Source organism: Xanthomonas sp. BRIP62411 (assembly GCF_003993525.1).
GTDB classification, from domain to species: Bacteria; Pseudomonadota; Gammaproteobacteria; order Xanthomonadales; family Xanthomonadaceae; genus Xanthomonas; species Xanthomonas euroxanthea.
In genome coordinates, this window is the sequence record NZ_QEZI01000008.1 from 115,343 (window position 1) to 768,558 (window position 653,216).

General features: G+C 66.4%; 509 protein-coding genes, 2 tRNA genes, 6 other RNA genes, 8 pseudogenes and 4 riboswitches (1 of these 529 cut by a window edge). Of the genes and pseudogenes, 269 read left to right on the forward strand and 256 right to left on the reverse strand.

Annotated features, from left to right (window positions below):
- Positions 1-30 carry the beginning of a YqgE/AlgH family protein gene (locus tag EO139_RS04800; RefSeq protein WP_119127835.1) on the reverse strand. 537 nt of this gene lie to the left of the window's left edge, so only the first 30 of its 567 coding nucleotides appear in the window; its start codon is at positions 28-30; the stop codon falls past the left edge of the window.
- A 360-nt stretch (positions 31-390) separates the two neighbouring features.
- On the opposite strand from EO139_RS04800, the gene EO139_RS04805 reads away from it, so the two are divergent.
- The 4 genes from EO139_RS04805 to EO139_RS04815 all read left to right on the forward strand — a co-directional run bounded on the left by EO139_RS04805 (position 391) and on the right by EO139_RS04815 (position 2,998).
- On the forward strand, positions 391-930 hold the full coding sequence (locus EO139_RS04805; protein WP_126969548.1) for a DNA-3-methyladenine glycosylase I: 540 nt from the start codon (positions 391-393) through the stop codon (positions 928-930).
- Entirely contained in the window at positions 927-1,520 is a 594-nt protein-coding gene (locus EO139_RS21635; RefSeq protein ID WP_241235912.1) for a hypothetical protein, read from the forward strand. Before EO139_RS04805 ends, EO139_RS21635 begins: the two co-directional genes overlap by 4 nt.
- Before the next feature lie 235 nt (positions 1,521-1,755).
- Positions 1,756-2,037 (forward strand): hypothetical protein, encoded by a 282-nt coding sequence (locus tag EO139_RS21640; RefSeq protein ID WP_241235913.1) that lies wholly within the window; start codon positions 1,756-1,758, stop codon positions 2,035-2,037.
- Positions 2,038-2,098: 61 nt separating this feature from the next.
- Positions 2,099-2,998: a DUF72 domain-containing protein gene (locus EO139_RS04815; protein ID WP_119131210.1), complete on the forward strand. Its 900-nt coding sequence runs from the start codon at positions 2,099-2,101 to the stop codon at positions 2,996-2,998.
- 13 nt (positions 2,999-3,011) lie between these two features.
- On the opposite strand, the gene EO139_RS04820 is transcribed toward EO139_RS04815, so the two are convergent.
- The 3 genes from EO139_RS04820 to EO139_RS04830 all read right to left on the reverse strand — a co-directional run bounded on the left by EO139_RS04820 (position 3,012) and on the right by EO139_RS04830 (position 6,239).
- Positions 3,012-3,686 carry a YitT family protein gene (locus EO139_RS04820; protein WP_164739766.1) on the reverse strand — a complete coding sequence of 225 codons (675 nt, stop codon included), beginning with the start codon at positions 3,684-3,686 and terminating at the stop codon, positions 3,012-3,014.
- Positions 3,687-3,958: 272 nt separating this feature from the next.
- The gene (locus EO139_RS04825; RefSeq protein WP_016902355.1) at positions 3,959-5,089 is read right to left on the reverse strand and encodes a PilT/PilU family type 4a pilus ATPase; all 1,131 of its coding nucleotides are present in this window, start codon (positions 5,087-5,089) and stop codon (positions 3,959-3,961) included.
- A gap of 112 nt (positions 5,090-5,201) precedes the next feature.
- Positions 5,202-6,239 carry a type IV pilus twitching motility protein PilT gene (locus tag EO139_RS04830; RefSeq protein WP_104583089.1) on the reverse strand — a complete coding sequence of 346 codons (1,038 nt, stop codon included), beginning with the start codon at positions 6,237-6,239 and terminating at the stop codon, positions 5,202-5,204.
- A 324-nt stretch (positions 6,240-6,563) separates the two neighbouring features.
- On the opposite strand from EO139_RS04830, the gene EO139_RS04835 reads away from it, so the two are divergent.
- The 7 genes from EO139_RS04835 (at position 6,564) to EO139_RS04865 (ending at position 11,608) form a co-directional block, all read left to right on the forward strand.
- Positions 6,564-7,256: a YggS family pyridoxal phosphate-dependent enzyme gene (locus tag EO139_RS04835; protein WP_126969550.1), complete on the forward strand. Its 693-nt coding sequence runs from the start codon at positions 6,564-6,566 to the stop codon at positions 7,254-7,256.
- Positions 7,257-7,328: 72 nt separating this feature from the next.
- Positions 7,329-8,183, forward strand: coding sequence for a pyrroline-5-carboxylate reductase (proC, locus tag EO139_RS04840; protein WP_126969552.1), 855 nt, complete (start codon positions 7,329-7,331; stop codon positions 8,181-8,183).
- 594 nt (positions 8,184-8,777) lie between these two features.
- Entirely contained in the window at positions 8,778-9,203 is a 426-nt protein-coding gene (locus EO139_RS04845; protein WP_104583086.1) for an HU family DNA-binding protein, read from the forward strand.
- A 175-nt stretch (positions 9,204-9,378) separates the two neighbouring features.
- Positions 9,379-9,957: a M23 family metallopeptidase gene (locus tag EO139_RS04850; protein ID WP_126969554.1), complete on the forward strand. Its 579-nt coding sequence runs from the start codon at positions 9,379-9,381 to the stop codon at positions 9,955-9,957.
- A 92-nt stretch (positions 9,958-10,049) separates the two neighbouring features.
- Positions 10,050-10,358 (forward strand): DUF3861 family protein, encoded by a 309-nt coding sequence (locus EO139_RS04855; protein ID WP_104583084.1) that lies wholly within the window; start codon positions 10,050-10,052, stop codon positions 10,356-10,358.
- A 54-nt stretch (positions 10,359-10,412) separates the two neighbouring features.
- A complete protein-coding gene (locus EO139_RS21540; RefSeq protein ID WP_164739733.1) occupies positions 10,413-10,955 on the forward strand; it encodes a hypothetical protein in 543 nt (180 codons plus the stop codon).
- A gap of 56 nt (positions 10,956-11,011) precedes the next feature.
- Positions 11,012-11,608 (forward strand): DUF1439 domain-containing protein, encoded by a 597-nt coding sequence (locus EO139_RS04865; RefSeq protein WP_126969556.1) that lies wholly within the window; start codon positions 11,012-11,014, stop codon positions 11,606-11,608.
- 146 nt (positions 11,609-11,754) lie between these two features.
- Here EO139_RS04865 and EO139_RS04870 read toward each other — a convergent pair whose 3' ends face one another.
- Complete coding sequence (locus tag EO139_RS04870; RefSeq protein ID WP_104583082.1) at positions 11,755-12,297, reverse strand: type 1 glutamine amidotransferase domain-containing protein; 543 nt, start codon at positions 12,295-12,297, stop codon at positions 11,755-11,757.
- 105 nt (positions 12,298-12,402) lie between these two features.
- Positions 12,403-12,870, reverse strand: a complete 468-nt coding sequence (locus EO139_RS04875) for an SET domain-containing protein-lysine N-methyltransferase (protein ID WP_126969558.1) — start codon at positions 12,868-12,870, stop codon at positions 12,403-12,405.
- Positions 12,871-13,042: 172 nt separating this feature from the next.
- Between EO139_RS04875 and EO139_RS04880 the strand changes: the two genes are divergently transcribed.
- The 15 genes from EO139_RS04880 (at position 13,043) to EO139_RS04950 (ending at position 28,719) form a co-directional block, all read left to right on the forward strand.
- Entirely contained in the window at positions 13,043-13,501 is a 459-nt protein-coding gene (locus tag EO139_RS04880) for an SUF system Fe-S cluster assembly regulator (RefSeq protein ID WP_115677640.1), read from the forward strand.
- Positions 13,502-13,517: 16 nt separating this feature from the next.
- The gene (gene sufB / locus EO139_RS04885; protein WP_115047562.1) at positions 13,518-14,975 is read left to right on the forward strand and encodes a Fe-S cluster assembly protein SufB; all 1,458 of its coding nucleotides are present in this window, start codon (positions 13,518-13,520) and stop codon (positions 14,973-14,975) included.
- 112 nt (positions 14,976-15,087) lie between these two features.
- Positions 15,088-15,852, forward strand: a complete 765-nt coding sequence (gene sufC, locus EO139_RS04890) for a Fe-S cluster assembly ATPase SufC (protein ID WP_054591439.1) — start codon at positions 15,088-15,090, stop codon at positions 15,850-15,852.
- Positions 15,852-17,114: a Fe-S cluster assembly protein SufD gene (sufD, locus tag EO139_RS04895; RefSeq protein WP_126969560.1), complete on the forward strand. Its 1,263-nt coding sequence runs from the start codon at positions 15,852-15,854 to the stop codon at positions 17,112-17,114. The genes sufC and sufD overlap by 1 nt, the downstream gene beginning before the upstream one ends.
- A complete protein-coding gene (locus EO139_RS04900) occupies positions 17,111-18,355 on the forward strand; it encodes a cysteine desulfurase (protein ID WP_126969562.1) in 1,245 nt (414 codons plus the stop codon). The genes sufD and EO139_RS04900 overlap by 4 nt, the downstream gene beginning before the upstream one ends.
- Before the next feature lie 195 nt (positions 18,356-18,550).
- Complete coding sequence (locus tag EO139_RS04905; RefSeq protein WP_115677642.1) at positions 18,551-19,090, forward strand: GNAT family N-acetyltransferase; 540 nt, start codon at positions 18,551-18,553, stop codon at positions 19,088-19,090.
- On the forward strand, positions 19,087-19,416 hold the full coding sequence (locus EO139_RS04910; protein WP_126969564.1) for a non-heme iron oxygenase ferredoxin subunit: 330 nt from the start codon (positions 19,087-19,089) through the stop codon (positions 19,414-19,416). Before EO139_RS04905 ends, EO139_RS04910 begins: the two co-directional genes overlap by 4 nt.
- Positions 19,417-19,982: 566 nt before the next feature.
- Positions 19,983-22,301 (forward strand): TonB-dependent siderophore receptor, encoded by a 2,319-nt coding sequence (locus EO139_RS04915; RefSeq protein ID WP_126969566.1) that lies wholly within the window; start codon positions 19,983-19,985, stop codon positions 22,299-22,301.
- A gap of 48 nt (positions 22,302-22,349) precedes the next feature.
- Complete coding sequence (locus EO139_RS04920; protein WP_104583074.1) at positions 22,350-23,036, forward strand: Fe2+-dependent dioxygenase; 687 nt, start codon at positions 22,350-22,352, stop codon at positions 23,034-23,036.
- Positions 23,029-23,787, forward strand: a complete 759-nt coding sequence (locus tag EO139_RS04925; RefSeq protein WP_126969568.1) for a tetratricopeptide repeat protein — start codon at positions 23,029-23,031, stop codon at positions 23,785-23,787. The genes EO139_RS04920 and EO139_RS04925 overlap by 8 nt, the downstream gene beginning before the upstream one ends.
- 5 nt (positions 23,788-23,792) lie before the next feature.
- Positions 23,793-24,431: a PepSY-associated TM helix domain-containing protein gene (locus tag EO139_RS04930; RefSeq protein WP_119127815.1), complete on the forward strand. Its 639-nt coding sequence runs from the start codon at positions 23,793-23,795 to the stop codon at positions 24,429-24,431.
- Positions 24,432-24,451: 20 nt separating this feature from the next.
- Complete coding sequence (locus EO139_RS04935) at positions 24,452-24,967, forward strand: DUF2271 domain-containing protein (protein ID WP_104583071.1); 516 nt, start codon at positions 24,452-24,454, stop codon at positions 24,965-24,967.
- Between the two features lie 173 nt (positions 24,968-25,140).
- Entirely contained in the window at positions 25,141-25,944 is an 804-nt protein-coding gene (locus EO139_RS04940) for a DUF4198 domain-containing protein (RefSeq protein ID WP_104583070.1), read from the forward strand.
- Between the two features lie 67 nt (positions 25,945-26,011).
- Positions 26,012-26,986 (forward strand): FAD:protein FMN transferase, encoded by a 975-nt coding sequence (locus tag EO139_RS04945; protein WP_164739734.1) that lies wholly within the window; start codon positions 26,012-26,014, stop codon positions 26,984-26,986.
- Complete coding sequence (locus EO139_RS04950; protein WP_119127813.1) at positions 26,983-28,719, forward strand: sulfite reductase flavoprotein subunit alpha; 1,737 nt, start codon at positions 26,983-26,985, stop codon at positions 28,717-28,719. Before EO139_RS04945 ends, EO139_RS04950 begins: the two co-directional genes overlap by 4 nt.
- 132 nt (positions 28,720-28,851) lie before the next feature.
- Here EO139_RS04950 and EO139_RS04955 read toward each other — a convergent pair whose 3' ends face one another.
- Positions 28,852-29,667 (reverse strand): HutD family protein, encoded by an 816-nt coding sequence (locus tag EO139_RS04955; protein ID WP_126969991.1) that lies wholly within the window; start codon positions 29,665-29,667, stop codon positions 28,852-28,854.
- A 476-nt stretch (positions 29,668-30,143) separates the two neighbouring features.
- The gene (locus EO139_RS04960) at positions 30,144-30,518 is read right to left on the reverse strand and encodes a helix-hairpin-helix domain-containing protein (protein ID WP_321186573.1); all 375 of its coding nucleotides are present in this window, start codon (positions 30,516-30,518) and stop codon (positions 30,144-30,146) included.
- A 157-nt stretch (positions 30,519-30,675) separates the two neighbouring features.
- Here EO139_RS04960 and EO139_RS04965 point away from each other — a divergent pair, with 157 nt between their 5' ends.
- The 4 genes from EO139_RS04965 (at position 30,676) to murU (ending at position 34,397) form a co-directional block, all read left to right on the forward strand.
- Positions 30,676-32,169: a M20 family metallopeptidase gene (locus tag EO139_RS04965; RefSeq protein ID WP_119131196.1), complete on the forward strand. Its 1,494-nt coding sequence runs from the start codon at positions 30,676-30,678 to the stop codon at positions 32,167-32,169.
- A gap of 167 nt (positions 32,170-32,336) precedes the next feature.
- Positions 32,337-32,609, forward strand: coding sequence for a GlsB/YeaQ/YmgE family stress response membrane protein (locus EO139_RS04970; protein ID WP_104583065.1), 273 nt, complete (start codon positions 32,337-32,339; stop codon positions 32,607-32,609).
- Positions 32,610-32,667: 58 nt separating this feature from the next.
- Positions 32,668-33,690, forward strand: a complete 1,023-nt coding sequence (locus EO139_RS04975; protein ID WP_126969570.1) for a phosphotransferase — start codon at positions 32,668-32,670, stop codon at positions 33,688-33,690.
- On the forward strand, positions 33,687-34,397 hold the full coding sequence (gene murU / locus EO139_RS04980) for an N-acetylmuramate alpha-1-phosphate uridylyltransferase MurU (protein WP_126969572.1): 711 nt from the start codon (positions 33,687-33,689) through the stop codon (positions 34,395-34,397). Before EO139_RS04975 ends, murU begins: the two co-directional genes overlap by 4 nt.
- Before the next feature lie 891 nt (positions 34,398-35,288).
- On the opposite strand, the gene hda is transcribed toward murU, so the two are convergent.
- From hda to EO139_RS05005, 3 genes are read right to left on the reverse strand one after another with little or no spacing between them, the layout of a single operon-like run.
- Entirely contained in the window at positions 35,289-35,990 is a 702-nt protein-coding gene (gene hda / locus EO139_RS04995) for a DnaA regulatory inactivator Hda (RefSeq protein WP_104648150.1), read from the reverse strand.
- Complete coding sequence (locus EO139_RS05000; protein WP_104583061.1) at positions 35,987-37,153, reverse strand: AI-2E family transporter; 1,167 nt, start codon at positions 37,151-37,153, stop codon at positions 35,987-35,989. The genes hda and EO139_RS05000 overlap by 4 nt, the downstream gene beginning before the upstream one ends.
- Positions 37,150-38,262, reverse strand: a complete 1,113-nt coding sequence (locus EO139_RS05005) for a DUF2066 domain-containing protein (RefSeq protein ID WP_164739151.1) — start codon at positions 38,260-38,262, stop codon at positions 37,150-37,152. Before EO139_RS05005 ends, EO139_RS05000 begins: the two co-directional genes overlap by 4 nt.
- Before the next feature lie 22 nt (positions 38,263-38,284).
- Between EO139_RS05005 and purM the strand changes: the two genes are divergently transcribed.
- From purM to EO139_RS05030, 5 genes are all read left to right on the forward strand, one after another.
- Positions 38,285-39,418, forward strand: coding sequence for a phosphoribosylformylglycinamidine cyclo-ligase (gene purM / locus EO139_RS05010; protein ID WP_206515071.1), 1,134 nt, complete (start codon positions 38,285-38,287; stop codon positions 39,416-39,418).
- A gap of 14 nt (positions 39,419-39,432) precedes the next feature.
- Positions 39,433-39,891 (forward strand): hypothetical protein, encoded by a 459-nt coding sequence (locus tag EO139_RS05015; protein ID WP_126969574.1) that lies wholly within the window; start codon positions 39,433-39,435, stop codon positions 39,889-39,891.
- Between the two features lie 36 nt (positions 39,892-39,927).
- Entirely contained in the window at positions 39,928-40,581 is a 654-nt protein-coding gene (gene purN, locus EO139_RS05020) for a phosphoribosylglycinamide formyltransferase (RefSeq protein WP_126969576.1), read from the forward strand.
- A 65-nt stretch (positions 40,582-40,646) separates the two neighbouring features.
- Positions 40,647-41,474, forward strand: coding sequence for a DUF3108 domain-containing protein (locus EO139_RS05025; RefSeq protein ID WP_119131190.1), 828 nt, complete (start codon positions 40,647-40,649; stop codon positions 41,472-41,474).
- 3 nt (positions 41,475-41,477) lie between these two features.
- A complete protein-coding gene (locus tag EO139_RS05030; protein WP_115677656.1) occupies positions 41,478-42,161 on the forward strand; it encodes a DUF3108 domain-containing protein in 684 nt (227 codons plus the stop codon).
- Positions 42,162-42,371: 210 nt separating this feature from the next.
- Here EO139_RS05030 and EO139_RS05035 read toward each other — a convergent pair whose 3' ends face one another.
- From EO139_RS05035 to EO139_RS05045, 3 genes are all read right to left on the reverse strand, one after another.
- Positions 42,372-42,695, reverse strand: a complete 324-nt coding sequence (locus tag EO139_RS05035) for a hypothetical protein (protein WP_104583055.1) — start codon at positions 42,693-42,695, stop codon at positions 42,372-42,374.
- Positions 42,692-43,966, reverse strand: coding sequence for a UDP-N-acetylglucosamine 1-carboxyvinyltransferase (gene murA / locus EO139_RS05040; RefSeq protein ID WP_104583054.1), 1,275 nt, complete (start codon positions 43,964-43,966; stop codon positions 42,692-42,694). The genes EO139_RS05035 and murA overlap by 4 nt, the downstream gene beginning before the upstream one ends.
- A 117-nt stretch (positions 43,967-44,083) precedes the next feature.
- Positions 44,084-44,311 carry a BolA family protein gene (locus EO139_RS05045; RefSeq protein WP_104543115.1) on the reverse strand — a complete coding sequence of 76 codons (228 nt, stop codon included), beginning with the start codon at positions 44,309-44,311 and terminating at the stop codon, positions 44,084-44,086.
- A gap of 53 nt (positions 44,312-44,364) precedes the next feature.
- Between EO139_RS05045 and EO139_RS05050 the strand changes: the two genes are divergently transcribed.
- The 15 genes from EO139_RS05050 (at position 44,365) to EO139_RS05125 (ending at position 57,210) form a co-directional block, all read left to right on the forward strand.
- A complete protein-coding gene (locus tag EO139_RS05050) occupies positions 44,365-45,366 on the forward strand; it encodes a KpsF/GutQ family sugar-phosphate isomerase (protein ID WP_104583053.1) in 1,002 nt (333 codons plus the stop codon).
- A gap of 49 nt (positions 45,367-45,415) precedes the next feature.
- Positions 45,416-45,964 carry an HAD hydrolase family protein gene (locus tag EO139_RS05055; protein ID WP_104583052.1) on the forward strand — a complete coding sequence of 183 codons (549 nt, stop codon included), beginning with the start codon at positions 45,416-45,418 and terminating at the stop codon, positions 45,962-45,964.
- The gene (gene lptC / locus EO139_RS05060) at positions 45,961-46,536 is read left to right on the forward strand and encodes an LPS export ABC transporter periplasmic protein LptC (protein ID WP_104583051.1); all 576 of its coding nucleotides are present in this window, start codon (positions 45,961-45,963) and stop codon (positions 46,534-46,536) included. Before EO139_RS05055 ends, lptC begins: the two co-directional genes overlap by 4 nt.
- On the forward strand, positions 46,514-47,062 hold the full coding sequence (lptA, locus tag EO139_RS05065) for a lipopolysaccharide transport periplasmic protein LptA (protein ID WP_104583050.1): 549 nt from the start codon (positions 46,514-46,516) through the stop codon (positions 47,060-47,062). The genes lptC and lptA overlap by 23 nt, the downstream gene beginning before the upstream one ends.
- Positions 47,062-47,781, forward strand: coding sequence for an LPS export ABC transporter ATP-binding protein (lptB, locus tag EO139_RS05070; RefSeq protein ID WP_016904606.1), 720 nt, complete (start codon positions 47,062-47,064; stop codon positions 47,779-47,781). Before lptA ends, lptB begins: the two co-directional genes overlap by 1 nt.
- A 40-nt stretch (positions 47,782-47,821) precedes the next feature.
- Positions 47,822-49,261 (forward strand): RNA polymerase factor sigma-54, encoded by a 1,440-nt coding sequence (locus EO139_RS05075; RefSeq protein ID WP_104583049.1) that lies wholly within the window; start codon positions 47,822-47,824, stop codon positions 49,259-49,261.
- 88 nt (positions 49,262-49,349) lie between these two features.
- The gene (gene raiA / locus EO139_RS05080) at positions 49,350-49,667 is read left to right on the forward strand and encodes a ribosome-associated translation inhibitor RaiA (RefSeq protein ID WP_005913379.1); all 318 of its coding nucleotides are present in this window, start codon (positions 49,350-49,352) and stop codon (positions 49,665-49,667) included.
- Between the two features lie 21 nt (positions 49,668-49,688).
- A complete protein-coding gene (locus EO139_RS05085; protein ID WP_104648158.1) occupies positions 49,689-50,147 on the forward strand; it encodes a PTS sugar transporter subunit IIA in 459 nt (152 codons plus the stop codon).
- On the forward strand, positions 50,144-51,094 hold the full coding sequence (gene hprK / locus EO139_RS05090; protein WP_016904610.1) for an HPr(Ser) kinase/phosphatase: 951 nt from the start codon (positions 50,144-50,146) through the stop codon (positions 51,092-51,094). The genes EO139_RS05085 and hprK overlap by 4 nt, the downstream gene beginning before the upstream one ends.
- On the forward strand, positions 51,091-51,963 hold the full coding sequence (rapZ, locus tag EO139_RS05095) for an RNase adapter RapZ (RefSeq protein ID WP_164739736.1): 873 nt from the start codon (positions 51,091-51,093) through the stop codon (positions 51,961-51,963). Before hprK ends, rapZ begins: the two co-directional genes overlap by 4 nt.
- A 352-nt stretch (positions 51,964-52,315) precedes the next feature.
- Positions 52,316-52,708, forward strand: a complete 393-nt coding sequence (locus tag EO139_RS05105; protein ID WP_016904612.1) for a PTS sugar transporter subunit IIA — start codon at positions 52,316-52,318, stop codon at positions 52,706-52,708.
- A complete protein-coding gene (locus tag EO139_RS05110) occupies positions 52,701-52,970 on the forward strand; it encodes an HPr family phosphocarrier protein (RefSeq protein WP_016904613.1) in 270 nt (89 codons plus the stop codon). The genes EO139_RS05105 and EO139_RS05110 overlap by 8 nt, the downstream gene beginning before the upstream one ends.
- 58 nt (positions 52,971-53,028) lie before the next feature.
- Positions 53,029-54,759, forward strand: a complete 1,731-nt coding sequence (gene ptsP, locus EO139_RS05115; protein ID WP_104583047.1) for a phosphoenolpyruvate--protein phosphotransferase — start codon at positions 53,029-53,031, stop codon at positions 54,757-54,759.
- Positions 54,760-54,901: 142 nt separating this feature from the next.
- Complete coding sequence (gene mgtE, locus EO139_RS05120) at positions 54,902-56,263, forward strand: magnesium transporter (protein WP_104583046.1); 1,362 nt, start codon at positions 54,902-54,904, stop codon at positions 56,261-56,263.
- 107 nt (positions 56,264-56,370) lie between these two features.
- Positions 56,371-57,210, forward strand: a complete 840-nt coding sequence (locus EO139_RS05125) for a prolyl oligopeptidase family serine peptidase (protein ID WP_164739737.1) — start codon at positions 56,371-56,373, stop codon at positions 57,208-57,210.
- Positions 57,211-57,246: 36 nt separating this feature from the next.
- Here the strand turns inward: EO139_RS05125 and cydB are convergent, their stop codons facing one another.
- From cydB to EO139_RS05155, 6 genes are all read right to left on the reverse strand, one after another.
- Positions 57,247-58,263 carry a cytochrome d ubiquinol oxidase subunit II gene (gene cydB, locus EO139_RS05130; RefSeq protein ID WP_126969581.1) on the reverse strand — a complete coding sequence of 339 codons (1,017 nt, stop codon included), beginning with the start codon at positions 58,261-58,263 and terminating at the stop codon, positions 57,247-57,249.
- Positions 58,263-59,660: a cytochrome ubiquinol oxidase subunit I gene (locus EO139_RS05135; RefSeq protein ID WP_115049343.1), complete on the reverse strand. Its 1,398-nt coding sequence runs from the start codon at positions 59,658-59,660 to the stop codon at positions 58,263-58,265. Before EO139_RS05135 ends, cydB begins: the two co-directional genes overlap by 1 nt.
- Before the next feature lie 213 nt (positions 59,661-59,873).
- Entirely contained in the window at positions 59,874-61,262 is a 1,389-nt protein-coding gene (locus tag EO139_RS05140) for an amino acid permease (RefSeq protein WP_115677660.1), read from the reverse strand.
- Between the two features lie 262 nt (positions 61,263-61,524).
- Positions 61,525-62,586, reverse strand: a complete 1,062-nt coding sequence (locus tag EO139_RS05145; protein ID WP_104648161.1) for a polysaccharide lyase family 1 protein — start codon at positions 62,584-62,586, stop codon at positions 61,525-61,527.
- A gap of 809 nt (positions 62,587-63,395) precedes the next feature.
- A complete protein-coding gene (locus tag EO139_RS05150; protein ID WP_126969583.1) occupies positions 63,396-64,337 on the reverse strand; it encodes a proline iminopeptidase-family hydrolase in 942 nt (313 codons plus the stop codon).
- A 271-nt stretch (positions 64,338-64,608) separates the two neighbouring features.
- On the reverse strand, positions 64,609-65,373 hold the full coding sequence (locus EO139_RS05155) for a LuxR family transcriptional regulator (RefSeq protein ID WP_104583040.1): 765 nt from the start codon (positions 65,371-65,373) through the stop codon (positions 64,609-64,611).
- Between the two features lie 192 nt (positions 65,374-65,565).
- On the opposite strand from EO139_RS05155, the gene EO139_RS05160 reads away from it, so the two are divergent.
- The 4 genes from EO139_RS05160 (at position 65,566) to EO139_RS05175 (ending at position 70,685) form a co-directional block, all read left to right on the forward strand.
- On the forward strand, positions 65,566-66,951 hold the full coding sequence (locus tag EO139_RS05160; RefSeq protein WP_126969585.1) for an APC family permease: 1,386 nt from the start codon (positions 65,566-65,568) through the stop codon (positions 66,949-66,951).
- Between the two features lie 437 nt (positions 66,952-67,388).
- Positions 67,389-68,786: a trypsin-like peptidase domain-containing protein gene (locus tag EO139_RS05165; RefSeq protein ID WP_126969587.1), complete on the forward strand. Its 1,398-nt coding sequence runs from the start codon at positions 67,389-67,391 to the stop codon at positions 68,784-68,786.
- Between the two features lie 244 nt (positions 68,787-69,030).
- Positions 69,031-69,435: a hypothetical protein gene (locus EO139_RS05170; RefSeq protein ID WP_126969589.1), complete on the forward strand. Its 405-nt coding sequence runs from the start codon at positions 69,031-69,033 to the stop codon at positions 69,433-69,435.
- A gap of 242 nt (positions 69,436-69,677) precedes the next feature.
- Positions 69,678-70,685: an MBL fold metallo-hydrolase gene (locus EO139_RS05175; RefSeq protein WP_126969591.1), complete on the forward strand. Its 1,008-nt coding sequence runs from the start codon at positions 69,678-69,680 to the stop codon at positions 70,683-70,685.
- A 169-nt stretch (positions 70,686-70,854) separates the two neighbouring features.
- Here EO139_RS05175 and EO139_RS05180 read toward each other — a convergent pair whose 3' ends face one another.
- The 6 genes from EO139_RS05180 to soxR all read right to left on the reverse strand — a co-directional run bounded on the left by EO139_RS05180 (position 70,855) and on the right by soxR (position 81,146).
- The gene (locus EO139_RS05180; RefSeq protein ID WP_126969593.1) at positions 70,855-72,372 is read right to left on the reverse strand and encodes a tryptophan halogenase family protein; all 1,518 of its coding nucleotides are present in this window, start codon (positions 72,370-72,372) and stop codon (positions 70,855-70,857) included.
- A gap of 184 nt (positions 72,373-72,556) precedes the next feature.
- Positions 72,557-73,594, reverse strand: coding sequence for a cupin-like domain-containing protein (locus EO139_RS05185; RefSeq protein WP_126969595.1), 1,038 nt, complete (start codon positions 73,592-73,594; stop codon positions 72,557-72,559).
- A 4-nt stretch (positions 73,595-73,598) separates the two neighbouring features.
- The gene (locus EO139_RS05190; protein WP_126969597.1) at positions 73,599-74,360 is read right to left on the reverse strand and encodes a SapC family protein; all 762 of its coding nucleotides are present in this window, start codon (positions 74,358-74,360) and stop codon (positions 73,599-73,601) included.
- 199 nt (positions 74,361-74,559) lie between these two features.
- The gene (locus EO139_RS05195) at positions 74,560-77,718 is read right to left on the reverse strand and encodes a TonB-dependent receptor (RefSeq protein WP_164739738.1); all 3,159 of its coding nucleotides are present in this window, start codon (positions 77,716-77,718) and stop codon (positions 74,560-74,562) included.
- Positions 77,719-78,508: 790 nt separating this feature from the next.
- A complete protein-coding gene (locus tag EO139_RS05200; RefSeq protein ID WP_164739739.1) occupies positions 78,509-80,500 on the reverse strand; it encodes a M1 family metallopeptidase in 1,992 nt (663 codons plus the stop codon).
- Between the two features lie 199 nt (positions 80,501-80,699).
- Positions 80,700-81,146, reverse strand: a complete 447-nt coding sequence (soxR, locus tag EO139_RS05210) for a redox-sensitive transcriptional activator SoxR (protein ID WP_104583137.1) — start codon at positions 81,144-81,146, stop codon at positions 80,700-80,702.
- A 99-nt stretch (positions 81,147-81,245) separates the two neighbouring features.
- On the opposite strand from soxR, the gene EO139_RS05215 reads away from it, so the two are divergent.
- Positions 81,246-82,616 carry an MFS transporter gene (locus EO139_RS05215; protein WP_126945044.1) on the forward strand — a complete coding sequence of 457 codons (1,371 nt, stop codon included), beginning with the start codon at positions 81,246-81,248 and terminating at the stop codon, positions 82,614-82,616.
- 562 nt (positions 82,617-83,178) lie between these two features.
- On the opposite strand, the gene EO139_RS05225 is transcribed toward EO139_RS05215, so the two are convergent.
- The 9 genes and pseudogenes from EO139_RS05225 to pdxH all read right to left on the reverse strand — a co-directional run bounded on the left by EO139_RS05225 (position 83,179) and on the right by pdxH (position 89,564).
- Complete coding sequence (locus EO139_RS05225; protein WP_126969598.1) at positions 83,179-84,345, reverse strand: glutathionylspermidine synthase family protein; 1,167 nt, start codon at positions 84,343-84,345, stop codon at positions 83,179-83,181.
- A 1-nt stretch (position 84,346) separates the two neighbouring features.
- Complete coding sequence (locus EO139_RS05230) at positions 84,347-84,922, reverse strand: DUF1190 domain-containing protein (RefSeq protein ID WP_104583026.1); 576 nt, start codon at positions 84,920-84,922, stop codon at positions 84,347-84,349.
- Between the two features lie 12 nt (positions 84,923-84,934).
- Positions 84,935-85,339 (reverse strand): DUF350 domain-containing protein, encoded by a 405-nt coding sequence (locus tag EO139_RS05235; RefSeq protein ID WP_047126964.1) that lies wholly within the window; start codon positions 85,337-85,339, stop codon positions 84,935-84,937.
- 37 nt (positions 85,340-85,376) lie between these two features.
- Positions 85,377-86,054 carry a YjfK family protein gene (locus EO139_RS05240; protein ID WP_164739157.1) on the reverse strand — a complete coding sequence of 226 codons (678 nt, stop codon included), beginning with the start codon at positions 86,052-86,054 and terminating at the stop codon, positions 85,377-85,379.
- A complete protein-coding gene (locus EO139_RS05245) occupies positions 86,051-87,133 on the reverse strand; it encodes an ion channel (protein ID WP_126969600.1) in 1,083 nt (360 codons plus the stop codon). Before EO139_RS05245 ends, EO139_RS05240 begins: the two co-directional genes overlap by 4 nt.
- A 25-nt stretch (positions 87,134-87,158) precedes the next feature.
- Positions 87,159-87,929 carry a PspA/IM30 family protein gene (locus EO139_RS05250; protein ID WP_104583023.1) on the reverse strand — a complete coding sequence of 257 codons (771 nt, stop codon included), beginning with the start codon at positions 87,927-87,929 and terminating at the stop codon, positions 87,159-87,161.
- Between the two features lie 12 nt (positions 87,930-87,941).
- Complete coding sequence (locus EO139_RS05255; protein WP_005995044.1) at positions 87,942-88,358, reverse strand: YjfI family protein; 417 nt, start codon at positions 88,356-88,358, stop codon at positions 87,942-87,944.
- Positions 88,359-88,498: 140 nt separating this feature from the next.
- A pseudogene (aac(6'), locus tag EO139_RS05260) lies at positions 88,499-88,968 on the reverse strand (aminoglycoside 6'-N-acetyltransferase).
- Positions 88,965-89,564, reverse strand: coding sequence for a pyridoxamine 5'-phosphate oxidase (gene pdxH, locus EO139_RS05265; RefSeq protein ID WP_104583021.1), 600 nt, complete (start codon positions 89,562-89,564; stop codon positions 88,965-88,967). Before pdxH ends, aac(6') begins: the two are co-directional and overlap by 4 nt.
- Before the next feature lie 342 nt (positions 89,565-89,906).
- Here pdxH and EO139_RS05270 point away from each other — a divergent pair, with 342 nt between their 5' ends.
- From EO139_RS05270 to EO139_RS05350, 17 genes are all read left to right on the forward strand, one after another.
- Positions 89,907-90,449 carry a shikimate kinase gene (locus EO139_RS05270; protein ID WP_047129095.1) on the forward strand — a complete coding sequence of 181 codons (543 nt, stop codon included), beginning with the start codon at positions 89,907-89,909 and terminating at the stop codon, positions 90,447-90,449.
- On the forward strand, positions 90,446-91,558 hold the full coding sequence (gene aroB / locus EO139_RS05275; protein ID WP_104583136.1) for a 3-dehydroquinate synthase: 1,113 nt from the start codon (positions 90,446-90,448) through the stop codon (positions 91,556-91,558). Before EO139_RS05270 ends, aroB begins: the two co-directional genes overlap by 4 nt.
- Before the next feature lie 599 nt (positions 91,559-92,157).
- Entirely contained in the window at positions 92,158-92,409 is a 252-nt protein-coding gene (locus tag EO139_RS05280; protein WP_104533988.1) for a WGR domain-containing protein, read from the forward strand.
- A gap of 14 nt (positions 92,410-92,423) precedes the next feature.
- Positions 92,424-93,488, forward strand: a complete 1,065-nt coding sequence (gene hemE, locus EO139_RS05285) for a uroporphyrinogen decarboxylase (RefSeq protein ID WP_104569691.1) — start codon at positions 92,424-92,426, stop codon at positions 93,486-93,488.
- 795 nt (positions 93,489-94,283) lie between these two features.
- Positions 94,284-94,577, forward strand: a complete 294-nt coding sequence (locus tag EO139_RS05290; RefSeq protein WP_011051975.1) for a RebB family R body protein — start codon at positions 94,284-94,286, stop codon at positions 94,575-94,577.
- 22 nt (positions 94,578-94,599) lie between these two features.
- Entirely contained in the window at positions 94,600-94,869 is a 270-nt protein-coding gene (locus EO139_RS05295) for a RebB family R body protein (RefSeq protein ID WP_011051976.1), read from the forward strand.
- 30 nt (positions 94,870-94,899) lie between these two features.
- Positions 94,900-95,166: a RebB family R body protein gene (locus tag EO139_RS05300; protein WP_011051977.1), complete on the forward strand. Its 267-nt coding sequence runs from the start codon at positions 94,900-94,902 to the stop codon at positions 95,164-95,166.
- A 52-nt stretch (positions 95,167-95,218) separates the two neighbouring features.
- Positions 95,219-95,497, forward strand: a complete 279-nt coding sequence (locus EO139_RS05305) for a RebB family R body protein (RefSeq protein WP_011051978.1) — start codon at positions 95,219-95,221, stop codon at positions 95,495-95,497.
- Positions 95,498-95,603: 106 nt separating this feature from the next.
- Entirely contained in the window at positions 95,604-95,939 is a 336-nt protein-coding gene (locus EO139_RS05310; RefSeq protein WP_011051979.1) for a hypothetical protein, read from the forward strand.
- 23 nt (positions 95,940-95,962) lie between these two features.
- Positions 95,963-96,208: a RebB family R body protein gene (locus EO139_RS05315; RefSeq protein WP_126969602.1), complete on the forward strand. Its 246-nt coding sequence runs from the start codon at positions 95,963-95,965 to the stop codon at positions 96,206-96,208.
- Entirely contained in the window at positions 96,205-96,867 is a 663-nt protein-coding gene (locus EO139_RS05320) for a RebB family R body protein (RefSeq protein ID WP_115677673.1), read from the forward strand. The genes EO139_RS05315 and EO139_RS05320 overlap by 4 nt, the downstream gene beginning before the upstream one ends.
- 79 nt (positions 96,868-96,946) lie before the next feature.
- On the forward strand, positions 96,947-97,294 hold the full coding sequence (locus EO139_RS05325) for a hypothetical protein (RefSeq protein WP_104583135.1): 348 nt from the start codon (positions 96,947-96,949) through the stop codon (positions 97,292-97,294).
- Positions 97,295-97,311: 17 nt separating this feature from the next.
- Positions 97,312-98,382: a hypothetical protein gene (locus EO139_RS05330; protein WP_126969604.1), complete on the forward strand. Its 1,071-nt coding sequence runs from the start codon at positions 97,312-97,314 to the stop codon at positions 98,380-98,382.
- A complete protein-coding gene (locus tag EO139_RS05335; RefSeq protein ID WP_126969606.1) occupies positions 98,379-98,987 on the forward strand; it encodes a hypothetical protein in 609 nt (202 codons plus the stop codon). Before EO139_RS05330 ends, EO139_RS05335 begins: the two co-directional genes overlap by 4 nt.
- 4 nt (positions 98,988-98,991) lie before the next feature.
- Positions 98,992-100,038: an NUDIX hydrolase gene (locus EO139_RS05340; protein ID WP_241235914.1), complete on the forward strand. Its 1,047-nt coding sequence runs from the start codon at positions 98,992-98,994 to the stop codon at positions 100,036-100,038.
- A gap of 41 nt (positions 100,039-100,079) precedes the next feature.
- Positions 100,080-100,766, forward strand: coding sequence for a glycoside hydrolase domain-containing protein (locus EO139_RS05345; protein ID WP_126969608.1), 687 nt, complete (start codon positions 100,080-100,082; stop codon positions 100,764-100,766).
- A gap of 39 nt (positions 100,767-100,805) precedes the next feature.
- Positions 100,806-102,590, forward strand: coding sequence for a hypothetical protein (locus tag EO139_RS05350; RefSeq protein WP_126969610.1), 1,785 nt, complete (start codon positions 100,806-100,808; stop codon positions 102,588-102,590).
- On the opposite strand, the gene EO139_RS05355 is transcribed toward EO139_RS05350, so the two are convergent.
- Positions 102,587-104,125 carry an AraC family transcriptional regulator gene (locus EO139_RS05355; protein WP_119127762.1) on the reverse strand — a complete coding sequence of 513 codons (1,539 nt, stop codon included), beginning with the start codon at positions 104,123-104,125 and terminating at the stop codon, positions 102,587-102,589. The two genes, EO139_RS05350 and EO139_RS05355, sit on opposite strands and share 4 nt — an antisense overlap.
- 445 nt (positions 104,126-104,570) lie before the next feature.
- On the opposite strand from EO139_RS05355, the gene mdtD reads away from it, so the two are divergent.
- Positions 104,571-105,992, forward strand: coding sequence for a multidrug transporter subunit MdtD (gene mdtD / locus EO139_RS05360; RefSeq protein ID WP_119128011.1), 1,422 nt, complete (start codon positions 104,571-104,573; stop codon positions 105,990-105,992).
- A 72-nt stretch (positions 105,993-106,064) separates the two neighbouring features.
- Here mdtD and EO139_RS05365 read toward each other — a convergent pair whose 3' ends face one another.
- A complete protein-coding gene (locus EO139_RS05365; protein ID WP_104648185.1) occupies positions 106,065-109,649 on the reverse strand; it encodes an ATP-binding protein in 3,585 nt (1,194 codons plus the stop codon).
- A gap of 359 nt (positions 109,650-110,008) precedes the next feature.
- On the opposite strand from EO139_RS05365, the gene EO139_RS05370 reads away from it, so the two are divergent.
- Positions 110,009-110,085: non-coding RNA, sX9 sRNA (locus EO139_RS05370), on the forward strand.
- On the opposite strand, the gene EO139_RS05375 is transcribed toward EO139_RS05370, so the two are convergent.
- Positions 110,080-113,655: a hybrid sensor histidine kinase/response regulator gene (locus tag EO139_RS05375; protein WP_126969612.1), complete on the reverse strand. Its 3,576-nt coding sequence runs from the start codon at positions 113,653-113,655 to the stop codon at positions 110,080-110,082. The genes EO139_RS05370 and EO139_RS05375 overlap by 6 nt on opposite strands.
- Before the next feature lie 96 nt (positions 113,656-113,751).
- Between EO139_RS05375 and EO139_RS05380 the strand changes: the two genes are divergently transcribed.
- Genes EO139_RS05380 through EO139_RS05390 form a run of 3 tightly spaced genes read left to right on the forward strand, consistent with a single transcriptional unit; the run spans position 113,752 to position 115,564 of the window.
- On the forward strand, positions 113,752-114,417 hold the full coding sequence (locus EO139_RS05380) for a YceI family protein (RefSeq protein WP_119131161.1): 666 nt from the start codon (positions 113,752-113,754) through the stop codon (positions 114,415-114,417).
- Positions 114,418-114,419: 2 nt separating this feature from the next.
- Positions 114,420-114,983 carry a cytochrome b gene (locus tag EO139_RS05385; protein WP_126945008.1) on the forward strand — a complete coding sequence of 188 codons (564 nt, stop codon included), beginning with the start codon at positions 114,420-114,422 and terminating at the stop codon, positions 114,981-114,983.
- 11 nt (positions 114,984-114,994) lie between these two features.
- A complete protein-coding gene (locus EO139_RS05390; RefSeq protein WP_126945005.1) occupies positions 114,995-115,564 on the forward strand; it encodes a YceI family protein in 570 nt (189 codons plus the stop codon).
- A 674-nt stretch (positions 115,565-116,238) separates the two neighbouring features.
- Here the strand turns inward: EO139_RS05390 and EO139_RS05395 are convergent.
- Positions 116,239-116,472: a glutaredoxin family protein gene (locus EO139_RS05395; protein WP_126945002.1), complete on the reverse strand. Its 234-nt coding sequence runs from the start codon at positions 116,470-116,472 to the stop codon at positions 116,239-116,241.
- 85 nt (positions 116,473-116,557) lie between these two features.
- Between EO139_RS05395 and EO139_RS05400 the strand changes: the two genes are divergently transcribed.
- Both EO139_RS05400 and EO139_RS05405 read left to right on the forward strand, forming a co-directional pair.
- Positions 116,558-117,940, forward strand: coding sequence for an L-serine ammonia-lyase (locus EO139_RS05400; protein WP_119127750.1), 1,383 nt, complete (start codon positions 116,558-116,560; stop codon positions 117,938-117,940).
- A 113-nt stretch (positions 117,941-118,053) separates the two neighbouring features.
- Complete coding sequence (locus EO139_RS05405) at positions 118,054-119,049, forward strand: alpha/beta hydrolase (protein ID WP_126969614.1); 996 nt, start codon at positions 118,054-118,056, stop codon at positions 119,047-119,049.
- A gap of 202 nt (positions 119,050-119,251) precedes the next feature.
- Here EO139_RS05405 and EO139_RS05410 read toward each other — a convergent pair whose 3' ends face one another.
- The 3 genes from EO139_RS05410 to EO139_RS05420 are packed head-to-tail and all read right to left on the reverse strand — an operon-like array spanning position 119,252 to position 122,582.
- Complete coding sequence (locus EO139_RS05410; RefSeq protein WP_164739158.1) at positions 119,252-120,340, reverse strand: homoserine dehydrogenase; 1,089 nt, start codon at positions 120,338-120,340, stop codon at positions 119,252-119,254.
- Positions 120,337-121,554 (reverse strand): O-succinylhomoserine (thiol)-lyase, encoded by a 1,218-nt coding sequence (locus tag EO139_RS05415; RefSeq protein ID WP_104583004.1) that lies wholly within the window; start codon positions 121,552-121,554, stop codon positions 120,337-120,339. The genes EO139_RS05410 and EO139_RS05415 overlap by 4 nt, the downstream gene beginning before the upstream one ends.
- A complete protein-coding gene (locus tag EO139_RS05420) occupies positions 121,551-122,582 on the reverse strand; it encodes a homoserine O-succinyltransferase (RefSeq protein WP_126969616.1) in 1,032 nt (343 codons plus the stop codon). The genes EO139_RS05415 and EO139_RS05420 overlap by 4 nt, the downstream gene beginning before the upstream one ends.
- Before the next feature lie 71 nt (positions 122,583-122,653).
- Positions 122,654-122,774: riboswitch (SAM riboswitch) on the reverse strand.
- 128 nt (positions 122,775-122,902) lie between these two features.
- On the opposite strand from EO139_RS05420, the gene EO139_RS05425 reads away from it, so the two are divergent.
- From EO139_RS05425 to EO139_RS05440, 4 genes are all read left to right on the forward strand, one after another.
- On the forward strand, positions 122,903-123,823 hold the full coding sequence (locus EO139_RS05425; protein WP_119127744.1) for a M23 family metallopeptidase: 921 nt from the start codon (positions 122,903-122,905) through the stop codon (positions 123,821-123,823).
- A gap of 137 nt (positions 123,824-123,960) precedes the next feature.
- Complete coding sequence (locus EO139_RS05430) at positions 123,961-125,565, forward strand: peptide chain release factor 3 (protein ID WP_126969618.1); 1,605 nt, start codon at positions 123,961-123,963, stop codon at positions 125,563-125,565.
- 75 nt (positions 125,566-125,640) lie between these two features.
- Positions 125,641-126,285 (forward strand): hemolysin III family protein, encoded by a 645-nt coding sequence (locus tag EO139_RS05435; protein WP_126969620.1) that lies wholly within the window; start codon positions 125,641-125,643, stop codon positions 126,283-126,285.
- Between the two features lie 58 nt (positions 126,286-126,343).
- A complete protein-coding gene (locus EO139_RS05440) occupies positions 126,344-128,299 on the forward strand; it encodes an AsmA family protein (protein WP_126969622.1) in 1,956 nt (651 codons plus the stop codon).
- A 642-nt stretch (positions 128,300-128,941) separates the two neighbouring features.
- On the opposite strand, the gene EO139_RS05445 is transcribed toward EO139_RS05440, so the two are convergent.
- From EO139_RS05445 to mtgA, 3 genes are read right to left on the reverse strand one after another with little or no spacing between them, the layout of a single operon-like run.
- Positions 128,942-129,370, reverse strand: a complete 429-nt coding sequence (locus EO139_RS05445; protein ID WP_104648196.1) for a CBS domain-containing protein — start codon at positions 129,368-129,370, stop codon at positions 128,942-128,944.
- Complete coding sequence (locus tag EO139_RS05450) at positions 129,330-130,376, reverse strand: glycosyltransferase family 2 protein (protein ID WP_104582998.1); 1,047 nt, start codon at positions 130,374-130,376, stop codon at positions 129,330-129,332. Before EO139_RS05450 ends, EO139_RS05445 begins: the two co-directional genes overlap by 41 nt.
- 2 nt (positions 130,377-130,378) lie before the next feature.
- Positions 130,379-131,119 (reverse strand): monofunctional biosynthetic peptidoglycan transglycosylase, encoded by a 741-nt coding sequence (gene mtgA, locus EO139_RS05455; protein WP_104582997.1) that lies wholly within the window; start codon positions 131,117-131,119, stop codon positions 130,379-130,381.
- 74 nt (positions 131,120-131,193) lie between these two features.
- Here mtgA and EO139_RS05460 point away from each other — a divergent pair, with 74 nt between their 5' ends.
- The 3 genes from EO139_RS05460 (at position 131,194) to EO139_RS05470 (ending at position 136,087) form a co-directional block, all read left to right on the forward strand.
- Complete coding sequence (locus EO139_RS05460; RefSeq protein ID WP_126969624.1) at positions 131,194-132,084, forward strand: Hsp33 family molecular chaperone HslO; 891 nt, start codon at positions 131,194-131,196, stop codon at positions 132,082-132,084.
- A gap of 152 nt (positions 132,085-132,236) precedes the next feature.
- Positions 132,237-133,073 (forward strand): hypothetical protein, encoded by an 837-nt coding sequence (locus EO139_RS05465; protein WP_180497030.1) that lies wholly within the window; start codon positions 132,237-132,239, stop codon positions 133,071-133,073.
- Between the two features lie 239 nt (positions 133,074-133,312).
- The gene (locus EO139_RS05470) at positions 133,313-136,087 is read left to right on the forward strand and encodes a TonB-dependent receptor (RefSeq protein ID WP_164739740.1); all 2,775 of its coding nucleotides are present in this window, start codon (positions 133,313-133,315) and stop codon (positions 136,085-136,087) included.
- Positions 136,088-136,188: 101 nt separating this feature from the next.
- Here the strand turns inward: EO139_RS05470 and EO139_RS05475 are convergent, their stop codons facing one another.
- On the reverse strand, positions 136,189-136,797 hold the full coding sequence (locus tag EO139_RS05475; protein WP_104582993.1) for a TetR/AcrR family transcriptional regulator: 609 nt from the start codon (positions 136,795-136,797) through the stop codon (positions 136,189-136,191).
- 137 nt (positions 136,798-136,934) lie between these two features.
- Here EO139_RS05475 and EO139_RS05480 point away from each other — a divergent pair, with 137 nt between their 5' ends.
- Together EO139_RS05480 and EO139_RS05485 are read left to right on the forward strand one after the other, a co-directional pair.
- Positions 136,935-137,858, forward strand: coding sequence for an alpha/beta hydrolase (locus EO139_RS05480; RefSeq protein WP_164739741.1), 924 nt, complete (start codon positions 136,935-136,937; stop codon positions 137,856-137,858).
- Positions 137,855-140,329 (forward strand): acyl-CoA dehydrogenase, encoded by a 2,475-nt coding sequence (locus EO139_RS05485; RefSeq protein ID WP_126969628.1) that lies wholly within the window; start codon positions 137,855-137,857, stop codon positions 140,327-140,329. Before EO139_RS05480 ends, EO139_RS05485 begins: the two co-directional genes overlap by 4 nt.
- 247 nt (positions 140,330-140,576) lie before the next feature.
- Here the strand turns inward: EO139_RS05485 and EO139_RS05490 are convergent, their stop codons facing one another.
- Positions 140,577-140,930: a DUF1304 domain-containing protein gene (locus EO139_RS05490; RefSeq protein WP_119131152.1), complete on the reverse strand. Its 354-nt coding sequence runs from the start codon at positions 140,928-140,930 to the stop codon at positions 140,577-140,579.
- 541 nt (positions 140,931-141,471) lie between these two features.
- Entirely contained in the window at positions 141,472-142,833 is a 1,362-nt protein-coding gene (locus tag EO139_RS05495) for an MFS transporter (protein WP_126944987.1), read from the reverse strand.
- Between the two features lie 370 nt (positions 142,834-143,203).
- Between EO139_RS05495 and EO139_RS05500 the strand changes: the two genes are divergently transcribed.
- On the forward strand, positions 143,204-144,547 hold the full coding sequence (locus tag EO139_RS05500) for a serine hydrolase domain-containing protein (protein ID WP_180496716.1): 1,344 nt from the start codon (positions 143,204-143,206) through the stop codon (positions 144,545-144,547).
- Between the two features lie 484 nt (positions 144,548-145,031).
- Positions 145,032-145,127 (forward strand): annotated as a pseudogene (locus EO139_RS05505) (pyridoxine 5'-phosphate synthase); the annotation flags it as partial.
- Between the two features lie 131 nt (positions 145,128-145,258).
- On the opposite strand, the gene EO139_RS05510 reads toward EO139_RS05505, so the two are convergent.
- The 7 genes from EO139_RS05510 to nudE all read right to left on the reverse strand — a co-directional run bounded on the left by EO139_RS05510 (position 145,259) and on the right by nudE (position 151,541).
- Positions 145,259-145,738, reverse strand: coding sequence for a hypothetical protein (locus tag EO139_RS05510; RefSeq protein WP_039519650.1), 480 nt, complete (start codon positions 145,736-145,738; stop codon positions 145,259-145,261).
- Positions 145,739-146,758: 1,020 nt separating this feature from the next.
- Entirely contained in the window at positions 146,759-147,154 is a 396-nt protein-coding gene (gene gcvH, locus EO139_RS05515; RefSeq protein ID WP_104533961.1) for a glycine cleavage system protein GcvH, read from the reverse strand.
- A gap of 144 nt (positions 147,155-147,298) precedes the next feature.
- Positions 147,299-148,408, reverse strand: a complete 1,110-nt coding sequence (gene gcvT / locus EO139_RS05520) for a glycine cleavage system aminomethyltransferase GcvT (protein WP_126969630.1) — start codon at positions 148,406-148,408, stop codon at positions 147,299-147,301.
- Between the two features lie 321 nt (positions 148,409-148,729).
- Entirely contained in the window at positions 148,730-149,065 is a 336-nt protein-coding gene (locus EO139_RS05525; RefSeq protein ID WP_104648201.1) for a YnfA family protein, read from the reverse strand.
- Positions 149,062-150,021: a nucleoside triphosphate pyrophosphohydrolase gene (gene mazG / locus EO139_RS05530; protein ID WP_343132547.1), complete on the reverse strand. Its 960-nt coding sequence runs from the start codon at positions 150,019-150,021 to the stop codon at positions 149,062-149,064. The genes EO139_RS05525 and mazG overlap by 4 nt, the downstream gene beginning before the upstream one ends.
- 174 nt (positions 150,022-150,195) lie before the next feature.
- On the reverse strand, positions 150,196-150,996 hold the full coding sequence (cysQ, locus tag EO139_RS05535; protein WP_104582985.1) for a 3'(2'),5'-bisphosphate nucleotidase CysQ: 801 nt from the start codon (positions 150,994-150,996) through the stop codon (positions 150,196-150,198).
- Complete coding sequence (gene nudE / locus EO139_RS05540) at positions 150,993-151,541, reverse strand: ADP compounds hydrolase NudE (RefSeq protein ID WP_164739160.1); 549 nt, start codon at positions 151,539-151,541, stop codon at positions 150,993-150,995. The genes cysQ and nudE overlap by 4 nt, the downstream gene beginning before the upstream one ends.
- Positions 151,542-151,582: 41 nt before the next feature.
- On the opposite strand from nudE, the gene bioA reads away from it, so the two are divergent.
- Both bioA and EO139_RS05550 read left to right on the forward strand, forming a co-directional pair.
- The gene (bioA, locus tag EO139_RS05545; RefSeq protein WP_126969632.1) at positions 151,583-153,001 is read left to right on the forward strand and encodes an adenosylmethionine--8-amino-7-oxononanoate transaminase; all 1,419 of its coding nucleotides are present in this window, start codon (positions 151,583-151,585) and stop codon (positions 152,999-153,001) included.
- Positions 152,992-153,726: a 16S rRNA (uracil(1498)-N(3))-methyltransferase gene (locus EO139_RS05550; protein WP_126969634.1), complete on the forward strand. Its 735-nt coding sequence runs from the start codon at positions 152,992-152,994 to the stop codon at positions 153,724-153,726. Before bioA ends, EO139_RS05550 begins: the two co-directional genes overlap by 10 nt.
- A 624-nt stretch (positions 153,727-154,350) precedes the next feature.
- Here EO139_RS05550 and EO139_RS05555 read toward each other — a convergent pair.
- The gene (locus EO139_RS05555; RefSeq protein WP_181116100.1) at positions 154,351-155,349 is read right to left on the reverse strand and encodes a glucokinase family protein; all 999 of its coding nucleotides are present in this window, start codon (positions 155,347-155,349) and stop codon (positions 154,351-154,353) included.
- A gap of 716 nt (positions 155,350-156,065) precedes the next feature.
- Here EO139_RS05555 and EO139_RS05560 point away from each other — a divergent pair.
- From EO139_RS05560 to EO139_RS05605, 10 genes are all read left to right on the forward strand, one after another.
- Complete coding sequence (locus tag EO139_RS05560) at positions 156,066-158,744, forward strand: TonB-dependent receptor (protein ID WP_115677701.1); 2,679 nt, start codon at positions 156,066-156,068, stop codon at positions 158,742-158,744.
- A gap of 209 nt (positions 158,745-158,953) precedes the next feature.
- Complete coding sequence (locus tag EO139_RS05565) at positions 158,954-160,639, forward strand: alpha-L-fucosidase (protein ID WP_126969636.1); 1,686 nt, start codon at positions 158,954-158,956, stop codon at positions 160,637-160,639.
- A 14-nt stretch (positions 160,640-160,653) separates the two neighbouring features.
- Entirely contained in the window at positions 160,654-161,709 is a 1,056-nt protein-coding gene (locus tag EO139_RS05570; protein WP_115677703.1) for a glycosyl hydrolase family 18 protein, read from the forward strand.
- Between the two features lie 243 nt (positions 161,710-161,952).
- Positions 161,953-164,442: a family 20 glycosylhydrolase gene (locus EO139_RS05575; RefSeq protein WP_241235915.1), complete on the forward strand. Its 2,490-nt coding sequence runs from the start codon at positions 161,953-161,955 to the stop codon at positions 164,440-164,442.
- 21 nt (positions 164,443-164,463) lie between these two features.
- On the forward strand, positions 164,464-167,154 hold the full coding sequence (locus EO139_RS05580; protein ID WP_164739742.1) for a glycoside hydrolase family 2 protein: 2,691 nt from the start codon (positions 164,464-164,466) through the stop codon (positions 167,152-167,154).
- Positions 167,155-167,838: 684 nt separating this feature from the next.
- The gene (locus tag EO139_RS05585) at positions 167,839-170,499 is read left to right on the forward strand and encodes a glycoside hydrolase family 3 C-terminal domain-containing protein (RefSeq protein WP_126969638.1); all 2,661 of its coding nucleotides are present in this window, start codon (positions 167,839-167,841) and stop codon (positions 170,497-170,499) included.
- Positions 170,500-170,938: 439 nt separating this feature from the next.
- A complete protein-coding gene (locus EO139_RS05590; RefSeq protein WP_126969640.1) occupies positions 170,939-172,390 on the forward strand; it encodes a glycoside hydrolase family 125 protein in 1,452 nt (483 codons plus the stop codon).
- A 136-nt stretch (positions 172,391-172,526) separates the two neighbouring features.
- Positions 172,527-174,869, forward strand: a complete 2,343-nt coding sequence (locus EO139_RS05595; RefSeq protein ID WP_126969642.1) for a GH92 family glycosyl hydrolase — start codon at positions 172,527-172,529, stop codon at positions 174,867-174,869.
- Between the two features lie 290 nt (positions 174,870-175,159).
- Positions 175,160-177,007 carry a beta-galactosidase family protein gene (locus tag EO139_RS05600; protein ID WP_126969644.1) on the forward strand — a complete coding sequence of 616 codons (1,848 nt, stop codon included), beginning with the start codon at positions 175,160-175,162 and terminating at the stop codon, positions 177,005-177,007.
- 318 nt (positions 177,008-177,325) lie between these two features.
- The gene (locus EO139_RS05605; RefSeq protein ID WP_104648211.1) at positions 177,326-177,541 is read left to right on the forward strand and encodes a hypothetical protein; all 216 of its coding nucleotides are present in this window, start codon (positions 177,326-177,328) and stop codon (positions 177,539-177,541) included.
- Between the two features lie 304 nt (positions 177,542-177,845).
- Here EO139_RS05605 and EO139_RS05610 read toward each other — a convergent pair whose 3' ends face one another.
- Complete coding sequence (locus tag EO139_RS05610) at positions 177,846-179,225, reverse strand: alpha-L-fucosidase (protein WP_126969646.1); 1,380 nt, start codon at positions 179,223-179,225, stop codon at positions 177,846-177,848.
- A 111-nt stretch (positions 179,226-179,336) separates the two neighbouring features.
- Here EO139_RS05610 and EO139_RS05615 point away from each other — a divergent pair, with 111 nt between their 5' ends.
- Positions 179,337-180,449, forward strand: coding sequence for a sialidase family protein (locus EO139_RS05615; protein WP_126969648.1), 1,113 nt, complete (start codon positions 179,337-179,339; stop codon positions 180,447-180,449).
- Between the two features lie 893 nt (positions 180,450-181,342).
- On the opposite strand, the gene EO139_RS05630 is transcribed toward EO139_RS05615, so the two are convergent.
- The 10 genes from EO139_RS05630 to pilG form a co-directional block, all read right to left on the reverse strand.
- Positions 181,343-182,074: a copper homeostasis protein CutC gene (locus EO139_RS05630; protein ID WP_126969650.1), complete on the reverse strand. Its 732-nt coding sequence runs from the start codon at positions 182,072-182,074 to the stop codon at positions 181,343-181,345.
- Positions 182,071-183,135 carry a N(4)-(beta-N-acetylglucosaminyl)-L-asparaginase gene (locus EO139_RS05635; RefSeq protein WP_126944948.1) on the reverse strand — a complete coding sequence of 355 codons (1,065 nt, stop codon included), beginning with the start codon at positions 183,133-183,135 and terminating at the stop codon, positions 182,071-182,073. Before EO139_RS05635 ends, EO139_RS05630 begins: the two co-directional genes overlap by 4 nt.
- A 196-nt stretch (positions 183,136-183,331) precedes the next feature.
- The gene (locus EO139_RS05645) at positions 183,332-183,859 is read right to left on the reverse strand and encodes a GNAT family N-acetyltransferase (RefSeq protein ID WP_126970007.1); all 528 of its coding nucleotides are present in this window, start codon (positions 183,857-183,859) and stop codon (positions 183,332-183,334) included.
- A gap of 282 nt (positions 183,860-184,141) precedes the next feature.
- Complete coding sequence (locus EO139_RS05650) at positions 184,142-184,618, reverse strand: chemotaxis protein CheW (RefSeq protein WP_119127710.1); 477 nt, start codon at positions 184,616-184,618, stop codon at positions 184,142-184,144.
- Positions 184,619-184,653: 35 nt separating this feature from the next.
- Positions 184,654-185,841 carry a chemotaxis protein CheB gene (locus EO139_RS05655; protein WP_126970009.1) on the reverse strand — a complete coding sequence of 396 codons (1,188 nt, stop codon included), beginning with the start codon at positions 185,839-185,841 and terminating at the stop codon, positions 184,654-184,656.
- A gap of 7 nt (positions 185,842-185,848) precedes the next feature.
- A complete protein-coding gene (locus tag EO139_RS05660) occupies positions 185,849-193,171 on the reverse strand; it encodes an Hpt domain-containing protein (RefSeq protein WP_126969652.1) in 7,323 nt (2,440 codons plus the stop codon).
- Between the two features lie 113 nt (positions 193,172-193,284).
- Positions 193,285-195,321, reverse strand: a complete 2,037-nt coding sequence (locus EO139_RS05665) for a methyl-accepting chemotaxis protein (RefSeq protein ID WP_104584630.1) — start codon at positions 195,319-195,321, stop codon at positions 193,285-193,287.
- A 39-nt stretch (positions 195,322-195,360) separates the two neighbouring features.
- On the reverse strand, positions 195,361-195,891 hold the full coding sequence (locus EO139_RS05670; RefSeq protein WP_014508568.1) for a chemotaxis protein CheW: 531 nt from the start codon (positions 195,889-195,891) through the stop codon (positions 195,361-195,363).
- Positions 195,891-196,253: a response regulator gene (locus tag EO139_RS05675; protein ID WP_024940328.1), complete on the reverse strand. Its 363-nt coding sequence runs from the start codon at positions 196,251-196,253 to the stop codon at positions 195,891-195,893. The genes EO139_RS05670 and EO139_RS05675 overlap by 1 nt, the downstream gene beginning before the upstream one ends.
- Positions 196,254-196,270: 17 nt before the next feature.
- On the reverse strand, positions 196,271-196,672 hold the full coding sequence (gene pilG, locus EO139_RS05680; protein WP_104562659.1) for a twitching motility response regulator PilG: 402 nt from the start codon (positions 196,670-196,672) through the stop codon (positions 196,271-196,273).
- A 239-nt stretch (positions 196,673-196,911) separates the two neighbouring features.
- Here pilG and gshB point away from each other — a divergent pair, with 239 nt between their 5' ends.
- Positions 196,912-197,862 (forward strand): glutathione synthase, encoded by a 951-nt coding sequence (gshB, locus tag EO139_RS05685; protein ID WP_104584632.1) that lies wholly within the window; start codon positions 196,912-196,914, stop codon positions 197,860-197,862.
- Positions 197,859-198,734 carry an energy transducer TonB gene (locus EO139_RS05690; RefSeq protein ID WP_126969654.1) on the forward strand — a complete coding sequence of 292 codons (876 nt, stop codon included), beginning with the start codon at positions 197,859-197,861 and terminating at the stop codon, positions 198,732-198,734. The genes gshB and EO139_RS05690 overlap by 4 nt, the downstream gene beginning before the upstream one ends.
- Positions 198,735-198,817: 83 nt before the next feature.
- On the opposite strand, the gene EO139_RS05695 is transcribed toward EO139_RS05690, so the two are convergent.
- The 5 genes from EO139_RS05695 to mrcB form a co-directional block, all read right to left on the reverse strand.
- Complete coding sequence (locus tag EO139_RS05695; RefSeq protein WP_126969656.1) at positions 198,818-199,732, reverse strand: ADP-ribosylglycohydrolase family protein; 915 nt, start codon at positions 199,730-199,732, stop codon at positions 198,818-198,820.
- Positions 199,729-200,448, reverse strand: a complete 720-nt coding sequence (tsaB, locus tag EO139_RS05700) for a tRNA (adenosine(37)-N6)-threonylcarbamoyltransferase complex dimerization subunit type 1 TsaB (RefSeq protein ID WP_126969658.1) — start codon at positions 200,446-200,448, stop codon at positions 199,729-199,731. Before tsaB ends, EO139_RS05695 begins: the two co-directional genes overlap by 4 nt.
- Before the next feature lie 28 nt (positions 200,449-200,476).
- Complete coding sequence (locus EO139_RS05705) at positions 200,477-202,483, reverse strand: ATP-dependent DNA helicase (RefSeq protein ID WP_126969660.1); 2,007 nt, start codon at positions 202,481-202,483, stop codon at positions 200,477-200,479.
- A 245-nt stretch (positions 202,484-202,728) separates the two neighbouring features.
- A complete protein-coding gene (locus EO139_RS05710) occupies positions 202,729-203,253 on the reverse strand; it encodes a hypothetical protein (RefSeq protein WP_104584642.1) in 525 nt (174 codons plus the stop codon).
- Positions 203,254-203,267: 14 nt separating this feature from the next.
- Positions 203,268-205,712, reverse strand: a complete 2,445-nt coding sequence (gene mrcB / locus EO139_RS05715; RefSeq protein WP_126969662.1) for a penicillin-binding protein 1B — start codon at positions 205,710-205,712, stop codon at positions 203,268-203,270.
- A 241-nt stretch (positions 205,713-205,953) separates the two neighbouring features.
- On the opposite strand from mrcB, the gene EO139_RS05720 reads away from it, so the two are divergent.
- Positions 205,954-208,056: a glycosyltransferase gene (locus EO139_RS05720; RefSeq protein ID WP_164739744.1), complete on the forward strand. Its 2,103-nt coding sequence runs from the start codon at positions 205,954-205,956 to the stop codon at positions 208,054-208,056.
- Between the two features lie 60 nt (positions 208,057-208,116).
- Here the strand turns inward: EO139_RS05720 and EO139_RS21400 are convergent, their stop codons facing one another.
- Both EO139_RS21400 and EO139_RS05735 read right to left on the reverse strand, forming a co-directional pair.
- Complete coding sequence (locus tag EO139_RS21400; RefSeq protein ID WP_164739173.1) at positions 208,117-209,631, reverse strand: hypothetical protein; 1,515 nt, start codon at positions 209,629-209,631, stop codon at positions 208,117-208,119.
- 185 nt (positions 209,632-209,816) lie between these two features.
- Entirely contained in the window at positions 209,817-212,000 is a 2,184-nt protein-coding gene (locus tag EO139_RS05735) for a bifunctional (p)ppGpp synthetase/guanosine-3',5'-bis(diphosphate) 3'-pyrophosphohydrolase (protein WP_164739768.1), read from the reverse strand.
- On the opposite strand from EO139_RS05735, the gene EO139_RS05740 reads away from it, so the two are divergent.
- The 11 genes from EO139_RS05740 (at position 211,944) to EO139_RS05785 (ending at position 221,953) form a co-directional block, all read left to right on the forward strand.
- Positions 211,944-212,321, forward strand: coding sequence for a hypothetical protein (locus EO139_RS05740; protein ID WP_126969667.1), 378 nt, complete (start codon positions 211,944-211,946; stop codon positions 212,319-212,321). The genes EO139_RS05735 and EO139_RS05740 overlap by 57 nt on opposite strands.
- Positions 212,290-212,370, forward strand: a complete 81-nt coding sequence (gene pqqA / locus EO139_RS05745; protein WP_002812057.1) for a pyrroloquinoline quinone precursor peptide PqqA — start codon at positions 212,290-212,292, stop codon at positions 212,368-212,370. Before EO139_RS05740 ends, pqqA begins: the two co-directional genes overlap by 32 nt.
- Before the next feature lie 66 nt (positions 212,371-212,436).
- Positions 212,437-213,336 (forward strand): pyrroloquinoline quinone biosynthesis protein PqqB, encoded by a 900-nt coding sequence (gene pqqB / locus EO139_RS05750; protein ID WP_104584653.1) that lies wholly within the window; start codon positions 212,437-212,439, stop codon positions 213,334-213,336.
- Positions 213,333-214,085 (forward strand): pyrroloquinoline-quinone synthase PqqC, encoded by a 753-nt coding sequence (gene pqqC / locus EO139_RS05755; protein ID WP_126969669.1) that lies wholly within the window; start codon positions 213,333-213,335, stop codon positions 214,083-214,085. The genes pqqB and pqqC overlap by 4 nt, the downstream gene beginning before the upstream one ends.
- Entirely contained in the window at positions 214,082-214,360 is a 279-nt protein-coding gene (pqqD, locus tag EO139_RS21645; protein WP_115677205.1) for a pyrroloquinoline quinone biosynthesis peptide chaperone PqqD, read from the forward strand. The genes pqqC and pqqD overlap by 4 nt, the downstream gene beginning before the upstream one ends.
- Complete coding sequence (gene pqqE / locus EO139_RS05760) at positions 214,357-215,460, forward strand: pyrroloquinoline quinone biosynthesis protein PqqE (protein WP_184650167.1); 1,104 nt, start codon at positions 214,357-214,359, stop codon at positions 215,458-215,460. Before pqqD ends, pqqE begins: the two co-directional genes overlap by 4 nt.
- A gap of 164 nt (positions 215,461-215,624) precedes the next feature.
- The gene (locus tag EO139_RS05765) at positions 215,625-216,137 is read left to right on the forward strand and encodes a hypothetical protein (protein ID WP_104584661.1); all 513 of its coding nucleotides are present in this window, start codon (positions 215,625-215,627) and stop codon (positions 216,135-216,137) included.
- A 64-nt stretch (positions 216,138-216,201) separates the two neighbouring features.
- On the forward strand, positions 216,202-217,719 hold the full coding sequence (locus EO139_RS05770) for a PhoPQ-activated protein PqaA family protein (protein ID WP_126969673.1): 1,518 nt from the start codon (positions 216,202-216,204) through the stop codon (positions 217,717-217,719).
- Between the two features lie 321 nt (positions 217,720-218,040).
- Positions 218,041-219,075: a glucokinase family protein gene (locus tag EO139_RS05775; protein ID WP_126969675.1), complete on the forward strand. Its 1,035-nt coding sequence runs from the start codon at positions 218,041-218,043 to the stop codon at positions 219,073-219,075.
- A 102-nt stretch (positions 219,076-219,177) separates the two neighbouring features.
- Positions 219,178-221,814: a TonB-dependent receptor gene (locus EO139_RS05780; RefSeq protein WP_126969677.1), complete on the forward strand. Its 2,637-nt coding sequence runs from the start codon at positions 219,178-219,180 to the stop codon at positions 221,812-221,814.
- A gap of 62 nt (positions 221,815-221,876) precedes the next feature.
- A non-coding RNA gene (locus EO139_RS05785) (sX9 sRNA) lies at positions 221,877-221,953 on the forward strand.
- 75 nt (positions 221,954-222,028) lie between these two features.
- Here EO139_RS05785 and hrpA read toward each other — a convergent pair.
- A complete protein-coding gene (gene hrpA, locus EO139_RS05790; protein WP_126969679.1) occupies positions 222,029-226,150 on the reverse strand; it encodes an ATP-dependent RNA helicase HrpA in 4,122 nt (1,373 codons plus the stop codon).
- A gap of 90 nt (positions 226,151-226,240) precedes the next feature.
- Here hrpA and EO139_RS05795 point away from each other — a divergent pair, with 90 nt between their 5' ends.
- From EO139_RS05795 to EO139_RS05815, 5 genes are all read left to right on the forward strand, one after another.
- Positions 226,241-226,798, forward strand: coding sequence for a Dps family protein (locus tag EO139_RS05795; RefSeq protein ID WP_102580821.1), 558 nt, complete (start codon positions 226,241-226,243; stop codon positions 226,796-226,798).
- Positions 226,799-227,040: 242 nt separating this feature from the next.
- On the forward strand, positions 227,041-228,837 hold the full coding sequence (recQ, locus tag EO139_RS05800) for a DNA helicase RecQ (RefSeq protein WP_024939934.1): 1,797 nt from the start codon (positions 227,041-227,043) through the stop codon (positions 228,835-228,837).
- A gap of 138 nt (positions 228,838-228,975) precedes the next feature.
- A complete protein-coding gene (locus EO139_RS05805) occupies positions 228,976-229,458 on the forward strand; it encodes a hypothetical protein (protein ID WP_119131124.1) in 483 nt (160 codons plus the stop codon).
- Positions 229,459-229,536: 78 nt separating this feature from the next.
- The gene (locus tag EO139_RS05810; RefSeq protein WP_104584674.1) at positions 229,537-229,941 is read left to right on the forward strand and encodes a response regulator; all 405 of its coding nucleotides are present in this window, start codon (positions 229,537-229,539) and stop codon (positions 229,939-229,941) included.
- 62 nt (positions 229,942-230,003) lie between these two features.
- Positions 230,004-230,858, forward strand: a complete 855-nt coding sequence (locus tag EO139_RS05815) for a hypothetical protein (protein WP_241235916.1) — start codon at positions 230,004-230,006, stop codon at positions 230,856-230,858.
- Positions 230,859-231,993: 1,135 nt separating this feature from the next.
- On the opposite strand, the gene EO139_RS05825 is transcribed toward EO139_RS05815, so the two are convergent.
- The gene (locus EO139_RS05825; RefSeq protein ID WP_126969681.1) at positions 231,994-232,704 is read right to left on the reverse strand and encodes an rRNA pseudouridine synthase; all 711 of its coding nucleotides are present in this window, start codon (positions 232,702-232,704) and stop codon (positions 231,994-231,996) included.
- 117 nt (positions 232,705-232,821) lie between these two features.
- On the opposite strand from EO139_RS05825, the gene EO139_RS05830 reads away from it, so the two are divergent.
- Entirely contained in the window at positions 232,822-233,028 is a 207-nt protein-coding gene (locus tag EO139_RS05830; RefSeq protein ID WP_104584680.1) for a hypothetical protein, read from the forward strand.
- A 500-nt stretch (positions 233,029-233,528) separates the two neighbouring features.
- A complete protein-coding gene (locus EO139_RS05835; RefSeq protein ID WP_126969683.1) occupies positions 233,529-235,688 on the forward strand; it encodes a methyl-accepting chemotaxis protein in 2,160 nt (719 codons plus the stop codon).
- 83 nt (positions 235,689-235,771) lie between these two features.
- Here EO139_RS05835 and EO139_RS05840 read toward each other — a convergent pair whose 3' ends face one another.
- Positions 235,772-236,197, reverse strand: a complete 426-nt coding sequence (locus tag EO139_RS05840) for a GNAT family N-acetyltransferase (protein ID WP_126969685.1) — start codon at positions 236,195-236,197, stop codon at positions 235,772-235,774.
- A gap of 26 nt (positions 236,198-236,223) precedes the next feature.
- A complete protein-coding gene (locus EO139_RS05845) occupies positions 236,224-236,847 on the reverse strand; it encodes a LysE/ArgO family amino acid transporter (protein WP_126970015.1) in 624 nt (207 codons plus the stop codon).
- 103 nt (positions 236,848-236,950) lie between these two features.
- On the opposite strand from EO139_RS05845, the gene EO139_RS05850 reads away from it, so the two are divergent.
- From EO139_RS05850 to EO139_RS05860, 3 genes are all read left to right on the forward strand, one after another.
- Positions 236,951-237,844: a LysR family transcriptional regulator ArgP gene (locus tag EO139_RS05850; RefSeq protein WP_126969687.1), complete on the forward strand. Its 894-nt coding sequence runs from the start codon at positions 236,951-236,953 to the stop codon at positions 237,842-237,844.
- Between the two features lie 233 nt (positions 237,845-238,077).
- Positions 238,078-238,752, forward strand: coding sequence for a 7-cyano-7-deazaguanine synthase QueC (gene queC / locus EO139_RS05855; protein ID WP_016904340.1), 675 nt, complete (start codon positions 238,078-238,080; stop codon positions 238,750-238,752).
- A gap of 47 nt (positions 238,753-238,799) precedes the next feature.
- Positions 238,800-238,875: transfer RNA gene (locus EO139_RS05860), tRNA-Lys, on the forward strand.
- Between the two features lie 228 nt (positions 238,876-239,103).
- Here the strand turns inward: EO139_RS05860 and EO139_RS05865 are convergent.
- Positions 239,104-239,427: a hypothetical protein gene (locus tag EO139_RS05865; RefSeq protein ID WP_164739745.1), complete on the reverse strand. Its 324-nt coding sequence runs from the start codon at positions 239,425-239,427 to the stop codon at positions 239,104-239,106.
- The gene (locus EO139_RS05870; RefSeq protein WP_126969689.1) at positions 239,424-239,645 is read right to left on the reverse strand and encodes a hypothetical protein; all 222 of its coding nucleotides are present in this window, start codon (positions 239,643-239,645) and stop codon (positions 239,424-239,426) included. Before EO139_RS05870 ends, EO139_RS05865 begins: the two co-directional genes overlap by 4 nt.
- A 526-nt stretch (positions 239,646-240,171) precedes the next feature.
- Here EO139_RS05870 and EO139_RS05875 point away from each other — a divergent pair.
- Positions 240,172-241,038: an aldo/keto reductase family oxidoreductase gene (locus EO139_RS05875; protein WP_104584692.1), complete on the forward strand. Its 867-nt coding sequence runs from the start codon at positions 240,172-240,174 to the stop codon at positions 241,036-241,038.
- A 205-nt stretch (positions 241,039-241,243) separates the two neighbouring features.
- On the opposite strand, the gene queE is transcribed toward EO139_RS05875, so the two are convergent.
- From queE to aspS, 16 genes are all read right to left on the reverse strand, one after another.
- A complete protein-coding gene (gene queE, locus EO139_RS05880) occupies positions 241,244-241,927 on the reverse strand; it encodes a 7-carboxy-7-deazaguanine synthase QueE (RefSeq protein ID WP_126969691.1) in 684 nt (227 codons plus the stop codon).
- A gap of 44 nt (positions 241,928-241,971) precedes the next feature.
- Positions 241,972-242,790 carry a tol-pal system protein YbgF gene (gene ybgF, locus EO139_RS05885; RefSeq protein WP_126969693.1) on the reverse strand — a complete coding sequence of 273 codons (819 nt, stop codon included), beginning with the start codon at positions 242,788-242,790 and terminating at the stop codon, positions 241,972-241,974.
- A 6-nt stretch (positions 242,791-242,796) separates the two neighbouring features.
- Entirely contained in the window at positions 242,797-243,315 is a 519-nt protein-coding gene (gene pal, locus EO139_RS05890; RefSeq protein ID WP_016904129.1) for a peptidoglycan-associated lipoprotein Pal, read from the reverse strand.
- Between the two features lie 57 nt (positions 243,316-243,372).
- On the reverse strand, positions 243,373-244,692 hold the full coding sequence (tolB, locus tag EO139_RS05895; RefSeq protein WP_104584698.1) for a Tol-Pal system beta propeller repeat protein TolB: 1,320 nt from the start codon (positions 244,690-244,692) through the stop codon (positions 243,373-243,375).
- 263 nt (positions 244,693-244,955) lie between these two features.
- The gene (gene tolA / locus EO139_RS05900) at positions 244,956-245,996 is read right to left on the reverse strand and encodes a cell envelope integrity protein TolA (RefSeq protein ID WP_104584700.1); all 1,041 of its coding nucleotides are present in this window, start codon (positions 245,994-245,996) and stop codon (positions 244,956-244,958) included.
- On the reverse strand, positions 245,986-246,435 hold the full coding sequence (gene tolR, locus EO139_RS05905) for a protein TolR (protein WP_016904126.1): 450 nt from the start codon (positions 246,433-246,435) through the stop codon (positions 245,986-245,988). Before tolR ends, tolA begins: the two co-directional genes overlap by 11 nt.
- Before the next feature lie 235 nt (positions 246,436-246,670).
- Positions 246,671-247,450: a protein TolQ gene (gene tolQ / locus EO139_RS05910; RefSeq protein ID WP_016904125.1), complete on the reverse strand. Its 780-nt coding sequence runs from the start codon at positions 247,448-247,450 to the stop codon at positions 246,671-246,673.
- An 11-nt stretch (positions 247,451-247,461) separates the two neighbouring features.
- Entirely contained in the window at positions 247,462-247,920 is a 459-nt protein-coding gene (ybgC, locus tag EO139_RS05915) for a tol-pal system-associated acyl-CoA thioesterase (protein WP_104584702.1), read from the reverse strand.
- Between the two features lie 52 nt (positions 247,921-247,972).
- Positions 247,973-249,007 (reverse strand): Holliday junction branch migration DNA helicase RuvB, encoded by a 1,035-nt coding sequence (ruvB, locus tag EO139_RS05920; RefSeq protein WP_119131117.1) that lies wholly within the window; start codon positions 249,005-249,007, stop codon positions 247,973-247,975.
- A 178-nt stretch (positions 249,008-249,185) separates the two neighbouring features.
- The gene (locus EO139_RS05925) at positions 249,186-251,093 is read right to left on the reverse strand and encodes a potassium transporter Kup (protein ID WP_126969695.1); all 1,908 of its coding nucleotides are present in this window, start codon (positions 251,091-251,093) and stop codon (positions 249,186-249,188) included.
- Positions 251,094-251,145: 52 nt separating this feature from the next.
- Positions 251,146-251,730: a Holliday junction branch migration protein RuvA gene (ruvA, locus tag EO139_RS05930; protein WP_023904818.1), complete on the reverse strand. Its 585-nt coding sequence runs from the start codon at positions 251,728-251,730 to the stop codon at positions 251,146-251,148.
- A gap of 118 nt (positions 251,731-251,848) precedes the next feature.
- A complete protein-coding gene (ruvC, locus tag EO139_RS05935) occupies positions 251,849-252,373 on the reverse strand; it encodes a crossover junction endodeoxyribonuclease RuvC (protein WP_126969697.1) in 525 nt (174 codons plus the stop codon).
- Positions 252,374-252,503: 130 nt separating this feature from the next.
- Positions 252,504-253,232, reverse strand: coding sequence for a YebC/PmpR family DNA-binding transcriptional regulator (locus tag EO139_RS05940; protein ID WP_104584708.1), 729 nt, complete (start codon positions 253,230-253,232; stop codon positions 252,504-252,506).
- A gap of 75 nt (positions 253,233-253,307) precedes the next feature.
- Complete coding sequence (locus tag EO139_RS05945; protein WP_180496727.1) at positions 253,308-253,946, reverse strand: alpha/beta hydrolase; 639 nt, start codon at positions 253,944-253,946, stop codon at positions 253,308-253,310.
- An 11-nt stretch (positions 253,947-253,957) separates the two neighbouring features.
- A complete protein-coding gene (locus tag EO139_RS05950; protein WP_104584710.1) occupies positions 253,958-254,485 on the reverse strand; it encodes an N-acetyltransferase in 528 nt (175 codons plus the stop codon).
- 341 nt (positions 254,486-254,826) lie between these two features.
- Complete coding sequence (aspS, locus tag EO139_RS05960; RefSeq protein ID WP_126969701.1) at positions 254,827-256,593, reverse strand: aspartate--tRNA ligase; 1,767 nt, start codon at positions 256,591-256,593, stop codon at positions 254,827-254,829.
- 156 nt (positions 256,594-256,749) lie between these two features.
- Between aspS and EO139_RS05965 the strand changes: the two genes are divergently transcribed.
- Positions 256,750-257,520, forward strand: coding sequence for a DUF3011 domain-containing protein (locus EO139_RS05965; RefSeq protein WP_126969703.1), 771 nt, complete (start codon positions 256,750-256,752; stop codon positions 257,518-257,520).
- 104 nt (positions 257,521-257,624) lie between these two features.
- Here the strand turns inward: EO139_RS05965 and EO139_RS05970 are convergent, their stop codons facing one another.
- Positions 257,625-257,918: a zinc ribbon domain-containing protein gene (locus tag EO139_RS05970; RefSeq protein WP_104583599.1), complete on the reverse strand. Its 294-nt coding sequence runs from the start codon at positions 257,916-257,918 to the stop codon at positions 257,625-257,627.
- Between the two features lie 445 nt (positions 257,919-258,363).
- Here EO139_RS05970 and EO139_RS05975 point away from each other — a divergent pair, with 445 nt between their 5' ends.
- The 3 genes from EO139_RS05975 (at position 258,364) to EO139_RS05990 (ending at position 265,287) form a co-directional block, all read left to right on the forward strand.
- Positions 258,364-259,608: an MFS transporter gene (locus EO139_RS05975; RefSeq protein WP_104649771.1), complete on the forward strand. Its 1,245-nt coding sequence runs from the start codon at positions 258,364-258,366 to the stop codon at positions 259,606-259,608.
- Positions 259,609-260,498: 890 nt separating this feature from the next.
- Positions 260,499-262,910 (forward strand): TonB-dependent receptor, encoded by a 2,412-nt coding sequence (locus tag EO139_RS05985; protein ID WP_126969707.1) that lies wholly within the window; start codon positions 260,499-260,501, stop codon positions 262,908-262,910.
- Between the two features lie 226 nt (positions 262,911-263,136).
- Positions 263,137-265,287 carry a phospholipase C, phosphocholine-specific gene (locus tag EO139_RS05990; RefSeq protein WP_126969709.1) on the forward strand — a complete coding sequence of 717 codons (2,151 nt, stop codon included), beginning with the start codon at positions 263,137-263,139 and terminating at the stop codon, positions 265,285-265,287.
- Positions 265,288-265,293: 6 nt separating this feature from the next.
- On the opposite strand, the gene bla is transcribed toward EO139_RS05990, so the two are convergent.
- Positions 265,294-266,244, reverse strand: coding sequence for a class A beta-lactamase (bla, locus tag EO139_RS05995; RefSeq protein ID WP_126969711.1), 951 nt, complete (start codon positions 266,242-266,244; stop codon positions 265,294-265,296).
- Between the two features lie 100 nt (positions 266,245-266,344).
- On the opposite strand from bla, the gene ampR reads away from it, so the two are divergent.
- Positions 266,345-267,217, forward strand: coding sequence for a LysR family transcriptional regulator AmpR (gene ampR / locus EO139_RS06000; RefSeq protein ID WP_126969713.1), 873 nt, complete (start codon positions 266,345-266,347; stop codon positions 267,215-267,217).
- Between the two features lie 312 nt (positions 267,218-267,529).
- On the opposite strand, the gene EO139_RS06005 is transcribed toward ampR, so the two are convergent.
- The gene (locus tag EO139_RS06005) at positions 267,530-269,446 is read right to left on the reverse strand and encodes an ABC-F family ATP-binding cassette domain-containing protein (RefSeq protein WP_126969715.1); all 1,917 of its coding nucleotides are present in this window, start codon (positions 269,444-269,446) and stop codon (positions 267,530-267,532) included.
- A 176-nt stretch (positions 269,447-269,622) separates the two neighbouring features.
- Between EO139_RS06005 and EO139_RS06010 the strand changes: the two genes are divergently transcribed.
- From EO139_RS06010 to EO139_RS06025, 4 genes are all read left to right on the forward strand, one after another.
- Positions 269,623-272,007: a TonB-dependent receptor gene (locus tag EO139_RS06010; RefSeq protein ID WP_126969717.1), complete on the forward strand. Its 2,385-nt coding sequence runs from the start codon at positions 269,623-269,625 to the stop codon at positions 272,005-272,007.
- Positions 272,008-272,239: 232 nt separating this feature from the next.
- Entirely contained in the window at positions 272,240-272,665 is a 426-nt protein-coding gene (locus EO139_RS06015) for a VOC family protein (protein WP_164739746.1), read from the forward strand.
- Positions 272,666-272,939: 274 nt separating this feature from the next.
- Positions 272,940-275,327, forward strand: a complete 2,388-nt coding sequence (locus tag EO139_RS06020) for a TonB-dependent receptor (RefSeq protein ID WP_126969719.1) — start codon at positions 272,940-272,942, stop codon at positions 275,325-275,327.
- Between the two features lie 313 nt (positions 275,328-275,640).
- Positions 275,641-278,040, forward strand: coding sequence for a TonB-dependent receptor (locus tag EO139_RS06025; RefSeq protein WP_115677229.1), 2,400 nt, complete (start codon positions 275,641-275,643; stop codon positions 278,038-278,040).
- Between the two features lie 261 nt (positions 278,041-278,301).
- Here EO139_RS06025 and EO139_RS06030 read toward each other — a convergent pair whose 3' ends face one another.
- Complete coding sequence (locus tag EO139_RS06030) at positions 278,302-279,495, reverse strand: cytochrome P450 (protein WP_126969721.1); 1,194 nt, start codon at positions 279,493-279,495, stop codon at positions 278,302-278,304.
- A gap of 447 nt (positions 279,496-279,942) precedes the next feature.
- On the opposite strand from EO139_RS06030, the gene ybaL reads away from it, so the two are divergent.
- From ybaL to EO139_RS06075, 8 genes are all read left to right on the forward strand, one after another.
- Complete coding sequence (gene ybaL, locus EO139_RS06040) at positions 279,943-281,640, forward strand: YbaL family putative K(+) efflux transporter (protein WP_104650239.1); 1,698 nt, start codon at positions 279,943-279,945, stop codon at positions 281,638-281,640.
- 215 nt (positions 281,641-281,855) lie between these two features.
- Positions 281,856-282,617, forward strand: a complete 762-nt coding sequence (locus EO139_RS06045) for an aldolase/citrate lyase family protein (protein WP_126969723.1) — start codon at positions 281,856-281,858, stop codon at positions 282,615-282,617.
- Positions 282,618-284,750, forward strand: a complete 2,133-nt coding sequence (locus tag EO139_RS06050) for a TonB-dependent siderophore receptor (protein WP_115677233.1) — start codon at positions 282,618-282,620, stop codon at positions 284,748-284,750.
- A 233-nt stretch (positions 284,751-284,983) separates the two neighbouring features.
- A complete protein-coding gene (locus tag EO139_RS06055; RefSeq protein ID WP_126941869.1) occupies positions 284,984-286,210 on the forward strand; it encodes a siderophore biosynthesis protein PvsA in 1,227 nt (408 codons plus the stop codon).
- Positions 286,207-288,009, forward strand: a complete 1,803-nt coding sequence (locus tag EO139_RS06060; RefSeq protein WP_126969725.1) for an IucA/IucC family protein — start codon at positions 286,207-286,209, stop codon at positions 288,007-288,009. Before EO139_RS06055 ends, EO139_RS06060 begins: the two co-directional genes overlap by 4 nt.
- A complete protein-coding gene (locus EO139_RS06065) occupies positions 288,006-289,211 on the forward strand; it encodes an MFS transporter (protein WP_126969727.1) in 1,206 nt (401 codons plus the stop codon). Before EO139_RS06060 ends, EO139_RS06065 begins: the two co-directional genes overlap by 4 nt.
- Positions 289,189-290,958, forward strand: a complete 1,770-nt coding sequence (locus EO139_RS06070; RefSeq protein ID WP_126969729.1) for an IucA/IucC family protein — start codon at positions 289,189-289,191, stop codon at positions 290,956-290,958. The genes EO139_RS06065 and EO139_RS06070 overlap by 23 nt, the downstream gene beginning before the upstream one ends.
- Entirely contained in the window at positions 290,955-292,244 is a 1,290-nt protein-coding gene (locus EO139_RS06075) for a type III PLP-dependent enzyme (RefSeq protein WP_126969731.1), read from the forward strand. Before EO139_RS06070 ends, EO139_RS06075 begins: the two co-directional genes overlap by 4 nt.
- Here EO139_RS06075 and EO139_RS06080 read toward each other — a convergent pair.
- From EO139_RS06080 to EO139_RS06145, 13 genes and pseudogenes are all read right to left on the reverse strand, one after another.
- A complete protein-coding gene (locus tag EO139_RS06080; RefSeq protein ID WP_241235917.1) occupies positions 292,148-293,059 on the reverse strand; it encodes a GyrI-like domain-containing protein in 912 nt (303 codons plus the stop codon). The genes EO139_RS06075 and EO139_RS06080 overlap by 97 nt on opposite strands.
- 231 nt (positions 293,060-293,290) lie before the next feature.
- A pseudogene (locus EO139_RS06085) lies at positions 293,291-293,579 on the reverse strand (histidine phosphatase family protein); the annotation flags it as partial.
- An 8-nt stretch (positions 293,580-293,587) separates the two neighbouring features.
- On the reverse strand, positions 293,588-294,634 hold the full coding sequence (gene cobT, locus EO139_RS06090; protein ID WP_104650231.1) for a nicotinate-nucleotide--dimethylbenzimidazole phosphoribosyltransferase: 1,047 nt from the start codon (positions 294,632-294,634) through the stop codon (positions 293,588-293,590).
- Positions 294,631-294,842, reverse strand: a pseudogene (locus EO139_RS06095) (bifunctional adenosylcobinamide kinase/adenosylcobinamide-phosphate guanylyltransferase); the annotation flags it as partial. The gene cobT and the pseudogene EO139_RS06095, both read right to left, overlap by 4 nt.
- A 97-nt stretch (positions 294,843-294,939) precedes the next feature.
- Positions 294,940-296,817: a TonB-dependent vitamin B12 receptor gene (gene btuB, locus EO139_RS06100; protein WP_126969733.1), complete on the reverse strand. Its 1,878-nt coding sequence runs from the start codon at positions 296,815-296,817 to the stop codon at positions 294,940-294,942.
- A gap of 113 nt (positions 296,818-296,930) precedes the next feature.
- A riboswitch (cobalamin riboswitch) is annotated at positions 296,931-297,154 on the reverse strand.
- Positions 297,155-297,713: 559 nt separating this feature from the next.
- Complete coding sequence (locus EO139_RS06110) at positions 297,714-299,000, reverse strand: aminotransferase class I/II-fold pyridoxal phosphate-dependent enzyme (RefSeq protein ID WP_126969735.1); 1,287 nt, start codon at positions 298,998-299,000, stop codon at positions 297,714-297,716.
- A gap of 209 nt (positions 299,001-299,209) precedes the next feature.
- On the reverse strand, positions 299,210-301,795 hold the full coding sequence (clpB, locus tag EO139_RS06115) for an ATP-dependent chaperone ClpB (protein ID WP_126969737.1): 2,586 nt from the start codon (positions 301,793-301,795) through the stop codon (positions 299,210-299,212).
- Between the two features lie 193 nt (positions 301,796-301,988).
- Positions 301,989-302,807, reverse strand: coding sequence for an ATP-binding cassette domain-containing protein (locus EO139_RS06120; protein WP_126969739.1), 819 nt, complete (start codon positions 302,805-302,807; stop codon positions 301,989-301,991).
- Positions 302,804-303,598, reverse strand: a complete 795-nt coding sequence (gene ssuC / locus EO139_RS06125) for an aliphatic sulfonate ABC transporter permease SsuC (RefSeq protein WP_126969741.1) — start codon at positions 303,596-303,598, stop codon at positions 302,804-302,806. The genes EO139_RS06120 and ssuC overlap by 4 nt, the downstream gene beginning before the upstream one ends.
- Positions 303,599-303,706: 108 nt before the next feature.
- Complete coding sequence (locus tag EO139_RS06130; RefSeq protein ID WP_126969743.1) at positions 303,707-304,690, reverse strand: aliphatic sulfonate ABC transporter substrate-binding protein; 984 nt, start codon at positions 304,688-304,690, stop codon at positions 303,707-303,709.
- 11 nt (positions 304,691-304,701) lie between these two features.
- Positions 304,702-305,742, reverse strand: coding sequence for an L-glyceraldehyde 3-phosphate reductase (mgrA, locus tag EO139_RS06135; protein ID WP_126969745.1), 1,041 nt, complete (start codon positions 305,740-305,742; stop codon positions 304,702-304,704).
- 16 nt (positions 305,743-305,758) lie between these two features.
- Positions 305,759-307,087: an LLM class flavin-dependent oxidoreductase gene (locus EO139_RS06140; RefSeq protein WP_104583628.1), complete on the reverse strand. Its 1,329-nt coding sequence runs from the start codon at positions 307,085-307,087 to the stop codon at positions 305,759-305,761.
- A gap of 64 nt (positions 307,088-307,151) precedes the next feature.
- Positions 307,152-309,407 (reverse strand): TonB-dependent receptor, encoded by a 2,256-nt coding sequence (locus EO139_RS06145; protein WP_241235918.1) that lies wholly within the window; start codon positions 309,405-309,407, stop codon positions 307,152-307,154.
- A 268-nt stretch (positions 309,408-309,675) separates the two neighbouring features.
- Between EO139_RS06145 and EO139_RS06150 the strand changes: the two genes are divergently transcribed.
- Both EO139_RS06150 and EO139_RS06155 read left to right on the forward strand, forming a co-directional pair.
- Complete coding sequence (locus tag EO139_RS06150; protein WP_126969747.1) at positions 309,676-309,984, forward strand: GIY-YIG nuclease family protein; 309 nt, start codon at positions 309,676-309,678, stop codon at positions 309,982-309,984.
- Between the two features lie 45 nt (positions 309,985-310,029).
- A complete protein-coding gene (locus tag EO139_RS06155; RefSeq protein WP_126946740.1) occupies positions 310,030-310,737 on the forward strand; it encodes a glutathione S-transferase in 708 nt (235 codons plus the stop codon).
- A 130-nt stretch (positions 310,738-310,867) separates the two neighbouring features.
- On the opposite strand, the gene EO139_RS06160 is transcribed toward EO139_RS06155, so the two are convergent.
- The 5 genes from EO139_RS06160 to EO139_RS06190 form a co-directional block, all read right to left on the reverse strand.
- A complete protein-coding gene (locus EO139_RS06160; RefSeq protein WP_126969749.1) occupies positions 310,868-311,683 on the reverse strand; it encodes a DUF3014 domain-containing protein in 816 nt (271 codons plus the stop codon).
- A gap of 1,197 nt (positions 311,684-312,880) precedes the next feature.
- Complete coding sequence (locus tag EO139_RS06175) at positions 312,881-314,047, reverse strand: lysozyme inhibitor LprI family protein (protein ID WP_126970023.1); 1,167 nt, start codon at positions 314,045-314,047, stop codon at positions 312,881-312,883.
- Positions 314,047-315,648, reverse strand: coding sequence for a hypothetical protein (locus EO139_RS06180; protein WP_126969751.1), 1,602 nt, complete (start codon positions 315,646-315,648; stop codon positions 314,047-314,049). The genes EO139_RS06175 and EO139_RS06180 overlap by 1 nt, the downstream gene beginning before the upstream one ends.
- Before the next feature lie 137 nt (positions 315,649-315,785).
- The gene (locus EO139_RS06185; RefSeq protein ID WP_241235919.1) at positions 315,786-316,658 is read right to left on the reverse strand and encodes a hypothetical protein; all 873 of its coding nucleotides are present in this window, start codon (positions 316,656-316,658) and stop codon (positions 315,786-315,788) included.
- Positions 316,659-316,817: 159 nt separating this feature from the next.
- Complete coding sequence (locus EO139_RS06190) at positions 316,818-317,291, reverse strand: DUF3574 domain-containing protein (RefSeq protein ID WP_119131083.1); 474 nt, start codon at positions 317,289-317,291, stop codon at positions 316,818-316,820.
- Between the two features lie 227 nt (positions 317,292-317,518).
- On the opposite strand from EO139_RS06190, the gene EO139_RS06195 reads away from it, so the two are divergent.
- From EO139_RS06195 to EO139_RS06225, 6 genes are all read left to right on the forward strand, one after another.
- A complete protein-coding gene (locus EO139_RS06195) occupies positions 317,519-319,954 on the forward strand; it encodes a TonB-dependent receptor (protein ID WP_126969755.1) in 2,436 nt (811 codons plus the stop codon).
- 128 nt (positions 319,955-320,082) lie between these two features.
- Positions 320,083-320,841, forward strand: a complete 759-nt coding sequence (gene otsB / locus EO139_RS06200) for a trehalose-phosphatase (RefSeq protein WP_126969757.1) — start codon at positions 320,083-320,085, stop codon at positions 320,839-320,841.
- Positions 320,842-320,887: 46 nt separating this feature from the next.
- The gene (locus EO139_RS06205) at positions 320,888-322,666 is read left to right on the forward strand and encodes a glycoside hydrolase family 15 protein (protein WP_104650214.1); all 1,779 of its coding nucleotides are present in this window, start codon (positions 320,888-320,890) and stop codon (positions 322,664-322,666) included.
- Positions 322,663-324,030 carry an alpha,alpha-trehalose-phosphate synthase (UDP-forming) gene (gene otsA, locus EO139_RS06210; RefSeq protein WP_104583636.1) on the forward strand — a complete coding sequence of 456 codons (1,368 nt, stop codon included), beginning with the start codon at positions 322,663-322,665 and terminating at the stop codon, positions 324,028-324,030. Before EO139_RS06205 ends, otsA begins: the two co-directional genes overlap by 4 nt.
- A 615-nt stretch (positions 324,031-324,645) precedes the next feature.
- A complete protein-coding gene (locus EO139_RS06215) occupies positions 324,646-327,084 on the forward strand; it encodes a glucose/quinate/shikimate family membrane-bound PQQ-dependent dehydrogenase (RefSeq protein ID WP_180708160.1) in 2,439 nt (812 codons plus the stop codon).
- A 713-nt stretch (positions 327,085-327,797) separates the two neighbouring features.
- On the forward strand, positions 327,798-329,666 hold the full coding sequence (locus EO139_RS06225; RefSeq protein WP_126969761.1) for a methyl-accepting chemotaxis protein: 1,869 nt from the start codon (positions 327,798-327,800) through the stop codon (positions 329,664-329,666).
- 327 nt (positions 329,667-329,993) lie between these two features.
- On the opposite strand, the gene pgeF is transcribed toward EO139_RS06225, so the two are convergent.
- Together pgeF and rluD are read right to left on the reverse strand one after the other, a co-directional pair.
- A complete protein-coding gene (gene pgeF / locus EO139_RS06235) occupies positions 329,994-330,809 on the reverse strand; it encodes a peptidoglycan editing factor PgeF (protein ID WP_126970025.1) in 816 nt (271 codons plus the stop codon).
- Between the two features lies 1 nt (position 330,810).
- Positions 330,811-331,806 (reverse strand): 23S rRNA pseudouridine(1911/1915/1917) synthase RluD, encoded by a 996-nt coding sequence (gene rluD / locus EO139_RS06240; RefSeq protein WP_104583640.1) that lies wholly within the window; start codon positions 331,804-331,806, stop codon positions 330,811-330,813.
- Positions 331,807-331,926: 120 nt separating this feature from the next.
- On the opposite strand from rluD, the gene EO139_RS06245 reads away from it, so the two are divergent.
- Positions 331,927-332,808 (forward strand): outer membrane protein assembly factor BamD, encoded by an 882-nt coding sequence (locus tag EO139_RS06245; protein WP_104583641.1) that lies wholly within the window; start codon positions 331,927-331,929, stop codon positions 332,806-332,808.
- A gap of 337 nt (positions 332,809-333,145) precedes the next feature.
- Complete coding sequence (locus EO139_RS06250) at positions 333,146-334,132, forward strand: hypothetical protein (protein WP_126969763.1); 987 nt, start codon at positions 333,146-333,148, stop codon at positions 334,130-334,132.
- Positions 334,133-334,141: 9 nt separating this feature from the next.
- Here EO139_RS06250 and EO139_RS06255 read toward each other — a convergent pair whose 3' ends face one another.
- The 4 genes and pseudogenes from EO139_RS06255 to sucC all read right to left on the reverse strand — a co-directional run bounded on the left by EO139_RS06255 (position 334,142) and on the right by sucC (position 338,767).
- Positions 334,142-335,782: an NAD+ synthase gene (locus EO139_RS06255; RefSeq protein WP_206515124.1), complete on the reverse strand. Its 1,641-nt coding sequence runs from the start codon at positions 335,780-335,782 to the stop codon at positions 334,142-334,144.
- Between the two features lie 33 nt (positions 335,783-335,815).
- Positions 335,816-336,175, reverse strand: a pseudogene (locus EO139_RS21545) (DUF559 domain-containing protein); the annotation flags it as partial.
- A gap of 522 nt (positions 336,176-336,697) precedes the next feature.
- Positions 336,698-337,573 carry a succinate--CoA ligase subunit alpha gene (gene sucD / locus EO139_RS06265; RefSeq protein WP_047124757.1) on the reverse strand — a complete coding sequence of 292 codons (876 nt, stop codon included), beginning with the start codon at positions 337,571-337,573 and terminating at the stop codon, positions 336,698-336,700.
- Positions 337,574-337,597: 24 nt separating this feature from the next.
- Positions 337,598-338,767 carry an ADP-forming succinate--CoA ligase subunit beta gene (sucC, locus tag EO139_RS06270; protein ID WP_016901264.1) on the reverse strand — a complete coding sequence of 390 codons (1,170 nt, stop codon included), beginning with the start codon at positions 338,765-338,767 and terminating at the stop codon, positions 337,598-337,600.
- 231 nt (positions 338,768-338,998) lie between these two features.
- Between sucC and EO139_RS06275 the strand changes: the two genes are divergently transcribed.
- Together EO139_RS06275 and EO139_RS06280 are read left to right on the forward strand one after the other, a co-directional pair.
- A complete protein-coding gene (locus EO139_RS06275) occupies positions 338,999-340,612 on the forward strand; it encodes a HAMP domain-containing sensor histidine kinase (protein WP_104544483.1) in 1,614 nt (537 codons plus the stop codon).
- A 192-nt stretch (positions 340,613-340,804) separates the two neighbouring features.
- Positions 340,805-342,199, forward strand: coding sequence for a sigma-54 dependent transcriptional regulator (locus tag EO139_RS06280; RefSeq protein ID WP_164739749.1), 1,395 nt, complete (start codon positions 340,805-340,807; stop codon positions 342,197-342,199).
- 297 nt (positions 342,200-342,496) lie between these two features.
- On the opposite strand, the gene pilB is transcribed toward EO139_RS06280, so the two are convergent.
- Together pilB and EO139_RS06290 are read right to left on the reverse strand one after the other, a co-directional pair.
- Entirely contained in the window at positions 342,497-344,233 is a 1,737-nt protein-coding gene (gene pilB / locus EO139_RS06285) for a type IV-A pilus assembly ATPase PilB (protein WP_126969771.1), read from the reverse strand.
- A 137-nt stretch (positions 344,234-344,370) separates the two neighbouring features.
- Positions 344,371-344,802, reverse strand: a complete 432-nt coding sequence (locus EO139_RS06290; RefSeq protein ID WP_043922199.1) for a pilin — start codon at positions 344,800-344,802, stop codon at positions 344,371-344,373.
- A gap of 348 nt (positions 344,803-345,150) precedes the next feature.
- Between EO139_RS06290 and EO139_RS06295 the strand changes: the two genes are divergently transcribed.
- The 4 genes from EO139_RS06295 (at position 345,151) to EO139_RS06315 (ending at position 348,834) form a co-directional block, all read left to right on the forward strand.
- On the forward strand, positions 345,151-346,407 hold the full coding sequence (locus EO139_RS06295) for a type II secretion system F family protein (RefSeq protein WP_126969773.1): 1,257 nt from the start codon (positions 345,151-345,153) through the stop codon (positions 346,405-346,407).
- 6 nt (positions 346,408-346,413) lie between these two features.
- Entirely contained in the window at positions 346,414-347,277 is an 864-nt protein-coding gene (locus EO139_RS06300; protein WP_126969775.1) for an A24 family peptidase, read from the forward strand.
- A gap of 13 nt (positions 347,278-347,290) precedes the next feature.
- Positions 347,291-347,914, forward strand: coding sequence for a dephospho-CoA kinase (gene coaE / locus EO139_RS06305; RefSeq protein ID WP_126969777.1), 624 nt, complete (start codon positions 347,291-347,293; stop codon positions 347,912-347,914).
- A 524-nt stretch (positions 347,915-348,438) separates the two neighbouring features.
- Positions 348,439-348,834, forward strand: a complete 396-nt coding sequence (locus tag EO139_RS06315; RefSeq protein WP_126969779.1) for a SymE family type I addiction module toxin — start codon at positions 348,439-348,441, stop codon at positions 348,832-348,834.
- A 103-nt stretch (positions 348,835-348,937) separates the two neighbouring features.
- Here the strand turns inward: EO139_RS06315 and EO139_RS06320 are convergent, their stop codons facing one another.
- From EO139_RS06320 to rimK, 4 genes are all read right to left on the reverse strand, one after another.
- Positions 348,938-350,272 (reverse strand): HAMP domain-containing sensor histidine kinase, encoded by a 1,335-nt coding sequence (locus EO139_RS06320; protein ID WP_164739182.1) that lies wholly within the window; start codon positions 350,270-350,272, stop codon positions 348,938-348,940.
- The gene (locus EO139_RS06325; RefSeq protein ID WP_006448355.1) at positions 350,265-350,942 is read right to left on the reverse strand and encodes a response regulator transcription factor; all 678 of its coding nucleotides are present in this window, start codon (positions 350,940-350,942) and stop codon (positions 350,265-350,267) included. Before EO139_RS06325 ends, EO139_RS06320 begins: the two co-directional genes overlap by 8 nt.
- Positions 350,943-351,032: 90 nt before the next feature.
- Positions 351,033-351,410, reverse strand: coding sequence for a hypothetical protein (locus EO139_RS06330; protein ID WP_241235920.1), 378 nt, complete (start codon positions 351,408-351,410; stop codon positions 351,033-351,035).
- Between the two features lie 226 nt (positions 351,411-351,636).
- On the reverse strand, positions 351,637-352,542 hold the full coding sequence (gene rimK, locus EO139_RS06335) for a 30S ribosomal protein S6--L-glutamate ligase (protein ID WP_166763129.1): 906 nt from the start codon (positions 352,540-352,542) through the stop codon (positions 351,637-351,639).
- 487 nt (positions 352,543-353,029) lie between these two features.
- Between rimK and glgX the strand changes: the two genes are divergently transcribed.
- Positions 353,030-355,162, forward strand: a complete 2,133-nt coding sequence (gene glgX, locus EO139_RS06340) for a glycogen debranching protein GlgX (protein WP_119127578.1) — start codon at positions 353,030-353,032, stop codon at positions 355,160-355,162.
- A 459-nt stretch (positions 355,163-355,621) separates the two neighbouring features.
- Here the strand turns inward: glgX and EO139_RS06345 are convergent, their stop codons facing one another.
- Positions 355,622-356,014 carry an H-NS family nucleoid-associated regulatory protein gene (locus EO139_RS06345; protein ID WP_104583655.1) on the reverse strand — a complete coding sequence of 131 codons (393 nt, stop codon included), beginning with the start codon at positions 356,012-356,014 and terminating at the stop codon, positions 355,622-355,624.
- Positions 356,015-356,102: 88 nt separating this feature from the next.
- Entirely contained in the window at positions 356,103-356,498 is a 396-nt protein-coding gene (locus EO139_RS06350) for a hypothetical protein (RefSeq protein ID WP_115677268.1), read from the reverse strand.
- Positions 356,499-356,839: 341 nt separating this feature from the next.
- On the opposite strand from EO139_RS06350, the gene EO139_RS06355 reads away from it, so the two are divergent.
- Positions 356,840-359,107 carry a methyl-accepting chemotaxis protein gene (locus EO139_RS06355; RefSeq protein WP_126969781.1) on the forward strand — a complete coding sequence of 756 codons (2,268 nt, stop codon included), beginning with the start codon at positions 356,840-356,842 and terminating at the stop codon, positions 359,105-359,107.
- Between the two features lie 775 nt (positions 359,108-359,882).
- Here the strand turns inward: EO139_RS06355 and EO139_RS06365 are convergent.
- Positions 359,883-361,670: a YbhB/YbcL family Raf kinase inhibitor-like protein gene (locus EO139_RS06365; protein WP_126969783.1), complete on the reverse strand. Its 1,788-nt coding sequence runs from the start codon at positions 361,668-361,670 to the stop codon at positions 359,883-359,885.
- Between the two features lie 890 nt (positions 361,671-362,560).
- Positions 362,561-362,988 (reverse strand): annotated as a pseudogene (locus EO139_RS06375) (zinc-dependent alcohol dehydrogenase); the annotation flags it as partial.
- A gap of 274 nt (positions 362,989-363,262) precedes the next feature.
- Here EO139_RS06375 and EO139_RS21405 point away from each other — a divergent pair.
- The 4 genes from EO139_RS21405 (at position 363,263) to EO139_RS21775 (ending at position 365,538) form a co-directional block, all read left to right on the forward strand.
- Entirely contained in the window at positions 363,263-363,436 is a 174-nt protein-coding gene (locus tag EO139_RS21405; protein WP_164739750.1) for a hypothetical protein, read from the forward strand.
- Entirely contained in the window at positions 363,423-363,965 is a 543-nt protein-coding gene (gene atpC / locus EO139_RS06380; RefSeq protein ID WP_241235921.1) for an ATP synthase F1 subunit epsilon, read from the forward strand. Before EO139_RS21405 ends, atpC begins: the two co-directional genes overlap by 14 nt.
- A 68-nt stretch (positions 363,966-364,033) precedes the next feature.
- Positions 364,034-364,783, forward strand: a complete 750-nt coding sequence (locus EO139_RS21770; protein WP_206515119.1) for an SLC13 family permease — start codon at positions 364,034-364,036, stop codon at positions 364,781-364,783.
- A complete protein-coding gene (locus EO139_RS21775) occupies positions 364,756-365,538 on the forward strand; it encodes an anion permease (RefSeq protein WP_206515120.1) in 783 nt (260 codons plus the stop codon). The genes EO139_RS21770 and EO139_RS21775 overlap by 28 nt, the downstream gene beginning before the upstream one ends.
- Positions 365,539-365,873: 335 nt before the next feature.
- Here the strand turns inward: EO139_RS21775 and EO139_RS06390 are convergent.
- Both EO139_RS06390 and EO139_RS06395 read right to left on the reverse strand, forming a co-directional pair.
- Positions 365,874-365,947: transfer RNA gene (locus EO139_RS06390), tRNA-Gly, on the reverse strand.
- Positions 365,948-366,068: 121 nt separating this feature from the next.
- Positions 366,069-367,853, reverse strand: a complete 1,785-nt coding sequence (locus EO139_RS06395) for an autotransporter domain-containing protein (protein ID WP_104583663.1) — start codon at positions 367,851-367,853, stop codon at positions 366,069-366,071.
- A gap of 190 nt (positions 367,854-368,043) precedes the next feature.
- Between EO139_RS06395 and thiS the strand changes: the two genes are divergently transcribed.
- The 4 genes from thiS (at position 368,044) to EO139_RS06415 (ending at position 371,975) form a co-directional block, all read left to right on the forward strand.
- On the forward strand, positions 368,044-368,244 hold the full coding sequence (thiS, locus tag EO139_RS06400; RefSeq protein WP_104583664.1) for a sulfur carrier protein ThiS: 201 nt from the start codon (positions 368,044-368,046) through the stop codon (positions 368,242-368,244).
- Positions 368,245-368,293: 49 nt separating this feature from the next.
- Positions 368,294-369,088, forward strand: coding sequence for a thiazole synthase (locus EO139_RS06405; protein WP_016903327.1), 795 nt, complete (start codon positions 368,294-368,296; stop codon positions 369,086-369,088).
- A gap of 172 nt (positions 369,089-369,260) precedes the next feature.
- On the forward strand, positions 369,261-370,046 hold the full coding sequence (gene trmB / locus EO139_RS06410; protein ID WP_104583665.1) for a tRNA (guanosine(46)-N7)-methyltransferase TrmB: 786 nt from the start codon (positions 369,261-369,263) through the stop codon (positions 370,044-370,046).
- A gap of 66 nt (positions 370,047-370,112) precedes the next feature.
- A complete protein-coding gene (locus EO139_RS06415) occupies positions 370,113-371,975 on the forward strand; it encodes an SLC13 family permease (RefSeq protein WP_104583666.1) in 1,863 nt (620 codons plus the stop codon).
- A gap of 239 nt (positions 371,976-372,214) precedes the next feature.
- Here the strand turns inward: EO139_RS06415 and EO139_RS06420 are convergent, their stop codons facing one another.
- Positions 372,215-372,556: a Rieske (2Fe-2S) protein gene (locus EO139_RS06420; RefSeq protein WP_126969787.1), complete on the reverse strand. Its 342-nt coding sequence runs from the start codon at positions 372,554-372,556 to the stop codon at positions 372,215-372,217.
- 250 nt (positions 372,557-372,806) lie between these two features.
- On the opposite strand from EO139_RS06420, the gene EO139_RS06425 reads away from it, so the two are divergent.
- The 5 genes from EO139_RS06425 to EO139_RS06445 all read left to right on the forward strand — a co-directional run bounded on the left by EO139_RS06425 (position 372,807) and on the right by EO139_RS06445 (position 377,273).
- Positions 372,807-373,082, forward strand: a complete 276-nt coding sequence (locus tag EO139_RS06425; protein WP_104583668.1) for a hypothetical protein — start codon at positions 372,807-372,809, stop codon at positions 373,080-373,082.
- Positions 373,083-373,301: 219 nt separating this feature from the next.
- A complete protein-coding gene (locus EO139_RS06430) occupies positions 373,302-374,015 on the forward strand; it encodes a fumarylacetoacetate hydrolase family protein (protein ID WP_126969789.1) in 714 nt (237 codons plus the stop codon).
- 60 nt (positions 374,016-374,075) lie between these two features.
- Positions 374,076-374,507, forward strand: coding sequence for a large-conductance mechanosensitive channel protein MscL (mscL, locus tag EO139_RS06435; RefSeq protein WP_024940317.1), 432 nt, complete (start codon positions 374,076-374,078; stop codon positions 374,505-374,507).
- Between the two features lie 110 nt (positions 374,508-374,617).
- A complete protein-coding gene (locus tag EO139_RS06440) occupies positions 374,618-376,036 on the forward strand; it encodes a M20/M25/M40 family metallo-hydrolase (protein ID WP_115677277.1) in 1,419 nt (472 codons plus the stop codon).
- Between the two features lie 184 nt (positions 376,037-376,220).
- Entirely contained in the window at positions 376,221-377,273 is a 1,053-nt protein-coding gene (locus EO139_RS06445) for a LacI family DNA-binding transcriptional regulator (RefSeq protein WP_126969791.1), read from the forward strand.
- A 235-nt stretch (positions 377,274-377,508) separates the two neighbouring features.
- Here the strand turns inward: EO139_RS06445 and EO139_RS06450 are convergent, their stop codons facing one another.
- Entirely contained in the window at positions 377,509-380,445 is a 2,937-nt protein-coding gene (locus tag EO139_RS06450; protein WP_119127561.1) for a TonB-dependent receptor, read from the reverse strand.
- A gap of 139 nt (positions 380,446-380,584) precedes the next feature.
- Positions 380,585-384,055, reverse strand: a complete 3,471-nt coding sequence (locus tag EO139_RS06455; RefSeq protein ID WP_126969793.1) for a LamG-like jellyroll fold domain-containing protein — start codon at positions 384,053-384,055, stop codon at positions 380,585-380,587.
- 219 nt (positions 384,056-384,274) lie between these two features.
- Here EO139_RS06455 and EO139_RS06460 point away from each other — a divergent pair, with 219 nt between their 5' ends.
- Entirely contained in the window at positions 384,275-386,239 is a 1,965-nt protein-coding gene (locus EO139_RS06460; protein ID WP_126969795.1) for a glycoside hydrolase family 97 protein, read from the forward strand.
- Between the two features lie 313 nt (positions 386,240-386,552).
- On the opposite strand, the gene EO139_RS06470 is transcribed toward EO139_RS06460, so the two are convergent.
- The 9 genes from EO139_RS06470 to cysD all read right to left on the reverse strand — a co-directional run bounded on the left by EO139_RS06470 (position 386,553) and on the right by cysD (position 400,092).
- Positions 386,553-388,067, reverse strand: a complete 1,515-nt coding sequence (locus EO139_RS06470) for a carboxylesterase family protein (protein ID WP_164739751.1) — start codon at positions 388,065-388,067, stop codon at positions 386,553-386,555.
- Complete coding sequence (locus tag EO139_RS06475; protein ID WP_104648901.1) at positions 388,064-388,975, reverse strand: TrmH family RNA methyltransferase; 912 nt, start codon at positions 388,973-388,975, stop codon at positions 388,064-388,066. The genes EO139_RS06470 and EO139_RS06475 overlap by 4 nt, the downstream gene beginning before the upstream one ends.
- Before the next feature lie 322 nt (positions 388,976-389,297).
- Positions 389,298-389,840 carry a GNAT family N-acetyltransferase gene (locus EO139_RS06480; protein ID WP_126969797.1) on the reverse strand — a complete coding sequence of 181 codons (543 nt, stop codon included), beginning with the start codon at positions 389,838-389,840 and terminating at the stop codon, positions 389,298-389,300.
- 17 nt (positions 389,841-389,857) lie between these two features.
- Positions 389,858-389,934: non-coding RNA, sX9 sRNA (locus EO139_RS06485), on the reverse strand.
- Positions 389,935-390,051: 117 nt separating this feature from the next.
- Positions 390,052-392,727, reverse strand: a complete 2,676-nt coding sequence (locus EO139_RS06490) for a M1 family metallopeptidase (RefSeq protein WP_126969799.1) — start codon at positions 392,725-392,727, stop codon at positions 390,052-390,054.
- A gap of 153 nt (positions 392,728-392,880) precedes the next feature.
- Positions 392,881-396,006, reverse strand: a complete 3,126-nt coding sequence (locus EO139_RS06495) for an efflux RND transporter permease subunit (RefSeq protein WP_119131056.1) — start codon at positions 396,004-396,006, stop codon at positions 392,881-392,883.
- Positions 396,003-397,088 (reverse strand): efflux RND transporter periplasmic adaptor subunit, encoded by a 1,086-nt coding sequence (locus tag EO139_RS06500; RefSeq protein WP_126969801.1) that lies wholly within the window; start codon positions 397,086-397,088, stop codon positions 396,003-396,005. The genes EO139_RS06495 and EO139_RS06500 overlap by 4 nt, the downstream gene beginning before the upstream one ends.
- 119 nt (positions 397,089-397,207) lie before the next feature.
- A complete protein-coding gene (cysN, locus tag EO139_RS06505) occupies positions 397,208-399,184 on the reverse strand; it encodes a sulfate adenylyltransferase subunit CysN (protein WP_126969803.1) in 1,977 nt (658 codons plus the stop codon).
- Positions 399,184-400,092, reverse strand: a complete 909-nt coding sequence (gene cysD, locus EO139_RS06510) for a sulfate adenylyltransferase subunit CysD (protein WP_104583683.1) — start codon at positions 400,090-400,092, stop codon at positions 399,184-399,186. Before cysD ends, cysN begins: the two co-directional genes overlap by 1 nt.
- Before the next feature lie 180 nt (positions 400,093-400,272).
- On the opposite strand from cysD, the gene EO139_RS06515 reads away from it, so the two are divergent.
- From EO139_RS06515 to EO139_RS06525, 3 genes are all read left to right on the forward strand, one after another.
- Positions 400,273-402,120 (forward strand): assimilatory sulfite reductase (NADPH) flavoprotein subunit, encoded by a 1,848-nt coding sequence (locus EO139_RS06515; RefSeq protein WP_126969805.1) that lies wholly within the window; start codon positions 400,273-400,275, stop codon positions 402,118-402,120.
- Between the two features lie 108 nt (positions 402,121-402,228).
- Complete coding sequence (cysI, locus tag EO139_RS06520; protein WP_126969807.1) at positions 402,229-403,935, forward strand: assimilatory sulfite reductase (NADPH) hemoprotein subunit; 1,707 nt, start codon at positions 402,229-402,231, stop codon at positions 403,933-403,935.
- Positions 403,932-404,657: a phosphoadenylyl-sulfate reductase gene (locus EO139_RS06525; protein WP_104583686.1), complete on the forward strand. Its 726-nt coding sequence runs from the start codon at positions 403,932-403,934 to the stop codon at positions 404,655-404,657. The genes cysI and EO139_RS06525 overlap by 4 nt, the downstream gene beginning before the upstream one ends.
- Before the next feature lie 129 nt (positions 404,658-404,786).
- Here EO139_RS06525 and EO139_RS06530 read toward each other — a convergent pair whose 3' ends face one another.
- The 3 genes from EO139_RS06530 to EO139_RS06540 form a co-directional block, all read right to left on the reverse strand.
- Positions 404,787-406,325 carry a PepSY domain-containing protein gene (locus EO139_RS06530; RefSeq protein ID WP_126969809.1) on the reverse strand — a complete coding sequence of 513 codons (1,539 nt, stop codon included), beginning with the start codon at positions 406,323-406,325 and terminating at the stop codon, positions 404,787-404,789.
- Positions 406,325-408,328 carry a TonB-dependent receptor gene (locus EO139_RS06535; RefSeq protein WP_164739770.1) on the reverse strand — a complete coding sequence of 668 codons (2,004 nt, stop codon included), beginning with the start codon at positions 408,326-408,328 and terminating at the stop codon, positions 406,325-406,327. Before EO139_RS06535 ends, EO139_RS06530 begins: the two co-directional genes overlap by 1 nt.
- Before the next feature lie 195 nt (positions 408,329-408,523).
- Entirely contained in the window at positions 408,524-408,958 is a 435-nt protein-coding gene (locus EO139_RS06540) for a DUF2946 family protein (RefSeq protein ID WP_126969813.1), read from the reverse strand.
- A 284-nt stretch (positions 408,959-409,242) separates the two neighbouring features.
- Between EO139_RS06540 and EO139_RS06545 the strand changes: the two genes are divergently transcribed.
- On the forward strand, positions 409,243-410,439 hold the full coding sequence (locus EO139_RS06545) for a GAF domain-containing sensor histidine kinase (protein WP_104583689.1): 1,197 nt from the start codon (positions 409,243-409,245) through the stop codon (positions 410,437-410,439).
- A 545-nt stretch (positions 410,440-410,984) separates the two neighbouring features.
- Here EO139_RS06545 and EO139_RS06550 read toward each other — a convergent pair.
- Both EO139_RS06550 and EO139_RS06555 read right to left on the reverse strand, forming a co-directional pair.
- Positions 410,985-411,266: a hypothetical protein gene (locus tag EO139_RS06550; protein WP_104648890.1), complete on the reverse strand. Its 282-nt coding sequence runs from the start codon at positions 411,264-411,266 to the stop codon at positions 410,985-410,987.
- Between the two features lie 787 nt (positions 411,267-412,053).
- On the reverse strand, positions 412,054-413,037 hold the full coding sequence (locus EO139_RS06555; RefSeq protein ID WP_126969815.1) for a LysR family transcriptional regulator: 984 nt from the start codon (positions 413,035-413,037) through the stop codon (positions 412,054-412,056).
- A gap of 163 nt (positions 413,038-413,200) precedes the next feature.
- On the opposite strand from EO139_RS06555, the gene cobA reads away from it, so the two are divergent.
- The 3 genes from cobA (at position 413,201) to EO139_RS06570 (ending at position 416,305) form a co-directional block, all read left to right on the forward strand.
- Entirely contained in the window at positions 413,201-414,406 is a 1,206-nt protein-coding gene (cobA, locus tag EO139_RS06560) for a uroporphyrinogen-III C-methyltransferase (RefSeq protein WP_126969817.1), read from the forward strand.
- 16 nt (positions 414,407-414,422) lie between these two features.
- Positions 414,423-415,382, forward strand: coding sequence for a cysteine synthase A (gene cysK / locus EO139_RS06565; protein WP_126947582.1), 960 nt, complete (start codon positions 414,423-414,425; stop codon positions 415,380-415,382).
- Positions 415,383-415,765: 383 nt separating this feature from the next.
- Positions 415,766-416,305, forward strand: coding sequence for an O-acetyl-ADP-ribose deacetylase (locus EO139_RS06570; protein WP_024938170.1), 540 nt, complete (start codon positions 415,766-415,768; stop codon positions 416,303-416,305).
- A 163-nt stretch (positions 416,306-416,468) separates the two neighbouring features.
- On the opposite strand, the gene EO139_RS06575 is transcribed toward EO139_RS06570, so the two are convergent.
- The 7 genes from EO139_RS06575 to gap all read right to left on the reverse strand — a co-directional run bounded on the left by EO139_RS06575 (position 416,469) and on the right by gap (position 427,092).
- On the reverse strand, positions 416,469-417,473 hold the full coding sequence (locus tag EO139_RS06575; RefSeq protein WP_104583694.1) for a class I fructose-bisphosphate aldolase: 1,005 nt from the start codon (positions 417,471-417,473) through the stop codon (positions 416,469-416,471).
- A gap of 295 nt (positions 417,474-417,768) precedes the next feature.
- Positions 417,769-419,235: a pyruvate kinase gene (gene pyk / locus EO139_RS06585; protein WP_104583696.1), complete on the reverse strand. Its 1,467-nt coding sequence runs from the start codon at positions 419,233-419,235 to the stop codon at positions 417,769-417,771.
- A gap of 338 nt (positions 419,236-419,573) precedes the next feature.
- Positions 419,574-420,227: an HAD family hydrolase gene (locus EO139_RS06590; protein WP_126969819.1), complete on the reverse strand. Its 654-nt coding sequence runs from the start codon at positions 420,225-420,227 to the stop codon at positions 419,574-419,576.
- Entirely contained in the window at positions 420,224-421,399 is a 1,176-nt protein-coding gene (locus EO139_RS06595) for a phosphoglycerate kinase (RefSeq protein ID WP_104583698.1), read from the reverse strand. The genes EO139_RS06590 and EO139_RS06595 overlap by 4 nt, the downstream gene beginning before the upstream one ends.
- A gap of 322 nt (positions 421,400-421,721) precedes the next feature.
- On the reverse strand, positions 421,722-423,074 hold the full coding sequence (locus EO139_RS06600) for a DUF3999 domain-containing protein (protein ID WP_126969821.1): 1,353 nt from the start codon (positions 423,072-423,074) through the stop codon (positions 421,722-421,724).
- Complete coding sequence (locus tag EO139_RS06605) at positions 423,071-425,845, reverse strand: DUF2339 domain-containing protein (protein ID WP_126969823.1); 2,775 nt, start codon at positions 425,843-425,845, stop codon at positions 423,071-423,073. Before EO139_RS06605 ends, EO139_RS06600 begins: the two co-directional genes overlap by 4 nt.
- A gap of 245 nt (positions 425,846-426,090) precedes the next feature.
- A complete protein-coding gene (gap, locus tag EO139_RS06610) occupies positions 426,091-427,092 on the reverse strand; it encodes a type I glyceraldehyde-3-phosphate dehydrogenase (RefSeq protein ID WP_104648883.1) in 1,002 nt (333 codons plus the stop codon).
- A gap of 475 nt (positions 427,093-427,567) precedes the next feature.
- Here gap and EO139_RS06615 point away from each other — a divergent pair, with 475 nt between their 5' ends.
- From EO139_RS06615 to EO139_RS06655, 9 genes are all read left to right on the forward strand, one after another.
- Positions 427,568-428,080 carry an SgcJ/EcaC family oxidoreductase gene (locus EO139_RS06615; protein ID WP_115677302.1) on the forward strand — a complete coding sequence of 171 codons (513 nt, stop codon included), beginning with the start codon at positions 427,568-427,570 and terminating at the stop codon, positions 428,078-428,080.
- A 287-nt stretch (positions 428,081-428,367) separates the two neighbouring features.
- Positions 428,368-428,991, forward strand: coding sequence for an OmpW family outer membrane protein (locus tag EO139_RS06620; protein WP_119127524.1), 624 nt, complete (start codon positions 428,368-428,370; stop codon positions 428,989-428,991).
- Between the two features lie 119 nt (positions 428,992-429,110).
- Entirely contained in the window at positions 429,111-429,725 is a 615-nt protein-coding gene (locus EO139_RS06625; protein WP_126944315.1) for an OmpW family outer membrane protein, read from the forward strand.
- On the forward strand, positions 429,697-430,629 hold the full coding sequence (locus tag EO139_RS06630) for a S1/P1 nuclease (protein WP_241235922.1): 933 nt from the start codon (positions 429,697-429,699) through the stop codon (positions 430,627-430,629). Before EO139_RS06625 ends, EO139_RS06630 begins: the two co-directional genes overlap by 29 nt.
- Positions 430,630-430,642: 13 nt before the next feature.
- Positions 430,643-431,467: an MBL fold metallo-hydrolase gene (locus tag EO139_RS06635; RefSeq protein WP_126969827.1), complete on the forward strand. Its 825-nt coding sequence runs from the start codon at positions 430,643-430,645 to the stop codon at positions 431,465-431,467.
- Between the two features lie 76 nt (positions 431,468-431,543).
- Positions 431,544-432,320 (forward strand): molybdate ABC transporter substrate-binding protein, encoded by a 777-nt coding sequence (gene modA / locus EO139_RS06640; protein ID WP_104584843.1) that lies wholly within the window; start codon positions 431,544-431,546, stop codon positions 432,318-432,320.
- Positions 432,321-432,335: 15 nt separating this feature from the next.
- The gene (gene modB, locus EO139_RS06645; protein WP_172454204.1) at positions 432,336-433,022 is read left to right on the forward strand and encodes a molybdate ABC transporter permease subunit; all 687 of its coding nucleotides are present in this window, start codon (positions 432,336-432,338) and stop codon (positions 433,020-433,022) included.
- Positions 433,022-433,636 (forward strand): molybdenum ABC transporter ATP-binding protein, encoded by a 615-nt coding sequence (gene modC, locus EO139_RS06650; protein ID WP_115677306.1) that lies wholly within the window; start codon positions 433,022-433,024, stop codon positions 433,634-433,636. The genes modB and modC overlap by 1 nt, the downstream gene beginning before the upstream one ends.
- A 46-nt stretch (positions 433,637-433,682) precedes the next feature.
- A complete protein-coding gene (locus tag EO139_RS06655) occupies positions 433,683-434,240 on the forward strand; it encodes a flavin reductase family protein (RefSeq protein WP_119131037.1) in 558 nt (185 codons plus the stop codon).
- Between the two features lie 18 nt (positions 434,241-434,258).
- Here the strand turns inward: EO139_RS06655 and EO139_RS06660 are convergent, their stop codons facing one another.
- From EO139_RS06660 to EO139_RS06670, 3 genes are read right to left on the reverse strand one after another with little or no spacing between them, the layout of a single operon-like run.
- Complete coding sequence (locus EO139_RS06660; protein ID WP_126970027.1) at positions 434,259-434,843, reverse strand: hypothetical protein; 585 nt, start codon at positions 434,841-434,843, stop codon at positions 434,259-434,261.
- On the reverse strand, positions 434,843-436,147 hold the full coding sequence (locus EO139_RS06665) for a TonB family protein (protein WP_126969829.1): 1,305 nt from the start codon (positions 436,145-436,147) through the stop codon (positions 434,843-434,845). Before EO139_RS06665 ends, EO139_RS06660 begins: the two co-directional genes overlap by 1 nt.
- A complete protein-coding gene (locus tag EO139_RS06670) occupies positions 436,137-436,505 on the reverse strand; it encodes a BlaI/MecI/CopY family transcriptional regulator (protein WP_126947566.1) in 369 nt (122 codons plus the stop codon). Before EO139_RS06670 ends, EO139_RS06665 begins: the two co-directional genes overlap by 11 nt.
- Positions 436,506-436,655: 150 nt before the next feature.
- Here EO139_RS06670 and EO139_RS06675 point away from each other — a divergent pair, with 150 nt between their 5' ends.
- From EO139_RS06675 to EO139_RS06695, 5 genes are all read left to right on the forward strand, one after another.
- Positions 436,656-438,614 carry an acetyl-CoA hydrolase/transferase C-terminal domain-containing protein gene (locus tag EO139_RS06675; protein ID WP_164739752.1) on the forward strand — a complete coding sequence of 653 codons (1,959 nt, stop codon included), beginning with the start codon at positions 436,656-436,658 and terminating at the stop codon, positions 438,612-438,614.
- A 131-nt stretch (positions 438,615-438,745) separates the two neighbouring features.
- On the forward strand, positions 438,746-439,921 hold the full coding sequence (locus EO139_RS06680) for a phosphatidylinositol-specific phospholipase C1-like protein (protein ID WP_126969831.1): 1,176 nt from the start codon (positions 438,746-438,748) through the stop codon (positions 439,919-439,921).
- A 136-nt stretch (positions 439,922-440,057) separates the two neighbouring features.
- A complete protein-coding gene (locus EO139_RS06685; RefSeq protein WP_126969833.1) occupies positions 440,058-442,772 on the forward strand; it encodes a TonB-dependent receptor in 2,715 nt (904 codons plus the stop codon).
- A 367-nt stretch (positions 442,773-443,139) separates the two neighbouring features.
- A complete protein-coding gene (locus EO139_RS06690) occupies positions 443,140-444,063 on the forward strand; it encodes a L,D-transpeptidase (RefSeq protein WP_206515125.1) in 924 nt (307 codons plus the stop codon).
- Between the two features lie 2 nt (positions 444,064-444,065).
- On the forward strand, positions 444,066-444,794 hold the full coding sequence (locus EO139_RS06695) for a M23 family metallopeptidase (RefSeq protein ID WP_126969837.1): 729 nt from the start codon (positions 444,066-444,068) through the stop codon (positions 444,792-444,794).
- A 55-nt stretch (positions 444,795-444,849) separates the two neighbouring features.
- Here EO139_RS06695 and EO139_RS06700 read toward each other — a convergent pair whose 3' ends face one another.
- Positions 444,850-445,611 carry an SDR family oxidoreductase gene (locus tag EO139_RS06700; protein WP_104584809.1) on the reverse strand — a complete coding sequence of 254 codons (762 nt, stop codon included), beginning with the start codon at positions 445,609-445,611 and terminating at the stop codon, positions 444,850-444,852.
- A 98-nt stretch (positions 445,612-445,709) separates the two neighbouring features.
- On the opposite strand from EO139_RS06700, the gene EO139_RS06705 reads away from it, so the two are divergent.
- Complete coding sequence (locus EO139_RS06705) at positions 445,710-446,687, forward strand: LysR family transcriptional regulator (protein WP_164739753.1); 978 nt, start codon at positions 445,710-445,712, stop codon at positions 446,685-446,687.
- Here the strand turns inward: EO139_RS06705 and EO139_RS21410 are convergent.
- From EO139_RS21410 to EO139_RS06780, 15 genes are all read right to left on the reverse strand, one after another.
- On the reverse strand, positions 446,684-446,827 hold the full coding sequence (locus EO139_RS21410) for a hypothetical protein (protein WP_164739754.1): 144 nt from the start codon (positions 446,825-446,827) through the stop codon (positions 446,684-446,686). The genes EO139_RS06705 and EO139_RS21410 overlap by 4 nt on opposite strands.
- Before the next feature lie 142 nt (positions 446,828-446,969).
- Positions 446,970-449,162 (reverse strand): ferric-rhodotorulic acid/ferric-coprogen receptor FhuE, encoded by a 2,193-nt coding sequence (gene fhuE / locus EO139_RS06710; RefSeq protein WP_126969840.1) that lies wholly within the window; start codon positions 449,160-449,162, stop codon positions 446,970-446,972.
- A gap of 525 nt (positions 449,163-449,687) precedes the next feature.
- Positions 449,688-451,688: a transketolase gene (gene tkt, locus EO139_RS06715; protein WP_126969842.1), complete on the reverse strand. Its 2,001-nt coding sequence runs from the start codon at positions 451,686-451,688 to the stop codon at positions 449,688-449,690.
- 223 nt (positions 451,689-451,911) lie between these two features.
- Complete coding sequence (locus EO139_RS06720) at positions 451,912-453,192, reverse strand: dicarboxylate/amino acid:cation symporter (RefSeq protein WP_181142079.1); 1,281 nt, start codon at positions 453,190-453,192, stop codon at positions 451,912-451,914.
- 1,001 nt (positions 453,193-454,193) lie between these two features.
- The gene (locus tag EO139_RS06730; protein WP_126969844.1) at positions 454,194-455,927 is read right to left on the reverse strand and encodes a BatD family protein; all 1,734 of its coding nucleotides are present in this window, start codon (positions 455,925-455,927) and stop codon (positions 454,194-454,196) included.
- A complete protein-coding gene (locus tag EO139_RS06735; RefSeq protein WP_164739755.1) occupies positions 455,924-457,777 on the reverse strand; it encodes a tetratricopeptide repeat protein in 1,854 nt (617 codons plus the stop codon). The genes EO139_RS06730 and EO139_RS06735 overlap by 4 nt, the downstream gene beginning before the upstream one ends.
- A complete protein-coding gene (locus EO139_RS06740; protein ID WP_126969848.1) occupies positions 457,774-458,781 on the reverse strand; it encodes a VWA domain-containing protein in 1,008 nt (335 codons plus the stop codon). Before EO139_RS06740 ends, EO139_RS06735 begins: the two co-directional genes overlap by 4 nt.
- Positions 458,778-459,239, reverse strand: coding sequence for a DUF4381 domain-containing protein (locus EO139_RS06745; protein ID WP_104584789.1), 462 nt, complete (start codon positions 459,237-459,239; stop codon positions 458,778-458,780). Before EO139_RS06745 ends, EO139_RS06740 begins: the two co-directional genes overlap by 4 nt.
- A 2-nt stretch (positions 459,240-459,241) precedes the next feature.
- Complete coding sequence (locus EO139_RS06750) at positions 459,242-460,204, reverse strand: DUF58 domain-containing protein (protein WP_164739756.1); 963 nt, start codon at positions 460,202-460,204, stop codon at positions 459,242-459,244.
- 22 nt (positions 460,205-460,226) lie between these two features.
- On the reverse strand, positions 460,227-461,246 hold the full coding sequence (locus EO139_RS06755) for a MoxR family ATPase (RefSeq protein ID WP_104584784.1): 1,020 nt from the start codon (positions 461,244-461,246) through the stop codon (positions 460,227-460,229).
- Between the two features lie 237 nt (positions 461,247-461,483).
- Positions 461,484-463,430, reverse strand: coding sequence for a type IV pilus secretin PilQ family protein (locus EO139_RS06760; RefSeq protein ID WP_104584781.1), 1,947 nt, complete (start codon positions 463,428-463,430; stop codon positions 461,484-461,486).
- A gap of 19 nt (positions 463,431-463,449) precedes the next feature.
- The gene (locus tag EO139_RS06765) at positions 463,450-463,983 is read right to left on the reverse strand and encodes a pilus assembly protein PilP (RefSeq protein WP_104584778.1); all 534 of its coding nucleotides are present in this window, start codon (positions 463,981-463,983) and stop codon (positions 463,450-463,452) included.
- Positions 463,980-464,645 (reverse strand): type 4a pilus biogenesis protein PilO, encoded by a 666-nt coding sequence (locus EO139_RS06770; protein ID WP_104584775.1) that lies wholly within the window; start codon positions 464,643-464,645, stop codon positions 463,980-463,982. Before EO139_RS06770 ends, EO139_RS06765 begins: the two co-directional genes overlap by 4 nt.
- Positions 464,642-465,421: a PilN domain-containing protein gene (locus EO139_RS06775; RefSeq protein WP_126969852.1), complete on the reverse strand. Its 780-nt coding sequence runs from the start codon at positions 465,419-465,421 to the stop codon at positions 464,642-464,644. The genes EO139_RS06770 and EO139_RS06775 overlap by 4 nt, the downstream gene beginning before the upstream one ends.
- Complete coding sequence (locus EO139_RS06780; RefSeq protein ID WP_104584767.1) at positions 465,421-466,479, reverse strand: pilus assembly protein PilM; 1,059 nt, start codon at positions 466,477-466,479, stop codon at positions 465,421-465,423. Before EO139_RS06780 ends, EO139_RS06775 begins: the two co-directional genes overlap by 1 nt.
- 215 nt (positions 466,480-466,694) lie before the next feature.
- Here EO139_RS06780 and EO139_RS06785 point away from each other — a divergent pair, with 215 nt between their 5' ends.
- Positions 466,695-469,112, forward strand: coding sequence for a penicillin-binding protein 1A (locus EO139_RS06785; protein WP_126969854.1), 2,418 nt, complete (start codon positions 466,695-466,697; stop codon positions 469,110-469,112).
- Positions 469,113-469,354: 242 nt separating this feature from the next.
- Complete coding sequence (locus EO139_RS06790; protein WP_126969856.1) at positions 469,355-470,005, forward strand: hypothetical protein; 651 nt, start codon at positions 469,355-469,357, stop codon at positions 470,003-470,005.
- 102 nt (positions 470,006-470,107) lie between these two features.
- Here the strand turns inward: EO139_RS06790 and EO139_RS06795 are convergent, their stop codons facing one another.
- The 11 genes from EO139_RS06795 to kdgD all read right to left on the reverse strand — a co-directional run bounded on the left by EO139_RS06795 (position 470,108) and on the right by kdgD (position 484,143).
- The gene (locus EO139_RS06795) at positions 470,108-471,397 is read right to left on the reverse strand and encodes a citrate synthase (protein ID WP_039409911.1); all 1,290 of its coding nucleotides are present in this window, start codon (positions 471,395-471,397) and stop codon (positions 470,108-470,110) included.
- Between the two features lie 230 nt (positions 471,398-471,627).
- Entirely contained in the window at positions 471,628-471,870 is a 243-nt protein-coding gene (locus EO139_RS06800) for a type B 50S ribosomal protein L31 (protein ID WP_024938126.1), read from the reverse strand.
- Between the two features lie 71 nt (positions 471,871-471,941).
- A complete protein-coding gene (locus EO139_RS06805) occupies positions 471,942-472,880 on the reverse strand; it encodes a nucleoside hydrolase (protein WP_126969858.1) in 939 nt (312 codons plus the stop codon).
- 138 nt (positions 472,881-473,018) lie between these two features.
- Positions 473,019-475,163: an ATP-dependent DNA helicase RecG gene (recG, locus tag EO139_RS06810; protein WP_126969860.1), complete on the reverse strand. Its 2,145-nt coding sequence runs from the start codon at positions 475,161-475,163 to the stop codon at positions 473,019-473,021.
- A gap of 29 nt (positions 475,164-475,192) precedes the next feature.
- Entirely contained in the window at positions 475,193-475,573 is a 381-nt protein-coding gene (locus EO139_RS06815; protein WP_042597620.1) for a RidA family protein, read from the reverse strand.
- Positions 475,574-475,832: 259 nt separating this feature from the next.
- Entirely contained in the window at positions 475,833-477,374 is a 1,542-nt protein-coding gene (gene garD, locus EO139_RS06820) for a galactarate dehydratase (protein WP_126969862.1), read from the reverse strand.
- A gap of 38 nt (positions 477,375-477,412) precedes the next feature.
- A complete protein-coding gene (locus EO139_RS06825; protein WP_126969864.1) occupies positions 477,413-478,684 on the reverse strand; it encodes an OprD family porin in 1,272 nt (423 codons plus the stop codon).
- Positions 478,685-478,760: 76 nt separating this feature from the next.
- Positions 478,761-480,116 carry a glucarate dehydratase gene (gene gudD / locus EO139_RS06830; RefSeq protein ID WP_126969866.1) on the reverse strand — a complete coding sequence of 452 codons (1,356 nt, stop codon included), beginning with the start codon at positions 480,114-480,116 and terminating at the stop codon, positions 478,761-478,763.
- Positions 480,117-480,135: 19 nt separating this feature from the next.
- Positions 480,136-481,530 carry an MFS transporter gene (locus tag EO139_RS06835; RefSeq protein ID WP_343136462.1) on the reverse strand — a complete coding sequence of 465 codons (1,395 nt, stop codon included), beginning with the start codon at positions 481,528-481,530 and terminating at the stop codon, positions 480,136-480,138.
- Positions 481,531-481,645: 115 nt separating this feature from the next.
- Complete coding sequence (locus tag EO139_RS06840) at positions 481,646-483,226, reverse strand: aldehyde dehydrogenase (NADP(+)) (protein WP_126969870.1); 1,581 nt, start codon at positions 483,224-483,226, stop codon at positions 481,646-481,648.
- Positions 483,226-484,143, reverse strand: coding sequence for a 5-dehydro-4-deoxyglucarate dehydratase (gene kdgD, locus EO139_RS06845; protein ID WP_115677330.1), 918 nt, complete (start codon positions 484,141-484,143; stop codon positions 483,226-483,228). The genes EO139_RS06840 and kdgD overlap by 1 nt, the downstream gene beginning before the upstream one ends.
- Positions 484,144-484,441: 298 nt before the next feature.
- On the opposite strand from kdgD, the gene EO139_RS06850 reads away from it, so the two are divergent.
- Positions 484,442-485,311, forward strand: coding sequence for a LysR family transcriptional regulator (locus EO139_RS06850; RefSeq protein ID WP_115677331.1), 870 nt, complete (start codon positions 484,442-484,444; stop codon positions 485,309-485,311).
- 418 nt (positions 485,312-485,729) lie between these two features.
- Here the strand turns inward: EO139_RS06850 and EO139_RS06855 are convergent, their stop codons facing one another.
- From EO139_RS06855 to EO139_RS06870, 4 genes are all read right to left on the reverse strand, one after another.
- Positions 485,730-487,901, reverse strand: coding sequence for a bifunctional (p)ppGpp synthetase/guanosine-3',5'-bis(diphosphate) 3'-pyrophosphohydrolase (locus EO139_RS06855; RefSeq protein WP_104584756.1), 2,172 nt, complete (start codon positions 487,899-487,901; stop codon positions 485,730-485,732).
- 127 nt (positions 487,902-488,028) lie between these two features.
- On the reverse strand, positions 488,029-488,328 hold the full coding sequence (rpoZ, locus tag EO139_RS06860) for a DNA-directed RNA polymerase subunit omega (RefSeq protein WP_002812428.1): 300 nt from the start codon (positions 488,326-488,328) through the stop codon (positions 488,029-488,031).
- A 127-nt stretch (positions 488,329-488,455) separates the two neighbouring features.
- Entirely contained in the window at positions 488,456-489,067 is a 612-nt protein-coding gene (gene gmk / locus EO139_RS06865; protein ID WP_104584754.1) for a guanylate kinase, read from the reverse strand.
- Positions 489,068-489,179: 112 nt separating this feature from the next.
- Positions 489,180-490,040 carry a YicC/YloC family endoribonuclease gene (locus EO139_RS06870; RefSeq protein WP_024938120.1) on the reverse strand — a complete coding sequence of 287 codons (861 nt, stop codon included), beginning with the start codon at positions 490,038-490,040 and terminating at the stop codon, positions 489,180-489,182.
- A 109-nt stretch (positions 490,041-490,149) separates the two neighbouring features.
- On the opposite strand from EO139_RS06870, the gene rph reads away from it, so the two are divergent.
- The 8 genes from rph (at position 490,150) to EO139_RS06910 (ending at position 497,850) form a co-directional block, all read left to right on the forward strand.
- Positions 490,150-490,875 carry a ribonuclease PH gene (gene rph / locus EO139_RS06875; RefSeq protein WP_126944398.1) on the forward strand — a complete coding sequence of 242 codons (726 nt, stop codon included), beginning with the start codon at positions 490,150-490,152 and terminating at the stop codon, positions 490,873-490,875.
- Positions 490,872-491,264, forward strand: coding sequence for a VOC family protein (locus EO139_RS06880; RefSeq protein WP_126944401.1), 393 nt, complete (start codon positions 490,872-490,874; stop codon positions 491,262-491,264). Before rph ends, EO139_RS06880 begins: the two co-directional genes overlap by 4 nt.
- On the forward strand, positions 491,261-491,860 hold the full coding sequence (gene rdgB / locus EO139_RS06885) for an RdgB/HAM1 family non-canonical purine NTP pyrophosphatase (RefSeq protein WP_164739757.1): 600 nt from the start codon (positions 491,261-491,263) through the stop codon (positions 491,858-491,860). The genes EO139_RS06880 and rdgB overlap by 4 nt, the downstream gene beginning before the upstream one ends.
- A 16-nt stretch (positions 491,861-491,876) precedes the next feature.
- The gene (gene hemW / locus EO139_RS06890) at positions 491,877-493,034 is read left to right on the forward strand and encodes a radical SAM family heme chaperone HemW (RefSeq protein WP_119127477.1); all 1,158 of its coding nucleotides are present in this window, start codon (positions 491,877-491,879) and stop codon (positions 493,032-493,034) included.
- A gap of 221 nt (positions 493,035-493,255) precedes the next feature.
- Positions 493,256-495,688, forward strand: a complete 2,433-nt coding sequence (locus tag EO139_RS06895; RefSeq protein WP_126969872.1) for a DUF1631 domain-containing protein — start codon at positions 493,256-493,258, stop codon at positions 495,686-495,688.
- Positions 495,685-496,032 carry a PilZ domain-containing protein gene (locus EO139_RS06900; RefSeq protein WP_104584744.1) on the forward strand — a complete coding sequence of 116 codons (348 nt, stop codon included), beginning with the start codon at positions 495,685-495,687 and terminating at the stop codon, positions 496,030-496,032. Before EO139_RS06895 ends, EO139_RS06900 begins: the two co-directional genes overlap by 4 nt.
- 65 nt (positions 496,033-496,097) lie before the next feature.
- Entirely contained in the window at positions 496,098-497,423 is a 1,326-nt protein-coding gene (pepQ, locus tag EO139_RS06905) for a Xaa-Pro dipeptidase (RefSeq protein WP_126969874.1), read from the forward strand.
- A 28-nt stretch (positions 497,424-497,451) separates the two neighbouring features.
- Positions 497,452-497,850, forward strand: coding sequence for an XVIPCD domain-containing protein (locus EO139_RS06910; protein WP_126969876.1), 399 nt, complete (start codon positions 497,452-497,454; stop codon positions 497,848-497,850).
- Positions 497,851-498,006: 156 nt separating this feature from the next.
- Here the strand turns inward: EO139_RS06910 and EO139_RS06915 are convergent, their stop codons facing one another.
- Together EO139_RS06915 and EO139_RS06920 are read right to left on the reverse strand one after the other, a co-directional pair.
- Positions 498,007-499,377: an aminopeptidase P N-terminal domain-containing protein gene (locus EO139_RS06915; RefSeq protein WP_126969878.1), complete on the reverse strand. Its 1,371-nt coding sequence runs from the start codon at positions 499,375-499,377 to the stop codon at positions 498,007-498,009.
- A 13-nt stretch (positions 499,378-499,390) separates the two neighbouring features.
- On the reverse strand, positions 499,391-499,933 hold the full coding sequence (locus EO139_RS06920) for a YecA family protein (RefSeq protein ID WP_024938111.1): 543 nt from the start codon (positions 499,931-499,933) through the stop codon (positions 499,391-499,393).
- 237 nt (positions 499,934-500,170) lie between these two features.
- On the opposite strand from EO139_RS06920, the gene EO139_RS06925 reads away from it, so the two are divergent.
- The 8 genes from EO139_RS06925 (at position 500,171) to EO139_RS06960 (ending at position 504,576) form a co-directional block, all read left to right on the forward strand.
- Positions 500,171-500,392 (forward strand): TIGR02449 family protein, encoded by a 222-nt coding sequence (locus tag EO139_RS06925; RefSeq protein WP_126970033.1) that lies wholly within the window; start codon positions 500,171-500,173, stop codon positions 500,390-500,392.
- The gene (locus EO139_RS06930; protein ID WP_104584736.1) at positions 500,389-500,688 is read left to right on the forward strand and encodes a cell division protein ZapA; all 300 of its coding nucleotides are present in this window, start codon (positions 500,389-500,391) and stop codon (positions 500,686-500,688) included. Before EO139_RS06925 ends, EO139_RS06930 begins: the two co-directional genes overlap by 4 nt.
- A gap of 96 nt (positions 500,689-500,784) precedes the next feature.
- A non-coding RNA gene (gene ssrS / locus EO139_RS06935) (6S RNA) lies at positions 500,785-500,969 on the forward strand.
- A gap of 270 nt (positions 500,970-501,239) precedes the next feature.
- A complete protein-coding gene (locus EO139_RS06940; RefSeq protein WP_126969880.1) occupies positions 501,240-501,830 on the forward strand; it encodes a 5-formyltetrahydrofolate cyclo-ligase in 591 nt (196 codons plus the stop codon).
- Positions 501,827-502,297 carry an EVE domain-containing protein gene (locus EO139_RS06945; RefSeq protein WP_164739261.1) on the forward strand — a complete coding sequence of 157 codons (471 nt, stop codon included), beginning with the start codon at positions 501,827-501,829 and terminating at the stop codon, positions 502,295-502,297. The genes EO139_RS06940 and EO139_RS06945 overlap by 4 nt, the downstream gene beginning before the upstream one ends.
- Before the next feature lie 96 nt (positions 502,298-502,393).
- The gene (gene rpiA, locus EO139_RS06950; RefSeq protein ID WP_126969882.1) at positions 502,394-503,041 is read left to right on the forward strand and encodes a ribose-5-phosphate isomerase RpiA; all 648 of its coding nucleotides are present in this window, start codon (positions 502,394-502,396) and stop codon (positions 503,039-503,041) included.
- Between the two features lie 163 nt (positions 503,042-503,204).
- A complete protein-coding gene (locus EO139_RS06955; protein WP_026064588.1) occupies positions 503,205-503,654 on the forward strand; it encodes a DUF192 domain-containing protein in 450 nt (149 codons plus the stop codon).
- Positions 503,655-503,694: 40 nt separating this feature from the next.
- Positions 503,695-504,576, forward strand: a complete 882-nt coding sequence (locus tag EO139_RS06960; RefSeq protein WP_104584728.1) for a SirB1 family protein — start codon at positions 503,695-503,697, stop codon at positions 504,574-504,576.
- A gap of 98 nt (positions 504,577-504,674) precedes the next feature.
- Here EO139_RS06960 and EO139_RS06965 read toward each other — a convergent pair whose 3' ends face one another.
- Positions 504,675-504,914 carry a rubredoxin gene (locus EO139_RS06965; protein WP_047124717.1) on the reverse strand — a complete coding sequence of 80 codons (240 nt, stop codon included), beginning with the start codon at positions 504,912-504,914 and terminating at the stop codon, positions 504,675-504,677.
- A gap of 23 nt (positions 504,915-504,937) precedes the next feature.
- Between EO139_RS06965 and thiE the strand changes: the two genes are divergently transcribed.
- Entirely contained in the window at positions 504,938-505,561 is a 624-nt protein-coding gene (thiE, locus tag EO139_RS06970; RefSeq protein ID WP_016903553.1) for a thiamine phosphate synthase, read from the forward strand.
- A gap of 1,060 nt (positions 505,562-506,621) precedes the next feature.
- On the opposite strand, the gene EO139_RS21415 is transcribed toward thiE, so the two are convergent.
- On the reverse strand, positions 506,622-509,798 hold the full coding sequence (locus EO139_RS21415) for a TonB-dependent receptor plug domain-containing protein (RefSeq protein ID WP_164739758.1): 3,177 nt from the start codon (positions 509,796-509,798) through the stop codon (positions 506,622-506,624).
- 307 nt (positions 509,799-510,105) lie between these two features.
- Here EO139_RS21415 and hemL point away from each other — a divergent pair, with 307 nt between their 5' ends.
- Together hemL and EO139_RS07005 are read left to right on the forward strand one after the other, a co-directional pair.
- The gene (hemL, locus tag EO139_RS07000; RefSeq protein WP_104584063.1) at positions 510,106-511,395 is read left to right on the forward strand and encodes a glutamate-1-semialdehyde 2,1-aminomutase; all 1,290 of its coding nucleotides are present in this window, start codon (positions 510,106-510,108) and stop codon (positions 511,393-511,395) included.
- A 487-nt stretch (positions 511,396-511,882) separates the two neighbouring features.
- Positions 511,883-514,651, forward strand: coding sequence for a LuxR C-terminal-related transcriptional regulator (locus EO139_RS07005; RefSeq protein ID WP_126944425.1), 2,769 nt, complete (start codon positions 511,883-511,885; stop codon positions 514,649-514,651).
- A gap of 319 nt (positions 514,652-514,970) precedes the next feature.
- On the opposite strand, the gene azu is transcribed toward EO139_RS07005, so the two are convergent.
- The 6 genes from azu to EO139_RS07035 all read right to left on the reverse strand — a co-directional run bounded on the left by azu (position 514,971) and on the right by EO139_RS07035 (position 521,680).
- Positions 514,971-515,420: an azurin gene (azu, locus tag EO139_RS07010; protein ID WP_126969886.1), complete on the reverse strand. Its 450-nt coding sequence runs from the start codon at positions 515,418-515,420 to the stop codon at positions 514,971-514,973.
- A 91-nt stretch (positions 515,421-515,511) separates the two neighbouring features.
- The gene (locus EO139_RS07015) at positions 515,512-516,714 is read right to left on the reverse strand and encodes a pyridoxal phosphate-dependent aminotransferase (protein WP_126969888.1); all 1,203 of its coding nucleotides are present in this window, start codon (positions 516,712-516,714) and stop codon (positions 515,512-515,514) included.
- Between the two features lie 30 nt (positions 516,715-516,744).
- Entirely contained in the window at positions 516,745-517,248 is a 504-nt protein-coding gene (locus tag EO139_RS07020; protein ID WP_119127456.1) for a RidA family protein, read from the reverse strand.
- Positions 517,249-517,280: 32 nt separating this feature from the next.
- Positions 517,281-517,706 (reverse strand): cytochrome c, encoded by a 426-nt coding sequence (locus tag EO139_RS07025; RefSeq protein ID WP_104584058.1) that lies wholly within the window; start codon positions 517,704-517,706, stop codon positions 517,281-517,283.
- Positions 517,703-519,310 (reverse strand): flavin monoamine oxidase family protein, encoded by a 1,608-nt coding sequence (locus tag EO139_RS07030; RefSeq protein WP_164739759.1) that lies wholly within the window; start codon positions 519,308-519,310, stop codon positions 517,703-517,705. The genes EO139_RS07025 and EO139_RS07030 overlap by 4 nt, the downstream gene beginning before the upstream one ends.
- Before the next feature lie 87 nt (positions 519,311-519,397).
- Entirely contained in the window at positions 519,398-521,680 is a 2,283-nt protein-coding gene (locus EO139_RS07035; RefSeq protein ID WP_181116275.1) for a TonB-dependent receptor, read from the reverse strand.
- Positions 521,681-521,976: 296 nt separating this feature from the next.
- Here EO139_RS07035 and EO139_RS07040 point away from each other — a divergent pair, with 296 nt between their 5' ends.
- Complete coding sequence (locus tag EO139_RS07040) at positions 521,977-522,594, forward strand: HAD-IA family hydrolase (protein WP_126969890.1); 618 nt, start codon at positions 521,977-521,979, stop codon at positions 522,592-522,594.
- Positions 522,595-523,074: 480 nt separating this feature from the next.
- Here the strand turns inward: EO139_RS07040 and EO139_RS07045 are convergent, their stop codons facing one another.
- Positions 523,075-524,301 (reverse strand): acetylornithine transaminase, encoded by a 1,227-nt coding sequence (locus EO139_RS07045; RefSeq protein ID WP_126969892.1) that lies wholly within the window; start codon positions 524,299-524,301, stop codon positions 523,075-523,077.
- A 72-nt stretch (positions 524,302-524,373) separates the two neighbouring features.
- On the opposite strand from EO139_RS07045, the gene EO139_RS07050 reads away from it, so the two are divergent.
- Positions 524,374-525,246 carry an ion transporter gene (locus tag EO139_RS07050; RefSeq protein WP_104584053.1) on the forward strand — a complete coding sequence of 291 codons (873 nt, stop codon included), beginning with the start codon at positions 524,374-524,376 and terminating at the stop codon, positions 525,244-525,246.
- Positions 525,247-525,836: 590 nt separating this feature from the next.
- On the opposite strand, the gene EO139_RS07060 is transcribed toward EO139_RS07050, so the two are convergent.
- The 4 genes from EO139_RS07060 to EO139_RS07075 form a co-directional block, all read right to left on the reverse strand.
- The gene (locus EO139_RS07060) at positions 525,837-526,778 is read right to left on the reverse strand and encodes a YiiG family protein (protein WP_241235923.1); all 942 of its coding nucleotides are present in this window, start codon (positions 526,776-526,778) and stop codon (positions 525,837-525,839) included.
- A 109-nt stretch (positions 526,779-526,887) separates the two neighbouring features.
- Positions 526,888-527,877: a YiiG family protein gene (locus EO139_RS07065; protein WP_126969898.1), complete on the reverse strand. Its 990-nt coding sequence runs from the start codon at positions 527,875-527,877 to the stop codon at positions 526,888-526,890.
- 217 nt (positions 527,878-528,094) lie between these two features.
- Positions 528,095-528,910 carry an NAD(P)-dependent oxidoreductase gene (locus EO139_RS07070; protein WP_126969900.1) on the reverse strand — a complete coding sequence of 272 codons (816 nt, stop codon included), beginning with the start codon at positions 528,908-528,910 and terminating at the stop codon, positions 528,095-528,097.
- 128 nt (positions 528,911-529,038) lie between these two features.
- Positions 529,039-529,698, reverse strand: a complete 660-nt coding sequence (locus tag EO139_RS07075; protein ID WP_126969902.1) for a serine/threonine-protein kinase — start codon at positions 529,696-529,698, stop codon at positions 529,039-529,041.
- Between the two features lie 143 nt (positions 529,699-529,841).
- Between EO139_RS07075 and EO139_RS07080 the strand changes: the two genes are divergently transcribed.
- Positions 529,842-531,929: a bifunctional DedA family/phosphatase PAP2 family protein gene (locus tag EO139_RS07080; RefSeq protein ID WP_126969904.1), complete on the forward strand. Its 2,088-nt coding sequence runs from the start codon at positions 529,842-529,844 to the stop codon at positions 531,927-531,929.
- A gap of 238 nt (positions 531,930-532,167) precedes the next feature.
- On the opposite strand, the gene EO139_RS07085 is transcribed toward EO139_RS07080, so the two are convergent.
- The 4 genes from EO139_RS07085 to EO139_RS07100 all read right to left on the reverse strand — a co-directional run bounded on the left by EO139_RS07085 (position 532,168) and on the right by EO139_RS07100 (position 536,072).
- A complete protein-coding gene (locus tag EO139_RS07085; RefSeq protein ID WP_126969906.1) occupies positions 532,168-533,052 on the reverse strand; it encodes a bestrophin family ion channel in 885 nt (294 codons plus the stop codon).
- Between the two features lie 144 nt (positions 533,053-533,196).
- Positions 533,197-533,793, reverse strand: coding sequence for an LON peptidase substrate-binding domain-containing protein (locus tag EO139_RS07090; RefSeq protein WP_104584045.1), 597 nt, complete (start codon positions 533,791-533,793; stop codon positions 533,197-533,199).
- Positions 533,790-535,160 carry a UDP-N-acetylmuramate:L-alanyl-gamma-D-glutamyl-meso-diaminopimelate ligase gene (gene mpl, locus EO139_RS07095; RefSeq protein ID WP_206515121.1) on the reverse strand — a complete coding sequence of 457 codons (1,371 nt, stop codon included), beginning with the start codon at positions 535,158-535,160 and terminating at the stop codon, positions 533,790-533,792. The genes EO139_RS07090 and mpl overlap by 4 nt, the downstream gene beginning before the upstream one ends.
- Before the next feature lie 348 nt (positions 535,161-535,508).
- Positions 535,509-536,072, reverse strand: coding sequence for an adenylate kinase (locus EO139_RS07100; protein WP_104648828.1), 564 nt, complete (start codon positions 536,070-536,072; stop codon positions 535,509-535,511).
- A 157-nt stretch (positions 536,073-536,229) separates the two neighbouring features.
- Between EO139_RS07100 and EO139_RS07105 the strand changes: the two are divergent.
- From EO139_RS07105 to EO139_RS07115, 3 genes and pseudogenes are all read left to right on the forward strand, one after another.
- Positions 536,230-537,468 (forward strand): annotated as a pseudogene (locus EO139_RS07105) (6-phosphofructokinase); the annotation flags it as partial.
- A gap of 122 nt (positions 537,469-537,590) precedes the next feature.
- Positions 537,591-538,208, forward strand: coding sequence for a carboxypeptidase-like regulatory domain-containing protein (locus tag EO139_RS07110; RefSeq protein WP_126969910.1), 618 nt, complete (start codon positions 537,591-537,593; stop codon positions 538,206-538,208).
- A gap of 74 nt (positions 538,209-538,282) precedes the next feature.
- Entirely contained in the window at positions 538,283-538,870 is a 588-nt protein-coding gene (locus EO139_RS07115; protein ID WP_126969912.1) for a hypothetical protein, read from the forward strand.
- Positions 538,871-538,961: 91 nt separating this feature from the next.
- Here EO139_RS07115 and EO139_RS07120 read toward each other — a convergent pair whose 3' ends face one another.
- Complete coding sequence (locus EO139_RS07120) at positions 538,962-539,483, reverse strand: hypothetical protein (RefSeq protein WP_104584042.1); 522 nt, start codon at positions 539,481-539,483, stop codon at positions 538,962-538,964.
- 248 nt (positions 539,484-539,731) lie between these two features.
- Between EO139_RS07120 and EO139_RS07125 the strand changes: the two genes are divergently transcribed.
- A complete protein-coding gene (locus EO139_RS07125) occupies positions 539,732-541,759 on the forward strand; it encodes a sodium-translocating pyrophosphatase (RefSeq protein ID WP_104584041.1) in 2,028 nt (675 codons plus the stop codon).
- Between the two features lie 125 nt (positions 541,760-541,884).
- Here EO139_RS07125 and EO139_RS07130 read toward each other — a convergent pair whose 3' ends face one another.
- On the reverse strand, positions 541,885-542,373 hold the full coding sequence (locus EO139_RS07130) for a hypothetical protein (RefSeq protein ID WP_104584040.1): 489 nt from the start codon (positions 542,371-542,373) through the stop codon (positions 541,885-541,887).
- 198 nt (positions 542,374-542,571) lie between these two features.
- On the opposite strand from EO139_RS07130, the gene ppa reads away from it, so the two are divergent.
- From ppa to EO139_RS07145, 3 genes are all read left to right on the forward strand, one after another.
- On the forward strand, positions 542,572-543,108 hold the full coding sequence (gene ppa, locus EO139_RS07135; protein WP_002804918.1) for an inorganic diphosphatase: 537 nt from the start codon (positions 542,572-542,574) through the stop codon (positions 543,106-543,108).
- A gap of 113 nt (positions 543,109-543,221) precedes the next feature.
- Positions 543,222-544,370 carry an HDOD domain-containing protein gene (locus tag EO139_RS07140; RefSeq protein ID WP_164739760.1) on the forward strand — a complete coding sequence of 383 codons (1,149 nt, stop codon included), beginning with the start codon at positions 543,222-543,224 and terminating at the stop codon, positions 544,368-544,370.
- Between the two features lie 331 nt (positions 544,371-544,701).
- On the forward strand, positions 544,702-544,989 hold the full coding sequence (locus tag EO139_RS07145) for a TrbC/VirB2 family protein (protein ID WP_126969914.1): 288 nt from the start codon (positions 544,702-544,704) through the stop codon (positions 544,987-544,989).
- Between the two features lie 184 nt (positions 544,990-545,173).
- Here the strand turns inward: EO139_RS07145 and EO139_RS07150 are convergent, their stop codons facing one another.
- The 4 genes from EO139_RS07150 to thiC form a co-directional block, all read right to left on the reverse strand.
- The gene (locus tag EO139_RS07150) at positions 545,174-548,017 is read right to left on the reverse strand and encodes a TonB-dependent receptor (RefSeq protein WP_104584038.1); all 2,844 of its coding nucleotides are present in this window, start codon (positions 548,015-548,017) and stop codon (positions 545,174-545,176) included.
- Positions 548,018-548,065: 48 nt separating this feature from the next.
- The gene (locus EO139_RS07155) at positions 548,066-548,959 is read right to left on the reverse strand and encodes a helix-turn-helix domain-containing protein (RefSeq protein ID WP_104584037.1); all 894 of its coding nucleotides are present in this window, start codon (positions 548,957-548,959) and stop codon (positions 548,066-548,068) included.
- A gap of 110 nt (positions 548,960-549,069) precedes the next feature.
- Complete coding sequence (locus tag EO139_RS07160) at positions 549,070-551,403, reverse strand: winged helix-turn-helix domain-containing protein (protein WP_104584036.1); 2,334 nt, start codon at positions 551,401-551,403, stop codon at positions 549,070-549,072.
- 423 nt (positions 551,404-551,826) lie between these two features.
- Positions 551,827-553,704 (reverse strand): phosphomethylpyrimidine synthase ThiC, encoded by a 1,878-nt coding sequence (gene thiC, locus EO139_RS07165; protein ID WP_126969916.1) that lies wholly within the window; start codon positions 553,702-553,704, stop codon positions 551,827-551,829.
- 115 nt (positions 553,705-553,819) lie between these two features.
- A riboswitch (TPP riboswitch) is annotated at positions 553,820-553,917 on the reverse strand.
- Between the two features lie 676 nt (positions 553,918-554,593).
- Here thiC and EO139_RS07170 point away from each other — a divergent pair.
- Positions 554,594-556,534, forward strand: coding sequence for a prolyl oligopeptidase family serine peptidase (locus EO139_RS07170; protein WP_241235926.1), 1,941 nt, complete (start codon positions 554,594-554,596; stop codon positions 556,532-556,534).
- A 9-nt stretch (positions 556,535-556,543) separates the two neighbouring features.
- Here the strand turns inward: EO139_RS07170 and EO139_RS07175 are convergent, their stop codons facing one another.
- Both EO139_RS07175 and ggt read right to left on the reverse strand, forming a co-directional pair.
- Positions 556,544-558,382, reverse strand: coding sequence for a methyl-accepting chemotaxis protein (locus EO139_RS07175; RefSeq protein WP_164739761.1), 1,839 nt, complete (start codon positions 558,380-558,382; stop codon positions 556,544-556,546).
- Positions 558,383-558,462: 80 nt separating this feature from the next.
- Positions 558,463-560,172, reverse strand: a complete 1,710-nt coding sequence (gene ggt, locus EO139_RS07180; RefSeq protein ID WP_104584033.1) for a gamma-glutamyltransferase — start codon at positions 560,170-560,172, stop codon at positions 558,463-558,465.
- A 644-nt stretch (positions 560,173-560,816) separates the two neighbouring features.
- Between ggt and ilvC the strand changes: the two genes are divergently transcribed.
- The 5 genes from ilvC (at position 560,817) to EO139_RS07205 (ending at position 566,576) form a co-directional block, all read left to right on the forward strand.
- A complete protein-coding gene (gene ilvC / locus EO139_RS07185; RefSeq protein WP_024940100.1) occupies positions 560,817-561,818 on the forward strand; it encodes a ketol-acid reductoisomerase in 1,002 nt (333 codons plus the stop codon).
- 42 nt (positions 561,819-561,860) lie between these two features.
- Positions 561,861-563,582 carry an acetolactate synthase 2 catalytic subunit gene (gene ilvG, locus EO139_RS07190; RefSeq protein ID WP_104584031.1) on the forward strand — a complete coding sequence of 574 codons (1,722 nt, stop codon included), beginning with the start codon at positions 561,861-561,863 and terminating at the stop codon, positions 563,580-563,582.
- The gene (locus tag EO139_RS07195; protein ID WP_104584030.1) at positions 563,566-563,823 is read left to right on the forward strand and encodes an ACT domain-containing protein; all 258 of its coding nucleotides are present in this window, start codon (positions 563,566-563,568) and stop codon (positions 563,821-563,823) included. The genes ilvG and EO139_RS07195 overlap by 17 nt, the downstream gene beginning before the upstream one ends.
- 75 nt (positions 563,824-563,898) lie before the next feature.
- Positions 563,899-565,017 carry a threonine dehydratase gene (locus EO139_RS07200; protein ID WP_104584029.1) on the forward strand — a complete coding sequence of 373 codons (1,119 nt, stop codon included), beginning with the start codon at positions 563,899-563,901 and terminating at the stop codon, positions 565,015-565,017.
- Complete coding sequence (locus EO139_RS07205; protein ID WP_104584028.1) at positions 565,014-566,576, forward strand: 2-isopropylmalate synthase; 1,563 nt, start codon at positions 565,014-565,016, stop codon at positions 566,574-566,576. The genes EO139_RS07200 and EO139_RS07205 overlap by 4 nt, the downstream gene beginning before the upstream one ends.
- A gap of 1,098 nt (positions 566,577-567,674) precedes the next feature.
- Here EO139_RS07205 and leuB read toward each other — a convergent pair.
- From leuB to leuC, 3 genes are all read right to left on the reverse strand, one after another.
- Positions 567,675-568,748 carry a 3-isopropylmalate dehydrogenase gene (leuB, locus tag EO139_RS07215; RefSeq protein WP_126969920.1) on the reverse strand — a complete coding sequence of 358 codons (1,074 nt, stop codon included), beginning with the start codon at positions 568,746-568,748 and terminating at the stop codon, positions 567,675-567,677.
- A 75-nt stretch (positions 568,749-568,823) separates the two neighbouring features.
- On the reverse strand, positions 568,824-569,471 hold the full coding sequence (gene leuD / locus EO139_RS07220) for a 3-isopropylmalate dehydratase small subunit (RefSeq protein ID WP_104584025.1): 648 nt from the start codon (positions 569,469-569,471) through the stop codon (positions 568,824-568,826).
- A gap of 71 nt (positions 569,472-569,542) precedes the next feature.
- Positions 569,543-570,982, reverse strand: coding sequence for a 3-isopropylmalate dehydratase large subunit (gene leuC, locus EO139_RS07225; RefSeq protein WP_104584024.1), 1,440 nt, complete (start codon positions 570,980-570,982; stop codon positions 569,543-569,545).
- A 120-nt stretch (positions 570,983-571,102) separates the two neighbouring features.
- Between leuC and EO139_RS07230 the strand changes: the two genes are divergently transcribed.
- Positions 571,103-571,987 (forward strand): LysR family transcriptional regulator, encoded by an 885-nt coding sequence (locus EO139_RS07230; protein WP_104584023.1) that lies wholly within the window; start codon positions 571,103-571,105, stop codon positions 571,985-571,987.
- 36 nt (positions 571,988-572,023) lie between these two features.
- On the opposite strand, the gene EO139_RS07235 is transcribed toward EO139_RS07230, so the two are convergent.
- A complete protein-coding gene (locus EO139_RS07235; RefSeq protein ID WP_164739762.1) occupies positions 572,024-575,035 on the reverse strand; it encodes a ligand-binding sensor domain-containing diguanylate cyclase in 3,012 nt (1,003 codons plus the stop codon).
- A 266-nt stretch (positions 575,036-575,301) separates the two neighbouring features.
- On the opposite strand from EO139_RS07235, the gene EO139_RS07240 reads away from it, so the two are divergent.
- The 4 genes from EO139_RS07240 to EO139_RS07255 all read left to right on the forward strand — a co-directional run bounded on the left by EO139_RS07240 (position 575,302) and on the right by EO139_RS07255 (position 578,976).
- Positions 575,302-575,955, forward strand: coding sequence for a TetR/AcrR family transcriptional regulator (locus EO139_RS07240; protein ID WP_104584022.1), 654 nt, complete (start codon positions 575,302-575,304; stop codon positions 575,953-575,955).
- Positions 575,956-576,083: 128 nt separating this feature from the next.
- Positions 576,084-576,740 (forward strand): protein-L-isoaspartate O-methyltransferase, encoded by a 657-nt coding sequence (locus EO139_RS07245; protein WP_104648815.1) that lies wholly within the window; start codon positions 576,084-576,086, stop codon positions 576,738-576,740.
- A 20-nt stretch (positions 576,741-576,760) separates the two neighbouring features.
- Positions 576,761-578,155: a TolC family outer membrane protein gene (locus EO139_RS07250; protein ID WP_119127388.1), complete on the forward strand. Its 1,395-nt coding sequence runs from the start codon at positions 576,761-576,763 to the stop codon at positions 578,153-578,155.
- A gap of 449 nt (positions 578,156-578,604) precedes the next feature.
- Positions 578,605-578,976 (forward strand): hypothetical protein, encoded by a 372-nt coding sequence (locus EO139_RS07255; protein WP_126969924.1) that lies wholly within the window; start codon positions 578,605-578,607, stop codon positions 578,974-578,976.
- Between the two features lie 829 nt (positions 578,977-579,805).
- Here the strand turns inward: EO139_RS07255 and waaA are convergent.
- Positions 579,806-581,122, reverse strand: coding sequence for a lipid IV(A) 3-deoxy-D-manno-octulosonic acid transferase (gene waaA / locus EO139_RS07260; protein WP_126969926.1), 1,317 nt, complete (start codon positions 581,120-581,122; stop codon positions 579,806-579,808).
- Between the two features lie 76 nt (positions 581,123-581,198).
- Here waaA and EO139_RS07265 point away from each other — a divergent pair, with 76 nt between their 5' ends.
- A complete protein-coding gene (locus EO139_RS07265; protein WP_104584018.1) occupies positions 581,199-582,119 on the forward strand; it encodes an LpxL/LpxP family Kdo(2)-lipid IV(A) lauroyl/palmitoleoyl acyltransferase in 921 nt (306 codons plus the stop codon).
- A gap of 54 nt (positions 582,120-582,173) precedes the next feature.
- Here the strand turns inward: EO139_RS07265 and EO139_RS07270 are convergent, their stop codons facing one another.
- Genes EO139_RS07270 through EO139_RS07280 form a run of 3 tightly spaced genes read right to left on the reverse strand, consistent with a single transcriptional unit; the run spans position 582,174 to position 584,809 of the window.
- The gene (locus EO139_RS07270) at positions 582,174-583,508 is read right to left on the reverse strand and encodes an O-antigen ligase (RefSeq protein WP_104648811.1); all 1,335 of its coding nucleotides are present in this window, start codon (positions 583,506-583,508) and stop codon (positions 582,174-582,176) included.
- The gene (locus tag EO139_RS07275) at positions 583,489-584,601 is read right to left on the reverse strand and encodes a glycosyltransferase (RefSeq protein WP_126969928.1); all 1,113 of its coding nucleotides are present in this window, start codon (positions 584,599-584,601) and stop codon (positions 583,489-583,491) included. The genes EO139_RS07270 and EO139_RS07275 overlap by 20 nt, the downstream gene beginning before the upstream one ends.
- Before the next feature lie 10 nt (positions 584,602-584,611).
- Positions 584,612-584,809: a zinc-finger domain-containing protein gene (locus EO139_RS07280; protein ID WP_006451050.1), complete on the reverse strand. Its 198-nt coding sequence runs from the start codon at positions 584,807-584,809 to the stop codon at positions 584,612-584,614.
- 315 nt (positions 584,810-585,124) lie between these two features.
- On the opposite strand from EO139_RS07280, the gene EO139_RS07285 reads away from it, so the two are divergent.
- A complete protein-coding gene (locus EO139_RS07285; RefSeq protein WP_126969930.1) occupies positions 585,125-588,487 on the forward strand; it encodes a GH92 family glycosyl hydrolase in 3,363 nt (1,120 codons plus the stop codon).
- A 323-nt stretch (positions 588,488-588,810) separates the two neighbouring features.
- On the opposite strand, the gene EO139_RS07295 is transcribed toward EO139_RS07285, so the two are convergent.
- Both EO139_RS07295 and EO139_RS07300 read right to left on the reverse strand, forming a co-directional pair.
- Entirely contained in the window at positions 588,811-591,120 is a 2,310-nt protein-coding gene (locus tag EO139_RS07295) for an NADP-dependent malic enzyme (protein ID WP_126969934.1), read from the reverse strand.
- 198 nt (positions 591,121-591,318) lie between these two features.
- Positions 591,319-592,665 (reverse strand): dicarboxylate/amino acid:cation symporter, encoded by a 1,347-nt coding sequence (locus EO139_RS07300; protein WP_104584014.1) that lies wholly within the window; start codon positions 592,663-592,665, stop codon positions 591,319-591,321.
- A gap of 286 nt (positions 592,666-592,951) precedes the next feature.
- Here EO139_RS07300 and EO139_RS07305 point away from each other — a divergent pair, with 286 nt between their 5' ends.
- From EO139_RS07305 to EO139_RS07325, 5 genes are all read left to right on the forward strand, one after another.
- Complete coding sequence (locus tag EO139_RS07305; RefSeq protein WP_104648808.1) at positions 592,952-594,124, forward strand: porin; 1,173 nt, start codon at positions 592,952-592,954, stop codon at positions 594,122-594,124.
- A 217-nt stretch (positions 594,125-594,341) separates the two neighbouring features.
- A complete protein-coding gene (locus tag EO139_RS07310) occupies positions 594,342-596,987 on the forward strand; it encodes a PAS-domain containing protein (protein WP_126970039.1) in 2,646 nt (881 codons plus the stop codon).
- A 366-nt stretch (positions 596,988-597,353) separates the two neighbouring features.
- Positions 597,354-598,130, forward strand: coding sequence for a DUF1460 domain-containing protein (locus tag EO139_RS07315; RefSeq protein WP_241235927.1), 777 nt, complete (start codon positions 597,354-597,356; stop codon positions 598,128-598,130).
- 351 nt (positions 598,131-598,481) lie between these two features.
- Positions 598,482-600,602, forward strand: coding sequence for a TonB-dependent receptor (locus tag EO139_RS07320; RefSeq protein ID WP_241235924.1), 2,121 nt, complete (start codon positions 598,482-598,484; stop codon positions 600,600-600,602).
- 901 nt (positions 600,603-601,503) lie between these two features.
- Complete coding sequence (locus EO139_RS07325) at positions 601,504-602,574, forward strand: aldo/keto reductase (protein WP_126969938.1); 1,071 nt, start codon at positions 601,504-601,506, stop codon at positions 602,572-602,574.
- Between the two features lie 108 nt (positions 602,575-602,682).
- On the opposite strand, the gene EO139_RS07330 is transcribed toward EO139_RS07325, so the two are convergent.
- The 4 genes from EO139_RS07330 to EO139_RS07345 form a co-directional block, all read right to left on the reverse strand.
- A complete protein-coding gene (locus EO139_RS07330; protein WP_024938967.1) occupies positions 602,683-603,321 on the reverse strand; it encodes a response regulator transcription factor in 639 nt (212 codons plus the stop codon).
- A 181-nt stretch (positions 603,322-603,502) separates the two neighbouring features.
- Positions 603,503-604,564, reverse strand: a complete 1,062-nt coding sequence (locus EO139_RS07335; RefSeq protein ID WP_126969940.1) for an ABC transporter substrate-binding protein — start codon at positions 604,562-604,564, stop codon at positions 603,503-603,505.
- Entirely contained in the window at positions 604,564-605,949 is a 1,386-nt protein-coding gene (locus tag EO139_RS07340; protein ID WP_119130970.1) for a sensor histidine kinase, read from the reverse strand. Before EO139_RS07340 ends, EO139_RS07335 begins: the two co-directional genes overlap by 1 nt.
- On the reverse strand, positions 605,942-606,643 hold the full coding sequence (locus EO139_RS07345) for a response regulator (RefSeq protein WP_104584007.1): 702 nt from the start codon (positions 606,641-606,643) through the stop codon (positions 605,942-605,944). Before EO139_RS07345 ends, EO139_RS07340 begins: the two co-directional genes overlap by 8 nt.
- Positions 606,644-606,884: 241 nt before the next feature.
- On the opposite strand from EO139_RS07345, the gene EO139_RS07350 reads away from it, so the two are divergent.
- From EO139_RS07350 to EO139_RS07365, 4 genes are all read left to right on the forward strand, one after another.
- Positions 606,885-608,078 carry an OprO/OprP family phosphate-selective porin gene (locus tag EO139_RS07350; protein ID WP_104584006.1) on the forward strand — a complete coding sequence of 398 codons (1,194 nt, stop codon included), beginning with the start codon at positions 606,885-606,887 and terminating at the stop codon, positions 608,076-608,078.
- A gap of 238 nt (positions 608,079-608,316) precedes the next feature.
- Complete coding sequence (locus EO139_RS07355; RefSeq protein ID WP_104584005.1) at positions 608,317-609,645, forward strand: CitMHS family transporter; 1,329 nt, start codon at positions 608,317-608,319, stop codon at positions 609,643-609,645.
- 169 nt (positions 609,646-609,814) lie between these two features.
- Positions 609,815-610,555 carry an acetoacetyl-CoA reductase gene (gene phbB, locus EO139_RS07360; RefSeq protein WP_016904744.1) on the forward strand — a complete coding sequence of 247 codons (741 nt, stop codon included), beginning with the start codon at positions 609,815-609,817 and terminating at the stop codon, positions 610,553-610,555.
- 366 nt (positions 610,556-610,921) lie between these two features.
- Entirely contained in the window at positions 610,922-611,953 is a 1,032-nt protein-coding gene (locus tag EO139_RS07365) for a LacI family DNA-binding transcriptional regulator (protein WP_104584004.1), read from the forward strand.
- A gap of 137 nt (positions 611,954-612,090) precedes the next feature.
- On the opposite strand, the gene EO139_RS07370 is transcribed toward EO139_RS07365, so the two are convergent.
- The gene (locus EO139_RS07370) at positions 612,091-613,410 is read right to left on the reverse strand and encodes an MFS transporter (protein ID WP_126969942.1); all 1,320 of its coding nucleotides are present in this window, start codon (positions 613,408-613,410) and stop codon (positions 612,091-612,093) included.
- A 267-nt stretch (positions 613,411-613,677) separates the two neighbouring features.
- Here EO139_RS07370 and EO139_RS07375 point away from each other — a divergent pair, with 267 nt between their 5' ends.
- The 3 genes from EO139_RS07375 (at position 613,678) to EO139_RS07390 (ending at position 618,470) form a co-directional block, all read left to right on the forward strand.
- A complete protein-coding gene (locus EO139_RS07375) occupies positions 613,678-616,134 on the forward strand; it encodes a TonB-dependent receptor (RefSeq protein WP_164739763.1) in 2,457 nt (818 codons plus the stop codon).
- A gap of 34 nt (positions 616,135-616,168) precedes the next feature.
- Positions 616,169-618,088 carry an alpha-amylase family protein gene (locus EO139_RS07380; protein ID WP_126969946.1) on the forward strand — a complete coding sequence of 640 codons (1,920 nt, stop codon included), beginning with the start codon at positions 616,169-616,171 and terminating at the stop codon, positions 618,086-618,088.
- 306 nt (positions 618,089-618,394) lie between these two features.
- Positions 618,395-618,470, forward strand: a non-coding RNA gene (locus EO139_RS07390) — sX9 sRNA.
- 68 nt (positions 618,471-618,538) lie between these two features.
- Here EO139_RS07390 and EO139_RS07395 read toward each other — a convergent pair.
- From EO139_RS07395 to rsgA, 3 genes are all read right to left on the reverse strand, one after another.
- Positions 618,539-619,219 (reverse strand): type 1 glutamine amidotransferase domain-containing protein, encoded by a 681-nt coding sequence (locus EO139_RS07395; protein ID WP_126970043.1) that lies wholly within the window; start codon positions 619,217-619,219, stop codon positions 618,539-618,541.
- Between the two features lie 239 nt (positions 619,220-619,458).
- A complete protein-coding gene (locus EO139_RS07400; RefSeq protein WP_126969950.1) occupies positions 619,459-620,721 on the reverse strand; it encodes a flavohemoglobin expression-modulating QEGLA motif protein in 1,263 nt (420 codons plus the stop codon).
- Between the two features lie 2 nt (positions 620,722-620,723).
- Positions 620,724-621,815, reverse strand: a complete 1,092-nt coding sequence (gene rsgA, locus EO139_RS07405; RefSeq protein WP_126969952.1) for a ribosome small subunit-dependent GTPase A — start codon at positions 621,813-621,815, stop codon at positions 620,724-620,726.
- A 152-nt stretch (positions 621,816-621,967) separates the two neighbouring features.
- On the opposite strand from rsgA, the gene EO139_RS07410 reads away from it, so the two are divergent.
- Genes EO139_RS07410 through EO139_RS07420 form a run of 3 tightly spaced genes read left to right on the forward strand, consistent with a single transcriptional unit; the run spans position 621,968 to position 624,591 of the window.
- The gene (locus EO139_RS07410; RefSeq protein WP_126969954.1) at positions 621,968-623,239 is read left to right on the forward strand and encodes a pyridoxal phosphate-dependent aminotransferase; all 1,272 of its coding nucleotides are present in this window, start codon (positions 621,968-621,970) and stop codon (positions 623,237-623,239) included.
- A complete protein-coding gene (locus EO139_RS07415) occupies positions 623,239-623,862 on the forward strand; it encodes an SGNH/GDSL hydrolase family protein (RefSeq protein WP_126969957.1) in 624 nt (207 codons plus the stop codon). The genes EO139_RS07410 and EO139_RS07415 overlap by 1 nt, the downstream gene beginning before the upstream one ends.
- Before the next feature lie 57 nt (positions 623,863-623,919).
- Positions 623,920-624,591 carry a methyltransferase gene (locus tag EO139_RS07420; RefSeq protein WP_126969959.1) on the forward strand — a complete coding sequence of 224 codons (672 nt, stop codon included), beginning with the start codon at positions 623,920-623,922 and terminating at the stop codon, positions 624,589-624,591.
- A 34-nt stretch (positions 624,592-624,625) separates the two neighbouring features.
- Here EO139_RS07420 and EO139_RS07425 read toward each other — a convergent pair.
- From EO139_RS07425 to EO139_RS07435, 3 genes are all read right to left on the reverse strand, one after another.
- Positions 624,626-624,701, reverse strand: a non-coding RNA gene (locus EO139_RS07425) — sX9 sRNA.
- 486 nt (positions 624,702-625,187) lie between these two features.
- Complete coding sequence (locus EO139_RS07430; RefSeq protein WP_126969961.1) at positions 625,188-627,377, reverse strand: TonB-dependent siderophore receptor; 2,190 nt, start codon at positions 627,375-627,377, stop codon at positions 625,188-625,190.
- Between the two features lie 287 nt (positions 627,378-627,664).
- Entirely contained in the window at positions 627,665-628,456 is a 792-nt protein-coding gene (locus tag EO139_RS07435; protein ID WP_206515122.1) for a polysaccharide deacetylase family protein, read from the reverse strand.
- Positions 628,457-628,501: 45 nt separating this feature from the next.
- Between EO139_RS07435 and grxD the strand changes: the two genes are divergently transcribed.
- Positions 628,502-629,428: a Grx4 family monothiol glutaredoxin gene (grxD, locus tag EO139_RS07440; protein WP_115677945.1), complete on the forward strand. Its 927-nt coding sequence runs from the start codon at positions 628,502-628,504 to the stop codon at positions 629,426-629,428.
- A gap of 219 nt (positions 629,429-629,647) precedes the next feature.
- On the forward strand, positions 629,648-630,517 hold the full coding sequence (locus EO139_RS07445; protein ID WP_126969965.1) for a hypothetical protein: 870 nt from the start codon (positions 629,648-629,650) through the stop codon (positions 630,515-630,517).
- 294 nt (positions 630,518-630,811) lie between these two features.
- Here EO139_RS07445 and EO139_RS07450 read toward each other — a convergent pair whose 3' ends face one another.
- A complete protein-coding gene (locus EO139_RS07450; RefSeq protein WP_104583989.1) occupies positions 630,812-631,372 on the reverse strand; it encodes a DUF924 family protein in 561 nt (186 codons plus the stop codon).
- A gap of 140 nt (positions 631,373-631,512) precedes the next feature.
- On the opposite strand from EO139_RS07450, the gene EO139_RS07455 reads away from it, so the two are divergent.
- The 5 genes from EO139_RS07455 to EO139_RS07475 all read left to right on the forward strand — a co-directional run bounded on the left by EO139_RS07455 (position 631,513) and on the right by EO139_RS07475 (position 635,472).
- A complete protein-coding gene (locus EO139_RS07455; protein WP_104648788.1) occupies positions 631,513-632,913 on the forward strand; it encodes an amidohydrolase in 1,401 nt (466 codons plus the stop codon).
- Positions 632,910-634,190 (forward strand): amidohydrolase family protein, encoded by a 1,281-nt coding sequence (locus EO139_RS07460; protein WP_104648787.1) that lies wholly within the window; start codon positions 632,910-632,912, stop codon positions 634,188-634,190. The genes EO139_RS07455 and EO139_RS07460 overlap by 4 nt, the downstream gene beginning before the upstream one ends.
- Before the next feature lie 140 nt (positions 634,191-634,330).
- Entirely contained in the window at positions 634,331-634,588 is a 258-nt protein-coding gene (locus EO139_RS07465; protein ID WP_126969967.1) for a hypothetical protein, read from the forward strand.
- The gene (locus EO139_RS07470; RefSeq protein ID WP_126945815.1) at positions 634,585-635,001 is read left to right on the forward strand and encodes a DUF2809 domain-containing protein; all 417 of its coding nucleotides are present in this window, start codon (positions 634,585-634,587) and stop codon (positions 634,999-635,001) included. Before EO139_RS07465 ends, EO139_RS07470 begins: the two co-directional genes overlap by 4 nt.
- A 144-nt stretch (positions 635,002-635,145) precedes the next feature.
- Positions 635,146-635,472 carry a hypothetical protein gene (locus tag EO139_RS07475; protein ID WP_206515127.1) on the forward strand — a complete coding sequence of 109 codons (327 nt, stop codon included), beginning with the start codon at positions 635,146-635,148 and terminating at the stop codon, positions 635,470-635,472.
- 519 nt (positions 635,473-635,991) lie between these two features.
- Here the strand turns inward: EO139_RS07475 and EO139_RS07480 are convergent.
- Complete coding sequence (locus EO139_RS07480; protein WP_126969971.1) at positions 635,992-636,807, reverse strand: cellulase; 816 nt, start codon at positions 636,805-636,807, stop codon at positions 635,992-635,994.
- A gap of 469 nt (positions 636,808-637,276) precedes the next feature.
- Between EO139_RS07480 and EO139_RS07485 the strand changes: the two genes are divergently transcribed.
- Positions 637,277-638,221 carry a DegV family protein gene (locus EO139_RS07485; RefSeq protein ID WP_126969973.1) on the forward strand — a complete coding sequence of 315 codons (945 nt, stop codon included), beginning with the start codon at positions 637,277-637,279 and terminating at the stop codon, positions 638,219-638,221.
- A gap of 1,080 nt (positions 638,222-639,301) precedes the next feature.
- Here the strand turns inward: EO139_RS07485 and EO139_RS07495 are convergent.
- The 6 genes from EO139_RS07495 to EO139_RS07525 all read right to left on the reverse strand — a co-directional run bounded on the left by EO139_RS07495 (position 639,302) and on the right by EO139_RS07525 (position 645,231).
- The gene (locus EO139_RS07495) at positions 639,302-640,882 is read right to left on the reverse strand and encodes a CocE/NonD family hydrolase (protein ID WP_126969975.1); all 1,581 of its coding nucleotides are present in this window, start codon (positions 640,880-640,882) and stop codon (positions 639,302-639,304) included.
- A 320-nt stretch (positions 640,883-641,202) separates the two neighbouring features.
- A complete protein-coding gene (thiL, locus tag EO139_RS07505; protein WP_126969977.1) occupies positions 641,203-642,177 on the reverse strand; it encodes a thiamine-phosphate kinase in 975 nt (324 codons plus the stop codon).
- Positions 642,178-642,287: 110 nt separating this feature from the next.
- Entirely contained in the window at positions 642,288-642,776 is a 489-nt protein-coding gene (gene nusB, locus EO139_RS07510; protein WP_104649432.1) for a transcription antitermination factor NusB, read from the reverse strand.
- A complete protein-coding gene (ribH, locus tag EO139_RS07515; RefSeq protein WP_039423375.1) occupies positions 642,773-643,237 on the reverse strand; it encodes a 6,7-dimethyl-8-ribityllumazine synthase in 465 nt (154 codons plus the stop codon). Before ribH ends, nusB begins: the two co-directional genes overlap by 4 nt.
- A gap of 255 nt (positions 643,238-643,492) precedes the next feature.
- Positions 643,493-644,632: a 3,4-dihydroxy-2-butanone-4-phosphate synthase gene (ribB, locus tag EO139_RS07520; RefSeq protein WP_104585536.1), complete on the reverse strand. Its 1,140-nt coding sequence runs from the start codon at positions 644,630-644,632 to the stop codon at positions 643,493-643,495.
- Positions 644,629-645,231 carry a riboflavin synthase gene (locus tag EO139_RS07525; RefSeq protein WP_104585583.1) on the reverse strand — a complete coding sequence of 201 codons (603 nt, stop codon included), beginning with the start codon at positions 645,229-645,231 and terminating at the stop codon, positions 644,629-644,631. The genes ribB and EO139_RS07525 overlap by 4 nt, the downstream gene beginning before the upstream one ends.
- 162 nt (positions 645,232-645,393) lie before the next feature.
- Positions 645,394-645,570, reverse strand: a riboswitch (FMN riboswitch).
- Between the two features lie 218 nt (positions 645,571-645,788).
- Here EO139_RS07525 and EO139_RS07530 point away from each other — a divergent pair.
- Positions 645,789-646,412: a hypothetical protein gene (locus EO139_RS07530; protein WP_104649430.1), complete on the forward strand. Its 624-nt coding sequence runs from the start codon at positions 645,789-645,791 to the stop codon at positions 646,410-646,412.
- Positions 646,413-646,507: 95 nt separating this feature from the next.
- Here EO139_RS07530 and ribD read toward each other — a convergent pair whose 3' ends face one another.
- The 5 genes from ribD to EO139_RS07555 all read right to left on the reverse strand — a co-directional run bounded on the left by ribD (position 646,508) and on the right by EO139_RS07555 (position 650,678).
- On the reverse strand, positions 646,508-647,602 hold the full coding sequence (ribD, locus tag EO139_RS07535) for a bifunctional diaminohydroxyphosphoribosylaminopyrimidine deaminase/5-amino-6-(5-phosphoribosylamino)uracil reductase RibD (RefSeq protein ID WP_126969979.1): 1,095 nt from the start codon (positions 647,600-647,602) through the stop codon (positions 646,508-646,510).
- Positions 647,593-648,078 carry a GNAT family N-acetyltransferase gene (locus EO139_RS07540; RefSeq protein ID WP_164739764.1) on the reverse strand — a complete coding sequence of 162 codons (486 nt, stop codon included), beginning with the start codon at positions 648,076-648,078 and terminating at the stop codon, positions 647,593-647,595. The genes ribD and EO139_RS07540 overlap by 10 nt, the downstream gene beginning before the upstream one ends.
- Positions 648,075-648,599 carry a transcriptional regulator NrdR gene (gene nrdR / locus EO139_RS07545; protein WP_006453216.1) on the reverse strand — a complete coding sequence of 175 codons (525 nt, stop codon included), beginning with the start codon at positions 648,597-648,599 and terminating at the stop codon, positions 648,075-648,077. The genes EO139_RS07540 and nrdR overlap by 4 nt, the downstream gene beginning before the upstream one ends.
- 101 nt (positions 648,600-648,700) lie before the next feature.
- Positions 648,701-649,954, reverse strand: a complete 1,254-nt coding sequence (gene glyA, locus EO139_RS07550; RefSeq protein WP_104649428.1) for a serine hydroxymethyltransferase — start codon at positions 649,952-649,954, stop codon at positions 648,701-648,703.
- 199 nt (positions 649,955-650,153) lie between these two features.
- Positions 650,154-650,678, reverse strand: coding sequence for an RcnB family protein (locus tag EO139_RS07555; RefSeq protein WP_104585544.1), 525 nt, complete (start codon positions 650,676-650,678; stop codon positions 650,154-650,156).
- A 226-nt stretch (positions 650,679-650,904) separates the two neighbouring features.
- Here EO139_RS07555 and ettA point away from each other — a divergent pair, with 226 nt between their 5' ends.
- Positions 650,905-652,566: an energy-dependent translational throttle protein EttA gene (gene ettA / locus EO139_RS07560; RefSeq protein WP_016904669.1), complete on the forward strand. Its 1,662-nt coding sequence runs from the start codon at positions 650,905-650,907 to the stop codon at positions 652,564-652,566.
- A 53-nt stretch (positions 652,567-652,619) separates the two neighbouring features.
- Here ettA and def read toward each other — a convergent pair.
- Positions 652,620-653,135, reverse strand: a pseudogene (gene def / locus EO139_RS07565) (peptide deformylase).
- Positions 653,136-653,216: the final 81 nt, after the last annotated feature.

Below are 653,216 nucleotides of genomic sequence, written 5' to 3' on the forward strand. Positions count from 1 at the left end.
GTTGGCCAGAGGCGTGGGCAAAACGGACATGGCCGCATTCTAGCCGTTCGCTTCGCCGCGCGCAGAGCCGCTGCCATACTTGCTGCACGCGGACGTCATTGGACTGCCGATGCGACCGATGGACTTGGACCTTGCAGACGCCACAGATGGTCCGGCAGGCAAGACCGGCCCATTCAGATTGCTGGCGGCTGCGCAGCGGCCCTACAGGCTGTGCCTTACCGCGATCGATCTGCTCCGGTACGGCAGTCGATCTATCCACCCACGCGTCGCTGTTCGGTCGCTGTGGCCGTGCATCGGATTCCCGGCCATAGCGCCGGCCCTTGGTCCACTCACAGCCGGTCCACTCACAGCCGGTCCACCTACAACCGGTCCATCAACAACAGGCATCTCATGAGCGGTTATTGCAGCATCGCCCCAGGCCATCCGGTCCACGGCCATTACCACGATCACGAGTACGGCTTTCCGCAACGCGAGGAGTCCGAGCTGTTCGAGCGCCTGGTGCTGGAGATCAATCAGGCCGGGCTGAGCTGGGAAACCATCCTGCGCAAGCGCGGCAACTTCCAGCGCGCCTACGGCGGCTTCGACGTGGACACGGTGGCGGCCTATGGCGAGAGCGACATCGCACGGCTGCTCGGCGATGCCGGCATCATCCGCAACCGCTTGAAGGTGCTGGCGGCCATCCACAACGCGCAGGTCATCCAGCAGCTGCGCGCCACGCACGGCAGCTTCGCGCAATGGCTGGACGCGCAGCACCCGCTCGACAAAGCCGCCTGGGTCAAGCTGTTCAAGAAGACCTTCCGCTTCACCGGCGGCGAGATCACTGGCGAATTCCAGATGAGCCTGGGCTACCTGCCCGGCGCGCACCATCCCGAGTGCCCGGTATTTGCGGACATTCAGGCACTGTCGCCGCCCTGGATGCGCAGCGCGTGATCAACACCCTGCGTGCCGCGTGCGAGGCGCCAGCACTTCGTGCCGCGGCCACACCGCATCACACCTCTCGCCTGCGCTGCTCGCTGAGCATTGGCGGGTTGCTGATTGCCTTCGCCGCGGCAGTGCCGCAGGCAGACGCGCACAAGGTGCCTGGGCTTTCGCTGACGCAGGTGCTGGACCAGTTGCGCCGTGACATTGCCGCCGTGCCGGCCAGCGACCCCACGCCCATCGACACCGTGATGAAACGCTACGCCGCTACCAGCGGGCAAAGCTTCGACATTGCGAGCCCGGATCCGGCGGAAGACCCATCCGAGGCGGTGCCACCCACGCAGCCGGCCGGCGTCACCGATGCCGAGTGGCACGCGCTGCAAGCCTACCGCACGCGCACCACCAGCGAAGCAGACGATCTCTCCGAGAACCGCAGCCACCACTACACCCTGATCGACCTGGACGAGGACGGCCAACGCGATCTGCTGGATGACGCCTATGTGGGCGGCACCGGTCTATTTACCCAAATCACAGTGCTGCGGGTCATAACGATGGCTTCCGCGCAGCCGCCCCCACGCCCACAGGGACACCAGCGGATATAGGAGCGGACGCTGGATTCAGCATCAGCGGCCGCGGTGGCGACCAAGCGCTGTACTGGCTACGCATCGATGGACGCAGCTATGCGGCCTACCGCGACGGCGATTATTTCTAGGACACGTTGGCCCTGTCGCGCCCGTTGTCGCCGCTGCCCGCCGAGCGCCACCCAACCCAGGTACTGCAGATCCGCTACCCTACCAGCACACGCTGGCGGCGCCGCGCAAGGCTGCTGCCGAGCGCTTGCCCGAGGAACGCCAAGCGGACGACTGGCTGGCGCAACACCCGGCGATGCGTGCCGCGGTAGACACCCAGTTGCAGCACCTGCGCCTGGATGCGCAAGGCCGGCAACGCTCGCCTGATCCAGATGCACGCTGCCCGACGCCCGCCGAGAGCAGCGACCCCGAGCTGCAGGCGCAATGGCCATGGCATGACGCCGGGCATTACACGTTCGACTTTGTCGCCGATCTTGGCGTGCGCCACGGCAGCGACTGCTACGGCGCCAGCGTGGTGGCGGCGCACTAGATGACGCGGCCTTGCCGCAGCATCCACGATCACTGCACACCCGTCGCGGCATGGTCGGCACATGAGCATCCGCATCGGCATTTCAGGCTGGCGTTATGCACGCTGGCGCGGCACGTTCTACCCGACTGGCCTGGCCCAGCGGCGCGAGTTGGCCTACGCCGGGCGCTGTTTTCCCAGCGTGGAAATCAATGGCTCGTTCTATTCGCTGCAGCGGCCGGAGAGCTACCAGAGCTGGCATGACGAGACGCCGGACGACTTCGTCTTCGCGGTCAAAGGACCGCGGTTTGTCACGCATATGAAGCGGCTGCGCGATTGCGAACAGGCGCTGGCCAACTTCTTTGCATCCGGCGTACTGCGGCTGGGGCCAAAGCTAGGGCCGATCCTGTGGCAATTGCCGCCAAGCCTGCGCTTTGACGCAGCGGTGCTGGATGCATTTCTCTCCAACCTGCCGCACGACACGGAGGCGGCACTCACCCTGGCGCGCAAACGCGACACCACCTTGATGCATGGGCGCACGGCCTTGAGCGTCGATCGCAAGCGCCCGCTACGGCATGCGCTGGAAATGCGCCATTCCAGCTTCTGCGACCCGTCCTGCATGAAGCTGCTGCGCAAGCACAAGGTGGGCGTGGTGGTGGCCGACACTGCAGGCAAGTTTCCGTACCTGGAGGATGTCACTGCCGACTTTGTCTACCTGCGGCTGCATGGCGACGCGCAGCTGTATGCCAGCGGCTACAGCGACCACGCTCTGGACCGCTGGGGCGAGCGGATCGCGGCCTGGGCCGCAGGCGGTGAGCCCTCCGATGCGCAGCGTGTCGGGCCGCGTGCCAGCAAGCGCGCGCGGCGCGACGTGTACTGCTATTTCGACAACGACATGAAGGTGCACGCACCGTTCGATGCGCGCGGCCTGATGCAACGACTGGACCTGCCCACAGACTGCCCGGCGCGCGAGGAGGTCGTGTAATTCCGCTGCGCGCTCACACGCCCATGTAGCGGTGCGGCCGGTGGTTGAACATCAGCACCAGGCTCAGCATCAGCGCGCCAATGGCCGAATACAGTACCTTGTCCGGCGTCAGCACGAAGAACGCGACTAGCATGAGTATCGCATCGAAACTCATCTGCACCTTGCCCGCACTCCAGCCGCGCTCGCGCTGCAGGTACACCGCCAGGATGCCGATGCCGCCCAGGCTGCCGCGATGGCGGATGAAGAACAGGATGCCCAGGCCCGCCAGCGCGCCGCCGACGATCGCCGAAAACAGCGTGCTGATGTGGGCGTAATCGGCCCAGCGCGGCAGCAGGTCGGTGAGCGCACCGCAGGCGCCGACCGCGGCAAAGGTCTTCAAGGTGAATTCCCAGCCCATGCGGCGCACGCTCAGCCAATAGAACGGCAGGTTGACCAGCACGAACACCAGGCCGAAATTCCAGTGCAGCGCGTAATGCAGCAGGAACGCCACGCCGGCCATGCCGCCGATCATCAGCCCGCCCTTGGCGAAGATCGCCAGGCCCAGCGAGGCCACCAGTGTGGCCAGCACCATGCCCTGCACGTCCTCGGCCACCGAGTGGTGAAATGCGTGGTCGTCGGCGGCGGTGCCGGCCGAATCCGGTGGCGGCGTCAACGGACCGGACGTCATCACTGTGCCGTCGTCGGGCAACGGCTCTTGCTCCGGACGGAGATCGGAATCGGGAAGGCTCACGGGCTGGGCACTGCGGTGGGGTGCGGATATTAGACACTATCGGCGCACCTGGTTACATCTGAAACATCACACCGTCCGCGCCGTCCGCTGCGCCCGTGTCGCTGCGGCGCCATCCGCCGCTGGCATCGCGCACCGGACAGCTGCAGTCAGCAACACGCCGCGCCCGGCGCAGGCCATCCTGCTTCCGCACATGCCCCGGCCATCGGCCACGGCAGCACGCCTGCAATCGCTCAACGAACCTCGGCGATCTCCACGCCATCCAGGCCCTGGGCCAGGGTCTTGGCGTCGCCGCCCTGCGAGAGCTTGATGCGCAGGCGCACCTCGTTCTGCGAGTCGGCGTAGCGCAGCGCGTCTTCGTAGCTGATTTCGCCGGCCTGGTACAGCTCGAACAGGCTCTGATCGAAGGTGCGCATGCCCAGGTTGGTGGACTCCTTCATGATCTCCTTGAGCTTGTGGATCTCGCCGTCGCGGATGTAGTCCTGCACCAGCGGCGTGCCCAGCATGATCTCCATCGCCACACGCCGGCCGCGACCATCCGGGGTCGGAATCAGCTGCTGCGCGACCACGCCCTTGAGATTGAGCGACAGATCCATCAGCAGCTGGTTGCGCCGGTCTTCCGGGAAGAAGTTGATGATGCGGTCCATCGCCTGGTTGGCGTTGTTGGCGTGCAGGGTGCACAGCACCAGGTGGCCGGTTTCGGCAAAGGCCACGGCGTGATCCATGCCCTCGCGGGTGCGCACCTCGCCGATCATGATCACGTCCGGCGCCTGGCGCAGGGTGTTTTTCAGCGCGTTCTCCCAGCTGTCGGTATCGATGCCGACTTCGCGCTGGGTGATGATGCAGCCCTCGTGCTTGTGCACGAATTCGATCGGGTCTTCGATGGTGATGATGTGCCCGGTGGAATTCTGGTTGCGGTAACCGATCATCGCCGCCAGCGAGGTCGACTTGCCGGTACCGGTGGCGCCGACGAAGATGATGATCCCACGCTTGGTCATCGCCAGCGTCTTGATCACCGGCGGCAGGCTCAACTCCTCCACCGTGGGAATGCGCGTTTCGATCCGGCGCAGCACCATGCCGACCTGGTTGCGCTGGTAGAAGCAGCTCACGCGAAAGCGCCCGACCCCGGACACGCCGATGGCGAAATTGCACTCGTGGGTCTTTTCGAATTCTTCGCGCTGCGACGGCGTCATCACGTTCAGCACCAGGTCGCGACTCTGTTGCGCGGTCAGCGGCGTCTGGGTGATCGGACTGATCTTGCCGTGCACCTTGATCGCCGGCGGCATCCCCGAGGTGATGAACAGATCCGACGCCTTCTGGTGCGCCATCAGCTTGAGGAAGGAGGTGAAGTCGATGGTGCTCATGGCGTGCTCCTCGGGAGCAGGGAGTCGGGAGTGGAGATTCGGGATTCGCAAGAGCGGGGTCCGGTCCGGGAGCCGCCGTTGCGAATCCCCAATCCCGAATCCCGAATCCCGGCTACTCGAATATCCGCTTGTCCTTGGCGTATTCGCGTGCCTGGTTGCGCGTGATCAGGCTGCGCTTGACCAGGTCCTGCAGATGCTGGTCCAGCGTCTGCATGCCGTATTGCTGGCCGGTCTGGATCGAGGAATACATCTGCGCCACCTTGTCCTCGCGGATCAGGTTACGGATGGCCGGGGTGCCGACCATGATTTCCCAGGCGGCGGTGCGCCCGCCGCCCACTTTCTTGAGCAACGCCTGCGAAATCACCGCACGCAGCGATTCGGACAGCATCGAGCGCACCATCGGCTTTTCGCCGGCCGGGAACACGTCGATGATGCGGTCGATGGTCTTGGCCGCCGAGCTGGTGTGCAGGGTGCCGAACACCAGGTGGCCGGTTTCGGCGGCGGTCAACGCCAGGCGGATGGTTTCCAGGTCGCGCAATTCGCCGACCAGGATGATGTCCGGGTCTTCGCGCAGCGCCGAGCGCAGCGCCTCGTTGAAGCCGTGCGTGTCGCGGTGCACTTCGCGCTGGTTGATCAGGCACTTCTGCGAGGTATGCACGAATTCGATCGGATCCTCGACGGTGAGGATGTGGCCGTATTCGTTCTTGTTGATGTAGTCGATCATGCCGGCGAGCGTGGTCGACTTGCCCGAACCGGTCGGGCCGGTGACCAGGATCAGGCCCTGCGGCTGGTCGATCAGCTGGCGGAAGATCGGCGGGCAGCCCAGGTCCTCCAGCGTCAGCACTTCGGACGGAATGGTACGGAACACCGCACCGGCGCCGCGGTTCTGGTTGAAGGCATTGACGCGGAAGCGCGCCAGCGACGTGATCTCGAACGAGAAGTCGACCTCAAGGAATTCCTCGTAATCGCGACGCTGCTTGTCCGACATGATGTCGTAGACCAGCGCATGTACCTGCTTGTGGTCCAGGGCCGGAATATTGATGCGACGGACATCGCCATCGACACGGATCATCGGCGGCAAGCCAGCCGACAGATGCAGGTCCGATGCCTTGTTCTTGACAGAAAACGCCAATAGTTCAGCGATATCCATGCGCTGCTTTTCCCCTAGGCTGCGATTGGAAGTTACTCCCCAAGCGGCAGTATAGCGTTCTGGCTGCCGGCGGGAAGCGGCGCGCGGCCGGTTCAGGCCGGCACCATCGGGCGGGCCTGAAGGCGTTGGTTTGGGGCTACGGTGCGGGCACGCTCCTTGCCTGGTCCGGCTCGGGCATCGACCGCCGGCTCGCCACGCCTGCGGCCGGTCCCGGCACCGCCGCGCGCCAGTGCAGCGTCCTTGGCCGGCCCGATTCGGCAACCCGGCTGGAAGGACGCTCCCGGGGGCGGCACTATAGCGTTCCTTTCCCGCCTGGATTGCCACGTGCCGGCTTCGTCGCTGCAGCAGATTCTCGATGCCATCCACGCCGCCGCGGCTCGGCACGCGCGCGCCGATGTGCGCCTGCTGGCAGTGTCCAAGACCCGGCCGGCGGATGCGGTTGCCGCGCTGGCGGCGCAGGGCCAGCGCGCATTCGGCGAAAACTACGTGCAGGAAGCGCAAACCAAGATTGCCCGGCTGCAGGCGCTGGGCCTGGAGTGGCACCTGATCGGCCACCTGCAATCCAACAAGGCCGAACTGGCCAGCCAGTGGTTCGACTGGGTGCAGACCGTGGACCGCGCCAAGCTGATCGCGCCGCTGGCCAGGCACCGCCCGGCCGATCGCGCCCCATTGAATGTGCTGATCCAGATCAATATCGACGACGAGGACAGCAAGCACGGCTGCGCGCCGGAGGCCGTCGACGGCCTGGCCGCAGCCATCGCGCTGCAACCGCAGCTGCAATTGCGCGGCCTGATGGCGATCCCCGCGCCGTTTCCCGAGCAGGCGCGCCGCATGGCGGCGTTTACCCGCATGCAGAACCTGTTCGAAGACCTCAAGCGCCGGTATCCGCAGGTGGATACCTTGTCGATGGGCATGAGCTCGGACTTTGCCGAAGCGATCGCAGCTGGCGCAACCATGGTGCGGGTGGGAACTGCCTTGTTCGGCGAACGCGCGGCATCGGCTACCGCAGCGTCCTGAGCATGCTTTCCGGTCAGCCGCGCAGCGTCGCTGCGCCCTCGTATCCTGCTCCCTCTTATTTAAGGTGTCGCAATGACTCTGCCCTCCGCCCCCGCGCCCTCGCCTGCTGCCGCTGCGCTCACCGCGTTCGTCGGTGGCGGCAACATGGCGCGCAGCCTGATTGCCGGGCTGATCCGGCAAGGCGTCCCCGCTGCCAGCATCCGCGTCGCCGAGCCGGTGGCCGAACTGCGCGATGCGCTGGCGCGCGATTTCGGCGTGCATGCCGTGGAGCAGGCACGCAGCGCGGTGGAGGGCGCAGCCGTCTGGGTGCTGGCGGTCAAGCCGCAGGTGCTGCCGGCGGTATGCGCGCAGCTGGCCGATCTTGCGCAGGCGCAACAGCCGTTGCTGCTGTCCATCGCCGCCGGCATCACCGCGCCGCAGCTGGAGCGCTGGTCCGGCGGCAACCTTGCGGTGGTGCGCGCGATGCCCAATACGCCCGCGCTGCTCGGTGCCGGCGTCACCGGGCTGTATGCCAATTCCCGCGTGTCCGACGGGCAACGCGCGCAGGCAACCAGCTTGCTGGAGAGCGCCGGTGTCACCGTCTGGATCGACGACGAAGCGCAGATGGACGCGGTGACCGCGGTCTCCGGCAGCGGTCCGGCCTATGTGTTCCTGCTGGCCGAAGCGATGGAAGCGGCCGCGCGTGCGCAAGGCCTGCCAGCCGAGACCGCACGCACACTGGTGCTGCAGACCCTGCTCGGTGCCTCGCGCATGCTGACCGAATCGGGCGAAGCACCGGAGCTGCTCCGCCGCCGGGTGACCTCGCCCAACGGCACCACGCAGGCGGCAATCGAGACATTTCAGGCCGGCCAGTTCGAAGCGCTCACCGCCCAGGCGATTGCCGCAGCGACCGAACGCGGCCGCAGCTTGTCGGCGGCCAATGATTGATCGGTCCGTGACCGGACATCATCGGAACCAGGATTTTCTGCAGCGGCCGGTCCATGCGCAGGAGTGCTGCGACGAGCGCGCGGCGCAGCCGTCACGCCATACCGCTCACCGGTGCCGGTCAGGTGCACGAAACCCTGGCGCATGCGGCCGGCGCACACGCCAGATGCGACGCGGACGCAGCGGAGCGACGGATCAAACACGCCTTGGGAACGCGCACCAGTGGCTGGCGACGTCGAACGCCTCCGGCAGAGTGCAGCCATGCAGCAACGCTGATCGCGGCAGCGAACGCCACCGCCGGCAGCACACCGTGAGCAACGCTCGGCACCGAGCGCGCTGCAAAAAAGCACACATGCCTTCGCGCAAACGACCTGCTGCTGTGCGTCAGACACCGCATCGCCATGCGCATTGCAGCCGCTTCGACAGCGCTTTGGCGGGGGTTTTCTGCCAGCGGTGAACGAATCCCCGTCAAAAGACGCTTTTTTTCGGTTGTTTCATCGTTTGCCTATTGGCGGCGCGCAGCAGTTGCCCTACATTTCGCGTTGCCGACCGGGTCGGCAGACCCAACACCACCAACGATCACGGAACACATAACTCATGGCAAAAACCGCCGCTAAGAAGGCTGCCCCCAAGAAGGCAGTGAAAAAGGTCGCCGCGACCAAGACCGCAAAGCCGGCCAAGGCCGCTGCTGCCAAGTCCGCTGCGCCGAAGCCGATCAAGGAAGCGCTGAGCAAGACCGGCCTGGTCGCGCACATTGCCGAATCCACCCAGCTGGCTCCGAAGGACGTTCGCGCCGTTCTGGCGTCGCTGGAAACGGCCGCCCATTCGTCGCTGAACAAGAAGGGCGCCGGCTCGTTCACCCTGCCGGGCATGCTGAAGCTGACCAGCGTCCACGTGCCGGCCAAGCCGAAGCGCAAGGGCATCAACCCGTTCACCAAGGAAGAGCAGACCTTTGCAGCGAAGCCGGCCAGCTTCAAGGTCAAGGCGCGCCTGTTGAAGAAGTTGAAGGACGCCGCGCTCTAATCGAGCATGCCTCCGGTGCCACGAAGGCGGCCTGCGGGCCGTCTTTTTTTTGCGCACGTGACCGCCCGCCTCACTACCCACATGCCGCTCATCGGCACTTGCCTACCCTGCACGCTGATTCGCAACGCAGCAGGTGCATGTGACCGATCCATCGTCTCCCCGCCCATCCACACCGATGCCATCGGCAGCCCGCAGCCCTGCACGTCGCCTGCGCCGCCTGCTGGTGTCGATTGCACTGCTGTGCGTCCTGGGTGTGGCGGCGCGCTGGGCATGGCAATTGCCGATTGCCGAACAACTGCGCACCAGCTGGGAGCTGTCGCGCATGCCGCCACCGGCGCAGTTATCGGTACCGCTCGAAGGGGTGCAGGCGCGCCGCATCGCCGATACCTTCAGCGCACCGCGCGGTCGCGACCGACGCCATGCCGGCGTGGATATCTTCGCGCCGCGAGGCACGCCGGTGCTGTCCGCGACGCGCGGGGTGGTCAGTGCCATCCGCGATCAAGGCCTGGGCGGCAAACAGGTCTGGGTGCTCGGGCCGGCGATGGAACGCCATTACTATGCGCACCTGGACGATTGGGCCGCCGGCCTGGCCGTTGGCGATGTCGTCGAGCCCGGCACACGGCTCGGCATGGTCGGCACCACCGGCAACGCGCGCGGCACGCCGCCGCATCTGCACTATGGTGTCTATGGGCGCAACGGTGCGTACGATCCGCTGCCGCTGCTGCGCAAACCCGTGCCACAGCCGGCACAGTGAGCATGCTGGAACACTGCGTCATGGCCCGCGCTATCGAGGCCGTTGCTGGCTGCGCCTATGGTGGAGTCAGCCCAAGGAACGACGCCCTTTCCATGTCCCGAAAACGCTATCGCATTACGGTCACGCCCATCGAGAGCGATGGCCGCCCCTGCAGCGATCGCTGCACCATCGAATTCGAACAGCGCTCACGTGCGGACTGGATGCGGCTGCTCGAGGAACTGCATCTGCGACGCGATCTGAGCAGCGACGAATGCGCCGCACTGACCGTCGGTTCGCAGCTGCTGGAAGACCTGGCCGCCCGCCCGCGCGCGCAGCCAAGCGATGCGCTGGAGGCCTTGCGGCCAAAACTGCAGTTGCTGCTGGAGCGCCTGCAGCGCGTGCAGCCGGCTCCCGGCAGCTGAGACCGACGCCGCGGTGATCGCTACACTGCGCGCATCGGGGACGGGAGATGCGCCATGCGTGGGTTGGGGATCGTCATGTTTGCAGTGGCCATCGCCGGTTGCAGTTGTCATCGCAGCGCTGACGAAGAAACCGCCGCGGCAGCGTCCTCGCAAGTCATGGCGGCAACCAAGACGCCAGGGGGCGCCACCGAGGGCGATGCGCCCGCACGACCCGCAACCGATGCCAGCCTTGACGATGCCGCCGCGCGCGCCAACGTCGCCAAAGCAAGCGCAACCGTGCAGCGGTATCTGGGCGCCTTGCCCGGCGCGGCGCGCGGCGATGCCGATGCACTGTGGAGCGGTGGTCGCCCTGCGCCGGTACCGGACGATGCGGCGCTGCGCAGCATTACCAACATCCAGTCGATGCGCATCGACAACGACCCGCCCATCGCACTGGACCACGCGGAGCCCCCGCGCATGATCGAAGTGCCGGTGCGACTGATCGTGCGCACCGACACCGGCACCCAACGCCTGGTTGGCGCCTACCGGCTGCAGCCGCGCAGCGGCAGCGACGACTGGGAGATCTATTCGGCCACCCTGCACCCGGTATTGCGCTAACCCACGGTTCACCGGCACCGACTAAGGTGATCTTCACCTGTTGCCGGAGTCACCCGATGAAACTGCGTTCGCTTGCCGGATCCCTGCTTGCCCTGGCTCTGGCGCTACCGACGACCGGCGCGTGGGCGACGCCGCAGATCCAGGGGCACCAGATCAGCGTGCAGGGCAGCGACCTGCAGCAGTTCCTGGGTGGCCGCTTCCCGCAGACGCATGATGCGCTGGGCGGCCTGGTCGAGATGACGGTCAGCAATCCGGCGCTGTCGCTGCCGCCGGGCGACCGGCTCAAGATGGCATTCGATCTGGCGCTGGCCACCCCCGGCGGCGCGCCCGCACCGGTCGGCAATGTGACCTTGACCAGCGCACTGCGCTACGACACCGCCAAGCAGGGCCTTTACCTGGATCAGCCCACCATCGATGACTTCCGCCCGGCCAACGCCGGCGCAAGACTCGACCAAAGCACCCGCCAGCTGCTCAATGCCTGGCTGGCTGATTACGCGCGCAAGGAGCCGATCTATCGCATCGACCCGGCCATCGCGGCGGTGATGGGCAATGTGCAGGTGGAGTCGGTCGGCATCCAGAACGGCCGCGTCGCGGTCAATTTCAACCAGAACATCGAGCAACTGGTGCCGGCAGCCGCACTGTCCGGGAAATAGGCCCTCGCACCGGTCGCGACGCAGCATGGACGTACGCCGTCATGCCGTTGCGCCAACTCACGCGAACCATGATTGGATCAACACAAAGGCCCGGCGCCATCACGCCGGGCCTTTGCTTTCATGCCGTCACCATTGCAACGATGCGATCAGGCCACCAGGGCCTTGGCCACTGCGGCGGTGAAGGCCGGGATATCGTCTGGCTTGCGGCTGGTGATCAGCGCCCCGTCGACAACGACCTCTGCATCCTGCCAGCGTGCGCCGGCATTGCGCAGGTCGGTCTTGACCGACGACCACGAGGTGACGTCGCGATCGCGCACCAGATCGCTTTCCACCAGCAGCCACGGGCCGTGGCAGATCGCGGCAACCGGCTTGTCCGCGCTGGCAAAGGCCTGGATGAATGCGATCGCCTTGGCGTCGCCGCGCAAGGTGTCGGGGTTGAGCACACCGCCCGGCAGCACCAGCGCATCGTAGGTGTCGACCTTGGCCTGGTCCAGCCGCTGGTCCACCGGCACCGAATCGCCCCAGTCGGTCTTGTCCCAGGCGCGAATCTGCGCGGCGTCGCCGGGCGCGATCACATCGACCTTGGCGCCCCAGGATTCCAGCAGGCGCTTGGGCTCAGTCAGTTCGGACTGTTCGAAGCCGTCGGTGGCGAGCACGGCGATGGTCTTGCCGGAGAGCGAATAAGACATGGGGACTCCTTGCTGAAAAGAAGCCCGCACGCTAGTCGTGCAGCTGTTGCACGTGAGTGAACCGATGTGTGCGCCGCGTCAGTGCGGGCAGCCGCACGCGAATGCTCAGCGCTTGGGCTGCAGCATGGTGCCGGTGCAGTTCTTGGACCCGCAGCGGCATGCCCAGATCTTCTTCAGACGCGGCGTATGCCGCTCGGCCAGCGTGATGCCGTAATTGTAGGTAAGCTCTTCGCCGGCCTTGATCGCGCGTTTGGCCTCGATGAAGATCTTGTTCTTGCTACGGTCGTCGCCTTCGGCCTCTTCGATCACCGCTTCGCAATTGGGATTGCAGCTGTGGTTGATCCAGCGCGCGACATTGCCCTCGTAGTTGGCATCCAGCACGTAGTCGTCGCTGAGCGTGAACAGGAAGGTATGCCCGCTTTCGACATCGCCGGTGTCATCGGCATCCACTTCCGCGTGCGTGCGCAAACGCCCCTTGTACTGGATGATGCGCTCGCCCTTGCGGAGCGCGGCGAGGGCGAACATGCCATTGCCGTGGATACGTGACTTGCGGGCGGCAACTTTGCGCGACATGAAGGGGTCCAGTGATGGGGCCGCTCATTGTGACTGCAGTGCGACGATGCGCCAAGCACAAGCGCACCATCGCTCGCAACGGCGCACGCTTGCCGGCGGCTGAACCGGGCGGTTGGCCCTGCCCGGCCGGAAAGAGTACAATTTCGGTCCGCTTTAAGGTTATCGCCTTCTCATGTTGCGCGTCACCAAACTCACCGATTACGCCACCGTCGTGTTGACCGTCCTGGCAGCGCGCTGCGGGCAGGTACTCAGCGCCAGCGAACTGGCCGAGCAGGCCGGCCTGGAACCGCCGACCGTGAGCAAGATCCTCAAGCCGCTGTCGCAAGCGGGCCTGGTCGAAGGGCTGCGCGGCGTGCATGGCGGCTACCGGCTAGCGCGCGCGGCCAGCGAGATCACGCTGGTGGAGATCGTCGAGGCGATGGAAGGCCCGCTGGCGATCACCGAATGCAGCCAGGACCACAGCCAGTGCGGCATCGCGCAGACATGCGGGGTGCGCTCCAACTGGCGCCTGATCAACGACGTGGTCGGCGATGCATTGCGTCGCGTCACGCTCGCCCAGATGTTGCAGCCCCTCTCTCTCCCTGGCGACGGCCGTCGGCGTTCCATCGCCGCACGCGTCGCGACCACCTGACCCTGTAGGCAGCCCGATGGCCACCGAACTTGCACCCCCGCAGAATGCCGAAATCATCGAACGGTTGGGCCGACGCTATGACGCCGGCTTCATCACCGACATCGAATCGGACTCGCTCCCGCCCGGCCTGGACGAGGACGTCATCCGTGCGTTGTCGGCCAAGAAAGACGAGCCGCAATGGATGACCGACTGGCGTCTCGAGGCGTATCGGCACTGGCTGAAGATGCCGATGCCGGAATGGGCGAAATTGAAGGTTTCGCCGATCGATTTCCAGGCATTGAGCTATTACTCCGCGCCCAAGGGCCCGAAGTACGCCTCGCTGGACGACGTCCCCAAGGAGCTGCTCGACACCTACGACAAGCTCGGCGTGCCGTTGCACGAGCGCGCCCGGCTGGCCGGCGTGGCGGTGGATGCGGTGTTCGACTCGGTCTCGGTCGGCACCACCTTCCGCAAGGAGCTGGCCGAAAAGGGCGTGATCTTCTGCTCGATGTCCGAGGCCATCAAGGAACACCCGGAGATCGTCAAGCAGTATCTGGGCAGCGTGGTGCCGGTCGGCGACAACTATTTCGCCGCGCTCAACTCGGCGGTGTTCTCCGATGGCAGCTTCGTGTTCATCCCGAAGGGCGTGCGTTGCCCGATGGAACTGAGCACCTATTTCCGCATCAACGCCGGCCACACCGGGCAGTTCGAACGCACCTTGATCGTGTGCGAGGACAAGGCCTATGTGTCGTATCTGGAAGGCTGCACCGCGCCGATGCGCGATGAGAACCAGTTGCACGCGGCGGTGGTAGAGCTGGTGACGCTGGAAGATGCCGAAATCAAGTATTCGACCGTGCAGAACTGGTATCCGGGCGACGAGGAAGGCCGTGGCGGCATCTACAACTTCGTCACCAAGCGTGCCGAGTGCCGCGGCGCGCGCAGCAAGGTCACCTGGACCCAGGTCGAAACCGGTTCGGCGATCACCTGGAAGTATCCCTCCTGCGTGCTGCTCGGCGACGATTCGGTCGGCGAGTTCCATTCGGTGGCGCTGACCCATCACCGCCAGCAGGCCGATACCGGCACCAAGATGATCCACATCGGCAAGCGCACCAAGAGCAAGATCGTCAGCAAGGGCATCAGCGCCGGGCGCGGGCAGAACACCTATCGCGGCCTGGTCAAGGTGGACCGCAATGCCGATGGCGCGCGCAACTACACCCAGTGCGATTCGTTGTTGATCGGCAAGCAGTGCGGCGCGCATACCTTCCCCTACATCGAGGTGAAGAACCCCGGCGCCACCGTCGAGCACGAGGCCACCACCTCCAAGATCAGCGACGACCAGCTGTTCTATTGCCGTGCGCGCGGCATCAGCCAGGAAGACGCGGTGTCGCTGATCGTCGACGGCTTCTGCAAGCAGGTGTTCCGCGAGCTGCCGATGGAGTTCGCGGTGGAAGCCAAGAAGCTGCTGGAAGTCTCGCTGGAAGGCAGCGTCGGCTGACGCCGACGGAATCGGGAGTGGGGAATGGAGAATCGGTATCGGTTCTCTTTCCTGCTCCTTGCCGCGCCAACGTCTCGCATTACCCATTCCCTATTCTCGATTCCCTATTCCCATGCTTACGATCAACAACCTCCACGCCAGCATCGCCGGCAAAGACATCCTCAAGGGCCTGTCGCTGGACATCCAGCCGGGCCAGGTGCACGCCATCATGGGGCCCAACGGCGCCGGCAAGTCCACGCTGGGCAATGTGCTGGCCGGGCGCGACGGCTATGAGGTCAGCGCCGGCAGCGTGCAGTTCGAAGGCAAGGACCTGCTCGAGCTGCCGCCGGAAGAACGCGCGGCGGCCGGTCTGTTCCTGGCCTTCCAGTACCCGGTGGAAATCCCCGGCGTCAACAACACCTACTTCCTGCGCGCGGCACTCAATGCACAGCGCAAGGCGCGTGGCGAGGACGAGCTGGACTCGATGCAGTTCCTCAAGCTGGTGCGGCAGAAACTGGCCGTGCTGCATCTGAAGGACGAGCTGCTGCACCGTGGTGTCAACGAAGGGTTCTCCGGTGGCGAGAAGAAGCGCAACGAGATCTTCCAGCTGGCCGTGCTCGAACCCAAGCTCGCCATCCTGGACGAGACCGATTCGGGCCTGGACATCGACGCGCTCAAGAGCGTGGCCGACGGCGTCAACGCGCTGCGCTCGCCGGAGCGTTCGTTCCTGGTGATCACCCACTATCAGCGCCTGCTCGACTACATCACCCCGGACGTGGTGCATGTCCTGGCCGAAGGCCGCATCGTGCAGAGCGGCGGCCCGGAACTGGCGCTGGAGCTTGAAAAGCACGGCTACCACTTCCTCAAGGACCGCGTGGTGCCCGAGGCGGCTGCCTGATGAGCGCCCTGCTGGAATCCCTCGCCCGTGGCTTCTGCGGTAACGATGCGCGCCGGGTCGAACTCGATGCCGCGCTGCAGACCGGCCTGCCCGGCCCGCGCGCCGAAGCCTGGAAATACACCTCGCTGCGGCAGCTGGAGCGGCGCAGCTTCCAGCCCGCGCCGCTGGTGCCGACGTTGATCGACGCCGCGTTGCTGGACGAGATCCCGTCGCCGCGGCTGGTGTTCGTCAACGGCCGCCCGTCCGACGCACTGAGCGACCTGTCGACACTGCCGGACGGCGTACAGCTGGACACCTTGTCCGCGTCACTGGCCGCAGGCGACGACGCGCAGCAGTTGCTTGGCCGCCGTTTCGAAGGACGCGACGAAATCTTCGCGCGCCTCAATGCCGCGCTTGCCGACGAAGGCGTGCTGGTGCGCGTGCAGGACGGCGCGCAGATCGAGGCGCCGCTGCACCTGGTCTTCATCGGCGTGGCCGGCGAGCATGACCTGTCCTGGCATCACCGTCACCTGATCGAACTGCGCGCCGGCGCGGCGCTGAACGTGGTCGAGCATCACCTGCATGTCGGCGATGCCGCGCATCTGCACAACAGCCTGATGCATGTCCATCTGGCCCAGGATGCGGTGCTGTCGCATGCGCGCGTGCAGGCCGACAGTGCGCACGCAACGTCGCTGCTGCGCACTGACGCGGTGCTGGCGCGCAATGCGCGCTACCAGCGCGTGGACCTGGAACTGGGTGCCAACCTGTCGCGCCACGAGCTCAACGTGCGCCTGGAAGGCAATAACGCCCAGCTCACCGCCAATGGCGTGCTGCTCGGCAACGGCCGCCGCCATGTCGATACACGCCTGGGTATCGCGCACATCGCCCGCGACACCAGCTGCGAGCTGGTCTGGCGCGGCGTGGGCGCCGATCGCAGCCGGGTGGTCTTCCACGGCGGCATCAGCATCCGTCCCGGCGCCGACGGCACCGACGCGCGGCTGTCGAACAAGAACCTGCTGCTGTCGGCCAATGCCGAGATCGATACCCAGCCGGTGCTGGTGATCGATGCCGAGGAAGTGCAGGCCGCGCATGGCGCCACCGTCGGCCAGCTCGACGACAATGCCCTGTTCTATCTGCGCTCGCGCGGCCTGCCGCAGGCCGAGGCGCAGCGCTTGCTGAGCGCCGCGTTCTGCCACGAGCCGCTGCGCATGCTGCCCAGCGCGCTGGGCGCGGTGCTGGCGCTGCAGCTGGATCGCGCACTGACCTCGGCAGGCGTGGCATGAACGCGCCCGCCACCACACACCTCGCCGCGCCGGACTGGGAGCGCGTGCGCTCGGATTTCCCGTTGCTGATGCGGCAGGTGCATGGCAAGCCGCTGATCTATTTCGACAACGCCAACACCGGGCAGAAGCCGCTGCAGGTCATCGCCGCGACCGACGAGTTCTACCGTCGCCAGAACGCCAACGTGAGCCGCGCAGTGCATGCGCTGGGCACCGAGGCCACCGATGCCTTCGAAGGCGCGCGCAGCAAGCTGGCACGCTTTCTCAACGTACGCGCCGACGAACTGGTGCTGTGCAGCGGCACGACCTTTGCGATCAATCTGGTCGCTTATTCCTGGGCACTGCCGCGCCTGGGCGCCGGCGATGTGATCCTGATCTCGCGCATGGAGCACCACGCCAACATCGTGCCGTGGCAGCTGGTGGCGCAACGCACCGGCGCCACCATTCGCGTGGCCGAGATCACCCCGGAGGGTGCGCTGGATCTGGATGCCTTGCGCAAGGCGATGACGCCGCAGGTCAAGCTGCTGGCGATCACGCATGTGTCCAATGTGCTGGGCACGGTCAATCCGGTGCGCGAAATCTGCCGCGAGGCGCGCAAGCGCGGCATCGTCACCGTGGTGGATGGCTCGCAGGCGGCGCCGCATCGGCGTATCGACGTGGCCGGCATCGGCTGCGATTTCTACGCCATCACCGGCCACAAGATGTGCGGGCCCACCGGCACCGGCGCACTGTGGGCGCGTCGCGAACACCTGCAGGCGATGCCGCCGTTCCTGGGCGGCGGCGAGATGATCAAGGAAGTGAGTTTCGAGGGCACGGTGTTCAACGAGGCCCCGCACAAGTTCGAAGCCGGCACGCCCAACATCGCCGGATTCATCGGCCTGGGCTCCGCGGTCGATTACCTGGAGTCGGTCGGCCTGGCGCATGTGGAAGCGCGCGAGACCGAGCTGCTGGCGCACTTCACCGAGGAGCTGCAGCGCATCGACGGCCTGCGCATCTTCGGCACCACGCCGGACAAGGCCGCGGTGGTGTCGTTCCTGATCGAAGGAGCGCATGCCCACGACTTGGCCACCCTGCTCGACCTGGAAGGCGTCGCGGTGCGCTCGGGCCAGCACTGCGCGCACCCGCTGCTGCAGTACTACGGCGTCGCCGCCACCTGCCGTGCCTCGCTGGCGTTCTACAACACGCATGACGAAATCGAGCGCTTCGTCGCTGCGCTGGCGAAGGTGCGTCGCCTGCTGGGTTGATTGGAATCGGGAATCGGGAATCGGGAATGGAGAATCGACAATGCGGCTCTCCCGCAGACTGATGCGATTCGACACGTGGATAGCTCATCGAGCGGCGCAACGCTTTTCCCGATTCCCGATTCCCGATTCCCGATTCCCGATTCCCGATTCCCGATTCCCGATTCCCGATTCCCGATTCCCGATTAAACTGCTCCCATGCAGACCACTACCTTCCGTACCGCCACCGTCGACGATATCGACGCCCTCGTGTCACTGGTGACCTCGGCCTATCGCGGGGATGTCAGCCGGGTGGGCTGGACCACCGAGGCCGACTTTCTCGACGGCGCGCGGATCGATCCTGCAGTCCTGCGCGAGGACCTGCTGCGCGATCGCAGCCTGGTGCTGCTGGTCGAACAGGACAGGCGCCTGCTGGCCTGTGCGCATATCGCAGACGACCAGGGTGCCGGCTACTTCGGCATGTTTGCGGTCGACCCCGCGCTGCAGGGCAGCGGGCTGGGCAAGACGCTGCTGGCCGAGGCCGAGCGTATCGCCCACAGCGAGTGGCAGCTGCCGGTAATGCGCATGACGGTGATCGACATTCGCGCCGAGCTGATCGCGTTCTATGAGCGACGCGGCTACCGCCGCACCGGCATCACCAAACCGTTCCCGTATGGCGACGCGCGTTTCGGCGTGCCGCTGCGCCAGGACCTGCGCTTCGAGGTGCTGGAAAAACCGCTCGGCGGCGCAGCGCTGTGAGCGACACCTGGACCTTTGTCTGCGCCAGCGAAGCGCTGCTGCCCGGCGAGCTGCAGACCGTCTGGGACGAGTTAACCGATGCCCCGATCGTGATCTTCAACCTCGACGGCGAGCTGTATGCGCTGGAAGACCGCTGCAGCCATGAAGACTATGAATTGTCGCCGGGCACGTTCGACCCCGTAGAAGGCAGCATCGAGTGCCTGCTGCACAGCGCCCGCTTCGACATCCGCGACGGCCGCCCGCTGTGCGCACCGGCTTACACTGCGGTGCCCAAGTTCCCGGTCAAGCGCGAACACGGCGGCATCTGGACCCGCGACGACCGCTGACAACGGCCGCATCCGCGCGCGCGATACGGCAGCCGTAAGTGGAGGCCACGCACGGCGCTGATCTGCAGTGGGTCGCTGTCCTGCATGCGCACCCGGAGTCCGCGGCTCCGCGCCCTGCATGGGAACACCCCCCTGCCATGTCTGCGAGCACGGCCGGCTGGAGCGCGGCTGTTGGGCCGGCGAGCAAGCGCAGATACGCGCATCTCCCACGCATCTCTGCCTTGGGACTGCAGCTGCCTGATGCCTCAGGCGGTGCGGTTGCCCCTTCGCCTGGCAGGCACCAAGAAAGATTGCAAAGAAGAATGATTTGCATTTAAGATCTCAGCCCTTCAGGCCTTCTTAACAACTGGCCTGCCCTGCGATCCCATGCGCCCAGCCCTGCTCGACACGTTTTTCCTGACCTTGCCCCGCATGCGCCTGGCTGCGCAGCGCTTGCGTGTGTCCGGACACTGGTCGGGCCGACTGGCCGCCTCGGGCTAGCGGGCCCGCTCCCGATCCGCCTTCCCATCCCGCATCCGCCGAGCCATCGCCAGGCCGGAGCCTCGCTTTCCTCTTCGAGACGCCTCATGACTCCCAGGATTTCCCCGCTCACCTCGGCCGTGCTGCTGACGCTGTCCGCTCCTGCCTTCGCCCAGCCCGGCGATGCGCCGGCGCCTCCGGGCGCGGTCGATCTGGACGCCATCCGGGTGCAGCAGGAACGTGCGCAAAAGCCGTCCTCGCCCAAGTACACCGAGGTGCTGCGCGACACGCCACAGACGATCACCGTGGTCACCAAGCAGACCATGGACCAGCAGAACCTGCTGTCGCTGCGCGACGTGCTGAGCACCCTGCCCGGCATCACCTTCGGCGCGGGCGAAGGCGGCGGCGGCTATGGCGACAGCATCAACCTGCGCGGCTTCACCGCCAGCAGCGACATCACCACCGATGGCGTGCGCGACAGCGCGCAGTACAGCCGCAGCGACACCTTCAACCTGGAAGCGGTGGAGCTGATCAACGGCGCCAACTCGGCCATGTCCGGCGCCGGTTCGGTCGGTGGCAACATCAATCTGGTGACCAAGACCGCCGGCCAGGGCGACTTCACCAACGTCGTTGTCGGAGGCGGCAGCGACCGCTATGGCCGGCTGACCGCCGACAGCAATTACGATTTCGACAACGGCACCGCCGTGCGCCTGAACGCGATGGGCCACACCCAGGACGTGCCGGGGCGCGATGAGGAATTCCGGCATCGCTGGGGCTTTGCGCCGTCGGTGGCCTTCGGCCTGGGCTCGGATACCCGCTTCACCCTGAGCTACCTGCACCAGCACGACAACAACCTGCCGCAGTACGGCGTGCCGTTCGCGCTCAGCCCGTTCAACGACGGTCCGCTGCCGGGCGTGGACCCGGAAACCTTCTTCGGCTACCGCAACACCTCGCGTCAGGACATCGACGTGGACATGCTGACCGGCGTGCTGGAAATGGACTTCGACGACACCGTCAAGCTGCGCAGCCTGGCGCGCGTGCAGCGGGTCGACCAGACCACCAACGCCACCGCGCTGCAGGGCACCTGGTGCCTGCCCGACGGCACCGATCCGTACACCGGCCGCGCCTGCGCCGGCCAGCCGGCGGCCAGCTGGAATCCGAACAGCGGCCCGCGCGGCCTGGTACGCGAGACGGAGAACTTCATCGCGCACAGCCAGACCGACCTGACCGCCACCTTGCACACCGGCGCCATCGAGCACCGCGTAGTCGCTGGCGTGGCCTTCAGCAAGGAAGACTTCGAACTCGATAGCGGCACCACCTTCCGCAATGCCGACGGCTCCACCACCGGCATCACCTATCCGCTGCAGTCCTTCGACAATCCCTACAACGTCTGGACCGGCCCGCAGAACTATTTCCGCACCGGGCGCAGCAAGGGCAGCCTGACCAACCAGGCGGTGTACCTGTTCGATACCTTGCAGTTCAACGAGCAATGGATGCTCAACCTGGGCGGCCGCTACGAGCACAACGAAGGCGACAGCACCACCTATACCGTCAACGCTGCCGGCAACGTCACCGGTGTGAGCCCGGGCTTCCCGGCCGGCAGCGAAGAGGACCTGTTCTCGTATCGCGCCGGCCTGGTCTTCAAGCCGGCCGAGAACGCCAGCCTGTACCTGTCCTACGCCAACAGCAAGACGCCGTCCAAGGCCTCGGTCAACGGCTCGTGCACGCCGATCGCCACTGCCACCGCCGGCGCCAATTGCAATGTCGAGCCGGAGACGGCGGTCAACATCGAACTGGGCGGCAAGTGGGACGTGCTGGACCAGCGCCTGGCACTGACTGCCGCGCTGTTCCGCAATGAGCGCGAAAACTACAAGGTCAACAGCGGCGACCCGCTGATTCCCGAGCAGGTGCTGGACGGCAAGGCGCGCGTGGACGGCGTCGCGCTTGGCGCCGCCGGTTACCTGACCGAGCGCTGGTCGATCTTCGCCAACTACACCTTCCTGGACAGCGAAGTGCTGCAGAGCGTGTCCAACCGCACCGAGAGCCTCACCGGCGACCCGGTGGCCGGACGCGAGCTGGTGCAGACTCCGCGCAATGCCGGCAACATCTGGACCACCTACACGCTCAACCAGTGGACCTTCGGCTACGGCGTCACCTACCAGGGCGGTTTCTATCCGAATAATTCCTCGGCGGCCGCCTACATCAAGACCGATGATTACTGGGTGCACCGCGCGATGGTCGGCCTGCGCGTCAACGACTGGCTCAGCCTGCAGTTGAACGTCAACAACCTGTTCGACGAGGAGTACTACACCAGCGTGCGCAACAACCTCACCGTCAACGCCGCAGGGACTGTCACGGCGGGCAATGGCTGGGCAATTCCTGGCGAAGGCCGCTCGGCGGTGTTGAGCGCCACGTTTAGTTTCTAAGCCTCCGGCACGCCGCCCGCACGGTGCGGGCGGCGTGGAGATCTGCCCATGTTGCTGCCCATTCCCGATGTCCTCACCCCCGCACAACTCGGCGAGTTGCGGGCACGGCTGGACGCAGCCGACTGGGCGGACGGCCGCATCACTGCCGGCCATCAGTCCGCGCAGGCCAAGGACAACGCGCAGTTGCCCGAAGACAGCGCCATTGCACGCGAGGCCGGCGCACTGGTGCTCGAGGCGCTCGCGCGCAACAGCACGTTCTTTTCGGCGGTGTTGCCGCGGCGCATCTATCCGCCGCTGTTCAACCGCTACAGCGGCGGGCAGTCGTTCGGGTATCACGTCGACAACGCGATCCGTTACGACCGCAGTCGCGGCGGCGCAGATCCCATCCGCACCGACGTCTCCGCCACCTTGTTTCTCAGCGACCCGGACAGCTACGACGGCGGCGAGCTGGTGATCGAAGACACCTACGGCACGCAGTCGGTGAAGCTGCCGGCCGGGCACCTGGTGATCTATCCCGGCACCAGCCTGCATCGGGTGATGCCGGTGACCCGCGGCGCCCGCGTGGCGTGTTTCTTCTGGACGCAAAGCATGTTGCGCGACGATGCGCAGCGGCGCCTGCTGTTCGAACTGGATGTGTCCATCCGGCGGCTGACCCAGGACACCCCTGGCCATCCCTCGCTGATCCAGCTCACCGGCGTGTATCACAACCTGTTGCGGCAATGGGCCGATGTCTGAGCCCGCACTGGACCCCACGCAGCTGATCGACCTGCTGCGCACCCACCCCGATCGCGCGATCGCATGGCTGCGCAAGGCCGCCGAGCGCCAGGATCTGGCGGCGCAACTGCTGCTCGCGCAGCTCTACGCCGAGGGCCGCGGCATCCCCGCCGATCCGGCCATGGCCATGCTGTGGTACGAGGTGGCTGCCAATGCCGGGCATGCGGAAGCGATGAACCAGTTGGGGCGTTGCCATGAACTGGGCTTCGGCACCGCGTGCAACGAGGTGCTGGCGGCGCTGTGGTATCGCCGCGCCGCCGAGCATGGCCTGGATTGGGGCATGTACAACCTTGCGCATCTGTACGGCTCCGGGCGTGGCGTGCCACAGGACCACGCCCAGGCGCTGGCGCTGTACCGCACGGCCGCCGAACGCGGGCACGCCAAGTCGATGAACTTTGTGGCGCGCTATCTCGACCAGGGCCTGGCCTGCACCGCGGATCCGATCGCTGCGCGCCACTGGTATCGCCGCTCTGCGGAAGCAGGCGATTTTCGCGGCCAGGCCAGTTACGCCACCTTGCTCGCGGATGCCGGCGACCTCGATCAGGCCGAGCGCTGGATGCGCCGTGCGATCGCCGGCGGGCATGCCGGCTTCCTGCAACAGCTCACGCCGTTGCTGGCGGGTGCAACGCACCCACGTCTGCGCGCGTTGCTGAGCGAAGTGACCGCGCGGCAATCGCAGTTGCAGCCGTCGCCGGCAGCGGACGTGGCCTGAGCGGCATGGCCACTTCCAATGACACCCTGGCCAGCACGCAGCAACGCCGCGGCTTCTGGCTGCGCATGCTGCATCAATGGCACTGGATCAGTTCGGCGCTGTGCCTGATCGGCATGCTGCTGTTCACCATCACCGGGCTGACCTTGAATCACGCCGCGCGCATCGAAGCCAGCCCCTCGACCGAACACCGCACGCTCACGCTGCCGCCGGCACTGCTCAAGTCCCTGGGCACCCGCGAAGATGGCGACGCCCCGCTGCCGCCACGCGTGGCGCACTGGCTGGGGCGCGAGCTGGAGATCAGCATCGGCACGCGCAACGGCGAATGGTCGGCCGACGAGGTGTACCTGGCGCTGCCGCGCCCCGGCGGCGATGCGTGGCTGAGCCTGGATCGCAACACCGGCGCGATCGAATACGAGCGTACCGGGCGCGGCGCCATCGCCTATCTCAACGACCTGCACAAGGGCCGTAACGCAGGGCCGGCCTGGGGCTGGTTCATCGACGTGTTCGCCATCGCCTGCATGGTGTTCTGCATCACCGGGCTGTTCCTGCTGCATCTGCATGCGCGCCAGCGCCGCATGACCTGGCCGCTGGTCGGCCTGGGCCTGCTGGTTCCGTTGCTGCTCGCCCTGCTGTTGATCCACTGACCTTTCTACCGGAGACGATCATGCGCGCCACCCTGACCATTGCCCTGAGCGGCCTGCTCGCCATGCCGGCATACGCGGCCACGCTCGACATCAACGTCGAGATCCCCAAGCTCAACGTCGCCGAGTACCACCGCCCGTATGTGGCGATCTGGCTGGAAGGCGCGGACCAGAAGGTCGCCGCCAACCTGGCGGTCTGGTATCAATCCAAGGACACCGCCGAAGGCCACGGCACCAAGTGGCTGCCGGACCTGCGCCAGTGGTGGCGCAAGAGCGGGCGCACCCTGGAGGTGCCGGTCGACGGCGTCACCGGCCCCACCCGCCCGGCCGGCGCGCATGCGCTGTCGTTCTCCGACACCAAGGGCACGTTGAAGTCGCTGCCGGCCGGCCAGTACACGCTGGTGGTGGAAGCCGCGCGCGAGGTCGGCGGCCGCGAGCTGGTCAAGGTGCCTTTCAGCTGGCCGGCAAAGGCGCCGCAGAGCGCCAAGGCCAGCGGCAGCAGCGAACTGGGCGCCGTCAGCCTGGTCGCCAAACCGTGACACCTGGCGTCGGCCGGTGGCGCGGGCCGCTTGCGTCCCTGCCCCGCTGGCGCCCGCTGCAGCCGCTTCAGCAGATCGTCTCCCGCTTTTTTGTCCCACGCATCCAGCCAGCGCAGCGACGCGCGCTGATCAGACACGTGCCCACCGCCCTTATCGTCCTTCAAGGAGTTGTCATGCAACGTTCGCTCGTCCTGGTCGCCCTGCTCGCCGCACTGCCGGTCAGCGCACTCGCCCACAAGGCCTGGTTGCTGCCGTCGCAGACCGTCATCGCCGGTGAGGCCCCATGGATCACCGTGGATGCGGCGGTCTCCAACGACCTGTTCTACTTCAACCACGTGCCGCTGCGCCTGGACAAGCTGAGCATCACCGCACCCGATGGCAGCGCGCTCACGCCGGAAAATCCGGCCACCGGCAAGTACCGCAGCGTGTTCGACCTGCAGCTCACCCAACCCGGCACCTACAAGCTGAGCATCGTCAACGCCGGCCTGTTCGCCAGCTGGAAGGAAGACGGCAAGCCCAAGCGCTGGCGCGGCGACGAAGCCCGCTTCGCCACCGAGGTGCCGAAGAACGCGCAGGACCTGCAGGTCTCGCAGTCCTTCAATCGCGTGGAAACCTTCGTCACCCGCGGCGCGCCGACCACCACCGTGTTCAAGCCCAGCGGCAAGGGCATCGAGCTGGTGCCGGTGACCCATCCCAACGATCTGGTCGCCGGCGAGGCGGCGCAGTTCACGCTGCAACTGGACGGCAAGCCGGCGGCCGGGCTGGAGATCGAGATCGTGCGCGGCGGTACCCGCTATCGCGATGCGCAGAACGAGATCAAGCTCACCACCGATGCCAAGGGCGGCTTCAGCGTGACCTGGCCGGAGGCCGGTATGTACTGGCTGGAAACCACCACCGAAGACAAGAAAACCTCCCTCCCGCAGGCCAAGCAGCGCCGCCTGGGCTATGTCGCCACGCTGGAAGTGCTGCCGCAGTAATCTGCCGGCACGCGGCAGGAGCGCGCACAGCGTGCATCCTGCCGCCCCATCTTCATACGATCCGTCCATGCCCGTACCGTCTTCCTCCGACCACGCCATTGCCACGCTCGGCGGCCGCAGCATGGGCACCACCTGGAGCGTGAAGCTGGTGGCGCCGCGCGGACGCGATCTGCACCCCTTGCATGCGAGCATCCAGGCCGCACTGGACCGCGTGGTTGCGCAGATGAGCACCTGGGAAGCCGATTCGGATATCAGCCGTTACAACCGCGCACCGCCAGGCAGCTGGCACCGCCTGCCCGACGAATTCCACGCGGTGCTGAGCGCCGCACTCGAGATTGCACAGGCCAGCGATAGCGCCTTCGATCCCACCGTCGGCCCGATGGTCGAGCTATGGGGTTTCGGCGCTGCCGGCGGGCGTCAGCGGGTGCCGACAGCGGAGGCGATCGCATTGGCCAGCCTGCGCTGCGGCTGGCAGCGCCTGCAGCTGGATGGCAGGCGCGTGCTGCAGCCGGGCGCAGCGGCACTGGATCTGTCCGGCATCGCCAAAGGGTTTGGTGTGGACTACGTGCATCGCGCCTTGCTGCAGTCGGGGATCGACAGTGCCTTGATCGAGGTCGGCGGCGAATTGTTCGGCTACGGGCGCAAGCCCGATGGCAGCGTATGGCGCGTGCTGGTCGAATCGGCCCCCGACGAAGATGCCGGCACCGCGCTGCCGGCACGCGTGCTGGCACTGGAGGGGCTGGCAGTGGCCACCTCCGGCGATCGCTGGCACCGCTTCGATGCCGATGGCACGCGCTATACACATACCTTCGACCCACGCAGCGGCACGCCCGTTCCGCATGCCCCCGCGGCGGTCACCGTACTGGCTCCCGATGCGATGCAGGCCGATGCCTGGGCCACCGCGATGACCGTGCTCGGCGTCGCTGTCGGTCTTGCCCATGCACGCAAGGCGGACCTGGCCGTGCGATTTCTGGTGCGCAAGGACGGCATTCTGCTCGAATCCATGAGCCCGGCGTTCGAACGCCACCTGTCCGCGTCATGAGCAGCGCCACCTCACGCGTGTGGCTGGGCAATGGGCTGGTTCTGCTGGCGCTTGCCGGCGTCGTCGGCTGGCTGGGCGGCTTGCATGACGGCACATGGTGGAGTGCACCCACGCCGCAGCGCTGGCAACTGGCGGCTCTCGGCCTGGCGCTGTATCTGGGCCTGTGCACGGCCGTGCTGCTGCGTGCGCGCACGCGTGTTGGCGCACAACGCGCAGACGCCAGCGGTGTGTTGATCGTCTGGGCAAGCCAGACCGGATTCGCGCGCGAACTGGCGCAACGCAGCGTTGCCGCGCTGCGATCGGCAGGCGTCGGCGCGCATGCGCTGCCGATCGAGGCCGTCGATCGCGATCAAATCGCACGCGTGCCGCGGCTGTTGTGCATCGTCAGCACCACCGGCGAAGGCGATGCACCCGACCACGCGCAGTCGGCCGAGCGCAGTTGGCTTGCCGACGACGCGCAGGATCTGACTGCCGTGCAGTACGCGGTCCTGGCCCTGGGCGACCGTGGTTATGCGCACTTCTGCGCGTTCGGCCGGCGCCTCGACGATCGCCTGCAGGCGCGCGGCGCCACGCGCCTGTTCGAGCGCATCGAGGTCGATAACGCCGACCCGAACGCACTGCAGCACTGGCAACGCCGTCTGGCGGAACTGGCGCCCGCCCTCGCGACGCAATCGGACTGGAGCCTGCCGACCTACACCGCCTGGCAGCTATGCCAGCGCATCCACGTCAATCCCGGCAGCGCGGGCGCACCGATTTACCGGCTGCGCCTGGTGCCATGCGATGGCGCGTTGCCGCACTGGAGCGCAGGCGACATCGCGGAGATTGCACCGCGTAACACACCGGACGCGGTGGAGTCCTGGCTGCAGCGCAACCAACGCGATGGCGCGCAGCATATCGACGGCCGCCCCCTGCGCGACTGGCTCGGCGGCGCGCAACTTCCCGTCGATGCCGATGCCGCTCTCGGTATCGATGTGGGTGCCGGTGCCAGTCCCGATGCAGAAGCAGAAGCCGGAGGCGAAAGTGGCCCAGGTGTGGGTACGAATACAGAGGCGGCTGCAGGCATAGCTACAAGGACAGGCCTGAGCTCAGCAATGGACGCAGAAGCAATGGTGCGCCGCCTGGCCGCCCTGCCCCATCGCGACTACTCGCTTGCCTCCATTCCCGAGGAAGGCCATGCCGAACTGCTGGTGCGCGAGCACCGGCACGCCGACGGCAGCCTGGGCCTGGGTAGCGGGTGGCTCTGCGTCCATGCACCGATCGGCGCAGCCATCGCGCTGCGCCTGCGCAGCAACCCCGGCTTCCACCCGCCCGCACCCGAGCAGCCGATGCTGCTGATCGGCAACGGCACCGGCATCGCCGGTCTGCGCGCGCATCTGCGTGCACGCATCGCGACCGGCGCACGTCGTAACTGGCTGCTGTTCGGCGAACGCAATGCCGCGCACGACGCGCTGTACGCCGACGAGCTGCAGCAGTGGCAGCAGGATGGCTGGATCGAACGCCTGGAACTTGTCTACTCGCGCGATCGGCAACAGCCACCGCATTATGTCCAACACGCACTGGCCGCAGCCGCCGACCGCTTGCGTCATTGGATTGATCAAGGCGCCTGCATCTACGTTTGCGGCAGCCTGCGCGGCATGGCACCGGAGCTTGACCGGACCCTGGATGCCATTCTCGGTGCCGAGGTCAGACAGGAACTGCTACGCAACGGCCGCTATCGCCGCGACGTGTATTGAACCCTCGGGTGTAGCGCTGCCAACAGCGATCAACGCAGCGACGACCTGGCAGCCAGGCCAGCGCGCCCGTTGCTGCAATCCGCATCATCGATGCCTGCGGTGGCTGTGCGCTCACCGCATAAGTGAAACGCCCTAGACCGGACTCACCCGGATCGCCAGCAACTCGCCGCCACCATCGAGCACATAGCGGGTGCGCGTGGAGGCACTCAGCCATGCGGTATCGCCGGCAGCCAACGGTGGCAAGCCGCTGTCGCGTCCAAAGCTGGCCTGGCCTGCGAGCAGATGAATCGCCCAGGCGCTGCCCGGATCGGCGAAAAACAGCATGGTGCCGACCACCGGCCGATGCAGCAGTTGGGTCTGCAGCAGATCGCGCCGCCACATCAGATTGAAATCCTGGGTCGGCCCGTCGAGCAGCGTCGCATGTACCCTTTCTTCGCCTGCGAATCTGACGCGCTGGTACGGCGGCAGCAATGTCCAGCTGCGATGATTGCCGCCAGCAGCACCGATGCCACCATCGCCTCCAGCATCATGGCCGCCACGCCCAGCGCCACCGCCCTCATTGTCGCTGCCGCTATCGTTTTTGCCGCCAGTGTCGCCGCCAGTCGCAATAGGAGTAGCAGTAGCAGTAGGAGTAGGAGTACCAATGCCTGCACCTGCACCTGCACCTGCACCTGCACCTACACTTCCACCTGCACTTCTGTCGCAGCCAGCATCACCAAACTGCAGCCGCATGCCATTGCCATGCAACAGCACCAGCTCGCGATCGATGCCTGGGAATGCGGAAAACACCGCATCCTGTTCGATCTCGGCGATCGACAAGCGTAGCGCCCACGCGTCGGCATCGCCGAGGCACAGGATCTCGCGCGTCCAGCCCAATTGATTGCGCCACCGCTCGCGGCGGTAGTCAGTGGCCGGAATCACCCGGCTGCTCAGGTCTGTGGGCTGCATCGGTGCATTGTGCCTGAAGCGCTGCGGTGGTCCGTCTTCCCCCGGCTCAGCGCGCCAGCGTATCGACCGGGCCCCACGACAGATGCGGGCAATACCATCAGCCAATAATGCTGGGCACGTGCTGGCAACCAGCAATCACCTGCGAGATGCCGCTGAGCAGACAGAGGCCTGCAGTTGAAACGTATGCCATAGGCTGACGGTTGACCAGCGGAGTGAGCCTACCGCCAGGAGCAGAGCGCTACGAGTGGCCCACTGCATCACTCATTTCCGCCGCACCACCGGCGTCCCCGGAATGGCCACGCGCACCAGCCCATCCGCGCCGAGTCCCCACAACGAAAAACGCCCGGCTGCACATCCAAGTGCAACACCGGGCGATTCCACGTCCTTGTCGGCTTCCAGCCATCCCCCGGACATCCTGTCCAGTTAGGTTGCGGCCACGCATCCTCGCGTCGAACCGTATCTCGGATCCTTTCCCCTTAACGCCGTCCCACCGGTTTCACCGCCGCCCCCTTGGCAGCCTTCTTGGCGGGAGCCATCGTGGCTCCTACTTCGATCAGGTCGCGATTCCGTTCGACCGTCTTGAGTCCGATGCCCTTGACCAGTGCCAGTTCCTCGGCACTTTTGAAGGGACCGTTTGCCTGACGGTGCTCGACGATTGCCTCGGCTTTTGATCGCCCGACATTCGTCAGCACCTTGTCCAATTCCTCAGCAGACGCGGTGTTGATATCGACCTTGTCGAGTGCATACGCATTCGAGGACAACAGCAACGCCAGTAGCAGGGACTTCAGGACTACGGTAAATGACCTCATTGCAACGCTCCTTGTGGCTTGGGTGATGGTCCTAGCCAGCATTCCTGCCGGCGGGGCCAGTGTCCCGCGCCACATGCAGCAATCCTATCGCCAACGAACTTTTCACACAGCCGGTGAACTGCGCGCCGGCTTGTAGGGAAATACCTACCCCCAGGCACGGGCGTAGAATGTGCCGTTACGCCACGTATTCGGAGCCTCCATGGACAGCGCCAAGATCGACCAATTCATCAGCGACACCTGGGACCGCGAGATCGTCCCGCAATTGGTCGATTACATCCGCATTCCCAATAAATCGCCGATGTTCGACGCCGACTGGGTCGCGCACGGCTACATGGAGCAGGCCGTCACCCTGATGGAAACCTGGGCGCGCGCGCAGGCGATCGAGGGCATGCAGGTCGAGGTGGTGCGCCTGGAAGGCCGCACGCCGTTGATCTTCATCGAGATTCCGGCCACCGGCACCGAATCCGGCGACGACACCGTGCTGCTGTACGGCCACCTGGACAAGCAGCCGGAAATGACCGGCTGGGATGCCGACCTCGGTCCGTGGGAGCCGGTGCTGCGCGACGACAAGCTGTACGGGCGCGGCGGCGCCGACGATGGCTATGCAATTTTCGGTTCGCTGGCGGCGGTGCTGGCGCTGCGTACCCAGGGCCTGCCGCATGCGCGCTGCGTGGTGCTGATCGAAGCCTGCGAGGAATCCGGCAGCTACGACCTGCCGGCCTATGTCGATCATCTGGCCGCACGCATCGGCAAGCCGTCGCTGGTGGTGTGCCTGGATTCGGGCTGCGGCAACTATGAGCAACTGTGGTGCACCACCTCGCTGCGCGGGCTGACCGGCGGCAACCTGAGCGTGAAGGTACTGGAGGAAGGCGTGCATTCGGGCGATGCCTCCGGCGTGGTGCCGTCCAGCTTCCGCCTGCTGCGCCAGTTGCTGTCGCGGATCGAGGACGAAGCCAGCGGCCGCATCCTGCTGGACGGACTGCACGTGGACGTGCCGGCCGAACGGCTGGCGCAGGCCAAGGCCGCGGCGGCGACGCTGGATACCGCCATCTTCGACAAGTTCCCGATGGTCGAGGGCCTGGTGCCGATGCATGACGACCTCACCGAGCTGGTGTTGAACCGCACCTGGCGCCCGGCGCTGTCGATCACCGGTGTGGACGGCATGCCGCCGCTGGCGTCGGCCGGCAACGTGCTGCGTCCGCAGACCGCAGTGAAGCTGTCGCTGCGGCTGCCGCCGACCGCCGACGGCAAGGCCTGCGGCGAACTGCTCAAGGAAGCGCTGCTGCGCGATCCGCCCAATGGCGCCCAGGTAACGCTGGAGCTGGAAAAGGCCTCGTCCGGCTGGAATGCGCCGGCGATGGCGCCGTGGCTGGAAAAGGCCATCGACGACGCCAGCCTGGCATTCTTCGACAAGCCGGCGATGTACATGGGCGAAGGCGGCTCGATCCCGTTCATGGGCATGCTGGGCGAGAAGTTCCCCGGCGCGCAGTTCATGATCACCGGCGTGCTCGGCCCGCATTCCAATGCGCATGGGCCGAACGAGTTCCTGCACATCCCGATGGGCAAGCGGGTGACGGCCTGCGTGTCCAAGGTGATTGCCGAGCATCACGCCGCCTGCCTGCGCGGCGAGACCAGCGGCTCGCCGGTGGCGGCCGACAGCGGCACCCGTCATGGCGGGCATGGCTGCTGCTGATTGATGCCTGGGCCGCCCCGCGCATGTCGGGCGGCCCAGCGCCTCGCCATGCGCTGCGGCGCACGCATGGATGCAGCCCCAACGCCATGGCGACAGCCAGCGCGGCACACGTGGTCGCGGCGGCGGCGAATGCTAGTCTGCCGATCCCCCTCCCCTCAGTGCCTGCGATGAACACTCTCTTCGGTAGCGACAGCTGGCTTTACATCATTCTGGTCGGCTTCGTGGTCGGGCTGCTGGCCCGTTTCATCACCCCTGGCACGCAGCGCCTGGGCTGCCTGCTGACCATCGTGCTGGGCATCGCCGGTGCACTGGTCGCCAGCTGGTTCGGCCGCTACATGGGCTGGTACCACGCCGGCGAACCGGCCGGTTTCCTCGGTGCGTTGCTGGGTGCGATCGCAATCCTGGCACTGCTGCGGCTGTTCAGCGGTAGCAAGCGTTGATCGAACCTGCGTCGTTTTCGACCAGGCTGCGCCTCACTTCACGACACAGCATTCACCCATGACGTCATCGTTGACTCCAGATACCGCGCGCGCTGCGCTCCGCCTGCAATGGGCGCAGCATGCGTTGAACGCCCCTGAGGTCACGCTGCAACGTGCCTCGGTCGATGCGGGATTCCGCAGCTACTGGCGTACCCAGGGACGCGGCGTGGACCACATCCTGATGGATGCGCCACCTGCACTGGAAAATGTGGCGCCCTGGTTGCGCATGCACGCCCTGCTCGGCCAGCACGGCGTGCGGGTGCCGCAGGTGCTTGCACAGGATCTTGAAACCGGCTTCCTGCTGCTGGAAGACCTGGGCGTGCCGACCCTGGCGCAGGTACTGACCGACGCCAATGCCGACGCGTTGCTGGATGCTGCGATCACTCAGTTATTGCTGCTGCAGCGCATTCCGCCACCTGCCGACAGCGGCGAGTTCGGCGAGGCGCTGCTGCAACGCGATGCCGGCCTGTTCGAAGAATGGTTCCTCGGCCGCCACCTCGGCTTGCAGCTGGACTGCGGCCAGGCCGAGCAACTGCAGTTGGTGCAGCGCCGTTTGATGGACAACGCACTGGCGCAGCCGCGCGTGTTCACCCATCGCGATTTCATGCCGCGCAATCTGATGCCGGTCGGCGACGGGCCGGCGGTGCTGGATTTCCAGGATTGCGTGATCGGCCCGATCGCCTACGACCCGATCAGCCTGTTCAAGGACACCTCGGTGAGCTGGCCGCTGGCGCGCGTGGATGGCTGGCTGGAGCGCTACCACGCACGTGCGGCAGCGGCGGGGCTGCCGGTGCCGCCGCTGGCGCAATTCCTGCGCGATGCGGACTGGATGGGCGTGCAGCGGCACCTGAAGAATCTCGGCATCTTCTCGCGCCTGAGCCATCGCGACGGCAAGCATTGGTATCTGGATAACGTGCCGCGTTTCATCGCCTATCTGGACGAGGTGTTGCCGCGTCATCCCGACCTTGCGCCGCTGGTCGGCCTGCTGGAAAAGCTGGTCAAACCTGCCCTGGCGGCACGCTCCGCACAGGCCGGCGCATGAAGGCGCTGATCTTTGCGGCCGGGTTTGGCGAGCGCATGCGTCCATTGACCGAGCGCACGCCCAAGCCGCTGCTGTCGGTCGGCGGCACACCGCTGATCGTCTGGCATCTGCGCAAGCTGGCCGCACTGGGCGTGGACGAGGTGGTGATCAATACCTCGTGGCTGGCCGACCAATTTCCGCAGGTACTGGGCGATGGCAGCGCGTTCGGGCTGCGGCTGACGTATTCCTTCGAGGGCGCCACCCCGCTGGAAACCGGCGGCGGAATGCTGCATGCATTGCCGTTGCTGGGCGATGCGCCGTTCCTGCTGGTCAACGGCGATATCTGGACCGATTTCGATTTCGCGCGGCTGTCGGCCGCGCCGGCGGGCCTGGCGCAGCTGGTGCTGGTCGACCGCCCCACCTATGCAGCGCGCGCAGACTTTGCGTTGGATGCCGATGGCAAGGTGCGCGCGGACCTGCCGGCGACGCTCACCTATTCCGGCATCGGCATGTATCGACCCGCACTGCTGCGCGACTGGCCATCGGTCATCGGCCAGCTGCCGGAGCCCAGCGGCGCGTCACCACGGTTTGCGCTGGCGCCAATCCTGCGCGCGCAGATGGCGGCAGGGCTGATCGATGGCATCCACCATGCCGGACGCTGGACCGATGTCGGCACGCCGCAGCGATTGGCAGAGCTGGATGCCCAATTGCTGCGCGACGGCGGCTGAACGCAACCAAGCGCTGCAACCGGCCAGCCGCGCATCGTGCGTTGCTTGCGCCACGCACACCGACCATCTCGATGGTCCTTGCATCCAACCCGATGCGCGCCGCTCCTGCTGTTATCCATGCGCACCAACCCTCTCGACGGGTCCTTGCCCGCCACCGTCGCGGGACCCTGAGCGGCATGGATGCCGCGCCGGAGCCTACATGGACGTACTTGCGGCGTGTCCCGCGATGGTGGGCGGACAAGGACCGCGCAGCAAACTCGCAGCGCCGAGGGCGCGGCGCCCCCACCGCACCAGACAGTGCGCTGATTGTTTACTGGAAGCCCTGCACATCGCCCCTCTCGACGGGTCCTTGTCCGCCCACCGTCGCGGGACCCTGAGCGGCATGGATGCCGCGCCGGAGCCTACATGGACGTACCTGCGGCGTGTCCTGCGACGGTGGGCGGGCAAGGGCCCTGCAGCAAACTCACCGCATCGAGGGCGCGGCGCCCTTACTGCTTGCGGGACACGCCGTGAACCCATTCCTGGGGACCGTGTGGCGGCATCCATGCCGCTACACGGTCCCGCAACCGGCGAGGACACCGCACTAGACAGGTTGCTGGTTGCCGCGAGAAGAGCCCTGCGCACCAACCAACGTGACTGGTCCTTGCCCGCTCACCCTCGCGGGACCCTGAGCGGCATGGATGCCGCGCCGGAGCCTACACGGACGTACTTGCGGCGTGTCCTGCGATGGTGGGCGGGCACGGGCCCTGCAGCAAAGCTACAGACCATCCGCTCTGCAAACTCTGGGCCTCGTGCTTCAAGTGCCTGGACACTGCGGATGGATGTGCTGATGGGAAGCGCAAAGCAGCCTCCACCTGCCAAGCAATGAGCAGAGTAATTCTATCGGCCGCTCTAAGAGCCCCGATCCTCAAGCACCCGCCGCAGGAACGGCACGGTGATGCGGCGCTTGGCAGCCAGCGATTCGCGATCCAGCCGGTCCAGCAATGCCACCAGCCCGGCCAGTTCGCGTTCGCTATGGGTCAACAGCCAATCGATTGCTGCCTCGTCCAGCGCCAGCCCGCGCCGTTGCGCACGATCGCGTAATACGGCCGCGCGCCCGGCATCGTCGAGCACCGGCAGGCTGATGCGGATGCACTGCGACAGCCGCGAGCGCAGGTCCGGCAACACCAAGGCCAGGCCATCGGGCATCTGCCGCGCGGTGTACAGCAAGGTGGTGCCGGCAGCGCGCGCGCGGTTGTGGAAATCGAACAGCGCCACTTCGTCGTCGCGCTGCCCGGCGATGCTTTCCACACCATCCAGTGCGACCAGGCTGCGTCCTTCCAGCGCCTCGAGCGCATCGCGCAACCGGCCAGTGGCCGCGTGCAGGGGCAGGTACGCCGGGGCACGCCCGGCCTGTTCGGCGGCCGCGCACAACGACAACGCCAGATGCGTCTTGCCGGTGCCAGCGGGGCCGGACAGATACAGCCAGTCGCTCACCTGCCCGGCCGCCAATGCCTGCAGCTGCGACAGCAGGCCATCAGGCGCGGCGATGTAACTATCGAATCGCTGATCGGGCGGCGCGCGCAACGCCAGTGGCAACTGCGGAACACTCACGAGCGATCCGTGTCCTTGCTTGGGTCGATGATCACGCTGCGCTCGGGCGTGGACTGCAGCACGATGCCGGCGCGCTCGCCCGCATACAGATCGCTGCGCGTGTATTGCTCATGCGCATAGCGCAGCAGCACATTGGCCACCGCCGCCACCGGCAGTGCCAGCAGCATGCCGAGAAAGCCGAACAACTGGCCGCCCGCCATCACCGCAAAGATCACCGCGACCGGATGCAGGCCGATCTTGTCGCCGACGATGCGCGGCGTCAGCACATAGCTTTCCAGCAACTGGCCGACGGTGAACACCACGCCGACGCCGATCAGCAACTTCAGGTCGAAGCCCTGCGCCTGCACCACGGCCGCCAGCAGGGCGAGCACGATGCCGGTGGTGGCGCCCAGATACGGAATGAAGCTGATGAAGCCGGCGATGATGCCGATCAACAGGCCAAGATTGAGCCCGATGATGGACAGACCGGCGGCGTAGATCGCCCCCAGCGCCAGCATCACCAGGAACTGGCCGCGGATGAAGCCGCCCAGCACGTCATTGGATTCCAGTGCGAGCCGGCTCACGGTACCGATGTAGGCACGTGGAATGACCGCAGCCACCCGCTCGACCAGGCGATCCCAGTCGCGCAGGAAGTAGAACGCCAGAATCGGCAGCAACGCCAGGTTGATCACCCAGGTCACCATCGCAAAGCCGGAACGCTGCACGTAGCCGAAGAAGGTCTTGGCGGCGCCGCCGGCCTGTTCCCAGTGGCTGCGGATCCAGTCGATCAGGCGCTCCGGGTCCAGCCAGCCCATCAGTTCCACGCCGGTCTTGGCTTCCAGCCACGGAATGGCGGTGCTGATCGCCCAGGTCCGCATCTGCGGCAGCGCGTCGATCAGGGTCATGATCTGGCGCTCGATCATCGGCACCAGAATCATCAGCGCCAGCACGAACAGCAGCAGGGCCAGCACGAACACCAGCACCACCGCGATGTTGCGCGAGCGGCCGGCGCGTTCGATGCGATCCACCAGCGGATCGCCCAGCCAGGCCAGCAGCAACGCCAGCACGAACGGCGTCAGGATCGGCGACAGCAGCGAGACCACCCACAACACGCCGACAGTCACCGCCACCCATTTCAGGCGACGCAGAAACAGGGCGATTTCGGCTTCGGGAGTCAAGGTCATTTCAGGCGGTACTCGGCGTGCTCGTTTTCGAGAATGATCGGGCCCTCGGTCGGCACCGACACGGGTACCAACGGGCTGTTGTCGCCGAGCATACGGTTGAGGCCGGAAATGCCCGTGAGCAATTCCAGATCCACTTCCATGCGGTCGCCGTTGGCGCTGACCGGGCGGATGCTGCGCACCACCGACACGCCCTGCAGCGCGGCGGAGACGCGCAGATAGTCGTCGGCGCTGCCGATCCCGGTGATCACCGCGCGGTAGACGCCGGGCACACCTGAATCCACGCGCTTGGCGTAGCGCTTGACCAGGGCATCGGCCGCGCCATCGGCACCGGCGGCCATCGCGCGACGCGCATCGCCGTCGCTGCTGGTCCAGCTGGACAGCACGTTGCCGTTGTCGACGAAGACCCAGTCGGCGGTCCAGCCGGCGTCATTGCGGTAGAGCTTGCCGATCAACTGCATCGGCGGGCTGTACTTGGCCGATGCGCGCGCCACCGCCGCGGTGTCCTTGCGCCAGATCGCGCCGGCCAGCACCTGCTCGGCGGCCGCACCGCCGGGCAGGCCGAGCCGGTAGCCGCGCTCGATCGCCCGGTCCAGCACGCTGCGCGCGGCATTGGCCTGCGCCACGCCGACCAGGCGCGGGCCGCTGCCGTCGTCGATGGCCAGCCACAGCACCGGCTTGGGCCGCGGTAGCGGCCACACCGGCAGCCCCAGTGCGGCGATCAGGCCATCCACGTCGGACTGCCGGAAGCGCGCCACCAGCACGGTGCGGAAGGTCGGCGCCCCGGTGCGCGAGGTGCCCTGGTCCTGACGGTAATCGTAGTTTTCGACATAGCCCGGCGCGCCGCGCAGTGCCTGCGAGACGCCTGGGCGGCTCATCACCCCGCGGTCGCCGGAGACCTTGCCCAGCACCGCACCGAGCGCGCGCGCCAGCGCGCCGGGGCGATCGGACTCGCTCTGGCTGTTGACCGGCACTTCGGCCTCATAGGCGCTTTGCGCCTTGGCGACGTCGCCTTCGGTGCGTAGATCGGCCTGGGCAAAGGCTGGCGCGAGGGGCATGGCGACCACGAGGGCGAGAAAGAAAGCGAGACTGCGGCGCATCGACGGTTCCATGACGTAAGCGTATCCGGGTGAATTGTTGCCCGAATGGGACGCCAGCGCCAACGTGGCTGCTAAAATCGCCGCCTTTACAGCCGAGCCCTCCCCGCCCGTGACCAGCCCAACGCCTTCCAATCCCTCGCCCATGACCTACCGTGAGGCAGGTGTCGACATCGACGCCGGCAATGCGTTGGTCGAACGCATCAAGCCGCTGGTCAAGCGCAGCTTCCGGCCGGAGGTGATGGGTGGCCTGGGCGGGTTTGGCGCCTTGTTCGACCTGTCCGGCAAGTACCGGGAGCCGGTGCTGGTGTCCGGCACCGATGGCGTCGGCACCAAGCTCAAGCTGGCCCAGCAGCTGGGCCGGCACGACACCATCGGCATCGACCTGGTCGGCATGTGCGTCAACGACGTGCTGGTGCAGGGCGCCGAGCCGTTGTTCTTCCTGGATTATTTCGCCACCGGCAAGCTGGACGTGGAGACCGCCGCGGCCGTGGTCGGCGGCATCGCGCGCGGCTGCGAGCTGTCCGGCTGCGCCCTGATCGGCGGCGAAACCGCCGAGATGCCCGACATGTATCCGCCGGGCGAGTACGACCTGGCCGGCTTCACCGTCGGGGCGGTGGAAAAATCGCAGCTGCTGGACGGCGCGCAGGTGCGCGCCGGCGACGTGCTGATCGGCATCGCCTCGTCCGGCCCGCATTCCAATGGCTACTCGCTGATCCGCAGGATCTACGAGCGTGCCGGCGCCCCGGCCGAGCTGGTGCTGGACGACGGCGTCAAGCTGATCGACGCGCTGATGGCGCCGACCGCGCTGTACGTCAAGCCGATCCTGGCGCTGCTCAAGTCGCATGGCGACAGCATCCACGCCATGGCCCACATCACCGGCGGCGGGCTGACCGAAAACATCATCCGGGTGATCCCCGACGGCCTGGGCCTGGACATCGACGCCACCGCCTGGACGCTGCCGCCGGTGTTCGCCTGGCTGCAGCGCGAAGGCGCGGTGGCCGATGCGGAAATGTGGCGCACCTTCAACTGCGGCATCGGCTTCGTGCTGGTCGCCGCACCCGAACAGGCCGTCGCGCTGGAACAGGCACTGGAGGCGCAGTCGCTGGCGCACTGGCGCATCGGCCAGGTGGTGCCGGCGCAGGGCGATGAGCGCGTGCGGATCGGTTGACCGAGGAGACCTGCATGGACGCTGCCCCACACGCACTGCCGGCACAGGCCAGCGCTGACGATCTCCAGCACCTGAAACTGCTGTCGATCTTTCACTATGTGCTGGCCGCCATCACCGCCCTGTTTTCGCTCTTCCCGTTGATCCACCTGTTCATGGGCATTGCGATCGTCACCGGGCACCTGCCCATGACACAGACCAGCACGGATGCACCACCGATGGATCCGCGATTGTTCGGCTGGTTCTTCGTGGTGTTCGCAGGTGTGTTCATTGTCTGCGGCCTGACGCTGGCAGCGTTCATGGCCTACGCCGGCCGCTGCATTGCCCAGCGCAGACGGCACCTGCTGTGCCTGATCGTGGCCGGCATTTCCTGCTCCTTCATGCCGTTCGGCACCGTCGTCGGCGTGTTTACGCTGGTGGTGCTGCTGCGCCCCCAGGTCAAGGCCTTGTTCGCTCCCACCGCCACTGCAGCGTGACGCGCACTGCCCCATGACATCAGCGAATCCCACCGCATGAGCCTGCGCCTGGCCGTGCTGGCCTCCGGCCGCGGCAGCAACCTGCAGGCCATCCTCGATGCCATCGCCAGCGGCAGGCTGCCGGCCGAGGTCGTGGGCGTGTTTTCCGATCGCCCACAGGCGCCGGCCCTGCACAAGGTCGATGAGGCACTGCGCTGGAGCGCCAGCCCGCGCGACTTCGCCGACCGTGCCGCCTTCGACGCCGCGCTGGGCGATGCGATCGCCGCCGCGCGGCCGGACTGGGTGATCTGCGCCGGCTACATGCGCATCCTCGGCGAGCCGCTGGTGCGTCGCTTTGCCGGGCGCATGCTCAATATCCACCCCTCGCTGCTGCCCAAGTACCGCGGCCTGCACACCCACGCCCGCGCACTGGAAGCCGGCGACGCCGAACATGGCGCCAGCGTGCATCTGGTGGTGCCGGAACTGGATGCCGGCACGGTGATCGCGCAGGCGCGCGTACCGGTACTGCCCGACGACAGCGCCGAGCAGCTGGCCGCGCGCGTGCTGGCGCGCGAACACCCGCTGCTGCTGGCCACCCTGGACCTGCTTGCCAGCGGGCGCGTGGACGTACATGGCGATGGCGTCCACATCGACGGTCAGTGCCTGTTTACGCCATTGCGACTAGAGTCCGCTGACACCGCACTCGCCTGAATGCGGATACGCCCTCCTCATCCTGTCTCGGACATCCTGGCGGCCCCGTGCCTCGCTCTCAGCGCATGAAACCCCTCCCGATCGCCACCGCGCTGTTGACCGCAGTCCTGCTTGTTCCGGCCGGTGCCGGCCGTGCGCAACAGGCCGCTGCAGTGCCTGCGCCAGCTGCCGCCGCTCCGGTCGCGGCGCCGCCGACGGCGCCTGCATCTGCAGCCGCCCTGCCTGCCAGCAGCTGGACGCCGCCGCCACTGCAGCCCTTCGTGGCCACGTACCAGGCGTTCTACCGCGGCAAGGAAGCCGGCGATGCCACCATGCAGGTCAGCAACGGCGAAGGCAGCCAGTGGCGCATCGACATGTCGGTACGCGGCCGCAAGGGCTTTGCCAGCATTCTCGGTCTGAACCTGGAACAGAGCACGGTGTTCCGCGTCGATGGTGGCACCTATGTGCCATTGAGCCAGAGCACCGTGCGCAAGGCGATGTTCTTCGGCAAGAAGGTCACCGGCGTCTACAACTGGCAGACCGCCAGCGCCCAGTGGGACGGCGATCTGAAGAAGGAGCGCCAGCAGCCGATTCCGCTGCAGCGCGGCGACCAGAGCGCGCTGTCGCTGAACCTGTCGCTGATGCGCGACGCGCAACCCGGACGCAGCCTGAGCTATCGCTACGTGGATGTCGGCCGGGTGCGCAAATACGACTACAAGGTCGCCGATGCCACCGAGGTGGTGCAGGTCGGCGACCTGAGCTACGACGCGTTGCGCGTGTACCGCGTCAACAGCGGCGACAACGAAACCATCCTCTGGATCGCCAACGGGGTTCCCACGCCGGTGCGCATCCTGCAACGTGACAAAGGTGAGGATCAGGTCGATCTACGCCTGGTCGAATATCAAGGAGCCTGACCCATGCACACCGTTTCCCGCACCTGTTCGCTGATCGCCGCTGCCGCACTGGCCGTAGCCAGCCTGCCCGCGTTCGCCATGCAGCCGTTCCAGGCCGATTATTCGGCCAACTACATGGGCATGCAGGCCAACGGCACCATGACCCTGGCCGCCGCCGGCGCCAACCAGTGGCGCTACACGCTCACCATCCAGAACCAGCTGGCCAACCTGACCCAGAGCACGGTGTTCGAAGAGAGCAACGGCCAGCTGCGCCCGGTCAGCAGCAACGACACCTCGTCGATGATGGTCAAGCGCCGCAACGTCACGGCCAACTACGACTGGAAGACCAGCCAGGCCACCTGGGGTGGCGACATCAAGCCGGACCGCCGGGGCCCGGTGAAGTTGCAGCCCGGCGACATGGATGCCCTGCTGATCAACCTGGCGATCACCCGCGACCTGGCCGCCGGCAAGCCGCTGAACTACCGCATGGTCGACGAAGGCCGCATCAAGCCGATGAGCTACAAGGTGGTCGGCAAGGAAACCATCACCGTCAACGGCAAGCAGGAACAGGCGACCAAGGTGTCGCGCGTGGACGGCGACAAGGAATTGATTGCCTGGGTAGTCAAGGACCTGCCGGTGCCGGCGCGCCTGCTGCAGAAGGAAAAGGGCCAGGACGCGCTGGACCTGACCATCAAGGCGTTGCGCTGAGCGCCCGGCGCGCGTCGTAGGAGCGTGCCCGCGCGCGACGGGGCGTTATCGGTCATGCGCCGTCGCGCGCAGGCACGCTCCTACCAGGTCGTGGGAGCTGCTCGGCAGCCGCCCTCCGACTGCAATAAAAAGCCCGGCTGAAAGCCGGGCTCTTCATTTCGATCAGGCGCGGTGCGGAATCTCCGCAGCAGGCAGAGACACGTTCACCCCTCAGGGCTTTGCCGCGGCCTTGTCGTCGCCGGTGCTGAACACCGTGCGGCAGTCCACGCGAATCTGCTGGTCATTCTTGCGCCAGTAGAACAGGTCGCAATGGCGCTTGCCTTCGACGGTCTTCTTCACCGCCACCGCATAGAACGACTGCGCGATCTCGTCGCGGCTGGCAGTGCCGTCGTTGTTCCAGTCCATGTCCTTGAACTCGACACCCTGGGTGATCGCCATGCCGACCGACCAGGCGTAGGCCAGCCACGCCAGGATCAGCACGATCACGCCGAGCAGGATCTTGCGCCGGGTGGTGAACCGCCCGCGCAGGATCATGCGCTGCGCCGGATGGTCGCGCCCAGCGCCCCCAGCTTCTCCTCGATGTTTTCGTAGCCACGGTCCAGGTGGTAGATGCGGTCGATGCTGGTGTCGCCGTCGGCCACCAGGCCGGCCAGGATCAACGACGCCGAGGCGCGCAGGTCGGTCGCCATCACCGGCGCGCCGCTGAGACGCTCGGCGCCGCGCACGATCGCGGTGTGGCCTTCGACCTGGATGTCCGCGCCCAGGCGCAGCAGCTCGTTGACGTGCATGAAGCGGTTTTCGAAGATGGTTTCGTTGATCACGCCCACGCCATCGGCCACGCAGTTGAGCGCCATGAACTGCGCCTGCATGTCGGTGGGAAACGCCGGATACGGCGCGGTGGTCAGGTTGACCGCGCGCGGGCGCTTGCCATGCATGTCCAGCGTGATGCTGTCGGCGGTGGTGGTGATGGTCGCGCCGGCTTCGGTGAGCTTGTCCAGCACCGCGTCCAGGGTGTCCGGACGGGCGCGGCGCACGGTGACGCTGCCGCCGGTCATCGCCGCGGCGACCAGGAAGGTGCCGGTCTCGATACGATCCGGCAGCACCGCATGGTGCCCGCCGCCCAGGCGCTCGACGCCCTGCACCACGATGCGCGGCGTGCCGGCGCCCTCGATCTGCGCACCGAGCGCGATCAGGCAGTCGGCCAGGTCGGTGACTTCCGGCTCCATCGCCGCGTTTTCCAGCACGGTGGTGCCGTCGGCCAGCACGGCCGCCATCAGCACGTTCTCGGTGCCGGTGACGCTGACCATGTCGAACACGTAGCGGCCACCCTTCAGGCGCCCATTGCTGGTGGCCTTGATGTAGCCGTTTTCCACGCTGATCTCCGCACCCAGCGCCTGCAGGCCCTTGATGTGCTGGTCGACCGGGCGTGAGCCGATCGCGCAGCCGCCGGGCAGCGACACTTCGGCGGTGCCGTAGCGCGCCAGCAGCGGACCCAGCACCAGGATCGAGGCGCGCATGGTCTTGACCAGCTCGTAGGGCGCGACCTGGTGGGTGACCGAGCGCGGGTCGACCAGGATCGAGCGCCCCTTGGCCAGCGTGCCTTCGTCGATGGTCACCTCGGCGCCCAGCTCGCTGAGCAGCTTCACCGTGGTGATCACGTCGTGCAGGTGCGGCACGTTGCTGATCTCCACCGGCGCATCGGCCAGCAGGGTCGCGCACAGGATCGGCAGCACCGCGTTCTTGGCGCCGGAAATATTGACTTCACCATGCAGCGCTTGGCCGCCGGTCACTACGATTTTTGCCATGGGAGCTTGGGGAATCCGAAAAGGGACGTCGGGGAAATGTAAGGGGTCGCCAGGAGTCGGCCGGCACTTGGCAGTCGGGGCGGGGGCGCAGCCCGATCGGCCAGGATCGACTGACGCTCAGCCTTCGTCGGGGGTCAGCGTCTTGAGCTGCAGCGCGTGGATCGCCCCACCCATCAGCTCGCCCAGGGTCGCGTAGACCATGCGATGGCGCGCCAACGGCGCCTTGCCGGCGAATGCGGGGCTGATCACGGTCGCCTCGAAGTGCACGCCGTCGTCGCCGTGCACCTCGACGCGGGCTTCGGGCAAGCCGGATTCGATGAGTTTACGGATGGTTTCGGCGTCCACAGGGCGTTTCCTCATAAAATGAGCGCACATTCTACTCTTCACCCGAGTCCCGCATGGCCGTCTCGCACCTGCCCTCCGCCACCGTCAGCGATGCCAGCCTGGTCGCCAGCGGCCAGCGCGTGCTGGAGATCGAGCGCGAGGCGCTGGCCGGCGTGGGCGCGCGGATCGGCAGCGACTTCGCCGCGGCCTGCCGGCTGATACTGGCCTCGCGCGGGCGCGTGGTGGCCACCGGCATGGGCAAGTCCGGGCATATCGCGCGCAAGATCGCTGCCACCCTGGCCTCCACCGGCACGCCGGCGTTCTTTGTCCATCCGGGCGAGGCCGGGCACGGCGACCTGGGCATGATCACCGAGGCCGACGTCGTGCTGGCGCTGTCCTATTCGGGTGAATCGGACGAGGTGCGCATGCTGTTGCCGGTGCTCAAGCGCCAGGGCAACCCGATCATTGCCATGACCGGGCGCCCGAGCTCGTCGCTGGCCCAGGCCGCCGACGTGCACCTGGATGTGAGCGTGTCCGCCGAAGCCTGCCCGCTGCATCTGGCGCCCACCTCCAGCACCACCGCCTCGCTGGCGATGGGTGACGCGCTGGCGGTGGCGCTGCTGGACGCGCGCGGCTTCACCGCCGACGACTTCGCGCGCTCGCATCCGGCCGGCAGCCTGGGCCGGCGCCTGCTGCTGCACATCACCGACGTGATGCACGCCGGTGATGACCTGCCGCGCGTGCGCGAGGACGCCAGCCTGAGCGAGGCGTTGATGGAAATGAGCCGCAAGCGCCTGGGCATGACCGCGGTGGTCGATGGCCAGGACCGCCTGATCGGCCTGTTCACCGACGGCGACCTGCGCCGCGCGCTGGACAGCGACATCGACGTGCGCAGCGCCGGCATTGCGCAGGTGATGACGCGCAATCCCCGCACCATCGGCGCCGACCAGCTGGCCGCCGAAGCCGCGCGGCTGATGGAGGATTACAAGATCAACGGCTTGATCGTGGTCGATGCGCAGCAGCGCGCGGTCGGCGCATTGAACATTCACGACCTGTTGCGCGCCAAAGTGGTTTAACAGGTTCAGTTTTCTACCGTTGGAACCCCGTTCTCACCGATCCGTGCCGATGCCCTATTCCCCTCTGCAGCACCTGCCAGCCGACATCACCGACCGCGCCGCGCGTATCCGCCTGGCCTGTTTCGACGTCGACGGCACCCTGACCGATGGCCGCCTGTACTACGACCATGCCGGCAACGAGAGCAAGTCCTTCAATGTGCTCGACGGCCAGGGGCTCAAGCAGCTCGACCATGCCGGCATCCATGTCGCGCTGATCACTGCGCGCGCCAGCCTGTCGGCGGAAAAGCGCGGCCAGGATCTGGGCCTGCACGTGCAGATCGGGGTCAAGAACAAGCGCCTGGCCGTGCTGGCCTTGTGCCAGGAGCACGGCCTGTCGCTGGACCAGGTGCTGTTCATGGGCGACGACCTGCCCGACCTGCCGGCCCTGCTGGCGGTCGGCCTGCCGGTCGCACCCGCCAACGCGCACCCGTGGATCGCTGAGCGCGTGCAGTGGCATACCCGGGCACGTGGCGGCGAAGGTGCCGCGCGCGAGGTCTGCGACGTCGTGCTGGCCGCGCAAGGCCAGATCGAGGGCATCATCGAAAGGTTTTCCGCATGAGCTGGAACTGGCGCACCACCCTGGGCGTGGTGTTGTTGGCCGCTGCGGTGGTCTCCGGCTGGTCGGCCTGGCAGCAGCGCGCGCGCCCGGTTGCGGCGGCGGTGGACGATTCGCGCGCCGATTACGTGCTGCGCGATTTCGAACTGATTGCGCTGGACAAGGAAACCGGCAAGGAATCGATGACGCTGCGCGCGCCGGAGATGCATCGCAACCGCGCCGATCGCACCTCCGAGGTCACCACCCCGGTGTTCCTGTTGCCCGACAACACCAATCAACCGTGGACGCTGCGCTCCAAGACCGGCTGGATCAGCCCCAAGGGCGACGAGTTGCGCCTGCGCGGCGATGTCGAGGGCGACAGCCCCACCGGCGGCGCGACCCCGCCGACCACGTTCCGTACCCAGAGCCTGGACGTGTTCCCGCAGCAGAATCTCGCCAAGACCGCTGCCCCGGTGAGCATGAGCCGGCCGGGTATCATGCAGAGCGGGGTCGGCTTCGAGGCCGATCTCAAATCACGCCAGTACAAGCTCCTTTCCCAGGTCAAGACCCGTTATGAACCGAATGCTGCCCGCTAAGCTGGCGTTTGCCGCGCTGCTGCTGCCTGCCCTTGCGATGGCCAAGACCAGCGACCGCAATCAGCCGATGGCGATCGACTCCAATGCCAACGACTGCAACATGCTCGACGACAGCGGCAAGTGCCGCTTCAGCGGCAATGTGGTGATCACCCAGGGCACGCTGGAAATCCACGCCGACACCGCCGACATCTTCCAGAAGAATGGTCAGACCGACCGCGTCGTGCTGACCGGCAAGCAGGCCACGCTGAAGCAGCAGATGGACGACGGCGCGATGATGAACGGCCAGGCCGACAACATCGAGTACCAGGTTGCCAACGAAGTCATCGTGCTGACCGGCAACTACAAGGTCGACTCGCCCAAGGGCACCAACGCCGGCCAGCGCATGGTCTACAACACCAAGACCGGCAACATGCAGAGCGGCGGCGACGGCAGCCGCGTGCGCACCATCATCCAGCCGAAGACCGCGGCGCCGGCGGCCGCAACGCCGGCCGCCAAGCCCGCGGCCAAGCCGCAGGGGAAGAAGTAATGCTGGTCGCCACCGGTCTGCGCAAGAAGTACAAGCAGCGCGAAGTGGTCAAGGAATTCGGCCTCACGCTCGAGGCCGGCGAAGTGGTCGGCCTGCTCGGCCCCAACGGCGCCGGCAAGACCACCTGCTTCTACATGATCGTGGGCCTGGTCGAGGCCGATGCCGGACGGATCGAGCTGGACGGCCGCGACCTCACCGCCGAGCCGATGTACGCCCGCGCCAAGCTTGGCGTCGGCTATCTGCCGCAGGAGCCCTCGATCTTCCGCAAGCTCACCGTGGCCGACAACATCCGCCTGGTGCTGGAGCTGCGCGAAGAGCTGGATGGCGCCGGCCGCGAGAAGGAACTGGTCTCGCTGCTGGAAGAACTGCAGATCACCCACGTGGCCGACCAGCTGGGTGCCAGCCTGTCCGGCGGCGAGCGGCGGCGGTGCGAGATCGCGCGCGCGCTGGCGGCCAAGCCGCGCATGATGCTGCTCGACGAACCCTTCGCCGGCGTCGATCCGATTTCGGTCGGCGAGATCCAGCGCATCATCATCCACCTCAAGGAACGCGGCATCGGCGTGCTGATCACCGATCACAACGTGCGCGAAACCTTGGGAATCTGCGATCGCGCGTATATTCTCGCCGAGGGGGGCGTACTGGCGCAGGGGGCACCAGATGCGCTGCTAGCCAATCCCGACGTCCGTCGCGTGTATCTGGGGGAAACTTTCCGCCTTTGAGCGCGTCGCCGCGCCATCGATTTTCCCAGTCAGTGCCCGCATGAAAGCCCGGCTCCAGACATCGCTAGGACAGCAGTTGGTCATGACGCCGCAGTTGCGTCAGGCGATCAAGCTATTGCAGATGTCCACCACCGAGCTGGAACTGGAAATCGCCGAAGCGGTGGAGACCAATCCGCTGCTGGAATGGGCCGACGAAGCCGCGCATGCGGCCAACGCGCTTCCGGTGGAAGCATCGTCGGCCGCCTCCACCGACGACACCCCGCGCGAAGAACCGACGCCGGCCGAGCGCGACGACGACTGGTCGCAGGACGAGCTGCAGTGGACAGGTTCGGGCAGCGGCGGCAGCTTCGACGATGACGAGTCCGGCGATGCCGCCGAGCGCGTGGCAGAAGCTGAAACGCTGGCCGACCATCTGCTGTGGCAGCTGCACCTGTCGCCGCTGTCGCCGCGCGACCGCCAGATCGGCGCGATGCTGATCGATGCGCTGGACGAAGACGGCTACCTGCGCGAACCGCTGTCAGCCATCCTGGAAACGCTGGCGCTGGGCGCGGCAGTGGACGAGGCCGACGTGCTCACCGTGCTGCACCAGATCCAGCGCTTCGACCCGGTCGGCGTGGGTGCGCGCACCCTGGGCGAATGCCTGGCACTGCAACTGGCCGTGCTCGACCCGGCCACCCCGGGGCGCGAACTGGCGCTGCAGATCGTCGCCGGCCCGCTGGAGCGCCTGCCGCGCAGCGGCGTGGCCGGCCTGGCGCACGAACTCAAGCGCTCCACCGCCGATGTCGATCAGGCGGTCCAGTTGGTGCGCTCGCTGGACCCGCGCCCGGGCAAGCAGATCGGCGACCTGTCGCAGGACACCTATGTGGTGCCGGACTGCGTGATCTGGCGCCAGCGTGGCGTGTGGCGGGCCTCGCTGGCCGGTCGCGCCCAGCCCAAGGTCACCATCCACCGCGGCTATGAGAACCTGATCCGCAGCTGCGGCGAATCCGACGCCGGCTATCTGCGCGGCCAGCTGCAGGAGGCGCGCTGGCTGCTCAAGAGCCTGGAAGCGCGCGGCGAGACCCTGCTGCGGGTGGTGCGCTGCCTGCTGCAGCACCAGGCCGGGTTCCTGGAATTCGGCGCGCAGGCCTTGCGCCCGTTGACCCTGCGCGAGATCGCCGGCGAGCTCGGCCTGCACGAATCCACCATTTCCCGCGCGATCGCCCGCAAGTACGTGCGCACCCCGCGCGGGACCATCGCGCTGCGCTCGTTCTTCGCCTCCGGCATCGACACCGACAGCGGCGGCGAGGCCTCCAGCACCGCCATCCAGGCCATGATCCGGCGCCTGATCGAGGCGGAAAACCCGCGCAAGCCGCTGTCGGACGCCAAGTTGGCCGACCTGCTGAAAACCTCCGGCGTACCAGTGGCGCGGCGCACCGTTGCGAAGTATCGTGAGGCCATGAACATTTCCGCCTCCCACGAACGCGTCCGTATCGCCTGACGTTGCACCCACCGCAACGCCGGCCTGCGCCGGGTTCGTCGGATCACCGGAACGGTTCATTGGCCCACCCGACCAATGGAGGTATCCGATGCGTATCGAGACGTATGGCCACCAGCTTGAAGTGACCCCCGCGCTGCGGGAGTACGTGGCAAGCAAGCTGCAGCGACTGCAGCGCCATTTCGACCAGCACTGTGAAGTCCGGACCCAGCTGGCCGTTCGCAAGCCAGACCATCACGTGGTCGCCACCGTCAACCTTCCCGGTCGTACCCTGCACGCCGATGCCAGCGGCTCCACCATGTACGCGGCCATCGACCTGCTGGTCGACAAGCTCGACCGCCTGGTGCTCAAGCACAAGGAAAAGAAATGTAACCACCATGCCCGCGAGGTGCGCGACAATCCCGCATGACGCTTCCCGCTTGATGCCCTCATGCCTTTAACCGATCTGATGGCGGCCGTGCGCACCGTGGTGTCGCCGGCCGCCGATCGCGACACCGTCCTGCATACCGCCGCCGACCTGCTGTCCTGCCGTCAGGCCGGCGCCGACGAGCTCTACGCCAACCTGTGCGAGCGCGAGGCCCTGGGCAGCACCGCCATCGGCCACGGCATCGCCATCCCGCATGGGCGCTGCCCCAATCTCACCGAGCCACGGGGCGCACTGCTGCGGCTGGATACGCCGGTGGCCTTTGGTAGCGATGAGCCGGTGGACCTGATCTTCGCGATGGCGGTGCCTGCGCACTACACCCACCAGCACCTGATGCTGCTGTCGGAGCTGGCCGAACGGTTTTCCGATGCGGAGTTTCGTCAGCAGCTACGCGCCGCCCCCAACGCCGACGCCTTGATGGCGCTGCTCACCGACGCACCGCCACCACAGGCCAGCGCCGCATGAATACCAGCATCACCGCACGCGAACTGTTCGACCAGCAGCGCGACAAGCTGGCGCTGCGCTGGGTCGCCGGCCAGAAGGGCGAGCACCGCGAGATCGAGGCCGGCAGCAACAATGCGCGCCGCCCGTCGCTGGCCGGCTACCTCAACGTGATCTATCCCAACAAGGTGCAGATCCTGGGTACCGAAGAGCTGGCCTGGCTGGATTCGCTGGATGCGCGCCAGCGCTGGGAGACCATCGAGAAGATCATCCAGGTGCAGCCGCTGGCGCTGGCGATCAGCAAGAACCAGTCCTGCCCGGAAGACCTGCGCGCGGCCGCCGACGAATCCAACACGCCGCTGTGGATCTCGCCCAAGCGCGGCCACGAACTGCTCAATCACCTCTCCTACCACCTGGCGCGCACGCTGGCGCCGCGGGTCACGCTGCACGGCGTGTTCATGGAGATCTATTCGATCGGCGTGCTGATCACCGGCGAGGCCGGCTCGGGCAAGAGCGAGCTGGCGCTGGAACTGCTCAGCCGCGGTCACCGCCTGGTGGCCGACGACGCACCGGAGTTCACCCAGATCGCGCCCGACGTGCTCGACGGCACCTGCCCGGAACTGCTGCAGGACCTGCTGGAAGTGCGCGGCCTGGGCGTGTTGAACGTGCGCGACATGTTCGGCGACACCGCGGTGAAGAAGAACAAGTACCTGCGCCTGATCGTGCACCTGACCCGCCCGATGACCGAGCCCACCCCGTCCGGCTACGAACGCCTGACCGGCGATTCCGGCAGCCGGCACGTGCTGGACCTGGACGTGCCGCTGATCACCCTGCCGGTGATGCCCGGCCGCAACCTGGCGGTGCTGACCGAGGCGGCCACGCGGCTGCATATCCTGCGCACCAAGGGCATCGACCCGGCGGCGATGTTCATCGCCCGCCACAGCAACCTGCTGGAGCGACGCACGCCATGAGTACCGCGCCCTCCACGTTGATGATCGTGAGCGGGCTGTCCGGCTCGGGCAAATCGGTCGCGTTGAAGACCTTCGAGGACCTGGACTACTACTGCTCGGACAATCTGCCGGTCGAACTGCTGCCGGACTTCGTCAAGAGCCGCCTGCGTGGCAACCCGCTCGGCGACCAGCGCCTGGCGGTGGGCATCGATGTGCGCAGCCGCAGCGACCTGACCCAGCTGGCGCAATGGCGCCAGGCCGCGCAGGAATACGGCATCGAGGCACGGCTGCTGTTTTTCGAGGCCAGCGACGAGGCGCTGATCAAGCGCTACGCCGATACCCGCCGCCGCCATCCGCTCAGCCATCTCGGCCTGGCCTTGCCGGAAGCGATCACCCGCGAGCGGCAGCTGACCGAACCGCTGCGCGCGCAGGCCGATGCCATCATCGACACCAGCGCGCTCAACGTGCACCAGCTGCGTCGCCGGGTGGTCACCGAGTTTGCGCTCGGCACCAGCGACCGGCTGTCGCTGCTGTTCGAATCGTTCGCCTACAAGCGTGGCGTGCCGGCCGAGGCCGACTTCGTGTTCGATGCGCGCGTCTTGCCCAACCCGCATTGGGACCCGGAGCTGCGCCCGCTGACCGGCCGCGATGCCGGCGTGCGCGACTATCTGGACAAGGAACCGGACGTGGTGCGCTACAGCGCGCAGATCGTGGACCTGCTCGATACCTGGCTGCCACGGCTGCGCAACGACACCCGCAGCTACGTCACCATCGCCTTCGGCTGCACCGGCGGCAAGCATCGCTCGGTGTATATGGCCGAGCGCATGGCACGGCATGCGCGCGAGCAGGGCTGGCCGGAAGTGGCGACGTTTCATCGCGAGCAGGATTGAAGGGTCGGGATTCGGGATTCGGGATTCGGGATTCGGGATTCGGGATTCGGGAATCGGGAATCGTCAGAGCGGTGTCATGCAGTCTGCAAGAACGCGTGTCATCGGTGCATTTCATCAGCGCGTTTTGATCACGCGTTGCCTTCCCTGCCTACTGACTGCAGCGCTCGCTTGTGATGCGGGACGCATCGGGAGACTGGCGACGTCACGGATCATTGCCGTGCCGGCGGCAACGCATGTGTTGCAGGCATCGTGCGCGTCACGGTGCGGCGGTCCTAAACGGCTATTCATTTCGCAACACATCGGTGCCGGCAGACGCTATCGCGCGGTCATGCCGACCTGTTAACGTTTCGGCATGGCCTGTGGCATTCTCCTCATTACTCATCCCGGCATCGGCGCGGCGTTGTTGAACGTGGCGACGGGGCTGTTGCGGCAGTTGCCGCTGAAGACCGAAGCGTTCGACGTGCCGCTCGATGCAGACCTGGACGCCTTGCTGCCCCAGGCCTCGTCGGCGATGCGACGGGTCGACAGCGGCGATGGCGTGCTGGTCATGACCGACCTGTACGGCGCCAGCCCCAGCAATCTCGCCAGCCGGTTGGCAAAGCTCGGCACGCCGGTTCGCCGGGTGTCCGCGCTCAGCCTGCCGATGCTGCTGCGGGTGATGAACTACCCCGAACAAGGATTGCAGGAGCTGCCCGCCACCGCGGCGGCAGGCACCCGCAACGGAGCGATCATCGACGATGCTTGAACGCGAACTCATAGTTTCCAACCGACTCGGACTGCATGCGCGGGCAACCGCCAAGCTGGTGCAGACGCTGTCGTCCTACCGCAGCAACGCCACGCTGGCGGCCAAGGGCCGCGAGGTGAACGCCAAGAGCATCATGGGCGTGATGCTGCTGGCCGCAGGCCAAGGCACCAGCGTGGTGGTGCGGCTGGATGGCGAAGACGAAGCGCAGGCCCTGCAGGCGCTGGTGGACCTGTTCGAGCGTCGTTTCGACGAGGACAGCTGAGCATGCGCGGGGTCGGTGCGGGGCTGACCGACAGGGCGCGGCCGCGCCAGGGGCGCACATGAGCCTGCGTCTGCGTGGACACGCCGCCTCGCGCGGCAACGCACTCGGACGCGCGCGCGTGCGCCAGAGCCACACGCTGGAAGTGGCCGAACAACGCGTGCCCGCCAGCCAGGTGGAAACGCAGCTGCAGCGCCTGCATCTGGCGATCGAGGCGGCACGCACCGAGATGCAGCAGCTGCGCGACCGCCTGCATGGCGCGCTTGCGCGCGAGGTCGGCGAATTCCTCGAACTGCATGCGCTGCTGCTCGACGACCCGGAGCTGCTGCAGGGCCTGGACGAGTTGATCCGCACCCACCGCTACAGCGCCGACTACGCCTTGCGCGTGCAGCGCGACCGGCTGGCAGCGGTGTTCGACGGCATGGAGGACGCCTACCTCAAGAGCCGCATGGACGACCTGGATCACGTCATCGGCCGCATCCATGCGTTCCTGCACAAGCGCGCGCCCGACCTCAAGGGCGTGGCCGGTGAGATCCTGGTCTGCGACAACGTCGCACCCTCGGAGCTGGCGCAGTTGCAGGCGCAAGGGGTGGTCGGCATCGTCACCACCGCCGGCAGCGCGTTGTCGCATAGCGCGATCCTGGCGCGCAGCCTGCACTTGCCGCTGGTGGTGGGGGTAAGCGATGCGGTGCAGCGGATCGACGATGGCGATGTATTGATCGTCGATGCCGGTTCCGGCCAGGTGATCGTCGATCCCAAACCCGAGCACCTGCGCGACTACCGCGAGCGCCTGCGCGCGCTGGCCAAGGAACAGCGCGAACTGGGCCGGCTGCGCTCCAAGCCCACGCGCACGCGCGACAACGTCGATATCACGCTGCTGGCCAATGCCGAATCGCTGGAGGACGTGGCGAAGGCGCACGCACTCGGCGCCAGTGGCCTTGGCCTGTATCGCACCGAATTCCTGTTCCTGCAGCGCAACGAGCTGCCGGACGAAGAGGAACAGTTCCACACCTACCGCGACACCGTGCTGGGCATGAGCGGGCGACCGGTCACCATCCGCACCCTGGACCTGGGCGCCGACAAGGCCGACCGCACCGGCCTGACCTTGAGCGACGAAGACAACCCGGCGCTGGGTCTGCGCGGGGTGCGGTTGTCGCTGGCCCGGCCTGCGGTGGCGCAGGCGCAGTTGCGCGCGATCCTGCGCGCCTCCGGCTACGGGCCGGTGCGCATCCTGGTGCCGATGGTCAGCGGCCGCGAGGAAGTCCAGCTGCTCCGCCGGCAGATCAAGAAGCTGGCCGCGCAATTGCGCGAGCAAGGCCACGAGATCGCCGAGCACATTCCGCTCGGCGCAATGATCGAAGTGCCGGCTGCGGCGCTGGCGCTGGACTGCTTTATCGACGATATCGATTTCCTGTCGATCGGCACCAACGATCTGGTGCAGTACCTGCTGGCGGTGGACCGCAACAACGAGGCATTGGGCGAGTTGTACTCGCCGCTGCATCCGGCGGTGCTGCGCCTGATCGCGCAGGTGATCGCCACCGGGCGCGCGTTCGGCAAGCCGGTGGCGGTGTGCGGCGAGATCGCCGGCGACCCGCGCTTCGTCCCGATGTTGCTGGCCCTGGGGCTCACCGAGTTCAGCCTGCATCCGGCCACGCTGCTGGAGGTACGCCGTGCGGTGCGCGACATCCACCTGGGCGAGTTGCGCGTGCATGGCGAAAAACTGCTGCGCGCGCGCGACCGCAAGGGGATCGAAAAGTGGCTGGCCAACGTCGCGCAGGGCCTGATGCGCTGAGCGATTGCGTCATCGCGCAGGGGATGTTCCTGCGTGTTGCCTCGGCACTGTATGTTTCGTCACCATGCGCAAGCGATAATGCCGTGCTGACTCAGCACCGCGTCTTCCATCGGGACGTGTCCATTCTTGCAGGGAGCCGCGCATGGCCGAAGCCGTCCGCCACGACAAGACCGCGCGACAGCTGCGATTGCTGTCCGATGCGCTGGATAGCGGACGCCTGGGCCCGGTACGCCGGCTGGTCAATACACTGGCGCCGGCGGAGATCGGCAACCTGCTGGAGTCGCTGCCGCCCGGCAAGCGCGAAGTGGTGTGGGGCCTGGTCGACCCGGAAGACGACGGCGAAGTGCTGCTGCATGTCGGCGATGAAGTGCGCGAAAGCCTGCTGGCCGACATGGACACCGACGAGATCGTCGCCGCGGTCGAAGACCTCGACATCGACGATCTGGCCAACCTGGTCGAAGACCTGCCCGACACCGTCATCGACGAAGTGCTCAAGTCGATGGACCGCGAGAACCGCGAGCGGCTCGAGCAGGTGCTGTCGTATCCGGAGGACACCGCCGGCCGCCTGATGAATCCGGACGTGGTGACGGTGCGCGCCGACGTCAATGTCGATGTGGTGCTGCGCTATCTGCGCTTGCGCGGCGAGCTGCCCGACCACACCGATCACCTGTACGTGGTGAGCCGACGCCATCAGTATCTGGGCCGGGTGTCGCTGGCCGCGCTGGTCACGCACGAGGACAGCACGCCGGTCAATCGCCTGATCGACGACGAACAACCGGCGATCGACGTGGGCGATGGCTCCGACGAGGTCGCACGGCGCTTCTCCGACCATGACTGGATCTCCGCGCCGGTGGTGGACGACAACAACATCCTGCTCGGCCGCATCACCATCGACGACGTGGTCGACATCATCCGCGAACAGGCCGAACACCAGGCCATGAGCGCGGCCGGCCTGGACGAGGACGAGGACATGTTCAGCCCGGCGCGGCGCGCATTCCGGCGCCGCCTGATCTGGCTGGGCATCAACCTGTGCACGGCGTTCCTGGCCTCCAGCGTCGTCAGCGAATTCGAAGGCACCATCGCCAAACTGGTGGCCCTGGCGGCGCTGATGCCGATCGTTGCCGGCATGGGCGGCAATGCCGGCACCCAGGTGCTGGCCCTGATGGTCCGCGGCCTGGCGCTGGGCCAGATCGGCTCCTCCAACGTGATGACCTTGCTGAAGAAGGAACTCACCGTCGCGCTGATCAACGGCATGGTGCTGGGGATCGGGCTGGGGCTGATCGTGCTGGCGTGGTTCCGCCAGCCGATGCTGTCGCTGGTGATCGGCACCGCGCTGACCTTGAACATGCTCACCGCCGCCTTCGGCGGGGTGCTGGTGCCGGTGACGCTGAAGCGGCTGGGCTTCGACCCGGCATTGGCCGGTGGCGTGATCCTGACCACGCTGACCGACGTGATGGGCTTCCTGAGCTTCCTCGGCCTGGCGACGCTGATCCTGCTGCCGTAGTCGCCGTGTCGGGCCATGGCGATCAACGTTGCGCCGAGCACACCGCGACGACAATCAGATGAATATTCGACAGAAATCGCCGCAATGCGACATGCCAGCACAGCTGCATGCGGCGATACTGCGGGTCTGTCATCGGTCAGGGGGTGTGCGTGATCCGTCGTTGTCTTGTTCTTGCGATTCTTGCGCTGCTGCTGGCCGGCTGTTCCAGCATGGCTGAGCGCCACCACGACGGGCGCCGCGGCCATTTCGTCACCCGCACGCTGCAGCTGGAAGGACGGCTCTACCGCTATCAGGTATTCGTGCCGACCTCCAAGGCGCCGCAACCGCGCCCCATCGTGCTGTTCCTGCATGGCTCGGGCGAACGCGGCGACAACGGGCGCGATCAGGCCGAAGTGGGCGTCGGCCCCTACCTGAGCGAACACACCGCCGAGTTCCCGGCGCTGGTAGTGCTGCCGCAGGTGCCCGACGACGAGGAGTGGCTGGGCATCAATGCACGCATGGCGATCGCCGCATTGGATGCGGCCAGTGCCGAATTCGATGCCGACCCGCAGCGCACCTATCTCACCGGCATCTCGATGGGCGGCTATGGCGCCTGGGAAATCGGCCTGATGCAACCGCAGCGCTTTGCCGCGATCGTGCCGATCTGCGGCGCGCTCAAGGCGCCGCGCGACGAGCGTCGCACGCTGTACGTCAGCCTGGTGGCCAAGGAGGCCGACCCGTACACCGCTGCGGTCACCCAGCTCAGGCACGTGCCGATCTGGATGTTCCATGGCGCCAAGGACGACTCGGTGCCACCGCATGACGACCGTGCGCTGTACCGCGCCGCCAAGGGCATCGGCGCCAACGTGCGCTACAGCGAATATCCGGACGGCAACCACAATGCCTGGGACGCGACCTACGCGGACCCGGCGATGTGGGAATGGATGTTCAGGCAGCGCCTGCGCTGAGCGGGCGGCTCGCCGCGCGCATGCGTCTCCGCTCGATCAATGGTGGTACCCGGTATCGGCGGTGATCTTGCCGCGGAACACGCGGTACGACCACACCGTATACCCCAGGATCAGCGGCAGCAGCACCACCAGGCCGATCAACGCGAACAACTGCGAAGACGGCGGCGCGGCGGCCTGCCAGATCGTGTAGACCGGCGGCACCAGATACGGCCACATGCCCAGCACCAGGCCGAGAAAGCCGAGCACGAACAGGCCCATCGCCAACAGGAACGGCGGCATGTCCGGCCGCCCCGCGTCGGTGGAACGCCAGAGCGCGAACCCCACCAGGGCGACCAGCACCGGCACCGGCATCAGCCACAGGTAATGCGCATCGCTGAACCAGCGGTCCATCACATGCGACTGCAGCGATGGCAGCCACGCGCTGACCAGACCGATGAAGATCAACACGCTGATCGTCAATGGCCGGCTCAGCTGGCGCGCGAGCTGTTGCACGTGGCCTTCGGTCTTGAGGATCAGCCAGGTGCTGCCGAGCAGGGCGTAGCCGAACACCAGTGCGGCGCCGGTCAGCATCGCGAAGGGACTGAACCAGCCCCAGATGCCGCTGACATAGCGGTCGTTTTCGATCGGCAGGCCCTGCACCAGCGCGCCCAGGATCACGCCCTGCGCAAATGTCGCCAGGATCGAGCCGGCAGCGAAGGCATTGCTCCACAGCCGCCGCGAGCGATGCGCCTTGAAGCGGAACTCGAACGCCACGCCGCGGAACACCAGCGCCATCACCATCAGCAACACCGGCAGATACAGCGCCGACAGGATCACCGCATACGCCTTGGGAAACGCTGCCAGCAGCCCTGCCCCGCCCAGCACCAGCCAGGTCTCGTTGCCGTCCCAGATCGGAGCGGCGGTGTTCATCATCAGGTCCAGCTGCGCCTCGTCCTTGCGGAACGGCGCCAGGATGCCGATGCCGAGCACGAAGCCATCCAGCACCACGTACATCAGCACCCCGAAGCCGATCACCGCAAACCACGCCACCGGCAATACGCTGCTCATGTCCATCATGCGGCTCCGTCGATCGGTTCATCGGCCGCCGACAGCGGCCGTGCCGGCGTGTGCTCGCCGTGGTCCAGCTGCGGCGCGTCATGCGGGGTCGGCCCGATCTTGCCGATCTTGACCAGGTACCAGATGCCCCAGCCGAACACGAAGGCATAGCCGAGCACGTACACCGCCAGCGAGATCGCGGTCATCAACGTCGACTGCGGGCCCACCGCATCGGCAGTGCGCAACAGCCCGTACACCACATACGGCTGCCGTCCCATCTCGGTGACGAACCAGCCCGAGACCAGCGCGATGAAGCCACTCGGCAGCATCCAGCGCCAGGCCGCCAGCAGCCAGCGCCACTGCAATAACTTGCCGCGCCACCAGGCGAACGCCGAGACCCAGGCCACCAGCAGCATCAACGAGCCCAGCCCGACCATGATGCGGAAGGCGAAGAACACCGGCATCACCGGCGGGCGATCGGCGGCCGGCACCGAGGTCAACGGCTTGATGCTGCCTTCCAGACTGTGGGTCAGGATCAGGCTGCCCAGGCGCGGGATCGCCACCTCGTAATCGTTGCGCTCGGCCTGCGCGTTGGGCAAGGCGAACAGCACCAGCGGGAAGCCCTTGTCCTGGCCCTCGTCATGCCAGTGCGCTTCCATCGCCGCGATCTTCATCGGCTGGTGCTTGAGCGTGTTCAGGCCATGCATGTCGCCGACGAAGATCTGCAGCGGCACGGTGATCGCCGCGAAGGCCACCGCCAGCTTGAGCATGCGCAGCCCCGCCTCGCGGTGCACGCCGCGATGCAGATACCACGCCCCGACCGCGCCGACCACGAAGCAGGTGGTGATGAACGAGCCCAGCGCCATGTGCGCAAGCCGGTACGGGAACGAGGGGTTGAAGATGATCTTCAGCCACGCCACCGGATGCACGATGCCGTCGACCACCTCATAGCCGGCCGGGGTCTGCAGCCAGCTGTTGGACGACAGGATCCAGAACGTGGAAAACAGCGTGCCCAGCGCCACCATGCAGGTCGCCAGGAAATGCAGGCGCTCGGAGATGCGCCCCCAGCCGAACATCATCACGCCCAGGAAACTGGCCTCGAGGAAGAACGCGGTCAGTACTTCGTAGCTCAGCAACGGGCCGATCACGCTGCCGGCGATCCGGCTCAGCTCCGGCCAGTTGGCACCGAACTGGAAGGCCATCACGATGCCGCTGACCACGCCCATGCCGAAGGACACGGCAAAGATCTTCTGCCAGAAGAAATACAGCTCGCGCCACACCGGCAGCCGGGTGCGCAGCCAGCGCCATTCGAGAAATGCCAGCAGGCTGGACAGCCCGATGGTGAATGCGGGAAACAGCACGTGGAATGCGATGACGAATCCGAACTGGATCCGCGATAACAGCAAGGCATCCATGGAGAGTCCTCCAGGAAAATGGGGAAACCGCAGCGCACCGGGTGCAGATCGATCGCCGAGACTCGCTGCGGTGGCCGATCGCGACCTCCTGCGCTACCGCATCATGATAGGGACGCTCGAGCGGGTTCCCGATGCGACACGGGGTCGCATCTGCGTCAAACCGTCGCGCCTGTCCTGCTGCCAGATGGTACGCGTTCAAGGCGCTGCGGCATGCTAGGCGGCGCCGCGCGTCCGCCGGGCAAGCTCGCTGACCACGGCGATGAAGACAGTCAGACCGACCATCGACAGGAACTGCGCGCGGGTGTCCACCGACGACGCCAGCAGCACGAAGATCACCGCCAGGATCGCCAGGGCCAGCAGGGTCAGAAACGGGTAACCCCGCATGCGGAACGGCAATACGACGCCGGCGCGGTCGGCGCGTGCGCGCAGGATCAGCTGCGACAGCAGCGAGATCGTCCACACCAGCAGGCAGGTGGCACCGACGATGTTGAGCAGCATCGGCAACACCTTGTTGGGGTACAGCAGTTCCAGCGCGGCGGCGGCAAACCCGAACAGCACGCTGGCGATCACCGCCACCAGCGGCACCTGCTCGCCGCTGGTCCTGCCAAGCACCCGCGGCGCTTCGCCGCGCTGCGCCAGCGAGAAGATCATCCGCGAGGCGCCATACAGGTTGGCGTTGAGCGCCGACAGCAAGGCCACCACGGCGACCAGGGTGATGGCGGTGGCCGCGCCGGGAATGCGCGCCACCTCCAGCACCGCAGCGAACGGCGAGCTGAGCGCTGCGCTGGTCCACGGCACCACCGCCACGATCACGCTGATCGAGCCGATGTAGAACACCAGGATGCGCCAGGCCACGGTGCGAATCGTGCGTGCCAGGCTACGGCCCGGGTCGGCGGTTTCCGCAGCGGCCACCGCCACGATTTCGGTGCCGCCGAAGGCGAACACCACCACCAGCAACGCCGAGCCGATGCCGGCCAATCCCTTCGGCGCGAACCCGCCGTTCTGGGTGAAGTTGGACAGCCCCGGCGACACCACGCCGGGCAACCAGCCGGCCAGCAGGGCCACGCCGATCAGCAGGAACACCACGATCGCCACGACCTTGAGGATGGCGAACCAGAATTCGAACTCGCCGAAATTGCGCACGCCCAGCAGGTTGATCGCGGTGAAGGTGGCCATGAACACCACTGCCAGCAACGGCACCGACAACGCCGGCCAGACCGAGGCGAGCAGGCCGGCCGCACCGACCGCTTCGGCGGCGATCACCACCACGATCTGCAGCCACCACAACCAGCCCACTGTCGCACCGGCGGTCGGGCCCATCGCATCGGCTGCGTACACCGAGAATGCCCCGCTGGCCGGCTTGGAGGCCGCCATTTCGCCCAGCGCGTTCATCACGATGATCACCAGCGCTCCGGCGATCAGATAGGACACCAGCACTGCCGGCCCCGCCGCATGGATCCCCACGCCCGAGCCCAGAAACAGCCCGGCGCCGATCGCCGTGCCCAGGCCCATCATCATCAACTGCCGCGGTTTCAGCGCATGGCGCAACGCGGGCGTGGCGGACGGAGCGTGCTCAGCAACGGGATCGGTCGGAAGCGGCATGGACGGGCTTGGATGGATGGGATCGCGACACGATACCGCGTCGCGGCGCCTGCCGCGCCTCTTGACGCCGGCCCGGGAGCGGGAGTCGATCAGCCCGGAAGCGCTCTTGCCCGCATCCACCGCACGGGGACCACGGCCTCCCGGTGCGCTACCACCAGTGACGGCCGTGGCTGGCCGCAACCGGCGATGCGCGAACCTGCTGCCTCGCACCGACAAAAATCCCCGGACATGCCGGGGATCGATGCGCGCAGGCCGTTGCCGCTTACTCGGCCAGGTTGGTGCCCGCACCGGCGGTGGCGATCACCTTGGCCTTGACCTGTGCGGCCGGGGTGATGCTGTAGGTGTAGCCCAGCGGTTCGGGGAACACCTTGGTGGTGATCCAGTTGGTGGCGTTGGCGTAAGGCTTGCTGCCGTCCGGGGTGCTCCAGGTGATGCCGCTGCCGACGTAGTTGTTGATCAGGTCCCAGTAGCCGATCTCGCTGCTGTCGCGCGAGGTCACCGGGTTCTTGATGTTCTCGAAGTAGTTGGACTCGATCTTGGCCACCCCGCCCATGCGCACGTTGATGCCCGAGGTGGTGACGTTGTTGAAGTAGTTGTTGTAGATGTGGCTCAGCCCGCGACGTTGCAGCGGCACGCGCGATTCGACGTTCTCGAAGCGGTTGTGGTGATAGGTGGTGCGTGCGGCCGAGTTCTTGGTGTCGCTGTCGCTGTATCCGTTGAGCGCGACCTTTTGATAGTTGTAGACGTGGTTGTAGGACACGGTGACGTGATGGGTACCCTTCTTCATGTCGATGCCGCCGTCGAAAGACGCATCGCCGGCACCCGAGCACTTGGTCAACGAGGCGAACACGGTGTTGTGGTCCACCCAGATATTGGACGGCGAGCCGCTGGAATTGCCTTCCAGTGAAATCGAGTCGGCATCCTCGCCGCCCTGCAGCAGGCCGATGGTCATGTTCTGGATGATGACGTTGCTGGAATTGCCCACCACCCATAGCCCGAAGTTGGCCGACGAGCCGTTGGCACCCTTGACGGTGATGTTGCTCTTGTTCTTGATCTGCACCGTCTTGGCCGGCAACTTCCACTGGGCGCAGACGTCCTTGATGGTGCTGAAGTCGAACTTGCCGGTGTAGTTGAGCACCAACCCGCCGCTGCCGGAGTAACTGTCGATGGCCGCCTGCATCGCCTCGAAGGTGGCCACGTTGACCGGTGTCTTGTTGCCGCCGCCAGTGGTGGCGGCACCGTACCCGACCGGGCCGGCAATGGCGCCCGCAGCGCAAGCGGACAGTGCAAGCGCCAGTGCGCCATGGAATGTCTTGATCATCATGCAGCCTCTCCCAAAGAAGTGGAAAAGCGATGCGTGCTGCCTGCGCCGTAGCGACGACAACAGCAAAGCGGTGCGTGGGGGCCGCATTCTTCGCGCGATTTAAAACATAAAACAATTATCCATCACTGAAACTTTGACGCACCACGGTGTTCTTCTGGCAGGACATGCAAAAGAGACAGCGGAAGACACCCGGGACAGGACAGCGCTGTGTCGTGCGCGCTGTTTTTTTATGTAGGCAGATGTGTTTTCCATGCATGCAAACGCAGACTGATGCCGGTTTGCTCACGCGCGCTTTCGACCGCAGTTGCTGGTGGCAAATGCGCTCTCCAAGAATCCACATGCATTTACCGGACGCGACGCGGTGGTAGCTGCACACGACCGCGTGTTGTGAGTCGTCAGAGGTAGTGGTGCGTAGCAGCAGTGCCATCGCACCGGCGCGCGGTTTGCGCGGCATTACATGCGCTGTGCTGAAGACGAGGCGTGATTGCGCTTTGGATCACTCGCGACAGTGGGCGAGCGCTGGCGCCATGACAAGTCTATCGGCAAGGTCAGGCCACTTCAGCGCGACCACGTGGTGCCTGAGGGAATGTCCGACCGCAGCGTGGTGACCAGCAGTGGATGCGTGGAGGTAGCGACACGCCGTTGCGGCGCATCTGCGTGTCCCAAGACGGCGACTCTTAAAACGTTGCCACACCGACGCTTGCGATGCGCAGGCCGCAGCGCAGGCTGCATCGAGACGCACCGCAGCAGCGCCCGGCAGGCCGGGCACGCTCGGGATCGCGTGGACTCACGCGCCCCGCCCCACCGGCTCACACCGCGCGGCTGGCCAGCGTGGACGCATGCGCCAGCTCCGCACCGGGCCACGGCGTGTGGTCGTCGAGGAAGTTGCCGACCAGGCGCATGCACGCCGGGCGCTCTTCCACATGCGGCATATGGCTGGAATTGGCGAACACATGCCACCGCGCGTCCGGGATCAGACGCGCGTACGGCTCCACCGTTTCCGGCGTGGCTTCATCGTACTTGCCCGACAGCACCAGCGTGGGCACGCTGATGCGATGCAGGCGCTCGATGATGCTCCAGTTGCGCAGGCTGCCGACCACGTGGAATTCGGTCGGACCATTCATGGCGTGGTACACGGTCGGGTCGGCATCGATGGCGGCGAAGGTGCGCGCCACGTCGGCAGGCCACGGCAGCAAGCGGCAGACGTGCTGGGCGTAGAACACCTGACTTGCAGCGCGATAGGCCGGGGCGTCCAGGGTGCCGGCCGCTTCGTGCGCATCCAGCACCGCCTGGATGTCCTCGGGCAGGCGCGCGCGCAGCCGTAGCGCGGCAGCGCGCCACAGTCCCATCGACGCCGGCGAGTTGGCAATCACCAACGCACGCAGGCAGGCCGGCCGGCGCACCGCATGCTCGGCGGCCAGCATCCCGCCCCAGGACTGCCCCAGCAACGCGTACTGCGACAGCCCCAACTGCGTGATCAGGGCCTGCAACTCGTCCAGAAACAGCCCCACCGTCCAGAAGCCGGGGTCGGCATCGGGCAGATGGGTGGACTTGCCGTTGCCGAGCTGGTCGTAATGGATCACCGCGCGGCCGTTGGCGGCCAGGTCCTTGAAGCTGTCCACGTAGTCATGGGTGCAGCCGGGGCCGCCGTGCAGCACGATCAGCGGGCAGGCGTCGCTGCGCAGGTCGCCGGTGATGCGGTACCAGGTGCGGTACCCATGGAATTGGACGTAACCCTCGGTGGACTGCATGACCTACGCCTGCTGACGGCAAGAATGAGCGCCGAGCCTAGCGGGCGCACCGCCGCGCGTTAACTGGCAAAACTCCCAGGTTCGCGCTGCTTTCGGGGACAGACGCCCGACCAAGGCGATGCGATCCAGCTGCGCATGCCGTTGGTGGCCCGGATGGCCATCGACCAGCACCGCGATGGCACGCGCCACTCGCAGGTCTTGGCCAGGGCGAACTCGCTATCGTCTGTCGCCTATCGCTGAGGCGTCGGCGCAGCCGCCGAACCAGACGCGCCTACGGCTCCAGCAACCGGTAATGCATGCCACGCACCACGGCCTCGACGCGATTGCGCGCACCCAGCTTGCGTGCTGCCGAGTTCAGATGCAGGTTCACCGTGGCGGTGGAACGGTTAAGCGCAGCGGCGATGCTCTTGGCTGTCAGCCCCCTGGCCGAGTATTGCAGGCATTCGCGCTCGCGGCGGGTCAATGCAATGTGGTGGCAGCGGCGTTCCTGCGGATCGAGCAACTCCTGCGCACGTGCCTGAAAGGCATGCGCCAGCAGCAGGAAGGGCGACAGCTGCGCTTCGGCCAGCCGTGGCGCCTCGGCCGCGACGGCGTCCACCGCGGCACTGAATGTCGCAAACGCGCCTCCAGGCAGATGCAGCGGCACGGTGACACCGGTTCCCATGCCGCTATCGCAGAGATAGCGCGTGACCTGCCGATGCTGGCTGCCGACGTATTCCACGCCCTCCATGTCGCCATCGTTGCGATAGGACCACACGAATGGCGTGGTACGCCGCGTCGCACGCTGCTGAACCGGGTCATGTTGGTAATACCCGTGCTCGCACCAGACGTGCTGCATATCGCCCGGCGCGTTGCGCTGCATGAAGACCGACGGCGTGATCAAGGCACCTTCCAGACTCAGCGGGACCGGTGCGTAGTCGTAGACCAACGACTGGAAGCCCAGTCCGCAGACATCGGCGAACACCCGATCCAGGCAGGCATTGAGCGTGTGCAGCGCCTGCAGGTCGCGGCCCAGGCTGGCCAGAGTGTCGAACATGGTGGGTCCTTCGGTGTCGACGTATGCCGCTGGAGTGCATCCAGCATGGAAAACCTAGCATTTTTACCAATGGATGGGCTTGGCGGCCACATTATGGTCACAATGCCAGGCCGGCAGTTGCACTGCAGCATCGGCGTTCAGACGCTCTACCGCGTCTGTCGCGACCCGGCACTCCTTTCAGCGGACACCTGCATGACCGACACACCCCGCCGCGACGACGCGGCTGCGCTGGAACGCTTTGGCTACACCCAGGAACTCAAGCGGCAGCTCACGCTCAAGGACCTGCTGATCTACGGTCTGGTGTCCATGGTACCGACCGCGCCGTTTTCCATTTTCGGCGGCGTGTTCGACATCAGCGCCGGGATGGTGCCGCTGACCTACCTGGTCGGCTTCGTGGCGATGCTGTTCACCGCATTGAGCTACCAGCAGATGTCGCAGGCGTTTCCGGTGGCCGGCTCGGTGTATGCATATGTGGGCCGCGGCTTGAACAGCGGCGTGGGGTTTCTGGCCGGTTGGGCGATCCTGCTGGATTATCTGCTGGTGCCCACGCTGCTCTACGTGGTCGGCGCCAATGCCATGCACAACGTGCTGCCGGCGGTGCCGCAGCCGGCGTGGATCGCCTTCTTCGTGGTGCTCAACACGCTGGTCAACCTGCGCGGCATCGAAACCACCGCGCGTGCCAATCGCTTCTTCCTCTACGCGCAGCTGGTGGTGCTGGCGGTGTTCGTGGTGCTGGCCAGCCTGGCGATCCAGCATGGCGTCAATGGTGCGCACTGGAACCTGCGCCCCTTCTACAACCCGCAGGCCTTTTCGCCGCAGCTGATCTTCAGCGCCTTGTCGGTGGCGGTGGTGTCGTTCCTGGGCTTCGATGCGATCTCCACGCTGTCGGAAGAGGCCCGTGGCGGCAACCGCGTGGTCGGCCGGGCAACCCTGCTGGCGCTGTTGCTGGTGGCCGGCCTGTTCGTGCTGCAGACCTGGCTGGCCGCGCTGCTGCAACCCACCCTGCAACGCTATCCCAGCGCGCAGGCCTCCAACGATGCCTTCTTCGAGATCGGGCGCCTGATCGCCGGGCCGTGGTTGCAGGTCGTCATTGCGCTCACGGTGGCGATCAGTGCGGCGATCGCCAATTCACTGGTGGCGCAGGCCGCCACCTCGCGGCTGCTGTTCGCCATGGCACGCGACCGCCAGCTGCCCGCCTTCCTGCGCTACATCCATCCACGCACCGGCGTACCGCAGCGCGCCATCCTGCTGGTGGCAGGCTTGAGCATGGTGCTGGGCGAAGTCTTCGTCGGACAGATCGCGCTGCTGTCCTCGCTGTGCAACGTCGGCGCACTGACCGCCTTCATCCTGTTGCACGTGGCGGTGCTGTGGCATTTTCGCGGACGGGGCCGCAACCTGCTGTTGCATGTTGCGACGCCGTTGATCGGCATCCTCATCCTGGCCTACGTGCTGATCAATGCCGACCGGCATGCGCAACTTGGCGGTACCGCCTGGATGGTGACCGGCCTTGCGGTCCTGGCGTTTTTGAAGGCCAGCGGCCGCTCGACCGACTTCCGCGCCAGCGACGCGCTGGAATAACCTGCAGCGCCTTCGCCTACAGGCACTACCCGTGCCGACATCCGGGTAGCGCACGCCACCTTCAGGCCTGCGCCGAGAGGGCCGCAAGCCTTTCCACATGCGGCCTGCCTGTATCGCCTGACGGCTCGATCCAGGCGCCGCTGCAGATGCAGTGCACGATCGCGTTGCTGCCTGTATGGCGGTGTACGTGGTGCAAACGATTAAGGCGCGCTTGCGCTGCAGCGCCTCGCGCGTGTGCAAGGCAAGATGGCTGCGCGTGCACGCGTGGAGCTGCGCGCAGAACGCGATTATCTTTTTGTGGACTGCCAATCTCTGAACGAGATTTTCAGCACATATTCAGCTTTAAACATTCGCTAGTCTCGTTCGGCGCCAACGATGGCGCCCGCAGGACGTGGCCCCCGCCGCAGCCTGCCGTTCCCTGACGAGAAGGACTACCCATGAATCGCAAGAATGCGTTGTACCTGGCGCTGTTTTCCGCCGTTTCCGGCTCCGCACTGGCAGCGCCGCCGACCGAAATGGACGCAGCGCCGGTGAGCACCGCGCCGCAAGCGGCCAAACTCGGTGCGGCGACATTGCAGTCGGCAAGTCTGCGTGGCGGCATCCTGCCCACGCGTGTGGTGCAACTCACTGCGCCCACCAGCACCGAGATCAGTCGCGTGCGTGAGCGCCGCATCGCACAGGTCAAACATGGGCAGCCCTTGCAGATCGGTTTCTCGCGCACGGTCGCCAAGCCCTTGGTCAACCTGGCCACGCTTGACTGGCAGATGGCCAAGGATGGCTCGCGCGTGGCGACCCTGAAGGTCGGCTCCGCGCAGGCGGCCTCGCTGCGTGCGTCGCTGATCCTGCGTGGCGCCGGCGCCACCCCGGGTGATCCGTCCAAGGTGACGCTGCGCTTTGCCGGCGACGACGGCCGGGTGTTCGAACAATCCGGTGCCAGCTTCGCCGCCGGCGGCGATGCGATCGGCTGGTCGCCCACCGTCAGCGGCGAGAACCTGCTGGTGGAACTGTCGCTGCCGGCCGGCCAGTATCCGGAGAACTTCAGCCTGAGCATCCCGCAGCTGTCGCATCTGGACATCAGCCCCACCGCCAGCCCACGCGACATGATGACCATTGCCATCGGCGAGAGCGATTCCTGCCAGAACGATGTCGTCTGCCGCGCCAATCCCACCGCCGGTTTCACCAATGCCGCAAAGGCGGTGGCGCGCATGGTGTTCACCACCAGCCAGGGCTCGTTCCTGTGCACCGGCACGCTGCTCAACAACACCAACTCGCCCAAGCGCAACCTGTTCTGGACCGCGGCACATTGCATCAGCACGCAGACCGTCGCCAACACACTGCAGACGTACTGGTTCTACGATGCGGCCAGCTGCAACGGCAACACCGCCAGCGCACAGGCCACCACCTTGACCGGCGGTGCGTTCCTGCGCCACGCCAACACCACGCGTGACACCGCATTGCTGGAACTGAAGACCGCACCGCCAAGCGGCGCGTTCTACGCGGCATGGAACAGCGCGGCGATCGGCGCAACCGGCACGGCGATCGTCGGCATCCACCACCCCTCCGGCGACGTCAAGAAGTATTCGCTGGGCACCGTCAATGGATTGAGCACCAGCATCGACGGCAAGAGCCCGCTGTATCGGGTGGTGTGGAACGATGGCGTCACCGAGGGCGGCTCGTCCGGCTCGGGCCTGTTCACCGTCGCCAGCGGTGGCGCGTACCAGCTGCGCGGCGGCCTGTACGGCGGCTACTCGTACTGCACCGCGCAGACCGATCCGGATTACTACTCGCGCTTCTCGGACGTGTATTCCAGCATTTCCACCTACTTCGGCCAGTAAGCGGGTGATGCACGTGGCAGGCGGTGCCTCGCCTGCCACGTGCGACGACGCCTGGCCTGCGCCGAATGCGGTCGATTGTTTGGCCTGCCTGCTGGATCGATCCGGTTGCCCCGTTCTGTGTGCTTCGATGGTGCTGCGTCGCCCTGGGAACATTATCGAACACGCGCGTCGAGCCGCCTGCAGCACTTCATCTGCAGCGTGCGGATGATGCAGACTTGGCAGATCCTCCTTCACCTGGATCGGCATGCCCGTTCAACACACTCCTCACCTCGTTGCCGCAGCTGCACTGCTGGCCTTGTCGCTACAGGTCACCGCCAGCGCAGCCGGCGCGCCAGCCAATCGCGACGACGTCAAGGCATACGCGCTTCAGCTGTGCCTGGACAACAACTACGAACGCAGCGGCAAGTACACTTCCGACCAGCTACGCGACCGCTCGTATCTGCTGACGACCTATGCGCTCGACAATGCCAAGGTCGGCGCCACAGAGCGGCTGCATCGCTTCGTGGCCGAGCAGACGGCGGACTTCCATCGCGCCGAGGTGCCGATGAAGGACGAAGCGCGCCGCGGGCCGTTCAACAGGATCTTTGCGCAATGCATGGCGTTCTATCGTTCGCCCGCGTTGAACGAGTTCATCGCGCACAAGCTCTGACGGCCATTGCGGCAAGCTCACCGTTCGAGCGCGGCGGATGGATCGGCACGACCGATCCAGCGCAGCTCCCCCGCCCGCAGCGTACGCCGCGGCTGCCGCGCTCCGGTCTCCGGTCTCCGGGCGCGCAGACATCCGTGCCGGGATTTGCGTGACGCAGTCGCAGGCCCGGCCACCTCGCGATCGTCTGACGCAGCGCCGCGCGCAGCCTGGCACATCCTCCCCATGCTTCGACAGGAGCCGTCATGTCCGCATCTTCTCCACGCACTTCCCGCCGCCAGCTGCTGCGCTTCGCGCTGGCCGCGGGCACGCTGGGCGTGGCGAGCCCGCTGGGTGCCGCACTCCGGCGCGAGCCGAAGGACGCCATTGCGGCAGCGGACCCGGCATCGCCAGTGCCCTTCCCGGCCAACGGCAGCGTGCTGGTCCTGCTCGGCACCAAGGGCGGCCCCACGCCCTCACCGCTGCGCGCCGCAGCCGCCAATGCGCTGGTCATCGACGGGCAGCCCTATCTGATCGACTGCGGCAACGGCGTTGCACAGCAGCTGGCCAGGGCCGGCATCCGCTTGCCCGCGCTGCGCGACATCTTTCTCACCCACCACCACTCCGACCACAACGCCGACCTGCTCAACGTGGTGTGGCTGGCATGGGCGAGCGGGCTGCAGACGCCGGTGCGGTTGTATGGGCCGCCCGGCATCGCCAGCATGGTGGATGCGTTTGTCGACATGAATGCCATCGACATCGATGCGCGCATCCGCGAAGAAGGCCGCCCGCCGTTCAGGCAGCTGATTCAGGTGCACGAGTTCGACCAGCCCGGCATGGTGCTGCAGAACGACCAGGTCACCGTCACCGCCACGCTGGTGGATCACTACACCCTCAAGCCCGCATTCGCCTACCGCTTCGCCACGCGCGAGCGCACGGTGGTGTTCTCCGGCGATACGCGCTACCTGCCCGCACTGGCCGACTTCGCGAAGGAGACCGACATCCTGGTGCATGAGGTGATGTACCTGCCCGCACTGGAAAGGATGCTCAAGACCAACGACAACGCGCCGACCTTGCTCGACCATCTGCTCAAGAGCCACTCCACCAGCGAGGACGTCGGCAGGATCGCAGCGGCAGCCAATGCGAAGATGCTCGTGCTCAATCACTTCGTGCCCGGCGGCGACCCGACGATCACCGATGCCATGTGGAGCGCGGGCGCGCGCAAGCACTACGCCGGGCCGATTGTGGTCGGCAGGGATCTGATGCGGTTGTAGGCGAGCAGCTGGGCACCGTGGTGATGGACTGGCCGCGCGCTGTTGCCAGCGTGGCCCACCTGCTGCTGACAGCGCTATCTCGCAGCGCGATCAACGATGCGAGATCGAAAACGTCGTGCGGGCAGCATATCAACCACCACGCGGCACTGCATCGCGGTTGGTCGCCTGCCTACGCCACGACCGGGCTGCGCAAGCCCCACACGCGTTCCCCGGCCTTGCAATACGCCTCGATGAATGCCTGCTGCGGGGGCATCCGGTCCACCGCGTGCCGGATCGGCTGGGCAATGCCGTCGAGTAGGCGACGCAGATCGTGATCGGACATCGCGCGCGCCAGCGGGTGATGCTGCGCGGGCACGATGCCCTGCCCCATCAAGACGTGGGTCCAGGAATCCACGCGGAACAGTTCATCGGCCGCTTGCCAGGCATGTGCGCGCTCGCGCCAGGCGCGCAGGCGCAACGCGAGCGATGCGGGCAGCTCCATCGCGCGGCACTGGCGCCACAGCGGCTCGTCGCGCTGGGTGGCGTGGTAGTGCAGGATGATGAAGTCGCGCACGTGCTCCATCTCGGCGCGGCTGATGTCGTTGAACAGCTCCACCTGCGAGGGCGCGATGCCGTCTGCCGGGAACAGGGTGATCAGCCGCACCACCGCGGCAATGGTGAGATGGATGCTGGTGGATTCCAGCGGTTCGATGAAGCCGCTGGCCAGGCCCAGCGACACCACGTTCCGGTTCCAGGCCTTGCGCCGGCGTCCGGTGCGGAACGGCACCAGCCACGGATCCTTCAGCGCAGGCGCGGCCACATCGCGCAGCAGCCTGGCATGCGCTTCGTCGTCGGACAGGTGCTTGCTGGAAAACACCAGGCCGTTTCCCACCCGATGCTGCAATGGAATCTGCCAACGCCATCCGGCCTCGTGCGCGATGGCGCGGGTGTACGGCACCGGCGGGCCGAGCGCCTGGGTCTGCACCGCCACGGCGCGATCGCAGGGCAACCAATGGCTCCAGTCTTCGTAACCGGTGTGCAGCGCCTGTTCGATCAGCAGGCCGCGAAAGCCGCTGCAATCGATGAACAGGTCGCCCTCGAGCACCTGCCCGTCTTCCAGCACCAGGCTGGCGACATCGCCACTGTCCGGTTGCAGCGTCACCTGCTGGATCCTGCCCTCGATGCGCCTGACACCGCAGGCCTCGCTGCGCGTGCGCAGGAACCTGGCATACAGCGCGGCATCCAGGTGATAGGCGTAATTGACCGCGGGCTCGCGCAGCAGTGCGAACCGGTCCACGCGCGATGCCACGGTTTCCAGGCAGTAATCGCCAAAGCTGCCCGGCATGCCGCGGCGCTGGCTTTCCAGCCATAGGTGATGGAAGGCGCACACCAGCGTGCTCTGCCCGGTGATGCCGAACGGATGGATGTAGCGCTCGCCCTGGCGGCGCCAATGCTCGAAGGAGATCGACAGCTTGAAGGTGCCGGCCACCGCGCGCAGGAATTCCTGCTCGTCGATCTGCAGGAAGCGATGGAAGCTGCGGATCGGCGGCACCGTGGATTCGCCCACGCCCACGGTGCCGATCTGCTCGGACTCGACCAGGGTGATCTCCAGCAGGTCGCGGAACTGATGCGACAGCGCGCAGGCGGCGATCCAGCCGGCGGTGCCGCCACCGGCAATGACGACCTTGCGAATCGGGGCCTGGCTCACTGCGCGCTCCTGTGGGGTGGATGTCGGTTGGCCGGCACAGCATCGTGCTCGAACGTGTGGGTGACGCAGAAGCCACGCAGTGACCGATCGCCTGGGTGGCCCATGCGGATGCCGCACACCGGTTGCGCCGGACGGCGCAGCTGCGCAGTGGCCCGACCAGTCGCCTGGACGCCGATCGCGCACATCAGCGGTTGAGCCTGCCGATCAACATCGCACGCAGCTGTCGCGCGAGGGTGGGATCGATCGGGCCCAACGCATGCCGCGCCTGCTCGGGCAGGTGCTCGCCCGCGCGCTCGGCCGGCCCGAACACGTAGTAGTCGAACAGGGCGCGCCATGCCGCTTTTTCCGCTGCCGGGCGGTCGCGGATGGACCACAGCGCGTGATACAGCGCCGGCATCGGCGCCGGCAGGTGCGCAGGCACGCTGTTCCACCAGTAGTTGACCAGCACGTTGAATGGCTGCAGCGAGTGCACGTGATGCCACCACATGCCGGGAATGAACAGGGCATCGCCCGGCTCCAGCACGGCGGTGCGTGCCTGCGCCAGCGCCTGGGCGAAGCGTGGATACCGCAGCAGATCCGGGTTGGCGAAATCCACCATGCTGACGACCTGCCCGCCCGGCGTGGGATCCAGCGGGCCGGGATACAGGTTGGCCACCTGCGCGGGCGGAAACAGCGTGAAGCGACGTTGCCCCACCGCGCAGCACGCCAGGTTGTTGGGGACATCGTAATGGCAGGAGGCGATGACGCGATTGCCGATCCAGATGCTCGGCTGCACCGCGATGCCGCTGGCGGCCACATCCAGATCATTGCCCGCGCGCAAGCCTGGCAGGTTGTCGTCGATCGGCAACGACGCCAGGTAGTAGGTGGGCGGCTGCGGGTCATCGCGATGCGTGACGATCGCCTCCAGCAAGCTGCTCAGGCTGCCGCGCTGCACATCGAAATTCAGCGCGCTGCAATCGTCGCTGTAGAACGGGCGGCTGGCGATCTCCGGGCCGCCATGGGAATACTGCAAGGCGCGCCCGCCATCGTGCGCGCGCAGCAGCGCCATCGCCTCGTCGGCGCTGCGCAGCCCGGCCTGCACCAGCGACCAATGGCGTGCGATGCCACGCAGCACCACCGGCTCGGCCGCCTCGCACAGCGCAGCAAGCGGCAGCGCGCCGGGATGGCAATCGCGGCGCTCGGCGATGGGCGCGATGGAGGAAATGGCTGCGCCGGTCGTCATGCGCTCAGGCGAATGCGGCGGTCGCAGATGCAGCGTGCACCTGCTGCAGGCGGCGCTGTTTTTCGGCCATCAGCCGGCGCACGTTGTGCAGCGAGGCCAGCATCAGGAACGCAGCTTCCAGATGGCCGGCCCGGTGCAATTGCTGCAGCGACGACGCATCGAGTGCAGCAAGCCGCTCGCGGTCGATGACGAACAGGCCTTCCAGCGTGGTGGCGTGGGTGGCATCCAGCGTGACATCCAGCTGCACCGGCTGGATCAGCCCCAAGGTGTCGAAGGCGGCCGCCATCGCCTTGCCGGCATCCACACCGTCGCGGATGCCGCGCAGCACATCGATGACATGCTCCAGATACGGGCTGTGGCCACCCTGCGGCAGAAACACCGCCTCGCCTTCATGGCGGCTGACGCGTGGATGCTCCAGATCGACGTGGATCACCGGCGCCTGTGCCAACACGCCATCGACGCGCTGCTCCTGGAAGCCGATCAAAAATGGCCCCTTGGCCACGATGCCCGGCAGATAGCTCGCTGCCCAGCGCCCCTCCTGCAGGAACAGGTTCTCGTCCTGCGCAAAGCCCAGCAGCGCGACCGACTGGTAGCCGCCGGCGGCAGCATCCTTGCGAAAGAACAACGGGTACTCGCGCTGCAGCTCGGCGTACTCGGTGACAAAGGCCGGCACCATGCCGAGCGCGTCGCCGAACTCGGCACCAAAGCGCAGGATGACGCGCAGATCGTGATGCGCCACGTTGTTGAGCACTGCGTACCGCGTCATCTGAAACTCCCACGGTGCTCCGCGATGGAGCACCGCATTACGAGGAATGCGTCGATCGCGCCGCCCGGTGCCGCGCCTGCCGTGGCGAGCATTGCCAAAAAGCGACAGGCCGGCAAGCGGCACAGCAGCATGGGAGCCAGCCCTGCCGCAAGCCGCGTCGCTGCGCCCACTGGGAGGGGAGCTGAGCGCCGCCGGCCTGTCAGAACGCGTAACGCACACCCAGCGTGTAGCGCGGCTGCTGGTCGATCAGGCGGATGATCTGCTTGTCCGAGCGCCCATGCCAACGCACGTCTTCGCCGGTCAGGTTGATCGCCTCAAAGCCCACGGAAAGCTGCTTGCTGAAGCTGTAGCTGACGCTGAGATCCCACTGCTGGTAGGCCTCGACGTAGTACGGATTGCGGTTGGCATTGTCCTGGTTGGCGGCGATCAGGTATTCGTCGCGCCAGTTCCAGGCCAGACGCGCGCTCCAGCCGTATTTTTCGTACATCAGCATCACATTGGCGGTGTCGCTCAGGCCGAGCAGCGCGAACTGGTCGCGATCGATCACGGTATTGTCGAAGCCCACATCGCCTTCGACGATGGTGTAGTTGGCATAGATGCCGAAGCCGGTGGTGTCGAAGAAGTACTGCCCGCCCAGTTCCCAGCCGTGGATATTGGCCTTGTTCTGGTTGACCGGGCGCGACACATCGAACTGATACAACGGGTCGGAGGCATTGCCGACGATGTCGTAGGCGTTCTCCAGTGCCAGGCTCTGCGCGGAGCTGCCGTTGTAGGCGGCCAGCCCGCCGGTGGCTGCGGCATTGCGCAGCAAGGCCATCGCCGCAAACAGCGAGGTGTCGTTGGCCGAGCACGCGGCGGCGACGTCGTTGCCCGACGCCCCCACTTGCGCTGCGCAGGCCCCGCTCTGCAGGAACGCCAGCGCGGACTGTGCATCCGGGCCGGAGGTGGGATCGCTCAGCCCGTACAGGGATTCGCGCGAGACCGTATTGCCGATGAAGTTGCTGACGCGCTTGTTCCAGAACGTGGCCGACACGTAGCTGGCATCGGCGAAGTACCACTCCAGCGCCAGGTCGAGGTTGTCCGATTCCAGCGGATCCAGCTGCGGATTCTGCGCGCTGCCGCCGGCCCGGTTGGAGGGATTGATCAGGATCGAGCCATTGGGCGTATTCGGGGTCGGGCCGGCGATCAGGTTGTTGTAGGGCGCCCGTGCGATGGTCTGGCCGAACGAGGCGCGCCCCTTCAGCTGATCGGAGATGTCGATGCTGAAGTCCAGATTGGGCAGGATGTAGTTGTAACTGGTCTTTTCGCTGAAGGGCTGCTGCTCGGTGGAACGCAACAGCTGGAAGTCGTTGTTGGCCTGCCACAGCAACGCCGTGGGCGTGGCCACCTGCGAGGTGGATTCCACATCGGTACGCTCGTAGCGCAGGCCCAGCCGGGTATTGGTGGTCATGCCGGAGATGTCGCCCTTCAGTTCCAGCTGCACGTAGGCGGCGCGGGTCTTCTCTTCCACCTGGTTATCGGCGCTGTACTGCGGGTTGTAGCGGGTCGTGGCGCCGTACTGGCTGCCACCCCACAGCGCCAGCTGATCGGCATCGCCGCGCCATGCATTGGGCGCGGCACCGTTGGCGTTGAAGTCCTTGAACATGCCGGTGATGCTCACCGGCCGCAGCAGTGCCTGCATGCCGGGCTCGTCGCCGGCGTTGGCCACGCCCCAATCGCCCAGCGTGGAGTTGGTGTCGCTGGTGAGCCGGTTCATGGTGGTATTGGCGGTACTCACGCCGAACTGGAAGCGCCCGTCCTCGAAGTCGAAGGTGCCGTCCATGCGGCCTTCCTTGATCTCGGTGACCTGCGATTGATAGAAGATGCGCAGGACCTGCGAGCCGAGCTCGGCGGGGGTGAAGTCCGGGTTGAGCACGCCGTTGGTGCCGGCCAGGGAATCGGCCGCGGTGGGATACCAGGTGCGCGCGCCGATCGGCAGCCCGCCATTGAAGCGCAGCTCCTGCCCCCACTGGCCGCCGCAGGACGGGCCGTTGCTGCAGTTGTTGGTGCCGGCGAAACTGAAATACGTGGCGCTGCCGCCGGTGACCGGGTCGTTGGGCAGGCTCTTGGTCTTGGAGTTGTGCGCATCGAAGGACAGCTGGAAGCGGTCGTTCACCTGCCAATCGGCATTGAAGCCGAGCGAGCCGAGCGTGTACTTCTGCTCGTTGCGCTGCTGCTCCATGCCGAAGTCCTTGGCACCGTTGGGCACATCGCGCAGGTACACCGGCGTGGCCACCGCCTGGCCGGTGTCGAAGGTCAGATCGGTGAAGCTGTTGGCGCGCTGCAGCCAGATGCCCTGCTCGCCGCGTTCTTCGCGGATCTCGTTGGACGAATAGGTGTAGTCCAGGGTCAGGGTCAGGCTGTCGCTGGGCGCGAACTGCATCACCGCCTGGCCGTTGGTGCGCTCGCGCTGGAAGTCGGCGAAGGCATAGCGCAGGTCGTTGGGCATGCCGTACAACTGGCCGATCGCCGGGGCGTTGGTCACCACCGCATCCGGACGCAAGGCCGGATCGGTGCCGGTCCAGCGCTGGATGTTCCAGGTGTTTTCGGTGGCCTGCACCGAGCCGCCGTGGCGCTTCTGATAGCTGCCGCTCAAGCCGATACCGAAGGTCTTGTCGGGATTGGTGTAGCTGAAGATGCCGGAGACTTCGGGGGTGAGCGAATCGCCGAACGGCTGTGAACGATCCGACACCATCTTGGCGCCGGCATTGGCCACCACGCCGGAATGGTTGAACGGCTTGTCGGTCTGGATGTTGATGGTGGCGCCGATCCCCCCGCTGGGTGCGGTGGCGCGGCTGGTCTTGTAGACCTCGATCCCGGTGATGGCCTCGGAGGCGAGCTGGGCGAAATTGAACGCACGCGTGCCCACATCCACGCCCCCGATCGGGGTCTGGCCAGGCGCGCCGAATGCATCGGCGCCGGGAATCAGGCGGCCGTTGAGGGTGACCGTATTGAACTGCGGGCCAAAGCCGCGTGCGGTGACCTGCGCGCCTTCGCCGTCGCGGCGCTCGATCGAGATGCCGGTGATGCGTTGCAGCGACTCGGCCAGATTGGTGTCGGGAAATTTGCCGATGTCTTCGGCGCTGATCGCATCCACCACGCCGGCAGCGTCGCGCTTGATGCCCATCGACTGGTCCAGGCTGCTGCGGATGCCGGTCACGTTGACCGCATCCAGGGTGGTGGCGGTTTGTGCGCTGGACTGCGGCGGCGACACCTGCTGCGCAGGAGCCTCCTGCGCGAAGGCCGGATTGATCACCAGGATGCCACCGACAAAGGTGAACATGGCCTTCGACTTCACATTGCTCAACGTACGACGCATCGATCTATCCTCGGGTCTGGTCCAACACCCACGGCCGTGGTCGCGGAATGCGACGCGGCGCTTGCCTGGCCACGCACCTTGGACGGCACACGACCTGTCTGCATGCAGCACTTCATCCGACCCGCCGCCTCGAACGCCGGCAGATCCCCCTTGATGCCAGCCGTGCGTGTGCCACGTTCCTGACGAACGCGGCCTGCGCCTCAAGCTGTACAGCACCTGCGACTGCCTTCCCAATCGGAACGCCTGCGCCCCGCGTGCCATCGAGCGCCCCTGCACGCAACCCCGTGCCAGCACGCGATGCAGGACTGATAGCGCTAACACGCGGCGCAGCCTAGTCACGCGTGCCGGGGCTTGTCACCGTGCGTTGCAGCAAACACACAAGGCCACACGCAGGCACGAAACACCGCGCGCGCTTGAGTCCGCAGCCCGGATGCAGACGCAGCGTGGCTGTAAGCGTTACCAGCGGGCGACCGAAAAAATTGCGCCGCAATGGCGTTGCCGCATCTCATTGCCGCGCAGCGCGGACACGGCATGGAACCGTTGCGCAAAGCGTCGCGGTGATCGCAACGCGGCAGCCTTCAGTGCCGATGCGCTCGGCGACGCGTGCACCTGGCAGCTGGCGCCGACGCGCATGCATTGCGGCGCGTCTGCGCATGACGTCGGGCCGCACGCCGCCACGAAAAACGGCGCAATCGCTGCAATCGATTGCGCCGTTGGTGGCGGTGAGACGGTGTGCCGCAAGCCTGCAACAGATGCGCCATTGCAGCGCCGATGCATGCATCGGCAGCCGCTAGCCGATCGTGTTTACCTGGTTGTCGCCACGCTGGGCATCGGGCAATACATGGTCCGGATCCAGCGTCACATGCAGCACTTTCTGCGTGGTCGGCAGCGTCAGCTTGGGCGCGGTGGTCTGCAGCCAGGTTTCCACCGGCACGCGGCGGTCCAGATGGCTGCCGTCGGCCAGATCCACCCGCACGGTCACCGGCATCACCAGCTTCTGGCTGCTGCGCAGCGTGAGTTGCAGGCCCTTGGCAGGATCGTGATCGATGTAATGGGCCTCGCTGATGCCCATATCCAGCTGCCAGTTGTTGAGATACCAACCGCGCCACCACCAGGCCAGATTTTCGCCACTCTCGCTTTCCATCAGCCGGAAGAAATCCGATGGCGTGGGGTGCTTGTAGGCCCAGGTTGCGATGTATTTGCGAAATGCCGGATCGAAGCGTTCCGGCCCGAGGATCTGCTCGCGCAACAGCACCAGCCCCAATGCGCCCTTGAAATAGGTCAGTGGATGGCGGTAGGTCTCGCTGGTGGAATCGGCATTGTCCATCAACGTCGGCGCGCGGGTATCGGCCAGCAACGGCAGGATTTCATCGACCGGGCTGCCGCCCTTGGGCGCATATTCCGAGTCGCGCTTGGGTGCGTACTCGCCCTTGTTGAAGGCATCGGACGCATAGACATCGATGAAGGTATTGAAGCCTTCGTCCATGAATGCATGCCGGCGCTCATTGGAGCCGACGATCATCGGGAACCAGGTGTGGCCGATCTCGTGCGCGGTGATCCAGAACAGCTCCTTGCCGCCATCTTCGAAACCGTCGAAGACGATGCCGGGATACTCCATGCCCGCGCCGTAGCCGCCCAGGTTGATCGCAGCCGGCCACGGATACGGGTACCACTGCGAGAAATGTTCGATCGCCCCTTTGACGTATTCGGTGGAGCGGTTCCACTTGTCCGCGCCCACGCCTTCCAGCGGGTACACCGACATCGCCAGCGACTGCTTGCCGCCCGGCAACTTGATGCGTGCGGCATCCCATACAAACGCAGGCGAGGCGGCAAACGCCACATCGCGGGTGTTGTCCATATGGAAGCGCCAGGTGCGCGTGCTGCTCCCCGCTGGCCTGGCAGCGCGCGCGCCCACTTCCTCGGGCGTGCGGATCAGCACCGTGCGATCGCTGCCACGCGCCTGTTGCAGGCGTTGTTGTTCGGTGCGGCTGAGCACCTCGGCCGGATTGGTCAGTGCGCCGGAGCCGGCCACCAGGAAGCCCTCCGGCACGGTCACCGCATAGTCGAAGTCGCCGTACTCCAGATAGAACTCCGAGCCCAGGTACGGCTGCGTGTCCCAGCCGCGCAGATCGTCGTACACGGCCATGCGCGGATACCACTGCGCAATCTCGTAGATCTCGCCCTGCTTGCTGGCACTGACGGCGGTACGCCCGCCCCAGGTGCCCGGGATCGTGTAGCGGTAGCGGATATGCACGGTCAGCGCCTTGCCCTGCCCCGCCAACGGCTGCGGCAGGTCCACCCGCATGCGGGTGTCGTCGACGACGAAGTGCGCAGGCTGGCGACGCCCGCCGTCGTCGATCTCGACACTGGCGATCTGCATGCCGTCGGTGAACTGGGTCCGGCGCGACGGCCGGCTGGCGGCAGCACGCGCATCGGCGCGGTAGATGTTCTGGTCCAGCTGCAGCCACAGCACGTCCAGCGTGTCCGGGCTGCGGTTGGTGTAGTGGATCGCCGCCTCGCCCGTGAGCGTGTGCGTTGCCGGGTCGATGCTGGCGTCGAGGCTGTAGTCGGCGCGGTTTTGCCAGAACAACGGCCCGGGCACGCCGCTGCCGCTGCGGTAGGCGTTGGGTGCGTCGGGCAGTTGCAGCGGTGCGAACAGGGTCAGCGGATCGAACGCGCTCGCCGGCGCGGTGGCGTTGGTTGCAGGCGCGGCCTGCGCGTTGGCGGTGATGCACGCCAGCGACAGCGCAACGGCGAGCGATCGGCGCAAGGTGGGGAACATGCGTAAGGTCCTGCGGCGGAGGGAACCCCCATCCTACGGTCGCCTTCGCCCCTCACGGCACTGCCATTGGTCCCGGTTGCGGCTGTGAACCCGGGACGGCGACAGGCGCGCCCGGGGCATGCAAGCGGCGCAGCAGCTGCGGCCCGCGCACGGCCTGCAGATACCGATCACGCCCGCGGCGCAGCCCGCGCACGCCATCTCAGTCGGCAGCAAGCCGCGATAATCGCAAGGCACCATCCCCACCTTCGGCCAGCGTGTCGCCGGGATTGCTCAACCGGCAGCGGCGCAGCGACAGACAGCCGCAGCCGATGCAGTCGGTGAGCTGGTCGCGCAAGGCCTGCAGCTCGGCGATACGCGCATCCAGCTGCCCACGCCAACGCGCCGACATGCGTGCCCATTCCGCACGGGTGGGCGTGCGCTGGTCCGGCAGCACCGAGAACGCGTCCAGCACCTGCTGCAACGGCACGCCGAGCCGTTGCGCGACGCGGATCACGGCGATGCGTCGCAGCACATCGCGCGCATAGCGGCGCTGGTTTCCTGCCGTGCGCAGGCTTTGGATCAGGCCTTTGCGCTCGTAAAAATGCAATGCCGACACCGCCACGCCACTACGCCTGGCCACCTCACCCACCGACAACTCACGCTGCATTGCCTTGACCTCAACCTTGGTTGAGGCAGGATGCTGCGCGGCCACGAGCGGTGCAAGCACCGTGCTCATGGTTCTACACACTGCCGTCCTGGATGTTTGATGACTACCGATACCGCCCTATCCGCCGCCTCGCCTGGCGACACCCGCCCCACCTCCATCCTGGCCGCTCCGTATCGCGCGGCGACGCTGGGCATGGTGGCGCTGGTGTCGCTCAACGCCTTCGAATCGCTGGCGGTGGCCGCCGCCATGCCCACCGTTGCGCGCGCATTGAACGGCTTGCCACTGTACGCGCTGGCATTTGGCGGCACCTTGGCGACCAGTGTGGTCGGCATGACGGCTGCCGGGCGCTGGAGCGACCGTCGCGGCCCGGGTGGCGCGCTGGCTTACGGCCTGCTGTGTTTTGTGATCGGCCTGCTGGTGGCGGGGCTGGCACCGAGCATGCCCGTGCTGATTGCCGGGCGCCTGCTGCAGGGCCTGGGCGCCGGCGCGTATTCGGTGGCGCTGTACGTGATCGTCGGGCGCCTGTATCCGGACGCCTTGCGGCCGCGCGTGTTCTCCGCGTTTTCGGCCGGCTGGGTGGTGCCCTCGTTGATCGGGCCGGGCATCAGCGGGTTGATCGTGCAGCACGTGGGCTGGCGCTGGGTGTTCCTGTCGGTGCCGCTGCTGGCGATCCCGGCCGGGTTGATGCTGTGGCCGGCGATCCGCGGGCGCAGCTGGTCTAGCGACACCACCGGCGCATCGCATTCTGAGTTGCGCTGGGCGATCGGTGCGGCCCTGGGTGTGCTCGGCGTGTATCTGGGCGGGCAGCTGCACGGCCCGGTCGCGTTGCTGGCGATGCTGCCGGCACTGCTGCTCAGCGTGTGCTGCGCCTGGCGGCTGTTGCCGACCGGCACGCTGCGGCTTGCGCGTGGCCTGCCCAGCGTGATCGCGCTGCGCGGTATCGCAGCGGCGGCCTTCTTCGGGTTCGAGGCGTTCCTGCCGTTGCTGCTGTCGCGCGAACGTGGCCTGTCGCCGCTGCTGGCCGGCGTGGCGCTGAGCGTCGGTGCGCTGGGCTGGTTCAGTGGCTCCTGGTACCAGGGCCATAGCCGCGCTGGCTGGTCGCGCCCACGCCTGCTCAAGACCGGTGCGTGCTTCATGTCGCTGGGCATCGTGATCAGCGCAGGTGCGGTGTGGCCGGTCATCCCGGTGCCGGTGGCGATTGCCGGCTGGGCGCTGACCGGCCTGGGCATGGGCCTGCTGTATCCGAGCCTGTCGGTGTTGACGTTGTCGCTGTCGCCGCCGGCGCAGCAAGGCGCCAACAGTTCGGCGCTGCAGTTGAGCGAGGCGATCGCGGTGGCCGGCATGCTGGCGCTGGCCGGCGCGCTGTTTGCCGCGCTGCTGGCCTCCGCAACCTCGGCCGCGTACCTGAGCGTGTTCGCCCTGGCGTGGCTGCTCGCCGTGGCGGGCTTTTTCGTGGCGCGGCGGGTGTGATGGCTGCGCGGTGTGCGCAAGCTGTCGCCGCAGGCGAGCACTGGTCGCAAGCGCAGGCGCATCGCGGTCGGTCGCCGCGTATCGCGCGCCTTGCCTGCACCGCACGTGCGCCCTACACGATTCGCATGCTCAGCACCGCGCGTTGGCAGGGCGCACTGCAGGCCAGCGCATCGCAGCGATCGGGGCGCACGCGACTTTGCCGATCCTGCCGGGATCGCTGCGATAGCGAGGGAACCACCTCGCCCACGAACGACTGGTCATTTTTTCGCCACCCATCTTGACAGCATTGCAGGCCGGGGCCTGCGCCCACTTGTCCACAGCCTTGTGCAACTTCCATCCACAGGGGGTGTGGAAAACCTGCGCTGCCCGGCAGGCCGCGCGGGGCTTGCGTGCTATCGCGGTGTGTGTCAGGCGGTGCGAAGCGGCAGTTGCGCCGTGCAGCGCGACACGGGGCTTCCGACACAGCTATCCCCCGAGACGAACCCTACTCATCACCGGAGGCAAGGCGATCGCGCCACACGGCACCGCCACCTCGCAGTGGCGACGCACACCCTTTGCTGCGTCAGTCCACGATCACGTGCGGTACGAAGCGCGAGGTGTCGCGGGTGATCGGGCCATCGTCGTCGCGCATGCCCAGCCCGGCAGGACGATCGGCCACCATCCAGCTGCCGACCAGGGCGTGCCGGCCATCGAATACCGGCAACGGATGGTGCGCCTGCAGGATCGCCGGCCCGTCCACATACGGGCCATCGGTCTGCGCAGCGTCGCCCTGTGCGCTGACCAGGGAAATATTGGCACCCTCGCGCGACAGCAGCGGCTTGCGTACCCAGCCTGCCGTCGGCGCTTCGCCGGTTTGCGCAAAGCGCGCCGGCAGCAGATTGGGATGGCCCTGATGCCGCTCCCACAACAGCGGCAGGATGCCCTTGTTGCTCAGCACCGATTTCCATGCCGGCTCGATCAGGCGCACACGGTTGGCAATCAATGCCGGCCCGAAGCGTTCTTCCATCATGAATTCCAGCGGGTAGAGCTTGAACAGCGTGTGGATCACCCGGTCCTGCTCATCGGTGAACCAGCCATCGGCGCTCAGGCCGATGTCCTCGATGGCCACTTCCTCGGTGCTGATGCCCACCTGATGCGCGCAGTCGCGCAGGTAGCGCACCGTGGCGCGGTCTTCCAGCGAATCGCGCACCGCTGAAAAATGCATCTGCGCGCCAAGCGCGCCATCGGCCGCCAACGCGCCCAGGGTTTCGCACAGCAGATCCTGGATCAGGTTGTACTGATCGGTGCCCTTGGGCAACGCACCGGCGGCAATCTGCTGTTCCAGCCACAGCCACTGGAAATACGCCGATTCGTACAGCGAGGTCGGCGTGTCGTAATTAAGCTCGTACAACTTGGCCGGGCCGTTGCCGGCATAGGCCAGGTCCATGCGGCCGTACAGATGCGGGTCGCGGTCCTTCCACGAGGTGGCGACCCAGTCCCAGTAGAACGGCGGAATCGCCAGCTGTGTCATCAGCTGTTCCGAGCCCACCACCTCGTCCACCAACTGCATCGCCATGTCGTGCAGTTCCTGCGTGGGCGCTTCGATGTCGTCCTCGATCTGCTGCAGCGTAAACGCGTAGTACGCGCTTTCGTCCCAGTACCGCTCGCCGTCGATGGTGTGGAAGTGGAAACCGAGCGATTCGGCCTGTTCGCGCCAGTCCGGGCGCTCGGCGATTGCGATCCGTTGCATGTCAGCCGCCGTACCCGGAGCTGCGCCCGCCGCTGCCGAACGAACTGCGCGCGGCCGCACTGGAGCCGAAACCCGAGCGCGACACGGTGATCGCCCGCGACGGCATGTCGATGGCGCCGCTGCGCCCGCGCACGGTGCCGACGCGGTTGCTGGCCAGATCGCCATTGGGCTTGTAGTACCCGCCGCTGCGGTAATCGCGGTACAGCGGCATCGCGCCGCCATAGCGGTAACCGCCACCACCGGTCATGTTGCCCAACGCGTAACCCAGCAGGAACCCGCCCATCGGCGGGATCCAGCTCTGCTGGCCCTGCGCCGTCTGCACCGCGGTGCAACTGCCGAACTGCTCGTCGCACTCGTAGCGCGTACTGAAGCGCGGCGCGGCCTGCTGATGCTTGGCCACCGCCTCGTCATAGGCCTTGAGGCATTGCTGGATGTCGGTCTGTTCCTGCTTGATCTGGTAGCAGTCGGAGGCCGACTGCAGTACCACCCCGGTCTCCGGTTCGGAACCGCAGCCGGTGACGAGGGCGGCCGGCAATGCGGCCATCAGGGTGAGCTTGAGGTTGCGTGATCGCTTCATGCCTGCGCTCCGTTACGGCGTGATCGCCGCGGCATTGATCAGCCCGACCGCGATCGACACGCCGGCCGAGAAGATGCCGGCGGCGGTGACGTTGTCGGTGATCTGCCGCGAGATGCGCCCGGCCACCAGGTTGGCCAGCAGGTACGCCACGATCTGGATGCCGCAGGCGACCGCGCCCCAGATCAGCGCATCGACCAGGCTCACCGAATGGGTGATGGCCGAATGCAGCGGCAATGCCACACCGATCAGGTTGCCGGCCAGGGCGGTGGCCGCCGCCACGTTGCCCTGCCGCAGCAGGGTGAAGTCCTTGTGCGGGGTGACCAGGGTCACCAGCACCACCGCCACGATCAACACGCCCAGGCCGGTGCCGAAGTAGGAAAGAAACGCGAGAAAACTCTGCAGGTTGATCGGGTTCATGACAGGACCAGGGTAAGTGGAGGACGAGCGCGCACGCTCAGGTGATATCCAGATCGGCAACGGTGACATCGATGCCGACCGCATAGGTGACGCAGAATTCATTGGGGCCGGAATCCTCGCCGGTGACCAGCAGGAATTCCTCACGCTGCAGCTCCGGCACATCGCGGCTGTAGAGCATGGCGTAATGGGTCAGATCGCCATCGCGGCGCGGCGGCTGATAGCGGTACAGCACTTCGTCATAGGCAATCGGCGGAATCCGCGCAGCATCGTCGGTGGACTGCGTGGCGCGTTGCCAGCGCTTGCCGGCGTAGTCGATCTGCGCCGCACCCAGATGCGGATGCTGCATCACGAACTCCTGAAACGCCTGCTTGCTGGGCGGATTGACCGTCTCGCAATACACGAAGGCCTTCATCGCCTCCAGATCGCCGCCCACGGTGGTGACCTGCAGGAACGCGTCATCGTCCAGGTAGAACCGATGCAGGGAATAGCCATCGCCCAGATTGACGTGGCCGTAGCACGGAATGCCTTGATGCCCGCCCGGCAACTCGGCGGTCATGGCCTCCGGTGCCATGCGGTACAACGTGGTATCGATCTCCAGCTGCCCACCCACGCGCAAGCCCAGCGGCAGCGCGTGACCGATGGCGCCGGTGCCGGAGCTGGGCAACGGCGGCGGTTGTGGTTGACCGAACAACTTGCTGAAAAAACTCATCGTCATGCACCTTGTGGCGATGGGGAACGGGACACGGCCGCGGTGCGCAGGGCCTGCCATGCGATGGCAGACACGGGCACGCGCTGCTCGGCCAGGTAATACAGCATGGCACCGGCCGGCACGGCGGTGTGTGCTGGCGGGTTCAAGCGCAGCGCGCCATCGGGCGCGCGCAGGCCCAGCAGCAGGGCGCCACGCTGGCTGAAATCGGCGGCCAGCACGCGGTACTCCAGCGGATCGACATCCGCAGGAATCGCCAGGCCGAACTGGGTCGGACCATCGTCCACCGACAGCAGCTCGGCGGTGATCGCCGCGCTGCCCGGGTCCTGCGCAGCGCGCGCCAGGATCTCGGCAGTCATCGGCCGTGTGCATTCGATCGCCGGATAGTGGCAACCGACCAGCCGCGCCGCGCTGGCCGAAGCGAAGTGCGCCACGATGTGCGCACGCGGCGCATGCGCCATCAGCGCGAACACCGCCGCCAGGGTCTGGTCGTCCGAGGGCGGGTTGACGATCACCCGCGCCGCACCCGCGATGCCCGCACGCAGGTAGACCTCGGTGTGCGTGTACGACTCGGCGGCGATGAAGCGCATGTGGTCGGGCATCGGGTTCTCGGCCACGCCCTCAGCGATCAGTACCACGCCTTCGTCGTCGGTGGCGGTGTCGGACAGCAGCAGCTCCAGCAAGCGCGTGGACGCGGCGCCCTGCCAGCCGATCAGGATGGTGTGCCCGCGCAGATCGGCGTAAGCCATCTTGCCCATGTGGTGGCGCCTCCAGAAGGTGATGAGCACGCCGCTGGTCTTGGCCAGCACCGTGGCAAACAGTGCCACTGCGCCCGGCATCACCACGAATGCGGCGATGTAGCGCCCGGCCACCGAGCCCGGCGACAGGTCGCCATAGCCGATGGTGGTGGCCGTGGTCATGTAGTAATACGGGAACGCGTCCAGGCCGACGAGCGTGTGCTCGCCGGCCAGCAGCAGCAATACCCAGCTCAGCCCCATGTGCGCCAGCAATGCCAGCGCCACCATGCCCCAGCTGACGCGGCGCACGTGGCGCCGCACCACCCGCAACAGCTTTCCGACGATGATCATGGCGCGTCCTGTGCCGTGCGGCCGGTCAGCTGTCGCTGCGCGGAACCTGCTGCACGTCGCGCACCTGGCCGATCAGCGGCGCGCTGCCGCCGGCGCTGTCGTGGCCGAGCTGGGCCGGCTTCTTGAAACGTGCCAGCACCGCGGCGGCGTTGGATTCGCCCTCCATCAGGCCGGCCGCGGCGAGGCGCCGGTTCAGATCGCCATCGCCGCTGGATGCCTCCAGCTCTTCGGCCGATTCGATGCGTGCGGAGGTTTCGGCCTGACGCGCCTTGATCCGCTCCAGCGATTCCAGTGCCGAGCCCATCTTGCTGCTGGCGCCGGAATGGCGCGCGGCAATCGCCGCCTGCGCCTTCTGCACTGCGTCGGTGGCCTTGACCGTGTCGATCTGCTGGCGCATGCCGCGCAGCTGGTTTTCGGTCTTCTGAATGGTGGCCTTGAGCGTCACCACCGACTGGTCCAGCGATGTCTTGGAGGCCTTGTCGCCGGCATCCTCGCTTTCCAGCGCGGCCAGTTTGGTCGCCACATCGTGGGCCAGCGACTCGTCGCCCTTGGCCAGCGCACCTTCGATATAGCGCGTGTATTCGGCCATCTTGCCGGCGCGCGCGTCGATCTTCTGCTGGGCGAGCTTGCTCTGCGCCATCAGCTTGGTCAGCTCTTCGCGCGAACGCGTGAGCTGGGCGCCGGCATCGCGCATTTCCTGGTCCAGGATGCGCAGGGCGTTGGCGTCGACCGCCTTCTGGCCGGTTTCGTGTGCAGTGCCACGCAGCAGCGTGATCAGCTTTGAAAAGATACTCATGACAACACGCCTTTAGGAAAAGAACGGCTTGAGAGATTCGGCGGCATCCAGCGTATTGGCCGCCAGGGTCTGGATTTCCTCGTCGATCTGGTCCAGCGTGGACGACGCCGACAGTTCGCCGAAGACCACGTAGCTATCCTTGCCGTCGACCTGCACCAGGCCCAGGTTGGACAAGGGATTGAGCGGGTTGAGCCGCAGGCAGGCGTCGTTGAACGCCGCGCGGTCGCTGACCTGGTCGGCGTTGGCCAGCAATGTGGAAACGAACACCTGCGAGCCGGAGGCGGCGACCTGGATCTGCATGTCGCCATGGTCGGCCAGGGTGAGGTTGATGGCCGGTTCCAGCCCATCGATCAGCTCGACCTCGATCGGCTGGTCGCGGTAGCGCTCGGCCAGCAGGCCGTGCAATTCGACAGTGGTGTACTGCGTCATACGATGTCCTGTCCTTTGGTCATGCGGCGGTGGTGAAGCAACTGCGGTGATGCCGCTGCGGTGATGCAGCAACATGCGTGCAATGGGCGGACATACTACAGACTGTCCGCGACCGGCAGAAAGGGCCGGAAGTCAGCCGGTCAGGCCAGCTGCAGGCGGTAGTAGACCACCCGTTCAGTTGGCTCGAAGCCGCACGCCGCATGCGCCGCCTGGGCGCCGCCGTCGTCCAGCTGCGCATCGGAGGCCAGCTCCGTGCAACCCGATCCCGCGTCCACGCGACCGCCGCCGCCACCAGCGCGCGACCGAGCCCGCGACCGCGCCAGGCCGGACTCACATACCAGCCTTCCAGAAAACCCACCGGCGTGCTTTCGGTGCCATTGACGTAGTCGTGGCGCACCGACACCTCGGCAAACCCCAGCGCCGCATCCGCCTCGTCCACCACCAGCAGATGGCTGGCGTCTGCACGCGCCAGCGCGGCCTGCAGTTCGGCGACGCCATCGTCGGCAACGCTGTCATCGGCATCGGGCCACAAGGCCAGGCGCAGGGCCAGCAAGGCCTGCGCATCGGCACCGACCGCTGCGCGCACCCGCCACCCGGCCGGCGTGCTCACGGATACAGCATCCGCTTGCTCCAATGGCTGGCCGCATCGGCCTCGTACCGCCAGCGCTCATGCAGGCGGAACCTGGCGCCGTACCAGAACTCGAACGCCTGCGGCACCACCCGGAACCCGCCCCAGCCATCCGGGCGCGGCACCTCGCGGCCTTCGAAGGTGGCTTCCACCTTGGCGATGGCCGCGTCGAACTCCTCGCGCGAGCCCAGCGTCTGCGACTGCAGCGAGGCCCAGGCACCGATCTGGCTCATGCGCGGGCGCGAGGCGAAGTAGGCATCGGCCTCCTCTGCACCGACCAGCTGCACGCCGCCTTCGATGCGCACCTGGATGCCGGCCTCGCGCAAGCTGCGCCACAGGAACAGCAGCGCGGCCTGCGGATGGGTCTGCAGGTCGCGGCCCTTGGCGCTGTCCAGATGGGTGTAGAACACGAACCCGCGCGCATCGAAGGCCTTGAGCAACACGGTGCGTGCGCTCGGCCGGCCGTCGACGCTGGCGGTGGCCACGGTCATTGCGCTGGCTTCGAGCTCGGCGCCGGCGTGCGCCTCGGCGTACAGCGCGGTAAAGGTGGCAAGGGCTTCTGCATACAGATCGGTCATGACGGTGCAAGGGCAGCAAGATTGGCGCCTATTGTGGGCGCATCGCGCCTGCTTCGCCTATGCGCGGCAGCCGACAGCGGCTTGCCAGCCGCCAGGGCTGCGGCCGACCCCGGCAAGGCACGTCGGGCGCGTGTTTCCCGGCGTCTTCGCACCACAGACGCCTGCCGCCAGGCGCTCGCCACGCGGTGCGCGCCGCCGATCCATCGCCAGCCATGGCTGCGGTTGATCTCCACCCATCGGGGTGTCGAAGCTGCGGCGCGCAGCCGACGCTCGCCCGCGGAAATGGTTTCAGTCCATGCCGACCGGACCGATGCACGGGCCTGAATGCTACGATCCCTGCGCATGAACCCCGCTCCCAATCTCGTGATGGTCGGCCCGATGGGCGCCGGAAAAAGCTGCATCGGCCGCCGCCTGGCCGAGCGCTTCGGGCTGGAGTTCGTCGATGTGGATCAGGCCATCGTCGAGCAGGTCGGCAGCAGCATCCCGGCCATTTTCGAACAGCACGGCGAAGCGCGATTCCGGCAGCACGAGGTCCAGACCCTGCAGACGCTGCTGGAGCAGGACAACAAGCTCATTTCCACCGGCGGTGGCGCGGTACTGGACCCGCTCAACCGCCAGCGCATCCGCGCGCGTGGGTTCGTGGTGTACCTGCACGTCAGCGTGCCGGCACAGCTCACCCGGCTGGCACGCGACCGCAACCGGCCGCTGTTGCAACGCGCCGACCGCGAGCAGGTGCTGCACGCGATGGCCGCGCAGCGCACCCCGCTGTACCAGGAGGTCGCCGACCTCAGCCTGGAAACCGATCACTTCTCCCCCGCCGAGGCCACCGCGCAGCTGGTGCTGCGCCTGGCCGCGCAATGGCGCATGTCGAGTACCCCCGCATGACACTCCCCCGTTCTTCGCGCAGCGTCGATGTCGACGGCGCGCAGCCGTACACCATCACCATCGCGCCCGGCCTGCTGGCCGACGGCGCACGCCTGGCCAGCCATGTGCGCGGCCGCCACGTGCTGCTGCTCAGCGACTCGCAGGTGGCCCCGCATTACGCCGCCGGGGTGCGCAAGGCCCTGTTGCAGGCGCGCCCGGACCTGCAGCTGGGCGAGCTGGTGATCGCCGCCGGCGAAGCCTCCAAGACACTGGACAATTTCGGTGCCGCGATTGCGGCGTTGGCCGAACTGGGCGCCACCCGCGACGCCTGCGTGTTCGCGCTCGGCGGCGGCGTGGTCGGCGACCTGGCCGGGTTCGCGGCGGCCTGCTGGATGCGTGGGGTGGACTGCGTGCAACTGCCCACCAGCCTGCTGGCAATGGTGGATTCCTCGGTCGGCGGCAAGACCGCGGTGGACATCCCGCAGGGCAAGAACCTGGTCGGCGCGTTCCATCCGCCGCGCGCGGTGATCGCCGATACCGACACCTTGCACACCCTGCCCGCGCGCGAGCTGCGCGCCGGGCTGGCCGAGGTGATCAAGTACGGCGCCATCCGCGACCCGCTGTTCTTCCAGTGGCTGCATGCCGAACGCCGGGCGTTGCTGGAGGGCGATGCCGACGCCCTCGCACAGGCGATCGCACGCAGTTGCGAGCACAAGGCCGACATCGTGGCGCGCGATCCGCTGGAAAAGGGCGAGCGTGCGCTGCTCAACCTGGGCCACACCTTCGGCCATGCGATCGAGACCGAACAAGGTTACGGCGCGCCCGGCAACGACAACCTCAACCATGGCGAAGCGGTCGCGGTGGGCATGGTGCTGGCCGCGCGGCTGTCGGCTGCGCTGGGCATGAGCGATGCACAGGACACCGAGGCGCTGCGCGCCCTGCTGCGCGACTTCGACCTGCCCACCGACATTCCGGCCGGCCTGTCGCCACAGGCCCTGCTGGGGCGCATGCGGCTGGACAAGAAGAACATCGCCGGCCGCCTGCGGCTGGTGTTATGGCGCGGCATCGGCAAGGCCGAGGTGGTGCCCGACGTCGACGAGGCGGCAGTGCTGGAGATCCTGGCGGGCTGAGGCCGGCCGGACACGCACGGAACGCTGGATGGCCGCGCCCCGCTGCCGTCGACCGCCCGACCCTCAGCTCTTCGTAGGAGCGCCCCCGGGCGCGATGGGGCCTTCCCGATAAATCCCCATCGCGCCCAGGTGCGCTCCTACGCAGTGCCTGCCTGCCGATCGCCTGCGCAGATGAGGCGGAACGTCGCCCACGCAGGAGCCTGGTGGCACGCGCGGCCCTTGCCGGCGGGTGAGGCCGGCCGGCCAGACACGGAATGCTGGACAGCCGCACCAAGCTGCCGTCGGTCGCACGACCTTACGCTCTTCGTAGGAGCGCCCCCGGGCGCGACAGGGCCTTCCCGATAAATCCCCATCGCGCCCAGGTGCGCTCCTACGCAGTGCCTGCCTGCCGATCGCCTGCACGGACCAAGCGGAGCGCCCATCCGCCACCGCGCCGCCCGCCTTTCACCAGCGCGGCGGAGAGCCGCCACTCGACGCGCCGGCCGGCGGACATCCACCGCACCGATTGCCACCGCTGCCCACTGGACCTTCGCACCTGGAGCAACCCGGCGCGTCCACTGCCTCCCAGCCTTCAGCACCGCCCGGCTACAATCGGCGCCATGCGCATCCACTTGCAACACGATCCTGGCGGCAACGCGCCGCTTCGCTACGTCCAGCTGACCCTGCAACCGGATCTGTTCGGCGGCTGGGAGCTGCTGCGCGAGAGCGGCGAGATCGGTGGACGCTCGCAGTTGCGACGCGACCAATACCTGCTGCAGGACGAAGCGGACCGGGCCTTCGACAAGGCGCGCGACACCCACCTCAAACGCGGCTTCCAACTCATCACCGGCGGCGCCGACGCGCCGCTTTGAGGACATCTTTCCCCATGCTCAAGAACGATCGCCTGCTGCGCGCCCTCAACCGCCAGCCCGTGGACCGCACCCCCGTTTGGTTGATGCGCCAGGCCGGCCGCTACCTGCCGGAATACCGCGCCACCCGCGCGCGCGCCGGCAGTTTCCTGGGCATGGCCAAGAACCCCGAGATCGCCTGCGAAGTGACGCTGCAACCGCTGCAACGCTTCCCGCTGGACGCGGCGATCCTGTTCTCCGACATCCTGACCATTCCCGATGCGATGGGCCTGGAGCTGTACTTCGTCGAAGGCGAAGGCCCCAAGTTCCGCCACCCGGTGCGCGATGCGGCCGCGATCCATCGGCTGGGCGTACCGGACATGGAAACCGAGCTGCGTTACGTGATGGATGCGGTGCGCCTGATCCGCCGTGAGCTCGATGGCGCGGTGCCGCTGATCGGCTTCTCCGGCAGCCCGTGGACGCTGGCCTGCTACATGATCGAAGGCGGCGGCAGCAAGGAATACGCGCGCATCAAGGCCATGGCCTTCAATGCGCCGGAGGTGCTGCATCACCTGCTTGGCACCGTCACCGATGCGGTGATCGCCTACCTGTCGGCGCAACGCGCGGCCGGCGCGCAGGCACTGCAGGTATTCGACACCTGGGGCGGCGTGCTGTCGCCGGCGATGTACCGCGAGTTTTCGCTGCCCTACCTCACCCGCATCGCGCGCGAGCTGGAACGCGGCGACGGTGCCGAGCGCACCCCGCTGGTGTTGTTCGGCAAGGGCAACGGTGCCTACGTCAGCGAGCTGGCGGCCAGCGGCGCCGAAGCGGTAGGCGTGGACTGGACCATCGCGCTGGCCGACGCCGCCCAGCGCGCCGGCGGCCGCGTCGCGCTGCAGGGCAACCTGGACCCGGCCACCCTGTACGGCTCGCCCGAGGCGATCCGCGCCGAAGTCGGCAAGACCCTGGACAGCTACGCCCAGGGCAACGGCGGCTCGCGCGAAGGTCATGTCTTCAACCTCGGCCACGGCATGTCGCCCGACATGAATCCCGAACATGTGGGCGTGCTGGTGGACGCGGTGCAGACGCTGAGCAAGCGGTAATCCAAGGCACGGGTCGACAGCGCACCGGTGTGCTGTCGACCGCCGCTCAGCGCACGCACCCGAGCAGCGCGCGCTGAGCGTGATGACGGGCGGTAGCTGCATCGGCAATAGATGGACAGCACCGCCGGTACTGATCTGATGTCACAGGCCGCCCCAAGCATGCGGCACGGTGACGAAGGCAGTCTTCAGCGATAGCAAGGCCAGCCTCCATGCCGTCACCCGCATCAAGCCTGCATCCACTCCAAACACGGCCCTCCCGCCTCGTTCCGTTGAACGTGATCTCGCCACTCCACTGATGTGCGGCAGTGAGCGCCCTGCCGACGTCACTGCGACGTGATGCGCGCCGAGTTCAACCGCAACGCGGTCAATCATCGATGCGCGTGGGCTCCGGTTTCGCAAGGCACCGACAGCGTACCGGCTGGCCATTAACTAGCCGCAGAGAATCGCCAAGCGGACGCGAGCTTTGCTGCCTTTGCGTCAAGAGCAGCCTGTGCTCGCCTGTTCTGCATGGTCCTTCTGTAACTGCCTTTGCGATTCACCACGACATTCCCCGCACGCCGTTCCAAAACGCGTCTTTACATCGCATACCGCTCTAAAGCGGATCGGGTTTCACGTCGATAAGCCCGGCATTGCCGTCGTTTAAACCAATTTTCCCGGACCAAGGAGATTTACTGTTTCTCCACGGTGATGCGGTGCCACTGCAACACATCTCCGGACAGGCAGGCCGCCTGCCGAACCTCGACATCGTCACATTCGTTCAAGCGCTCCACTCATTCGAGAAACAGGGAGAAAAGCATGGCATTTCCAACCGCCGTCAACGACCAGATCACCGACTCCGTCACCCAAGCCAACACCAAGGTACTGGGCGACGCCCCGGCCATCGCCATGGGCAATCTGTACCAGGCCACCGCGCAGGCGCTGGCCAATGCCGCCCACAACGCGACCAACGCACAGCAGCAGAGCTACGTCACCGCACAGTCGGCCACCACCATGGGCGTGGCCACGCTCTACTCCATCGACACCGCCACCACCGGCGTAGCCACCAAGCAGATTCTAAGCACCGGCGTGCCCGGACTCGTGTCGCGCTAACTCACATCTTTAGGAGAAGAAAATGGCATTTCCGACCGCCGTCAATAACCAGATCACCGATTCCGTTACCCAGGTCAATACCAAGGTGCTGGGCGACGCTCCCGCCATCGCCATGGGCAACCTGTATCAGGCCACCGCGCAGGCGCTGGCCAATGCCGCCCACAACGCGACCAACGCGCAGCAGCAGAGCTACGTCACTGCGCAATCGGCCACCACCATGGGCGTGGCCACCCTGTACTCGATCGACACCGCCAGTACCGGCGTGGTCACCAAGCAGATCCTGGGCGTCTGACGGCCCGGCTAACGCCAAGGACATTCGCCAATGGCATTTCCCACCGCCGTCAACGACCAGATCACCGACTCGGTCACCCAGGCCAACCTGCAGGTACTGGGAAGCTCCCCTGCCGCAGCCATGGGCAATCTGTACCAGGCCACCGCGCAGGCGCTGGCGAACGCGGCACACAACGCAACACTCGCGCAACAACAGATGTATGTCACCGCACAGGCAGCAACCACCATGGGCGTTTCGCTGCTGTATTCGCTCGATACCGGCGCCACGGGTGCCGCCACCAAGAAGATGTTCGGCTAACCGCTAACGCCGCAGCGTCTTCGTTCTTTTCCTACCTCAAGGAGCTATCACCATGGCCTTTCCGACCGCCGTCAACAGCCAGATCACCGATTCCGTTTCCCAGGTCAACACCAAGGTCCTCGGCGATGCGCCGGCGATTGCAATGGGCAACCTGTTCGTTGCCACCAGCCAGGCGCTGTCCAACGCCGCCCACAACGCCACCAACAACCAGCAGCAGTCCTACGTGACGATGCAGGCGTCGACAACCCAGGGCGTGTCCACGCTGTATTCGATCGATACCGCGTCCGATGGTGTCGCCACCCGGGAAATCCTCAGCGCCGGGTTGACTTAATCGGCCACCAGGCGTCGCTGCTGCCGCACGAGCGGCGCCTGGTTCGATACGCGAAGCCTTTGCAACCACCACGCAGTTCGCTGGCCGAATCGAGAAAGGACGCCTCATGCTGCAACTACGTCATATCCCTACGTCCAACACCCTGGATGTCGTCGTCAGACTGATCCGGGGCCGCACCATCGTGGCGACATTCGCGCCGCATCAAAAGGCAGTGATCAACGTCGAGTTCGACGGCATCCTGCCTGTGATTCCCGGAGCGCAGCCGTTGGTCTATCGCCAGAAGCTGGGCAACATGATCGACGTGCCGCAGGGCAATTTTGCATTCCTGGAACGCGTGCCCGATGGCGTGGCCTTGCAGTACGCGTGCAGACACGAACCACAGAACACCGTGCTGTTCTCCGCGTCGGCTGGCGTTGAACAGCGCAGGCCGTCGTTGGCCTAGGACACTGATGCCAGTGCCCCGTCATGGAGCCGAGCACGCAGGCCGCAAGCGTCGCCAGCCTGATCGGTACCGCCGCTACAGGTGCAGCGATGGCGATCGGCCAGGCGCCGGCCTTCGCGATGGGGGCGACCTATCTGGCGCTGTCGGATTCCATCGCGCTCGCAATGGAAAACGCGGTCGCCAACCAGCAGCGCGGACAGGTGCTCGCCGATGCAGCTCTCACTCAAATCCTTGCCTTAATCATCCAGAAGGGAGCGACTTCGTCATGATCGACGACAGTAGCGTGAACAGCCAGATCGTCGATGCGGTGAGCAGCATCGTGACGCTGACCACCGGTCAGGCACCGGCACAGGCGCTCGGCATGCTCGATGCCGTGATGCTGGAGACGCTGGGCATGGCAATGCACAACGCCGTCAATCGGCAGCAAGGCGCCGGCATGATCAATGCAGCAGCGATCACCGCCGCCTGCGCCAAGATGATCTCGGCACCGTTCCCGGTTCCGCCGCCACCACCGCCTGCACCACCCGGACCACCACCGACGGTCGCGCCATTGCCAGGTCCTCCCCCCGTACCGCCCCCGCCTGCAGCGCTCATCGCCGCCGCCGCGGCCGAAGCCAAGGTGGCCGTCGACGTGCTGAAGACGCAAGCACAAGGCGCCTCGGCAGATGCCGCGACCGCAACCGCCGACCTCATGGAAGTGCATGCGCTGAGCGTCCCGCCGCCCCTGCCCGCCACTCCCCCCGCTTCCGGTGCCGGCCTCGATCATGCTGCCACTTCTGATGCTCCTGCTGCTGCAGCCGCAACTTCACCCGCAGCTGCAGCTACAGGCACACCCCCTGTCGCTGCTGCATCTGCACCTGCTGCTCCTGTTGCACCTGCATCTGCATCTAGCTCTGCACCTGCACCTGCGCCGCCTGCTCAGTCATAGGCCGTCCGCAGAGATGAGGTCAGCTCCCCCTACCACCAGGCCTCATTGAAAGGCGGCCGATCATTCCATGGGAACCAAGATGGAACCGACAAAGGTCAATGCGCAGGTCATCGATGTCATCAACCAGGTGCAACTGGCGACCATGAGCCCGCAGGTCGTGCTGACCAGCGGAGCCGGCAAAGCCTATCAATCGGTGGCGCAGTCCACCGCCATTGCGGTGCAGGACGCCACCGACGCGCTACGCAATGTCTCCACGATCGCCACCACCGCCGTCGGCGTGGCGATGGCGCAGTACCTGGCCACCGGCGACGCGAAGTACGTCACCGCACTCACCCAGGCGCAGGCACTGATGCAGGGCGCCACCGACGACTTCGCCAGGATCGGTTCGGCGGCCGGCCTGGTGCTGAAAAATTTTCCCGCCGGTTGAATCCAAGGAGTCACGCAATGTCCGTTTCGATCGCAGGCCGCCTCATCTCGATGCCGACGATGCTCTCGACGCTGGGCAGGCAGTGCCTGGCCTTCATCGATGGAGGCACCCAGTGGCTGGCATGGGCGATCCAGTCGCCCGGTGTGCGCTACGATTTTCCCGACGAGAGCAGCTTGCTCGACGAAGTGCAGCAAGGCCTGCATGGCTCGCGCCTGGCCTTGTTGCCGCAGCTGGAGCTGAGGGTCAGCCCGGTCAAGCTGATGACCTTGAGTCCGACCGACCTGGGCACGCTGGCGCAGGCCGAAGCCGGAGACACTGGCTCGGTGGTCAAGGCGCAGCTGCAGCGGATCTTCCGCGACAACGCCCTGTACACCGCAAGCGACCTGGCCGCAGGCCGCAGCCTGCTGACACAGCTGAAGATCGATGGCGCCGGCGTGTTCCAGTCGCTGGACATGGAAGAAAGCCTGGCACTCCGCCAGCTGGCCGCCGACGCGCCGCCGGACAACGTGACGCCGGCACTGCAGCAGGAAGCGGCGGCATTCGCCATCGAGCAGGCGCGCACGCCGCTGGAATTCTGCGACTACTACCGCTTCTACTTGGCCTGCACCGCCACCATCGCCGCTGAGGACGAACGTGCGCATGCGGCGGCCTCGGCACTGCAGACGCTGTTGCCACAGCTGTTCACCACCCTGGATTGCCCGCAGGTCCAGGGACTGCCCTCGCCCAACGAGGTCGAACGCAGCGTTGCCGAATGGCTGGCACGCGGTCGCCAGATCGGCTTCGCGCGGCTATCGCTGGCGGCCCAGCAGATCGTCCAGCACACCCGCTACCGAGGCGACGGCGGCGACCAGGCGGCCAGCGATGCGATCCGCCTCTATTTGCAGTCTGCGCAGGCATTTCTGGCGGCCAACCGGCCCAGCCGTGGCGTGCTGGGCCAGGATGGCAGCAGCTGCGTGTTCTCCATGCACAACGACGCCCTGGCTGCACTGCTGCAGGTCAACGGCGGCATCATCTCGCTCCGCGACTTCGGTGCCGCACCTGCATCATCCACCACCTCGCAAGACACGGATGCGGAGGCCACGCAGTGAGCGCACCGCCCCCGCCTGCGACCAGCGCCGCCGACGCGGCGCGCGAAGCGGTGCATGCAGGTCGCGCCGCTGCCCTGGCAGCCGCACGCCAGGGCATGGCGCAGGCCGAAAACGCACTGGGCGAGAGGCTGCGCGCGCTTGCAGCGCAGCGTCCAACCGAAACCGCACCACTCGCCGCGCCGATGCGGCCATCGCGTGCCGATGCCGTCACCCCGCTCCATTCCGCGTCCACTTCAGGAGATACCAGCATGTCCGACGATACCCAGCCCACGCCCCCGAACCAGACACCAGCCTCCACTGCGCAATCGTCAGGATCCTCGCAGATCGAAGCGGCGCTGAAAGCGGCGCAAGCCCAGATCGATCAGGCGATGGCGGCCAGCAATATGGCAGTGCAGGCGGCGATGCAGGCCGCAACCGCGGCGACTGCCGCAGCTGGCAATGACCAGGCGATCGATAGCGCAAACCAGGCACTGCAGCAGGCCGAACAGGCCGCCGCTGCGGCGGTGGCCGCCGCGCAGCAGCAGACCGAGCAGGCAATGAGCGCCGGCATACCCGACTCGCCGCCGCCGGAAGGATCGCCCCCATCGACGCCGGACCGGAGCTGATGGCATGCCACAGGTCTATGCGGCGGTGTCGGATGGGGGCGGCAATTATCTGATTGCACGCAAACGCCTACTCAATCAGTGGTGGGCGGAATACGCGGCGCCGGTACTGGCGATGGAAGCGCTTGCGCTGGTATGTCAGATCAATGCGGATCCAGCGCAGGATTGGAACACTGCCCGGGTTCGGCTAGGTAACGCATACCAGGCGGCAAACGGGGTCTTGTGCGACGGGATACCCGTCTTTCCCGACGCAGCAAGCGCACTCGATCGTGCAAGAAACGCATGCATCGCCACTCCCGACGGGAAAGTGATCGCCAACAACGCGCTGTTCGCAGTCCAGAATCTCATCGATGTGACGATTGCACGCCGCCCGGCCATTCCGTTTTCTCCGTGCATCAAGGCCGATACCGCCACGCTCGCATCCAGCATCGCCGCTGCCGGCGGCAATCCCCTGCAATGGAACACCCCGCGCGCGCAGGCCGAGGCGATCGCGGCCGCGCTCGATGACTGGGCAGCCGCCCAACCACCAGGCATCGTCAATCAGGCAGGCCAATGGGCATTACCCGGTGGCGGCATCCACGACGGCGAATCTCCCGAGACTGCGGCGCGGCGCGAGTTTGCCGAGGAGACCGGTTTTTCGCTCGACAACTCGAGTGACTTCCCGAGCGATCCGCCCGTGCAACTGACCGACCCGAAACGCGAATCGTTCTGGCTGGCGTGTTTCTCGACCAGGCTTTCTCTGGATGACATTGCGACATCCATCAATCGGGCCACTGTTCCGCGCGCAAGCGGCAATCGACCGACCAGCAGCGCAGTCTGCGATTGGGAAATCGAAGGCGTGCAACGCGTCGAGAAATCGCAACTGCGCGCCTATCTGGGTACCTACCAAGTCCTGTCGCGGGCCGCTGTAAGCAACGCGGCTTACGCCCAGGCACGCATTGACCATCCGGGTTCGCCCACCCCAACCAGTTATGACAGAAGGTGGCAGACAAGCAGACGCCATGCCATCGATTGGTACGCGCTGATCGCCATACATCTGCAAGTCACTGTTTGATTACCCGTTCCACCAGCCCTCGCCACACGCGGAGCTTCACCATGACCTTCCACATCGGCTTTGACACCGACCGCTTTCCGGGACTGCCCGCGCTCGCCTGGTTGAAGACACAGACCGGGCTGGCCTGGTGCGGCTATTACCTGGCGCCTGCGCCCAGCCATGCGGATACCGGATGGATGGGATGGCGACCGACGTTGGTCGCCAATGGCTGGGGGCTTGCGCCGATCTATCTTGGCCAACAGAGCGCCGGTCCGGGCTCGCATACCGTGACCGCAGACCAGGGCAGCGTAGACGGCGCAAACGCGGCTTTCCTGGCCGATCAAGAGGGCTTTCCCGTTGGTGCGACGGTCTATCTTGACTGGGAAGACGGCGGGAAACCCAGTGACGCTGGAGTCGCCTACATCCGCGCCTGGATCGCGGCACTGGTCGCTGCCGGCTATGCACCGGGCCTATATTGCTCGCACGCACTGGCCGCCAGGCTGGTTGCCGCACTCGCGCCGGGGCCGACGCTGCAGGTCTGGGCCTGCCGCGTCGCCAACGCCAATACCCACACCTACGCCGGCGACATCCAGACGGTGACCGCATCCGATCCGGCCGGCTGCGCTTATGCGCATGCCGCGCTCTGGCAGTGCGAACAGAACGCGGTGCTGTCGCTGCCGGGAACGCCCTGCGATGGTCTGCAGATCGACCTCACTTACTCCGACGCCGCAGATCCAAGCGCTCCCTGAGCAAACGCCCCCTTCCCCTTTGCGAGCCGAGACCACGCCATGAAGGAATCTCCCGAACAAGAACAACTGCGCCGTGCGATCAGCGGCGAGTTGACCAAACGGATCAACGACGCGGCGCGCTATCCCAACGTGCGCTCTGCGGTGATCCAGGTATTGGGCACCATCCAGGATCGTATCGCGGGTCTATGCATCGCGGTGCGCGAGCGATTCATGTTGCGCGACGACCAGCCGCTGGCACGCTTCTACATCAAGGGCGGCAATGCATTCACAGCATGCATGGACCTATTGCAAGGGCAGGACCAGCACCTGTTCGATTCGGGAAGCTCGGATTGGGACACGCAGGTCGCGATCGACCCCTGGCTTCCCACATCCGTGCAGGATGCGCTGCATGCGGAAATTGAGGACATCGTCGTCGATGAGATGAAGAAGGCCGGCGTCCTCATCGCCTTCGAGCTCAGTCTGCTGACGGCCCCCGAATCTCCGCTGTCGGAGCAGCTTTACCCCATTCCACGTGCGCAATGGGGTCCGAACACAGTCGACGTGAGGTGTCTGGTCACCTGTGACGCGCCGCAGACATTACGCCGGGTCTTCGAGCGTGACCGCACCGGCCTGTCCGCCTATACCGGTGTGGAGATCGCCAAGATCGGGGAGCGCGATACCCCATCCCCGCCAGGCATCGTGCTGAACGACGGGATCAAGCCATTCGTGCTCTATCGCCTGGGTTACACCTGGCACGCCAACCTCATGGAAACCTATGTCGACCGGATTGTCACGGAACCGGCAAGTCCACGCGGCATACTGATGGAATTGATCGACGTGAGCCTTCCGCGCCGCGACACGATCGAAGCGATCACGATCTGGTCGGAGATGGAAAACGGACACCTGACCATTGCAACTGCTGGTGGCACGCAGGAGCGTTGGCAATTGCCGTTACCGGACCTGGATTATCATCTGCGCGAGAATCTGCTGATGTTGTGCGAGATCGCAAGCGACCCGCTCGCACTGGGCGCGCATAAGGAAGCCAAGCGACGCGAACGCGTGGCCGCAATCCACGCCTGGTACGCGTCCAGAGCGCAGCTGCAGCATTTTCAAGACGTCCTCGATGTAATGGCGGGCAGACACGTCGGGCAAGCTGGCGACGACGCCACCGCGCTGGTGAACGCGTTAATGGCATCAGTACGTGCGCGCACGTTGGGAGCCGCACCGGACTACGTCAACGGGCAACCGACCGATACAACGCGCACGCGCATCCTTGCCGCACGCTACGGCACCGGCACCCTGCTCACGCTGATGTCGGCGTCCTTCACCTCGCCGGTCGTGCTTTCGGCAGCTTTCAGCGATGATCTGCGGTTGATGAGCATCCTCGGCCAGAGCCCTTATCTGGCGATCGACCGACTGCGTTTTTCCGGCGTGGACATGGCGGCGGTGGCACGGGTGACCCACAAACAGCTACGTGGGCTGGACATTGCCGCATTCGAGCAAGCAGTCGGACGCTGGCTCGGCGAGAATGTCCAGGTCCTGGCCCAACCCCACAACACGCCACGGGTGGGAGGTCTTAGCTACGAGTGCACGCTGGTGGTGTTCGTCAAAAACAAGAAACCGCCGTTCGCAAAAACGGTTGTCGCGTTTCTGACTCTCACGACGGCTACTGCCGCGCAGGCACCCTTCCATTCCAGCCCGTCCGATCAGGGCAATGCATATGCGGCGCTGCTGGACATCGACGGTCAGCGCAAGGCGGCTGCTGCGCTGATCGGAGAGTTCGTGCTGCGTGATCTGCTGTCCAAGCAGCACGAAACCATCAAGACACTGCTACCTAACGCCTAGACCGGTGACGCACCGACTTGGGCACCGGCGTTACGGAACACACGCGGGCTCACCCCAACCAGCCGTCGGAAGCTCTTTTCGAAATGGCTCAGGTCGCCGAAACCGACCTTCAGCGCCACTTCGGTGATGCGCAGCCTGCGCTGCTGATGCAAAAGCTCCTTGGCCTTTTCGATCCGTAGCTGCTGCAGCATCGGTTTGAACGGGGTGCCGAGTTCGTCGCGGAACAGAAAGCCCAGATGCGACTGGCTGACATGCGCCTGCCGGGCCAGATCGCCCAGGGTCAGCGGCTCGGCATAGTGCTCACCCAGATGCACCAGGGCGCGCCGCAGCGCGTCGTGCAGGCTGGCAAGACGCTGGCCGGGGCGATGCGGAAGGCCGGCGATCCAGTCGACCGGCGTTTCCGGCTGCGTAGGCTCAGCCGGAAGATCGGCCGGTTGCGACATCGTCGCGCATGCATCGTGCTGCGCTCCCTGCACCCGGCCTTCCAACAGACGCGGTGCGTGGCGCTGGATGTCGGCGCTGCCGATCGGCCTGCAGGCGGTCATGACCGCCAGGCGCAGCACCACCCGCTCCAGCTCCTGGAGGTTTTCCGGCCAGGGGTAGTAAATCAGGGCGTCCATCAGCACTTCGGTGACCACCTGGCCGTGATCCAGGCCATGCCGATCCAGCACGTGCTCGACGTGAAAGCCGATATCTGTCCGTCGCTTGCGCAACGGGGTAAGTTCGATCGACAGGACATCCAGTTGCGACAGCAGCGCCCGCGAGAAGCGTCCGGCACGTACGCGGCGCGACAGATCAGCGGTCGTGGAGGCGACCACGCGTGGCGAGTCCTCGCCGTCCACGGCGGACCATGGCCCGCCGAGGCCACAAAGCTGCCCGGCCAACTGGCGCTGTAGCGCGTCGTCGAGCTCGTCCACGCCCTGCAGGAACAGCGTTCCTGCCATTGCGCGCTCGAACCATGCTGCCGGTGCGTCGCCGGGAGCGGCGCAGTCGATCGCAACGAACGGCCCCTCCCGCCAGGGTGCAGCTGCATGCAGCAAAACGGCCACCTTTTCCTTCTCGGTTCCGAACTCGCCGCGCACGATGACCGGCAAGCGACTGTATGCGGCGTGCTCGACAAATTCGTCGATCGTCAAGACCTCTTCGCTCACGCCCACGATCGACAGGGCGCGACCAAACCGGTCTTGCGCGAACGCCCGCGCGGCATCGCGCTTGATCAGGTACGCACAATACTTTGCGATCTGCTGGCACAGCGTCATCGCCTCCGGGGTCATTCGTTCTTGAGCCGGCGTGACATTCAGTGTGCCGAGCACTTGCCGGCCGTGCTGGACGGGAAAACACTGCGTGGGCGGGGGCTGGGTTTCTGCCAGAACCGGACCCGGTGGACCGTGATGCTCCACCGCGACAAACTTACATACCGCGCCGTTCGTGATCGCGCCCTGCGACAGTTGTGCAGCGATCTTTCCCAACATTTTTTCCAAGGGATCGCCTGGGAAATAGGCGCGCTGCACTACATCAAAGACTTGCTTTTCCATGGATGCTTTCGACCTGATCTACTGGCGCGCTCGGAAGGCGGCCAGACCCAAGTCGCGCCATCCCTGACCAGACCGTCGGCAAAGCTCCAAGCGTGCATTCCGCTTTTTCTACGAACGCTCCCCTCGCCCGCCCTCGGTCGATCCACCCTGATGTGAGACAACGCTCGCTTGCGGTGACTGGACGGTGGCAGGCGCAAAACGATTCGCCAGCAAAACAACCGCTTGGTGCAAGCCAGATCTGGCATTAGCACGCCGCCACAGCCCGTTCCCGACGATTCGTAGCATCGGGCTTGTCCGCAATTGGATTGGGTGCGGCGCGTCTCACTCGTTGCCTCTGCGGCGATGCGACGCTGCGACGGGCTCAAGCAATGGCGTCGTCTATAGTGTTGCGACGTTCTGCACGCGCGCGCAGGGATAATGCGCTGTCTTCCCGATGGCGATGCTCATGTCCCAGCCCGTGCCCACCTTGCGCGCCTACGACACCATCAAGCCGCTGCTGTGGCTGGTGTCGCTGGCGATCTTCATGCAGATGCTGGATGCGACCATCGTCAATACGGCGTTGCCGTCGATGGCGCGCAGCCTGCACGAAAGCCCGCTGCAAATGCAGTCGGTGGTCTTCAGCTATGCGTTGGCGGTGGCGATGTTCATCCCCGCCTCGGGCTGGATTGCCGACCGCTTCGGCACGCGGCGCACCTTCCTGGCGGCGATCATCGTGTTTACGCTGGGCTCGCTGCTGTGCGCGGCCGCGCAACAGCTGCCGCAACTGGTGGCCGCGCGCGTGGTGCAGGGCATCGGTGGGGCGATGCTGCTGCCGGTGGGCCGGCTGGCAGTGCTCAAGACCGTGGCGCGCGCCGACTTCCTGCGCGCAATGAGCTTCATCGCGATCCCGGCGCTGATCGGACCGCTGATCGGCCCCACCTTGGGTGGCTACCTGGTCGAAGTCGCCTCCTGGCATTGGGTGTTCCTGATCAACCTGCCGATTGGCGTGATCGGTTTCGTCGCCGCGCTGAAGATCATGCCCGACCACTACGGCGATGCGCGCCAGCGCTTTGATCTGATCGGCTATCTGATGCTGGCGTTCGGCATGGTGGCACTGTCGTTGGCGTTGGACGGCATCTCCGAACTCGGCCTGCGCCACGCCTTCGTCATGCTGCTGGCAATCGGCGGGCTTGCTGCGCTGGCCGGTTACTGGCTGCATGCGGCCAGTACGCCGGCGGCATTGTTTCCGCTGGCCTTGTTCAAGGTGGCCAGCTATCGCATCGGCATCCTGGGCAACCTGTTCGCGCGGGTGGGCAGTGGCTCGATGCCGTTCCTGATTCCGCTGCTGCTGCAGGTCGGCCTGGGCATGAGCCCGATGAATGCCGGGCTGATGATGGTGCCGGTGGCGCTGGCCGGCATGGCTGCCAAGCGGGCCGCCGTGAAGCTGGTCGGCCGCTTCGGCTACCGCCGCGTGTTGATGCTCAATACCGTGCTGGTGGGCCTGGCGATGGCCAGTTTCGCCTTGGTCGATGTCGGCCAGCCGCTATGGCTGCGGCTGCTGCAGCTGGCCTGCTTTGGCGCGGTGAACTCGCTGCAGTTCACCGTCATGAATACCGTCACCCTGCGCGACCTGGATCGCGAGCAGGCCAGCCCCGGCAACAGCTTGTTGTCGATGGTGATGATGCTGGCCACCGGTTTCGGCGCGGCGGCAGCGGGCAGTCTGCTGGCCGCCTTCAACACGCATCTGGGCGACAGCCACGGCGCCACGGCGGCGCTGCATGCGACCTTTCTGTGCGTCGGTGGCATCACCTTGTCCTCGACGCTGATCTTCTGGCAACTGGCCGAGACGCGGCCGCATCCCAGGCAGGTGGAGGAAGTTGCCGAATAGCGATGGCTGGGCGACATCGCCTAGCGCGGCGCGGGTCAATGGCGTGTGCGATCCCGGCCGCGGTACATGGCGCTATATCTGATCACGCGGGCGTTCGCGCTGCAGCGCCTCGGCGATGGTGTCGGCCAGCATGTCGCCGGTCAGCGGCTTGCGCAGGAAACTGTCGAAGCCGGCGTCCTGCGCGGTGGGCTCGGCCTCTTCGTCCGAGCGTGCGGTCACCGCAATCAACGGCATGTCGTAACCGAACACGCGCAGCTGCCGCGCCAGCGCAAAGCCGTCCAGCCCGGGAAGATCCAGGTCCAGCAAGGCCAGGTCGAAGGGGTTGTCGGCCGCTTCGGTCAGCGCGGCCAGCCCGTGCGGTGCATGCACCACCGAGTGCCCCTGCGAACGCAGCAGGCCGACGATGACCTCGGCGATGGTGGGGTCGTCTTCGACCAGCAGAATGCGCTGCGGGGCGACCGCGCCTCCGGTGCGTGCCACCTCGCCGCCAAGCGTGGCGTTGGAAGCGACCCAGCGCAGCGGCAGATCGACCACGAAGCGCGTGCCGGCGCCCAACCGGCTGATCACCTCGATATGCCCGCCCATCGCCATCGCCAGTTCCTGGCAGATGGCCAGGCCCAGACCGCTGCCGCCGTAGCGCGAGGTGGTCTTGGCGCCGTCGCCTTGTTCGAAGCGCTGGAACAGGCGTGCTTTCTGATCGGCGTTGATGCCCGGCCCGGTATCGGCCACCTCGAAACGCAGCCCCTGGTACGACCCCAGCGTGGTCAGCTTGAGCCCCACCACCCCGCGCTCGGTGAACTTGATCGCATTGCTGAGCAGGTTGAGCAGGATCTGGCGGATGCGGGTGACATCGCCGCTGGCGGTGATGTCGCCAAGCAGCCCCACTTCCAGGCTGAAACGCAGGCCGCGTTCCTGCGCCAGCGGTGCCATCAAGCCCTCCACCTCGGCCACCAGCTGGCGTACCGAGAAGGGCTCCAGGTCCAGTTCCAGGCGCCCGGATTCGATCCGCGCCAGGTCCAGCGCATCGTTGACCAGGCGCAGCAGATGCGCGCCGGCGCGGCGGATCGATTCGGTATAGCTGCGCTGCTTGTTGTCCAGCGAGGTCTTGAGCAACAGCTCGCTCATGCCCAGCACACCGGTCATCGGCGTACGCACCTCATGGCCGAGCGTGGCCAGGAAACGCGTCTTGGCCAACGACGCCTGCTCGGCCAGTTCCTGCTTGTGCACCGCCAGTTGCCAGGCATTCAAGCGCCGCAGGCGGCGGCGATACAACAGCACCGCCGCGGCAACGATGCACAGGGCGAGCACGCCCAGCAGGACCAGCCCCCACGGCGCCAGCCACCACGGCGGCAATACCTGGAAGCGCAGCGTCTGGCTGGCCGACCAGATTCCATCGGCGGTGCGGCCCTGCACTTCCAGCGTGTAATGCCCTGCGGGCAGTCGCGAAAACAGCCGTTCGCCACTGGGGCCGACATCGATCCAGTCCGGGTCGTAGCCACTCAGCCGGAAGCGGTAACTGTTGGACTCCGAATCGGCCAGACTGAGCAGGCGCGCGACGATGTGCAGGTCGCGATCGTCGTCCTGCATCGTCAGCGGCTCTTGCCCGGTGATATCCAGGCCACGCTCCCCGCGCCGCAAGCCCACGCGTTCGATGATCAACGGCGGCCGGCGTGTGCTGGGGCGCATCGTGGCCGGATCGAACACCACGACACCGTCGGGCGATGCAGCCACGACCCGCCCGCTGCCGGCCTGCACCAGGGTGTTGATCTGCAGCTGCTGGTTGGGGAGCCCGTCGTGCACCCCATACACACGCACCAGTCGGCTGCCGGGATCGATCCGGATCAGGCCGCGCTGGCTGGACACCCAGGCCACGCCCCTGGCGTCGACCACCAGGCCATTGGGCGCCACCATCGGAAACTCCTGCTCTTTTCCGACCGTATCCAGGTGCTTGAGCCGCTTTCCGTCCCACAGATAGCGCCGGATCTCGCCAGCCAAGCCGGTCCAGACCACGCCGCCCTCTCCAAGCCGGAACAGGTACGTCGGCAGGGACGGCGTGCCGTCGACGGGGACGAAGCGGTCGGCAGCGGGGTCCCAGCGCCGTAGACCGGCGTTATTGCTCAGCCATATCTGACCATCGGGGCCAAGCCGTATGTCCAGGATGGTCAATGGCTCCAGTCCATGGCTGCCATGGACGATGGTCCGCAGCAGTTGCCCCTCCTGGTTGCGGATCTGCAGGCCGTATTCCAGCACCGTCACCCACAGCCGGCCCTGCGCGTCCTCCGCCATCCAGCCCGGTCGGTCCGCAGCACCGTCGGGATCGGGCTCGACATCCTCACGCAACTGCCAGCGTCTGGCCTGCCGGGTCTGCGGGTCATAGCGAATCAATGTTCCTTCGACAGCGATCCAGACCAAGCCGCGCCGGCTTTCGAGCATGGAGTCGGGCGGACGGGCGTCGATGTTGGCCAGGTGGGTCTGCAGTTGGCCGGTCACCGTATCGAGATATTCCAGCACGTGCCGTGAGCCGGCCAGCCAGACGCCGCCCGCAGCCGACGGCGCCGTCGCCAGCACGGACGGGTTGGTCAGCGACTGTGGATCGCCGCCGTGGGAGGCCACGACCGCAAAAGTGTCCCAATGCGGCGGCAGGTGCCACAGGCCGCCTTCGAGCGCTGCAAACCACAGCCCGCCCTCCCGATCCTCGTAGGCCGCAATCCAGTTCCGCCGGACCAGGCCATGCGCCGACAGGCTGTAGACCGGCACGCTGCTGATGTCGGTTCCTGCAGTAGACAGGCCCAGGCCGCCGTCGGTGTCCAGCCAATAGCGCCCGTTGCGATCATGCAGCAGCACACCCATGACCCGCCGCTTGCTCACCGCCTTCTGCCACGGCTGGGGCCGCGCCTGGCCATTGGCGTCCACACCAAACGCATCGCCGACGACATCCGATACCCACAAGGTGCCGCCGTTGCGTTCCATGTACAGCCGATTGACCGCCTGCGTGGTTCCAGGCAGCGGCACCCGCTGGAAGTGCGTGCCGTCCCAGCGAGCCAGCCCGCCATGGGTGCCGATCCACAAGGTTCCGTCAGGCGCGACCGCGAACCCGATCACGCTGTCGGACGGCAGGCTGGTCGGGTCGCCGGGCACGTTGGAAAATCGCTGCATGCTGCCGTCGGGACGCCGCCGATACAGCCCATGGGCAGCGGTGCCAAGCCAGACATCGCCGTTTGGCGTGTGGGCCAGCGCCCACACCGTGATCTCGCGCAGCTCCGGAAACTGCGGGCTCTCCAAGCGCCTGAACGCACGTGTCTTGGGCTCAAGAAAACCGGCACCGCCGTTCTCGAAACCCATCCACACCCGATTGTCGCGATCGACGCAGATGGTCCAGATCGCGTTGCTGGTCAGCCCTTCTTCCATCCGCCAGATGCGGTAGTTGCGCCCATCGAATCTGGCCAATCCGTCATCGCTGGCGATCCAGAGATAGCCCTGCTGGTCTTCGGCAAGCTCGCTGACGGTGTCCGAGGGCAGCCCGTCGGCAACCGTGATCTGGCTGGGGACCGGCGTCAGCAGCGCGCGCGAGCTCGCCCATGCAGGCTGCAGCGTGGCGCACAGACACAGCGACGCTGCCGCGATCAACCAATAGGAAAAACACAAAAAAAGGCGCACTGGACAGGTTTCACGACAAGTCGCCGCATAGTGCGGGCCACGCGCGGTGCGAGCAAGCCCGAGCGAGCTTGCCACGCCGCGCATCCGTTTTCACCCCGAGGCCGAACCGGCACCTGCACGGGGTCGATCTGGTTTACCGCTGCTGCATGCGCGCCAAGCAGCAACGGTGCGACGGGGCAAGCGACGAGAGCAGCACGTCCTCCATGCTCGGCCCTCCCCATCGCCGCCTGCGCGGCCGCGCGGACTCCCTGACGGGACCGCACCGTTCCGGCTCCACGGCAGGTGGCTTCGGAATGACCTCGGAGCGGCCGACGAAAGCGCTGCGCCGCCAGGCGGCCGCGGCAGTGCTCGGAACCCGCGTGTGCCACCTGTACGCTCCGGCGCTGGGCGCGCCGGCCGCATCCAGCTGCCGCGCGCTTGCCACGTTTCGTTAGCCGCCGTGAGTCGCCAGCCGGGCGGCGTGCGCATCGGCGGCATCTGCCAGCACACCCGCCAGTGCCTGTGCCAGCAACTCACCGGTGACCGGCTTGCGCAGGAAGCCATTGCAGCCGGCAGCCATCGCCTGCGGCTCTGCGTCGGCATCGGCGCGTGCGGTGACCGCGACGATCGGAAAGCGCACGCCGCGCGCGCGCAACTGCGTCACCAGTGCCGCACCGTCGATGCCTGGCAGGTCCAGGTCGCACAGGCCCGCGTCGAAGCTGCGCGTACTCAGCTCGGCCAAGGCCGCCAGACCATGCAGGACATGGGTGACCTGGTGGCCACGGGTCTGCAGCAGGCCAACGATCACCTGCGCCACGGTCGGGTCGTCTTCGATCAGCAGCAACTGCAATGGCGCCTGGGCCTGCGGCGAGGTTGCGCGGGCAGACGCAGGCACCGCGGGCAGCGCACTCACCCAGCGCAGCGGCAGCTCGACCACAAAGCACGCGCCTTGCCCCAGTTCACTGCTGACCGTCACCGCACCGCCCATCGCCGCCGCCAGTTCGCGGCAGATCGCCAGGCCCAGGCCGCTGCCGCCATGCCGGGCAAGCGTCACTGCGCCTTCGGCCTGCTCGAAGCGCTGGAACAGGCGCCCGCGCTGTTCTGCGCTCATGCCCGGGCCGGTATCGCACACCTCGATCCGGATGCCTCGCCCGGGGCGTTGCGGCGCCACCGCCACACGCAGGCTGACGCTGCCACGCTCGGTGAACTTGACCGCATTGAACAACAGGTTGAGCAGGATCTGCTGCACCCGGCTGGCATCGCCGTGCAATGCCGGCGGCAACGCGTCATCCAGCTCGCACGCAAAGGCCAACTGCTTCTGCTCGGCGCTCGGGCGCACCAGCTCGGCCACCTGCCTGATCAGCTGGCGCAGGTCGAAGTCGCGATAATCCAGCGGCAGCTTGCCGGCTTCGATCCGCGCCAGATCCAGCGCATCGTTGACCAGCCGCAGCAGATGCTTGCCTGCCGACTGGATCGCGCTGGCATAGCCCTGCTGACGTCCGTCCAATGGCGTCTGCAGCAGCAACTCGCTCATGCCCAGCACACCGGTCATCGGCGTGCGCACCTCATGCCCGAGGGTCGCCAGAAAGCGCGTCTTGGCCAACGAGGCCTGTTCGGCCAGCTCGCGTTTGTGCTGGGCCAGCTGCCATTGCGCGCGCATGCGCACACGGCGGCGATAGGCAGCCGCAAGCAATGCGCCCAGCAGCAGCACGAGCAGGAAAATGAGCGCGATGCCTGCGTCACTGCGCCACCATGGTGGATTGACCGAGAACCGCAGAGAGCGCATCTGTGAGCGATTGCCCAGCGGGTCCACCCCCTGCAGCGTGAGCTCGTAGTTACCGGCAGGCAAGCTGGCGAATTCTCGGATTCCCGCGTTGCCCGAGGTCTGCCATTCGGTGTCGAAGCCTTTCAAGAAACTGCGGTAACGATTGGACAACGGGTCGCTGTACGACAGCAGACGGCTGACGATCTGCAACTGCCGATCTCCAGGTCCCAGCTGAAACGGGCGATCCATTGGCAACGCGATGCGAGCACCGTTGCGTAGCACGCTGACATGTTCCAGCTGCAGTGCCGGAACAAACGGTGCGATATCGGGCATTGCGGTATCCAGCAGCACGGTAGAGCCATCGCTGGTCGCGCCGATCAGGGTATCGCCCGCCATCAGCAGACAATGCTGAATGAACTCCTGGCTGGTCAATCCATCGCGTGTCCCGATGTTGCGTAGGCGTGTCGGCGTCACCGAAGGGTCGATGCGCCATAGCCCGCGCAAGCTGGAAATCCAGACCCTGCCACGCGGGTCGATCCGCATTGCGGACGCGTCGAACCCGGTCAGGCCGTCGGCCTGGCCCACCTGAAGCACGCGCACCCAACGTGTTGCGGTTTTCTTCCATTGTTCTGCACCGACGGCCCGATACACCCACACCATCTCCGGCGATTGGCTGGCAAACGCCTGGATCTGTGTCCCTTCCAGCCCTGCAACCGGCACGAACTGGTGTGACGCCTCGTCCCAGGCAAACATGCCGCCTTCGCCTGCAACCCAGACACGTCCGTCCGGGCCTTGCTCCAGCTGCTGTACGGCGATATCGCGCAAGCCGTGCAAGTCCTGCTGCGTGATGCGCTGCAAGACACGCCCGCTACGCAAATCACGCTGCTGCAGCATGTCGATGAAGGCCATCCACACCGTATCGCCATCCTCGATGATCCAGTCAGGCGCCGATAGCGCCGACGCCGGTTCAGGGCCATCGGACGGCCAGTGGATGAATTCACCGGTACGCAGGTCCATGCGGGAAAGGCCAAAGCTCAGATTGCCCAGCCAGACACGTTGCAGGCGATCCTCCAGCGCCGACACCAACTCCATGTCCTTGAGTTGCGACGACTGCAAGCCTGTCTGAAACGTGTCGCCAGTGCTTGGATCGACGCGCAACAAGCGACCTTCCGCATCGACCTGCCACAAGCCACCAGAACGTGTGGCCGGGGCCAGGTTGCAATAGATGGCATCACCCGTCGGCACCGCCGGTTTGAGCACGGCTGTGCGCTTCCAGTCTGCCGGCAAATACCCAAGGCCGGTGCCATGCATCGGAACCCATAGCCCGCCATCAGCGGCTCCAAGCAGGCCAATGACATTACGGCGTGACAATGCCCCCTCTCCGCTGAAGGCAGGGACCGGTGGACGCTCGCCGCGGGTCCGCCACAGACCGCGTCCACTTCCCAACCAGAATTCGCCGTCCGGGGCAGCCACTGCACCCCAGAACTCGTTGCCGGTGCCGAACATCGTCCCCCAGGGCAGCGGCGGCCATTGATCGTCCGGGCCCATGACGTGCAACCCCGACTCGCTCCCCAGCCACAGACGGTCCCCCGCCCATTGCAGACCGAAGATGGCAGACTGACGGTTCGGTTCGTCCGGGACATAGACGCGGTGCAGACGTTTTCCGTCGTAGTACGCCAGGCCACTGCTCGTCCCGATCCACAGCCGCTGCCGGTTGTCCGCCGCAAGATTCATGACCATGGCCTGGTCAAGGTCGCCATCGACCGCACCCAGATCCACCGACGACATCGCCCCAGAGGTATCGATGCGAATCAGTGCGCCGGTCGTGGTTCCGGCCCAGATATCGCCGTCGAACGCGGTGATGCTGTAGATCTCGCCGTCCTTCATCAACGGATAGTCGACCGTGCGGTAGTGCCGGAAATGGCCTCGCCCGGCATCCATGACGCTCAGCGTCTTGCCGCAGCCGATCCATATCCTGTCAAGCGCGTCGATGTGCAGCGCCTGGATCGCGTTGCAGGGCAACGATGCCGGGTCGGAAGGATCATGTCGCCAGGTCCTGAATCCTGCGCCGTCGTACCGCACCAGACCATCCAGGGTGCCAAGCCATAGATAACCGGCGCGATCCTGGTGGATCGCAACCACCATGGTCGATGGGAGTCCGTCGCTGGGACCCACGATCCGGAAACGCGGAATCTCCGGAATCTTCGCCACACAGGGCATTGCGCCCAGCAGCAAGACCAGCAAAACAACAAGCGCACGCATGTGGGCATCCTTTCCACGTCCAGCCCGCATGCTCGCAACGGATCGTTGCGAGCGCAAGCCAAGCGCGCTGCAGCGGGATATGTCTAGAATCCGCCCATGACAACCCTCGCCCGCCTGTTGCTGCTTCCCGCCCTGGCCGTGACCAGCCTTGCCGCAACCGCCGCGCCGGTGCGTTACGCGCTGGATCCGGTGCACACGCGGGTGCTGTTCGCGGTCGAACACGCCGGCTTTTCCAAGGCACTGGGCACCGTTTCCGGAAGCAGCGGCACGCTGGTGTTCGACCCGGACGACTGGGCTGCGGCGCGCCTGGACGTCACCGTGCCCCTGCACCGCGCCGACCTGGGCGATGCCAAGTGGAACGAGGCCACGCTGGCCCGCAACCTACTCGACGCCGAGCGGTTTCCCGACGCGCATTTCGTCTCCACGCAGGTGGAAGCCAGCGGGCAGAACCACGCCAGGGTCACCGGCAATCTGACCCTGCACGGGGTCACCCGCCCGGTCACCCTGGATGTCACCCTCAATGCGCTCAAGCGCCATCCGCTGCCGCCGTTCCGGCGCACCGCCGGGTTCTCGGCCACGGCCACGCTGAGCCGTGCGGAGTTCGGCATCGACGCGTGGAAATCGATGATCGGCGATACAGTGGAACTGCGCATCGAAGCCGAAGCCGTGCGCGAAGGCCGCGCCGACGACGACGCGCCGCAACCGCAGCCACAGCCACAAAACGCACCCGCCGCCGACACTGCCACCAGCCCGGAATCCTGAGCATGACCCTGAAGAACGTCGAACGTTGGGGCGGTGTCAGCCAGACCCTGCACTGGCTGATCGCACTGCTGATCCTGGTGCTGGGCATCGTCGGCCTGACCATGGGCGAATTGCCCAAGACGCCGAAATACTTCTGGGTCTACACCGCGCACAAATCGGTGGGCCTGACCGTGCTGGCACTGGTGGTCGTCCGGCTGGGCTGGCGCCTCTATGCGGGCGCGCCGCCGCCGGTGGCCGGCACCCCGCGCTGGCAGGAACGCATCGCCGGGCTGACCCACTGGCTGCTGTACGCGATGATCTTCGCAATGCCGCTGTCGGGCTGGTTGTACGACTCCACCAGCGGCCTGCGCCCGTTCCGCTGGTTTGGCCTGTTTGCCGTCCCCAAGCTCAGCCCGCCGGACGAACAATTGCGCGCGATTGCGCACTTCATCCACGAATGGGGCTTCTGGTTGCTGATTGCCGTGGTGCTGGCGCATGCCGGCGCCGCGCTCTACCACCACCTGTTCCAGCGTGACGCCACCCTGGTGCGGATGCTGCCGCGCGGTTGGCTCTCTTCCAAACCTTAAAGGATTCCCCAATGTCGTCCAAGTTGTTCGCCTCTCCCCTACTGGTCGCCGCCTCCCTGGTGGCCACGTTCGCCGCCGCCCCGGTCCTCGCTGCCGACTACGTGCAGGCGCCCGGCTCGTCGCTGGTGTTCGCCAGCAAGTACGACGGCGAAGTCTTCACCGGCAAGTTCCCCGGTTTCGACACCACGCTGCATTTCGACCCGGCCAACCTGGCCGGCGCCAAGCTCGATGTGCGCATCCCGCTGGCCAGCGCCGTCAGCGGCAACAACGACCGTGATTCGACCCTGCAGGGCCCGGATTTCTTCAACGTCGCCAAGTTCGCCACCGCACGCTACCGCGCCGACAAGTTCCGCGCACTCGGCGGCAACCAGTACGCTGCCGACGGCACCCTGGAGCTGCGCGGCGTCAGCAAGCCGGTCACGCTGACCTTCACCTGGACCCCGGGCGCGCAGCCGGTGCTGGCCGGCAAGGCGACGGTCAAGCGCCTGGACTTCGGCGTGGGCGGCGGCGACTGGGCCGATACCAAGACCATCCCTAACGAAACCGCGATCAGCACCAAGGTCGTGTTCAAGGCGAAGTAACGCCATCGGCCGCAACCGGACGCGGCCATTGAACGGCGGACTACCTCGTCGGGTCCGCCGTTTTTTTATGCCTGGGAACAGGATGACACCGCGCGACAGCTAGGCATCCACCCCGGGTACGGCTGAACGGGCTGCCGACAAAATGAGTTTGTTGGCCCCATCTTGTTGGGTGCAGTCAAAAGCCAAGGTCAAACGCTGAAGCCGGCCAGTTCAGCCGCGGCCGCCTGGTCGCGGAACAGCATCGACAGCTCGAAGTTCAGGCGAAATCGGTCGATGGCGCGGCGCCCTCACCGCTCGCGGGACACGCCGTGAACCCGTCCCTGGGCTCGGTGGCGGCATCCGTGCCGCCACACGGTCCCGCAACCGGCGAAGACACCGCACCAGAACTTTGCCGATTGCTCTGTTGAAAACCATACACACCGACCAGCTCGACTGGCCCTTGTCCGCCCGCCGTCGCGGGCTCTTACGCGGCATGGATGCCGCGTAAGAGCCTACATGGACGTCCTTGCGGCGTGTCCCGCGATGGTGGGCGGGCAAGGGTCCGGCAGCCAAGCAGCAGATCGGACGCCTTGCAGCGAAGGCCCAGATCATCCGCTCCGCACCAGACCGGCGCGACGTCGTTTTCAGCCGCTCAGAATCCACATCTGGCGCGTGCCGAGTGCGCGCAAGCCGCATCATCGCGTGCCGGCATCCAACCACTCGCGCAACCGCCGGCTGTCGAACGGCCAGTCCAGCTCGCGCCCATCCGCATCGCACAGCACCGGCACACGCTCCCCATAAGCGGCCTCAAGCGCCGCATCGCCGTCGATGAAGACGCTGCTGAACTCGCCAGCGCGTGCCTGCGCCAGCACTTCCACGGCCTGGTCGCACAGGTGGCAGTCGTCGCGCTGGTAAAGGATCAAGGCCATCGGGAGGTCTCATGCTGCGCTGCAGCCGTGCCGCAATCGCCGACCGACTAGAATAGCCGCCTTTACGCTCACCTCTCCGGCAAGCATGGCTGTCAGCACGTTCGACCTGTTCAAGATCGGCATCGGTCCGAGTTCCTCCCACACCGTGGGGCCGATGCGCGCGGCCGAGCGCTTCGTGCATCGCTGGCTGCTCGACGCCGGCCGCCTGCCCGATGTGGTGCGCATCCGCGCCGAAGTCTTCGGCTCGCTGGCCTTGACCGGCCGCGGCCATGGCACCGACAAGGCCGTGCTGCTTGGCCTGGAGGGCCACCGCCCCAACCTGATCGATCCGGACATCATCCCCGCAACGCTGGAGCGCATCCGCGCCAGCAAGCGCATCAGCCTGATGGGCCAGCACGCCATCGCCTTCGACGAAAAGCGCGACCTGCCGATGAACAAGCGGCAGAAGCTGCCGTACCACACCAACGGCATGCGCTTCACCGCCTACGACGCCGATGAGGCGGTGATCGCCACGCGCGATTACTACTCGGTCGGTGGCGGTTTTGTGGTCAACCAGGACGATGCCGCCGACGACCGCATCGTGGCCGACGAAACGCCGTTGCCCTACCCCTTCCTCAGTGGCGACGAACTGCTCGCGCAATGCGCGCGCAGTGGCCTGAGCATCGCCGCGCTGATGTTCGAAAACGAAAAGAGCTGGCGCAGCGAGGACGAGATTCGCGCCGGCCTGCGCGAGCTGTGGGCGGCAATGCAGTCCTGCGTGGAGCGCGGCATCCGCCAGGAAGGCACACTGCCCGGCGGCCTGAACGTCTCGCGGCGCGCGCCGGCCTTGTATCGCGAGCTCTCCTCCAAACCGGAAGCGGCGATGCGCGATCCGCTGACCACGCTGGACTGGGTCAACCTGTACGCCCTGGCCGTCAACGAAGAAAACGCGGCTGGTGGCCGTGTGGTCACCGCGCCCACCAACGGCGCGGCCGGCATCATACCGGCGGTGCTGCATTACTTCGACCGTTTCTGCCCCGGCGCGTCCGAGCAGCGCATCTTCGACTTCCTGCTCACCGCTGCGGCCATCGGCATTCTCTACAAGGAGAACGCCTCCATTTCCGGCGCCGAGGTCGGCTGCCAGGGCGAAGTGGGCGTGGCCTGCTCGATGGCGGCCGGTGGCCTTGTCGCCGCGCTGGGCGGTAATCCCGGGCAGATCGAGAATGCCGCGGAGATTGGCATGGAACACAACCTGGGCCTGACCTGCGACCCGATCGGCGGCCTGGTGCAGATCCCGTGCATCGAACGCAACGCGATGGGCGCGGTCAAGGCGATCAACGCCAGCCGCATGGCCATGCGCGGCGACGGCAAGCACAAGGTGTCGCTGGACAAGGTCATCAAGACCATGCGCGACACCGGCCGCGACATGCAGGACAAGTACAAGGAAACCAGCCGCGGCGGGCTGGCGGTGAACGTCATCGAATGCTGAGCCGGGCGCGGCCCTGGGCCGCGCCATGCCTGTCCACCCGGCGCAGCGACGCTGTACGTCCCCACGACATTTCCCCGTGTACCGTCTGACGCTGGATTCCGACGGAGATCGCGATGCGACAGCTTGCCTGCACTCTCGCCCTTGCCCTTGCCTGCGGCCCCCTGATGGCGCAGGAAACCCGCTATGGCCCACGCCTGGAGGGCTTCGACTACCCCTACCCGGTCAAGACCTTCGCGTTCACCTCGCAACAGCAGCCGCTGGAAATGGCGTACCTGGATGTCGCGCCCACCGGCAAGCCCAACGGGCGTACCGCCGTACTGCTGCACGGCAAGAACTTCTGCGCCGCCACCTGGGAGCAGAGCATTGCCGCACTGAGCAAGGCCGGCTATCGCGTCATCGCGCCGGACCAGGTCGGCTTCTGCAAATCCAGCAAACCGGTCGCCTATCAGTTTTCCTTCGCGCAGCTGGCCGACAACACGCAGGCACTGCTGAAGAAGCTGGGCATCGAACGTGCCGTGGTGGTCGGTCATTCAATGGGCGGCATGCTCGCCATCCGCTATGCACTGATGTATCCGCAGGCCACCGAGCACCTGGCATTGGTCGACCCGATCGGACTGGAAGACTGGAAGGCCGAAGGCATTCCGTGGCGCAGCGTCGATGCGTGGTACGACAACGAACTGAAGATCAGTTTCGAACGCATCAAGAAGTATCAGATGGAGGTCTATTACGCCGGCCAATGGAAGCCCGAGTTCGAACGCTGGGCGCGCATGCAGGCCGGCATGTCGCTGGGCAACGGCAGGCAGGCGGTCGCCTGGAACCAGGCGCTGACCTACGACATGGTATTCAACCAACCGGTGGTCTACGAACTGCCCAGGCTCGCCGTGCCCACCACCTTGTTCATCGGCCTCAAGGACCGCACCGCGATCGGCAAGGACACCGCGCCGCCCGAGGTCAAGGCACGGGTCGGCGATTACACCAAGCTGGGCAAGCGGGCAGCGCAGGCGATCCCGAACGCGACGCTGGTCGAGTTCGCCGACCTCGGCCACTCGCCGCAGGTGCAGGACCCGACACGTTTCAATGCCGCGTTGTTGAAGGCGATTGCGCAGTAAGCAGTGCCGACGGCAAAGCGATCGGCATGACCAACGCATCTGTGGAAGCTGCAGCCCGCGAACGGGCGAGCTGCAGCTGCGATGCGTTTGCAACGTATAGAACGGACAGCGGACCAGCCGTGCAGCCGATGATGCCACCGACTGCATGTGCACCGGCAGCTGCCCTCAGGCGGAGGCAGCGCCTGTCCGCGTTCTTCCCCTATTAGCCGGCCACAATCCGCAACACGTCATCCAGCAACGCGGCCGCAGTCACCTCCGCGCCCGCGCCCGGCCCCTGGATCAGCAGGGGCTGCTGGCGATAGCGATCACTGCTGATGGCGACACGGTTATCGGTACCGGCGCCACCGGCGAGCGGGTGATCCAGCGCCAGCTCGCGCAAGCCGACGCTGGCGCCATGCGCATCCACGCGGCCCACAAAGCGCAGGCAGCGTCCTGCAGCGCGCGCCTGCTGCCAGCGCGCGCCGACGACCTCATCCAGCGCACCCAGCTGCGCATCCAATGCGTCAAGCGGCAGCCGCGCAATGCGCGCGGGCACCAGCGATTCCACATGCACCTGGTCGGCTTCCAGCTGCCAGCCCGCCGCGCGTGCCAGGATCAGCAACTTGCGCCGCACGTCCTCACCCGACAGGTCGATGCGCGGATCCGGCTCGGTATAGCCGGCCGCCATCGCCTCACGCACGCAATCGGAAAACGCACCATTGCCGTCGTAGCGATGGAACAGCCAGGCCAGCGACCCGGACAACACGCCTTCGATCGAATGGATATGGTCGCCGCCCGCCACCAGCGCGCGCACGCTGCTCAACACCGGCAGCCCCGCCCCGACGGTGGCGCTGTCGCCGTAGTGCGCACCACTGGCGTGACGTGCCGCGTGCAAGGCCTGCGCGCGCGACAACGCGGTGCCCTGGCCCAGCTTGTTGGCAGTGACCACGTGCACGCCACGCAGCAGCCATTCCACGTGCCAATCGGCAACGACATCGCTGGCGGTCGCGTCCACCAGCAGATCGCCGGCACGCAAGGCGGTGGTTTCTGCCCAGGGTTGCAGCACGGCCTGGCCACGCGGCGCGGCGTTTGCCTGTTGCAAGGCCTGCGCGGCGCTGGTGCCGCAATCGTGGGCAATCCGCGAATTGGCCAGCCAGTCGAAGCGCGGCAACTGCAGCTGGCGCTCCTGCAGCGCGGTGTAGCGCGCTACGAACGCGCGCCCCACCGTCCCGGTGCCCAGCAGGGCCAGCCGTGGCGTCGGCGTCACCGCTGCCGCCGAAGCGCGGCGCGAAACAGGCAGCACGGTGCTCACGCGTCGACCTGTTTGCGGCTTGCGGTGGTCAGCGTTGCTTCGGCACGCGCCAGGCCGGCGCGCAGGTCGATCAACAGATCCTCGGCCGATTCGATCCCGATCGACAGCCGCAGCAGGCCATCGGAAATCCCGGCGGCAGCGCGTGCTTCGGCGGTCATCGCCGCATGCGTCATCGAGGCCGGATGCGCGATCAGGCTTTCCACACCGCCCAGCGACTCGGCCAGGGTGAAGTAGCGCAGGCCATCGACGAACGCGCGCACCGCAGCTTCGCCACCATCGAGCTCGAAACTCATCATCGCGCCGAAGCCCTTCTGCTGGCGCGCGGCCAGCGCATGACCCGGATGCGCAGCCAGGCCGGGGAAATACACCTGATTGACCACCGCATGGCCGTCCAGCAGCTCGGCGATCGCGTCGGCGTTTTCCTGGTGCACGCGCAGGCGCGCGTCCAGCGTGCGCAGGCCGCGCAAGGTGAGGAAGGCATCGAACGGCGACCCGGTCAGGCCCAGCGCATTGGCCCACCACACCAGCTGCTGGTGCAGCTCGGCATCGCGCGCGACCACCGCACCGCCCACCACATCGCTGTGGCCGTTGATGTACTTGGTGGTGGAGTGCAGCACCAGGTCCGCGCCGAACTCCAGCGGCTTCTGCAGTGCCGGCGACAGGAAGGTGTTGTCCACCACGGTCAGCGCGCCCACCTTCTTTGCCGCCTCGATGACGAAGCGCAGATCGGTGATGCGCAACAACGGGTTGGACGGGGTTTCGATCAGCACCAGCCTGGGCGACTGCGCCAGCGCGTCGGCCAGCGAACGCGGGTCGGTCAGGTCGGCGGTGACCAACGCGAAGTGGCCCTTCTTGGCCAGCGCATTGAACAGCCGCCAGCTGCCGCCGTAGGCATCGTGCGGCACCACCAGGGTGTCGCCCGGCTGCAGCAACGCATTGAGCACCAGGTTGATCGCGCCCATGCCGGTGGAGGTGATCACCCCGCCGGCGCCACCTTCCAGCTCGGCCAGCGCTTCGCCGAGCAGGTCACGGGTCGGGTTGCCGCTGCGGGTATAGTCGTACTGGCGCTTGTTGCCGAACCCGTCGAAGGAGAAATTCGACGACAGCACGATCGGCGGCGTCACCGCACCATAGGCAGTGTCGCGGTCGATGCCGGCGCGGACGGCGGCGGTGGCAGCGGTACAGGGGGCGTCGGCGGGGTCACGAAAGCTCATGCGGTTTCTCCGGTGGGGCGAAGGGCAGTGGCGAGGATCGCGTCGATGCGATCGATTTCTTTCAGGAAGGCGTCGTGGCCGTACGGCGAGCGCAATACGCGCAGGCTGCCGCGCGGCCCCAGCCCTTCGACCAGGCTGACCAGGTCGGCCAGCGGCACCAGGCGGTCGCCCTCCACCGCAACGACGACGGTGGGCACGCGTACCTGTGCCGGGTCGATGCGGTGCAGGTCGATGGACTCGGACAGCCGCAGGTAGGCGGTCACCGGTGTACGCGCGACATACTGCGCGCCGGCGGCATCCAGGTAGTCTTCGGCGGCCACGCGCACGCGGCCGTTGATCACTTCCGGCGGCGCGTCGAAGCGCTCGCTGAATTCTTCCGGGGTGCGGTAGCTGAGCATGGCGAACTGCCGTGCCAGTGCCAGCCCATGATTTTCGGCGCATTGCAGCTGGCCCAGCGCCACCGCACGGCGCTGCAGTGCGCGCCAGGCGGCGGCATACGGATGCGCGCGATGCGCACCACTGACCGCAATCAGGGTGCCGACGCGGGCGGCATGGCGGCTGGCGAACTGCAGGCCGACCAGCGCGCCATACGAGTAGCCGACGAAGCCGTGCAACCGCGCGATACCCAGCGCATCCAGCAAGGCGGCGATCGCATCGGCCTGGTCGGCGGTATCGATCGGCGCATCCAGCGTGCCGTCGGCGCCGAGAAAATCGAACGACAACAGGCGCCGCGAGGCCGGATCCAGCGCGCGGCCGGCACCGACCAAGCCATCCACCCAGCCCTTCTCAGGGAACAGGCCGCTGGCGGCCAGATGGCGATGCGCGGAAATCCCGCCGGCCACGAACACCACAGGTGCATTGGCGGCGCCGACCAGTTCATAGCGCAGCCGCAGCTCGCGCATGCCGGCATGGCGCATCGGCAGGGCAATGACCAGTTCGCCGCGCACGGCAAGCACGCCGTCATCAGTGGCAGCGGGTATATCGATGTAATCGGGTGTGGACGGCGATGCTGTATTCACGAGGCTCATGGCGATATCCGGGGTGGATCGGCCATCGAGCTTCGCGGGAGCTCGCGTTCGACGTGCGCAAGGCACGATTCGAACCATCTTTCGGCGGACGCGGTGGTCCCCGCAGGATTTGGCACCAAACGCGGGCGCTTGCGCGCTCCGCTGGCTGCCCCGGCATCAAAGGGCCTGTCCCTCCGCCGGTCTCGATGGTGGAGCCAAGATGCCACCGCTTTTTTGCGATGTCAATCTCTTCATGCGGATGGAAAGATATATTTTCATCCGATACCACTCCGGCCTGTGATGGACCGCATACTTGAGGCCCCTTGAGTTGAGCCGATCACGTGCCCCACCACGTGTCTCGCAGCACCCCGACCGCCCTCGCCCGGTCTTTCATCATTGCGGCCCTGGCGTGTATCGCGCCGACCAACGCGCAGCTGCGCTGGCATTGGCCCGGTGCCGCGAACACGCCTGCGAGCTCGCCAGCGGTCGCAGCTGCGCAGACTGCGGCTGCATCGGCAGACATCGGCCCGTCACTGCAACTGGAGTGGCAGGCTCCGGCTTACCTGGCCTGGGTCAGCAACCCGCTGGCCGGACCCGCACAGGTGCAGCTGAGCGCACCGCCCAGCGAGGACTATCGCGCCGTGCCGGCATTGCCGCTGACGGTGCAACTGGCGGCACACGAGCGCCGGCTGCTCGCCCGGCTGTATCCGGCCAGCAACCAGCGCAGCCTGGCCGGCCTGGGACTCACGCTCGATCTGGTGCCCGGCGATCCGCAGGCCCGCCCGCAGCAGCAGGTGCGCTACCGGCTCCCATTCCGCGATGCGCCGATACGCGTGGACCAGGGCTTCGGCGGGGCCTTCAGCCATGCCGATGCGCCCAACTGGTATGCGGTGGACTTTGCATTGCCGCAGGGCACGCCGGTGCTGGCAGCGCGCGAGGGCGTGGTGATGGAGGTGCGGCAGGATGTCATCGAAGGCGGCCCGCAGGACCAGGCCGCCGCCGGCGGCAACCTGGTGCGGGTGCTGCATGCCGACGGCAGCATGGCCATCTATGCCCATCTGGCGCCCGATGGCGTGGCGGTGCGCCCGGGCCAGGTGGTGCGCACCGGCGAGCGCCTGGGCGCCTCTGGCAATACCGGCTACAGCACCGCCCCGCACCTGCATTTCGCGCTCCAGCGCAATGCGGACCTGCGCCTGATCGCGTTGCCGTTCCGGATGCTGGGCCCCCAGGGCGAATTGCAGTTCCCCTCGCCGGCACCGTGAGTGACGGCCGCCCGGCGAGCGCCGGGCTACCGACCGGCAAGGCCCAGGCCAGGGCCACAGAGGCCCGCCGCGGCGAAGCCGCTATAATCACCGGCTTCCTCAGTTTCCGCAGGCGTCCGACCGGGCGCGCTCAGCCCATGTCCGACGTCTCCAACGAAGCCGCGCGCCGCCGCACCTTCGCCATCATTTCCCACCCCGATGCGGGCAAGACCACGCTGACCGAAAAGCTGCTGCTGTTCGGGGGTGCGATCCAGATGGCCGGCTCGGTCAAGGGCCGCAAGGCCGCCCGTCACGCCACCTCGGACTGGATGGCGCTGGAAAAGGAGCGCGGTATCTCGGTCACCTCCTCGGTGATGCAGTTCCCGTACGAGGGCAAGATCGTCAATCTGCTCGACACCCCCGGCCACGCCGACTTCGGCGAGGACACCTACCGGGTGCTGACCGCCGTGGACTCGGCGCTGATGGTCATCGACGTCGCCAAGGGCGTGGAAGAACGCACCATCAAGCTGATGGAAGTCTGCCGCCTGCGCGACACCCCCATCATGACCTTCATCAACAAGCTCGATCGCGAGGGCAAGAACCCGATCGACCTGCTGGATGAAGTCGAAACCGTGCTCGGCATCCAGTGCGCCCCGGTCACCTGGCCGATCGGCATGGGCCAGCGCCTGAAGGGCGTGGTGCACCTGATCACAGGCGAGGTGCACCTGTACGAACAGGGCCGCAACTTCACCCGCCAGGATTCGACCATCTTCCCGTCGCTGGATGCCCCGGGCCTGGCCGAAAAGATCGGCGCACAGATGCTGGCCGAACTGCGCGACGAACTGGAACTGGTGCAAGGCGCCAGCAATCCGTTCGACCTGCAGGCGTACCGCGCCGGCCAGCAGACGCCGGTGTTCTTCGGCTCGGGCGTCAACAACTTCGGCGTGCAACCACTGCTGGATTTCTTCGTCGAGCACGCGCCGCCACCGCAGGCGCGCGACACCACCGGCCGCCGGGTCGAGGCGACCGAGGCCAAGCTCAGCGGCTTCGTCTTCAAGATCCAGGCCAACATGGACCCGCAGCATCGCGACCGCGTGGCCTTCATGCGCGTGTGCTCGGGCAAGTTCACCGCCGGCATGAAGGCATTGCACGTGCGCAGCGGCAAGGACGTCAAGCTGGCCAACGCGCTGACCTTCATGGCCTCCGACCGCGAGATCGCCGCCGAAGCCTGGCCGGGCGATGTCATCGGCATCCACAACCACGGCACCATCTCCATCGGCGACACGTTTACCGAAGGCGAATCGCTGTCGTTCACCGGCATTCCCAACTTCGCACCGGAACTGTTCCGGCGTGCACGCCTGCGCGACCCGCTCAAGCTCAAGCAGTTGCAGAAGGGCCTGGCGCAGCTGTCCGAAGAAGGCGCCACGCAGTTCTTCCGCCCGTTGATGAGCAACGACCTGATCCTGGGCGCAGTGGGTGTGCTGCAGTTCGACGTGGTGGCCTACCGGCTCAAGGACGAATACGGCGTGGATGCGATCTTCGAACCGGTGAGCGTCACCACCGCGCGCTGGGTGCATTGCGACAACGCCAAGAAGCTGGAAGAGTTCCGCGAGAAAAATGCCGGCAATCTGGGGATCGACGCCGCCGGCCAGCTGGTCTATCTCGCCCCGACGCGGGTGAACCTGCAGCTGGCGCAGGAACGCGCGCCGGACGTACGTTTCTCTGCCACGCGCGAGCATGCGCATGCCAGGGCGATCGATTGACCGCGGCTTGAACCAAGGCGCGCAACCGCACCTGCCGGCGATGCGAATTGCTCGCAATTGCGGTACCTTTTTGGCATGAACGCAGACGCCTCCCCCTCGACCGACCTGCGCGACGAGATAGCCAGCGCCGTGACCCACGGCCTGGGTGCCATTGCTGCATTGGCTGGCGGCTCGGTGCTGATCACGCTGGCCGCCATCTATGGCGATGGCTGGCAACTGGCCACCTCCATCGTCTTCAGCGCCACCCTGGTACTGCTGTACGTCGCCTCCACGCTGTTTCATGCCATTCCGCATCCGGGCGCCAAGGCGCGCCTGCAGGTGCTCGATCACTGCGCGATCTATCTGTTGATCGCCGGGACCTATACCCCGTTCACGCTGATCAATCTGCGTGACTCCTGGGGCTGGGGACTGTTTACCGCAATCTGGACGATTGCCGCCGCCGGGGTGATCTTCAAACTGTTCTTCACCGGTCGTTTCCGCCTGTTGTCGACGGTGCTGTATCTGGCGATGGGCTGGCTGATCGTCGTGGCGATCCAGCCCTTACTGCGCTCTGTCGATACCTGGTCTCTGTGCTGGCTGCTGGCCGGCGGACTCTTCTATACGCTGGGCACGTATTTCTACCAGCGCGACACCCAGCGCTATTTCCATGCAATCTGGCACCTGTTCGTGCTGGCCGGCAGCGCTTGCCACTTCGTTGCGGTGATTGCGCAGGTCATGTGAGGCACGATCTGCGGCGCGTTCGCGCGCCGTGCACGAGCCATCGCCAACCATGGCCCGCGTGAACAACGTGACCGACACCTCAGCTGCATCTCCTTCCCCCACGCCACGTCGTCGACGCTGGCTGGCCGGGTTCGCCATCGTCGCCGCCATCGTGGTGGTCTTCGTGCTGCTGTTCCAATGGAACTGGCTGCGTGGCCCGGTCGAGCGCCTGGTCAGTGCCAAGACCGGTCGCGAATTCCACCTCGGCTATCTGGATGTAAAGCTGGGCCGCACGACCACGGTGCGCGGCAATCGGCTGAGCCTGGCCAATGCAGCATGGTCAAAGCGCGGGCCGATGGCCGAGCTCAACTCGGCCGAGATCGATGTCGAGTTGTGGCCGCTGCTACGCGGCAAGCTGCGTCTGCCGGAAATCCGTCTGGATCACCCGACCGTCCTGCTGGAAGCCGGCGACGACACCCATCCCAGCAACTGGGTCTTCGATCAGGACGATGGCGATGGCACCATGCCGCGCCTTGGCCGCCTGCTGGTGAACAGCGGGCGCCTGCAATACATCGATGCAGCCAATCGCTCGGATGTGGATGTGGCAATCAACAGCCTCGCCCCGCCGAGCAGCGACCAGCGTGCGGCGCCCATCGGCATCGATGGCAAGGGCCGCTGGAAGGGCTATCCCTTCACGCTCAAGGGCAACACCGCCTCGCCGCTGGAGCTGAGTCAGAGCGAGCATCCGTTCCGTATCGATCTGCGCGGCAGCGCCGGCGCCACCCGCACGCACGTGCGCGGCACCTTGACCAACCCGTTCCAGTTCCAGGTCTTCGATCTGCAAATGGCACTCAGCGGTCAGGACATGCAGGATCTGTATCCGCTGACCGGCGTAGCCATGCCGTCGACGCCGCCGTACAAGCTCGATGGTCATCTGCGCCGCAACGGCCAGCTCTGGCGCTACGAAAAGTTCACCGGCACCGCCGGCGATAGCGATCTGTCAGGTACCGCGGAAGTGGACCTGCGCAACAAGCGTCCGTTCCTGCGTGCGGATCTGGCGTCCAAACGCCTGGATTTCGACGACCTGGCAGGCTTTGTCGGCGCACCGCCGAAGACCGGCGCGAACGAGTCGGCAAACGCCGAACAGAAAAAGCAGGCCGCACAACTCGCAGCCAGCGCCCGCGTGCTGCCCAGCACGCCTTATGACCTGTCCAAGCTGCGTGCGATGGATGCGCAGGTGCGCTGGCGCGCGCAGCGCATCAATGCGCCATCATGGCCGCTGGACGACATGGACGCCTCACTGACCTTGAAGGACGGTCTGCTGCAGCTGGACCCGCTCAACTTCGGCGTTGCCGGCGGCGACATCCGCTCCACCATCCGCATGGATGCGCGCAACGAGGTGATCACCACGCAGCTCAAGGCTGGCCTTCGCGGCATCCGGCTGGATCAGCTGTTCCCCGACACGACACTTGCCAAGCAAGCCTCGGGTGCCATCGGCGGCGAGTTCGATCTGCGTGGCCGCGGCAACTCGATCGGCGCGATGCTCAGTACCGCCGACGGCACGATCGGCGTCGGCATGGGCCGTGGGCATGTCGGCAACCTGATCATGGAACTGGCCGGGCTGGATATCGCCGAGTCGCTGAAATATCTGGTCACCAAGGACCGTCAGATTCCGGTGCGCTGCATCTTCGGCGACTTCGGGGTGCAGGACGGCCTGATGCAATCGCGTGCGCTGGCCTTCGACAGCACCGACACCATCATCGTTGGCGAAGGCAGCATCAGCTTGAAGGACGAGACGCTGGACCTGCTGCTGCGCCCGCGCCCGAAAGACCGCAGCATCCTGAGTCTGCGCTCGCCGTTGCGGATCGGCGGCAGCTTCAAGGACCCGACATTCCGTCCCGACTTCAAGGCGTTGGGCCTGCGTGGCGCACTTGCAGTCGGCCTGGGCATGATCGCCCCGCCCGCCGCCTTGCTCGCGACCTTCGAACCGGGTCCGGGCAAGGACAGCGACTGCGGTGGCAAGTTCGCGAAGTAAGCTCGCGGCAAGACCCTGAGCGACCAGCAAACCAGCCAGACGCTGTAGCGATGGTGGCAACGTGTTGAGCGTATGCATTGTCTTTGACGAGTGCACTTCTCAACAGACACACGCAGCGATGGCGAACAGCGGCATCGGTTCTTGCAGTCAAGATGCCCAGTCGAACGCTCGGTGAGTCGTGCGCGGCACCTTACCGCTCGCAGGACACGCCGTGAATTCGTCCCTGGAAGCTCGGTGGCGGCATCCCTTCCGCTACTCGGTCCTGCAATCGGCGAAGACACCGCACCAAAAAGTCGGTCGATGGCCACGTGAAAAAGCTTCTGGTAGCACGAAGGGGATCGGACGTTGAGCCGCATCGCTATCGAACAAACGCATCGTGCATTGCTTGGACCATGCACACCGAATATCCCGACAGGTCCTTGCCCGCTCACCGTCGCGGGACCTTACGCGGCATGGATGCCGCGTAAGAGCCTACAAGGACGTACTTGCGGCGTGTCCCGCGATGGTGGGCGGGCAAGGACCCTGCAGCAGGCTTCACATCAAGCGCCCTGACACTCATCTCTCTGCCCGCCACACTCATCAAGCCAGCCCGGGCAGAAGCGCCGTTCAAGGCAAGACGCAGGGAACCCAGCCGGCACGGCTCTAGCTGGCGATGTAACGCTGCAATTGATCGATATCGTGCTGCTGGCGCTCGATCACCGCCTTGACCAGATCGCCGATGGAAATCACGCCCTGCACGCGCCCGTTGTCCAGCACCGGCAGATGCCGGAAGCGTCCGTCGGTCATCAACTGCATGCAGCGCTCCACCGTGTCCGACGGCGACACCGTCACCACCTGGGTGCTCATGATCTCGGCAACACTGGTGGTCGATGAAGCGCGGTCGCGCAGCACCACCTTGCGCGCGTAATCGCGCTCGGACACGATGCCGACCAGCCGTGGTCCGTCCATCACCAATACCGCGCCGATGCCTTTCTCGGCCATCATCCGGATCGCCTCGATCACTGCAGCGTCTGCCGCCACGGCGAATACCTCAACCTGCTTGGTCCCCAATAGCTGTCGTACGGTCTGCATGGCCCGCTCCGCGCTTGGTCTGGTGGTCGCAGACTACTCCCACCACGCCGCGGTGGGTATCGACCAGGTACAGCGGACGCTGCTTGGCCTCGTCATACAACCGGCCCAGGTATTCGCCGATCAGGCCCAGGGCAATCAGCTGGATGCCGCCAAGGAACAGGATCACCGACATCATGGTCGGCCAGCCGGCCACCGGGTCGCCCATCAGCGCCGCCTTGATCACCACCCAGCCACCGAACAGGAATGCCACCAGCGCGGTAAGCAAGCCCAGATAGGTCGCCGCGCGCAGTGGCACGGTGGAAAAACTGGTGATGCCATCCAGCGCGAAGTTCCACAGCCGCCACACCGTGAACTTGCTGCGCCCCGACAGCCGCGGCGCACGCCGATACGGCAGCGCCACCTGGCGAAACCCGACCCAGCCAAACAGCCCCTTCATGAAACGGTGGCGCTCGCGCAGCTGTTGCAAGGCCTCCACCACCCGCGGCGACAGCAGCCTGAAATCCCCGGTATCGGCGGGAATCGGCGTGCGCGACAACTGCCGGATCACCCGATAGAACGCATGCGCCGCGCTGCGCTTCAACCAGCTCTCGCCCTCGCGAAAAATCCGCGTGCCGAAGATGTTGTCGTAACCGGCGCGCCACAGCGCGACGAATTCGGGAATCAGCTCCGGCGGGTCCTGTCCATCGGCATCGAGCAGCACCACCGCACCGGGCAACACATGGTCCAGGCCGGCAGAAATGGCCACTTCCTTGCCGAAATTACGCGACAGCCGCACCGCGCTCACCTGCGGGTCGGCATCGGCAAGCGCCTGCAACACGCTCCAGGTGCCGTCGCTGCTGCCATCATCGACATACAGCACATGCGTCTGCACGCCATGCAAGCCGGCCAGCACCGCGCACAGGCGCGGATGCAGCTGCGGAATGCTGGTCTCTTCGTTATAGGCCGCAATCACCACCGTCAGGCGGTCTGCTGCCAACGGCAGCTGGGCGGGGCCGGATGTCTGCATGCTCATGGTGCCTGCAGATACGCGGGGCCGCCCAGCTGGCGTGCCTGCCGCTGGATCCATGCCGCCCGCCGTTGCACATAGGCGCCGGGACGACGTGCGTCATAGCGGCGTGGCGAAGGCAGTACCGCTGCCAGACGCGCCGATTCGCCCGGCGACAGCCCCGCCGCATCCTTGCCCCAGAACTGCCGGGCAGCGGCCTGCGCGCCGTACACCCCGTCGCCGAACTCGGCCACGTTGAGATACATCTCCAGAATGCGCTGCTTCGGCCACAGCAACTCGATCAGCACCGTGTACCAGGCCTCCAGGCCCTTGCGCAGCCAGCTGCGGCCCTGCCACAGGAACACGTTCTTGGCGACCTGCTGGCTGATCGTGCTGGCCCCGCGCACGCGTCCGCCGCGCGCATTGTGGTCGCGCGCCTTTTCGATCGCCTGCAGGTCGAAGCCGTGATGCAGCGGAAACTGCTGATCCTCCGCAGCCACCACCGAAATCGGCAGGCTGGCGGCGATCCTGTCGTAGTCGCGCCATTGCTGGTGCAGCGAAAAACGCCAGTCGCCCTCGCCCCAGGCTTCCAGATAGCGCCCCACCATCATGCTGCTGACCGGCGGATCGATCACCCGCAGCACCAGCACCTGCAGCACGCTCGCGGCAGCGAACAGCAGCGGGGCCGCCAACAGCCAACGCAGCCAGCGCCCCGCGCGCCGCGCTGGCGCCACCTGCTTGCCATCCAATGCATCCGTCCCCATTGTTCGCTACGACCTTTCATTCCGATGCTCGTTGCATTATCCGGCAACCGGCGTCCCTTACGTCCGATGTCCCCATGACCGACCACGATCAGCTTTCCCGTTTCCTGCTGCCTGCCGCTGGCGTGCGCGGCGTCCATGTGCGCCTGACCCAGGCCTGGCACGACATCCAGGGAGCGGCCGACTACCCGCCCGCCGCCCGCCAGTTGCTCGGCGAAGCAGCGGTGGCCTCAGCCTTGTTCACCGGACACACCAAGGTCGACGGGCGCCTGTCGGTGCAACTGCGCGGCAACCAGACCCTGCGCACCCTGTTCGCCGAATGCACCGCAGCCGGCACCTTGCGCGGCATCGTGCAGCTGGCCGGCGGTGCCGATGCGCCCGCCGACCTGCGCGAACTGGGCGAGGCCGCGCTGCTGGCGATCACCATCGAGAACCCCGGCCTGGACCCGCGTGAACCACAGCGCTACCAGAGCCTGGTCGGCATGCAGGCGCCGGACCTGGCCGAAGCCTTCGAAACCTATTTCCATCAGTCCGAGCAGCTGCCGACCCGGCTGCTGCTGGCCGCAGGCCCGGACCAGGCCGCCGGCCTGTTGCTGCAAAAGTTGCCTGGCGACGAAGGCGACAACGATGGCTGGACCCGCATCGGCGCCCTGTTCGACACCCTGGGCGCACCGGAACTGCTCTCGGTCGCCAGCGAGGACCTGCTGCACCGGTTGTTCCACGAGGAAGACACCCAGTTGCTGGGCAGCAAGCCGCTCAGCTTCGGCTGCTCCTGTTCGCGCGAGCGGGTCGCCTCGATGCTGCAGTCCCTCGGCGAAGACGAGGCGCGTGCCGCTGCCGAGGCGACTGGCGAGGTCGAGGTCCGCTGCGAGTTCTGCGGGCGTGAGTATCACTTTCCGTTGACCGCGCTGGACGTACTTTTCAGCGAGGCGCAGCCGTCATTGGACGCGCCGGAAAGGTTGCAATAGATAGCGTTGGTGCTGCATTCCGGGGAACGCGGCTACTTGTTAAATAATCATAAACGCCCTAGCATTCTGATTGCCCGCTCTCGGGAACTTAACAACTGCCCCTGGGTCTGAACTCTGGTATGCGACACCTTCTTCGCCTTCCGCTCGCTTTGCTGGTTGCCCTCGCGGCAGCCACGGGTGCGCACGCGCAGTCGGCATCCCAGCAGTTGCGCGAGAGCACCATCCTGCCGGTGTGGAACAAGGGCAGCGGAAAGGTCGAAGCCTTTCTGTACCTGGAGCCCACTGGCGAGCAGAAGGCTGGCGCACGCTGGCACTTCGGTCGCAACTCGCTGGACGCGGCCTTCGGCCTGACCTCGGGCGATTCGCTGGGCCTGATCTGCAACAGCAGCCGTGGCACCAACATCAACGGACTCGCCAGCCACTGTCTGCTTGCAGGCATTGGCGACGACGAGGAAGACAGCGCCGCAGCATCGCGCCGCGTCTCGGCCACGCTGGGCTTCAACCGCGCTGGCGCCCGCGCTGGCGTCACCGCCGGCACTGGCCGCGACACACTGCCGGCCTGGTTGATCGGCGCCGGCAAGGCACCGCTGACCCGCGTCGAACAGAACGACCTGACCGTATTCGGGCAGAAGAACATTGGCCGCGAGGGCTTCGTTTCGATCGGCGGGACCTATGCGCGCGCGCGCCTGGTGCCGCTGGCCGACGTTTCTCCGGCGATCGCCGACCAGTGGGACAGCAAGACCCTGAGCGTCGGTGGCGGCTACGGCGCCTTCAGCGCCAACGTCATCGGCCGCGTCGTCGATGTCCCTGGCCAGCCGGAAAAGTGGGAAGGCCTGGGCCTGGGCCTGACCTGGCGTACCCCCTGGAGCGGCCAGTTGACGGTCGGCGCCGAGAACGTGATTTCCCGTGGCAAGAACCCGTTTGCGCCGAGCAACGAGAGCAACAGCGACGGTACGATTCCGTACGTCCGGTACGAGCAAGACCTCTAAGTCATTGATTTGAAATGATTTAACGTGACGCCATCGGCCCGCAGCCGGTGGCGTTTTTCGTTCTGGCCATGTGCCCTACGCCGCCTTTCACACCTTTCTTCTTTTTCGTTAACGGGACTTTAATTTCTCGCATAACGCATATACCATCGGTTCACCCTGACGTTTTGGATCCGCTTCTTCGGACCCCCGACAGGCAAACAACCCTTGGCAGTACCCAAGATCACTTGGAGAGAGAGCTAATGAATTGCAAGTCCAACAAGCTGCGCGATGCAGTCGTCCTCGCGCTTGTCGTGGGCGTCGGCGGTACCGGTACCGCCATCGCTCAGGAAGCCGGCGGCACCACCAATCTCGACAAGATCGAGGTGACCGGTTCGCGCATTAAGAGCGCAGACGTTGAAACGTCGCAGCCCGTCCTGACGCTGACCCGTCAGGATATCGACAAGCAGGGCGTCACCTCTGTTGCCGATGTGTTGCAGCGCGTGGCAGCCAACGGCGCGGCGCTGAACCGCACCTTCAACAACGGTGGCGACGGCAGCTCCGGCATTGCGCTTCGCAACCTCGGCAGTGCACGCACCCTGGTGTTGGTCAATGGCCGCCGCTGGACCACAGGCCTGGACGGCAGCGTCGACCTCAACACCATTCCCACTGCAATGGTTGAGCGCATCGACATCCTGAAAGATGGCGCTTCCACGATTTACGGCTCCGATGCCATTGCCGGTGTGGTGAATATCATCACCCGCAAGAACTTCGACGGCGCCGAGGCCGGTGTCAACGTTGGCCAGTACAGCGATGGCGATGGCCAGCGCCAGGCGTACGATTTCACGATCGGCACCACCACTGACCGCGCAAGTTTGTTGCTGGGCGCTTCCTACGTGCAGGAAGAGTCGGTCATGGCGGGCGATCGGCAGATCTCTGCTGGCGGTCCTCCGTTCTTCAGCGGTCAGAGCGGTACCGGCTTCCCGGGCTCGTATGTGCGCAATGGCGCGCGCCGCATCCTGATCAATGGCGTCGAAACGCCTTACGTGGCCAACGTCCACGGTTATAACACCGCGCCAGACAATTACCTGCTGACCCCGCAGGAACGCACCTCGCTGTTCGCTCAAGGTAGCTTCAACTTCACCGATAACGTGACGTTCCGTACCGAGGCGATGTACAACGAGCGTAAGTCCGAGCAGCTGCTGGCAGCAATGCCGGTCACCGGCCTGACCTTGAGCGCAGATAGCCTCTACAACCCGTTCGATCAGAACCTGACCGGTGTCAACCGCCGCTTCATCGAAACCGGTGGCCGCTCGTTCAATCAGAACGTCAAGAACTGGCACTTCTACGGTGGCCTGGAAGGTTTCTTCGAATTTGCCGACCATAGCTTCGACTGGGATGTGGGCTATCGCTACGACAAGTCCGACCAAAACGACCTGACCTACGGCCTGTTCAACCTCGCCAACCTCAATAGCGCCTACGGCCCCTCTGAGCTGCGTGGCGGCGTGCCGGTATGCGTTTCCGCGCCCGGCGGTGATGTGATTCCCGGATGTGTTCCGGTCAATCCGCTGGGACCGCGTGGCTCGATCAGCCAGGCGGCGCTGGATTACACCAGCTTCACCGCGCACGATTCGTCCTCCGTCGAGTCCAAGGGCTATACAGCCAATCTCAGCGGCGACATCGTCGATCTCCCGGCTGGCCCGCTTGCCTTCGCTGCCGGCTACGAGTATCGCAAGGAGAGCGGCCAGTTCGATCCGGACGCGTTTATCGCAGCAGGCCTCAGCACCGGCAACGGCGCGCGCCCGACCGCAGGCTCCTACAGCCTGGACGAGTTCTATCTGGAACTCTCGGTCCCGGTTCTGGCAGATCTGCCGGGCGCCCAGCTGCTCGACTTCAGCTTGGCGACTCGTTATTCGGACTACAGCAACTTCGGCGATACCGTCAATAACAAGTTCGGTTTCCGCTGGAAGCCTATCCAGGACTTGATGATTCGCGGTAACTATAGCGAAGGCTTCCGCGCTCCGAGCATTAACAACCTGTTTGCCGGCAACGCCGACTCGTTTGAAACCTACGCCGATCCCTGCTCGATCCAGGCAGGTCAGCTGAGCAATCCGGTCGTGGCCCAGAACTGTGCTGCAGCCGGCGTGCCCGCCAATTTCGTGCAGCCCGGTGCAGGCACCGGCGCCAAGCAGACGCTGGAGCCTTTCACCTACACCTCCAATGAGCAACTGCAGCCGGAAACATCGACCAGCCGCACCCTCGGTTTTGTGTTCAGCCCGAGCTTCGTGCAGGGCCTGAATGTCACCCTGGACTGGTGGCAGATCGAAATCGAAAACGCCATCACGCGTCCGGAAGCACAGTTCATTCTGGACAAGTGCTATGGCGGCAGCGCTGGCGAGCAGGCTGAATATTGCGGTCTGATCACGCGTGACCCCAACTACAGCGATGGTGCCTATACCGTCACCAACATCAATATGCCGCTGTTGAATCTGGCCTCGTACAAGGTTGAAGGCTGGGATCTGGGCATCAACTACCGCTTGCCGGAAACGGCCTTCGGCCAGTTCACCATCAGCTGGGATTCGACCTATCTTTCGAGCTGGGAAACCAAGGCGACTGCAGACTCCGAGCTGGAACAGTTCCAGGGTCGTTACCTGAATCAGGATCCGTACTGGCGCATTCGTTCCAACCTCTATGTCGACTGGTCGTTTGGCGATTTCGGCATCAATTGGGGTCTGCGCTACAAGTCCGGCATGGAAGAAGTCTGCCCGTTGTCGGCGACACTGGCGCAGGCTTACTGCTCCGAGCCTGACCGCGTTACTGCCGATGGCGCATCGCCGCGCAACCACATCGGTGCGACCACGTATCACGACATCCAGGTGCGTTACAGCACTCCTTGGAATGCGACGGTATCGGTAGGTTTGAACAACGCCTTCGACAAGGATCCGCCGGTCGCGTACAGCACCGCGTACAACATGTTTGACCCGCAGTACGACCTGCCGGGCCGCTATATGTACATGCAGTACCGTCAGCGCTTCTGATAGAGCCTGCCTGATGAACACAACTACGGCCCCAAATGGGGCCGTAGTTGTGTTTGAAGTTCAAAAAGGAAAGGGTGGACTCAGCACCCAACGCGTGCTGGTTATCCCGGAATCAACGTCTGGATCACATGCTCGACGTAGGCTTCGAAGTCTTCGCGGGCTTGCTTGGGCTGCTGCAACTGCAGCGAGAGTTGCAGGAAACCGACGTAGGCGGCGTAGGCCAGGCGCGCACGGTGTTGGGCGTCGGTGCGGCTCAGGCCGGCCTGGCGGAATGAGGCGATCAGGTAGTCGAGACGGCGCTGCGAGACGCGGTCGATGACCGGACGCACGGCCGGGTGGTCAAGTGCCTTGAGCAGTTCGCTGTAGATGACATGCGGTTTGACTTCGTGCGCGACCAGCTGGAACAGCGCGCGCAAGCGTGCGCTGGGGTCAGGGACGTCTTCCAGGCTGCCGAACACTTCCTTCTGTTCGAAGATCTCCCAGCGTTCGAGCGCTGCCTGCAGCAAGGCATCGCGGGAGGGGAAGTGCCAATAGAAGCTGCCCTTGGTCACGCCGAGACGGCGTGCCAGCGGCTCCACTGCGACGGCGCCCACGCCTTGTTCGGCGATCAGGTCCAGTGCGGCCTGCGCCCAATCGTCCGCACTGAGGCGGTTGCCGCGACCGGACGTGGCGCGGGGCGTGGTGAGGCTCGGGTCGGGGATGTCATTCATTGACGCGATTTAACCATACGCTTGCGTCAGTTGCAGTATGCATCACACAACGGACACACAACTGCCACGATTCAATGGCTTAACCGTCCATACCAGGCAGTATTGACAGTGGCCCGGGCAGGTCCATACCATGAGGTATGGTTTCCTCTCCTTCTAGCCTTGCCCACAGTGCGTCCAGCATTCGCATCACTGCTGGCGATACCTCGCTTGCGGTGTCGGAGCGAGGCGCGGGCAACGCAGCGACGGTGTTGCTGGCACATGGGTTTGGACAGACCCGGTACGCCTGGGAAAGCACTGCGGCTCGACTGGCCGACGCTGGCTACCGGGCGCTGGCCTACGACGCGCGCGGTCATGGCGACTCCGGCTTCAACGACGTTGGCCTGCCCTACTCGGCAACGCAATTCACCGATGACTTGATTGTGCTGGCGGGCGAGCAGGCCGCGCCACCGGTGCTGGTCGCCGCATCAATGGGCGGCTTGTTCGGCCTGCTTGCGGAGGCGCGCTGGCCCGGCCTGTTTCGCGCGATCGTCCTGGTCGACATCACGCCGCGCTGGGATACCGCAGGCGTGGAGCGCATCCTGCGTTTCATGACCGCGCATCCGGAGGGTTTCGCATCGCTGGATGCCGCTGCCGACGCAATTGCCGCGTATCTGCCGCAACGCCCGCGCAAGACGGCCGAGCAACTGCAGGCCTTGCTGAGGCAGCGGGCGGACAACAGGTGGCACTGGCATTGGGATCCGCGGCTGGTCGATGAGCTGGCAGGTCAGGACCCGCACGCACAGCAGCAGACCTTGCTGGACGCCGCCGCGCAGGTGCGTTGCCCGCTCCTGCTGATCAGCGGCGGGCGCAGCGATCTGGTCACGCCGGACACCATCAGCGAATTCCTGTCGATCGCGCCGCATGCGCAGCACGTGCATCTGCCCGATGCCACGCACATGCTGGCCGGCGACGACAACACCACGTTTACCGCAACCGTGTTGCATTATCTGGACGCACTGCCCCCGGTTGGCACCACCGCAGCGTCCAACATTACCGAGCATGTCACTGGAGCAAGACCATGAGCATCGTTGCACCGTTTCTCTTCGTCATCCTGGCGGCGGGCATCGCTGCCTATCACCGCATGCGCCTTGCCACCTGGGTTGCGCTGAGCGCCTGTGTGCTGGTGGCATGCTGGTTGCTGGGGGCCAATCTCACCGCGACCATCGTCGCTGCCGTGCTGGTGGTGCTGGTCTCCGCGCCGGTGCTGTTGCCGTTCCTGCGCAAGCCGCTGCTGACCACGCCGCTGATGGGTTTCTTCCGCAAGGTACTGCCGCCGTTGTCGCAGACCGAACGCATCGCACTGGAAACCGGCTCGGTGGGCTTTGAAGGCGAGCTGTTCACCGGCGACCCGGATTGGCAGAAGCTGCTCAACTACCCCAAGCCGCAATTGACCGCCGAAGAGCAGGCATTTCTGGACGGCCCGGTCGAAGAGCTGTGCAAGATGGTCAACGACTGGGAGATCACCCATGTCCACGCCGACCTGCCGCCGGAGCTGTGGGAGTACATCAAGAAGAACAAGTTCTTCGGCATGATCATTCCCAAACAGTACGGCGGCCTGGGCTTCAGTGCGCTGGCGCATCACAAGGTGATCCAGAAGCTGTCCTCGATCTCCAGCGTGGTCAGCTCCACCGTCGGCGTGCCCAACTCGCTCGGGCCGGGTGAGCTGCTGCTGCATTACGGCACGCCGGAACAGAAGGACTATTACCTGCCGCGTCTGGCGGTGGGTGCCGAGGTGCCGTGCTTCGGCCTGACCGGCCCGTTCGCCGGCTCCGATGCGACCTCGATCCCCGACTACGGCATCGTCTGCAAGGGCGAGTGGAACGGCGCCAACGTGCTCGGCGTCAAGCTCACCTTCGACAAGCGCTACATCACCCTGGCGCCGGTCGCCTCGCTGATCGGCCTGGCGTTCCGCGCCTACGATCCGGATGGCCTGATCGGCGACAAGAAGGACATCGGCATCACCCTGGCGCTGCTGCCGCGCGAGACTCCCGGCGTGGAAATCGGCCGTCGCCATTTCCCGCTCAATTCGCCGTTCCAGAACGGCCCGATCCATGGCGAGGAAGTGTTCATCCCTCTGAGCCAGTTGATTGGCGGCGTGGAAATGGTCGGCAAGGGCTGGAACATGCTCAACGAGTGCCTGGCAGTGGGCCGCTCGATCACCCTGCCCTCCACGGCCAGCGGTGGCGGCAAGTACGCCGCGGTGGTCACCGGCGCGTATGCGCGCATTCGCAAGCAGTTCGGTCTGTCGATCGGCCGCTTCGAAGGCGTGGAAGAAGCGCTCGCACGGATCGGTGGCAAGGCGTATGCGATCAGTGCGTTGTCGCAGGCCACTGCCGCGGCGGTGGACCGTGGCGATGTGCCGTCGGTGCCGTCGGCGATCGCCAAGTACCACTGCACCACCATGGGCCGCGAAGTGGTCAGCGACATGATGGATGTGATCGGCGGCAAGGGCATCATCCTGGGGCCGCGCAACTTCGCCGGCCGTGCCTGGCAGGCGGCGCCGATCGGCGTGACCGTGGAAGGCGCCAACATCATGACCCGCAGCCTGCTGATCTTCGGCCAGGGCGCGATCCTGTGCCATCCGTGGGTGATGAAGGAAATGCAGGCGGCGCAGGATCCGGATACGCGCCGTGGCCTGGAAGCGTTCGACCAGAGCCTGTTCGGGCATATCCGCTTCGGTATCTCCAACGCGGTGCGTTCGTTCTGGTTCGGGCTGACCGGCGCACGCATCGGTGCAGCGCCGGGCGATGCGTACACGCGTCGCTTCTTCCGCAAGCTGGATCGTTATTCCGCCAACCTGGCGTTGATGGCCGACGTGTCGATGCTGATGCTCGGCGGCAAGCTCAAGTTCAAGGAGTCGCTGTCCGGCCGGCTGGGCGATGTGCTGAGCCACATCTACCTGACCAGCGCGATGCTCAAGCGCTATCACGACGAAGGCGCGCCGGCGACCGATCAGCCGCTGCTGGCATGGGCGTTCCATGACAGCGTGCACAAGATCGAAACCGCGCTGTCGGCGGCGCTGCGCAATTTCCCGATCCGGCCGGTGGGCTGGTTGATGTGGCTGCTGATCTTCCCCCTGGGCCGTCGTGCCGAAGCGCCGGGCGACCGCCTGGGGCACCGCGTGGCATCGATCCTGATGACGCCGAACGAAGCGCGCGACCGCCTGGCCCAGGGCGTGTTCCTGACCCCCTGTGCCAACAATCCGGGCGGGCGTATCGCCAGCTATCTGGCCAAAGCCGTGCTGGCCGAGCCGGTGGAGCGCAAGTTCCTCAAGGCGCTCAAGACCAAGGGCATCGAAGCGCTGGGTTTCACCGCACAGCTGGACGAGGCGGTGGCCGAAGGCGTGATCACCGGCGACGAGCGCAGGCAGCTGGAAGAGTTGCGCGAGATGATGATGGACACCATTACCGTGGACGACTTCGAGCCGCACGAGTTGCGAGCGGCCAGCTACTACGACAAGCCGCACGCCCAGCAACCGCGCGAAGCAGCGTAAGGCGCGGGGCAAGGTGACAGCAGACGACGGCGGGCTTCGGCCCGCCGTCGTCGTGTGTGGAGACCGGCTGGTGTGGAGACTGACCATCTCGCGGCTGCCTGCCTGTCGCCGTGGTCTTCGGCCAGTTCACCGCGCCTGCAGCCTCAGCGTGCTGCCAAGGTAGGAGCGGACCTGGCCGCGATGAGGCATTACCGGTGACGCCCCGTCGCGGCCGGGTTCGCTCCTACAGAAGGCGGGGAAGGCCGCCTCAGCGCGGCAACCACAGCAAGGCCAGGGCAATCAGCGCGGGCAACGCCTGCACGACGAAGATGCGACGGTTGACGCTGTAGGCGCCGTAGCCGCCTGCCACGACGACACAGCCCAGAAAGAAGCCAAGCACATCGGCCCGGGCCTGCAACGCACCCCAGAACAGTCCCGCAGCCAGGAAGCCGTTGTACAGCCCCTGGTTGGCTGCCAGCACGCGCGTGGCCTGCGCCTTCTCGAGGGTATTACGAAAGGTCTTCAGGCCCAGCGGCCGCGTCCACAGCACCATCTCCAACACCATGATGTAGACGTGCAGCAGAGCGACACACAGACCGGCGACGATGGCGAACAGGGACATGGCAGACCGGCATGGTGGATGTGGCGGCCAGCATAGCCGCGATTGCGGCCCTGCTACTCGGAACAGGCGGCGGAACCCGGCGCGCCGGCAAGAGACGGAGGATGTGCAGGACCTGCATGCATGATCGGAGCGTCGCGACTGCGGACATCGGCGGCGTGTCCTGCGATGGTTGTTGCGCGGGCACAAGTGCTGCAGCCAGGGTGCAGATCAAGCGCTCTACACCTGATCTATCTGCTCGCCACGCTCGCCCAAAGGCAAACGCGGCTAGTTCCAAACAGCGGCATCGCTTAGGTGCAGCCCACCGCCAAGGTCAAAAGCTCAGTCAGCCGAGCACGCAGTGCCCTCTCCGGTTGCGGGACACGCCGTTCATGCCCTGCTTGCCTGTGCGCACCGACCATCTCGACCGGTCCTTGCCCGCCCACCGTCGCGGGACCTTACGCGGCATGGATGCCGCGTAAGAGCCTACAAGGACGTACTTTCGGCGTATCCCGCGAGGGTGGGCGGGCAAGGCCCCCGCAGCCAGGCCGCTTGTTGACCGCTCCTAGTCGGAGACCTGATTGCCAGTCTCCGCATCGCGCTCTGCGGGCAGTTTGCGCGCCTCGCGCAGCAGGCCGAACGCGCCCAGGGTCATGCACGAGGCCACCAGCAGACCGACGCCGAACACTGCGCTGGAGCCGAAGGCCGACACCAGCTTGTGCACCCAGACGAAGGTGAGATCGCCACCGCGGTAGATCACGGTGTCGATCGCCGCACCGGCCTTGTAGCGCCACTGCCGATCCACCCGCGTGTACAAGGTCTCGCGCGCCGGCTTGGCGAGGGCGAACTCGCTGGAGCGGGTGATCACCTGCACGATCGCAAGCATCATCGGCAACGGCGAGGCCGTCAGCACGGCATAGCCCAACATGATCGCCACGCCCGGAATCAGCAGCGCCGGCGCGATGCCGAAACGCGACAACAGCGCGCGCGTCACCAGCAGCTGCAGCACCAGGGTAAGCGCATTGATTGCCAGGTCGATGCTCGCGTAATAGGCGGTGGCCGCCGCCGCGTCGCTGTAAAGCCGCCGTACCAGCGCCGCCTGCTCGTTGTAGAGCAAGGTGCCGACGCCAACACCGAACAACACCATGAAGGCCAGCCAGCGCAGCAACGGCTCGCGCACGATCAACTTGAGCCCGCCCAGCACATCGCCGCCCATGGGCACTTCACCGGAGCCCAGCTGTCGCTGCTGCTCGCGCGCAACCGCCCACAAGCGCAGGCGCAGCACGCAGACCACGCACACCGCCAGAAAGCCGGCCGACACCAGCATCAGATGCGCGATGCCGATGCGTTCGACCAGGGTGCGGGTGAGGATCGGCCCGAGAAACGCACCCAGCGTGCCGGCCGCACCGATATACCCGTAGTAGCTGCGCGCTTCGGCATTGCTGAAGACGTCGGCCATGAAGCTCCAGAACACCGCCACCGCAAACAGGTTGAAGACGGTCACCCACAAGAAGAACGCCATGCCGCGCCCGGGCACGCCACTGTCGAACAACACATAGAACAGCAGCAGGGTCGCGATGAAGAAGCCATAGACCGCCGGCAGGAACACCCGGCGCGGATAGCGGCTGACCAGCGCGCCGTAGACCGGCTGCAGCAGCACCATGATCAGGAAGGTGCAGGTGAACAGCACCTGCAGGGTGAAGTCCTTGAGCGGCATGCCGTGCGCGGCGAAGAAGGCGATCATGCCGGTGGGGAAGATCGCTTCCACATCCGCCGACGCGCTCATCGCCTCGCGCACCGGGCGCAGCACGTAGTAACCGCTGAGCAGGCAGAAGAAGTACAGGAACGACCATGCCAGCGGCGGCGAGCTGCGCAGCGCCGCGTTCAAACGGCCAGCCGCCGAGCGCGGCGAAGATGGGCTGGTCATAGAGTGAAGCTCGCTCGCATCGACGGGCGCGACAGCAAGGACATGGCAGCGGCGGCACCCCGCGAAACAAGCGCGCAAGTTAGCCGATGCCGCGCTGCATCACCAGCGGCAGCGGGCAGGACGCAGCAAATCGATCGCGGCTGGAGCAGGCACGCTGCTTGCAGTTGCTTCCGCACGGGCTCCCAGTGGCGCTGGAAAGGCGCCGCGCAGGCCGATTTATGAACCTAAAATCGTCAATAGGATCAATATGATGCCCATTCATCTTCCGGCAGTTTGTGCTATTGCGAAGCGCGGCGCTAGAATCGTCGGAGGCAGCGGAACAGGCGGGACAACCATGACTCAAATGCGCAGGCGCCGACGGTTCCGACCGTTGGCCATCGGGCTGCTCGGGGCGTTATTGCCTCTGGCTCTCTCTTCCACCGCACAGACACCCGCGCCCGCTGCCTCTGCGCTGCAGCCGGCCGCCATCGTGCAGTCGCCCACCGCTCCGCTGCAATACCGTGCATCGCTCCCGGCCAGCCAGGTGCTTGCCCCGGCGGCCGGTTTCGACGTGGCCGCGTTCGAATCGATGGCCAACCAGTTGACCTACGGCAATCGCCTGCCCGGCATGGCGATGGCCATCGTGCAGGGCGGCAAGGTGCTCAGCGCACGCGGCTACGGCGTCACCGACGTCAATCACCCGCAGCCGGTCGATGCCCACACCGTGTTCCGTCTTGCATCGCTGTCCAAGGCGTTTGCCGGCACCATGGCCGGGTTGCTGGTCAACGACGGTGTGCTGCGTTGGGACAGCAAGGTGGTGGACTACGTCCCCGGCTTCCAGCTCAGCAATAACGTCGCCACCCGGCAACTCACCGTCGCCGAGGTGCTCAGCCACCGCGTCGGGCTGACCCGCAATGCCTACGACAACGATATCGAATCCAACGTCGACTACTACTCGCTCAGCCACAAGCTGGCCGCCGCGCCGCTGCGCTGCGCCCCGGGCGATTGCTATGCATACCAGAACGTGGCCTTCAGCCTGGTCGGGGATGTGGTGTTCGCTGCATCGGGCAGCTTCTACGAGCAGTCGGTGGAGCGCCGCATCTTCAAGCCGCTGGGCATGAACGATGCGAGCATGGGACTGGCCGGTATCCAGGCCAGCCCGCGCTGGGCGCGCCCGCACGTGCGCAGCCGCAACGGCTGGGTGTCACTGACGCCCAAGCCGACCTACTACCGTCTTGCTCCCGCTGCCGGCGTCAATGCCAGCGCCAGCGATATGGCGCAGTGGCTGCTCGCGCACACCGGCCACCGCACCGACGTGCTGCCTGCGCCGCTGCTGGCGACGCTGCACGCGCCGCTGATCTCCACGCCAGGGGAGATGCGCTCGGGTTGGCGCCACGAGCGTGTGGACGCTGCCAGCTACGCGCTGGGCTGGCGCGTGTTCGACTACGCCGGCCACCAGGTCGTCTTCCATGCCGGCGCGGTGCAGGGCTACCGCGGCCTGGTCGCGCTGCTGCCCGAGCGCGATCTCGGCATCGCGATCATGTGGAACGGCGAGAGCGGCCTGCCCTCCGGCATGTTGCCGACCATCCTGGACCGTGCGCTGGGCCTGCCTGCCAAGCGTTGGCTGGATATCGACGTGGATGGCGACTTCGGTAGCGAGAACATGCTGGCCGAGCGTCCCGATCCTGCCGGCAAGGGTGCCTCGTCCGGCAAGTCGGTGGCATCGCCGCGCTAAACGGAGCTTGCTGCGCTCTCGCACACAGGCGGCTTCGGCCGCCTGTGTTGTTTCTGGCCCGCAGCGGGACCGGGTCGAGTGTTTCGACATCGGTGGCCGGCAGGCTAACCATCGCTCCATCGCCATGGCTACCGGTCATGGCCAACGCATGCCTGGACAACCTTGTCGCGTGCGCGCAAAGGAGCTAGCCAAGAAGCGAGCGGACAACTCACCCTCCGCGCGATGCGACCGAGTGCATCTCTCCCGCTTCGCACTGACCGACACATCAGCGCGACACCAAGAGATGGCGGCACTACCGGTCGGGACAGACGATGGCCCGTTGCGTGGGCGGCGCAGCAGCCGAGCCCACCAGCAGCACTGGACCCGGGAAAGCGAGTGGCGAGTAGCGAGTGGAGAATGGCCAGTGGCGCCAGTGCGGCGATAGGCACAGTTACCCGGCCTGACATCCCGCCAAGCAGCGCGCGATGCGTTGGGTGGCGATCGCAATGCGTTTGCGCCACCGCGGGACGGTTATCCAGGTCTGCTGGCGTTATGCCGTGCCACGCGGCCCGAGCAGGTCACCCTGGTACTGGATGGCGATCGACTACGACTGTCTGCGCGCGATCGACATTCACCGGATCATGGCCGCCGTGGGGGAGCCAATAAAAAAGCTCCCTCCCCGCTGGGCGTCGGGGAGAGAGCTCGATATCTACGGCGATCGGGTACTGCAGATCAGATCAGCGGCGCCGGGGTTGCGGGCAGCGCGACCGGAGCGGCCTTCTTCTTGCGAACGGCCGGCTTCTTCTTGGCGACCTTCTTCACAGCAGGCTTCTTGGCGGCAGTCTTCTTGGTGGCGGACTTCTTGGTCGCCTTCTTGGCAACTGCCTTCTTCGCGGTCTTCTTGACTGCCTTCTTGGCGGTCTTCTTGACGGCCTTCTTGGCAGCAGTCTTCTTGGTCGCCTTCTTTGCAGTCTTCTTCACTGCCTTCTTGGCGGCAGTCTTCTTGGTTGCCTTCTTTGCAGTCTTCTTCACTGCCTTCTTGGCGGTTGCCTTCTTTGCAGTCTTCTTGACGGCCTTCTTGGCAGCAGTCTTCTTCACTGCCTTCTTGGCGGTTGCCTTTTTGGCGACCTTCTTGACTGCCTTCTTGGCGGCAGTCTTCTTCACTGCCTTCTTGGCAGTGGGTTTCTTTTTCGCAGCTTTTGCAGTGGCCATGTAATTGGCTCCTCGTCAGTGAACTATGGAGGTGAAACGCCCAGTTGAAGCAAACCCCGCAACGGCACGCCGTCGTCGGGAACCGTCCGCAGGTAATGCGCGACGGGACGGATACAGAAACACCCGCATCAGACAGCGACGCGGGTGCGTGATCGGAGCGACTGCTGCTTTCTTGGAGAGAAGCGGACCCAACTCCACCGTGGATAACGCTTTGGTGGACATCGGGAACAAGCGTGTCGGCTTGATGTCGATTCTGCTCACTCTCTTTCGCAGCAACGTCTGCTGGGCGAAACCTAATCACGCTTTTTTTTACTGTCAACACTCTTTTGCATTTTTTTTTCGACACCTGGTGGCGATGTGTCCTGTCGAGGTGGTCCCAAGACGCCGCATGATGGCGCGTGCAGCTGCCCTTCGCATGCGGTGGTGCAACGACGTTTTCAAAAAAGCACTTCTTTTGTGCTGTTTTTTTTTAGCGAGGCAAACAAGCGCGATGCTCCCCACTGCACCGACGTCGCGGCGCAGGCGTGGTCGCCGCAGCGTGCGCCGCCTGTCCGCCAGCTGAAAATTTTTTATCCGCCAACCTTGCTCAAGGCGTCGCACAAGCAGAAATGCGCAAACTTCTTGCGCCGTTCTCGCCCCGTATGTGCATCGGCATGCGCTGCCAACGGCATGCGTTGCACACCGTGTCCGAGGTTGGATGCACGCGATGCGGCAACCGTTTTTCACCGGCTGCACGCCCTCTCCTCACGACTGGCTCACGCCAGAAATCCGACACCGCGACAGCCGCGTCGTGCTCGACGATGTGGCGTGCGCATGTTCCCGGCGAGGTCGTCGCTGTCGAACATCGACAAACACCTGGACTGCGATCGACGGCCGTCGCTGGCCGGTTGCACGCCGATCGGCAACGCGCACGCCATCGCCAGGCGGGGACGGCGTGCTGCCACCGCCGCGCAGGCAAAAAAAAATGGCCGCTCCAACGAGCGGCCATCCGGATTTTTTGGTGCGACGTGCGAAGCGAGGTCAGTGCGCGTCGTCTTCCAGCAGCTCGGCGTAGTCGTCCGGCGACAGCAGGTCGTTGAGCTCTTCCTTGTCGTCGAGTTCGACCACGAAGATCCAGCCATCGCCGTAGGCGTCCTCGTTGATGGTTTCCGGCTTGTCGGTGAGTGCGCTGTTGACCTCGACGACGGTACCGCTGACCGGGCTGTAGACGTCCGAGGCGGCCTTGACCGACTCCACCACCGCTGCGCCATTGCCGACCTGCACGGTGTCGCCGACGCCCGGCAGTTCGACGTAGACCAAGTCGCCCAGCAGGCCCTGCGCATGGTCGGAGATGCCGACGGTCACGCGGCCGCTGCTTTCGACGCGGGCCCACTCGTGGGATTTGAGGAACTTGAGGTCGCCAGGGATCTCGCTCATGGGTGTGCTCCGGGGAAACTGATGGGTTGGGGACAGGTGGCTAGTTTAGACCGCACGACAACACAGGTGCACGCGCGTGCCGGCCGATTGGCGGCGATGGATGCTGCACGCTGCCGGACGTTGACCTGCCCGGCAGCGTTTGACTCAGTCGCCTAGGACGCCGGGCTGCGCCTGGCCGTCGCGCACGAACGGAAACTTCACCGCGCGCAATGGCACCTGCTTGCCACGGATGTCCACACGCAAGTCGTCGATGCTGCCGGCCGGCACTCGCGCGAATGCGATCGCCTTGCCGAGGGTGGGCGAGAACGTGCCGGACAGGATCTCGCCTTCGCCGCTGGCACTGAGCACTGTCTGGCCATGCCGCAGCACGCCCTTCTCATCCATCACCACACCGATCAGCTGACGCGGTGCGCCCTGCGCCTTTTGCGACTCGAGCACGGCGCGACCGACGAAGTCGCGGCCTTCGTCCAGGGCGATCGTCCAGGCCAGCGCGGCCTCGTATGGACTGACCGTGTCGTCCATGTCCTGGCCATAGAGATTCATGCCGGCTTCCAGGCGCAAGGTATCGCGCGCGCCCAGGCCGGCCGGCTTGACGCCCTGCGCGAGCAGCGCGTTCCAGAACCCCACTGCGGCCTCCTGCGGCAACACGATTTCGAAACCGTCTTCGCCGGTGTAGCCGGTACGCGCCAGGAACAGCTCCACGCCCTCGCGCGAGCGCGTCTGCAGTGCTGCGAAACGGCCGAGCTTGCTGGCCGCTGCGGTATCGGCCGGATCCACCAGCGCGATGACCTTGGCGCGTGCGTTGGGGCCTTGCACGGCGATCATCGCAAAGTCGCCGCGCTCTTCCACACGCACCTCGAAGCGGGCAGCCTGCTCGCCGATCCACTGCAGGTCCTTTTCGCGGGTGGCGGCGTTGACCACCAGGCGGAAGAAATCCTCGCGCAGGAAGTAGACGATCAGGTCGTCGATCACCCCGCCCTGCGGATTGAGCATGCAGGTGTACAGCGCCTTGCCGGAGACCTTGAGCTTGTCCACCGAATTGGCGAGCAGGTAGCGCAGGAACGCGCGCACGCGTGGACCGTGCAGGTCGACCACGGTCATGTGGCTGACGTCGAACATGCCGGCGTCGCGACGCACCTGGTGGTGCTCGTCCAGCTGCGAGCCGTAGTGGATCGGCATGTCCCAACCGCCGAAGTCGACCATCTTGGCGCCAAGCGCACGATGGGTGTCGTTGAGGATGGTCTTCTGGGTCATGCGCACCGGTCCAAGGGAAAGAGGTCCATTATCGCCGCCCGGCCGCGCTTGGGGGAACGGCGCAGCGCGCGGCAGTACGCGGCCGCGCCCTGTCGGTTGGCCGCGATGGCCAACGCCTTGAACGCCTCCACCTATTGCGTGCGATGAAGCAGTTGTCCGCCTGCCCGCCTGTCCGTCGCGCGCGACCGTCGGCGTCTACGGTCGCGGCCACGCAAGTGCCGCGGTGGCTCGCCGCCCCGGGCACCTGGTCTTCATTGCGTCCCACCGCACCGAGCAGGCAGCCGTGGTTTGCGCCGCGCAGACGCCGGCGCGCGTGCGCGCTCAGGCGCTGCGCGGCGAGAACATGATGATCGCCATGCCAAGCAGGCAGCAGGCGGCGCCCAGCAGATCCCAACGCGTCGGCGTCACTCCGTCCACCCACCACAGCCACAGCAGTGCGCTGGCGATATAGACCCCGCCATAGGCGGCGTACACCCGCCCGCTGGCATCGGGATGCAGGCTCAACAACCAGACGAAGATAGCCAGGCTCAATGCCGTCGGCAGCAGCAACCAGATGCTGCCGCCTTTGCGCAGCCACAGATAAGGAAGGTAGCAACCGACCAGCTCCGCCACCGCGGTGGCGGCGAACAGCAGCAGCGTGGTCGGTGCGAAATTCACGCGCGGCCTGACCTGTCCAGGCCCTGCGTGTCGACATCGGCCTGTTGCTGCGCCGAGATGTCGGGTGCCCGATCGCTGCGCACCGGCGTGGCAGTGACAGGCGTCGCGGCGCCCGGTTGGTCGGGAGTGGATGGAGCGCTGCCGCGCTCGCCGCGCTTGACCTGTTGCCACAGCGCTTCCTGCTCGTGCAGCGATAGCGCGGCCAGCGCGGTGCCATCCGCCTGTGCCTGCGCCTCCATGGCGCGGAAGCGGCGCTCGAACTTGAGATTGGCATGCCGCAGCGCCGCCCCCACGTCGACCTTGGCATGGCGCGCCAGGTTGGCGCAGACGAACAACACATCGCCGAGTTCGTCTTCCAGCCGTGCCTGGTTGTCGGCGACCGGACCACGGGCGAACTCCACGCGCAGCTCTTCGATTTCTTCCTGCAATTTTTCCAGCACCGGTGCCGGGCCGGGCCAATCGAAGCCGACCCGCGCCGCGCGCGATTGCAGCTTGGTGGAGCGCTGCCACTCCGGCAGGCCGCGTGCGATGCCGGCGAGTGCGGAGTCGTCCTGATGGCCCGCTGCGCGACGTTCGGCACGCTTGATCTGCTCCCAGTTGGCGCTCACCGCCTGCGCGTCGTCGGCGCTCTGCTCGGCGAAGACATGCGGATGGCGGCGCACCAGCTTGTCGCTGAGCGTGGCGACCACCTCGGCGAATCCGAATGCGCCCTGCTCGGCGGCCATCTGCGAATGGAAGACCACTTGCAGCAGCAGGTCGCCCAACTCGTCGCGCAGACCCGCAAGGTCGTTACGGTCGATGGCGTCGGCGACTTCGTAGGCTTCCTCGATGGTGTACGGGGCGATGCTGGCGAAGGTCTGCTCCACATCCCACGGGCAGCCATGCTCAGAATCGCGCAGACGCGCCATCAGTTGCAGCAAGCGCTGGATGTCGCCGGTCGGCGGGGACTCGGACATGGTGTCTTCCTGATAGGTGTGGTGCAGCTGAGTGGCGTGCCAAGGCGATGCCGCCGGCACGTGCCGTAGCAGCTGATGGCAGGCGATGGGGAAGCACTGCGCCGGACATGGCGGCGTCGGCACTACGCGCCGCCACCGGAGCCATCCGGCGAGCGCGCAGGCCGCCAGCGCTGCTCACACCAGCCAGCTGCGCCACGGCAGATTGGGATCGCCCAGCGCGATGAAATCGCCATTGAGCAAGGTGTCGCGGCGGTTGTAACGGAACGGTTTGCCGGTGCCGCCGGCCAGCAGCACACCGCCGGCGGCATGCAGCACGCACTGGCCGGCCGCGGTGTCCCACTCGGAGGTGGGGCCGAAGCGCGGATACACGTCCAGGTCGCCCTCGGCGATGCGGCAGAACTTCAACGACGACCCTTGCGCGACCACGTCGATCTGGCCCATGCGCTCCAGCGCGGCGGCGGTGCGCGCGTCGCGATGCGAGCGACTGGCGGCGACCCGCAGCGGCGTGGCCGCCGGCGTGCGCGTATGCAGCATCTCGTCGCGATCGCCATCGCGGCGGTAGGCATTCTCGCCCCGGGCGGCATACCAGACCCGGCCATCGACCGGCGCCTGCACCACGCCGAGCACCGGCGCACCCATGTGGATCAGTGCGATGTTGACGCTGAACTCGCCGTTGCGCTTGACGAACTCGCGGGTACCGTCGAGCGGATCGACCAGCCAGTAACTGGTCCAGAACTGCCGGTCTTCCCAGGCCACGTGCGCGGATTCTTCCGACAGCACCGGCACGTCCGGGGTGACCCGGCGCAAGCCGTCGACGATGACACGATTGGCGGCCAGGTCGGCCTGGGTCAACGGGCTGGCGTCGTCCTTGAGCTCCACCGCGAAATCCTGCGCATAGACATCCATGATCGCCGCCCCCGCCTCGCGGGCAATGGCGATCACGGTTTCGCGCAGTTCCATCGGGATGCGGATCATGGGTTGCGCTCCAGCCACTCGCGCGCAATGAACAAGGCGGCCAGCGAGCGGCCTTCGGAAAAATCGTCGCGCAGCATCAAGTCGTCCAGACGGGCGATCGGCCAGGGCACCACTTCCATCTCTTCCGGCTCGTCGCCGACCAGGCGCTCGGGATAGAGGTCGCGCGCCAGCACCAACCAGGATTGGTGACTCATATAAGTAGGAGCGAGCGTCATTGCGCGCAACACCTGCACCTGGCGCGCGCCGTAGCCGGCTTCTTCCTTGAGTTCGCGGTCGGCGGCCTGCTCCGGCGTTTCGCCGGCATCGATGCGGCCCTTGACCAGGCCCAGCTCGTAGCGATGCACGCCGGCGGCGTACTCGCGCACCAGCAACACGGTCTGGGCATCCAGCATCGGCACCACCACCACCGCGCCATGGCCCTGGCTGAGTTGGCGCTCGTAGAGGCGACGCTCGCCGTTGGAGAACTCCAGATCCAGCTGCTGGCGACGGAACGGCCCGTCACCCAGATCGGTGATCTTGTGGATGGTCGGCAGGCGCGGGCTCATGCGCAGCACGCAGCGGCGGAGCCGACCGATAGAATAGGCGTATGCATCGACATGTTCATGAACCCGAAATCCTAGCAGACCCGGCAGCCTCCCAAGCTGACGAACATTGGCGACAACGCGATCTTCAGGTGCTGTGGCACCCCTGCACGCAGATGCGCGAACACCCGCACACACTGCCACTGGTGCCGATCGCGCGTGGCGATGGTGCGTGGCTGATCGGCCACGACGGTCGCCACTACCTGGACGCGGTCAGCAGTTGGTGGACCAACCTGTTCGGCCATAGCGAGCCGCGCATCGGCGCGGCCATCGCGCGCCAGGCTGGCGAACTGGAGCAGGTGATGCTGGCGGGCTTCACCCATGCGCCCGCCGTGCAGCTGGCCGAGCGCCTGTTGGCGATCGCGCCGCGCCAGGCCGGCCGCGCGCCGTTGTCCAAGGTGTTCTATGCCGACAATGGTTCGGCCGGCGTGGAAGTGGCCTTGAAGATGGCCTTCCACTACTTCCATAACCGCGGCGAGCACCGCCGCACGCGTTTCGTCGCGCTGGAAAACGGCTACCACGGCGAGACCATCGGCGCGCTGTCGGTCGGCGACATTCCGCTGTATCGGCGCGTGTATGCGCCGTTGCTGCTGGAGTCGATCTTTGCGCCCTCGCCCGATGCCTACTTGGCCGAGCCCGGACAGAGCGCGGAAGACTACGCACTGCAGGCGGCCGATGCGTTGCAGGCGGTGTTCGAACAATCGCCCGGCGAAATCTGCGCGCTGATCCTGGAGCCGCGCGTGCAGTGCGCAGGCGGCATGCGCATGTATCACCCGGCCTACCTGCGCCGTGCGCGCGAACTGTGCGACGCGCATGGCGCGTTCCTGATCGCCGACGAGATCGCCACCGGCTTCGGCCGCACCGGCAGCCTGTTCGCCTGCGAACAGGCCGGAATCATGCCCGACCTGTTGTGCCTGTCCAAGGGACTGACCGGCGGATTCCTGCCGTTGTCGGCGGTACTGGCCACGCAGCAGTTGTACGATGCATTCCTGGACGACTCGCGCGAGCGCGCGTTCCTGCATTCGCATAGCTACACCGGCAATCCACTGGCGTGCGCGGCCGCGTTGGCGACCCTGCAGATCTTTGCAGACGACGACGTGATTGCACGCAACCAGCGCACCGCCGCGCACATGAGCGCGCTTGCGGCGCAGATCGGCGAACACCCCGCGGTGGCGGACGTGCGCCAGGCCGGCATGATCGTGGCCTTCGAGCTCACGCAGGGCGGCGACAAGCGCACGCCGTTCCCGTCTGCGGCACGGGTAGGCCTGAAGGCCTATCGCGCCGCACTGGACAAGGGCGTGGTGCTGCGCCCACTCGGCGACGTGCTGTACTGGATGCCGCCGTACTGCGTGGACGACGCGCAACTTGCGCTGTTGGCGGCGACCACCCGCCACGCCATCGAGGAGGCCGTTGCATGCGCCTGACCCGTTCCCATGTGGCACTGCCGCTGCACTGCGACCAGGAACTGACGCTGCCGGAAGCCTCGGCCAATCACCTGCTGCGCGTGCTGCGGCTGCGCGAGGGCGATGCCTGCGTTCTGTTCAACGGCGACGGCAGCGACTACCACGCGCGCATCACCCTGGCCGGCAAACGCGAGGCGCGCGCAGTGGTGGACCGGGTCGAGCCGCTGTGCAACGAATCGCCGTTGTCGATCACCCTGATCCAGGGCATCGCGCGCGGCGAGAAGATGGACCTGATCCTGCAGAAGGCCACCGAGCTGGGGGTGACGGCGGTGGTGCCGGTCAACGCCGAGCGCACCGAGGTCAAGCTGGACCCGGCGCGCATGGAAAAACGCCTGGCGCATTGGCGCAGCGTGGTGGTGTCGGCCTGCGAACAATCCGGACGTGCACGCATTCCCACGATCGCGGCGCCGCACGGCCTGCAGGAGGCGGCCCAGGCCAGCGACCCGCAGGCGCTACGGCTGACGCTGGACCCGCACGGCGAGCATCGCCTGGGCAGCCTGGTGCTGGGCACGCAACCGCACGTAATCGTGGCGATCGGCCCGGAAGGCGGCTGGTCGCCGCGCGATCGCACGACCCTCGCCGAGGCCGGTTTCAGCGGCCTGCAACTGGGACCGCGCATCTTGCGCACCGAAACGGCGGGGCTGGCGGCGATTGCGGCGCTGCAGTCGCGGTTCGGGGATCTATAGCGCGGTGTCGTCGTAGGAGCGCACCCGGGCGCGACCGGGCGTTATCGGGCACGCCTCGTCGCGCCCGGGTGCGCTCCTACGGGAATGCGGAGTCGATCGACATTGCCGCCTCCACTGCGTGCTTGTCTTGAAGGCCCGTCCACCGCGTGCCGGTCCGGTCACCCCGTTGACTCGTAGGAGCGCACCTGGGCGCGACGGGGCGTTATCGGGCGCGCCTCGTCGCGCCCGGGTGCGCGCCTACGGGAATGCGGAGTCGATCGACATTGCCGCCTCCACTGCGTGCTTGTCTTGAAGGCCCCGTCCACCGCGTGTCGGCCCGGCACCCCCGTTGACTCGTAGGAGCGCACCTGGGCGCGACGGGGCGTTATCGGGCACGCTTCGTCGCGCCCGGGTGCGCTCCTACGGGAATGCGGAGTCTATCGACATTGCCGCCTCCACTGCGTGCTTGTCTTGAAGGCCCGTCCACCGCGTGCCGGTCCGGCACCCCCGTTGACTCGTAGGAGCGCACCTGGGCGCGACGGGGCGTTATCTGGCACGCTTCGTCGCGCCCGGGCGCGCTCCTACGGGAATGCGGAATGATCGGTTCGGTGCAGCCGGCTTGCTGCACCCGGCGATGCGCAGGACTCAGCGGCCGTGCTGCAGGAACCAGCTGGCCGCGCCGATCACACCGAGCTGGCCGTGCTCGACGATGCTGACCGGCACCTGCTCCAGCGCCGGACGCAATGGACCCTTGTCGAGCAGACGTGCGACGAAATCGCTTGCGGCCACGAACGCGGCGATCTGCGGCAGGAAGCCACCCGCCAGATAGACGCCGCTGCGCACGCCGTAGAGCAACATCATGTCGCCGACCACGCTCCCCATGAAGCCGCAAAACGCCTGTAGCGCGTCGCGTGCCAGCATGTCCTCGCCAGCCAGTGCCGCGGCGGTGACGTCGGCCGGGCTGGCGTGCACCACCGGCACGCCACGCAGCGCGGCCAGGGCGGTGTAGAGATTCAACAGGCCCGGGCCGGACAGCAGATGCTCGGTGGCCACGTGCGTGCGCGTGCGACGCAGCTCCTGCAGCAGGGCCACTTCCAGATCGCTGGCTGCCGCAAGCGCGGCGTGGCCGGCCTCGGTCGGCAACACCACCGGGTTGGCGCCATTGGGAATCCACAACGCCGCGCCCAGGCCGGTGCCGGGGCCGAGTATCAGCGCCGGACCCGGCGCGCCCTGCGGCGGGCCGGACAACTGCATGACCTGATTGCCGGCCATGTAGTTGGCCGCATGCGCCACCGCTTCGAAATCGTTGACCAGATGCAACGCCTGCATGCCGAGCTGGCGACGGATCTGCTCCGGCGACAGTACCCACGGCAAATTGGCGGTGATCACGCTGCCGTCTTCCAGCGCATAACCGGCACTGGCGATGACGCCGCGCATCACCGGTGCGCAGCCCAGCTCCGCAAAGAACGCGGCCATGATCTCGGCCAGGCCCGGATAATCGGCGCATCGGTACTTGCGATAGTCCAGCACCGTGACCGGTTGGCGTGGATCGACGCCTTCGCACACCAGCGCCAGGCGTACATGCGTCCCGCCAACGTCTGCGGCAACGAAGGTTTCGGGGCGTGGAAAGGCCACCGCTTCCATTGGACTGCTTGCGCTCACGCATTCTCCTGATAAGTGGTCGCGGGCTGGCGTCATCTTCCGTTATCCGACGAACGGTCACGGATAGACAACGTTGTCAGTAATCGCCTTGTAACGCAACCGTGGCGATCAGGATTTGAACAGGATGCCGCCAATTTCATCATCCACTGAAAATCCGCACCCCGGGCAACGATTTCAGCACAAATCGAGACGACGTATCGGGCTGTGCGCCATTCCCCATAGAAACAGCCGATCGCACCGCAGGCACATCATTGGTGCGCCGCGCGGTCGCGGCGGCACCCTGCGCGGCATCGCCGGGAAATGCTGCATTGCAGCGCAATCGCAGCAGCTTCAGAGATCTGTGACGATGTGTTGACAACGCTGTCAACGCTACGCGAGACTCGATCCAAATCGGGGTTCTGGCAGGAGGGGCCATGGACTGTTCGGTACTCAAGAACGGGCGACTCCCTCGTCGGCGCATTCCAGATTCGTGAGTGGGACATCACCCGATGTTCGCTCGCTGAAGTCGCATCCGCTCCACCGCTTCACCACACGGGGGACACCTCCTCTACCACGCGAATCACCTGGACCCGCCTCTCATGGCGCGCGCCAGTGCGGTCACCGCGATCGGTCAGGGCGTGTTGTTTTGCCGGCCACGCCGAGCGCGTGACGCCTTCCAGAGGCGGCGCGCTCACAGCACTAACCAACGAGGTTTAGCCATGCACAGCCGCACCACGACGTTAGCACTCTGTATCACCGCCGCTCTGTACTGCTCCGGCTCTGCAATGGCTGCCGGACAAGACCAACAGGCTCCTGCCGCCACACCGTCGGCGACCACTGAGCTGGACACCATCACCGTCACCGGCTACCGCGCATCGCTGGAGAAGAGCCAGTCGGTCAAGCGCTCGGCCAACTCGATCGTCGATGCGATCAGCGCCGAAGACATCGGCAAGTTCCCGGACATCAACGCTGCCGAATCGCTGTCTCACCTGCCGGGCATCAGCGTCGATCGCCAGTTCGGCGAAGGCGAGAAGGTCAGCATCAACGGCACCGACCCGGCCTTGAACCGCGTGCTGCTCAATGGCCAGACCATCGCCTCTGGCGACTGGGGCGGCAACCCGACCGACACCAGCGGCCGTACCTTCAACTACACCCTGCTGTCGCCGGAAATCATCGGCCTGATGGAGGTCTACAAGACCCCGGAAGCGCGCATCGACGAAGGCTCGATCGGCGGCACCGTGATCGTGCACACCCGCAAGCCGCTGGACCTGCCCAAGAACACCATCCGCGGCTCGGTCGGCTACAACTACAACGACCGTTCGGAAGAAGGCAATCCGCGCGGCTCGGCGCTGTGGAGCTGGAAGAACGACGACGAGACCTTCGGCGCGTTGATCTCCGCCACGCATGACAAGCAGGACCTGGCGCGCGCCGGTATCGAATACTTCGGCTACACCACCGGCGAAGGCATTCCGGCCAGCGCCACCATCACCGGCGACGGCAGCGATGTGGCCACCGCCCGCGTGCCGGCCGGCATCAGCAGCGCGTTCTTCCAGCAGACCCGCGAACGCAGCGGCCTGCAGGGTGCGTTGCAGTGGAAGCCCAATGAGCAGAACGAGTTCAACCTGACCGGCCTGTACATCAAGGGCAAGTACAACAACTTCAGCCAGGCGCGGTATGTGTGCCCGGCATGTAATGACGACCGCCAGAAGATCACCAGCGCCAACGTGGAAAACGGCGTAGTGACCTCGGCCACGGTCAGCGATGGCGCCGCCGGGCAACCGTACGCGCAGCTGGATGCGAACTATCGCGAAAGCACCGTCACCACCAAGAGCCTGAACCTGCGCCACGACTGGTCCGGCGAGAAGTGGGTGTTCACCAGCCAGGTCGGCAGCACGCAGGCCACAGGTGGCAAGAACCCCGAATACCTGATGAAGTTCCTGATGCAGGACGGCGGCTACAACTACGCCTTCGACGGCCAGAACACCGCGGTGAACTACGACAACGGCGGCGCCTCGAACTGGGTGTTGCCGGGTAATCCCGCAGGCCTGGCACCGGGCCAGCAGGGGAACATCCCCGGCACCAACACCGGCATCATGCAAGCCGGCGGTATCGCGTACCAGAAGAGCAAGGACGAGGAAAAGTACTTCCAGTGGGACGCCTCGCGCGACCTTGAGTGGGGCCCGTTCACCAAGCTGCAGTTCGGCTATAAGTACATCAACCACAACAATGGCGTGGACGCGCGCGGCAACCGCATCAACTCCACCGACGCGGTCTCGCTGACACAGTTCAACCCGGGCAGCACGCCCAGCAGCCTGTACGACGGCCTGGGCGCCAGCGGCGACCTGACCACCTGGCCGACCGCCAGCCTCAATGCCGTGCGCAACTATCTGTTGTCGCAGCCGCAGGGTCCGTACCGCACCGATTTCGGTGCCTCGTTCCAGGTCAAGGAAATCACCCAGAACGTCTATACGCAGTTGAACTTCGAGTCCGGCCAGTGGCGCGGTAACGTCGGCGTGCGCCTGGTCGACACCACCGACAAGTCCGAGTTCTGGCAGAGCAACGACGGCGGCACCAACTTCGACCGTGTCGCCGAGACCAACGACTATCGCAAGGCACTGCCGAGCTTCAACATCGCCTACGACATCACCGACGACACCGTGCTGCGCTTCTCGGCGGCCAAGGTCATCGCACGTCCGCGCTACGCCGATCTGGCCGGCACCTTCACCATCAACAGCGGTACCGGTGACCTGACCGCCAACGGCGGCAACCCGGATCTGAAGCCGTACGAATCCACCAACTACGATCTGGCAGCCGAGTGGTATTTCGCTCCGTCCAGCATGTTGTCCGGTGAAGTGTTCTACCGCGACATCAGCTCCTACATCGTCAGCACCACCACTTCCCAGCAGCTGAATCCGGCCCCCCCGGCCATTGCCGGTCTGTATCAGGTCACCACGCCGGTCAATGTGTCCGATGCCAAGGTCAAGGGCGTGTCGGTCAACTACCAGCAGACTTTCGGTCTGGGCTTTGGCCTGCAGGCGAACTACACGTTCGCCGAATCCGATTCCAGCTCGGGCTTGAACCTGCCCTACCTGTCGCGCGACACCTACAATGTGATCCCGTACTGGGAACATGGCGACTGGACGGTACGCGTGAACTACAGCTATCGCTCCAAGTACTTCACCCAGATCGGCCGGCTGGAATCGCGTGACTTCGCCGATGCCTACAAGCAGCTGGATCTGAATGCCTCGTACCAGATCACCGATTACATGGGCATCACCTTCGGCGCGACCAACCTGCTCGATTCCACCTACCGGGTCTTCAGCAACACCCGCGATACCCCCACGGCGTTCTACAAGAACGGCCGCGGTTATCAGGCCCAGCTGAACTTCAAGTTCTGATGTAGCACCGGCGCGCCACCGCCCCTCCACGGTGGCGCGCTTTTTTTGGACTTGCCCTGCGCGCTGCGGCGGCAGGTCGTTGCATGCACCAAACAGTGGTACTGGCCACGCCCCTTCGCCGCTGAGGGAGCATGGCCAGTCCCGCTTTTGCCATCCACGCACGGCTGCAGCACTGCCGGCGCGTCTTGCTCAACAGGAGTGCAGTTCCCATGACGACCGATAGCCGCGTGTTTGCGGCTCCATCCCGCCGCCACGCCGGAGCTGTACCCAGGAGTCGTGCGCTCGCGCTCGCTCTGCTGGTGGCCTGCCCGGTGCTGTCGTTGCACGCGCAATCGCCCACCGCGCCGACCGCCACCACGCTCAGCCCGGAACAGATCGACCAGCAGTGGCTCAATGCCACCGCCAAGTACGCACCCGAACGCGAACGGCTGGTACGCGAAGCCGAACAGGGCGCGCGCAAAGGCCCGTTCCGCCCCGACTGGGCGGCACTGAAGGCCTATCAATCGCCGGCGTGGTACGACAATGCCAAGTTCGGCATCTTCATTCATTGGGGCGTGTTCTCGGTGCCGGCGTTCGGCAGCGAGTGGTATTCGCGCAACATGTATCTGCAAGGCTCAAAGGAGTTCGCCCATCACGTGGCGACCTACGGGCCGCAGGCGAGCTCCGGCTACAAGGATCTGATTCCAAAGTTCACCGCGCCCAAGTTCGACCCCAATGGCTGGGCCAAGCTGTTCCGTGACTCCGGCGCCCGCTATGTGGTGCCGGTGGCCGAGCACCATGACGGCTTTGCGCTGTACGACTCCAGGTTGTCGGACTGGACCGCGGTCAAGATGGGGCCAAAACGCGATCTGCTGGGCGAGTTGTCCAGGTCGATCCGCGCGCAGGGGCTGCACTTCGGCCTGTCCTCGCACCGCGCCGAGCACAACTGGTTCTTCGACGGCGGGCGCACCTTCGACTCGGACGTCAACGACCCGCGCTATGCCGCGCTGTACGGCCCGGCGCAGGTACGCCTGCCGGGCAAGGACGATGCCGATGTGGCCAACGACTGGACGCCGGTGTCGCAGGCCTGGCTGGATGACTGGCTGGCGCGCACCACCGAGCTGATCGATACCTATCAGCCGGACCTGATCTATTTCGACTGGTGGATTGCCCACCCCACCTTCCGCAGCAGCCTGCCGACCATGCTGGCCTATTACTACAACCAGGGCGCGGCACGCACCGAGGCCGATCGCGGCGTGGTGGTGAACTACAAGCTCGGCGCCTTCCCGGAAGGCGCCGGCACGCTGGACATCGAGCGCGGCCAGCTCACCGGCATCCATCCCACCCACTGGCAGACCGATACCTCGGTCAGCAATGCGTCGTGGGGCTACATCGAGAACGACACCTACAAGTCGCCGACCTTCATCATCCACATGCTGGCCGACGTGGTGGCCAAGAACGGCAACCTGATGCTCAACATCGGCCCGCGGGCCGATGGCTCGATCCCCGATACCGAGCGCGGCATCCTGCTGGCGATCGGCAAGTGGCTCAAGACCAACGGCGGCGCGATCTACGACAGCAAGCCGTGGCGCGTGTACGGCGAAGGCCCGACCGAAGTGGTTGGCGGCACCTTCCAGGACGTCAAGACCAAGCCCTACACCGCCGAAGATTTCCGCTTCACCACACGTGATGGCGCGCTGTATGCGATCGAGCTCGGCTGGCCGGCCGGTGGTCAGGCGGTGATCCGCTCGCTCACGCCGGCCGATGGCGTGCGCGGCGTGACGCTGCTGGCCAACGGCAAAAAAATACCGTTCGAACAACGCGCCGACGGCCTGCACTTGAAATTGCCGGCCAAGCCGGTCGGCGAGAGCGCGTACGTGTTCCGCATCGATCTTTCTTCTTCCTCCACTCCCTGACGGATGCTGTTTTCATGAGCAAGCGATTGACCTGGATCCTGCTGGCGCTGGCGCTGGTCTGCGCGCCGGCCCTGGCCAAAACCCCCACCGCGTTGTTCTATCTGATGAACACGCAGAAATCGACCAACTCGTTCCTGGCCAATGTCGACAAGATCGACGTGGTGGTGCCGACCTGGTACGGCGTTGACCAGAACGGCCTGGTCAACGGCACGCCCAACATGTACCTGTACGACATCGCCAAGCAGAAGAACCTGCGGGTGATGCCGATCCTGTCGATGACTACCGGCCGCGACGGCTTCCACAAGCTGATGCACGACGAAGCCGCCAAGAAGCGCATGATCGAATCGCTGCTGATCCACGGCAAGCAGCACAGGTACTACGGCTTCCAGTTCGATTTCGAGAACATCGCCTGGACCGACCGCGACGCCTATACGCTGATGGTCAAGCAGACCGCCGATGCACTGCACAAGGCCGGCTTCAAGATGTCGGTGGCGGTGGTGCCCAATGCACCGGGCCATGCCGAAGGTGGCCAGTTCTCCAAGTGGATGTGGGAATACTGGCGTGGTGCCTACGACCTGAAGGCGCTGGGCCAGGCCGCGGACCTGGTCAGCATCATGACCTACGACCAGCACACCCGCTGGACCACGCCGGGCCCGGTCGACGGCATGGTGTGGATGAAGAAGCATCTGGACTACGCCATCACCCAGGTGCCGAAGGACAAGCTCTCGCTTGGCATCGCCACCTACGGCTACCGCTGGTACACCGGTAATCCGGTCAAGGAAGACGGCACCGAAGCGTCGAATATTTCGGCCACGTATATCGATGCCGACGAATCCTTCCCGCTGGCGATCGAACAGAACGCCACCGTGCAGTGGGATCCGGTCGAGCAGGAATCGTGGTTCTACTTCTACCGCGACGACATGCGCGAGTGGGTGTTCCGCCCGGACGCACGCAGCTTCAAGGCACGCTACGACCTGGTCAAGCAGTACGGCCTGGAAGGTTTCAGCTGCTGGGTGCTGGGCGCCGAAGACCCGAAGGTGTGGGACGAATTGCCGACTGCGCAGCGCTAAACGCGCCATCGCACCGCTGCAGTGCCTGGCGGGCGCGGGCGGTGTCCGCATCGGAATGCGTCCACTGCAAGCCGATGTGCACACTCCCCGCGCCCGTCCTGCAGCGAACCACACCGATGCGTGGTTCCTGCAAAACAGCGCACGCACCCCGACGAAGCGTGCGCCAGTCCCTGCGTCATCCGGCATGGCTTTGCTACTGTGCGTGGCTGCCGTGTCTCCCCCGCCACACCGGGATGTGATTGCATGATGTCGAACTCCGCACCGAACCTGCGCTCACCATTCTCCAAGCGGCCGTTGCCGGGCAGCGTGTCGTCGCGCCCGCTGTCAGCGCGGCCACGTTCCTGGCGCCTGCTTGCAGTGCCGTTTGCGGCGATGCTGTTGGCAGGGTGTGGCCAGCGCCAGACGGCGACCGCGCCGGCTGCGGACCACCCCCGCACCACCTCGACATTGCCTGCGACCACCGCACCGCTGCCGCTGATTCCCGCCCCGGCCGAAGCCAGGCGCGGCAATGGCAGCTTCCGCGTCGGCACCGGCACGGTGATCTCCATCCCCATCGGCAATGCCGAGGTGCGCCGCAGCGCCGAGTCACTGGCCAGCCTGTTGCAACGCACCCGTGGCCTGACCCTGGAAGTGCGCACCGAAACCACGGCGTCGCCGCACAGCATCCGCCTGGAGCGCACACCGCAGGCGCCGGTGGCGCACAAGGAAGGCTATAGCCTGGACGTGGATGGCAACGGCATCCGCATCGCCGCGCGCGATGGCGCGGGCCTGTTCTATGGCGCGATCAGCGCCTGGCAACTGATGACGCCGGACGCGCGCAAGGGCGATGTCGCCGTGCCGGCGGTGGCGATCCGCGACTGGCCGCGTTTCGGCTGGCGCGGCCAGCATCTGGATGTGGCCCGCCACTTCCACGACGTGGCCACGGTCAAGCATGTGCTCGATGCAATGGCCGCGCACAAGCTCAATGTGCTGCACTGGCACCTCACCGACGACCAGGGCTGGCGCATCGAGATCAAGCGCTATCCCAAGCTCACCGAGGTGGGCGCCTGGCGCACACCGCCGGGCGCCGGCCGGCACGGCACGCCGGAGCGCTATGGCGGTTTCTATACGCAGCAGCAGATCAGCGAGATCGTTGCCTACGCGGCCCGCCTGCATATCACCGTGCTGCCGGAGCTGGACATGCCAGGACACGCGCAGGCGGCGGTGGCAGCGTATCCGGAAGACGTCGGCGTGCCCGGCCAGCGCACCCAGGTTGGCGTGGACTGGGGCGTCAATCCGTACCTGTTCAACACCAGCGAACGCAGCCTGCGCTTCATCACCAACGTGCTGGACGAGGTGCTGACCCTGTTCCCGTCGGCGTATATCCACATCGGTGGCGACGAGGCGGTCAAGGATCAATGGGAAGCCTCGCCTGCGGTACGCGCGCAGATGCGCAAGCTGGGGGTCAAGGACGCGCATGCGATGCAGGGCTGGTTCAACGAACAGCTTGCGGCCTACCTCACCAGTCACGGCCGGCGCATGATCGGCTGGGATGAAATTCTGGAAGGCGGCGTGCCGGCGAGTGCGTCGGTGATGTCGTGGCGTGGCATCGAGGGTGCGGTCACTGCGGCCAAGCAAGGCCACGACGTGGTGCTGGCGCCGGGCGACTGGCTGTATCTGGACAACCTGCAGACCACCCGCAGCGACGAGCCCAACGGCCGCCTGACCGTGCTGCCGTTGTCCAAGGTCTACGCCTTCGACCCGGTGCCGAGCACACTGACTGCCGAGCAAGCCACGCATGTCCTCGGCGCGCAGGGCGCGTTGTGGTCCGAATACATTCCATCCAGGTGGCATATCGACCACGCGCTGTTCCCGCGGCTGTCCGCGGTGGCCGAAGTCACCTGGTCGCCTGCGGCTGCGCGCAACTGGAAGGATTTCCTGGCGCGCATGCCGGCCCAGCTGCAGCGCTATAAAGCGTTGGGCATCGACTACAGCGACGGCGCCTTCGCCGCCGATATCGCATTGGAAGGCGGCCCCAACCCGGTGCTGGCCGGTGGCCCGGCCAAGGTGGCACTCGGCACCCAGGCCGGTGCGGGCACGCTGCACTACACCACCGATGGCAGCGATCCCACGCCGGCATCGCCGCGCTACGAGGCGCCGTTCACGATCCAGCTGCCGACCACGGTCAAGGCCACCGCCTTCGATGCCGGCGGCACCGCGCTGGCGGCCACGCGCAGCCGCACGTTCGAGCGTGCCGGTCTGTTGCGCGTGGACACCCAGGGCCTGCGCGATTGCGTGCAGATCGGTGCGCTCGGCCTGCGCCTGCCGTTGTTGCCGGAGATGACTGGCGCCGACACGCCGGTCTACAACGTCGACCTGTTCCATGCCTGCCGTCTCTATCCGCAGGCGCGCCTGGATGGCATCGGCGCGATCCGCATCGAGGCTGCACGCCTGCCGAACAACTTCGGCCTGGCGCACGAGCAATCCAAGGTGGTGCAGTACCCGGCCAAGACGCGCCGCGGCGAGCTGGAAGTGCGCCTGGGCTGCGAGGGCGAGCTGGTCGCCAGCGTGCAATTGCCCAATAGCGCCACGCTGGGCGAACAGTTCACGCTGGAAACCGCACTGCCTGCACGCACCGGCATCCACGATCTATGCCTGCGCTTCACCGCGCCGATTCGCGGCCCGTTGTATGCCATCGGCGCCGTCCAGTTGATTGAAACCACTGCGCAGGCGCCTCCCGCCGCCACGCGCTGATCCATCCAAGGAGAGTCACCCATGCCCCTGTCCCGCCATCGTTGCATTCCTGCCCCCGCCCGCCTCGGGCTAGCCCTGGCCTTTGCCATCTCGCAGGCCTGGGCGGCTCCGCCCACGGCAACGCCCCTGGACAGCGGCTGGCAGGTGCGGTTGGTGCCGGGCCAGGAACAGGCCAGGACGTATCCGAAAGCGGCGGCCTGGTTGCCGGCGCAGGTGCCGGGCGCGGTGCAGACCGATCTGATCGCCGCCAAGATCGTGCCGGACCCGTTCTATCGCGACAACGAGGGCGAGATCCAGTGGGCGGGCCTGAGCGACTGGCAATACCAGACCCGCTTCAACGTGGACGCGGCCACGCTCAAGCGCGCGCATGTCGAGCTGGTGTTCGACGGCCTGGACACGTTTGCCGAGGTCACCCTCAACGGCAAGCCGCTGCTGAGCGCCGACAACATGTTCCGGCAGTGGCGGGTGGATGCCAAACCGCTGCTCAAGCGCGGCGACAACGTGCTCGAGGTCAAGCTGTTCTCGCCGATCAAGAAGATCCAGCCGTGGCTGGCCAAGCAGCCGTACGCGCTGCCGGGCGCCTACGATTCGGCCTTCGGCGACGAGCCCGAATCGCGCCACAGCTCCACCTACGTGCGCAAGGCGCCGTATAGCTATGGCTGGGACTGGGGCCCGCGCATGGTCAACGCCGGCATCTGGAAGGATGTGCGCGTGGAAGCCTGGGATGCGGTGCGCGTGGACGGGCTGCATATCGCCCAGCAACGCGTCGACGCCGACAGCGCGCAATTGCAGGCGCAGCTGGAACTGCAGGCCGGCCGCAGCGGGCCGGTGCAGGTGACGCTGGATGTGCTGGGACCGGATGGCCAGAAGGTCGGCCAGTTCACCCAGGACGCGGTGGTCGACCCGGGCCAGAACCGCATCGATCTGCCGGTGCGTATCGCCAAGCCCAAGCGCTGGTTCCCGGCCGGCTACGGCGCGCAGGACCGCTACACCTTCGTGGCCAGCGTGCGCGACGCCGATGGCGACAGCCAGCAGATCAAGCGCGTCACCGGCCTGCGCTCGGTGGAGCTGCGCCGCGAAAAGGACACCTGGGGCAAGAGCATGGAGATCGTGATCAACGGCATCCCGATCTTCGCCAAGGGCGCCAACCTGATCCCGCTGGATGCCTTCCCCGCGCGCGTTACTGCCGAGCGTATGCGCAGCACCTTGCAGGATGCGCGCGACGCCAACATGAACATGCTGCGCATGTGGGGCGGCGGGCATTACCAGGACGACCGTTTCTACGAGGTGGCCGACGAGCTGGGCATCATGATCTGGCAGGACTTCATGTTCGGCGGCGCCGTGCCGCCGTACGACGTGGAGTTCCGCGAGAACACCCGGCAGGAGGCGATCGAACAGGTCAAGCGCCTGCGCGACCATCCCAGCATCGTGCTGTGGTGCGGCAACAACGAAGTGCAGACCGGCTGGGAAAACTGGGGCGACCGGGTCAAGTTCAAGCAGTCGGTGGACCCGGAAGAACGCAGCCGCATCGAGCGCGGCATGACCACCTTGTTCGGCACCGTGTTCCGCGAGGTGGTGGCCACCTACGACAGCGACGTGCCGTACTGGTCCACCTCGCCGGGCACCAACTTCGATGGCGCTGCCGACCAGGCCACCGATGGCGACATGCATTACTGGAAGGTCTGGGGCGGCCCCGCGCTGCCGGTGACCGAATATCTCAATGTCACCCCGCGTTTCATGTCCGAGTACGGCCTGCAGTCGTTCCCGGACATGCGCACCGTGCGTGCCTTCGCCGAACCCGGCGACATGGACCCGGAATCGCCGGTGATGCGCGTGCATCAGAAGTTCGACAAGGGCAACGGCAACAAGCGGCTGATGCTGTACATCCGTCGCGAATTCGGCGAGCCCAAGGATTTCGAGAGCTTCGTCTACCTTAGCCAGCTGATGCAGGCCGAGGGCATCAACCTGGCCGCCTCGCATCTGCGCGCCTCGCGCCCGCAGTCGATGGGCTCGTTGTACTGGCAGCTCAACGATGTGTGGCCGGGTGCGTCGTGGTCCAGCGTGGACTACTACGGCCGCTGGAAGGCGCTGCAGTACCACGCCCGCCGCTTCTATGCGCCGGAGCTGATCGCCGCATTGCGTAATGACAAGGGCCAGACCGAGGTGTCGCTGGTGTCCGACCGCACCACTCCGCTGGCGGCCCGCTGGCGCATGCGGGTGATGAGCATGGACGGCAAGCTGCTGAGCAAGCGCGAGGAAAAGGCCACCGTCAAGCCGCTCAGCAGCCTGCAGGTGGGCAACTTCAGCGACAAGCAATTGCTGGGCAGTGCCGATCCCAAGCGCACTTACGCGGTGTTCGAGTTGTTCGACGGCGCCAAGCTGCTGTCGCGCGAAGTGGTGTTCTTCGCGCCGGCCAAGCAGCTGGCCTTGCCGACCGCGAAGATCGACAGCCAGTGGCGCGCCGATGGCGATGGCTATGCGCTGACGCTGTCCAGCGACACGCTGGCGCGCGAGGTGTGGCTGTCGTTCGGCGACCTGGACGTCAGCGTGGCCGATAACGCCTTCGACCTGCTGCCGGGCGAACCGCTGACGCTGCACGTGTCCAGCAAGCTGCCGATGGCGCAGGTGCAGTCTGCGTTGCAGGTGCGCGACCTGGCATCGACGCTGGCCGGCGCGCCGCCGGAACCGCCGGAGGCAGCGGCGGCGAAATGAGCGGCGAGCTGGCCCTCATCCGCCCTTCGGGCACCTTCTCCCGCCAGGCGGGAGAAGGACGCGATCTCCGTCCATGCATGCGCTTGGTCCGCGTCTGCATCTCACGCGTAGGGCGCCCCCCGCCCGGCGGAAGAAGGACTCGCTGTCCGCTCGTGTATGCGCTTGTTCCGCGCATGCGTTTTGCGCGCATGGCGTCTCCCGCCCGGCGGGAGAAGCACTGGCTGTCCGTTCATGCATGCGCTTGTTCCGCGGATGCGTTTCGCGCGCATGGCGTCTCCCGCCCGGCGGGAGAAGAACTGGCTGTCCGCTCATGCATGCGCTTGTTCCGCGGATGCGTTTCGCGCGCATGGCGTCTCCCGCAGATTTGGTTTCCTGTCATACGCACTCTTCGCACCCTTGCATCGCATCCACCTTAGGAAAATGACGTGATCTCCTGCCGTGCGTGCCCTCTCCCAAGGCGCGCCCCTCTCCTCCCTCGCGCGGCCTCGTCCCGCGTTGGCTGTCCTTCTCCCGCGGGCGGGAGAAGGTGCCCCGCAGGGGCGGATGAGGGCCCGCCGCGGTAACAGCAACATCCACCACGGGCGATGGCGCGCATGACGCCGCCAGATCCTCAACCCGCCGCAGCCCCTGCGGCAACACCAGAACGACGCCGGGCGAATCTCGCCGCTGCGCAGGAGTGAATCGATGTCATCCGTGTTTGTATCGCGTCTTGCCATGGCACTGGGGCTGAGCCTGGGCCTGCCCTGCATCGCGCACGCCGCGCCCGCCGACCGCAGCAGCACGCCGGAGCAGCGCGCCGCCGCGCTGGTGGCGCAGATGAGCCGCGAGGAAAAGGTCGCGCAGGCGATGAACGATGCGCCGGCGATTCCGCGCCTGGGCATCCCCGCCTACGAATGGTGGAGCGAAGGCCTGCACGGCATCGCGCGCAATGGCTACGCCACGGTGTTTCCGCAGGCGATCGGCCTGGCCGCCAGCTGGAACACCGCGTTGATGCAGCAGGTGGGCACGGTGGTCTCGACCGAGGCGCGCGCCAAGTTCAACCAGGCCGGTGGCCCGGGCAAGGACCACAAGCGCTATGCGGGCCTGACCATCTGGTCGCCCAACATCAATATCTTCCGCGACCCGCGCTGGGGCCGTGGCATGGAAACCTACGGCGAGGATCCCTTCCTCACCGGGCAACTGGCGGTGGGCTTCATTCGCGGGTTGCAGGGCGAGGACCTCGGTCACCCGCGCACCATCGCCACGCCCAAGCACATCGCCGTGCACAGCGGCCCGGAGCCGGGCCGGCACAGCTTCGACGTGGACGTGTCGCCGCGCGATGTGGAGGCGACCTACACGCCCGCCTTCCGCGCCGCCTTGATCGACGGCCAGGCCGGCTCGGTGATGTGCGCATACAACTCGCTACACGGCACGCCGGCCTGCGCCGCCGACTGGCTGCTCAACGGCCGCGTACGTGGTGACTGGGGCTTCAGGGGCTTCGTGGTGTCCGACTGCGATGCGGTGGACGACATGACCCAGTTCCATTACTTCCGCCCGGACAATGCCGGCTCCTCGGCCGCATCGCTCAAGGCCGGGCACGATCTCAACTGCGGCTACGCGTATCGCGCCCTGGGCACGGCCATCGCACGTGGCGAAGTGGACGAAGCCCTGCTCGACCAGTCATTGGTGCGCCTGTTCGCGGCGCGCTATCGCCTGGGCGAACTGGAAGCCCCGCGCAAGGATCCGTATGCCAGGCTCGGCGCCAAGGACATCGACAACGCGACCAACCGCGCGTTGGCGCTGAAGGCTGCCGCCGAATCGATCGTATTGCTCAAGAACGATGCCGGCACGCTACCGCTGAAACCCGGCACGCGGCTGGCGGTGATCGGCCCGAACGCCGATGCCCTGGCGGCGCTGGAAGCCAACTATCAGGGCACCTCCTCCGAGCCGGTGACGCCTTTGCTCGGCCTGCGCCAGCGCTTCGGCACCCAGCAGGTGAGCTATGCGCAAGGTGCGCCGTTGGCCGCCGGCGTGCCGGGCATGATTCCGGAAACCGCGCTGCGCAGCGACGGCAAGCCGGGATTGCGTGGCGAATATTTCGACAACGTCGAGATGACCGGTGCTGCGCGCGTGGTGCGGCAGGACCGTGTGGTGAGTTTCAACTGGGACCAGGTCACACCCGCCAAGGGCGTGCCGGCCGATCGCTATGCGGTGCGCTGGAGCGGCGAGCTGCTGCCGCCGAGCGCGGGCGACTACACGCTGGCGGTGCGGGTGGCGCGCTGCTTCGATTGCGCCGGCCACGATCCGGTGCGGCTGTACATCGACGACAAGCTGGTGGTCGCCGGCAATGCCGAAGACAAGCACGTGCCGGCCGGCATGCACAACGCCGATGGCCGCAGTGTGGAAACCGTGCTGCACTTCGACGACACCCGCCCGCGCAGGATCCGTCTGGAAATGGAGCACCGCGGCCAGGACCAGGGCCTGCGCCTGGAGTGGCTGGCACCGGCGGCGGCGCAACTGGCCGAAGCCGAGCAGGCGGTGGCGCAGGCCGATGCGGTAGTGGCTTTCGTCGGCCTGTCGCCGGATGTGGAAGGCGAGGAACTGCGCATCGACGTGCCCGGCTTCGATGGCGGCGACCGCAACGACATCGCCCTGCCCGCTCCGCAGCAGGCGCTGCTCGAACGCGCCAAGGCCTCCGGCAAGCCGCTGGTGGTGGTGCTGATGAGCGGCAGCGCGGTGGCATTGAACTGGGCCAAGGCCCATGCCGACGCGATCGTGGCGGCGTGGTACCCGGGCCAGTCCGGCGGCACCGCGATCGCACGCATGCTGGCCGGCGACGACACCCCCGGCGGGCGCCTGCCGGTGACCTTCTATCGCTCCACCAAGGACCTGCCGCCCTACGTCAGCTACGACATGAAGGGCCGCACCTACCGCTACTTCAAGGGCGAGCCGCTGTTTCCGTTCGGCTATGGCTTGAGCTACACCAGCTTTGCCTACAGCGCGCCGCAGCTGTCCACTGCAACCCTGCAAGCTGGCAGTCCGTTGCAGGTGACCACCACCGTGCGCAACACCGGCACGCGCGCCGGCGATGAGGTGGCGCAGGTGTATCTGCAATATCCGCAGCGCCCGCAGTCGCCGTTGCGCAGCCTGGTCGGCTTCCAGCGTGTGCACCTGCAGCCGGGCGAGCAGCGCACGCTCACCTTCACCCTCGATGCGCGCGCCCTGAGCGATGTGGATCGCAGCGGGCAGCGTGCGGTGGAAGCCGGCGATTACACGCTGTTTGTCGGCGGTGGCCAACCCGGTACCGGCGCGGTCGGCGAGGCGGCAGCGTTTTCGATCTCGGGGCGTTCGCCATTGCCGAAATGAGCGGTGGGTGTGCGTCAGGCAACGGCGTCGGCTGTGAGGGCCGGCGCCTGTTGCATGGGGCAGCGGAAGGACGTTGCGGTCGGCGACATTGCCCGAGATCAGGCGAGGCGGCACGCGCAGGCTCCGCTACCAGGCCGGTCGGCGCCGTGCCGGCCTGCCGATCCCGCCGCACGTTTCCACCGCGATGACCGTGGTTGCACGGCAGCCAGGCGATGTCGTACGACCGCAATAGACGTGGACCAGCCACCACCACCACTGCCGCAGGCCACGCATACGGCGCCGAATTGTGCGGACGCACTATGCACATTCGGCGCACACGTTGTATGGTCATCGGGAATTGGTCATGCATAGGTCTCATCATCGGCCGGGCACGTGATGCCGCCGATGGAACGATGTCCGCTGCGTCGACCGCTTGCTGAAATCCAGGGAGTTCCAGCTCATGCACACCCGCCGCGACATCCTTCAGCTGCTCGGCGCCAGCGCGGGCGCCGGCTTGCTGGCCGGCGCACTGCCCGCGTTTGCGGCCGGCACCTCCACGGCCGCCGGCACCTTCGTCAGCAAGCGCCCACCCAAGCCGCAGCGCCGCTTCGTCAGCAAGGCGGTCGAGCAGCAGATCGTGCAGATCAAGGCGCGCATCGCCGATCCCGAGCTGGCCTGGCTGTTCGAGAACTGCTACCCCAACACGCTGGACACCACGGTGGAAACCGGCACCCGCAACGGCAAGCCGGACACCTTCGTCATCACCGGCGACATCCACGCGATGTGGCTGCGCGACTCCTCCGCCCAGGTGCATCCATACGTGCCGCTGGCCAGGCGCGACCCTGCGTTGCGGCGCATGTTCCATGGCCTGATCCAGCGCCAGGCCGCCTGCATCCGGCTCGACCCGTATGCCAACGCCTTCCTGCCCGATGGCCAGACCCAACGCCTGAAGTGGTCGCTCAACGACATCACCGAGATGAAGCCCGGCGTGGGCGAGCGCAAGTGGGAAATCGATTCGCTGTGCTACCCGATCCGCATCGCGCACGAATACTGGCGCGCCACCGGCGATGCCGCCCCGTTCGACGACGACTGGCGCGCGGCAATGCACGTGGTGGTCAGGACCTTCCGCGAGCAGCAGCGCAAGGACAACCGCGGCCCGTACGTGTTCCAGCGGCCCTCGCCGCTGGCGACCGAGACGCTGGTGCTGGAAGGCTACGGCCAGCCGACCCGGCCCAACGGCATGATCCACTCGATGTTCCGCCCCTCCGACGATGCCTGCGTGTATCCGCTGTTCGTGCCGGCCAACCTGTTCGCGGTGGCCTCGCTGCGGCAGCTGGCCACGATGAGCACGGCCTTGCACCGCGATGCCGCGTTCGCCGCCGACTGCACCGCGCTGGCCGACGAAGTGGAAACGGCAACGCGCCAGTTCGGCCAACTGCGCGACAGCGACGGCCAGGCGTACTGGGCATTCGAAGTGGACGGTTACGGCAACCAGTTGTTCATCGACGACGCCAACGCCCCCGGCCTGCTCAGCCTGGCCTACCTGGGCTGCTGCGACCGCGCCGACCCGGTGTTCCTGCGCACCCGCCAGCTGGCCTGGAGCGAACGCAATCCGTACTTCTCGCGCGGCCGTGCGGCCGAAGGCGTCGGCAGCCCGCACAGCGGCATGGGCACGATCTGGCCGATGTCGATCATCCAGTACGCGCTGGTCAGCGACGACGATGCACAGTTGCGCCAATGCCTGCAATGGCTGAAGACCACCCACGCCGGCACCGGCTTCATGCACGAAGCCTTCGACAAGGACAACCCGAGCACCTTCACCCGCGACTGGTTCGCCTGGGCCAACACCTTGTTCGGCGAACTGATCATCGACCTGCACCAACGCAAACCCCAGCTGCTGCGCAATAGCTGATGGTTCGAAGTGCGCGTGCTGCCATCCCGGGCAGACACGGCGCAGCGCTTGATGTTCCCTTCTCCCGCCGGGAGAAGGTGCCCGAAGGGCGGATGAGGGTGCCCCGGCATCGGCCCGCAAATTCAGAGACCACACCATGGCAACACGACGCGGTTTTCTCCAAGGCGCCATCGCAGCAGCCCTGTTCGGCAGCACCGGCCTGCCCGGGCTTGCCCGCGCGCGCGCCGGCAACTACGCACTGCCTGCCGATGCGCGCGCCCGCGCCGAGCTCACCCGCCATGTCGATGTGTTCATCGGCACCGGCGGCCATGGCCACACCTTTCCCGGCGCGACGCTGCCGTTCGGCATGGTGCAGCTGAGCCCGGACACCTACAACGCGGTCTGGGATTCGTGCTCCGGCTACCACGAGTCCGACGGCTCGATCATGGGCTTTTCGCACACGCATCTGTCCGGCACCGGCATCGGCGACATGCTGGACGTCCTGCTGGTGCCGGCCACCGGCGAGGTCAAGCTGGTGCCGGGCGCGCTCGATGCGCCGGACAGCGGCTACCGCTCGCGCTACGACCATAGCGATGAAGCCGCCTCGCCCGGCTACTACCGCGTGCGGCTCAAGGACAGCGGCGTGCATGCCGAGCTCACCGCCACCACGCGCGCCGGCCTGCACCGTTACCACTTCCCCAAGGGCAAGCCGGCGCACGTGCTGCTGGACCTGTGCCACGGCATGCAGGACAAGCCCGGCATCCCCACCCGCGTGAGCGATGCGCAGCTGCGCGTGGTCGATGCACAGACCATCACAGGCGGGCGCCGCGTCCACCAGTGGGCCAAGGGGCGCTACATCTACTTTGCCCTGCGGCTGTCGCGGCCGTTCGCCAGCGTGCAGCTGTACGACGAAGATCAAGCGCTGCCTGCCGGCACGCGCAGCCGCGACGGTAGCCACCTCAAGGCCGCGTTGCACTTTCCCGATGCATCCGACGCACCGCTGCTGATCAAGGTCGGCATCTCCGCCGTCAGCGCCGACAATGCGCTGGCCAACCTGGATGCCGAGCTGCCCGATTTCGACTTCGCCCGCGTGCATGCGCAGGCCGTGGCCGCCTGGGAGAAGGAACTGGCACGCGTGCGCATCGACAGCGATGACGATGCGCAACGCCGCATCTTCTACACCGGCCTGTATCACAGCCTGCTCGCGCCCACCCTCTTCAGCGACGTGGATGGCCGTTACCGCGGCATGGACCTGCAGATCCACACCGCCCCCAAGGGCTATCACAACTACAGCACCTATTCGCTGTGGGACACCTACCGCGCCGCGCACCCGCTGCTCACCCTGGTGCAACCCGAGCGCGTGCCGGACCTGGTGCAGTGCCTGGTGCGCGGCGCCAACGAATGCCCGGACGGCGTGGGCATCTGGCCGCTGCAAGGCGTGGAAACCGGCTGCATGATCGGCTACCACTCCGCAGTGGTGCTGGCCGAAGCGCATGCCAAGGGCTTCACCGGCATCGACTACACAGCCGCCTGGCCGGCCTACCGCAAGCGCGCGATGGACGACACCACCCACGGCCTGGCGGACTACCGCAAACTCGGTTACATCCCCGCCGACAAGGTGGACGAAGCGGTCAGCCGCACGCTGGAATACGCCTATGACGACTGGGCCTGCGCGCACCTGGCCCAGGCCGCTGGTGCCACCGACGATGCACGCGCACTGCGCGAGCGCTCGCGCAACTACCGCAACGTGTTCAATCGCGACAGCGGCTTCGTGCAGGCGCGGCTGGAAGACGGCAGCTGGGCCACCCCGTTCGACCCGCGCGGCATGGGCCACATCAGCAAGTGGCGCGACTTCACCGAGTCCAACGCCTGGCAGGCCACCTTCCTCAACCAGCACGACCTGTACGGTTACATGGACCTGTACGGTGGCCGCGACGGCTTCGTGGCCAAGCTCGACGAACTGTTTTCCACCAGCTCCGAGCTGCCGGCCGATGCGCCACCGGATATCGACGGCCTGGTCGGCCAATACGCGCACGGCAACGAGCCCAGCCACCATGTGGCCTATCTGTTCGCCTACGCGGGCCAGCCGTACAAGACCCAGGCCATGGTGCGCCGGCTGCTGCGCGAGCAGTACCACGATGCGCGCAATGGCCTGTCCGGCAACGAGGATTGCGGGCAGATGAGCGCCTGGTTCGTGCTCAGCGCGCTCGGGCTGTACGCGGTGGACCCGGTCAGCGGCAACTACGTCCTCGGCAGCCCGTTGTTCAAGCGCGCAGAACTGGATGTCGGCAACGGCCGCACGCTGCGCATCGTGGCCAACAACAACAGCGCGCAGAACGTGTATGTGCAGTCGCTGACCTGGAACGGCAAGCCGATCAACCGCAGCTGGATGCGACATGCCGATCTGGCCGCCGGCGGCACGCTGGAATTCACGATGGGCGCCAAGCCGAATCCGGTCTTCGGCGCGAACAAGGAGGATCTACCGCCGTCGTTCGCATAGCGTACGTGCCCGGCATCGCGCCAATCGCAATGGGAGGCCGCCCTTCCCTTTCCCGCAGCGGAAGGCTTGTATTTCCTTCTCCCGCAAGCGGGAAGCTTGCTTTTTCCTTCTCCCGCGAGCGGGCGGCTTGCTTTTCCTTCTCCCGCAAGCGGGAGGCTTGCCTTTTTCCTTCTCCCGCAAGCGGGAGAAGGTGCCCGAAGGGCGGATGAGGGCCAACACGCAAGCGGCCTCACGCAAAAACCAATCCACCCCCATCGTCACCAGTCACTCGTCACCGCCGGGAATCGCCCATGTTGCGTAGCACCCTCAGCCCCCTCGTCCTCGCCCTCGCGCTGGCACTTCCCGCCGCCGCCAGTGCCGCCGACACCCACGCCGACACCTGGCCCAGCTTCGGCACGCAAGGCACGCAGTTCGTGCGCGACGGCAAGCCGTATCAACTGCTCTCCGGCGCCATCCATTTCCAGCGCATCCCGCGCGCCTACTGGAAGGACCGCCTGCAGAAGGCGCGCGCACTGGGCCTGAACACGGTGGAGACCTACGTGTTCTGGAACCTGGTCGAACCGCAGCAAGGCCGGTTCGATTTTTCCGGCAACAACGACGTGGCCGCGTTCGTGCGCGAAGCGGCCGCGCAAGGCCTCAACGTGATCCTGCGTCCCGGCCCCTACACCTGTGCCGAGTGGGAAGCCGGCGGCTACCCGGCCTGGTTGTTCGGCAAGGACAACATCCGCGTGCGCAGCCGCGACCCGCGTTTTCTGGCCGCCAGCCAGGCCTACCTGGATGCGGTGTCCCAACAGGTGCACCCGTTGCTCAACCACAACGGCGGGCCGATCATCGCCGTGCAGGTCGAGAACGAATACGGCTCCTACGACGACGACCATGCCTACATGGCCGACAACCGCGCCATGTACGTCAAGGCCGGCTTCGACGACGCCTTGCTGTTCACCTCCGATGGCGCCGACATGCTCGCCAACGGCACCTTGCCGGACACCCTGGCGGTGGTGAACTTCGCCCCCGGCGAGGCCAAGAGTGCGTTCGACAAACTGATCAAGTTCCGCCCCGGGCAACCGCGCATGGTCGGCGAATACTGGGCCGGCTGGTTCGACCATTGGGGCAAGCCGCACGCCAGCACCGATGCCAAGCAACAGACCGAAGAGCTGGAGTGGATCCTGCGCCAGGGCCACTCGGCCAATCTCTACATGTTCATCGGCGGCACCAGTTTCGGCTTCATGAATGGTGCCAATTTCCAGGGCAACCCCAGCGACCATTACGCCCCGCAGACCACCAGCTACGACTACGACGCCATCCTGGACGAAGCCGGCCGCCCCACGCCCAAGTTCGCGCTGATGCGCGAGGCCATCGCCCGGGTCACCGGCGTGCAGCCGCCGGCACTGCCGGCACCGATCGACACGGCGGCCCTGCCGGAAACGCCGCTGCGCGAATCCGCCTCGCTGTGGGACAACCTGCCCGCACCGATCGCCATCGACACCCCGCAGCCGATGGAGCACTTCGGCCAGGATTACGGCTACATCCTCTACCGCACCACCGTCACCGGCCCGCGCAAGGGGCCGCTGTACCTGGGCGAGGTGCGCGATGTCGCGCGGGTGTACGTCGATCAGAAGCCGGTCGGCAGTGTCGAACGCCGGCTGCAGCAGGTCTCCACCGATGTGGATATTCCTGCAGGCCAGCACACACTGGATGTCCTGGTCGAAAACAGCGGCCGCATCAACTACGGCCCGCGCATGGCCGACGGCCGCGCCGGGCTGGTCGACCCGGTGCTGCTGGACAACCGGCAGCTCACCGGCTGGCAGGCCTTCCCGTTGCCGATGCGCTCGCCCGACAGCATCCGCGGCTGGACCCGCAACGCCGTCGCAGGCCCCGCCTTCCATCGCGGCACGCTGCGCATCGGCACACCGGCCGACACCTACCTGGACATGCGCGCCTTCGGCAAGGGCGTGACCTGGGCCAACGGCGTCAACCTGGGCCGCCACTGGGCCATCGGCCCGCAGCGGGCGTTGTATTTCCCGGCCCCGTTCCAGCGCAAGGGCGACAACACCGTGGTGGTGTTCGACCTGGACAGCACCGCCAAGCCCGGCGTGCGCGGCCTGCAGCAGCAGGTGTGGATCACGCCGAAGGAGTAGGGGGCAGACGGATGGCCGGCGGCTGACGCTCGCGCACCCGCCGGCTTGGCAACCGCAAGCCGCCTGTGCGTGTCCGCCGATGGGCCAAACCAACCGCCAGGCAACCCGCCTGGCGCTCCCGGGGCTGGCCGGCCTTCAGACTACCGCGCGCCCGCCGCTATCTGGAGGTCAACTGCCCGCATAGGGTCTGCTACCTGTGCGGTATCGGACTGATCGCATTCCAGGCAAGATCACCGGCTCACGCCGTTGTGGAAGGCAGTGGCGCATTCCCGTCGTTCCATCGGGCGACGGTCAGTTCGTGAGTTCCAGGAGCGTTTCATGTCGTCGTCCACCGTTACGCAAGACCCTGTCTCCGCGGTTCCGGAGCAGACCCAGCACGCCTTTGCCGAACACGTCCACAGCAAGCCCGCCCCCGGCCAGCCGATCGGCAGCACCGAAGCGGCGCACCTGATGACCTTCCTGAGCCAGACCCACTCGGCCAGGCAGCCGCAGATCCTGCTGCCGCCACAGGAACGCGACGACAGCGCCGCCTGAGCCCAGCCGCGCGCCGGCGACAGCATGTCTGCGGTGCCAGCGGCCCGGATCACGTGAATGCATCGAGCGCCGCGCGTCGCCCATGCAGCAGACACTGCACAGCGTGTCATCTCGATAACAGCCTGCGCGCGTACGGCTGAGTCCTTGCGACACCAGTGCGCAATCTCTGCGTCGCCGGCGCACCGTGGCGCGCGCAACCGCTGTGCGATGCCACCTGTCAACGCATGGCCAACCGGCTCCCGGTCGGGAGCCGGTCCGGGCCATCGGCACGTTTGCCCAGCGCCTACAACCCGATCAACCGCACTCAGCGCGTCGCCGCACCCTTGCCGGTATTGAACAACTGGAACTCGCGGATATGCACCGCATCCGCACTGGACTGGATATTCAGGCGCACCCGCGAGGCGGTCACCGGCGCGAAGTGATCGATCTTCATCCGCCCGATCGCCTGCGCCTTCGCCAGCGGCACCCACTTGCCGTCCTGCCAGGCTTCCACCGCGTATTTCTGCACCAGCTGGCCGTCGTTGATCCACTCCATGCTCAGCGCACTGTCGAAGGTCACCGGCTGCTTGAACTGCAGCTCCAGCACCGCGCTATGCGAACCGGCCGGCGCACTCCAGAACGTCTCGCGATCGCCGTCCACTGCCGCGTCGATGCCGTCGGTCTTCTTGATGTTGCAGGCCACCAGATTCCTGTCTGCGCCGTAGCGCGCCTGCAGCGCCTGGCCAAGTTCCTGCAGGCGTGCGACGTCGGCTTCCGGCAACAGGCCGCGCTTGTCCGGCGCGAGACCCAGCACCAGCTGACCGCCCAGGCCGACGCTCTTTTCCCAGATCTCCACCAGCTCATCGACACTCTTGAGCGTCTGGTCGCTGTTGGGATGCCAGAACCACTGCAGCTTGTGCAGCGGCGTATCCACTTCCACCGGGCGCCAGCGCAGGTAGCCGTGGCGATCGATCACGTTCCAGTTTTCGCCTTCGATGAAGCCGGCCTCGTTGCCCACCCAGCGCACGTCGCCGTACTCGAACAAGGCGGTGTCGGCAAACACCATCGCGTTGGCCTGGTAGGTGCGCAGTTCTTCCATGTACTTGTCGAAGTTGTACACATGACCGGCGCTGCCGGCGCCGTCCAGCCACCATTCGGTGATCGGGCCGTAATGCGAGGCCAGCTCCACCAACTGCGCAGCGTAGAACTTGTCATAGGCCTTGGAATCGGCATATTTGGGCTCGTGGCGATCCCACGGCGACAGGTACACGCCAAAGCCCATGCCTTCCTTGCGCACCGCATCGCTGGTGAGCTTGACCAGGTCGCCCTTGCCACCCATCCACGGACTGTTCTTGACCGAATAATTGCTCTCGGCGGTGGGCCACAGCGCAAACCCGTCGTGGTGCTTGGCCACCAGGATCACGTACTTCGCACCGGCCGACTTTGCCGCGCGCGCCCACTGGCCCGGATCCACATTGGTCGGGTTGAAGGTCTTGGCGCTGGCGGTCCCGTCACCCCACTCCTGGTCCAGCCAGGTGTTGGGATTGAAGTGCACGATCACGCCGAATTCCAGATCCTGCCAGGCCACCTGCTGCGGCGAGGGTTTGACCTCGGCAAAGTTCTGCGCGATGGCGGTGGGCAGGGTCAGCGCGGTCAGGCCGAGGGCGGCCAGCCAGCGCAACGGGGAGAGCGGGTGTGATGACATCGCGGGTCCTCGCAGTGGTCGGCGACCACGGCCGCCTGGGATGACCAGAGCATATGGTATTTAATAGATGATAAATAGGTATCTTTAAAATCCGCACAGGACTGGACCACCATGCATCCGTCACGTCTGTCGACCTGGCTGGTCGCAAGCCTTGCCGCCTTCGCCGTCCACGCCGAACCGCGCATGCCGCCGCCCTCGCCCATTGTGCTCAGCGAGTTCATCGCCGATCCCGCACCGACGCCACAGGCGCACGCCTCCACGCTTCTGGAGACCCGCGCCGGCACGCTGCTGGCCGCCTGGTTCGGCGGCACGCACGAGGGAGCGGCCGATGTCGGTGTCTGGCTCGCGCAGCGCGGCGTGCGGCAATGGCAGCCGCCGCGACGCATCGCCGACGGCGCGCATGCCGGCGCGGATGGCACTGCGTTGCCGGCCTGGAATCCGGTGCTGTTCCAGTCCAGCGCCGGCCCGGTGCAGCTGTACTACAAGCTCGGCCCCAATCCACGGCAGTGGTGGGGCCTGCGCATTACCTCGGATGATGACGGTGCGCACTGGTCGCCACCGCAGCGCCTGCCCGACGGCATCCTCGGCCCGATCAAGAACAAGCCGGTGCAATTGCCGAACGGACGCATCCTTTCGCCCAGCAGCAGCGAAGACCGTGGCTGGCGCGCGCATCTGGAATGGAGCGACGACGACGGCGCGCATTGGCAACGCGGCATGCCGCTCAATGATCCGGCGGTGATCGGCGCGATCCAGCCCAGCGTCCTGCTGCATGCGGACGGGCGCGTGCAGGTGCTCGGGCGCAGCCAGCAGGACAAGGTGTTCAGTACGTTCTCCAACGACGGCGGCCTGCACTGGCAACCGATGCAGCTGCTGGACGTGGAGAATCCCAACGCCGGCACCGACGCGGTGATGCTGCGCGACGGCCGCGCCCTGCTGGTCTACAACCCCGGCATCGCCGGCAAGCACTGGTGGGACGGTCGCGGCACGCTTGCGGTGGCGCTATCAACCGATGGCGTGCACTGGCAACGCGCCCTCACGCTGGAACACAGCGCAAAGGACGAGTTCTCCTATCCGGCGGTGATCCAGACCCGCGATGGGCTGGTCCATATCAGCTACACCTGGAAGCGCCAACGCATCAAGCATGTCGTCCTGGATCCGACACGCCTTGGCAGCGAGGCAGATGACACGAGATCGCCGCAGTCATTGCCGGAAAGTGCGCAGTAGATCAAACGGTCGAGGGCACGGCGCCCTCACCACATACGGGACACGCCTTGAATCCGTCTGTGGAGGCTTCTCGGCGGCATCCCTCATGCTCTGCTTGCAAACACACACACCGACCATTTCAGCTGGTCCTTGCCCGTCCACCGTCGCGGGACCCTGAGCGGCATGGATGCCGCGCCGGAGCCTAAGGACGTACTTGCGGCGTGTCCCGCGATGGTGGGCGGGCAAGGGCCCTGCAACGAAGCAGCAGATCAAACGCGTTGCGTTCGCTTCTTCCACAGTGCCCCGTCTAAGCTCAACACAACATGCTCCTGAGCGTTGCTGCCGTTTCAACGCAACAAAGCCTGGTTGGTCGAGGGCGCGATGCCCTCACCACTTCCGGGACACGCCGTGAATCCGTCCCTGCAGGCTCCGTGGCCGCATCCATGCCGCCAAGGGTCCCGGAACCGGCAAGGACATCGCGCCTCCTACGTTGGTCGTGCACTGATGGAACTGCACAAGCAACTCGCCGACCGCCGCTCCTGCGCTTGTCCACGCATACCGACCATTTTAGCTGGTCCTTGTCCGCCCACCGTCGCGGGACCTTGAGCGGCATGGATGCCGCGCCAGAGCCTACATGGACGTACTTGCGGCGTGTCCCGCGAGGGTGGGCGGGCGAGGGCCCTGCAACGAAGCAGCAGATCAAACGCTTTGCGTTCGCTTCTTCCACAGTGCCTCGTCTGAGCTCAACATGCTCCTGAGCTTTGCCGCCGTTTCAACGCAACAAAGCCTGATTGGTCGAGGACCTGGCAGCCAAACTACAGATCCCATGCCACGTCTTCACGTCACCTGGAATTGCCGGCCACGGCGTGCAGAGAGGTCCCGGATCACATGCTCCACCATCGGGACACAGCGCCTCACAGCTCCTGCAACAACCCCACAATCCGCCGCACACGCGCCACATCGGTGCGCTGGTAATCGCCCCCCAGGTCGGAGATGTACGCATGCGGCGCATGCACCTGCGCCGCAACCGGCCCGCGTGAGGAGGCATGGAACTCGCGCGCCCCCGTGCCGTTACGCAGCGCAAGCACGTTGCTTTCGGACACGCCCGCACCCGGCATGATGCTGATGCGGTCGCCCGCCTGCTGCACCAGCGCTGCGATGGTGTCGATCCCTTCCAGCGCACTCGCACGTGCACCGGAGGTCAGCACGCGCTCGCACCCCAGCGCGATCGCATCTTCCAGCGCACGCGCCGGATCGGCGCTGACGTCGATCGCACGGTGGAAGGTGACACCCAGCGACCCGGCCGCGGCGATCAACACCCGCATCGTGCCCATGTCGACCTGCCCATGCAGATCCAGCGCGCCCAACACCACGCCATCGCAGCCCAGCCGCACGCATTGCTCCACATCGCGCCGCATCACCTCGACCTCCGCCGCATCGAAGACGAAATCGCCCACGCGCGGACGGATCAACACATACAGCGGAATCTGCAACCGCTCACGCACCACCGCCAGCGTGCCGAACGAGGGCGTCAGCCCGCCGCCGTCCAGGCCGCCGCAGAGCTCGACCCGCATCGCACCACCTTCCTGCGCCGCCAATGCCGAACCCACCGAATCGGCGGCCACCTCCAGCCCCGACACGCTCATGCCGCAGGCTCGGTGGTGTAGTGGCTTTCACCGGGCACCAGCAGGTCCTGCCGCTGCGCATCGCAGACCGCATAACTGAAACCCTTCTGGATCGCGAACGCCCCCACCTCGCCGCGCTTGTTCATCGCCAGAAATCCGACCTGCAAGGTGCGGGTGAGTTCGGGCTTGCGCCGGATCAGCCGCATCACCACCTCGCGGCAGGCATCGGCCGGCGACTTGCCCTGGCGCATCATTTCCACCACCGCAAAACTGCCGACATTGCGGATCACCTCTTCGCCGACGCCGGTCGAGGTCGCGCCGCCCACCTCGTTGTCCACGTACAGGCCTGCACCGATGATCGGGCTGTCGCCGACCCGGCCGTGCATCTTCCACGCCATGCCGCTGGTGGTGCACGCGCCGGACAGGTTGCCGTGCGCATCCAGCGCCAGCATGCCGATGGTGTCGTGGTTGTCCTTGCCGCCCGGAAGCTTGGCATCACGCCAGGCGCGGTTTTCGATATTGGCTTCCGGCGAATACTTGGAGGTCTTCAACCACTCTTTCCACGCCGCTTCGGAGCTGGGCGTGAGCAGCTTGGTCTGCGGAAAGCCCTGTTCCAGCGCGAACTGCCGCGCGCCATCGCCAACCAGCATCACATGCGGGGTCTTTTCCATCACCGCGCGTGCCACCGAGATCGCGTGCACCACGTCTTCCAGCGATGCCACCGCGCCGCAATTGCCCAGGTGATCCATGATGCAGGCGTCCAGCGTCACCCGCCCGTCGCGGTCCGGATAGCCGCCCAGGCCGACCGTGGGGTTGCTCGGGTCCGCTTCGGGCACGCGCACGCCCGCTTCCACCGCATCCAGTGCGATACCGCCACTGCCGAGGATGTTCCAGGCTGCCTGGTTGGCGGCAATGCCGAAATCCCAGGTGGAAATCACCCGCGCCGCGCCGCGCGGCAGCGCGGCAACGCGTCCGCCCGTGCCGGCACCGACGGCCGCCTGCGCACGCGCGCCCCACCCGGCCAGGCCGGAAGCGATCGCACCAAGCGTGGCGCTCTTGAGGAAGTGACGACGTTGGATCATCCGGGCGAACTCCATGCAGGAAGAAAACAGGCAGCCGCACTGCGCGGCGACAGCCTTGCATCATGCGGCAGCGCCGCGCGCGGATAAACCGCCTTGCGGCGCTGTCGGCTGCGGATCCGCGCACAACCAGCGCTGCGTCGGGCCTGCTGCATGCGCGCCGCAGCCGGGCCGCCCCCACGATCAGGGGCGAAAAGACTCACCCACCGCAGGCGTCAGCATCATCGCGCAACCTGCTGGTCAACACATGGTCGCGCCAGACGCCGTTCAATTGCAGATAACGGCGCGCATAGCCTTCGATCTGAAAGCCCAGCCGTTGCAGCACGCGCGCACTGCGCAGATTGTCGGGGACGTATTGCGCCATCACCCGGTGCAGGCCAAGCGGGCCGAACGCAAACGCGATGCCCTGCGTGGCCGCCCACCGGATCAGGCCGCGCCCCTGCTGCTGCGCATCCAGGCCGTAACCCAGATGACAGCCCTGGAAGGCACCGCGCTGGATCTGGGTGAGGCCGACCGTGCCGATCACCTGCGCCTCGCGCAGCAACACCAGTTGCAATTCGCGCTCGCCGGGCACCGCGGTGCGGTAGGCGATGCTCAGCCGACGCCAGCCGTCGGTGGTGTAGAACGCCGGCGGCCGCAGCGGCATCGCAGCGGCCAGATGCGCGCGATTACGGCTGTGGTAGTCGGCCATCGCCGCCGGATCGACGACGGCCAGATCGCACAGCATCACACCGTCGGCGTGCTGGACGGGTGCGAAGACGGGAAGGCTCGTCACGGCCGCGGTCGCGCCGTGCGCGCGGCATGCGTGCTGTGTGGATCAGGCTGACGCATACAGATCACGCCCCCGCTAACGGCCGCCCACAGGCAGCAAGAGATCTCAGGCATCGGCCATGCCGGCACCCATTGCACCCAGCAACGGCGATGCCCGCCTGGCCGTTGCTGCGCCCATCCCGCCCTTCATCGCGACATCGCCGGCAAGCCGGCAGTGTCGTCGTCCGGTAGCGGCGTGTTACGCGGCAAGCGCCGCTAGCGCCTGCGCAAGCTGCGCTTCGATCGCGTCCAGGTTCGGCAGCAATGCGCTCTGCTCGCCCAGCAGCACGCGCATGTGCACGCCGTCGGGCAGCGCATCTTCGGACGCATCGGCCAGCAGGCCATCGCGCGGCACCGAGATCAGCTGCGGGAACGAAGCGGTGAGCAAGGCGAAGTACGGCAGCGCCGGATTGCCGCCCAAGGCCTTGAGCACGATCACCTTGTTGTTGACCGCGGTCGGCTCGTCGCCCATGCCGCTCAGACGCGCGAACGACAGCAGCGGCACCTTCCAGCCATACCAGTCGATGCGCCCGACCACCCAGCGCGGCATCTCCGCCATCGGCTCGACCGCCACCCGCGACATCACCTCGGCCACCGTGGCGTTGGGCAGCAGCACGCGCTCGCTGCCGGCCTGGATCAGGACGCCGCGGATTTCGTCATTGTTGGCGTAGCTCATCGCACCTGTTCCGATCTTGAGAGGAAGCGCCCGGCTTACGCCGGCCAGCGCTGTGCCAACGCCCGCGCCAACTGCGCAGGGTCGCCGGTCAGAATGCCCTGGCGCGCCAGACGTGCCGCCGCGGCCGGGTCGTAGCAGCCGTCGGCGGATTGACCCGCCAGCCAGCCGCCCTGCTCGGCCAGCGCCAGCGCTGGCTCGACCAGCGCCTCGTTGGCGCCGCTGAGCATCAGCACCGCGCTGTCGGCCGGTGGCAACGCGGCCACCAGCCCGGCCGGATCGGCCTGCGCGACGAATGCCAGCGCGCCGGCATGGTGCTGCACGCCGATGTCGTCGGACAGCACATAGACCCTGCCCGGCGTAATCACCTGGCCGGCTTCGCCCAGGTCGACCGGCAACGCCGACACGCGTCCCATCTGCCGCACCAGGTTGCCGTACTGGCCGCCATCCAGGGTCATGCGCACCAGCACGGCGCGAGGAAACTCCGGCGGCAGCGCGGACAGCAGGCGGCGGATCGCATCCGGGCCGCCGATGCCGGCCAGCACCAGCACCGCACCAGTGGTCGTACCGACCTGATCCAGCTCTACCAGCGACAGCCCGCCGGTCGACAGCGCGTCCATGTTCAATTCGGCGCGCGGGCGCACCACCACCGCGACCTCGTCGACCAGGCCCCAGGTGCTGGAATCGCCCAGCGTCAGGGCCGGTTTGTCGGCCGCCGCTGCGGCCTCGGACGTGCCCGCGCCACGCGCGAACAAGGCATCGCCGGGCACGCTGTCGAACGCGTGCGCGGCTGCCTGCAGGTGTTGGTCCAGCTGCAGGTCCGAGTGCTGCCGCGGCGCCAGTTCCAGGCCCGGTTCGGGATGCAGCGACGGCTCGCTCTCAGTGCCTGGCGGCAACACGTCGGCATGGCCATGCAGCTTGGCGGCCAGATGGCGCACCCAGCGCTGCGCTTCCCAGCCCTCGCGGCGCACGGTCAGCTCGGCCTCGTCGAAGATCACCGTGACGCCGGGCATGTTGAAGGCCGGCTCCAGGGCTTCGAGCGCGTCTTCGATCGACGGCTCCAGCGCAACCAGCACCGCTACCGGCTCGGCATCGCGCAGCATCTGCACGTCCACCGCCGCCGGTTCGTCTTCCAGCACCACGTGGGCGCCGGCCAGGCCGAGCGCTTCACGCAGGCGCTCGCGCGCCTGCCCGGGCCGGCCCAGCAGGGCGACCGGAGTTCCCATTGCGCCATTAGTCTCGGACACGGGCGATCCCCAGCAGGTCGTACACGTTTCGCATCAGATCCAACTCCTGGTAAGGCTTGCCCAGGTAACGCTGCACGCCGATCTCGAAGGCGCGCTGGCGATGCTTCTCGCCGCTGCGCGAGGTGATCATCACGATCGGCACCGCCTTGAAGCGCGGGTCGGCACGCATCGCGGTCGCCAGCTCGTAGCCGTCCATGCGCGGCATTTCGATGTCCAGCAGCATCAGGTCGGGCACGCGCTCCTGGAGCAGTTCCAGTGCCTCGACACCATCGCGTGCGGTGGTCACATCCAGATTGTGGCGTTCCAGCACGCGGCTGGTGACCTTGCGCATGGTCAGCGAATCGTCCACCACCATCACCAACGGCACCTGGCGCTGCGATTCGGCCGGGGTTTCCGGCGCCGGACGCGCCGGCTGGCTGAGATAGCGACGCACCAGCGGGGCCACGTCCAGGATCACCACCACGCGGCCATCGCCGGTGATGGTGGCACCGTAGATGCCCGGTACCGAGGCGATCTGCAGGCCCACCGGCTTGACCACGATTTCGCGGTTGCCCAGCACTTGGTCGATCGCCACCGCCGCACGCAGGTCGCCCGCGCGCACCAGCAGCAACGGCACCTGCGCCTGGCCATCGGCACGCGCGGCGGCCTGGCCGACCAGCGAGCCGAGATCGTGCAGCACGTACTCTTCGCCGGCGTAGTGGTAGCCACCCTCGCCCGACTCGTAACGGCTGCGCGAGATGCGGCCGATACCGCTGACCGACCCCACCGGCACCGCGAAGGTGGTGTCGCCGATGCGCACGAACACCGCCTGGGTGACCGCCAGCGTCTGCGGCAGGCGCAAGGTGAAGGTCACGCCATGGCCGGGCACCGAGTGGATGTCCACCGAGCCGCCGAGCTGACGCACTTCGTTGCGCACCACGTCCATGCCCACGCCACGGCCGGCCAGCTGGCTGACCTGCTCGGAGGTGCTGAAGCCGGAGGCGAAGATCAGCCCGTCCAGCTCGGCCTCGCTGAGCTCCTGGCCGGGTTCGATCAGGCCGCGCTGCTCGCCGCGGCGACGGATCGCCTCGCGATCCAGCCCGGCGCCGTCGTCGGCCACTTCCAGCACGATTTCCGAGCCTTCGCGGCGCAGGCGGATCGCGATGCTGCCCTCTTCCAGCTTGCCTGCGTCGCGCCGTTGCTCCGGCGCTTCCAGGCCATGCGCCACCGAGTTGCGCAGCATGTGTTCCAGCGGCGCGACCATGCGATCGAGCACGTTGCGATCCAGTTCGCCCTGGGTGCCTTCCAGCAGCAGATGCACCTGCTTGCCGGTATCGGTCGCGGCCTGGCGGACCACGCGACGCAGGCGCGGCACCAGGCCGTCGAACGGCACCATGCGCGCACGCATCAGGCCGTCCTGCAGCTCGGAGCTGACGCGCGACTGCTGTTGCAGCAGGCCGTCGTATTGACGCGACAGGTCTTCCAGAACGCCCTGCAAGCCGCCCAAGTCGGCCGCCGATTCGTTCAGCGCGCGGCTGAGCTGCTGCAGGGTGGAGAAGCGGTCCAGTTCCAGCGGATCGAAGGTGCGGTCGCCCTGGTCCTGCTCACGCTGATAGCGCGCCACGATCTGTGCTTCGGTTTCCAGATCCAGACGCCGCAGCTGGTCGCGCAGACGGGCGTTGGTGCGATCCAGTTCGCCCATGGCGCCGCGGAAGGCGCCCATCTGCTGTTCCAGCCGCGAACGGTAGATCGCCACTTCGCCGGCGTGGTTGACCAGGCGGTCGAGCAGGTCGGCACGCACGCGCACCTGCTCCTGCTGCACGCGCGGCAGGAAGTCGTCCTCGCTCTGGCCCTCGACCGGCACCGGCGCCGACAACGGTGCCGGCTCCACCGATGCCCTGGCGATCGCGCGCACATCGGCGTCGCTGGGTTCTGCGGCATTGCGGCCACGGGTGCGGGTTTCGAAGGCGTCCACCAGGTCGGTCGGCATCGCCACGGCGCGGTGCATGCCGGTGCGGGTCAACAGCTGATGCAGGCGATCGAAGCCGCGCTCGAACAGGCGCACGTCGTCGCGGTCGATATCGGTCCGGTTGGCCGCCACTGCTTCGAGCAGCGACTCGATCGCATGGCCGAGATCGCCGATGGCATTGATGCCGGCCATGCGCGCGCCGCCCTTGAGCGTGTGCAGGTCGCGCTGCAGTCCGTTGAGGACCTCGCGGTCTTCCGGCACTTCGCGCATGCGGGCGATCAGACCATCGCAATGGTCCAGCAGGTCGCGGCCTTCCTCGACGAAGATGTCGACCAGTTCGCCATCGAGCTGGTCGAAGTTGAGCGGGCCGGTATCGAAGGCTGCGCCCACAGCGTTGGCAGTGGTCTCGGCCGCCGCAGCGTCTTCCACCGGCGCGCTGAAGGCCACGGCTGCGGCGTCTTGGTGTTCGCTTGGGGATTCTGCGGGTTCGCCGGGCTCCAGATGCTCGACGTATTCGACGTGTTCGGTTTGCCCAACGCCTTCAACTTGCTCGACGTGTTCGTGATGCTCGGCAGGATCGGTTGCGGTAGTCGCGCCGAGTGTTGCGTCTGCGTCTGCGTCTGCGTCTGCGTCTGGATGCTGCGCGTGGACCTCCGCATCGGCATCGGCTTGCGCATCCGCATCCGCATCAGCAACGAGGTCCGACTGCAGCTCCGGTGCAGTTTCCGATTGCGGATCGCCGGTCTCTTCGACCTGGTCGGCGACCTGCGCCATCTCGAAGGCCTGCACCGACTCGATGGTGTGTTCGGGTAGCGCTTCGGCAGCCTGCTGTACGTCTGCAGCGTGGTCTGCGTCTGCGGCGTATTCCGCCGCTGCAGTCTGTTCTGCCTCTGTAGCCTGCTCTGCTTCGGCCTGCTCTGCTGCTGAAGTCTGCTCTGCTTCTGCAGCGCGCTCGGCTTCCGCAACGTGCTCGACTTCGTCGGCATGCGCGTACGCGCCCAGATGTTCCTGCTCGCCCGACTCGACATGCGCTTCCGATTGCGCAGCCTCGTCCGTATGCACAGGTTCCTGCAGGTGCTCCTGCTCGCCCGACAGAGCATGTTCTTCGGAAGACGGATGCTGGCCCAACTGTGCGGTGTCTTGCACCTGCAACTGGTCGCCAAGCTGCGCGGCGGCATCCTGCGGCAGCCCGGCATCGCCGTGCTGCGCTGCCTCGTCCGCAGGCAGCTGCGCGTGCTGCGCCTGCGCACCGACAGCCTCGTCGTGAGGTGTTGAAACGTGGTCGTCTTGCCCGGCCGATTCGCCGTCCGGCACCGCGGTGTCCTGCGTCCAGTCTTCGCTCACTGCCGCATGCGTCTGGTCGGCCAACGGGCCCTGCGCATGCACCGCTTCCAATGCTTCGATGGTCTCGACAGGCGCGTCGTCGGTGGACGCTACGCCATCACCCGCCCCTGCCTCGGCATGTGCGGTGACGTTGCCGTCGTACTGATCCTGCTGGTCGTGCACGGCCGCGTGCTCGCCCGGCCACTGCTGCCCGGCGTCTGCGTGCTCGGCATCGACCTGCCCGGCTTCTGGCGCGGCGAGCGTCTGCGTCTCACCCAACGCGGCTTCCGCGTCGGACAACTCGTCCACGGCCACGTGCTCGCTTGCTCCGGACACGTCGCCTGCTGGCTCGTGCGACACCGTATCGACACTGCCGGCCTGCTGCAGTCCGGTCGCATCCCAGGCATCGGCGTCGACTACCGGCTCATCGGCCGGCGTGTCGTGCGCATCGGTGCCAAGCGACGCGGCTTCGGCGTCGTCTGTGTGCTGGTGCTGGTGCTGGACAGCATCGCCGTGCAACGCGTCGACGGCCTGCCCGGTGACCGCCTCGGATGCGCGTGCATCCGCGGCCAGTGCCTGCGCGGCCTCGAGCGAATCGGCGCCCTGCTCCTGCTCCGGCGCAGCAACGTCAGCCGCTTGCGCCTCGTCGTGTGGTGCCGGTGCTTCCAGCGCAAGCGCCGAGGTGTCTTCGGCCTCGGCCTCGGCCAGTTCGTCCACCGCAATCGCTGCGTCGGCGTCGGCGGGCGCTGCGGCATCCTGCGCCGCGTCGTCGGCGGCATGCACGGGCGCGCCGGTATCGGCCGCATTCGACGGCAGTGCGCTGGCGTCCAGATACGGCGACAGGTCCTGCGCACCGGTCAGCTCGACCGCCGACGCGCTGCCGACGGCCATCTCGCCCGGCGCCTCCAGATCCTCCAGCTCGTCCAGGAACGCCTGCGGTGGCCACTGCGCTTCCGGCAGCGTCTCCACCAGCGCGCGCAGGCGCTCGGTCAACGGCGCAAACGACGGAATCAACGGCGCATCGGCGCGCAGGGCGGTCACGGTGGTGGCGATTGCCGCCGCCGTTGCGGCAATGGCGTCGATGCCCTCCTGCGACGGGGTCAGCGAGGCGGCGAGCAGACGCTTGACATAGCTCTCCGCCGGCGTGGTCACCAGCGTGATTTCCGGCACGTCGGTCATCGCAAACGCGCCACTCATGGTGTGCACGGCGCGCAGCAACTCTTCGCTCGCCAACTGCGGCTCGGCCTGGCTGGCCTGCAGCCACGCGTTGACGGTGTCCAGATGGGTGGCGACTTCGGCTTCCAGGATCTCGCGCAGCACGCTGTCCACCGACGCCGGTGTGCCGCCGCTCGCAGCGAACATGCCCGCCGCTGCCGGAACGAAGGCAACCTCCGCCGCCACCGGCATCGCCGGTGCGGCCACGTAATAGGCCTCTTCGCCTGCGGCCACGCGCTCGGCAACTGCCTGGATGGCCGGCAGGTCGGCGCTGATGCGGCCCTGGTCGCGCAAGGCGGCGTTGAACTGCGGCAGCACCTCGTAGGCCAGCTCGACCATCGCCACCACCGCCGGGCTGGCCGGCCGCGAATTGTCGAGCACGCGATTGAGCATGCTCTCGATCTTCCAGCTGAACTCGCCGAGCACGTGCGCACCAACCAGACGGCCGCTGCCCTTCAAGGTGTGGAAGACGCGGCGGATCGGGCGCAGGTTGTCCTGGCTGTACGGCGCGGCACGCCATACCGGCAGCAGCTGGCCAAGGTTGACCAGTTCTTCGTCGAATTCCTCCAGGAACACGTCGCGGATATCGTCGTCGATATCGCTGTCGCCAAAGCCACCGAAGATGCCGGCATCGGCACCAGCACCGGCCTGGAGCGGTTCGCTCATGGCCGGCCCGGGCGCTGCCTTCGCAGCCTGGGCGTCGGCATCGGGCGCCTGCGCTGCCTGCGGACGCTCCACCTCGAACTGCGCGGCGGCTGCGTCGAGCTGGGCCAGGAACGCCGTCGATGCGGCGTCCAGTTCGAACTCGCTGACCACCGCCTGCTGCACGCGCGCGGTGCCCTGCCCGGCGGCGTCGTCGGCCGGGGCCGGCTGCGGTTCGGGCACGGATTCGACGAACGGGTCGGCCGGCTCCTGCGGCGCGACGGGCGGAAACGGTGGCGGCGAGAACGCATCGTCGATGCTGGTCTGCGCGCGGCCGTTTCCGGCCTGCGCGATGAAATCCAGCGGTGCCTCGGTCTGGTCGGCATCGCCCGGCAACGCGATCTGCTCGATCTGCAGCGGCGCCGGTTCGGCTACCGCCGGCGTGGCGCTGTCGTCCTGCTCCAGCGCACTCAGGTCCACGGTGTAGCTGACCTGCGCGGCATCGGCCGACATGCTGCCGTCCTGCTCGGCCGACACCGGGTCGAACACGGACGTGGCGATCGGTGCGGCCTGCTCGGTGGTTTCCAGCTGCCAGTCGCCGGGCGCCTGCGCGCCATCGTCGGACAGGTCCAGCGGTGCCACCGTAAACGGCACGTGCGCCTGGCCGGAGACGGTTTCCTCGGCGGCGACCGGGTCGAACGAGAACACCGTATCGGTGGCGGCAGCGCCGGTGTCGTGCACCACGCTGGCGGCAAACGGCGCCTCGACCACGGTTTCGTTGGCCCATTCCAGCGACGGCGTCGGTGCGGCGTCGTTGGCCGCCGCCGGGGCACCGGCTTGCTGTGCGAGCGATGCGGCCAGTGGCTGCGGCTCGGCCACGTGGCCCGGCTGGTCGGCACCGACCGGCAGGTCGGATGGCTGGCCCGAGGGCAGCGGCCAGTAGCGCAGCGTCTCCAGGCTGTTGCGGGTGATGTCCAGGATCTCTTCGCGGCCGGGACGGCGCTCGCGCAGGGCTTCCAGGTAGTACTCCAGGCTGGCCATCGCGTCGGCCAGGGTGTCCAGCTGGCGACCGCTGGGCACGCGCTGCTTGCCGATCAGTTCCAGGTCGACGTAGCGGCGCACGCCTTCCAGATAGTCGGCCGCCTGTGGCAGTTCGAGGATGCGCAGGGCACCGCCGACTTCGCCGAGCAGATGCGGCACGTCGGTCAGGCGCGCGTGGTCCCAGTTGGTCTCGATGAAGGCGACGAAATGCTCGCGCGCCGCACCGAAATTGGCGATCGCCTCCTGCGCCAGCACGTCCACCGTGCGCCGCACTTCCGACGAGGTGGCGCTGTTGCTGGCTTCATTGCCGTCGCCCACATCGGCGCCGAGGCTGGCGACCTGGTCATCCAGCGAGGCATCGACATAGAGCAGCGCGCCGGCGATATCCAGCAGCACGCCTTCGTCCATCTGCACCTGGCCGTCGACCACGCGCGCCAGCGCATCGCGCTGCTGCACGACCACGTTGCGCGCCACGCCCAGGCCCATCATGCCCAGGGTGTCGGCGACGCTGCCCAGATCCTTGACCTGGGTCTGCAGTTCGGCGATCTCGCCGCCGGTGCGCAGGTGCAGGTCCAGCGCATCCTTGACGCGCAGCAATTCCTCCTTGACCGCGTTGCCGACGGTGTCGAGCAACTCGCGATTGCGTCCGCTCAGACTGCCGCGGGCATGGTCCAGCTCGGCCTCGGTGGCGACGCCGGCCTGCGGATCGAAGGCAAACAGCACGCTCTCGCTGAGGCCCGGCTCGCCACGGGTGGCGCGGATCTCGTTGAGCAGCGGCAGCAGCACGATCGGGATATCGCGGTGACCGTTCTGCAGGCGCTCCAGGTAGTCGGGCAGCAGCACGGTGCCGCGCATCAGCATGGCGCAGGCTTCGTCGCGGTCGGCCACTTCGCCGACCTGCACGGCCTGGGCCAGCAGCTCCAGCTCTTCGGCCACCATCGCCGGGGCGTACAACTCGACCATGCGCAAGGTGCCCTGCACCTGGTGCAGATAGCCGGCGCAGAAGCGCATCCGACTGGTGTCGGACGGTTCTTCGGCAAAGTACTCGATCTCGTTGCGCGCCTGGCGCAAGGTTTCGTCCAGCTCCGGCTTGACCCAGCCCAGCGCGGCGTGACTCATCGCATCGCGAAGCGCACTCATTGCAGCCCCCTGCCTACGGCCGGGGTACCGCCAAGGCGGCCACCGGTCTGTTCCTGCATCGACGTCATGCGACTACGCGCCATCTGCTGATCCTTTCCCGTTCCGCGTCGTGCTCACGCCGGCAGTTTGAAGTCGGCGACCGAACGGCGCAGATCGGCAGCGAGCTGAGCCAGGTTGCCGATCGACTCGGCCGTCTGCTCCGCACCCTGCGATGTCTGGCTGGTGATCTGACGGATCACGCCCATGGTCTGTGTGATGTCCGTCGCTGCGGCCGACTGCTGGTGCGCGGCGATGGAGATGTTCTTGATCAGGTTGTTCAAGGCATTGGACACGCGCTCGATTTCGGTCAGCGCGGTGCCGGCGTCTTCGGCCAGGCGTGCACCGGATACCACTTCGGAGGTGGTCTGCTCCATCGAGCTGACCGCTTCGTTGGTATCGGCCTGAATGGTCTGCACCAGGCCTTCGATCCGCCGGGTCGCACCGGAGGTGCGTTCGGCCAGGCGCTGCACTTCGTCGGCCACCACCGCGAAACCGCGGCCGGCCTCGCCCGCCGAGGCGGCCTGCACCGCGGCGTTGAGCGCCAGGATGTTGGTCTGCTCGGAAATGTCGTTGATCAGTTCCACGATCGAGCCGATTTCCTGCGAGGATTCGCCCAGGCGCTTGATGCGCTTGGAGGTTTCCTGGATCTGGTCGCGGATCTGGTCCATGCCCTGGATGGTCTCGCGCACCACCCCGGCACCCTCGGCGGCGATCACCACCGAGCGCTGCGCCACTTCGGCCGACTCGGTGGAGTTGCGCGACACCTGTTCGATGCTGGCGGCGATTTCGCTGATGCGCTCGGAGGCGGTGGTGATCTGGTTGGCCTGCTGTCCCGCCGCGTCGGCCAGCTGCATCGCCGTGGCCTGGGTTTCCTGGGTCGACACGGCGACCTTGGCCGAGGTGTCGTTGATGGTGGTCACCAGGTGGCGCAACTCGTCCACGGCGTAGTTGATGGCGTCTGCAATCGCGCCGGTCATGTCCTCGGTCACCGAGGCCTTGACCGTCAGGTCGCCCTCACCGAGCGAGCTGATTTCGTCCAGCAGCCGCATGATCGCCTGCTGGTTGCGGCTGTTGAATTCCACCTGCGCCTGGTAACGCACGTCCTGCTCGCGCGAGCGCACCCGCACCGAGCTCCAGACGAAACCGATGATGGCCAGCAACGCCAGCAGGCCGGACACCACGCCCAGCCAGAAGTTCGGAAACAGGCGCGTGTCGCGCACCGAGCCGAATGCCGAGAACGCATCGAACAGCTTCTTGCTGTCGTCCAGCATCCTGTTCGAACCGGCGGTCAGCGCGGCGGCCGAGGACTGCGCGGCAAACAGGTTGCGCGAGCTGGCCAGGATGGCGTCGACGTCCTTCTTCATCGTCGCCCACTGCGCCTGCGACTGCTCCAGCGCCGACAGCGCGGCCGGGTTGCGCACCGCGGCGATGCCCAGCTCGTCGTTGCCTGCGCGCAGGCCTTCGAGCATCTGCGTGAACACCACCGCGTCGCGCGCCAGCGCATCGCCGGAGGCGGCGGCATTGGCGCCACCGGCGCGCATTTCGGTCACCCGGCGCGCCATGGTGCCGGCGACCACGACCTGCTGCAGCGTGTTGTAGATCTGTGCCGCGGGCGCGCCGCTGACCGTCATCGCGCGCACCACTTCGTTCAACTGCGCCTGCAACTGCGGCACGCTGCCGGAGAAGCGTTCGGCGTTGCCGGACAGGCCGAGCACCGCCGGTTCGCTGGCGATGATCTGGTCGGCGTTCTTGCTCAGCGGCACCCAGGTCGCCTTGAGCTGGGCCATCGCGCTGGCAACCGAGCCTTCCTTGCCGTAGCGGCCATCCAGTTCGCTGACCGTGCTGTCGATGCGGCCCTTGGTCTCCTTGAACGCGGCAAACGCCTTCGGGTCGCCGGACACCGCTTCGCGGCCCTGGTTGGCCAGTTGCTGCGACAGCACCTGCAGATCGGCCGCACCGGTACCGGCACCGGCCAGGCGACTGCCCTGCCAGGTGGCGACGCCGGTATTGGCGCCGAACACGATCATCGACAACACCAGCAAACCAAGCCAGAAGCTGGTGCTGACGCTGCCGAGCTTGTTGGTCTTGCGGGCGTCCGGGGCGGTACTCATGGTTCGACCTCGATCTGTATGACGTGGCGGGGCCGCGGCTTAGGCCGCAGCCTGCCGGAATTCAGGGGTGCGCGACAGCAACGCCAGGGAGAACACACCCCAGTCCTGCGTCTCGTTGCGGAAGGCACGGTCGATGAAGTGGGCGTAGCGGCCTTGTGCCAGCTCGCCGGGTTCGACCGCCTGGGCCTGCTCGAAGCTGCGCTGGCCGTACAGCTCGTCGATGGTCAGCGCGACGTCGCCGCCGCTCTGGCGCATGATCAGCACGCGCTGGCCTTCCTGCAGCACCGTCCGCCGGCCCTCCAGGAACTGCTTCAGATCGATCACCGGGAACAGGTTGCCGCGCAGGTTGCCCACGCCCAGCAGCCAGGGCTGGGCGCCCGGCACCGGCGTGACCGGCGGCATCGGCACGATTTCCGCCACTTCGCGGAAATCCGAGACCAGCCGCCGGGTACCGACGCGATAACCGACGCCGCGCCAGATATCGGCCGAGAACTGGCGTTCCGGCAGCGGCGTGGCGTGCGCAAGGCTACGACGCTCGTAGTCTTCGAGAATGTCGAATGGAGAACGCATCAACGCACCAGTTGTTTGATGCGGGCGATCAGGTCGTCTTCGCGCGGCGGCTTGACGATGTAGTCGCTGGCACCTTGTCGCAACCCCCAGGCCTTGTCGGTTTCCATGCCCTTGGTGCTGACCAGCAGCACCGGGATGTCCTTGGTGGCCTGGTCGCGCGCCAATGCACGCGTTGCCTGGAAGCCACTCATGCCGGGCAGCACCACGTCCATCAGCACCAGATCGGGCGCCTGGCTGCGAATCAGCGCAAGTCCCTCCTCGGCATTGTCGGTGGCGACGACCGTATGGCCTGCTTTTTCCAGCCATTGACTGAAGACTGCCCTGTCGGTGGGCGAGTCCTCGATCAATATAATTCGAGCCATGTTGCCTTTCCCCCTGGTCAGGCGTGGACGTACGTGCGAATCGCGCTCAGTAGTTCTTCACGTGTGAACGGCTTGGTCAGATATTGCTCGGAGCCGACGATGCGGCCGCGTGCCTTGTCGAACAGGCCGTCCTTGGACGACAGCATGATCACCGGCGTCGACTTGAAGAGCTGGTTGCCCTTGATCAACGCGCACGTCTGGTACCCATCCAGGCGCGGCATCATGATGTCGACAAAAATGATCTGAGGTTGCTGGTCGGCAATCTTGGCCAGTGCCTCGAAACCATCGGTCGCCGTCACTACTTCACAGCCTTCCCGCTTCAGCAGCGTTTCGGCGGTGCGGCGAATGGTCTTCGAATCATCGATCACCATCACCTTCAGTCCTGCGAGTTCCCCACCCGCAGCCATGTTTTCAGTCATGCAAATATCCCCGGACGCGCGACGCTTCTTCCCTTCCGGCGTCGCTGCGAAACGACATGTATATCCCAAGACCCGCATTGACTGTCAAGGGTGCGTTGCCGGGGGCCCGCCAGGCGGACGTTCCGACTGTGGACGGCTGCGGGTCGGCCGGCAAGTCGCGCATCCACGACCGGCCGGGCGCGCCATCGCCCACCGCTTGAAGTTACCATCGGCAGCCTGTTCTAAAGGTTTAGCTGCCCATGTCGCTCGACGTCGTCGTGGTGATGGATCCCATCGCCTCCATCAAGATCGCCAAAGACACCACCTTCGCCATGTTGCTGGAAGCGCAGCGGCGTGGTCACCGCCTGCAGTATGTGCGCCCCGGCGGACTCAGCTTGCGCGAGGGACGCGCGGTGGCGCAGGTCGCGCCGCTGAGCGTGCGCGAGGACACGACCGGCTGGTTCACCCTGGGCGAGTTCGCCGAGCTGGCATTCGGTCCCGGCCAGGTGGTGCTGATGCGCAAGGACCCGCCGGTGGATGCGGAGTTCATCTACGACACCCAGGTACTGAGCGTGGCTCAGCGCGCCGGCGCGCAGGTGGTCAACGACCCGCAGGGCCTGCGCGACTACAACGAGAAGCTGGCCGCGCTGCTGTTTCCGCAGTGCTGCCCGCCGACCCTGGTCAGCCGCGATGCGGCGGCACTGAAGGCCTTCGTGCTCGAACACGGCCAGGCCGTGCTCAAGCCGCTGGACGGCATGGGCGGGCGCTCGATCTTCCGTAGCGGCACCGGCGACCCCAATCTCAACGTGATCTTGGAAACGCTGACCGACGGCAATCGCAAGCTGACCCTGGCGCAGCGCTTCATCCCCGACATCACCGCCGGCGACAAGCGCATCCTGCTGGTCGATGGCGAGCCGGTGGACTACTGCCTGGCCCGCATTCCGCAAGGCGACGAATTCCGCGGCAACCTGGCCGCCGGCGGGCGCGGCGAAGGCCGGCCGCTGTCCGAGCGCGACCGCTGGATCGCCGCGCAGGTGGGCCCGGAAATGCGCCGCCGCGGCATGCGCTTCGTCGGCCTGGACGTGATCGGCGATTACCTGACCGAAGTCAACGTCACCAGCCCCACCTGCGTGCGCGAGCTGGATGCGCAGTTCGGCCTGAACATCGCCGGGCTGCTGTTCGACGCGATCGAGGCCGGCGCGGCGCAATGAGCGCGGCCGCGGCACAGCCGGCTGCCGTGGACGAGCGTCGCCGGCTGACCGCGACGCTGGTGATCTCGCTGCTGCTGCACGGCGCGCTGATCCTCGGCGTGGGGTTTGCGGTCAGCGAGGACGCACCATTGGTGCCGACGCTGGATGTGATCTTCAGCCAGACCAGCACCCCGCTGACGCCCAGGCAGGCCGATTTCCTGGCCCAGGCCAACCAGCAGGGCGGCGGCGATCACGCCACCGCGCAACGCCCGCGCGACAGCCAGCCCGGCGTGGTGCCGCAGGACCGCAGCGGGCTGGCACCGCAGGCGCAGCGTGCGACCATGGTGCAGGCGCCGGACCCGACCCAGACCCGCGTGGTCGCCAGTCGCCGCGGCGAGCAGACCGTGCCCACCGCGCAGCCGAACCCGCAGACCGACCCGCTCTCGCCCACCGATGCGCAACGCGTGCAACGCGATGCAGAAATGGCCCGGCTCGCCGCCGAGGTGCATCTGCGCTCGGAGCAATACGCCAAGCGCCCCAACCGCAAGTTCGTGTCGGCCAGTACCCGCGAATACGCCTACGCCAACTACCTGCGTGCCTGGGTGGATCGCGCCGAGCGCGTCGGCAACCTCAACTACCCGGACGAGGCGCGCCGGCGCCGGCTCGGCGGCAAGGTGGTGATCAGCGTGGGCGTGCGCCGCGACGGCAGCGTGGAAAGCAGCCGCGTGCTGATCTCCAGCGGCACCCCGACCCTGGATGCGGCAGCGCTGCGGGTGGTGCAGCTGGCACAGCCGTTCCCGCCGTTGCCCAGGACCAAGGACGACGTGGATATCCTGCAGGTCACCCGCACCTGGCTGTTCCTGCCCGGCGGCGAGCTGCACGACGATCGTTGAGCTGTCGCGCGTCCGATCAGGACGCGTCCTTCTGCGGCATGCCTGCCCGGCCGACGGCGTTGGCGCGTGCGGTGCGTGCGGCCTCAGGTGACCTGCGCCGCTGCGTAGAGCTGATCGGCCAGGTCGATGATGACGTCGGCATCCTGCACGCGCGCGCGCCAGGCGGCGGGAATTGCCTCGATGCCATGGAACGCACCGGCCAGCTGACCGCAGATGGCCGCGGTGGTGTCGGCATCGTCGCCCAGGTTGGCCGCACGCAACACCGCATCGGCGAACGTGTCGGTGGTGGCGAAGCACCAGAGCGCCGCCGACAGCGCATCGACCACGTAGCCGGTGCCGCGGATCCCAGTGGCGGGAACCGCCCGATGGTCGCGCACCGACAACGCACGCAGTGCCGGCGTCGACAGCCCTTCGCAGCGGGCCTGCAACACCTGCTGGCGCTGCCCGCCGAGCAGCGCGGCACGCAACTGGAAGGCGAACAGCCGGCAGGCATCCAGCGCTTCGTCAGCGGCATGCGTGGTGCGCGAGCTGTCGGCGGCGCGCTCGCCCAGCTCGGCGGGGCGGTGCGCGTAATACATCGCCACCGGCGCCAGCCGCATCAGCGAGCCATTGCCGGCCGAGCGCGGATCGGTGCTGCCGCTGAAGGCCGGCCCGCCATCGAGATAGCGCTCCAGCGCCTGCCGCACGGTCGCGCCGATATCGAAGCAGGCGCCGGTACTGCTGAGGTAACCGTGCTGGTACCAGTTGCAATAGCGGTTCATCTGGTCGGCGGCGTCGAAGCCTTGCCGATACAGCAGGCTGTGCGCCAGGCACAGGGCCATCGAGGTGTCGTCGGTCCACTGCCCGGCACGCAGTGCGAACGGGCCGCCGCCGCGCATGTCGTCGATCGGCGTGAAGCTGCCCGGCGCGCAGAATTCCAGCGTGGTGCCGAGCGCATCGCCCACCGCCAGGCCCAGCAGGCAACCGCGGAAACGTGCACGCTGCAACGCGTCGGTCATGGCGCGGCGCCAGCGGCCTTGGCTGCGCGTGCGGCCTGCTGCTCGAGCAGGGTCAGCGCCACGTTGTCGCGCAGATAGGCCGGTTCCACCCGCTCCGGCGCCACGCCTTCGCCGCGCAGCAGCGCCGGCACGGCCAGCGTGAGCAGGTCGGCCGCATGCGGCAACGCGGCGGCATCGATGCTGGTCAGCTGCGTTGCGAACCGCTGTTGCAGCACTGCATCGGCAGCGGCGAACCCGCTGCCGACACCGGCAAAGCGCTGCAGCGCGTCCGGCACGACGCAGGCCTGCGGTGCGCACACCACTTCCGGCATCAGCTTCTGCAGCGTGTCACCATCGCGCGCGAAGACGCCGGCATACACCTCGCCCATGCGCGCATCGATGCAGGCCAGCACCTGCCTCGCCTCGGCGGGCGCGCGCAAGGCCAGCACCTGCAGCGTGGACACCGCCAGCACCGGCAGGTCCAGGCCCAGCGCGATGCCTTGCGCGATGCCGATGGCCAGGCGCACGCCGGTGAACGCGCCCGGCCCACGGCCGACCGCGATCGCATCGAGCTGGCGGCGCGTGATCCCGGCCTCGGCGAGCAGGTATTCGGCCCACGGCAGCGCCAGTTCGGCATGCCGACGCGGCGCCAGTTCGAAGCGTTCAAGCACGCGGCCGTCGATGTGCAGCGCGACGGAACAGGCTTCGGTGGAGGTCTCGAACGCGAGGACTTTCATGGCAGGACCGCAGGCAGGAAGGGGAAGCTCAGGCGTCGCCGAACGGCAGCGCGAGCACGCCATTGTCGCCCACCGGCTCGGCGACGCCAAAGAACGCGCGCACATCGCCGATCTCGCGGGTGCGCGCAAACGGCGGCAGCGACGTCATGAAGGTGCGGCCGTAGCCCTTGTTCACCAGCCGTGGGTCGCACAGCACCAGCACGCCGCGGTCGGTCTCGCTGCGGATCAGCCGGCCCACGCCCTGCTTGAGCGCGATCACCGCCTGCGGCAGCTGTTCGTCGCGGAACGGGTTGCCGCCGTCGCGGCGGATCGCATCCAGGCGCGCTTCGAACACCGGGTCGTCGGGCGCGGCAAACGGCAGCTTGTCGATCACCACCACGCTCAGGGCATCGCCAACCACATCCACGCCCTCGCGGAAGCTGGCCGACCCCAGCAGCACGCCGTTGCCGGACGTGCGGAAACGCTGCAGCAAGGTGGCACGCGGCGCTTCGCCCTGCACGAACAGTGGCCACGGTGCACCGCGCAAGGCTTCGGCCGCTTCGCGCAGCGCGCGGTGCGAGGCGAACAACAGGAAGGCGCGGCCGTTGGAGGCCTCCAGCACCGGCGTCAGCGCCGCGATCAGCGCGGTGCCGAATCCACGTGCGGCAGGATCGGGCAGGTTCGGCGGCAGATAGCACAGCGCCTGGCGCGCCCAGTCGAAGGGGCTGGGCTGCAGCAGGGTCACCGGATCGCTCAGACCCAGGCGCTGCGCGATGTGGTCGAACTCGCCGCCCACCGCCAGCGTGGCCGAGGTGAACACCCAGGCCGCATGGGATTTCTCGCGGTGCTCGCGCAGCGGGCCGGACACGTCCAGCGGCGTGCGCTGGCAGCGGAACCCGCGCGGGCTGAGTTCGTACCACAGCACGTCGTTGTCGATGGTGTCCGGCAGCTCCTGGTCGAAATCCGGCACCGGCGCGTCTTCGCCCAGCCACCGCGACAGCCGTGCCAGCGCTTCCTGCGCGCGCGCAGAACAGCCATCGAAGCCGGGCGAGGCCTCGCGCAACGGCAGCAAGGCCTCGCCCAGGCGCGCCAGCGACGACAGCACCGCATCGAAGCCTTCGCGTACCTGCGGCCTGGCCAGCGCGCGCCATTGCGTGCCGCGCGCGGGCAGGCCTTCCATGCCCGCACGCAGGCCGCGCAAGGCCTCGTCCAGGGCCAGGATCGGTTCCTGCAGGCTGGCCTGCGCACCGGCGACCAGGCGCGCTTCGACCATGCAATCGCGCGCCAGCTCCTGCCACGGCCGCATGCCGAAACTTTCGCCGAAGAAGTTCGCCGCCAGTTCCGGCAGCTGGTGCGCCTCGTCGATGACGAAGGCCTGCGCGCCGGGCAGGATCTCGCCGAAGCCTTCCTGCTTGAGCGCCAGATCGGCCAGCAGCAGATGGTGGTTGACCACCACCAGATCGGCCGCCTGCGCGCGCTGGCGCGCCTGCACCACGAAGCATTCGCCGTAGAACGGGCATTCGGTGCCCAGGCAGTTGTCGACGGTGGAGGTCACCAGCGGCAGCAGCGGCGAGTCGTCCGGCAAGGCTTCCAGCTCGGCCATGTCGCCGAACTGGGTGCGCCCGCTCCAGGCCACGATGCGCTGGAACTGCGAGACCTGCTCGGGCGTGGCAAAGCGCGGTTCGCCACGCGCCTGCTGGGTGCGGTACTTGCACAGGTAGTTCGCGCGGCCCTTCAGCAGCGCGCTGCGCAGGCCGATGCCGAGCGCGGCGCGCACGCGTGGCAGGTCGCGATGGAACAACTGGTCCTGCAGCGCGCGCGTGCCGGTCGACACGATGGTCTTCAGCCCCGACAGCAGCGCCGGCACCAGATAGGCGTAGGTCTTGCCGGTGCCGGTGCCGGCCTCGGCCAACAGCACATCGCGCGCCTCGAACGCCTCGGCAATGGCGCCGGTCAGGCGCAGCTGCGCGGCACGCGGCGCGAACGCATCGAGCTGACGCGCAAGCGCCCCGCCCTCGCTGAGCGCCTCGATGCTGGCAGTGGCAAGTTGGGACATGGGACCAAAAGCTGGGGCAAGCGCGACAGCCTAGCGCGTGCGCGGTGATGCCGGGTGGGTTGCGCCTGCGGGCCAGCGACGGCAACCGCCCCCGCAGCTGGCATATGCCGTACGCCGCACTGCACGGCGCCGCTGGCGGCGGTGCGGGCGACAATGGCGCGTCGCACGGCTGCGCGCGCGACACCAGCTGCAGCACACGCCGCCGCGCTCGCCTTGCGGCAAGCGCAACCGGCATCGCTGCGTGCTTAGTAGCGCTTCACGCCTGGCACCGTGCAGCCGGCAATCTGCGACTTGGCCGAGGCGGCGTTTTCCTTCTCGCCGCGCGCAAGCCGCGACTGTTCGATGGTGGCCCAATGCCGACGGCACAGCGGCCCGGTCTTGGAGCCCAGCTCGATGGCCTGCTTGGCAAACCGCTCGGCGGCGGGCCAATCGGCCTGCAGCACCGCCACTTCGGCACGCTCCTGCAGGATGGCCGGATCACCGGAGACCAGGCCCACGGCCTGGTCCAGCGCCGCCGCCGCGCCGGCCAGATCACCGGACTGACGCTTGCTCTTGGCGGTCTCGCGCAGATCGTCCACCTGCGGGTCGCGCAATGGCTGCACCGACAGCTCGGTGTCGTCGACGCCGGCCTCGCGTTCGATCAGCAACAGCCGCTGTGTCGGCGTGGTCGGGTCCACCGGGGTCGGCGGCGGCGGCGGCGGCGCGCTGACGCAGGCGGTCAGTGCGGCAGACACGCCAGCAAGGGCAAGCAAACGGTGCAGTCGGTTCATCGGGTCACTCCAGTTCAACGTGCAGGTGGAGCCGCGGCGGGCGCCGGCGCGGGGTCTTCCGGCTTCTTTTCCAGACCGAAGAAGCGACGCCAGCCACCACCGCTGGATTGCTCGGCCGGCGCCGCTGCGTCGCCGGGCACGCCTTCGATCGACGGTGCATTGCCGGCACAGGGGGCGTAGGCCGGCGTGAAGCCGACCACGAACGGGAACTGGCGCGCGCCCGGGCAGCCAGCATCGGTGACGCCGGTGCCGGCCGCATCCACCCACTGCCAGTCCAGGCCCTTGCCGCTGACCTTCAACGGCGCACTCGGCAGCCGCGCGAAGATGCTCGACCACACCCGCATCGCGCCGGTGGCGCCGTACAGGCCGGTCTGCTCGTTCTGGTCATTGCCCATCCAGATCACCGCCAGGTGGTCGCCGGTGTAGCCGGCATACCAGCTGTCGCGGCCATCGTTGGAGGTACCGGTCTTGCCGGCCGGCGACAGCCGCCCCAGGCCATCGCCCAGCAACTGCCGTGCGGTGCCGCCGCTGACCACCTGCTGCAGCGCGATGCTGATCAGGTTGGCCGCCACCGAATCGCCCTCCTGCGCCGGCGCCGGGGTCTTGTCGTAGCGCTTGAGCAGCTTGCCCTGCGGATCAAGCACGCCGCGCACCGCATGCAGTGGCTGGATCTCGCCGCCGGCAGCCAGGAACTGGTACAGCTGCGCCATGCCGTACGGGCTCTGGTCGGTCGCACCGAGGATCAACGACGGATTGGTATCGGCCTTGATGCCGGCCAGGACCTGGATCAGCTGGGCGATGCGCTCCGGGCCGACCTGCATGCCCACGCGCACCGTGGCCTGGTTGTAGGAATGCGCCAGCGCATCGATCAACCGCACCGTGCCGTGGCTGCGGTTGTCGGAATTGCCCGGCGACCAGGTCTTGCCGCGGCTGAGCTGCACCGTCACCGGCGCATCGTCGACCCAGCTGGACAGCGCCCAGCGGTCCGGCGAGGCCAGCGCCAGCAGGTACACGAACGGCTTGAGCAACGAGCCGACCTGCCGCTGCGCTTCGACCGCGCGGTTGAAGCCCGGCTTGGCCACATCGCGGCTGCCGACCACCGCCAGCACATCGCCGTTGTGCACATCGGTCAGCACCAGGCCGGCCTGCAGCGGTGGGCGCTTCTTGTTGTCCAGCCGCTTGATGGTGCCGGTCACCGCGCCTTCGGCATACGCCTGCGCGGCCGGCGACATGCCGGTCAGCACGCTCATGCCGGCGCCCTGCAGCACGCCTTCCGGGTAGTCGTGCGCCAGCTGGCGCCGCACCAGGTCCACATAGGCCGGGAAGCGATTGGCCGCGACCAGGCCGGGTTCGGTGGGCACGCCCAGCGGCGCGGCCAGTGCGCGCTTGTATTCGGCCGCGTCGATCAGGTTGTTTTCGTGCAGCTTGCCCAGCACGAAATTGCGCCGATCCAGCGCGCGCTCCGGGTTACGCCGCGGGTCGTAGTAGGACGGCCCCTTGACCAGCCCGATCAGCAAGGCGATCTGCTCGGTGGTCATCGAATTGAGCTCGCGGCCGAACCACAGCTCCGCGCCCGAGGACACGCCGTGGATCGCCTGCCCGCCGCGCTGGCCCAGGTAGACCTGGTTGAGATAGGCCTCCAGGATGGTGCGCTTGTCGTAACGCGCTTCCATGATCACCGCGTACAGGATCTCGTTGAACTTGCGGGTGAGGGTCTGTTCCTTGCCGATGCCGAGCAGGCCGCTGCGTGCCAGCTGCTGGGTCAGGGTGCTGGCGCCCTGGCGGACCTGGCCGCCGGAGCGCGCCATGATCCAGGCCGCGCGCACCATGCCGCTCAGGTCGATGCCGTGGTGGCTGTTGAAGTCGCGGTCCTCGACCGCCTGCAGGCCGGTGACCAGCAGCTCGGGCACTTCTTCCATGCGCACCAGGCGGCGTTCTTCCTGCTTCTGCCCGTACAGCGTGGCGATGCGCGCCGGATCCAGCCGCGCACTCTTGAGCGCCTTGCGGTCGCCGGCGTCGCGCAGGCTGGCCACGCGCCCACCGGAGAGGCTGACCTCAACCCGCCGCGCAGGCACGCGCCCGTCCACATCGACATAGCCGCGGCTGGCGATGGTGAAGCGGCTGCCGTCCTGCTGGTAGGTGCCGGCCAGCTTGGCCTGCCCGTCGTCGCGGTAGGAGGCTGCATCCAGCTCGGTCTTAAGGGTGGCCGCATCCAGCGCATTGCCTGGCGCCAGCACCAACGGCCGCCCGTACACGCGGGTCGGGATCTGCCAGCGCAGCTCGCCGAAACGCTGGGTGACCTGCTTGTTCAGATACACCGTATAGGGAATCAGGAAACCGAGCGCCAGCGCGAATGCCGCAAAGGCCCAGACAATCAGCCTGCGTTGCCAGCGGGAGCCTTGCTCGGTGGAATCGTCCTCGAAATCGTCGGGAGCGTCGTTGTCGTGGCGTCGGGGCACAGGGATGCGAGAATGTAGAGTCCGGCGAGTCTAGCGCAGCGCTGTCGTGGTTGTGGTCAGCCGGCCCCTTTGACTTAAGAGCGGCTAACAAAACCTGCGACGCCTGCCGGCAGGCGGGCACGGACCGCGCTTTGCATCTGCGGTTACCCTTCGTACCCTGCGCCTGCCTTGCGCGGTCCTTGCCCACCGACGACTGCCCGCCGGGTTTTCTTCGTCACGCCATGTCTGGAGTTCCAACGGAATGTCGATGTCCCTGGCCGATGCACGCTATCTGTTCAATCGCGTGCTCGGGCTGATCCACCGCAGCGTGGCAAGCATGCGCACGCGCGGCTGGCGCGCCACCTGGCAGCGCATTCGCGTGCATACGCAGGCGCCGCCGGCGGCGCTCGGCACGCCGTTGTGGTTGCCGGACGCTGCGCCATTTGCCGCGTTTGCCGTTCCGCACAGCGCCGTCCCGCGCGTGACGCTGGTGATTCCGGTCTACAACCACATCGCCCACACGCTGGCGTGCCTGCGCGCACTGGCGGCGCATCCGCCGTTGCTGGAGGTGGAGATCATCGTCGTGGACGACGGCAGCAACGATGCCACGCAGACACAGCTGCCGCAGGTGCAAGGCCTGCATTACCACCGGCGCGTCAGCAATGGCGGTTTCATCGCCTCCTGCAACGACGGCATCGCACTGGCACGCGGCGACTACGTGGTGCTGCTCAACAACGACACCATCCCGCAGCCCGGCTGGCTGGATCGGCTGATCGACACCTTTGCCCAGCACCCCACCGCCGGCCTGGTCGGCGCGCAGCTGGTGTACCCGGATGGACGCCTGCAGGAATCCGGCGGCGTGGTATTCGCCGATGGCAGCGCGTGGAGTTATGGCCGTTTCGAATCGGCCGACGACCCGCGCTACGCCTATGTGCGTGCGATGGACTATTGCTCCGGTGCGGCGATCGCGTTGCCACGCGCGTTGTTGCAGACGCTGGGCGGGCTGGATCGCCGCTACATGCCGGCGTACTACGAGGACACCGACCTGGCCTTTGCGGTGCGTGCGGCCGGCCACCGGGTGCTGGTGCAGCCGGCCAGCGTGGTGGTGCATGACGAGGGCACCAGCAATGGCACCGACACCCGTACCGGGGTGAAGGCGTATCAGGTGCGCAATCAAGGCGTGTTCGCCGACAAGTGGCAGCAGACACTGGCAACGCAGTTGCCGGTCGGCACGGTTCCCGGACCTGCGCTGCTGCATCGTGGCCAGCGCCAGGTGCTGATCCTGGACGAATGCGTGCCGCAGCCGGATCGCGACTCCGGCTCGTTGCGGCAGTTCAACCTGATCCGCCTGCTGTGCGAAGAAGGCGCGCACGTGGTGTTCGTGCCGACCCGCCGCGAACACGCCGGACGGCACACGCAGGCACTGCAACAACTGGGCGTGGAAGTCTGGTACGCGCCGTTTCTTGAGGGCATCGGCAGCTGGCTGCGCACGCACGGCCCGCGGTTTGCCGTGGTGCTGCTGGTGCGTCACCACGTTGCGCACGCCTGCCTGCCGCTGCTCAGACGCTACGCCCCGCAGGCGCGCACGCTGTTCGACACCGTCGACCTGCATTACCTGCGCGAGCGCCGCGGCGCCGAGCTGGCCGGCGATGCCAACCTGTTGCGCGCGGCAGAACGCACCCGCCTGCGCGAACTGGAGATCATGGCCGCCACCGACGTCACGCTGCTGGTCTCGGCAGCCGAACAGGCGCAGCTGCAGGCGGACGCACCGCAGATCCGCACCGCCCTGCTCTCCAATCTGCATGAGGTGGCCGGCAGCGGTCACCGCTTCGAGCAACGCCGCGACCTGGTGTTCGTCGGCGGCTTCCGGCATTCCCCGAACGTGGATGCGGTGCAGTGGTTCCTCAGCGCGATCTTTCCGCAGGTGCGCGCGCACCTGCCGGAGGTGGTCTTCCATTGCATCGGCGCGGACATGCCCGAGGCATTGAGACTGCTGGCCGACGAATGCCCCGGCGTGCAATTGCACGGGCATGTGCCGGATCTGCTGCCGTTCATGGAGACCGCACGCATCGCGGTGGCGCCGTTGCGCTTCGGCGCAGGCGTCAAGGGCAAGATCAATCTGAGCATGGCGCATGGGCAGCCGGTGGTCGGCACCACCTGCGCGGTGGAAGGCATGCATCTGCGCGACGGCCAGGACGTCTGCGTGGCCGACGACGCCGACGCATTCGCCAATGCAATCGTGCGGCTGTATCGCGATGCGGCGCTGTGGCAGCGCCTGGCCGACAACGGCTTGCATAACGTGGCCCGGCATTTTTCGCTGGATGCGGCACGCGGCACGGTGCGCGAGCTGTTTATTGCAGGGTGAGTGGCCGCCGGGAGTTCGGGCAGGGCGTGCAGGGCGCCGCCGCCGCAGGCGGCCGCGGCGTCAGCGCTGCTCCGCCACCGCCTTGACCCGGCGTGTGAACTCGGCCAATTCCGGTAGCTCCGGATCCAGCTGGTGCGCCTCGTCCTGCGCGCGCCGTGCGAAGGCAGCGTCCTCCTGTCCCAGGCGTTCGCTGCCCACCGCGACCCAGCGCTGCGCTAGCCGGCGACGCGCGCCGGCCAGCGCATCGTCACCGGGCATCAGCGCCTGCCAGGCATCCAGACAGCCGCGCGCGGCACGCAGGCGGTTGTTGCGCAGCTCGTCCTCGAAGCAGCGCTGACTGGCAGGCACCACACGTGCGGCGGCCTGCAGCACGCGTGGATCGCGCGGTGCCAGCGCCTGCGCCGCACGCACCGCGTCGTAGGCACTGGCGCCGGGAGGCGTCATCCATTGCTGTCGCGCTTCGGCATCCGTGACCCGCTGCAGCAGCGCGCGCAGGCGGCGCTCGCGGGTACCGCGCGACAACCCGGTTTCCGGGCTGCGCTGTGCATCGCGTGCACGCGCAATGGCCTGCTCGGCCTGGGCGATCGACGCAGCGCCCGGCAGCAAGGCTTTCGCTTCCTGCAGCGACTGCAGCGCGGCGTCGAACTGGAAGTCCGCCGCCTGCCGGCCGGCTTGCGCGGCATACTCGCCGGCCACCCGCTCAAGCCCACGTCGGGCAGCCGCATCCTCCGGCTCGGCCGCCAGCACTGCGTTGAAATCGCGTGCGGCCGGTGCCAGGCGACCACGCCGCAACAGGCCCTCGGCGCGCTGACGGCGCTGTTCCAGCACGCGGTGGTAGTGGCCCTCGGTCAGCGGGACATCGGCATGCCCGGGGTCATAGCGCTTGGCGGCGGCCAGCAACAGCGCCGCATCGCCGAGCGCATCGCGCGCCAGTGCGTGGCGGGCCTGCGCCAGCAGATCGGTCAATGCGTCCTCGCGCCCTTCCAGCGCGTCGGTACGGTCCGGCGCCAGGGTCAGGATGCGCTGGTACAACGGCAGCGCGCTGTCCGGGCTGCCATCCAGGCGCCCTTGCTGTTGCGCGGACACCGCCTGGGCGAACAAGGCATCCAGGCCGGCCCGACGCGCCTGCAGCGCGCGCAGGCGCAGCGCGACCGGGGCGGTCTGCGCCTGCGGCACCTCCAGCGCGTTCGCCAGCGTCAACGCACGTTGTGCAGCGGCGGCGTCCCCGGCTGCGACCGCCGCACGTGCCTGCACCACGGCGGCGGCACCGGTGCGCGCCAGCCCGGCGCGGGCCTCGCCACGGTCGCTATCCAGGGCAAGCGCGGCCGCGAACAGTTCACGCGCGCCGTTGCCGTCGGCCGCACTGAGGTGGCCGCGTGACAGCGCCGCATCGCCGCGCTGCAGCAGTTGCTGGATGCGCGTGTCCGGCCATAGCCAATCGGCCAGCGGCTTGCGCAGCACGACCGTGGCCAGCAACAGGCAGGCGCACAACACCAGCACCACGCGCCATAGCGCGCGGCTGCGCAATGGCGCCCAGAGGCGGGGCGATCGGGCCCAGCGCGGAAGCGGGAACATGCGGTGGCGTCCGTCCTTGGCGCGACCTGAGGGGGACGCGTTCACCGGGTCATGGTAGCTGTCTGCTGCGAAGACGATGTGGGCTTTGGGGGAATCGGGAATCGGGAATCGTCAGGCAGGCACCCCTCGCTTGCTGTGGGTGCCGTCTGTTCCAAAGCGATTGGCGCCGGCGAGCGGCGGAGCACTCAACCGAGTCGCCGCACCTCGTTGACGCCGGGCAGCGCGTCCAGCTTGCCAAGCAGGCTGGACAGCTGGCCGTAATCGCTGACCTTCAGGCGCAGGCGCAGCTGCGCCCTGCCGGTGTCGCGCACGTTGTCGCTGTTGATTTCCAGCACATGCGCGTCCTCCTGCGCGATCAGGTTGGTGATGTCCTTGAGCAGCCAGCGGCGGTCGACCGCGCGCACCTGCACATCCACTTCGTAGCCGCTGCCGGCCTGGCCCCACTCCACCGGGAGCACGCGCTGCGGATGCGCCGCCGCCAGCCGCGACAATGCCGCGCAATCGGTGCGATGCACGGTGATGCCGCGGCCGCGGGTCAGATAGCCGGCGATCGGCTCGCCCGCCACCGGCTGACAGCAGCGCGCCAGCTGCACCAGCAGATTGCCCACGCCCTGCACGGTGAACTTGGACTTGCCCAGGCCCTCGCGGCGCGCGGTGGGCCGCGGTGGCGCCGGGACCGCGGGCTGCGAGGCGGCCCGTTCGGCCTCCAGCAGGGCGCGGCTGACCTGGTTGGGCCCGGTATCGCCCAGCGCCACCTGGATGTACAGGTCGTCAACCGTCTCGGCGTGGAACTTGCGCGTGGCCACGCCCAGGTCGGCGTGCTGCAGGCCCAGCCGCTTGAGCTCGCGATCGAGCAGGTCCTTGCCGGCCTGCACGTTGCGCGCGCGGTCGAGCTTGTGGAACCAGGCGCGCACCTTATCGCGCGAGCGCCCGCTGGCCAGAAAGCCGTTGGACGCCAGCAGCCAGTCGCGGCGCGGGTCGGCTTCCTTGGCGGTCATGATCTCCACCCGGTCGCCGCTGCGCAGCCGGTAGGTCAGCGGCACGATGCGGTCGTTGACGCGCGCGCCGCGGCAGCGATGCCCGACCATGGTGTGCACGTGGTAGGCGAAGTCCAGCGGCGTGGCACCTTGCGGCAGGTCGATGACCTCGCCCTTGGGCGTCAGCGCATACACGCGGTCTTCGATCAGCTCGGCATCCAGCGCACCGGCCAGTTCGCCGTGGTCGCCGTCCTGCACCTGTTCCAGCAACTGGCGCATCCACTGGATCTTGCGGTCGAAGGCCTTCTCGCCGCCCTTGCCGCCTTCCTTGTATTTCCAGTGCGCGGCCACGCCGAGCTCGGCCTGCGCGTGCATCTCGTGGGTGCGGATCTGGACTTCGATGGTGCGCCCTTCCGGGCCGACCACCGCGGTATGCAGCGAGCGGTAGTCGTTGGCCTTGGGCCGGGCGATGTAATCGTCGAACTCGCTCGGCACCGGTGCCCACAGCGAGTGCACCGCCCCCAGGGCGGCATAGCAGGCGGCCACGTCGTCGACCATCACCCGGACCGCGCGGATGTCGTACAGCTGGTCGAAGGACAGGCGCTTTTTCTGCATTTTCCGCCAGATGCTGTAGATGTGCTTCGGCCGCCCGCTCACGTCCGCGCGCAGGCCCTGCTGCGCCAGCGTCGTCGACAAGGTGCGCTTGACCGCATCCAGATAGCGCTCGCGCGCCACGCGGGTTTCGTCCACTTCGCGGGCGATGCGGCGGTAGGTGTCCGGCTCCAGGTGCCGGAACGCCAGGTCCTCCAGCTCCCATTTCACCTGCCAGATGCCCAGCCGGTTGGCCAGCGGCGCATGGATGTCACGGGTGAGCTGGGCCAATGCACGGCGCTGCTCTTCGCTCAGGCGGTCGGCCACGCGCATGCGCGCCAACTGCCGTGCCAGCAGGATCGGCACCACTCGCAGGTCGTGGATGATGGACAGCAACAGCCGCCGCAGGCCTTCGCTGTTGCGCCCGGCCTCGCGACCGGCGTGCAGGGCCCAGACCTGGTCGGCCGCATCCAGCCCGTCCAGCAGTCCTTCCACCGCCACACGGCGCTCGGCCGGTTGCCACGGCAGGCCGGCGATCGCGCCGCGCAGCGCCGGCAGGTCGAACAACAGTGCCGCAATCAGGGTCGCCTCGTCGGCCGCCAGCAACCCCAACGCGTCCAGCGTGTCGGCGAGCAGTGCCCAGGGCACGTCCTCGCTCGGCGAAGGCTGCTGCTGCCAGGCCTGCGCCAGCGCGTCACGCAGGTCTGGCGCGATCGATGCGAGGGCAGGACGCTGCAGCAAGGCATGCAGGCGCTCGAAAGAGGAACTGGTCACAGCGGTGGACACGGCGATCGGCAACAACAAGGGGCTGACAGCTACGGTAACGTGCGCGTCACCTTCTCCACAACGCGCAGTGCGCCGTGGTCGGCGCAGCGGCACGCGCCTGCGCTTATGGTCGGTTCACCCGCCAAGGTCTTGATTCGCAACCGCTGTGGGCCGCGATTGGTGCAGCGCCGCAAGCCGATCAGCACGGTCAATCGGCTTTTTACATGCTTTTTACAACTCGCCCAGACCGCCTGCCTATCCTCCATTGGCGTTGCCGCTGCGTCCTGCCGCGGCCACGTCATTCCAACCAACTGCGAGGTAGCCGATGAAGACCTGGAAGAAGCCTGTCGTTCGTGAAGTCAACTGTGGCGCCGAGATCAACTGCTACGTCTCCGGCGAATTCTGAGCGCACCTGCCGCCCTTCCTCCCGATGCATGACCGGCGATTGCCGGCAGATAGGTAACAGTTCTCCATGCGCATCATCGTTCTGGGATCGGCGGCCGGCGGTGGGCACCCGCAGTGGAATTGCCACACACCCGCCAGCCGGCGGGCATGGCAACAAGCCGACGGTGCCCAACGTCGTACCCAGGCCAGCATCGCCGTCAGCGCCGATGGCCAGCGTTGGGTCCTGATCAATGCCTCACCCGATTTTCGTCAACAACTCCTCGCAACGCCCGCGCTCTGGCCGCAACGCGGTCTGCGGCATTCGCCGATCGAAGCGGTGCTGCTGACCAGCGGCGAGATCGACCATATCGCCGGGCTGCTGTCGATGCGCGAGAGCCAGGCGTTCTCGCTGCATGCCAGTCGCCGCGTGCTGGACCTGCTGTCGCAGAACCCAATCTTCGATGCAGTCAATCCGGCTTACGTGCAGCGCCAGCCGTTTGCGCTGGAGACGCCACTATCGCTGCTGGGCCTGCAGCTGACGCCCTTCTCGGTGCCCGGCAAGGTGCCGTTGTTCATGGAATCGCGCAGCGGGGGCGACCTGGCCGGCTCCAATGAAGAAACCCTCGGGCTGACCATCGACGATGGCCAGCACCGCGTGCACTACATCCCCGGCTGCGCGGCGATGACCGATGCCTTGCGCGCGCGCCTGCAAGGCGCCGAGCTGGTGTTTTTCGACGGCACGCTGTGGCGCGACGACGAGATGGTGCAACTGGGCATCAGCCAGAAGACCGGCCAGCGCATGGGCCACATGAGCATCGACGGCCCCGACGGCACGATTGCCGCGTTTGCCCCGCTGGAGGTGGCGCGCAAGATCTTCATCCATCTCAACACCACCAATCCCGTGCTCGACATCCACTCGCCGGAGTACGCCAGTGCGCGTGCCAGCGGCTGGGACGTCGCCTACGACGGCCTGGAGATCACCCTGTGACCACCCTGCTCACCCCGGACCAGCTGGAGGCGGACCTGCGCGCCATCGGCGCCCGCCTGTATCACGACCAGCATCCTTTCCACGCGCTGCTGCACGAGGGCAAGCTCGATCGCGGCCAGGTCCAGGCCTGGGCGCTGAACCGCTTCGAATACCAGCGCTGCATTCCATTGAAGGACGCCGCGATCCTGGCGCGCATGGACGACCCGGCGTTGCGGCGGATCTGGCGGCAACGCATCCTCGATCACGACGGCAACAGCCCCGGCGATGGCGGCATCGCGCGTTGGCTGCACCTGACCGACGCGCTCGGCCTGGACCGCACGCTGGTGGAATCCGGCCGTGCGCTGCTGCCCGGCACCCGGTTTGCGGTGCAGGCCTATCTGCAGTTCGTGCGCGAAAAAAGCCTGCTCGAAGCGATCGCCTCCTCGCTGACCGAGTTGTTCGCCCCCAACATCATCGGCCGGCGCGTGGCCGGCATGCTCAAGCATTACGACTTCGTCTCGCCCGAAGCGCTGGCCTATTTCGAGCATCGCCTGACCGAAGCGCCCCGTGATTCGGATTTTGCGCTGGACTACGTCAAGCAGCACGCCGATACCGTCGAGAAACAGGACCTGGTCAAGGCCGCGCTGCACTTCAAGTGCTCGGTGCTGTGGGCGCAGCTGGACGCATTGCACGTGGCCTACGTCGCCCCGGGCATCGTGTGGCCGGAGGCATTCGTGCCCGACCGCGACGCCAGCCGGGCAGCGGCGTGAGCAGCATCACCCGCGACAGCCAGCCGGCCCTGCGCGCAGGCGTGCGCCTGCAGCACGACCGCGCGCGCGACCAATGGGTGCTGCTGGCGCCGGAACGGGTGGTCGAGCTGGACGAGATCGCACTGGTGGTGGCGCAGCGCTACGACGGCGCGCGCTCGCTGGCGCAGATCGCGCAGGAACTGGCAGGCGAATTCGATGCCGACGCGGCCGATATCGAAGTCGATGTGATCGAACTCACCAACACGCTGCATCAAAAGCGTCTGCTGCGGCTATGACCATCGCCCCGCCACCCCTGTCGGTGCTGCTGGAGCTGACCCATCGCTGCCCGTTGGCCTGCCCGTATTGCTCCAACCCGATCGCATTGGCGGCGCTGCGCGAGGAAATGGATACTGCCGGCTGGCGCTCGCTGCTGCAGCAGGCTGCCGACATGGGCGTGCTGCAGGCGCATTTTTCCGGTGGCGAACCGATGCTGCGCAAGGACCTGCCCGAGCTGGTGGCGCACGCACGCGCGCTCGGGCTGTACAGCAACCTGATCACCTCCGGCGTAGCCGGCGGCGAGCCGATGCTGGACCAGCTGCAGGCGGCCGGACTGGAGCATGTGCAGCTGAGCGTGCAGGATGTCGACCCGGCCGGTGCCGACCGTATCGCCGGCTATCGCAACAGCCTGGCGAAGAAGCGCGCGTTTGCCGCCGCCGTACGTGCGCGCGGCCTGCCGCTGACGCTCAATGCGGTCTTGCATCGCCATAACGCCGAGCGCGTGCCCGGCATGATCGCGCTGGCGCTGGAGTGGCAGGCCGAACGCATCGAAGTGGCGCACACCCAGTACTACGGCTGGGGCCTGCGCAATCGCGCCGCGCTGATGCCCAGCCGCGCGCAGCTGATGGCCACGATTGACGCGGTGGAAACCGCCCGCCGCGAGCTCGGCGACCGCCTGGCGATCGACTTCGTCACCCCCGATTACTACGCCCGCCAGCCCAAGCCGTGCATGGGCGGCTGGGGCCAGCGCTTCGTCAACATCTCCCCGCGCGGCGACGTGCTGCCCTGCCACGCGGCCGAAACCATCGACGGCATGCGCTTTGACAACCTGCGCGAGCGTTCGCTGGCCGACATCTGGAACAACGGCGAGGCCTTCGTGCGCTTCCGCGGCACCGCGTGGATGCCCGAGGTCTGCCAGGGCTGCCCCAAACGCGAGATCGACTGGGGCGGCTGCCGCTGCCAGGCGCTGGCGCTCAGTGGCGATGCCGCCACGCTGGACCCGGTCTGCGAACGCTCGCCGCGGCATGCCGAGGTGCGCGCCACCGCCGAACGCGAAGCTGCAGCGCCGGCACCGGAGTTTGTTTACCGCCGTCCCGAGCGCGCGAAAGTGCCCGCGTAGACCTTACGTCGCCGGTGGCGGAGCGCCCCCACACCCTGGTGTTGTCTCCACGCTGTGCGAGGCGGCCTGGGGCTGTCCCGCACACATCAGCACCTGTGGTCTCAGGCTGCACGGTGCGCTCCAGCGTCTACACTAGCGGCCTCTTCGTCTTCTGGATGGCTTCCATGTCGCTCGCGCGCCGCATTCCCTTGCTGGTCTGCCTGACCCTTGCCCTGAACGCCACCCCGGCCCTGGCACAGCGCGCGGTGCAGGGCGACCTGCAGTCGCAGATGAGCGCCGAACAGTTCAAGGCCGCCGGCCTGGACAAGCTCGATGCCGGCGAACTGGCCGCGCTCAACGACTGGCTGCAGGGCAAGGTCGCCAAGGAAGCTGCGGTCGTGGTCGAACAGGCCAAGGAAGCCGGCCGCCAGGAAGTGATCGTCAAGAACCGCGGCTTCTTCGATTTCGGCAGCAAGGAGCCGATCGAGAGCAACATCGTTGGCGAGTTCAAGGGTTTTTCGACCGGGCGCGTCTACACGCTCGCCAATGGCCAGGACTGGGAGCAGACCGACGCCGCCACGTTGTCGGGCGTGCGCAAGACCGCGCCCAAGGTCAAGATCAAGCCGGGCCTGGTCGGCGTGTGGTATCTGCAGATCGAGGGCTACAACACCCAGGCCAAGGTCCGCCGGATCAAGTAAGCCCGACCGGGCACCGCGCGGCCCGCCAGCGGGCTGGCGCACCCACGCCACTGGGAGAACACGCATGCGGTCGATGACACGTTGCAGCCTGGTGTTGCTGGCGTCGCTGGGCTGGTTTGCAGGTGCTGCGCCTGCAGGCGCGGCCACTGCAGCCGCCCTGTCAGCGCAGCAGTGCGCCGACGCGCCCGAGGTCGGCATCGACCAGGCGCTGGTGTGCTATCACGATGCCATCGAACGCCAGCCGCTGGTCTACCGGCGTGTGGCCACCAGCACGGTGGCCGGTGTCGAGCGGCGCGATTACCTGCTGACCTCGCAGCAATGGTCGCCCGAGGCCCTGGTGCAGCCGGCCAGCTGGCAACACGATGTCGCGATCTATCTACCCACGGATGCGCTGCCGACACGTGCACTGTTGCTCTCCACCAATGGCACCCGTCATCCAGCCGATGGCGGCGCGCCGCAGCCGCCCAGCGAATTGTCGCCCGAGGCCCTGGCGACGCTGGCAAAGCGCAGCCGCACCGTGGTGATTGCGCTCGGCGATATCCCCAGCCAGGCGCTGACCTATCGCAACGACGGCACGCCGCGCCGCGAGGACGACAGCGTCGCCTACAGCTGGTCGCTGTTCCTGGCATCGCCGCAGCAACGCAAGACCCTGCCGCTGCATGTGCCGATGGCCGCCGCCATCGCGCGCACCATGAGCCTGGCCGAACGCGAGTTGGCGCCGTTGCAGATTCATCGCTTCATCCTCGCCGGCGCCTCCAAGCGTGGCTGGGCGAGCTGGCATGCCACCATCGCCGACGCGCGCGTGGAGGCCGTGGTGCCGTTGGTGATCGACATCCTCAACATGCCGGCAGTGCTCGAGCACATGTACCGGAGCTATGGCGGCAACTGGCCGATCGCATTCAACGCCTACGCCAGGCAGGGCATCACCACGCAGCTGCACACGCCGGCCTTTGCGCAACTGGTGCAACTGCAGGACCCGCTGCATTATCTGCACACGCCGCAGCGCAAACGCCTGGCCGTGCCCAAGTACATCGTCAATGCCAGTGGCGACGATTTTTTCCTGCCGGACAACACGCAGTTCTTCTACAACGCGCTACCCGGCAGCAAGGCGCTGCGCATGGTGCCCAACAGCGCGCATAACGGCATCCGCGCCTTCATCGTCGACAGCCTGGTGCCCTTCGTGACCCGGCTGCAGCAGCAACGCGCGCTGCCAAAGGTGCGCGATTCGCTGCGCGCAGGCGAACACCCGCAGCTCCGCTTCCACTCCTCCGAGCGCCCTGCGCAGTTGCGCCTGTGGCAGGCGAGCAACCCGGTGGCGCGCGACTTCCGCCATGCCTGCGGCATTCGCTACAGCGCCACGCCGATCACGCCTGCACGCGGCAACACCGTGTCGGTACCGGTACGGATGCCCGAGGCCGGCTGGAGCGCGTACTTCGTCGAGGCCACCTACGCGGACGGCTTCGTCGCCACCAGCCAGACCTACGTGCTCGGCAAGCAGCAGTACCCGACGCAGGCACCGCCCACCGACGGCGCGGCCTGCAGCACCTTGCCGGGCGCTGCCTCTGCGGCGACTGCGCGCTGAGTGGGCGAATCTTCCGGCAGCTGACAACCAGGCTGTCGGTATCGAATGTCGGCATCAAATGTGGATGTGGATGTCCATGATGGCCCAGCGTCCAGATGGCGACGAACGCCACCGTCGCAGACCAGGAGTGGCCCGCGCGCGCCTTCCGCACCGCGCAATTGCCTCCGCGCAGACAGCGCTGAATCGGGCAATCCTGCACTTGAGCCTGCCAACAAGATCGATCCAACCCGACTGAACCATTGACATCGTTGTCACCAACTTCTACACAGGCCGCTACTCGCCGATCGCATTGGCCGACCGGACGAACCCAAAGGACTGCACGTGGCTGCGACTTCGCGTTCTGCTCTCGCTACCGGCCTGCCCACCGCACCGGTTGCCACCGGCTTCATCGCGGCCGACGTCGGTGGTACGCATGTGCGGGTCGGCCACATCGCGCAGGCGGACAACGCTGCGGCCGAGCTGGCGCATTACCGCACCTACCGCTGCGCCGAACACGCCAGTCTGGACGCCATCCTTGCCGACTTCCTGCAGACCGGACGCGATGTCGAAGCCGTGGTGATCGCCAGTGCCGGGGTCGCACTGGACGATGGCAGCTTCATCAGCAACAACCTGCCGTGGACGATTTCGCCTGGCCGCATGCGCGCCGCGCTCGCCGTGCCCAGCGTGCACCTGGTCAACGATTTCGAAGCGGTGGCCTACGCCGCCCCCTTGATGGAGCAACGCGCCGCGCTGCAACTGAGCGGGCCGACCCCGCGGCATGCGCGCGCCACCGGCCCGATCCTGGTGGTCGGCCCCGGCACCGGGCTGGGTGCGGCGGTCTGGATCGATGCCAGGCCGCGGCCGATCGTGCTCGCCACCGAAGCCGGCCAGGTCGCCCTGGCCAGCAACGACGAGGTGGAACTGCAGGTGCTGCGGATCCTGCTGCGTGGCGAGCGCTATCTGCCACTCGAGCATGTGCTGTCCGGGCCCGGCCTGCTGCACCTGTACAACGCCGCGTGCGAACTGCATGGCGCCACCCCGCGCCATCGGCTGCCGGCCGCGATCACGCATGCCGCGCTGCACGAAGACGATGCGCTGGCACGCGAGTGCCTGCAGATCTTCTGCGCCGTGCTGGGTAGCGCGGTCGGCGACATGGCGCTGGCCTACGGCGCGGCCGGCGGCATCTATCTGGCCGGCGGCTTCTTGCCGACGATCGGGCCGTTCCTGCAGAACAGCGCTTTCCGCGAACGCTTTCTGGCCAAAGGCCGCATGCGCGCGGTGCTCGAACGCATCCCGGTCAAGCTGGTCGAGCACGGGCAACTGGGCGTGCTTGGCGCGGCCAACTGGTATCTGCAACACCACGCTGACCTGTCGTAAGCGATCCACCACGCGCTCGGTCCCGAGCGCGCGTCTGCAAGACCCCGCATCCGGCGAGCAGCAGCCCGCCGTCCTTCCCTGTGCGTGATGAGGAGAGACATCATGAAATACAGCATCACCCTGCTGTCCAGCGCGATCGCGTTGTCGCTGGCATTCGCTGCGCAAGCCCAGGACGCGCTCGACCGACAGGCCACCGACCTGGACGCCGTGCAGGTGGTCGGCATCCGTGCCAGCCTGGAAAAGTCGCTCGACACCAAACGCAACAACGCCGGCATTTCCGAAGCGATCACCGCCGAAGACATCGGCAAGTTTCCAAGCACCAACGTGGCCGAGGCGCTGTCGCAGATTCCCGGCGTCACCCTGGACCGGCGCTTCGGCCAGGGCGAGCGCGTCAGCATCGACGGCACCGACCCCAGCCTCAATCTGTCCTTCCTGGACGGCCACCCGGTGGCACAGGCGATCTGGCTCTACGGCGAGCAACCCAGCCGCGGATTCGACTACACCTTGCTGGCGCCGCAGATCCTGGGCCGCGCGGAAATCCTTAAATCCTCCGAAGCGCGCCTGACCGAAGGCAGCCTGGGCGGCACCGTGTTGATGCACACCCGGCAGCCGCTGGACCTGGACGTCAACGAGGTGGCCGCCTCCATCGGCTACAGCTACAGCGCACAGGCCAGCGAAGGAAAACCGAATGCCGCGCTGCTGTATAGCTGGAAAAACGCGGCCGACACCTTCGGCATCGCGGTATCGGCGCAGCATTACGAAGAGCGCGTCGATCGCCGCGGCATGGAAGTGTTCGGCTATGCACCCGCCAGCACATTTGCCAATGCCGCAGGCGGCGTGCCCGCCGATGCGGACGTGCCCAACTCGATCAACGCGGCCTGGTTCCAGCAGGATCGCGAGCGCGACAGCGCCGTGGTCAACCTGCAGCTCAAGCCCAGCGAGGCCTTGGAATTCAACCTCAGCGGCCTGTACATCAACGAGAACTTCGACAACTACAACCAGTCGATGTACAGCTTCCTGACCTGGAATGCCGGCACCGTGGCGGCAGTGGACCAACTCGGCGGCCTGCGCAATGGCGTGGTGACCAGCGGGCATTCCGGTGCCAATGCCGACCCGCTCGGGGGCACCGTGATCTACGACAACAACGTGCGCGAATCGGAAGTCACCACCAAGGGCCTGGACCTGCGCGCCGCATTCCGCGGCGATGGCTGGGGATTGAATGGCCAGGTGGGCCAAAGCAGATCCGAGAACAAGGACCTGTCGCAGTATTTCATCGAGCCGTTCTACAACGGCGGCTTCAGCTGGGACACGCGGCGCGGCATCCGCTTCGACGACCCGGCGCGCGCGCGCGATCCGGCCAACTGGGGCTCGGCCGGCGGCTGGTTCGGCAATAACGGCATCTTTTCCACCGAAAGCAAGGACACCTACGGCCAGCTCGACCTGAATCTGCAGTTCGACAGCGTGTTCAATCAACTGCTGCTGGGCGTGCGTCATGGCAAGCACGAGGAGCGCTTCGAGCTCAACGTCTATGGCGGCGTGACGCCGGGCACGCTGGCCGATGTGGGCACCATCGGGCTCACCGACCTGCAGGAGTTCCATCCCGACCACGGCCGGCATGTGCAGGCAGGCCGCAACAACGTGCTGGACTGGATCCGCAACAGCCCGGTCGACTACGGCGCGCCGGACCCGGCCAGCTACCTCAACAACACCTGGGCGCTGCAGCAGACCAACAACGCCGCCTATGCCCAGCTGAATTTCTCCGGCGGCGGCCTGCGCGGCAATCTCGGGCTGCGTTATGTGGATTCGAAAACCGAGGGCAGTGGCTTCGTCTACAGCGGCACGCCCACCCTGCAGAACGCCGACAGCCTGTGGCAGACCCGCACGCGCAAGGAGGATTTCCTGCTGCCCTCGCTCACGCTGGCCTACGAGGCCGCCGACGATTGGGTGTTCCGGTTTGCCGCGGCCAAGGTGATCGCCTGGGCACCGTACAACCAGATGGTCAACAACACCTTCCTCAACGACACCACGCTGACCGGCAGCGGCGGCAACGCCGAGCTGTCGCCGTACGAATCCTGGAACTTCAACCTGTCGGCCGAGTATTACTTTGCCCAGCAGTCGGTGGTGGCCTGGTCGCTGTTCTACAAGAAGATCGACAACTACATCGATACCAGCGCCAGCGTGGAACGCCAGTACAACGCGCTACGCGATACCGCGCCGCAAAGCTGGGCGCAGTTGCTCGGCAGCAACGGTTGCAGCGCCGATGGCTACTGCGATTACAGCATCCAGCGGCCACGCAACGCCGGCGATGGCAAGGTCAAGGGCTTCAACATCGCATTCCAGCAGCCGTTCGGCGACAGCGGCTTCGGCCTGACCGCCAACTACACCTACGCCAATGGGCAGAACAACACCGGCGATGCCCTGCCCTACCAGTCGCGCAACAGCGTGGCAGTCAGCCCGTACTACGAAAAGGGCCCGCTCAACGCGCGGCTGACCTACAACTGGCGCGACAGCTACCTGGCCGGCGGTTACGTGGCCGGCGCCGCGCCGGCAAGCGTGGACGACTACGCCGAACTCGGCGCGAGCATCGGCTATGCGTTCAGTCCGAACTGGTCGTTGCAGATCGACGCGCAGAACCTGCTGGACGAGCAATACCTGCAGTATCTCGGCGACACCGACCACCTGGCCGGTCGCTACAGAAGCGGGCGCCGCTATATGGCAAGCCTGCACATGAAGTTCTAGCAGCGGCTGGCAAAACGGCTGCGCTCACCGCCAGGCGGGCGCGGCCCGTGCTCGGAATCGGCACGTACACCTCGTGCAGGCCGGTTCCGGGCGCGCCGTCCACACCCAGCCGACCACTGGCCGCTATGTTTCGTTAGTGGCTTCAAGCGCAGCGCGCGGCATGAGCAACCCGTTGATGGCAGGACCTGCGCTGATGCAGCGCGTCCAGCACCACTCAGTTGCGCAACGCCGCCACCCGCTGCGACAACTTCTTCGCCGATACGCCCGACCTGGCGCCCAGCTCCTGCGCAAAGACCGACACGCGCAATTCCTCCAGGTCCCAGCGTAGCGACTGCCATTCATCACGTTGCTGCAACCCACGCGCGGCCGCCTGGTCCAATGCATCCACGAACGGCTTGAGTTCGAGCATGCGCGCCTGGTCGCGGGCCGGATCGCGTTTGGCACGCTCGGTCCGCAGGATCATCGCCTTGAGATAGCGCGGATAACTGGCCAGTGCCTCGGCCGGTGTTTCGCGCAGGAAGCCGGCATGCACCAGCGCGCGCAGCTGCTGTTCCATATCGTCCAGGTTGCCGCGCGCCCAGCCCATCAACGGCGCCTCCAGCAGCGGCTTGAGTTCGGCCACGGCGCCAAGGATGCTTTCGGCCAGCGTCAGCCGTTCCATCGCCTCGCCGAACAGGCGCTTGCCGGCCTCGTCGCGGCGCTGCGCAAAGGCACCGGGGTCGCGTATCGCGCCCAGGCCATCGGCCAGCACCGCGTTGAGCGCGGCATCGACCAGATCGCCGCGCAGACGCTCCTGCGATTCGATCGCCGCGTACAGCAGGCCGGTCTTGGGCGACACCGGCAGTTGCTTGCGCGCCTGCTTGATCTTGTCGGCCAGCGCGATTTCCAGCAGCCGGCGCACGCCGCGCGGATGCGCCTGCGCCGCTTCGTTGCGGTCGGCGAAAATGCGAAGCGCCGCGTCTTCGCCCTGGTCCACCAGCGCCGGATACGCCGGCACGCCGGCCTCGCCGGCCACCTGTTCGGGAATCGGCGTGGATGGAAAATCGCGCAATCCCTCGGCCGCCAGCGCGCGCCCCGCACGTGCGGCGAAGGCCTGGCCGGCACGCTCGCCAAAGCGTGCGCGCAATCCGTCCAGGTCGCGCGACTCGGCCAGTACCTTGCCGTCGTCATCGCGCAGGCGCAGGTTCATCAGCAGATGCGTGTCCAGCGACTCTTCGTCGAAATCCAGCGCCGCCACCTGCGTGCCGGTGGCCTTGGTCAGAAAGCGCGCCAGCTCGCCACGGATAGCGTCGGCCGAGGCAATGCTGTAAGCCTCGTAGAACGCGCGCCCGAAATCCGGCGCCGGCACATAGTTGCGCCGTTGCGCCTTGGGCAGGCTGCGAATCAGGGCCGATGCCTTGTCGGCGACGAAGCCCGGCGCCAGCCACGACAGCCGCGCCGGATCCAGCGCATTGAGCAGGTGCAGCGGCACATCCAGCGTCACCCCGTCATCGATGGCGCCCGGCTCGAAGCGGTAATGCAAGGGCAGCCGCGCATCGCCCAGCGGGAAATACTTCGGAAACCGGTCGGCCTCGCTGCCTTCGCCGGGCAACAGGTCGTTCAACGTCCAGTGCAGGCTGCGGCGCTTGTCCGGCGGCAAGGTCTTCCACCATGCATCCAGCCCGCTGGCCGAGTGCAGCTCGGCCGGGATGCGATCCAGATACCAGCGCGCCTGCCAGTCTTCGTCGGCGACGATGCCGGCGCGGCGCAGCTTGGCTTCTTCCTCGCGTGCCTGCTCCAGCACCTTGAGGTTGTCGGCGATGAACGCCGCACGCGTATTGATCTCGCCGGTGACCAGGCCCTGGCGCACGAACAGGTCGTGTGCGCCGGCCGGATCGATCTTGCCGAAGTGGACCGGCTTTTTCGGCGCCAGCACCAGGCCGAACAGGCTGATCTGCTCGGATGCCACCACCTGCCCCTGCGCACGCGACCAATGCGGGTCGAAATGCTTGCGTGCCAGCAGATGCCCCAGCTCGGCGATCGCCCAGTCCGGCTCGATCGCGGCATTGGTCATGCCCCAGACTTTTTGCGTATCCAGCAGCGTGGCGGCCAGCATCCACGGCGGCGGCTTGCGTGCCAGTGCCGAGCCGGGAAACGGCACGAACCGGCGCTGCCGCGCGGCGAGAAAATCGCCTTTTTCGGTGCGATGGCCGATCTGCGTGGGCAGGCCGGCCAACAGCGCACGATGCAGGGCCTGATACGCCGCCGCGCGTTCGCGCTCGCTGATGCGCGCCGAGGCCTCGGCAAGGTCGGCCTGCTTGCTGGCAGCGGCGGACGTGGCTTGCGCAGGTGGCGCATTCGGATCCGGCTTGCCTTCACGCGCCAGCCGCGCAGCGCGATGCAACTGCCCGCGCGTCGGCCGGTTGGCGTTGTGCCCGTCCTCGCGCGCAGGCGCGCTGGCACCTGCCAGCAATGGCGCCAGCATCGCAGCGGCCGGCTCCTCGCTCCACCCCAGCTCCTCGCACAACAGGCGCAGCTGCCGATGCAGCTCACGCCATTCGCGCATGCGCAGGAACCCGAGGAAATGCCGGTTGCACCAATCGCGCAACTTGGACTGGGTGAGATCCTCGTGCACCTGCCGGTACGCCTCCCACAACCGCAGGATGCCGACGAATTCAGAGCGTGCATCGGCAAACAGCGCATGCGCGTTGTCGGCCGCCTCGCGTGCTTCGGGCGGGCGCTCGCGCGGATCCTGGATACCCAGGAACGCGGCGATGATGATCATCTCGCGCAGGCAGCCGTGCTGTTGCGCAGCCACCAGCATGCGCGCCAGCTTGACGTCCACCGGCAGGCGCGCCATCTGCCGGCCGATGGCGGTGAGGCGCCGATTGGCATCGATCGCGCCCAGCTCCAGCAACTGCTGCCAGCCGTCAGCGACTGCGCGTTCGTCCGGCGCTTCCAGGAACGGGAACTCCTCGATCCGCCCCAGCCCCAGTTGCAGCATGCGCAGGATCACGCCCGACAAGGACGAGCGGCGGATTTCCGGGTCGGTGAATGCCGGCCGCGCGGCAAAATCCGCTTCGGCATACAGGCGGTAGCAGATGCCTTCGGCAATGCGGCCGCAGCGGCCCATGCGCTGGTTGGCGCTGGCCTGCGAGATCGGCTCGATATGCAGGCGGTCCAGCTTCTGGCGCGGGCTGTAGCGCTTGATCCGCGCAAAGCCCGGATCCACCACATAACGGATGCGCGGCACCGTCAGCGAGGTTTCGGCCACGTTGGTGGCCAGCACCAGGCGCCGGCGCGGCCCCGGGTTGAACACGCGGTCCTGGTCGGCCGCCGACAGCCGGGCGTACAGCGGCACCACTTCGGTTTCGCGGTACTTGCGCCGTTCCAGCGCCTGGTGCGCATCGCGGATCTCGCGCTCGCCGGGCAGGAACATCAGCACGTCGCCACGCGGATCGATGCGGGTGATCTCGTCGATCGCCGCCACGATCGCATCGTTGACGGTGCGCTCGCCATCGCGGCCATTGCCACGCTCGCCGTCGCCGCCGTCGTCGGCCTCGCCCTCGAGCGGCCGGTAGCGCACCTCGACCGGGAAGGTCCGGCCTTCCACGTCGATCACCGGCGCGTTGTCGAAATGCCGGGCGAAGCGCTCGGTGTCGATAGTGGCCGAGGTGACGATCAACTTCAGATCGGAGCGCTTGTGCAGCAGCTGCTTGAGATAGCCGAGCAGGAAATCGATGTTGAGGCTGCGCTCGTGCGCCTCGTCCACGATGATGGTGTCGTAGGCCGACAACCAGCGGTCGCTGGCGATCTCGGCCAGCAGGATGCCGTCGGTCATGAACTTGATCCGCGACTGCTCGCCGACCCGGTCGGTAAAGCGCACCTGGAAGCCCACCGTGGTGCCCAGCGGCGTCTTCAGCTCCTCGGCCACGCGCGCGGCCACCGCCCGCGCGGCGATCCGGCGTGGCTGGGTGCAGCCGATCATGCCGGCCGCGCCGCGCCCGGCCGCCAGACACAGCTTGGGCAGCTGGGTGGTCTTGCCCGAGCCGGTCTCGCCGGCGATGACCACGACCTGATGGTCGCGGATCAGCGCGATGATGCGCTCGGCCTCGCGCGCGATCGGCAGTTGCTCGTCCAGCGTGATGGCCGGCTGCTGCTCGGCACGCGCCTGGCGTTGCGCCTGCGACGCCGCCAGCGCCTGCTCGAAGGCCTCGCGCACCTGCGGGTTGCCGGGCTTGCCCTGCCAGCGCGACCATAGACCGAGCAACCGGCCACGGTCGCGGCTCATCGCGCCATCGACGGCGCGGCGGCGCTCACGCAAGGTGTTGGCAAGGTCGGTGTCGATAGCGCTCATTGATCGAAAAATGTGAAAGATTGAATGACAGCAGATCCTTTAGCCTGTCTATTGTGACCCGATATCTGTTTCCTCAGGAGGACCATTCCCATGTCCAAGAAAAAGAACGCCAACAAGCCCGTCGTCATCAATGAAGCATTGGACGCACTGCCGGTCGCCGCAGCATCGGCACCACACATCGATATCGGGATCAAGGACGGTGATCGCAAGCAGATCTCCGACGGTCTGGCCCGCTACATGGCTGACGCCTTTACCCTGTACCTGAAGACCCACAACTTCCACTGGAATGTCACCGGGTCGATGTTCAACTCGCTGCACACCATGTTCGAGACCCAGTACACCGAGCAGTGGGCGGCGCTGGACGAAGTGGCCGAGCGCATCCGCGCCCTGGGCTACAACGCACCGGGCTCCTACAGCGAGTTCGTCGCCCTGACCTCGATCCCGGAAGAACAGGGGCTGAGCGACAGTGCCGACTGGCGTGAAATGGTGCGCCAGCTGGTCAGCGGCAACGAAGCGGTCTGCCGCACCGCGCGCAAGGTGCTGGGCACCGCCGACGACGCCGGCGACGACCCGACCGTGGACCTGCTGACCCAGCGCCTGCAGACCCACGAGAAGTACGCCTGGATGCTGCGCTCGCTGCTGCAGTAACCCCTGGGCCTGGCCCCTGCGGGTGTGCCCAAGGTTTCGCTGCGCCGGAACCTTGGGCCCCTGCTCCATCGCCGGCCACACCCCGCGCCTTCGGCGCGCCCCTGACTCGGCGGGTTGCGGCCCTCTCCGCGTCGCGAAACATGTCCCCCGGCATTCACATCGCGGCAATCCCCGACGCACCGTCGCGCAACACCGCCCGCCTGACACCGGCCAGGGCTTGACCCGCGCGGTATCCTAGGCGGATGTCTTCCCCCGCCCACGAACTGCTCAGCCGCGTCTTCGGTTACGACGACTTCCGCGGCCCACAGCAAGCCATTGTCGAACACGTCGCGGCAGGCAACGATGCCCTGGTGCTGATGCCCACCGGCGGCGGCAAGTCGCTGTGCTACCAGGTGCCGGCGCTGTTGCGCGACGGTATCGGCATTGTGGTCTCGCCGCTGATCGCACTGATGCAGGACCAGGTCGAGGCCTTGCGCCAGCTCGGCGTGCGCGCCGAATTCCTCAATTCCACGCTGGACGCGGAAAACGCCCAGCGGGTCGAACGTGCGTTGCTGTCCGGCGACCTTGACCTGCTCTACGTCGCGCCGGAGCGTCTGCTGACCCAGCGCTTCCTGTCCTTGCTGGAACGCAGCCGCATCGCGCTGTTCGCCATCGACGAGGCGCATTGCGTTTCGCAATGGGGCCACGATTTCCGCCCCGAGTACCGCCAGCTCACCGTCTTGCACGAACGCTGGCCGCATATCCCGCGCATGGCCTTGACCGCCACCGCCGACCCGCCGACCCAGCGCGAGATCGCCGAGCGCCTGGACCTGGTCGACGCGCGCCACTTCGTCAGTTCCTTCGACCGCCCCAACATCCGCTACACCGTGGTGCAGAAGGACAACGCGCGCAAGCAGCTGCAGGAGTTCCTGGGCCGTCACCGCGGCTCGGCCGGCATCGTCTATGCGATGTCGCGGCGCAAGGTCGAAGAGACCGCGCAGTATCTGTGCTCGCAAGGCTTCAACGCCCTGCCCTACCACGCCGGCCTGCCGGCCGAGGTGCGTGCGGAAAACCAGCGCCGCTTCCTGCGCGAGGACGGCATCATCATGGCCGCCACGATCGCCTTCGGCATGGGCATCGACAAGCCGGACGTGCGCTTCGTGGCGCATGTGGATCTGCCCAAGTCGCTGGAAGGCTATTACCAGGAAACCGGCCGCGCCGGCCGCGATGGCGACCCGGCCGAGGCCTGGCTCTGCTACGGCCTGGGCGATGTGGTGCTGCTCAAGCAGATGATCGAACAGGGCGAAGCAGCCGAGGAGCGCAAGCGGCTGGAGCGCGCCAAGCTCGATCACCTGCTCGGCTACTGCGAATCGATGCAATGCCGCCGCCAGGTGTTGCTGGCCGGCTTCGGCGAGACCTATCCCAAGCCCTGCGGCAACTGCGACAACTGCCTGACGCCCGCCGCCGCGTGGGACGCCACCGTGGCCTCGCAGAAGGCGCTCAGCTGCGTGTACCGCAGTGGGCAACGCTTCGGTGTCGGCCACCTGATCGACATCCTGCGCGGCAGCGAGAACGAGCGCATCAAGCAGCTCGGCCACGACCAGCTGAGCACCTACGGCATCGGCCGCGACCTGGACGAGCGCACCTGGCGCGGGGTGTTCCGCCAGCTGGTGGCGGCCAGCCTGCTGGAGGTCGACAGCGAGGGCCATGGCGGCCTGCGCCTGACCGATGCCAGCCGCCAAGTGCTCAAGGGCGAGCGCCAGGTGATGATGCGCCGCGAGAACCCGGCTGCCGGGCGCGAGCGCAGCGCGCAACGCACCGGCCTGCCGGTGCAGCCGCAGGACCTGGTGCTGTTCAACGCCCTGCGCGGCCTGCGCGCGGAGCTGGCCAAGGAGCAGAACGTGCCGGCCTTCGTGATCTTCCACGACAGCACGCTGCGCAATATCGCCGAACAGCGGCCCACCAGCATCGACGCACTCTCGCGTGTCGGCGGTATCGGCGGCGGCAAACTGGCCCGCTATGGGGCGCAGCTGATCGAGATCGTGCGCGAGCAGGGCTGATGCAGCAGCGTGTGCCATCGCGGTGACGGCGCCGGCATGAAAAACCGCGCAATCGACAGCGCGCATTCAATCAGCCGTTGCTAGTTTCACAAGGCGATCTGGCACGCGCTGTCAGTCCCTCCTGGTAGAGTCCATCCGATGAAACGCAGCCTGCTTCTCCTGGCCACTCTGTTTGCCGCCGGCAGCGCGCTCGCCCAGGCCGGCGAGCGCAGCGCCGAGCCGGGGTCGGCGCAGTCGCTGGACCTGAGCGTTCCGCAAGCCCCGGTGCAGTACCGCTCCGACCCCGCGTACAGCACCGACCCGCCGGGCACCTTCTACGGCGACAAGAGCGGCCCCAAGCCTGCGCTGAGCCGCCCCAGCGCAGCCTCGCTTGCGGCCGAACGCGCCGAACAATGCCAGGGCAAGCTGCATGGCGCGGTCGAAACCGGCATGGGCTACTCCAACCGCGGCGGCAACAGCAACTGGCAGGCGGTCAACCTGAACTCCTGCAAGACCTATTACGACGATGACGGCAAGGCGCATCAGATCGGCGTCAGCATCAGTGTCGGGCGCGGCGAAGGCCCGCTGTTCGGGCCGCGCTACGGCCCCGGCGGCTATGGTCCTGGCCCGTTCGGCTGGTAACCGTACGGCTCCGTCTGCGTTGACAGAGGGTTCACTGCCGCATCGCTGAGAATGTGGCCTGCCTTACGAGACGTGCTCATGTCACAGAACAAGGAACGGCCAGTTGTATTCGTCGTCGAAGACGGCGATGGCACCCGACAACTCAGCTGCCTTGTGCTGGAAAGCTATGGTTTTACCTGCCGCAGCGCCGGCTCGGTCGAAGAGGCCCTGGCCCTGATCGAAAGCGACCCGCGCGTCGATGTGCTGTTTTCCGACATCCATTTCCCGGGCGGCCTGACCGGCGTGGATCTGGCGCTCAAGACCGCGCACGCCCCCTACAACCTGCCCGTGCTGCTCACCTCCGGGCTGGCGGTGGAGTATGTGGAAGAGATCCTGCCGGATGGCGTGGCCTTCCTCGAGAAACCCTATACCCCCGAGCAATTGCTGAGCGCGATCCGCAGCGTGATGGCCAAGCACCGGATACTTCCCACTCCGGTCGCCTGACGTAGAGGGTCGCGACTGGACGGCGACCCACAATCCCGGTATGAAGTGGCGGCCGATGCGATGTGTCGGCAACGGGGATTGACCACGACACGGTTGTGCCAGGGAAGCGGCGCCATGCCCGCCTGGCCCGACCATGCCTTACGCCAGGGGACAACATGAAACACCTAGTGACCGCAGCCATGGCCATGGCTGCGTTGAGCGGTTGCGCGACGGTCATGAACGACGCGATCCAGCCCATCCGTGTGGATACCAAGACTGCCGATGGGCACCTCATCGCTGGCGCCGACTGCGCCCTCAGCAACGACAAGGGACGGTTCACCCTGAAGTCCGGACAGACCGTGCAGGTACGCCGGTCCTCGCGCGACCTGGAGGTCAGCTGCGTGCTGCCCGGTCAGCGCAATGCCGCCGGTCGCTCCATCTCGCGCGCCAACATCGGGATCTGGGGCAACATCCTGATCGGCGGCGCGATCGGCGCCATTGTCGATCACAGCAAGGGCACCGGCTACACCTACCCGAGCTGGATCCAGCTGGTATTCGGACAGACGCTGAGCTTCGACCGCCACCGCGAGGACCGCGGCCAGCCGTTACAGGGCGACAACGCACACGTCGCGACAACCGCCTCCGGCACCGAAAGTGCGCCTGGCGAAGCCGTCACGCTGCCGCTGGCAGGCGAGGTCGCCCCGCCTGTGCAGGCAGGCACAGCAGCACCAGCCAGCAAGGTCGCAGCCACGGTTGCGCCTGCGGGCCCGGCGATGTCCACCGAATCGGCCAGCACACGCGCCCAGGGCATCAGCAGCGGCCTGAATTGCGGCACGGTGCAGGCACACAGCGCCACGCGTTTCACCGCCGCCTGCAGTGGCGGCAGTACGGTGCAGATCGACTGCGCCGGCTTCCGCTGCAGCGCAACCTTCCTCTGACCTGACATGGCTGCGCTCGGGGACGAGCGCAGCCCGAGGACTTGACGATCGTCGGGGATGACCCGACACGCTGTCGGCGCAGTCCCGATTTACGTGCCGCACGCCCCATTTAAACTGCAGCCACCGGACGCGAGGCCTGTTGGGCCGTTCAACTCGCGAGGCGCTGAGCACGCCCCCCGCCGGAACATCGCCGGCATCGCGTGACGCGCCTGGGTCGTGGTTGGTTGATCGTCCACCAGCGTGGATGCGCGCGCCTTTCAGGCGAAGAAGTCAGCCGTGCGCACGCACAGGCGGCTCGCTCGAGTGCGCCGTCGAACCATCTGATGCGTGTGCGACCACTGCGCCTGCGCTCCAGCGGACGTTACGAGATTCCCGAACCTGCAGCTGGATCCATGCCGATACCCGCCTTGGCTGCCGTCGGATGCATCGGATTGACAGCCTCTACCTAACACGCGGCTGGTGGCTGGTCGCTGCTGTTCCTGCGCTTCCGGCTGCAGACCTGTCAGCTTGCAGCCGGCAGGCGAACACGTGCTCGGTCGCGCCTGTATGCAGCCGCTGCGTCGGCACGCAGGTACACGCGTGCGCGCTTGCAGCCGTCGCGCGCGCTTGCGGGGCCAGGCGACGCGGCGCGGTTGCGCGCGGCCGCTGCAGCGTATTTCACGCCATCAAGCAGGCCGCTCGCTAGGCTGACGTCGGTGCAGCACTCGGCTGCGAAGATTTCAGGAAATTCCCATGGGCGACAATTCGTTTCTGTCACCGGCCTTCATCATTCTGGTCGTCGGCGTGATTGCCGTTGTGTTCTGGCTGGTGACGCGCGCCAAGAAAAAACGCAACAAGAAGTAAGCCACGAACCAGGCGACCCCGGCATCGGGATGCGCAACGCAGCTTGCGCTCACCGCGCAATCGCAGTGCATTGCCGAGCGCGCAAGACTCGGCCGACGCGCGTCGCTATTGCCCGGCACGGTCGCTACGTTTACGTGCGGGCCTGACAGCGCATCAATGCCGCAATGGCCTGAACAACGGCGCCGGGCAGTGACACCGCCATGGTGCGGTTACGCAATGCTTGCTGCATACATGTCGGCAGCAGCGGCATGCCGCCGCATGGCAGCCACGCGCATCCAACACGTGCTGCCCTTCAGAAACGCTCGCCTGTCGGCAGATAGCGCCATTGGCCGATGGCCAGCTTGCCCAGCGACACGCGGCCCACGCGCAGGCGCCGGATGCTGACCACCTCCAGCCCGACCTCCCCGCACATGTAACGCAGCTGGCCGGGTTGCACGTGCTTGATCGCAAAGCGCAGACGCTCCTCGTTCTGCCAGCTTACCTTGCACGGCGACAGGCTGCGCTGCTGATACATCAGGCCATGTGCAAGCCGCGCCATGCCATATGGGCGCAGCTCCCCGCGCACCTCCACCAGGAATTCCTGTTCGATGGAGATGGCGTCGGCGCTGAGCCTGCGCAGGACGCGGCCGTCCTGGCTCAGTACCAGCAAGCCGCTCGCCGCGTCCTCCAACGGCAGCGGCGCGTGCAGACGCAGGAAGTGCCGCTTGAGCACACGCATCTCGAGCTGGTCCAGGGCGCTGCGTGTTTCCACAGTGGCCAGTGCCAGCGCCGCCTCGGCGCTCATGCCTGCCGGTTTGTGCAGCAGCAGCGTGGCAGGCTCGGCAGGTTCGAGCACGGCGTTTTCCGCCAGCGTCACCTGCGCCGCGGTCGCCAGGGCTTGCGGCTCTTCGACCACGACCCCGTCCACACTGACCCAGCCGCCCTCGATGTATTGCTGCGCCTCTCCACGCGAGCAGCCAAACCGCGCGGCCACGCATTTATCGAGACGGATCGGATCGGACATCGGGCGGGCTCGGCTTGAGGGGACGGCAGTGTACGTGCTGGGTCGACGGATGCGTGAGGCCGGCTTCTGCGCTGCCCGACAAAGTGGGAAACTGGGCGCTCACACAGGAGATTGCAGATGTTCATCAAGTTTGGCAGCACCCGGGTCCGCCTCAACCACATCTCCGTCATCAGCGATCCCTTCAATGCAGGCGAAAACTTCGGATCGTATTGCCACTCGGTCCGGGTCGGCCTGCTCTCCGGCGAGGAAATCTTTGCACGCTTCAATACCGAAAGCGGCGCCGAGCAGCTTCATGCCGAGGTACTCGCTGCGCTGGAAGGTTGAGCGCAAGAGCCACAGTGCCGCCACGCGCGCGATGCGCGCTGCCGCACCAGCAGCCGGCCATGCCGGCTTGCAAGGTGCACGTGGCAAGGCCCGTGTCGCATGGCATCAGAGTAGATCGCATCGCCGGAACACGCCGCTGCACCAGCACCGGCGCTTACCGAAGACAAGCGGATTGCAGGTATCGCGACACATAGCGGATGCGATCCTGTCAAAGCATCCGCTGCGCTCAAGGGAAGCGCCGCTTGTCGGCGAAACGTCGGAAAATCGTTCTGCGGTTGGCATGCTTCGATCCGGCGATAACGCCACAAACACGCAGTGCATGTGCGGATGTCAGGACGCTGCGGACGGCTGTCGGGAAATTTCTTCCGCACGATGAATTCAATCTAAGTCATTTCAGATACGTACCTTTAGCTCGTCGCGATCCGGCCGTTAGCTGGGCAAGACGCTCTGGTGGATGACCCATTCATCGAGCCCCTCAGCTGCACTACCTGGATGCGGTAATGAATACATATCTGCAACGCCTCAATGTCGGCCGTCGCCTGGGCATGGCCTTTGGCATCTTGATCCTATTGTCGGGCCTGCTTGTTGCGACTGGCCTGGTCACCATGTCCAACGCCCGTTTCGAGCTGGATACCATCGTCAACAGCAACATGGAGAAGATCCAGCTGTCCTCGGAAATGCTCGACGCCAATACCAATGTGGCGATCGGCCTGCGCGACATCGTGATGGTGTCCGGCGATGCCGCCAACCGCCGCAGCATGGAGATGATCGAAAAAAACCGTGCACGCTACAAGGAGGCGCATGACGCACTGACGGCCTTGCCGAGCAGCGCCCCTGAAAAGAACGCGCTCCAGCTGCTGCAGGAAAAGCGCGACGTGTCGGTGAAGTTCAACAACCAGATTCTCCAGTACGGCATTCACGACCAGAACCAGCAAGCGCAGGATTTGCTGCAGGGCGACGCCGCCGTGGCGATGGACGCACAGCAGGCGGCCATCCGCGCCAATGCCGAGCTGGAGCGCCGGCTCAGCAAGGAAGCCTATCAAACCGCCGTTGCCTCGATGCATCGTGGCAAGGTCATCCTGGCCAGTGGTGGCATCACCGCGCTAGCCATCAGTGCACTGCTGGCCTGGTTGATCACCCGCAGCCTGACCCAGCCGCTCAGCCAGGCCACACGCACTGCAGAGGCCATTGCAGCCGGCAACCTGCACAACGATGTGCACACCAGCGCCAACGACGAAACCGGCCGCCTGCTCAAGGCCATGGACAAGATGCAGCTGCAGCTGCGTAACCTGATCACCGCGCAAACCGACATGGCCAGGCATCACGACAACGGCCAGATCAGCTTCCGTATCGATGCGGCGGCCTTCCCGGGCGACTACGGGCGCATGGCCAACGACACCAACCTACTGGTTGCCTCGCATGTGGCAGTGCAGACCGATCTGGCACGCATCATGGGGCGGTATGCCGTCGGCGAACTCTCCGAAGACATGCAGCCACTGCCCGGCGAAAAGGCCGTTTTCAGCGACACCATGTCGCAGGTCAAGCTCAACCTGTCGGCGATGAATCACCAGATCAAGCATCTCGCCCAGGCCGCGGCCAATGGCGACTTCAGCGCGCGCGGCGATGCCGAGCATTTCCAGTTCGACTTCCGCATCATGGTCGAAAGCCTCAACCACCTGATGTCCACGGCCGACGGCAACCTGCAGTCGCTGTCGTCGTTGCTGCAGTCCATCGCCGCAGGCGACCTCACCGCACGCATGAGTGGCGAATTCCGCGGTGTCTTCGCACAGATGCGCGATGACGCCAACGCCACGGCCAACCAGCTGGCGCAGATCGTCGGCAACATCCAGCAATCGGCCGTGTCGATCAACTCCGCGGCCAGCGAAATCGCCGCCGGCAACCAGGACCTGTCGCAACGGACCGAACAGCAGGCGGCCAATCTCGAAGAAACCGCAGCATCGATGGAGGAACTCACCTCCACCGTCAGGCAGAATGCCGAAAGCGCACGCCAGGCCAATCAGCTGGCGATCGGCGCCGCACGCGTTGCCTCGCAAGGGGGCGAAGTGGTCGGCAAGGTCGTGGACACCATGAGCGGTATCGAGGCCTCGTCCAGGAAGATCGCCGACATCATCTCCGTCATCGACGGCATCGCCTTCCAGACCAATATCCTGGCCTTGAACGCGGCAGTGGAAGCCGCACGTGCCGGCGAACAGGGGCGCGGCTTTGCCGTGGTGGCCTCGGAGGTACGCACGCTCGCGCAGCGTTCCTCCGGCGCCGCCAAGGAGATCAAGGACCTCATCGACGACTCGGTGCAACGCGTGGCCGAGGGCTCGGCATTGGTGCACAGCGCCGGCGAGACCATGGGCGAGGTAGTGGCCAGCGTGCAACGTGTCACCGACATCATGGGCGAGATTTCTGCAGCCTCCCAGGAGCAGTCGGCCGGCATCGAGCAGGTCAACCAGACCATCACGCATATGGACGAAACCACGCAGCAGAACGCCGCACTGGTGGAAGAAGCCACTGCTGCCGCGCGTGCGATGGAAGAGCAGGCGGTGCAGCTCACCGATGCGGTGGCGATCTTCAGGATCGACGCACGACAGACGCGGCAGCACGCAGCGGCACCGGTCGCACAGCTGCTGAGCAAGGCCCGCCACGCCTGAGGCAGCGGTCGGCACTGCACCATGGCGAGGTCGGTCGCATTGCGCGGCTCGCCTCACGCAGCGCGGCAGTCGGCACGACAACGCTAGCGCGTATAGAGGCCGGGAAAATAGCGCTCCATCAGCGACTGCGGAGACAGCGGCGGGGTGAAGCCATAGCGTGCATACAGGCCGTGCGCATCGCTGGTTGCCAGGCTGAAACGGCGCAGCCCCTGCAGATCGGGGTGCGCCATGACCGCGTCCATCAATTGCTTGCTATAGCCCTTGCCCCGGTGCTCGGGCAACACGAACACATCGCCCAGGTACGCAACGGTTGCGTAGTCGGAAACCACGCGCGCAAAGGCGACCTGCCTGCCCTCCAAGAACCCACCAAAACACAGCGAATTGGCGATGGAGCGCTGTACCACCGCAAGCGGGATGTCCCTGGCCCAGCTGGTGTGCTGCGCCAGGTAGCGATGGATCAGCGCGATATCGAGCGCGGATGGATCGGTGGAGACACGCAGCGGCGACATGACACTAGCTCCGGGACGGTGAGGCCTCAGGGTAGCGCCTGCGAGGGCAGCAACAACAGGGCACACAGCACCAGCATGAATCCCGCGATCGCCGCATCCAGCACACGCCATGCGCGCGGATCGCGAAAGGCCGGCTGCAACAGACGCGCGCCATAGCCCAGCCCGGAAAACCACGTGATGCTGGCCAGGCACGCGCCCGACGCGAACGCCCAGCGCAACGGACCCGGATAACGCGCGGCCAGACTGCCGAGCAGCAGCATCGTGTCCAGATAGACGTGCGGGTTGAGAAAGGTAAAGGCCAGGCACGCCAGCATGGCGCGCTGCCAGCGTTGCGCGCCGGTCTGCGCCGGCGCCAGTGCGCTGGTGCCACGCCAGGCCCTGCGTGCAGCCAGCGCGCCATATGCCGCAAGAAATGCAGCTCCCGCATAGCGAAGCGCCTGCAACAACTCCGGCCATTGCGTTACCAGCACGCCGATCCCGGCCACGCCCAGCACGATCAGCGCGATGTCACCGAACGCGCAGATCGCCACCACCAGACCGACATGCTGGCGCTGCAGTCCCTGCCGCAGCACGAATGCATTCTGCGCACCGATTGCAATGATGAGACCTGCGCTGGCGATAAAGCCAGAGATTGCGGCTTGAAGTAACACGAGCACCTCCCGGATCACAGGCGCCAATGCTGGGCGTTCCGCCGCAATTAGGAAAACTAAATCTTCTGTATCCTGCTTAGAACTTCTAATCCCGCCGGACGCCATGGATCTGCTGCATCCGCAACTGGCTGCATTCGCTGCCGTTCTCGAGGAAGGCAGCTTCGACGCCGCTGCGCGGCGGCTGTCGGTGACGCCGTCGGCAATTTCGCAGCGGGTCAAGGCATTGGAAGACCGCCTCGGCCAGGTACTGGTGATCCGCAAGGCTCCCTGCCGCCCTACTCCGGCCGGCGAGCGCCTGCTACGCAGGGTAAGGCCGATGCAGGTACTGGAGTCCGAAGCGATTGCCGATTTCCTTCCCGGCGACAGCAGCGCCGGGCATCCGCGCACGCTGGCCATCGCCGTCAATGACGACTCGCTGCAGACCTGGTTCCTGGCGGCCTTGTCGGCGCTGCATCGCGCACATGGTTTTCTGTTCGATGTGCAGATGGATGACCAGGACCACACCCTGGAGTTGTTGCGATCAGGCACGGTGCTCGGCGCCGTCACTGCCGAGCGCAAGCCATTGCAGGGCTGCAACGTGCAAGCGCTGGGAGTGATGCGTTATCACGCCATCGCATCGGCCGCATTCGTTGCGACGCACTTCACGCAGGGCTTGAGTGCAGCGGCTCTCGCGCGCGCCCCAATGCTGGTGTTCAACCGAAAGGACACGCTGCAAACCCGCTTCGTCCGCCGCATCACCCGCGTGCAGGTGGCGCCGCCGATCCACTACCTGCCAACCTCGACCGGCTTTGTCGAAGCTGCCGCACGCGGACTCGGCTGGTGCCTGGCGCCGGAATCGATGGTCACCCCCGCCGTGCGTGACAGGCAGGTGGTCATCATCGATCCCGGCCGCTGGCTCGATGTGCCGCTGTACTGGCAGTGCGCAGCAGTGCGCTCGCGCGCCCTGCAGCAACTTGGCCAGGCCTTGCGCAAGGCGGCGGCCGCGAGCCTGCGCTGAGACCGGCCGTGCCGCACGCGAAGCGGGCGGGCAACTCCGAAGCCCGAGGCGCGCAACTGCCGGCAGGATGTCGCACCGAATTGACGTGCAGATACGGTCGCTACCCTGCCCGCGCGCGCTTGGCACAGCCGCGTTGCCCGGCATCGCGCTGCCGCCGCCGCAGCGACCGGCTCGCCGTGCCACGCCGAGCCTGCTAGCCTTTCCGCCTATTCCGTTGTGATTGCCGATCCGTCATGAAAAAAGCCGTTGTTCTGTTGTCCGGGGGCATGGATTCCGCTGCCGTCATCGCGCTTGCGCAGGAGCAGGGGTTTGCCGTGCATGCCCTGAGCGTGCGCTACGGCCAGCGCCATACCTCCGAGCTGGACGCCGCCGCGCGCGTGGCCGCGGCGCAGGGCGTGATCGCGCACAAGGTGGTGGACGTGGACCTGCGCAGCATCGGCGGCTCGGCGCTCACCGACGACATCGACGTGCCCGACGCCGGTGGCGACGGCATTCCGGTCACCTACGTGCCGGCGCGCAACACCATCATGCTGTCGCTGGCGCTGGGCTGGGCCGAGGTGATCGGCGCCAACGACCTGTTCTGCGGCGTCAACGCGGTCGATTATTCCGGTTACCCGGACTGCCGGCCCGAATTCGTGCGCGCCTTCGAAGTGCTGGCCAACCTGGCCACCAAGGCCGGCGTGGAAGGCGCCGGCCTGCGCGTGCATGCACCGCTGCAGTTCCTCAGCAAGGCCGACATCGTGCGTGAAGGCGTGCGCCTGGGCGTGGACTTCGGCCTGACCGTGTCCTGCTACCGCGCCGACGCCGACGGACGCGCCTGCGGCCACTGCGACGCCTGCCGCCTGCGCGCGGCCGGTTTCGCCGACGCCGGGGTCCCGGACCCCACCCACTACGCCATTTCGCCTTGACGCCGGTGTAGGGTAGAATGCGCACCCCGGCGCGCTGCCGGGACAGTGGGCCGTTAGCTCAGTCGGTAGAGCAGAAGACTTTTAATCTTTTGGTCGATGGTTCGAATCCATCACGGCCCACCAATCAGATCAACAACGTAAAGGGCGCCCAGGGCGCTTTTTTTGTGCCTGCGGACAATCCACCGGCAACTGCGCAGCCATGGAACGTGTTGCACGGCCACGCGGTTGGATGGGGTGCAGCGCCTATCGCAGCGCGCGCGGCGCCGCCCAAGCCGGCACCTCCCGCCCGATCACGCTGCGCCGTCCGTCAGGTCCCGGGCCCGGCGCTGGCGGCCGTGTCGTTCCCGCTGATCACCTGGCTCGCGTCTTCTGGACACGCGATTGCACGCGCCGCGTTCGCTGCGCGGCCCCGACGGCGCGCGCCTGCTTGCGCAGCCACGTGAGCACGTCCACCGCCGCGTCCACACGCATGCAGACATGCAGGCGGCCCAGCACGACGCTCTGCGCATCGCTGCCCGGCAAGACCTCATCAAAGCCAGTGGCTTCGCAGGCGATCAGGACAGGCGACGCATCGGGCCGCGCGTCGGAATGCAGCATCGCCAGCACATAGCCCTGCATCGCCTCGACGCTGAGAACCACGCCCTCACAGACGCGGAATTGCCTGTTGGCGCTCATCGCTGCATCTCCGAGGGGCCATCGACGCCAACGATCACCGCAACCAGACGACGATAGGCCGACGTAAGCGGGTGAACGGGTGTGCTGGGGCCTTCGCCGCGCGGCGTCAGGTTGAACGAGGTTGCACGGTTCCATTCGAATGCGTTGGCGGCCGGATCGAAATGGTGGACGATTCGGTCTGCCGCAGACGCGGATGCTTCTTGGGTGTCGTAGTACATGCAGAACTCCTGAGTAGAGTGGAGTCCGCCAACCCGAGACCAAGCGGGGTGGCGGACGGTACGGGTTGGTCTACCGGACTCAGGGACCGGCGGGGCCGAAGCCCCCCGCGTACCGCCCGCCATAAAGATGGCAAGCACGCACCCCCGCGCGATGTAGGGCGACAAAAAAGCGCCTTGCATGGATCGATGGGCGCTGGTGCGCCTGAGTCGTCGGGAGACCAATCCCGGTCGCCGAATGGGCGGCGACGCTGGAATACTCGCTCCGCCGCTTGGCGCCTGTCAACGCAAAGACACACCGCCGCGACGACGCGGCGGTTGCGACGCAACGCGGCGAAAGCACTGCCCGCCGCGCCAGCAAAAGCTGAAACTTCGGCACATCCCGCTGGACGATCGGCTGGGCCGATGCGGCTGCGCCCATATGTCACACGCCCTGGCGGGAGCGAACCGGCTCCGCAGCAAATGCGAATTCACATGCCGCGCCACGTTTCCTATCGTTGTTGGCTCAACGACACGCGAGCGCAACGCCATGAGCAACATCGAAAAAGCCGGCACGTTTCTTCTTGGAGATCGCAGCGTCGCCCGCATCGGCTACGGCGCGATGCAGCTCGCGGGGCCCGGCGTGTTCGGCCCGCCCAAGGATCGCGAAGGCGCGTTGGCGGTGCTGCGCGACGCGATGGCGCACGGCGTCAACCATATCGACACCAGCGACTTCTACGGGCCGCACACCACCAATCAACTGATCCGCGAGGCACTGCATCCCTACCCGCAGGCGCTGACCCTCGTCACCAAGATCGGCGCCGCCCGCGGCGCGGACGGTTCCTGGCTGCCGGCCTTCTCGCCACAGCAACTGGTCGAGGCGGTGCACGACAATCTGCGTAATCTGGGGCTGGAAACGCTGGAGGTGGTCAACCTGCGCGTGATGTTCAAGACGCAGGAACCGGCGGAAGGCTCGATTGCCGAACAGCTGGAGACCCTGATCGCGCTGCAGCGCGATGGCCTGGTGCGGCACATCGGCATCAGCAACGTCACCGCAACGCAGGTGGCCGAGGCACGCGCCATGACCGACATCGTCTGCGTGCAGAACATGTACAACATCGCGCATCGGCACGACGACGCCCTCATCGACGCGCTCGCGCGCGATGGCATCGCCTACGTGCCGTTCTTCCCGCTCGGCGGTTTCTCGCCGTTGCAATCGTCCACGCTCGCCGCTGTTGCCGGGCGCCTGGCCGCGACCCCGATGCAGGTGGCGCTGGCCTGGTTGCTGCAGCGCTCGCCCAACATCCTGCTGATTCCGGGAACCTCGTCGGTGGCGCATCTGCGCGCCAATCTGTTCGCAGCGGAACTGAAACTGCCGGCCGATGCCGTCGAAGAATTGAACAGGATCGCCGCATAGACGCAGGGGCTGCCTCCTGGCAGGCAGCGCCTTGCACCCGGGACCGGGCGCGGCCAACGAAGCGTCGCGGGTGGTCGGCAGGCGGGTGCGGACGGCATGCCAGCAACTGCAGTGGATGCCTGGCACATGCCGATTGCAGGCAACCGGCCGCGCCCACCTTTTTGGGTGAGCGCAGTCACCCTATCGCTCAGCTTAGCGCTCGCGCCTAGCGCCCCGGTTCGTCGTTCCACAGCAGCTTGTGCAGCTGCATCTGGAAGCGTACCGGCAGGCGGTCGGCCACGATCCAGTCGGCCAGCTGCCGCGGCGTCACTTCGCTCTTGCTGGGCGAAAACCACACCGTGCAGCGGCGGTCCAGCGCATGGGCCGCGACGATCTCGCGCGCCCATTCGTAATCGGCGCGGCTGCAGACCACGAACTTGATCTGGTCGCGTGCGGTCAGCAGCGGCAGATTTTCCCAGCGATTGCGCGCTTGCTCGCCGGACGCAGGGGTCTTGATGTCGACCACGCGCGAGACGCGCGGATCGACCGCCGACACGTCCAGCGCGCCGGACGTCTCCAGCGAGACATCGAAGCCGGCATCGCACAGTTTCTGCAGCAGCACCAGGCAGCGCTTCTGCGCCAGCGGCTCGCCGCCGGTCACACAGACATGGCGCACGCCGTGGCCGGCGACTTCGGCAACGATCGCGTCGATGTCGTGCCATTCACCGCCGTGGAAGGCGTAGGCGGTATCGCAGTAGTGGCAGCGCAGCGGGCAACCGGTCAGACGCACGAACACGGTCGGCCAGCCGGCGGCCTCGGCTTCGCCTTGCAGGGACAGGAAGATTTCGGTGATCTTCAATCGCGGCAACGGCGACTGGACGATCTCGCTGGGGACGGCGGCGGCGTTCATGGGCAAAGTATGCGCCACGCCCGAAGGCGCGAACGCAACACGGCTCAGCGCAGTTGCTGGCCGAGACGGATGGACTGCAGACGCTCCTGGGCCACGCGCGCTGCGTCGGAGCCGGGATACTGCGTTGCGACCTGCTGCAAGGTCTGCTGGGCTTCGTCGTTCTTGCCTTCGCCATACTGCGACAGGCCAAGCTTCAACAGGCCGCCAGAGGCCTTGTCATGCGTGGGATAGCGGCTGACCAGATCGCGGAACTGCGCCTCGGCCAGCTGGAAATTTCGGGTGGCGTAATAGCTTTCGCCCAACCAGTACAAGGCATTGGGGGTATAGACGCCGTTTGGGTACAGCTCCAGAAAGCTCAGGAACAACTGCGAGGCATCGTCGTACTTGCCGTTCTTCAATGCATCGAAGGCGACATTGTAGGCAGTGCGTTCGTCGTTGCTGACGGCCATCGTGCCTGGATCGCCATGCACGCTGGGCGGCTTCTCGGAAGTTGCCGCCGCTGCAGGCCGCGCGGCAGGAGCCGGGGCCGGTGTGACGCTGCCGGTGGGCGATGGCAATGGCGGCGTTGCGCCACCTGCCCCTTCCAGCCGGTTCAGGCGTCCGTCCAGATCCAGATACTGGTCCTTGGACTGCTGCTTGAGTTGTTCGTTGTCGTGCTGCAGCTGCTCCACGGTCGCTCGCAAGCCCTGCAGGTCCGAACGCGCCTGCTGCAGCTGATTGAGAAGATCGTTGTTGGCCTGACTGTTGGCCTGCTGCTGCTCAAGCACGGCAACACGATCAGCGAGACTGGCTCGCTGCGCGTGCGCCGGCGCGGCGACCACAAGGGCCGCCGCGACGAACAGGGATGTCACTCGAAAGTGCATCGCTTCTTACTGAGCCGTGTACACGATTTCAACGCGACGGTTCTGCGACCAGCAGCTTTCGCTGGTTTCGGTGCAGACCGGACGCTCTTCGCCGTAGCTGACCACGGTCAGCTGGCTGGCGGAACCGCCGGCAGCCTGCAACGAGGACGATACGGCATTGCCGCGGCGCTCGCCCAGACCCATGTTGTACTCGCGCGAACCGCGCTCGTCGGCATTGCCCTGCAGGGTGATGCGCGAGGACGGACGGTCACGCAGGTACTTGGCGTGGCACGCCATGATGGCCTGGAATTCCGGCTTCAGGGAGTCCTGATCCAGATCGAAGTAGACAACGCGCTGGCGCAGGCAGGCATCGGTATCCAGGTCGCCCGGGCCGTACAGGCCAGAGGTGGACGGGCCGGTGGGAACGGAGGAACCAGCGGTGGTGTCAGTCGCAGGAGGCGGAGTTTCCTTCACCTTCTTCGAACAACCGGCCAGCACGGCAACGGACAACAGGGAGACAAGCAAGACGCGGGTGGACTTGTTCATGGGATACCTATGGAGGCTCTGGGCCAATGAGTGGTTTAACGCAGCGAAATATTAACATTAATGCGCGGTTCGGTAAGGCCCCCATGCGGGTTCTCTCACATCGCCATCGGCCAGGACCAGACGCTGGCGGACGCGAGCGTCGGCGGAGACGGCGTAGAGCACGCCACGGCCACCCTCACGTGCGGCGTACAGCACCATGCTGGCGTTCGGCGCAAAGCTCGGCGACTCGTCCAGCGACCCCGGCGACAGCGTGCTCCAGCTCGGCGAACCCAGGCTGCGATCCATCATGGCGATGCGGTAGCTATTGCCGCTGCCCTGCGCCACGGCGATCTTCTTGCCGTCGAAGGACACGCTGGCGGTGGCGTTGTAGTTGCCCTGGAAGGTCACGCGGTTGGCGCTGCCGCCGCTGGCAGAGACCTGATAGATCTGCGGACGACCGCCGCGATCGGAGGTGAAGTAGATGCTGCCACCATCCGGCGCCCAGGTCGGCTCGGTGTCGATGCCGAAGTGGTTGGTCAGCTGGGTCAGCTGCTTGCTGCCCAGGTCCATCACGTAGATTTCCGGGTTGCCGCTGCGCGACAGTGCCAGCGCCAGGCGACGCCCGTCCGGCGAGAACGACGGCGCACCGTTGATGCCGCGGAAGCTGGACACCAGTTCACGCGCGCCGGTGGCGATGTCCTGCAGGTAGATCGAGGAATTGCCGCGCTCGAAGCTCACATAGGCCAGCTTCTTGCCGTCCGGGCTCCAGTTCGGCGACAGCAGCGGCTCGGCCGAACGCACGATGGTCTGCGGGTTGTAGCCATCCGAATCGGCCACCATCAATGCATAGCGCATCGCGCCACCCTTGCCGCTGGCGGTCACGTAGGCAATCCGGGTCCAGAACGCGCCGCGCACGCCGGTGATCTTCTCGTAGATCGCATCGGCCATCTGGTGCGAGACATCGCGCATCGCGTTGGCGCGCGCAGTCATCGCCAGGCCGAGCAGGCGCTCGCCCTTGGCCACGTCGAACAGTTCGTACTCCACGCGGTAGGCGCCTTCGCCGGCATCCATGACGCGGCCGACCACGATGTAGTTCTGCTTGAGCGTGCGCCAGGTCTGGAACTGCACCTCGGTGCCACGGGTCGGCTTTTCGACGATCTGCGCAACCGGCAGCGTGCGGAACTGGCCGGAGCGGTCCAGATCGGCGCCGACGACGGCAGACACATCGGTCTGTGGCGCAGTACCGGAACCTTGGTACGGCATGGGCACGACGGTGATCGGTGTCGCCGAGGCGCTACCGCCCACGATATCGATGGTGAGCCCTTGCTGTTGCGCAAGTGCGCTCAGCGGCAACAACAGGGCGGTCAAGGCAGCTAGCCAACGCAGCGGTTTTTTCATGGACGGCTCGGATCGGGCAGGAAAAGTGTGCAAGGGATACCAATCAGCGAGTGAACATACTCGCAATCGTGAACGAGACAGCGTGAAAACGGAGCGAGTGGTCCACCAGCAGGCGCTTGCGTCAGTTTAGTGCCAGCGGGCTTGCGGCGGCGTGCCCGCTCGGTTGCCCGGCAGACCTGCACCAGGCAGTGGATCGCTACCGCTTCCCCGCCGAGGCGCAGCGCAGGCAGTGCTGCCGCGCCCCGGCCACCCGTGACCTGTGCTTACTGGTCCTGGGCGGTGAACACAAACGTCAGGTTGCGCTGGAAGACCGACTCGAATCCGCGATACGGCAATGGCTGGGCGCTCAGCACCGCGGCCTCGATCGAGCGCTGGCCGGCCTCGTCGTACGGGCAGCCGGGCGCGACCTTGGCTTCCATCACACTGCCGCCGGGCAACTGGCGGATGTTGATGGTGCACTTCTGGCCCGGCGGCACCGACGGCGGGCGCACCCACTGCGCCAGCACCTTCTGCTGGATCGCCGCGGCGTACTTGGCCGACAGATCGGTGCTGGTGCCGCCCTGCCCTGCGGTCGGTTGCGCGCTGGCGGCGGCAGCCGACGAGGCCTGCTGCGCGCGCGCGGCGGCGACCTGGCGCAGCTTCTGCTCGGCCAGCGCGGCCTCCTTGGTGGCCTGCTCGCGCTGGCGGCGGATCTCGGCGATCTTCTTCTCGCGCTCGGCATCGGCGGCAGCCTGTTGCGCGGCGGCCTGCTTCTTCTTGGCGTCGGCTTCTTCCTGCTGCTTGGCCAGGCGCAGTTTCTGCTCGGCCTCTTCCTGGCGCTTGCGCTCGGTCAGGTCGATCTGCTCCTGGCGGCGCTTGGCTTCCTGCTCCTGCTTGGCCTTTTCCGCCGACAGTGCCAGCGCATCGACACGGTCCTGGTCGACCTTGTCGGGTTGCGCGACGCGCTCCTGTGCCTGCGCCTGTTGCGGCGTGGGCGCATCCTGCGGACGCGGCTCGGGAATCGGCTGCGGCGGCGGCACGGTATCTTCCGGCGCGGGCTCGGGCAGCGGCGCGGGCGGTGGCGGTGCCTCCACCGGCGTGGCCTTCAGCGCCTGGCGCGCGACGCGTGCTTCGGCCGCAGACACGTCCAGCGAGGCTTCCATGCTGGGATCGCCCGCCGCCGGCTCGACCGAGCGTTCGGGCGACCACAGCCAGCCGGCAATGAACACCAGCGCGACCAGTACGTGCACGACCAGGGCCAGCATGACCGGTCGCAGCCAGCCATCCTCGCGCGCGGTCTGGGTGGGGAGTGCGTCAGCGTGCATCGCTGCCTGCAGTGCCGCCGGAGTCGGAGATCAGGCCGACCTTCTCGACCTTGGCCTGCTTGAGCACGTCGATGGCGTCCATGATCTTTTGATACGGCGCGGCGCGATCGCCGGCCACCACGACGCGCGCGTCCTTGTCCTGCGCCACGATGGCGGCCAGCTGCGCCTGCAGCGCGGCCACGTCCATGGCCTGCGGCTTGCCCTTGGGCAGCTGCAGAGCAAGCTGGCCGTCGGCAGCGACCACCACCACGACCGGATCCTGCTTGCTCTCCAGCGCCTTGGCGCGCGAGCTCGGCAGGTTCACGTCGGTACTCAGGGTCAGCAGCGGTGCGGTCACCATGAAGATGATCAGCAGCACCAGCATCACGTCGATGTACGGCACGACGTTGATGTCGGATTTGAGCTTGCGCTTCTTACGGCGGGAAATACCGGAAATCATCGCGGAACGTTCCTATTGATCCCCCGCACATGGATGTGCGGGCTCTTGCGGCGGACTCGCCCATCCAATCCCTCGCACACGCGGGTGCGAGCTGTCGCGCGTGGCTGGCCTGCCCAGTCCCTGCGCAGCGGGAATCGGGCATGAGCGGCTGCCACACCGGCCACGTCCGCGCACCGGGGTGTGCGGGCCATGGCAGGAGATTGGCCTACCTGCCGGCTGTCGCAGGGCGCGCGCATCACTCGTCTGCGCCGGCCTGGCGCTGCAGGATCGAGCTGAACTCGTCGGCGAAGGTCTCGTAGCGCACCGACAGCCGTTCCACACGGGTGGTGAAGCGGTTGTAGGCCCACACCGCGGGAATTGCCACGAACAGACCGATGGCGGTGGCGAACAGGGCTTCGGAAATACCCGGCGCCACGGCCGCGATACCGGCCTGCTCGCCGCTGCTGACCATGTCGTGCATGGTCACCATGATGCCGAACACGGTACCGACCAGGCCGACGTACGGCGCGGTGGAGCCGATGTTGGCCAGCAATTCGAGATTGCGCTCGAGCTGGTCGACTTCGCGGGTGAAGGCGGTGCGCATGGCACGCTGCGCGCCTTCCAGCTGCACCCGCCCATCCAGCCGGCGGCGGTCACGCAGCCGCGAGAACTCACGGAAGCCGCTCTCGAACATCGACTCCAGGCCGCCGACGGTGCGGTTGCGGTCGGTGGCCGATGCGTAGAGCTTGGCCAGATCGGCGCCGGACCAGAAGCGGTTTTCGAACTCGTCCGCCTCGCGGTTGGCCTGCTTGAAGGCGCGCGCCTTGCGGAAGATGATCACCCAGCTGATGAACGAGCCGATCAGCAGCAGCAGCACGATGATCTTGACCGGGATACTCGCCCGCAGGATCAGATCGACATAGTTGATGCTGCTGTTGTGCGCCACGCTGGCGGTCTGTGCCGCAGCGGCGGCAACGTCCTGCGGTAGTGCTTCCACTACCGTGTCCTGCAGGGCCAGGAGCAATGCAATCGACATCCGTTTGTTCCTCAGTAATCGGATTCTGGGGTTTCTAGAGCTTTCAACACGTCATACAGCGCATCGTCCATCCCGCGCGGGCGGAAGTCGCTGGTGCCGAGTGCGGCAATGCGCACCTCGGCGGTCAGCAGCACTTCGCCCTCGCGACGCACCGACTGCGCAAACAGCAGGCTGGCCCGTCTGCATCGCAGCAACACTGCCGACACTGACAGCGCATCGTCGAGCCGGGCCGGCTTGAGGAAATCCAGTTGCATCGAGCGAACCGCAAACACCAGCTCGTGCTGCTGGCGCAGGCGTTCCTGCCCGTAACCGGCCGCGCGCATCCATTCGGTGCGCGCACGCTCCATGAAGGCGACGTAGCGCGCATGGTAGACCACCCCGCCGGCGTCGGTATCTTCCCAGTACACGCGTGTCGGCCAACTGAATACTGGCGGGAAATCGGGAGACGGGAATCGAGCGTCGGCGGTCATGGGCACGGAGGGTTGGTCGAGACGGGCCGGGCGAGCGACAAACGGAGCACCATCAGAACAGCTCTCCCGGCTCGCCGATGCCCGGGGCGCGATCGCGCGGCGGCTTCAGGCCCAGGTGCAGATAGGCCTTGGTGGTGACCATGCGGCCGCGCGCGGTGCGGATCAGAAAGCCCTGCTGGATCAGATAGGGCTCGATCACGTCTTCCAGCGTGCCGCGCTCCTCCGACAGCGAGGCGGCCAGCGATTCCACGCCGACCGGACCGCCGTCGAAGTGTTCGACGATCACCCGCAGCATGCGCCGGTCGAGCTCGTCGAAGCCTTCCGGGTCGACCTTGAGCATCTGCATCGCCGCCTGCGCCACCGGCAGATCGATATGCCCGGCGGCCTTGACCTGGGCAAAGTCGCGCACCCGCCGCAGCAGCCGGTTGGCGATACGCGGGGTGCCGCGCGCGCGGCGGGCGATCTCGGCCGCGCCTTCGGGCGTGCAGTCGATGCCCAGGATGGCCGCCGAGCGAATCACGATGCGGGTCAGTTCCTGCGGCGAATAGAACTCCAGCCGCTGCACGATGCCGAAGCGGTCGCGCAGCGGTGCGGTCAGCAGGCCGGCACGGGTGGTGGCGCCGATCAGGGTGAACGGCGGCAGGTCGATCTTGATCGAGCGCGCGGCCGGGCCGTCGCCGATCATGATGTCGATCTGGAAATCTTCCATCGCCGGGTACAGCACTTCTTCCACCACCGGCGAGAGGCGATGGATCTCGTCGATGAACAGCACGTCGTGCGGCTGCAGATTGGTCAGCAGCGCGGCCAGGTCGCCGGCCTTTTCGATCACCGGGCCGGAGGTCGAGCGCAGGTTCACGCCCAGCTCGTTGGCGATGACATGGCTGAGCGTGGTCTTGCCCAGGCCGGGCGGCCCGAAGATCAGCACATGGTCCATCGCCTCGCCGCGCGCCTTGGCCGCTTCGATGTAGATCTCCATCTGCTCGCGCACCGGCTGCTGGCCGAGATAGTCGGCCAGGCGCTTGGGCCGGATGCTCGCATCGGCGGCATCGTCTTCGCGGGTGGCACTGCTGGCGATGATGCGATCCATTGAAAAGCCGGGAATGGGGAATCGAGAATGGGGAATTGAGCGGACAATAGTAGCGGTTACCGGCACCGCTGGTGCCCTTTTCAGCCGCCGCCGAGTGTCTCGGGCCGGCGCAGGCCGTTGCCCTTCCTATTCCCCATTCCCGTCTCCCGATTCCAAAGGCCGCGACGCGGTCGCGGCCTCAGATCTCGACCTGCGCGCCCAGCTCGACCAGGCGGTTGCCGGGGATGCGGAAGAAGCCGGTGGCCGGGGCGGCGTTGCGATGCATCAGCGCGAACAGCTTGTCGCGCCAGATCGGCATGCCGCGGTTGGCGCTGGCCACGATGGTCTCGCGGCTGGCGAAGAAGGTGGTGTCCATCGGGTCGAAATGGATGCCGCCCTGGTCGCAGGAGCGCATCAGTGCCAGCGGCACGTCCGGCGTTTCCATGAAGCCGAAGCGCACATAGACGCGGTAGAACTCGTCGCCGATCGATTCGATCTGCAGGCGCTTGTCCGCCGGCGCGTACGGGATCGGCAAGGTGTCGACGTTGAGGAAGATGTTGCGCTCGTGTAGCACCTTGTTGTGCTTGAGGTTGTGCATCAGCGCATGCGGCACGACCATCGGGTCGGCGGTGAGGAACACCGCCATGCCCGGCACGCGCGCCGGCGGGGCCAGCATCAGGCCCGGCAGGAAGCTGTCGATGCGGATGCCGTCCTTGCGGATTTCCTCGCGCAGCAGGGCGCGGCCGCGGCGCCAGGTGCGCATCAGGGTGAACACCACGATGCCGAGCGCCAGCGGGAACCAGGCGCCCTGCAGCAGCTTGGCGCCGTTGGCGATGACGAAGGCCAGCTCGATGAAGAAGAACACCACGCACAGCGGCAGCACCCAGTTGCGCCAGCGCGGCCACAACGAGCGCGCCACCAGCGCCAGCAGCAGCGTGTCGATCAGCATGGTCATCGACACCGAGATGCCGTAGGCCACCGCCAGATTGGTGGAACTGCGGAAGATCAGCACCAGCGCGATCACCATCACCATCAACAGCCAGTTGATGCCGGGCACGTAGATCTGGCCGATGGTGGTGCGCGAGGTGTGCTTGATCAGCATGCGCGGGATGTAGCCCAGCTGCATCGCCTGGCGGGCCACCGAATAGGCGCCGGTGATGACCGCCTGCGACGCGATCACGGCCGCCAGCGTGGCCAGGATGATCATCGGATACAGCGCCCAGCCCGGCACCGCTTCGAAGAACGGGTTCTTCAGCGCGGAGGGGTGATTGAGTACCAGCGCGCCCTGCCCCAGGTAATTGAGCAGCAGCATCGGCAGCACGAAGAAATACCAGCCGTGGCGGATCGGCCTGGCGCCGAAGTGGCCCATGTCCGCGTACAGCGCCTCGCCGCCGGTCACCGCCAGCACCACCGCGCCGAGGATGAACACCCCGTGCCAGCCATGCTCCATGAAGAAGCGGATCGCCCACCACGGATTGAAGGCCTTCAGCACTTCCGGCGCATCGATGATGTTCCAGGCGCCGATCGCCCCCAGCGACAGGAACCACAGGCAGGTGATCGGCCCGAATACCTTGCCGACCTTTTCGGTGCCGAAGCGCTGCACCATGAACACCACCAGCAGCACGACCACGGTGATCGGCACGATGAAGGGATGCAGGCTGGGCGCGGCGATTTCCAGGCCTTCCACCGCGCCCATCACCGAGATGGCCGGGGTGATCACGCCATCGCCGAAGAACAGCGAGGCACCGAAGATGCCGAGGATGCCGACCACGTACGCCGAGCGCGAGCCGTTGCGCATGGTGCGCTGGGTCAGCGCCATCAAGGCCATGATGCCGCCCTCGCCCTCGTTGTCGGCGCGCATGATGATGGTCACGTACTTGAGCGTCACCGTGACCATCAGCGCCCAGAACGCCAGTGACAGCACCCCCAGCACGGTGTCGTGGTCGCTGGTCAGCCCGTAGTGCGGCGAGAACGCCTCCTTGAGGGTGTACAGCGGACTGGTGCCGATATCGCCGAAGACGACGCCGATGGCGCCGATGACCAAGGCCATATGGCTATTGGCAGGCGCATGGCCGTGGCCAGCTGCGGAAGTGGGGGTCTGGGACATGAAGTGGGCAGGGTATCGCCAAGTGGCGTGAAGGAGAGGAAGACAGCGCAGCCTAGCGGAGCGCGGCCTGGAGGGCCTTGCGAATGACCGTGGCGACTTCGTCGCCTTCTGCCCCGGCCTCGCGTGCCATGCGTGCGGCCTCGGCCGGCTTGTAACCCAGTTGCTGCAACGCCACCGTGGCTTCGGACACCGCATCCGGGCCGAGCTGGCCGGTGATCGGCGCACCGCTGCTGAAGTCGGCGGCGCGGTCGCGCAGCTCCACCACCATACGCTCGGCGGTCTTCTTGCCGATGCCGGGGATGCGCGTCAGCGCGGTGATGTCGCCGCTGGTGATCAGGCGGGCGAACTCGTCCACGCTGACCCCGGACAGCACCGCCAGCGCGATCTTGGCGCCGATGCCGGTGACCTTCTGCACGTCGCGGAACAGCCTGCGCTCGCCTTCGCGCAGGAATCCGTACAGCGACACGCTGTCTTCTTTCTGCGCGTAGTGGGTGAACAGGATCACGTCGCGGCCGACATCGGGCAGGTCGTAGAAGGTGCTCATCGGCGCCTCCAGCTCGTAGCCCACCCCGCCCACGTCGATCACCAGCCACGGCGGCTGCTTGTAGGCCAGGATCCCGCGCAGGCGGCCGATCATTGGGCACCGCCTTGGCGGTGCCGGGATTGGGGAATCGGGAATGGAGAATCGTAAGAGCGCGCGCTGCTCTGGACTCTGCTGTTGCAATTCCCGATTCCCGATTCCCGAATCCCGATTCTCATTTCTTACGGCTCCAGGCCTGTTGGGTATTGACGCCCAGGTGCTGCGCGGTGGCGCGCACGTGGGCGTGGGTGATGGCGACCGCCAGTGCGTCGGCGGCGTCGGCCTGCAGCTTGCCTTTCAGGTTGAGCATGATGCCGACCATGTGCTGGACCTGCACCTTGTCCGCCCCGCCCTTGCCGACCAGCGCCAGCTTGATCTCGGTGGCAGCGTACTCGTGCACCGGCAGGTCGCGCAGCACCACCGCGCAGATCGCCGCCCCGCGCGCGTGGCCGAGCTTGAGCGCGGAATCGGCACTCTTGCCCATGAACACCTTCTCGATCGCCACTTCCTGCGGCCGGTAGGTCTCGATCACCTCGCCCAGCCCGTGCAGCAGGCGCTTGAGCCGCTGGGCGAAGTCGCCCTCGCCCAGCAGCACCAGCGGCGCATGATAGACATGCCGGCTGCGACCGCTCTCATCGACGTCGATGATGCCGAGCCCGGTCCGCTGCGAGCCGGGATCGATGCCCAGGATGCGGGTCATCGAGCGGCCGGGATTGGGGAGTCGGGAATCGGGAATGGGTAAAGCAGCCTCCTGGCATGCCCGACGCTGCCGGGCAATGCAGGATGCAGCTGTTTCAACTCCCGATTCTCCATTCCCGATTCCCGGCGCTTCAAGCGCCGAGACTCGACTGATCGACGTTCGAATACACGTCCTGGACGTCGTCCAGGTCTTCGAGCATGTCGAGCAGCTTGCGGACCTGCACGGCGGTGTCGCCATCGACGGCGATGTCGTTTTCGGCGCGGAAGGTGATTTCGGCGTGGGCCGGCTCCAGGCCGGCGGCGGTCAGCGCCTGCTTGACCTGGGCGAAGGCCTCCGGGGCGGTCAGTACGTCGATGGCGCCGTCTTCCGGATAGACCACCACGTCGTCGGCGCCGGCTTCGATGGCCGCGTCGGTGAGGGTGTCTTCGTCGGTGCCGGCGGCAAAGCTCAGCACGCCCAGGCGCTTGAACATGAAGGCCACCGAGCCGTCGGTGCCCATGTTGCCGCCGCACTTGCTGAAGGCATGGCGCACGTCGGCCACCGCGCGCACGCGGTTGTCGGTCAGGCAGTCCACGATCACCGCCACGCCGCCGGGGGCGTAGCCCTCGTAGCGCACTTCCTCGTATTCCACGCCTTCCAGCTCGCCGGTGGCTTTCTTGATGGCGCGCTCGATCACGTCCTTGGACATGTTCGCCGACAGACCCTTGTCCACCGCCACGCGCAGGCGCGGATTGTTGGACGGGTCGCCACCGCCGCCGCGCGCGGCGACGCTGATCTCGCGAATGATCTTGGTGAACATCTTGCCGCGTTTGGCGTCGGAGGCGTTCTTGCGGCCTTCGATGGAGGGGCCTCTACCCATGGGTGGTTCCAGACTGGCTTGAATGACAGGGCGCGAATTTTACCTGATTGCTCGCCCGCACCGGGGCGGCGGCGTTCAGTGGCCGAACCGGCCGTGGCGCAGGAAGCGCAGCACCTGCTGCGCGGCCTCGGGCGAGCGCAACAGACCGCTGTGGCTGGCCTGCACCACGCAATGGTCGCGCAGCCCCGGCAGGCGGGTTTCAGCCAGCGCCACGGTGCCGTCCGAGCCGCCGTCCAGCGGCGCCAGCCAGCGCCCCACCCCGCGCGCGACGGTGCCGGCGACCTGGCCGATCTCCGCCTCGCCCTCCCAGTGCGCGACACCGTGCTGCAGCAAGGCCGCGCTGCGCCCCAGCGCCCAGCGCCCGCCGCGCCGGGCCAGGCCGCGCGCGGCGGCGCTGCCGCACAACGGCGAGCCCAGGCAGACCACCCGGCGCACCGGCAATGCGGGCGCCGCGCGCAGGGCCTGCAGCGCCACCAGCCCGCCCAGGCTGTGACAGACCAGCCACTGCGCGCCGGTCGCCTGCAGGCGTTCGATCAGCCGCGGCACCGCCTGCGCCGGACCGCCGAGCACGCTGGCGTAGCCGAACAGCGCCGGCGCCAGGCCCTCGGCACGCAGCCGACGCGCGAGCGGCAACAGCCAATGCGCGGTATTCCAGACGCCGTGCACCAGCAGCACGTCGGCGGTTGCGGTCGCACGTCGCGCACCCGCTGGCATCGGCGTGCCGCTCAGTCGGCCGCAATGCGCGGATTGCGGCGCAGGATGAATTCGCGGTCGAGGATCTTGCCGACCGGGAAATCGTACTCGCCCACCTTTTCGAAACCGTAGCGGGCGTAGAAGCGTTGTGCGCCGAAATTCTCCGACCACACGCCGATCCACAGCGTGCGCGGGCCGTCGCGCTCCAGCCATTCCAGCGTGGTCTCGAACAGGCGGCTGCCCCAGCCACTGTTCTGGTAGTCCTTCAACAGATACAGCCGTTTGAGCTCACCGTCGCCGGGACGCACGTCCTGGTGCGGCAACCCGCAGGGCCCGGCGGCGGCGTGGCCGACCAGCAGGTTGTCCATCTCCAGCAGCCAGATCGCATAGTCCGGATGCGCCAGCACGATGCGTGCGCGCTCGACCGCGTAGGTCTCTTGCAGGAAGCCGTGCAGATCCTCTGGCGGGTACAGATGCCCGAAGGTTTCGGTGAAGGTCTGCGCGGCCAGCAGCGACAAGGCTTCGGCATCGTCCGGTGTGGCGCGGCGGATGCGGGTCATGCGGGCGTCTCATGCCGGGGGGACGTGGCAGCTTCGCGCATGCGGCTTCGTTGCCGCAAGCGGGCAATGGGGAATGGGGAAGCGGGAGGCGGGAATCGGGAATCGGGAATCGGGAATCGGGAAAGCATCCGGGATCCGCGTTTCCGGACCGCTCGCAGTGGATTGTCGAGGGCGCGCGAGGAGCGCGGCCCTGCGTCGCGGTTGCGGCAGGGCGCGCCTCGGCTGAGGACACCGCCAGTTCGGCAGATGTGCAGCGCGCCACCGCATCTAAGCATGCGACACGCTGGGGGCGCGGCGTATCAGCTGCACGGCCACGCGCTGGCGTGGCCGTGTGTGGCAGGTCAGGCCTGCTTGGGGCGTACCTGCACGTGCACTTCGGCCAGCTGATCGGCGGCGATCGGCGACGGGGCGTCGGTCATCAGGTCCTGCGCGCCGGTGGTCTTGGGGAACGGGATGACGTCGCGGATCGATTCGGTGCCGGCCATCAATGCCGCGATGCGGTCGATGCCGAAGGCGATGCCGCCGTGCGGCGGGGCGCCGTAGTTCAAGGCATCCAGCAGGAAGCCGAACTTGGCACGCGCCTCCTCGGCGCCGATGCCGAGCAGCTCGAACACCGCGCTCTGCATGTCCGGGCGGTGGATACGGATCGAACCGCCGCCGATCTCGTTGCCGTTGAGCACCATGTCGTAACCACGCGAGACCGCGGTGCGGGCGTTGGCGCGCAGGTCGGCGATGTCGTCCACCGCCGGCGCGGTGAAGGGATGATGCAGGGCCACGTAGCGCTGCGCCTCCTCGTCCCATTCGAACATGGGGAAATCGGTAACCCACAGCGGCGCCCAGCCATCGGCGACCAGATTGAATTCCTTGCCGGCCTTCAGGCGCAGTGCGCCCATGAAGTCGGACACGGTGTTGTAGCGGCCGGCACCGAAGAACACGATGTCGCCGTTGGTTGCACCGGTGTGCTTGAGCAGCGCAGCGAAGGCCTCTTCGCCGAAGAACTTGGCGATCGGCGAGCTGACCTCGCCGGTCTCCGACAGCTTGATGTAGGCCAGGCCCTTGGCGCCGTACTTGACGGCGTGCGCGGCGTAGTCGTCGATTTGCTTGCGACTCAGCGTGGCGCCACCGGGGATGCGCAGCGCGGCCACGCGGCCGTCGGCGTCATTGGCGGCGGCAGTGAACACCGGGAATTCGCTGGCCTTGACCAGCTCGGCCACATCGACCAGCTCCAGCGCGATGCGCAGGTCCGGCTTGTCCGAACCATAGCGACGCATCGCCTCGGCCCAGGTCATGCGCGGGAACTGCGCGGCCAGTTCGACGTCCACCACTTCGGCGAAGATGGCGCGGATCATGTCTTCGACGAAATCCTGCACGTCGCGCTCGCGCACGAAGGCAAATTCCATGTCCAGCTGGGTGAATTCCAGCTGGCGGTCGGCGCGCAGCGCTTCGTCGCGGAAGCAGCGTGCGATCTGGTAGTAGCGGTCGAAGCCGGCCACCATCAGGATCTGCTTGAACAGCTGCGGGCTCTGCGGCAAGGCGTAGAACTCGCCCGGATGCATGCGCGCCGGCACCAGGAAGTCGCGCGCGCCTTCCGGGGTGGCCTTGGTCAGGATCGGGGTTTCGATGTCCTGGAAATCGCGTGCGTCCAGGTGCCGGCGCAGCGCCTGCACCAGCTTGATGCGGGTGCGCTGCATGCGCTGCATTTCCGGACGGCGCAAATCCAGGTAACGGTACTTCAGGCGGGTTTCCTCGCCCGGGTTTTCATGCGCGTGGAACGGCAGCGGCGCAGCCTTGTTGAGGATGCTGATGCGGGTGGCGATCACTTCCACCTTGCCGGTGCGCAGCTTGTCGTTGACCGCATGACGCGCGCGCACCACGCCTTCGACCTGCAGCACGTCCTCGTAGCCGAGGCTGGCGGCCACCTTGAACAGCTCGGCGCTGGCGTCGTCGCCGGCCACCGGTTCCACCGTCACCTGCACGATGCCTTCGTGGTCACGCAGGTCGATGAAGCACACCCCGCCCAGGTTGCGGGCCACGTCGGTCCAGCCGGCGAGAGTGACGGTTTGGCCGATCAAGGTCTCATCGACCAGGCCGCAGAAGTGGGTACGCATCGAAAGCTCCGCTGAAAACCCGACGCAGGACGGCGCCGGAGAGCCGGATATTCTGGGGCCGGCGGGCGACAGGAGCAAATGCGCAGGCGCTCATGGCCGCTTAAGTCAGCGCCCGGCTGAATAGGCGCCAGACCCTTCCGCACCAAGGACGACACGATGCTGCGCACCGCCCTGCTGCTCTCCGGCTTCGGCCTGATCACCCTGACCGGCCTGCTGACCAGCGCGCCTGTCGTCGCGCAGGACCGTGGCTGGAACGGCCCCAGCATCACCTGCTCCAGCAACGACAACCGTCGCCGTGAGTGCGATACGCCGTTCCGCGGCCGCGCGGTGCTAGTCGAAAACATCTCCGGCACCCGCTGCATCGAAGGCCGTAATTGGGGCAGCGACCGCGGCCGGGTCTGGGTCGACAATGGCTGCCGTGGGCGCTTTGTCGATGGTCGCAACGGCGGCGGCTGGGGCGGCAACACTGGCCCCGGCGGTGGCGGGGTCGCCGGTACGGTGCGCTGCGAGAGCAACGACCAGCGCCAGAAGATCTGTGACACCGGCTGGCGCCGCGCCATGCTGGTGCGCCAACTGTCCAACACGCCCTGCGTGGAAGGCCGCAACTGGCGCCAGGACGGGGGCCGCATCTGGGTGGACGACGGCTGCCGGGGCGAGTTTGCGCAGGCCCGCGGCGGCGGCTGGGACCGGGGTGACGGCGGCGACGGTGGCCGCGACGACCGCCCCCGCAACGATTACGCCATCACCTGCGCCAGTGACGACCGCCGCCTGCGCACCTGCGGCTGGGATGGCCGCTACGGCCGCCCGGTGCTGACCCGCCAGCTGTCCGACACCCGTTGTGAAGAAGGCCGCAGTTGGGGGTACGACGCCCGCCGCGCGACGCTGTGGGTCAACGATGGCTGCCGGGCGCGCTTCGAGGCACGTTGAGGCAGCAGGTACGCGCGCCGCTTACGGGTCGGGACGGGGGATGCGGCTTCAGCACTGCCAGCCGCTGCCCGGCACCGCCCGTCGTTGCGGCGCGCTGACCCGGCTCAGGCAGGGTCGGCCGCGGGCTTTGCCGCGGGCTTGCTCTCGGCGGCGGCGGCCGGCTTGGCATCGCCACCGGCGCTACTGCTCTCGCTGAGGTTTTTCTTCTTCTCGCCCGCCGACTTGAAATCGGTCTCGTACCAGCCGCTACCGGACAGCCGGAACGACGGCGCGGTGATCTGGCGCTTGATCGTGGCCGCCGCGCAGGCCGGACAGGTCTGCGGATCGGGGTCGGCCATCTTCTGCAGGCGGTCGAAGGCGTGGCCGCAGGTGGTGCACTGGAAACCGTAGATGGGCATGGCAGGATCAGCTGAAGACGATGCAGGGGCGCAGATTCTAGACGGATGCGGGCAGGCAGGTGCAGTGATGCAGCTGCGCTTGACCACGCGCGCACGTTGCCGGCGAGAAACATCGACCGGTGATCGCTGCGTGCCCGCCCGTGCGCCCGATGGGCACCCGGCATCGCGGCTCCCATCGGCAGACGGCAAGACATGGGGGCGTGCGTGCGCATGCCGACGGTCGCCGGCCTGGGCACCGAGTGATGGGGCGGCGTGACCGTGCGAACTGCGCAGGCAGGTGGGGCCGTCATCCGGAACGTCAACCATCCAGGCTTCGCGCCGAACTACAGCCAACCACTTGGTATCGAACGCCGAAAGCCAGCTGGCTTCGGTCAAGCCGCGCGACACGGGCTGCTACACTCGAACAGGTGATCGACGCGCCTCTTCCCCCACGAGGACCGCATCCATGTTGCGGCTGACTGCCTTACTGCTGGGCGTTGCCCTGCTGCTGACCGGCAGCGGGCTGCTCGGCACCCTGCTTGCCGTGCGCGGTGGCCAGGCCGGTTTCGATGCGCGTGCGCTCGGCCTGATCATGTCCGGGTATTTCGCCGGCTTCTTTCTCGGCACCTTCTTCGCACCGCCGCTGATTCGGCGCATCGGGCATATCCGCGCATTCGCGTTCTACGCGGCGCTGGCGGCGATCGCGGTGCTTCTGCATCCGATCTGGTTGAACGCCTGGGGCTGGGGATTGCTGCGTCTGGTCACCGGCGCGGCACTGGTCGGCCTGTATACGGTGATCGAGAGCTGGCTCAACGCCGAGCCGGACGCGCGCCGGCGCAGCCGGGTGTTTTCGGTGTACATGGCGATCAATCTGTCGGCATTGGCGCTGGGCCAGATCCTTCTCACCGCAGGCGATGCGGGCGCACCGGCGATGTTCACGCTGACGGCGATCCTGATCTGCGCGGCAGTGATGCCGGTGATGACCACGCGCCTGATTCCGCCCGAGGTACCGCACGTGTCGCGCCTGCGCCTCAAGACGCTGTACGCGTTGGCCCCGGTGGCGACCATCGGCGCGGGATTGTCGGGCCTGGCAATGGGGGCGTTCTGGGGCTTGTTGCCGGTGTACGCCGACCGCATCGGGCTGGATGCCGACGGCGTGGCGATGTTCATGCTCACCGCCATCATCGGCGGTGCAGTGCTGCAGTGGCCGATCGGGCGCATCAGCGATGGCCATGACCGGCGCATCGGCCTGGTCACGATCAGCATGCTGGCGGCCGGCATCGCGATCGCCGCCGCAGTGCCGATGGTGCAGGCACAGACGCAACTGTTGTTCGTGCTGTTCTTCGTGTACGGCGGGTTGGCGTTCTCGCTGTATCCGTTCGCGGTGGCACACATGCTCGATTACCTGCCGCGCGAAGATCTGCTCTCCGGCTGCAGCAGCCTGCTGCTGGTACATGGCGTGGGCGCGGCGATCGGTCCGGCCCTGGCCGGTGGCGCGATGCAGAAATTCGGCCCTGCCGCGCTCCCGGTCTATTTCGCGGTGATGCTGCTGGCACTGGCCGGATTTACGCTGGCACGCCTGCTGCGCTTCACGCGCCGCCGCATCCACCCGATCTCTTTCCGCCCGATGCTGCGCACCACGCCATCGGCGTTGGAGTTGATGCCGGAAACGCAGCAGGCCGAAGCACCGCCGCACACCAGGAGCGGCTAACGCCCCCGTTTCGCGGGCATCGGTCGCAGAGCCGATGATCTGCGGCGTGGCTGCGGGGTCCTTGCCCGCCCACCATCCCGGGACGCGCCGCAAGACAGAGCAGTTGATAGAAGGCCTTGTAGATCAGCTGTAGAGCCGATGGTCTGCGGCTTGGCTGCGGAGCCCTTGCCCGCCCACGGTCGCGGGACACGCCGCAAGACAGAGCAGTTGATAGAAGGCCGTGTAGATCATCTGTAGAACCGATGATCTGCGGCGTGGCTGCAGGGCCCTTGCCCGCCCACCATCGCGGGACACGCCGTGAATCCGTCCATGGAGGCTCTTACGCGGCATCCATGCCGCGTAAGGTCCCGCGACGGTGAGCGGGCAAGGACCTGTCGGGATGGTCGGTGCGCAAGGTAAGAGCGGTGCTCGATACGCCTTGATCGATCATGACGCATCGACTCCACGTCTGGTGCAAGCCTCACTACAGACAGTTTTTCAAGTGAGCGCCGACCAACTGTCTGGTGCGGCGTCCTTGCCGGTTGCGGGACCGTGTGGCGGCATGGATGCCGCCACCGAGCCCCCAGGGACGGGTTCACGGCGTGTCCCGCAAGCGGTGAGGGCGCCGCGCCCTCGAAGACCTGAGCTTTTGACCCAAGCACTTGACCACCCTCCAACGACGCGACGATTCGCATCGTCTTGGAATGAATAGCCCACGGTATGACACGCAGTTTCGGAGGTGTCGTTCAACGACCCAACGCGAAAGCATGCAGACGGCGCTAGCCCGCAATCTTCCTTTCGACAGGGCGTAGTAGAACCATCCAGTGATCCCGACCGCACCTTTTGCGCGGTCATCATCACGCAATGCAAGCGCGGCAGTCTTTGCGGACCTCCCCGCTTGTTGGATTGCAATGGATTCGACGTCCTCCTCGCGCGTGCGCCATCCGGCCACGCTCGCGTTGTTACTGGTTCCGCTCACCCTGCCCGCCTACGCACAGCAAGCCCCCGATGGCGCAGCGACTGGCCCGTCCGCGGCCGAACCGGGCAGCGCTGGCGAGCAGGTGTCCACGCTGGATCAGGTGCAGGTGGTCGGCCAGGCGATGACGTATTCCAAGACCAATGTCAGCAAGGAAATGCTGGACCGCCAGTTCGTGCTGGGCAGCGTCAACGATGCGCTCAACGAACTGCCCGGCGTGGTGGTGACCGAGGCCGATGCCTTCGGCTCGTCGGATTGGGGCACCCAGATCAGCATGCGCGGCTTCGTCAGCAATCGCGATACCCAGCAGATCGGCACCACCATCGATGGCGTGCCCAACGGCGGCTCGGCCTATGGCGGCGGCTCCAAGGCCAACCGCTTCATCGACATGCCGGATCTGGAAACGGTGGAAGTCAGCCAGGGCACCGCCGATATCGCCTCGCGCTCCAACGAAGCGTTGGGTGGCACCTTGAACTACCTCACCGGCGACCCGCTGGAAGAGCAGCGCGTGCGCGTGATCGGCGGCATCGGCGACAACCAGGCGCGCAAGTATTACGCGCGCTACGACACCGGCCTGCTCGGCGGCAACACGCGCGCCTGGGTCAGCGGCTCGTCGGCACGCAACGACGACTGGATCGACGGCAGCGGCCACACCCGCCGCGACCACCTGGCCGGCAAGTTCGTCAGCGTATTGGACAAGTGGACGCTCAGCGGCTACGCGTCCTACGACGATGCCGACGAATCCGAATACACCAGCGTGACGCCCGAACAGTTCGCGCGCGACCCCGAGCACGACCTGCTGACCGGCACGCTCACCGGCATTCCGTACCTGGACCAGAACTATCGCTCCGGCTCGCGCGCGCTGCGCAAGAACACCTTCGGCTATCTGCGCGGCGCCTTCGATGGCGGCAATGGCTTCAAGACCACGCTGACCGGCTACGCGCACCGCATGCAGGGCCGTGGCGACTGGATTCCGCCGTATCTGGTGGATGTCACCAACGACGGCGCCGGCGCAGCGGAATCCGAAGCGCGTGGCGGCAACACCGTGTATGCCGGCAGCGACCTGGGCAAGCTGTATTACCTCACGCCCGGCGGCGCGGCCGCGACGATGCTGGCCGGTTGCGCCGGCAGCGATGCGCTGCCTGCAGAATCCAACCCGGCCTGCTATCCGGCCGGTTCGGTGCCGGTGCAGTCGTATCGCCACAGCCACTACGACAACCACCGCGCCGGTGCGATGGCCGATGTGGAATGGCGCGCGGATCTGGGCGCCATCGACAACACCGCGCGCGCCGGTGCGTGGCTGGAACGTTACGACCGTAGCGTCACCCGCGACTGGCATCGCCTGCTCAACGTCGGCACCAACATCGGCTTCGATCATCAGCCGTACTGGGTGCAGTTCAAGGACGACTACCAGACCGACGAGCAGATGTATTACGTCGAGGACGTGATGCGCTACGGCGCCTTTGCCTGGCGTGTGGGCGTCAAGCAGTTCTTCGTCGACCAGACCCGCGACCGCCGCATCGGCGATGCGCAGCATGTGGAGTCGGATTCGCATTCGGACCCGCTGCTGTCGGCCGGCCTGACCTGGACCACCCCGGTGCAGGGCCTGGAAGCCTTTGCCGGGTATTCGCAGAACTTCGCCGCGATTCCCTCCGGCGTGCTGGGCGAAACCGACCCGGTCGCGCTGAGCCGGGTGCAACCGGAAACCGCCGACAACGTCGAACTCGGCCTGCGCCTGAGCCGCTGGCCGTTGACCGGCAGCGTGACGCTGTACGACATCCGCTTCGACAACCGCATCGTCTATGTGCCGGCCAACTTCGTCACCGGCATCGACTACCTGGGCGAAACCGATGGCGTGTACGAGAACTTCGGCGGCGTGCATGCGCGCGGCGTGGAAGCGGCGCTCGGCTATGGCTGGGACAACGGCTGGCGCATCAACGGTGCCTATACCTACAACAAGGCCGATTACCTGGGCAGCGGCGATGCCGCGCGCGACACCGCGCTGGAGATCACCCCAGGTGCGCAGGTGATCGGCCAACCGCGCAACACCTTGGTGATGTCGGCGGACTGGAGCGGCCAGGCGTGGCGCTTCGGCGTGTCCGGGCGCTACCTGGGCAAGCGCTACCTGGACGCCTCCAACCGTGCGGCACTCGATGGCGTGACCACCTTCGATGCCAACCTGGGCGTGGAACTGTCGCAACTGTCGTCGCAGCTCAAGGGCCTGCAGCTGGCGCTCAACGTCAGCAACCTCACCGACAAGCGCTATCTGGAAGGCGTGGACGGCAGCGACAGCGCGTTCATCGGCGCGCCGCGCACGGTCGGGCTGACCGTGACGCTGGATCTCTAGCGTAGACGGCGCACCGCTGCCCGACAGGCGATAGGATTCCAGTGGATGGGGGCGGATCGGGGAAAAGGCATACGACCGATCCGCTCCCTGCATTGTCTCCTGCGCACCTGCAAAGGGACGGCATTGGCGCTTGTGCACGCACGCGCCAGAACACATGCGCTGACGCGTTGGGTACGCTCGGCCCGCTCCAGCGCCGACAGGATTGGCGCGCCAACCAGGTGAGACGATGATCGACCTTCCCCGCCGCCGCGTTCTGCAGACCGGGCTTGCCGGCGCCGCCGCCGCGCTGCTGCCGCCCAGCATCGCGCGGGCCGCCGCCATTGCGCCGGACCGCCGCACCGGCACGCTGGAAGATCTGCAGCATGTGGTGATCCTGATGCAGGAAAACCGCGCCTTCGATCATTACTTCGGCGCCCTGCCCGGCGTGCGCGGGTTCGGCGATCGTTTTCCCATTCCCGCGCCGCCGCTGCCGGGCGCGCCCGCGCGCACGGTGTGGCTGCAACCCAGCGAAGACGGCCGCCAATGGCTGACGCCGTTTGCGCTGGATACCGCAGCGCAATTCGGCTTCATGCGCGTGCAAGGCACGCCGCATAGCTGGGTGGATGCGCAACGCGCCTGGGATCACGGCCGGCTCGGGCACTGGGCCGCGGCCAAGCACGACCACGCGCTGGGCTATTACCGGCGCGCGGATATTCCGTTCCAGTACGCGCTCGCCGACGCCTTCACCATTTGCGATGCGTACCACGCCTCGATCCAGACCGGCACCAATTCCAATCGCGTGTTCCTGTGGAGCGGCGGCAACGACCCGCAGGCGCTTGCCGGTGGCCCGGTGATCGGCAACTCGCACGACAATTTCCCGGATTTGGGCGGTTTTGCCGAGCCATACCGCTGGACGACCTACGTTGAACATCTTCAGAAAGCGGGTGTGTCCTGGCAGATCTATCAGGACATGCGCGACAACTTCACCGACAACCCGCTGGCCGGCTTTGCGCCGTTCCGGCAGGCCTTCACTGCTGCACCCGGCCACGATGCGCAGTTGCGCGCGCGTGGCGTCAGCACACGCGATGTTGAACAGCTGCGCGCCGACGTGCTCGGCGGGCGTCTGCCATCGGTGAGTTTCGTCATCGCCGATGCGGCCGGCAGCGAGCATCCGGATCCGTCCAGTCCTGCGCAGGGCGCGGCCTATACCGCGCGTGTGCTGGATGCGCTGACCGCCGATCCGCAGGTGTGGAGCCGCACGGCGCTGTTGTTGATGTTCGACGAGAACGACGGCTTCTTCGATCACATGCCACCGCCTGCGCCCCCGTCGCCGGACCCGCGCGCGACCGGCGGCTTTGCCGGCGCATCCAGCATCGTCACCGACGACGACTACCACCGCCACCCGGCACCGGGCGAACAGAAGGTGGATCTGCCCGAGCTGCGCGGCCGCCCCTATGGCCTGGGCCCGCGTGTGCCGCTGTACGTGATCTCGCCGTGGAGCCGCGGCGGCTGGGTGGATTCGCAGGTGTACGACCACACCTCGGTATTGCGCCTGCTGGAGCGCCGCTTCGGCGTGCCCGCACCGGAGATCACGCCGTGGCGGCGCGCGGTGTGCGGTGACCTCACCGGTGCATTCGACTTCCGCAATGCCGATGCGCGCCCCTTCGTCGCGGCGTTGCCCGATGTCAGCGCCACCGCAGCGCGCGCGGCAGCCCTGCGCGAACACGCACTGCCGCCGTTGCCGGCCACGTTGCAATCGCCGCAGCAGCCGTTCGGTACCCGCCGTTCGCGGGCGCTGCCGTATCGCCCCAGCGTGGAACTGGCTTATCTGCCTGAGCGTGGCGAGGTGAAGCTGCGCATGTCCAATGCTGGCGCGGCGGTGGTCCTGCACGTCTACGACCGCCTCGATCTTGCCGCAATTCCGCGTCGTTATACGGTGGGGAACGGCGCGGCAGTGGATGGCACGTGGGCCACCGGCGATGGCCGTTACGACCTGTGGTTGATCGGCCCCAATGGCTTCCATCGTCATTATTGCGGAGATCCGGGCGCACCGTTACTGGTGGCCGAGATCACCCAGGATGCGAACGATCGCGCGGCCGTGTCCCTAGCGCTGCGCAATGCCGGCAGCACTGCGGTGCAGGTGGAGCTGCAGCCGGGCGCGTATACAGCCGCGCAACCGCACGAACGCCTGCGCATTGCACCCGGCGCCACCGAACGACGCCGCTGGCAGGCAGCAGCAACCGGCGGCTGGTACGACCTGTGGGTGACGCACGACGGCGCAGCGCAGCGGCTTGCCGGGCGCATCGAAACCGGCGCAGACAGCGTCAGCGACCCGGCCATGGGCGGGCCGGCGCGGCTGCAGCAGGACGAGCCGCTGGTGATCGGCGCGCCCGGTTGAGAAAACTCAGCGCGGCGTGACCGCTGTCAGCGTGCGCCACTCGCGCTGGAACGCGTCGTCGGTGAACCCCGCGCCCGTCATCGCGACCGCGGCAGCAACAGCCTTGAGCGCTGCATCGCGTGCGGCAGCATCGACCGTTGCGCCATTGAGATAGGCGGTCAGCAGCAGCGGTGCCTGGCGTCCTGGCTGCCACAGGATGGCGATGTCGTTGCGGGTGTCGCTGCCGTTGCTGCCGGTCTTGTCACCGATGTTCCAGCCGCGCGGCAGGCCGGCGCGCAGGCAGGTATCGCCGGTGCGGTTGTCGATCATCCAGTCGGTCAACTGCTTGCGCGAGGCCTGCTGCAGCGCGTCGCCCAGCAGCAGGGTGCGCAAGGTGGCGGCCATTGCCGCCGGGGTGGTGGTGTCGCGCGGGTCGCCCGGGGCGAACCGGTTCATCTCCGGCTCGTGGCGGTCGCTGCGGGTGTGCGCATCGCCGATGCCACGCAGGAAGGCGGTCAGTCCGGCCGGCTCGCCCACCAGCGGAAACAGCAGGTTGGCGGCCGGGTTGTCGCTATGGATCATCGTGGCCCGGCACAGCTCGGCCACGCTCAGCGACCCGCCGACATGGCGCTCGGTGACCGGGGCATGTTCAAGCATGTCGGCGGCGCGGATCTTCACCCGTTTCCCCAGGGTCAGCTCGCCCTTGTCCACCCGCTGCAGCACCGCCGCAGCCAATACAAATTTGAAGGTACTGCACAGCGGGAAGCGCTCGTCCTCACGCTGGCCGATGCGCCTGCCGGTGGCGCTGTCGAGCAGGCAGATGCCCAGGCGGCCACCGCTCCTGCGTTCGATCCCGGCCCATGCCTCTCGCAACTCAACCGCTGCAGACGCCACCAGACTGACGGCACGCAGGGGCCTGGACGCTGCAAGCAGCACACCCGCGCCGGTTGCGCACAGGAATTGTCGACGCTTCAACATGGACCAGCCTCCCGATCAGAGCCCGCAGTATCGGCCCGGCGCGGCCGCCGGAGTATCGCGATGTTTCGATCCCTGGCATGAATTGAACTAATCTCTGCGCATGCCCCGCCCTCGCCTCCCGCTCAACGCCTTGCGCGCCTTCGAGGCCGCCGCACGCCACCAGAACCTGACCCGTGCGGCGAGCGAGCTGTGCGTCAGCCAGGCCGCACTCAGCCACCAGATCAAGGCGCTGGAACAGCAACTGGGCAGCAGCCTGTTCCATCGGCTACCACGCGGAGTGGCACTCACCGACGAGGGCGCGGCGCTGGCGCCGGTGCTGGCCGAGGCCTTCGATCGCATTGCCGCGACCCTGGAGCGCTTTGCCGATGGCCGCTATCGCGAGGTGCTCAGCGTCGGCGTGGTGGGTACCTTCGCCACTGGCTGGCTGCTGCCGCGCGTGGATGCCTTTCATGCGGCGCATCCGGAGATCGAGCTGCGCCTGTCGACTCACAACAACCGCGTCGACCTGGCCGGCGAAGGCCTGGATCTGGCGATCCGCTTTGGCGATGGCGACTGGCAGGGGCAGATTGCCGAGGCGTTGATGGAGGCGCCGTTCGCGCCGGTGTGTGCGCCGACCATGGCACGTGGCTTGCGCACGCCGACCGATCTGGCGCAGCTGCCGTTATTGCGCTCGTACCGTCTGGACGAATGGCCGCAGTGGTTTCGTGCCGCGGGTGTGGCCGAAGTCGCCGCACGCGGGGCGATGTTCGATTCTTCGTTGACCCTGGCCAGCGCTGCGGCGGCCGGTATCGGTGTGGCGTTATTGCCGCTGCCGATGTTTCGCCAGGACCTGGATGCCGGGCGCCTGGTGTGCCCGTTTCCGATCCAGATCGACGCTGGACGTTATTGGCTGACGCGGCTGCGCTCGCGGGCGGAGAGCGAGGCTGGGCGCAGGTTTCTTGCGTGGTTGTTGGTGGAGCAAACGCCGGGGTGACGCTGGATGCGTTCCCGGGCCGGTTGCCTGCGTGCACGCGACGCTGCCTCTCTTGTGAGATGGCTGCGCCGCACCTCACCCAGCCCTTCCATCGAGATGCCTGTCTTCCGTCGTACCCTCACCCCAACCCCTCTCCCGCAGGGAGAGGGGCTTAATCACCAGAGCGGCGGCTTGCTCCCTTCTCCCGCTGGGAGAAGGTGGCGCGTAGCGCCGGATGAGGGTACGGGCGCGAAGCCTACTTCCATCACCTTCGCCCTCTTGCACCAGCGATCAACAGGCACCATCACCAGCCCCATCACCGCGCCCCTGCTGCTACACCCCCTCGATCAGCTCCATCCACGCCGCTTCCGCAGCCGCCAGTTGCTGTGCGGTGGCCTCGCGGTCGCGGCCCAGCACCGCCATCTTCTCGCTGTCGGCATAGTTGCCCGGGTTGGCGAGCTCGCGGTCCAGCGCCGCCAACGCCGCTTCCAGTTCGCCGACGCGCTTTTCGGCGCTGGCCAGCTTGTGCGGGTTGACGGCCTTCTTCGGCGGCAGCGGCTTGGTCGGCGGTGGCGGTGTCGGCGCCACTTCGGCCATCTTCTGCTTGGTGCCCTGGGCGGCCGGGCGGCTGCGCAGCCAGGCGGCGTATTCGTCCAGGTCGCCTTCGAACGGCTCGACCACGCCATCGGCCACGCGCCAGAAACTGTCGCAGACCAGGCCGATCAGATGGCGGTCATGCGAGACCATCACGATCGCACCTTCGAAGTCGCTCAACGCTTCGGCCAGTGCCTCGCGCATTTCCAGGTCCAGATGGTTGGTCGGTTCGTCCAGCAGCAGCACGTTCGGCTGCTGCCAGGCAATCAGCGCCAGCGCCAGACGCGCGCGCTCGCCGCCGGAGAAACCATCCACCACCTCGAAGGCACGGTCGCCGGCGAAATTCCATTTGCCCAGGAAGTCGCGAAACGCCTGGTTGGCGCCATCCGGCGACAGCTCGCGGAAGTGATCCATCGGCGACTGCCCCTCGTGCAGCGACTCCACCGTGTGCTGGGCGAAGTAGCCGATCCGCAGGTCCGGATGCGCACTGCGCTCGCCCGACAGCGGCGCAAGCTCGCCCACCAACGTCTTCACCAGCGTGGACTTACCCGCACCATTGGGCCCCAGCAACCCGATCCGGTCACCCGCCTCCAGCCCGAACCCGACATCGTGCAATACGGTAATCGCATCGCTGGACCCGCGCTTTTGCGATTCCCCATTCCCGATTCCCGGCTCCCGCGGCGCAGCCGCATACCCGCAAGCCGCATGATTCAACCGGATCAGCGAAAACGGCAGCCGATTGGGCTGGGCGAACTGGATGCGGAACTCGCGCTCGGCGCGGACCGCTTCGGTGCCGGCCATCTTGGCCAGGCGCTTCATGCGGCTCTGCGCCTGGGTGGCCTTGCTGGCCTGCGCCTTGAAGCGGTCGATGAAGCTCTGCAGATGCGCGCGCTCGGCCTGTTCCTTGTCGTGGGCGATCTGCTGCTGGCGCAGGTGCTCGATGCGCTGGCGCTCGAAATCGGTGTAGCCGCCGACGTACAGCTTGGCGGTGCCGCCATGCAGGTGCAGGGTGTGGGTGGCCACGTTGTCGAGAAACTCGCGGTCATGCGAAATCAGCAGCAAGGTGCCCGGGTACTTGAGCAGCCATTGCTCCAGCCACAGCACCGCGTCCATGTCCAGGTGGTTGGTCGGTTCGTCCAGCAGCAGCAGGTCGCTGGGCATCATCAGCGCGCGCGCCAGGTTCAGGCGCACGCGCCAGCCGCCGGAGAACGAGGACACCGCGCGGTGATGGGTGTCGGCCGGGAAGCCCAGGCCGTGCAGCAGCTTGCCGGCGCGCGCCTCGGCATCGTAGGCGCCGAGTTCGGCCATCTTCTGGTGCGCATTGGCCACCGCTTCCCAGTCCTCGCGCGCGGTGGCCGCAGCCTCTTCCTGCAGGATCGCGGAGACCTCGATGTCGCCGCCCAGCACGAACGACAGCGCCGGATCGGGCAGCGACGGGGTTTCCTGCGAGACGCTGGCGGTGCGCACCTTGCCGGGCAGGTCGACATCGCCCTTGTCCGCCTCCAGCTCGCCCTTGACCGCGGCGAACAGGCTCGACTTGCCGGTGCCATTACGGCCCACCACACCGACGCGGTAGCCGGCATGCATGGTCAGGTCGACGTTGGACAACAGCAGACGCTCGCCGCGTCGCATGGAGAAGTTGCGCAGGGAAATCATTGATGGACAGTCCGATAGAACGAAAAGGAATGAGCAGATGAGCAGCACTCCTGCGACGCCATTCTAGCGTTAACGAATAATTAGCGCCTTCGGGCTGGCCGTCGTTCCTTCGCGTCGCCGCGACCAGACCCCGCCCAGCCTTGCTGGTCCTGCCTGGACCCCCGTTCGGAGTTGTCATGAATTACCCGCTGTCCTCGCTCGCAACCGCCGTGGTTGCGGCGCTGCTCGCCTCCCCCGCCCTTGCCCAGAGCGCCACGCCGGCCAGCGCGCCCGCCAACACGCTGGACACCGTCATCGTCACCGGTACCCGCGTGTCCGACCGGACCGTGGCCGAGTCGCAATCGCCGATCGACATCATCAGCGCCGAGTCGCTGCAGGCCACCGGCACCTCGGAGCTGGCCACCGCACTGGCCCGCGCGCTGCCGTCGCTGAACTTCCCGCGCCCTGCGCTGAGCGACGGCACCAGCGCGATCCGTCCGGCACAGCTGCGCGGCCTGTCGCCGGACCAGGTGCTGGTGCTGGTCAACGGCAAGCGCCGCCACACCTCCTCGCTGCTCAACCTCAACGGCACCATCGGCCGTGGCGCCGCGGCGGTGGATCTGAACACCATTCCGGTGGCGGCGATCGCGCGCGTGGAAGTGCTGCGCGACGGCGCCTCGGCACAATACGGCTCCGATGCCATTGCCGGTGTGGTCAACATCGTGCTCAAGGGCGCGGAGAAGGGCGGCAGCCTGCAGGCCGGCTTCGGCCAGTACTCGGCCGGCGACGGCAGCAACTACGAGCTGTCCGGCGACACCGGCGTGGCGTACGGCAACGAGCGCGGCTGGCTGCATGTGGCCGCCCAGCTCAACCAGCAGGACCCCACCGACCGTGCGCGCGGCTATGCCGGCGCCCCCAGCGCCTCGCAGCCAGCGGTGGGCCAGAAGGCGTTCAAGATCGGCGACCCGGACGTCAACGCGCAGGCGGTGTCGGCCAATACCGAGTTCGCCTTCAGCGACAGCATCACCGGTTACGCCTTTGCCACCGCCAGCAACCGCGACATCACCTCGTTCGCGTTCTTCCGCGCGCCGGGCAGCACCCAGAACATCCTGTCGGTCTATCCGCAGGGCTTCCTGCCGGAAATCCAGACCTACGCCAAGGACCGCTCGCTGGTGGCCGGCGTACGCGGGTCCACGGCCAGCGGCTGGGACTGGGATGCCAGCTACAACTACGGCTACAACAAGATCGATTTCCACACCCGCAACACGCTCAACGTGAGCCTGGGGCCGACCTCGCCGACCTCCTTCTACGATGGCGCGCTGGAGACCACGCAGAACATCGTCAACCTGGACGTCAAGCGCGGCTTCGACTGGGGCCTGGCGTATCCGGTGACGGTGGCCTTCGGCGCCGAATACCGCAACGAGAAGTGGAACCAGTCGCCGGGCGAAGTGGGCTCGTATTTCCAGGCCGGCACGCTGGCCGGTGGCGCGCAGGGTTTCGGCGGGTTTGCGCCGAGCGTGTCCGGGCAGTATTCGCGTGACAGCTACGCGCTGTATGCGGATCTGGAAGCCGATTTCACCGACAAGTTCTCCGCCGGCCTGGCCGGCCGCTACGAAGACTTCAACGATTTCGGCAGCCAGGCCTCGGGCAAGTTGTCCGGCCGCTATGCGTTCACCGACAGGGTCGCGCTGCGCGGCACGGTGGCGTCGGGCTTCCGCGCGCCGTCGCTGGCGCAGCAGTATTTCCAGTCCACCAGCACCACCTTCCTGGCCGGCAATCCGAACCCGTTCGAGATCCGCACCTTCCCGGCCGACAGCACCGTCGCGCGTGCGCTGGGGTCCGAGCCGCTGGATGCCGAGACCTCGCTGTCCTACAGCCTGGGCCTGGTGCTGCAGCCGACCGATGCGCTCTACCTCACCGTGGATGCGTACCAGATCGACGTGGACGACCGCATCGTGCTGTCGTCCAACCTCACCGGCACCGGCGTGCGCAACCTGCTCGAAGCGCAGGGCATCTTCGGCATCAACGGCGGGCGCTACTTCACCAACGCGGTGGACACGCGCACGCGCGGTGTGGACGTGGTCGGCAGCTACCGCTGGCAGCTGGCCGCCAGCAGCGTGGACCTGACCGCCGGCTACAACTATTCGGAGACCGAGGTGCGCAGTGTCGCGGCCAATCCGGCCGCGTTGTCGGCCAACGGGCTGAGCCTGGAGCGCATCGACCGCACCGAACGCGGCCGCATCGAAGAAGGCTTCCCGCGCGACAAGTTCCTGGTCAACGGCAGCTGGAACCTGGAGCACTGGACGCTGGCACTCGGTGCCACGCGCTATGGCAAGTACAGCACGCGTCCGGCCGCGGCGATCAACGACCAGACCTTCGGCGCCAAGTGGGTGGTGGATGCCTCGGCCAGCTACAAGATCGATCGCTGGACGCTGACGCTGGGTGCGGACAACCTGCTGGACGAGTACCCGGACGAGAACAATTTCGCCAACTCCACCAGCGGGCAGTTCCCGTACAGCAACCTGTCGCCGTTCGGCTTCAATGGTGCCTACGTGTACGGCCGCATCAACTATCGCTGGTAACCCGGCGGCCTAGCCTGCGGTGTTGCCAGGCACTTAGTGCCCAGGCACGCTGCACGATTGCATCCTGACGCTCGACCACACGCCCCGGCTTGCCGGGGCGTGTGCGTTTTGCCCGGCGTGCTTGCGGCGTTCCTGATGCAGGCCATCCGCATGCGGGCATCGATGCGCCGTGAAGAGCCACCGGCGGCCGCAGTGGTATCAACACAGTTTCCACCCTGCCGGAGCACCCACCATGGACGCAGCGCAGCTCTCACGTGGCCGCCTGATCGACCACCTGCATCTGGTCGTCCACGACCTGGCGGCGAGCCGACGTTTCTACCAGGCCGTGCTCGATGTGCTGGGCATTCCGATCGGTGGCGAAGGCGAAGGATTCTTCTGGGCCGACGAGCTGTTCGTGTCCGATCGCCACACGGTGGCGCAAGGCGTACTCACCGGCCGCCACCATCTGGCCTTCCAGGCGCACGACGTCGCCATGGTGCATGCGTTCCATCAGGCCGCCCTCGCCCACGGCGGCCGCGACAACGGCGCGCCGGGCGTGCGCCCGTATCACCCGAGTTATTACGCAGCGTTTGCGCTGGATCCAGATGGCAACAACATCGAAGCAGTGTTCCATGGTCCTGCGCAACGCAGCGCCGATGCGGTGCAAATCACGTTCTGATGCAGAAGTTTCATAACTGCTATCGATGTCCATGATGGTGCAAAAAAACCCGCGCAGCAGCAGGTCGGGTGCAAGCGACGCATCACTCTGGTGCAAGCTGGCAACGTTTTCATAAGCATATTTGCGATGACGGTTGCAAGCGCAACATAACCAAAATTTGACATGCGGTTATGCGTGGTCAATGGTTGGGAACGCACCGCAGCTGCCGCAACGGACGCGGCCCGGGAAGGGGGCCCCTGCGATGCATCCGTTCCCCACTCGGAGTTGTCACCGCATGAATTGCAAGACCAGTCCACTCGCAGTTGCCGTTGTTCTTGCACTGTCGTTTTCCGCTTCAAGCGCAGTCGCGCAGTCACAAGCTCCCACCCAGAAAACCCTCGATACCCTGATCGTGACCGGCACGCGCGTGGCCGATCGCACCGTGGCCGAATCGGCATCGCCGATCGACATCATCTCGCCGCAGGCGCTGGAATCGACCGGCACCACCGAGCTGGCGACCGCGCTGTCGCGCGCGATCCCCTCGTTGAATTTCCCCCGCCCGGCCATCTCCGACGGCTCGGATGCAGTGCGCCCGGCGCAGCTGCGCGGCCTGTCACCCGACCAGGTGCTGGTGCTGGTCAACGGCAAGCGCTACCACAGCACTGCGTTGATCAACCTCAACGATACCCAGGGCCGTGGTTCGTCGCCGGCCGACCTCAATACCATTCCGATCGCCGCGGTGGAGCGCATCGAAGTGCTGCGCGACGGCGCGTCGGCGCAATACGGCTCCGACGCCATCGCCGGCGTGATCAACATCGTGCTCAAGGGCAGCGGTGAAGGCGGCAGCGTCAATGGCCGCTACGGCAAGTACAGCGCCGGCGACGGCGAGCAGTATCAATTGTCCGGCGATGCCGGTTTCAGCTTCGCCGGCACCGGCAAGGTGCACCTGGCCGCGCAGGCCGGGCATTCGGACCAGACCAACCGCGCACTGCCGTTCCAGGGCCGCGTGGAGCAGCGTTACGGCGACCCGGACATCGACCAGGGCGCCATCTCGTTCAATGGCGAATACAGCCCCACCGATTACCTGACCTTCTACTCGTTCGGCATGGTCAGCCGCCGCGAGGTGCTGTCCAACGGCTACTTCCGCTTTGCCGGCGACAACCGCAACCGCCCGGAAATCTACCCGGACGGCTTCCTGCCGCAGATCTACAACGTCAGCAAGGACGTGTCGTGGGTCGGTGGCTTGAAGACCTCCACCGAAGGCGGCCTGAACATCGATCTGAGCTACAACTACGGCCAGAACAATCTCACCTTCGATGTACGCAACAGCTTGAACAACAGCCTGGGCCTGGCCAGCCCGACCAACTTCCATGCCGGCACGCTGGAAGTCACCCAGAACGTGCTCAATGCCGACTTCACCAAGACCCTGGACTGGGGCCTGGCGTATCCGGTCACGCTGGCCTTCGGCGCGGAATGGCGCGGCGAGAAGTTCAACCAGTCGCCCGGCGATGCGGCGTCCTCGGCCAACGGCGGCATTCCCTCGGCCAATGGCGCGTTGATCCCGGGCGCACAGGTGTTCCCGGGCTTCAAGCTCTCCGACGCCGGCTACTACAACCGCAACAGCCACTCGGCCTATGTGGACCTGGAAGCGGATCTGACCGACAAGTTCTCCGCCGGCCTGGCCGGCCGCTACGAGAAGTACAGCGACTTCGGCGACACCGCCACCGGCAAGCTGTCGCTGCGCTATGCGTTCACCGACAAGGTGGCCGTCCGCGCCACTGCCTCCACCGGCTTCCGCGCGCCGTCGCTGCAGCAGCAGAACTTCCAGTCGATCGCCACCCAGTTCCTCAACGTGGCCCAGCCCAACGGCACGGTCACCGCGATCCCGTTCGAGATCGGCACCTTCCGTACCGACAACCCGGCCGCCATTGCACTGGGCGCCGAGCCGTTGAAGGCCGAGGAATCCAAGAACTACGGGCTTGGCGTGGTGCTGCAGCCGATCGAAAACCTGTACATCACGGTCGATGCGTATCGCATCGAGATCGATGACCGCATCGTGCTGTCGGAAAACCTCACCTCCAATGCGGCGCGCAACTACCTGCAGGCCAATGGCTTCCCGGGCATCGGTGGCGGGCGCTACTTCACCAACGCGGTGGACACCAAGACCCAGGGCGTGGATGCGGTCGGCACCTATCGCTGGAACCTGGACGGCGGCAGCGCGGAGCTGACCTCCGGCTACAACTACAACAAGACCGAAGTGGAACGGATCGCCGACAACCCGGCAGCGCTGGAAGCGATCGATCCGGGTGCAGTGCGCATCGGCCGCGCCGAACTGGGCCGCATCACCGAAGGCACGCCGCGCGACAAGTTCTTCCTGGGCGGCACCTGGTCGCCGGGCAACTGGTCGTTCACCGGCACCGCCACGCGCTGGGGCGAGTTCAGCACCTTCGGTACCAACGCCGGCAGCGACCAGACCTATGCGGCCAAGTGGACGCTGGACCTGGCCGCGTCCTACAAGTTGAACGACTGGAACTTCACCATCGGCGGCGACAACGTGCTCAATGAGTATCCCGACCGCCAGGAAGCCGGCCTGGGCACGCGCACCTACCTGCCGTACAGCAGCGCCTCGCCGTTCGGTTTCAACGGCGCGCTGGTGTATGCCAACGTGAGCTACAAGTGGTAAATCGCCACGTGCCGGTCGGCAACGACCGGCACCTCGATCGCCGAGCCCCACGTCGCTGAGACCAGGCGGCACGCCCGCAGCATCGCTCGCCCTGTCCGATTGTCGCGACAGGGCAAGTTCCCCCCTCATTTCGCAAGGATGCGCCACGCAGCAGACGCTGCGTCGCAGTCCGTTGTCCTTGCCGTGCCCGCCATCCCGCCAGCGCACACGCGCTGCGTGCAGGCGACACGGATCACGCAGTCCGCCGTCCTCTTCCCCCGCACTACACGCAGCGCAGTGCTGCGTCCATCATCCCCCTTGAGTCTCCATCCCCATGCACACCTCCAACGCACTCTCGCTTGCGATCTCGGCCGCGCTCACCGTCTGTACGTTTGCCGCCAGTGCGCAATCGCAGCCTGCCCAGCCGCAGAAAACCCTGGATACGCTGATCGTCACCGGCACGCGCGTCAGCGACCGCACCGTGGCCGAATCCGAATCGCCGATCGACATCATCACCGAGCAGTCGCTGCAGGCCACCGGCGCGACCGACATCGCCACCGCGCTGGGCAAGCTGCTGCCCTCGCTGAACTTCCCGCGTCCGGCAATCTCCGACGGCAACGATGCCGCGCGGCCGGCCACGCTGCGCGGGCTATCGCCGGATGCGGTGCTGGTGCTGGTCGACGGCAAGCGCTATCACACCTCCTCGCTGATCAACTACAACCCGTACGTCGGGCGCGGTTCGGCACCGGCCGATCTGAACTCGCTGCCGATGTCGGCGATCGCGCGCATCGAGGTGCTGCGCGACGGCGCCTCGGCCCAGTACGGCTCCGATGCCATCGCCGGCGTGGTCAATATCGTGCTCAAGCATGGCGCCGATGCCGGCAGCAATAGCGTGTCGATCAATGGCGGCATCATGGACAAGGGCGATGGCGAGCAAAACGGCATCGACGGTTCGGTCGGCCTGCCCTTCGGCGGCAGCGGCGGCGATACCGCTCCGGGCTGGGTGCGGCTGTCGTGGAACTACCAGAACACCATGAGCACCAACCGCGGCGAAAACACCAACCGCGCCACCACCGTGCCGGGCACGCCCAACCCGGGCGGTGTGCCTTACCAGCGCCACGGCGACCCGGCCTCCACGTTCTACCAGGGGCTGGCCGCCTTCGGCTATGCGTTCTCGCCGAACCTGGAGCTGTACGGCCACCTCAGCATGAGCCGGCGCGAAGTCACCTCCAACGGCTACTACCGCGCAGCTGAAAACACCGCGCGCAACGTGCAGGCGATCTACCCGAACGGCTTCCTGCCGCAGATCTACAACCCCACCAATGACCGCTCGGCGGTGCTGGGCCTGAAGGGCAGCACCGAGAGCGACTGGAATTGGGACATGTCGGCCACCTACGGCAAGAACGACATGAACTTCAACATCCTCAACAGCATCAATACCAACCTGTACTACACCACCGGCAGCTCGCCGACCAACTTCAATTCCGGCGGCTTCGAAACCGAACAGGGCACGATCAACCTGGACGTCAACAAGTCCTTCGACTGGGGCCTGGCGTATCCGGTCAATGTGGCCTTCGGCGCCGAGCATCGCCAGGACCGCTACCAGATCACCGCCGGCTCGCCGGCGTCGTACTTCTTCGATCCCAACACCATCAATCCCGACGACGGTGCACCGTATCCGGGTGGCGCCCAGGTGTTCTCCGGGCTTGAGCCGTCGGTGGCCGGCAAGTTCGGCCGCCACAGCAACGCGGTCTACGCCAACCTGGAAGCGGACATCACCGACAAGCTGTCCGGCGGCATCGCCGGGCGTTACGAAAACTACAGCGACGCCGGCTCCACGCGCTCGGGCAAGCTGTCGGCGCGCTACGCCTTCAGCGATACCTTCTCGCTGCGCGGCACCATCTCCAACGGCTTCCGCGCGCCGTCGCTGGCACAGCAGAACTATGCCTCGGTGGTGACCTTGATCCAGAACGGCGAGCTGGTGCAGGTCGGCACCTACCGCACCTCCGACCCGGTCGCGGTGGCGCTGGGCGCCGGCCCGCTGAGCCCGGAGAAATCCACCAACTACGGCCTGGGCGGCGTGTGGCAGCCGACGGCCAACTTCACCTCCAGCCTGGACGTCTACCAGATCCGCATCTGGGACCAGATCCTGTACTCGGACCAGCTGCAGCTGGCGCAGCCGATCGGCCAGGTGGCCGCGGTGCAGTTCTTCGTCAACGGCGCCACCAGCCGCACCCGTGGCGTGGACTGGATCAACAGCTATCTCGCCGACCTGGGCAGCTACGGCAAGCTCAACCTCAGCGCCAGCGCCAACTACAACAAGACCACGATCCTGGAACTGTCCAACCCCAACTTCGGGCGGGCCAGCCAGGGCCTGCTCACCGATGCCACCCCGCGTACCAAGTACATGGCCGCGGCAGACTGGACGCTGGGCGGCTTTGCGCTGAACTTCAACGCCACCCGCTACGGATCGATCAAGCGCATCAGCGACCCGGCCGATGGCAGCCAGGACCAGACCTACGATGCGCGCTGGCTGTTGAACCTGGCCGCCAGCCAGACCTGGAATGCGTTCACCTTCACCGTGGGCGCGGACAACCTCACCAACCAGTACCCGACCAAGGCGCAGCTGACCACCGGCTACGACGACCGTGCCGGCGGCCTGCAGTATTCGTCGCTGTCACCGTTCGGTTTCAACGGGCGTTACTGGTACGGCCGGGTCACCTATCGGTTCTAGGTCGCCACGCTCGATTGCAACGTGCTGATCGAACGTTTCGATCAGCGCATCTCTCACGCAAACACCGCCGATCGCTCGGCGGTGTTTGTCGTTGGGGCCATCGCAACACGCGTGCAGCGGCTGTTTGCCGTCTACCGCAATGGTGTGTATCCCGTTGAACGCCGTATTGATGGCCACAGTGCGTCGGCGGGCGTGGTCAACGCGTTGCCGCCATCCGTGCAGCGTATGGGAGGGTTTGTTGGCTGCTATTGCCCGACGACCTCACCAGGAGGCGAGCAGCGCGTCGACACCGCGCAGGTTGGCGCGGTCGTTCCAGCTCAGCGTGTCGCGCTGCTCCAGCCGCAGCGCCGGCAGACGGGCCAGCAGGCAGGACAGCGCGGCCTCCATCTCGATCAGGGCCAGCCGGTTGCCCAGGCAATGGTGGATGCCGCCGCCGAAGGACAGCGCGCGGCCCTGCTGCCGGCGAATATCCAGCACCTGCGGGTCGGTGAACTGCAGGCTGTCGTGATTGGCCGCGCCCAGCATCAGGTACAGCATTGCGCCCTGCGGAACCGCCACGCCTTCGATCTCGAACTCCTGCAAGGCCGTGCGCGTGGCGATCTGCACCGAGCTGTCGTAACGCATGCACTCGAGCACCGCATTGGGCAGCAGGCTCGGGGTGTCCTGCAGCAGGCGCAATTGCTGCGGGTGCCGATGCAGCGCGACCAGCGCATTGCAGATCATGTTGGAGGTGGTTTCGTGGCCGGCAAAGAACAGCAGGATCACGTTGGAGACGATCTCCTCATCGCTCAGGCGGCGGCCGTTGTCCTCGGCCTGGATGAAGCGCGTGATCAGATCGTCACCGCCATCGCTGCGGCGTTGCGCGATCACGTCGTGGAAATATGCTGCCAGCTGGTCGTAGGCGACACTGGTCGCCTGCAGTTCTTCGGCCGTCATCATCGGATCGAAGACCTTTGCCAGGGCACTGGTCGCATGACTCAGCGTGGTGGCATCGGCCGCATCGATGTCCAGCATCCGGCAGATGATGGCGATCGGCAGCGGGAACGCGAACTCGGTCAGCAGATCGCAGTGGCCGTTTGCCTGGAAAGCGTCGATCAACCCGGCGGCGATATCGCCGGCCACCTGGCGCATGGCATCCATCTGCCGCGCACCGAAGGCCTGTGTCATCAATCCACGCAACTGGGTGTGTAGCGGCGGGTTGAGCAGCAGGAACATGCGGCTCATGCCCTGAAACAGCGGCAGGTGCACCGCCGCCTCGCCGTAACGCAACCGAATGCTTTGCAGGTAATCGCGGCCGAGCCGGCGATCGCCGAGCAGCCGATCGACCACCGCGTAGCGGCCGGACATCAGCCGCCCGTCCGCCACCTGCACCAGCGGCCCTTCGTCACGCAGCCGTGCGTAGGTCGGATAGGGATCGTGCCGGAAGTGGGGTGTTGCGAAATCGCTGAGATGCATGGCCTGGCTCGTAGGGCATCGCCCGCGACAGGGGCGATGAGGGCGTGGGCCTGCCGGACAACGCAGGCACTCCACTGGGGGCTCCGATTGTCGGCCGCCCCTGCGCAGCGGCCTTGCGCAGGGGCGAAGCGGTGTCGTCTATGTTGAATCGGCGTGCCGGGCATGCGCCGTGCATCGCAGCCTGCGCCAGCGTGCGCAGGGCGCTGCGCCATGCGCGCGGAGGTCCGATGCATGCGTCTGCGTGCGTGCATGCGCTGCGTGTCGCATCACGTTAATCAAGCGCTGTGTACTATGGGCGTCCGGCCAACCGGACCAGCAACGCGGTCCTGTTCCCCCCGCGCCGGACTCCAGCCATGACCACGCAATGCCCGCAGGCGATGCCCGGCGCAGTGCCGTTGGCTGGTCGCGCCCGCGACGCTCTCTCGGACACTCTCACAACGGATTGGAATGCATCACGACACCAGCCTCATCGACATCATCGCCGTCGGCCTCGCGGTCGCTTTCGTGCTGGGCACGCTCGCGCAGAAGGTGAAACTCTCGCCGCTGGTCGGCTATCTGCTGGCCGGTGTCTGCGTCGGGCCGTTCACGCCCGGCTTCGTGGCCGACCAGACGATGGCCAACCAGCTGTCCGAGCTGGGCGTGATGCTGCTGATGTTCGGTGTGGGCCTGCACTTCTCGCTCGACGACCTGATGGAAGTGAAATGGATCGCGATTCCCGGCGCGTTGGCGCAGATCGTGGTCGCCACGCTGCTCGGCTGGGCACTGGCCTGGAGCATGGGCTGGCCATTGATGCATGGCCTGGTGTTCGGCCTGGCGCTGTCGGTGGCCAGTACCGTGGTGCTGCTGCGCGCACTGGAAGAACGCCGCCTGCTGGAAACCCAGCGCGGCCGCATCGCGGTGGGCTGGCTGATCGTCGAAGACCTGGTGATGGTGATCGCGCTGGTGATGTTGCCGGCCCTGGCCGAGGTGCTGGGCGGCGGCGCGCCGGCAGCGGCGCATGACGGCGAATCCACCTCGCTGCTGGCCGCGCTCGGCCTGACGCTGTTCAAGATGGTGGCGTTCGTGGCGGTGATGCTGGTGGTCGGCCGCCGGGTGATTCCATGGTCGCTGGAAAAGGTCGCCGCCACCGGCTCGCGCGAGTTGTTCACCCTGGCCGTGCTCGGCATCGCGCTGGGCGTGGCGTTCCTGTCGGCCACGCTGTTCGGGGTGTCGTTCGCGCTGGGCGCGTTCTTCGCCGGCATGTTGCTGAAGGAATCCGAGCTCAGCCACAAGGCCGCCAGCGATTCGCTGCCGTTGCGCGATGCATTCGCGGTGTTGTTCTTCGTCTCGGTCGGCATGCTGTTCGACCCGATGATCCTGGTCGAGCATCCGTGGCAGGTGCTGGCCACGTTCCTGACCGTGACCCTGGGCAAGTCGCTGGCCGCGTTCGTGATCGTGCGTGCGTTCGGCCATCCCACCGGTACGGCGCTGACCATTTCCACCAGCCTGGCGCAGATCGGCGAGTTTTCCTTCATCCTGGCCGGGCTGGGCGTGCAGCTGGCCATCCTGCCGGAAACCGGGCGCGACCTGATCCTGGCCGGTGCGCTGCTGTCGATCATCGCCAACCCGTTCCTGTTCTCGTGGCTGGACCGCTGGCAGGCCAGGCAGGCGCAGGACGCCCCGGCCAAGGTGGAGCCGGAGCTGCCGCCCGGCCCGCCGCTGCCGCTGGACGGCCATGCGATCGTGATCGGCTATGGGCGCGTGGGCAGTGCGCTGGCGCAGTTGCTGCGCAGCCGCGGCGTGCCGGTGCTGGTGATCGACGACAACGGCGATCACGTGGCCAAGGCGCATGCGGCCGGCATTCCCGGCATCCGCGGCAGCGCGGCGGCTGACCGCGTGCTGGCCGAAGCCCGCCCGGAGCATGCCAAGATCGCGATTCTGGCGATTCCGCAGCCGCTGGAAGCCGGCGAGGCGCTGGCCAAACTGCGCGCGATCAACCCGTCGCTGACGCTGCTGGCACGCGCGCACAGCGATACCGAGGTCAAGCACCTGCTCGAACATGGCGCCGACGGCGCCGTGCTGGCCGAACGCGAGCTGGCCTACTCGCTGGCCGAGATGGTGATGTCCACGCCGCCGTATCGGGCGTTGCGGGTACCGGCGTCGTAACCGCAAGGCGGGGTGGCGCAGCGCTGCACGACACGAAAACCCGCCGGCAGCGCCTGCGGGTTTTTTATTGCCCGCAGGTGGTTCAGTGCGAAACGGCTTGCAGCCGTGCATTGATCGAACTGCGACCAGGGCACCGAAAACTGCCCACCAAATCCACTTGATAATCATTCCCATCCGGAGCAGGATGAGCGCCCGTTTCCTTGGCGGCCTCATCCATGACGTTTGCGGTTGGCGTTCTCAACGCAGTGCCGAGCGTGCAGTTGTGCGAGCTGCTGGGCCGCATCGGCTACGGCTTTGTGGTGCTCGATCTGGAACACGTGCTGCGCGCGCCGGACGACCTGGAACACGCCATCCGCGCCTGCGAGCTGTCCGGCTGCGAAGCCTGGGTGCGGGTGCCGGAAGTGGACGAAAAACTGATCGGCCGCGTGCTGGATGCCGGCGCGCGCGGGATCGTGATTCCACGCGCCGAATCGGCCGCGCAACTGGCCGATGCCATCGCCGCGGCACGGTTCCCGCCACTGGGCCGGCGCGGCATCACCGGCGGGCGCGTCACCGGTTTCGGCAATGTCGACCTGCCCACCTACATCGCGCAGGCCAATCGCGATATCCGCATCGTGCCGATGATCGAAAGTGCCGCCGGCATTGCGGCAGTGTCCGAGCTGCTGGCGCTGCCCGGCGTGGCACTGGTGATGGAAGGCGCGCTGGATCTTGCGCTAGACCTGGGCCTGGGCCCGCAACCGACCCATCCACAGGTGTGGGAGCTGCTGCTGCAACTGCATGCGCACTGCGTTGCGGCCAACGTGCCGTTCTGCCCCAATCCGCGCACCGACGCGCAACGCGCGCACTGGCTGCAACAGCCTGACCTGCGCTGGCTGCTGGCCGGCGAAGACCGCGCGCTGATTCAACGCGCACTGCGCGGCCACCTGGCCAGCTTCGCCGCACCCACTCCACCACCCGCCTGCAGGAGCACGCCGTAGATGTCGACGTTCCGTTTCCACGCCCTGACCATCGCCATCGCTGCGGCCACGTGGGCCCTGCCGCCGTTGGCGTTCGCCACCGAGTCGCCGGATGCGGCAGCCACCGATGCGCAGACGCCGATCCGTGCGCTGGACACGATCCAGGTGCAAGGCAGCCTGCTCGGGCGTTCCAGGCCCGACGACGTGCAGCGCTATGCCGGCAGCCGCCAGGTGATCGACCGCGAGCAACTGCGCAATGGCGGCAACCGCTCGCTGGACGATGCCCTGCAGCGCGTGCCGGGCATCAAGATCTTCGACGAGACCGGCACCGGGGCGTTGCCGCAGCTGATGCTGCGCGGCCTGTACGAAAGCCGCAGCGGCCGCGTGCAGGTGCTGGAAGACGGCATTCCGCTGGCACTGGCGCCGTACGGGCAGACCAGCCTGTCGTTGTTTCCGGTGGGGCTGAACCAGATCGACCGCATCGATATCGTGCGCGGTGGCGCGGCCGTGCAGTACGGGCCGAACAATGTCGGCGGGGTGATCAATCTGGTCAGCAAGGAGATCCCCAGCGAGTGGAGTACCACGCTGGCGCACAAGGTCACCGCCGGCGGCCAGGGCCAGTTCCTGCAGGACAGCGCGCTCAGCAGCGGCGGCTACCTCACCGACAACCTCGGCCTGCAGGTCGATGCCAATCGCACTTACGGCGAGTACTGGCGCGCGCACAGCGATACCGATATCAGCAATCTGCGCGTGCGTGCGGAGTGGTGGCTGGACGACACCAAGTTGCTCAAGGCCAGCGTGCAACGCTATCTGGTCGACATGGATCTGGCCGGCGCGCTCAGCCCGGACGATTACCGGCGCGACCCGCGCCAGTCCACGCGCCCGCTGGACAGCTTCGATGGGCGTACCACGCGCGCATCGTTGAGCTACGAGCAATTGTTCGGAGACTGGGGCCCGTTGAAAGATGTCCGGTTGTCCTGGACCAACTTCAGCGCGCGCAGCAGCCGCAACTTCATCGTCGGCATGCGCCAGGCCGCCACCGAAACCTGGCGTTCGGACCTGCCGCCGCAACTGCGCCAGACCGCACCGCGCGACTTCCGCGTGGTCGGCAGCGAGCCGCGCCTGAGCTGGAGCATGGGCGATGCCGGTGGCGTGCGTCAGCAGTGGACCGCCGGCGTGCGTGCGGTGCACGAGGACATCGATTTTTTGGTCGGCAATCTGCGCCTGCGCGATGGCCTGTTCACCAGCGTGCGTGACTGGCAGTTCGAAGACCGTGCCCTGGCCGCATACGTCAGCAATGCGATCACCCTGCCCGACGAACGCCTGACCATCACCCCGGGCCTGCGCTATGAGCGGCTGGATTCGCGCTATTTCAATCGCGCCACCGGCCTGCGTACGCGCAACCAGACCCGCGATGTATTGCCGGGGTTGACGGTGGGTTTCCAGGCCAACGCACACTGGTTCTTCTATGCGGACGGGCAGCGCTCGCTGCGTGCGCCGCAGGTCACCCAGATCATCTTCGGCAACAACCTGGATGCCGAACTGGCGTGGAATTACGAAGCCGGCACGCGCTACCAGCCCAACGACCGCACCCGCATCCAACTCGGTGCCTATCTAATCGATTTCGATCAGCAGATCCAGCTGGACAACACCACGCGCATGTTCCGCAACCTCGGCAAGACCCGCCATCAAGGCGGCGAGCTGGAACTGCAATGGAGCCCGGAAAACCTGCGCGCGCTCACCCTCAACGCCGGTTATGCGTATCTGGATGCCAGCCAGGAATCGGGTGCATTCCGCGGGCTGCGCGTGCCCTACACCTCGCGCAACCAGATCACCCTCGGCGGCAACTACACGCTCGGTCACACCACTGTCGCACTGTCGAGCTACTACTTCAGCAAGGCCTACAGCGATGCGGCAAATACCGTGCAGGAGAACGCCATCGCCTCGGTCGGCGAGTTGCCGTCGTACTGGGTATGGAACACGCAGGTGAGCCATACGCTGTTCGAACGCGATGGGCAAAAATTCAGCGCGTCGCTGGCGATCAACAACCTGTTCGATCGGCAGTACTGGTTCCGCGGTGTGGATACCAGCCCGTGGGGCCGCCAGGCCGCACCGTCACGCACCGTCACCGCCGGGCTGGAGTACACGTTTTAGGCCTGCCACCCGGCACATGCCGTAGCAACCGACGTACAGGGGCGTCGGTCGGCTGACGGCAACGGCGCTCGCGCTGGCGCGCGCCGCAGACATGACTGCGTGCATGAGGCACGCATCCCTGCCGCAGCATGCGGCATGCGATCACCGTATCGCAGGCCACCCACCGCCATCGCGGCGCCAGGCAGCCCGTTTCAGTACCGGTTTTTCCACCGTCCTGTTGAACGAGAGCTGCCATGACTGCGACATCCGCTGCACCGTTGGTGATCCTCACCCATGTCTGCCATCCGGCCATCACCGAGGGCTTCCTGCCGGCCGCGCATGCGCTCGGCCTGCCGGTATGGCTGCTGACCGATCACCGACTCGATCACCTGAGCCATTTCCGCGAGCACCCCGCGCATGCGCCGCAGCGGGTGATCGAATGCGATGTGTTCAACCCGCTCGGCGTGCTGGATGCGTTGCACGACGCCGATGTGTCACCGCGCGCAGTGTTCAGCAACAGCGATCATCTGCAGACCAGCACGGCGCTGGTCGCAGCGGGTCTTGGCCTGCCCGGCAAGGACTGGCAGGTCTGTTACGCGGCCAAGAACAAGGCGGCGATGCGTCAGCGCCTGCGCGCGCATGGACTGCCATCACCGTGGTTCTGCACGCTGGCGCCGGGTGCGGCGTTGCCGGCCGGCATTCCGTGGCCGGTGGTGGCCAAGCCGCGCGAGGGCGTGGCCAGTGTGGATGTGCGCCACTGCGCAGACGCCGCACAGTTGCAGGCCTATCTGGACGATGTGTGGCAGCGCCATCCGCAGCGCACCGTGCTGCTGGAAGGCATGCTGGAAGGGGCGCTGTTCACGCTGGAAACGCTGGGCGACGGCCGCACCCTGCAGGCGCTGGGCGGCTTCCAGGTGCGGCTGTCGCCGCCGCCGCATTTCGTGGAATGCGAGGCGCAGTGGGATGCCCGCGTGGACACGCCGGTGATTGCGCAGGCGCTGCAACAGCTGCGCAGCTTCGGTGTCGGCTTCGGGTTGTGCCATAGCGAATTCATCCTCACCAATGACGGCCCGGTGCTGGTGGAGATCAACTACCGCAGCATCGGCGACCGCCGCGAATTCCTGCTCGACGACATGTTCGGCAGGCAGTGGTTCACCGCCGCGCTGGCACCGCACCTGGGCCTGCCGCTGCCGCAGCTGCGCTGCGATCGCGCCCATGCCTTGCTGCGTTACTACGTGGCCGAGCAGGACGGCGAGCTGGTGGCCGCCAGCGAAGACCGCCGCCACCACGATGCGCACAGCGACGTGCACTACCGGCGCATGCGTGCGCCCGGCGAGCGCATCCGCCTGAGCCATTCCAACAAGGATTACCTGGGTGTGCTGAGCGCAGTAGCCAGCGATGCACAGGCGCTGCAACAGGCGGTGGTGCATGCCGAAGCGGGACTGCAATGGCGGATCGATGGCGCGGAGCTGCGCGCATGAGCAGCGCCGCCGACCAGCGCTACATCGCCACCCGCATCATCGATGCCTGCCTGCGCGAGGACCTGCGTGGGATCGCCTCGCGCGGCAGCGCCGCCACACCCGAGGCAAGCGTGCTGGCGGCATGGACCGACCCCAGCCCGGTGGAGGGCTGGTGGCGCATCGCACACCTGCCCGCTGGCACGCTGTGGTTGCCGATCCATCGGCAGGGCTATCTGCAGGACATCGGTGCCTGCGGCGACAGCTGGATCGTGCAGAGCGCCGATGGCACGCATGTCGAACGCGGTGCGCAGGCCTGGCTGCAGCGCATCAGCGCGCAACTGGACGTGGAGACGCAACAGCTGCATCGCGCCTATGCCGAAGAAGCCGAGTGCGCCGCCGCCCACCTGGGCCTGGCGCGGCAGGCCTTCGATGCCCAGGCACCTGCGTTGCTCAACGCATTGCAGCATCCGGATGCAGCCGAGCGTGCGTATCGCTGCGATCAACTGGCCAGCTACCGCGACCATCCGTTCTATCCGACCGCACGCGCCAAGGCCGGGCTGGAGGCCTCGGAACTGCGCGATTACGCGCCCGAGTTCGCGCCCAGCTTCGCGCTGCGCTGGCTGGCGATTCCGCGGGCGCAGGTCAGCTGCACCGGCGCCGCGCCGGACGAGCTGTGGCCGGACTTCGCCACGCTGGGCCTGGCACCCGAACTGGCCGACACGCACGTTGCCTGGCCGGTGCATCCGCTGGTGTGGGCGCGGCTGGAGCAGGATGGGTTTGCGTTGCCGGCGGGCAGCCTGCGCGCGCCGCAGGCCTGGCTACAGGTGCGCCCCAGCCTGTCGGTGCGCACGCTGGTGCCACTGCAGCATCCGCAGTTGCATCTCAAGCTGCCGATCCCGATGCGCACGCTGGGCGCGCTCAACCTGCGCCTGATCAAGCCCTCCACGCTGTACGACGGTCACTGGCTGGAGCGCGCACTGCGCCGCATCGATGCGCGGGATCCTGCACTGCGCGGCCGCTGCGTGTTCGTGGACGAATCGCACGGCGGGCACGTGGGACAGGCGCGCCACCTGGCCTATCTGCTGCGGCGCTACCCACCGCTGGACGACGCCACGCTGGTGCCGGTGGCCGCGCTGTGCGCGCTCTTGCCGGACGGCCGGCCAATGGCAATCCATCTGGCCGAGCGCTTTGCGCACGGCGATGTGCTCGGCTGGTGGCGCGAGCACACCGAGCTGATGCTGGCGGTGCATCTGCGCCTGTGGCTGCGCTACGGCATCGCGCTGGAAGCCAATCAGCAGAACAGCGTGCTGGTGTATGCCGATGGCCAGGCGACGCGGCTGCTGATGAAGGACAACGACGCCGCGCGCATCGCGCTGCCACAACTGCGCGCACAGCTGCCGGATCTGGACGCGTTGGGTCCGCTGCACGATGCGCGCATCGCGGTGGACGAACCGCATGCCCTGGCGCGGATGTTCTGCACCATCGTGCTGCAGCTGGACCTGCAGGCGGTGCTGGAAGGCCTGGCCGAGTGGCAGCCCGCGCTGCGCGCGCCACTGTACGCGCAGTTGCAGACGCAGTTTGCAGCGACGCTGGCGCAGCTGGACCGCGACGGCATCGACACCGGCCCCGCACGCCGCCTGCTGGCCGCACCGCGGCTGCCGGTGAAGTACCTGCTCAGCGCCGGCAGCCTGCTCAGCAAACAGCTGACCGGTGCGAGCGACATCAACAAGTTCTACGGCGATAGCGCGCCCAATCCCTTCGGCGCCGCCTTCGCCGGCGCACAGCAGATGCCGCGCCAACAGGCGGGTGCCCCGCGATGAAGCGCATCCTGGGCCCGGTGCTGGCGGCGCACTACCTGGCCGCCTTCACCGCACTGGGCATGCCGTTGTTTCTGCCGCAGGTGCTGGCCGAACTGGCGCCTTCGGCGGCGGTTGGCTGGAGCGGCGTGCTGTACGTATTGCCGACGCTGTGCACCGCGTTGACGGCCGGCACCTGGGGGCGCCTGGCCGACCGCTATGGACGCAAGCGTTCGTTGCTGCGTGCGCAGCTGGGCCTGGCGCTGGGCTTTGCGATCGCCGGCTTTGCGCCGTCGCTGAGCTGGCTGGTGATCGGCCTGATCGTGCAAGGCACCTGCGGCGGCTCGCTGGCGGCGGCCAATGCGTACCTGGCCAGCCAGCCGCAGGCCGGCCCGCTGGCGCGCGCGCTCGACTGGACGCAGTACTCGGCACGCCTGGCGATGGTCAGCGCGCCGGCGTTGCTGGGCCTGGCAGTGGCGCTTGGCCCGGCGCAGTCGCTGTATCGCGCGCTTGCGCTGTTGCCGCTGCTGGCGTGCGCGCTGACCTGGCGCCTGCCGGCCGACCGGCCTGCGGTGCGGCCGGCAGCGTCCCCTGCGCGGTCAACACCCTCCGCAGACGCTGCCGCGTCGCTGTCGGCGTCAGCACGGACCGCCACGACGGCCAGCGCCCTGTGGCCGGCGTTGCTGGTCGCGCAATTCCTGTTCTGCTTCGCGATGGTGGTGACCTTCCCCTACTTCATCCCGTATGCGCTGGCGCGCGGTGCCGGCCACGATGCGCTGGCCGGCCTGCTCTACAGCCTGCCGCACCTGGTCTACCTGGTGGTGCTGCCGTGGTGGCGGCGCGGCGATGGCGACGCCTGGCTGGTGCCCGGCCTGGTGCTGTTTGCGGTGGCCTGCCTGTGGCAGGCGCTGTTGCACGACGCCGTCGCATTGGCAGCGGCGCGGCTGTTGTTCGGCCTGGGCATGTTGTTCGGCCTGCGCGGGCTCAACCGCCGCCTGGCGCAGGTCGCCAGCGGGCATGGCGCCGGGCGCCTGTTCGGCCGCTTCGACGCCTGCGGCAAATGGGCCGGCGTGTTTGCCGGTGCCGCTGCCGGCGCGCTGACCCAGGCGGCCGGCCCCGCCACCCCCTTCCTGGCTGCCGCGCTGGCTGCGGCGGCCGCTGCGCTCACCGTCCTGGTGCGCTTCCCTTCGAGGAGATCGACCGATGTCGCCGCACACGATGCATGACCCCTGGTACGACAGCATGGCCGACGCGCAGGCCTGCAGTTGCTGGTTGAACTGCTACCTGCGCGAGTTCGCGATTCCGCAACGCGCCGTGGACTTCGATTATCGCGGCCTGGATCGGCCCGGCCCGCGCGTGGCCGAGCAGCGCTGGCTGCGGATCGATCTGGGCGATGCCGGTGTGCTGTGCGTGCGCATTGCCTACGCCGATCGCCTGGGCCGCTGCCGCTTTGCCTTCACGCCGTTCCTCAAGGGCGCGGGACAACCGTGGCAGAGCCTGGACGCGCATGCCCTGGCGCGCTGCCTGATGCAGGCGCTGGGCAGCACGCAGGCGGTCAATCCGGAACTGCTCGCGCAAAGCGCCAACAGCGTGGCGGTCACCGCTGCGTTATTGAGACAGGCGCACCGCACCGCGCCGACCGGCGAGGCGATGATCGACGCCGAACAATCGATGCTGTGGGGGCATGCCCTGCATCCCACGCCCAAGAGCCGCGAAGGCGTCGACCTGGCGCAGGTGCTGGCCTGCGCGCCGGAAGCGCGCGCCGCGTTCCAGCTGTTCTGGTTCCGCATCGACCCACGGCTGCTGCGCATGCAGGGCCGCGATGTGCGCGCGAGCCTGCGCCAGCTCTCCGGCGACGACGACCTGTATCCCTGTCATCCGTGGGAAGCGCAGCGCCTGCTCGACGATCCGTTGCTGCGCACCCTGCAGGGGCGCGGCCTGATCACGCCGGTCGGTGCGCTGGGCGACGCCCTGCGGCCCACCTCGTCGGTGCGCACGCTGTATCACCCGGAGCTGGACTATTTCCTCAAATGCTCGGTGCATGTGCGCCTGACCAACTGCGTGCGCAAGAACGCCTGGTACGAGCTGGAAAGTGCGGTCGCGCTGACCGAGCTGCTGGCGCCGAGCTGGCGTGCGTTGGCAGCGCAGGTGCCGGGCTTCGACGTGATGCTGGAGCCTGCGGCGACCTCGCTGGAGGTCGCCCAGCTCGATCCCGCCCTGCACGATGCCGACCCGTTGGCGGCGCGTGGCCTGTCGGAGAGCTTCGGCATCCTGTACCGGCAGACCCTGACTGCCGCGCAGCGGGCGCGGTGGCAGCCGCAGGTGGCCGCGGCCTTGTTCACCTGCGATGCGCAGGGCAACAGCGTGTGTGCGTCCAGGCTGCAGGCATTGGGTGGCGCGCAGCTGGATCGCCACACCGCCACGCTGCTGTGGTTCCGCGCCTATGCCGGCCTGCTGCTGGATGGCGTATGGAGCGCGCTGTTCCAGCACGGCATTGCGCTGGAACCGCATCTGCAGAACACCGTGATCGGGTTTGCCGACGGCTGGCCGACGCGGGTGTGGATCCGCGACCTGGAAGGCACCAAGCTGCTCGCGCACCACTGGCCTGCCACGCGCTTGCAGGGTGTGGGCGAACGCGCGCGGCAATCGCTGTACTACACGCCGGAACAGGGCTGGAATCGCGTGGCGTACTGCGCGCTGGTCAACAATCTGGCCGAGGCGATCTTCCACCTGAGCGAAGGCGATGCCGTGCTGGACGCGCGCCTGTGGCAATGCGTGGGCGAGCTCGCCGCGCGCTGGCAGCAGCGCCATGGCGCGCAGGCCGCACTACAGGGCCTGCTCGAGGGCGCGCCGCTGCCCGGCAAGAACAACCTGGGCACGCGGCTGTGGCAACGCGCCGACCGCCAATCCGACTACACCGCGCTGCCCAACCCGATTCCACGCAGCGCGGCGACACGGCGGGTGGCGGCATGAGCCTGCGCATCGATGGTGACGCAGTGATGCAGGCATTGCCGGGCATCCGCAACCAAAGCGATGGCCCGCTGTGCGCCTACGTCTACGACCTGGCCGCTCTGGATGCGCATGCGGCATGGATGCGCGCGCAGCTGCCCGAAGCGTGCGAACTGTTCTACGCGGCCAAGGCCAATGCGGAGCCACCGATCCTGCAAACGCTCGCCCCGCACGTGGATGGCTTCGAGGCGGCCTCCGGCGGCGAACTGGCCTGGCTGCATCGGCAACAACCCCAGGCCGCGTTGTTGTTCGGCGGCCCGGGCAAGCTCGATGCCGAACTGGCCCAGGCCGCCGCACTGCCCGACTGCACCGTGCATGTGGAAAGCCTGGGCGAGCTGGAACGCCTGGCCGCGATCGCGGCGCAGGCCGGCCGCTGCGTGCCGGTATTCCTGCGCATGAACATCGCCGTGCCCGGTGCGCAGAGCACGCGCCTGATGATGGGCGGGCAGCCCTCGCCGTTCGGCCTGGACCCGGACGATCTGGATGCGGCGATCCAGCGCCTGCGGACCAGCCCCTCGCTGCGGCTGGAGGGCTTCCATTTCCACCTGATGTCGCACCAGCGCGACGCCGGCGCGCAGCTGCATCTGATCGCCGCCTACCTGCGCACCGTGCAGCAGTGGCGGCAACGCTATGGGCTCGGCCCGTTGCGGGTGAATGCCGGCGGCGGCTTCGGGGTGGATTATCTGGCGCCGGAATCCTCGTTCGACTGGGCCGGCTTCTGCGCCGGCCTGCCTGGCTTGCTGCGTGAACACGGCCAGGCGCTGCGCCTGCGGCTGGAGCCCGGCCGTTATGTCAGCGCCAGCTGCGGCTGGTACCTGATGGACGTGCTGGACCTCAAGCGCAGCCACGGCGCGTGGTTTGCGATCGCCCGCGGCGGCACCCATCACTTCCGCACCCCGGCCGCGCAGGGGCACGATCACCCCTTCCGTGTGCTGCGTGGCGCGCATGCCCCGGTGCTGCGCGACACCCCGGTCACCCTGGTCGGGCAGCTGTGCACGCCCAAGGACGTGCTGGCGCGCAACCAGCACGTCGCCGCGCTGGCACCGGGCGACTGCCTGGCCTTCCCGCTGGCCGGCGCATATGCCTGGAATATTTCGCACCAGCAGTTCCTGATGCATCCGCCGCCGCAGATGGTGTTCCTGCCGGCGGCGGCTCAGGCGGCGGCAACGGCGTCGGTCGAAGGCTGGACCGGCACGCGGATGTCTGCACGCAACGCTGCCTCTGCCACTGCTTCCGGGTCGTCAAGGTAGAGGTAATGCAGCGGCGCGGCGCGCAAGACGTAGCCGCTGTGTGGTAACCATTGCGCGAGCAGAAGGTCCAGTGCGTCTTCGATACCGGCATACGCACCGATGTGTCGCAACACCGCATGCGTGCCGCCGTCGAGCCGGCGCAGTTGCAGCGGCGCGGGCGGTGCCAGGGCGGCGTCGATGACCATGCCGCATTCGAACAGGTGCCGATGCGCCGGCATGTCGCGGTGGTCGCTGAGCGGCAGGCCGATCAAGGACTGCAGTTGCGCGATCACACCGACCCGCTCGGCCCAGGCCGCGATGCGGCCGAAGCCACGGTCCAGGTCGTCGAAGGCGCCACGCTGGCGCAACACCACCACTTCCAGCGGATCGAGCACCTGCACCAGCACCTGCAGGGGCGCGCCGGACACCTGCGGCGGCACCGAGGGCCTGGCCAGCTGCTGCAGTTTCTGCGCGCGCACGGCGGGCGCGTTGCGCAAGCTGCTCGGGCTGGCCTGCAGCACGGTGCGAAACGCGCGTGCCAGCGCCTGCGGGGTGTGATAGCCCACCGCCAGCGCCACCTCGGTGACCGATGTCGCCTGCTCGCCCAGCAGATGCAGCGCATGACTCAGGCGCAGCCGCGCGATGGTCTGCCCCAGGGTTTCGCCGGCCAGTGCGCGATAGACCCGATGAAAATGATGCGGCGATTGCTGCGCCACTGCCGCCAATGCGGCCAGGTCCGGCAGCGGTTCGCCGGCGCGGATGCGGGCCTGCAGATGGGCGACGACGCGCTCGACGCTGCGCTGGCGGTTGAAGACGACCGAGGTGGCTGCTGGCATGGGCGGTTCCTGATGGGCGGCCCCAGCATCGCGCAGATCGGCGCCGCCTGCGGTCCCGATCTTGCGCAGTGTCGGTGGCGCGCCCTGGCGCAGACAGCGCGCCGCAGGCGTCCACGTTGAAACGGCCTGGCTGCGGCGCGTGCGCCGGATGCACGTCACCGTCGATAGGCGGTGCGGCCCCGCCAGGAACACCCCGTATGCTCAGCTCGCTTGCAACGCCAGGGACTGGATGCGCCCCAGCGCGGCGCCGTCAGCGCGATCGATGTCGGCCGCCGGCGGGCCCTGCCAGTGGCCGAAGGGATACCTGCGCAACCCCGGATCCGGCTGCAGCGGCAGCGCGCGCGCTGGCCAGTTCGATGACGAACAAGGCACAGCGCTGCAGCGTCGAGGCGACCACCGCGCCCCATGCGCGGTCGGCGGTGGCCGCGCGCAGTTGCTGCCAGCCCGGTGCAGCGAGCGGGTCGTCGAGCTGGCCACGGCCGCTGCGCTGACCGGTGTGGCCGTCGCGCAGCACGCCGATCTACGCACTCATGCGTCGGACACGCCGGCTTCGGCAAAGGTCGCCATGCCGTTGTGCAAGGCGCAGGCATGGCGCAACAGCGGAATCGCCACCGCTGCGCCGCTGGCCTCGCCCAGGCGTAGATCCAGCTGCAGCAGCGGTTCGGCGTCGAGTGCGCGCAGCAAGGCGGCATGGCCGCGCTCCTGCGAGCGATGCCCGAACAGCAGCCATTCGCGCACGCCGCCATTGAGATGGGTGGCGACCAGCGCTGCGGCGGTGCTGATGAAGCCATCCACCAGCACCGGAATCCCGGCCTGCGCCGCGGCGATGTAGGCGCCGACCAACGCGGCGATCTCGAAGCCGCCCAACCGGCGCAGCCGCTCCAGCGCGGTGGAGGCATCGGCATGCAAGGCCAGCGCACGGGTGATCACGGTGGCCTTGTGGGCGATGCCCTCGGCATCCAGCCCGGTACCGGCACCGGCCATCGCCTGCGGAAACTGCGACAGCAGCGCGCAGCCCAGTGCCGCGGCCGAGGTGGTGTTGCCGATGCCCATTTCGCCACCGACAAACAGCTGCGTGTCGCAACTTCTTGCCTGCGCAACGCTTTCGGCGCCTGCGGCCAGTGCATCGCGCAACTGGGTGGAGGTCATCGCCGGCTGCTCGCAGATGTTGGCGCTGGCTGGCGCGATCCAGGCACGCCGCACCCGCGGCAACTCGCCCGGGTCGTTGACCACGCCCAGGTTCACCACTTCCAGGCGTGCACCGAGTTCGCGCGCCAGCACCGCGATGGCGGCGCCGCCCCGGGCGAAATTACGCACCATCTCGCCGGTGACCGCCTGCGGAAACGCAGACACGCCTTCTGCGGCGACCCCGTGGTCGGCGGCATATACCGCGATCCAGACCCGCTGCACGGTGGGGTGTTCGTTGCGCTGCCAGGCCGCCAGTTGCACCGCCAGCTGTTCCAGCCGGCCCAGCGCGCCGGGCGGCTTGGTCAGTTGTTCCTGCCGCGCCAGCGCAGCCGCGCGTACGCGCGCGTCCGGCATCGCGCAGGCACCATGGATCCAATCGCTTGTCACACCACCTCTCCCGTCAGAACCATCGGCACACCTGCCACACCAGCACCACAGGCTCGCACTGTAGCGCCAATGCCTGGTGCAGCCGGCCGGCCTGATCGACAAATCGACGCGTCAGTTCGCCCACCGGCACGCTGCCCTGCCCCACCTGGTTGCTGACCGGCACGATCCGCCCCGGCAGTTGCGGCAGGGTGGCGAGCAGGGCCTCGCGCCTGCGCCCGAATCTGCCACTGCGTGTCTTCCAGGACCCGCGTCGGTGCCCGGCGCGCGAGGCCGCTCAGCGGCCATCGCCGGTGCACCAGCCGCGCTTACTGCGCGGCTTGATACCGCAGGGTCAGCAGATAATTGCGCCCCGGCTGCGCATACCAGCGTGCGGTTTCGTACTGGCGGTCGAACACGTTGTTGGCAGTGAGCGAGACCTTCCAGTCGGCAGTCACTGCATAGCTCACGCGTAGATCCAGCAAGCCGTAACCGGCCAGGCGCTCGGTGTTGGCCAGATCGTCGAACCGCTTGCCGGAGCCGAACAGGCTCGCGCCGACGCCGAATGCCCCGACGCTGCGGTCCGCATCGATGCGCCCGCTCTGCCGCGCACGCCGCGGCAGCCAGTTGCCTTGATTGATGCCGCCATCGGCTTCCGGCTGCAGCCAGGTCAAGGCGCTGCGCACGGTCCAGCCGGCCAGCTCGGTGTCGTAGCCGGCTTCCACGCCGCGGATGCGCGCCCGGTCGATGTTGTTCGGCTGCCCGAACGGATGCGCCGCATCCACCAGCGCCGCGTCGTAGGCGATCAGGTCGTCGATGCGGGTCTGGAACGCGCGCAGCGTCCAGGTGCCCCAGTCGTAGCTGCCGCGCAGGCCGAGCTCGGCGCTTCGGGAGGTTTCCGGCCCCAGCAACGGATTGCCGAAATCGGGGTAATACAACTCGTTGAAGGTCGGCGCCTTGAACGCGGTGCCGTAACTGGCGGTCAGGCGCAGATGCTCGGCAACATCCCAGCCCCACAGCAGGCTGCCGGTGGTCTTGCCGCCGAACTGGCTGTTGTCGTTGCGACGCAGGCTGGCCTGCACCGACTGCGTACCGAAACTTTGCTGCCACTGCGCGAATGCGGCGCGGTCGATGCGGCTGTCGGCATTGTACGTGTCGCTGCTGGCGATGGCATCGCGCTGCCAATCGAAGCCGACCGTGAGCAGGCCCGCACCGGCAGCGATATCGGCCTGCAACGCGCCCTGCTTGCGGCGGGTGTCATAGGTGGACACATACGCACCGTCGTAATACGCATCGCTGAAGTCGGAACTGCTGCCGACGCTGGCGGTGAGCTTGAGCGCATCGGTGGGCGCATAACGCACGCGGCCGCCGACCGCCTGCTGCACGCCCTTGGACAGGTTGCCGCCGAAAGCCGAGCCGTCGTATTCGTTGCGGCTCTGCGCGCGCAGGCCGTGCACGTCGGCATCCCACTGGCGATTGAGGCGCCAGCCGCCCTGCAAGCTCAACGAATCGTTGCGGTAGCCATCGCGATCCGGATCGTAGTCGCTGGAGCTGGTGTCCAGATACGCGTTGATGCCATCGGTTTCGTCATGCACCGCGTTGGCCGAGTACCAGCCACCGCGCTCACTCGGATCGCCCTCACTCCGCCCGGCCACGCCCGCGCTATAGCGGCGCGCATTGTCGCTGCCGGCCGCCGCGCTGAAGGTCGGCACGAAGCGGCCTTGCGGGCGGCGGGTAAAGATCTGGATCACCCCGCCCAGCGCCTCGGAACCGTACAGGCTGGAGAACGGGCCACGCACGATTTCGATGCGCTCGATCTGCTCGATCGGCACGTCCTGCAACGCCGCGCCGCCCGAGGTGGCCGAGCCGATGCGCACGCCATCGATCAACACCACCACCTGGTCGGATTCGGTGCCGCGCAGGAACAGCGAGGTCGGCTTGCCCGGGCCGCCGTTGTTGGCCAGCGCCACGCCGGCCTCGCCACGCAGCAGGTCCTGCAGTGAATTGACCTGGCGACGCTCGATCTGCGCGCGGTCGATCACCGTGACCGGCGCCAGCGTCTGGTCCTGGGTCTGCGCAGTGCGCGAGGCGGTGACCACGACCTGGTCGAGATCGATGGCAGCCTCGGCGTGGGCCAGGTGGGCCACGCACAGCGACAGCCCTGCGGCCAGCACCGCACGACGCGGCAAAACGGAAGAAAGGGACATCGACTGCTGCTCCTGGAACCGCGCCTACCCGCGCGGGGGCAATGGGGCGGCAGGCAGCAACGGGCCAGGCGTCCAACGCGCAGCGCCAGACGAGCAAGGCCACGCCCACCGCGTGCCGGTTCAATCCCTCAGGCCGGTCTCCGGGCTCGCGAGTGGAAGCCTGCGCCTCCGATGCCGCGCCTTCCCATGCGACTGCACAGTGGCGTAATGCGGCACCTGACCTCGCCCACCGTTGCGGGGGCAGCTCCGGCATTGCAGCTCGCCAAGGCGATCTACGCACCGGATTCCCGTTTAAACAACCGCAACTGCGGCAGTCACCTCAGGGGCGCGCATGGTAGCAGGATTGGCCAGGGGCACCGGCGCGCTCTGGCAACCGGCCAGGCGCCGCGCGTCGGCACGCCCCAAATCCAGCCACGCGTCGGTGGGGTGCTGGAATTTCCCAGGGCATGGAAGCAACGCGCCGAGGCGGCAGCGCGGGCGCACCAAGGCGCAGGTGAAGCTGGCGCGCAACCCGTGCATTGGTGCCCAACAGTAACGGGAGCTTCAAATCACGCGTTGCCGGCTTGTTCAAGGTTTCCAGGGCATGGAAGCGACGTGCCGAGGCGGCAGCGTGGCCGGGGATTGGCGGAGAGCGGCACACGGATGTGCCGCGGCGGCGAGTCAGACAGGATGTCTGACCGAGCCGAGGAGCCAGTCCCCGGCCGCGCTGCCGCCCCTACCGAAGCCAGTACCCACAGGCATCGTGCATCGCCGTACCCACTCCCACTCCGCGCCCCGGCCCGCGCCAGCAGCGCGGGCGCACCAAGGCGCAGGTGAAGCTGGCAAGCAGCCCGTGCCTTGGTGCCCCGAAGAGAGCGAGGCTCTGCGTTCCTGCGCTTAAAGGCGGGCGTACAACCTCATGCTCCCTGCAGCGCCTGCTCCAGATCGGCCAGCAGATCGTCGATGTGTTCGATGCCGATCGACAGCCGCACGGTGTCTTCACTGACGCCGGCATGTTCCAGCTCGGCCGGGCCCAGCTGACGGTGCGTGGTCGATGCCGGGTGCGTGGCCAGCGACTTCGCATCGCCGATGTTCACCAGCCGCGTGAACAACTGCAGCGCATCCAGAAAACGCGCGCCTGCCGCACGACCGCCGGGCAGGCCGAAGGTCAGCACGCCCGAGCCATGCCCGCCCAGATACTTCTGCGCCAATGCATGCTCCGGATGATCCGGCAGCGCGGCGTAATTGACCCAGGCAACCCGCGCGTGCTGCTGCAGATAGGTTGCTATTGCCAGCGTGTTGGCATTGATGCGCTCCATCCGTAGCGGCAGCGTTTCGATGCCTTGCAGGATCAGGAACGCATTGAACGGCGACAACGCCGCGCCGGTATTGCGCAGCGGCACCACGCGCGCACGGCCGATGTAGGCGGCATCGCCCAGCGCTTCGGTGTACACCACGCCGTGATAGCTCACGTCCGGCTCGTTGAGGCGTGGAAACCGCTGCTTGTGCTCCGCCCACGGAAAGCGCCCGCTGTCCACGATCGCCCCGCCGATGCTGTTGCCATGGCCGCCCAGATACTTGGTCAGCGAATGCACCACGATGTCGGCACCGAACTCGATCGGCCGCAGCAGCGACGGCGTGGCTACGGTGTTGTCCACGATCAGCGGCACGCCGTGCGCGTGCGCCACTGCCGCCACCGCCTCGATATCGGTGATGTTGCCGCGCGGGTTGCCGATCGACTCGACGAACACCGCCTTGGTGCGTTCATCGATCAAGCCGGCAAACGCCTGCGGATCGCGATAGTCGGCAAAGCGCGTGCCGATGCCGAACTGCGGCAGGGTATGCGCGAACAGATTGTAGGTGCCGCCATACAACGCACTGGAGGAGACGATGTTGTCGCCGGCCTCGGCAATGGTCTGGATCGCATAGGTCACCGCAGCCTGCCCCGACGCCAGCGCCAACGCGCCAATGCCGCCTTCCAGCGCAGCCACGCGCTGCTCCAGCACGTCATTGGTCGGATTCATGATGCGGCTGTAGATATTGCCCTGCACCTTGAGGTCGAACAGGTCTGCGCCATGCTGGGTATCGTCGAATGCGTAGGCGACGGTCTGGTAGATCGGCACCGCCACCGCCCGCGTGGTGGGATCTGGCTGATAGCCGCCGTGCACGGCGATGGTTTCGGGCTTCCACTGCGGATCGGTCATGGCGCGGCTCGCTCGGACAGGAGTGCCGACCATAGCCGGCCTTGCGCGCGTGTCTGCAAACCAGCGGTGATGACCTTATGCCACCACGTTGTGAGCACAACGATGCGCCGCATGTGCCATCCACATCACGCAAACGGGCACTGCCTGCGCAGTGCCCGTTGCTTGCTTCAAACGCGACCAGCGATGCGGCGCACAACCGATGCCGGCTCTCAGCCCTTGGTGAACACCAGGCGCCCGCCTTCAGCGCGCACTTGCACGGTGTCGCCGCTGAGGTAATGCCCCGACAGGATCTGCTGCGCCAGCGGGTTTTCCACCTGCGACTGGATCGCGCGCTTGAGCGGGCGCGCGCCATACACCGGGTCGAAACCGACATTGCCCAGCAATTCCAGCGCCGCATCGTCCAGGTCCAGCTTGAGGCCGCGCTCGGACAGGCGTTTTTCCAGCCCATGCAACTGGATGCGCGCGATCGACTTGATCTGCGCCTTGTCCAGCGGATGGAACACCACGATGTCGTCCAGCCGGTTGATGAACTCCGGGCGGAAATGCGCCTGCACCACGCCCATCACCGCCGCCTTCATCTGCGTGTAGGCCTCGGCGCTGCCGTCGCCGGACAGCTCCTGGATCTGGTGCGAGCCCAGGTTGGAAGTCATCACGATGACGGTATTGCGGAAGTCCACCGTGCGGCCCTGGCCATCGGTGAGGCGGCCGTCGTCGAGCACCTGCAGCAGGATGTTGAAGACATCGGCATGCGCCTTTTCCACCTCGTCCAGCAGGATCAGCGAATACGGACGCCGACGCACCGCCTCGGTCAGATAGCCGCCTTCCTCGTAGCCCACGTAGCCCGGGGGCGCACCGATCAGGCGCGACACCGAATGCTTCTCCATGAACTCGCTCATGTCGATGCGGATCATGGCCTCGGTGCTGTCGAACAGGAAGTCCGCCAGCGCCTTGCACAACTCGGTCTTGCCCACGCCGGTGGGACCTAAGAACAGGAACGAGCCGCTCGGGCGATTGGGATCGGACAGGCCGGCGCGCGAACGCCGCACCGCGTCGGAGACGACCTTGATCGCCTCGTTCTGCCCGACCACGCGCTGGTGCAGTTCCTCTTCCATGCGCAGCAGTTTGTCGCGCTCGCCTTCGAGCATTTTGTTGACCGGGATCCCGGTCCAGCGCGACACCACCTCGGCGATTTCCTCGGCGGTGACGCGGTCCTGCACCAGCTTGAAGTCGTGGTGTTCGACCTCGTTGGCCAGCGCCATCTGCTTTTCCAGCTGCGGCAGCACGCCGTACTGGATCTCGCTCATCTTGGCGTAGTCCTGGCGCCGTTGCGCCGCTTCCAGTTCCAGCTTGGCGTGCTCGATCTGCTCCTTGACCTTGGTGGTGCCCTGCAACGCGGCCTTTTCCGACTTCCACAACTCGTTGAGGTCGTAGAACTCGCGCTCGAGCTTGTCGATGTCGGTTTCCAGATCGGCCAGGCGCTGACGCGAAGCGTCGTCCTTTTCCTTCTTCAGCATCTCGCGCTGGATCTTGAGCTGGATCAGGCGGCGCTCCAGGCGATCCAGTTCCTCCGGCTTGGAGTCGATCTCCATGCGGATACGCGAGGCTGCCTCGTCCATCAAATCGATGGCCTTGTCCGGCAGCTGGCGGTCGGTGATGTAGCGGTTGGACAGGGTGGCGGCGGCGACGATCGCCGGGTCGGTGATTTCCACGCCGTGATGCACCGCGTAGCGTTCCTTCAAGCCGCGCAGGATCGCGATGGTGTCCTCCACCGTCGGCTCGCCCACGAACACCTTCTGGAAGCGCCGCTCCAGCGCAGCGTCCTTCTCGATGTACTTGCGGTATTCGTCCAGCGTGGTGGCGCCGATGCAGTGCAGCTCGCCACGCGCCAGCGCCGGCTTGAGCATGTTGCCGGCGTCCATCGCGCCATCGGCCTTGCCGGCGCCGACCATGGTGTGCAGCTCGTCGATGAACAGGATGATCTGGCCCTCGTTCTTGGACAGATCGCTGAGCACCGCCTTCAGGCGTTCTTCGAACTCGCCGCGGAACTTGGCGCCGGCAATCAACGCGCCCATGTCCAGCGACAGCACGCGCTTGCCGCGCAGGCCTTCGGGCACTTCGCCGTTGATGATGCGCTGGGCCAGGCCCTCGACAATGGCGGTCTTGCCCACGCCCGGTTCGCCGATCAGCACCGGGTTGTTCTTGGTGCGCCGCTGCAACACCTGGATGGTGCGGCGAATTTCTTCGTCGCGGCCGATCACCGGATCGAGCTTGCCGCTCTCCGCGCGCGCAGTCAGGTCGATGGTGTATTTTTCCAGCGCCTGGCGTTGTTCCTCGGCGTTTTCCGACTGCACGGTCTCGCCGCCGCGCAGCTTGTCGATGGCCGCTTCGATCTTCTTCTTGTCGCCACCGGCCGCCCGCAGGGCCACGCCCAGCGGGCTGGCATCGTCGGCGGCCGCCAGCACGAACCACTCGCTGGCGATGAACGCATCGCCATGTTGCTGGGACAGCTTGTCGGTCTGGTTGAGCAGGCGGTTGAGATCGTTGCCGATCGACAGGTTGCCTTCCTGCCCGGAGACCTTGGGCAGCGTGTCCAGCGCCTCGCCCAGCCGCTCGCGCAGCAGCGGCACGTTGACGCCGGCCTGCGACAGCAGCGGGCGCGTGCTGCCGCCGCTCTGGTCGAGCAGCGCGGCCAGCACGTGCACCGGCTCGATGATGTTGTGGTCGCGGCCCACGGCCAGCGACTGCGCGTCGGCCAGCGCCTGCTGGAACCGCGAGGTGAGCTTGTCCATCCGCATGGGGAGAATCCTCTGAACTGGTGGCCGGCGACGCCGACGATACCGTGCAGATGCGGCTGCCGTGCGGGGTTTCAAGGTGTGGCGGCTGCGCGGGCGCCGATGCGGGCACCAGGACCGGCTCCTATCCGTTGCATGAGATGCGCGGTATGGGCTCGCACAGTGGCCTGAGCGACCCAGGCCCACCGGCAAACCGTCAGATGATCCGCCGGAGAGACAAAGGTGCAGGCATGGCACCCTCCTGCTCCTCAGCAGGAGTGTCCGCGCCCGCTGGCGCCACCACGTCCGGCGTCCGCAGCAGGCGCGCCAGCACCTGCGCCTGGATTGCCGCCAGGGCCGGCGCGCCGGGTGCACGCGGATGCGGGACCGGCACCGGCAGATCCAGGCCGACCTGGCCGTGTTCGATCAGCACGATGCGATCGGCCAGCGCACTGGCCTCGGCCACGTCGTGGGTCACCAGCACCAGGGTGAAGCCATGCTGCCGCCACAACTGCACGATCAGCTGCTGCATCTCGATGCGCGTCAACGCATCCAGCGCGCCCAGCGGTTCGTCCAGCAGCAACAGCCGCGGCCGATGCACCAGCGCACGCGCCAGGGCCACGCGCTGGCGCTGGCCGCCGGACAGCGTCGCCGGCCAGTCGCCGCCACGCGAGCCCAGCCCCACCGCGTCCAGCGCCACCTGTGCCTGCGCACGCCCGGCACGCCCCAGGCCCAGCGCCACGTTGTCGATCACGCGCTTCCACGGCAGCAGCCGTGCGTCCTGGAACATCAGCCGCACCGTATCGCGCTGCGCCGCCAGCGCGGCATTACCGCTGTCGACGGTGCCGGTCTCGGCCGTCTCCAGCCCGGCGATCACCCGCAGCAAGGTGCTCTTGCCGCAGCCGCTGCGCCCGACCACCGCCACACATGCGCCGGGTGCGACGTCCAGGTCGATGCCGCGCAACACGGCGCTATCGCCGTAGCGCTTGCCGATGCCGCGCAAGCGCAGCGGCAGGCCGGTGTCGGTCGCGCTCATCGGCGCAGCTCCGCACGCTGTTGCTGCGCCGGATGCCAGCCCAGCCACCAGGCTTCCAGTCCGCGTGCGGCCAGATCGGCCAGCTTGCCGAGCAGTGCATACAACACGATGGCGACCACCACGATGTCGGTCTGCAGAAACTCGCGCGCGTTGGTCGCCAGATAGCCGATACCGGAACTGGCGGAAATGGTTTCGGCCACGATCAGGGTCAGCCACATCAGCCCCAACGCAAAGCGCAAGCCGACCAGGATCGACGGCAATGCGCCGGGCAACAACACATCGACGAACAGCTGCGGCCCGCGCAAGCCGTAATTGCGCGCCATCTCGATCAAGGCCGGGTCCACGCTGCGGATGCCGTGGTAGGTATTGAGGTAGATCGGGAAGAACGTGCCCAATGCCACCAGGAACAGCTTGGCGCCCTCGTCGATGCCGAACCACAGGATCACCAGCGGAATCAGCGCCAGATGCGGCACGTTGCGCAGCATCTGCAGGCTGCTGTCGAGCAGGCGCTCGGCCACCCGCGACACGCCGGTCGGCAGGCCCAGCGCAAAGCCGATGCTGCCGCCGATGGCCAGGCCCACGGCCGCACGCCAGCTGCTGATGGCCAGGTGTTGCCACAACTCGCCACTGCGCACCAAGGTGACTGCCGCGCGCAGCACCGCGTCCGGCGCAGGCAGGATGCGCTGCGGCAACCAGCCGCCGGAGGCCGCGACCTGCCAGGCCACCAGCAAGGCCAGCGGCAACACCCAGGGCACCAGTGCATTGCCCAGACGCTGCAGGCGGCTACGCATCGCGCAACCGTGGTGTGGTGGCAGGGCCTCGACGCGACGGCGCGCATCTGCCCGTTGCCGATGTCCGGCACGCGTCCGCACCTGCGCGTGTGCTGCGGCTTGCGCGCATCACTTGCCCCCCGCCGGCTTGCCCGCCGTTTGCGCGGCGGCCGCCGCGGGCGCACGCCATACCGCCGGCGCCACCAGCACGCGCTTGGGCAACAGGCGCTGCGCGTAGAACAGATCGGCAGTGGCCTGCTGCGCCTTGACGACCTCGGCGCTGAGCGGCTGCACGCTGGCCGGCGGGCGGTGCGTCAGCGTGCGCTCGACCACCGCGGGCGACAGCCCGCTGACCTGCGCCAGCACCTTGATGCTGCCGGCGCGGTCGCGCTCCAGCAAGCCATCGGCCTGGTTGAGCGTGCCCATCACCTGCTGCACGAACGGACCCCAGGCGGTGGCGTAACGGCGCGAGGACAGGAAGAACCCGCCGGTCAGCCCCAGCCCTTCGCCGTTGGCGAGCAGGCGTGCGCTGCCATCCAGCGTCAGTGCCGAATACCACGGGTCCCAGATCGCCCAGGCATCCACCTGCCCGGCCGCGAACGCCGCACGTGCGTTGGCCGGCGACAGATACAAGGGCGTGATGTCGCGCATGCTCAGGCCGGACTTGGCCAACAGCCGCAGCAGCAGGTTGTGCGCACTGGAGCCTTTCTGGAAGGCAACCCGCTTGCCCTTGAGGTCGGCCACACGCCGCAGCGAGCTGCTGGCCGGCACCAGGATGGTCTCGGCCTTGGGCGTGGGCGGCACCCAGCCCACGTACAGCAGGTCGGCACCGGCGGCCTGCGCGAACAGCGGCGGAATGTCACCGGCACCGCCCAGGTCGATGCTGCCTACGTTCAGGGCTTCCAGCAGCTGCGGGCCGGCCGGGAACTCCACCCAGCTGATCCTGGTGCGCGGGAAGCGCTGCTCCAGCAACCGATGCTGCTTGGCCAGCACCAGGCTGGACACCGCTTTCTGATAGCCGATACGCAGCTGCGCCGGCTCGGCGGCCGTTGCGGGTTGCAGCCACGCGATGCCGAACAACAGCAACGCAGCAAACAAAAAACGGTAGCGCATCGGCGTGTTCCTCATTGCCAATCGGTGGACGGTTTTTCCCAGAGGTTCACGCCACCCTCGACCGCAAAGCGATCGATCTCGGCCAGCTCGTCCGCACTGAACTCGGTCGTCTGCAAGGCCGCGACGTTTTCAATCAACTGCTCCGGGCGGCTGGCGCCCAGCAATGCCGAGCTCACCCGCTGGTCGCGCAGCACCCAGGCCAAGGCCAGCTGCGCCAGGCTCTGCCCACGCCGCTGCGCGATCGCCTCCAGCCCGCGTGCGCGTTGCAGGTTGTCCTCGGACAGATGTTCCGGCCGCAGCGAGTCGCCACCAGGCCGGTTCACCCGCGCATCGCCGGGCACGCCATTGAGGTACTTGCCGGTCAACAGGCCCTGCGCCAGTGGCGTGAAGGCGATGACCCCGGCGCCGACCTCCTCGGTTGCGTCGAACAATTCGTGCTCGGCCCAGCGATTGAACAGGTTGTAGGCCGGCTGATGGATCAACAACGGCACCTTCCACTCGCGCAACAACGCGGCGATTTCGCGCGTGCGCGCCGCCGAATACGACGACACGCCCACATACAGCGCCTTGCCCTGCTGCACCGCGCTGGCCAGTGCACCGGCGGTCTCTTCCAGCGGCGTGTCCGCATCGAAGCGGTGCGAGTAGAAGATGTCCACGTAGTCCACGCCCAGGCGTTGCAGGCTCTGGTCCAGGCTGGACAGCAGGTACTTGCGCGAACTGCCGCCCTGCCCGTACGGGCCCGGCCACATGTCCCAGCCGGCCTTGGTGGAGAGGATCAATTCATCGCGATACGGCCTGAAGTCTTCACGCAGCAGGCGGCCAAAGTTGATTTCCGCGCTGCCATACGGCGGGCCGTAGTTGTTGGCCAGATCGAAATGGGTGATGCCCAGGTCGAAGGCAGTACGCAGCAATGCGCGCTGCGTGTCGATCGGCGTGCTGTCGCCGAAGTTGTGCCACAGGCCCAGCGACAGCGCAGGCAGGACAAGACCGCTGCGGCCGACACGGCGGTAGGCGATACGGTCGTAACGATCGGGGTGTGCGAGATAGGTCATCAGGGTATCCGGTGAGTCAGCGTGCGCTGAAGCGATTGACGGGGCGTGCCAGCCCCAGATGATCGCGCAAGGTGCGCCCGGCATATTCACGCCGGAACAGTCCACGCCGCTGCAGCTCGGGCACCACGTGCGTGGCCACATCGGCCAGGCCGCCGGGCAGATGGGGTACCAGCACGTTGAAGCCGTCGGCGGCGCCCTGCTCGAACCAGGCCTGCAGCTCGTCGGCAATCTGCGTGGGCGTGCCGATCAGGCTGTAATGCCCGCGCCCGCCTGCGATGCGCCGGCCGAGCTGGGCAATGCTCAGTTGCTCCTGCCCGGCCAGCTCGGTGAACAACTGCTGGCGACTGCGTTGCCCGGTTTCGGTGAGCGGCAACTCCGGCAACGGGCCATCGGGCGGATAGCCGGACAGGTCGAAATTGCCCAGCATGCGCGACAGCAGCGCGATGCCGACCTCCGGCTCCACCAGCGCCTGGAACTGCTCGAACTTTTCCTGCGCCTCGGCCTGGCTCTGCCCGACCACGATGAACACACCCGGCATCACCTTCAACGCATCGCGCGAACGCCCGAACTGTTCCAGCCGCCCCTTGATGTCGGCATAAAATGCCTGCGCCTTGGCCAGCGACGATTGCGCGGTGAACACCACCTCGGCCGTTTCCGCCGCCAGCGCGCGCCCGGGCTCGGACGAGCCGGCCTGCACCAGCACCGGATGCCCCTGCGGCGCACGCGCGATGTTGAGCGGGCCGCGGACCTGGAAGTGCGCGCCGCGATGATCCAGCACATGCAACCGCGCCGGATCGTAGTGCACGCCGGCGGCGGTATCGGCGATGAAGGCATCGTCGTCCCAGCTGTCCCACAGCCCCGCGACCACCTGCTGGAATTCGCGCGCCCGCGCATAGCGCTCGGCATGCACGTAATGCGCGTCGCGGTTGAAGTTCAATGCTTCGTCGGCGGCATCGGAAGTGACCAGATTCCAGCCGGCACGCCCGCCGGACAGATGGTCCAGCGAGGCGAACTTGCGCGCCACGTGGTACGGCTCATTGTAGCTGGTGGTCATGGTGGCAATCAGGCCGATACGCTCGCTCACCACCGCCAGCGCGCTCAGCAGCGTGAGCGGCTCGAACAGGCTGGAGCGCGCCATCCGCGATGCCACCGGCCCACCGGCCGCAGCCAGGCTGTCGGCGACGAACACCGCATCGAACCTGGCGGCCTCGGCGATGCGCACCATCTCACGGTAGTGATCGAACACCAGCGGATCGGCACTGGCCTGCGGATGCCGCCACGCGGCCACGTGATGGCCGGTGGCCATCAGGAACGCCCCGAGCGAGAGCTGTCGTGCGGCGCTCATCGCAATCCACCGTGCGTCGCGCCTGCATGGCTCGGATCACTCTCGAAACACATCACAAACATCGTCAAAAATCCTTGTGCAATTGCAGCCCGACATAACGCTGGTCGTCACGCGGCACCAGTCGGTACACGTTGCCGGTGGCATTGGCCAATAGCGGCGCATACGCGCGGTCGCCGAGATTGCGGCCGAGCACCGCCACCCGCCAGCCATGCGCATCGTCGGCCAGCGCGATGCTGGCGTTCCAGATCGCATACGGGCCCTGGACGGTTTGCGGGGTCTGGCTGAGGTCGTACTGCACGCTGTCCTGCCAGCTCACGTCGCCGCTGAATTCCAGCGCCAGGCTGCCGCGCAGCGGCACCCGATACCCGACGCGCAGATTGCCCTTCCAGTCCGGCGAAAACGGCAGCGGCCTGCCGTCGACATTGCAGTTGGCCGCGGCGGCGGCGGGGCAGGCAAACCGCTGGATGCGCGCCTGCGTGTAGGCCAGCGAGCCGGCCAGGCTGAGCCGCTCGGTGGGCCGATACTCCAGGTCCAGCTCCAGGCCCTGCGTGCGCACCTGCCCGGCGTTGATCAGGCGCGTCACCACCTGCCCGGCCACGGTGTCGAAGAAGTTGGCCTGGTAGTTGGCGTACTCGGTATGGAACAGCGCCACGTTCGCACTGAGGCGATCGTCCAGTGCACGCGCCTTCAGGCCGAGTTCCCAGGCGTTGGAGGTTTCCGGCTTCAGCGCCGGCGTATCGCGCGGCTGCATGTTGAAGAACACGTTGTAGGCCGGGCCCTTGTAGCCGCGCGAATAGGTGAGGTAACCGGTGGTCTGCGCATCGACGTCGTATTGCAGGCCGATGCGGCCGGACACGCCGTTTTCCGCGGTGCTGCCACTGCTCGCCGTAGACGGCTGGATGCCGGTAACCGCGGCTGCGGAGCTGGACACGCGCTGGTGCCGGTAGTCGAGCGTGTCGCGGGTAAAGCGTGCGCCCAGCAGCGCCCGCAGGTCCGGGCGCCAATGCCAGGTCGCCTCGCCGAACGCGGCATAGGTTTGCGCGCGGGTGGCGTAATCGGCCACGCCCACGTTGCTGGCGGTGGGCGTCGTCACCGTGCGGCGATAGGTTTCGTCGTTGCGCGCATGCAGGTAATACAGCCCGGCCACCGCTTCCACCGCGCGGTCGCGCGGGGTCTGCAGGCGCAATTCCTGCGAATACTGCGTGTACCCCAGGTCGCCACGGTCGTGCGAGGACGGAAGCGCCGCGCTGCGTTGCGCGGTGCGATCGCCGTCCTGGAACTGGGTGTTGTCCCACTGCCGCCACGCGCTGATCGAGGTCAGCAGCGCATCGCCGAGCTGCTGGTCCAGCTGCAGCGAGACGCCCTTGTTGATGTCGTCCAGCTGCGTGCGGTAATCGCTGTTGATCTGCCGGTTGTCGGCGCTGGCGACAACCGGTGCCAGCGCCGCGGCGAAGTCCGCACGCGTGCTGGCAACCACCACCCCGCTGGGCGCATCGCTGTGCGATTGCAGGTAGTCGGCGAGCAGCGTCGCGTTCAAGCCGGGGGTCGGGGTCAGGTCCAGCCGCAGCCGCGCGCCGGAGCGTCGGTAGCCGTTGACGGTCTGGCCGTCGGCCACATTGCGCACATTGCCGCCGTACTCGGCCCACAACGTCGACACGCTGGCCTTGAGCAGCTCCGGCACCAGCGTGCCGCCAACACTGGCACGCACGCGGTCTTCGTCGCCGCCACCGAAGTGCGAATAATCGACATAGCCGCCAAACAGTTCCGGCGCCGGCTTGCTGACGATATTGAGCACGCCGGCCGAGGCGTTCTTGCCGAACAAGGTGCCCTGCGGCCCGCGCAGGACTTCGATGCGCTCGACATCGAGCAGGTCCAGCGTGGCCTGGCCTGGACGCCCCAGCACCACCCCGTCGATCACCGTGGCCACGCTGGGCTCGACGCCCGGCGAGGTGGAAATGGTGCCCACGCCACGCAGGAACAACGAGGTGTCCTTGTTGGAGGCACCAGTGCGGAAGGTCAGGCTGGGCACCAGGGCCGGCAGGTCGGCCACGCTGTTGCGGTTTTCGCGCTCAAGCGTCTCGCCCTGGACCACCGATACCGCCACCGGCACCTGCTGCAAGGTGGTTTCGCGGCGCGTGGCGGTCACGGTGACCGCACCCAGGGTCTGCGCGGCGCGCTCCGGCGTCGCGGCAGCCTCGCCCACCTCATCGGCCAGCACCGGCGTAACCGCCCATGCCAGACTCCACGCCAACACCTGCGGCCTGGCCAACCATCTCGAAGCAGCGAGGATCCTTGCAGGGGTCCGGTGTCGCGCGGGCATGTACGTCCTTTCGTGGCGTCGGCTGTCTTGCAGCAGCGTGGGGAACTGCGAGTCGGCGAGCGTTGTGCATGCACGGCGACCCTTGCGCAGCGCAAGCCAAAACGGCGCTGCAATGCAGTAGCGCATGCTGTTTGCAGCTGGCTCAAGCGTCAAATAACCAATGTTCAGATGGTTATTCACTCACGCGTCGCCGCGTGCCGGTCATCCATGCCCGGCGCGCGCCAAGACCCTCGCTGCACGACACCCGGCCAGCAGCGATAATGGGCACATGGATGCACCCAAGCCCTGGCACCTCTACCTGCTGCTGTGCCGCAACGGCAGCTATTACGCCGGCATCACCAACGATCTGGAACGGCGCTTTCAGGCACACCTGCGTGGCACCGGCGCGCGCTATACACGTGCACATCCGCCGCTGGAACTGCTTGCCAGCCATCCATATGCGGACCGCGCCGCCGCCTCGCGCGCGGAGTGGCAGCTCAAGCAACAACCGCGCGCGCGCAAGCTGACCTGGCTGCTGGCACAACCGCACGGCGGTACCGAGTCACAGCCCGCTGACGCCTCGATCACGCCCGCCTAGCCGCGCGGTTTCTATGGTGTAGCGCTGTCAATCGCGGAGCAGCACATGCACTACCAGCTCTACTACTGGACCGGCCTGCAAGGCCGCGGCGAATTCGTCCGCCTCGCACTGGAAGATGCCGGTGCCGACTACACCGACGTGGCGCGCGTGGAAGGCGATGAGGTGATGAATGCCTTTCTGGAAGGCAACCAGCCCGGCGCGCAGCCGTTTGCGCCGCCCTTCCTCAAGGCTGGCGATACGGTGGTTGCGCAGGTTGGGGCCATCCTGCATGTCATCGGGCCACAACTGCAGCTGGTACCCGACTCGGACGCGCAGCGCATCCAGGCATTGCAGTTGCAGCTGACCATCGCCGACCTGGTGGCCGAGGTGCACGACAGCCATCATCCGATCGCCACCGGCCTGTATTACGAAGATCAGAAAGCCGAGGCAGCCAAGCGCGCCAAGGACCTGCGCGACAATCGCCTGCCCAAGTTCCTGGGCTACTTCGAACAGGTGCTGCAACAGGCCGGCGGCACCCATGTGCTGGGCACGCACTCGTACGTGGACCTGTCGCTGTTCCAGTTGGTCAGCGGATTGGAGTACATGTTCCCCAAGCGCATGAAGACACTATCGGCCGATCTTCCCGGCCTGAAGGCCTTGCAGCAACGCGTGGCCGCGCGCCCGCGCATCGCGGCCTATCTCGCATCCGAACGACGCGTGGCGTTCAATACCAATGGCATCTTCCGCCACTATCCGGAACTGGATGCGGCGTAAGTAATGGCGGCACGTGGCGTAGCGCGTGCCGCCCATCTGCGTTGCTTCATGCCGGAATGTGGCGCGAAGCTGCAACCATGCATGCAAGGCCGCACCGGGCGGCCTTATCCTCGCCCCACCACACGCCGCTTCAACGACCCTGCAGCAACGCCGTGCGGATCCGCTGCAACTGCGCCTTCACGGCAGCCGCCTGCGCCGGCCCCAGCCGCAGCAGCGCCTTTTGACCGACCGACAGCGACTCCAACGCCGGATCGACAAACCGATAACGGCCACGCTCGTCGCGTTGCACCCTGATCGGCTGTGCCGGGTCGGGCGTGCGCAGCAAATGATCGATCACGTCGATCACGCGATCGTTGAAGTAACGATCCGGCGCGCCCAGGTCGGCATACGCCTGCTGCAACAACGGATAGAAACGTACATAACTGCGCACCAGCGCCTGCGCATCCACCTGGGTGAACGCCGCAACGTACGGCGCATAACGCGCCGCATTGGCCTGGTCGACCACTACACTTCCGGCGGCATCGGACACCGCAAATTCACCTGCCACCGGTTGCAGCACCGAGGCGCGACGGCTGATGCTGGGCTGGGTGAGATTGTCGATCATCACCACAACCCGTTCGATCAAGTGCTTGCGCAACACGATCGACAATGCACCGTCGTCCTGCACCAACGCCAGCAAGGCCTCCCACGCTGCCGCATCGCTTTGACCCAGCGCAGGGATCGCCGCGTCGGCGGCATCGGCCGAGGGCTGCTGCACCGGATGGCGCGGCCCCGCCGGCGCCGGCGGCGACGGGGTCACCGCCGCTGCCACGGCGCTGGCGGTCTGGCTGATCGGCGCTGGCAAGGCGCCCGGCGCAGTGGGTGACCCGCTGAACACCCACCAGGCAGCGCCGGCCACCACCGGAACTGCCAGCAGCCACGGCCAACGCGAAGACTTGGATTGCATCATGGAACTCCTTACATCGACACCATCCAGGGTGTGACCATGCCAGATCGCGGTGGTTCCATCGATGTGCAGCGATACTGCGATCAAGCATTGAATCGAGGGCGCGGCGCCGTCACCGCTTGCAGGGCACGCCGTGAATCCGTCCCTGGCGGTGAATCGAGGGCGCGGCGCCGTCACCGCTTGCAGGGCACGCCGTGAATCCGTCCCTGGCGGTGGGGGCTCGGTGGCGGCATCCATGCCGCCACACGGTCCCGCAACCGGCAAGGACACCGCACCAGAGAGTTGGTCGGTACTCATCTGAAAAGCCGTCTGTCGTGCGGCGCGCATCGGACGTGGAGCCGACGCTTCATGATCGAACAAGACGCATCCAGCACTGCTCTTCCATGCACACCGACCCTCTCAACTGGTCCTTGCCCGCTCACCGTCGCGGGACCCTGAGCGGCATGGATGCCGCGCCGGAGCCTACAAGGACGTACTTGCGGCGTGTCCCGCGATGGTGGGCGGGCAAGGGCCCTGCAACCAAGCGCCAGATCGACCGCTCTGCCGCTGATCCATCCGCACTTTCCAAGCCCAGCCACACAACCCAGAAAGCAGTCGAGACCGGGAACAGCGTGGTTGTTCAGCCGCGATCGGATGCTTGAATCAAAAGCTCAGTGAATCGAAGGCGCGGTGCCCTCACCGCTTGCGGGACACGCCGTGAACCCGTCCCTGGGGGCTCGGTGGCGGCATCCATGCCGCCACACGGTCCCGCAACCGGCAAGGACACCGCACCAGACAGTTGGTCGGCGCTCATCTGAAAGCTGTCTCTCGTGCGGTGTGCATCAGACGTGGAGCCGATGCTTCACGATTGAACAAGGCGCACCCAGCACCTGCTCTTACTTTGCGTACCGACCATCTCGACTGGTCCTTGCCCGCTCACCGTCGCGGGACCCTGAGCGGCATGGATGCCGCGCCGGAGCCTACAAGGACGTACTTGCGGCGTGTCCTGCGATGGTGGGCGGGCAAGGGCCCTGCAGCCAAGCCCCAGATCGCATGCTTTGGCTTTTGGCTTTGGCTTTGGCTTTGGCTTTGGCTTCGGCTTTGGCGTTAGCTTTGGCTCATCCACATCGCCTGGTCTCGGACCAGGACGACCGGCGTTGCCGCATCAAGCGACGCCACCGCCCGCCTGAAATCCGCGAGCAGGCGTGCGCACCGCTCTCAGCCTGCGAAATCCAACCGCGCATTCACCCAGGCCGCCACGATCGCGGCGGCCGCCTGCTCGGCCTGTTTCGCGGGCAGGCGCTTCTCGCGCACCAGCCATGCGGCAGTGTCGGCGCGCACCTTCGGTAGCAACGCGCGCACGGCCTTGCGCTGTGCCGCCGGCCAATCGCTGTCTTCCCCGGTCCAGGCGGCAATCGCCTTGTCCGGATCGTCGCCGTAGCGCTTGCGCAATGCCGGGGTCAGGTACAGCAACGGCGACACCGACGCGCGTAGCGCGATGATTTTCCACTCCGCGTAACTGGCGTAGCGAATGGTGCCTGCATCCTTGCCCAGGGCCTGGATCAACCCGTCGAAACCGGCATCCAGCTGCTTCCAGCTGGCCAATGCAAACAGGCCGCCCGGCGGCTCGCAGATGGGCGCGAACCCGTCGCGGGTGGAGCCATACAGCGAGCCGAACGCCTCATATGCTGGCTCCCCCACTGTGGCGAAGATGAAGCAATGCACGTACGGGCGCTGATCGCGGTCGTCGCGCTCGATCCACATCCGCAACAACGTCAGGATACGTTCCTGCGGCTGCATGGCAGGTACGCCCTCCACGTCGTCGAGCAGGGATGCGGCGAAGTCGTCGACCTTGCGCAGCGCCTTGCGTGCGCTTTCAAACCGCGCATCCGCCAGCGCCGCATCCACGCCCGCAGCAGGAACGAACTGATGCAGATAGGCCAGCCACGCCGAGGCCAGCGGCGTGTCGTAGCCCTGCAACTGGCGCGCGGCGTCGGCAGGCGCGGCAGGAATCGCGGCGATGATGCGGTCCAGTGCCTGCTGCTGCGCAGTGAGCGCCTTGGCCAACGCATCGGCCCTGGCCTTCAATGTGCGTTGCAGGCAGCCGTCCAGCTTGGCGTCCTGCGCGCAGGCATTGCGCTGCCGCAACCAGGCGCGCTGCTGATCGCGCACGCCAGCGACCGCGTGCCGCGGCGTGGTGTCCACCAGCGCCCGATAGGACGCGTCCAGCTGATCGTCCAGCGTGCCCAGCGCCGGCACCGCGCACAGCCGTTTTTCGACCGCGGTACCTGCCTGCTTGCAATCGAACGACGTCGCCCAGGCGCCGCCGGTGCCAAGCAACAGGGCGCCACCGATGAGCACGCGCAATACACCTGAGCGGGACATCATTGCACCGTGTCCTTGCGTGCAGGCAACAACGAGAGCAGCAGCAGGGTCACCGCCAGCGCGACATAGGCACCGACGAACTGCCAGCTGATCGCGCGCGCCAGGCCTTGCAGCGACCATGGCAGATAGATGCCGCCGCGCGGGTCCACCGAATGGATCAGGCCGAACAGCGTCAGCCCGGCGGCCACCAGCAGGAAGACCGCGCCGCGGCGCAGCCGGTCATCGATCATCGCCACCACCGTGGCGATCCACAGCATTGCGGTGATGATGAAGCCGTTACCCAGCGCGAAGATCACCGCCAGCTCCGGCAGGCCGTGCCCATCGAGCTTGGTGGTGAGTGCGACCAGCTGCTCCGGCGGGATCCAGCCCGGCGCCTTGATGGTCAGCAGGTACGCCACCGACGGCAGAAAGCCCAGCACCATCGCGCCGGCATGTTGCCTGGGCGTGGCCTGGAACGCCTGCGTGGTGATGTCAATCGACACGTACACGATGATCGGTGCCAGCACCGCCAACGGCAGCCACTGCACCAACCCGGAGATCACGCCGAGCATGCCGCCGATGCCGACGAACAGGCCGGTCAGCAGCGTGTAACCGGAGCGCGCGCCCATGTGCTTGTAGGCCGGCTGGCCGATGTACGGGGTGGTCTGCGCCACCCCGCCGCAGACGCCGGCGACCAGCGTGGCCAAGGCTTCCACCAGCAGGATGTCGCGGGTGCGGTAGTCATCGCCCGCCGCGCGTGCGCTCTCGCTGACATTGATGCCGCCCACCACCATCAACAAGCCGAACGGCAGCAGCAACGGCAGGTATGCCACCGTGGCCGGCAGGCCGTCGATGAAGCCCAGGTTCGGCAGCGGCAACACGATCGTCGGCGGCGTGAATGCAGGCACGGCAAAGCCCGGCGCGCCCAGGCCTGCCAGGCCCAGCCCGTAATACAACGCAGTGCCGATCACGAACGCCACCAGCACGCCGGGCAACTTGGTCGGCAGCCGCCCCTTGGCCAGCAGCACATACAGCAACAGGCCCAGGGTGACGAAGCCGGCCACCGGCGAGCGCAGGGTTTCCAGCAGCGGCAACAGGCCCATCAGCACCAGCGCGATGCCGGCGATCGAACCGAGCAAGGCCGCACGCGGCAGCGCGCGCGTGACCGCCTCGCCGACGAACGACAGCACCAGCTTGAGCAGGCCCATCACCACCAGCGACGCCATGCCGAGTTCCCAGGTGGCGATGGCGGCCGCCCGCGGGTCCAGCCCCTGCGCCTTGAAGCCGACGAACGCCGGGCCCAGCACCAACAGCGCCATGCCGATGCTGGTCGGCGCATCCAGGCCCAGCGGCATCGCGGTGACGTCGTCGCGCCCGGTACGTGCGGCCAGCCGCCGCGCCATCAAGGTGTAGAGCAGGTTGCCCACCAGCACGCCGAACGCGGTGCCGGGAAACATGCGCCCGAACACCACTTCGGCCGGGAACTGGAACATCCCGACCAGTGCCATCGCAATGAAACCGAGGATGGAGAGATTGTCGACGACCAGGCCGAAGAAGCCATTGAGGTCGCCGGCGACGAACCAGCGCGGCGATGCCGCAGTACGCGAGGAAGGGGCCGACATGGGAGCCAGGAAGCGTGGGGATCGGCCGATGGTAGCCGCTGCTCATCACGCGCGACAGCGCTGCGGTGAATCAGAGCGTGTCGCCGCGATTGCGCCCGCCAGTCCTGCACGCGGCGGCCCTGAGGTAGCGACACACGCTATTTCATTGCCGCCTCGACCTCGATCCAGCCGACGATGTCGCCACGGTTGGCGCTGCGATAGCGCACCTGCACGCGCGTGGCGTCGGCGCTGACATCCAGCGCATCGGCCTGATCGCCCTGCACCAGGTAGCGCTTGGTGCTGGTCGCCGAAGGTGTGGCGTACAGCGGCAGACGCGCCACCTGCACGTGCAACTGCACCGGCATCGGCGCGTCCAGCGTGGTGCCGATCGCGCTGGACACCCGCACCCCACGCGCGTCGTAGCGCGGCCATACCGACAGCGGCATGCCATCGTCGCTGCCCGGATCCAGCAAGGTCTGGATCTGCAGCGAAGCGATCGGCTGCTGCGTCGTGGCCACATACAGCCGCCCATCGGCCGCGTAGCGATACACGTCGGCGTACCACATCGGCCCGCTGCGGCAGGAGCTGGTCACGCTGCGGTCCGACTTGTCGGGCGTCAGGTTGAAGAAGCCTTCGCACTGCACCGCCGGGCGCGTGGGCGGGGTCAGCACACGAAACCGGCGTTGTGCCGGATCGAACACGAACACCAGCACCGCCTCGTTGACCTGGCCGAGCATCGCCGACACCGCCAGGTCAGGATGTCCGTCGAAGTTGTAGTCGTCGCTGTCCACGCCGGTGCCGCCTTCGCCGTCGTCCACATTCGCGTCGAGCCATTGCTCCTTGCCGCCCGGGGCGAACACCACATGCAGGCGTTCGCCGACCAGCGTGGCAGTGGCATGCGTGTGCGCGTCGATCGTCACCTGCACGCTGGCATCGCGTGCCGCGGCCGCGAACGACAGGCCGAAGAGCGCCATCGACAACCACACGCCGGCCGCGCGCACACGCAGCCGGCGCAGATGTTCAAGGCGCATGGCCACCCGGTCTGGCAGCTCACCCAGCACGAACCTGCCCGCTGAAAAGACACGGGTGCAACGCGTCACTGCACCGCACGCGCAGCACTCGGCGGTGCCATGCCGCTGCCCACGCCGCGGTCGCACCGCAGGTACGGCGGCCGCGCCAAGCGGCACCACTCAGAACGACACCTCCACCGCCTGCCGCGACCACAGCACCGACTGGTGCCCGGTGGCCTGCTTCCAGGCCAGGCGGATCGCCTCGATGTCGTTGCGCCGCTGCGGGGTGTCCTCGTGCAGGATCACCAGCACCTTGGTGCCCAGCCGGTTCGGCTCCTTGGCACCGCGAAACAGCCATTGGCCGTAGGCATCGAATACGGTCAGCCCGTCCGGGAAGCGCGGAGTCACTTCCTTGTCCAGGAACGCGCGCCATTGCGTGTCGTCGATGGTGCGGGTCTGCGGGCGATCGGCCGGGCCGGTCTCCTGGCCCACACCGAAGTACAGCTCGCTGCGCACCCAACCGTGCGCCGTCGCCGGCCGCGCCGCGTCGCCTTGCAGGCTGGCAGTGGTCGAGCCCGGCGCGCCGCCGGGAGTGGTGGCGCAGGCGGACAGCGCCAGCGTGGCGGCAAGCAGGCAGGACGGCAGCAACTTCATCGACTTCTCCACAACGGGTACGGTTACGACGGATCGGGGGCGGGCTCATGCAGGGCCGGCATCAGCTGATGCCGGTGTGCGCGCACTGTGCCATCTCGCACGCGCCTGAACAACGCGATAATATCTCTCTATCCGGATGAATGTGGACGATCCGAACCCCTTTGCGCCCTGCCCGGCCGGATGCCGACCGCGCGGCGCGTTCGCAGTTGCTGTTGCAGGAGAGAGACATGACCCGCCCCACCCTTTCGGCCATCGGCCTGGCCGTCGCCGCCGCGTTGAGCGCCAATGCACAGGCCCAGCAGGCCGCCCCCGGCGCCACCACGCTGGATACCGTGATCGTCACCGGCACCCGCGCCAGCGACCGCACCGTGCTGGAATCGACCGTCCCGGTGGACGTGCTCACGGCCGAGGACATCCGCAAGGCCGGCGTGGTCAATGGCGAGCTCGGTAGCGCGCTGCAGGCATTGCTGCCCTCGTTCAACTTCCCGCGCCAGTCCAACTCCGGCGGCGCCGACCATATCCGCGCCGCGCAGCTGCGCGGCCTCTCGCCCGACCAGGTGCTGGTGCTGGTCAACGGCAAGCGCCGGCATACCTCGGCGCTGGTCAATACCGACAGCAAGATCGGCAAGGGCACCACGCCGGTGGATTTCAACTCCATCCCGATCAATGCGATCAAACGCATCGAAGTGCTGCGCGACGGTGCCGGCGCGCAATACGGCTCTGACGCCATCGCCGGCGTCATCAACGTGATCCTGGACGACAACCCCGAGCGCGGCGAGCTGGAAGCCAGCTTCGGCGCCTACAACACCGATGTGGAGCCGATCAACCGCCGTGTCACCGATGGCCAGACCAGCTACGCCAGCGCCAAGGTCGGCACGCTGCTCGGCGATGACGGCGGCTTCTTCAAGGTCGGCCTGGAGCTGAAGAATCGCGAAGCGACCAATCGCGCCGGCTTCGACCAGATTCCATCGTTCGAAGAACAGACCCCGGCCAACCTGGCCCTGGCCGGCCGCCGCAACTACGTGCTCGGCGATGGCGCCACCAAGGGCCTGAACGCCTGGCTCAACACCAAGATTCCTTTCAGCGCCAACGGCGAGTTCTACGCCTTCGGCACCTACAACCAGCGTGACACCGAGGGCGCCAACTACTTCCGTTACCCGGATGGCAGCGCCAACTGGCGCGAGATCTACCCCAACGGCTATCGCCCTATTTCCGAAGGCGAGAATCGCGATCTGCAGATCGTCGCCGGCGCCCGTGGGCAGCTCGGCGACTGGGACTACGACGCCAGCGTCAACTACGGCCGCAACGACTTCACCTACCGGCTGCGCAATTCGCTCAACGCCTCGCTCGGCCCCGGCAGCACCACGCGCTTCAAGACAGGCGACTTCGCCTTTGCGCAGACCGTGGCCAACCTGGATCTGACCCGCGTGTTCGATGCGGCCGGCGCCACCCATACCTTCGGCACCGGCGCCGAGTTCCGCCGCGAGCAATACCGCACCCATGCCGGCGACCCGGCCAGCTATGCGGCCGGCCCGTTCACCGATCGCCCCACCGGCTCGCAGGCCGGCGGCGGCCTGAGCCCGCAGGACGAGGCCGACCTGTCCCGCAACGTGGCCAGCGCCTATGCCAACGTGTCCAGCCAGTTCGGCGACAAGTTCTCCACCGACCTGGCCGGCCGTTACGAGCATTACCAGGATTTCGGCAGCCAGTGGACCGGCAAGCTGGCCGCGCGCTATGCGTTCGCCCCGGCATTCGCGCTGCGCGGGGCGGTCTCCAACAACGTGCGTGCGCCCTCGCTCAGCCAGATCGGCTACGAAGCCACGTCCACCGGTTATGACGCGGCCGGTCGCCTGACCCAGGGCCGCCTGCTGTCGGTCTACAACCCGATCGCCCGCGCGCTCGGCGCCACCGACCTGAAGCCGGAAAAATCGCTCAACTACAGCCTGGGCTTCACGAGCCAGCTGGGCGATCACTTCGACCTGTCGCTGGACTTCTTCCAGATCGACATCGACGACCGCATCGCGCTGTCCGAAGACATCACCGGCACTGCGCTGACGGACTTCGTGCAGCAGAACTTCGGCGTCAGCGGTGTGCAGAGCGCCAGCTACTTCCTCAACGCCGCCGACACCCGCACCCGCGGCGCCGAGCTGGTCGGCAACTGGCGCCAGTACGCCTTCGGCGGCGACCTGCTGCTGACCGGTACCTACAGCTACGCCAAGACCGAGTTGAAGAACGTCATCGGCACCCCGGCGCAGCTGCTCGCGCTGGACCCGGACTACGTGCTGTTCGGCATCGAAGAGAGCAACACGCTCACCGATGCGGCGCCGCGCACACGCGCCGCGCTGGCCGCCAACTGGAACAACGAGCACTGGAACCTGCAGACCCGCGTCAACCGCTACGGCAGTGCGACGCGCGTGTTCGACTTCGGCGGCGGCTTCGTGCCACGCCAGACCTACGGCGCGGAATGGCAGCTGGACCTGGAAGCCGAGTACCACATGGGCACGCAATGGACGCTGGCGATCGGTGGCCAGAACATCCTCGACAACTATTCGGACCGTTCCATCGACGATATCGCCTACTTCGGCAACCTGCCCTACGACGTGCTCTCGCCGATCGGCAGCAACGGCGCGTACTGGTACGGGCGGGTGCGCTACACCTTCTGACGCCGGTATTGGCGGATTGGGGATTGGGGGATTGGCAAGGGCGGATCGTCGCCAATCCCCACTCCCGAATCCCCAATCCCCGCCGTTGCATAACCTGAATATCACATCGCTTTGCGCACACTAGCGCGATGGCAGACGTGCACTCCCCCCTTCCGTCGCCGCCATTGCTGGACGATGCCTGTGCATTGTTTCTGGACGTGGACGGTACCCTCATCGACTTTGCCGACAGCCCCGAGGCTGTGCGGCTCCTGCCCGAGGTCCGCGCGGCCATCGGCCAGCTGAGCGAGCGCCTGCATGGCGCAGTGGCACTGGTCAGCGGACGACCGCTGTCGCAGCTCGACGCCTTGTTCGCGCCGCTGCTGCTCCCGGCCGCCGGCCTGCACGGACACGAACTTCGCAGCGACATCGCTGCGCGCGCGGCAATGCCGCAGGACACCTCCGAGTGGCTGCATGGCCTGCACCAACGCGCCGCCGCACTCACGCACCGGCACCCTGGTGTGCTGGTTGAAGACAAGGGCGTCAGCGTCGCGCTGCATTGGCGCGCGCAACCGCTCGCCGGCCCCGAGGTGCTCGCCTTCGCGCAGCAGGAAATCGCCCAGCTTTCCGGCTATCGCCTGCAACCGGGCGACCATGTGGTCGAATTCGTGCCCGAAGGCAGCAACAAGGGCCTGGCGGTCGAACAGCTGATGCAGCACGGCGCATTTGCCGGCCGCACGCCGGTGTTCGTCGGCGATGACCTCACCGACGAATTCGGCTTCGAAGCGGCCAATCGTCTCGGCGGCTGGAGCGTGCTGGTCGGCGATCGCGCCACCACCAGCGCGCGCTTCCGCGTCGACGGTACCGCCGACGTGCATGCGTGGCTGCAACGCAACGCGCGCCAGGCCTGAGCGCGGCGCGCTTCCCTCTTCTCTTCAAAAGGATCGTTCGCACTCCATGACCGAGCCAAACCTGGATCTGGGCGTCATCGGCAACTGCAGCTTTGGGGCATTGGTCGATCGGCAGGCACGTGTAGTGTGGAGTTGCCTGCCGGCCTTCGACGGCGACCCGGCATTCTGTTCGCTGCTCTCGCCCAAGGGCGAAGGCGGCGACTTCGCGGTGGAACTGGAAGACTTCGCCAGCAGCGAGCAGCATTACCTGCCCAATACCGCCGTGCTGCGTACCGTGTTGCGCGACAGCCACGGCGGCGAAGTGGAAGTCATCGACTTCGCGCCGCGCTGGCGCAACAACGGGCGCTTCTATCGGCCCGTCAGCATCATCCGGCAGATCCGCCCGCTGGCCGGCAACCCGCGCATCATCGTGCGCGCACGCCCGCTGGCCGACTGGGGTGGCCGCAGCCCGGAGACCACCTGGGGCAGCAACCACATCCGCTGGGTGCTGCCCGAGTTCACCCTGCGCCTGACCACCGATGTGCCGGTCCGCTTCGTGCGCGACGGCCTGCCGTTCGTGCTCAGCCACCCGGTCAACCTGGTGCTGGGCGTAGACGAATCGCTGACCCGCTCGCTCACCGGTTACGTGCAGGAAGCGCAGGAACGCACCGAGGAATACTGGCGCGAATGGGTGCGCTACCTGTCGATTCCCCTGGACTGGCAGGAAGCGGTGATCCGCAGTGCGATCACGCTCAAGCTGTGCCAGTACGAGGACAGCGGCGCGATCATCGCGGCGATGACCACCTCGATCCCGGAAGCGCCCAACACCCCGCGCAACTGGGATTACCGTTACTGCTGGCTGCGCGATGCTGCGTTCGTGGTGCGCGCGCTCAATCGCTTGGGCGCCACGCGCACGATGGAGCAGTTCATCGGCTACATCTTCAACATCGCCACCGCCGACGGCACGCTGCAGCCGCTGTACGGCGTCGGTTTCGAATCGCAGCTGGAAGAGCACGAAGTCGAGACGATGGACGGCTATCGCGGCATGGGCCCGGTACGGCGCGGCAACCTGGCCTGGATCCAGCAGCAGCACGACGTCTATGGCAGCGTGGTGCTGGCATCCACGCAGCTGTTCTTCGATCTGCGCCTGAAGGATCAGGGCGATGCGGATACCTTCCGCCGCCTGGAGCCGCTGGGTGAGCGCGCGTTCGCGCTGCATGACGTGCCCGACGCCGGCCTGTGGGAATTCCGCGGACGCGCCGAAGTGCATACCTACACCGCTGCGATGTGCTGGGCTGCCTGCGACCGGCTGTCCAAGATCGCCGACCGGCTGGTGCTGCCCGAGCGCAGCGTGTACTGGCGCGAGCGCGCCGACACCATCCGCGCGCGCGTGCTGGGCGAGGCATGGAGCGAGGAACGTGGTCATTTCACCGATACGCTGGGCGGTCATCGCCTGGATGCATCGCTGTTGCTGCTGGCCGATATCGGCATCGTCGCCAACGACGACAGCCGCTTCGTGCGCACGGTCGAGGCCGTCGGCCGCGTACTCAAGCATGGCGATGCGCTGTACCGCTACATCGCACCGGATGACTTCGGTGAGCCGGAAACCAGCTTCACCATCTGCACGTTCTGGTACATCGACGCGCTGGCCGCGATCGGTCGCAAGGAGGAGGCGCGTGAATTGTTCGAGCGCATCCTCTCGCGCCGCAATCACCTCGGCTTGCTGTCCGAGGATCTATCGTTCGAAGACGGCGAAGCCTGGGGGAATTTCCCCCAGACCTATTCGCATGTGGGTTTGATCATCGCAGCGATGCGCTTGTCGCGCAGCTGGCAGGAGGCGTCATGAGTCGTTTGGTGGTGGTATCCAACCGCGTCGCGGTGCCCGGCGAAAACCGGGCAGGCGGCTTGGCGGTGGGCTTGTTGGCGGCGCTCAAGGAGCGCGGCGGCGTGTGGTTCGGCTGGAGCGGCAAGACCGTGCGCGGCGACAGCGGCGGCATGCACGAGCAGACCGAGGGCGACATCAAGTTCGTCACCATGGACCTCAACAAGCGTGACATCGATTCGTACTACAACGGATTTGCCAATCGCACGCTGTGGCCGCTGCTGCACTTCCGCCTGGACCTGGTCGACTACGACCGCGCCACCCGCGAAGGCTATATGCGGGTCAATCGGCTGTTCGCCGAAAAGCTGGCGCCGTTGTTGAAGGACAGCGACACCTTGTGGATCCACGACTACCACATGATCCCGCTGGGCGCGATGCTGCGCGAGCTGGGGGTGGGCTGCAAGATGGGCTTCTTCCTGCACGTGCCGATGCCTTCGGCCGACCTGATGCAGGCGATGCCAGATCACGCGCGCCTGTTCAGCACGTTCTACGCCTACGATCTGGTCGGCTTCCAGACCCAGCGCGACGCCGAGCGCTTCAAGGCCTATGTGCGCCTGTTCGGCGGCGGCCGCATCCTGGACGGCGACATCGTCGAGGGTCCGGGTGGGCGTCGCTTCAGTGCCGCGGCCTTCCCAATCGGGATCGATACCGAGTTGATCGCCAACCAGGCCAAGGCCTCGGTCGGCAAGCAGGCCGTGCGCGACCTGCGCGAAAGCCTGCGCGGCCGGCAACTGGCGATCGGCGTGGACCGGCTGGATTATTCCAAAGGCCTGCCGGAACGCTTCCAGGGGTTCGAACGCTATCTGGAGCGCTATCCGGAGCAGTCCGGCAGCCTGACCTACCTGCAGATCGCGCCGGTGTCGCGCGGCGATGTCAACGAATATCGCCGGTTGCGCGGGCAACTGGAGCAGATCGCAGGCCATATCAACGGAGGGCATGCCGAGCCGGATTGGACGCCGCTACGCTACGTCAATCAGAACTTCAGCCATGCGACCTTGACCGGTTTCTATCGCGCCGCCTCCGTCGGTCTGGTCACGCCGCTGCGCGATGGCATGAATCTGGTCGCCAAGGAATTTGTCGCAGCGCAGGATCCGCAGGATCCCGGCGTGCTGGTGCTGTCGTTGCTGGCCGGTGCCGCCGATGAAATGAAGGAAGCGCTGCTGGTCAATCCGCACGACCTCGACGGCGTGGCCGATGCGATCGCCACCGCCGCAAGCATGCCGTTGGCAACGCGCATCGAGCGGTGGCGGGCGATGATGGATCATCTGCGCAAGAACAATATCAACCACTGGCGCCAGCGGTATTTGCAGGCGCTGGCCGATATCTGACTCTGGATTTGCGCGTTACCAGCAACACGCGACCCGCGCACACCGCAATCAGCATAAATAGGCGCCGCGCACTGCCGGCGCCTTTTTTCTTGCATCGGGAGAAAGTGCCTGAAGGGCGATGAGAATACGTCTGCCGGTGCAAGTGGAGGATGCTCGAGTCGAAAATCCCGGCGTGCACGACTCGCCATTCCCGAATGCCGAATCCCGCCTCATCGCTTGCGTCAATAACAAATTAGAGTTACAGCCGGATGACGCATTTTGTCGCCACGCGCCAGCCACCAGGACCGCCTGAGCTCACTGGCACTCTTCATCCCTGCGGTTTTAAGCACTTTCCGCGCTGCGATGCACGGCCTGAACACTGGTTCCCATTCCGTCACGGACACGAGCGTCGTTGCGGTCTAAAATATTCACATGAGTAGCGCTGAGAACCTGGGAGGGGCTGCGCGTTCATATCCGGACGTTCTTGTTTAGGACGTTTTAGTTAGAACACGGGCCGCCCTTCGCCAGCCTGTGATCTTTCTCCCTCCACGACTCGCCATCGCCTGCCGGTGCCTGGGTCCTTCCTGACATCTCAAAATGACTGATCAATCCTCAAAACGTGGACTAGGCACCTGGTTGCTGGTGGTCTATGCCGTGGTGATCGCCGTGCTCGGTGCGGTGCTTGCCTACGAGGGCGGCCGCCTGGTCGCCGTCGGTGGTTCCTGGTATTACCTGCTGGCGGGCATCGGCCTGTTCCTGGCCGGCGTGTTGCTGGCATTGGGCAAGCGTGCCGGCCTGTGGCTGTTTGGTGCAACCCTGGCGGCCACCATCGCCTGGGCGCTGTGGGAAGTGGGCCTGGATGGCTGGGGTCTGGTCCCGCGTCTGGCCTGGCTATCGGTGCTGGGGCTGGTGCTGCTGCCGTTCTGGGGCGTGGCCCGTCGCCGCATGCAGCCGTTGTCGGGGCTGGGCTATGTGCTGGTGACCGGCGTGCTGCCGATCCTGGGTGCGACGCTGATCCTGTGGCCGTTGCTGGCACCGCGCAACGTCGAACTGGCTGATGCCTCCAAGCTGCCGGCCGAGAACGCGACGCCCTTTAGCCGCGGCAACGTACCCAGCCCGGACGGCAACGTCGCGGCCAATCACGATGCCAGCAACTGGACCGCGTATGCCGGCTCCAACCTGTCCAACCATTACACCCCCGGCGCGCAGATCACCCCGGAAAACGCCAAGGACCTGAAGGTGGCCTGGGAGTTCCATACCGGTGACCTGAAACCGGCCGGCTCCAAGCTGGGCTATGCCTTCCAGAACACCCCGCTCAAGGTCGGCGACCTGCTCTACATCTGCACTCCGACCCAGAAGGTGATCGCGGTGGAAGCGGCCAACGGCAAGGAGCGCTGGCGCTTCGACCCGCAGACCAATCCGAAGGCGATGGCCGGCGTTGCCGCCACCACCTGCCGCGGCGTGTCCTACTACCAGGCGCCGCAAGGCACCGCCGAGTGCCCGACGCGGATCTTCTGGCCGATGGTCGATGGCCGCCTCGGCGCGCTGGACGCGCAGACCGGCAAGCTGTGCACCAGCTTCGGCACCAACGGCTTTGTCGATCTCAACGCCGGCACCGGCAACACCAAGCCGGGCTTCGTCGGCCCGACCTCGCCGCCGGTGGTGATGCGCGGCGTGGTGATCCAGCCCACCGGCCAGGTCCGCGACGGCCAGGAAGGCGATGCGCCGTCGGGCGTGGTGCGCGGCTTCGATGCGCTCACCGGCCAGCTGCGCTGGGCCTGGGACCTGGGCAACCCGGCGATCACCGCCGAGCCGCCGGCCGGGCAGACCTACACCCGTTCGACCCCGAACGTGTGGTCGCTGATGTCCGCCGACGACGAGCTGGGCCTGGTGTATCTGCCGACCGGCAATGCCTCGGGTGATTTCTTCGGCAAGGGCCGCACCCCGCAGGATGAGGAATACACCGCTTCGCTGGTTGCGGTGGATGCGGCCACCGGCAAGGAGCGTTGGCACTTCCGCACCGTCAACCACGACCTGTGGGATTACGACATCGGCCCGCAGCCGAACCTGGTCGATTGGCCGGTGGCCGGTGGCGGTACCCGCCCAGCGGTGATCCAGGCCACCAAGTCCGGGCAGGTGTTCGTGCTGGACCGCGCCACCGGCGCACCGCTCATGCCGGTCAAGCAGATCGCCGTGCCGCAGGGCACCGATCACGGCGACTGGACCGCGGCCACGCAGCCGATCTCGCCGGGCATGCCCAATACCGTGGGCGCGCCGAGCCGTGACTACGAAACCATTATCGAATCCGATGCCTGGGGCATGACCCCGTTCGACCAGCTGGCCTGCCGCATCCAGTTCAAGCAGCTGCGCTACGAAGGCATGTTCACCCCGCCGACCCTGCAAGGCTCGCTGGCCTTCACCGGCAACCACGGCGGCATCAACTGGGGCGGCGTCTCGGTCGATCTGCAGCGCGGCATCATGGTGATGAACAGCAATCGCCTGCCCTACACCCTGCAGGTCTACACCCGCGAAAAGATGAATGAGCTGGGCGTGGTATCGGTGTTCGACGGCAAGAGCAAGACGCCCGGCTACATGGCGCAGAAGGGTCTGGCCTACGGCGCCCGCAAGGAGCCGTGGATGTCGCCGCTCAACACACCGTGCGTGGCACCGCCGTGGGGCTACATCTCCGGCGTGGACCTGCGCACTCAGCAGGTGATCTGGCGCCGTCCGCTGGGCACCGGTTACGACCAGGGCCCGATGGGCATCCCGTCCAAGACCAAGTTCGAGATCGGCACGCCCAACAACAGCGGCTCGCTGGCCACCGCCGGCGGCGTGACCTTCATCGGCGCGTCCCTGGATGATTTCATGCGCGGCTTCGACACTCGCACCGGCAAGCAGGTCTGGGAGACCCGCGTGCCGGCTGGCCCGCAGGCCGCGCCGCTGAGCTACACCATCGACGGCAAGCAGTACATCGTGGCCGCGGTGGGCGGACACGACCGCATGGAAACCAAGTCGGGCGACAGCGTGATCGCCTGGGCGCTGCCGGACGAGGCAGGTGCCAAGCCGGCGAAGTAAGCCGGTGTAGCGTCAGCTAGTTAGGTATCGATAGACCGGCCATCGTGAGATGGCCGGTTTTTTTTGGGGATTCGGGATTGGGGATTCGGGATTGGGGAATCGGGAATCGGGAATCGGGAATCGGGAAAAGCGTCTTCCTGTCGCTGTTGGGTTGGGCTGGGCCTGTGGGTCGCCTGATTCCCCGATTCTCCATTCCGCTCTTCGATGTCTTTTCGTGGCGTTTCGCTGATCTGGGTCTGTAGGGCACCTGATTTCCTATTTCCTATTTCCTATTTCCGATTCCCGATTCCCTATTCCCTATTCCCTATTCCCTATTCTCGATTCCCGATTCTCCATTCCCGGTTCCCGCGCCTTGATGTGTATTCGTGGGGTCGCGCTGATGGCGCTGCGGCCAGTCTTGGTCACCGGCACGCGATCAGATGGCGTGGAGTCGAGGTCTACGAAGTGTTGACGGCAGCCATCGATATTTCACGTGAAATTTACAATTTGGAGGCGGGTGTCTAGTCACACCTCACGGCTCTGCGGTGTACCGGGCGGTGCTGAAACCGCTTCCAAATCAACTACATCGGGGTTCTCAGGGGTACGGCCGACAGATTCCGACGAACGGTAATTTCACGCCGTCATGATTCGGGCTCGGCCGCCGATACCCCATAGCAGCCCATGCAGTGCAGGACAGCGCTCCCCACTCCGAATCACTCCGTTGGACTCAGCCTATGTCGCCCTCATTCGATGCCACTGCCGTCTCCCGCCCGCCTTCCGGCCGGAGCCTCGCGCGTCTCACCAGGGCCACATGGCTGCCTGTCGCTGCACAGATCGGGCTGCTGGCCCTGCTCACGCTCTACGCCGCAACGCTGCTGCCCGGCGGCGTCTGGGCCGGGTTGGCGCGCCTGCTGCCGGCGCTGCTGGTGCTGGCCGCGGCAAGTGCGGGGCTGTGGTGGTGGTCGCGCCGCCGCAACGTCGCGCAACTGCAACAGGCCGTCGGCACGGTGACGGCCATCGGTGACGGGCACTTCCAGCGCCTGGACCTGCGCAACGCAGCCGGCGAGCTCGCGCCGTTGCTGCATGCGCTGCAGGCGACCCAGGACAGGTTGGCCATCCGCCTGGATGTGATGGAACAGGGCCTGCGCCACGGCCAGTTCGTGATCAAGGCGCTGGACGACCTGGACACCATGATCCGCATCGCCGACGACGATGGCCAGGTGCTGTTTGCCAACCGCAAGCTGCTGGCGATGCTCAAGCTGATCGAGCCGGATGTGCAGAGCTTCCGCCCCGGCTTCCATGCCGAAGGGTTCGTCGGCGGCAGCATCGGCGACATCTATCCCGACAGCCAGGCCGCGATCGACCGCATGCGCGCATTGACCGCCTCCAAGGCGGTGCGCGCGCCGTTCTTCGGCCGCCAGATCGACTTCGTCTACAGCCCGATCATCGCCGCCGACGGCGCCAGGCTGGGCACCATCGCACAGTGGGTGGACGTCACCGCGCAGGTCAACGCCGAGCAGACGCTGATCCAGATCATCGATGCCGCCGCGGCCGGCGATTTCAGCCGGCGCATGCAGATCGACGGCATGGACGGCGTACTGCTGTCGCTGGCCCAGGGCATCAACCGCATCTACGACTCGGTGGAAACCCACCTGGCCGCGTTGGCGCGCGTGATCGGTGCCCTGGCCGACGGCGACCTCACCCAGCGCGTGGACGGCGATGCGCACGGCATCTTTGCGCGCCTGCGCGACGACACCAACCAGACCGTGACCCGTCTGACCGAGATCATCGGCGGTATCCAGATCGCATCGGACACGATCCGCCGCGCGGCGGTGGAAATCGCCGCCGGCAACACCGACCTGTCCGAGCGCACCGAGCAGCAGGCCGCCAATCTGGAAGAAACCGCCAGCTCCATGGAGGAACTCACCTCCACCGTGAAGCAGAACGCCGACAGCGCGCTGCAGGCCAACCGGCTGGTGGTGGGCACCGGCGAAGTGGCGCAGAACGGCGGCCAGGTGATGGACGCTGTGGTGTCCACCATGGGCCAGATCAGCACCGCCTCGCGCAAGATCGGCGAGATCATCGGCGTCATCGACGGCATCGCCTTCCAGACCAATATCCTGGCGCTCAACGCCGCGGTGGAAGCCGCGCGCGCTGGCGAGCAGGGCCGCGGCTTCGCGGTGGTCGCCTCGGAGGTGCGCGCCCTGGCGCGGCGCTCGGCCGATGCGGCCAAGGAGATCAAGACGCTGATCGCCGACTCCACCGACAAGGTCGAACTCGGCTCGGGCCTGGTGCACCGCGCCGGCGCGACCATGCGCGAGATCGTCGGCTCGGTCAAACACGTCACCGACATCATGAGCGAGATCACCGCCGCCAGCGCCGAGCAATCCAGCGGCATCGAACAGGTCAACCGCACCGTCGCGCAACTGGACGAAGTCACCCAGCGCAACGCGGCATTGGTGGAAGAAGCCACCGCCGCCGCGCGCAGTCTGGAAGAACAGGCCGTGGAGTTGGCCGATGCGGTGTCGATCTTCCGCCTGCAGCCTGCGCACGGCAGCACCCCGAAAGCAGTGCACGCAAGTTTCGGAAACGCAGCCGCGTAAGCCGCCGGCACGGAATCACCGTAGGAGCGCACCTGGGCGCGATAAGGCTTTCCCGGTAACGCCCCATCGCGCCCAGGTGCGCTCCTACACCTGTCTGCCATCCCATCCAGCACGCGCGACCGACCAACGCTGCGAATCAGCGAGCCGTCGTGAAAATCGCCACGCTACGTAGGAGCGCACCCGGGCGCGACGAAGCATTACCAGTAAGCCCATCGCGCCCATGTGCGCCCCACATCGGGCTACGGCGCTAGTCCAGAAACCGCGCGTGCTGCTCCGGCGCAGGCAACTGCGCGAACGCGTCCAGCCCCAGCACGAACAACGGCATGCTCAGGGCGCGATCCAGGCCAGCGTGGCCATGCGTCCGCTACGGCGGTCGCGACGATGCGAGAAGAAGCGTTGCGGCTCGGAAATGGTGCACAGCCCGCCGCCGTGGATGGCGCTGGCCGGCACACCGGCACGCTGCAGGCGCTGACGCGCCAATGCATACAGATCCACCCGCCAATGCCCCGGGCGGGTCGCAACGAACGCGGCGCGTGCCTGCGCATCGTGCGCGACGAAGGCGTTGAACACGTCTTCGCCGATTTCGTACGCCTGCGGTCCCGCTGCCGGCCCCAACCAGGCCCTCACCTGCTGTGGCGGCGTGCGCATCGCCGCCACGCTGCGCTCCAGCATTCCGTCGGCCAGGCCGCGCCAGCCGGCATGCGCGGCGGCCACTTCGCTGCCATCCCTGGCCGCGAGCACGACCGGCAGGCAGTCGGCGGTGAGGATCGCCAGCACCACGCCGGGCACCGCGGTCACCGCTGCGTCGGCAACCGGTTCCTGCGCTGTTGGGGCGACAGTGCCTGCGGCACGCACCCACTCGCCGGGCGCAGGCGCAGGCGCATCGACGCGCAGCACCTCCACCCCATGCACCTGACGCAACCACTGCGGGGTGCCGGGCAGTGCCAACGCCTCGACCAGCAGCGCCCGGTTGCGTTCCACCTGCTCGGGCACGTCGCCCTCGGCACTGTTGCGGTTGCCGAGGTTGAGCGTGTCGAACGGCGCCAGCGAGCCGCCCAGGCCGTAGCGCAGCGTGGTCAGCGCATGGATGCGCGGCGGCGCCGGCCAGTCGGCCGGCAGCACGAAGGGCGCGGCGGCGGCCATGTCAGCGGCGTGCCAGCTCGGCGGCGCGCGCACTGTCTTCACGCAGCGCGGTCATCAGACGCTGCAGGTCCGCCGGCACCGGCGCGCTGGCGCGCACCGGCTCGCCGCTGACCGGGTGCAGGAATTCCAGGGTTTCGGCATGCAATGCCTGGCGCTTGAAGGTACGCAGCTCGTGCACCAGTTCGTCGCTGGCGCCCTTGGGCAGCTTCAGCGCGCCGCCGTACAGCGGGTCGCCGACGATCGGCGATTTCAGGTGCGCCATGTGCACGCGGATCTGGTGGGTGCGCCCGGTTTCCAGCCGGCATTCCAGCGCGGTATGCGCGCGGAAGCGCTCGCGCAGGCGGTAATGGGTGACCGCATCGCGGCCGTCGTCGCGTACCGCCATCTTCAGCCGATCGCGCGGATGGCGGTCGATCGGCGCATTGGCGGTGCCGCCGGAGACCAGCGCGCCCACCACCACCGCCAGGTACTGGCGATGCACATCGCGTGCGGACAGCTGCTCCACCAGCGCGGTCTGCGCCTGCACGGTGCGCGCCACCACCATCACCCCGCTGGTGTCCTTGTCCAGCCGGTGCACCACGCCGGCGCGCGGCACCGCCGCCAGCGCCGGATCGCGGAACAGCAAGGCGTTGACCAGGGTGCCGTCCGGGTTGCCGGCACCCGGGTGGACCACCAGCCCGGCCGGCTTGTCGATCACCAGCACCTGCTCGTCTTCGTACAGCACGCTCAGCGGGATGTCCTGCGGCGCGGCATGGGTCTGGGTTTCCAGCACCACCTGCACCTGCACGCTCTCGCCGCCGCGCAAGGTGTCGCGCGGGCGCGCCATTTCCCCGTTCAGCAGCGCATCGCCGGACTTGATCCACTCCGACAGGCGCGAACGCGAAAATTCGGGAAACAGCTCGGCCAGCACCGCGTCGAAACGGCGTCCTGCGGCGTTGTCGGGCACGATGGCCTGGCGGATGGACGGGTCGAGGGGGTCGGCAGATGGGTCGGACATGGACACAGGCACTCGGGCAAAAGCGGGAATTTGGGGGTCCGGGCGGCGGGAGTCAGTCGCCGGACAGGCCACTAGGCTATCATCGCGCTCTCGTTTTCCTGATGCGTCCTGCCCAGACCCATGATCCGACGGTCCACGTTTTCCGCGCCTGCGCGCCTGATTGCCCTCATGCTGGTCATGGCGTTCGTCGTCACCGGCTGCCACCGCGGCGCCAAGGACAAGAATCCCGACGAGGGCATGCCGGTCGAGCAGCTCTACGGCAAGGGCCACGACCTGATGGAGAAAGGCAACTGGGCCGGCGCCGAAGCCAGCTACAAGCGCCTGATCGCCCAGTACCCGTATGGCCCGTACACCGAGCAGGCGATGATCGAAACCGCCTACGCTCAGTACAAGGCCGGCAAGCACGACGACACCGTCTCCAGCGTCGACCGCTTCATCCGGACCTACCCGACCCATCGCAACATCTCGTACCTGTATTACCTGCGCGGGCTGGCCAACAGCAACCGCGACACGGTGTTCCTGCGCCGCGTCTGGTCGCTGGACCCGAGCCGCCGCGACCTGTCCTCGCCGCAGCAGGCCTACAACGACTTCAACACCGTGACCGACCGCTACCCGAACAGCCGCTACGCGCCAGATGCGCGCAAGCGCATGATCGAGCTGCGCGACGTGTTCGCCCAGCACGAACTGGACAACGCGCTGTACTACCTGCGTCGCAATGCCTGGGTGTCGGCGGCCGGTCGCGCCAACTACCTGCTGGAAACCTATCCGCAGAGCGCCTACCAATACGACGCTGTGGCGGTGCTGGCCGAGGCCTACACCCACCTGGGCAACAAGACCCTGGCCGCCGATGCCCGCCGCGTGCTGGAGCTCAACAGCCCGCAGCATCCGTGGCTGACCGGCAATTGGCCGAAGTACCCGTGGGCCATCCGCAAGCTCAACCCGTTCGCCGGCGAGAAGTCCGCCGCCACCGGTCAGCGCAATGCACAAATGAGCCGCGACTGAGCGATCAGCCGCCGGTGTGATGAGAAGGGGCCGCAAGGCCCCTTTTCTTATTGCGGCAATGCCGCTGCCGCAATGCCGGTGGCAGCGGCGCGGCTGAGTGTCGCAGGCGCCTGCCGTGCCTGACGACAGCCAGGCCCGATCGAGCGACAGATCGATCGTCCCGCACTACGGACGTGCACGCTTGCACACCACGCGTCCTCGCGCCGCCGAGCGCGCTTGCCTGCGGCAGTCGCGTTCACCTCGCCAGACCTGGCACCAGGTCACCGAACCGCGCCTGCGCGCTGCCTATACTCGGCCTCGGGAAGCTCACTCCCGCTGACGCCCGCCAGGAGGCCGCATGACCCGTTGCATCATCCCGTTCATGCTTGGCCTGCTGCTGGCGGCAATGACCACCACCGCCACCGCGGCTCCCATCGTCTACGGCGTCAACGCCCACGACAGCCGCTCGGCCTACCCCATCGCCCAGGCCGAGGCCCGCTTCAAGCTGCTGGCCGCGCGCAATCTGCACAGCTACCGCTTCGATGTGGACCCGCGCGATTACGCCACGCTGGATGCGCTGGTCCCGCTGGCGCGCAAGTACGGCATCACGCTGCGCCCGATGGTGTACCCGATGTCGCGCGAGATCGGTTACCAGCTGGCGCGTCGCTATGCGGCCGACATCAAGGTCTGGGAGATCGGCAATGAACAGGATCTGGTGCGCGCCGAGGCCGATGCCCGCATCGCGGCGATGACCACGATGTACCTGGGCATGCGCCAGGCCTCCAACGAACTGGGCGCCGGCCTGCGCTTCACCATCAACATCACCGCCTGCAACAGCGACGACCGCAGCGCCAACGCACGCTGCCCGGGTGACCGCAATGGCTCGCTGTGGTTCCTGGCCAAGGCCAAGGCGGCCGGCTTCAACTTCGACCACATCAGCTTCCACTACTACGCCTTCCACCAGGACGCCGGCTACTGGAGCACGTTGTATCTGGGCCAGCTGCGCACCGCCGCGCAGACCTACAAGACGCCGGTGTTCTTCAACGAGCTGAACTGTGCGGAGATCTACACCGGCAACACCACCGGCGGTGCGGAAGGCGACCGCGGCTGCTACGACAGCCTGGCGCAGCTGCTGCGCAACGTGCGCGACAACTACGCCGACGTGGTGTCCGAGGTGAACGTCTACGAATTGCTGGACCAGACCAGCATCGAGGGCGCCGAAGGCCATTTCGGCCTGATGTACGACCTGACGCGGCCCAAGCCGACCCTGGACCTGCTCACCCGCTTCGCCCAGGCGCCGGCCGCCGCAGCGGTGGCCAATGCGCCGGACGACCGACCGCAATAGCCAATCGGGCTACTGGCCAGAATACCCATTGGTGATCGGGTAACGCCGCTCGCGACCGAACGCGCGCCGCGACACCTTCGGCCCGGGCGCGGCCTGGTGGCGCTTCCATTCGTTGAGCCGCACCAGCCGCAGCACGTGTTCCACCGTATCGGTGGCGTAGCCAGCCGCGACGATGTCGTCGCGCGACTGCTCCTGGTCGACGTAGCGATACAGGATCCCGTCCAGCACATCGTAGGGCGGCAGCGAATCCTGGTCGGTCTGGTTGTCGCGCAACTCGGCCGAGGGCGGGCGCGAAATCACTGCCGGCGGAATCACCGGCGCCCCGCCCACGGTATTGCGCCACTTGGCCAGGCCGAACACTTCGGTCTTGTACAGGTCCTTGAGCGGGGCGTAGCCGCCGCACATGTCGCCGTAGATGGTGGCGTACCCCACCGCGTATTCGCTCTTGTTGCCGGTGGTCAGCAACAGCCCGCCGAACTTGTTGGACAGCGCCATCAGGATCACCCCGCGGCTGCGCGACTGCAGGTTCTCTTCGGTGATGTCCGGCTGGGTGCCTTCGAACATCGGCCCCAGCGCGGCGAGCAGGCCTTCGAACGCCGGCTCGATCGCGATAGTTTCCAGCTTGACGCCCAGCGCGCGGCATTGCTCGTCGGCCAGGTCGTTGGACAGATTGGCCGTGTAGCGCGACGGCAGCCGCACCGCGGTAACGTTGTCGCCGCCCAGCGCGTCGACCGCCATCGCCAGCACCAGCGCCGAATCGATGCCGCCGGACAGGCCCAGCCACACCTTGCTGAAACCGTTCTTGCGGCAATAGTCCTGCAGCCCGCGCACCACGGCGCGCCAGGCCAGCGCATCCATGCTTTCGTCGCCGTCGTCCACCCACACCACCGGAGTGAAGCTGCGCTCGCCGGCGGCGTAGTCCACCACCAGCCACTGATCGACAAACGCGGCGGCGGCCGGATGTACGGTGCCGTCGCCATCGGCCACCACCGAGGCGCCGTCGAACACCAGCGCATCCTGCCCGCCGACCACGTTGAGATAGGCGATCGCCGCCCCGCTCTCGCGGGTGCGCTCGGCCAGCAAGGCATCGCGCTGCGCATGCTTGCCGCGCTCGTAGGGCGAGGCGTTGGGCACCAGCACCAGCTCGGCGCCGGCCTGCACGGTCCTGGCCAACGGCTCGACAAACCACAGGTCCTCGCAGATCACCACGCCCACCTGCACGCCCTTGACCGTGACAACGCAGTTATCGCCATCCGGGTCCACGTCGAAATAGCGGCGCTCGTCGAATACCGCGTAATTGGGCAGCTCGCGCTTGCGGTACGTCGCTTCGATGCGCCCGTCGCGCAACACGCTGGCGGCGTTGTAGACCACGCTGCCGGCACTCTGCGGCCAGCCGACCACCGCCACGACCCCGCGCGTGCTGGCGGCGATGCGCGCCAGCGCTTCCTCGCAATGGGCCAGAAAACCGGGCCGCAGCAGCAGATCTTCCGGCGGGTAACCGCTGATCGCCAGCTCGGGAAACAGCACGATGTCCGCACCGAACTCATCGCGCGCTGCCGCGATGAAGTCGATGATGCGATCGGTATTGCGCGCCACGGCACCGACCGGAAAGTCGAACTGCGCCATGGCAATGCGGAGCGTCTGGGACATGTCAACGGCCTTGTGCGTGTGTTTTCCGAAGCACGGAAGCGGAAAGGGAGGACGAGCCGCAAGCAGACCTCGCGCGATCATCTCGCAGACGTCGTCGCCACTCGCCAGCACCGCATTATTCCAGAAGCGCAGCACCTGGAAGCCCTCGCGGCGCAGGAAAGCATCGCGCGTGGCATCCGCACCCGGCAGCAGGTGCTGGCTACCGTCGATTTCGACGATCAACGCCCGGGCAAGGCAGACGAAATCGACGATGTAGGGCCCGATGGGGACCTGACGCCGGAACTTGAAGCCGAGCAGACGCCGATCTCGCAACCGATACCAAAGCGCGCGCTCGGCGGCGGTCATCTCACGACGCAGGCGCTTGGCGAATCCGGTCTTGGCGGCGTGGCGCATCGACATTCTCGGCAGGAGGATGGCCACGGTGACTGGTGCCGCCCGGGTGGCGCCATCGGTGTCGATGGCACTTTGGCGTCGGAGATCGCCGCGCGGGAAGCGCCCTCACCCCTACCCCTCTCCCGCAGGCGGGAGGGGGGATGTCGCTGCCGGCGGGGGCTTGGGCAGCGGCAGTTGCCTGACCACGGTGTGCTCCGTCGATTTGCCGGAGAACGACAAACCTGGCGTGCTTGAGAACATGACCGGGCTCTTGCTCTTGCTCCTGCTCCTGCTCCTGCTCCTGCTCCTGCTCCTGCTCTTGCTCCTGCTCTTGCTCCTGCTCTTGCTCCTGCTCCTGCTCCTGCTCTTGCTCCTGCTCCTGCTCCTGCTCCTGCTCTTGCTCTTGCTGTAGCTGTTGCTCCCTTCTCCCGCCTGCGGGAGAAGGTGCCCGAAGGGCGGATGAGGGGATGTTCCAAACGCCCACAAAAAAGGCCGCCCGAAGGCGGCCTCTCTGACGCTCACACGCTTGCGCGCGCGGCGTGCTTACTTCACCAGCGCAGCAATCGCCGCACCCAGATCGCCCGGCGAACGGACGGTCTTGACGCCAGCGGCTTCCATCGCCGCGAACTTGCCTTCGGCAGTGCCCTTGCCGCCCGATGCGATCGCACCGGCGTGGCCCATGCGCTTGCCGGCCGGAGCCGAGGCACCGGCGATGAAGCCGACGACCGGCTTCTTCACGAACTGCTTGATGTACTCGGCGCCAGCTTCCTCGGCGTCGCCACCGATTTCGCCAACCATGATGATGCCTTCGGTCTGCGGATCTTCGTTGAACAGCTTGAGGCAGTCGACGAAGTTCAGGCCGTTGATCGGATCGCCACCGATACCGATGCAGGTGCTCTGGCCCAGGCCCACTTCGGTGGTCTGCTTGACCGCTTCATAGGTCAGGGTGCCCGAACGCGACACGATGCCGATCTTGCCCGGCTTGTGGATGTGGCCCGGCATGATGCCGATCTTGCACTCGCCCGGGGTGATCACGCCGGGGCAGTTCGGCCCGATCAGCACGGTGTCCGGATGCGAGCGGGTCAGCACGTTCTTGACGCGCAGCATGTCCAGCACCGGGATGCCTTCGGTGATGCAGACGATGACCTTGATGCCGGCCGCAGCCGCTTCCAGGATCGCATCGGCCGCGTACGGCGGCGGCACGTAGATCACCGACGCGTCTGCGCCGGTGGCCTTGACGGCATCGGCCACGGTGTTGAACACCGGCAGGTCGATATGCGTGGTGCCGCCCTTGCCCGGCGTCACGCCGCCGACGACCTGGGTGCCGTACTCGATCATCTGAGTGGCGTGGAAGGTGCCCTGCTGGCCGGTGAAGCCCTGCACGATCACCTTGGTGTTCTTGTTAATCAAAACGGACATGGATAGTTCCTTCGGTGTCGTGAATCAGGCGGCGTTCTTGACAGCTTCGACGACCTTCTTGGCACCGTCGTTGATGTTGTCGGCCGGGATGATGGCCATGCCGCTGTCGCGCAGCAGCTGCTTGCCTTCTTCCACGTTGGTGCCTTCCAGGCGCACCACGACCGGAACCTTGACGCCCACTTCCTTGACCGCCGCGATGATGCCCTCGGCAATCATGTCGCAGCGGACGATGCCGCCGAAGATGTTGACGAAGATGCCTTCGACCTTGTCCGAGGACAGGATCAGCTTGAATGCCTCGATGACGCGCTGCTTGTTGGCGCCGCCGCCCACGTCCAGGAAGTTCGCCGGCTCGCCGCCGTTGAGCTTGATCACGTCCATGGTGGCCATGGCCAGGCCGGCGCCGTTGACCATGCAACCGATGTTGCCGTCCATGGTGACGTAGTTGATGTCCAGCTCCGACGCGGTCACTTCGGTCTCGTCTTCCTGCGTCTTGTCGCGCATGGCGACCAGCTGCTTCTGACGGAACGCGGCGTTGTCGTCGCTGTCGAACTTGCCGTCCAGCGCGTACAGGTTGCCGTCGTCCAGGATGGCCAGCGGGTTAATTTCAACCAGCGCCAGGTCCTTTTCGTTGAACAGGCGATACAGGTTCACCATGATGCTGGCGAACTGGCCGGCCTGCTTGGCGGTCAGGCCGAGCTTGAAGCCGAAATCGCGGCCGTGGTAGCCCTGCACGCCTTCGACGAAATCGACGTTGAGCGAGTGGATCAGCTCCGGCGTCTCGGCGGCGACCTGCTCGATCTCCACGCCACCCTCGCTGGAGGCGATGTAGGTGATGGTCTTGGTGCCGCGGTCGACCAGGATCGACAGGTACAGCTCCTTGACGATCTCGCCGGCGGTGGTCACCAGCACCAGGTTGATCGGCAGCTCGACGCCGGCGGTCTGGTAGGTGGACATCTTGGTGCCGAGCATCTTGGCCGCTGCGGCCTTCACGTCGTCGGTGGTCTTGCAGAACTTGACGCCGCCAGCCTTACCGCGACCGCCCGCGTGGATCTGCGCCTTCACCATCCAGGGGCCCTTGCCCAGGGAATTGGCGACTTCAACCGCTTCGTCCGGGGTCGCCGCGACCTTGCCGGCCGGAACGGGGATGCCGTACTCGGCAAGCAGCTGTTTTGACTGGTATTCGTGGAAATTCATGCGTCACCGTGGGAAAAGGAAACGACCGCTGCGTGCAACGCAGACCGCCAGGGCGGCACGTCAAGAGACGCGAACGGGCCGCCTATTGTGGCCGACCACGCCGTGCGGCGCAAAAGTCGGCCCGAGTGCCCCGCCGCTGGCGGCGCTTGCGTCCAGCCCGGCACTGTGCGCAAGCGCTGCGTGGGCCGCGCACCTGCCTATACTCGCCGCTTGCGCCCGCGGGGAATCGGTTTGCCATCCAGCCCATCGCTTATCGACCGGATCCAGTCCGCGCCACAGCGCGAGCTGTACTTCTTTTCGCTGTACCGGGTGCTGGTGGCCGGGCTGATCGCCGCACTGGTGTTCAGCCCCCTGTCCGACGCGATCCCCGAGCCCCGCTACCCGCGCCTGGCGGCCGGTGTGGCGATCGGCTACCTGGCGATGGCCATCCCGCTGCTGTTCCGGGGACGCAACGAGCGCCGCCTGACCGCCACCGTGCTGTGCGCGGTGATCGCCGACATCCTCGCCGCGACGCTGGCCACGCATGCGCTGCCCGGCGCCAGCGCCGGCATCGCGATGATGCTGCTGTTCAATGTCGCCGCCGCCTCGATCCTGCTGCGCCTGCGCTATGGCATGAGCATTGCCGTGCTCGCCAGCGCCGCCACCGTGCTGGAGTACCTGTGGACCGTGCTGGAAGGCGGCGGCGCCACCCGCCCGATCGCCGAACTGGCGATGTTCGCCACCAGCTATGTCGCAGTGGCCTTCATCTGCGAACAGATCGCCTCGCGGGCGCGCCGCAATCAGGTGCTGGCCGAGGAGCGCGGTGCGCAGGTCGCCAATCTCTACGAGATCAACGAGCTGATCATCCGCCGCATGCGCACCGGCGTGCTGGTGGTCGATACGCACAACCGCATCACCCTGGCCAACGAGGCGGCGCTGGCGCTGCTCGGCGATGGCGACCAGCGCAACGCCCCGGTCGACCTGTCGCTGGCCGCGCTCACCCCGGAGCTGGCGCGCCGCCTGCAGCGCTGGCGCAGCGGCTGGCGCCAGGAAGAGGCCCCGCTGCAACTGGGCGCCGACCGCCCGGAAGTCCAGCCGCGCTTCGTGCGCCTGCTCGCCGACAGCGACCTGGTACTGGTGTTCCTGGACGATGCCAGCGTAGTGTCGCGGCGCGCCGAATCGCTCACCCTGTCGGCGATGGGACGCTTTTCGGCCAGCCTGGCGCATGAGATCCGCAACCCGCTGGCGGCGATCAGCTACGCCTCGCAATTGCTGGAAGAATCCCCGGACATCGGCGATGCCGACCGCCGCCTGCTGCAAATCATCCACCAGCAATGCCAGCGCACCAACGGCATCGTCGAAAGCGTGCTTGCGCTGGCCCGGCGCGAACGCGCTAACCCGGACAACCTGGACCTGGCCGCGTTCGTGCGCCGCTTCGTGATCGAGTACCGGCAGACCCTGTCGATGGAAACCGACATCCTGGAAGCAAGCATTCAAGGCGCGTCCGTGCATGCCCTGGTCGACCCCAAGCACCTGCACCAGATCCTGACCGCGCTGGTCCACAACGCGCTCAAGTACGGCCGGGTGATGGACGAGCCGGCGCGGGTGAAGCTGCGCGTCGAACGCCTGGAGCGCATGGCGGTGATCGATGTCATCGACCGCGGCCCGGGCATCCCCGAGACAGTGGCCGCACAGCTGTTCCGCCCGTTCTACACCACCTCCGAGCACGGTACCGGGCTCGGCCTGTACATCGCCCAGGAGCTGTGCCGCGCCAACCAGGCGCAACTGGACTATGTGTCGGTGCCGGGCGGCGGCGCCTGCTTCCGGATCCTGTTGCAGGGGCCCAACAGCCTGCTCGGGAAATGAGCGGGATCGTTGCGTCACGCCTGCAGCAAGCCCATGGCGCATCTGCCTGCAACGGCGCTGCATTCGTGTATCTGCGGTCAGCCGCTACGCTTCGTGCGTCCCGCCGCGCCCGTTGTTTGATCATGTGAATCGTTGGGCCCGCACTCGGCCGGCAATTGTCGACTGTCATCGCCCTGGGCTATCGTGCGCCACATGAACGAACCGAAAAGTGCCCTGGTTGTCGATGACGAGCGTGACATTCGCGAACTGCTTGTTCTCACCCTGGGCCGGATGGGCCTGCGCATCAGCACCGCCGCCAACCTGGCCGAAGCGCGCGAGCTGCTGGCCAACAATCCCTACGACCTGTGCCTGACCGACATGCGCTTGCCCGACGGCAACGGCATCGAGCTGGTCACCGAAATCGCCAAGCACTATCCGCAGACCCCGGTGGCGATGATCACCGCGTTCGGCAGCATGGACCTGGCGGTGGAGGCCTTGAAGGCCGGTGCCTTCGATTTCGTCAGCAAGCCGGTGGACATCAGCGTGCTGCGCGGCCTGGTCAAGCACGCACTGGAATTGAACAACCGCGACCGCCCCGCTCCGCCGGCGCCGCCGCCGGAACAGGCCAGCCGCCTGCTGGGCGATTCCAGCGCGATGGAAAGCCTGCGCGCCACCATCGGCAAGGTGGCGCGTAGCCAGGCGCCGGTCTACATCGTCGGCGAATCGGGCGTGGGCAAGGAGCTGGTCGCCCGCACCATCCACGAACAGGGCGCCCGCGCGGCCGGCCCGTTCGTGCCAGTCAACTGCGGCGCCATCCCCGCCGAACTGATGGAAAGCGAGTTCTTCGGCCACAAGAAGGGCAGCTTCACCGGCGCGCATGCCGACAAGCCCGGCCTGTTCCAGGCCGCGCATGGCGGCACGCTGTTCCTGGACGAAGTGGCCGAACTGCCGCTGCAGATGCAGGTCAAGCTGCTGCGTGCAATCCAGGAAAAATCGGTGCGCCCGGTCGGCGCCTCCAGCGAGTCGCTGGTGGACGTGCGCATCCTTTCGGCCACGCACAAGAACCTGGGCGATCTGGTCTCCGATGGTCGTTTCCGCCACGACCTGTACTACCGCATCAACGTCATCGAACTGCGCGTGCCGCCGTTGCGCGAACGCGGCGGCGACCTGCCGCAGCTGGCCGCGGCAATCATCGCCCGCCTGGCGCACAGCCATGGCCGCCCGATACCGCTACTGACCCAGTCCGCGCTCGACGCGCTGGACCAGTACGGCTTCCCGGGCAACGTGCGCGAGCTGGAAAACATCCTCGAACGCGCCCTGGCCCTGGCCGAAGACGACCAGATCAGCGCCACCGACCTGCGCCTGCCCGCCCACGGCGGCCACCGCCTGGCCGCCACCCCCGGCAACGCCGCCGTCGAACCGCGCGAAGCCGTGGTCGACATCGACCCCGCCTCGGCCGCCCTGCCCTCGTATATCGAGCAGCTGGAACGCGCCGCGATCCAGAAAGCGCTGGAAGAGAATCGTTGGAACAAGACCAGAACCGCCGCGCAGCTAGGCATCACGTTTCGTGCGCTGCGCTACAAGCTCAAGAAGTTGGGGATGGAGTAGAAGGGCCGGGAATGGGGAATCGGGATTGGGAAATCGTAAAAGCGAGTTCGCTTCGTTCGCTCGTCCTTACTGCTCCGTTCTGACCTCTATGTCTCCTTGAGCATTGAAGACGGCATTCATGGCCTGATGCTGTTCTCACAATAAAAAACGGCGCTCCTCTTACGAGGAAGCGCCGTTTTTTTGGCCTTCGCAACTTTGCCCAGTCTCAAAACCGTCGAGCAAAAGCTTGGGGGGAAAAGGATTACCGCTGTAGCCAGCTTCTCCGATTCCCCAATCCCGATTCCCGATTCCCGACCCTCAGTCCTTGGTTACCCGATTGATCTCGGCCAGGCTGGTCACCCCGTGCGCGGCCTTGACCAGCGCAGACTGGCGCAGGTCGCGGATGCCGATCTTCTGCGCGGCCTCGGCGATCTGCATCGCGTTGCCGCCTTCCAGCACGATCGCGCCAATCTCGTCGGTCATCGGCATCACCTGGTAGATACCGGTACGGCCCTTGTAGCCTTCGGTGCACTCGTCGCAACCGACTGCCTCATACAGCTCGATACCGGCAGCGAGCTGCTCTGCAGTGAACCCCTCCGCCAGCAATGCATGCTCGGGCAGGCTCGATCTGCGCTTGCAGTTGTTGCACAACCGTCGCGCCAGACGCTGCGCAATCACCAACGTCACCGACGAGGTGATGTTGTACGGCGCAATACCCATGTTCATCAAACGCGCGATGGTCTGCGGCGCATCGTTGGTGTGCAGCGTGGACAGCACCATGTGACCGGTCTGCGCGGCCTTGATCGCAATCTCGGCCGTTTCCAGGTCGCGGATTTCGCCGACCATGATGATGTCAGGGTCCTGGCGCAGGAACGAGCGCAACGCCGCCGCAAACGTCATGCCGCGCTTGTTGTTCTGCTGCACCTGGTTGACGCCAGGCAGGCGGATTTCGACCGGGTCCTCGGCAGTGGAGATGTTGCGCGTCTCGTCGTTGAGGATGCCCAGCGCCGTGTACAGCGACACCGTCTTGCCCGAACCGGTCGGCCCGGTCACCAGCACCATGCCGTAGGGCTTGTGGATCGCCTCCAGGAACAGCTTCTGCTGGTCCGCCTCGTAGCCCAGCTTCTCGATACCCAGCTTGGCCGCGCTGCCGTCCAGGATACGCAGCACCACCTTCTCGCCGAACAGCGTCGGCAAGGTGCTGACACGGAAGTCGATCTGCTTGGTCTTGGACAGGTTGAGCTTGATGCGCCCGTCCTGCGGCACCCGTTTCTCGGCGATATCCAGCTGCGACATCACCTTCAGGCGCGCCGCGATGCGCTGGTTCAGCTTCACCGGCGCCTTGGCCACGTTCTTCAGCAGCCCGTCGATCCGCAAGCGCACCCGATAGTCGTCTTCATAGGGCTCGAAATGGATGTCGGAGGCTCCCCGCCGGATCGCATCCACCAGCACCTTGTTGACGAACTTCACCACCGGCGTGTCGTCGCCCTTGGCATCGACTCCGGCATCCCCGCCGGCGCCCATGTCCTCGTCCCCGGCCGACACGTCCAAATCCCCCATGTCGTCATCGTCGTCACCGAGCGATGAGCCAAGCGACGCATTGCTGGCCTGCCACTGCTCCAAGGTGCGACGAATCTGGTCCTCGTCGACCAGGATAGGCTCGACCACCAGGTTCGTATGGAACTTGATATCGTCCAGCGCCCTGGTCTGAGTTGGGTTGCTCACCCCCACGAACAACCGGTTGCCGCGCTTGAACAAAGGCAGCACCTGATATTTCTGAAGCAACTCTTCACTGACTAGCTTGACCGCATTCTGGCTGGCGTCGAACGCCGACACATCAAGTAGCGGCATACCGAACTCGACAGCGTTGGCTGCAGCTAGCTGAGCAGCCGTCACCAACTTTTTCTCAGAAAACCATTGGGGCAACGGTACTTTGGCACTACCCGCCTGATCCATTGCAGATCGTGCAGCAGCCTCCTCTAGAACACCGTCTTGGACCAAGCGCCTGGCGATTCCTGTTATGCCAACGAGATTGACAGAAACTCCAGCACTCATCTTACACCCCCAATTTGCGTACCCTAAGCTGACAGAACTCTAGAACGGTACTGTTGGAATCGATCAACTTGCCGTCAAATAAGGACAAGGCCCCGAAAAAGCGGGGCCTTGCCATCAAAATCCACTCACTTATTAGATCAGCCAGCGGTACGGCAGCTTGCCGGGACATGCTTAGCTTCACCAGCGGTGTAGCTGCAAGCCCATGTAATCGGCGAGTCTTTATCAGCCTGCGTGGGGGTAAGCTTCAAGATCGGCTCAACTTTTGCGCCAGTGTTCTTGGAAGTACCGGTGACCACACCATTGGCGATGACCACGCTTGCCACCTTATCGGTAGTTTGCCCGGAGTATCCAGCGGCGGTGTTGTTAGTAACGGCAGTTGCCAGAATACCTTGAGACTGGGCAGTCTCAGCTACCGCCAGCTTAGCTGCAGACATAGCAATCATGGTTTCGCTGACTTTGCTTCGAATGGTGTAATCCTGATATGCCGGAAGAGCAATGGCGGCTAGGATCGCGATGATGGCAATAACAATCATCAATTCAATAAGAGTAAAACCTTGCTGCTTTTTCATTTCCATCCCCAGAGTTAAGTAGATTAATTCCTCAGACTTGATTTAGCTAAACCTCCCCAAGCCTTAGGGTCCTGCAGGCCTACGATATGCACCTTTCATGCCAATTTCCGCGCATCACCGTATAGCCCTACATGGCTCATCATGCCAGACCGCCTGGCGGTGTAAATAGGCAGCTCTCTCAATTGAGATTGAGCAAACAGTGTGACGCAGAAGGTCACTTTTCGCCGCTAATGCGCCAGAGTTGGTCAAAAGGCAGCCTAGACTTGGCGTAGCCAGGGGATGTATACCGCGGTGAAACCCGCTACTATCTGCCGAATTACGGCCTGGGGTGGCCGACGGGGAAAGCAAATGTCAGCGGCACGACACGCTATGAAAAAGCAAGTGGCAGACAGGGGTAGCCAAATGCAGTCGTTCCTCTGGGAGGGGACGGACAAGCGCGGTGTTAAGATGAAAGGCGAACAGAGTGCTCGCAATGTGAATATGTTGCGAGCCGAACTTCGTCGTCAAGGGATCATGCCCTCCTCCGTGAAGGCCAAGCCCAAACCGCTCTTTGGTGCAGCCGGAAAAAAAATTACGCCAAAGGATATTGCGTTCTTCAGCCGCCAGATGGCCACGATGATGAAGTCGGGCGTCCCAATTGTTGGCTCATTAGAGATTATTGGCGGAGGACATAAGAACCCGAGAATGAAACAGATGGTTGGTCGAATCCGAACTGACATTGAGGGCGGATCCTCACTCCATGAAGCGATCAGCAAGCACCCCGTACAATTCGACGAACTTTATCGCAACCTTGTAAGAGCGGGCGAAGGAGCGGGCGTATTAGAAACAGTCTTAGATACAGTTGCTAGCTATAAAGAAAATATCGAGGCCCTAAAAGGGAAGATAAAAAAGGCTTTATTCTATCCCGCCATGGTTGTCGCGGTAGCGATCATAGTCAGCGCAATTCTTCTTATTTTCGTCGTACCTCAGTTTGAAGAAGTTTTTAAGAGCTTTGGAGCTGAGCTGCCGGCTTTTACACAAATGATCGTAAATGCATCGCGCTTCATGGTTAGCTACTGGTGGATTATGCTTATCGCAGGAGTAGGCTGTGCCGCGGGATCAATCTTTGCTTATAAACGCTCACCCCGTATGCAGCACAGCATGGATCGACTGATTTTGAAATTCCCGATTATTGGTCAAATCATGCACAACAGTTCCATTGCGCGTTTTGCTAGAACCACTGCTGTTACTTTCAAAGCGGGCGTTCCACTAGTTGAAGCGCTCGGCATCGTAGCAGGCGCCACCGGCAACAAAGTGTACGAAGAAGCCGTGCTACGCATGCGGGACGACGTGTCGGTTGGCTATCCGGTCAACATGGCAATGAAGCAGGTCAACCTGTTCCCCCATATGGTGATCCAGATGACCGCAATCGGTGAAGAAGCAGGCGCACTGGATACGATGTTGTTCAAAGTTGCCGAGTACTTCGAGCAGGAAGTCAACAATGCCGTTGATGCGCTCAGCAGTCTCCTTGAACCACTAATTATGGTGTTCATCGGTACTATCGTAGGCGGCATGGTCATCGGCATGTATCTTCCGATCTTCAAACTTGGCGCAGTGGTGGGTTAAGACGTAATGGCATTTCTCGACCAGCATCCCGGTCTCGGCTTTCCCGCCGCGGCCGGACTGGGACTGCTGATCGGCAGCTTCCTGAACGTGGTGATCCTGCGCTTGCCCAAGCGCATGGAGTGGCAGTGGCGGCGCGATGCGCGCGAGATCCTGGAGCTGCCGGACATCTACGAGCCACCGCCGCCAGGGATCGTGGTGGAGCCGTCACATGACCCGGTCACCGGCGACAAGCTCAAGTGGTGGGAGAACATCCCGCTCTTCAGCTGGCTGTTGCTGCGCGGCAAGTCGCGCTACAGCGGCAAACCGATCTCCATCCAGTACCCGCTGGTGGAGTTGCTGACCTCGATCCTGTGCGTGGCCAGCGTCTGGCGCTTCGGCTTCGGCTGGCAGGGCTTCGGCGCGATCGTGCTGAGCTGCTTCCTGGTGGCGATGTCGGGCATCGACCTGCGCCACAAGCTCTTGCCGGACCAGCTGACCTTGCCGCTGATGTGGCTGGGCTTGGTCGGCTCGATGGACAACCTCTACATGCCGGCCAAGCCCGCCCTGCTGGGCGCGGCGGTGGGCTATGTCTCGCTGTGGACGGTGTGGTGGCTGTTCAAGCAGCTCACCGGCAAGGAAGGCATGGGTCACGGCGACTTCAAGTTGCTGGCCGCGCTCGGCGCCTGGTGCGGATTGAAAGGCATTCTGCCGATCATCCTGATCTCCTCGCTGGTCGGCGCCATCCTCGGTTCGATCTGGCTGGTGGCCAAGGGCCGCGACCGCGCCACCCCGATCCCGTTCGGCCCCTACCTGGCCATCGCCGGCTGGGTGGTGTTCTTCTGGGGCAACGATATAGTCGACGGTTACCTGCACTTCGCAGGCCTTCGTTGACCGGGCTACGGCGATGAGCGACTTCATCGTCGGCCTCACTGGCGGCATCGCCTCCGGCAAGAGCGCCCTGGCCGCCGAATTTGAGAAGCTGGGCGTGCCGGTCATTGATGCGGATTTCGTTGCGCGCCAGGTCGTGGCGCCTGGCCCCATTCTCGACGCCATTACCGAGCAGTTCGGCCGCGAGATTCTGTTACCGGATGGAACACTGGACCGCCAAGCGCTGCGCAAGATCGTCTTCGCCGATCCAGCCCAACGGAAAGCGCTGGAAGCGATCACCCACCCGGCCATTCGTGCAGAACTGCAGCGCGCCGCGCTGGCAGCAGTGGGCCCTTACACGGTCGTCGCCATTCCCCTGCTGACCGAAGCGGGCGGACGAGCGACCTATGCCTGGCTGGACCGCATTGTTGTCGTCGATCTGCCGGTGTCGCTTCAGCATGCTCGCCTGATGCAACGCGACGGGATTACCGCAACACTTGCCGATCAGATGATTGCCGCGCAGGCATCTCGCGCACAACGCTTGGCGATTGCCGATGACATCGTCAGCAACGAAGGCAACACGGACCAGTTGGCGCAACAAGCGCAACGGCTGGATGCGACCTACAGGGCAATGCCACAAACGCATCGCATCGGGCGCTGACGTCCACGGCCAGGCACCCACGATGCTCCCACGGTCAGCCGGCTGCCATGATCGGCGGCGATTTCATTGGCACACGCTGCATGGCGTTCGTTCCCTCCGCGCACCGCTCCTCCGGCATGCGTGGCATGTCTCCCAGGCAGCTTGACGCAGTCGAAGCCAATCAACGCCCTGACACCGACCGCATTTAGTTGCTGCATTGACATTGCAAACAACCAGTAGCAATCTCCGCCTCAAGGAGCGTAGAAACTCCGTGCATAGCGGTACCCACCTCCGTCAAACCGGTGGGTTTTTTGTGCCTGCCTGCAGGTACAAGCCGACGCGATGCCTGCGTCGGGAGGGCGGCTAATACAACACTCCTTCGGGAGGAATACGCCCGCCGACTATGCACGGTTTCTAACCTCCCGACATCCCGTCGCCGGCCGGCGACGGTGCCTGTTCTTCGAAGGAGGCGTTGTCATGGCAAATGTATCGATCTCGCAGGTTAATGGGCGTCGTCGCTCCGTGATGCTGGCGGAGGTGAGGAGATGAGCCGAACGAATTCTCCAAGCTCCATGCGGTCCAAACCGAACGTCAAGTGCACCGCTTCCGCCAAGCGAGCAGCCACGCCGGTAAAGGACACGCAGCCCATGCGGCTGGTGCCCTCGCCCACGTTCGATGTGGACAACCTCGCCTTCGACCGCCGCCACAGGTCTCGCGTGGACGATCTGCCGCCGCGGCCACCGCGCAAGGCACGCACGCCCACGCGCTGCACGGTGGGCTATGCGTTCTACGATGCAGAACCGGGCCGGCCCCACAGCCAGCGGATTCCCAGCGTGCGCTTGCGCGGGCTATGGCTGGAGCAGCTGGGGTTTGCGGTTGGGTGCAAGCTGCAGATCACTGCGCGTGCGGGCGAGTTGGTGGTGACGGTGGTGGAGCGCTGAGGGGTGTTTTGGGTGCGGTTGTTGGTTGGAGGCGCTGCCTTGGGGGACGCTATGGGTAAGGCTGTCGCGCCCGGGTGCGCTCCTACGGAGGTGCGGGTGGTGGTTAGCGGTGGAAGGCGAGTGTTGCGATGACGCCGCGTTGCTGGCCTGGGCGTACGCTGACGCGCCAGCCGTAGAGGTCGCACAGCCGGCTGACGATCGACAGGCCGATACCGCCGCCTTGCGAGTGGCCGGCGTGGGTGCCGCGGTAACCGCGCTGGAACAACTTGGCGGCGTCTTCCTCGCTCAGGCCGGGGCCGGAGTCGATCACTTCCACTGCATCGGCAAGTACGCGTACGCGCACCTGGCCGTCCTGGGTGTACTTGACCGCGTTGCCGATCAGGTTGCCCAGCGCTACCGACAAGGCGGATTCGGGCGCATCGATGACCAGGTCGCGCTCGCCTTCCAGCAGCAGCTCCAGCGGTTTGCCGCCGAGCTGGGCGCGGTGCGCGTCGATCAGTTGTTCGGCCACCTTGGCGACATTGCTGCTGCCCTGCCCGCGCTCGTTGCGCGAGAGCAGCAGCAGCGAGCCGATCAAATCGCTGCACTGCAGTTCGGCGCGCTGGATGCGTTGCAGGCGCTGCAGCATCTTTTCGTCGAGATTGGGCTTGGTGAGCAGCAGTTCGGTGGCGCCGCGAATCACCGCCAGCGGGGTGCGCAGTTCGTGGCTGACGTCGGCGTTGAATTCGCGGTCGCGCTGCACCACTTCGGTGAGGCGGGCCGAGTAATCGTCCAGCGCTTCAGCCAGCTGGCCAACTTCATCGTCCGGGAAGTGCGCGGCCAGCGGCTTGGGCTCGCTGGTGCCGCCGCGGTAGGCACGCAGGCGCGCGGCCAGGTCCGACACCGGGCGCATCACCTTGGATGCAGACCACCAGCCGATCAACAGCGAAAAGCCGCTGAACACCAGCACCGAGAGCATCAGCGTGCGCTTGAGCTGGATCTCGCCCTTGAGCGTCTGGGTCATGTCGTAGGCGAGGAAGAACCACTCGCTCGGCGTCTTGCGTACCGCCAGCTTGTACGAATACGCGTTGCCGCTGTCGTCCACGCCGGAGATGGTGTGGATGCCGTCGGGCAGCTGATACCACTCCGGCTGTTCCAGCCGCAGCGCATCGAACTTGTCGCTCTTGACCACGCGCCCGCGCATCTGCTGCACCGGCAGATCGGGGTTGCGCAGCGGGTCGGAGTAGAAGCGCTGCGCGAAGGCGTCGATATTGCGGTTCATCACGTCTTCGACCAACTGGTTTTCCACGCGCGAACGTGCCCAGTTGGTGGCGAAGGCGAACAGCGTGGTCAGGCAGAAGCCCAACAACACGAACGACAGGATGATGCGGCTGCGCAGACGCCGCCGGTAACGGCCGCGCTTGCGCGCCGGCCGCGCGCCGTTATTGCTTTCAGGCATCGGGCGAGGCGATGCGATAGCCGATGCCGTGACGGGTCTGGATCATCGGTACGTCGAACGGCTTGTCGACCACCGCGCGCAGGCCGTGGATATGCACCCGCAGCGAGTCCGAATCCGGCAGTTCTTCGCCCCAGACGCGGGTTTCCAGCTCCTGGCGGGTGACCACGGCCGGCGAGGCCTCCATCAGCGACTGCAGGATCTTCAACGCAGTGGGGTTCAGCTGCAGCAGCTTGCCGCGGCGACGCACTTCCAGCGTGTCCAGGTTGTATTCCAGGTCGCCGGTTTCCAGCACGCGGGTGTGCACGCCCTTGCCGCGACGCGACAGCGCATTGAGCCGCACTTCCACTTCCTGCAATGCAAACGGCTTGATCAGGTAGTCGTCTGCACCGGAGTCGAAACCGGCCAGCTTGTTGTCCAGCGAATCGCGCGCGGTGAGCATCAGCACCGGTGTCTGCTTGCGCGCTTCGTTGCGCAGCTTGCGGCACACTTCGATGCCATCCATGCCGGGCAGGTTGAGATCGAGCACGATGGCGTCGAACTCATGCACCACGGCCAGATGCAGCCCGGTCACGCCATCGGCAGCAAAATCCACCGTGTGGCCGCGGTCTTCGAGATAGTCGCCCAGATTGGCGGCGATATCGCTGTTGTCTTCGATTACTAGAATTCGCACTGGAACCTCATTCGTTAAACTGTTTTTAGCGCTGGCGCCGAGAAATTTCGTGTTGGCTTATAGTCGTTTGATGGCCGCACGCGGCGGCGGTCAGACACTGCCCGGTACTGATCTGCGAACCAGGTGCACGCGCGCGCCGGCGGTTGGCCGACCATCTTCGCCTGCCATGGTCAAAATCTGGGTGATGAGCTCCTGGTCGTTATGCGAGCCTGCGCGCTGCTCGGGCAGCAGCGCGGTGACATCCGGCTGTGCCTCAGACGCGGCCGCGATGCGCTCGGGTGACGCTGTCACCTTAACGTGCTCATCCTGACTGATCCCGGAGTGCGTCTGGCCCTTGTGCAGATCGCTAGGCACCTGCTGCGCCGGCGGCCTGGACGGCATGTCGATATCGGCCGCCACTGCGCAGGCAGGGCCGGTCAGCAGACCGATCACGATGAGCAGCCTTCCAATGCCGCGTTGCCTTGCCATGCCGACGCCTCCTTGTGTGCCTGAGCGATTTAACATCAGCGAATGTAGACGCGAAGCCTGGGGGCAGCAAGCCGCCACATAAAAAGGCCCAAGTGCGACAACGCACTTGGGCCAAAAGTTCATCCCGATCACCGTCACTGCCGAGAGCGGAGCTACGGTCGGGTGAGGCTAGCGAGGAAAGGATTAGATTTTCGTTAAATTTTCGATAACAACGCGGGTGGCCCGATCAGCGGATCGACTGCTCCAGGTGCTGGATGATCGCCGCCGCCACGTCCACCTCGCAGACCCCTTCCACGCCCTCCAGTCCGGGGGTCGAATTGACCTCGAGCACCAGCGGCCCGCGTGTGGAACGGATCAGGTCCACGCCCGCCACGGCCAGGCCCAGCGCGCGCGCCGAGCGCACCGCGACCTCCTGTTCCTGCTCGGTGGCCTGGGCCACCGCGGCGCTGCCGCCCAGATGCAGATTGGAACGGAAGTCGCCTTCGGCCGCCTGCCGGCGCATGGCGGCAACGACCCGGTCACCGACCACGAAGCAGCGCAGGTCCGCGCCCTCGGCCTCGCCGATGAACTCCTGCACGATGAAATTGGCGTAGAGCCCGCGCAGCGCCTCGACCACACCGCGCGAGGCGCTGGCTTTCTCGGTGAGGATCACCCCGGCGCCCTGCGCGCCCTCGTTCAACTTCACCACATGCGGCGGCGGGCCGAGCATCGACAGCAGGTCCTGGGTGTCGTCGGGGTTGTCGCCGAACACGGTCACCGGCATGTCGATGCCTTGCGCGGCCAGCAACTGATGCGCGCGCAGCTTGTCACGCGAGCGCAGGATGGCATCGGAGGGGTTGGGGGTGTAGGTGCCCATGAATTCGAGCTGGCGCAACACCGCGGTGGCATAGCGGGTGACCGATGCGCCGATGCGCGGGATCACCGCGTCGAACCCGGTGATCGGCTTGCCCTTGTAGTGCAGGCTGAAGCCGTCGGCGGCGATGCGCATGTAGCAGCGCAGCGGGTCGAGGATGCGCACGGTGTGGCCACGCTTGCGCCCGGCCTCGATGAGCCGCCGGGTCGAGTACAGCTTGCTGTTGCGGGAAAGGATGGCGATTTTCATCGCAGCAGGGGTACGGCGCGGCCTGGACATGGTCGGAGTCTGATGACGGAGTGACCCAAGTCCGCAGGTCTGCCGGTCGATTGCACGGGCGGGCAGCGTCCCTGCCCTGCATGCTGCGTTCGACGGGTGTGCGACGGCCCCGAGAATGGGAGGCGGAAGCGACGCAGCAAGGCAGCTGTCACACTGCATGCGTTGCATGACTCCGACGGCCTGGATGCTAGCAGGGCGGCTGCGCGGCGCTCAAGCGCGCGCGCATGACACCGGTGATGCACAGAGAGGGTTTGTCTGGCGACAGCCGCATAGACAACGCAGCCGACCTGCGCGATGCGTACATGTCAGATCCCTGCGGCCGTGCGCCCTGTTTCTCCGTCACTGCGGTCAGAAAATAATCGGCGGCCACGCCCTGCAACAACCGCCCTCACGCCGCCCCCCTGCCGTCGTGACGCAGTTTGCACAGCTGCCCACGCAATGCTTGAGTCCCCTCAATGCCGGCATGCCGGCGCACCCGAGACTCTCAATGCGACGTCCAGCAAGCGCGGCTTACGCCAACCCCTCCCGCATCCGCCAAGGACGCCCGTTTCCGCGCGGCGCCGTCTTCGATGGCAAGGGCACCAATTTTGCATTGTTTTCCGCGCATGCCACCCGCGTGGAATTGTGCCTGTTCGACGAACAGGGCACCGAAGTGCGGGTGGACCTTCCGGAATACACCAACGAGATCTGGCACGGCTACCTGCCCGACGTCAAACCCGGACAGCGCTACGGCTACCGCGTGCATGGCCCGTATGAACCGACCGAAGGCCACCGCTTCAACCACAACAAGCTGTTGATGGACCCGTACGCACGCGAGATGGATGGCGACCTGATCTGGGCGGACGAACTCTACGGTTACACCGTGGGCCACCCGGACGGCGACCTGAGCTTCGACGAGCGCGACAGTGCGCCGTTCATGCCCAAGTGCGTGGTGGTCGAAGACACCTACGACTGGGAAGACGACGCGCGCCTGCTGACGCCGTGGAACGAGACGGTGATCTACGAGACCCATGTGCGTGGCTACACCATGCGCAACCCGCAGGTACCGGAAGCCGTGCGTGGCACCTTTGCCGGCCTGGCACAGCCGCAGGTCCTGCAATACATCAAGGACCTGGGCATCACCGCGGTCGAACTGTTGCCGGTGCATGCGTATCTGGACGACCAGCATCTGCTGGACAAGGACCTGCGCAATTACTGGGGCTACAACACCATCGGCTTCTTCGCGTTGAAGTCGCGTTACCTGTCCAGCGGGCATCGCGATGAATTCCGCGACATGGTCAAGGCCATGCACAAGCAGGGCCTGGAGGTGATCCTGGACGTGGTCTACAACCACACCGCAGAAGGCAGCGAGCTTGGCCCGACGCTGTCGTTCAAGGGCATCGACAACGCCAGCTACTATCGCCTTGCCGAAGACAAGCGTTACTACATCAACGACACCGGCACCGGTAATACGCTCAATCTGAGCAACTCGCGGGTGATCCAGTTCGTCAACGATTCGCTGCGCTACTGGGCCAGCGAGATGCATGTGGACGGCTTCCGCTTCGATCTGGCCACGATCCTGGGACGCGAGCCGAGCGGCTTCGACCAGCGCGGCGGCTTCCTGGATGCATGCAACCAGGACCCGCTGCTGTCGGAGGTCAAGTTGATCGCCGAGCCCTGGGACTGCGGCCCCGGCGGCTACCAGGTCGGTCACTTCCCGCCGGGCTGGTCGGAATGGAACGACAAGTTCCGCGACAATGCGCGCGAGTTCTGGAAGGGCGAAGACGGCAAGCTGGCCGAGTTCGCCACCCGCTTCACCGGCTCGGCAGACCTGTTCGATCGTCGCGGTCGCCGCCCGTGGGCATCGGTCAACTTCATCACCGCGCACGATGGATTCACCCTGCGCGACCTGGTGAGCTACAACGAAAAGCACAACATGGCCAACGGCGAGGACAACCGCGACGGCTCGTCCAACGATGGCTCCTGCAACTACGGCGAGGAAGGCGACACCGAGAATGCGGACGTGCTGCAGATCCGCGAGCGGCAGATGAAGAACCTGCTTGCCACGCTGCTGCTTTCGCAAGGCACGCCGATGATGCTCGCCGGCGACGAGCGTGCGCAGTCGCAGGGCGGCAACAACAATACCTATTGCCAGGACAACGAGATCACCTGGCTGGACTGGGAAAACGACCCGACCGATGGCCGCCTGACCGACTTCGTCAAGGCGCTGACGCAATTGCGCAAGCGCTATCCGATCCTGTCGCGCGGCCGCTTCCTCAACGGCCAGTACAACGAAGAAGCGGGCCTGCGCGATCTCACCTGGCTCAATCCGGGCGGGACCGAGATGGACGACGCGCACTGGACCGACGCCGGCGCGCGCTCGGTGGGACTGCTGCTGGAAGGCAAGGCACAGACCTCCGGCGTCAAGGAACTGGCCAACGACGCCACCTTGCTGATCGTCATCAATGCCTACCACGAAGGCGTCACCTTCACCCTGCCCTCGACCGACGAACCGGTGCATTGGAAGCTGGTGCTCTCGACCGACGAAGCCCTGGAAGTGGACATGATGCCGGCAGGCGCCAGCGAATTCCTGGCCCCGCCGCGCAGCGTGTCGGTATTCGAGTGCAAGAACGACCAGTAACCCTGATGCGATAAACCAGACGCGCGGTCTGCCGGAACTCCGGCAGGCCGCGCGTTTTTTATTGCGTCGACAGAGCCAATGGATGCTCCGGTTTGAACCGGATCTGCACTGCCGGTCGGTAAATACCGCTGCTGTTTTCGTGTGCGGTTACCACTCTGCCGCTGACACCCAGCTGCGCGTCAAGCGCGGGTCAAACAGCAGCGCGCCTGACGACGGCGCGATCGCAGATCAAGCTCCGATTGCTTTGCTGGCGAAAGCGCTTTTTAAGGCGGTATCGATGACACCTATGGCCTGGATCACGGCGACATCGGCAAGCGTAATCACTGCCAGCCTGGATTGCACGATCCGGCAACGCCTGCAATGCAGCGCGGCACTTACAGCGATAAAACCAAGGTGCAGGAAGGCCGTAATCGCCAGGCGACACGCGCGCGTGCGGCCAGCCCTTGACTCTTCAAGAACTCAGCCCGGATACAACGGGAATCGCTTGTCCGGATGGTTGGCCTTCCATTCCTTGTAGGAGCTGGTGCCTTCCCATGCCTTGAACGCGCGCGGTGTGCGGCCACGCCCGGACCAGGTCTCGCCGGAATGCGGAATCCAGTACTTGGCGACGACCTCGCCCGTGGACGACAACGGCCCCTTGGACTTGCCGGTCATTGCCAGCGACGCGATCTGGGACTTCTGCTTGGCATTGAAGCGGCTGCCGAACTGGGTCAGCACCTCGACCACCTGGTCGAAGGCTTCCAGCGTCTGGGCGTACTTCAGCTGGGCTTCTTCCTGCTCGAGCTTGCGCAGCTCTTCCAGCAATTGGGCTTTGGCGGCGGCGGCGGATGAAGCGGGCGGAACCTGGCGCATTGGCAAAACTGAGGTTGGAAGGGTCAGCGAGTATTGCTGTTGCGCCGGCTAGCGTAAAGCGGCCGGGCGCGCCCGAGTCTGGCGGCGCTCAGCGATGGCGCAGCAAGGCGTGCTCGCGGGCCATGGTCAGCACCGGCCCGATGCGCCCGGCCCGGATCAGCTCGCGGCAGTGCTTGCCGACGAACTCGACCCTGGGCGCCGAGAACCACTGCACCACCCGATCCAGCTCGCCGGCGTTGATGGACCAGGCATGGCAGACCGCCTCGCCCAGTTCTTCCACGCCCACCAGCCCCAGCTCGCGGATCTGCTCGGAATCCAGTGCGAACATCTCCAGCACCTTGCCCGCATCGTCCGGAGTGCCGTAGTCAAAGCGCATCTGCCCGGCCAATTCGGCGCAATACGCAATAGAGGCTGCGCGCGCGGATTCGGCGCGTCGGATGCCCTTGAGAAGTGCGCCGATAAGTTGAGGATGCGTGGTGGTCATGGTGCTCGCTCGACGTGCCCGGCACTATGCCCATCGCCGCGCACCCGCTCAATCAGGAGCTTCCTGACCATGGGGAACGAAATGGCGAAGCAGCTACCAAACCCCGGCCTGTCGCCCCCATGCTCGGCGACCCCCTACGCTGTGTAAGTAACTCACCCACATTCGCCCCGAAATGACCCCACGGGGATTGCGGCAAGCTCCGACGGCATAAGGTGACAAGTGCCGCAAAAAGCACAGCATTTGTATAGATCTTGAATATACATGTATGCCTTTTCTTCATTCCTTGCGGTAGAGGCCGCTAAGTGTGTGTGCGCTTTTGCACAGCTCCGAAGGTTTACGAGATGGAATTTCTTCAAAGGCACGGCGTTGGTAAGCGCCTGGGCGCCGCATTCGGCGTCCTGATTCTTCTTTCTGCCATGCTTGTTGCAGCAGGCCTGTGGACGATGTCGGTTTCCAAACACCAGTTGGACTCGATCGTTCAAGACCGGATGGCGAAGATCCAGGTCGCCAACGAAATGCTGGACGCCAACTCATCGATCCTGGTAGCGCTCGGGACCTATGCAATGGTCACCAGCGATGCGCTCAACAAAGAGGCTGTCAAGACCATCAGTGACGAACGGGCCCGCTACAACGGGCTACGCGAAAAGCTCAGAGCCCTGGACAGCCTTTCCTTATCTGAAGGCGGTCGCCGCGTCAGAGTCGCCCTGGACGAACGCCGCACCATTGCTCGCAGCTTCACTGATCAGGTGATGGCCCTGTGCGCCGAAGGGGACCGCATGGGAGCACAAACCCTGCTGAGCGAGAAGGGAAGACCCGCCGTCCTGCTCTGGCAGAAAACACTGCGGGAGTTGGTGTCACGCCAGAACAACAACACCAAGGATGCGTACGCGGAAGCACTGGCCGCCATTGCAGGCGGACGGGCCATGCTCATTACCGGTGGCGCCGTTGTCCTGATCGCAAGCGCTTTGCTGGGCTGGATCATTACCCGCAGCCTCACCACGCCCCTGGCCCGTGCAACACAGGTCGCCAATGCCATTGCGCAAGGGGATCTGACCAGCAACGCGCAAACCAAGGCTCGGGACGAACCAGGGCGTTTGCTTCAGGCAATGCAGGTCATGCAAACGCAGATCCGCAGCCTGATGGCGGCCCAGTCAGACATGGCCAGGCGCCATGACGAAGGCCAGATCAGTTTTCTGATGGATGCCAGCGCACTGCCCGGCGACTACGGCCGCATGGCCGAGGACACCAACGCCCTGGTTGCCTCCCACCTCAGCGTGCAGTCCAACCTCGCACGCATCATGGGCCGCTATGCCATTGGCGATCTGAGTGAAGACATGGAGCAGTTGCCTGGCGAAAAAGCCGTGCTGACGCAGACCATGAATGAGGTCAAGACCAACCTGTCTGCCATGAACCTGGAAATCAAGCAGTTGGCACAAGCTGCTGCCAATGGCGACTTCACCGCACGCGGCGATGCGGAACGGTTCCAGTACGACTTCCGCATCATGGTCGAGAGCCTCAACCTGCTCATGGCCACCGCGGACAGCAACCTGCAATCCTTGTCCTCGCTGCTGCAGTCCATCGCCGCAGGCGACCTCACGGCCCGCATGACCGGCGAGTTCAAGGGCGTCTTCGCCCAGATGCGCGACGATGCCAATACCACTGCTGCACAGCTTGCAGAGATTGTCGGACGCATCCAGCAGTCGGCGGTGTCCATCAATTCGGCAGCCAGCGAGATTGCGGCAGGCAACCAGGACCTGTCCCAGCGCACTGAACAGCAGGCGGCCAACCTGGAAGAAACCGCTGCCTCGATGGAAGAACTCACCTCCACCGTGCGCCAGAACGCCGAACATGCGCGCCAGGCCAACCAGCTGGCGATTGGCGCCGCAGGCGTGGCATCCCAGGGCGGCGAAGTCGTCGGCCAGGTGGTCGCAACCATGAGCGGTATCGAGGCGTCGTCCAAGAAGATCGCCGACATCATCTCGGTCATCGACGGTATCGCGTTCCAGACCAACATCCTGGCATTGAATGCCGCCGTGGAAGCGGCGCGGGCCGGCGAGCAAGGCCGCGGCTTCGCGGTGGTGGCCTCGGAAGTGCGCACCCTGGCCCAGCGCTCTTCCGGCGCAGCCAAGGAGATCAAGGACCTGATCGACGACTCGGTGCAGCGCGTTGTGGAAGGCTCGGCCCTGGTGCGCAGCGCCGGAACCACGATGACCGAAGTGGTCGCCAGCGTGCAGCGCGTCACCGACATCATGGGCGAAATCTCTGCAGCCTCGCAGGAACAGTCGGCCGGCATCGAGCAGGTCAACACCACCGTGACGCAGATGGATGAAGCGACCCAGCAGAACGCCACACTGGTCGAGGAGGCGACCGCTGCAGCCCGCGCGATGGAAGAACAGGCCACGCAGCTGACCGACGCCGTGGCGGTGTTCAAGATCGACAAGAGCAACGTTGCGGTCCGCGCGGCTCCTGCCTCGTCAGCCATTGCTGGCTCAAACAGCAACAGGACGCCAACGCCTGTGAAGACACCCGCAAAAATTGTCCCGCACCGTGCAGCGCGCAAACTGGAAGCCATCAGCTCCACTGACGGCGCAGGCTGGCAGGAGTTCTGAGTCAATCCAGGTGGGCCCAGATTTTCTGGGCCCACCGGGGTTCTGATTCGCCCCGGCATTGCACAGCAGCAGACGGTGGCAAACGCTTGTCCTGCATTTCCGAGTCCGCTATAAGTTGCCCCTAAGCGGGCTTAACAGCACCGACATAGTGGCCAGGTAGGCTCGCTCCTCAGGGTCAGATGAGGTGCGGGGCTACCGTCCGTGCATCAAAGGGCATAAATGCAAACACTGATAAATGACCTGGAAGTGCTGCTGGCAGCTTGGGATGCGCAGGCAAAAATTTTTGATTCATGCGACATGCCTGCGTCCGCACTTGCCTTTCGAGAATGCCGGCGGCGCTTGAGCCTGGTCTTGGCACCGCATGTTGGCGCTTTCGGCGCACATGCCACGAAGGTCACTACCCCTCCTTGACGGATCAGGGGTAACCCAAGCGCTTGGCCACTAGTCCAGCCGCCAAGGAGGATGTGGAAGCTTGCGCACTCAACGGGCCACGTCCAGCACCAGCTGCGGGCCCATAGGCGGACATGGCTTGGCGCGACAAAGGTCAGGCGATCCCGCAGCCGGGTCGGTGTATTGGATACAACAAATGCCAACGCCCCAGGCAACGGTGTCGCTGAAAGGCAAACGCCGATGGTGAACACCCATCTCTGTTGAAAGATCACGATCTCCAGCCGTGCGGGCGCCTTCAGCGCCCGCTACGTCCGCGAATCGAAGAATGGAAAGCCCCATCTACGACAGGGATGGCAATGCGATCAACTCGCGGTTTCCGGCGCGATTACTTCGGTGGGGCGACGGTTTGGGCGTAGGTACCCAACGTTTCGCCTTTCGCCAGAACATGGCCCGACGCAGCGGCAAGCACCTCGTCCCGGGTCGCACCCGGCTTGACGTCCAGCATGGTGTCCAGCGCCAGGACCTGGAAGTGATAGTGGTGCGGCGGATCGCCCACCGGCGGGTGCGGTCCGTAGTAGCCAACCGAACCACGGCTCGTTGCCCCCTGCAGCACGCCATCGGGCTCAGTCAGACGCATCTGCTCCTGCAGGCCCTCGGGCAGCTGGGTGACCTTGGCGGGAATGTTCCAGGCCACCCAATGGACGAATGGCGTGATGGGCCTGGCATCGGGGTCTTCCATGATCACGACGTAGGAGGTGGCCTTGGCAACCGCTTTCCATGACAGCGCCGGCGAGACGCCATCGGCGTAATCGCTGAAGCGCTTGTCCATCGCAGCGCCGCTGGCAAACGCGGGCGCAGTCACGGTGAGCGTTCCCTTGCTGTTGGTCTCGGGACGAGCCAGGGCGAGCGGCACCCCATTGCCCTGGTTGACCTGTTTCTCGAGCGACGCCGCTGGTGCTGCGCTGGGTTGCCCTGCTGCCGCAGCGCGGGCCGGTACGCCCGTGGCGGAGATGCGGTAGATGACGCCATTGGCATCGTCCGAGACCAAGAGCGCGCCGTTGGCCGTCTCCGCCAGGCCCACGGGCCGCGCAAAGTGTTTCGTGCCGCCCTCGGTCAGGAAGCCGGTCACGAGTGGCTCGAAAGCGACCGGCTTGCCGTTTTCGAACTTCAGCCGCACCACCTCGTAGCCGGACGCTGGCTTGCGATTCCACGACCCACGGAAGGTGATGAAGGCATCGCCCTTGTAATCGGCCGGGAAGGATGCGCCCCGGTAGAAGTGGAACTGCATGGCTGCGGCGTGAGCCGTGTAGCCCAGGACCATCGGTTCGCTGATCGCGGCCCACTGCTGCTTGGTCATCTCGCCCTGCGGCGTGCTCTGCGGGTTGACCCCGTCCTTGCCCCAGATGTGGGGCCAGCCATATTGCTTGCCCTTGACGATGTGGTTGAGCTCCTCCGGCTGGACCTCATCGCCCAAGAAATCCATGCCCTGGTCCATGCCCCAGAACTCGCCGGTCGCAGGGTCCCAATCGAAGCCGATGGTGTTGCGCAGGCCACTAGCAAAGATGGTGCGTGACTTCCCATCCGGCGACACGCGCAGCATCGTCGCGTGCTCGGGGTTGGTCTCGTTGCACGCATTGCAGGTGGAGCCGATGCTCAGATACAGCATGCCGTCCGGGCCGAATGCCATCGTACGGTTCGGGTGCTGCCCACCGTCCGGTAGATCGCCCACCAGCAACCTGAGTGGTCCCAGGGTTCCGTCTTTCAGAATCGGGGCGACGAACAGCTCCTTGACCGTGACCAGGTAGAGCTGGCCATCGCGAACCGCCAGGCCATGCGCTCCGGATCGGTTGGCCACCACCTTGGCAGGTGCGTCGAGCTTGCCATCGTCGTTGGCGTCCTTCAGCAGCAGGACGTCGCCCTGATCACGCCGGGACACGTAGATGTTGCCGCCCGGCGCCACGGCGATGATGCGGGCATTCTTCAGCCCGGTTGCGAGCGGCTTAATCTGAAAGCCTGCCGGAACTTTCAACCCAGCCATCTGACCAGCACTGGCGTCCACCTTGTCCGGCTTGAATGTGTGCACCTGCGCCGGCACGTCGGTGCCATCCCCTTGCTGCGCGTGTGCGTGACCTACCAACAATCCGAGCAGTGCTGCGGACAGGATACGGCGCATATGGCTCTCCCGATGCGTGGATAAGGTGCTCTCAAGGACTGCCTGGTGGATCGGCAGCCGACACGATCTTTTTGCACGGGATGCGTGATGGGAACAGCAAGGAAACGCCTGCTTCACCTTGCTCACGGCCCATGGCCATGGCCCGAGTGAATTAGACGCCGGGCCGGTTGACGCAAGCACAGTCGGTACAGGTCACAATGACGACGATCGGGGTCAGACAGGTAGTCCTGCGCAAGGAGATTTCGGTGGAGACATCTGTCGTCGTCACATTGGAGGCCGCGTTTGCGGGGTTCACATTCCTGCCCTGGATTGCGTGGGCGCACAACAGCCTCAACCCCACGTTGATTCTTCATGCAGAGCGTGTGGAGTACCGCGTCTTGCGGACCCGTACTCGGCCTTACGCAGATGTTGCCTTGGTCGACTACCGGAAGACCCACGGAACCGAGAACATCGTGCTTGCGTTCCACGGATCGAAGACCACCTTCATTGCGAACACAGGGCTGCTGCGACGGACCAGGGAGGCCATCCACTTGCTCCACCAGCGTGGCTGCCCTCTTTCGGATCGTGCGCGTACGTTGATTTCTCCAGGCAGCAGCAACGACACCCACGCCCCATCGCGCTAACGCACCCGCACGACGTGCAAGGCTCAGACCACCACAATGCCGCTGCGTCGCTGCGCCGGCTGACCACAGCGGGCTCAGCGGCAGGTTCGGCGTCGGCAGCGGTCAAACCGCGAAGCGCCCGGTCAGCTCGTCGTGGGCAGCACGGTCTGGCGCAGGGGCGGATGCAACGGAAACGAACCGCGCTGCTGCTACGCAACGCGTTGCATCCCCTACCACGGCCCAGCTGTGCGTGCCCTCATTCCAGGGCGACGCCCTCCACAGGCTTGCTCAATCCGCGAAGCTCAACACCACGCGACCTTCGATGGCGCCTTGGTGCATGCGGGTAAATACCTCGTTGATGTTTTCGAGCCGGTCGGTCTGGACCGTCGCGGCCACCTTGCCCTGCCCTGCGAAGTTCAGCGACTCTTGCAGATTCAAACGGCTGCCAACGATCGATCCCCGCCCGGTCACGCCGTTGAGCCCTCCTTCTTCGCATTGACCGCCACAGTGGCGCCCGGTGGCCGGGCGAGATCCAGCTTGGCGTCGTCCACATCGACCGCTGCCACAGTGAGTCACATCGCCTTGGCGCGTTACGCGGCCATATGAACCAGCCCGCCGATGCCGGAGATGACGACCCAGTCTCCAGGCTTGGTGTCGGTCATTTTGAGCCCCTTGTAGACCGTCACACCTGCGCCAAGAATGGGAGCGATCCGAACGACTTCTTAGAAAGCAAGCGTTGGAGTGACGCCAAACGCCTCACCTCAAAGCCCCTTTTGAGTTCAATCAATTTTCCGTGGCGCGAGCGCTTTCCAGCAGGCTGCACGCCATGCACCTGGATGCCCAGGACCCAACACCAGAAACGACCGGTAAATAAGCATCAGCTCTCCGCATCCTTGACTGACATTTTTTGCATGACGATGCCCGAATCAATTCGGTTTGCTCCGGCACATACCATCATCCCAGCTTGCCCCAGAGGCCGTTCGATCCGAGTTGATCGAAATCAAGGCAGGCGTGTATGGTGCAATGCATCATGAGACCCGAGGTGGCACCGGCTGGCGTCGCTTTTCGGTGTCGAAGTCGCGCCATGATGGCGAGAAAGAAAAGCTGTTGTGGGGGGCAACAGCGTCATATTTTTTCAAGGAGTGTGGACATGAGGCCTGGTGAAAAATCAGCAGTCGTTACCGGTGCTGCGCAACGCAGTGAGGCTTCTTCAGGCAAGGCTCCAGGCGGATACGACATGCACGCACACACGTCTGCCCATCCCAGACCCGACTTCATCGCCAATGCCCAGCAGACCTTCGGGCTGACTGTCGTGAGCCTCACGGGAGCCCAATGGGAGGGACGCGCACGGGAGGTCAGTCTTCCTGGAGAACGGGGCCGATTTGGCGTGATGGCACGACATACACCAATGCTGAGCACGCTGCGCGAAGGCATGATCCTCATTTATCCGGAAACGGGCGAGCCGCCTTTCCAGCTCTATGTGTCGGGCGGCTTCGTCGAGGTCCAGCCAACTCACGTCGCCGTTTTGGCTGACCTGGCGCTGCGAAGCGAAGACCAGGACAGGGCGAAGGCCGAAGTTGCGAAAACTGCCGCGAATTCGCCCATGGCAACGTCTCTCACGGACGCTGCCTATGCGCAAACGCACGCCGAGCTCATGCATCACTTTGGGGAAAGCCCACGCGCCAAGCCTTGATGACTGGAACCGCGGCACATCGCCTCAAGCGTTCTCCGCTTGTTGGACAGTCATAAAGAGGGCCCCGCATGCCAGGTCGCGTCAAAGCAGCATTCAAGTATTTCAATCAAGCCGTGCCGTTCAAACTGCCCCAGGCCCTGGTGACAACGGCAGTGCTTATCGCATTGCTCTTGCTCCCGTGTCCTGAAGGCCTGTCGCCCAAGGCCTGGGGGCTGGTCGCCATCTTCCTGACCACCATCATCGCGATCATCCTCAAGGTCATGCCCATCGGGGTGATGGCGATGATGGCCATCGTCATCGTCGCGCTTTCCCAAGTCACGTCAACCAGCTCCAAGGGTGCGATCACTGATGCGCTCAGCAGCTTCTCGAGCCCGCTCATCTGGCTGATCGTGGTTGCGATCCTGATTTCCCGTGGCCTGAAGAAGACGGGCCTGGGGAACCGTATCGGCATGGTGTTCATTGCGCTCCTGGGCAAACGGACACTGGGCATCGGCTACGGCCTGACGATCTGCGAGCTCCTGCTCGCCCCCTTCACCCCCAGCAATACCGCGCGTGGCGGGGGCATTGTTCACCCCATCATGAGGTCTATTGCCAACTCGTTCGATTCCGATCCGGCCAAAGGCACGCAAGGCAAGGTGGGGACCTACCTGGCATTGGTGAACTACCACGCCAATCCCATCACATCGGCAATGTTCCTCACCGCCACAGCACCCAATCCGCTGGTGGTCGATTATGTCGCCAAAGCGACGACCAACAGCTGCACCTGTCCTGGACGACCTGGGCGCTCTGCATGCTTCTGCCGGGGCTGGCCTGTTTGATCATCATGCCTCTGGCCATCTATCTGCTGTCTCCTCCGGAGTTGAAGGCCACCCCTAACGCGGTTGATTTCGCCAAGACCGAATTGAAGGCGATGGGGCCGCTGACGGCGAAAGAAAAAGTGATGATCGGGACGTTTGGTTTGCTGTTGGTCCTTTGGGCGAACGTGCCCGCCATGATTTTCGGCCCCTCATGGACCCTGGATCCCACAGTCGTGGCATTCGTTGGCTTGTTTACGCTGATCATCACCGGCACGCTGGACTGGGACGACGTGCTTTCCGAAAAAAGTGCGTGGGACACGCTGGTGTGGTTTGGCGCGCTGGTGATGATGGCCGAACAGCTCAACAAGCTGGGCGTGGTTGGCTGGTTCACCGAGGCCATGAAGGGCGCCATCATCGCGAGTGGAATGGGATGGAAAGCCATCGCCGGCGTGCTCGTCCTGGCCTTTGTCTTTTCCCATTATCTGTTCGCGAGCACCACCGCCCACATCAGTGCGATGCTGCTTGCGTTCCTGGGCGTGGGTGCGCTGCTCATACCGCCGGATTACGTCATCCCCTTCATGCTCATGATGACCGCGTCTTCGGCGATCATGATGACACTGACGCACTATGCCACGGGAACCTCACCCATCATTTTCGGCAGCGGCTACGTCAGCCTGGGCGCCTGGTGGAGGATCGGACTGATCATGTGCCTGCTTGAGCTCCTCATCTTCGGTCTCGTCGGCAGCACCTGGTGGAAAGTCCTTGGCTTCTGGTAGACCTTGGATCTCCCCATGAGCAGCCAGGAACACAGCGCCTGACACGCCACCTGGCAACGGCCAACTCATCGCGCAGCGTGGAGCAGCACCTGCGTATCCCGCACGACCTGCAACAGAAAGGCCGCCAAGAAAAACGTCAGGACGCTTGCCTGCATGCCGCGTGGCACACCGCAACCGATGCTGGATAGATGGCATGCGGGCCGGCCGAGCGCGACATCATCAGCGGCGTGGGCAAGGTTGATACCTCGATTGATACCTCAAGGGGCATCGCTCGGAATTATCAATCGGCCGAAATATCCAGCCAAGTCAGACACTTAGAAACTTGGCGAAAGCTCTGGAGCGGGCGATGGGAATCGAACCCACGTCAGTAGCTTGGGAAGCTACAGCTCTACCATTGAGCTACGCCCGCGTGGCGTTGCGAGAGTGTAGGCGGGTGCGGGTGTCGGGCGCAATGCGCAGACGTGACGAGGGCCGGTTGCCCGGCCCTCGTGTCCTGCAGATCTACCGCGTGGACAGCTGTGCGGCGCGGATCAGAAATTGCCGCTGAAGTTCACGAACAGCGTCGCATCGCGGGCGCTGCGCTGTGCGGTGGTAGTGCTCAGGCCGATATTGCTCTGCAGGCCCCACAGGCCGGTGCGGGCGCCCAGCACGACGGTCGCATAGTTGCGGTCGAAGTTCTGGCCCGGGACGGTGTACATGCCCACTTCCGGCATCGACTGCAGCCAGGCGCTGGCTTCGGTGCCGTCCTTGAACTCGTGGTCGTAGGTTGCCTGCAGGTATGGCTTGACCATTGCACCGTCCAGGCGCACCTGGAAGCCGATGCGGCCGACCATCGAATCGATGTCCTGATCGGCGTAGCCCAATGCGGTGGAGCTTGCGTTGCCCTCGGTGTAGCCGTCGAGCTTGAGCTTCTGCCAGGTCAGGCCGACCACCGGGCCGTACTTGACGTTGCCTTCGCCCAGCGAATAGCCGGCGTTGACCGCGGCGGTGAGGTTGCTGCCGTCCGGCGAGCCGCTGTGCACGCGCGTGGCCGGCCCGAGCTGCACTTCGCGGTCGACGTCGTAGCTGAGCCAGCTGTAGCTGACCTGGGCATTGACCCAGACCGGGCCGGTGTACCAGCCGAAGAAGCCGCCCAGCGTGGTGTCGTCCTGCTTGAAGCTGCCGTTGCGGTTGCCGAAGTCGGCATCCATGCTGCCGAAGCCGGCGAAGCCGCCGAACACCAGGTCGCCGGCAGTCCAGTCCACGCCGAACAGGCCGGCCGGGGCCATGCCGTCGTACAGATCGGCGTGGTCGTAGCGCTGCATGTCGCCACGCACGCTGCCCCACCAACGCAGGCCATCGGCGTCCGGCTTGCCGTCCAGATGCCAGGCCACCTGGTCAGCGCGCGCGCGGCCGACCGCCTGCGCCGAATGCGTCAGCACCTGCTGCAGGCGCGGCGCTTCCAGCAGCGAAATGGCGTACTGGCCCAGGATCTGGTGGGTGGCGGTGGTCGGATGGATGCCATCGGCGAACACATAGGTGTTGGGCGCGTTGGCGGCGACCAGGCTGGTCGGGTTGCACGCCGGCAGCGGCACGGCCGGGTTGCAGGCGGTGCTGGTGACGTTGCTGAACCCGTAGGTGCCCGGATCGGCGACCACTTCCTGCAGGATGTGGAAGGTATCGACCGGGATCACGCGCAAGCCGGCCGAGCGCAGGCCATTGAACAGCGCGGTGTTGTAGGCGGTTGCCGCCGCAGTGCCCTGCGCCATCGCGGCGGCACCGCCGGCGCGGAAGCGAGGGGTGATGCCCACGTCCGGAATGGTCGGCACCATCACGTAGCGCGCGCCGGCGGCCTGCAAGGCGCCGACCGCCCCGACCTGCGCGGTGACCGCATTGCCGATGATGGCCTGCGCCTGGGCCGGCGCAGCTGCAGCGGCGAGCAGATCGTTGGCGCCGCCCCACACGGTGTAGAGCGCGTTCGGATTGGCCTGGCCGCCGTTGGCGCTCAGGTAGGTGTTGACCTGGCTGGTCACCGACGGCGCGGCACCGAGCACGCTGGTCGAATTGGCCTGGATGCGCGCGCCGCCGGCAGCGTAGTTGTCGCCGGTCTGGCCGTTGCCGTTGGGCGCTGCATTGGTGCCGTAATGGTCGGCGACGTATTCGGCCCAGACCCAGCCCGGGTTGGTGGTGAACTTGCCGGTGACTGCGCGCGAGGCGGCCGGCAGCAACGGGTTGTAGTAGCCGCTGTCGGTGAGGCTGTCACCGAAGAACACGGTCTGGTCGAAGGCAGACGCGGCCATGGCCGGCGTGGCCGCAATGGCGATGGCCACGGCCATCAGGGAACGGATCGGGCGAAGAGTTGAAGCCATGGAAGTGCCTGCTCAAGGTAGTGTGGAACTGGACCGGACCTGCTGACGTACGCCGGCGCATGGCACATGGTTTCACCCTCGCCGCCCGCGCTCACGCTGCATTGCCGCATAACGCAAAAACGCGCGCCCTGACGGCACGCGATGCCACAATGATGACATGAACATTCAACTCAACGGCACCCCGCGCGACATTCCCGACGACTTGCTGCTGGCAACCCTGCTGGAGCAGGAAGGCCTTGCACAGCGGCGCGTGGCGGTGGAGGTCAATGGCGAAATCGTGTCGCGCGGGCGGCACGCCACGCACCGTTTGCGTGCCGGCGACGTGGTGGAGATCGTGCACGCATTGGGCGGCGGTTGATGCGGCGCGCAGGCCGGCGCAGCTGCGCGCGATCGGTGATAATCGCCTGATGACCAATACCGCCCCCTCTGATGCGCTGATCATCGCCGGCAAGCCCTACCGTTCGCGCCTGCTGACCGGCACCGGCAAGTTCAAGGATCTGGACGAAACCCGCCTGGCCACCGAAGCGGCCGCCGCGCAGATCGTCACCGTGGCGATTCGCCGGGTGAACATCGGCCAGGACCCGAACGCGCCCAGCCTGCTGGATGTGCTGCCGCCGGATCGCTACACGCTGCTGCCCAACACCGCCGGCTGCTACACCGCTGAAGATGCAGTCCGCACCTGCCGGCTGGCGCGCGAACTGCTGGACGGCCACAACCTGACCAAGCTGGAGGTGCTCGGCGACGAGCGCACGCTGTATCCGGACGTGGTGCAGACGCTCAAGGCCGCCGAGCAGCTGGTCGCCGACGGCTTCGACGTCATGGTCTATACCTCCGACGATCCGATCCTGGCCAAGCGCCTGGAGGAGATCGGCTGCGTGGCGGTGATGCCGCTGGCCGCGCCGATCGGCTCCGGGCTGGGCATCCAGAACAAGTACAACCTGCTGGAAATCATCGAAAACGCCAAGGTGCCGATCATCGTCGACGCCGGCGTGGGCACGGCATCGGATGCGGCGATCGCGATGGAGCTGGGCTGCGACGGTGTATTGATGAATACCGCCATCGCCGGTGCGCGTGATCCGATCCTGATGGCCAGCGCGATGCGCAAGGCGATCGAGGCCGGACGCGAGGCCTTCCTGGCCGGGCGGATTCCGCGCAAGCGGTATGCCTCGGCGTCCAGTCCGGTGGATGGCGTGATTGGATGAGTGGGTGTGCTGCGTTGACATTGCAGTCGATGCGCAATGCTTGGCGGTGTGAGGTGCCGGATGTGGCCGTTGCCAGATCGCGCATTGCTGCGAGTGCCCCCTCACGCCCTACCCTCACCCCAACCCCTCTCCCAAAGGGAGAGGGGCTTTGTTTTCTGATGTGACCTAATTCATGACTGATCCTTTCACCAGCGACGGCGCCAAGATGCCGCCCAAGCCCTTCACCATCGAAGAGGGCCGCCGGCAGGTGCGCAGCTTCGTGCTGCGCCAGGGCCGCTTTACCCCGGCGCAGCAGCGCGCGTTCGACGAGCTGTGGCCACGCTTCGGCCTGGACTACAGCGGCACGCCGCGCGACCTGGATGCGGCGTTCGGCCGTCCCGCGCCCAAGGTGCTGGAGATCGGGTTTGGCAACGGGGCGGCATTGCGCTTTGCCGCCCAGCAGGACCCCAGCCGCGACTACATCGGCATCGAGGTGCATGCGCCTGGCGTCGGTCGCCTGCTCAATGCGCTGGACGATGACGGCAGCACGCATGTGCGCCTGTACCACCACGATGCGGTGGAAGTGCTCGAGCACGAGATCGCCGATGGCGCGCTGGACGAGGTGCGCATCTACTTCCCCGACCCATGGCACAAGAAGCGCCACAACAAGCGCCGCCTGATCCAGCCGGCGTTCGCGGCGCTGGTGGTGCGCAAGCTGCGCCATGATGGCCGCCTGCACGCGGCCACCGACTGGGCCGATTACGCCGAACAGATGTGGGACGTGCTCGACGCCACACCGGGCCTGGTCAATCGCGCCGGCCCGCGCGGCCACGTCGAACGCCCCGCCTGGCGCCCGCAGACCCACTTCGAAACCCGCGGCCAGAAGCTCGGCCACGGCGTGTGGGATTTGCTGTATGACCGGGATTCGGAAATCGGGAATCGGGAATCGCAGGAGCAAACGGCGATGCCCCCCGGATAACTCACAGCGTCAGCGCTTTCCCGCTCTGCCAATTCCCTATTCCCGACTCCCCATTCCCGGCCCCCAATGGATACCGCGCTGACACTGACCAACGATATGAAGCTCGTCCTCGGGCTGGTCGGTTTCACGATGGCGATGTTCCTGTTCGAGCGCATTCGCGCCGATGTGGTGGCGTTGATCGTGCTGGTGGTGCTGGGCGTCACCGGGCTGGTGGCGCCGGAAGAACTGTTTGGTGGTTTTTCCGGTAACGCGGTGATGAGCATCATCGCCACCACCATCCTCGGTGCGGGGCTGGAGCGCACCGGGGCGTTGAATCGCCTGGCGACCTGGTTGCTGCGGCGCTCGCACGGCAGCGAACAACGTCTGATGATGATGACGCTGGCCATCTCCGGCCTGAACTCGTCCTTCATGCAGAACCCGTCGGTGATGGCCTTGTACCTGCCGGTCGCCTCGCGGCTGGCCGCGCGCACCGGGCTGACCCTGCAACGCATGTTGCTGCCGATTGCCGCGGCCATCGTGATGGGCGGCGCGCTGACCATGGTGGGCAATTCGCCGCTGATCCTGCTCAACGACCTGCTGGTGTCGGCCAACAACAACCTGCCCTCGGGCATGGCCAGCATCGAGCCATTGACGATGTTCGCGCCGCTGCCGATCGGCGTGGCCCTGCTGATCGCCGCATTGCTGTACTTCCGTTTCTACGGCGACCGCAAGCTGATCGAGGAAGAACGCCTGATCAACGAAGGCGTCACGCCCTCGCGCACCGAGAGCTATTTCGCCAAGACCTACGGCATCGACGGCGACGTGTTCGAGCTCACCGTCAGCGCCGAAAGCCCGCTGGTCGGCATGACCCTGGGCGAGGCCGAGGCGCTGCACGACGCGCCCTTGCTGCTCGCCTTGAAGACCGGCAACGACACCCGCCTGGCGCCGCCGGCGGACATGCGCATCTGGGTCGGCAGCGTGCTCGGGGCGATGGGGCCGCGCCAGGAAGTGACCGACTTTGCGCAGAACCACTTCCTGCGCATGTCCTCGCGCCTGCGCAACCTGGGCGATCTGTTCAATCCCAGCCTGGCCGGCATTTCCGAAGCATTGATTCCGCCCAACTCGCGGCTGATCGGCAAGACCGCCGCCGAGTTGCGCCTGCGCAAGCAGAGCGGCATCAGCCTGCTGGCGATCAACCGCGACAAGCAGGTGATCCGCGAGGACGTGCGCAACGTGCCGCTGCGCGGCGGCGACATGCTGGTGTTCCACAGCATCTGGCAGGACCTGGCGCAGGCGGCGGAAAGCCGCGACTTCGTGCCGGTGACCGACTTCCCCAAAGGCGAGCAGCGCCCGCACAAGTTCAAGATCGCCATGGCGATCTTTGCCTTCACCATCCTGATCGCGCTGACCTCGCGGCTGCCGGTGGCGCTGACCTTGATGACCGGCGTGGCCTGCATGCTGGTCAGCGGCGTGCTGCGCATGGACGAGGCCTACGCCTCGATCAACTGGAAGACCATTTTCATGATGGCCGGCCTGATTCCACTGGGCTGGGCAATGGACAGCAGCGGCACCGCGGCCTGGGTGGCCGGCCACACCATCGACCGCCTGCCCGAGGGCATTCCGGTGTGGGCGCTGGAAATCAGCCTGGCGCTGCTGACCACCGCGTTTTCATTGGTGATCAGCCATGTCGGCGCCACCATCGTGATGGTGCCGATCGCGGTCAATCTGGCACTGGCGGCCAACGGCAACCCGACCGCGTTCGCGCTGATCGTGGCGTTGTCGGCGTCCAACAATCTGATGACCGCCTCCAACCCGGTGATCTCGATGGTGGCCGGCCCGGCCAACTATCAGCCACGCGAGCTGTGGCGCGTGGGCGCACCGCTGTCGCTGATCTACGTCGTGGTCATGGTCTCGATGATCAACCTGATGTTCTGGTGGGCAGCGCGCTGAATCGGCGTCGTGGCCGGCGACGGCGATCACTGCAGATATGCGCGCAGAGGGCCGATCATCGATGGTGCGCCGTCAGGCGCATTGCACGCCCGATCGCCAGACACGAGACGCGGCGACGGCGCCACCTGCTGCTTGAAGCTGGCCGACGACTGCTGGCGATGTCCTGCCAGCCGCGCTTTGCTCCAGACTCGGCACGCGGACGTTGTACTGGATCGGTGACGCGGCCTTAGAGCGGCAACCTAGCCAAAAACCACCTGCGTCCCCTCGATGCGTACCGGCACCGCCAGCAGCGATTGACCGCGGCACGGCCCGCTGATGCATTCGCCGCCACTGAGCTCGAACGCCGCGCCGTGCGCCGCGCAGACCAGGTGGCCTTCCTTGGTCTTGAGGAACTGGCCGGGTGCCCAATCCAGCCGCCTGCCGGCATGCGGGCAGACGTTCAACCAGGCGCGCACCTGTGCACCATCGCGATAGAGCACCAGCGACTCCGCGCCGCCGTCCCACACCGCTTCGACTTCCAGAAATCCGGCATCGGGAATCTGCGCCAGGTCGGCAAGCGTGGTGGGCGATGGCGAAGACATGCAATCTGCTGTGGGAGAACGGACTGCGATTGTGGCACGCGCCTGCATCGCGCCGACGCCGTGCGATGGCCACCACCCATGCATCTACGGCCCTCACGAATGCGCGTTCCTGCCGACCGGACGCCCTGCTTCTAGCCCCCTGGATGTGATGGAGTTAACAAAACAGGCCATTGTTTAACGAAGTTTTCACTCAATGACATGAAACCGCAACGATACTGCGGGCCTGTTTCCTGCCCGGCAGCCCACCGCCATGCCTGCACGCCTCTTCCAATTCGGCAACCTCCACCACCTGTTTGCCCCGCGCAAGCCGCGTCACCCGCTGGTGCGCGTTGCCGCCGGCCTGGCCGGTCTGGTCATCCTTGCCGTGCTGATCTTCTTCAGCGTGTTCGTGGGCGCGGCGATGATCCTGGGCGGCATCGCCTGGAAGCTGCTGAGCAAGTCGAACCGTCGCGCGCCGCAACAGACACGCGTGGTCGAAGCCGAGTACCGCGTGGTGCGCAAGCCCGCACTGCCGTTGTCGCACTGAAGCACCGCGCCACCGCCATCCGGCGCGGTGGGCATTGAATCCTGATATCACTGCGCGCATGAGCTGACCGGCATGCGCGCTTTCGCCTGCGCCGACGCAGACCGTGATCGCACGCACTGCCGGCCAGGCGGCGCGATGCACTCAACGCGCAGCACGGCGGTTCCGTCATGCACGGCCAAACGGCTAGACTCAGCTGCCCCGTTCCCCAAGGATGCGTGCATGACCCACGATGTGATTCCCGCCGCCGACGTCCCGCGCATTCCGGTGGTTGGTGGCGGCAACTTTCCGGTGCACCGCATCTACTGTGTCGGCCGCAACTTTGCCGATCACGCGCGCGAGATGGGCGCCACTGCGCCTGCCTCCAGGGCCGAGCGTGGCCAGCCGACCTTTTTCATGAAGCCCGCCGATGCAATCGTGGTCGGCCATGGCGACCACATTCCGTACCCGCCCGGCACCAAAGAACTGCACCACGAAGTGGAGCTGGTGGTGGCACTGGGCAGCGATGCGCCGGCCGGCGAGTTGCCGGTGGATCAGGCGGAGGCGCTGATCTATGGCTACGGCGTGGGCCTGGACCTGACCCGACGCGATCTGCAGGCCGCCGCCAAGGCCAAGGGCCTGCCGTGGGACATCGCCAAGGGCTTCGATCACTCCGCGCCGATCAGCGAGCTGGTGCATGCCGGCGAAGTGGGTGCGCTGGAGGCATTGAACCTGTCGCTGGAGGTCAACGGCCAGGTGCGTCAGCAGTCATTGCTGGACCAGATGATCTGGAACGTGCCGGAAATCCTGCATGAGCTCTCCAAACTCTATGCGTTGCGCGCGGGCGATCTGATCTTCATGGGCACGCCGGCCGGTGTCGGCCCGCTGCTGCCGGGCGATCAATTCAGTGCACGCCTGGAAAACGTCGCCGAGCGCCACGGCATCATCGCGGGCTGACACGCCGCCCGCTACGATCACGCCGCGGCAGTTGGTCCGCGACCGCATCTGGAGTGCGCTATGGGAATGGTCAGCGAATTCAAGCAATTCGCGATGCGTGGCAATGTCATCGACCTGGCGGTCGGTGTGGTTATCGGTGCAGCGTTCGGCAAGATCGTCACCGCGCTGGTGGAAAAGATCATCATGCCGCCGATCGGCTGGGCCATCGGCAATGTGGATTTCTCACGCCTGGCCTGGGTGCTCAAGCCTGCCGGCGTCGATGCCACCGGCAAGGAAATTCCGGCGGTGGCCATCGGCTACGGCGATTTCATCAACACCGTCGTGCAGTTCGTGATCATCGCCTTCGCGATCTTTATGGTGGTCAAGCTGATCAACCGCCTGACCCACCGCAAGCCGGATGCCCCCAAGGGCCCGAGCGAAGAAGTGCTGTTGCTGCGCGAGATTCGCGATTCGTTGAAGAACGACACGCTGAAGACACCAGGCGTGCCGTAAGCGGGCACATCCATTGCGCAACGTCGCGCAGGAGGATGACCTTTCGCACGCAGACGGGGGACCTCGCGCTGATAAGCTCGGGGTCCCCCTTGTCGTTGGAGCCGCCCTGCATGCGTCGCCTCGCTGTTGCCATCTCTGCCCTACTCGCTTGCGCACCCGCGCTCGCCGCACAGACCACCATCGCCGATAGCGCACTGCGCACCGCCGCGCAGCTGCGCGAGCAGGCCTTGGCCGACGACACCGGCTTTGCGGTGGTGGAATCGTTGACCACCGAAGTGGGCCCGCGCATCGCCGGTGGCGAGGCCGATCCGCGCGCGGTGGCCTGGGCCAAGGCCAAGTTCCAGTCACTGGGCTTCGACAAGGTGTGGACCGAGCCGGTGCGCTTTCCCAAGTGGCAGCGGCGCAGCGAACAGGCCGCGGTGATCGGTGCGCATGCGCAGCCCCTGCACATCACCGCCCTGGGCGGCAGCCCGGGTGGCACCGTCGAGGGCGAGGTGGTGCGCTTCGACAACCTGGCCGCACTGCAGGCCGCACCGGCCGGCTCGCTGGCCGGCAAGATCGCATTCGTCGATTACCAGATGACCAAGGCGCGCGACGGCAAGGATTACGGCAATGGCGGCGCGGTGCGCAGCAAGGGCCCGTCGGAAGCGATCCGCAAGGGCGCGATCGGCTTCGTGATGCGCTCGGCCGGCACCGACTCGCACCGCGTGCCGCATACCGGCATCACCCGTTTCGACGAAGGCCTGACGCCGGTGCCGGCAGCGGCGTTGTCGGTGCCCGATGCCAACCAGCTCGCGCGCCTGGCCGCGCTGGGCAGCACGCGTGTGCGGCTGGCACTGGATTGCGGCTGGGATGGCACGGCGACTTCGTACAACGTGATCGGCGAAATCACCGGACGCAGCAAGCCCAAGGAAGTGGTGGTGATCGGCGGGCACCTGGATTCCTGGGATCTGGGCACCGGCGCGATCGACGATGGCGCCGGCGTGGCGATCACCATGGCCGCGGGCCACCTGATCGGCCAACTCAAGCAGGCGCCCAAGCGCACGATTCGCGTGGTGGCCTTCGCCAACGAGGAGCAGGGCCTGTACGGCGGCAAGGCGTATGCGGCCGCGCACGGCAAGGATGCCAAGGACATGGCGCTGCATCAGATCGGCGCAGAGAGCGACTTCGGTGCCGGGCGCATCTATGCGTTCAACACCGGCTCGGCGGCACCGGAAGACTCGCGCGCCGCGACCAAACAGATTGCCGAGGTGCTCGCGCCGTTGGGCATCGCGTATGTGCCGGACAAGGGCGGCCCCGGCCCGGATGTCGGGCCGATTTCCGCCAAGGGCGGCGCATGGGCATGGCTGGCGCAGGACGGCACCGACTACTTCGACCTGCACCACACCGCCGACGACACCCTGGACAAGATCGACCCCAAGGCGCTGGCGCAGAACGTGGCGGCCTACACGGTATTTGCATACCTGGCGGCCGAGGCCGATGGCGATTTCGGCAGTCGCGCGAAAAGCGTGCAACCGCCGAGCGAGTAACTGCGACGGAAGACGTCGCAGGTGTCTTTGGTGAGGGCGAGCGGCACGGATGACGCGCATGCTGCCCGTTGCCTGTGCCGATACCTCCATCGACAGCGAGTGCCAGCGGCCAGGCACTCGCGGTTGCTGCAGGCCTCGCGCTACCTGCTGCCCCTTCGCTTCCACTCCAGGACGAGCACACACAATGGCGGCCAAGCGCCAACGCAGTGCCAACAACGCAGCGACCTTGCTGGATGTCGCCAAGCACGCCGGCGTCTCGCCGATGACGGCCTCGCGCGTCATCAACCGTCACCCGCATGTCGGCGAGGACATGCGCGTGCGCGTGGAAGCCTCGGTGCAGGCATTGGGGTACCGGCCCAATCTGGCAGGCCGTTCGTTGCGCACCAGCGGCCTGTTGCGCATCGGCGTGCTGTACAGCAATCCCAGCGCGGCCTACCTCAATCAATTCATGCTCGGCCTGCTCGAGCAAAGCAGCCTCAATGGCAGCCAGGTGCTGGTGGAAAAATGCGGTGCCATCCGCAGCCAGCGTGCCGCCACCGAACGCTTGCTGGCAGCCGGCGTGGACGGCGTGATCCTGCCGCCCCCGTTATGCGATTCGCGCCAGACCATCGCCGAACTCGATGCACGCGGCATTCCGGTCGTGGCGGTGGCGAGCGGCGCACCGATGGCGCAGATCAGCTCGGTGCGCATCGACGATTACCAGGCCGCGCGCGCCATCGTCGACCACCTGGTTGAACTGGGCCATCGCCGCATCGCATTGATCAAGGGCGACCCCAAGCACACGCCAAGCGCGTTGCGTGCCAATGGCTATCTCGACAGCCTGCAGGCCGCTGGCCTGCCCGTGGCCGAGGAATTGATGGCAGAGGGTCTGTTCACCTATCACTCCGGCCTGCTCGCCGCGCGCAGCCTGCTCGCACAGGCGCAACCGCCCACCGCCATCTTCTGCAGCAACGACGATATGGCGGCTGCGGCCGTTGCGGTCGCGCACGGGCTGGGCCTGCGCGTACCCGAGGATGTCTCGGTCGCCGGCTTCGACGACACCCCGGTGGCCACCACCATCTGGCCCGAGCTCACCACCGTGCATCAACCGGTCACCGCGATGGGCCGCGCCGCGGTGTCGTTGCTGGCCGATGCGATCCGCCAGCGACGCAAGGGCGATCCCGCAGCGGGCGTGCACCAGGTGATGAAGTACACCGTGGTCAAGCGCGGCTCGACGGCCGGGCCGCCGGCGCGGTAAGTGCTGCATCGATCGGCATCGTGTAACGCCTGCGCCATCACACACAAAAAAACGGCCACATCGCTTCCCGACGATGCGGCCGAATGGGAGGGTGCCTGACGTTGCCGTCAGGCGTACTGCAGCGCCGCAATCAACGGCGACGGGAAGAAAGCGCAATGACCGCCTGGAGAGTGACAACAGCGAAACATGTGCGACACGGCGCGTTGTGCGCCATGTCGCACAACGCACAGCCGGATCAGAAGCGCAGACGCAGGCCGGCGTAGTAACGACGCTCGAAGATGTTCTGGTCGTAGTAGTGGTTGGTCCACTGCGCGTAGCGCCGCTCGCTTTCGCCGGTCAGGTTGGTTGCCTGGGCGTACAGGGTCAGGTGGTCGTTGACGTCGTAGCTGAAGGACGCATCGAGATAGCCGACGTCGTCGTTCCAGATCGCCAGCTCGTCGCCCCACGCACCGCTGTTGACCTGGCTGAAGCGCTTGCTGCGCCAGTTGTAGGCCACGCGTGCCTGCAACTTGTCCTTCTGGTACCACAGCACCGCGTTGGCCTGGTGCTTGGAATTGTCGCCGATCGGCAACGTATTGCCTTGGATATCGGTGTTGTCGGTGTCGGCATCGGAGAAGGTGTAGTTGATGTTGGTACCGAAGCCACTCAACCAGCCGGGCAGGAAGTCGAAGGCCTGTTGATAGCCGACTTCAAAGCCCTTGATCTTGCCGCCGCCGCCATTGACGATGCGCTCCACCGGGCCGCCCAGCCGCGCCACGCCATCGGCGTCGGGCAACAGTTCGATGTTGGTCACCGTGGTGGGGAACGACTTCACGTCGATCAGGAACGCACCCACGCTGACCAGCGACGCATCGGAGAAATACCATTCCCACGAGGCGTTGTAGTTGGTGGCGCGATACGGATCGAGATCCGGGTTACCGGAGCGGCCATTGAGGAACAGCACCGCGTCCGAGGGCAACGCAGGGTTGCGCGGCGGCGTGCCATTGACCGCGTAGAAGCTCACCAGCCCGCGCCCGAGATCGGGCAGGTCCTGGCGCGCCACCGCCTTGTTGTAGGCAAAGCGCAGCTTCTGCGCGTCGGTGATGTCCAGCGACAGGTTGGCGGTGGGCAGCACGTCGGTGTACTGACGGTTCAGGCGATTGGTGCCGATCGCCGGGCTGACACCGTTCCATTCAACGTTGCCGATGAACACGTTGCCGCTGCTCAGGTACTGATCGATCGCCAGCTTGGTCTGCACGATGCGCGCGCCGATGTTGGCCGTCCACGGCACCGCGCTGCCGGTGCCGCCTTCCAGGTTTGCCAGGAAGTACGCCGCGGTGCTCTTTTCGGTGACCTTGTAGGAATCGGCGGCCTGCTGGTAGGCCACGTTGCCCGGGTACAGGCTGTTGAGGTAGCCCACCGGGTCCTTCATGACCTGCGGGTTGATCGCCGGCAGGCCCTGGCTGCCCAGGCCGGTGACCCTGAGCGGATCGAAGTCGTTGAAGTAGGCCCAGTAACCGGGGATCGAATTGAACGGCAGCAGGCGCGCTTCGGAGACGCCGCTGCAGGTGTCCACGATCAGCGGATCCTTGAAGTAGTACAGCGAGCGGTTGGGGTCGGCGCAGCTGGTGGATACCGGCGACAGGTAGCGATAGGTGTCCAGCTTGACCTCGCGCTCGCCGTAACGGATGCCGAACTGGAAGCCGCGCACCACACCCTCGTCGAACTCGAAAGTGCCATCGGCGCGGAACGCGTCCATCGTCGCTTCGATCTTGTTGCCCTGCGCCCAGGTCGACATCAGCTGCCAGTTGTCCGGGTTGGACACATCGGTGCCGAGGTTGACCGCCGGATAGGTGCCACGGAAATCCACCGAGGCATCCACCGTCGGCAGGCCATTGGCGTTGGCCCATTGCGTCACCCCGCCAGCGCGGGTGATCTGGTCGCCACGCGTCACCACCGCATCGGCACGCGCTTCGTCGTAGGTGCGCTGCGCATCGCCATGCACCCACCGGAACGAGGCACGGAAAGGGCCACCATCGTCGAAGCGCAGCTCCAGATTGGTGTTGAGCGCGTCCGAGTCGGCGACGCCGGCCATCGAGTGGGCCTGGAAGCGGTTGTAGCGGAACTGGCCGTATTCCAGCACGCCATTGGAATCGACCACCGATCCGGGCTGCAGCTGGTTGGTGGCCCAACCGGTGTGCAGCTGCGCGGCGACCGAGGTGTCCTGGTCTTCGAGCTTGGTGTAGGCCGCATCGGCCAGCACCGTCCACGAATCGTTGATGTTGAACTGGAACGAGCCGTTGATGCCGGTGCGCTGGCGGTCGGTGCTGCGGTTGTCCAGCTCGGTGGCGACCCAGTTGTAGAAGTAGTCGCGCGGCAGGTTGGACGGATCGGTATTGCTGCCGATGCGCCCGTCGCCGTTGAAATCGAAGCCCACGTTCTGCTCGGTGGATTTCTGCGCGCCATTGGAATACACGCTGGGATGCTTGTTCTCCAGCGTGGCATCGGAGTACGACACCGCCAGCAACGCGCCCCAACGCTCGGTGCGGAAACTGGCCAGGCCCGAGTACAGCTCGTTGAGTTCCTGCACGCGGTCGCCGTAGGAGCCTTCGGCCTGGCCGCTGAAGGTCCAGCCTTCGGGCAGGTCGAACGGGCGCCGTGTCTTGAGCGAGACGGTACCGCTGATGCCGCCATCCAGGTCCGCGGCGGTCGGCGATTTGATCACGTCCACGCCGCTGAACAGCGTCGGCGGGATGTCGACGAAATCCGGCTGCGCGCGGCCGATGTTCGGTTGGCCGTACTGGTCGCCGCCACCGGCGCTCAGGTACAACTCGCCGTTCATGGTGGTCTGCACCTGCGGCATGCCGCGGATATTGAGCTGCGAGCCCTCGCCGGCCGAACGCCGGATCTGCACGCCGGGCACGCGCTGCAGCGAATCGGTGATGGTGACATCGGGCAGCTTGCCGATGTCCTCTGCAGAGATCGAGTCGATGATCTGCGCGGCGGTGCGCTTGTTCTCGATGGCCTCGGCCTGCGCGCCGCGCACGCCCTTGACCATGACCTTGTCCAGGTCGGTGACCCCGGCGGCAGCGCTGGCGTCCTGTGCGTTTGCGCTGCCGGCCAGCAGGGTGAGTGCAGCCGCCAGTGCGGCGACCAATGGGGTGTGGCGGGTGTTCGCATGCAGCTTGTTCATGGTCCCCTCCCAGGGATGACGACAATCCACGACCGTTTCGAATGGCATTGCAGCAACGGCAATGCGGTATTGGCTGACGCGCGATCGGCGCATCAGTGCGACCGCCGTGCGGACACGGCGTGGCAACCTGTCGGCGCCGCTACGGAAGCCCGCTGGCGACGCCTGTTGATGGTTCGACATTCCAGCCGCGCACCTGCAGCGTGGCGTTGCGCAGGCTCGCCGCGGACGGGCCGCGAATCTCGACCTCGCGCTGCTCGCCCGGCACCAGGCTGAGGTAGTTGTCGCTGTAGTACGCCGGCAGGATGCGTTGGCCCTGCGCGTCCACCAGGGTCAGCTTGGTGTTGAGCGCCACCTGCTGCGAGGCATTGCGCACGGTGGCGCGCAGCACCGGCTCGGCACCCTCCTGCAGTTGCGTGCTGAGCTGCACCGGCACTGCCGCCAGCGCATCCAGGCCACGCATGGCTGCCGCATCGCGCGCCACCCAGTAGAAATTGCGCGAACGCACGACCGCATCGCGATCGAGCAATTGCAGCCGCACAAAGCCCAGCCCGTTGGTGTCCTTGAGCAACGGCGCCAGTTGCAGCACCGGTGCCGAGACCGCAACGGGCGCGGCGTCCACGGCCTGTTCGCGCTGCTGCAGCAATGCGCCATCGCTGCTGTAGACCTCTGCACGCACGCGCAGGCCACGCACCGGGGCGCTGGCGTTGTTGACCACCACCACGTCGTGGCCGGGCAGGTTCATCTGCACATGCAGCATCTCTGCCGCATTGCGCACACCGTAATAGGCCGCATGGGTGTCGTAGTCGTGGCTGTAGATCTGCCACATGTTGCTGGGCCAGGCCGGATGGCTCATCCACAGCAGGCGCCCGCTGTTCTTGGTCCACAGCTGCGCGTTGAAGCCTTCGAAGATGGCGCGATGGGTGTCGTAGTTGAGCAATTGCGCCTTGCGCTCAAAATCTTCCAGGCTGGTGGGCGCACCAAGCTTGTCGGTGAGCGAACGCATGAAGCTGGCAGTGTCGCCGTTACCGGACTGATGCCAGTCGTGATAGGCCCAGGCATCGCTGATCGGCCACTGGTCCTGCGCCGCCGGGACGGAGGCCTTGAACGACTCCAGGGTGGAGAACGACGGCGTGCCCACTTCCACCGAAAAGCCCTGTGCCAAGGCGTTGAAATACCCCACCGGCTCGCGGTAGTTGTACGGGCCGCTGCCCTGTAGATTGACCTGGTTGGAACTGCCGGTGTACCAGCGCGTGCCATCGAGCTCGGCCACCAGCGCATCCAGCCCTTCGTTGAGGATGGGTGCGGGCACGCCTTCGTTGCGGCCGAACCACAACACGATGGACGGATGGTTGCGGAAGCGCTTGATGACCTCGGCGGCATTGTCCAGGAACAGCGCCGCATCGGCCGGCTCCATGTTGTAATTCTGGGTGGACTGCCAGAAGTCGTTGAGCACCAGCATGCCGTATTCGTCGGCCAGCTCGAAGAAGCTGGCTTCGGTGTTCTGCCCCACCCAGTTGCGCACCACATTGAAATGCGCATCGCGCTGCAGGCGGAAGTACGGCTCCAGCCGCTCGCGCGAGACGCGCTTGCGCCAGTCGTCCATGCCCCAGTTGCCGCCCTTGACGGCAATGCGTACGCCATTGATGCGGATGGCCAGGTAAGGTGCCAGCGCGTCGTCACTCAGCGGCGTGACCGCCGGCGATGCCTGCGCGCCGGGATAGAACGATTGCGCATCGCCTCCGGGCACGGGGCGGATCGCACTGTGGCGGGCATCGACAATGCGTTCACCACGCTGACGTGCCTTGTTGAAATCCACCAGCACGCGGCGCAGCGCGCCGTCCTGGTCGAACAGCGACAGTTCGTAACCGACCTCGCGAATACCAAAGCGCAGCTGCTGCGTATCCGACGGTGTACCGGCCACCTCGACGCTGGCCTGCAAGGTATACAACGCAGGCTCGCCATAGCCGTTGGGCCACCACAGGCGCGGATTGGCAATGACCAGCTGCGGCGTATCGGCGGCGCTGAGCGTGAGCGTGGTACCACCGGCCGGCACGTTGACCTGCCGCTGGATGCGCACATCGCCGATGGCCAGTTGCAGGGTGCCCTGCACCGCCGCGGTACCGTCGTTGCGCAATGGCACGCTGATTTCAAGCTCGGCACGCCGGTGATCCGGGGCCAGCCGCGTCGTCACCACCCGGGTGTCGCCAAGCGCCAGCGGCCCGGTGGCGTGCAACTGCACGTCCTGCCACAGCCCGGCATTGCGATCGCGTACCGCCGGAATCCAGTCCCAGCCTTCGCTGGCGATGAAGGTCGGCCCATCCAGCGCCTGCACACCGCCATTCTCGCCCACGCCTGCGGTCATCGACTGCTCGTGCGCGATGCCAGGATGCGGCGGCGGCGAGACACGCACTGCGATGATGTTGCGGCCAGCCTTGAGCTGCTTGCTGACATCGAAGCGGCCGCGTGCGAACGCACCGCGCGTACGCCCGACCTGCGTACCGTTGACCCAGACCTCGCCCGCATAGTTGATGCCGTTGAACAGCAGTTCCAGCCGCTTGCCCTGCGCTGCAGCAGGCAGATCGAAACGGCTGCGGTACCACCAGTCCTGCCGGCTCAGCGATTCGGGAATGGCCATGTTGTTGAGACCGATATCCGGATCCGGATACACGCCCCGATCGACCAGCGTGGTGAGCACCGTGCCCGGCACGGTGGCCGCGTGCCAGGCCGCGGCACCGCCGCTGTCATCACCGCGCGACAGGCTGGCGCCCGTGGCCTGCCCCAGTTCCGGCGCAGCAGCCAGTTCCCACGCACCGACCCGCCATGCCGCCGCATCCAGCGGCTGCAACGCGGGCGTCGGTTGTACCGGCTTGGCGACCGGGGTAGAGAAGGCTGCCGCACTACGCGGCAGCGTTGCCGGCGGCTGCGGTGCGACCTGGCCAGCCATCTGCTTGACCTGGACCTGCCAGGCCGGCGAGGCGTCTTCGAAACGCTGCAAGGCCTGATCCGGCGCCTTGGCCGCAAGCTGCGCGATGGCCGGCGCATCCAGTGCAGCGGCGTGCGCGAGGAAACCGGCGATCTCGCCACCGAAGTGCTGCGTATAGGCGGCGGGCTGCTCGCGCGGACCAAACATCAGCACGGGCGCGACCGCGCTCTGGCGTACCGCACCGCTGGCGACCTGACGGCCATTGGCGTACAGCGTCAACCGCCCCGCTTTCGCCACCGCAGCCACCTGCGTCCAGGTCCCCGCAGGCAGCGCCTGCTTGCTGCGCAACACCGTATCTGCGCCCTGCACGAAGGCGAGCCTGCCGTTGTCGATTGCGAAGTAACGCCCGGCCGATTTCGCATCGCCCAGACCGGCGATCAATGCCGGGCCTGCATTCGCGCGCGAGGGACGCACCCAGCCGGACACGCTCCAGTCTGCGTCGGCAGCCAGCAACGGCGCATCGGCGGCAAGCTTCTTGGACAACCCCATCCCGCCCGCCAGTACGCGGACATCGTAGGGACCGGTCGATCGCACATCGACGGGCGCAGCCTCCACTGCAGCCCAAGCCATGCAACCACATACCACCCACAGCGCTCCACGGCGGAACGCCTTGCGAACCATCAGCATTAGAGGCCTCTCCCAAGCTCTACTGCCAAGCAACGGTACACATCGCGACAACGCAACTGCCAAAACGACGCGTAGCCGCCTTGTCATTGCCTCTGCCGTGATGCCGCCCGTGGCTGCCGCCCCTGTTTCAGCGGCCATGGTGCGAGGTAACGTTACCCCAGCTGGATATCGACGACAACCGTTCTGCGTTAGGGTTGGCGCTCCCAGGAGGAGGGACTCATGCGAAACCTGATCCAGTCCGCAGTACCGGCGGCGTGCGCGTTGCTGTATTCGATTGCGTTGCCTGCATCCGCGCAGCGCCTGCAGGTGCAATCGCCCGACGCACGTACGCAGGTGGAATTCACGCTACGCGAGGGCGGCGTGCCGAGCTATCGCGTGCTGTATCGCAACAAAGTCGTGCTCGACGACGCGCCGCTCGGGCTGGACCTGGGCCGGGCCAACACCCTCGGCAAGGCGATGACGCTGCAGGGCAGCACGACCGAAACGCATGACAGCCGATTCGAATTGCCCGTAGGCAAGACACGTCAGGCGCGCGATCACTATCGTCAATTGCGCGTGCAGTTGTCAGACCCCAAACAGCGACGCCTGACGGTGGAATTGCGTGCCTACGACGACGGCGTTGCGCTGCGTTATGTGCTGCCCGACGCCGGTGAGGTGCGGATTCGCAACGAGCTTACCGGCTTTGCATTCCCCAGCGATTACGCATGCTGGACCTTGAACCTGGGCCGCTTCGGAACCAGCCACGAGGGCGAATACGATGCGATCGCCGCATCCAGATTGCGCCCGCACAATCTGCTCGAGTTGCCGCTGGTCTGCCAGACCGATGCCGGCGGCACCACGCTGGCGATTGCCGAGGCAAACCTGCGCGACTATGCCGGCCTGTATCTCACCGGCCGCGAGGACGGTAGCCTGGGCGTAGCGGCGAAATTATCGCCACGCCTGGACGACCCCACGCTGGCGGTCAGCGTCGATGCCAAAGGCCAGGATTTCGCCACGCCGTGGCGGGTGATCATGCTGGGTGACAGCCCGGCCAGCCTGATCGAATCCACCCTGATTTCCGCGCTGAACCCGCCGCCTGCCTTCGATGCGAGCTGGGTGCGCGCGGGCAAATCGGCATGGGACTGGTGGTCCGGCGGGCTGGCCGGCGGCGTGGCGCAGCCGGGCATGAATACCGCCACGATCGAGCGCTATATCGATCACGCGCAGCAATTGAAGCTGCAGTACATGCTGATCGACGACGGCTGGTATGTCGGCAGCACCGGCGATGGCCAGTACAACGTCGATACCGATATCCGCCGGCCGGTGGAGCAGCTCGACCTGCCGGGCCTGGTGGCTTACGCACGGCAGCGCGACGTCGGGCTGTGGCTATGGGCGCATTGGCGCGCGCTGGATGCGCACATGGACGAAGCACTCGCCTGGTATCAGCAGCTCGGCATCAAGGGCATCAAGGTCGACTTCATGGACCGCGACGACCAGCAGATGGTGGACTTCTACCATCGCCTGCTAGGCAAGGCTGCCGAGCACAAACTGCTGGTGGACCTGCATGGCGCCTATCACCCAACCGGCCTGACCCGCACCTACCCCAATTACCTCACGCAGGAAGGCGTGCTCGGCGCCGAGTACAACAAGTGGACCACGCGCATCACCGCAACCCACAACCTCACGCTGCCATTCACGCGCATGTTGCTCGGCCCGATGGACTACACCCCGGGCGGCTTTCGCAATGTGCGCCCGGCCGAATTCACGATGCAGCACATCGCGCCGCAGGTGATGACCACCCGCGCGCAGCAACTGGCGATGTATGTGGTCTACGAAAGCCCATTCGCGGTGGTCGCCGACAGCCCGGAGCAGTACGAAAACGTGCCGGCCGCGCAGTTCCTGCGCGATGTGCCGGCAAGCTGGGATGAGACACGCGCACTCGACGGCGCCATCGGCGAGCACATCGCACTGGCGCGGCGCAGCGGCAAGGACTGGTACGTAGGCGCGATGACCAACGAGCAGGCCCGCACGCTGACGGTGCCGTTGACGTTCCTGGGCAAGGGCCGCTGGACCGCCACCATCTACGCCGATGGCCAGGCCCCGACGGACGTACGCATCGACACGCGCCAGCTCACCTCCACCGACAGCCTGCAGCTGCCATTGGCTGCAAACGGCGGGGCTGCCGTGCGACTGCAGAAAAAGTAAGAACAGCCATGCTGATCGCCCCAAGGCAGGCGAATGCCACCCGGTCGCGGCGTCGGTGACGCATGGTTACTCCATCGCCACCCATCCCGTGCAGCGGCTGTCGTCGGTGAGCGTGGCGCAGCCGTGCTGCTATACGTTGGCGATGGCCGGTTACGGGTATCCGTATGCATTGACTCCGGCGTCACCCGCACCGGCCTGTCGGCGGAAATGCGCAAAGGCGGTTTCTACTTCTGCGGGCCGGGCAGCGCACGTTGAGCTGAGTTGAGTTGGCTTGAGCCGATCGCGCGCACCGTTTTTCGGTGCGCGCGATCGATTACGGCAGGTCCACGCCTGCGCACACGTCCGGGCGCGCGTCCTTGAGCGGGTGCACGCCACTGGCGTCGAACTGCAACGCCGCATGCCCGGGTGCGAACGCAGGCCAGGCCGGCAAGCCCTTGGCATTCGGATTGCCACGCTGCACGAACGCGGCCCAATAGCGTTGCAGGCTCACCGGCGGCTGGCCGATCGGCAGGTCCTTGAACAGGAACGGCAGCTCGGCGCTGTGCGTGACCTGCCCGCCCGGTGCGGCGGTATCGAACACGTAATGCCACACCGGCACGCCGAGTGCGGCCTGATGCTGGGCGACGGTCACCGCCGGGCAACGGAAGGTCAGGTCGGTGGACAGCTGCATCGCCGCATCGCCCTGACGCGCCGCACGCTGCGCCGCATGCGTGCGCTGCGCCTGCAGCACCGCATCGGCCTGCGCGGGATAGTCGCGCCGCAGCCGCGCCTGCGCGCCCTGTTTGCCACCGTATTCCAGCTCCTGCGCCACGTAGCCGATCAACAGCGGCACCCTGGCCTGTGCACCGTCGGCCAGCAACGCGGCCGGCGCACGTGGCAGCACGCGTCCGTCGACCACGGCCTGCAGCCAGATGTAGCCATCGTCATCCAGTGCTGGCACGTCGACGCCCTGCCCGGCCTTGATCAGCTGCTCCACCGGCAACGCGCGCAACTGCGCCAGGCGTGTCGCAGCATCCTCGATGCCTGCGCGCCTGGCGATCTCCACACCCAGCGCGCGATTGTCCTCCAGCGAACGTGCCGGCAATCCGAAACCAGCGGTGCCGCTCTGCTCGATCGCCGCCGAGAACAGGCCACGTGCCAGCGGGCTGAGCATCAGCAAGCCCACGTCCTGGCCGCCGGCCGACTGCCCGGCGATGGTGACCCGCGCAGGATCGCCACCGAATTGCGCGATGTTGTCGCGCACCCACTGCAGTGCGGCGATCTGATCGAGCAGGGCGTAGTTGCCCGCGGCTTGGTTGTCGCCATCGCGCAGTTCCGGCAGCGACAGGAAGCCGAGCGCGCCAAGCCGGTACTGCAGCGTCACCACCAGCACGCCCTGTGCGACCAGGTTGGTCGGCAGGTGGCCGTCGGCGCCGCCGGCCACATTGGCGCCGCCATGAATCCACACGAACACCGGCAGCGGCTTGGCCGGCTGCAGCGTTGGCGTCTGCACCTCGACGTAGAGACAGTCTTCGCTGCCGCGCCTGGCCATCGCATTGTTCCAGCCCAGCGCCGGTTGCACGCATGGGGTGGCGGCCTGGGTGGCATCGCGCACCTCCGACCAGGCCGCCGCCGGTTGCGGCGGCTGCCAGCGCAATGCGCCCAATGGCGGGGCGGCAAACGGAATTGCGCGAAACACCGCACTGCCGTCGTCCTGCCATTGCCCGCGCACCACACCGTGATCGGTACGCACCTGTGGCGGCGTGGCAGGCGTGGACGCGGCGGCGGCGTGAGCGCCGGCGCTCGCTGCGCAGGCGGTGGCAAGCAGCCAGGCAGACAGGCGCATCACGGCGTTCCGCCCATCGCACGGGCACGCCAGGCGGCCTGGAACACCGCGGTGGCCGAGGCCACGTTGAGGCTTTCGACCTTGCCGCTGCCGCGGATCGACAACTGCAGGTCGCAATCGCGCGCGAACTGGCGGTCCATGCCCTCGCTCTCCGCGCCCATCACATACACCAGCCGCTGCGGCAGCGCAGCGGCGAACACGTCCTGGCCGCCTTCCACCAGCGTGGCGGCCACCGCAAAACCGGCCTGACGCAGCTGTGCCATCGCCGTTGCCGTCTCGGGCAGCTGCACCAGCGGCACCGCCTCGGCGCCACCTTCGGCCACGCGCGCGGCTGCACCGGACAGCCCCAGCGTGGCGCCGGCAGGCAGCAGCAGGCCGGCCACCCCGAAGTGCGCGGACGAGCGCAAAATCGCGCCGAAGTTGTGCGGGTTGCCCACGCCATCCAGCCACAGTGCCAGCACCGGCCCGGCCGGCAATGCAGCCAGCCAGTCCTGCAACGGCTGCGGGGCGACGCGCAGCACATCGGCCACCACGCCTTCGTGGTGCGTGCTGGCAGCGAGCTTGCTGAGATCGGCCTCCTCGACCACGCGGTAGCCGATGCGCTGGGACACGCACCAGGCCAGCAAGGCCTTGAACTGCGGAATGCGCGCCTGGCTCAGATACAGCTTGCGCACCGCCTCCGGGCGCGCCTTGAACACCGCCTGCACGGCGTTGATGCCGTACAGCCGCAGCTCGCGCGCATTGCCGCCGGACGACGCAGTGACGGCAGGCGTGTCGGCCGCTGCTGCCTGCTGTGCCGGCGGGCGGCCTGCAGGTGCGCGCGGCGCGGCGCGGCCCCAGGGATTGTGGGCGGCGCCGGAGCTGCCGCCATCGCGCGGCGGTCGTGCGCCCCGTCCATCATGCTGTGTCATCGTCGTATCCAAGGTTCGTGTTGCTTGCCGGGTCTGCAGGCACCGTATCGCCCTTCCACCACCCAGCGGTGTTGGTCATCTGCACGCCGATGCAGCCGGCGGTGCAAACGCATGGCGACGATGGTAAGCCACTGGCATAGCCAGCCGTACACGCGGCAGCGGAAGCATGGCGTTCAAGGCCCCGCAAGGCGCGAGGCAGGGTGACCTCGACGCCGTGCAGAACACGCCCGGGATCGGCACCACTGTCGGTGATGGATCTGCGCGCATCAGCAGCGCGCAGACCCGCTCGGCCGATGCGTTCGCCGTGGCACGCAGACGCGGCTCACACCAGCGAGGCCGGCCGCCCCACCCGCGCGAACACGCGCAAATCGTGCAATCCATCCGGCTTCATGATCGCGCAGCGGCTGACGCCTTCTTCGACGAAGCCGTTGCGCAGCAGCACCCTGGCCGATGCCGGATTGGTGTCGAGCACGGTGGCCTGGACGCGATGGAGCGGCAGGGCCTGCATCGCCCAGGCCACATAAGTGGCCACGATGCGCGTCATCCAGCCACGGCCCCAGTACGCGCTGCCGATCCAGTAGCCCAGCTCGGCCGAAAAGCGCCGCTCACCCTGCCCTGGACGCACCGCGATCGTGCCGCAGGCCTGGCCGTCGATCTCGATGGCCAGCACCGGGTGTTGCAGATCGACCACGCGTCCGGCCAGGAGAGCCTCGCCGTCGGCGCGCGTATACGGATGCGGAAACCGATCACTCAATCCGCGCGGCACCAACGGGTCGTTGGCGTGCAGCAACAAGGCGCCCAGGTCGTCCTGGCGCCAGCGGCGCAGCACGAAGCCCTCTCCGTGCAGCATCAATGATTCGTCCATCGCTTCGTCCCTGGAGTGGCTGACAAAACGTAACGGGCAGTCGCCAGGTGGATACGGAAGGCGCGCCCGGAACCGGAGTGTACGCGTGGCACATGCCGATTCCAGGCACCGGCTGCGCGCCTGACGGTGAGCGCAGTCGTTTCGTTTGCCGCTCCGGATCGCGCAGCATCGACACCGTCGATACTGCGCACCCCGGCCGCAAGCCGGCGACTCAGCGCCTGGCGGTCTGCGCCTGCTTGAGCGCGGCGCACAGGCGGATGGTCTCGCCGGTCTGGGCCATGCCACGGTCGGCACCGCTGAGCGTGGCCAGGCGCGGTTTGAAGAACGCATCCAGGCGGTCGGCTTCTTCCACGCTGCAGCCACCGGACGCGCCCAGCGCCGGCAACCCGCCGCCATCGAACGAGCCGCTGCGCTGCACGATGCGGTCGAAGTTGGCGGTGAACCACGGCCACATCGACGCGTGCGAGGTCTCGTAACTGTGGCCGCGTGTCAGCAGGCTCTTCATCTCGCCCACCTTGATCGCATCGGTCAGCGCGAAATCACGCACCTGGGTGAGTAGCGCCGGGTCCTGCACCGCGCCCAGGGCGGCGATCATGGCGTTGCGCTGCGCCGGGTCGGCGTGCGTGCGCAGCGCAGCGATCAAGGCCTGCACCGCCGGTGCGCCGCGCTCCTGCGCGGTCACTGCCAGCGCAGTGCCGAGCAGATCCGGATTGGCCTTGGAGAAGTCCAGTGCGCCGTTGCCGCCAGCCAGTACCGCATCGCCCTGCGCGAGCAGTGCCTTGCGCACCTCCGCGTTCTGCAGGCGCAGCGCGAACAGGCCGGCCAACGCCGAACGCAAGCTGGTGTCGTCGATCGATTCGCCGCTACGCCGCGTGTAACCCAGCTGGCGCAGACGCGGCAGATAGGCCTGTTCGGCCACCTTGCGCAATGCGCCGCGCTGGGCCTCGCTGGTGGCCTGGTAGCGCCAGATCCACACGAAGCGGTTCAGCAGCGCGGTGGACACATCGGCCGACGCGGACGGCGCCAATTGTTTGAGCGCTGCCAGCACCGCGTCGCTGTCGGCATCGCCATGGCGGTAGGCCGCATCGATCGCATCGGCATAGGCCAGCTGTTCGTTGTCGTCGAGCTGGCCGACCTGCTTGCCCAGTGCGGCCAGCTGCTTCTTCGGCAAGCTGAAGCGGTAATAGCCTGCGCCACGCGCATTCGGGAACACCCAGGTGTTCTTGCCGGCGCCGTCCAGCACGATGCTGCCGCTGGCGCCGTCGAGCATCTGGCAGGCGGTACCGACCTGGTCCTTGCCCTTGCCGTACTTGACGCACACCGGCACGCCCCATTGCTGCGCGGCCGCGCCGGTGGAGCCCAGCGGCAGGTAGCGCTGCTGCTGCAGCCTGACCACGGTCTTGCCGCCTTCGCTGGCGAGCTGGGTCTGCAGATACGGCACGCCCGGCTGATTGAGGAAGCTGCGGAATGCGGCCTTGAACTCTTCGCCCTTGCCGGCGGCCTCGGCGATCGCATCGACCAGATCGTCGGCGGTGGCGTTGCCGAATTTATGCTTGGCGATGTAGGCGCGCATGCCTTCGCGGAACACATCTTCGCCGACGAAGGCTTCGAACATCGCCAGCACCGCCGCACCCTTCTGGTAGGTGATGCCGTCGAAGGCGGTTTCGATATCGCCGTTGCCGGTGATCGGCTGGCGGATCTTGCGCGCGCTGACCAGGCTGTCGTTGTCCATCGCATGCTGGGCACCGGCGATGCGGTCCAGATTGGCGCGGTATTCCGGGTGCAGCTGCATGGTGATCTTCTGCTGCATCCAGGTGGCAAACGCCTCGTTCAACCACAGGTCGTCCCACCATTCCATGGTGACGGCGTCGCCGGTCCACTGGTGGGCCAGCTCATGGGCATTGGTGTTGAAGGAGCGCTGCACGTTCTCTGCCGGCGAGTCCTTGTCCAGCAGCAGCAGCCAGTCGCGGAAGGTGACAAACCCGGGGTTTTCCATCGCACCGGCGCTGAAGTCCGGGGCGGCGACCAGATCGAGCTTGTCGAACGGATACCCGAAGGCGTAATAGTCCTCCAGCGCGGCGATGATCGCCGGGGTCTGGTCCAGCGCCGGGGTGATGCGCGGCCCCTGGCCCTTGGCGGCAATGCCGCGCAACGGGGTCGGATTGGGGCGCTGCGGGGTGGCCGGCATGGGCGGCACGTCCACCACGTCCCACGGGCCGGCGGCGTAGGCGACCAGGTAGGTCGGCAGCGGCACGGTCGGGGCGAAGCTCACCGTCTTCCAGCCCTTGCCGGCCGGCTTGGTCGAGGTGGCGATGGTGTTGGCCAGCGCCTGGTCGTCGGTGGGCACGGTCAGGCTGAGGTCGAACGGGGTCTTGAACGCCGGCTCGTCGAAACCGGGGAACGCATAGCGCGCGCTGATCGGCTCCATCTGCGTCATCGCATAGGCCTGGCCCTGGTACTTCACCTGGTACAGGCCCTGCAGCTGCTGGTTGAGCGGCGCGCTGTAGACGATGTCCACGGTAAGCGTCTGCGGCTGCAGCGTGCGGCCGAAATCCAGGCGCACCACGCCGGTCTGCGCATCGGCTTGCACGTAGCGTGCGGTCAGTGCCTTGCCCTTGGCCGGCTGGACCGTGGCCTTGCTGACCTTCAACTCCTTGCCGTGCAGCCAGAGATGGTCGGAGGCCTCCTTGAGCTGCACGCGGATGCTGCTGCGGCCGCTGAACTCGGCCTGGTCCGGGTCGATCTTGAACGCCAGGCCGTAGTGCTCGGGCACCGCCCAGGTCGGCAGGCGGCCATTGGGGACCGGCTCGCCGGAGGACTGCGCCAGCGCGGTGCCGCAGCACAGCGCAAGGAGAGAGGGAGCAAGCAGGCAGGCAAGACGACGCATTGGCGATTCCGGTCAGGATAACCGCAGGAGTCGACCATAGCCGGGCATGACTGTCATGTGACCTTAGTCATTGGGCAACGACGCGGCGGCTGCGCAGACACCTACACGGCAGGCACGGGCATGGCACTGCAGCCCGTCAGCAGCCTGCCGTGCTCAGGCGTGCCCGCCTACCGACGGCGTCTGCGCCTCCAGGGTTTCCAGCTCGCGCGCCACCGCCTCGGGCGACTTGGTGAATGGCGCGATCAGGCTGTAGAACGCCGGCACCACGTACAGCGACAGCAACGTGGACAGCGACACGCCGAAGATCACCACCACGCCGATCGTGGCGCGGCTGGCCGAGCCGGGCCCGCCGGCCACCACCAGCGGAATCGCGCCGACCACGGTGGCGATCGAGGTCATCAGGATCGGACGCAGGCGCACCGATGCCGATTCCACGATCGCCGCGTGCACGCTGCGGCCTTCGTCGCGCAACTGATTGGCGAATTCCACGATCAGGATGCCGTTCTTGGCCGCCAGGCCCACCAGCATCACGATGCCGATCTGGCTGAACAGGTTGAGCGTGCCGCCGGTGAGCCACAGGCCAACCAGCGCGCCGAGCACCGCCAGCGGCACGGTGAGCATGATCACCAGCGGATGGGCGAAGCTCTCGAACTGCGCGGCCAGCACCAGGTACACCACCAGCAGGGCCATGCCGAAGGTCAGCAATACCGCGCTGCCGGATTGCTGGTACTCGCGCGATTCGCCCTTCCAGTCCACCTGCGCGTACTCGGGCAGTTCCTCGCGCGCGGCCTGCTGCGCCCAGGCAATCGCCTCGCCGAGCGGGTAGCCCGGCGCCAGGCCGGCACTGATGGTGATCGCACGCAGGCGGTTGAAGCGGTTCAGGGTGCCGGCCTCGGCCACTTCGCTGAGCGTGACCAGGTTGGACAGCGGAATCAGCTCGCCACGCGTGGAGCGCACGCGGATGGCGGTGAGGTCTTCCGGCGCCATGCGGCCCTCGCGTCCAGCCTGCAGCATCACGTCGTACTCCTCGCCGTTGTCCACGAACGTGGTGACGCGGCGCGAGCCCATCATCGCTTCCAGCGCGCCACCGATCGCGGTCACCGGCACGCCCAGGTCGGCCGCACGCAGGCGGTCGATGTTCACGCGCATCTGCGGGCGGGTTTCCTTGTAGTCCGAGTCCGGGCCGACCAGGCCGGGATTGGCTTCCATGCGCTGCAGGATGCGGTCGCGCCACTGCGCGATCTCCGCATAATCGGGCCCGCCCAGCACCAGCTGGAACGGCTGCCCGCGGCTGCGCACCAGGCCGCCACTCACCTGCGTGCGTGCACGCACGCCGCTGAGCACATTGAGTTTCTGCTGCAGCTCGTCGGCCACTTCGGTGGTCGGGCGCGTGCGTTGCTCCCAGTCCTGCAGGAACACGCTGACCCGGCCGGTATGCATCTCCTCGCTGCTGCCAAAGCCGCCGGGCACGCGCGGGTTGGCGCGCACGATGGGCTTGTCCGGCCCCACGTAGGGGCCGAGAATCGCCTCGACCTGATGCATCTGCCCCACGGTGTAATCGAAGCCGGCACCCTCGGGCCCGTCGATCATGATCTGGAAGTTGCCGCGATCCTCGGCCGGTGCCAGCTCGGAAGGAATGCGGCCCATCAACCACGCGCTGGCCCCCAGCGCCAACAGCATCAGCAGCGCGAAGATCCAGGTGCGATGCACATGCCGCTCCAGCGAGCGCCCGTACGCGCCGGACACCGCCTGCATGCGGCCATCGAACCAGCGATGGAAGCGATTGGGTTTGGCCTGCCCATGCGAGCGCAACAGCTTGGACGACATCATCGGCGTCAGCGTCAGCGCCACGAAGGCCGAGATCGCCACCGCCGCGGCCAATGCCACCGCCAGCTCGCGGAACAGGCGCCCGGTATTGCCTTCCAGAAAGCCCACCGGCAGGAACACCGCCACCAGCACCGCGGTGGTGGCAATCACCGCGAAGGCAACCTGCCCGGTACCGCGCCTGGCAGCCACCAGCGGCGGCTCGCCCAGGTCGATGCGGCGCTGGATGTTTTCCACCACCACGATCGCATCGTCCACCACCAGGCCGATACACAGCACCAGCGCGAGCAAGGTCAGCAGGTTGATCGAAAAATCGAACGCGTACAGCGCGATGAACGCGGCGATCAGACACACCGGCACCGTCACCGCCGGAATCAGCGCCGCGCGTGCGCTGCCCAGGAACACCCAGATCACCACCAGCACCAGCACCACCGCTTCGATCAGCGTGTGGTACACGCGCTCCACCGCCGCGTCGATAAACGTCGTGGTGTCGAAGGCGACGAAGATGTTGGTGCCCTGCGGCAGCGACTTCTGTACCTCGTCGGCCTGCGCGCGCGCCTCGCGCGCAACGTCCAGCGCGTTGGCGGTGGAATTGCGCACGATGCCCAGGCCCACATTGGGCACGCCATTGCTCTGGAAGTAGGCGCGGCGCTCGGCCGAGGTCAGCTCGACCCTGGCCACGTCGCCCAGGCGCACCACATAGCCGCCCTCGCCCTTGCTGAGCGGCAGCTTGGCAAAGTCCTCGGGCTTGAGATAGCTGCGCTCCACGCGCAAGGTGAAATCGCGCTGCGCCGATTCGATGCTGCCGGCCGGCAGCTCCACGTTCTCGTTCTGCAGCGCCGCTTCCACATCGGCCACGGTGAGTTCGCGCGCGGCCAGTTGATCGCGGTCCAGCCAGATGCGCATCGCATAGCGCTGGCGCCCGCCGATACGCACCTGCGCCACGCCGTCCAGGCTGGAGAAACGGTCCACCACGTAGCGCTCGGCGTAGTCGGACAGCTGCAGCGTGTCCATCGTGCTGGAGCTCATGTTGAGCCACAGGATGGGGTCGGCGTCGGCCTCGACCTTGGAAATCTCCGGCGGGCGCGCCTGGTCGGGCATGCGATCGGAGACGCGGCTGACCGCATCGCGCACGTCGTTGGCGGCCGCTTCCACATCGCGCGACTGCACGAATTCGATACTGATGTCGGACGAGCCATTGCGGCTGCGCGCCTCGATGGTCTCGATGCCTTCGATGCCGGCCAGCGCGTCTTCCAGCACCTGGGTGATGCGGCTCTCTACCACCGCCGCCGACGCGCCGGTGTATTCCACATCCACCGACACGATCGGCGGGTCGATCGCCGGCAACTCGCGCAAGGTGAGCCGGGTGAACGACATCACCCCCAGCACGATCAGCAGCAGGCTCATCACCACCGCCATCACCGGGCGGGTAATGGACAGGTCGGAGAGTTTCATCGGGCTGCCTGCGGGCGCGCGGCTGCCGGTGTCGATGCAGGCACGGGCGCGGCCTGGTCGACCGCCTTCAGCCCCGGACGCAGCTTGCCGGTGCCGTCCACCACGATGCGCTCACCGGCCTTGACCCCGTCGAGAATTTCCACCTTGCCGTCGCGGCGCTCGCCCAGGCGCACGTCGGCGCGCTCCACGCTGCTGTCGGGCTTGACCCGGAACACGTAGGACTCGCGCCCCACCTGCACCACCGCGATCTCCGGGATCACCACCGCCTGCCGCGCCGGCTGGAACAGCCGCACATCCAGCAACATGCCCGGGCGCAGCCGGCGATCGCCGTTGGGGAAATCCGCCCGCACCGTCACCGAACGGGTGGTCTCGTCGATACGCGAATCGATCGCCGCCACCACGCCTTCGAACTGCTCGCCCGGGTACGCCGCCGCGGTGCCGTTGACGGTATTGCCGAGCTGCACCAGCCCGAACTGCGATTCCGGTACCTGGAAGTCCACGTACATGCGCGCCACATCGTCCAGCGTGGCGATCACCGTGCTGGAGGTGATCAACGAGCCCGGGCTGATCTGGCGGATGCCGAGCACGCCGGAGAACGGCGCACGCACCTCACGGTCGGTGATCTCCGCGCGCATCTGCTGCACGCGCGCCTGCGCGGCATCGCGCAGTGCGCGTTGCGTATCGACGGTGGACTTGGCCACCAGCTGCTGGCCAACCAGGCTCAACTGGCGCCGGTAAAGCTGGTCGGTTTCCTCGAAGGTGGCCTGGGCCGCGGTCAGCGCCGCCTGCTGCGAGTTGCCGCGCAGCCGCAGCAGCAGCTGCCCGGCCTTGACCTCGTCGCCACTGTCGAAGTTGACCTGCTCCACCACATCGCTCACTGCGGCGGTCAGCGCCACCGATTCGCGCGCACGCACGGTAGCGATCGACTGCACGGTCGAGTTCCAGGGCTGGGTGGTCACCGCCTGCACAGAGACCGGGATGGGTTTGGCGGCGGCCGGCGCGGCGGCCTGACGGCTGCAACCGGCCAGCGTGACGGCCAACAAGAGCGCTGCGCCGAAACGCGCGCTGGGTCGAACAAGCATCAGAACATCCTGGCGGGGTACGTCGAAAGTTTAACGACCTAGCCGCCATGGAGTTGACAGAAAGGGCGTGCTTTGCACCATGACCAAAGACCCTTGCTGTCGTCGGCGCGATGCGCTGGTCAGCGTTCCAAGTCGAGGAACTCGAGCACATGGCGCGCCAGCGCCTCCACGTTCTCACCATCGGCGTGAAGATGGATCTCTGGCGCCTCCGGTGCCTCGTAGGGCGAATCGATGCCGGTGAAGTTGGGAATCTGCCCGGCCCGTGCCTTGCGGTACAGCCCCTTCACATCGCGCGCCTCGGCGACCGCCAGCGGCACGTCCACGAATACCTCGACAAATTCCCCGTCGTCGAACCGCTCGCGCGCCAGTTGCCGCTCGGCACGGAACGGCGAGATGAAGCTCACCAGCACGATCAGGCCGGCATCGGCCATCAGCCGCGCCACCTCGGCCACGCGGCGGATGTTTTCCACCCGGTCTTCGTCGGTGAAGCCCAGGTCGCGGTTGAGCCCGTGGCGCACGTTGTCGCCGTCCAGGATGAAGGTGTGATAGCCCAGCGCATGCAGGCGCTTGTCGACCAGGTTGGCGACCGTGGACTTGCCCGCGCCCGACAGGCCGGTGAACCACAGCACGCGCGGGGTCTGGCCCTTGATGCGCGCGCGCGCGGCGCGGTCCACGTCCAGATGCTGCCAGTGCACGTTGCCTGCGCGGCGTAGCGCAAACTCCAGCGTGCCGGCGGCCACGGTGGCATTGCTCTGCCGGTCGATCAGGATGAAGCCGCCCAGCACGCGGTTGCGCGCATACGGCGAGAACGCGATCGGCTCATCCAGCGCCAGATTGCAGTAGCCCACCTCATTGAGCTCCAGCCGCTTGGCGGCCAGCCGCTCCTGCGTGTTCACATCGACCTTGTGCTTGATCTCGCTGATGCTCGCGGTGACCGTGCGCGTGCCGATCTTGAGCCAGTACGGGCGGCCCGGCAGCAAGGCCGCATCGTCCATCCACAGCAGATGCGCGGCGAACTGGTCGGCCACTTCCGGCGGGTCGTCGACGGCGGCAATGATGTCGCCACGGCTGATATCGATCTCCTCGCGCAAGGTCAACGTGACCGCCTGGCCGGCGCGTGCGCTGGCCACCTCGCCGTTGGCATCCAGCACCGAAGCCACCTGCGTGCGGCGCCCGGACGGCACCACCACCACGGCATCGCCCACGCGCACCTGCCCGGCCGCGATGGTGCCGGCATAGCCACGAAAGTGCTGGTGGGGACGATTGACCCACTGCACCGGCAGCCGGAAGCCGCTACCGGCTTCCGGCGCCTGCACGTGCACGGTGTCGAGATGCTGCAGCAGATGCGGGCCGCGGTACCAGGGCATCCGCGTCGATGGGCTGGACAGGTTGTCGCCAGCCAGTGCCGACAACGGAATGCATTGCACATCGGCAATGCCCAACTGTGCGGCCAGCGCGCGATAGCCCTCGACGATGTCGGCAAACACCTGCGCGTCGTAGTCCACCAGGTCCATCTTGTTGACCGCCAGCACCACGTGGCCGATACCCAGCAACGACACGATGTAACTGTGCCGGCGCGTCTGCGCCAGCAGCCCCTTGCGCGCATCCACCAGCACCACCGCCACATCGGCGGTGGAGGCACCGGTGGCCATGTTGCGCGTGTACTGCTCGTGCCCGGGGCAGTCGGCGACGATGAACTTGCGCCGGTCGGTATCGAAGTAGCGGTACGCCACGTCGATGGTGATGCCCTGCTCGCGCTCGGCGGCCAGCCCGTCCATCAACAACGCATAGTCGATCCCTTCGCCCTGCGTGCCATGCCGGCGGCTATCGCTCTGCAGCGCGGCAAGCTGATCGTCGAACAGGCGCTTGCTGTCGTACAGCAACCGCCCGATCAGCGTGCTCTTGCCATCGTCCACACTGCCGCAGGTGATGAAGCGCAGCAGCGGCTTGGATTCGTGTTGATGCAGGTAGGCGCCGATGGCGCCGGGAATCGGGAGTCGGGAATCGGGAATCGCAAAGGCGTCCTCCTCCGTCGTAACGTCTGCAGCAAACTGCTGTTGCGAATCCCCAATCCCCAATCCCGATTCCCTGCCCATCAAAAATACCCCTCAAGCTTCTTCTGCTCCATCGACGCACCTGGCGCATGGTCGATCATGCGGCCCTGGCGTTCGGAGCTGGTGCTGACCAGCATTTCGGCGATCACCGCTTCCAGCGTGTCTGCGGTCGATTCGATCGCGCCGGTCAGCGGATAGCAGCCCAGCGTACGGAAACGCACCGAGCGCAGTTGCGGCGTCTCGCCCGGGTGCAACGGCAGGCGGTCGTCGTCGACCATGATCCAGGCGCCGTCGCGCTCCACCACCGGGCGCGGCGCGGCGAAGTACAGCGGCACCACCGGGATCGCCTCGCGGTAGATGTACAGCCAGATATCCAGCTCGGTCCAGTTGGACAGCGGAAACACCCGCACGCTTTCACCGGGCCTGGTGCGCGCGTTGTACAGATTCCACAGCTCCGGGCGCTGATTCTTGGGGTCCCAGCGATGCCGCGCATTGCGGAACGAGAACACGCGCTCCTTTGCGCGCGATTTCTCCTCGTCGCGGCGCGCCCCGCCGATCGCCGCATCGAAACCGCCCTGCTCCAGCGCCTGCTTCAGGCCCTGGGTCTTCATGATGTCGGTATGTACCGCCGCACCGTGGCTGATCGGGCCGACGTCCTGGGCGATACCGTCGGGGTTGATGTGCACGCGCAGGTCCACGCCGGTCTCGGCCGCGCGGCGGTCGCGGAAGGCGATCATCTCGCCGAACTTCCAGCGCGTGTCCACATGCAGCAGCGGGATCGGTGGCGGCGACGGCGCGAAGGCCTTGAGCAGCAGGTGCAGCAGCACCGAGCTGTCCTTGCCCACCGAATACAGCATCACCGGGGCCCGGAATTCGGCGGCGACCTCGCGCAGGATATGGATGCTTTCGGCCTCGAGCCGATCCAGGTGTGACAGGGGCAACAGGGTCATCGGGGTGTCGTGGGCGTCGGCGGGGCAGACCAGCCGATGGTAGGGCAAGGCGCCGCAGTGTGTGGCGCCGGCCGCCCGCACCCAAATAAGCGGCCGGCATAACGCGATAACGGCTCATCCTTTCTGGCCGCGGCAACGCATCCCTAACATCGCTGGTCTCATCAACCGCCCTGGATCCGAATGACCGCCGCCAGTTCCGCGCTACCGCCCAGCCCCTTGCCCGACGAGCGCAAGGCGCTGCTGGAACGGTTGGTCGACGGCCTGGATGCCGCGTCGCTGTGGTGGCTGTCCGGCTACACCGCCGGCCTGGCGCAGGGCCAGCCGCCGCGCTCGCTGGCGGTGCTGCCGGGCGGGCAGCCGCATGCGCCGGCGCAGGAGAGCCAGCGCCTGACCGTGCTGTACGGCAGCCAGACCGGCAATGCCCGCCGGGAAGCCGAGCAGCTGGTAGCCGAGGCCGAGGCCGCCGGCCTGAGCGTGCGCCTGCTGCGCGCCGACCAGTACCCCACCCGCGAGCTGGCCAGCGAGCGGCTGCTCTACGTGGTCATCAGCACCCAGGGCGAGGGCGACCCACCGGACGATGCGATCGGGCTGGTGGAATTCCTGGCCAGCCGCCGCGCGCCCAAGCTGCCCGAGCTCAAATACGCGGTGCTGGGCCTGGGCGATTCCAGTTACGCGGAATTCTGCGGCATCGCCCGCCGCATCGACGACCGTCTGGCCGAACTTGGCGCCAGCCGCGTGCAGCCACGCGGCGAAGCCGATCTGGATATCGACAGCGTCGCTGCGCCCTGGCGCGCACAAGCGCTCAAGCACGCACGCGAACAGCTCAGGAGCGGCCCGCCATCGGCCACCATCACGCCGTTGCGCAGCAGCGCGGCAGCGCCGGTGTGGTCGCATCAGCAGCCCTTCCCCGCCGAATTGCTGGCCAACCAGATCGTCAGCGGGCGCGACTTCAAGGGCCCGCGGTTCCGCGTCTATGCCGTGCCGAGCAAGCGCGTGCGCCATCTGGAATTTTCGCTGGAAGGCAGCGGGCTGAGCTACGAGCCCGGCGATGCGCTGGGCGTCCGCCATCGCAATCCGCCCGCGCTGGTGGATACGGTGCTGCAGACGCTGCGCCTGGATGGCCATGCCGCGGTCACCGTCGGCGAAGAGACGCTGGCCTTGCACGAGTGGCTGGCCACCCGACGCGAACTGACCAAGCTGTCGCGGCCGCTGCTGGCCGCCCATGCCGAGCGTGCACGCGCCGACGAGCTGCAGGCGCTGCTCACCCCGACCCAGACCGCCGGCCTGGCGTCACTACTCGCCGATCACCAGCTGATCGACGTGCTGCGACGCTGGCCGGCGGATTGGGACCATGCCAGCCTGCTGGCCGCGCTGCGTCCGCTCACCCCGCGCCTGTACTCGATCGCCTCCAGCCGCAAGCGCGTGGGCGAGGAAGTGCACCTGGTGGTGGACGAACTCACCTACCAGGCGCACGGGCATGCGCACCTGGGCTCGGCCAGCGGCTTTCTTGCCGCACTGCGCGAAGGCGATACCGCGCCGGTCTACATCGAGCCGAACGAGCGCTTCCGGGTGCCGGCCGATACCGATCGCGACATCCTGATGATCGGCCCGGGCACCGGCGTGGCGCCGTTCCGTGGCTTCGTGCAGGAACGCGCCGAAACCGGCGCCAAGGGCCGCAACTGGCTGTTCTTCGGCGCCCAGCATTTCAATACCGATTTCCTCTATCAGGCCGAATGGCAGCAGGCCTTGCAGCGCGGCGAACTGCACGCGCTGGAAGTCGCGTTCTCGCGCGACCAGGCGGAAAAGATCTACGTGCAGCATCGCCTGCGCTCGCGCGGCGCCGAGGTCTATGCCTGGCTGCAGGGCGGCGCGCACCTGTACGTCTGCGGCGCCATCGGCATGGGCAAGGATGTGCACGCCGCCCTGCTCGACATCGTCGCCACCCACGGCGCCCTGGATGCGGAAGCCGCCGCGGCGTATCTCACCCAGCTGCAGGTGGAGGGGCGGTATGCGCGCGATGTCTATTAGGGCCGGGAATCGGGAGTGGGGAATCGGGAATCGGTACAGCCCGCAACTGAATTCTCCCGGCAGACCAAGCCGCTTCTTACGATTCCCCATTCCCGACTCCCGATTCCCATGACCCACTCCGTCGAAGACATCAAATCCGAAAGTCGCCGTCTGCGCGGGTCGCTGGAACAGAGCCTGGCCGATGCGGTGACCGGGGCGTTGCGCGAGGACGATCAGACCCTGATCAAGTACCACGGCAGCTACCAGCAGGACGATCGCGATATCCGCGATGAGCGGCGTCGGCAAAAGCTCGAACCGGCGTATCAGTTCATGATCCGCACGCGTACGCCGGGCGGGGTGATTTCGCCCACGCAATGGCTGGCGCTGGATGACATCGCCACGCGGTACGCCAATCATTCGCTGCGCATCACCACGCGCCAGGCGTTCCAGTTCCATGGCGTGATCAAGCGCGAACTCAAGGCGACCATGCAGGCGATCAATGCCACCTTGATCGACACGCTGGCCGCCTGCGGCGATGTCAATCGCAACGTGCAGGTCGCCGCCAATCCACTGCTGTCGCAGGCGCATGCCACGCTGTATGCCGATGCCGCGCGGGTGTCCGAGCATCTGTTGCCCAATACCCGGGCGTATTACGAGATCTGGCTGGACGAAGAGCGCGTGTCCGGCTCCGGCAACGAAGAAGAACCGATCTACGGCGACCGTTATCTGCCGCGCAAGTTCAAGATCGGTTTCGCCGCGCCGCCGCTCAACGATGTGGACGTGTTCGCCAACGACCTGGGCTTCATCGCGATCCTGCGCGAGGGCGAGTTGCTCGGCTACAACGTCAGCATCGGTGGCGGCATGGGCGCCAGCCACGGCGATGCGGAAACCTGGCCGCGCGTGGCCAATGTCATCGGGTTTGTCACCCGCGATCAGTTGCTGGATGTCGCCACCGCCGTGGTCACCACCCAGCGCGACTTCGGCAGCCGTGCGGTGCGCAAGCGCGCGCGCTTCAAGTACACCATCGACGATCATGGCCTGGACACCATCGTGGCCGAGATCGAACGCCGTGCCGGCGTTGCGCTGCAACCTGCCAGGCCGTTCGCGTTCGAGCACAATGGTGACCGCTACGGCTGGGTCGAGGGCGACGACGGCCTGTCGCATCTGACCCTGGCCTTGCCGGCCGGGCGCATCGCCGATACCGACACCGCCGCGCATCTGAGCGGCCTGCGGGCGATTGCGCAATTGAACGTCGGCCAGTTCCGCATGACGCCCAACCAGAACCTGGTCATCGCCGGGGTGCTGGCCAGCGAGCGCGCACGCATCGATGCCCTGGTCGCCCAGTACGGCCTGGATGCCGGCAATCGCGCGCCCACCGCGCTGGCACGCGGCGCAATGGCCTGCGTGGCGCTGCCGACCTGCGGCCTGGCGATGGCCGAGGCCGAACGTTACCTGCCCGACTTCAGTGCGGCGTTGCAGCCGGTGCTGGAACAGCACGGACTGGCCGACACCCCGATCGTGCTGCGCCTGTCCGGCTGCCCGAATGGCTGCTCGCGCCCGTATCTGGCCGAGATCGCGCTGGTGGGCAAGGCACCGGGCCGCTACAACCTGATGCTGGGCGGCGATCGCCGCGGCCAGCGCCTGAACACGCTGTACCGCGAAAACATCACCGAAGCGGACATCCTCGCCGCGCTCGAGCCGCTGCTGGCGCGTTATGCGGCCGAACGCGACCAGGCCGGCGACGAAGGCTTCGGCGACTTCCTGCACCGCAGCGGCCTGATCGCGCTGCCGCCCTATCCCACACACCGTCACCTCGACCTGGAACTGCTCGCATGACCGCGCTGCCCGCTGCATCGATCACTGCATCCGCGCTGGACGACCTGGACGCGCTCAACGCGCAGCTGGAAGGCCTGCACGCCGACGAGCGCGTGGCCTGGGCACTGCAGCACGGCCCGCAGGAGGCAGCGCTGTCGTCCAGTTTTGGCGCGCAGTCGGCGGTCACCTTGCACCTGCTCACCCGGCAGCGCCCGGACATTCCGGTGATCCTGGTCGATACCGGCTACCTGTTCCCGGAAACCTACCGGTTTGCCGACGCGCTGGCCGACCGGCTCAAGCTCAATCTCAAGGTCTACCGCCCGCTGGTCAGCCGTGCCTGGATGGAGGCGCGCCACGGCCGCCTGTGGGAACAGGGCATGGTCGGCATCGACCAGTACAACAACCTGCGCAAGGTCGAGCCGATGCGCCGCGCCTTGGACGAGCTCAACGTGGGCACCTGGTTCACCGGCCTGCGCCGCAGCCAGTCCGGCGGACGTGCACAGACGCCGATCGTGCAAAAGCGCGGCGAGCGCTACAAGGTCAGCCCGATTGCCGACTGGACCGACCGCGACGTGTGGCAGTACCTGCAGGCGCACGACCTGCCGTATCACCCGCTGTGGGAACAAGGCTACGTGTCCATCGGCGACTTCCACACCACGCGCCGCTGGGAACCGGGCATGCGCGAAGAAGACACGCGCTTCTTCGGGCTGAAGCGCGAGTGCGGCATCCACGAGGACATCTGAGCACCACGCATCGCGCGCTCGTTACGAAGCTTGCATGCACCACCATGCGTCGAGTTTCCCGATGCACCCACCGCCGAGCGCGTCCCTGCCTCGGCGAGTCCGCGGTGCATTGAGGTGACGCGCACGTGCTCATGGCGCGGGAACACGCGCCTGATTGCGCTGCATCCAGTAGCGATCCATCACCCACATCAGCACCAACGACACCCCAACCAGCGGGAAGATCAGCCCGCAGATCGCCAGCAGCACCAGCAGACCGCGCAGCGTGCGCGGATCTGCCGGCAACGGCGGCACGCCCAGGCCGCCGACCGGGCGACGTTTCCACCACATCACCGCCGCGCTCACGCACAGCAGCACGATCGCCGCGCACGCCAGCAACAGGATCAGCTGATTGGCCGTGCCGTATTGCTGGCCCAGATGCACGTTGATGCCCCATTCCAGCGCGCGTCCGACCGGCCCGTAATCGCGATAGCGCATGTCCAGCAGCACCGCGCCGCTGTACTGATCCAGATGGATCACGCGCTGGTGCTGCAGGTCGGCCGGATACACCGAAGCGGTGTACACGCCGGTGGCGCCACGTGGCGGCGAGACGCTGTAGCCCGGCACGATGCCGAGTGCGTCGAAGCGCGCCATCGCCGCATCCAGCCCGATTGCACCGCGACCCGGCGCTGCGACATGACCGGTGCCGCCGTGGGCGGCATGTTCCGACTGCACCGCGTGTTCTGACGGGCTTGGCTGTTCCGCGTGTTCCGCGTGTTCCGTGTGTTCCGCATCCGCCAGCGTCACACCCGCCCGCCCGTCATGCAACCCCTCATCCACCCCCACGGCTCCACGCCCAGGCACCACAGATTCCGGCACGCGCGCCTGGCGCAACGACCACGCCGGGTCGGTCGTCTCGGACAAGCGCTGTTGCGACATCGGCTGCTGCACCCGCAGACCGGCCGGGTAGCCGAAGTCCTGCCCGTTGACCCAGCGATTGACCTGCGCGCCCCACAGCCACGACCATGGCATCCCGGTCAGTGCCAGGAACAGCAACACAGCACCGACGCCCGCGCCGGTGACCGCATGCAGATCGCGCCAGAACAGCCGTTGCGCGGGCTTGCCGCGTACGCTGACCACCCCACCGCGGCGCCCACGCGGCCACCACAGATACACGCCGGTGAGCACCAGCACGATCGCCCAGCCGGCCGCCATTTCGATCAACCCGCGCGCGGACGGCCCGACCAGGGCGAGACTGTGCAGCCGGCGAATCGTCCAGGCCAGGGTGCCATGCTCGGGCAGCGTGCCAAGCACGCGCGCGCGGTAGGGGTCGACATACACCACCTGCCGCGCACCGTGCGTATCGACCAGTCCGATCTCGGCGCTGGCATCGGCGCGGCTGGGCGTGGTGTAACGAAACAGGATGCCGCCATACCTGCGCTGCGCCGCATCGACCAGGCGTTGCGCTGGCGCCCGCACCTCGCCTGCCGGCACGACCTTCAAGCCGTGGTGCACGCTGCGGTCGATCGCATCCTGGTACAGAAACGCCGCACCGGTCAGCGCCAGCCAGACGATGAAGGGCAACACCAGCAAGCCGGCATAGAAATGCCAGCGCCACACCGCGCGATAGAAGCGCCAGCGGCCACCCCGGCGCGGCTCGGTGACGCTGTCATCGACCATGATCGCGCGCATCAGAAGCTCCAGTCCCACGACAGCGACAGCGCACGTCCATCACCAGGCGAATAGCCGGAACTGCCTGTGTCGTACCACGCGTAGACGTAGGCGCGATCGGTGACATTGCGCAGCTGCAGGCTGAGCGCATTGCGCGCATCCACATTCCAGCGCGCGCCCAGATTGAGCAGGGCGTAACCACCGGTGCGGCCCAGCGTATTGCTGCGCTCCAGATAATAATCGCCCTGCGCAGTGCCCCAGGCGCTCAGCTGCACGGCCGCAGTGAGTTGCCACTCCAGCCCGGCGGTGGCCAGCCAGTGCGGCACGTTCTCGATCTCCTTGCCGCGCGTGGCCGGCGCACTCGGGTCGGGCGTGGCGATGCTGGCCTTTTGCCGCGCATACGACATCCAGGCCCGCCAGTGTTCGGCCGGCTGCAGGTTCAGTTGCGCATCCCAGCCGCGGCGCAGCGTGCGCCCGACATTGGCCACATCGCCGGCACCGGCCACGCCATTGACACCCAGAATGGTGGCCACTTCGCCGGAGGCGCGTTGCTCCCAATACGCCAGGCGGCCGTCCATCACCGCCGATGGCGCGAACTTGAAGCCGGCTTCCCAACCGTCGTTGATCGACGGGCCCAGATTGCCGGGCTGACGCCGGTACGCACCATCGCCGCTGCCGATCTGGAACGTCCGCCCCCAGTTGGCGTACACGCTGCCTTGCCCGCCCAACCGGTAGCTGGCACTGAACTTGGGCTGCTTGATGGTGCCGTAGTCGTAGGTCGGTGCGTAAATACCGGCACGCACATCGTGCAGCTGCCCGGCGACGCGGTCGATGCGATAGCCGGGCACCAGCTGCAGCCCCTCGATCGGCGTCAGCACCGCCTGCACATAGGCGCCGCGCGTGCGCAGGGCGTACTCCCAGTCACGCAGTTGCGCACCCCGCACCCGTGCCACGGTGCGGTAACGCTGCGACTGATTGTCCTGCCACTGTGCGTCCACGCCGGCTTCGAGATTGGCCGCCAGCGCGCCCCAATCCGGCTGCCAGTTGCCGCGCAACACCAGGCCGCGGTGGGTTTCGTCGGTATCGCGTTCCTGCTGCAGGCCGGCGGCGGAAAAGCGCACCCAACGCCGATTGCGGTAGTCGTTCTGGTAGGCCTTGACGCTCCACTGCGCAGCGGCACCCAGTGTGCCGTCCGCATGCAACGCGGTCTGCCGCAGCTGGCGTTCGCTGCGGTCGTCCTGCGCATAGCCCGGCGAACTGCGTGGCGCCGCGCGCGCAGTGGCTGCATCCAGATAACCCGCCTCCAGCGCATGATTGTCGTAGTACCGCGTGGTGAGCCCGGCACGGAATGCGCCACCGGGGTCGGTATAGAACCACTTGCCGGCCACGCTGCGTTTGCGCGCGTCGGCATGCTCGCGATAGCCATCGGAGTCGCGCCAGGCCAGCACATAGTTCTGGCTCCACGCGCCCTGTTCGAAACCCTTGCCCAGCTGCACCTCGCGCGCACCGAAACTGCCGGCCGTCACGCTCAGCCGGCCATCGTTGCCGCCGGTACGGGTCAGCACATCCACACTGCCGGCGATCGCATGCAGACCGTAGCGCGCATCGTTGGTACCGCGCACGATCTCGATCGCGCTGATGTCCTGCGGGAATACGGCATCCAGATACGGCATGCCGCCGGCGTTGTCGTTGCTGGGGATGCCGTCGATCAGCAACTTCACCGCATTGATCCGCCCCTCGCCATTGAAGCCGCGGAACGAGAACCGCCCCGCGTCGGTGCCCATGCGGAACTGGGTGACCTGCATGCCGGGCGCGCGCATCAGCAGCTCCCAGCTGTAGTCGACATGCTGATCATGCAGCAGCTCGCCTCCGATCACATCCACCGAACTCAGCACGCGTGCCGCGCTCGGGCTGCGCTGCGGCTGCGCGTTCACCTGCACCTTGCCCAGGGTCAATGCCGCATCCTGCGCCTGCGCATCGCAGGCAGACCCACACACCAGCGCCAGCGATGGCGCGCACCACAGCGTTTTCAATAATCGCAACCACATGACCATCCCTTTGCCGTGCCGGCACGGCAACACCGCCGTGCGCCGCGGCATGACGGCGGGCACAGGCATCACTTCAGAAAGACGGGGCGTCCGTGCAAGTGCGTGCAGGCGTGCCAGACGATCGGGCACGCAATCGCTCCACCGCAGCGGACGCCCGCAATGGGGCCAGACTCACGCGTGCAGCGGCGGCCCACGTGCCCCGAGTGCGGCCCAACGCACCATCGTTGCCGGGCGTGCCTGCCGGTGCACCGGCGCCGGCGCCGGCAGCCGGTGCAGCAGGGACAACACCAACAGCGCCAGCCACGGCAGCAGGCGCGCGGCCAGCACGCAGTAATCGCAGGCTTCGCCGTGGGTGGTGGCGTGTTCGCCGGTGTGCGGCTTGTCTGGCGATGCAGCGAGGTGATGCTGATGCGCGGGTGCCTGTGCCGGCAGGGCCTGATGATCCGCATGCAGCGAACCGCCCGCGTCCAGCACCGGCCCGCTCATGCACATCGGCTCCACCGACGGCGCCTGGCTCCAGCGGCTGATCAGCGGCGCCACCAGCATCAGCAGCACTGCCAGACAGGCAAGCAGATGCAGGCAGGGGTGGCGACGGAGCGAGGGCATTGCGCGAGTGTAAGCCGCCACATGCCGCGGGGGCGATGGTGGCGGCCGGTGCGCGACCGCATGTCGCACCCGCCGGCACCGCTCACCCTGCCCACCACAAGGGCCGATGGCGGAGTCCACGCCCGCCCCCGAACCGCGCCGACACACGGGGCAACCGTGGAAGGCCATGCACGGCGGTTGTCGAGGCCGGTAGTCACAGTTCCGGCAGTGGACATGACAGCGCCTACGTGGCCGGCCCTGGCATGCCCTATGCTTGCACATCACTCCAGTCATCCTGCGCGCGCATGAGCACCGTCCTGTCCGATCAAGCGGCCGAGCCCCTTCCCTGCGCTGCCAAGCCGCCGAGCGAGGCATTGCGCCTGCAGGCGCTGCGCAGCTACGGCATTCTCGACACGCCGCGCGAGGCCGCGTTCGAAGACATCACCAGGCTGGCCTCGATCATCTGCCAGACCCCGATCGCGCTGATCAGCCTGGTGGATGCCGACCGGCAGTGGTTCAAGAGCGAAATCGGCATGGGCGAGCGCGAAACACCGCTGTTCAAGTCGATGTGTGCGCATGCGTTGCTCGACAGCGACGTGCTGGTGGTCCCGGACACACGCCAGGATGTGCGCTTCGCACGCAATCCGCTGGTAACCGGCGAGGCACCGCTGCATTTCTATGCCGGTGCCGTGCTCAAGACCAGCGAAGGCCTCCCGCTGGGCACGGTCTGCGTGCTCGACCGGCAGCCGCGCCAACTCAGCGACGAACAGGTCGATGCGCTGCGCGCACTGGCGCGCCAGACCATGGCGCAGCTGGAGCTGCGCCGCGCGCTGCAGGTGGCCGAAGAGTCTGACCGCTACCGCAGTCGCCTGATGGCCATCGCCGGGCACGACCTGAAGACCCCGCTGCGTACCGCCGCCTATGCCATCGACAAGATGCGCCGGCATGCCAACGTCGATTCCATCCCGACCCTGGTCACCGCGCGCGATGCGATCAATCTGGTGGCACGCAACCTCGACGAGCTGGCCACCCTGGCCGCCGCCAGCGAGACCGCCTCGCCGGATCTGCAGCCGCTGGCACTGGAAGATGTACTGCATGCGGTGCTGGGCGTGTGGCGGCAACCCGCAATCGACAAGTGCCTGGCCTTGCGCCATGTACCCACCTCGCTACGCGTGCGCAGCCATCCCACGCTGTTGACCACCTTGCTCGGCAACCTGATCGGCAATGCGGTCAAGTACACCGAACGCGGGCGCGTGTTGGTCGGCGTCCGGCGGCGCCCCGGCCATGCGGTGGTGGAAATCATCGACAGCGGCATCGGCCTGAACCTGGACCACCCCGAACAGGTGTTCCAGGCCTTCCGCCAGGCCGACCCGCGCAGCGACGGGCTGGGCATCGGCCTGTGGATCGTGCACCGCACCGCCGAAACCCTGGGCTGCGAAGTGGATGTGCGCCCCCGCCCAAGCGGCGGCACCTGCTTTTCGGTACGCATCCCGCTGGCCTGACAACGGCGCTCGGCAGCGCCGCGCCAGACCGCCGCCACCGCGCAGCAGATGGCGCTGGCTTGCTGGCGCTGCGCAGACCGGCACGCTCCGGTCGATAGCGCAAAAAAAAGGCGGACCCGGGCTCCCGACCCGACTCCGCCGCCAAGCACGCCAGGTCTCTCCCCAGGGACCCGGGTGCGCCGGTCGTTCCCGTGCGCAGCCTCGCGCAACGGTGCTGCGACAGCGCTGGCAACCGCTTGACGACACCGACAAACAGACCGGCCATGCGATGTACCGCATCGCCGGTCCCGCGCCGTCCACCCCTGGACGTTCGAGAGTGTCGCGTCATGGTTGCTACAAGGATTTACGACAGCGCAGCGCCCAACTTGATGCGGCCAGACCACACCGCCGCGGCCACCCTGACACCTGTAGGGAGAATCACTGACAGCATGCATTCCAGTCAGCGCAGGTGATTGGCCAGGCCATTGATAACACGATGGTTTTTCCGGAAAGCGGGCGCTGCGGCGCAGCATTGCGATGGCTTTCGCCGATTACCGTCAACCGTCTCAATCCTCCGAATCGGCCGCATCCTGGCGTGCGAACCAGTCCGCCGAATGCACCTCGTCTGCCGCAACCTCCAGCAACTGGCGCAACACCGCCAGCGGAATCTGCACCTGGGTGCCATCGGCCTGCACTGCCACCCAGAGCGACTCGTCCCGGGCATCAGCCAATACCGTCAGTACCGCATGCTCGCGTCCCTCGATGCTTGCCGACAGCTGCAACGCCATGCCGCCATCCTGATCGGGTAACCACAGCCGGCTCAGTGGTGGACGCAGGGGCTCGGTCATCGGGTTCAGCGCCTCACAGTGGCGAACGGGGAGCGCGTGCAGTCAACCGGGTCGGCACACCCTGCACGCAGACCGCAGTGTACGAACTGTCGCCATCGATTCCGAACACCGACAGCCAGCATGATGCAGTTGCACAGTTGCTACATGGACGTACTTGCGGCATGTCCCATGCCGGTACGCGCGCAAGCGCCCGCAGCCGACACCGGCAGCCATCGCCTGCGGGGGCGATCGATGCGCGGTGGCGCAACCGGACGCGGCATCACGCCTCAACTCGTCACCGCAGCTGACTGGCAGGCAATGCCCCTGCTTTACCTGCAGCCACCGACAACACCCGGTGGTGCTTGCGCGCGTGCCGGTGTGGGACCTTGAGCGGCATGGATGCCGCGCCAGAGCCTACATGGACGTACTTGCGGCGTGTCCCATGCCGGTATGCGCGCAAGCGCCTTTCAGTGACCGAAGTATTCGTACAAGACCGTGCAAAGGTGGGTGCGGGAATGGCCTGTGCGCTGCACCTTCACTCCTCACGTCCGCTGATAGGCAAGCAATGCTTTCGCTTCTCCTGCAGCCACCGACACCAATCGGTGGTGCTTGCGCGCGTGCCGGCGTGGGACCTTGAGCGGCATGGATGCCGCGCCAGAGCCTACACGGACGTACTTGCGGCGTGTCCCACGCCGGTACGCGTGCAAGCGCCCCCAGTGACCGAGGCATGCTCACAAACCCCGCAGACGTCGCGAGCAAGCCCGTGAGCAAGTCTGGTCGACGTGCGGTGCAGCCTTCGACAGGCGGTTCAGCTGGTAATGGTCTGGGTCAGGGATTCCCAGGTCGGCGGCAATGGCCAGGCCGGGGCCTGGTTGCCGTCCAGCACGCGGCGCAGGTCGCGCTTGTCGATCTGCGGCGCCAGCACATGCACCAGGTCCAACGCGTAGTCGCGTAGCACGCGGTCGCGCGGCAGCACAGCCCAGGCGATGCACTCGGCGATCGGCGCCGGTGCCGGCCAGGCGCGCAGGTCCTCGTCGCTGGCGCTGACCGCCATCTCCGCCACCAGGCCAACGCCGAGGCCGGCGCGCACATAGGTCTTGATCAGGTCCGCATCCAGCGCGGTCAGCGCGATGCTCGGCTCCAGCCCGACCTGCGCGAACGCGCGCTGCAGCGAGGAGCCGGGCCGCGTGGAGGATTCGTAGCTGATCAACGGATGTTGCGCCAGGGCCTGCATGTCCGGCGCGGCACGTGCCTGGTCCAGTGGATGGCCGCGCGGCACGATCACCAGCCGACGCCAGCGATACAGCGGCACCGCGATGCCGGCGCTCGGTTCGCCACCGGCGGTGCTGACCACCGCGATATCCGCATCGCCCTGGCTGAGCAGGTCCAGCGCCGCGCTTTCGGCGGCCTGCTGCAGATGCACGCTGACCTGCGGATAGGCGTGCTTGATCTGTGCCACCGCCGGCGGCAGCACGAAGCGCGCCTGGGTATGGGTGGTGGTCAGGGTCAGCTGGCCCTGGCTCTCGCGGCGCTGGTTGGCCGCATAGGTGCGGATGTTGTTGGCTTCCGACAGCACCAAGCGCGCGCGCTCGATCACTTCCACGCCGGCCGGTGTCACCGCATCCAGGCTGCGCCCCTTGCGCACGAACAGCAGAAAGCCCAGCTCGTCCTCCAGCTGCTTGAGCTGCTTGGACAGACCGGGCTGGGTCGCATGCACGCGCGCGGCCGCGAGCGTGATGTTGAGCTCGGCATCGGCGATGGCGACCAGATAACGAAGTTGGGTCAGCGTCATGGGCTTATATCCAAAAAAGCGCGAGGCGCCACGAGGAACTCGACTGTAGAGGAGTTCTGCAGGCCAGCTTATAACCGAACGCTATTTTCAGGGTGTATGAAGTCATTTCCGACGGCTATATGCCGGCGTTACGGTCTGGCCCTCCCCTCTCGATGCGCTGTCCGTGCCCTCTGTGTTCCCGCTTCTTGCCGACCTGCGTGGCCGTGCCGTCCTGGTGATCGGCGGCGGCGCCGAGGCCGAGCACGCCACCGCCGCGCTACTGCAGGCCGGCGCACTGCCGCTGGTGGGCGCACCTGAACTCAACCCGCAGCTGCGCGCCTGGGCGCAGGCCGGGCGGCTGCGCTGGCTGGTGGGACCGTTCGAGCCGACCTGGCTGGACCTGCCCGATCAACCGGTCTGGCTCACCATCGCCGCCAGCACTGCGCCCGACCTCAACGACGCGCTGCACGCCGCGGCCAGCGCGCGGCGCCTGCTCACCCACGACGCCGCACCCGCCGCTTCGGACGCCCAACCTGCGCGGTCGCCGGCGCCCCACACCAGGGTCGGCCAGCTTTCCCCCGGCAGCGTGACCCTGGTCGGTGCCGGCCCCGGCGACCCCGGCCTGCTCACCCGGCATGCCCTGCGTGCGCTGCGCCAGGCCGATGTGCTGCTCTACGATCGCCTGGTCAGCCCGCAGATCCTGCAACTGGCCCGGCGCGACGCCCTGCGCGTGGAAGTCGGCAAGGCCGCCCAGGGCCACAGCACGCGCCAGGAACAGATCCACGCACTGATGCGCGAGCACGCGCGCGCCGGGCGCCGCGTGGTGCGGCTGAAGGGCGGCGACCCGTTCGTATTCGGCCGCGGCGGCGAAGAGCTGGAATTCCTGCGCGCGCACGGCATCGGCTTCCAGGTCATCCCCGGCATCACCGCCGCGATCGCCTGCGCCGCCTACGCCGGTATTCCGCTCACCCATCGCGACCATGCCCAATCGCTGCGGCTGATCACTGCGCACTGCAAGGATTCGCTGGACACACTGGACTGGCAGGCGCTTGGCCAGGAACGCCAGACCCTGGCCTTCTACATGGGCGTGGCCGGCCTAGAGGGCATCCAGCAGCGCCTGCTGCAGGCAGGTCGCGCGCCGACCACCCCGTTCGCGCTGGTGGAAAACGGCTCGCGCCCGCAGCAACGCGTGATCACCGGCACGCTCGCCGGCCTGGCCGCCACCGCGCAGCAGCACGCGGTGCGTGCGCCAGCCCTGCTGATCCTGGGCGAGGTCGCCGGGCTGGCCGCCAGCCTGCACTGGTTCGGTGCCGCGCCGTTGGGCGCGCCCCCGCCCCCGCACTCACCCATCGCAACGCCCGACGCGCCCACACTCGCCCACGCAGCCTGATTCCGACGGAGACCCCATGGCCCTGTACGACAACATCCTCGACACCATCGGCCGTACCCCGGTGGTCAAACTCCATCGCCTCGCTCCGGAACACGTGACCTTGTACGTCAAGGTCGAGTCGTTCAATCCAGGCGGCTCGGTCAAGGACCGCCTGGCGCTGGCGATCATCCTCGATGCCGAACAGCGCGGCCTGCTCAAGCCCGGCGACACCATCGTCGAGGCCACCTCCGGCAATACCGGCGTGGCGCTGGCGATGGTGGCCGCCGCGCGCGGCTACAAGTTCGTCGCCACGATGGTGGAAACCTTCTCCATCGAACGCCGCAAACTGATGCGCGCCTATGGTGCCAAGGTGATCCTGACCCCGGCGGCCGAGCGCGGCAGCGGCATGGTGCGCAAGGCCAGGGAACTGGCCGAGCAGCATGGCTGGTTCCTGGCCAGCCAGTTCGCCAACCCGGCCAATCCGGCCTACCACCGTAACACCACCGCCGCGGAAATCCTGCGCGACTTCGCCGGGCTCCGGCTGGACCATTTCGTCACCGGCTGGGGCACCGGTGGCACGCTCACCGGCGTGGGCGAAGTGCTGCGCGTGGCCCGCCCGGAAGTGCGCATCACCGCCACCGAGCCGGCTGGCGCTGCGCTGTTGCAGGGCCAGGACTGGAAGCCGCACAAGATCCAGGGCTGGACCCCTGACTTCGTGCCGGAAGTGCTCAACCGCGAGGTCGCCCACGAGGTGCTGAGCGTGGAAGACACCGACGCAATCACCGTGGCGCGCCGCCTGGCCGCCGAAGAAGGCATCTTCACCGGCATCTCCGGCGGCGCCACCGTCGCCACCGCATTGCGCGTGGCCGAAGGCGCGGCGCCCGGCGCAGTGGTGCTGGCGATGCTGCCCGACACCGGCGAGCGCTATTTCTCCACGCCGCTGTTTGCCGACATCAACGAAGGTTCCGACGACGATTGGCTGGCCGGCCTGCCCTGATCGATCACGTCGTTGGTTTGCACGCACAGGCCGCGCCCATAGCGCGGCCTGTTTGCTTGTGGGTCCACCCAGGCATCGCCCCTGGCCTTCTGCGGTATGCGATTCCGTTGAAGAAGCGCGTCTGGGTGACGAATTCAGCCGCCACTACAGCGCCTGTTGCGCGCGCGTGCGGCGCCGGCCGTAAGCGCGCGACCGTCGGTAATACGGCTGGTCGGCGATTGAGCCGATCGATCGCATCGGGGTGTTCTCAAGCCTCCCTTGGCGCAACCGCCACAGCCGTTTCCGGCAATCGCAGCGGGTGAGATGAATGGGCGATAGCGTGCCCGTTCCGCGACGCGCGCCCCATCACGCGTTCCTCATGCAAATCCCATAATTATCTCGCTATGAAGATCGAAGTCTGGCAAGGCGACATCACCGAACTCGACGTTGACGTCATCGTCAACGCCGCCAACGAATCACTGCTGGGCGGTGGCGGCGTGGATGGCGCCATCCATCGCGCAGCCGGCCCGCGCCTGCTGCAGGCCTGCGAGGCATTGCCGCAGGTACGTCCGGGCGTGCGCTGCCCCACCGGCGAAATCCGCATCACCGACGGGTTCGACCTCAAGGCGCGGCATGTCTTTCATACCGTCGGCCCGGTCTGGCGCGATGGCAAGCACAACGAGCCGGAACAACTGGCCAACTGCTACTGGCAATCGTTGAAACTGGCCGAGCAGATGATGCTGCACTCGATCGCGTTCCCGGCCATCAGCTGCGGGATCTACGGCTATCCGCTGTACCAGGCCGCACGCATCGCCGTGACCGAAACCCGCGACTGGCAGCGCTCGCACAAGGTGCCCAAGCACATCGTGCTGGTGGCCTATAACGAAGCGACGTTCAAGGCCTACCAGCAAGCCCTGGCCGCGCAGGAAACCGCTGCCGCCTGACGCTCGCGATGCAGAAGGTAAGGATGACGAGCGCCGCGAGGCGCTCGTTGCATTTTGGCAGGTACGCAGGCGCAGCGCGGTCCACGCAAACAAGAACGCCGGCATCGCTGCCGGCGTTCTCTTTGCTACGTTCGATCCGGCCGCAAGGCGGCCGACACGGCGATCAACCCTTCCACTTGCCCAGTGCGGCCAGGCCGTTTTCCTTGGCGCGCTCATAGATGATCTGCTGCGCCTTGGCGACGTTGCCGGTCATGTCCTTGGCCCACAGCTTCAGCGCAGCCTGCTGCATCGCACGGCCATACGAGAAGCTCAGCGGCCACGGCAGGTTGCCGAGCTGGTGCATCTCGTTGAGGTGGGCGGTGGACTGCTCGTCGGTCTGGCCGCCAGACAGGAACACGATGCCCGGCAGGATCGCCGGCACGGTCGACTTCAGGCACATCACGGTGGACTCGGCCACTTCCTCCACGCTGGCCTGCTCTTCGCAGCCCTTGCCGGAGATGACCATCGAGGCCTTCAGGATGGTGCCTTCGAGCACGACATTCTGCTCATACAGCGCGCCGAACAGCGAACGCAGCGTGGCTTCGGTGACTTCGTAGCAGGTCTCGATGTCGTGGTTGCCGTCCATGATCACTTCCGGCTCGACCATCGGCACCAGGCCCTGCTCCTGACACAGTGCGGCGTAACGCGCCAGCGCGTGCGAGTTGGCCTCGATGCAGGTGCCGGAGGGGATGTCTTCGCCGATGTTGATGACCGCACGCCACTTGGCGAAGCGTGCGCCCAGCGTGTAGTACTCCTCCAGACGCGCGCGCAGGCCGTCCAGGCCTTCGGTGACCAGCTCGCCCGGCATGCCGGCCAGCGGCTGCGCACCCTTGTCGACCTTGATGCCCGGGATGATGCCGTGGGCGGTCATGTACTCGGCGAACGGCACGCCGTCCTTGGTCTTCTGACGGATGGTCTCGTCGAACAGGATGGCGCCGGAGATGTAGTCGCTCAGCTTGGGCGTGGTCAGCAGCAGTTCGCGATAGGCGCGACGGTTTTCTTCGATGTTCTCGATGCCGACGCTGGCAAAACGCTTGGCGATCGTGCTGGTCGATTCGTCGATGGCGATGATGCCCTTGCCCGGGGCGACCATGGCCTGGGCGGTTTCGGCAAGCTGTTCGATGCTCATGTAGTTCCTGTGGCAGCTGCGGGGGAGAAGGAAAGTATAGCGACGAAAGTCGTACACATTCCTTCACGGAATGTCTGCAACCGATTACACATGTGCGGCATGACAGGATGTGTGGCGCTGCTCGCAGCGTGATGCGCGTGCCTCGCGCTATGCGCGCCTGCAGGCGCATCCCGCACCGCAGACCATGTCCCGCACAGCACAACGGCGACCCGCAGGCCGCCGCTGTATTTGCAGGCAACGATGGTGGGCCAGCGCGTGCATCGACCTGCGACGCACGCGCGGCTCAGGCCAGGCGTTACAGCTCGCCCAGGCCGCTGGCGCGGCCGTCCTCGCCCACTTCCAGCAGGCGGAGCGTGTTGGTGGCGCCATGGGTTTCCATGTGCTCGCCGCTGGTGAACACCACGCGGTCGCCCGGTCCCATGCGCTCGTTCTCCACCAGCAGGCGGATCGCCGCACGTGCGGCTTCGCGCGGGGTCAGGCCGCGGCTGTCGAAGCTGATCGGGAACACGCCACGCATCATCGCCATGTGGCGGCGTGCGCCATCGTGACGGGTGAAGGCGTAGATCGGCATGTTGGAACGGAAGCGCGACAGGTAACGCGGCGTGCCGCCGGACTCGGTCAACGCAACCACGCCGGCCAGACCGATGTGTTCGGACAGGAACATGGTCGCCATTGCGATCGCCTGGTCGGCGCGCTGCAGGTTGCGTTGCGCCGCTTCGAAGTCGGTGTCGAACTCGAACTGGCGCTCGGCACCCAGACAGATGCGTGCCATCGCTTCCACCGCACGCACCGGGTAGGCGCCGGCCGCGGTTTCGGCCGAGAGCATCACCGCGTCGGTGCCGTCGATGACCGCATTGGCCACGTCCAGCACTTCGGCGCGGGTCGGGATCGGGCTTTCCACCATCGACTGCAGCATCTGCGTGGCGGTGATCACCACTTTGTTCTGCGCCAGCGATTCGCGGATGATCTTCTTCTGCAGGCCCGGCAATTCGGCATCGCCGATTTCCACGCCCAGATCGCCACGCGCCACCATCACCACGTCGGAGGCTTCGACGATCTCGACCAGGTTCTCGATCGCTTCGGTGCGCTCGATCTTGGACACCAGCGCGGCATCGCAGCCATGCTGACGCGCGATACGGCGCGCATCGTTCATGTCCTCGGCGTTGCGGCAGAACGACACCGCGATGAAGTCCACGCCGATCTTGGCGACGATGCCGATCAGTTCCTTGTCGCGCTCGGTCAGCGCGCCCAGCGACAGGCCGCCGCCCTGCTTGTTCAGGCCCTTGCGATCGGACAGCACGCCATCGTTGAGCACGGTGGTGACGATGCGCTGACCCTGCACCTCGGTCACCTGCAGCTGCACCAGGCCATCGTCCAGCAGCAGCACGTCGCCGGCGGCCACGTCCTGCGGCAGGCCGAGGTAGCTGACGCCAACCTGGTGCTGGTCGCCCGCGGGCGCATTGGGGTCGGCCACCAGGTCGAAACGCTCGCCGGTGGTCAGCTTGATCTTGCCTTCGGCAAAGCGTTCGACGCGGATCTTCGGACCCGGCAGGTCGGCCAGGATGCCGACCTCGGCACCGACGCGGACGGCCGCGGCGCGCACTTCGGCAGCGCGCTTGGCCTGGCCGGACGGGTCGCCGTGGCTGAAGTTGAGGCGCACCACGTTGACGCCGGCCTTGAACAAGGCCTCCAGCACACCGGGCGGATCCGTCGCCGGTCCGAGCGTGGCAAGGATCTTGGTGCGGCGTTGACGTTCTTTCATGATGGCCTCCCTGTAAAAGCCGCGAAACTTAACACACGCGTCACCTACCGAGGATGGCATTGCGGCATAGCCACCCTCGCATTCCGGCATGTCCTATAGACAGTGCGGGACAGTACGTACGCTTTCCGCAGCGCGCTGGGCGCGCGGCGGGTTGTTGCTGTGGGCTGCCACCCTAACGCGGCAGCGGTGAAGGTCCCACGGTTCGCAGCAGTCAGCAGACGACAGCGAGCGGACGCCGGGGCGCCGACGCTGCGCGCCCCTCGCCGCCTGCGCATGCGGCCACGCCCAGGCGAGCGCCGGCCGCGCTCGCCTGGCAATGTGCGCGGCTGCGTGGTCCGTCAGTCCTGTCCATCGATCAGGGCGCGCAACTCGGCAGGGGTGCGCGCGATCGCGCCCGCACCTGCGCCCCGCAGCTCGGCTTCGTCGCCAAAGCCCCACAACACGCCGATGCTATGGATGCCGTGATGGTTGGCGCCATCGATATCCATCCGGCGGTCGCCGATCATCACGCAGCCGGTCTTGGCAATGTCCAGGCGTCGCAAGGCTTCGGCAATCAGGTCCGGCTTGAAACGGCGCTCGCCGTCTTCGCTGGCCCCGATCACGTTCTCGAAGCACGCACCGAACGGCAGATGCTCGACGATGCGGCGCGCGTAACGCTCGTTCTTCGAGGTCACCACCGCCAGGCGATGACCGGCGCGCTGCAGGTCCATGACGACTGCACCGATACCGTCGAACACGCTCAGTTCGGTCCAGCCCACCGCGTCGTAACGCTGGCGATACGCTGCCAGTGTGCGCTGCACCAGCGCCGGATCATCAGGAAAACAGTCGGTGAAGCTGTCGCGCAGCGGCGGGCCGATCCACGCGCGCAGGGTTTGCGGCGAGGGTCGCGGCTGGCCCACCGCGTCGAAGGCATGCACGATGCTGGCGACGATGCCCGGCTCCGAATCGACCAGGGTGCCGTCCAGATCGAAGAACAGCGTGGCTGCACTCACTTGCCGCGCGCCTCGAGTGCCGCCACCGCCGGCAGGGTCTTGCCTTCCAGGAACTCCAGGAACGCGCCGCCGCCGGTGGAGATGTAGGTGACGTCCTTGGCGATGTCGTACTTGTCCACCGCGGCCAGGGTGTCGCCGCCACCGGCGATCGAGAACGCCTTGGAGCTGGCAATCGCACGCGCCAGGGTTTCGGTGCCGTGGCTGAAGGGTTCGAACTCGAACACGCCGACCGGCCCGTTCCACACCACGGTGCCGGCACTGGCGATCAGCTCGGCGTAGCGCGTGGCGGTCTGCGGGCCGATGTCCAGGATCAGATCGTCGGCCTCCACCGCATCGAGCGACTTCACCGTCGCCTCGGCATCGGGCAGGAACTGCTTGGCGACGACCACGTCGGTCGGCAACGGAATCTCCGCGCCGCGCAGCTTGGCATCGGCGACGATCTGGTTGGCGGTGGGAATCAGGTCCGGCTCGCTCAGGGACTTGCCCACCGCATGCCCGGCCGCGGCGATGAAGGTGTTGGCGATGCCGCCGCCGACGATCAGCTGGTCGACCTTGTTGACCAGGTTGGACAGCAGCTCCAGCTTGGTGGACACCTTGCTGCCGGCCACGATCGCCAGCAGCGGCTTGGCCGGGTTGTCCAGTGCCTTGGCCAGCGCATCGAGTTCGGCCATCAACAGCGGGCCGCCGGCAGCCACCGGCGCGAAGCGGATCACGCCATGGGTGGAGGCCTGCGCGCGATGCGCGGTGCCGAAGGCGTCCATGACGAACACATCGCACAGCGCGGCGTACTTGCGCGCCAGGGTTTCGTCGTCCTTGCCCTCGCCGACGTTCATGCGGCAGTTTTCCAGCAGCACCACCTGGCCCGGCGCCACCTCCACGCCATCGACCCAGTCGCGCACCAGCGGCACGTCCACGCCCAGCAGCGCTGTCAGGCGCGCGGCCACCGGCGCCAGCGAATCCTCCTCGGTCCAGCTGCCTTCCTTGGGGCGGCCCAGGTGCGAGGTGACCATCACCGCGGCGCCCTTTTCCAGCGCCAGCTGGATGGTGGGCACCGACGCGGTGATGCGCTGCTCGGAGGTGATCTGGCCGTTGTCGATCGGCACGTTGAGATCCTGGCGGATCAGTACGCGCTTGCCGGAGAGATCGAGGTCGGTCATGCGGACGATGGACATGGGGTCAGCTCGCTAGGTCTGGGGAATGGGGATTCGGAAATCGGGATTGGGGAATCGAAAAAGCAGCCGGTGCACGTGGCGCCGATGTCTGGGCGCTGCGCAGATGGGTGGCGTGGGGCAGCCGTTGCACGCTGGCGTTGCGCCCGCGTGCAGGTCGCGGAGATTGCAGCTTGCCTGCCGCGCATATCGCCGCCCATACGGCTGACGATGCGGGGGATGGTCGGTCGAGGACGACGGGCAATGCGGCTGCCTTGGCGACGGGGGATGCCCATTGTCGGACCTTCGCGCCGCAGCGGCAAACCGCCGTGCGGCGCGCGGGTCGTCAGGGGCTGCGATTGGCCGCCGGGCTGCGCAGCAGACTCACGGCGAAACCACCGACCAGCACGGCGCCGCCGATCAGCAGCCCCCACAGCAACCAACGCTTCCAGTCGCGCGGCGTGGCGGCCGGCTGCAGTGCGGCATCGCCGGCCAGCGGCTGCGCCTGCGCGGCGATGCTGGCAGGCGCCGGTTGCCACTGCGCGCCGCGTTCGCGACGCAGCGCCTGCAGCATCGAGGCCAGTGGCGCGTCTCCGCGTTGCACGCGCGCGCTACCCGCGACCACGGCATACGGCGGCAGCCCCTGGGCGAGGAACATCATCTGCTCCGGCTGGTAGCCCACGCGCAGCGTCGGCCTCGCGGTGCTGCGGCCTTGTGCGGCGAGCAAGCGCCATTGGCGATCACGCACCGGGGCCGACAGCTGTTGCGGCGGGGACGCGGCGGCCTTGCCGGCACCGAGTCGATACGCCAACCACGGCCCGGCGCGGCGCAGCCACGGCGCGTCATCGGCATCACGGCTTTCCACGATCCATTCGACCGCCTCGGCCTGACCGCCGCTGACATCGACCTGGGTGACCGGAAAGCGCCCGGGCAAGGCATACAGCACCGCCTTGTCCTGTGCGGTGCCCGGCAACTCCAGCCACTGCGATTGCAGCGGCGCAGCGACGCCGTCCAGTTCCGCATCGACCGCGCGCAAGGCCGGCAGCGCGCCCGACACCGGCACGATGCGCAGATAGCGCGCGCCCTCGTCCAGCGCGATACGGCGTTGCTGCAGACGCTGCGCCTGGTTGTCCAGCGCCATCACGGTGGCGTCGGCGGCCAGCACGCGCCAGTCGCGCAGATCGTCGCTGCCTTCCACACGCAGCCGGGCCTGCACCGGCGTGTTGCCGTCCCAGTCCAGCCACAGCGCACGCGGACGATCACCCAATGCGCTGGCATCGATCAGCCAGCTGCCACCGGCACCTGCAGCGGCGCCGGTGGCAAAACGGCCTTCCAGCCGCCGCACCGCGCCACTGGCATCGCGTTCGGCGATCAGCTGCAGGTCGCCGTTGGCAGGCGCTGCACCGGCCGGCAGCGCAAACACGGGCAGGCGTTGCCGACGCGGCGCGGCAGCCGGCGCGGCATCCACCGGCAAGAGCGCGGCCGGCATCTCCTCGCCACGCGCATCGATCACCGCGACATCGCGCAGCCCTGCGTCCTGTGCGCTGCGATAGATCGCTGCGTTCAAGCGCAGCTGATACAGGCCGGTGTCCGAGCCGGCCACCTGCAGCGGCCACTGTTGCCGGTAGTCCTGGCGCACATCGGCCGCCTGCGCCATCAGCGGCACCAGCAGCAGCCATCCCCATTGCCTCGATTTCATGCCTGTTCCTTGTCGACGCCATCGTCTCCGACGGCCTGCGCGTCGGCCACCGGCTGGCGCGGCGGCGCCGGTGCCAGGTAGCCCACCACGGTGCACAACAGGCCATAGGCCATGAACGAGCCGATGCCAAGCAGATTGCCTAGATGCTGGCGGTCGACCAGCACCAGCTTGGCCAGCACCAGGCCCATCAGCAACGCACCGCCCAGCCACAGCCCACGCTGACCGCGCCGCGAGCCGATCACCCAGCCCAGCACGCCCAGCACGCTCCACACGATGGTCAGGCTGGTCTGCGACAGGGTCGCGCCGATCAAGCCGGCGTCCCATGCCACGCCACCCCAGTGATGCACGCTGTGCAGGGTGCTGCCGGTGACCAGGGCCCAGCCCAGGACACCCAGCGCAGTCACCCGCCACCGTTGCACGACCAACGGCGCCTGCGCAGACCACGCCCACCGCGCCAGCAGGGCCAGCACCGCCAGTTGCGCCAGCTCGGCCGGGTTGAGCAAGGGCAGCCACGGCAACGGCGCGGCGCTCACCGGGTCCAGCAGCACGATCAGCCAACCGCTGCCCAGCACCGCGAACACACCGCCCAGCAACGGGTTGCGTGCCCGATCGAAGCCGGCGCCTTGCGGCCACGCCAGCCACGGCCAGCGCAACAGCCCCACTGCCGCCACGCCCAACCAGGGCGCGGCCAGCAAGGCGCAACGCCAGCCATTTGCCAGCATGTAAGTATCGGCCAACCACGCCACGCCCAGCGACACCACCAACGGCCACAGCAGCCACCAGATGAACTGCGCGGCCACGGCGCCTGCGCCGTGCTGCCTGCGCAGGCACCACAGCGCGCGCGTGCCTGCCACGGCGAACGCCAGCCAGGCCAGCGCCCCCCAATGCGCGAACGGTTGCGTATGCGCATGGCATTGCCACAGCGCCAACGGCGCAGCCAGCGCCAGCCCGGCCATCGCCGTCCACACCAGCGCCGTTGCCGGGCGACGCCGATGCACCTCGGCGGCCAGCCACACGGTGAGCGCGACAAAACCCAGCAGCAGATCCGGCTCGCTGCGCAGATCGCCGGCAAAGCGCAGGATCTCGTGCACGCCGCACAGCGTCCACCAGCCCAGCCCCCACAGATACGCCACCAGCGCGCGGCGCGGCTGCCCTGCATCGCGCAGGAACCAGGCACTGGCCCAGCCAGCCAGTGCAAGCAGCAGAGTGCTCATGCAGGTGGCGTTTGCCACCGCCACCGCGTCGTAACGCCAGGCATCCACACCGAAGGCGACACCCACCGCCGCCAGCAACTGCAATGCCACCCCGCTGAACTGCGAGATCCGACGCCGTTGCCGCAGCCCCAGCCACAGCAGACCGGCACCCTCCAGCGCAAAGACGCTGGCGGTGGCACGCGCCGACAGTGCCAGCGGTACGGCCAGGGTGGCAAAACCGACCGCCAGCATCGCGTGCGCCTGGCCCAGCAGACGCGTGGAGGCACGCCGCAGCAACCAGCTGGCCAGACCCGCGTACAGCGCAGCCACCGCCAACGCGCACAGCGCCAACGGCAGGCGTTCACCATCCAGCAGGCGCGCCTGCAGTGCGAAGGCCACCAGCGGGGTGCCGAACAGCAAGCTGCCGTCGATCAGCTTGCCCGCACTGCCATCGCCACGGCGCGCGTGCAGGACCGGGATTGCCACATACATGGCGAAGAACAGCAGCAGGAACGGCTCGGTGGTGGCAAATTTCGCCGGGGTGTATTGCAGCGCGCCCCACAGCGTGCCGATGCCGAAGGTGAAGGCGAATCCGAGCAGGTTCAGCACCCGCCACGGACGCGTCCAGGCGATCGCCACGATGCCGGCGTTGAGCACCGCGTAATACGCAAACAGCGCGACATGATTGCCGCTGCCGGTGGACAGCCAGATCGGCGCAAGGAAGCCGGCCAGCACCCCCAGCACCGCCAGCGTGCGCGAGTCCTGCACCACCGCCAGCACGCACATGCCGGCAATCAGCACCACGCTGATGCCCATCGCCAGGCCTGCGCCGAGCAGCCCGTACAACTTGAACGCGGCAAACACCGTCAGCAGCAAGCCGCCGATGGCCCCGCCCTGCAACGCCAGCGCAAAGCCCGGCCGCTGCAGCCGCTGCTTCCAGCCCAGGACCAGGCCGGCGAGCGCCAACACACTGATGCCGGCCAGCCGCAGCTCGATCGGCATGCGCATCCAGCCCTGGTCGGTGGCGTACTTCAACAGCGACGCCACGCCGGCCAGCAACACCAGCATGCCGACCTTGACCGGCACGTTGCCTTCGGTGAACCAGCGCTTCACCGCGCTGGCCGCGCACGCCAGCGGGCCTGGTCCGGACGGAACGTCGTACGCTTGCTGCTCGAATTTCGCAGGTGCAGCGGCCAGGGGCGGTGCTTGGACTGCGCTGCGCGCCGTAGCAGATGCGGGCACCTGTGCGGGCAATGATGGCGGCATCGGTCTCGGCATCGGCGCGACTGGCGACGGCGCAGCGTGCACATCTGCGGCGGCAGGCCGCTCAGGGGCGCCAGACCCAGACAGGCCGAGGTCGGACGCCTCCCGCGCCCCCCATGTAACGACTGGCGACTGCATTGGGCTGTGCACCGCCGCCGCGTCCGCGCCGCCTGCACCGCTGGCCTGCCATTGCGCAAGCCGCTGTTCCAGCGCATCCACGCGCCGCCGCAGCCCGGCGATCCACACCAGGGCGATCACCAACCCTACCGGCACCGCAAGCAGCAACAGCACCACCGACACGATCATCGTTTCCAACGCATAACCCCTGAGTCGGCATCCGGCCGAATGCGCGAACCATACAGGCTCAGGACGCGTCTGGGCAGCCAATCCCTGGCTGAAGCGCAGCGACACGATGCCGCCATGGGCACCGGCACGCAATGGCTACATGCATCGACATGCCCCCCCAAGAAAAACGCCCGGTAGAACCGGGCGTTTGAACATCATTCAAAACGAAAGGCCCCGGCATGCCGGGGCCTTCACTCGTCGCCTAGGCGCAAGGATTACTTCGCGACAACCCGCACCATTTCCAGGCACTTGTTGGAATAGCCCCACTCGTTGTCGTACCAGGACACCAGCTTGACGAAGGTCGAATCCAGCGCGATGCCGGCGTCGGCGTCGAACACCGAGGTGCAGGTTTCGCCGCGGAAGTCGGTGGCCACGACCTTGTCTTCGGTGTAACCCAGCACGCCCTTCAAGGCGCCTTCGCTCTGCGCCTTCACTTCGGCACAGATCTCGGCGTAGGTGGCCGGCTTTTCCAGCTCGACGGTGAGGTCGACCACCGACACGTCCGAGGTCGGCACGCGGAAGCTCATGCCGGTCAGCTTCTTGTTGAGCTCGGGAATCACCACGCCCACGGCCTTGGCGGCACCGGTGGAGGACGGAATGATGTTCTCCAGGATGCCGCGCCCACCGCGCCAATCCTTGTTCGACGGGCCGTCCACGGTCTTCTGCGTCGCGGTGGCCGCGTGCACGGTGGTCATCAGGCCGCGCTTGATGCCCCACTTGTCGTTGATCACCTTGGCCAGCGGCGCCAGGCAGTTGGTGGTGCACGAGGCGTTGGAGACGATCGCTTCGCCGTTGTAGGTCTTGTCGTTGACGCCGAACACGAACATCGGCGTGTCGTCCTTGGACGGTGCCGAGAGGATCACCTTCTTGGCGCCGGCGTCGATGTGCTTCTGCGCGGTTTCCTTGGTCAGGAACAGGCCGGTGGACTCGATCACCACGTCGGCACCGACCGCATCCCACTTGAGGTTGGCCGGGTCGCGCTCCTGCGTCAGGCGGATCTTGTTGCCGTTGACGATCAGCGTGTTGCCGTCGACCGACACATCGGCCTTGAAGCGGCCATGCACCGAGTCGTACTGCAGCATGTAGGCGAGGTAATCGGGCTCGAGCAGGTCATTGATGGCCACGATCTCGATGTCATTGGCGAAGTTCTGCACCGCAGAGCGCAGCACGTTGCGGCCGATGCGACCGAATCCGTTGATGCCAACCTTGATTGCCATGTTCACTAGCTCCTGCGGCCGCGATGGCGCGGCGGATGGAAAGGGACCGCCATTCTAGCAGCGTCGCACTCGCGCAGCCGTGCTGCAGCCAGCGCTGCGGCATGTGGCGCCAGGGCGTTGTGCCGTGGTGCATGCGGGGCGGGAATCGGGAATCGGGAATCGAAAGGTGGGCAGGCTGTGTGGGTGCCGTCAATCGACAAGGTGATGAGCTCGGCGCTGCAAGCACGACGCGGTATGGGCTGACGCCTGCCTGACTTGAGGGCCCGTGACGATCTGAGGTGCGGCACGAACGCGGCAATCGGGAATACGCTTTTTTCTTCGATATTTCCAATTCATTTCAATTGCTTAAGTTCCACATCGATACGCTGAAAGGCGTATTGATGCATATGCCGAACAGCGGCATTTCGGCGCTCTGTGGATTTCGATACTGGCCGTGCCTGCTGAGGCACCCATCCATCACAACGGACATTCCCCCATGCGTCGCACCTTTCTCTCTCTGGTCCTGGCACTGGCCGCCACCCCGGCGCTGGCTGGCGGCGTGATGCACTACACCGACAAGGCCACCTTGCCCACCGATGGCGAAGCGCGCGAAGTCGCTGCGCTGTTCGACACCTGGAACGCGGCACTGGCCACCGGCAACCCGCACAAGGTGGCCGATCTGTACGCGCCGGACGGTGTGTTGTTGCCGACCGTGTCCAACGAGGTGCGCGCCTCGCGCGCGCAGATCGAAAAATACTTCGCGATGTTCCTGACCAAGAAGCCGCAGGGCGTCGTCAACTACCGCACCGTGCGCGTGCTCGATGACGACAGCGCAGTGGATGCCGGCGTCTATACCTTCACGCTGACCGACAAGGACGGCAAGAAGAGCAAGGTGCAGGCGCGTTACACCTTCGTGTACGAAAAGCGCGACGACAAGTGGCTGATCATCAACCACCACAGCTCGGCGATGCCGGAAGTGGATGCGCCCAAGCTCGCCAAGGCCAGGTAAGTGCGCGATCCCTGCCGCCATCCGCTCGCTGCCGGCTCCCCCGCGCATGCAGGCGTCGGAGTTCCTTCCCCGCCGCCGCTGGCGTCAGGCGCCTGGCATCGCAGCGCAGAAGCGATGCGCCGGTGCGATCACCGGCACGGCGCAGATCGCTGCTGCCGGTGCCTGTCCCTGCTCACCTCCGCGCATGACCTGTCGCGGCAGCGCGCGCAGCGATTGATCAGGATCAAGGCATCCATCGGGCAAAGCCCCAAGACTTCTTCCATCCTCTGCACACAACGGGAATTTCCATGCGCATGCGCTCTACCCTTCTGCTCGCCGGCCTGGCCGCCGCCTTCGCCAGCGTCCCCGCACTGGCTCAATCCAAAGGCGACTGGACCGTTGCCGTCGGTGCCCACCAGGTCGCTCCCAAATCCGATAACGGCCGCCTGGTCGGCGGTACGCTCGAAGCGGACGTCGGCAAGGACATCAAGCCCACCTTCACTGCGGAATACTTCATTGCCGACAACCTGGGCATCGAAGTACTGGCTGCGCTGCCGTTCGAGCACGACATCGCGCTGCGCGGCCTGGGACGTGTCGCCAGCACCAAGCATCTGCCGCCGGTGATTTCGCTGCAGTACCACTTCAACAGCCAGGGCAAGCTCTCGCCGTTCGTTGGCGCGGGTATCAACTACACCCGTTTCTTCAGCACCGACACGCGTGGCGCGCTGGCCGGCAGCGAACTGGAACTGGACGACTCCTGGGGCCTGGCCCTGCACGCAGGCGTGGACTACAAGCTCAGCGAGCGCGGCGCACTGCGGGTGAACCTGCGCTGGATCGACATCGATACCGAAGCGCGCCTCGACGGCAGCCGCATCGGCACGGTCAACATCGACCCGCTGGTCTACGGCCTGGCCTACGTGCACCGGTTCTGAGCCCGGCAGCGTGCGCGATGCATCTCTGGCACACTTGGCGTCCAGGGACGTGAATCCACCGCCGGAGTTGCGGACAGGTTGGCCACGTCGACCGCCTGTCCGACCTATCCGGGGATTCCATGAGCATGCTGATCCGTACCGCCCTCGCCATCGCACTGGCCGCCTCGGCCGCATCTGCCCTTGCACAATCGGCCGGCCACTGGACCACGGGCTACGGCGCCGGCTATGTCTCGCCCAAGTCCGACAGCGGCAGCTTCGGCGGCACGCGTGCCGAGATCAAGGGCGCCCCGACGCTGTCGTTCACCTACGAATACTTCCTGCGCAACAACCTCGGCATCGAGGTGCATGCCGCGGTGGCGGGCAAGCACGATCTGGAGCTTGAGGGCGTCGGCAAGGTGGGCAGCTACTGGTCGGTACCGCCGAGCGTGCTGTTGCAGTACCACATCAACGGCTACGGCACGGTGTCGCCGTTCGTGGGTGTCGGCATCAACTACACCACGTTTGTCGGCGAGGACGTCGATGACGCCTTCGGCAACGGCGATCTGCGCTTCGACGATTCGGTGGGCGCCACCGCACATATCGGTGTGGACTACATCTTCAACGAGCGCAGCGGCCTGCGCGTGGATGCGCGCTGGACCGATTCGCGCAGCAATGTCGATTTCAATGGCAGCCGGCTGGGCAAGGCGCGGATCGATCCGCTGACCTATGGCGTGTCGTACCTGGTCTATTTCTAAGCCTGCCGCAGACGCCGCGCTGAGCCGTGGCTGTGGTCGGACCGGGACGGCCATCAAACCGTCCCGGACCGATGCGTACAATTGCCGGATGAAGACCTTCTCCCCTCGCCTCCTCCTTCTTGCCGCAACCGTTGCCGCGGCATTCCAGCCCATCAGCGCCTTCGCCTGGGGGCCGCAAGGCCACCGCCTGGTGGCGCGCATTGCCGAGACCGAGCTGAGCCCGCAGGCGCGGGCACAAGTGGCGCAATTGCTGAAAGGCGACGCCAATCCGACACTGGCCGGTGTCGCCACCTGGGCCGACGAATTGCGCGAGCACGATCCGGACCTGGGCAAGCGCTCCGGCCCGTGGCATTACGTCAATCTCGGCGAGCACGACTGTACGTACGAGCCGCCGCGCGACTGCCCGGACGGCAACTGCGTGATCGCCGCGCTGGATCGGCAGACCGCGCTGCTTGCCGACCGCAGCCAGCCCCTGGACGTGCGTCGGCAGGCCCTGAAGTTCGTGGTGCATTTTGTCGGCGACATCCACCAGCCGATGCATGCCGGCTACGCGCACGACAAGGGCGGCAATGCATTCCAGCTGCAGGTCGCTGGCAAGGGCAGCAACCTGCATGCGCTGTGGGACAGCGGCATGCTCAACGACCGCCAGCTTGATGACGATGTCTATCTGCAACGCCTGCTGGCGTTGCCGGCGACCGCGGCAACATCGCCGGTGCTGCCACCGCCGGCTGCGGCCTGGGCGCAGGCCTCCTGCAGGATCGCGATCACGCCCGGCGTCTATCCGGACAAGCACGTGTTGCCGGACGGCTACATCGCGACCTACCGTCCGGTTGCCGAGACCCAATTGCGCGAGGCTGGCGACCGACTGGCCGCCGTGCTCAACGCGGCGCTGGCCACGCCCTGAGATGGAGACGCCGATGCAGCCCGAGGTGCTTGCGTTCTTTCACGCCGACAGCAACACCTTCACCTATGTGGTCGCCGACGCGGCGACCGGGGCGGCAGCGGTGATCGACCCGGCGCTGGACTATGCGGCCGACAGCGGCGCGGTCGGCACGCGCGCCGCGCAGGCGATCGTCGATGCCATCGCCCACCGCGGCTGGCAGGTGCAGTGGCTGCTGGAAACCCATGCGCATGCCGATCACCTGTCTGCCGCGCAGTGGCTGAAACAGCACTGGCCACAGGCACGCATCGGCATCGGCGACGGCATTCGGGACGTGCAGCAGACGCTCGCGCCACACTACGCGCTGCCGGAAGACTTCCGTGCCGATGGCTCGCAGTTCGATCACCTGTTCGCCGATGACGAGCGCTTCGCCCTGGGCACGCTGCAGGTACGTGTCATCGCGGTGCCCGGGCATACCAGCGACAGCATCGCGTATCTGATCGGCGATGCGCTGTTCCCCGGCGATTCGTTGTTCATGCCCGACGCCGGCACCGCGCGCTGCGATTTCCCCGGTGGCGATGCACGGCAACTGTTTGCCTCGATCCAGCGCATGTACGCGCTGCCGAAAGACACGCGCGTGTTCGTCTGCCATGACTACGGCCCGGGCGGCCGCGACGTGGCGTACCAGACCAGCATCGGCGAGCAGCGGCGCAGCAATATCCATGTGCGCGATGGCGTGGAGGTCGATGCGTTCGTGGCGCAGCGCCAGGCCCGCGATGCCACGCTGCCCGAGCCCAGGCTGATCCGGCCGGCATTGCAGACCAATCTGCAGGCCGGCCGCTGTGACGGGGTGGTTCGCTGACGCGTCAGCGTGGCCGCCACGCGGCGCATCGCGCGCAGCCGCTATGATCGGTGCCTGACCCTGCTGGAGACCCCCCATGCGCACGATCGGTTTTTGGCAGCGCGCGTTCTGCGTGCTGATGCTTGCCCTGCCCGTCCTGGCCATGGCGCAGACCGCGCCGGTGACGGTGTTTGCTGCGGCAAGCCTGAAGGAATCCATGGACGAGGCCGCGGCCGCCTACCAGAAGGCGACCGGCACGCCCGTGCGCGTCTCCTACGCCGCCAGCTCTGCACTGGCACGCCAGATCGAGCAAGGCGCACCGGCAGACGTGTTCTTTTCGGCCGACCTGGAATGGATGGACTATCTGCAGCAGCGCGGCCTGGTGCTGCCGGCGCAGCGTCACAACCTGCTCGGCAATACCCTGGTGTTGATCGCCCCGGCCAGCAGCAGGCTGCGCGTGGATCCGCGCCAGCCGGGCGCGATTGCCAGGGCGCTCGGCGAGCGCGGTCGGCTGGCGGTGGGCCAGACCAACAGCGTGCCGGCGGGCAAGTATGCCGCCGCAGCGCTGCGCAAGCTCGGCCACTGGGACGGCGTGAGCAATCGCCTGGCCGAGTCGGAAAGCGTGCGCGCCGCGTTGATGCTGGTCTCGCGCGGGGAGGCGCCGCTGGGCATCGTGTACGGCTCGGATGCACGCGCCGACCCCAAGGTCCGCGTGGTTGCCACCTTCCCCGACGATAGCCACGAGGCCATCGTGTATCCGGTTGCCGCGTTGAAGAACAGCAGCAATGCCGGCACCGCCGCGTTCGTGCAGTGGCTGGGCAGCAAGCCGGCCGGGGCGATCTTCGTGCGCCGTGGTTTTTCGTTGCAGGATTGAGGCGCGCCGTTGTCGATGTTCACCCCGCAGGAGCTGACCGCGATCGGCCTGAGTCTCAAGGTCGCCATCGTTGCAGCCATCGCCAGCCTGCCGCCAGGCATCGCCTGTGGCTGGCTGCTGGCGCGGCGGCGCTTCCCGGGCAAGGCGCTGCTGGATGCCCTGCTGCATTTGCCGCTGGTGATGCCACCGGTGGTGACCGGTTACGCGCTGCTGGTGGTGCTGGGCACGCAGGGGCCGGTCGGCAGCTGGCTGCTGGAGCACCTCGGCATCCAGTTCGCATTCCGCTGGACCGGTGCGGCGCTGGCATGCGCGGTGATGGGGTTCCCGTTGATGGTGCGCGCGATCCGCTTGTCCATCGAAGCGACCGATCGTCGCCTGGAAGCGGCCGCCGCCACGCTCGGCGCGGGCCCGTGGCGGGTGTTCTTCAGCATCACCTTGCCGCTGGCCTGGCCTGGCCTGGTGGCCGGCATGGTGCTGGCGTTCGCCAAGGCCCTGGGCGAATTCGGCGCGACCATCACCTTCGTGTCCAATATCCCTGGCGAAACCCAGACCTTGTCGTCGGCCATCTACGGGCTGATGCAGGTGCCGGGCATGGAATCGGGCGTGTGGCGGCTGGCCGGCGTTGCCTTGGCGATCTCGCTGGCGGCGCTGCTGCTGTCCGAGTGGCTGGTGCGCAGACCGCATCCACGCGAGGACGGCTGATGCTCGATATCGACCTGCACCTGCAGCGCGGCAATTTCCAACGGCATGTCCACATCCAGGACCAAGCCCGTGTGGTGGCCCTGGTCGGCCCCTCCGGCGCGGGCAAGAGCACGGTGCTCAACGCAATCGCCGGTTTGGTGCGGCCGCAGGCCGGGCATATCCGCATCGACGGGCGCTGCCTGTATGACGCCCGGCAAGGCGTGGACCTGCCCACGCACAAGCGCAGGATCGGCTACGTGTTTCAGGATGCGCGGCTGTTTCCGCATCTGGATGTGCGCCGCAACCTGCGTTATGGCCGGCACGCCCGAGGCGCGGCGCCATTCGGCTTCGACGACGTGGTGGCGCTGCTGGGTATAGCGCCGTTGCTGCAACGCCGGCCACGCAATCTCTCCGGAGGCGAAGCGCAGCGTGTGGCGATCGGCCGCGCCTTGTTGTCGCAACCAGCGATCCTGTTGTTCGACGAGCCCTTGTCGGCACTGGATCAGGCGCGCCGCGAAGAACTGATTCCCTACCTGCAACGCGTGCGCGACGAAATCCGCCTGCCGATGTTGTACGTCAGCCACAATCCCGATGAAGTGCAGCGCATCGCAGATAGCGTGCATGTGCTGGAATGAGCGCATCGACACCGTCGATCGCCACATCCAATCAGTTGGTGTGTCCATGAAACAGTATCGGAAACATGCATTCCCGGTGGAGCAGGCGCGCCGCTTCCTGGAACCGGGGCCGGTGGTGCTGGTGAGCTCGGCCCACAAGGGCCAGCGCGACATCATGACCATGGGCTGGCATATGGTGCTGGAGTTTTCGCCCTCGCTGATCGCCTGCTGCATCGCCCCCGGTAACCACAGTTTCGAACTGGTCCGGCGCAGCAAACAATGCGTGATCAATCTGCCGACGGCCGAGCTGCTCGACACCGTGATCGGCATTGGCAACAGCAGCGGTGCCCAGATGGACAAGTTCGACCACTTCGGGCTGACTGCCGTCCCCGGCCAGCGGGTCGCGGCGCCAGCCATCGCCGAGTGCTACGCCAGTTTCGAATGCCGCCTGCACGACGGCCGGCAGATCAACCGCCACGCCCTCTTCGTCTGGGAAGTGGTGAGCGCGCAGGTGGCCAGGCGGCCTGCGCTGCCCAGGACGGTGCATTACCGCGGCGATGGCCGCTTCATGCTGTCCGGCAAAGAAGTCTCGCGGCGGCGCCTGTTCGCACCTGAAATGCTCTGATGACAGCGATGCGCATGCTCATTGCGCCACCTTGCCCTGCCGCACGCTGACCTTGCCCTGCCGTACTTCGAAGGTGAACGCGAACGACAGCGTCACCGGTACCGGTTCCTCGCTGATCGCGCCGCTGCAGTCGTCAAGCGCCGCCGGCTGTGCCACGCCGGCGGCAAACGTGCACAGTGCGGCCGGCACGAACCGCCATTGCTGCACCGTGGTACGCACCGCCTGCAGCAGATCGGCGTTGTCCGGCAGCAGACCGGCCGCGCATTCGTCGCGATCGGACATGGGGTCGACGCGCTGCACCGCGCCGTCGGCGGCCAGGATCACATGCGCGCATACGGTGGTCGGCGGCAGGGTCTGCCGTGGCGAGTCGGCCGGCAGCACCGGCGCATCGCTGCGCAGTGCGCGCGGCATCCGGAAACGCTGTGCCGGCGCCAGTGTGTAAGACTGGATGGATGAGGTGCCGTCACCGCCCGACTGCGCGCTCAGCATGCGCTGGTCCACCGAATCTTCGCGCTGGCTGCGCTGCTGTTCCTGCACGCCCTGCGTTGCACATGCGCCGAGCGACAGCGCCAGGGCTGCAGTGAATATCGGAGTAAATCGCATCACGGCTTCTCCTGCATTGCGCAGCCTGCCGAGGCACAACCGGCAAGACGGCTGGACGCTGGCGCATCCGGGTGCGCTGCGCCGGCATCGGCATCGGCAGCCGTGGACGTTTGCTCCGGCGCATCCAGTTCGAACTTCACCGGCACGCGCACCGTGGAAGCAATCGCCCTGCCATGTGCAGACGCAGGTGTCAGCCGCCACTGACGCGCTGCCTCCAGCACCGCTTGATCGAACACGCCGGCCGGGCTGCTCTGCACGACGGCAATCTGCTCCGGTACGCCGCCCGGGCTGACCTGGATCTGCAGTTCGACAAAACCTTCGATGCCCTTGTCGAACGCGGCTGCCGGATACCGCGGTGGTTGCATCGTGGAAAAATCCACCGCGCTGCCCGCCGCCAGCGCCGGGTGTGCCGGCAACGCAATGCGCGCCGGCTGCATGGCCCAGGCAGCGGTGCTGATCGTCGCCGCCAGCAGCAGCACCATCACCACGCGCCAGTGCGCATGCCCGGCAGCTGCGGGTAAACCGCGCAGTGCCGCGATCCGTTGCGCCAACGGAGGCGACGCAGCCCAATGACAGGCCAGTTGCGTGCAACCGGCACCAAGCTGGGTCTTGAGCATGGCCGTGGCGTAACTGCGGCGCTTGCCCGGATGTTGCGCCAGCACGGCCGCATCGCAGGCCAGCTCCTGGTCCAGCCGGAACGCACGCCAGGCCAGATGCATCAGCGGGTTGAACCAGCCGATGCAGAGCATCAGCGCTGCCAGCAGATTCGCATGCAGATCGCCGCGCCGCAGATGCATGCCCTCATGTGCCAGGATCAGCGCACGCTCATCGGCGTCGTAGCGCACGCTGAAATCGGCCGGTACCACGATGCGCGGACGCCAGAGTCCCAGCGATGCGGGAAGGCCGACATCGTGCGTGGCCGACCAGAGCCGGTGGTCGAGCCGATGCAACGGCCCCAGCCGGCGCAGGAAGCGCCGTTGCCGCGTCCACACTCCGAACGCCATCACCACCGCGCCGCCCAGCCACGCTGCCGCCAGCCAGCTTGCCCACGCCTGGCCTTGGCCCTGCACGCTGGACAGCGCCGGCAGGGCAGTCAGCGCCGGTAACCTCGGCACCGCCACGCCGAGAGACGGGCCTGGCAACACGGCCGCCACCAGGGCCAGCGGGACGCAGGACCAGATCGCATACGCCCCGGTGGCACCCGACAGCTTGCGCAGCGGGCGACGCAGGAACAGGCAGACCAGCAGCGCGACGGTGATGTACAGCGTTGCGCGCGACACCAGGACCCAGGCCTCAGGGTTCATCGTCCAGCTCCTTGATCAGTTGTTTCAGCTCCGCGATATCGGACGCGCTGAGTTTTCCGCGCTCGCTGAAATGCGCCACCAGTGGCGCCACCCGCCCACCGAACAGGCGTTGCAGCAATCCCTCGCTCTGCTGCTGCACCCACTGCTCGCGCGCCAGCACCGGCGAGTAGAGATAGCGCCGCCCTTCTTTCACCGCGCGGATGGCGCCCTTGCCAAGCAGGCGGTTGAGCAGGGTCTTCACCGTCGGCTCGGCCCAGTTGCTGTGGGCAGCCAGCGCGGCGACCACGTCGTCGGCGCTGCGCGGCGCCGCATCCCAGAGCACCTGCATCACAACTGCTTCGGCTTCGCTGATCGGCATGCGATTACATCCGTAATTTTTATCGATTACGCATGTAAAACTTTGACCTGTCAAGCCCGTCCCAACAGCGTTGCGGCAACGGGTGCATCAACCCGGTCTTGTCAGCAGTCCGGGTAACCACCCCGCCATCGCCTCGGCTACCCTGCACCGATGACTGACCATCTGACCGACCTGCCCAGCGCTGTTGCGCACATCCTGCAACGCCTCGACGGCCCGCTACGTGTCGGCGCGCCGCTGGGCATCGGCAAGCCGCACCGGCTATTGAACGCGCTATATGCGCAGCTCAAGCACACGCCCACGCGGCCACTGGCGCTGTATACCGCGTTGTCGCTCAACCCGCCCAAGCCGGGCACGGGGCTGGAGGCGCGCTTTGTGGCCCCGTTCATCGCGCGCCATTTCGGCGAGGATTTCCCGCGTCTTGCCTATGTCGATGACATGCTGCGCGATGCACTGCCGGCGCATGTGCAGGTGGAAGAGTTCTACATGCAGTCCGGCGGGTTGCTGCACTCCACCCAGGCGCAGGCCGACTACACGAGTCTCAACTACACCCACGCTGCTGCCGCAGTGGCGCAGCGCGCACCGAACCTGATCGTGCAGAAAGTGGCGCGCGAACCGGGCGGCACGCGGCTGTCGTTGTCGTGCAACAACGACATCACCCAGGACACGCTGGATGCGGTGCAGGCACTTGGCCTGCCGCGTCCCATGCTGGTGGCGGAAGTGGACACGCAACTGCCGTGGATCGGTGGCACCGCGGCGGTGGATGAGGCCTTCTTCGACCTGGTCATCGACCTGCCCGGTCCGTCGCCGCGCCTGTTCGGCCTGCCCAGGCAACCGGTGAACAGCGTCGACTACGCCATCGGCCTGTATGCCAGCACGCTGGTCCGCGATGGCGGCACCTTGCAGATCGGCATCGGCACCCTGGCCGATGCGCTGAGCCATGCCTTGGTCTTGCGACACACCGACAACGCCACCTATCGGCGTGTGCTGCATGCGCTGGACCCGGAACTGGAGCAGCACCCTGCCGTGCACGCCAGCGGTGGCCTGGCGCCGTTCGAGACCGGCCTGTATGGCTGCAGCGAAATGCTCAATGAAGGTTTCAAGCAGCTGGTGGACTGCGGCGTGATCCGCCGCAAGGTGCACGATGATCTGCCGCTGATGCAGCGCATCGCCGACGGTGGCGCCGACGCGGCCGATCACGCGCGCCTGGCACGCGAAGGCGAGTTTCTGCACGGCGCGTTCTATCTCGGCTCGCCGGATTTTTACCGCTGGCTGCGCGATCTGGACGCGGACACGCGCGATGCCATCGGCATGCGCCGCATCAGCCAGATCAACCAGCTGTATGGCGGCAACGAAACGCTGGAGCGCCTGCAACGCCGCGATGCGCGCTTCTTCAACTCCTGCATGATGGCCACCGCGCTCGGCGCGGCGGTGTCCGACGGGCTGGAAGATGGCCGTGTGGTCTCCGGTGTCGGCGGCCAATACAACTTCGTGGCGATGGCGCATGCCTTGCCGCAGGCGCGCAGCGCGTTGATGCTGCGGGCCACGCGCGATGCCGGTGCGCACGCAGCGAGCAATGTGCGCTGGAACTACGGGCACACCACCATCCCGCGCCATCTGCGCGACCTGTACATCACCGAGTACGGCATCGCCGACCTGCGCCACCAGACCGACCAGGACTGCGTGTTGGCGATGGCCGGCATCTGCGATGCACGCTTCCAGGACGCATTGCTGGCGAGCGCCAAGGCATCGCGCAAGCTACGTGGCAACCCTGCATTGCCTGCGCGTGCACGACGCAACACGCCGCAGGCGCTGGAACAGGCGCTGGCGCCGTTCCGTCGCGATGGCAGCCTGCCCGACTACCCGCTCGGCAGCGACTTCAGCGAGGTCGAGCAGCGCGTGCTGTGCGCCCTGACCTGGCTCAAACGCGCAACGGTTGGCAACAGCGCCAAGCTGATGACCCTCTGCCGCGCACTGCTGTCACGCGATACCGCCGATGCAAGCGGTGCCGCCGCTCTGCAGCGGATGGCACTGGATGCACCACGCAGCAGTGCCGAGCGCGTGCAGGCACGGCTGCTGGCATATGCCTTGCGGAAAACCGCAGTGCACTGAGCCGTCCGTGTCGCGAGACGCGAGGCCATGGCGCGTTTTCCGCAATATGACGCACGACGGCAACACGGCGGAAAGCCTTGCGTCAGATTTGGCCTCGATGATGGCGGGTACCTTCTTTCCGGCCTGGCTGCATGCGCTTGCTCCCCGCTGTTTCGGCGTTGAATCCACGCAATGACCGCAGAACGAAGCCATCGCGCGCGAAGCGAAGCAGCACACGCAGCGCAGCATGCCTTGGCCTGCTGCTGATGGCCGGCGCGACCGCGCACGCCGCTCCCCGCCTTACCGACCTGCAATATATCGGCAGCCATAACAGCTACCACGCCGGCTTCGCCCCCAGCGAAGCGACGCTGCTGCAACAACTGAGTCCGGAGCTGTTCGCGGCGCTGGATTACCGCCATCCGCCGCTGGCCCAACAACTGGACGATGGCGTCCGGCAACTGGAACTGGATGTCTTCGCCGACGCCAACGGCGGCCGCTACGCGCACCCGGCCATCGTCGCGCAGGTTGCCAAGGCCGGCTTGCCACCCGCAGCGCCAAGCGCACCCGCCGGGGTGATGGACAAGCCCGGCTTCAAGGTCATGCACGTGCAGGATGTGGACCAGCGCAGTACCTGCCAGCCGTTGATCGCCTGCCTGCAGGAAGTGCGCGCATGGTCGATGCAGCATCCCGGGCATGTGCCGATCTTCATCCTGCTGGAAACCAAGCAGGCGCCGATGCAACTGGCCTTTCCGACCGTGCAGCCGGAGCCGTTCGATCCGGCGGCGATGGATGCATTGGATGCGGAGCTGCGCTCGGTGTTTCGACCCGGCGAGTACCTCAGCCCCGATCAGGTCCGTGGCAGCGCAGCCACGCTCGACGCCGCGGTGCGTGCCCACGGCTGGCCGCCGTTGGACCAGGCACGCGGCAAGGTGGTGTTCCTGCTGGACCAACGTGCGGCCGGTGCCAGCTACCTGCCCGGGCATCCGTCGCTGCGCGGACGCGTGTGCTTCACCAATGCCGTGCCTGGCCAAGACGATGCCGCGTTCACCGAACTCAATGATGGCCCCGCCGAGACGATCACCCAGCTGGTGAAAGCCGGCTATCTGGTACGCACGCGGACCGACGCAGACCTGAAGGAAGCGCTGCGACACGACACCACCCGCCGCGACCGCATGCTGGCCAGCGGCGCGCAGTTGCTCAGCACCGACTTCCCCGCACACGAGCCGGCCGGCAACGGTTATGTGGTGCGTTTCGACGGCGATGCCGTCGCACGCTGCAATCCGCAGCTGGCGCAGGCGCACTGCACGGGCGTCGACCTCAGGCATTGAGTCGCGATCGCGATCGTCGTCGCAATCCCGGCCCCAAGCACAGCGCTGTCGCAAAGGAAGGCGTCGGCGACGCACGCCCGTACCCGCGTCACGAGGGCCGGGCACCCCACGTTCTCCAACCACGCGAGCCAACTGCATGCAGCCCCCCCGCACCACCCATCGCCTGACCTGCGCCATCGCGCTGGCGCTGTCGTCCCCTGCGTTTGCCGAGACGCCGGAGCCCGCCACCACCACGCTGGATTCGGTGAACGTGCAGGCCAAGCACGCCGCCACACCGGGATCGCTCAACGAACAGCGCCTGTCCAGCAGCGTCAACAGCGTGATGAGCAAGCAGCAGATCGATGCGATCCCCTCGGGCGGCATCGCCGATGTCGTCTCGCATATGCCGGGCCTGTCGGCATACAGCGACATGCATCTGGGCCAGGCCACCACCGGCGAAAACGCCTACGTCAGCATTCGCGGCATGGACGCCAGCTACAACGCCTACACGCTCAACGGCTTCGGCATGCCGGAAACCGATTCGTCGACACGTGCGATCTCCTTGAACATGCTGGCGCCGTTCGGCATCCAGTCGGTGCAGGTGTCCAAATCCCCCACGCCCGACATGCCCGGCGATTCGATCGGCGGCGCGATCGACATGCGCACGCCCAATGCCTTCGACTTCGGCCAGGATCTCTACGCCAAGAGCACCGCGCAGGGCCAGTTCAACGCGCTGGCTTCGAAGCTGGGCGGCAAGCACACCGGCGGCACATTCCAGCAGGAGCTGGCCTGGAAATTCGGCGATGGCCATGCCTTCGGCCTCTACGCATCGGCGTATTACGGCAAGAACAACAACATGGCGCAGGCGCCGGCGCCCAATAGCAAGTACCTGCCGGCCGATCCCGCATTGGCCGCTGCAACCGACCTGCGCGATGTCGGGCCGTTGATCAGCACCCGCTACAAGTACAGCCTCTACACCAGCCAGATCGAGCGCTACGGCGGCAATCTCTCGCTGGATTGGCAAGGCGACAACAGCGCGCTGTATGCGCGTGCCATCTACGGCAGCTACGGCGTCACCGGACAACAGGACCAGTCCAGCGCGCGCCTGGAAACCTATCGCAACCAGCCCACCGCGGTGCGCGGCGGCTATTTCAACACGCACGATATCGACGAAAAACTGGCGACGCTGCAGTTGGGAGGCCAGACCACGCTGGAGCGCTTGCGCTTCGACTACGGCAGCTCGGTCGGTCGCGGCACCCGCAGCCGCCCGGACTACGTGTCGGCCAGCCTGTATGGCTTTACGCCCGGCAGCTTCGCCTTCGATCTCAGTAACCCGCGCTATCCCAGCATCGCGCCGAGCACGCCCGCCCTGCAGGACTTCTTCTACAACCTGGATTCCTCGTTGTTGTGGAAGGTGCAGGGGCATGACGCCGGCAGCCACGACAACCGCATCAACGCGCACACCGATATCACCTACCAGGTCGATGGCAATGTGCTGGACAGCGTCAAGCTCGGCCTGTCTGCCGACCACTCCGATCGCGGCGCCTACGATCACCCGTTCTTCCACAAGGACGGCAACTTCGTCACCAACGGGCCGTATTTTGGCGGACCCAATTACGCCTTCCCCACTGCAGGCGGGCCGCCACTGAGCGCGATCCCGGGCCGCGTCACCTATAACGCCTTCGATGGCCGCTACGCCGGCCCGTTCAAGCTGCTGGACCGCAACTGGATGCTCGCGCAGGCACTGCCCTACAAGTACGTCAACGATCCCAACGGCGCCGGTGTCTATACCGCCAACGACTACAACGCCAACACCACCTCCAGCACCGAGGCGATCTATTCCGGTTATGCGATGGCCGCGCTGCATGTCGGCTCGGTGAGCGTGCTGCCCGGCGTGCGCTACGAGCTGACACGCTATTCGGCACAATCCTGGCAGTCCAGCGGCGACGGCAGCACCGGCAGCTTCGTCGGCACCGGCAGCACCTACGGACAGGTGGTGCCGGGCATCAGCGTCAACTATCGCCCGGATGATCTCACCGTCTACCGCGCCTCGTTGCGCCGCAGTTTCAGCCGCCCGGCATTCGGCCTGATTTCCGGCGAAACGGTGTACACCATCGACGACACCCAGCAGGTGGTGGGCATCTCCAAGCCCAATCCCGACCTGCATCCGAGCAAGGCCGACAACGCCGATCTCTCTGCCGAGTTCTACGACCACAGCGGCGGTGTGCTCAGCGCATCGACCTATTACAAGCGCATCACCGGCTTCATCTACACCTCGCAATCGGCCACCAGCAACGACAACACGCTGGGCGGGCTGGTACCGACCGGCACCACCTTCGAAAACGGCGTGCCGGTGACCATGCCGCAGAACGGCGGCACCGCAACGCTGTATGGACTGGAGCTGGCAGCGAACAAGCGCCTGCAGGGACTGCCGGGACTGTGGAGCAACGTTGGTGTCAGCGCCAACCTCACGCTGCAGCACAGCCAGGCGGACAGCAAACGCAGCGATCAACCGGAAAAGACCTGGCTGCCGCGTGCACCCGAGCGCATCTACAACCTGGATCTGTTCTACGACGATACGCATCTGCGCACCGACCTGAGCTACAACTACACCGGCCTGCAATTGCTTGGGCTGACCAGCGACCGGCTCAACTATTACCTGCAACCGGTCAAATCGCTGGACTTCACTGCGACCTATCACCTGCCGCACCACGTCGATGTGGGGGTGTCGGCCAAGAACCTGCTCAATGCCGCCACGTTCTACGAAACCCAGGGCAGGTCCAAGCGCTACATGGCCTACGACCCCGGTGCCGACGGCGCCTATGTGCAGACTGGGCGGGTGTACATGCTGACCTTGGGCTACACCTACTGACGGCGGATCTGCAGACAGCTGCGGCGCGATGTCTGCCGCCGCGGGGCCGGGTTTGCACTGCTCTCGAAACGATCGCCTGATTGACACCCGGGCGATCGATTGCTGCATCGTGCACGACGCACGCCATCGCCGGGGAGAAACCCAGCCAGGCGGAGGCATCGCATCGACAGCTGCGCGGACGAGAAATCACAGGTATCCACGCACGCTTCGCATCGGGAATGCGTTGTCAGTCAGTCCCGGTGCAGCCATTTCACACAGACCACGCAGGCGGCTCGGGCAAGGTGCGCGCATGCCTCTTTTGGACCTGCTCATGCCACCACGCATCCACGCTCGCGCCTGCTTGCTCGCCCTTGCTCTGGGCACCTCCCTGTCCGCACTGGCGCAAGCGCCGCAGCCCGCCGCCGCACCTGCCCCGGCAGCAACGCCCGCTGCGACCGTCGTGCCGACTGGTCCGCGCTCGGATCTGCATGCGCAGGTGTTGCTGGATCGTGCGCATTTCTCGCCGGGACAGATCGATGGCGAGCGTGGCTCCAATCAACAGCGCGCCGTGTCGGGATTTCAGGCAGCGCACAAGATCAAGGTGACCGGCGAGCTGGATGACGCCACCTGGCAGGCCTTGCAGGCCGACAGCACGCAGGCGCTGGTGCAATACACGCTCACCGATGCCGATGTGGCCGGACCGTTCCAGCCGATTCCGAAGGGACCGGCCGAACAGGCCAAGCTGACGTCACTGGGCTATACCTCGGTGGACGAGGCACTGGGCGAACGGTTCCATGCCGCGCCGGAGCTGCTGCGCCAACTCAACCCCGGCGTGGACTTGGGCAAGGCCGGTAGCGTAATCCAGGTGCCGAACATCGACGGTGTCCCGCCGTTGGCCAAGCCGGCCAAGCTGGTGGTCGACAAGTCCGAATCGACGCTGCGCCTGTTCGATGCCGACGGCAAGGTATACGCGCAGTTCCCGGTGTCTTCCGGCAGCAAGCACGATCCGCTGCCGATCGGCCGCTGGAAGGTGCTGGGCGTCGCGCGCGATCCGGTGTTCAAGTACAACCCCAAGCTGTTCTGGGACGCGAAGAAGGGGGACCAGAAGGCTACCCTGCCGTCCGGCCCGAACAATCCGGTCGGCCGCGTGTGGATCGATCTGTCCAAACCGCATTACGGCCTGCATGGCACGCCGGAACCGGGCCATGTCGGCAAGACCGAATCGCATGGCTGCGTGCGCCTGACCAACTGGGACGTGGTCAACCTGGCCAGCGTGGTTGGCCCGTCCATGCCGGTGGTGATGCAGGAGTAAGCATGAAACTGCTGATGATGCTGGTGGTGGGCGTGTTGCTCGGTGCGGCCGGTTATTGGTGGCTGGAACGCGAGGCCCCGCAGGCGGCGGTGGCACCCACTTCTGCCACTGCGTCTGCGGTGGCAGCGCAGGCCCAAACGGCAGGCGCCGGGCCGGCGGCATTCTCCGCTACTGCACCGGCTGCCGCTACACCGGACGTTGCCGCGTCGCCCTCCACCGGAACGGCAGGTGCGGCAGACGCACCAACCGTGGCGGCATCCGCACCCTCGCCTGACGCTGCAAGTGCAGGCAGCGGCCTGCTGATTCCGGTGCAAGGCATCAGCAGCGGCCAGCTGCAGAATACGTTTACCGACGCACGCAGCGAAGGCCGCGTGCACGATGCCATCGACATTCTTGCGCCGACCGGCACGCCGGTGATTGCGGTGGCAGACGGTACGGTCGAGAAACTGTTCAACAGCGAACGCGGCGGCCTGACCATTTATCAATTCGACCCGGCCGGGACGTACTGCTACTACTATGCGCACCTGGAGCGCTATGCCGACGGCCTGGCGGAAAAGCAGTCGATCAGGCGTGGCCAGATCATCGGCTATGTCGGCAGCACCGGCAATGCCGATCCTGCCGCGCCGCATCTGCACTTCGAGATCCATCGCCTGGGACCGGAAAAACAATGGTGGAAGGGAGAGGTCTTGAATCCCTATCCCGTGTTGCATGGCGATCAACCCCTGCAGTGATGCACGACGTGGCGATGCAGTCAGAGGCCTGCGCGTGATGCGCAGGCCTTCGCATTCAGATCAACATCCCGCCCGATACCTCGATGCGCTGCGCATTGATCCACCCCGTCCCCGGCGCAAGTAACGCAGCAACCACCGGCCCGATATCGTCCGGCAGTCCTGGCCGTCCCAGCGCCGTGACCGACGACACCATCGCGTTGACCTGTGCGTTATCGCGCACGGTCCCGCCGTTGAAGTCCGTTTCGATCGCACCCGGCGCCAGCGTATTGGCGCGAATGCCACGCGCCCCCAGTTCCTTGGCCAGATAACGGGTGAACACTTCCACGCCGCCTTTCATCATCGCGTAAGCCGATGCGCCGGGCAGCGCGAAACGTGCCAGGCCACTGGACACATTGAGGATGCGTCCGCCATCGGCGATCAGCGGCAACAGCGCCTGGGTCAGGAAATACGGCCCCTTGAGATGGAGGTTGACCAGTGCGTCGAACTGCGCCGGCGTGGTGTCGGCGATGGCCGCATGCAACCCGGTGCCCGCGTTGTTGACCAGCGCATCGAACTGCGTGCGGTCCCAACCGGCCAGCACCTGCTTCAACTGCGCGGCGAATGCCGCAAACGACGCGGTGTCGGCAACATCCAGCGGCAATGCCTGCGCGCGGCGGCCGAGCTGGTGGATCTGCGCGACCACCGCAGCCGCCTCATCTGCCTGGCTGCGGTAGGTCAGCACGATATCGCTGCCGTCTGCAGCGAGCGCAAGCGCGGCATTGCGGCCCAGGCCGCGGCTGCCGCCGGTAATCAGGGTGATCGGTGTGGTGGTCGACATGGATGGACTCCGGTGCGTGTTGCATGCGATGTGGAGCGATCAACAAACCAGCCGTGACCGCGAGATGGGCGTGACACTGCCTGACCGTGCCAAGACTATTGCGCTTGCCGCACCGCATAAATCAGTCCAACCTGATTGCACCGTTCAAGAACCTCGACCAATCGATGGACACCCTGGAGTCGCTGCGCGCCTTCCTGCGCGTGGCTGAGCTCGGCAGCTTTACGCGTGCCGCCGACACGCTGGGGCTACCCAAAGCCAGCGTCTCCACCGCCGTACAGCGGCTCGAGGCCTCGCTCGGCACGCAACTCCTGCATCGCACGACGCGCCGTGTGCAACTCACCGGCGACGGCACCGCGTTCTACCAGCGCAGCCGCGACCTGCTCGACGACATGGACGAGTTGCAGAGCATGTTTCAGCGCGAACGCAGCCAGCTGCGTGGGCGCCTGCGGGTGGACATGTCCTCCGGCATCGCGCGCACATTCGTGATTCCCGCATTGCCCGGATTCCTGGCGCAGCACCCGCAGCTGGAAGTGGAAATCAGCGGCACCGACCGGCGCGTAGATGTGGTGCGCGAAGGCTTCGATTGCGTGGTGCGCGTAGGCACGCTCGAAGACACCAACCTGGTCGCACGGCCGCTCGGTGCGTTTCGCATCATTAGCTGCGCCAGTGCCGGCTATCTCGCACGACGGGGCATGCCGCAGCGCCTGGACGATCTGGCACACCACGACCTGGTGCATTACGTGCCGACACTGGGCCAGCGCTCGCCCGGCTTCGAGTACCACGACGGACACGCCTACCAGCTGCTGCCGATGCGCGGGCCGGTCACGGTCAACAACGGCGATGCCTATCTCGCTGCGGCATTGGCGGGCCTGGGCATCATCCAGGCGCCGGCCAGCCCGCTGCGTCCGTATCTGGACAGCGGCGCACTGATCGAAGTGCTTGCCGACCTTGCACCGGAACCGATGCCGGTCACGCTGCTCTACGCGCAGCGTCGCCACCTGCCGCAACGCGTGCGTGCGTTCATGGACTGGGTTGCAGAGGTGATGGCGCCGCATCTGGAGCCGTTGCAGCCCTAGCCCGCCGTGGATGCGATTGCCGGCACGTCGGCGCGCATGCGCGTGCGGAAGCGGCCCTGCAGCACGCCGACGCTGGCGGGAGAAGCCATCAGCGCCTTGCGCACCAGATCGATTCCACTGAAGCACACCAGTTCCGGCATGCAGCGCAGGCAGTGCAATACGCGCAACAGACCGAGGATCGGCCTGCAGGCTACAGACAAGAAAACAGGCACCTGTTGCGAGGTGCCTGCATCGTTGCAGTGGCAGGCCAGGCGCTGAAAACGCACCCGGCCTGGTCTGCGATCAGAACGTGTAGTTGAAGGTCAGCATGCCGTTGCGCGATGCGCCCCATGCGCCATAGCCACCGTTGAACTGCGCGTAGTAACGCTTGTCGAGCAGGTTGTCGACGTTGAGCTGCACCGAGAACTGCGGCGACAGACGGTAGCGCGCGAAGGCGCTGACCAATGCGTAGGCGCCTTGCTGGAAGGTGCCGTAGGCCGGGTCCACGTAGTACGAGCGGTTCTGCCAGTTGACGCCGCCGCCCACGGTCAGATCGCTCCACGCACCTTGCGGGGTGTAGCTGTTGAACAGCTTGAGGGTGGTGCGCGGCAGATGCGTGTTGATCGAGGTGCCGTTGTCATCGCGTGCGGTGTAGTGCGAGGCGCCGAAGGTGGTGTTCCAGCTCTCGGTCACCCGCCCGGACACCTCGAAATCGAAGCCTTCGCTGACCACGCCGTTGGCGGCCTGGTACGCCGATTCACTGCTACCGGGCACGAAGCCGCCGGTGGCCACGCCCAGGTTGTCCTGCTCGATGCGGAACACCGCCAGCGAGGCATTGAGCCTGTCGTCGAACCACGCGGCCTTGACGCCGGCCTCGTAGCCCTTGCCGCTCAACGGATCCAGGTAGCCGCCATTGGCATCGCGCAGCGTCTGCGGATTGAAGATTTCGGTGTAGCTGACGTAGGTCGACCACACGTCGTTGATATCGTAGACCAGGCCGGCGTACGGGGTGACTTCAGTCTGGGTGTCGGAGAACGGCACGAGGCCTTGCGTGGTCGAATCGAAGTTGCGGCCATCGATCTGCCAATCGGTATAGCGCGCACCCACCAGCAGCGTCAGCGGATCTGCCAGCGAGAAGCGTGCAGCCACATAGGCGGCCTTCTGCTTGATGGTGCCGTCGCTCTGCACCGTGCGTGGGCTCCAGTTGGGTTCCGGGTACGCGCCGGTCCAGCCGAAGTAGCTGTCAAGTGCCGCCGGGAAATCGAAGGTGCCATTATTGACGTACTCGCGGCGGTTGTAGCTGGCGCCGGCGACCAGCTGATGCTCGCGGCCGAACAGCTGGAACGGGCCTTCGGCATAGACATCGGCACCATCGGCCTTGCGCTCGGTCAGGTAGTTGCCCGAGTACGGCACCACGCCGCCGCCGGTGGCACGGTCGAACCCGAAGATCGTATAGAACGGATAGAACAGGTGATTGACCGCTTCGGTCTTCTCGTGGCTCAGATTGGCCTTGAGGGTCCAACCGTTGTCGAAGCTCTGCTGCAGGCTGGCGAAGGTGCGCTGCAGGCGCGTGTCCCAGAACGTCCAGTCGGCTGCCGGGTTGAACGAACGATCGTAGCTCGTGCGGGTGCCATCGCTGTAGAACAGCGGGAAGCCGCCCCAGGTGACATCGTCCGATTCCTTCTTCTGGTACTCGTAGCCCACGCTCAGCAAGGTGCTGTCGGTGAGGTCGGCGTCGATGATGGCCGAGCCGATCTTCTTGCGCAGGTTGTAGCGGTCCATGTCCGACTCGCCGTCCTGGTACACGCCGATCACCCGTGCGCGCACGTTGCCGCTGGGGCTGAGCGGCACGGTGACATCGGCCACGCTGCGGGTCTTGTTGAAATCGCCGCCACCCACCGACACGGTGCCCGTGAAGTGGCGGCTGAGCGCATGCTTGCGCACCAGGTTGATCGAGGCCGACGGATTGCCCGAGCCGGTGAGCAGGCCGGTGGCGCCACGCACCACTTCGACGCGGTCGTACAGCGCCACGTCCAGCGCCGAGTCACCGTAGCTCCAGGCCTGCTCCATGTAGGCCGGGATGCCGTCGAACTGGTAGTTGTCGATGTAGAAGCCGCGTGCGTAGAACTCCAGCCGCTCGCTGTCGCTCTGCGCCACCGAGATGCCGGTGACGTTGTTGAGCACGTCGGTGATGCTCTGCAGGTTCTGGTCGTCCATGCGGTCGCGGGTGATCACGGTCACCGACTGCGGAATCTCCCGCAACGACAGGTCCATGCGCGTGCCGGCGGTGGTCTTCTCCACCGTGTAGCCCTTGGCCTGTTCCCCCTGCACGATCAGCCGGTCCAGCGTGGTGACCTCGGCATCGGGGGCGGCAGCAGGCGTCTCGGCCAGCACCTGGCCTGCGGCCATGGTGCACAGCGCGGCCAGCAGCGCGCGCGGCAGGACATGGCGACGCGCGCCCACGGAAGCAAGACGCAATTCGGTACTACGGATCATCGGGGACTCCAACGCAGACGGGTCGGACCACGCGCTGCGAAGACGCCGCGCCGGCAACAGGGGGGAGGAACGCTGTGCCGGACCACCGGCAGTGCGCCATTTTAATGGGAATGATTCACATTTTAAACAGCCGGATTGACATTTTTTTAGCATCCGCTTGACACAAGCGAGCGCTACCTGGCTGTGGGGTCCGCAGATCGATCTGCATCCCCACGGTCCGCCATCGCCATAGCGATCCACCAGCGCGGACCGGATCCGGCCGTTCCGAAGGAGAGCAACACGACCTGTTTCGATGGGCTGTCTGCCCAGACCAGGCAACCCCGTGCTACCACGCGCCGGGCACGATCCCCAATCCGCCGATGCGGGATGCGCAGTTACAGGCGCTGACAAGGATCGCGCATCAGCGCTGGCCGACGACGCGCACTGACGCGTGCAATGGGTCCGTTGCACGATGCCCCCCTTCGCGCACGAGCCCCACAAAAAAAGCCGGCTTTCGCCGGCTTTCTTCAGGCAATACGCAAGGCCTTACAGCGCCTTGGCCGCCGCAACCACATGCTCGGCCGTGATCTTGAAGTACGCGTACAGCTGATCCGCCGGCGCCGAGGCACCGAAGGTATCGATGCCGACCACGTCGCCATCCAGGCCCACGTACTTGCGCCAGAAACCGGTCACGCCCGCTTCCACCGCCACGCGCTTGCGCACCGCATTCGGCAGCACCGACTCGCGATAGGCCGCATCCTGGCGATCGAACACATCGGTCGACGGCATCGACACCACGCGCGTCTTCAGGCCGGCCGCGTCCAGGGTCTGCTTGGCTTCCACCGCCAGCCCGACTTCCGACCCGGTGGCGATCAGGATCACGTCGGGCGTACCGCCTTCGGCCTCGGCCAGCACATAACCGCCGCGTTCGATGAGCTTGAGCTGCTCGTCGCTGCGCGGCTGGTGCTGCAGGTTCTGGCGGCTGAACACGAGGCAGCTCGGGCCGTCCTTGCGGGTGATGGCGGCCTTCCAGCTCACCGCCGATTCCACCGCATCGCCCGGGCGCCACACATCGTTGTTGGGGATGTAGCGCAGCGAGGCCAGGTGTTCCACCGGCTGATGGGTCGGGCCGTCTTCGCCCAGGCCGATCGAGTCGTGCGTGTACACATGGATGGCGTGGGCCGGATTCAGCGCACTCATGCGCACGCCGTTGCGGGCGTAATCGCTGAACACCAGGAAGGTGGCGTCGAACGGAATGAAGCCGCCGTGCAGCGCCAGGCCATTGGCAATGGCGGTCATGCCGAACTCGCGCACGCCATAGTAGACGTAGTTGGCATTCGGGTCATCGGTGGCCACCGACTTGCTGGCCTTCCACAAGGTCAGGTTGGAATGCGCCAGATCGGCCGAGCCGCCGATCAGTTCCGGCAGCAACGGTGCGAACGCTTCGATCGCCAGCTGCGAGGCCTTGCGCGAGGCGATGGTCTGGCCGTCCTGCTGTGCCTTGGCGATATAGGCATCGGCCTGGGCAATGAAGTCGGCCGGCAGCTCGGCATGCGAGCGGCGGGTCAGCTCGGCAGCTTCGGCCGCATACTGCTTGCCGTACTTGTCGAACAGCTGCTCCCACTCGGCCTGACGCAGCGTGCCGGTGCCGTTGGCGCGCCAGCCAGCATAGATCTCCTCGGGAATCTCGAAGGGGCCGTACGGCCATTCCAGCGCCTTGCGTGCACCCTCGAGTTCTTCCTTGCCCAGCGGTGCGCCGTGCGAGGATTCCTTGCCGGCCTTGCTCGGCGCACCGAAGCCGATCTTGGTGCGGCAGCAGATCAGCGTGGGCTTGTCGGTATTGTCCAGCGCGGTCTCGATGGCGGCCTTGATCTTCTCGGCGTCATGTCCGTCCACATCGCGGATCACATGCCAGCCATAGGCCTCGAAACGCTCCGGGGTGTTGTCGCTGAACCAGCCGGCGGTGTTGCCGTCGATGGAGATCTGGTTGTTGTCCCAGAACGCGACCAGCTTGCCCAGGCCCCAGGTACCGGCCAGCGAGGCGGCTTCATGGGAAATGCCTTCCATCATGCAGCCATCGCCCATGAACACCCAGGTGCGGTGGTCGACGATTTCCAGCTCCGGGCGGTTGTAGCGCTGCGCCAGCAACTTTTCGGCCAGCGCGAACCCGACCGCATTGGCAAAGCCCTGCCCGAGCGGACCGGTGGTGGTCTCCACCCCGGGGGTTTCGCTGCGCTCGGGATGGCCGGCGGTTTTGCTGTGCAGCTGGCGGAACTGCTTGAGCTGCTCGATCGGCAGGTCGTAGCCGGACAGGTGCAGCAGCGCGTACTGCAGCATCGAGCCGTGGCCGTTGGACAGCACGAAACGGTCGCGGTTGAACCACTGCGGGTTGTTCGGGTTGTGCCGGAAGAAATCGTTCCACAGCACTTCGGCAATATCGGCCATGCCCATCGGCATGCCGGGATGGCCGGATTTGGCGGCTTCGACCGCATCGGCGGCGAGAAAACGGATGGCGTTGGCCAGCTGGCGGCGGGTGGGCTGGGTCATGGGCGTCTATGGAAGCGGAGGGGAACACCGCTGGAAGCGGAGACGCTTATTCTCCCACAGAGCGCGTTAGGGGGATGGGGAGTCGGGAATGGAGAATGGGATGCAGCGCTGCAGGTTTGCTGCTGATGCCAACACCGCAATCCCTGCCCCGGTGCTGCATGACCACCCCATTGCACGTACCGATCGCAACAGCCCGCTTTACCCATTCCCGATTCCCAATTCCCTATTCCTCGCCCTTGGCAACCAGGGTCGTCAGCGCCAGATCGCCGGTCACGTTCAACGCCGTCCGGCACATGTCCAGGAAGTGATTGACGCCCAGGATCATGCCGATGCCGACCGGGTTGACCCCGACCATCGCGCAGATCAACGCCACCACCGGCAGCGAGCCGGAGGGTACGCCGGCGGTGCCGATGCCGCCCAGGATGCACACCAGCATCACCATGAACTGCTGGCCCAGGCTCAAGTCCACGTTGAAGAACTGCGCCAGGAAGATCACCGTCACCCCTTCGAACAAGGCGGTGCCGTTCTGGTTGGCGGTCGCGCCCACGGTCAGCACGAAGCGCGACACCCGCGGCGGCAGGCCCATCTCGTCGGCCACGCGCAGGGCGGTCGGCAGGGTGGCGTTGCTGGAGGCGGTGGAGAAGGCCATCATCGTGGCCTCCTGGGTCTGCCGGAAGAAGCCGATCGGCGAGCGCCCGGCGAACTTCACCGCCAGCCCGTAGCTGACCACCATGTGCAGGCCCAGCGCCAGCACCACCACGCCCACGTAAGCGCCCAGACGGATCAACAGATCGAAGCCGAACAGCGCGGCCAGGTTGAACATGAAACAGGCCACCGCATACGGCGCCAGGCGGATCACCAGGCCGATCAGGGTCATCGAGATTTCGAAGATGCCTTCGATGCCGCGCTTGAGCGTGGCCACTTTTTCATCGGCGGTCAGCACCATGCCCACGCCGAACATCACCGCAAAGAACATCAGCGACAGGATCGCACCGTTGCTGGACGCCGCAGCGATCACGTTGCTGGGCACGATCGACAACAGCATGTCCATGCCCTGCGGCTGGGTGCCGGAGCTGGAGATGATTTCGCGGGTGCGCTCGGCGTTCTGCTGGATCAACTGGTTGGCCAGCTGCGGATCCACGCCCGCACCAGGCCTGAGCACATTGACCAACACCAGCCCCAGCAACACCGCCACGCCAGACAGCACGATGGTGTAACCCAGGGTGCGCCACCCCACCCGCCCGAGCGCGCGGATGTCGCCCATTTCGGAAATGCCCATCACCAATGCCGAAAACAGCAACGGCACGATCAGCATGAAGATCAGATTGAGGAATATCTGCGAGAACGGAGTGGTGACGTACCTGGTCACCATACGCACCCAGTCGGCATCGCTGCCGGCCAGGTAGTAGACCGCCAGACCCAGCAGCAGACCGACGGCGAAGCCAATGCCCATCTTCCAATGCAGGGGCAGGCCCGGGCGGCGCGCGGCGGGGGATGCAGTCATCTGGTCAGGCCTTGATCTGGACACAAGCCCCGGAGCTTAACAAACGCCATCGACGCGGCCACCTACCCGGCCGGCCGCCATGCGCCCGCCCGAGGGTAGGTATTCCTCACGACATCAGGTGATGCAGCCGTTGGAGCGGGCGAGGCCCCTGCGACCAGCCCGCGGATCAGCCGCGCTGCAAGTGCTCTATCCGCAGTGCCCAGGCCTCATCGGGATGCGACGCGTAAAGCAACGAATCCATCGACCCAGGGCGTCATCTAGTCGCGCCAGGATGCGTGAATCAAAAGCCCGGTGAATCGAGGGCGCGATGCCCTCACCGCACCAGGAAGTTAGTCGGCTGCTTTATTGAAAGCGTTTCGCTCGGCTTGCAGCGGGGAGCTGATCGGACGCAACGTGATTCGAACAACGCACGCCATGCCCTGCTTGTAACTGCGCACACCGACCATCTGAACTGGTCATTGCCCGCCTACCGTCGCGGGACCTTACGCGGCATGGATGCCGCGTAAGAGCCTACAAGGACGTACTTGCGGCGTGTCCCGCGATGGTGGGCGGGCAATGGCCCCGCAGCCAACTCGCAGCGTCGAGGGCGCGGGTGCCCTCACCAGACAATTGGTCGGGGCTCATCTAAAAAGCTGTCTGTCGTGCGGCAAGCATCGGACGTGGTGTCGACGCTTCATGTCGAACGAGGTGCATCCAGCACCGCTCTTCCATGCACAGCGACCATCTGAACTGGTCATTGCGCGCCTACCGTCGCGGGACCTTACGCGGCATGGATGCCGCGTAAGAGCCTACAAGGACGTACTTGCGGCGTGTCCCGCGATGGTGGGCGGGCAAGGGCCCTGCAGCCACGCCGCAGACCAAACGCCTTGCCTTGGAAAACCGCCTTTCTTTAAGTAGCACAGCTTAAAGAACCAGCTGCACCCGCAGTCAGCGTGTCAAAACGAGGCGCAGCACGCTGGCTATCCAGGACCTGTCCACCGCTGCCAATGCAGCGACACCGATCAAGGCGCCGGCGGATACAGCGGCGCCAATACCTCCGGCTCCGCAGCCGTGGCGTGCCGCCAACGCGGTCCCTTGGCGAAGGCCTCGCGCAATGCCGAACGTGCACTGCTCACGTCACCATCGCCGCCCCAGCGGGCGCGCTGCATCTGCGCCACCGCCGCGCGCTGCGCCGGGTCGCTCAACGCGGCCAGCACGCTGTCGATGTCGGAAACGCCGGCCATGCCACATAGCACCGCGGCCACATCGTCCATGCCGCCGGTGTCGAGCGCGCGTCGCAATTCGGCCACACCGTGGGTCACACGCCGGCCGGGCGCAGCTGCATCGCCGGCATTGAGCACCGGCACCCCGTGCGAACCGCCGCGACGCCGTGACAAGGCCCACACCAGGGTGGCAATCCACAGCAGCGCAAAGCCCATCGCCGCAGCGATCCAGCCCCACGGCCGTTGCGTGGCCGCCGGTTGCTGCAGACTCAGCGTGCTGGCCGCAGGCGTGGTCGCCGGGTTACCCGGTGACGGACTGGCTGCCGGCGCGGGCGCCGGCGCCGCAAACACACCGGTACCAGCCGCCACATCCAGCGTCAGATCCGGCAGCGAGGCCGTCTTGGCCGCCGCCGCGCCCACATCCCACCATGCTACCTGCAAGCCGGGCACCACCAGCGGACCGGCGCGGTTGGGCACGATCGAATAGCGGCGGGTCAGCCGCAGCTGCGGCGAGCCATCCACGAAGCGTTCTTCGTACTGCGCCGGCTCGGCAAACACCTGCGCATCGGGCACGCTCGGGGTCGGCAAATCGGGGAACTGCGCCTGGGTGGCGCCGCGCGCGCTGGCCTCCACCACGATCTGCGCCGCTTCGCCGGCGGTGGCGCGCTGCGGCGTGGTCGTATACCGCAGCTGCAGGCTGCGCAACGGCAACCACGGCTGCGGCGCATTGGCCGGTTGTGCACGGACCTGCAGCGGGATGCTGGCGCTACGCGCGCTCAGCTCGCCATTGCCGCGACCGAAGTAATCGTCGAAGAAGCCCCCGACCGAACGGCCGTTGAAGCGCGCCGACGGCAACACCAGGCGACCGCTGCGCTCGGGCACCAGCAGGTAACGTCGTTCGACCACGTTGTATTGGCGATTGTTGAGCACCTTGACCGAACTAACGTCATCGCCGATGCGCTGCAGCGATGCACCATCGGGCGCTTCCAGATCCAGCTCGCCGGACGCCAGCTGCGTGGCGAAATACAGCCGCACCACCACGCCCACACTTTGCTGCACATAGGGCTGCGGATCGTCCACCTGCGTCTGGACAAACGCATCCTCATTGCCTTGCGCCGCAGCTGCTGCGCCGGGCGCGCTGCTGCCGGCACCGCTTGCCGAAGCGCCCACCTGCAACCGCAACGGTTCGGTGCGCTCGTTACCGACGCGGATCGCCGGTACGATCAGCTCGCCGCTCTTGCGCGGCGTCAGCACCACACCGAACAGCGCGCGCACCGTCACCGACCCATTGGTCACCTGCATCTGCTGGTTGGCGCTCTTGGCCCCCAGGGTGAAATCGTTGCGCAAGGGCGTGTAATCCGGATCGACACCGCGTTGATCGGTTTCGATGTTCAACATCACCACGTCGCCGGCATTGGCGCTGTCGCGGTCCAGCCACGCGCGCGTGACGGCGCCCACCGGTGCACAGGTGAGCAGCATCACGCAGGTCAACATGCCGATCGCCGCGCGGCGCAAATGGTGTGTGCCGATCATCGTCCGTCCCGTTGCCTGCGTTCGTGTTCCAGCCTGAATTTGGTGCGCAACAAACTGCCCGGATCATCCGGCACCCGCCGCAGCCAGGCATCCACCGCCTGGCGCTGTTCGCGTTGCTCCGGCGTCTCGGTCGCCGCCGCTGCGGCGGCCTGCTTGCCATTTGCATCGGCGCTCTTGTCACCGGCCTGCGCCATCGCCTGCTGCATCTTTTGCCGCTGCGCGGCGTCGGCCTGCTGCTGCGCCTTGGCATCGGCCGATTGTGGCGCTGCGTCCTGCTTGCTCTGCTCGCCCTGGCCGTTTTTGGACTGCTGGTTATGCGAGGCTGCGTCCTGCGGTGTCTGCGCAGACGGTTGGTCCTTGCCATCCTGCTTGCCTTGCGAATCCTGCTTGCCTTGACCGTCCTGGCCAGGCGTCGAGTCGTCCTTCGCGTTCTTCCCGGACTGATTCTGGCCGGCGCTGTTCTTGTCGGCCTGCTTCTGGTCCTTGGACTGGCCCTTGCCGTCCTGGTCTTTCCCATCCTTGTTGTTCTGCTGCTGACGCTTGCGCGCCGCATCCACCGCCGCACGATTGGCGACGGCGTCGGGCTGATCCGGGTGTTGCTTGAGCGCGCGATCGTAAGCCGCAATCGCTTCGTCGTACTGGCCCTGCCTGGCCAGCGCATTGCCGAGGTTGTACAGCCCCTCATCGGTGGGCACATTTTCGAAGGCTTTTTGTGCCGCGGCGAAATCGCCCTTGCGATAGGCCTGCACGCCGGCATCCAGACGTTGCTGCTGCACCTGGTCGGCGCGTTGCCACAAGGTACCCTCGGCGGCATGTGCGGGCTGGGCCAACGGCAACACGCACACCAGGGCCAGGACCGCCACAACCGCACGCCGCCGGAACGCCAGCAGTGTCAGCAGCATCACCGGCAACAGCAGCCAGTAACCTTCGTCCAGCCAGGTCTTGCCGCCAGTGGATTCGGCGGTTTCATCGGCCAGTGGCTGTTGCGCCGGATCGAGCACGCCCAGCGCACGCAGGTCCGCATCGTCGGCAGTGATACGCGCATAGCGACCACCGCCCTGCCCGGCAAGGTCGCGCAGGCTGCCCTCATCCAGCCGTGTCTGCGCAATCTCACCCGTGATGGTGCGATAGGCGGCGCCGCGCTCGCTCCCCACGCCGAGCGCAGACACACTGAATCCACGCGAGCGCGCCAGCCGCGCAGAACTCGAGGCCGCACGGTCGGCACTGTCGCTGACCAGCAGGATCTCGCCTTGCTTGAAGCCGGCCTGCAGCAGCAACTGCGTGGCCGCATCGATTGCCGCATCGGCGCGCTTGCCGTCCACCGGCATCACCGATGGCGACAGCGCATCCAGGAACAACGCCACGTTGCCCGTGTCATCGGTCAACGGTGCAACGGTGAAGCTCTCGCCCGCATAGACCAGCAGTGCGACTTCACCACCGGCCCGCTTGCGCAACAACGTGGCCAACTTGGCACGCGCCTGCAGCAGGCGCGAGGGCGGCAGATCGTTGGCAGTGATGCTGGACGACAGGTCCAGCGCCACCACCAACGGCATGCTGGAGTGATACACCGGCCGCTCGGTCTGCCGCCAGCTCGGCCCGGTCATCGCCAGCACCGCCAGCGTATAGGTCAGCGCAGCCAGCACGAATCCCAGCCATCCACGCCGACTGCCCGACACCAGCAGGGTCGGCAGCAGGTGTGCATCCACACTTTGCCGCCAGACATCGGCATCGCGTCGACGCAGCTGCCACAGCACCGCTGCCGGCACAATCGCCAGCAGCGCCCAGAGCAGACGCGGGCGCAACAGATGCAGCGACTGCAGCCAGCCAGCCAGTTCGGTCAGCGCGTTCATCGCCATCTCCGCGGCAACACGTAGGCCAGCAGCGCAATCACGATCGCAGCGCCCAACGGCCAGTAGTAACGTTCCACGCGCGGCTGCACCGACGGACCAAGCGCCTTGACCGGTTCCAGCCGATCCAGCTCGGCATAGATGCCGGCCAGCTCTTCGGTATCGCGCGCACGGAAGAAGCGCCCACCGGTTTGCGCGGCGATCTTGCGCAAGCCGTCTTCGTCGATATCGTCATTGCCCGTGGCCGGAATCGGCACACCGAACAACGAATAGCCGCCATTGCCGCCAAAGGCAATCGTGTGCACCCGCACGCCCTGGGCCTTGGCAAGCTCGGCGGCCTTGAGCGGATTGAGCACGCCTGCGGTGTTGACACCATCGGTGAGCAACACCACCACGCGCTGGCCCTGCCTCTGCTCGCGCAGCCGTTTGACCGACAACGCGATCGCATCGCCGATCGCCGTTTCGCGCCCGGCCAATCCCACCACGCTGTCGGCCAGCTGGTCGCGCACGGAGGTCAGGTCGGCGGTCAACGGCGTCAACGCGTACGCCCGCTGACCAAATACCAGCAGACCGACCCGGTCGCCGTCGCGACGATCCAGAAAGTCCGACAACACCGCCTTGGCGGCGGTCAGGCGGTCCACCACCTTGCCGCCGAGCACCATGTCCGGCTCGCTCATGCTGCCGGACAGATCCACCGCCAGCATCATCTGGCGTGCCTCGCGCGGCGGCTGGATCACATCGCCCAATTGTTGCGGGCGCGCCAGCGCAGCGCACAGGAAGAACCAGCCCAGCCACGCCAGCCAGCGCGGCACCCGCAGCACCGGTGCACTCTTAGCCTGCGCAACCGCCTGCAATTGGTCGGCGTAAGGCACGCGCAGTGCAGCCGTATCGACGCGGCGCTGCGGCCAGAACCACATCAGCAACGGCAGCGGCATCAACCACCATGCCCACGGCCATGCGCAGTGTGCCAGCGCATCCTGCCATTGCGACCACTGCAGCCAGTTCATCGCCGGCCTCGCATCAAACCCAGAAAGCGCTGCCGTGCCAGTGCCTGCACCGTATCCAGATCGGTCACCGTCGGCGTACGTTGAAAACCACCGTCAAGCAGCGCGCGACCCGGTCCCTGCGAAAAGGCCCGCGTCTTACTTTTGCGCCCATCCAGAAACTGCAGCCATGCCTCGCCCTGCAGGCGGTCGGCCTGCGCATCGACGCTGCGCGCTGCGCGACGCAGCAATATCGACAACGCTGCCAGGCGCTGTGCGGGAGTCGTTGCGCGCTGCAGTTCGGCATCGAATGCCGCCAGCCACAGACGCTGCCGCTGACGGCGGCGCCACCACCACCAGCCGACCGTGCCAAGCACCAGCACCACCGCCGTAATCACCAGCCACCAGCCCGGCGCCAGCGGCCACCACGACGGTGACGGCGGCAGATGGACATCGCGCAGCGGCAGCGATTGCGGTGCCATCGTCACAGGCTCCGCGCGGCAGCGCCGCCGCCCAGCCAAGCATCGCTGGCATCGTCGGTGGACAGGCGATGCAGGCGCACGCCGCGTGCCTGCAAGACCGAGGTCAACTGCTCCAGCGGCGCCACGAATTCGGCCTGCCAACGCGCCCGTCCGGCCTGCGTGGACAGATCGATCGCAATACGCTCGCCGCGCACATCGAAGCTCAGTGCGCGGGCCGGTGGCGCCAGCTCCAGGGGGTCGACCAGCACGATCACCACCACCTCGTGATGCAGGGCCAGCGCCGACCAGCGCGTGGCACAAATCCTGCTGGCGCTGCGCGCGTCGGCCAGCACGGTCAGCCGCGCGCCCGGGCGCAGCAGCCGCGCGGCATGGTCCAGTGCCACCTCCAGGCCCGCGTCGCCGGACGGCGGCTGCGCATACCAGCGCGCCAAGGCATCCAGTACCGGCAATACGCCGCGTTGCCCCGAGCGCGGCGCAATCGGCGCCTCGCTGGCAGTGCCGCGCAGGGCGGCGATGCGGTCGCCCTGCCGCTGCGCCAGCCACGCCGCAACCGCGCCGGCACGTGCGGCCTGCACCGATTTGTAGCGCACCCGCGTGCCGAAGAAGAGTGCCGGCGAGGTATCGGCCACAATCAGACTCAAGCGTTCGCGCTCGGCCTGAAACAATTTCGTATGCGCACGCCCGGTACGCGCAGTGACGCGCCAGTCGATATGCCGCGCATCGTCACCCGCCACGTACTCGCGCGACTCGGCGTATTCCATCCCGCGCCCGCGCGTTGCCGCGGGCACCGGCCCGACCAGTCCATGGCGGCCACGCCCTGGCTGCCCGCGATGGATCGTGGTGCCGCGCAGCGCGATCAACTCCGCCAGCGTCGGCCGCAGTCCATCGCCGGCGATCGACGACGGCGCGGTGACAGGGGAAGAAGACGGCATCGAAGACATCGGATTCTGGTCAGAGGACGGCATACCTCGGCGACACGCTACCCGATCAGGGCAGCGGAATCTTTTCCAGCAGGGCGGCGACCAGACGTTCGCCATCCCAGCCTTCGGCAGTGGCCTCGTAGCTGGGCAGCACGCGATGACGCAGCACGTCCGGGGCGATTGCGCGGATATCGTCCGGCGTCACGTAGTCGCGCCCGGCCAGCCATGCACGCGCACGTGCGCAGCGCTCCAGCGCGATCGACCCACGCGGGCTCGCGCCCCAGGCGATCCGCCGTGCCAATGCCGGGTCGTAGCGCTGGGCATCGCGCGACGCGAGCACGATCTCGATCAGATAGCGCTCCAGCTGCGGAGCCAGATGCACGTCCAGCACGACACGCCGCGCGGCAAAGACATCTTCCAGCGGGATCTTGTCGGGCACCGTTTCGTGCTTTTCCAGGGTATCGCGTGCGGCTTCACGTGCCAGACGCAGGATCTCGGCCTCGGCATCAGCCTGTGGATAGCCGATACGGACATGCATCAGGAAGCGATCCAGCTGCGCCTCGGGCAACGGGAAGGTGCCCTCCTGCTCGATCGGGTTCTGCGTTGCCATCACCAGGAACAGCTGCGGCAGCGCATAGGTGTGCCGCCCGACGGTAACCTGGCGCTCGCCCATCGCTTCCAGCAGCGCCGACTGCACCTTGGCCGGTGCTCGATTGATCTCGTCGGCCAGCAGGATCGGATGGAAGATCGGGCCGGGCATGAACTCGAACCGGCTGTCCTGCGGCCGCCAGATCTCGGTGCCGGTCAGATCGGAAGGCAGCAGATCCGGGGTGAACTGCACCCGCGCAAAATCGGCTTCCAGCCGTGAGGCCAGCGCACGGATCGCGGTGGTCTTGGCCAGACCGGGCGCGCCCTCGACCAGCAAATGACCATCGGCCAGCAAGGCGATGAGCAAGCGTTCGACCAGCGCAGACTGGCCCACGATGCGCTGCGTCAGCGACTCGCGCAGCAAGGTGAATTGACGATGCAACCGGTCCTCGGCGGGCGCGGCAGCGGCTTCTGGGGGCAAGAGCGGCGGTGCGTTCATAGGCCCAGTGTGACCGATTCGAGCGCAATTGGTTCACTGCAGGCCAGGAAGATGTTCAGTGAGTGACCAGGGTCATGCTGCCGGGCATACGGCGGATGGCCGGCTCCTGCGGCACTCCGCAAGCCTTCTATTTGGGGAGGGACGTGGTTTCTCCACCCCTTTGATCCGGAGCACGCATGATAAAAAGGAAGAAGGCCGCTTTCGCGGCCCCCCTTGTCTCCATCGTATCGAGCGCGGTTACCGTGCTGCGTTTGCAACCCGCAATACCTTGGGAGTTACGAAGACCAGCAGCTCGGCTTTCTCCTTGCTACGCCCGCGCTTCTTGAACAGATTGCCCAGGAACGGGATGTCTCCCAGGAACGGCACCTTCGAAACGCTTTCCCGATCAGTAAATTCGTACACGCCACCGATCACCACCGTTTCACCATCTGCCACCAGAACCGCCGTATTGACTTCACGACGATTGATTTCCGGCACGGTACCGTACTGCGGCAAGGTAATGAAACGGGCGACTTCGTCCTTCTTGACGTTCATATTGAGGAAGACACGATTGTCGTTGGTAATGGTCGGCGTCACTTTCAGCTCGAGCAAGACCTCCTTGAACTGGACGTTAGCCTGCGACCCGCCACCTGCAACGCCCGCGCCACTAATGGTCACGTAGCCAATTTCGCGGCCCTGCTTGATCACGCCCTCACGCTGGTTGGCTGTCACGATACGCGGGTTGGAAACGACTTCGCCCCGGCCTTCTTCCTGCATCGCCGACAGCTCGATATCCAGGTTGAAGTGGGAACCCAATAGTGTGTAGGCAAGACCTGCTGCGCCGCTGTTCGTGAAGCCGCCAGCCCCAAGATCGACGTTCAGGCCGGACGGAAACAGATGCGCCGGCAACGTCGTCTGCGTGCCACTATTAGCGCGCTCCAGAGCAGCTTGCGCAGAGGTGTTGAGGTAGTTGACGTTACTTTCCAGCGAGCCACTCAAGATACCCCGCCCCGTTGCACCGGTGACTCCGAATCGCGCACCGAGGTCGCGCGCAAACGTGTCCGTCGCGATCACGATACGGCTTTCGATCAATACCTGATCCACGGGCCGATCGATATGCGAGATCAGCTCGCGCATCTGCGCGACCTTCTTCGGAATATCGCTGATCATCAACGTGTTGGTGCGCTCATCGGCAACCAGGCGACCGCGAGGCGACAGGAATCCGTTGTCCTGCTGGCCGCCTTGCCCACCTTGACCACCGCCCTGACCGCCACCACCGCCACCAATCCCCTTGGCCTCCGTCAGCGCCTTGAAGATCACCGCCGCGTTGTGATAGTTGATCTGCACGTAATCGGTGATCAGATCCTCGCGATTCTCGATCGCGATGCGGGCGTCTTCCTTGTCCTGCTCGAACTTGGCCAGCTCCGGCTGCGGGGCGACCCACACCACGCCGCCATCGCGGCGCTTGTCCAGGCCCTTGGCGCGCAGCACGATGTCCAGCGCCTGGTCCCACGGCACGTTCATCAGCCGCAGCGTGACATTGCCCTGCACGGTGTCGGAGGCGACGATGTTGAGGTTGGATTCCTCGGCGATCAGCTGCAGCACGGTGCGTACCGGCACGTCCTGGAAGTTGAACGTCACCGGGCGGCCGCTGTAACCGCGCGCGGCGATCTGCGCCGCTGCCTGGGTGACGGCTGCGGCGCTGACGCCACCGACCGCGGGCTGGCCCTTGCGCGGAGTGATTTCGACCACGTATTCGTTGCCGGTCTGGTAGGCCAGCGAATCGAACGCGCCCTTGGTCGACAGCACCAGCTGCGAACCCGAGCCGGACGGCTTGACCTCGACACGTTGCACCGGCGTTGCGAAGTCGGTGACGTTGAGCGGGCGCTGCAGTTCGGCGGGCAACCGCGCGTTGCTGATGTCGACCAGCACGTTGTCACCCTGCGTACGCAGGTCCGGGCTGGCGCCCTGGCCGTCGAACTGCAGGATCAGACGACCCGTGCCATCCTCGCCCCGTTTGAAATCGATCTTGGACACCGCCAGGCTCGCCGGAGCGGTCTTGGCCGGATCCTGCGCGGGCTGCTTCAGTGCCGCCGCCGCGACCGCGCCACCACTCGCCAGCGCCAGCGCGAACCCCAACGCGCAGGCCCGAAGTGCCACGTGGCGTCGAACCGGACGCAGCCGCTGGGCATTGGAAAACGTCATCGTGCTATCCCCTATCACTTTATTGATCATCCAGCGCGAGCGCGGCCGGCCGTTCAAGCCATCCACCCGCACCGTCCGGCACAAGTTCAATCAGCTCGATGCGGTCTTCGTAGACCCCGGTGACCCGGCCATCGCTCTGTCCCAGATACACACCCGGCCGTACCCGGTAGGTCACCTTGTCCGGTGCCATGACCAGGGCAACCAGGCCCGCGCCGCCACCAATGGTCCCCACCATGTCGAGGGCGTCGAGCGGATAGGCTTCCAGCGGCTCCTTGCGCCGGTTCGGATCCGGACGCGTGCCATTGCCGCCTTCGGCACTGACCCAGGCATCGCTGAACGGGTCGCGCATCGACTGCGCCGCATATTCGAACGTCTCGAACTGCTGCATCACCGGCAATGGCTCCAACGGCGGCGCCGGACGTGCGCGCACCTCGGCAACCCAGGCTTCCAGATTCGGCGCATCGCCCGGGGTGCTGGTCACACCGCGCGTACACGCCGGCAATACAGCCATTAGCGCCACGCAGGACAGGATCTTGAGCAGTCTCATGGTCATTGGCCGCCCTTCTTCGCAGCGTCGGCCGCCGCCTTCTCCTGCTCGGCCATTTCCTCATCGTCCAGATAACGATAGGTCTTGACCGTGCCAGACAGTTCCAGCGCCCCGCGCGGCGTGATGCCGGCCTTGGGATCCTTCGGCTTGAGGTTGATGTCGTGCATGGTCAGGATCACCACGCGCGGCAGCGACGCCACGCCGCTGACGAAGGCACCGAACTGGTGGTAACTGCCCACCATGCGCAAGGCGATCGGCTTTTCGGCGTAGAACTCCTTCGGCGACTCCGGGCCCGGCTGGAACAACTCGTTGGACAGGCCGCTGGACAACGCGGTCTGCGAGATGTCGATGATCAAATCCGGCATTTCGGTCTTGCTGGGCAGCTGGCGCAGCATCTGCTGCAGCACCTGCTCCATCTGCGCGAGCTGCTGCTTGAGCGGCTCCAGATTCACCGCACGGCCCTGCTGGGTCTCGAACTCGGTGCGCAGCTGTGTTTCGGTGCCTTCCAGGCTTTCGAGTTCATCGCGCTTGCCGCTGATCAGCAGGAACCAGGCCAGCACCATGATGAACAGGCCGACCACCACGCAGAACACGATGCGTGCCTGCTGCGGCCAGCCGCCGATGTTGTTGAAATCCAGATCGCTGAGCTTGAATGCTTTCTTACTCATGACGCCGCCCCCTCCTGCGGCCGATTGGCTGGCGCCGGCGCTGGCTGCACAGGCGCAGCGGCCGGCGGCGTGGCAGGCGCAGGCGCTGCAGGTGCCGCCGCTGGCGCGCCCGCGGGCGCGGTCCCGGCCGGCGTTGCGGCCGGCATTGCGCCCGGCGCTTGCGCATCGACCGGTGCGGTGCCGTTCTTGTCAGCCTCGTTCGGGTTGGCCAGCTTGACCTTGAGCGTGAATACGTACGGCAGCGCCGTGGTGTCCGTCGCAGATGCGGCAGGCTGCCCGGTCTTGTCCTGGCTCTTGGCCTCGATGATCGACAGGTCCGGATTGGTCATCCAGCCCGAGCCTTCCAGGTTGCGCATGTAGGCACTGACGCGCGCATTGGACTGCGAGCGACCTTCCAGGGTGAGGATGTCGCCGTCCTGCTTGATGTTGGTCAAGGCCACGCCATCGGGAATGGTGCGCACCAGCGAGTCGAACAGGTGCACCATCTGCGAGCGATTGGCCTGCAGTTCCTCGATCACCTTCTTGCGGGCGAGCAGACGGTCCTTTTTCTTGTCGAGCTCCTTGATCTCTTCGTTCTGCGCCTTGACCTTGTCGATTTCGGTGGTCAGGAACGCATTGCGCTCGGTCTGGCCGCTGATCTGCGCATCGTAGTAGAACCAGATCAGTGCAGACAGCAGCACTCCGCCCAGCGCGGCGAAGCCCAGCATCGAATAGAACTCGCGCTCGCGCGCCTTCCGGCGCTCGGCGCGCCAGGGCAATAGATTGATTCTTGCCATCAGTCAAAGCTCCTCAGGGCCAGGCCGGTGGCAATCATCAATGCAGGTGCATCCAGCGCCAGCGCATGGGCCTGGACTTTCGGGCCCAGCGTCATCTGCGCAAGCGGGTTGGCGACCACGGTGGTCACGCCGAGCTGCTCTTCCACCATTTCCGGCAGGCGCGACAGCGCCGCGCAACCACCGGCCAGCACGATGCAGTCGACGCGATTGAATTCGCTGCCTGCGTAGAAGAACTGCAGCAAACGGCTGATCTGCTGCACCGTCGCCTCCTTGAACGGCTCCAGCACTTCGACCTCGTAGCTTTCCGGCAAGCCGCCCTGACGCTTGGCCAGGCCGGCTTCTTCGTAGGTCAGCCCGTACCGGCGCATCACCTCGTCGGTGAGCTGCTTGCCGCCGAAGACCTGCTCGCGGCTATACAGGCTGCGACCGGCGCGCAGCACGCTCAACGTGGTCATGGTCGCGCCGATGTCCACCAGCGCCACCACTGCATCGGCAGCCACCGGCAGCTCGCTGGCGACCAGGGCGAAGGCGTTCTCGACCGCGAAGGCCTCCACGTCCATGACCTTGGCGGTCAGGCCACCCAGTTCCAGCGCGGACTGGCGCAGTTCCACATTTTCCGAACGCGAGGCCGCCAGCAGCACCTGGACCATGTCCGGGCTGTTGGGCATCGGGCCGAGCACCTCGAAGTCGAGATTCACTTCCTCGATCGGGTACGGGATGTAATTGGTGGCTTCCAGTTCGACCTGCGCTTCCAGATCGCTGTCGTCCAGATCGGCCGGCATCGGGATCAGCTTGGTGATCACCGCCGACCCGGCCACCGCGGCTGCTGCATTCTTGGCCTTGCTGCCGGAACGGTTGATGGCGCGACGGATGGCCTCGCCCACCGCCTCGACTTCGACGATGTTCTTTTCCACGACCGCATTCGGCGGCAACGGCTCTACGGCGTAATGTTCCACGCGGAAACGATTCCCGCTGCGCGACAGCTGCAGGAGCTTGACCGCAGTGGAACTGATATCGACACCAATAAGTGGCGACTGACTCTTGGGTAGAAGCCCCACGGAAACTCCCCTGCCGATGGGCACTTGGACGCAGTCTGCGCCCTCGTATTAATAATCAAATTTTAACAGTAGACAAGCCCTTCACGCGCGAGGCAATGGCCCCGCGACCGTGACCCCAGTGCTGTCTGCTGCGATCCCCAGAGTTCGGCCCCAGCCAAACCCGGCGTCATCTATACTCTGTGACCAAGAAATCTGCAATCGGAATCTCTCTCAACATGCCCCGTATTCGTCGTTGGCTGGGCTGGATCCTGGCCGCGTTCGTGGTGCTCGCCCTGCTTGGCGCTATTGCTGCCGGCGGCCTGTATTACGCCGTTTCCTCCAAGCTGCCGGACGTGCAGTCGCTCAAGCAGGTCGAACTGCAGGAGCCGATGTATGTCTACTCCAGCGATGGCCGCCTGATGGCCGTCTATGGCGAGACCCGGCGCTATCCCATCCAGATGAAGGACGTGCCGCTGCGCCTGAAGCAGGCCTTCCTGGCGACCGAGGATGCGCGCTTCTACGAGCACGGCGGCGTGGATTACAAGGGCATCGCCCGCGCGGTGTGGCTGCTGGCCAGCACCGACGCCAAGCGGGTGCCGGGTGGTTCGACCATCACCCAGCAGGTGGCGCGGCAGTTCTTCCTCAGTTCCGAGTACAGCTACACCCGCAAGCTGGCCGAGATCCTGCTGGCACGCAAGATCGAAAGTGAGCTGAGCAAGGACGAGATCTTCGAGCTGTATCTCAACAAGAGCTTCTTCGGCAACCGCGCCTACGGCGTGGGTGCTGCGGCCGAGTACTACTACGGCAAGAAGATGAGCGAACTGAGCCTGGACGAGATGGCCTCGCTGGCCGGCATCCCCAAGTTCCCGTCCAGCGGCAACCCGATCAGCAATCCGGAGCGTGCCCAGGAACGTCGCGATTACTACGTGCTGCAACGCATGGCCGACCTGGGCTTTGTCAGCCAGGCCGAAGCCGATGCGGCCAAGGCGGTGCCGATGCACGCCAAGCCGCATGAGCCGCCGGTCGAGGTCTACGCCCCGTACGTGGCCGAGCTGGTGCGCCAGGAAATGATCGCCAAGTACGGCGGCGATGTACTCAACAAGGGTTACCACGTCACCACCACCATCGATGCCACGCTGCAGACCGGCGCCGATGCAGCGGTTGCCGACGGCCTGCGCCTGTACGACCACCGGCATGGCTGGCATGGCGTCGAACAGCATTTCGATGTCCCCGCCGACGCGGATGCAGCGGCACTGGCCAAGCATCTGTCCGGCGTGTTCACCCAGGGCGGCCTGCGCGCGGCGATCGTGGCGCGCACCAATGCCGACGGCGGCGTGACCGTCGTGCAGAGTGACAAGACCGAGCTGACCCTGCCGGCCAGCGCCAGCCGCTGGACCAACAAGACCCCGGCCAAGTTGCTGACGCGCGGCGACCTGACCCGCATCCGCGCCGGCGAAAAAGACGGCGAATGGATCATCGACCAATTGCCGCGCGGCCAGGCCGCGCTGGTGTCGCTGGATGCCAACAGCGGTGCGCTGCGCGCGCTGGTCGGCGGTTTCAGCTTCGCCGGCAACAAGTTCAACCGTGCCACCCAGGCACGCCGTCAGCCGGGCTCCAGCTTCAAGCCGTTCGTGTATGCGGCTGCGTTCGAAAAGGGCTTCAACCCCGCCTCGATCGTGCTCGATGCCCCGGTGGTGTTCCGCGACCGCCGCGGCAAGACCTGGTCGCCGCAGAACGACGGCGGCGGCTTCCGCGGCCCGATGCGGCTGCGCGAGGCGTTGGTGCAATCGCGCAACCTGGTGTCGGTACGCCTGCTGGACGCGATCAGCGTCGATTTCGCACGTAAATACATCAGCCAGTTCGGCTTCCAGGAGGCCGAGCTGCCGCCCAACCTGTCGATGTCACTGGGTACCGCGTCGCTGACGCCATTGTCGGTCGCGCGTGGCTATGCGGTGTTCGCCAACGGCGGCTCGCGCGTGGACACCTGGATCGTGGACGAGGTCAAGGACCGCGACGGCAATGTCGTCTTCAAGGAAGTGCCGGCAGTGGCCTGCCGTACCTGCGCGTTGCAGGGCGGCAATGTCGCACCGGTGAGCCAGGTGGTGGACGGTTTCAACTTCGGCGCCCCGGCGCTGCCCAAGTCGATCGAGCCGACCACGGCCACGCCGGCGGAGACCGCCCCGGCAGCCACTGCCGAAACCAAGATCGCGCCGCGCGCCATCGACGAGCGCACTGCCTACCAGCTGGTGTCGATGATGCGCGACGTGGTCCAGCGCGGCACCGGCACCGCGGCCAAGGTACTGGGGCGCGAGGACGTCGGCGGCAAGACCGGCTCGACCAACGATCACCGTGACGCCTGGTTCTCCGGCTTCGGCGGTCCCTATGCCACCACGGTGTGGGTGGGCCGCGACGACTTCCGCTCGCTCGGCTATCGCGAATACGGCGGCAAGGCCGCATTGCCGATCTGGATCGAGTACATGCGCGTGGCCCTGAAAGACAAGCCGATCGCCGCCAACGACCCGCCCGACGGCATGACCCAGGCCACCATCAATGGCGCGGTGGAATGGGTGAAGAACGAGGACCTGGATCGCCTGCAGGATTACGACTACGGCCTGCAGGAGCAGCAGGACGAGAAGGCGTTCGATATTTTCTGAGTGCCGGGATTCGGGATTCGGGATTCGGGAATCGAGAATCGAGAATGGGGAATGGGGAATCGGAACGGCGCAGGCCGGCCGATTCCCTGAGCTCGGCACGTAGCGGCAGCGATGGTGCAACGCATGCCAGCGCGTGCTTGCGGTCATCGAGCACGGTCCATCGGGCCTGCGCCCTGTGACCTTCGCCACACCGTCATGCCGCTGTTGTAGAGTCGAACCAGGTTCATGAGGGGAGCCCGGTCATGCATCACGCGCGCGAACACGCCGATACGCGAACCCGAGAACGGCGCCACCGCCTGGCGCACGAGGCGGCCCGGTTGATGGCCGAAGGCGGCATCCGCGATTTTCATCAGGCCAAGCTCAAGGCGGCCAGCCGGCTGGGCATCCACGACGACGCATCGCTGCCGCGCAATCGCGAGATCGAAGACGCCCTGCGCGAGCACCAGCGCCTGTTCGCCGGACCGGCGCACGGGCTGCGCTTGCGCCAGCGCCGCGAAGCGGCGTTGCGCGCGCTGGAGTTTCTCGGCCCGTTCCAGCCGCGCCTGGCCGGCCCGGTGCTCGATGGCACGGCCGACGCCAATGCGCCGGTGCACTTGCAGCTGCACAGCGACGATGCCGATGCCGTGCAGCGGTTTCTGGAAGAACACCGCATTCCTGCCGAATTGCGGACGCGCCGGCTGCGCCTGGACCGCGAGCGGACTGGCGAGTTTCCGGTCTGGTTGTTCAGTGCCGAAGAACTGACCTTCGACCTGACGGTGCTGCCGTACGACGCCCTGCGCCAGGCGCCATTGTCGCAGCTGGACGAAAAGCCGATGCAGCGCGCCTCGGCTGCCCAGCTGCGTCAGCTGTTGGCAGAAGAGGACGGTGGCGACGCCCTGCCGCGCACGCGCTGATCGCAGCGCGCCATGACGCGTGACCACTGACCACAACGCCAACCCGCAAAAGCAAACGCCCCGCAATGCGGGGCGTTCGTTCAAGCAGACAACCGCAGGCGTTTAGCGCTTGGCGCTGTCGGTGTAATCGCGCTTGTCGTAGCCGGTGTAGATCTGGCGCGGACGGCCGATCTTCATTTCCGGGTCGACCTGCTGCTCCAGCCAATGCGACACCCAGCCGGCGGTGCGTGCAATGGCGAACATCACGGTGAACATCTCCACCGGAATATTCAGCGCCTTGTAGATCAGGCCGGAATAGAAGTCGACGTTCGGGTACAGCTTGCGCTGCACGAAATAGTCGTCCTTCAGCGCGGCTTCTTCCAGCTTCAACGCCACTTCCAGCAGCGGATCGTTGACGCCCAGCTCGCCCAGCACCTTGTGGGTCATCTCGCGGATGATCTTGGCGCGCGGGTCGAAGTTCTTGTAGACGCGGTGACCGAAGCCCATCAGACGGAACGAGGAATTCTTGTCCTTGGCCTTGGCCACGGCCGACTCGACATTGTCGGCGGTGCCGATCTCTTCCAGCATCTTCAGCACGGCTTCGTTGGCGCCGCCGTGTGCCGGGCCCCACAGCGCGGTGATGCCCGCTGCGACCGAGGCGTACGGATTGGCACCGGTCGAACCGACCAGACGCACGGTCGAGGTCGAGGCGTTCTGCTCGTGATCGGCATGCAGGATGAACAGCAGATCCAGCGCCTTGGCCACCACCGGATTGATCTCCAGCGGCTCGCTCGGCACTTCGAACATCATGTGCAGGAAGCGGTCGACGTAGTTGAGGTTGTTGCGCGGGTAGCGGATCGGCCAGCCGATCGAATAGCGGTACGCGGCAGCAGCCAGGGTCGGCACCTTGGCGATCAGGCGGATGGCGGCCTGACGGCGCTGTTCCGGATCGTTGAGGTCCAGGGTGTCGTGATAGAACGCCGACAGCGAGGCGACCGAACCGGCCAGCATGGCCATCGGATGGGCGTCATGACGGAAGCCACCGAGGAAGTTCTTCAGCGACTCGTGCATCATCGTGTGATGCGTCACTTCGTGGTCGAACTTCTTGAACTCGTCCGCGGTCGGCAGCTCGCCGTTCATCAGCAGGTACGAGACTTCGAGGAAGCTGGACTTCTCGGCCAACTGTTCGATCGGGTAGCCGCGATACAGCAACACGCCGTTGTCGCCATCGATGTAGGTGATGGCCGACTTGCAGCTGGCGGTGGCGGTGAAGCCCGAGTCGTAGGTGAACAGACCGGTTTCTTTGGTCAGCTTTGAGATATCGACGCAATCATTGCCAAGCGTGGGCTTGAGAACCGGCAGAACGACCGACTTGTCGCCGGCGTTGAGCGTGACCTGATCAAGATCGGACACTGTGTACGCTCCTTCAGTGGAAGGCGCCTGTCACCGGATGGGCAGGCACGTGATGGAAGTCCAGGGCATCGCCCCGGATCACGTCATTATCGCACAGCAGCATTTTGGCCGTCGCTTGGACAGAAGTCGTAGACGCCCCTGCCGAAGGCGTGAAAACGAAGTTGCCAAGGCCCCAAAAAACAACGGCCGCGCAATGCGCGGCCGCTGCCGGTACAGCCCGTCCTGCAAGCTCAGCGCGCGTAGCGCTTCTGGAACTTGTCGATCCGGCCGCCGGTGTCGATCACCTTGTGCTTGCCGGTATAGAACGGGTGCGATGCCGAGGAGATATCCACCTTGATCAGCGGGTATTCCTGGCCGTCTTCCCACTTCACGGTCTCTTTCGAGCTCATGGTGGAACGGGTCAGAATCTTGAAATCGGACGTCACGTCGTGGAAGACGACGTCGTTGTAGCTGGGATGAACGTTATCTTTCATGGACTTGGCGCCGGGCTGCCTGGATAAGCCGGGCATTATAGCGGCCTCCAGACGCCCGGCGCAAGATCACCCTAACCCGCCGCCAGCGCCGCCCCAACCAGACCGTAGAACTGCCGGCGGTCGTACTCCAGCAGCAGGTTGGCATTGTCGGGCGCGCCACCCTGCCGGTTCCAGTCCACCAGGGTCATCCCGCGGGTATGCGTACCGGTCAACTCGACATGGACCGGACGCTGCTCCAGCCGCTGGGCACCTTCCGGGTGCAGCGCGAACGCCATCGCCAGTGCATCGGCGGCGTACCAGTACTCGCCGCGGCTGTCTTCGGACCACAGGCGGGTCTTGCGCGAGATTTCCTCGTAGAACCGCGCCTGCGCCGAGTCGGCCGCCAGCCATTGCTCGACATCGCGATGCAGCAGGCCGTGGGCGATGGTGGCTTCCCAGTCGGCCACGTCGAACTGTGGAAAGCCGCGGAACACGATATGCGCCGCTTCCGGGTCGAAGCCGATGTTGAATTCGGCCGCCGCGGTGATGTTGCCGTGCCCGGTCAGCGCCCCGCCCATCACCACCAGCCGCGCCACCCGCTGCGGCAGGGTCGGATCCAGCGTCAGCGCCAGCGCCAGATTGGTCAGCGGACCGAGCGCCACCAGCAGCAGCTCGCCGGCGTATTCGTGCGACAGGCGCAGGATGGCCAGCGCGGCGTGCTCGGTCTCGGCAGTACGCCTGGCCGGCGACAGGCCGACATCGCCGAAACCGTCGATGCCATGCACATGCGCCGCGTCCACCGACGGATGCAGCAGCGGCTGCGGGCAGCCCGCGTAGACCGGCACATCCTCACGCCCGGCAATCTCGCAGACCTTCAAGGCATTGCGCACGGTGTGCTCCAGGCCGACGTTGCCGGCGGCGATGGTCAGGCCAACGACCTCATGCCGGGGGTCGTTGAAGGCCATCAGCAAGGCCAGCGCGTCGTCCACGCCCGGGTCGGTGTCGATCAGCAGCGGTATCTTTTTGGTCATGGGATTGGAGATTCGGGATTCGTCGCCGCATCTTCGCAAGGATCAGCGAGGCACGCGAATCACCGGGACGCCAAGGCGGCAGCAGCCTTGGCTTTACGATTCCCGATTCCCCAATCCCGATTCCCCAATCCCCGCCACTCAAGCCGCGGCGTAGCGCACCGCGCTGCCGATCCAGCGCGCGACCACACGGTCGGCAATCTCCGGCGCGTCGGCCAGCAGCCGCTCGGCAAGCACCTGCACGCGCGGCAGCAACCCGGCATCGCGGGTGAGATCGGCGATGCGGAAGCTGGCCAGGCCGGTCTGGCGGGTGCCGAGCAGTTCGCCGGGGCCGCGCAGCTCCAGATCCTTTTCCGCGATCACGAAGCCGTCGTTGGTCTGGCGCATGGTTTCCAGGCGTTGCCGCGCCATCATCGATAGCGGCGCCTGATACAGCAACACGCAACTGGACGCGGCCGCGCCGCGCCCGACCCGGCCGCGCAACTGGTGCAACTGCGCCAGGCCCAGGCGCTCGGCGTTTTCGATGATCATCAGCGAGGCGTTGGGCACGTCCACGCCGACCTCGATCACCGTGGTGGCGACCAGCAGATCGGTACGGCCCTGCTTGAAATCCAGCATGGCCTGCTGTTTTTCGGCCGCTTTCATGCGCCCGTGCACCAGTGCCACACGCACCCCGGGCAATTGCGCGGACAGGGCTTGGAAGGTGACCTCCGCCGCCTGCGCTTCGATCCTTGGCGGGCCGCTGGGCGCGCCCTTGCCAGGCTCCTCGCTTTCTTCGATCAGGGTGCAGACCCAGTAGGCCTGACGCCCTTCGGCGCAGGCGGCGCGGATGCGCTCGACCAGCTCCGGCCGACGCTCGGCACTGAGCACGATGGTCTGTACCGGGGTGCGCCCGGGCGGGAGTTCGTCGATCGCCGAAACATCCAGGTCCGCATAGGTGGACATCGCCAGGGTGCGCGGAATCGGCGTGGCGGTCATCACCAACTGATGCGGCACGCTGCCGGCAGCTGCGCCCTTGTCGCGCAAGGCCAGGCGCTGATGCACGCCGAAGCGGTGCTGCTCGTCGATGATGGCCAGCGCCAGATCGTGGAAGACCACCGCGTCCTGCATCAAGGCATGCGTGCCGACCACCACCTGCGCCTGGCCGGAGGCCACCTCGGCCATCGCCGCGGCGCGCGCCTTGCCGGTGACCTTGCCGGCCAGCCAGACGATGCGCACGCCCAGCGGTTCCAGCCAGCCACGCAGATTGGTGAGGTGCTGCTCGGCCAGCAGCTCGGTCGGCGCGGCCAGTGCGACCTGCTTGCCCTGCTCCACCGCCAGCATCGCCGCCAATGCGGCAACCACGGTCTTGCCGCTGCCGACATCGCCCTGCACCAGCCGCAGCATCGGCGACGGCTTGGCCAGGTCGCGGGCAATCTGTGCGAACACGCGCTGCTGCGCGCCGGTGAGCTGGAACGGCAATGCCGCACGCAGTTGCTGCACCAGGGTGCCGTTGCCCGGCAGCAGCGGCGCGCGGAAGCGCTGCAGGGCGATGCGCTGGCGGCGCAGGCTGAGCTGATGCGCCAGCAGTTCTTCGATCGCCAGACGCTGCTGGGCCGGATGCCCACCGGCGAGCAACTGCTGCGGGTCGGTGTTCACCGGCGGGCGATGCATGGTCAGCAGCGCGGCGCGCAGCGAGGGCAGTTGTTGGTCCTGCAACCAGTGCGGCGGCAGCAGTTCCAGCGCGGCCTCTTCCGGCAACCGCTCCAGCGCCTGGCCGATGAGCTTGCGCAGCGTGGCCGGGCCCACGCCTTCCAGGACCGGATAGACCGGGTCCAGGCTGTCACCCAGCACGGCATCCTCGCCAGGTGCCAGCACACGGTAGCTGGGATGCACGATCTCCCAGCCGTTCTGTCCCGGCTTGGGCGTGCCGAACACCCGCAACCGCGTGCCCGGTGCGAACTGCGCCACCTGCGCGGCGCGGAAATGGAAGAAGCGCAGCACCACGCTGCCGTGCGACTCGTCCGAGACCGCCACGCGCAGCACCGGGCGAAAGCGGAAGCCGCGCTCCACCGCGTCCACGCGCCCCTCGATCTGCGCCGGCACACCGCTCTGCAACTGCGCGATCGTGGTCAGCCGCGTGCGGTCCTCGTAGCGCAAGGGCAGATGCAGCCACAGATCCTGCAGCGTCAAGATGCCGCGCGCAGCAAATTTCTCGGCCACTTTCGGGCCGACGCCGGGCAGGCTGGCAAGCGAGGCCTGGCCTGCGACGGCCAGGCGCGGGGTGAGGGTCGCTGCGCGCGGCACGGCAGGGCGCTCGGGTCAGCCGAGCTGGATCAGTCGAGCACCATCACCGCATCGACCTCGAAGCCGGCGCCCTTGGGCAGGCCGGAGACCTCGATGGTCGAACGCGCGGGGAACGGCGCCTGGAAATACTCCTGCATCACCGCATTGACGGCGGCGAACTGGCCCAGATCGGTGAGGTACAGGCCCAGCCGCACGATCCTGTCGAGCGAGCCGCCGGCCGCCTCCGCAACTGCCTTGAGGTTGTCGAACGCGCGGCGTGCCTGCGCGCCGATGTCGCCGGGCACGATCTCGCCGGTGGCCGGGTCCAGCGGGATCTGCCCGGAGAAATACACGGTGTTGCCGGCGCGCACGGCCTGGGAATACGGACCGATGGCGGCAGGCGCCTGATCGGTATGGATGATCTGGGACATGGGAACTCCGTCAACACTGAAAACAAGCGCGCATTGTATCGGCGCATGCGGCAGGGGAGCGACTGGTGAAGGCGCAGGACCGGCTTGGTGAATCAGGTACCGGCGCCTGACGCGAGCCGGTGGTTTGAAAGCCCCCAAGCCGCGGGGCGAGAAGGCACGGATTGCACGCCACCGGCGCGCCCGCCCGCGAGCACCCGCATCGCGGGCCGGACCGTGGCGTGGCGTGGCATGAGGGCTGGGGTGAGGGTACGGAGTCGCCCTAGGTGATCGGCGCCGGGTTGAACAGGGCCAGGTCATTGTGCAGGCGATGCTGCTCGGTCCAGGTGCGCTGGCCGCTGGCCACTTCCAGATAGCGCTGGAACAGCTCCCAGCCCAGTTGCTCCAGCGTCTTGGCCCCGGTGGCCACGCCGCCAGCGTCGATATCCATCAGGTCGGACCAGCGCTGCGCCAGCTCGCTGCGGGTGGCGACCTTGATCACCGGTACCATGCCAAGGCCGTACGGGGTGCCGCGCCCGGTCGTGAACACATGCAGGTTCATGCCGGCGGCCACCTGCAGCGTGCCGCAGACAAAATCGCTGGCGGGCGTGGCGCAGTACTGCAATCCACGCCCCTTGACCCGCTCACCGGGCGGCACCACGCCGTTGATCGCCGACGAGCCGGACTTGGCGATCGAGCCCATCGCCTTCTCCACAATGTTGGCCAGCCCGCCCTTCTTGTTGCCCGGCGTGGTATTGGCGCTGCGGTCGGCCTGGCCGCGTGCCAGATAGCCGTCGTACCAGGCCATTTCGCGTACCAGCGCCTTGGCCACCTCGGCATTGGCGGCGCGCGGTACCAGTAGATGGATGCCATCGCGCACTTCGGTGTTTTCCGAGAACATCACCGTGGCGCCGGCACGCACCAGCAGGTCGGCGGCCACGCCCAGGCCTGGGTTGGCGGTGACGCCGGAAAACGCGTCGCTGCCGCCGCATTGCATGCCCACCACCAGTTCGCTGGCCGGCACGGCTTCGCGGCGGCGCAGGTCCAGATGGCGCAGCCGTTCCTCGGCCATGGCCATGATCGAACTCACCATGTCGGCAAAGCCCAGGCTGGCTTCCTGCAGGCGATACACGCCACTGTCGTCCTCGGTGACGTCGTCGGGCAGCAGACGCTCGGGTGCGAGCTTCTCGCAACCTAGGCCCACGATCAGCGCCTGCCCGCCGAAGTTGGGGCTGCGCGCAATATTGCGCAGCGTGCGGATGGGAATGATGGCCTCCGGCGCGGTGATCGCCACGCCACAGCCGTAGACGTGATTGACCGCCACGACATCGTCGACATGTGGATACCTGGGCAGCACCTCGGCGCGGATGCGCTCGACCGCATGCTCAAGCACGCCGACCACGCACTGCACGCTGGTCATGATGCCCAGGATGTTGCGAGTGCCCACGCTGCCATCGCGATTACGGTAGCCCTGGAAGGTGTAGCCCTCCAGCGGCTCGGGCTCCGGCGCCGGATGCAGCGACAGATCCAGCGTGGTCAGCTCGGGGGCCTGCGGCATGTCCAGCAACTGCTCGCTCACCCATGCGCCGCGCAGGATGTCGGCGTTGGCAGTACCGATGACCGCGCCCAGGCGGATCACCGCCGCGCCTTTGCGCAGGTCCACCAGGGCGATCTTGTGGCCCTGCGGAATATGCTCGATGGCGGTGAGACCGTCGGCGAAGGTGGCGCCGGCGGGCGCGCCGCCATCGTTGACGACAATGGCGACATTGTCGCGCGCATGGGCGCGGATGCTGAGCCAGGGCATGGCGTGCTGGGTTGCGGACATCAGGGGGCTACCTTGCAGGGCATTGGGGGTGGAGTGCATTAGCGGTCGGGGCTGTCGAACTGGCGCCGGTACTGCAGGATCAACCGGTTTTCATCGACATTGCGCTGGTAGTTGGAGCGAAAGGTGCCGTTGAACCAGATGATGCTGAGGTGCTTGAAGCGCTCGCCCTGGAATTGATAGGTGGTCAGCACGTCGCGCGCCCACTCGCGGCCTTCGCCGGCATAGGTGGCCGGCCGTGCCTCGTCGCCGCTGATGTAGCGCGCCATGACGCTGAGGCCGGGGATGCCGATGCTGTCGCCATCGATGCTGTAGCGCAGCTGCCAGCTGCGCTCGCCGCGTTCGAGAAAGTCGTTGATGAAGGTCCAGTTGAAGACGTTGCCATCGGTACCTCCCGGCCAGGGCATCGCGCTGGGCCCGGACAGCTTCTGATAGCCGGCGCCGAATTCATGGCCGCCGCTGCGCCAGGACAGCATGCTGCTGAACATGCGGTTGTCGATCGGGCCGGCGCGCGACCGGCCGACAGCGTCGGTGCGGAAATAGCGCAGATCCACGCGCAGGCGGTCCTTGCCGAACATGTGGGTCTGGATCAGGTTGTAGAGCTGCTGGCGGTAGATGTCCTCCATCAACCCGCCTTGATAACGCAGCTGGGTAGCGGGGGCCAGCGTGTAGGTGGCCGACACCAGATTGAACGCATCCGAATCCGGGGTACCGAGGAAGCGGCGGTTCTTGTTGGTCAGGGTGATCGGCACGCGCGAATCGCCGTCGCGGTACCAGGCGCTGGTAAAGCGGGCCAGCAGCAGGTCGAGCTTCGGGATGTCCTTGGATTCCAGCGTCACGCCCTGAAACGTCTCGGGCATGATGCGGGTGATGCTGGCACGCACCAGCGGCTCGTTGGGAATGAAGCTGCCCCATTTCAATTCGGTCTGCGAGGCGCGCAGCTTGAGCGTGGGCGCCACCCGGACCAGCGCATGCCGGGCGGTGCCGTCGTCGTCGTTGGGCAGCAGGCCGGTGCCGCCTTCGGCGCGTACGCCATCGAGCTTGAAATCGCCGATGCCCAGCAGGTCCAGGCCCGCGCCGATCGGACCGCGGGTGTAGCCGCTTCTGGCATCGACCACGAAGCCCTGCGCCCATTCGGCCCGCTTGCCCTGCCCTTCGCCACTGCGGAAGTCGCGGTTGTAGTAGAAGTTCAGCGCGGTGACCTCGGCGGTGGCGCCCTGCCAGAACCCCTCGTCGGGGTGTTGCGCGCGCGCGCGCCCGGCCGCGCCGACCGCCAGCAGCGCGGCGCCGCTGATTGCCATCATGCGTTTCATTGCTCGGTTCTCCACCTGCGGTGAACGCGCCGCCATGCGCTGCGGCCGGCACTCCGGCAGCAGGCATCGGGACGCCTCAGCGCACCAGGCACGGCCGCTTGTTGTCGAAGGTCCAGTTGGGGATCAGCGCCTGCATGGCGGCCGCATCGTCGCGCACGCCCAGGCCCAGGCTCTGGTAGGTGCGATGCGCGGCCTCCAGCGCGTCCATGTCCAGCTTCACGCCCAGCCCTGGCCTGGCCGGCACCTGGATCTGGCCGCCGGCAATCTGCAACGGAGCGCGGGTGAGGCGCTGGCCGTCCTGCCAGATCCAGTGCGTATCGATGGCGGTGATGCGCCCGGGCGCGGCGGCGGCCACATGGGTGAACATGGCCAGTGAAATGTCGAAGTGGTTGTTGGAATGCGAGCCCCAGGTCAGGCCCCAGTCGCGGCACAGTTGCGCCACCCGCACCGAGCCCTGCAAGGTCCAGAAATGCGGATCGGCCAGCGGGATGTCCACCGACTGCAACTGGATGGCATGGCCCATCTGGCGCCAGTCGGTGGCGATCATGTTGGTGGCGGTGGGCAGGCCGGTGGCACGACGGAACTCGGCCATGACCTCGCGGCCGGAATAGCCCTGCTCGGCACCGCAGGGGTCCTCGGCATAGGCCAGCACGCCATGCATGTCGCGGCACAGCGCGATGGCCTGCTGCAGCGACCACGCCCCATTGGGATCGAGGGTGATGCGCGCCTGCGGAAAGCGCGCGTGCAACGCGTGGATCGCCTCGATCTCGTCCTCGCCGCGCAGCACGCCGCCCTTGAGCTTGAAATCGCGGAAGCCGTACTTCGCATAGGCCGCTTCGGCCAGCTGCACCACCGCCGCAGGCGTCAACGCTTCTTCGTCGCGCAATGCTTCCCACTCGTTGCGTGCAGCGCTGCCGTCGCGGTAACTCAGGCCGGTCTTGCGGCGGTCGCCGATGAAGAACAGATAGCCCAGCACGTCCACCGCATCGCGCTGCTGGCCTTCGCCGAGCAGCGCGGCGACCGGCTGGTCCAGGAACTGCCCCAGCAGATCCAGCAGCGCCGCCTCGATGGCGGTCACCGCATGGATGGTGATGCGCAGATCGAAGGTCTGCAGGCCACGCCCGGCGCTGTCGCGGTCGGCAAAGGCGGTGCGCACCTGGTTGAGGATGCGCTGGTAGTCGGCGATGGAGCGGTTGCGGATCAGCGCAGCCGCCTCGTTCAACAAACCGGCGATGGCAGCGCCGCCAGGCACTTCGCCCACGCCGGTGCGTCCGGACGAATCGCGCAACACCAGCACGTTGCGGGTGAAGTACGGCGCATGCGCGCCACTGAGATTGAGCAGCATGCTGTCCTGGCCGGCGACCGGCACCACGCGGATGTCGATGATGCGCGGTGTGGTGCCGATGTTTGCAGCTGAGGTATGAATGGTCATCAAAAGTCTCCGAAGACGATCAACGCGGTGCGGTGACAGGCGCGGCCGGGCCACCCGGAGGCGCCTTCAATTCGACGCGCTTGATCTCGCCAACCACGGCCAGATAGGACACCACCGCCAGCAGGGCATTGAGCCCGACAAAGACCAGCGCCCACTCGAAGCTGCCGGTGGTGGAGACGATGTAGCCGATGACGATCGGCGTGGTGATGCCGGCGATGTTGCCGAAGGTGTTGAACAGGCCGCCGGACAGGCCGGCGATTTCCTTGGGCGATGTATCGGCGACCACCGCCCAGCCCAAAGCGCCGATGCCCTTGCCGAAGAAGGCCAGCGCCATCAGCCCCACCACCATCCATTCGGCCTGCACATAGTTGCAGCCGATCATCGTCACCGACATCAGCATGCCGACCACGATCGGCGTCTTGCGCGAGACGGTGAGCGAATACCCACGCCGCACCATGCGGTCGGAGACATAACCGCCGAGCACGCCGCCGGCGAAGCCGCACACTGCCGGCAACGAGGCCACGAAGCCGGCTTCCAGGATCGACATGCCGCGTTCCTTCACCAGGTACACCGGGAACCAGGTCAGGAAGAAATAGGTCAGCGTGGTGATGCAGTACTGGCCGATATACACCCCCAGCAGCATGCGGTTGCGCAGCAGTTGCTTGGCGTAATGCCATTGCGCGCCCCTGGGCTGGCTGCCTGGCCTGTTGCCCTGCTCCATGTCCACCAGCGCGCCATTGCGCTGGATGTAGTCCAGCTCCTGCGCAGACAGGCGCGGGTGTTCGCGTGGCGCATAGATGGTCTTGCGCCACAGCAACGCCAGCAGCACACCCACGCCGCCCATCACCAGGAAGACATGCTCCCACCCCCAGGCATGCACCAGCCAGCCCATCAGCGGCGCAAACGCCACCGTGGCGAAGTACTGCGCGGAGTTGAAGATGGACGCGGCCAGGCCACGCTCGGCGGTGGGAAACCAGGCCGCGACGATGCGGCTGTTGCCGGGAAACGAGGGTGCTTCGGCAATGCCCACCAGAAAGCGCAGCACGAATAGCGTGGTCACCGCCCAGGCCATCGGCACCCAGCCGATGAAGCCCTGCAGCGCGGTGAACAATGACCAGATCAACAGCGACAGCCCGTACACGCGGCGCGAGCCGAAGCGATCGAGCAACCAGCCGCCGGGAATCTGCCCGGCCACATACGCCCAGCCGAACGCGGAAAAGATGAAACCCATCTGCAGCGCGTCGATGCCCAGTGCATCCTGGACCGCGGAACCGGCAATGGACAGGGTGGCGCGATCGGCATAGTTGATCGTGGTCACCACGAACAACATCAGCAGGATCAGGTAACGCCTGCGCGGAACCGCCGCTGCGCCGATTGCCGTTGAACCGACCGTTTTTGAATCGATAGCCATCATCGTTCCTCACCTATGACGATGGAAGCGCACTGCGCTTCGGTACTTCGAGTGGGCCTGCGATTGGCGTGCCGGACCCTCCTCCGGCACGCCTCAGGCAACGTTGCGAGCGGGGCGGTCAGTCGTGGCCCAGTGCGCCGTCCACGCGCCGCCATAGGCCCAGCGGATTGCCGTGCGCCACGGCCGCCGGCAACAGCGCCGCCGGCAAATCCTGGTAGCAGACCGGTCGCAGGAAGCGGTCGATCGCCAGCGTGCCCACGGAGGTGCTGCGGCTGTCGGACGTGGCCGGGAACGGGCCGCCATGCACCATCGCGTGGCAGACCTCCACGCCGGTGGGCCAGTCGTTGACCAGGATGCGGCCGGCCTTGCGCTCCAGCACCGGCAGCAGCGCGGCCGCCAGCTCGGTATCGCCGTCGTCCATGTGCAAGGTGGCGGTGAGCTGGCCCTCCAGTTGTTCGCTCAATGCGCGCAACTGGGTGATGTCCTTGCAGCGCACCAGCAGCGACGAGGCGCCAAACACCTCGGCCTGCAGCGCTTCGTCGGCCAGGAAGGCATCGGCATCGGTACCGAACAACGCCGCCGGGCAACGCCCCGTGTCCGCCGCCGCGCCACGCGCCAGCGTGGCCACTCGCGGATGCGCACCCAACCGTTGCACGCCTTGCGCGTACGCCTGGCCGATGCCTGCGGTGAGCATCGGCGCCGGTGAGACTTCCTGCAGCGTTTGCGTTGCGGAGGCGATGAAGGCATCCAGCGCCGGCGAATCGATTGCCAGCAGCAGGCCGGGGTTGGTGCAGAACTGTCCCGCACCCAGGGTGAGCGAGCCGACGAACGCCTTGCCCAGGTCGGACGCGCGTGCCTGCAGCGCCTGCGGCAACAGATACACCGGATTGATCGCGCTCATCTCCGCATACACCGGAATCGGTTCGCGGCGTGCCGCGGCAATCTTGACCAGCGCCATGCCGCCGGCACGCGAGCCGGTGAAGCCCACCGCCTTGATGCGCGCATCGGCCACCAGCTGCGCGCCAATCTCGATCCCCGCATCGAACAGCAGCGAGAACACCCCTTCCGGCAAGCCGCACTGCGCCACCGCGGCCTGGATCGCGCGGCCGACCAGTTCGGAAGTGCCTGGATGCGCGCCATGCGCCTTGACCACCACCGGGCAGCCGGCCGCCAGGGCCGAAGCGGTATCGCCGCCGGCCACCGAGAACGCCAGCGGAAAGTTGCTGGCGCCGAACACCGCCACCGGCCCCAGCGCGATATGGCGCTGGCGCAGGTCCGCGCGCGGCAACGGCGTGCGCTGTGGCATGGCGAGGTCGATGCGGGCCTGCAGCCAGCTGCCTTCGCGCACCACGTCGGCAAATAACCGCAACTGCCCCACGGTGCGTCCGCGTTCACCTTCCAGGCGTGCGCGTGGCAGGCCGCTTTCGCGCATCGCGCGTTCGATCAGCGTATCGCCCAGCGCCAGGATCTGCTCGGCGATGGTCTCCAGAAAGCCGGCGCGCGCTTCCAGCGATGTGTCGCGATAGATATCGAAGGCCGCGTGCGCCAGCGCACAGGCCTGTTCCAGATCCTGCACGCTTGCCGAGCCGAACGCTGGCTGCAACGACGCGCCGCTGGCCGCATCCACGCCATGGAATGGCGCACCGGTGCCTTGCACACAGCGCTGCCCGATCAGCGATTCGCCCTGGATGGCATGCATCAGCGGCGCCCTCCGATCAGTTGCTTGAGGTGCGCAAATTCGGCCTCGGTCAGGTCGGCCAAGGGCGAGCGCACCGGCCCGGCCGGGCGGCCCACCGCACGCATGCCGGCCTTGACGATGGACACCGCATAGCCGGCGCGCCGGTTGCGCAACACCGTGTACGGCAGTACGAAGTCGTTGAGCTCGCGGTAGATGGTGGCGTGGTCGCGGGCGCGCACTGCGGCATAGAACGCCAGCGCCCATTCGGGGAGGAAGTTGAAGATGGCCGACGAATAGGTGGTGACGCCCATTTCCAGATACGGCAGTGCAAAGGTTTCGGCGGTGGGCAGGCCGCCCACGTACAGCAGCCGGTCGCCCAGCCGTGCGTAGATGCGGGTCATGCGATCCACGTCGCCGATGCCGTCCTTGTAGCCCACCAGGTTGGGGCAGCGTTCGGCCACGCGCGCCAGGGTCACATCGTCGAGCCTGGCGTTGGCGCGGCCGTAGACGATCACGCCCAGTGAGGTCGCCTTGCAGACGCGTTCGACATGCTCGGCCACGCCGTCGGCATCGCACTCGGTCAGGTATGGCGGAAACAGCAGGATGCCGTCGGCGTCGCTGCGTTCGGCCGCCTGCGCCATTTCGATCGCGATCGCGGTGCCGTAGCCGGCCGGCGCGATCACCGGCATGCGCCCGGCGGTCTGGGTCACCGCGGCACGCACGGCGCGGTTCACCTCGTCCAGGGTCAGCGAAAACAGCTCGCCGGTCCCGCCTGCGGCGAACAGGCCGGCCGCCGGGTGGGAGGACAGCCAGTCCAGGTTGGCGCGATAGGCCGGCTCGTCAAACGCCAGATCGGCATCGAAATGGGTGACCGGAAACGACAGCAACCCGGCGCCAAGCGCCTGGGCCATTTCGGACGGGGTATATCTGCTGCTCATCGGACAAACGCTCCTAGGCGGGGGATGGGCTGATCCTAGGAACGCAGATCATTGCTGGTCCAAACCAAATTACGTATTGTTTGATACGCAAATTGAATCAATCACGGCACGGATGGTGCGAAAGTGCTGCAAATCGCTGCTTTGCAACGATTTTTCGTAGCCGTCATCGCGGCGGATGCTCGCGTTCGTTGCAGCCGCCTGCGGCGCCTGTGCCGTTTTCAGCCCGGCCCCGCGCGTCGCGATGTTGCACGTGCAGCATCGAATTCGCCCCCACTCCCCACCCAAAGGGACTGCCACCATGTTCGACCTGCCCCAGTTGCGCTGCTTCGTCGCGGTGGCCGACGAACTGCACTTCCGTCGCGCGGCCGAGCGCCTGAACATGACCCAGCCGCCATTGAGCCGCCAGATCCAGCTGCTGGAGCACAGCGTCGGTACCGCATTGCTGGAGCGCAACAGCCGGCATGTGCGGCTCACCCAGGCCGGGCGCAGCCTGCTGGCCGAAGCGCGCGCGATCCTGCGCATGGCCGAGAACGCCGGCCTGCGCGCGCGCCGGATCGGTACCGGCGATGCCGGCAGCGTATCGGTGGGCTTCACCGCCGGCGCCAGCTACCGCTTCCTGCCCGAAGCCATCGCGCGCTGGCGCAGGCAGGCACCGGATGTGGACCTGCAGCTCAAGGAAATGGTCAGCCTGGCGCAGCTGGATGCACTGGACGCGGGGCGACTGGACATCGGCCTGCTACGCCCGCCGATCCAGCGCCCCGGCCTGCACAGTCGTTGCGTGGCGCGCGAGCCGTTGATCGCCGCGCTGCCCGAGGACTCGCCGCTGGCACAGCGGAGCAGCTTGTGCCTGCAGGACTTCGATGGGCAGCCGCTGGTCAACTACGCCCCGGACGAGGCGCGCTACTTCTACGACCTGCTGGCGCAGCTGTTCGGCAGCCGCGGCATCGCGCCACGCTCGGTACAATACGTCAGCCAGATCCACTCGGTGCTGGCGCTGGTGCGCGGCGGCATGGGCATGGCGCTGGTACCCGAGGGGGCCAGCGGCCTGCGCTATGCCGGCATCGTGTACCTGCCGCTGCGCGATGAGGCGCCTGCCACGCCGGTGGAATTGCATCTGGTATGGAAGCAGGACAACGACAATCCGGCGCTGCGCCGATTGATTGCCTGAGCACGGCGAACCCGCGCCTGCGCGATTCAAGCAGGACTGCTCGCCGCAGTCACACAGCAACACCTGCTCCAAGAGCTTCGGCGTCGAGGTTGGCCGACACGCGCACGCCGGAGTGTCCTGAAGGCGGGTGCGGTGCATGCCATCCACGTCCAACGAACACCGCGCAGCGCCGTAACAGCAGGCATGACAAGCCGAGCGCAGACATCGCATCGAACAACCGCCAGGCACACGCAGTCCCCGCCGTCGCGAGCAAGCAGCGCTTCCGCCGCGGCGCCTGCAGTACAACTCACGATGCCAGCACTGCGCTGCATCAACCGTTTCGCCCGCCCTGCAGGACGCTACGCCGCAGAGAGAAAAGCGCAGCGCCTTCGCCGCGAACCGATCCGGGAGGCCGGCCCCCGGGCACGCCCCTGGACGCCTACTGCCGCCCCACGCTCTGCACCACATGCAGCCGCCGCAGCCGGCGCATCACCTCGGCCAGATGGCGGCGGTCGCGCACCTGGATGTTGAAGCGCAGCACCGCGGCGTTGAAATCGCGGTCCAGGTAATCCACCCGCTCGATATTGGACTGGCTTTGCGCGATCGCCGCGGCCAGCTGGGCCAGCACGCCGGTGCGGTTTTCCACCTCGACGATCAGGGCGGTGTCGTAGTCGCCACTGACGCTGGAATCCCAGTCGATCGGCACCCAGCGCTCGGGCGACTTGCGCAGCTCGGCCAGGTTCGGGCAATCCAGGCGGTGCACCACGATGCCCTTGCCGGCGGTGTGGTAGCCCATGATTTCGTCGCCGGGAATCGGCTGGCAACAGTTGGCGAAGCTGATCACACCACGCTCGCTGCCGTCGATCAGGATCTTTTCGTGCGAATGCTTGGAGTGGCCGCCACCGCGCAATTCGGCGTAGGCCATCAGCGCCTGCGCGGCCTGGGTCGGCATCCAGTTGCCCAGCGCCACATCGGCCAGCAGCGCTTCCAGGCGTGGATAGCGATGCTCGGTGAGGAAGGCATCCAGGCGCCCCTTGGGCAAGCGTTCCAGCGAGCTGTCCATCGCTTCCAGCGCGCGATCGAGCATGCGGTGGCCGAGCTGCACGGCATCTTCGTGTTCGAGTTGCTTGAGCTGGTGGCGGATCGCGGTACGCGCCTTGCTGCTGACCACGAACTCCAGCCACTGCGGCTTGGGCGTGGCCGAGCGCGCGGTGATGATCTCCACCGCCTGGCCGCTGACCAGCTTGGTGCGCAGCGGCACCAGTTTCTTGTCCACCCGCGAGGCGACCGCGCGGTTGCCCACGTCGGTGTGCACCGCGTAGGCGAAATCCAGCGCGGTGGAGTTGCGCGGCAACGCCAGGATCTTGCCCTTGGGCGTGAACAGGTAGACCTCGTCCGGGAACAGGTCGACCTTGACGTTGTCCAGGAACTCCAGCGACGAGCCTGCGGCGCGCTGCGAATCGATCAGCTCCACGATCCAGTCGTGCGCGCGGCTCTGCGCGCTGTTGGGCGAGGCAGAGCCGACCTTGTAGGTCCAGTGCGCGGCCACGCCGCGTTCGGCGATCAGGTCCATCTCCTCGGTGCGGATCTGCACCTCGATCGGCGAGCCGTACGGGCCGAACAACACGGTGTGCAGCGACTGATAGCCGTTGGCCTTGGGAATGGCGATGAAATCGCGGAAGCGCCCGTCCAGCGGCTTGAAGGTGGCATGCACCGCGCCCAGCGCGTGATAGCAGTCGGCCACCGAGCGCACCACCAGGCGGAAGCCGAATACATCCATCACCTGGTCGAAGGACTTGTTCTCTTCGTGCATCTTCGAATAGATGCTCCAGGGCGTCTTGATGCGGCTGACCAGGCGATGTTCCAGCCCTTCCTTGGCCAGCCGCTGCGACAGCTGCACTTCCACCTGCGCCATCGATTCGCGACGCACCACCGGCTGGCTGCGGATATGTTTTTCGATGATGGCGTGACGCCACGGATACAGCGCGCGGAAGCCCAGGTTCTGCAGCTCGGACTTGATCAGGCTCATGCCCAGGCGCTGGGCGATCGGCGCGTAGATCTCCAGCGTTTCGCGCGCGATGCGGCCGCGCGCTTCGCTGCTCTGCGCGCCCAGGGTGCGCATGTTGTGCAGACGGTCGGCCAGCTTGATCATGATCACGCGCAGGTCGCGCGACATCGCCAGCAGCATCTTGCGGAAGCTTTCCGCCGCCGCTTCCTGGCGGTCGCGGAACTTGAGCTTGTCCAGCTTGGTGACGCCATCGACCAGCTCGGCCACCGCCTCGCCGAATTCCGAGGCCAGCTCTTCGCGGGTCAGCGGGGTGTCTTCGATGGTGTCGTGCAGGATCGCGGCGATCAGCGATTCCATGTCCAGGCCGAGCTCGGCGAGCACGCCGGCCACCGCGACCGGATGGGTGATGTAGGGCTCGCCCGACTTGCGGGTCTGGCCGGCATGCGCGCTGGCGCCCACTTCCCAGGCACGGCGCAGGATCGGCAGCTGCTCCTTGGGAAGGTAGCTGGCCGCGCGTTCGAGGTGCAGGACGTAGTCGGGGATGGCCTGGTCGGAAGACGGAGACGTCACGACGGTCGCCTGGGCAGTGGGGCCTGGGTTCATGCCGGAAGACTATGCCAGCAACGCAGTCACGGCAAACGTTTGCACGCTGCACGCTGCAACGCGGGCCTGAAACGGAAACAGCCCGCACGTGGCGGGCTGTTCAGATCGATCGCAGCGATGCGGACGATCAATCGTCGTTCTTGGACATGTCTTCGTCGGCGACGACTTCGGCAGCGGCCCATTCCAGCGCTTCGCGCTCGGCACGCTCGCGCTCGGCCTTCTCGACCTCGTCGATCAGTGCGTTGTCGATCCGGCGTGCGGCGATTTCGCGCAGTGCCATCACGGTGGGCTTGTCGCTGGCGTCGGCATTTTCAATCAACGGCTGCACGCCGTTGGCGAGCTGACGGGCGCGCTTGGACGCCATCATGACCAGCTCGAAACGGTTGTTCACGACTTCCAGGCAATCTTCTACGGTAATGCGGGCCATGCGGGCTCCCGGCGACCAGCAACGGCCGCGCATCGAATGAGGGAAAGGGGGCGGAGTGTACGCCCCGGCCGCCGTCACGGCAACCTGGGCCTATTCAGTTTCCTTTGGAATCAGGGGTTTGAGCCGCTCAGTCCAGCAGGGCCCGGATCAGCTCCGCATGCCGCTGCTGTTGCGCCTGCCGGCGCAGCCGGCTGGCGGTGAAGATCGCACACATCTCCGAGACAGCTGTCTCGAACGTCTCGTTGATGATGACGTAATCGAATTCCTCGAAGTGCAGCATCTCTTCGCGGGCGGCAGCCAGGCGCTGCGCCATCACGTCCTCGCTGTCCTGGCCGCGCTTGCGCATGCGCTCGTCCAGCGCCTGGCGCGACGGCGGCAGGATGAACACGCTGACCGCGTCGGGCACCTTCTGGCGCACCTGGCGCGCGCCCTGCCAGTCGATCTCCAGCAACACGTCGTGCCCGGCGGCCAGCTGGGGCTCCACCGATTGGCGCGCGGTGCCCTTCCAGTCGCCGTGCACCAGCGCATACTCGAAGAAGTCGCCCGCCTCGATCATGCCCTGGAACTCGTCGGCGGAGACGAAATGGTAGTGCTCGGCATGCCGCTCGCCCGGCCGCGGCGCGCGCGAGGTGAACGAGATCGACAAGGCGATCTTGGGATCACGCGCCAGGGTGGCGTTGACGATGCTGCTCTTGCCGGCGCCGGAAGGGGCCGCAACGATATAGAGAGTGCCGCGCATTTTAGGAAATAGGGAGTCGGGAATAGGGAATGGGGCACCGCGCCAAGCAAGCAGGCCAAGGGTGAATCGTACCTGCTTTGACGATTCCCCATTCCCGATTGCCTATTCCCGGCTATTCGATGTTCTGCACCTGCTCGCGGATCTGGTCGATCAGCACCTTCAGATCCACGGCGGCGTTGGAGGTGCGGCTGTCCACCGACTTGGAGCCGAGCGTATTGGCTTCGCGGTTGAATTCCTGCAGCAGGAAATCCAGGCGGCGGCCGACCGGCTCGCGCTGCCTGAGCACGCGGCGGATCTCGGCGATGTGGCTGGACAGGCGGTCGAGCTCTTCGTCCACGTCCAGCTTCTGCAGCCACAGCACCAGTTCCTGTTCGGCGCGGCCCGGGTCTACCGGATGCGGCAGATCGGCCAGGCGTGCGGCCAGCTTGGCGCGCTGACCTTCGCGGATGACGGGAATCAGCGTGCGTACCTCGGCGGCGATGCGTTCGATCGCATCGACCCGCTCGCTGATCGCATCGGCCAGCTTGCCGCCTTCGCGCTCGCGCGCGGCCACGAAACTGTCCACCACCTCGTCCAGCAATGCCAGGGCCTGGGCCTGCAACGCCGGTGCGTCCACGTCCTGCACCTGCAGCACCCCGGGCAGCTGCAGCAGATCGGTGAAACCCACCTGCAGCTTGGGGAACATCCCGTCAAGGCGGGTGGCCAGTGCGCCCAGTTCCTGCAGCAGCGATTCGTTGACGGCCAGGGTCTGCGCGTTGTCCGGCGCGCGCAGGCGCAGCGCCAGATCCAGCTTGCCGCGGCTGTTTTTCGCCGCCACGCGCTCGCGCAGCAGCGGCTCCAGCGCACGCAGTTCTTCGGGCAGGCGCACGCCCACTTCCAGAAACCGATGGTTGACCGAGCGCAGCTCGCAACCGAGCGTGCCCCAGGGCGTGATGCGTTCGCCACCCGCAAACGCGGTCATGCTTCGAATCATCGTCAGTCCCGTACCTTCAAAGCGCGAATGGTACCCTAGCGGCCCGCGCTGGCTGACCGCCCCGCCACGCGCCGCCCCAGACCCACCTCCCGACTTCCGGACTCATCGCATGACCTTTTCCCGTCCCAGCGGCCGCATGGCCGACCAACTGCGCCCGGTGCGCATCGAACGCGCCTTCACCCGTCACGCCGAAGGCTCGGTGCTGGTCAGCTTCGGCGACACCCGCGTGCTGTGCACCGCCAGCGTGGAAAACCGCGTGCCCGGGTTCCTGCGCGGCAAGGGCGAAGGCTGGGTGACCGCCGAATACGGCATGCTGCCGCGCTCCACCCATACCCGGTCCGATCGCGAAGCCGCGCGCGGCAAGCAGGGCGGGCGCACGCTGGAAATCCAGCGCCTGATCGGCCGCGCACTGCGCGCCTGCGTGGATCGCAATGCCCTGGGCGAACGCACCATCACCCTGGACTGCGACGTGCTGCAGGCCGATGGCGGCACCCGCACCGCCGCGATCACCGGCGCCTACGTGGCGCTGGCCGATGCGGTGAACCTGCTGCTCAAGCGCGGCGACATCAAGAAGCATCCGCTGATCGGCGCCGTGGCCGCGGTGTCGGTGGGCATCTATCGCGGCGAGCCGGTGCTGGATCTGGATTACCCCGAAGACAGCGACTGCGACACCGACATGAATGTGGTGATGAACGACGGCGGCGGCTTCATCGAGCTGCAGGGCACCGCCGAAGGCCACGCCTTCCGCCGCGACGAACTCAACGCGCTGCTCGCCCTCGCCGAACAAGGCATGAGCGAGCTGTTCGCCCTGCAACGCGCTGCGCTGGCCGGATGAGCCGACGCATTGCCCTGACCACCTTGCTGGTCGCCGACTACGATGCGGCGATCGCCTGGTACACCGGCGCGCTGGGTTTCCAGGTGTTGCAGGACCGCCCGCTGGACGATGGCAAGCGCTGGGTGGTGATCGGCCCGGGCGGCGCACAGGATGCCGCGCTGCTGCTCGCGCAGCCGGGCGACGACGCCCAGCGCGCGCGTATCGGCGACCAGACCGGTGGGCGGGTGGATCATTTTCTCTACACCGACGACTTCTGGCGCGACCACGCGGCAATGCAGGCGTTCGGCGTGCAATTCCTGGAAACCCCGCGCGAGGAACCGTACGGCACGGTCGTGGTGTTCCGCGACCTGTACGGTACCAAGTGGGACCTGCTGGAGCCCAAGCAATGAAACACCTGGTCCTGGCCAGCGGCAACGCCGGCAAGCTGGAAGAACTGCGCGCCATGCTCGCCGACCTGCCGCTGCGCATCGTGGCGCAAGGCGAGCTCGGTGTGGAGGACGTGCCGGAAACCGGCCTGACCTTCGTCGAGAACGCCTTGATCAAGGCGCGCCATGCCAGCGCCGTCACCGGCCTGCCCGCACTTGCAGACGACTCCGGCCTGATCGTCGATGCCCTCGGCGGCGCACCCGGCCTGTACAGCGCGCGCTACGCCGGCAGCCCGACCGATGCACAGGCCAACAACGCCAAGTTGCTCGATGCCCTGCGTGAGGTGCCGGCCGAGCGCCGCAGCGCGCGGTTCTACGCGGTGATCGTGCTGCTGCGTCACCCGGAAGATCCGCAACCGCTGATCGCCGAAGGCAGCTGGGAAGGGGTGATCACCACCGAACCGCGCGGCACGGGCGGCTTCGGCTACAACCCGGTGTTTCTGGATCCGGTGCATGGCCTGACCGCTGCGGAAATGGATACCGCGTTGAAGAACCGGCTGAGTCACCGTGCGGTGGCATTGGCCACGTTGCAGCACAAGCTGCACGCCCTGTCGCTGTGAACCATGGCCTGATGCAGTGCCCGACCTGATTCCACCGCCGCTGTCGCTGTACGTGCACCTGCCCTGGTGCGTGCGCAAGTGCCCGTACTGCGACTTCAATTCGCATGCGGCCAAGGGCGTGCTGCCGTTCGAAGACTATGTGGATGCGTTGATCCGCGACCTGGATGCGGACCTGCCGCTGGTGTGGGGGCGCGTGGTGCATTCGGTGTTCTTCGGCGGCGGCACCCCGAGCCTGTTCCCGCCCGAGGCGATCGACCGCTTCCTGCAGGCCGCCGCCGCGCGGCTGCGCTTTGCGCCGAATCTGGAAATCACCCTGGAAACCAATCCAGGCACCGCCGAGCATGGCCGCTTCGACGGCTATCGCGCCGCCGGGGTGAACCGGCTGAGCTTCGGTGTGCAGACCTTCGACGACGTGGCGCTGCAGCGGCTGGGTCGCATCCACGACAGTGCCCAGGCCGAGCGTGCAATCACGCTGGCGCAGGATGCCGGCTACGACAATTTCAACATCGACCTGATGTATGCATTGCCCGAGCAGACCCTGGCGCAGGCCGAGCGCGATCTCGAACGCGCGTTCGCGTTGCAGCCCACCCATCTGTCGCATTACCAGCTCACGCTGGAGCCGAACACGGTGTTCTTCGCGCGGCCGCCCAAGGGCATTCCCGACGACGATGCGGCCTGGGATATCCAGGAACATTGCCAGCGCCTGCTGGCCGAGGCCGGCTATGCGCAGTATGAGGTGAGCGCCTACGCCAGGCCCGGGCGGCAGTGCGCGCACAACCTCAATTACTGGCGCTTCGGCGATTATCTGGGCATCGGCGCCGGCGCGCACGGCAAGATCAGCTCCGGTGCCGAACAGCATGTGTTGCGACGCTGGAAGCACAAGCACCCGCAGAGTTACCTGGCCAGCGCCGGCAGCACGGCATCGATTGGTGGCGACGAGATCGTGCCGCGCGAGCGGCTGCCGTTCGAATACATGCTCAACCTGTTGCGCCTGCACGAGGGCTTCGCGCTGCGCGACTTCGAAGTCTCCACCGGGCTGGCGGCGTCGGTCATCGAGCTGCCGGTGGCGCGCGCGATTGCGCAAGGCTGGATGACCGCGCAGGACGGACGCGTGGTGCCGACCGAGCTGGGCCGCCGCTTCACCAATGACGTGGTCGAGCTGTTTCTTGCCTAATCACGGCGATCGCGGCGCGGCACAGCAGCCAGCACGCCGCGCCATGATCGGTAGCGCACGCGACGGCACTGGCGCGCAGATCCAGCGAGTCGTGCCATGCGCGCCGTCCGCGTCAGAGTGGCGACCGGATCTGGCCAGGCACGTCTCGCGGCCGCGCGGTCGCTGACCGATGGGAAAACGTGCTACATAACGCACGCCTCGCACCGAGCCCGCCTTCACGGATGTCCACTCCCGCCTTTTCCCTGCAGCACACGCCCAGCGGCCCGATCGCCGATGCGCCGGTTTCCGTGCGCGGGCGGCACCTGCTTGCCGCGCTGCACGCCCATTGCGTGCAGGCGCTCAGCGGGCCGCTGCGGCTGACCGTCGTGGAGCTGGAACGTGAGCTGCTGCATCAGGCCGAGCATGCACGCAGCAGCCAGATCCAGGCCGAAGCCTATGCGCAGATGCGCGGCCTGCGCGATCACATCGATCTGTTTCCGCAGGCGTTCTTGCAGCAGCTGGCGCAGGACCTGGCCACGCTGCGCGATCGCCCGTCGCTGACGCCGGCAGCCGACGCATCAGCGCAAGCGCATCCGCAGATGCTCACCCTGGTGGAAGACACCGATATCGACCGCGATATCGTGCTCAGCGAGATTGCCCGCCGCGAGACCTCCCGCCGCGCCGATGCGCTGCAATTGCTGGCACAGCGATTGGCAGTAATCGGCGCGGTGCCCGAATTCGAACTGGAAGCCGTGCCGCTGGGCCCGTACGCCGTGTGCCGCGTGCTGCGCCAGTGCGGCCAAACGTTGGGATTGAGCCTGGATGGGCAGCTGACGCTCTACCGCGTGTTCGAGCGTCAGGTGGTCGAACGGTTGAACGATCTGTACGAGCGTGCCAACGGCGCACTGGCGCAGGAAGGCATCCTGCCGGGACTGATCTATCACCCCTATCTGGTCAAACCCACCCAGGTGCAGACCCGGCGCGCCACGCCTGCATCAGCCACCGCAGCGATGGATGCTGCGGCCACCAGTGGGCGCGCGATGCCGCCGCGCGGCGGGCGACCTGCAACCGGCTGGAGCGGGCAGTCCGCACCGACGCCGTGGCAGAGCGCCTTGCTAGATCCGCCCGCTGTTCCGATGACACTGGCAACGGCCACCTACGGTGAGCAGGCGACACCTGCACTGAGCAATGCAGTGCTGGCGCTGGGCGGCCTGATGGCGTCGGCGCGGCAGTCGCAGGCGGCCAGCGAGGTCGGCGCAGCGGCGACTCAAGAGGCTGCACAGCACGGCGCAGCGCCTGCGACAGGCGCGCAGGCAACACCTGAGAAAGCATCGGCCCAGCGTGCCTCCACGGCCGTGCCCAAAGCCGCCCTCGGCGACGCACTGGCCAGCCTGCAGGGCGCGCTGGCGGCGCAGGCGGCGGCATCGCCGCAGCCTGCCGGCATCGATGCGGTGCAGCGCCAGGTGCTGGCGTTGCTGCGGGCCCAACACGGCCCCGAGGCTGCGCTGTCGCCGCAGGACACCGACACCTTCGATCTGCTCGGCCTGCTCTACGCGCAGATGCAACGCGAGGTCCGCCCGCAGACCCCGGCGCAGGCCCTGCTCGCCAAATTGCAGGTCCCGGTGGTGCGCGCGGCGTTGGCCGATACGCATTTCTTCGTGCGCGACCAGCACCCGGTGCGCGAATTGCTCAACACCGTGGCCGAATCCGGCGCGGTCTGGCTGGGCGAGGACGATGTCGACCCGCAACTGCTGCACAAGCTGGGCAGCGCGGTGGACAGGATCGTCACCGACTATCAGGGCGACGAGGCCGTGTTCGCCGCGGCCAACGACGAGATCCAGACGCATCTGCGCACGCTGGCCCGCAAAGCCGAGGTCGCCGAGCGGCGCCATGTGGATGCGGCGCGCGGCAAGGAGCGGCTGGAGTCGGCCAAGCAGCAGGCCGAGGCGCGCATCGAGCAACTGTGCGAGCAGAGCGCCCCGCCGCGCTTCGTGCAGGCGCTGCTGCGTCAGGCCTGGTCGGACGTGCTGACGCTGACGCTGCTGCGCCAGGGCGAGCAGTCGCCCGAATGGGACGAGCGTCAGGCGCTGACCACCCGCATTGCCGAAGTCACCTGCCGCAGCAAGGGGCAACCCGCCGACATCGCGCTCGGCACCGAGATCGACACCGCGCTGCTGCAGGTTGGCTACCACCACGATGAAGCGGCGGCGATCGCGCGGCGCCTGTCCACGCCCGGTGGCGAGGACGAGATGACCTCGCGCACCGAACTCACCGCCAGGCTCAAGACGCGCACGCGGCTGGGTGACCAGGGCGACAGCGCGCCGCGCAGGGACATCGCCACCGCGCGTTCGCCAGCCGAGGAGGCGTGCTACACGCAGCTGCGTAGCCTGCCGTTCGGCAGCTGGTTCGAATTCGTCATCAACCAGCAGGGCGACCTGCGCCGGCAACGGCTGTCCTGGTATAGCCCGATGACCGACAACGCGCTGTTCGTCAATCAGCGCGGACAGAAGGTCGGCGAGCACTCGCTCGATGGCCTGTCGCGGCTGATGGCCGGTGGCCAGGCACGCTTGCTGGTCGAAGAGAAATCGCGCCTGATCGACCGCGCCTGGCATGCCACCGTGCGCACGCTGCGCAGCCTGGCCGGCCAGTCGCCCGCTGCCGAGGCCACCCGATGATCCAGGACACCCGCCGCGCACCGCGCCGCCAGCCGTCGGACCTGGTACCGGTGACCGACATGCTCAGTGAGGCGCAGATCGGCCGGGTGGGCAATGTCTCGGAAACCGGCATGCTGCTGCTGGCCTCGGTTCCGCTGCAGGATGATGCGCTGTATCAATTGCGCTTCAGCCTGCCCGAGCGCATCGGCCGCGCCACCGAGATCGACGTCGGCGTGCATCTGTTGTGGACCGAAGCCGCGCACGCACCCGGACAGGCCTGGGCCGGCTTCCGCTTCCTGACCATGTCCGAGCCGCATCGCCAACGCCTGCGCGCCTGGATCGCCGAAGAACACATGCTGGGCTGAAGGACAGCATCACCACGATTACGGCAAAATCGCGCCCTGTCTTTGCATTGCCGATCGAGTCCCGCATGCCCCAGCCGTCCTTGAGCCACCTGTATTCCGACCACCTGCGCACGCTGACCGCGCGCGCCGACGAGGCGCTGCAACGCGGCGGCTTCGACCACCTGGTCGTGCCCAGCGGCAGCCTGCATTACCAGGTGTTCGACGACCGCGATTACCCGTACGCGGTCAATCCGCAGTTCAAGGCCTGGGTGCCGCTGACGCGGGTGCCCGACAGCTGGCTGGTCTACACCCCGGGCAAGCGCCCGACGCTGATCTTCTGCCAGCCATTGGACTATTGGCATGTGGTGCCCGACGCCCCCAGTGGCTGGTGGGTCGAACACTGCGACATCCACATCATCCGCACCCCGGACCAGGCAGTGGCGCTGCTGCCCAGGCAGATCGAACGTTGCGCCATCCTGGGCGAGGCGCAGAGCGCGCTCGGTGCCTATGTGCCGAACAACCCGCAGCCGGTGCTCGATTACCTGGAGTATCAGCGCGCCTTCAAGACGCCCTACGAACTGGCCTTGCTGCGCATCGCCCAGCAACTGGCGGTACGCGGCCATCGCGCGGCCGAAGCGGCCTTCCGCGCCGGCCAGAGTGAGTTCGGCATCCACATGGCCTATTGCGCCGCCGTCGGCCAGGACGCCACCGAGCTGCCGTACGGCAACATCATCGCGCTCAACGAACACGGTGCAGTGCTGCACTACACCGAGCTCGGCCAGCAGCCGCCGCAGCCGCTGCGCAGCTTCCTGATCGATGCCGGCGCATCGGCCTACGGCTATGCCAGCGACATCACCCGCACCTATGCCGCCGACCCCGGCAGCGAATTCCAGGCGCTGATCGATGCGGTCGATGCCGCGCAGATCCGCATGGGCCAGAACGTGCGCGCCGGGGTGGATTACAAGCAACTGCATGTGGATGCGCACCTGGCTTTGATGGGCATCCTCAAGGACTTCGGCATCCTCACCGTGTCGCCGGAAGCTGCGCTCGCCACCGGCGTCAGCGCCGCGTTCTTCCCGCACGGCCTGGGCCATCTGATCGGCCTGCAGGTGCATGACGTGGCCGGTTTTGCGGCCAGTGACCGCGGCGGGCGCATCGAACGCCCGGACGGCCACCCGTATCTGCGCCTGACCCGCGTACTGGAACCGGGCATGGTGGTCACCATCGAACCGGGCGTGTACTTCATCGACATGCTGCTGGACGAAGTGAAGAAAAACGGCCACGCCGCCAGCGTCGACTGGGCGCGCGTTGCGCAGTTCACACCCTACGGCGGCATCCGCATCGAAGACGAGGTGGTATGCACCGATGGCGCCGCTGAAAACCTGACCCGCCCGGTGTTTGCCGCCCCCTGAGTCATTTTGCACAGCACGGAGCATTGCCATGCACGATCCACGTCAACCCTCGCATCCCGACCACCCGATGTACCAGCAGATCCAGCGCGGCGTGCATGCAATCGATGCGGCACATGGACGCGCATCCGACCAGACCAGTGATCGGCTCAGCGCAGCGTTGCTGCCACTGGCCAAGGAAGGCGGCCTGTCGCGCGTGGACCACGTGCTGATGAGCGAGGCCAACCACCGCGGCGTGCACGGCGGCGAAAACGTGTTCGTGGTGCAGGGCGATCCGGCCAACCCGGCGCATCTGCGCGCGCACATGAAGACCGAGCAGGCATTGCGCACGCCGGAAGAGCAGTCGTTCGCGCGCGCGCAGCAGCTTTCCGCATCGAGCGAGCAGGTCCAGCAGCCCGAGCGCACCCAGACACCGCAGCTCAGTCAATAGCACGGCCTCGCAACAGACGGCCCGGCGCGGCATGCCTGTGCGGCGCCGGGCAGAGCGTGTCTTGAGTAACAACGCCGGCGCAATCGCACGCGCCGGGCAATCGGAACACCACCTGCAGCGCGCGCGTTGCCTTGCAGCGCAATGCAACGATCCGCGTCAGGTCCGCTCACCATCGGCGTTGCCGCGCCCTGCACCCAACGCGTCGCGATCCGCCATCTCCGCTTCGATCTCCTCGGCGCTGCGTGCCAAGGCATCGGTCAGCACCCGATGGCCGTCGGCGGTGATCAGCACATTGTCTTCGGTGCGGATGCCGATGCCGCGCCACCTGGCCTCCACCGTGGTGTCGTCGGCGGAGATGTAGAGCCCCGGCTCGATGGTGAACACCATGCCGGGCTCGAGCAGACGCGAGTCGCCGGCCAGCCGGTAGTCACCCACATCGTGCACATCCAGCCCCAGCCAGTGGCCGGTCTTGTGGCGATAGAAGCGTTTGTAATGGCCATCGGCGATATTGCGCTCCAGCTTGCCCTTGAGCAGGCCCAACTGCAGCAGCCCCTCGGTCAGGGTCTGCACCGCGGCCAGATGCCCGGCTTCGTAGGCCACGCCGGGGCGCGCCTGTGCAAGTGCGGCAGCCTGCGCCGCGCCGACCAGATCATGCAGCGCGCGTTGCGCGGGGGTAAAACGGCCGTTGACCGGGAAGGTGCGGGTGATATCGGCCGCGTAGCCGCGGTATTCGGCACCGGCATCGATCAGCACCAGCTCGCCATCGCGGCTGCGCGCATTGTTGGCGCGGTAATGCAGCACGCAGGCATTGCTGCCGGTGCCGACGATGCTGCCATACGCCGGCCAGGCATCGGCGGCGCGAAACGCGCGCTCCACCTCGGCCTGCAGTTCGTACTCATGCATGCCCGGCCGCGCCATCCGCATGGCGGCGCGATGGGCGCGCACGCTGATGTCGGCGGCGTGTTGCATCAACGCGATCTCGTCGCGCGACTTGAACAGCCGCTGCTCGTGCAGCAGATGCCCGAGCTCGAGGAATTCGTGCGGCGGCTGCGCGCCGTGGCGCACCTGCTCGCGCACGCGCTTGAGCCAGCCGATCAGCTTGAGATCGAAATCCACGTCGCGCCCGAAGTGGTAATAGACGCGGCTGCGCCCCTCCAGCAGGCCCGGCAGGATCTCGTCGACATCGTCGATGGGATACGCATCGTCCATGCCGTAGCGCTCCACCGCGCCTTCCTGGCCCTCGCGCGGGCCATCCCAGGCTTCGCGCTCGGCATCGCGCTCGCGGCAGAACAGGATCGCCTCGCCATGCTTGCGGCCCGGCACCAGCACCAGCACCGCCTCCGGCTCGGGAAAGCCGCTCAGGTACCAGAAATCCGAATCCTGCCGGTACGGGTAGTGGGTGTCGTGGCTGCGCACCCGCTCGGGTGCGGCCGGCAGGATCAGGATGGCCTGATCGCCGGCCATCTGCATCAGTTGCTTGCGCCGACGCGCGTACTCGGCCGCGCCGATCCCGGTGAGCTTCTTCATGGCGCAGACGCGGTCAGTTCAACCGTTGGCGGAAGCGCGGCCCCATCACGCAGTCGCCATGCAGCAACAGCACCGCCACGCGCACGAACTCTTCGATCTCGGCCAGGGCGGTGTCGTCCTCATCGGCCGCATCGAAATCGTCGCTGGACGCCTGCGCCAGCCGCGCTAGGTCCTGCAGCGCCTCCTCGCCCTCTTCGGTCAGTGCTGGGCGCTGCTGCGCCGCCAGGCCGAAGCCGCCCAGAAAGGCGCGACACCAGTCGAACAAGGCATCGGTGCGCGCCGCCAGCGGTGCACCGTCGTCGATCAACAGCAGCTCGAAGGCGAAATCGCGGTCTTCCAGCTGCGCCACCGTGGCCTGACGCATCTGGTCCAGCGCCCCGCCCTGCCTGGGCGCCACCTGCGCGGTGTCGGCCAGGATGCGCGCCAGCCAGTCGCCGCTGTCGGCACCCCCGCCGGAAAGCCACCCGCACAATCCACCATGCAACTCCGCTGCGGAGGAAGCCAGCTCCAGCTGGCGACTTTCGTTTTGCACGGCGGTTACATCGGGCAGATCCATCGGGTCATCCAGGCTGAGAACAGAAGGTACCGGCACGGGCGCCGGCGATGTGACTCCCCAGTGTATCAAGGCACCCTGCATCGGCCGCCAGCGGTACGTTCCATGCAGCGTTCCACGCACATGACGCCGGCTGGGGCGAGGCCCGTGGCAGCCCTTGTCGGGATTGGCCCGACGGCAGGTGAGCGGGCGGCAACCGGGCGCTTGACCGGCGCGCGCGCGCGCGCCTATCGTGAGCAGATGGACAACGCCGCTGCCCTCGCCCAGATCCGCGCACTTGCCGCCCGTGTGGAGACCCTGGTCGAGCGTAGCCAGCGGTTGACTGACGAGAACCGCAGCCTGCGCCATCAGCAGGAACAGCTGATCGGCGAGCGCGCGCAGCTGCTGACCAAGAACGAGCAGGCGCGCTCGCGCGTGGAAGCGATGATCGTCCGCCTGAAATCCCTGGAGCAGCACACGTGAGCACCAACGAGCCGGTCAGCGTGCGCATCCTGGATCGTGAATACACGGTTGGCGTCACTGCCGAGGAACGCGAGAGCCTCACCGCCGCGGCGCGCCTGCTGGATCTGCGCATGCGCGAGATTCGTGGCAGCAATCGCATGGCGGCGGTAGATCGCGTGGCGGTGTTGGCCGCACTCAATCTGGCGCACGAATTGCAACAGCTGCGCGAGCAGCAAGCGCTCTACGACCGTGAATTGGCCAATACGCTGGACAGCTTGAATCGCCGCCTGGACAGCGTCTCCGACACACCGCGTTGAGGTGCGGTTCGCACTGTCGTCGCAAATATGAACTTTCAATTGCGCCGGCCGACGAATGGGCTAGCCATCGCGCAGCAGAGGTCTATACTTCACCTGCGTTCTCTGCTGTAAACGACAGCGTGCAAAACATTCGCCTTGTCCCTTAATTACGACCACGGGGGCGCGACGAAGCCGGGAGTGCAAGTCCGCCTTGTAGCGGGAAGCCCGATGGCCTCACAACGTCCCCACTTGAACCCCGGGTTCAAGGTCGTTTCGCCCGCATCGTTCACGGCGGAGAATGCAAATCTGAAACGGCGCCTTCGGGCGCCGTTTCTTTTTGTGTGCCTGAAACATGCGGCATGTGCACGCAGCGTGGCTGCGCCACTGCTGCGATCACTGCGCCCGGACATGATGCGCGCATGCGCGACGCGCAACCCGGCCACCGCTTCACGCACATGCGCCCAGCGACAGGCCAGAGCCGTGCAGGAGCTGGAAATCCGTCGATACACACGCACTAGGCAGGCGCATCCACGCCATCGACAATACCGGCCCGCCTATCGCTGCGAGACACCATGACCAACGACCGAGACGCCTTGCGCCAGCAGTTGCGCGCGCTGCGCCGCAGCCTGCCGGCGACGCAGCGACTGGCAGCCGCCGATGCGCTGGCCGAGCGCCTGCTGGCGCTGCCGTTTGCGCCGCAGACCGGTGCGGTGGCCGGGTACTGGGCGATGGATGGCGAAATCGCGCTGCACCGTTGGCAACTGAGTCTGCCGGCCGGCGTGCGTTACTGCCTGCCGGTGCTGGACGGGCGCGTGTTGCGCTTTGCGCCGTGGCGGCCGGGCCAGGGCCTGGTCAGCAATCGCTACGGCATCCCCGAGCCGGACGTGGAACGCGCCGACCTGCTGGCAGCCGAGGAGATGGCGCTGGTGGTCACGCCGCTGACCGGTTTCGATGCGCAGTGCCGGCGGCTGGGCATGGGGGGCGGCTGGTATGATCGCAGCTTCGCGTTCCGGCATCGCCAGACGCCGCCGCCCTGGCTGGTCGGCGCCGGCTTCGCCGCGCAGCAGTTGCCCACCTTGCCCACCGAATCCTGGGACGTGGCAGTGGATGCGATCTGCACCGAACACGCCACCTTCCTGAAGGACGACGCCGTTTCCGTATGACTGCCCGCAAGCGCTACTGGTTGATGAAGTCCGAGCCGGACACGTTTTCCATCGATGATCTGGAGCGTGTCGGCACCGAGCCGTGGAACGGCGTGCGCAATTACCAGGCACGCAACTTCATGCGCGACGGCATGCATGTCGGCGACGGAGTGTTCTTCTACCACTCCAACTGCAAGGTGCCGGGCATCGTGGGCATCGCCAAGGTTGCCAGCGACGCGTATCCGGACGACACCCAGTTCGATCCCAAGTCCGACTACCACGACCCCAAGGCCACCCGCGAAGATCCACGCTGGATGCTGGTGGACGTGGCCTTCGAACGCAAACTCAAGCGCACGATCGCACTGGACGAGATCAAGCAGCAGGCCGATGCGCTGGGTGAAGGCTTCCCGCTGATCGCCCGCGGCAACCGCCTGTCGATCCTGCCGGTGACCGCCGCGCAGTGGAAATTGCTGCTGGCGATGGAATAGCCGGGATTGGGGATTGGGGATTGGCCCATTGCCCGCCCGCGTTGCACCGCTTTGACGAATTCCGAATCACCAATCACTAATCCCGAGCTCTTACCCATGTCCGAAGCAAAACGCCTGGCCGCCGAAAAAGCGATCGATTACGTGGAAGACGGCATGATCGTCGGCGTCGGTACCGGCTCGACGGTGGCCTACTTCATCGATGCCCTGGGCCGCATCAGCCAGCGCATCAAGGGTGCGGTGTCCAGCTCCGAGCAGAGCAGCGCGCAACTCCGGCGCCATGGCATCGAGGTGCTGGACCTCAACCACACCGGCAATCTGTCGCTGTATGTGGATGGCGCCGACGAGTGCGACCCGAACCGCTGCCTGATCAAGGGCGGCGGCGCGGCGTTGACGCGCGAGAAGATCATCGCCGAGGCCAGCGAGCGCTTCATCTGCATCGTCGACCCGAGCAAGCAGGTGCCGGTGCTGGGCAAGTTCCCGCTGCCGGTGGAAGTGATTCCGATGGCGCGCAGCCTGGTGGCCCGGCAGATCCTGGCGCTCACCGGCGGCCAGCCGGTATGGCGCGATGGCGTGGTCACCGATAACGGCAACGTGGTGCTGGACGTGCACAACCTGCAGATCACCGACCCGGTGGCGCTGGAGCGCAGCGTGAACCAGATCCCCGGCGTGGTCTGCGTGGGCCTGTTCGCGCGTCGCCCGGCCGATGTGGTGATCGTCGGCGGCGAGCCGCCACGGGTGATCTGAGCGATCGCACACGGGCACGCGCACACGCATTTCCGGCCTGCATTGCGAAGTAATGGCGAGCGGGCCCTGATTGCACGCAATGATCCGCTCAACACGCCACAGCCGCTTGACGCACGCGGCCGCTTGGCAGATGGTGCGGCATCCCCGCCCGCTGGTATGCCGTATGCGCCGTCTTCGCCTCCTCGCCCTTGCGTCCTTGATCCTGCTCGGCGGCTGCGCCAGCAGCGGCGGTAGCTGGGTGGAATTGGCCGGTACCCGCTACCAGGTGGAGCTGGCGCAGAACGATGCCGATCGCGCCAAGGGCCTGATGTTTCGCGATGCGATGGCGGACGATCACGGCATGCTGTTCGTCCACGACCGCCAGGAACCGCTGGCGTACTGGATGAAGAACACCAAGATCGCGCTGGACATCCTGTATTTCGACGATGAGCGCCGGCTGGTCTCGCAGCAGCGCGACGTGCCGCCCTGCTCGGCCGGCGACGCCTGCCCGCCCTACCCCAGCAAGCGCCCGGCCCGTTACGTGCTGGAACTCAACGCCGGCCAGGCCGCCAGGATCAACCTGCAGGACGGCGCCACATTGACCCTGAGCCCGGACATCCCAAAGCTCAAGTAAATCTCACACCGCAGGCCCTTGCTGTCAGGAAGTACCGGACTTGAACCACGCGCCAGTTGCCGACACTCTTGGCAGCATGGTCGACATGCTCCCACTTCCCCATTGGACCGCACTCGCCAGCCTGGACGACGACGCCGTGCCGTTGATGTCCACCGCGCTGCTGATCGCGCGCGACGAGTATCCGCAGCTGGACGCCGAGCTGTACGACACGCTGGTGCAAAGCCACGTCGAGCATCTGCGCCGCGAGGTGGAGGCGATCGACCTGTGGCCGTTGAAGATGGCCGCGGTCAATCGTTATCTGTTCGACGAGCTGGGCTATTCGGGCAATCACGACGAGTACTACGACCCGCGCAACAGCTACCTCAACCAGGTCTTCGAACGCCGCCTGGGCAACCCGATCTCGCTGGCGATGGTGCAGATCGAAGTCGCGCGCCGGCTGGGCATTCCGCTGGCGGGCGTGTCGTTTCCCGGGCATTTCCTGGTGCGTTTGCCGGTGGACGACGGCGTGCTGGTCATGGATCCGTTCAACGGCGGCCGCCCGCTGGGCGTGGACGAGCTGCGCGAGCGTGCGCGCCCACATCTGGGGGGCGAGATTCCCGACGACCGCGCCCTGGCGCAGATCCTCGACCCCGCGCCGCACCGTGCGATCCTGATCCGCATCCTGCGCAATCTGCACGGCGTCTACGCCGATGCCGAGCACTGGGACCGCGCCGCGCGCAGCGCCGACCGCATCCTGAAGCTGGTGCCGGACCAGCCCGAGGCGTTACGCGATCGCGGCATGGCCTATCTGCATCTGGGCCACCGCAACGGCGCACGCCACGATCTGTCGCGCTACCTGCAGCTCAATCCCGGTGCGCAGGATGCGACCAATCTGCATGAGCACCTGGTCGAGCTGAGCAGTCAGCGCGCGCGCGCGCACTGAAACCACAGCTTGCCGCGTCGTCATCAGCGCCCGCCCGAATGGAGGCAGGCGATGTTGTGGCGCGCAAAACGCACCAATCCAGCTGAACGGGCAGCGCCTCAGTCGATCTCGACCATCTCGAAGTCATCCTTGGTCACACCGCAATCGGGGCAGGTCCAGGTGTCGGGAACGTCCTGCCAGGCGGTGCCCGGGGCGATGCCTTCTTCGGGGATGCCGTCGGCCTCGTGGTAGAGAAACCCGCAGACGACGCACATCCAGGTGCGGTAGGTGGTCGTGGATGTCTCGCTCATCGGATAATCGCGGTCACGCAACGGTGGGACTGCATTGTCCCATCCCACCCACCGCTTCCGGAAGCGCTGCCATGCCCGACCTGCACAACGCCCGCGGCGTCTACCTCATCACACCCGACGAGCCCGACACCGCGCGCCTGATCGCGCGCACCTTGCCGCTGCTGCCCGCTGTCGCCTGGCTGCAGTACCGCAACAAGCAGGCCACCGCGGCGCTGCGCCTGGAGCAGGCCAGTGCGCTGCACGAGGCCTGCGCCGCGCACGCCGTACCGTTGATCATCAACGACGATGCGCAGCTGGCATTGCAGGTGGGCGCGCAGGGCGTGCACCTGGGTGAAGACGATGGCGAGGTGGCGGCGGCGCGTGCGCTGTTGGGCGAGCAGGCCATCATCGGAGTGTCGTGCTACGACGAGATCGCACGTGCGTACGCAGCGGTCGCGGCCGGTGCCAGCTACGTGGCCTTCGGTGCGTTCTTCCCCACCACCACCAAGGTGACCACACGTCGCGCAACGCCTGCGTTGCTACAGCAAGCTGGAGCGCTGGGAGTACCACGGGTGGCGATTGGCGGCATCGCGGCTGCGCAGGTGCCCGCGTTGGTGGCTGCGGGCGCCGAGTTGATTGCGGTGGTCAGCGGCGTCTATGCCGCGCCGGATCCGCTCGCGGCAGTACAGGCCTATCGGGCCGGGTTTGCACGGTAGCGTGGCTTGCAGGTAACAGACAACAGATAACAGAAGTTACCGGCGACACGCGCATGCGAAGACACAAGAAACCGGGATTCGAGTCGAAGCGTCGTTTATCAGATGCAGTCACAAACCGAGTGCGTCGAGTGCGCGGCGCCCTCACCGCTCGCGGGACACGCCGTGCATCCGTCCCTGGAGGCTCCGTGGCGGCATCCATGCCGCCACGAGTCCCGCAATCGGTGAGGACACCGCACCAGACAGTTGGTCGGCGCTCTTGTGAAAAGCTGTCTCTCGTGCGGTATGCATTAAGACGTGAAGCCGTTGCTCCACGATCCAACGAGGCGCATCCAGCACCGCTCTTACCGTGCACACCGACCATCTCGATTGGTCCTTGCCCCCTCACCGTCGCGGGACCCTGAGCGGCATGGATGCCGCGCCGGAGCCTACATGGACGTACTTGCGGCGCGTCCCGCGATGGTGGGCGGGCAAGGGCCGTGCAGCCAACTCGCAGCGTCGTGTTCGCGGTGCCCTCACCGCTCGCGGGACGCGCCGTGCATTCGTCTCTGGAGGCTGCGTGGCGGCATCCAGGCCGCCAGGAGTCCCGCAATGGGTGAGGACACCGCACCAGGCAATTGGTCGGTGGTCAGGCAAACCCTGGGTGTTGCGAGACCTACGTTGAGTGAGAAACTCGGAGTGCGCTTGTGGAAAGCCTACGTGCCGCTGGAACTGCGATGCGGGATTTCCTGAGGCAACGTGATACGACCAGCGCACGTCATGCTCCGCTCTTGACCACGCACACCGACCATCTCGACAGGTCCTTACCCGCCCACCGTCGCGGGACCTTACGCGGCATGGATGCCGCGTAAGAGCTTACAGGGACGTACTTGCAGCGTGTCCCGCGACGGTGGGCGGGCAAGGGCCCTGCAGCCAAGCCGCAGATCAACCGCTCTACACCTGCCGCGCGTCGTACGTCAGATGACTGAAGCGGCTTGAGCGCCAGCACCCAAACACCAAAAACAAGGCAGCGACGCGTGCCATCACGCGTCGCTGCCGGCGCTAACCTTATTACCTGCCTCGATCAGAAGTCGTAGCTCAATGTCACCCGGCCCGAGCGCGGTGCCTGATAGGCCACGACCTGGTCCCAGAGCGGGTTGGTGGTGTTGTCGGGCAGCTGCGAGAACGGATAGATGTTGGTTGCAGTCTGCTCGTTGGTGATGTTGAACACGTCGAAACGCAGTGCCAGCTTGCCGGCGGCGAATGCCGGCTTGTAGGTCACGCCCATGTCGAGCTGCGCGATCCAGCCCAGCCGTCCCTGCGAGCCGGGAGGCGATGCCACGCCGGTGCCGGTTTCCGGGTTGTAGCAGTAGTGGTAAGGACCGCCGGTGATCGCGCTGCCACCGTAGCCGGCCGGATCGGTGCCGGTGTAGTTGTCGCCGTAGTAGTTGCCCAGGCAATTGTGTGGTGCGCCCGAGATCAGGCTGAAGTTGGCCGACGCCCCCCATTGCGGAGTGAACTGGTAGAAGCCGAACAACTTGAGCTGATGGCGGTGATCGTTGGATTGATCGCCGTTGAAGTGTTCCATCAGCGCCGCGTGGTCCCAGCTCTGCGTGGTGGAGACCGAGGCCTGGCCCTGATAGCTGCCCAAGGCGCCACCGGTGCGCCACAGGTCCGAACGCACCTGGCCTTCGGTGGTGCCGTAGCTATGCGACCAGACGTAGTTGACCTTGGCGTACCACTTGCCGTCAAACGGACGTTCCAAATTGAACTCGACTGCCGAGTAGTTGCGCTTGAACTTCGGGAAACCCGCCGCTTCGCGGCTCACCGATACCTCATGGAACTGGCCATCGGTACCGATCACGCCCCAGGTATTGGTCTGGCCGGGGTTGATCAGCGATGCGCCGGCAACCTGCGAGAAATCGATGGTCACGCCCTGCGCTGCGGCGGCGGCGATCAATGCGGTATTGGAGACGTCGTAGTTCTGATCGTCGATACCCGCATTGAGGCGGCGATGCGTGCCGCGCACGCCCAGCACCCAGCCGGTCTCCAGCTGCTTGGTGAAACCGAGGATGACTTCGTCCTGGTTCTCGCCCTCGATGTCCTTGACCACTGCAGTGCGCACATCGGCGATGCGGCCGAAGCGCGAGTTGGCCGACACCGCCGACCCCAGCTGCTGCGCCAGGACCGGCGTGCCATCGGCATTGATGCCGCTATAGGTGAAGTAGGTATCGGTGGTGGTGGCCGGGGTGAACAGGCTCACTGCCGACAGCGGCAGGCCAAGGTAATAACGGCCGACGTTGCCGAACACCTTCAGGCTGGAATCGCCGTTGACGTCCCAGCTGAAGCCCAGGCGCGGCGCCCAGGCGTTATCCACTTCGATGTACGGGTCGCCAAACGGGGTGTAGTTGGTGAACTCGTCCTTGCGCAGGCCGATGCTCAACAACAGGTTGTCGGTGACCTGCCACTTGTCTTCGATGTAGTAGGCGCGCTGCTTGGCCTCGTAGGAGTACAGGCTGGTGTTGATGTTGCGCACCACGTAGTAGCCGCTGGACCCATTGACCGGATCGACCAGGCCCGGGCTCGGCGCGCCGATGCCGCCGGCTTCGTTGGCCGACTGGCTGACCAGTCCGCCCGTCCGCACGCCATTGGGATCGTTGGTCTGGCCGTAGGTCCACGCAAAGCCGGGGCCGGACAGCACCGAACCCACATCGATACCTTCGGACTTCTGGTTGTCGATACCGAAGTTGAGCGTGTGGTGGCCGATGCGCCATTCCAGATTCAGGCGCTGATTGTCTTTCTTGTATTCGCGGTCCGGTGAACTGACCGAGGTGACCAGCTGATTGCCGATACGCGGAGTGCCGCCGGTGTAGGCCGGATTCTGCAGCGCGGCGCTGTTGATGACCGGGCCGCCGGCCGCGTCGTAGTTGAAGGGCGTCAGCTCGTCGGGCGTCTTCATCTTGCCGTACAGCGCGGTCACGGTGAGGTTGTCGCTGAGATAGCCGGTGTACTTGCCGGTGAACAAGGTCGGGCCGGTCTTCCAGGTGGATTCGTCGGTGAAATAGCTGCCGCGCTGGCGATTGACATAGTCGTAGCGGTAGATCGACCCGTTGGTCTCCGCCTCGTCGCTGGCGCCGGTCACCTCGATCAGGTGGTTGTCGGTGATGTTCCAGTCCACCTTGGCGTACCAGCGTTTCTGCTTGTAGTCGTAATCGGTGAGGCCGCCGGTGCGTCCGTTGTCGGTGTCGCGATTGGTGCCGACGCGTACGCCGTCCGAATCCACCTGCTCGGCAGCCAGGAAGAAGAACAGCTTGTCCTGGATGATCGGCCCGCCGACATAGGCGCTGTAGGTGGTCTGGTTGGCTTCGGCCTCGCTGGCCGGCTGGTACAGGCCATTGGCCGCGCGCGCATAGCGGTAGGCGGCGTTGTTGATCGTGCTGCCCTGGCTGTCCGGGCGCCAGTAGATATCGCGCTGGTTGGCACGCAGGCCATTGGGTTCCCAGATGACGGCGGCGCCGAACTTCCACTCGTTGGTGCCGCGCTTGCCAATCTGGTTGATCACTCCGCCATTGGCGCGGCCGTACTGCGCGCCATAGCCGCCGGTGAAGATTTCCTGCTGGTCGATGGCGCCGTACGGCAGGGTCAGACCACCCAGGTTGTTGCTGATGGTGGTGGTGTTGAACCCATTGAGGTAATAGGCGTTTTCGCTGGCGGCCGAGCCGCCGAAGCTGGGCAGCGAGCCACCGAGCGGGCCATTGTCGAAGCCGCCGCTGTTGACCACCACGCCCGGTGCCAGCAGCGCGATTGCCTCGGCAGTGCGGCCCAGGGGCAGCTGCTGCAGCTGCTCGGCGGTGACCACGGTGCGGGTGTCCACGCTGCTGACGTCGATGGTGGTCAGGCCCGCGGCGGTGACGGTGACGCTGTCCAGGGTCTGCATGCCGCTCCCCGAAGCGGCAGCGAACGAGACGTCGGTGTTGGCGCCGACGGTGATCGCGACGTTTTCGCGGGTTTCCACCACCGCGCCATCGCGCTTGACTGTGACCTTGTAGGTGCCCAGCGGCAGATTGCCGGCGGTGTACCGGCCGCGTGCATCCACCGGCACTTCGCGGCTGAAACCGCTGTTGTTTTCCACCAGCACGCTGGTGCCGCTGCTCTGTCCCACGCTGCCGACGATGCTGCCGCTGGTGGACTGCGCGTGGACGCTCCCCATGGCCACGACCAGCGCCAACGCCAAGGCACGCTTCTGGATACTACGGTTCATGTTTTCTCCCCAAGTCTGGAACTGTCGGCAACGCGACAAAAATGAACGGCGCCAATGGCTACCGGAATCACACTCTCTGAACATCTGCCGCAGCAGACCAATGACCACCGGTCATTTGCTCATGCCAAACCGTCGATACCCTTGCGTTCGATCATAGGCAGCCGGATCGCCCTACCCGTGCGCTCCGACGGGTAGGCAGGCATCTGGTGGGTAGGCGGACGGGGGCCGCAAGCCTGACAATGGCGGGTGCGCCGCCCGCAGTCGGGCAGCGCCGCCCCCAATCGGTACCACTCAAGGATCTGCGCGCATGAACCACACCCGCTCCCACGCCCTGTTCGCCCAGGCGCAGACGCTGCTGCCCGGCGGCGTCAACTCACCGGTGCGTGCATTCAAGTCGGTCGGCGGCGAGCCGTTCTTCGTGGCACGCGCCGATGGCCCGTATCTGTATGACGTGGACGACAACCGCTACATCGATTACGTGGGCTCGTGGGGGCCGATGATTGCCGGCCACAATCACCCCGCGGTGCGTGAAGCGGTGGAGCGCGCGATCCGCGATGGCCTGTCGTTCGGCGCGCCGTGTGCGGCCGAAGTCACCATGGCCGAGACGATCCATCGGCTGGTGCCGTCCTGCGAGATGGTGCGCATGGTCAATTCCGGTACCGAAGCCACGCTGTCGGCGGTGCGCCTGGCCCGCGGCGCCACCGGGCGCAGCCGCATCATCAAGTTCGAGGGCTGTTATCACGGCCATGGCGACTCGTTCCTGGTCAAGGCCGGCAGCGGCATGCTGACCCTGGGCGTACCGACCTCGCCGGGCGTGCCACCCGGCCTGAGCGAGCTGACCGCCACCCTCTCCTTCAACGACTTCGAAGGCGCCACCGCCATGTTCGACGAGATCGGCGCCGACGTGGCCGCGGTGATCATCGAGCCGGTGGTCGGCAACGCCAACTGCATTCCGCCGCAGGCCGGTTACCTGCAGCACCTGCGCACGCTGTGCACGCGGCACGGCGCGCTGCTGATCTTCGACGAGGTGATGACCGGTTTCCGCGTCGCGCTGGGCGGTGCACAGGCGCACTACGGAGTGACCCCGGACCTGAGCACCTTCGGCAAGATCATCGGCGGCGGCATGCCGGTGGGCGCCTACGGGGGCCGGCGCGACTTGATGGAGCAGATCGCGCCGGCTGGCCCGATCTACCAGGCCGGCACCTTGTCGGGTAACCCGGTGGCGATGGCGGCCGGCCTGGCGATGCTGGAGCTGGTGCAGGAGCCGGGCTTCCACGCCCGCCTGAGCGAGGCCACCAGCGTGTTGTGCGAGGGACTGGAAGATGCCGCGCGCGCCGCCGGCGTTGCCGTCACCACCAACCAGGTCGGCGGCATGTTCGGCTTGTTCTTCACCGACGACATCGTGGAGAGCTACGCGCAAGCCACCGCCTGCGACATCACCACCTTCAACCGTTTCTTCCACGCGATGCTGCAGCGGGGCGTGTATCTGGCGCCGTCGGCGTACGAGGCCGGCTTCATGTCCAGCGCGCACGATGCGGCGGTGATCGATGCCACGCTGGCCGCCGCGCGCGAGGCGTTTGCGGAAGTGGCGCACTGAGGCATCCAGGCGTTGCGTTGCCGGCGACGGGCCCGGCAACGCTGACCTTTGTGGTGCGTTGAAGGCGAGGTGTCATCGCCTGCGTCGCGGTGGCTGCTGGTGACGCTGGCCGCGCAAGACGCCGGGCATCGGTGCGGGCCTGAGACGCCTGTTTAGGCCCGCGCCGACGCTGAACAGACGCGGCGCCGGCGCTGCAGCCGGCTCGATGGCGTCCAGACGGGCCCGGCCGTTCCTAGCAATGGCGCACACCCTGCGCCACCGCAGGCTCCATTCAGGCGGCGGCGTAGCGACAGGCTTTGCTTTTGTCTTGTGGCTGTCATACCTTTCTGAAAGGTGTCCATGGACGGGCATGGGTGGGGACCCTCGAAGCAGCCGATGGACGTTGTCGCCGGTCACGGTGACGCCTGTGCATCGCCGCTGTTTCATCACGATCTGCAGCGTGTCGAGCCGGCGCGCTGCCGACGCTTGCCAGGGCCGCCCTCGCCTCATGCTCAAGCCTGTTGCGTTGCTCACGCCGCGCCCCTCACCGCCGCGCGATTCCGCTGTTCCCGATTGGCTGCTCGCCAGCAAGCTGGAGCCGCCGCTGCCGCGTCCCGGAGCGGTGGTGCGCAGCACCTTGCTGGCGGCGCTGGATCAGGCGCAAGCCCGGCCGCTCACCCTGCTGCTGGCGCCGCCCGGATTCGGCAAGACCACACTGCTGGCGCAGTGGCATGCGCAGCTGCGCGCGCGCGACCACGCCGTGGCCTGGCTGTCGCTGGACGAAGAGGACACCGATGCCGCGCGCTTCCTTGGCCACCTGGCGTTGGCGCTCCAGCACGCAGGCGCCGATCCGGCACTGTGTGCGGCGGTGCTGCACAACCGCGACCAGGATCCGCGCGAGGCGGTGACGGTGCTGCTCCGCGCGCTACGCACGGCGCCCCGGCGCATCAGCATGATCCTCGACGATTACGACCGGCTCGGCAGCGGCATCGTCGACGAGCTGGTGCTGCGCCTGGTCGAACACGGCGGCGGACGTCTGCACCTGTTGCTGGCGACCCGGCGCGTACCGGCACTGCCGCTGGCGCGGCTGGACCTGCAGGCGCAGCTCAGCCGTCTCGGCAGCGCGCAGCTGGCACTGGATGAGCCCGAAGCGCAAGCGTTGCTGGGCCCCCAGGTGCCGGCGCCGGTCGTGGACGAATTGCTGCGCTACACCGAAGGCTGGCCGGTGGCGCTGCATCTGGCGCGCTTGTGGCTGGAAGGCGGTGCGCAGCGTCAACAGGAGGTGGCCGCGCGCTTCTCCGGCCGCAGCGCGCAGATCGCCGCGTATCTGACCGAGCAGGTGGTCAACGACCTGGATGCCGACACGCGCGACCTACTGTTGCGGACCAGCCCCCTGGAGCGCGTCAACGCAGCGCTGGCCGATGCGGTGCGTCAGCGTGACGACAGCGGCCGGTTGCTGGCGCGGCTGGAACATTTCCACGGCCTGCTGGTGCCCATGGATGGCGAGCGCGAGTGGTTCCGCTATCACCCCTTGTTTGCCGACTTCCTGCAGCAACTGCTCGATCGCGAACACCCCGGCCAGGCCGCGCAACTGCATCAACGGGCCGCACGCTGGTTTGGCGATCATCGGTACCTGGCCGACGCGGTGCGGCACGCATCGCGTGCCGATTGCGGCGACCTGGCCGCCAGCTACATCGCGCGCGCCGGTACCTGGCAACTAGTGCTGACCCACGGCACGCACGCGGTACGCGCACTGCTGCGGCATTTCGAACACCGCACCATCCGCGACACCCCGGCGCTGAATCTCACCCAGGCACATCTGCACGCGAAGCTCGGCGAATTCAGCCATGCGCGCCTGCTGCTGGAACGCTTCCGCGACTTTCCGGCTGCGCTGCGCGAGCCCCTGCAACGCGACTACACGGTGGTGGTGGCGCTGTTGCGCGATCGCCTCGACGAGATCTGCGGCAATCCGCATGGTCTGACCCAGATCGCCGCGCAAGCCTCCGCGCTGGACGAGGACGACCACCTGGGCCGCGGCATGCTGCTGTGCATCTGTGCCACCACCGCCATTGCGCAGGGTGCCTTTGCAACTGCCGAACGCTACGCACTGAACGCACGCGATGCGATGCAGCGCGGCGGCAGCGAACCAGGCGCGGGCCAGGCGCTGCTGGCGCTGGGCCAGAGTTTTTTCTATCGCGGACAGCTCGGTGACGCCGAAGCCTGTTACCGGCAGGCCCTGCACTGGTGCGCCCGCTCCCCGCAGCTGGATCGCGTGCTGGAGGCCGCCGGCCAGTGCCTGCTCGCACAACTGCACTACGAACGCGGCCACCACGACGACGCGGCCGACCTGCTGCATCCGGCACTGGAATTGCTGGAACAGCACGACGGCGGCATGGACGTGCTGGCCGCCGCCTACGACACCGCGCTGGGATTGGAGCGTGTGCGCGACCACAGCGGGCGTAGTGCCTTGGCGCTGCTCGAACACGTCGAGCAGATCGCGCACGGGCGCAAGCTGACGCGCCTGTCGGAACTGGCTGCAGCATGGCGTTTGATGCTGTTGCTGGAGCATCCGGGCAATGCCGCCATCGATGTGCTGATCGCACGCACCGGCGGCGAATCCGGATTGGCGCATACGCTGCGATCGCCCCACCGCTGGCGCGATCGCGCGGCGATGGGCTTTGCGCTGGCACGCTGGCATCGGCTGGCCGGACGCAGCAGCGCCGCGCTGACCATCCTGGGCCAGATCGAACAGGCCTGTCTGGCCAACGACAACCTGTGCCACCTCGCGCGCACCCGCGCGCGTATCGCCCTGGTGCTGCAGCAACGCGGCGAACTGGTCGCGGCGCTACCGCACCTGTATAGCGCGCTCGACCATGTGGCACTGACGCAAAGCTGGCAGGCGATCGTCGAACTCGGCCTGCCGGCCAAGGCGATGCTGCGCTCGCTGCGCCAGCACGACCCGCATACCGTCGGCGGCACCACACGCGCACTCACCATCCAGGCCCTGCTCGAACGCCTCAGCGGCGACGAAGACCCGGCCGGCGACATCTTCAGCGAGCGCGAGCTGGAAGTGCTCGCGCAACTGGCACGTGGGTATTCCAACAAGCAGATCGCACGTTGTTTGCATCTGTCGGAAAACACCGTCAAGTTCCATTTGAAGAATCTCTATCGCAAGCTGGATGCTCGCAGCCGCGAAAGCGCGCTGGCGCAGGCCTTGCAACGCGGGTTGTTGCGCGCAGCCGATCCACCAGGCAATTCGGAAACGGTGCCGGGCTGACCTCCAGTGGCGGGCGCCAGCGACGGCGCTGACGCGCGGCAAGACGCCACTTCGGGCGGCCGGAGGCGGTGATGACACCTGCACGCGGCGGCAAGCTGGTCTATCTCGGCATCCAGAAGCGGCCCGGTCACGACAACACATGGAGCCTGCCACAACAGCGCGCCTTCCTTTAAGCGCAGTTCTCCGCGCACCGTCTACGACGGTCGCTGGCGCTGCCGTCCGCTCCGCCCACGATTGCCTGGAGCACGCGGCGTGACCGCGTGCCAGCTCCCTCGCCTATCGCTCCTGCCGCGGCCACGCGCCTGCGGCAGCTGATACCTCACCCGAAACTCAGCGTGCCCTTCATCATCGCCCAGTGGCCGGGGAACGAGCAGAAGAAGGTGTAGTCGCCGCCCTTGCTCAACTTGCTGGTGGCAAAGCTCACCGTGGTGCTCTCGCCGCCGCCGATGACCTTGGTGTGTGCGATCACGCGCGCGTCGGCCTTGGGCAGATAACTGTCGGCGATGGTGGAGCGTACGCCGGCATTGGCCACTGCCTGGAAGTCGGCGGACTTGGTCAGCACCCAGTTGTGGCCCATCACCGTGGCGGCCATCTTGCCGGAGTGCTTGAGCGTCAGGTCCACCTGCGTGCAGTCGGGTGCCAGCTTGATCGCGCTCTGGTCGAACTTCATCTGGTCGTTGCCGGTGATGGTCACCGCGCAGGTGCGCGCCCATGCCGACGGCGCCAGCAGCACCAATCCAATCACGGCAACTGTCGAAAACACTTTCAAAGGAACACTCCTGCAATAAGGGATGCGCGACGCCCAGCGCGCCTGGTCACACCAGCGCATCTGCAAGCGCCGATGTTGCCAGAGTAACGCCTCATGCGTAGCGGAAAAAAGCATCCATCGGATCATGCACATCGGCCGTGGCCTCCGGCAGCGGCAGCGGGCCGCGCTTGCCGGCAATCACCTGCACGAAGGCCTGCTTGAAGCGCGCCATCTCCGCATCGGTGCCGACGGTGATCCGCGACCAGGTCGGCCACACCGGCCAGCTGCGTCCGATGAACACGCCATGGGTGGCCATGTCGTCCTTGAAGCCGGCGGCCGGCCGCTTCACGTCGACCATGAAGCAGTTGCTCTCCGAGGTGGTACAGGCATAGCCCTGCTTGGCGAGAAACGCCATCACGTCCTTGCGTGTGGCCGCGGTACGTGCGCGCCGCTGCGGCACCAGTGCGGGATCGCGCAGGCTGGCCAGGCCTGCGGCAGCCGCGGTCACCGGCAGGCTGTTGACGCTGTAGAACATCAGCTTGGCCAGCAGGTCCGGGCGTGCGGCCGCGTAGCCCAGGCGGATGCCGGCCATGCCATAGAGTTTGGAGAAGGTGCGCAGCACCACCACGTCTTCGCCCGCGGCAACCATGTCGACCACGCTGCTGGTGCTCTGCGCAAAGTGGATATAGGCCTCGTCGACCACCAGCACGCTGCCCTTGGGCTTGTGCGCCAGTGCATAGTCCAGGTCCTTGCGCGCGGTGACCGAGCCGGTGGGGTTGTTGGGATTGCAGATGTAGATCACGCCGGGGCTGGCGTCGGCGGCGCACATCGCCTGCACATCGTGCGAAAAGTCCTTGCGCAACGGCACCTTGATCAGTTTTGCGCCATTGCGGCTGGCGGCACGCCAACCGGATTCGTAGGTGGGATCGGCGGTGACGAGCGCGGCGCTGGGCGAGGTGAACGCCAGCATCGTGTAGTCCAGCGGTTCGGTGGAACCGGCATAGGCCATCAGGTGGTTGACCGGCAGCTTGAGCTCGGCGGCCAGGGTCTCCATCAATTCCATCTGCACATCGCGCAGGTAGCGTCCACCTTGCGGCGCGATCTGCGCGATGGCCTTGACCGCAGCAGCCGACGGGCCATCGGGAAACTCGTTGGAGCCGATCATCACCGGCGACAACGCACCGGCCGCTGTCGGCGCGATCGCGGCGGAGCGTTCGGCGGCACCGGCCAGCAGCGGCAGCGCACTCGCACCGGCGGCGCCGGCAAACAGCGCGGAGTCGCGGAGAAACATGCGGCGCGAAAGAGCAGTTTTCATGACAACCTCCAGCAGGACGACAGCACGGATTCAAGGACGAACGGCGACCACTTCGATTTCCACCCGATACAACGGATTGCCGAGCGCGGCGATCTGGAAGGCCGAGCGCGCCGGCAGATTGGGCTGCTCCTTGGTGCCGAAGAACTGGCGGTAACCTTCCATGAAACCGTTGAAATCCATCTTGCCGCCCATGGCCGGATCACCGACCAGAAACACCTGCATCTTCACCACATCGCCCATGCCCAGGCCGAGCGCCGCGAGTTGCTGCTTGATCTGGTTCAACACGCTCACCGTCTGCGCCTTGGTGTCGCCATAGGCGGCGATCGAGTCCTTGGGCGCACTGGCATCCACCACCGCCGGCACCTTGCCACTGACGTAGACGGTGGCCTTGCCGGCGGGAATCTCCACGGCAGCAGCAATGGGGAAATCGCTGTTGGGTATCTTGTGGCGGACCACGTCGGCCGCATGCGCAGCGGCAAGGCCTGCAGACCACAGCAGGGCAGCAGTGAGAACGGTGGTCACTGGACGGAACATGGCAACTCCTTGCATGAGAGAGAAAGGGAGAATCAGTGGCGCAGCAATTTGACGTCGTCGACGGTGACGCGCTCGGCGTGATCGTTGCCGAAGTGCGTGCGCACATAACTCACCACCTCGGCCACCTGGCGGTCGTTGAGCATGGCGCCGAAGCCGGGCATGCCCGCATGGCCGTCGAGCACCATCATGGTGACGTAGGGGCCGGCGGCCAGCTTCGGGTTGCCGGCAAGTGCGGGATATTCGCCCGCGCCCTGCGCACCGCGCCCGCCCGGCATGTGGCAGCCCTGGCAGATCGCCTGATAGACGTCCTGGCCGGATGCCTTGGCAAAGCCCTGCTGCGGAAACAGCTGGGTGGCATCGGAGCTCTGCGCCCGCGCGTCGTATGTGCCTGGCGGCACCAGCAACGCAGCCATCGCAACGACAAAGCTGGCCGCGGCCAACCGTGATAACAGGCTCATGCGCGACCTCCTCCGGCCAGCACTTTGCGATGCAGACGGCCCACGACATCGTGCGCGGACAAGATCGCGCCTTCCTGCCAGGCCGGGATATAGGAGACGTGTTCACCGGCCAGCGCCAGGCGCCCGTCGATCTGGCACAGCGGCGTGTAGTGTTCGGCACGCGCCTGCTCGCTCCACATGCCGAAACAGCCGTGCGTGAACGGCACGCGGTGCCAGCCGACCGAAATGCCGTTCTCGAACTCGCGCGGATACTGCGGATGCAGTTGTGTGCCGTATTCGACCGCCTTGCGCACGCGCTGCTCCGGGGACATCGAGGTGAACTGGTAGGCATCCAGTCCCCACACATACGCACCGAGCAGCACGCCCTTGCCGGGGCTGTGATAGTTGGTGCTGGGATAGCTGATCAAGGTGATCGGCAGATCGGTGTAGCTGATGCCGCCGTAGATGGCCTCGTCCTCTTCCCAGAAGCGGCGCTTGAATTGCAGGCCCACTTTCACCGATGCCGCATACGGCACCTGGCCGATCGCGGTGGTCATCGCGTCACTGGCGGTGACCGGAATGCGGCTGAGCACCGACAACGGAATCGTGCAGATACACCAATCGGCGCTGGCGATGCGTTCTTCGCCGCCGTGCGCGGCGTCCTGCCAGGACACGCGCACACCGTTGCCATCCTGATCGATCCTGGTGACCTTGGCGTTGTAGGTGATGGCATCGCCGAGCCGGGACGCGAATGCCTTGCCGATCTGGTCCATGCCGCCCACCGGCTGGAACATGGTGGTCTGCATTTCGTAGTTGTTGCCGGCCGCCAGCGTGGTCCACAGACGCGAGTGCAACACGTCCTGCACGCTGAAGGGATCGGAGAACTCGGGCTTGCCCGACAGGCCGCCGCCGGGATAACGCGCAAAACCGCGCCGCTCGCTGCTGTCCTTGCCCTTGACGTAGCCGAACTTCTGGTCGAGCGCGCCCCAGGTGCGCAGGGATTCCAGCAGCACTTCCTGGTCTTCGCGGCTCACGGTGGTGTCCAGCGCCTGCTGCTGGGTGCACTTGGCCAGCAACTCGGACACGTGCCCCTTGTAATCGGCATCGATGGCGCGAAAGCGCTGCGGTTTGCCGCCGAAGCCATGCTGGCTGTGCAACAGCGCGTTGTAGTTGACCTGGTTGAACGCCTCCAGGGCCACACCGAATTGCTTGCAGTAACCCAGCACCGCCTTGTGGTGATGCGGGATGCGCCACGGGCCGGGGTTGAGGTACAGCCCGTCGTCGAACTGGCAATGTTGCATCGCCCCGCCGAGTTCGGTGTAGCGGTCGCCGCCGCGCAGCGTCCAGTTACGCCCGCCGGGGCGGTCGTTGTATTCCAGCAACTGCACGCGGTACCCCGCCTTGCGCAGTTCGAAGGCCGCCGCCATGCCGGCCAGCCCCGCCCCCAGGATCAGCACCGAGGCGCCTTTCGGGTCGCCATCCAGCTGCAGCGGTCCCTTGAAATCGGATTCGGCCGCCATGCCCAGGCTGCTCATCGCCTGATACATCATCGCGCCGCCAGCGGTCATGCCGATGCGCGCCAGCAGTTGCCGCCGTGTCATCGCCCCAGAGTGATTGCCTTGCATCAACGCTTAGTCCTTGCATGTCATGGATCGAGTCCGACGGACACCACCGATGGCGCGGCCGGCAACGCTGCCGGCCGCATCACTGCCTCAGAATTTGTAGGCCAGGCTGGCGAACAGCTGGCGCGGTGCGATCAACTGGTACGAACCGGAACTTTCGTTCGGGAACACCGCGCCGATCGCATCGTCCTTGTCGAACAGGTTGTAGACCGACAACTGCAGCCGCCCACCGGCCAGAAACCCGGCATCCTCGCCCTGATAGCCGACACTGCCGTTGACGATGAAGGTGGCATCGACCTGGTCGGTATTGAGCGTGTCGCCGTAGCGCTTGCCGGTGTATTTGGTGTCGAGGTTGGCGAAGAAATGCTCGCCTTCCCAACCGCCGTTGAGGCTGAACATCACCTTGGGCGAGTCCGGCACGTCGTTGCCTTCCACCTGCACCAGGCTGCCGCTGACCGGGCCGAAATAGTTGTCCTGGAACTCGGACTTGTTCCAGGTCAGCGATGCCCCCAATCGCCAGCCCGGTGCCGGCTTCCACATGCCGGACACTTCCGCCCCGTAGGTCTGCACGTCGCCGACGTTGGCGTAGACGGTGGGCGCAACCACCAGCGGGTCCGGGTCGGTCAGCGCGATGATGCGGTTCTCGTAATCGATCTTGTAGGCGGCGATGTAGCCGCTCCACTGGCTGGATTCGGCGCGGATGCCGATATCGATATTGGTGGATTCCTCCGGCGCGATATCCGGATTGAACGCGCCCGAGGTCAGCGCCAGCCGTGGCGCCGAGCTGAAGTTTTCAGCGTAGTTGGCGAACACCTGCACGCCCTCGGCAAGCTGGAAGCTGGCGCCGACCTGGGGCTGGAACCAGTCGCTGTTCTTGATGGTGACGTCGCGGCGCACGCCGACATTGAAGTCATCGAGATTGGCGATGCCGTTGTAATCGCGTTTGACATCCAGCCCCTTGGCGCCGAATTCCATGGTGAGCCGGTCATCGAGCAGGCGCAGCGTGTCCTTGATGTAAAGCTGCTTCACCTCGGTGGAGAAGTGATTGTCGTAATAGACCACGATCGGCAGCGAGCCCTTCAGCAGCGCGCCGGTGGCCGGGTCCAGGTTGTACAGCGGGCGCACCTGATCGAAGTCGTAGTTTTCGTACCACGCGCCGACTTCGAGCTTGTTGTGCTCGGTCTCCCATGACACTGCACTGGTTACGCCGTAGCGATCGCCGCCCATGATTTCCTCGCGCCGGGTCATCGCACCGACGCGGATGACATTGCCGTTGGCATCGACGATCTGCGGGTCGTTGATGGCGATATCGGTGCGACCCGGCGTGCCGGCGATGGCGTCGTTGTACAGGCCGGTGGCCGTGCTCGGTGGCGTGCCGCCGACGCCATAACCATGCTTGTTTTCGTAGTAGCCGGTGAAGGTGACACCGATCGCATCGTTGAACAGGAAATCGCCGTGCAGGCTGAGCAGCGAATCGCGGCGGCCGTTCTGCCATTCGCTGTAATGCTCGGCATCCACTTCCGGATTGCCGGTGATGCGTTCATGCAGATCCCACGACACCGACCCGTCGGAGTTGTACGACTGCACGTCGTAGTCCTTGCGGTTGTTGTAGATCCAGCCCAGGGTCAGGCTGCCCACGTCCCAGGCCTGGCGGATCTTGGCTTCGAAGTGATCGCTCTTCTGCGTGGCCGGCTCCATGTCCCACACCCCGCCCTGCGTGCGCGAGGCAGACAAATACGCGCTGGGGCCGCCGTCCCACCAGTCCGGCGTATCCAGGCGCACGAAGCTGCGCACCAGATCGTCCGAGCCGATGGTCTGGGTGAGGTTGCCGCTCCAGCTGTCGCCGCCCTTCGGTGGCAGGCTGGTGTAACGGATCGCGCCGCCCAGTGCGTGGTACGAAGGCTGAGTGACATCGCCGGAGCCGGCCGACACGGTGACGTCGAGCAGGTTCTCGCTGGACACGTAACGGGTGATCGGGCCGCCTTCGCGGGTGTCGAAGGTTTCGATCGGGATGCCGTCCAGGGTCACGCCGATCTGGTTGGCGGAAAAGCCGCGGATGGTCATCGAGTCGCCGAACTCGTACAGCCCGAACGGATCGGTGGTCTGGACATTCACGCCCGGCAGGCTCGCCAGTAGCTGCTGCGGTGCCACGCCGGGCACCTGTGCCTGGATGTCGTCGACGGAGATGGAGGCGGTGGTGCGCGTGGAGCCGGTGCCGACCACGCTGACCGCGTCCAGCGTGCGTGCTTCCTGTGCCAGGACCGGCAGGCTGTGTGCGCCAGCCAGCACCAAGGTCATCGAAGCCAGCGTGCGACCACGCGTGGCGGTGGTGAGAATGGCGGCAACTGACGCCGCCAGTTGATCGGTGTTCAAGCGCTTGCGCATGCAATCGACCCCCTGGATGGTGTGACGTGCTGAGTGACCGGGCCCGCTCCCCAAGACCGGCTGACACCGCGGATGCGGCATGCATCGACCATACCCAGCACAGTTCCGCTGCACGCGCCGCGCGGAGGGTAGGGGCGGCGCGGGTGGGTAGGTAGCGACCGGATTCAACGATCTGAATAGGGACTGCCCCACCCACCTGCCGGCATCCGGACATACCAGGTCTTGCGCACTTGCCATGCCGCGCCGAATCGACAACGCTGCGCAGCCGCATCCCGAGTCCACCCATGCCGCCTGCCGCACCGTCCCTGTTACTGCTCGATTTCGACGGCGTGCTGGCCAGCTATTCGCGGCCGCGTCGTCTGGCTGCGCTTGCCAGTGCGGCGGAATGCACGCCGCAACGTGTGCAACAGGTCTTGTTCGAGCAGGGCCTGGAGCGCGCCTACGATGCCGGCGTGATCGACACGTCGGCCTATCTGGCGCAGCTCGGCGAGGGGCTTGGCTGCGTGATCGATCGCGCCACCTGGATCGATGCGCGCGTGGCGGCATGCCGCGCCGAGCCGGCGGTAGTGGCGCAGGTACTGGCGGTGTCGGCAACGACCGCGGTGGCGGTGCTCACCAACAACGGGCCGTTGATGGCGGAAGCGATCGAGCGGATCGTGCCAGCGCTGTTTCCGCTATTGCAGGACCGCGTGCTGTGCAGCGGCGCCCTCGGCGGCCGCAAGCCGGAGCTGCCGGTGTATCAGCGCGCGCTCGCCCGGCTCGATGCGGCCGCGTCACGCACGTTGTTTATCGACGACCTGTTCGTCAACGTGCGCGGCGCACGTGCCGCCGGCCTGCATGCGGACACGGTGCGCGATGCGCGCGGCTTGCGGCGGGTGTTGAAGCGGTATGGGCTGGGGTGAAGGGCCGGGATTGGGGAATCGGGAATCGTTGAGCATCGCGGAACACCTGTCACTCTCTCGGGGTGACGCAAGACGCTGCTCGCAGCATTGAACGCGTCGGCGTCCACGATCAGGGACAGCGTTGGCGCCTTGAGTCGGTGTCGGGTTAACGGCGAACGCAGAAGCGAGCCCCTCTCCCGTCGGGAGAGGGGTTGGGGTGAGGGCACGGTAGAGCGATAAAACCCAAACCTCCATGCCCCCCGCCGTTATCCAATCGCTGCCGCAAGAGGGCTGCATCGCGCGCTACGCAATCCGCATCAGCTACGCAACGCGGTCTTCATGCAGATCCTGCAACAGCCGCGCAGGTACCTGCGGCAACAACGCCACGTGCCCTGACAGGGCCTGGCGCAAATCGGGAAACACAACGACCTGCGCCTCCTCCCCAACCGCGCTCGCCGGCACAGCGCCGGTCGCGATGGCGCAAGGAAGCGCAGAGGTCGATCACTTCTGCGCGGCGTACTCGGCAACGGCCAGGCGCAGGCGCGCCAGGCCATCGGCCAACTCGGCATCGGTCAGATTCAGTGCCGGCACGAAGCGCAGCACATCCGGCCCCGCCTGCAACAGCAACACGCCATGGTTGGCGGCGAAATCCAGGATCGCGCCGGCCTGCCCGGCATGCGCCGGCGCCAGTACCGCGCCCAGCATCAGGCCGCGTCCGCGGATCTGCGTGAACAGGCCGAACTCGGCGTTGAGCGCCTCCAGGCCGGCACGCAGCGCCGCCGATTGACGCTCCACATTCTCGGCGATCTGCGGCGAAGCCAGCTTGCGCAGCGCCACCCGCGCCACCGCCGCGGCCAGCGGATTACCGCCGAAGGTGGTGCCGTGCGCGCCGAACTGCATGGTTTCGGCCACCTTGGGGCCGGCCAGCATTGCGCCGATCGGGAAGCCGCCACCCAGCGCCTTGGCCAGCGTCACGATGTCCGGCGTCACCTGCTCCTGCCAATGCGCGAACAGCGTGCCGGTACGGCCCATGCCGCACTGGATCTCGTCCAGCACCAGCAGCGCATCGTGCTGGTCGCACAGCGCGCGCACGCGGCTCAGGAAACCCGGCGCGGCCGGCATCACCCCACCCTCGCCCTGGATCGGCTCGACCATCACCGCGGCCACATCGCCCGAGGCCATGGCCGCCTCCAGCGCCGCCACGTCGTTGAAGTCCACATAGCGAAACCCGCCGGGCAGCGGCTCGTAGCCTTCCTGGTACTTGGGCTGCGCGGTCGCGGTGACCGCAGCCAGGGTGCGCCCGTGGAAGCTGCCGCGGAAGGTCACGATGACGCGCTTGTCGGCCGCGCGGCCGTGACTGCTGGCCCACTTGCGTACCAGCTTGATCGCCGCCTCGTTGGCCTCGGTCCCCGAGTTGCACAGGAACACCTTGTGCGCGAAGCGCGAAGCGGTCACCAGCTCTTCGGCCAGCTGCAGCGGCGGTGCGCTGAAGAACACGTTGCTGGTGTGCCACAGCTTGCCGGCCTGTTCGGTCAGCGCGGCCATCAGATCCGGATCGTTGTGCCCCAGCCCGTTGACCGCGATGCCGGCGGACAGATCCACATACTCGCGGCCCTGGTCGTCCCACACGCGACTGCCCTGGCCACGCTCCAGCACCACCTGGCGCGGGCGGTACACCGGCAGGTAGTAATGCGCGAGGGACAGGGGCGAATCGGCAGCGGTGCTCATGATGGTGGGTCGCAGAAGCGGAGGGAGAACGCGCATTCTCGCGCATTCGCCGGCCTGCGGCACAATGCGCGGATGCGCCCTTTCTCCGATCCCCAGCTCACTCCCGCCACCGACCACGGCTGGCGCCGGCAATGGTTCGACATCATCTACCGGCACGACACCCGTCCGTCGCGCAATTTCGACCTGATGCTGGTGGTGGCGATCCTCACCAGCGTGATGGTGATCATGATCGACAGCGTGCCGCGCATCCATTCGCATTCGGCGCACTGGCTGGTGCCGCTGGAATGGGCGTTCACGGTCCTGTTCACGGTCGAATACGGGTTGCGCCTGGCGGTGGTGCGGCGCCCGCTGCATTACGCGCTCAGCGTGTGGGGCGTGATCGATCTGCTGTCGATCCTGCCCAGCTATCTGTCGTTCTTCGTGCCGGGTGCGCAGACGCTGCTGGTGGTACGCGTGCTGCGCATCCTGCGCCTGTTCCGCATCCTCAAGCTCACCCGCTACATCGAGGAAAGCGGGCAACTGGTGGACGCGCTCTGGCGCAGCCGGCGCAAGGTGCTGGTGTTCCTGTTCAGCGTGCTCACCATCACCGTGATTGCCGGCGCCACGATGTATGTGATCGAAGGCCCGCAACATGGGTTCACCAGCATCCCGACCAGCATGTACTGGGCCATCGTGACCATGGCCACGGTGGGCTTCGGCGACCTGGTGCCGCAGACCACGCTGGGCCGCTTCGTCACCTCGGCCCTGATCCTGATCGGCTACAGCATCATCGCCGTGCCCACCGGCATCTACACCGCCGAACTGGCCAGCACACTGCGCGAAGGCGGCCACGCCGGCAAGCGCGATACCCGCAACTGCCCGCGGTGCGGGCTGGAAGGCCACGCGCCGGATGCACGTTATTGCCGGCAATGTGCCGAGCCGCTACCGGAGAGTTCCAACGGCTGACGCGGTGCTGCGGACTTGACGCGACCACTGCGGCCACCGAGCAGTGGCCGCAGATAGAGCAGCTGATAGACAGCCTTGTAGATCAGCTGTAGCGCCGATGATCTGCGACTTTGCTGTGCAGGCCCTTGCCCGCCCACCCTCGCGGGACACGCCGCAAGTACGTCCATGTAGGCTCTGGCGCGGCATCCATGCCGCTCAAGGTCCCGCGACGGTGAGCGGACAAGGACCGGTCGAGACGATCGGTGTGCGGGTGCAAGCAGAGCATGACGTGCGCGTTTTTATAAGAGCACGCCTAATTAGTAATCCAAGACACGCCGAGCAATGAGCAGGCTTTCAATGACGCAACCTTGAAACTTCCAGGTGCAGTGTCCTCACCGCTTGCGGGACCGTGTGGCGGCATGGATGCCGCCACCGAGCCCTCAGGGACGGGTTCACGGCGTGTCCCGCAGGCGGTGAGGGCACCGCGCCCTCGACGAGTTCTGCTTGAGACCATCTAACGACGCCGAAGGTCAAGATTTCAGCCTCTTTGAGGCTGGCACAATCATCTGCTCGATGCGCTTACGCAACGCGACACAGATGTGTGCGCAGCATCAATGCGACATGCGATTGCTCATGTCGATCAGATCGTTGTAGCTGGCCAGCACGGCCTGGCGCGTGCCGCCCGGGGGGAGCGATCCACTTTCCAGCAGCATCTGCTCGCTCTTGTTCAATGGTGTCTTGGTGCGGATACGCTCGACCAGTCGTCCCGACTCGCGCGCCAGCTTGTCGGCAGAACGTTCCATGTGGCCCCACATCGCATCGCCCTGGCCGACCTTGGCCTTCTGTGCCTCTTCCAGAATGCCCTGGTAGCGTGCGAGCTGGGATTGCGCTGCGGCAAGATCCGGCGTGTCGCTGTCGAGCACCTGCACCAGCTGCTTGCCTTCGCCGATGATCTTCAGGTGATACCAGGAGGCACTGCGGCCCTCTTCCTTTTCGATCGCATCGATCTGCGCCTGGCGACGCATGTCTTCGTTGCGTTCGAGTGCGGCATTCATGGCTTCGCCGGCTTCGAAGAACGCGTGATAGGCCTGCATCAACGGCGCGTGCAGCGCCTTCATGCCCTTGCCGTCATCGCGCAGATAATCCTCGCGGTCGTAGTAGCGCACCGCTTCGCCGATACGCTCGTTGAGCGTGGTGAAGCGTTCCTGATAGGTCTTGGCCACCGGATCGAGCTGGGGGTTGGCGGGCGTTTGCGCCAGTGCCGCGGTCATCGGCGCCCCGCATTCGTCCACGTGATGCGACAGCACCGTGCCCGGTGCATGGATACCGCTCTCCTTGCCGGTCGGGCCGGCCTCGGGGTCCTGCATCCAGCCGATGTATTGCTGGTAGCTCTCATGGATCGGCTGCTCGACACCGTTGAAGCACGTGATGTAGGCATTGATCTTGTCGGCGCCTTCCACTGCGGCGGCGGGCGCGTTTTTCTGGCAGCCGGCAAGCAGTGCGGCGAACGCGATCGCCGCAGCGAGCGGCGCATAACGAAGTTGATGGGTCATCTTGCGTTCCATTGATAGGTTGAAGAAGGTGGCGCCGCAGCGTGCGGCCGAAAGGCATCCGGCGCAGCCGGTCGCCCGGCACGCGCGCGATGGCTGGAAACAGCAGTGATTACTGACGATTGCTTTGGAACACCAGCGCGTTGTAGGTGTTGAGTAACTTGCGCGGCGAGCCTTCGGGCGCCAGCGAGGGGCTATCCAGCCAGCCCTGCTCCATCTTGCTGTAAGGCGTTTTTTCGACCACGCGCTTCACCCGCGCCTTGGCTTGTCTGCGGAAGGTTTCTGCAGCGGTTTCAAAGCTGTTCCAGTCCAGCTTGCCCGGCTCCTGGTCGGCCACCTTGGCGTGCGCTTCATCGGAGAGACGGTTGAAACCGTCCAGCAGCGCGTTGGCACGCGCCACGTCGAACTGCTCCTCTTCCAGTGCATCGGCGATCTGCTTGGCGTCGAGCATCATCGCCAGCCGGTAGTACTCGCGTGTGCGGCCTTCGCCCTGCTCCAGCGTCTTGAGTTTTTCGCGTTGCGCCGCGTCGTTTTGCACGTCCAGTTCGGCGCTGAAGGCGGTGCTGGCATCTGCGTAGGTGGACAGTGCCTCCATTAGCTGCGGGTGCAGTTGCTTGCCCTTGGCAAACTGATCGTCCTCGTAATCCTGGCGGGTGTAGTAATCGGCCACTGCGTGACTGATCGGCTGCATTGCCTTCAAAGCCGCGCGATAGTCGCCTGCTGCCTTGTCCAGCGCCGGCAGCGCTGGCTTCGCCGCAGCGGCCGCGCTGACCGGTGCGTCGCACTGCTGCATGTCGCCATCGTCGATATCGTACGGGCCGGTCATGCCGGACTCGTCACCGGTCGGGCCGGCGAACGGGTCCTGCATCCAGCCGGTGTAGTACCTGGCGCCGGCGTGCACCTTCGCGTTGACGCGGTTGAAGCAGTCGATATAGGCGCCGAGCTTGGCGGTCACGCCTTGCAGGGAATCCAGCTGTCTTCCGGTCGTTTTGGTATCGGCACCGTCGGCACCGGTTGCAGGCTGCTGCGACTTGCCGCCACAGGCGGCCACCAGGACGGACACGCAGGCCGCCAGAACAAGCACACGAAACTTCGGAGACACGCGCGGTACATCCTTGTTGGAAACGTTTTCAGCTACACACGATAGCAAACCCGACTGTGAACTGGGTGTGCTCGCCCCAGGTCCGGCCGCGGCCAGGCCTCCACGGCGCGACTGCTGGTGGGCGCACCCACGCCTTGAAGCGCGGCAGCTGCGCGCGTCGAGGCCCGGTCGCGCTCCGTCTCCCGCCTAGGAGCGCGGGCCGCGATGTTGGCCGCGCTCAGTCGAGAAACAGATCCGGCAGCAGCGCACGCGACGGGTCGACCGCATAACCACTCAGGTCGGTGATGCCGGCCTGGGCCAGGACGCCGTCGTCGATCAGGAACTGGCCATGGAATCCAGCCGCCTTGCGCGTCAGCACTGCATGCGCCGCGTCGGCCATGATCTCCGGCCGGCGACACGCGGCCGCGTCCACGCCGTCGATCATGTTGATCGCATCGGTGGCGATCACGGTGCGCGGCCACAGCGCATTGATCGCCACGCCTTGCGGGCCGAACTCGGCTGCCAGCCCCAGGGTCACCAGGCTCATGCCCATCTTTGCCAGGGTGTAGCCGGTATGCGCGCCCCACCACGCCGGGTTCAAGGACGGTGGCGGCGCCAGCGTGAGGATGTGCGGATTGGGCGCCTGCAACAGATGCGGCAGGCACGCCTGTGCGCACAGAAAACTGCCGCGTGCGTTGACCTGCTGCATCAGGTCGAAGCGCTTCATCGGCGTCTCCAACGCACCACGCAACCAGATCGCACTGGCATTGTTGACCAGGATATCGATACCGCCGAAGGCATCGACCGTGGCGGCCACGGCCGCACGCACCTGGTCGTCGTCGCGGATATCGCATTTGAGTGCCAGCGCCTGCCCACCGGCCGCCGTCACCGCCGCGGCCGCGCTATGGATGGTGCCGGGCAACTTGGGATTGGCCACCGCCGATTTGGCCGCAATCGCCACATTGGCCCCATCCCGCGCCGCCCGCAACGCAATCGCCAAGCCAATCCCGCGCGAGGCACCGGTGATGAAGAGGGTTTTGCCGTTTAAGGTCATGGGAATCGGGAGTCGAGAATGGGGAATCGCAAAAGCTTAGCGCCTTGTACGTCCAGCAGCCGACGCACGATCAGCTGCCGCGATGCGCCCCACCGATTCCCTACTCCCGATTTCCCAATCCCGGCACTTCAGGGCTTCGGCCCCTGCCCCTCGTTGTCTTCCCAGTGCAGCACGCGGCGGGTCACGAAGCGATAGACCGGTTTGCCGGTGGCGAACCACAGCTTGCGTACCCAGGAGGTGCGCTTGAGCACGCGGCGTTCCACCGGGGTGATCGCGGCCGGGCAATACATGCGCTTGTGCTTGAGCAGGTGGCGCAGGTCTTCGCGGGCAAGCAGGCGCATCCAGCGCGCACGGGGATTGCCGCGTACCGCCAGTTGGAAATCGATCACCGCCGCGCTGCCGTCGTCCTGCACCAGCCAGTTTGCCTCCTTGGCCAGATCGTTATGCGCCACGCCGCGCCGATGCAACTGCTGCAACAACCTGCGCGCGCAGCGGAAGTAGGCCAGATCGCCACGCGGCGGGCGCCGGTACATCGCATCGCCGGCCAGATAGCTGCGATCCAGATGGCGCCCGTCCCAGCGCAACAGCCGCGGCGTGCGTGGCAAGCCATCCAGCTGGCGCAGGGCCAACGCTTCGCGCCGCGCCAGCCACCAGGCCACTCCGCGCAACAGCCACGGCGCCACGCTCAGGTCGCGCCGCACGAACAGGCGGTCGGCCTCGCGGATCAGCAGGATGCGCCCGAAGGTATCGGACTTCAGCGGCAGATTGGCGGCGGGATCGTCACTCATCCCCCATTGTAGGCGGGGCGCCCGCACCGCCACAGCGCGCGTTGCCCCTGCGGTCTTGTCCGCTCGCAACCTGAGGTGAAGCGGCCGGGCCGATGTGATGACGGCGAAGTCACCTCGTCGCCATGCCCACCTATAATCGTGGGATGAATTCATGGATCGACGCCACGCTGGAGTGGATCGGACACCACCCCACCCTGGCTGGCGTGGCGATCTTTGCCATCGCATTTTCCGATGCGGTGATCGTGCTCGGCGCCATCGTGCCGGCACTGCCGTTGCTGTTCGCCATCGGCGTGCTGATCGGGCTGGGCCAGATCAACGGGCCGTATGCGGTGGCCTGCGCCGCCCTTGGCGCCTTCGCCGGCGATACGCTGAGCTTCTGGGTCGGCCACCGGTGGGGCCACCAGTTGCACACCTACTGGCCGTTCCGCCGCTACCCGCAGTTGCTGGAGCGTGGCGAGCTGCTGTTTCGGCGTAATGCCTTCAAGAGCATCCTGATCGCCCGTTACGTGGGCGCGGTGCGGCCGTTCGTGCCGGCCATCGCCGGCATGTCGCACATGCCGTTCAAGCGCTATCTGGTCGCCAGCGGCCTGGCCTGCATCTCGTGGGCGCTGCTGTTCCTGGTGCCCGGCTGGGTGCTGGGCACCGCCTACGACGCGGTGGCCGCGGTGGCCGGCCGCCTGTTCGTGGTGGTCACCTTGCTGGCCGCAGTGATCGGCCTGGCCTGGGCGATGGTGCTGTACTCCTACCGCTGGTCGGCCGGCCATCTGGATGCCCTGCTGGCGCGGCTGCTGGAGTGGTCGCATCGGCATCCGGTCCTGGGCAACTGGTCGGTGAGCGTGTTCGACCCGCGCCGCCGCGAGTCGGTGCCGCTGGCGATGATGGCGTTGATGCTGTTGCTGCTGGGCTGGGGCTGGTTCGTGTTGCTGATGGCGGTGCTGGCGCATGGCGAGCCGCTGCGCGTGGACCTGGCCGTGCACGACCTGATGCTGGCGCTGCGCAACCCGCTGGCCGACTACCCGATGGTGGCGCTGGCCTCGCTGGGCGACTGGCAGGTGCTGCTGCCGGCGATCGCGGCGGCCATGGGCTACCTGGCCTGGCGGCGCCGCTGGATGGCGGTGACGCACTGGGTGATCGCGCTGGCCTTCGGCCTGGCGTTGACCCAGTTGCTGGGCGCCACCGTGCAGGTGGTGCGCCCGCCGGCGGCCAGCAGCGGTTTCGGGTTTCCGTCGGTGGCGGTCACCATGGCCACGATCGGCTTTGGTTTCTTCGCGCTGCTGATCGCGCGCGAGTTGCCGGGCCGCCGCCGGGTGTGGCCGTATCTGGTCAGTGGCGCGATGGTGTCGCTGATCGGGTTTGCGCGCCTGTACCTGGGCGCACACTGGCTCAGCGACGTGGTCGGCGGCATGCTGTTCGGCATCTTCTGGCTGCTGGTGCTGGGCATCGCCTATCGCCGCCGGGCCACCCGCGCGTTCTGGGTCAAGCCGGTCTCGTGGATCTTCTACGGTGTGTTCCTGACCTGCGCGATCGTGTTCGCGCCGCGCAATCTGGACACCAAACTGGCCAAGTTCGAACCGCCGCCGCCGTTGCTGATGGAATTGCCCGCCGATGACTGGTGGAACGGCCAGTGGCGCCTGCTGCCCGCACGCCGCAACGAATTCGACGACGATCAGCGCTGGCCGCTGGACGTGCAGCTAGCCGGCCCGCTGGCACCGCTGCAGCGCCAGCTGGAAGCACGCGGCTGGCGGGTGCAACCGCAGGCCGGCTGGGAACAGGCGCTGCACCTGCTGGATGTCAGCGGCCGCCCGGACGAGGTGCCGATTCTGCCGGCCACGCTGGACACGCAGGTCGAAGCCCTGCTGATGGTGCGCCACGCGGCGCCCGGCCATGTGCATGTGTTGCGCCTGTGGCCGGCGGCCGCGCGCCTGCAGCCCGGCGCTCAGCCGCTATGGGTGGGCAGCACCCAGACCCTGCGCTACAGCCGGCACTTCAGCCTGATCGGCCTGTGGTATCCGCTGCGCGGGGTCGACCCGGCACTGAGCGCGTTGCGCCAGGCACTGGACCCCCTGCCGCATCGCCTGGAACAACGTCGACGCTCGCAGGTGCCCGTGATCCTGATCGACAGCAGGTCGGGAAATGCGTTGCGGCCGGAGGACAAGGACAACGCTGCACCGCAGACGGAAACCACCGCATCCCACCCGGCGGCATCGGCGTCGTCACACCATCGCCGTTGATCGATCGGGCTACGGCGGCGATCGGCCAGCGACCGCGCGTGCAGTACTGGAGATAAGAGCTACTTGCAGCGTGTCCCGCGATGGTAGGCGGGCAAAGGGCCCCTGCAGCCAAGCCGCAGATCAGCCGCTCTACAACCGACGCATCCGCACCGCTCGATTACCTCTCAAGGTGACCGAAAGCGTGCGCTTCAGCGCCGCTTGGATACGCACAAGCCGCATTGGTCGAGGCGCGATGCACTCACCACAACACGCCATCCACCGGCTGCATCGGTTCCGGCGCCTGTTCTCCGATTGCCTGCAACGCGTCGATTTCCACCGTGCGGCACATGCTGTCCAGCGGCAGGTCGTGGATGGTATTGGCGAACGGGTCGACCAGTTCGTCGCCGATCTTGAGCACCGCCAGGAACATCAGGCCGGCCACGGTCGACCCCACCGGCGTTGCGTATTGCAGCGTCTCCACCAGGCCGATCGGCAGCAGGACGCAGAACAGCCGCGTAAAAAGGTTCGGATAGAACCGGTACTGATACGGCAACGGCGTGTTTTTCAGCCGCTCCATGCCGCCCTGCGCGTTGGCGATATCCACCAGGATGCGTTCGACACTGGCTTGTTGAATGCTGTCGATCCAGCCATCGCGACGTGCCTGCTCGACGTTGCGTCCGGTGGCGTCAAGCAGGCCGTTGGCGACATTGGTGCGCGTGATCACCGCGGCCACTTCGTCGGCATGCAGGCGCGGCTCCAGCGCCGTCGCCACCGGGAGCCGCCGTAGCTGGCACCGCAACGCATTGACGTAGGCGATCTGGCGCAACGCAATGCTGCGGCCCAGCGTGGCCGCTTCCGGCGCGGACAGGATGCTGATGCTCAAACGCACCAGATTGCGCGATGCATTGATCATCTGGCCCCACAGCACCCGCCCTTCCCACCAGCGCTGGTAGGTCGAGTTGGCACGAAAGCCCAGGAACAACGCCAGGGCCGAACCGAAGATGGTCAACGGCAATGCAGGCGCGCGGAACGGCAGCACGTAGTAGATGATCGTGATCAACACGTCCCATACGAACAACACCGCCAGGGTCCGCCAGACCTGACTGAATACATCCGCCACACGCGGTTTGACATCGATGATCAAGGCACACTCCGTGGATCGATAACGAGTGACGCCAATGCGCGCATCCACTGCAGGGATGCCATCGGGAGCGCACTCAAGCGTGGCGAGTGTGCCGTTGCAAGGGTGCAAGCGCGGTGATGGGTCACGCGCGCCGTTGTCTTAGTGTCACGGCATCCAGGCGAGCAACTGGTCCAGGCGCCGGTGCGGATCGTCCTGCTGCAACAGCGACAGACGCTGCTGCTCGGTCAATGGCAGCAGTTCGGCCAGCCGCCAGCCGACCCATGCCGCCTGGTCCAGCAGCTCAGGCCCGGCGGAGGCAAATTCGCCACCGACCTGTTCGAGCAGGCGCTCGAGCACGGTTGCCAGCAGGCCATGCTCGGGGCGCAATTCGTCGTCGCTGTCGGGTTCGCACCAGCTCACCTCGCCGACCACCAGCCCGTTGTCGCGGATGCGCGAACGCCGTACATGAAAGCGACGCGTGCCGCGCAGGCGCAACACCAGCACGCCGTCGGCGCCGACATCGAAATCCTCGATACGCACTTCGGTGCCGAATGCAGCCGGCGTTGCCGGCACGCCGACCTCGGTGCCATCCAGGATCAGGCACACACCGAAGCTGCTGCCCGTGCGGCCGCTCTCGCGCACCAGATCCAGATAGCGGCGCTCGAACACGCGCAGGCCCATCGCCGCACCCGGCAACAGCACGCTGTGCAACGGAAACAATGGCAGGGCGCTGGTGTCGGCGGTGGTCGTGAGGTCGGTCATCGGGACAATTGCGCCAGAAAGCGACGCGGCGCGCCATCGAAACCGCCATTGGACATGAACACCACATGGTCGCCCGGCTGCGCAATCTCGCCCAGGGTCTGCAGCAGTGCTTCCACGTCATGCGCCACATGCGCATCACCGCGCACCTGCGCGATGATCGGTGCGGCATCCCAGGCCAGTTCGGGCCGATGCAGGAACACCACCGCATCGGCATCGCGCAACGACGGCGCCAACGCCTGCGCATGCGCGCCCAGCCGCATCGAATTGCTGCGCGGCTCCATCGCCACCAGCACGCGCGCCGCGCCGACCTTCGCACGCAGGCCCTGCAAGGTGGTCGCGATCGCGGTGGGGTGATGGGCGAAGTCGTCGTACACGGTGATGTCGCCTGCCTGCCCCAGCAGCTCCAACCGCCGCTTGACGCTCTGAAAGCGCGCCAGCGCCGGCATCACCGTCGCCGGATCCACGCCCACCGCATGCACGGCCGCCAGTGCTGCCAACCCATTGAGCACGTTATGCCGCCCGACCAGCGGCCACTGCACCTGGCCGATCTCCACCCCACGCTGCAGCACCGCGAACGCGCTGCCGTCGGCGGCGATCAAGCGTGCGCTCCAGTCGAGCGCCGCATCGAAACCGAAGCGTTCCACCGGCGTCCAGCAGCCCATCGCCAGCACCTCGGCCAGGCGCGCATCCCCGCCGTTGACGATCAGCCGCCCGCGCGCCGGCACCGTGCGCACCAGATGATGGAACTGGCGCTGGATCGCGGCCACGTCCGGAAAGATATCGGCGTGGTCGTACTCGAGGTTGTTGAGGATCGCCACCAGCGGCCGGTAGTGCACGAACTTGCTGCGCTTGTCGAAAAAGGCGGTGTCGTATTCGTCGGCTTCCACCACGAACTCGCGCCCCTGGCCCAGCCGGGCCGACACGCCGAAGTCTTCGGCCACGCCACCGATCAGAAAACCCGGTGCGCGCCCGGCGGCGTCCAGCAGATAGCTCAGGATGGTGGTGGTGGTGGTCTTGCCGTGGGTGCCGGCAACGGCCAGGGTGTCGCGGCCCGGCAACACCTGCTCGGCCAGCCACTGCGCACCGGAGCTATAGCGACGGCCCGCGTCGAGCACCGCTTCCACCGCTAGGTTGCCGCGCGACAAGGCATTGCCGATGACGACATCGCTTGCATCTGCCGAGATATTGGACGGCGCGTAGCCTTGTGCCAGCGCGATGCCAAGGGTTTCCAGCTGGGTGGACATCGGCGGATAGATGGCCTGGTCACTGCCCTCTACCTGCCAGCCCAGTTCGCGCGCAAGGGCGGCGACACCGCCCATGAAGGTCCCGGCAATGCCGAGGATGTGGAGTTTGGTCATGGGCCGCATTGTCGCCGATCGCCGGAGTTGCGGGACATTCCACGCAACCGCCGACCGTGTTGTCAGGAAACCCCTACCGCACTGTCAGGAATTTCCTGATATGAGAACTGCGTCACATCCATCACTATGCTGAACGCCAGTCGCAGCACCCCTTTGGTCCTACTCCCCAAGAGGCCAAATCCCCAGGGAGCTCATGCTGTGGGGCTCTGAGCAAGCTCATTACTGGCGTTATTCTGCCCCGGTCGTCTTGTACGCCCGGGGTTTTTCTTTTGCGCAATCAATGGGTTGTGACGCCATGCCGGCCGCCGGCGCGCATCTGTGCGGGCCAGGCGTACTGCCGGGCCCACCCACCCCGGCTCAGCGACCGAGCGCGGTGCCGATACGCTCCAGCACTTCATCCAGCGTGCCCACCCCGTCCACGCGTGCCAGCTTGCCGCGCTGTTCGTAGAAACCGATCACCGGCGCCGTGGAGTCGGTATAGACCTGCAGGCGCTTGCGCACCGACTCGGGATTGTCGTCCTCGCGGCCCTCGGCCTTGGCGCGGCCGGCAATGCGCTCGACCAGCAATTCGCTGGCCACATCCAGCTGCACCACCGCATCCAGCGGCTGACCGATCTTGCCGAGCAGGTCGTCCAGCGCATTGGCCTGCGCCACGTTGCGCGGATAGCCGTCGAGAATGAAGCCCTTGGCGACATCGGCCTGACCAAGCCGCGCCTCCAGCATGCCGAGCAGGATCTCGTCGGAAACCAGATCGCCGCGTGCCATCACTTCCTTGGCCTTCAGGCCCAGCGGTGAGCCGGCGGCCACTTCGGCACGCAGCAGATCGCCGGTGGAAATATGCGGGATCCCAAACTTGTCTTTGAGACGTGTCGCCTGGGTGCCCTTGCCCGAACCGGGCGGTCCCAACAGAACCAATCGCATCAGTGGACTCCACTTTCGAATAAAAACGCGTTGCGGTTGGCGGCGTTAGACTCAGGTCTTCGCCAGCGCTGACCGTATGGTCGTGCAGCTTACCGCATCCGGGGAATGTCCCGGCACTGTCCCCTGCGCCATCTCCCATGTAAGGAGCCCGTCCCCTATGTCCACTGGCAACTTGCTGTACGCCCAATCCGGCGGCGTCACTGCCGTCATCAACGCCACCGCCGCCGGTGTGATCACCGAGGCGCGCGCACGCAAGGTCAAGGTACTGGCCGCACGCAACGGCATCCTGGGCGCCTTGCGCGAGGAGCTGATCGACACCTCGAAGGAGTCCGCCGCCACGATCGCCGCACTGGCGCAGACTCCGGGCGGCGCGTTCGGCTCGTGCCGCTACAAGCTCAAGTCGCTGGAAGAAGACAGTGCCAAATACGAGCGCCTGCTCGAGGTGCTGCGCGCGCACGACGTGCGCTGGTTCCTCTACAACGGCGGCAACGACTCGGCCGACACCGCCTGGAAGGTCTCGCAGCTGGCCAAGGCCTATGGTTACCCGCTGCACTGCATCGGCGTGCCCAAGACCATCGACAACGATCTGGCGGTGACCGATACCTGCCCCGGCTTCGGCTCGGCGGCCAAGTACACCGCGGTGTCGGTCCGCGAGGCCGCACTGGATGTCGCCGCCATGGCCGACACCTCCACCAAGGTCTTCATCTATGAGGCGATGGGCCGCCACGCCGGCTGGCTCGCCGCCGCCGCAGGCCTGGCCGGCCAGGGCCCGGACGATGCACCGCAGATCATCCTGCTGCCCGAGCGCGCCTACGACCAGGCGGTGTTTCTGGCCAAGGTCAAGCAGGTAGTGGAAAAAGTCGGCTGGTGCGTGGTCGTGGCCAGCGAAGGCATCCAGGACGCGCAGGGCCGTTTCGTCGCCGATGCCGGCGGCGCGACCGACTCGTTCGGCCATGCGCAACTCGGCGGCGTGGCCTCGTTCCTGGCAGCGCAGGTCAAGCAGGAACTCGGCTACAAGGTGCACTGGACGCTGCCCGATTACCTGCAGCGTTCCGCACGCCACCTGGCGTCAAAGACCGACTGGGAACAGGCCCAGGCCGTGGGCAAGGCGGCGGTGCAATACGCCCTCAAGGGCATGAACGCGGTGATCCCGGTGATCGAACGCGTCAGCGACGCGCCGTACCGCTGGAAGATCGTGTCCGCCCCGCTGCACAAGGTGGCCAACCACGAAAAGAAGATGCCGCCCAGCTTCCTGCGCAAGGACGGCTTCGGCATCACCGAGCGCGCCCGCCGCTATTTCGCCCCGCTGATCAAGGGCGAGGCGCCGCTGGCCTACGGCAGCGACGGCCTGCCCAAGTACGTGACGTTGAAGAATGTGGCGGTGGCGAAGAAGCTTGTAGATTGGAAAGAGCAAGTCATAACCAGCACTTCGACACTTGAATTTAAAGATGAACAATCCAATAATGCCAAGGCAATCTTGGACACGCACATTTAACTCTTGAAAACGGACGTTTCTCGATGAAAAGCTATATTTATTTTTCAATTTTATCTTTGGTTACGGCACTCGCTTTTTCCACCAGCCCTGCCACTGCCGTGGTCCTCGAACCTGCACCGAACGCATCCTTGCAGGCGAGGTTCGACACAGAGGAGGCTGAGCGCTTGCTCGAACCTGGAAGTGGCAGCCTTCGGGGAAAGCTGGAGATGAGTATCAACAAAGGAATGCTGCGAAAAAAAGAAAAATTTGTTGCGCGATATCAGCTTGTTACACTTTTACCCATGTCATCGTATATGCGAGCGTGGGAAAAAAAGTACAGCAAAGACCCTTGGCTCGGCATGATGCTAATTGACGGCAGAGTTCTACCATTTTCAGCGCGCGCCATTACTTCAGCGGATGGGAGCTATGAGTTTCGAGGCCTCAAACCAGGCCGCTATTTGATGATAGCTCAAATTCCATACAAAATGGATGTCATTATTAGAAATGAAACAGGCCAAACTCGCCATGATATCGACTGGTTCAACAACACCATCACCTCGTCACCAATCTACAAATCCAGCAAGGCTCGCGTAGAAGAGGTACACGACATTTTCACAATAATAGAAATTAAAGACGCTGCAGAAACAAAATTCCCACAATGACGCCCCAGATTGCCCGGTCAAGACTAATTAAATCGCTAGGCCGGTCAAGACTAATTAAATCGCTAGGAAAGCCCATGAGACTCTGGACGAAAATCATTGTTGCAGTATTTTCACCAATTTTAGCTCTTCCGTTTTGTGCCGAAGCACTGCAGTTCTTAGGCGACCCAGGCGAAGAACCTAAGGCAACGACATGCCACGAAAATTCATTACGCTGTTGGTTTGTCGTATTTGGCGCAAAAGAGGCACCTGAAAGAATTGTATATCTCGTCGATGCAAATACAACCGAAATCTCCGCCAATGTAAAACGCACAAGAATTGCCGAAGCAAGAGAGAGTTTGGCACCGGACCAGCCGGAGTATTTGCTTTATACAACCGATTTTGATTGCAAAAAAAATAAAATGCGACAGGTCGAATCTTATCGCGCTTGGCGCGATAACCGTATGGAACACGACGCCAAGACTTATGACTGGGTCCCAGTCCCAATGGCATGGACTAAGCGGGCATGGAGTCTTGTCTGCGATCCTGCGGTGATTCGCGAACCAGCCGCACACCAGGTAATTCATCTAGCTGATGTATACCGTGGAGCCGATGCGATTAGCTTGGTCCGAATGATTCTATGGGGTAATGAAAAAGGGCCTGGATTCAGGGATGAGGTGGAGTAGCAGCCGCATCGCGCAAAAGCGGCACACTATTCAATCTCATCGCCCTAGCAGGCCGCTCTTGCCTTTATGTAGCTACTGATTATGTAGCTACTTACTGACAAGCCCTACCTTCCACCGCCATCTGTGCAGCAAACATCGGTACCTGCGGGATCTTTCCTGCAGCGGCTTGTTGCTTCGCATCTTCCAGGTAGATGCGTGACTGGCCTTGGCCGTCGAGCTGTGGTTTGGCATCCACCGGCTTGCGCCAGACGCGCACCACCGCCTGCTGCGCGGGGCAGGCTGCGCTGGGGACGCGGATCACATCGTTGAAGATCCAGCCAGACGCGACGCTGGGCGCGGCCTTGGCGAAATCCACGAAGCGTGCACGCGGCTGGCAGGTGGGACTGCTGCGCACCACCGACAACGTATACGGCTGCGCGGCATTGCCGGTGAACACGCCTTCCAGGCGCGCGCAGGCCTCGGGAATCTGGCGCAGGGTGTGCACGGCGCCGACCGCTTGCGCGGTGCCGGCTGGACGCTGCTTCAATTCCGGCGTCGGTTCGGCAGCGAGCGCTTGGGCGCTGAGCAAGACTGCAGCGATCGTCACGGCATATTTTGCGGCATGGTTCGACATCGTCACTCCTGGATCGGCTCGATCACGTTGGCCGCAGGCTGTCATGCCGCAACTGAACGACGCGCCAAAGCCGCAGTGGTGGCAGCGGCGCAAGCTGCGGCGCATACTCGCCCGCAATCCGGCCACCTGAACATCGCGACGCGCATTACGGTCCCCATGGCCGTCGAGTCCGTATTCGCCACTCCACTCGCTGCGTGCATCGCCCTTGGTTCGTCCGACCGGACGACATCCATTCTCTGGGAGGGGTCATGCTGGAACACTACGGGTTACTACTTGCGCTGGGGTGTGCAGTCCTGGCAATCGTTTATGGCGGTGTGTCGGCACGCTGGGTGATCGCGCAGCCGAGCGGCAATGCACGCATGCAGGAAATCGCCACCGCAATCCAGGAAGGCGCACGCGCGTATCTCAATCGGCAATACCTCACCATTTCGATTGCCGGCGGCGTGCTGTTCGTCCTGGTCGGGCTGTTCCTGAGTTGGTACACCGCCGTCGGGTTTGCGATCGGCGCGGTGCTGTCGGGGCTGGCCGGCTATATCGGCATGAACGTGTCGGTCCGTGCCAACGTCCGTACGGCCGAGGCCGCGCGGCATGGCATCGGTCCTGCGATGGATGTGGCGTTCCGTGGCGGTGCCATCACCGGCATGCTGGTGGTCGGCCTGGGATTGCTCGGTGTCGCCGGTTACTACGCGCTGTTGCAAGCGGTGGGACTGCCGCTGGAGCGCAACCTGCATGCACTGGTGGGGCTGGCATTCGGCTCGTCGCTGATTTCGATCTTCGCGCGCCTGGGTGGCGGTATTTTCACCAAGGGTGCGGACGTGGGCGCGGACCTGGTCGGCAAGGTGGAAGCCGGTATCCCCGAGGACGACCCACGCAACCCGGCGGTGATCGCCGACAACGTGGGCGACAATGTCGGCGACTGCGCCGGCATGGCGGCGGATCTGTTCGAAACCTATGCAGTCACCGTGATCGCCACGATGCTGCTGGGCAGCCTGACGCTGGCCGAAACCGGGCCGCAGGCGGTGCTGTACCCGCTGGTGCTGGGTGGTGTCTCCATCATCGCTTCGATCGTGGGCGCCTCGTTCGTCAAGGTCAAAGCAGGCGGCTCGATCATGGGCGCGCTCTACAAGGGCGTGATCGTCTCCGGCGTGCTGGCCGCACTGGCCTACTGGCCGATCACCCAGTCGCTGATGCGCGACAACACGCATGGCGCCACCGCGTTGTATGCCTGCGCCTTGATCGGCCTGGTGCTCACCGGCCTGATCGTCTGGATCACCGAGTACTACACCGGCACCCAGTACAAGCCGGTGCAGCACGTTGCCGCAGCAAGCACCACCGGCCACGGCACCAACATCATTGCCGGGCTTGGCGTCTCGATGAAATCCACTGCGTTGCCGGTCATTGCGGTGTGCGCGGCAATCTGGGGCGCGTTTCATTTTGGCGGCTTGTACGGCATCGCGACCGCAGCGACTGCAATGCTGTCGATGGCCGGCATGATCGTGGCGCTGGATGCGTACGGGCCGATTACCGACAACGCCGGCGGCATCGCCGAAATGGCCGAGTTGCCGCCGGAAGTACGCAACATCACCGATCCGCTGGATGCGGTGGGCAACACCACCAAGGCGGTCACCAAGGGCTATGCGATCGGCTCGGCCGCGCTGGCCGCGCTGGTGCTGTTTGCCGACTACACCCACAACCTGCAGGCGGCCAATCCCGGCCAGGTATTCGCCTTCGACCTGTCCGACCACACCGTGATCATCGGTTTGTTGATCGGCGGCTTGATCCCGTACCTGTTCGGCGCGATGGCGATGGAAGCGGTGGGACGCGCGGCAGGCGCGGTGGTGGAAGAAGTGCGTCGCCAGTTCCGCGAGATTCCCGGGATCATGGCCGGCACCGCCAGGCCCCAATACGACCGCGCAGTCGACATGCTGACCCGCTCGGCGATCCGCGAAATGATCCTGCCCTCGCTACTGCCGGTGGTGGTACCGGTGGTGGTCGGGCTGCTGCTGGGGCCGCGGGCACTGGGCGGATTGTTGATCGGCACGATCGTGACCGGCTTGTTCCTGGCGATTTCGATGACCACCGGTGGCGGGGCCTGGGACAACGCCAAGAAGTACATCGAAGACGGCCACTTCGGCGGCAAGGGCAGCGAAGCGCACAAGGCCGCCATCACCGGCGATACGGTAGGCGACCCGTACAAGGACACCGCCGGGCCGGCGATCAATCCGCTGATCAAGATCATCAACATCGTGGCCTTGCTGCTGGTACCGCTGCTTTGAGGGCGACGTGCCGCAAGCCGCGGGCTGACCGAAGGTGACGAGGCGGGGCCCGGAACGCGCCGACGCACGCCCCGAGTCCCATACGCCGCGCCAGGCCCGACGACTGCCTGCGGTGCGGCCGGTCCTCAAAGGCAACCGATCAAGCCGTCATAGATCGGCGGCGCGCCACCGGGCAATGGCTCGAACAGCGGATTGTTCACCGACAGGGTGCGATACATCTCGTCCAGGCGCGTCCCGGCCTTCAGTGGCGCCGTGCAGCGCCAGACCCGGCTGTCCGAGCGCAGGTACCCGCTTTGGGGGTCGACGCTGACCTCGCTGGCGCCGAAGGTCCAGATGCAGCTGCGCACCACCCCGCTCACCCGATGCACCGAGCAACGGAAGCGCAGCGGCTGGTAGTCGCTGAATTCGCCGCCGCAAAAGGTATCGCCGCAGATCTGGTCGAAGTCGTGCTCCAGGCGCTGTTCCAGATCGACAAAGGCCTCCCAGCCCTCGCCATTGGCGGGCCAGTCCACCGCGTCGACGAAGACCGGCGGTGACGCAGGCGTCGCCGCACCAGCGAGCTGGGCGGCACCGCAGAGCAGCAGCACAACAAGCAAACGCACAGGCTTGAACATGGCAGTTCCCGAGCAGTGGAGGAGCCTGCAGCGTGCGCCGCGCTGCGTGCCGCGTGGATCGGAGAGCTCCCCGGGATGAATGCGGGCTATGCCGCATGTGGCGGTCAGAACATTGCCCATTCAGTGTCGCTGCACCGCAACAGCCGAACGCGTAGAATCGCGCTCCACACACTAGATGACGTCTCGGGAGTTACGCGCATGGGTCTTGAACTGGTCACCTCCGGCAAGAATCTGCCGGAAGAAATCAACGTCGTCATCGAAATTCCAAAGGATTCGGAGCCGGTCAAGTACGAAGTGGACAAGGCCAGCGGCGCGATCTTCGTCGACCGCATCCTGTCCACTCCGATGCGTTACCCCTGCAACTACGGCTATGTGCCCAACACCCTATGTGGCGACGGCGACCCGGCCGACGTGCTGGTGGTGCTGCCGCTGCCGTTGGTGCCCGGCTCGGTGGTGCGTTGCCGTCCGGTCGGCGTGCTGCGCATGAGCGATGAGGCCGGTAGCGACGAGAAGATCCTGGCGGTGCCGATCGAGAAGATCTTCTCCGGCTACGCGCATATCGAGGATATCGACCAGGTGTCCAGCCACTGGATGGAGCGCATCGGTCATTTCTTCGAGCATTACAAGGACTTGGAGAAGGGCAAGTGGGTCAAGCTGGATGGTTGGGGCGGCGCGGCCGAGGCCAAGCGCATCCTGGTGGAGTCGGTGGAACGCTATAATTCCGACGCACCCTGATTCAACGACCGTGATGCAGCCCCGCAACCGCGGGGCGATCGGGATCACGCTTTTGGCGTGATCCCGGTGACCGCCAGCGGCAGATTGGGTACATTGCCGACAGCGTTTGGCCGGTGTCTGCCACCGGTGACTCTTGGGGAAGTGTCTTGCGTATTCTGTTTGTTGGGGACGAAGCCAGTCTTCCGTCCGAACTGAGCGACTACGTCGCTGATCTGGGTGATCAATGGCAGGTGCAGCAGGTGGCCGATGGCAATTCGGCCATCGAAGCGGCTGCGTTGTCGCCGTTCGATGCGGTCATCGTCGCCCCCGTCTTGCCCGATCTTACTTCCGCCACGCTGCTGGGGCAGATCCGTACACTGCGCCCGGACACCATCCGCATCGCCTTGATCGATGCCCGGGATGGCCAGCGCACGCCGCCGGCACGCATCATTGGCGTGGCGCACCGCTTCCTGCCGATGCCGCTGGCCCCGGAAGTCCTGCTCGAAGCCATCACCAGCCTGGAAGAGCTGCGCGATCTGCTCAGCAATCCGCGTTTGCGCGCTGCGATCGGCCGGATCGAAAAACTGCCGTCGCCACCGCACCTGTATCTGAGCCTGATGCATGCCCTGGAAGAGGACGAAGGCACCGATGCGGCCGATATCGCCAAGCTGATCGCCGGCGATCCGGCGATTGCGGCCAAGGTATTGCAGCTGTGCAATTCGGCGTTCTTCTCCGGCGGCCGCAGCATCACCGATCTGCGCACGGCAGTGACCCGCCTGGGCGTGGCCACGCTGCGCGACCTGGTCCTGGCCAGCGAAGTGTTCTCGGTGCAGACCCTGACCCCGGCCGAGCGCAACGCGATGCAGCGCCGCGCCCTGCTCTCTTCGCGCCTGGCGGCCAAGGTGTTGCCGCCGACCAGCGCAGAACTCGGCTCCACCGCCGCGCTGCTGGCCGACATCGGGCTGCTGCTGCCCGGTGTGCGCGACGAGCGCGAACCGGCGCTGGAAGGCGGTGACGATCGCCTGGGCCACACCGAGGCCGGCGCGTACCTGCTCGGCCTGTGGGGACTGCCGATGCCGATCATCGAAGCGGTGGCCTTCCATCGCCACCCGCAGCGCTCCAGCCTGCGCAGTTTCTGGGTGACCGGCGCGGTGCATGTGGCGACCGCATTGGCCAGCGGCGAAACCGTGGACGAAGAGTACCTGTCCAAGGTCGGCGTGCTCACCCGCCTGCCGGCCTGGCGCGAACAGGCCGATACCTTGCTGGGGCTTGCCGAGGCCTGAGATTCTGGCACATCCGCCAACCATCTTCTCCGCTACTGTCCGGCGTTATCACGGGACACGCAGCCGAGAAAGGCTACGGCATTTCAGAGTCCACCAGACCTACGCTTCCACCTCGACAGAGTGGCTACTCGCCCCATGACCTTTCGACCGACCATAACAGGCCGGTTCGTTCTCTTTTTGCCTGTGATTCCCGGTTCCTCGCACTTTGCCGAATGTGGCGGAAATTTCGATATAAAAATCATAATTTACAAAAATTTTTCATCCTCTCTTAGTGAAGGCCTTACGTTCTAGTTGGCTCCGGCCAATGACCAAAATTTACAAGGAATGAAAAATGAAAAAGGCAGCAGTTATGGTTGCATTGGTTATTGCGATGAATGCCTCGCCTGCACTAGCAGCACAAAGCGCATCTGGCACCCCTAGCAAGTCGTTCGTACAGAATATCGTTGATCTAGTGCTTCAAAATGATACTCGCGACTTGCAATATTCTCGCCCCTCCGCGCCGGACATGAGCAGCAATGACTTCAAACCGCCTTCGGATAAGGGCGGCGGCGGAATTCCGGGCACGGGCGGCCGTTGCTACACAGTAGGCTCTGGAGCTGTTATTTGCCAAGCAATGTAAATCACTGACTGAAAAACGCCCTTCCTGGGCGTTTTTCATTTTATGAGCATTAGTCACGACTCAATTGGAAGTTCCTTCATCCAGAGATACACGATTCAAACATCTTGAATAAAAAAGGAGGGCGGATCTCACGATCCACCCTCCTTTTCTTAATGCGCTTTTATTTAATATGCGCGTCGATGGATCAGAAACGCTGGGTGTACTTCATATACACGAAGCGACCGATTTCGAAGCCGCCGTAATAGGCAAAGCTGCTGTTCGGTGCCGAGTACTGAAGCGGACCGCGGTGATCGAACACGTTGTTCGCGCCAAGTGCGATCGTCGCGTCCCACGGTGCCTTCCAGTTGACCTGCAGGTCGTGGAAGGTGTTGGAACCGGTGTGGCGCAGCGGATCGGATTCGCCATTGGCGAAATGGTCGGGTGCATCGCAATAGCCTTCGGCCAGCGTGATGCAGCTTTCCTTCATGCCCGAGTAATAACGCAGGGTGTAGTTGACGCCGAAATCACCCAGCGCCCAGTTCACGCCAACGTTGGAACGCACCCGGAAGATGCCCGGCTCGCCGACGCGGCCGATCATGATGGCGTTGCCTGCGCTGTCCTGGCCGGCTTCGTCGTACTTGCTGACGTAGCTGGTCTGCCAATCGAGGGTGAAAGAGCCAATTGCGGTTTCCGGCAAGCGGTACTTCACGCCCAGGTCGTAGCCTTCGGTTTCCATCTGGCCAAGGTTGGCCACGCCGTAGGTCATCGACGAGATATGGCCGTCGGCGGCACGCGTCACGCCTGCGCAGCGCTCCGAATTGCCCAGCACGTAGCAGTCGCGCAGGATACGGTCGACGCTATCGGCGATGATCATGTCGTTGATCTCGTAGCGGTACCAATCCAGCGAGATATCCAGGCCCTGCACCCAACGCGGGCTCCACACCAGACCTGCGGTCTTGCTGGTGGAGGTTTCCGGCTTCAGGTTCGGGTTGGCACCGCTGACGAATTCGTCAGGCGTCTGGCACGGGTAGGTCGTGCAAGGCACGAAGCCCTGGCCGAGCTGGGTGTAGCCCAACGGTACACCGGCATTGGTGCAGGCCGCGTTGCCGTTGACGCTGTTCGGAGCACCGATGCCGCAGGGATCGATGTAATCCTCGAAGCTGCTGCTCAGGCCGCCGTACAGATCACTAATGGTCGGTGCGCGGAAACCTTCCGCATAGGTCGCACGCACCAGTAGGTCTTCCAGCGGACGCCAGGTCAGGCCGAACTTGGAGTTCAGCGTGTCGCCGAAGTTGCTGTAGTCCGAATAACGCGTCGCAGCGTTGAAGGTCAGTTCCTTGGCGAATGCAACGTCGCTCAGCAGCGGCACATTCAATTCAAGGTAAACCTCGTCCAGCGAGTACTCGCCCTGCGTGGTCTTGGCACCCAGGCCCGTGCTCTCGCCCGACTGCGCGAATGCGTCAGGGGAGAAACGGCCTTCTTCCTTACGGTGTTCATAGCCAACGGCAATACCCAGATCGCCAGCCGGCAGTTCAACGATCGAACCGGACAGGTTGGCAGTGAAGCTGGTGGTCTTGGTCAGGCCAGTATCGGTGAAGGTGGGGAACAGGAATTCCTGCAACGCCGGATCGGCGAGCGAGCCCTGACCTGCAACGTTATACGGCAGCAATGGGTTCCACGGACGGCACGCCGACAGCGGGGTCGGATTGGCAGCGGTACCGCACTGTGCAACGCCCTGGCCGTTGATGAAGGACGGGCCCAGTGCCTGACGCGATGCGATCAGGCTCATGTCGCCACGGCTGCGCTTGGTATTCTCGTTGCGATTCCACAACGCGCCAACGTCCCAATCCCAGGTCTTGCCACCGAGATCGAAGTAGCCGCTCAAGGTCGGCGCAAAGCGCAGGGTCTTGAGCTGGTTTTCGGTGGCGCGCGGCACTTCCCAGAGGCGGCGACGGAAATCCACGTCCTGGCCAACCGGATTGAACGCGCTACCGGCTTCCAGCGGCGTGCCGAACGAGCCGGACTGGTACGGATAACCCGCAATCTGTCCGTCGGTCGTGCGCTCGTTATAAGCGATGTCGGCGTTGAAGGTGATGGCATCGGCAACGTCATAGTTGACGTTGGCAAACACCGACTTCCGCTCGATACCGGTCTGCACCATCATCTGCTGGTTCGAGTTGGCATACTCGGCGGGGGTGATGGGGTGATAGTCGGCAGGGTTGTTCGGGTTACCACCGGCATTGAGGGTCTGCCACACCGCGGCTTCCGGATCCGCACAGTCGACCTGCAACGGATTGCACCACGAGCCATTCTGGCTGATCGGGCTCCAGCTGTTCGGAGTGGAGTTGGGACCACGTGAACCGTCGCGGCTGAACCAGCGGTTCTTGGCGAACACCGGATCCTGCTTGGAATACTCCGCCGACAGCGTCACGCCACCGCGCTCGCCCTGCGAACCGACAGTAAAGGAGTACTGCGTGGTATCGCCGTCGCCCTGGCCAAACTGGCCAAACTGCACGCTGGCTTCAGCGCCGTCGAAACGCTTGCGCGTGATCACGTTGACCACACCGGCAATGGCATCGGAGCCGTAGATGGACGAGGCGCCATCCTTCAGCACTTCGATACGCTCAATTGCCGACATCGGAATCTGGCTGAGATCCTGCAGACCGGAGGTCGATGCACCCAGACGCTTACCGTTCACCAGCACCAACGTACGCTGCGCGCCGAGGTTGCGCAGATCGACGTAGTAACCGCCAACGTCTTCACCGGACGACAGCGCATCGGCACGCGAGATCGCCGGCGAGCCGGCCGACGTCAGGTTCTGCAGCACGTCGGCAACGGAGGTCAGGCCCTGCTTTTCCAGTGCCTGACGGTCGAGCGTCAAGATCGGCTGCTGGGTTTCGACATCGGCGCTGCGGATGCGCGAGCCGGTGATCTCGATACGGTCCAGCGTGGTGGTCGATTCTTGCGCGACGGCAAAAGCCGGCGTCAACGCGATCGCAATACCGGCGGGCAACAGGCCCAGCCGCACTGCGGAGGTGCGAAGGTTCATCAATCTCTCCAGGGTTCGTTAGTGGCGCGTTAAGCGCCCCTGTGCAAATTACGATTGCGTGAACATCGTCGCTTTGCGCGTCACGTTCCGTGGCTTTGCCGAATCTGGCGGATTTGTCGTTTGGTCCCGGTAATGCGATGCGGAGACTCCGAAACGCGCACGAAACGCACGCGCGAAGCTGCAGCAATTGTCGAAGCCGCTTGCGGCCGCAACCTCACCGATCATCATCGAGGTATCGCGCAGCAGATCGGAGGCGCGCTCCAGGCGCAGACGCGCCGACAGGGCCTGCGGGCTTTCCTCGTACAGGCTCTGGAACGTCTTGGACACATACCAGCTGGAGAAGTTGGTCAGCTGCGCCAGCTCGGCGATGCGCACCACGCGGTCACTGTTGCCTTCCAGATACAGCCGGGCGCGTTGCATGCGACCGAACACCTGACGGCGACGGCTGCGCGAACGGCCCGGGCAGCGCTGCTCCTGCGCGATGAAGTCGCGCTGCATCGCGGCCAGATGCAGCAACAGGGGGCGTGCCGACGCACTGCCGCTCTGTGCGGCCGCGTTGCGCCACAAGCGCAGTGCAATCCGCAGATCGCCACGTGACAGCTGGCTGCGCCCCGGATACAACGTGGCGTCGGTCAGTTCGGCCAGGGATTGCAGGCTGTCGCCATCGAGGCTGACGCCGACACAGAGCGCGCTGCGGTCGGCCTGCACGGTGGGATGCGATTCCTTGTCGAAAGCGATCCAGTCGCCGGCGCGCAGACGGAAACGCCCTTCCTTGGACTCCACCCAGGCGCGACCGCGCAACTGCACCCACAGCGTGAAGGTGGCGGCGGCAGTGCGGATACTGCCCAGGCGCGAGACGGCCAGACAGGTCGTCGACGTCGGCTCGCTGGTGCCGTCCAGTGAGAGTGCGAGCCCGCGATCTGCGGTGATGACCTGTTGCATGGTGGCAGCCCCCTGTACAAAAGAGGGCGTAGTGTTTTGCCGAATCTGGCGTGAGTCAGGAAGTTCCGACGAAGGTCTGCCGAAATTGCGACGAAGTCTTTCCGAAGAACTTACGAGGCGATTTTTCTCAACACGATCAACAGGTTGGACACCACACCCAGGGGCGTTGCCAGGCGTTCCGGCAACGGCATGAAGGCGATCGAACTGCCATCTTCTTCCGCCAATGCCACATACAGCGCGCCGCTGCGCTGATCCACGCTGAAGCCGTTGATGGTGGTGTACTTGGCCGCATCCAGGCACCGCCCGGCACCGGCGCGCAGGTCGCTGTCGTGGGTGGCACAGGTGTCGGTGGACGACAGGTAATGCAACTGGCCTCGCGCACCGGGCGCCCAGCTGCGGTAACGCCAGCGCGATGGCTGCTGCGGATCGACTTGCTGCAAGGTGTCGGCCGCCAGCGACGGGGCGACCTGCCATAACCCGCCGCCGGTCAGGCGCGTCAGCAATACCTGGCCACTGACGCGATCCAGCCGCAGCTGCGAAACGTCCTGCAGCGACGCCAGCGCGCGCCAGGGAGAGCTGCGTCTGTCGTAGAGCGTGGCGAAGGTGCGCCCGTCATCCGCTGCAGCCACGACCAGCAACCGGTCGGGATCGGGAAGATGGATCGCCTGCAACGGTCGCGCCTGCGGCACCGGCAGCCGCAGCACCCTGCCCGTGCCAGGGGTCACTTCAAACAAGGCCGCATGCCCTTGCGCATCGCTGCCGCTGACCAGCACGCGTTGCGAATCGGCCGACCAGTCGGCGGCCTGGCGCGCATCCGGCCGCAGGCCTTCGATCAGGCGCACCGAGCCAGGTTTGCCGACATCGCCCCACCACAGGCCGTACGCACCGGAGCGGTTGGAGGCAAAGATCAGCTGGTGCCCGTCCGGCGCGATCATCGGCTGGTCGTCGCGCCCGCTGGAGGGAAACAGCCGGCGGCGGATGTAGCCGCCATTCATGGGGTCGTGAATGACCTGATACACGCCAAATTGCGGTTTACGCTGCACGAACACCAGATGGCCCTGCGCCACATCCGGCGCCTGCGCATCGTCCACACCAAGGTCATGCAGGCTGCGGTCGACCAGATCGAGCCGGTAGAGCCGCGCCTCGCTGTCCACCCGACGCCCGAAGATCAGGCCGCTGCCGTCGGGCAACCAGCTCCAGCCGCGGACATCCGCGTTGTCATGGGTCAGCCGTTCGGCGGTTCCGCCGCTTGCCGGAATGCGCCACAGGTCGCCAAGCTGCGGATTGCGCAGAAACACGATCCAGTGGCCGTCCGGCGAATAGCGCGGCGTGTAGTCGAAGTCGCTCGGCTGCGCGCTGTAGCTCAGCGGCTGCCATTGACCGGTTTCCAGATCCAGCCGCCGCATGTGCGGCGCCCCGTGCGCGCCGGTCATGCTGCCGAACAGCAACGCACGGCCGTCTGGCGACCAGCTGAAACTCAGCATGTCCGCGCCGTCGCAGCGCGCCACCTCGCGTGCGGCAGCCGGGCCGCTGGCGGCGGCAATCATGACGCGGCAGCCACCATCGGGCGCCTGCCGCGAGAAGGCGATCTCGCGCCCGTCCGGCGACCAGGCCGGCAGCCGATCGGAGATGCCGGCCGCCGGCGTATCGAGCACGCGCGGATAGGCGTTGTTGGTGGTCTTGACCAGGATCGAGGTGCCTGCGCGATCGCTGGTCAGCGAGGCGTAGGCCACCATCGCCCCATCCGGCGACAGGCTGGGCGTGAGATCGAAACCGCCGCCTGCAGTGATGATCTGATACGGGCGCTTGGGGCTGCCCAGCACTGCCGAGGCCGCGGCGGTATCGCTGGCTGGCGCACGCATCCACAGCGTCCGTGCCGCCAGCCCCAGCACCACCAGCAAGGTCACGCCGGCCACCGCCAGTGCCATCCAGCGGCGCCGCTGCGCGACCGCCGGTGCGAACCGAACCAACGGCAGCGGCTGCCGGTTTGCCGCGTCACGCTCCAGGGCAGCAGCGGCCGCGATGCCGGCCGTGGGATCGCGATCCTCAAGTGCCGTGCTCGATACCGTTGCCACCGATGGGCCCGCGACGGTATCGGCGGAGCTGTCCGAGCGTTGCTCCCACGCCACCGGCGCCAGCAGGCGATAGCCGGTCTTGGCGATGGTCTCGATATGCTCGAAGCGCTGGCTGCCATTGCTGGCCAACGCCTTGCGCAGTTGCGTGACCGCCTGGGTCACCACGTCATTGGTCGGCAAGGTGTCGGGCCAGACCTCGGCCAGCAGCTGCTCGCGGGTCACCACCTGGCCCGGCTGCCGCGCCAGCGTCAGCAACACCGCCAGGGATTTGGGCGCCAGACGCGCCGGGCGCCGGGCGCCGGGCGCGTGCACTTCGCGCGAGGCAACATCGACCACGCACTGGCCGACACGCAACCGGCCCGATGGCATCGCATTAGCGGGAGGAACACTCATCGGCAAGAACACGCACCGGCATGCAAGGACCACAAAGAACGCATCACACACTTCGCGCGAAGCGCCAAATTCAGCAAAGGACCACAACCAACTGTGTCATGCATCCATTTGGTGCAAATTTTACTCTATGCCCCGTTGCTTCCCTACGACAGGTGGCGACGTCAGGCTCTCTCTCTCTCGCCGACGAATTCAAATAATTACGATGTCCCCTTCGCGCCTCTGGCGCGATTTTTTTATCTGCGATTCAGAAAAATGCGCTGAAATGCTTGCCAGCTGTAACCGCTTGCAACGCAGTCACAGCGTGGCACTTGCGCACCACGCTGCGATCTGCCTAGGCCGAAGCTGAATTTTTCTTAAGCGAACTATCGGCCCGCTGCAACGCAACATCGCTGGCACGTGTCAGGTGGCGCGATACACCTGCGCACCCTGCGCCAGGAACTGCGCCGACTTTTCCTCCATCCCCGCCGACAAGGCATGCGCTTCGCCCATACCGTGCTCGGCTGCGTAATCGCGCACGTCCTGGGTGATCTTCATCGAGCAGAAATGCGGCCCGCACATCGAGCAGAAGTGCGCCAGCTTGTGCGCGTCCTTGGGCAGGGTTTCGTCGTGGAACTCCTTGGCCTTTTCCGGATCCAGCCCGAGATGGAACTGGTCATCCCAGCGGAATTCGAAACGCGCCTTGCTCAAGGCGTTGTCGCGCACCTGCGCACCGGGATGACCCTTGGCCAGGTCCGCGGCATGCGCGGCGATCTTGTAGGCCATGATGCCGTCGCGTACGTCCTGCCGGTTGGGCAGGCCCAGGTGCTCCTTAGGCGTGACATAGCAAAGCATCGCGGTGCCGAACCAGCCGATCATCGCCGCGCCGATCGCGCTGGTGATGTGGTCGTAGCCGGGCGCGATATCGGTGGTCAGCGGCCCCAGCGTGTAGAACGGCGCCTCGCCGCATTCGCGCAGCTGCTTGTCCATGTTTTCCTTGATCAACTGCATCGGCACATGCCCCGGGCCTTCGATCATGGTCTGCACATCGTGCTTCCAGGCGATCCTGGTCAGCTCGCCCAGCGTTTCCAGCTCGCCGAACTGCGCTGCGTCGTTGGCATCGGCAATGCAGCCCGGGCGTAAGCCATCGCCCAGCGAAAACGCCACGTCATAGGCCTTCATGATCTGGCAGATGTCTTCGAAGTGCGTGTAGAGAAAGTTTTCCTTGTGGTGGGCCAGGCACCACTTGGCCAGGATCGACCCGCCGCGCGAGACGATGCCGGTGACCCGTTTGGCAGTCAGCGGCACATAGCGCAGCAGCACACCGGCATGAATGGTGAAGTAGTCCACGCCCTGCTCGGCCTGTTCGATCAAGGTGTCGCGGAAGATCTCCCAGGTCAGCTCTTCTGCGCGCCCGTCCACCTTTTCCAGCGCCTGATAGATCGGCACCGTGCCGATCGGCACCGGCGAGTTGCGGATGATCCATTCGCGGGTCTCGTGGATGTGCTTGCCGGTGGACAGGTCCATCACCGTGTCGCCGCCCCAGCGGATCGACCACACCAGCTTTTCGACCTCTTCTGCAATCCCGGACGACACCGCGCTGTTGCCGATGTTGGCGTTGATTTTTGTCAGGAAATTGCGACCGATGATCATCGGCTCGCTTTCCGGGTGATTGATGTTGTTCGGCAGGATCGCGCGGCCGCGGGCGATTTCCTCGCGGACGAATTCCGGCGTGATGCGGTGCTGGATCGCAGCGCCGAAGGCCTCGCCCGGATGCTGCTTGCACAGGATCGCGTCAGTCACCGCTTCCAGGCGCTGGTTTTCGCGGATCGCCACGAACTCCATTTCCGGGGTGATGATGCCGCGCCGCGCGTAATGCATCTGGGTGACATTGGCACCGTCGCGTGCCACGCGCGGCAGGCGCCGCGCAGGAAAACGCACGGCATCCAGGCGCGCATCGTGCTCGCGGCCGCGGCCGAAGCTGGAACTCAGGCCGTCCAGCGCCACGGTATCGTCGCGCTCGGCAATCCAGTGCGCGCGCAGCGGCGCCAGACCGGCGGCAAGATCGATCGCCGCGCGCGGGTCGGTATATGGCCCGGAGGTGTCATAGACACTGAGCGGCGCATTGTCCTCACCGCCGAACAAGGTGGGGGTGCGGGTCAATGCAATCTCGCGCATCGGCACCTGCAGGTCGGCGCGCGAGCCCTGCACGAAGATCTTGCGGGACCCTGGAATCGGCTGGGTCACAGCCTCGGACAGCGACTGGGCTTGTTGCTGCAAAACGGTAGGCGCGGCATTCATGGCGTTCGTCCTGTGTGCTGGAAAACCAGCACCCACGGCGCTGGCTCTGCGAAGGAGTCGCAGGCGGACGAAGCGGCGGCGCTCAATGGCGATGCGCCCGTGCACGGCACGGACCATCGCATCTAACGAAGCTTCCCTACGCCGGTATCAGCCGGATCAGGTTCGAAGGGACTATCTCAACCGCAGCGCACTGCGGTACCCCCACTTCGGCGGCGATTAAACCACATCGCACCCTGCGCGGCTAAAAAATGTCGCCAGCTGTCGGCACCGCGCTCGGCGATGAGATGCACGCCTGGTGCAGGCCGTTGCGTGCAGCGGCCGCGCTCGCCTGGCGATGACCAACGCTGCGTTGTCACCTTCGGCAGCGACAGCTGTCCGTGTATGGCAGCGCAGGTCGGCAGCACACGCGCAGCGGCACTGCAAAAGCTTCCTCGCACTGCACGCCTCGCACTGCAACACAACGCGCATTCGCGAACGGCGCGTCTGCCAACGCGTTCGATTCGGCCTGGGCCATCCCGGGATGCTGCAGCCACAAGTAGACGCCCAGCGCTTCTGATCGCACCCTTGAGCCGCCGGTCCGCTGCCTGGACACGCCGGTTGTCACAACGACCACTTTGGGGAAGTCGTTGTCCACGTGCCAGGACTGCCCCGTCACCGGCCGCCTGGCACGCAGCAGCGCGGTGGTGCCATGCACGGACATTTCCACGGCACATCACACCGCTAGCCTGCGGTCACCACAACAAGAAACCTGCTCTCTCTCCCTGCCGCCGATCTTCGGCGGCTTTTTTTTGATCCACTTGCCACAGCTATCGCCGGTTCGTTATCTTTCTGTGAAACAGGGGAATGGACGACGCAGATGCAAGGGATGCACCGGTTTGGCTGGGCAGCGATGCTGCTGATGGGGTTTTTTTCAGGGACTGCGCAGGCCGCGTCCCCGCCGCCTGTGGAGGCCTTCGTCGAATCCGGCCCGATCTCCTCGCCGGCGATGTCGCCCGATGGGAAGCATCTGGCGGTCAGCGCGGATCTGGGCGATGGCAACTACGCGCTGGTGGTCTACCGCATTGCCGGCATGCAGTCCACCACGATGCTGCGCCTGCCGCGCTATGAATTGCCGGTGCGCATTGCCTGGGTCAGCGACCGCCGGCTGGTGATCGGCAAGGGGCGCAAACTCGGCTCGCTGGAAGAGCCCATGCCGATGGGCGAGATCATCGCCACCGATCTGGATGGCAGCAATCAGCGCTATGTGTACGGCTACCTGCAAAGCACCCGCAACGCGGGGCTGGAGCGCGGGTTCGGCTATATCGAGGGCCTGCCGAGTCGCCGCAACGGGCACTTCTACATGCGACGCCTGTCGCTGGACTCGCGCCACTCGATGCTCTACGACGTCGACGCCAGCACCACTACCCATCGCCTGATGGCAGACGTCGACGTCCCCGATCTGCGCTTCGTGCTCGACCACGATGGTGTGGCGCAATACGCGTACGGCACCGACGACAACGATAACCCGTTGCTGTTCCGCCGATCGGGCAATGGCTGGTCGCCGATGTCCCAGGTCCGGGCCAACTGGCGACCGATCGCATTTGCACGACAGCCGGGCCGCGTCTACGGCTGGTATAGCGAGGCCGGTGGCCCTGCAGTCCTGGTGGCCAGCGATCCCGACGGCCAGCAGCGCAGCGTGCTCGCGTCGGACCCGTTCTACAGCGTGGACGATCTGCAGTGGGGTCCGGCGCCGCAGACGCCATTTGCTGCACGACTTGGACCAGGGCGACCGACGCTGCGCTATTTCGAGCAGGACACTGCCGAAGCGCAACTGCACCGGAGCCTGAGCCAGACCCTGGCCGGCCAGTACGTGGACTTCGTCAATTTCACAGAGGACGGCAGCAGCCTGCTGCTACGGGCCTATAGCGACCGCGATGCAGGTGCCTGGTACATCTTCGACCGGCCGAGCAACACGCTGAAACTTGTCATCAAGGCACGCAGTGCATTGCCGGCGACGCAGATGAACGAGCGGCGTATGGTGACGTTTCAGGCCAGCGACGGGTTGATCCTGGACGGCGTGCTCACCGTCCCCGGCACCGCCGCGCGCGGTGAACGGCTGCCGATGATCCTGCTGCCGCACGGTGGCCCGCATGCAGATGGCGATGGCTGGGCCTTCGATACCGACGCCCAGTTCCTGGCCAGCCGCGGGTACCTCGTGCTGCAGGTCAACTATCGCGGCGGCCTGGGGCGTGGCAACCGGTTCGAGCGCGCCGGGTATCGCCAATGGGGCGAGCGTATCCAGGACGATCTGGTCGACGGCGTTCGCTGGGCAGTGGGCCAGGGACTCGCGGATCAGACGCGCATCTGCAGCTATGGCGCCAGCTTCGGCGCGTATGCCGCCATGATGGTGCAGGTCAAGGCGCCGGAGTTGTTCCGCTGCGCGGTGGGCGTGGCCGGCATCTACGACCTGCAGATGATGTACAGCAAGGGCGACATCAATCGCAGCGACTACGGGCTGAATTATCTGGAGCGCGCCATTGGCCGTGATACGGCCGAACTGGCGGCGCACTCCCCGGTGATGCTGGCTGATCGCATCAAGGTGCCGGTGCTGCTCGTGCACGGCGAAGAGGACGAGCGAGCTCCCTTCGCACAGGCCAAGAGCCTGCGCGCGGCATTGACGCGCAGCGGCAACGCGCCGCAATGGCTGTCCGTTCCCAAGGAGGGACACGGTTTCTACAAGGAGGCCAACCAGATCACGTTCTATCGCACCCTGGAACGTTTTCTTGCCGAGCAGTTGGGTGGCAACACTGCGACGGCGACGTCCAGTGCGGTATCCGCCGTGCCGCAATGACGCGGCGCGCTAGTCCAGCGTATAGCCCACCCGCAAACCGCCCCAGTGCCTGCGGCCGACGTAGATCGGCACCGACAGGTCGAACATGATCTGGCCGGTGTCGCGGCGGTAGACCTGCAGGCGGTACGGGTCGGTGTGCGCGCCCACGCTGCGGCCGACACGGTCGGTGAACTTGCGTTTGGTGCGGTTGCCGACCAGATCGCGCTTGGGATCGCCGGTCAGCGGCTGGGTGAAGCGCAGGTTGTGCGTGGGCACATAGCCGTCGGGATTGGCGCAGATGGCGAACACGATCCAGGGATGCGCATCCAGCAGCGGCTCCTGCAAGGCAGGCAACACCGCGTCGCAAAGCGCATCGAAGTCGGTGCTGAACTTGGCGGGCTCCACGCCGGCAATCGGCGTGTAGGTGCGGGCGAACAGCGCCGCTTCGTCGATCTGGCCGCGTGCGATGGCCTGCGCCAGGGCGGTGCCGATGCGAGCGGCGGCGGCCACGGCGAGTTCCTTGACGCGCGCGTGGCGGGGAACTGCCAGCGGGTCGGCCGGCAGACGGAACAGGCCCACGCAGTCGCGCAGCGTTTCGGTACCGCGCTCCAGCGCCTCGCTGCGTTCGGCCACGTGCGCGGCATGCTGCAGGTTGCTGCGACCTAGCGCCACCACGCCATCGACGGCACGTTCGATGCCGCGAATCTCGCCGTCCTGCGCCTGGATCCGCCCGGCCACCGTGGTCATCGCGCTGCTGGCCTGGCCGAGCACGCGGGTGATGCCATCGAGCACCGCTTCGGTGCCGCGCGCCGAGGCCGCGCCCTCGCCCACCGCGGCGCTGGTTTCGGCCAGGATCGCGCGCACGTCGCGCGCTGCCGCTGCGGCCCGTTCGGCCAGGCGGCGGATCTCGGTGGCGACCACCGCAAAGCCGCGCCCGGCATCGCCGGCGTGCGCCGCTTCGATGCTGGCGTTGATCGACAGGATATTGGTCTGGAACGCCACCGAGTCGATGACTTCGATGACCTCGCCTGCACGCGCCGCGCGACGTTCCACCTCGTGCATGGCCTGGCCCAGCGCATGTGCGGCAGCGACGCCCTGGCGTGCGCTTTCGTCGGCGCTGGCGGCCAGCGCAATCACCTGCGCCAGATCGGCGTTGACGTCCTGCAGGCTCGATGCAAGGCGCTCCACCGCGGTGCGCGCGCCATCCAGCGCGTCGGTCTGTGCCTGCGACTGACGCACCATCTCGTCGTTTTCGGCCACCAGCGGCGGCACTTCGGCAGCGATCTGCACCGACAACGCCACTGCCTGGCGGATCGCTTCGGCCAGATTGCCGAAGCCGGCCTGCAGCCGGCGCCCCGTGTCGGTCTCGGACAGACCGGGCGGCAGCAACAGCTCCAGCTCGCAACTAGCCAGTGCCTGGGCGGTGCGCTCGAGTACGGTGCGGTCTTCATGCTCGGCCTGCAGGCGCGCCACCAATGGCTGCAGCAGCGGCGAGATGGGCACCGGCCGGCTGTCTTCGGCCAGGCGGGTGGCTTCGCGCAGCAGGATCGCGGTTTCCACATGCGGCAGCGACAGCATCCAGCCCCCGTGCTCGCGGTCGCGCACATAGCGCACGCGCCGGGCCGGGTCGTCGCCGGGGGCGGCCCATACGCCGTCTTCGCCGGCCAGATCGGCTGCACTCAATCCCCACACCACCGACACCGGCGCACCCTGCAGCTCGCTGGCGGTCTTGCCCAGGACGTCCAGGCCGGCGCGGTTGCAGGCCACCACGCAGGCCTCGGCCGATAGCCGCAGCAGCGCGACCGGTGCATCGGGGAGCAGCGCCGCCTGCGTTTGCGACGGCGGACCGGGCTGTTGCATCGAGCTCATGGGCGTTCCTAATCCATCACCATCATTAGCGGCGCGCCGCAGCTGCAATTGAGCGGCGCCATGCATCCGCAGGCGCCTGCTCAGTAACCGGCGGCCTGGCCGTCCTTGCGGCTTTCCGAGGCGCCGTAATACACCCCGCTGGCCGGGTCACGCGCGATCGCCTGATATCCGCCATACGGGCCATCGGCAAAGATCACCCGGTGGCCCTTGCGCATCAGCGCGCGAATGGTGTCGTAGGAGAAGCCGGTTTCCAGATTGACCTCGCCGCCATCGCTCATCGCGGTGGCCTGGCCGGTCGGCTCGGTGGAGCCTTCGTGCTGGATGCGCGGCGCGTCACCGGCTTCCTGCAGATTCATGTGGAAGTCCACCAGGTTCATCACGATCTGCACGTGGCCCTGCGGCTGCATCGCCCCGCCCATCACCCCGAAGCTCAGCCACGGCTTGCCGTCCTTGGTGACGAAGGCGGGAATGATGGTCTGGAACGGCCGCTTGCCCGGCGCGTAGCCGTTGGGGTGATCCTTCTTCAGCACGAACATCTCGCCACGGTCCTGCAGGATGAAGCCCAGCCCCGGCGGGGCCATGCCGCTGCCCATGCCGCGGTAATTGGACTGGATCAACGACACCATCATGCCGTCGGCATCGGCCACGGTCATGTAGATCGTGTCGCCCTCTTCCAACTGCTTGGGCGTGCCCGGCTGCACCTCCTTGAGCGCCTTGTCCATGGAGATCAGCGCGCGACGCTGCGCGGCGTAGTCCTTGGAGATCAGCCTGGCCAGCGGTGCCGGCTGGAACGCCGGGTCGGCATAGAAACGCGCGCGGTCGGCGAAGGCCAGCTTCTTGGCTTCGGTGAACAGGTGCACGTGTTCGGCCGAGCCGTACGGGATCTTGGAGAAGTCGTAGCCCTCCAGGATGTTGAGCATCTGCAGCGCGGCAATGCCCTGGCTGTTGGGCGGCAACTCCCAGACATCAACGCCACGGTAGTTGGTGGACACCGGCTCCACCCACTCGCCGGTGTGGCTGGCCAGATCCTCGTAGCTCAGGTAGCCGCCATTGGCCTTGAAATAGGCGCCGATGGTGCGGGCGATATCGCCCTTGTAGAACGCATCGCGGCCGCCGTCGGCGATCTGCTGCAAGGTGTTGGCCAGGTTGGGGTTCTTCCACAGCTCGCCCTTGCGCGGGGCATGGCCGTCGATGGTGAACTGCTCCTTGAAGCCGGGGTATTGCGACAGGCGCGGCACCGAGCGGTCCCAGTAATAGGCGATGGTTTCGGCCACCGGATGGCCTTCGCGGGCATAACGGATGGCCGGGGCCAGGTTCTGCGCCATCGGCTTGCGCCCGAAGCGCTCATGCAACGCGAACCAGCCATCCACCGCGCCCGGCACCGACACCGGCAACGGGCCGGTCGGCGGAATGTCCTTCAACCCGCGGCGCTGGAACTCGGCCAGGGTCAGCGACTTCGGCGAGCGGCCCGAGCCGTTGTAGCCGTAGAGCTTGCTGGTCCGGGGGTCCCAGACGATGGCGAACAGATCCCCGCCCACGCCGTTGCCGGTCGGCTCCATCAGCCCCAGCGCGGCATTGGCGGCGATCGCCGCATCCACCGCCGAGCCGCCGCCCTTCATCACATCCAGCGCGATCTGGGTGGCCAACGGCTGCGAGGTCGCCGCCATTGCGTGTGGGGCGATGACTTCCGAGCGGGTGGCAAACGGCTGCCCGGTGATCCGGTCGGCAGCACTCAGAGGTGGCGCAAGCAGCGCCAAGGCAGACACCAACAACACAGGTACGCGACGCATGACAGACGATCCCCGAAACACCACATGTGAGTGGTCAACCATACCAGCGGGTCGGGCCACATCGTTCGGCACGCACTGCCTGTCAGCACAAATGCCGCGCATTTAGTGACGCGTAGCGCCTGCCGCTGGCCCGTACCGATCCGGTTTCAACCGCAACCATGCTGCTGCCACGCGGTTTTGCGCGACACAGCGCCCATTGACGCGGCCGTTTCACGCGCAAGGGTTGACACCCCACCAGCAGCGATGGTTATCTCGGTCTCATGCCGCACCGCCACACCACCTCGAACGCCCCAGTGTCCGCGCCCATCGGCGCGTCGGCAGCGTCGCTTCTCGTGCTCGTACTTATTACCTCGCCAACCGGTGCGGGACGGGACTTCGTGTAGGCAACAGACACACAAGGCTTCGATCAGACCCCGCACCGGCAACGGCGCGGGGTTTCGCGTTTCAGGGACCACCAAAAGTTTCGAATGACATGAACGACATCACTACCATCGCCGCAATGCCCATCACGCGTGCCCACCGGCGCGCTGGTGCTTGCGCGTGCATGCGCAGTGCCATCGTCCATCCCCATTTTGCCTGGCCGGCCAGTGTCTGCACTGCCGGCTGATTTCTTTCCCACTGCCAAACCCCGCAAGGACTACTCCATGAGCAACGACACCCAACCGAAAATCGCGATCATCGGCTACGGCAGCCAGGGCCGCGCGCATGCGCTGAACCTGCGCGATTCCGGCTTCGACGTCACCGTCGGCCTGCGTGCCGGTGGGCCGACCGAATCCAAGGCCCAGGCCGACGGCTTCACCGTGGTGGCGCCGGCCGAGGCGGTGAAGAGTGCCGACCTTGTCGCGATCCTGACCCCGGACATGGTGCAGAAGAAGCTCTACGAAGAAGTCATCGCCCCGAACATGAAACAGGGCGCCTGCCTGCTGTTCGCGCATGGCCTGAACGTGCATTTCGACATGATCACCCCGCGCGCCGACCTGGACGTGGTGCTGGTCGCGCCGAAGGGCCCGGGCGCGCTGGTACGTCGCGAGTATGAAATCGGTCGCGGCGTGCCTTGCATCTACGCGGTCTACCAGGACACCAGCGGCAAGGCCGAGCAGTTCGCGCTGACCTATGCCGGCGGCCTGGGCGGGGCGCGTGCCAACATCATCAAGACCACCTTCAAGGAAGAGACCGAGACCGATCTGTTCGGCGAGCAGGCGGTGCTGTGCGGCGGCGCCTCGTCGCTGGTGCAGGCCGGTTTTGAGGTGTTGGTGGAAGCAGGCTACCAGCCGGAGATCGCGTATTACGAAGTGCTGCACGAACTGAAGTTGATCGTGGACCTGTTTTACGAAGGCGGCATCACCCGCATGCTGGAATTCGTGTCCGAAACGGCGCAATACGGCGACTATGTCAGCGGCCCGCGCGTGATCGACGCCAGCACCAAGGCGCGCATGAAGGACGTGCTGACCGACATCCAGAACGGCACCTTCACCAAGAACTGGGTGGCCGAATACGAAGCCGGCCTGCCGAACTACACCAAGTTCAAGCAGGCCGATCTGGAGCACCCGATCGAGGAAGTGGGCAAGAAGCTGCGCGCCAAGATGGTGTGGCTCAACGGGCAGCAACAAGCCGCCGCCGCACCCGCGAATCAACAAGCGGCGTAATGCCGCCGCACCCCCACCGCTAACACCGAAGGTCCGCAACGCATGAACACCTCCGCACACAGCACGCCCCGCAACGGCGCGCGCTGGCTGACGCAGGCCCTGGAAGCCGAAGGCGTGGAAACGCTGTTCGGTTATCCGGGCGGCACCATCATGCCGTTCTACGACGCCCTGGTGGATTCCAGGCTCAAGCACATCCTGGTCCGTCACGAACAGGGCGCCGCCCTGGCCGCCAACGGCTACGCCCGTGCCAGCGGCCGGGTCGGCGTGTGCGTGGCCACCTCCGGCCCGGGCGCGTCCAATCTGGTCACCGGCATCGCCGATGCGATGCTCGATTCGGTCCCAATGGTGTGCCTGACCGGCCAGGTCGCCACGCCGCTGCTGGGCACCGATGCGTTCCAGGAACTGGATGTGTTCGGCATGACCATGCCGATCGTCAAGCACAGCTTCCTGGTGCGGCGCGTGGAGGATCTTCCGGGCATGGTGCGCGAAGCGTTCCGCATCGCGCGCGAGGGGCGTCCCGGGCCGGTGCTGATCGACCTGCCCAAGGACGTGCAGATTGCCGATGCATCGCATCTGCCCGATCATGTGCCGGCGGCAGTGCTGCCGCCTCCGGCCCCGGAAGATGCGAAATTGGCCGAAGCGCTGGCGGCCATCGCCAGCGCCGAACGCCCGGTGGTGTACGGCGGTGGCGGGATCGCGCTGGCCGGCGCGGTGGAGGCGTTCCGGCGCTTTGTCGAAGCCACCGGCATCCCCACCGCGCTGACCTTGCGCGGCCTGGGCGCGTTGCCGCATGCGCATCCGGACTATCTGGGCATGCTGGGCATGCATGGCACGCGCGCGGCCAACATGGCGATCCAGGAATGCGATCTGCTGGTCGTCGTCGGCGCGCGCTTTGACGACCGCGCCACCGGCAAGCTGAGCGAATTCGCACCCTTCGCACGCGTCATCCACCTGGATGCCGACGCCTATGAAATTTCCAAGCTGCGCACGGCCGACATCGCCGTGCCCGGCGATGTGGCGGCCAGCCTGAAAGCGCTGAGCGCGGCACGCGGCAATTGCCAGGCGTGGCGCACGCGCTGCTTTGCCAACCGCGAGAAATTCGGCGCGCGTTACGACGCGCCCGGTACCGATATCTACGCGCCGGCGTTGCTCAAGCGCCTGAGCGAAGTGGCCCCGGCCGACACCATCATCGCCTGCGACGTGGGCCAGCATCAGATGTGGGTGGCCCAGCATTGCCGCTTCAACGATCCGCGCAACCACCTCACCAGCGGGGCGCTCGGCACGATGGGCTTCGGCCTGCCGGCCGCGATGGGCGCGCAGTTCGCCTGCCCCGACCGCACCGTGGTGCTGGTGTCCGGCGACGGCAGCTTCATGATGAACGTGCAGGAACTGGTGACGATTGCACGCTGCAAGCTGCCGGTGAAGATCGTGCTGCTGGACAACAGTTCGCTGGGCATGGTGCGGCAGTGGCAGGAACTGTTCTTTGCCGAGCGCTACAGCGAAATCGACCTGTCCGACAATCCGGATTTTGCGGCGTTGGCGCAGGTCTTCGGCATCCCCGCCAAGCGCATCATCGCGCGCGGCGACGTAGACGCGGCGCTGGCCGAGCTGCTGGCACAACCCGGCCCCGGCCTGCTGCACGTGGCCATCGACGCACGCGCCAACGTGTGGCCGCTGGTGCCGCCCAACAACGCCAACAGCACCATGCTGGACAGCAATCCCGCACACGCGGCCAAGGAGACATCGCATGCGTTACCGGCTTGATCTGGTGCTGACGCCGGCCGAAGGCGCCCTGGTGCGCGTGCTCGGCATGACCGAGCGACGCGGCTTTCGCCCCTGTGCCATCCAGGGCGCCTGCGCACCGGACGATGCCGGCCGCTGGCATCTGCAACTGGACGTGGACAGCACGCGCCCGCCGGAGACGCTGCGCCTGCAGCTGGAAAAAGTGTACGACTGCGAGTCGGTGGTGATCACCGCGCTGGACTCCGTCGAGGTTGCGGCATGAACGCCCAGACCTCGCGCGACCAGCAAATCGCCATCCGGAGGTGTCTTCTTCCGGATCGGCCGTGCGCGTGCCGCAATGCCTGATTCCGGCCGCCCCTCCCCGCAGGAGCCCGACGTAGGCGACGTGGCCGTCAGCGTGGCCGACGTGCTGGCCGCACAGGCACGTCTGCGCAAGTACCTGTCGCCCACACCGCTGCATTACGCCGAGCGCTTCGGTGTGTGGTTGAAGCTGGAAAACCTGCAGCGCACCGGCTCCTACAAGGTGCGCGGCGCATTGAACGCGTTGCTGGCGGGCCTGGAACGCGGCGACGAGCGCCCGGTGATCTGCGCCTCGGCCGGCAACCATGCGCAGGGTGTGGCGTGGTCGGCATATCGGTTGGGCGTGCAGGCCATCACGGTGATGCCCTACGGCGCGCCGCAGACCAAGATCGCCGGCGTCGCCCACTGGGGCGCCACCGTCCGCCAGCATGGCAACAGCTACGACGAAGCGTTTGCGTTCGCGCGTGAGCTGGCCGAGCAGAACGGCTATCGCTTTCTGTCCGCCTTCGACGACCCGGACGTGATCGCAGGGCAAGGCACGGTCGGCATCGAACTGGCTGCGCATGCCCCTGACGTGGTGATCGTGCCGATTGGCGGCGGCGGGCTGGCCTCCGGGGTGGCGCTGGCGCTCAAATCACAAGGCGTGCGCATCGTCGGCGCGCAGGTGGAGGGCGTCGATTCGATGGCCCGTGCCGTGCGCGGCGACTTCCGCGAAATCACTCCGGTCCCCACGCTGGCCGATGGCGTGAAGGTCAAGATTCCCGGCTTTCTGACCCGCCGCCTGTGCTCGAGCCTGCTTGACGATGTGGTGATCGTGCGCGAGGCCGAATTGCGCGAGACCCTGGTGCGCCTGGCGCTGGAGGAACACGTCATCGCCGAAGGCGCTGGCGCGCTGGCACTGGCTGCCGGTCGTCGCGTTTCAGGCAAACGCAAGTGCGCGGTGGTCTCTGGCGGTAATATCGACGCAACTGTTCTGGCCACACTCTTGTCCGAGGTGCGGCCGCGGCCGCCACGCAAGCCGCGTCGTCGCAATACCGAGCGGCTGCGCAACGAACGCAGCGCCAAGTCACTTCCCGAAACACCCGTCCTTTCCCGCCCATCCGCAGTCGCTTCAACGCCTGTCACCGCCATCGCCGTAGAGGAGTCATCCTGGTGAACACGACCGTATCCAACCAGACCCCGCGTATCCGAATTTTCGACACCACCCTGCGCGACGGCGAGCAATCCCCCGGTTGCAGCATGACGCCCCAGCAAAAGCTGGTGATGGCGCGCGCGCTGGACGAGCTCGGCGTGGACATCATCGAAACCGGTTTCCCGGCCAGTTCGCATTCCGACCGCGAGGCGGTGGCGATGATCGGCCGCGAGTTGCGTCGCCCCACGCTGGCGGTGCTGTCGCGCTGCCTGCAGGCCGATATCGAAACTTCCGCACGTGCACTGGAAGCGGCCGCCAATCCGCGCCTGCATGTCTTCCTGTCCACCAGCCCACTGCATCGCGAGCACAAGCTGCGCATGAGCCGCGAGCAGGTGCTGGAATCGGTGCACAGGCATGTGACGCTGGCGCGCGGCTATATCGACGATGTCGAGTTCTCCGCCGAGGACGCCACGCGCACCGAGGAGGATTTCCTGGCCGAGGTCGCGCGCGTGGCGATCGCCGCTGGTGCCACCACGATCAATCTGCCGGACACCGTGGGCTTTACCACGCCGGAAGAAATCCGCGGCATGTTCTCGCGCCTGATCGCCAGCGTGGAAGGTGCCGACAGCGTCATCTTCAGTGCGCACTGCCACAACGATCTGGGTCTGGCGGTGGCCAATTCGCTGGCGGCGATCGAAGGCGGCGCACGCCAGGTCGAATGCACCATCAACGGCATCGGCGAGCGCGCCGGCAATTGTGCGCTGGAAGAAATCACCATGGCACTGAAGGTGCGCGGTGCGTTCTACAACATCGATACCGACATCAACACCCCACGCATCGTCTCCACCTCGCAGTTGCTGCAACGCCTGGTCGGCATGCCGGTGCAGCGCAACAAGGCGGTGGTGGGCGGCAATGCGTTCGCGCACGAGTCGGGCATCCACCAGCACGGCATGCTGCGCCATCGCGGCACCTACGAAATCATGCGTCCGGAAGACGTGGGCTGGGAGTCCTCGCAGATGGTGCTGGGCCGCCACAGCGGCCGCGCGGCAGTGGAGCAGCGCCTGCGTGCCCTGGGATATCTGCTGGAGGAAGAAGAGGTCAAACTGGTCTTCGAGCAGTTCAAGGCACTGTGCGAAAAGCAGCGCGTGGTCACCGACGCGGACCTGCAGGCATTGATGCAGGACGCCACCGTGCAGGAAGGGTACCGGCTGGCGTCGATGACCATCAGCGATGTCGGCAGCCGTGCCAATGCGCTGGTGGAATTGTCCGATCCGGAAGGCAACCGCGTGGCCGAAACCGCGCAGGGCAATGGTCCGGTGGACGCGCTATTCGGCGCGTTGGCCTCGGCCACCGGTGTGAAGCTGGAGCTGGACAGCTACCAGGTGCACAGCGTGGGCATCGGCGCGGACGCACGTGGCGAAGCCAGCCTGAGCGTGCGCCACGACGGCGTGGAATACGAAGGCACCGGCACCAGCAAGGACATCATCGAAGCCAGCGCACTGGCCTGGCTGGATGTGGCCAACCGCCTGTTGCGTCAGCGCGAGCGCGGCGTGGTCGCGGGCAAGACGGCTGCGGTGGCGTAGCACCGCTCATTCGCTGGACAATGCAAACCTGACGGCCGGCAGAGTGATCTGCTGGCCGTTTTGGTGTTTGGTGCTGATGTTTGGTGTTCCAGCTTTCTTGCAAGTGCGTCGGGCTGCTGCAGGCGCGTGCACTCGTACCGACACAGAACAACCTCGCACACGAGATCTGCCGGTTTTGTGCGAATGCTTCGGTCTGCTGCGGGCGCTTGCACGTGTACCGGCGTGGGACACGCCGCAAGTACGTCCATGTAGGCTCTGGCGCGGCATCCATGCCGCTCAAGGTCCCACACCGGCACCCGCGCAAGCACCACCAATTGCTATCGGTTGCGGAAAGAAATGCAGAGGGCATGTTGAGCTGGAGGTCCTTCGGAGCGTCCATCCTGGCGACGTGAGCAGATAGATGGCTTGCCGATTACATCGGCTGGGAAGTCTGCAGGCATCAACACGTGCTTGAAGCATTGCTTGCCGATCAGCGATAGCAATGGTGGAAGCGTGGTGTCGCGTCCGGGGGCGGGACCGTGTGGCGGCATGGATGCCGCCACCGAGCCTCCAGGGACGGATTCACGGCGTGTCCCGACACCGGATGCGGCACCGCGCTGCCGACCAGCTCCGCTTACCGATCAATCTTGCGCACGACATCTGGCGTTCCACGCGAACTTAAAAGCATTGCTTGCCGATCAGAGGCGGCAATATTGGGAGCGTGGTGTTGCGTCCGGGGGCGGGACCGTGTGGCGGCATGGATGCCGCCACCGAGCCTCCAGGGACGGATTCACGGCGTGTCCCGACACTGGATGCGGCGCCGCACCGCCGACCGACTCCGCATACCGATCATTCTTGTGCACCACATCTAGAGTTCCATGCGAGTGCTCCGGTCTCCTGCGGGCGCTTGCACGCGTACCGGCGTGGGACACGCCGCAAGTACGTCCTTGTAGGCGCTGGCGCGGCATCCATGCCGCTCAAGGTCCCACGCCGGCACGCGCGCAAGCACCACCAATTGCTGTCGCCAGCTGAGGACAGGGATGCGGCATCGCGCTACTGACCAACACCCGCATGCCGGCCACTCCTGCGCACCAAAACGCTTCAGGAATGCGGGCGCTGTTACAGCGCGGCCACCACTGCATCCCCCATTGCCACGGTGCCGACCTTGGTCGTGCCTTCCGACCAGATATCGGCGGTGCGCAGGCCCTGGTCGAGCACCTTGCCGACAGCCTGCTCGATGGCGTCCGCTGCAGCCGATTGCGCGAAGGTGTAGCGCAACATCATTGCCACCGACAGGATGGTGGCCAACGGATTGGCAATCCCCTTTCCTGCGATGTCCGGCGCGGAGCCATGACATGGCTCGTACATGCCCTTGTTGTTGGCATCCAGCGAGGCCGAAGGCAGCATGCCGATCGAGCCGGTGAGCATCGACGCCTGGTCGGACAGGATGTCGCCGAACATGTTGTCGGTCACGATCACATCGAACTGCTTGGGCGCGCGCACCAACTGCATCGCCGCGTTGTCCACGTACATGTGCGACAGCGCAATGTCCGGATAGTCCTTGGCCACCTCTTCGACGACCGCGCGCCACAGCTGGCTCGATGCCAGGACGTTGGCCTTGTCGACCGAGCACAGCTTCTTGCCGCGTAGGCGTGCCATCTCGAAGCCGGCCTTGGCGATGCGGCGGATCTCGCTTTCGCTGTAGGGCAGCGTGTCGTAGGCCTGACGCTCGCCATTTTCCAGCGTGCGCGTGCCACGCGGCTGACCGAAATAGATGCCGCCGGTGAGCTCGCGCAGGATCAACAGATCCAGCCCCGACACTACCTCAGGCTTGAGCGTGGAGGCATCGGCCAGCTGCGGATACAGCAGCGCCGGACGCAGGTTGGCGAACAACCCGAGCTGCGAGCGGATCTTGAGCAGGCCGCGCTCCGGGCGCAGCGATGGATCGATGGTGTCCCATTGCGGCCCACCGACCGCACCCAGCAGCACCGCGTCGGCGGCGCGTGCCCGCTCCAGCGTTTCGTCGGCCAGCGGGCTGCCGTACTTGTCGTAGGCCGCACCGCCCAGTTCGTCATATACCAGGCTGACACCCAGCCCATGCTGCGCATCGATGCGCGTCAGCACCTTGACCGCTTCGGCCATGATCTCCGGGCCAATGCCGTCGCCGGGAAGAATCAGAATCTGCTTGCTCATGCAATCCTCGTCAGTGAAATCAACACAGCGCAGCACGTACTGACGCAACCGGTTCGTGGGTAAGTGCCGGCGGAATTACTGCAGCGCGCCGAACAGCCACGGTTGACGCGCGCGATGCCCTTGCTCGAAGCGGCCGATCGCATCGGCGTCCTGCAGGGTCAGACCGATGTCGTCCAGCCCGTTGAGCAGGCAGTGCTTGCGGAACGCATCGATCTCGAAGCCGTATTCCACGCCATCGGGGCGGCGCACGCGCTGTGCGGCCAGATCCACGGTGAGTCGGTAGCCCTCGGTGGCCAGGCATTGCGCGAACAGGGCGTCCACTTCTGCTTCGGCCAGCACGATCGGCAGCAGGCCGTTCTTGAAACTGTTGTTGAAGAAGATGTCGGCAAAGCTGGGCGCGATCACCGCGCGGAAGCCGTATTCGTCCAGCGCCCACGGCGCGTGTTCGCGCGAGGAACCGCAGCCGAAGTTCTCGCGTGCCAGCAGGACGCTGGCGCCCTGGTAGCGCGGGAAATTGAGTACGAACTCCGGGTTGAGCGGGCGCTGGCTGTTGTCGCGGCCAGGCTCGCCGACGTCCAGGTAGCGCCATTCGTCGAACAGGTTCGGCCCGAAGCCGGTGCGCTTGATCGACTTGAGGAATTGCTTGGGAATGATCTGGTCGGTATCGACATTGGCGCGATCCAGCGGCGCCACCAGTCCGGTGTGTTGGGTGAAAGGGGTCATTGAAAAGCCGGGAATTGGGAGTAGAGAATGGGGAATTGGCAGAGCGGAGACGGGACGGACGTTGCGATTCTCTATTCCCGATTCTCGATTCCCTGCAACGCACGCACATCAACAAAATGCCCGCTGACCGCCGCCGCTGCGGCCATGGCCGGGCTGACCAGGTGGGTGCGGCCGCCGGCGCCCTGGCGGCCTTCGAAGTTGCGGTTGGAGGTGGAGGCGCAGTGTTCGCCGCTGCCCAGCTTGTCCGGGTTCATGGCCAGGCACATCGAGCACCCCGGCTCGCGCCATTCGAACCCGGCGTCCAGGAACACCTTGTCCAGGCCTTCGGCTTCGGCCTGCGCCTTGACCAGGCCCGAGCCCGGGACCACCAGCGCCTGCTTGATGGTGGAGGCAACCTTGCGCCCCCGGGCCACCGCAGCGGCCGCGCGCAGATCTTCGATGCGCGAATTGGTGCACGAGCCGATGAACACGCGATCCAGGCGGATCTCGGTGATCGGCTGGTTTGCCCGCAAACCCATGTATTTCAGCGCGCGCTCGATCGAGTCGCGCCGGGTCGGATCCTGTTCGGTTGCCGGGTCCGGCACCTGCTGGTCGACCGCCAGCACCATTTCCGGCGAGGTGCCCCAGCTGACCTGCGGCTTGATGTCTTCGGCACGCAGCTCCACCACGGTGTCGAAGTGCGCGTCCGCATCGGAAACCAGCGTGCGCCACAGTGCGACGGCGGCCTCCCAGTCGGCGCCCCTTGGCGCGAACGGGCGGCCCTGCACGTAGGCAATGGTCTTTTCGTCCACCGCGACCATGCCCACGCGCGCACCGGCTTCGATGGACATGTTGCAGATGGTCATGCGCCCTTCCATCGACAGGGCGCGGATCGCGCTACCGGCAAATTCCAGCGCATGGCCATTGCCGCCGGCGGTGCCGATCCTGCCGATCACCGCCAGCACGATGTCCTTGGCGGTCACCCCGAACGGCAGCGTGCCCTCCACCCGCACCTGCATGTTCTTCATCTTCTTGGCGATCAGGCATTGCGTGGCCAGCACATGCTCGACCTCGGAAGTGCCGATGCCGTGCGCCAGCGCGCCGAACGCGCCATGCGTGGAGGTGTGCGAATCGCCGCAGACCACGGTCATGCCAGGCAGGGTGGCGCCCTGCTCGGGGCCGACCACATGCACGATGCCCTGGCGCGCATCGTTCATCTTGAACTCGAGGATGCCGAAATCGTCGCAGTTCTCGTCCAGCGTCTGCACCTGCAGGCGCGAGACTTCATCGGAGATCGACTCCAGCCCGCCCTGGCGCTCGGCCCGCGTGGTCGGCACGTTGTGATCGGGCGTGGCGATGTTGGCATCGATGCGCCACGGCTTGCGCCCGGCCAGGCGCAGGCCTTCGAACGCCTGCGGCGAAGTCACTTCATGCAGGATGTGGCGGTCGATGTAGATCAGCGACGAACCATCGTCGCGGCGCGTGACCTCGTGCAGGTCCCACAGCTTGTCGTACAGCGTCTTGGCAGTCATTGCGGCGATCCGGTTGGCGGATGGTGGGAGTGCCCACCTGGCTGCGTTCGATGCTAGGAGCTTGCCTTGGATAACGCAAATTCATATTGTTTATTCAACAAATGAAATTTGGGAATGGCAATGGACCTGGCAAGCCTCAGCGCCTTCGTGGCGATTGCCGAAAGCGGCAGCTTTTCAGCCGCCGGCGAGGCCCTGCACCTCACCCAGCCGGCGGTGAGCAAACGCATCGCCTTGTTGGAAGGGCAGTTGTCGGCGCGATTGTTCGACCGCTTGGGCCGCCAGGTGGTGCTGACCGAGGCCGGCCAGGCCTTGCTGCCGCGTGCGCAACGCATCCTGGCCGAGCTGCAGGACACCCGCCGCGTGCTGGAGCATCTTGGCGCGGCGGTCGGCGGGCGGCTGAGCCTGGCCACCAGCCATCATGTCGGCCTGCATCGCCTGCCCGCCCTGCTGCGCCGCTTCGCCGCGGAGCATCCTCACGCGGCGCTGGACATCCAGTTCCTGGATTCGGAGCTGGCCTATGCCGCGGTGCTGCGCGGCGAGGTGGAACTGGCGGTCACCACGCTGGCACCGGACACGCGTGCGCCGCTGCGCGCGCAACCGATCTGGCATGACCGCCTGCAGTTCGTGGTGGCGCCCGATCACCCGCTGGCCGCGTTGCGCGCGGTGTCGCTGGAGGATGTGGTGGCGCATCCGGCGGTGCTGCCGGATCCGGGCACGTTCACCCATCGCATCGTCGCCGGTCTGTTCGCCGGGCATGGGCTGGTGCCGAGCCTGCGCATGACCACCAACTATCTGGAGACGATCAAGATGCTGGTGTCGGTCGGCCTAGCGTGGAGCGTATTGCCGGAACGCATGATCGATCACCAGATCGTGGCGCTGCCGCTGGCCGATGTGACGCTGTCGCGCGAGCTGGGCTGCGTGACCCATGGCGGGCGCACCTTGTCGCGCGCCGCGCAGGCGTTTGTCGCTTTGTTGAACGCGCAGGCGGACCAGTTGCAGGAGTAAGCGCGGCAGCGCCATGCCCCTGGCAACGCGACAGGCTTACTGATCCACCAAGCGGTCGCGCCCCAGCCGCTTGGCCTGGTACAGGCGGCGGTCTGCCAGTGCCAGCAGTTCGCGGCGGCTCGGTGCTTCATCGCTCATCGCCATGCCCATGCTGGCGGTGCAGCGCACCGTCGTGCCCTGCGTCTCGATGCCGATCGCCGCCAGCCGCTGGCGCATGCGCTCGAACAGCGCGCGTGCCTGTGCAACGTCCACCCCCACTGCCGCGAGCAGAAACTCTTCGCCACCGTGGCGCGCGGCGAAGCACTGCGCCTGATCCTGCTCGTTGAATGCTTCGCCGATCGCGCGCAGCACCGCATCGCCGACCTCATGGCCGTACTCGTCGTTGATGCGCTTGAAATGGTCGATATCCATCAGCACCAACGCCAGCGAGGGACCACCGGCGCGCGCATCATCGAACCATTGCTGCAGGACGCGCTCGGCCTCGCGCCGATTCGGCAAGGCGGTCAGCACGTCGTGGCTGGCGCGGTATTCGAGCTGGCGCATCAGGGCTTCGCGCTCCTGGCTGGCCTGCTGCAGCGCGAGGTTCTTGTCGCTCAACTCGCGGGTGCGTGCGTCGATCACCGTATTGAGTTGGCGCTGACGACGGCGGTAGCTGGCGGTGCGCCACAGATAGAGCCCGTAGATCAGGCTGCCCAGCCCGAGGATGCCCAGGGCGATCACTTCGCCACGCCGCCACCACGGCGGCGCCAGTGCGATCACCAGGCTGGATTCGCCCACCAGCGCGGTCTGCCGCCAGTCCACCGGCAGCGACATCGCCTGGACGCGGAAACGGAAACGGCCCGGCGGCAGATTGGTGTAGACCGCTTCGCTGGCGCTGTCGGCGTCCACCCAGTCCGGGTCGAAACCTTCCAGCCGGTAGCGGTAGCGCACCTTGTCCGGGCCACGATAATTCAGCCCTGCATAGACAATGGCGATGCGCCGGGTCTCCGCGCCGAAGCGATGCAAGCCATTGAGCGGCTGCACCGTGCCGTCGACCAGCAGCCGCTCGAACACGATCGGCACGCGATGGCCTTGCAGGGTGCCCACGCGCGCCGGATCGATCACGCCCAGGCCCGCAGCGGTAGGAAACAGCAACTGCCCGGACTGGGTCATCCAGCCGGCCGGCGCGCTGCTGCCATTGCCCTGATTGCCGGGCATGCCGTCGCTGCGATCCACCACCTCCACACTCAACTGCTCGCGCGTGCCGGCATCGAGCTGGTCGAAGTCGCTGCGCGCGATGCGGAACACACCGTGGTTGCTCGACAACCAGAAATAACCGCGGCCGTCGTCGATCACCCGGAACACCTTGTCGCGCGGCAGCCCGACCCGGTGGTCGTAGACGCGGAAGGTCTCTCCACTCAGGCGCAGCAGGCCGCGATCGCTGGCGATCCACAGGTCGCCATTGGTATCGCGCAGGAAGTCGAACGCGTTCTGCCCGGGAAAATCCTGCTCGCCCAGCCATGCGCGCGTACTGCCATTTGCCGACAGCGCGGTCATGCCGCGATCGGTGCCGATCCACACATTGCCCTGCGTATCGCGATACAGCACCTGCACCGAGCCATCGGGTACGCCGTCGGCGGCGGTGAAGCGGCGTGCCTTGCCATCGCGCCAGCGCACCAGCCCGGCGGTGGTGCCGATCCACAGCGTCTGGCCATCGGGCAACACCGCGCGTACCGACAGCGACGGCAGGCCGTCGGCCGCACCAATGCGTGCCAGCACGCGCCCTTGCGCATCCAGGCGCACCACACCCTGGCTGTACGTGCCGGCCCAGACGCCGCCATCGCCGGCATCGGCCAGGGCCAGCACCGATTGCTCCAGCACGCGGCCGCCCTCGTTCGGCACCACCGACACGCGGCTGATCCGGTTGTTGTGCCAGCGGTCCAGGCCCACCGCGCTGCCCACCCACACGGTGCCGTTGCCGGTCTGCAACACCGTGCGCACGTAGTCCGAGGCCAGGCCGTCTTCGTGGGTGACGCCATGCGCGGCGCCTTCGGCGATGCGGAACAGGCCGTGCGTGCTGCCGACCCAGATCAGGCCCTCGGCGTCTTCCAGCAACGCCGGGCTGGCGACGCCCGAAATGGCGATCTGTTCGTCCGGCGTACCCGCGCCGCCATGCACCACCAGCGTGCCCGACGGCAGGCTCATCCACAGATGTCCGCGCCGATCCAGCAGCAATGCATCCACCCGCTGGCCTTGCCGGAAACGCTGCAGTCCGCCACCGCGGCTCCACCACCACACGCCGTCGTCGCCAGCGACCAGCAGGCCGCCCTGACGATCGCTGGCCAGCCGCCGCACCGGTGCGGCGCGCATGCCATGTGCCTTGCCCCAGGCCTCGGCCACAATGCCATCGCGGGGCAGACGATAGAGCCCGACTTCGGTGCCCACCCACAGATCGCCATCGGCATCGGCCGCCAGCGCGGTGATGCGCGCGCGCGGCAGGCCGGCCTGGCGCCCGACGTCCACCACCCGCCCGTCCGGCTCGATGCGGTACAGCGTCTGCGGCGTGCCCACCCACAATGCGCCATCGGCGCAGCGCAGCAGTGCACTGACCGCCAGGTGCCGCGCCGAAGCATCGCCCAGCTGCTGCCAGTGGCCATCCTGGTAGTGGTAGACCCCATCGAAGGCGGTGCCGAACAACATCCCGCCGGCGCTGTCGCGTGTCACAACGAACACGCCCCCCAGCTCGACGCCCGGTGTGTTCTGACGGTCATACACGGTGAAGTCGCGGCCGTTGAAGCGCGCCACACCTTCCCAGGTGCCCAGCCAGATCAGGCCATCGGCGCCCTGCGCCACCGCGTGCACCAGATTGTGCGGCAGGCCGTCGTCCATGCTCCAGCGCGTGACGGTGTGGTACGCGGTATGGGTCGGCGGCTGGGCGCCGGCCGGCCAGACGCCGAACAGCGCGCAAGCCAGCAATACCCACCGCCACAGCAGCCCGGTCCGCCGCACGCATGTGCTGCGGACGCAGCCCGTCTGCGCATGCGCCCCGACCCTGTCCACGCTCCCCATCCCCTCGTTGTGCTGCCAAAGGGGCTGCCGACGTGCGCCGACAGACCGTTAGCCAATCTATCACCGGGGGTTTTTCAACGCGCTAGGTGGATTCCCCACACCGATGGGATGCACCATGACACCGGGAGGCATTCAGCCGAAACAATTACCGGCCATAACCAAGCTGGTGCGCAGCTAACGCCTGGGCGCGGCCATTCCTGAGCGCCCGCCTGCATTCCACCGGCGGCGAGTATAAATATAGAACCCGATGGTCTAGTATTGGCAGCATGTCCAGCTCGCCCCCCCTCAAGTCCAAGGCCAGGAGCAACGGCCCCGGACGGCCCAAGGATCTTGGGAAACGCGCCGCCATTCTTGGCGCTGCCCGCACCATGTTCATGGAGCAGGGGTATGCCGGGGTCAGCATGGATGGCATCGCCGCCCAGGCGGGCGTGTCCAAGCTCACCGTCTATAGCCATTTTGGCGACAAGGAGAGCCTGTTTTCCGAGGCGATCCGTGCGCAATGCCAGCATATGATGCCGGACGACCTGTTCGATCATGCTCCCGAGGGCGCGCTGCGCGATCAGCTGATCGAAATCGCCGACGCCTTCTTCGCCATGGTCAGCACCGAGTCGGCCATTGCCACCCACCGCATGATGATGGCGCCCGGTACCGGCGACGTGCACGTACGCGAGATGTTCTGGGATGCCGGCCCCAAGCGAACCCAACGGGCGCTGGCCGATTTCCTGTCCGCACGCGTGGCCGATGGGCAGCTGAAGATCGACGATGTGGCACGCGCCGCGTCCCAGTTCTTCTGCCTGCTCAAGGGCGAGCTGTATGCGCTGATGATGTGCGGCCTGCACGGCCAGCCCACCCGCGCGCAGGTGGACGAGCACTTGCAGGCCAGCGTGGATTTCTTCTTGAGGGCGTATGCGCCGCGCTGACCGCCCCCGGCCTTTGGTGGCGATGACTTCCGGCACTGCGTCGTTTGCCGGCGCGCAGCGATGCTAGATGCGCCAGTTGCCCCGTGCACCGGTAAAATGCCTGCCCCACCGCGTTGGATAACCGCACCATGACGATCGATTTCTCCCAGGCCCGCGAAAAGATGGTCGAACAGCAGATCCGGCCGTGGGACGTGCTGGACCTGCGTGTGCTCGACGTGCTGGCGCGCCTGCCGCGCGAGGCCTTCGTGCCCGAGGCCTACAAGACCCTGGCCTATGTCGATGTGGAAATCCCGCTGTCGGCCGGCCACAAGATGATGAAGCCGGTGGTGGAAGGCCGCATGTTGCAGGCACTGGACCTGCAGCCGGGCGAAGACGTGCTGGAAATCGGCACCGGCAGCGGGTTTTCCACCGCCTGCCTGGCCGCGCTGGCCCGCGAAGTGCTGAGCCTGGAGATCGATCCGGCCCTGGCCGCCGCTGCCCGCGCCAATCTGGACAGCAGCGGCCTGGGCAGCAACGTGCGGATTGAAACCGCCGACGTGTTCGGCTGGCAGAGCGAGCGCCGCTTCGATGCCATCTGCGTGACCGGCGCGGTCGATACGCTGCCGACGCAATGGCTGCAATGGCTGCGGCCGAACGGGCGCCTGTTCGTGGTCCGCGGTCACGAACCGGTGATGGAAGCGGTCCTGGTCCGTGGCGACGTCAACGCTCCGCGCATCGAATCGTTGTTCGAAACCGACCTCGCCTATCTCCAGGGCGCCGCACCGACGCCCCGATTCCAATTCTGATTCCCAAGGAAGCTTCCCCGATGATCCGCCGATCCCTCGTCCTGGCGCTGGCCGCCGCCCTGTCTCCGATGGCCGCGAACGCCACCGATCTGCTGCAGGTCTACGAAATGGCCCGCAACGGCGATCCGCAGCTGGCAGTGGCCGAGTCCACCCGCCTGGTCAATCGGGAGGGCGAAGTGCAGGCGCGTGCGGCGTTGTTGCCGCAGTTGGACGGCACCGCCGGGTACACCCAGGCACATCGCAAGCTGGATACCATCGACAACCTCAACGAGGGGCGCTCGACCACCAAGCAGCGCCAGTATTCGATCCAGGGCAGCCAGACCATCTTCAACTGGGCGCAGTTCGCCAATCTGCGTGCGCAGCGCGAAGTGGCAAAGGCAGCCGACTTCACATTGGAATCGGCCAACAACGACCTGATCACCCGCACCTCGGCGGCATATTTCCAGGTCCTGGTCGGCATCGAATCGCTGGCGGCGGCAGAGACCAACGAAGCGGCCGCCAAGAAGCAGTTCGATTATGCCGACAAGCGTCTGGAAGTGGGCTTGGCCCCGATCACCGACGTGCATGAAGCGCGCGCCCAGTACGACCAGGCGCGTGCCGACACGATCAATGCGCGCAACACCTTGAAGGATTACTACCAGGCCTTGACCGAACTCACCGGCCAGCCGGTCACGTCCTTGCGCGCACTTCCCGAAGACTTCCGCCCCGAAGTCCCGGCGGCGTACAGCAATGTCGATCAGTTGGTGGCCACTGCCATCGCAGACAACCCGGCGCTGAAGTCGCAGCAGTTGCAGGTCAGCGCGGCCGAGGCACAGGTCAATGCCGCACGTGCGGGCCATTACCCGACCTTGAACCTCGGCGCCAATGTCGGCCGCAGCAATAGCTGGGGCGGCCAGGCGGCGGCTGACCAGGCCGCGGGCAACTTCACCACGCAGGGTCGCGATATCGACACCGATTCGATCGGCCTTACGCTGTCGATTCCGATCTTTGCCGGCGGTGCCACCCAGTCGGCCGTGCGCCAGGCGTTGTCACGCCGCGATATCCAGCAGGACACCTACGAGCAGCAGAAGCGCGCGCTGGACCGCAATACGCGCAATGCCTACCAGACCGTGGTTGCCGGCATCAGCGAAGTGGAAGCCCGTCGCCTGGCCGTGGTCTCCGCGCAGGCCGCATACGACGCCTCGCAGGTCGGCCTGGAAGTCGGCACGCGCACCGTGCTGGACGTGGTACAGAACCAGCGCACCCTGTTCCAGGCGCAGCTGAACTATGCACAGTCGCGCTACACCTTCCTGCAGAACCGCCTGCTGCTGGGCCAGGCGATCGGCAAGCTCAACATCACCGACCTGCAGGATGTGAACCGGCTGCTGTCGCAGGATGCCGAGTCCAAGCTGCAGGGCAGTGGCTCGCTGCAGTAACGCAAGCCGACAGGTGACTGAAAAGGCGGGCGCAAGCCCGCCTTTTTTATGCGCGAAATTCTCAATACCTGTCCCAAAGCGTAGTCTGACGAAAACTGACTTCCATGTATGTCTAGTTATTGTGAGAGACCATAGGTAGAAAATTACGATTATAGAATGGTCAGGAGCTACTAGCCTTCCGGTCACTCATCGGAACATGCAATTGTTCGCAATCGAAATATATTTTTAGCATAGAACGAATTTTTCACTTAATCATTATATACCTCCCCCGAAATAGCTAGCACCAATCAACACCTAGGGGAAATCTGACACCACACCTCGGCACAAACCTACATAGAACATTCCATTTAAGTGCGAGCCTACATCTACCGGACGTGGTGAAGAGGGCCGCTTACCTGCGGAACTCTGAGTAATATCAGCCCGGCATCTCCCGATAATATGGAGCTGTTATGAAGACCCTGCTTTTGCCGTTTTTTGCTGCAGCCTCACTGCTAGCCGTTTCATCTGTCCAAGCCGCTACTTACCAGACTGTAGTGGAAGCACATACGAGCTCATCAGGCGCCCAGACCGTCGATGCCACTCCACAGTGCCCTGGTGGTTTCACCCCCATCTCTGGTGGGTGGAACACTGGCGATCCGAACAGCGTCCAATTTGTTGGAGGATTGCCAGAGAACAACAACATAAACACTAGACAAGTGGTCATGAATGCGGGTCGGTTTTCACCGGTAGGAAGCTACCCGAACGGCAATGGTTGGCGCACCTACGGTTATGTAAACGGACCGACGATCATAAATATCTACACAATCTGCGCATCCCCATAACCTACGTGCCACGAACGGCAGAACGCGGGAAAATGATGTCTGATCAACCCGCGTTTTGCTTGAGCACACCGGCCCAGAATACCGAACCTCCGCCACCTAAAAAACGCACTCGGTAGTGACAAGGTAAACGCTGCCCGGGAAATGTCACAACAACACCATAAAGCAATATACTAACTTCACTACTGTCAGGCCAACCTATCTGGACAAAGCATCCATGATCATATCCGACAGATATCTCTGACTGAATTTATTCCTTGCGGCTCTTTTTAACACTAATGGATGCACAGGTACCGCAGCCCGAGCAAGCACTACGCGCGGCATTCAATGCACTACACTGGATCGCATGCGCCGGCGACTGCAGCGATTGCTTCCAAGAATTTTCGCTTGGGAAGCGGTCTATCGGCATGGAGGAGTCGTCCGGGGCGGTGCGCCACGTCCGTTGCCCGGCTACTGATGTTACCGATGCCATGGTGATGCATGGCAAAGAGACCAGTGTTCAGCGAAAGCGACTACACACGGGTGCGTAAAATACGAAAAACGGTAGGACTGCTGGGCTGCATTCTTCATCGTCGCCAGAATCGATGATTCAAACATCGACAACAAGAGTGAGCGTGCTCGAGAACAGCGCTTGAAAAACTCAAAGTCACGTTCGCGCGATGGCGGAGCACCCATTTCGAGTGATCAAAGCGCCAGTTGAGCTACGCCAAGGTCCGCAATCACGGCCTAGCCCAGAACAACGCGGAAATGCTGCCCCTATTTGCTTCGTTTACTCTCTGGATGTTGCACCGGCAGCTGCTGCCAGCCAGGCTGATATCGTATAACCACATTCTCAGGACGCGGCACCCTCGCTCACCACCGGCGGCAGGTGCGGCGCGATCTGCACCAGCGTCCTCGCCACCGCGCCCTTGCCGTTGGCGACCAGTGCCAGCCCTGCCGCGGCCATCGCCTCACGCTGGACAGGGTCGCCGAGCAGGCGCGCCAGATCGTGGTACACGCTGTCGGCATCTTCGCAGATGGTCACCGCCTCGGCCTCGCGCATGCGCCGCGAAATCTCCGAGAAATTGTGCAGATGCGGGCCGGTGACGGCCGGCGTGCCGACTGCCGCCGGCTCGAGCAGGTTGTGCCCGCCGATCGGCTGCAGACTGCCGCCGACGAAGGCGACCTGTGCACAGGCGTAGAAACTCATCAGCTCGCCCAGGGTATCGATGACAAACACCTTGTCGCGCGCCTGCGGCCATTTCTGGCTTTTACGCGTGGACACGGCCCAGCCACGCTCGCGCGCCACGGCCTCGACCTTGGGAAAGCGCTCGGGGTGGCGCGGCGCCCATAACATCAGCAGATCCGGAAACTGCAGCAGCAGGCGCGCATGGATGTCGGCCACAGCCGCCTCCTCGCCTTCGTGCGTGCTGGCGGCAATCCACACCGGCCGCGAGGCCGGCACGTGCGTGTGGAACTGCGTGACCAGGGCCTGCAGCTGCGCAGGCGCGGCGATATCGAATTTGAGATTGCCCAGCGCGATCACCTGGTCGGGCCGCGCACCCAGCGTGACGAAGCGTTCGGCATCGTCGTGCGACTGTGCCGCTACGCAAGTGACGGTGCGCAGCGCGCGGCTGATCAACGGTGCCAGCAGGCGATAGCCACGCAGCGAGCGCGCCGACAGCCGCGCGTTGAGGATGTACACCGGAATCCCGCGGTCGCGGCAGCCGAACAACATGTTCGGCCACAGCTCGGTTTCCAGGATCAACGCCAGGCGCGGGCGGAAATGCTCCAGGAAGCGACCGACGCTGCCGGGCACGTCGTAGGGCAGATACACGTGGTCCACCGCATCGCCCCAGACCGCGCGCACGCGCTCGGAGCCGGTGGGGGTGATGGTGGTGATGACCCAACGGATATCCGGGCGCTGCGCACGCAGGGCGTTGACCAGCGGCGCGGCGGCATTGACCTCGCCCACCGACACCGCATGCACCCACACGCGCGGGCGACCGCAGGCATGCGTGTAGGAGGCATAGCGCTCGTTCCAGCGGTTGAAGTATTCGCGGACGCGAAAACCGCGCCACACCAGGTGGTACACCGTCACCGGCAGCAACAGGTACAACAGCGCCGAGTACAGTCCGCGCAACAGCCATTCGATCGGGTCTTTCCGCATCGGTGCAGGATACGGGAGCGTTGCGGCGCGCGCATGTACACGCTGCCGCGCGCGCATGATCCCTTAGAATTGCCCCATGTCCGAGCCCGCCAACGTCGCTGTCCGCCCTTCCCTGCGCAATCCCAGGCACTGGCCGATGTACCTGGCCCTTGCCGTCATGGTGATCGCCGGACGCCTGCCCTGGATGCTGCAGCGTGCGCTGGGGCGTGGCGTGGGCTGGATCGCGATGCGCCTGGCCGGCACGCGCCGGCGTGCTGCCGAGGTCAACCTCAAACTGTGTTTTCCCGAACAGGACGATGCCTGGCGGGCGCGGCTGTTGCGCGACAGTTTCGATGCGCTGGGCGTGGGCCTGTTCGAATTCGCGCGCGCCTGGTGGGGCAGCATCGATGCGATCCGCCCGGGCGTGCAGGTCGAAGGGCTGGAACACCTGCAGCGCCTGCAGGAACAAAAACGCGGCGTGTTGCTGGTGTCCGGCCACTTCATGACGCTGGAGATGTGCGGGCGGCTGCTATGCGATTACGTACCGCTGGCCGGCATGTACCGCAGGCATCGCAACCCGGTGTTCGAGTGGGCGGTCAAGCGCGGGCGGTTGCGCTATGCCACGCACATGTTCGCCAACGAGGATCTGCGCGCCACCATCAAGCACCTCAAGCGCGGCGGTTTCCTGTGGTATGCGCCGGATCAGGACATGCGTGGCAAGGACACCGTGTTCGTGCCGTTTTTCGGACATCCGGCCTCCACCATCACCGCCACCCATCAGCTGGCACGGCTGACCGGTTGCGCGGTGGTGCCGTACTTCCACCGGCGCGAAGGTGGCCGCTACCTCCTCAAGATCGCACCGCCGCTGGCAGACATCCCCTCCGACGATGTGATCGCCGATACCACGCAGGTCAACGCGGCGATCGAGGACATGGTGCGCGAGGCGCCGGACCAGTACCTGTGGATCCATCGGCGCTTCAAACGCCAGCCGGGTGGGCGCAGCGATTTTTATCGTTGATATCGCGTATCTGGATGCAGGCGGCGCGTGCCGCCGCAGCACCGCAAAGGATCCTCAGCGCGGCGGCGGCTGATCTGCGTCGTCGTTGAGCAAGGCACCGGCATACAGGCCGGCCAGCATCAGGCTCAGCCCGCCCCAGAAGCTGGAATAGAACGCCAGATGCGTGTTGAGCGGGAACACCGTGGCCACCAGCGCGATCATCGCCGGGCGTGCCTGCTCGCGCGCGGCCAGGCTGGAATAGCGCCACGCGCGCCAGGCCTGCGCCGCACCGGCCAGCCACAGCAGCAACCCGATCACCCCGGTTTCGGCCAGGATTTCCAGCACGATCTGGTGCGCATGGAAGGCAGGCCCATCGCCCCAGGCCGGCGCCTGCGCGGGTGCCGGATTGCAGGCCGGATACGCCTGCCGGAAGCCGCGGGCGCCCACCCCATTGAGTGGATGCGCGTGGATCATGCACAGCGCTGCGCCCCAGATCTGCGCACGCCCGGACAAGGCCTGGTCGACGCCCTGCTGGTCATCGCTGAAGGCCAGCGCGGTGCGCTGGATCCGCTCGCGCGCCTGCGGCGCCACCGCCACCACGCCGGCCGCCAGCAGCGCGCCGACCACCGCCACCGCAAGCAGGCGGCGGCCACCCAGCAACTGCCAGCCGGACAGCAGCACGATCACGCCGTAGGTGATCCACGAGGCCCGCGACCCCGCCAGCACCAGCACCACGCCGACCGCCGCCGCAGCGCCCGCCCAGGCCCAGGCATTGCGCCGCCCCAGTGCCAGCAGCAGGAAGGGCGATAGGCTCGCAAGCGTCTGACCGAACTTGAGGTTGCACGGCCCCAGCACGCCGCTGAGGCGGTCGACCAGGGCCAGCTCCTGCGGCGTGCACAGGCCATGCCCACTGATCAGCTGCTTGATCTGATCCAGGCCGAAGAACAACGGGCTGCTGCCGAACACGGCCTGCAGCAGCGCATCCAGTGTCCACACCCCGCCGATCACCGCCAGGCCGGTGAAGGTGCGCCGACGCCGCTGCGCATTGGCCACCGCGATCGCGCACAACCACATGAACGGCAGATAGCGCAGATCGGTGGCCGACTTGCGCAGCGCGCGCCCCACGTCCACCGCATCGAACGCCGACAGCATCTGCGGCAACCAGTACGCGAAGAACAGCACGCTGGTCAGCGCCCAGGCCGCACCACTGAGCAGCCGGGTGCCGCCACGGAAGCGCGCATGCAGCAGGCGGTAGGCCGCAAACAGCGCACCCAGCGACAACACCGTCTCGGCCAGCCCGGGTGTGGGCCATAGCGCCACGAACAGGAGCACCCACAGCGGCGCCCAGCGACCGGCGTCGGGGGTCAGCGCGGACGCAGGTGGGATGGCCTCAGCGGCGGAGTTCGTCATAGACCTTCAGGGTGGCCGCTTGCATGGCCTGCAACGTATAGGGGAGCACGGCGGGCGGTGTCGGCGCCTGCCGCAGCAACTGCAGCGTCTGGGTGCGCAAGGCATGGGCATCGAAGGCCGGCACAGCGCCGCCGGGCTGCAACTCGGCCAGCAGCTCGCCGACGCCGCCGTGCGCCCAACCCAGCACTGGCCGGCCCACCGACAGGGCCTCCACCACGGTGCGGCCGAAGGCCTCGGGCTTGCGCGACAGCTGCAGCACCAGATCGCTGGCGGCATAGGCCTCGGCGATGCGTGCGGTGGGTTCGGTGAAGGCCACCGCCTCGGCCACGCCCAGTCTGGCGGTCTCGGCTTCCAGCTCGCGCAGATAGGCATCACGGCCCGGCTCGCGCGCACCCGGCAGCCACAACCAGGCCGGCACGCCGGCAGCGCGCGCGCCGGCGAGCAATTGCAGGCCGTCGGCGTGCCCTTTCAGGCGCGTGCCGCGCCCGGGCAGCAGCAGCAGTGGTGCATCGGCCGGCAAGCCGGGCAGCACGGTCTGTGCCCAGCTGCGCGCGCGGCGGTCCGGCTGCGGGCGACGCGGAAACTGGGCGATATCGACGCCGCGCGGGATCGTGCGCAGGCGCGCGGTGTCGGTCTGAGGATAGTGCGTGCAGACGTACTCGCGCACTGTCTGCGAGACGCAGATCACCCGCTCGCCATAAGTCATCACCGCGCTGTAGCGGCTGGGCGAGTTGAGCCCGTGCACGGTGGTGACGAAGCGCGGCCGGGTGGCCTGCGGCATGCCGCGCAACGCGTACCAGCCCAGCCAGGCCGGCAGGCGCGAACGTGCATGCACGATGTCGGCCCCCAGTTCGGCGAACAGCCGGCGCAGGCCGACCACATGGCGCAAGGTCAGCAACGACTTGCGTCCGATATCCAGGGTGAGATGTTCGCCGCCCGCCTCCAGCAGCGGCTGGACCAGGCGGCCGCCGGCCGAGACCACCACCGCGCGGTGGCCGGCGCGCACCAGCGCAGCGGCAATTTCCAGGGTGGAGCGCTCGACGCCGCCGGACTGCAGCGCCGGCAGCAGTTGCACCACGGTCAGGCGGTGCATCCGGCCAGGATCAGTCGGCGAGCACGAACAGCGCGCCGCAATACGGGCACTTGGCTTCGCAGTTGGGCTCGTCTTCGATCGGCAGATACACGCGCGGATGCGAGTTCCACAACGCCATCTGCGGCGTCGGGCAGCTCAGCGGCAGATCGCCGCGATGCACGGTGTAGCGCGATTCGGCATTGGCGGGCGCGGTGGCGGTCTGGCTCATGGCGGCACGATCGTAGAGACTAGGCAGAGCCCGGATTCTAGCAGCCTGCGTGGTGATCGGCCCATTGACCGGGCATACCGGTTCGGGTGGTGATGCGCTCAACAGCCGCCCGGGCGCCGCCAGCGTCGGGGAGCAATGCGGCAGCCCCGACTGGCCGGGCCCTTGCTGGCGCGGCAGCGCCAGGCAGCCACACCCGGACATCGCGCTTATCATCGCCGGACAATGGCGCACCGCCCCGGCGTGCGCGTGCCCGGCTCGTATGCCTCGGCAGGCCGGACCTGCCATGCAGCATCGCACCCAAGGAGACATCGCCACGTGACCTCGTCTGTTGTGTTGCTGCATCCGCGTGACCTGTGGTTCCGGCTGGTCGTTGCCCTGGGCGTCGCTGCGCCGTTGTCGGTGAGTGCGGCGACCGGGTTGTCGACCTCGTTCGAAGCCGGCCAGCCGTTGCCGGTGAGCGCGGCGGCGGGCGATGTGCAGATTGCCATCGGCACCGGTCCGGCCGCGCCGTATGCGGCCAAGCCGAACGCCGGCTACAGCGGTGCGCATGCCCTGCGGTACGACAGTCGTGGCGCAGGTGGGCGGCGCACCTTGTTGACCGGCGAGATCCCGATCGGTGCCGATACCACGCTGTCCTGGCTGGTATTGCCCGAGAGCGTGGGTGGCGAGCATGTGGCATCGACCTATGTGTCGCTGGACCTGCTGCTGGACGACGGCACACGCGTGTCGGCCAGTGCTGCGCGGGATCAACATGGCGTCGCGCTCGGTGCGCGGGCGCAAGGCGAGTCGAAGACGCTGTATCCGCAGCAATGGGCGCGCAAGGCGGTGCGGCTGGGTGACGTGGCCGGTCTGCGTGGGCGCCATGTGCGTGCGATCGAGCTGGAAGTTGCACCGCCGGCAGGCGCGCCCGGTGCCGGCTGGATCGACGATATCGCCATTGCCGAGGTACCGCTCACGCCGGCAACGCGTCCGTCGGATTGGGTGCTGACCACGCGCGGCACGCAGTCCAATGGCACGTTCTCGCGCGGCAACAATTTTCCTGCAACGGCAGTGCCGCATGGCTTCAACTTCTGGACGCCGGTGACCGATGCGGGCACGCTGACCTGGCTGTATCGCTGGAACGAACACAACGATGCGGACAATCGCCCGCGCTTGCAGGCGTTGTCGCTCAGCCATCAGCCCAGCCCGTGGATGGGCGACCGCCAGACCTTTCAGGTGATGCCGTCGCTGGCGGCCGGCGTGCCGCCAGCCGATCGCCGACAGCGTGCGCTGGCGTTTTCGCATGCCAATGAAACCGCCCGCCCCTATCGCTACGCGGTGCAGCTGGACAACGGGATCCAGGCCGAGATCGCGCCGACCGACCATGCCGCGTTGTTCCGCTTTCGCTTCCCGGCGCAGGGCGATGCCAATCTGGTGTTCGACAATGTGGACGCGCGTGGCGGGCTGCGGCTGGATGCGGCGAGACAGACACTCTCCGGCTACACCGATGTGCGTAGCGGGCTGTCGACCGGCGCAACGCGCATGTATGTCCATGCCAGCTTCGATACGCCGTGGGAAACCAGCGGCCTGAGCGACACCGGCCGGCCCACCGGCTGGATCAAGTTCGCTGCCGGCAGCACCCGGCAAGTGCAGATGCGCATTGCCACCTCGCTGATCTCGCTCGAGCAGGCCAGGCACAACCTGGCACTGGAAATCGCACCGCAGACAACATTCGAGCAGGTCGCCGCGCGGGCGCAGGACGCCTGGGATGCGTTGCTGGGGCGCCTGGCGGTGCCCGACGCCACCGCCGAGCAGAAGACCACGCTGTATTCCAACCTGTACCGGCTGCACCTGTATCCCAACTCCGGCCATGAGAACGTCGGCAGCGCCAGTGCCCCGGACTGGCGTTATGCCAGCCAGAGCAGCTGGTCGGACGACAACATCGACGGCAGCGCGGTGCGCAGTTTCGCGCCGATCCGCGATGGCCGGGTCTACGTCAACAACGGCTTGTGGGACACCTTCCGCACTGCGTGGCCGGCGTATGCCTTGTTCGCCCCCGACGCTGCCGGCGCGCTGGTGCAAGGCTTTCTGGAGCAGTCGCGCGCGGGCGGCTGGGTGGCGCGCTGGTCGTCACCGGGGTATGCCGATCTAATGGTCGGCACCAGTTCCGACGTGGCGTTTGCCGATGCCTGGCGCAAGGGCGTGCAGGGCTTCGATCCGGCCGAGGCATACGTTGCCGCGCGCAAGAACGCCACCGTGGTGGCACCCGACAGGCACGTCGGCCGCAAGGGCATGGCGCGTTCGACCTTTCGCGGTTATGCCGATACCGACACGCACGAAGGCATGTCGTGGTCGATGGAGGGCGCCCTCAACGATTTCGGTATCGCCAACATGGCCGAGGCGCTGGCCGGGCAGGCAAAGACGGCCACGGCGCGCGAGCGTTACACCACCGAGGCACTTTATTTTCGTCAGCGCGCGGCGGGCTATTCGGCGTTGTTCGATCCGGCGATCGGTTTTTTCCAGGGCCGCACACCGGACGGCCACTGGCGTGTGGATGCGGCACGGTACGACCCGCGCGTGTGGGGCCACGATTACACCGAGTCCAGCGGCTGGACGTTTGCATTCACCGCACCGCACGACGGTGAAGGCCTGGCGGCGTTGTATGGAGGACGCGCGGGCCTGGCAGCGAAACTGGATACGTTCTTTGCCACCCCCGAGACCGCCGAGGCCAGGTTCGCCGGCTCCTACGGCAACACCATTCACGAGATGACCGAAGCGCGCGATGTGCGGATGGGCATGTATGCGCACAGCAACCAGACCGCCCACCATATCCCGTGGATGTATCTGTACGCCGGGCAGCCGTGGAAGACGCAACGCATCATCCGCGAGATCCTGGCACGCCTGTACCTGGGCAGCGAGATCGGCCAGGGCTATCCCGGTGATGAGGACAACGGCGAAATGTCGGCGTGGTATCTGTTCGCGGCACTGGGCCTGTATCCGTTGCGCATGGGCGCGCCGGAATACGTGATCGGCTCACCGCTGTTCAAGCATGCCAGCGTGCGGTTGCCCGATGGCGGGACGCTGACGGTCAATGCGCCGCAGAATTCGCCGCAGAACGTGTACGTGCAATCGCTCAAGGTCAACGGAAAGCCCTGGCGCAAGACCTGGTTGCCGCATGCGGACATCGCCAGGGGGGCGACGCTGGACTTCGTGATGGGGCCTGCGCCCTCGCGCTGGGGCACCGGGCCGAACGATGCGCCACCGTCGCTGACCCCTGCGGGCAAGCGCCCTGCCCCGTTACGTGATGTGCTTGGAGACACGGCGCGCATCACGCTGGCCGATGGTGGCGAGGTCGCTGCCCTGCATGACGACGATGCGGGAACCGTCGCTGCAGTTGCATCGACATCGACGCTGACGCTCAGTGGCATGGCGCGCGGCACGCCGACGCTCTACACGCTGACCAACGGCAATGCGGCCATTGCGGCCAGTGGCTGGACGTTGGAAGCGCGTGCGGCCGATGGTGCGTGGACGGTGGTCGATCAGCGCCGTGAGGAAGCGTTCGACTGGCCGTTGCAGACGCGGCCGTTTCGTATTGCCACGCCTGGTGCCTATGCCGAGTATCGGCTGCGATTCAGTGCGCCTGCGAAAGTGCAGCTGGCGGAGATCGAGTTGCTGGGGGCGGAACCTGCGGTGCGTTGAGGCGCCGGTCTCGCAGCGCTGATTGTGCTGCTTTCTGCAGGCAGGCGACTGCAGAAAGCAGGCACCCGCTCACGCAATCGACGGATTCGCACGGGTGCTACCGGAGCGAGGTCCCACCGCAATGTCAGCAGCGCTGGTGAGCCATACCCTCACCCCAACCCCCGCTCCGCGCCCCGGCCCGCGCTTGCGGCGCGGGCGCTTCAAGGCACGCGTGCCAGTGGCGCGCAAGCAGTGCCTTGTCGCCCCGGGAGGAGAGGGGCTTGGCGCGGTGCGTCTGGTGCCGCTCGCGGATCGGTCTTTGATGTCTTCCCGGTGGGGGGATCTCAACCGCTATTTTTTTCGCTGGCACTCTTCTCGGCATCGCGCTGCCGGCGGATCTGCGCATCCACCGCCGCGATCGCGGTCATGTTCATCACCCGGCGCGAGGTGGCGCTGGTGGTGAGGATGTGCACGGGCTTGGAGATGCCCATCAAGATCGGGCCGATCGCCACGCCGTCGGTGAACACGCGCACCAGGTTGTAGGCGATGTTGGCCGCCTCCAGGTTCGGCAGCACGAACAGGTTGGCGCGGCCCTTGAGCGTGCTGTTGGGCATGATCTGCTTGCGCAGCGCTTCGTCCCAGGCGGTGTCGCCCTGCATTTCGCCATCGATGTTGAGCTCGGGCTTGCGCTTGAGCAGGGCCTCGCGCACCTGGCGCATCTTCAGCGCATCGCGCGAGTCGTGGCTGCCGAAGTTGGAGTGCGACAGCAGCGCGATGTTGGGTTCGATGCCGAACAGCTTGAGGCGGTACGCGGCCTGCAGCGTCGCTTCGACCACCTGCTCTACGGTCGGGTCTTCCTGCACATGCGTGTCCAGGAAGAAGAACACGCCCAGCTGGTTGATCACGCCGGTCATCGCCGAGGTGGAGCTCACCCGCGGTTCCAGCGGAATCACGCTGCGTGCGTAGCCCAGCTTCTTGTGGAAGCGGCCGACCACGCCGGACAGCATTGCATCGGCTTCACCACGCGCCACCATCACCGCGGCGATCAGGGTCGGACGCGAGCGCATCAGCTCCTTGGCGGCAGTGACGGTCACGCCGCGACGCTCGGTGAGCGCGTGGTAGTACTGCCAGTACTCGTTGAAGCGGGGATCGTCGAGGATGTTGGTGATCTCGAAATCCACCCCGGCGGTCAGGCGCAGCCCCATGCGCTCGATACGCGCTTCGATCACGTCCGGGCGGCCGATCAGGATCGGGAAGGCCAGGCCTTCGTCGACCACGTTCTGCACCGCGCGCAGCACCACTTCCTCTTCGCCTTCGGCATACACCACGCGCTGCTTGTCGGCGCGCGCGCGGTCGTAGACCGGCTTCATCATCAGGCTGGTGCGGTAGACGAACTGGCCGAGCTTGTCGCGGTAGGCCTCCATGTCGGCGATCGGGCGCGTGGCCACGCCCGAATCCATCGCCGCCTGCGCAACGGCGGAAGACAGCTCCACCAGCAGGCGCGGGTCCAGCGGACGCGGAATCAGGTATTCCGGGCCGAAGCTCGGGGTCTCGCCGCCATAGGCCGCGCCCAGGTCGGAGGCCTCGCGCCGTGCCATCGCGGCGATCGCCTTGACGCAGGCGATCTTCATTTCTTCGTTGATGCCGGTGGCGCCCACGTCCAGCGCACCGCGGAACAGGTACGGGAAGCACAGCACGTTGTTGATCTGGTTCGGGTAGTCCGAGCGGCCAGTGCCGATGATGCAGTCCGGGCGCACCGCCTTGGCCGCTTCCGGGGTGATTTCCGGGTTGGGATTGGCCAGCGCGAAGATCACCGGCTGGCGCGCCATCGTGGCGACCATTTCCGGCTTGAGGATGCCGGCCGCCGACAGGCCCAGGAAGATGTCCGCGCCCTCGACGATTTCGGCCAGGGTGCGCTTGTCGGTGTCGCGCGCGTAGCGCTGCTTGTCCGGGTCCAGGTCGGTACGGCCGGTGTGGATCACGCCATCGCGGTCCAGCGCCAGGATGTTCTCCGGCTTCAGGCCCAGCGAGACCAGCATGTTGACGCAGGAGATGCCGGCCGCGCCCATGCCGGTGGTGGCCAGCTTGACCTCTTCGATCTTCTTGCCGGTGACCACCAGTGCGTTGAGCACGGCGGCGCCGACGATGATCGCGGTGCCGTGCTGGTCGTCATGGAACACCGGGATGTTCATGCGCTCGCGCAGCTTGCGCTCGACGATGAAGCACTCCGGCGCCTTGATGTCTTCCAGGTTGATGCCGCCGAAGGTCGGCTCCAGGCTGGCGATGATGTCGACCAGCTTGTCCGGGTCGTTCTCGTTGATCTCGATGTCGAACACGTCGATGCCGGCGAACTTCTGGAACAGCACGCCCTTGCCTTCCATCACCGGCTTGGACGCCAGCGGGCCGATGTTGCCCAGGCCCAGCACCGCGGTGCCGTTGGTGATCACCGCCACCAGGTTGCCGCGCGCGGTCAGCTCGCTGGCCTGGGTGGGTTCTTCGACGATCGCCTCGCAGGCGAAGGCCACGCCCGGCGAATACGCCAGCGACAGGTCGCGCTGGGTCAGCATCGGCTTGGTCGCGGTGACCTTGATCTTGCCGGCCGGCTGCTGGCGGTGGTAGTCGAGGGCGGCCTGTTTGAAGTCGTCGTTGGACATCGGCGTTGTGGGTCTCGAAGGCGCAGGAGGGCTGAATTCTACCCCCCTGCCTGAACATGGGCCTGTCGCGCAGCTGTCGCGGCGGCAGGAAGATCGCATGCCACAACGCGGCATGCATTGCGGCCGGTGCTGGCTGGATGTGGAAACGGCCCTGCATCCCGCCGGCAGCGCCGACGGAATGCAGGGCCGTAGGAAGCATCAGCGCGCGCTGATCGGGGCGACGACGTCGGTCGAGGCCACCGGTGCCTGCAGCGGCGGCGAGCCGCCATCCAGCACCAGCTTGAGCTGATCGCGGTCCAGCGCATTTTCCCAGCGCGACACCACCACCGTGGCGACCGCGTTGCCGATGAAGTTGGTCAGCGAGCGGCACTCGCTCATGAAGCGGTCCACGCCCAGGATCAGCGCCATGCCGGCCACCGGCACGTCCGGCACCACCGACAGCGTGGCGGCCAGGGTGATGAAGCCGGCGCCGGTCACGCCGGCCGCGCCCTTGGAGCTGAGCATCGCCACCGCCAGCAGGGTGATCTGCTGGCCCAGGGTCAGGTCCACGTTGGTGGCCTGGGCGATGAACAAGGCGGCCAGGGTCATGTAGATGTTGGTGCCATCCAGATTGAACGAGTAGCCGGTCGGCACCACCAGGCCCACCACCGACTTTTCGCAGCCGGCCTTTTCCATCTTCTCCATCAGCGAGGGCAGCGCCGACTCCGACGAGGAGGTGCCCAGCACCAGCAGCAACTCGGCCTTGAGATAGCGGATCAGCTTGAGCACCGAAAAGCCGCACAGACGGCAGACGATGCCCAGGATCACCAGCACGAAGAACAGCGAGGTCAGGTAAAACGAACCCACCAGCCAGGCCAGGTTGACCAGCGATTCCACCCCGTACTTGCCGATGGTAAAGGCGATCGCACCGAATGCACCGATCGGCGCGGCCTTCATCAGCATGTGCACCAGGCGGAACACCGGCGCGGTCAGCGCTTCCAGGAAGCTCAGCACCGGCTGGCCACGCTCGCCGACCAGGGCCAGCGCGATCCCGAACAGCACCGCCACGAACAGCACCTGCAGGATGTTGCCATCGACGAACGCGCTGACCAGCGTGGCCGGGATGATGTCCATCAGGAAGCCGACCAGGCTCAGCTCGTGGGACTTCTGCACGTAGGTGTTGACCGCGCTCTGGTCCAGCTCGGCCGGGTTGATGTTCATGCCGGCGCCGGGCTGCACCACGTGCGCCACGATCATGCCCACGATCAACGCCAGCGTGGAGAAGAACAGGAAGTAGGTCATCGACTTGGCGAAGACCCGGCCCACCGTCTTGAGGTGGGTCATGCCGGCGATGCCGGTGACGATGGTCAGGAAGATCACCGGGGCGATGATCATCTTCACCAGCTTGATGAAGGCATCACCCAGCGGCTTGAGGCTTTCGGCGAAGGCCGGCTCGAAGTGGCCCAGCAGGGCACCCAGGACGATCGCCACCACCACCTGGAAATACAGCTGACGGTAAAAGGGGACGGGCGCCGGCAAGGGGCCGGCAGGCTTGCTGATGTGCATGACACCACTCCGAGGGAACATAGAGGGGGCCTGAGCAGGCACCCGGTGCGGGCATTCTGGCCGTACGTCGCAGCCCGGGCCGATAGCCCATTGGTACTACGCACTGTCGCCGGGCTGAACGTCGCCTTACACTTCAGCGGCGTCGCCACCGGCCGTTAATTCCATTTAACGCAGACACCGATTGTTGTGTCGTTGGCCGTCCGGAACCTGCGCGCTTGCTGAAGCTGTTCAGTGCGACCGCCATGGCAGGACGCCCGGCCCTTTCTCCTTGCCGAAGACCACACCTATGCGCCTCAATCCGCTCGTTCTCGCGTTGGCCATCGCCGCCGCGCCCGCAGCCGCCAATGCGGCCACCTCGCTGGAAAACTGGCCCACCAAGTACACCTTCGGTGATGGCACCGAGCTCGGCCTGACCGGCAACTACGCCTACGACGACAACAACTTCTCCGGCGACGACCGCCTGGAAGACCGCACCGACTTCCGCCGCAAGGAGTTCGGCGCCACCCTCAGGAAGAAGGGCGTCTACGACGCCATGGTGTATTTCGACTTTGAAGCCAAGCTGTGGCTGGACGTGTTCTTCCGCGTCGAGACCAAGGCCGTGTTCGGCCAGGATTACGGTCGCGTGCGGCTGGGCTACATGAAGGTGCCGGTGGGCCTGGAAGCGGTGCAGAGCTCGCGTGCGGGCAGCTTCATGGAACTGGGCCTGCCGGTCCAGGCGGTGTTCCAGGGCCGTCGCACCGGCGTGGAATGGACGCTGGAGCGCCAGCAGTATCTGCTGCAGGCCGGCGCGTACGGCGGCAAGGATCTGCAGGGCGACAACCCGGGCACCACCCAGGCCGTGCATGCCGCCTGGACCCCGTTCAAGGCCGAAGGCAATGTGCTGCACCTGGGCCTGGCCGGCTCGGTGGAAAACCCGCGTGGCTTCAGCGACGGCCGCGGCGTGTCGTTCAGCCCGCGCGTGCGCCTGCGTGCCCGCCCGGAGGCCGGCCTGACCGACGTGCGCCTGATCGACACCGGCACCATTCTTGACGTGGACCACGTGATCCGCGCCGGCGTGGAAGCGGTGTGGATCCACGGCCCGTTCTCGCTGCAGAGCGAAGCGCTGCGCGCCGAGGTGGCACGTAACGACAACCAGCCGCATTACATCGCGCAGGGCCAGTATCTCTACGGCACCTGGACGCTGACCGGCGAGTCGCGCAGCTATGCCGGCGGCGTACCGGGCAACATCAAGCCGGCGCACGACTACGGCGCGGTCGAGCTGACCGCCCGCTACAGCCGCCTGGACCTGGAAGACAACCGCGTCAGCGGCGGCCGCCAGCACGACACCACCATCGGCGCCAACTGGTACCTCACCAGCCACTTCAAGTTCCAGGCCAACTACAGCTGGGTGGATGCCACCCGCAACGGCGTGCATGAAACCCCGCACGTGATGGAGCTGCGCGCGCAGGTGCAGTTCTAAGCGTGATGGCGCACAGCTAACCCGGGCCTGGTCGGCCGCGCGCTGCCTTCGTTTCAACGCGCCAGGGCGGCAACCCACACCAGCGCACATGCCCCTGCGGCCGCCTCCTTTCGGGGATGCGGCCGCAGGCGTTTGTGGCTGCGGCGGTGTCGGCGCCTGGCGCAGGCCCGGTGCCGATAGCTGCACGATGCAGCGGCGCACCGCCATACTTGCCGGCATGTATGCCTCGCAACGCCGCCGTCTGCTGCTCACCCTGACCATCGTGCTGGGCGGCATGCTGGTGGCCATGGTGGCGGCCGGGCACTTCGTCGAACAGAACGCCCTGCACGAGGAAAGCGCCACCGTGCGGCGTCAGCTGCGCCTGTACGCGCAGGCCCTGCAGCAACGCGTCGATCGCTATCGCACCCTGCCGCAGATCCTGGCGCTGGACCCGGAACTGCGCGCGGCCGTCTCCGGGCCCTTGTCGGCCGCGCAGGTGGAACGGCTCAATCGCAAACTCGAGCGCGCCAACAACGTCACCCAGTCCTCCACGCTGACGCTCATCAACCGCGACGGCCTGGCATTGGCTGCTAGCAACTGGCGCGGGGCGCGCAGCAACGTGGGCGTGGACTACGCCTTCCGCCCGTATTACCAGCAGGCATTGTCCAACGGCAGCGGCAGTTTCTACGGCATCGGCATGACCACCAGCGAGCCGGGTTACTTCCTGTCGCAGGCCATCGTCGATGCCAGCGGCCAGGTGCAGGGCGTGGTGGTGATCAAGATCGCGCTGGCCGCGCTGGAACGCGAGTGGCTGCAGACCCCGGACATCGTGCTGGCCTCCGACGCGCACCAGGTGGTGTTCCTGGCCAGCCGCCCGCAGTGGCGCTACCGCATGCTGGCGCCGCTGAGCCTGCGCGACCGCAGCGAATTGCGCAGCACCCGCCAATACGCCGACCAGGGCCTGCTGCCGCTGCGGCGCCGGCTGATCGAGCAGACCGGCAACGGTGGCGTGCTGGCCGAGGTCAGCGACCCACCGCTCGCCGGCCCGGTGCTGTGGCAGACCCTGGAGGTGCCCGAAAGCGGCTGGCGCCTGCATCTGCTGCACGACACCCGCGCCAGCGCGGCGGCCGGTCGCGCCGCTGCGATCGCCGCCGCCGGTGCATGGTTGGCGCTGGCCTTGCTGTGGTTGTTCGTGCAGCAGCGGCGGCGCCTGTCCGCCCTGCGCCAGCGCAGCCGGCACGAGCTGGAAACGCTGCTGCAACAACATGCCGAAGAGCTGCGGACCGCGCAGGATGGCGTGGTCACCGCCGCGCAACAGGCCAATGCCGGCCTGAGCCGCAGCCTGGAACACCTGCCGCAGGGCGTGGTGGTGATCGACGAGGCGCTCAAGCTGGTGGCGTGGAATTCGCGCTATGTGGAACTGTTCCGCTTCCCGCCGGAACTGCTCAAGATCGGCCGCCCGATCGAAGACCTGTTCCGCTTCAACGCACGCCGCGGCCTGCTCGGACCGGGGCCGATCGAAGCGGCGATCGAGCGCCGCCTGAACCATTTGCGCAGCGGCAAGCCGCATATGCGCGAGAGCGAGAAGGAAGACGGCACGGTGCTGGAAATCCGAGGCAATCCGCTGCCCGATGGCGGATTCGTCACCAGCTATGCCGACATCACCAGCTACAAGAACGCCGCGCGCGAACTGCGCTCGCTGGCCGATGCGCTGGAACACCGCGTGGCCGAACGGACCCGCGACCTGGCCGCGGCCAAGCGCGAGGCCGAGAGCGCCAACCGCTACAAGACCCGCTTCGTCGCCTCGGCCGTGCACGACCTGCTGCAACCGCTCAACGCCGCACGCATGTTCGTCTCGGTCCTGCGCGGGCAGGTGCGCGAGGCCGGCAGCGCGCGCGTGGTCGACAACATCGAAGGCGCGCTCGCCGCGCAGGACGCCATCCTCAACAGCCTGCTGGACATCTCGCGGCTGGAGGCCGGCAGCCTGAAGACCCGGGTGCGCGACTTCGCCATCGCCCCGCTGCTGGAAACCCTGGCCCGCGAGTTCGGCATCCTTGCCGAAGACCGAGGCCTGGTGCTGGACTGGGTGCCCACCTCGGCGGTGGTGTTGAGCGACGAGAACCTGCTGCGGCGCATCCTGCAGAACTTCCTGTCCAACGCCATCCGCTATACGCCGCGTGGGCGCGTGCTGATCGGCTGCCGTCGTCGCGGCGGCTGGCTGCGCATCGAAGTGCATGACCAGGGGCCCGGCATTCCCGAGGCCTTGCAGGACGAGATCTTCGAAGAATTCCGGCGCCTGGACGACGGCGTGGCCAACGACCGCGGCGCCGGTCTGGGCCTGGCGATCGTCGAGCGCATCGGCCGCCTGCTCGGCCACCGCATCAGCCTGCGTTCCACCCTGGGCAGCGGCAGTGTGTTTTCGGTGACCGTGCCGCTGGGCGAGCGCGCCTCCATCGCCAGGCAGTTGCCACCGCCCATCGCCAGCGCTGAAGCCGCCAATGACCCGATCCTGCACGGCTGCCGCGTGTGGTGCGTGGACGACGACCCGCGTGTGTGCGAGGCCAGCCGCGCCCTGCTGCAGCGCTGGGAATGCCGCGTGGACTTTGCCGGCGGCCCCGACGAGGCATTGGCCGCCGCCAACGCCGACGAGGTGCCGGAGCTGCTGTTGCTGGACGTGCGCATGGGCGAGCACTACGGCCCGATATTGCTGCCGCAATTGGTGGCGCGCTGGCAACGCGAACCGCGCGTCATCCTGGTCACCGCCGAACCCGACCCGGCGCTGCGTGAACATGCGCTCGACCTGGGCTGGGGGTTCCTGGCCAAGCCGGTGCGGCCGCCGGCGCTGCGTGCCCTGATGACGCAGATGCTGTTGCGGCGCGGGTGAGCTGCGCCGTCGCGCAGCATCGACAGGCAACAACGGGCTGCGTTGAGCGTGTCGCGACGCTTCCGGCCTGCTTGCCGCCGAAAGGCCGCATGATGGCGCGCCGTGCTGCACGCCTCCCATGCCGCGATTTCCTGGCCCTGCAGGGTCTGGCGAGTTTCGCCGGATCGTTTCAGCGTACCGAAGTGCGTGCTGCCTCAAGCGCGCGTTGGCGATGGCGCTACAGTGCTTGCGTCCATTGCTGCCCACGTCTGCATCGTGCACAGCTCACCTGCCGATGTTTCTCCCCCGGAAACTTGTGGAGCCCTCATGTTCAGGCCTGCCTCCGTGATGTTGACCGCGTTGCTCGCCGCAGGTTGCGCGGCGGATATGCCCGTGCAGGCGTCCACGCCATCGGCGACCGTGCCGCCCTCCGGCCCGGTGCGCGCTGACATGGACCCGTACACCTTGCAGACCCTGGACCGCGTGCTGCACCAGGCATCCACGCATCGCGGCGTGAGTCCGGGGCATCTGATCAAGCTGCTCTCGGCGGAATTTCTCGGCACGCCGTATCAGGCCAACATGCTGCAGGGCTCGGCCACCGTGCCGGAGCGGCTGATCATCGACTTCAGGGGCCTGGATTGCTTCACCTATCTGGACTATGTCGAAGCGGCGCGCCACGCCCATTCGCAGCAGGATTTCGTCGATCGCGTGGTCCTCACCCGCTACGTCGATGGCGTCATCGGCTTCACCTCGCGCAAGCACTTCTTTTCGGACTGGGTCGCACGTTCCTACCCGCTTGCCGACGACATCACCGCAACGCTCAGCCCCAGGGCCGTGCGTGTGGACAAGACACTCAACCTCAAGGCCGACGGCAGCAACTATCTGCCCGGATTGCCGCTGGTGCAGCGGTCCATCACCTACATCCCCGCCGCCGATGTGGACAGCACGGTGGTCCGGCAACTGCGCACCGGCGACTATGTGGGCAGGTACTCGCCGGCGCCCGGGCTGGATGTCAGCCATGTCGGCATCTTCGTCATGACCGACCGGGGCCCGGTGTTGCGCAATGCCTCATCGCGCCCGGAAAACGAAAAGGTCGTGGACTCGCCGTTCATGGAGTACGTCGCCCGCACGCAGGGCATCGTCGTCTACAAGGCCAGGCCCTGATCCCGGTCGCGATGCGGGCAACCGCCAGTCCGGCGGCAGGCATCGTCTCGATCCGCTCCGCCGGTGCATTGCCGGAGCCACACCGTGTCGGTGTGCGTGGGCGAGCCCTCACCCATCTCCCGCAGCAGCGCGCACTGGGTGAACGTGCGATGCCAACGCAGCGTGCGGATCTGCACGATCGCCGCTGAGCGATCGCGTGGAGGTCGGCGCCACGCGGCACTCGCGCACCCGCCGGTAGCGTGCCCGGCACCCGGGCCACTGCACCTGCTACACTATCGAGAACGATTCCCATTTGACTTTGCCTAGCGGAGCATGCCGCGTGCTCCGTCAGCGCCCTGGAGTTCTTACTCGATGAAGCTTTCCGCCCATGGATCGGCCGGCATGCCGTTCGTTGCCACCCTCTGCCTGTTCGCCTCTGCCACCGCTTCGGCCCAATCGGACGTCACCGACACGCTGGACACCGTGGTGGTGGCCGCCTCGCGCTCCAACATGACCGTGGCCGAGTCGCCGCAGACGGTGCTGATCATCGACAAGGCGCAGATCCAGCAGCAGTTGACGATCTCCAGCAATTCGTCCGATGTGCTCGCCAACCTGATTCCCTCGTACACGCCCAGCCGCGGCAAGATGAACGGCAGCGGCGAAACCCTGCGCGGGCGCACGCCGTTGATCCTGATCGACGGCGTGCCGCAGTCCAACCCGATCCGCCCCACCGGGCGCGAAGCGCACACCATCGACTATGCGATGGTCGAGCGCATCGAAGTCATCCAGGGCGCCAACGCCATCAACGGGCTGGGCGCCACCGGCGGCACCATCAACATCATCACCCGGCGCCCGCAGGACGGCTCGCTGAATCAGCACATCGACGTGCAGGCCACCGCGCCCACGTCCGAGACGCGTGCGGAAACCACCAGCGGCGAGACGCGTTACCGTGTGGATGGCCGCGCGGACAAGCTCGATTACCTGTTCTCGGCCAGCTACAGCGACCAGGGCCTGTATGTGGACGGACAGGGCCGGCCGATCGGCGCCGACAACACCCAGGGCGACCTGATGACGTCCAAGAGCTACGACGTGCTGGCCAAGCTCGGCTACGCGCTCACCGACACGCAGCGCCTGAGCGTCAGCGTCAACCGCTACCGCATCAAGAACGACAACGACTACATCGGCATCCCCGGCAACCGTGCGCAGGGCCTGCCCACCACCTCGGTGCGCGGCACCCCGCAAGGCACCGCACCCTGGAACGATGTGCTGACCTCCAGCCTGTCGTACACCCACGACGATCTGGCCGGCATGCAGCTGAGCGCGATGGTGTTCAACCAGGAGTTCGAAGGGCTGTTCGGCGCCGACAACTCGTCCACGTTCCAGGATCCGCGCATTGCACCGGTCGGCAGCTTGTACGACCAATCGCGTTCGGTCGCTTCCAAGTGGGGCAGCAAGATCAGCCTGACCAGGGACGACCTGCTCGACAACCTGCTCAAGCTCACCGGCGGCGTCGACCTGCTGGCCGACACCGGCAAGCAGGATCTCTACGGCACCGGGCGTACCTATGTGCCCGAATCGGACTACCGCAACCTGTCGCTGTTCGTGCAGGGCGAATACAAGCTGCTGCCCGAGCTGACCCTGCATGCCGGCGTGCGCCGCGAAGAAGCCGAGTTGAAGATCGACAGCTACCAGACGCTGTGGCGCTACAACCGCGTCGCTGTCGAAGGCGGCACGCTCGACTTCAACCAGACCCTCTACAACGCCGGCCTGGTCTACACGCCGCTCGAAGGTGTGAGCTTTTTCACCAGCTATTCCGAAGGTTTCGGCATGCCGGACGTGGGCCGCGTGCTGCGCGCGATCAACACGCCGGGCACACGCGTGGCCAGCCTGAGCACGCTGGAGCCGATCCTGACCAAGAGCGTGGAAGCGGGCACCCGCCTCACGCGTGGCGCCTTCGATGCGGACCTGAGCTACTTCCAGTCCAACTCGGACCTGGGCACGCGCGTGGTGCCGATCAACGGCGCCTTCATGATGAGCCGCGAAAAGACCCGCGTGCAGGGCGTGGACGCCAGCCTGGGCTATCGCCTGGATACGGCGCATCGGCTGCGCCTGTCCTACGCCTACACCCGTGGCCGCTACGACAGCGACAACGACGGGCAGCTGGACGCACGCCTGGACGGGCTCAACGTGGCGCCCAACCGCGTGATTGGATCGTGGTCGGCGCAGTGGACGCCGAAGCTCTCCTCGTTCGTGCAGGCGCAGCACGCCTTCAGCCAGTCCTTCGACGAGGCCGACAAGCGCTTCAGCGGCTACACGCTGGTGGATGCGACGTTCAATTACGCGTTGCCGCGTGGCGCAGTGCGCATGGGCGTGTCCAACCTGTTCGACAAGCAGTACATCACCTACTACTCGCAATCGGCCCTGGTCGAACCGCTGCGCTACTTCGCCGGGCGTGGCCGCACCATCACGCTGGGGTATTCACTGGATTTCTGATGGCGTGGCGTGATTGCCGGCAGCGCGCGACCGATACGCCCGCGCAAGCGTGCTGCTGCGCCTGGATGTCGAGCCGTAGCGCCGTTTAGATGCAGTCAGCAGCCACGTTAGTCGAATGCGCGACGCCCTCGCCGCCCCAGACAGTCGGTCGGCTGCTTTACTGAAACCATGCGCACCGACCATCTCGAAGGGTCCTTGCCCGCCCATCGTCGCGGGACCTTGAGCGGCATGGATGCCGCGCCAGAGCCTACACGGACGTACTTGCGGCGTGTCCCGCGACGGTGGGCGGGCAAGGGCCCTGCAGCAAACTCGCAGCGTCGAGGGCGCGGTGCCCTCACCGCTTGCGGGACACGCCGTGAACCCGTCCCTGGGGGCTCGGTGGCGTCATCCATGCCGCCACACGGTCCCGCAACCGGCAAGGACATCGCAACAGAAAGTTAGTCGGTTGCTTTGCTTAAAAAACCATGCACACCGACCGTCTCGACTGGTCCTTGCCCGCTCACCGTCGCGGGACCTTGAGCGGCATGGATGCCACGCCAGAGCCTACACGGACGTACTTGCGGCGTGTCCCGCGAGGGTGGGCGGGCAAGGGCCCTGCAGCGCAGTCGCGGATATCAGCATCTTGGTCGCCCAATCGCCACCCCGGAAAGGCGCATCTGCGCCCGCTACGTGGGTGTTCGTTGGCGCCCTGCAATCGACGCGGCAGCGCCCCACGCACATCGCATCGAACGCTGCGATGCATGCACGCGGCTGCGGCTGCGGCTGCAGCTACGTGACGATGCTGCGTTGACGATCCGGAGGATCGGGCAAGGATGCCGGATCACCGGGCTCACGCCGACCCGGCGGCCCGCGGCACAGTGCATCGCACGACGCACAACGCCACTATCGGGAGACACACCGCATGAGTCAGACACTGTCGCTGGACCACTATCGCCTGCTTGGCCGTTCCGGGCTGCGCGTCTCGCCGCTGTCGCTGGGCACCATGACCTTCGGCGAAGCCTGGGGCTGGGGCGCGGATGCGGGCGAAGCCAGGCGCATCTTCGATGCCTATGCAGACCGCGGCGGCAATTTCATCGACACCGCGGTCAACTACACCAACGGCGGCGCCGAGCGCATCCTCGGCACGCTGGTCAAGGACCGCCGCGAGCGCTTCGTGCTGGCGACCAAGTTCACCATGGCGCGCGATGCGGACAACATCAATTCTGGCGGCAATCATCGCCTCAACCTGATCCGCTCGGTCGAGACCAGCCTGCGCCAGCTCGACACCGACCGCATCGACCTGCTGTATCTGCACGCCTGGGATTTCACCACCTCGCCGGAGGAAGTGATGCGCGGGCTGGAGCATCTGGTGCAGTCGGGCAAGGTGCTCTACCTAGGCATCTGCAACACCCCGGCCTGGCGCGTGGCGCAGTTGCAGACATTGGCCGATCTGCGTGGCTGGTCGCCGCTGGTGGCGCTGCAGATCGAATACAGCCTGGTCGAACGCAGCGTCGAACACGAATTGCTGCCGATGGCACGCGAACTGGGCCTGGGCGTATTGCCCTGGTCGCCGCTGGGCGGCGGCATCCTGACCGGCAAATACAGCCGCGCCGATCTCTCCGACGACAACGCGGCAGAGGTCTCGAACAGCCGCAAGGGCGTGATCGCCTCGACCGGGCATCTCAACACACGCTCGCTGGAGATCGCCGATGTGGTCGGTGCGGTCGCCGAGGAACTGGGCGCCTCGCGCGCGCAAGTTGCGCTGGCCTGGACCTTGCGCAACCCGGCGGTGGTCTCGCCGGTGATGGGCGCACGCACGCTGCAGCAGGCCGAGGACAACTTCGGTGCGCTGGAGATCGTGTTCAGCGACGACCAACTGGCGCGGCTGGATCAGGTCAGCGGCCTGTCGCCGATCTTCCCGGAGCGCTTCATCGGCCGGCCGATGGCGCAGCAGCTCATCTACGGCAGGCACACGCTACAGCTGCGCAACTGAGCAAACGGCAGGCGCAGGCGCACAGTCACCACCGTCGTCGCTGCAATGCGCCTGGTCGCTGCAAACCCGCGCCGACCGCGATCCCGCAGCGCCGCTGGCCGGCAGCGATCAGCCCTCGCCTTCCGGCTCCAGCGCCTTGACCAGCACCGCCGCCTGCGTGCGGCTGTAGCAGTCCAGCTTCTTCAGGATGGCGGTGACGTGCACCTTGACGGTGTTCTCGGCCAGCCCCAGTTCGTGCGCGATCTGCTTGTTGAGCAGGCCGTCGGCCAGGCTCAGCAGCACGCGGAATTGTTGCGGGGTGAGCTGGGCCAGCTTGGAGGCCAGCTGCGCATCGGCCTCCGAGCGCTCGGCGGTCATCGGCGGGAACCAGGTGCCGCCCTCCAGCACGCTGGCCACTGCGGTGCCGATCGATTCGGCCGGGGTGGATTTGGGAATGAAGCCGGCCGCGCCGAACTGCTGCGCGCGCCGGATCACGCGTGGGTGATCGTTGGAGGAGATCACCACCACCGGGATATCCGGATGCTCGCCCCGCACATGCAACAGCGCCGAGAAGCCGCGTGCGCCCGGCATCGCCAGGTCCAGCAGCACCAGTTCGGCCTGTGGGTGCGAGCGCAGCATCGCGCTCAGCGTGGCGGCGCTGGAGGCCTCCACCACATCGGCCTGTGGCAGGGTCTGCTGCAGCACATGGATCACGGCGGCACGGAACAGCGGGTGGTCGTCGGCGACGAGGATGGTGAGATCGGCCATCTGCCAAGTCTGGCACATGGCCGTGTCGGTTTCCCGCGCCCGGGTGTCCACCGCCACCCCGTTGCGCAGGCGTCAGGCCTGCCGGCAGCCAGCGTCTGCGTTGTGAGCGCCGCTGCCACGTCCCGCAGACGCAAGGCAGGTAGCGCGCGCCGCGCTGGCGCACAGCCGTGCTCGCGGGTCGTCAGCGCCCGCCCTGGCGCGGCGGCTGCGTGCTGGCGCGCCAGGCGTCCAGAAACTGCCGGCGCTTGAGCTTGTCCAGATACACCAACAGGCCCGGGCCCAGCGGGATCGGGCGGAACGGCGGCTGCGCCGAGCCGCCACGCCCGCCGGCGGCCGGCAGGATCGGCATCAGCCGCGCCTCGCGCGAGAGCACCTGCTGGCCGCGCGGCGACAGCAGGTAGTCCAGGAACCGGCGCGCCTCCGGCGCATGCGGTGCGGTCCTGGGGATCACCGCCGTACGCAAGGCCACCAGCGTGTAGTCCTGCGGCTGCACGATGCCCAGCGGCGCGCCGGCGTCGATCCGCGTCTGCGCATAGGAGCCCAGCACGTTGTAGGCCAGCAGCAGCTCGCCCCGGCTGACGCGGTCGAGCAAGGTGCCGGTGCGTTCTTCGAGCCTGACCTGGTTGGCCCCCAACGCGGCCAGCAGCGCACCGGCGATGCTGCCGACCTGCCCGTCCTGGGTGGCGAACAGATAGCCCACCCCGCTGCGCTCGACATCATAGGTGCCGACCCGGCCGCGCAGCGGTGCGTCGGGCGCGCGCAACAGGGCCAGCAGCTGCCGGCGTGTGCGCGGCACGCGTGAGGCCGCCAGCTTGCGCGTGTTGTAGACGATCGCCACCGGCTCGTAGCTGATGCCGAATACCTCATGCCGCCACTGCGCCCACGCCGGCAACGCCTCGGTCTGCGCGGAGCGATGCGCCAATGCATGCCCATCGTTGACCAGCTTGGTCTGCAGATCCATGCTGGCGCTGATCAGCATGTCGGCGGCCGCCGTGGCCTTGCCGGGATGCAGATAGCGGTCATAGATGTCCCAGGCGATCACGTCCTCGTAGATCACCTGGGTGCCCGGATGCAGGCGCTGGTAGTCCTGGATGACCGCGCCGAACACTTCCAGATCGGTGGAGCCCTGCACGCGCAACTGCGCCTGCATCGGGCCCTGCGCGGGAAACACCCGTACATCGCCGGGCGCGGCACGCGCCATAACCGGCGCCAGCAACGCCACCATCAGCAACAGCACGCGCATCACCGCGTCCCTCCAGGAAAATGCAACGAGGCGATCAGCCCGCCGCCGACGCGGTTGCTCAGATCGATGCGCCCGCCGTGCGCTTCGACCACGCGCTTGACGATGGCCAGCCCCAGCCCCGCGCCGCCGGCCGGTGCCTCCGGCCCACGGACGAAACGCTCGAACACGCGCTCGGCCTCGGCGGCGGGAATGCCCGGGCCGTGATCGGCGATGGTCAGCACGTGATGGCTGCCGTCGCTGGTGAGCGCCACCTGCAATGGTGCGCCGGCGCCGTATTTGCAGGCGTTGTCGATCAGGTTCTTCAGCGCCTCGCGCAGCAGCAAGGCATCGCCACGCAGCAGCGCCGGCTGCGGGTCGATCGCCAGGTGCACGCGCGGGGCGCCGTCGCCGCGCGGCAAGGCCTCGTGCAAGGCCTGGTGCAGCACCTCGGCCAGGTCCACGGTGGCAAAACGCTGCAGGTTGGCGCGATGGATCACACTGGCGTCGCTGAGCAATTGATTGAGCAGCCGGCTCATGTGGCTGGCATTGCGCTCGATCGCCACCAGGCTGCGTTGCATCTCGCGCGGGTCGTCGTCGTCCATCGCCAGCTGCGCCTGCGCGCGCAAGGCAGCCAGCGGCGTGCGCATCTGGTGCGCGGCTTCGGCCATGAAGGCGCGCAGGGTTTCGTTGCTGGACGACAGCCGCGCCATGAAACGATTGAGCGCGGTCACCATCAACTGCATCTCCTGCGGTGCCGGCGCGCTCAGCGGCTTCAGGTCGGAGGGCTCGCGCCGCGACAGATCGCGCTCGATGCGCTGCAACGGGCGCAGGGCGCGATACACGCCCAGCCACACCAGGCCCAGGGCCAGCAGCGACAGCACGCCGATCGCCACCAGCGCGTTGAGCACTACATCGCGTGCCACCGCATCGCGCGCGCGCCGGGTCTGACCGACCTGCACGCGCACCTCGCCCTGCCCGGACGCCGATGCCACCCGATGCATCACCACCGCAAAGCGCACCGGCTCGCCGCTGTAGTCGGCATCGAACAGCACCGGGCGCTCGTCGCCGGGCGCGCGCGCCGGCAACGGCAGCCTGTCCTCGCCGGTGATGGTGCGGCCTTGCGCATCGAATACGCGGTAGAACACGCGGTCTTCCGGCGCCATGCCGAGCAGGTCCAGCGAGGCGTACGGCAGATCCACCTGCCAGTCGCCGCCGACCAGCGCCACGCTGTCGATGATCGACAGCGCCGAGGACACCAGCAGATGATCGTAGGAACGGTTGGCGGCGCGCTCACCGTAATCGCGTGCGGCAAAGAACAGCACCACCGCGCCCAGCAACGACAGGCTGCCCAGGTACAGCAGCAGGGTGCGCCGGATCGACGGTGCCACCATCTGCGGCTCAGCCATCGAGGCCGGGCTCCACCGGCGCATGCGGATCGGCTTCCTCGAGCTTGTAGCCGGCCCCGCGCACGGTGACGATGCGCAACGGCGCGCCCGCCAGCTTGCGACGCAGGCGGCCGACATACAGCTCGATCGCATTGGGCCCGGCATCGTCGTCGAAGCCGAACAAGCCGTTGCCGATCTCGTCCTTGCCCACCACCTGGCCCAGGCGTCCGATCAGGATCTCGAACAGGCGGTACTCGCGGTTGGGCAACTCGATCGGCGCCCCGTCCAGCACTAGCGTGTGCGCGGCGTTGTCGAACACGAACCCGCCGATCTGCACCACCTCGCTGGCCTGCCCGCGATTGCGCCGCAGCAGCACCCGGCAACGCGCCTCGAACTCGCGGAAATCGAACGGCTTGCCCAGGTAATCGTCGGCCCCGACATCCAGCGCCTGCACGCGGTCCTCGATGCCGTCGCGCGCGGTCAGCATCAGCACCGGCGTGGTATCGCCACGCTCGCGCATCCCGGCCAGCACACGCAATCCATCCAGCTTGGGCAGGCCGATATCCAGCACCACCAGATCGAAGCTCTGATAGCGCAGCACGCTCGCCGCCGCCAGGCCATCGGACTGCCAATCCACCGCATGCCCGCTACGGCGCATGCGCCGCACGATGGCATCGGCGAGGTCGGCGTTGTCTTCGACTAGCAGCAGGCGCATGAGGCGGGAATCGGGAATGGGGAATCGGGAATCGGAACAGCGGTTGTCCGCGGCCGGAAGGTAACAGCCCTCGCGGACAAAAGCTCTTAATGCTCTTGCGATTCCCCATTCCCGACTCCCCATTCCCGCGCCAACGACAGGTCCATGACAGCTTCGCCGGACTAGGCTGCTGCCAACGCGCCGCAGCGTGCTTGTGCGGTGCATCGCTGAACGTGATTCACACATGTACCTGGGAGGGTCTGTGAGCAACGACACCTTGCGTCTGCGCGTCTTCACCGCCTGTGCTGCGCTGTGCCTGGCACCGGCGGCGCAGGCGGCCGAGGGCGACGGTCCGGTCACCGCCGAGGTGGGTGGGCGCGTGCACTGGGACTTCACCATGTTCGACAACGACGAACGCGGCACCCCCGAGCGCAACGACACCCAGTTCCGCCGCGCGTGGCTGGATGTGGCGGGCAAGTTCTACGGCTTCACCTACAAGGCCGAAGCGGAATTTGCCGGCCTGCAATACGAGTCAGGCAGCCGCGGCATCCTGGCGCGCGATGTGTATGTCGCCAAGAAATTTTCCGCCGGTACGCTGACCGTGGGCCAGTTCAAGCAGTACTTCTCGCTGGACGACCGCACCGGCTCCAACTACGGCCCGTTCCTGGAACGCGGATATGCGGCCACCACGCTGGCGCCGATCTACCGCAAGGCGATCTCCTGGCAGGCCAATCGTCCCGATGCAACCTGGTCCACGGCGGCCTACAGCCTGGAAAGCATCGACAACTCCTCCACCAAGGGCGGCGCGCTCGGCACCCGGCTGACCTTCGCACCGGAGATGGGCGAGGCGCGGCTGCGCCACCTGGGCGTGTCGCTGGCGCACGAGCGCTATTCGCATCCGGGCAGCGGCGGCGCGGCGCCCCTGCTGATCCGCCCACGCCCGGAAAACGATCTGGCCAACAACAGCCGCATCACCCTGGCGCGCTTTGCCGATGGCCGCGATACCGATTTCGACAAATGGTCGCTGGAGTACGCCGAAGTGCTGGGCCCATGGTCGTGGCAGAGCGAATTCAGCGGTGGCCTGCTCGACGACGGCTCCCAACATGCCAAGGTGTTGGCCAGCTACGGCCTGGTCAGCTGGTTCGTCACCGGCGAGTCGCGCGGCTACGACCGCAAGACCGGCCGTTTCAGCCGCATCAACACGCCCAACCGTCCCTCCGGCGCGTTCGAGCTGGCCCTGCGTTATGACTACATGCGCGGCGACCAGCACCTGGATGGCCAACCCGATTTCATCAACGCCAGCACGCAGTCGTGGACGCTGGGCGGCAACTGGTACTTCAAGCCGAACCTGCGCGTGATGCTCAATGTGATCGACAGCCGCAACCGCGACCGCAGGGTCGATGCGGTGGTCGATCACACGCTGGCGGTGACCGGCCGGTTTCAGTACGACTTCTGATGACGTGCATGCGCGCACCGGCATTCACGGCGATTGGCAGCACCGGGCGCGTTGCGCCGCGCAAGCGCACCGTTGCCGTCACTGCTGCTCCGGCGCATCGAAAGCCGTGGCCGGTGCGACACTCGACGATGCGCTCAGCCGGCGCTAATGCACCGCATCCACGGCATCGCCGCTGCATGCGCTGCGCGGCGGCGCGCTCCACTCTCCCCCTGTTGTATGCCTCAAAGGATGTGCCCGCATGCTGACCGCGCTCGGTTTCGGAATGGTGATCACCTTCATGTACCTGATCATGAGCAAGCGGCTGTCGCCGCTGGTGGCTCTGATCACGGTGCCGATCGTGTTCGCGCTGCTGGGCGGCTTCGGCACCGGCATCAACGAGATGATGCTCGACGGCATCAAGAAGATCGCGCCCACCGGCGTGATGCTGATGTTCGCCATCCTCTACTTCGGGGTAATGATCGATGCCGGCCTGTTCGATCCGCTGGTCGGCCGCATCCTGCGCCTGGTCAAGGGCGATCCGCTGAAGATCGTGATGGGTACCGCGATCCTGGCGATGCTGATCTCGCTCGACGGCGATGGCTCCACCACCTACATGATCACCGTGTCGGCGATGCTGCCGCTGTACCAGCGCCTGGGCATGAACGCGCTCAACCTCACCTGCGTGACCATCCTGGCCAGCGGCGTGATGAACCTGACCCCGTGGGGCGGCCCCACCGCACGCGCCGCCACCGCCCTGCATGTGGATCCGGCTGACGTGTTCGTGCCGCTGGTGCCGGCGATGGCGATGGCGATCGCCGGCATCCTCACGCTGGCCTGGTATCTGGGCATGCGCGAACGGCGCCGCCTGGGCGTGGTGCGCCTGCCGGCCGACGGCAACTGGCTGGACACCAGCATCCCGGAAGAAAGCGATGCGCTGCCGCGGGTGGAAGACACCGAGGACATGAAGCGGCCCAAGCTGCTGTGGGTGAACCTGCTGCTGACCCTGGCGCTGATGGCCGCGCTGGTGGTGGGCGTGCTGCCGATGCCGGTGCTGTTCATGATCGGCTTTGCGCTGGCGCTGATGATCAACTACCCCAACCTGGCCGAGCAGCGCCGCCGCCTGGTCAATCACGCCGGCAATGTGCTGTCGGTGGTGTCGCTGATCTTCGCCGCCGGCATCTTCACCGGCATCCTATCCAACACCGGCATGGTCGAAGCGATGTCGCGCAGCTTCCTGGCGGTGATCCCGGACAGCTGGGGCCCGTATCTGGCGGTGATCACCGCGATCGTCAGCATGCCGTTCACGTTCTTCATGTCCAACGACGCGTTCTACTTCGGCGTGCTGCCGATCCTGTCCGAGGCCGCCGGCCACTACGGCATCACCCCGGTGGAAATGGCCCGCGCCTCGCTGGCCGGGCAACCGGTGCATCTGCTCAGCCCGCTGGTGCCATCGACCTACCTGCTGGTCGGCCTGGCCAAGGTCGACTTCGCCGACCATCAGCGCTTCACGCTGAAGTGGGCAGTGCTGATTTCGCTGCTGATGCTGGCGGGCGGGCTGGTGTTTGGCCTGTTTCCGTTGGCGCGCTGACGCCCGCCGGGAATGGGGAATCGGGAGTGGGGAATCGTAAGGGCGGCGCTGTGCTGTCGTGTCGATTACTGACTTCCACATGGAAACCCAGAGACCGCAAAGGCGGCTCCTGCGCTACCGATTCCCCACTCCCGATTCCCCATTCCCAAACTCCGAAGGAGTTCAAGCAATGACACTTCGCATCGCATACGTCACCAGCGGCATGGGCAGCGTGGGTACCGCGATCTGCCAGAAGCTGGCGCGCAGCGGGCATACCGTGGTCGCCGGTTGCGGGCCCAATTCGCCGCGCAAGACCTCCTGGTTGCGCGAGCAACGCGAGCAGGGCTTCGAGTTCGTCGCCTCCGAAGGCAATGCCGCCGATTGGGATTCCACCGTGGCCGCCTTCGCCAAGGTCAAGGCCGAGGTCGGCGAAATCGATGTGCTGGTCAACAACGCCGGCGGTAGCCGCGACACCTTGTTCCGGCAGATGAGCCGCGACGACTGGAACGTGGTGATCGCCAGCAACCTGCATTCGCTGTTCAACATCACCAAGCAGGTGGTCGACGGCATGACCGCGCGCGGTTGGGGACGCATCGTCAACATCGGCTCGGTCAGTGCGCACAAGGGCCAGATCGGGCAGATCAATTTCGCCACCGCCAAGGCGGCGATGCATGGTTTCAGCCGCGCCCTGGCGCAGGAAGTCGCCTCGCGCGGGGTCACCGTCAACACCATCTCGCCGGGCTATATCGCCAGCGCCTCGATCAGCAGTTTCCCGCCCGACGTGCTCGACCGCCTGGCCACCTCGGTGCCGATCCGCCGGCTCGGCAAACCGGCCGAAGTCGCCGGCCTGTGCGCCTGGCTCGCCTCCGATGAAGCCGCTTACGTGACCGGCGCCGATTACGCGGTCAACGGTGGCCTGTACATGGGCTGAGAGACGCCACGAAGACGGCAAGCGGTCTTCAGGTGCGTGCTGACAGCGCGCACGCACCGGCCGGTGAGTGGTACATGCCGGTTCCGAACACCGACCGCCGCCAGGCGGGGCGAACCGTCATTGTCATGGGCGCGCTGAAGCTGCACCGCTCCCAGCATCGCCGCTCTAACATTACTGATCTGCAGCCTCACCACACAGCAGCCTCACGCTCCTGGTGGCCGCGGTGATGCACGCCGCGCCTGCCCTGCGCTTGCATGCGGGTGCGTGATGGTGCCTGACCCGCACGCGCAAGCGACCGCCACTGCGTCGATCAACCCGCCTCCAGTGCGAACTGATTACACTCGGGTTTTTCCGCACTGCGCTGACATGGCCAAACCTTCAGAACGCGCCACGCCGGGGCCCCGCCCGCAGATGGCCGACATCGCCCGCATGGCGGGGGTGTCCGAATCCACCGTGTCGCGCGCCCTGGCCGGCAGCCCGGTGGTCGCCGAGCGGACGCGTGCGTACATCAAGCAGATTGCCGCCGATGCCGGCTACCAGGTCGATCCGATCGCGCGCAGCCTGCGTGCCAAACGCTCCAATACGGTGAGCGTGGCCGTGCCGATGATGCATGCACTGGACCAGCCGCTGTCGGATCCCTTCATGATGACGATGCTGGCACTGCTGGCCGAGGAACTGACCGGGCGCGGCTACAGCATGCTGCTGTCCAAGCTGGACCGGCATCAGGACGGATGGGTGGAACAACTCGCACGCGGCAGCCGCTCCGATGGCGTGATCGTGCTGGGGCAAAGCTCCGAGCATGCCGCGCTGGACGAAGCCGCACGCGATGGCCTGCCGATGGCAGTGTGGGGAAGCCGCATCGATGGGCAGTCGTACATCAGCGTGGGCAGCGACAATTTCCAGGGCGGCGCGCTGGCCACCGACCATCTGATCGCCAGCGGCCGTCGCCGCATTGCCTTCCTCGGCGATGACCAACTGCCCGAGGTTGCGCCGCGCTTTGCCGGCTATCGCCATGCGCTGCAGCGGCACGGGCTGGACTTCGATACGCGGCTGCACGCGCGCAGCCACTTCCTCAGCGAAGACGCCTACCGCCTTACCCGCGCCATGCTCAAGAAGACCGATCCGCCGGATGGCCTGTTCGCCGCCTCCGACGTGATCGCGGTCGGTGCGATCCGTGCCCTGGTCGAAGCCGGGCATCGCGTGCCGCAGGACATCTCGCTGGTGGGCTTCGACGATATTCCGCTGGCCGCCTATAGCCAGCCACCGTTGACCACGGTGCGGCAGGACCTGGGGCTGGCCGCACGCCTGCTGGTGGACCGGCTGCTGGCGCTGATCGGCGGCGAAGCGGTGGAGTCGGTGGAGATGCCGGTGAAGCTGGTGGTGCGTGAATCGGCTTGAGGCCGGGAATCGGGAATCGGGAATCGGGAATCGTAAGAGCGGGCGTGCTGGCGTGCGGTGCGCAACTGCGCGTTGCCGCCGGCGTGATCGCTGTCGGTTGCTTCAGTACGCAGCGACACAGACGTAGCGCGTCGCGGCTACACCACTGCTGCCTTGGGCTTGCGGACGCGTACGCACAGCATCGCCACCGCCGCTGCCAGCATCAGCGCGCCGGCCAGGCGGATCACGTTGCGCGGGTCGCCATGCAACAGCCACGCGTAGTACAGCGGCAGGGTGACGATCTGGATCAGCATCGGCAGCACGATGAACAGGTTGAACAGGCCCATGTACACACCGGTGCGCTCGGGCGGGATGCTGTCGGCCAGCATCAGGTAGGGGTTGCCCATCATGCTGGCCCAGGCCAGGCCGATGCCGATCATCGGCAACAACATCAGCCAGCGGTCCTGGATGCCCGGCAACACCCACATGCCGACCCCGGCCGCGATCAGGCAAGCCGCATGGGTGTACTTGGGGCCGATGCGGCGCACCACCGGCACCATCGCAAACGCGGCCAGAAACGCGATGAAGTTGTAGAACCCGCCGATCTGCCCATTGACCAGGCCGGCCTCGCGGAAGCCATGCGAGTTGGCGTCGGTGGTGCCGAACAAACTGGTCGACAGCGACAGCACGATGTATTGCCAGTAGCAGAAGATCGCATACCACTGGAACAGCATCACCGGCGCGAGCTGGCGCATGGTGGGCGGCATCGCGCGCAGGGCGCCGTAGATTTCGCGCACGGTGGCGCCCAGGCCGGCACCGGTCTGGCGCATCCGCGCGATCTCTGCCGGCGCGATCGCCGGCTCGCGCACGCTGCGCGCGGTGAGCAGGATCGAGGCCACAGAGAACCCCGCACCGATCACGAAGGCGGCGATGGTGACGTAGGGAATATGGTGCGCATTGGCGGCGTCCTGGTTCATGCCCATCCACACCAGCAACGGCGGGGTCAGATACGCCAGCGTCTGCGCAAGCCCGGTGAACGCGCTTTGGGTCAGATACCCCAGCGGCCGCTGCGGTGGCGCCAGCACATCGCTGACCAGGGCGCGGTATGGCTCCATCGCCACGTTGTTGGCCGCATCCAGGATCCACAGCAGGCATACCGCCATCCACAACGCGGTGCTGAACGGCATCGCCAGCAGGCACAGGCTGCACACCAGCGCACCCAGCACCATGTACGGCATGCGCCGGCCCCAGCGGGTCACCGAGCGGTCGCTCCACGCACCGACGAACGGTTGCAGCACCAGCCCGGTGATCGGCCCGGCCAGCCACAGGTACGGCAGGCTGGCGTGATCGGCGCCCAGATAGTTGTAGATCGGGCTCATGTTGCTCTGCTGCAGGCCGAAGCTGTATTGCACGCCGAAGAAGCCGGCGTTGAGCGCCAGGATGCGCGCGAAGGAGAACGGAGTGGCGGTCGACGACATGCAAGGCCCTGGGCATCGGTGCGGCTCCCAGTGGCCGCAGCGCACTGTACCCTGCCGCCTCTGCAATCGATTGTAACGCTGCGCCGCAACACGCTTTCGCTTTCAAACACACAAGCTCTCAGGCACCGGAACGATGCTGCAGCGCAAGATTGCAATCGATTGTATTGCAGCGTATTACTGCGCTCGCACTGCAGGCCACACGGCCACTCCCTGGGAGGGGACGATGCAGGCGTCGGCCTACCACCATCCGTGAAAGAGAGAACCGCAATGCCCACCTTGCACACCCTGCGCCTGCATGCCCTGGCCTGCGCGGTCGCCTCCTGCCTGTGCGCGCCCGCCGCGCTGGCGCAGGACGCGGCCACCGCCACACCCGTCACGCCGCCGGCCGCCGACAGCGCCGCGGTCAACCTGGATTCGGTGTTCGTCACCGGCACCTCCACCGCCACCACCAAGCTGAAGTCCAGCGTGTCGGTCAGCACCGTCGGCGCCGAGGCGATCGAACAATCGGCGCCACGCAGCACCGCCGAAATCTTCCGCAACATTCCCGGCATCCGCTCCGAATCCAGCGGTGGTGAGGGCAACGCCAACATCGCCGTGCGTGGCCTGCCGGTTGCCTCCGGCGGCGCCAAGTTCCTGCAGCTGCAGGAAGACGGGCTGCCGGTGATGGAATTCGGCGATATCGCCTTCGGCAACGCGGACATCTTCCTGCGCTCGGATTTCACCCTGGACCGCATCGAAGCCATCCGCGGCGGCTCGGCATCGACGTTCACCAGCAATGCGCCCGGCGGCATCATCAACTTCATCAGCAAGACCGGCGACACCGCAGGTGGCAGCGTCGGCGTGAGCCGCGGCCTGGACTACGACAACACCCGCGTTGACTTCGACTACGGTGCGCCGTTCGCGGAAAACTGGCAGTTCAACATCGGCGGCTTCTTCCGCCAGGGCGATGGCGTGCGCGATGCCGGCTACACCACCGACAAGGGCGGCCAGCTCAAGGCCAATCTGACCCGGCTGTTCGAGAACGGCTACGTGCGTGTCTACGGCAAATACCTCAACGATCGCGCCGCCGGTTATCTGCCGGTGCCGACCTCCGTGCGTGGCCGCGACGGTTCGCCGGACCTGGGTGGTTTTGCCGGTTTCGATCCGGGCAACGACACCTTGTACAGCCGCAATTTCCGCAACGATGTCGGCCTGGACGGCAACAACCGGCCGCGCCGCACCGACCTGGGCGACGGCATGCATCCGATCTCGCGCACCATCGGTGCCGAGGCCTGGTTCGACCTGGGCAACGGCTGGAACCTGAGCGAGAAGTTCCGCATCGCCGACAACAGCGGCCGCTTCGTCAGCCCGTTCCCGGCCGAGGTTACCGATGCCGCCACGCTCGCCGCCTCCATCGGCGGCGCCGGCGCGCAACTGGTGCAGGCCAGCGGCCCGGACGCCGGCCAGGCCTACACCGGCAACGCGATCCGCACGCATCTGTTCAACGTGGCGATCAACGACCTGGGCAACGTCACCAACGACCTCAGCGTCTCGCGCGAGTTCGGCAGCGACGGCCGCACGCTCAACCTGCGCATGGGCTACTACAGCTCGCGCCAGACCATCGACATGGACTGGACCTGGAACTCCTACGTGCAGAGCCTGGGCCGCGATTCGCGCCTGCTCAACGTGGTCGATGCCGGCGGCGTGTCGCGCTCGCAAAACGGTTTGTACGCGTACGGCACTCCGTTCTGGGGCGATTGCTGCAACACGCGCAGCTACGACGTGCGCTACGACGTCAACGCACCCTATCTCGCGCTCACCTTCGACAGCGGCAAGTTCAGCATCGACGGCAGCCTGCGTTACGACATGGGCGATGCACGCGGCAACTATGCCGGCACCGCGATCGCACAGAACCTGGACGTCAACGGCGACGGCGTGATCCAGCCGGTGGAACAGCGCGTAGCCACGGTCGACACCGCCAACGCGCGGCCAGTGGATTACGACTGGAATTACCTGTCGTATTCGCTGGGCAGCAATTACCTGATCAACGACGACCTGGGTGCGTTCGCGCGCATCAGCCGCGGCGCACGCGCCAATGCCGACCGCCTGCTGTTCGGGGTGATCCGCGACGATGGCTCGGTCTCCTCCGACGAAGGCGTCAACGTGGTTCGCCAGGCCGAAGCCGGCCTGAAGTGGCGCCGCGACGGACTGAGCCTGTTCGCCACCGCGTTCTCGGCGCGCACCGAGGAGCAGAACTTCGAAGTCACCAGCCAGCGCTTCTTCAACCGCAGCTACGAAGCGCACGGCGTGGAGCTGGAAGCCAGCTATCGCCATGAAGGCTTCACCGTCAATGGCGGCCTGACCTGGACCGATGCGGAGATTTCCAGGGACCAGATCACCCCGGAAAACACCGGCAACGTGCCGCGTCGCCAGGCCGATGTGGTGTGGCAGCTCACCCCCAGCTACCGCGGCGACGGTTATCAGTTCGGCGTCAACCTGATCGGCACCACCGATGCCTACACCCAGGATTCCAATCAGCTGAGGATGCCCGGCTATACGCAGGTGAACCTGTTCGGCGACTACCGCGTCACCGACGCACTCACCGTCGCGCTCAACGTCAACAACCTGTTCAACACCTTCGGCCTGACCGAGGCCGAGGAAGCCAGCATCCCGGCCAACGGCATCATCCGCGCGCGTTCGATTGCCGGCCGCACCACCAGCATCAGCCTGCGCTACGACTTCTAAGGACCCCTCGCCGGGTTCGTCCCGGCGCCTGCCAATGAGCACCTCCCCCACCGATCTCACTGCAGTGCGCGCGGCCTTTACCGCGCCGCTGGACCCGCAGCGTGCGAGCACGCTGTTGCCACGCTTCGACCGGCACGCGCCGCGCCTGCTGGATGCCCTGCACACCCTGTACGGCGCACGCCCCGACACAGCGGCCTGGCTGACGCAGTGGATGGCTGCGTTGGGCAGCCTCGCACAGCAGCGCCCGCAACCGCTGCAACAGCTCGACACCGCACGCCAGCCCGGCTGGTTCGGCGAGCAGCACATGCTGGGCTACAGCGCCTACGTGGACCGCTTCGCCGGCACGCTGCAAGGGGTGGCCGAACGCGTGCCGTACCTGCAGGAGCTGGGCGTGCGCTATCTGCACCTGCTGCCGTTCCTGCGCGCACGCGCCGGCGATAACGATGGTGGCTTTGCGGTCAGCGATTATGGCCAGGTGGAGCCGAGCCTGGGCAGCAACGACGACCTGGTCGCGCTGACCACGCGCCTGCGCGAGGCCGGCATCAGCCTGTGCGCGGATTTCGTGCTCAACCACACCGCCGACGACCACGCCTGGGCACAGGCGGCGCGGGCCGGCGATGCGCGCTATCTCGACTACTACCATCACTTCGCCGATCGCACGCAGCCCGATCAGTACGAAGCCACGCTGGGGCAGGTCTTCCCGCATACCGCACCCGGCAATTTCACCTGGGTGGACGCCACCGGACGGTGGATGTGGACCACGTTCTATCCCTATCAGTGGGATCTGAACTGGAGCAACCCGGCGGTGTTCGGCGAGATGGCGCTGGCGATGCTGCAGCTGGCCAACCTGGGCGTGGAAGCCTTCCGGCTGGATTCCACCGCCTACCTGTGGAAGCGCCCCGGTACCGACTGCATGAATCAACCCGAGGCGCACACCTTGCTGGTGGCGCTGCGCGCAGTCACCGATATCGTGGCGCCGTCGGTGGTGATGAAGGCCGAGGCCATCGTACCGATGACGCAATTGCCGCCCTACTTCGGCAGTGGCGCGGACCAGGGCCACGAATGTCACCTGGCCTATCACAGCACACTGATGGCGGCCGGCTGGTCGGCCCTGGCCTTGCAACGCGGCGACATCCTGCACGATGTCATCGCGCATAGCCCGCCGCTGCCGGCCAACTGTGCATGGCTGAGCTATGTGCGCTGCCACGACGACATCGGCTGGAACGTGTTGCAGCACGAAGCCGCCGGCAACGCCGCGCAGCCGCCATTCGCGCTGCGCGATGTCGCGCGCTTCTATGCCAACGAGATGCCGGGCAGCTACGCGCGTGGTGAGAGCTTCCAGAGCAGTGGCGACGGCGTGCACGGCACCAATGGCATGGCCGCGGCACTGGCCGGGATCCAGGCCGCACAGGCATCGGGCGATACGGCGGCGTTGCGCATGGCGGTGGATCGGCTGGTGTTGCTCTATGCCATCGCGCTGGCGATGCCGGGCGTGCCGTTGATCTACATGGGCGACGAACTCGCCCTGCCCAACGACGGCAGCTACCGCGACGATCCGCAGCGTCAGCACGAAGGTCGCTGGTTGCATCGCCCGGCGATGGATTGGCACCTTGCAGCACAGCGCGAAGATGCAGCCAGCCTGAGCGGCACGGTGTATCGCCGGCTGCGCGGATTGATCCGGCAGCGTGCCGCGCTGCCCGCACTGGCTGCCAGTCAGCCGCTGGGCAGCATTGCGCTGGACGATTCACGTCTGTTTGCGTTGACCCGTGGCGATGACTTTGTGGCCGTGCACAACTTCGGCGAGCAACCGCTGACGGTGGAGCTTGCCGCACTTGGGGGCGACCGGTGGACGATGTTGGCGGATGGCAGCGAGGCGGCTACCGAATCGCTGGGCGATGCCATGCGGCTGGTGCTGCCGGCTTATGCGGTGCGCTGGCTGGAGCGTATTGCTTGAACGATATGGTGCAGGTTCGTGGCGCTCCTGCAGGGCAGACGATCCGCGGCCAGAGCGGACGATCTGTGACCTAGCTGCCGGGCCCTTGCCCACCTACCATCGCGGAACACGCCGCAAGTACGTCCGTGTAGGCTCTTACGCGACAGTAGGCGGGCAAGAGCCAATCTGGATGGTCGGTGCGCTTGATTACAAACACCGGATTGCGTCGGGCTATCGGATGCCGCTGCATTTTGAAGGCGCACGATAAAATCGCTAAGAACTCCTGCGCTCAGCGTCGGAAGGATGCGGCCGCAGCTCGGCACCGGTGTATCCCACGCGTACACGCCGGTTGCTCCGCACCTTTCGTGCCCCGCCGACGAACGATCGCTACGCTTTGTTCGCCGCTCCAGATCAAATGCCGCACTGTCTTTCCGGTGGCCGTCCTTGCGCCACCATAGGACAACCGAAGAATCAGCGCTTCGACAACTCGAGCAACGCTTCGGCCGCCTTTTCCGAAGACGCGGGGTTCTGGCCGGTGACCAGCATGCCGTCGGTGACCACGTGCACGCCCCAGTCGGCGCCCTTCTCGTAGCGGCCGCCGAGCTCGGTCAGCACGTCTTCGACCAGGAACGGCACGATCTTGGTCAGACCCACGCCCTCTTCCTCGCCATTGGTGAAGCCGGTGACGCGGCGGCCGTTGACCAGCGGCTTGCCATCGTTGCCCTTGACCCGGCGCAGCGCGCCCGGTGCGTGGCACACCAGGCCATGCGGCTTGTTGGCCACGGCGAACGCTTCGATCAGCGCGATCGAATCCGCGTCTTCGGCCAGATCCCACAACGGACCATGGCCGCCCGGGTAGAACACCGCATCGAAGTCCTCGGCCTTCACGTCTGCCAGGCGATGCGTACTTGCCAGGGCCTTTTGCGCGTCGGCGTCCTGCTTGAAGCGCTTGGTCGCTTCGGTCTGCGCGTCGGGCTCGTCGCTCTTGGGATCCAGCGGCGGTTGGCCGCCCTTGGGCGAGACCAGGGTGATGTCGGCGCCGGCATCCTTGAACACGTAGTACGGCGCGGCGAACTCTTCCAGCCAGAAGCCGGTCTTCTTGCCGGTATCGCCGAGTTGATCGTGGGACGTGAGCACCATCAGGATCTTCATCGCATTGCCTCGTGTCATGGCCCGTCTCGGGCGAGACCACCAGTGTCCGGATCAGCCCGTTGCAACATCGTGTAGAACGCGTCTGCGCGACGCATGCGGTTCAGCACCGCTTGGGGCGGCGATGCAATCAAGGCAAGCGGCTGCGCCGCCCAGCATCCACGAGTGAGGTGCGACTAGCGGCAGCGCGCTGCGCGCCTGCACCCTGCCCGGCGCCTGTCCGCGAGCTGGCGTAACGACGCTCAGACATTCATCGCCGGCGGCTGCAGCTGATCCATGCGGATGCGGTTGGCGAACAACGAAAACGCCAGCATGCCGGCCAGCCCGCTGACCCGGCTCACCCACGGCGGCAACCAGCGCGGTGCGACCAGCACGCCGCTGTCGAACAAGGGCGCAAGGCGCGCCACATCGCCCAGCGCCATCTTGCCGGCGAACAGGTAGCGGCATAGCTGCAGCTGGTCGCGCTGCAAGGCATGCCGGAAGAACGTATGCACCGCGACCAGCCCGCGCAGGTACACCGTGTCCTTGGTGAAGGCGCCGCCGCCGGAGGTCGGCACGCCGCGGAATACGCGCTGCGCCGAGGAAAAGCTCTCCGCCGCGCCCTGCCCGCCGGCAGTGAAGTAACGGAACACCTCGATGAAATCCGCGCCGGAGCGCGCCATCGCAATCGCCTCGATGCGCAGGCTGATGCGCTTCATGCGTTCGATGTCGATGCTGCCGGTGATCTGCTCGGCAAAGGTCGCCAGGCCTTCCTGCGTGGCGGTGGTGCGCGGCGAGGAAATGCCCAGGCTGGGCAGGTGCAGCTGCGCGCGCCCGTTGAGCGCGGTGAGCGAATGCACCAGCGCCTCGTGATGGAACAGCTGCGCACGGTCGTAATCGCTGAAAGTGGCGCCCGTGCGCAGGCGGATGCGGTGTGCACCTGCGGCCGCCTTGGCCAGCAGATCCGGATCCAGCGTGACGGTGATGACGCGCCCTTCGAAGAACGCGTCCAGATCGTTCTGCAGCTGCATGCGCAAGGCGGTGGCCGACACCGACACCTGCTCTTCGGGCGCCAGCAGCTCGCGGTCCAGCTCCTGCGCGATCTGGATGAAATGCCGCGCCGCCTCACGCGTGCTCGGGCCGTTGCCCGGCATCGGGTCGTCGGGCACGCCGAACAGCTGCGCCGAGTAATCGCTGACTGCGGAAGTGCCCAGCGACTCCAGCAGGCCGGCAGCCAGATCCCAGCTATGGGTCGAATCGATCAGGTAGGCGCCGATCGGATGGTGCGGGTCGGCCGCCCTGGCGATCGCGGACAGTTCGCGCCGGGTGTCGCCAAAGTCCAGCGCCGGGTACTCCACCTGCGGCAGCTCCGGTTGCCCGCGCGCCACGCTCTGCAGGAACGGCTCCTGCAGCGAGCGCGGCCAGCTCGCCAGGGCGAGCAGGCGCACGCCACGCACGGCCTTGACCAGGCGCGCATCCAGCGCCGCATGGTGGACGATGTCCGGCGGGCCCTTGCGCGATGGCATGCTCAGCGTCGCCCGGTGCGATCGACGCTGGCGGGCCGCCGGCCCGATCCCTTGCCCCGGTTGTTCTGTGCCAGGCGCGTGGCGAGCTTTTCGGCCGCAGCGGCCACTTCCACGCGCAGCTTCATGTAGTTGGCCACCCGTTCCGGATCCAGCGTATCGGCCTCGATCGCCGCACGCACCGCACAACCGGGCTCGGCGATATGCGCGCAATCGTTGAAACGGCACTGCGCCGCCAGCGCCTCCACATCGGAGAAGCCGCCCTCGGCCAGATCTTCTTCGCCAGTGGGCTTGAGCTCGCGCATGCCGGGCGTATCGATCAGGCAGGCACCGGACGGCAACGGAATCAAGGCGCGATGGGTGGTGGTATGCCGGCCGCGCGAATCGTTCTCGCGCACCGCATTGGTCTTCATCTTCTGCGACCCGAGCAGGGTATTGGTTAGCGTCGACTTGCCCGCGCCCGACGAGCCCACCAGCACCGCGGTACGGCCATCGCCCAGCCACGGCCGCAGTGCCGCCACGCTCTCGGGATCCTTGGCATTGACCGCGCGCAACGGGATGTTCTGCGCCTCCAGCTCTTCCAGCACCGACAGCGCATCCTCGGCGTACTCGGTCTGGTCGGCCTTGGTCAGCACCACCACCGGCTCGGCACCGCCGCCGCCGACCAGCAGCAGATAGCGTTCGATGCGGCGCGGATTGAAGTCCGCATCCAGCCCGCACACGATGAACACCGTATCGATGTTGGCCGCGATCACCTGCTGGTGGTAATGCTCGCCGGCCGCACCGCGCTTGATCGAGGTGCGCCGCGGCAGCAAGGCCACGATGCGCTTGCCCTCCATCAGCACCCAATCGCCTACCGACGCCCGCTCATGGCTGGGAAACCGCGGCCGCTGCCACTCCGGCAACGACTCGGCCTTGAGGCTGGCCTCCGGCGTATCGGCCACCACATAGCCGGTGCGGTGCTGTTCCACCACCCGCGCCGGCAGCGCCTGCGGATGCGCGGCGAACAGTGCCTGCCAGGCCGGGTCTTCGGCAGGGCCAGGCCAGGGCCAGCCGATGGATTGGAGGGTGGGGTAATCGGGGGGTGCGTTGCTCATGGGGCGATTCTAGCTGGCTGGCCGCAGCGGCTTGTGCAATCGGCCCTGCGCCGGCCCTGAAGCGCCCCTTGACATCGTTGCCGATGCAAGCATGTCCGCCTGTCCTATTTCCGCTACCATGCCAAGCCTCACGCCTACAACCGGCCCGTCGCATGTCCACTGCCCCGCAAAAGCCGCTCGCCATCCGCGAGCGTCTGTCCGAAGTCCGCTACGAAATCCGGGGCGAGCTGGCGCGACGAGCGCGGGAGCTGGAGGCGCAGGGCCGCAAGCTGATCAAGCTCAATATCGGTAATCCAGGCGCGTTCGGGTTCCGTGCGCCCGAGCATCTGCAGCGCGCGATCGCCGACGACATGGGCCGCACCGATCCGTACACCCATCAGCAAGGCCTGCCGGAGGCGCGCGAGGCGATCGCCACCGCGTATGCGCGGCGCCAGCATCCGGATGCGCATCCGGAGCGCATCTTCGTCGGCAACGGCGTCAGCGAGCTGATCGACCTGTCGCTGCGCGCGCTGCTCAATCCCGGCGACGAAGTGCTGGTGCCCTCGCCCGACTATCCGCTGTGGTCGGCCGCCACCATCCTCAACGATGGCCGTCCGGTGTACTACCGCTGCGCGCCGGAAAACGGCTTCCAGCCGGACCCGGTGGAGATCGAGACGCTGGTGTCCTCGCGCACCCGCGCCATCGTGCTGATCAATCCGAACAATCCCAGCGGCGCCAGTTATTCGCGTGAGTTGCTGGAGCGCATCGTGGCCATCGCCAGCAAGCACAACCTGCTGCTGATGGTCGATGAGATCTACGACCAGGTGCTCTACGACGACGCCGCCTTCGTGCCGGTGGCGCCACTGGCCGGTGCGCACCCGTGCATCACCTTCAGCGGCCTGAGCAAGGTGCACCGCGCCTGCGGCTGGCGCGTGGGCTGGGCGCTGTTGTCGGGCGAGCAGTCGCGCATCAGCGACCTGCGCAACGCGATGGACCTGCTCGGCGCGCTGCGGCTGTGCGCCAACGTGCCGGGCCAGTACGCCATCGATGCGGCCGTCAACGGGCCGGACACCATCTCGGCGCTGTGCGCGCCGGGCGGCCGCCTGTACGAAACCCGCCGCGCGGTGATCGAGGCCTGCGCGGCCAGCGAGCACCTGTCGCTGGTGGCGCCGGCCGGTGCGCTGTATGCGTTCCCGGCAGTGGTCGGGCCGGCCGCGCGCAACTTCGACGATCATGAGTTCGCGCTCGACCTGATGAACGAGGAAGGCGTGCTGGTGGTGCCGGGTTCCAGCTTCAACGTGCCCTACCGCCACCACTTCCGCGTGACCTTGATGCCGGAGGCGGCGGTGATGCGCGATGTGTTCGCACGCATCGACCGTGCCCTGGCACGTCGCGCCGAGGCGGTGACCAAGGTGGTGCCGCTCAAGTCGCGCAGCGTGGCGTGATGGCGGTGGCCGGCACGCCGCTGCGCTATCTGGCGCTCGGCGATTCCTACACCATCGGCGAAGGGGTTGCCCCCGGTCAGCGTTGGCCGGCGCAACTGGTGGACGGTTTGCGTGCCTACGGCTGGAATGTGGCGCCGCCGCAGATCATCGCCACCACCGGCTGGACCACCGACGAGTTGCAGGCCGGTCTGGAAGCCGCTGCGCCGCAGGGGCCGTTCGATCTGGTGAGCCTGCTGATCGGCGTCAACAATCAGTACCGCGGGCGTTCGCTGGACGAGTACCGCAGCCAGTTCGATGCGTTGTTGCTGCGTGCAATCGACTTGGCCGGCGGTATTGCGCCGCGCGTGTTCGTGCTGTCGATTCCGGACTGGGGGCTGACCCCGTTTGCGCATGCGCACGGCGGCGACGCGGCGCTGATCGGTGCCCAGATCGATGCCTTCAACAGCGTGGCCGCCGAACGTTGCACCGCACGCTCGGTACGCTTTGTCGACATCACCGCCACCAGCCGCGATGGCGGCGCTGCTGCCGACATGCTGGTCGACGATGGCCTGCATCCCTCCGGCGCCATGTATGCGCGCTGGACCGTATTGGCACTGCCTGCAGCGCGCGATGCCCTAAGCTAGCCGCGCAACACGCCTCACTGCCAAGGAACGACATTGCACAGCACCGCCACCCAACCCATGAGCAGCACGCAGGCGCTGGCGATCGCGCGCGCATTTCTGCCGCCGCATCCGCTGGGCAATCGCTACGACTACTACTACACGCAGGCCAAGTTGCGCACCGATCCGCTGTATCCGGGCGTGCTGGCCGAATTGCGCAGCACCACTGCGCCGGTGCTGGATCTGGGCTGCGGGCTGGGCCTGCTCGCGCACGCGTTGCGCGCCGACGGCCAGGCACTGGCGTATCACGGGGTGGATGTGGACGCGTCCAAGATCCGCCGCGCGCAACACATCGCGCAGCGCTCGGCACTGGGCACTACGCAGTTCGCCGTGGTCGACCTGAGTGTGGCCTGGCCGCAACACCGCGGCAGCGTGACCATTCTGGATGTGCTGCAGTATCTGCAGGCCGACATGCAGGCCAGCCTGCTGCGCAGCGTGGCGCAGATGCTGACGCCGGGTGCGAAGCTGGTGATCCGCAGCGCGTTGGGCGATGCCAGCAGCCGTGGCCGCACCAGCCGCGTGACCGACGTGCTGGCGCATCTGAGCGGCTGGATGCAGCGCATGCCGCGCAGCTATCCCACCCGCGACAGCCTGCAGGCGCAGCTGGATGCCGCCGGTCTGCGTGCCACCTTTGCGCCGTTGTACGGCAACACCCCGTTCAACAACTGGCTGATCGTGGCCGAGCCGCGTTGAGGCCGTGCACAACGTGCCTGGCTCGATTCAGAACGGCTGATGAAACGTAACGCGCGTTCGCCGGACGGATGTGGACGGCACGCAGAAACCGGGGTGTACGCGTAGCACATGCCGCAACGGGCACCGGCCGCGCAGCCGTGTTGACAGCCGCTGTTGACGTCATGCGGATGATCCTGGGCCACGTTGTTCGAGGGCGGTGCACCACCACCCCAGAGAATCCGCTGGTTGCCTTGTTGAAAGCTGTGCACACCGACCATCCCGACAAGTCCTTGCCCGCCCACCGTCGCGGGACCTTACGCGGCATGGATGCCGCGTAAGAGCCTACAAGGACGTACTTGCAGCGTGTCCCGCGACGGTGGGCGGGCAAGGGCCGTGCAGCGAAGCCGCAGATCATCCGCTCTACAACTGATCCATCCGCGATGACCAATCACTTCGAGACAACCAAGTCACCGAGTTGCCGCGCCGTTTGGATGCAGGCAAATGCCTGGCTCGCCGAGTGCGCGGTGCCCTCACCGCTCGCGGGACACGCCGTACATCCGTCCGTGGAGGCTCGGTAGCGGCATGGATACCGTCAAAGCCTGTCGTCTGGAGCAAGGTCAGAACTTCCAGGAGAGCGTCAGCTCCACATCGCGCGGGTCGCCGTAGATCAACTGGCTCTGGTAGACGATGTTGGCGTAGTAGGTGCGGTCGAACAGGTTGCGCACGTTGAGCTGCGCCGACCATGCCTGATTGATGTCGTAGCGCGCCATTGCGTTGGCCAGCACCACGCTGCCCTGGCTCAGCCGCTGCGTGCCGCCCTGTGGCGCGGACATCAAGTCGTGGATGGCCGACTGCCAGCTCAGGCCACCGCCCACGCGCCACGGGCCGGTCTGCCAGCTGGTGAACAGGGTGGCCTCGCGACGCGGGCTGGTCGGATTGACATCGACGCCGCTGGCATCATTGGCATCGAACTGGGCGAAGCCGAATGCAATCCGCCATTGCGCGGACAGCTGCCCATCGAGCTGGAACTCCACGCCCTGGCTGACCGTGCCCTTCGCCGCGAGGAAGGCCTGAGTGGTGGTGCCCGGCACCAGTTGCCCGGGATCGTTCACCGCCAGGTTGTCCTGCTCGATCCGGAACAACGCCAGTGCCGCATTGAGCTGGCCGCCGAGGTATTCGCCCTTGGCACCGACCTCGTAGGTGTTGCCTTCCAGCGGGGCGAGATAGCGCCCGCCGCGATCGCGGTTGTTTTGCGGCTTGAAGATGCCGGTATAGCTGGCATAGAGCGAATGGTGGTCGTCCACGTCCAGGATCAGGCCGGCGTACGGCGTGGTGCGGCCACGGCGCTCGTAGGTGTTGGCCGGCACCAGTTGATCGGTGTTCTTCCAGTCGGTGACGCGCGCGCCGACGATGGCGGTGAGCGCGTCGGTCAGGCTGAAACGGCCGGCGGCGTAGGCGGCCACCTGGCGCACATCGCGTTCTTCGCCCTTCACCAGCGGCGTCCATTGCGGCTGCGCCATGCTGCCGGTCCAGGCGTAGACGCTTTCGGCCGTCAGTGACTGCGACGGCTCGGGCTCGTTGGACCAGCTGCGCACGTTGCGGTTCATCCAGGTGGCACCGGCGATCAGCTCGTGGTTGCGGCCCCACCAGGTCAGCGGCACGCTGAGGTAGGCATCCAGGCTGTTCTGCGCAGTGAGTGTGGGATAGCGCCCGCCAAAGTTGGTGGCAAGGCCCAGGCCGGTAGCGCGGTCCGGGTAATCGAAGTAGCCGAACAGCACCGACTTCCAATCGGCTTCGAAACGCTGATGCGAGTACTCCACGTGCAGCTGCGCACCGTTGTCGAAGCGATGGCTCAGGCCGGCGAAGGCATTGGTGGTGTCGGCCACGCCGCGCGCCCAGCGCGGCGTGAACGAATCCGAGCGTGCAAAGTCGGTGCGGCTGCCGTCGCTGAAGTACGCCGGCACGCCGCCCCAGGTGGTCCCGCGGCCGTCATTGCGCTGCTTGTTGACGCCGGCATAGCCGCGGGTGGCGTCGCTGAAATCGGCATCGACGATGCCGTAGAACAGCGACGATTGCTTGCTGTAGTAATCGCGGAACGACTGCTTGTCTTCATAGCTGGCCACCACCCGCCCACGCACGTTGCCGGCGGCGTTCAAGGGCGATTGCAGGTCGAGCGTGCCGCGATAGCGGTCCCAGCGCCCTGCCGACAGATCGACGCGGCCGGTGAGCACGTCGCTGTCGGCATGCTTGCGCACAAGGTCGATCGATGCCGCCGGGTTGCCCGCACCGGAGGTCAGGCCGTTGGCGCCGCGGACGATTTCCACCCGGTCGTAGATCGCCATGTTCTGCTGCACATCGCCGGTGTAGTCGGTGGGAATGCCGTCGATGCGGTAGTAGTCCACTTCAAAGCCGCGCGCGTTGATGTAGGTGCGCTCGGTGTCCCAGGTTGGCGAGTTGAAGCCGGCGACGGTGTCGGTGACGTCCTGCAGCGATTGCAGGTTGCGGTCGACGATCTGCTGGCGGGTCACCACCACCACCGACTGCGGCGTCTCGCGCAGCGAAAGCTCCAGCCGGGTCGAACTACGCGCGACATCGGCAGTGTAGGAATCGGTGCCTTCGGTCGCGGCACCGCGATGGGCCTGGATCTGCAGGCGGTCCAGATCGACCGGGTCGCGCGTGCTCGATTGCGCTGCAGCCGCCAACGGCCATGCGCAGGCCAGTGCCAGCAGGGAGGACGCCAGCGGGAGCTGCGGCGAAGGGAGATCTGCACGCACGGACGCGCGCGCAGAGACGATGCGATGGGACATGGGGTCAGCCTCAAGAGCGGATATGGCCGTCGATGACGGCTTGAGGCTGGCGTCGGCAGCGCCCTCGAAAGGCGCGCACCGTTTGCTGGCTGGGGGGCGCATGGTCGATCCACGTTAAATCGCTGTCAATACGTGCGTGGATCAGCGCCGGGCTTCGACGCCGCTGGCTCCGGGCGGCTCCGCCACTACAGACGATGCGCCATACCGGAGCAGGTCCGGCAGACACGGAAGATGGATCATCCCTGCGTGGGCCCGCGTCACCTCATCGCGACGCGGTCCGCAGGACCTCAGTCCGGACGCCGCCCGGCCAGGCCGCGCGCGTGCATCGCCTCCAGTACGCCGCGCAGGATGGTGAGGTTGTGTCCGTGCGCGGCGCCCTCGTGCAGCAGCACGATGGCGCCGGGGCGCAGGTCGCGCACGATGCGGGCCACGGTGGTCTCCGGCTCGCAACGCACCCCGTCGAAGCCGCGCGCGCTCCAGGCCACGCGGGTCAGCCCATGCGCCCGCAGCGGCGAGGCGACGAAGGGATTGGTCATGCCCACCACCGAGCGGTACAGCCGTGGCGCCTGCCCGGTGATGGTGGCCAGCACGCGCTGCGCCTGGCCGATTTCCTGCGCCATGCGATGCGGTCCCAGCGCCCAGAACCAGGCCTGCGGATGGGTATGGCTGTGGTTGCCGATGCCGTGCCCGCGACGCACGATCTCGCGCACCAGTTCAGGCCGCTGCTCGGCGCGGGCGCCGACCACGAAGAAGGTGGCCTTGGCATCGAAGGCGTCCAGCAGCTCCAGGATCGCCGGGGTGTCGTCGGAGGGGCCGTCGTCGATGGTCAGCCATACCTGCGGGGCGCGGCCCGGCAGGCGCGCCAGCACCGGCGCGTACAGACGCGCGCGCGGCAGGAACACCGGCACCACGAACGCCGCATGCGACAGCAGCAACGCCGGCACGCCCCAGACCCAGCCCAGATGCCACCACAGCAGCGCCACCGCTGCCTGCGAGAGGGCCAGCAGGCCGACCCAGCGGTAAGGGTGCGAGGGGATGCGATACAGCGTTTGAAGCGTGGTCATGCCGCATGATGCCATGCGGCGTAGAATGCCCGGACTCCACGATCTGACCGAAGTGCTGCCATGTCCCTCGATCCCGCCCTGCGTTCCCGCATCGATACGCTGCTGCAATCCAGCCGCGTGGTGCTCTTCATGAAAGGCCAGCCCGGCATGCCGCAGTGCGGTTTTTCGGCCAAGGCGGTCGGCGTGCTGGACGGCCTGGGCATCGACTATGCCCACGTCAACGTGCTGGCCGACCAGGAGATCCGCGAAGGCATCAAGGCCTATGGCGACTGGCCGACCATTCCGCAGCTGTATGTGGACGGCGAGTTGATCGGCGGCAGCGACATCATCCTGCAGATGGCCGACAGCGGCGAGTTGAGCAGCATGCTCGGCCTGCAGGCGCCAGACCGGACTCCGCCCAGGATCACCATCACCCCGGCCGCGGTCGAGATGCTCAAGGGCGCGCTGGCCGATGCGCCGGATGCCTCGCTGACGCTGGCCATCGATGCCAACTTCCAGCCCAACTTCCAGCTGGCGCCGACCAACCCGAACGCCATCGCTGCCGAGTCCAACGGCCTGCGCGTGCAGTTCGACCTGGCCAGCGCCCGCCGCGCCGACGGCATCACCATCGACTGGGTGGACGACATCCGTGGTCGTGGCCTGGCCATCGACAATCCCAATGCACCCAAGCCGGTGCAGGAGCTGTCGGTGCGCGATGCCGACGACCGCCTGAAGGCCGGTACGCTGACCCTGGTGGACGTGCGCCCGGCCGACGAACGCGCCCTGGCCACGGTTGCCGCGCCGTTCCGCACGCTGGATGCGCACGAGCGCGCCGCCATCGAGCAGTTGCCCAAGGACACCCCGCTGGCGTTCCTGTGCCACCGCGGCGGGCGCAGCCTGCAGGCGGCCGAGCACTTCCGTGGCCTGGGCTTCAGCAACGTCTACAACGTCACCGGCGGCATCGACGCATGGTCGGACGAAGTGGACAACGGTGTGGCCAAGTACTGAGGCCAGACGGCGAACCGTCATGAGGGCACGGCCGGTGCCTTTCAGCTGCATGCAGTCCGCAGGCACGATGGTCACCGCACGGCATCCACGCCCGACCGCAGCCGGCTGAAATCGCCCGCCAGTTTCTTAAGCCGCGTTTGCTACGTTGCATACCCCGAAACGGGCGCTCCACGGAGCGTCCGTTTTTGCATGGATCGCCACCCACAAGGACTTGCTGCAATGCACACCCGCCTGCCCGCTCTCGCACTGGCCGCGCTGTTGCCGCTGGCCGCACAGGCCGCCGAACCGGCGCGCGCGGTCATGCTGGTACAGACCTACGACAGCCAGCCGACCGAAGACCCGGTGGAATACGTTCCGGTGTGGCTGGGTCGCGGCGTCGCGAAGGAGTCCAGCATGCCCAGGTCGCTGCTGAGCCAGCCGCTGCAGGTCTTCGATGCGGGCGTGTCCACCGGCAGCGTGCAGCTTGCGTCGCTGACCGTCGATGACAACAGCATGTGCGGCGGCACCGCAAAACTGCGTTTGAAGGGCACCGCAACGCTGTCCAATTCGCCGTTGTTGTCGACGGTGGATCTGAATCCCGGCAAGCGCTTCGCGACCCGCAATGCCACCGCTGCCGAACAGACCGAACTGTTGCGCCAGGTCGGGGAGGCCGCGCAGCTGCGCAAGAGCGTCACGCCTGCGGCGCTGGCCCAGGCGTTGACGGCATTCACTGCCGATCGTGCGCAGGATCTGGCGGCGCTGCAGGTCTTTACCGACACCCGGCAGCCGCAGCGACGTGTGGCCGTGCTGACCTCCAATCACCCGACCAGAACCGGCAACCCGGACAACCCGACCGGCGTCCTCGTGGTGCTTGCGATCTTCGAACACGACGGCAGCCGCTGGCAGTTCCGCAAGGGCAGCGCGGCCAGCGGCTGCGACGATTGTGAAGACCTGCCACTGCGCACGCATCTGCTGCAGTTCGGCGATATCGACGGCAACGGCACGCTCGACTTCGTGCTGTCGGAAAGCGGCTACGAGAGCTATGGCTTCTATCTGCTGCTGGGCGAAGGCACCAACTGGCGTTCGGAAGGCCTGATGGGCGGCTGTTGATCAGCTGCAGCACGATGGCCGATGCCGGATCGGTATCTGCCATCGCGCTGCATGACCGGCGGGATCCACAAAAAACGCTGCTCGTCCTCGTGCAAGTCATCCGCGCATCGGCGGCGCCAAGCCATTGATGTCACGGCGTGATGCACGATGTCGATCGACGGCCGACATCGTGCGCAGGTGAGTCATCGATCGATCCGCATCGATCACTGCACCCGATCCGCCTGCCCAGACGCAACTGCGCAGTGCGGAAAGGCCGCAGCGGCGTGCAAGCGCGCAGGCCACAACCGCCGTCCCTCAGCCGGCAAATCCACCGTCGTCGAGAAACCGCTGCTCGTCGGCGGTGGTTTCACGCCCCAGCACCGCATTGCGATGCGGGAAGCGTCCGAAGCGCTGGATGATCTGCTGGTGCTCCACCGCCCAGCGCGTGGTTTCTGCATCGTCCAGCGCGGTGATCAGCTGCACCGAACGCGCCTGCGCCTGCAGGTCTTCGGCATGCTCGAACGGCAGATAGAAAAACAGCCGCAACTGCGCCGAGACCTGCTGATCGAAGCCGCTGGCGAGCGCCTGCCGCGCGCAGGACAGCGCCAGGCCGTCGGTGGCGTAGGCATGCGCGCTGCCGCGGAACGCGTTGCGCGGGAATTGGTCGAGCAGGATCAGCAAGGCCAATGCATCCTCCGCGCGTTCCATCCAGTGCGCATACTCGCCACGCGCCGCCGCAAAGTGCTGTTCGCTGAAATGCTGGCGGAAGTTGGCATCGAACGCATCGTTGTGGGTGAACCAGCGGGCCGAGCCGGCCAGCTCCCAGAAAGCCAGCACCACATCGGCCTGTTTGTTGCGTTCTGATTTGACGATCATCGACGTTTCCCCTGACGAATACGGCATAGCATGCCCATGCGCATGTGATGAGGCCGCCGCCACCGGCAATGCAGCACTTGGCAAGCACGCCTTCGGCCGCTAGGTTTGCGGCTGACGTTTTCGTTACACCGGGGAAATCCATGCGTTCCATCCTGTTCGCCGCCCTTGGCGCGGCGCTGCTGTGCGGGCCTGCGTCTGCGGCATCGCGTTTCGTGCAAGACCCCTATCCCAGCACCTACCACGCGCTCGCGTCCGGTCCGGTGCTGATCCAGCACGCCACGGTGCTCACCGGCACCGGCCAGCGGCTGGACGACGCCGACGTACTGCTGCGCGACGGCAAGGTGGCTGCGGTCGGGCGCGGGCTGGAGGCGCCGGCCGATGTGCACCGCATCGACGGCACCGGCAAGTGGGTCACCCCCGGCATCATCGACGTGCACTCGCATCTGGGCGTGTATCCCAGCCCCGGCGTCAGTGCGCATAGCGATGGCAACGAGATGACCGCACCGGTCACCCCGAACGTGTGGGCCGAGCATTCGATCTGGCCGCAGGATCCCGGCTTCGGCACCGCCCTGGCCGGCGGCGTCACCTCACTGCAGGTCCTGCCGGGCTCGGCCAACCTGATCGGCGGGCGCGGCGTCACCCTCAAGAACGTGGCCTCCACGACCTACCAGGGCATGAAGTTTCCCGGTGCGCCCTGGGGCCTGAAGATGGCCTGCGGCGAGAACCCCAAGCGCGTGTACGGCGAGAAGGGCGGCCCCGCCACCCGCATGGGCAACGTGGCCGGCTACCGCGCCGCCTTCATCGATGCGGCCGAGTATCTGCAGAAGAACGCACCGAAGAAGAAGGCCGAAAAGAAGCGCCACTGGTGGAGCCGCGGCGGCGACAACGACAGCAGCGGCGATGCCGGCGGCAAGCGCGATCTCAAGCTCGATACGCTGGCCGGCGCGATCAACGGCGACATCCGCGTGCATATCCACTGCTACCGCGCCGACGAGATGGCGACCATGCTGGACCTGTCCAAGGAATTCGGCTTCCACATCGCCGCCTTCCACCACGGCGTGGAAGCCTACAAGCTGGCCGACCGGCTGGCGCAGGACAACGTCTGCGGCGCGCTGTGGGCCGACTGGTGGGGCTTCAAGATGGAAGCCTTCGACGGCATCCAGGAAAACATCGCGCTGGTCGACCGCCCGGCCAACAGCTGCGCCATCGTGCATTCGGATTCGGAAGAAGGCATCCAGCGCCTGAACCAGGAAGCGGCCAAGGTGCTCGCCAACGCGCGCCGCAGCGGCATGGAGATCCCGCCCGAACGTGCGATCCGCTGGCTCACCAGCAACGCGGCCAAGGCGCTGGGCATCGAGCAGCAGACCGGCGCACTGGAGCCGGGCAAGATGGGCGATGTGGTGGTGTGGAACGGCAACCCCTTCAGCTCCTACGCGCTGGCCGAACAGGTCTATATCGACGGCGCGCAGGTCTACGACCGCCGCAACCGCGCACTGCAGCCGGTCTCGGACTTCATGCTCGGCCAGGAGGTGGCACGATGAGCCGCGCCAGCCTGGTTCGCCCGCGTCTGCGCGCGATCTCCGCAATGGTCCTGGCAGTGCTGGCACTGCCCGCATTCGGCCAGCAGGTGCTGATCCGTGGCGCCACCGTGCATACCGCCACCGCACAAGGCACGCTGCGCGATACCGATGTGCTGGTGCAGGGCGGGGTGATCCGCGCGATCGGCCGCAACCTGGCCGTGCCCACCGATGGCCGCGTGGTCGAGGCGAGGGGCCGCCCGCTGACGCCGGCCTTGTTCGGCGGTATCACCGAGATCGGCGTCGAGGAAGTCTCCGGCGAAGACAGCACCGTGGACAGCGGCGTCAAACTCAGCGACCAGCCGATGCGCCCGGAATTCGACGTCACCCTGGCCTACAACCCCGACTCGGTACTGGTTCCGGTGGCGCGCGTGGAAGGCATCGGCTTCACTGCATTGGGCGCGACCACCAGCGGTGCCTTCATCGCCGGGCAAGGCGGCGTGGTGCGGCTGGACGGCAGCCCGGACCCGGTCGGCCCGCATGCCTTGTTCATCCGCATCGGTGCGGCGGCATCCGATCTGACCGGCAGCTCGCGTGCCGCGCAATGGATGCTGCTCGACCAGCTGGTGGCCGAAGCGCGCGGACGCGTGCCGGCCGATTCGCCGCACGCGTTGCTGACCCCGGTCGGCCGCAGCGTGCTGGCCAAATACCTGGCCGGGCAGGGCCGCATCGTGGTGCAGGTGGAGCGCGCCGCCGACATCCGCCAGCTGCTGCGTTGGGCGCAGCGCGAAAAGGTACGCATCGCCATTGCCGGCGGCACCGAGGCCTGGAAGCTCGCACCGCAGCTGGCGCAGGCCAACGTCCCGGTGCTGGTGGACGCGCTGGCGGACCTGCCGTCCACCTTCGACCAGATCGGCGCGACGCTGGAAAACGCCGCACGTCTGCGCGCGGCCGGCGTGGAGGTCAGCTTTGCCCAGAGCGGCGATGCCTCGCACAACGCACGCAAACAGCGCCAGCTGGCCGGCAATGCGGTGGCCAACGGCTTGCCGTGGGAAGCGGGCCTGGCCGGCCTGACCCGGGTGCCGGCAGAAATCTTCGGCGTGGCCGATCGCATCGGCAGCATCGCGGTCGGCAAGCAGGCCGACCTGGTGCTGTGGGAAGGTGACCCGCTGGATGTCGCCCACTATGCCGAGCAGGTCTGGCTGGGCGGTCGCGACATGCCGATGCGTTCACGCCAGACCGAGCTGCGCGACCGTTACATGCAACCGGCCGGCGCGTTGCCGCGCGCCTATCTGAAGTGAGCGCAGGCGGCGCGCGTTTGCGCGCGCCGCCGGGGCGATACCGCCACATTGCGACAGCCGCCGTTGCCGCGCGGGCTGGCACACTGCATGCCCTCTCCGCCGGCAGCGTGCCGGCGGCATCGTCCGCATAAGGATTGCCCATGCGTGTGTGCTGCATCCTGATGTCATCGCTGACGCTGCTGCCACTCGCTGCCCTCGCCCAGCAGGGCCGGGTCGACTGGCAGGACCCGTCGGTTCCCGCCTCGCCCAGCCGCAGCACCGTGCAGGACGTGGGCGCCAGCCTCGCGGTGACCTCCGATGCGGACCGGGAGCAACACCGCAATCCGCCCGGCGACCGCGTGCCGCAGATCACGGCGGTCGATCATGTCGGCCCTGGCAATGCGCTGTTCGCACAATGACACGCATGGCACCGGGCGTGCGCTGGGTCTACCTGCTGATCGCACTCGCCGTGTTTGTCATCGAAGTGGCGATTGGCGCGGGCACACTTGGTGGGCCCTGGGTGCGCGGCAGCCTGGGCGATGTGCTGGCGGTGATCCTGGTGTATTGCGGGTTGCGCGGCGTGCTTGCGTTATCGCCCCGCTGGGCGAGCGTGCTGGCGGTCGCGATCGGGTGCCTGATCGAAGGGCTGCAGGCGATGCACCTGGCCGACCGGCTCGGGCTGCGCCCGGGCAGCGCGGCCTACATCGCGCTCGGCAACACCGCCACCGTGCACGATCTGTTGATGTATCTGGTCGGCGGCGGCGTGGCATACATTGGCGATGTGGCGTCATGCCGTGTCGCCGCGTCTTTCCGGCGGCAAATGCCGCATTGATGCACTCCTTCGGGCCTAGCGCATGTTTGTCTTCTCCTCATCGGCACTGATCGACAGCACCGGCGTCCTGTCTGTGCAGCGGCAGCAACGGCGTCGCTGTGCCGCCGCTGCGTCACAGTGACCTCGCTGTTTCAAGGCGGCGGCTTGCGCTCGATCGACCGCGTCGTGTTGCGCCAGGCGCCGGCCAATCTGCAACGCGGCCTGGAAGCCGTCGGCGGGCGGCTGATCCTGACCGCCGATGCGCTGCATTTCCAGCCGCACCCCTACAACATACAGACCCGATCGCTGACCGTGCACCTGACCCAGATCGCAACAATGCAACCACGCTGGACGCGCCTGTTCGGCCTGCTGCCGGTGGCACCGACATCGCTGGCGCTGCAGTTGCATGAGGGTAGCGAGCACCGTTTCGTGCTCGGCAAACGCGAGCAGTGGATGGCGGCCATCGCCTCGGCGCGCGACGCCCTGCGCTGACGCTGCGCCGACAACGGCAGTGCGCTGAACCACAGGAGTGCAGTGCCCGGCTGCCGCATCGCAATGCCCCGGCGTGTTCCCGCGTGCATCCGCATCGCAGACGGAGCGTGACCGGCACAGCCTTGCAGCGACACATGTTGTACGCGGTAGATATCAGACGGCGTGGCATTGGCAAGCTGCGGATACAGCGCAGTGCCGTGGCGGCCATTGAGCGCCCGGCGCAGACGCATTGCCGGCACCCCGGCGCATCGCGTCCAGCTGCGGATTGCCCTTGCCGATGTCGTTGCAGAACAACAGAGCGCAGGCGAAATCATGCGAACCGGTCACCATGGCCTCACCCGGAGCGCGACGCATACTGCATGCGCCGCGCACCTTGCCAGCTGGTTGGTTCTCACGCGGCCGGCTTCTTCGATGAATGCCAGGCCGGCGCACGCGATGCGGGAACCGGCGCGTGGTGTGCTGCACGCCGTGATCAAACCAGCTGCGCGCCCTCAGCCATGCGGCCGAAGTGGGCCATGCTTACTGTGCATCCAGCGTCGCGCTGACCTTGGCCCAGCCGTTGCCGCGGACTACTTCGAAACCAGCTTCGACTGCGTGCAGGTACATGCTGTTGTTGTAGCGCCCATCCTTGGACCGGTTGGTCTGCAACCAGTTGAGGAAGGGCTTGGCGTCCACGTTGAGACTGCCGCTGGTCTTGAGCGTGGCCTGCCCGGCGGTGCCGGTCGGGATGAAGGTGTAGACGTAATAGCCGGCACCGGAGTTGAAGCCCTCCCACAGGTCGAACGTGCGCCCGCCCGCGGTGATCACATTGCTGGCAGTCAGGGTGCCGATCGGCCAGGAGTTGTGGTCGCCCCAGATCATCACTTCCAGCTGCGGGTTGCCCTTGGCGGTATCCCAGCGGAAGAAGATGTCGTAGGCAAAGTCGCCCGCAAGATTGGTGCCGCCCGCGCTGTAGGTGAACTTGAGCGGGATCTTGCTCAATGAGGAAATCTGCCGCGGAAACAGCGTGTCGCTGGTCGGGTTCCAGTCGTAATGCCAACCACGCACGATCGCCGGGTAGCCGTAGAGGTTGTAGTCGGCGAAGTTGAAGGTGACGGTCAGCTCCGGCGTACTGCCGGTGCCGAACGTGCCCTGGATGATGTTGTTGGGATCATTGAAATTGTTGACCCACGCGTAGTGGTTGCCAAAGATCTTGTAGGGACCGGCCAGCGCCGCTGGCGCCAGGGCCACCAGACCTACGGCGAGCGCAGCCTTCCACCAGCGCGATGCGCGCCGCCGTGTGGTCGGCGCCTTTGTGACGGTCTGCGTAGGGATGCTGGATTGGCTGTTTTGCATGTCGACTCTCTCCGTGTGGGTTCAGCGCGGCGATGCCGGTGCGGCAGCGTCGAGAAGCCGCCTTGCAGCGGTTGCGTTGGACCCTAGCAGCGGGGTTGTGACGGGAGCTATAGCAATTGCGGCAGGCCTCGCTCGTCATCTGCGATAGCGGGCGCTAGCTGACAGGCGAAGCGTGCGCCGATCCGCAGTTCGCAGTGCAAATGGCAGCGTCACCACATGTATCGGTCATCTGCATGACGGCGCAGTGCACGCGAATGGTGCAGAGCCACATGAGGCGTGGTCCATCTTCTGGCCGCCCCGCGGCTGCTTGCTCCAGGCCCGTCGTACGCGTCGAGCTTGCCTGTCGGCAGTCAGGCTTCCACCACGCGGCCCTCGGCGTACCGGCACCGAGCTGTCAGCCCTACTCGCCTCTCCTGTTTTGCGATAGCGTTCGCAAGCACAGATAACGCAACAGCCGGAGAGGGCGACGATGCGCATCGGAATCGTGGTGGACAGTGCCTGCGATTTGCCGCAAGACTTTATTCAACGCAACAGCGTCATCGTGTTGCCGATCAGCGTACGCATCGGCGAAGCGGTGCTGGCCGACCACCGCGATGAGGAAGCGACGCTGAGCTTTCTGCAGGCGCATGTGGCCGAGCGCGGACACGAGGCGGAAACCACGCCATTTTCGGTCAATCAGATTCGCGACCTGTTCCTGCAACGGCTGGTCATCGACTACGACCATGTGTTCTGCCTGACCATCTCCAAGCTGCGCAGCCAGATCTTCGACAACGCGATGCAGGCAAGCTTCGCGATCCTCAACGATTACAAGCCGATCCGGCAGGCCGCCGGCCACACCTCGCCATTCGCGCTGCGCGTGATCGATACTTTCAACCTGTTCGCCGGCCAGGGCATCACGGCAGTGGAAGCGGTGCGCCTGCGCGAACAGGGTCAGGGCGTGGCGGCAATCCGCAGCCGGCTCGAACAACTGGCCGAGCATACCTATGGCTACATGATTCCGCGCGATCTCTACTACCTGCGCGCGCGTGCGCGCAGCAAGGGCGATCGCAGCGTGGGCCTGATCGGTGCCGCGCTCGGCAGCGCGCTGGATATCAAGCCGGTGCTGCGCGCCTACCGCGGCATCACCGAGCCGGTGGCCAAGCTGAAGGGCTTCGAGCCGTCGGCAGAGAAGCTGTTCGGCTTTGCCGTGCGCAGGATCCGCGCGGGCTTGATGACGCCGACCGTGTGCGTGGGCTACGGCGGCGAACTGGCCGAGTTGCACGCGCTTCCCGGTTACGCCGCCTTGCAGAACGCCTGCCAGACGCACAACGTGGACCTATTCGAAAGCGTGATGAGCCTGACCGGCATGGTCAACGTCGGCAAGGGCGCACTGGCAGTGGCATTCGCGGCCGAAGCGCATACATTCTCGGCTTGACCGCATGCATTCGTGGCCATAAAGAACATGGTCGAGGGTGGCGCCCTCACTGCTCGCGGGATACGCCGTGGACCGACACAAACGCAACTGACAGCTTGAGTCGCGGCATCACTTCTTAGATGCAATCAAAAGACCTGGTGCGTCGAGTGCGCGGTGCCCTCACCGCTTGCGGGACACGCCGTGAACCCGTCCCTGGGGGCTCGGTGGCGGCATCCATGCCGCCACACGGTCCTGCAACCGGCGAGGACACCGCACCAGACAGTTGGTCGGCGCTCATCTGAAAGCTGTCTCTCGTGCGGTGTGCATCAGACGTGGAGCCGATGCTTCACGATTGAACAAGGCGCACCCAGCACTGCTCTTACTTTGCGTATCGACCATCTCGACTGGTCCTTGCCCGCTCACCGTCGCGGGACCCTGAGCGGCATGGATGCCGCGCCGGAGCCTACATGGACGTACTTGCGGCGTGTCCTGCGATGGTGGGCGGGCAAGGACCCTGCAGCAAACTCGCAGCGTCGAAGGCGCGGCGCCCTCACCGCTTGCGGGACACGCCGTAAACCCGTCCATGGGGGCCCGGTGGCGGCATCCATGCCGCCACACGGTCCCGCAACCGGCAAGGACACCGCACCAGACAGTGGGTCGGCGCTCATCTGAAAGCTGCCTGTAATGCGGCGGTGTGCAGATGCTTCACGATCGAACAAGGCGCATCCGGCACTGCTCTTAACTTTGCGTACCGACCATCCCGCCTGGTCCTTGCCCGCCCACCGTCGCGGGACCTTACGCGGCATGGATGCCGCGTAAGAGCCTACAAGGACGTACTTGCGGCGTGTCCTGCGATGGTGGGCGGGCAAGGGCCCTGCAGCCAAGCGCCAGATCGACTGCTCTACCGCTGATCCCTGCAGCCAGGCAACCGCCCTGACGCTCTGCAACACTGCCGGCGCCGGAAAGGACATCCCGCCGATCAGGTCGGTCGTGTCCGGGTGGGTTGCCGTTACGCATTCAATAAAGGGCGATTGATCCACGCGTACACCTGATCGGGTGTATGCGGCCGACAACTCACCGCGCCATTAGCTCGGCGCAGCGTTACCGCAGCGGCACATTCAATACCGAAGGCGTTGCCACCGGCGAGGTAAACGTCACTGTGCCGCCACCATCGCTGGCATCGGTATAACGTGCGTCGTGCGTGTCGATCACCAGCACCAGGCGCTGCCCTGCCGGAATCTCCGCAGCAGCCGCCTGCAGCGGCCAATCCAGCGTCACTGCGCGGCCCGGCGTGGCCCCGCGCAGCGAATACGGCGCATGCGTGACCAATTGCGCCATGCCCACTGCATCCATGCGGTACAGATACGCGAACAGGCTCACCTTCGACTGACTGGGCACCACGGTCACTCGCAGCGAGGGACTGCCGGCCAGCCGGCGTACCGTGCTTGACGGCGCACCCACCCACACTGCCGCGCCGATGCGATTGACCAACGGAATCGACGTGGTGATCGGCACGCCGATGCCTTGCAACAGACCGCTGACCAGCACCACGCCCGAGTCGGCCAAGGTCGGCACATCGGTGGCGATGCGCGATTGCCATCCGCTGGCGGTACCGCCGATCAAGCCGCCGGTGGGGCTGAGCAACCCGGCCGGTGCGGATAGCCCCAGGCGCGTGGTGCCCTGCTGCACCGACGCCCAATCCGGGTACTCCAGCCACTGTCCTGCGCGCGGCGACAGCCGCACCGGCGCTTCTGCATCCACCCCGTTACGCACCTGCTTGAGATGACGATCGAACCAGCGCGTGGCCGCCGTGTAGACCTCGTTGGGCAGGCCCAGCGCGCCCGGCAGTTCCGCCGTGGCGTGATCGCCCTGGCTGAGCAGCAATTGCTTGGGCCCGCGCAGCTGGTTGAAGAACGCGATGGTCTGATTCGGCGGAAACAGGCCATCGTTGAAGGCATTGCCCAGCAGCACCGCGGTGCCCCGCGCATTGAGCGCAGCCACCTCGCTCGCCGGGCTGCGCGACGCGGCCTGCGGCAGGAAGCCCTGCACTGCGCCGTCGTAATCGCCAACGGCAACCCGTGTGCTGATCTGCGCCAGATCCGGGCCGGGCCGTCCGGTCAGCGCGCCGGCACCGACCAGGAGTCCAACGCCTTGCTGGCTGACGGTGCGATTGGAATACAGCGACGCTTCCAGATCCGCCCAGCCGCTGAGCGCAGCCACGGCCTTGATGCGCGGATCGCGCCCGGCCGCCAACAGGCTGATGCCGGCTCCGTAGGAAATACCCGATGCACCGATCGCATTCGGGTTGGCCGGCGTATGCGCCAGCGCCCAGTCGATCACCGCGCTGACGTCTTCCACCGTGTCGGCGCCGGCGATGTCGATCTGCCCGGCCGAATCCCAGAACCCGCGCGAGGTATAGCTGACGACCACGTAGCCATCGCTGGCCAGTTGGGTCGCACGGCCAAGGTATTCCAGGTTCGGCAACGACCAGCTGGCCGGCATCACGACCAGCGGAAACGGCCCGCTGCCCTGCCCCTGCGGCACCAGGACCAGCGCGCCCATCGGCGCGCCATCCCAGCCGGGAATGCGTTCATAGGTCTTGCTGAAAGCGCCCGCCATTGCCGACGCCGATGCCACCAGCAACGCCAGTGCGGCGATGCCTCCGATCCAAGGCTTGTTCATGGTTCTCTCCCACGCAAGGCCGGGCCGGGATGGCCCAGCGGCAGCTGCCATGCATCCGTGGTTCGGGGGAGAACGTCGCGAACGTACCAGACGGTACGGTATGGCTCAAGGGCCGGGAATCGGGAATCGGGAATCGGGAATCGGGAATCGGGAGGCGGGAATCGGGAATCGGGAGGCGGGAGGCGGGAGGCGGAGCGTAGGCGCCGCAATCGTGACACGTGCTGAAGTGCAAGCCGGCCGGCGCCATCGTATGCCGATCCCGACCCGCAGAGGTTGGCTGCAATGCAGCAGGCCCGCGCAACGCCTCCCGCGCGAACCGCTCAGCCCACGAAGTGCTGATACCCGCGCTGCGGCGGCTGCCATGGCTTGCCGTCGGCGTCGTGGACCACCACGCCCGGCGTGGCGACGACCCGGCCGATGCGTGTCACCGCGACTGCGGCGAAGTCCATCGCCTGCAGCACCGCCTCGCGGTGTTGCACGGCGGCGGTGAAGCACAGCTCGTAGTCGTCGCCGCCGCCGAGTTGCCAGCCGATGCACTGCAGCGCGCTGATCCCGGCGCTGCGCGGCATCGCCGGCAACGCCGTCAGCGCCAGCTGCGCGCCCACGCCGCTGCGTTCGCACAGATGCCCCAGATCGGCCAGCAACCCATCGGAGACATCCACACAGGCATGCGCAAGCCCACGCAGGCGCAGCCCGGCCTGCACGCGCGGCTGCGGGCGCAGCAGGCGGCCGCGCCACTGCTCGTGCACCGGATCGGCCGCCGCGCAGGTCACGTCCAGCTGGCCGGCCTGCCACAGCAACAAGGCCGCGGCCGCCTCGCCCGGCGCACCGGTCACCCACACATCGTCGCCCACACGCGCCCCATCGCGACGCAACGCCGCACCCGGCGGCAGGCTGCCGATCGCAGTCACCGCACACGACAACGGCCCGCGTGTGGTGTCGCCACCGACCAGCGCAATGTCGTGCGCGTCGGCCAGTGCAAAGAAGCCATCGGCGAACGCATCGACCCAGTCGGCATCGTCGTGCGGCAACGACAGCGACAAGGTGCACCAGCGCGGCTGCGCACCCATCGCGGCCAGATCGGACAGATTGACCGCCAGCGTCTTCCAGCCCAGATCCTCGGCGCGCGTCTCGTGCGGAAAATGCACGCCCGCATTGAGCGTATCGGCGGTGATCGCCAGCTGCTCGCCCGGCGGCGGCTGCAGCAGCGCCGCATCGTCGCCAATGCCCAACGGCACATCCGCACGCGCCACAATGCGCGCGCGCAAGCGGGCAATTAGATCGAATTCGGGCATGGGGACGGGAATCGGGAGAAGGGAATCGGGAATCGCAAAAGCGCGTCAGGAGATATCGGAAACGGTGCTCTTACGATTCCCCATTCCCGACTCCCCATTCCCGCGGCGCCTCAGGCGCTGCTGGCGCCGCCAGTGCCCGACTCCACCTTGCGCCACTCCACCGAGGCGCGATCCAGCACGCCGTTGACGTAGGTGTGGCCGTGCTCGGAGCCGAAGCGCTTGGCGGTTTCGATCGCTTCGTTGATGACCACGCGGTACGGCACGTCCTGGCGATACAGCAGTTCATAGGCCGCCAGGCGCAGCACCGCACGTTCGATCGCGTCGACCTCTTCCACGCCGCGATCCAGATACGGGGTCAGCGCGGTATCCAGCTCGGCGCGGTTGGTCAGCACGCCTTCGACCAGGTTTTCGAAATAGGCCAGATCGGCCACTTCGTGCGCCTGCTCGTGCGCAAACTGGGAGATCACCTGCTTGGCGAACCCGCCGGAAATCTGCCAGGCATACACCGCCTGCAAGGCGCGCCGGCGCGCGCGCGAACGCAGCACCGGATCGATGCCGTCGCGACGGACGTGGCGGGCATGTCCACCGGACTTGCTCATGGCAACAACTCCATCAAATTGACCAGTTCCAATGCCGCAAGCGCGCATTCCTCGCCCTTGTTGCCATGGCTGCCGCCGGCACGCGCCTCGGCATCTTCCACGCGCTCGACCGCCAGCACGCCGTTGAGCACCGGCACGCCGGTCTGCAACTGCACGCTCATCAGGCCTTCGGCGCACAGGTCGGCGACGTGTTCGTAGTGGCGGGTGTCGCCGCGGATCACGCAGCCCAGCGCGATGATCGCCGCATGCTGGCCGGATTGTCCCAGGCGGTTGGCCGCGATCGGAATTTCCCAGGCGCCCGGCACGCGGACCACGTCGATGGCGTCCTCGCCGATGCCGTTGCCGGCCAGGCTCTGGCGCGCACCGGTGACCAGCGCGTCGGTGATGCGGGCATTCCAGCGGCTGGCGATGATCGCAAAGCGCGCGGTAGTGGGGCGGAGATCGCCTTCGTAGTGGGTCATGCGGGTCGGCAACTCGAGGGGGCGGCAAGTTTAACAGCTGCCGGGGCCCGGCCCGGCCGATGGGTGCCGGCCGGGGCGCCGAAGCAGGCCCGGCCATGTCTGCAGCAGGCGGTGTGCGGGCGCGCAGCACCGGCTGGCGCAACCGCAGGCCAGCGTGGTCGTTGCGCAACCACCGCAGGAACCGCTCGACCGACACGGTTCCAGCGGCGCGTGTGGCAACGACCGGAGCGCCGACTCCAGGCCGCCGGCCCTGCGTCAGGGCAGCGCGGCGACCGGCACCGCACGCACGCCTTCGCCGGGATGGCATTCCAGGTACTCCACCACCTCCAGCCCGAACCCGGCCAGGCCCACCTGACGGCGCGGCGTGCCCAGCACGCGCAGCTTGCCCAGGCCCAGCTCGGCCAGGATCTGCGCGCCTGCGCCATTACGCCGCCACTGGCTGACGTCCTTGGCGTTGGTGGCCGCTTCCGGTTGCTGGCGCAGCCGCGCCAGCAGGGATTCGCTGTCGCGCGGCGCCGACAGCACCACCATCACGCCCTGCCCTTCGGCGGCGATCGCACGCAGCGCATCGGTGGCCGCCACGCCGAAGTCATCGCGCTGCCAGTGCAGCAGATCGGCCAGCGGGTTTTCCACCTGCACGCGCACCAGCGTCGGGGTGGCCGGATCGGGCGTGCCGCGCACCAGCGCAAAATGCAGGTCGTGCGCGATGCGGTCGCGGTAGGTCACCAGCGTGAACGGGCCGAATTCGGTGCTGATCTCGCGCGCGTCCACACGCTCGACGGTGTGCTCGTTGGCCAGGCGATAGGCGATCAGATCGGCGATCGAACCCATCTTCAGCCCGTGCTCGCGCGCGAACACTTCCAGCTGCGGGCGCCGCGCCATGCTGCCGTCCGGGTTGAGCACTTCCACCAGCACGCCGGCCGGTTCCAGCCCGGCCAGCATCGGCAGGTCGCTGGCCGCTTCGGTGTGGCCGGCGCGGGTCAGCACCCCGCCGGGCTGGGAGATCAGCGGGAAGATATGCCCCGGCTGGCTCAGGTCCTGCGGCCTGGCATCCGGCCGCACCGCGGTGCGTACCGTGTGCGCACGGTCGTAGGCGGAGATGCCGGTGGTCACGCCCTCGGCCGCCTCGATGCTGACGGTGAAGTTGGTCTGGAACTGCGCGGTGTTGTTGCGCACCATCGGCGCCAGGCCCAGCTGCGCGCAGCGCTCGCGGGTCAGCGACAGGCACACCAGCCCGCGCGCGTGGGTCACCATGAAATTGATGTCCGACGGCTTGACCAGCTCGGCGGCCATGATCAGGTCGCCTTCGTTCTCGCGGTCTTCGTCATCGACGATCACCACCATGCGGCCTGCGCGCAGTTCCTCGATCAGTTCCGGAACGGGTGCGAAATTCATGCCGCACCCCGCGTGCCGAGCAGGCGTTCGACGTAGCGCGCCACCAGATCGATCTCCAGATTCACTGCCGCGCCGACCGCCGTCCGCGCAAACGCGGTGTTGGCCACCGTGTGCGGAATCAACGCGACCTCGAAGCCGTCCTCGTCCACCTCGTTGACGGTCAGGCTGACTCCGTCCACGCAGATCGAGCCCTTTTTGGCGACATAGCGCAATACCGACGACGGGGCGGCAAACCGCCAGCGCTGCGCCCGTGCATCGCCATGCACCGACTGCACCTGGCCCAGGCCATCGACATGGCCGCTGACCAGATGCCCGCCGAGGCGGTCGGTCGGGCGCATCGCACGCTCCAGATTCAGCAGCGCGCCTTCCGGCAAGCTGCCCAACGTGGTCAGCGACAGGGTTTCGGTAGAGGCGTCGGCCTGGAAGCTGCCGGCATCGAACGCAATCACGGTCAGGCACACGCCGTTGACCGCGATGCTCTCGCCCAGTTGCACCGCGTCGAATGGCAGGTTGCCGGTGGCGAAGGTGAAACGCACATCGCCGCCTTGCGGCTGGCGCGCTGCCAGATGGCCGACGCCTTCAATGATTCCGGTAAACATCAGCATGCCCCCGTCGTTGACGACAACGGAGCGCACGCAGTGCGGTGGAAGATCGCGACGCAGCGCGACGGGTGAGGCAGGGACATAGTCGTTTCTCGCAGGAGTTGAGCGAAAAACGCCACAAGGCAAACAGGCGCGCGCACAGCCGCAAGGCTGCGCGTTGGCCGTCTTCTTTCATCCGGACTATACCGTCGGCCCCGGCATCGCACCGGATCTGCTGACCTTGCGCAGCGGGTTTCGCGTGGATCCGCTCAACTCCGATGCGCAAGCGCTCGCGGGCTCGCATGCTTGCGCATGCCTACCGCCGGTGGGGAATCGCACCCCGCCCTGAAGACGTTCGTGAGTACCGGCGAACCGGTGCGCAAAGTCTAACAGGGCCCATCGGTGCGATGGCTGAGCATCAGCGACGGCTGGCAGGACACTGCGTCATGTGAGGAAATCCCCCATAGCCAGGATTGTGAAGGATCTGTTAATTTACCCACCGCGACGGGAGACGTCGCTTTTTCCCTCCCGCAACGGGACGGAGACACGGACATCAATTCGGAGAGAGACATCCAATGCGTAACACCCTGATCCTGGCTGCCGTGCTGGCCGCCGCACCGTTTGCCGCATCGGCCGAAGGCCTGAGCTATTCCTACGTCGAAGGCGGCTGGAACCGGACCGAAATCAACGTCAACGACGCGTCCGACGATATCGACGGTGGCTACATCCGCGGTTCCTGGCAGATTGCCCAGCCGGCCTACCTGCTGGCCAGCTACGAACGTGCCACCAAGGATTACAACCTCGGCAGCGGCTTCGTGATCGACGGCACCCTGCAGCAGGCCACGCTGGGGATCGGCTACCGCCAGGAAATGACCGAGCGCGTCGAGTTCACCGCCGACATCAGCGTGCTGCGCACCAAGGTCGAATCCGACCTGCGCCTGCGCGGTCGCTCGATCGACAACGCGTCCGACTCGACCACCCTGGGCTTTGCCAACCTGGGCCTGCGCGGCAAGCCCTCGCCGCGCACCGAAGCCTGGATCAAGGCCGGCTACATCGACGGCAGCGACGTGGACGAAGGCGAGTTCGTCGGCACCCTGGGTGGCCAGGTCAACTTCACCCGCACCTGGGGCCTGGTTGCCGAAGCGCAGTTCGTCGACAACGCCAACCAGTACAAGGTGGGCGTGCGCGCAAGCTTCTGATCGGCGCGTCACAGATGCACGAAGGCCCCGCATGCGGGGCCTTTTTCATGCGCGCAACCACACGCCCGCGCGGCATCGGGCAAGCGGTGCAGTGCTCATCCGGCAACAACCGGCGCATAACGCAGACGCAGATCCTGCCCCAGCTGGCGCACATCCAGCAGCTGCAACGCAGCGCGCTGTGCCATCGTCTCGATGTCTAGCCCGGCCAGCAGCGGCCTGGCGGTATCGCCCAGCAGTACCGGCGCCACGTAGACCAGCAATTCGTCGACCAGCCCGGCTTGCAGCAGCGCACCGCTCACTGTTGCGCCGGCTTCCACATGCACCTCGTTGATGCCGCGCTCGGCAAGCAGGGCCAACACGGCACCCAGCTCGAAACGGCCGGCATGCAACGGCATCGCAATGAACTGCGCATCGTCCAGCGACGGCGCGGCCACATCCTCGCCATGCAGATACAACGTGGGCGCCTCGCCCTGACGAATGGTGTTGCATGCCAACGTCCGCAACCCGGCGTCGAGCACCACGCGCAGCGGCGGTACGAACGGCGTGTCATCGCCCAACCGCACCGTCATCGATGGGTCGTCGGCCAGCACCGTTCCGGCGCCGGTGAGGATCGCACCCGCACGCGCGCGCCAGCGCTGCACATCCGCGCGTGCATCGGCGCCGGTGATCCACTTGGATTCACCGCTGGCCAGCGCAGTCCGTCCATCCAGGCTGGCGCCGAGCTTGACCCGCAGCCACGGCCGCCCGCGCTCCACCCGCGACAGGAAGCCCCGGTTGAGCGCGCGCGCCTGTGCCTGCAGGACCCCGCTGAGCACCTCGATCCCGGCCTCGCGCAGCAACGCGAACCCGCCACCGTTGACCTGCGGAAACGGGTCGGCCATCGCCGCGACCACACGCGCCACTCCGGCATCGATCAAGGCCAGGGCACAGGGCGGCGTGCGTCCGTAGTGCGCGCACGGTTCCAGCGTGACGTACGCGGTGGCGCCCCGCGCCAGCGCGCCGGCTGCGCGCAGCGCGAACACTTCCGCATGCGGGCCGCCGGCACGTTGATGAAAACCTTCGCCCACGCACACGCCATCGCGCACGATCACGCAGCCAACCATTGGATTGGGGCGCGTGGTGTAGGCACCGCGCTCGGCCAGACGCAATGCCTGGGCCATCCAGCGGTGATCGTCGGCTGTCACGCGCACTGCAGCACCGGCGCGATCTGCATCACCACGATCTGCATCGGCCCCAGCAGCAATTCTGCATGCGTATGCCAGCCCAGCCGCTGGTAGTAAGGCGACAGTGCTGGCTGGCAATACAGATATAAGGCCGGCACGCCCATGCGCGCGGCGGCCTGCACGCAGTGCGTCACCAGCGCCTCGCCGATGCCCTGCCCGCGCGCCTGCGGCTGCACGTACAGCGACGCCAGCCAGGGCGACCACTGGCGGATACGCGCATCGTCGTTTTCCAGCAGGCTGACCGACCCGAGCCACTGTGCCTGATCGAGCGCAACCCAGGTGGTTGGGATCACGCCGTCGCGGCTGTGGCTGCGCAACTCGCGCAAGGCCTCATCGAAATTCCAGTCCGGCAACAGGCTGCCGAAGGCCTGCAGATGCGCCTGCGCGAGGGCGGGCAACAGCTCCGGCGTGTCGGCCACGCAGGCGATGCGCATCGCGCTCACCGCTTGCCGGGCTTGCCGGCGCGTTCCAGCGCCGCTTCCAGCAGCGGCAGTTGCTCGATGCCGACCGGCAGCTCGCGCTCGAGCTTTTCGATTTCCTCGCGAAAATCGGCAACGTCCTGGAAGCTGCGGTACACCGAGGCAAAGCGTACATAGCCCACATGATCGAGCTTGCGCAGCTCGACCATCACGTACTCGCCCACCCGCAACGAACCGACCTCGCGCTCGCCGGACATGCGCAACTGATGCACCACCGCGCGCACCGCCGCTTCGATCTGTTCTTCGGACACCGGGCGCTTTTGCAGCGCGCGGTCGAAACTGGTGCGCAGCTTGCGCGCATCGAACGCCTCGCGCCCGCCATCACTCTTGACCACGGTCGGCAGCTTGAGTTCGATCGTTTCCAGGGTGCTGAAACGCTCGCCGCACGCCTCGCACTCACGGCGCCGACGAATCGTCGTGCCGTCTTCGGACACGCGCGAATCGATCACGCGGGTGTCGTTGTGCTGGCAAAAGGGGCAGTGCATCAGGCGTCCGGGAATAGGGAGAGGGGAATAGGGAATTGGAACGGCACAGCTATCGCAGCGTTGCTTTTACCATTCTCGTCTCCCTATTCCCCATTCCCATCTCAGCCATACACCGGATACTTCTTGCACTGCGCCGTCACCGCGTCGCGGACCTTGGCCAGCACCGCTTCGTCGCTGGGGGCGTCGAGCACGTCGGCGATCCAGTTGGCCAGGTCGATGCTGTCCTGCTCCTTGTAGCCGCGGGTGGTGATCGCCGGGGTGCCCAGGCGCAGGCCGGAGGTGACGAACGGCGAGCGCGGGTCGTTGGGCACCGAGTTCTTGTTGACGGTGATGTGCGCCTTGCCAAGCGCGGCCTCTGCATCCTTGCCGGAAACATCGCGGCCGATCATGTCCACCAGCATCAGGTGATTCTCGGTGCCGCCGGACACGATCTTGTAGCCGCGCGCGATCAGCGTGTTGGCCATCGCCTGCGCGTTCTTGACCACCTGCTGCTGGTAGGTCTTGAAGTCCGGCTCCAGCGCCTCCTTGAACGCCACCGCCTTGGCCGCGATCACGTGCATCAGCGGACCGCCCTGGATGCCGGGGAACACGATCGACTGCAGCTTTTTCTGCAGCTCCTCACTCGCGCCCTTGGCCACGATGATGCCGCCACGCGGGCCGCGCAGGGTCTTGTGGGTGGTCGAGGTGACCACGTGCGCATGCTCCAGCGGGCTCGGATACACACCGGCGGCGACCAGGCCGGCCACGTGCGCCATGTCCACGAACAGATACGCACCGACGCTGTCGGCGATGGCGCGGAAGCGCGCCCAGTCGATCTTCTGCGAATACGCCGAGAAGCCGGCCACGACCATCTTCGGCGTGTGCTCGGTGGCCAGGCGCTGGACCTCGTCGTAATCGATCAGGCCCTGCTCGTTGACACCGTACTGCACCGCGTTGAACAGCTTGCCGGAGACGTTGACCTTGGCGCCGTGGGTCAGGTGACCGCCGTGGGCCAGGCTCATGCCCAGGATGGTGTCGCCCGGCTGCAGCAACGCCAGATACACCGCCTGGTTGGCCTGCGAGCCGCTGTGCGGCTGCACGTTCGCATAGTCGGCGCCGAACACCTGCTTGATGCGCTCGATCGCCAGCTGCTCGGCAATGTCGACGAACTCGCAACCGCCGTAGTAGCGCTTGCCCGGATAGCCTTCGGCGTACTTGTTGGTCAACTGGCTGCCCTGGGCTTCCATCACCAGCGGGCTGCAGTAGTTTTCGCTGGCGATCAGCTCGACGTGATCCTCCTGGCGGCCGGCTTCGGCAGCGATGGCCTGGGCCAGTTCGGGGTCGTAGGTTTCCAGTCGGACGTCGCGCGAGAACATGCAGAGCTCCGGGGCAGCTGTTGCCAGTAGGGGCGCCGATTGTAAGCCCCCGCGTGGACAGGTGACCAATTGCGGCGCCGGCGCGGGCCACGCGGGCCTTGGCGCGCCCGGCCCTTGAACGACGAGGGCGCACCGGAGTGCGCCCTCGTGTAAGGCCCTGCCCGCTTGCCAGGTCAGGCCGGCCAGGCCACTGCTGAACTTAGTTGTTGAGCACCAGGTCGGCAATCACACCGGTTGCAATGGCCACAAGCAGCAGATTGCCGGTGTTGTCGCGCTGCCAACGGTAGCCATACGGCGGGCGGCGCAGGTTATAGCGGTCGTAGTCGTTGATCACGTAGACCGGGCCGTGGTAGCGCTGACCGCGGGCCCAGTACGGGCGCGGCGGCGGACCGGCGCGGTAGTAGTTGGGGCGATCGTAGACATAGACCCGATTGCGGTCGTAGCGACGGTCCTGATAGCGCGCGTCGCGATAGCCCTCGCGGTAGCCGTTGCTGTAGTAACGGCGGTCCTGGCGCCACTCGCGGCGGTCTGCGCGACGGTCATCACGCCATTCGCGGCGGTCATCCCGGCGGTCATTGCGCCAGTCGCCGCGATGATCGCGGTGGCCGTGGTCATGCCCACGGCGGTCGTCGCGGTCCCAATCCCCGGCAAATGCGGCCGGTGCGGCGAAGCCCAGCGCCAAGATGGAGGAAAGCACAACAGTCACGATGCGTTTGCGGTTCATGGGATTGCTCCTGTCTGCGATGTCGCAATTTCATTAAGGCGCCAACCGCCTTAACGCATTCTTGCTGGAATCGATTACGAAAACGCCCATTCAGGTGACAGGTAAGCTGCCGTTTAGCTGCCGCATCGCCGCCGCGAGCCAGGCCGCTTGCCCGTATAATCGGCGCAATCCCTTTTCCGCTGCCTCCGGCCCCGGCCGGTGGGCTGCCTGCGTCCACGGAGCACCCATGTCGCAATACATCTACACCATGAACCGCGTCAGCAAGGTGGTCCCGCCCAAGCGGCAGATCATCAAGGACATCTCGCTGAGCTTTTTCCCGGGCGCCAAGATCGGCCTGCTGGGCCTGAACGGCGCCGGCAAGTCCACGGTGCTGAAGATCATGGCCGGCGTGGATACCGATTTCGAGGGCGAAGCCCGTCCGCAGGCCGGCATCAAGGTCGGCTACCTGGCGCAGGAGCCGCAGCTCAACCCCGAGCACACCGTGCGCGAAGCGGTCGAGGAAGGCGTGGGCGACGTGCTGCAGGCACAGGCCGCGCTGGATGCGGTGTACCTGGCCTATGCCGAAGAAGGCGCCGATTTCGACGCGCTGGCCAAGGAACAGGAACGCCTGGAGGCGATCCTGGCCGCCGGTGACGCGCACACCCTGGAGAACCAGCTGGACGTGGCCGCCGATGCGCTGCGCCTGCCGCCGTGGGACGCCATCGTCGGCAAGCTGTCCGGTGGTGAAAAGCGCCGCGTGGCGCTGTGCCGCCTGCTGCTGCAGAAGCCGGACATGCTGCTGCTGGACGAACCGACCAACCACCTGGACGCCGAGTCGGTGGAGTGGCTGGAACAGTTCCTGGCGCGCTACACCGGCACCGTGGTGGCGGTCACGCATGATCGCTACTTCCTCGACAACGCCGCCGAGTGGATCCTGGAGCTGGACCGCGGCCGCGGCATTCCGTGGAAGGGCAATTACACCGACTGGCTGACCCAGAAGGACGAGCGCCTCAAGCAGGAAGACAACCAGGAAAAGTCACGCCAGAAGGCGATCCAGAAGGAACTGGAATGGTCGCGCCAGAATGCCAAGGGCGGGCGCACCAAGGGCAAGGCGCGTCTGGCCCGCCTGGAAGAGCTGCAGTCGGTGGATTACCAGCGCCGCAACGAAACCAATGAAATCTTCATCCCGCCGGGCGAGCGCCTGGGCAACTCGGTGATGGAGTTCAAGAACGTGTCCAAGAAGTTCGGCGACCGCCTGCTGATCGACAACCTGTCGATGATCGTGCCGCCCGGCGCCATCGTCGGCATCATCGGCCCCAACGGTGCCGGTAAGTCGACCCTGTTCAAGATGATCACCGGCCAGGAAAAACCCGATTCGGGCGAGATCGTGATGGGCCCGACCGTGCAGCTGTCGTACGTGGACCAGAGCCGCGATGCGCTGGAGGGCAACCACAACGTGTTCCAGGAAATCGCAGGCGGCCTGGACATCCTCAACATCAACGGCGTGGAGATCCAGTCGCGCGCCTACATCGGCCGCTTCAACTTCAAGGGCCAGGACCAGCAGAAGATGGTCGGCTCGCTCTCCGGTGGTGAGCGCGGTCGTCTGCACATGGCCAAGACGCTGCTGCAGGGCGGCAACGTGCTGCTGCTCGACGAACCGTCCAACGACCTGGACATCGAAACGCTGCGTGCGCTGGAAGATGCATTGCTGGAGTTCCCGGGCAATACCTTCGTGATCTCGCATGATCGCTGGTTCCTGGATCGCATCGCCACGCACATCCTGTCGTTCGAAGGCGAGTCGCACGTGGAGTTCTTCCAGGGCAACTACCGCGAGTACGAAGAAGACAAGCGCCGCCGCATGGGCGATGACGCCGGTCCCAAGCGTCTGCGCTTCAAGGCGCTCAAGTAAGCACGACAAGGGCGCCGCAAGGCGCCCTTGTCACATGCGATGCCGCGGTGCGATCACAGGTCGTAGGACAGCACGTCCTCGAAACCGAAGGTGGCGAAGTTCTCGATCCGCGAGGGGTACAGGCGGCCGACCAGATGGTCGTATTCGTGCTGCACAACGCGGGCGTGGAAGCCTTCGGCCTCGCGTTCGATCGGGCTGCCGTCCGGCGCGAAGCCGCGGTAGCGAATGACGCGATAGCGCGGAATGACGGCACGCAGGCCGGGAATGGACAGGCATCCCTCCCAGCCGTTTTCCATCTCCTCCGACAGCGGTTCGATCTGTGCATCGGCCAATGCGGTGCGCGGCACTGCCGGCGCCTCGGGATAGCGATCGCTGGCTTCGAAGCCGAACACCATCTACTGCAGATCCACGGCGATCTGCGGTGCGGCCAGGCCGACGCCGCGCGCATCGTCCATGGTCTCGAACATGTCGGCCACCAGCGTGCGCAGCTCGGCGCTGCCCAGGTTGGTCACCGGTGGCGCCACGCGCAGCAGGCGTTTGTCGCCCATGCGGATAATCTCGCGAATCATCTGGCTGCTCCGGGGAAACGTTGTGGCGATTCTAGGACCTGTGCGGTAGGGGCAGGTGAGGTTGGGGAATGGGGATTGGGG

Excerpts from the sequence above, each read along its gene's own strand:
- EO139_RS05330 (WP_126969604.1), top strand. The coding sequence starts at position 97,312 with ATGTCCGTTTCGATCGCAGGCCGCCTCATCTCGATGCCGACGATGCTC.
- EO139_RS07240 (WP_104584022.1), top strand. The coding sequence starts at position 575,302 with ATGTCCAGCTCGCCCCCCCTCAAGTCCAAGGCCAGGAGCAACGGCCCC.
- EO139_RS05705 (WP_126969660.1), bottom strand. The coding sequence starts at position 202,483 with ATGTCCCAACTTGCCACTGCCAGCATCGAGGCGCTCAGCGAGGGCGGG.
- EO139_RS05595 (WP_126969642.1), top strand. The coding sequence starts at position 172,527 with ATGGCAACACGACGCGGTTTTCTCCAAGGCGCCATCGCAGCAGCCCTG.
- EO139_RS06150 (WP_126969747.1), top strand. The coding sequence starts at position 309,676 with ATGGATGCACCCAAGCCCTGGCACCTCTACCTGCTGCTGTGCCGCAAC.
- tolB (WP_104584698.1), bottom strand. The coding sequence starts at position 244,692 with ATGAAAAAACCGCTGCGTTGGCTAGCTGCCTTGACCGCCCTGTTGTTG.
- EO139_RS06010 (WP_126969717.1), top strand. The coding sequence starts at position 269,623 with ATGAATTACCCGCTGTCCTCGCTCGCAACCGCCGTGGTTGCGGCGCTG.
- EO139_RS04915 (WP_126969566.1), top strand. The coding sequence starts at position 19,983 with ATGACTCCCAGGATTTCCCCGCTCACCTCGGCCGTGCTGCTGACGCTG.
- EO139_RS06145 (WP_241235918.1), bottom strand. The coding sequence starts at position 309,407 with ATGCCCGCGCGACACCGGACCCCTGCAAGGATCCTCGCTGCTTCGAGA.
- EO139_RS06030 (WP_126969721.1), bottom strand. The coding sequence starts at position 279,495 with ATGCATCTCAGCGATTTCGCAACACCCCACTTCCGGCACGATCCCTAT.
- EO139_RS06055 (WP_126941869.1), top strand. The coding sequence starts at position 284,984 with ATGACTGCGACATCCGCTGCACCGTTGGTGATCCTCACCCATGTCTGC.
- EO139_RS05225 (WP_126969598.1), bottom strand. The coding sequence starts at position 84,345 with ATGCAACGGATCGCAATCGCCGAGCGCCCGGACTGGCGCGAACAGGCC.
- EO139_RS07315 (WP_241235927.1), top strand. The coding sequence starts at position 597,354 with ATGCCCGTGCAGGCGTCCACGCCATCGGCGACCGTGCCGCCCTCCGGC.
- EO139_RS07495 (WP_126969975.1), bottom strand. The coding sequence starts at position 640,882 with ATGAACAAGCCTTGGATCGGAGGCATCGCCGCACTGGCGTTGCTGGTG.
- recQ (WP_024939934.1), top strand. The coding sequence starts at position 227,041 with ATGTCTTCCCCCGCCCACGAACTGCTCAGCCGCGTCTTCGGTTACGAC.
- EO139_RS07070 (WP_126969900.1), bottom strand. The coding sequence starts at position 528,910 with ATGACCTTAAACGGCAAAACCCTCTTCATCACCGGTGCCTCGCGCGGG.
- EO139_RS05695 (WP_126969656.1), bottom strand. The coding sequence starts at position 199,732 with ATGACCGACGCGTTGCAGCGTGCACGTTTCCGCGGTTGCCTGCTGGGC.
- EO139_RS06130 (WP_126969743.1), bottom strand. The coding sequence starts at position 304,690 with ATGCGCTACCGTTTTTTGTTTGCTGCGTTGCTGTTGTTCGGCATCGCG.
- ampR (WP_126969713.1), top strand. The coding sequence starts at position 266,345 with ATGCCCCGCCCTCGCCTCCCGCTCAACGCCTTGCGCGCCTTCGAGGCC.
- EO139_RS05430 (WP_126969618.1), top strand. The coding sequence starts at position 123,961 with ATGTCCGACGTCTCCAACGAAGCCGCGCGCCGCCGCACCTTCGCCATC.
- EO139_RS04940 (WP_104583070.1), top strand. The coding sequence starts at position 25,141 with ATGCAACGTTCGCTCGTCCTGGTCGCCCTGCTCGCCGCACTGCCGGTC.
- gcvT (WP_126969630.1), bottom strand. The coding sequence starts at position 148,408 with ATGACCCAGAAGACCATCCTCAACGACACCCATCGTGCGCTTGGCGCC.
- EO139_RS05825 (WP_126969681.1), bottom strand. The coding sequence starts at position 232,704 with ATGTCCGATCCGATCCGTCTCGATAAATGCGTGGCCGCGCGGTTTGGC.
- EO139_RS06595 (WP_104583698.1), bottom strand. The coding sequence starts at position 421,399 with ATGTCCATCGTCCGCATGACCGACCTCGATCTCTCCGGCAAGCGCGTA.
- EO139_RS06785 (WP_126969854.1), top strand. The coding sequence starts at position 466,695 with ATGCCCCGTATTCGTCGTTGGCTGGGCTGGATCCTGGCCGCGTTCGTG.
- EO139_RS06415 (WP_104583666.1), top strand. The coding sequence starts at position 370,113 with ATGGATACCGCGCTGACACTGACCAACGATATGAAGCTCGTCCTCGGG.
- EO139_RS06670 (WP_126947566.1), bottom strand. The coding sequence starts at position 436,505 with ATGCCGATCAGCGAAGCCGAAGCAGTTGTGATGCAGGTGCTCTGGGAT.
- EO139_RS07170 (WP_241235926.1), top strand. The coding sequence starts at position 554,594 with ATGCTGCTGATGGGGTTTTTTTCAGGGACTGCGCAGGCCGCGTCCCCG.
- tsaB (WP_126969658.1), bottom strand. The coding sequence starts at position 200,448 with ATGAAAGTCCTCGCGTTCGAGACCTCCACCGAAGCCTGTTCCGTCGCG.
- mscL (WP_024940317.1), top strand. The coding sequence starts at position 374,076 with ATGGGAATGGTCAGCGAATTCAAGCAATTCGCGATGCGTGGCAATGTC.
- EO139_RS06940 (WP_126969880.1), top strand. The coding sequence starts at position 501,240 with ATGACCAACGACCGAGACGCCTTGCGCCAGCAGTTGCGCGCGCTGCGC.
- nusB (WP_104649432.1), bottom strand. The coding sequence starts at position 642,776 with ATGAGCAAGTCCGGTGGACATGCCCGCCACGTCCGTCGCGACGGCATC.
- EO139_RS04880 (WP_115677640.1), top strand. The coding sequence starts at position 13,043 with ATGTTGCGCGTCACCAAACTCACCGATTACGCCACCGTCGTGTTGACC.
- EO139_RS05105 (WP_016904612.1), top strand. The coding sequence starts at position 52,316 with ATGGCCTGTGGCATTCTCCTCATTACTCATCCCGGCATCGGCGCGGCG.
- waaA (WP_126969926.1), bottom strand. The coding sequence starts at position 581,122 with ATGCGGAAAGACCCGATCGAATGGCTGTTGCGCGGACTGTACTCGGCG.
- EO139_RS06530 (WP_126969809.1), bottom strand. The coding sequence starts at position 406,325 with ATGCGCGCGATCATGGTCGATGACAGCGTCACCGAGCCGCGCCGGGGT.
- leuD (WP_104584025.1), bottom strand. The coding sequence starts at position 569,471 with ATGACCCCTTTCACCCAACACACCGGACTGGTGGCGCCGCTGGATCGC.
- EO139_RS05810 (WP_104584674.1), top strand. The coding sequence starts at position 229,537 with ATGTCACAGAACAAGGAACGGCCAGTTGTATTCGTCGTCGAAGACGGC.
- EO139_RS06660 (WP_126970027.1), bottom strand. The coding sequence starts at position 434,843 with ATGCGATTTACTCCGATATTCACTGCAGCCCTGGCGCTGTCGCTCGGC.
- EO139_RS06315 (WP_126969779.1), top strand. The coding sequence starts at position 348,439 with ATGAGCCGAACGAATTCTCCAAGCTCCATGCGGTCCAAACCGAACGTC.
- EO139_RS06685 (WP_126969833.1), top strand. The coding sequence starts at position 440,058 with ATGCAGCCCCCCCGCACCACCCATCGCCTGACCTGCGCCATCGCGCTG.
- EO139_RS07365 (WP_104584004.1), top strand. The coding sequence starts at position 610,922 with ATGGCCAAACCTTCAGAACGCGCCACGCCGGGGCCCCGCCCGCAGATG.
- EO139_RS05645 (WP_126970007.1), bottom strand. The coding sequence starts at position 183,859 with ATGCTGTGCGATCTGGCCGTCGTCGATCCGGCGGCGATGGCCGACTAC.
- EO139_RS06425 (WP_104583668.1), top strand. The coding sequence starts at position 372,807 with ATGCCTGCACGCCTCTTCCAATTCGGCAACCTCCACCACCTGTTTGCC.
- EO139_RS06005 (WP_126969715.1), bottom strand. The coding sequence starts at position 269,446 with ATGATTTCCCTGCGCAACTTCTCCATGCGACGCGGCGAGCGTCTGCTG.
- EO139_RS07480 (WP_126969971.1), bottom strand. The coding sequence starts at position 636,807 with ATGCAAAACAGCCAATCCAGCATCCCTACGCAGACCGTCACAAAGGCG.
- EO139_RS06460 (WP_126969795.1), top strand. The coding sequence starts at position 384,275 with ATGCGAAACCTGATCCAGTCCGCAGTACCGGCGGCGTGCGCGTTGCTG.
- EO139_RS05035 (WP_104583055.1), bottom strand. The coding sequence starts at position 42,695 with ATGATCCTGCGCGGGCGGTTCACCACCCGGCGCAAGATCCTGCTCGGC.
- EO139_RS04830 (WP_104583089.1), bottom strand. The coding sequence starts at position 6,239 with ATGGATATCGCTGAACTATTGGCGTTTTCTGTCAAGAACAAGGCATCG.
- EO139_RS05975 (WP_104649771.1), top strand. The coding sequence starts at position 258,364 with ATGTTGCGGCTGACTGCCTTACTGCTGGGCGTTGCCCTGCTGCTGACC.
- EO139_RS06910 (WP_126969876.1), top strand. The coding sequence starts at position 497,452 with ATGCACGATCCACGTCAACCCTCGCATCCCGACCACCCGATGTACCAG.
- EO139_RS05585 (WP_126969638.1), top strand. The coding sequence starts at position 167,839 with ATGTCATCCGTGTTTGTATCGCGTCTTGCCATGGCACTGGGGCTGAGC.
- EO139_RS06280 (WP_164739749.1), top strand. The coding sequence starts at position 340,805 with ATGAACGAACCGAAAAGTGCCCTGGTTGTCGATGACGAGCGTGACATT.
- EO139_RS07040 (WP_126969890.1), top strand. The coding sequence starts at position 521,977 with ATGCCGCCTGCCGCACCGTCCCTGTTACTGCTCGATTTCGACGGCGTG.
- sufB (WP_115047562.1), top strand. The coding sequence starts at position 13,518 with ATGGCCACCGAACTTGCACCCCCGCAGAATGCCGAAATCATCGAACGG.
- EO139_RS07075 (WP_126969902.1), bottom strand. The coding sequence starts at position 529,698 with ATGAGTGACGATCCCGCCGCCAATCTGCCGCTGAAGTCCGATACCTTC.
- EO139_RS06445 (WP_126969791.1), top strand. The coding sequence starts at position 376,221 with ATGGCGGCCAAGCGCCAACGCAGTGCCAACAACGCAGCGACCTTGCTG.
- lptB (WP_016904606.1), top strand. The coding sequence starts at position 47,062 with ATGCTGGTCGCCACCGGTCTGCGCAAGAAGTACAAGCAGCGCGAAGTG.
- EO139_RS06430 (WP_126969789.1), top strand. The coding sequence starts at position 373,302 with ATGACCCACGATGTGATTCCCGCCGCCGACGTCCCGCGCATTCCGGTG.
- EO139_RS06900 (WP_104584744.1), top strand. The coding sequence starts at position 495,685 with ATGATCCAGGACACCCGCCGCGCACCGCGCCGCCAGCCGTCGGACCTG.
- EO139_RS07305 (WP_104648808.1), top strand. The coding sequence starts at position 592,952 with ATGCGCCTCAATCCGCTCGTTCTCGCGTTGGCCATCGCCGCCGCGCCC.
- EO139_RS06075 (WP_126969731.1), top strand. The coding sequence starts at position 290,955 with ATGAGCCTGCGCATCGATGGTGACGCAGTGATGCAGGCATTGCCGGGC.
- EO139_RS04930 (WP_119127815.1), top strand. The coding sequence starts at position 23,793 with ATGGCCACTTCCAATGACACCCTGGCCAGCACGCAGCAACGCCGCGGC.
- cysQ (WP_104582985.1), bottom strand. The coding sequence starts at position 150,996 with ATGATCCGCATCCCGATGGAACTGCGCGAAACCGTGATCGCCATTGCC.
- pdxH (WP_104583021.1), bottom strand. The coding sequence starts at position 89,564 with ATGACCGATCTGTATGCAGAAGCCCTTGCCACCTTTACCGCGCTGTAC.
- EO139_RS06475 (WP_104648901.1), bottom strand. The coding sequence starts at position 388,975 with ATGACACAGCATGATGGACGGGGCGCACGACCGCCGCGCGATGGCGGC.
- EO139_RS06745 (WP_104584789.1), bottom strand. The coding sequence starts at position 459,239 with ATGGCACCGCAATCGCTGCCGCTGCGCGATGTCCATCTGCCGCCGTCA.
- modA (WP_104584843.1), top strand. The coding sequence starts at position 431,544 with ATGCGCACGATCGGTTTTTGGCAGCGCGCGTTCTGCGTGCTGATGCTT.
- EO139_RS07430 (WP_126969961.1), bottom strand. The coding sequence starts at position 627,377 with ATGTCCCATCGCATCGTCTCTGCGCGCGCGTCCGTGCGTGCAGATCTC.
- queC (WP_016904340.1), top strand. The coding sequence starts at position 238,078 with ATGAAAAAAGCCGTTGTTCTGTTGTCCGGGGGCATGGATTCCGCTGCC.
- EO139_RS04965 (WP_119131196.1), top strand. The coding sequence starts at position 30,676 with ATGGACAGCGCCAAGATCGACCAATTCATCAGCGACACCTGGGACCGC.
- EO139_RS06835 (WP_343136462.1), bottom strand. The coding sequence starts at position 481,530 with ATGATGGCTATCGATTCAAAAACGGTCGGTTCAACGGCAATCGGCGCA.
- EO139_RS07045 (WP_126969892.1), bottom strand. The coding sequence starts at position 524,301 with ATGAGCACCGCTGCCGATTCGCCCCTGTCCCTCGCGCATTACTACCTG.
- EO139_RS05110 (WP_016904613.1), top strand. The coding sequence starts at position 52,701 with ATGCTTGAACGCGAACTCATAGTTTCCAACCGACTCGGACTGCATGCG.
- EO139_RS04925 (WP_126969568.1), top strand. The coding sequence starts at position 23,029 with ATGTCTGAGCCCGCACTGGACCCCACGCAGCTGATCGACCTGCTGCGC.
- EO139_RS05835 (WP_126969683.1), top strand. The coding sequence starts at position 233,529 with ATGAATACATATCTGCAACGCCTCAATGTCGGCCGTCGCCTGGGCATG.
- mazG (WP_343132547.1), bottom strand. The coding sequence starts at position 150,021 with ATGTCCGAGTCCCCGCCGACCGGCGACATCCAGCGCTTGCTGCAACTG.
- gudD (WP_126969866.1), bottom strand. The coding sequence starts at position 480,116 with ATGACCATTCATACCTCAGCTGCAAACATCGGCACCACACCGCGCATC.
- cysI (WP_126969807.1), top strand. The coding sequence starts at position 402,229 with ATGACCCACTCCGTCGAAGACATCAAATCCGAAAGTCGCCGTCTGCGC.
- EO139_RS05590 (WP_126969640.1), top strand. The coding sequence starts at position 170,939 with ATGCACACCCGCCGCGACATCCTTCAGCTGCTCGGCGCCAGCGCGGGC.
- EO139_RS06355 (WP_126969781.1), top strand. The coding sequence starts at position 356,840 with ATGGAATTTCTTCAAAGGCACGGCGTTGGTAAGCGCCTGGGCGCCGCA.
- EO139_RS06635 (WP_126969827.1), top strand. The coding sequence starts at position 430,643 with ATGCAGCCCGAGGTGCTTGCGTTCTTTCACGCCGACAGCAACACCTTC.
- EO139_RS06555 (WP_126969815.1), bottom strand. The coding sequence starts at position 413,037 with ATGACGCTGACCCAACTTCGTTATCTGGTCGCCATCGCCGATGCCGAG.
- EO139_RS07295 (WP_126969934.1), bottom strand. The coding sequence starts at position 591,120 with ATGTCCAACGACGACTTCAAACAGGCCGCCCTCGACTACCACCGCCAG.
- EO139_RS07130 (WP_104584040.1), bottom strand. The coding sequence starts at position 542,373 with ATGTTCAAGCCTGTGCGTTTGCTTGTTGTGCTGCTGCTCTGCGGTGCC.
- EO139_RS05445 (WP_104648196.1), bottom strand. The coding sequence starts at position 129,370 with ATGCAGACCGTACGACAGCTATTGGGGACCAAGCAGGTTGAGGTATTC.
- bla (WP_126969711.1), bottom strand. The coding sequence starts at position 266,244 with ATGTTGAAGCGTCGACAATTCCTGTGCGCAACCGGCGCGGGTGTGCTG.
- EO139_RS05420 (WP_126969616.1), bottom strand. The coding sequence starts at position 122,582 with ATGAGCCTCGTGAATACAGCATCGCCGTCCACACCCGATTACATCGAT.
- EO139_RS05670 (WP_014508568.1), bottom strand. The coding sequence starts at position 195,891 with ATGCGTTCTCCATTCGACATTCTCGAAGACTACGAGCGTCGTAGCCTT.
- EO139_RS07115 (WP_126969912.1), top strand. The coding sequence starts at position 538,283 with ATGAGACTCTGGACGAAAATCATTGTTGCAGTATTTTCACCAATTTTA.
- EO139_RS06750 (WP_164739756.1), bottom strand. The coding sequence starts at position 460,204 with ATGCCGTCCTCTGACCAGAATCCGATGTCTTCGATGCCGTCTTCTTCC.
- EO139_RS21410 (WP_164739754.1), bottom strand. The coding sequence starts at position 446,827 with ATGCCGGAACTGGTGTGCTTCAGTGGAATCGATCTGGTGCGCAAGGCG.
- EO139_RS07375 (WP_164739763.1), top strand. The coding sequence starts at position 613,678 with ATGCCCACCTTGCACACCCTGCGCCTGCATGCCCTGGCCTGCGCGGTC.
- EO139_RS05030 (WP_115677656.1), top strand. The coding sequence starts at position 41,478 with ATGCACACCGTTTCCCGCACCTGTTCGCTGATCGCCGCTGCCGCACTG.
- EO139_RS07100 (WP_104648828.1), bottom strand. The coding sequence starts at position 536,072 with ATGCGATTGGTTCTGTTGGGACCGCCCGGTTCGGGCAAGGGCACCCAG.
- EO139_RS06295 (WP_126969773.1), top strand. The coding sequence starts at position 345,151 with ATGTCAGCGGCACGACACGCTATGAAAAAGCAAGTGGCAGACAGGGGT.
- EO139_RS05690 (WP_126969654.1), top strand. The coding sequence starts at position 197,859 with ATGAGCGCGGCCGCGGCACAGCCGGCTGCCGTGGACGAGCGTCGCCGG.
- EO139_RS07005 (WP_126944425.1), top strand. The coding sequence starts at position 511,883 with ATGCTCAAGCCTGTTGCGTTGCTCACGCCGCGCCCCTCACCGCCGCGC.
- EO139_RS06615 (WP_115677302.1), top strand. The coding sequence starts at position 427,568 with ATGCGTCGCACCTTTCTCTCTCTGGTCCTGGCACTGGCCGCCACCCCG.
- EO139_RS06155 (WP_126946740.1), top strand. The coding sequence starts at position 310,030 with ATGCACTACCAGCTCTACTACTGGACCGGCCTGCAAGGCCGCGGCGAA.
- EO139_RS05015 (WP_126969574.1), top strand. The coding sequence starts at position 39,433 with ATGGACGCTGCCCCACACGCACTGCCGGCACAGGCCAGCGCTGACGAT.
- EO139_RS05580 (WP_164739742.1), top strand. The coding sequence starts at position 164,464 with ATGCCCCTGTCCCGCCATCGTTGCATTCCTGCCCCCGCCCGCCTCGGG.
- EO139_RS06760 (WP_104584781.1), bottom strand. The coding sequence starts at position 463,430 with ATGACGTTTTCCAATGCCCAGCGGCTGCGTCCGGTTCGACGCCACGTG.
- EO139_RS06630 (WP_241235922.1), top strand. The coding sequence starts at position 429,697 with ATGGCGTGTCGTACCTGGTCTATTTCTAAGCCTGCCGCAGACGCCGCG.
- rsgA (WP_126969952.1), bottom strand. The coding sequence starts at position 621,815 with ATGAGCAACGCACCCCCCGATTACCCCACCCTCCAATCCATCGGCTGG.
- EO139_RS06895 (WP_126969872.1), top strand. The coding sequence starts at position 493,256 with ATGTCCACTCCCGCCTTTTCCCTGCAGCACACGCCCAGCGGCCCGATC.
- EO139_RS05840 (WP_126969685.1), bottom strand. The coding sequence starts at position 236,197 with ATGTCGCCGCTGCGTGTCTCCACCGATCCATCCGCGCTCGATATCGCG.
- EO139_RS06180 (WP_126969751.1), bottom strand. The coding sequence starts at position 315,648 with ATGTCGGCCCCTTCCTCGCGTACTGCGGCATCGCCGCGCTGGTTCGTC.
- thiC (WP_126969916.1), bottom strand. The coding sequence starts at position 553,704 with ATGAATGCCGCGCCTACCGTTTTGCAGCAACAAGCCCAGTCGCTGTCC.
- EO139_RS04975 (WP_126969570.1), top strand. The coding sequence starts at position 32,668 with ATGACGTCATCGTTGACTCCAGATACCGCGCGCGCTGCGCTCCGCCTG.
- EO139_RS06190 (WP_119131083.1), bottom strand. The coding sequence starts at position 317,291 with ATGAAGTTGCTGCCGTCCTGCCTGCTTGCCGCCACGCTGGCGCTGTCC.
- EO139_RS07445 (WP_126969965.1), top strand. The coding sequence starts at position 629,648 with ATGCACACCCGCCTGCCCGCTCTCGCACTGGCCGCGCTGTTGCCGCTG.
- hemE (WP_104569691.1), top strand. The coding sequence starts at position 92,424 with ATGCTCAAGAACGATCGCCTGCTGCGCGCCCTCAACCGCCAGCCCGTG.
- EO139_RS07465 (WP_126969967.1), top strand. The coding sequence starts at position 634,331 with ATGCGTGTGTGCTGCATCCTGATGTCATCGCTGACGCTGCTGCCACTC.
- ggt (WP_104584033.1), bottom strand. The coding sequence starts at position 560,172 with ATGCGTCGCGTACCTGTGTTGTTGGTGTCTGCCTTGGCGCTGCTTGCG.
- mgtE (WP_104583046.1), top strand. The coding sequence starts at position 54,902 with ATGGCCGAAGCCGTCCGCCACGACAAGACCGCGCGACAGCTGCGATTG.
- sucC (WP_016901264.1), bottom strand. The coding sequence starts at position 338,767 with ATGAATTTCCACGAATACCAGTCAAAACAGCTGCTTGCCGAGTACGGC.
- ettA (WP_016904669.1), top strand. The coding sequence starts at position 650,905 with ATGTCGCAATACATCTACACCATGAACCGCGTCAGCAAGGTGGTCCCG.
- rpiA (WP_126969882.1), top strand. The coding sequence starts at position 502,394 with ATGTCCGAAGCAAAACGCCTGGCCGCCGAAAAAGCGATCGATTACGTG.
- EO139_RS06345 (WP_104583655.1), bottom strand. The coding sequence starts at position 356,014 with ATGCGCCAGGTTCCGCCCGCTTCATCCGCCGCCGCCGCCAAAGCCCAA.
- EO139_RS06440 (WP_115677277.1), top strand. The coding sequence starts at position 374,618 with ATGCGTCGCCTCGCTGTTGCCATCTCTGCCCTACTCGCTTGCGCACCC.
- EO139_RS05240 (WP_164739157.1), bottom strand. The coding sequence starts at position 86,054 with ATGACGATGAGTTTTTTCAGCAAGTTGTTCGGTCAACCACAACCGCCG.
- EO139_RS05390 (WP_126945005.1), top strand. The coding sequence starts at position 114,995 with ATGTCGTCCAAGTTGTTCGCCTCTCCCCTACTGGTCGCCGCCTCCCTG.
- cysN (WP_126969803.1), bottom strand. The coding sequence starts at position 399,184 with ATGGGCAGGGAATCGGGATTGGGGATTGGGGATTCGCAACAGCAGTTT.
- hrpA (WP_126969679.1), bottom strand. The coding sequence starts at position 226,150 with ATGAGCGCTATCGACACCGACCTTGCCAACACCTTGCGTGAGCGCCGC.
- EO139_RS06665 (WP_126969829.1), bottom strand. The coding sequence starts at position 436,147 with ATGAACCCTGAGGCCTGGGTCCTGGTGTCGCGCGCAACGCTGTACATC.
- EO139_RS05125 (WP_164739737.1), top strand. The coding sequence starts at position 56,371 with ATGCGGCGATACTGCGGGTCTGTCATCGGTCAGGGGGTGTGCGTGATC.
- EO139_RS05635 (WP_126944948.1), bottom strand. The coding sequence starts at position 183,135 with ATGATCCAACGTCGTCACTTCCTCAAGAGCGCCACGCTTGGTGCGATC.
- EO139_RS07020 (WP_119127456.1), bottom strand. The coding sequence starts at position 517,248 with ATGTTCCGTCCAGTGACCACCGTTCTCACTGCTGCCCTGCTGTGGTCT.
- EO139_RS06175 (WP_126970023.1), bottom strand. The coding sequence starts at position 314,047 with ATGTCCCGCTCAGGTGTATTGCGCGTGCTCATCGGTGGCGCCCTGTTG.
- EO139_RS06620 (WP_119127524.1), top strand. The coding sequence starts at position 428,368 with ATGCGCATGCGCTCTACCCTTCTGCTCGCCGGCCTGGCCGCCGCCTTC.
- ptsP (WP_104583047.1), top strand. The coding sequence starts at position 53,029 with ATGAGCCTGCGTCTGCGTGGACACGCCGCCTCGCGCGGCAACGCACTC.
- ybgF (WP_126969693.1), bottom strand. The coding sequence starts at position 242,790 with ATGCACTTTCGAGTGACATCCCTGTTCGTCGCGGCGGCCCTTGTGGTC.
- pilG (WP_104562659.1), bottom strand. The coding sequence starts at position 196,672 with ATGACTGAAAACATGGCTGCGGGTGGGGAACTCGCAGGACTGAAGGTG.
- EO139_RS06575 (WP_104583694.1), bottom strand. The coding sequence starts at position 417,473 with ATGAGCATCGAACAGCTTGCCGAAACCGCCCAGGCCATGGTCGCCCCG.
- EO139_RS04805 (WP_126969548.1), top strand. The coding sequence starts at position 391 with ATGAGCGGTTATTGCAGCATCGCCCCAGGCCATCCGGTCCACGGCCAT.
- leuC (WP_104584024.1), bottom strand. The coding sequence starts at position 570,982 with ATGACTGCCAAGACGCTGTACGACAAGCTGTGGGACCTGCACGAGGTC.
- atpC (WP_241235921.1), top strand. The coding sequence starts at position 363,423 with ATGAGGCCTGGTGAAAAATCAGCAGTCGTTACCGGTGCTGCGCAACGC.
- thiE (WP_016903553.1), top strand. The coding sequence starts at position 504,938 with ATGCCCGACCTGCACAACGCCCGCGGCGTCTACCTCATCACACCCGAC.
- EO139_RS06925 (WP_126970033.1), top strand. The coding sequence starts at position 500,171 with ATGGACAACGCCGCTGCCCTCGCCCAGATCCGCGCACTTGCCGCCCGT.
- ruvB (WP_119131117.1), bottom strand. The coding sequence starts at position 249,007 with ATGGATCGCATCATCGCCAGCAGTGCCACCCGCGAAGACGATGCCGCC.
- EO139_RS06405 (WP_016903327.1), top strand. The coding sequence starts at position 368,294 with ATGACCAATACCGCCCCCTCTGATGCGCTGATCATCGCCGGCAAGCCC.
- EO139_RS05175 (WP_126969591.1), top strand. The coding sequence starts at position 69,678 with ATGTCCGCATCTTCTCCACGCACTTCCCGCCGCCAGCTGCTGCGCTTC.
- EO139_RS07245 (WP_104648815.1), top strand. The coding sequence starts at position 576,084 with ATGACGATCGATTTCTCCCAGGCCCGCGAAAAGATGGTCGAACAGCAG.
- EO139_RS04850 (WP_126969554.1), top strand. The coding sequence starts at position 9,379 with ATGCCATCGGCAGCCCGCAGCCCTGCACGTCGCCTGCGCCGCCTGCTG.
- ruvA (WP_023904818.1), bottom strand. The coding sequence starts at position 251,730 with ATGATCGGCCGCCTGCGCGGGATCCTGGCCTACAAGCAGCCGCCGTGG.
- EO139_RS05615 (WP_126969648.1), top strand. The coding sequence starts at position 179,337 with ATGCATCCGTCACGTCTGTCGACCTGGCTGGTCGCAAGCCTTGCCGCC.
- EO139_RS05510 (WP_039519650.1), bottom strand. The coding sequence starts at position 145,738 with ATGGCCACTGCAAAAGCTGCGAAAAAGAAACCCACTGCCAAGAAGGCA.
- EO139_RS06195 (WP_126969755.1), top strand. The coding sequence starts at position 317,519 with ATGACCCGCCCCACCCTTTCGGCCATCGGCCTGGCCGTCGCCGCCGCG.
- EO139_RS05400 (WP_119127750.1), top strand. The coding sequence starts at position 116,558 with ATGGCTGTCAGCACGTTCGACCTGTTCAAGATCGGCATCGGTCCGAGT.
- EO139_RS06730 (WP_126969844.1), bottom strand. The coding sequence starts at position 455,927 with ATGATCGGCACACACCATTTGCGCCGCGCGGCGATCGGCATGTTGACC.
- EO139_RS06540 (WP_126969813.1), bottom strand. The coding sequence starts at position 408,958 with ATGCCCTCGCTCCGTCGCCACCCCTGCCTGCATCTGCTTGCCTGTCTG.
- gap (WP_104648883.1), bottom strand. The coding sequence starts at position 427,092 with ATGGCAATCAAGGTTGGCATCAACGGATTCGGTCGCATCGGCCGCAAC.
- aroB (WP_104583136.1), top strand. The coding sequence starts at position 90,446 with ATGACACTCCCCCGTTCTTCGCGCAGCGTCGATGTCGACGGCGCGCAG.
- phbB (WP_016904744.1), top strand. The coding sequence starts at position 609,815 with ATGACACTTCGCATCGCATACGTCACCAGCGGCATGGGCAGCGTGGGT.
- EO139_RS04970 (WP_104583065.1), top strand. The coding sequence starts at position 32,337 with ATGAACACTCTCTTCGGTAGCGACAGCTGGCTTTACATCATTCTGGTC.
- EO139_RS06140 (WP_104583628.1), bottom strand. The coding sequence starts at position 307,087 with ATGAGCGCCGCACGACAGCTCTCGCTCGGGGCGTTCCTGATGGCCACC.
- cysK (WP_126947582.1), top strand. The coding sequence starts at position 414,423 with ATGGCCCTGTACGACAACATCCTCGACACCATCGGCCGTACCCCGGTG.
- EO139_RS06420 (WP_126969787.1), bottom strand. The coding sequence starts at position 372,556 with ATGTCTTCGCCATCGCCCACCACGCTTGCCGACCTGGCGCAGATTCCC.
- EO139_RS06755 (WP_104584784.1), bottom strand. The coding sequence starts at position 461,246 with ATGAACGCACCGCCGCTCTTGCCCCCAGAAGCCGCTGCCGCGCCCGCC.
- EO139_RS06655 (WP_119131037.1), top strand. The coding sequence starts at position 433,683 with ATGAAACAGTATCGGAAACATGCATTCCCGGTGGAGCAGGCGCGCCGC.
- EO139_RS04845 (WP_104583086.1), top strand. The coding sequence starts at position 8,778 with ATGGCAAAAACCGCCGCTAAGAAGGCTGCCCCCAAGAAGGCAGTGAAA.
- EO139_RS05850 (WP_126969687.1), top strand. The coding sequence starts at position 236,951 with ATGGATCTGCTGCATCCGCAACTGGCTGCATTCGCTGCCGTTCTCGAG.
- EO139_RS06495 (WP_119131056.1), bottom strand. The coding sequence starts at position 396,006 with ATGAAACTCTCCGACCTGTCCATTACCCGCCCGGTGATGGCGGTGGTG.
- EO139_RS07380 (WP_126969946.1), top strand. The coding sequence starts at position 616,169 with ATGAGCACCTCCCCCACCGATCTCACTGCAGTGCGCGCGGCCTTTACC.
- EO139_RS05765 (WP_104584661.1), top strand. The coding sequence starts at position 215,625 with ATGTCGCTCGCGCGCCGCATTCCCTTGCTGGTCTGCCTGACCCTTGCC.
- mpl (WP_206515121.1), bottom strand. The coding sequence starts at position 535,160 with ATGCGGCCCATGACCAAACTCCACATCCTCGGCATTGCCGGGACCTTC.
- EO139_RS07270 (WP_104648811.1), bottom strand. The coding sequence starts at position 583,508 with ATGACGAACTCCGCCGCTGAGGCCATCCCACCTGCGTCCGCGCTGACC.
- EO139_RS05925 (WP_126969695.1), bottom strand. The coding sequence starts at position 251,093 with ATGTCCCAGACCCCCACTTCCGCAGCTGGCCACGGCCATGCGCCTGCC.
- EO139_RS05710 (WP_104584642.1), bottom strand. The coding sequence starts at position 203,253 with ATGAACCGACTGCACCGTTTGCTTGCCCTTGCTGGCGTGTCTGCCGCA.
- EO139_RS04825 (WP_016902355.1), bottom strand. The coding sequence starts at position 5,089 with ATGAGCACCATCGACTTCACCTCCTTCCTCAAGCTGATGGCGCACCAG.
- EO139_RS05085 (WP_104648158.1), top strand. The coding sequence starts at position 49,689 with ATGCCTTTAACCGATCTGATGGCGGCCGTGCGCACCGTGGTGTCGCCG.
- EO139_RS06365 (WP_126969783.1), bottom strand. The coding sequence starts at position 361,670 with ATGCGCCGTATCCTGTCCGCAGCACTGCTCGGATTGTTGGTAGGTCAC.
- EO139_RS07455 (WP_104648788.1), top strand. The coding sequence starts at position 631,513 with ATGCGTTCCATCCTGTTCGCCGCCCTTGGCGCGGCGCTGCTGTGCGGG.
- EO139_RS06740 (WP_126969848.1), bottom strand. The coding sequence starts at position 458,781 with ATGAACTGGCTGCAGTGGTCGCAATGGCAGGATGCGCTGGCACACTGC.
- EO139_RS07175 (WP_164739761.1), bottom strand. The coding sequence starts at position 558,382 with ATGAGCTCGATGCAACAGCCCGGTCCGCCGTCGCAAACGCAGGCGGCG.
- pqqA (WP_002812057.1), top strand. The coding sequence starts at position 212,290 with ATGAAGACCTGGAAGAAGCCTGTCGTTCGTGAAGTCAACTGTGGCGCC.
- EO139_RS04950 (WP_119127813.1), top strand. The coding sequence starts at position 26,983 with ATGAGCAGCGCCACCTCACGCGTGTGGCTGGGCAATGGGCTGGTTCTG.
- EO139_RS05395 (WP_126945002.1), bottom strand. The coding sequence starts at position 116,472 with ATGGCCTTGATCCTTTACCAGCGCGACGACTGCCACCTGTGCGACCAG.
- EO139_RS07555 (WP_104585544.1), bottom strand. The coding sequence starts at position 650,678 with ATGAACCGCAAACGCATCGTGACTGTTGTGCTTTCCTCCATCTTGGCG.
- EO139_RS04955 (WP_126969991.1), bottom strand. The coding sequence starts at position 29,667 with ATGCAGCCCACAGACCTGAGCAGCCGGGTGATTCCGGCCACTGACTAC.
- EO139_RS05555 (WP_181116100.1), bottom strand. The coding sequence starts at position 155,349 with ATGGAAGCGGTGGCCTTTCCACGCCCCGAAACCTTCGTTGCCGCAGAC.
- EO139_RS07110 (WP_126969910.1), top strand. The coding sequence starts at position 537,591 with ATGAAAAGCTATATTTATTTTTCAATTTTATCTTTGGTTACGGCACTC.
- EO139_RS06025 (WP_115677229.1), top strand. The coding sequence starts at position 275,641 with ATGCACACCTCCAACGCACTCTCGCTTGCGATCTCGGCCGCGCTCACC.
- EO139_RS21770 (WP_206515119.1), top strand. The coding sequence starts at position 364,034 with ATGCCAGGTCGCGTCAAAGCAGCATTCAAGTATTTCAATCAAGCCGTG.
- thiL (WP_126969977.1), bottom strand. The coding sequence starts at position 642,177 with ATGCCCGAATTCGATCTAATTGCCCGCTTGCGCGCGCGCATTGTGGCG.
- EO139_RS07395 (WP_126970043.1), bottom strand. The coding sequence starts at position 619,219 with ATGAAGATCCTGATGGTGCTCACGTCCCACGATCAACTCGGCGATACC.
- EO139_RS06290 (WP_043922199.1), bottom strand. The coding sequence starts at position 344,802 with ATGAAAAAGCAGCAAGGTTTTACTCTTATTGAATTGATGATTGTTATT.
- ribB (WP_104585536.1), bottom strand. The coding sequence starts at position 644,632 with ATGAATTTCGCACCCGTTCCGGAACTGATCGAGGAACTGCGCGCAGGC.
- queE (WP_126969691.1), bottom strand. The coding sequence starts at position 241,927 with ATGAACGCCGCCGCCGTCCCCAGCGAGATCGTCCAGTCGCCGTTGCCG.
- EO139_RS06110 (WP_126969735.1), bottom strand. The coding sequence starts at position 299,000 with ATGACCGATCCGCAGTGGAAGCCCGAAACCATCGCCGTGCACGGCGGC.
- EO139_RS05155 (WP_104583040.1), bottom strand. The coding sequence starts at position 65,373 with ATGTTCGACACTCTGGCCAGCCTGGGCCGCGACCTGCAGGCGCTGCAC.
- EO139_RS05215 (WP_126945044.1), top strand. The coding sequence starts at position 81,246 with ATGACTACCGATACCGCCCTATCCGCCGCCTCGCCTGGCGACACCCGC.
- mgrA (WP_126969745.1), bottom strand. The coding sequence starts at position 305,742 with ATGACCTATCTCGCACACCCCGATCGTTACGACCGTATCGCCTACCGC.
- EO139_RS07485 (WP_126969973.1), top strand. The coding sequence starts at position 637,277 with ATGCGCATCGGAATCGTGGTGGACAGTGCCTGCGATTTGCCGCAAGAC.
- EO139_RS05460 (WP_126969624.1), top strand. The coding sequence starts at position 131,194 with ATGACCGACCACGATCAGCTTTCCCGTTTCCTGCTGCCTGCCGCTGGC.
- EO139_RS06455 (WP_126969793.1), bottom strand. The coding sequence starts at position 384,055 with ATGCTGATGGTTCGCAAGGCGTTCCGCCGTGGAGCGCTGTGGGTGGTA.
- EO139_RS05315 (WP_126969602.1), top strand. The coding sequence starts at position 95,963 with ATGGAGCCGAGCACGCAGGCCGCAAGCGTCGCCAGCCTGATCGGTACC.
- EO139_RS06450 (WP_119127561.1), bottom strand. The coding sequence starts at position 380,445 with ATGAACAAGCTGCATGCGAACACCCGCCACACCCCATTGGTCGCCGCA.
- EO139_RS06775 (WP_126969852.1), bottom strand. The coding sequence starts at position 465,421 with ATGGCAAGAATCAATCTATTGCCCTGGCGCGCCGAGCGCCGGAAGGCG.
- ybaL (WP_104650239.1), top strand. The coding sequence starts at position 279,943 with ATGCATCACGACACCAGCCTCATCGACATCATCGCCGTCGGCCTCGCG.
- mtgA (WP_104582997.1), bottom strand. The coding sequence starts at position 131,119 with ATGGGGACGGATGCATTGGATGGCAAGCAGGTGGCGCCAGCGCGGCGC.
- rdgB (WP_164739757.1), top strand. The coding sequence starts at position 491,261 with ATGAAACACCTGGTCCTGGCCAGCGGCAACGCCGGCAAGCTGGAAGAA.
- EO139_RS05200 (WP_164739739.1), bottom strand. The coding sequence starts at position 80,500 with ATGTTCCCCACCTTGCGCCGATCGCTCGCCGTTGCGCTGTCGCTGGCG.
- leuB (WP_126969920.1), bottom strand. The coding sequence starts at position 568,748 with ATGAGCAAGCAGATTCTGATTCTTCCCGGCGACGGCATTGGCCCGGAG.
- EO139_RS04945 (WP_164739734.1), top strand. The coding sequence starts at position 26,012 with ATGCCCGTACCGTCTTCCTCCGACCACGCCATTGCCACGCTCGGCGGC.
- pal (WP_016904129.1), bottom strand. The coding sequence starts at position 243,315 with ATGAACAAGTCCACCCGCGTCTTGCTTGTCTCCCTGTTGTCCGTTGCC.
- EO139_RS05570 (WP_115677703.1), top strand. The coding sequence starts at position 160,654 with ATGAGCAAGCGATTGACCTGGATCCTGCTGGCGCTGGCGCTGGTCTGC.
- bioA (WP_126969632.1), top strand. The coding sequence starts at position 151,583 with ATGCATCGACATGTTCATGAACCCGAAATCCTAGCAGACCCGGCAGCC.
- EO139_RS05235 (WP_047126964.1), bottom strand. The coding sequence starts at position 85,339 with ATGAACCCGATCAACCTGCAGAGTTTTCTCGCGTTTCTTTCCTACTTC.
- EO139_RS05675 (WP_024940328.1), bottom strand. The coding sequence starts at position 196,253 with ATGGCTCGAATTATATTGATCGAGGACTCGCCCACCGACAGGGCAGTC.
- lptC (WP_104583051.1), top strand. The coding sequence starts at position 45,961 with ATGAGCTGGAACTGGCGCACCACCCTGGGCGTGGTGTTGTTGGCCGCT.
- murU (WP_126969572.1), top strand. The coding sequence starts at position 33,687 with ATGAAGGCGCTGATCTTTGCGGCCGGGTTTGGCGAGCGCATGCGTCCA.
- EO139_RS04920 (WP_104583074.1), top strand. The coding sequence starts at position 22,350 with ATGTTGCTGCCCATTCCCGATGTCCTCACCCCCGCACAACTCGGCGAG.
- EO139_RS07415 (WP_126969957.1), top strand. The coding sequence starts at position 623,239 with ATGGCGGTGGCCGGCACGCCGCTGCGCTATCTGGCGCTCGGCGATTCC.
- EO139_RS05830 (WP_104584680.1), top strand. The coding sequence starts at position 232,822 with ATGTTCATCAAGTTTGGCAGCACCCGGGTCCGCCTCAACCACATCTCC.
- glyA (WP_104649428.1), bottom strand. The coding sequence starts at position 649,954 with ATGTTCTCGCGCGACGTCCGACTGGAAACCTACGACCCCGAACTGGCC.
- EO139_RS07345 (WP_104584007.1), bottom strand. The coding sequence starts at position 606,643 with ATGCGCCTGCTGCTAGTCGAAGACAACGCCGACCTCGCCGATGCCATC.
- EO139_RS07400 (WP_126969950.1), bottom strand. The coding sequence starts at position 620,721 with ATGCCATCGCGCAAGGGCCCGCCGGACATCGTCCACCATGCGGCGCTG.
- EO139_RS05490 (WP_119131152.1), bottom strand. The coding sequence starts at position 140,930 with ATGTCCCTGTTCGCCATCGTCGCCGGTCTGTGTGTCGCTCTGCTGCAC.
- EO139_RS05250 (WP_104583023.1), bottom strand. The coding sequence starts at position 87,929 with ATGAGTATCTTTTCAAAGCTGATCACGCTGCTGCGTGGCACTGCACAC.
- EO139_RS05550 (WP_126969634.1), top strand. The coding sequence starts at position 152,992 with ATGCGCCTGACCCGTTCCCATGTGGCACTGCCGCTGCACTGCGACCAG.
- EO139_RS07450 (WP_104583989.1), bottom strand. The coding sequence starts at position 631,372 with ATGATCGTCAAATCAGAACGCAACAAACAGGCCGATGTGGTGCTGGCT.
- ilvG (WP_104584031.1), top strand. The coding sequence starts at position 561,861 with ATGAACACCTCCGCACACAGCACGCCCCGCAACGGCGCGCGCTGGCTG.
- EO139_RS05805 (WP_119131124.1), top strand. The coding sequence starts at position 228,976 with ATGAAACGCAGCCTGCTTCTCCTGGCCACTCTGTTTGCCGCCGGCAGC.
- EO139_RS06945 (WP_164739261.1), top strand. The coding sequence starts at position 501,827 with ATGACTGCCCGCAAGCGCTACTGGTTGATGAAGTCCGAGCCGGACACG.
- EO139_RS05940 (WP_104584708.1), bottom strand. The coding sequence starts at position 253,232 with ATGGGTAGAGGCCCCTCCATCGAAGGCCGCAAGAACGCCTCCGACGCC.
- coaE (WP_126969777.1), top strand. The coding sequence starts at position 347,291 with ATGAGCGACTTCATCGTCGGCCTCACTGGCGGCATCGCCTCCGGCAAG.
- EO139_RS07090 (WP_104584045.1), bottom strand. The coding sequence starts at position 533,793 with ATGACCGACCTCACGACCACCGCCGACACCAGCGCCCTGCCATTGTTT.
- EO139_RS06545 (WP_104583689.1), top strand. The coding sequence starts at position 409,243 with ATGAGCACCGTCCTGTCCGATCAAGCGGCCGAGCCCCTTCCCTGCGCT.
- EO139_RS06880 (WP_126944401.1), top strand. The coding sequence starts at position 490,872 with ATGAGCCGACGCATTGCCCTGACCACCTTGCTGGTCGCCGACTACGAT.
- EO139_RS05295 (WP_011051976.1), top strand. The coding sequence starts at position 94,600 with ATGGCATTTCCGACCGCCGTCAATAACCAGATCACCGATTCCGTTACC.
- EO139_RS05485 (WP_126969628.1), top strand. The coding sequence starts at position 137,855 with ATGAGCATCGTTGCACCGTTTCTCTTCGTCATCCTGGCGGCGGGCATC.
- EO139_RS06815 (WP_042597620.1), bottom strand. The coding sequence starts at position 475,573 with ATGTCCCAGATCATCCATACCGATCAGGCGCCTGCCGCCATCGGTCCG.
- EO139_RS06840 (WP_126969870.1), bottom strand. The coding sequence starts at position 483,226 with ATGCATGCCATCCAGGGCGAATCGCTGATCGGGCAGCGCTGTGTGCAA.
- EO139_RS06765 (WP_104584778.1), bottom strand. The coding sequence starts at position 463,983 with ATGACCATGAGACTGCTCAAGATCCTGTCCTGCGTGGCGCTAATGGCT.
- EO139_RS07280 (WP_006451050.1), bottom strand. The coding sequence starts at position 584,809 with ATGAGCCAGACCGCCACCGCGCCCGCCAATGCCGAATCGCGCTACACC.
- EO139_RS05655 (WP_126970009.1), bottom strand. The coding sequence starts at position 185,841 with ATGGGAACTCCGGTCGCCCTGCTGGGCCGGCCCGGGCAGGCGCGCGAG.
- EO139_RS04900 (WP_126969562.1), top strand. The coding sequence starts at position 17,111 with ATGAACGCGCCCGCCACCACACACCTCGCCGCGCCGGACTGGGAGCGC.
- EO139_RS05965 (WP_126969703.1), top strand. The coding sequence starts at position 256,750 with ATGCTGCGCACCGCCCTGCTGCTCTCCGGCTTCGGCCTGATCACCCTG.
- EO139_RS04875 (WP_126969558.1), bottom strand. The coding sequence starts at position 12,870 with ATGTCGCGCAAAGTTGCCGCCCGCAAGTCACGTATCCACGGCAATGGC.
- EO139_RS07530 (WP_104649430.1), top strand. The coding sequence starts at position 645,789 with ATGCGTAACACCCTGATCCTGGCTGCCGTGCTGGCCGCCGCACCGTTT.
- tolA (WP_104584700.1), bottom strand. The coding sequence starts at position 245,996 with ATGCACGCTGACGCACTCCCCACCCAGACCGCGCGCGAGGATGGCTGG.
- tolR (WP_016904126.1), bottom strand. The coding sequence starts at position 246,435 with ATGATTTCCGGTATTTCCCGCCGTAAGAAGCGCAAGCTCAAATCCGAC.
- EO139_RS04960 (WP_321186573.1), bottom strand. The coding sequence starts at position 30,518 with ATGCTGGCTAGGACCATCACCCAAGCCACAAGGAGCGTTGCAATGAGG.
- trmB (WP_104583665.1), top strand. The coding sequence starts at position 369,261 with ATGACTGATCCTTTCACCAGCGACGGCGCCAAGATGCCGCCCAAGCCC.
- EO139_RS06160 (WP_126969749.1), bottom strand. The coding sequence starts at position 311,683 with ATGCAATCCAAGTCTTCGCGTTGGCCGTGGCTGCTGGCAGTTCCGGTG.
- EO139_RS05495 (WP_126944987.1), bottom strand. The coding sequence starts at position 142,833 with ATGACCAGCCCATCTTCGCCGCGCTCGGCGGCTGGCCGTTTGAACGCG.
- EO139_RS07080 (WP_126969904.1), top strand. The coding sequence starts at position 529,842 with ATGAATTCATGGATCGACGCCACGCTGGAGTGGATCGGACACCACCCC.
- EO139_RS05720 (WP_164739744.1), top strand. The coding sequence starts at position 205,954 with ATGTCGATGTCCCTGGCCGATGCACGCTATCTGTTCAATCGCGTGCTC.
- EO139_RS06480 (WP_126969797.1), bottom strand. The coding sequence starts at position 389,840 with ATGGACGAATCATTGATGCTGCACGGAGAGGGCTTCGTGCTGCGCCGC.
- EO139_RS06870 (WP_024938120.1), bottom strand. The coding sequence starts at position 490,040 with ATGATTCGAAGCATGACCGCGTTTGCGGGTGGCGAACGCATCACGCCC.
- sufC (WP_054591439.1), top strand. The coding sequence starts at position 15,088 with ATGCTTACGATCAACAACCTCCACGCCAGCATCGCCGGCAAAGACATC.
- EO139_RS05770 (WP_126969673.1), top strand. The coding sequence starts at position 216,202 with ATGCGGTCGATGACACGTTGCAGCCTGGTGTTGCTGGCGTCGCTGGGC.
- EO139_RS05170 (WP_126969589.1), top strand. The coding sequence starts at position 69,031 with ATGCCCGTTCAACACACTCCTCACCTCGTTGCCGCAGCTGCACTGCTG.
- EO139_RS07200 (WP_104584029.1), top strand. The coding sequence starts at position 563,899 with ATGCCTGATTCCGGCCGCCCCTCCCCGCAGGAGCCCGACGTAGGCGAC.
- EO139_RS05600 (WP_126969644.1), top strand. The coding sequence starts at position 175,160 with ATGTTGCGTAGCACCCTCAGCCCCCTCGTCCTCGCCCTCGCGCTGGCA.
- gcvH (WP_104533961.1), bottom strand. The coding sequence starts at position 147,154 with ATGAGCGAGATCCCTGGCGACCTCAAGTTCCTCAAATCCCACGAGTGG.
- EO139_RS05195 (WP_164739738.1), bottom strand. The coding sequence starts at position 77,718 with ATGCGTCGTACGTTGAGCAATGTGAAGTCGAAGGCCATGTTCACCTTT.
- EO139_RS07230 (WP_104584023.1), top strand. The coding sequence starts at position 571,103 with ATGGACCTGGCAAGCCTCAGCGCCTTCGTGGCGATTGCCGAAAGCGGC.
- EO139_RS05325 (WP_104583135.1), top strand. The coding sequence starts at position 96,947 with ATGGAACCGACAAAGGTCAATGCGCAGGTCATCGATGTCATCAACCAG.
- EO139_RS06330 (WP_241235920.1), bottom strand. The coding sequence starts at position 351,410 with ATGGCAAGGCAACGCGGCATTGGAAGGCTGCTCATCGTGATCGGTCTG.
- EO139_RS05780 (WP_126969677.1), top strand. The coding sequence starts at position 219,178 with ATGAAATACAGCATCACCCTGCTGTCCAGCGCGATCGCGTTGTCGCTG.
- modB (WP_172454204.1), top strand. The coding sequence starts at position 432,336 with ATGTTCACCCCGCAGGAGCTGACCGCGATCGGCCTGAGTCTCAAGGTC.
- EO139_RS06955 (WP_026064588.1), top strand. The coding sequence starts at position 503,205 with ATGCGCCGTCTTCGCCTCCTCGCCCTTGCGTCCTTGATCCTGCTCGGC.
- EO139_RS07255 (WP_126969924.1), top strand. The coding sequence starts at position 578,605 with ATGAAGACCCTGCTTTTGCCGTTTTTTGCTGCAGCCTCACTGCTAGCC.
- EO139_RS05740 (WP_126969667.1), top strand. The coding sequence starts at position 211,944 with ATGCAGGCGCTCGAAAGAGGAACTGGTCACAGCGGTGGACACGGCGAT.
- EO139_RS07025 (WP_104584058.1), bottom strand. The coding sequence starts at position 517,706 with ATGAGCCTGTTATCACGGTTGGCCGCGGCCAGCTTTGTCGTTGCGATG.
- EO139_RS07335 (WP_126969940.1), bottom strand. The coding sequence starts at position 604,564 with ATGCGCGTGCTGTTGCTGATGGTGGCGTTGCTGGCGCCGGTTATGGCG.
- cysD (WP_104583683.1), bottom strand. The coding sequence starts at position 400,092 with ATGACCCTGTTGCCCCTGTCACACCTGGATCGGCTCGAGGCCGAAAGC.
- EO139_RS06700 (WP_104584809.1), bottom strand. The coding sequence starts at position 445,611 with ATGTCGACCACCACACCGATCACCCTGATTACCGGCGGCAGCCGCGGC.
- EO139_RS05985 (WP_126969707.1), top strand. The coding sequence starts at position 260,499 with ATGGATTCGACGTCCTCCTCGCGCGTGCGCCATCCGGCCACGCTCGCG.
- EO139_RS05320 (WP_115677673.1), top strand. The coding sequence starts at position 96,205 with ATGATCGACGACAGTAGCGTGAACAGCCAGATCGTCGATGCGGTGAGC.
- soxR (WP_104583137.1), bottom strand. The coding sequence starts at position 81,146 with ATGCAGCGTGAGTTGTCGGTGGGTGAGGTGGCCAGGCGTAGTGGCGTG.
- EO139_RS06320 (WP_164739182.1), bottom strand. The coding sequence starts at position 350,272 with ATGCCTGAAAGCAATAACGGCGCGCGGCCGGCGCGCAAGCGCGGCCGT.
- EO139_RS05990 (WP_126969709.1), top strand. The coding sequence starts at position 263,137 with ATGATCGACCTTCCCCGCCGCCGCGTTCTGCAGACCGGGCTTGCCGGC.
- tkt (WP_126969842.1), bottom strand. The coding sequence starts at position 451,688 with ATGACCCAGCCCACCCGCCGCCAGCTGGCCAACGCCATCCGTTTTCTC.
- gmk (WP_104584754.1), bottom strand. The coding sequence starts at position 489,067 with ATGCGCGGCACTCTCTATATCGTTGCGGCCCCTTCCGGCGCCGGCAAG.
- EO139_RS06600 (WP_126969821.1), bottom strand. The coding sequence starts at position 423,074 with ATGAAATCGAGGCAATGGGGATGGCTGCTGCTGGTGCCGCTGATGGCG.
- thiS (WP_104583664.1), top strand. The coding sequence starts at position 368,044 with ATGAACATTCAACTCAACGGCACCCCGCGCGACATTCCCGACGACTTG.
- EO139_RS05480 (WP_164739741.1), top strand. The coding sequence starts at position 136,935 with ATGGTTTCCTCTCCTTCTAGCCTTGCCCACAGTGCGTCCAGCATTCGC.
- rapZ (WP_164739736.1), top strand. The coding sequence starts at position 51,091 with ATGAGTACCGCGCCCTCCACGTTGATGATCGTGAGCGGGCTGTCCGGC.
- murA (WP_104583054.1), bottom strand. The coding sequence starts at position 43,966 with ATGGCAAAAATCGTAGTGACCGGCGGCCAAGCGCTGCATGGTGAAGTC.
- EO139_RS07525 (WP_104585583.1), bottom strand. The coding sequence starts at position 645,231 with ATGTTTACCGGAATCATTGAAGGCGTCGGCCATCTGGCAGCGCGCCAG.
- pgeF (WP_126970025.1), bottom strand. The coding sequence starts at position 330,809 with ATGGCCGCCGCCGCGCCCTTCGTGCTGCCGGCCGACTGGCCGGCGCCG.
- grxD (WP_115677945.1), top strand. The coding sequence starts at position 628,502 with ATGTCCCTCGATCCCGCCCTGCGTTCCCGCATCGATACGCTGCTGCAA.
- EO139_RS05970 (WP_104583599.1), bottom strand. The coding sequence starts at position 257,918 with ATGCCCATCTACGGTTTCCAGTGCACCACCTGCGGCCACGCCTTCGAC.
- rimK (WP_166763129.1), bottom strand. The coding sequence starts at position 352,542 with ATGTCCAGGCCGCGCCGTACCCCTGCTGCGATGAAAATCGCCATCCTT.
- EO139_RS07250 (WP_119127388.1), top strand. The coding sequence starts at position 576,761 with ATGATCCGCCGATCCCTCGTCCTGGCGCTGGCCGCCGCCCTGTCTCCG.
- EO139_RS05375 (WP_126969612.1), bottom strand. The coding sequence starts at position 113,655 with ATGCGTGCGCTTGTTGTTTTGCTGGTCTTGCTGCTGGGCGCAATGCCC.
- EO139_RS05255 (WP_005995044.1), bottom strand. The coding sequence starts at position 88,358 with ATGACGCAGTACACCACTGTCGAATTGCACGGCCTGCTGGCCGAGCGC.
- EO139_RS05650 (WP_119127710.1), bottom strand. The coding sequence starts at position 184,618 with ATGAGCTACGCCAACAATGACGAAATCCGCGGCGTCCTGATCCAGGCC.
- EO139_RS06805 (WP_126969858.1), bottom strand. The coding sequence starts at position 472,880 with ATGACCAAAAAGATACCGCTGCTGATCGACACCGACCCGGGCGTGGAC.
- EO139_RS05230 (WP_104583026.1), bottom strand. The coding sequence starts at position 84,922 with ATGAAGCGATCACGCAACCTCAAGCTCACCCTGATGGCCGCATTGCCG.
- EO139_RS05055 (WP_104583052.1), top strand. The coding sequence starts at position 45,416 with ATGCCCTATTCCCCTCTGCAGCACCTGCCAGCCGACATCACCGACCGC.
- EO139_RS07120 (WP_104584042.1), bottom strand. The coding sequence starts at position 539,483 with ATGTCGAACCATGCCGCAAAATATGCCGTGACGATCGCTGCAGTCTTG.
- EO139_RS05300 (WP_011051977.1), top strand. The coding sequence starts at position 94,900 with ATGGCATTTCCCACCGCCGTCAACGACCAGATCACCGACTCGGTCACC.
- EO139_RS06300 (WP_126969775.1), top strand. The coding sequence starts at position 346,414 with ATGGCATTTCTCGACCAGCATCCCGGTCTCGGCTTTCCCGCCGCGGCC.
- glgX (WP_119127578.1), top strand. The coding sequence starts at position 353,030 with ATGCGACGTCCAGCAAGCGCGGCTTACGCCAACCCCTCCCGCATCCGC.
- modC (WP_115677306.1), top strand. The coding sequence starts at position 433,022 with ATGCTCGATATCGACCTGCACCTGCAGCGCGGCAATTTCCAACGGCAT.
- EO139_RS21775 (WP_206515120.1), top strand. The coding sequence starts at position 364,756 with ATGCTTCTGCCGGGGCTGGCCTGTTTGATCATCATGCCTCTGGCCATC.
- gshB (WP_104584632.1), top strand. The coding sequence starts at position 196,912 with ATGTCGCTCGACGTCGTCGTGGTGATGGATCCCATCGCCTCCATCAAG.
- EO139_RS06050 (WP_115677233.1), top strand. The coding sequence starts at position 282,618 with ATGTCGACGTTCCGTTTCCACGCCCTGACCATCGCCATCGCTGCGGCC.
- EO139_RS06350 (WP_115677268.1), bottom strand. The coding sequence starts at position 356,498 with ATGACCACCACGCATCCTCAACTTATCGGCGCACTTCTCAAGGGCATC.
- EO139_RS05875 (WP_104584692.1), top strand. The coding sequence starts at position 240,172 with ATGAGCAACATCGAAAAAGCCGGCACGTTTCTTCTTGGAGATCGCAGC.
- EO139_RS05870 (WP_126969689.1), bottom strand. The coding sequence starts at position 239,645 with ATGTACTACGACACCCAAGAAGCATCCGCGTCTGCGGCAGACCGAATC.
- EO139_RS05145 (WP_104648161.1), bottom strand. The coding sequence starts at position 62,586 with ATGATGATCAAGACATTCCATGGCGCACTGGCGCTTGCACTGTCCGCT.
- purN (WP_126969576.1), top strand. The coding sequence starts at position 39,928 with ATGAGCCTGCGCCTGGCCGTGCTGGCCTCCGGCCGCGGCAGCAACCTG.
- EO139_RS05005 (WP_164739151.1), bottom strand. The coding sequence starts at position 38,262 with ATGGAACCGTCGATGCGCCGCAGTCTCGCTTTCTTTCTCGCCCTCGTG.
- EO139_RS04865 (WP_126969556.1), top strand. The coding sequence starts at position 11,012 with ATGAAACTGCGTTCGCTTGCCGGATCCCTGCTTGCCCTGGCTCTGGCG.
- EO139_RS05185 (WP_126969595.1), bottom strand. The coding sequence starts at position 73,594 with ATGACGACCGGCGCAGCCATTTCCTCCATCGCGCCCATCGCCGAGCGC.
- EO139_RS06065 (WP_126969727.1), top strand. The coding sequence starts at position 288,006 with ATGAAGCGCATCCTGGGCCCGGTGCTGGCGGCGCACTACCTGGCCGCC.
- nudE (WP_164739160.1), bottom strand. The coding sequence starts at position 151,541 with ATGAGCCCGCGCCTGCCGACCATCCACAAGATCACCGATCTGGGTGAC.
- sucD (WP_047124757.1), bottom strand. The coding sequence starts at position 337,573 with ATGTCCGTTTTGATTAACAAGAACACCAAGGTGATCGTGCAGGGCTTC.
- hprK (WP_016904610.1), top strand. The coding sequence starts at position 50,144 with ATGAATACCAGCATCACCGCACGCGAACTGTTCGACCAGCAGCGCGAC.
- pqqB (WP_104584653.1), top strand. The coding sequence starts at position 212,437 with ATGCGCATCATCGTTCTGGGATCGGCGGCCGGCGGTGGGCACCCGCAG.
- mdtD (WP_119128011.1), top strand. The coding sequence starts at position 104,571 with ATGTCCCAGCCCGTGCCCACCTTGCGCGCCTACGACACCATCAAGCCG.
- EO139_RS07030 (WP_164739759.1), bottom strand. The coding sequence starts at position 519,310 with ATGCAAGGCAATCACTCTGGGGCGATGACACGGCGGCAACTGCTGGCG.
- EO139_RS07145 (WP_126969914.1), top strand. The coding sequence starts at position 544,702 with ATGAAAAAGGCAGCAGTTATGGTTGCATTGGTTATTGCGATGAATGCC.
- EO139_RS05380 (WP_119131161.1), top strand. The coding sequence starts at position 113,752 with ATGACAACCCTCGCCCGCCTGTTGCTGCTTCCCGCCCTGGCCGTGACC.
- EO139_RS07155 (WP_104584037.1), bottom strand. The coding sequence starts at position 548,959 with ATGCAACAGGTCATCACCGCAGATCGCGGGCTCGCACTCTCACTGGAC.
- EO139_RS05245 (WP_126969600.1), bottom strand. The coding sequence starts at position 87,133 with ATGATCATCGTCGGAAAGCTGTTGCGGGTGGTGCGGCGCCACGTGCGC.
- EO139_RS06920 (WP_024938111.1), bottom strand. The coding sequence starts at position 499,933 with ATGGATCTGCCCGATGTAACCGCCGTGCAAAACGAAAGTCGCCAGCTG.
- EO139_RS05270 (WP_047129095.1), top strand. The coding sequence starts at position 89,907 with ATGAACCCCGCTCCCAATCTCGTGATGGTCGGCCCGATGGGCGCCGGA.
- EO139_RS04815 (WP_119131210.1), top strand. The coding sequence starts at position 2,099 with ATGAGCATCCGCATCGGCATTTCAGGCTGGCGTTATGCACGCTGGCGC.
- EO139_RS07320 (WP_241235924.1), top strand. The coding sequence starts at position 598,482 with ATGAAGCTTTCCGCCCATGGATCGGCCGGCATGCCGTTCGTTGCCACC.
- EO139_RS05280 (WP_104533988.1), top strand. The coding sequence starts at position 92,158 with ATGCGCATCCACTTGCAACACGATCCTGGCGGCAACGCGCCGCTTCGC.
- EO139_RS06800 (WP_024938126.1), bottom strand. The coding sequence starts at position 471,870 with ATGAAAGATAACGTTCATCCCAGCTACAACGACGTCGTCTTCCACGAC.
- EO139_RS06185 (WP_241235919.1), bottom strand. The coding sequence starts at position 316,658 with ATGCGCCTTGAACATCTGCGCCGGCTGCGTGTGCGCGCGGCCGGCGTG.
- EO139_RS07355 (WP_104584005.1), top strand. The coding sequence starts at position 608,317 with ATGCTGACCGCGCTCGGTTTCGGAATGGTGATCACCTTCATGTACCTG.
- EO139_RS06120 (WP_126969739.1), bottom strand. The coding sequence starts at position 302,807 with ATGAGCGCGACCGACACCGGCCTGCCGCTGCGCTTGCGCGGCATCGGC.
- EO139_RS06070 (WP_126969729.1), top strand. The coding sequence starts at position 289,189 with ATGTCGCCGCACACGATGCATGACCCCTGGTACGACAGCATGGCCGAC.
- EO139_RS07150 (WP_104584038.1), bottom strand. The coding sequence starts at position 548,017 with ATGAACCTTCGCACCTCCGCAGTGCGGCTGGGCCTGTTGCCCGCCGGT.
- ssuC (WP_126969741.1), bottom strand. The coding sequence starts at position 303,598 with ATGCGTAGCCGCCTGCAGCGTCTGGGCAATGCACTGGTGCCCTGGGTG.
- EO139_RS05560 (WP_115677701.1), top strand. The coding sequence starts at position 156,066 with ATGCACAGCCGCACCACGACGTTAGCACTCTGTATCACCGCCGCTCTG.
- EO139_RS05865 (WP_164739745.1), bottom strand. The coding sequence starts at position 239,427 with ATGAGCGCCAACAGGCAATTCCGCGTCTGTGAGGGCGTGGTTCTCAGC.
- EO139_RS04905 (WP_115677642.1), top strand. The coding sequence starts at position 18,551 with ATGCAGACCACTACCTTCCGTACCGCCACCGTCGACGATATCGACGCC.
- EO139_RS05310 (WP_011051979.1), top strand. The coding sequence starts at position 95,604 with ATGCTGCAACTACGTCATATCCCTACGTCCAACACCCTGGATGTCGTC.
- EO139_RS07310 (WP_126970039.1), top strand. The coding sequence starts at position 594,342 with ATGTATGCCTCGCAACGCCGCCGTCTGCTGCTCACCCTGACCATCGTG.
- EO139_RS05630 (WP_126969650.1), bottom strand. The coding sequence starts at position 182,074 with ATGAGCGTGTCGGGGCTGGAGGTGGCCGCCGATTCGGTGGGTTCGGCA.
- EO139_RS21415 (WP_164739758.1), bottom strand. The coding sequence starts at position 509,798 with ATGAACCGTAGTATCCAGAAGCGTGCCTTGGCGTTGGCGCTGGTCGTG.
- EO139_RS06045 (WP_126969723.1), top strand. The coding sequence starts at position 281,856 with ATGACGTTTGCGGTTGGCGTTCTCAACGCAGTGCCGAGCGTGCAGTTG.
- otsA (WP_104583636.1), top strand. The coding sequence starts at position 322,663 with ATGAGTCGTTTGGTGGTGGTATCCAACCGCGTCGCGGTGCCCGGCGAA.
- EO139_RS06080 (WP_241235917.1), bottom strand. The coding sequence starts at position 293,059 with ATGCCAGCAGCCACCTCGGTCGTCTTCAACCGCCAGCGCAGCGTCGAG.
- lptA (WP_104583050.1), top strand. The coding sequence starts at position 46,514 with ATGAACCGAATGCTGCCCGCTAAGCTGGCGTTTGCCGCGCTGCTGCTG.
- EO139_RS06790 (WP_126969856.1), top strand. The coding sequence starts at position 469,355 with ATGCATCACGCGCGCGAACACGCCGATACGCGAACCCGAGAACGGCGC.
- raiA (WP_005913379.1), top strand. The coding sequence starts at position 49,350 with ATGCGTATCGAGACGTATGGCCACCAGCTTGAAGTGACCCCCGCGCTG.
- EO139_RS06550 (WP_104648890.1), bottom strand. The coding sequence starts at position 411,266 with ATGACCGAGCCCCTGCGTCCACCACTGAGCCGGCTGTGGTTACCCGAT.
- EO139_RS05165 (WP_126969587.1), top strand. The coding sequence starts at position 67,389 with ATGAATCGCAAGAATGCGTTGTACCTGGCGCTGTTTTCCGCCGTTTCC.
- cydB (WP_126969581.1), bottom strand. The coding sequence starts at position 58,263 with ATGGACATGAGCAGCGTATTGCCGGTGGCGTGGTTTGCGGTGATCGGC.
- EO139_RS21540 (WP_164739733.1), top strand. The coding sequence starts at position 10,413 with ATGCGTGGGTTGGGGATCGTCATGTTTGCAGTGGCCATCGCCGGTTGC.
- EO139_RS05140 (WP_115677660.1), bottom strand. The coding sequence starts at position 61,262 with ATGCCGCTTCCGACCGATCCCGTTGCTGAGCACGCTCCGTCCGCCACG.
- EO139_RS07060 (WP_241235923.1), bottom strand. The coding sequence starts at position 526,778 with ATGACCCATCAACTTCGTTATGCGCCGCTCGCTGCGGCGATCGCGTTC.
- clpB (WP_126969737.1), bottom strand. The coding sequence starts at position 301,795 with ATGCGGATGGACAAGCTCACCTCGCGGTTCCAGCAGGCGCTGGCCGAC.
- EO139_RS06675 (WP_164739752.1), top strand. The coding sequence starts at position 436,656 with ATGACTGACCATCTGACCGACCTGCCCAGCGCTGTTGCGCACATCCTG.
- EO139_RS07420 (WP_126969959.1), top strand. The coding sequence starts at position 623,920 with ATGAGCAGCACGCAGGCGCTGGCGATCGCGCGCGCATTTCTGCCGCCG.
- EO139_RS06680 (WP_126969831.1), top strand. The coding sequence starts at position 438,746 with ATGCGCTTGCTCCCCGCTGTTTCGGCGTTGAATCCACGCAATGACCGC.
- ybgC (WP_104584702.1), bottom strand. The coding sequence starts at position 247,920 with ATGACCGCCGACGCTCGATTCCCGTCTCCCGATTTCCCGCCAGTATTC.
- EO139_RS05665 (WP_104584630.1), bottom strand. The coding sequence starts at position 195,321 with ATGAGTACCGCCCCGGACGCCCGCAAGACCAACAAGCTCGGCAGCGTC.
- EO139_RS06695 (WP_126969837.1), top strand. The coding sequence starts at position 444,066 with ATGAAACTGCTGATGATGCTGGTGGTGGGCGTGTTGCTCGGTGCGGCC.
- EO139_RS07160 (WP_104584036.1), bottom strand. The coding sequence starts at position 551,403 with ATGCCATCGGGCCGGTTGCGTGTCGGCCAGTGCGTGGTCGATGTTGCC.
- EO139_RS07330 (WP_024938967.1), bottom strand. The coding sequence starts at position 603,321 with ATGGCCGATCTCACCATCCTCGTCGCCGACGACCACCCGCTGTTCCGT.
- otsB (WP_126969757.1), top strand. The coding sequence starts at position 320,083 with ATGGCAGACGTGCACTCCCCCCTTCCGTCGCCGCCATTGCTGGACGAT.
- EO139_RS06915 (WP_126969878.1), bottom strand. The coding sequence starts at position 499,377 with ATGAAGAAGCTCACCGGGATCGGCGCGGCCGAGTACGCGCGTCGGCGC.
- EO139_RS07470 (WP_126945815.1), top strand. The coding sequence starts at position 634,585 with ATGACACGCATGGCACCGGGCGTGCGCTGGGTCTACCTGCTGATCGCA.
- EO139_RS06825 (WP_126969864.1), bottom strand. The coding sequence starts at position 478,684 with ATGAAACGCATGATGGCAATCAGCGGCGCCGCGCTGCTGGCGGTCGGC.
- EO139_RS04935 (WP_104583071.1), top strand. The coding sequence starts at position 24,452 with ATGCGCGCCACCCTGACCATTGCCCTGAGCGGCCTGCTCGCCATGCCG.
- EO139_RS07370 (WP_126969942.1), bottom strand. The coding sequence starts at position 613,410 with ATGTCGTCGACCGCCACTCCGTTCTCCTTCGCGCGCATCCTGGCGCTC.
- EO139_RS07340 (WP_119130970.1), bottom strand. The coding sequence starts at position 605,949 with ATGGCTGAGCCGCAGATGGTGGCACCGTCGATCCGGCGCACCCTGCTG.
- EO139_RS06515 (WP_126969805.1), top strand. The coding sequence starts at position 400,273 with ATGACCGCCGCCAGTTCCGCGCTACCGCCCAGCCCCTTGCCCGACGAG.
- EO139_RS06015 (WP_164739746.1), top strand. The coding sequence starts at position 272,240 with ATGGACGCAGCGCAGCTCTCACGTGGCCGCCTGATCGACCACCTGCAT.
- EO139_RS05340 (WP_241235914.1), top strand. The coding sequence starts at position 98,992 with ATGCCACAGGTCTATGCGGCGGTGTCGGATGGGGGCGGCAATTATCTG.
- EO139_RS06245 (WP_104583641.1), top strand. The coding sequence starts at position 331,927 with ATGATCCGACGGTCCACGTTTTCCGCGCCTGCGCGCCTGATTGCCCTC.
- EO139_RS05135 (WP_115049343.1), bottom strand. The coding sequence starts at position 59,660 with ATGGATGCCTTGCTGTTATCGCGGATCCAGTTCGGATTCGTCATCGCA.
- EO139_RS05795 (WP_102580821.1), top strand. The coding sequence starts at position 226,241 with ATGTCCAAGAAAAAGAACGCCAACAAGCCCGTCGTCATCAATGAAGCA.
- sufD (WP_126969560.1), top strand. The coding sequence starts at position 15,852 with ATGAGCGCCCTGCTGGAATCCCTCGCCCGTGGCTTCTGCGGTAACGAT.
- ilvC (WP_024940100.1), top strand. The coding sequence starts at position 560,817 with ATGAGCAACGACACCCAACCGAAAATCGCGATCATCGGCTACGGCAGC.
- pyk (WP_104583696.1), bottom strand. The coding sequence starts at position 419,235 with ATGAAAGAACGTCAACGCCGCACCAAGATCCTTGCCACGCTCGGACCG.
- EO139_RS05150 (WP_126969583.1), bottom strand. The coding sequence starts at position 64,337 with ATGCAGTCCACCGAGGGTTACGTCCAATTCCATGGGTACCGCACCTGG.
- EO139_RS06255 (WP_206515124.1), bottom strand. The coding sequence starts at position 335,782 with ATGTCCCAGACGCTCCGCATTGCCATGGCGCAGTTCGACTTTCCGGTC.
- EO139_RS06625 (WP_126944315.1), top strand. The coding sequence starts at position 429,111 with ATGAGCATGCTGATCCGTACCGCCCTCGCCATCGCACTGGCCGCCTCG.
- EO139_RS06490 (WP_126969799.1), bottom strand. The coding sequence starts at position 392,727 with ATGCGTCGTCTTGCCTGCCTGCTTGCTCCCTCTCTCCTTGCGCTGTGC.
- rluD (WP_104583640.1), bottom strand. The coding sequence starts at position 331,806 with ATGTCCGACCCATCTGCCGACCCCCTCGACCCGTCCATCCGCCAGGCC.
- EO139_RS06395 (WP_104583663.1), bottom strand. The coding sequence starts at position 367,853 with ATGGCCGTGGCCATCGCCATTGCGGCCACGCCGGCCATGGCCGCGTCT.
- EO139_RS07125 (WP_104584041.1), top strand. The coding sequence starts at position 539,732 with ATGCTGGAACACTACGGGTTACTACTTGCGCTGGGGTGTGCAGTCCTG.
- EO139_RS05565 (WP_126969636.1), top strand. The coding sequence starts at position 158,954 with ATGACGACCGATAGCCGCGTGTTTGCGGCTCCATCCCGCCGCCACGCC.
- EO139_RS05605 (WP_104648211.1), top strand. The coding sequence starts at position 177,326 with ATGTCGTCGTCCACCGTTACGCAAGACCCTGTCTCCGCGGTTCCGGAG.
- EO139_RS06060 (WP_126969725.1), top strand. The coding sequence starts at position 286,207 with ATGAGCAGCGCCGCCGACCAGCGCTACATCGCCACCCGCATCATCGAT.
- ppa (WP_002804918.1), top strand. The coding sequence starts at position 542,572 with ATGGGTCTTGAACTGGTCACCTCCGGCAAGAATCTGCCGGAAGAAATC.
- EO139_RS06855 (WP_104584756.1), bottom strand. The coding sequence starts at position 487,901 with ATGAACCCAGGCCCCACTGCCCAGGCGACCGTCGTGACGTCTCCGTCT.
- ruvC (WP_126969697.1), bottom strand. The coding sequence starts at position 252,373 with ATGACCCGCATCCTGGGCATCGATCCCGGCTCGCAGCGGACCGGGCTC.
- proC (WP_126969552.1), top strand. The coding sequence starts at position 7,329 with ATGACTCTGCCCTCCGCCCCCGCGCCCTCGCCTGCTGCCGCTGCGCTC.
- EO139_RS07195 (WP_104584030.1), top strand. The coding sequence starts at position 563,566 with ATGCGTTACCGGCTTGATCTGGTGCTGACGCCGGCCGAAGGCGCCCTG.
- nrdR (WP_006453216.1), bottom strand. The coding sequence starts at position 648,599 with ATGCACTGCCCCTTTTGCCAGCACAACGACACCCGCGTGATCGATTCG.
- EO139_RS06720 (WP_181142079.1), bottom strand. The coding sequence starts at position 453,192 with ATGACTGCATCCCCCGCCGCGCGCCGCCCGGGCCTGCCCCTGCATTGG.
- EO139_RS05610 (WP_126969646.1), bottom strand. The coding sequence starts at position 179,225 with ATGTCATCACACCCGCTCTCCCCGTTGCGCTGGCTGGCCGCCCTCGGC.
- EO139_RS05000 (WP_104583061.1), bottom strand. The coding sequence starts at position 37,153 with ATGACCTTGACTCCCGAAGCCGAAATCGCCCTGTTTCTGCGTCGCCTG.
- rph (WP_126944398.1), top strand. The coding sequence starts at position 490,150 with ATGACCTTTTCCCGTCCCAGCGGCCGCATGGCCGACCAACTGCGCCCG.
- EO139_RS06020 (WP_126969719.1), top strand. The coding sequence starts at position 272,940 with ATGAATTGCAAGACCAGTCCACTCGCAGTTGCCGTTGTTCTTGCACTG.
- EO139_RS05450 (WP_104582998.1), bottom strand. The coding sequence starts at position 130,376 with ATGCAGACATCCGGCCCCGCCCAGCTGCCGTTGGCAGCAGACCGCCTG.
- EO139_RS05350 (WP_126969610.1), top strand. The coding sequence starts at position 100,806 with ATGAAGGAATCTCCCGAACAAGAACAACTGCGCCGTGCGATCAGCGGC.
- EO139_RS21400 (WP_164739173.1), bottom strand. The coding sequence starts at position 209,631 with ATGTTCCCGCTTCCGCGCTGGGCCCGATCGCCCCGCCTCTGGGCGCCA.
- EO139_RS06850 (WP_115677331.1), top strand. The coding sequence starts at position 484,442 with ATGTTCGACCTGCCCCAGTTGCGCTGCTTCGTCGCGGTGGCCGACGAA.
- tolQ (WP_016904125.1), bottom strand. The coding sequence starts at position 247,450 with ATGTCGATTGCATTGCTCCTGGCCCTGCAGGACACGGTAGTGGAAGCA.
- EO139_RS04855 (WP_104583084.1), top strand. The coding sequence starts at position 10,050 with ATGTCCCGAAAACGCTATCGCATTACGGTCACGCCCATCGAGAGCGAT.
- kdgD (WP_115677330.1), bottom strand. The coding sequence starts at position 484,143 with ATGAGCAGCAGATATACCCCGTCCGAAATGGCCCAGGCGCTTGGCGCC.
- EO139_RS07015 (WP_126969888.1), bottom strand. The coding sequence starts at position 516,714 with ATGAAAACTGCTCTTTCGCGCCGCATGTTTCTCCGCGACTCCGCGCTG.
- fhuE (WP_126969840.1), bottom strand. The coding sequence starts at position 449,162 with ATGATCCGTAGTACCGAATTGCGTCTTGCTTCCGTGGGCGCGCGTCGC.
- EO139_RS06735 (WP_164739755.1), bottom strand. The coding sequence starts at position 457,777 with ATGAACGCGCTGACCGAACTGGCTGGCTGGCTGCAGTCGCTGCATCTG.
- EO139_RS05405 (WP_126969614.1), top strand. The coding sequence starts at position 118,054 with ATGCGACAGCTTGCCTGCACTCTCGCCCTTGCCCTTGCCTGCGGCCCC.
- EO139_RS05290 (WP_011051975.1), top strand. The coding sequence starts at position 94,284 with ATGGCATTTCCAACCGCCGTCAACGACCAGATCACCGACTCCGTCACC.
- EO139_RS07235 (WP_164739762.1), bottom strand. The coding sequence starts at position 575,035 with ATGGGGAGCGTGGACAGGGTCGGGGCGCATGCGCAGACGGGCTGCGTC.
- EO139_RS06525 (WP_104583686.1), top strand. The coding sequence starts at position 403,932 with ATGACCGCGCTGCCCGCTGCATCGATCACTGCATCCGCGCTGGACGAC.
- EO139_RS07410 (WP_126969954.1), top strand. The coding sequence starts at position 621,968 with ATGTCCACTGCCCCGCAAAAGCCGCTCGCCATCCGCGAGCGTCTGTCC.
- EO139_RS05435 (WP_126969620.1), top strand. The coding sequence starts at position 125,641 with ATGAACGCAGACGCCTCCCCCTCGACCGACCTGCGCGACGAGATAGCC.
- EO139_RS05305 (WP_011051978.1), top strand. The coding sequence starts at position 95,219 with ATGGCCTTTCCGACCGCCGTCAACAGCCAGATCACCGATTCCGTTTCC.
- pqqE (WP_184650167.1), top strand. The coding sequence starts at position 214,357 with ATGACCATCGCCCCGCCACCCCTGTCGGTGCTGCTGGAGCTGACCCAT.
- EO139_RS07265 (WP_104584018.1), top strand. The coding sequence starts at position 581,199 with ATGTCCGAGCCCGCCAACGTCGCTGTCCGCCCTTCCCTGCGCAATCCC.
- EO139_RS06500 (WP_126969801.1), bottom strand. The coding sequence starts at position 397,088 with ATGCTTGTTCGACCCAGCGCGCGTTTCGGCGCAGCGCTCTTGTTGGCC.
- aspS (WP_126969701.1), bottom strand. The coding sequence starts at position 256,593 with ATGCGTACCCACTTCTGCGGCCTGGTCGATGAGACCTTGATCGGCCAA.
- EO139_RS07435 (WP_206515122.1), bottom strand. The coding sequence starts at position 628,456 with ATGGCATCATGCGGCATGACCACGCTTCAAACGCTGTATCGCATCCCC.
- EO139_RS05355 (WP_119127762.1), bottom strand. The coding sequence starts at position 104,125 with ATGGAAAAGCAAGTCTTTGATGTAGTGCAGCGCGCCTATTTCCCAGGC.
- EO139_RS06570 (WP_024938170.1), top strand. The coding sequence starts at position 415,766 with ATGAAGATCGAAGTCTGGCAAGGCGACATCACCGAACTCGACGTTGAC.
- pilB (WP_126969771.1), bottom strand. The coding sequence starts at position 344,233 with ATGAGTGCTGGAGTTTCTGTCAATCTCGTTGGCATAACAGGAATCGCC.
- EO139_RS06205 (WP_104650214.1), top strand. The coding sequence starts at position 320,888 with ATGACCGAGCCAAACCTGGATCTGGGCGTCATCGGCAACTGCAGCTTT.
- EO139_RS05415 (WP_104583004.1), bottom strand. The coding sequence starts at position 121,554 with ATGAGCTTTCGTGACCCCGCCGACGCCCCCTGTACCGCTGCCACCGCC.
- EO139_RS06225 (WP_126969761.1), top strand. The coding sequence starts at position 327,798 with ATGTCGCCCTCATTCGATGCCACTGCCGTCTCCCGCCCGCCTTCCGGC.
- EO139_RS05575 (WP_241235915.1), top strand. The coding sequence starts at position 161,953 with ATGATGTCGAACTCCGCACCGAACCTGCGCTCACCATTCTCCAAGCGG.
- EO139_RS05075 (WP_104583049.1), top strand. The coding sequence starts at position 47,822 with ATGAAAGCCCGGCTCCAGACATCGCTAGGACAGCAGTTGGTCATGACG.
- ribH (WP_039423375.1), bottom strand. The coding sequence starts at position 643,237 with ATGACCCACTACGAAGGCGATCTCCGCCCCACTACCGCGCGCTTTGCG.
- EO139_RS06250 (WP_126969763.1), top strand. The coding sequence starts at position 333,146 with ATGACCCGTTGCATCATCCCGTTCATGCTTGGCCTGCTGCTGGCGGCA.
- btuB (WP_126969733.1), bottom strand. The coding sequence starts at position 296,817 with ATGTCCCTTTCTTCCGTTTTGCCGCGTCGTGCGGTGCTGGCCGCAGGG.
- EO139_RS07050 (WP_104584053.1), top strand. The coding sequence starts at position 524,374 with ATGCGCCCTTTCTCCGATCCCCAGCTCACTCCCGCCACCGACCACGGC.
- hemL (WP_104584063.1), top strand. The coding sequence starts at position 510,106 with ATGAACCACACCCGCTCCCACGCCCTGTTCGCCCAGGCGCAGACGCTG.
- EO139_RS05475 (WP_104582993.1), bottom strand. The coding sequence starts at position 136,797 with ATGAATGACATCCCCGACCCGAGCCTCACCACGCCCCGCGCCACGTCC.
- pepQ (WP_126969874.1), top strand. The coding sequence starts at position 496,098 with ATGCCCCAGCCGTCCTTGAGCCACCTGTATTCCGACCACCTGCGCACG.
- EO139_RS05470 (WP_164739740.1), top strand. The coding sequence starts at position 133,313 with ATGAATTGCAAGTCCAACAAGCTGCGCGATGCAGTCGTCCTCGCGCTT.
- EO139_RS05025 (WP_119131190.1), top strand. The coding sequence starts at position 40,647 with ATGAAACCCCTCCCGATCGCCACCGCGCTGTTGACCGCAGTCCTGCTT.
- EO139_RS05950 (WP_104584710.1), bottom strand. The coding sequence starts at position 254,485 with ATGACCCGCATCCGCCGCGCCACACCGGACGATGCCGAAGCCTTGTCG.
- EO139_RS04870 (WP_104583082.1), bottom strand. The coding sequence starts at position 12,297 with ATGTCTTATTCGCTCTCCGGCAAGACCATCGCCGTGCTCGCCACCGAC.
- EO139_RS07325 (WP_126969938.1), top strand. The coding sequence starts at position 601,504 with ATGAGTCAGACACTGTCGCTGGACCACTATCGCCTGCTTGGCCGTTCC.
- EO139_RS06770 (WP_104584775.1), bottom strand. The coding sequence starts at position 464,645 with ATGAGTAAGAAAGCATTCAAGCTCAGCGATCTGGATTTCAACAACATC.
- EO139_RS07275 (WP_126969928.1), bottom strand. The coding sequence starts at position 584,601 with ATGCACCGCCTGACCGTGGTGCAACTGCTGCCGGCGCTGCAGTCCGGC.
- EO139_RS07300 (WP_104584014.1), bottom strand. The coding sequence starts at position 592,665 with ATGCACATCAGCAAGCCTGCCGGCCCCTTGCCGGCGCCCGTCCCCTTT.
- EO139_RS05945 (WP_180496727.1), bottom strand. The coding sequence starts at position 253,946 with ATGCCAGCGGGTGCGCGACGTGCGACCGCAACCGCCGACGTGCTGCTG.
- EO139_RS05190 (WP_126969597.1), bottom strand. The coding sequence starts at position 74,360 with ATGACGCGGTACGCAGTGCTCAACAACGTGGCGCATCACGATCTGCGC.
- EO139_RS05345 (WP_126969608.1), top strand. The coding sequence starts at position 100,080 with ATGACCTTCCACATCGGCTTTGACACCGACCGCTTTCCGGGACTGCCC.
- EO139_RS05160 (WP_126969585.1), top strand. The coding sequence starts at position 65,566 with ATGACCGACACACCCCGCCGCGACGACGCGGCTGCGCTGGAACGCTTT.
- EO139_RS05050 (WP_104583053.1), top strand. The coding sequence starts at position 44,365 with ATGGCCGTCTCGCACCTGCCCTCCGCCACCGTCAGCGATGCCAGCCTG.
- garD (WP_126969862.1), bottom strand. The coding sequence starts at position 477,374 with ATGTCCGCAACCCAGCACGCCATGCCCTGGCTCAGCATCCGCGCCCAT.
- EO139_RS07460 (WP_104648787.1), top strand. The coding sequence starts at position 632,910 with ATGAGCCGCGCCAGCCTGGTTCGCCCGCGTCTGCGCGCGATCTCCGCA.
- EO139_RS05660 (WP_126969652.1), bottom strand. The coding sequence starts at position 193,171 with ATGAGTGCGCTTCGCGATGCGATGAGTCACGCCGCGCTGGGCTGGGTC.
- EO139_RS05385 (WP_126945008.1), top strand. The coding sequence starts at position 114,420 with ATGACCCTGAAGAACGTCGAACGTTGGGGCGGTGTCAGCCAGACCCTG.
- rpoZ (WP_002812428.1), bottom strand. The coding sequence starts at position 488,328 with ATGGCCCGCATTACCGTAGAAGATTGCCTGGAAGTCGTGAACAACCGT.